The organism is Rubrobacter marinus (assembly GCF_011492965.1).
In the GTDB taxonomy this organism is placed as follows: Bacteria; Actinomycetota; Rubrobacteria; order Rubrobacterales; family Rubrobacteraceae; genus Rubrobacter_F; species Rubrobacter_F marinus.
Window position 1 is genome coordinate 2,319,637 of record NZ_CP045121.1, and the last position, 893,142, is coordinate 3,212,778.

Genomic DNA, 893,142 nt, shown 5'->3' on the forward strand with positions numbered 1-893,142 from the left:
GGCCCCCCAGGGCGCCACCGACCTCCTGCGCCCCCTCGGGGGGATCCCGGCCGACGTCTCGACCCTCCGCGATCGGGTGCTCTCGCAGCTCGCGACGGGGGCCTTCGGGCTGTAGCACGCGGCTGTAGGAGATCAAGTCCCCTTCGAGACGATCACGAGGTAGTAGCTGCACTCGCCCTCGCCCGCGTTGTCGAAGCGGTGAGGCACGTCGGCCTCGAAGTAGAGGGCGTCCCCTTCTTCGAGGACGCGCTCCTCGCCCCCGAGCACCGCCAGTAGACGCCCCTTCTCGACCACGACGTACTCCTCGACCCCGCGCCGGTGAGGCGGGAAGCGCCCGGAGGTCGCACCCTCCGGCACGACGTTGCGCACGAACTCCACCCCGCGCCCTGCGAAGGGCGGCGAGAGCAGCTGCCGCTCGAAGCCGGTCTCGGGGTCGCGCATGATCTGGCGGCGCTCGCGCGCCACCACGACGACCTCCCGCCGCTCCTCCGTCCCCAGAAGCTCCGAGAGACCGACCCCGAGCCCCTCCGCCACCTTCGCCGCGACGACGAGCGTGGGGTTCTTCTCGCCCCGCTCGACCTTCGAGAGCATGGCCCGGCTCACCCCGGAACTGCCGGCCAGCTCCTCCAGCGTCAGCCCCTGCCTCCGGCGCAGGCTCTTGACCCTGGCCCGAGCCTCCCCGAGGAGACGGCCTCCACCGTGGAAGATGCCCCTGTTGTGCCGGACTCGCTCATTTGGTAGAAGATAGTCTACCATGGTAGATGTACTGGGTTACGGGATCTCGGCGGCGCCGTTCGTGGTGGCGGGGGTGGCCCTGCTCGTGTTGCGGTGGCCCGCGGTGCGGGCGGGGGTGGCCGCGCTCGCGGCGGCGGTTGCGGGGCGCTGTTGTGGCCCGGGTTGGAGGCTTCGGGGCTTCCGGGGCTTTCGTGGCCGGGGCGGGGACGTCGGGGCGGGTGTTGTACGTGTTGCTCGGCGGGCTGTTTCTGTACAACATCCTGGAGAGGGGCGGGGCGGTCGCGGCGGTCTCGGGGTATCTGGGGAAGCTGGAGCCCGAGCGGGAGGGGCTGGCGCTCGTGGTGGTGATCGGGGCGGCGCCGTTCTTCGAGTCGGTCACGGGGTTCGGTGTGGCGGTGGTCATCAGCGCCCCGATCCTGCTGGCGGCCGGCTTCTCGCCGCTCAAGGCGGCGGTGCTGTCGAGCTGGGGTCAGTGCGCGGTTCCCTGGGGCGCGCTGGGGATAGGGACCGTGATCGGGGCGGACCTGTCGGGGACCACCTTCGGGGAGCTCTCGGACGGGAGCGCCCTCCTGAGCCTGCCCCTCTTCCCCGTCTACGCCGTCGCCGCCGTGGCGCTCGCGGGCGGGTGGGCGGGGGTGCGCAAGCGCGGAGGGGAGGCGGTGCTGCTCGGGCTCGTGGCGGGGACGGCGACGCTGTTGACGAGCCTCTTCGTCGTGCCGGAGCTCGCGGGCGCCGTCGGGGGGCTCGCGGCCACGGGGGCTTTCCTGATCCTCAGGCGCGGGAGGCTGCGGGGCTCGGGGCCGCCGATTCGGGCGGCGCTGCCGTACGCGTTCCTGCTCCTGCTGCTAGTCCTCGCGAACGGTCCCGGGCCGATCGCGGGGTGGCTCGGCTCCCTCGGGCCCGCGTTCTCGGGACCGGGGCCCGCGCTCTTTCTCGCGGCGGGGTTCGGGGCGGCGTTGTTCGGGCTGGGCGGAGGGGCGCTGCGCTCGGCGGCGTCGGGGACCCTGTGGCAGTGGCTGCCGACCGCGGGGGCGGTGGTGACGTTCGTGCTGGCCGGCGGGGTGGTGGCGGCGAGCGGGGCCGCCGCGATGCTCGCCGCGGCGGCGACGGTCTTCGGGCCCTTCTACGGCGTGGCGGCGCCCGTCGTCGGGGCGCTCGGGGGGGCGCTCACGGGGTCGAACGCGGCCTCCAACGCGCTGTTCATGCCCCTGCAGGTCGAGGCGGCACGGGGCCTCGGGGTCTCGGAGGGGCTCGTCGCGGCCGTACAGAACGTCTCCGGGAGCCACGCGAGCATGCTGGCGCCGCAGCGCGTCGTGCTCGCCGCCACCGCCGTCGGGCTGCTGGGGCGGGAGGGGGAGATCGTACGCGCGGCCCTCCTGCCGGTGGCCGCCTCCGTCGCCGTCCTCGCCGTCGCAGGGGCGGTGTTGTAGGGGTTGGCCCTTCGGGGCTCGTCTTCCGGTGACGGCGGGGAACTCTCGGCCCCTGTTCCGCGCAGGCGTCCGGGGAGGTTGCACCATCGTCTGCGCGCTTCGTCTGCCCAAAGTCCCAGGAGAGGAGCGGTCCTTCGGCCGATTCGCCCCCTGCTCTTCGGCGCTACCGTCGGGTTGAGAAGAGTCCATCCGACGAGAGGAGAGAGATGATGGATCAGAGCACGGAGCGCGTCGGGCGTCCCGGAGAGGCGGCCGGCGGCGGGCCGCTTCACCTGCCCTACAGCGCTTACCCGACCGCAGCGGAGGTCGCCGAGCACGGGTTGCAGCCCCTGATTCGGGCACCTCCGTCGTGGCTCTCCTCGTCGGGTCGAAGGCGGCTACGATCGAGCGGGCATGCGGCTAGCTCGGGTGCTGCGGAGCCTTTCGGTTCTCCGTGGTGGGCTCCCGGGTTGGTGCGGTCCCCGGCGTAGGGTCGTTGTGGATTGGGTACGCGGGATAACGGTACGGTTGCCGCAAGGGGTCGCGCCCGACCGGCGCGGCGTCCCCGGCAGGGACGATGGACGAGGAGAGGATGGATCTCATGGCGCTTGTGGCCCGCGGGAGGATCGAAGACGCGAACGCCGGCACGTACGCCTTCGCAGCGGATGCCGAATACCTTCTCGCCGGGGAGGAGGGCTACGAGGTGCTCTACCTGCTGCAGGGCGATTCGGAGGAGCTCGCCCCCCACGAGGCCGCCCTCGTCGAGATCACGGGCGAGGTCGTCGGGGCGGAGCCGTCGGGCAAGTACGAGATCCTGGCCGTGCAGTCCGTTCGGAGGATCGACGGCGCCGCGGGGTAGCGGCTCCTACCAGTCGTACGCCTCCGGACGGCGGTTGGCGAGCGCCGGAAAGTCGGCGCGGAAGCGGTCGAGGTAGTCCAGGTCGAGGGTCGCGAGGGCGAAGCCGTCGCGGTCGGGGCACTGGGCGAGGACCGTCCCCCAGGGGTCCACGATCATGCTGCGGCCGTACGTCCGGCGCCCGTCGGCCTTCTGCCCCCACTGGGCCGGGGCGACGACGTAGGCCTGGTTCTCGACGGCGCGGGCACGGAGCAGGAGCTCCCAGTGGTCCTTGCCCGTTGCCAGGGTGAAGGCGGCCGGCACGGCGAGGATCTCGGCGCCCCGGAGCGCGAGGAGGCGGTAGAGCTCGGGGAAGCGCAGGTCGTAGCAGACGGAGAGGCCGAGCGTCGCGGGGCCGGCCTTGGCGGCGACGATCTCGTCCCCCGGCGCGACGGTCCGGGATTCCAGGTAGTCGCGGTCCGGCGCCTTGACGTCGAAGAGGTGGATCTTGCGGTAGCGGGCCACGAGCTCCCCCGAGGGGTCGAAGAAGGTGGAGGTGTTGTAGCGGCGCTCCGAGCCCGGCTCTCCCTCCAGAATAGAGCCGCCGAGCACGTAGACCTTCAGCTCGCGCGCGAGACGTCCGAGAAACGCCGTCGTCGGGCCGGGTACGGGCTCGGTGTTCTCCCGGTAGGCCTCCTCGAGGCCGTGGCAGCTCCACAGCTCCGGCAGCGCCACGAGGTCGGCGCCTGCGGCGACCGCCTCGCGGATGAGGTCCTCCGCCACCCCGAAGTTCTCCGCCTTCGCCGGCGTCGAAGACATCTGTATCGCGGCGGCCTTGATCTCCCGTCGCCCCTGCATCGCGCCTCCTCGGTCTCTCCCGCTGCGGGCTACGGGGCAATCATACAGCGCTTCGCCCGCCGCCAGGGACGGTGGAGGCCCGTGCCGCTACGGGACCTGCTCGATGCCGAGCCCCGCGTCCCTCCGGGGCTTCCTGACGAGGTAACGCTCGAGGTCGTAAGACTCGTACATCTCCTCCGAGATGCGGGCGGCCTCCCCGTGGGCGGGCTTGCCGGCCGCCGTCACCGCGTGCCGCCTGCTCTCCCAGAGGCAGAACGACAGGCACTCGCGGCGCTCGTTCACCCGGCCCCTGAAGTAGCGGAGCACGCCGCCGGAAGCCAGGGCCTCGTCGTAGGCGCGGTCGTCGTACTCCTTGAGGAGCCGATCGTCCGCCGCCGCGCGGCGCACGGAACGAAAGACCACGAGGTAGAGATCGACCGCGTCCAGCCCGGCGGCGCACCCCTCCCAGTCGAAGCCATCCCGGATGGGGAGGCTCGCGTACTCCGCGCGTTGGGGGGCGAGACGCCCGAATGCCTCGTAGACCTCGAGGCCCACCCCGCGCGTGCTTGGGACGTGCCGTTCCAATCGAACTCCTCTTCTTTGCGCCTGTCGTGGCCGTTGGTCCCGACGGTCGAACCCGCGCGAAGGGGACGACGTCAGCGCAACATACGTTACCCGCGCACGGCCGCAAAGGATGTGCGCGTGGCGCCGAAAACGCGCGATAGGCGCAAGGATGGCCCGAAGTGTGTAACGGGATCGGGAGAGGTACCGTCGGTCGTGGGGCGACCCTCTACGGCGTCTCGTCGGGCAACGCCCCGAGGAGCTCCCGAAGACCGACCGGGGTCGCCCCGGCGTGGCGGACGCTCAGGCCGCCCGCGACGTTCGCGAGGCTTGCCGCCTCCGCGTAGCCCCCTCCGGCGAGCCGGGCGAGGGTGAAGGCGGCGACGACCGTGTCGCCCGCGCCGGTGACGTCGAAGACCTCGCTCTTGTTGGCGACGGGAAGATGGACGGGATCGGCTCCGGGCTCGAAGAGGCTCATGCCCTCACCGCCGCGCGTGACGAGGAGGGCCTCGGCGCCGAGCTTCGCGCGGAGCACCGCCCCGGCCTTCTCGACGCCGGCCTCGCCGGCGACGTTCATGCCCGCGGCCTCGGCGGTCTCCTCGAGGTTCGGGGTTGCGGCGGTGACGCCCGGGAAGTCGAGCAGGCGGTGGCGGGAGTCGAGGCCGACGTAGCGGCCGTCGGCGAGATCCACGACCACCCCGGATACGTCCGCCGTGAGGGTGCCGTGGCCGTAGTCCGAGAGGACGAAGCCGTCCACGTCCCCGGCGAGCTCCTCGACGCGGCGGATGAGCTCGCCCTCGGCGGCGGGCTCGGGGGCGCCGGAGCCGAGCTGGTCGACCCGGAGGAGGTGCTGGCCGAGGCCGCCGCCGTGCGTGCCCCCGGCGACGATGCGCGTCTTGGTGACGGTTCGGGTTCCGCCGTCCCGGACGACGGCCCCCGTGGGGCAGCCCATTCGGGCGAGGATCTTCAGGAGCTCGTCGCCGTTCGCGTCGTCCCCGATCCAGCCCGCCGGGACGACCTCGGCGCCCAGGGAGACGAGGTTCGCTACCGTGTTCGCGGCTCCCCCGAGCCGGAACTCGTCCCGCTCGTGGTTCAGGATCATGACCGGGTACTCGCGGGAGATCCTGCCCGCGTCCCCCACGAGGTAGTGGTCGAGGCCGAGGTCCCCGACGACCATGACGCGCAGCTTCCCGAAACCCTCGATCAGACGGGCCAGACGCCCCAAAGTACCTCCCTCCGCGAACCGGACAGCGAGAGGGCTGTTCCCCCATCGAGTGCCCGTGAAACGGTTACTAGCCTCCGGCGCCCCCGCCGGCCTCCCAGAACGCCGCCTCGATCACCTGCCCCGCGCGCAGGTCCGGCAGGTCGAGGTGGCGGCGGGCGGCCTCCAGCGCGGCCTCCAGGGGCAGGAGCCCGACGAGCTCCGTCTCCTCGACGCGGGCGCCGTGCCTCCCCGCGGAACGGCGCACGGCGTCGAGGGCGGTGGCGACGGAGGTCTCTTCGAGGTCCGTCAGGTTCATCGAGACCTGAGCCCTCCCCCCCACCTCCAGCCCGAGCGCCTTCACGCCCGGCAGGCCGCCGCTCCGCTCCCGAACCTCCGCGGCGACGGCGCGCGCTACCTCGACGGCGCTCGTGTCCAGGTAGGCGTTGAAGGCGACGAGGAAGGGCCGTGCCCCCACCGCGACCGCCCCGAGCGCGGCGGGAGCACGCCGGGGCCGTAGTCCGGCCTCCACTCCGGGCTCCCCGAGCGCGCGGAGAGGCCCTCGTATCCGCCCCTGCGCACGTCGGCGAGGTTGCGCCGGTGCGGGGCCGACGCGGCCTCGCCATAGAGGTAGACGGGGAGGCCCAACGCCCCGAGAGCCTCCCCGACCCTTCTGGCGAGATCGGCGGCGGCGGCCATCGTCGCGCCGGCGAGCGGGACGAACGGCAGCACGTCGAGGGCGCCCATCCTGGGGTGGACGCCGCTGTGGGCTGAGAGGTCTATCTCCCGCAGGCACGCGCGCGCGAGGGCGGAGGAGGCTTCGAGGAGCGGCCCCTCCTCCCCCACGAAGGTCAGAACGCTGCGGTTGTGGTCCCCGTCGGAGTGGAGGTCTAGGACGGCGACGCCCCTGACGGAGCGCACGGCGTCGGCGATGCGCCGGATCTTCGCCTCGTCGCGGCCCTCGCTGAAGTTCGGGACGGCCTCGTAGAGCTTCTCTCCCATCTTTACGGGGCGTCCTCTAGCGGCTGCCGAGGGCGCGGTCGAGGTGGACGGCGGCGCTGATGAGGGAGAGGTGGGTGAAGGCCTGGGGGAAGTTGCCGAGGGCCTCGCCGGACGGGCCGATCTCCTCGGCGTAGAGGCCGAGGTGGTTGGCGTAGGAGAACATCTTCTCGAGGGCGAGGCGGGCCTCGTCGAGGCGGCCGGCCTTGGTCAGGCACTCGACCAGCCAGAACGAGCACATGCTGAAGCTCCCTCGGGGAGGTCGAGCCCAGGCCGTCGGGGAGGCCTCGCTGACGTTGTAGCGGTCGACGAGGGTGTCGCGGGCGAGCTCCCTCTGGATGTGGTCCAGGGTGGAGATCCAGCGCGGGTCCGTGGGGCCGACGAACTTCACGAGCGGCATGAGGAGCAGGGAGGCGTCGAGGGCGTCGCCGCCGTAGGTCTGGGTGAAGGCGCCCTTCTTCGGGTTCCAGCCCTTCTCCATGATCTCCTCGTAGATCCTGTCGCGCTCCCTCGTCCACCGGCCGTCCCCGGCGGGGAGGCCGCGCTGGTGCGAGATCCTGCCGGCCCTCTCCAGCGCGACCCACGCCATGAGCTTGGAGGAGACGAACTGGTTGGAGCCGCCCCTGACCTCCCAGATCCCCTCGTCGGGCCTCTGCCAGTTGTCGGCGAGCCAGTCGAGGATCTTTCTGAGGTTCTGCCACAGGTCGTAGTCGAGCGGGGCCCCCCACTTGTTGTACAGGTAGGCCGCGTCGAGGACGGCCCCGTAGAGGTCGAGCTGGGTTTGTCCGTAGGCGGCGTTGCCGAGCCTCACCGGGCTGGAGCCCTTGTAGCCGGAGAGGTGATTCAGGACGCTCTCTTCTATCTCCGTGCGGCCGTCGATCCCGTAGAGCGGCTGGAGGAGGCCGTCGGTGTCGCGGTGGCAACGCTCGCGCAGCCAGCCCATGAAGTTTTTGGCCTCGCTCTCGAAGCCGACGGAGATGAGGGCGTAGAGGGCGAAGGCCGCGTCCCTGAGCCAGGTGTAGCGATAATCCCAGTTGCGCTCTCCGCCGACCCACTCGGGTAGCCCCATGGTCGGGGCGGCGACGAGCGCGCCGGTGGGATGGTAGACCATGATCTTGAGGGCGAGGGCGGAGCGGTACACGTCCTCGCGCCACCGGCCGTCGTAGGTGCAGCCGGAGATCCAACGCCGCCAGTACTGCATCGTCCCCTCGAGGTACTCCTCGAACGGACGCCCGCCGTCCACGTCCTCGGGCCCCTCCCCGTCCGCCAGGTTCGCGAGGACGAAGGTGCAGCTCTCCCCCGCCTCCAGCGTGAAACCGGCCCGCACCGACCCCCCCGGGCCCTCCGCGAGCGGCACGTCCGAGCGCAGGCCGAGCGCGGTCGGCCCGCGGAAGACGGCGCCAGTCTTGACGACCGAGACCGTGTGCCCCTGGCGGGCGTAGTCGAAGGCGGGGCGGCACTCCATCTCGAAGGGGAGTTTGCCGCGGACTACCCGGACGTTGCGGACGAGCCGGTGCCGGTCGTTCTGGCCTTCGGGGAGCGGCATGAAATCCAGGGTCTCCGCCACGCCTTCGGCCGAGAGGAAGCGCGTCAGGAGGATGTTCGTGTCCGGGAGGTAGAGCTGCTGGCTCCGCCCGGGGTCCCCGGCGGGCGCGAGCTTGAAGTGCCCGCCCTTCTCGTCGTCTAGGATGGAGGCGAAGACGCTCGGCCCGTCGAACGACGGCAGGCAGAGCCAGTCGATCGTCCCGTCCATCCCCACGAGCGCCGCCGTGTGCAGGTCCCCGATGATCCCGTGGTCCTCGATGGGTAGATAAGACACGCCTAGCCCTCGGCCTCCCGATCGCCCCGTAGCAGCCTCCGGCCGACGGGGCTCATCGCCGCCACGAAGCCCGCTCCCGTTCGATGCCCGCGCCGCGGGGTCGGCCGGGCGCTAATACCGCACCACCAGGACGCCGCCGACGAGGATCAGGGCGACCCCGAGGACGGTGAGGGGGCTGAAGTCCTGCCCGTCGGCCCCGAACACGCCGATGCTGTCGAGGACGAGGCTGACTATAAGCTGCGAGGCGATGACGAGGGAGAGCGTGCGGGCGACGCCGGTCTGTCCCGCGGAGTAGGCGATGCCCCCGAGGATGAACGCGCCCAGCACCCCGGAAGCGGCGGCGAAGCCCACGGCGCGCGCCGTGAACTCCGGCCGGGCGAGGAACGGGTAGACGCCGGCCGCGGCGATCGCCGTCGTCAGCCCCGAGATGGCGACGAGGGCGGTCGGCCCGATCGTGCGCTGCGAGACGGAGGTGAGCGTGGCCTGAAACGCCACCGCTATCCCCACCAGCACCGCCAGAGCAGCGAACTTCAAACTACCTCCCTACACCCGCGACCCGCTCGCCGACCGCCCTAAGATAACAGAGTGGGCCCCGTCGAAGCCGTGGTGCGGCCCGCGCGACCGCGAGCCCGGGCGAGAACCCGCTCGGCCGGCGCGGCTAGCGGCCGCCGTCGACGGCGCCGGTCAGGGAGGCGGCGAGCTCGGCGCAGACGCGCCAGAACTCGTCCTCCAGCTCGGCGATGCGCTCGGCCGCGCCGTCCAGGTCGCCCGACCGGCCCAGGGCCTCTACGCCCTCGGCGATGCGGGCCATCCGGCGCGCGCCGAAGCTCCCGGAGCCGCCCTTCAGGCCGTGCGCCGCGAGCCGGAGCCCTTCGGCGTCGCCGCGCTCGTGAGCCTCGCGCAGCGCCGCGATGCGAGCGGGGGTGTCCTCTTCGAATATCTCGAAGAGCTCGACGAGGAGGTCCGGCTCACCTTCCCCGCGGATGCCGCGCAGGCCGTCCAGCACCTCCCAGTCGACGGAGGGGAAGGCCTCCGCCCCTTCCTCCGTCAGGTCCCTCGGGGGCCGCGGCGCCTCGCGCGCCACCCAGTTCTGCAGCATCCCCTCCAGGGCTTCGGCCTTGACAGGCTTCGCGATGTAGTCGTCCATCCCCGAGGCGAGTGCGGCCTCGCGGTCGCCGCTCATGGCGTTGGCGGTCATGGCGATGATCGGGGTGTGGCGCTCCGAGCCTTCGCGGCGGCGGATCTCGCGCGTCGCCTCGTAGCCGCCCATCCCGGGCATCTGCACATCCATCAGCACCGCCGCGTACGGCACGCGCGCGAGCGCCTCCAGGGCCTCGAGGCCGTTCTCGACGACGTCGATGCGGTAGCCGAGCCTCTCCAGGGTCCTCAGCGCGACCTTCTGGTTTACGGGGTTGTCCTCGGCGACGAGGAGGTGCGGCCGGGCCCCGGCGCGCTTCTCGGCGAGGCCGTGACGGGTGACGAGCGCATCCTCCCCCGCGTCGTCCGGGGGCGTCGTGGCCTGAGCCGTCGAACGGGAGGCGGCGACGGTGGCTAGGGCGTCGCGGAGCTCGACCTGCCGGACGGGCTTCGTGAGGTAGGCGGCGATGCCGGCCCTGCGCGCCTCCTCGCCCTCCCCGCGCTGGCCCATGGAGGTCAGCATCACGAGGCGCACGTCCCGGAGGAGCGGGTCCGCCTTGATGCTGCGGGCGAGCTGGAGGCCGTCCTTGTTCGGCATCTGCATGTCCAGGATCGCGAGGTCGTAAGGCTCGCCGGCGCCGGCGGCGGCGCGGAGGTACTCCATCGCGCGCCAGCCGCTCTCGACCGCGTCGGAGACCATCCCCCACGGGGCGACCTGCTTGCGGAGGATCTTCCGGTTGGTCGCGTTGTCGTCCACGATCAGGATGCGCAGGCCGCGGAGCTCCCCCCCGGGCTCGGCACCACCCTCGGCCTCGGGCCGCTCCTCCAGGCGCGCCGTGAAATGGAACGTGCTCCCCTGCCCGGGGACGCTCTCCACCCCGATCTCGCCGCCCATGAGCTCCACGAGCTGCTTGGAGATGGCGAGCCCGAGGCCGGTGCCGCCGTAGCGGCGCGTCGTCGAGGCGTCGGCCTGGGAGAAGGACTCGAAGAGGCGCTCGAGCTCGGCGGCCTCTATGCCGATGCCGGTGTCCAGGACCTCGAACCGGACGGTCGCCTCGCCGCCCGCCTCCTCGACGAGGGCGGTGCGCAGGACCACCTCGCCCCTCTCGGTGAACTTGATGGCGTTGCCGATCAGGTTCGTCAGCACCTGCCTCAGGCGGAACGGGTCGCCCTTCACGGCGGCGGGGACGTCGTACTCGACGAAGTTTATAAGCTCCAGCCCCTTGTCCTCCGCGCGACCGGCGAGCAGGCGGGCGACCTCCTCGACCGTCGCGCGCAGGTCGAAGCTTATCTCCTCGAGGCGCACCTTCCCGGCCTCTATCTTGGAGAAATCGAGGATGTCGTTTATGACGGAGAGGAGGTGCTCGCCGGAGGAGCGCACGGTCTCCGCGTAGTCGCGCTGCTCGGGGTCGAGGGGGGTGCCGAGGAGCAGCTCGGTCATGCCGATGACGCCGTTCATGGGGGTGCGGATCTCGTGGGACATGTTCGCCAAAAAGTCGGACTTGGCGCGGCTCGCGGCCTCGGCGGCCTCGGCGGCCTCCTGCATCGCCGCTTCGGCCTTTTTGCGTCCGGTGACGTCGCGGATGATGCCGGTGAACAGGATGTCGCCCTCCTCGCGCATCTCGCCCAGGGAGAGCTCCAGCGGGAACTCCTCCCCATCCTTGCGGAGGCCCGCGAGCTCGACGGGGCCCTTCCCCACCACGCGCGCCTCCCCCCCGCCGAGGTAGCGCCGGAAGCCGGTCTCGTGGGCGCCGCGCAAGCGCTCGGGCATCAGGACGCTCAGGGGCCTGCCGACCATCTCCCCGGTCCCGTAGCCGAAGATGCGCTCCGCGCCGGGGTTGAACGAGCGCACGGTCCCGTCCTTCGTCATCGTGATGATGGCGTCGGAGGCGGTGTCCACGACGGCGCGGTGCCGGGCCTCGCTCTCGCGCAGCGCCTTCTCGGCCTCCTTGCGCTCCGAAACGTCGCGCACGGCCGTGACGCGGACCTCGCGGCCCTTGTAGGAGGACAACTTGCCGTGGATCTCGATGGGGAAGGTTGTGCCGTCCCCGCGCAACCCCGTGGCCTCGTAAGACCGCGCGTAGCCGCTGGCGCGGCGCTCCTCGACGAGCTCGCGCGAGGAGGGCGACACGTAGTCGAGTACGTCCCTGCCGACAAGCTCCGAGACGTCGTCGTAGCCGAAGAGCCGGGCGAAGGCGCGGTTGACCTCCAAGATTCGCCCCCCCTCGGTGATGGCGATGCCCTCCAGCGTCGCGTCCGAGAGGGCGCGGAAGCGCTCCTCGCTCTCACGCAGCGCGACCTCGCTCTCCGCGAGCTCCTCCGCCTTGGAAGAGAACCTCCGGTCCACGATGGCGCCGAGAAGGGCGAGGCCCAGGATCACGAGCGTCAGGACGCCGACGCCGAAGCCCAGGACCGGCGCGTCGAGGGCGGATGAAGGGGCCGCCGCGCCGCCCGAGGGGTCGAACTCGGCCGCCGCCATCCCCGTGTAGTGCATCCCGGCGATGGCGGCCCCCATCACCAGGGCGCTGCCGCCCATGAGGAGCCCCGCGTGCGGGGTGCCGCGCCGGTTGAGGCGGAAGGCGAGGTAGAGGGCGGCCATGGAGGCGAGCACGGCGATAAGGACCGAGATCCCGAAGAGGACGGGATCGTAGCTTATGCTCATCCCCATCCGCATCGCGCTCATTCCCGTGTAGTGCATGGAAGCGATCCCCAGGCCCATGATCGGGCCGGCCATGAGCAACGAGCGAGGCCCCACCGCGCCGCGCCCGACCACGAAGAGCGCGAGCCCGGAGGCGCCGACGGCTATGGCGACGGAGAGCAGCGTCCTCGGCAGCCCGTACGACACCGGCGCGCCCATGTCGAAGGCGAGCATCCCCGTGAAGTGCATCGACCAGATGCCCGTCCCCATCGCGAACGCGCCCGCCGCGAGCCACAGCGTCCGGGCCGCGCCCCTGGAGGCCGTGACCCTGCCGGCCAGGTCCAGGGCCGTATACGAGGCGATCACCGCGATCACGTACGAGAGCGCCACGAGACGCCAGTCCCAACTAGCCGCGATCTCTGCGTGATGCATCGCTTGCGCCTTCCTGTCCGGAAAATCTAGGCCCGAGCGGACCGCCCACGCGGCGTCTCCGACCCGGGTACGGATAGTTATCGGCACGAGCAGATACGAGCTTTAACCGGGGCCCTGCGCCCGCGGTTCTCCGGCATGCGCTCGGGGTATACGTTAATCTTGTTTTCGCAGGCATAGGAAGCTAAAGACGGAGGCAGAGACCGTGGAACATCTTCTGGGTGGGACCAGGATCACCTACATGGGTCACGCGACCTTCAGGGTCGTTACGGCGGGCGACGAGCAGATCCTCATAGACCCCTTCCTGACGGACAACCCGCAGACGCCGGACCATCTGAAGGAGATCGGCGAGCTCGACACGATGCTCGTCACCCACGGCCACTTCGACCACTTCGCGGACGCGGTCCCGGTCGCGACGCAGACCGGGGCGACCGCGGTGGCGAACTTCGAGATCTTCTCGTACCTGCAGAGCCAGGGCGTGGAGAACGCGATGCCCCTGAACAAGGGCGGCACCGCCCAGGTCGGCGGCGTGAAGGTGACCGCCACCCACGCCTTCCACTCCTCCTCGATCCAGCTGGAGGACGGCTCCTCGATCTACGCCGGCGAGCCGCAGGGCTACGTCCTGGAGTTCGAGAGCGGCTTCAAGCTCTACCACGCGGGCGACACCGCCCTCTTCGGCGACATGGCGCTCATCGGGGAGCTCTACAACCCGGACATCGCCCTCCTGCCGATCGGCAACCAGGTGGTCATGAGCCCGTTCGAGGCCGCCCACGCCGCCCGCCTCCTCGGCGTCGAGCACGTCGTCCCGATGCACTACGGCACGTTCCCGTTCGTCCCCGGCACCCCCGAGGAGTTCCAGCAGCACCTCGCCCAGATCGCGCCGGGCGTCTCCGTCCACGTGATGCAGCCGGGCGACGACCTCTCTTCGTAGAGCCATCGGCACGTTCGTACCCTGCGGCCGGCCCTTCCGGGGCCGGCCGCTTCTCTATGCCGCCGGCCCCGCTGTAACCACGGCCGAGAGGGCGACGAGCAGCACGGCGCGCGCCAGCTCCCCCGTGGCGCCGCTGACGTCGCCGCTTATGCCGCCGAAGGCCTGCCCGGAGACGCGCAGCGCGGAGAGGGCGACCGCGGGCGCGGCGAGGAGGGCGGCGGCGAGAGCCCCCCAGCCGAGGGGCAGCGCGACGAACGCGGGCAGGACGAGGGAGATCGCGATGGCAACGGCCCTGCGGCCCCCCTTCAGGGCGCGGACGAAGTACGCCGAGGAGGAGCCCCCGGAGGCGGGCCGCCCGAAGGCGAGCACGAGGAGCATCGCCGAGCGGGCGCCGACCTCGGCGGCGAGGAGGGAGAGCGCCGCGAGGTAGGGGGACTCTTCTGCGAGGGAGGAGAGGGCGGCGAGGGTCGGGGCGTAGACGGCGAAGAGCGCGCCCAGCCCGCCGACGCCGACGCGGGCGTCCTTCAAGACCTCGCGCCTGCGAGCGGGGGTGCCGCGGACCATGAGGGCGTCGCCGACGTCGAGGACGCCGTCCGTGTGGTGCAGGCCCGCGGCGAGGAGCGCCGCGACGAGCGCGAGGGAGGCGGCCACGCCCGGCGGGAAGACGCCGAGGAGGATCAGGGCGGCGCCGGGGAGGCCGGTCGAGATCCCGACGAGGGGCAGCCCGTAGGAACTCCGGGCGGCCTCCTCCAGCGTCGCGCCGCGCCCGAGCGGCAGAACGGTGAAGAAGGAGAAGAGGGCGCGCACCGTTACTTGATCCTCAGCGGCACGCCGGCGACGCACAGGTACACCTCGTCGGCCGCCGCCGCCGCGCGCTGGTTGACCAGACCCAGCAGGTCGCGGAAGCGGCGCCCCTCGGCGCTCTCCGGCACCAGCCCGAGCCCGACCTCGTCGCTCACGAGCACCACGGGCTTCGCGATGGCCGCGGCACCCGCGAGGAAGCGGTCGAGCTCCTCCAGCGTGCCCCCGTCCTCCGGGGCGCACATCCGGGCGGAGACCCAGAGCGTCAGCGAGTCGAAGAGGACCGCGCCCCGCCCGCGCGCCGCGTCGAGCACCGGCCCGAGCCCCCCGCCCGAGAGCTCCAGCAGGCCCCAGCCCGCGGGGCGCCGTTCCCTGTGGGCCCCCACGCGCCGCGCGAGCTCCTCGTCCCCGCCGGAGACGACGGCGGTCGCCACGTAGAGCACGTCGTCGCCGCCCATCCCGCGCGAGATCTCCTCCGCGAACGAGCTCTTCCCGCTGCGGGCACCGCCCAGCACGAGGGCGCGTACGGCTATGACGCCTCCTCCAACGCGGCCTCCACGGCGCTCACGAGACGCGCGTTCTCCCCCGCCCCGCGCACCGCGATCCGGCAGAACCGCGGCCCGAGCCCGGGGAACGGGCCGCAGCCCCGCACCAGCACCCCGCGCCGCGCGAGCCGCTCCGGCAGCCCCTCCGGGCCACGCAGGAGCAGAAAGTTCGCCGAACCTGCGTAGACTTCGAGGCCCGGCAGGGCGTCGAGGGCCGAGCAGAGCTCCCCGCGCCTCAGCGCGACCTCGGAGAGCGTCCTCTGCGCGTAGCCCGAGTCCCCCGCCGCCGCGACGCCCGCGGCCGCGGCGACGACGTTCACGGACCACGAGGGCTGGAACGGGCGGACGCGCTCCGGGTCGCGGGCGACGAGGCAGCCGAGCCTGAGCCCGGGCACCGCGAAGAACTTGGTGAAGGACCTCGCGACGTAGAGGTGGTCGTCCACGAGGCCCGCGACGCTCTCGCCGGGCGCGAAGTCCGCGAACGCCTCGTCCACGACCAGCGCCGCCCCGGCCGAGCGCGCCCTCTTTAGCAGGGCCAGCACCTCGCCTCGCGGCGTCAGGTCCCCGGTCGGGTTGTTCGGGTTGCACAGAAAGACGACGCTCACGCCGCCGAGGTCGTCCAGGACGGACGGGTCGAGCCGGAAGCCGTCCTCCCGCCGCCGGGCCACGCGGCTCTCCGGCACGAGCCCGGCGGCCCGCGCCGCGGCGGCGTACTCGCTGAAGGTCGGGTCCAGGACCACGGCCCTCCCCCCGGGTCGGTCCCCGGCCGCCGCGCGAGCCGCCAGAAAGAGCGCCTCGGCCCCCCCGTTTGTCGGGAGCACCGTCTCCCCCCGCACCTCGAGGTAGCCCGCGAGGGCGTCGCACAGCTCGGGGTAGCGCCCATCGGGGTACGCGGCAACCTCCCCGACGAGGGCCTTCTGCGCCGCGTACAGGGCGGCCTCCGGCGGCCCGAGAGGGTTGATGTTCGCGCTGAAATCCAGGAACCCTCCCGGTGGCTCCCCTCCCAGGGCCCGGGCGGCGTCCGCGCCGTGCGCCCCGTGGTGGCGCCCGTCGCCCGTCGAGGCGTAGCCGCTAACCACGGCGCGTACCCCCGGAACGGGAGGCGCCGCGCACGGCGGCGACGCCCGCGAGCGAGAGGAGCACCAGGCCGCACGCCCTGCGCATGAGCCGTGTGGCCCGGGCGATGTCCCCGGCCTCCGGCGGGCGCCCGACGCCCAGGGTCGGGCCCTCGCGCTTCACGCCTCCGTAGGAGTTCGTGCCGCCGAGCGTCAGCCCAAGGGCGCCCGCGAAAGCCGCCTCGGCCCAGCCCGCGTTCGGGCTCTTGGTCCGCGGCCCGTGGGAGCGCGCGACGCTCCAGGCCGCTCCGAAGCGGCCCGAGACGGCCGCGGCGGCGAGCGCCGTGGCGCGGGAGGGGGCGAGGTTCGCCCAGTCGTCGAGCCTTGCAGGGACGAGGCCGAGGTCTCCGTGGACGGGCGTCTCGTGGCCGACCATGGAGTCCATCGTGTTCACGGCCTTGTACGCCAGGGCGCCGGGCGCCCCGAGGAGGAAGCCGTAGAGCATCGGGGCGACGACGCCGTCGGAGGTGTTCTCGGCCACGGACTCCACGGCCGCCCGCGCGACCTCGCCCGGGGACATCTCCTCGGTGTCGCGCCCCACGAACTCCCCGACCCGGGCGCGGGCCCCTCCGAGGTTGCCGCCGTCGAGCTCCCGGGAGACGGCCGCCGCGGCCTCCCTCAGGCCCCGCATCGAGACGGTGGTGGAGAGGAGGAGGATCTCGGCGGCGGGGCGCAGCCCGTCGGGGACGAGCGCGAGGAGGGCGCGGGAGAGCGAGAACGCGAGGGCGGGGAGCGCCGCGGCGAGCGCCAGGCCCGCGAGCCGCTGCCGGGGGGCACCCTTCAGGGCGAGGGCGCGTCTCTCGTAGAAGGAGATGGCGTGGCCCATCGAGACGACCGGGTGGGCGGACGCCGGGGGCTCGCCCAGGAGTTCGTCGACGGCGAGGGCCGCCGCTACGCAGCCCGCGCGGCCCAGCGTCACGCCCCCGGCGTGCCCTCGGCCGCGCCGCTTCGTGGGGGCGCGTCCTCCCCGGCGTCGCCCCTCTTGCCGAAGGAGCCGCGCAGGGCGCCGACGATCGCGCCGACCGTGCCGAGCAGGATCGAGCGCAGGACGAGGTTTGCGAGGGAACGGCCGACATCCCGGGGCTCGGGCGGCTGGAGCCCGGCCTCGATCTCCCCGACCGGCGGGAGCGGCGGGGGCTCGTCGAGCCTGCCGGCGACCTTCGCGTTGTACTCCAGGATGTAGGGCGCGGCGTCGCTCGCGTAGGCGCGCACGTTGTCCGCGAGGACCGTCGAGTTCAGGCCGGTGGCGACGAGGAGCGCCAGCCCCGCCATGACGGAGACGACCGTCGCCGCGAGCGCCCCGTCCCGCAGGAGCAGGGAGCGGTACGGCACGTCCGCCTCCACGCGCACCGGGCGGACCCGGAGGGCGGCGAGGATGCTCAGGAAGAGAAAGGCGGCCAGCGCGGCCTGCGTGCGGAACGTCTCGATGACCGTGAGGATCCAGTTCGGCAGGTCTCCCGGCGTGATCAGCAGGTACCGCAGATCGGCGACGAGCGCGATGACCACCGCCACCAGCCCGTAACGAAACCCCGTCCTAAGCGGGCTCAACGAGCCCTCCCCTGTTCTCCTTCTCGCTCACGAGCATGAGTTTACAGCCGCCGCCCGCCGCCCGTCAGCCGCGTCGGTGAAACCCGTAACGACGCGCGCCCGGAGCCGGACCGCCGCGTGAACCTATTTGGCTGCGGTCACCGGCCGGGGGAGCGGAGGCGCGCCCTTACTCCGTGCCACGCCCTGTACCAGACGACGGCCACGATCTCCCTCACGAGCTGCCCCCTCCTGTCGAGGCGCCCGCGCCACATCGGGCTGCGGTACGCGGGCTCGGCGACCGCCGGCAGCCCGGCCTCCCCGAACGCCTCGACCGCGCGAACGCAGTGCAGGGGATCGGTGACGACGCGCACCGCCCCGATCGCGCGCCTGCGCGCGATCTCCGCGACGTACCAGGCCGACTCCCAGGTGTTGAGCGCCCGATCCTCAAGCACGACGTCCCCGCCCGGAACCCCCTCCCGGCCGAGTATCCCCGCCATCACCTCGGCCTCGCTCGGCGGATGCTCCCCCGTCCCGCCGGTAACGACGACGAGGCCGACGGCGCCCTCCGCGTACAGCCGGGCCGCGTGGCGCACCCGCGCCTCCAGGACCCGGCTCGCCCTCCCACCCGGCAACACCTGCGCCCCGAGGACCACCGCGACCCGGGGCGACACCTCTAGGCCCTGCTCGTCCGCCCACCCGCGACGAAACACGCGAAAGAGCCGCGCGAGATCCCCAAAGATCCCCTCGACCGCGCCCCTGACGGTGTCGAACACGGTCAGGGGCGCGGTAGAACGCCGAGCCTTATCACCGGCGCCGCGCCGCAAAAATCTCATCCCTCCTCCCCGGCGAGCCAGCGCGCCCGCGCCAGGTCCTCGGGCGCGTTCACGTTCGTCAGGTAGACGTCCGGGTCGCCGAACCGCTCGAGCTCCTCCTCGACGTACTCGACCCCCGCCCCGAGCTCATCCAGAAGCCGCCACGCCGCCCTCGTCCCCGCGTCCAGCAGACGGGTCACGTCCGGGAGCACGCCCCTGTCGTACGCCGCGCAGAGGGGGTGCACCCGGCCCGCGCGCCGCGGCACCGCCGCCCGCAGGTCGCGCGAGCGAAGGCGGTCGAGGAGGAAGCCGACGAGGTCCCGGGGGACGAACGGCATGTCGCCCGCCGCCACGAAGACCCGCCGGGAAGAGGCGGCGCCGAGGCCGGCCTCGAGGCCCGCCAGGGGTCCCTCGCGGCCCTCGCGCAGGTCGGGGACCCTCTGTGCTCCCGGCAGGTCGGGCCCGTCCCCCACGAGGAGGATCTCCCGGCAGTGGGGGGCGAGGGCGTCGTGGACGCGCGAGATCAGGGGCACGCCCCCCACCCGGAGCGTCAGCTTCTCCCTCCCCATGCGGCTGCTCTTGCCGCCGGTCAGGATGATCCCCGTGGCCTCCGGGGGATCGGCGCGTTCCGGCCCGCCCGTCAATACGAGGCGGACTGGCCCGTCCGTCCGAACCTCAGCTCCTTTATGCGCTGGCGGAGGTACTGCTCCTTCTGGATCTGGGTGGGGGCGAACGGCTCGCGCGCGAGGCGCTTCGTGAACGCCAGGTCCACCGCGGCCTGGTGCATCCTGCGCGACCGGCGCCACTCCGTCAGGCGGCCCGTCAGGAGGAGGCCGAGGTAGTGGAAGCTCCGGGCGAAGTAAGTCGGGAGGATGGCGTACTCGCTCCGGCTGATCGTGCCGTGGTCCACCTCCTCCCTGAGCTCGCCCCGGATCGTGCGCCGCTCCACGGCGAGCCAGCTTACGATGACGACCGCGTACAAGAGCAGCACCAGACCTTCGATCAGGTAGGCCACCGGCCCGAAGAGCGAGGCCGAGAAGTTGAAGAGGGCGTGCAGTAGGATCGCCCCCGCGAGGCCGAGGAGCGGCAGCAGCAGCTTCAAGGTGTACGAGCGCACCCAGGGGATGAGCCCGATCCCTATCCCCGTCAGCGAGGTGAAGGCGGCGTGGGCGAACCCGCCGAAGATGCGCCGCACGAGGAAGACCTGGTCTCCGACCTGCTGGTACGTCTGGGCGTAGTACAGGATGTCCTCGGCGATGGAGAACCCGAACCCGACCGCCGAGCCGTAGACGATCCCGTCCATCACCCCGGAGAACTCCGTCCCGCCGCGGCTCAGGGAGACCGCCGAGGCGACCCCGAAGGCGATCAGGAGCGCGAGCCCCTTCGCGGTCTCCTCGACCGGCGGGGCAACGAAGACCGCCGTCAGAAAGGAGGCGGCGCCCGGGTCGGCCGTAAGCGCGCTCAGGGCGGCCCCGATCACCGTGTTGAAGATCAGGGAGATCACCACCGCGACCGTGAAGCCCCAGACGAAGACCGGGATCACGTACCGGAAGTCCTCCCGCTCGTACAGGTCTATCGTACGCACGAAGAGGAGGTACAAGATCGTCTGGAGCACCCCGATCCCGATCAGCGCAACGCTCAAGTTCCCCGCCACCAACCCTTCCCGAGGCCTCTGCCTCATCTACGCCCTCGCCGCCCCCTCGACGACGGGCGCGATTATACCCACACCCGTCCCTCCGAATACTCCCGGCTGCGACACGGCCAGGCTTGGTAGAATGGCGACTTATCGGATGGAGCCGACAGGACGGAGGCCGGTGGACGACAGAAGAGGATCCGACCGGGAAGCGATCACGAGCGCGATGAGCCACCTGACCCACGGCGTGTACGTGCTCGGCACGCGCCGGGGCCGCGAGCAGACCGCCATGACCGCCTCCTGGGTGGCCCAGACCTCCGAACGCCCCCCGACCGTCGCCGTGGCCGTCCGCGACGACCGCTACACGCACGACGTCATCATGGAGAGCGGGACGTTCTCCCTGAGCATCCTCCGCGAGGACCAGGTGGACGTCGCCACCCACTTCGCCGAGACGAGCGGCGAGTACCACGACAAGCTCCGGGGCATCCCCTACGACCTCGCCCCTTCCGGCGCCCCCGTCCTCCTCGACTGCCTGGCCTACCTCGACTGCCGAGTCCTGGACACGGCCCGCGCCGGGGACCACACGGTCTTTATCGGAGAGGTCGCCGCCGGCGAGGCCTACGGCAGGGACTTCCCGCTCGTCTACGACGCCAGCGAGTACGAGGAGGCCCTCCATTGAGTACGCCCGAGAACAAACTTCGTGAGCTGGGCCTGGAGCTCCCCCCCGTCCCCAAGCCCGCCGGCTCCTACGTCCCCGCCATCCGCGCGGGCTCCTTCCTCTTCACCGCCGGCCAGCTCCCCTTCGAGAACGGGAGCTCCGCTTCGAGGGCAAGGTCGGCGACGGGGTGACCCCCGATGAGGCCCGGGAGGCCGCCCGCCTCTGCGCCCTGAACGCCCTCGCCGCCGCAGCCGCGGAAGCCGGCGGCCTCGCCAACGTACGCCGCGTCGTGAAGGTTACGGGCTACGTCGCCTCCGCCCCGGGATTTAACGGCCAGCCCGCCGTCCTCAACGGCGCCTCCGAGCTGCTCGGGGACGTCTTCGGCGAGGCCGGTCTCCACGCCCGCAGCGCCGTCGGCGTCACCGAGCTCCCGCTCGGCGCCTGCGTCGAGGTCGAACTGATCGTGGAGCTCGCGGGCTAGACGACCCGTCCCCGAGACGCGCCGCCCCCGCGTCGTCCCCTCGCTACCGGCGGTCCGGTAGCTCTCAGGGCTTCAGGTAGCCGTAGACGTCCCGGTGGATGGGCCCGTCCGAGACGACTTCGCCGTCCCTCCTCACCTTCTTGTACGTGACCCACTCGGTGACGGGGTTGCCCTCGGCGTCGAGCGAGGTGGAGACGAGCTGGGAGTTCATCTCGACCTTCTTGCCGGTGGGGCGGCCCCAGATCTCGGCGTTCACGTACCCGTCCTCGTCGACCCACTCCCTGAGCAGGAGATAGCCGTCCGTGTTGTTCTCGAACCTCATGTCCAGGTCCCCGAACCACACGGTCGCGTCGAAGCCGGGCCGTATGTACGGCAGCTCGGCGTAGTGCGGGTGGCGCTCGACGACCTTGAGCCCCGCGTAGTTTGCCGCCATGTACAGGGTGGAAGCGACCTGGCAGAGGCCGCCGCCGTCGGCGGTGTCCACCTGACCGTCGATGATCACGCTGGTCGCGTAGTAGTCCAGGGGCTCGGCGAGCTCGTTGAACGAGAAGACCTCGCCCGGCGCGAGCACCGTCTCGTCGACCGCGCGGGAGGCTATCTCCAGGTTCGCGACCCGGCCGGGCCCGTCGTCGTAGGTCGTGTAGTTCGTCCGGTACCGGCCGAGGAGCGCGGTCGGCTTCAGGCCGTTCGCCTCGTCGGCCGTGAGCTCCGGCTCCGCCGTCACGACCGGCAGCTCGAACCTCCTGACGCCGCCGCTGTTCTCCAGCAGACCGTCCTCCATCGCGGCGAGGAGCCGCTCTTCTTCTATCCGCTCGCCCGCGCGGCCCTCTCGCACCGAGACCTCCCCGTCCTCCACGGCGAAGCCCGCCTCCACGGGCTCGTCGGTCAGCGCGGCGTAAGCCCCCTCCAGGCTCGCCCGCACCCCTCCGGATCGAAGGAAGCCCCGAGCCCCCCTCCCTCCGGCGACACCTCCAGGGCCTCCCGAGCTTCTCCGCCGAGACCACCCACTCGTCGTCCCCGGCGGCGAAGGTCACCGGCCCGGACAGGGCCCCCTCGACGGCGGAGGCGACCTCCCGCGCCTCCGCCGTCGAGACCTCGGGCTCGTCCTCGCGGACGACGGCCTCGGCCTCCGCGCGCCCGTCCGCGACGGCGCGCGCGACGCTCGCCACCGTGGCGTCGACGTCCAGCGCGCGCCCCTCGCGGGCCTCGACGACCTCGACCTCGTCCCCCGTCACCACGACCCCGGCCTCCCTGGCCTCCGCCCGCACCGGCGCGGCGAGCGTTTCGATCTCCTGCCGGACGGTCCCCGGGTCGTAGGCGACCTCGGGCGTCACCGGCGCCCCACCCCACGCCGCGCGGAGCCGATCCCCGAGCCGCGACGCGACGTTCCCCTCGCGGCCCACGGCGTAGGCCCTCCTCGAGGTCGCGACGACGTCGAGCCGGAGGCCGGCCTCCCCTGCGGTGAAAGAGACGCCCTCCGGCCCGACGACCCTGACCCCTTCGAGCAGCCCCACGGTCTCGTCCTGCAGCGCCCGGCGAGCCTCCGGTAGAGACTTCCCGCCGAGCTCGACCGCCCCCACCCGGACCCCGCGACGGATCTCGCCCGCGTTGAGGCCGAAGTCCAGGACGACGAGGAGAAACACGGCGGCGACCAGGTATAGGAAGCGGCGCGGGGGACGCGGAGGCTTGCGGCTCGCCGCCGGCCTCCCGTCGCCGGAGGACCGCCCGGTGGAGAACGACTCCAGGAGGCTCCCCCCGGAGGGCATCTTTGTGTCCGAGATCCCTGCCCCTCCCTCCTCCGGACGCGACGACCGCGCGCCATACCGGAGAGCAAAAGCCGCGTGGCGGCGTCCAGCGGCCGAACCCTAGCATGGCGCGCCAAAGGGTGCCACACGAGGGGGCGGACCCGGCTACTTTGCCGGGTCCGCCCCCTCGTGGTGACGGGTCGGGAGGTTAGGGGATGACGGGCGCCGGCGTGAGGTCCGTCGGCGGTATCTTCTTGCCGTGCTCGTCGATGAGGGCGTCGTAGGAGGTGGTGTAGACGGGACCATCGAAGGTCACCTTGCCGTCCTCCTCGATCGTCTTGTAGGTCACCCACTCGGAGGCGTCCTCGCCCCTGAAGTTGGGCTCCGAGTTCATCTGCACCTGCGTGCCGGTCGGGCGGCCGTAGATGTTCGCGTAGACGTAGCCGTCCTCGCCGACCGACTCCTGCACGAGCAGGTAGCCGTCCGTCGTGTTCCGGAACCTCATATCGAGCGCCCCGAACCAGACCGTCGCGTCCATGCCGGGCCTTATGTACGGCAGCTCGGAGAAGTGGGCGTTGCGCTCCACGATCTCCAGGCCGGCGTAGTTTGCCGCGTTGAACAGCGTCGAGGCCACCTGGCAGAGGCCGCCGCCGTCGGCCGTGGTCTCCTTCCCGTCGACGATCACGTGCGTCTCGTTGTACTTCAGCGGCGCGGCCAGCTCGTTGAACGAGAAGACCTCGCCCGGCGCCAGCAGGGTCCCGCTAATCGCGTTGGACGCTATCCTGAGGTTCTCGACGCGCTCGGGGCTCTTGTCGCTGCTCAGGGTGTAATCGGTCCGGTAGGAGCCGAGCAGGTCCGTGGGCTTGAGCCCCTCGGCCTCGGCGGTCGTGAGCTCGGGCTCGTCGGTGGCGACCGGTATCTCGTACTCGCGCTTGCCCTCGAAGAGCCCGGCCTCGAGGTCCGCGAAGAACTCGTCCTCCTGCACGGCCCTCCCCGTCCGGCTCTCCGTCACCGTCACCCCGGCCGCCTCGGGGACGAAGCTGGCCTCGCGCGGCGCGACGTTGAGCTCCTCGATCGGCCCGGCGAGCAGGGTCCGCAGCTTCTCCCTGTCGAGCGCGACCTCCAGTCCCCCGTCCTTCGGGGCGACGTTCAGCGCCTGCCCGGCCCCTCGGGCGTGAGCGTCCAGTCCTTCTCCCCGCCACGAGCTCGACCGGCCCGGAGACCACCTCCTCGGCCCTCGCGGCGGCCTCCTCGGCCTCCGCGGTAACGACGTCGGGCGGGAGGGCGCGGCCCGCGACCTCGGTCTCGCCCGTGAGCTCGCCCACCGCCCGGTCCAGGTTCGCCAGCGTGCCCTCGACGTCCGTCTCGTACCCGTCGGCCGAAGGCCCGACCTCGACCGCCCCGTCCGCGACCGTGACGGTCGCTTCCGTGGGCGCCTTGTCGAGCCTCCCGGCGAGCTCCGTTATCTTCGCGCGGGCGACCTCGGGGTCGTAGAGGATCTCGGGCCTCACCGAAGCCAGGCCCCACGCCGCGCCGAGCCGATCCCCGAGCCGCTGCAGGATGTTCCCCTCGCGCCCGACGGCGTACGCCTCCTCGAGCGTGGCCTCGGTGTCCAGGCTTATGCCCAGCTCGTCCTTCGTGAACGAGACGTCCTCGGGGCCCGCGAGCCTTATCTCCTCGAGCGGCCCCGCCGCCTCGGCCTCGACGATCTCGCGCGCCCCGGACAGGGTCTCGCCGCCGACCTCCGCCGGGCCGACCTCGACGCCCCGGTAGATCTTGCCGGAGTTGGACCAGTAGTCGAACGCCACGACCACGGCGACGAGGGCGCAGGCGACGATGATCGGGACCGAGATGCGCCGCCGGGGCTTCCCGCCCCCCGCCGGCCCGGACCTCGAAAAGCCGCCCGGACGCGCACTCTCCGGCCTCCGGGCCCCGTCCCCTGTCCTACTCCTAAGCAAATCTTCCTCCCTGTTCGGCCCCAGAGGGACCCGACAGCCTCGTTCCTGAAACGCAGCGTGATCCGAGAGAGCTCCCCCTCTCCGGACGGACCCTAACACGTCGCTTGAGGCCGTTCCAGCGGACGGCAGAGTAATTTCTCTCGCTACACTTCAAGCTCACGTACACGGTCTACTTCGCCTTGAGGTACAGGCTTCCGTGCCCGTTCACGGGCCGTTGCGGGCGCGGTCACGGTGCGGGTTTCGGGTCGCGGTATAATCGGTGGGCACGTATCCTTGATAAGAATCAGGAGGCACGAGATGGCGGAATCCACGACCGGGAACGGACAGATAACGCTCTACACCGGCGAGTATTGCCCTTACTGCCGCAGGGTGAAGAACGAGTTGGAGCGTCTGGATCTCGGCTACGAGACCGTCAACGCGGACGCCGACGGCAGGGAGACCGTGATACAGCTCTCCGGCCAGCGGGCCATCCCGATCCTCACCATCGGCGACGAGGTGCTCGTGGACTCGACCTACATCATCAGGGAGCTTCGCAAGCGCTACGCCTCCTAGGGGCGGCGCCCCGGCTTACCTCCCGCGGCCCTCGAGCTCTCCGAGCACGTAGTCCGCGTAGAAGGCCACCGAGTCCTCGGCGCCGTTCTCCAGAAACGACCTCGCCTGCCCGATGGGATCGGCGGTGAGGTCCTCGAACTCCAGGACTATCCCTTCGCCCCACTCCCCCGCGCCGCTCCACGAGCCCCCCTGTGGGGAGTGGCGGCGCAGGGTCTCCCCCACGTAGCAACCCAGGCCGTGAACGAGCGGGTCCAGGACGCGGGGCGGCGTATACTCCGTCTCCTCGTTCAGCGCCGCCGTGAGCAGCTCCTCGATCAGGGGTAGCTCCTTGGTCTCGTAGCCGAGGCTCAGGCCCCAGTGGCGGTTCGCGGTCTCCCTGAAAGTTTCGGCGCAGGTCTCCGGGCTCTCGAGGTCGTCGCCGTCGACGAGGTCCAGTAGGAACAGAGCCGCGGCGGATCTACCCTCGAAGAAGCGCAGCTCGTCGGGCACGGGGTAGGCGCTGAGGAACTCGAGGGTCGATCCCGCGTGGTCCGAGCCGCGCAGGATGGCGGCCATGCCGACCGCCCTACGCACGGCCTCGTCGTCCCAGGGGTCCGTCGCCACCTCGACGAAGACGTCCTCCTCCGGCTCGGAGCCCCGCTTGAGGTGGATGGCGAGGTTGGCCCGCCCCTTGGGAGAGCTGATCTCCTTGAACAGCTCCACCACCCTGTCGCCGCGCCTGCTGAGCTCCTCGGCGGCGTGCTGGATCGCGACCGGCCGCGGGGCGTCGCGCTCTAGCTCGATCCGGCCGTCTTCGTCGGGAAGGACTGGGGCGTCTTCCGCTGCCCCCTGTTCCCGCGCCTCCTGCGTCTCGTCCGCCGGGGGTGGCGCCGCCGGAGCGGTCGGTCTCGCCTCGGTCCTGTTGCTGCTGCGCCTCCTCCAGAACATACGGAAAGACCCCCATCCTCGAGACCCTGCCTCCGGTGAGAATCTTAGCATCGGGCCCCGCCCCGCGGAACCTGGGCGCTCCGGGGAAGCCATTTGCCGGATGCGGGTCCGATGCACTAACCTACCGCGCATGAGCTTACAGAGCGAGAACGAGCGGCAGGAACTCATCCTGGTCCGCCACGGCCAGTCGACCGCGAACGCGACCGGGGTCTGGCAGGGCCAGCTGGACTTCCCCCTCTCGGAGCTGGGGAGGCGACAGGCCGCCGAGGCGGGCCGGGCCCTGCGGGGGACGCAGATCTCCGGCGCCTACGCCAGCCCGCTCTCGCGGGCCTTCGAGACCGCCACGATCGTGGCGGGCGAGGCGGGCTTCGCCGGCGAGGTCGTGCCGGTGCCCGGCTTGAAGGAGCGCAAGGGCGGCACCCTGGAGGGCCACACCTGGGCCGAGCAGGAGGCCCGGGACCCCGAGTTCGCGGAGAAGTTTCTGGCCCTGCCCGAGGAGGAGCGCTGGACCCTCGTCGGGGCCGAGACCGACGAAGACATACTGCACCGCTTCGTGGAGGCCCTCACCTCCGTGCGGGCCAGGCACGAGCCCGGCGACCGCCTGCTCGTCGTCTCCCACGGCGGCGTCATGCGAGCCTTCCTGCGAGACCTCTTCGGCGAGGAGATCCTACCGGGCAGCGAGCGCGCCCCCAACGCCTCCATCACCCGCCTCCTGTGGAGCAAGGACGGGGCCCCGCCAGAGCTGCTCGAGCTCGCCGCCACGGGCCACCTCTCGTCGTAGCCCCCGGTGCCACCGGGGCCCTCCCCAAGTTACGCTTCGAGCGGTGCCCGCGCCTTACTGCATCAGGCGGACGGAGCGGGCGTTGGGGCCGCGGTCGTTGCGGCCAACGACGTACTCGACCTCGCCGCCGGGCCCGAGGTCCGAGGCTTCGCCCTCGACCTCGGAGTGGTGTACGAAGAGATCCTCGCCCGTCGGGCGCACCAGGAATCCGTAGCCCTTCTCGGCGTCGAACCACTTGACCCTGCCGCGCTCGCGGCCCGGCTCGGGGCCGGCTTCGGGCTCCGCCGCCGCCGGCTCGTCGGCCACGGGCAGCGCCAGCTCCGCGGGCACCTCGACCGACGCCTCGACCGCGAGGGAGGCGACGGTGGGCGTCGAGGCCCCGTTGCCGTCGTGCGAGCCGCCTGCCGCGACCTCCAGCACGATCGAGTCCTCCGCGACCTTCACCACCACGGAGTCGACGCCGGACCAGTACTCCTTCCAGATCGGGTCGTCCGCGATCGCCGGGTCGAGCCACAGGCCCCAGCCGTCGCGCTCGCCGTGGTCGAGGACGCCCTCGAAGACGCTGGCGGGCTCGCGGGGGCCCCTATCCCGGCGGTAGATGTCGTTGCGCGACCGGAACGACTGCACGCTGGACGCGCTGGTCCCGAGGGCGTCGGCGATCCAGTCGTCGGTCTTGCCCGCGTCCACCCATTCCCGGATCTGCTTCATGTGCGGCTTGAGGGCGATGCGCTTTTTGGATTCGGTCATGCTCCCGACAACTCCTTGTTACCTTCTGACCTGTTCTTTCTCTCCCGCAGGCTTTGGAAAGGCTCGATGTATGAATTATTAACCGTGACGGTAGACATATTACCACCGGTTTGGCGCTTGCAAACGAGCAAGCCCGCGAAACTCCCCGCGAGCATGCTTTATCGGTCTTACCGTGTGTTTCGCCGCGTTTCTCCTACTCGCTACCGGGCGCGTCGGCGGGACCGGACCGGGGCGGGGCGGCCTCCGGCTTCGCCCCCTCTTCCTCCTTCGTCCCCGGGGCGTCCTTGGCCTGCGGGTCCTGCACCCTCGTGGGCTCCTCGCCGCGGTCGGCGTTGGCGCGCGCGGCCCGGCGCGCGGCGCGGTCGTCCGGGCTCGGCTTGGCGGCCTCGTCGTCCGTCCCGCCCGTGCTTATGACCTCCCCGGTGGCCTCGTCCGCGGCCCCGCCCTCGGGCTCCTTCGCCTCCTCCACGGGGGGCTCGGGGAAGACCACGTCGTTCTCCTGGGCGAGGTCGTTCAAGATCTCGCCCGCAATAGGGGCGGGCAGCTCCAGCCTCAGGGCCAGCCCCTCGGCCGCCTCGAGCACCGCGTAGTCGTCCGAGGCTTCGCCCTCGCTCAGGGCGCCCAGGGCGACGAGCATGCGAGCGATCCCCGGGGTGGGGACGACCGTGTCGCCGCCCGCGGCGACCCTGAGGTACTGGATCAGGGGGAGATCGAAGCCGGGCACGACGCCCGCGATGGGCTCGGTCTGGTGGATGCGCCGCCGGATGAAAAGCCGCGTGTCGTAGCCGTCCGCCCAGCGCTTGAGGACCTCGGCCTCGTCGACGTAGTTGTACTGGGTCACGCGGTGCTGGAACTGGCCGAGAAGCTGCCCGGTCATCGCCCGTATCCCCTCGTCGCCGAAGAACCAGGAGTCGTCCTCGACGTTCATGATCCCGCTGGCCCTCGGGATCGTCATCTCGTCCTCGTCGTCCTCGAAGGTCTCCGCGAAGGCGCGTACCTTCTCGCGCACCTCCTCGACGGGACGCCCGCTCCCCATCAGGGCCGTCTCGTAGATGATGAGCGCCGCCGGTCCCCTGCCCACGCTTTCCATCCTGCGGGCCGCCCTCTCGAGCCTCGCCTCGTAGTCGGGGAGGTTCTTGATCTTCCAGGCCGCCGCCTCCAACGCTCCGCCGTGCAAGACATCTACCATTGCAACCCCTCCGTGTGCTTGCGAACTCCCCGTCTTCCATGCCTACGCGCGTCAATATACAGCATCTACGAGCCGCCTAAGGACCGCCCTCCTTCAGGCCGTACACGCCCGGCGCCGTCTGGCGAAAGGGGCTCTCCTCGTTGTCCCGAACGTCGACGGAGAGCCGGGCGCGCATGGTGTTGTGGGGCGTCCTGCCGGCGCTTTTCAGGTAGCCCGACTCCAGGGCTATCTCGGTGATGTCCCCGTAGTGCAGGGGGTGGCCCACCTCCTCGAGGACGAGCCTCGCCGCGGTCTTGAAGTCCAGAACCGGCCTACGACGCGCCCTCGGGGCCGCCCGGGGTGCGGACCTCGGGGTAGGCCCCGATCAGGGTCAGGTACGTCGTGTGCTCCTCGAGCTTCGCGAGCGCGCGGCGGACCCCCTCGTCCTCCGGGTGCCCAGCGAAATCCGCGAAGAAGACGTAGGTCCACGCGCGCCTCCTCGACGGCCGGCTCTCGATGCGCCTGAGGTCTATGCCCTCCTCGGCGAAGGCCGAGAGGGCGTCCCTCAAGCCCCCGGGCCGGTTCTTGAAGGAGAAGACGACGCTCGTCTTGTCCCTCCCCGTCGGCCCCGCCCACGTCCGCCCGAGCACGATGAAGCGGGTCGCGTTCGTCCGGGCGTCCTGGATGTCCGTGGCCAGCACCCGGAGGCCGTAGTGGTCGGCCGCCAGAGCGCTCCCGACGGAGGCCGCGCCCCTCTCCTCCGACGCGAGGCGCGCGGCCTCCGCGGTCGACTCCGCCTCCTCGAGCGCGGCGTGCGGCAGCTCCCTGCGGAGCCAGCTCCCCGCCTGCGCCAGCCCCATGGGGTGGGAGTAGACCTTGCTTATCCCCTCCAGAGAACCCTCCCGAGAGAGGAGGCTCTGGGAGATCGGCAGGTAGATCTCGCCGCAGATCCTCAGAGGGCTACCCATCAACTCGTCGAGGGTGTGGGTGACGGCGCCCTCCATCGAGTTCTCCACCGGGACGACGCCGTGATTCGCCTCGCCCCGCTCCACGCGCGCGAAGACGTCCGCGACCGTCGCCTCCGGTTCCAGCTCCACGCTCGCCCCGAACGCGCGCCGCGCCGCCTCGTGGGTGAAGGTCGACTCTGGGCCGAGGTAGGCGACCTTGAGGGGCGCTTCGAGGGAGATGGAGGCCGAGATGATCTCGCGGAAGACCGCCTCCAGTCCGGCCTTCGGGAAGTCCCCCTCGCCCAGCTCGACGACGCGCTCCATGACCTTGCGCTCGCGCGAGGGCACGTAAGCCGGCAGCCCCTTCGCCAGCTTCACCTCCCCGATCCTGTGCGCCAGCCGCGCCCGCTCGTCGAGGAGCCTCACGATCTGTGCGTCGACCGCGTCGATCCCGTCCCTGAGCCCTTCCATCTCGCCCGGCGCCTCGGGCCCGGAGCCCCCTTCAGCGAACACGGGCTTCCTCCCCGCGCTTGCGTGCTGCGTGCTTGTCGATCGGTGTCATGCCAACGCCTTCCACGAAACGGTGATCTCAGGACTCGTCCACGGGCCGGGGGAAGCGGCGCCGCGCTCGTGCGCGAGGCAGCTTCCCCCGGATAAATCGTCCACCGGCCGTAATCCTCATCGTCCTCCGAGCGCGCATGATCCGGGCCAAGCTATCAGAAGGGTTCGAGCCGTGTCAAAAGCTAGAGGAGGACGAGCAGCAGCGCGACCACGGCGGCGAGGCCGAAGCGGTAGTAGGCGAAGGCGCGCAGGGAGTGGTTCGCGATGAAGCGGATAAAGAACCTGATCGCGAGGTACCCGACAACCGCCGATGAGACGAAGCCGACCGCGAAGAGCAGCGTGTCGTAGGCGCTCATCCCCTCCTCGACGACCTCGAGAAGCTGCAACGACCCCGCCCCCGCGATGATCGGGACGCTCATCAGGAACGAGAAGCGCGCGGCCTCCTCGCGCTTGAGCCCCAGAAAGAGCCCAGGGTTATGGTCGCGCCGGAGCGCGAGACCCCGGGCACGAGCGCCGCGGCCTGCGCCAGCCCGATCCCCACCGCCTCCCGGAAGGTGAGCTTGGAGGAGTCGCGCGTCTTGCGCCCGACCGCCTCGCCGACGATGAAGAGGACGCCCACGAGCACCAGGTTGAAGACCACGACCCAGGGCGACCTGACGGCCGTCTCGAAGAAGTCTTCGAGAAAGAAACCGATGAGCGCCGCCGGTACCGTGGACGCCAGGACGAGGTAGGCGAGCTTCGCGTCGGGCTCGGCGATGCTCCGCCGGCACAAGGACCGCAAAAAGGCCGCCGCCATCCTGAGCAGGTCGCGCCAGAAAAAGGAGATCACCGCCAGAAGGGTGCCCAGATGCAGGGCCACGTCGAACGAGAGCCCGAACCGTTCCTGGTCCAGACCGAGAAAGTACTGCCCCAGCAGGAGGTGCCCGGAGCTGGAGACGGGCAGAAACTCCGTCAGCCCCTGCACGATCCCGAGGAACACGGCTTCCAAAAACTCCAGCATACGAACGGCACCTTCGCTCTAGCGGTCAACCACGAGGGCTCCGTGCCGGCGAGACCGTGCGCTGCGCGTCGCAGCACGGGCGATTCTTGGGGGTACCGGCTCCGGGGCAGCCGCGAGTATAGCCCAACCCCCTCGCGGGCGCTCCCCCTTCTGCCGGAACAGCCGGGGAGCGGCCCTCCTAGGCGCCGCTCAGGCGGGCGAGGGCGGCGTGGTCCTTGAGGATGATCCTGCCGCTCTCGATCTCCAGGACGCCGCGGTTGCGCATGTCGTTGAGCACCTTGGTGACGGACTCGCGCGTCGAGGCGACCATCGCGGCGAGGTCCTGGTGGGTGAGCCTCAGGTCGATGGTGATGCGGCCCTCGGCGTCCCGGTCGCCGAACTTGCTCGCGAGGATCGGCAGGAGGTTCGCGAGGCGCACCTCCGTCTCGCGCGGCAGGAGGCACTTGACGAGCTCCTCGTACTGCACCAGCCTGAGCTCCAGGAGCGTCATGGTTTTGAGCGCGGCCTGCGGGTTGCGGCGGACGGCCCGTTCCATAAAGATCTTCGGGACCTTCGTGACCCTGCACTCGGTGACGGCCTCGGCGTAGGCCCTCTGTCTGGCCTCCCCTGTGAACGCGAGGTGGCCGAAGATGTCCCAGGGCTTCAACAGCCGGAGCGTCGCCTCCTTGCTCCCCGAGTACGGCCTGAACAGCTTCACGACCCCGGAGGTCAGGACGTACAGGGCGTCCCCGTGCTCGCCCTGGCGGTAGATGGCGTCGCCGGGCTTGTAGATCCTGTCGGCCGAGGCGATCCCCATGCCCTTGAGGATCTCCAGGAGCGCGCGGCACTCCGCCTCCTGCACCTCGCCATACTCGCTCACAGAAGCATCAACGGCCAAAAACGTCCCCCGCTCCGCATCCTTCAACCCGAAACACCCCGATGGCTCCCGGAACCTCCACGCTCCATAAAACCTCCTACAAACACGAACATTATACCTTACCGGTCGTTCCCGACCGCTCGACCCGGGGCGACGCACCCCCGGGTGGGTTAGAATAACGCTGGTTCAAGGGCTACGTTGAGGGAGCACAAGTGAGGAGCGCATCACTAATCGTTATGATCGCCGTGATGATCTTTCTCTTCGCGGTCGTCTTCGCCATCCTCGGCAAGGGCGAGTACCAGCCGCCCTCGCCCGAGGAGAGCTCGATCTACAGTGTCCTCTAGGGACCGTCGGTAGCGAGTCGAGCGGCCCGTCAGGGCGACCCGGGGGCGCGCTCGACGGCCACGCTGTAGGAACCCATCTTCGGGTGGCCGCTGAGCAGATCTCCGCCCCCTCCCCTGCCGTGCGCCTTGCGGAACTCATCGCTCCCGACCCACGCGTCGAACGCCTCCCGGTCCCGCCAGCGCGTGATCACGAGCACCTCGTCCTCGGCGTCGGAGCGCAGGACCTCCATGGAGACGAAGCCGGGGAAGCCCTGTACGTGTCCCCCGCTCCCCGCGAAACGCTCCACGACCTGATCGGCCGCGCCCTCCTTCACCGGTAGACGGTTGATGATGGCGATCAAGCTTCTCCTCCTTATCGGGCGACGACGATGCCGCCGCCGCCCACGCGCTTGGCGGTCTTCAGGGCCCACAAGACCGAGCCCACGAGCTCGTCGGAGCTTGCGCCGTGCTCGGGGTAGCCGGCTACCCCGGCGTCGGCCCGCAGGCCCTCCGGGGAGCGGGACAGGTTGTCGAGCACGGCCTCGGCCGTGGCGTAGGCCTCCTCCGGCTCCGTAGCCGGCAGGAGGACGCAGATCTCGTCGTCCCCGAACCTCGCCCGGAGCGCGCCCTCGGGCGTGCCCTTCTCCACGGCCTCGGCGAGGCCCAGGAGGGCCTCCCTCGCCCGCGGCACGTTCCCGCCGGCGACCATCCCCGAGAAGTCCACGAGGTCGAAGACGATCAGCGCGAGCCGGTCGTGCTCCTCCACGGCTTGCGGCAGGAGCCACCGGTTGAAGAGCTCCCGGTCGGGGAGGCCGGTGAGGAGGTCCGTCGCGGTCGCGCGCCCGAGGTCGCTCTCCATCTTGGCCCGCGCGATCCCCTCGAACTCCTCCAGCCCCCTCTCGGTGACCCAGTCGGCGGCCTGCATCAGCTTCACGAAGAACCGGGCCACCTCGCCCCCGTCGAGCGCGTGGAGGTCCGTCCGGCCCTCCACGAAGCGCCAGACGCACCGCCGGAGCGACGCGTAGTCCTCGATCACCCCTACCGCGTCGCGGCCGAGGTCGTGCTGGATCGCCGAGATCTTCGCCACCATCGCCCGGGTCGCCCCCTCGCGGCTGAAGCCCTCCAGCGGCTCCGGGCTCCGCAGAAACTCCGCGAAAATCTCCAGCAGCCGCCCGACCTCCTCCACGAGCCGGGCCTCGGCCCCCCCATCCTCGCCGCCGCGATCCCGCCGCCACGCCGCCAAAACCTCCGGCGTACCGGCCTTGAGCCCTTCCGCAATCCCCGCTGCATCCCTCATAAGCATGATTATAAACGCATCGGCGGTGAAACCTCTCCCCCGCCCGCCGCGTATACGCCTAAACCATGTCGAAAAAGTCTCCCAAAGGAGAAAGGAAACGTTTGGAAATAGCCCGAAAGAGGTAGTATCAAGAGTAGTTTTCGAAACAGATTTTTGCCGCTGGGCACCCTGGGAGGGCGAATGGCCACCGAGATCGCAAAAAAGTCGGCCACCGGAAAAACAGAGAGAGAAGCGGAGACGCCGGAGCTTCTGGCGAAGTACCTGGCGCACATCGGCCAGGGCGACCTCCTCACGCACGCCGAGGAGATCGACCTCTCGGGTCGGGCGAAGGCGGGTGACGAGCGGGCCCGCCAGAAGCTGATCGAGAAGAACCTCAGGCTCGTCGTCTCCGTCGCCAAAAAGTACAGAGGCTACGGCCTGCCCTTCGAGGACCTCATCCAGGAGGGGAACATCGGCCTGATGAAGGCGGTGGAGAAGTTCGACCCCGACCGTGGTTTCAGGTTCTCCACCTACGCTACGTGGTGGATCCGCCAGGCGGTGCAGCGGGCGGTGGCAGACAAGGGGCGCACGATCCGCGTGCCCGTCCACATGACCGAGAAGATCCGGAAGGTCTCCCGCGCCTACAACGAGCTCTCCGCCGAGCTGGAGCGCGACCCGATGGAGGAAGAGGTCGCGGAGAGGCTTGGGTGGGCCATCGACGAGGTGAGGCTCACGATGGGCGCCATGCCGGACGCGACGAGCCTGGATCAGCCGGTCTCCTCGGACGAGACCTCCTCGCAGCTCGGGGACTTTGTCGAGGACGAACGGGCCTCGGACACGGCCGGTGAGGTCATGCGCGAGATGGAGACGGAGCACCTGAAGGAGGCCATCGAGCGCCTGCCGGAGCGCGCCCGTTACGTACTCGTGCGCCGCTACGGCCTCGACGATCGGGACCCAGCCACCCTCGCGGAGCTCGGCGACGAGCTGGAGATCTCGCGGGAGAGGGTCCGCCAGCTCCAGCGCGAGGCCGAGCGCATCCTCAAGGGCGGCGAGTACGGGCGCATCCTGCGCGACGCCGTCGCCTAGAACGACTTTCTCCTGCGGTAAGAAGGCCGGGTCTTTTATGGCCCGGCCTTCTTCGTGCCCGGGCTCTGCTAATCTCGCACCGTGCACGAGGACGGTTACATCCGTGGCGCCTGGATAACCTTCGTCCTCTTCTCGGCGTTCTCGGCGGCGGCCGGGCTGGGGTGGCTCTACCGCGCGGACCTTTGGGCGTTACGGACCTTCCAGTCCGTCGCCTCAGCGGCGCTGGATCGCGCGTCGGTGGCGTCCTCCGTCTTCGGGGGCGTGGAGGTGACGAGCGTCGCGCTCGGTGCGTTGCTCCTGTGGCTCTTCTTCACCCGGCGGCGGGGGCTCGCGGCACGGTTGTTCGTGGCGTTCGTGGCGACGGCGGTTCTGGAGCTGCTCATGAAGCTCTACCTCCCGCAGGTCCCGCTGCCCGAGGGCTCGGGGCGCTCGCTGGACTACGCGCCGGTGATCGTCGTCGATTACGCCTACCCCTACCCGAGCGGCCACATGCTGAGGGCCGTGATCCTCTTCGGCGCCCTGTACCTGCTCTCCGGAAACCGGCCCCTGCGGGCCGCGATCCTGGTGGTGCTGCTCGCGCTGGCCGCGAGCCGCGTCTACCTCGGGGTCCACTGGGCGTCGGACGTCGTCGGGGGGGCGCTGCTCGGCGTAGCGGGGCTTCTGTGGGCCTTCGGGAGAAAGGATGCGCCTTGGAGATAACCGTGGTGGGCAGCGGGACGGCCGTACCGCGTCTGGAGCGCCGTCAGAGCTGCGTGGTAGTGGAGGCCGGGGGCGAGACGCTCGTCTTCGACCTCGGCTCCGGGGCCGTGCGCGGGATGCTGCGGGCCGGCCTCGACCCGTTCTCGGTCGACAGGATCTTCTTCACCCACTTCCACCCCGACCACACGGTGGACGTGGTCCCGCTCATGTTCGCCATAAAGTACGGGGCGGAGACCCAGCGGGCGAGGCCGCTCGCCCTGTACGGGCCCGACCCGTTCGAGGAGTTTTTCGGCAAGATCTCCGGCGTCTGGGGCGAGTGGATGCTCGGCTATTACCCGACGGAGGTGCTAGGGCTGGCCCACACCAGCCCCTCCCCCGTCGAGCTTCCGGGCGCCCGCATCTTTTGGGCCCCGGCCGCGCACCGCCCGGAGAGCATCGCATACCGCGTCGAGGGCGAGGGCGGCGCGTTCGTGTACACCGGCGACACCGAGTACGCGGCCTCCGTCGTCGAGCTCGCCCGCGGCGCGCACACCCTGCTGATCGAGTGCTCCTTCCCCGACGACTCGCCGGTAGCGGGCCACCTAACGCCATCCGGCGCCGCCCGCATCGCCTCGGAGGCGGGCGTGGGGCGCGTCGTCCTCACCCACGTCTACCCGCCCGCGGACGCGCTGGATCTCGAGGCCGAGATCGGGCGCGGCTTCTCGGGAGAGGTGCTGGTCGCCGAGGATGGCTTGAAGCTCCACGTGTAACCTGCAATTCGGTGGGAAGTCCCTCCCGGGACCCCAGGTAGGCGTTCACGACCGGCGTGTTCGATCCGCCCGACTGCTCGCCGATCTTCCGGGAGCGTGCCGCCCTCGTCGTGGCAATGGCGATGGTCGGCGTTCTCGTGCTGGTGATGAGGGGCATCGGGAAGAGCTGCTACCGATCCGGCGCGGCGGCTCCTCGACGAGCGGTACATGAGGGGCGAGATCGACCGGAACGAGTACGGGCGGAAGCGCCGTGACCTTCGGGGCTGAGGCCCCGGGTCAGGAGTCCGAGCAGGCGGCGCAGCGGCCGTGCAGCGTGATCTCGTGCCACTCGGTGACGAACCCGGTCTCGCGCTCGACCTGCAGGGCGAGGTACTCCATGAGCTCCTCGTTGAACTCGATGACCGCTCCGCACTCCCGGCAGCGGGCGTGGTGGTGGATGCGCTCGGTCGCCAGCTCGTAGCGCGAGTACCCCTCACCGAAGTCCTCCTTGCGGACGATCCCGAGCTCGTGCAGGAGATCCAGCGTCCGGTACACGGTGGAGAGGCCGAGCTCGGGGTGCTCCCCCTTCAGGCGGTCGTGCAACTCCTCCGCCGACAGATGACGCGCGCCCTCCAACTCCCCCACGATCACACGCCGCTGGTTCGTTAGCCGGTAACCCCGGCTCCTGAGTAACTGCTCGAGCTCGCTCACGCGGCAAGTGTAGCCCAGCATGGTTCCAGGATCAATTCTTGCTTTCGGACTTGCGCCTCTTGTTGCTTGCTCTCCTGTATGGGTTATAACGTAACAGGGCGTGCAGACCGACCGAAGGAGGCACGGCATGGCGGCAAGAACGTATGCGCAGGTTGTAGGGGTAGTGTTGATCTTGCTAGGGGTGGTGGGCCTCTTGCTCGGGGACGAGCTCTTCCTGGGCATCCTGAACATCGACCTCGTGGAGGACATCGTCCATCTGCTCTCGGGCGGGCTCCTGGCGTATCTCGGCTTCGGGAGGACGGATGACGGTACGGTGCGGTCGGTCGTGGGCGTCGTCGGGGTCGTCTACCTGCTCGTCGGCATCCTCGGCTTTATAGTGCCGACGCTGTTCGGTTTGATCCCGAACGGCTACACCATCTTCGACAACATCGTGCACCTCGCCCTCGGCGTCCTGGCGCTAGTCGTCGCCGGCGTGCCGGGCCGCAGCTCCACGGCGCGGAGCTAAACTCCGCCGAAGCAGCTTATACAGTTCGTCGGGTCGGGCAAGTTGCGTCGCACGCAGGCGGAGAGGGAGCGCCCGGGCTTTATTGCGGGGCGCTCCCTCTTCCTGCATCGCGGGAGAAACGGGTGGACGTAGAAGCGGCGAGGGCCGGGCGACGCGAACTGCCCCTGTACCTGGCGGCGGCTCTGTCGTTGCTGGCCGCCCTCTCGCACCTCTGGGTCATGCCGGAGCACATGCGGGAGTGGTGGGGGTACGGGACGTTCTTTCTGGTCTCGGCGGCCGTCCAGGGGGCTTACGGCACCGTCTTGATGCGGTGGCCCGGCGATCGCTGTTTCTCGTGGGTATCGGGGAAACCTGTTCGTCCTCGCCGTGTACCTCTCGACGAAGACCGTGGGGATACCCTTCTTCGGTCCTCGTGCGGGAGAGGCGGAGGGCTTCGGGTTCGTGGACCTGTGCGCGGCGGCGTCTGAGGTCGGGGTCGTGCTCGCGCTGGGCGCGCTCCTGATGCGGGACTTCTCCCGGGAGCGCAAGCTTCAGGTCGCCATCGTCCTTACCGCGGCCGCGCTGCTCGTAGGGCACCTCGTCCACCTGCTGGCCGACGGGGCCGCGACGGGGCACGGCTAAGGGACGTGGCCATCGGGGCTTAGCGGCGCGTCCCAGGTACCTGGAGGTCGGGAGGAGCCCGTAGTATCGCTTTCCCAAGCGTCCACGAGACGCACGGCGCCGCCTCGATCGCCTCCGACGGGTGCCACGGCCGCCGCGCCGGTTCGCGCTTGCGCCCCCGTCCGGATTCCACCCCATCGCGGTCGATCTCCCGTTGCTTTCGGGGGCCTCCTCCCTCGCTGTGCTCGTCTTCGAGTACGCGAAGCCGGACGGGAGGTTTCTAGCCCTTGCGCTTGAAGACGCTCTTGCGGCCGCCGGGCCACCAGTTCCAGTCGCCGAGGATGCGCATCGTGGCGGGGACGAGGAGGACGCGGATGATGGTGGCGTCCACGAAGACGGCGACCGCGAGGCCGAGGCCGACCGCCTTCGTCGTCACGATGCCGGTAAACGCGAAGGCGCCCGTGACCACGATGATGATCGCGGCGGCCGAGGTGATGATGCCGGCCGTCGAGACCAGACCCTTCGAGACGCTCTCGGTGTTCGACTCGCCGTGCTCGTAGGCCTCCCGGATGCGCGAGAGCAGGAAGACCTCGTAGTCCATGGAGACGCCGAAGATCGTGCAGAACATCAGTATGGGGACCGTAGCGTCCACGAATCCCAGGGGCGCGAAGTTCAAGAAGCCCGAGAGGTTGCCGTCCTGGAAGACGAAGACCATCGCCCCGAAGCTCGCCGTGAGGCTCAAGATGTTCACGATCACCGCCTTCAGCGGGATAAAGAACGAGCGGAAGGTGAGGAAGAGGATCAGGTACGTCACCCCGAGCACGAACGCGACCGCGTAGGGCACGTTGCCGTAGAGGTTCGAGATGAAGTCCTTCTGCCCGGCGGAGAGCCCCCCGACGAGGTACTGCACCCCCTCCGGCGCGTCTATCGCCCGAACCTCCCCGACCACGGCGCGGGCCTCCTCTGTGTAGGGGTTCGGCGCGGTCACCGCCCGCAGGATCGTGCGGTCCCCGGCCACGAACGTGCTGAGGGCGCTTCGCACCTCCTCGGAGTCGCGGACCTCGGGGAGGGCGAGGACGTTGGAGATCCCCTCGGGCGTCGCCGTCCCGTCCGCGTTCACCCCCTCGGGAAGCTCCGGGACGCGGCCGTCGATCTCCTCGGCGGCGCGGCGCTCGGCCTCGGCGCGGACCTCATCCTCAGCACCCGGGGGCACGAAACCGTACTGGGCTTCGAGGCCGGCGAGCTGCTGCTCGACCGCCGCGTCGACCCGCGCCGCGGCCTGGGCCTCCGCGTCGCTGTGGGCGGAGGTTACGCGCTCGGCGTAGGCGCGGGCGGTCTCCTCGCCCACCGTGTAGATGCTCTCGACGCGCTCGACGCCGTCCGTCCCGCCGACGCTCCCGCCGAAGTCGCGGACCTTCGCGAGGTTCTCGGGGCTCAGGGGGTCGCCGGGGAGGGTGGCGACGATGTCTATGGGGGTCAGGCGGGCGTAGTCGAAGTCCCGCTTGAGGATGTCGTCGCCGATGCGCGACTCGTAGCGGGTCGGGAGCACCGTGGCCTCGGGGATGCCGACCCTCATGTGCAGGGCCGGGTAGAGGAGGGCGAAGAGGACGGCGCCGACGGCGAAGAGCACGAGCACGGGGTGGAGCATCACGATCTCGGCGCTCCTGCTCCAGAAGCGAGCGCCGACGGGCTCGGAGCTCCGGCGGCGGCGCCTCAGGGAGAGGGCGTTGATCTTGTGCCCCAGGACCCCGAGGAGCGCGGGGAGGAGCGTCAGGGCGGCGGCGACGGAGACGAAGACCACGAACGAGCCCGCAACACCGATGGAGCGCATGAACATATACGGGAAGAAGAGCAGGCCCATAAGCCCTATGAGGACGGCCGTCCCGCTGAAGAAGATGCTCCGACCTGCCGTCTCCACGGTCCTGGGCACGGCCTCAGAGACCGGGCCGTTCTCCAGCTCCTCCCGGAAGCGGCTCACGGCGAAGAGGGCGTAGTCGATCCCGAGGCCCAGGCCGAGCATCGTCGAGATCGTGAGGACGAAGAACGACATGTCGTAGGCGCCCGCGACAAAGTAGAGGGTGGCGAGGGTGACGGCGACGCTCGCGCCCCCGATGACCACGGGGACGCCGGCGGCGACGAGGCTGCCGAAGGCCACGATCAGGATGAGGAGCGCGAGCGGGAACGCGTACTTCTCCGCCCGGCGGATGTCCTCGTTGCTCGCCTCGGTGATGTCGAGGTAGACGGCCGGCGCGCCCGTGACGTAGGTCTTCAACTCGTCGGAGCGGACCCTCTCGCGCACCTCGTCGACGAGCCCTTGCGTCTCGTCGACGGAGACGCCGAAGGAGACCAGAGCGTAGCTTTTCTGCTCGTCCTTGGAGACGAAGAGCGGGTCCCTCGTCTCCGAGTAGGTGGTGACGTTCCGGACCTCCTCGATGCCGCGCACGTCCTCCAGGGCCCGGTTCTGGGCCTCCTGGAACTCGGGGCTCGTGGCGGGCGCGCCCTCGCCCTCGAAGACGACCGTGACGATGGCGGGCGAGGCGTCGAAGTCGTCGAGCAGGATCTCCTGCACCTCCTCGGCGTCGGAGCCCGCGCCGCTGAACCCGCCGCCCTTGAGCCGGTCGGAGAGGTTCGGGGCGAAGAAGGCGCTCGCCACGAGAAGGAGGCCCCACACGATGAGGATGGGCCAGCGGAACCTGTAGGAGAAGCGGCCGAGCGCGCTAAAAACGTTCAACCGACGCCGTGATCCTTGTCCTGAGGCCCGAGCTTCACGCATCTCATGTTACCCAATGCGCGACGAACGGATGGCGTTTCTTTTACAACACGCCGCCGAAGTCCCGGAACGAAGAACAGGCCCCGCCCCTCGACGGACACGACCGTGCCTACCCCGAACGCGCGGCGGGCATATACACGCGGCGCGAATGGCGAAGGACGAGCGGACAGACGGGCGCCTGAGGGCGCGTCCGGTGGCGGGGCCGACCGGCTCCCCCCGGTCGGCCTGCTCGGACTCGGAGGTCCCCGCGCGGGGAGCACCTGTTGTACGTGCCTTCGGGGTACCGGGCCGGGCGCCCCTCGCCGCTCGTGGTCCTGTTGCACGGGGCGGGGGCGGAGGCTCGCGGCATCCTACCCGTGTTTCGGGACGCGGCGGAGGCGGAGGGGCTTGTCGTCCTCGCCCCGACCTCTCGTGAGTACACGTGGGACGTCATCGTCGGGGGGTACGGGCCGGACGTACGGGCGATCGACGGGGCCCTGGAACGGACGTTCTCCCGTTACGCCGTCGATCCCGCGCGCGTCGCCGTCGCCGGGTTCTCTGACGGGGCTTCCTACGCGCTCTCCCTGGGGATCACCAACGGAGATCTGTTCCGCCGCGTCCTCGCGCTCTCCCCGGGTTTTATGGCGCCGGCCGGGCGGGTCGGCTCGCCCCGCTTCTACGTCTCCCACGGCACGCGGGACGCCGTGCTCCCGATCGAGCGCTGCAGCCGCACGATCGTCCCGCGGCTCGAACGCTCGGGGTACGGGGTTCGCTACCGCGAGTTCGACGGCGGCCACGAAGTGCCGCCCGAGGTCATGCGGGAGGCCGGAGACTGGCTCGCCGCGGGCGAGGACTAGGGGAGAGCGGACGGGCGGAGGCGCCGTTCGAGCGTTCGTCCCGCTATTGGCGGGCGCGGGGCAGGGTCAGGGCGAGGAGGAGGCCTATCGGGGGGAGGGCGGCGATGGCCAGCAGCATGGTCGAGAGACCGTAGGCGTCGGCAAAGGCCCCGAGGAGGGGGGCGCCGACGCCGCCGAGCCCGATGGAGAGGCCCATGGTGATGCCTGCGGCTACCCCGATCCTGCCGGGCAGATACTCCTGCCCCATCACCACCGTCACGCCGAAGGTGCCGATGGTGAACGCGCCTATGGCCGCGAGCAGGGCCATCCCGCCAAGGGGACCGGCGAGGGTGAAGGCGTAGAGGAGCGGGGAGAGGACGAGCATCGTGGCCGCGAGGACGGTCCTGCGCCCGAAACGGTCGGCGACGGGCCCGAGGGCCAGGGTCCCGACCGCCCCGGCGAAGAGCATCACGGAGAGGGCCGCGTTCGCGAGGCCCGGCGACGCGCCGAGCTCGCGGATGTAGTACGAGGCGACGAAGGTGACGAGGCCGAAGTAGACGAACGAGCGGACCGTGACCACCCCGACCATGCGCGCGAAGGGCCACCAGCGGTCCGGCGCGGCCTCCTTCTGCCGCCCCTCTCCCCCACCCGCGGCCTCCGGCCGGAACGAGAGGAGGCGCGGCAGCTCGTGGAAGAGGACGAGCCCCATGGCGAGCGCGGGGAGGGCGAGGAAGAGGGTGCCGGGGAGCCCGAAGACGAGGACGAGCGGGGTCGCGAGCACGGGACCGAGGGCGAAGCCGGCGTTGCCGCCGACGGAGAAGAAGCTCATGCCGCGGGCGCGGCGGGAGCCCGAGACATAGGCCGCGAACCGGGCGGATTCCGGGTGGAAGGCGGCCACGCCGAGGCCCGAGAGGACGACGCACAGGAAGATCCAGAGAAAAGACGGCGCGACGCCCGCGAGCGCCACCCCGACGCCTCCGAAAATCACCCCGAGCGGCATGAGGGACGGGAGGGGCTTCTTGTCCGAGAAGAGGCCGAAGAGCGGCTGGACGATGGAGGAGCTCAGGGTGGCCGCGAGGACGAGAGATCCCGCCGCCGCGAGCGAGAGCCCCCGCTCGGTGACGAAGAACGGGACGAGGGCGGCCACCGCCCCCTGGTTCAGATCCGTGAAGAGGTGGCCGGCCGAGAGGACGGCCATCGCCCGCCTGTCTACGCCCTTCTCTCTCAAGGACGGACCCGATGGTCGCGCGCGTAGGCGTCGTAGGAGTAGGCGGCGGCGACGTGGCGGCTCCAGCCGGGCGACCCGCCCGAGCCGATCCACAGCCCCGGCGTGACGATAAGCCACAGGATGCCCGCGAGGACGCGGCCGTCGTCCATCTGGCCGACGCCGGGGATGACCGGGCTCGGCGCCGCCGCGAGGCCCGGGTTGCGCACCGCTCCACCTCCGTCTAGACGGGCTTGCCGGCAGATACTACCAGCCGCTAGCGCTCGTCCTCCAGACGGTACGGGGCGAGCGCCCACGCGCGGGGCGCCTTCAGCTCGGCGAACGCCTCCAGGACCGCGTCGACCGCCTCGCGCACGGGCTCACCGGGCGACGGGCGGGCGCCCGCGGGGACGGAGACCTTCAGGAGCGTGTCCGCGTCGTCCCCGTCCATCCCCGCGAGGCTCCTCGCCTTCCGGAGGGCGTCCCGGAAGCCCGCGACCTCGTCGACGAGGCGCCGCTCCAGGGCCTCGTCGCCCGTCCACACGCGCCCGCCGGCGAGGCCTTCGAGCGTCGCGGGATCCATCCCGCGCCCGCGCACGACCCGGTCCTTGAACTCGTCGTAGACGGCGGTGAGCTGCGTCCGGAGCACGGCGAGCTCGTCGGCGGTCGGCTCGCGGCGGGGGTCGAGGAGGTTGGAGCGTGCGCCCCGCTCGACGGTGACGGGGTTGACGCCGAGGTCTCCGAGCAGGCCGGCCGCGACGGGGCGCGTGAGGATCACGCCGATGGAGCCGGTGACGGTGTTCCCGCGCGCGACGACGTGGCTCGCCGCCGCCGAGACGTAGTAGCCGCCGGAGGCCGCGGCGTTGCCCATGAGGACGACGACGGGCTTCCTGCGCCGGACGCGCTCGACCTCGCGCCAGATCAGATCCGAGGCGAGCGCGTCGCCCCCCGGCGAGTCGACGTGCAGCAGCACCGCCCCGACCCGCCTGTTCTTCTCGGCGACGCGCAGGGCGGCGACGACGGAGTCGCTTCCGGCCTGCTGGCGCCCCACCAGCGGGAGCGGCACCGGTAGGTTCCGGCTCCTCCCGCGCACGATCGCCCCCTCCACCCCGACCATCGCCACGAGCTTTCGCGCCCTCTTGCGATACGGCAGACGCAGGGCGCGGCGCGCCCCGGCCCACTCGGCCAGCCGCGCGCCCCCCTCACCGAGCCTGCCGGCCAGCTCGTCCTCGTAGAGCACGCCGTCTATGAGGCCCGCCTCTTCCGCGGCGGAGGCGGGGTAGGGGGCCCCGTCTATGAGGCGGCGCGTCTCGTCCGGCGGGAGGCCGCGTCCGGCGGAGATCGCGTCTACGAGCGCCCCGAACCTGCGGTCGATGAGCCTCTCGGTCTGCTCGCGGGACTCCTCGGAGAAGTCCGAGCGGGCCAGGGTGTCGCCGGCGCTCTTGTAGGGCGAGACGGCGACGACCTCCGTCCGGATGCCGACGCGCGAGAGGGCGTCCTTCAGGAAGTTCACCCGGGCGCTGACGCCGACGACGTTCAGGGTCGAGAGCGGGGTCGCGAAGATCTCGTCCGCGGCCGAGGCGAGGTAGTAGTCGCGGCTGCCGGGATCCACGAGGTAGGCGACCACCCTCTTCCCCCGCCCCCTGAAACGCTCGATCTCGCGGCGCAGCTCCTCCAGGGAGGCCCAGCCCGCGTCGAGGTTCTCGACGCGCAGGACGACGCCGGCCGGTCTGCCGTCGGCGAGGATGCGGTCGAGGCGCGAACGGATGCCTTCGAGGCTCGGGCCGGAGGGTCGGGGACCCAGACGGCGGCGCAGGAAGCCCCTCCTGCGCGACTCGAACTCGGGCAGGGAGCCCGAGACCGGGATCCAGACGAAGTCCGGGGGCCGCCGGAGGAGGCGCACGGCAACGTTTCTGAGGAGGCGGAAGAGGTTTACGAGCGCCGTGATGAGGAGTGCCATGAGCCTTAATGTATCTCGGGACCACGAAATGGGTTGTGATAGACTTTTCCAGGAATGGTTATTGATCGGGAGGCGTGGCAGAGATGATCGGTGTGGCGGAGCGCGACGTCCGCGAGAAGTTCCGGCGGTCGGGTTACACCCTGACCAGCCAGCGGCGCGCCGTTCTCGACGCCTTGAAGGAGTTCAAGGGGCACCCTTCGGCCGAGGAGGTCTACCTCGCCGTGAAAAAGAAGAACCCGAAGGTCGCCCTGGGCACCGTCTACCAGGCGCTCTCCGTCCTGGAGGAGATCGGCCTTATCGGCGCGAAGCGCTGGTCGGAGTCGCCGGTGCGCTACGACCTGAACACGGAGCCCCACCACGACATCCGCTGCACGGAGTGCGGCACGGTCGAGGAGATCCCGGGGGTCGACCCCGGCGACCTCTTCGAGACCGTCCGGGAGAACACCCCCTACGAGGTCACCCAGACGACGCTCGTCATCGAGGGCGTCTGCCCCTCCTGCCGCGCGCGGAACTAGCGCCCCTCCGCCCGTCGGGCGGTACTTTACCCGAACCCTCGAAACGTTTACCCTGACCCCCGGTGGTTGCGTACGACGAACATAACGGCTCTCCGGTGAGCGGAGGCGGATCGGCTTGACGGAGGGAAGCGTGGACCCGGTTCGCGAGCTCGAGGAGCAGATGCGCGCCGCCGACGCCCTGATCGAGAGCTTAGAGGGCGAGGTCGCCGACCTGCGCAGCGACCTGGACCACGCCTCGATGGCGCTGCGCAAGGCCCAGGAGGAGGTCTCCGCCCGGGGGGAATCCGTGGAGGAGGGCGACCGTCTCAGGCAGGAGCTGGAGGCCGCGCGCGCGGAGGCCGTCTCCCTGCGCGACGAGCTGAGCGACCTGAGGCGCGAGTACGCCGACGAGCAGCTACGCCTCCGCAACGAGCACATCTCGGGGATGGCCGAGCTCCGCGAGGAGCTCGAGGGGCAGCGCCGGGCGGACCTGGAGGCGGCCGCGTCGGAGGGCAAGGTCGGTGCGCTCCGGGAGGAGTTCCGCAAGGAGCGGACGGCCCTGGAGGAGCGCCACAAGGCCGAGGTCGAGGAGCTGAGGTCGGCGGCGGAGCGCTGGGAGGAGAAGCTCAGGGCCGGCTACCGCGACCTCGAAGAGCGCCACAAGGCCGAGGTCGAGAGAACGGAGGCGGAGCGCGTCGCGGAGATACGGGCCCTCCAGAAGAGCTACGCCGACGAGATGGACGGCCTGACCCGCGAGCATCGCGACGAGACGGACGCCCTGAAGAAGGCGCATCAGGCGGAGATCGAGGACCTCCAGGGCCGGACGGAGAGCGAGAAGATCGAGCTCGAGCGGGCCGTCCGGGAGGAGCTCGGGCGCGGCCTCGACGAGGAGCGGCGCGCGGAGCGGGAGCGCCACAAGGCCGAGCTCCAGGCCCTGAGGAGCGCCGCGGCGGGCCGGGAGCTCGAGATCCAGAAGCAGCTCCGGGCGGAGATCGAGGGCCGCCGGGTCGAGGTGGAGGAGCTCAGGATCGAGCTGGAGTCGATGGCGGTGACGGCCGAGGAGCGGCGCCGCAGGGAGGTCCGCGAGGTCAAGGCGCTGGCCGAGGGGCGCGAGCGGGAGCTCCGCCGGGCGCACGCGCAGCGCCTGACGGAGGAGAAGGAGGCCGCCGACAGGCGCGCCGAGGAGATCGAGGCTCAGAGGGACGGGGAGCTGCGCGCCGTCAAGGAGCGCAGCGCCAGGGACCTCGCCGACGCCCGCCGCAGGCTCCAGGAGGCCCTCGCCGGCCGGGAGGAGGAGCGCAAATCGGAACAGGCGGGGCTCGAGGAGCGCACCGAGGGCCTCAGGGCCCGCCAGGAGTCCGAGGCGCGCGTGTACGGCGAGCGCCTCGCCGAGATCGAGCGCGAGAGGTCGGAGGAGCGCAAGGCCGCCGAGGAGCACCTGGAGCGGCGCGCCCGCGAGCACGCCGAGGAGCGCGCACGCCTCGAGGACCGGCTCGCCGAGCTCAGGGAGGCCCTGGAGGAGCAGGGGACGGTGACGGCCGAGCTCAGGGAGGCCCTGGAGGCCGCGAGGACCGGGGGCGCGCGGCGGGAGACCGAGGCCGAGCAGCGGCCCGCGGACGACGGCCTCGAGGGGAGGCTGAAGGAGGCGGACTCCGCGCGGCTCCTCGCCGAGGAGCGCGCGATGGACCTCGAGCGGCGCCTCGCGGAGGCCGTCGAGGAGGGCCTGCGGCGCGAGCGCGAGCTGGAGGAGGCCCGCCAGAGCTTGCAGCAGCTCTCCTCCCCCGAGCAACGCATGCGCGCGGGCATCTCGGTCTTCAACGACAGCGAGCACACGCGGACGGTCGCCTCGATCTCCAAGGCCCTCGGGCTCCCCAAGGTCCACGTCGGCACGGACGACGGGTCCGCCGGCAAGCCGGTCGTCACGTTCGTGTGGAGCGAGATGGCCTGGCGCCGCTACGTCTCGGACCCGACCGAGGGCGTCGAGGAGCCGAGGGTCTACCTCGTCGGCACGGGGGACGACCCGTCCGAGATCCACGACCCCAGCCGCAGGCCGAACGCCCGCATGGACGCCCAGGGGCGCCTCCTGCTCGGCGTCCAGGCGAGATAGCCTGACCGGACAGCCCCGCCGACCCCGCGCGCAAACCCGGCGCCCGTGAGCCTTCCTGCCCGACCCACCCGACCCCGAACGCTCCTGGAACGACGCCGGAGCGTTCCCCGGCGAGCGTTCGGGGGTCGCTCCGGGCCGCCGGGGAGCGAGATCTGCCGGGCTTTCGGCGCTACACTCACGCGGTGTCCAAGGACGGTCAAGAGAAGGTTCTACTCGTGGACGGTACGGCCCTGACCCTGCTCGTCGAGCGCAAGAAGCGGGTGAAGAACGTCAACGCCCGCCTCGAGGGCTCCGTGTTGCGGGTGAGCGCGCCGCCGGGGATGCGGGACGAGGATCTAGCGCCCGTCGTCGAGGGTCTGGCGCGCAGGCTCCTGCGCCGCGCCCACGCGAGGAAGGTCAACGGGGAGGGGGAAGCCCTCGCCCTCGCCCGGCGGGTCGCCGGGAGGTTCCCCGAGCCCCCCTCGGTCGGCCGGGTGCTGTTCTCGACGGCGCAGCGCTCGCGCTGGGGCAGCTATAGCCCGCGCACCGACACCGTCAGGCTCAACGCCGCGCTGAGGGGCATGCCCCGGTGGGTGCTCGAAGCCGTGGTCGCCCACGAGCTCGCGCACGCCGTCCACCCCGACCACTCCCCCTCCTTCTGGCGCCTCCTGAGGGGGGCGTGCCCGGAGACCGACCGGGCCATCGCTTTCCTCGACGGCGTGAGCTGGCTCGCCCGCCACCACGCGGAGCTGCCGCCCGTCGAGCGAGAGGGGCTCGGCATGCGGGAGTCGGCTGTGCCCGGGGACGGGACCGATCCCCTGTAGCCCTCCGCGGCCCTGCTCCCGGGCGGTGCGGTCGGGCGGGGCGTGCACCGTCCGGGGCGCGTTTTCGAACCGGGGCTCGCAATTCGGGGCGCGGCGAGGATAATCTCCTGGGACCATGGGAGCGCGAGAGAGACATTCGGGGGGCGGCGAGCAGGCGGCGCCGGACGGGATCTTCGCCGTCGACGGGCCCCTGGCCGCGCGCAAGGCGGGGTACCGGCGGCGCCCGGAGCAGGTGGAGCTGGCGCGAGCCGTGGAACGCACCTTTCGCGAGCGCGGCGTGCTGCTCGCCGACGCCCCGACCGGGACGGGCAAGAGCGCCTCTTACCTCGCGCCCGCGATCCTGCGGGCGCTGCGCGCCGGCGAGAAGGTCCTGGTCTCGACCGCCACGCTCGCCCTCCAGAACCAGCTTCTGACCGAGGACGTACCCGTGGTCTCGGCCGCTTCGAGCTCGCTGCTGGGGCAGCCCGAGGAGGAGGGGATAGCGTACTCCGTGATGAAGGGCCGCCGGAACTTCCTCTGCGGCCAGCGCCACGAGGACACCCTCAGGGAGGGCACGCTCCTCGACGGGAAGCTCGGCCCGGGCCTCGAACGCTGGGCCGTCGAGACGGAGACCGGGGACAGGGAAGACCTGGACTTCCCGGTGCCGGCGTGGGCCTGGCTCGAGGTAGCCTCCGACGGCGAGGACTGCGCCCCCAAGAGCTGCCGCTTCCGCGACGGCTGCTTCTACTACGCCCACCGGGAGAAGGCCCAGGACGCGGACCTCGTGATCGTCAACCACGCCCTCCTCCTGGCGAACGTCGCCTCCGGCGGGAACATCTTCGACGCCGAGGGCCGCCACCTCATCATCGACGAGGCCCACGTCCTGGAGGACGTCATGTCCGAGGCCCTCGGCGCCCGGGTGTCCTACGGGCGGGTCCGCTACGCGATGCGCCAGGCGAAAAAGAAGTCCGAGGGGGCCGTAGCACACACCGACCGCGCCGAGATGGCCGCGGAGCTCTTCTTCGGCGAGCTGGAGGCGAACGGCGCCCTCGGGGACGAGGGCGCCGCCCCCGGCTCGTACGGGACCCTCAAGGACGCGCTGCTCTCGGTCTCGGAGGCGCTCGCGAACGACCCGAAGGAGGAGGCGAACAACCTTACCGGCATGGTCGCGCGCCTCCTCGGGGACCTGCGCTTCTTCTACTCCGAGCCCGAGGACGAGTACGCCTACGCCGTGGTCGAGGGCCGGAGGTCTTTTCGGCGTGGCCGCAAGGGCGGGGTGACTGGGGAGCCGCTGCCCGAGCTCAAGGCCTGGCTCGTGGACACCGGCGAGGCCTTTCGGGAGGGACTGCTGCCCCTCTTCGGGGACGGCGGGGTGGTGCTGACCAGCGCGACGCTCGCGACCGGGTCGGGCGAGGGACGCTCGTTCTCCTACACCAGGGGCCGGCTCGGCCTCGACGGGCCCCTCGGAGGGAGGACCGTCCGGGAGCACCTCGGCTCGGAGGTGTTCGACTACGCCGCGAGGTGCCTCCTGTACGTGGACGAAGGGGAGGGCGCGCCGCGAGATGCCCCGCACGGTGTTCCGGCCGCGGAGCGCGAGGCGGCGGCGGGCGCGAAGCGCGCGGAGGATCTGGTCGCGCTCTCCGGGGGGAGGGCGCTGGTGTTGCTCTCGACGAGCCGGGCGGTCGAGGCGTACAGGCGCGTCTTCGACCCGCCCTTCCCCGTGCGTTTCCAGGGCGACGACTCCCCGGGGCGGCTCGTGCGGTGGCTGAAGGAGACGGAGGGCGGCGTCCTGGTGGGGACCCGCTCCTTCTGGACCGGGGTGGACGTGCCCGGAGAGGCCGTCTCCCTCGTCGTGATAGACCGCGTCCCCTTCCCCGTCCCGACGACCCCGTCATCAAGCGCCTCTCCGAGCGGGCGGGCAGGGACTGGTTCCGCGCCGTCTCGCTGCCCAGGGCGCAGGTGGCGCTCCGGCAGGGGCGGGACGGCTCATGCGCCGCGATTCGGACCGCGGCGTGATCGCGCTTCTAGACCCCAGGCTCCGCCGCAAGAGCTGGGGCAAGGCGATCCTCGCAAGCCTCCCCCCGCGCCCGTCACGAGCTCCCTGCGGGAAGTGGAGAGCTTCTTCCGAGAGGGCCATCCTCCGGAGGATCGGACGAAGACGCGACCCGCCTGACGCACGCATACCGGTAGACGGACGAAAATTCTTTCTCCGAGCCTCTGCCCCGGCTCAAAACACTGCACAAACACTGCTCTAATGCTACACTAGGCGTCCGAAGGGAGCGAAGGCGGTGGCAGGGAGGTAGCTGAGATGAAGGTCGTATTCGTGCATGGCGCCCTGGTCTTCGACGGGGCTTGGTGGTGGCACCGCATGGTCGAGCCGCTGGCCGCCCTCGGCCTGGGGAGCCGGGCCGTGGAGCTGCCGAGCTGTGTGGCCCCCGGGGTCTCCTCGAAGGTCTCCGGGGACATGTACGCCGACGCCGACGCGGTGAGGGCGGCGCTCGACGAGGAGGACGAGCCCGTCGTGCTCGTGGGGCACTCCTACGGCGGCATGGTCATAACCGACGCCGCCGCGGGCCACGGGGCGTCGGGCACCTGGTCTACGTCTCCTCGGTTATGCCCGAGAGCGACGAGACGTTGGCGAGCTTCGGCGGGGGAGGGAGCCGGGGCCGTGGATGGACCCGCGTCCGGAGGACGGCACGATGGGCATCAAGGCCGAGCTCGTGCCCGACGCTTTTATGCAGGACTGCGACGAGGCGTCGGTCGCCGGTGCGCTCGAGCGTCTGACCCGCCAGCCCCTGACGGTCTTCGGGCAGGCTCCTCGCGGCGTCGCGTGGCGCGAGAAGCCGTCGACCTACGTCGTGTGCGCCGAGGACCGGGCGACGCCGCCCGAGGCGCAGCGGAGGCTCGCGAGGAGGGCGGGTTCGGTTGTGGAGCTACCGACCGGCCACCACCCGATGCTCTCGTGGCCCGAGGGGCTGGCGCGGGTGCTGGCCGAAGCGGCGGCCGCGCCAGGTACCTGAGCCCCGCTCGAAGTCCTGCGTTGGGGCGTGCAGCGCTCGGGGGAGCTAAGAGGCAGGACGTGGCTATTGGCTACTGCCCCTCGGGGGCGGAGGCCTGCTCCCTCTGGCGCCGGATCTCCCGCTGGCGCAGGACCTGCGCGTTGTGCGCGTAGACGACCTCGCCGCGACGGGCGCCCACGTACGAAGCGCCGAGGACCGTGGCGAACAGGACGACCGAGAGCAAGACGCCCGTGGAGGTCCGCAGGTTGGCGAAGGGATCGCTGCCGCCGCCGAACGCCGAGGTGAGGGCGTTGACGAGCGGCGAGACCGCGAACGAGATGAGGCCGACCAGGGTCCCGTGCAGCTTCCGCCTCGACGGCGCGCGGTAGGAGGCGAACATCCCGCCGAAGTAGAACGAGAAGGCGGCGACGAAGATCAGGACGACCGTCGGCAGCGCGGTCGAGGCCAGCGACTGGCCGAAGAAGCGGGTGAAGACGGGCGCGACGATGCCGAGCATGACCAGCACCCCGATCCCGAGGGCCAGCAGTATTCCGAAAAGCACGGCGCCAAAGCTCTTCATGCCTCTTATCCTACCAACCCGGCCGCGGCGGCCCGGTGGTCGCCTTCACCCCGGGTCTGCCTAGTCCTCGGCCAGGGCGCCGACGAGCTCGCGGCAGAACGACGGTATGTCCGGGACGACGCGCCCCCAGACCAGGTTCCCCTCGCGGAAGGCCGGCTTGTCCACCCAGGTCGCGCCGGCGTTCACCAGATCGTCCTTAATGCCCAGGGAGCCGGTGGCGCTTACCCCGCCGACGATGCCCGCGGAGATCGCCACGAGCCCGCCGTGGCAGATGATCCCGACGACCTTGCCCCGCTCGTGCACCGCCCTGACGAGGTCCGTGACCTCCTCGTAGCGCCGCAGCTTGTCCGGCGCCCAGCCGCCGGGGATGACAATCCCGTCCAGCTCGTCCGCGCTAACGTCGTTCGCCGTCGCGTCCGCGCGCGCGTCCGAGAAGTTCTTGCCCATAAACGGCCCCTCGCCGGGTCCGACCGAGATCACCTCCGCCCCCTCCTCCCTGAGGCGCATAACGGTCACCCAGTACTCCAGGTCCTCGAACCCGTCGGCGATCAGAACCACGATCCTCTTCCCCTTCAGCCTCACGAGCTTCCCCTTCCCTTAGATCTCTCGCAGCCGGCCCCGCTTCGCGTCCCTTCTTCTCGGGCCTCCGGCCGGCAACCTCATTCTAGATCAGGACCGGACCCGATCGCGAGCAGGGCGTCGACGGCCTCCCTGGCCTCCTCCCCGCCGGCCTCCAGCGCCCGAACGAGCTCCGGGACGGCGGCGGCGCCGCGCCCGGATCGGAGCAGGCGCTCGGCGGCGGCGAGATGTTCTTTGTAGGCTAGCGCCCCTCCTCGGGCGCACCCTCGACGGGCACAGGCTCCGGTTGCGCGTCTTCGGCGAGGGCCTTCGTGCCCCCGCCGTTGATCAGGGCGAGGATCTCCTCGCCGTAGCGGGCGGCGCGGCGGAGGCCGATGCCCTTGATCGTGCCGAGCTCGTGTACGTTCCTCGGCTTGCGGCGCGAGATCTCCTCCAGGTGCGAGTTGTGCAGGACGACGTAGGCCGGGACCCCCTGGCTCCTGGCCTGTTCGCCCCGCCAGCCCCGCAGGCGCTCGAAGAGCTCCCCGTCGATCTCGGCGATGGGGGCGCCGTTCGCGAGGGGCGCGCCCCCAGGCAGGGGCGCAGACGATGTATCCCACGAGGCGCCCGCGTCGGCGGCGTGCGCCTCGCCGAGACAGACGTCGCAGCCGGCGCAGGGGGCCACCTCCTCGGTGTCGCCGAAGTGGCGGAGGAGGTGCTCGCGGCGGCAGGTGGAGAGGGTCGTGTACGTCTCGACCGTGCGGATCTGGTCGTACGCCGCCCGAGTTCGGGACTTGAGGCGAGACGCGATGGCCCCGCGGCTCTCGTCGTCGAGACCGCCGGTCTTGAGACGTATGTCGGCGAGGGAGCCGCGGGGCGTGGCGTCCACGAGGCCGTCGACCATCAGCCGGAAGAGCGCGGACTGCGCCACGACCGGGCGCACGCCGGCCTTCCGGGCGAGCTCGGGCAGGGAGACCGTGCCCTCCCCGGGGAGCGCCGCGTGGACCTTGGAGATCTCCTCGCGCAGCTCCCCGGGCTCCTCCTCGACCCGGCGCACCTCGACCTCCCCCCACAGGTCGTAGCCGCGCGCCAAGAGCCCGGCCTCCTCCATCCCGCCGAGGAGCACCCCCGCCACGTCCCCGTCGACGCCGCCGAGGGAGCCCAAGGAGGACGGCGGCACGTTCACCCGCCCCCCTCCCCCGCGACCCCGGAGAGGGCGCGGAAGAAAGATCCGACCTCGTCGGTGCCGGCCGCGTTCACCGTCACGAGCCGCTTGCGCCGCCCGAGGTCCGCGCCCCGGTACAGGACGACGCAGGACGCGTCCGCCCCGTCGCGCCCCGCCCTCCCCGCCTCCTGGATGTACGCCGGCAGGCTCCCCGGGACGCTCGCGTGCACCACGAACCTCACGTTCGGCTTGTCCACGCCCATGCCGAAGGCTATCGTCGCGACCACGACGTCGACCTCGTCGGTCATGAAGCGCTCCTGCACGCTCGTACGGTCCCCCGGCGAGAGCCCCGCGTGGTAGTGGGCGGCGTTGACGCCCGCGCGCCTGAGCCCAGAGGCGAGCTCCTCGCATTCTTTCCTCGTGGTGCCGTAGACGATCCCGGGCGGGGGGGTGTGACGGATCACGTCGAGGATGCGCGGGAGCTTGCCGTCCTTGTCCCTGACGGGCAGGACGCGGTAGGTGAGGTTCGGCCGGTTGAAGCTCGTCACGACCACCTCGGGGTCGCGCATCCTCAGGGAGCGGAGGATGTCCTGCCGGACGCGCGGCGTCGCGGTCGCGGTGAGGGCGAGGACCGGCGGGCTGCCGAGGTCGCGGACGGCGCGGGGCAGGAAGAGGTAGTCCGGCCGGAAGTCGTGGCCCCACTCCGAGATGCAGTGGGCCTCGTCGACGACGAACAGGCCCACCCCGGCCCGCCTCAGGGCGAGGACGAACTCCAGCGAGCGCAGGCGCTCGGGGGCGACGTAGAGCATCCGGATCTCGCCGGTCCTCACCTTCCGCTCGACCTCCCACCGCTCCTCCGGCGAGAGCCCGGAGTGGAGCGTCGCCGCCGTCGTCACGGAGCTCTGAAGGAGGGAGTCGACCTGGTCCTTCATCAGGGAGATGAGGGGCGAGACGATCACCGTAAGGCCCTCACGCATGAGCGCCGGCACCTGGTAGCAGAGGCTCTTCCCGCCCCCCGTCGGCATCACCGCCAGCGTATCGCGGCCCTCGAGGACGGCGTGGATCACGCCCTCCTGACCGGGACGGAACGAGTCGAAGCCGAAGATCTCCTTGAGGACGTTTAGAGGCATAAAGGCAATATAACAGCCGCCCGACGGCTTTCAGTCATCAGTTTCGGATGAGCCGCCGACTCGAAGGCGGCCCGGCCGGGCACCAGGAATGGGCCCGTCCAACGGGAAGCGAGGACCGGCGGTGCCGATCACTCGTCCGACGGACGCGTGTACTTCGGGATGGGTTTGAGGCCGCGCACCTGGCCGGGCGGCCTCTCGCGTCGCTCTCCCTCGTCCTGCTCGGCCCCGTAGCCCTCCTCCGCGGCGTCCAGGAGGCCGTCCATCGTGCGGCGCGCGTCGGTGCAGGCCTTCTGGTACGCGAGCTTGAAGCCGACCGCCGGGGCGGCGAGGGCCGGCAGGACGCCGAGAAAGTAGACCCAGTCGCCGGTGCCGGCGAAGCCCGCGATCGCCAGCGGCAGGGCGAGGGTCGCCCCCAGGATGCCGCTGAGGGAGAGGTACTCGCTGCGCTGGTTGGAGACGTCCGCGGTGAGGTTGGCCGCGGCGCGCCCCTGCTCCACGTCCTCGACCCTGAGCTCGACGGAGCGGGCCTTGTGCAGGGAGCGGTTCCCGGAGAAGTCGAGGGCGCGGCGGACGGTGCCGAGCAGGTCCCCCGCGTCGAAGATGCTGCTCCCCTCGGTCTTCTGGCGCATCTTCAGGCCCTGCTCGCGCCTGAGGAGGTCCTCGAGGTGCTCCCTGACGACCTCGGCGGGCCGCTGGACCTCGCGGACGCTCCTGAGGCGCGACGGTCCGTAGAACCTCCGCGCCGGGGTGAACGGCTCGGCGGTCCTGTCGCTGTAGAGGTCGAAGAGCGCCCGCCGGACGTCGTGCTCGGAGATGCCGGCGGCGGCGGCGACCTGCACGAGGACCTCCGGGGAGACGGACTGGCCCTCCCCGCTCCGATCCTTGCGGCGGGCCCTGAGCTCGGCGGCGCGCCGCAGCACGATCTCGACCTCGCCGGGCGTAAGACGGTTCTCGGGTACTTCGGGCATAGGAGAGTTGGGGCTACGCCCTGTTCTGACCGGCGGTGGCGGCGAGGATCCTCGGGGTGTCCTTGAGGTACGACCAGCCGGAGAAGAGCGTGAGGATGAGGGCGACGAACATGGTCCAGTAGCCCAGGGAGGCCATGAGCGTGCCGCCGACGCCGGCGTAGGCGAGGAGCAGGATAAAGATGGCGAGGCTCTGGGCGTTCATCTTCGCCTTGCCCCAGCGGTTCGCGGCGATGACCTCGCCGGATTCCAGCGCCACCATGCGAAGTCCCGTCACGGCGAACTCGCGGACCACCATGATCGCGGCCATCCACGAGGGCATCATCCCCTCCCCGACGAGGGCGAAGAAGAGCGAGACGATGAGCGCCTTGTCGGCGATGGAGTCCATAAGCTTGCCGAAGGCCGTGACCTTGCCGGTCCGCCGGGCCAGGACGCCGTCGAAGTAGTCCGTGAGGATCGCCGCGACGTAGATCGCGAGCACCGCGAAGCGGCTGCCGGGGAACGGCACGTAGAGCGCCGCCATCACCGGCAGGATGGCGACGATGCGGGCCAGGGTGAGCTGGTTCGCGAAGTTCACGCCATCATCCCCGGTATGGGGGTTACCCCGTCGCTAGCTTCCATTGTGCCACGATACACCACCGCGTCGTGTCCTACCCTCCGCAAGCCGTTAGACCGGGGCTAACGTAGCACCTTTGCCGCCGGGTCTCAAGTGACATGAGCGGGGCCCCGGACTACTCCTGCGAGGTCCCGCGGATCTGCGTGACGGCGGGCCGGACGAAGAGGGCGGAGATCCAGTCGGCCGCGATGCGGACCCTGCTCTGCGGGCTGTTGAGCCTGACGAGGTAGGCCATGCGCCAGAAGATCGCCGCCGCGAGCCCCGAGAAGCGCACCCCCATGACCTCGTTTACCGCGAAGTCGCTCCCGAGCTCGACAAGCTGGCCGAGGGGCTTGTACTCGAATTTCTCCAGCTCGTCCTCACGCCCGTCGATGGTCGCGAGGATGTTCTTCGCGACGGTGTAGCCCTCCTGGCCGGCGGCCTGAGCGGTCGGGGGGACGAACCTCCCCTCGGCGCCCTCGCGCACGTCCTGTATGGCGGCGCAGTCGCCGATCGCCCAGATGCCAGGGTAGCCCTCGACGCGCAGGTACTCGTCGACCTTTATCCCGTTGCGCTCGTCGACGGGGAGGCCGAGGTCGTGGATCGCGACGTTCGGGCGGTTGCCGGCCGTCCAGATTACGTTCTCGGACTGGATCACCTCGCCGCCCTTGAGCCTGACCTCGTCCTCCGTGACCTCCTCGGCGAACGTGCTGGTCATGACCTCGATGTTCTCGTTGTAGAGCCGGGTGCGGGCGGCGCGCTGCAACGACGGGTCGAGCTCCGGCAGGATCTGGGGGAGCCCTTCGAGCAGGAAGACGCGGACCCTGTTCGGGTCGATGTTCGGGTAGTCGGGGGCGAGGGCCTCGTGGACGAGGGTGTGGATCTCCGAGGCGACCTCGGTCCCCGTCGCGCCACCGCCGATGACGACGAAGGTCAGCTTCGACTCGGGGATCTCGCCGCGCATCAGCGAGACCTCCTCGAAGCGCTCGATGACGCGGTTGCGGATCCTCTCGGCGTCCTCCACACCCCTCATGTGCAGGGCGTGCTCCTCGACGCCGGGGATGCCGAAGAAGTTGGGCTGTCCGCCGAGCGAGATCACGAGCTGGTCGTACGGGAAGTCCAGGCCGCCGTCGGCCACGATCCTCTTGTTCTCGTGGTCGATCTCCTTGAGCTTGGCCCTCCGGAAGCTGGCCCCGGCGGTGATGAGCGCCCGCCTCAAAGGCTGGGCGACGTTGCGGGAGTCGATGTCGCTGCTGACGATGCCGGGGACCATCGGCCAGAAGGTGAAGAAGTTGTCGCGCGCGACGACGAGTACGCCTACGTCCTCGCGGCCCTTGGTTAGCTCGGTTATCTTCGTCGCAGCAGAGTAACCGCCGAAGCCGCCCCCGACGATGCAGACCTTGTTGTCGAACTGCTCGTAGCGTGGCTTCTCCCAGGGGGCGTACCGCGGCCTCGGGTTGAGCGCCCTTCTCAGCGCCCCGAGGGCGAGTACGGTACCCCCGACAACGAGCCCGCCGTTCAACAATCTACCCATAAAAAGAACCTCCAGCCCTTCGACTTACCCGGGTGCTACCCGCGAGCTCGCGCGACTTCACATTGATTACCTGATGATACAAGATAACCGGACGTGCGTACGGCCTCCGAAGGGCTGAAACGGCCCCGCTCAGGCCCCGTAGACGGCGACGCGCACGGTCCTCCGGCGCGGCCCGTCGAACTCCGCCAGAAACACCCCCTGCCAGCGGCCCAGGTCCACCTCCCCGCCCCTGACCAGAAGCTGCTGGGCCTGCCCGAAGAGGCTCGTCAGGAGGTGCGAGTCGCTGTTCCCCTCGGCGTGCTCGAACCTCACGTCGAGCCCGCCGAGGAGCGCGCGGCAAGCAGCGGCGAGGTCGCGTGGGACGTCCGGGTCGTAGTCCTCGTTCACCGTGATCGCGGCCGTCGTGTGCGTCGAGGAGACGAGGCAGATCCCGTCCCCCACCCCCGACTCGCGCACGGCGTCCTTCACCCCGTCGGTGATGGAGACGAACTGGTAGCGCTCGTCCGTCCGGACCGATAACTCGCTCACTTGCAAGCATGCCTCCTCTCGCTCGGCAGGTCTTCGGTAGTCTCCCCGCAACGCACTGGCGCTACTCAGAGCGGGCGTCATACGACCCCGGCGAGGACGCTCGCGTCGTCCGAGGGAGTTCCTGGCGATCCTCCACGCATGAAGAGGGGGCGACGGGGTTTGCACCCGTCGCCCCCTCTTCTACGAAGCTCTTCCTCTAACGGCCGAAGAAGAGCTTGGCGGCGGGGCTCATCATCTCCGGACTCCACATCGGCTCGAAGGTGAGCTGTGCGTTGACTGTCTCGACGCCCTCGATGGAGAGGGCCTCGGTCTCGACCTGCTCCTGAATCATGTCCCCCACCGGGCACATCGGGCTGGTCAGGCTGAACGTGACGTCGATGTGCCGACCCTCCTCGTGCACGCCCACGTCGTAGATGAGCCCTAGCTCCACGAGATCCATCCCGATCTCCGGGTCGATAACGTTCCTCAACTGGTCCCTCACGCGCTCCTCGGTAAGCACCTCTCACCTCTCGTGTAGATCGTGTTTTGCTCCAAACCTAATTGTAAAGCCACCCCCGCCCATTTCCACTCGCGCCGCCCCTCGATGCATCCGTAGCATTAAGAAGTTTTCGCGCAGCGTTAAGAAGTTGTTACACCTGTTCCACTTATCCACCGCCGTGCCGCTTGTATCCACAACATCTTGTGGATAACTCCGGTTCTGACGGTCGAAACACCACCCCTAGACCCCATTGAGCCCGTAGTGACGAGGTCGTGTGGGTCCTGCGTCCTGCCTCAGCAGTCTTCCGCCGGCACGAACGCGACCTCGAGCTCGCCCTCGGCCATGAGGTCCTCGACGAGGGCCGCTATGCCCGCGCGGGTGATCTCGCGGACCACGATCACGCCCGGCGCCCAGAAGTAGAGGCCGGAGCGCTCGCCCCGTCGGCGCCATTCGTCGAGGATGGCCCGGACTCCCTCGGGGGTGTGGAGCCTCGCGAACCGGCGACGCCCGTCCCGGAACCGGACCTCCACGTACGCGTACCGGGGCGGGTCCAACCCGTCGGCGAGGACGTGGAGGGCGTAGCCGGGCTTCTCCGCGCGCGTGCCCGGGCTTCTCATCCGGCCCTCCGGAGAGGGGGCGCCTCCGCTAAGGGCTCCGCGGGCAGGTCGGCGACGGCCTCGCGCGCCCGAGAGCGGGAGAGGTTGTAGGTGCGCCAGTCCCCCGGTGCCTCTCCCGCCCAGCGCGCTTCGAGCCGGGCTTCGAGGTCGCGGCGGGCCCCCTCGGGCAGCCGGGGCAGGCCGGCCGACAGCGCAGGGACGGCGTCGGCGCTGAGGGAGGCGAGGTACGCGACGTCGAGCTCCTCCCCCCTCTCGGCGCGAGCGAGGTTCGTGCGCACGATGAGGGCGTCGGGGCTCATGATGTTGAGAAGGGCGACGGCGAGGAAGCCGGTGGCGAGGGCGGAGGGGGCGAAGAGGGGCCGGCGCTCGCGGAGGACCGTGAGGAGAAAGAAGACGAGGACCACGAAGATCCAGGCCATAAAGGCCGTCGTGTACAGCCTGAGCTCGGTGAGGCCGAACTCGGCGGTGTACAGGCGCATCCTCTGCAGGGCCGAGAACATTACGATGAACAAGAGGGTCACGAGGGAGGCGGAGAGGCCGCGGAGGATCCGCCGGTGCGCGGGCTTCTCGCTCCGGAGCAGCCAGTGGGCGAGGAGCAGCAGGGGGAGTACGAGGGCCGTCACCGTCACGAGCTCGAAGAAGCCGCGCCTGGCGTACTCGGCGTAGGTCAGGCCGGTGGAGGCGAGCACCCGGCCCTCGCCCCGAAGAGGTAGCGCGCCTGCACGGCGACGAAGAGCAGGAAGAGGCCGTTAAGCAGGCCAAGAGAGACCCGAGCTCCACGATCCCGAGCCCGAGGAAGGCCGGACGCCGGGGCGCGGGCAGCTCTCCCCGACGAGGGCGAGGCGGAGGAGGCCCGAGGAGACCCAGGCGAAGAGCGAGATCAGGAAGAGGTGCCCGAGGAGATCCGGCAGGTCGAAGTCGAAGAGGCCGACGACGAGGTCCTCGAAGACGGCGTCGGCGGCGGCGAAGAGGGCGCCGAAGAGCAGGAGCAGCGGCGCGGCGATGGCCAGGCCGCGCAACACCCCGAGGACGGTGCCGTAGCCGCCGAGCCGCAGCTCGCGGAGGGAGACGTCGCGGGCGAGGAGCGGGACGGGCCCGGCGCAGGCGTACAGCGCGGCCTGCAGGCCCCAGTAGAGGTAGTCGGAGAGGCCGGCCACGAGCGTGCCCGAGCGGCTCCTGGAGACGACCAGCGAGAGCGCGACGAGGAGCGAGAGGCCGTTGACGACGGCGAGGGTGTCGGAGTCGCGCCAGGCGAAGAGGGCCGCGAAGAGGAGGAGCGGGGCGACGAGGAGGCGTCCCTCCCCACGCAGACCGACGCCGCGCCACGCGGCGAGGGAGGCCGCGAGCCCCACGAGGGCGAGGGCGAAGAGGAAGACGTTCAGGCCCCACGGGGTCGCGCGGAGGAGGCCGTCTCCCAGGAGCCCGATGATAGCCGCCGCGCCCGCTATCCCGAGCCCCAACTTCGTCCTCTCGCTCACGGAGTTCCGCCTCTCCTGTCCGGGGTCGCGCCGCAGCCCCGAACCCTAACGGGCTCGGGTAACAATACGGTGGACGGAGCGGTTAAGGAGATGGAAGGTTTCGGAAGAACGCCGGGCCGCGGATAACAGACCGAAACAGGGGACGAGAATCCGGCAGGGGTCCGTTCTCCGCAGCCAGGCGCGCCTCGTCCCGGGGCCGGTTTACGCGTGGGTGAAGATCCAGGCCACGAGCAAGTTCGTGGCGCCCCCGGCGAGCGCGCCGAGAAAGGAGGCTCCGAGGGCCCTGGATCTGGGGTGCTCCTGTTCGTTGTCGGGCCTGGTGAGGGGCCTCAGGGCGACGTAGGTGCACAGGAAGCCGAGCGTTGCACCGATGCCGAAGTACAGGACGACCACCATCAGGCAGACAAGGGCTACAAACCACCACGGGAGATCGAGATTCGTCACGTTCGACCTCCTTCACGACTCTTCGGAGCCCGGGATAGGCCCGTTTCTTCCGGGGCGCCACAGGGAGCGGGTGTAGAAGCTCAGGGCGAGGAAGAGCGCGCCGAAGCCGAGGAAGAGGAGGACGCGCCAGACCGCTTCTATGGAGGCGAGGTCCACGAGGAAGAGCTTGCCGACGACGAGGAAGAGCGTCGTCATGCCGGCCCTGAAGAGCGAGACGCGGTCGAGGCGGAGCCCGGCGACGAGGAGGGCGACGGCGTAGGAGCCCCAGGCGACGGTGACGTAGGCCTCCCCGCCCGGCGGCATCGAGAGCTCGCGCCACAGCCACGCCAGAAAGGCGGCGTGCGCCGCCAGCCCATAGACCCGCGCGAGGCGGCGCGGGGAGACGGCGCCGGGCAGGAGGCCCGCGAGCGCGAGGAGCGCTATCACGGCGAGGTCCGCGAGGCCCTGGGCGTTGAAGATCGGGGCGCCGGGGTAGCCGGGGGCGAGGGTCCCGCCGACGAGGCGGGCGCCGAGCCAGACCGCTACCGCGGCCGAGACGACGTGCGCGACCTCCCCCGTTCCCCCGCGAGGGAGACGGCGGGAGACGAGGTGCAGTGCCACAGCGTAGAACGCCCAGGAGAGGAGCGCCCACGTCTCGCCGTACGGGAGCGGGAGAAGCTCACGCGCGAGCCAGGCCAGGACCGCCGCGTGCGCGAGGGCGCGGTACGTGGAGGTCGCTCCCCGCGGCGACAACTCCCGGGATGAGAGGAAGGCGAGGACGATGACCGCGAGGTCGGTGAGGGAGGCGGCGCCGAGGAACGGGGCGGGGAGCGACCCCGGGAACGGGCCGACGAGCAGCCCGATCAGGAGCCGCCCGCACACCCAGACCGCGACGGCGGCCCACAGGACGTGGGCCTCGAAGGAGAGGACCCTGCTGGAGATACGACGCGCCGCGGCGTGCAGGACCGCCGCCTCCGCGGCGAGGGCGAAGAGGAGCGCGTCGCCGTCGAGCACCAGCACCATGGAGATCGTCAGCAGGAGCAGCGCGACGAGCGCCTGCGTGAAGGAGAGTGAGGCGGACTGGATGTGCGTCCCCTCGAGGCGCCGGAGGGCGAGGGCCGCGAGCGCGTAGAGCGCGGCCGCGGCAAGGGCGACGGAGCCGAGGACTCCGCTGGCGGGCTGCCAGATGGCCTGCGTGAACGCGAGCGCGACGAGCGGCGACGAGACGGAGGTGGCGTGTGCGAGGACGCCGCCGCCGACGAAGGCATTCGCCGGGGAGGGAAGCGCAGCCGGGTAGCGGGCGCGCAGCGCCTCACGCAGAGTGGGGACGAGCCAGAAGAGCAGCCAGGCGAAGGAGACACCGAGTTGCAAGGCGACCAGGTCTTCGGGGTAGCGGCCCGTGGTCGGGGAGGGGGCGCTCCAGAAACCTGCCAGGAGCACGCTCCAGCCGCCGACGAAGGAGACGGCGAGGAGCGAGGGCCAGCCCCTGTACGCGTAGATCGCGCCGGTCCCGGCGAGGACGACGCAGGCGTAGAGGACGAGGCCGCCGAGGGTGCCGGAGCCGTCGTCGAGGAGGAACGGGGTGCCGAGGGCGCCCACGGCGCCGACGAGGGAGAGCGCGACGCTGCCCCGCGCACGGAGAGGGAGAAGGCCAGGAGGGTGACCGCCACCATAAATGCGAAGGCGAGCGCGTGCGGCACGAGGGAGTAGAGGTTGTAGGCGGCGAAGCCCGTCGCGTAGAAGGTGCCGACGCCCCGCCGAGCAGGATGCGGGAGAAGGATCTGCGGTCCGCGTAGACGCGCAGGCCGAGGGTCGTCAGGGTCGCGCCGAGCGCGAGGCCGAAACCGACCCGGACGGCCGGCGTGATCCACCCGCGCTCCACCGAGAGCAGGTAGAGGAACGCCACCCCGAAGAGCAGGAGCCCCACCCCGATCTTGCCGAGCCACCACTCCCCGCTCCGGTAATCCCGAGGTCCCCAAGGTCGAAGGGCAACCGGCCGAAGAAGCCTCCCCCGCCGGGCTTCGCGCCCCGCGGCTCGCGCGAGGTCTCGGGAAATGCTGCCGCTACCGGAGCGGGGGCATGGCGTTGGAACGGTCTCGAGAGGACCGTTCGCGGCGTCTCAGAGGATGGTCGATCCCGGTTGCGGCCGTCCAGGCGGCGGAGTTCGTCCCGCATCTCCGCCGCCTCCCTCTCCAGGCGCTCGACCCTTTCGGCCAGCGTAGCGTCCGCGCGCTCATCCATCGTTCTCGTCCCTTCTCGTAAAGTCTTTCTCTCCGGCGAGCCCTTCCTCGGACCACGGGTCGCGCAGAGCTCGCTCGGCCTCGTCGAGCTTGCACAGGGCGGCTTCCGCCTCCGTCGAGAGGCGGCGGAGCTCGGGCAGCGCCGCCTCGGGGTCCTCCCCGACGAGGGCCGTCGCCGCGACGAAGCGCTCCCAGAAGCCGCCCGATACGGCCTCGCGGAGCAGCCCTTCGGCCCCGCTCCGACTCCCTGCGCTGGGCCTTCGTTCGAGCCGCCTCATGCGGCCGAGTACGGCCATCTCCCTCTCCGCGAGCAGCATCACCCGCGGGGCGAGGGCGGAGAGGGCAGCGTCGGCGTCGCGACGGGCGGCGACGAACCGGACGCCCTTCTCGGGTCCCGGGGGATTGCGGTAGCGCTCGCCCCGGAGGAAGTAGCCGAGCAGCGAGATCACGGCGACCGTGCCCCCGCGAAGAGGGCCACGGACGTGGCGGAGATTCCGGACCCCGTGGCCGTCTCGTGGCGCGAGGGGACGGACGGCAGGGTCCGCGGGGCGCGAGCCGGTCTTCGAGCCCGCGCGCCGCGGCGATCAGGCCGGCGCCGTAGGAGCCGCGGCGGAACCTGGAGGTCATGAGGTCGGAGAGGTAGCGCTCTTCCCGGTCCGAGAGGCCCGGCGCTTCCACGAAGGAGCCCGTCCCCTCGAAGGGATCCACGAGGACGACGATGCCGTCGGGGGCGTTGACGTCCTCGGCGAGCACCGGCATCGGGGTCTCCGTGGCGTGACCGGCTGCGTCGGGCGGGGAGTAGTAGGTCCAGCCGGTCGAGACCCTGCGACCGGTCTCGTCCACGACGACGTCGACGTGGATCGTGCGACCGGTCCTGCGCTCGGCCTCGTCCATCGCTCGCGCGACCTCGGCTGCCTCGTTCCGATCGAGCAGGCCCGTCGGCTCGGGCCGGCGGAGGGAGGCGACGCCCGTCTGCTCGTCCGCGCTCGCGGGGAGCGCGAGGGCTGCGAGCAGGATCAGGGCTGCTGCGGGGACCGTTCCTTGCATGGATCGATCCTACGGCGTATGCGTGGGGGCGTCGTCGTCCGGGAGGGGCCATTCTCCTGGCCCGCGTGGTGCTTAAAGCACTATGGGAGCCCTAGCGGATCAGGACGAGGGCGAGGAGGGACATGACGACGGCGAGGACCGCGGCGGCGAAGTAGGCCCCGCCGAGCCCGAAGCCCGCCGCCGCGGCGGACATCAGGAGCGGCCCCACGGTCTGGCCGAGGCGGAGGATGGTGCTGTTGAGGGCGAGGAAGGCGCCCCGGTTCTCCGTCGGGGCGGCGGCGGTCAGGAGCGAGAAGGAGTTCGGGAGGTTGAGGCTCTGGGCGACCCCGAAGACGACGGTCGCGACGAGGAGCGTCCACACGTTCGGGGCGAGGGGGACGGCGCAGAGGGCGACGGCGTAGAGGATGAAGGAGAGGCGGATCAGCGCCTTCTCGGAGAACCGGGACGAGAGCCTCCCCATCTGGGTCGAGGTGAGGGCGGTGGTGAGGGAGGAGCTGGCGACCACGACCCCGATGACGAACGGGGATGCCCGGAAAAACTCGTTCATCAAGATTGGGAGGTACGTGATGAGCGAGCCGAAGAGGATCACGAAGGTGACGAGGCTGCCGACGAAGAGGCCGGCGACGCGCTTGTCCCTTACGTGCTCCCACACGCTGCCGAAGTACTCCTTGAACCCCTGCTCGTTTCTTACGTCCGGGTTATGGAGCGAGAACATCACGAGAAAAGCTATGGGGATGGCGAAGAGGGGGAGCGCGAAGGGGTAGTACCAGGCGAAGGTAGCCAGGGCGCCGCCGATGGCGGGGTAGCTCGCCGTGCCGATGCTCAGGACCGAGGAGTTGTACCCGAGGGCCTCGGTGCGTTCGTTGCCGAAGAAGAGGTCCCCGATCAGGGTGACGTTCGTCGCCCCGAGCGACGCGGCCCCCACCCCCTGCAGGGCGCGCAGCCCCAGAAGAAGCTCGAAGTCGCGGACGAACATGCAGGCCCCGCCGGCGATTCCGAAAAGGAACAGCGAGGGGACGAGGATGGCCTTCCTTCCGAACCTGTCCGAGAGCACCCCCGATACGAACGTGAGCAGCACGCCCGGCAGCGTGAAGAACGTGATGAGCAGGACGACCTGCCCCGGCGAGACGCCGAGCTCCTGCACGATCGTCGGGAACGCCGGCGTGATGCTCGACGTCCCGAGGACCGCCATCAGCGTGACCGTCCAGACGACGTGCAGGTTGTGGTCCTTCCAGACGGAGTGCGGGTGCTCCCCTACGGTCTCGTCCGTGTCCCCTTCGTGTCTCCGGGTGGTAGCCATTCGCGCGACTCTACCGCGCCGGAACGGCGCACGACGTAAGGCCGTTACCAGAACCTCGAAAACTCGTCTGCGAGGGGGACGATCCCGTAGGGGCCGGGGCTAGCGGAGGAGCGCCCTCGCGTCCCAGCCGAGGCGAGCGAGGAGGTTGGCGGTCATGGCGGCGGTGGCGCCCCAGATCTCGTGCCCGCCGACCGCGAAGAGGGGAACCTCGATGCGGCGTCCGTCCCGCTCCCAGACCTCCGTCTTGAGGGAGCCGGGCGACATCAGCTCCTCCAATGGGACGCTGAAGATGACCTCGACCTCGTCCGGGGCGAGGACCAGCTCGGCCTCCGGGGGCAGGAGCGCGACGAACGGCTTGACGAGGAAGCGGCTCGGGGGACGTACATGTCCTCCATCTCCCCCACCACCTCGACGAGGTCGCGCCGGAGGTCCACCTCCTCCTCGGCCTCCCGGAGCGCGGTCTCCAGGAGCGAGGCGTCCCCGGGGTCCACGCTCCCCCCGGAAACGAGACCTGCCCGGCGTGGTCCCGCAGCCCGTCGGTCCTCAGCGTATACACGACCCTCGCCCCGCCGGACGTTTGCAGGATCGGGACGAGCACGGCGGCCCGGCGCGCGTCGTCGTCCGGCACCCGGGGCCTGAGCTCCCCCGTCGTCAGGTCCCGGGGCCTGAAGCCGTCGTACACCTCCCGCCAGCCGGGCAGGGGGACGCTCAGCGCCCGGCGCAGACGCGCCCGCAGATCCCCGTTCTCCGCCGCCTCGGTCACGCCACCCATCATAAAGCAGGGGGCTCGCTTCCAGAACGGGCGTCTCCTATGTTCGGGGCGGGGATTCCCGAGGACGCCGGGCAAGATAAATCTTCGTGAAACCTTCGGCGGCGGCCGATCGGCGGCCCTCTTTCTAGTGACGGTCGATATAATCCCCGGCAGGTGGGTAAGTGCCCGTGGCGCGAGGAATTTGTGGGGTTCCTCCTTTGGGCCGCGAAAGCCGGCGAACCTCGAGGTTGGGAATGGGCATGGTCGGAGGACTGTTCGGGAGTGACGTTGCGATAGATCTTGGCACGGCGAACACGCTCGTGTACGTCAAGGGGCGCGGGGTGGTCCTCTCCGAACCCTCGGTCGTCGCCATAAACCTGAGGACCGACAAGGTCGTCGCGGTCGGCGCGACGGCGAAGAGCATGATCGGGCGGACCCCTGGCGACGTGGTCGCCGTGCAGCCCCTCAAGGACGGGGTGATCGCGGACTTCGAGGTGACGGAGAAGATGCTCTCCTACTTTGTCCGCAAGACCCAGCCGACCAGGCGGCTGCTCCGGTCCCTGATCGGGCCGCGCGTGGTGGTCTGCGTCCCCTCCGGCGTCACGGACGTGGAGCTGAGGGCGGTGAAGGAGGCGACGGAGTCGGCCGGGGCGCGCCAGGCCTACATCATCGAGGAGCCCCTGGCGGCGGCCATCGGGGCGGGGCTGCCCGTCAACGAGGCCGAAGGGTGCATGGTCGTCGACGTCGGCGGCGGGACGAGCGAGGTCGCGGTCATGTCCTTGGGCGGCATCGTGACCAAGTCTTCGGTCCGCATCGCCGGCAACGACTTCGACGCGGCGATCACGGGCTACATCCAGAGGGAGTACAAGCTTGCCATAGGCTCCCAAACGGCGGAGCAGCTCAAGATCGAGCTCGGCAGCGCGTGTCCGTTGGAAGAGGAGGACGAGGCCGAGATCCGCGGGCGCGACCTCGTCGAGGGCCTGCCGAAGACGATAACGGTGACGAGCGAGGAGATCCGGGAGGCGATCAGCATGCCGCTCGAAGCCGTAGTCGCGGCGGTCCGCGACACCCTGGACCGGACGCCCCCCGAGCTCGCATCGGACGTCATGGACCGCGGCATGATCCTCGCCGGCGGCGGCGCGCTCCTCAGGCACCTCGACGAGCGGCTGCGCCGTGAGACCGGCATCCCCGTGCACATCGCCGAGGACGCCCTCTCGTGCGTCGCCCGGGGCAGCGGTCAGTTTCTGGAGGAGATAGAGCTCTACCGGGGCGCCCTGGTCGGCTAGGTCCACCGCCGTCCCCTGAGGGGCGCGCCTATCCCAGCGGGCGAGCTCTCGCGAGGAGCGTCGAGGCTTCCTCGCTTGGGAGGGGCCTGGCGAAGTGGTAGCCCTGCGCGAGGTCGCACCCCATGCCCCGCAGGAGCGCGAGTTGCTCCTGCGTCTCCACGCCCTCGGCCACCACGTTCAGGCCCAGGGCGTGGGCGAGGTCCACGATGCCGGAGACGAGCACCGCGTCCCCCGGGTCCTCCCCGATACCGTCGACGAAGGAGCGGTCGACCTTGAGGTAGTCGACGGGGAAGCGCCTGAGGTAGGAGAGCGACGAGTAGCCCGTCCCGAAGTCGTCGATCGCGAGCCGGACGCCCAGGGCCTTGAGCTCCCCGAGCGTGCCGACGGTGGAGCGCGCGTCGTTCATGACGACGCTCTCGGTGATCTCGAGGACCAGGCGGCCCGGCTCCAGGCCGCTCTCACGCAGGGCGCGGGCGACGTCCCGGGCGAGGTCGGGGTGCTCGAACTGCCTCGCCGAGAGGTTGACGCTCATCACGCGGGGCGGGCCGTCCGGGCGGAGGTCCTGCCACGCCCTCGCCTGGCGGCACGCCTCCTCGAGCACCCAGCGGCCCATCGGGACGATAAGCCCGGTCTCCTCGGCGACGGGGATGAAGCGGGCCGGGGCGACGAGCCCGTGCTCGGGGTGCTCCCAGCGCACCAGCGCCTCGAAGCCGACGACCTCGCCGGTCTCGAGGGAGACCTCGGGCTGGTAGTGGACGCGGAACTCGCCGCGCTCGACGGCCCTCCTCAGGTCGGTGCCCATCCTCAGCCGTCCGAGGGCGGGGGCGTCCATGCGCGGCTCGAAGACCTCGTGGTTGGCCTTGCCCTTCTTCTTCGCCTCGTACATCGCCATGTCCGCCTGGCGCAGCAGATCGTCCGGCAGCCCCGGGCGCGGGTCCCCGCCGCCGAGGGCGATGCCGATGCTGGCGGAGACGAAGACCTCGTGCTCCCCGAGCGTGAATGGGTCCCGCAGCGCCTCCGCTATGCGCCCGGCGGCGCCGGTCGCCTCGTCACTGCCCCGGACGTCCTCGAGCAGGACGGCGAACTCGTCGCCGCCGAGGCGCGCGAGCGTATCCTCCGGGCGCAGGCAGGTCCCCAGACGTTCGCCGACCGCGACGAGCATGCGGTCGCCCACCTCGTGGCCCAGGGAGTCGTTGACCACCTTGAAGTCGTCGAGGTCCACGAACAGGACCGCGGCGTGAGCCTCGCCGCGGTCGAGGGCGTGCCCCAGGCGGTCCATGAACAGGGCGCGGTTGGGGAGTGCGGTCAGCCCGTCGTGGAGCGCCTGGTGCGTCAGCCTCTCCTCCAGGGCCTTGCGCTCCGTGACGTCGCGGGAGTTGACCACGATCCCCCGCACGCTCGGCTCGTCGAGGAGGTTGGCGCCGCTGGATTCGAGGTGGCGCCACGAGCCGTCCGCGTGGCGGAAGCGGTACTCGATGTACGGGTTCGCCCCGCTGTCCTCGGAGAGCTTGGCGAACGCCCTGAGCACCCTCGGGGCGTCGTCCGGGTGTATGAGGTCGAAGGTCGTGCTCCCGATCAGCTCCTCCGGCGCGTAGCCGAGCATCCCCTCGATCGCGGGGCTCTCGTAGAGGACGACGCCGTCGGCCGTGAGCACCGTGATCAGGTCCGAGGCGTTCTGGACCAGAGAGCGGAAGCGTTGCTCGCTCTCCTTGAGGGCGTCCTCTGCCTCCTTGCGCTCGGTGATGTCGCGGAGCGTAACGACGATCCCGCCCACGCTCGGCTCTTCGAGCAGGTTGTTGCCGATGCCCTCGACGTAACGCCAGGAACCGTCGGCGCGGCGCATGCGCAGCTCCAGCACGGGCTTGACGCCCGGCGTCTCGTTGCTCTCGGCGTGAAAGGCCCGCACGCGCTCCACGTCGTCGGGGTGGACGAGCGCGTAGGCGTCCGTGCCGATCAGGTCCTCGGGGAGGTAGCCCCAGATCCCGCGAACGGACGGGCTTACGTACTCGATCTCGCCGTCGCCGGTCATGAGCACGATGATGTCCGAGGCGTGCTGGATGAGCGAGCGGAAGCGCTCCTCGCTCTCGCGCAGCGCCTCCTCGGCCTCCTTCCGATCGGTGACGTCGCGCGCCACCAGCATGAGACGCGGCTTGCCGCCCATGCGGAGCGGCATGAGCCCGAGCTCCACGCTCACCGGCCGCCCACTCTTGTGGAGGATCGTGACCTGCCGGCGGCCGAGGAAACCTTCGGGGAAGCCGGTGCGGCGGCGCAGGCGCCCCTCGGCCCACGCCCTGTGCTCGGGCGGGAGCAGCTCCACGACGGACTCCATGTTCTCCAGTTCCTCGAGCCCGTACCCGCTGATCGCGCAGAAGGCCTCGTTGGCGTACACGACGCGCCGGTCTTCGACGATGAGCAGCCCCTCCCCGGCCTCGCTCTGGGCCCTGAGCAGGGTCTCGTAGAGGTCCCTCTGCTGCCGCAGGTCCTCCTCGGTCTCCTTGCGTTCCGTGGCGTCGTCGAAGGTGACCACGGCGCCCTTCAGCTCGTCGTTCTCGAGGACCGGGTTGCTCGCGTACTCGACCGGGAACGCGGTGCCGTCCCTGCGCCAGAACACCTCCCCGTCGGCCCTCTTGGTGATCCCGTTGCGCACGGCCAGGTAGTTGGGGCACTCCTCCCGCGGGTACGGGCTCCCGTCGGGACGGGTGTGGTGAACGAGGTCGTGCATGTTCTCGCCCACGAGCTCCTCGGGCTCGTAGCCGAGCATGGCGGCGGCGGCGGGGTTGGCGAACTCGATCTTCCCCCCGACGTCGAGGCCCAGGATCCCCTCGACGGCGGAGCGCAGTATCCGCTCGTTGTGGCGGGCCAGGCGCCCGACCTCCCTCCTCCGCCGGGCCTCCTCCTCCCGGGCGGCCCGCTCGCGACCGAGCGAGCCGAGGGTCTCGAGCCTGCTCACCACCGCCCTGCCGAACGCTTGGAGCAACTTCAGGTCGTGCTCGTCGAACTCGATCGGCTCCGCGCTCAGCAGGCAGAGGGAGCCCACGACGTGTCCCTCGGAGGTGAGCAGGGGCACCCCGGCGTAGAAGCGGACCCCGTAGAGCGCGCAGACGGGCTCCTCCTCGAACCCGCCCGAACACAGGAAGTCGCGCACCACCAGGGGCGCCTCCGTGCCCACCACGTGGCGGCACACCATCTGCTCCCGCGGTCCCCGCCGGTCCCTCGCAAGATCCTCGGGGAGCTCCCCCGACCAGGCCCTGAAATAGAGGGACCTCGAGAGCAAGAGGTTGATCGAGCAGAGGTCGGTCCCGAACGCCTCGCGCGCATCGTCGACCAGCCCCTGCAGGACGTGATCCGCCTCGTACCGAACCGCGTCCAGGCGATCCAACGCCTCCAGACGCGCCCTCTCACGCTCTCCCCGATCCCCCACCATCGTCATGCCCTACCCCACCAGCGCGTTGTAATGTGCCGTAAGCCCTGCCACAGGTTCCTACCTTTATTATCGGCTGACGCGAATAATTCTTTAACTCGCGCCCCGCCGCAAGCGCTCGCGGCGCGCGGGATGCTCCTGCCCGGTCGGGATCAGAGGCGAGCCGGAGCTCCGCCGCGCGGCCGTTATAATCGGCACGGGTATGGGTCGCAAGCGAGGGAGGGGCGCCGTATGACAACCATGGAGACCCGTTCGGGGGTTGGAGAAGAGGGCGGTCGCGGCGGGCGGCACGTGCGCGTCGTGGTCGTCGGCGCCGGCTTCAGCGGACTCTCGGTCGCCTGGCGGCTGCGCGGGCGGGGGAGGAAGACTTCGCCGTCCTGGAGCGCGCCGGGAGCGTCGGGGGGTGTGGCGGGACAACACCTACCCCGGGGCGGCCTGCGACGTGCCCTCGCACCTCTACTCGCTCTCCTTCGCGCCGAACCCCGAGTGGGACCGTTCGTTCTCCAGTGGCGGCCAGATCCGGGGCTACCTCGAAGGGTGGTCGAGAAGGGGGCCTCGCGCCCTGGATCCGCCTGGGGGAGGAGCTCCTCGACGCGACCTGGGACGACGACGCCGCGCGGTGGCGCATCACCACGACGCGGGGACACATGAGCGCGGACGTCCTCGTGGCCTGCGCGGGACCGCTCACGGAGCCCGTCTACCCGCACGTGGCCGGGCTCCATCGGTTCCGGGGGAAGATGATCCATTCCAGCCGCTGGGATCACGGGCACGACCTCTCCGGCGAGCGCGTCGCCGTCGTCGGTACCGGGGCCTCGGCCGTCCAGATCGTGCCGGAGCTTCAGCGGCGCGTCGAGGGGCTCCACGTCTTCCAGCGCACCCCGGGCTGGGTGGTGCCGCGTCCGGAGCGCGAGGTCTCGGAGGGGGAGAAGCGCCTGCTGCGGAGGGTGCCGGCGCTCGTGACGCTGTACCGGCTCAAGCAGTTTCTCGTCCGCGACGGGCTGAACTACCGCATGATCCGGCGAAACCCGGTGGTGCGCCGGCTCTTCGAGCGGGCGTCGCGCTCCCACCTGGAGCAGCAGGTCGGGGACCCGGACCTCCGCGCCAGGCTCAGGCCGGACTACGAGATCGGCTGCAAGCGCGTCCTGATCTCGAACGACTTCTACCCCGCCCTGGATCGTCCGAACGTGGAGCTCGTGAGCAGCGCGCTCCGGGAGGTCCGGGAGGGGAGCGTCGTCGCCGCCGACGGCACGGAGCGCGAGGTCGACGCCATCGTCTTCGCCACGGGCTTCGAGACGACGACGCCCCCGGTCTTCTCCCTCATCCGGGGCCGCGCGGGGCGCTCGCTGAACGAGGTCTGGGGCGGCAGGCCCCGCTTCCACCGCGCCACGACGGTCGCGGGCTTCCCCAACTTCTTCAACATCTGCAGCGCGGGCACGGGCTCCGGGCACGGCTCCATGATTTGGAAGGCCGAGGCCCAGACGGCCTACGTGATGGACGCCCTGCGCCTGATGCGGGAGAAGGGCCTCTCCAACGTCGAGGTGCGCGCCGACGCGCAGGATCGGTACATGGAGTGGGTCGGCGAAGACCTCGACCGGACGGTGTGGGCCCGCGGAGGCTGCGTGAGCTGGTACCTCGACGACGGCCAGAGGCCGAGCCTCATGTGGCCGCGCACGATGTGGGGCTTCCGCCGCATGCTGCGCCGCTTCGACCCCGAGCACTACCACCTCCGCCCCGTCCGGCGCGCCCCGAAAGCCCCGCGAGAAGAGGCGATCCGCGCCTGATCCCCCCTCGCCACCCCCCCGGCAGCGGGCCTGCTCGTGGGTCCCTCGACAGCACCTTGCGATCCAGACCAGGAAGGCGGCAGCCCTTGAAGTCCACCCTCTCCGCGCGCCAACGCCTCGAGCTGCGCGCCGCGCGCCTGCTCTGCACGCTACCGCCGCGGGCGCAGGTCCGGCTCTCCGGCCGCCCCCCGGTGCGCGTGGACGGCCAGACGCTGGAGCCGGACCTGCAGCTCGCCCTCTCGGTGCTGGAGCGCCGCGGGGCTCCCCCGCTAGAGACGATGCCGCCGGCCGAGGCCCGTGAGGCCTACCGCCGCCAGACCGCCGTCTCGGGGGGCGAGCCGGTCCCCGTGGGCGCCGTGCGAGACCTGACGGTTCAGGGCGCGGAGGGGAGGCTCTCCGCGCGCCACTACGCCCCCGACGAGCCCGGGGGCCCGCATCCTCTCGTCGTCTTCTTTCACGGCGGCGGCTTCGTGATCGGGGACCTGGACACCCACGACGCCCCGTGTCGCCTCCTCTGTCGCCACGCCGGGGCGCACGTGCTGGCCGTGGACTACCGGCTCGCGCCGGAGCACCCGTTCCCGGCGGCGGTCGAGGACGGCCGGGCGGCGTTCCGCTGGGCGCTCGCGCACGCCGCGGAGCTCGGCGCGGACGCGGACAGGGTCGCCGTCGCGGGCGACAGCGCGGGGGGCAACATCGCGGCGGTCGTCTCGTGGCAAGCGGCCCGGGAGGGCGGGTCGGCGCCCGTCCTGCAGGTGCTCGTCTACCCCGCCACCAACATGGCGGAACACACGCGTTCGCACGAGCTCTTCGGCGGCGGCTTCCTGCTCACGCGCGAGCTTCTGGAATGGTTCGCGGCCCAGTACGTCGCCGGCGCCGACCCCTCGGACCCGCGCCTCTCGGTGCTGCGCGCCGGGAACTTGAGCGGCGCGGCGCCCGCCCTCGTCGTGACCGCGGGCTTCGACCCCTTGCGCGACGAGGGCGAGGCCTACGCCGACGGGCTGCGCGCGGCGGGCGTGCCGGTCGTTCTCCGGCGGTTCCCCGGCCTCATACACAGCTTCTTCAACGCCGTCGGCACCAGCCGCGTCTCGCGGGAGGCCGTAATAGAGATAGCCGGCGCCACGCGGGCGCTGCTCGCGGGCAGGGGAAGTTCGCGGGCGTAGGGTTGCAACGTCCACTTCGCAGATAGGAGCCGTATCACGATGAAGTCGTTCTCGCGCAAGGTCGCCGCCGTCACGGGCGCGGGGTCCGGCATAGGCCGCGCGCTCTCCATGGACCTCGCCCGGCGGGGCTGCGACCTCGCGCTCGCCGACGTCGACGAGGGGGGCCTCGCCGGGACGGTCGAGGCGGCGCGGCGGCTTGGGGTGAAGGTCTCGGGGACGCGGGTAGACGTCGCCGAGCGCGAGGCGGTCCACGCCTGGGCGGACCAAGCGGCGGCGGAGCACGGCGGGGTCAACCTGATCTTCAACAACGCCGGCGTCGCCCTGGGCTCGACGATCGAGGGCGGGGGCTACGAGGACTTCGAGTGGCTCTTCCGCATAAACTTCTGGGGCGTGGTGAACGGCACGAAAGCTTTCCTGCCCCACCTCAAGTCCTCCGGCGAGGGCCACGTCGTCAACGTCTCCAGCGTCTTCGCCCTCATCAGCGTCCCGGGGCAGGGCGCGTACAACGCCTCGAAGTCCGCGGTCCGCGGCTTCACGGAGGCCCTGCGCATGGAACTGGAGCTGAGCGGCGCGCCGGTGAGCGCGACGAGCGTCCACCCCGGCGGCATCAAGACGAACGTCGCCCGCTCCGCGCGCTCGGACGAGAGCCTGCGGAGCCTCGGCGTCGACCCCGAGGAGAGCCGCAAGAACTTCGAGAAGCTCTTCATCACCGAGCCCGAGAAGGCAGCACAGACCATTTTGTGCGCGGTGCAGAAGGACAAGCGCCGCGTGCTCGTCGGCCCCGACGCCTACGTGATCGACGGGCTGGCGCGGCTGCTGCCCGGCGCCTACCAGACCGTCGTCAAGAAGCTCGTGATGAGGTCCATGCGCTGATCCCGCGGCGGAGCCGCTACTTCCCGGCGTCGAGCCACGCCGCGAGCGCCTCGCCGTCGAGGGGTCTGGAGAAATGGAAGCCCTGGGCGACCTCGCAGCCCAGCTCGCGCAACCGGGCGAGCTGCCCCTCGGTCTCGACGCCCTCGGCGACCACCCGCTCCCCCAGGGCGTGCGCCAGGGTTATCGCCGCCGAGACGATGGCTTCGTCCCGCGGGTCCTCCTCGATCCCGCTCACGATCGAGCGGTCGATCTTGAGGTAGTCGACGGGGAAGCGCTTGACGTGGGCGAGCGAGGAGTAGCCGGTACCGAAGTCGTCGATGGCGAGCTTCACCCCGAGGAGACCAAGGTACTGCACGGTGGCGAGGACGACCGGCGTGTCCTCCGTCAGGATGCCCTCCGTCACCTCGAGGGTCAGCGCGCCGGGGCGCAGCCCGGTCTCGCCGAGGACCCGGGCGACGTCCTCGAGGAGCCCGGGGTCGCGAAACTGGCGGGCCGAGAGGTTGACGCTTACCTCGATGCCCCGTCCCCCGGGGCCCAGGCTGCTCCAATCGCGGGCCCGGCTGCAGGCCTCCCGGAGCACCCGTCGCCCTATGGCGATGATCATGCCCGTCTCCTCCGCCAGGGGTATGAAATCGCTGGGGGACACCAGGCCGCGCTCGGGGTGCTCCCACCTCACGAGCGCCTCCAGCCCCGACGTCCGGCCCGTTGCCGTGTCGATCAGGGGCTGGTAGCGGACCACGAACTCCTCGCACCCGCGCTCCACCGCCCGCCTCATGTCCCCTTCGAGACCCAGACGCTTCGCGGTGCGCGCCCGCATGTCCGCCTCGTACACCTCGTGACGGTCCTTGCCGGACTCCTTGCTCCGGTACATGGCGACGTCTGCGTCCCGCAAGAGGTCCTCGGCGTTGTCCGGCCCGCCCAGGACGATGCCGGTGCTCGTCGTCACGAAGACCTCCTGACCCCTCAGGGCGAACGGCGCGTCGAGCTCCCGTGAGATCCTCTCCGCGACGGCGGTCGCCTCCGCGACGCCCGCCACCCCTTCGAGCAGGACGACGAACTCGTCGCCGCCGAGCCTCGCCACGGTGTCCTCCGGCCTCAGGCAGGACGAGATCCTCCCAGCCACCTCGACGAGGAGGTGGTCTCCGGCCTCGTGGCCGAGGGAGTCGTTGACGAGCTTGAAGTTGTCCAGGTCCGTGAACAGCACCGCGACCCTGCTCAAGCCCCCCTGCCGCTCGACGCGCTTGAGCGCCTGCTCGAGGCGATCGAGGAGCAGGGCCCTGTTCGGGAGACCGGTCAGGGGATCGTGGTAGGCCTGGTAGGCGAGCTTGTCTTCGAGCGCTTTGCGCTCCGTGACGTCCTCGATGATGAGGGTCACCTCGCGCACGTTCCCCGCGTCGTCGTTTACGGGGTAGACGAAGGCCTGCAGCCAGCGCGGCTCGCCCTCCCGCCCGGTCCTGGCCGGATCGTAGTACAGGGGCGGCGGCTTGACCGGGCCCTCGGCCATGCTCGTCTCGATGTACGGCAGGAGCCCCGTGGCGCGCATCTGCGCGTCGTCGAAGATGCTCGTACCCTCGGGCTCCTCGCCCTCCTCGAGGTTCCAGAGCTCGTTCCAGGAGCTGTTTGCCAGGAGCGTCCGCCCCTCGGGCTCGAACACGTGGATCGAGAGCGGAGACTGCTCGATCACCGTCCGGTAACGCGTCTCCGCCTCGCGCCACTCCTGCACCCTGGTACCCCCATCGGCCCCGTTGTCGCGCGCCTGACCCATACGACGATTATCTCATGCAGCAAAACGTATACTTAGCTGCAACATACATCTTTCGATGCATTTACTTCTAACGTGTGCGATCGAGGCCCCGGAGGCGAGGGCCCTGAGCGGCTTCCCCCCTACGGCGCCCGGAGCTCGCGCCAGATGGCGGGGAGGACCTTCGCCGGGTAGCGCCAGCTTATAAAGGAGGCGCCGTGCTCGCGGAGGCGGTAGCGGATGGGGACTTCGAGCAGGCGGAAGCCCTTGCGCACGAGGTCGATGGTGAGGACCTGGGCGTAGTTGTAGTCGTGGATGATCTCGGCGCTCCCCGCGGCCTCCCGCGAGAAGGCCCGCATCCCGGTCTGGCCGTCGGTGATGGGGCAGCGCGTCAGGAGGACGAGCAGGCCGGTGAAGGCGTGGTTGCCGAGCCAGCGGTACGCCCGCATCCCCCCCACCCCGCTCTCCCCCCGGAACCTGCTCCCGAGCACGTACTCGGCCCTTCCGTCGAGGATCGGCCCGACGAGGCGGGGTATGTCCTCGGGTAGTACTCGAGGTCCGCGTCGAGGTAGGCGACGAGGTCTGCCCCTCCTCCACGGCCGTTCGGAGGCCCGTGCGCACGGCCGCGCCGAGGCCCCTGTTCCCCTCGTGGCGGACGACGAGGGCGCCGCGCCGGACGGAGATCTCCGCGGTGCGGTCGCCGGAGCCGTCGTCGACCACGACGGCGAAGAGCTCGCAGCCGGGCACGCGGACGCGCTCGATGCGGTCCAGAAGCTCCCCGATGGTGGCCTCCTCGTCCATCGCGGGACGACGACGGCGAGGCGCCTCACGAGCGCTCCCGCGTGCCCCGGCGCTCCACGGCCTCGGTGAGTACGCGGCCCGTGGAGCCCGCCGGGGCTCGACGCCGAGGAGGTAGCTTATCGTGGGCGCGAGGTCGAGGATGGAGCGGGGCTCCTTCACGACGCGGCCCTCGGCTATCCCTTGCCCCACATCGCGAACGGGACGAAGCGCTCGCCCTCGGAGAGGTGCCCGTGGGCGCCGATGCCGATGCCCTGGCCGTGGTCGGCCATGAGGACGACGGCGGCGTCTTCGAGGTAGCCGCGCTCCTCGCACCAGCGCATGAACTCCTCGATGAGGCCGTCGGTGATCTCGATGCGCTCGACGTACTCCGGGTAGTACGTGCCGCGCGTGTGGCCGTTCTGGTCCACGGCGAGAAGCTGGAGGATCAGGAGCTCCGGGTCGTGCTCGTGGAGCTCGCGCCGGGCCGCGGCGATGAGGTTCTGGTCGATCTTGTCGTTGTGCGCGACGCTCGTCACGCTCGCGACGTCGTCCCCGAAGGAGTCGATGAGGTGCGCGATCCCTACGAGCCGCCCGACCTTTCCGTGCCTCCTCAGGACGTCGAAGATGCTCTCGACCTTGAGCCCGAGCTTCAGGACGAGGTTCGAGCGGATCCCGTGCGCCTCCGGCGACGCCCCCGTGAACATCGACGAGAAGCAGACCACCGTCCGCGCAGGATACGTCGTCTCCACGCTCTCGTAGACCGTCCCCCGCGCCATCATCTTCTCCAGGTACGGCTTCTCGGCCTCACGGAAGCGGTCGAGGCGGCACCCGTCGATGACCACCACGATCACGCGCTTCGCCAGCGGCCCGTCCTCGTTCACCTCGCGCGTCGGCTCCGCCGGGTACACGGGCTTCCACGTAAAAAGGAACCTGTGGACGAGGTAAGACGCGACGCCGACGAGGAGGGTGAACCCGAGGACGAGCAGGGCGCGGCCGGGGCTCGGGGGCTCGGCGACGAGGTACTCCAGCGTGAACAGCGCGATCAGGGCCTTGGGCACCTGCTCCTGGAAGTTGCCGCTGGTCGAGTCCGGGTTTTCCCAGACGAGTTTCCAGAACCGTATGAAGTTGGTCTTGGGCGCCCCGGTCCTCAGGTGGTAGTAGAACGTCCCCCAGAAGAAGACGGTAAAGAACACGTAGAGCCCGAGCACGAGCCCGAGCGCCGCGAGGTCGACGAAGCGGAACAGCAGCAGGAAAGCCGCGAGGAACACGAGCAGCGCGCGCCGGAGCCCCAGCGGGAAGTCGTAGCGGACGAAGAGCACCACCAGCGGGGCCGTCAGCGCGAGCGCCGGCAGCGCCAGGCCCCAGAACCCGCCGCTGAGCAGGTCCGGGAGGTGTAGCAGCAAGAACGTCCCGAGGACGAAGACGGGGTGGAACGACTTCCCTCGTTGAGGACGTTCCAGCACCGGGCGGCGACTATCTCAAACCTGGAGGCCGGCTTCATCGGCCACCCCTTTCCGAACGGCCGCGAGCCCCTCCGCAAAGGCGAAGGGGCCGCGGCGAATGCGTACAGGAACTTGATCGCGTGCGTCGCCACGGCGGCGGCGAACGCGGTCTCGGCCGGCACCCGAAGGTGAGCAGGATCGCGACCATCCCGGCCTCGTAGGTACCGAGAGCCCCCGGCGTGAGCGGAACCGCGGCGACGAGCACCGCGAAGAGCGTGGCCGCGACCACCTCCGCGGCCGAGAGCCCCATCCCGAGCCCCTCCCTACGGTCCAGAGGATACCGGCCTCCAGCACCCAGGCCGGCGCCGCGAACGCGAACGACCTCGCGAGCGCGCCGGGCGAGACCCCGCGCAGGGCCGCGAGGACCCCCTCCGCTCGCCGCAACAGTCCGGCGAGGCGACCGGAGGAAGCGCGGGGGAGCCGCAGCCCGAGGCGTGGTATCAGGGCGAGGGCGGAGACCGCGCAGACCACGACCCCGGCGGGCAGGACCGCCCGCTCCCAGCCACCGGCCCCGGCCAGCGTCCACGCGGCGCCGAGCACCGCGAGCAGGCCCGCGAGGTCGACCGCCCGGCTCGCCACGACGCCGGCCACCGCCTCCTCCCCCGCCACGCCGCGCCGGGAGAGGGCGTACATGCGGGCGATATCGCCGGCCTTCGCGGGCGCGGCGTGGTTCAGGAACAGGGCGCCCATGAGGAGCGAGAAGAGCCTGCCTCTGGGCACCGGCGCCCCGGCGAGCGGGCGCCAGGCGGCCGCCCTCAGGACGAACGCCCCCGTGTAGGCGACGAGCGCCAGCCCTACCTCCAGCGGATGTTCGGCGACATACTCCCCCGCCCCGACGAGGTGGGCCGGCGCCAGCGCGAGGGCCAGCCCCGCCAGCGCGACCATCCCGAGGGCGAGGGCCGCGACCCTGACCCTCATGCCGGCGCCCGCCCCTCCATCCGAGCCGCCCAGGCCACCGGGAGACCTGGCACCGCTCAGGCGACCCGCGGGGCGGCGCGCCCCGCGACGGTCCACCGCACCTGCTCGCGCACGCCCTCCTCGACCGAGACCCGGGGGGCGTAGCCGAGCTCCCTCCGGGCGCGGGTGAGGTCGGCCCACGTGGAGCGAACGTCCCCGGGCACCGGCGGCCCATACGCGACCTCCGGCTCCTCGCCGAGCGCCTCCCCGACGAGCGCCACGAGCTCCGCCACGGTCGCCCGCGACCCGCCCCCGACGTTGTACGCCCGGGCGGAGACGGTCCCCTCCACCTCCAGAGCGGCCACCGTCGCCTCGACGACGTCGGAGACGTAGGTCATCTCGCGCACCTGGGTGCCGTCGCCGAAGACCTCCACGGGCTCCCCGCTCGTGACGCGCTCTATAAACCGCGAGAGGGCCATCTCCGGGCGCTGGCGAGGCCCGTAGACCGTGAAGTAGCGGAGCACGGTAGCCCGCACCCCCTTCTCCCCGGCGTAGAGGCCCACGAGCTCCTCGGCGGCGAGCTTCGAGAGGCCGTAGGGCGAGGCGGGCCTGCGCGGGGCGTCCTCGCCGACCGGCCCGCCCCCGTCGGGGCCGTACACGGAGGAGGAAGAGGCGTGCACGAAGTTCTCCGTCCCGCCCGACGAGGCGGCCTCGAGGAGGCGCTGCGTAGCGTAGACGTTGCGCTCCAGGTAGGTCTCGAACCGCTCCCCCAGCTCGAGCGGACGCCGGGCTCCCCCGCGAGGTGCGCGACCCGGTCCACCCCGTCCAGAAGCCCGCCGAGGTCCATGCGGCAGAGGTCACCCTCCACGAAGCGGAACCGCTCGTGCGGGAGCGCCCCGAGATGTTGCGCCTCTTCGTGCCCTTCGCGTAGTAGTCCGTGAGGGAGTCCACCCCGACCACCTCGTACCCGTCGTCCAACAGGCGATCGACCAGATGGGACCCTATAAACCCCGCCGCCCCCGTCACCAAGACCCTGCCCAACGAATCCTCCTAGCCGCCCGGCGCGCACGGCGCGCACCCGAATCGCGCCGAACCTTAATTGACAATGATTGTCAATGTCAAACCCGTCGGACCGGCGCCGGTGCGGCAGCCCCGGCCGGTGGCCGGAGGCACGGCTAGACCCGGACGGCGGTGCGGGGGAGTAGGCCGGGCGTCACGAGCTGCTTACGGGCCCTGCGAAGCACCGCCGTCGCCACGCCGGGACCCGGTCGCGGCGTAGAGGTTGGCGACCGTGTACGGCCGCCGCTCGCCGGCCTGCGCGGGGCCCGGCTCCGCGCCGGACACCGGCACCAGGATGCGCTCGTACCCCGGGCCCTCTAAGCGGTCGAGGGCGGGCCAGGCGGTCGCCAACGAGGCGGCGGTCGACACGCGCACCGCCGCGGCGTCTCCCCCGGTCCGAGGGCGGAACCCGGGGAAGCCGAGGGCCGCGCCCCACCCCAGCGGGATCAGATCCACCTAGATCACGCCGTCCGTCCACTCGCCCCCCAGGGGCGCGGCGACGTCCTGGTTGGGTCGGCCAGGGGCGAGCGTGCCGTAGACCGCCAGCGTGCGGCCCGTCCCGAAGAGATCGTCGAGCCGCCGCTCGGTGCGGCGGCCGTCCGACCCCGCCGCGCCACCCGTAGCATCGCGCCGGCGGTGCGCCGTGTTCGCCGCGGCCACCAAGCGCCTCAACGCGGGCAGCGACACATCTTCCACACGCGCAACTAGACACACCGATCGGCCGACGACCCAAGAAACGAGAAGGCCGCCGATGGGCCGATACCGCAGAGCCTGGCAAGCGCGGCACGTGAACGTACGCGATCTCCTCGCGCCGCGCGCCGACGGCCACGCTTCGCAGGGTTCGCGAACAGTTTTGGTATCGAGGGCGCGACGATCTGCTGTGTGCAAGTGAGCGATCGCGCGTGGATTCGGGGCGTCGTCTAGTCGTAGTCGCGGGAGGAGGTCGTCCGTCCCGCGCCGCTCTCCTCGATGGTGAAGAGGCGGTAGGAGATGTTCAGGGTCTCCTTCTTGCGGGGCAGCTCCTTCTCCACGGGGGAGAGTATGGGCAGGGAGACCTCGCTCGTGCCCGCGCTGCGGAAGCGCAGGCCGGAGATCAGGGGGGCAGGGCCTCCGTCGAGCGTCATGTAGGCGGCGTCCTCCAGCAGCCCGGCCCTGCGGAGCTCGTCGACCTCCTGGCGGAAGCGATCCCGGCTGTAGGGGAGCACCGGGCGACCGTAGAGGTACTCGAAGGTGGAGGCGGAGCGGTCCGTGCCGTCCGGGACCTCGACGAAGAGCACCCGGGACTCGGGGACCGCGCGCTCGACCCTGTCGAACGCGGCCACAGCGCCCTCCAGCTCCCTGAACGCGAGGACCGGCAGCGCGGCGTTGACGGTCCAGGCGAGGGCGACGGCGGCCAGGACGCCGGAGAGGGCGAGGCCGGCGCGCGGGCTCCACAGGCGCCTTAGGACCCGTCCGGCCTCGACGACGGCGAACCCGGCGAGGAGGGCCACCCCCGGAAAAACCGCCGGCACGAACCGGCGCGTCGCCCACGGTAGGTCGGGGGCGACGTTCGGCACCGTCGTGTACAGGACGCCGAAGCTCAGGACGGCGCAGAGCAGGAGGACCCTCGGCGCGTCCGGGCGGCGGGCGGCGAGGACGAGGCCGAGGAGCGCGAGAACGGCGACGGGCGGGGTCACGAACCAGGTGAGCCGGAGCAGGATCTGCTCGCGGTAGGCGTCGTAGTCCCTGGACCCGTCCGGCAGGCTCTCCCACGGCACCGGCAGGACGAAGTAGCCCCAGAGCGCGACCCCGACCACGGCGAGGGCGCAGGGCACCGCCAGGCGGGCGCCCCGGACCCGCACCCAGACCCCGAGGCGCTCCCCGTAGCGCCGGCGCAGCGCCCAGAGGGAGCCGAGGACGAGGGCCGCGGCGACGAGGGCGTAGGGGGCGAGCTCTAACGCCTCGTCCAGGTCGTGGCGGCCGTAGATCAGGTTGAGGTAGCGCCCCCGAGGGTGTTCAGGTAGGCGAGGGCGGCGAGGGCGGCGAGGGCGAGCGGCACGCCGGGGTAGAGCCAGCGCCAGAACGGCCTCCGGAAGAAGAGGTCGCAGAGGGCGAGCGCGGGCAGGGCAAGCGCCGCCAGAAAGGCGTCCACCCGCACGAGCATCGCCCCGCCGAGCAGGAGCCCGGCCACGACCCCGTGGCCCGCCCCGCCCCGGACGAACCGGACCGCGAGCCACAGCCCGGAGAGCACGAAGAGCTGCGAGATCACCTCGCTCGACGGATGCCGGGCCCACCAGACCTCGGCATAGCTCGTCGCCAGCAATGCAGCCCCGAGAATCCCGGCCCAGCGCCCGAAGAGCTCGGAGCCCAGCAAGAACGCCATCCCCACCGCCAGGGCGCCGAGGACGGGCACGACGTACAAGCTGCCCCACAGGCCGCCCGCGAGGTTGCCGAAACCCAGAAAGGCGAAGGGGCCGGGGAAGAACTGGGGGACGATCAGGTCCTGCCCGAAGACGTAGAAGCCGGGGTACTTTATCCCCTGCGCGAAAGGATGGAACGGCGCCACCGCCCCGACGAGCGGGTCCCGAACGAGAAACTCGCCCGTGCGCGCCAACCTGTCGGCGACGAGGGCGTACACCCCGGGATCCCGGCTGTTGATCACGTACTCCGCCGGCCGCGCGTACAGGGCGAAGCTCCCCGCCACCAGCCCGAGCACGGCCGCGTCCCACCCAGTAACACGCGGTAGCGGGCGTGCCTCCCCCCCACGCGAGAGCAGCCAGCCGACGACCGCACAGGCCCCGAGGCTCGCCAGGATCGCGGGGACCCGGAACGCGCCCGCCAGCGCCAGCCCCACGAGCACGGGCGCTACGACCCCCACCGAGGCGGCCAGCCGCAACATCACCCACTCCCCCAGCCGTCGCCCTTGCGCGCGAGGCCCCCCCGAGAAAATGCCCGGGAGGTAAGCGAAGGCCAGCAACAGGACCGCCGTCAACACGCCGAGAAGCCCCGCCGTCCATGGATTCTACGGAGCCTCCCCCAACCTAGTGACCTGGCTCACACGCGCCGCGCCCGGAGCTTGACTTGCGCCCGCGGCGTAAACTACCCTTGGCGTGTTGTTATTGCAAACGATTGTCATTATAAAAAGAGCGGGTCGGGGGCTGCGGGACGCGGTAGCCCTCCCGGCGATGTCTCGCCGTTGCGGGCGGGACCGAGTCTAGAACAGGCGGGCGGTTTGTTGCTAAAGAGGTCTTCCATCTTCGTTCTCATGGCGTTGTCCCTCGCGCTCGCCGGGGCCTGCGGCCAGGAAGCGCCGAGCGGGGGCCAGGGCTCCGGCGGCGGCGAGACCGCCGGGGGCGAGACCACCGGGGGTACGACGGGCGAGACCACGGCCGCGGAGCCGTTCCGGGCGGAGGAGGGCGCGCTCGTCATCTACTCCGGGCGCGAGGAGGGCCTCGTCGGGCCGTTGATCGAGCAGTTCGAGGAGGAGACCGGGATCGACGCCCAGGTCCGCTACGGCGACACGGCGGAGCTTGCGGCGACCATCTCCGAGGAGGGCGAGAACAGCCCGGCGGACGTCTTCTTCGCTCAGGACCCCGGGGCCCTGGGAGCGATCGCCGACGCCGGCGCGCTCAAGGAGCTGCCGCAGGAGACCCTCGACCGCGTCCCCGAGGCGTACCGCTCACCCGAGGGCCAGTGGGTCGGTACCTCCGGTCGCGCGCGGGTCGTCGCGTACAACACCGAGGCGCTCCAGGAGGACGAGCTGCCCCCCTCCATCTTCGACTTCACCGACCCCGAGTGGAGCGGCAGGATCGGCTGGGCGCCGACGAACGCCTCCTTCCAGGCCTTCGTGACGGCGCTGAGGGTGAGCGAGGGCGAGGACAGGGCTCGCGAGTGGCTCGAGGGCATCCAGGCCAACGACCCGATCGTCTACCCGGACAACTCGACGACGCTCGACGCCGTTGCTTCCGGCGAGGTGGAGGTTGGCTTCATCAACCACTACTACCTCTACCGGGCGCTCGCCGAGCAGGGCGAGGACTTCGGGGCGCGCAACTACATCCTTCAGAACGGCGACCCCGGCGCCCTCGTCCTCGTGGCCGGAGCCGGCATCCTGAACACCGCGGACAACCCCGAGGAGGCGCAGCGCTTCGTCGACTACCTGCTCGCGGATCAAGCCCAGCAGTTTTTCGCCGACGAGACCTTCGAGTACCCGATGGTAGAGGGCATCCAGACCCCGAGGGGCTCGTTCCGCTCCGCGAGATAGAGGCCCGGACGTGGACCTCGGCGACCTCGACGACCTGCAGGGGACGCTGGAGCTCCTGCGCGAGACCGGGGTCTTGTAGGGGTGGGGGGAGCGGCTTGACGGTTCTGCCGAAGGAGCGCGTAGCGGCGAAGGGCGCGAAGCGGCGCCCGCGCGGCAAGCGCCCGCCGGCGCTCGTGGCCCTGCCGGCCGCCCTCGTCGCCCTGGCGATGGTGCTGCCGCTCCTGTACCTCGCCATCCGGGCCTCGGAGGCGGGGCTGACGGAGATCTCGGAGGTCGTCTTCGACGCGTCCTCCCTGGAGGTGCTCGCCCGGAGCGTGCTGCTCGCGGCGGTCGTCACGGCCGTGGCGGTGGGGATCGCCGTCCCGCTCGCGTGGCTCACGGCGCGCACGGACCTGCCGGGGAGGCGCGTGTGGGCGGTGCTCGCCGCGCTGCCGCTCGTCGTCCCCTCGTACGTGGGGGGCCTGGTGCTCGTCAGCACGCTGGGACCACGCGGCCTCCTCCAGGGCGCCCTCGCGCCGCTCGGAGTGGAGAGGCTGCCCTCCATCTACGGGCTCCCGGGGGCGGCGCTCGCGCTCTCGCTGTTCACCTACCCTTACGTGTTCCTTACCGTGCGGGCCGCTCTTCGGGGGATGGACTCCTCGTTCGAGGAGGCGGCGCGTTCGTTGGGGAGCGGGCGCTGGGCGACGTTCTTCAGGATCACGCTGCCCCAGCTTCGGCCGGCGATCGTGGCCGGGGCGCTGCTCGTCGCGCTCTACGCCCTCAGCGACTTCGGGGCGGTCTCCTTGCTGCACTACGACACGTTCTCGGCCGAGATCTACATCCAGTACAAGTCGGCCTTCGACCGCACGCCGGCCGCGATCCTCGCCCTCATGCTCGTCGTCCTCGTCGCCGCGGTGCTCGCGGTGGAGCACCGGACGCGCGGCCGGGCGAACTACGGGGGGAGGAACTCGGCGGTGGCGAGGCCCGTGCCGCTCGGGCGCTGGCGCCTGCCGGCGCTCCTGTTCACGGGCGGCGTCGTCTCGCTCGCACTCGTCCTGCCCGTCGGCATCCTCGTGTACTGGCTCGTCCGCGGGCTCGCCGCCGGAGAGACCTTGGAGTCCGTGTGGGAGAGCGCGTGGAACTCCGTCTTCGTCTCCGGGCTCGCGGCGGGAGTCGCAGTGCTCGCGGCGCTGCCGGTGGCCGTCCTCGCGGTGCGCTTCCCCGGCAGGGTCTCCGGCTTCGTCGAGCGCCTCTCCTACGTCGGGTTCGCCCTCCCGGCGATAGCGCTCGCGCTCGCGCTCGTCTTCTTCGGCTCGAACTACGCCCCGGCGCTCTACCAGACCCTGGCGCTCCTCGTCTTCGCCTACGTCGTCCACTTCCTGCCGCAGGCGCTCGGCGCGATCCGCGCGGCGCTCCTGCAGGCCCGCCCGAGCGTCGAGGAGGCGGCGCGCTCCCTCGGCCGCGGACCCCTGGGGGTGCTCGCGACCATCACCGTGCCGCTCGCGCGTAACGGGCTCGTCGCGGGGGCCGCGCTCGTCTTCCTCACCACGATGAAGGAGCTGCCGGCGACGTTGCTGCTCGGGCCGATAGAGTTCGACACGCTCGCGACCGAGGTGTGGAACGCGACCTCGGGGGCGTTCTTCGCGAGGGCTGCGGGGCCCGCGCTGCTGCTCATCCTGATCTCCGCGCCGCCGCTCTACCTGCTCACGATCCGGGACCGGGTTAAGTAGGTGAGCGCCGCCGTGAACATCTCGGGGGTCGAGAAGAGCTACGGCCCCGTGCACGCCGTGCGCAGCCTCGACTTCGAGCTGGAGGCCGGGAAGGTGCTGGCCCTGCTGGGTCCTTCGGGCTGCGGCAAGACCACCACCCTGAGGCTCATCGCGGGCTTCGAGCACCCGGATACGGGGACCGTGGAGATCGCGGGCCGCACCGTCGCGGGCCCGGGGGTGAACGTCGCGCCGGAGAAGCGCAGGGTAGGGATGGTCTTCCAGGACTACGCCCTCTTCCCCCACCTCACCGTCGCGAAGAACGTCGCCTACGGGCTCTCCCGGAGCAAGAACCGCGAGGGGGTCGTGGAGGACGTGCTGGAGCTCACGCACCTCAAGGGCCTCGGGGACCGGATGCCCCACGAGCTCTCCGGCGGGCAGCAGCAGCGCGTCGCGCTCGCGCGGGCCCTGGCGCCCGAGCCCGCCATCGTGCTGCTCGACGAGCCGTTCAGCAACCTCGACGCGGCGCTCAGGGCGCGCGTGAGGACGGAGATGCGCGAGATCCTCACGGACGCGGGTGCTACGGCGATCTTCGTCACCCACGACCAGGAGGAGGCCCTGAGCCTCGCCGACGAGGTCGCCGTGATGCTCGACGGCGTCATCTCCCAGAAGGCCCCGCCCGAGAAGCTCTACAACCACCCCGCGAGCCGCGCGGTCGCAGGGTTTGTCGGCGAGGCCAACTTCCTCCCCGGCCGGATGGAAGCGGGGCGCTTCGTCTGCGACCTCGGGGAGATCCCGGCGGTCGGAGACGTGGCCGAAGGCGGCGAGGGGGACGTGATGCTCCGCCCCGAGGCGCTCCTCCTGCTCCCGCTCGGGCACAAGCTCGCCGCCGGGGAGGCGCAGGTCGTGCGCCGCGAGTTTTTCGGCCACGACCAGCTCGTGGAGCTCCGCCTCGACTCCGGTCGCACGCTCCGCTCGCGCGTCTGGGCGGGCTCGACCTACAAGATCGGCGAGCGCGTCGCCGTCGGGGTGCAAGGCCCGGCCGTGGTCTTCCCCGCCGACGCCGACCGCGCGGCAAAACACTAACCCCTATCTCGGATCGGAGGATCTGGACCTTGCGTAGCCCTGTGCTGGAAAAGTTCGTGTTGGGAGTGGGTGCCGTGCTCGCGGTCGCCGTCGTCGCGGGTTGCGGGCAGACGGCCCCCCAGGGGAGCGGCGGGGAGGCCGGCGAGACCGCGGCGGAGACGACCGCGGAGACCACGGCAGAGACCACCGCCGCCACGGAGGTCGGGAGCACGCCGGAGCTCGAGGCGGCCTCCGAGAGCTACGGGGAGTACGTCGTGGACGAGACGGAGGACCTCGTCGACGCCACGGATCGGTTCACCGGCGCCGTAATCTCCGGCGACGTCGAGAGGGCCAAGCGGCTCTACGCGCCCACGCGCGTGCACTGGGAGAGGATCGAGCCGGTCGCGGCGTCCCTCGGCGACCTCGACCCGAAGATCGACGCCCGCGAGGGGGACGTGCCGGAGGAGGAGTGGGGCGGCTTCCACAGGATAGAGCAGGCGCTCTGGGAGGAGAACACGACCGAGGGGCAGGAGGAGTACGCCCGCGTCCTCATGGCCGACGTCGAGGCCCTGAGGACGGAGGTCGAGGGCCTGGATCTCGAGCCCTCGGACCCGGTCGTGGGCTCCATCGAGCTCTTGAACGAGGTCTCGGCCGGCAAGATCACCGGCGAGGAGGAGCGCTACTCGCACACCGACCTCTACTCCATCGCCGCGAACATCGAGGGCTCGGAGGCGGCCTTCCGCTCGCTGGAGCCGGCCGTCGAGGGCGAGGACCCCGAGCTCGTCCAGGAGATCGACGACCGCTTCGCGGACCTCTACGCCACCCTGGAGCCCTACCGCGACGGCGATGGCTGGGTCCCCTACACCGAGCTCGACGAAAGGGAGAGGCGCGAGCTGAGCCAGAGCGTGGACGCGCTCGCCGAGCCCCTCTCCCGGGTCGGGCAGGTCCTCCAGGCCTAGCCGATGAGCCGCGAGGAGAGGCCCGAGCAAGAACGCGGGGCGAGCGGCCCCCTCGACGGGCCGCGCGGCAAGCGCCTGAGCCGGCGGGAGGCGTTCCGGCTCGCCGGGGCGGCGGGCACCGGCCTCGCCCTGGGCGCGGGCGGCATGGGGGTGGCGGCGAGGGGCAGCCGCGCGGAGGAGGCCAGCCCGGACGCCGAGGCCGTCCCGTTCTACGGCGCCCACCAGGCCGGCATCGCCACGCCGTCGCAGCACCGCCTGCACTTCACGGCCTTCGACGTCGTGACGGAGGACCGGGACGAGCTGAGGGACCTCCTGCGCGAGTGGTCCGAGGCGGCGGCCTTGATGTGCGCGGGCGAGCCGGTCGGCGACGTGGGGGGGGCCGGGTTCAGCCCGTACCTGCCGCCCGACGACACCGGGGAGGCCATCGGGCACCCAGCTTCCAGGCTGACGATCACGTTCGGCTTCGGACCGACGCTCTTCGAGCGCGACGGCGAGGATCGCTTCGGCCTCGCGGCCCGGAGGCCGAAGGCCCTCGCGCCCATCCCGCCGATGCCCGGCGACGCCCTCCGGCCCGAGCTCTCGGGCGGCGACCTCTGCGTCCAGGCCTGCGCGGACGACCCGCAGGTCGCCTTCCACGCCGTCCGGAACCTCGCCCGCATAGGGCGGGGCGTCGTCGAGATGCGCTGGTCTCAGATGGGGTTCGGCCGCACCTCCAGCACGAGCAGGCAGCAGGAGACGGGGCGCAACCTCTTCGGGTTCAAGGACGGGACGAACAACCTCAAGGCCGAGGACGAGCGCGCGATGGACCGGAACGTCTGGGTCGGGCTCTCGGAGGGACCGGGGTGGATGGAGGGGGGCACGTACCTCGTCTCCCGCAGGATCCGGATGCTCATAGAGGTCTGGGACCGCTCCTCGCTCGACGACCAGGAGAAGACCTTCGGCCGCCACAAGGTGAGCGGCGCGCCCATCGGGCGGGAGGGGGAGTTCGACGCCGTGGACCTGGAGGCCGAGGGCGAGGACGGCGAGCCGCTCGTCCCCGAGAACTCGCACGTCCGGCTGGGGGCCGAGGGCGGGGAGAGCATCCTGCGCCGGAGCTACTCGTACACCGACGGCATCGACCGGGAGAGGGGCCAGCTCGACGCCGGGCTCTTCTTCGTGTGTTTTCAGCGGGACCCAGGGCGGCAGTTCGTCCCCATGCAGCGGCGCATGGCCGAGAACGACGCCCTGAACGAGTACATCTCGCACACGGGGAGCGCCGTCTTCGCGCTCCCTCCGGGTGCGAGGGAGGGCGGCTACGTCGGCGAGGGGCTCTTCGCCGGGGCGTGAGGCATCTGGGGCGGGGCCGGACGTCCCGTTACAATAATGGGGTAGCAGGGAGAGCGGGAAGGTTAGGGATGAACGTTTTCGGGTTGGACATCGGCGGGTCCGGGATCAAGGGCGCCCCCGTGGACACGAGGACCGGCGAGCTCGTCGGCGAGAGGATAAGGGTTCCCACCCCAAAGGCCGGCAGGCCGGACGACGTCGTGGCGACGGCGGTGAAGGTGATCTCGCGCGCCGGCTGGGACGGCCCGGTGGGCGTCGGCTTCCCGGGGGTGGTGAAGGACGGCGTCGTCCACACCGCCGCCAACGTGGACAAGGGGTTTATAGGGTTCGACCTCGGGGAGCGGCTGCGCCGGGAGCTTGGCACGCCGGTGAGCATCGTGAACGACGCCGACGCCGCGGGCCTCGCCGAGATCCGCTGGGGCGCCGGCCTCGGGGTCTCGGGCGTGGTCCTGATGCTCACCCTCGGGACCGGCATCGGCACGGCGCTGTTTATCGAGGGGAAGCTCGTCCCGAACACTGAGCTCGGTCACATCCAGCTGCACGGCGACGACGCCGAGCACTACGCCTCCGACCGGGCGCGCAAGGTCCACAACCTCTCCTGGCAGGACTGGTCGGGGCGCCTCATGGAGTACCTGCGCGCCATGGAAGACCTGTTCTGGCCCGACCTGATCGTCATCGGCGGCGGGGTCAGCAAGAGGTCCGAGAAGTTCCTCCCCCACATCGAGACGCGCACCGAGATCGTCCCGGCGGAGATGCTCAACGCCGCCGGCATCGCGGGCGCCGCGCTCGCCTACGTCCCCGAGGCGCCCGTCCCGCCCGAGCCGCCCACGGCGAACATCGGGGAGTTCAAAGGACGTTCCGCCTGAGCTCGTCCAGCGGGTAGCGCGTCCCCCGCCACTCGATGCCCCCCGTCCGGATCGCGCGGTAGGCGGATCTGAGCGCGGCGTAGGCGAACAGGGCGATGCCGAGCGGATGGAGCGCCGTGTGCAGGAGCGGCGCCTCCGACCCCGAGCGGCGGTACATCGCGTGGATCAGGGCGACGTTACCGAGGCACGCCGCCCGGGGTGCCCCTCGCCCCAGCAGGAGGGCCCCGGCGAACGGCAACACGCCGACGAGGGCGTGCAGGAGCACGCCCGCGACGATCGCGCCGAGCCGGTAGTCCGCCCCGGCGTAGACGCTCTTCTCCAGGCCCCGTATCGCGCCCCGCACGCTGGTGTGCCACTCGACCAGGACGAGGCCGTCCCCGGAGGCCACGTCCTGCCGGAAGCCCCGGATCTTCAAGAGCTTCGCGAGCTTCATGTCGTCGTCGGGCCGCAGGGCTATCGCCCGGTGCGTCCCGGCCGCGAGGTAGGCGTCGCGCCGGACGAGGTTGAAGGCCCCGACGCCGACGCTCTCCTTCCTGCGCGGGTCCTTCGCCAGCCAGGGGCGCGCCACGAGCGTAAAGATCAGGTAGAACGTCGCGACGAAGGCGGAGAGCAGCGTTCCGCGAGAGAGTACGTCGGGCGAGAGGGTCAGGTGGTCGAGCCCGTCCCTCGTGGCGCAGGCGACGGCCCGTGCCAGGCAGCCCGGCGCGAGGTGGACGTCCGCGTCGGAGAAGAGCAGCCACTCCCCCCCGGCCTCCGAGGCACCGACGTACAGCGCGTGGTTCTTGCCGAGCCACCCCTCCGGCAAGCTCCGCACGCTCAGGACCGTGAGGTTGGGGTATTCCCCGGCGAGGGAAGCGAGGATGCCGGGCGTCGCGTCCGTCGAACGGTCGTCCACGGCGAAGACCTCCAGGCGCCCGGGGTAGCCGTTCTCGAGGACGGACCGCAGGGCGCCGGCGACGGCCCGCTCCTCGTCGCGGGCGGGCACCACGACGCTCAAGGAGGGGTAGCCTCCAGGGAGAGGCCCCGGCTCGAAGTCCCGGAGGGCGCGGATCTCGCGCATGCCCCGGAACCAGCCGATGCTCAGCGCGAGTTGCGCCGCCAGGCCGAGAAACGAGAGGAAAGAGAACAGGCGCCGCGGGTACGGCGTCACGGCGTCAGCCGCCGCGCGGGATCAGGGCCACGACCTCGGCCCGCCGCGCGGGGTCGTCCTCGAAGACCCCGCGGGCGGCCACGGTGACCGCGACGCTCCCGATGGTCTCCGCCACGCGCGCCGTCATGCAGGTGTGCGTCGCCTCGACCACCACGAGGGAGCCGAGGGAGCCCAGGGAGCCGTACAGGGCGTCCGCGATCTGGGCGGTCAGGCGCTCCTGGAGCTGCGGGCGGCGGGCGTAGCCGTCCACCACCCGCACGATCTCCGAGAAGCCCGCGACCCGGCCGTTCGGGAGGTAGGCGACGTGGGCCTTGCCGGCGAACGGGAGGAGGTGGTGCTCGCAGGTCGAGGCGAGCGGCACGTCCCGGATCAGGACGAGGTCCCGGGCGGTCTCGTCGAAGCCGCCTTCGAGGTGGCGCGTGGGGTCCTCCCGGAGGCCGGAGAAGAGGTGGGCGTAGGCCTCGGCGACGCGATCGGGCGTCTCCCGGAGGCCCTCGCGGTCGGGGTCCTCGCCGATGGCGGCCAGCATCTCTCGAACCGCCCGGGCCGCGCGTGCCTCGTCCAAGCGACCTACCCCCTCACGAAGCGCGGCAGCCCGCGCAGGTCCGGCAACACGGCCGTCGCCTCCGGCGCCTCGACGCCGCCCCTCCGGTCGACGAGCACCGCGTCGATGCCCGCCCTCGCCGCGCCCCGCACGTCCGAGACGGGGTCGTTGCCGACGTGGACCGCCCGGTGCCCCTCCACCCCGGCGACGCGCAGCGCCTCCTCGAAGATGGTGCCCTCCGGCTTCTCCGCGCCGACGATGGCCGAGACCACGAGGTCGTCGAAGAAGCGCCTCCAGCCGAGCTCCTCCAGCACCCCTTCGAGCCCGATGTCCCAGTTCGAGAGCGCGTAGAGCGGAACGCCGATGCTCCTCAACTCCTCCAGGACCGCCTCGGACTCGCAGTACGGGTTGAACACGGTGCACCTGCCCGCCACCTCGACGAGCAGATCCGTCGGGGCGTCGAGCCCCAGGGTGCGCGCCGTGTTCTCCGCGTTCTCCCGCCGGAAGCGCGCGAGCTCCTCCTCCGTCGCGTAGTTTATGTTCTCCCTTATGTGCGTCTTGAGGCCCTTCCAAACGGGGCCGGTGGCCTTCTCGACCGTCAGCGGCCCATCCGTCGTGTAGGGCGAGAGCGCGCTGACGTAGCCCTCGACGTCGAGGTCGACCCACAACAAGGTCCCGTCTATGTCCAGGAAAACGGCGTCGTAGCGCAAGGATCAGGCCCCCCGCCCGGCGCCCGTTAGCCCGAGAAGGGGCCGGGCGTTCCCCTCCCCGGAGCTTCCGGGCGAGCGGGGATGGGGCTCGAAAGCCCTCGGCATCTTCTCGTAAGCTCTCACGGTCCTACCTCTGGCCTGCGGGTTCGATTCACCGTGCGAGTATAAACGTGCGATCGGGCGGGGTTTGTGATTCCTAGAGTATCTCGGCGTCGAGCCCGCGCTCCTCCGAGAGCTTCTCGAGGATGTTGTCCGCGTCCTCGGTGAGGCCGGACTGGATCTGGAAGTACGCCGTCTGCGGGTACGAGTCTTCGTTCGGCTCGGAGTCCACGTGCTCGTAGTCCGCCCCGATCTCGTCCAGGGCGTCCCGCACGGCTTCGAGGTCCGCCTCGCTCCCAACGTTCCCCACGCGCAGCATAGTCTCGTCCATGCCCCGCTCCCTACCCCGAAACCACGAGCGGCGAAACTCGGCCGCGAGGCCTCCCCTCAAGCCCCACGACGGCCCACCGGCGCCCGGCGAAGCGCGAGCCGCAGGTGACGAGGCGCGTCGCCATCAACACGAGCAGGGCGACCCAGACCCGAAGAGCCCGAAGCCGAAGAAGAGCGCCCCGAGGGCGAGGGGGCGAAGGCGGCGAGCGCGGCGAGCATGGACCACTTCAGGAAGCGGGTGTCGCCGGCCCCGATCAGGATGCCGTCGAGGGCGAAGACCGCCGCGCCCACGGGCTGCATGAGGGCGAAGAGCGGCCAGATCTCCGCGGCCCGTCCGATCACGGCCGCGTCGTCGGTGAACAGACGGGGAATCAGACCCCCAACAGGACCAGCGCCACAGCGAAGAGGGAGCCGACCGCGACGGACCAGGAGATCATGCGCACGGCCGCCCCGTACGCGCCCTCGGCGTCCCCCGCCCGAGGGCGCGCCCGACGATGATCTGGCCGGCGATCGCGATGGCATCCAGCACGAGCGCGAGAAAGAAAAACAGCTGAAAGGCGACCTGGTGCGCCCCGAGCGAGGCCTCCCCGATGCGCGCGACCACCGCCCCGCAAGCGCGAACGAGAGCAGGAGCGCCCCCGTGCGCACCGCGATGTCCCCCCGACCTTCAAGAGCGGCCGGACGGCGGACCACCGCGGGAGACGCAGGCCCCCGAGGCGCGCAGCAGCGCGAGCACGAACGCCGCTCCCATCCCCGCCTGGGCGATCACGGTCCCCCACGCCGAGCCCGCTATCCCCACCCGAACCCGTAGACGAACAGCACCTCCAGCACGACGTTCGCGGCGTTCGCCGTTACCACGATTAGGAGCGGCAGCTTCAGGTCTCCCACCCGCGCAGGAAGCCCTGCCCGCGAGCGCGATCATCGCGAACGGCAGCCCGAGCGCCGAGATCCTCAGGTACTCCACCGCCATCTCCCCCACCCGGCCGTCGCCGCCCATGAGGGAGACGGCCGGGCCCGCGAAGAGGAGCGCGAGCGCGAGGAGCAGGCCGCCGAGGGCGACGGAGATCCAGAGCGCTCCCGACCCGACGCTCCCCACGGCCCCGTCCTCGCCGGCGCCGTGCAGGCGGGCCACCCTTGCGGTCGTGCCGTAGGTGAGGAAGTTGAAGAGCGTGACGCTCGTGGTCAGCAGGATGCCCGCGATCGCGAGGGCGCCGAGCTCCGGGGTGCCGAGGTGGCCCACGATCGCCGTGTCGACCAGCACGTAGGTCGGCTCGGCGGCGAGCGCCCCCAGGGCGGGGAGGGCGAGCCGCAGGATCTCCCGGTCCTGAGCCCGGGCCTTCGGGTTGCGTTTCACAGAGCGGCGGCGTAGGCCCTAGCGGAAGTCGTAGCCTACGAACTCGCCGTCCTTCTCTATGGGCTCGCCGTCGGCGTAGAGCTCGCCGCCCTCGCGCAAGTCGCAGATAAGGTCCCAGTGGACCGACGAGTCGTTCTTGCCGCCCGTCTTCTCGTAGGAGCGGCCGACCGCGAGGTGGATCGTGCCCCCCAGCTTCTCGTCGAAGAGGATGTTCTTCGTCGCCCTCGGGATGCCGTAGTTCGTCCCGATCCCGAGCTCCCGAGGTACCTTGAGCCCTCGTCGGCGTCGAGCATCGCGTTCAGGTACTCCTCGCCCTTCTCCGCGCTCGACTCGACGACCTTGCCGCCCTCGAACCTGAGGCGGACCCCCGAGACCTCGCGCCCGGCGACGGCGACCGGGATGCCGAAGAAGACCTCGCCCTCGGCGGAGTCCTCGATCGGGCCCGTAAAGATCTCGCCGCACGGCATGTTGTGCATCCCGTCGCCGTTGAGGAACTTGCGGCCCCCGATGCGGAGCTTCAGGTCCGTCCCCGGGCCGACGATACGCACCTCGTCGGCGCGCTCGAGCCGCTCGATCAACCGCCCCTGCTCCTTCGCCTTCTCCTTCCAGTAGGCGACCGGGTCGTCCTCGTTCAGCGCCATCGCGGCGAAGACGAACTCCTCGTAGTCCGCGAGGCTCATCTCGGACTCCTGGGCCAGGGCCGCGGTCGGGAAGAGCGTCAGCGCCCAGCGGTCCTTGCCGAGCACGATCTCCTGTATCGCCTTGTCCCGCTTGCCCAGGGCGCGCTGCTTGCCGGGGTCGACCGCCGCGAGCGCCTTCGTGTTCTGGGACGCCATGATCGAGATGAACGCGTCCGCGCCCTCGTAGATCGCGCGCGTCACCCCGGGCGTCTCCTCGTAGTGGCTCTCCTTCGCGCGCTCGAAGAACATCTCCTGCATGCCGGGGAGCTGGACCTGCGGTATCGGCACGGCGCCTACGTCCAGGAGCCGACCGTAAATCTCCCGGATCAGGGGCTCCGCCGCGACCCCGCCGGAGACGACGACCTGCTCGCCCTCCCCGGCCCCGATGGAGTACTCCACCAGCAACCGGGCCAGCTTCTTCAACCGCTCATCGACCATACGGAAGCTCCTTCTCTCGAAAACCTCGAAAGAGCTTACCACCGCCACAATCCCTGCCGGAGAAGCAGGATCGGGGCGAGGAGTCCCTGGGATGATCCGCGAAACCGGCCCGTCGTTCGCCGCGTCATCTCTTCGTAAGGCCAGAACTCACCCGAAGACGCAGCTACCGCAGACCAGGGCCGCGCCCCTAGACGAGACCCGAAATTTCCCGACAGAACGGGTCGAAACCGGGGGCGTCTCCTCATGACGTCGGGATGTATCGCCCCGTAGAGTGCCCTCAACCGCAAGGACCGAGCGCAAAGGAGGTCGCCCACATAGGAGTAGAGCGACGCTGGTTCGGAAATTGGTCACGCTAGTCGCGCCCGCCACGGGCGGAAAGGAGCACTGAATGTCGTCTGCGGCCCTCTTCCGGTTGAGCGGGCTGGCCCTGCTCATCGCCCTGCCCCTCCAGGTTTTGGGCTTCGTCCTGCACCCTCCGAGCGAACAGGCGGTGGACGTGCTCAAGCCCCTCTACGCAACGGCCCACCTCGTCGTTTTCGCCTCGTGGCTGTTCGCGTTGCTGGGCCTGACGGGGCTCTACGCCCGTCAAGCGCACCGGGCGGGGGTGTTGGGCCTGCTCGGCTTCGCCGCTACCATGTTCGCCGCGGCGTACCACTTCTACCTCTTGCTGTACGAGGCGTACGCCGTCCCCCTGCTCGCTCAGGATCCGGCGACACGAGCCCTGATCGGGGACGGCCCGATGGCGCACGGGGCCGGCGCGCTCGGACCTCTTGCCCTCCTGTCCGTCCTGGCCTTCCCGCTGTTCGGGATAGCGACCGTGCGCGCCCGGGTGCTGCCGCGCATGGCGGGATGGCTGCAGATCGCGAGCGTCCCCGTGTTCTTCGCGAGTATCGTGCTCGTCCCGCTTGGCATCTTCGCGGAGGGCGGGACGTTGTCGCCCATAGCCATGCTTTACTACCTGACTTTCCTGGGATACGCCTGGGGCGGGTACGCGCTCTGGACGGGCAAGGAGCGGGTGCGCGAGCCCGCGATCCGGCGGGACGCGGCGCAGCCCGTCGCGTAGGGAGACTCCGAGGGAGTAGAATCGGATTGATGCATTCGCAGCATGCCACGCCGCAAGAGAGAGCGCGGCCGGAGACGCCGGCCCTGCGGGGTCGCAGTCTCACCCTTGCCCGCGCCGGTTGGGCCGCGCTCGTCGCGCTGAACCTCGGTCTTTTCGCCGCCGCTGTGCCCGCGCTTCACGCGCGGCGCGGAGCTCCACCCGAGGCGGTGCGGACGGAGCTCCTGCAGATCGGCATCCCCGAGGGCCTCTATGCCGCGTACCTCACCGGGCTCATGGCGGCCTTCGGGCTGGGATGCTTCGTGGTGGCCGCGGTGATCGCGTGGCACCGGTCCTCCGATCCCGTGTCGCTGTTCGTCTCGCTCTTCCTCGTGCTGATGGGCGCCGTCAACGCCCCGAACGTGCAGGCTCTTGCGGCCACGTACCCCGGGTGGGGCCCGGCTTTCGAGTTTTCGTGGTGGCTTCTGTGGGCGGCCCTGATCGTCTTTCTCTTCGTCTTCCCCAACGGGAGGTTCGTGCCGCGTTGGACGCGAGGCGCGGCCGGGCTCTTTCTCCTGGGGACCTTCGTCGCGCTGTTCCTCGGCAGAGGGACGCCCACCGATCCCCGTCCGCCCTCGCCCGATCCTCTTCGGGGGCTGCTCGCCGGCGTGGCCGCCCAGGTCTACCGTTACCGCGGCGTGTCGAGCCCGAAGGAGCGGCAGCAGACGAAGTGGGTCGTCTCCGGCGCGATCGCGGCGATCCTGGTTCAGGTGCTCGGCATCCTGGCAGCCCCCTACTCGCCGGGCCCGGCGTCCCGTCCGTGCTCTACGACGTGGCCGACGTCACCGCCATCACCCTCGCCTACTTCCTGATCCCCCTGAGCATCGGCGCCGCGATACTGCGCTACCGGCTGTGGGACATCGACCTCATCGTCAACCGCGCCCTGGTCTACGGCGCCCTGACCGCGTGCGTGGTCGGGCTCTACGTACTTCTGGTCGGAGGGGCCGGCGCGCTGTTGCAGGCGCGCGGCAACCTGCTCGTATCGGTGTTGGCGACGGGGCTCGTGGCCGTGCTGTTCGCTCCCCTGCGCGACCGGTTGCAGAGGGCCGTCGACCGGTTGATGTACGGCGAGCGCGACGAGCCCTACGCGGTGCTGTCGCGTCTCGGGGAGCGCCTGAGCGCCACGCTGGAACCCCGTGTGGTGCTGCCCGTGATCGTCGAGGACGTGGCAGAGGCGCTCCGGTTGCCGCACGTGGCGATCTGGCTTGCCGACGGTGACGCCCTTCGCGTCGTGGCGGCCCACGGCGGGGCTCCGCCCGAGAAGGCCGTGCGCGACGCCGACGCAGTGGAGAAGCTGCGCCGCGAGCCGGACGGGCTCAGGCCCGAGGACCTCGGCCCGTCGAACCCCTGCGGGTCCGCCCTCGCCCGCAGCGGGGCGGAGCTCGTTCTCCCGCTGGCGCACCGCGGCGAGCTCGTCGGCGCCCTGAGCGTCGCCTCCCGCGGCCCCGGCGAGGACTTCTCCCCGGCCGACCGCAGGCTGCTGCGCGACCTGGCCACCCGGTCGGGGGCAGCCGTCCACGCGGTGCGGCTCACGGTCGCCCTGAGCGACAGCCTGGAGGACCTCAGACGCTCGCGCGAGAAGCTGGTGGCGGCGCAGGAGGAGGAGCGCCGCCGCATCCAGCGCGACCTGCACGACGGGCTCGGGCCGGTCCTCGCGAGCATGAGGCTCAGGCTCGAAGCTTGCCTGGATGCGGCGCAGGAAGCCCGGACCCCGCTGGCCGGCGACCTCGAAAGGCTCTACGAGCTGGTCGGGCAGGCCACCGCCGACATCCGTCGCCTGGTCTACGACCTCCGCCCGCCGATCCTCGACCAGCTCGGGCTCGTCCCGGCGCTGCGCCAGCACTGCGAGCGTTTCGCCAGGGAGACGGGCGTCGAGGTGCGCTTCGAGGCCGACGACGGGCTCTCCGTCCCCGCCGCCGCGGAGGTGGCCCTCCTGCGCGTCGCCCAGGAGGCGCTCCTCAACGTGAGCAAGCACGCCGGGGCCTCGCGGGTGGACGTTCGGCTCGAACGGAGGAACGACGGCCTCGAACTGAAGATTCGCGACGACGGCTCCGGGCTCCGCGCGAACGGGCGCGACGGCAAGGGCATCGGTAGCATGCGCGAGCGGGCGGAGCTGCTCGGCGGCGCGCTACGCCTGACGGCCCAGCCCGGCGTCGGCACGGAGGCCGCGGTGCGTATCCCGATCGAGGCCGCCGACAAGAAGGCGCCACTTTGAGCGAGGAGATGGTAGCGGCGGGCAGCGCCACGCGAGTGCTCCTGGCCGACGACCACCGGCTGTTCCGGGAGGGCGTCGCGAGCCTCTTAGAGCGAGCCGACGACGTCGAGCTTGTAGGCGAATCCGCCACGGGCGAGGAGGCGGTGCATCTCGCCGAGGAGCTGGCCGCCGACGTGGTGCTCATGGACATAAAGATGCCCGGCATGGACGGCATCGAGGCCACGAGGACCATCGTGGGGCGAAGCCCGCACGTGGGCGTCATCGTGGTGACCATGTTCGAGGACGACGAGTCGGTCTTCGCGGCGCTCAAGGCGGGCGCACGCGGCTACGTCCTGAAGGACGCCGACCGGGGGGAGCTGCTGCGCGCCATCCGGGCCGTCGCCCGGGGCGAGGCTCTGCTCGGCGCCGCCGTAGCCCGTCGCGTGCTCGAACAGTTCTCGGGGCGGCCACCGGCGCCGGGCCCGCGGGCCCTACAAGCCCTTCACCGCTCTTCGACGAGCTCACCCCCGGGAGCTGGAGGTGCTGCTTCTCATAGCTCGGGCCTCAAGAACCGCGAGATCTCCGCCCGGCTCCACATCAGCGAGAAGACGGTCGGCAACCACGTCTCCAACGTCTTCCGCAAGCTACAGGTCGCCGACCGCGTCCAGGCCATCATCCGCGCCCGCGAGGCGGGCTGGGGGCGGCGCGTAGGAGCCCGAAGAGCGTTAGACTCACGCGGATGAGGAACGGCGTCGACACTTGAACGCGGTAGAGCGCGTGGCCGTTGCCCTGAAGGACCGCGAGCCTGCCCTCCTGGAGCCGAGGGGCAAGCAGGCCTCCGTGGCGCTCATGCTCAGGGAGCGCGAGGGTCTGGAGATCTTCGTCATCAAACGCGCCGATAGGGTGGGGGATCTCTGGTCCGGGCACATGGCCCTCCCCGGCGGCCGGCGCGAGCCGAACGACGAGGACGCCTACGCCACCGCTCGCCGCGAGACCCTCGAGGAGGTCGGCGTGGACCTCTCCGAGGGCCAGCTCCTCGGCCGCCTCGACGACATGGGCCCGCGCAGCGCCGGGAGGCACTTCGTCGTCTCGACCTTCGTCGTCGCCCTCGACGCCGAGCCGGGCCCGCTCGACGCGAACGAGGTAGCGGAGGCGTTCTGGGTGCCGGTCGAGAAGCTGGTGGAAGAAGACGTCGAGATCGCGGACTTCCCCGGAAGCTGGCCCGCCTTCACCTACAAGGAGCGCTACGTAATCTGGGGCCTCACCCACCGCATCCTCACCCAGCTCTGGGCCCTGATCTCCTAGCCGTCGAGCCCCTCCCGGGTGAACTCCAGCGCCGTCTTCATTCGCTCCATGATGACCTCGGGGTGCGGCGTGCCGAGGGGCCACGGCTTCAGCTCCAGGCTGATCGCGCCAGGGTAGGCGCTTCCCCCGATCCCGGCGAGAAACTCCCTGAGGGGCAGCTTGCCCTTGCCGGGGAGGCGGTGCTGGTCGCCCCCGGAGAGGTCGGAGTCGGAGAGGTGGACGTGGCGGAGCTGGTCCTTGAGCCCCTCCCAGAACTCCATGAGCTCCACCCCGCTCGCCCCGACGTGGCTCGTGTCTATCGTGACGTCGCCGAGGCCCAGGAGGTGCTCGGGCCTGTGGCAGCTCTTGCGCCGGACGGTGAAACCGCGATCGGGCTTCGGCATGTTCTCGACGGCGACGGGGACGCCGAACCCGCGGGCTTCGGCCAAAGCGCCCGCGCTCCACCGCGCGAGGGGGCGTCCGGGCGGCGGCGGGTGGGCGACGACCACGGGGCCCCCGATCTTGCCGGCGAGCCGCGCGCTCCGGATCAGCGTCTCCTCGGTGCCGAGCCTCCACGCGCTTCGGTAGATGGGCGGGTGGAGGGCCACCACGGGGATGCCGTGCCTCTCGGAGAGCTCGTTGATGTACGCGTGCTGGTGCGTATCCCAGCGCTCGTCCATCATCACCTCGACCCCGTCGAAACCGGCCTCGGCCGCCCAGCCATAGACCCGATCCAGGCCGAACGGGTGCAAAGAACCCGTGCTGAAAACCACGGGCACGGCCAACTAGTGCCCCTAAGCTCGAGAAACTGCCGCACCGTCGAGGGCGAGTGGTTCTGGTAGTGGTTGTTGGCGTAGGCGAAGACCTCCCGGCCCTCCCGAGGAAGCGGTCGACGAGGTCGCTCCAGACGCGGAGGTCGTCGGTCCGGTCCTTTTTCGGCCCGTGTGCCCGTGCGGGAACTCCCGCCGGTTGCCGAGCCAGCGGATGTAGGAGAAGGGCGCCGTCGCCTCGTCGAGCCTGGGCATCCCCGGATAATCCACGAGCGTCAGGGCCGCCCCGTGTTCCCGCAGGGTCTCCTCGAGGCCCGCGTCGAACCAGCTCCGGTGGCGCACCTCGACGGCGTAGCGGAAGCCACCGGGTAGGTCCTTCAAGAAGCGGTCCAGGACCCCGGAGCCCTCCGAGGAAAAGTCCGGCGGGAGCTGCAGGAGCAGGGGGCCGAGCTTGTCCCCGAGGCCATCAATCGTCCGGACGAACGCCTCGGCCTCGGTCTTGCAGCCGACGAGGTTCTTCTCGTGCGTGATCTCGCGCGGAAACTTCGCGGCGAAGAGGAAGCCGCGGGGCGCAAGCTCGCGCCAGCGGGCGACCGTCGAGCGTTTCGGGGTGCCGTAGAAGGTCGAGTCGATCTCCACGGTCGAGAAGCTCTTGACGTAGGCCGAGAGGCGGGCGGCGGGCGGCGTCCCCGGCTCGTAGACCGTCCCCTCCCAGTCCGCGTACGACCAGCCGGAGGTGCCGAGGTAGAGCCCCCGCTCGGGCGGCGACACCTCCCCCGCGTCCTCCTCGAAAAGCTTGATCTGGAAGGGCTCCGTCATAAGAAGAACTTCGATGCTAACACAGCCCGTGCGCCCGATTTGCGAACCCGCTTCCAACCCCTCCCGTCGCGATGTACTACGCTGCCGTGATGGATCCCGTCTGCATCGAACACCCGAGGACGCGCTCGTGAAGGTCTTCTACTCGGACCAGTTCGTCCTCCCCCTGCCCGAGGGACACCGCTTCCCGATGAAGAAGTACTCCATGCTCCGCGAGCGCGTGGACGGGGCGGGCATTTGCGGCCCGGGGGAGCTGCGCGTCCCCCACGCCGTCACGGACGAGGAGGTCTTGCGCGCCCACGAGCGGGGCTACCTGCAGCACGTGGTCTCGGGGACGCTTTCGAGACAGGAGATGCGCAGGATCGGCTTCCCCTGGTCCGAGCGCATGGTCGAGCGCTCGCGCCGCGCCTCCGGCGGCACCGTCGGGGCCTGCCGGGCCGCCCTCGAAGAGGGCGTCGCCGCCAACCTCGCCGGCGGCACCCACCACGCCTTCGCCGATCGGGGCGAGGGCTTCTGCGTCCTCAACGACTCGGCCATCGCCGCCCGCACGCTCCAGGCGGAGGGCCGCGTCGGGAACGTGGTGGTCATCGACACTGACGTCCACCAGGGCAACGGCACGGCCGCCATCCTGGAGGGGGACCCCACCGTCTTCACCTTCTCCATCCACGGCGAGAAAAACTACCCCTTCCACAAGGAGACGAGCGACCTCGACGTCGGGCTCCCGACGGGGCCGACGACGGCGCGTACCTCGAAGCCCTGGAGCTCGGGCTCGAAGAGGCCCTCGACCGCGCGGGCGCGACGATGGCGATCTTTCTCGCGGGCGCCGACCCGTACGAGGGGGACGGGCTCGGCCGGCTCTCCGTGACAAAGCAAGGCCTCGGCGAGCGCGACAGGATCGTGCTGGAGGCGTGCCGGGAGCTCGGGCTCCCCGTCGCCGTCACGATGGCCGGCGGCTACTGCCCGAGGATCGAGGAGACCGTGGACATCCACTTCCGGACCGTGAAGCGGGCGGCGGAGATGGCGCAATCATGCAAACCGTGGCGAAGAGAGGAAGGTGCGGCGCGTGGCTGAAAGGGATGCGAACCCCGTATACGTGGTGCTGGGGGCGACGGGCGGGATCGGGAGCGAGCTCTCGCGCCGCCTCGCGAAGGGAGGAGCGCGGCTCGTCCTCGGGGCGCGGGACGGGGAGAGGCTCCGGTCCCTGGCCGCGGAGCTGGACGCGCTCTGCGTCGGGCTCGACGCGACGAAGCCCGAGGAGGTAGACCGAGTCTTCGCCAGGGCCGTGGAGGAGTTCGGCCGGATCGACGGGGCCGTCAACTGCGTGGGCTCGTTCATGCTCAAACCGGCCCACCTCACCAAAGACGACGAGTGGGCAGAGACGATGTCCCTCAACCTCGGCACCGCCTTCGGGACCGTCAAGGCCGCGGCGAACCACATGCCCGAGGGCGGCTCCGTGGTGCTGCTCTCCTCCGTCGCGGCGAGGGTGGGGCTCGCCAACCACGAGGCCGTCGCCGCGGCCAAGGCGGGCGTCATCGGCCTCGCCATCTCCGCCGCCACGACCTACCTCCCGAGGGGGCTGCGCATCAACGCCGTCGCCCCCGGCCTCGTCCAGACGCCCATGACCCGCAAGATCACGGCGAGCGAGACCTCCCGCACGGCCTCCGAGGAGCTACACCCCATGGGCAGGCTCGGCGAGCCCGGCGACATCGCCGCCGCCATAAGCTGGCTCCTCGCCCCCGAGGCGGGCTGGATCACGGGCCAGGTCTTCGGGGTCGACGGCGGCCTCTCGACCCTGCACCCGATGCCCCGCCGGGCCGCGCGATGAGCGCCGAAAGGACGAACACCTGCCTGGTCATCGGCGCGGGCATGTCGGGGCTCCTCGCCGCGAACAAGCTTCAGGAGGCCGGCTGGGCGGTGACCATCCTCGACAAGGGCCGGGGCGTCGGCGGCCGGATGGCGACCCGCCGCTTCGACGGCGCCTCCTTCGACCACGGCGCCCAGTTCTTCACCGCCCGCAGCGACGAGTTCAAGGGAATGGTCGCCGACTGGCAAGAGGCCGGCGCCGCGCGCGAGTGGTCCCGGGGCTTCGCCGACGCCGAGGGCAACCCGAACGAGGACGGCCACCCCCGCTACCGGGGCGCCGAGGGCATGACCTCCGTCCCCAAACACCTCGCCCGGGGCCTCGACGTCCGCACCGGGGAGAAGGTGGTCCGGGTGGACGAGGACGGCGGCACCTGGCGCCTGGAGACGGAATCCGGCACGCAAGCGACGGCCGGCGCCCTGATCGTCACCGCCCCGGTACCGCAGGCCCTCGAGATCGTCGGCTCCGGGGAGTACGAGCTGCCGGGCCCTGCGCTGGAGCAGTTGGAGGGGGTCTCCTACGACCCGTGCCTCGCGCTCATGGCCCTGCTCGACGGCCCGAGCGGCGTCCCGGAGCCGGGGGGCGTGCAGATCAAGGGCGAGCCGCTCGACTGGATCGGGGACAACGGGCTCAAGGGCATCTCTCGGGCGCCCGCCGTCACGATCCACGCCGGTCCCCAGTGGAGCCGCGAGCACTACGAGGACGACGAGGCGGAGATCACCGCCGCCCTCCTCGGGTTCGCCGGGGAATTCGTGGGCTCGAACGTCGTCTCGACCCAGCTCGCCCGCTGGCGCTACAGCTGGGTCTCCGAGCCGCACCCCGAGCCCTTCCTCCTCGCGCAGAGCGACCCCGCGCTGGTCTTCTGCGGGGACTCCTTCGCCCAGCCCAAGGTCGAGGGCGCCTCCCTCTCCGGCCTGGCCGCCGCTGGCGCCCTTCTCGGGGAAGGGTAGGCTGGGGAGGCCCGTTGGAGTACCTGCTGCTCGCCCACCTCGCCGCGACCCTCTATATGGTCGGCCTGATCTGGTTCGTGCAGATCGTGCACTACCCGCTCTTCGCCCGGGTGGGAGAGGGCGGGTTCCGGCCCTACGCCGAGGCCCACTCGCGCCTCACGAGCTACGTCGTCGGCCCGCCCATGCTCCTCGAGGCGGGGACCGCGCTCCTCCTCGTCTTCCTGCGCCCCGACGGGGTGCCGCTCTACCTCGCGCTCGTCGGGCTCGCGCTCGTCGCGGCCATCTGGCTCTCCACCGCCCTCCTGCAAGTGCCCCGCCACACCGCCCTGGGCTCCGGCTTCGACAGGACCCAGTGGCGCGGCCTCGTCGGGACGAACTGGATCCGCACGGCGGCGTGGAGCGCCCGGGGCCTCGTCGTCCTGTGGATGGCCGCGCTCGTGCTGAACTGAGCCCGGGGTTCGGGGAGAAAGTCCGGTTTGCGAAAAGTATTCGAGGTGGTACTAATACAATACAAGCCAAATCACTCCGAGACCCTCACAGAAGCGAGACGAGCGGCAGAGAAGGAGCAGGGCGATGGGAACGAGGAGAGTGGCGCTCAAGCCGCACGCGGCCAAGATCCGGCACTGGGTCGACGAGGGCCGGGGGGATGAGTGGATCGCCGGCGAGCTGAACACCACGCCCTCCAGCGTGCAGAGCTTCCGCTCGCGCAACTCGATCTACCGCCGCGACCCCGTCAGGCGCGGCCGGCTCTCGGAGCATCCCGTGGTCATCGAGGAGGACGACAGGGCCTCCTGCTCGTTACTGACGCGGCCGGCTCGGACGTCTTCGCCAAGGAGTGGCGCCACCTCGTCGGTGACTCCTCCGGGAGGTCCGGATGGTCGTCACGCAGGACCGCATCTACCTCGAAAAGGTCCAGTAGACCCTTGCCAGACGCCCCCGGCTTCCCGTAACCCTCCCCCTCGCCGCCGCCGAGCGCCTGCACGGCGCGCTCGAGGAGATGCTCGAGAACGGCCACGCCGAGCCCGGCCTCGAACGCGCCTACCGCGTCCTCGCCTGGCGCATCCTCGCCGCCAGGGGCGAGGGCCACGGCAACTCCGGCCTCGTCGCGCGCATGGCCGAGGCCGCCCGGGGCGCGGAGACCCTCGAAGAGTACGAGGCCGCCCGGGACGACGTCCTCGGCCCCATCCTCGACGGGCTGGAGAGCGCCGAGAACCGCGACCCCTAAGGGCGGGCGCAGCGTTTCGTCCGTCGCGCCGTCTTGCCCCGGGCCTTTCACAGACCCGCCTTTCCCGTGTGCTAAAACGTTCGGGAAGCCTCGTCACTGAAGAAAGGTTTGCGAATGCAGGAAGCGTCTGCCCTGGTCTCGGTGCTCGTCATCATCGCCTTCGTCGGCGGTCTCTCCCTGCTGGCGCATTGGGGAAGAAAGAACCGGGGGGCGGAGATCAGCCTGGTCGTGATCGTCCTGTTTCTCTCGTTTCTCGTAACGGGTCTGGGCGCGGTCCTGTACTTCGTCGGCAGTTCGGGCGCCGTCCCATCGAGGACCTGCCGCCCGTCCTCTCCACGACCTCGGCGCTCGTCCTCGGGCTCGCGGGCGTCCTCGGCATCGCCCTCTGCGTGCCGCCCCTGAGACGGATAACCGGCCGGTCGCGGTACGCCGGGGACGCCGGGGCCCCGAGGCGGACGACGCTACCGCGCGGACCACCTTCTGGTCGGACCCCGTGATCTTTTTCGCGCTCTGGATGTTCGTGGTGGTGCTGGCGCAGAACCTCGTCACCCTTCTCGCGTTCACCTACGCGCCGGACGCCGTCGGCGCGGTCCTCACGTCGGGTGGAAGGGTCTCGGTGCCCCTGATCATCATCAACCAGCTGCCGCTCCTGGCGATCGGCGTCCTCGGAGTGGGGCTCGGCGTCCGGCGTAACTTCCGGGAGACGCTGGCCCGGCTGGGCTACGGCCCCATAACGGCCCGCCAGCTGGGCGTCGTCGCGCTCTTCGTGGTCGCCGCCTTGGCGCTCGAGTTCGCCGCGGACGCTTTGTTCCAGGTCCTGCAGCCCGGGCTCTACGAGCGGGTCGGGGAGATCACCGGCACCACCCAGAGCCCCATCGGCTTGAGCCTGGCCTCCGCGCTCCTCTTCGCCACGGTGATCGGTCTGGGCGCCGCCGCGGGCGAGGAGACGCTGTTCCGCGGCGCCGTGCAGCCCGCGCTCGGCATCGTGGCGGCCTCCGTGCTCTGGGCCTCCCTCCACGTCCAGTACGGACCCTCGATCGTGGTGGCCTACATCTTCGTTCTCTCCATCGCCCTGGGCATCCTGCGCAACCGCATAAACACCACCGCGACCTTTATCGCGCACGCGGCCTACAACTTCATCAGCGTGCTGCTTACGTACTTCTTGAGCGTCTAGGACGGAAGCGATGATGCCCGTCGAGGACCGCGGGCTGGAGAACGGTGTGTTCTTCGGGTGATCTTAAGCGGCGAGGGTGCCGGCGACGGGGCCACGGGCGACGTCCGGGTCGAGGTTGGTGGCGATCTGCAGGAGGAGCAGGCTGACCTCGAGATCGAGGCCCTCGGCTATGCTCTCCAGGACGCGGGAGGAGGGGTCCTTCTCGCCGCGCTCGATCTCGGCCAGGTAGGAGATGGAGACGTGAGCCCCCTCGGCGACCTGCCTGAGGGTGAGCCCGCGCTCGTTGCGCGTCGCCCTGAGCGTCTCCCCGATCGCCGACAGCAGGTCGGTCTTTTTGGGCTGGGGTCGTATCTCCACGGTCTTCATGGCCTAAATTCTATACCCCGCTCCGCGCTAGCGGCAACCCGCCCGCGAGCTCCTTGACGAGCCTGACCTGACCGGCGTCGACCTCGGGCGTGTCGTAGGGCGTCTCCATGAGCGCCGGCACCCCCGGCAAACCTCCGAAAAGCTCCGTCCACGCCTCCGCCGAGACGTGCCCCTCCCCTATCCTCTTGTGCCCGTCCCGCCTGCTCCCGAGCTCGTTCTTCGCGTCGTTGAGGTGCAGGAGGGCGATCCTGCCCCGAGAGCCTCCCGAAGCTCGCCTGCGACACGGCGCGCCCCCTCCGGCGTCGAGAGGTCGTGCCCCGCGACGAAGGCGTGCGCCGTGTCCACGCAGGCCTTCACCCCGGCCTCCGCGGTCACCCGGGCGAGGTCCTCGAACGTGGCACATAGCTGCGTCCCGGCCCCACCGAGTTCTCGACGACGGGCTCCGCCGGGCGGCGCTCCCCCGACTCGCCGCCCGCGATCTCCCGCGCCAGGCCGAGCCCCTCGACCAGGCGCTCCATCCCGCCTCCTCCCCGTCGCCCCGTGGCTCCCGGAGTGGACCACGACGTAGCGGGCGCCGACGGCCCCGGCCACGACGAGCTCCGCCGCGAGGACCTCGGCCGAGCGCCTGCGGTGGTCCGGGTCCGGCGAGGCGAGGTTGATGAGGTACTTGGCGTGTACGACCACGGGGGAGAGCCCGGCCTCCCGCGCCCCCTCGACGAACTCCTCCGCGTCGGGGCGGGGCTGGGGAACGGCCCAGCCCTGCGGGTTGGAGACGAAGATCTGGACCGCCTCCAGGCCCTGCTCGCGGGCGAGGCGCAGCGTGTTCTTTACGAGCCCGCCCGAGGTCGGCAGGTGCCTCCCCACCCTCGTCGTGCGCGCGGCCCCGTTGTGTTCCGGCTCGGACATGCGGAGGATTCTAGCGCGAGCGTTGTCCTCGCGTGGTGGGAGATATAATCGACGGAAGTTTTCGAGCACGGAGGGAGCGGTTCTTATGGCCGTCGAAGGCAAGGTCGCGAAGATAATGGGCAAGGGCGAGATCGTGGTAAACCGGGGCCGCCAGCACGGCGTGCGGGCGGGCATGCTCTTCGAGATCTTCGCCCCGGAGGGCGAGGAGGTCTGGGACCCGGACACCGGCGAGACCCTCGGCACGGTCGAGGACGTGAAGGCGAAGGCCGAGGTGACGGAGGTGAAGGAGAAGCTGGCCGTCGCCCGCCTCTCCGACGCGGGCTCCCCGTTCGGGGGCGTGGGCGCCGCCGGGCTGGGCGAGATGCAGGAGAACCTCCAGCGCATCTTCGGGCAGATGTTCGGGGACAACGTCCAGGTGCAGGGCTTCGGCATGAACCCGAAGGACTCCGGCGCCGAGGACCTGGAGGACCTGCTCGGCGGCCCGCTCCAGGACCTGAGCAAGGTCCAGGTCGGGGACGCCGTCCGCGAGATCAAGCGCCGCTAGCGGCGCACTCGACGCCTCTTTGGCCTTCTCGCGCCTCCCGGTAACCTTCAGCCTCATAGCGGCCTGCGTCGTCGTCTACGTCGGCCTGGCGAGCACGGGCGCGTCCGGGACCGTCCTGAACTGCCAGCCGACGGGCGGAGGCCCGATCGCGGGCTCCCTGATCCCGGTGTGCGTCGCCGAGGGCCAGCCGTGGCGCCTCGTCACGAGCATCTTCCTGCACTCGGGCGTGACGCACCTGCTGCTGAACATGCTCTCGCTCTACTTTCTCGGCTCCTTCGCCGAGGCGTCGTTCGGACGGGGCCGCTTCTTCGCGATGTACGGCCTGAGCGGGATCGCGGGCGGCCTCGCCTACCTCTACTGGAGCGTCTTTACCGGCGCGTTCGGGCAGCCGGCCGTCGGGGCGTCGGGCGCCATCTTCGGCCTGCTCGGCGGCGTCTTCGGCTACGCCATCAGGCGCGGCACCTTCTCCGCCCGCGACCCCGTAATAGGGCAGCTCCTCCTCCTGACCGGCATAAACCTCTTCCTGGGCTTCTCGATACCGAACGTCTCCAACGCCGCCCATCTCGGCGGCCTCGCGGGCGGCCTGGTCTACGGCTTCCTGCTCGCCCCGACGGTCTTCTCGCAGAAGAGGTTCGCCCCCTTCGTCCCCGCCGTGATCACGTTGGGCATCGAGGTGATACTGCTCGGCGTCTGGTACGTCCTCGTCCTCTAGCCCCGGAGGACACGCTCGACGCCCGGGCGGCGCGCCTCTCCGGGAACCCTTAGTGGCCGAGGACGAGGGTCAGGACGAGGGTGGTGGCGATCAGGGTCCCGGCGAAGATGGGGCCCGCGAGCCTGCCGGCGCTCCCGGTCTGGGTCTCGGGGAGCAGGTGGGCGGCGCCCATGTACGCGAGCACGCCCCCGGCGGCCCCGGTCAAGACCCCGAGGGCCCCCTCGCCCGGCACGGGCAGGGCCACCGTGGAGAGGGCGGCGAGCGGGATGGCGAGCCCCAGCGCCAGGATCGTGCGCACCATCCTGGCCCGCGTCGCGCTCGTGGCCACGAGGATCGCGGCGAGCGAGAGGCCGACCGGCACCTGGTGTACGAGGATGCCCAGCCCGAGCAACCCCGAGACGGCGCTGGATTCCCCAGTGGCCGCCCCCAGCACGAAGCCGTCGGCGAGGTTGTGCACGGCCAGCCCCAGAAAGAGCGGCCAGAGCGCGCCCTCGAAGTCCCCGTCCTCGGAGAGGTGGGCGGCGTGAACGCGGCCCATCGCCTCGGCCAGGAACAGCAGCACGAACCCCGCGACGAACCCCCCGATGGCCGCCGTCCCGGCCATCTCCAGCCCCTCGGGGAAGAGATCCGCGAACGCGAGGGCCAGCAGGATGCCGGCCGCCACGGCCGCCGAGAGGGAGCGCCTCGGCCCGTTGGCCCTCTTCCCGAACAGCGCCACGAGGCTCGCCCCGGAGAAGCCGACCGTCGCGATCAGGGCCAGCAGCAGAACCCCGCTCATGCGCCCCCCATCCCCCGGCCGCTCCGCCCGGCCCCGATGGGACCAACGCGCCGCAGTTGAAACACTTTTTCAACGGTGGGCAAAACTCTCAGAGGCATTCCGCGCACCTGCCGTATACCTCCACGCTATGGGAACGGACCTCGAACCCCGGCTCTCGGGTGGGGATCCGGGCCGGGTCCAGGGGGCACTCCTCGAACTCCGAGATGTCGCCGCAGGACTCGCAGATCATGTGATGGTGGTGGTCCTCGGCGATCTCGTACCGCGCCCCGTCGCCGAGGTCCAACCGGCGCACGAGCCCGAGGGACCCGAGGAGGTCGAGCGTCCGGTACACCGTGACCATCCCGACCCCGGGACAGCGCGCCCGGATCTCCTCCAGGCTCTGGTGCTGCTCCGCCGCCAGCGCCCCCAATATCGCCACCCGCTGCGGCGTCGCCTTGTACCCGCGGCCCCGCATCTTCCCGACCGCGCCCTCAACGCTCAAACAACCCACCCCGCCTCTCCGCCGCAACTGAAAACTTTTTTCGTTTGCAGGTTATCAGGCGGGGTGGGCTGGGGCAACCCCTCCCGGTTCTAGGAGGCCGGGCTAGGAGGCCGGGCGCTTGGGCAGGCTGACGTAGACGTAGGCGTTCTCGTACTTGGCGAGGCCCAGGCGTCTGGCGACGGCGGGGGTGAGGTCTATGCCCGCGGGGTTCAGGACCTCGCGGCCGAACTCGTCCTTGCCGCGGTTGTAGTTCTCGAAGAACGCGGCCCTCGCCTCCGGCTTGCCGCGCGGCAGGTCCTTCCACATCGTCCGCTTCGCCACCGGGTCCCACCAGTTGTCGTAGGTGTTCCAGGGGCCGACCTCCTTGATCGGGGCGCTGACCCGGCGCCCGTTGAGGGTCAGCGTGGTCCTGTAGCCCCCGGCGAACTTGAGCTTGCGGTGGGGCATGGCGACCTCGAAGGTGGTGTAACCGATGTACTGGGTTGCGAAGATCCGGTACGTCCCCGGCGGCCGGGTGGCCCTGGTGCCCCTCTCGGAGCCCGCGGTGTTCGCGCCTGCCTCCCGGACCTCGTCCCTCCACTGCTCCTCGACCCAGGCTTCCAGCTCGTCCGCCCTGCCGTTCGGGAGGGTAGCCTCGACGGACCTCTTCGTCCCGCCGACGACCCGGCGCACCTTGCCGGAGTAGCCGGAGGCGGAGATCCTCTCCCGCTTCTCGGCGGTCGAGAGCCCGCGGCTACCGGCGAGTATCCTCTCGCTCTCGGCGTACACCCCGGCGAGTGTCCTGTTCTCGGCGCGGGTCCTGGCGAGCACCTCGCGGACCTGGGCGTCGCTCAGGCCGAACTCCGCGCGGAACTCCTCGACGTTCTCCGGTTCGGAGAGCAGGTAGGAGAGGACGGGCTTGTCCGGGTCGTTGTAGGCGGAGGCGGCCCCGTCCGGCCCGCTCTGCGCGTCCGAGCGCGTGCTCAGGATCGCAACCCCCGCCAATGCCACGGCGGCGAAGAGGACGAGGAAGCGCAAGAGCGCCGCCCTCCCGCCCGAACCGCCGGTCAGAGCACCAGCATCCCTCTGAAAGTACCTCACGGAGCCCCCCTCCAGTATGGCTCGCCCCCGCGTTGAGGCGGGGACGAAATTAGTTAGCCCTCAGGCTAGCAACGGGAGCGTCCCACGTCAACGGAGGGGATCACGCGCCCGCGGCAGGGGTTGCCTAGCCCGCGGAGGGCCGCTTCCTGCCCGTGCTCGCGTGGCGGAGGAAGAAGATAAGGGCGAAGGTCAGGGCGAGCACCGAGGCGACGAAGAGGTTGCCCCGGAAGTCCCCGAGGAGGAAGGCCGGGTCTATGCGCAGGGCCTCCACGAAGAAACGCCCGACCGAGTAGAGGCTCACGTAGAGGAGGAAGATGTCGCCGTTCTTCAGGCGCGAGTCGAAGCGGCGCGCGATGTAGAGGAGCACGAAGAAGACCAGGAGGTTCCAGATCGACTCGTAGAGGAACGTGGGGTGGAAGGACGCCGCGTCCGCGAAGCCCTGGGGCCGGTTCTCCGGCGCGATGCGGATGGCCCACGGCAGGTCGGACGGACGGCCGAAGAGCTCCTGGTTAAAGTAGTTCCCCCAACGGCCGATGGCCTGGGCGAGGATCAGGCCGGGCGCCACGGCGTCGGCGAACATGAGCGGGCTGATGCCGCGGAAGCGCGCGAAGATCAAGACGCCCAGGAAGCCGCCCACGACCGCGCCGTAGATCCCCAGCCCCCCGTTCCACACCTCGAAGACGCCGGGGAACGGGTCGTCGGCGTAGAGATCGTAGTCCGTCAGCACGTGGTAGACGCGCGCCCCGACGAAGCCCAGAGGGACGACGAAGAAGAGCGCGTCGAGCGCGAGGGCGCCGTCGTGGCCCCTGCGGGCGAGCTCCCGGGAGGTGATAAAGGTCGCGACCGCGATCCCGAGGGCGATGCACAGGCCATACCAGCGCATGGCTAAGGGGCCGGCCTCGAAGATGATCGGGGACGGCGGGCTCGGCAGCGAGAGGGCCATCAGGACGTGCGACAACGGAACTCCTTCACTCGCGCCGGTCCCCCCCTAGTAGGAGGAGACCGGTGGGTAGACGGCGGGATCTGCGGGCGGCGTGTAGACCGGCTCCGAGTATACCGGCGGGGCGTAGCCCGGGGTCGGCGCGGCGATCGCGTTGGGGCCGCCGACGCTGGAGGTCGGGGCCACCGACTCCGCGAGGCCCGGGCCCGAGGGCGAGGCGTCGACGCTCGCCTCCGAGTCGGGGCGCCCCTCGGGGGCGGGCCCGGAGGCCGTCCGGTACGGGTCCTCCGATGCCTGCTCGACGTCGTAGTACGCCTCTATAACGTGGCGCGCGGCCGGGGCCGAGGTGACCTCGCTGCCCTGCTCGAAGGCGCCGCCGCCCTCGATCATCGTGACGACGACGAGGGGGCGCTCCTGGTTCTCGGCCCAGCCGGCGAACCAGTTCACGAACTTGCCGCCCGTCATCTCGCCGGTGCCCGTCTTGCCGACGATCGGCAGGCGCGAGCCCTTGAAGGAGTTCTCCGCGGTCCCCTTCTCGGCGGTGACCTTCCTCATGCCCTCGATGGTGTTCTCGAGGAACGCCGGATCGACGCCCTCGAGCTTGCCCGCGGGCTCGGGCGAGATCTCCTGCACGACCTCGCCGTTCTGGTCGCGGACCTCGCGCCCTATGTGCGGGGTGACGAGGGTGCCGCCGTTGTGGATCGCGGCGTAGCCGCGGATAAGCTGCGCCGGGGTGACGAGGAGGTCGCCCTGGCCTATGGAGAGGTTCACCCACCGGCCGACGGTCCACAGCTTGTCGTCCGGGGTGCCTCCGGCCTCCTCCTGCCACTGACGGGTGGGGACGCGCCCCGAGGCCTCGCCGGGGAGATCCGTGCCGGTCGGGGAGCCGAAGCCAAACCGCTCGTAGAACTTCGGCAGCCAGTTCTCGTCGTCGGTGGCGTTCCAGATCCAGTCGGCGACCTGGTAGAAGAACTTGTTGTTCGAGTCGCCGAGGGCCTCGGCGTAGTTCTGGGTGCCGTGGGGGCCGAGCACGTCGTACTTGGGGCTGTTCTCGCGCCAGCTCTGCCAGCAGCCGCCGACCGAGCCCCGCGGGCGCCAGCACTCGCCCGTGTCGGTGACCGTCGTGGTCGCGTCGATTATGCCGTAGACGAGGCCAGCCATGCCGGTGAAGACCTTGAAGGTGGAGGCGGCGGGGTACGCCCCCGCGATGGCGCGGTTGGCGAACGGGGCGTTGGCGTACTCGGAGTTCAGGTAATCGAACTGCTCGACCTCCTCGGCGCCCGTGATGCCGCCGACGAAGAGCTGCGGGTCGAACGTGGGACGGCTCACCATCGCGAGGATCTCGCCGTTCTCCGGGTTCATGGCGACGATCGCGCCGCCCGAGCCCTCGTAGCCGTTCTCCTGCGCGCGGGCGATGGCGGCGTCGAGCTCGTCCTCGGCGGTCTGCTGCAGCTCCGCGTCGATGGTGAGCGCGAGGTCCTTGCCGGGGACGGGGTCGGTGATGCGGGCGGGCTCCCCGCGCTCGGGGATCTCCTCCTCGCGCCCGTCGAAGCGGCTGCCGTCGGCCCTGCGGACCTCGACCTCGCGGCCGAGGGCGTCGACGTTGTACTCCTTCCTGCCGGGGGTGCCGCGCAGGATCTCCTCGTAGGCGAGCTCCGCCCCGCCCTTGCCGACGACGGCGTCCTGCTCCAGCCCGTCGTAGAGGCCGCCCGCCGCGAGCTCCTCCGGCGTGACGGCGCCGGTGTAGCCTAAGACGTGCGAGGCGAGCGAGTTCTCCGGGTAGTTGCGGACGTAGTCGTCGTTCACGACGAGGCCCTTGAACTCCTCGGTCCTCTCGCTGACGTACATGACGTCCTCGCGGCTCGCGTTCTCCTTGACGAGCATCGGGCTGTACTGGTTGCCGGACTCCAGCGCCGCGTCGTACTGGGCGAGGACGGCCTCCGTGTCCGACTCCAGGATGCCGGCGAGCTCCTCGACCTTCTCGCGCGGGATGGCGTTGGGGACGATGGTGACGTTCAGGCCGGGGACGTTGTTCGCCAAGACCTTGCCATCGCGGTCGTAGATCACGCCGCGCTGCGCCGGGATCTTGACCTCGCGCGTGTGGGTGTTCTGGGCGTAGCTCGTGTGCTCCTGGCCGGTGATGACCTGGAGGTACCAGAGCCTGAAACCCAGGGTCAGGAAGACGGCCGCGACCGCCATCGCGAGCGCGACGACGCGGACCTGCATCTTGGCTTTGGTGATGGACGGCTCGGGCTCCTTCTTTCTCGAAGGCCCCTTCTTGCCCGGGCGCTTTACGCGCCCTACGTCGACCGGCGGTCTCGTCCGCAGCACTCTCTAGGTTCCCCCCCTACGGTGTTCTCTTCTCAACTCTTCGCGTCCAGCCACCCCGGCTACCAAGGCGCTACCCCTAGGCGACCTTCTCCGCCTGCACTATGAGGCGTCGGGAGTAGTCCGGCAGCGTGCACGTCTGCAGCGTGAGCACGTCCTTGCCCGGCACCGGCCGGGTGACCTCCAGGTTGGTCGGCTCCACGACGACCTCCTTGAAGACCCTGTACGTGTACTCCCTGCCGTCGGCGTCCCTGACCGAGATCTCGTCGCCGTTCTCCAGGACGTCGAGGTCCCAGAAGGCGAGAAACGAGTCGGTGTTGGGGTAGCCCAGGCGGTGGCCGGCGATGTACACGTTGGCCCCGTCCTCCCACGGAAAGCCCGTCCCCTGGAGGTGGATGCCGAGGTAGTCCTTGAGCTTGGCCTCGTCGTCCCCGCGCGCGTCCGGCACGGCGGCCTCGAAGACCTCCATATCGGGGATGCTGACCGTGAGGGTCTTGTCCTCCGGGGCCTCCTCGGAACCCTCGGGCTCCGGGCGGGCCGCGCCGGTCGACTCCTCGAGGACGGGCACGTTGAAGTCCGAGGGATCGCCGGCCTCCCCCTCGTCCCCGCCCGCGTTGCCCAGAAGGTCGGCGCCGAGAAAGAAGCTCGCGATCAGGGCGACGCCCGCCCCTATGAGGGCAAGGCTCAACAAGCTCAAGATCGTGCTCTTGATACGCATCCTCCCTCTGGGTACGTCCAAACCCGCCACCTCAAGAACGCAACCCATTGTATCCGAAAAAAACACACCTACTAGGCCCGGCGCCGGAGGGCTAGCGCTCGACGACGAACGACTTGCGCACGGCGGGCGCCCGGCCTCGCCGCCGGGGAGCCCGAGATCTCCACGGTGTAGTTGCCGGGGGGACGGGATCCCCGGACTCCGTCTGCAGGGCGAACTTCACGACCCCCGAGGCCCCGCCCTCGCCGGAGCTCAACTGGTCCTCCTGCTCGTCGACGGCCCGGATCCCGCCGTCCTCCCCGAAGAAGAGCGAGAGGGCCGAGCCGCTCCCCGATCTTCGCACCTCGGCCCGCATGTCCTCCCCGGTCGGCAGGTCCTCGACGCTCAGGTAGACGTAGACCGTCTCGGGCCGCTCCCCGAAGTAGTTGACGTCCGGCGGCGGGTAGAGCCTGTTCTCGGCGCTCACCGCGACGTCGCGGACGCTGGGCGAGACGATCTCCTCCCCGGGCGTGAAGTTCTCCGCCCTGAGAAACGCCTCCACGACGAGCCACAGCGCCACGAGCGCGACCGCGACGAGCACGAAGAGCGGCCACCGGCGCCCCGCCCCCCTGGTCTTGGTGTTCGGGAGCGCGGTCACGCGGCCTCCCCGATCGCGCCGCGGCCCGCGGCCCGGGAACGCCTCCACAACAGGAGCGTTGCGGCGTTGTGCAGGGCGTGGGCGACCACAGGGGCGAGGAGACCCCGGTCCACGCGTAGAGCGCGCCGAAGAGGAAGCCCGCCCCCACGGCCCAGAGCGTCCACAGGAGGTAGCGTCTGTCCGGGCCGACGTGGAGGGCGCCGAACAGGAGCGAGGAGGCCACGATCCCGATCTCCGGTTGCAGCGCCCCCCTGAAGAGGGCCTCCTCCCCCACGCCGGAGAGGACGGCGAGCCCGACGAGGTCGCGCCCGCGCGCGCCGTCGACCAGGAGCGGCGCTACCTTCTCGGCGAGCTTGCGGTAGAAGGGGAGGAGCCCGTAGGCGAGCAGGCCGAGGGCGACGGTCCCGAAGGCGGTCGCGACGCCTAGGGCGAGGCCGGAGGCGGGCGAGGCGCCGGGGTCGAAGACGTTGCGGCCGGAGAGCGCGCCGATGCCGGCGGCCAGGAGGATCAGGATGCCGTAGAAGAGGGCGGCCGTCCGTAGCAGGCGGGGGCCCATCAAGGGGCCTTCGGGCGGTCTGCACAGGCCATCATAGTCCGCTATTGTACCGAAGGCGCGGGGCGATCAAGCCCCAAGAAGCGGGACCGTACCACCCGGCAGGTAGAAGGGGAGCGTAGTGATCGACGAGTCAATCTTCAAGGCCTACGACATCCGGGGGCTCTACCCCGACGCCCTGAACGAAGACGTGGCGCGGGACATCGGACGGGCCTACGTCTACCACCTCGGGCTCGGCGGCTCGCGCGTCGTGGTGGGCCGCGACATGCGCCTCTCCGGCGACGCCCTGAAGGAGGCCTTCGTCCGGGGCGTCACCGAGGCCGGGGCGGACGTCCTCGACCTCGGGCTCGTCTCGACGGACGCCCTATACTTCGCCGTCGGACACCTCGAGGAGCACGGGGGCGCCATGATCACGGCGTCGCACAACCCTAAGGACTACAACGGCCTCAAGCTCTGCCGCGAGCAGGCGATCGCCCTCTCCGGCGAGGAGGGCATAAACCAGATCCGGGACCTCATCGTCGAGGACAGGCTGCCGGGCCCGGCCGAGTACGCGGGCTCCGTCGAGGAGGGCGACGTCGCCAAGGAGTACGCCGAGCACTGCCGCGGCTTCATAAGCACGGACGGCCTGCGACCGTTGAAGATCGTGGTCGACGCCGGCAACGGGATGGCGGGGAAGATGCTCCCGCCGATCTTCGAGGGCCTCCCGTTCGAGTACGTGCCGATGTACTTCGAGCTCGACGGCTCCTTCCCGAACCACCCGCCGAACCCCATAGAGCCCGAGAACATGGAGGAGCTCCAGCGACGCGTCGTCGAGGAGGGCGCGGACTTCGGGGCCGCCTTCGACGGCGACGCCGACCGGTGCTTTATCGTGGACGAGGGGGGGAACACGATCGGGGGCGACATCCTCGCCACCCTCGTCGCCAAGAGCGTCCTGGAGAAGGAGCCGGGGGCGGCGATCGTCTACAGCGCCGTCTGCTCGAAGGCCCTCCCCGAGCTCGTGCGCCGCGAGGGCGGCCGTCCCATCCGCACCAAGGCCGGCCACTCCATCATCAAGCCGCAGATGCGCTCCAACGACGCGGCGTTCGGCGGCGAGCACTCCGGGCACTTCTACTTCAGGGACAACTACTTCGCCGACTCGGGCATCATCGCCATGCTCACCGCCGCCGAGCTCGTCGCCCGCCAGGACGGCCCCCTCTCCAAGCTCATCTCCCCCATCGACACCTACGTCCGCTCCGGGGAGATCAACTCGGAGGTCGAGGACCAGGAGGCGACCCTGCGAGCGGTCGAAGAGAGCTACGGGGAGCGCGAGGGCGCCGAGGTGGACCACCTCGACGGCCTGACCGTGGACCTCGGCGCCTGGTGGTTCAACCTGAGGCCCTCGAACACCGAGCCCCTCCTCCGCCTGAACGTCGAGGCGAAGGACGCCGAGACGCTGGAGCGCGAGCGCGACGCGCTGCTGGAGATGATCAGGGGCTAGAGCCCAAAGCTCCGGTTCCACGACCGATCAAAGAGGAGGGGGGTCCCCGCCGATCGGCGGGGACCCCCCTCCTCGCCCCGTACGGGGCTTTCTCCCTGGCTAACGCTACGCCTGGAGGGTCATGAGGTTTCGGACCTCGCGGACGCCGGGGGTGTCGGCGGCGATCTCGCTGACCGCGTCCTTGGCTTCCTGGGAGGGGGCGACGCCGCGGATGTCCGCCACGTCGTCGTTCACCTCGACGTTGAGGTGCTGCAGGCCGAGGGTGCGCGGATCCTCGCCGATCCTGGTCCGGATGCGGTTCTCGAGCTCCTCGTACTGCACCGGTACGTCGCCCCGCTCGGGGTCGTGGCTGCGCCCGATGAGCGGCCCGCTCGACGGGTCGGAGTACTCGCGCTCGGCCCCGGTCCGGTTGGGGTCCTCGGGCTTCTGGAGCGGCGGCTCGGCCACCCCGCTCTCGGGCCCGGCGCTCCCCTGCGCGCCGCCCGGCGTCGAGCCGGTCGGGGTGCCGGAGCCCCAGGTCTCGCCGCGCCGTCCGGCGGGGCTGTCGGCGTCGGGGGTGTGATGTCCGGTACCGTCGGTGAACGAGGCGTCCTGGTTTCCGCCGGCGCGCGCGAGAAGGGCGCCGATCGCGAAGCCGCCGAGGGCGAAGAGCCCGTACTTGAGGAGGCGGGAGCCCCGGGGCTCGGAGGTGCTCAGGGCCCGCTTCGCGAGCTTGGCCTGCGCCTTCGCGGATTTCGCGGCGGCCTTGCTCGCCGCCTTGCCGGCCTTCGCGGTCGCTTTCCGGCCGGTCCTCGTTCCGAGCAACGTCCCGGCCGCTTTCGTCGTCTTCGCCAATGTTGGTGCCTCCAGATCTCTACTGCGGATAATGCCTCCGTGGTACCCGCAACACCGGCCCCGAAAACAGACGCCGCCGCGTCTAGGCCGTGCCGGGAGCCCCGCAGACGAGCTTGTTCTCCACGCCCTCCACCCCCGGCACCCTCCGCACGGCCTCTTCGACGAGCCGGCGCGCCTCGGCGTCCGGCACGCTCCCGTGCACGGTGACGACGAGGCCGCACGAGCTCACGTTGAGCCGGGGCAGCCCGCGTATGCCGGGGTCGCGACCCAGGGCGCCGCGCATGAGGTGGGCGTCGTTGGCGACGGCGAGGCGGGGCACCCTAGCCCTCCTCCGGGGTGGCGGCGTCCCCGTCGGGACGCAGCTTCGGGACGAGGGTGAGCCTGCGGTAACGCATCCGGCGCTCGTTCAGCGGCTCCTCGAACTCGGCCTCGCGGGCAAGAGGCACGCTCCCGGTCGCAGCCGCCTCGACGAGGGCGGAGAGGTCCTCCTTCTCGCTCGGGGAGAGGCCGATGGCGTCGAGGTCGCGCTTGTTCTCGCGCTCGAAGAGCCTGACGCGCCGGGCGAAGGAGACGAAGATGCTGCACGGCTCGGGACAGGGGATCTCCCCCTCCCCCCGCTCAGACTCCAGCGGCGTGTTCTCGTCGACGTCCCAGAGGGTCTTTTTGAGACAGACCGCGTCCTCGCAGCAGGCCCGCGCCGCGTTCTGCACCCCCTCGTCCGAGAGGCGCTGGACGCGCTTGTAGATGCCCGACTGGCGGGCGGCGTTCTCGCGGTAGGTCGTGATCTCGAGCTCGCCGCTCCGGTGCAGGTGCCAGTGGACGACCGCCGAGGGATACAGGTAGTTCATCGCGACGTAGAGGCCACGCTCGCCCTCCACCCTCAGCAGCCAGCCTCGCCTCAGGTTCGGAGAGCTTTTGAGGGGACGGTACTCTCCCCCCTCGGTGAGCTTGGCGATCTCGCGGGCCTCGCGCGGGTCGACGTGTACGTCGAGGTCACCATCCGGGAGCCCGGCGTCCGCGGCGTGGCGCAGCTCGTAGCCTCCCTCCGGGAGCGGGCGGACGACGATCTGGCCGAAGGAGCGCCCCCCGGGGGCCTCCTCCACCCAGGCGGCGAAGGCCGTGCGGGCCTCGGCCGCGGTGTTCCTCCGGGGCGCCTCCCCGCCGGAGCGCTCAGGAGACGTCGCGCGCAAGCTCGGCCTCCCGCTCGTCCGTCTCCCTGGCGCGGGAGACGATCAGGTCCGCCACCGACGGGTGCGTGCCGACCGGCGCGCCGTAGAAGACCGTCCTGTCGGCCATCTCGGTCACCTCGCCGGTGAGGCCGAGGTCCTCGGGGATGGTCTCCCTCGTGTGCCAGCCCTCGGCGATAAACACCGGGATCAGGACGACGTTCTCGGCCTCCACGCCCCCGACCACCTCCGCGATGGGCGGGTCCTGGTCCAGAAACCCGACCTCCACGAGGTCGTAGACGCCGCGCTCCCTAATCCTCTCGGCGTTGAGGTAGATGACCCCGCTGGAGTTCTTGTTCAGGTCGGTGCCGTGCCCGAGCAGGACGAGCGCCGTGCGGCCGGGCCGCGTCTCCTTGCCCTCCAAGAGGTCGTCGACCCGCTCAAGGATCACGTCCGGCATCCCCTCGTACGTTCCCAGAGGCCCAGCGTAACGGATGGTGCGGCCGTCACGGCGCGTCACGGGGCCACTCAGGCCGAGCTCGCGCGGGATCACCTGCTGCGTGAAGTACCCCTCGGAGATGAACGCGGGCACCACGTAGATGTCTTCCGACTCGACGAGGTCGAGGACGTGGCGCATGGAGGGCTCCTCTTTCCAGAAGCACTCCACCACCTCGTCGAACTCCCCGGCGTAGCGGTCGCGGACGAGCGCGGCGTGCTCGTAGACCGGCAGGCTGGAATCCTCGTTCAGGTGCGAACCGTGTCCGACGATTACAAGGGCCTTCATGTACTCTCGCGCCTCCACATCTCGCGTAACGAACTGCGCGCAGATTCTACCCGCAAAGCCCCCGGGCGAGCGCGAAAGGCCTCACGCGTTACCCCCGCCGTCCCCGCGGGGTCGCGCACCGTCTATATACGGGCTATCGGTGCGACGCGGGACGGACCCGGCCGTTGAGGTAGGCCGGGCCGCGCTCCGCGCCGCAGAGGAAGGCGGCGGCGACGATCCTGGCCTCCGTGGCGGAGGGCTTGAGCCTCGCGTTCTGCCTGAGGATGCCGTCGAGGTTGGCGACGGCCTGGAGGCCGCGCCTGGAGCCCGTCCCGCCGGCTTTCACGACCCCGCCGGCCATGCGGGAGACGTCCTCGGCCTCCTTGCGGCCGGCCCGCCGTTCCACGTCCGCGTCGGGGACCTCGGCGAGCACTTCGAGGTAGGCCTGCACGAGCGCGGGCCGGGCCGCCTCGACCCGGGCCAGCGCCGCGTCGAGCGCGGGGCGCGCGAGCGTGCGCGTGACCTCGAAGTTGCGCGCGTACTCCGCGGCCATCGCGTCCGGCGGGCTGCCGGCGGCGGCGAAGCGCATGGCGTCGCGCAGCGTCGCGTCGCGCCCGGCGCCCAGAGCCACGCTCACGGCGCCGTGGAGGGTCCCGCCGAGGTGCTCGGGGCCCGCCTCCTCCAGCGCCCGCCCGAAGTACCGGACGTCGGCGTGGGAGAGACCGACGAGGACCTTCCCGACCCGCTCCCCGAGGAGCGCCGCCCGGGCCAGGGGCGCGAGGAGCCCGGCGGCCCCGAGGTCCGCGAACCCGGAGACCGCGCGCGAGCCGAGGACGGCCTCGAGCACCGTCTCGCCCACGGAGCGGTCGTCGGCCCCGGCGAGGGTCGCGGCGAGGGCCGGGACGCCGAGGAGGCGCGTCTCGTGGGCGACGGCCCCGTCCGAGTAGCGCGAGTCCGTCCCCGGCATCGGGGCGCTGTAGCCCAGGGTGAGGGCGCCCGAAGCGGCGGCGGCGACCTCGCCGGGGGGGAGGCCCCGCGGGAGTCCTCTCTCCGTCAACCCGTCTTCCCTGCTAGAGGGCCTTCTCGACGTCGTCGAGGACGTCGTCGACCTCGGGCTGGTCCCTGGGGCTGTTCTCGACCTTCTTCGCCCGGACGACGCCCTCCTTGTCGATGACGAAGTACGCGCGCTTCGGGAAGCCCGCCTCGTGCTGGACGCCGTACGCCTCGGTCACCTCGCGCCCGAAGTCCGAGAGCAGCGGGAAGTGTATCTCGCGGGTATCCGCGAACGCCTTGTGCGACCACGGGGAGTCGACGCTCACGCCCATCACCTTCACGCCCAGATCCTCGAAGCGCCCGATCTCATCCTGCAACCTGCTCATCTGGTCCGTGCAGACGCTGGACCAGTCGCCGGGATAAAAGAACAGGACGACCGGCCCGTCCTGCCTCGCCTCCTCGAGCGACACCCTGCGATCCCAATCGTCGCTCGGCAACTCGAAATTCGGTGCCTTCTCCCCTACCTCCGCAGACATCTGGACCCCTCTTTCGTTGCGACCATACTGCGTGGGCCTCATTCTACCCGGCCTCCCGCCCGCCAACGCGGGGAGGGCGCAGTTCGCCCGCCCTTCGAACGGGTAGAATCAGCGTCCGGCGGAGCGCCAGGGCGCTCCGGAAGGCCGCCCCGAGGCGCGGCGGACGAGATGACATCGCGGGAGGAGAACCTTGACGACAGGCGCCGAGAAGCAGACCTTGATCCCGGACGACGCCTTCGAGAGGGGCGCCCCGGAGGGCACCCTCGGGGCGGAGGAAGAGCTCTGGCTGGCCGACCCGGCGACGATGAAGCTCGCCGGCGGGGCGCAGGAGATCCTCGCGAAGGCGCCGGAGGGTCACCTCTCCGGGGAGCTTATCGACTGCGAGATCGAGGCCAACACCGGCGTCCACGCGGACGCGGAAGGCGTTTATTCGGACCTCATCGGGCGACGTCGTTACCTCCTCTCCGAGGCCGGGCGCCTCGGGCGGGAGCTCGGGGTCAGCGGCACGCATCCCGTTGGCGACTGGCGGGAGCAGGAGATCATCGACAAGCCACACTACCAGCGCCTCAAGGAGCGGCTGGGGTGGCTGATCCGCCGGAACAACACCTTCGCCCTGCACGTCCACTACGCGGTCAACGGCCCCGAGAAGGCCATCTACATGTTCGACCGGCTGCGCGAGTACGTGCCGCACCTCCTCGCCCTCTCCGTCAACTCGCCGTTCTGGCAGGGCGAGAACACGGACATGCAGTCCTCGCGCGTCCTGATCTTCTCGCGCTCCATGCACCGGGGCGGCCTGCCGGAGCCGATGGGCTCCTGGTCCCGGTACAAGGACTACGTGGACTACGTCCACCGCTCCGGCGCCATCGACAAGCTCGCGGAGATCTGGTGGGACGTCCGTCCCCAGCCCGCCCTGGGCACGATCGAGATGCGCGCCTCCGACGCCCAGGCCGACCCCCGGCGCACCGCCGCCCTCGTCTCCCTGACCGCCGCCCTCTGCGACGCCGTCTCCGCCGAGTACGAGGCCGGGGAGAGGCGTCCCGTCCTGCCGGCGCGCGAGATCGAGGAGAACAAGTGGAGCGCCCAGCGCTACGGCCTCGAAGGCACCTTTATCGACGCCGCCTCGCACGAGAGCGTCCCCACCCGGAAGGTCCTCGAGTCGTGGTTCCGTCTGCTCGAGGCGAGCACGGAGCGCGACCTCTCCGGCGCCGCCCGCCTCCTCGACGAGCCCACGGAGGCCGACCGCCAGCTCGAGGTCTGGCGCGAGACCGGCTCCGCCGTCGAGGTCGCCCGCGACGCGGCCCGTAGGACCCGGGCTGCGGTAGAGGAAGAGTCCTAGACCCGCCCTCGCGCTACGGGGAGGAGTTCACCTCCAGGACGCCGATGTCCAGGATCAGGGTCCCCGCCGCCTCCCCGGCGGCGGCGACGGTGATCTCGGTCCCGGGCTCCAGTTCGTCGACGATCGAGAGCGGGACGTGCATGGCGCCCCCGGCGGAGATCGGGAAGTAGCGCATCACCTTGCCGTCCTTGAGCAGGGTGACATTGACCATCCCCCCGAGGAGTTCCCGGCCCGCACGTACTGCACGCCCGCGGTGCAGCCCTGCGGAACCTCGTAGGTCAGGTTGAGGGGCGAGGGCGAGTCCAGCCCCCGCCCTCGACGGCGGTGATGGTCTGCAGGAGTACGGTCGTGTAGGGCATCGCGTTCCCCTTCCGTCGGTCCCGGGCGGGACGCCTGCTGTCCCGCCCCGCTTTTTCCTAGCAGCGGATCTCGGCGTTCTTGCGGAAGTAGAAGTACCAGGTGACGGCGACGCAGGTCACGTAGAACGCGACGAAGGCGGTGAGGGCCGTCTGGGGCCCGCCGGTCGCGCCGATGGAGTACTTGTAGGCCTGCGGGATGACGAAGCCCCCGTAGGCCGCGATCGCGCCGATGAACCCGATGGCGAAGGCACCCTCCTTCAGGCCGCGGCGGCGCGCCTCGGCCAGTATCCCTTCGCCCTGCCCCTCGACCTCGCGCTCGCGCTCGGTGCGGAAGATGAACGGGATCATGCGGTACGTCGAGCCGTTGCCGACGCCGGTCGTCAGGAACAGCAGCATGAACGAGAGGAAGAAGCCCGCGAACGACTGGACGGAGAGGAAGTACAGGACGCCGAGGACCGCGCATATCATCACGACAAAGGTCCACAGCGTGATCCTGGCCCCGCCGAGCTTGTCCGAGAGCCAGCCGCCGAACGGGCGCACCAGGGAGCCGACGATAGGGCCCAGGGCCGCCATCCAGGTGGCGGCGTACTCGGGGAACTGGTTGCCGATAAGGACGGGGAAGCTCGCCGAGTAGCCGATAAACGAGCCGAACGTCCCGATGTACAGGTAGCTCATCACCCAGGTGTGCTTGCGCTTCGCCACCGGGGCCTGCTCCCTCGGGGAGGCCTGAGAGACGTTCAGGTTGTTCATGAAAAGGAACGCCCCGAGGGCGGCTAGCAGGATCAGGGGCACCCAGAAGAACGCCGCGTTCTGGATAAAGACCTGGCTCGTCTCGCCGGTGGCGGCGTCGGTCCTGGTCTGCGAGGCGCCCCCGAAGACGGCCCCGAGAGCGGCCGAAGCCACGACGAACGGGACGATAAGCTGCACGACGCCCACCCCGAGGTTGCCGCCCGCGGCGTTGATCCCGAGCGCCGTCCCCTTCTTGTCGTTCGGGTAGAAGTAGCCGATGTTCGCCATGCTGGAGGAGAAGTTGCCGCCCCCGAAGCCTCCCAAAGCCGCCGCGACGACGAACAGCCAGTAAGGGGTCTCCGGGTTCTGGATGATGATCCCGAGCATCACGGTCGGGATCAGGAGCAAGAGCGCGCTGATCACGGTCCAGTTGCGCCCCCCGAAGATGCCAACAGCGAACGTGTACGGGAAGCGCATCGTCGCCCCCACGAGCGGCGGTATCGCCACGAGCCCGAAAAGCTGCGGGGCCGTGAAGGCGAACCCTATGAGCGGCAACAGCGCCGCCACGATGCTGAAGAGCTGCCACACGGAGAAGCCGAGAAACTCCGCGAAGATCGAGAAGACGAGGTTGCGCCTCGCGACGCGCCTGCCCTTCGCCTCCCAGAACCCCTCATCCTCCGGGTTCCACTCGTTTATCCACCCGCCACCCCTGATGCCTTCGCGCTCTATCGCGCCGCCTCTCGCTGACATCGGCCCTCGACCCCCTTCTGCCTCGTAGGAACAAGCCGGAACTCGACGGGGCGAAGGACGGTGCCCCGACGCCGTCAATGCTACGGACGCGTCACAAGCGCGGTCTTTATGCATACGACCAGAAACGGCGAGCACCTATGTGCGCAATGTCTATACACCGGGCCGATGTAGGCGAGCCGCCCCCTCCCCTAACCTTTGGGGCGTCGGTTGTTCCGTTTGCAGGTCCGTCGTAGGGGAGGGCGCATAAGTTTGGCCGCAGGCAAGAAGAAGACGGCCCCCGAGCGTTGGGCGCGTTCCACGTGCCCCTACTGCGGGGTGGGATGCGGGGTCGAGGCGGGGGTGAAAGGCGGCAGGATCGTCTCCATCCGGGGGGACCGCTCGCATCCGGCGAACTTCGGGAAGCTCTGCCCGAAGCCGGCGGGCCTGCCGGAGGCGGTCCACCACCCCGACCGCCTGACCCACCCCCTGAGGCGCAAGCCGGGCGGGGGCTTCGGGCGCGTCTCGTGGGACGAGGCCCTCGGGGAGGTCGCCCAGAAGCTCGGCGCCACGATCCGGGATCACGGGCCGGACGCCGCGGCGTTCTACGTCTCCGGCCAGCTCCTCACGGAGGACTACTACGCCGCCGGGAAGCTCGCGCGGGGGTACCTCGGGGTCGCGAACGTCGACTCCAACTCGCGGCTGTGCATGTCGAGCGCGGTGGCCGGCTACAAGGGGGCGTTCGGGTCGGACGGTCCGCCCTCCTCCTACGCGGACGTGGGGTACGCCGAGTGCATCGCGCTCTGGGGCTCGAACACCGCCGACTGTCACCCCGTGACGTTCGGCAGGATCTTGCAGCGCAAAAGGGACCCCAGGGTCTCCGTGATCGTCGTAGACCCGCGCCGCACCGCGACGGCGGAGATCGCCGACGTCTTTCTCCCCATAAGACCCGGCACCGACCTCGCGCTCGCCAACGCGATGCTCCGGGTCGTCCTCGACGAGGGGCTCGTCGACGAGAGGTTCGTCGGGCGCCACACCGAGGGCTTCGAGGAGGCGGCGGAGATCGCCTACGAGTGGACGCCCCGGCGGGCCGCCAGGGTGTGCGGCGTCGAGGCGGAGGACATCGTCGAGGCGGCGCGCCGCTTCGGCGAGGCGAAGACCGCGATGGCGCTGTGGACGATGGGCGTCAACCAGAGCGCGCAGGGGACGCTGAAGAACCGCGCGATCATCAACCTCTGCCTCGCGACCGGGAACGTCGGCAAGGTCGGGACCGGCCCGTTCAGCTTGACGGGACAGCCCAACGCGATGGGCGGCCGGGAGGTCGGCGGCCTCGCGCACCTCCTGCCGGGCTACCGGCTGATCGAGAACGAAGGAGACCGCCGCGAGGTGGAGGGGGCCTGGGGAATAGAGGAGGGCAGCATCCCCTCGAAGCCGGGTCTCCCGGCGGTCGAGTCGTTCAGGGCGCTCGGGGAGGGCGACGTGAAGTTCTTGTGGGTGGCGGCGACGAACCCGGCGGCCTCCATGCCGGACCTGAACAGGGTCCGCAAGGCCCTCGCCGACGCCCCGTTCCTCGTCGTCTCGGACGCGTACCCGACGGAGACGACGGCCCTCGCCGACCTCGTGCTGCCGGCGGCGGCCTGGGGCGAGAAGGCCGGGGCGATGACGAACTCCGAGCGCCGCGTGAGCATCGTCGAGAAGCTCGTCGAGCCGCCCGGCGAGGCGAGGGCGGACTGGGAGATCTTCGCGGGCGTCGCCAGGGAGATGGGCTTCGGGGAGGCGTTCGGCTGGGGGAGCTCCGCCGAGGTCTACGAGGAGTACCGGGAGCTCACGCGCGGCAGGTTCCCCGACGTAACGGGCATCTCGCACGAGCGCCTCAGGGAGCGGCCGGTGCAGTGGCCCGCCCCGGACCGCATGGACCACGAGGAGAGGCCGTTTCATGGGATCGCGCGGAGCATCTGGGAGCGCGACGAGGAGGAGCACCCCGGCACCCCGCGCCTCTACGTAGACAAAAAGTTCAACACGCCGAGCGGCAAGGCCCGCTTCGCCCCGACGCCTCACGACGCGGGCCTCGCCGAGGAGACGGGCACCGAGTTTCCGCTCGTCCTCTCGACCGGCCGCATAAAGAACCAGTGGCACACGATGACCCGCACCGGCCGCTCGGCGAAGCTGACGAAGGGCCTCTCCGGCCCGTTCGTGATGCTCCACCCCGACGCGGCCGGGAGTTCCGGGGTGACGGACGGGGAGGCGGCCCGGGTGGTCTCGGAGCGGGGCTCGTTCGTCGCGAGGGCCGTGGTGACGGACGAGATGCAGGCCGGGACGGTCTTCGCGCCTTTCCACTGGGGCGACCTGTGGACGGAGGGCGGGAGCGTCAACGACGCGACGCACGACGAGCGAGACCCCGTCAGCCTCCAGCCCGAGCTCAAGGGGGCCGCGGTGAGGGTCGAGCCGGTGGGTGCGGAGGAAGCGACGAGAGAAGAGCGAGCGACCGCGGAGGCGCTCTCCGCGTGGGACGGGAGTTGAGATGAGCGGGACGAGGATCGTGGTAATAGGGAACGGGATCGCCGGGGCGGCGCTGGTCGACAGCCTCGTCGAGGAAGCACCTGGGGGGTTCTCGATAACGCTCTACGGGGACGAGCACGTCGGTACCTACGACAGGGTGCGCCTCTCCGAGTACATGGCCGGCTCGGTCGGCCTGGAGGAGCTCGGGATGCGGCCGAGGGACTGGTACGCCGAGCGCGGCATCGACGTGCGCCTCGGGGTGAGGGTGGAGGAGATCAACGCAGCCGCGAAGAAGGTACGCGGGGACGACGGGGAGTGGGTTCCTTACGACAAGCTCGTTCTGGCAACGGGCTCGTCGTCCTGGATCCCGCCGATGATCGGGCGCGAGAAGGACGGCGTCTTCGTCTTTAGGACGGTGCGCGACACGGAGGAGATGCTGGAGGCGGAGCCGGAGAAGGCCGTCGTGATCGGGGGCGGCCTCCTCGGCCTAGAAGCGGCCTACGGTCTCACGAACCGCGGCGCCGGTGTCACGGTCGTCCACCGCTCGGGGCATCCCATGAACCAGCAGCTCGACGGCCCCGCCGGCGCGATGCTCGCGCGCGCTATGGGCGACCTTGGCGTGGGCATGCGCCTGAACGCGCACTCCGAGGAGATCCTCGGCAACGGCAGCGTCCGGGGGGTGCGCCTGCGCGGCGGCGAGGAGCTAGACGCCGACCTCGTCGTCATCTGCACGGGCATCCGCCCGAACGCCGGGCTCGCCCGGAGGGCCGGCCTCAAGGTCAACACCGGCATCGTCGTCGACGACCACCTGAAGACCAGCGCCGAGGACGTCTACGCCGTCGGCGAGTGCGCCGAGCACGGCGGGAAGACGATCGGGCTCGTGGCGCCCGCCCTGGAGCAGGTCCGCGTCCTCTCCCGCCGCCTCCGGGGCGACGAGAACTCCCGCTACGTCCCCGGCGGCACCGCGACGCGCCTCAAAGTCATGGGCGTCGATCTAGAATCGGCCGGGGACGTCTACGGCGAGGGGCCAGGCGCCGAGGCGATCCTGAGCTCCAACCCCGTCAAGGGCATCTACCGCAAGGCCGTCGTCCGCGACGGCAGGGTCGTCGGCGTGGTGCTGCTCGGCGACACGACGGGCGGGCCGCAGCTTCTCGGCGCGGTCCGGCAGGGCGCGGGGGCCGAAGAGTACGCGGACCTGATCCTCGGCTCCGGCGGCGGGGTCGAGGCCCCCCCGCTCCCCGACGACGCCCAGGTCTGCGACTGCAACGGGGTCTCGAAGGGCCGGATCCTCGTCGCCATCACCGAGAAGGGCGCCGACACCGTCGCCAAGGTCGGCGCCGCGACGAAGGCGGGCGCCTCCTGCGGCAGCTGCAAGCCGATCATAAAGACGGTCCTCGAAGAAGCCACGGGCGGCCCGGTCGAGGAGAAGGAGGAGCTCTGCAAGTGCATGGGGCTCTCCACCGACGACGTCCGCGGCATCGTGAAGCAGCGCGGCATCAAGAGCGTCAGCGCCCTGGGCGAGGCGTGCGGCGCCGGCAAGGCCTGCTCGGACTGCAAGGTCGGCCTCACCTACGTCGTCAGCGAGGTCAACGCGAACCGCCACGAGGAGGAGCGCCACGCCCGCCACATAAACGACCGGGTACACGGCAACATCCAGAACGACGGGACGTTCTCCATCGTCCCCCGCACGCGCGGCGGCGTCACCACCGCCGACGAGCTCCGGCGCATCGCCGACGTCGCCGAGAAGTACGAGGCGCGCATGATCAAGATAACCGGCTCCCAGCGCCTCGACATCCTCGGCGTCAGAAAGGAAGACCTCCCAAGCGCCTGGGAGGACCTCGGCATGCCCAGCGGGTTCGCCTACGGCAAGGCGTTCCGCCAGGTCAAGACGTGCGTCGGCACGGAGTTCTGCCGCTTCGGCGTCGGCGACTCGACGGGCCTGGGGATCGAGCTCGAAGAGGCGTTCGAGAACCTCTACACCCCGGCGAAGGTGAAGATGGCGGCCTCCGGCTGCCCCAGAAACTGCGCAGAGTCGACCGTCAAGGACGTCGGCGTCATCGCGATCGAGGGCGGCTGGCAGGTCTGGGTCGGCGGGGCGGCGGGCATGGACGTCCGGAAGGGCGACCTGCTCGCCACCGTCGAGACGCACGAGGAGGCGGTGAGGGTCGTCAAGGCGTTCTTCCAGTATTACCGGGAGAACGGGCGCTGGAAGGAGCGCACCTACGACTTCGTCCCGCGGGTCGGCCTGGAGGAGATCAAGAAGCACGTCCTCTCCGAGGACTCCGGCGAGCCCGAGGGGCTCAGGGAGCGTCTCGCGGAGGCGAAGGCGGCCTCGTACGATCCGTGGCAGGAGCGGGTTCAGAACAAGACGAGAAACCAGTTCGCGGGGGTGGTCAATGACGGATAGCGAGCGCTGGACGAGGGTCTGCGCGGAGGACGACGTGCCGTTCCTCGAGGGCCGCAGGGTCGAGGTCGGGGGCTTCTACGTCGGCGTGTTCAACACGGAGGAGGGCTTCTACGCCGTCTACGACGTCTGCCCCCACAGGGGTGGTCCCCTCTCCGACGGGGACGTCGCCGCGGCGACCGTCACCTGCCCGCTGCACGCCCGCAAGATCGACCTGAAGACCGGCGAGGTGCTGAACGACGAAGGGCTCTCCTGCACGTTCGCCTTCTCGGTGAAGAGGGAGGAGGGCTTCGTCTACCTCGACACCCGGGCGCTGGCCTCCCTCGGGGCGCCGAGCCCCGCCTGAGCCGGGGTACCCGGCCCCCAAAAGTGGTAAAAGGATGGGGAGAGGATCACGAGCCGGAGGCGCGCCGTCGCGCCCCGGCTCTTTCGGTCGCTCCGGGCGATGGAGATGCCCGGGCGCCGCGGAGCGTGTCGAAAGGAAGGCGTCGCATGAGCGAGGGTTGGAGGGAGTTCGCGCCCTACCTCAAGGAGCTTGCCCGGGGGCCGGACAGCCTCCAGGACCTCGACCCGGAGACCGCCCGGGAGGCGACGGAGCTGATCCTGCGCGGCGTCGCGACCCCGGCGCAGGCCGCCGGCTTCTTCCTGATCGGACGCGCCAAGGGCAACGGCGCCGGGGAGCTCGCGGGCATCGCCCGGGGCCTCGCCTCCCTCGTCCGGCCGATAGAAGTCCCGGAGGGCCCACCGGTCGTCGCCGTCTCGGGCGGCTTCGACGGCAAGCTACGCACCACGAACGTCGGCGCGGTCTCCTCCCTCGTGGCCGCCGCCGCGGGCGGCAGGGTCGTCGTGCTCGCCGGGGAGGACGTCCCCCCCAAGTCCGGGCGCACGAACCTCGACGCCCTCAGGAACCTCGGCGTCGGCGCCCCCCAGACGCTCGCGGAGGCGACGGCCTCTCTCGCGGAGGACGGGCTCGCCGCCGTCTCCCCGAGGAGCTACCTGCCCGAGCTCGACGGCTTGAGGCAGCTCCGGCGGGAGATGGTCAGGAGGACGGCGCTGAACGTCGCGGAGAAGCTCGTCTCGCCGGTCGCGGGAGCACGGATGATGGTCGGCATAACGCACCGGCGGCCGTTTCTGGAGACGATGCCGGATGCCCTGAGGGCGCTCGGGGTGGAGAGGGCGCTCGTCTACCAGGCGGTCGAGGGCTCGGACGAGGCCCCGCCCGACGGCGCCTCCTCGCTCCTGCTCGTGACCCCGCGGGGCGATAAGGACGCGAGGGTCGCCCCGGAGGATCTGGGGCTCGGGCGCGCCACGAGGGCGGACATCCCCTGGGGGGGCGAGGAGGCCGAGGCCGAGAGCCTGCTCGGGGCGCTCTCGGGCGAGGAGGGCCCGGTCCTCGACATGATCCTCTACAACGCGGCCCTCAGGCTCTGGCTCGCGGACGAGGAGACGCCGCTCGCCGAGCACGTGCGCCGCGCCCGGGAGGCGATCTCCACGGGCGCGGCGTCGGCGGTCCTCGACCGGATGCGGCGGGGCGCCGCGGTCCGGGGCGGGTAGCCCCGGGGCGCTACCTCCCGCCGAGGCGGCGGGAGACCTGCTTGATGATCTCGCGCTGCACGCGCGGGTTCTTCAGCAGCTTTATCCCGAGGCGGCGGGCCTGCGGGTTTTTCAACAGCTTGAGGGCGATGCCCTTCATCATGGTTTCCTCCGTCTCGCTCGCTTCGGCCCCTTGGGGGCCTCCGAGGAAGCGATTTTACTACGCGGCCTTCTCGAGCTCGCGGCGGAGCTTCCTCTGCAGGAGCTCCAAGAGGGACTCCTCGTCCCGCGTGAGGCCGCCCTGCTCGGCCAGGATCACCTCCTCCAGGCGCTCCGCCTGGCGCGCGATCACCTCACCCTCCAGGTAGTGTTCGATCACCCGCGGGCTGACGTACGAGGCGCGCGCGATGTCCCGGGTGTTGCCGAGCCGCTCCGCCACCGCGTCTATCGCCTGGAGGACGTTCTTCTTGGCCCTCTTCTCGTCCTCCTCGGCCCCGAGCTCGGCGAGCTTGACGGCGGCGACGAGGGTCCCCGCCCAGGTGCGGAAGTCCTTCGGGGTAAACTCCCGGCCCATGATCTCCTTGATGTAGGCGTTCAGGTCGCGGCTCTTCACGTCGCGGACCTCGCCGCCCTCCTTGTACTTGAAGATCTCGTATCCGGGGAGCGCGGCGCACCGCTCGACCACCTCGCGCAGCCGCCCGTCGATCACGCACTTGCGCTGGATCTGGCCCCACTTCCCCCGGTACTCGAAGAGCATCTCGTCGCCCTTGATCGTGAGGTGCTTGCGCCTGAGAGTGGCGATGCCGTAGGTCTTGTTCTTTTTCGCGTACCGCTCGTCCCCGACGCGGAAGTAGGCCGCGTTTATGAGCCGCGTCATGCACGCGAGGACCTTCTCGCGGTCGAGCTTCTCGTGGTCGAGGTGCTCGCTCGTGATCCTGCGCATCTCGGGGAGCCGATCGCCGAAACGCAGGATGCGGTCGAACTTCTCCCTCTCTTTGCGCTCGCGGTACTTGGGGTGGTAGAGGTACTGCAACCTCCCCGCGGAGTCGTAGCCGACCGCCTGGACCTTCGCGGACGGCCCTCGTGCTATGCGAACCTCCTGCCAGGCGGGAGGGATCTTGAGGCTCTCGATGCGCGCCAGAACCTTCTCCTCGCGCACCACCTCGTCGGAGTCCGGGTAGGCGTACGAGAACCCCTTCTCCTTCGTCCCGACCCGCTTGATGCCCGTTTTGTGGAGCAGGTGCCGCCCGCGCGCTGTTACGCCCATTAGCCTGTTCTTTCCAGATCGTACGGCATGATCGCGCGAGAATATATCCGACGCCCGGAGAATACGTGTGTTACGGCGCACAAGCCGCGCGCCCCGCCCCTCAGGTCGTGCCGTCTATGGCGGAGTGGTAGCGGGACCCGAGGCGCCCGCCAAAGAAGCCCCCGAGAAGCGCCAGGAGGAGCGCGCCCGCGATAATCCCCGCCCCGGCGAGCCCGAGCTCCGTCAGGCCGCCGACGGTCGGGAGGACCGTGTTCTGGACGAACTCCTGCAGGACGTCGAAGAAACGCCCCGGGAGGAAGCTGCCGACCGCGGCGACGAGCAGGACGAGGGCCAGGCTCCACGCCACGCTCATCATCCCGTTGCGGCCCCCGTCGAAGCGGGCCATCCTCCCCGCGACGTAGCCCCCGAAGAGGTAGGCGAGGAACAGGACGACCCCGACGACCACGAGCCCCGTGATGATCGCGGCCCCTATCTCCCTGCCCTCCAGGTTGAGCGTGAACCCGAGCGGCACGAGCACGAGCCCGGCGAGGGCCAGCAGCACCAGGCCGGTGACGACCGCGATCAGGCACCCGACGAAGCTCGCGAGCCAGTCCACCCCGCCGTAGATGTCCCTCAGGCGCTCCTCGCGCTCCTCGTTCGCCTCGAAGTAGCCCCTGGGGTTGGTCTGCTCCTCTGCCTGAGCCCCGGGCGAGCCAGGGGTCCTTATGACGCGCGTCTCGGCGCCCTCCCGCCCGGGCTCCCCCTGCGAGACGGGCTGCGTGTCCTCCGCCTCGCGCGAGGCGGGGACGCGCCGGGTCGCCTCCGGGTCGTCCCCGGTCTCCCCGAGCGGCCCGGTCCGCCTGCGCCGGTCCTCGGTCCTGTCCTGCGGCCCGTTCTCCATCGCTTCCCCTCCGTCGTCCTCGCTCGTCGTGGCGAAGGTCGCGGCCCCCGCGTCCCGTAATTCTACCCCGATGCCATCCGCCACTCATTCGACGGCCCTCGGCGCCGCTCTTTGTACAACTGGCCAAAAATCCGGCTTCTCGCGCTCGTTTTGCTTGTACCCAAGGCCCTACTCACCGGCTCACCTCCTACATATTATGGCCCCGTTGGGTCAAAGGAAACACGTGGCAAGGACACGGCCCACCATCCCGGTAAGAGCGGAACGACGCAAGGACAGGAGGCACGGAGTTGGACGCACAAGCCAAGCAGCAGGTATTGCAGCAGGCCAAAGCGGCGGACGTCAAGTTCATTCGCATGTGGTTTACGGACATCCTGGGGACGCTCAAGAGCTTCGCGCTCACCGTCGAGGAGCTCGAGGACGCGCTCGACGGCGGGCTAGGGTTCGACGGCTCCTCCATCACGGGCTACAACGACATCGAGGAGTCGGACATGATCGCCATGCCCGATCCCTCGACCTTCCAGGTCTTCCCCTGGAGCCCGAAGGAGAACGCGGTCGCGAGGATGTTCTGCGACGTGCAGACCCCCGACGGCGACCCCTACGTCGGCGACCCGCGCCACGTCCTCAGGCGTGCGCTGGAGCGCGCCACGGAGATGGGCTTCGACAACTTCTTTGTCGGCCCCGAGCTCGAGTTCTTCTACTTCAAGGACTCCAACGGGACCGAGCCCCTCGACTACGGCGGCTACTTCGACCTGACGACGCTCGACGCCGCGACCAGCTTGAGGCGCGAGACGGTCCTGGCGCTCCAGCAGTTCGGCATCCACGTCGAGTACTCGCACCACGAGGTCGCGCACTCCCAGCACGAGATCGACCTGCGCTTCGACGACGCGATGACGATGGCCGACAAGGTGATGACCTACAAGACGGTCGTCAAGGAGATCGCCACGCGCCATGGCGTCTACGCGACGTTCATGCCGAAGCCCTTGCAGAACCAGAACGGCTCGGGCATGCATACGCACCAGTCCCTCTTCCAGGGCGACAAGAACGCGTTCTTCGACGGCGACGACCAGTACTTCCTGAGCGACACCGCCAAGTCGTTTATCGCCGGTCAGCTCCGCCACGCCCGCGAGCTCTCGATCATCTTCGCCCAGAACGTCAACTCCTACAAGCGGCTCGTCCCGGGCTACGAGGCCCCGGTCTACATCGCCTGGAGCCGCAAGAACCGCTCGGCGCTCGTGCGCGTCCCGGGCTTCCACCCGGGCCAGGAGAAGTCCACGAGGATGGAGCTTCGCTGCCCCGACCCCTCGGCGAACATCTACCTGACGATGGCCGCCCTCCTGCACGCCGGCCTCGAAGGGATCGAGAAGGGCTACGAGCTCCCCGAGCCCATGGAGCGCAACCTCTACAACCTCACCCACGAGGAGCGGGAGAAGATGGGCATCGAGAGCCTCCCCGGCTCCCTCGGCGAGGCCATCGAGGAGGCCGAGAAGTCCGAGCTCCTCTACAAGGCCCTCGGCGAGCACGTCTACAACCGCCTCCTCAACGTCAAGCGCGAGGAGTGGGACGAGTACCGCATGCAGGTCACCCCGTACGAGCTGGAGAAGTACCTGCCGATCCTCTAGCCGCCGGCTAAAGGAGATCGCTTCCGGGGCGCGGAGAGATCCGCGCCCCTTCTCTATGCCCCGTCGTCCAGGAGGCGCAGCACCTCGGGCAGGAGCGTCCTCGTGGTGCTGATGCCCTCGCCGGCGTAGATCGTCTCGTTGCCGGACCAGTCCCCGAAGTAGCCGCCGGCCTCCCTCAGAATGGGCGGGAAGGGGGCGCAATCCCAGGGGTTGAGGACGGGGTCGAGCATGAGGTCGGCCCGCCCGGTGGCGACGAGGGCGTGCCCGTAGGCGTCCGACCAGCCCCGTACGCCGCCCGCCACCCTCTGCACGAGCCCCCAGGCGTCTCCCCTGCCGTGCTCCTCGAAGCTCGCGGCGTCCGTGAACGAGGCGATGCCTTCTCCGAGCCTCGGGGTCTGCGCGACGCGGGCGCGGCGGCCGTTCATGTAGCAGCCGAGGCCCGTGGCGGCGGAGAGCATCTCGTCGAGGGCGGGGAAGTAGGCCACGCCGACCTCGCAGACGCCCTCGATCTCCAGCCCCACGAGGACGCCGTAGAGCGGCACGCCCCTGACGAAGGCCCTGGTGCCGTCGATGGGGTCCACGATCCAACGGTGGCTCCCCACGCTCCCCTCCTCGGTCCCGAACTCCTCCCCGACGACCGTGTGCCCGGGGTACGCCGCGCGGATGCGGGCCCGGATCACCTCCTCCGCCCCCCGGTCGGCGGCGGTCACCGGCGTGTCGTCGGCCTTCCACTCGGGCCGGACGCCGGCCTGAAAGTAACCGAGCGTGAGGCGGCCGGCCTCGTGGGCGGTCCGTACGGCGAGATCCAGGTAGGGGCGCAGGTTCTCCATGCGGGCCAAGATAGCACCGCAGCCGCCGCTAGGCTCGGGGAGGCCGCAGCAGCTCCTCGATGACCCCGGCGGTGCGCGGGCGAGCCGGGGCCGCCCCGAAGCTCCCCGCCAGGCGATCGAGGTCCTCCGGGTAATCGACGTCGTAGTGCGGCCTCCCTTCGTACAGGGAGAGGCCAGCGCCTAAAGCCTTCTCCACGGTCTCGCGGTACACGGTCTCGGTAGACCAGCGGACGTCCCGAAAGAGGGCCGCGTGGAGCGCGCGCAGCCCCAGCAGGACGTATCCTCCGTCGTCGCTCCCGACGATGGCGGCGTCGTGCGTCCGGAGCGCCCGGGACGCGGCCAGGATCTCCGCGGGCGGCAGGGTCGGGGCGTCGGTGCCGAGGATGAGGACGGGCTCCGGGCCCTCCCCGAAGAGGCGCGAGGCGGCGTCGAGCATCCTCTCCCCGAGGTCCGCCCCCCTCTGCGCGAAGAGACTGACGCCTTCCGGCAGCAGCGGCTCCAGAAGCGCGAGCCCGTCGGCCGGGGTGCCCGCGACGCTCGTGGGGCCGAGGGCGCTCGCCTTCTCCACCGTGTCGCAGACGAGAGCGGCTTGCAGCCGCGCCGCGCCCTCCGGCGGGAGGCGCAGGCGCGTCTTCGCGTTCCCGGGCAACGGGGCCTTCGCCATGACCACGATGCGAACTACGGCTACCCCTTGCCGTGCGCCCGGTAGAAGCGGGCGAGCTCGTGCGGGCTGGCGCCGAGGGCGAAGGCGGCCTGCAGGGAGGCCCAGAGGAGGAGGGTTCTCGCCGGACGCCCCTCCCACCGGCGGGCCGAGCTCACCATCGGGCCGGGCAGGTACGCCGTCTCCCCGGCCTCCTCGAGCCGGCGGACAAAGACGACGTCCTCCATGACGGGGATCTGCGGAAAGCCGCCCAACCGGTCGTGGACCTCTCTTCGGACAAAGATCCCCGAGTCCCCGTAGTAGCGGCCGAGCCTCCGGTAGAAGGGGGCGAGCGCCTCTAACCACCGCCCGAGCGCGCCGCCCTCCGGGTAGCGGAGCCGGAAGTTCCCCCGACGCAGCCGCGGCCGAGCGCGCCCTCGATCTGGGCGGCGAGGTCCATCGGCGGGACGACGTCGGCGTGAAGGAAGAGCAGCACGTCGCCGCTCGCCTCGCGCGCGCCGGCCCGAAGCTGCGCCCCGCGGCCGGGCTCGGACTCGACGAGCCTCGCCCCCAACGCGCGGGAGATCCCGCAGGTCCCGTCCGCCGAGCCGCCGTCCGAGACGACGACCTCCGAGACGCCGGGGGTCCGGGAGAGGCGTTCCAGGAGCGGGCCGATGTTCTCGGCCTCGTCGAGGGTGGGGATCACCACGGAGAGCTGCATCGCCCGGCGAGTATAGGGCATGCGTGGGTCGGCGGAGCGCGGCCCTCTTTGCCCTATAATCAACGCGTTCCCGGGACGGGGACGGCTCACGCTCAAACTAGAGGAGGACCTGGCTTGGTTCGGATCGCGACAGGACAAGAGGGCGAGGGGCTCGCGGGGGTCGAGGCGGACCTGCTCGCGGTCCCCCTCTTCGAGGGCGAGGACGTCCCTCGGGAGCTGGCCGGCGAGGCGGCCGGGGTGCTGAAGGACGGGGACTTCTCCGGCAAGAAGGGCTCTTCCGCCCTCGTCTACAACCCCGACGGCCTCCGGTCCCCGAGGCTCCTACTCGTCGGCCTGGGCGCCCGCTCGTCCTTCGGGCTGGACGCGCTCCGGCGCGCCGCCGCCACGGCCGCGACGCGGGCCCGCTCCCTGAAGCTCGACAGCGCGGCCTTCGCCCTGCCCGTCGCGGAGGGCTCGGCAGCCCGCGTCGCCGCCGCCGAGGCCGCGGCCGAGGGGGCGGCCCTCGGGCTCTACCGCTTCGACCGCTACAAGAGCGGAGCCGACGGGCACGAGCTCTCGACCTTTACCATCGTCTCCGATGATGAGGGCGTCGCCGGAGGGGCGGAGACCGGGGCGAAGCTCGCGGCGGGCGCCGTGCTCGCCCGCGACCTCCAGAACGAGCCCTCGAACACGGCGACGCCCGAGTATCTCGCGCAGAGGGCGCGGGAGATAGCAGAGCGCCACGGCATGGACGTCACGGTCCTCGACCGGGCGGCGATCGAGGCCGAGGGCCTCAACGGCCTCGCGACGGTGGGACGGTCGGCCGAGAACGAGCCGCGATTTATCGTGCTGGAGCACGGGCGGGGCGGCGACGAGGCGCCGGTCGTGCTCGTCGGCAAGGCCGTCACCTTCGACTCGGGCGGCATCTCCATAAAGCCCTCGGCCGGCATGGAGGACATGAAGTACGACATGAGCGGCGGGGCCGCCGTCCTCGGGGCGATGGAAACCGTGGGCTCACTCGGGCTCCCCGTCAACGTCGTCGCCCTCGTCCCGTCGACCGAGAACCTCCCCGACGGCAACGCCTTCAAGCCCGGGGACGTCCTCGCGCTCCACTCCGGCAAGACGACCGAGATCGTCACCACCGACGCCGAGGGGCGTCTGATCCTGGCCGACGCCCTCTCCTACGCCAAGCGCTACGGCCCCGCCGCGGTGATCGACTGCGCGACCCTCACCGGCGCGTGCCACGTCGCCCTCGGGGACCACGCGTCCGGCCTAATGGGCAACGACGACGCGCTTATAGAAGAGGTGCGCAGGGCGGGCGAGGCCTCCGGCGAGCGCGCCTGGCACCTCCCCCTCTTCGAGGAGTACACCGAGCAGATCAAGGGCAACACCGCCGACATCAGAAACTCCGGCGGGCGCTACGGCGGCGCCCTGACCGCCGGCGCCTTCCTCAAGGAGTTCGTCGACTACCCCTGGGCCCACCTGGACATCGCGGGGGTCGCCTACAGCGCCAAGGCGAGAAACGCCTACACCCCGAAGGGCGGCTCCGGCACCCCGGCCCGCCTGCTCGTGGAGTTTCTGAGGGGCCGCGCCGGCGACGGGGGCGCGCCATGATCGTCCAGATGATCACCGTCGGCCCGTTCCAGGAGAACTGCTACATCCTCGGGACGAGGCGACGGGGACGGGGGCGCTCGTAGACCCCGGGGACGAGGCGGCGCGCATCGCGATCGCGGTCGAAGGGACGAACCTGGAGATCTCGCAGATTATCGTCACCCACGCCCACATCGACCACGTCGGCGCCATCGCCCCCTCGCGGACGAGTACGCCTGCCCCGTCCTCATGCACGAGGAGGCCGAGGCGATGCTCCAGACCGTCCCCCAGCAGGCGGTGATGATGGGGATGCGCTTCGGCAAGGTCCCCGCGGTCGACCGGAACATAGCGGACTACGAGGTCGTCGAGGTCGGCGGGCTCCGCCTGCACGCGCTCTACACCCCCGGTCACGCCCCGGGGCACCTCGCGTTCCTCGTCGAGGACCAGAACCTCGTCTTCTCGGGGGACGCGCTCTTCGCGGGGAGCGTCGGCCGGACGGACCTGCCGGGAGGGAGCATGGAGCTGCTCATGCACAGCATCGAGGAGCGGCTGCTCCCCCTGCCCGACGAGACGCGCGTCCTCTCCGGCCACGGCCCGCAGACAACGGTCGGCCGCGAGCGGATGACCAACCCGTTCCTGCAGGGCCCCATGGGGGGCGCGTTTTGAGCGAGAGCGTCCGCCAGCACCGGGAGTCCGCCCCCGACCACGTCCGGGTCGCCGTCGTCACGATCAGCGATTCGCGGACGCCGGAGACCGACACCGGCGGGAACACCGCCGTCGAGCTCCTCGAAGGGGGCGGGCACGAGATCGTGCACCGCGAGATCGTCCCCGACGACGCGCCGAGGATAGAGGAGACGCTCACGGGCCTGCTCGCCCGCCGCGAAGTGGACGCGGTGGTCACGACCGGGGGCACCGGCATCTCCGCCCGCGATACGACCTACGAGGTGGCGAGCCGCCTCATCGACAAGAAGCTCGACGGCTTCGGCGAGATCTTCCGCTCCCTCTCGTACGAGGAGATAGGGTCCGCGGCCTTTCTGAGCCGCGCCATCGCGGGCGCCTCCGGCTCCAGGTTCGTCGCCTGCCTGCCGGGATCGCGCAACGCCGTCCGCCTCGCGGTGGAGAAGCTGCTCGTCCCGGAGCTCTCTCACGTCGTCTTCGAGCTGCGCAAGCACAGAGAGGAAGCATAAAACATGGAACGCGAACCCCTCTCCCCCGAGCTCGACACCCTCTGGCGCCGGCTCTGGAGGAGTGGCAGGACAACGACGAGGAAGACCTCATCCTCGACCCCGACAGGTTGGAGTCGCTCGAGGCCGAGATCCCCGCGCTCGAGGGCCGCATAAAGACCGCCCTGGCCTACCTCCAGCGCGCCTACTACATTCAGTACCGCTCCGGCGTGGGCGAAGACGGCATAGAGCCGATCCTCTACGACGTCTACGAGCCGCGCTAGCCCCGAGAGACCGCGAGCAACGCCGGGGGCAGACCTGTAGAATACCGGGCCGCGAAACGGCGGCTTCTGGACACGAGAACATCGCGGAGGTACCCCTTGCAGACCACCACACAACGCACGGAGCGTCGCGGCGTCGCCCGCCTGAGAGAGCTGGGGGCAGTCGTCCTGATGCTCGTCGCCATACCCCTGATCGCCTCATGCGGTGGAGGCGGAGAGGGCAACGAGGGCGGCGGCAACGGCGGCGGGGGCGGCGAGCAGGCTAATGGCGGTGGAGGGGGTGGCGGCACTCAGGGCGGAGGCACGGGAGGCGGCGGAGACAGGCCGCCGATCTCCAGCGTGAGGTCCGTTATCGCCTCTCCCAACAAGGAGTCCCTCAACGGCGACCGCGCTCGCATCAGGGGCGCGGAGGTGCGCAACATCGTCAGCGAGCGCGCCTTCTTTGTGGGCGAGAGCGATGCCGAGCAGCTCCTCGTCATCAACGTCGGCGACGAGGTCGCGGTGAGCGAGGGGCAGAACGTCATCGTCGCGGGCAGGCTGAACAATCCGCGCCCGCAGCTGGAGGAGCAGCTCTCGCTCAGCCCGGAGGAGGCGACGGCCGTGAACGATCAGGAGGTCTTCCTCAGGGCACCGCAGGTCAAGCCGCAGGAGGGTTAAGCCCCTCCGCGCAGGGGACACGAGGGGGTTGGATCCGCGAGGATCCAACCCCCTTCTCCGTGCCGCCGGGCGCCCGATGCCGGTTAAACTGACGGACGCCAACCCGTCCGGAAGGAGCGCCGAGCTTGATAAAGGCTTTCGTGGAGCGCCACCCTCTAGCCGTCGCGCTCTTGCTGGCGGCGTCGTCGTTCGGCATCGCCGTCCTCAGCGTCACCGCGTCGCGCAGGCCCGTGGTCTCTGACGTCGGCGACGTGGCGCCCGAGGACCTCGAGCCGCCGACGGAGGGCGAGCAGACCCTCGCCCTCTTCTGGAGCACGGAAAACTTCTTCTGGTTCGCCGTCGCCCTGCTCGCCGTCGGGCTGCTCGCCTGGGCGGGATGGCTGCGCGAGGCCGGGTTCGGATGGCCCCGGCGGTGGCGCAACGCTCGTCTCCTCGCCCTCCCCCTCCTCGTCGGTGTCCTCGCCCTCTCCGACGGCGTCAGGGTTCCGGGGGTCTGGATCTTCCTCGCCACGCTGGCGACGGTGCTGGTGGCGGTGTTCGGCGAGGAGGCGCTCTTCAGGGGCTTGATGCTGCGCGTCCTGGCGCCCTCGGGGCTCCTCCGGGCGGTGGTCGCGACGTCGCTGCTCGCCGGAGCCCTGACCCTGGGCGTCTCGGTGCTCACGGGGCCGTGGCCCGAGGCCGTCCAGGCGACCGCGCTGGCGACCTGCGGCGGCTTCACCTACGCGGCCCTGCGCTGGCGCACCGCCTCGCTCTGGCCCGCCGTCCTAGCCCACGCCCTGATCTCGCTGTCCGTCGCGATCTCTACCCCCGGAGCCACCCTGTACCTGATCGTGCTCCTCCTCGGCACGGTGGGCTTCGTGGCCTACGGCCTCTTCCTGCTACGAAACCCGCGGGCGCGGGAGGACGGCGGCCCTCCCCTGCGCCCACCGCGAGGGGCGAACGGAGCGGGCAAAAGGGGAGGCCCGCCGCGATAAGCTAGCGGCGGGCCTCCCCTTTGGTGATCGGCGTCTGCCCCTAGGTGACGGTGAGCTTGTGGCCCTGCTGCTTGTAGCGGTCCGCCATCTCCTCCAGGGTGATCGGCTCGTAGTCCCCCGCGTGGCCGGCCTGGCCGAAGGCCTCCATGCGCGCCCGGACGACCCCCTTCATCGCCTCGCGCGCGGGCTTGAGGTAGTAGCGCGGGTCGAACTCGCCGGGCTCCTCGGCGAAGGCCTTGCGGATCGCGCCGGTAGCGGCGAGCCTGAGGTCGGTGTCGACGTTGACCTTGCGGACGCCGTGCTTGATGCCCTCCTGGATCTCGCGCACCGGCACCCCGAAGGTCGGCCGGATCTCGCCGCCGTACTGGTTGATGGTGTCGACGAGCTCCTTGGGCACACTTGAGGAGCCGTGCATGACGAGGTGCGTGGTCGGGAGCCTCTTGTTGATCTCCTCTATGATGTTCATCGCGAGCACGTCGCGGTCGGGCTCGCTGGTGAACTTGTACGCCCCGTGGCTCGTCCCTATTGCCACCGCCAACGCGTCCACCCCGGTCCGCTCCACGAACTCCACGGCCTGGTCCGGGTCGGTCAGGTGCACCTCGCCGGAGCCCACCCCGTCCTCGATGCCGCCCAGGGTACCGAGCTCGCCCTCCACGGTGACGCCGCGCTCGTGCGCCATCTCGACTACCTCACGCGTGACCCGCACGTTGTACTCGAAGTCCGCCGGCGTCTTGCCGTCCTCCATCAACGAGCCGTCCATCATCACGCTCGTGAAGCCGAGGTCGATCGCGCTTCGGCACGTGTCGGGGCCGTTGCCGTGGTCCTGATGGAGCGCGACCGGGATTTCCGGGTACACCTCGGCCGCCGCGAGCATCAGGTGGTAGAGGAACCGGTCGTTCGCGTACTTGCGCGCCCCCCGCGACGCCTGGATGATGACCGGAGAGTTCGTCTCCCGCGCCGCCTCCATGATCGCCTGTACCTGCTCCAGGTTGTTGACGTTGAACGCCCCCACCCCGTAGCCGCCCTTCGCCGCCTCGTCGAGCAGCTGCCGCATCGTTACGAGCGCCACGAATTCCTCCTTCTATGGGTTGTGATACCGCCCGCGAAAGGGTGCGCGAGCTTCACCTCAGTATATTGTCCCCCCGCCGCTTCGCACAGAAAAGCGCCCCCCGAAGGGGACGCCTCTTGAAGCGTCGTGCTTTTTCGCCTAGACCCGCTCGGCCTGGACCACGTAGCGGGCGAACCAGTTCGGGCCCTCGGTCCAGTAATCCCCGAAGTTCTCTATGCAGGTCTGCAACGAGACCATGTCGTTGCCGGAGGACGGGGGGTTCATGACCCACGTGTCGGTCGGGGAGACCTCCACGATGTTCGTGACGGCGTAGTTGTACACCTCGCCGTTGGAGTCGGTGAGCGTGATCTCGTCGCCCGCACCGAGACGCGGCAGGTCGTAGAAGATGTGGTCGCTCGCCGTCCCGGGGTACCCGAGCCTGTGTCCGGCGATGTACGTGTTGGCACCTTCCTGCCAGGGGAACCCGGTGCTGGTCACGTGCTGAGTGCCCGCCTCGAGCGCGGCCTCGGAGTCCTCGTTGATCACCGGTACGTTCTCGATGCCGAGCGCCGGGACCGTTAGGTACATCGTCGGGTCCTCCGGCGCAACAACCGCCTCGGCCTCGCGCCGCTCCTCGGCGGCCGCCCTCTCCTCCGCAGCCCGCTCCCTGGCGGCCTCCTCCTCGGCGGAGCTCTCCTTCGCCCGAGCCTCGTCGGCCACCCTCTCGGAGACCGCCGCGGGCGGGTCCTCGATCGCGGGCGTCTGGACGCGCTCCACCTGGCCCGCGTCCCCGGTCAGCGCGGAGCCCAGACCCAGGTAGGCCAGCGCCCCAACGGCCGCGACGACCAACCCGACGAAGATGTACAGGCCCGTCCGCGGACGCCGCTTCTGCATCCGCCTCTGGGCACGCCGTCCCCCGTGCCGTTTCCTGTCCATGAGTGCCATAACACAAATCTTAGCAGCCCTGTATAGAAGAAGGAAGATCAGGCGCAGATTTTTTTAGGTTTCATGAAGGTTTATTTAGTGGTTTGAATGCGCTGGGATCGTACGCACGGAGGGTTCCTGGCGCGCGGGTTAGTATCCTCCCGGTGAGGCTGCTCGAGGAACATAGGGCCGGGGTTCTGTCGTGCACGAGGTGCTTTCCGGGTCTGCCCGGGGCTGCGGCTCCGGTCGTGGATCTGCCGAAGGCGGTGCGGGCGATGCTTGTGGCGCAGGCACCGGGCTCTACGGAGGTTCGCACCCGGCTGCCCTTCACAGGGCCCGCGGGCAGGCGGCTCGCGGGGTGGTTCGAGCGGGCGGGGGTGTCTCGGGAGGAGATCTACCTGTCGGCGATAGCCCGGTGCTTCCCGGGGAAGGCGAAGGGCGGCGGGGACCTCGTGCCGTCGCGCGCCATGGTTCGCAACTGCCGCCCGCACCTCGAGCGGGAGCTGGAGCTTTTGAAGCCTGAGGTCGTCGTCCCGGTCGGTGGTCTTGCCATAAAGGAGTTGCTCGGTATCGGCCGTCTCTCCGAGGCCGTCGGGAAGGCCATCGTGCGCGGTGGGGTGGTATATGTACCCCTGCCCCACCCGTCCGGGGCTTCTACCTGGCTCAACCGACCGGAGAACAAGGAGCGTCTGGCCGTCGCGTTGGGCCTGTTGGGGGAACGCATCGCCGCCCTGCGGCGGGGAGAAAGAGGGGGCATCGACCTTTGACACGGGGACGAACGGGGCGTCGAGTGGCGCGCAGGAGGGGCCCAGCATCGTCGCGCGGGGGCTCCGCAAGAGCTACGAAGGTTTCGAGGCGGTCAGGGGCGTGGACTTCGAGGTGCGCCGGGGGGAGTGCTTCGGGTTTCTCGGGCCCAACGGGGCCGGCAAGACCACGACGATGAAGATGATCTACGGCGCCGCGATCCGCACCGGCGGGGAGCTCACCGTCGCGGGGCTCGACGTCGGGCGCGAGGAGCGTGCCGTAAAGCGGCGCATCGGGGTCGTCCCTCAGGAGAACAACCTCGACGAGGACCTGAAGGTAAAGGAGAACCTCCTCGTCTACGGCCGCTACTACGACATGCCGAGGAAAGAGACGTTGCGGCGGGCCGAGGAGTTGCTCGAGTTCGTGGAGCTCACGGAGAAGGCAGACGCCGAGGTCGAGCACCTCTCCGGCGGGATGAAGCGGCGGCTCCTCATAGCCCGCGCGCTCATAAACGACCCCGAGATCGTCGTCCTCGACGAGCCGACCACGGGGCTCGACCCCCAGGCCAGGCACCTCGTGTGGGAGCGGCTGCGGGAGCTCACGTCGGAGGGGAAGACCCTGATCCTCACGACCCACTACATGGAGGAGGCCGCCCAGCTCTGCGACCGGCTCGTCGTCATGGAGGACGGCAGGATCATTGCCCACGGCTCCCCCGACGAGCTCGTGAGGGAGTACGTGAGCCCCGAGGTGCTGGAGCTGAGGGCGGGGAAGGATGCCCTGGAGAAGCTGCTGCCCCTGGTCGAGGACCACTCCGACGCCGTCGAGCGGGCCGGGGAGGCGCTGCTCGCCTACACGTCCGACGCGGGCCTGTTGCAGGATCGGATCCGCGACTCCGGCGTACCCGTCGAGAACACGCTGCACAGGAGGGCCGGCCTCGAAGACGTCTTCATGAGGCTCACGGGAAGGCGGCTGATCGACTGATGGACGCCGTGAGAATACCCTCGCCCCGCGGGACGCTCCGGGTGTGGCAGCGCAACGCGACCATCTTCCGCAAGTACTGGAAGACCGCACTGCTGCCGAACCTCTTCGAGCCGCTCCTGTACCTCGCGGCCCTGGGGCTCGGGCTCGGGGCGTTCATCCAGGCCGGCGGGGTCGGCGGGCAGAGCTACGTGCAGTACATAGCGCCGGGCCTCCTGGCGAGCAACGCGATGTTCGCGGCCTCGTTCGAGAGCACCTTCAACACCTACGTCAAGATGAAGATAGAGCGGGTCTACGACGCCATAGTGACGACCCCCGTGAACGTCGAGGACGTCGTCGCGGCGGAGTACCTGTGGGCGGGGACGCGGGCGGCCCTTTACGGGACGGGGTTCCTCTCGGTCCTCGCCGTGCTCGGCGTCGTCTTCGACGAGCCGCTCATCCGCTCGTTCTGGGCGATCCTGATCCCGCCGACGCTCCTGCTGATCGGGGTGATGTTCAGCGTCACGGGGACGCTGTTCACCAGCCTCATCGACCGCATAGACCTCTACGCGTACTACTTCACGCTCGTCGTCACGCCGCTGTTCCTGTTCAGCGGCATCTTCTTCCCCATAACGGACTTCCCGGCGCCGGTGCCCCAGATCGCCTGGTTCACCCCCCTCTACCACGCGGTGAACGTCTGCCGCGAGCTCGCGATCGGCCCGTCCCCCGGCGTGCTCGTCGACGTGGCGTGGATGCTGGTCTTCACCGCCGCCCTCTTCCTGCTGCCGATCTACTTTATGCGCAAGCGGCTCATAAGCTAGGCGGCGGGCTGCCCCTCTGCGAGAGATCCGGCGGGACATCCCGGACCGGGCTTTAGTGCTACGATCTTCCGATGTTCGAGGAGACCTACACCGTGCGCGAGGCGGAGGTTCGGGACGAGACCGAGATCGCCGGCCTCGTCGTCGAGGGGTTCCTGGACAAGTTTCGCCCGATCTTCGGGCGCGGTATGGACCGGTCGGTCTGGATCATGGAGAAGTGGGTCCGCCTGGAGCACACCGTGGGCGGGGTCCGCTCGCTCGTCGTCGAGGTCGCGGCGACGGGAGAGATCGCCGCGAGCGTCGGGGTGCGCGTCGGGGAGTCCGACGACGACGCCCTCTCCGGGGGCTTGTGGGAGTCCCTCAAGCGCGCCCTGGGCTTCTTGCGCGCCTCCTGGGCGGCGACCCTGCTCTCGTATCCGCGCTACGCCGCGAGCTACCGGGAGGCCTACGTGGAGCGGCTAGTCGTCTCCCCCGCCCACCGCAACGGCGGGATGGCCCGCGCCCTCCTCGACGCCTCCGAGGACCTCGCCCGGGAGACGGGCAAGGCCACCGTCGGGCTGCACGTCAGCGCCGGCAACATCCCGGCCCTCAGGCTGTACGAGTCGTACGGGTACGAGGAGGTCTCGGAGCAGCGCTCGGTGCTCACGGGGTACTTTCTGGGCATCCGCAGCTGGCTGTACCTGCGCAAGGAGATCCAGGACAAGTTCGGGAGGGACGGGGCCTAGCGGCCGTTGGGGGCGTCTTCGGGGCCCTCGGGCTCCTCGTGATCCTGGCGTCGGGAGCGCTCGCGCGGGCGGAACTCCTTCCACGCCTCGGGCCACTGGAAGAGATCCTCGGGCACCTCCGAGAGCGGTTCCTCTCTCCTCCCTTCGGCCGGCTCCGCCGGGCGGCGCCTGATGACCCTGGGCCGATCCTCGTTCCCGTTGCTGGAAGGGTCTTCGCGTTGCGCGCCGTCGGCCTCATCCCCGGCGCCCTCTTCGGCCCCGGGCTCCTCCTCGGGAGAAGTCCCCTGTGGCGAATCGTAGCGGCCGTGCTGCTTGCGGACGACGTTCGGGGTGGTCGGGTCCTCGGGCGAGGTCCCGGGGGCCTCGGCGGCGGGTTCCGCGTCGTCGGGTAACCCTTCCTCGTCTTCGTAAGGGGGCTCTTCGACCATCGCCTCCAGGTACCGGGAGTCCCCGGTGAAGAACGCGAGCACCTGGGCGTTGAACTCGCCGGTACGCTCCAGCATCGGCAGGTGGCCCGCGTTCTCGACCAGCACGACCTCAACGGTGGGGAGCGCCCGGGCCCAGTCCGAGGCCGCCTGGGGGTCCACGATCTGGTCTTCCTCCCCGACGATGACGAGCACGGGCACCTTTATGATGCCGGCCTGGCGGACCAGCCGGCCGCGCGAGAGCTCGCGCCGGGCGACGTTGAGGGTCTTCGTTACGGAGGCCGGGGTCGCCATCCCGGCGTCGTCGATCGCCTCCTCGGTCAGGTCGCCGGAGTCGGAGACGAACGGGCGCATCCAGAGCCCGCGCAGGGGCCTGAGGTAGCGGCCCAGGGTGTAGAACAGGGGACCCACGACCGGGAGGGTGGCGAGCCAGAGGAAGGTCGGCAGGTCCATCTGGTCCTCGTCGGCCGGGGTGGCGACGAGGACGAGCCGGCCGACGACGTCCGGGTGGTCCGCGGCGAGCTTAACGGCCATCGCGCCGCCGAGGTCGTGCCCGACGACCGCGGCCCGCGTGAGGCCGAAGTGGGCGCAGAAGGCGTACAGGAGGCGGCTGCCGTAGCGGACGCCGTAGCCGGAGATCGGCTTGTCCGACTCCCCGAAGCCGGAGAGGTCCAGGGAGTAGACGGTGAAACGCTGGGCGAGGCGGTTGGCGAGGCGCTCCCAGACCCTGCCCGAGGAGAGCCAGCCGTGCACGAGCAGCACCGGCGGGCCGCCGCCGGAGACGCGGTAGCGGATCCAGCTGCCCTCGAGCTCCAGGTACTCGGTGTCGCGGGCGCTGTCCACCTCGTCCGTGCGCCGCCCGAGCGCGACGGAGGCCGCGACGAGAACGCCCACCAGCAACACCACCACGATGATGACTGCGCTCATGGTCGAATGATAACCCAACCCGTCACCCCAAACACACGGCCGGGGCCGGTCCCCGTCAGGGGCGCGAGGCGCCCGTGCGGCCCGCCCTCTCCCGTTCGTCCGTGGGCGGCGCGGGCTCCTCCCCGTCGTTCGGAGCGGCGCCGAGGGGCTTCACGTAGAGCTCGTCCAGGAGGACGGTTACGACGGCGGCGGTCGGGACGGCGAGGATGATGCCGGCGAGACCGAGGAGGTCGCCCATCGCGAGGACGGCGAGGATCACGACGACGGGATGGAGGCGCACGCTGCGGGCCATCACCATCGGGGAGACGACGTGCGCCTCGACCTGGTGGATCACGACGTAGACGACCACGACGAGGAGGGCCTTCGTCGGGGAGTCGACGAAGGCGACGAGGATCGGGGGGACGGCGGCGATGATCGGGCCGAAGAACGGCACGATCTCGAGGACGCCGGTGAGGACGGCGAAGGTGAAGGCGAACTCCACGTCCAGGATGACGAGCGAGATCCAGGTGAGGACGAAGATCAGGGCCATCGCCGCGAGCTGGCCGAGGATCCAACCGGAGACCCGCCGCCTTATGAGGTCGAGGATCTCCTCGACCCGCCCGCGCCTGTTGAGCGGGAAGAGCGCGAGGATGCCGTTGAGGAGCGGCCTCGGGTTGGAGACCATGTACAGCGCCATGACGACGGCGCCCAGGGCTTGCAGGAGGAGCCCGGCCCCGCGCGTCGTTATCCGCCACAGCTCGCCGGCCCTCTGTATGACCTGCTGGACGGCCTCGGTGAGGTCGAGGCTCGCCACGCCGCCGGAGCCGCCCAAAAAGGGGTAGCGTTCGCCTGTCGCCTGCACGTAGTCCTGCACCCGGCGCACCACCCCCGGCGCCCGGGCCAGAAACTCACCGCCCTGGTCCAAGAGGAGGGGCAAGACGATGTAGCCGAGGAGCCCGAGCGCCACGACCACGCCCATCACCACCGCGATCAGCGCCAAGGAGCGCGGCAGCCCCAGCCGCACGAGGAAATCCACGGCGGGGGCGAGCACCAGGGCAATGAGCAGGGCGAGGACCAGAACCTCTACGACCCCGATCAGCTCGTAGAGGAGCAGTCCCCCGGCCACGATAAGCCCCAGGACGAGCGCGAAGCGCGCCGATTGCAGGAGCCCGGAGCCCAAAGCGCTAACCTACGGGTGGGTTGCGGAGGATGCCTCGGCGCGCCTCAGGAACCCCAGCGGCTGCCGACGACCTGCCGGACGAGGTAGGAGGCGATGAGGGTCGAGACGAGGGAGAAGCCCGCCTTGAGGAGCGCCTCCTTGAAGTCGTCGCTCACGCCCCGGACCTCGGGCTCCTTTATGAACCTTTCGGCCAGCCGGCTCGCCAGAGCGTAAGCGATGCCGCTCGACAGGATCGTGATCAACCTCTTCTGCGTTTCGTCGTCCACCCGCGAGACCTCCCGCCTCCGTCGCCTACGAGGCCCGGCCGGCAGCCGGACCCATGCTATGGGTCACGATTCTAACGCCGATCGTCCTCGAACACGGCGGGCGCGGGCGGCGCCCCTCCCTCAGCTGGCCTTCGCCCCCGCCACGCGCGCGGCACCCATGCGGTAAAGCTCGCCGAGCTGCGACCTGATGGTCTCCCTGCAGCAAAAATCGGCGTAACAATCCACGCAGTAGACGACCTCTTCCGGACGTCCCGGGTGCAGGTCGTGCTCCATCATGAAGTCCAGAAGCTCCCGAAAGCCCTCGCCGACCTGATCCACGAACTCCGAAAAGGAGATCTTGCCGCAGATCAAACGCTCACAAGCATCCGAAAGCTCGAGCCTACCCAGACGACGGTTGGTGTGCCGTACTATGAGCCCGGGGATGATCTCCTCCACGCCCGACTCCTCCTTCGCCACTACGGCCCCTTTCTAGCCCCGTAAGACGAGTTGTCCCTTTGTTTTCCCCATTCAATCCGACCCCCCTTTTTGGTCGGTGCGTAGAGTCTACGGATGCGTAATCGTTTTGTAAAGTGCCTCACCTTTGGAGGGGGTATGTATACTCGCCGCCATGACACCGAGGGGGAGCCGGGACTTGCAAGCACGCGACGCTAACACTTCCGCCGCCCCGAGAGCGCCCGCCTGGTCGTCGTCGGCGCGGGGTTCGCCGGGGGCTCCTTGTTGAGGAACCTCCCCGCCCCGCTCCGGCGCCCCTCCGAGACGCTCCTCGTGGACCGGGCGGACGAGCACGCGTTTATACCCCTGATCCACGAGGTCGCCGTCGGGCGCGTCCACCCGGATACGGTCCGCCTGCCCGTAGCCTCCGCCGCCGACGACCACGCCTTCCTGCGTACCGAGGCGCTAGGGGTCGACCTCGGGGAGAAGGTCCTCCGCACCTCCTCCGGCGACGTCAGCTACGAGTACCTCGTCCTCGCCCCCGGCAGCGTCGCGGTACCGCCCCCGAGGGCCTCGGCGACGGCTTCCAGACCTTCTGGAGCCTCGACGACGCGCTGAGGTTGAGGCACGCCCTGAACGAGGCCTGGCGGAGCGCGACGAGGGGAAGCGGTCTACCCGAGGGCGGGCTCACGGTCGCCGTCGCGGGCGGCGGGGCCACCGGGGTCGAGCTGGCGGCCGAGATCGCCGTCCTCTTCGACTACCTGAGGAGGAGGACCGTCCGGCCGCCGGCCGAGGAGCCGCGGGTGGTGCTGTTCGAGGCCACCGACCGGCTCATGGGCTGGCTGGATCCCTTTTTTCACCGGGTCGCGATGGAGGAGCTCGGGCGGCTCGGGGTCGAGGTGCGGCTCGACGCCCCCGTGAGCGACGCGGACGGCTCGGGGGTCGTGGCCGGGGGGAGAAGACGCCGGCGGGCGTCCGGGTATGGACCACCGGGGTGCGGGCGGCCCCGCTCGTCCGGGACCTGCCGGGGAGCACGACGAGGGGGCAGGGCGCGCGTGACGGACCGGCTGACGCTCCCCGACCACCCGGAGGTGTACGTGCTCGGGGACGGCGGCCGGTACGAAGATCCGCGCCTGGGCCCCCTGGCCCCGTCGCCTCCCTCGCCGTCCAGCAGGGGCCCTGGGTCGCCCGGGACCTCAAGCGCAGGCTCCGGGGGCGCGCTCCCGCAGGGGACGGCCGCCCTTCCGCTTCTTCGACCGCGGGTACGCCGTGAGCCTCGGGCCGGAGAGCGGGGCCGCCGTCGCGCTCGGGGCGCGGCTCAGGGGCCCGGCCGCGCAGGCGCTCTACAGGAGCATCTTCCTCTACTACATGAAGAGCCGCAGGGGCCGCCTGCTGGCCGGGGCGGACTGGGCGCTGGAGCGCGTCGGGCGCGTCGGGTTCGACGCGCGGACGGCGGATCGGTACCGCAGCCCCGAAGGGCCCTAGGTTCTGCCGGAGGCCTCTCCGGCGAGGTGGCGAGCCACGATCCCGGGGACGTCCTCGGGGCCGACGCGGGTGTACCAGACGTCGTCCGGGAAGACGAAGACGACCGGCCCCTCCTCGTGGCGGCGGCTGCAGCCGTTGCGCAGCACCGCCGATGCGGAGATGCCAAGCCCCTCGACCTCCTCGCGAAAGCGCTCGTAGAGCTCACCCCCGCCCTTGGCCCCGCAACGCCCCTCCCGGGCGTCGTGCACACGAAGATCTTCCGCAAGCCTGCCATATTCTTATTGTAAGCCGTGATCTGCCGACGGCAATCGGCCCCGAACGGCACGCGTGAAGCGCTTCTCCTGGTGGGGGAGGCCGAGCCGCCGTCGCAGGACTGGCGACGGCGGCGGCCAGATCTCCCGGTTAGAAAGCGAGGGGGCCGAGGTGCCCATCTCCTGTTCCTGCTGGCTGATGCGACGGGCCTGGCCGCTCTTCTTCCCGCCTGGGCGACCGTCTCGGCGACGGCGGGGGCGACGCGCTCGTCGAAGACGCTCGGGATCACGTAGTCCTCCGAGACCTCCTCCTCGGTGATGACCTCGGCGATGGCGCGGGCGGCGGCGAGCTTCATCTCCTCGTCGATCTCGCGGGCGCGCACGTCGAGGGCGCCCCGGAAGATGCCCGGGAAGCAGAGGACGTTGTTGATCTGGTTCGGGTAGTCGCTGCGCCCGGTGGCGATGATCCTGGCGTGACCGAAAGCCGCCTCCGGCATGATCTCCGGCTCCGGGTTTGCCATCGCGAAGACGATGGGGTCCTCGTTCATCGTGTCGAGGTGGTCCGGCGTCAGCACCCCGGGGACGGAGAGGCCGAGGAAGAGGTCCGAGCCGCGCATGGCCTCCGTGAGGCCGCCGGTGAGGTTCTCGGGGTTGGTGTGCTCGGCGAACCACCGCTTGGAGGCGTTCAGCCCGTCGCGCCTCCGGTGGACGATGCCGCGGGAGTCGCAGCCTACGACGTGCTCGACCCCGGCGGACATCAGGATCTTGGCGCACGCCACGCCCGCCGCCCCGATGCCGTTCACGACGACCTTGAGGTCCTTCATCTCCTTGCCCACGATCTTCAAGGAGTTGATGAGCGCGGCGAGGACGACGACCGCGGTGCCGTGCTGGTCGTCGTGGAAGACCGGGATCTCGAGCTCGCGCTTGAGGCGCTCCTCGATCTCGAAGCAGCGCGGCGCCGAGATGTCTTCGAGGTTTATGCCGCCGAAGGCGGGCGCGATGCGCTTGACGGTCTCGATGATCTCCTCGGTGTCCTTGGTGTCGAGGCAGATGGGAAAGGCGTCGACGCCCGCGAACTCCTTGAAGAGCATCGCCTTGCCCTCCATCACCGGCATCGCCGCCTCGGGGCCGATGTCCCCGAGGCCGAGGACCGCGGTGCCGTCGGAGACGACCGCGACGGTGTTCCGCTTGATCGTGAGGTTGAAGGCCCGCTCGGGCTCCGCCGCGATCGCCTTGCACACCCGCGCAACGCCCGGCGTGTAGGCCATGGAGAGGTCGTCGCGCGTCCGGATGTTCATCTTCGAGCGCACCTCGATCTTGCCGCCGAGGTGCATGAGGAACGTCCTGTCGGAGATGTTGAGCACTTGCGTGTCTTCGAGCGCGTCCACCGCCTCGACGATGCTGCGCCCGTGGTCCGAGTTTCGCGCGTTTACCGTGATGTCCCGGACGGTCTTGTCGCCGCCTATGCGGACGATGTCGACCGCGCCGACCAATCCCCCAGCCTCGCCTATGGTCGTGAGGATCGCCCCCAGAGACCCCGGTTGGTGCGGGAACTCGACCCGCAACGTCATGCTGTAGCTCGCGCTCGGTATGGCCTCCATGGAACCCTTCCTTTCCCTCCGGCTTCCCCCGCCGGTCCTCGATCGTCTGCGCCGCGGATTCTACGTACCCCGGCCGGGCCCAGCAAATGCGCCTGGGGAACGCCGATCTACTCCGCGGTCGACGAGGGGACAACGGAGGACGGCGCGTCTTCGGCCCGTCGCGCGCCGGCCCTTCTCGACGACGGGAGCCAGCGCCCGGCTCGGTCGACGCCGCTGGCTCCCGCCGCGTGGGGCCGTTTATACGGGCAGGTACTCCGGGTGTCCCGGCAAATCGTCGCCGGGTAGGGCGTCGCGGCGTGCGAGAAACCAGCGGTTGAGCGCGGTCCCGGGCCCCGCCTCCTCGGCCGCCCTCTCGAAGCCCGCGCGGAGCTCTCCGAGCAGTATGGGGCGCTCTCCGTAGGAGATGGTCTCTAGCTCCGCGGCGACGGCTGCGTCCGCGAAGGCGCCCCACTCCGGCGCGGCCTCCCCCTCGGGGTCGGGCGGCGAGGCGAAGGCCTCCTTGATCTCCCGCGGCATCTTGAGGGGCTCCAGAAGAGCGACCCTCTCTCCCCCGGGCCCCGTCCCTCCCCGCGCGACGGAGAGATAGCGGCGGGCGGCGAAGAGCAGGAGCCTGCTGGGGACGGTGCGCTTCCCCCACGAGGCGGCAACCGCCTCCCAGTCCACGAAAGAGATGCCGTAAAGCCCCGGGAGGTCCATGACGGCTTTATACCATTCGGCTCGCGAGCACGGTCCGTCCGGCTCAGCCCTCGAAGATAAGGTCTTCCGGCCGCTCGGTCATCCTGACCGTCTCCCCCTCCACCTCCACCACAGTGTCGAGGTGGGTGGCGTGGACGTTGGGGATGACGATGATCTCCTCCGCCCTCGCTTCGAGAAACGCGTCGAAGCCGGCGACGGGGCCGCCGGCCTGCAGGTACTCGGCGAGGCGGCGGAAGAGCTTCGGCAGGATGACGTGCTCCTCGGAGAGCGACCCCGGCCCCTCGACGGCGAACCCGGCGTTGGTCCTGTCCTCGGCCCAGACCCCGAGCCCCTCCTCGCGGGCCCGGACCACGGCCGCGCTCATGGCCTCCCGGAGATCCGGGAAGAGCCCCTTGTAGTACGTGGGGTAGGCGAGCCCCCTCTCCAGGGACCGGTAGTTGACGCTCTCCCGGAGCTTCTCGACGTCCAGAAAGACGTCCGAGCCCTCCTCCCCCTGGGGAGGCTCCCCGGCGTAGACGAAGGCCACGGGCCGGCGGTTGCCCTCCGTGGCGCGGCTCAGGATGTAGCCCCCCGTGCCGTCCGTCGCGGAGGTGACCTCGGTCCTCGCCTCGTTCCACTCGACGTCCGTGATGCCCAGGTCCGCGAGCAGAAACTCCAGGGCCGCTGTTGCCAGGGCGAGGGGCTGGTGGGAGTTCAGGTAGTGCGTCTCGAGCGTGTCTATTGCCTCGAAGCGGAGCTGGGCGTGCTCCCTGGCGTTGAGCACGACCGGCGGGCCGGAGAGCTTGCGCCAGTCCGCCTCGTCGCGGGCGCGAAAGCGCACGGAGTCCCCGTCCGGGGAGTAGCCGACGACGTGGAAGGTGCCTTCGATCACCGAGAAGGGCATGGGTCCGAACCGTCCTTTCCGGAGCTGCCGCCCGCGCGCGGCAGTATACAGGCGGGAGCCCGAAGCGGAGCCCCGGCCGCGGAGCTAGGGTGTTTCGCGGTCCCGGCGGGTGGAGGAGAGCGGGGTCGCGTCGTCCGGGTAGTAGCCGTTTCGGCCGCCGCCGTAGGGGTCGCGGGCGTAGCCGCGGTTGAGGAGCTTGAACTCGCTCGTGTCCGAGCCCGGGAAGTCGAGGACGGGCTCGCCGGCCGTCGCCCCGGACATGTAGCGCGACCAGAGGTCCATGGGCAGGTTCTCGCCGTTGATCACGGGCTCCCCGTGCACGTCGATCATCGAGCGGCGGCCCTCGGGGTAGCCCACCCAGACCGCGGTCGCGAGGCGCGGCGTGTAGCCGACGTACCAGGCGTCGACGAAGTCGTCCGTCGTGCCGGTCTTGCCGGCGGAGGGGCGCCCGATCTCCTCGTCGAGGTCGTGCAAGAAGCTCGCCGTACCGTCCTCGACCACGCCCCGCAGGACCTCGGTGGCAGCGGCGGCCTGGTTGCCGGAGAGGACGCGCTTGCCCTCTAAGGGGTGGTCGTAGGTCGGCTCGCGCTCCCCGAAGCCGACCCGGTCGATCCGCTCGACGGAGTAGGGCTCGCGGTGGATGCCGCCGGCCGCGAAGGTCGCGTAGGCCGAGGCCATCTCCAGCGGGCTCACGCCCTCCCTCAAGCCCCCGATCGCCGTCGAGGGGAAGGGGTCGATCTCGCTGGTTATCCCCATGTCGCGGGCGGTCTGCACGACGTTGCCGAGGCCGAGGTCGATGGCGAGCTGGACGAAGACAGTGTTGTCCGACTCGGCCATCGCCGTGTCCAGCGTGATGGGCCCCCGCTCGATAAAGTCGTAGTTCGAGACCTGGACGGTCTCCCCGTCGTAGGGGATGCTGAGGTTGCGGGAGAGGTAGGTCGTCTCCGGGGAGACGAACTCGCGGAGGGCCGCGGCGAGGACAAAGGGCTTGAAGGAGCTTCCGGGCTGGCGCCGCGCGTCGAGCGCGAGGTTGAAGGTCCCCACCCTCCCCGCCAGCGCCTTTATGGCCCCGTTCTGGGGCTCGACCGTCGCGATCGCCCCGGACGGGTCGTCGGAGAGGTTCAGCACCTCCTCGGTCGACGCGACGGCCTCGCGCTGAAGCTCCTGGTCGAGGGTCGTGTAGATCCTGAGTCCCCCGTGTTCCAGGGCGTCGTCGCCGAGCTCCTCCCCCACCTCCCTGTAAACCTGATCCAGAAAAGAATCGAAGACCGGATCGTCCGGGGGCGGCGGGGGCGAGAACTCGAGCGGGGTCGCGCGGGCCTCGCGCATCTCGGCGTCGGAGATGACCCCCTGATCCCTCATGAGCCTGAGGACGGTGTCCCGGCTCTCCTTGGCTCGGGCGGAGCCCTCGAGCTCCCCCTCCTGGCGGTAGCTGGAGGGCGAGTCGAGGAAGCTGGCGATGGCGGCGGCCTCCGCGAGGGTTAGCTCGATGGCGCTCTTGCCGAAGTAGCTTCTCGCGGCCTCCTCCGCCCCGTAGGCCCCGTCGCCGAAGTACACGGTGTTGAGGTAGGCGGTGAGGATCTCCTCCTTCGTGTGGTTGCGCTCGTATGCAAAGGAGAGGCACGCCTGCTCGAAGCGGCGCCAGAAGGAGCTGTTCCCCCGCCGCTCCTGCTGTATGTACAGGTTCTTGACGAGCTGCTCGGTGATTGTGGAGCCGCCCTGGCGGATGTCCCGCGCCCTTATGTCCTCAAGGGCCGCCCGCCCGACGCTCTCTATGCTGAAGCCCGGGTGCTCGTAGAAGCGCTCGTCCTCGACGGCGACTATGGCCCGCGGCAGAAACTCGCCGAGCTCGCGGTAGCGGACCGTCCGGCGGTTCTCCTTGCCCTTGATCTCCGAGATCTGCTCGCCCTCGGCGTCGTAGACGAAGGAGTTCTGCGGCAGCTCCGGGTAGCGCTCGCCGAGCTTGTCGCCCGCCTCGTGGGTGAAGTAGAGGTAGCCGCCGAGGACCGTCGCGAGCCCGCCGACGGAGAACAGGAGGGCGAGGTTGAAGCAGAAACGGAGGGAGCGCAAGACCCAGCCAGGCCGCCCGCCCCGCTTTGGGGACTCCCCGGGGGGCCTCCTCGCCCGCGCCTCTCTGCCGGTTTCGAAGAGCTTCTCCACAAGCCTCCCGGGCAGTTTAACGCAGCGGAAGCAGAAGACGCGCGTTCCCCAACATAACTGCCCGACGGATGCGGCGTCCACCCCATGGAGTATGCGAAGGACCTCGCGCGTTCGGTCCGCGGGCTCCCCGCAGCCCGCGTTCGTCGTCGACTCCCTTCAAGAGCCGTCGCCCAAACACGTAGCGGCGCGACGAGAGCAAGGAGGAAGCCCCGGTGCTAGGATCCGGGCCATGCCAGAGCTTACCTGCACCGCGCGGCGCATCGGGGACTACGAGAGCCGCACCGAGGAGTACGAGCTGACCTTCGCCGCCGGGGACGCCGAGCCGCGCAGCCTGGAGATCAAGTACCAGGCCGCGCGCGCCTACGAGATCAACGCCGCCCTCGACCGTTCCGCGGAGACCGCCCGGGCCGTCCTGACCGACGCCTTCGAACCGGATCTCGCGCGCCGTCCCACGGAGGAGGCCCTCGCCCAGCTCGCCTGGAAGACCCTCCAATCCGCGAAGTACGAGGAGGGCGCCCCCCAGCGACGCGTGCTGGAGCTCTAGCGAGCCCCCTGGAGGCCGGTCCCTTCGGTTTAAGCCTTCGAGAGGCCCGGCGAGACTTCGCCGGCCGCCGCGAGCCACTCGGGCGGGGGCCAGTCGTCGACGAGGTACGCCGCGATGACGGCCTCCCAGTCCGCGGTCCGGCTCCCTTCGAAGCTCGAGACGCCCTCGCGCGTCTCGCGCGCCCGCTCCTGCACGACGGCCATCACGCCGCGCTCCCGATCGCCTCGTGCGCCGCGAGGCCCTCCCGCGAGACCTCGCGAACGAAGAACGGGTCCGGCTCTATCGGGAAGACGACGCGCGCCGTGGCGCCGGGGTTGCTCGCGCAGACCAGGCTCAGGGCGCGCCCGATGCTCGCCGCCCGCGCCGACACGAGGAAGCGGCCGGCGCCGCTCTCCACCTCTACCTGAACCTGGATCATCGTCGACCTCCTCCGCCCGTCCGCCGTTGCCCTCGCGGCCCGATCCGGAGAGCCGCCGTATACGGGTATTGCCCGGATTCCCGCCCTTCGGCGCATCCCGCGGCCCCGCTCGGGAGGAGACCCCGAACGAGGTTCCTCCTACTCTCAGGATACTCGTTGCTACGTCTGTGACATCGCCAAGATGCACGATGTTTCCCTACGCCGTTTGGGGTAGCGCCTTACCGGGCGCCGGCGGCTTCGAGCAGCTCCTCGAGCGTGACCTGCCCCTCGTAGAGGGCGGTACCGACGATGGCGCCCACGACGCCGGGGACGTTGGCGAGGGCGGCGACGTCGCGCGAGCCGCGCACGCCGCCGCTGGCGATGGCGGGGACCATCGAGGCGACGGCCGCCGTCGCCTCGAGCGCGGGACCGCCGTCCATCCCGTCGCGGGCGACGTCGGTGTGGAGGACGCACGCGACCCCGTCGTCGGAGAGCTCCTCCGCGAGATCCAGGACGTCGACCCCGCTCGTGTGCTCCCAGCCGTGCGTGGCGACCACGCCGTCTCGCGCGTCCACCGCGACGACGAGGGCCGGCCCCAGCTCGTCCACCGCCCGGAGACGGAGCTCGCGGTCGAGGACGGCGGCGGTGCCCATCACCACGCGCGAGGCCCCGGCCCCCGTCACCGCGCGCAGGTCGTCGTGGGTGCGCACGCCGCCGCCCACCTGCAGGGGGACGCCGACCGCCGCCGCCATGCGGCCGATAAGATCCAGCTGCACCGGCCGGCCCTCCCTCGCGCCGTCGAGGTCCACGACGTGGATCGCGCCGGCCCCCCGCCGCTCCCACTCCCGCGCGCGCTCCACGGGGTCGGCGTCGTACTCCTTCTGGCGCTCGAAGTCGCCCTGCTTGAGCCGGACGCACTTGCCGCCGCGCAGGTCTATCGCCGGGAAGACCGTGAAGGCGTCGGGGATCACAGCTTCCGCGCCCAGCCCAGAAAGTTCTCGTAGAGGCGGAGCCCGGCCCGGCTGCTCTTCTCCGGGTGGAACTGGACCGCCGCGAGGTTCTCCCTCCCCGCCGCCGCGCAGAACTCCGTCCCGTACTCGGAGGTGCCGAGGAGGTCGGAGGGCTCCTCGGGGACCGGGTAGTAGGAGTGAACGAAGTAGAAGTCCTCGCCGTCGAGGCCGCTCAAGACCGGGTGCGGACGCGCGACGGAGAGCTCGTTCCAGCCCATGTGCGGCACCTTCAGGTCGCCCGCCTTGAAGCGCGTGACGCTCCCCGGGAGGAGACCGAGGCCCTCGACGCCCGGGGACTCCTCCGAGGAGTCGAAGAAGACCTGGAGCGCGACGCAGACCCCCAGGAAGGGCTTGCCCGAACGGAAGACCTCCGCGCAGGCGGCGTCCATCCCCTGTCCCTGAGCTTCCTCATGCAGTCCCCGAAGGCCCCCACCCCGGCAGGACGACCGCGTCGGCGCGCAGGACCTTCTCGGGTCGGGGGTGAGGTCGACCGAGGCGCCCGCCTTCTCCAGGGCGCGCGTCACCGAGAGCGTATTCCCCGCGTCGTAATCCACGACGGCGACCCTCATGCCGCCGGCCATGGACCCTCACCCGCCCCTGCGGCCGGCTTCGTCCCCTTCGAAGGTTGCCTGTCGGAGGTTGGCGAGCTCAATCGATTACCCCCTTCGTGGAGGCGGTGCCGCTCGTCCTCTGGGCGATGCCGGCTCGGAGGGCGACCGCGAGGGCTTTGACGCCCGACTCTACTTTGTGGTGGGCGTTCTCGCCGTAGTGGCAGTTGAGGTGGAGGGTGAAGTGGCCGTACTGAGTGAAGGCGCGCAGGAACTCCTGAAAAAGCTCGACGTCGAAGGTGCCGATCTTCTCGGGCATCGGGCCGAGGTCGATCGTGAGGTGGCTGCGTCCCCCGAGGTCCACGACGGCGGTCGAGAGCGCCTCGATCAGGGGCGCCGACGCGTCGGCGAAGCGGACGAGGTCGGTCCTCGAGCCGAGCGCCTCGTCCAGGGCGCGTCCGAGGACGAGGCCGGTGTCTTCGACGGTGTGGTGGTCGTCGACCCAGGTGTCGCCCTTCGCCTCGACGTCGAGGTCGATGCCGGAGTGGTGCGCGAGGAGGTGCAGGATGTGATCGAAGAAGCCGACGCCGGTCTCGACCTCGGCCCTCCCCTCGCCGTCGAGCGAGATGCGCACCTTCACGTACGTCTCGCCCGTCTGCCTCTCCGCCTCACCGATCCGCGCCATCCGTCTCCTTCCGGGTCGTCACCAACGCATTCTAGCCGACAAAGGTCCGTCCTCCACGCAGGACCGCGTAGCGCGACGCGCTCCCCGCTGGGAAGATGAACCCCACGCTCGGAGGACTACTAACCAGAGGGAGCCGAATGAGAGTACTGCCGTCGTTGTTCCTGGTACTCGGACTCGTACTCATCACCGGTACGCCGGATATGTCACAGGGCTTGGAAGAGGAACCCCTTGCTCCAGTGAGTTACTCGCAAGGGGCTTACACCGTTCTCGAGGACGGCACCTTGATCTACGAGGGCGACATGGTCTTCACCTGCGACTACCTCCTGGAGCCCGTTGGAGGTACTCAATTACCCCCTGATCCGGGGGCGCTGGAGGCATGCATCGAGCTAGGTCACGTGCCCTCCGCCAGCAACAGCGCGCTACCAAATACGGGGGGCGTTCCTCTATCGATGGTGGGCGTCGCCCCGGTACTCGCCGGCGGGCTGGCGCTCGCAGGCGCGAGGCTGCTGCGAGTTACGCGATACTGTCGCCCCTAGGGGCTTCTACAGCCCCTTCGAGAAGTGGTAGCTCGTGATGTGCATCCCCTCGCGAAAGTAGAACTTGTGGGCCGCGAATCGTTGCACGCCGGAGTCGAGCTGGAGCTTCTCGCAGCCGGCCCTCCTCGCCTCGGCGGCGAGCCAGTCGAGCATGGTCTTGCCGCCTCCGGTGGACCTGGCGCCCTCGTCCGTTACGAGGTCGTCGACGTACAGGAACCTGCCGTGAGCGAGAAACTCCACGATCCTGAAGCCCGCCACGCAAACGACCGCATCCCCGTCCACGACGGCTGCAAGCCGGTAGCCGTCCTCGCGCATGCGCCGGACCCGCAGTAGGTACTCCCCCTCGTCGAGGTGGGGCCGGAGCCCGTGCATTACCCCGTAGGTGGCGGCGACCTCCGCGTCCGAGGTCATCTCCCGGACCTCGCGCACTAGCCCCCCTTCGGGAGGCGCACCCCGACGCTCTCGGCGTGGTTCGGGAAGCCTTCGAGGCGGGCGAGACGCATCACGTGGGGCCCGAGGTCCGCGAGGGCCTCCGGGCCGTAGTGGATGTAGTTCGTCCTCGCGGTGAAGTCGTGGGTGCCGAGGGCCGACGCCCAGGAGGCGGCGCCGTTCGTCGGGAGAGAGTGGGAGGGTCCGGCCCCGTAGTCCCCGAGCGCGACGGGAGTGAAGTCGCCAACGGCGACCATGCCCACGGCGTCGAGGTCCTGCAGGATCGCCTCGGGGTCCTCGGAGATGATGTGGGCGTGCTCGGGGGCGTAGAGGTTCGTGAGCTCCACGGCGTGGGCGCTGTCCCGCACGCGGACCAGGGTTATAAGCTCGGCGGGCTCCCCGGTCAGCAGGGGCTCGACGCTCCTCATCAGCTCCTCGCTCGGGGTGAGGAGGATCGCCGACGCGCCGGAGAGGTGCTCGGCCTGGGCCATGAGGTCGCGCGCCACCCTCTCCGGGAAGGCGCCGGCCTCGGCGATCACGACGACCTCGCTCGGCCCGAGCGGCGCGTCCACACCGACGTGGCCGAAGACCTCGAGCTTCGCGGCGGTGACGTAGTCGTTGCCGGGACCCACGATCTTGAGCACGGGCGGGATGCTCTCCGTCCCGTAGGCCATCGCCCCGATCGCCTGCGCGCCCCCGACGCGGTAGACCTCGTCGAGCCCGAGGAGGCCCGCGACCGCGAGCACGTGGCGGCTCACGCTGCCGTCCCTCCCCGGCGGGGCGCAGACGGCGATCTCGGGCACCCCCGCGACCTGCGCGGGGACGGCCGCCATCACGACCGTGCTCGGGTAGGCCCCGTGTCCCCCGGGGACGTAGATCCCGGCCCGTCGGATGGGGCGTATCCTCTGGCCGACGGTCGCGCCCGCGCGCGACGTCTCGAAGGGCCGGTCGAGCTCGCGCTTGTGGAAGAACCGGACGTTCTCTATCGCGACGCCGAAGCTCTCCTTCACCTCCGGGGAGAGCGAGGCCTTCGCGGCCTGTATCTCCTCCAGCGGAACCCGGATCGGGTCGGGCCGGACGCCGTCGAGGCGCTCGGTGTGGGCGAGCAGCGCCTCGTCCCCGCCGTCGCGGACGTCGGAGACGATGTCGCGGGCGACCTTACGGACGGGTTCCGAGAGGAATCCCCCGGGCCTGCGAAGGCGGGAGACGACCTCCTTCGGGTCGTCGCCGCGGGCGTCGACGAACTCAACCAATGCGTGCCTCGTCGCGCTGCATCCTCCCGGCGAGGGCGGCCACCTCGGCGTTGCGCAGGCGGTAGGAGCCGCGGTTGGCGATCAGGCGCGCCGTGGAGGTGGAGATCTCGTCGAGGACCGTCAGGTCGTTCTCGCGTAGGGTCGTGCCGGTGGCGGTGAGGTCGACAATGCAGTCGGCGAGCCCGACGAGCGGGGCGAGCTCGATGGAGCCGTGGAGCGCGATGATCTCGGCCTGGCGCCCCATCCCCTCGAAGTACGCCCTCGCGGTCCTCGGGTACTTTGTCGCCACCCGGACGACCTCGGCGTGGCGGATCGCCTCCCGCACGCCCTCGGCCCTCTCGGAGGGGGCGGCCAGGATCATCTGGCACCACCCCGTGCCGAGGTCCATGAGCTCCACGACGTTGGGCTGCCCCTCCTCCAGTACGTCCTTCCCCACGATCCCTATGTCCGCCGCCCCGTACTCGACGTAGACGGGCACGTCCGTCGGCCGGCAGATCACGAACTCTACCCCCTCGGCCGGGTACAGGAGCCTGCGGTCGTTCTCGCGCAGGACCCCGACCGGGAGCCCGGCGGCGCTCAGGGACCTCAGGGCGTCCTCGAAGATGGCCCCCTTCGGCACGGCCACGCGCAGGATGCCGTCCTGCGCCCTCACCGGACCACCCCCCGCGCCTCGCCCATCACCCTGCCGGCGACCTCCCCGACGGGCAGGGCCTCGGGCTCCGCGCCCTCGCGGACCGGCGCCAGCTCGACGGAGCCTTCCGCCCCGGAGTACAGGACCCAACCCGCCTCGACCGAGCGCGCGTACCGGAGGGCCTCCGCGGGCGAGAGTTCCTCGCAGAGGTGCAGCACCGGAACGCCCGAGGCGCGCAAGATACCCGCGTTCTCCGCCCCCTCCACCCCGCCACCGACGAGGACCACCAGGTCCGACGGGCCCTCCTCGGGCAGCACGGAGAGGAGGCGCTCGAGGTAGATGGCGAAGCCGGTGGCCGGGAGGTCCTGCCCGAAGCGCTCCAGCAGGTTGTCGTAGCGCCCGCCGTTCGCGATGGTGAAGCCCAGCCCCGCGGCGTACGCCTCGTAGACGGCCCCCGTGTAGTAGTTGTGGCGCCCTATAAGGCCGAGGTCGAGAATGACGGCGCCCAGGGCCTCGTGCGCCTCGAGGTGGCGCAGGATCTCGCGCAGGTTCTCCAGGGCCGCGAGCGCCTCCGACGCCCCGACGCGCTCGGCGAACCTCGCCGCCTCTTCCAGGACGGCCCCGTCAGAGGCCGGCCCCACGAGGCGCGGTATCCCCCGCACCCCGAGCGCTGCCTCCCTCGACGACCCCGCCGCGAGGTTATCCACTGCGACGAGGTCCTTGGCGGCGAGGGCCCGCAGGACCTCCGGCGCCGTCTCGGGCGCGACGTGGCGCAGATAAGCTTCGTAGAAAGCCGTCTGGCCGAGGACGACCGCGAAGTTCTCCGGGGCCCGCAGCCCGAGCGAGCCCAGAACGTCCACGAGCAGGGCGATCGTGGCCGCGTCCTCCTGCGCGCTCCGGGACCCGACGACCTCGACCCCCGCCTGGTACAGCTCCGCGCTCCGGCCGCGCCCAACGTCCGCCCTCCGGTAGACCGGCAGGACGTACGAGAGCTTGTGCGGGGGCGGGCTGTTCCGGAGGCGCTGGGAGACGAGGCGCGCGATCGGGGTCGTCATCTCCGGGCGGAGCATCACCATCTGGTTGTCCGGGTCGAAGAGCTTGAACGAGGCGTCCCGGAGCCTCGGCTCCTCTATGACCTCCGAGTACTCCAGCGCCGGCGTCAGGACCTCCCCGAACCCGAAGAGCCGGAAGCGCTCCCGGATCCTGGCCTGCACCTCCACGAGACGCGTCGACTCGGGCGGCAACACGTCCCGCGTCCCCGGCGTGGTAGCGAACTTCCTCGGCGTCACTCGATCCATACGAGAGCTATCTTAACCGATATCCTCGCCTTTTCTCCCCCGCTACCTTGCGTCACAAGATTCTAGCTGCTAGCCTCCTACTACCTTGCGACACAAGGTTCCGAGGTCGAACGGGAGAACCGGTTGAAGGAAGCGGCGGAGAAGCGAAGTTCGCAGCTCTTGAGGGGCGTGCTGGACATGTGTCTTCTGGCCCTGATCTCGGAGGAGCCCTGTTACGGCTACGAGATGGTGCGGAAGATGGAGGAGCGGGGGCTGGAGCTCGTCGGGAGGGGAGCATCTACCCCCTGCTGAGCCGATTGCAGAAGGATGGGCTCATCGAGAGCTACAAGGTGCCGTCCAGGGAGGGCCGAAGCGCAAGTATTACCGGACCCTCCCGAAGGGCGAAGAGCAGTTGAAGGCATGGCGAGAGGAGTGGGAAGGCTTCTCGTCGGCCGTCGGCCGGGTCGTTGGGGAGAGGAGCCGCGTTGGAAGTCAGAGCTAACGAGGAACGCATCTCGCGCACGATCTACGAGTGCAGGGTGTACTGGGTCCGTAGCGGCGTTCCTCGTCGGAGAGTGGATGACATGCTCTCCGAGCTGGAGAGGCACCTTCGGGAGGCCGGCGAAGATGGCAAGCCGGTAGAAGCGGTCGTGGGGGACGACGTCAGGCCCTTCGCCAAGCTCTGGGCCGAGGAGAGCAGGCCGCCCCGAGAGCTCGGGAGACGGTTGTTCATCTTCGCTACCTCGGTCGCGATCTCCGTCCCTGTCTTCGCCGCGTTTACACACCTCTGGTATTGGACGCTGTCCTTCGGCGTCGATCTAGGCGTACTCCTGCCAGTCGTAACCTTCGCCGTCTCGGTCTCCCTCATGGGCCTCTTCCCCGCGCTGACCACGATCGAACACCTCGAGCCCCGCTGGAAAGGCCACCTGGCCATCGTCGTTCTGTCCCTGACGACCGTGCTGGTGCCCACGGTAATCATCGCGCTCGCCTTCGGCGGCAGGGACGCGGCGCTGTTCGATTGGTCGTGGTACGCGACCCTGGTCTCGGCGCTCGTCGCGCTTCTCATGTATGGACTCTTGAAGCACTCGGTACCGGACGTCCGGGCTTTCGTGCGCAGGAGAATCTGGTAGCGCAGAGGAGGAGGCAACGTGAAATTCGAAAGCGTCGAGCAAGAAATCGGGATGACGGTGGACTGGTGCGTGATCCTCTGGGGCGCGAACGGGATACCGGTCGAACGGGTGGCGGAGATGAAGGGGGAGTTGGAAGACCACCTGCGTGCGGCCGTTCGGGACGGCAAGAGCGTGGACTCGGTTATCGCTGGCGACGTCAGCGAGTTCGCTGCGGCGTGGGCCATCGAGGACCGTCCACCCATGACGCCGGCGGCGCGTCTTCTGGAGCGGGGCTGGCTGCTCGCCGCGTCCATGATCTTCGTCAGCGTGTTCGGACACCTCTGGTACTTCTCCCTAAATTATGTTGTCGAGGCGTGGTGGTACTCCATGCCCCTCTTCTTCGCCGCGTCGGCCAGCTTGTTCGAGGTTCCGGGAGTTCCCCGCGAGCACGAGGAGTCGCCGCCCGTTCGAATGCTCGTCTCCGTAAGCCTCGGCCTGCTCGCGGGGGTCGCGATGGCCGGGATCAACGTGGCGGTGCATCTGGGGGACGCCCTCTTCGAGTGGTCCTGGATCTCCACCCTGATCGTCGTGCTATTGGGGGCGCCGCTGCTGAAGAATCGTCGCCGGACGGACGTGCTACCGATACTCGAGGAGCGGGAAGGTCTAGAACCCGGCGGGCCATCGGACGGGAGCCCGACGGGCCAACCCGAATAAGGGCGGGGCCGTGTTGTACGGCCCCGCCCGGGCTCTTGCTACTGGTAGGTGACGACCGCCGGGGCGGGGTCGAGCTGGAGGACCTGCTGCGGCGAGAGCAGGGGCGCGTCCTGGCGGTAGAAGAGCTTGAAGCCGCCGTACTGGGTCGCCTCGTCGCGCACGAGGATGTCGTACTTCGTGAGCTTGGCCTCCGGCCCGCCGAAGCCGTCGGCGTGGAGGACCACCTCGACGTTCTCGGTCGGCTGGATCAGCTGCTTGTTCGTCACGATGCCCGTCTCGAACTGGTGGACGAGGAGCATCTTGTCGGGGAGGTTGTTCTCCCGGACTATCGCGTCGAGGGTCTGGATCGCGGGGGCTATCTCGGTGCCGTCGACGTTGCCGAGGTCGACGCCGGGGATCTGGCCGGGCTCGACGGAGTACTCGGTGTCGATGGCGAGGTGAACGTAGGGCCGCTCGAGGAAGGGGCGGAGAAGCTCGATCTCCTCCTCGATCGTGGCGAGCCCGAGCTGGACGTCGAGGAGCAGGAGCGCCCCGTTCTCCTCGGCGAGCTGCGCGTACTGCTCTATAAGCTCGGTCGGGAGGTTGTTGATGTACAGGCCGCTCGCACCGGGCTCCCTGGAGGCGGTCGAGGCTATAAGCTCGATGGTGGGGACGGCCGGGCGCTCGGGGTCGAGGCGCGAGTACTCCGCCGTCTGCTCCTCGAGGTTCGCCATCATCGCCTGGGGGTCCGTCTCCCCGAGCACGCCCATGTACCCTGAGAGCGGGTTGCCGTAGTAGGCCACGAGCCGGTTGTTCTTCAGCGGCCCGTTCGAGGGGTCCTCGGCCCCGGCCACGAGCGTCTGGCCGAGCGGCACGGTCCGCGCCGCGATCGGTGAAACGGGGTTGCCGTACTGGTCGACGGCGGTGGTCTCGGGCTGCGTCCCCTGGGGCTCGGGCGGCCCCGGGGCCTCCGTCAGGGGCGTGGCCCCGGGGGGCGGCGCTATCGCGGTGAACGGCTGGGAGGCATTCGCGCCGGCCGAACCCCCGCTCGTCCCGGCCGTGGTCTCGCCCCCGGCCGGGGCGGTCGTGCCGCCGGTAGTGCCGCCGCCCATTGCGTTCGTCGTGCCTCCGGTCGTGCCGCTGGTTGCGCCGCTAGTCGCGCCGCCAGCGCTCGCCTGCGTGGAGCCTTCCTCTCCGGAGCCACCACCTTCGGAGCCCTGCTGCCCGGAGCCTTCCTGCCCCGAACCGCCGCATCCGACGAACACGAACAACAGGGCGGCGAGGAGCAAGGCTCCCCCGCCGACGGAGGCGAACAAACGCCCTGCATGGTTACGCCTCCTGAAACGCCTCTCCTGACCGCTCAAGCTACCCTCCCGTAAGCATTACCCCCCAGAGCAAGCACACGATGGGGAAGCATACCCTCTAGTGGCAGAAATTACGCTACTCGAAGACCACGGTGCGGTGGCCGTCGACGAGGACGCGGTCCTCGAGGTGCCAGCGGACGGACCGGGCGAGGACGCGGCGCTCGACCTCGCGCCCGAGGCGGACCAGGTCGTCGACGGTGTCGCGGTGGGTGACGTGGGCGACGTCCTGGTGCACGATCGGGCCGGCGTCGAGGTCCTCGGTGACGTAGTGGGCGGTCGCCCCGATGGTCTTCACGCCCCGGTCGTGGGCCCTCCTGTACGGGTCCGCCCCGACAAACGCCGGGAGGAACGAGTGGTGGATGTTGAGGATGCGGTCCGGGTAGGCGGAGACGAACTTGGGGCTCAGAATCTGCATGTACCGCGCGAGCACCACGAAGTCCACGCCGTGATCGGAGAGCAGGTCCAGCACCTGCGCCTCCTGCTCGGCCCTGCTCTCCCTGCTCACCGGCAGGTGGAAGAAGGGGATCCCGTAGGCCTCGACGCGCCCGGCGAGGTCGGGATGGTTGGAGACGACCAGCGGTATCTCGGCGTCGAGCTCGCCGGCGTCCCAGCGCCAGAGCAGGTCGATCAGGCAGTGGTCGTAGCGGGAGACAAGGATCGCCATCTTCTTCGGCGTGTCGGTGAAGGAGACGCGCCACTCCATCCCGTGGCGGCGGGCGAGCGGCGCGAAGGCCGCCCCGAACTCCTCGCGCTCCAGGCCGAAGCCCTCACCCTCGATCTCCAGCCTCATCAGAAACCTGCCGCTCTCGCGGTTCACGTACTGGTCCGCCGACAGGATGTTCCCGTCGTGCATCGAGATGAACGACGAGACGGCCGCTATGAGCCCCTTGGCATCCGGACACGTGACGGACAGCCTGACGTTGTAACCCAACTTTTCGTCCGATCTTCGAGCGTGGGACAGACCGGAGCGTATGGTTGCATAGGAGGTCGCCGCCTAGCAAGCGGGCTCGGTGCCCGTGCTTCCCCGCCCCCTCGAAGGCTAGAATATCGATCGTCATCCCGGCACGATCCTGCCGCGGGGCCGGCGTTCGAGACCAGGAAGGGGGCGGGGATCCAGAACGTTCTGTGCATGAGCCCGGAGGCGCGCGCGGCCTTCGAGAGCCTCGCCGGCGTCGCGCGCGAGGGGCTCGCGGGCCTCCCGAAGAGCGACGCCGAGGTCTTCATGCTGCGCCTGGAGCGCTACTGGCAGGACCTCTTCGACGGCCTGAAGCCCCCCTACGGCGCCCGCGACGACTCCGACGCCTCGCTGGAGCGGCTCGTCCGGCTCCTCGCCGCCCGGTACGCCGAGCGACCGGAGGACCTCAAGGCGCTGGACCTGGAGCGCAACCTCACCCCGGACTGGTTCCAGAGCGAGCGGCGGGTGGGCTACGTCTTCTACGCGGACCGCTTCGCCGGCGACCTCGCGGGCGTCGCCGACGGCCTGGACTACCTGGAGGAGCTCGGGGCGAACTACGTCCACGTCATGCCCCTGCTCCGGAGCCGCCCGGCGGGCCTCGACGACGGCGGCTACGCCGTCTCGGACTACCGCAAGGTCCAGGCCTCCCTGGGGACGATGGAGGACCTCCGCGAGCTCTGCGCCAGAATGAGGGGGCGCGGGATGAGCCTCTGCCTCGACCTCGTCCTCAACCACTGCGCCCGTGAGCACGAGTGGGCGGAGGGGGCCCGCCGGGGCATCCCGGAGTACGAGGAGATGTTCCACGTCTTCGGGGACAGAACCCTCCCCGACGAGTACGAGAAGACGCTCCCGGAGGTCTTCCCGGAGACGGCGCCGGGGAACTTCACGCTTATCGAGGAGACCGGCAAGTGGGTCTGGACGACCTTCAACGACTACCAGTGGGACCTCAACTGGTCCAACCCGCGGGTCTTTCTGGAGATGGCGGACGTGCTGCTGTCGCTGGCGAACGTCGGCGTGGAGGTCTTCCGGCTGGACGCCGTGGCGTTCATGTGGAAGGAGCTCGGGACGAGCTGCCAGAACCGGCCCGAGGTCCACGACCTGTTGCAGGCCCTGAGGGCGTGCAGCCGCATCTCCTGCGCCGCCGTCGTCCACAAGGCCGAGGCGATCGTGGGCCCCGACGAGCTCGTGACGTACCTCGGGACGAGCGCCCACCACGGCAAGGAGTCCGACCTCGCCTACCACAACGCCCTCATGGTCCACCTCTGGTCCTCCCTCGCCAGCCGAGACGCGCGGCTGATGGCCCACGCCCTCGGCCGCTTCCCCCGCAAGCCCGCGAACGCGGCGTGGGCCACCTACGCCCGCGGCCACGACGACATCGGCTGGGCGATCACCGACGAGGACGCCTCGGCCGTCGGCCTCGACGCGGGCGCGCACCGCTCCTTCCTCAGCGACTTCTACTCCGGAGGGTTCCCCGGCAGCCACGCGCGCGGGGCCGTCTTCGAGCAGAACCCGGCGACGGGGGACCGGCGCATCAGCGGCACCCTGGCGGGCCTCGCGGGCCTGGAGCTCGCGCAGGAGACGGGGGACGAGGCGCTTATGGAGATGAGCGTCCGGCGCGTCCTCCTCTGCCACGCCCTCATCTTCGGGTACGGGGGGATACCCCTGATCTACATGGGCGACGAGCTCGGCCTCGCCGCCGACCACTCCTACCTCGAAGACCCCAACCGCCGCGACGACAACCGCTGGATGCACCGCCCGCGCATGGACTGGAGAAAGGCCGCCCGACGCCACTCCCGGGCACGCTGGAGCACGCCCTGTTCTCCGGCATCCGCGCCCTCGTCGACGCCCGGAGGCGTACCCCGCACCTGCACGCCGCGACGCCGGTCGAGATCGTGGACGAGCTTCACCCGTGCGTCTTCTCCTTCGTCCGCCCGCACCCCTGGGCCCGCTCCTCGCCCTCCACAACTTCACGGAGGAGACCCGCTACGCGAGCCTCGACCTCCTCCACGGCCTCGGCATGACGTCGCCCGTGGACCGCATAAGCGGCCGGGCTCCGAGGGTGCCGAGGGGCGACGTGGAGCTCGCCCCGTACGAGGTGCTCTGGCTCGCGAGCGCCTCGTAACGAGGGGGACGCGCTCCAGGCGGGTGCTAGTATGCAACGCATGACCGAGACGAAAAAAGATACCATCGAGAAACTGAGGAAAAAGCTGGCGACGGTCTCCGACCTGGGCTCGGCGAACGCCCTGCTCGCCTGGGACCAGCAGACCTACATGCCCAAGGGCGGGGTCGAGACGAGGGCCGAGAGCATGGCGACGCTGAGCCGCCTCGCGCACGAGCACTTCGTCGACGCCGAGACCGGGGGGCTGCTCGACGCCGCCCGAGACATCGACCCCGGGACGGAGGACGGGGCCCTCGTCCGGCGCGCGCGGCGCGACTACGAACGCTCCACCCGCCTGCCGTCGAGGCTCGTGGAGGAGATGTCTCGGGCCTCGGCGCTCGCCGAGCCCGCCTGGGTCGAGGCTCGTGCCCAGTCGGACTTCTCCCTCTTCGCCCCCACCTCGAAGCGATGCTCCCCCTCCAGCGCGAGGCCGCCGAGGCTTTAGGCTACGAGGACCACCCCTACGACGCCCTCCTCGACGGCTACGAGCCCGGGGCCAAAAAGGCGACCCTCGAGGGATGTTCGAGGAGCTGAAGGGGGGCATCGTGCCCATGATCCGCGAGATCTCCGAGCGCGGCGACGACGGCCGGGCGGCCGTCCTGCGCGGAGACTTCGACGAGGCGGCGCAGGAGAAGTTCGGGGAGGAGGTAGTGACGGCCTTCGGCTACGACTGGAACCGGGGCCGCCAGGACCGGACCGTCCACCCGTTCTGTATAAACTTCGGGCCGAACGACGTCAGGATCACGACGCGCTTCGACCCGGACTGGCTCTCCCCCGCCCTCTTCGGCACGATGCACGAGACCGGACACGCCCTCTACGAGCAGGGCGTCGACGGGCGCTACGCCCGTACGCCCCTGAGCGGCGGCACCTCGATGGGCATCCACGAGTCCCAGTCCAGGATGTGGGAGAACCTCGTCGGGCGCTCCAGGGCCTTCTGGTCCTTCTACTACCCCAGGCTCCAGGGGGCGTTCCCCGAGCCCCTGCGCGGCGTCGAGCTCGAGGCGTTCTACCGCGCGATCAACGCCGTCTCGCCGTCGGAGATCCGGGTCGAGGCCGACGAGGTGACGTACAATCTCCACATCCTCTTGCGCTTCGAGCTTGAGGTCGCCCTGATCGAGGGCTCCCTCGCCGTCCCCGACCTCCCCGAGGCGTGGGACGCGAAGATGGAGGAGTACCTCGGGGTCACGCCGGGGAGCGCCGCCACGGGCGTCCTCCAGGACGTCCACTGGTCGGCCGGCCTCTTCGGCTACTTCCCGACCTACACCATCGGCAACGTCCTCTCGGTGCAGTTCTTCGAGGAGGCGGTGAAGGCGCACCCGGAGATCCCGGAGGACATCCGGCGCGGCGAGTTCTCGACCCTGCTCTCCTGGCTCAGGGAGAACATCCACCGCCACGGGAGCCGCTACCTGCCGGACGAGGTGGTCGAGCGCGTCTCCGGACGTCCCCTCGACACCGCGCCGTACCTCCGCTACCTCCGGACGAAGTTCAGCGAGCTGTACGATCTGTAAGCTGCCCGCGAGATGAGGGAGGGGCGCGGTTCTCGCGCCCCTCCCCTGTGCTACCGGCGCAGCACGGCCCGGAGGATCAGGGCGAGCGCGCCGACCGCCACGACGACGGCCGCAGCCGCGCCGCCCAGGAGGAGCAGCGGGTTCGGCCCTCCGGTCTGGGGCATCTCCGAGGAGGCGGCCGCTTCCTCGGGGATGTGGACGCTGGAGACGTTGAAGGGGAGCTCCGGGCTCCCCGTCTCGCGCGCGTCGAACTGCGAGTTGACGGCGAAGACGTCGCCGCCGCTCCCGGCGATCGTCGTCGGGTACATGAACGACTCGTCCGTAAAGGGCTCGCCCGCCGTGCCGCTGGAGAAGTCCGCCGAGAGCTCGACGGGGACGATCAGCTCCTGCTGGTTGCGGACGACGTAGAGGGTCTGGCCGTCGAGCAGGAGGCCGTCGCCGTTCGTGAGGTCGGCGCCCCCGGTGTCTATGAGGGAGACCTCCTTCGTGGTCGTGTCGATGCGGAAGAGCTCGCCCGTCGAGGACTTGACCGTGACGAGGTAGCGGCCGTCGGCGCTGGACTGGATGCCGTTGAGGTTGAAGCCTTCGCCGTACTCCGCGGGCGTCCCCTCGAAGCTCAGGTAGCTCTCCAGCTCGTAGCCGCCCGCGCCGTCCGGGAAGACCCGGTAGAGCTCGGGGTTCATCGAGTCGGTGAAGAAGGCGGAGCCGTCCGGTGTCAGGGTGACGTCGTTGACGAACGTCATCTCCCGCCCGTTCTCGAAGCCCTCGATGAGGGCGCCGGTCGCGGTGTCGTAGACGAACATCCGACCCGTATCGCCGCCGGCCACGAAGAGGCGGCCGGCCCCGTCGGTCTTCATGCCGATCGCCGTCGTGCGCCCGTCGGCGCCGCCCTCGGAGAAGACGCTCGCCTCCACCCCCGGCCCGGAGACGTTCGAGGAGAAGATCGTGCCGTCCGTCGTGCTCCCGACAAAGAAGTCGCCCGTCGCCGCGTCCAGCGCTATGCCCTCCGGGAAGACCTCTTCGCCCGGGAGCGGGTAGACCGTCGCCTCCTCGTGGGCCAGCGCCGCCCCGCCCGCGCCGAGCGAGAGCACGAGGCTCAGGGCGAGAACTGCTTTGACCTTCCGTAACATTTGGGCTCCTTCCGTGACGAGAACCGACTGGGTAAGGGTTATACATGATCCCAAACCGGTTTTATGTAAGCCGACCCGGGGGTGGGTGCTTTGCGACCGGCGGCGGGCGGGTACATCTCTCCCGTTGTAGGAGAACGAGGGAGGACGGACATGGATTTTCTGGGCAACCTGATGGGCGGCGGGGACGATCGTCGCCGGGAAGAGTACCGCGACTTCGCGAACCGCTACGACGAGGGGGCGCCGTACGACCGGATCTCCGACGAGGAGGCGATGAACCGCTACCGCGAGGTCGCCCCGAACCTCTCGGAGGACGAGTACCGCGAGTCGGCGCGCGAGGCGTTCTCGCGGATGTCGCCCGAGGAGCGAATGCAGTTCGGCCAGCAGTTCAGGGGCTACGCCCACGAGCAGGGCTACGGCGACTTTATCGACCGGGACCACGACGGCCAGGACGACCGCTTCCAGGACCCCGACTACCTCGCCGGCATGACGGGCCGGATGCACTCCCAGCAGCCCGACCTCATGGGTAACCTCATGGGCGGGATGATGGGCGGAGGCGGCGGCATGATGGGCGGCGGAGGCATGGGCGGCATGCTCGGCGGCCTCATGGGCGGAGGCGGCGGAAGCGGCATGATGGGCGGCGGCATGGGTGGCGGAGGCAACCCCATGGCCAAGGCCGCCATGGCGGGCATCGCCGCCATGGCCGTCAAGCGCATGATGAGGTAAGAGCCCGAAGAAGACCGAAGGCCGGCGCCCCCGCGGGGCGCCGGCCTCTCTCTTGCCCGGCTTTACGGCAGCCTGACGCGCACGGCGGCCGTCTCCCCGGCCCCCGTCGACGCCTCCGCGCCGTACGCCGGGCGCTCCTCCGCCACGATATCGGGCGTACCGGGCGCCGGCTTAGCCCCGTCCAGGACGGCGAGGCCGTCCTTCTCCAGGCTGCGGGCGACGCCCTCCACCCAGGGCAGGTCGGCCTCCGTGAAGCCGTCGCGCAGGGCGGCGCCGAGGTCCCGGAGCGTGACGCCTTCCTCCGGGGCTTCGCGCAACTTCGCCAGGGCTCGGCCCCGGTAGTAGCGGTTCGAGCCTTTGTACCTGTAGACCGGCTTCTTCGCGGCGCGCGGCGAGGCGGAGAGGGCTTCGAGGATGTCCCCTCTCGCGCGGCAGCCGTCCGCCACGGGGCACTCGTCGCAGAGGGGGCGTCTCGCGGTGCAGCGGAGGGCGCCAAGCTCCATCAGGGCCTGGTTCCACTCCCAGCCCCGGCCCCTTGGGACGAGCTCGGCGGCGACGGACAGGATCTCACGGTCCTTCGCCCTCGCGTCCGGAACCTCCGGGCCGAAGAAGAGGCGGTGCAGCACGCGGCGCATGTTCGTGTCCACGAAAGGGACGTCCCGCTCGAACGCGAAGCAGGCGACGGCACCGGCCGTGTACGGGCCGATGCCGGGGAACGTCGCCAGGACCTCCGGGTCCGGCGGGATCTCGCCGCCGTGCTCCTCGACGACGAGGCGCGCCGTTCTGTGCAGGTTCACCACGCGCCTGTAGCGGCCGAGGTCTCCCCACACCCGGATGGCCTCGGCGATGGGCGCCCCGGCGAGCGCCTCCACCGTCGGGAAGCGCTCCAGAAAGGCGAGGTAGAAAGGGACGGCGCGCGTCACCTGGATCTGCTGGAGCATCACCTCGGAGACGAGGACGTGGTAGGGGTCCCGGGTGTAGCGCCACGGCAGGTCGCGCCCGTGCTCGACGAACCAGGAGATCAAGGCCCCTCGCACCGCCTCCAGGCGGTCCCCCGCCGCCGTCCCGTTCTCCGGCTTCTTCTCGCTCACCTGCGGAGTCTACGGGCGCGAGGCGCTTTTCAAAGAGGAGATCCCACGCGCTACCGGAGGGCTAGGAGGGCCGGGAGTCCTTCTCGAAGCGCAGGGAGGCGGAGTTCAAGCAGTAGCGCTGGCCGGTCGGGGCCGGGCCGTCGCCGAATATGTGGCCGAGGTGGGAATCGCAGTGGGCGCAGTGGACCTCCGTGCGCTTCATGAAGAAGCTCCGGTCCTGCTGGGTCTCGACGTTGCCCTCGTCGATCGGCGCCCAGAAGCTCGGCCAGCCCGTCCCGGAGTCGTACTTCGTCTCCGAGCCGAAGAGCGGCGCCCCACAGCCGACGCACCTGTAGATGCCCTCTTCCTTCGAGTCCCAGTACTCGCCCGTGAACGCCCGCTCGGTCCCGTGCTTCCGGGCGACCCGGTACTGCTCGAGGGTGAGCTGCTGCTGCCACTGTTCGTCGGTCTTTCGCACTTTCTCAGTCATGGGGCTATTTTACCATCGGCGCCGCGGCGCCCTTCGGGCTACGATGCGTTGCCGGGGCCAGAGATCGGGAGGAGAGAGATGGCGAGGGGGACGCACGAGGCGTTGCCGGACGAGCGGAACGAGGACGTCCTCGTGTACATCAACGGCGAGTTCTACGGGAGGGCGGAGGCCAGGATCTCGGTCTTCGACTCCGGCTTCCTCGTCGGCGACGGCGTCTGGGAGGGCATCCGGCTGCACGATGGCGAGCTCGCCCTCCTGGACCTCCACCTCGATCGCCTCTTCGAGGGGGCGAAGGCCATAGACCTCGACATCCGCATGACGCGAGAGGAGCTTACGAACGCGCTCCGGGAGACGGTCGAGAGGAACGGCATGACCACCGGCGTCCACCTCCGCCTGATGGTCACGCGCGGGGACAAGAAGACGCCCTCGCAGGACCCGCGCCTCGCGACCGGCGGCCCCAACGTCGTCATCATCGCCGAGCACAAGAGGGCCGACCCCGGGGTGCGGGCCGAGGGCATAAAGCTCTTCACCTCGACCGTGCGCCGCCCGCCGCCCGACACGCTCGACCAGCGCCTCAACTGCCACAGCAAGCTCCACGAGGTGGTGGCGCTCATCCAGGCCCTCAAGGCCGGCGCCGACGAGGCCCTCATGCTCGACCCGACCGGGGCGGTGGCGACGTGCAACGCCACCAACTTCTTCGTCGTGCGCCGGGGCGAGGTGTGGACCTCCACCGGGCACTACAGCCTCAACGGCATCACGAGGAGGATGATCGTGGAGCTCTGCCGCGCCGAGGACATCCCCGTCTTCGAGCGTCCCTTCTCCCTCACCGACGTCTACGGCGCCGACGAGGCCTTCGTCACCGGCACCTTCGGCGGGCTCACCCCCGTGGTCGAGGTGGACGGCCGGACCATCGGGAGCGGCAAGCCCGGCGAGACCACCGCCCGCCTCACCGAGCTATACGGAGCCCTGATCTCCGGTGCCTGATACCGGCTGCCTCCGGCTCTCCGTCTGGTCCGGCCCCCGCAACGTCTCGACCGCCCTGATGTACTCCTTCCGCGAGCGCCCCGACACGCGGGTCCTCGACGAGCCCCTCTACGGCCACTACCTCACGGTGACGGACGCGGACCATCCCGGCGCCCACGAGGTCATGGAGGCGATGGACAACGACGGGGAACGCGTCGTGCGCGAGGTCATCCTGGGGCGCTGCGAGAAGCCCGTCCTCTTCCTCAAGAACATGGCGCACCACCTCGCCGGGCTCGACCGGGCGTTTCTACGGGAGATCACGAACGTCCTCCTCACTCGCGACCCGCGCGAGATGCTCCCGTCCCTCCTCCACCAGCTCCCCTCCCCCACCCTCCGCGACACCGGCCTCCGCGAGCAGGTCGAGATCCTCGAAGCGGCCCTCGCAAGCGGCAATCCCCCCGTCGTCCTCGACGCCCGCGAGCTGCTCCTGGACCCCAGAGGCGTCCTGGGACGGGCCTGCGAGCGGCTCGGCATACCCTTCGACGAGGCGATGCTCCGCTGGCCCGCCGGCCCCAAGCCGGAGGACGGGATCTGGGCGAGACACTGGTACCGCAACGTGCACGCCTCGACGGGCTTCGGCCGGTACTCGCCGAAGCCCGAGCCGTTCCCCGAAAGGCTGGAGCCCCTGCTGCGCGAGTGCCTGCCGCTCTACGAGGAGCTGCGCCGGCACGCCATCACGGCCGGCGCCTAGAAGGTGGCCCTCAGACGAGGCTCGCGAGCCTCTTGACCCCCTCGTCGATCTGCTCGGGCGGGACGGCGCAGAACGGGAGGCGGACGAACCGGTCGCCGGAGACCTCCTCGCCGGTCATGGGGTCGGGGAAGAAGGCGGCGCCGGGGGTGAGGACGAGGTCCTGATCCTTGGCGCGGCCGACGAGGTTGTCGGTGTGGGCGTCCTCCGGGAGCATCATGCTGACGAAGAAGCCGCCGTCCGGGACGAAAAGCTGGGCGCCCGAGAACTCGCGGCGCACCGCGTTCGCCATCGCCTCCCAGCGCGGGCGGTAGACCTCCTTGAGGCGCTCGATGTTCGGGGCGAGCCAGTCGCGCCTGAGGTACTCGGCGACCGCGGCCTGCGTCGGCAGGACCGGGGAGAGGTAGGTGTCCTCGCCGAGGCTCGTGACCGCCTTGATCAGCTCTTCGGGCGCTATGACGAAGCCGACGCGGATGCCGGGGCTCAGAAGCTTGCTGAACGAACTCATGGTGATGACCCTGTTCGGGCTGATCTCGCGCAAGAGCGGCAGGTCCTCGCCCGCGTAGCGGAGCTTGCGGTACGGGATGTCCTCGATCACCCAGAAGTCCTTCTCCTCGGCGAGCTCGACGACCTGGCGGCGCTTCTCCAGCGAGAGCGTCGCCCCGGCCGGGTTCTGGAAGTCCGGCACGAGGTACACGAACGCCGGCTTCTCCGCCTCTACCGCCTCCCTCAACCGCTCCACGTTCACCCCGTCGTCGTCCAGCGGGATGCCCACGGCGCGCGCGCCGCGCCTGCGGAATGTCTTGATCGCGCGGTCGAAGCTAGGCTGCTCCGTGTACACCACGCCCCCGGGGCGGATCATGTACGCGGAGATCAGATCCTGAAGCTGCAACGACCCGTTCCCGACCAGGATGTTCGAAACGTCGACGCCGTACTCCTTCGCCAGCTCCTCGCGCAGCGGCCCGTACCCCGGCTGCTGCCCGTACTGGAGAATGACGCTCGGGTCCTTCTTGAGGGCCGCATCGAGGCACTCCGCGAACTCCTCCGTCGGGAACGACTCGGGCGGCGGCACGCCACGGGTAAAAACGATCCTGGCCTGTGCGGTCTCGGTCATGGGAAGACTCTCCCCTCTCGCCTACGAAACAATGAAAAGTTGCCGCCCTATCATACGATAAGGATGAGGCCATTTTGGAGATTCCACACGTCCGTGCAGGATTGCCCTAGCCCAAAGCTGCGTAGATTGATCGTAGTGGTCCAGTCCCCTCTAGTAGCTGACGTAACGCCTCGGTTGCCCCGGTACTGCTCCGAAACGCTACGTGTGCGCTAAGGCAGGCGCTTCCCATTTCGCCGAAGACCTACGGCTCGCAAGCCAGTCCATCCCCATCAGCGTCATGTGGACTGCCCGGCGGTACCGTGTAGGGACCCCCGCCTATCTCGTCGCAAGTCCAGCTTTCATCGTTAGGATCACGCGGCGGCGGCGGAGGAGGAGGAGCGGAGGAGGGTGGCTCGTTCTCCCCGTACCCGGGGACCAGCGGAGGCTCTCCAGGCTGACCGTACTGGTCCGTCGGTGGCGTTGGCTCCCCTCTTCCAGAATCTGTTGGTTCCTCTAGCGCGGGATTCGGGACGCAGCCCTCCCCGGCGACGATTTCACCAGGCGGACACGGACCTGCAGGAGCACTGTCGCTCCCGTCGAACGAATCCTCGCATGCTTGCCCATCCCCGTCCTCGTCCAGCCTGTTCGGATCTGCGGAGTCCGCGTCAAGAATAGCTTGTGCCTCTTCTTGAGTCGCGAAATCCGTGCAATCGAAGTCGTTACTACCCTCGTCGCCGTCGGGAGAAGCGGCGTACTCCTCGACGCTTGCCATGGGCTCGGTCGCGTACGCGTACTCCTGCACCGCGGGTTCATCGAGGGGCAGTAACCCACAATCGACGCCGAAGGTATCGAGGAGGTGCTGGCCCGCCTCCAGATCGTCGTCTCCGATCATCCCCACCTGCAGCACGACGACGCACTCGCGGCCAGCGGGCGCAGCGGTGAGCGTGAGGAAGCTGGCGGCAGGGTTCGCGCCGCAGTTCTTCCAGGCCTGCACTACGCCGGAGTACGGCGGCCTGTCGAAACCCGAGCGCGCTCCGAGCTCGCAGGCGGAAGAAAGGTCGTTGGGGCCCTCGGAGACGAGCTCATCGTCGGTATACCCCTCTGCCAGAGCACGGGACGCGACGGCGTACGTGCCCGAGACGTCGGGCGCACTGCCCCATGCAGCGAGATCGGGCGCAGCGGTGATGGACGCCTGCACGTCCTCCCCGCTGAACTGCGACCAGCTGCTTCCGGCTTCGGACTCCTCTCCTACGATCACTTCGTCCCAAGCGACGGGAACTTCGATGGACAAGGAGCCGTCGGAGATCGGAGCATAAGCGGGGCTCGAAGCCGGGGGTCCAGGCTGATCCAGGAGCTCCTCTACGTCGGACTCCGTCTCTTGGGCGCGCGGTTGCTCCTCGGCAGGTTGGGCGCTCTGTGGAGTTTTTCTCTGCTGGGGCTCCGACGGAGGAGTATTTTGGGCAGCCTCTTGTCCCGTACTGCACGCGGTGACACCGAGAACCACGACGAGAAGCAAGGCAACCGTAGGTGCCGAGGACGCATCGCGCCTTGCGAGTACGCTGCACGAGATCCTCTTCAGAGCAACGCGACAAACCAAACCCACGAATCGAGCAGTGCGCCCCACCGACTCCCCTTCCTACAAACATGCTTCGCATGTAATGTTAGGCACGCACCCCTCTCCCGTGCAAGTGTCCCGGTTCGATACGTCAGCGCACTGGCAAGGATCGTACGTACGTCCCAAAGGATCTCCACAAGCATGCTCGAAGGCTGGCCACTTCGCCCTACTTCACGCCTCGTCCCCCACCTGAGAGCGATCCTAGACCGCTTCTAGCTTCTCGGCACCGAACCAGCGGCTGACAGAGAGGGTGAAGTCGGCGAGGTCGGGGACCGTGTAGTCGACGGTCAGTTCGACCACGGGCTTACCGTCGGGATGATCCGGGATGCGCTTGAAGGTGTCGGGTCCGCGTGGGGCGGGGTTCATAGTGAAGGTCGCGCCGGAGTTGATCGAAGAGAGCGAGACCTTCTCGGAGTGGCGTTGGAGCAGTTCGGCGGTATCTATCTCCAGGACGAGGTGCGGGCGCTCCCGGTACGCTCTGGCTCCGAGCAGCTTCCTGAGGCGTTTCTCGTCCACCCAGAAGAAGACCCTGCGGTTGAGGTTCTCGTACCATTCGCGCGGCGTCATCCCGACGAGACACCTCTCCAGCGTCTTCTCCTGCATGGGCTTGTTGTCGCGAACGAAAGCCCTGCCGAGCTCGGGGTGCTGTATCTCCACGATCTCGGGTCGGCGAGACGACTCGATCTCCCGCCGCCTCTCGCCCCGTACCTCGAACCTGTCGAGGAGCGCGCTCGTGCTGAGGAGCCCCACGCTACGGATGCTCTCCCAGCTCCCGTCCTCCGCCATATGGTAGAGCTTCGGGTAACGGCGGACGAGCGCCTCCGCCTCCACCGCTCCCTACCCGACCTGCTCCATGACCGCCTCTTCCGGCGCTCCGCGCCGCGCCGGACCCCGGCGTATCGTGCTTATGCAGCGGGGACCGAGGATCTGCTTGAGCTCGGCGTGGAGGTCCGAGGAGTCGTCGACACCCGCGATCTGCTCTTCCAGCACCCCGTCGCCGGAGACGAGGAAGAGAGGGCTCCCGCCGGAGTGCCGGCCTATGACCGCGAAGGCTTCGCGCGCCCTGCTCTGCGAGAGCCCGACGAACTCGTCGGCGTAGAGGTACAGCGGGTCGGGGCCCGGTTCGAGGTGCAGCTCCTCGACCTCCAGCGCCACGACGCGCGGGATGCCCTCCTTGCGCTCGACGCGGCCCTTGACCTTCAGGATGGCGTCCTCGCGCACGCAATCGGCGCACTTGGCGAAGACTCTCGGGAAGACCATGACCTCGGCGAGCCCGCGCGTGTCGTCGAGCTGGAGCATCGCCATCACGTCGCCCTTGCGCGTCGTGTTGCGCCGCACGCTCGTCGCGAGCCCCCCGACCCACACGACCGCCCCGTCCCGGCAGTGGTCGAGGTCGGAGACCGTGGTGTCGATGTGCCTCTTGAGCTTGTGGGCCACCGGGCGAAGCGGATGGTCCGAGACGTAGAGGCCGAGGACCTCCTTCTCCCACTCGAGGACGCCGCGACGGTCGTCCTCGGCGTCGGAGATGACCGGGCGGGCCGGGGCGATCTCCGCGGCCTCGAACATGCAGAACTGGTCGGCGTTGGCCTCCTTGAGGCTCTTCTGCGCGAGCTCGACGGCCTTCTCGTGGACCTCGACCATCGCCGCGCGCGAAGCTCCCGTCCAATCGAAGGCCCCGCACTTTATGAGCGCCTCGAGCGTGCGCTTGTTGTACGTCTTCGGGTCCACCCGCTCGCAGAAGTCGAAGACGTCCTCGAACGGGCCGTCCTCCCTGGCGGCGATGATCGCCTCGACGCACGAACTCCCGACGTTCTTGACGGCGGAGAGGCCGAACCGGATGGTGTCCCCGACGACCGTGAAGCGGTGCCCGCTCTCGTTGACGTCGGGCGGCAGGACCTGGATGCTCATGGCCCGTGCTTCGGCGACGTACTGCGGCACCCGGTCCTTCGTGTTCATCACGCTGCTCATGAGCGCAGCCATGTACGCCTCGGGGTAGTGCGCCTTGAGGTAGCCGGTCTGGAACGCGAGAAAGGAGTAGCACGCCGAGTGGCTCTTGTTGAAGGAGTAGCCCCCGGCCTTCTCCATCCAGTTCCACAGCTCCTCGGCGATCTGGGTCGAGACCTCGCTCGCGGCGCACCCGTCCATGAACTTGTCCTTGAGCGTCGCGAGCATCTTGGCGTTCTTCTTGCCGATGGCCTTGCGGAGCGTGTCCGCCTCGCCGGGCGTGAAGCCTCCCAGCGTCTTTGAGATCTCCATGAGCTGCTCCTGGTAGGCCGCAACGCCGTAGGTCGGCTCCAGGATGTGCCTCACGCGCTCGTCGGGGTACTGCACGCTGTCCGGGTCGTGCTTGCCGCGTTTGAAGTTCGGGATGTAGTCCATCGGGCCGGGGCGGTACAGCGCGTTCAGCGCGACGAGGTCGTCGAAGCGGTCCGGGCGGACCTCCTGGAGCATCCGCTGCATCCCGCCGGACTCGAACTGGAAGACCCCGAAGGTGTCGCCCCGGGAGAAGAGCTTCAGCGTCTCCTCGTCGTCGAGCGGGATCCCCCCTATGTCCACCTCCTCGCCCGTCGTCTCCTTTATGGTCTGGAGCGTCTCCTCGATGACGTCGAGGTTTCTGAGGCCGAGAAAGTCCACCTTGAGGAGACCTAACGCTTCCACGTCGCTCATGGGGTGCTGGACCATGACCTCGCCCTTGGCGCCCTTCTGCAAGGGGACGATGTCCGTCAGGGTCTCCTCGGAGATCACGACGCCCGCGGCGTGGATGGAGGCGTGGCGGGAGAAGCCCTCGATGTTGAACGCGATATCCAGGATGTCCTTGGCCCCTGCGTTCCCATCGACAAACTGGAGCATCTCGCGCGCCGCCCCGGGGTGCTTCTCGCCCGGGACGTAGATGCCGTCCTCGTTCTGCGCCAGGACGTCGCGCAGGCCGGTCCCGACCGGCTTCTCGGGGATAAACTTGGCGAGCTTGTCCGTCGCGTCGTAGGGGTACTGGAAGACGCGTCCGGCGTCGCGGATGGCGGCCCGGGCGCCGAGCGTTCCGAAGGTGATGATCTGGGCGACGTGGTCGTGCCCGCCGTACTTCTCGGTGACGTAGCGCATCACCTCGGCCCGCCCGTGCACGGAGAAGTCGATGTCGACGTCCGGCATGTTTATGCGGTCGGGGTTCAGGAAGCGCTCGAAGAGGAGCGAGTACTTCAGGGGGTCGAGGTCCGTGATCTCCAGCGCGTACGCCACGATCGAGCCGGCCGCCGAGCCTCGCCCCGGACCTACCGCGATCTTGCGGTCCTTCGCGTACTTCACGAAGTCCCACACGATAAGGAAGTAGTCCGCGAACCCCATCTTCCCGATCGTCCCGAGCTCGAACTCGAGGCGCTGGCGCACCTCCGGGCTGCTGGCCCGCGCCCCGTAGCGCGCCCTCAGCCCCTCCTCGCACTTCTCCAGGAGGTACTGGTCCGCCGTGTACCCCTGGGGCTTCGGGAAGTTCGGCAGCCTCGTCTTGCCGAGCTCGATCCCCGGGTCCTCGATGCTCTCCACGACCTTCAGCGTGTTCTCCAGCGCCTCCGGATGCTTCGGGAAGAGCCTCTCCATCTCGTCCACGGGCTTGACGTAGAACTCCTCGCCCGAGAAGCGCATCCGGTTCGGGTCAGCGTGGAACTTGCCCGTCCCGATGCACAGCAGCACGTCGTGCATCCTCGCGTCCGAGCGCGCCGTGTAGTGCGAGTCGTTCGTGGCGACGAGCGGGATGTGCGTGTCCTTGTGGAGCTTCAAGAGGCCCTCGTTGACGCGCTTCTGCTCCGGGATCTCCAGGTGGTCCTGCATCTCCAGGTACACCGCGTCAAAGATCTCGCCGTACTCCATCACGAGCCTGCGCGCCTCGTCGATGCGCCCCTCGAGGATGCGCGTCGGCACCTCCGCCGAGAGGCAGCCCGAGAGGCAGATGATCCCCTTGCCGTGCTTCCTCAGCATCTCCATGTCCACGCGCGGCTTGTAGTAGAAGCCTTCGAGGAAGCCGCAGGTGGAGAGCTTCATGAGGTTCTTGTAGCCCTCGGCGGTGCGCGCCAGGAGCGTCAGGTGAAAGTACTTCGCCCGGCTGCGGTCGTGCCGGTCGGCGGTCACGTAGACCTCGCAGCCCAGGATCGGCTTGATCCCGGCCTTCGTCGCCTCCTGGTAAAACTTCACGGAGCCGTACATCACCCCGTGGTCCGTGAGCGCGATGCCGGGCATGTTCTGCTCTTTCGCGAAGGAGACGAGGTCCTTGATCCTGCTGGCCCCGTCCAACATCGAGTACTCAGAATGGCAGTGCAGGTGCGCGAAAGGCGTGACCGACAAAGAACTCCTCCCCTTCGACTCAAAGACGGCGGCGGAGCCCCTGAAGACCCCGCCCATCGCCCGTTCTCCCACGAACATCCTCGCGGGAGGCACTATACGGAGGGAAAACAGAGCTTGTCTAGCTCAAGCTCTACCTAAACTTGAGGCACGATTTGCAGCACTTTTCGCGCGTATTTTTCGCTCCTTAGCAACCGTTTCGCGAGCGCGACGGCGACCTGCCACGGGAGGGCCGGGTGAGGACGGAAAGGGTAGCCGTCGCGGCCGGAGGCGGGCTTCAGTCTTGCTTCTGCTGGCCCGTGGAGGCCGTCCGGTGGTCCTCGTCCTGCTCGTTCCAGGAGAGCCAGGAGAGGGCGGCCTTGGCGCTCAGGACGGCGAAGAGGACGGCGAACGGGCCGTTCTCGATGTCGTGGAGCCAGGCCGTGTAGACGACGAGCCCTGCGGAGACTGTGATGGCGGCGAGGACGAAGAGCAGGGTGAGGACTAGCGAGGCCGGGCGTGAGGCCCGCGGGGCTTCGGTCTCGGGCTCTCCTCGCACGGGCTCGGCCACCGTCCCCCTAGTCGTCCTTCTTGGCCGCGCTCCCGGTAGGGGACGTCTCGGTCTTCTTCTCGGAGCCGTTGCCGTTCGAAGAGGCCGCGGAGTCGGCCTTGGTCGTCTCCTTGGCGTCCGTCTTCGAGCCCTTGTTGCTGTAGTCCGTCGAGTAGAAGCCCGAGCCCTTGAAGGAGATGCCGACCGGGTGGAGCACCTTCCTCACCGGAGCGCCGCACTGCACGCACTCCGTCAGGGGGTCCTCGCTCATCCGCTGCATGATGTCGAAGACGTGCCCGTTCTCGCACTTGTACTCGTAGATCGGCATACTACCTCCGTAGGGCTGTATAAAGGTTGCAACCGCGAGATTATACAACCCTTGCGGAGGCCGGGACTCCGGGGAACTACCGGCGCGGAGGGGCTTTGGGGTCCAGCTCGCCCGAGGCGAACGCCCTCTCGAGGTGCTCCCTGGAGGACTGGATCAACTCGGGGTTGGTCACTATCCGGTCTACCTCGTCCCTCGTGGCGTTGCGCCGGACGTACTCCTCCTCGACGACGTCCTGAAACCTCGCGCCCTCCCGAGACGATGCACGATGTACCGGAGCACCCTGCCCTGCCGCTCGTTGCCGTGCCCGTCACCGAACAGCAACTCGAGGAAAGACCTTCGCCTCTCGGTCACCATAACGCCTCCTCTCCGCCCAGGGCCCCGTCTAGCCTGTACCAATCATAACAACAACGCGGCCCCGGGCATCTCCACGACCGGAGGAACGTCCCATCCCCCGCCGCTCGTCCTCACACGTCCCGATCCTCCGCCACTCGAACGCCCCGGGGACGCCCTACGCCGAGAAATAAGACGCTTATCGTTAAATATTAAGAAACTCCTTGTTAAATATGTTTTTTCTTATGGTTTCTGTGTTGCTTTGTGAACAGCGAGGTGCCAGTATCGGCGCCGTAATCGTAAGCCCCGAAACCAGGAGGTAGGGCATGAAGAAGTTGATGATGTTGGCGGCGATGCTGGCGATGGCGCTGGTCGCGGCCGCCCCGGCGCTCGCGCAGGACGCGGTCATCGAGGGCGACGACGAGAGCAGCACGGACGAGACCTCCGTCGAGGCCGGCCAGTACAGCCAGGTCGCGGTCAACGACTGCGAGCAGGTCCTCGACCAGGTCGCGTACCAGTACAACGCCCCGGTCGCGGACGTCTCCGGCGACGAGAACGAGGTCGCCCAGGGCGGCAACGGCGTCGACGCCGAGCAGGTGCAGTACTGCGTGAACCTCCTGCAGGGTGGCTTCAACGAGGCCGACGTTGACGAGGACGACGACGGCGTCGTCGAGGAGGGCGAGGGCGCCGCCGCCGCCGCCGCTGCCGCCGCTTCTGCCAGCAGCGGCGAGGAGTCGAGCGGCGAGGAGTCCAGCAGCGAGGAGTCTTCTTCCAGCGAGGAGGAGTCCAGCAGCGAGAGCAGCGAGGAGGAGTCCAGCGGCGAGGAAGAGGAGTCCAGCGAGGAGCTTCCGGAGACGGGCGGCTTCGGCCTCCTGACCCTCGGCGCGGGCGCCCTGCTGGTCGCCGGCGGCGTAGTGGCTCGCCGCATCGTTAGGTAAGCACCTAACTCGGCACCAGGCGGCCACGGCCGTAACGAGAGGCGGGTCCCACCGGGGCCCGCCTCTCCTCGTTTGCGCCGATCGACGGAGGCTGCTCTGGCCCCGGATCCGAGCGAGCATCGGTTCCGCCCGCGCCTCGCGTGTGATCGTCAGGGCTCCGGAGGACCAGCGCGCACTACCTCCGCGCCGAGCCGCCCCGGGGAGCGGCTACGAGAGCCCGCCAAGCCGGGTCCCCCAAGCGGGCGGCCGACGTCCCTATCGAAGCACCGAGATCTCGCCAGCCCTGCCTCCCGTCCATGCATTGATATATTGTGCATTGTTAATATTTTCTGCACCATATATTTGGTTTCATTGTTTTCGTGTTGACGGAATTTTAGCCGTATGAAACCATGCTTTCGTTTTGTAAACCGTGGCACAGGAGGTATGAATTGAAGAAGCTGATGTTGGTGGCGGCGATGCTGGCGATGGTGCTCGTCGTGGCCGCGCCTTCCTTCGCTCAGGTCGAGATCGAGGCGGGCGACAACAGCCAGGTGGCGGCCAACGACTGCGAGCAGGTCCTCGACCAGGCGGCGTACCAGATCAACGTCCCGGAGGCGAACATCTCCGGCGATGGAAACTCCGTGGATCAGCCCGACGGCAACGACGCCGGGGCCGAGCAGGTGCAGTACTGCGTGAACCTCCTGCAGGGCGGCTTCAACGAGATCGACGAGGACGACGAGGAAGTCGCCGACGAGGACGAGGGCGCTGCTGCCGCCGCGGCCGCCGCGGCTTCCTCCGGTGGCGGTGCCTCCGCTGGCGCCAGCGCTTCCGCCGGCGGCGACCACGGCGGCATGCTCCCGCGACGGGTGGCTTCGGCCTTCTGACGCTCGGCGCGGGCGCCCTCCTGATCGCGGGCGGCCTCGTGGCCCGCCGCATCGTGAGGTAGTGGGCTACTCGCACCGGACGGCTACGGCCGCGAAGAGAGGCGGGTCCCTTCGGGGCCCGCCTCTCTCGTTCGTGCGCACCGATCGGCGCGGTGGCCGGTACCCGTCGGTGAATCCGTGCCGCTCAAAAAGGTTTCACCGGACTCCGGCGTTACGCACCCTATCCGGCGGCCAGATCCTCCAACGCCCTGCCGGTGACGCGGTAGACCGTCCACTCGTCCATCGGCGTGGCGCCGATGCCCCTGTACAGCTTGATGGCGGGCTCGTTCCAGTCGAGGACCGACCACTCCAGCCGCCCGCAGCCCCGCTCTCTGGCGACCCTTGCGAGGTGGACGAGGAGCGCGCGGCCCAGGCCGCGGCCGCGCATCTCGGGCTTCACGTACAGGTCCTCGAGGTAGAGGCCCGGCCTCCCGAGGAACGTCGAGAAGTTGTGGAAGAAGAGGGCGAAGCCCGCCGGCGTGCCCTCGTGGTGGCAGATCACGACCTCCGCCCCCGTTCGCTCTCCGAAGAGGGAGTCGCGGAGCACGTCCTCCGTCGCGACGACCTCGTGCGACAGCCCCTCGTACTCCGCGAGCTCCCTGATAAAAGAGAGGACGAGCCCGACGTCCTCCTCCGTCGCCGCCCGAATCTCCGTGGGAGTCCCCTCCGGCACTTACACCTTCGCCGCGACGAGCGTCTCCGCGATCTGTACGGCGTTCGTGGCGGCGCCCTTGAGCAGGTTGTCCGAGACGCACCAGTACTCGATCGCGTTCCCCGAGACGCGCACCCGGCCGACGAAGACGCCGGGGTCGCCCGCGGTCTCCAGCGGGGTCGGGAAGTCGTTGGCGTCGCCGGAGAACGTCACGCCCGGCGCCGAACGCAGCGCCTCCAGGACCCCTTCGAGGGTGGCCTCCCTCTCCGTCTCGATGTAGATGCTCTCGGAGTGGCCCGTGTGGACGGGGATGCGGACGGCCGTCGCGTGCACCTCGAGGTCGGGGAGGCCGAGGATCTTACGGGATTCCAGCTTCATCTTCCGCTCCTCGGAGGTGTAGCCGTCCTCGCCGATGCCCCGATGAGCGGGATGGCGTTCCCGGCGATGGGCTTGGGAAGGCGTCGCCCTGGCCGTTCTCCAGCGCCTCGACCCCGCTCCTGCCCGCCCCGGAGACGGCCTGGTACGTGGAGACGACGACCTTCTTCAGGCCGAACTCGCGCGCTATGGGGCGAGGGTCACCACCATCTGGATCGTGGAGCAGTTGCCGTTCGCGATGATCCCGTCGTGCTCGCGGGCGGCGTCGGCGTTGACCTCCGGCACCACGAGCGGGACGTCGGGCTCCAGCCGGAAGTCGCTCCCGTTGTCTATGACGACGGCGCCGCGGGCCGTCGCCTCGCGCGCGAGCTGGACCGCGGCCCCTTCTCGCCCTCCGTCCCGGCGAAGAGCGCGATGTCCACCCCTTCGAAGGCCTCGGGCTCGGCGACCCCGACCTCGAAGGTCTCCCCGTCCAGGACCGCCGTGCGGGCGCTCCGGGCGAGGATGCGTAGCTCCTTCAGGGGAAGTTCCGCCTCCTGAGCTCCGCCACGAGCCTCTCGCCTACAAGACCGGCGCCTACGACGGCGACCGTGTACCCCTCGCTCATGCCAATCCCTCCCGATCTCTTACGATCTTGCCAACGATGTCCAGCATGTCTCCGATGACCCCGCTCGCCGTCCGCTCGGGCCCAGCGCCCGGTCCCGTGACCGTCAGGGTGACGTCCGAGTAGCGGCGCGTGCGGAAGTCGAAGACGTTCTCGGGGCCGTTTATGGGGCCGAACGGCGTCTCGACCGCCGCCTCCGTCAGGCCGACCTCTACCGGCCCCTCGGCCGGGATGCGGGCGAGGTAGCGGAGCATGTGGTTCTCCCGCACCGCGCTCATCCGTGCCGCGAACTCCTCGTCCGCCTCTGGCAGCCGCTCCATAAACTCGGGCAGCGGGACCGCCTCCAGCCCCTCGGGGACGAGGGACTCGTAGGGGATCTCCGAAGGCTCTATCTCCCGCCCCATCGTGCGGGCGAGGATGATCGCCTTGCGCGCCACGTCGAGCCCGGAGAGGTCGTCGCGGGGGTCGGGCTCCGCGTAGTGGAGCGCCACCGCCTCCTTGACGGCCTCGGAGAACGAGCGGCCCCCCTCGACCGCGCTCATGATGAAGCCCAAAGTACCGCTCGGGCTGGCCTGAATCTCCAGCACCTCGTCGCCCGTCTCCACAAGCCCCTTGAGGGTCGAGACGATCGGCATCCCGGCGCCGACGGTCGCCTCGTACCACAGCCTGTCGCCGGCGGCGTCCATGAGGCTCTCGTACTGCTCGGAGCCGCCGGAGAGCGGGCCCTTGTTCGAGAGCACGAGGCACGAGCCGTTCTGCACGCCGAGCAGGTCCAGATCGAAGGTGCCGCCGTGCACCGCGAGGTCGACGACGATCCGCGTCGTGCCCTCCTCGGGCTCGGTCCTAAGCACGTCCTCCACCGGCTCGACTCCGAGCTCCGAGAGCTTCCCGCCGTCCTCCTTCAGCCGGATCGCCTGCGGCAACAACTCCTCGCCGACGAGCGCCCCGGAGGTGTCCGCGACCGCCCGGTAGCGGAGGTCGAGCCCGAGGGTCTCCAGCCAGCGCTTGCGCTCCTCGATCACGATCTGGGCGACGGCCCGGCCCACGTAGCCGAGGCCGAGCTGCACGATCTCGACGCGCTTCACGCGACCTCCTCGGCGGGAACCTCGTCGCGGGAGACGAGGCCCTCGTGCAGTACGCGCAGGGCCTCCTCGGCCCTCTCCGCGAAGACGACGAAGACGAGGCCCGCGGCGGCGATGCCGGCGTGGACCGGGCTGATGCCGGCCCGCCGCAGGATCTCCCCGCCGCGGCGAAGGTCCCGCTCGTCCGGCGACCCGATGCAGATCACGGCCGAGGCCTCCCGGCGGTGGCCCGTCGCGCACGGCAGCTCTACCGAGAGGCTGGGGCGCAGCGCGACGCAGCGGACGCCCCCTCCCCTCTGCGTCCGTGACCCGCGTACCCGGGCAGTCCGGGTTGAACGTGTTGCGGACGAGGACCTCCATCCCGACCTCGGAGGCGGGCTCCATCGTCCTCGGGTGCAGGACCTTCGCGCCGAGCTCCGCGAAGTCCCCCGCCTCGCGGTAGGAGAGCTCCGGCAGGAGAGCAGCGTTCGGCACGAGGCGCGGGTCGGCGTCGAGGACGCCGTCTACGTCGGACATGATCCAGACCTCCGAAGCCCCGATGCCCCGCCCGACCACGGTCGCCGAGAGGTCTGAGCCCCCGCGACCCAGCGTCGTCGGCAGGCCCTCGGGCGAGCGCCCGACGAACCCGGGGACGACGGCGACCCGCCCGTCCCCGAGGAGCGGCGCGACGTAGCGCGAACATCGCTCGCGGGTCCCGGAGGCGTCGACCTCGGCCTCGGCGAAGTCCCCGTCGGTGGCGATGGGGTCCCCAGAGACGACGGCCGCCGGAGCCCCCTGGCTGCTTATGGCGCCGGCCAGGATCGCGGCCGAGAGGCGCTCGCCGAAGACGGCGATCCTGGCTCGTCGTGCTGCGGGACCGTTCGCGTCCGGCGCTCCTATGGCCTCGACGAGCTCCCGGAGGAGTTCGAGCACACGGCGCTCCACCCCGGGCAGGATCTCCGGCGAGACGGCCTCGCGAGCGGCGGCCAGGTGGCGTTCGGCGAGGGCACGGTGGAGCTCGGCGAGCGAGCCCTCGCGCGTAGCTCCGACCCGCGTGCGGGACGCGCCGTCGTCGGTGGCGTCCGCGTAACCGAGGAGGGTATCGGTGGTCCCGGACATCGCCGAGACGACCACGGCCACCGGTCGATCCGCCGCGGCCCCGGCAACGATACCGGCGGCGTTGGCGAACTGCGCGCCGCCGCCGACGGAGGTCCCGCCGAACTTGATTACCAGAGGATGGACGTTGTTCAATCCGTTCACGCTCCGTTCAGCGCCTGGTCCAGGTCGGCCAGGATGTCCTCGATGTTCTCCAGCCCGACGGAGAGGCGGATGTAGTCGTCCGTCACGCCGGTGGTCTTCTGCTCGTCCACGGAGAGCTGGGAGTGGGTGGTGGAGGCGGGGTGGATCACGAGGCTCTTCGCGTCCCCCACGTTCGCCAGCAGGCTGTGAAGCTCCAACCGGTCGATAAACTTCCGTCCGGCCTCCAGGCCGCCGTCGATCCCGAAGCCCAGGATCGCGCCGTACATCCCCCCGCGGTGGTACTTCTTCGCCAGGTCGTGCGTCGGGTGGCTCGGGAGGCCGGGGTAGTTCACCCAGTTGACCCTCTCGTGCCCCTGCAGGAACTCGGCGACGGCCATCGCGTTCTGCGAGTGGCGCTCCATCCTGAGGGCAGCGTCTCGAGGCCCTGGATGAGCATGAAGCTGTTGAACGGGCTGATCGCCGGACCGTAGTCCCGGAGCATCTGCACGCGCGCCTTGAGGATGTACGAGAGCTCGCCGAGGGTCGGGTAGATCTCCAGCCCGTGGTACGACGGGTCCGGCTCGGTGAACTCGGGAACTTCCCGTTGTCCCAGGGGAACGAGCCTCCGTCGACGATGACGCCGCCGATCGTCGTCCCGTGCCCCCGATAAACTTCGTCGCCGACTCGACGACGATGTCCGCCCCGTGGCGCAGGGGTTCACGAGGTACGGGGACGGAAGCGTGTTGTCCACGATGAGGGGGATGCCCGCCTCGTGGGCGACGGCCGCTATCCCTCGATGTCCAGGGTGTTGAGCTGCGGGTTGCCGACCGTCTCGGAGTAGATCGCCTTGGTCTTGTCGTTGATCGCCGCGCGGAACGCCTCCGGGTCGTTCCCCTCGACGAAGCGCACCGTGATGCCGATCTTCGGCAGGGTGTAGTGGAAGAGGTTGTACGTGCCGCCGTAGAGGCCGGCGGAAGAGACGATCTCGTCCCCCGCCCCCGCGATGTTCAGGATCGCGAGCGTCTCCGCCGCCTGCCCCGACGCGGTCGCCAGCGCCCCCACTCCCCCTTCGAGCGCGGCGACGCGCTTCTCGAAGACGTCGGTGGTCGGGTTCATGATGCGGGTGTAGATGTTGCCTTCTTCCGCGAGCGAGAAGAGGTTCGCGGCGTGCTCGGTGTCGCGGAAGACGTAGGAGGTGGACTGGTAGATCGGGACGGCCCGCGCCGTCGTCGCCGAGTCGACCTCCTGGCCTGCGTGCAGCGCCAGGGTATCGAAGCCGTACTGGCGCTCCTGGGCCTTCTGATCTGCGGTGTCGGTCATCTCTCGTCTCCTCCTAGTCGTTCAGGAACGGCCCGACGGCCGCCCTCAGGTCGTCCCAGTCCTTCAGAAACGCGTCGTGCCCGTTCTGGGACTCTATCTCCTCGTAGCGCACGCTGGCACCGGCGCGCCTGGCCTCCTCGGCCGTCTCCCGCACCTCGGCGGCCGGGAAGAGCCAGTCGCTCGAGACCCCGACGAAGAGGACGTCGGCCTCGATCCTCCGGTACGCCTCCTCGCGCGAGGCGTAGCCCGCACCCGCGTCGTACAGGTCCATCGCGCGCGTCAGGTAGAGGTAGGAGTTGGCGTCGAAGCGTCCGGCGAGGTCCTGCCCCTGGTAGTGCAGGTAGCCCTCGACGTCGAACATCCCGCCGAACTCCTCGTACAAGGGCGGCCTCCTCGCCGGCCCCCTCCCGAAGCGCTCCCACATGCCGGGCGCGCTCTGGTACGTGACCATCCCGGCCATGCGCGCGATCGCGAGCCCCGTCTCGGGCCCGGCCTCCCCGTAGTAGTCGCCGCCGCGCCAGTTCGGGTCGGCCATGATGGCCCGACGGCCGATCTCGCTCATCGCGATCCCCTGCGGCCCGAGGGCCCCGGTCGAGGCGATCGGCACGGCCTTCTCCAGAAAGTCCGGAAACTCGACGGCCCACTCCAGCGCCTGCTGCCCCCCGATGGACCCGCCGATGACCGCCCGGAGCTTGCGCACCCCGAGCCCATCCAGGAGCCGCCTCTGCGCGCGCACGATGTCGCGGATGGTCACGACGGGGAACCGCATGCCGTGGGGCCGCCCCGTCTCCGGGTCCACGGAGGCGGGCCCGGTGCTCCCGGAGCAGCCGCCGAGCACGTTGGAGCAGACGACGAAGTTCTCATCCGTGTCGACCACGCGCCCCGGCCCGACCATCTCGTCCCACCACCCGCCGCGCCTGTACGCGTCGGAGGGCCCCCCGGAGCAGTGCGAGTCGCCGGTGAGGGCGTGGACCACGAGCACGGCGTTCTCGCCCGCGTCGTCCAGCTCGCCCCAGGTCTCGTAGGCGAGCCTGACCTCTGGGAGGTAGCCGCCCATCTCCGGCTCGAAGGAGCCTATGGGGTGGAAGTTCTTGCCCGGTCGGGCCGGAGCCGCGTTAGCCCCGGCCCCCGGGTCTGGTGTCATGCTCGGTAGTAATGTAGCCTCCTTCGTCCGTCGCGTCCTTACGCCGTGGCGCCGCGGGGCGAGCCCCGCTCTGCCTTACGCGCAACCCGCTCCGTAGAGGAGGCCTCAAGTGATCGGCTCTCCACATCTTCCAGGACGCTCAACAGACCTCTGCGTCCTGCTGGACTTGGCACCTTGCGCGAGCGTCTCCGCTCTGCGCCGGTTGCCGCGGTTTCTCGGGGCCAGTTCCCTCCGCCGCTCTCGATGCGAGTCCGCGCTAGAGGAAGATGCTAAAGCACCGCCCCCCCGACCGTCAAGGGCGAGCTAGTACGCCCTGGCGAAGACGGCGGTCCGGCCGGGCTTGCCGGAGACGAGGTCCGCGCCCTCCTCCCGCTCGAAGGGAGGAGGCGGATGGTCGCCTTCGTCTCCTCCTTTATCCTCGCCTCCGTCGCCGGGTCCCCGTCCCAGGGGCGAGGACGAAGCCGCGCTTCTCCTCGATGATCTCCTTGAACTCCTCGTAGGACGTGGCCCTTCGGGTGTTCTCCTCGCGAAACTCCGTCGCCCGGCGGAGCATGCTCTCCTGGATCTCCCCGAGAAGCTCCCGGAGCCTCCCCGCGAGCTCCGAGCGCGGCACGAACGTCTTCCCCTCCTTGCCGGCGACGTCCCGGCGCGCCAGGACGGCCTGGCCGTTCTCGATGTCCTTCGGCCCGAGCTCGATACGCACCGGCACCCCGCGCAGCTCGTGCTCGTTGAACTTGTAGCCCGGCGAGTGTTCCTCGTCGAGGTCGATCTCCATCCGGAAGCCCGCCTCCTTGAGCTCGATGTAGAGCTTCTCGGCCTCGCGGCGCACCTCGCCCTTGCTCTCGCCCCGCCAGATCGGGACGATCACGGCCTCCGTCGGCGCGAGCTTCGGCGGGATCTTCAGCCCCCGGTCGTCGCCGTGCACGAGGATGAGCCCCCCGATGACCCGCGTCGAGAACCCCCAGGAGGTCTGGTGCGCGTACTGCCTCTCCTGGTTCTCGTCGAGGAACGTTATGTCGAAGGCCCGGGAGAAGTTCTGCCCGAGGTCGTGGCTCGTCGCGGCCTGCAGAGCACGCCCGTCGCCCATCAGGCCCTCGCACGTGAACGTCTCGATGGCGCCGGGGAACCTCTCCGAGGGGCTCTTGGCGCCGTCGAGGACCGGGAGCGCCAGGGCCTCGTAGAAGCAGTCGCGATACACCCGCTGCATCCGCAGGGCCTCCTCGCGGGACTCGCGCGCGGTCGCGTGGACGGTGTGGCCCTCCTGCCACAGAAACTCCGCCGTGCGCAGGAACGGGCGCGTCACCTTCTCCCAGCGCATCACGTTGCACCACTGGTTTATGAGGACGGGGAGGTCCCGGTAGCTCTGGACCCAGTTGCTGTAGAAGTCGCAGATGATGCTCTCTGAGGTCGGCCGGACGGCGAGCCGCTCCTCCAGGTCCTCCCTACCCCCTATCGTGACCCAGGCGAGCTCCGGGTCGAAAGCCTCGACGACCTCGGCCTCCCGTTTCAGGTAGCTCTCGGGGATCAAGAGCGGGAAGTAGGCGTTCTGGTGCCCCGTCGCCTTGAAGCGGGCGTCGAGGTCCGCCTGTATGCGCTCCCAGAGCGCGTACCCGTAGGGCCGGATGGCGAACGTACCCCGCACCGGCCCGTAGTCCGCGAGCTTCGCCATGCGCACGAGCTGCAGGTACCACTTGCTCGGATCCTCGCTCTTCTTTGTAAGCTTCTCGACGGCCTCGGCCATGGGGGCTCCTCTCGGGGTGCAAGTTTTCGCAGAGTATAGCGTCCTGCACCCCGCCGACCGGCTCCATGACCTACTTGCCGGCGTAGAGAACGGGGCAGACGGAGGGCCCTGGGCAACCCTCCCCTCATCGCGGCGAGAGCCTGGCCGAGAAGGGACGGAGCTCCGCTTGGCGGTACGAGGCCGGCAGATAACCAACCCCGCAAGCTTACGGCTTGAGATTCTCTTCCAGGAGCGTCGTGACCTTTCGCCACGAGTCCTCGCAAGCCTCGGCGTTCGCCCTCGCGTCCCCGCCGAACTGCGCCCGTCCCGGGGCGGCCGGCGCGTATGGCGCCCGGATGAGATGCCCGGCCCCCGGGTAGACGGCGAGCTCGTCGCCGTGGGGGTGGCCGTGGCGCAGGAGCCTGTCGTAGGCCAGGCGCGAGAAGAGTTCGGAGGGCCACAGCGCGTCGTCTTCACCGGCGATCAGGAGCACGGGCCCGTTCGTGCGTTCGACGGGTATCTCCGCCCTCCTGATCGCCCCCTCCCTCGGCCGCGAGCCGTCGGAGGCATACGGAAGGTGCGGCACGGGCTCTCCCCCCAGGGTCCAGGCGGGCCCGTCGCCCTCGGGCGAGGGGAACGAGACGCCGCTGCCCGCGCAGCTCACCACGGCCTTCAACTCCGGGTTCGTCGCCCCGAGTAGGAGCGCGAGCTCGCCGCCGCGCGAGTGCCCGACGACGCCGAGGCGGTCCGGGTCCACCCCGTCTCGTTCACCGAGCCAGCGGACCGCGCGCCCCAGGTACTCCAGCGGTATCCCGGCCAGGTTCTCCGGCAGGGCGCCCGGCGGGATCCCCGCCCCGAAGTACTCGCCCCTGAAGTACGCCAGCGCGAGCGCCGCGAAGCCGCGGGAGGCCAGGAGCGCCGCTTCGTACGCCGAGTGCGGGGACAAGCCGCCCTCGAAGCCTCCCAGGACCAGGACCCCGGGCGCCGGTCGCTCCCCACGCGCGGGCGAGAGGATCCTGCCGAAGAGCCCTTCCGCTCTCACGTCGGCGGCCTCGACGCCGTCCGCCATCGCGTAGCGTTCGACCTCGGCGCTCAGTTCCAGATCCCCTGCCCTGGCGGTCACCGTTACGGTCGACACGCCCGTGGTCGGGGCGTAGAAGTCGGCGCCCAGGGCCGACCATATGAGCCCCGTGGGGTCTCCGGTCTCGTAGGAGCCCTCGATCGGGGAGTGCTCGGAGGTGTCGACAATTCCGCCCTCGTTGGCCTCGAAGACGGCGGTGGAGGACCACTCCCGGAGCATCTCGTCGACGAAGTCGGCGGAGAAGACCGCGCGCTCGCCGGGGGGGAGGCCCTCGAGTCGCGCGACGAAGGGCTCGTCGGCCCTGACGCGGCGAGGCTGCACGGAGAGCTCGGGGGCGGGAGCCCACCCGCAGGCGAACCCCGCCCCGCCGCAGCCGAGCAGGGCCGCGCCGGCAACCACGCCCCTCAGAAACTCCCTGCGGCTGGAGAGCCCACCGGTCGTCGGGTCCACGACGCCCTCACCTCCCGTGCCACGGACCGCGTCGGCCGCGCCTCGCACGGGGCCCGGCGGCCGACCCAAGACCCACCGAATCTATTCTATTGCGGGCCGCGCGGGCGGGGAAGCGAGCGCCGTGCGCCCGGACCCGATGGACGGATAGCCGGACGCCCCCGGGCTACCTGGCGGGCGTTATCTCCTTCTTGCCGACGTAGGGGACGAGGGTTTCGGGGAGCTCGATCGAGCCGTCCTCCCGCTGGTAGTTCTCCATGAGGGCGATCAGGACGCGGCTGATGGCGAGCGCGGTGCCGTTGAGGGTGTGGAGAAGCTGGGGACGGCCCCCGTCCTTCCTGTAGCGGATCTTGAGCCGGCGGGCCTGGTAGTCGGTGGTGTTGGAGGTGCTCGTGACCTCGCCGAAGGCGTCCCGGCCGGGCATCCACGCTTCGAGGTCGTACTTGCGGTAGGCCGCCCCCCCGAGGTCGCCGGTGCAGATGTCCACCACCCGGTACGGGAGGCCGAGGCCCTGGAAGATGCGCTCCTCTATCCCGACCATCTCCTCGTGTATGGCCTCGGACTGGTCGGGGGTGGAGAAGGCGAACATCTCGACCTTGGTGAACTGGTGGACGCGGTAGAGGCCCCGGCTCGCCCGGCCGTGGGAGCCCGCCTCCGTGCGGAAGCAGTGGGAGAGGCCGGCGAGGCGGATGGGGAGGTCGTCCTCGTTCAGGATCTCGTCGGCCAGGGACCCGGCCAGCGTGATCTCGGCGGTCGCGATAAGCGAGAGGTCGCTCTCCTCGACGGAGTAGATCTGGGTCTCCGGCCCGCGCGGGCTGAAGCCGGTCCCCACGAGCGCGTCGTCGCGCGCAAGGTCCGGCGTGATCGTCGGCTCGTACCCGCGCTCCATGAGGACGTCCATCGCGTAGCGCACGAGCCCGAGCTCGAGGAGCACGGCGTCGCCGCGCAGAAAGTAGAACTTGCTCCCCGTCGTCTTGGCGCCCGCGTCGAAGTCTATGATCCCCAGCGCCTCGCCGAGCTCGACGTGGTCCTTCGGCTCGAAGGAGAACCGGGTCGGCTCGCCGAAGTGCCGGATGGGCACGTTCTCGGAGTCGTCCCGGCCGATGGGGGCGTCGGGGTGGGTCATGTTCGGGATCTTGAGCTGCTCCTCCCTGAGCCTCCCCTCGACCTCGGCGAGCTCGCCCTCCTTCAGCGGTACGCGCTCCTTCATCGAGCGCGCCTCCTCCACGAGCCTCTGCCTGGCCTCGGGGTCGCGCTCCCTGCCCACGCTCCTCGCCAGCTCGTTCTGCCGCTGTTTGAGCTCGTTCAGCTCCTGGATGAGCGCCGATCGCCGATCCGCGAGCTCCACGACGAGCCCGACGTCGGCCTCGACGAGGCGGTTCCTGCAGTTCTCGGCGACGGCTTCGGCGTTCTCGCGGATGAATTTGAGATCGAGCATAGTAAGTCTCCTGTGTGCTAGCCGGTCAGGTTGTCGGCGCTCGGTCCCGTCCGGCTTGTTCCCGGCGAGACGGCCGTCCGACTAGCTTACATCAGCCAGCTCGCGCAGCGCCCGATTCTCCTCCCGGATTCTGACGTAGAGCACCATCGCGTTCAGGACCGTGAACACGAGCGCCGTCGCCCACGCCCCGAAGATCAGGGGGAACACGAGTATCTCGACGACGACCACGACGTAGTTCGGATGGCTCACGTAGCGGTACGGGCCCCGGACGACCACCCTCGCCCCCGGCACGACGAGTATCTTGGTGTTCCAGTAGGGACCGAGCGAGAAGATCGCCCAGTACCGCAAGGGCTGCACGAGCAGAAATAGGGCGAGCGCGAGCGGCCAGAACGACGGCGGCTCCGGGCCGCGAGCGAGTCCTTCGACCAGCGTCGAGACGAGCCACAACGAGTGCAGCCCGACGATGAGCGGGTAGTGACTCTGCCCCCGCTCGACTGCCCCCCGGGCGCGGGCCTTGCGCTCGTTCCGGCGCGCCAGCACGAGCTCCAGGAGGCGCTGCGCGCCGACGGCGGCGACGGCGAGGACGAGCAGGACGGCGCTCAAAGGACTACGAGCTCGCCGCCGCTAGCACCTGAAGAACACGTGCTCGGCCGAGAAGCCGGGGCCCATCGCGGAGAGCACCCCGAGGTCGCCCGGGGAGGCGTCGCCGCTCTCCAGCAGGCGCTCCAGGATAAACAGCACCGTCACGCTGGACATGTTGCCGTGGTAGCGGAGCACCTCCCGGGAGAGGGCGAGGCCGCCGGGTTCGAGGCCGAAGACCTCCTCGAAGGCGTCGAGGACCTTGGCGCCGCCGGGGTGGGTGACGAAGTGCTCGAGCTCCTCGAAGGCGAGCCCGACGGAGCCCAGGGCCTTCTCCAGGTTCTCCGGCATACGGTTGCGCACGAGGTCGGGGACGCTGCGGGAGAGGCGCACCTTGAAGCCGGACTCCACAAGCTCCCAGCCCATGATGTCCTCGGTGCCGGTCCACGTCGTGCTGTGGCTCCCCAGAAGCTCCGGCCCCGAGCCCCCCCGCTCCGGACCTCCGAGCACCAGGGCCGCGGCGCCGTCGGCGAAGAGGGCGGTGGAGATAAGCCCCGCCTTGGAGCGGTCGCCCTTCTGGAACGTCAGGCCGCAGAGCTCGACCGCGACGAAGAGGATCGGCTTCTCGGGGTAGAGCCGGACGTGGTCCGCGGCCACCGAGAGCCCGCTGGCCCCGGCCGCGCACCCCAGGCCCCAGATCGGCACGCGCCGCGTCTCCTCGGAGAGGCCGAGCCTCGGGAGAAGCTGCGAGTCTATGGAGGGCGTGGAGAGGCCGGTCGTCGAGACGAAGAAGACCGCCCCCACCTCCGCGGGCTCGACCCCCGCCCGGTCCAGGGCGCGGCGGGCCGCCTTCTCGGAGAGGTCGAGGGCGTTCTCGACGTACAGAGCGTTCTTCTCGGGGAACGTGTGGTCCTCGTAGAACCACTCGGGGGGGACGCAGAAGTTGCGCCCCTCGATCTCCACGTGGTCGAAGACCGGCAGCAGGCGCTCGATGTCCCTGTACACCTCGGAGAACATCGCCCGCGCCAGGTCCTTGGCCGTCTCCTGGGAGATGCGGTGGCGCGGCACGGACGTCGCCACCGAGAGCACGCGCGGGTTTACGTCCCTCATCGTCCGTTCTCCTCTCTCTGGGCGTCCGTCCCCTCGGGCTCCGGCTCGGGCGTGGCGCACGAGTTGCGGAAGACGTACTGGGGGAGGCGCTTGCGCTGCGTGCTCGTCCAGTCGATGGAGGGGCGACGCTTCTCCTCCGGCAGGTAGCCCAGGCGGTAGACGGCCATGAGCTCGAGGTCGTCCGGGACCTCGAGGAGGTTCTGGATCCTCCGCCAGCTCTCGGGGACCTCCATCGGGAAGGAGACGAACTGGATGCCCATGCCGAGCTCCGTGGTCATCAGCCAGATGTTCTCGACCGCGGCCCCCATCCCGAAGATGGAGTAGAACCCGGAGAGCTCCCCGGGCCGGTACTCCGCCTTGTCCAGCAGGACGGCGAGCAGGAGCGGCGAGCCGGCGACGAGCTTGCGGTTGTCCTCGCCGAGCGTCTTCGGCACCCCGAGGCGGTTCATGAGGGCCTGGGCGGCCGGCGAGAAGACCTGCCGGGTGAAGGGCTTGAGGACGCTCGGGAGCTGGTCGAAGTAGATGCCGTCCCGTCGCTCCTCCATCTCCTTCTTGGAGAAGCGGAAGTAGGGGCGGTAGCGCTTGAAGAAGGTCCCGTCGCGGAAGACCTGGGTCATGCTCTCGCCGCTCTCCCTGGCGAGAGCCTCGATCTTCTCGCGGTCGTCGACGAGCACGAAGCGCCAGGGCTGGCTGTTGAGGTGCGAGGGGGCCATGGCGGCGACCTCGACGAGCATCCTCTGGTGCTCGGGGCTTACCGGGTCCGGGAGGAAGGGACCGTTCGTGGTCCTGCGCCTCCGGAGGGCATCGTAGAGCTCCATGCCTAGTGGCTCCTCGACGGCGGGGGCTCCGCGGGCTCTGCTGACGGAATCATCTTTCGAGTATACAACAGCGTTTTCGCTCACCATCCTCTCTCCACGCCCTTGCGGGCGGCGCCGCGGACGCGCACCGGCCACGCGCCGAAGGCGATCAGGCGCGCCGGCACGTCGCGCAGGACGGGCATGCGCAGCGCCCGCTTCAGCGAGCGCGGCAGCCGGAAGGGCGCCTCGGGCTCCGGGTCGAGGGCGCCGGCGACCACCCAGCGCTGGGCGAGCTCCTGGGCGAGCTGGACGAAGCGGACCGCCGGGGCCCGCCGCCGCTGCACCGCGCGCAGGTGCCGCGTCCCGAGCCGTCCCTCCAGGAGCGGCCCCGAGAGCACGTTCGCCGCGGAGACGGCGTCCTGGATCGCGAGGTTGATCCCGATGCCCCCCACCGGCGAGACGACGTGCGCGGCGTCCCCGATCACGAGCAGCCCCGGCGCGTACCACCGCTTGAGCCGGTCGGACTCGACCGAGAGCAGCGAGACCTGCCTCCAGTCCTCCAGCTCGCCCATGCGGCCCGAGAGCTCGGGGCGAGACGGACCACCGCTCTCCTGAAGGCCCCGATTCCCCGTCCTTGAGGCGATTGAAGCTCCCCTTGGGGATGAGGTAGCCGACCTGCCAGTGGTCGAAGTGGTCCATGAGTACGAGGAGGCCGCCGCGCCCGCAGCGGAAGATCGCCCCCGCCTCCTCCGGGTCCCCCTCCTCGCGCGGCACGTTGAACCACACGACGTCCATCGGCGGCTCCCCCCGACGGGCTCCAGCCCGCGAGCTTGCGGATCTTGGAGAAACGGCCGTCCGTCCCCACCACGAGCTCCGCCCGTACCTCGCGCCTCTCGCCGTCCGGCGCGTCGTAGAACACCCCGCGCGTCGCGCCGCCCTCCTCCACGAGCTCCCTGACGCGGGCCCCCATGACGAGCCGGAAGTTCGGGTAGCGCCGCGCCTCGGCCGCGACGAACTCCAGGAAACGCGCCTGCGGGAGCATCAGGATGTACGGGTAGCGCGTCTTCAGGCGGGAGAAGTCCGCAAAGGTCTCCCGGTCGGGCCCCGCCTGCACGATGAAGCGCTTGATCAGGGCGTGGCGCAGCCCTCGCAGCCCGTCGGCGAGCCCGAGGGACTCCAGAACCTCCATCGCCCCCGGGTTGATGGTGTTCCCCCGGAACTCGCGGTCGAAGTCCCCGTGCGCCTCGAGCACCGTGACCTCGACCCCGCGGCGCGCGAGCAAGAGCGCCAGCATCAGGCCCGCGGGCCCCCCGCCGACGATGCAACAGCCCGTCCTCTCGCTCCCCCGGGCGCGCACTTTATTCGTAAACTCTTCGGCCTTCAGGGGTGCCACCTCTTCGGAAAACTCCACGACAGCCTGAAGTTACCCGGGGAGCGCGCCCCTTAAGGTCAACGGGCTCACACGAGCGCCGCTTCGCCTACACACTTTGGGCCAATCCCACGGCATAGAACATGAGCGACGCGCACGCGAGGGCCGCGTGCCCCCGCGTTCCCGCCCGGACGTAGGGCAGGACGGCGAAGAGCCCGAGGACGGGAAGCAGCGTCCAGCGGTAGGGCTCCCCCCAGTAGAAGCCGGCCAACACCGCCGCGGCGGCCGAGACGAAGACCGCAAAGAAGAGCGCGTGGTGCAGCCATCGGAACGGCTTCGAATCCACGACGCCGAACTGCACCAGCAGCCCGAGGGCGAAGTTCGCTAGAAAAAGCAGCGTCGCGGCGTAGAAGATCACGGCCGCATTATATTTCGGCCGCGGACCGAGCCTCCGAGACGGCGCGGTTGCTCAACAGCCCCAGAGCGAGGGCGGCGAGGGCCGCGTAAATCATGACGGCAAGCCAGAAGGGGGCGGTGATCCCGTACGCCCGGGCGAGGACGCCGCCTGCGAGGGCGCCAAGCGCCTGACCTCCCAGGCCGATCATGCGAAAAGCGCTTCCCACCCTGCCAAGCAGACCGTTCGGGATCAGGGCCTGGCGCAACGAGATCGTCAGTACGTTCCAGACCATCGCGTGGAAGGCTTCCAGCGCGAGCATCGCTCCGGCGAGGTACGGGTTCGTGGCGAGTGCAAGCCCCGCGTGGACGACGACCCCGAGCACGAAGATCCCGAAGATAGCCCTGCCCGTCCCCATGAGCCTCCCGACCTTGCCGGCGAGCAAGCTCCCCGCGACGCCTCCGAAGACGGAGGCCGAGAGGAGCGCGCCGTAGCCGAACTCCCCGAGCCCGAGGACGTCCTGGGCGTAGAGCACCAGCACGGAGAAGGTTCCCACGAGGGCGAAGCCGCTCGCCCCGAGCATGAGCGCCAGGGTGAGCAAGAGACGGTGTCGGACGAGCCATCCGAGGCCCTCCCCTATCTCGTCGTAGAGCGTCGTAGGGGAGTCCCCGCCTCTCCACTCCACGCGGAAACTGCCGCGAAGCGCGAGGACGAGGGCGGCGGAGACGGCGAAGGTGCCGGCGTCGAGCAAGAAGGGGGCGGAGGCGGCGAACGCGAAGAGCGCCCCGCCGAGGAGCGGTCCGGCAGCCTCGTTCGTCACCATCTGTGCAGCGATCAGCTGCCCGTTAGCCCTCTCCAGCCCCTCCTTTGGGACCATCGCGGGGAGGATCGCGGTGGACGCGTTGTCGAAGAGGGTCTCGGCCACGCCTAGCAGAAAGAAGACCGCATAGAGGAGCGGGATGCTCGCCCAACCGAGCAGCACGGCCAGCCCCAGAGCTCCCACTACCGCTGCCCGCAGGCCGTCCACAAGCCCCATGACTAAACGGCGGTCCAAACGGTCCACGAGCGCTCCGCTAGGCAGGGAGAAGAGCAGCCAGGGCAGGCGCCCGGCGAAGACGACCCCCGAGACCAGGACCGGGTCGCGCGTGAGGCTCGCGGCGAGCAGGGGCGCGGCGACGAGCGTTACGCCGTCCCCAAGGTTGGAGACCGTGCTCGCCGTCCACAGTTTCCCGTACTCAGCCCCGAGCCCGAACAAGACTTACATCTTAGCCGGGGTCCCGCCGCGGCGGCATTCTTCCTGCTACGCCAGGCGAGGAGCGGCGGACGGATGACAGCCCGTGTTCGAGCTCAACTTCGACACGGCCATCTTGACGGCCCCGGTTTCGTGGCGGATGCTAGGGGCCAGTATCTCCCCGACGGTCCACTTGAGCGGCAGAACGCGCACCCCGCGTACGGCCATTCGGCCCTCCACAAACGCATCGGTGAACAGGAGGAGCGGCGCGACTTCGGCGTCGAGGATCTCCCGCAGCCTGTAGCATCCGCTCCACGCTTGCTTGACGAAGTCCTTCTCGAAGGGGCGTCCGTTGCGCGCAAGCCGGCCCCCGCGGGCCGTCACGTGCCCCGAGTGGCTCTTCGTCTCGACGGAGAAGAATCCGTTGGGGCCGAGCACAACGTGGTCCACGTTCCCCAAGCCGCGGAGCGGGACGTCGTGGAAGATGTAGAAGCCGTGAGGGAGGAGCTTTTCGAGCTCCTCCCCCACCCTCTCCTCGGCCCTGCCGCCAGAGACCCAGGTAGTCTCGGCGGCCCGTACCCTGCTTCGAGCGTAGCGCCTCACGCCCTTGAGGTTGAGCAGAGAAGCTCCCATCTCCGCGACGGTCCACATCGCGACCCGCTTGCGACCCTCGTGAAGGGCGTGCTGACCGGCCATCCGCTTCTCGCGCTCCCGTTCGGGATCGACCGTGATCGATGGGACGGAGTCCGGTGACCGGCGGGATCTTACGGAGGGTCGAGGAGGAACCGACAGCGCTTCGTTCGCGACGACCTCCGGCGCGGGCGAGTCCTCGGCGAGTTCGCTGCTCGATCCCGCACGGCTCCAGCCGAGTACGTCCTCGAAACCATCTTCCGGAATGGCGAGGAAGCCGCTCGTCAGCGAGTAGCGGTGGAAGCCGAGGGCGGGATGGTTCCCGTCGCCGGGGAACCTGTACAGGACCGGCTCCTCGAAGAAGCGTACGTCTTCGATGGAGATCCGCCAGAGGGGGGTCTTCTTCGAGTACCACCGAGGCACGCCATCAGGGGAGGAGGCGGAGGAGGAGATCCTGGCCTCGGCCGCGAAGCCTTCCCCGGCCAGGTAGAGGAGGACACGGTCGCCCGCTCTTGCCCGTCGGATCGGGGTCCGGCTGGAAGAGACGCAGAAGGTGTTCGTACGTCGCGCAACGTCGTAGTTGCTCTTCGCGTGCTCACCGACGAAGGCCATCACCCAGCAGTTCATCCCCGCCCCTCCCCATCCAGGTGCTCGTAGATGTTTTATCGGTCGAGGGCGACCCCGGCTTTAGCGTAGGGAGGGAGTGGTGGTGCTAAGATGTGCGCTCTTAGTGGTTGGGAGCAAGCTTACAGAAGGTTCGGAGGGCGAGATGGAGAACGGCCACGGGGACCGGGCGGCTTACGTAACCGGGGTAGGGATGGTCAGCCCCGTGGGCGTCGGCCGGGAGGCGTTCTGGGGCTCGCTGCTGGCGGGCGAGAGCGGCATGGGGCCGATAACGCTCTTCGACCCGGACGGGTACGGGGTCAGGATCGCGGCCGAGTGCAGCGACTTCGACCCCAGGGACTTCATGGACCGCAAGGCCGCCCAGCGGACGGACCGCTTCGCCCAGATGGCGCTCGCCTCGGCGAAGCTCGCCCTGGACGACGCCGGCGCGTGGGGGGAGCTGGAGACGAACTCGGAGCGCGTGGGCCTCGTCATCGGGACGGGCATCGGCGGGGCGACGAGCATGGAAGAGACGCAGTGGACCATCTCCAACAAGGGTCCGGCGCGGGTCAACCCGTTCGCGGTCACCAAGATCATGCCGAACGCGGCCGCCGCCCACATCGGCATCCAGCTGGGCGTGAGGGGCCCCTCGACCGCCAACGCCCTCGCCTGCACCTGCGGCACCGACTCCATCGGCCTCGGCTACGACCTCATCCGCCGCGGCGACGCCGACGTGGTGATCTGCGGGGCGTCGGAGGCGACCATCACCCCCGTCATCGTCGCGGGCTTTATCGCGATGCGCGCGATGAGCCGCAACAACGAGAACCCCGAAGCGGCGTGCAGGCCGTACGACGAGGGGCACTCGGGGTTCGTGATCGGCGAGGGCAGCGCGATCCTGATCCTGGAGAGCGCCGAGTCCGTCGAGCGCCGGAGCGCCGAGCCCTACGCGAAGATCACCGGCATCGGCCGCACCACCGACGCCTTCAACGTCGCCGACCCCGACCCGAAGGGCCGCGGCATCCACGCCGCGATGCAGCTCGCGCTGAAGTCCGCCCGCGTCGAGGAGGACAGGGTCGACTTTATAAGCCCGCACGGGACCGGCACGGTCGCGGGAGACGGCCCGGAGTCCCAGGCGATGTACCGCATCAACCCGAACGCGATGGTCTCGGCGACGAAGTCCACCCTGGGCCACTCCCTCGGGGCGACCGGGGCGATCGAGGGCGCCATCTGCGCCCTCGCCGTAAAGGAGGGGACCGTCCCCCCATGCGCAACCTGACGGCGCTCGCCGAGGGCTGCGCCGAGCTCGACTACGTGGTCGACGAGCCGCGCGAGGCCCGAACCTCGACGTCGCCCTCTGCGCGAACCTCGGCGTCGGCGGCCACAACGCCGCCGCCGTCTTCGAGAGGGCGTAGAGGGGGCCGGGGCTCTCCGCCCCGGCCCCCTCCCTCCAACCCCTTCAGCGCCGCGCCACGCCGAACCTCCAGCCCTCGGACGCGCTCGCGACCGCCACCACGGGCTCCCCGTGCGCTACACCTCCCGACCCGTGCTCCGGGACGGGCATTCGTCCGGCTCCCCTCATGCTCCGACTCTATCCGTCAAGCAGCACTTGTGGCAACCGTAGACGCGAAGCAACTGTACGAAGATGCCGCTGGGACCGTTCCGCACCGGAGCCCGGTACCACGCGCGAGGCGCCGGGGAGGCGCCGCCGCTGCTCGACAGGGAGAGCCCGGCGGCTATAATGCGCCCCTGGAGATTCGTCGGCCAGGGAGGCACGGGTGCTCCACGGCGCCTCCGGCTCGGGAGGACCTCGCGCCGGCCTCGGGGCCTCCCGGGATTAGACTGTCGGAGGCTCGAACAGCCCGCGAGGCCGGGGGCACGACGCTGCTCGGACCCGACGCCGATCGACCGGGCGAACACGCCGGGGAGGTTGCCGCAGGGCTATAACGCGTTCTCGAGAGGAAGGATCGGAGAGGGTATGAGCATGGAGAACGTTTCCGTTGGCCCCGGGAAGACGCCGGAGGGGAGGCTCGAGGAGCTCGAGGCCATCGTGGCCGATCGCGGGAGCGCCCTTGTGGCGTTCTCGGGCGGGGTGGATTCCTGCCTCGCGCTCGCGGTCGCGGCGAGGGCTCTCCCCGAGGGCAGCGTGCTCGCAGTTACGTCGAACAACGAGACCTACCTGCCCTCGGAGCTGGGGCAGGCCGAGGAGTTCGCGCGCTCTCTGGGCGTGGAGCACCTAGTGGTGAACACCCGCGAGCTCGACGATCCGAACTACGCGAAGAACCCGACCAACCGCTGCTACTTCTGCAAGAGCACGCTCTACTCGGACCTGCACCGCATGGCGCTCGAGCGGGGCTACGGCTGCGTCGTCGACGGGGCGAACAAGGACGACGAGGGGGATTACCGTCCGGGGCGGAAGGCGGCCAGGGAGCTCGGCGTGGTCTCGCCCTTGAGCGTCGCCGGGGTCTCCAAGGCGGAGGTCAGGGCGCTGGCCAAGCACCTCGGGCTGCCGACGTGGGACAAGCCGGCTCTGGCTTGTTTGTCCAGCCGGTTCCCCTACGGGCAGGAGATCACGCCGGAGAAGCTCGCCCAGGTGGCGCGGGCCGAGGAGTTTATGCGCTCGAAGGGCTACCGCCAGGTCCGGGTCCGCCACCACGGCGAGATCGCGCGCCTGGAGGTCGGCCCCGACGAGCTCGAACGAGCCTTCGCCGAGCGGGAGGAGATCTCCGCCGAGCTCGAGGACGCGGGCTTCCTCTACGTGACGCTCGACCTCGCGGGCTACAAGTCCGGCTCCCTCAACGCCGCCCTGACGCGCCCCGGCAAGAAGCCGAAGAAGACGCTGCCGGTGTTAGGCTGAGCGCGATGGCCGAGAGCGAGCCGATACTCTGGATCACCCTGATAGTCATGCTCGTCGGCCTCGCCGGGAGCGTCCTCCCCGCGCTGCCGGGCGTGCCGCTTATCTTCGTCTCCGCCCTCGTCTACGCCTACCTGACGGACTTCGAGGTCGTGGGGGCCGGCGTCCTCGTCCTGCTCGGCCTCTTCGCGGCCCTCGCCCTCGTCGCGGACTTCGTCGCGACAAGCTACGGCGCGCGCAGGTTCGGGGCGAGCAACTGGGGCACGGCGGGCGGCGCGATCGGGGGGCTCCTCGGCGCCCTCCTCGGGGCGCTCTTCTTCGGGGTGGGCGCGCTCTTCGGCCTCCTCGCCGGCTCCATCGGCGGGGTCTTTCTCGGCGAGTACCTCCGGCGCAGGCGCCACCCCTCCTCGGGCGCCGGGAACGAAGAGCGCCGAGTCCGGCCCGCCCGAGGCGGCGACGACTGGCGGCGCACGTCGAGGGCCGCGGGCGGGGTGCTCGTCGGCTACCTCGCCGGGGCCGCCGCCCAGGGCGTCCTCGGCCTCCTGAGCGTCGTCCTCTTCGTCGTCGCCCTGTTCTACGACTGAGCCCAGAGAGGCGCCGCGCGAGCATAGGCAGGTACGCTCGGGGTTTACGCCGGGCAGAGCGGAGGGAGGGGTAGGGCGATGAACCCGAGAGACGTCGATGTCGTGGAGTTGCTCGGGCGCCGGGTCCGGCTGGTGGACCTGAGCCGGCCCGTCGGCCCGACGCCGAGCGAGCCCAACCCGCCCCGCATCGGGCCCGTCTCCCATGAGGACGGGGCCGAGCTGTGGGAGCACCTGTTCGGCATCCCGCCGGAGGTTCTGCCCACGGGCACGGGCTTCGCAGGAGAGGTTGCGGAGCTCTCCACGCACGCCGGCACGCACGCGGACGCGCCCTGGCACTACGCCCCCACCTCGGAGGGGGAGCGGGCGAGCCGGATCGACGAGGTACCCCTGAGCCGGTTCGTCGGCCCCGCCGTCGTGCTCGACGTCTCGGACCTGCCGACGGGGCATCTCGTCTCCCCGGAGGACGTGGAGGAGCGGCTGCGGGGCATCGGCCACGACCTCGCGCCCGGGGAGATCGTGCTCTTCCGCACCGGGGCGGACGAGGCCTGGGGCACGGAGGAGTACTTCGGGTACGGGTGCGGCCTGGGGAGGGAGGCGGTGCTCTCCCTCGTCGAGCGCGGCATCGGGGTCATGGGCACGGACGCCTGGAGCCTGGACCGGCCGTACCCCGTGATCGGCGGGGAATGGCGGGAGAAACGGGACCCTTCCCTGTTGTGGCCGGCCCACTACGCCGGGGCGGAGCGGGCGTACTGCCACCTGGAGAAGCTCGCGAACCTGGCGGCGCTACCGGCGGTCGGGGCGACCGTGCTGTGCATGCCCATCAAGGTCGAGGGCGGGAGCGGCGCCTGGGTGAGGGCCGTCGGGCTCGTGCCCGTGGAGCCCTAAGGGAAGGTCTCCCCAGCCCGTGGGGCGGGGCGCTACTGCTCTTCGTCGCCCTTCTCGCGCAGAAACTGCTCGAGCTCGCTCGCGAGCTCGTCGCCGGAGGGGAGGTCCCTCGTGCCCCCGTCGGTCTGGGCGTCGTAGCGCTCCTCCAGCATCTGGACGTAGGAGACGAGGTCCGAGTCCTGCGAGACCGCGGCGGCGACCTGGCGCTGGTAGTCCTCGGAGGTGCGCTCGAGGTGCGACGTGTCCAGGCGGCCGCCGACGAGGTTCTGCAGGTTCTGCAAGAGCCCGAGGGCCGCGGGGGCCGACGGGACGCTCGGCAGGTAGTGCGGCACCGAAGCCCAGAAGCTCACGGCGGGGAGGCCGGCCTCGGCGACATAGCGGTGCAGCACGCCCGTCACCCCGGTCGGGCCCTCGTAGCGCGAGGCCGAGAGCTTGAGGTTCTCGACGAGCGAGGGGTCCTGGGCGTTCGCGGCGACGGAGACGGGCCGCGAGTGCGGCACGTCCGCCAGGAGCGCGCCCATCGTCAGCACGAGCGAGGCGTCCAGCTCGCGGCCGAGGTCCACCACGCCCTGGCAGAACGCCCTCCACCGGAAGTTCGGCTCGGGGCCGGAGATCAGGACGGCGTCCCGCCCCCCGAGGGCCTGCACCCCGCCGCTCGTCGCGTACAGGGCGTTCTCGGGCCACTCCACCGTGCGGGTGACGCCCTCGATCAGCTTGATCTGGGGCCTCACGGACTGGTAGTCGAAGAACTCCTCGCCGACGAAGGCGCCGAACTGCTCGGCCCCCCACTCCTCCCGGAGCGTGTCGACGGCGAGGCTCGCGGCCTCCGCCGCGTCGTTCCAGCCGGTGAACCCGGCGATCAGCACGGGCCGGTTCAGCTCCGGCCTGCGCTCCAACTCGATGTATCTTCTATCCATGAAACAAGCTTACCACGCCGGGCAGGGCCTACCTCATGGGGGCTAGGGCGGTCCGGCTAGCGCCTCACCTTGAGCAGCACGGCCCTCGACTTGACCCCCTTGTGAGTGGAGTCCTCAACGAAGCGCATCTGGAAGTAGGTGTCGCGCGTCAGCCGCGGGGTGGAGAACCTGTACGCCTTGAGGGTTGGATTGTAATACGCTGTCCCCGCCCTCACCCAGTTAGCGCCGTTCGTCGAGCGCCACACCTCGACGGCCTTGCCCGGCACGGGGGCGCCGTTCGTGGTCGCGAGCTTACCGCTGAGGACGGCCCCCTGCCGGTAAGGCACCGTGGTCCTCGACGAGGAGACGGAGAGCGCGGAGACGAGCTTGAACCTCGCCGTGTAGGTCGCGGCGGAGGCAGGGGTGGAGATCGTGTGCGACGCCGCGCCGCCGTCCGACCACCCGGCGAAGACGACGGACCGGCCGTAGCCGTCCTTCTGCGCCGGTGCGCTGACGTTCAACCTGTACCCCTCCCAGGAGACGAACGTGCGGGGCGCCGGAAAGGTGGCCCCATTGAGCCCCAGCTTGATACCGGCGGACGGGTTGGTGTTCAGCGCGACGTTCACCTTACGGGGCCGCAGTTCTCGGGCAATGGTCCGCTTCAGCCCCTTCGAGTCGGTGGCAGTGAGGTAGACGACGAGGAGGCTGTTGGACGCCGCGTCGAGGTCCTCGGGGGCGGGGGCGGTGAAGGAGACGTTGTTCCCGCTCGTCGGCGGGACGAACGGGTGCTCGTGGGTGTTGTGGCGCAGCCCGACCCGCCAGGAGAGGGCGCTCTCGGGCAGCGCGGCCGTCGTTACCGTTCCCGCGGCCTCGTCCTCGGCGTCGGCGGCGCTGCCGCTGAGGGTGATCGCCTCCCCGACCCGGAAGAGCTTCTCAGGGGTGGGGGATTCTATCTTCGGCTCGGGCGGCGTGTTGCCCGGGTCCAGGCGCACCGCTACAGGAGCGGAGACTTCGCCACGCCCGTCCCTTACTCGCAGGGCGGCCTCGTAGGTGCCGGCGGTGGTGTACTCGTGGGTTGTCCTGGGCGTCGTGGTGGTTTCGTCGGTCGTGCCGTCACCGTCGAAGTCCCAGAGATACTCGGCGAGGACGTCGCCGTCGAGGTCACGGCTGCCGGAGCCGTCGAAAGCGACGGTTAGCGGCAGCGGGCCGTAGGGCGGGTCCGCGGTGACGGAGGCGACGGGCGCCCGGTTAGCGCCGGTGTGTGCCAGGCGGTGGATCTCGCCGCCGTTCGTGTAGGAGGTGTAGTAGAGGGCCTGGGTGCCGTTGTATGGCCCGAAGGTCATCGCCACGGCGCTCCCGACGCCCGTCACGAAGTCGCTGCGCGTGTAGCCGCCGCTACCGTTGGGCGAGAGACGGAAGATCTTGCCGCTCACGAAGTCCCCGAAGAGGTAAGAGCTGTCGTAGGAGCCGGGCCAGACGCCGTTCGGGACAAAGGCGCCGCCAGTTATGGAGGCCCCGACGTCGCGACCGTAGGCGTGGACGGGGTCGGTAAGCCCGCTCACCGTCGCGCCCGGCGTGGTGCGGCAGCCGGTGGTGGCATTGTTGGCGCAGAAGCCCTCGCGCAGATTCCAGCCGTAGTCGGCACCGGCCTTGCCCTCGTCGATCTCCTCCCACTTACCCTGGCCTACGTCGTTGACGAAGATTCTGGTCGAGGCGGCATCCGGGTCTACGGCGAACCGGAAGGGGTTGCGCAGGCCCGAGGCGTAGGTTTCCGCGCACTTACGGCCGGCCGTGGTCCTACCCGAAAGGGCGCAACGATCGCCGGTCGCCGCGTAGGGATTATCGGCCGGAACGGCGCCGTCCGGGGTGATGCGCAGTATCTTGCCGAGCAGGACGTGCGCGTCACGGGCAGCGTCGTTGGATCCCGCGCAACCCGAATTGGCCGCGTAGTCGCAGCCGCCGTCGCCCACGCTGACGTAGAGGTTCTTGTCGGTGCCGTTGCCGAAGTGCAGGTCGCCGGCGTTGTGGTTGCCGGCGGGCGAGGGCATGTTGTCTACGAGCACCTCCTCGCTGGCGAGGTCCACCGCGTTCGTCTCCGGCAGGACGAAGCGGGAGACGCGGTTGACGGGGTTGGCCGCGTTCGTCGGCTGGCTCGTCGGACACTGGCCGGACTTGTTGAAGGTGTAGTAGACGTAGATCTGTCGGTTCGTGGCGAAGTCGGGGTCCACGGCGAGCCCGAGTAGCCCGCGCTCGGAGTTGGAGCAGAGCCGGCTCGCCGGAAGGTTCAACGCCCCCTCCTTGACAAGGACGCCGTCCTTGTACACGTTGAGCTTCCCCTGCTGGGTGGTGACTAGCATCTGACCGTCCGGGGTGAAAGCGAGGGCGGTCGGGGCGCCGACCGTGGCGACCTTCTGGTCGATGAAGCCCGCGGGCGTGGTGGCCGCAGCGGCAGGCCGCGCAAGGCTCGGGAGCAGCGCCCCGACCAGGACGAGCGCCAGAGCGAAGAACGCCACGGCGAGGGAACGCTCTCGCACTACGCCTCTCCTCCCGCCCGACCGCCTTCGACGGCCCTTGCAACAAAACTAGTTTCCCGCATGGCTAATCCTCTCGACAAAGCCGGGAACACGGATCGAACGACACACGTCGCATTCCTCACCAACCTTGGGGTTACGAGTTGCCTTACCTCGGCAAGCCTCTGTTCTCCTGAAGATTACGCTAGTACTTGTCTTTATCGGCACAGAAGCGAAAAAGCTTTAGAGGGCGGCGGAACGGTCCAGTTTCGGCCAGGGTCTGGCCCGATGGTCGGGGGGTTTCGCGGCTCTGCGGCCCGTAAAACCCCGTCAGTCACCTCACCCTGAAGCCCGAACTCGCGGTCGGGCTGTTGCCGGCTGCGTCTGGAACGACGATCTCCACCGAGTGGTAGCCGACAGTTTGGCTGGGCGTGTACCGCAACCTGTCCGTAACCGAGCGTCCGTCGACGTACACCGTTACGTCGTTTCTCGACTAGTACGCCCTGTCGTCTCGCACGATCGCGCTTGTGGTCGGGGTGCGATCGCCGGCGCTCGAACCCGGTGCGGGGGTTATGGAGGTGACGGTCGGCCTGACCATGTCGGAGATTGGTCCCCAATCAGGATCGACGCCTCCTCGAAAAATCTCGGTCTGCCCCGTCTCCGATCCGCGCCTGGAAAACACGATCTTTTTGCCTCCCGGCGAGCGGGAGGGACGCCGGTCGAAATTACCGCTCGTATAGCGGACCTCCCCCGTACCATCGAGGTTCGTCACGTGTATCTCCCGATAAGCGGAAGCTTCGGACTCGCTCACGAGCATCATCCTGGCGCCGTTCGGGGACCACACGGGAGAGAGGTCGTCCCGGCTCGGTGCGCCGCTGGTGAGCCTCCGCTCGCCGGGTCGGTCGCCAACGGGGCAGTCGACCCTTCACCCGAAGGGGTGCAGCCGGCCGCACAAGGAACTCTGTCCAGCTTCGTGCCAGAATCTAGACCTCCTTCGGTAGACGCTCCCGGAGTGAAGCGTTTACCGTCGTGCCCCTTCAAACAAAGGTTCGACGCAGACTCAACGCCTCCCGGAGGCGCCTCAGGTACTCCCTTTCGGGGATCTCGGTGACGCCGAAGCGCTCGAGGTGGTCGTTCTGGATCTGGCAATCGAGTAGCTCGTAGCTCCGCTCGCGGAGGCGCTCGACGAGGTGGACGAAACAGACCTTCGAGGCGTCGCGGGCGCGGGTGAACATGGATTCGCCCATGAAAGCACCGCCGAGCGCGACGCCGTAGAGGCCGCCGGCGAGGTTGCCGTCCCGGTCGTAGGCTTCGACGCTGTGGGCCTTGCCGGCGCGGTGGAGGGCGACGAAGGCGCGCACGATCTCGCCGTTGATCCAGGTCTCCTCCCGGCGGGCGCAGCCCCGGATCACCCCCTCGAAGTCCTCGTCGATGCGCACCTCGTACCTTCCGGACCGGACGACGCGGGCGAGCGACTTGGGGACGTGAAACTCGTCGAGCTCGAGCACGGCGCGGGGGTCGGAGCGGTACAGCTCGATCCTCCCGTAGGGATCGGCCATCGGGAAGGCGCCGGAACGGTAGCACCACTCGAGCAACTGGGGGGTAAGCCTCACGGACGAAAAACTACCAGCCCGCCGGCCCGCCGGCCAGTCGCTCCGCCGGCCTCGACTCCGGGCTACCCCGCGACGTCCGGCCGTTTAGAATGGTCGTCGTGGATGCCCTGGGCAAGACGGCCTCGTACGAAACCTCGCGCACCTATCCGGTGGCCGCGAAGGAGGTGCGCCGCGCCGTGGAAGCCGCCGTGCGCGGCCTCCCCCGGTGGGAGCTCGGACGCTCCTCGGAGGCGGAGGTGACGGCCGTGCGCCGCACGCGGCTCGGTTTCCGGGACGACGTCTCCGTAGGCCTGTCCGAGGGGAAGACGGGGGCTCACACGAACACGCGCGCGGCGCTGAGGAGCGTCTCGCGCAAGGGCGTCTACGACTTCGGCCAGAACAAGCGCAACCTGCGGGAGCTACTCGACGGCGTGGACCGGGAGCTGCGGGGCCTCCCCCACTCCTAGGGCCGCGCCCCTCAGACGCTCTTCCCCCTGCGACGGCGACGGACCACGGCGGCGACGACCGCGGCGGCGACGAAGACGCCGAACACGACGAGCAGGACGCCCACCAACTGGGGGGCGCGCTCGCCGAGGTAGGAGTAGGCGAAGGTCGCAGGGGCCATGCCGACCGTCGTGGCACCGAGAAAGCGCCAGAAGCCCATGCGCGTCAGGCCCGCGGCGTAGGAGATCGCGTCGAAGGAGACCACGGGGATCAGGCGTGCGACGAGCACGGCGTACGCCCCGTAGCGCTCGAACCAGCGGTCGGCGCGGCCGAGGCTCCCCCTCCCCACCAGCGCCTCCACCGGCGCCCGTCCCACCGCGCGCGCGATGCCGAAGGAGATCGAGGCCGCCAGCGCCGCGCTGACGAGGCTCAGCATCCCGCCCAGAACGCCCGAACGCCAGCCCGTTCGCCAGGCCGAGGAGGAACGATGGCACGAACGCGGCCAGGGCCTGCAGGACCATCAGCGCCCCCGAGACGACCGGCGCCCAGGCCCCGTAGGAGAGGATGTAGTCCCTGAGTGCCCCCGTATCCCCGCTCCCCATCACCGCCACCGCCCGGTTGACCTCCCCCGGAAGGCGTCCGAGACGAGGTAGAGGACGAGCAGGACCGCGAGGAGCGCCACGGTGACGGCCGGGCGGAGCCAGGGCGTGAGCCCCGCCCCCGCTTGACGCGGCTCGCTCACCCGGGAAGGCGTGCTAGCACGAGGTGGGAGACGAGCCCGGGGATGGGGACGACTTCGACGCCCGCGAAGCCCACATCCCGTAGCCACTCCTCGTACTCCGAGGCGGTGTAGGTGTTGCCCCGGGGCGTCAAGACGAGCATGTTCACGGCGAAGAGCGCGGCCTCCTCGCTCGTCCCGCGCACGAACTCCCGGACGACGAGGAGGCCTCCCGGCGCGAGTGCGCGCCGCATCCTGGCGAACAGCTCCTTGTTCTCCTCGGGGCCGTACATGTGGGAGGTGTTGCCGAAGTAGACCGCGTCGAACGGGCCCTCGGGCAGCCGCTCGTTCATGTCCCCCGCCACCGATGCTATGCCCGCCGCGTCGAGGTGGCCGCGCATGAGCTCGAGCACCTCGGGGCGGTCGAAGACCGTCACCCGCGCCCCGTCCCTCGCGAAGGCCTCGGCGTTCGCGGCGGGGCCTCCCCCGACGTCGAGGAGGCTGGCTCCCTCGGGCAGGAGCGAGAGGACGATGGAGGAGATCTCCGCGGCCCCCTCCGCGCCCGTCCGCCGCAGCGCCCGGACGAACGTCTCCGTCCCCTCGAAGGCCGGCGCGGTCCGGTTCTCGACGGGCTCGCCGGTCTTCAGGACCTCGGGCAGCCGGACCCAGCCCTCCAACAGCCGCAACCGGTGCGCGACGCTCGCCCCGACGTATCCCGGGTCCTCGGGATCCAGGAGCGGTCGTCGGTGCTCCTCCTGGAGACGGAAGCCCTCATCGGTCTCCTCCAGCGCCCCGAGCTCGGCGAGGGCGGAGAGGACGATGCGCACGGCCCGCTCGTCCAGCCCGAGCGCCCCGGCCACCTCCGGCGCCGGGCGAGCCCCGTCCGCGACGGCCTCCAGCAGCCCCTCCCGCAACGCGGTGCCGAGGAGCAGTATCCCCCGCCAGTCGAGCTCCCTGTGATCCATCCCTCCCATACGCACCGGGATTGTACTCCCGAGAGCCCGCCCGCCCCGTCGCTCAGAGCAGGGGCACGGTCTCCCCGACGGTCTCCCCGCGCAGGTCGGTTACCGGAGATGTGGAGAAGCCACGAGGGACACGAACCCCCTGTCGGGCGAGGGCGCCGACGGCGGCCGGCGCGAGGGCGCGGCCCGCGCCGTCGGAGACTTTGAGCGCCACGCCCCAGTGGGGCTCCTCCGTGTTGGCGGCGGCGAAGACTGCCTCGGCCCCGCTCTTCGCGATGAGGGCCGTCCCCTCCATAAGCTTCGTGTCGAGGCGGCCTGTCCCGGCGATCATGTAGGGGTGCGTTCGCATCGCGTCGCGCACCCGTAGGAGCGCCTCGGAGAGGTCGTCGGGGAAGCCTTCGAATCCGCCCGCGGCTAGGCGGGCGAAGCCGAGGGCCATTCCCTTAAGCGGCAGGGCGAAGACGGGGACGCCGCAGCCGTCGCCAGCGAGCTTCACGCCCCCCGGTTCGACGCCGCAGACGGTCTCGACGGTGCGCAGGATCAGGCCCTGCAACGGCCCGCCCGGGTCGCGGTAGCCGGCCGGGTCCCACCCTGCGTGGATGCAGACGGCGAGCATGGCGGCGTGCTTGCCGGAGCAGTTGCCGTGGATGGCGCGCGGGCCCTCGCCGGTCTTGAGGAGGCGTGCGGCCGAGGGGGCGTGCATCGGCGGGTGGAAGCCGTTCTGGAGGTCCCGCTCCGAGAGCCCGACGCGGCGCAGGATCGAGCGCACGGCGGCGAGGTGTCTGGGCTCACCGTTGTGGGAGGCGCAAGCGACGGCTATCTCCTCGTCGGTGAAGCCGAAGGCGTCGGCCGCCCCCGAGAAGACGAGCGGGAGCGCCTGGAAGGGCTTCGCGCTGGAGCGCATGTGGACGTAACCGGCCGGGTCTCCGAGGGAATCGATCACCGCGCCCCCCGGGTCGACGACCGCGTAGCGGCCGCGGTGGACGCTCTCCACGAGCTCGCCGCGCCGAAGGGCCGCGACCGGGGCGTCGTCGGGGATCACGGACGAGCCGGAGCGGGCCTCGCTCAAGGCCCTCCTACTCCCCGGAGATGCGGATGACGTGCAGGGAGACCAGGTCGTGGGCGACGCGCATGCGGGACATCGCCGCCGGGAAGTCCCCCGCCTCGTAGTGCTCGCGCGCCTCCCCCACGAGCGCCCTGAGCCGGACGAGGAGCCCCTCGTCCGGGCCGTCGGGGCCGCCGGGGCCGTGCCCCTTCATGCTGGCCTGGGCCATCCCTATGACGATCGGGGCGCGCTTCGTGCCGAGCCACATCGAGAGGGTCGCCCAGTCCAGGTAGGTGTCGATCCGGGAGAGGTGGCCCACCCTCAGCGAGACGGGGACCGCGCCCTTGCCTTCCGCCAGGCCCCCGCTCACGGGAACCACCTGCGGATGTTGCGGGAGAAGACGCCCGAGAGCTCGTCCTCCGAGAGGCCGGCCGCGTCGGCGGCGAGGAGGGCGGCGTGCATCGTCGAGGGGAGGTCGCCGTAGGGGATGTCCGAGCCGAAGCAGACGCGCGAGGGGTCCATGGAGTTGAAGAGGACGTAGAGGTCCTTCGCCTTCACGACCGAGGTCTCGAAGAGGATGTTCGGGTGGTCGGCGAAGGCGCGGGTCGCGGCGAGGACCTCGACCATGGCGGAGTGGCCCAGGATCAATCGCAGGCCGGGCAACCTCTCGATCGTCGGCATGAGCGGCTCGACGATCCTCTGCATCGCGAAGCCCGCGTGGACCAGCACGGGTATGTCCGCCTCCGCCGCCATCTCGAAGAGGCGGACCACCCGCTCGTCGTCGAGCTCGAACTCCTGGGAGACGGGGTGGAGCTTCAGGCCCAGGAAGCCGCGGTCCACGCAACGGGCGAACTCCGCCTCGTAGTCCTTGTGCGGGTTCAGCCGGAAGAAGGGCACGAAGGCGTCCGGAAACTTTTCGTAGGCGTTCCACAGGACGTCGTTCGGCCCGGAGAAGTCGTCGCGGGCGTTGGGGTCGTTGAGGGGGAAGACTATCGCCCTCGCCACGCCCGCGGCGTCCATCCGCTCCTTCATGTCCTCCGCGGTCACCACGCGGCTGTCGACGTCCGTACCGATGTGGGCGTGGGCGTCGAAGACTTCGATGCCGGCCGGGAGCTTCGCCCGCACCCACCCCCATACCTCCGCCATCGCCCCATTCGTGAGCGCGCCGAGGTCCCCGCTACTCAGTGGTTTCGTGCTCAAACAAGCCCGCCGATCCATCCTCGCCAGAGACAGCCGTGCAATGGTAACAGGAGCCCTCACGCACTGCTAAACTCGCCGGATCATGAACCCGAGCGCCATACCGGAGACCCTCGTAGACCTCCTCTCCCGCGCCCTCGCCCCGGCCCTCCGGCTGCTCTCGAAGTCCTCCCTCCCGCGCCTCGACGGCAGCGTGGAGCTCCCCGGCCCGAACGGGACCGTGGAGATCCTGCGCGACCGCTTCGGGGTACCCCAGATCTTCGCCTCCGACGAGCACGACCTGTTCTTCGCCCAGGGCTACGTCCACGCCCAGGACCGCTTCTTCCAGATGGAGCTCCAGCGCCGCGCCGGCCACGGCCGCCTCGCCGAGCTTCTCGGGGCGGAGGCCCTGCCCTTCGACCGCCTCTCGCGCACGGTCGGCTTCGCCGGGATCGCCCGGTCGGTGGAGAGACCGTCCGGGGCGCTCGCGGTGATCGAGGCCTACTCCGCCGGGATCAACGCCTGCCTCGAAGCCGGACCCCTCCCCCCCGAGCTCGCCCTCCTCCGCCACCGGCCCGAGCCGTGGACGCCCCTCGACACCGCTGCCTGGTCGCTCGTGATGGCGTGGAGCCTCTCCTCGAGCTGGGAGTCGAAGCTCCTGACGGGCGAGGAGCCCGAGGACCTCCTCCCGCAGACGGACCCGGGCGCGGGCTCGAACGCCTGGGCCGTCGCCCCGTGGCGCAGCGCCACGGGCTCGGCGCTCCTCGCCGGGGACCCGCACCTCTCCCTCGGCATCCCGTGCCTGTGGTACGAGCTCGGGCTCTACGGCGGCCCGTACCGCGTCGTCGGGGCCTCGCTGCCGGGGACGCCGGGGGTGGTGATCGGGCACAACGAGGAGATTGCCTGGAGCGTGACCGCCGCCCTCACGGACGTCCAGGACCTCTACGCCGAACACTTCTCGGAGGACGGCCGCCTCTACGAGCACCGCGGAGAGTGGCGCGAGGCCGGGTCGAGGGAGGAGACGATACGCGTCCGCGGGAGGCGCGAGCCCTTCGTCCAGACCGTCAGGACGACGCTGCACGGCCCCGTCGTCACCGACGCCGTCGCCACGGACGGCAAGGGCGAGGACCCGGGAGACCTCGCCCTCCGCTGGGCCGTCCCCGACCCGACGGTGCTCGTCGAGAGCGGCCTCGCCGTGAACCGGGCGCGGGATAAGGACGAGTTTCTCGCGGCCTTGCAGGGTTGGACGACGCCGAACCAGAACTTCGTCTACGCGGACCGGGCGGGGAACGTCGGCTGGGCGCTGGCGGGTCTCGTCCCCGTGCGGCGCGGCTTCCGGGGGGATCGCGTCCTCCCCGGCCCGCCGGGCGAGCACGAGTGGGACGGGTTCCTCCCCTCCTCGGAGCTCCCGGGGCTCTTCGACCCCGAGGACGGGCAGATCGCCTCGGCGAACGAGCCGCCCCCCGGCGCGGGCCTCATCCCCGGCTACTACCTGCCGCCGTACCGGAAGGACCGGATCTCCGCGCTCCTGGCCGCGACCGAGAAGCATTCGCCGGAGAGCTTCTGGGAGATCCAGGGCGACCTCTACTGCGAGCCTGCCCATGCCCTGGCGACAAGGCTGGCGAGGCTCGCGCCGAGGGGAGAGGAGAAGGTGCTCCTGCGAGAACTCCTGACCTGGGACGGCCACCTCACCGCCGACAGCCGCCCTGGAGCGATAGCTCGCGTCGCGCTGGAGCACCTGATCCGTCGCGCGGCGGGCGACGTGAACCCGTCGGGCTACCCCGTGCCGAACGGGATCGCGACGTACGTCGGCGACCTCGTTCCCGAACTGGTCGAAGGGCTGGACGAGCTTCCGGAGGGGATGCTCGCGGGCGCCCTCGAAGATGCCGTCTCTACCCTGAGGGAGACCCTGGGCGAGGACCCCGGGGGGTGGAGCTGGGGAGCCCTGCACGCCGCCGAGCTGAGGCACCCGCTGGGAGCGGTGCGAGCGCTGCGGGGCCTCCTGAACCGCGGGCCGTTTCCGATCGGAGGAGACGCGAACACCGTCCGGCACGCCGCCTTCGGCGGGGGCAAGTCCGACGAACACGGTCACCCGCGCTTCGGCCCCGTCGCGAGGGGCCCCAACTACCGCTTCGTCGTGGACACCGGTGACTGGGACGAGGCCGTGAGCGTCGTGGCCCCCGGCCAGTCAGGGCACCCCGCGAGCCCCTACTACGACGACGAGATCGACCTTTGGCTCGGCGTCCGCTACCGGCCGATGGTCTTCGGCCGAAAGACCGCCGAGCTCGCGGCACGGCACAGGCTCGTACTGGAGCCGGCAAAGGAGGGGTAAGACTTCACCTCAGAGCCAGGTGATGCCGCCGGGCGAACAGGCCCTTCTCCTCGGGAAGCTCGTGGCATCTAGGTCTTCCTCCAGGCTGGACGAGGTGACCATCTTGCGGGCGCTCGTGGCCACCCGAACAGGCATTCGAGGCGCGAGAGATCGCGCCCCAGCACGACGGCCTCGTGCCAGGGCGCGGAGGTGTCCAGGTAGATCTCCTCCGCCCCGATCCCCTGCCAGATACACGCCTCGCCTCTCTTCATCTCCGCGTACCCCTCATCCTTCGACCGGCCCTCGACAGGTCCGTCGGGGTCGAGGAGCTTCCGCAACTCAGCGAGAAAGAACCGCTCGTACTCCTTGCGCCGTCGTCCTAGCGGATCTCCCGCGCTCACCTCAAGCGAGGCTCGGTCCGTCGGGTACGCGACGGACCGTTTCGAGGTGTGCGGGCAGGGACGAAGACTCTCAAAACCAGTTGATCCCCTCCGTAGAGCAAGATTTGGGGAGGCCGTATCCGACCGCCATCAAGTCCTCTTCCAGGTTCACCCATACCACCGTAGCCCGGCTCTCGGCGGCGCCTTTCACGGTGCCGGCCATGTGCAGTTCGTACTCGAATCCGACGTCCGGCTCCTCTGCGGGCGTTCGCCAACCGAACAGGCATCCCGGGCGCATCAAGTCCCGTACCAGGATCACGACCTCGTGCTCTTCCCCGGAGACGTCGAGTTCGACCGATTCGACCATGGCGCATTGCTCGACGTTGCCATGCATGCTTCTGAAAGGCTCGTCGCGCCCGAGCAGAACCCGGCGCACGTTCTCCAGCAGGATCCGCTCGTACTCCCCCCGCTGGGGGTCTATCCCGAGCTCTCCGCGTCGGCGACTTCCTCCGGCGTGCTGCCGCGTTGCATGGTGAGGGAGGAGACGCGGGGGCCGTCGACGCTCTTGACGCGCAGGGTGGAGCCGTCGGCCTCGACGACGTCGCCGGGCTCGGGCGGGCGGCCCAGAGCGCCGAGGACGTAGCCGCCGATGGTGTCGAAGTCCTCGTGCGGGAGGTCGAGGCTGAAGTACTCGTTCACCTCGGTGATCGGGATGCGTCCGTCGATGGCGTAGACGTCCTCGCCGATGCGCTCTATCGCCGCCTCGTCCTCGTCGAACTCGTCCTGGATCTCCCCGACGATCTCCTCCAGCACGTCCTCTATGGTGATGAGCCCCTCGACGCTCCCGTACTCGTCGATGACGATCGCCACCTGCAGCTTGCGCTTCTGGAACTCCCGCAGGATCTCCTCTATCCGCTTGGTCTCCGGCACGACGAGGCACTCCCTAACCAGGGGGTGGATGTCGAAGCCGTTCCCGTCTTCCTTCGCCGCCCTGAACAGGTCCTTGACGTGTACGGCCCCCAGGACGTGGTCGAGGTCGTCCTCGTAGACCGGGTAGCGCGTGTAGCGGCCGAAGGCGGCCTTCTCGACGAGCTCCTCCAGCGGCGCGTCGCTCGGCAGCGCCTCGATGTCGGGCCGGGGGACCATGATCTCGCGGGCCACCGTGTCCCCGAAGTCGAAGACGTTGTTCAGGTACTCGCGCTCCTGCGGGTCGAGGACGCCCTCCCTGGTGGAGGAGGTGATCATGATCCTCAGCTCCTCCTCCGAATGCGCCTCCATCTCCTCGCCGAGCCGTATCCCCCACGGCCTCAGGACGAAGTTCGTCGAGGCGTTCACGAGCCAGACCAGCGGCCGGAACGTCAGCATGAAGATCCTCAAGGGGCGCGCGATCCACATCGCCGTCGCCTCGGCCCGCTGGATGGAGAAGTACTTGGGTGCCTGCTCGCCGAAGACGAGGTGGGCGTAAGTGATCACGGCGAAGCCCAGGATCACGGCTATGACCTCGACGACGCTCTCGTTGGTGATCCCCACGCCGTGCAGGAGCGGCCGGATAAGCGCCGAGACCGCCGGCTCCCCGACCCAGCCCAGAGCCAGCGAGGCGACCGTGATCCCGACCTGGCAGACGGAGAGGTAAGCGTCGAGGTCGTGCAGCGCCCTGCGGACGACCGCGGCCCTCGAGCTACCCTCCTGCTCGAGCTGCACGATCCGCGTCTCGCGCACCCGCACGAACGCGAACTCCGCGGCGACGAAAAAGGCGTTCAGGACGATCAGAACGAGCGCCGCGATCAGGTTGATCGAGGAGTAGAGCGACTCGCCCAAGGTTACGACGCGCCTCCGGGCGGGGCCCCCCGGCGCGTCCAGGATCTGTGGCTGAGGTCTAAATCTTCCATCTTGCTGCGGGCGGCATTATACCTCAGCCTCCCGCTTCGAGGAGCGCCGTCGAGGTCCCCGCTCGCGCCGGGCGTCCGTTATCCCCGAGGGACCCCACGGGTAGAATCCCCGCGGACGTCCGGCTGTTCGAGGAGAGGATCCAACGATGAACGAGAAAGTACGGAACCCATGAGGGTGCTCGTCGCGGGCTCGCACGGCCAAGTCGGCCGGCACCTCGTCCGGCTGCTCTCAGAAGCGGGGCACGAAGCGAGGGCCATGATCCGGGACGACTCCCAGGCAGGGGAGATGGAAGCCCTCGGCGGCACCCCCGTAGTGGCGGACCTCGAAGGGGACCCTTCCCCGGCGGCGAAGGGCTGCGACGCCATCGTCTTCACGGCAGGCGGCGGTCCGGGGAGCGGCGCGGCCAAAAAGGAGACGGTCGACCGGCAGGGGGCCGTGAAGCTCATCGACGCCGCCGGGGAGCACGGCGTCCGCCGCTACGTCATGGTCAGCGCCATGGGCGCCGACGACCCGGAGTCCGGCTCCGAAGGGATGCGCCCCTACCTGCGCGCCAAGGGCCAGGCCGACGACGCCCTGCGAGAGAGCGGCCTCGACTTCACCATCGTGCGCCCCGGACGCCTCACCGACGACCCCGCCACCGGCAGGGTCGACGCCGCGGCCTCGCTCGGACGGCGCGGCGAGATCACGCGCGAAGACACCGCCCGCGTCCTCCTCGCTACCCTCACGGCGACCAACACCCACGGCAAGACCTTCGAGGTCCTGGACGGCGACACACCGATAGACGAGGCCGTGAACGCGTTGTAGGAAGTCGCGGCCGACTAGCGACCATCTGGCCCACCAAGGGCCAGATGGTCGCCCGAGGCTTCCGGCGGCGCGACCTCCCACACCCCGAAACCGCAGAAAGAGGGGCCCGGTCTCGATGACCGGGCCCCTCCTGTACCGCCAAGTCCTGACGGCCGAAAGCCAGACGCTCTTAGGCCTTGCCCTCCGCCGCGTACTCGCGGAGGAAGCCCTCGAAGAGCTTGCGGTGCTGCTGCTCGTCGCGCAGGATGGCGATGACCATGTCGTTGGTGACCGGGTCGGAGTCCTCCGTCGCCTCGACGACGCGCGTGTAGTGCTCGATAGCCTTCGTCTCGGCGTCGATGACGCCCTTGATGACGTGGACGACGTCGATCTGCTCCTCCGGCGGCTGCAGGAAGGTCTGCTCGGCCCTGAACTCCATCGAGCCGGGGACGACGCCGTAGAGCTCCTTGATCCTTGCCGCGAACTGCCTTGCGTGGTCCAGCTCCTCGGTGATGTCCTCCTCGAGCGACTCCTTGACCTCCTGGGCCCTGACGCCGTCGGGGTTGATGGACTCGGAGACGTAGTTCATGACCGTCTCGAGCTCCATGAAGTACGCCGTCTTCAGAAGCTCGACGATCTCCTCGCGCTTCTCGGTCATCTCCTGCGAGAGGATGCCCTCGCTGCCCCTGTTAGTCTCCAATGAGGTACCTCCTGATCTCTGCTTTACGCTTTTGTTATTTGTACCGTTACCCGGCGCAATCGACCGTAAAACACGACACTTGTTCGCGCGTTTAACCCACCTGTCAGGCCCCGGCGGGCTGCATCTCCCGGAGGTCCCTGGGCTTGTAGAGGCGGACGTACTCGCGGAACGCGGCGACCTCGCGCTCGGCCCTCTCGCCGGTCCGGCCGAGGTGCTCGACCGCTACCCTGGCGGCGGCCCGGTCCACGTCGAGGCCGACCTTCGGGCCCATCCCGACCATCGTGCGCCGCAGCAGCACGTCCCCGAGCGTCACGGCGAGCTCCCGGCGGAGCGCGTACAGGACCTCCGCCCCGATGATCCCGGTTCCGGGCGTGAACGTCGCCGAGAGCGGCACGCGCAGCGAGTGGTCGTCCCCGGCCTCGGCGAGGACGTTGGGGGCGCGCGTACCGTAGAGCTTCAGCATCCTCCCGGCCAGGTCGTCGGTAAGCCCGCTCGTCAGCTTGAAGCCGGCGCTAAAGGCCCCGAAGTCGCTCGTCTCTCCGCCGGCGAGCGGCACGCTGGCCGTGCGGCTCCAGGGGCCCGGCGCCCGAGCTTCTCGTAGACCTTATCGACCGTCTGGCGGGAGAGGTTCCGGTAGGTCGTCAGCTTCCCCCCGACGATGGAGATGAGGCCGCCGATCCTGGGCTCCTCCTTCGCGTGGTCGTGGATGATGTGGCTGCGGGTGACGGCGCTCGTCGACCCCTCGGGCTCGTAGGGCGGCGTTCTCGACGGCGAGCTTCTCCGCGTACTCGACCTGCCCGTCGTTCTCGACCTGCCCGTCGTAGTAGAGCGCCGCGCCCACGAGGCCCTCGGTGTTCAGGCCGGGCGCCCGCTCGACGACCTCCTCGCGGGAGAGCATCTCGTGCCGGCTCATCGACTTGCTCGGCGAGAGGGCGTCGTACACGTACATGCCGAGGCCCACGAGCGTCGGGCCGCGCCTGGAGCTCTCGTAGGTCGGGACCACGAAAGGCAGCGGCTTCACGAGGTGCGGCGCGATCCGCAGCAGCTTCTCGCGCTCGGAGAGGGACTCCCGGACGAGGTAGAACTCGTAGTATTCGAGGTAGCGCAGCCCGCCGTGGATGAGGCGGGTGGACCAGCTCGTCGTCCCGCTGGCGATGTCGCCCTTGTCGAGGAGCAGCACGCGCAGGCCGCGCATCGCCGCGTCGCGCGCTATCCCGGCCCCACGACGATGAGGTCGAAGGGGTATCGGGCGATATCCCCGGGCACCCGGGCCTCCATCGCGCCGGGCTCCGTCTCTACTCCCCTTCGTGTAGCTTCGGCTCGGTCCGGGCCTCCATCGCGGCCTCGACGCACTCCCCCGCGTCGGCCCCGGTCGAGGCGAGCACCGCCGCCGCGAAGGCCCCCTCGACGAAAGGCGCGTCCACGAGCCGTACCTTCTCCCTCGTCTCCGGTTCCAGCATGTCCAGCACGGTCTCGGCCGAGAGCACCGCGCTGCCTATGTCCATGAAAACCAAGACCTCGTCCGTCCCGAGCCCCTCGACGGCGGCGAGGATGCCGTCCGGGTCCGTCCCGAGGCCACCGTCGGTATCCCCCCCGACGGCCACGACCTCGACCTCCCCGGCCATGTGGCGCACGAGCTCCGCCGTCCCCTCCGCGATGGAGGGGCTGTGGGAGACGAGCACGAACCCGACCACGCCCTACGCCCCAGCGCCCGCGCCGCGGCATCGAGCAGCAGGTACGAGGAGCGCGCCCCCGGGTCCATGTGGCCCGCGGCCCGCTCCCCGAGGTAGTTTGCCCGTCCCCTCCTCGCGGTGAGGGGGACCGTCGACTCCGCCCCCCGTTCGCCGCCTCCGCCGCCGCGCGGAGAACCTCCCCCGCGCCCGCGCCGGAGGACGCGGCCTCCCTCGCGGCTCCGGCGGCGGGCTCCAGGGCGTCGACCATCGTCTTGTCCCCCACCTCGGCCTTGCCGCGCTGCTTCACCCCGCCGACCGCCGCCTCCAGCGCCTCCGCGACGTCCCCGGGCGAAGGGTCCTCCTTCCCCGCCAGCGCCGACGAGGCGCGCAGAAAGGCCGTCCCGTAGAGTGGGCCCGCGGCGCCGCCGACCTTGCTTATGAGGGCCATCGAGACGGCCTTGAGGGCGTCGGCCGGGGTTTTGGGCTCCGCACCGTCCAGGCGTTCGAGGGCGGCGCCGAAGCCGCGATGCATGTTGTTGCCGTGGTCGCCGTCCCGATCTCGGAGTCCAGCTTCGTCAGGTGGCGCCGGTGCTCCTCCATCGCAGACGCCATCTCCCTCACCACCGCGAGCGTCTTCTCGGTCGCGCTCAACTAGCCTCCCCTTCTACGAGCCCTCGCGCACGAGGTGCTTCTGCACCTTGCCCAGGGCGTTGCGCGGGAGCTCATCGACGAACACGACCTCGCGGGGCCGTTTGTAGCCCGCGAGGTCCCCCCGGCAGAAATGGACAACGGCTTCGGCCTCCAGGGCGGGGTCGTCCCGCACGACGGCCGCGGCGACCTTCTCGCCGTACTCCTCGTCCGGGAGCCCCACGACGGCGACCTCGGCGACGCCGGGGCAGCCCTCCAGGACCTCCTCGACCTCGCGCGGGTAGACGTTGTATCCGCCGGAGATGATCAACTCCTTCGCCCTTCCCGTGATCGTGTAGTAGCCGTCCTCGCTCACCGAGCCCAGGTCGCCGGTCCGGAACCAGCCGTCCGCCCCCAGGCTCTCCTCGGTCGCGTCCGGGCGCCGCCAGTAGCCCGCGAAGACGTGAGGCCCGCGCACCTCGATCTCCCCCACCTCCTCCGGCCCCAGAACCTCGCGGCTCTTCACGCCGACGATCCGCGCCTCCTGCCCCGGGAAAGGCCCCCCGACCGTGCCCGGCCGTCGCTCCCCGTGGTAGGGGTTTGTGAGGTTCATGCCGGTCTCGGTCATCCCGTACCGCTCCAGGATGCGCTCCCCGAAGAGCTCCTCGAACTCCGCGAAGGCCCCCGGGCTCAACGGCGCGCTCCCGGCCACGTACAGCCGTAGCGGACCGGGACGCTCGTCGCGGGCGCGCGCCTCCCGCAACAGGCGCGCGTACATCGTGGGCACGCCGAAGAACATCGTCGTCTCGCCGGCGAGCAGCGCGTCGTAGACCCTGCCGGCGTCGAACCTGCGGTGAAGCTCCGCGCTCGCCCCCGTAAAGAGCGTGCCGTGGGCCCCGACGGTGAGGCCGTGCGTGTGGAAGAGCGGGAGGGTGAGGAGCAGGCGGTCCTCGGGCGTCCAGCGCCACGCCTCGCAGACGGCCCGGACGTTGGCGACGAGGTTGCGGTGGAGGAGCATCGCCCCCTTGCTCCTCCCCGTGGTCCCCGAGGTGTAGGCGATCGTCGCGAGGTCGTCGCCGCCGGGGAGCTCCCGCTCGTACGGGCCCGCCCGTTTCAGGAACACCTCCAGGTCCTCGCCGACCTCCACGACGGTCTCGAGCTCCGGGAGGTCCCCGCGCACCCCTGCGAGCTCGGGCCGGCGCTCCCCGTCGGTGAGGCAGAGGCGGACGCCGGCGTCCTCGAAGATGTGGCGCAGCTCGGTCCTCTTGTACGCGGTGTTCACCGGCACCACCACGGCGCCCGCCAGGTGCGTGCCGAGGTAGGCCGCGAGAAAGTCGGGGCTGTTACCGAGGAAGAGGGCGACGCGATCTCCTCTGGAGAGCCCCGATCCCCTCAGCGCCCGCGCGAACCCTCGGCCCGTTCGCGCAGGCGCTCGTAGCTCCATCGGTCGCCCTCGAAGAGGAGGCACGTCCCCTGCGGCGCCCGCGTCGCATGGCGGACGAAGGCCTCGACGACCGAGGCCGGCCGCGCCCCTCCCCCGGCCCGTACCGCCCCGAGGGGTGGGACGAAGCCCCCGTCTCCTTCAAGCCCTCCTCCTAACCGGTTGCGACGCTGCGTGCGAGCGTCTTCACGAGGCCGGCCGCGCGATCCCCTGCGCCCCGGCAAGTCGAGCACCGTGCGCAGGAGGCGTCCCCGTGTCAGGCGATAAACAACCCGACGATGATGACGATAGACGTCATGATAAAGATCGCGCCGGCCGGCGGGTCGATGTGGGTGTCGCCGTGGATGAGGAACAGGCGGCTGAACGTCTCGCCCACGAGCGCTCCGCCGATCCCCGCGGCGGCGCCGAGGAGCAAGGCGAGCAGGGGCGAACCGCCGATCGCGAGGATGGCCCCTGCCGCGACGGCCGCCGGGAGCGTCATGTGGTGCGTGACCGGCACCGAGAAGCCCGTCTGCAGCAGGAGCAGGGAGGCGGCCGAGATACCGAAGCCGAGCACCCCGGCGGCGGCGGCGTAGTCGGGGTTGGCCTCGGTGAACGCCGTGACGATCCAGGCCGAGAGCAGTCCGGCGCCGAGACCGAGGATGGCGGCCTGCAGGAAGCCCTGCTGGTAATCCACCCAGACCCGGTCCCCGGCGGGCTCGAACCGGCCGCGCTGGCGCGCCTCGGCGTCCAGGCTACCGAACACGCCGGTCCTTCCGAAGGCCAGCCGGGCCACGATCGCGGAGACGACCACCGTGAAGGCTATGGAGTCGGTGTAACCGGCCACGTTGAGGCCGACCAGGAGCTGCTGGAAGACGTAGCCCCCCAGCCCGAACAGGCCCCCGACGATGAGCGTTATGGGGTCGTTGATACCGGCAAGCGGCGCGGCGATGTCGCGGCCGTTCTCCAGTCGGCCCCGTCTGTACGCAAAGGCCGCCGCCGCCGCTCCTCCGGCGAAGGCGACGTGCGGGCCGAAGACCGGACCGAACGCCACGTTGGTGATGATGTCGAAGTCGCTCCCCCCCACCGCCGCGGCGACGCCCACGAGCACGGCGAAGCCCGTAAACACGAACGCCGGCAGACCACCTATGGCCGCCCCGAACAAGCCACCCGCAAACGCGGCGAGCAAGATCGTCAAACTCAAATCCACGACACAACCTCCTTTTGGCCTCCCCGAGATCCCGCGGGAAGAATATTTACGCCCTCGACGCCGGTCAAGAAAGGGCCGGCAGCGGGCCAGGCCGATCTCGAAACCGAGACGCGCGGGGGCCTCGAAGCCTTACCCTCCGGCAAGCTCGTGCGTACTACCCGACCGGCGTCCTCGCGGGGCGTCCGGCCGTCGTCTGCCAGGCGTGCCCCTGCCTCGCCCCGGGCCGCGGCAGGGTCGCCCCCTGCCGCCCGTGATCCTCGAAGCTCCGGTACGGCGCGGGTCCGGGGCAGGGTACCTGTGGACGTAGGGGGCGCGCTGGGGCGCCCCTCCGTCCGTCTCCGCATCAATACGACGCCCCTAGAAAGGTCTGCCGGCGGTCACGCTGCAAGGCGCATCGAGGTAGCCCTTCATCTCCTCGTCGAGCTTGAGGAGCGAGATGCTGAAGCCCGCCATCTCGATCGAGGTCATGTACTCGCCGATGTAGGGCATGCGCCAGACCCGTACCCCCTCGCGTTTCAGGACGTCCGCCACGTGGGCGTAAGCGACGTAGAGCTCCATAAGCGGGGTGCCGCCGAGGCCGTTGATCATCACGGCGACCTCGGAGCCCGAGAAGTCGACGTTGTCGCCGAGGATCTTCTCGAGCATCTCGTCCACGATCTGGTCGGCCGGCTCTATCTTTTTGCGCTCGATGCCGGGCTCGCCGTGGATGCCCATCCCGATCTCCATCTCGTCGTCGGCGATCTCGAAGATGGGCTCGCCGGACTCGGGCGGGGTGCAGCTCGTGAGCGCCATCCCCATGGAGCGCAGGTTGGAGTTGACCCTGGAAGCTATCTCCCCGACCCCCGAGAGGTCCTTGCCGTCGTCGGCGGCGGCCCCGGCGATCTTGTGAACGAAGATCGTGCCGGCGATCCCGCGCCGCCCCGTGGTGTAGGTCGAGTCCTCCACGGAGACGTCGTCGTTGACGATGATGTAGTCCGTCTGGATCCCCTCGGCCTCGGCGAGCTCCCCGGCCATCTCGAAGTTGAGGACGTCGCCGGTGTAGTTTTTGACGACGTAGAACACGCCCGCCCGCCGTCGACGGCCTTGGAGGCCTCGAGCATCTGCTCCGGGGTCGGGCTCGTGAAGACGGCGCCGGCGCAGGCGGCGTCGAGCATCCCGGGGCCCACGTACCCGCCGTGGGTGGGCTCGTGCCCGGAGCCGCCCCGCTGATGAGGGCGACCTTCCCCTGGACCGGGGCGTCGGCGCGGACGACGACGCCGAAGTCGTGGATGACGCGGAGCATCCCGCCGTGGGCGAGCTCCATGCCCCGGAGCATCTCGGCGACCACGTTCTCCGGGGCGTTGATGACCTTCTTCATCTCGCCCCCCCTAACCGAGCGGCGATTCGACGGCCTCGCGCGCCCAGCTCTTGGAGCGCTCGACGGCCTCCTTCCAGCGGCCGTGGAGCCTGTTGCGCTCCTCGTCGCTCATCTGGGGCTCGTAGCGGTTGGCGAGCTTCCACTTCGCGGCGAGCTCGTCGCGGTCGTCCCAGAAGCCGGTGGCGAGGCCCGCGAGGTAAGCAGAGCCGAGGGCCGTGGTCTCCGTGATCTCCGGCACCTCGACCGGAACCCCGAGGATGTCCGCCTGAAACTGCATGAGCCAGCCGTTGGCGGCCGCCCCGCCGTCGGCCCTGAACCCCGGAAGCTTTATCCCCGAGTCCTTCTCCATGGCGTCGACGACGTCCTTGGTCTGGTAGGCCATGCTCTCCAGCGCCGCCCGCGCGAGGTGCGCCTTCGTGGTGCCGCGGGTCAGGCCGACGATGGTGCCGCGGGCGTAGGGCTCCCAGTGCGGCGCCCCGAGGCCGACGAGCGCCGGAACGAAGTACACGTCGTCGTTGGAGTCCACGCTGCGGGCGAGCTCCTCGGTCTCGGCCGCGTTCTTGATGATGCCGAGCCCGTCCCTCAGCCATTGCACGGCGGCGCCCGTGATGAAGATGGCGCCCTCGAGGGCGTACTCGACGGGCTCGTCGCCGATGCCCCAGGCGATGGTGGTGAGGAGGTCGCCCTCGCTCTTCATCGGCTCGGGGCCGGTGTTCATGAGGGCGAAGGAGCCGGTGCCGTAGGTGTTCTTGGCGAGGCCCTTGGTGTAGGCGGCCTCCCCGAAGAGGGCGGCCTGCTGGTCGCCTATGACGGCCGCGACCGGCACCTCGGCCTGGAAGAAGGCGCCGGGGTCGGTGTTGCCGTAGACGTAGGAGCTCGGCCTGACCTCGGGCAGGATCTCGTCGGGCACCCGGAAGAGGTTGAGGAGGTCTCGGTCCCACTCCAGGTTGTAGATGTTGTAGAGCAGGGTGCGCGAGGCGTTGGAGTAGTCCGTGACGTGGGCGTGGCCGCCGGTCAGCTTGTAGACCATCCAGGAGTCGATGGTGCCGAAGGCGATCTCGCCGCGCTCCGCCCGCTCGCGCAAGCCCTCGACGTTGTCGAGCATCCACGCGATCTTGGAGCCGGAGAAGTAGGCGTCGATGGTGAGGCCGGTCTTGTCGCGGACCATCCCGTCGTTTCCGGCCTCGGAGAGCTCGGTGCACAGGGCCGCCCCGCGCCGGTCCTGCCACACGATCGCGTTGTGCACCGGCTCGCCGGTGTTGCGGTCCCACATCACGGCCGTCTCGCGCTGGTTGGTGATCCCGATGGCGGCGAGCTGTCGCGCGCTGATCTGGGCGTCGCCCAGGGCCTCCCCGACGACCCGCATGGAGACGCGCCAGATCTCGTCCGCGTCGTGCTCCACCCAGCCGGGCCTCGGGTAGTGCTGCGTGAACTCCGAGTAAGCCCTCCCCACGAGCGCGCCCGCGTGGTCGAAGATGAGGACCGTCGTCCCCGTCGTCCCCTGATCTATCGCCAGAACGTAATCCCCTGCCATACCCCGTCCTTTCGTCCCTTTCCCTTTACGACCGACGCCGCGCGCTTCGCTCTCCGGCCTCACCTCCCAGCGCAAGAGCCCCACACGGACGTCGCCACGGCCGGTCTCCCGGCCCGGCGCTTCCTATCCCGTGCGAGGCTCTCTCTTATGTCTCTGTGCCCGCGAAGCTTGTTGTCTTTCTCGCCGACACTCTACGCGGGCCAAAAATCCGCGTCAAGCGGAAGGTTTAATGGCGCCGACGTAGCGCGCGCGGGCGCCAGAGCCCCTCGAAGCTGGTCGAGACGCCGGAGGCTCCGGCGGCGAGCAGGGCCGCGACGTCGTCCTCGCTCTTGAGCAGGCCGCCGGCGAGGACGGGGCGTTCGAGGAGCCCGGGGTGCGTGGCGAGGACCTCGGGCAGCGCGAGGGCGGGGAGTATCTCGACGCAGTGGGGGTCCGCCCGCCCGATCAGGCGCGTCCCACGCTCGACGGCGCCGGAGTCGATGGCGAAGAGGCGCTGGATGGCGACGAGGCCGAGGCCCTTGGCGAGCTCGACGACGTGGCGGTGCGTCGAGATGATCCCCTCGACCCTCCCGGCGAGGAACCGCAGCCCGCTCGCGTCGGCGGAGACGCCCCCGACCATGTCCACGTTGACGCACACGGCGGGCCTCTTGCGCTGTCCGGCCTCCTCTACCCGCTCGAGCACGCGGAAGACGTCGCCGCCGAGGACGAAGACCGCCGCGTGCGGCCCCGAAAGGGCGTCGCGCAGCGCGCCGTCCGGCCCCCTCACGGCAGGGATGACGGGCGAGAGCCGCAGCTCCCCGAAGAAGTCCCGCGCGCCGTTCGTCCTCTTCACGCCCGGACCATAGCACCTCCGGCCCGCCTTCGAACCCCTCGGGCTACGCTAGACTGCAACCCGATCGTACGTCTGTACACGGAGCGGAGGCTGAGAAGAGATGGCTATAAAGTTCGCGGGGGCGCACCACGTCACGGCCATAGCCGGCGACCCGCAAGACAACGTGGACTTCTACGCGGGTATCCTGGGGCTCAGGCTCGTCAAGAAGACGGTGAACTTCGACGACCCGAGCTCCTACCACCTCTACTACGGGGACGCCGGCGGAAACCCCGGCACGATCATGACCTTCTTCTCCTGGCCGGGGGCGCCGCGCGGCCGGAGCGGGGCCGGCCAGATCGGGGCTACCTCGTTCGCGGTGCCGGAGGACTCCCTGGGCTACTGGACGCAGCGCCTCGTCGAGCACGGCGTCCGCTTCGGGGCCCCGGCGCGCCGCTTCGACGAGACCGTCCTCACCTTCGAGGACCCGGACGGCCTCGGGATCGAGATCGTGGCGCGGCCCGGGCTGGACGCGGCATCGGGCTCGTGGGCGGGGAGCACCGTGCCCACGGAGCACGCGGTCCGCAAGATCTCGGGCGTCACCCTCCTCGAGGCCGACCCCTCCCGGACGGAGGAGCTCCTCTCCAACTTCCTGGGCTTCGAGAAGGTCGGCGAGGAGGAAGGCCGCGTCCGGTACGCCACGGAAGGGGCGAGACCTTCGCGGACGTCGTCCCCGTGCCGGACGGGGCGCGGGGCAGACCGCGGTCGGGACGACGCACCACGTCGCCTGGCGCGCGCCGGACGACGAGACCGAGGAGGCCTGGCGCGCCGAGGCCGAGACGCGCGGCCTCGACGTCACCCCGTCCTCGACCGGCAGTACTTCCACTCCATCTACTTCCGCGAGCCCGGCGGCGTCCTCTTCGAGATCGCGACCGACCCGCCCGGCTTCGCCGTCGACGAGGACCCGGAGCACCTCGGGGAGGAGCTGAAGCTCCCGCCCTGGCTGGAGAGGCACCGCGACCGCATCGAGGCGAGCCTCCCCCCGTCCGTCTCCCGCAAGAGAAGGCGCTCTAGCCGTGGCGAACGAGCTCTCGGGGTTCGCGCACCGCTTCGTGCCGGCCGAGGGGGACGACCCGAACACCCTGCTCCTCCTGCACGGCACGGGGGCAACGAGGACGACCTCCTCCCCTCGGACGCATGATCAGCGGCAGCGCCGCCCTCCTCAGCCCGCGCGGCAAGGTCTCGGAGCACGGCATGCCCCGCTTCTTCAGGCGCCTCGCCGAGGGATCTTCGACGAGGAAGACCTGATCCGCCGCACCCACGAGCTCGCCGGCTTCGTCGAAGAGGCCGCGGGCGAGTACGGGATCGACCGGGGCCGCGTCTGGGCGGTCGGCTTCTCGAACGGGGCGAACATCGCGGCGAGCCTGCTCCTGCTCCACCCGGGCCTCCTCGCCGGCGCCGTCCTCCTCCGGGCGATGGTCCCCCTCGAACCGGACCCGACGCCCGACCTCTCGGGCACCCCGGTCTACCTCGCGGCGGGCCGCTCCGACCCCATAGTCCCCGCCGACAACACCGAACGGCTCGCGGGCCTCCTCGAGGAAGCCGGCGCTGACGTCACCCTCGACTGGCAGCCCGGCGGCCACGGCATAGGCCGCCCGGAGGTCGACGCCGCCCGATCGTGGCTTGAAGGCGTGCTCGCCAAGCCCTCCTAGCCCGAACGGTCATCTCGTCCCCGGGCGCCGCCTCCGCGCGGCGCCCGGGTACCGGCCGGCCGCCGAGCTCCCGCCCCTCCGGCCTCGGCCGTGGGCTCGATAGCCACCGCCCCTTCGTCACCCAAAGACGGTCTTATTGCTCCGATAACCAGCGAGTGATACCTTTGCGTACGTTATGGGGTGAGCCTGCAAGGACTTCGGGTTTTTCTGTGCGTGCTGGAGCACGGTTCGCTGTCGGCGGCGGGGCGCGAGCTCGGGATGACGCAGCCGGCGGTCTCCAACCACCTGCACGCGCTGGAGGAGCGTTTCGGGGTCGCGCTCGTCTCGCGGGGCGGCCGATGCGCTCGACGCCCGCGGGGAAGGTCTGGCGGGGCACGCTCGACGCGTCCTCGGCGCGGTCGCGGAGCTCGAGGAGGGATGTCGCGGCACGCCGGCCCGCACGGGCGTCTCGCCGTCGGGTCTCTTCGACGCCCGGGAGCTGCTCCTCCCCAGCTCGCAGCGGAGTACTCCCGGCGGTACCCGGAGGTGACGCTCGACGCGCGCGTGGCGGATACGGAGGAGACGGTCGCCCTGATCCTCGAACGCGAGGTCGAGGTGGCGCTCGTGGGGGCGCGGCGGAGCACCCGCGGCTCGTCGGGCGGGTGGTCGAGGAGGACGAGCTCGTCCCCGTCGCCGCCCGTTCCGACCCGCTCGTCGGCGGGCCGGTCGGCATCGAAGCCCTGAACGGGCGCTCGTTCGTGCTCCGGGAGAAGGGCTCCGCGACGCGGTTGGCCGTCGAGGAGGGCTCGCGAGGGCCGGCGTCGGGGGCCGGCGGTGGCGATGGAGCTCGGCTCCAACGCGGCCGTCGCGGGTGCGGTCGCGGCGGGGCGGGATCGGGGTGATACCGGCTCGCACCCTCGGGGCGCAGGCCCCCGTGGAGCGCCTCGACGTTCGGGGGTGAGCTTCTCCCGCCCGTTCGTCCTGCTCGTGGAGCGCGGCAGGCCCCTCTCGCCCGCAGCGGAGGCGTTCGTGGGGCTGTGTACCGAGAACCCGGGTAGGAGGGAGCTTTCTTGACAAAGCGTTCGTTCGCCGCCGTAGCCTTCGCGCTCTTCGCCGTTCTTGCGGCGGGGTGCGGCGGCGCCCGGAGGGAGGCTCCGACGCGCAGGCGCGGGAGCCGCTGCGGGTCGGGCTGGTGCCTAACCAGAACCCGAGAAGGTCGAGGCGGAGTACGCGCCGCTCGGGAGTACCTCTCCGGGGAGCTCGGGACGGAGGTCGAGCTCTCCGTGCCGGCGAGCTACAGCGCCGTGGTCGAGGCGATGGCGTCCGGGGAGCTGGACCTCGCGTACTTCGGGGGCTGACGTACGTGCAGGCCCGGGAGCGGGCGGAGGTCCATCCGCTCGTCACGGAGATCAACCCGAGGACCCACGACACCACCTATCGGTCGGTGATCATCGTGCCCGAAGAGAGCCCGGTCCGGGAGGTCTCGGAGCTTCGGGGCCGGGACTTCGCCTTCGGGAGCGTCTCCTCGACCTCCGGTTCCCTCTACCCCTCGATCATGCTGAGGGAGGCCGGGGTGGATTACAGGACGGACCTCGGCGAGGTCACCTACACCGGCGGGCACGACGCGACCGCGCAGGCGGTGGCGGGCGGGCGGGTCGACGCGGGCGGGATCGAGGACCGCATCCTGTACAGGCTCGAGGAGGAGGGCGTGATCGAGGGGGGCTCCGTGCGCGTGATCGAGGAGTCCGACCCGATCCAGGGCTACCCCTGGGTGGTCCGAAGCGAGCTCCCCGACGACCTGGAGGGCGCCATCACCGACGCCTACCTGAGCATGCAGGACCCCGACCTCCTCGACCTCCTCGGCGCCGAGGGCTACGAGCGCGTCGAGGCCGGGGACTACGACTACGTCGAGGAGCAGGCCCGCGAGCTGGACCTCCTGACGGAGAGCCAGTAGCTTGGGACGGGGCCTCTCCCTGGAGAACGTCGGCGTCCGCTTCGGCGGCAGGGCGGCGCTGGACGGCGTCACGCTCTCCGTCCGGCCCGGCGAGGGGCTCGCCGTGATCGGGGCGAGCGGCGCGGGCAAATCCACGCTCTTTCGCGCCCTGACCCGGAGCGTCCCGCTCCACTCGGGCACCGTCGCCGTGGGAGGGCGGGACCTCTACTCCCTGTCCGGGCGCGAGCTCGGGGCGGAGCGGCGGCGGGTCGGGACGATACACCAGGCATACAACCTCGTCCCGCAGCTCTCCGCCGGCCTCAACGCGGCCCTGGGCGAGGTCGGAGCGTTGGGCAGGTCGGCGACGATGAGGATGCTGATTCTCGGGCCGGACGCAGAGCTAGCGCGGAAGGCGAGCGGGGCGCTGGAGCGGGTCGGGCTCGGGGATCGGGTGCGCGCGAGGACGGCCGACCTCTCCGGGGGGCAGCAGCAGCGGGTCGCGGTCGCGAGGCTCCTGGTGCAGGAGCCCGGCCTGATCCTGGCCGACGAGCCCTTCGCCGCCGTCGATCCCGTAACCTCCGAGAGGGTGATGGGGCGCTCCTGGAGCTCAACCGCGGCGGCGCGACGCTGCTCGTCAACCTGCACGACGTCGAGGTAGCGCGCACCTTCCCCGCGTGGTGGCCCTGCGGGCGGGACGGGTCGTCTTCGACGGCGAGCCGAAGGACCTTACGGACCGGCTCCTCGCCGCCGTCTACGAGGGCGACGGGAGGCGCGCGGAGCGGGAGGAAGGGGCGCCGCGGAGGCGGGAGCCGATCCGCGTGGCGGAGGGACGAGATGGCGTCTCGGCCCACTAGCGCCCCGGGGCTCGGGGGGGCGGTACCGCGCTTCTCCTGGACCGCGAGCCTTGGCGTGCTCGTCCTGCTCGGCCTCACCGGGTGGAGCGCCTACGGCGTCGGCTTCGACCTCGTCGACCTCCTCTCCGGGGGCGGCGCGGTCGAACGGTTCGTCTCCGAGATGTTCCCGCCCGACCTCTCGGCCGCCACGCTGCGGGCGACGGGCGTGGGCCTCCTCGAGACCTTCCAGATGTCGTTTCTCGGCGCCCTCATAGGGGCGATCGTCGCCTTCCCGCTCGCGGCGCTCGGGACGCGCGAGGAGATGGCAACCGGGGCGTCGCGGGGCGAGCGGGCCCTCGCAGCCGTCCCCTACCACGCCGCCCGGTTCGTCCTCAACGTCTTCCGGAGCGTCCCGGACATCCTGTGGGCGCTCGTCTTCGTGGTGGCCCTGGGGCTCGGGCCGTTCCCGGGGATGCTCGCCCTCGCCGTGCACTCCGCCGGCGTCCTGGGCAAGCTCTACAGCGAGACGCTGGAGGCCGTCCCCTCACGGCCCGTCGAGGCGTTGAGGGCGACGGGGGCGACGGGGCTTCAGGCCTTCCTGTTCGGACGGCTCCCGCAGGCGATGAGCGGGTTCGCCTCGCTGACGCTCTACCAGTGGGAGTGCAACATACGTTCGGCGACCATCCTGGGGTTCGTCGGGGCCGGGGGGATCGGGCAGCAGATCCTGATCTCAATGAACCTCTTCGACTACCCGAAGGTGGCGACCCTCGTCGGCGCGACGATCCTGGTCGTGCTCCTCGTCGACCGCTTCTCGGCGGCGGTGCGGCGGAGGCTAGCGGACTAGTTCGAGGACGCTACATCTCCAGGCGCGGGTAGTAGTTTTCGGCACCGATCTTCCGGACGTCCGAGACCCAGTCGCCCTCGTACTCTTCCGTCGGGCCCTGGTCGGGGTTCGTGAGGCTCCAGGCCTGGCGCTTGTAGGTCCAGTTGTCGGGCTGGAGGCGATGGGCCTCCCGGAAGTGCGCCACGGCCAGGTCGGCGCGTCCCTCGCGGTGGAGGTGTTGGCCGAGCTCGAAGCGGGCGGCGGCTTTGGCCTCTTCGAAGGGGCGCGGGCGGCTGCGCGCGATGACCTCGTCGGGGTCCAGGGCGTAGGGGCTCTCGGGGCCGTTTCGGACCCAGTCGCGCAGGGCCGTCACGTATTTTTCGTGCTCGACGCGGACCCCCTTGGCCTCGGTGAGGCGGTCGACGAGTTGCGGCGAGGCACCTTTGGGGATCTCGCGGTCCAGGAAGGGCGGGCGCCAGGGGAAGGCCGGCTCGGGCGGGCGGACTATCGTGCCCTCCTCGTCGATCCAGAGCGCGCTGGGGACGTTGACGATCCCGAAGAGCTCGTCCATGAGGTGGGACTCGTCGACGAGCGTGAGGTAGCCGGGCCGGGCGCGCTCGTACCAGGGCCGTGCGGCCTCCGGCCCCCGCTATCGAGGGCGACGGCGACGATCTCCAGCCCTCGGGGTTGAGCTCGGCGTACAGTTCCTGCCACCCGGGCAGGTCGAAGCGGCACCCTCACCACGAGGCCCAGGCGTAGAGCAGGACCTTTCTGCCGCGCAGGCCCTCAGGCGGAAGGGCATGCCCTCGAGGTCGGGGAGCGTCAGGTCCGGGGCCTCGGTGCTCGCCAGCGCCCGGCCGCCGGCCTCGGGGCCGAGGCAGAGGAGGCCCGTCACGTCGTCCCGCACCAGGGGCATCCCGAGGCGTTCGGCGAGGACGCGGGCTTGCAGCCTCTCGTCCTCCCCCGGTGGCAGCAGGACGCAGCGCTCGTCCTTGCAGGCGCCCTCGGGCTTTATGGCCCAGCCGGTGCGACGTTCTAGCTCGGCCGGGTCGACGCGCGGGCCTTCGATGATCAATGCTGGTTCCTCCCGGAAAAAGATGGCGTGTCGAGGGCGGCACGCGCCTCGGGCGCCGCGTCCTCCCTGTCGACGGGCGGCACTACGGCCATGAGCGTCCCCTTCCCTTTCGAGCGCGGCATTATAGCAAGAGGGCCTCCCGGCCCCTTCGCGCGACCGGGGGCTAGAGGGCGCAGGTGCGGAAGCCGGCGAAGATGTCGCGGCGATCGGGCGTGGCGAAGTTGCGCCAGGTGTTGCGGAGCATGCGGCCCCTCGTCGCCCAGGAGCCGCCCCTGAGGACCTTGTGGTCGCCGAACCAGGGCTCGGAGTAGTCGGCGTACGGGTCGGGGACGAAGCCGGGGTACGGGCCGAAGTCGTCGGCGCACCACTCCCAGACGTTCCCGATCATCTGGCGGCACCCGAACGCGCTGTCGCCCTCGGGGAACGCCGCCACGTTCGCCGGGCCGAGCAGACGACCGTCGAGGTTCGCGTGGCGCGGGCCCGGGGGCTCGTCCCCCCACGGGTAGAGGCGCTTGCGGCCCGCCGGGTCCCCTCCCGAGGCGGCCATCTCCCACTCGGCCTCCGTGGGGAGCCGCCTCCCCGCCCAGCGGCAGTACGCCTCGGCCTCGTACCAGTTCACGTGGATCACGGGCGCGTGGGGGCTGAGGGCCTCCGTCGTGTCGAAGGATCTGGCGTACAGCCCCTCCGGCTTGCGCGACCAGTAGACGGGGAAAACGTCGCCCGCCTCGTCGCGCCACCGCCTTCCGGCCTCGCTCCAGAGCTCGCCGTCCCCGTAGCCGCCATCCTCCACGAACGCGGCGAACTCCTCGTTCGTGACGGGGGCACGCGAGATGCGGAACGGGGCGACTTCGACGGGGTGGCCCCACTTCTCGTTGTCGAAGACGAACGGGAGGTTCCGGTCGGCCCCGAGAACGAACTCGCCGCCGGGGACCTCGGCGTCGCCCGCGAGGGGGCCCGCGGGCCCGTCGTCGAGGACGGACGGGTCGTACCCGGAGATGGGGGGCGCCGGGAGCGCGTGCGTCTGGCGGGTGTAGGTGAAGGCCTCGCCGTGCATGTCCTCGTGAAAGGCCGCGAGCCTCGCGAAGTAGGCGTTCTGCGGCGTGGGGCCTCCGGCCTCGATCTTGCGCAGGGTCTCGTCGAGGACGCGTCGCATGTACAGGAGGTTCTCCCCGCGCGAGAGCAGGGGGAGGTCCCAGCGGGTGTCGTGCGCGACCTCCATCGAGTCGTAGAGCTCGTCGGCTTGAGGGAGGATCTTCGAGGGCTCGAAACGCTCGTCCGTGATGCGCCTGAGGTTCCAGCGCTCCTGGAACCAGGCGAGGTGCCCTATCTCCCAAAGGGGCGGGTTCACTATGCGCAGTTGCGGGCCGAGCATCTGCTCGTCCGAGAGGTCGGAGACCAGCTCCAGCGTCCGCCTGCGGCAGTCCACGAGCATCTCCACGAGCCCGTCGACCCTCTCCCTAGTCTCCTCGCGCATGGCCTCCGCGTCCTCCCTCATCATCCTCGACCGGCCCGCTGCATCGTAGCGCAACGAGGACGGGTTATGGGCCCGAAGGTGTACCCGGCCGGTCCGAGTCGTGCATAAATACGCAGCGATGAGAATCGTGGGGATGGCTTGAAGATCACCGTCGTAACGCCGCGGGGGCCGCGGACCCGCAGCGGCAACGGGACCACGGCCGCGCGCTGGGCGCGCTTGTTGCGGGAGACGGGGCATCGCGTGCGGGTCGAGGAGGACTGGTCCGGGGGGCAGGCGGACCTGATGATCGCGCTGCACGCCCGGCGAAGCCACCCCTCCATCGAGCGCTTCGGGGCGGCTCACCCGGACAAGCCTCTGGTCGTCGCCCTGACCGGGACGGACCTGTACCGGGACATCCGCACCGACGAGGACGCGCGCGAGTCCCTGGAGCTGGCGACGCGGCTGATCCTCCTTCAAGAGAAGGGCCTCGAAGAGCTGGAGCCGCGCCACGGGGCGAAGGCGCGCGTCGTCTACCAATCGGCCGAGCCGATGGCGCGCAAGCAGCCGGTCGAGTCCCGTTTCGACGCCTGCGTGATCGGGAACCTCCGGGCCGAGAAGGACCCCTTCCGCGCCGCCCTGGCCGCCCGGCTCCTCCCCCACTCCTCCCGCCTGCGCGTCCTCCACGCGGGCGAGGCCTACGACGCCCACCTCGCCGCGCGGGCCCGCCGCCTGGAAGCGGAGATCCCGCGCTACCGCTGGATCGGGGAGGTGCCGCGCTGGCGGGCGCGACGGCTTCTGGGCAGGTCCCGCCTGCTCGTACAGAGCTCCCTGATGGAGGGCGGCGCGAACGTCGTCTCCGAGGCTCTGGCGGCGGGCGTCCCGGTTCTGGCCTCGCGCATCCCCGGCAACGTCGGGATGCTCGACGAGGACTACCCGGGCTACTTCACGCCGGGCGACGAGGAGGCCCTGGCCGAGAAGCTCGGACGAGCCGAGGGTGACGAGGCCTTCTACTCCTCGCTCGTGAAGGGCTGCGCCGCGCGAGCCTACCTTGTCGAGCCCGAACGGGAGCGGGCGGCGCTCGCGGCGTTGGTAGAGGAGCTTGGACGAGGGGCCGGGTAGTATACTCGGGCGCGTGGACGAGAAGGCACGCATCAGGCTGACGAAGTACTCGCAGAAAGCCGGCTGAGCGTCCAAGTTCGCTCCAGGGGTCCTGGAGCAGGTACTTGGAGAGCTGGCGCCGGGGTCGCCCTCGGTGAACGGCTTCGTGAGCAGCATGGAGACGAAGGACGACGCGGGATACGTGCCGTTCGGCGGCGGCCTGCTCCTTCAATCCGTCGACTTCTTCCCGCCCATAGTGGACGATCCCTACCGCTTCGGCCAGATCGCCGCCGCCAATGCCCTCTCCGACATCTACGCGATGGGCGGCAAACCGATCACGGCGATGAACCTCGTCGGCTTCCCGGGCTCGCTAGACCTCTCGATCCTCAAGGAGATCCTGCAAGGCGGCTCCTCGAAGATAGAGGAGTCCGGCGCCCGGCTCCTCGGCGGCCACTCCGTCCAGGACGACGAGCCCAAGTACGGCCTCTCCGTCACCGGCTTCGTCGAGGAGGACAGGGTGGTCCGTAACGCCGGCGCGAGGCCCGGAGACCGGCTCGTCCTCACCAAACCCCTCGGTTTCGGCATCCTCACCACCGCCCTGAAGAGGGAGATCCTCTCCGAGGCCGAGATCGAGGACGCCGTCGAGACGGCGGCGCACCTGAACAAGGCGTCGGGCGAGGCTCTCGGTGAGATTCGGGCCTCCGCCGCCACGGACGTGACGGGCTACGGCTTCCTCGGCCACCTCGCGGAGGTGCTGCGGGCGACGGAGGTCGGCGCGGTGGTCCAGAGGTTCGACGTCCCGGTCTGGGAGCGGGCGGAGAAGCTCGCCGCCGAGGGTCACTACCCCGGCGGCCTGAAGAACAACCGGACCTACCTGGGAGACTACGTCACCGCCGACGGCGTGGACGAGGGTGCCCTACTCCCCCTCTACGACCCCCAGACGAGCGGCGGCCTCCTCGTCTCGGCCCGCCGGAGGAGGCCGAACGCTACGTCCGCGCCCTCCGGGAACGCGGGGAGACGGCCGAGGTCGTCGGCGAAGTCGTCCAAGAGCCCGGCATACGGGTCGTCTAGGGCTTCCGGCCGCCGGCGAGATCCCGCTCCGGCCGCGAAGACTTCTCTCGAGGATGCACCTGTTACACGTCGGAAGCGCCGCGTTCGGGACAGGAACGGGCGGCGTGAAGCGCGCGGCGCCCTCTGAGGGCTGATGGCTACGATCCTCGACACCGTGCTGCCCTTCTTCGCCCTGATCTTCTGCGGCTACGGCGCGGCGCGCTTCGGGGTCCTGGACACGAGGAGCGCGGCGGGCCTGAACTCGTTCGTCTTCTACTTCGCCCTGCCGGCCTTCCTCTTCTCCCTGATGTCGGCCTCGCCGATCGGGGAGGTCCTGAACCTCCCCTTTATCCTGGCCTACTCCTCGACGAGCCTCGCGCTCTTCGGCCTCGCCGCCCTGGGCGGCAGGGCCCTCTTCGGGGTCGGGAAGGGCGAGGCCGCGGTCCTCGGGCTGGCGGCGGTCCTCCCGAACACGGGCTACATGGGGATACCCCTCATCTCGACTGCCCTCGGGCAGGAGGCCGCGCTCCCCATCGTCGTGGGGCTGATTATCGACGGCGTGCTCCTGATCCCGATCGCCATCGCGATCATCACGGCCGGCAAGGGCGCGGGGGGGAGCACCCTCGGCAACGTCGGCTCCACCCTCGCCGCCCTCACCCGCAACCCCATCATCGTCTCCATCTTCGCGGGCCTCCTGTTCTCCGCGGCGAGCCCCGTCGCCCTGCCGGGCACCGTCGCCGGCTTCCTGGACCTGCTCGCCGCCGCGACGGGACCCTGCGCCCTCTTCGCCCTCGGCGCCACCCTCGCCAGCCGCTCCGTCTCCGGCGCGGCCGAGGTCTCCTACATGACCTTCCTCAAGCTCTTCGTCCACCCGGCCGCCCTCTGGCTCGCGGCCACCCTCGTCTTCGGCGTGGACCCGCTCTGGGCGGTCGCCTCGACCCTCGGGGTCGCCCTCCCCATCGCCGCCAACGTCTTTATCGTCGCCCGCCAGTACGACACCTACGTCGAACGGACCTCCAGCGCGATCTTCGTCTCTACCTCGGTCTCCGTCGTCACCGTCTCCGTCCTCCTCGCCCTCCTGAACCCCGCCTGACCCCCCACCTTGACATCCCCATGCCGAGTCCTACAATTAGTTAGCTGGCTAAATAAATACGGTCAAGGGAGGCGGCGATGGGTGAGATAGCGGAGAGGATCGAGCGGGAGCTGCGGGGTTGGCCGGGGGTGGAGTCGAAGCCGCACAGGTTCAACGGGATCGAGTTTCGGGTTCGGGGGCACGAGATCGGGCACCTGCACGGCGACCGGTTGGCGGACCTGCCGTTCCCGGTGAGGGTAAGGAAGGAGCTCGTGGCGGCCGGCAAGGCCGAGGAGCACCACGTCCTGCCGGAGACCGGGTGGACGAGCTACCGCATCCGGGGGCCCGAGGACGTCGAGGGGGCGCTGGAGTTGTTCCGAATGAACTACGAGCGGCTCCAGGCCAGGGGGAGGGTTTGATCCAGACCGGGGGGACGGGCCGCATCGGGGAGACGGCGGGCTTCGCGCTGGCGAAGGCGTGCAAGGCGCACCGGGGGAGCGTCGGGGCCGCTCTCGCGGAGGTCGGGTTGCACGCCGGCCAGGAGATGGTCCTGCGGGAGCTCTGGGAGGAGGACGGCCTCAAGGGCGGCGAGCTCGCCGCCCGGCTCGCCGTCGAGCCCCCGACCGTAAGCAGGATGCTCGGCAGGCTGGAGGCTTGCGGCCTCCTGGAGCGCCGCCGGGACCCGGAGGACGCCCGGAGCTTCCGGGTGTGCCTCACGGCCAAGGGCCGCGACCTGCGGCGTCCCGTCGAGGACCTCTGGCAGCGGGTCGAGGAGCGGGCATTCGAGGGGATGAGCGAGGAGGAGAAGCACGGGCTCAAGGGCCTCCTCGTCCGCGTCCGGGAGAACCTGAGCGCGGGCTAGGGGCTCGCTCTTCCTCCGACGATCTTATCTACGGGAGACGAACATGACTTCGAAAGACGGAAAATTGAAGGTCGTGGGCATAGGCGGGACGCTGCGCGAGGGCTCGTCGAGCCTCGGGGCGCTCCGCCGGGCGCTCGGGGCGGCGCGAGACTCCGGGGCGGAGGCAGAGCTTCTGGACCTCAAGGAGCTCGACCTGCCGATGTACGAGCCCGGGAGGCCCCTGGAAGGGTACGGCGAGGGCGTGGGGCGGCTGGTGGAGGCCATGCGCGGGGCCGACGCCCTGATCCTCAGCACCGCCGCGTACCACGGGACGCTCGCGGGCATAACAAAGAACGCGCTGGACTTCGCGCAGTTTCTCGGCGGGGACGAGAGGCCCTACTTCGACGGCAAGGTCGTGGGCTTGATCTCGACGGCCGGCGGGGAGATGGCCGGGTCCAACGCCAACGGGGCGATGGTCCACGTCGTTCACGCCCTCAGGGGGACCGTGGCGCCGCTCATGGTCTCCGTTCCGAGGGCGTGGAAGTTCTCGGACGGCGACGGGAACATAACCGACGACGGGTACGGGGAGAAACTGGAGGGCCTGGGGCGTCTCGTCGTCGACCTCGCGTCGAGGCTCACGCCCGAGGAGGATCGGGTGCTCCGGGCCTCCGCCTGAGAGGTCCGGCCGGGCAGTAGAGGTCCCATTCGATTCGGAAGGAGAAGCCGACATCACGGAGAACAGCGCGCCCCCGGGCGAGAGAGGCGAACGTCGGGTCTCGACGAGGTTGTTGTTGCTCGTCCTGATCTCGGCGGTCTTCGTCTCGGTCCTGAACAGTTCGATGGTGAACGTGGTCGTGCCCGTCATAGGGCGGGAGTTCGGGGCGTCGGCGGGGCAGGTGGGGTGGGTGATCACGGGCTACCTCCTCGTCTACGCCGTGGGCATCCCGCTCTACGGGCGCATCTCGGACCTTTACAGCTTGCGCTCCACGTTCACGCTGGGGCTCGTCACGTTCGCGGTGGGGTCCCTGGTCGGGGCGCTGGCGCCGAACCTCGTGGTGCTGGTCCTCGGACGCATCTTGCAGGCGGCGGGAGGGGCGGCTATCCCCGCGCTCGCGAGCGCCTCGGTGGCGAAGCTCCTGCCGCCCGGGGAGCGCGGGTACGCCCTGGGGCTCGTGCTGTCCAGCGTCGGGGTCGGGGCGGCCGTCGGGCCGGTCGTGGGCGGTACCCTGGCCGGGTTCGCCGGCTGGCAGTCGTTGTTCTACGCCTCCCTCGCCCTGGCGGCCCTCCTGGTCGTCGGCGCGTGGTTCGTGCTGCCGCACACCAGGCCCTCCGGGGAGCGTTCGTTCGACCTGCCGGGCGGGGTGCTGCTCGGGCTGGCGGCCGGGCTGTTCCTTTTCGGGGTGACGCAGGGGCAGGTCGAGGGGTTCGGCTCGCCCTCCTCGTGGGGGAGCTTCCTGGTGTCGGCGGTCTCGGCGGTCGGGTTCGCGTTGCGGATACGGACCGCCGCCCATCCGTTCGCCCCGCCCGACCTGTTCCGCAACGGCCCGTACGTCGCGGCGGTGGCGGTCGGGTTCTTCTCGATGCTCGCGAACGTGACGAGCCTCGTCTTCGTGCCCCTCCTGGTCTCGGAGGTCAACGGGCTCTCGCCCGCGCGGGCGGGGCTCGTGCTCGCGCCGGGGCGGTCGCGCTCGCGCTCCTCTCCCCTACGCCGGGCGCCTCTCCGACCGCGTCGGCGCCCGGGCGCCGATCTTCGCCGGGCTCGGGGCATGCTGGTCTCGGCGCTCTTCCTCTCCTCCTTCGGGCGGGGGCTCCCCGTATCTGGTCTCCCTCGGGATGCTCGGTTTCGGGCCGGGTTCGCCTTCGCGAACTCCGCGACGAACAACGCCGCGCAGGCCGTCCTGCCCAGGGAGGAGGTCGGGGTGGGGATCGGCATCTTCCAGGGCCTCTTCTTTCTCGGCGGGGGACGGGGCCCGCGGTGATCGGGGCGTTCTTCGCGGCGAGGAGCGACGCGGGGGCCGGCGCCCTCAACCCGCTCTACGGCCTCGGGGCCGCGCCCTTCTCCGACGCCTTCCTCATGGTCTGCGTCGCGCTCGTGGTCTCGATCGTCGCCGCGCTCTGGATCAGGGGCGGCGGGAAGGGGCGAGGGGCGAAGGGCTCTTAGGAGAGGCGAGAGAGGAGAGCCATGCGAGATTACGGCAGGGAACTTCGATTCGGCGTGAGCGTCGCGCCGCTGGCGGGGGAGGTAGAGAGCATCCGGCGCGTGGTCCGGGCGGCCGACCGCGAGGGGCTCGACCTCGTGGGCATCCAGGACCACCCCTACCAGCGCCGCTTTCTGGACACCTGGACCCTCATCTCGACGCTCGTCCCCCTGACCGAGAGGATCCGGTTCTTCCCCGACGTCGCGAACCTGCCCCTGCGCCCGCCGGCCATGCTCGCCAAATCGGCCGCCTCCCTCGACGTCATCTCCGGCGGGCGGGTGGAGATCGGGCTCGGAGCCGGCGCCTTCTGGGACGCGGTGGCGGCGATGGGAGGACCGCGGCGTAGCCCCGGCGAAGCCGTGCGCGCGCTGGAGGAGGCGATAAGGGTGATGCGGCTCGTGTGGAGCGAGGAGCGCTCCTTACGCTTCGACGGGGAGTTCTACGGGCTCGCGGGGATGCGGCCGGGGCCGGCTCCGGCGCACCCCATCGGGGTGTGGGTCGGGGCGTACGGGCCGAGGATGCTGCGGCTCATCGGCCGTCTCGCCGACGGGTGGGTCCCCTCGCTCGCCTACTCGGCGCCCGAGCGTCTGCCCGAGATGCACGACCGGATCGACGGCGCGGCAAGGGAGGCGGGCCGCGAGCCCCGGGAGATCACGCGCGTCTACAACGTCGAGGGCAGGATCGGGGCGGACGGCGACGGTCCCCTGGTGGGACCGCCGGAGAAGCTCGCCGAGGCGCTCTCCGGCTTCGCCCTGGAGTCGGGGATGGATGCCTTCGTCTTCTGGCCGCAGGGGCCGCCGGAGGAGCACGAGCGGCAGGTGGGCCGCTTCGCGGGGGAGGTCGCCCCGGCGGTGCGCGAGGCCGTGCAGGGGGAACGCGCCCGGAGGCCCGGCGCGGCGAGGACCGGCGGCGGGGGCGCGAAATAGGCCGGTCGGCGCATTCCCCCGTAGCGAAGCTGCTCCGGGGAGCGGTCGAGGGTATAGAGTTTCGGGGTCTGGACACGAGCCGCCGGAGGCGACGATGAGGAGATGGGTCAAGGGCGGTCTCGCGGCGGGAGGGGTCGCGGTCGCCGCGGGGGCGTTGCGCCGTTACCTGAACCCGGAGCCCCGGTACTCCCCGTGGGAGAAGCCGCCCTACGGGGTCTTCGAGAAGAAGGTGCTCGTCGTGGGGGGCGGTTTCGGGGGCTACGCGCTCGTGGAGAGGCTGACCGAGCTGACCCGCCGGCGCGACGACGTGGGCATCATGATGCTCTCGCGGGAGAACTTCTTCACCTTCTGGCCGATGGTCGCCGGCACCATCTCCAGCGACATCGACTCCCTCAACGTCGCCCAGCCCTTGAGGCGGGCCCTGATCACCTCGGGGGCCAGCTTCAGGCGGGCCCCGCTGAAACACATCGACTACGACAGAAAGATCGCCGTCGCCGACGGGGCAAGGAGTTCCCGTACGACCACCTCGTCCTCGCGGTGGGGGCGCAGCCGAACTTCTTCGGGATCGAAGGCGTCGAGGAGCACTGCCTCACGATGAAGGGGGTCGCCGACGCCGAGCGCATCCGCAACAGGGTCATAGAGCGCTTCGAGGACGCGACGCTCGCCGACGGCGACGTGCCGGACTCGTCGCTCACCTTCGCCGTCATCGGGGGCGGCTCCACCGGGGTCGAGACCGCGGCGGAGATCGACGCCCTCATCACCGACGCCCTCGCTCCGGATTACCCGAGCATCCGGCGGGACAGGGTCAAGGTGATCCTGCTGACCCGCGGCGCGGAGATCCTGCCGGAGCTCGACCCCGCCCTCAGGCGCGCCGCCCGCGCCCGCCTCGCCGCCCGCAACGTCGAGGTCCTCACCAGCGCGGCGGCAGAGCGGGTCGAGGCAGGTCGCGTGGTCCTCAAGGACGGGCGCGAGATCGAGACGGAGAACGCGATCTGGACGGCCGGTGGCCGCCCGAACGAGCTCCTGAAGACCCTCGACCTCCCGCTCACCGAGCGCGACGGCGTGATCGTCGACGAGTACCTGCGCGTCGCGGACCGGCCGGGCCTGTGGTCCCTCGGGGACTGCGCCGCGATCCCGAACGTCCTCGCCGGGAGCGAGAAGGAGAGGTTCGTCCCCCCCACCGCCCAGGCCGCCGTGCAGCAGGGCTACGCCGCCGCGGAGAACGTGCTCGCCGCCCTCGACGGGCGGGAGGAGGACCTCGAGCCCTTCGAGTACCGGCCCATGGGCCAACTCGTCGAGCTCGGGAGCGAGTTCGCCGTCAACGAGGTGCTCGGGGTGAGGTTCAGCGGGCTCCTGGCCGTCCTCGTGTGGCGGGCCACCTACCTGTACAAGCTCGAGAGCCCGAGGGGCAAGGCCGCCGTGGCCGCCGACTGGATCCTCGGCCTCTTCTTCCGCCCGGCCGCCGCCGAGATCCGCCGGGACGACTAGCGGTGGTGAGGCCCACGACGACGCCGGCGGGGCCGTGAGCCCTTAGCCGCGGCCGGAGACGCCCCGGCGCGAGACCGCTACCAGAAGGAGGAAGTCATGAGTACCAACGAGAAGCAGCCGGTGATCCCCGAGGGCTCCGAGGACCTGCTCTCCTCCACCGCCCTCGCCCACGTCGCCACGATAGGCCCGGGCGGCGAGCCGCAGAACAACCCCGTGTGGTTCGACTGGGACGGGCAGCACCTCAAGTTCAGCCAGACCAAGGGGCGCCAGAAGTACCGCAACCTCGGCCGCGACCCGCGCATCGCCCTCTCCATCGTCGACCCCGGGAACCCCTACCGCTACCTGGAGGTGCGGGGCGAGGTCGAGAAGATCGAGGAGGACCCGAACCTCGACTTCATAAACGCGATGGCGAAGAAGTACCTCGGGGTGGACGATTACCCGTACCACCAGCCCGGCGACGAGCGCGTCGTGCTGTACGTCCGCCCCGAGCACACCACCGGGATGGCCTAGAGAGGCGCGGCCGGCCGTGGCGCGGCGCGAGGGGGGTTCGGGCAACGTAGGGGCGCTCCGGCGCGCCCTCGCCTACCTCCGCTCGTACGGGAAGGAGGCGGTCGGGCCTTTCTCGCGCTGCTCCTCGTCTCGGCGGCGAACCTCGTGACGCCCCAGCTTATCGCCTACGCCGTCGACCGGGGGTCACGCCCCCGGGTAGCATGCGCGTCATCCTGCTCGCCGTCGGGGGCTCGTCGGGGTCGCACTCCTGCGCGGGGCTTCCAGTTTTTGCAGGGCTACCTCGCGGAGAAGGCCTCGCAGGGGGTGGCGTACGACCTGAGGAACGCGCTCTTCGAGAAGATAGAGCGCCTCGGCTTCGGGTACTACGACCGGCAGGAGACCGGCCAGCTCGTCACTCGCCTGACCAGCGACGTCGAGCAGATCCGGACGTTCGCCGGCTCCGGGGTCGTGCAGCTCGCCTCGGCGGCGATCATGCTGCTTGGGACGACGGTCCTCCTCCTGTTCCTCGACCTGCAACTCGCCCTCGTGGCCCTGGCGACGGTACCGGCTATCTTCGTCCTCCTCCTCCGCTTCGTGCAGCGCATCGGGCCGCTCTTTCGGGGCGTCCAGCAGGCCCTGGGCCGGCTGAACACCGTCCTCCAGGAGGACCTCTCGGGGGTCAAGACCATCCGCGCCTACGCCCGCGAGGACTACGAGACGGACCGCTACCGCGAGGTCAACGACGACCTGCTGGGCAGGAACCTGGAGACGGTGCGGACCTTCGCCAACAACTTCCCGTTCGTTTTCTTCGTGGCGAACCTGGGGACGCTTGGGATCGTGCTCTTCGGCGGGCTGCGCGTCATCGGCGGCACGCTCACGGTGGGCGAGCTTATCGCCTTCAACACGTACCTCGGGTTTCTGCTCTTCCCGATCCTGACCATCGGCTTCCTCTCGGCGGCCTTCTCGAGGGCCGGGGCCTCAGCGGCGAGGGTCTTCGAGATCCTGGACGCCCCCATCGAGGTCGAGGACAAGCCGGACGCCGTTGCCCTCCCCCCCGTCCGCTGCCGGGTCGAGTTCGACGGCGTCCGCTTCCGCTACCCCGGGGACGAGAGGGAGGTCTTGAAGGGCGTGAGCTTCTGCGTCGAGCCGGGGCAGACCGCGGCGATCCTCGGGACGACGGGCTCGGGCAAGTCCACGCTCGTGAACCTCCTGCCGCGCTTCTACGACGTCACCGGGGGGGCGGTGAGGCTAGACGGCCACGACGTGCGCGACGTCACGCTCTCCTCGCTGCGTTCTCAGGTCGGCATCGTGCTGCAAGAGACCCTGCTCTTCAGCGGCACCGTCCGGGACAACATCGCCTACGGCAGGCCCGACGCGACGCTCGACGAGGTCGAGGCCGCCGCCCGCGCCGCCCGCGCCGACGAGTTCGTTCAGGGGCTCCCCGAGGGCTACGGGACCGTGGTCGGGGAGCGCGGCATCGGGCTCTCGGGGGGGCAGCGCCAGCGCATCGCGATCGCGCGGGCGCTCCTCGTCGACCCGAGGCTCCTCATCCTCGACGACTCGACCTCCGCCGTCGACGCCGAGACGGAGGCGGCGATCCAGGAGTCACTCGACAGGCTCATGCGCGAGGAGCACCGCACCGTCTTCGTCATCGCGCAGAGGGTCTCGACCGTGAGGGACGCGGACCTGATCCTGGTCCTCGACGAGGGCGAGATCGCCGCCCGCGGCACCCACGAGGAGCTCGTCCGGACGAGCGAGCTCTACAACGAGATCCTCGGCTCCCAGCTCGAGCCCGCACCCGCCGGAGGCTAGAAGACCCTTACGAGCCCGGTGGGGGCTCCTCCAGGTCCGGCCGGTCGAGGCCCTGGTCGCGGAAGGAGGACTCGTCCTCCAGGGGCTCCAGGTGCACGAAAACGGTCGTCATCGGGAGCTCCTCGACCACCTCGCGCTCCAGGTCCTCGGAGAGGTCGTGGCCGCGCCTGACGCTCCAGGAGCCGGGGACGAGGACGTGCATGCTGACGAACCTCCTCGCGCCGGCGCTGCGCGTGCGCAGGGCGTGGAACTCGATGCCGCTCTCGCGGTAGCGGGAGATCACGGCCTCCACCACCCTCAGATCCTCCGGGGGGAGCGCCGTGTCCAGCAGCCCGTGGGCCGCCTCGTTCAGGATGCGCAGGCCCACCCACACGATGTTCGCGGCTACGACGAGCGCGATCAGGGGGTCCAGGAACAGCCACCCCGTCCAGCCCACGAGGAGGACGCCTGCCACGACCCCGGCCGTGGTCCACACGTCGGTGAGGAGGTGCCGCCCGTCGGCGCGCAGCGCGGCCGAACGCAGCCTGCCGCCCGCCCTCAGGAGCACGAGCCCCACGACGCCGTTGAGGACGGCGGCGACGAGCGAGACCACGAGGCCCGCCCCGACGTTCTCCAACGGCTGCGGCTCGAACAGACGCCCGACCGCCGTCGCCGCGATAAAAGCCGCCGCAGCGAGGACGAGAGCCCCTTCGAGGGCGCTGGAGAAGAACTCGGCCTTGGTGTGGCCGTAGGCGTGCTCCTCGTCGGGGGGACGCGCGGCGGCCGAGAGCGCCCAGAAGGCGCCGATCGCGGCGACGAGGTTCGCCGAGGACTCGGCGGCGTCGGAGAGCAGACCCACGGAGCCCGTAAGGACGTACGCCCCCGCTTTCAGGCCCACGGTCGCGAGCGCCGCCGCGATCGAGACCGCCGCGTAGAACCGCGTCGAGCGAGCAGGGGACGCGCCGGATCTCCCTGTACCCCCGGTCGCCGGGGCGTCCTTTCGCATCACGACTCGCACCGAAACATCGCGTGATATTAGCAGCCGGGACGGTCCTTCTCGTGCCGTCCTCCGGCGAGGATCTACCCCCCGCGACCCGCCCTCACTCCTCCGCCTGTGGTACACCCTCCGGGTTTCCTTACAGGCCACAGCGAGGAGCGATTCATGCGAGCCACCGTCTTTCACGCGCCGGGCGACGTCCGGGTCGAGAACGTCCCGGACCCGCGTATCGAGCAAGGGACCGACGCGGTGGTCAGGGTCACCCACGCCTGCGTCTGCGGCTCGGACCTGTGGTTCTACCGGGGCATCTCGCGGTGGGAGGAGGGCTACCGCTGCGGCCACGAGTGGATGGGGATCGTGGAGGACGTCGGGAGCGAGGTCACGTCGGTGAAGCCGGGCGACCGGGTCCTCTCCCCCTTCGCCTTCTCCGACGGCGAGTGCGAGTACTGCTTGAAGGGCCTCCAGACCTCCTGCGTCCACGGCGGCTTCTGGGGCGGCGCCGATTCCGACGGCGGCCAGGGCGAGGCGGTCCGGGCCCCGCTGGCCGACGGCACGCTCGTCAAGATCCCGGAAGTGGTCGCAGACGACGAGGCGCTCCTGAAGTCCATCCTGCCCCTGACGGACGTGATGGGTACGGGCCACCACGCGGCGGTCGCGGCCGGCGTGCGGGCCGGGGGGACGGCGGCGGTCGTCGGGGACGGGGCCGTGGGCCTCTGCGGCGTCCTCTCCGCCAGGAGGCTCGGCGCGGAGCGCATCATCATCCTCGGCCACCGCGAGGATCGCCTGGAGGTCGCGCGCCGCTTCGGGGCGACGGACGTCGTGACCGCCCGCGACGAGGCCGCCGTCGAGGAGGTCCTGGAGATGACCGGCGGCGGCGCGGAGGCCGTCCTGGAGTGCGTCGGGGTCAAGTCCTCGATGGACTCCGCGATCGGGGTGGCGCGTCCGGGCGGCACGGTTGGCTTCGTGGGGGTGCCGCAGGGGAGCGAGGAATTGAACCTCGGCCGCATGTTCGGGAGCAACATCGCGCTTCGCGGCGGGGTCGCCCCGGTGAGGGCGTACATACCGGAGCTCCTGGACGACGTGCTCGCGGGCACCCTCGACCCCTCGCCCGTCCTCGACCTCACCGTCGACCTCGACGGCGTCCCGGAGGGCTACGCCGCGATGGACGAGCGGCGCGCGATCAAGGCAATGGTCAGGGTCCGGTAGTTTGTAAGAGCGCTCGTCAAAACATCCGCGGGAGCGTGATACAACCGGCGCTAGACCGACCAGAGCCGGAAGGAAACGTTCCATGCCCCGCGCGCGCTCCGCAGCCGTAGTAGCCCTTCTCGCCCTCCTCCTCGCCTCGCCCCTCGCCGCCTCCTGCGGCTCCGGAGCGGGCCAGTCCGAGCCCCGCATGGTCCCCCAGGAGGACACTGGTGGCGAGGCGAGCGTCGAGGGTACCCAGACCACGCTCGCCGAACAGGAGACGCCCCCGCCCGAGGACACGGCAACGCCCGAGGCCGAGGGCGAGTCGGCGGAAGCCGGGCCGGTGCCCGTCGAGACGAGCGTCGTCGCCACGGGCCTGGAGGCGCCGTGGGACGTCGCGTTCCTCCCCGGAGGCGAGGCGCTCGTCACCGAGCGGGACTCGGCGAGGCTGCTCCTCCTCGACCCGTCGGGGACGATCGAGGAGGTCCAGACCCTCCCGGCGGACGGCTCCGGCGAGGGCGGCCTGCTCGGCGTCGCCGTCTCCCCCGCCTACGACGAGGACGGGCTCGTCTACGCCTACTACACCACCGCCGAGGACAACCGGGTGGTCCGCTTCCGCCTCGGCGAGGAGCCCGAGCCGATCCTGACCGGCATCCCCGTCAACTCCTACCACAACGGCGGCCGGATAGAGTTCGGCCCCGACGGGCTGCTCTACGTCGGCACCGGCGAGGCGGGCGACATGCCGATCTCCCAGGACGTGGGCTCCCTGGGCGGCAAGATCCTCCGCATAAACCCCGACGGGGGCGTCCCCGGCGACAACCCCTTCCCCGGCAGCCCCGTCTACTCCTACGGCCACCGCAACGTTCAGGGCCTCGCCTGGGACGAGGGCGGGCAGCTCTACGCCACCGAGTTCGGCCAGAACACCTTCGACGAGGTCAACAGGATAGAGCCGGGCGGCAACTACGGCTGGCCCGAGGTCGAGGGGACCGGCGGCGAGCCCACGTTCGTAGACCCCATCTCGACCTGGGCGACGAGCGAGGCCTCCCCGAGCGGCGCGGCCATCGTAAGGGACAGCGGCATCCCGCAGTGGGAGGGGGACTTCTTTATGGCGGCCCTCAGGGGCCAGCGCCTCTGGCGCCTCGACCTCGACGGAGCGGGCAACCTCGCGGGCCGGGAGGAGCTCCTCTCCGGCGAGGCCGGCCGGCTGCGGCACGTCGCCCAGGCCCCCGACGGCTCGGTCTGGGTCCTCACCAACAACCGCGACGGCCGCGGCACCCCCGGCCCCGACGACGACCGCATCCTCAAGCTCGCCCCCGCGCAGGGATAGGGCCGCACCGGGACCCCGGCGCGACGTATCCGCCGGGCTGCGGCAGAGGAGGCAGGGCGCATTGCAGGTCCGCGTACCGTCCTTCGGCCGCATGAGGTGTAAGGTAGTCCCATGGGCATGAGGAGCATCGAGTCCATCGCGGGGGCCTCGCGTGAGCGGGCGGGGGACCGCGGGGCGACGCTGAGGCGGCTGCTCTCGGAGCTCGGTCCGCACGGGGGCGAGCTCGCGCTGGCGTTCGTGCTCATCGTCATCGGGGCGGGGGCGCAGGCCGGGGGGCCGTACCTGATCGGGCGGGCCATCGACCGGAACATCCTCGGCGACGACCCCTCCGGCCTCTTCCGCACGATGATCCTGCTCCTCGTGGTCTACGCTGCGGGGACGCTGGCCCAGAGCGGCCAGATCCGCCAGGTCGGGGCCGTCGGCCAGCGCATCCTGGCCTCGCTGCGCGCCCGCATCTTCGACAAGTTGCAGCACCTCCCCCTGAGCTACTTCGACCGGCGCCCGGTGGGCGACGTGATGAGCCGCACGACGAACGACGTGGACACGCTCAACCAGTTTCTCTCCCAGGGGGTCACCCAGCTTCTGGGCTCGCTCTTCAGCCTCCTCGGGATCGTGGTCGCGATGCTGTTTCTGGACCTGAGGCTCGCCCTCGTCTGCTTCACCATCATCCCGGCGATGCTGCTCACCACCTCGTTCTTCGCCCGGAGGGCGCGCCGCGCGTTCCGCCAGACCCGCGAGACGGTCGGCGACGTCACGGCGGGCTTGCAGGAGGAGATCGTGGGCGTCCGCGAGGCCCAGGCCTTCAACCGCGTGGAGGCGAACATCGCCCGCTTCCGGGAGCGCAACGCCGCGAACAGGACGGCGAACGTGCAGGCCGTCGCGGTCACGTCGGCCTTCGCCCCGGCGATAGACGTGCTCAGCACGCTCGCCATCGCGCTCGTGATCGGCTACGGCGGCTACCTCGTCTACGCGGGAGGGCTCACCGTCGGGCTCCTGGCGGCGTTCCTGATCTACGTCCAGCAGTTTTTCCGGCCGCTCCAGCTCGCCTCCCAGGTCTACACCCAGGCCCAGGCCGCCCTCGCGGGCGCCGAGCGCATCTACGAGATCCTGGACGAAGAGCCCGAGCCGGCCGACCCGCCGGGGACGCCGGAGCTCGGCCGCGTCGAGGGCCGCATAACCTTCGAGGACGTCTCCTTCGCCTACGAGCCGAAACGCCCGGTCCTCGACGGCGTCTCCTTCGACGTCGCGCCGGGACAGACCGTCGCCCTCGTCGGGGCGACGGGGGCGGGCAAGACCACGATCGCGAACCTCATCCCCCGCTTCTACGACGTGACGGGCGGCGCGGTAAGGATCTACGGCCACGACGTGCGCGAGGTGACGCGCCGCAGCGTGAGGCGCAACGTCGCGACCGTCCTGCAGGAGCCGTTCCTGTTCTCCGGCACGATCTCGGAGAACATAAGCTACGGCCGCGCGGGGGACGAGAAGCCTCCGACGCGCGAGGAGACCGAGCGCGCCGCCCGCGTCGCCCAGGCCGACGGCTTCATACGAGACCTCCCGGAGGGCTACGAGACCCGTCTCGGCGAGGCCGGGGGCTCCCTGAGCCAGGGGCAGCGCCAGCTTCTCTCCTTCGCCCGCGCCGTCCTCGCCGACCCGGCCATCCTGATCCTCGACGAGGCGACGAGCAACATAGACACCCGCACGGAGGCGGTCGTTCAGGGCGCCCTCAAGGAGCTCCTCACCGGCCGCACGAGCGTCGTCATCGCCCACCGCCTTAGCACCATCCGGGACGCCGACAGGATCCTCGTCGTGGAGAACGGCCGCATCGCCGAGAGCGGCACCCACGCCGAGCTCCTCGCCGCCGGCGGCCTCTACGCGGACCTGTACCGCCGCCAGTTCCGCGAGTCCGCCCCGGTAGCGGAAGGCTAGAGCGCCCCTCCGGCCACCGCCGCGACCGGTGCTCCGGGCCCACCCGGCACTCGGCGAGCTCGAAGGTCGCGCGGTACGGCGTGAACTCCACGTGCTCGCTCACCGCGTAGAGGGCCTGCGGCGCGCACAGGAAGAGGGCCAGCGCCTCGTCGCGCACGAGCTTTTCGATCCTGTAGGAGGTTCGGGCGAGCAGGGGCTTGCGCGTCTGGCTCCCTCCACCGGTAGCTCTTCATCGCGGCCGGCACGATGCTGCCGCCGGGGCTCGTGCGCACGAGCTCCTCCACGGTGTTGTAGGTGATGTACAGCCAGTCGAGCGGGCTCGGTTCCACGACGCGTACCTCGCCGACCGGCTCGCCCGTCTTTCCCCCACCCCTCAACAGGGCCGAAACCCTACTGAAAACGTTCGTACGCGACCCCTCCCAAGATGCCTTCCGTCGCGAGGGCCCGCGCCACGCGCCATCCGCACCGACCGTCCGCTCTGCCTCCTGTGACTACCCAGATTCTGGCGCGATCGAATACCCGCCCTCGTCGGCGCCGAAGACCGCGCGGCGAGACACCGCCTTTAAACGGAACGTTTACATAGTTCGGGGGTTTTCGACCATCGTGATACAATCGTCGAAAGGCGCTCGGCGGTGGGGTACCGGAGCGGGCGTATTCGGAGGGGTTTCATCCGAGGGAACGGGGGCGAGGTGGCGAAGCCTATCATTCTTACGGTCGACGACGACCCGGAGGTTCTGCGTGCGGTCGAGCGGGATCTGAGGCGCCGCTACGCCCGGGAGTACCGCGTGTTGCGGGCGGACTCGGGGGCCTCGGCGCTCGAGGCTTTGGGGAAGCTGAAGCTGCGGGGGGATGCCGTGGCGCTCTTTCTGGTGGACCAGAGGATGCCGCGGATGACGGGGGTGGAGTTTCTCGAAGAAGCCAGGGGGATCTTCCCGGAGGCGAAGAAGGTGTTGCTCACCGCCTACGCCGACACCGAGGCGGCGATCCGCGCGATCAACGACGTGGGGCTCGACCACTACCTGCAGAAGCCGTGGGACCCGCCGGAGGAGAATCTCTACCCCGTCCTCGACGACCAGCTCGAGGAGTGGCTCTCGGGGTTCAGGCCGCCCTTCGAGGGGATCCGGCTCGTCGGCAACCGCTGGTCGCAGGACTCGCACCGCTTGAAGGATTTTTTGGCCCGTAATATGGTCCCCTACCGCTGGCTCGACGTCGAGGGCTCCGAGGAGGGGCGTCGGATCGTCGCGCAGGCCGACCACGGGGCGCCGAAGCTCCCGCTCGTCGTGCTGCCCGACGGCGCGTACCTGGAGGATCCGCCCAACGTCGAGGTGGCCGAGAAGATCGGGCTAAAGACGAGGGCCCAGCGGCCTTTCTACGATTTGATCATCGTCGGTGGCGGCCCTTCGGGGCTGGCGGCGGCGGTCTACGGCGCCTCCGAAGGGTTGAAGACCGTCCTTATAGAGCGCGAAGCGCCCGGCGGGCAGGCGGGGACGTCCTCGAAGATAGAGAACTACCTCGGCTTCCACACCGGGGTCTCGGGGGGCGAGCTCAGCCGGCGGGCCGTCGCCCAGGCCAGGCGCTTCGGCGTGGAGATCCTGGCGCCCCAGGAGGTCAAGGGCGTCCGGGTCGAGGACCGCTACCGGATCGTCACCCTCTCCGACGGCTCCGAGGTCTCCTGCGACGTCCTCCTCATCGCCACCGGCGTCGCCTACAGGAAGCTGGACGCCCCGGGGATAGACGAGCTGACCGGGCGCGGCGTCTACTACGGCGCCGCCATCACCGAGGCGCTCTCCTGCCGCGACAGCGACGTGTACATCGTCGGCGGGGCGAACTCGGCCGGGCAGGCCGCCATGTACCTCTCGCAGTTCGCCCGCGAGGTCACCCTCCTCGTGCGCGGCGACTCGCTGGAGAAGGGCATGTCCCAGTACCTTATCGACGAGATGGGCCGCAGGGAGAACATAAAGGTCCGCCTGAGGAGCAGCGTCGCCCGCGTGAGCGGCGACGAGAGCCTAGAGACCGTGACCATAAAGGACGCCGCCTCGGGCGGGGAGGAGACCGTGCCGGCCGCGGGGCTCTTCGTGTTTATCGGGGCGCTCCCGGGGACGGACTGGCTCGACGGGGTGGTCAGGCGCGACGAGCGCGGGTTTATCCTCGCGGGCCCGGACCTCTCGGAGGACGGCGCACGTCCCAGAGGGTGGAGCCTCGACCGCGACCCGTACCTCCTGGAGACGAGCGTCCCGGGGATCTTCGTGGCCGGGGACGTACGGCACGGGTCGGTCAAGCGGGTCGCCAGCGGGGTCGGCGAGGGCTCCATCGCGGTCCAGTTTATCCACCAGTACCTCAGCAAGGTGTAGCGGTGCGGGCCCCTACGGCTTCCGCCTCCCTGGGCCGGGCGCCGCTCTTCGCGCACCTGCCGTCCGAGAAGCTCGACTGGATCACCGCCCGGGGCGAGGAGGTCCGCCTCGCCTCGGGCGCCGTGATCGCCCGCCAGGGCGACCCGCCCGACGGCTTCTACGTCGTGCTCGAGGGCGAGACGGCGTGGACGCGCAACGTCGGGGGCCGGGAGGCGTTCGTCGTCACCCTCGGGGAGGGCTCGGTCTTCGCCGAGCTTATCCTCCTCCTGGACGCCCCCTACCCCACCACCGGCAGGGCCACGACGGACGTCAACCTCCTGAAGCTCGCGCCCGACGCGTTCTGGGAGATGCTCGCCTTCTGCCCGGAGGTCACCCGCGGCATCTTCAAGACCGCGGCCGAGCGCTCCCGGCTTCACGAGTCCGTGACCCAGGGGCAGGCGAAGCTCGCCGCCCTGGGGCGGCTCTCCGCGGGCCTCGCCCACGAGCTCAACAACCCCGCCTCCGCCGCCCGACGCGCCGCCGGGGAACTGCGCGGCTCCGTCGCCGAGCTCCACGCCCGCGCCCTCGCGCTGAACGGCCGGTACCTGACCGAAGAAGCGCTCCGGGACCTCTCCGGGTGCGCCCGGGAGGCTCAAGAGAGGGCGGCCTCCGCGCCCGCCCTCGACCCGCTGGAGAGGGGCGACCTGGAGGACGAGCTTCTCCTGTGGCTCGAAGACCGCGGCGTCGAGGAAGGCTGGGAGCTCGCCCCCACCTTCGCGGGCGCCGGGCTCGGCGTCGGCTGGCTGGAAGGCGTCTCCTCTGCCGTCGACGAACCCTCCCTGGCGGACGCGCTCTCGTGGCTCGGCTCGGTCCTCACGGTCACGGAGCTCGTCGGAGAGGTTGAGGGGAGCACGGGCCGCATCTCCGAGCTCGTCGGGGCGGTAAAGGCGTACACCCACATGGATCGGGCCGCCCGGGAGGAGGTGGACGTCCGCGAGGGGATCGAGAGCACCCTGAAGATGCTCGCCCACAAGCTCAAGGGCCTGAAGGTGACGCGGGACTACGGCGAGGACGTGCCGACGGTCTCCGGAAACCCCGGCGAGCTGAACCAGGTGTGGACGAACCTCCTGGACAACGCCGCCGATGCGGCCGGGACGGCTGCCGGAGGCGACCGGGGCGCCGTCTCGGTTCGTACCCGGCGTAGCGGGGACGCCGTCCTCGTCGAGGTGTCGGACGACGGGCCCGGGGTACCGGAGGAGGCCCGGGGCCGCGTCTTCGAGCCGTTCTTCACCACCAAGCCCGTCGGCGAGGGGACGGGCCTCGGCCTGGACATAAGCCAGCGGATCGTCGTCGAGAGCTACGGCGGCGAGCTGTGGTTCGAGTCCGAGCCCGGGGAGACGCGCTTCACCGTCCGCCTCCCGGCCCGGGGGCCGAAGAGCGACGGTGGCGGAGGCGCGCCATGATCCACGACCCGCAGGACACGAGCGTCTTCCCGAAGCTGGCGGACGAGGAGGTGGCCTGGCTCTCCGCCCACGGCGACGAGCTGAAGCTGGAGGCCGGGGAGTACCTGTTTCTGGAGAACGAGTCCGTGGACAGCTTCTTCGTCCTGCTGGAGGGCGAGCTCCGCGTCCTGAGGCCCGTGGAGGGCGGCGACGAGGAGGTCGCCACGCACCTCCCCGGCGAGTTCACCGGCCAGCTCGCGGTCCTCGCGGGGAACGTGCCGCGCTTCCGCGTCCGGGCCGTCGCCCCGAGCCGCCTCCTCGAGATAACCTCCGGCGCCTTCCGCAGGGTCTCGGCCGAGAGGCCCGCGGTAGCGGACGTCTTCATCTCGGCCCTCTCCCGGCGCGTGCGCGAGAACCAGGACTGGGCGCGCCAGAACGAGAAGCTCGCCGCCCTCGGCAAGCTCTCCGCCGGCCTCGCCCACGAGCTCAACAACCCCGCCTCCGCCGCCCGCCGCGCCGCGGCCTCGCTGCGAACCGTAATCCTCGACGCCCAGGAGACCGCCCTCCGGCACGACGGCCGGTTCACGGACGGGGAGAAGGAGCGGATCCTCGCCCTCCGGCGCGAGGTTGCCGGGGCCGGCGTGGACGCGGTCCCGCTCGACGGGCTGGAGAGGTCGGACCTGGAGGACGAGCTCTCCGAGAAGCTGGAGGAGCGCGGCGTGGAGGAGGCGTGGGAGCTCGGGCCCACGCTCGCGGGCGCGGGGCTGGACGCAGAGCGCATCGAGGCGTTCGCCGACGGCATGGAGGGCGAGAAGCTCGCGGGCGCTCTCGCGTGGCTCGCGACGACCCTGGACCTTCTGGGGCTCGCCGGGGAGGTCGAGGGGAGCACGGGGCGCATCTCCGAGCTCGTGCGCGCCATGAAGGAGTACACCTACATGGACCGGGCGCCCATGCAGGAGGTCGACGTCCACGAGGGGATCGAGAGCACCCTCGTCATCCTCGGGCACAAGCTCAAGGGGAACGTGGAGGTGGAGCGCGAGTACGATCGGGGACTCCCCCGCGTGAGCGCCCGCGGCGGCGAGCTCAACCAGGTCTGGACCAACCTCATAGACAACGCCCTCGACGCCATGTCCGGCGGCGAGGGCATGGGCCACCTGAAGATAAAGACCTCCCGGGACGGCGGCTGCGTGAAGGTCGAGATCACCGACGACGGACCCGGCATAGCCCGGGGGCTCAAGGGCCGCATCTTCGAGCCGTTCTTCACCACGAAGCCAATCGGCGAGGGGACGGGGCTTGGGCTGGACATCGCGCGCAGGATCGTGACGCGTCGCCACGGGGGGGACATGAGGGTAGACTCGAAACCGGGCGAGACGCGGTTCAGCGTCCGGCTGCCCGTAGGGGCGGGAGAAAAAGACGGAGGATAAAGGCTTGTACACCGAAACGCAGCTTTTCAAGGAGATCTGCTCGGAGAAGCGGCGCGTGGACACGCGCGTCCTGGAGCAGGTCATAACGCTCGCCGTGGAGATAGCGCGGGAGGGACGGGAGGGACGCAAGATCGGGACGCTCTTCGTCGTCGGCGACTCCGAGGCGGTGCTCCGGAGTTCACGGCCGATGATCCTGGACCCCCTCCAGGGGCACGCCGACGAGAAGAAGCACATAGAAGACCCGAACGTGCGCGAGACCCTCAAGGAGCTCGCCCAGCTCGACGGGGCGTTCGTCGTCTCGGACGAGGGCGTCGTCCTCTCGGCCGCCCGCTACCTCGACACCGTCTCCGACAGCCTGGAGCTGCCCCTCGGGCTCGGGAGCCGACACATGGCCGCCGCCTCCGTCAGCCACAGGACGGGGGCCGTCTCCGTCGCCGTCTCCGAGAGCTCGATGGTCAGGATGTTCGACGACGGGAAGCTGATCTCGGAGATCACGCCGGAGCTCTGGATGTTCGACCGCTACAGCTCCCAGATCCGCAACCGCCCCGTGGCCCAGACGGAGGAGGGCGTGACGATCGTGGGCCCGGCCGAATGAGGCCCGACGACGTCCTCGACTTCTGGTTCGGCAGGGAGGGAGAGGAGGGCTACGGCGGCTTCCGCGAGGAGTGGTTCCGCAAGGACGCCGCCTTCGACGAGGAGATAAGGGACCGTTTCCTGGGCCTCTACGAGGAGGCCGCGGCCGGCGAGCACGACGACCGGCGCGAGGACGCGCGGGGGGCCGTGGCGCTCGTGATCGTGCTGGACCAGTTCCCCCGCAACATGTTCCGCAACGACCCGAGGACGTACGCGACGGACGGGAAGGCGCTCGAGGCCGCGAGGTACGCCGTGGAGAGGGCCCTCGACCGGGAGCTCCGGCCGCTGGAACGGTGGTTCCTGTACATGCCGTTCATGCACAGCGAGGAGATCGAGGACCAGCGCCTCGCCCTCGACCTCTTCCGCAACCTCGGCAAGGTCGGGGAGTCGGACCCGGTGCCCTACGCCGAGGGCCACAAGGAGATCGTCGAGAGGTTCGGGCGCTTCCCGCACCGCAACGCCATCTTAGGCCGGGAGACGACGGTCGAGGAGGCGGAGTTTTTGAGAGGCCCGGGCTCGTCGTTCTGAGGTTCGAGATAAGGGAGGAGAAGCGTGGCGAACATCGGCAACCCGCCCTGCGACGAAGGCGTCATCCTCTCGGGTAAGGGGGCGGCGCCGTGCGCGCCGAGCTCGGGACCCTGGATCCTCGCCGCCACGATCATAGGCTCGGCGATGGCGTTTATCGACAGCACCGTCGTCAACGTGGCGCTGCCGCAGATCCAGACGCGCCTCGACGCGACCGCCGTCGACGCCCAGTGGATCGTCGAGGCCTACGCGCTCTTTCTCGCCGCCCTCATCCTCGTCGGCGGCTCGCTCGGCGACCATTACGGGCGGCGCAGGATCTACTCCCTGGGGATCGCCGTCTTCGCCGTAGCCTCCGTCGCGTGCGGCCTCGCCCAGGACCCCACGCAGCTTATAATCGCCCGCGCCGCCCAGGGCATCGGCGGGGCGCTCCTCGTGCCGGGCTCCCTCGCGATCATCAGCGCCTCCTTCGAGGGCGAGGCGCGCGGCAAGGCGATCGGGACGTGGTCGGGCTTCTCCGGGATCACGGCGGCCATCGGCCCCGTCCTCGGCGGCTACCTCGTCGAAAACGTCTCCTGGCGGGCGGCCTTCCTCATCAACGTGCCGCTCGCGGCGCTCGTGCTCTACCTCGTCGCCCGCCACGTCCCGGAGAGCCGCGACCCGGACGCGCGCAAGCTCGACGTACCCGGCGCGGTGCTCGCCACCGTCGGCCTCGGCGGGATCGTGTACGGCCTGATCGAATCGACGAGCCGCGGCTTCGGAGACGGGCTGGTCCTCGGCGCCCTCGCCCTCGGCGTCGCCTCCCTCGTCGCGTTCGTCTTCGTCGAGAGGCGCTCCCACGAGCCGATGATGCCCCTCTCCCTGTTCAAGAGCCGCAACTTCTCGGGGGCGAACCTCCTGACGCTGCTCCTGTACGCCGGCCTCGGGGCTCGCTGTACTTTCTGCCGTTCAACCTCATCCAGGTACACGGTTACTCCGCGACCGCCGCGGGCGCGGCCTTTCTCCCGTTCATCGTCGTCACGTTCCTCCTCAGCCGTTGGGCCGGCGGGCTCGTGACGCGCTACGGGGCGAGGCTGCCCCTGATCGTAGGCCCCCTCGTCGCCGCCGTGGGCTTCGTCCTCTTCGCCCTCCCCGGCACCGGGGGCTCCTACTGGACCACCTTCTTCCCGGCCGTCCTGGTGCAGGGCCTCGGAATGTCGCTCGTCATAGCGCCCCTGACCACGACCGCCCTGAACTCCGTCGAGGGGCGCCACTCGGGGCTCGCCTCGGGGGTGAACAACGCGGTCTCCAGGACGGCGGGGCTCCTCGCGATCCCGATCCTGGGCATCCTGGTCTTCGCCGCCTTCTCCAGCGGCCTCGACTCCCGCGTAGACGGGCTGGGCCTACCCACGGAAGCTCGCCAGCAGCTCGAAGAGCGCAAGGTCGACCTCGCGGGGCGGAGACGCCGGCGGGCCTCGGGCGGGGCAGGCGGCGGCCGTCGAAGAGGCCGTCGACGAGTCGTTCGTCGGGGCGTTCCGCCTGATCATGCTCGTCGCCGCCGGTCTCGCCGTCGCGAGCGCGGTCGCCGCCGCGGTGATGATCGAGGGGAAGGGCCGCCCCGAAGGCGTCGGAGAGGCGAGCCCCACCGAGCCGGGGACCGCCCCGGCGTGAAGCAGAACGCTCGCGAGCAACCCCCGTCCGTCCGGCCGCTAGAGGCCCATCTGCCACGTCCTGATCGCCTCTACCGGGTAGATCAGCATCAGGACGTTGAGGAGCAGGCTGTCCCTGATCCAGGCGATCAGCACGACCTCCATGACGAGAAAGAGCGCGAGCGTCCGGCGGGCGCCGAGGTGGTAGGCGAGCACGAACCCGAGCGCGCACGCGGCCATGTCGCCGAGCGAGTTCACGATCGCGTCGCCCTCGTAGCCGAGCGCGGCCGTCCCCTCCCTATAGCGCCGGATCACGTACTCCGAGTTCTCGACGATCTCCCAGACGCCCTCGAGGGCCACCGCGAGCGAGAGACGCCAGGACAACGCGAGCGAGCCCGCCAGAGGGGCCAGCAGCCCGTAGAACACGAACCCGTGCAGCACGTGCGTGAGGCTGTACGGGTCGGAGAGGTGCTGCGAGGTGTCCGAGCTCGCGGGCTCCCCCGACCACGGAAGGAGGTAGCCGCAAGAACACCACCACAAACGCCCCTGGCTCTGCAGCCCGTACACGGTCCCGGCCACGGCGGCGGCCGCAACGAGCCACGGCAAAATTCTCCTCACCCCCGGCAGGATATGCGCTCGGCGTTTGCCCGTCCACACGCAGCACGGGAGGGACGGCGAGCGCCCGCGCTGGCCCCGTCCGGCAGGAGCTCCTCTGCACGATCGCTCGTAGACCCGGCTCCGGCACGCAGCACCCGTCGGGCGAAGCCGGGAGCCCGCCCGTGACCGCCCCGGAGGTCCGCGTCGTCCGCGATTGGCACGAGGCCCTGAACGCCGGGGACGCGGATCTTCTCGTGGCGCTCTCCCACCCGGACGTCGAGGTCGGCGGGCCGCGAGGGACCGGCCGGGGCGCGCAACTCCTGCGCGAATGGGTCGCTCGCTCGGGAGTACGCATCGAGCCGAGGCGCATCTTCCACCGGGCGGGGACGGTGGTAGTCGAGGGCGACGCGAGCTGGCGCGACGCGGGTACCGGTCAGACGACCGGGGAACAGACCGTAGGCTCCGTCTTCGCCTTCCGCGACGGCCGGGTCACGCGGGTGGTCCGTCACCCCGACCTCGCGAGCGCGCTCCTCGCGGCGGGCATGGACGAGTCGAACGAGGCGCGGCCGGACGGCTAGCAGCGGCTAGCCGTCCGGCCCCCGACCACGGAAGGAGAGCAGCATGCAAACGTGCACGCACCTGGACCAGATCAACGAGGTCTCGCCCTCGGCGAACGGCTGCGAGGAGTGCCTGGCGACGGGCGACACCTGGGTCCACCTCCGGGAGTGCCTGATCTGCGGCCACGTAGGTTGCTGCGACTCGAGCAAGAACAAGCACGCGACGAAACACTTCCACGCCGAGGGACACCCGCTCGTCCGGAGCTTCGAGCCCGGCGAGGCCTGGATCTTCTGCTACGTGGACAACGTCGTGATGGAGCCGAGAAGTTAGAGGCGAGAAGGCGAACCTGCCCGAAAGATCCGGGGACGCGGAGACCACGCCTCCCCGTCGGACGAGCCGATCACCCCGCTCGTACCGGGACGCCCGCAGGCACGAGAGGAGGGAGCGGCACCCGTGACCTTGTTCGGGTCCATCCTCAGCCAGGTTTTGGAACGCGTTCTCGAGCTCCCGCCGGCGCGGACCCGCAAGATCGAGGTCACGCGAAACCTGCGCGTGCCGATGCGCGACGGGGTCGTGCTGTTGGCCGACCGCTATGCGCCCGAGGACGGCGGGGCGGGAGACGCAGCGGAGCTCCCCACGGTGCTCGTGCGCTCCCCCTACGGCAAGGGAGGCCTGCACTCGGTAATGTACGGACGGCCGTTCGCCGAGCGGGGCTACGAGGTCGTCATCCAGAGCTGCCGGGGGACGGAACACTCGGGAGGCATTCTCGACCCGTTCCGCCAGGAGGCGGCCGACGGCCTGGACACGCTCGTGTGGCTCGGGCGCCAGCCTTGGGCCGGGGACGTCGTGACCACCGGGCCGAGCTACCTGGGCTTCAGCCAGTGGGCGCTAGCCTCGGCGCTGGCCTCCGTGCCGGACGACGGCTCGTGGGAGGGCATCCCGCGGCCGAGGGCGATGGCGGTGCAGCTCGCCCCCTCCGACTTCCGTGAGCCGGTCTACGAGGGCGGCTCGTTCGCGCTCCACACGTTCCTGCGCTGGACGAGGCAGCGGTGGAACTTCGAGCGCGACGAGCCCCTACACCTCGTCCGGGCCTTCGGGCGGGTGCTCCTCGGGGTGGAGGGGCGCGCGGTCGGCCGCGCCGAAGCCCGCCTGCCGCTCGGCGACCTCGACCGATGGGCGACCGGCCGAAGGGTCGACTACTGGCAGGGCTGGCTCGAGCACGACGCCCCGCACGATCCTTGGTGGGACTCGGCCCGCCACGGCGACGCCGTCGCCGGGATCACCGCCCCGGTGCACCTCTTGGGCGGCAGGTACGACCTGTTCCTGCCGGGGCTGCTACGGGACTACGCGAGGTTGCGGGACGCCGGTAGGCAGCCCCGGCTAACGATCGGTCCCTGGGCGCACGAGGACCCGGCGTGGGTGCCCGTCGCCACCCGCGAGGCGCTCGCCTTCTTCGACACCCACGCGAAGGGCGAGCGCGGCAGGCTCCGGGATACCCCGGTCCGAGTCCACGTGGGCGGGGCCGAGGAATGGCGAGACTACCCCGACTTCCCGCCCCCGGGCGTCCGAGCGGAACGCTGGCATCTGCACGGCGGACACCTCCTGGCGCGCGAGGCACCGGGGGACTCGCCGCCCGAGGGCTACCGCTACGACCCGGCCGACCCGACGCCGTCCGTCGGCGGCCCGCTTTTTGGTCGCGGTGCCGGACCGCGGGACAACCGCGCCCTGGAGGCCCGGCCCGACGTGCTGACGTACACGAGCGAGCCGTTGGGTCGGAACCTGGAGGTAGTGGGGCCGGTGGAGGCCGAGCTGTGGGTGAGATCTAGCCTCGCGCACGCCGACTTCTTCGCCCGCCTCTGCGACGTCGAGCCGTCGGGCAGGTCCGTCAACGTCTCGGACGCGCTCCTGCGCGTCTCCCCCGGTCGCCCCGAGCCCGAAGAAGACGAGACGCTACAGCTGAGGATCGAGCTTTGGCCGACGGCGCACAGCTTCCGGCGAGGGCATCGCCTCAGGGTCCAGATCTCCAGCGGTGCCCACCCCCGCCTCGCGAGGAACACCGGCAGCGGCGAGCCACTGGCGGCGGCAACGAAGCTCGTGGCCGCCGCCCAACAGGTCTTCCACGATCCACTCCATCCCTCTGCGGTGGTCCTGAGCGTCCTCGCTTAGCCAAGCTCCTCTGCGCTCCCCATGAACACACGGCGCTTGGCAGGCTTAAGTTTTCTCGTGCTCTATCCGATAACTGGTCGGTAAAGCATCGAAGGGAGGGACCCAATATGACGACATCCATTGCGGAGCGGACGGCGGGAGAGGTTACTGCGGAGAAGGGGGCGCAGCCCGGCGACGTCACCGGCCGCTCGGAGGACTTCGGGGGGCTCCTCCTCGACCTCTACGACGAGTTCGGGCGTGCCCTGGAGGCCGGCGAACTCGCATGGTGTGCCGTGCTCGACGGGCTCCTCATCCCGAGGGTGGAGGCGCAGATCCTCGCTTAGTTCGTGAACTGAGGGCCAGGAGTTCTGCGGGGACGGTCGAAAGAGGAGGCTCCGTCGTGGGAGAAGGCAAGACTTACACTTTGAGGCGCGAGTGCGCCTGCGGGGAGCCCTACGAGGTCGCCTACCTCTATGCTCCGGTCCGCCCCCGCGCATCACCTACGCCTCCCGGAAGCAATGCCCTCCTGCGGCCGCTACAGGCTGGACCCCGCGCGAAGGAGGGGCGGGCGCTTCGACCCCCGCTACGAGCGGTCCTAGAAAACGACTTCGGAGGACGACGCGAGACGCGGGCAGGACGGGGACAACGCCAAAGTGCTCATCCTGGATCCCGCCTCGCGTGAGGTCGGCTTCGGCATAATGATTGGGAGGTACGCCTCCGAATGCGGTACGACGACGTACGTCTCGGGCTCCAGCACCCTCCCGTAGCGCGCTCGACGCGCCTCACGGCCGCCAGGCATGAGGTCGTTACCTTTTCGTTGCCGATGCGTTACCGCTCTGTTACCCCAACGGCGTACAACGATGACACGGACCCGGCGCCACCCCCTTCCTCTTTCCTTTCCCCGCTATTACCGGCGTCGGGTCCGTCCCATCACGACACCGACCGTCGCTCCGCCGATCTCAGACGCGCACGCGCCTGTTAGCACCAGCAGGGCAAGCCGGCACGCCAGACAGGCGCCGTCGAGCCGCCTCTGTCTACGCGTACGCGGCTGGGAAATATCGCTGGCTAGGGGTAAACAACACCGCGCTGGGGACCTTCGAGGGCGTCGAAGCCGGTACGTCCCGGCTCGCGCCGGGTGGCGCATTACTTACGGTCCCCTTACTCCCCCTGCACCCGGAAGCGCCAGCCACGCCACGCGGCCTCTGAGACCGGATCGAAGGGCACTCTTCGCCCGCGCCGGTCTCGGCCTCCAGTCGCAAACACCGGTACTCGCCGGGCGAGGCTTCGTCGGGGACGACGGCGGAGAGGGTAACCCTGCTGAATTCGTCGCCCGCTCTGCTCACGAAGGAGCGGCGCCGCCTCGGGACCTTCCGGAGGAGTCGTCCCGCAGCGTGATCTCGCGGCACGCGCGAGCCCCGTCCCCACCGCGTCGTCGGCCCGGAAGACCGCGAGCACCTCCTCCAGGTCCGCGTCGTGCCGCAAGGAACCCATCTCGATCCCCACGACGTCCCCGGCACGAAACCGGGCCCGACGGGCACCTCCCTCGTGCGCTCCTCCATCGACCGTCCCTCCTTCGCCTCGTCCCGCCAGAAACCCCCGTGCTCCGACCGCACGGCTACCCCCTTCGGGTCCTCGATCGCGACGAGGACCCCGCAAAGGCCGGGCCGGTGACCGACGGAGGGTGTGGGGCTGCCCACGGAGGGGGGCTGGGTAGGCGCCCGCGTGCGACCCGACCTTGCTTCTTTTGTATCACTCACCATGGGCTCGCGCCCGCTTCTCGCGCCGCTTTGTCGCGGGAACACGAGCGGTGGTGGAGCGAGGAGGCGCGGAGCACAAGGCGTGGAGCGGGTCCCGACGCTCCCGGCACCCCTTCGAGCGGCTACGCCGGAGCGTAGCCCGAGGGAGACGCTACTGGTCGCAGGATCATCGGGTCCCCGGCAGGCGCGCGACCCGCAAGGCGGCGCATACGAGGGCCGCGGCCATGATCGCGGCGCTCGCCACGCACCACTGGCAGACGGCCCCGATCACGAAGAGCTCCAGGTAGGTCAGGTACGCGCTGAAGAGCGTCCCCACCAGGGTCAGGAGCAGACCGAGGTAGACGCCCACCTGCCCCCTCTGGGTCGCCGAGAGCAGGAGGCCGGCGTACGCGGCCAGACCGAGCACCGGCACCGGCGCGCCGAGGATCTCGGCGTAAGGGCTGGTCTGCACCGCGAGGCAGCCCGTGCTCCCGGCGGCGCAGACGGGCGCCGTCCCCACGAGGTGCACCCACGTGAGGTAGGCGCTGATCACGAATCCGGCGGCGGCCAGAGCGGCGAGCGCCGCGCGCAGGGGTCCGCCGTTCGTTCTGCTCCTTGCGTCGTCGGCCATGCTACCCGCGCGCCTCTTCGATGGCCTCCGCGACCTCCTCGAAGTCCCTCGCTCCCTCGAGCACCTCGTCGCCCCCGGGGCCGCTCACGATCAGGGTGGGCGTGGAGTCCACGCCGCGGGCCCCGGCCTCGGCCCGGACGTCCTCAAGCTCCGAGCCCGCCGAGCCGCTCGCGCGCAGATCGTTCCACGGACCCGGGTCGAGGCCCGGGGTCTGCCGGGCCAGCCGCTCGAGGAGCGCGTCGGTGACGTAGCCCGTGTTCTCCGCGCCCTGATTCTCGAAGAGCAGCGAGTGGTACTGCCAGTAGAGGTCCTGCTCGGCGGCGGCGAGCGCCGCCCTCGCGGCTTCGAGCGAGTCCTCGCCGAGAAAGGCCATCGGCCGGGACTCGACCCTGACCTCCCCGCTCCTGACGTACTCTCGCACCACGTCCGGGAGGACCTCACGGCCGAACCTGCCGCAGAATGGGCACTGGAAGTCCTCGTAGACGGAGACGGTCACGGGCGCCTCCGCTTCGCCCAGCGTCGTTCCGTCCTGGGGTATCCCGGCGTAGAGCTCTTCGGGGCTGCCTGCGTGGCCTGCGCCCAACTGGCTCAAAGCCACCAACAGGCCCGTCACGAGGACGGCCGTCCCCAGGGTAAGGGCGAGTAGTAACCGCCGGGAGCCCGGCGGAACGGTCCTGGTCATGCATCTCTCCTCTCGCGAGTACTCGAGTCGGGAGCGCAGCCGCGCGGGAATGCCCCGGGCGATTCGATCGCTCGAGAGATGCGGCGGCGGTTCCCTTATGGGATGGACGGTGAGACCCGGCAAGGGCAGGTGATACGAGGCGTCCTCGACGCCAGGAGCGCCCTGCTCGGGCTTCGCCTAGCGCCGGGGCGGAGGGACTTCCGGAGGGAGATCTATGCCAAGAAGGACTTCGGTACTCCAGGGCGTAAGCGAGAATCGGGCTGCGTAGGGGTGGAGAACACCCGGAACCACGACGAGGGCGGCGACCACGAAAGAAACCCCGGAACCGGCGACGCCGCTGGCCCCCGGCCCGGCGCCGTGTGCCGGGTAAGAGACCTCGGGACATCCGCCGCCTTCGCAATAGCCGGCGGCATCCAACTGGGGGTACAAGGCGACGAAGGCCGCGACCAGAAGCGCGAACAGCAAGTACCGGATGGCGACCCTGAATCTCACAGCGCAGAGATTGTACATGCCCCGATAAACCCCTCGTTGGCAACGGCGGCAGGTCGGCGCGCAAAAAGGTGCCGCCAGGCAGCATAATGCTACCGTTGCGTACCTTGGGACGGGGGGGAGACGACGAGACCCACCAGGATCTTCCGAGCATCGAAGACGACGCGGCCGGCGGCGGTCGCGTCCGCGACCGCTGGCACGGCTCCCTGGAGCCCGGGGACGACCCCTGGTCCATCGTCCTCGCTGCCCCTCGCCCCGGGCTTCCCGACGAGCATCCGCCCCGAGCGTCCGGGTCCGCTGAGAAGCTGGCCCATTTGAGCGAGGCGCCGCGTCCTGGCCCGCCGGTACGCTGCCTTTACGGCGTAAGAACTTAGGAAGGGGAGCAGGTTGGCCCTGGCGTCGGTTGCGCACCGCGGAGATTACAGAGAAGGCAGGTCGTTGGGGCTCTTCCCGTCCTGCCTGCTCGCCCTGGCGCTGATACTCGCCCAGCCCGTCTCCTACTTCGCCTGGTTCGAGGGGGAGCACGTCACCCTCGAGCAGGCAAAGCTCCACGACGAGGCCATCGGGAGCGGGAACCTCCACCACCACGGCCTCGGGTCGAAGGCCGTCCCCGGGTTCGGCGGGGCCCAGGGACGTCCCGTGGCGGACCTGGACGCCTCGACCCCCGACCTGGCGCCGACGGCGAACCTGGCGGCGCTCTCCCCCGACTCCCTGAAGAGCGTCCCGGTCGAGAAGACCGCGTCGCCGCATCGGGCGGACGACGCACGGCCCCTGTTCCGGCAGGCGAGCGCCCTCGCGAACCAGCACTTCCCCTCCGTCCCTCACAGGCCCCCGATCTTCCCGGCCTAGGGCCCGGCCTCCGTCCGGGCTCGACGAGGCGAAACGGAAGGAACCGAAGAGGAAGGAAGAAGATGCTTAGAGCTTTGTTCCGGCTTGCCCTCCTGGGCTCGCTGATGACGCTGGCCGCCTCCGGGGTGGCCTGGGCGCACGTGGAGATCTCCCCGGCCGAAGTCCCCCAGGGCAGCTCGCAGGAGCTCGTCGTGGAGGTCCCGAACGAGTCCGACGTGGCTTACACGGATCTCGAACTCCGCGTCCCCGAGGGCTTCGAGGTCGTGGACGCGAGCGCGCCCGAAGGCTTCGAGGTCACGGCGGACGCCGGCACGATCGCGTGGTCGGGCGGCTCGGTCCCCGCGGGCGAGGCCGCGCAGTTCACCTTCGTCGCCCAGGCTTCCGGCGAGCCCGGCGACTACGCGTTCGCGGCCATCCAGACCTACGAGGACGGCGAGGTCGCCGAATGGACGGGCGCGGCCGATTCCGAAGATCCCGCCCCGGTGGTCGCGATCTCCGCGAGCGGGGCGGTCTCCGGGGGGGCCGACGAGTCGCAACACGGCGACCCGGCCTCCGATACGGGCGCGATGCCCGAGACGGGCGGCCTCCCCCTGGGAGCGGTCGCGCTCGGCCTACTGGGCGCCGCGGCAGCGGGCGCCCTATTGATGAGCAGGAGGCGCGGCATCTAGCACCGCACAGGAGGGGACGGCAAAGGGCCGGGGCGTTTTTCGCGCCCCGGCCCCCGGCAAAACACCCAAGAGTGGGTTGTCCCCGAACCTCCTAGTACGAGAACGAGCAGCCGGACATCGCCGCCGTCACGGAGGCGACGGTGTTCCGTTCGGACGAACCGAAGGAGGGAGGGGGACCGGAGCGTGAGCTCTCCGGTCCCCCTCCCGGTGGTTACGGTTCGGGTTCCCCGGCCAAGACCGAAACGTACGCGAACACCGCGCCCTTCCAAGCGCGAGAGCCGAGCCGTAACACGCTCACGTCTTGGGGCTGTGGCCGAAGGCCCGTCCCGGCCGCGCGCGGCGTCCGGCACGCGAGGCCGCAAGGGCGTCTCGGACGCGGCCGACCTAGCCTTTCGAGGAGGGGTTCGAGCCCGGGACAGACAGTACAATGACGCGTGCGTAGCGAAGGGGTAGGGGCTGGCGAGCTTACGGAGGGTTGGGAAGTGGCAGAGATCCGCGCGGTACTGGTCGATCCCGACGCCCCCGCCCGCCTGGCTCTCGGCGGCGTCCCGGCTCCCTCGCCCGACTCCTCGCAGGCCGTGGTCAGGGTCGCGGCGATCTCGCTCAACCGCGGCGAGGTGAACCGCGCGCAGGCGGCCGAGGCCGGCTTCAACCCCGGCTGGGACCTCGCCGGTACGGTCGAGAGGGCCGCCGCGGACGGCTCCGGCCCCGCCGAGGGCGCCAGGGTCGTCGGGCTGAAATCCTCCGGGGCCTGGGCCGAGAACGTCGCCGTCCCGACCGTCGCCCTCGCCGAGCTGCCGGACAACGTCTCCTTCGCCGAGGCCGCGACGCTCCCGGTCGCGGGGCTGACCGCGCTCTACGCCCTGGAGATGGGCGGCAACCTCCTGGGGCGGACGGTGCTCGTGACGGGCGCTTCGGGCGGGGCGGGGGATTTCGCGCTCCGGCTCGGGCGGCTCTCCGGCGGGCGCGTCGTCGCGCTGGTGCGGCGCGCCGAGCACGAGCCCATCGCCCGCGAGGCCGGGGCCGACGAGGTCGCCGTCGGCGACGGGGCGAAGGCGGCGGCGGGGTTCGGGCCGTACGACCTGATCCTGGACTCCGTCGGCGGCCCGGTGCTCGGCGAGGCCCTCTCCATGCTCGCCCCCGAGGGGACGTGCGTGGCCTTCGGCGGCTCGGCCTCCTACGGCGTCACCTTCGACGTCCGGGACTTCTACCTCACCGGCGGCGCGAAGGTCCACGGCTTCATCCTCTTCCACGAGGTCCTGTCGAGGCCGGCCTCCGTGGGGCTCGCCCGCCTGGCCTCCCTCGTCTCCGACGGGCGGCTCGCGCCGCGGGTAGAGGTGGAGGCGTCGTGGACGGAGGTCGGGCCCGTCGCGAAGCGGCTCCTCGACAGGGGCTTTACCGGCAAGGCCGTGCTGCACGTCGCGGGTTAAGGGGGAGGCCCGATGGAGCCCACGCGGCGTCTGATGGAGGAGTTGCGGCAGGTCCCGCTCCTGGAGGGGCTCGGCGACGAGGCGCTGGTGCGCGTCGCGCAGTCGGGGTCGGAGAAGTTCGTCCCGGCGGGCGAGATCAACGGCCGCGAGGGCCAGCCCGTCGACGACCTCTACATCATCCTGGAGGGCGACCTCAGGATCACGAAGACGGTGAGCGGCGGCGAGGTGACGATAAACACCTACACGCCCGGCGATTTCTTCGCCGAGGTCCCGCTCCTCGCCGGCACCCCCTTCCAGGCGACGGGGCGCGCGCTCACGGACGTTCGCCTCTTCCTGATCCCCGAGGACGAGTTTCGGCGAATGCTCAACTCCTACCCCTCCTTCGGCCAGAGGGTGCTGGAGACGATGGCCCAGCGCGTCCAGATCCTGCAATCCGTAGCCCAGCAGCGCGAGCGGCTCGAAGGGCTCGGCACCCTGGCCGCCGGCCTCGCCCACGAGCTGAACAACCCCGCCTCGGCCGCCCTCCGCGCCGCCGGCCGCCTCCGCGAGACCCTCAGGGAGTCGAACGAGCGGGGTCTGGGGCTGGCCCGCCTGGCGGCCTCGGGGCGCCTGGGGCCCGAAGGGCTCTCCGCGCTGGAGGCCGTCGCCGCCGAGGCGCAGGAGCGGGCGGCGAGCGGCGAGGGCCCCGCGCCGGGCCTGGGCCCCATCGAGCTCAACGACCGGGAGGACGAGGCGGCGGCGTGGCTCGAGGAGCGCGGCGTCGAGGAGGGGTGGGACCTCTCCCCGCCTTCGTCGGCGCGGGCCTGGACGTGGCGTGGCTCGAGGGCGCGGCCTCCCGGCTGCCCGAAGACGTTCTGCCCGAGGCAATGCGTTACCTGGGGGCGGTGCTCGGCGCGGCGGGTTTGATCGGGGAGGTCGAGGCGGGCTCCGCGCGCGTCTCGGCGCTCGTCGGGGCGGTGAAATCCTACTCCTACATGGACGAGGCCCCGCTCCAGGAGGTCGACGTCAACGAGGGCCTCGAGAGCACGCTCGCCGTGCTCGCCTACAAGCTCGACGGCGTGGAGATCACCCGCGAGTACGACCAGAGGCTGCCGCGCATCACCGCCTACGGCGGCGAGCTCAACCAGGCGTGGACCCAGATTCTGGACAACGCCGTGGACGCCGCTAGGTCGGGGCGCGGGCCCGAAGAGCGCGGAAGCGTGAAGCTCCGGACCACCTGCGAGCGCGACGGGGTGCTCGTCGAGGTCTCGGACGACGGGCCCGGCATCCCGGAGGCCCTCCGGGGCCGCATCTTCGAGCCTTTCTTCACCACGAAGGGCGTGGGCGAGGGGACGGGGCTCGGGCTGGACCTCAGCTACAGGGTGGTCGTCGGGCGCCACGGGGGCGACATCCGCGTCGAGTCGAGGCCGGGGGAGACGCGTTTCCAGGTCCGGCTGCCGCTGGCGGTCGAGGCGCCGGGCGACGCGGCGGGAGGTGCCGCGGAGGGCGCGGTGGAGGCGCGGTAGTGGAGCACATCGAGCTCGTCGTCTTCGGGCTGCTGGTAGCGGTGGCGGGGCTCGTCCTCATCGCCGACAAGCTGGAGGTTCCCTACCCCATCCTGCTGGTCCTCGGCGGCCTCGTCCTCGGCTTCGCGCCGGGGGTGCGCGGCCTGCACATCGAGCTCGAGCCCGAGCTGGTGCTCGTATTGTTCCTGCCGCCGCTGCTCTACTCCGCGGCGTTCTTCTCGTCGCTGCGCGACCTCCGGGCGAACATAAGGCCGATAGGGCTCCTCGCGGTCGGGCTGGTCCTGCTCACGGCCGTGGCGGTCGCCGCGGTGGCGCACTGGGTGATAGGGCTGCCCTGGGCCGTGGCGTTCGTGCTCGGCGGGATCCTCTCCCCCACCGACCCCGTGGCGGCGACCGCCATCGCCCAGAGGCTCGGGGTGCCGCGCAGGATCGTGACGCTCCTCGAAGGCGAGAGCCTCGTGAACGACGCCTCGGCGCTCGTCCTGTTCAGGATCGCCCTCGTCGTGGCCGGGGGGGCCGCCTTCTCTTTTCTGGACCTCGGCTACCGTTTCGTCGTCGGCGTCGCGATCGGGGTGGGCATAGGGCTCCTGGTCGGCTGGATCATCGTCGCCGTGCGCCGCCGGGTCGAGGACCCGCTCGTGGAGATCACCATAACCCTCTTCACGGGCTACGCCGCCTACCTGCCGGCCGAGGAGTTGAACAACTCCGAGATACTCCCGGCGTCCGCGGTGCTCGCGGCGGTTACGGTCGGCATCTACGTGGGCTGGCGCAACCCGTCCCTGACGTCGCCCCGCACGCGCCTGCAGGCGTTCTCGGTCTGGGAGACCGTGACGTTCCTGCTGAACTCGCTCCTGTTTATCCTCGTCGGGCTGCAACTGCCGGCCATCCTCGAAGAGCTCTCGGACGAGAACCTCTCCCTCGCCACCCTCGCCCTCTACGGCGCGCTCGTGAGCCTGGCGGTCATCCTGGCGCGCTTCCTCTGGGTCTTCCCGGCCACCTACGTCCCCCGCTGGCTGAGCCCCCGACTCAGGGAGCGCGACCCCTCGCCGCCGTGGCAGAACGTCATGGTGATCTCCTACGCCGGGATGCGCGGCGCGGTCTCACTGGCGGCGGCGCTCGCCGTCCCCGAGAGCATCGCCGCCCGCGACCTGATCCTCTTCCTCACCTTCTGCGTCATCCTCGTGACGGTGGTCGGGCAGGGGCTGACCCTCCAACCCCTGATCCGGTGGCTCGACATCCACGACGACGGGGCCTCCGAACGGGAGGAGATCAAGGCGCGCCTCGTCGCCGCCGAGGCCGCCCTGGACCGCATCGACGAGCTGGCGGAGGAGGGCTGGGTCCGCGAGGACACGGCCGAGAGGATGCGCGGCCTCTACGGCTACCGCCGCCGCCGCTTCGTGGCCCGCCACGTCGGCTCCTACGAGGACGGCGAGGAGGACCTCGAGGAACGCTCCTCGGACTTTCAACGCTTCCGCCGCGAACTCCTCGAAGCCGAGCGCGCGGCGGTCCTCCGCATGAGGAGCGAGGGGAAGATAGGGGACGAAGCGATGCGCAACGTCGAGCGCGACCTCGACCTCGAAGACGCGCGACTGGAGATCTGACGAAAGGAGCCCGCGCATGCCCACCATCTTCGGCCTGTTCGACCTGAAGGACGGCGTGGACCCGGCGGAGTACGAGCGCTGGGCCCGGACGCGCTACGCCCCCGTCGTCCGGGAGATGCCCTCGATAGACCACTGGCAGGCGTTCAGGGCCGCCGGCGTCTTCGGCTCCGGCGCCGCCCCGCCCTACCGCTACTTTCTCGTCATCGAGGCGAACGACCTCGAAGGGGTCGGGCGGGACCTGACGGACGACCGCATGCAGACCCTCCTCGCCGAGCTCCACGAGTTCGCCGCCCCCCCGACCCTCGTCGTGACCGAGAGCTTCGCCTGAGCGTTTGCGTCCGCCGCTCCCGGGAGACGTAACCTGAGGGAGATCGCACTACGGACCAGGAGGGCACGCATGAAACTTGGAGATCTGGCCGGGGCCGTGGGCAAGGGCCTCTTCGCGGGCGCCGCGGGCACCGCCGCGATGACGGTCTCCAGCACGCTGGAGATGAAGCTGCGGGGCCGCGCGGCGTCGTCGGCACCCGCTACCGCCGCGAGCAAGGTCCTGGGCGTCGAGCCGACCGGCGAGAAGGAGAAGGAACGCTTCTCGAACATCGTCCACTGGGGCTACGGCACGGGCTGGGGGGCGGCGCGCGGGGCCCTGGGCGCCCTGGGGCTCTCGGGGACCGGCGCCACGGCCGCGCACTTCGGGGCGGTGTGGGGCTCCGAGCAGGTCATGCTCCCCGCCCTCGGCGTCGCCCCGCCGTTCTGGACGTGGGGGGCCAAGGAGGTGGCGATAGACGCCTTCCACCACGCCGTCTACGTCGCCGCCACGAGCGCGGCTTACGAGCTTCTGGACCGGGGCTAGCGCCCGAGCGCGGGGCTAGTAGGCGCGCCGCAGGATCTCGCGGGCCTCCCCGGCAAGCTCCCCGAACTCCTCCGCGATGGCGTCGAGGTCCCCCTCCGGTACCCCTAACTCCGAGAGGCGGCTCGGCAGCCCCAGCTCGCGCACCAGCGCCGCGACGCGCCCGCCGGGCTCGCCCCCCAGGGCGCTCGTGAGCGCCTTCCAGCGTTCGCGCGGGACGCGCTCGCCGACGAGGTCGAGGGTCGGGGCGAGGGTGGCGCAGGAGGTGTAGCCGTGCGGAACGCCGTAGCTCGCCCCTATGCGCTTGCCGAGGTTGTGCGAGAGCCCCATCGGGGTGTTCTTCGGCCCGAAGTACGCGAGCCACTGGGCGATCTGGAGCTCGTGGCGCGCCCCTGCGTCCTCCGGCCGCTCCTTGGAGCGCGGCAGAAACTCCACGAGGCGCCGCGCCCCTTCGAGGCCCGTGACGTCCTCGATCGGGTGCTCCGACGGTCCCAAAAACCCCTCTATCGCGTGGTCGAGCGCCCTGATCCCCGTCGAGAGCCAGAGCTTCTCCGGCGTGGGCAGGGTAAGCTCGGCGTCCAGGATCACCACCGGCGGGACGGCCGCCTCGTCGACGAACCCGGCCTTGCGCCCCGCCGCCTCGTCCGTCACCCCGACGAGGTGGGCCCACTCCGCCCCCGAGAGCGTCGTCGGGACGGCGACCTGGCGCGGGTACCCGAGCTTGCGCGCGACGGCCTTCGTCCCGTCGACGACGCTGCCGCCCCGAAGCTGACCAGGAGGTCCGCCCCTTCGGCCTGCCGCGCCGCCTCTTCCACGGCGCTCCCGGGGGTGTGCTGCCCCATCCCGTCAAACGTACCCGCGTGCTTCCCGCCGAGGATGCCCTCGACCCGCCGCACGAGGTCCGTCTTCTCCCGCAGCGTCCGCCCGGTCACCAGAAAGGCCCGCTCGACGGGTTGGGCCTCCTCGGAGAGCTTCCGGATGCTCCCGACGCCGAAGTGGACGCGCGTGGTGCCCAGAGATGTGCGGGTCCCGATCTTCATGCCCCGGATTCTACACCTGCTGCGGGCGGTTTAGCCGGCGGCTCCTTCCGGCGCCGGCATCAGGCCGAGCTGGGCCATCATGGTGGCCAGGTCGAGGTAGGTGCGCGCTCGGGAGATCTTGCCGTCCTCGATCTGGACCACCTCGCAGAACGCGTTCTCCGAGACGCGGCCCGTGGCGGGCACGTCCCCCGCCGGGCTCTTCAGCGTGCCGTCGTGCGTGCCCCGGCCCGTGAACTCGACGACCGCGAAGCCGTCTCCGGCGTGCACGGCCGTGATCTCCGTGCCCGCGTCGGAGAAGGCGTCGATCCAGTTCTGCATGTACCGCCTGTAGCCCTCCGGCCCGTGGAACGTCTCCCCCGAGGCAACGACCGTCCACTCGAGGTCCTCGGCCGCGTAGGCGACGGCCCGATCCAGATCGCGGGCGTTGAACGCCTCGTGAGCCTCCCGGACTATGGCCTCGTTGTCCCGTGCCGACATCTCTTCCTCCCTTCGACACTCACGTTACAGACGACCCTACCCCACGAAAACCGGAAGAGGAAGCCCCGGTCGTCCACCTACCGGCGCGACGAAGGCCCGGTCTCTCGACCGGGCCTTCGCCTGCTTGCTCGCCCGCGAACGGGCGCTTTCTTCGGGTCGGGCTCTAGGCTACGCGGCTCCCGGCGAGAAGCTGGGCCTTCTCGATGACCCTCGTCGTCTGGTAGCGCATGGCGGTGAGCTCCTGCTCGTTGGGGCCCTCCTCGCGGCCGAGGGCGCTGGTCCCGTAGGGGTTGCCGCCGGCCCCGAAGATCGTCTCGTCGGTGTAGCCGGGGGCGATGACGATGGCGCCCCAGTGCATCATGACGTTGTAGAGCGTGAGCAGCGTGGACTCGTGCCCGCCGTGCTGGTTCGAGGCGCTGGTGAACCCGCTGACGACCTTGTCCGCGAGCTTGCCCTGGAACCAGAGGCCGCCGGTCGTGTCGATAAACTGCTTGAGCTGAGCGGAGACGTTGCCGAAACGGGTCGGCGTGCCGAACAGGATCGCGTCCGCCCAATCGAGGTCGTCGAGCTGGGCCTCGGGGACGTCCTGCGTCTCCAGGTGGTGGTCGTACCAGCCCTGGTTGCTCTTGATGGCCTCCTCCGGCGCCAGCTCGGGCACCTTGCGCAGCCGAACCTCGGCCCCGGCCTCCTTCGCGGCCTCCTCCGCCGCCTGCGCCATCTTGTAAATGTTGCCCGTCGCGCTGTAGTAAACGATCGCAACCTTGAGCGCCATCTTACTCCCTTCGTACGAAATGGACGAGCGTCCATATTACCCTATGGGCCGAGGATGTAAACTTGGGGGGTGGGGTTGGAGGAGATGGAAGAAGCGAAGGTCAAGTTCAGTAGAAGCCTCGACCACGCGGGACGGGAGGCTCCGGACGCCGCGGAGCGCCGGGACGTCGCGAGGAACCGCGGCCGGGTCTTGGGCGCGGCGCGGGCCCTGTTCGAGGAGCGCGACGTCGTCAACGTGACGATGGAGGAGATAGCGCGCGCGGCGGGCGTCGGCAAGGGGACGCTCTACCGCAGGTTCCCGCACAAGGGGCTGCTCTGCTACGCGCTCCTGGACGAGCCGACGCGGGCGTTTCAGGCCGAGACGCTGGCGGGCCTCGCCGAGGCCGGCGTCGGGCCGATCGAGAAGCTCGACCTGTTTCTCGACCGGCTCGTCCGGTTCACCGACGCGAACCTCGACCTGCTCTACGGCGGCCACGAGACGCTGGACGGGACCGAGCGCCTCGCCCATTTCGCCCACCCCTCGTACGGCTGGCTCAGGGGCACGGTGCTCGTCCTCCTCAGGACCGCTCGGCGGAGCGGCGAGCTCGACGAGGACCTCGACGCCGACTACCTGGCCGACGCCCTCCTCGCCCCCTGGGCGTGGACCTCTTCTACCACCAGCGGCGCGTCCTCGGGTTCTCCGTGGAGCGCGTGAGCTCCGGGCTGCGCTCCCTCTTGCCGCCGGGCCGCTAGCCGCCGGCGGATCCGCGTCGGGGTTCGCCCCGGGGAGACGGTCCAGGCCGCGGTCGAGCTTGCGAAGGAGGCCGTGGAGGGAGCTCTGCTCGTCCGGCGTGAGCGCGGAGAGGCGCTCGTCCACGAGGGCCTCGTGCTCCGGGACGGCGCTCTCGAAGAGCCTGCGGCCCCCTTCCGTCAGGTAGAGGCGGTTGGTGCGGCCCTGCGGGCGGCGCTCGATCACGCCCCGCCCCTCCAGCCGCGCCACGAGCTGCGCCACGTTCCCCTTGGTCACCAGCAGATGGTCCGCCAGCTCCTGCTGCGTCAGCCCCTCCGCCGCCCCGACCTGCGCCAGCACGTCGAACTGCGCGTTGCTCAACCCCCGGCGCCGCAACTGCAACTCGAGCTCGCGCTCGATCTTCTGCGAGACGCGCAACAACCTCACATAAGCCAGCACCGACGGCCTGCGCAGGCTCCTCCCGCGTGTACGCTCCAGGGTCATCCCGCTAGTTTAGCGCTAAACTTTATCTCCCTCAACCTCCGTCCGTAGGGGACCCTGGCCTTGACGAACGTCCAGTTCAGTCCTAAACTATCTCTACGGTTTAGCACTAAACAGAGGAGGAGTCATGGAGCTAGGCGGGCTGCACCATCTGACGGCGGTGACCACGGAGGCGTCCGGGAACGTGGAGTTCTACACGGGCGTGCTGGGGATGCGGCTGGTGAAGAAGACGGTGAACCAGGACGACGTCTCGGCGTACCACCTTTTCTACGGGGACGAGTTGGGCAGGCCGGGGACGGAGATAACGTTCTTCGATTGGCCGACGTTAAGGCTCGCGCCGAACCGTCGGGGCGTCGGGGAGGTCTCGGCGACGGAGCTCAGGGTCCCGGGCGGGGCGTTGGGGTACTGGGCGGATCGGCTGGACGAGTTCGGGGTGGCGCACGGCGGCATCCAGGACCACGGCGGCCGGTCGTCGATAGCGTTCACGGATCACGAGGGCCAGAGGCTCCGCCTCGTCGACGAGAGCGGGTCGAGGGTCGAGGGCGGCGTGCCGTGGGACGAGAGCCCGGTGCCGGCCGAGTACGGCATCCGCGGGCTGGGGGCGGTGCGGCTGACGCTGGCCGAGCTCGGGCCGACGGAGCGGGTGCTCGTCGACGTGCTCGGGTTCCGCCGGGCGGGCGAGTATTCGGAGGACGGGAACACCGTCGTGGTCTACGAGGTCGGGCCGGGCGGACCGGGGGCCGAGGTGCACGTGCTCGTGGACCCGGGGGCGCCCCGGGCGCACCTCGGGCGCGGCGGGGTCCATCACGTGGCGTTCCGGGTGCCCAACGACAAGGAGCACGCGGCGTGGCGGCAGAGGATCCGGGAGGCCGGGCTCGGCGTCACCCCGCAGATCGACCGGTTCTACTTCCGCTCGATCTACTTCCGCGAGCCCGGCGGGGTGCTGTTCGAGATCGCCACGGACGGCCCCGGCTTCGCCACCGACGAGGACCCGGAGCACCTCGGCGAGGGGCTCTCGCTCCCGCCGTTCCTCGAGGACCGTCGCGAGGAGATAGAGGCGCGCCTCACCCCCATCACGCCGGTGAAGGGCGCCCGCGGGTAGAACCGGGCGGGCGCTGGGTAGAGAGCACAAGACATCGACAGTCCCGGAACCGGGGCTCGGACAGGGAGGAGGCCAGATGGCCAGGCGGAGAGTGCAAGCGAGTGGCATGAGCGACGGGGCATCGCTGGTCCTGCGGAGCGCGCTGGGCGGGCTCATGGCGGGTCACGGCGCCCAGAAGGGCTTCGGGTCGTTCGGCGGGCCGGGTCCCGAGGGGACCGCCGGTTTCATGGAGATGCTCGGGTTGCAGCCCGGCAAGCCCTGGGCGCAGCTCGCGATCGCCTCCGAGCTCGGCGGCGGCACCCTGACGGCCCTCGGACTGCTCAACCCCTTGGGGCCCCTCGGCATCATAGGCTCCATGGCGATGGCGACGACCAAGGCCCACTGGGGGAAGCCGATCTGGGTGACCGAGGGCGGGGCCGAGCTCCCCGTGACCAACATCGTGGCGGCGCTCGCCCTCATCATGAGCGGCCCGGACAGGTACTCGCTCGATCGCCTGCTCGGCATCAGGCTGCCGGGTTGGGTCGCGCCCGTGGGGCTCGCGGGCATCCTCGCCGCCGTGCTCTACGCCGGCGTCGGTGCCCCGGAGCCGCCGGAGGGGGACCAGGACGAGGCCCGCGAGGCCACGGCCGGCAACCCCGAAGACGCCTCCTAAGCGCCGCACGCTATCCCCATCAGGGGCAGGGGCTGGCTCGTCCTGGCCCCTGCCCCTTTACGTTCCCGCGCGACGAGTAACTGCCTGGGGTCACGGTACCGTTTCGTGATCTCGTACAGCAAGGTGTGACGACGGTCGGGTTCACGCCGCGCGAGACGCTCCCTTCGCGGCGAACGCTGCCCCGCTCAGGCGCCGTCCGGTTGCTTCTCCCTTGCGGCCCGGTTCGAGTCCCGGTTTAGGTCGTCGTTGAAGCCCGCCAGCAGCCTGCGGAGGCCGGCCTCGAACTCTCGCTCCGGGTCCCGGACGCCGAGGCGAGGGGCGAGCTCGGAGAGGTGGGGATACTCCGTCGGCCCGTCCGTCTCGAGCCCCCCGCGGCGGTAGGCGTCCACGGCGGAGGCGAAGAACCCCCCCAGTTCGAGGGAGAGGTACCCCATCACGTAGCTTGCGGCGGCCCGGTAGACGCGCGCCGCCGTCTCCGGGTCGAATCCCCTGCGCACCAGGGCCGCCACGTACGCCTCCGTGCTTCGGAGCACCATGGGTCCGGAGAAGGAGCCGGAGGCCACGAGGGGCACGACGGCGGGGTGGGCCAGGGCCGCCCGTCGGAAGGTCATGGAAATGAAGAGGACGCGCTCCGCCCAATCTCTCATCTCCTCGGGGGGCTGCTCCACCCGCTCGAAGACGAGCTCCACCATGCCCTCCAGCAGGGCGTCCTTGCTCGGCACGTGGTGGTAGAGAGACATGGTCCCTACCCCGAGGCACCCCGCGACCCTGCGCATGGAAACCGTCCCCAGCCCCTCCTCGTCCGCAAGGCGCAAGGCCGCCTCGGCGATCTTCCGCTGGCTCAACGCGCGCTCGCTACCCAACCCACCGCCTTTTCGTAAGAATCCACACTTCGGGGTTGACTCACGTACAGTGTACGAGTATCGTGCGTTGGCGTCCACGTACGATGTACTGGAAAGGTCGGGCGGGTGGCCGGAACGGGAGGATGACGAGCATTTCCGCAGTACCGCGCCGATCGCGCGGTCGAGCACACGGCGTGGAGCACGTGAGGTAAGGAGCGCTGCGGACGGACCCGGGCAGGGATCTTGCTCGGCGTTGGCCGTTGCGGACCCGGTAGCCGTACGCGACCCTGAGGGGAAAGGGGAGGACGATGGCGAGACTGGACGGGAAGGTTGCTCTGATCACCGGCGGGGCACACGGGCAGGGGCGCTCGCACGCGCTCACGTTTGCCCGGGAGGGGGCGGATATAATCGTCTGCGACGTCGCCGAGCAGCTCGAGACGGTGCCCTACGAGATGGGGACGCAGGAGGAGCTCGACGAGACGGCGAGCATGGTCGAGGACCTGGACCGCAGGTGCGTGGCCGTCAAGGCCGACGTGAGGGACTCGGGCCAGATGCGGGGCGTCGTGGACCGGGCGATCTCGGAGTACGGCAAGATCGACATCCTCTGCGCCAACGCGGGCATCTTCACGTTCAGCTCGGTGGCCGAGATGACCGACCAGCAGTGGCGGGAGACCATAGACACCAACCTCACCGGCGTCTTCAACTCGATGCGCGCCGTGGTTCCGCACATGGTCGAGCAGGGCTACGGCCGGATCGTCGCCACCTCTTCCATGGCCGGGCGGGGCGGCTTCCCCAACATCGGCCACTACGTGGCGACCAAGTGGGGCGTGATCGGCCTGGTCAAGAGCCTGGCGATGGAGGTCGCGGCGAACGGCGTCACCGTCAACGCCGTCTGCCCCACCGGCGTGGACACCGTTATGATCCAGAACGAGGCCGCCTACAAGCTTTTCCTGCCGGGGGTCGAGAACCCGACGCGCGAGCAGGCCGCGGTGCCGTTCCAGCAGCTGAACGCCATCCCCGTACCGTGGGTGGAGCCCGAGGACATCTCCAACGCGATGCTGTTCCTGGTCTCCGACGACGCGCGCTACATAACCGGGGAGGCGATCCACGTCGCCGCGGGCCAGAACGCGGGCAACGCCGCCTGATGCCGGTGGGGATGCGAGAGGAGGCAAGCTATGGCTAGGATGGACGGAAAGGTCGCGCTCATCACCGGCGCCGCGAGGGGCCAGGGGCGCTCGCACGCCCTCAGGCTCGCCGAAGAGGGCGCCGAGATAATCGCCTGCGACATCTGCGAGGACATAGGGACCGTGCAGTACCCCCTGGCCTCCGAAGACGACCTCAACGAGACGGCGCGCATGGTCGAAGACCTCGACCGCAGGATCGTGGCCCGCAAAGCCGACGTCCGCGACGGGGACGCGCTCCGGGCGGTCGTCGAGGAAGGACTCTCCGAGTTCGGGCACATCGACGTCGTTTGCGCCAACGCCGGGATAGCCACCTACGGGCCGAGCTGGGAGCTCACCGAGGAGCAGTGGCAGGACATGATCGACGTCAACCTCACCGGGGTTTGGGAGACTTGCAAAGCCGCGATACCGGGCATGATAGAGCGCGGACGGGGCGGCTCCATAATCATCACGAGCTCGACGGCGGGCATCGTGGGCCTGGCGAACCTCGCCCACTACGTCTCGGCCAAGCACGGGCTGGTCGGCCTGATGAAGACCCTCGCCAACGAGCTCGCGCCGCACATGATAAGAGTCAACTCCGTTCACCCGACCGGCGTCGACACGCCCATGGTGCACAACGAGTCGACCTACAAACTCTTCCTGCCGCACCTCGACACGCCGACCCGCGAGGACGCCGCCGGGGCCTTCGCCACGCTCAACACCCTGCCCGTACCCTGGGTGGACGCCCGGGACATCTCCAACGCGGTGCTCTGGCTCGCCTCCGACGAGGCCCGCTACGTCACGGGCCAGCAGCTGAAGGTCGACGCCGGGTCTACCGAGAAAGTGGGGTGAGGGGGGCATGGCGAGGTTAGAAGGCAAGGTCGCGTTCGTCACGGGCGCTGCGCGCGGACAGGGACGCTCGCACGCTCTGAGGCTCGCCGAGGAGGGCGCGGAGATCGTCGCGGTGGACCTGTGCGACCAGATCCCCACCGTGCCGTTCGCGATGGGCACCTCCGAGGATCTGGAGGAGACCGCCAGCATGGTCGAGGATCTCGACCGTCGTATCGTCGCCCGCAAGGCCGACGTCCGCGACGAGGCGGAGCTGCGCGCGGCGGTCGAGGAGGGCATCTCGGAGTTCGGGCACATCGATATCGTGTGCGCGAACGCGGGCATCTTCTCTTCGGCGCCCACCTGGGAGCTCACAAGGGAGCAGTGGCAGGACATGATCGACGTCAACCTCACGGGCGTGTGGAAGACGTGCAAGGCCGTCGTCCCGCACATGATCGAGCACGGCGAGGGCGGGTCCATAATCATCACGAGCTCGACGGCCGGCATAAAGGGCTTCCCGGGCACCGCCCACTACACGGCCGCCAAGCACGGGGTGGTGGGGCTCATGAAGACGCTCGCCAACGAGCTCGCGCCGCACATGATCCGCGTAAACACCGTCAACCCGACCGGCGTCGACACGCCCCTGCTGCACAACGACGCGATCTACCACCTGTTCCTCCCCGACGAGGAGAACCCGACCCGCGAGCAGTTCGGCGAGGCCTACACCCAGTTGAACCTGCTGCCCATCCCGTGGGTGGACTCGCGCGACATCTCCAACGCCGTGCTCTGGTTGGCCTCCGACGAGGCCCGCTACGTCACCGGCGTCGTCCTGCCCGTGGACGCCGGCTTCACGCAGAAGGTGTGAGGCGAGCCTGATAGCGGGGGCGGCCAGAGCAAAGCGTGGTCTCCGCCGATCCCGAACAGTAAGGAGGTCGATGAGGCGACCAGGAGGGCGAGCATGAGCGGAGGGGAGAAGCGGCCCGACGTCCGCGCGGTCTACGAGGCGGTCCACGCCGAGGTGGTCGGGCGCGAGCGGGAGCTGGGGAGCATACTCGCGGCCCTGGGCGCGGGACGGGACCTGTTGCTCGAAGGCCCGCCCGGCACCAGCAAGTCCACGATCCTGCGCACCATCACCCGCCACTACGGGATACCGCTGGTGTTCGTGGAGGGGAACGCGGACCTGACGCCGGCGAAGCTCATCGGCTACCACAACCCCGCCCAGGTGGTGCGCCACGGCTACCGCCCCGAGGACTTCGTCCCCGGGCCCCTGCCGGAGGCTATGCGCGAGGGGGGCTTTTTGTACATCGAGGAGTTCAACCGTGTCCCCGAGGACACCCTCAACGCCCTCCTCACCGCGATGGCCGAGCGGGAGATCACGATCCCCAGGGTCGGCAGGCTTCAAGCGCTGCCCTCCTTCCGCATAGTCGCGGCGATGAACCCGTTCGACAACGTGGGCACGGCGCGCATAAGCATCTCCATCTACGACCGGCTGTGCCGGCTGGCGATGGGTTACCAGGGCGAGGCCGAGGAGCGGGACATCGTGGCCTTGCGTACAGAGGGCAGGGTCGATCGGCTTGTGGAGTCGGCGGTGGCGATCACGCGGGGGACCCGGGAGCACCCGGACGCCCGCCTCGGCTCTTCCGTCAGGGGCGCCATAGACCTCGTCCTCGTCGCCCGCAGGCTCGCCGAGATCCGGGGTTTTGGCGGGGCGAACGGCGGGTTGGACCCGGTGCTGCCGGAGGCGGCCTCGCTCGCGCTCTCCAGCAAGGTCAGCCTGCACGAGACGGTGGAGCGGACGCCCGAGGACGTTATCCGCGAGATCGTCTCGCGCGTCGCCCCGGCCGCGGCCGAGCGGTAGGGGCGCCGATCCGATGACGGAGCCGTATTCGGCGCGCTCCATCGGCGAGGCCGGCCGGGGAGCCGTCGTCGGCCGTCGGCGCGAGATCGAGGAGATCTCGGCCACCCTCTCGGCGGGCCGCGACCTGCTTCTCGAGGGACCGCCCGGGACCAGCAAATCCACCCTGCTCCGGACGGTCGCCGGGGCTTCCCGCGTTCCCTTCGTCATGGTGGAAGGCAACGCGGACCTGACGCCGGCGAAGCTCGTCGGCTACCACGACCCGTCGGGCGTGGTGGCCCACGGCTACCGCCCCGAGGACTTCGCCTGGGGCCCGCTGACCGACGCTATGCGCCGCGGGGCTCTCCTCTACGTAGAGGAGTTCAACCGCGTCCCCGACGACACCCTGAACGTCCTGCTCGGGCCGCTCGCGGAGCGCGAGATCGAGGTGCCGCGCGTGGGGACGGTGCGGGCCGAGCCCGGCTTCCGGCTGATCGCGGCGATGAACCCCTTCGACAACGTGGGCACCATGCGCGTGAGCCGCTCCATCCTGGACCGGCTCTGCCGCCTGCCCGTCGGCTACCAGCCGGAGGGGGAGGAGCGCGAGATCGTGCGCCTCCGGAGCGGGAGCCCGAACGGCTGGCTGATCGAGGGCGCGGTCTCCTTGGTGCGCGCGAGCCGCGCCCACCCCGAGCTGCGCATGGGCTCGTCCGTGCGCGGGGCGATAGACCTCGTGCTCGTGGCCGAGAACCTGGCCCCCTTGCGCGACACGGACCTCCGCGCCGCGAGCATCCGGGGCGCGAGCAACGCGGCCAAGGATGTCGCGCTGGACGCGGCGCTCATCTCGCTCTCCGGCAGGATGGTGCCCGACGAGACCGCCCAGAGGCCGCCGGAGGCCATCGTCCGAGAGCTCTGGGAGGACGTCTTCTACTTCCGCCCGCAGCGGGCGCGCGGGGAGAGGGCGTTGGACGGACGGGACAACCCCGTAACCGCCCCCGCCGGGCGTCCCCGGCGCCGGCGCGGCCCGGTCGTGATGCCGTCCCGGCCGCGCGAGAGGGTCTCCTACCCGAAGCCCGGTAAGGTCAAGGAGCCGCCTCGGGTGTACCGGCCGAACGAGATGGCGCTCCTGGCGACCGAGCGCTCCGCCGGCCCCACGCCGCCGCGCAGCGCCGGGGAGTTCCGGCGCGACCACCCCGCGGCACGCGAGGTCCTGGCCGAGGACGAGCGGTTCGACCGGGCGGCCTTCGAGGAGCTGTACGAGAGGGACGAGGAGGCGGCGCTCTCGCTCCTCGGCGACCTGTGGCCGAACGCGGCGGACGAGAAGCTGCGGGAGCTCACGCGCAAGATGGCGCTGAAGATCGTGGTCCGGCTGGCCAGGCACAACCCGACCGCGAGCCCGGGGCGGGGGAAGCTCCGTCCGGTGCGCTACCGGTTCAACAGCGACGACCTCGACATCGACCGCACGCTCGAGGAGATTGCCGGCAAGCCCTACCCGGAGTACGACGACTTCTGGGTCACCGAGCGCGTTCGGGCCAGGCGCACCTACGTCCTCCTGCTCGACGTCTCGGGCTCGATGCGCGGGACGAAGATGATGCACGCGGCTCTGGCCGCCGCCTCCCTGGCGCGCAACGTCGCCGACGACGACTTCTCCGTAATCCTGTTCTGGCGCGACGCGGCCGTGGTCAAGGGCGCCACGCAACAGAAGCCTTTCGCAGAGCTACTCGACGATATCCTCGCGGCGCGGGCCCGCGGCCTCACCAACCTCAGGCTCGGGCTGGAGGTGGGCCTCGGCGAGATGGAACGGACCGCAACCCGGGAGAAGGTAGCCATAATCTTCACCGACGCCATGCACAACGTCGGCGAAGACCCCTCGCCCATCGCCGAGAAGTACCAGACGCTGCACGTGATCGGCACCTCGCTCGAGGACGGCCGCGTACGCGCCTGCCAGGACCTCGCGGAGCGCGGCCGGGGAAGGTGCGTCTTTGTCGAACACATGGAAGACATCCCCTCGGCCGTCAACTACTGCCTGTCCGGGGCATGAGAGGCGAAGAACGCGAGCCGACGGCGCGAGGGCCTCTACCGGTAGACCCGGCGACGGGGGCCAGGGTCTGCAAGCTGTGCGAGAAGCCATAGAGGTGCCGGCGGCGGGCATGGCCGCCCTCCCGCACACCCCCGAGGCTCCTGGGGCCATGAAGGAAACCATGGGGCTTGACGGCCTGAAGGACTCGCACAGCCTGGTAGCGGACGTCTCCTTCCACCGGGCCGTCGCGGCCGCCTCCGGGAACAGGCTGCTCAGCGTGTTCATCGACTCCGTGTACCTGGCCGCGGGGAGGTTGTACAGCGAAGCCATCCCGGGGCGCGGACCGGGTGAGACGTCCGCAGGTACCGAGCAGGAAGGAGCCCAGGAGAGCGACCGACCGAACTAGAGTCGGCTCGCAAGCCCGCTAGGTCGCCGCCTGCTCCGTGATGGTGAATAGCGCTGGCAGATCCTCGTTTGCAGGAACTCCGAGTTCGTCTCCTACTCGGAGGTGAAGTGGAGGCCCCAGGCGAGGCAGATCGGGTCGGGGCCCACGGGCTCACGTCGCCCCGGACGGCTCCGCGAAGAAGCGCAACAGCCTCTCCCCCTCCTCGTCCAAGGAGCTGCGGGTCTCATCGGGTAGGGTGCCGAACGGCTCGATCTCCAGCCGCGCCGAGCCCCCCTCCCTCTCGACCTTCCAGGTGCCCGCGACGAAGCCGTCGACGAGGAACGTCGCGCGTACCCGTCCCGCCGAGAGGAAGACCCGGGCGCGGTGCTCGTCCGCGATCACCCGCGTCCGGTCCGCGTGGGCGAGCAGGACGTTGTCGTACTCGGGCAGGAAGCGGACGGGCGCCGGGGCGTCCGCGCCGGGGAGGGGGGCGTCCGGCAGGTCGAACAGCTCCCTGCCCCCCTCGTCACGGAAGGCGCGCAGCTCGGGCCTGAGCGCCTCGACGTGCTCCTTGAGCCGCGCCATGCCGAGGTAAGCCTGTGCGTCGCCCGTCGTCGCGGGGCCGAACGCCGCGAGGTAGCGCAGGATCAGGGCGCGCGGGCTCCCCGAGCCCGAGGGCGCCTCGCCGAGCCAGGACTCCGAGGTCGCGTAGGGCGGCCTGCCGGAGAACCCCCACGCGGCGCCTACGGACGGCACCTGCACCATCGGCAGGTACGTGCGCGCGGCGTAGGCCAGGGCCTCGGGGTCCCGGTCCGGGTAGAGCCCGGCCAGATGGGAGCGCAGCTCGCCGTAGGCGCGCGGCTCCTCGTCGAGGTACGCGCGGGCGGCGGCGACGATGCGCTCCGCGTCGAGGCCACGGGCCCGTTTGCCGAAGAAGGAGTTCAGGGCGCGCGAGAGCGCGGGCTGGAGGGCGGGGCGCAGGAGCAGGTAGTCCTCCGCGGTCATCAGGTGCAGGGTCGAGCGCATGAGCGTTGCCCGGACGATCTTCCGCTCCTCCAGGGCGTGCGTCAGGTCCCGCGGACGGAACCCTTCGAGCCGCGTCCAGAGCCCGGCGTAGGGCGGGGAGACCACCTGGGCCTGAAGGCCGATCAGGCGGCCGACGGCTTCGGGGACGGGGAGCGCCTCGCGGCCCAGCAAGATCTGCCGGGCGAGCGTCGCCCTGTTGAGCTCGCGGAGGGTAAGGGTGCGTTCCGGCGCGGGCATCGTCGTCCTCAGGCCGGGGACGCGAGAGTTGCGGCGGGCCGCCGGCTCACCAGGGGAGCGGCTCGCCGTCGCGGAAGAAGCCGCCCGTGGGCCCGCCGTCGGTGAGGGTGGCGGCCCAGGCGACGCTCGCGGCGCCGTCGGGGATCGGGCGGGCGCCCATAGCCTCCATGCCGGGGGCGGTCGCGGTGAGGCCCGGGTCCACGGAGTTGACGAGTATGCCCGTGTCCCTCAGCTCGGCGGCCAGCTTCGAGGTCAGGGCGTTCAGCGCGGCCTTGGAGATCGCGTAGGTCGCCGCGCCGCCGCCCGTCGTTAGCCCGAATTGGGGCTCGCCGTGCGAGCCGGCCCCGCTCGCCACGTTGACGATCCGGCCGTGCGCGCTCTCGCGGATCATGGGCAGAAACGCCTGTGTTACCCGCCAGGCGCCGAAGAGGTTCGTCTCGAAGACGGCCCGCGCGGCCTCCAGGTCCGCGGCGGACGCCGTCTCGGACCAGTCGGCGTAGGCGGCCGCGTTGTTGACCAGCACGTCCAGGCCGCCGAGCTCGCCCCGGAGCTCGGCGGCGAGCGAACGGGCGCTCGCGGCGTCGCGGACGTCGAGCGCCTTGGGGCGCACGTCCGAGCCATCGCCGTCAAGCTCCCTCGCGGCGGCGCCGGCCTTCCCGAGGTCCCGGGCGGTCAGGACCACGGTCATGCCCCGCCGGGCGAGCTGTCGGGCCGCCTCGAGCCCTATGCCGTGGCTCGCGCCGGTGATCAAGGCCGTCTTCGGAGCGCCTCCCCCATCCGCCAACGGAGCCTCCAATCCCCTGTCGCCAGGTCTACGGATTCGCCACCTACGGAGCATTGTACAGGGGCGGAATCCGGCTCCCTACCCCCGCCCCGCCGGTATACTCCGCTGCATGAGGACGGGCACGGAGAAGCTGCCGGAGAACGTGGAGCTGATGGTGCTCGATTCTTCGGGGAACCTCCGGGAGGACGTGGGGTCGGATGAGCTGCCGGGGTACCTCTCCGACGGGGACGCGCTCGTGTGGTGCGACGTCTCCAGCCAGGACGGCGGGGAGGACGGGCCCTACGTGCGGCTGCTCTCGGAGGCGTTCGGCTTCGACGGGCTCACGATCGAGGACTGCTTCACCGAGAGCCATCTGCCCAAGGTCGACGACTACGGAGAGTACCTGTTCGTGGTGCTGTTCTCGTTCGGCCTCTCCGGCGAGGGGAGCCGGCTGGTCACCGCCGAGATCGACATGTACGTGGGCAAGAACTTCGTCGTGTGCGTGCACCCGAAGCCCGTGGCGGAGCTCGGGCGGGTGCGGGAGAAGCTGAGGGCCGGGGACGCGTTCGTCTCTGCGTCGGCGTCGAGGATAGCCCACACCGTGCTCGACGCCGTCGTCGACGAGTACCTGCCGATCATGGACGCCCTCTCGGCCCGGGCCGACGAGGTAGAGGCGAAGCTCCTCGGGGGCGACGAGAACGTCTCCACCCGGGCGCTCGACGACCTCTTCGGCCTCAAGCACCTGCTCACCTCGCTCAGGAGGATCGCGCTCCCCCAGAGGGACAGCGTCACGACGTTCACCCGGCCGACGACGCCGCTGGTGCCGGAAGAGGACCAGATGTACTTCCAGGACATCCTCGACCACCTCAACCGGGTCATGGACTCCATCGAGTCCACGCGCGACTACCTCTCCAGCACGATGGAGATCTACACGACCCGCGCCACCCAGCGCATAAACCAGGGCATCCAGAAGCTGACGGCCATCTCGACCGTGGTCCTGCCGCTTACGCTCATCACGAGCGTCTACGGGATGAACTTCGAGAACATGCCCGAGCTCGCCACCCGCTACGGCTACTTCGTCGTCCTCGCCGTCCTGCTGACGATCGGGACGATCATGCTCTACTACCTCCACCGCAGGAGGATGCTCTGAGGGCGGCCCCCGCTCCTGCCCGCGAAGCGATGGGATCGCCGAGAACCGACGGATAGAAGCTCGCGGCTACAGAACGCTTTACTTTGCGCGGGGTAGGGGCTATACAGCCCTTGTGATCGAGGGTGAGGACAAGGGCTCCCGCGGCAGGAGGCGGCGCTTCGTGCGGGGAGGAGAGGATGCATCCGGGCGCGAGCCGGGTCGCATAAGGCGCCGGTTGCAGGAGCGGCCCCGGATACGGCCGAAGGTCTACGGCTACCTCTCTCAGGAGAAAGAGTCCCTCAGGCAGGGGTTCGCGGCGCTGTTCATCTCGTCGGTGGGGGAGCTCGTCGCGGGGATCGCGCTCGCCGGCATCACGGACACGCTGGACCAGCTTGTCGGGCTCGCGGTCCTGATCCCGGCGGCCATCGGGATGCGGGGCGCCATCTTCGGGGCGATGGGGAGCCGCATCTCGACGGCGATACAGACCGGCCTCTTCAGCTTCTCGTTCAGGAGGGGCGTGCTGGCGGAGAACGTCCAGGCCGCGGCGGTCCTCTCGCTCATCTCGGGGGTGTTCCTGGCGTTTCTCGCCCGGTATCTCTGCGACATCCTTGGGGTGGAGACGCGGCTCTCCGTCTTCGACTACGTCGTGATCTCGACCGTCGGCGGGGTGATCGCGGGGACGTTCTTGCTGGGCATCACGGTGCTCGTGGCTCGGGTGAGCGTCGCGCGCGACTGGGACATGGACAACATTGCGGCGCCGATGATCACGGCGGCGGGCGACATCCTGACCCTCCCGTCGCTCGTCGTCGCGACCTACCTTATAGGCATCCCGATCTTCTCGAGCGTGTTCGCCGTCGCCCTGATCGCGGTGGCGCTCGGGGCGGTCGCCGCCGCCTTCAGGCTCGGCGTCCCGAACCTGAGGCGCATCCTCGCCGAGTCGCTGCCGATCCTGGCGCTCACGGGGACGGTGACGATCCTCGTCGGGGTGGCGCTTCAGGACCGCGAGGAGCAGTTCACGACGCTGCTGGCGCTCTCCATCCTGCTCCCGGCGTTTCTGCAGGAGGGCGGCGCCCTGGGCGGCATCCTCTCCAGCCGCCTCTCGTCGAAGGTACACCTCGGGCTCCTGGCGCCGCGGGGGCTGCCCTCGGTCGGCGCCTTCCGGGACTTCACCCTGATCTACATCTTCGCCACCGGGGTCTACCTGTTTATCGGGGGGGCGTCGCACGTTCTCGCGGTGACGCTCTTCTCCCCCGAGGCGAGCCCCGGGTTCGGGGCGATGCTCGGGATCAGCGCCCTCGCGGGCCTCATAGCGACGACGGCGGCCGTGTTCGCGGCGTACTACGGGAGCGTCCTCAGCTACCGCTTCGGGCTCGACCCGGACACGTACGGCATCCCGATCATCACCGCCGCGGTGGACCTGCTCGGATTTATGAGCCTTATAATAGCCATGATCGTTTTCGGATTGGCCGGTTAGGAGCCCTGTCACACATGCGCGACGCCCGACCCAGGAACCTCAAAGAGATGATCTCGGAGGCGAAGAACACCTCCGAGCTCATGGTGGACCTGGCCTACGCGGCCCTGTTCTACAACTCGGAGGACTTCTCCGAGGAGGTGATACGCCTCGAGAGGCGCCTGAACGACCTCGTCTTCGACATGAGGAGCCTCGCCATCTTCGCGGCGCGCAGCCACGCCGACGCCGAGCAGATGGCCGGCATCCTCCAGGTCGTTCAGGACATAGAGAAGATCGGCAACGCCGCGACCGACATCGCCAAGATCGTCGAGAAGAAGCTCGGCATCCCGCCCGAGCTCCTCCAGGACCTCCCGGCGGCCGAGGAGATCACGAGCCGCGTCCACATCGCCCCGGAGAGCGCCCTGGACGGCCGGAGCCTCGACGAGCTGGACCTCCCCGTGGAGACCGGGATGCGCCCGATCGCCATCCGCAGCGGCTCCGAGTGGAACTTCGACCCCGAGCCCGAGGACGTCCTCCGGGCGGGCGACGTCCTCTTCATGCAGGGCCCGCCCGAGGGGGTCGCGGAGATCCGGGAGTTCGCGGGCGCCCCCGTCGCCCGGCACACGCCGCACGCCGGCGACGGGGGCGCCCCGCCCGAGGGGCTCTCGGAGCTCGAGCGGGCGGTGGACATCCTTATCGAGATGAAGAACCTCTCCGAGGTCGCCGTGGGGCTCGCCTACTCGGCGCTCCTGTACTACGACGCGAGGCTCGCGCGCGAGGTGGTTGCGATCGAGGACGAGATGGACGAGATGCGCTACCGTATCGAGCGCTGGGTCCTCCTCGCCGCCCGCAGGATGGAAGACGCGCCGCGCCTGCGCGGCATCCTGCACCTCGCGACCGCCTCGGAGACGATCGCCGACTGCGCCCAGGAGATGGTCTGGATCGTGGAGAAGGGCGAGGAGGTCCACCCCGTCCTCTCGGCCGCCGTCGGGGAGTCCGACGAGATCGTCCTGAAGCTCACCGTCTCCCCGGGCTCCCCCGCGGACGGCCGAACCCTCGGCTCCCTGCGGATAGAGACCGAGACGGGGATGTACGCCCTCGCGGTGAACCGCGCGGGGCGCTGGACCTACCGCCCGCGCGACGCCTACGCCCTGAGGGGCGGCGACTCCCTCCTCGTCACGGGCGCCCCCGAGGGCCTCGAACCCCTGGCCGATCTCTTCGGCCAGGAGCTTGAGGAGCCGCAGTAATCAGGGGCGGCATCCAGGGGAAGCTCGCGACCCTCGGCACGAAGGGGGAGGCGGGCCCGCTGTTGGGCGCGCTGCTCTTCTGGGTCCCCCTGGCCCTGCTGGGGCTGTACATGTACTGGACGCTCATGGACCGCTTCCGGGGCCTGACCGCGTCGCTGAGCACGGAGTCGCGCGACATCCTCACATACATGATGGCCGGGGAGGAGATCCTCTCCGGGGCCGTCCCCTACCGGGACTTCTTTATCGAGTACCCGCCGGGGAGCCTCCCGTTCTTCGTGCCGCCGGCCCTCGTCTCGGAGGGCCCGGCCTCGTATGCCGCGGCCTTCGCCTCTGAGATGGCGCTCCTGCTCGTCGCCTCGCTCGTCCTGACGGCGCTCTCGGCGCGCGCTCTGGGCCTCCCCTGGCCCGTCGCTGCCCTAATCTTCGTCGCGGCGGCGGTCCTGCTCAACCCTATCGCCGTGACCCGCTACGACGCCGTCGTCGCCCTGACCGTCGCCGCGGCGGTCGCGCTCGCCGTGCGGTCGAGAGAAGGAGGCACCGCCTCCTCGCTCGCGCTCGCCTTCGCATGGGTCTCCCTCGGGGTCGGGACGGCGGCGAAGCTCGTCCCGGCGCTCGTGGGGCCGCCGCTCGCCCTCTTCGCGGCCCGGCTCGGGGGATGGCGGGCGTTCGTCGGGGGTCGGCGATCTTCGGGCTCGTGGTGGCGGCCTTTTTCGTGCCGGCGTTCGTGCTGGGTGGCGGCGGCTTTCTGGAGAGCTTCGCGTACCACGCGGAGCGGGGGTTGCAGGTCGAGTCCGTGGGGGCCTCGGTCCTGATGAAGCTCGGCTACGCCAGGGAGGTGGTCTACGAGTTCGGGGCGTTCGACGTCAAGGGGCCGGGCTTCGGGTTCTGGAGCTCGATGAGCCTGCCCATCACCGGGGCCCTGGTCGTCGTCACGGCGGCGGTGATGTACCGGGAGCATCTCGTGGGGCGGTTCGCGACCGCCTCCGTGCCCCGCTACGCGGCGGCGTTCGTGCTCGCTTTTACCATCGGCTCGAAGGTGCTTTCTCCGCAGTACATGATCTGGCTGCTGCCCCTGATCCCCCTGTGCGCGGGGGGGCTCTGGCTTCTCGGCGCCTCGGGGCTCTACCTCGGGGCCTGCTGGGCCACCTCGCAGATCTTCCCCGAGCACTACGACCGGCTCCTCTCGATGGACGGCTCCGCGATCGACCTGCTCCTGGAGCGCAACCTGATCCTCATCGTCCTGTGGGTCCTCATGCTCGTGCTCCCCCCGGGGGACGAGCGGGGACCCGTGAGCCCGGCCCCGGAGGGGGCACGGGCGTGACGCGCTTCTTGCCGGTGGCCGTGCTGGTCCTCCTGCTCCTGCCGGTCTTCGGCTTCGCGCCGGGGACGCAGACCGACGCCCGGGAGGCTCGCCTCGCAGCGAGCCTCGTCCCCGAGGTGGCGAGATACGCCGACCGCCCGACCGTCAAGCCCGAGTCTGAGTACGACGTGGACGGCGACGTCTGGCGCGTCGCCTTCGTGGAGGGGGCCTCCGGGAGCACGGTGGCCCGCGTCGAGGTGATCGACGACACGGGCGAGACGGGGAGGGTCGACGTCTCGCCGGCGGCGGACACGCTCGCATACCCGGAGCTCTCCGAGGGCGAGGCGATAAAGCTCGCCACGGCGATCCCGGAGGTGCGCCGGGAGCTTCTGGAGCACCCCCCCTACACCGCCCGCGCCGAGTACGACGAGGGCGAGTGGACGGTCCACTTCGAGGTCGAGGAGGAGGGCGCCGTCGGCGGCATGCCCGTCGGGGACGAGGGGCGCAAGGAGGTCGCGCGGGTCGGCATCGACGACGCGACCTGGCAGTCCAACTTCGTCTGGACGGGGGACCAGGTCGGCTGGCACATGGCCCGCGGCGACTACGGCGCCTACGGCAAGCAGGCCAACTACTGGTACGTCTGGGGCACTTTGGCCTTCCTGTTCGCCGCCGCCTTCTGGCGCACGGACAAGCTCCTCTCGCTGAGGAACCTCGACGTGCTGGCGATCCTGGGCTTCCTCGTCTCCCACGGCTTCTTCCGGGCGGGGGACTCGTTCTGGGCCACGGTGCTGTGGTACCCGCCGCTCCTGTACCTCCTCGGCCGGACGATCCTCATGGGCTTCGGCTACGGGGAGAGGGTCGGGAAGACGAGCAACCTGCCGACGGGGGTCCTGTTCGTCCTCGCGGCGCTCGCGAGCGGGTTCCTGCTCGCGCTCAACCTCGACTCGCGCGTCATCGACGTCGGGTACGCCGGCGTCGTGGGGGCCGACAGGATCCTGGACGGCACCCTCCCCTACGGGAACATGCCCGACGACGTCGGGACCGGCGACACGTACGGGCCGCTGAACTACCTGATCTACGTCCCCTTCAACCTGATCTTCGGCTTCTCCGGCCAGTGGGACTTCCTCCCCGCCGCCCACGGGGCGACGGTCTTCGCGTTCGTCGTCGGGGCCGCGGCCCTCCTCGTCGCAGGCTGGCGCTACGCGGGGCCCAAGGGGGCGGCGGCGCTCTTCTTCGCCTGGGCGGTCTTCCCCTACACCCTCTACACGACGAACAACAACACCAACGACGTCATCGTCGCCGCGGTCATGGCGATAGGGCTCGCGACCGCCACCCTGCCCGTCGCGCGCGGCGCGGCGGTCGCGGCGGGCTTCGCGATCAAGCTCTTCCCCCTCGTCCTCGCCCCCCTGTGGATGCTCCACGGCGGCGTGGAGAAGCGCGGGCGCATCCTGGACTTCGTCCTCGGCGGGGTGGCCGTCGTCCTCCTCAGCTTCTGGGTCCTCGCCCTCGACGGCGACCCCGTAGGGGCGGTGCAGCTCTTCTACGAGAAGACCCTGGGCTTCCAGGGCCAGCGGGAGAGCCCGTGGACGATCTTCACGCAGGTGCCCCAGCTCGCCTTCCTCAAGGGGCCGCTGGAGTTCGGGGCGATAATCCTCGCCTTCGTCGTCGCCGTCTTCCCGAGGAGGCGCACCGTCCGGCGCCTCGCCGCCTTCTCGGCGGCCCTCATCATCGCCTTTCAGCTCACCTTCAACTACTGGTTCTACCCCTACGTCACCTGGTTCGCCCCCTTCGTCTTCCTCGCCCTCCTCGTCGAGACGAACGCGAAGACGGCCCTGGACGGCGACCCGTCCGCCGGGGCGCCGGAGGGGGAGGATGCCCGTGGGGACGAGCGAGGATCGGAGGCCTGACCCGGCCGGGCCTCGACATCGAGGCGCCCGGACCGTCGCGGCGGGACCTGATTGCCCCGTACGCCCGCTGGATGGACGCCCCGAAGACGGCCCCGCCGCCGGCAGCTTCGCACCCAGGAGCAGGAGACCGGCTGGTACGAGGGGGAGGCGGAGTCCCGGGCCAACGTCACCCTCACGGCGTACGAGCGTTCGACCCTTCATCCCCGCCAGTTTGATGGAAGTAGACTAACGCAACCGCAAGGCCGAGTTCGGCATCAAAATCGGGGGGCCGGAGTACCGCAACAGGGGCTACGGCACCGGGACCACGCGCCTGATGCTCGACCACGCCTTCGACACCGCCGGCCCGCACGGCGGCATGCTCGGCGTCTTCGAGTTCAACGCAGGGGCGATCCGGGCCTGCGGGAAGGCCGGCTTCAAGGAGAAGATAGGGCGCCGCAGGCAGAGCCCCTTCGCGGGCGGGAGGATGTGGGACGGGATCTGGATGGACCGCCCGAGCTCGGAGTTCGGGGCTCCGGGACCGGGCGAACAGCCTGACGGGGGCTACCCCCGCCCCTCCCTCGCCTCGCGCCACCGGTCCAGCCGCTCCCTGATGGGCGCCTCGGCGCCGCTCTCCTTCGGCTCGTAGTAGACCTTCCCGAGAGCTCCTCGGGCAGGTAGCGGTCGTTCATCCCCTCCGCCGAGTCGTCGTGCAGGTAGCGGTAGCCCGCGCCGTAACCCTCGCCCTTCATGAGCCCGGTCGGCGCGTTCCTGAGGTGCATGGGGACCTCGGGCTGGGGCCGCGGCGGACGTCCTCGAGGCGGCCCCCACCGCCTTGTAGGAGGCGTTGGACTTGGGGCGGAGGCGAGGTAGGTCGTGGCCTGGGCGAGCGGGATGCGCCCCTCGGGCATCCCCACGAGCCGCACGGCCTCCGTCGCGGCCACGGCCAGCGGCAGGCCGTGCGGGTCCGCGTTGCCGATGTCTTCGGAGGCCAGGATCACGAGCCGCCGCGCGATGAACACCGGGTCTTCGCCGGCCTCGATCATGCGCGCCAGGTAATGGAGCGCCGCGTCGGGGTCGCCGCCGCGCACGCTCTTGATGAACGCGCTCACGACGTCGTAGTGCTCCTCCCGCCCATAGCGTAGAGCCCTCTCCCCCACCGCCGCCTCGACGTCCCCGACCTCGACCGTCCCCGCGAGGAGCCCGCGGCGACCTCCAGGGCGTTCAGGAGCCTCCGCCCGTCGCCCCCGAGAGCCGCATGAGGTACTCCTCCGCCTCCGGAGAGACCCCGACCCCGAGCGCCTCGCGCCCCTCTCCAGCAGCCCGCGCATCCCCTCCTCCGAGAGCGGGCGCAGGCGGAGGACGCGAGAGCGGGAGAGGAGCGGGGCCGTGACCTCGAAGGACGGGTTCTCCGTCGTCGCCCCCACGAAGTCCACGAGCCCCTCTTCGAGGGCGGGCAACAGGGCGTCCTGCTGGGCCTTGTTGAAGCGGTGTACCTCGTCGACGAAGAGGAGGGTGCCGCGCCCCTCGTACTTGAGGCGCTCGCGGGCGGCGTCCAGAGCGCCGCGGAGGTCCTTGACCCCGCTCGTCACGGCGCTCAGGGGGATGAACTCCTCCTCCGACACCTCGGCCAGGGCGCGGGCCAGCGTGGTCTTCCCGGTGCCGGGGGGTCCCCACAGCACGATCGCGCCTACCCTGCCCCCCTCGACCGCCCTGCGCAGGGGCCTGCCCGGCCCCGTCAGGTGCTCCTGGCCCACCACCCCGTCGAGGTCCCTCGGGCGCAGGCGCTCGGCGAGCGGCGCCCGGCGGGCGAGGGCGTCGGCGCCCTGTGAGTCGAAGAGGTCCATGAGCCCAGTATATTGCCGCGGACGGGATAGGGTCCCGCGCCCCGCGCGGAGCCGCTGTAAGATGGGCACGCCCCGACCGAGATCCAAGGAGAACTACCCTGTCCGCCGAAACCCGGAGCCCCGCCCCCCTCATCCTGACGCTGAAGATGGACGACGAGTCGCAGGGGCGCTTCGACCGCCTGCGCGAGGCCCACTTTCCGCCCGAGCGCAACCACCTCGCGGCGCACCTCACGCTCTTCCACCACCTGCCCGGCGAGCGGGAGGGCGAGATCGTCGAGGAGATAGAGAAAACGTGTGGGCGCCAGGCGCCCATCACCCTGAGGGCGGCGGGGCTCCTGTTCATGGGCCGCGGCGTGGCCTACAAGCTCGAAGCGCCGGAGCTCGTCGGCCTACGGAGGCGACTGGCGAAAGTCTGGGAGCCCTACCTGACGAAGCAGGACCAGCAGGGCCTCAGACCCCACGTCACGGTGCAGAACAAGGTCTCGCCGGAGAGGGCGCGCGCCCTGCACGACGAGCTCGACGCGTCCTTCTCCCCCTTCGAGGTCCGCGGTGAGGGCCTCAGCCTCTGGCGCTACCTCGGCGGCCCGTGGGAAGAGATAAGCACTTACCGTTTCCGTGCCTGATCCAGAAACGCACCGTCCCCACACGGGCACGCTCCAGGTCGAGATCACGGCCCGACGATCCGCGGGGCACCGGCAAGGGAACCCGATCATCGTTCCGGCTCTGCTACCGCCCGGTCAGCAAGGCACCCTAGACGCCCGAGACCTCCACGAGCTCGATGAACAGCACGGCCAGCCGGGACACCTTCGGCCTCGCCGCGCCCGCGGTCGGCTCCTGCGTCCGCAGGAGTTCGACGAAACCCTGGGTCGTGCGCCGACGCCCGACCCAGATGCCGCGTGGAGCGTGCCGCCCGGCGGCGGCACCAGCGTCCGAAACCGTACTCGAAGAAGTGGGATAATTTTTCGTCCCACCGAAGGCATAGGAGGTAGACGTGAGTTCTCCGAAGTTCCGCTTGCAGGAAGCCACCATCGACGACATCCACTCGGCGTTCAGGTCGGGCGAGCTGACCTGCCGCAGGCTCGTGGAGCTCTACCTGGCCCGCATCGAGGCCTACGACAAGAGCGGTCCGGGGTTGAACGCCATCATCACGGTAAACGAGAACGTGCTGGCGCAGGCCGAGGAGCTGGATCTCTCCTTCCAGCAGAGCGGAGAGCTCGTGGGGCCGTTGCACGGCATACCCGTCCTGCTCAAGGACCAGGCGGAGACGGCCGGCATCCGCACGACGTTCGGCTCGGTCGCGTTCGAGGGGTACGTGCCCGAGGAGGACGCCACCGCGGTGGGGAGGCTGAAAGAAGCCGGGGCCCTGATCCTCGCGAAGACCAACCTCCCGGACTTCGCGACCTCCTGGTTCGCCTACTCCTCCGCGGGCGGGGAGACGAAGAACCCCTACGATCTGGATCGGGACCCCGGCGGCTCGAGCAGCGGCACGGGGGCGGCGGTCGCGGCGAACCTCGGGGCCGTCGGGATCGGCGAGGACACCGGGGGCTCCATCCGCGTCCCCTCCTCCTTCGACAACCTTGTCGGGGTGCGGGTCACGACGGGCCTCATAAGCCGCAAGGGCATGTCGCCGCTCGTGGTCTTCCAGGACACCGCGGGCCCCATGACCCGCACCGTGAGGGACGCGGCCGCCCTCCTGGACGTGCTCGTGGGCTACGACCCCGAAGACCCGTTCACCGCGTCCGCGACGCTCGCCAGGGACGCCGGGGGCTACAGGAGCGGCCTCGAAGAGGGCGACCTCAGGGGGCGAGGATCGGCGTGCTGCGCGACGCGTTCGGGGCGGACGAGGATCCGGATTCGGGCCAGGTAAACAGCGTCGTCGGGGGGCGATCGAGGCGATGCGGGCGCGGGCGCGGAGATCGTGGACCCCGTCAGCATGCCGGAGCTGATGCGCTTCATAGAAGTGACCTCCCTCTACCTCTCGCAGTCCCGCTACGACATCGACGGGTTCCTCTCCAAGAGGCCCGGCTCCCACACGATAGGGGAGCTCTACGACTCCAAGCGCTTCCACCCGCGCCTGGACCTCTTCACGGCGATAGCCGAGGAGGCGCCCGTCGATCCCGAAGAGGACCCCGATTACCACAGGGGCCTCGCCGCCAGGGAGGAGTTTCGAAGGGCCATCCTCAACCTGATGGCCTCCGAGCGCCTCGACGCGATCGTCTACCCGAACTCGCAGGTCCTCCCGCCCACGAGGCAGGAGCTCGACGACTGGAAGTGGACGGTCCTGACCTTCCCGACCAACGCGCTGATAGCGGCGCAGGCGGACTTGCCGTCCATATGCCTCCCCGCCGGGTTCGCCGAAGGGGACGTGCCGGTGGGCTTCGAGCTCGTCGGGAAGCCCTACGGCGAGGCGGAGCTGCTGAAGCTGGCCTACGCCTACGAGAAGGCGGCGAGCCCGCGCAAGCCCCCGGCGAGCACCCCGCCGCTCCCCGACGAACCGCGGTAGACCGCGCCGCTCCAGCCGTAAACGAGCGGCTGTGAGAGCCAGGCCCGCCAGGAGCGCGCCCCGCTACGGGTAGCGGCAGACCCCTCCCGTACCGTCGGGAGAGGACAAAGAGCTGGAGCTCGCACTCCGGGAGTGGGTGGAGTCGCTCAGCGCGAGCCTCCCCTGGCGGGCCTCGGGCCTACCGCGACTTCTCTTCGTAACGCTCGTCGTGCTCGCGGCGCTGGCGGTCCATGCGGCGGGCGGCTTCGAGGACGTCGTCGGGGTAGAGGCTCGCCAGGGCGCCCGTCTCCAGGACCTGCTCGACGGAGTGCTCCGGGATCATCATCCACTCCGCCGCGTGCGGCACCGGCAGGGGCTTGTTCAAAACCTTGTAGACCGCCCACACCACCCAGCGCCCCGGACGCGAACTCGACAGGAACCTCAACGACGACACCTCCAGAGAGACCTTTCTACGGTACTTGCGGGAGTATCGCATTTGTTCCCCCCGCGAGCAGCGCGCGGAGGCCAGCTTGTAGAATCCCTCCCTCACAAGGAGCTAGCGGGGAGGTCCGGTCGTATGAAGCTGGAGAACAAGGTGGCGGTAGTGACGGGGGCGGGGAGCGGCATCGGGCGGGCGACGGCGCTCAAGTTCGCGCGCGAGGGGCGAGGGTCGTCGTCGCGGAGTACAACGAGGAAGGCGGCCGGGAGACGGTCCGTATGGTCGAGGAGGCCGGAGGAGAGGCGCTCTTCGTGCACACGAACGTGGCGAGGTTCGAGGAGGTCGAGGCGGCGGTGGACCGGGCCGTGGAGGCTTACGGCTCGCTGAACGTGATGTTCAACAACGCGGGCACCGGGCACTACGCGCCGCTTCTGGATCACGAGCCGGGGGATTACGAGCGCGTTGTGCGCGTCAACCAGTTCGGCGTCTACCACGGCATCCTCGCCGCCGGGCGCAAAATGCGCGACCTCGGTGTTGCGGGCACGATCGTGAACACCGCCTCGGTCTACTCGTTCTACGCCACCCCGGGCGTCTTCGGGTACCACGCGGCCAAGGGCGCCGTGAAGATCATGACCCAGGCGGCGGCGCTCGAGCTCGCGCCGTTCGGGATACGGGTCGTGGGCGTGGCGCCGGGGGCGGTGGACACCCCGATCATCCAGGGCTACAAGGACATGGGCATGAACGACCTGCTCGCCAACGCCCAGATGCGCCGCAGGATCATCGCCCCCGAGGCGATCGCGGACGTCGTCGCCCTCCTGTGCACGGACGAGGCCGACGCCATCAACGGCTCCGTGGTGATGGCCGACGACGGCAACGCCGAGTTCAAGTAGGGCAAACCTTTCGATGCTCGCGTGTACAATTACCCGCGTGAATGAGCGAGAGTTCGACGAGCTCGTGGAGCGCGCCCTCGACGGGGTGCCGCCGGAGCTCTCGCAGTACCTGGAGAACGTCGTCATCGTCGTCGAGGACTGGCCCGAGGAGTACATGCTGACCGAGGGCGAGGACGACACGCTCTACGGTCTCTACGAGGGGGTGCCTATCACGGAGCGCGGCTCGAACTACTACGGCCTGCCCGACAAGATCTCCATCTTCCGCGGCCCGCTGGAGCGGGACTTCCCGCCGGAGAATCTGGAGGAGGAGATCCGGGTGACGGTGGTGCACGAGATTGCCCACTACTTCGGCTTCGACGAGGCGCGCATCTCGGAGCTGGGGTGGGGATGAGGGACGAGCCGAAGGCCCCGGAGCCCGTCGCCGTCGAGCAGCGCGTCGACGCCCCTGCCGAGAACGTCTCGTCCTACATCGGCGACTTCCGCAACGCCAAGGAGTGGATGGTCGGCGTGGAGGGGATCGAGAAGCTCTCCGAGGACTCGTACCGCCTGATGCTGGAGAGCCCGGTCGGTCGCCTCACGCCGGAGGCCCGGGTCCTCGAGCACGGGAACGGCCTGATCCGCTGGTCGTACCTCACCACCATAGAGGGCGGCGGCGAGGTGACGGTCCTCCCGGAGGACGGGGGCGCCTCCTGCCTCGTCACCTACACCGGCGACTTCCGCCTCAAAAACAAGGCCCTGATGCGCGCCGCCCGCTTCGTCGGCATCGAGCGCTTCGCCCGCAGAAACGCCGAGCGCTCCCTCACGCGCCTCAAGCAGCTCATGGAAGCCCGGCGCTACGGGTGAGCATCGGGCCCTTCGAGATCCTGCTCGTCCTCGCCGTCCTCGCGCTCATCATAGGCCCTCGCCGCGTCACGGACATGGCAAAGTCGTTCGGCCGCGGCGTCCAGGAATTTGTCGCGGAGATCGGGGACAAGGGGTCCGACTCCAAGCGTGAGGCCATCGGCGACGGCGACGAGAAAGCGGACGAGAAGGACAAAGAAGCTACCAAAGGGACGAACAAACGCTAGACGGCTCCAACCCCTGGTCGAGGGCCAAAGATGGAGCCCCGCGACGGCGGCAGCGGCCCGGAACCTGCCGCAATCAGACAGAAGGAGAGGCCGATGGCGATACCCCGCCATCGGCCTCTCCGTCGTTTCGCGTCCGTGGCCGACCGCGAGGGCCGGCCACGATGGGACTATCCCCGTCTGTTACGGGCGGTTGCGGCCGGTCCTGGCGCCCCAGGAGCCGCCGATGGCCCCGCCGATAAACGGGACGAGCAGCGCGAGGATGCCGGAGACGGTCAGGATCGTGCCGAGGTTCTGCGGGGCCTCGCCCTGCGCCTGCTGCTGCACGCCGCCCGGCACGGCCGGGAGCGTCACGCCCTGGAGGTTGTCTATGAGGCTCGCCCCCACGAGCGTGCCTATGATCGCCAGCAGGATCGTCAGCGCCAGCAGCAGGAGCGGCACGAGCAGGCCGTGCTTGAGCCCCGAGCGGCTCGCCATGCGCCCGGCGACGTAGCCGCCGATGATGAACGCTATGAGGAGCGTCAGGAGCACTCCGATAAGGGCGGCCGTCCCGCCCTCGGCGCCGCCGCCGACCCCCATGGCCCCGAGGATCGCGCCGACGATGCCGCCGACGATGCCGCTCAGGATCAAGCTGGCGCCCAGCGCGGCGAGCAGACCGAAGATCACGCTGATCCAGCTCGTGCCCCTGTCGGAGCTCTCGTCCCGACCGCCGCTGCTCCGCCGCTGCGCGTCTTCTCGCCCGCCGCGTCCCTCGTCGCGGGAACGGGCCTCGGCGCGCTCCTCGCGCGCCCTGCCGACGCTCCTCGTCCCGCCGCCTTCTTGCGGGTTGTCCATGTCGCGGCCCTGGGCGTCTATGTTCGGCCCGAGGCTCCCGTCGTCGCGGCCGCCCCTGCGGTTTATCTCCACCGCGTCCGGGTCGTTGCCGTGCGCCTGGGCCTCCCCGGGCTCCACCGGCCTGCCCTCGTCCCTGTCTCTGTTCCTACCCATGTTGCTCCCCTTTCGTTGGTAGATCTACCGTCAGGTGATCCCGTTTTCTTCCGAGGCCCTCGCCCCGATCCGGCTGCTCCGGCTAACTCCTGAGGCGGCGCCGGATCTTCCGCGTCGCCTCCTCAGTCTAGCCCGGGCTCGTCGAGCCCTTACGACGGGGCCTCGGTCTGGGCCATGAAGCGGTCGTAGAGAAGCGCGGCCAGCACGCCCCCGACGATGGGCCCCAGGATGTAGAGCCACACGCTCGTGAAGCTGCCCGACACGATCATCGGCCCCAGGGCACGCGCCGGGTTCACGGCGGCCCCCGTGATCGGGCCCGCAATAAAGATGCCGACCGCTAGCGCGAAGCCCGCCGCTATCGGGGCGATCGCGGCCGGTGCCCTATCGTCGGTGGCCACCGCCATCACCACGAACACCAGGATGAAGCCGATGAGCACCTCTATTAGGAACGCCCGAAGGTCTCCGACGCCCGCCGCGGGGGAAGGGGCCGCGAGCAATGCTTCGCTCCTGCCCGGGCCGCCGAACGTCAGCCAGGTGGCGAGAGCGGCGAGCACGGCGCCCACGAGCTGCGCCCCCAGGTAGACCGGGACGTACGCCCACGGGAACTTCTTCGCGGCGGCCATCCCCAGGGTAACGGCCGGGTTGACGTGCGCCCCCGATACGTGACCCACGGCGGCGACCACGGCCGCGAGGGCCAGCCCGAAGGCGAGCGCTATGGCCAGGGAGTCGTAGGCCGCGCCGGCCGTCGCGCGGCTCAGGATCGCCCCGACCGCGACGGCGGTACCGCCGAACACCAGGATAAAGGTGCCCACGAGCTCGGCCAGCGCCGCCCCGACCAGGTGGGAAGAGTCGATCTGGCTCCCGTATAGGCCACCGCCGCCCGACTCCTGCTCCTTCTCGTCGAGCGCCTGCCTGGCCCCTCGCCGGGCGAGGTCCTGCAGCACGCGGGCCTCCTCCGGCGGGGGCGCGGTGGCCGAGGAGGCGACGGATGCCCGGGCACCCCCGTCACCGTCCCCAACCACGCGGCGCACCTCGACGGCGTCCGGGTCGTTGCCGTAAGCCCGGGCCTCCCCGGGCTCGACCGGCCTGCCCCGGTCTCCGTCTCTACCCATGCTGCTCCCCTCTCGTGGTTTGACGGCCGCGGAGCTACCGCGCCGATTGCCGGAACCTCCGTCCCCGTCTTGGGAGTGGAGGTTCCGGCTGCCCTCCAGGCGGCGGTGCCGCCGGAAGGTTCGCCCCGCGGACGGGGCTTGGACTGCTTGCGCTAGCTCTGCCGCCTGGAGGTGCCGGAGGCGTCATCGATGTCGACCTCCTCCTTGCGCACGTCCTCCTCGACGACCTCCTCGTCCTGCACCACGTCCTTGCGCACGCGGACCTCTTCCTTGACTACGGCCTGCTTGCCAACGACGACCTCCTCCTCGACCACCGGCACGCTGACCTCGTCCTCGCCGATCTCGCCGGGGGAGGCGTCGCGGTCCACCGGCACGCGGTCCACCGAGACCTCCTCGCGCTTCTTCGGGACCGCGATCCTCTCGCGCTCGGTCCTCACGCGCTTTCTGACGTTGACCTGCCCGGCCTCGCGCTCGCGGACCCCGGCGCGAAGCTCCTCCTCGGAGCGCTGCACCCTCAGCTCGTCCTCGTCCTCGAGGTCGGAGCCTCTGCTCTGGCGCACGCCCTCGTCGTCCTCCGAGTGACCGCGGAACTCGCCGGACTCGGTGTCGCCCTCGACCATGCCGGGGCCGACCCTGCCGGCCTCGGCGTCGCCGGAGGTCGTGGCGTCGTCCCGCTCGTAGGCGCCGTAGGAGCCGCGCTCCTCCGTGCCGCTCGCGGCGGAGAGGCCGTAGTACTCGCGCACCTGGCGCTCGTAGTCGGGCGTGATCTCGTTGTCGTCGTCGAAGTGAGGGGCGTCCTTGACGGTCTGCTTGGGCTGGTTGACCTCGATGAAGCCCTGGCTCTTGTCGACGGTGCAGGCGTCCAGCGGTACCAGGGTGCTCCTGGTGCCGAAGAAGCCCATCTTCACGCCGATGTACTCGGGCTGGTCGTTCTCGTCCAGGAAGAGGTCGTCGACTTTGCCGATCTTCTCGCCGTTGGGATCGCGCACCGTGTACCCGGCGTACTCGTCCTCGACGGCCGTGAACCTGTCCGTGCGCTGCTCGTAATCAGACATCCTTGCTCCCTTGCTCCGTTGCTGTAACCAACACGCCCGCGCTCCTCGCCGGCGCTGCATAACCAGATGTATCCGTTACGGAGGGTGCGGAACCGCGTTTGAGCACCAAACGGGCCCGGCTGGTACGAAAGGCCCACGTTTGCGGACCACAAGACGTAGGTTCTGGCCCTGGATCCGTAGGAGAACCGGCCGAGGCCCGCCGTAGAAGACGCCCCCGGGCACGGTTTCGCGTCTCGCCGGCTGCGCCGGTGGAGCCCCGCGTCCGTCGCCGGGCCGTCCGCCGGAGACGAGGTGTTATGCTGCGAAGACGCCGAGTATAGGGCGAAGTGCGAGGTGTCGTGGAGAGGATGCGAAGAACATTGGGGGTCGACGTTTCAGGAAGCCCGGGAAGAGCCCGGGCGGCGCGGGTGATCGGGGAGAAGACGGGCGAGATCCTCGAGGCGTACGCGCGGCGGCTGGAAGAGGAAGGCAGCCTCCTCATTATCGGCCGGGGGAACACGCGCGGGCAGATAGAGAAGCAAGCCCGCGGGGTCTTGGAGCGCGCGGCGAGCGTCCTCAAGGGCGAGGAGAGGTCCCTGCTCGCGGTGGAGGAGGAGATCTACCGGAACATCGAGGACTCCGAAGAGCCCCTCAACCCGCACCCCGACGAGTCCTTCCGGGCCGGGGTGGCGCTGTGCAAGGAGACCGTCTCGGTCGTCGTCGACGACCTCACCCCCGGCACCTCGCCGCGCGAGATCGCCGAGATCGCGCTCTCCGTCCAGGAGATCGTCATGGATCGCATCTCCCGCATGGTGATGGCCTCCTTCGTGGACTACCTCCTCACCAAGGTCAAGGAGACCCAGGGCGAGGAGCGCAGGCGCTTCTCCCGCGAGCTGCACGACCGCCTGGCGCACGAGATGACGGTCGTCGGCCAGTGCCTCGACCTCCACAGGGTCCTGGAGGAGCGGGACCCCCGGAGGGCGCGGGAGAAGCTGGAGCTGGCGCAGAAGACGACCCGCGAGGCGCTGGAGCTGATGCGCACCTTCGCCCGCGAGCTGCGCGAGACCGAGACCTCCGACGGCTTGAGGATAGCCCTGCAGAACCTCATGAGGATCAGCGTCCCCTCCGGCGTCGACTCCGAGGTCGCCTTCGAGGGCGAGGAAGAGCACATGCCCGACTACGTGCGCGACCAGCTCTACATGATCCTGCGCGAGGGCGTGCGCAACGCCGTGGCCCACTCCGGCGCGGACAGCATAGTGGTCGAGGTAAAGATCTCCCCGCGCGAGGTCGAAGCCCTCGTCTGGGACCAAGGCCTCGGCTTCGAGAGCTCGGAGGAGGTCTCGGAGGGCATAGGCCTCTCCTCGATGCGCGAGCGCACCGAGCTTCTCGGCGGCTCCTTCAAGGTCGCCTCCGGGAAGGAGCGAGGGACGACGCTGGAGGTCCGCCTGCCCCTGATGCGGGAGAAGACCAAGTAGACGACCGGCCCATAAGGGTGCTCCTCGCGGACGACCACGCGATGGTTCGCGAGGGGATGGCGGAGATGCTCTCCTTGAACGAGGACGTCGAGGTCGTGGCCCAGGCCGGGAACGGCCGGGAGGCCGTGGCGCTGGCGAAGGAGACAGCGCCCGACGTGGTGATCCTGGACGTCGAGATGCCGGTGATGGGGGCGCAGGCCGCCACCACCCACCTGCTCAGGCTCTCGCCGGCGCCGAAGATCGTGGTCGTCACCGTGTTCGCCGACCGGCGCCTGGTGCGCGAGCTCCTGGGGCTCGGGGCGAGCGCGTTCCTCACCAAGGGCGCCTCGTCGCAGGACCTGATCTCCACGGTGCGCTCCGTCGCCCGCGGCACGCCGGGCAACGTGATCGTCTCGGTCCCCCGCGAGGACTACGACGCGGAGGGCCCCGCCGAGAGCGAGCTCTCCGGCCGCGAGGCCGAGGTCTTGCGCATGGTGGCGCGGGGCGCGGGCAACAAGGAGGTCGCGCAATCCCTCCACGTCTCCGAGACCACCGTGAAGCGGCACCTCTCCAACATCTACGACAAGCTCGGGGTGCGTACCAGGGGCGAGGCCGTGAGCAAGGCCGTCTCGGAGGGTTGGATCTCTTCCTGGGACATCTCCCGCGACGACTAGGAAAGCCCCGAGACCGCCGCGCCGCTCGTCCTCCGAGTGCCGGCGGCAGCGCGTGGGAAGGTACCGCATGCCCCTATAGCCCCAGAAACACCCTTCCGCCGGGGCCGACGCGGGCGTTCGGGGGCTCGCGGTCGACGCCGGAGAGGTCTTCTCCGGCGCCCCTCTGGTAGACGCGGGGTTCCTCGACGGCGAGGCCGGGGTTCGCGGCGTAGGCCTGCCAGGTGATGCCCTGCCACGTGAACGTCAGGACCACGGCCGGCTCGTCGGCATCCGGCCCCTCCAGGACGACGTGTACCTCCGGGGAGCCCAAAGACTTCGAGATGGAGCCGACGGAGCGGAGGTGCTCCGACCCGTTGAACAGGTCGATGCCGGCCCGGATGCGGTTCGCCGGCTCGGCCATGCGCCGCCTCAGCTCGTACTCGAGGTCGAGCTCGGCGCGGAGGCGGTCGATGGTCCCCCTCAGGTCGGAGGCGGCGGCCTCGCGCTCCTCCAGGTCCCGCTCGAGGCCCTCGATCCTCCGGAGCGCCTCCTCCAGCGCGACGTCCTTGCGCGAGGCCGCGTCCTTGGCCTCGCGGCCGTAGGCCTCTATCTCCCCCGCCCGCTCCTCCATGAGGGTCTCCAGGCGCTGTATCTCGGCGTCGCGGCGCTCCAGCTCGCGCCCGAGGCGCGCTACCCGCCGGTCCTGCCCCTCCCGCCGCCTCCTGCGCCGGCGCTCCTCCTCCTCGAACTCCGAGACCCTCTCCCGGAGCCGGTCGCGCTCCTCCTCGAGCTCCCGGACGCGCGTGCCGCTCGCCTCCGCCCGCACCCGGGCCTCGTCGGCCGCGAGCTTGAGCGTCGAGGTCTCGTCGTAGAGTTCCTTGAGGTGCCGCTTGCGGGCCTCCAGGCGGCGCCGGAGCTCGCCCTCGTCCGCGGCGCCGTCCGAGAGCGGGATCTCCGCGGTCGCGTCGCCCTCCCCGGGGGCACCGTTCTGCCCCTCGGGCCCGTGCCGCGGCTCGTCGGCCCCGTTCCCTTCCGGCCGCGCCATAGCCTCAGCCCTCCTTGCCGGCCTCTCCGGCGTCGCCGTTCGCGCCGCCGCCGGCCTCGGGCTTCGCTCCGTCCCCGGCCTCGCGCGCCGCCTTCCGCTCCGCGCGGCGCTTCTCCCGCTCCTCGGGGGAGAGCCTCTTGCGCTCCGCGGCCGGGGCCTCGCCCGCCGCGCCGTCGCCCGAGGGCTCGTTGGGCTGCTTGAGGGACTTGCCCTCGGCGCGGGCGGCGCGGCGCTCGGCCTTTATGCGCTCCCGCTCCTCGGCCGACATCTTCTTCGGCTTCTCGGCCTCGGCGGCCGGAGCAGCGGCCTCGCCCTCTGCCTTCTCGGCCCCCTCCGGCGCCTCCTTCGGCGCCCGGGCGGCGGGTCTCTTCTCGCCCGCGTCGTCCGCCTCGGGCTCCTCGGCCGGTTTGGGGAGGCCGGTGATCTCGGAGACCTTCCGGAGGAGCTCGGCGGCCTCGGGCCTCTCGCCCGTCCAGGCGTGGGCGATCTTGTGGTCGCCCCCGATCACGAAGGCGGCCGGGCGGGCGTGCTCGTCGCTCTTCCGTCCCTCCAGGAGGCCGTAGGCGCGCGTGGCGGAGCGGGCGTAGTCGTAGAGGACGTAGCTCTTCAGGCCGCTCTTGCGGAGGAATTCGCGGGCGGCGTCGGGCTCGGAGACCCCGATGCCGACGACCGTGCCGCCGGCCATGTTGATCTCGTCCTCCAGAGCGGCCAGCTCCCCGAAGTACCGGACGTCTTCCTCGTCCCCCTCGCCGTAGAAGACCAGGATCACCGGCCCCCGCGCCGTCCTCATGCTCAGCCTGAGTTGCCCGCCCTGGGCGCTGGGAAGGTTGAACTCAGGCGCCTCCGCGCCGACCTCGGGGACCCCAGCGGTCTTTGTGCGCGCCACGATAACGTCCTCCTCGCCTGTGCGAATAGACCGACCTCGCAATATTACAGGCTGAAGGCCCTCTTCACCCGGCCCGCGATGGCTGCTCGCCGGACGCCTTTGCTATGCTTGGCGCCATGAAACTTCTCATGACCCACGGCTACATGCTCTCCGGCTCGGGGAGCAACGTCTACGTTCAGAACCTGTGCAGGGGCCTCGTGAAGGTCGGCCACGACGTCCACCTTCTCTGCCAGGAGCCCGAACCCTTACGCTACGACTTCGTGAACGAGCACTACGGGGCTTCGAAGCGGGGCGTCGAGGCCCTGGGCGAGCAGGAGACGCCCTACGCGGGCCGCTGCGCCGTCTACAACCCCGACGTCGGCGACCTGCTGCCGGTCTACGTCTACGACGACTACCCCGGCTGGCGCGTGAAGACCTTTCTGGACCTCGACGAGGAGGAGCTGGAGCGCTACCTCTCGGGGAACGTGGAGGCGGTGAGGACGGTGCTGGAGCGCTCCGGGGCCACGGGCGTCGTCACGAACCACTCCGTGCCGGGGCCGGAGATCGCGCGCGTCGCCCTCGACGGTACGGGCGTCTCGTACACGAGCATCGTCCACGGCAGCTGCCTCCAGTACGTGGCGCGCAGGAGCGAGCGGTACATGGAGATCGCGGGCTCGGGGCTCGCCGGGGCGACGAGCATCGTCGCGCTCTCCTCGCACAGCGCGGGCACCATCGCCGAGGACTTCCCGAAGCTCTCGGACAGGACCCTCGCCGTCCCCGGCGGCGTGGACACCGACCTCTTCCGCCCCGACCGGCTCGACCTCTCGGTGACGGAGTCCCTGACGGGCGGGCCCGGCCGCGGCCCCGAGCAGGCGGAGAGGCTGCGCACCGTGCTCGACGGCGGCGAGGCCCGTGACGCGGAAGACCTGGCGCGCGAGCTCGCGGCGGTCTCGGCCTCCTACGAGCCGCGCAAGCATGACCGGGACGCCGGGGAGCGCATACGCGCGGTGCTCGGCTCCGGCGACCCGGTCGTCGTCTACGTCGGGAAGCTGATCCACTCCAAAGGCGTCCACTCCCTGCTCTCGGCGTTCGCCAGGGCGCGCGAGGGGACGGGCGCGCGCCTGCTCGTGATCGGCTACGGCACCTTCCGCGAGGGCCTCGAAGCCCTGGTCCACGCTCTCTCGACGGGGAACCGGGGCGCCGTCGAGGCCCTCGTCGAGGGGGGCCGGCTCTTCGAGGGCGGTCCCCCCTCGACGATGGAGCACTTCGAGCTCTCCGAGAATCTCTTGCGGGCCGCGAAGGGGATGGAGGAGTACGTCGAGTTCGTCGGCCCGCTCTACCACGAGGAGCTCTCGCGCGTCCTGCCGGCGGCGGAAGTGGCGGTGGTCCCCTCGATCTTCCCAGAGACCTTCGGCCTGGTGGCGGCCGAGTTCGGGGCGAGCGGGGTGCCCCCCTTCGTCGCCGACCACTCGGGGCTCAGGGAGGCGGGCGGGTTCGTGGGCAAGGGGCTCCCCTTCGAGCCCCGCGTCAGCCTCGAAGGCGGCTTCGAGGAAAACCTGGCGCGCGCCCTCTCGGGCTACCTCTCGCTCCCGGAGGACGAGCGGCGGGGGTGCCGCGAGACCGTGCGGCAAAACGCCGTCGAGGACCTGAGCTGGGGGGCGCTGGCCGAGAGGATCGCGGAGCTCGCCGCGGGGACCTTTCGCTAGGCCGCGCTCCGGTCGTCTTCGGGACCCTTCCCCAGGCCGCGCCCCGACTCGTCCACGGCGTCCGGCGTCTCCATCTCGTACCCCCTGAGGAAGGCGGCCTTGCCCACGACGTGGGCCGAGACGGGGGTCGTCAGGACGAGGAAGATCCCGATAAGGGCGGCGCGCATGATGATCGCGGCGTCGTTCGTCACCGCCGAGGCCAGGAGGAGCATGACCACCCCCAGAAAGACGACCTTGCTCGCCGCGTGCAGCTTGTTGTAGACGTCGGGCATGCGGACGATGCCGTAGATCCCGACCGTCATCCCGAAGATCCCGAGAACGACGAGGACGTCCGCGACCCACGGCGCGACCGCCGAGAAGGCGGCCCCCAGGGCGCCGAACGCCTCGCGCATCAGAAGATCCTCCGCTCGCCGTGGTAGCGGGCGGCGACGACCGTCCCGATAAACGCGAGCAGGGCCAGGATCAGGGCCGCGTCCAGGTAGTACGGGGTGCGCTGGTAGTCCGAGTAGAGGACGAGCAGGGCGACCAGGATCAGGGTGAGCGTGTCGAGGGCGAGGATGCGCGCCGCGGTGGTGGGCAGACGGATCACCGCCGCCACCCCGATCGCGAGCAGCACGGTCATCCAGACGAACGCGGCGTAGAAGACTACCTCGTGCAAGCGACTACCTCCTCCTGAGGCCCCCTCACGGGAAGACCTTTCTCTGGTACTTCGTGTAGAAGTTCTCGTGGGAGCGGCGGACCCCCTCCGGATCGGAGGCGTCGATGGTGTGGACCAGCATTACCCCCTCGTCCCAGTCGATCTCGACCAGGAACTCCCCCGGCGAGATCGTGGCGACGAGCGCCGAGACGGCGACGCCGACCGGCGTCCTGTCGCCTATCGGGACGGCCACGATCCCGGACTTCTCCAGGGGCGTCCGCCCGAGCGTTACCTTCGTTACCCGCCACGTGCCGGCGATCGTGTCCCCGACGACCGCGAGCGCGAACGGCCAGAAGGCGAGCATCCTTCCCGCGAGCCCCGGCAGGGGCGCGGGCCTCCCGTCGAAGACGAACCTGCGGAACGAGAACAGGAGCACGCCCGACAGCACCGCCCCGAACGCGAGGTCCCACGGGTGAAAGCTCGCCAGGACGAGCGCGTAGACGACGGTCAGGAGGACGAGCGAGAACAGCGCGCGCTTCACCTGCGGCCCTCCCCCTCCAGCAGGAGCGACGCCGACTCCTCCCCGAGGACGAGCAGCGGCTCCGGCCAGAGCCCCACCGCGAGGACGAAGACGGCGAGCAGGATCGAGAGCACCCGCGCCGGTCGCGGGCTCGGCCTCCGCTCCTGCCAGTTCTTGCGCGCCAGAAAAGCGCGCTGGTAGACCTGGAAGGAGTAGACGAACGAGAGGGCGCTCCCGACGAAGATCAGGGCGACGATCGCCACGCCTCCCGCCACCCCGCCCAAAGGTCCGGAGCCCGGCGCCGAGCCCTCGATGCCGGTCCTGAAGAGGGCGACCTTCCCGACGAACCCGGCCGCCGGGGGCACGCCCGCGATGCTGAACGCCCCGACGGCGAAGGCCGCCCCCGCCAGCGGCCCGCGCAGCCCCGAGGCCAGAAAGACCAGGGCCTTGTTCAACGAGTTCACGATCGCGTAGACGAACGCCGCCGCGTAGCCTATCGGGCCGCCGATGGCGAGGGCGACGAGGATGTACCCGACCTGCCCTATCGCCGAGTAGGCCATAACCTCGTTCGTCGCGTGGCGGCTCACCGCCTGCAGCGCCCCGTACACGATGCTCGCCACCCCGAGGACGAGGACCACGATCGCGCCGAAGCCGAGCTCCTCGGGGAGGACGCCGGCGCCGAAGCGCAGCAGGCCGTAGCTCCCTATGTTCGCCAGGGCGCCCGAGAGGATCGCGGCCACGGGCGCGTGGCTCCCTACGTAGACCGCCGGCAGCCAGAAATGGAACGGGAAGAGCCCGAGCTTCAGGGAGAAGGCCACGAAGATCAGGGTGGCTATCGGGATCACGGTGCTCGGGTTGGACCGCCCGATCCTCTCGGCGATCACCTGCATGTCCAGGGAGCCCGTAACGTGGTACAGCGCCGCGATGCCTATAAGGAACAGGACCGAGCCGAGCAGGTTTATCACCGCGAAGATGAACGCGGCCCGCACCTGGAAGTCCTGCTCGCGGTAGCCGGTCAGGATGTAAGCGGCGGTCATGGAGATCTCGAAGAAGACGTAGAAGTTGAAGACGTCCCCGGTCAGGAACAGCCCGCCGAGGCCCGCGGCGAGAAAGAGCATGAGCGCCGGGAAGGTCCTCGAACGCACCCCCATCAGGACCTCGTGGACGAACGAGACGAGGATGACGGCCAGGGAGACGGCGGCGAACGAGGCCCGAGGACGTCGGCGCGCAGCGAGATCCCGACCCCTCCGGCCACCCTCCCGCGACGGACTGGACCGGCCCGCTCCTCAGAACCTCCAGGAGCAGCAGGACGCTCGCGACGAGGCTCCCGCGAGGGCCGTCGCCGCGAGCCACGCCCACACCGGCCTCCGGCCGTCGAGCGGGGCCAGCGCCGCGGCCGAGATCCAGGCTATGCCGGCCGGCAGGACGACGAGCGCCTCGTTCAACGCGGCTCCCCTTCTCGAGCGCCCGTTCGTCGGACTCCTCTTCCCCTCGGGGTCCTCCTCCGGCTCGTTGACGCGTTCTAGGGCCTCGGACTCGCGCATCTCGGCGTCGGAGACGTCCCGTATGTCGACCGAGCGGTGCGAGACGTAGAGCCTGTAGACGATCGCCAGGAGGAGGGCGGCGGTGCTCGAGCCGATCACGAGCGCCGTCAGCGCCATCGCCTGCACGAGCGGGTCGCTCACCGAGGCCTCGTCGCCCACCGGGTAGATCGGGGCGTCCCCCCGGGTGAGCCCGGCGGACATGATGAAAAGGACGGAGGAGTTGGAGACGAGCACGATCCCGATCACCACGCGCAACAGGTCGCGCTGCAGGACCAGGAACGCCCCCGAGGCGAACACCACGGCGATCGTCGCCGAGACCGCCAAGATCACGCGTCGTCCTCCAGGTCCAGGTGCTCGCCCCCGGGCCCCGCGTACTCCCGCTCCTCGGAGATCGTGCGCGCGAAGAAGGTGATGGTCCCGACCACGAAACCGAAGACGAGCAGGAAGATCCCCAGGTCGAAGAGGACCGGGGTTATAAGCTCGAGCGTGCCGAGGTAGACGACCGACGCGCCGGGCGGCGGGTAGTGCGTCAGCACGGCGTCTCCGAGGACGAGCGGCACGATGGCGACGAGCAGGCTGAGCAGGAGCCCCGCCCCGGCCAGGATCGGCGCGTAGCGGACGGCGCCCAGCCTCTCGGCCTCCCCCCGCCCGTGGGCGATGTGCTGGAGGAGGACCCCGAGAGAGGCGACGACGCCCGCGGCGAAGCCGTCCCCCGGGCTCGCGTAGCCCTTCACGAGGATGGCGATCGCCGCGACGACCGTGGGGAGGAGCAGTATCCTCGCCACGACCTGCGTCAGGATGCTCGTGGGATCGTTCTTCATCGGAGGCGCCCCCGCCTCAGGAGCGTCGCGACCCCGAGCAGGACGAGGGCGACCACCGTGATCTCGCCCAGCGTGTCCAGGCCGCGGAAATCCGCGAGGATCACGGTAACGACGTCCTTGCCGTGGGCGTCGGGGGTGAGCCTCGTCAGCTCCGCCGCCGCCCCCCGGTCGGGCGAGGGCTGGGAGAGCGTCCCCCAGACGACCACGAAGGCGAACGCCCCCGCGACGACCGCCGTGTAGACCTTGCGCCGCCGCCGCTCCAGCGGAAGCCCCGCCTGGTGGTGAAGGACCTTGTAGGGGATGAGCTTCAGCGTCGCGATAAACAGCAGCGTGACGACGGTCTCGATCAGGACGGCGACGAGCGCCACGTCCGGGGCGCCGAAGAAGGCGTACACGGCCGCGAGCACGTAACCCGCGCTGGAGAGCACGAGGGCCAGGGTGACGTGGCGGCGCGTGTAGGTCGCCGTGATCGCCGAGACCGCGACCGCGACGAGCGCGAGCAGCAGCGGCGCGTCCCGCCACTCCATCGCGCCGAGCCGGTACACCCCCGCCGTCGGGGTCACCAGGAAACCGAGGCCCACGAGCACCCCGCCGGCACGAAGACGGCCGCGACCCGGCTCCTGAGGTCCCGGATCTCGGTCCGGTGCACGAGGTCCGAGAGCTCGTTGAGCCTGTGGATGGAGACCTCGTAGAGACGCTCCGGCCCGAACTTCTCCCCGAGCCGGGCGAACGCCCCGCCGCCCCTCCCAAACCGGGCGCGAGAAGATCAGGACCGCCCCCAACGCGAACGTCGCGAGCGCCATGAGGTTCTCTGGCCGCGCGTCGAGGTGGTACGCGGGCTCCACGCCATCGACCGAGCCCGTGAAGGAGGCGGCTCCGGCGGCCCTCGCGAGCGCCGCGAACGGCTCGACGAAGACCCCGCCAAAGAGGACCAGCGCCCCGAGCACCGCCACGGGCCACACGAGGGCGGCGGGCACCGCGTGCGCCCCGTCCCGAGGGGACCCGAGGAAGATCCCGCTCCAGAAGCGCCAGACGTAGGCGAAGGTCAGCGCCGCCCCCACCACGGCCAGAGCGGCGAATACGGCCCCCCTCTCGAGCGCCGCCCCGAAGAAGAGCTCGTCCTTGAAGAAGCCTATCGTCAGGGGGAGCGCCGCGAGGCCCGCGGCGGCCGCCCCGCTCGCCACCGCGAGGACCGGCAGGGGCTTGCGCAGGCCCCGATCCGGCTCAGCCTGTCCTCCCCCGTCGCCTCGCTGACGGCGCCCGCGGTCAGGAACAGGGCGCTCTTCGCGAGGGCGTGCGCGATCACGTAGAACGCCGCGCCCACCGCCCCGTACTTCCCCCGAGGCCGTACATGAAGACCACGTAGCCGTACTGGGAGATTGTGGAGTAGGCGAGAAGCTGCTTGAGCACGTCGCGCGTGAGCGCGAGGACGCCGCCCACGGCCATCGAGAGCAGGCCGACGACGAGCAGGACGTTCATCAGAAGCTCGCTCTCCTGCAGGAGCGGGTAGACCCTCCCGAGGAGCAGGACGCCCGCCGCGACCATCGCGGCGGAGTGGAGGTAGGCCGAGACCGGGGTCGGGGCGGCCATGGCGCGCGGCAGCCAGAAGTGCAGCGGCACCTGCGCGCTCTTGGCGAGCGCCGCGACGGCGATCAGGAGGCCCGCCGCGTTCAGGAGCGGGCCGGGACGCACGAGCCCGGCGAGCTCGGGGACGGAGTAGGTGCCGTGGGCCGCGTAGAACATCAGGGCGCCGATGAGGAGGAGAACGGCGGTCACGCCGGTCACGAGGAGCGCCATGAGGGCCGAGGCGCGGGAGTTCGCGTCGCGGCGGTCGAACCCGATCAGGTAGTACGAAGCCACCGCCGTCAGGTCCCAGAACACGAAGATCAGGACGAGGTCCTGGGCCATCGCGAGCCCGACCATCGCCCCCATGAACAGCAGCATGAACCCGTAGAACCGCGTCCCCTCGGACTCCGGCCGTCCCCCGTGCCCGAGATGCAGCGGCAGGTAGCGCGAGGAGTACGCCAGGACGAGGAACCCCACCCCGGTCGCGAGCAGGGCGTACAGGGCCGCGAGACCGTCGAGGACGAGGTGCAAGCGCAGGCCCCACGTCGGGGCCCAGGCGACGTTCACCTCCCCCCGCCCGCAAGTACACGAGGAGGGTCGCCACCGCGGCGAGGAGCGCGAACGCGGCTCCCAAGGGCGCGGCGAGCCGCGGCCTGAGGTTGCCCGCGAGAACGGCGGCGGGGGCCGAGAGCAGGGCGATCAGGAGCGGCGAGAGCGTGACGAGGGCTTGGTTTATGCGGCACTCCTCGAACGGGAGATTCTGTTCGGAACGTTCACGGTGATCAGGGTCCTTCCGGGCGGGCCTCGAAACCGTCGCGGGCCTGCCATGTTTTCTTTGTTCCCCGGTGTGTCACGAATCACGCCCGGAAGGAGATGTTAGCGCACGACGGGCCGCGGGGGCCCGGCTCGCGGTACAATGGCGGCTCAGGACTACTCGGATAAGGTGGGAATGGTTCAGCTAACGGACAGCTACGACCGCAAGATGGACTACCTCCGCATCTCGGTGACGGACCGTTGCAACTTCCGCTGCCAGTACTGCATGCCGGAGGACATCCAGTTCCAGGACAAGTCGCACATCCTCACCCTGGAGGAGATGCTGACCTTCGCGGAGGCGTGCCTCGCCCTGGGCGTCACCAAGGTGCGCGTCACCGGCGGCGAGCCCCTCGTGAGGCGCGGCGTTGTGTGGTTCGTCGAGCAGCTCAAGGCGCTGGGCTTCGACGAGGTCACCATGACCACCAACGGCTACCTCCTCAAGGACAACCTCGAGGGGCTCGTCGAGGCCGGCCTCGACCGGATCAACGTCTCCCTCGACACCCTCCAGCCCGAGAAGTTCCAGTTCATCACCCGACGCAACCACTTCGAGAAGGTGTGGGAGGCGATCATGGCGGCGCTCCAGACGCCGCTCTCGCCCGTCAAGATCAACGCGGTCGCCCTGCGCGGGGTGAACGATGACGAGATCGTGGACATGGCGAGGCTCACCCAGAAGTACCCCCTGAGCGTGCGCTTCATCGAGCTGATGCCCCTGAACGGCGACACGGACGGCTCGCGCTTCCGCAAGCTCTTCATCCCGGGCTCGGAGATCCTCGCCAGGGCCCAGGACGCCCTCGGGGACCTCAAGCCCGTCGCGAAGGACGACCCGGCCGCCCCCGCCGACGAATTCAAGTTCGACGGGGCGCCCGGCAACTTCGGGGTCATAACGCCGGTCTCCGAGCCCTTCTGCGCGCGCTGCTCCAGGCTCCGGCTGACGGCGGACGGCAAGATCCACCCCTGCCTCCTCACCGACCTCGACGTGCCCGTGAAGGACGCCATCCGCTCGAAAGACCCCATCCCGGCCATTCACGAGGTTCTGTGGAAGACCGCGCGGATCAAGCCGGCCGCCGGCCTCACCCTCCCTCAGGAGACTCGCAACCGCACGATGAGCCAGATCGGGGGGTAGGAGCGCTTACCCTACGAGGGCCTAGATCGTGTCGACGTAGGCGTAGGCGGCAATTTTATCGTCGGACGTGACCAGCGGACAACCGTGTACTCGCGCCGTCGCGACGATAATCTGGTCTGCGGGGTCCTTGTGGAACTCGCCGGGAAGTTGCGTCGAGGCAACCGCTATCTCCGGGCTCAACTCGATCAACTGCACGCCGGGGTAATCGAGCGCTAGCTCCAACCACTCAGCTACTGGACGCGGTAGCTTGAGACGTTCCCGCTCGACGAGCTTGGCTACCTCCCAGCAAGAAATTGCGCTCACACCTATTAGGTCGGTTTCCGCCCCCTCGATGGTGCTAGCTTGCGACGATGTAAGCTGCTCGTCGCCATGAACCCACCACACCCAAGCGTGGGTGTCGAGAACGATCATGTCCTCAACTCGCCGAGTTCCAATCGTCCTCAGACACGCTATCGAAGGGATTGACGTAACTTACGGGTTCGCCACGCAGAGCGTAATGCCGCGTTTTCCCATCTGTAGGCTGCGGTTCGAGTAAGGCTTCCGCGCGAGTAATTATGGCATCAACGACCAACTGCTGCTCGGCGTTGAGCCGCGCCAACGAAACACCCCGCGATACCTCGTGCAAGCAAAGCATTGCCCCAAACCAGATCGACAGTCTAGGCGCGTGCGGAAACACGGCATACGCAAACACCTTCATCAACTCTCTTGGGTCATACAACCCCGGCTCCACCTCTAATCTTGGTACCCTGTTGGGAAAGCCCCATCCGAAAGCTTTGCCAAACCCCTTTTGCCTTTCTATGGGGAGCCCCCGGATGAAGGCAATCAGATCCACGTTCACGTTGGAGACATCGTGGACAAACTCGTTGCGCAACTCAGACAACGTGCGAACAAAGCGTCGCACATCCTTGCTCAACAACTCGAGCTTGTCCGCGAAGGCAAGTTTGCCTGTTTGCGTATTGCTCATATCTATGCGAGCGAAAATATCCTGCAACGACGGCTTGGCGATAGTCTCGACCACCAAGTGTGTGACCGCTGCTTCCATGAGCGCATGCAGCTTTATGATGAAAGACCAATCATCTTCCTGAACAAGCGCTTCGAAGAACCCGATCGGCAGTTGCAAATTTTCCTCCAACTGCCGTACGCCGAAGGTCTCGAACAGGTCTACCGTTGCCTCGCTGTTTTCTGCAAGCAGTTGTTCCGCGTCTCGGCCAAAGAGACTTTCGGCTATCATTCTTCGGAAATCTGGACTGTCGTTTGTCAAGCTTTCCACCGTTCGCTGACGAAGCGGATAGCCTCTACGACCAGCCCCTCAGTCAGCAACCTTTCAAATCTCTAATCCGGCTCTATGGTGGAGATGAGGCCTTCGTTGTTGAGGCTCTCCTGGTAGAGCTCGGCGAGCTCCTTGTGGCACTTGACGACGACGGCCTTACCCTTCGTGTGGGCTTCGAGCATGATGGTCATGGCGCGCTTGACGCCCATGCGCGGGATCACCTTGCGCAGCACCGTGACGACGTGCTCCATCGGGGTGAAGTCGTCGTTGTGCAGGATGACCTTCCAGGGGGGCTCCTGGCTCTGCTTGCGTTCCGTGATCTCGCGAGGAGGTGTCTGGGTACCGGGTGCCGATGAGAGCGTCGGTGCCGTGGCGTGAGCGAACGTAGCCTGCAACTCTTCTTCTACCTCCGGTCTCGATTCCCCGTGTGCGGCAAAAGGCTAACACATCCGAACGGACATCCGTAGGGCGGATGCTCACCCTATCCCCGGCCGCGGGGCGAGCCGCATCCGGAGGAGCCGCGCCGCGTCGAGGGCGGGGAGCGGCTTCGAGAACAGGAAGCCCTGGGCGAGCTCGCAGCCGAGGGTTTCGAGCCGGGATCTCTGCCCCTCCTCCTCGACGCCCTCGGCGATGACCCGGAGCCCGAGCGCGGCGGCAAGGTCGATCATCGCGGAGACGATCGCCTCGACGTCGGAGTCCTCGATCCTGTCGACGAAGGAGCGGTCGATCTTGAGGTAGTCGACGGGGAAGCGCTTGAGGTAGGAGAGCGACGAGTAACCCGTGCCGAAGTCGTCCACGGCGATCCGGAGCCCGAGGTCCTTGAGGGCGGCGAGGGTCCCGGCGGCGACGGGCGCGTCGTCCATCACCACGCTCTCCGTGATCTCGAGGACGAGGGAGTCGGGCGCGAGGCCGGTCTCGGCGAGCACCGCGCTCACGTCCCCCACGAGGTTCGGGTCCTGAAACTGCCGCGCGGAGAGGTTGACGCCCACGACCAGACCGGGAGCCGCCTCGCCCTGCCACGTCTTCGCCTGCCGGCAGGCCTCGCGGAGGACCCGGCGCCCCAGGTCTACGATGAGCCCCGTCTCCTCGGCGAGCGGGATAAACTCGTCCGGTCCCACGACGCCGCGCTCCGGATGCCTCCAGCGCAGGAGGGCCTCGAAGCCGAAGATCTCGCCGGTCTCGAGGAGCACCTTGGGCTGGTAGAAGACGCGGAACTCGGCGCCCCCGTTCCCGACCGCGCGCCTGAGGTCGTTCTCCAGCCCCAGGCGCGCGTGCGCCTCGGCGCCCATGGAGGGGTCGAAGATCTCGTACTTCGCCTTGCCGCTCCTCTTCGCCCCGTACATCGCGAGGTCGGCCGAGCGGAGGAGGTCCTCGGGCTCCCCGGACGGGCCCGAGCCGCCCGGGGCGATGCCGACGCTGGTCGTCACGAAGATCTCCTGCCCCCCCACCGCGAACGGCGGGACGAAGGCGGCGAGGATCCGCTTCGCGACGAGCGCGGCCTCGCCCACGCCGCTCAGGTCCTCCAGCAGCAGGGTGAACTCGTCTCCCCCGAGGCGGGCGACGGTGTCGGCGGGGCGCACGCACCCCCGGAGGCGGTCGGCCACCTCGACGAGCAGCTCGTCGCCGGCGTCGTGCCCGAGGGAGTCGTTGATGACCTTGAAGTTGTCCAGGTCCACCATGAGCACCGCCACCGAGCCCTTGGCGCCGGGCGCCTCCCCCCTGCGTTCGAGGCGGGCGAGGGCGTGCGCGAGGCGGTCGGCGAAGAGGGCGCGGTTCGGGAGCCCGGTGAGGGGGTCGTGGAAGGCCTGATGGGCGAGGCGGTTCTCCAGGGTCTTGCTCTCCGTGATGTCGAGTATCACGCCGCGCCAGTGGAGCGGCTCCCCGTCCTCGTCGCGCACGATCACCGCCTCGTCGCGCACCCAGACCACGCGGCCGTTGCGCGAGACCATGCGGTACTCCATCCGGAACGGCTCGCCCGTCTCGTCGGTGCGATTGTCCTCGGCCAGCACGCGCTCCCTGTCCTCGGGGTGGAGGAGCCGGATCCACAGCTCGGGGTCGGAGGTGTACTCCTCGGTCGTGTAGCCGACGAGGTCGTGGAGCTGCGGGCTTATGTAGCCCGTCGCGTTGTTGTGGTCCAGCTCCTGGACGTAGGTGACGACCGGGATCTGCTCGATGAGGGTCCGGTAGCGCGCCTCGGCCTCCCTGATCCGCTCCTCGGCCTCCTTGTGCTCGGTGACGTCCTGGACCGTGCCCACCATCCTCTCGGGCGCCCCGCCCTCGCCGCGGACGAGCTCGTAGCGGGCGCGGACGGTACGGCCCTCGCCCCCGGGCCGCTCCACGCGGAACTCGATCTCCGCCGGCGGCTCGCCGTACAGCGCCTCCCGGACCGCGCGGCGAACCATCCCCTTGTCGTCGGGGTGCACGAACCGCAGAAACGTGCCGTACTTCGGGGAGATCTCGCCGGGCGAGAGGCCGAAGATGCGGTAGAGCTCGTCGGACCACGCGGCCTGGTCGCGGGAGACGTCGTAGCTCCAGTTTCCGACGTGGGAGATCCTCTGTGCGTCGGCGAGCCCGCGCTGGCTCTCGCGGAGCTTCTCCTCGGCCTCCCGGCGCTCCGCGACGTCGGTGTGGGAACCCGCCATCCTGTAGGGCCTGCCCCGCGCGTCCCGGACGGTGGCCCCGCGGGCGAGGATCCAGCGGTAGCGCCCGTCGCGGTGCATGAGCCTGTGCTCGATCTCGTAGTGCGGCGTCTCGCCCTTCAAGTGCGCTTCGAGCGCCTCGTGGACCTTGGGGAGGTCCTCCGGGTGGACCCGGCCCTCCCACTCCTCGTAGCGGTTCGGAAGCTCGTGGTCCCCGTAGCCGAGCATCTCCTTCCAGCGGGGCGAAAAATACGACTCGCCGGTCGCGAGGTCCCAGTCCCAGAGCCCGTCGTTGGCCCCCAGCACGGCGAGCTCGAAGCGCTGCCTGCTCCCCTCGATCTCCCGCCCGGCCGCCCGTCGGGACTTCTCGTAGCGCCGGAAGAGCACCGCGAGCGCGACCGCCGCCGAGAGCATCGCGGCGTACGTCCCCAGGCTCGTCGCCCGCTTCTCCCGGGCCACGGCGCCCTCGTATTCGGCGGCGGCTTCGTCGAGGAGGTCTTCGAGGCGTTCGAACGCCGGGCGCGTCCTCTCCTCGCGCAAGACGGCGGCCTCCTCCGCACTGCCGTCGCGGATCAGGCGCAGCTCATCGTCGAAAGCCTCCTCGGCGTCCTCTAGCGCGACGCGTATGGCCGCCTCCCGCCCGTCGCCGTCGAGGCGCCCGAAGGCCGCGAGGCTCGCCTGGAGGTCCCTCCGTTCCTCGGCGACCTCGCCGAGGAGCGCCGGCGAGACCTCCCCCCTCTCGCGGGTCTCCCGCCACGCGGAACGCTGCTCCAGAGCGTCCTCCGAGATGCGGGCGAGCAGGATCCGGGCCTCGTCCACCTTCTGGGAGGAGTCGTACAGCGCGTCCACGACGGAGGCCAGAGAGAGCGCGACGACGAGCGCGGCCACCGTCAGGATCCAACCCGGCCGCCAAGCCCGTCCTCCTGTTTGTCCCCTCCTCCGGCCCTTCTCCGTCAAACGGTTGCACCATCCGTTGGCCGCCGGGCGTGCCGCGCGGCGACCGTCGTCTCTCGCTTCTAGGGATGTATCGGCTCAGGGGCGCGAATGCTTTAGGGTCGGGGGCCCTCTTCTATGAGCGGCAGGACCTTGCGCTTCAGCTCGGCGACGGTCCTGCGGTTGCGCTCCTCGATCTGGGCGGCGCGGCCGATGGGCGGGTAGTCGGCGGCGGCGTCGCGGGTGAGGTTCGGGAGCGCGACGGGGCTCTGCCCGCCCCACTTCGCGATCCACGAGCCGGGCATCGTCTCGGGCATCTCCTGGTGCGAGACGGCGGCCCAGAGCGCGGCCCACGCCCTCGGCACGACGCGCCAGATGTCGTAGCCGCCGCCCCCGATTGCGACCCAGCGCCCTTCGCAGAGCTCGTGGGCGAGCTCGTGGACGCGGCGGGGCACGTGCTCGTAGACGCGGGTCGTCGCCGAGAGGTGGGTCAGCGGGTCGAGGGCGTGGGCGTCGCAGCCGTTCTGCGAGAGGATCAGGTCGGGGCGGAAGCGCCTGAGCGCCTCGGGCAGCGTCTCCTCGAAGCACTCGATAAACGAAGGGTCCTGCGTGAAGGGCTGCAGCGGAACGTTGAGGGAGTACCCCGTCCCGCCGTCGCGCCCCTTCTCCTCGACCCCGCCCGTCCCCGGGAAGAGGTAGCGCCCGGACTCGTGCATGGAGAAGGTCAGGACGTCCGGGTCGTCGTAGAACATCCACTGCACCCCGTCGCCGTGGTGGGCGTCGGTGTCCACGTAGGCGACCCTGATGCCGGGGTGCTCCTCCTTGAGGCGCGCTATGGCGGCGCCCGCGTCGTTGTAGACGCAGAAGCCGCTCGCCTTCGAGCGCAGCGCGTGGTGAAGCCCGCCGGAGACGCACAAAGCGTGCTCGGCCTCTCCCCCCACGACGAGCCTGCACGCCCCGATGACGGCGCCCACGACGTGCGCGCAGGCCTCGTGCATCTGCGGGAAGATCGGGTTGTCCTGCGTCCCTATCCCGTAGTCCAGAAGCTCGGAGAGCGGGGCCTCGTCGCGGCCGGCCTTCTGGACGCTCCTGACGTAGCTCAGGGAGTGGACGGTCGTGAGATCCTCGTCGGTCGCCGGCTCCGGTGAGACGAACCGGTGGCCCTCCATGAGCCCCAGAGACTCGCACAGCTCTATCGTCATCCGGACCCTGAGGGGGTTGAAGGGGTGGTCCCCCCCGAAGCCGTAGGCCTCCAGCGCCTCGTCGTGGACGAAGACGGCCCGGCCGCTCAAAGCCCCGGACCGTCCGGCGCCGTCGGCGGCCAGAGCACGGGGAAGCCGGCCTCCTGGAGGCTACGTACCACCCCGGAAGGGTTTATGGTGGCGAGCCGGATGACGGCCACGCTGTGCGCCACCCCGTTCCCCTCGCTGGGGGCGCTCAGGACGCTCACGATGTTGACCCCCTGGTCGCGGACGATCCCGGCGACCTCGGCGAGCGAGCCCGGCCGGTCCGGTATTTGGACCTCCAGGCGGCTCCCGGGCTCGTGCGCCCCCACGAGCCGCACGAGCGCCGCCATCACGTCCGAAGCGGTGAGGATGCCGACGAGGTCGTCCCCCTCGACGACGGGGAGGCAGCCGATCTTCTTCTCGTGCATCGCCATCGCCGCCTGCTCTATGGGATCCTCCGGGTCGGCCGTCGTGATCCCGCGCGACATCTCGTCGCCGACCCGGATCTTCTCCAGCGCCGCCGCCCGATTCGGGTCGCCCAGAGCGGGCGTCGCCAGGCGCAGGTCGCGGTCGGAGATGAGCCCGACCATCTTCCCCCCCTCCAGCACCGGGAGGTGGCGGATCCCCCTCTCCCAGCAGAGCTTGAGCGCCTCGGCCGCCGTCGTCTCCGGCGAGACGGTGACGACCTCCCGGACCATAGAATCCCGTACCAAAAGCATCTCTACCCCTCCCGAAGGCCCCGCAGGACCGGACGAAACTCCTGCCCGCCAGTATACGTACCCCAAAGCCCGGGGAAGCAGCGTAACCCCCGCCTCCCCTGTTGTAGTATGAGCCCATGCCCGAGGTCCTGAGCCAGCTTCTCGCCGAGCCCGCGACCGCCCTCGTCAGGGAGAGCTTCGCCGGCGTCGAGGCCGAGTGGTGGTGGGAGCGCCGCCTCGACGGCGGCATCGTCGTCTGCCAGGAGTTCGACCCCATGGCCTCCATCCGCGCGGTCGCCGAAGAGACCGGACGGCCCGTCCCCGAGGTGGAAAGGATAGCGCTCGGCGAGCTCGGCCTCGAAGACCCGGAGCCCGTCGTCCTCACGTTCGAGCTGCCGGGCGCCACCGAGACGCGCGACGCCGCCCGCGCCCTCGTCGAGCGCTCCCGTGCGCCGCAGGGGCTAGCCGCGAGCCTCTATCGGCGCCTCGAAGAGGCGGTCCGCGAGGGCCAGGGGCGTCCCCGCGGGGACGCCCCTGGCCCTTCCGGCGCGGACGGCCGGTAACTACTCCGCGGCGACGGCGTTCGCCGCGCCCTCCTCCACCCCGAAGGCGAGCTTGCGGGCCTCGTCGTCGGCGTCGACGACCACCCTGTCGCCCGGGTTCACGGAGCCCGAGAGGACCAGGTTCGCCAGCTCGTTGTCGACGCGGCGCTGGATCGTGCGCCTCAGGGGACGCGCGCCGAACTCGGGGTCGAAGCCCTCCTCCGCTATAAGGGCGACCGCCCCTTCCGTAAACCCGACCTCGATGCCCTGCGCCCTCATGCGCCGCTCCGTCCGGTCGAGGAGGAGACGGGCGATCTCCGCGATCTGCGCCTCGTCGAGCGCCCGGAAGACGATGACCTCGTCTATGCGGTTCACGAACTCGGGGCGCAGGGTGGCCCGCAGGAGCCTGTCCATGTCCTCCTTGAGCTCCTCGAAGGGCTCGTCGCGCCTGGCGTGCGCCTGGATCCTCTCGGCGCCCATGTTGGAGGTCATGATGATCACGGTCTGCTTGAAGTCGACGGTCCTCCCCTTGGAGTCCGTCAGCCTGCCGTCGTCGAGAATCTGGAGCAGGACGTTGAAGACGTCCGGGTGGGCCTTCTCGATCTCGTCGAGCAACAGGACCGAGTAGGGCCTGCGCCTGACGCTCTCGGTGAGCTGGCCGGCCTCCTCGTACCCGACGTAGCCCGGAGGCGCCCCGACGAGCCTGGAGACGGTGTGCCGCTCCTGGAACTCGCTCATGTCGATCCGGATCATCGCCGCCTCGTCCCCGAACAGGGCCTCGGCGAGCGTCCGGGCGAGCTCGGTCTTGCCGACGCCCGTCGGCCCGAGGAAGAGGAAGTTGCCTATGGGGCGGTTCGGGTCCGAGAGGCCCGCCCTGGCCCTCCGGATCGCCTCGGCGATCGCCGTGACGGCCTCCTCCTGACCGATGACCCGCTCGTGGAGCTGCTCCTCGAGGCGTATGAGCCGCTCGCGCTCCTCCCGGGTGAGCTGAGAGACCGGGATGCCGGTGGCCCTGGAGACGACCTCGGCTACGTCCTCGGCCGTCACCCCGGCGACGGCCTGGCGCCCCCCCTTGAAGGCCCCGAGCCTGTCCTGGGACTCCTGGATCCGGCCCTTCAGCTCCTGCGCCCGCCCGAAGTCCTCGTTGGCGACCGCCTGGTCCTTCTCGCGCTTGAGGCGCTTTATGTCGTCCTCCAGCTCCCTGGTGTCAACCGGCTTGGTCTTGGAGCGCAGCCTGACCCTGGCGGAGGCCTGGTCCATGAGGTCTATGGCCTTGTCGGGGAGGAAGCGGTCCGTGACGTAGCGGTCGGAGAGCTCGGCGGCGGCCACGATGGCCTCGTCGGAGATCTTGACGCGGTGGTGCGCCTCGTAGCGGTCCTTGAGGCCCCTCAGGATCTCGACCGTCTCGTCCACGGTGGGCTCGCCGACGAGGACGGGCTGGAACCTGCGCTCGAGCGCCGCGTCCTTCTCGATGTTCTTGCGGTACTCGTCCACGGTGGTCGCGCCGACGACGTGCAGCTCCCCGCGGGCCAGCGCGGGCTTGAGCATGTTCGAGGCGTCCATCGAGCCCTCGGCCGCCCCCGCCCCGACGACGGTGTGCAGCTCGTCTATAAACAGGATCTGGCCCTCCGGGTTCTCGCCCGCCTCGTCGATGACCTTCTTGAGGCGCTCCTCGAACTGGCCGCGGTACTGGGTTCCGGCGACGAGGCCCGCGAGGTCCAGCGCCAGGACGCGCTTGCCGGCCAGGGTCTCGGGCACCTCGTCGTTGACGATGCGCTGGGCGAGCCCCTCCACGATCGCCGTCTTGCCCACGCCCGGATCTCCTATGAGCACGGGGTTGTTCTTGGTACGCCTGGAGAGGATCTCGACGGTCGTCTCCACCTCCTCGGAGCGGCCGATCACGGGGTCCAGCTTCCCCTCTCGCGCCATCTCGGTGAGGTCGCGGCTGTGCTCGTCGAGCGTGGGCGTGGCGCTCCGGGCGCCGTCTCGCGCCCCGCCGGCGCTGTCCACCCCGCGCACGACGGCCCCCCGGAGCCTCGTGTGCGAGAGGCCGAAACGCCTCAAGAGCCGCCCGGCCTCGGACTCCTCGTCGAGCGCCAGCGCCAGCAGGACGTGCTCGGGGCCGATGTACGAGGCCCCGAGCGCCTGGGACTCGTCGTAGGCAGCGAGCACGGCGCGCTTGGCGTCGGGGGCGAGCGAGGGGGCGACGCCGGAGCGGCCGTCCCCCCGCCCGGCCGACTCCTCCTCGAGCTGCGCCCCGACCTGCGCGGGGTCTGCGTCGACCTCCTCGAGGACGCGCCGCACGGCCCCGTCCTCGAGCGCGGCGTGCAGCAGGTGCTCGTTCGTCAGGTCGAGGCTGCCCCGCTCCATCGCGCGCTGCGCGGCCCGCTGCAACAGCTCGTTCGTGGCGTCCGAGAAGTACCGCGTTATGTCCACCTGCTCCGCCTGCATCCTGCGGGGCGCCCCGCGGCCGCCCGCGCCCTCCTCCGGCGCCGACGCGGGCTCCCCGTCGAAGAACCGGCCGAAGAAGTCGTCGAAGAGGCTACCGCCGCCCCGAGGGAAGAGCCCCCAGAGGCGAACGACCCCCGACCCCGGCCTGCGCGGCGTGCGGCTCGCACAGGTTCTCCGTCCTCGGGGCTCCCCGGGGACGACGCGCCTCACCGTCACCACCGCGGGCCTCACCCCGCACAAGTCACACATCTTCCTTCTCGCTCCCATGCATCTCCTCCCGAGCTCCTGGTCTACGCCTTACTTCTCATGAGCCCGCCACCCCGGCGAAGGGGCCCGCAACCACGAGGAGGCCGGGGCGTCTCCCGCCCCGGCCTCCCGTCCCGCGCCAAGCCCGGCGGAGTACCGGGCCCGTACCGCTCAGCTCCCCGGGGTCTCGCCCTCGGAGCCGGTCTGGCCGTTGCTCGAGCTCTCGTTGCCCGCGGCCTGGATCTGGATCTTCTTGGGCTCCTGAACCGCAGCGGCACCGGAGATCCTCACCTCGAGCACCCCGTTGTCGTAGCGGGCGTCGATCCTGCTCTCGTCGATCCCCTCGGGGAGCACCAGGCTCCTGCGGAAGGAGCCGTACCTGCGCTCCCTGACGTAGTAGCCCTGGCCCTGCTGCTCGGCTTCGGCCTTGCGCTGCCCGGAGATGGTCAGAACACCCCGCGAGAGCGTGATGTCAACATCTTCGGGCTTGACCCCCGGCAACTCGGCCCGCACCAGCACGTCCCCGTCCTCGTGCAGCACGTCGAGCGCCGGAGACCACGAGTCGGCCATCCCCTCGCCCTGACGCCCCCCGGACCTGCGGGCCAGCCCGCCGAACATCTCGTCGAACAAGCGGTTCATCTCACCGTGCACGTCGTAGAAACCGCGACCCCTGAAAGGACTCAACGCCATTGCAACACCCTCCTTCCTTCTCGACCCCCAACGGGGCCCGTCCTTATCGAGCACCGACATTTTACCGCATATACGCAGTTATCAAACAGATTTTCTACAGAAATTTCTGTGTTTTTGATCTAAACCTGTTATTGGATACGTTCTGTGCTATCTTTCTGTCATCGGGCCGTGGTCGGTAGAGGGGTAAGGGTTGGAGAGGTTCGGGATAGGCGAGCGGTTGGTGCGCGTGCGGCGCCGGAAGATGTGGACGCAGGGCCGGTTGGCGGCGGAGGCCGGGGTGAGCCCGACGACGGTCTCGGGGATCGAGAACGGCAGGATCTCTAGCCCGCACTTCGGCACGGTGCGCAAGCTGGCGCGGGCTCTCGGGGTGGACCCGGGCGGGCTGCTCTCCGACGGGGAGGCGGCGGGAGGCGGGCCGCACGCGCCGCTCTCGCTGGGTTGGGCGCGGGAGATCCGGGACGAGGAGTTCGAGCAGGGGCTCGAGGAGGCGTCGCTGGAGGGGCTAGAGGCGCTCCGCAGGGACCTCGGCGAGGAGCAGGGGAGGCTGCAGGAGCTGTACGGCGCGTTCCCCGAGGGGAGCGAGCAGCGGCGCTACATCAAGCGCCAGATCCGGATCGTGGCCGCCCAGTCGGGCTCCGTGGAGACCTCGATGATGTATCGCGAGGGGGACGCGGGCCCCGACGGGGGGTCGGCCCGCTAGTACCTCGGCACCGAGTCGTCGACGGCGGCGTAGGCGTCGAGGCCGCCTTCGAGGTTGTAGACGCTCTGGAAACCCGAGTGGTCGAGGAAGCGGGTCGCGTGGGCGCTCCGGAGGCCGTGGTGGCAGATCACGACCGTCTCGGCCTCGGGGTCGAGCTCGTGCAGGCGCTCGGGCAGGTCCGCTAAAGGGACGAGTTGGGAGCCCCAGATCCGGGCCCGCTCGTACTCCCACGGCTCGCGCACGTCGAGCAGGACGGGCGCTTCCCCCCCTCCGAGCTTCTGCACGAGCTCGCGCGGCGTCAGGCTCTTGTAGCCGAACTCCTGCAACCCGGACGCCCCGCTAGAGCCCGTGGTCGTAGTCGACGACGATGCGGTTGGGGTCGGCGAAGGTGTTGAGCTTGTCCGCCGCGGCCCTGTGCTCGGGGTGCTTGAGGTAGGCTTGAAGGTCGTCCGGCGTCTGGAACCGGGCGAAGAGACCGTGGGTGAACGGCCCGCCCCTCTCGCTGAAGTTCTCGCCCACCGAGAGGTCGATGACGCTCGGGACCTTGTTCCGGAGGGCCCTGAGGCCCTCCAGCATGTCCTGGACGTCCTCCGCCGACGCGTCCTCCTTCACCGTGAACAGCACCAGATGGTCTATCAAGGCTTTTCCTTCCAAGGGAGCGCGGCGTGGGCGTGGGCCGCGTCTTTCGAGTCCTGCAACAATGCGGGGCAGAGTCTACCAGACGAGGCCTTGCCCCCAGCCGCCTAGAATATGCGCCGGTCGGACTCGTCGATCTTGTAGTCGTTTATGGAGGCGTCGCGCCTCCTCATGTAGCCCTCGTCGTCGAACTCCCACAGCTCGTTGCCGTGGCTGCGCCACCATTGGCCGCCTGCGTCCCTCGACTCGTACTCGAACCGGACCGCGATGCGGTTCTCCGTGAAGCACCACAGGTTCTTCTGCAGGCGGTAGTCGAGCTCGCGCTCCCACTTGCGCGTCAGAAAGTCCTTTATGGCCTCGCGCCCCTGGAAGAACTCGTCGCGGTTGCGCCACATGGAGTCCTCGGTGTACGCCAGCGACACCTTCTCGGGGTCGCGGGTGTTCCAGGCGTCCTGGGCCGCCTGGACCTTCTTCTTCGCGCTCTCCTCGTCGAACGGTGGTACGGGCGGTCTCGTCATCTCTGTGCTCCTTCTCCGTTTGTGTCGGGGTCGCGCACGCCGGCCCGGGGGCGCCTTCGACGGCGCTCGGCCCCGGAGGGCGGCGCTTGAATGCGGCCCCTTCCCCTTCTCCTGCCGCCGTAAGATACGGTTCCGCGGCTTCGGGATCAACTTTCCCGCGCGGGAGGATAGAATCCGCCGGATGAGAGGAGCAGCCCTCATAGTCAACGCCAGATCGCGCACGGGGGAGCAGGCCTTCGAGGAGGCCCTGGAGCTTCTGGCAGCGCTCGGCGTCGACGTGGGCGCGAGCTTCCCCGTCCACGACCCGGCCCGGCTCGCCGAGACCGTGCGAGCGGCGGTCCTCGAGGGGCACGACCCGATCATCCTCGGCGGCGGGGACGGCTCGGTCTCCTCGACCGTGGACTTTCTCGCGCACCACCACTCCACCCTCGGCCTCCTCCCTCTGGGCACCGCGAACGACTTCGCCCGCACGCTGGAGATCCCGACCTCCCTCGCGGAGGCCTGCGAGACGATCGCCCGCGGCAACGTCGTCGACGTGGACCTCGGGCTCCTCGGCGACAACTACTACGTGAACGTGGCCTCCGTCGGCCTGAGCGTCGAGGCCACCCGCGCCCTCTCGCCCTTCCTGAAGAAGAACATAGGGCCCCTCGCCTACCCCGTGGCCGCCGTCAAGGCCTTCATAAAGCACCAGCCCTTCGTCGGCCGCCTCACCTTCCCGGACGGGGACCACGCCCCCGTCGAGTACGGCCGCCTCCTGCAGTTGGCCGTGGGGAACGGCCGGTTCTACGGCGGCGGGATGGTCGTCGCCCCGGGCTCCGGGATGGACGACAAGACCCTCGACGTCTACGCCATCGTCCTCGGCCGCACCCGCGACCTCTTCGGCGTCGCCCGCTACCTGAGGAGCGGCGACTTCGTCAAGTCCGAGAGCGTGGACCACTTCAGGACGTCCCGCGTCGTCCTGGAGACGGAGCCGGAGCTGCCCGTGAACGTCGACGGCGAGCTCGTCGCCTACACCCCGCAGGAGTTCTCCGTCGCGCCCAACGCCCTGCGCGTCATCGTCCCCGCGGGCTCCACCGCCGCCCGCTACGACGGCTAGCTCAGGCCCCCTTCCCGGCCCCCTGCTCCGGCTGAGGGCCGTTGGCGAGGTAGATGCCGGCGACGACGAGGGCGGCGCCGGCGACGAGCGAGGGGCTGAGGGTCTCGTCGAGGAAGACCGCCCCGATCAGGACGGCCACGAGGGGCACGAAGAAGATGTAGGCCGACACACGGCTCGCCTCGCCGGCCCTCACGAGGCCGAGCCAGAGCAGCCAGGCCACCCCCGTCCCGAGGAGCGAGGCGTAGAGCAGGCTCGCGACGAAGGGCGCGTTCCACGTGATCTCCGAGGGCGACTCGACGAGCGCCCCGAGGGCCGTGAGGACGACGCCCCCGGCGAGAAACGGGACGGCGACGGCCCAGAGGAGGGCGACCCGCTCCTGCGCCTTCTTGAAGTAGACCGTGCCCAGGGCCCAGGAGAGGGCCGCCCCGACCCCGAGGGCGACGCCGAGCGAGGCTCCGGGCGGCAGCTCGCCGAGGAGCCCGCCGGCGCTCACCGCCGCGATGCCCGAGAAGCCGAGCAAGAGGCCGACGACCTTGCGCGTCGTGAGGCCCTCGCCGAGAAACATCCAGGCCAGTACCCCGACGAGGATGGGTTGCAGGTAGATCAGGACCGCCGCCGAGCCCGAGGGGAGGTACATGATCGCGACCGTCTGCAGGCCCAGAAAGAGCACGACGTTGAGCGCCGAGAGCAGGGCGAAGACCGGCCAGTCGCGCCTGAGCTTCGGGCTCCCGCCCCACACGAGCGCAACGAGCGTCACCAGGAGGCCGCCGAGGATCGACCTCGCGCCCGCGAAGAGCACCGGCGGCGCGTACTCGAGGCCCACCTTGAGCGCGGAGAACGACGAGCCCCACAGCACCACCAGCGCGACGAACGCGAGCACCACGAGGCGACGATCCGCGAACAACGACAGGCCTTCCGGGAGGGGACACGACGGGAACGGCCCCCTCAGCTTACTACGCGCCGCCCCCCCGTTACCCGACCGGGTCTGCCCGTCATCCCGTGTGTCCGGCGGCCCGTGCGCCGTCGAGGACGCGCACGAACGCCTCGACCGGCTGGGCCCCGGCGACGACCGAGCCGTTGCCGAAGGCGTAGAGGGGTACGCCCTGTATGCCCCTCCCGTACGCCTCCTCCTGGGAGGCACGGACTTCGGCCCTGCCCTCCTCGCCCGCGAGGTAGCGGCGGACCTCGTCGCCGCTCAGGCCGGCGTTCGTGGCGATCCCGGCGAGGTGCTCGTGGTCGTTGAGGTTGCGGCCTCCGGAGAAGTAGGCCTCGAAGAGGGCGTCGACCAGCCTCCACTGCGCGCCGCGGTCGTGCTCCCCGGCGAGGAGGATCAGGCGGTGCGCGTCGACGGTGTTGGGGGCGCTGGCGACCCGGTCGAAGTCGAACCGGATGCCCTCGCCCTCCCCCACCTCGGTCAGCCGCGCGAAGGCGCCGCGGGCGTTGGCCTCGCCGCCGAACTTCCGCCGGGCGAAGACGTCCCACGGCATCCCGCCCCCGGGCATGCCGGGCTGGAGCTGGAAGGGCCGCCAGCGGCGCTCGACCTCGATCCCCGGCCTCATGGCGAGGGCCCTCTCGAGCCGGCGCTCGCCAACGTAGCACCAGGGGCACACCACGTCCGCGTACACGTCAACGATCATCGCCTCTCCTTCGGATCACGGGCCACCAACCTTACGCAACTCCCTGAAGATACGGGGCGTCGGGAGGAAGCTGCGGCGATCCCCCGCTTCCCCGGTCCGCCGCCGAAGGTCCTGCTCAGACGGCGAGCAGGACCTTGCCGGTCGTCGCTCTCGCCTCGATGGCCCGGTGGGCCTCGGCGGCCTCCTCGAGCGGGAAGGAGCGGCTTATCACGGGCCGCAGGGCTCCGGTACGGAGGTGATCGGAGATCTCGTTCCGCGCCGCCTGGGCCCGGCCGGGCCGGATCCAGGGCCCGCCGAAGCCGGTGAGGGTCAGGCCCTTGACGTTCATCTGCATGAGGTCCGGCGGGGGCATCGGCCGTCCGCTCGCCGCCCCGAACATGACCATGCGGCCGAGGGGGGCGAGGCAGCCGAACGCCGTGCTACCCGCCTCCCCCCCGACGGACTCGAGCACGACGTCGATGCCCCGACCGCCCGTGGCCTCCATCACCTCGTCCGCCCAGCCGTCGCGGCCGTAGTCCACGGCGCGGTCGGCGCCGAGGGAGAGGACGAGCTCGCGCTTCTCGGCGCTGCCGGCCGTCCCCACGATCGTGCCCGCGCCCGCGAGCCGCGCGAGCTGCACGGCGAGGGAGCCCACGCCGCCGGCGGCGGCCTGGACGAGCACGCTCTCGCCCCTTTGCAGCCCGGCCGCGTCGTGCAGGACGCCGTAGGCCGTGATGCCCTGCACGAGCAGGGCGGCCGCGGCGCTCCCGAGGTCCACCCCTTCGGGCACCTCCACGACCATGCCGGCGGGGGCGACGGCGTATCCGGCGTAGCCGCCGGATTCGAGGACGGCGACCACGCGGGTACCTTCGGACGGTCCGTCGACGCCCTCCCCCAGGGCCGCCACGGTGCCGGCGACCTCGAAGCCCGGCGTGATCGGGAACCGCGCCTGGTGCGGCCCGAACGCCATGCCGCGGCGCGTCCCCGTGTCGGCGTAGTTCACGCCGGCGACCTCGACCGCTATCAGGACCTCGCCCGGTCCCGGCGTGGGTGCTTCCATCTCCTCCGGCCGCAGGACCTCCGGCCCCCCCGGCTCGTTTATGCGTATCGCCTTCATCCCATCCTCCTCAGTAGCTGACCATCGGCGCCTGGCCGACGTAGGAATCGTCCGTGAGCTCGCGCAGCATGAAGCCGGCGACGTCGGCGCGCGAGATCTTGGTGCCGCTGTTCTCGCCGACGGACCCGACGCGGTACTCTCCCGTCGCGGCCCCGTCGGTGAGCCGCGGGGCACGCACGATCACCCAATCGAGCCCACTCCGCCTTACGACCTCGGCGTGGCGCTCCGCGTCCTCCAGGACGTCCCTCTGCAAGACCTTGAGCAGGCCGGAGAAGACGCGGTCGACGAGCTTGGGGCGGTCCCCGGGGTCTCGTACCCCCGCCCCCGTCAAGCTGACGAGCCGGCGCACGCCGTGCTGCTTCATGGCGGCTACGATGTGCTCGGTGCCCCGCTCCTGCACGTCCTTCGGGAGGTCTTGGTGTGCCCGAGGGCGCTCAGGACGGCGTCGGCCCCGGCGACCGTCTCCTCGACCCTCGAGGGGATGAGCACGTCCCCCTCGACGACCCGCAGCCGCTCGTGGCCCGTCGCAAGCTTCCCGGGGTCGCGGACGAGCGCCGTGACCTCGTGCCCGTCCCTCAGGGCCCCCTCGATCAGGTGCCGCCCCGTCCTGCCCGTCCCTCCAAAGATCGCGACCTTCATCGCGCCACCGCCTCTCTCCCGCTCCGCGGGCCTCGCTTGCGTCACGACGCCTTCCTCCGGCGCCGCCCCGTGCCGATCTCCCCCGTCTCGCCGTCCGCTCCCGGCCGCCGGGCCTCGCGCGGGAGGCTCGCGGAGGACGCCGCGGAGGCCCCGGCGGAGGCGCCGGCCGCGAGCTCGTCGGCCTCCCCTCCGGGGCCGGCGACCTCGCCCTGCTTGAGGCGGAGGTTCCTCATCAGGAGGGCGCCCGCGACCGAGAGCACCGCCGTCGCGAGCACGAAGAGGAAGCCGGTCTGGACCGCGCCGGCGAGGGCCTCGCGGGCCGCGGCGAGCAGGCCGCCAACGAGCCCTTCGCCGCCGGGCAGCGCCCCCGCGGCGCGCTCGAGGGCGCCGAGGGCCTCGGGGCTTACGAGGGCGTTGGGCTCCTCGAGGCCGCCGACGAGGCGGTCCGGCGTGCCCTGCGGGACCCCCTCGCGCAGGCCGTTCACGTAGCCGGAGGTGACGAGCGTCCCTATGGCCGCCGTCCCGACGGTCGAGCCGATGGAGCGGATGAATTGCGTGGCCGCGGTGGCGACGCCCATGTTCTCCTCCCCCGCTATCGTCTGCACGGCGAGGGTGGTGGTCGGCATTATGAGCCCGAGGCCGAGGCCCGTGACGAAGAGGAACAGGGCGACGGTGGTCGTGGAGGAGCCGACGCCGAGGGTAGAAAGGAGATACGCGCCGAGCGCCATGAGCACGGTCCCGGCGAGGAGGAACGGCTTTATGCGGTTCACGCGGGCCATGAGGACGCCGCCGACGATGCCCATCGCGGTCATCGTCAGGATGAGCGGGGTCAGAACCGCGCCCGAACCGGTCGCGGTGTAGCCGAGGACGCCCTGCACGAAGAGCGGGGTGTACAGGATCACCCCGAACATCCCGATGCCGACCCCGAACATGACGATCGAGGCGGAGACGAACGAGCGGTCCCGGAACATCGAGAGGGGCAGTATCGGCTCGGGGGACCTGGCTTCTATGGGCAGGAACAGCGCGAGGAACAAGGCGGCGACGGCGAACCCGGCGAGGACCCTGGCCGAGCCCCATCCGTAGCCCTCCCCCGCCCATGAGAGCGCGAGCAGGAGCGCCACGATGGCGACCGTGCTCGTGAGCGCGCCGAGGTAGTCGATGGAGGCCGCGCGCCGGCGCTCCCCGTTGGGCAGGACGAACGGGAGCGCCACGAGGGAGAGGAGGCCGAGCGGCAGGTTGAGAAAGAAGACGTAGCGCCAATCGAAGGCGTCCGTGATCCAACCGCCCAGGGACGGCCCGATGACGCTGGAGATCGAGAAGACCCCGAAGAAGAGCCCCTGGTACCTGGCCCTCCTCGCCGGGTCGGGGAAGATGTCGGCGACGCTGGTGAACACGGTCGAGAGCAGCATCCCGCCCCCAGCCCCTGCACCCCGCGGAAGACGACGAGCTGCGTCATGTCCTGCGCGATGCCGCAGAGCGCGCTCCCCACCAGAAACACCGCCACGCCCGCGACCGTGATCCACTTTCTCCCCACAAATCCCGAGCTTCCCCACGATCGGGATGACCACGGTCTCGGCCAACAGGTAACTGGTAGTCACCCACGCGTAGAGCTCGAACCCGTTCAACTCCGCCACGACCCGCGGCATCGCCGTCCCCACCACCGTCTGGTCGAGAGACACGAGGAACAGAACCAGGATGAGCCCGGCCGCCGCCAGCGCCGTACGCCTCCCCCCCAAACCGTCCGCTGCCGCCAAATCCTGTCCCTCCCCGAGCCGGATACCTCCCGTGCCCGTCCTTCGATCTGTTAGAATCAAAAGCGGACGATTGTCCGCTTGGTGGATATTACCGGACACCTGTCCGTTTTCAAGGAGATTCGTGGCGAGTTTTCTGGGGTCTGCGGGGATGCAGGGGAGAAGAGGAAGAGCGGGTCGGGTCGTGCCGCCCCTGGCGTTTGGGGGGGCGCCTGCCGGCGAGAGGCGGGACGCGGCGGAGAGCCGGCGCCGGGTGCTGGGGGTGGCCCGGGAGCTCTTCTCCGAGCGCGGGGTGGACGCGGTGAGCATGCACGAGATCGGCCGCGCGGCCGGCGTGGGCCAGGGGACGCTCTACCGGCGCTTCAAGCACAAGGGCGCGCTGTGCATGGCGCTGCTCTTCGAGGGCGTGGAGGGGTTGTACGGGAGGGCCCGGGACCGCGAGGAGTCCGGGGGGCCCGCGCTGGAGCAGCTTATGGGTTTGCTCGAGGATCTCGCGTGCTTCAACGAGGAGAACGCGCCGCTCCTCGGCGCCGTAAGGGACGCGGTCGGGGGGGAGCGCCGGGTGGAGATGTACCGCAACCCGTTCTACTCCTGGCTCCGGGCGACCGTCGTGGCGCTGCTTGGGCGCGCGGTCGAGGAGGGCGAGGCAAGGGAGGGGCTGGACGTCGAGGCGGTGGCGGAGGCCGTGCTCGCGCCGCTCAACGTCGACCTCTACCTCTACCAGCGAGCCGAGCTCGGGATGGGGCGGGGGCGGATCCTGACCGCCCTGCGCGGCCTGCTCCTCGACGGGCTGCGGCGCGAAGGGACCGCTAGGTAGGGGGAGAAGGAGAGCCGGGCCGGGCTTCCAGGAGGGGGCAATCTCTGCCAGCCCGGTCTACGGAGCAACCTGCGCCGAAACCAGGCACCCGTATATGGGACAATCGTCCCGATCATGATCGGGACGTCGCGTCACCGAGGGGCGCGGCCCCGGTTTTACCCCCGAACGTGCGGGGACATAGTGCGTTCGGTCAGGCCCCGAGAAAGAGAGGCAAGAGCATGGACGACGAGACGCAGCAGAGGGTGATCACCCTGGTAGCCGCGGGGATCGCCTACGGCATAAGCCACGCGGTCACCAACCGCTACATAGACGTCCCGGATCAGCGCGGCATCAAGGACGACGCCCTGGAGGCCGTCCTCAAGGGCGCCACCACGGCCGCCTCGACCATCCTCGCCTCGATCATCGTCCGGCGCGTCCTCGCCGGGCGCTGGGGCGGCTAGAGTAGCCCCCGGGGAAGGGTCGGAAGAAGCCGGCCCCTCCCCCCCACCTCCCTCAGTAGCTCCCCCTCCGCCGCACCCGGTTCCCCGTACCCCTATCCGCCCGGACGGATGGCGCGCCGCCCGAGTCGGCCGGTGTTCCGGCCCGTGATCGGCCCCGGCGCTGTCGAGTCCTTGGGGGCGAAGGGAGGCGTTACGAGGGTCGCCGGGCGAGGTAGACGCCCAGGAGGATGACGGCCCCGCCGAGGAGCTGCTCGGGGCCGAGGGATTCGCCGAAGAAGACGATCCCCGACGCTACGCCGGTGAGGGTGATCAGGTACTGGTAGACGAGCACCCGGTTGGCGCCGATGCGGCTGATGCCCCGCTGCCAGGCGGCGAAGGCGAACGCGGTGGCGAAGGCCGCCGAGTAGCCCACCGTCGCCCAGGCCCCCGGGGTGACGCCGCCCCAGTCCAGCCCCGGCAGGAAGGGCGCGGCGAGGAGCAGGGCGACCGGGCTCGCGAAGAGGGTCGGGTAGGTCGCGACGGCCAGCGGGGAGTGCCGGTCCAGGACGGGGATCGAGAGCACGGTATAGGCGCCGACGCACACGGAGGCGAGGAGGACGAGGCCGTCGCCGAGCGTGCTCGTCCCCGCCGCCCCGAGCCCGTCGTAGACCACGATCCCGACGCCCAGGATCGAGAGCGCTACCCCGATCATCCCCCCGGCGGTCGGCCTCTCCAGCCCGAGCGCGGAGGCCAGGATCATGCCCCACACCGGGGCCGTGGCGAAGATCAGGCCGGTGTTCGAGGCGGTGGTCATGCTGACGCCGAAGGTGAAGGAGGTCTGCGCCGCCGCCACGCCGAAGCAGCCCAGGCCGATCATCGGCAGCAGCTCCCCGCGCGTGAGCCGGCTCCCCGGCTCCAGGAGCCGGAGGACGAGGAGGAGCAGGAGACCGCCGCCGGCGAAGCGCAGGGCCACGAGAAAGGTCGGGGGCAGAAACCCCGCGGCGTATTTCGTCGCCGCGTAGTTTGCCCCCCAGAAGATGGCCGCCAGGATCAGGGATAGCTCCGTGGTCCGGGCGGCGGTTCTGGCCTTGTTCTCCGTCACGGGCGAGATTCTACGCCCCGGGCGGCCGGAGCGCCTCGGAACCGGTCGTCGGCGGCGCGGGAGGCGTCGCATTCATACCCTCCTCCGCACGTTTGCGCGAGCCGCGCCGGGAGAATAATGTTGGAAAGAACCTTTGGTGCACCCGTAGGAGGGATCTGCAGAATGGAAGCAAACAGCGCTGGAACCGCGCTCAATCAGACCGTCGGGCAGCTACAAGGCGGCATCCTGCGGCTAGGCATAGGGTCGGCCATCCCGGTGATCGCGACGTGGGAGCAGACGCTCTCCGCCTCCGGCGTGCCGGAGCTGACGCCCGTAGCGCAGAACCTGAGCACCCTGAGAAACCACCTCGCCAACCCCAACTTCGATCCCAATCAGGTGGGCCAGCTTCTCGCGACGCTCGGCGGCCAGGTCCAGGCCATCGCGGCCACCCCGTACGGGCTGCCGATCGCGGCCCCGCTCACGCAGCTCGGCCTGCTCCTGAGCACCGGCGGCGGCACCCTCATGGGGCAGTCCGGGGGCTAGCACAACGGGGCTGATCCGTCCGCCAAACCAGACAGAGCCCCGGCGGCCCCCGCCGGGACTACAGAGGTCGAGGGGCCAGCCCGGTAAACGGGCTGGTCCCTCGCTTGTTGCGCTCGCCGCGGGGCGCGGCGATGGCGTCGTATCAGCCTACCTCACGGTCCTGAAGCTCCAGCTCACCGGCGCGAGGGTGTTGCCCGCCTGGTCCCTGATCCCGCCCGTCAAGGCCGCCGTGTACAGCGTGTTGCGCAGCAGGTTCGCGTTCGGGTTCAGCGTCGCCGTGCGGTTGGCCGCGTTGTACGTCACCGCAGACGTGACCCCGATCGTCCCGCGCTTGAGCGTGAAGCTCGCCGCGCTCGTCCCCACGACTGGCTCGCTGAACGTCGCGGTCGCGTTCGTGGTCACCGCCCTACCCGTCGCGTTGACGGCCGGGGTTCTGGCCACGACGGAGGGCCTGATCAGGTCGACGTTGACGGTGAGGGCGGCGGAGCGCGAGGCGTTGCCGGCCGCGTCTCGGGCCTCGGCGACGACGGAGCGGGCGCCGTTGGCCAGGGCGCTCGTCGTGATGCTGTAGTTACCGGAGGCGTTCGCCGTGCCGGTGCCCCTCAGCACCCCGTCGACGAGGATCCTGACCGATGCGCCGGCCTCGGTGCGGCCCGCGAAGGTTGGGGTTGCGTCGTTGGTGCGGTTGTCGGCGTTGGAGGAGCCGGTGTCGCTCGCGGCCACCAGGTCGAGGCTTGGTGCGGCCGGGGGCACCACGTCGAGTACCTCCATGGAGAGAGCGCCGGAAGGGGCGCTCACGTTGTTGGCCGCGTCCTTCGCCCTGGCGGTGACGTTGTGGACGCCCACGCCGATGGCGCTGGTCTCGATGCTGTACTTTCCGCCGACGGTCGACCCGCTGCCCACCACGTTCCCGTCGACCAGGAGCTCGACCGTGGAACGGGACTCGGAGCTTCCGGTGAAGGTCGGCGTGGCGACGGAGGTCTTGTTGTCCGTGTTCGAAGCACCGTCGTCGCTGGCGGCGGCCAGGTCGGGAACGGTGGGCGCGTCCGGCGGGGTTACGTCCGCGAACGCGCCGGGGTTGGGATCGTTCACCTCGGGGCCGCAGCCGAGGTCCGGCGGCGTCGCGTCGAACGGTCCCGCCACGGTGGATTCTTCTCCGCCGTCGTCGGTGACGTTGATGTACTGCAAGGAGACCTCGCCGCCCTGGCCCGCGAGTGGTGCGTCGAACGCGCCGGAGGGGCTGAGCTCGGAGATCGTGCCCCTCGAGCCGACGGTGCCGCCCACGCGCCGCGCGTCGAGGGTCGGCGGCTCGGCGTCGGGATCGGAGGAAGCCAGGGAGATCGGGGTGTTCACGAAGGAGCCGTTCTCCAGCTCGTTACCGGTGGCCACGCCCAAGATACGACCGTCCACGTCTTCGTAATCCAGGTTGCGCACGAAGGTGTAGTCGTCGATTCCGGTCCCGGTCACCCGCACCTGATCGCCGGGGCGGATGTTGGGGGTCCCGTCCTGCCAGCAGTCGTTGACGCCCGCCTCGGGGTCGTCGCCGGCGTGGTTGATCTCGAGGACCGACGGCTCCCCGCCGGCTCCGGCCACCACGGTTCCGGTGAAGGTGCCGATGGGCCCGTCGACGCCGCTGCGCAGAACTTCGACGGTGACCTCGCCCTCGGGGTAGCCCTCGAGCAGCACGAAGTCGTTGGTGTAATCGACCTCCAGCAGCCGCCCATCGCCGACGCTGGCCCACGCCGGTGAGGCGAGCGCCACGCTTGCCATGAGGGCGGTGGCACCGATGGCCAGGATCTTCTTTACCCCGCCGCTTCCCTTGAATGATTCTTTCGAGATTTCGATGGTCACTTCTTTACCTTTCTTTGAGTGTTCGATGGCTCTTCATCGAGCCCCGTCTGTGCCCTCGTCGGTGATCACAAGCCCATCCCGCGAGGGAACAGGTGGCGGAGACGCCTTCTCCTCCCACTCGGTCGCAACGCAGGCCTGATGGTCTCTCGGCCCGCCACGGCGGTGGGCGATCTCACCTCCCTGTCCTGTCCCGACTTCACCGCAAACCCTTCCATCTCACCCTCTTGAATTCGCCTTCTTGCTGCTTGTAGGGTCGCCGATGGGGACGCTCCTGCCATTGCACGTTTGGACGATTTATTGCTAGCTCAGATGGGCTACACATCTCCCGCCGCGGATGCGCAGACGTAGAGTGAGCCCCGTGCGTGGACACGGGGCTCACCCGGGGCTCGTCGTACGCGATGTCGCGGATCGTTCTAGTGGTCGGGGCCGTCCTCGCGCGGGCCGCCGTCCCCATGGCCCTTCGCCGGGGCGTCGTGCCCGTGGCCTTCTTCCCCTGTCGCCGGCGGAAGGTCCAGGGCTACCGGGCGTCCTCCGTCGAAGCTGAGCTCTAGCCCATCGGCGTCTTCGGGTGCCTGGAAAACCAGGCTCCCCGAGACCGCGCCGCCGGCGGGGATCGCCTGGCCCTCCTCGAACGTCTCCCGGAGCGGCCCGCTCTCCTCCACACCTTCACCGGTGAGCCGAAAGTCGTCCGGCGAGTAGCTCATGGCGCCGTCTTCGGCCGCGAGGGTGACGTCCACGACGAAGCGCCGCTGGCCCTCGGGGGCCATGTCCATCCCCATCGACGACATGTTCATTCCGCTCGCCGCGAACTTATCGGCCTGCATGGCGGCCATGTGCTCTGGGGTCATCGCGTCGACGCGCACGAATCCCCCGGGTATCTCGACCGGCTCCCCGGTCCTAGCCGGGCTTGGTTCGACGCCAAGGGAGGAGAAGATGCCCCAGCCGCCGGCCGCTAGCGAGACCGCGACACCGACCGCGAGCGCCGCCCCCGCCACGCGCGAGCGGTTGGAGCGCCGCCGCCCGCCGCTGGCAGGATCCTCGCTCCCGGGTTCGGCCGCGAAAGGCGCTTCGTATCCAACCTGCATCCGTGGCGCCGTCTGCTGGGGCATGAATGTTTCGTCCTTTCCTCCAGAGTTCTTCACGACTCCAATGATGGCCCTGCAAGCCGCTCGCGCCATCGCGTGTATGGGCGATCTTTGCCTGGCCCAAATGGGCTAACTCTGGAGCGGAGGGAGCGGCCAGTAGGACCTCCGTGGGCCAGATTCGAGAGAGGCCGACGACCGCCGTCGTTTCGTCGAGCCGGTCACGACGTCGCCGGAGTTGCGGAGAACGGGTTCGAAGCTCCGACTGTCGTTGGTCCGAGGCGAAGCGCCCGTGAGAACGACGGCGCGCGTAGCCGTTCCATATAGCCGCCAACTGGAGGTTCCAGGTAACGGAGCCCTCACGCCGCGGCCGGGGCTCGCCGAACGGCGAGCCCCGGCTCCGGGTGTCCGCTTGCGTGATCCTTCAGCGCGCCCGGAAGGTTTTCGACCGGCCAGCGTCACCCGCGCCGGCCTTCACCGTGTACTTACCGGCGGAGGTAGGCTTGAACGCGAACCTGGAGTTCGGAGGTAGGACCTTTCTCGAGATCACCTTGCCGTTGCGGCTGATGGTCAGCGTCAGCCTGGCAGCAGATGCAGGGCCTCTGACGGTGATGCGTACGATCTTCCCGACCGAGACCACGGGTTTGGGCGTGTTTATCACCACCTGTGGGGGCGCGGGAGCGGGCCGAGGGGTTGCGACCGGCGGTTGAGCGGGCGGTTGAGCGGGCGGTATCACAGGGGGCTTCGTGGGCGGCTCGGTCTGGGGCGGGGCGGGCGTCGGAGGCGTCGAGACGCTCGTCGCGGCGGGAGCGGACTCGTTGCCCGCGGCGTCCTGCGCTCTGACCTGGTAACGGTAGGTCGCGCCGGGCACCGGCAGAGCCGTCTTTTCGAGGTAGGACGCCGTGGAGGCAGGGAGCAGAGCGGCGTTGAGCCTCGTGTACGTGCCGTTTTTGGCGTCGGCGCGGTAGACGTTGTAGCCGGCGAGATCGGCGTCGGTGATGTTGGGGCTCCAGGTGAGATTCACGCCGTTGGCGGCGGCCGTTGCCGACAACCCGTTGGGGGCGGCGGGAGCGGCGTCGAGGTTCGAGCCGTGGATATCCCAGGTGCCGTAGTTGGCGTCGCCGGCGCGCTGGTCCTCCCAGACCACCGTCTCGCCGTCCACGGCCGGGGTCTCCTGCGGGCCCGCGCCCGTCGCCACCGCGAACTCCCGGCCCGTCGCGACGTCCTTGCCGTAGGTGTCGCTATCCCCGTTGCGGCCGTCGGACCAGACCACGACGGTGCCACTGACTGCCGGAGCCCATTGATCGGAGGCGTTCGTGGTCACCTGGAACACCCGCCCGGTCTCCAGATCCTCGGCCATGAGGTCCCTGCCGAAGATGTCGTGGTTGTTCGCGCCCTCCTGACGCCACACGACCAAGCTCCCGCTTATGGCGGGCATATCCTGCCAGGCGGACGCGGCACCGACCGAGAACTCCGCCTCGGCCGAGGCGAGGTCCTTCCCGTAGATGGTCTTACGGCCGTTACGGTCGTCCTCCCACACGACGGTGTCGCCGCTGATGGCTGGGTTGGTCTGGTTGCCGGCCGGCGCGCTCACCTCCCGTCCCTGGCTGTCCGGCGGATCGGTCGCCAGGTCCTTGTAGTACACGTCGAGGTCGTAGGCGTTCGCCGTCGACCTCCGCCCGTCCTCCCACACCAGCTTCTTGCCGCTGATCTTCGGCTTGCGCTGATCGCCACGGGCGACGACGATGGGAACCTCGGGGGCGCCGGGCCCCAACGAGAGGTCCTTGCCGTAGACGTCCCAGTCGCCGTTGCGGTCGTCCTCCCAGACCACGAAGTCGCCGCTCACGGCAGGCCGACGCTGGTTGCCGGGGTGAGCGGTCACGGGGAACTCGGTCTGTCCGGCGGGAAGAAGTCTTTTTCCGTAGATGTCGGAGTTTCCGTTCCGTTTGTCGTCCCAGACCACGAGGCCGCCGCTTAGCGAGGGGGAGGTCTTGTCGCCACCGCTATCGGAGACGACGAATTGCTTGCCCGGCACCACCGCATCCGCGGGGCGCAGGAGGGCGGTCAGGGATACGAGCAGGGCTAGAAGCAGGAGACCGCCGGCCGCGCCCGGCCAGGTACGGAAAAGCGCCCTCTCTCCTCCCGAATCACGCCCACCAGGCGACCCTCCTACCATCGTCTCCTCCTCTACATCGTCCGCAAGCCGCGTCCGAGGGTAGCGCCACGGCGACTCGTTCCGCCCCAGAGAGCGAGACCGTAGCTCGTCGCCCGGTTCTTTGTCGGGATCTTCGAAGACATGATTGCCTGTCGGCACGGGAGAGGCATCCTACATACACGTGATCTTTTTCTAACCCAGTTGGGCCAGTTTGAGGGACGCAACGCCTCGACCCGCGCCTCGAACGATAAGAGAGCGACCGAGACGCAGCGTCCCCTACACGTTTGCCGCCGTTGCCGCTCCCGTTCGTAGTCGCGCTGACATACGGCGCCCACAGCACACCGGAGCAACGAGAGAAGCCCCGAAGGACGACCTCGCGGCCGATCGGACGCAGAGCCCGAGCTTGCGGGCACCGGACCCGACCGTTTCGATCGGACGAAAGAAGATCGAGCCGTCCTGCGGCTCAGGGAGCTCTCGAGCCTCTACTGCTCCCCAGCCGCAGAGCTGCCGCTACCGCTTCGATAACACGTGGCGCGAGACCGATCCGGACGACTTCGGAACGGATGACCCGCTTCGGCCCCCGGTCGGTCTACAAACGAGACAATTACCCCGGCGCCGCGCCCTGAAGCCCCGGCGTTAACCGAGCCTCTCGCAGCTTGTGAGCTCGAGGAACTCGGTCGGGGAGGCACCGGCGAAATCGGCGGCGTCGGCAACGACCGTGTCGAACCCGGGACCGCAGCTGACAGCATCCGCTACCCCGTCGCCCGCGATATGGAGGTAGTCGTTCTCGACGCCTCCGTAGAGCTGATCGCGGTCGGGACCGCCAAACAGCCTGTCGTTGCCGCTCTCCCCGGCGACGAGATCGTTGCCCGGGCCGCCGTTGATCGTGCTGTCGTGGTCGTAGCCGCCGTACATCCGGTCGTTACCGGACCCGCCGTACATCCCATCGTAACCCGGCCCGCCGTACATCGTGTCACGCAGCAAACCGCCATCCATGTAGTCGCTGCCGTAGCGCCCGTGCATCGTGTCGTCGCCACCATAGCCGCGCATGCTGTCGGCGGCGTTGGTCCCGACGAGGGTGTTGTTGCCGTTGTTGCCGTTGACGACCGCAGCCAGCGCAACTCCCGCAAACATCACCAGCGACACGACCACGACGGTAAGCAGGATCAACGTCCGTCTCATTGCTTCTCTCCTCACCGAACCCTTCTTCCTTGAACCGATCATATCAAACGTTCTCTGGCTAGGACACCCCGAATCCCCTCGCGGCGCTCGTCCCCCCAGCATGGTCCGCATCGCCGCCGAAACTGGCCACCACGGAGTAGCTGCCCGCCGCGGGCGGCGTGTACGCCAAGCGGTACAAGCCGCTGTTCAAGGATGCGTACCTCGTGGCTATCGACGCCCCGTTACGCTTGATGGTCAGCTTGATCGTGCCCGCGTGTTTGGGAGCGACGGCCCCGGAGAGGGTCACGGCCTGCCCCGATCTCAAGACGGTGGCCGAGGTGCTCAGGGTGACCACGGCCCTTACGCTGACCATCTTGGAGGCGCTCGCATAAGGAGCCAGCGCCGCGCCCGGTCGCCCCGCGAACCGGGCCCGATACTCGGTGTTCTGAGCCAGTTTCACGTTGGAGAGGGAGAACGTACCGTCGGCCCTCGTCGTGAGGCTCCCGCCCGGGACCGGGCCGAAGCTGCCGGCGCCGACGGGCTTCTGCTCCAGGATCACCTGCTCATCGGCGATCGGTGTCCCGTTGGAGGTGAGCCGGCCCGAAAGGATGACCGAGCCAACATAGTTGGTCACCGAAACGTTCGGAGCCAGGCTCAACTCGGGGACCGCGAACGAGGTGCCGTGCGCGACGGCGGGCGCGGACTCGTTGCCGGCCTTGTCGACGGCCGTGATCCTATAGTGGGATACCGCCCTCTTGGGCGCCGTCGCATCCGCGTAGGAGGTTGCGGAGATCAAGGCGTCGGGGTTCAGCTTCTCGTATGCGCCGTCGGGAGAGGCCGCGCGGTAGAGGTTGTAACCGGCGAGGTCGCTCTCCCCGTTGGCGGTCCACCGCAGATCCACGCCCCCGAGCCTACCGGCCGCCGTCGCCCCCGGGGGAGCCGCGGGAGCGAGGTCCACCGTCGAGCCGCGGACGTCCCAGGTGCCGTAGTTCGGGTCGCTCGCACGCTGGTCCTCCCAGAGTATGGTCTCGCCGTCTACGGCGGGGGTCTCCTGCGAGCCGGCGCCCGTACTGACCGGAAACTCCCGGCCCGTCGAGAGGTCCTTGGCGTAGATATCCGCGTTGCCGTTCCTACCGTCGACCCAGACGACGAGGTGCCCACTGACCACGGGTGAGTACTGGTCCGCGGTGTTCGTGGTCACCTGGAACGCTTCTCCCGCGGCGAGGTCCCTGCCGAAGATGTCGTAGTTGTTCGGGCCCTCCTGACGCCACACGACCGTGGAGCCGCTTATGGCGGGCTGGTCTTTGAAGCTTGGATCGGTGCTGACCGAGAACTCCTCCCCGTTCGAGAGGTTTTTGGCGTAGACGTCCGAGTGTCCGATGCCCCGGCGGTCGTCCTGCCAGACGACGGTGTGTCCGCTTATCGCCACGTTACGCTTATTGCCAGGGCTGGTCGCGGCGATCTCCCGCTCCTGCCTGGTCGAGAGGTCGTAGCCGTAGACGTCCCAATCGCCGTTGCGGTTGTCTTCCCAGACCACTAGGTTGCCGTACACGTCGGGCTTGCGCTCGTCCGACGGGCTCTCGGTGATGCGGAACTCTTGCCTGGTAGAGAGGTCGTAGCCGTAGACGTCCGGGTTGCCGTCGCGCCGGTCCTCCCAGACCACGAGGTTACCGTCGATCTTGGGCTCACGCTGGTCCCCGGGGGCGCCCGAAATCTGGAACTCTTCACCGTCGGGCACGCTCCTGCCGTAGACGTCCGAGTTGCCGTCGCGCCGGTCCTCCCAGACCGCCACCCCGCCGTTCACGTCGGGGTGGAGCTGGTCTCTAGAGGTAGTAGCGACCGCGAAGCCCTCGGCCTCCGGGAGCGCGCCGGCTGACCTCGACAGCCCCATCGGGGACGCAATGCAAACCAGCATCAGGCACGCTGCCGCCACGAGAGAACGCGCGTACCGGGAACTCAAGAGCGATCCCCGACGCGGCGACACCGTGCTCCTCCCTTCGAAGGAGAATCCGGGGGTGAAATGAGGCGGGGCAGGCACACCCCGTCGGACTTCGAGCCTCTGCTTGCCCACTTCGCTGATCGCACCCATCCTCATCCTTCTCCCCCGCTCGCGCAAGAGCTCCTGTTGCACCTCCTATCGTAGGCCGCCACCACGCGCGGCTTCATCGCGCACATGGACGATCTTTCGCTAGCCCAGGTGGGCTAGCGAGAGGCTCGGCGACGACTCGAGAGGTGCCTCCCGTACCGGGGAAGGTCCCTCCGGGCGGAGTAGGGAGCGGCCCCCTTCGCCCCTCGATCCCACTGGCGTCGACGCAGGCCACCCGTCCCGCGCATCGGCAGCCTGGATCCGCCGATGCGCGGTGCCCCGCCCGGGTTTGGGCGGGGCACCGCGCCACGAGACCGTGTCGCTCGCCTAGCGGACTACGGTGAAGGTCCTCGGCGGGCTGGTGTTGGGCGCATAATCGGCGTTGCCGGCGAAGTTGACGCTCACCGAGTAGCTTCCGACGCTCGGCGGCTTGTAGGCGAAGCTGTAGCGGGAGGCGCTCAGGGCCACGCTCCGGGTCGAGATGACCGCACCGTTGCGCTTGATGGTCACCTTCACCGAGCCCGCGACGTTCGGCGTAACCGTGCCCGTAAGCGTCCGGGACTGCCCGAGCTTGAGGTTGGTTATCGCCGTGGTGTTGGAGACGAGGGCCTTGACCTGAATCCGCTTCACGGGGCTCTGGGAGGCCTGGAACCCGACCCTCGCGTCGCCCGCGAAGCGCACCCGGTAGTCGGTGTTCTTCTTGGGCACGATCCCGGCGAAGCTGTAGGCCCCGCCGGCGGCGGTGTCGGCGCGCTTGATCTCGGAGAAGGCCGCGGCACCAACCGGCTTGTGCTCGAGGATGACCTGCCTGCCCACGATCGGGTCGGCGCCCCGCAGCAGCTTGCCGGAGAGCGTGCCGCCCTTGCCGTAGTCCACGCTCGTGGGGGCAGCGAGGCCGACGGTGGTGGCGGACGGCGAGATCTCCAGGGGCAGGATCGGGTGGTTCCCGTTCGCCCGCGGGTTATCCGTGTCGGGAACCGGGGTCGGATCTAGGGCGCCGGACGCCGGCTTCGGGTAGACCCGCATGAGGCCCCAGAGGCCGCCGGAGAGGTTGTGGCGGTACATGCCGTCGGCGTAGCGGTAGTCGCCGGCGAAGCCGTTGCCCGCGCTCGGCAGGTGGACGTTGAGGGCGCGGCCCACGCTGAACCCGCCCTGGGCGGAGACCAGGGGCGAGCTCCCGTCGCCGGGGAACTGCTGCCACGCGTGCCCGAGCATCTCGAAGGTGTGCTGGCGCTGCTTGTCCGCCCCCTGCAGGACGCGCATCCTGACCGCGTCGCCGGCGAAGGCCCTGAAGACCGGGGTGTCGGGGTCGCCGTTGGCCCTGGAGCTGTAGACGTTCGCCAGCTGCTTGCCGTCGAGGGGGCTCGTCTCCGTGGCCAGCGCGGCCTCCCGCCCGCCGAGGCGGTGCTTGAAGGGCGTCGAGCCGTAGTTGAAGCCCTTCTCCCCCTGGTCGATGTGGTCGTGGGCCTCGGCGCCGGGCGGCTCGGGGGCCTCGGCGGGCGCCCCCGGCTCCTCGATGTGCGGGGCCGCCGGGTCCGGGACGTTCAGTATGGGCGCGCCGGAGGCGTCGCGGAGGTTCAGGCCGTCCTGGAAGAAGGTCGTGAACTCGCGGAAGTCCTTCCCGTCCGGCACCCTGATGTCGGCGCTCACGCCGCTCCTTATCTCCTGGCCGGTCTTCGGGTCGTGGTAGGTCGAGCCCCTGGGCTCTATGTTCAGGCCGCCGAAGAGGCCGTGGTGGCGGTGCCCGCGCACGTCGCCGAAGTCCGTGAGGTTCGTCGCGCCGATCTCGCCGGGGCTGACGTCGTCGGCGTACCAGCGGTAGAGCTTCGACTCGCCCGGGGCCACCGTCTGGTCGCGGTTGTAGCCCACGGCCGTGCCGTCGGAGCCGCGCACGTCGAACTGGACGGTCTGCGGGTGCAGGGAGACCCTGAGGCCCGCGGGGGTGCCCGTCATGGGCTCCAAGGGCGGCATGGCGTCGCCGTCGGCGGCCCCCTTGTGCTCCAGGAACTTCGGGGTCAGCTTGTTCGTGAGCCTCACCTCTACGCAGTCGCCCTCGTTCGCCCGGATCGTCAGGGGCTCGGGCTTCTTGGCGCCGCTCTTGATCGCGGCCTCGTCCTCGGCGAGGGCGTAGATCAGGCCGTAGGGGTCGTGGTCGCCCTGCTTGTTGTACTTGATGTTCGCCTCCATCGCGACGACGTTGTACTTGCGCGACGGCGCTCCGGGGGCGCAGGGCGTCCCCGGCGAGTTGGCCTCGGGCGGCGCAAGAGAGTTGGAGCCGGTGCTCGTGGGCGCGCCCTCGTCGGCGGGGATCGTCGTGGTCGGGGCGGTCGCGTCGGTCGGCTGCGTCGGCGTGGCGTTGTCCGGCAGGGGCAGGAGGCTCGGGACCTGCTTGCCGCGGGCCCTCAAGATGCCCCACATGCCCATGTACAGGTCGTCGAGGTTCGTCGAGGAGTAGAGGTAGTCCCCGGCGCACGCCGCGTCGTTCGCGCCGCACTCCATCTTCGGGACCTTCATGTTGAACGCCTCGGAGATCCCGATGTCCTGGGTGCCGACGAACGGCGACTCCGGGTCCTCGGCGTCCTCGCGCCAGCGCATCCCGTTCACCGCGAAGACGTGCTGGTGCTCCTGGGAGCCCTGGATCACGCGTATCTGCACCGGGTCCTCGGCGTAGGCCTCCAGAAGCGGCGTGGCCGGGTCGCCGAAGACGGAGGAGCTGAAGGTGTAGGCCGGGTCGACCTTCTGCCCGTTCTTCTCCTGCCTCAGCGGGAAGGGGGCGTTGCGGTAGTTGACGCCGACGATGCCGGGGTCCTCGTCGGGGTAGGCCTCGGGGGCGTTCGGGCCGACGAAGACGTCCGCGCGGTTGGTCGGGTCGCCGCCCTTACGGGTGAGGGAGACGAAGTCCTGCACCGCGAGGCCGAACTCGCGGAAGTCGTCCCTGGCGCCGGGGCCGATGATGTCCATCGAGGTCCCCACGGCCTCGCCCTTGCAGGAGCTGCCGCAGGCCGGGCCGTTGGCGGGGTTGTTTATGGGGGCGTAGAACTGCCCGGTCTTGGGGTTGCGGAAGTCCATCCCCTCGGGCTCGACCAGGAGACCGGCGAACTGCCCGCGGTTCTGGTCGATCGCCGCGAAGTGGTGGTCGTGGCTGAAGACGGTCTTCAGCTCGTAGTCGGCGTACCACCGCTCGCGGATGGTCTGCCCGGGCTGCGTGTCCCCGTTCCACGCGGCGTTCCACGTCGCCGGGTCCGGAAGCTTGCACCCACTCTGCTTGCTGCAGGGCTGCTCGCCGGCGATGACCTTGCGGTTGAAGTCCATCTGCTCCTTGGTGAAGGCGGCCTGCTGGTAGTTCCAGCCGTTGGAGGAGCCGTCGGAGGCGAGCACGTCGAACTTAACGAGGTGGATGTGCTGGCCCATCATGTTGGTCTGGACGAGCTTCTGGAAGGCGTCGTTCCCGAACCAGTTCGGCAGGAGGTTCGTCAGGTTGAAGTTGATGCAGTCGCCCGCGTTGACCCGCGTGAAGAGCGGCTCCGGCTGGTGCTTGTACGAGCCGTCCGGGTTCTTCTCCATCATCTTCGGCACGTCCTTGTCCAGGACCAGGAAGCGACCCTGGGTGTCGTGCCAGCCGGCCTCGTTGTAGACCACGTCGCGCTGCATGACGGAGACGTCGTAGGTCACCTCGCGGGCGCCCGAGGGGCAGGGGTCGCGGAAGGGGGCGCCCGGCTTGGGCTCGGCACCCTTGAGGTTGTACCTCTGGGCGTTCTTCTCGACGTCGAGCTTCCTCGCGATCTCGGCCTTCGCCGGATCCGCGTCGTCGGGGGCGAGCGCCGGGTCGAGGGCCTTGCCGGCCACGATCCTCATCGCGTCGACCTTCTTCGTCGGGTCGGCGGCGTCGGGCTCCTGGATGCTGCCCGGGGCCTGCGGGGCGCGCCAGCCGTACTCGCCGGGACGAAGCGGGGGAAGCCGGGGTTCTCGGCCGAGGGACCGGCGGGCGCGTTTCGGTCCGGCAGCGGCTTGACCTCCCGGACCTTCGTGCCGTCGGGGGTCTTCGTGGTGCCGTCCTCGCGGACGTCGTGTACCCGGAGGAGCGACCAGAACCCTTCGGCGAAGTGCGGGTAGAGGTGGCAGTGGAAGATCGAGTCGCCCACCGTCCCCGGCTGGCTGCCGGCCCCGTAGAGCAGGTCGGCCGTGAAGGACTCGCCGGGACCGAAGGTCTGGGAGTCGAGCGTCGCCGAGCCCGGGTCCTTCCGGGTGTTGCCCGACGCGTCGAAGGCCGCCGTGTCCTTGGGGTTGGCGAGCCACTGGTTGGCGTGCAGGTGGAAGACGTGCGTCTCGGCCACGCCCGCCATGGCGTAGCGGATCTTGGTCGGGTCGTTCGGGTAGGCGTGGGTGACGTTGGAGACGTAGCACGAGCCCTTGCCCTCGAGGCGCGTCTGGAGGCCGCAGTCCTCCTTGCCGGGCTCCCACGGGCTCTCCGCGGTCGCCTTGCCGCTGGCGAGCTTGATCAGGGCCGGGTCGCCGTAGCCCCACGAGGAGAGCGAGACCTCTTCGCCGAGCCCGTCGGGGAGGGGATGGTGCTCCCTGTTGCGCTGCGGCTCGGTGCCGTAGTTGAAGCCGTGACCGACCATCCCGGGCTGGACCTCGTTGTAGTCCTGGGCGAGCTGGGCGCTCTCGCGGAAGGAGGGCGCGCCCGGCGCATGGATGTCGGCGTCGACGTAGGGGTCGCCGTGGTCCTTGGTCACGCGGTCGACGCGCCCTTGGCCCGCGTAGATCGGCTTCCCGGTCTCGGGGTCGGTCCAGGCCGAGCCCGCGGGCTCGACGGCGATGGCGCCGTAGAGGCCGTGGGCGTTGGAGCCCGCGTCCTCCTCCTCGCCGCTGCTCATCGTCTGGCTGCGGAAGAGGTGCATCCCCTCCTCGTTCGGGACGCGCCAGTAGTACGTGATCTTGTTCTGCCCCGGCGTGTTGGGGACGCTCGTGTCCTCGTTGAAGCCGACGGCGCCGCCGTCGGAGGTCTGGGCGTTGTAGGAGACGCCCCGGGCCTGGATGGAGGCGCGCGGGTTCGTGAGGCGCCCGCCCCACTGCCGGTCGTTGAGCTCGTTCGTGAACTGGACCTCGACGCACTCGCCGACGTTGGCCCTGAGGATCAGGGGCCGCGGCCTGAGGCGCCTGTTCTCGGCGGAGTCCTGGGAGGCCTCGGCGGCGAGCGGCTTGTGCCAGTTTTTGACGGCCTCCTTGTCGCCCTGCAGCACGTAGACCTGGCCGTCCGGGTCGAGGTCGCCCCAGCGGTTGAAGGGGATCTCCACGTTTACGGCGGCGACGTCGTAGGAGCGGTTGGCGCTCCCGGCGTTGCACTCCCCGCCCGCCTGCTGGGCCTCGGCCGAGGGCGAGAAGTCGTGGCCGAAGATCGTCGGGCCGGCGAGGACGGCGAGGCCGGCCGCGAGGCCCGCGGCCCCCGCGAACGCCCGCGGGTGCCAGAGGCCGAAGGACCGGCGCTCCTCCCACGGCGCGCCCCGGAGGGCTGCGACCGCGAAGAGCACGACGGAAGAGACGCCGAGCACGACGCCCGCGTCGCGCCCGGCCTCGACGAGGGAGGCCGGCGCGCCCGCCGCCGCGTGCGCGACCGCGTACGTTCCGGCGGAGGCGAGCGCCCAGAGGAGCCGGGGCGAGGGGCCCCGGTCGTCCCCGAAGAGGTAGGAGGAGGCCGACCGGGCGAGCGGCGCGGAGGCCAGGAGCGCGAGGAGGGAGAGCGGCAGCGCGGGGATCGCGCCGAGCAGCCACCCCTCGGAAAGGCCGTCGTGGGACCCGTGGGTCCCGGCCCGGAGCAGGTGCAGAACGAGGCCGGCCCCGAGCACCTGGGCGGCGCCGGGGACGAGGCAGGAGGCGAGGCTGCGGTGGGCGCCGGAGAGCGGGATCAGCGCCAGGATCAGGCCGAGCTCGGCGGAGACGGCGGCGAGGTCGAGCGCCCCTACCGCCTCCGCGTCACCGACGTGCGGCCCGAAGAAGGGGACGCCGCTCGTGCGCGTCGCCGCGTAGAGGGCGACGAGCGCCAGGTTCGCGTAGACGCCGAGCAGGGCGAGGGACCGGGTGGGCCACCTGAGGAGGGCGAGGCCGTAGAGGCCCTGCGCCGCCGCGGCGGCGAGGAAGAACGCCCCGTAGCCCCACCACTCGGAGAGGTGCTCGGGGGCGGCCCACAGGTGCATCACCCCGGCCGCCACCGAGAGCAGCCCGGCGGCGTAGACGGCGAGCTCCGCCATCGTAAGGTTGATGCCGGAGTCTGCCAATCTCGCCGGTGCCGGTTGCGCTGCCATCTAAGTCCTCCCGCTCGGATCTCCTCGACCTGGCCTTAATGGTGGACCAGGCCCGCGAACGGGCCATCGCGCAGATGGATGATCTTTGACTACCCCAGTTGGGCTAGAGGGCGCAGGGGCGCGCCGACGGGGGGAGCGCTATTCGAGGGTTCGTGCCCGGCTCGCCTCCCGCGCGACGGCCGAAGCCGGCGCGAGAGCGGCGTCAGGTGACGGTGCGGGACACGGTCCTCCTCAAAGGGCCCCGGCCCTCTCCACGGGCCAGAAGCGCAGCACGGCGCGGCCCAACAGGTCTTCCTCGGGGACGGGTCCCGTGGTGCGCGAATCGAGGGAGTTGGAGCGGTTGTCCCCCATCACGAAGACGTGCCCCTCGGGGACGGTCTCCGGGCCGAAGAAGCTGGAGTCGGTGAGCCCGTAGTCCACGTAGGGCTCGCGCACGAACTCCCCGTTCACCACGAGGACGCCGTCCTCGACGGAGATCTCATCCCCCGGCAGCCCGACCACGCGCTTTATGACCGCGCCGCCCCCGTCCTCGAAGACCGCCAGGTCCCCGCGCCCGGGCTCGGTGAGCCGGTAGGCGGATTTGGCCGCGAGGACGCGGTCGCCGGGCTCGAGCGTGGGGCTCATGCTCCCGGAGGGGATCAGGAAAGGCTCGGCCACGAACGGGCGCACGACGCCGAAGACAAAGATCACGGAGAGCGCGAGCACCACCACGAGGTCCATCCGCGCGACGCGCCGGGTGCCTCTCCCACCTCGTGTCGCGGTCGCCGGCGTACGCGTGACGCCGCCGAAGTCGCCGTCGACGCGGTGAGGAGGCCCGGCCGGAACGTCGATCGAGCGGGGCCGGGGCGAGCGGGGGGTGCTTCAAGAGAGCCCCCGAGGAGCCTGAGCGCCCACACCGCTGCGCCGAGGAGGAGCAGGGCGTTGATCACGACCCTGCGGTAAGCGCCGGAGAGGAGCGTGACCAGGAGGACGACGAGGCCCATCTCGGCCAGCGTGGCGGTCATGTCGAGCAGCCCCGCGTCCTCCACCTTGCCGGCGTGCGGGCCGAAGGGTACGCCGGAGGTGCGCGTGAAGACGTAGAGCAGCATCACGGCGAGGTTGCCCGAGATGCCGGCCACGACGACCGGGGCGGCCGGCCAGCGCAGCAGGGCCACCCCGAGGAGGCCCTGGGCGAGGGCGGTGGAGAGAAAGAAGACGCCGTATCCCCACCAGATCCAGGCGTATCCCGGCACCATCCACAGGTGGACCAGGGCGGCCACGAGGGAGAGCACCGCCGCCACGACGACCAGCCCCACGCCCTGCTCCAAAGAGGCCTCGGCCGGAGCCTCGCCGGACCGGGGGCCGTAGGCGTCGAGCCCCGTGTCCTGCATGCCCGAGCCCCCTTCCCCCCCGCGGCGGCGTTCCGAGAACGCCGGCCGCGCTACCTGACGACGCTGAAGTTCCAAGTCTTCGTCGTCCTCCGCCCCTGCGCGTCGGCGGCGACGATCCTGGCGACGTGACGGCCGCGCCGGAGCTTCCGGCTGGTGTAGGAGAGCGTATTCGTCGCCCGGTTGTAGGCGAAGTTCTTCACCTCGCGGTTGTCCAGGTACAGGCGCATGTTCCCCTTGGAGAGGTCGGTGCCGGAGTCGCTGACCCTCGCGACTAGCGTGGGCGTGAAGTCGCGGGTCCGGGAGTTGTGCCGGGGCCTGAGGGGCGTAACGACCGGGGCGGCGTTGGCCACCGGGCCGGGGTTCCCGCCCGACCCACTACCGGGGCTCCCGCCGCCGGGGCTCCCGCCGCCGGACCCACCCCCCGGGCTCCCGCCGCCGGAGTCGTCCTCCTCGAACAGTGGCGGCGCCTCGGAGATGGGCTTCGCCGGGACCGACGCCCAGGCCGGACCGCCCGAGCCGACCTCGAACTGGGTCATCATGTCGTGGTCCTCGTGGACGAGGTTGTGGCAGTGCATCATGTACCTGCCCTTCTGGGGGCCGAACTTGATGAGCACCCTGACCGTCTCGTTCTCGCCGACGTAGGCGACGTCCTTGGGGCCCCGCTCGTAGGGCCTGACGCCGGGGTTCGCCCCGTCGGTGCGCGAGAGGATCCTGAAGTCCACGAGGTGGACGTGAATCGGGTGGAACCAGCCGCCGGACTTGTTGGTGAACTCCCAGATCTCCAGGCTGTCGGGCTGCGGGTTCGCGTCGACCCGGTTGGGGTCCCAGATCTCGTCGTTTATCGTCCACATGCCGCCCGTGCGCCCGAACTCGAACCGCCGGACGGGGAGGCCCGGCACCTCTTCGAGGTTCATGACCTCGTTGTGGGGGTTGAGGACCGCGGGCACCTCGTTGTTGGAGAGATCCTTCGCCTCCTCCTTCACGTCGAAGCGCATGACCTGTCCCGTCGTGGGGTAGTCGACGTTGTTCTCGACCCCGAGGTTCTGGAGCACGATCTGCTGGTCGATCTCGTACTTCGCGAAGTCGATCACGAACTCGTAGCGCTCGGCCATCCCGACCACCAGGTCTCTGGTTTCGACCCGCTCGGGCATCAGGCCCCCGTCGGTCCCGATCACCGTCAGCGGGTCGCCCGTGGAGAGGGCGAGCTTGAAGCCCCGGGAGATGGAGGCGTTGAGGACGCGGAAGCGGTACTTGCGCCGCTCCACCTCCATCACCGGCCACGGCCTCCCGTTCGCCAGGATCACGTCGCCGAACAAGCTGTCGTGCCCGCTGCGGCTCTCGCCGTCGTCGAAGATCAGCGAGCCGTCGGTGCCGAAGATCGCGTCCCTGAGGACGAGCGGGACGTCGTAGTCGCCCTTGGGAATGGGCAGCCGGTCCTCCAGCTCGTCGTGGGTGATGTAGAAGGCGGCGCAGCCCATATAGGCGTTGAGCGCGGTGTCGTGCACCCCGTGGTCGTGGTACCACAGCGTGCGAGCGTCCTGGTTGTTCGGGTAGTGGTAGTCCTTGTACTCCCCCGGCGCGGTCGTGTCGTTGGCGTAGCCGTCGTACTGGGGCAGCGAGGCGTTGCCGTGCAGGTGCACCGACGTGTGCTTGTGGTCGATGTCGTCGATCTCGTTCTTGTGCCGCACGACGACGTTGCGTCCCTTCCTGACCTCGATCGTGGGCCCCGGGGTGATCCCCTCGTAGCCCCAGACCTCGGTCTTGGGGAGACCGGGGAGGATCTCCACCTCCTCGCACTTCATCGCCATCTCGTAGTAGTCGGTGGTCGCCGAGCTGTGCACGGGCTCGGCCACCGGCGGCTTTACGAAATCGAGCTGGAAGGGCGGCGGTAACTGCTCGGTCGGAAGGCGATCCGCCACCGCGATCTGGGTCCGCGCCATGCGCTCGAGGGGGAGCAGGAACGCCGCGCTCCCCAGGAGCCCCATCTTCAGCATGTCCTTGCGGGAGAACTCGCGGCTCGCTATTTCCATCCGGGCGGCTCCTTCCAACTATCACATTCGATCCGAAATCTTCTGCTCTGAATGATGGAACGGAGCAACGCGAGAGGCATCGCTCAAACAAGCGATCTTCCCCTAGCCCAAACGGGTGGAGGATGTCCTAGCCCAAATGAAGTATACGAAATAAAAGATACTAAATGGAGGGAGGGGGGTTCGGCCGGGCCGGGTCCGGGGGCTCAGGGAGAGGCGTAGCTCGCCGGGGGCAGGGTCGTGAGGAACCCCGCGGCCAGGAGGACGCCGAAGGCCAGCACGAGCTCCGCGCCGACCATGCGGCCGAGCGGCCCCTTGCCGTTGTCGATCAGGTTGATCCCGCCGGCCGCGAGCATGAGCGCCACGAGGCCGAGCTTCATTATGAGGGCCCTGCCGTACGCCGTCTCCAGCGCCGCATCCAGGCTCGGCACGTTGAGCAGCGTCGCGTGCAGGCCCGTCGCCACGACGAGCAGGACGGCCGCCGTCGCCACCTTCGAGAAGCGACGCACCGCCGTCCGGAGGAGCTTCGACCGCTCGCCGGGCTCGAGCGCGCGGAGCGGCCCGAGCAGCATCGCGGGGAACCCGAGGAGCCCGCCGATCCAGAACGACGCCGCGACGACGTGCAGCCAGCTCGAAAGGAGCGGGAGGACGCCGGGCTCGGCCGCGGCGTGGCTCCCCTGCGCCAGCGTCACGAGGAGCAACGAACCGACGCCGGTCGCCGCCCACCACGGGGTCGCGCGCCGCTGGCGCGCCGCCCAGGTCGCCGCCAGGGCCGTCAGCCCGGCGAGGAGGATGCGGGCGATCCAGAGCCAACCCGTCCGGGTCCCGAAGAGCGCCTCCCCGAAGAGGGCGGGGCCGAGAGCGTCCCCCGTGGCGCGCGCGGCGTAGATCGAGAGGTCCGCCACGCCCACGACCACGAGCGCCCCGGCGAGCGCCCAGGCCCCGCGCACGAAGGTCCGCCCCGCCTCCCCCACCCCGGCGTAAGGCCGACTCGCCGGGATCCAGACGACGGCCGCGAACGCCACGAGGCCCACGAGGAGCACCACGAGCCCCTGCGCCACGCCGCCCACGACGCCGGCCCCGATCTGGCCGGCGCCGAGCCCGCCCGCGTGGTCCATGTCCTGCGCCCGGACGGCCCGCGCCGGCAGGAGCAGGGCGGCGACCGCCCCTAAGAATAGAACCGCCCGCCGGGCGGAACCCCTTGTGTCGCTCCTAACGCCCACGCCCGCGCAACGAAAGCCCCAGCAGGACGACCACGCCGAGCGCCAGAGCGGCGTAGAGCGTGCCCGAGCCGAAGCCCCCGGTCTCCGTCGAGCCCTCGCCGCCGGACCTCGAGGCGGCCTCCTCGGGCTCGACGGGGGCCCCGCCGGCCTGGTCCTCCTGCGTCGTGTCGGCCGCCTGCGAGGAGGAGGCGGCGACGTCGAAGGAGTACTCGCCGGAGACCGGGTCCCCGTCGGCGCTCGTCACGGTCCACTCGACGGTGTAGGAGCCAGCGGGGAGCTCCTCCCGCAAGCTGGCCACCACGACCCTGGCGTCGTTCGGGTCCGACCGCCCGTCGTCCCCGTCCACGCGGTTCCCCCCCGAGTCGTAGACCTCTACCGGGTTGAAGGCGGCCTCGACGGGCTCGCCGAAGGAGAGCCTGACCTCGCTCGGGGCCTGTTCCAGGCTCTCGCCCTCGGCGGGAGCGGCGCTCTCGAGCTCGGCGTGCGCGAGCGCGGGGACCGCGGCTACGACCGTCAAGAAGGCGGAACAAACCAGGATCCTCAGCCAGCGAGCCCGAAACATCGATCAACCTCCCTCAAGCATCTGCGACACCGCACGCCGATATTTTGTAGCGGCCCGAATCGCCCGGGCATCCCCTATATGGGCCAGTTTTCCGCCGGCCCGTGATACCGGAAGCTTACCAGCAACCGCCGCGACGGACCTTATGGTACGTTTGTACCAGAGAAAGTTAGCCCAAAAGTACGAGGCGGGCCCGAAGCCCGTACGCGACAATATCTCCATTACCGGCCGGCGCGGCCTATTACCCCCCTCCTATCCGCGCCGGCCGACCTCTCTAGCGTAAAGAGACCGAGCGGCGGCTTCGAGGAAGGCGGGCCTCAGCCCGTGCTGGCCGCGCGTTGCGGGGCGCGCACGATGTCCAGGAGGTCCGAGAGCTGCAGGTCGTCGACCGTCGAACACTCGCCGTCGAGGCACACCTCGGAGAGGGAGCCGCAATCGGGGTAGAGCTCGACCCAGCTCGCGACCTGTTCCCGTACCACCTCGGTGGCCCTGCTGCACACCACGAGATCCGGGCGCAGGCGCCGCACCTCCCGGGTCAGATACCGGTGCTCCACCTCGAAGACGGCGGCGTTGGGGCAGAGCACCCGTAGGGCCACGGAGACGGCCTCCCCGTAGGATCTGAGTTCATTCGAGACGAGTATGCGTTTGGTGTCCATGGGAGCAATATAAGGCCCGTTCCCAACCCGGCCATCGTATAAATGGGCGATCTTTGCCTAGCCTCGTTGGGCTAGCCTCGGAGGCCACCCCGCAGGAGCCGCGGGAGCGTGCGAACAGCGCGCAGAAGCCGCCCGACGGCAGCCGGGGGATCTCCCCTATCGGGCGCCCGGAGCGCCCGAAGCGCCGCAGGCCCTCGAAAGGGGAGTCAGGCGATCAGCCGATCTCGACGACCCCGTAGCGCACGGCGAAGACGAGGGCTTGCAGGCGCGAGTGCACGCCGAGCTTGTTCAGGATGTTCACCATGTGGGTGCGCTCGGTCTCGAAGGTGATGTGGAGCTTGGCGGCGATCTGCTTGCTGTCGAGGCCCTCGGCGAGGGCTTGCAGCACCTCGCGCTCGCGCCGGGTGAGCCTGTCGATGGAGCGCCGCGCCTCCTGCTCCTCCTGGCGCTTGCGGCTCACCACGCGCAGCATCTCGATCACCTGGTTCGGCGAGAGCAGGACCTCGCCCGCCCGCATCCTGCGCACCGCGTCGACGATGTCGTGCAGACCGGCGGACTTGTGCAGGACCCCCGAGGCGCCGGCCTCCACTGCCTCGGCGAACTGCGCCGGGTCCAGGGACGCGCTCAAGACCAGTGTGGAGATGTTCATCTTGCCGTCGGCGATCTCCCTGATGAAGTCCGCCCCGGAACCGTCCGGAAGGGCAAGGTCGACGACGGCGGCGTCCACGGACTCCGCCGCGATGGCCTCGCGCGCCTCGGCTATCGAGCCCGCCTGCGCCACGACCGTGAACTCGTCCTCCCGGCCGAACACCAGCGCCAGGGCCTGACGGAAGGAAGCATGGTCCTCAACGAGCAGTATGCGCATAGTCCGATTCTCCACCCCGTCCTCGGTGATCATATACCTCTCTCGGTCGAGTTTACGCCCCGTGATGATAGCCACGCCCCTGCATTTTTGCATGGTACAGATGGGCTAGATTGCCTTGATTCGTATGCATTAGGCACCCGCGTGCGCCTCCAGGTCGTCCGGCGTCTGGAGCATGAGGGCCAGGGGGGCGAAGAAGCGGACCGTCGTGCCCCGCCCGGGCGCGCTCCTGACCTCGAGCTCGCCCCCGAGCCCGGAGGCCCGCTGCTTCATCGAGGAGGACCCGATGCCCCCCTGGGGAGCCGTGGCGTCGAAGCCGCGCCCGTCGTCGGAGACCTCGGCCCACAGAAGGTCCCCTTCCAGCCCCAGCGAGACCTTTATCCGCTGCGCGCCGGAGTGGCGCCGGGCGTTGTTTATGGCCTCCTGCAGCACGCGCACGAGCTCCCTGCCCTGCCTCTCCGGCAGGGTGGACGGGAAGCCCTCGCCGATCTCCAGCTCGACCTCGAACCTGCCGCGGGACATCCGGCGGTTCAGCTCCACGAGCGACCGCAGCGAGGCGGAGAAGGAGTGCTCCAGGCTCTCCTGAAGGCGCATCTCGAAGATCGCGGCGCGCAGCCCCTCGACCGAGCGCCGGAGGGCCTCGGCGGTGTCCGCGAGGCCCTCTTCCTTCCCGTTCTCGGAGAAAGCCTCGCGTATCTGGACGTCCTGGAGGGCGTAGACGAGGTCGGAGAGCACCTCGTCGTGCAGGTCGCGGGCGATGCGGCGCCTCTCCTCCTCGCGCACCTCGCGCATCCTCTGCTCCGCCCGCTTTCGCTCGGTGATGTCGCGGACGACGCCGCACACGACCTCCCCGTGGCCGCCGTAGGAGATGAGGCTGCCGGTCACCTCGACGTCGACCGTGGAGCCGTCCTTGCGCCGGTAGAGCCTCTCTCCGACCTTGTGGTACCTGCGTTGCACGACCTGACGGACGTTGGAGTCCACGCTCTCCCCGCCCCCGTCGGCGACCATATCCAGGATGGTCATCCCCCTGAACTCCTCGGCGGTGTAGCCGAACAGCTTCTGGCAGGCCGTGTTCGTCTCCAGGATGCGCTTGGTGGAGGCGTCGAAGAGGAAGAGGCACTCCGCCGTCTGCTCCACCACCGCCCGGTAGCGCTCCTCGCTCTCCCTCAGCTCCGCCTCGGCCCGCTTGCGCTCGGTGACGTCCTGGAACTCCAGGACCGCCCCGACCCTCTCGCCGTCGCGGTCCAGCGGGGAGACCGAACAGGAGACCGGGAAGAACGTCCCGTCCTTGCGCACGAAGACCTCCTCGACCTTCGTCACCCCGGTCGAGGCCGGGTCCAGGGCCTCCCCGAGCGGGCACTCGGAGATCGGGTAGTGGCTCCCGTCGGGACGGGTGTGGTGGACGGAGTCGTGCAGAGTCCTGCCCCGGAGCTCCTCCAGGGTGTATCCGGTAGCCGCCTCCGCCGCGGGGTTCATAAACGTGGGACAGCCCATGACGTCCATCATGAAGAGGCAGGAGGCGGCGTTGTCCGTGATGGTCTTGTTAAGCTGGCTCTGGTAGCGCAGAGCCTCCTCGGCCTCCTTGCGCTCGGTGACGTCGCGGGAGTTGACCACGACGCCCCGCACGCTCGGGTCGGAGAGGAGGTCCGTGGCCGCGGACTCGAGGTAGCGCCACGAGCCGTCCGCGTGGAGGAAGCGGTACTCGACGCGCGCCTGCTCCGCCCTCGAGAGCGCCTCGGTGAAGGCCTCGGCCACCGTGCGGGCGTCCTCCGGGTGCACGTAGTCGAAGGCGCTGTTCCCGACCATGTCCTCCGGCCGGTGGCCCAGGATGCGCTCGACCGCGGGGCTCTGGTAGCGGATGGTGCCGCCGGCGTCGAGCACCGAGACGATGTCGGAGGCGTTCCTGACGAGGGAACCGAACCGCTCCTCGCTCCGGCGCACCGACTCGAAGAGCCTGGCGTTGTCTATGGCGATCGCGGCCTGCGCCGCGAGCCCGATGGCGAGCTTCTCCTCGCGCTCCCCGAAGACCCCGGGCTCGGGGTGGCCGAAGAAGAGGCCGCCGAGCGCCTCGCCCGAGCGGGAGACCACCGGCACGGCGAGGTAGCTCGCCACGGGCAGGTGCCCCTCCGGCATGCCGTGGTGGGGGGCATTCTTGCCGTAGCGCGGGTCCTCCCTGATATCCGCCGAGCGCACGGGCCCGGTCGCCATAAACGTGGGGCCGAAGACCTCCGTGGCACGCGGCATGGGGAACCTGGAGAAGGCCTCGCGCGGGACGCCCGAGATGGTGTAGAGCGTGTAGGTTTCGCCCTCGTTGCCGAGTACGTTGTAGAAGAATGCCCCGAAACGGGCGCCGGTCAGCGCGGTGGCCTCGTCGGTCACGGCCTGCACCAGCTTCTGGAGGTCGAGCTCGGACGAGATCAGGCGTCCGATGCTGTTCACCTTCTCCAGCGTCTCGGTCTGCTCGCGCAGCGCCTCCTCGGCCAGCTCCCGCTCGCGGATCTCCCGCTGTGCCTCCTCGTAGAGCCTGGCGTTGTCCACGGACATCGCCGCGCGGCGGGCCAGCTCCTCCGCCAGCTCCAGATCGTCCGGCCCGTAGTGCCGGCCGCTCTCGGCCGCGATGAACGTGATCGCCCCGAGCGTTCGGTCGCGGGCGACGAGCGGCACGACCATGGACGACCTGAGCTCGAGCTCGCGCAGGATCTCCCGCTGCTCGTCGCCGAGGCCGGCCGCGTCCAGCATCTCCTCGGAGATCTCGGGCACGACCTGCGAGAGCCCCGAGCGGAGCACCGCGTACACCCCGTGCGGGGCGCCCGGATCGGGCGGAAAGCGCTCGTGCAGCCCCCACGCGAGGTCCACCTTCTCCGGGTCGGGGTGCGCCACCGCGAGGCGGATGAGCCTGCCGTCTTCGTCCAGCATGTCCACCGCGCACCAGTCCGCGAGGGCCGGCACCACCAGTTGCGCCAGGCGCCTCAGGGTCGCCCGGTAGTCGAGGGAGGACGAGAGCACGGTCCCGGCATCGGCGAGGAAGCGCTGTGCCTCCTCGGCCTTTTTGCGCTCCGTGATCTCCAGGGCGGTCCCGACGAAGCGTACCGCGCGCCCGTCCTCGAACAACGCCTGCCCCCGGGCCGCCACCCAGCGCTCCGTCCCGTCGCGGGCGACGGTCCTGTACTCGGTGTCGAAGTGGCCGCTCCCCGCGGGGTCCAGGGCGCGGCTCACCAGCCGCTCGACGCGCTCGCGGTGCTCGGGATGCAGCGCGTCTAGAAAGGTCTCGTAGTCCAGCTTGGTCCGTATCTCCAGCCCGAGCAACGCCCTCAACCGCTCGTTGCAGCGCATCTCCCTGGACTCGAGGTCGTAGTCCCACGTCCCGAGCCCCGTCGCCTCGACCGCGAGGCGGAGCCGGTCCTCGCTCCGGCGAAGCTCTTCTTCGGTCCGGATGCGCTCGGTGATGTCGTTCTGTACCCCGACGAAGGCGGTGAGCCGTCCCCCGTCGTCGTAGACCGGGGAGATGGAGACCTCGTTGTAGAAGGGGGTGCCGTCCTTTCTGTAGTTTCTGACGACGGTCTGGGCGTAGCGCCCCCGCCGGACCGCCTCGCGCATCTCCCCTATGCCGGGCTGGTCGCGATCTCCGGCCTGCAGGAAGCGGCAGTTCCGGCCGAGCGCCTCGTCCGCCCCGTAGCCGGTGATCGCCTCGAACGCCGGGTTGACGTAGGTGAGGGGTAGGCCCGGGCGCTTCGCGTCGGCGATGACGATCCCGTTCGAGCTCGCGGCGATCGCGCGGTCGCGCAGGCGCAGCGCTTCGTCGGCCCGTTTGCGCTTCGTTACGTCCTCGACGACGGAGACGAAGTAGCCCGGCCCGCCGAGCGGCTCCCTGACCATCGAGACTGTCAGCTCCACCCAAACGACGGAGCCCTCCTTGCGGAGGTAGCGCTTCTCCATCGAGTACGTCTCTATCTCCCCGGCCAACAGCGCCTCGACCTGGGCGAGGTCGGCGTCGAGGTCGTCGGGGTGGGTGATGTCCTGGAACGACAGCCCGAGCAGCTCCTCCTCCCCGTAGCCGAGGATCTCGCAGAGCCTCCGGTTGACCCTCAGCCACCTCCCGTCCACGCCGACGTGCGCCATGCCGACGGCCGCCTGCGCGAAGGTCGCGCGGAAGCGCTCCTCGCTGGCCCGCAGGGCCTCCTCGGCCTCCCGGTACCTCCGGCGCGACTCCGCCTCGCGAAGCTCGCGCGCCACGGTCGAGCCCAGGCGCGAGAGCCTGTCCTTCATGAGGTAGTCCTGCGCCCCGGCCTTCATCGCCTCGACGGCGGCCTCCTCGCCCACGGAGCCCGAGACGATAACGAACGGCGTGTCGGGGTCGCGCCCCCTTACGAGTGCCAGCGCGTCGGGGGCCCTGAAGCTGGGCATGCTGTAATCGGAGATCACCAGGTCCCAGCGCCGCCCCTCCGAGAGCGCGACCTCGAGATCCTCGGGGGTATCCACGCGCTCGTAGACGGGGTCGAAGCCGCCGCGCCTGAGCTCGCGCAGGACCAGCAGCGCGTCGTCGGGAGAATCCTCCACGATGAGCACGCGCAACCGCTCGCTCACGCCCGTCCCCTGCTCCGCCCCGGGACGGCGACGAGTGCCCTCGGAACGGAGCGGTGGGCGGGTCTCCCCGTCTGCTCCCCCGAGCCCGTACCACCGGGCCGCACGACGATGCTTTTCATAGTGGCTCTTCCTGTTTGGGCCTTCTTCTCGGCCCCCCTGCTCCAAACATAACGGGGGAACCCCCCACCGGCAAGGGCCGCGCGTCGCCGAAGGAGACCCGCGCCATCGTGGAAGGGCTCCGGCCCCGCAGCGAACCGGCCGCGGCGTCAGAATGACGCAGGCCGCCACACGGTCCTCCGCCTACGATTCCTTCGCAACGAGCCGACGGTTTCTTCCGGCAGACGTTAACACGTGGGCAGATCGGGACGCAGATCCGCGGCGCCGAATTCGGGTGCGCTCATATAAAAGGGACGTTGCATCCGAGTCCAGGCGCCCGGCGCGCTCCGGTAGGGCGGGGACGGCGAAGAATCGGCCCCGGTGTCTGCGCGTGTACGGGCCCTCCGACGTCGGCACGTGGGGAGGTCGCTCTCCGGCTCGGCGGCACCGGGAAGCGAAGATCCCCCAAATGGGGGATGCAACGTCGCCTCGGCGAAATGTACGCTCCCTGTCTGAAAGGTGGGCGCAGAGGGACGTTGCGCGGGGAGCGGGAAGGACGGTCTCGGGGCGGGGATGGCAGAGGCGCCGAGGGAGAGCCAGGAGCGGTTCGAGAGCGCGTTCGAGTACGCCGCGATCGGGATGGGCCTCGTCGCCCCCGACGGGCGGTGGCTGAGGGTGAACCGCGCCCTGTGCGAGACGCTGGGGTACCCGGAGGAGGAGCTGCTCGGTAAGACCTTCCAGGACATCACCCACCCCGACGACCTCGACGCCGACCTCGAACAGGTCGGGCGGCTGCTCTCGGGGGAGAGCCGCACCTACCGCAAGGAGAAGCGGTACTTTCGCAAGGACGGGCGGACGGTGTGGGCGCTCCTGAGCGTCTCCGCCGTGCACGACGAGGCCGGCGAGGTCCTCTACCTTATCTCGCAGGTCCAGGACGTGACGGAGCGCAAGGTGCTGGAGGAGAAGCTTTCGCACCTGGCGTACCACGATGCCCTGACCGGGCTGCCGAACCGCACCCTGCTCGAGGAGCGCATCGGCCACGCCTTCGACAGGTCCGGGAGGACCCGCGCGCCCGTGGCGCTCCTCTACCTGGACCTCGACGGCTTCAAGGAGGTCAACGACTCCCTGGGCCACGAGGCCGGGGACCGGCTCCTGACCGCGCTCGCCAGGCGCATCGAGACCCGCTCGCGCCCCGCCGACACCGTCGCCCGCCTCGGGGGCGACGAGTTCTGCGTCCTGCTCGAGGACATCCGCGGGCCGGGGGAGGCGGCGCGGATCGCCGGCCGGCTGCGGGAGTACCTGGCGGAGCCCTTCGATCTACCCGAGGGCCAGGTCCGCGTCGGGGTGAGCATTGGGGTCGCTGAGAAGGGCCCCAACGACGACGGTCGAACGGCCGGACGGCTACTGTGCGAGGCCGACGCCGAGATGTACAGGACCAAAAAGGCCGCCAAGGCCCGCCCGCGCGAGTTCTCGCTCGCCGCCGACTCGCCGGCCAGGGGGAGCAACCACGCGCGCCCGGAGCGGGCGCGCCCGCTCCTCTGAGGCCGATGGCCTCTCCAGCGTACGGCTCCGCCGACTCCTCAGGGAACGTCGCGGCCGCGGATGCCGCGTGCCACGCACGTCAACCCCGTCTACTCGGAGATGCATGGTCTATCTCGAGCCCTCGCGTCGCGGCTTCAGGTGTAGATGTCGCGGCGAGAGAAGGCCAGGGTGGCGAGGAGGACGAGCAGCAGGGCGGCGAGCGTGACGCCGCCGAAGCGAGCCCACTCGATGCCGTCCTCGATCGCCGAGCCGTAGTAGTAGAAGGCCGTGAAGGGCCGGGCGTCTTCGAGCTCCTCCACGGTGTTGCCGAGGGCGTTGACGAAGTACGAGGCGACGAGGACGGCCCCGGGGATGGCGACCGCGAGGAGGCGGCGGTGGAAGAGCGCCGAGCAGAGCATCGCCAGCCCCCCGAAGAAGGCGCACAGCGGCCACAGGTTCAGGACCGCCTCCGCCGTTTTTGCCGAAGAGAGCTCCACGTCCAGCGCCACGGCCGGACCCCAGGTCGCGAGCCCGAGGATGCCGAGGATGCCGAGGAGCGAGAGGGCGGTCGCGACGAAGGAGCTCCAGACGAGCTGCCAGCGCGGGATCGGGTTGCCGAGCAGGACGTCGATCGTGCCGCGCTCCTCGGCGCCGGCGATCGCGTTGGACGCCGCGAGGATGGGGAAGAAAGCCAGGGCCAGGGGGGCCATGAAGTTGAAGACCTGGGAGGCCAGGAAGCCCTCTATCGTCGTCAGGTCGGTGCCCTCGCCGGCGCCGAACAGCTCGCGCATCTCCGGCGGGTAGCTCTCGAGCAGCTCGTTTATGGCCGGGGCCTGCTCCTCCAGCGCGGGGAACGAGGCGACCGTCACGACGCTCAAGAGCCCGAGCGCGAGCCCCCAGACGATCACGCTCCGAAGCTGCGAGCGGAGGGCGTGCAGCACGAGGGCGAACAGCGTGCCCCCGCCCGCCCTTCCCGCCGCCCTGCGGTGCCTCCTCCTGGCCTTTCTCGTCTCCTGGGCTTTGTCCGAGATCACGACCTCCGCTCCTCCCCGTCGTAGTAGGCCAGGAAGATCTCCTCCAGGCTCGGCCGCTCGTACTCGAGGTTCACCAGCTCGTACCTCGCCGCCAGCTTGATCACCTCGTCGAGGTTGTCGTGGAGCGTGAAGGAGAGGCTCTCTCGGTCGGCCTGGAGGTCCTTCACCCCGGGCAGGGCCCGGAACGGCCCGGGGTCTACCGGCCCGGCGAAGGACATCCTGACGCGCCTGAAGGCCTTGTTCACCAGGGTTCCGGTCGTCTCGACGCTCACGAGGCGTCCCTCGCGGATGATGCCGACCCTATCGCAGATCTTCTCTACCTCGGCGAGGTTGTGGGAAGAGAGGAAGACGGTTCGCCCCTCGGCCCTGGTCTCGCCGACGATCTTCAGGAACTCCTCCTGCACCAGCGGGTCGAGGCCGCCCGTGGGCTCGTCGAGGATCAGGAGCGGCGGCCTGTGGAAAAGGGCCTGTATGAGCCCGATCTTCTGCTTGTTCCCCCTGGAGAGCCGGCGCATCGGGCGGCCGAGGTCCGCCCCCAGGCGCTCGGCGAGCTCGTGCGCGTAACGGAGGTCCCCCACCCCCCTCAGGCGGGCGAAGAACCGGAGCAGCCCCTCGCCGCTCATCCGGTCCTCCAGCGCGAACTCGCCGGGCAGGTTCCCCACCCGCTCCCTTATGCGCACGCTCTCCTTGCGGGAGTCCATCCCGAAGACCTCCGCCCGCCCGCTCGTCGGGCGCAGATAGTCGAGGAGGGTGCGGATGGTGGTGGTCTTTCCCGCCCCGTTGGGGCCCAGAAAGCCGAAGACCTCGCCCTCGTCGACCTCGAGGTCGACGTCCCGTATGCCCCGGTTCCTGCCGTAGCGCTTGGTGAGCCCCTCGGCACGAACGACGGCGCCCATCACGCCCCAACCTCCACCCGGTCTCCCCTGCGGCGACGGCATCTCGCCCCTCGCCCTGCGTCTCCCATCCCCGACACCTGCCTCCCCTATCCGAAGCTCGCCGAGACGCGAGGGGGCGCCCCCTGCCCCCACGACATAAACCCTACACCCCCGCGCGGCCCGCGTCCTGAGCAGCATTGCCTAATCTGTCCGCGAGTCTCGACCACGCCCGGGGATCGTGTTTCCAGCTCTAGCACCGGAGGAGACCTAGAGCCCTGGCCCCGAGCTGGGAGTGGGTACCGAGGGCGCGCAGGTGCGCGCCCTCGGTGCCGGACCGTCGCCCGAGAGAGGCGTAGGTCCTGCGCGATCTCCCTCACGGACGACCCCTCCGAGCTGCGCCTGAGCACCTCGAGCCGTCGCCGGGTGGGCTCCGGGACGTCGGCACCGAGGACCGCGGAGAAGGGACGGCGGTCCCCGCCAGATCGCCTCCGAGGCGTGGCGCCGCGCGTTGTCCAGGGCCACAAAGCGGGTGAGCCCCTCGGCCAGCCCGAGGTGCCCTAAACCAGTGGCGAGCCTGATGGGCTGGTCTCAGACCGGTTCGGGTGGTGCGTAAGGGCCTGTGGCGTTCGCGGCGAGAGGAGGCCGGTCCGGCGAGTCGGAGCCCTTCGGCGGACGCGCGCGGCGAGGCCGAGGGTGCGTGGCTCGAATGGGCTAGAGAAAAACAGCCCCCTGCGGTGATGGTGGCGGCCGGAAAACGGGCGAGAATAATGGTGTTGGATCGCGTAGATTGAAGGAAATATGAACAACATATTGCTCATCGAAGATCACACCTCGCTGCGCCAGGCCCTGGCGCTGCTGCTGGAGGAGGAACCGGGGTTCACCGTGGTGGGCCAGGCCGGCTCCCTGGCCGAGGCGAGGGGTTCGTTGGAAGGGATCGACATCGCGATCCTGGACCTCGGCCTTCCCGACGGGGACGGGATAACGCTCATCTCCGAGCTGCGCGAGGCCAACCCGCGCCGCAGGAGCAGCCCCGGCTGCGCGGTGCTCGTCCTGACCGCGAGCCTCGACCGGGAGCTTTTCGTCCGGGCGGTGGAGGCGGGCGCGGCGGGCTTCCTCCACAAGACCGCCGGGGTCTGGGAGATCATCGACGCGGTGCGGCGCCTGTGCGCCGGGGAGACGCTCGTCTCGGCCGAGGAGGTTTCGGAGCTTCTGAGCCTCTCCGAACGGCGGCGCAGCAGGTGGGACCCGGCCGCGAGAGCCGCCCTGGAGAGCCTCACCCCGCGGGAGAAGCAGGTCCTGAGGGCCCTCGCCGACGGATTGGACAACAAGGGGATAGCCCGGCGCCTGGGCATCACGATCGAGACGGAGCGCAACTACCTCTCCAGCGTCTTCTCCAAGCTCGGGGTCCATTCGAGGCTTCAGGCGCTCGTCTTCGCCCTCCGCCACGGGATCGTCGAGATCCCTCAAACGTCGAAGCCCTCCGCGGGAAGGTAAGCCGACCGCTCGTCGTCCCCGGCGCGAGCGTCGTGGGGTTGTCGGGGGAGGGACGCCGGCCGGGCCGCCGCGCTAGACCGCGCCGAGCGAGAAGGCCCTGGTCCGGTCGAAGATGCGGATAAGGTCGTCGAGCTCCATCCCGGGGATCCTGGAGCGCTGGCCCGCGAAGCTGACGATAGAGTCCGGCCCGTGGTCCGGGTAGAGCTCGACCCACACGGGGACTTCGGCCTGCACGAACGCGGTCACCCGGCTGCAGATAACCAGCCGCGGGGCGAAGCGCCTGACCTCGGGGTCCAGGGCCCCGGGCCCGGCGGTGAGCACGTCGGCCTGGGGCCTGGCGGTCTCGAGGGCGAGGGCGATCGCCTCCCTATACGAGCGGGGCTCGTTGGTCATGAGTACGCGCAGCTTCCCCATGCCTCGAATCTTACATTGCTCGCGCGGCAACGTCGTGGCTCAAACCGGCCAATTTTTTCTAACCCCAAAGAGCTATGCCTGCGGACGCGTCGGGGCCGAACATCTTGTTGTCCCTACGGGCCCGCGGACCGTCGCTCAGGATTCCGCCGAGCTTCTCGGTGCCGCCTCCTCCAGGGCGGCGAGGGCCTCGGCCTGGTTCATGCCGGTGCTCCTCAGGAGGTCGACGGCCATCGAGCGGACCTGTCCCACCAGGACGCTCGCCCCGAGCTCGTGCCTCTCCTTGAGCGTCTCGGTGGCGTTGCGGGCCGCCTCGAGCGCGCAGCGGCGGGCCGCCTCCGGCCCCGATTCCTCCTCCAGGTAGTCCCCGAGGGCGCGCACCGCGCGCGAGAGCTCGCGGATGGCCCCCGGGAGCGTCCGGGGGACGGCCTCGCCGCGCCTCAAGACGTTGGCCGTCCCGCGGGCCAGCACGCGCGTGTTTATGACGGAGAGCTCGATCCTTATGCTCGCGCCCGAGTAGAGCTCCAGGTGCTTCAGGGACCGCCGCCCGGTCGGGGAGAGGCGGGCCGTCTCGTGCCCGGCCGAGAGCGCCTCGTTGAAGCTCCTCACCCGCTCGTCGAGCTCCCTGACCCGCTCCAGGAGACGCTCGGCCCGCTCGCGGTCGCCGCCCTCCAGGGCCCCGGCGATCTCGTCGAGCGCCGCGGCCAGCTCGTCGAAGATGGGACGGGCGGCCCGCTCGACGAGCCGCTCCGGGTTTAGCGGGAACAGGTAGCTTACGGCGAGGGCGACCCCGCTGCCCACGAGGGCGTTGAAGAAGCGGTCCGGAGAGAAACCCGCGTCCGGGGGCTGGAGCACGACCACCAGGATCGCGGAGATGGCGGCCTGGTTCACCAGGAGCCGCTGCTCCCCGATGAGGACGGCCGCCGCCATCGCCAGCGCGACCACGACCGCTATCTGCGCGGCGCCCACGCCGATGAGACGCACGGCGACGTCGGCGATCGCGAGCCCGACGGCGACCCCGAGCGCGACCTCGAACGCCCTTCTCCCGCGCTCCCCCGGGGCGAGGCTGAGCGTGACGACCGCGGCGACGGGCGCGAAGAAGGGCTGCTCGTTGCCGAGCACGGTGGAGGCGAGAAAGTAGGCGAGGCCCGCCGCAACGGCCGCCTGGAGGATCGGCCAGGCGTTTATAGGCAGGCGCCCGAACCGGGAGGCGAGGCTTCGCCACGCCCCGCGGAGGGCACCCGTGCCTCTCGTACCGTTCAAGCCGGTCCGTCCGCCTCCCCTGCGCTAAGGACCCCTGCGCGGGTGACTATACCGCCGCGGGGCACCCGCGACACGCCGCCGGAACACGGCACGCACACGAGATCCGGGACGGGCGGGGCTCTCCGTCCCGTGCCGCGCGGGGTCTCCGGGCGTGGCCGCCCTACGCCCGGGGGCCGGAGGCGTACTCCGAGAGGAGCGCCGGGATTGCCTCGCCGGGGAGGGGCCTGGAGAAGTAGAAGCCTTGGGCGAGGTCGCAGCCCATCTCCCGGAGGCGCGCGAGCTGCTCGGCCGTCTCGACGCCCTCGGCGATCGCCTTCATGCCGAGGGTATGGGCGAGGCCGACCACGCCCGGTACGAGCCCCTTCTCTTCCGGCCCCTCGCCGAGGCCGCCGACGAAGGAGCGGTCGATCTTGAGGAAGTCCGCCGGGAAACGATGCAGGTAGGCGAGGCTCGAGTAGCCGGTGCCAAAGTCGTCGATGGCGAGGCACACGCCCAGAGACTTCAGCTCGCGGAGCGTACCGACGGCGGAGCGGGCATCCTTCATCGAGACGCTCTCCGTGATCTCGACCGTGAGGTGGCGCGGGTCGAGGCCGGTCTCCCGGAGGATCCTGGCGACGTCCTCCACGAGCCCGGGGTCCTCGAACTGCCTGGCGGAGAGGTTCACGCTCATCGTCAGGGGCGGTTCGGAGGGGCGTAGGGCCTGCCACTCGACCGCGCGGCGGCAGGCCTCCTCGAGCACCCACCGTCCCATGGGGACGATGAGCCCCGTCTCCTCGGCCAGCGGTACGAACCGCGCGGGGGGGATCAAGCCGTCCTCCGGGTGCTCCCAGCGCACGAGCGCCTCCATCCCCACGATGCGCGGCGGCAGGAGCGGCGGCTCGGCTTCGGGGCGTCGCTCGAAACCGTCGAGGGCCAGCTTGGGCTGGTAGTGGACGCGGAACTCGCCGCGCTCGATGGCCCTTCTCAGGTCGGCCTCGAGCTTCAGGCGTTCGAGGGCGTGCACGTCCATGTGCGAGGCGAAGACCTCGTAGTTCGCCTTCCCCTTGCGCTTCGCCTCGTACATCGCGACGTCCGCCTGGCGAAGCAGGCCCTCGGGGCTGTCGCCCTCGGCGCCACCGAGGGTGATGCCGATGCTGGCCTCCGCGAAGACCTCGTGCTCGGCGACGACGGCGGTGGCCCTCAGCGCCGCCGCGATCCTGCGCGCCACCTCGATGGCGTCGGCCGTCCCCTTGACGTCTTCCAGCAGGACGGCGAACTCGTCGCCCCCGAAGCGCGCGGCCGTGTCCTCGGGCCTCAGGCAGGCCGAGAGGCGCTCGGCGAGGATGGTCAGGAGCTTGTCCCCGGCGTCGTGGCCGAGGGAGTCGTTGACGACCTTGAAGTTGTCCAGGTCCAGAAACAGGACCGCGACGAGGTCCCGTCGCCTGGCCGCGCGGTCGAGGGCATGCTGCAGGCGGTCCAGAAAGAGGTGGCGGTTCGGCAGGCCGGTGAGGGAGTCGTGGAAGGCCTGGTGCCTGAGCTCCTCCTCCGACCGCTTGCGCTCGGCGATGTCCCGGCTGACGGTGGCGACGTTGATCGCGCGCCCCGTCTCCGGGTCGTTTATGGCGAAGGACTCGTTGAGCACGGGGATCGGCTCGCCGGTCTTCAGGTGCCGGAGGCGGAGCTCGCCCGACCAGAACCCGTCCCGCATGACGGCGGACCATATCTCGGCGGCCAGGCCCGCCTCCTCGGGGACGAGGCAGTCCTCGAACCGGGTCCGGCCGAGCTGCGCGTCGTCGAGGCCCACCATCCTGCGTCCGGCCTCGTTTACGAACGTCACGCGGCCCTCCAGGTCGGCGATCGCCACGAACTCGTGCGAGTTCTCGACGAGGGAGACGAAGCGCCGCGTCTGAAGCTCGGCGAGCTTGCGCTCGGTGACGTCGTCCATGTGCAGCATCACGAGGTCCGGCGGCACGAAGGCCACCGTGCCGACAAAGTACCTCTCCTGGCCGGTGGTGGACATCTCCAGCCAGAACTCCCTCGTCAGGGACCTCTGTTCCCCCGCGCACCGCGAGAACCATTCGAGCATCTCGGGCTCGCCCGGGAACACGTCGCCGACGCCCCGGCCGACGAGGCCGGAGATCCGGCCGCGCGTGAGGTCGTGGGCGGCGTCGTTGTAATCGACGAGGACGAAGCCCCCGTCCCCCGACTCGCGCCACGAGGAGGTCGGGATCGGTATCCCCTTGTACTGGGCGCGGAACCTCTCCTCGCTCTCCCGGAGCGCCTCCTCGGTGGCCTTGCGCCGCGAGATGTCGGCCGCGATCCCGATGGTGCCGATCAGGTTCCCCCGCTCGTCGTGCACGGGCGTGTCCGTGACCAGCGCCGGGAACGTGCTCCCGTCGCGGCGCCTGACGCGGAACTCGCCGCTCCACTCCCCGCCGGACTTGAGCCCCTCGTAGATCTCCTCCGCCACGGCGGCCTGCTCCTCGGCGACCAGAACTTCTTTGGCGAGCCGGCCCAACGCCTCCGCGGCGGACCAGCCGTAGAGCGTCTCGGCGGAGCGGTTCCAGTAGGTTATGCGCCCGTCGAGGTCGATGGCGACGACCGCCTGGCCGACGGCGTCGAGGAGGCGCGCCTGAAAGTGGATCCGCTCCTCCGCGCGCTTTCTCTCGGTGATGTCGGTGCAGACCCCCGCGACACCCGTCACCTCGCCGTCCCCCGACCTCAGCGGCGAGTACCAGGTCTGCAGGATAAGACCGGACACCTCGGTGGTCGTGCTGAACGCCTCCCCCGAGAGGGCCCGCCGGACGCCCTCCAGGACCCTCGGGGAGTCGCGGTACACCTCGAAGATGGACCGCCCCAAGACCTCGCCGGGCTCGAGCCCCAGATCTCCCAGGCCCGCGCCCTCCGAGAGCGTGTACACGCCGTCCCGGTCGAGCGCGAAGAGCACGATCGGCACGTTGCCGACCCCGGTGCGCAGCCGCTCCGCGCTCCGTCGCAGGGCCTCCTCGGCCTCTCTGCGCTCCGCGAGGTCGACAACGACGCCCACCGCGCCGAGAACCTCCCCTCCCTCGTCGCGCTGCGCCCCGAGGCGCAGCGCGCAGGGGCGGTACGCACCCGTCCGGTGCCGCAGCCGCACCTCCTCGCCGGCCGGCCTCTCGTGCTCCTCCGGGAGGGCGCCGCTCGTCATCGCGCGCCTCACCCCCAGGAGGCGCCCCCGGTCCTCGGGGTGGACGAGCTCGACGAGGCCCTCGAAGGAGGACGGCGCGAAACCGCCCTCCCTCCGGAGACCGAGGATCTCCAGGAGACGGTCGTTGCACGAGAGAGTACCCGTCCGGGCGTCCCACTCCCAGACGCCGTCGCTCACCTCTCCTAACAGGAGCTCGTGGCGCCGCTCGGCCTCGCGGAGCATCCGCTCCCTATCTCTGTGCTCTGCCAAGACCAGATCCTCTTTCCAGCTGCTCTCTGCCCCACCCTCATTCTCGGCACATGATGCCATGAACTTTAACCGAACTCGCAGAGACCGAGCCTGGGATCCACCGCCCCGGGACAGCGTCTTCCGTCCGCGCCGGCGCCATCCTTACGCCCCGGGAGGCTCTTGCCCCGAACGCCCGAACCGGGTAGCCGGGGACCCCGCGCCCAGAAGACCTACCACGGCAGCTGCCACTTCGGCGCGGTCCGTCGCGAGCGCGTGCTGGATCTCCCGAAAGGCACCAGCAGGTGCAACCGCTCGTTCTGTGCCAAGGCGAGGTACCGGAAGGCGCCTGTCGGGGCGTTCCGTCTGCTGCGGGGAGAAGACGCCCTGACCGACTACCGGTTCGGCGATGCCGCCATACGGCACCTCTTCTGCGGACGCTGCGGCATAACGCCGTTCGGCAGGCAGCGCGGAGACGGAGGAGCTCGGCGGCAGGTTCTACGCCGTCAACGTCGCGTGCCTGTACGACGCGACGGACGAAGAGCTCGCCGGCGCGCCGGTAAGCTACGAGGACGGCCGGAACGACGGGTGGGACAGGGCCCCCGCCGGAACCCGCCACCTCTAGCCCCGCGTTATGCTGGGGGGGAAGGCAGGACGGAGAACCGAGGGCGGGTAGGAGCTATCCGCGACGGTCCCGGCCAGCATCTGCGGGTGCTGGGGGATGCTGGCAGCGAGGATAAGCGCCGGGGAGAACAGGCAGGATGCAGGCCGAAACAGAGGAGGTTTTCGAGATGAAACTGGTCGTAGCGGAGTACGTGTCGCTGGACGGCGTCATGGAGGAGCCGGGATGGACCGGGCCGTACTTCAACGAAGAGATGGCCGAGTTCCAGAGGAGTCTGCTCTTCTCGAGCGACGCCCTCCTGCTGGGTCGGGTGACCTACGAGGGTTTCGCGGCGGCCTGGCCGTCCATGACCGACGAGGCGGGCTTCGCCGACAAGATGAACAGCATGCCCAAGTTCGTCGTCTCGACGACCCTCGAAGAGCCCCTCGAGTGGAACAACTCGTCCCTGATCGAGGGGGACCTCGCGGAAGGGGTCTCCAGGCTGAAGCAGCGGCCCGGTGGGGACCTCCTGGTCTACGGCAGCGCCGCGCTCGTGAACGCGCTGATGCGACACGACCTCGTCGACGAGTACCGGCTCATGGTCCATCCGCTCGTCCTGGGGGGCGGGAAACGCCTCTTCGGGGAGGGCGGCGACACGAAAGCCATGAGGCTCGTGAGGGCGCAGACGACCGAGACCGGCGTCGCCGTGCTCGACTACGCGCCGCAGGCGGAGGACTCGGCCGGGTAGCCGGAGGATGTGCCGACGTACGCGAGAGGGCGGGCCGGTGAGACCGGCCCGCCCTCGTTGCCGTTGTGTTCCGCTATGGGAGCGTTCGGGGAGCTTCGTCGGCGCCGTTCGTCAAGCCACCGCCCCGCGCTGCCCCGCCTGGAGCGAGGGCCTCTCGGCCGCCTCGCGCGGCTCGATGCCGAGGACGTAGTCGAGGGACAGCTTCCCCGGTCCGAGCAGGAGGATGGTCACGAAGCCCGCGATCAGGGCGAGGTCCAGCTCCGCGCCGGCGCCGCCGCCCTGGGGGGCGATCAGGCCGACGTCGACCTTCACCATCAGCACCGCCACGGCCAGGTTGGCCGTCAATAAGAGCCCCGCCCAGCGGGAGAGGAGCCCGAGGATGAGCAGGATGCCGCCCACGAGCTCGACGAACGTCACCACGTAGGCCATAAGGGTCGGCGCCGGTACGCCCAGCTGCGCCAGCATCCCGCCGAAGTTCGCCGGGCCCCCGGCCAGCTTCTGGTAGCCGTGCGCCGCCATGATCACGCCTACCACCAGGCGTATCACCAGGGGAGCTAGGCCCACGAGCCGGGACAGAGGCGACAAAGATAGAGCACCCATATTCCTCCGTTTCTCTCTGCTGTCGTGCGTCGGTCGACGGAACACGGGTCCAGCGTAACGAGCAAAGGGCGCACGCTACATCACGTCGATGGGCTATCTTTTCGTACCCCAAACTCATCATCCGCGCGGATCGTCGCGCAGACGAGGAGGCAGGCGGCGACGCTTGTCCGTCGCCTCCCCCGCAGGAACGACGGATGGTTTGATCGGCGCACCGGGTTACGAAGCGAAAGAAGCTTACCCTCGTTCTAGGGTCGGCCCGTTACCGGCCGATCACCTCTCAGTAGGGGCGGTGGGACTCGAACCCACACTCCTTTTCAGGAACCGGATTTTAAGTCCGTCGCGTCTGCCGTTCCGCCACGCCCCCGGGGAAACGCCCCAAAAGTATACCAACTAGGCCCTCTCCTCCATCCGTCCGACGCAGCCGGGGCAGCGGGAGGGGTCGAGGTAGGGATCTTCGAGGCGCTCCAGGGTCCAGGCGGCGACCGGGTTCGGGAGGGCGCCGGAGAGCTGGAGGGCCGTGAAGGCGTGCAGGCACTTGACGCGGCCCGGCTCGCCGCCCGCGCCGACGCCCGCGACGCGGGAGCCGTAGCGCCGGAGGTGCTCGGCGTGGACGGCGTCGACCGCCTCCGCCCCGATCTCCGCCTGCGCCCGGCGCACCCCGCCCCCGGCCTCGATGCGCGAGATCGCGGCCGTCAGGCTCGGGCAGGTCACCCAGAAAGTGGTCGGCATCTCGCGGCGGCGCTCGTTCTCGATCACGCTGGGAAGCCCCGCCGGGCACCGGGCCGCCACCCGAAACGGCGCGGGCTCCCGGCCGAGCTGTCCGGCCACGACGGCGCGCTCCTCGCCGGACGCCCGCGGAAGGTCGTGCTCCGGGTTCATCGCTCGTCTCCCGGGATTATGTAGACCTCTTCGCCCGGTTCGACCATGCCGTAGCGCTCCCGGGCCGCGCGTTCGATCCCCTCCGGGGTCCCGAGCTCCTCGACGGCGCGCCGGCGGGCGACGTTGTCCCCCTCCAGCTCGGCGAGGTCGGCCCGGAGGTCCGAGATGAGGGCCCTGTTCGTCGAGATCTCCTGCAGCGGGGTCACGTAGGAGGCGAGGAGGAGGCCGAGCAGGGCGGCGTAGAGCACGACCTTCAAGGGTCGCAACGTCGCCCTGCCCAAGGGGTTCTACCCCTCTTCGCCTATGGTGTGGAGCTTCAGCATGTTCGTCGACCCCGGGGTGGCCCCGAGGGAGCCGCCGGTCAGGATCACGCGGTCCCCCTTGTTCACGAGGCCGTTCTCCCTGGCGGCGTCCATCGCCTCCTCGTAGCGCTCCTCGACGCCGCCGCGCTGCTGCCCGGAGACCGCCGTCACGCCCCAGACCATCGCGAGCATGCGCACGGTCTCCTCGACGGGGCTGACGGCCAGGATCTTGTTCGGCGGGCGGAAGCGGGCCACCCTTATGCACGAGAGCCCGCTCTGGGTCGAGGTGAGGATCGCCTCGAGGTCCAGGTCCTCGGCGAGCTCGCAGGCCGCGTGGGTCAGGGCGTCGTAGACGTCGCCGCGGCCCCAATTAGTCGAGGCCACGATGTCCCGCCCGTAGTTTATGGCCCCCTCGGCCGCCCGGCAGATGCGGTCCATCTCCCTGACGCTCTGCAAGGGGTAGCGCCCTATGGCCGTCTCGCCCGAGAGCATCACGGCGTCGGTGCGGTCGAAGATCGCGTTCGCGACGTCCGAGACCTCGGCGCGCGTGGGCCTGGGGTTGCGGATCATGGAGTCGAGCATCTGCGTCGCCACGATGACCGGCTTGCCCAGGCGGCGGCAGCGAGCCACGATGCGCTTCTGCTCGATCGGCACCCGCTCGGCAGAGAGCTCGACGGCGAGGTCGCCCCGGGCGACCATGATGCCGTCCGAGGCGCGCAGGATGTCTTCTATGTCCTCTATCGCCTCGTGCTTCTCTATCTTCGAGATGACCGGGGTGTTCCCGCCGAACTCGCGGATGCGCTCCTTGATCTCGCGGACCTCGTCCCCCGTGCGCACGAAGGAGAACGCGATCCAGTCGGGGTGCAGCTCCTCGATGCCGAACCTCAAGTCCTCGACGTCTTTGGGGGTGAGGCCCTTGATGGAGAGGGCAGAGTCCGGGAAGTTCAGGCCCTTGTGCGAGGAGATGGGCCCGCCCACCATCACGGCGCACCGGACCTCGCCGTTCTCGATCTCCTCGACCCGGAGCTCGAGGAGCCCGTCGTCGATGAGGACCCTGTGGCCCGGCTTCACGTCCTCGGCTATGTTCTCGTAGGAGGTAGCGAGCCGGCTCGCGTCGCCCAGAAAGTCGCCGGGCGCTATCACGACGCGGTTGCCCGCGATAAGCTCCGTGTCCCCGACCACCTCGCCGGTCCGGATCTTCGGCCCCTGGATGTCCTGCATCACCGCGACGTTGCGGCCGAGCTCCCTGGCGGCCCCGCGCACGAGCTGCGTGTTCTGCACGTGGACCTCGTGCGAGCCGTGGCTGAAGTTCAGCCGCGTCACGTCCACCCCGAAGCGCACCAGCTCCCGGATCATCTCCTCCGTCGAGGTGCCGGGCCCCAGGGTAGCTACGATCTTCGTTCGGCGCTCCAAAGCCTAAGACCCCCTCCCCGCGCGCACCCTCGGGTTGAACGCGTCCCTCCCCGGGTAGTGCGCCGCACCCCCGAGCATGTCCCCTATCCGCAAGAGCTGGTTGTACTTCGCCACGCGCTCCCCGCGAGCGGGGGCGCCGGTCTTGATCTGCCCGGCGTTCACCGCGACGGCGAGGTCGGCGATCGTGGCGTCCTCCGTCTCCCCGCTCCGGTGGCTGATCATCGTCGTGTACCCCGACTTGTGCGCAAGATCCATCGTCTCGAACGTCTCCGTGAGCGTCCCGATCTGGTTGACCTTCACGAGGATGGAGTTGCCGACCCCCTCCTCGATCCCGCGCGCCAGGATCTTCGGGTTCGTCACGAACAGGTCGTCCCCGACAAGCTGGAGCTTGCCGCCGAGCTCCCGGGTTATCATCGACCAGCCCTCCCAGTCGTCCTCGGCGAGGCCGTCCTCGATGCTCAGAATCGGGTACTCGTTCGCGAGGCCCACGTAGTACTCGACCATCTCCTCGCGGCTCAGGGACTTCCCCTCCCCCGCGAGCTCGTAGCGCCCGTTCTCGTAGAACTCCGACGCCGCCGGGTCGAGCGCGAACGCGACCTGATCCCCAAGGGAGTAACCCGTCCGCTCGATCGCCTGCGCCATCAACGCGAGCGCCGCCCCGTTGCTCTCGAGGTCCGGCGCGAAGCCGCCCTCGTCGCCGATGCCGCCGCCGAGGCCCTTCTCCGAGAGCAGCTTCTTCAGGTTCCCGTACACCTCCGCGACGCAGCGCAGGGCCTCGGCGTAGGCCTCGAAGCCGACCGGCACGATCATGAACTCCTGGAAGTCCACGTTGTTGGCGGCGTGGGCCCCGCCGTTGAGGATGTTCGCGCAGGGCACGGGGAGCGTGTACGCCCCGGGCCCCCCGAGGTAGCGGAAGAGCGGGAGACCGGCCGCCTCGGCCGCGGCCTTCGCCGCCGCCATCGAGACGCCGAGGATGGCGTTCGCCCCGAGCCGGCCCTTGTTCTCGGTGCCGTCGGCCTCGATCATGGCGAGGTCGAGCGCCCGCTGGTCGGTGACGTCCATCCCGAGCACGACCTCGGCGAGCTCGACGTCGACGTTCTCGACCGCTTGAGAGACGCCCTTCCCCCCGTAGCGGCCGCCCTCGCCGTCCCGGAGCTCGACGGCCTCGTTCTGGCCCGTCGAGGCCCCCGACGGGACCGCGGCGCGCCCGACGAAGCCGCTGACCGTCGCGAGCTCCACCTCCACCGTGGGGTTACCCCGAGAATCCAGAATCTCACGCCCGCGGACCGCAACGATCTCCGTCAACAGCACCAGCCTCCCCGTCCGTCGCCTCGACGTCCAACTACCCGATATGTTTTCCCGGACCCCGTAACTCTACGCCCCCGGAGCCCCGGGCGCCACGCGAAGAGGGCCGGAGGCGCTCGCGCCTCCGGCCCTCCCGGCCTCCCCTACTCCTGGGGCTGCTCCCCCTCCGGAGCCGGTTCGGCCTCCGGGGCCGCCCCTTCGGGTGCGCCCTCCTCGGGCGGCGCCCCGCCCTCCGGAACCGCCCCCTCCGGCGCCTCGACGGGCGCGTTCGGGTCGTAGCCCGGCATGTACCTCACGTCGCGGCTCTCGAGCTCGCCGTCGACCCAGGCCTGGAACTCGCCGGCCTGCTGCTCGGCCGTGATCTGCTCCTCGATCTGCGGGGCGACCTCCTCGAACGGGGTCTCGCCCTCGGGGCGGATCTCCGTGACCTCGATGAGGTGGAAGCCGAACTCGGTCTCGACCGGGCCGAGAAGCTCGCCCTCCTCGGCCCCGAACGCCGCCTCGTCGAACTCCGGCACGAACTGGCCCTCGGGCACGCAGCCGAGGTCGCCGCCCTGGTCCTTGTTGGAGGGATCCTGCGAGTGCTCCGCGGCGAGCGCGGCGAAGTCGCCGCCGTCCTCGATCTCGCCCTTCACCTCGTTGGCGAGGTCTTCCCCTTCCTTGTTGAACAGGATGTGGCGGATGCAGCGCTGCTCGGGCTGGGTGAACTGGGTCTCCTTGTTCTCGTCATAGTAAGCCCGCACCTCCTCCTCGGTCGGGGCGTCGCCTCCCGCGACCTCCCCCTGAACCTTCTGCACCGTGAGCCCGGTCCGGACCTCCTCGCGGAACGAGGCCTCCGTGAAGCCGAACTGCTGCAGCGCGTCCCCGAAGAGCTGCTCGGGGTCGCCCTCCTGGCCCTGCTGCTGGGCCTGCTGGGCGACCGCCTGCTTGGTGTTGTCGATCTCGGCCTGGACCTCCTCGTCGGAGACGGTGATGTCGTTCTCCTCCGCGTAGGACAGGGCGAGGTCGGTGGTAAGGAGCTGCGGCACGACCTGAGCCTTCGCCGCCTCGAACTCCGGCGAGCCCGGCCTCACCTCTGGCGCCGGCTGGCCCGTCGACGCCGCCGACTGGGCGCTCAGCCGCTCGACCCCCTCGACCACCTCGCCCTCGGTGATCTCACCGCCCTGGTACGTGACGACCTTTTTGGCCCCGGAATCGACCTCCTCGCCGGGAGGGGCGGCCCCGCATCCCGAAAGGACGAAGATTGCCAGAACCGCCGCCGACGCGACGAGAACTGTCTTGCGGTAAAGGAGGTAGATCAAGGCCACGGGTCCCATCTCTCGACTGCACGAGGGCCGGAGGGCCAACCTGCCCTTAAGCCGCGGCGATTATAACACCCTATTTTTCGCTTTCGGCCCGGCGGATGCGCCGGGGCGAGGGACGACGGAGGGCCGGTTAAGCAGCCTTATCGAGCGCCCTCAGCGTCTCCTCGGCGAGCTCCAACGGCGGGAGCGAGGAGCCGCGCAGGGTGACGCGGCCCTCCCGGCCTCCGACCGTCCCACCGGTCGCCCTTCGGACGAGGGCGGGGGCCGCAGCACCCGCGGTCGCCCCGGTGACGTTGAGGGCGCCGGAGCGGAAGTTCACGGACGTCGCGCCCACCCTGCGGGCGAGAAGCTTCACGCGGGAGAGGCCGAGGAGGTTCAGGGCGGGCTCGGGGGGCTCGCCGAAGCGCTCGTTCAGCTCCTCGGCGAGGTCGTCGAGCTCGGCGGTCGAGCGCACGCCGGAGGCGCGGCGGTAGAGGTCGACCCGTTCGATCTCGTCGCGCACGTAATCCACGGGGAGGTAGGCGTCGAGCCCGAGCTCCACGATCACCGGCTGCGGCTCCTCCTCCTCCACGGGCTGGCCCTTCGCGAGCGCGACCGCCTCCTCCAGGAGCCTCAGGTACATCTCGAAGCCGACCGCGGCGATCTGGCCGCTCTGCTCCGCCCCGAGGAGGTTCCCGGCGCCCCGGATCTCGAGGTCGCGCATGGCGACGGCGAACCCGCTGCCGAGCTCCGTGAAGTCCATCAGCGCCTCCAGGCGCTTCTGCGACTCCGGCGTCGCCCCCACCGGGGCGAAGAGGTACGCGTAGGCCTGGGCCGCGGAGCGCCCGATCCTGCCGCGAAGCTGGTAGAGCTGGCTGAGGCCCATCATGTCGGCCCGGTCCACGATCAGCGTGTTCGCCGTCGCCACGTCGAGCCCGCTCTCGACGATGGTCGTCGTGACGAGGACATCGGCCTCCCGGTCGAGGAAGCGGCGCATCGAGTCCTCGAGCTGGCGCTCGGTCATCTGCCCGTGCGCCGTCACGAAGCTCACCCCCGGCACGAGGTCCCCGAGCTTCTCCGCCACCTCCTCGAGCGAGTCGACGCGGTTGTGGACGAAGAAGACCTGCCCGCTCCGGCGGACCTCCTTCTCGATCGCCCGCTTCACGAGCTCGTCTTCCTCCGGCCCGACGTGCGTGAGGATGCTCCGCCGCCCCGTCGGCGGCGTCTCGATGACGCTGATGTCCCTCAGCGCCGCGAGCCCCATCTGCATGGTGCGCGGTATGGGGGTCGCCGTCAGCGTCAACAGGTCCACGGAGGCCTTGAATTCTTTCAGGCGCTCCTTGTGCTTCACCCCGAAGCGCTGCTCCTCGTCGACGACGACGAGCCCGAGGTCCTTCGGCCGGACCTCCGCGCCGAGCAGGGCGTGCGTCCCTATGAGTATGTCCACCTCGCCGGACTGGAGGTCCTTCAGGGTCTGCTTCCGCTCGGCCGTCGTCGAGAAGCGGCTGAGGCTCTCGACCCTTACGGCGAACCGGCCCAGGCGCTCCCGGAAGGTCTTGGCGTGCTGCTGGACGAGGATGGTCGTCGGGGCGAGCACCAGGACCTGCTTGCCGGCGAGCGCGGCCTTGAACGCGGCGCGCACCGCGACCTCGGTCTTGCCGAAGCCGACGTCGCCGCAAACCAGACGGTCCATCGGTCTGGCGGCCTGCATATCCGCCTTGACCGCGGCGATCGCGGCGGCCTGATCCGGGGTCTCCTGGTAGGGGAAGCTCTCCTCGAGCTCGCGCTCCCACTCGGAGTCCTCGGGGAAGGCGAAGCCCCTGGCGGCGGCGCGCGCCGCCTGCACCCGCAAGAGCTCCCCGGCGAGCGCCTTGACGCGCCTTCGGACCTTGTCCGTGACCGCGGCCCACGTCCCGCCGCCGAGCTTGTCGAGGCGCGTCCCCTCGCCGCCGACGTACTTGTGCAGGAGCTCCATCTGCTCGTACGGGACGTAGAGCGTGTCGCCGCCCCGGTAGTCCACCTGCATGTAGTCGCGCGTCGCTCCGAGGACGATCCTGGAGACGAGCCCCCCGAAACGGCCGATCCCCTGCGTCGAATGCACGACGAGGTCGCCGGCCTTGAGGTCGGCGAACGAGGAGACCGAGGGCGACTTCGTCTTCTGGGCCCGGGTCTTGCGCCGCCCGAGCAGGGCGTCCCGGCGGACGACCGCCACGCCCCCGTCCGGGTAGGAGAAGGACTCCGCGACCTCGCCGGGGACGGCGTAGAGGCCGGGCGGCAGCGCCGCGTCGACCCGCTCGACGTCCCTCACGGTCCGTCCGATCTCGCCGAACGCGTAGGCCGTCCGCTTGGCCTCGCCGACGGAGCCGCACGCGATAAAGACCCGCAGCCCCTCCTCGACGAAAGCCTCCAGCCTCCGGCTCGACTCCCGCAAGGTGGTGGAGTGCGCCACCACGGGCGGCGCCGAGACTACCTCCGCCGCTCCTTCCTCGTCGTCCGCCGTCGAGACGAAGCGCGTGTCGGGCGCCGGGCGCTCCCAGTCGTAGAGCTCCCCGACGACTTCGGCGTCCTCCGAAGGCCCCTCCACGGGCTCCTCCGACCAGACCTCCATCCCCTCCGGCAGGAGGTCCCCGGGCGAGACCGGGTCGAGGTCGAGGAGCAGACGGTCCAGGCCGGGCGTCCGCACGCCCATGCGCGCCTCCTCCCCGTAGTCCTCGTCGCTCGCCGCGGCGAGGGCGGCCAGGTCGCCCTCGCGGGCCGCGAAGATCGAAGCCCCCTCGAGCTCCCGCACCACCCTCTGCGTCGCGAGCGAGACGGCCCGCACGCTCTCGACCTCGTCCCCCCACCACTCGACGCGCACCGGCGAGCGGCGGGTGCTCGGGAAGACGTCCACGATCCCGCCGCGCACCGCGAACTCGCCGTGCCTGCTGACCCTGTCCACCCGCTCGTACCCGAGCGCCACGAGCCGCGAGAGGCAGTCGTCGAGCTCGATCTCGGTGCCTTCTTGCAACTTGAGCGGGTCGTATAACGGCGTCTTCTCCGCGAACGCCGCAGGCCCCGCGACCAGGATCCGGGCCCCCGAGAGCGCGTGCAGCGCCCGCTGCCGCTCGCCGACGCGCCCGACCGGCGGGGCGAAGACGTCGCCGTAAGGGACGCCGCGCGAGGGGAGGTGTACTACGGTCTCGTCCGTGAAGGAGCGCGCGTCGCTCGCGTACCGCTCGGCGGCCTCCTCGCTCCCGGCGAGGAGCAGCACGGGACGCCCGGACGTCGCGGCGAGATAAGCGCGGATCCTGCGGGGGGCTTGTAGGTCTGTTGCGGTAACTCGATCCTGCACCCAAAGAGTTTAACCCGCGTCCGCTTTTCTAAACGTGAGCCCGTACACGCGCACCCCTCCCTCTTGTAATATTAAGTTCAACATAACGGGGAAAGGAGCGGATGCATGAACAGGAAGGCAACCTTCGCGGTGACGCTGGCCGCGGCGCTGCTCGCGGCGTCGGCGCTCGGAGGCGCGTGGGCGCAGACGAGCGCGCAGACGCTGCAGCTCACGCCGAGCCGGGGCTCCGGCGTGAGCGGGACGGCCGTGCTGACGGATACGGGGGCCGGCGTCGAGGTGCAGCTCGACGTCGAGGGCATCCCCACCGCCGACGGCACGGAGCACATCGCCCACATCCACGCGGGCGCCACCTGCGCCGACGACAGGGCCGGAGCCGGCGGCCCCGTCGAGTTCCCGCTCAACTCGGTCTTCAACGCGGGCGGCGCGGGATCGAGCACCACGATCGTCGACACCTCCTTCGACGAGCTCTTCGGCGGCGAGCCCTACTACGTGAACGTCCACGCCGAGATGACCGGCGAGGGCACGCCCCCCGGCGTCGCCTGCGCCGACGTCGCCGCGGCCACGATGCCCGCCACCGGCGGCGCCGTCTCGCCCGCGACGATGCTCCTCCTCGGCGGCGCGGCCCTCGTCGTCCTCGCGGCGACGGGCGGCGTCCTCGCGCGGCAGCGCGCGTAGGGGAAACGGCCAGCGGTCCCTCGGGCGCGGTTCGGGGGGCGGGGCTTCGGTCCCGCCCCTCTACCCTTGGCCCGTGGCTCCCGACATCTGGAAGAATAGGCGGGTCGTGTACCCGCGTGGGGAGGATCTTCCGGTGTCGCTTCTGGACAAGCTAAACGAGCGGGGCAAGGGGAAGCTGCCGGGTTTGATCGGCCTGGAGGTACTGGAGGCCGGGGAGGGCAAGATCAGGAGCCGCCTCCCCCTGCGCGACGAGCTTCTCGCCCCGAACGGCTACCTGCACGCCGCGACGGTCGTGGCCCTCGCCGACACGTCCTCGGGCTACGGCTGCTTCGTGAACCTCCCCAACGGCGCCGAGGGCTTCACGACCGTCGAGCTCAAGAGCAACTTTCTCGGCACGAAGCGCGAGGGCGCCATCGCGTGCGAGGCGACGCTCGTCCACGGCGGGCGCGCCACGCAGGTCTGGGACGCGGTCGTCGCCGACGAGGACTCGGGCAAGAAGCTCGCCCTCTTCCGCTGCACCCAGATGATCCTCTACGCACGCTAGGCCGGCTCAGCCCTTCGCGCGGCCGACCCCGGTGACGAGCGCGACGGCGAGCAGCACGATCCCGAGCCCCAGCACCGTCCCGAGCCCCAACGGCTCGCCGAGCAGCACGACCCCGAAGAGCACCCCGAACCCCGGCGAGAGGAACGTGACGGTCAGGGTGCTCGTCGCGCCCACCCTCGCGATGAGGGCGAAGAACAACAGGTAGGCGAAGGCCGTGCTCAAAAGCGCCAGGCCGAGCGCCGAGGCGACGACGGGCGTGGAGGGCGCCTCCTCCGGCAGGGTCGCCAGCGCCAGCGGCAAGAGGAGCGCCGCGGCCCCGGCCTGCTGGCCGAACGCCATCGTGAGCGGCCGGACCCCGGAGAAGGTCTTCTTCACGTAGTTGCCGCCCAGGGCGTAGCAGAAGGAGCCGAGGAGCATCGCCCCGACCGCCACCAGCACGGCGCCGTTCAGGGGCAAGGGGTCGAGGCCGACCAGCACGGCGACCCCGGAGATGCCGAGCACCACCCCGAGGATCTTGCGCAGGGTAAGAGGGTCGCCGAACCACGCCGCCGCCACGACGACGGAGAACAGCACGGTCGTGGAGTTCAGGATCGCCGCCAGAGAAGCCGTGATCTCGGTCTCGGCGAACGCGATGAGCGAGAACGGGGTCGCCGCGTTGAGTATCCCGACGAAGAGAAACTGGCGCCACCGCCCCCGAACTTCTGGGAAGCGCCCGAGCGCCAGGACGAACGGGGCGAGCGCGAGGGACGCAAGCACCACCCGCGTCCCCATGAGCGGGAACGGCCCGAGGGCCGGCGCCGCCACCCGGATAAACAGGAACGATGCGCCCCACACCGCGCCCAGCACGATCAGGGCCAGAAGGTCGCGCGGCCTCACGAGCGCGGCACCACAGCGGCCCGCCGGCCCGTCGGGCTCACGCGCCGGATGACGTCACCATGCCCGCGTCTTCTCCGCCGAGCACGCGGGCCTCGTGCTCGAGCAGACGCACCTTCAGGTGCATGCCCCCTGCGAACCCGGTGAGCGATCCGTCCGCCCCGATCACGCGGTGGCACGGCACCACGAGCGGCAGCCTGTTCGTGGCGTTCGCCCTCCCCACCGCCCGCGAGGACCTCGGCCGTCCCAACGTGGCCGCGATGTCGCCGTAGGTGCGGGTCTCGCCGTACGGTATGCGCGCCAGCGCCCCCCAGACGGCCTTCTGCCACTCCGTCCCCCTGAGCACGAACGGCACCCCGAACTCCCGCCGCTCCCCCGCGTGGTACTCCAGAAGCTCCTCGCGGGCCCGGGCGGTCCTGCCGGCGTCCTCCCCGACGCGGTAGCCTTCCTCCTCCAACTCGCCCTCGACGGTCCACTCGTAGTCGCCCTCGACAAACTGGAGCCAGAGCAGGGCCCCCTCCCCATCCACCGCCAGGGCGAGCGGGCCCGCCGGCGACTCCACGGTCTCCACGTATGCCTTCACGCCACAACCCCTCTCTCCTCGGATTCTTTCGTCGCCACGGCGCTTTCCAGGCTCGCCCAGAGGTACTGCGTGGCATACGCGCGCCACGGACGCCAGCCTTCGGCGAGACGGGCGACGGAGGCCGGGGCTCCCGGATGGCCGAGGCGCTCGATCGCGCGCCGTGCCCCGAGGTCCGTCGGCAGAAAGGCGTCCGGATCCCCGAGGGCGCGCATGGCGACGTAGGAGGCGGTCCAGGGCCCGATCCCGCGTATCCCCACCAGCCGCCGCCCGGCCTCCTCGCGGTCTACGCCGGGATCCAGGACGACCCCGCCGTCCGCCAGCGCCCGCGCGAGCTCCCGCAGGGCCTCGCGCCGCGTCCGGGGCATGCCGAGGGCTTCGAGGTCCGCATCCGCGACGGCACCTGGGCCCGGGAAGAGGTACCCCGGCCCCCCGCCCGGCCCGGATAGCGCCTCCGGGACCGGCTCGCCGCAGAGGGCGACCAGCCTGCCCGCGAGCGTGCGGGCGCCCTTCACGGAGACCTGTTGCCCGAGCACCGCCCTCGTCGCGAGCTCCGGCCCGTCCACGCTCCCCGGCACGCGCCTCCCCGGCGAGCGCCGCACGATAGGGCCGATGATCGGGTCCGCCCCCAGAACCTCGGCGACGGCGAGCGGGTCGGCGTCGAGGTCCAGGAGCCGGCGGCAGCGCTCGACCGCGACGCCGAGGTCCCTCGGGTCCTCCAGCCGGAGCACGCACCCGACGTGATCCCCGCCGTCGGACAGCGCCACGGCCCCCACGCCGTGCGGCAGGCGCAGCGTCCGCCGGTAGACGCCGTCGACGTACTCCTCCACCCCGGAGACCGCCCGTTCGCCGAGGAAGCGCAACAGGCCCCCCGCGTCGAACGGCGCCCGGTACGGGAGCCTCAGCGAGATCTCGCCGGACCCGCCGCCGCCACGCCCCTTCCCCCGCCTCAACTCCGTCGGGCTCGCCGCGAAGACCTCGCGCACGGTCTCGTTGAACTGCCGCAGGCTGGCGAAGCCCGCGGCGAACGCCACCCGGGAGACCGGCATCTCCGTCGTCTCGATGAGCAGCCGCGCCGTGTGGGCCCGCCGCGCCCGGGCGAGCGCGAGCGGCCCGGCCCCGACCTCCGCGACCAGCACGCGCCCCAGGTGGCGCTCCGTGTAGCCCAGCCGCCGGGCGAGCCCCGCAACCCCCTCCCGGTCCACGGTCCCGTCCGCGATGAGCCGCATCGCGCGCCCGGCGAGGTCGGCCCGAACGTTCCACTCGGGTGAGCCGGGCACGGCATCCGGGCGGCACCTCTTGCACGCCCGAAACCCGCTCGCCTGCGCCGACGCCGCGCTCCGGTAGAACCTGACGTTCGGGCGCTTGGGCGTCACGGCCGGGCAGCTCGGGCGGCAGTAGATCCCGGTGGAGGTCACCCCCGTGTAGAACCACCCGTCGAAGCGGGCGTCGCGGCTGCGTACCGCCCGATAGCACCTCTCGAACTCCTCGATCATGGGGCTATTGTCCCACCCGACGCGCCGCTTTACCGGCGGAAATCGGACATGGGCGTCGACACCTCTCCGGATGCCGCCCTAGCCCCGAAAGGCCCGCGAGAACGGGACGGCGGCGATGCCGAAGAGCGCCGCCAACCTGCGCCAGCCGCCCCGCGGCAGCTCCCGCGCCACCGGCGCCCGCGCGGCGTCGGAGAGAAAGTTTCGCCGCCAACCGGCCTCGCGCAGGTACCCGGCCTGGGCGTCCCTCGCAGGCCCCGTCGGGAGCGCCACGACCTCCCCCACCCCGATCCCGCGCGCCAGCTCCACCGCCCCTTCGTACAAGATGCCGATCATCCTGCGCTCTCCGGCCCACGGGTCGACGACGGGGAGACCAAGGATCAAACGCTTCGACTCGGTCCGATAGCGTATGGCCGCGAGGAGCCGCCCCCCGTCCCCCTCGGCCACGATAAAGCGCTCCTCGAACGCCACCCAACGCGGCATCCCGTTCAGATCCAGAAGCTCCACGACCGCCGGCTCGTCCGCCGCGGTCCCCCACCGCACCTCCGGAGTGCCGCGCTCCTCCACGCCCATGCCCCTTCGAACCTCCCTCGCCAGCCACTCCTCCGCGGCCTCCCGCACCAGACCGTCGCGCCGGTCCCGCCAAACCCCGAAGTCCGCCCATCCGTGCATCCCGCACCTCCACGCTACCCCGTTGCGTTACAATCGCCCTAAGGACCTAGGACAATTATAGGTGACATACAGTCATAGGACAATAGGATGATATGGAGTTAAGGGTAGATTCCCGGAGCCACGTGCCGGTGCACGTGCAGCTCCAGGAGCAGTTGAAGCACTTGATCTTGACGGGCGAGCTCGCGGTGGGGAGCCGGTTGCCGAGTATCCGCATGCTGGCGGGCTACCTGAGGATCAACCGGAACACGGTGGCGCGGGTGGTGGCGGAGCTCGAGCGCGAGGGCTTCCTCGAGACGCGCCGGGGGAGCGGGACTTACGTTCTGGATCCCCCGGTCGACGCCGAGGGCATGGAGCGCCAGCGCTTTCTGGAGCGGGTGATGCGCCAGGCCGCCGAGGAGGGGGTGCCGGTCGAGGAGCTCGGGTACGCGCTCCTGGCGCGGGCGGGGTCCCGGGTCCCGGGGAGGGCGACGATCTTGTTTGTCGAGTGCAGCGGCCCCGAGCTGGAGCAGTACGCCGCCGAGCTGGAGGACCGGCTCCCCGTGAGGGTCGAGGGGGTGCTGCTCGAGGACCTGCGCGAACGCCTGGCGCGCGAAGAAGGCGCGTCCCTCCCCTGGCGGCTCGCGGTCACGACCTTCTATCACGTCCACGAGGTCGAGGAGCTCATGGAGCCGCGCGGGATCGAGACCGTGGCGCTCCTCGCGGAGGCCACGCTCGACGGCATAACCAGGCTCGCGGAGCTGCCGGCCGGGACGAGGGTCGGCGTGCTCGGCAACTCCCGGACCTGCTCCGACAACCTCCTCAGCTCGCTCGTGGGCGCCGGCATGGACCACCTGGAACTCTTCCAGGTCTACGAGGACGTCGGCCGGGATCTAGAGGAGCAGTTGAAGGAGACCGAGGTCGTGGTGTGCAGCAGCCCCATGTACCGGCGGCTCGCCACCCTCGGCCTCCCGCCCGGAACCGAGGTCATCCTCCAGGACCGCACCCTGGACAAGGGCGGCGTCGAGATGCTCGGACGCATGTTGCGCAGCTTGCCGCGGGAGGTCGTGGACGAAGGGGACCGGCGGTAGCGCCGCGGCATCCGGTCAGGTTCGCGTGTTGAAGCTGTTCATCGCGGCCTCGGGGCCCTTCTCGATCACGGCCTCCACCGCGTCCGCCGCCCGGCCGACGGCGTCCTTCACCGCCGAGTCCATGCGGCCGAGCACGTAGTCGGTCGGCACGACCCCGACGGGCGGGCGGCCTATGCCGACGCGCACCCGGACGAAGTCTTTTCCGAGGTGCTGGAAGATGGAGCGGAGCCCGTTGTGCCCGCCGTGCCCGCCCCCGACCTTCACGCGGACGTCGCCCGCGGGCAGGTCCAGATCGTCGTGCACGACGACCAGCTGCTCCAACCTGTACCCCGACAGAGCGGCGCCGGAGTTGTTCATGTACGTCGTCGGCTTGAGCAGGGTCGCGTTTGCGGCGCCGATGCCGACGGGGGCGGCCTCGGCCTTCTTCTTCGAGCGCCAGTCGACGCCGTGGCGGCTCGCCAGCTCGTCCGCCACCAAGAACCCTACGTTGTGACGGGCGCGCGCGTAGGAGCGCCCCGGGTTGCCGAGCCCCACGACGACGGGGGCCTTGATGGCCCCCGAGGTCTCGGCGTCCGTCCCGGGCTCGGCGGGGGGCTCTCCGTCCCCAGCCGCGCCCCCCTTACCGAAGAGGGACGACAGCTTAAGCCTGGACGTTCTGTCCTGCGGGGCCCTCTCCCTCCTCGGGAGAAACCTCCTCGGTCCCCTCTTCGGCATCCGGCTCCACTCCCTCCGCGGTGTCGTCCTCGCTCGGCTCCTCGACGATGCCCGCGGCCTCCAGTTCGTCCTCGGTGACCTCTGTCGGCGTCGTCACCGTGACCGCGACCTCCTCGGGGTCGGAGATCAGGGTGATCCCCTCGGGCAGGCGGATGTCGCCGATGCTCAGGTTCTCGTTGATGTCCAGGCCGGAGACGTCGACCTCGAGCTCCTGCGGGATGTCCCCCGGCAGCGTCTCGACCTCGACCTCGTAGGCCTCCTGCTGCAAGACGCCGCCCTCGCTGACGCCCGGCGACTCGCCGATGACGGCCACGGGGACGGTAACGACGATCCTCTCGCGCATGTTCACCGGCGCGAAGTCGACGTGCACGAGGCGTCCGGTCACGGGGTTGCGCTGCGCGTCCACCACGCGGGCCGTGGCGTTTCCGCCACTTCCGATGCTCAGGTCGTAGAGCGCGTTGTCGCCCACGTGCTGGAGCGTGTAGTCCACGATCTTCTCGGGGACGGCGAGGACGGAGTTGCCGTCGGCGTCGCCGTACAGGACCGCCGGGACCATGCCCTGGGCCCTCAGCCGCCGGGCGTCGTTCTTGCCCCGGCCCTCGCGCGCCCTCGCGTCGAGATTTACGTTGTCTGCCATCTTTCTTCTCCTAATACCGTCTAGAAAAGTTGGTTCTCGCCCATAAAGACCCCGCTGACCGACTCATCCGAGAAGACGTTGCGAATGGTGCTCGCGAGGATCGGGGCTATCGTCAAGACCTGTATCTTATCCTGCGGCTCGCCAGGCTTCAAAGGCAGGGTGTCCGTGACGACGACCTCCTTGAGGTCGGAGGCCTGGATCCTCTCGTAGGCCGGCCCCGAGAAGACGGGGTGCGTCGCGCACGCGTAAGCCTCCGTCGCGCCCTCGTTCAGCAGCCGCTCCGCCGCGTTCACGAGGGTGCCGGCGGTGTCGATCAGGTCGTCGACCAGGATTACGCGCTTGTCCTTTACGTCGCCGATGACGTGCGTCACCTCGGACTCGCCCGGCTTGTTCCTTATCTTGTTGACGATCGCCCACGGGAGCCCGAGCCTGTCGGCGAGGCGTTTGGCTACCTTCGCCTCCCCGACGTCGGGGGCGACGACCACCGCGTCGTCGGCGTCCTTGAAGCCCTGCGAGATAAAGTGATCCACGAACGTGTGCATGGCGGTGAGGTGGTCGACCGGGAAGGAGAAGAAGCCCTCGATCTGGCCGACGTGCAGGTCCATCGTCATCACGCGGTCGGCGCCCGCGACCTGGATCATGTTCGCCACGAGCCGCGCCGTGATGGGCTCGCGCGGTTTGGTCTTGCGGTCCTGGCGCGAGTAGGCGAACCAGGGGATGACCGCGACGATGGTCTCGGCCGAGGCCCTCTTGGCCGCGTCGATCATCGTGAGGAGCTGCATGAGGTGCCTGTTCACCGGCTCGGCCAGGGACTGCACGATAAAAACGTCGGCCCCCCGCACGCTCTCCTTGTAGCGGGCGTAGACCTCGCCGCCGGAGAACTGCCTGAGCTCGACCTCGCCCATCGGGACCTCGAGCCGGTCGGCGATCCTGTCCGCAAGCTCCGGGTAGCCCCATCCCGAGAAGAGCACGAGCCGCTTCTCCGCCGACATCTCCAGGTGGCCGTTCTGCATCACGCGCGCTTACCCTCCGTCTCGGTCCCATCGACCCGTCCGTCGACATTTGTATCTTCTTTTACCCGATGGGGGGCGTTGCGTATCGCGCGCGCCGGCATGCCGACGGCGAGCTTGCCGGGCGGGACGTCCTTGTTGACCACGCTGCCGGCCCCGAGGTAGGAGCCCTCCCCGACCTTGACCGGCGCGATCAGGCTGGTGTTGACCCCGGTGAAGGCCCCGTCCCCGATCTCGGTGCGGTTCTTGTTCTTCCCGTCGTAGTTCGCCGTTATGGTCCCGGCCCCGAGGTTCGCCCCCTCGCCTATGGTCGTGTCCCCCACGTAGGAGAGGTGCGGCACCTTGCTCCCGGCGCCCACGACGGTGTTCTTGACCTCGCAGAACGCCCCGACCTTCGAAGCATCCTCCAGGCGCGTCCCGGGCCTGAGGTAGGAGTACGGGCCGACGGTCGCCCCGGGCCCGACCTCGGCGCCGCGGCCCACCGAGTGCTCGACGGTCGCGCCGTCCTCGACGACCGTATCCAGAAGGTCGGAGGAGGGTCCGATCACGCAGTCCGATCCGATCCTCGTCGCCCCGCGCAGGAACGTGCCCGGCAGGATCACGGTGTCCCGCCCGATCTCGACCGTCGCCTCGATGTGCGTGGAGACCGGGTCGCGGACCGTCACCCCGGCGCGCATGTGGGCGTCCAGGATCTTGCGCCGCACGATCTCCTCGGCGAGCGCGAGCTGCGCCCGGTCGTTGACGAGGTTGGCCTCCTGCGGGTTCTTCAGGAGGCAGGTGACGGCCCGGCTCTCCCGCCCGATAATCTCCAGGGCGTCCGTCAGGTAGACCTCGCCCTGGTCGTTCTCCGAGCCCACGAGGCCCATCGCCCGGCGGATGTCCCTCAGCTCGAAGGCGTAGAGCCCGAGGTTGACGAGCCGGACCCGCTTCTCGGCCTCCGTCGCGTCCCGCTCCTCGACGATGCGCACCACGCCCGCGTCCTCCATCACGCGCCCGAGGCCCGTCGCGTCGTCGAGCTCGGCCACGAGCACGGTCGCGCCCACCCCGGCCTCGCGGTGGCGCCCCAGGAGATCGGCCAGCGTCGCGTCGGAGATCAGGGGCCCGTCCCCGTTGACCACGAGCAGGGTCCCCTCCTCGCCCTCCAGCGCTTCGAGCACCACGCGCACGGCGTCGCCGGTGCCGTTCTGCTGCTTCTGGAGGACGGGCTCGACGCCTCCGGGAAGGACCGCCTCGACCTCCTCGGCCTGGTGGCCCACCACGACCATCGTCCTCTGCGAGCCCAGAGGCTCCAGGGCGGCGATGGCGTAGTTCACCATCGGGACGCCGCAGATGGTGTGCAGCACCTTCGCCCGGTTGGACTTCATCCGGGTACCCTTACCGGCCGCCAAAACGGCCGAGAAAATCGGACCTCTCCCGCGCTCGGACATAAGCTCCTTCGCGACTCTTGCTCGCCTACGACGATCTCCGGGTCCGGGGCGGCGCCCCGTATAACCCCCGGCTGGGGCGGCAGGATTCGAACCTGCGATCCCGGGACCAAAACCCGGTGCCTTGCCGCTTGGCCACGCCCCAAAGCAGGCGCCGAACCGCTCGCCCGCGACGGCGCGATTATACCGGAGCGCCCTTGCTCCGTCAGTCCCAAAGTCCCGGACCTGGAGGGCCGCAGAGCCCGCCGGAGAGCCCTTCTGCTCCTTTGGAGGAGACAGCGGCCCCGGTAGAATCAAGTCCGGGACGAGGAAGGGGACGACCCGGCGGGTCGTCGGAAGGAGCTGCCGTGGCCGACAAACCGGACCTGCCGATCCTGCCGTTCGCCTCCCGCGAGGCGTGGGGCGCGTGGCTCGACGAACACCACGCCTCTTCGGACGGGCTGTGGCTTAAAATCGCCAAAAAGGGCTCCGGCCTGGAGACCGTCTCCTACGCCGAGGCCGTAGAAGTGGCCCTCTGCTACGGCTGGATCGACGGCCAGGGGCGCGGGCTGGACGACGCATGCTGGCTCCAGCGGTTCACGCCGCGCAGGCCCAGGAGCCGGTGGTCGCGGGTCAATCGGGAGAAGGCCACGAGGCTCATCGAATCGGGCGCGATGAAGCCCGCCGGCCTGCGGGAGGTCGAGCGGGCCAGGGCCGACGGCAGGTGGGACGCCGCCTACGAGGCCCCGAGCAAGGCGACGGTACCCGACGACCTGCGGCGGGAGCTGGAGAAGAACGAAGTGGCCCGGACGTTCTTCGACGCGCTGGATGGCACCAACAGGTACGCCATCCTCTACCGCATAGGGGAAGCCAAGAAGCCCGAGACCCGGGCCAGACGCATCGAGAAGTACGTGACGATGCTGGGGGAAGGAAAGAAGATCTACCCCTGAGAAGGGCCGCCACCCGTCGCGCGGCCTCGATGGAGCCGGACGAAGCCCGCCGGTCCGACCGGCGTCTCGGGCACGGAGTTCGTTCCCCTCAACCGCCCGGACGACGGGAAGCACGGCTCGGGGCGCGCTCCCGCAACACCTCCACGCCGCTCGCCACCGGACGGCAGACCCGCGCAAAGGGCGCCAGGATACCTCGCCGGGCGCCGCGCGCGGCGGCCTCCGAGCCGAAGAGCCCGTAAACCGCCGTGCCGCTCCCGCTCATGATGGCGCCGAGGGCCCCGGCGCGCGACAGCCCCTCCCTCAGCTCCCCCACCTCCGGCACGAGGGTCTCCGTCACGGGGGCGAGGTCGTTGCCGAGGGACCGCACGAGGCCGCCGAGGTCCCCGGCGCGCAGGGCGTCGAGGGCCGGCGCGATGGAAGGCCATTCCTCGCCCGGACGCTCGTCGTAGGCTTTGTAGATCCGGGCCGTCTCCGCGCCCCGGTCCGGCTTGGCGACGACGAGGTGGTGCTCCGGCGGCGCCGGCAGGGGCGTGAGGACCTCACCTACCCCCTCCCCGAGCGCCGTGCCGCCGCCGATGCAGAACGGCACGTCCGCCCCTATCCGCACGCCTATACCCCGCAGCTCCCCGTCGCCCAGCCCCAGCCCGAACATCTCGTTCAGGCCGACGAGCGCCGCCGCGGCGTCCGCCGACCCCCCGCCGAGGCCGGCCCCCGCCGGTACGGACTTGCGGAGCCGGACGCGCACCGGCAACTCCTCGCCGGTCGCCTCCCTCAAGAGCTTCCACGCCAGGCACACCGTGTTCTTGTCGTTCGGCCCGATCGAGGCCCCCTCGGGCTCCACCCGAAGCTCGAACCCCTCGTCCGAGCGCTCGATCTCGAGCTCGTCGCACAGCGAGATGCTCTGCAGGATCGTGGAGATATCGTGGTACCCGTCGGCCCTGACGCCGCGCACCTCGAGCGCGTAGTTGACCTTGGCGAAGGCCCTGAGCCGCAGAGCCCCGGTCATCGGATCGCCCACGACAGCTCCCGGTACAGCGCCACGAAGTCCTCGGGCGCGAGCTCCTCCGCCCGCGCGTCCGGACCGTGCCCGATCGAGGCCAGCGCCTTCGGCGCCCCGCCCCGCGCGGCCTCCGGCAGGTTGTTGACGAGCCGCTTGCGCCGGCTCCGGAAGGCCGAGACCACGAGCTCCTTGACGCCCGCGTACTCCCCGGGCTTCGCAACACCCGTACTCCTCCGCTCCATCGCGACGACCGCGGACCAGACGTTCGGCGGCGGGTCGAAGACCTGCGGCGAGACCTTGTGCGCCACGCGCGCCTCCGCGAGGGTCTGCACCAGCACGGCGTACGCCCCGTAGTCCTTCGTCCTCGGCCGCGCGGCCATCCTCCGCGCCACCTCGAGCTGCACCATGAAGCGCAAGACCCGCAGGTAAGGGGCCTCCTCCAGCAGCCTCAACACGAGCGGCGAGGCGACGTTATAGGGGAGGTTGGCAGCCATCTTGTTCGGCCGGGGCGCGAGGGAGGCGTAGTCGAAGGCGAGGGCGTCGGCCTCGTACACCCGCACGTTCTCCCGCCCCCCGAGGGCCTCCTTCAAGAGCGGCAGGACGTCGCGGTCGAGCTCCACGGCGTGCACGGTCCCCGCCCTCTCCGCGAGGATCGAGGTGAGGGCGCCGCGGCCCGGCCCGATCTCCAGCACGACGTCGCCGGCGGTCACCCCCTCGGCGACGATGCGGGCGGTGTTCGGGTCCTTGAGGAAGTGCTGGCCGAGGCGCTTCTTCGGGAACGGGCTCCGGGGACTGGGGGGCTCCAAAGGGCGCGGACTAGACCTCGAGCGGGAGGCCGAAGACGTTGCGGGCGTTGCGGCTCGTGAGGGTCCCGAAGGCCTCCTCGTCCATGCCAAGGCGCTCGGCGACGAAGCGGGCGGTGTGGACGACGTGCTTCGGCTCGTTCCTCTCGCCGCGCACGGGCTGGGGGCTCAGGTACGGGGCGTCCGTCTCCACGAGCAGCCGGTCCGGGTTCAGCCGGTCCAGAAAGTCCGCCGTCGGGTTGCTCTTGTACGTGACGTTCCCGGCGAGGCCCACGTAGTAGTCGCGCTCTGCGGCCTCGGCCACCTCGCGCTCGCCCCCCTCGAAGCAGTGGAGGACCACGGGACGCGCGCGCGGCCCATGATCGCCATCGTGTCCGCGAACGCCCGCCTCGTGTGGATGATCAGGGGCAGCCGCGTGTCGTTGGCCAGCGAGATCACGTCCTCGAAGAGCGCCTTCTGGATCTCCCCGGACCAATCCCCCGGTAGTAATCGAGCCCGACCTCGCCCAGCGCCACCACCCCCGGCGACTCCGAGAGCTCCGCCAAAACCTCCAGGTCATTGGCGGTGTACGTCCCCGCGTTGTGCGGGTGTATCCCCGCCGCCGAGTACACGTTCGGCAGCGCCGCCGCGAGCGCCGCCCCTTCTGCGAGTCCTCGACGTCCGTCCCGATGTTCACGACCGCCAACACCCCCGCCTCGGCCGCCCCTCGACCGCAGCCTCCGGCGAGACCTCGAGCCGCAAGAGGTGCGTGTGCGAATCTATAAGCATGCTACCGCCCCACCCTCGCTCCCGGTCGCCTTCAGCACGGGGGCATTATAGAGCCCATACCTCCTCCCGGTAAGACGGCACCGATCCACCCTTCCCGCGCGCCCGATCCGTGCTACTATATTTTGTTAATTGGCGAAATAACGAAAGAGGTTGGTGTTCGGTGGCTGCGGGCGAGGGTGATGGACAAGGTGTTCAAGGCGTTGGGGGACCCGACGCGGCGCGGGATCCTGCGCCTGCTCCGTTCGGGCGACATGAGCGCGGGCGTATCGCGGAGGAGTTCCCGGTCGCGAAGTCGACGCTCTCCGGGCACCTGAACGTCTTGAAGGAGGCCAACCTGGTCGTGGCGGAGCGGAGCGGCACCACCATCACCTACAGCCTCAACGTGGGCGTGTACGAGGAGATGCTGGGGCCGTGATGGAGTTGCTGGGACGGGGCGGAGAAGAAGGAGGGCAAGGGTGATGCGTACCAACCTGCGGATTGAGGCGGTTCAGTGGGCGATCATCGGGCGATGTTCGTGCTCGCGGCCGTCGTGTGGTCCTCGGCTCCGGACAGGATCCCGGTCCACTGGGGCCTCTCGGGGAGCCGGACCGCTACGGCGGGAAGGTCGAGGGCTTGCTGCTGCTCCCGCTGGTCACGCTCGGCGTCTACCTCGCGATGCTGCTCCTGCCGAGGATAGACCCGAGGCGCGAGGCCTACGCCCTGTTCGAGGGCGCCTACGGGATCATCCGCCTCTCGACCGTCGCTTTCCTCGCCCTCGTCCACGGCCTCGTCCTGCTCTGGGTCAGGGGCGTCGAGCCCGACGTCGCGGTCGTGGTGCCGGTCCTGGTCGGCGGCCTGCTCGTCGTCATAGGCAACCTGCTCGGCAAGATACGGCCTAACTGGCTTGTGGGCATCAAGACGCCGTGGACGCTCGCCAGCAAGCGCTCGTGGGTGAAGACGCACCGCCTCGGGGCTGGACGTTCGTGCTCCTCGGGCTGGCGTTCGTGGTCCTGGGGTTCGCGGGCCCGTCCTGGGCGGTTTCGGCGCTCGTCGCGGCGACGGTCGGCTGCCTGCTCTGGCTCGTCGTCTACTCGTACCTCGTCTGGCGCTCGGACCCGAAAAGGCCCCCGGAACCGGCGCCCGGAGGGTCGGGGGTAGCAGGGGCGGCTCATCGGCGTTTTGGCGTCCGTCACGGTTTGACGAGGCGGTCGTAGATCTCCGACCGCCTCCGGCCCGTCTCCTTCGCCGCCCGCGCCGCGGCCCTGGAGGTGCTCTCCCCGTCCGCGACGTACCCCTTCGCCCTCTCGACGGCCTCCTCGAAGCTCTCGGGCTGCGCCGTCGCGCCGCCCCGGAGGACGAGCACTACCTCCCCCTTCACCTCGCCGGAGAAGCGCTCCGCCGCCTCCCCCGCCGTCCCCCTGAACACCTCCTCGTGCAGCTTCGTGAGCTCGCGGCAGACCGCGACCGGCGCCTCCGGGGGCAGCTCCCCGAGCGTCTTCGAGATGCGGCGGGGCGACTCGTAGACCACGAACGTCGAAGGCTCGCGCCCCATCCTCTCCACGAGACCCTGTCGCTCGCGCCCCTTGCGCGGCAGGAACCCGAGAAAGACGACCACGTCCGTCGGGAGCCCCGAGGCGACCAGCGCCGTCATGAGGGCCGAGGGGCCGGGGAGAACCTCTATCTCCACGCCGGCCTCGATGCACCTCTGCAACAGCCCGTAGCCGGGGTCGGAGACGAGCGGGGTACCGGCGTCGGAGACGAGCGCGACCCTCTCGGCCCGTGCCCTCTCCGCGAGGCCCGCGGCGGTGCGCTCCTCGTTGTGCTCGTGGTGGGAGACGAGGGGCTTCTTTATCTCGTAGTGGGCGAGGAGGCGCCCGGTGCGCCGGGTATCCTCGCAGGCGACGACGTCCGCCTCCCCGAGCGCTCGCAGGGCGCGGAGGGTGATGTCCTCGAGGTTGCCTATCGGGGTCGGGACGACTACGAGGGGCAAGGGGCGCCGTCTCTAGGTGCCGAGCACGTACTCGCCCGACTCGTCGCGGGCGAGGGCGGCGGCGCCGAGGACGCCCGACTCCGGGCCGAGGGTCGCCGGCTGGATCTTTACGAGGTCGCGGGCCGGGGAGCGGGCGCGGAGGTGGACCTCGCGGCGGGTAGCGTCCAGGATAAGCTCGCCCGCCCTGGAGACGCCGCCGCCGACGGCGACCACCTCGGGGTTGAAGATGTTGACGAAGCCCGCCAGCCCGATGCCGAGCCACAGCCCCGCCTCCTCGAGCACCGAGAGCGCCGCCTCGTCCCCCTCCTCCGCGAGCCGCGTGACGTCCTCGCCGAGGACCCGGCGCTCGATCGCGAGCCTCCCCAGGGCCGAGTTCGGCTCCTCGGCGGCTACCTCGCGGGCGCGGCGCTGGATGGCCGTCCCCGACGCGAGCGCCTCCAGGCAGCCCCGGTTGCCGCAGCCGCAACGCGGCCCCGTCGCCTGAATCGTCATGTGCCCGAGCTCCCCGCCCGCTCCCTGCGCCCCGCGCATCAGGACGCCGTGCGTGATCACGCCGCCGCCCACCCCCGTCCCGAGGGTGACGAACACGAGGTGGTCGTACCGGGCCCCCGCCCCGAAGCGGAACTCGCCCCAGGCCGCCGCGTTCGCGTCGTTCTCCACCGTGATGTCGAACCCGGTCCTGCGCCGCATCTCCTGCTCGAGGTCGACCCCCTCGATGGTGTGCAGGTTGGGCGAGAAGATCACCCTGTTCTCCGTCGCCAGGATGTTGCCGGGCACGGCCAGGCACGCCCCGCCGACCTCGTAGCCGTCCTTGACGTCGTTGATCGCCCGAGCGATGCTGGAGAGCAGCCTCTCCGTCGGCCCCGAGGACGGGTAGCGCACCTCGTTGAGGACCTTCCCCTCCGGCGTCACGACGCCCGCGGCGATCTTGGTCCCCCCGACGTCCACCCCGATGGCGTTCAACTACCCCTCCAGTCCAGTATCTCCAGCTCCGTCCCCCCCGTGTAGGCGTTGCGCTTCACGGTGTACGCCGCGTCGAACGCCCCGGCGGGGACGGCCGCCTCTGGCCCGGCGAGCTTCGCCGAGAGGCCCCTCCGAGGGTCAGGAGGTTCATCCCCTCCCACAGCTTGCGCGACCCCTGGACCTTCAGCCCCTCGCTCACGAAGACGGGCCGGTGGTTCCCGCTCCCGAACGGCGCGATCCTCTCGTGCCAATCGAGCAGCCCGTTGGAGAGCTTCTCCAGCGGCACCTCCGCGTCCACCTCCACCGGGGCGTCAGGATCTCCGGCTCCTCCAGGGTCTGCGCCCGCACCGCCTCGTTCACCCCGGCCACGAAAGCGTCGAAGGCCCCGGCCTTGACCGACAGCCCGGCCGCCTTGCGGTGCCCGCCCACTCCCCGAGGAGGTGGCGAACCTCGTGGAGGGCGCCGTAGAGGTCCACGTCCGTCTCCCCCGCCCGCGCCGACCCGCCGTAGGAGCCGTCGGCGCGCCGGTTCAGCACGGCCGCCGGCCTCCCCGTCGCCCCCGCGACCTTGCCGGCGACGAGCCCGCGAGCCCGCCGAGCATCCCCTCCTCGGCGACCACGACCTTGAAGTCCTGCTCGGGTCGACCCCCTCCATCGCCCGCTCGACGGCGTAGCGGGTGCGCTGCTGGCGGTCGGAGTTCATCTGGTTAAGGAGGAACGCGAGCCTCATCGCCTCCCTGGAGTCGTCCGTCAGGAGGAGGTCGAGGGCGGGGCCGGGGTGCTTTATCCTGCCGATGGAGTTGATCCTCGGCCCGAGCTTCCAGCCGAGGTCGCCCTCGTCCAAGGAGCCCCGCACCCCCGCCACCTTCACCAGCGCCCCGAGCCCCGGGCGGGCGGCGCGGGCTTCCAGGGCGCGGTTCATGTGCTTGAGGCCCATCGAGGCGAGCGCCCGGTTGTCCCCGACGAGGGGCGCTATGTCCACGATCGTCCCGAGCGCCACGAGGTCGAGCAGCCTCCCGAGGTGCTTTCTCCCGTCCGGGTCCCCCATCTCCCGGGCCACGGCCCACGCGAGCTTCCACGCCACCCCGACGCCGGCCAGGGGATCTTCCATGTTCCAGAGCTTCGGGTCGAGGACCGCGACGGCGGGCGGGGCCTCGGGCCTCTCCTCCGGCGGGATGTGGTGGTCCGTCACGATCACGTCCATCCCCAGCGAGGCCGCGATCTCGACCCCCGCCCTGTTGGAGATGCCGCAGTCGGCGGTGACGACGAGGTCCACCCCGTCGGCGAAGAGGTCCCGGACGTAGGGCTCCAGCAGCCCGTAGCCCGTCTGTCGGGTCGGCAGCTTGACGGCGAGGTTGTTCGTGTACCGGGAGAGCGCGAGGTAGAGCACCGCGGAGGAGGTGATCCCATCGGTGTCGTAGTCGCCGAAGATCCCGATCCGCTCGCCGCCGCGTACGGCCCGCGCCACCCTGCGCGCCGCGACCCGCCACGCCTCCTCCTCCGGCGCCCCGATGGCCTTGAGGGAGGGCGAGAGGAACCCGAGCGCGGCCCCGGCGTCGACGCCCCTGTTCGCCAGCACGCGGGCGCACAGCTCGTCCACCTCCGCCGCGCGCTTGAGCTCCGCGACAACGTCCGCCCCCGGCTCCAGGAGCCGCCACTCCGCCAACCCGTCTCCTCCCCGACAAATAGAAGCTACCACTCGCATTATACAAAGCGGCACGCGCGCTCCCGCGCGCGGTCAGAAGCGTAAGGCGCCCCTACTTGCGAGCGCGGCGGGCGAGCACGCGACCGAGGAACACCGCCGTCAGGCCTCCCGCGAGCGCCACGGCACCCCGGCGCACAGCGGGCCGATCCGCCAGGCGCGCGAGCACGAAGTAGCCTTCGAGGGCGCGGGCGAGCAGAGCTTGCGGGTGCCACGGCCCATCGGTGACGCGAGAGGCGGCGACCCGCCCGGCCTCCTCGAGGCCCGCCCGTACGGCGGCGGCCTCCACGTCCAGGACGGCCCCGGTGCGAAACCTCAAGAGGTCGTGCGCGGCGTCCGGAAAAACTACGTGCACGGCGCCGGGCAGCAGGGAGGCCATCTCGTCGTGCAGAAAGACCGGGGCCCTCGTGTCCCGCCCCCCGGAGAAGAGGACCACCGGCCAGGAGAAGCCGGGCAGGACGGCGGCGGGCTCAAAAGGCTCGCCCTCGAAAGGCGGGAAAGCCCCGGCCTTCTCGGCGAAGATGCGGGCGGTGTCGAACGGCTCGCCGTCCGCGATCCGGGGGACGAGCTCGCGGTACCAGATCGCCCCCGCAAGGTCGAACTCGAAGACGAGCGGGAAGTTCGCCCCGCTCTCGAGCTCCTTGCGAAACTGCGCGAGGATGCGGTCCCACTCGAAACGCCGTCCGTCTGCGAGACGGTCGAGAAGGAGTTCCGCGACCCGGGGACCCGCGAGCTCGTAGACGGGCGGCACCACCTCCGCGAGCTCCCCGTCCGAGACCTCCCCGGAGGAGATCAGACGCCGAACCCTCTCCGCGATCCCCGCGGTCCTCTCGTCTTCGCCGCGCAGGAAAAGGCGGCGGTTGCGCTCCCGAACGGCCTCCTCGTGGGCGGAGGAGAACATGGTCGAGTCGAGGAACATCCCCGCCACCCTCTCGGGGGCGAGCACGCCGATGGCCTGCGCCAGGTAGCCGCCGTAGGAGGTGCCGTGAACCCACGCCTCCCCCACCCCGAGGTGATCCAGAACGGCGACGACGTCGCGAGCGGCGTGCTCGACCCGCATCGCCTCCACGGGCAGGTCTCGCCCCCGCTCGTCGTGCCGGGAGAGCCCCACCCCCCGGTGCTCGACCATCACGACCCGGAAGCCCGCGCGGACGATGCGGGGCCGGATGGGCGCGTAGGGCGCCACCGACGCGAACCCGGGCCCGCCGGGCAGGACGACGAGCACGGGCCTCTCCCCATCCGCCCCCGAGTCGGTGTAGGCGAGCGGGAAGGTCGCACCGTCGTCGCGGTCCGGGAACACCCGAACCGTCAGGGTGCGAACGTCCTCCTTCTCGACCAGCCGCCGCCGGCGGTCCTCACGGTCCGTCTTCACGAGCGATACCCCTCCCCGGTCCGCCTCCGCTCCGTACCCGTAACATACCTGCTCGCCGCGGCATGCCTTCATCCCCGAAGGATGGTACGCGCGCCGCCTACCTACCACGGTGGGTACGGAGGGGGCTCGATGGGAGCGGCTACACCAGCGGGCTCAGGGTGGCGAGGGCCCGCTCGACGACCTTGGAGGGCAGCGGGCGGCTCTCCCACTCCTCCAGCGTGAGCTCCTCGGCGTTCGTCTTGTCGAGGGCGAACATACGCTCCATCTGCTCGGCGAGGCGCTCGTCGTAGACCTCGAGGTTGATCTCGTAGTTGCCCAGCATGCTGTAGCGGTCGATGTTCGCCGAGCCTACCGTGGACCAGACCCCGTCTATCGTCGCGGTCTTGGAGTGGATCATGATGTGCTTGTAGCGGAAGATCCTCACGCCCGCGCTCAGGAGCTCGTGGAAGTGGCGCCGGGCGAGCCAGTCGGCGGTGACGTGGTTCGAGTCGCGGGGGATCAGGACCTGCACGTCCACGCCCCGCTTCGCAGCGTCCATCAGGCCGGCCCGCATCGCGCGGTCGGGGATAAAGTAGGCGTGCGTGAGGTAGATGCGATGGTTCGCGCGGTCGATCGCCTCGATGTACATCGCGCGTATGGGGAAGATCCTCAGGTAAGGGTCGTTCCGGCGAAAGACGACCGCCGGGTTCCAGCTGCGCCGGCGCTCGATCTCTATGCGCTCCAGGTCGCCGGTGCGGTGGCTGTTCCAGAAGTCCATGAAGTCGTTCTCGAGGTCGCGGGCCTCCCAGCCCCGGATCTTGATCTGCGTGTCGCGCCAGCCCGCCTCGTAGAGCGAACCTATGTTGTACCCGCCCACGAACGCCACCTCCCCGTCCACGATCATGGTGTGCCGGTGGTAGCGGAAGACGTTCCTGGGGTTGACGAGGTTCGCCGGTCCCCACAGGGGACGGAAGTGGAGCGTCTGTATCTCGTCCGGAAACTGCTTGAAGGACGGCGGCACGACCACGTTCGCGAGCCCGTCGAAGATAACGCACACCTTCACGCCCTCGAGCGCCTTCTTGTGGAGCGCCTTCACGAAGCGCTTCCCCATCTCGTCGCCCTTCCAGATGAAGGTGCCGACGAAGATCGTCTCCTCGGCCCCCTCTATCTCCTCGAGCATCGCCTCGTAGAGCTTCACCCCGAAGGGGTACAGCTTGAGCATGCCCCCGGAGTCCAGCTCGACCTCGGGCTGCTCCTCCCAGGGGAAGCCCTCCCTGGGCCCGTGCCGGCGCTTGCGGATCTGGGCAAGGGCGATCAGGCCGGCCACGAGCACCGCCTGGACGGCCGTCAGCGCGAGAAAGAGCCGAACCCCTATCCTGCGTACCTCGGCCAGAGCCCTTCTCACGAGGCCTACCGCCTCGTATATCTTCGAGAACATATGGGGATTATGCGCGCCGCTTCATCGGAACAAACGTCGTTTTGGCCGCGCCAGCAGCCGGAGCGGTGCCCTAGCGGCGGCGGAGGCGGGCCACGAAGGCCCTCGCCTCCTCCTGGGCGCGGCGCAGGATCTCGGACCGTTCGGCGGAGCTCGGCTCCACCTTGCCGCGCTCGAAGTACAGGATGGCCGCCCGCCCCATCGCCACCGTCCCCGCGTAGCCGATTGCCCCGGAGGCCGCCCAGCCCGCGACCGGCACGAGCTTCAAGACCTGGCGGCTGAGCGCCCGGAGGCCGAAGCCCGCCGCGAGCACCCCGAGCAGCTCGCGCGCCCGCTCCATCGAGAGCTCCTCCCCGTACGCCGCCGCGATGTGCAAGACCATCCGCCCCTGGTTCGCCGTGATGGCCGGCATGTCGGCGCCGGGGATCGGCAGCGCCCCCAGCACGGCGTTCTGCCGGGCGTTGTGCCGCGCGATCTCCTCGCACGCCGCCCTCCTGAAGATCGGGTAGCCCCGGGCGAGTGGGACGAGGTAGTCCTCGTTCAGCGCCGACGCGAGCCGCGGGGCGAGCTCCGCCCGCACGGCCCCCTCCGTCACGGCCGAGAGCGTTACCCGATCGTTGTCCTCGACCCCCTCGCCGGAGGGTGAGACCTCGACCTTCCCGTCCGGGTGGGGCGAGACCGAGAGCTTGATCTCCGCCCCGCTCGTGGACGTGTTGGCGTTCAGGAGGGAGGCCAGGGCGGCCGCCTCGGGGGCGTCGCCGACCACCGCGAGGGTCGCCCGCCTCTGGGCCGCGGTGCGCGATTCCTGGAAGACCCTGTAGAGGTTTCTCAAGCCCAACAAGGGGTACCCCTTTCGTAGCGCGCTCGTTGATCTTTGCTTCGTATCGGATATATTACGCGTCAATAAGGCTAGTGTTTCGGGAACCGATGGACCGACCACAGTAGACCAGAGGAGACCTTGCAGCCCCAACGCGACCTTCGGGAGATAGAGGAGATCCAGGAACTCTTCGAGGCCGGGCAGGAATCCGGCACTCTCGAGTCCAGCGAGGTCCTGGACCTACTCCAGGAGGTCGACCTCTCCACCGAAGAGATCCAGCAGGTCTACGGCCTACTCCGCGAGCACGGCGTCGAGGTCGTGGACGCGGAGTTTCTGAACGACACCCTCCACAACGAGGACGAGGACGCCCAGCTTGTGGAAGAGGTCCTCGAGAGCGACCTGAAGACGCGCTACACCGGCGACGCCGTACAGATGTACCTCGACGAGATCGGCAAGACCCCCCTCCTCACGAAGGGCCAGGAGGTCTACCTCGCCAAGCGCGTCGAGCGCGGCGACAAGCGGGCCAAGGCCCACCTCACGCGCGCGAACTTGAGGCTCGTCGTCTCCATCGCGAAAAAGTACGCGAGCCGCGGCGTCTCCCTGCTGGACCTCATCCAGGAGGGGAACATCGGCCTGATGCGCGCGGTCGAGAAGTTCAACTACCGCAAGGGCTTCAAGTTCTCGACGTACGCGACGTGGTGGATCCGCCAGGCCGTCACCCGCGCCATCGCCGACAAGGGCCGGACCATCCGCGTCCCCGTCCACATGGTCGAGAAGATAAACAAGTACTACCGCGTGCAGCGCTCCCTCGCCGCCGAGCTCAACCGCGACCCCACGGACGAGGAGGTCGCCAAGCACATGGAGGTCGAGGTCGACGAGATAGGGCGCATACGGCGCGTCAGCCGCCGCTCCATCTCCCTCGAAACCCCGGTCGGCGAGGACCACTCCTCCGAGCTCGGCGACTTTATCGCCGACGAGGACTCCGAGACCCCCCACGACCTCGCGAAGACCTCGCTCCTGAAGAGCCGCATGCAAGAGGCCCTCGGCAGCCTCCCCGAGCGCGAGCGCATGGTGCTGGAGTACCGCTTCGGCCTCACCGGCGGCCAGCCCAAGACCCTCGAAGAGGTGGGCGAGCGCTTCGACGTCACCCGCGAGAGGATCCGCCAGATCCAGCTCACGGCGCTGGCCAAGATCAAGTCGAGCCCCCACGCCGCCTCCCTGCGCGACCTCCTGGACTAGTAACCGCCCCGCAAGCTCCTGGCCCGCGACGCGTTACGGCGAGGAGCTCCGAATCTTCCGTACCAGATCGCTCGTCGAGTAGCCGGGCTCGAACGGGATGATCCTGACCTCCGCCCCGATCTCGTCCGCGACCTCGGCCTCGGGCAGGTCCTCTACGCGGTAGTCTCCGCCTTTGACGTACACGGCCGGCCGGACCTCGCGCATGAGGCGAACGGGCGTCCGCTCGTCGAACACGACGACGGCGTCGACGGCCCGCAGGGCACCCAGGACGGCGGCGCGGTCCCCCTCCGCGACGAGGGGCCGATCCGGGCCCTTGCCGAGCCCCCGCACCGACTCGTCGGAGTTGAGCCCGACCACGAGGGCGTCCCCGAGGGCGCGCGCCGATTCCAGGTACGCCACGTGGCCGGGGTGCAAAAGATCGAAGCATCCGTTCGTGAAGACGACGCGCCCCCCGCCCTCCTGCAAGGCCTTGAGGCCGTCGGGGACCTCCCTGGCGGTCATCCGCCTCTCCGGGCAGCCTTAGCCGCGGTCCCCGTCACCGTCCTCGTTGTTCCGGGGCGTGTTGGGGTTGCGGCCGGCGGCCTCGCGGAAGACCCGCGTGAGGACCGGGATCGCCACGATGGCGATCACGAGGAGTATGAGAAGGAAAACTACTGCGAGTCCCAAGGGGAACCTCCCGTCGCACGGAACGGACCGCCGGGCAGCCGCCCGGCGGTCCTCATATTAACCCAGCCCGAAGGGGACGATTACCGGCTCGGCGTCTGGTTGTCCGGGCCGCCCAGCTCGCCCCTCTCGACCATCTTGGCGAAGTTCTCCAGGTCCTCGCGCATCTCGCGCTCGGGGTTGGAGAGCACGTTCGCCGCTACCTCGCCGACCTTGCCGCCCGGCGGGTCGGCGTAGTTCATCGTCACGTCGATGCGCGTGCGGCCCACCGCGACCTCCTCGAAGCGGACCTCGCCGGAGGTCTGGACGTCGCCGTCGATGCTGTTCCAGCCGATGCCACGACTCGGGTCCATCTCGGTGGTCTTGGCGTCGAAGCCCACGCTGGTGCCGAGGGGGCCCTTGACCTTCCAATGGCTGGTGTCCTGCCCCGTCATGCGTACCTCTTCGACGTTGCTCATGATCTTCGGAAAGTTCTCGAAGTTCGACCAGTACGAGAAGACATCCCGCAGGGGTGCCTGGACCTCGATGCTCTCGTGTACCCTCTGAGCCACGGTACCTCCTTGTGTTTCGCCACGTTTCGAGGCGAACCATACCCTTCAGGAGATATGCTTAAACGCGCTTGGGGCTGTCCGAGCCGTCCTCAGGAGCCCCGGGCGCGGAAGATCAGGGCCCAAACCGCGCCGAAGAAGGCGTGGTCCAGGATCGGCAGGAGGACCTTCGGGGTGCGCTGCTTCCACGGGGGCTCGTGCACCCCGGTGAGCGGCAGCAGGGCGGACCAGTTGAAGGCCCAGGACAGCAGCCCGAGGGCCGAGCCGACGGCGGCCTCCTCGGCGGCCCCCCCGCGCTCCCGGCGGAGCAGCCCGAGGGAGGTCCCGATCCCCACGCCGTAGCCGAGGTGCGCGGCGACCGTGAGGGCGCGGCGGGCCCCCTTCGACCAGTCGTCCACGAGCCCCAGCTCCTCAAGCCTAGCCACGACCTGCTCGGGGGCGCTGCTCTGCACCAGCCCCGCGCGCGCCAGGACCTGCCGCAACCCGCTCAGCGCGACCGTGGCCCCGGCCCCGCCGAGGGCCCCGTACAAAGCGCGTTCCATGAAACCCATGTTCCTCCCCGAGAGCCTTCGAGATGGGACGCCTCACGGCATCCCCGTCCTCGGGGTTCTACCCCCGCGGTCGGGCGCCTAAGCGCCGCCCGGGGGCTCGCGCGACGCCTGCGGGGCATCTTCGGGGGCCTCCCGCGGCGTCCCCTCCAGCACCTCGACGGCGCGCGCCAGCTGGGCGTCCCCGTCGAGGATCTCCCCCCGGCTCATCCCCTCTTCCTCGCCCGGGATGAGGGGCTCCTGCCCCTCCGCTAGCGCCGCCTCGACGTCCGGCTCGATCCCCGACTCCCGGATAAAGTCCCCGTTCGGCGTCAGCCACTCGGCGACGCCGAGCAGGATCGCCGAGCCGTCGCTCAGGGTGCGCTCGGCGAGGACGGTCCCGGTCCCGAACGTCGTCTCGCCCACCACCTCGGCGCGGCCGTTGTCCCGGAGGGCCCCGGCCACGATCTCCGCGCTCGACGCCGTCCCGCCGTTGGTCAGAACGACCACCGGGGCATCCGTGGGCTCGGCGTCGTCCGAGGTCCGGACCTCGTCCTGATCTCCGGAGGCGTCCCTGCGGACGTAGACCACCTGGTCGGGGCCCAGAAAGAGCTCGGCGACGGCTATGGCCTGGTCCACCTGGCCGCCGGGGTTGGCCCTCAGGTCGAGGACGAAGCGCTGGGCCCCGGCCGTCCGCGCCTCGTCCATCGCGACGCGGAGCCCCTCGGCGGCGTCCTGCGAGAAGGAGGCGAGCCTCAGGTGGGCGACGTTCGTCTCGGGGATGAGGTTCCAGGAGGCGGTCTCGACGGCGAGCTCCTCGCGCTCGAGCTCGAAGCTCTGCTCCTCCTCGCCGCGCCGGACGGTGAGCTCCACGGGGCTCCCCTCCGGCCCCCGCACCTTCTCGGCGATCTGGGCTACGTCCTCCCCCTCGACGCCCTCGCCGTCGACGGCGACCACCACGTCGCCCGTCTTCACCCCCGCCTCGTCGGCCGGGGACCCGTCGATCGGGGCCGAGACCACGACCTCCTCCTCCCGGTTCTCGAGCTGGACGCCTATCCCGACGTACTTGCCCGAGAGACCCTGGCGGTTGTTCTCGACCTCCTCGGGGGTCAGAAAGCGCGTGTGTCCCTCATCGCCCAGAGATTCGATCATGCCCTGGATCGCCCCGTAGGTCTGCTTTTTGGGGTCGACGGCCTCCTGGTCGACGTAGTCGTCCTCGACCTCCTTGAGCGCCTCGGCGTAGAGCCTCACGCTCTCCTGGTCCTCCGAGGAGAGGGACGCGGGGCTCTCGGAGCGCCCGTAAGCATAGGCGGCGAACATCAGGGCAAGCATGACGAGCACGAGCGCGAGCACCCGCACGATCGAGCGGCGCAGGTCGAGCTTGTTCGCGGTATTCCTCCACACGCGAGTGATTATATAGCCGGTTTGGCGTTTAACACCGCTCCGGGCCGCGGCCCGAAGGGGCTAGCGCTCCGAGACCCTGTACGGGGTGCTCTCGGCGCGCTCGTCGATACGCTGGCCCTCGAGGACGGGGAAGAAGCACGAGGCGCGGTGGTCGGGCGACTCGCCGGCCTCCGCCCCGCCGTTCTTCTCCTGCGGGATGAGCGGGGGGACGTGCTCCTTGCAGTACTCCCGGACCCTCGGGCAGCGGGTGTGGAAGTTGCAGCCGCTCGGCGGGTTCGCCGGCGAAGGGACGTCGCCGGCGAGCACGACGCGGCGGCGCGCCCGCTCCTTCTCGGGGTCGGGGACCGGGATCGCCGAGAGGAGGGCGTTCGTGTAGGGGTGGCGCGGCTCCGCGTAGAGGCCCTTGCGGTCGGAGATCTCGGCGATCTTGCCGAGGTACATCACCGCGACCCGATCCGAGATGTGCTTCACCACCGAGAGGTCGTGCGCGATAAACACGTACGTCAGCCCGAACTCCTTCTGCAAGTCCTGGAGGAGGTTCACGACCTGAGCCTGGATCGAGACGTCCAGAGCGGAGACCGGCTCGTCGCAGATTATGAGCTTCGGGTTCAGGGCGACGGCGCGCGCCACCCCGATCCTCTGGCGCTGCCCGCCGGAGAACTCGTGCGGGTAGCGGTTGTAGTGCTCGGGGTTGAGCCCCACGATCTCGAGCAACTCCTGAACCCGGCGCTTGCGCTCGCCGGAGGACCCGCCGATGTCGTGCGTCTTCAGGGGCTCCGCGATGATGTTGCCCACCGTCATGCGCGGGTTCAGGCTCGCGTACGGGTCCTGGAAGATAATCTGCATATCCCTTCTCACACGCAGCATCCGCTTGCGGTCGTAGCCGAGGATGTTCTCGCCCTCGAAGACCACCTCGCCGGCGGTCGGTTCGAGGAGGCGCAGGATCAGGCGCGCCAGCGTGCTCTTGCCGCACCCCGACTCCCCGACGAGCCCGAGCGTCTCCCCCTGGCGGACCTGCAAGTCCACCCCGTCCACCGCCTTGACGTGCCCGACCGTCCGCTTGAGGACGCCGGCTTTTATGGGGAAGTGCATCTTCAGCCCGCGGGTCTCCAGCAGGTACTCGCCGGACGACGCGCTCGACGTTGCTCCCGCCGCTTCGGTGCGGCCGTTCGGCGCCTCGGTCATCCCTCCACCCCCAGCTCCTCGTCGACGCGGTGCTTCTTGTTCTCCAGCTCCTCGGGCGAGAGGATGCAGGCGGCGGCGTGGCCCGGCTTCTTCCCTTCCAGCGCGGGGTCTATCCTGTGGCACTCGTCCTTCACGAAAGGGCAGCGCGGGTTGAAGTTGCAGCCTTCGGGCAGGAAGATCAAGCTGGGCGGCGTCCCCTTGATCGGGAGGAGCCGCACCTCCCCGGCGGTGTCCAGGCGCGGGATGGAGCGTAGCAGCGACCACGTGTACGGCATCATCGGGTCGTAGAAGACGTCGTCCGTCGGTCCCTGCTCCACGGCGCGCCCGGCGTACATCACCATGACCTTGTCGGCGAGTTGGGCGACCACCCCGAGGTCGTGCGTGATCATCACGATCGCCGTCCCGTACTTCTCCTGGAGGTCGACCATGAGCTCCAGAATCTGGGCCTGGATCGTCACGTCGAGCGCCGTCGTCGGCTCGTCCGCGATAAGCACCTTCGGGTTGCACGAGAGGCCCATCGCGATCATGGCGCGCTGGCGCATCCCGCCGGAGTACTGGTGCGGGTACTCGTCCACGCGCCTCTCCGGGTTGGCGATCCCGACGTCCTTGAGGACCTGTACCGCGCGCTTCTTCGCCTCGCCCTTGGAGACCTGCTGGTGGATGCGGATGGCCTCCGTGATCTGGTCGCCGACGGTAAAGACCGGGTTCAGGCTCGTCATCGGGTCCTGGAAGATCATGGCGATGTCGTTGCCGCGTATCTTCTGCATCCGGGACTCGCTCGCCTTCAACAGGTCCTGGCCCTCGAAGAGGATCTCGCCCTCCGGGTACTCGACGGGCGGCTTGGGGTTGAGCTGCATGAGGCTCAGCGCCGTCACGCTCTTCCCGCTCCCCGACTCCCCGACGATCCCCAGCGTCTCCCCGGGCTCCAGGGAGAACGAGACCCCGTCCACGGCCTTCACCGTGCCGTCCTGCGTCTTGAAGTGGGTCTTGAGGTCGTTCACTTCGAGCATCGCCATAAAAAGTAAGCCTCTCTACTCCACGGCCTTCGGGTCCAGCGCGTCGCGCAGGCCGTCGCCGAGGAAATTCACGCACAGGGCCGTAAGGACGATCATGAGCCCCGGAAACCAGGTAAGCCACCACTGCGTCGTCATCGTGGTGCGCGAGTCCTCCAGCATGTTGCCCCAGGAGGGGGTGGGCGGCTGTATCCCCAGCCCGAGGTACGAGACCGCCGTCTCGATAAGGATCGCCTGCGCCACCACGAGCGTCGCCTCGACCACCATGATCCCGACGACGTTCGGCAGGACGTGCCTGAACGCTATCCTCACGTCCGAGACGCCGATGGCCTTCGCCGCCTGCACGTAGTCTTGGTTGCGGATGCTCAGGACCTGCCCGCGCACGATCCGGGCCATCCTCGGCCAGAGCAGCAGCGCGATGACGAAGGTGATCGTGAACGCGGAGAACTGGAAGATGCTCCCGAGGACGAGCAGCACCGGCAGGAACGGCAGCACGAGCACGAAGTCCATGAGGCCCGCGAGCGCGGTGTCAACGCGCCTGCCGTAGTAGCCACTGAGGAGCCCGACGATCCCACCGATCAGGGTAACGAACGTTCCGACGCCGAGGCCCACCACCAGGGAGACCCGGCCGCCGTAGAGGACGCGCGTAAGCTCGTCCCGCCCGAGACGGTCCGTACCCATGGGGTGGTCGGCGCTCGGCCCCTGATTTATCGCCGTGAAGTCCGACTCGTCGTACTCGTACGGCGCGATGACGGGCGTGGCGAGCGCGGCGACGTATATCAGGAGCAGCACCAGCCCGCCCGCTATCGCCAGCTTGTGGCGCTTGAAGCGCCGCCAGACGATCTGCTTCTGGGTACGCCCCTCTACCTTGCCGTAGCCCTCGGCGGCGGCCTCGCCCGGACCCATCGCTCCGTCCGCTCGAAGGTCCGTCATCCCCCTCGGCTGGTCCACCATGCCCTAGACCTCGGTCTTCCTAGTCATAGCTCACCCGCGGGTCCACGAAGGAGTAGGCGACGTCCGCCACGAGATTGAAGAAGATGATGAGCGCCGCCGCGATGAGCAGCAGCGCCCGGGCCACGTTGTAGTCGTTCTTGTACAGCGAATCTATAAGCAGGAAGCCGAGCCCCGGCCACGCGAAGACCGTCTCCGTGACGACGGCCCCGCCAAAGATCAGGCCCATCTCGATCGCGAGCAGCGTCACCGTCGGCATAAGGGCGTTCCTGAGGGCGTGCTTGAGGTAGACCGACCTCTGGGGCAGCCCCTTGGCCCGCGCCGTACGCAGATAATCCGAGGAGAGCACGTCGAGCATCGCCGCCCGCTGGAACCGGCTGAACTGCGCGACGCTGATGACCGACAGCGCGATCGCCGGGAGCGCCAAGTGCTGCAACACGTCCACGAAGCCCCCGTCGGTACGCATCCCGGAGGTGTAGAAGATCCTGACGCCGGCCCACGAGGTCAGGTAGACCCCGAGGACGAGTTGGAGGATGAGCCCGAGCCAGAAGGTCGGCATGCTGAAGCCCACGAACGAGAGGAACGTGCCCGCGTTGTCCAGCGCCGAGTACTTTTTGAGGGCCGAGTAGACGCCGAAGGGGATGGCGATCAGGATCGTGATGAGCAGCGACGACCCCATCAGGAGCACCGTCGGCCACACCCTGGGGGCGACGATGGAGTTGACGGAGGTGTTCTGCGAGAAACTCCTCCCCATGTCGCCGGTGAGGAAGTCCGTTATCCAGATAAAGTACTGCTGCCACAGCGGCTTGTCGAGCCCGTACAACGCGGTGAATCGGGCCAGGTCTTCCGGGCTCACGCGCGGATTCTGGCGCAGGTACGTCAGCGGATCCCCGGCGAGGCTCACGATATAAAAGATCACGGCGCTCGCCAGGAGCAGTATAAGGGCGCTGAAGATGGTGCGCCGCACGACGTAGGCTAGCAAGCGCGGGACCTCTCCCTGTCGGGCGGGGCCTGCTCAGGGGCGGGCGGGGCCGCGACGAACGGCCCCGCCTCTACCCTTCCGCGAGGAAAGCCCGTCACTACTGCGCGAGCTCCCACTCCTCGATGTTCCAGAAAGCACCCGCCAGCGTCGGGTTGGCGTCCGGCCCCTGGAGCCCGTCGGAGAACGTCAGAACCTCGGGCCGCTGGTAGATCGGGATCAGCGGCACGTCCTCGGCCATCAGGTCGGTCGCCTGCTGCACGAGCTCGCCCTGCTGCCCCTCGTCGACCGTGCGCTGGTACTCCTCCAGCAGGCTAGAAACCTCCTCGTTCTCGTAGCGGTAGTAGTTCTGCCCCTCGGGCGGGATGCCCCCCGAAGAGAAGAGCGGCACGAGGTCGGGCTCGGGGGTGGCGATCCAGGCCCACAGCCCCATCTCGAAGTCGCCGTTGAGCGTGGTCTCGCCGAAGAACTGCTCCGCGGACTGGTTGGCGATCTCGACCGTTATGCCGACGTCCCCGAGCTGCTGCTGCACGAGCTCCTGCAGCGTCTCGCGCAGGGCGTTGCCCGAGGTCGTGGAGAAGGTGATGGTGGGGTCGGCCCCCGCCGCCGTCGCCTCCTCGACAAGCTGGCGCGCCCGGTCGGGATCGTAGGTGTAGCGCTCCCAGGACGGGGTGTAGAACTGGTCCTGCTCCGGCACCACGACGCTCTGAAGCGCCGGCACCTCCTGTCCCTGCAACAGCTCGTCGATGATCTGCTGGCGGTTGATGCCGTAGGCGATAGCCTGCCTGAGCTGGGGGTTGTCTATCACCTCGGTGTTGAAGGCGATGTGCTCCCACTGCGTCCCGTTCGCGCTGTCGGTGGTCGTGCCCTCTATCCCCTCCAGCCTCTCGAACAGCCCCACGTCCGGGGCGGGCCGGATCAGGCTGACCTCGCCGGCCTGGAGCGCCGCGATGTTCGAGTTCGTGTCCGGGATGAAGCGGTAGGTGACGGAGTCGAGCGCCGGCGCTTCGCCCCAGTAGTTCTCGTTGCGCGTGACCCTGAGGCTCTCGCCGCGGCGGAACTCGTCGAAGACGAAGGGGCCGCTGCCGACGATCTCCTCGTTCATCGCCGTGTTGAAGTCCTCCTCGGCGTAGACGTGCTCGGGGAGGATGAAGCCGTTGGACCCGCCCAGCAGCGTCTGCCACAGGGCGTAGGGCTCGCTGAAGACCATCCTGACCGTGCGCTCATCAGGGGTCTCGAACTCCGTGATCTTATCGAAGCCCTCGCGCGTGATGATCTGGTTGTCCGGGTTCATGATCTGCTCGTACGTGAACCTGGCGTCCGCGCTCGTCAGGGGCTCCCCGTCGGACCACGTCAGGCCCTCCTTGAGCGTGTACTCGATCGTGAACGGGTCCTCGCTCACGACCCGCGGCTCGCCCTCGGCGAGCTGCGGCGCGTAGGTGAGGTCCGGCTGTATCTCGTAGGGCTTGTCCAGCACCGCCTGGGCCATGTCGTTCGTCGCCAGGGCGTCCGAGGTGAACGGGTTGAGGCTCGGCGGCTCCTGATCGTAGGCGACGACGAGGTTGTTCCCCTCGCTGCCACCGCCGCCGCCCCCTCCCCCGCCGCCCTGCTCTCCACCGCCGCCGCCGCCACCGCCGCAGCCCGCGACCACGAGCAGCGCCGCGACGACGGTCGCGGGTAGCAGCAAACGCGGGTTACGCATCCACGCCTTCTCCAAATCGAGGTCCTTTCCCTACGCGACCCGAAGCAACGAGTCTACTCCCCAAGCCTTGGGATCTGGCTTCGACTGCCTCCCCCACCCTGTCACGCGAAGAGGCCGACAGCTTCTTCCACCCGTCGGCAGTATACGGGCCCCCTCGACGGCCACGCAACAACGCGGCGAGGAAGCATCTCGGCGGCCAAGCCGCACGCCTTTGACGGGGACCTCTCGTGGCCGCCCGGCCAACGCACGGGCGCTCGGAAAGAGCTACCTCGGTCAGTTCTCGCGGGTTCAGGCGCCGGTCCGCGCGGAGGCTACTTCTCCTCGCGGTGGGCCTGGAGGTAGTCCTCGTAGGAGGCGTAGGTAGGCCGGCGTGGCGGACCGAAGGTGGGACGCCGGGCGACGGCGGCGGAGAGGGCCGCGCCGGTGCCGAGCAGCACGAGGCCGGCGAGCAGCAGGCCGCCGAGTATCGGGATCAGGGAGATCGCCGCGACCAGGAGGGCGCCGACGATCGCGGCGAGGGTGTCTCCGGCGTGGTAGCGCCCGGTGGCGAGCACGACCCTGCGGCCGAGGGAGTAGGCGACGACGAGCGCCCCGAAGAGCAGGACCACGAGGTACGCGGGCCACGCAAGCGGGAGGATCAGGAGACCGACGCCGGTGAACGCGAGCACGACCGACCCCACTATGACGACCGGCACGGAGGCTATGCCCACGAGCAGGGAGCTTCCCGGGGCGCTCTCCACGCGGCGGGCGGAGGCCCTCAAGGGTCGAGGCGCGACGACGGCGAGCAGCAGCGCCGCCGCCGCGAAGCCGAGCGTCGCGACGCCCTTCGCGACGGTACCGGGGGACGCGCCGGGCGGGGTATCGGCGTCGTCGACGCCGGCGGTTCGTACCCCGCCGCCCACGCTCGCCTCGGGGTGCTGCTCCCTCACCGCGCCGTACCCGAGGCCGATCTCGCCCTCCACCCGGGCCCCGCGCTCCAGGAACAGGTTCCCGAACCCGGCCTTGACGTCGCCCTCCACGGGGCCGTCCACGCGGACGTCCCCGAAGCCGGCCTCGACGTCGCCCCCCACGGGCCCCTCGGTGACGACGTCCCCGAAGCCGGAGTGCACGTCCCCCGTCACCCGGCCGCGCACGACCACGTCGCCCCAGGCCGTCGAGACCTCGTCCTCTACCTCCCCCTCCTCCACGACCACGTTCCCGAAGATCTCCTTCTCGAGCGCCGCGGCGTTCGCCGGGGACGCCGAGAGGACGAGGTACGCCAGGAGCAGCGCGGGGGCAAGCAGTACGGTCCGGGCGAGCGTCATGCCTCTCGCGCCCGGCGCCTCCGGTGCACGGAGACGAACGCGAGCGCTATGAGTAGGTCGGCGAGGCCGCCCACGACGAGCACGAGGAGGATGGTCGAGCCCGCGGCGGCCAGGAGCGTGTGCGCCACGCCGGCCGACCCGAGGACCAGGCCCCAGCCGGCCGCGAGGACGCCGGCCGCCACGATCAGGGGCTCGGCGCCGTTGAGCTCGAGGTAGACGAACGCGAGGGCGAGGAGCGTCGCGGCGAGCGCCGCCCACAACAGACGCGCCGAGAGCGGGCGCGTCGGCAACGCCATCGCCACGCCCCGATGAACGGAGCACGAGCTCGGCTCGGGGAACCGCGCCGAAGACAGGTAGGCGTTCAGCTCCAGCTCGCGCTCGTAGAGCTCGCGGCACTCGGCGCAGCGCTCCAGGTGGGCGCGGAGCGGGGCGGCGTCAGCGCCGTCGAGGCCCCCGTCGGCCAGCTCGAAGACCATCTCGTGGTCGCATCCGCAGGGGTTCGGGCCGTGCTCGCTCATCGCGCGCCGCTGCCTATCGGCCGCTCGTCCTCGAGGCTGCCGGCTAGCATGTTGCGGGCGCGGAAGAGGCGGCTCTTGAGGGCCGGGATGCTTATCTCCAGGATCTCGGCGATCTCCGCGTAGGAGAGCCCCTCGGCGTAGCGCAAGACCAGCGGCACGCTGTAGGCCTCCGGCAGCGAGACCACGGCGTCCCGCACGCTCTTCGAGAGCTCGGCCTGCGCGGCGGCGGCCTCCGGGCCCCTCGTCACCCGGCCGTGCAGGTCGGGGTTGAACTCGACCACGTCCCGGCGGCGCCTGAGCGTGTCGATGCCGAGGTTGTTGGCGATGGCGAGCAGCCAGGTCTTGAAGCGGTAGTCGGGGTTGAAGGTGGAGAGGCGGTCGTAGGCCCTCAGGAAAGTCTCCTGCGTCAGGTCCTCCACGGCGGCGTCGCGGCCGGCGTAGGGGTAGATGACGCGCCCGACCAGGCGTTCGTAGCGCTTGACCAGCTCCTCGTACGAGCGGACGTCGCCCTCGAGGGAGCGGGCCACGAGCTCGTTGTCCGAGAGGCGGGCGCGGCCGACTGAGAGGCGTTTGATCCTCTCGCGCCACCCGCCCACCGTCATATTGGCCGCGTGTTCCATTCCAGTAAGTTTATACGCCGTCTCGACCGCAAAGTTTCCCGAAAGGTCTGAGAAAATACCCACCGTGTGCGAGAAACGCGGATACATCCGCCGCCCGGCCTTCCTCGCGCTCCTGTTCGCCGCCGCCCACGCCCTCGTGCTCCTCGTCCTGACGCTCTACCTGTATTCTAGTGATGCCCGCGAGCCCGCGTTTCAGGTCGAGATCTTCCGGGCCTACGCGGAGCGCATCTTCTCCGGCGAGACGCCCTACTCCGGCTTCCCCTACGAGTACCCGCCCTCGAGCCTCCTCGTCCTTCTCCTCCCCGGCCTCGCTAGCACCGGCGCGAAGGCGTACGCTACCGCCTTCGGGATCGAGATGCTCCTGCTGGACTGGGCCGTCCTGTACGTCCTCTCCCGCGTCGGCCGCAGGGCCGTGATCCTCTACGGCGTCGCCTTCCTTCTCTTCTGGCGCCTCCCCTTTATAAGGCACGACCTCGCCCCCGTCGCCGCGGCCACGACGGGCGCCTACCTCCTCCTGCGCGGACGCGGAGCGTGGGCGGCCGTGCTCTGGGGCGTAGGCGGCGCCCTGAAGCTCTACCCCATGGTCGCGGCACCGGCCCTGGCCTTCGGCGCCGGTCTGCCGGAGACGCTGAAGCGGTGGGCCGTGGCCGCGGCCGTCTTCGCGGGCGGGGTGCTGTGGGGCGTCCTCGCTTTCGGTCCCGAGGCGCTCTCTTTCCTCGCCTACCACGCGGACCGGCCCGCCATGATCGAGAGCCTCCCGGCGAACGTCCTGCTCCTGCTGCCGGGGGCGGAGGTGGTCCGCTCCTACGGGAGCTTCAACGTCGTGGGACCGCTCGGGGAGAGCCTGGTCAACCTCTTCGGCGTCCTGCAACTCCTCGCGGTCGGGGGCGCCCTGCTCCTCGCCGGCAGGGGCTGGCGGCGCGCTCCCGTGATGGGCGCCCTGCGGGCGGCGGCCGCGGCCACGTTCGCGTTCGCCGTCTTCGGCAAGGTCCTCAGCCCGCACTTCCTGCTCTGGCCCCTGCCCCTCCTCACGCTCGTCACGGAGCTGGGAGGGGTGAGGCACGCCAGGGCGGCGTGGGCGCTCTACCTCGCGGCCATAGTGCTCACCACCGCCATCAACGAGCAGTACTGGGCGATCTCCGGGAACCTGCCGTACTTCACCGCCATGCTCTCGGCGCGAAACGGGCTGCTACTCCCGCTCTTCGCCCTGCTTCTTCTGCGCCCGGAGGAGGACGAGGAGCAAGAGGAGGACGAGGCCGAGGGAGATCAGGGCGTTTCCTAGCCCCACCTCCCGCGGCTCGGGGACGCCCTCGATGGCGAGCGTCTCCCCCACCGCCTCGCCGGAGTAGACCTTCACGAGCGGCACGCCGCCCTTCTCGTGGGCGTAAAGGGGCGGCTCGTCCTCCAACGCCAGCATCCCGTTCGTGTAGATGGACTGGCGCGGCAGGAACAGGAAGAAGGAGCCGGGACGGGGCGCGTCGTCCACCGTGTACCTGTCGGGCGCTATCGGGGCGAGGTAGGCGGGCCGGAGGTCTTCGCGCAGCTCGCCGGTCCTGCGGTACGCCTCCAGGACCGCGAAGGTGCCCGCCTGGGCGTAGACCGTCGCCCCCCTTTCGGCCTCCTCGTTCAGGTAGTCGACGGCGGGCCCGTAGGTGTCCGCGAGGTACGTCGTCTCGAAGCCTAAAGCGCGGGCGCCGGGGATCAGGCCGACCGCCTCCCCGTAGTACTCGAGGGAGTTCCCCGGACCGGTCCAGACGATACCGGGCAGCGCCAGGGCGCAGTAGAGCGCGAGGGGCACGGCCGGTCGCCGCAGCAGGCGTAGCCGGGAGGACGCCCACGCGAGGCCGACCCCGGCGCAGATCGCCCAGAGCGGGAAGGCCGCGAGAAACTGGCGCGGCCCGCCGTAGACCGGGACGAGACCGGAGCCCGCGACGGCGAGGACGAGGGCGAGGTGCAGCAGGATCCAGCCGGACGCCGGGCTCGAAGCCGCGCCGAGCATCCGGCAGACCCCGAGCACGCCCGCGGCGGCGACGACGAGCGGCGCGTACGCGAGGAGCGCGACGAGCGGGTAGTGGAACGGCGCCCCGGCCCACCACTCCCCCAGGTAGTAGGTGAAGCGCTCGTCCTGCAGACCGCCCGCCCAGGTGAGGTACCCCCACAGCCTCCCCGCCGGGTCCCGCCAGAGCCACGGCCAGATCGCGAAGAACGTCAGCGCGCCGATCCCGAAGCCCGCGGCGAGCCTGCTCACGGAAGTCTTGAGGTTCTCCCCGCGGCCGTAGATCAAGACCCACAGCAGAGACGCCAGGACGAGGGGGAAGACGTTGATCTTCGTGGCGAACGCGAGCCCGAGGAGCACGCCGGAGAGGACGACGCGCCCGCGCCCGCCGCGCGACAGCATCCGGTAGGTCGCGATCGCCGAGAGCAGGAACATGGAGGCCACGGCCCCGTCGAGCTGCCCGAGCCGGGCGAAGCCGAAGAGCGCCGGTATCAGGGGCATCCCGAGCGCCGCGCCCCAGGCCGCCACGACCCCGAACTCCCCCCGCGCGAACCGGAACGCCGCGTACGTCGCGAGCAGGAAGAGGGCGTAGGAGCCCATCCGGTAGGCGTCGCCCAGCGCGCCGAGGTCCTCCGTACCGAGCACCAGCGCCCCGGCCCCCGCGAAGAGGCCGGCCCAGAGCTTGAAGAACGGCGGCGCCTCGTGGCTCGGCGCCCAGAAACGGTCGATCGAGGCCCACCAATCCGCCGGCTCCGCGGCGACATGGGCGAACCAGGAGAGGTAGGAATAGGACGAACCGAAGTAGTTGGGCTCGTCCCAGGTGATCCCCTGGCTACCGACCGTCAGCAGCCCGACGAGGAGGAGCGCCGACAGGTAGAGGGCGAGGAGGAGCCCCTCGGTCCTGCCGAGACCCATCTTCCCGCCCCGTCCTCTCACGACCCCATTTTAGGCAACAACCTACCGGACGCCGGCCCCCTGGCGGAGGACCGCCGGGGAGAACGCCAGGGGGGCCGCGCGGGAGTCGCGCACGCCTCGCGCAGAGCCGTTCGGCGGAGGGGGCTCCGCGCGGAGTACGCCCGCCGTGGGCGAGGGGGTTGCGTTCTAGATGGAGAGCTGGCCGTCGACCGAGAGGCCGGAGGGCCCTGCATGTTCGGCCAGGGCATCCTTGTCCACGAGGACGATCTTGCGGTTCTCGACCTTGATGGAGCCCTCGCGCTGAAGCTCGCTCATGACCTTGGAGACGGCCTCGCGCGTGGAGGCGATCATGTTCGCGAGGTCCTGGTGGGTGAGGCGCATGTCGAGCTGCGTGCCCACGCCGTTCTGCTCCCCGAAACGCTCGCCGAGGTTCAGGAGGAGCGTCGCGAGCCGCGTCGAGACCTCCCGGTGCAGGAGGCTCTCTATCACCTCGTCGGACTGCCTGAGACGCTCGGAGAAGGAGGAGAAGAGCTTGACGGCGAAGTCCGGGCGGCGCTTCATCACCTCGGTGATGGTCGCCTTCTGGACGGTGGCCACCCGCACGTCGCTGACGGCCTCCGCGAAGACGTCCTGCCAGCGGCCCTCAACGAGGCTCAGCTTGCCGAAGACGCCCCTGTCCTTGAGGAGCGCCGTCGTCGCCTCCTTGTAGTCGCCGTAGATCTTGTACAGGCGGATCGTGCCCTGGAGCACGAAATAGAGCTGATCGTCGGGGTCCCCGGGGGTGAAGATGGTGTCCCTGGCCCTGAAGCGACGCTCCACAACCCGGATACCGGCCTTCTCGAAGTCCTCGATGCCGAACCCCACGGGCGCCGAATCCGCCGCGAAGCTCCCGGTGTCGTGCTTAAGCATCTGTGCTACTCACCTCTCTCCTCGAAAACACCCTCTGATCCCCGGACCTCTCCTCCCGACCCGAGGATGTAACACGCATTATACCCGACGGCCGGACTTTGCTAAAGGTTGCAACGCGTAAAGTTTCGCTGGTGGCGGCAGGCTCAGGCGGCCTTGCGTTCCAGGCGAAGCTCGACGCCCTGGCGCTTGGCGAAGAAGAGGAGGTCGTCGCGTATCTCCCCGAGGTCCTTGTCGAAGACGGTGAGGATGCAGAACCCGCACCTCCTGTAAGCCCAGAAGAAGGGCTCGAGGTCCCCGACCACCCCCGCGCCGGTGTGGAGGCCCCAGGCGTCCGTCAGGTCGAGGCGCTTCTCCGCGAGGTCCACGACGATGCTCCAGCCCTCGTCGGTGGGCACCTCGAAGTAGCCGGGCAGGTTGCCGGCCGGCAGTATGCTCGACCGGAGGTCGGCGGCGTAGGCCTTCTTGTGCGCCTCGACGCCCGCGAGGTACTCCGTGTCGTCGACGAGCTTCGGGGGCGACGGGGTGTAGAACCTGCCCTCCGTCACCTTCTGGCCCTCGGGGGCGTAGAACCCGACGAACGGCACCGGCGCGCGCCACAGGTGGCGTATCACCCCGAGCGTGACGTTGCGCCTGCCGCCTACCTCGCCGATCGTCTCCGCGAGGCGCGTGTTCGACAGCTTCATGTGCCGGGGCTCCCAAGGATGAGGCTCCCCCACGCTGCGCAACCTGCGCCGCCGCTTGGTTATGCGCTTGATCTCCTCCATGACACGAGCATTTTAGCACCACACGCATCTCGCAAAAGGCGATGCGTCCCGCGGCCCGTGGACCGTCTCACGAGCGCGAAAACACGGGTACGAAGCACCGTTACGGCAGCCGATTAACGCCGCAGCCGCCCCTGTACACCGAAGGCACGCACCTCCGTAACCCCTGCCGACGCTTCGCGGGGCACGAGAAGGGGGCGAGCCCGAAGGCCCGCCCCCTGGTGTTGCGTGCCGCGCTTCTCCCTAGTCCCGGCTGATCAGGAGCAGGTAGAGGAGCGTCAGGAGCGAGGTGAGCGCCGCCGCGATGTACGTGAAGGCCGCCGCCGTGAGAACGCGCCTGGTGCCGCCGGCCTCGTTGTGCGACAGGATGCCGTAGCGGGTCAGGAGGCCGTACGCCCTCGTGGAGGCGTTTATCTCGACGGGCAGCGTGACCACGTGGAAGGCGAGCACCGCCGCGAACGCGACCACCGCGAGCTGGATGAACAAGTTCGACTGCGTGAAGATGCCCATAAAGAACAGCGGGAACCACAGCTGGGTGCTGAAGTTCACGATCGGGAACAGCCCCGCGCGCGCCTTCATCGGCAGGTAGCCCGTGGCGTCCTGGATCGCGTGCCCCACCTCGTGGGCCGCGACGCTGATCGCCGCGATCGAGTTCTGCGCGAAGTTGCCCTCGGAGAGGCGCACGGTCTTGCTGCGCGGGTCGTAGTGGTCGGTGAGCTGGCCGGCCACGGGCTCGACGCGCACGTTGGTGAGGCCGTTGCGGTCGAGGATGGTCCGGGCGACCTGCTGGCCCGTCATCCCGCTGTAGCTTCTCTGCTTCGAGTACTTCTTGTACGAGCTGCGCACCCAGAACGCCGCGATGCTCGAGATGATTACGCCCACGATCATCACTAACAGATAACCGCCGAACACTTTTCCTCCTTAAGGAACTGGTTGGAACACCCATATTCTACTACGCGCCGCCGGAAACGAGGCCGCAATCGGCCCCGTTTCCGGGGCCCGAACGGCGTCTTCTCGCTACCTCCTCATGGCGATGAGGATGCGCAGGACGTAGTAGAAGAGCAGCGCGACGGCGGCGAAGAGCGAGAGCGAGGCGGCGACGTACTGGTCGGTCCGGTAGTAGTGGAGCACGTTGGAGGTGCTGTAGAGGATGGAGGCGGCGGCGAGGCCGACCATCGCGACCGAGAAGATGACGCCGAGGCTGAACCCGAAGAGCAGGCTCGCCACTATGAGCCCCAGGGCGACGAGGCTGCCGAGTATGATCGCCCCGCGCAGGAACGAGAAGTCCGCCCCGGTCGTGAAGACGACCGCCGTGAGGCCGAGGAACAGCGCCCCGGTGATGATGCCCGCCGTGGGCACCAGGGTCGGATCGTTGATGGAAATCGTCGCTATGTACAGCAGCGGCACGAAGATGAGCGCCTGCAAGACCACGTAGACGCCGAGCCCCACGTACTGCAGGCCGCGCGAGGCGTCGGAGCGGGCCCAGCGGTCCGCTATCCAGGAGGCCCCGATAAACAGCGCGAGCGTGAGCAGCCAGCTCTGCGTCAGGAGACCCGCGAGCGTGTCCCGCACCGCCGGCGTGCTGAAGATGGCCACCTCGAGCAGCACGAAGGCGAGGATGGCCCCCGCGAGGTGCGCGTAGGTCTTACGGATAAACCCGGCGCGCTCGTCGGGCAGGGCGTAGGCCGCGGCGCCCCGCCGCGAGCCGTACGGGGTGTTCAGCGCCATGTGGCAACCTCTCTCGTCGGATGGAACAACGAGCAGATTGTACGACGGCAGCAAAAAGGGGCGGGTGAAAAAGACCCGCCCCTTCGCTCGCTCCGCCGTGTTTGGACTACGTCTGGGCCGAGGCCTGCTTCTGGAGGTCCTCGACGACCGACGGGTCGGCCAGCGTCGTGGTGTCGCCGACGTCCTGGTCGCCCTCGGCGATCTTCTTGAGGATGCGCCGCATGATCTTGCCGCTGCGCGTCTTGGGCAGGTCGTCGACGGCCACCACCTGATCCGGCCTCGACGTCGGCCCGATCTCCGAGCGGACGTGGTCGCGCAGCTCCTTCATGAGCTCGTCGCTCGTCTCCCGGTCCCCCTCTAGGATCACGTACGCCCAGATCGCCTGGCCCTTGTCCTCGTCGGGCTTGCCGACGACCGCGGCCTCGGCCACGGCGTTGTGGCTGACCAGGGCGCTCTCGACCTCGGCCGAGGAGACGCGGTGGCCGGAGACGTTCATCACGTCGTCGACGCGGCCGGTGATGGTGTAGTAGCCATCCTCGTCGCGCTTGGCGCCGTCGCCCACGAAGTAGACCTCCGGGCCGTACGTCTCGAAGTAGGTCTCGCGGAAGCGCTCGGGGTCCTTGTACAAGGTCCTGAGCATGCCGGGCCACGGGCGCTTGATAACCAGGTTGCCCTGGCCCGCGCCCTCGACCTCGTTGCCCTCGTCGTCGTAGAGGCCCGGGAAGATGCCGGGGAACGGGTGGGTGGCGCTACCGGGCTTGGCCGTGGTGAGGGCGGGGAGCGGGGTGATCATGATGCCGCCCGTCTCCGTCTGCCACCAGGTGTCCACGATCGGGCAGCGGCTCCCGCCGATGTTCTCGTAGTACCAGACCCACGCCCTGGGGTTGATCGGCTCGCCGACGCTCCCGAGCACCCGCAAGGAGGAGAGGTCGTGCTTCTCGATGGGGCCGGTCCCGGTCTTCATGAACGAGCGGATGGCGGTCGGCGCCGTGTACAGGATCGTGACCGCGTGCTTCTCGATGACGTCGAACCAGCGGTCGTTCTCGGGGTAGGCCGGCGTCCCCTCGAACATGACGGTCGTCGCCCCGTTGGCGAGCGGCCCATAGACAAGGTAGGAGTGGCCGGTGACCCAGCCGACGTCGGCCGTACACCAGAAGATGTCGTCGTCCTTGAGGTCGAAGACCATCTTCGTCGTGGCCTTGACGTGCGTGAGGTAGCCGCCGGTGGTGTGCACGATCCCCTTGGGCTTGCCGGTGGAGCCCGAGGAGTAGAGGACGAAGAGCATGTCCTCGGCGTCGACCTCTTCGGCCGGGCACTCGTCGCTCGCCCCGCCCACGAGGTCGTCCCACCACTGGTCGCGCCCCTCGGTCATCGGGGCCTCGCCGCCGCCGCGCTTGACGACCACGACGCTCTGGACGCTGGGGGAGTCCTCGAGCGCCTTGTCCGCGTTCTGCTTGAGCGGGTTGGCCTTGCCGCCGCGCGGCGACTGGTCGGCGGTGACGAGCACCTTCGCCTCGGCGTCGTTGAGGCGGTCGCGCAGCGCCCCGGCCGAGAACGCGCTGAAGACGACGGAGTGCGGCGCCCCGATGCGGGCGCACGCGAGCATCGCGATGGCGACCTCCGGGATCATGGGCAGGTAGAGGCAGACCCGATCGCCCTTCTCCACCCCGAGGTCCTTGAGGACGTTGGCGAACTTCCTGACCTCGGCGGCGAGCTCGTTATACGTGTAAGTCTTCCCCTGGTCGGGCTCGTCGGCCTCCCAGATCAGGGCGGTCTTGTCGCCCTGGCCCTCTTCTATGTGCTTGTCGAGGCAGTTGTACGCGACGTTGGTCTTGCCCCCGACAAACCACTGGACCTCGGGCGGGTCCCAATTGAGGACCTGGTCCCACTCCTTGAACCAGTGGAGGTCCCGGGCGCACTCTTCCCAGAAGCCGTCGGGGTCTTCCTTGGCCCTCTCGTAGACCGACGGATCGCCGACTATGGCATTGTCCGCGAAGCCTTGCGGCGGCTCGTATCGGCGCTCCGCGAGATCCTCGTGGCCGTTCGCGCGGTCGTCACTCATGTTGCTCCTTTCCCCTTCTCCATATCTTCCCTGCGGGCCTCGAAACAGGCCGTGGCAGTCCCCCTGTGCGCGGAGAAGCATACCCGCGCCTCGCGGGAGCCAATCCGCCCGGACCCCGAAAGGCCATCGGGTGCAGCATAGTCATCGCCCAAGCCAGGGTCAACGCGATCACAACGCCCCGGTACTACCCGCCCCGCCCCACGGCCTCCCTACCCCCCCGACAGCCGCTCCAGGCGCTTGCGGAACCGGGCCGCGGAGCGGTCGTCCCCGGCCGCGCTCAGGACCTCGACGGCGCGGCGGCAGATCTCGGCGGCCTCGCCCCCCTCGCCCCGGTACTCGTACAGGACGGCGAGGCGCTCGTAGCAGAACGTGCCGGCGTGCCCGGCCGCGATCGCCGCCCGGCAGTGCTCCACGAAGCGCTCGAGCTCCGCCGGGTCCCGGCGGCCGCGAAAGTGCGTCTGGGCCAGGCAGACGTGGGCGAGCCCGAGATCCCCCGGCGTGCGCGCAAGCTCAAGCGCGCCGCGGCCCAGGGTCAGGGCGAGCTCACCGTCGCCCGCGGCACCGGCTTGGGCGCCGGTGGTCGCCAGCAAGGAGGATGGGCTCGTACCCGGGGCGATGACGGCGTAGGAGCGGAGGGCGCGGAACATCTCTTCGGTGCTCCCTTCGGGCAGGTCCAGGGCCGCGTAGGCGGAGAAGCGCGCGCGATCCTCTTCCGTGAGGGCGGCGAGAAAGGAGGCCAGGTGCTCCCAGTCGGACAAAGTTCTGCGCTCCTTTCGAAGATCTCGGCTGCGCGAGGAAGCGGAGTCGTATCGTTCTACAGAGATATGGCATATGTACCCGTAGGCCGTAAATTCTTTGTTAAAATCCTGCCCTTATGATCCGAAGAATAAGCGAAACGAAGACTATCGGTGGTTTGCGCGCCCTTCTAGCCCGGGAGGATTGGATCTACCTCCTCGGCCTGCTCGTGCCGTTGGCCGTGTACAACATCGGCCTCAAGGCGGCGCGCGTGCTCGGGCTCCCCGGTCCCGTGGGGCCCGTGGAGTTTCTGGATCAGGTGCGTTCGGAGGTCTTCTTCAACCTGGGCTACGCCGCGCTGTGGATCGGGCTCTTCGCCCTGGTGCGGCGCGGGGCCGGCCGGTGGGTCTTGCTCGTGCTCTTCCATCTCGCGGCGATACTGGTCGCGGCGATCGCGACGAGCGCCCACTTCTTCTACGAGACCACGGGCTCCGTCCTCGACTACGACCTCATCGTCCAGTCGCTCCACTCCTGGGGGGACATACAGGGCGTCATCGCGAACGAGACGACGACGCTGCACTGGCTGTTGATGTCCGTGGTGATCTTTTACGCGATAGCGGGACCGGCGCTCCTGACGGGCCTCTTCGGCTCGAGGCTGCACGTGCCCGTCGAGACGCCCGGCAGGGCGCGGTTCGCCCCGATCGCGGTCTCCCTTTTGGCGATCTCCCTCGGCGCCCTCTCGCTGCTGCCCGGCGTCACGGGGTCGAGCAAGTCCTTCTCCCGCGACCCGCTGGCGAACATGGTCGTCACGGAGTTCACCGAGCCGGACTTCGAGGAGACGAGCCCGGAGATAGAGACGCAGCTCGCCGCCGAGGACCTGCCGACGGACGCCTCCCTCGTCCAGAACGCGGGGACGCAGAAGCGCAACGTCGTGTTTATCCACCTGGAATCCACCCGCGCGCAGGCGACCACTCCCTACAACGAGGAGATGGAGACGACGCCGTTCATGGACAAGCTCGCGGACGAGAGCCTCATGGCCGAGAACGCCTACACCACCGTCCCGCACACCTCGAAGGCGATCACCGCCGTCAACTGCGGGATCACCCCGAACCTCGTCCGGCCGATCACGGAGGCCGAGCCCGACGGCATCCCGGCGCGGTGCCTGCCCGAGCTTCTGACGGATCAGGGCTACGACTCCGTCTTCTTCCAGTCGGCGACCGAGGACTTCGAGAACCGGCGCCAGATCGCGAAAAACTTCGGCTACGAGGAGTTCTACCCGCTGGAGGCGCTGCCGAAGGAGGGCTTCGAGCAGGCGAACTACTTCGGCTACGAGGACGACATCATGCTCCCCCCGAGCAAGCAGTGGCTCGAGGAGCAGAAGAAGACGGGTAGGCCGTTCGTCGCCGAGTACCTGACGGTGACGGTCCACCACGACTACAAGGTTCCGGGCCGCTACGGCTTCAAGGACTTCGCCGAGGAAGAAGAGTACAACCGCTACCTCAACACGATCTACTACCAGGACCGCTTCCTGGAGAACCTCATCGACCAGTACAAGGAGATGGGGCTCTACGAGGACACGATCTTCGTGCTCTACGGGGACCACGGGGAGGGCTTCGGTGAGCACGGGCGGCGCCAGCACGACAACACGATCTACGAGGAGGGCATCAGGATACCGCTCCTCATCCACGACCCGCAGCGCTTCGAGAACGGCATGCGCGTCATCCCGCCGACAAACCAGCTCGACGTGATGCCGACGGTGCTGGACCTCCTGGGCTACGGCGTCACCGGCGGGACCTACCCCGGCTCCTCGCTCGTCCGGCCGCTGCCGATGGACAGGGCGGTCTACGCCTCCTGCTTCTACGACCGGACCTGCATGGCGAGCATCAAGAACAACGAGAAGTACGTCTATCACTTCGGCAACCAGGAAGACGAGTACTTCGACCTCTCCGAAGACCCCGCCGAGAAGCAGAACGTCGCCGACGATCACGCCGAGGAGATAGACCGGCGCCGCGAGAGCCTCCTGGAGTGGCGCTCCAAGGTGAACACGATCTACGAGCGCCACCGCGACTCGCTCATGGGCGAGACGACGATGATGTCGGAGTAGCCCTGCGGCGAGCCTTCTAGCGGGCCCCGCGCGCTTCCCCTAGACTGTCCTCCTGCGTTTTCGACGCGCGTAGACCCTATGGATCCCAAGCGTTTCGGGAGGTTCGATGGCCGGTTTGCTTGAAGGCAAGAAGATACTCGTAACGGGCGTTCTGGACCGGCGTTCGATCGCCTACTCGGCGGCGCGTCTGGCGACGGAGCAGGGCGCCGAGATCGCCCTGACGGGCTTCGGGAGGGCGATGAGCCTGACGGCCCGGACCGCGAAGCGCCTCGGCGATCCTCCGGTCCTGGAGCTGGACGTGAACAAGCCCGAGGACATAGAAGCGGTCGCCAAAGACCTGAAGGAGCGCTGGGGCGAGCTCGACGGCATCCTCCACGCCGTCGCCTTCGCCCCCGAAGACGCCCTCGGCGGCAACTTCCTGACCGCCGAGTGGCCCTCGGTTGCCACAGCAGTGCAGACCTCGGCCTACTCCCTGAAGGCCCTCGCGGTCGGGCTCTCGGACCTGATGAAGCCGGGGTCCTCCGTCGTCGGCCTCGACTTCGACGCCCGCATCGCCTGGCCCGCCTACGACTGGATGGGGGTCGCCAAGGCGGCCCTGGAGTCCACCTCGCGCTACCTCGCCCGCGACCTCGGGCCGAAGGGGATACGGGTCAACCTCGTCTCGGCCGGTCCCTTGAGGACGCTCGCGGCGAAGGGCATCTCGGGCTTCGAGGAGATCGAGGGCGAGTGGGGACGCCAGGCCCCCCTGGACTGGAGCACCACCGACCCCGAGCCCGTCGGCCGCGCCGTCGTGAGCCTCCTCTCCGACTGGTGGCCGGCGACGACGGGCGAGCTGATCCACGTCGACGGCGGCTACCACGCGATGGGCGCCCCGATCCGGTAGGAGGGGCTCGGCGCGGCGAGCAGGCGCCCGGAGCCCCAGATCGCGAGCGTCCGAAGACCCGGCCGAACGGCTCAGCCGGCGCCGTTCCCTCGTCCCTGTCCCTGGGGCCCGCCGGACTTCTTCCCGGCGTCGTCGGGCTCGCCGACACCCTCCGGACGTCCTCTGCCCTCGGGCGGTCCCCCGCCGGGTCCGCTCGACCCTTCCGCCGCTTCCGCGTCGCCTCCGCCCTGTCCCCGGGCGCTCGCGGCGCCGCACTCCCCGAGGGCGTCGCCGTGACGCAGGTGGGCCCGCTGGGCGGGCGCTCCGACGGAGAGGGTTACCTTGCCCTTGTGGCAGAGCGTGGCCTTCTCCCGATCCCCATCGTCGGCGGCGCCCCCGGCTCCGGCCCCCAACTCATCGCCGTCCTCGGGCTCGACCGCGGGCCCGTCCTCGGCGTCGGGATCACCGGTATCGTCGGCCTCCGGCTCCTCCTCTGGGGCGTCGTTCCCCCGGGCTGCTCCGGCTCGGGCGTCTCGGGCTCCGTGACCTCCGGGGTGGTGGGCTCCGGGAGCTCCGGTTCGGGCTCCGTGGCCTCGGGGATGGTAGCTTCGGGGTGGTGACCCCGGTGGTGCTCGCCGCCGGTTCGTCGTTCTCGAAGGCGCCCTCCTGGGCAACGGTCACGCCGGCGACGGCCAGCAGTAGCAGGGCGAGGGTGGCGAAGATGACGGCGCGACGCATCTATGACTCCGATCCTACACAAGGGACGCTGTGCGCTCGTTATCGTCACGGCCGGCGGGGAGCTTTAGCCGCGCCTGCGGCTGGCTTCGTCTCGTGCGCCGGGCCGACTGGTCCGGCACCGCGCGGCTCCACCGCTCGTAGCTCGAGAGGGGGCTGCTCGATCGAGTTGTTGGGTTCGAGCGGTGCGGGAGGTGGCGCCGCAGGCTCTAGCGGCGGGCAAGGGAGGCGAACTTGGTGTACTGCTCGAGCCAGGCGAGCTGGACCTTGCCGGTGGGCCCGTTGCGGTGCTTGCCGACGATGACCTCTGCTATCCCCTTGTCGTCGGACTCCGGGTTGTAGTACTCGTCGCGGTACAGGAACATCACCATGTCCGCGTCCTGCTCGATGGCGCCCGAGTCGCGGAGGTCCGAGAGGAGCGGGCGCTTGTCGTGGCGCTGCTCGACGGCGCGACTAAGCTGGGCGATGGCGAGGACGGGGACGTCGAGGTCGCGGGCGAGCACCTTGAGGCCGCGGCTGATCTCCGCGATCTCCTGCTGGCGGTTCTCGCGGCCGTTGCCGACCATGAGCTGCAGGTAGTCGATGACGATGAGCGAGAGCGGCGGTCCGGGCTCCCCGTCCTCGTCCCTCTGGGAGTTCAGGCGCGAGGCGAGGCGGCGCGTCTTGGCGCGCATCTCCAGGAGGTTCACGCCGGCCGAGTCGTCGATCCAGATCGGCGCCCGCGCGACCTCCGCCACCCCGCGCACGAGCTTCGGCCAGTCCTCGGCCTTGACGTTCCCGCTGCGCAGATCTTGCGTCTTTATGCGCGTGGTCTGGCTTATCAGACGCTGGACGAGCTGCTCCTTGCTCATCTCCAGCGAGAAGATCGCGACGGGGAGCTTCTTGACCCCGGCGGCGTGCCAGATCGCGTTGAGCGCGAACGCCGTGTTGTGTACGCAGATGTCGTTGGCGACGAAGTTGTGCGTACCCGGGACCGTCAGGTCATAGACTTGCTGCTCGCCGATCGGTTCGATGCCGACGATCTCGTCCCAGTACACGTCGCTCTCGGCGAGATCTCTTAACCCTTGGTCGTCGAGCGCCCCGGCGAGACAGCCCATCCTGTCGCGGGAGAGAGCGCGCGCGCCGACGTGCAGGTTGTGACTCGGGCCGAAGCCCATGCGACGGGCGAGCGAGGCCCACGACTCCTCGCCCCGAGCCTCGTCTACGAGCCCCCACGCCTCGCGCGGCACGAGATCCCTGTTGGTGTGGGGCTTCCGGCCCTCCAGCGCCGCGACGATTCGTGTTAGCGCCGCCTCCTTACCGAAGATGCCTATCCCTTCGACGAAGGCACGGATGGACGTGGCGTCGGTGATGTCGAGCTGAAAGACCGGGCGGCGCGCTCCCTCGTATGCGACCGAGCGTGCTCGGAGCGACGCGACGACGCCGAAACGGAGCAGCAGGTGCTGCATCTGACGCGCCAGCTTCTCGCTGACGGTCGCGTAGCCCAGCTGTGCCTGCCCACTGGCGAGGACGGTGGCCCAACCGTCGGTCGCAAACATGCGGTCGAGGAACAGCGCCACCTCCTCGCGAGGCGCCTTGAAGAGGTTCTCCGGCACGAACTTCTCCCCCGCCGGCCTCCCCCAGAGGCCAAGCCCGTCCAGCCACCGCCTCAGGCCGTTCGGCGCGTTCTTGCGCGCTCCGTCTACTACCGCGAGGTCCAAGCCTACCGCGTCGTCGGCCAGCGCCTCGCGCAAGCGAAGGCACGTGTCGTCGTCGGGCACGGTCTTACCCCCGCACCAGTTCGTCAAAGAAGCGGGGCTGACCCGAATCTCCTCGGCGATCCGCCGCGCCGAGCGCGGCGAACTCCGGAGGGCGCGGCGCAGAACGAGGGCGAAGGAGATCCTGTGGCGCCGGACCTCCTCGCCGTCGGCGGAGACGCAGAGCGAGGGGACACGCTGCCCGCCCGACGATTCCTCGCGGACGCGCAGGCCGCCGAACTCGGCGACGGCACCGGCGAAATCTTCCCGTACCCTCGGATCTTTGTTGGTGAAGCGGGGCACGCCGCCCGTCATGTTGCCGTCGCCCAGCATGTACGCGAGCAGCTTGATCCTGTGGGCGCCCATCGGCTCGCTGCCGAAGACCGGCACCCGGCGCGGGACCGCAACCCGTTCCCCGACCGCGAGCTCGCCCAGCTTGCGCCAGCCCCCGACGGTGAGGAACGGATGCGTGATGGTGGTCTTTATCGTCCGCCCGAGGCGCGTCGTAACCCGGAACACCGGCTTGACCCCGTCGTCCACGTAGGCGCTGGGCCGCGCCCAGCCAAACTTCAGGTCCTCGCCGAGCGTCATCAGGGAACCCCGCTGCGTCCGAACGACCTCCTCTATCGTGACCACGCTGCCGTCGTCGAGCGTGATCTCCGCGTCGGCGCTCAGACACTTGCCCATCGCGGGCCTCGCGGCTAGGACCACCAGGTCGCTCTTGTGGAAGCCGGTCGTCAGGCCGTCGAGGTCCTCGAATCCGGTCTCGACGCCGGTGACCTCGCCCTCCTGGTCGTAGAGCTTCTGGATCATCTCCAGCGCCCCCGGCGCTAGCTCGGAGACGGGGGCGAGCTGCTCTTTCATGGTGCGGTTGGAGACGCCGTAGATGAGCTGTTCGGCGGCGTCGAGCGCCTGGGTGACGTCCTCGGGCTCGTTAAAGGCCTCTTCGGTGATGCGGCTTCCGGCGTCTATGACGGACCGCAGGAGCGCCTTGCCGCGCACGATGTCCGCGTAGCGGGCGGCGTTCGCCGCGGTCGGGACGCTCTCGACGAGCTGGAAGACGTACTGGCGCCCACCCACCCGGTCGAACTCGCCGACGTTCCGGAGCTCCCCGGCGAGGGTGAGCTGGTCTATGGGGTCGCCGCGCTCGGCGAGGCGCATCATGCACCTGTACAGGACCCGGTGCGTCTCGGAGTAGAAGTCCCCGTCCTGAAGCCGCTCGCTCACCACCGAGACGGCGGCCTCGGAGACGAGCATCGCCCCTATGACGGCGCGTTCGGCATCCAGGTCGTGCGGCGGCACGCGCGCATCGGCCGGGCCCATAGATGGCCCCGCCGGTACCCCCCGGATCCTCCCCCTGCTACTGCGTTCCATGGACTCCCAAGAATGGACCAAAAAGGACCCGTTACAAGACGGGGTCCTTAAGCCTCTAGTTCAGGTTGCCGCCCAAGTTACACTTGAGCTCGAGCCCTGTTACAGCTTGGGGACGACGATGACCTTGACGCTAGCCTCGATCTCGCCGTGCACCTGCACCGGCACCTGGTGGGTGCCGAGGGTGCGGATCGGCTCGTCGAGCTTCACGCGGCGCCGGTCGAGCCGGATGCCGCGGGCCCGCTCGATGGCCTGGGCGATGTTCGCGGGGGTGATCGAGCCGAAGATGCGCTCGTCCTCCCCGGTGCGCGCCTCGATCGTGATGACGCTCTTGTTCAGCGTGGCTGCGACCTCGCCGGCGCGCTCGGCCATGCGGCGGTCGCGCTCCTCGGCCTCCTGGATCTCGCGGCGCGCCTCCTCCATCTTGGCGGCCGTCGCGACCTCGGCGAGGCCGCGCGGGACCAGAAAGTTGCGCACGTAGCCGCGGCTCACGTCCACGATCTCGCCGCGCGAGCCGATCTTCTCTACGTCCTGCTTCAGGATCACCTGCATGGAAAGCCTCCTACTGCCCGGCCACGTACGGCAGGAGCGCCATCTCGCGGGCGCGCTTGATCGCGGCGGCCGCCTCGCGCTGGTGTTGCGGGCAGAGCCCGGTCACCCTACGGGCGCGGATCTTGCCGCGGTCCGACGTGAACCTGCGGAGCATGTTGTAGTCCTTGTAGTCCACGTAGGTGATGTCTTCCTTGTGGAACACGCAGGGCTTCGCCTTGACCGGACGCTCCCGGCGCGAGCCGCCGCTCCTTCTCCTCTGACCCATATCTCTGTCTCCTCTTCCCTTCGGGCGCTAGCCCGCGACCTCGGCCGTCGCCTCTTCGGAGAGCGTCTTGGCCGCGTAGTTCTCCGGGAGCTTCACGACCATGTGCCTCAGGACGTCGTCGGAGACGCGCAGGATGCGCTTGAGCTCCACGAGCGTCCGCTCGCCGGCGGTGAACTCCATGACGAAGTAGAAACCGTCCGTGCGGTGGTCGATCTCGTACGCGAGCTTGCGGCGACCCCAGTTGTTCTGGTCGCCGACCTCGCCGCCCGTCCGCTCGATGATGGTGCGAAAACGCCCCACCGTGTTCTCGACCTGCTCCTCGTCGAGCTCCGGTATGACTATGAGCATGACTTCGTAAGTATCTATCTTGCGCCTCCTCCGGTCTTCTCGGCTTCCCACAAACGGATGGCTCCGCCCGGAAAGCAGGGGCTGTATTGGATTACCCGGCTAGTCTAACAGTAGTGTCATGAAGTTACAAACTAACCGGGGCCGCTCCCGCTTCGAATCGGCGAGCGTCGGTCGGCCTGCCTTAGAGGTGCCCGTCCCGTATCCGGCTTCACCTTGCTCCTTTCGCGCCCGGCTATACTCGATGCGTGAACGAAGGGGCAAAAGCCGCGGTCGAGGTCGTGGATCTGGGGAAGACCTACGGGTCGGGGCCGACGGCGGTGCGGGCTCTGAAGGGTATCTCCCTGGGTTTCGCGGGCGGGGAGTTCGCGGCGATCATGGGGCCCTCCGGGTCGGGGAAGAGCACGCTGCTGCACATCCTGGGGGCGTTGGAGGAGCCTTCTTCGGGGCGGGTCGTGATCGGGGGGACGGAGCTCTCCGGGCTCTCGGACAAGAAGCTCACGCTCCTCAGAAGGGCCCGGATGGGCTTCGTCTTCCAGGCCTACAACCTGATCCCGACGCTCACGTCCGAGGAGAACGTGATGCTTCCGGTCCTGATCTCCGGCGAGGGGACCGCGAAGTACGAGGAGCGTCTCGACGAGCTCTTCTCGCTCGTCGGGCTGGGGAAGCGGCGGAGCCACAGGCCGGACGAACTCTCGGGGGGCGAGCAGCAGCGCGTCGCCATCGCCCGGGCCCTCGTGCGCGGCCCGGACCTCATCCTCGCCGACGAGCCGACCGGCAACCTCGACTCGAAGACGGGCGCGGGCGTGCTGGATCTCTTGCGCGAATCGGCGGCGCGCTACGGCCAGACGGTGGTGATGGTCACGCACGACGCACGGGCGGCGGCCGTGGCCGACAGGGTGGTCTTCCTCGCCGACGGCAAGGTCGTGGACGAGGCCAGGGAGCCGGACGCCGACGAGATCTTCGAGCGCATCAGGACGCTCGAATCCGCGGGGTAGTGGTAGCCGGTCAGGCCGTCCCGGCCAGCGCGAAGCTCAGGACGACGAGGGCGACGACGCCGAGGACAACGAGGCCGTTCAGGGCCGTTCCGATGGCGGCGAAGAGCTTTCTGCGCCGGCGCTGGACGAGGCCGGCGATCCCGAGCCCGAGGCCGAGGAGGGTCAGCAGCACGCTGACGAGGAACCCGAGCCCGATAAGGCCCGCGACCACGACTACCGGCGAGTCCTGGTTTATCTCCTGGGGGTTCAAGTCCTGCGGGTTGACGTCGCCGAGCGCGGAAGAGAAGAGGATCGGGGCGAGGACGACGAGGAGGATGATCGCGACGACGGCCACGACGCCGAGCACGAACGAAGCTATTCCCATCCGCGAATGCCTGTCTTCCCGCCCGACCTCGCCGTGCTCCATCGCGTCCTCTCGACCGTTGCCACCCGGAAGAAGTGTAGGACAGCGCCGGAAGACCATCAAACCCCGCGGACCGGTCGGGACCGGCGGATGAAGCTGAGGCGTTTCTACAACCTGTCCCTGCGGAACCTCGGCGCCAGGCTCCAGCGCACGCTCCTGACGACCGTCGGGATCGTGCTCGGCGTCGGCATCGTCTTCGGGGTCATAACGCTCTCGGACACGATGTCCGGCGCTTTCAGGGAGCTCTTCTCCCGCGCCTACGGAGCCGCCGACCTGACGGTGACGGCGGCGGGCGGGAACGGTCCGTTCGACGAGGGAGTGCTCGAAGAGGTGCGCGCCACAAGGGACGTCGGATCGGCGGCTCCCAGGCTCTCCCAGCCGGCCTCCCTGCTGCTCGGGGGGACGGACGAGCGGGGGCTGCCGGAGGTGCGGAGCATGCGCGTCTTCGGGGTCGAGCCCGAGACGGCGGCGCTCGCCACCGGCTTCGAGCTCGCCGGGGGCAGATACCCCAGAGAAGGGTCAGAGGTCGCGCTAGATGGCAACTCGGCCGAGTCGCTCGGGGCGCGCCCGGGCGACGAGATCAGGATCGGGACGGCCCAGGGGCCGGTCGAGCTCACGGTGGTGGGCACGCTCAGGATACCCGGGGGCTCCTTCGGCGGGGTCTCGTTCGGGATGATGCCGCTCCCCGAGGCTCAGGAGGTCTTCGACAAGCCCGGCAAGATCACGGGCATCGCCGTAGAGGCGACGGACGACGGCGCGGTCGCGGCGCTCCAGGGGAGGCTCGACGACGGGCTCGGGGAGGGGTTGCAGGCCGAGAGGAGCGAGACGCGAACCTCGCAGGTCGACTCGCAGTTTCAGGCCTTCAGGATAGCGCTGCTCTTCTTCGCCGGGACCGCGCTCTTCGTCGGGGCGTTCCTCGTCTTCAACGCCCTCTCGATGACCGTGCTTGAGCGGACGCGCGAGCTCGGGATGCTGCGCGCTCTGGGGGCGACGCGGGCGATGATCTCGCGCTCCGTGATCCTGGAGGCGATGGTCCTCGGGCTTATAGGATCGGTCCTCGGCCTCCTCCTGGGCTACGGGATGGCGAAGGGCCTCGTCTACCTCTTCGGCCGGGCCTTCCGCTTCGAGGTGACGCAGCTCTCCCTCTCCCCCTTCGCCCTCGTCGCCGCCGTCGTCGTCGGCCTGCTCGTGACGGTCCTCGCGGCCCTCTACCCGGCCCTGCGCGCCGGGAGGGTGAGCCCCGTCGAGGCGATGCGGGCGCGGACGGGCGGGGCCTCCGGCCGGGCGGGGCGGACCCCGATCCTCCTGCCCGTCCTGGGGCTCCTGCTCGTGGGGATCGGGGCGCCGTGGACGTACTACCTGGCGAAGAACCTCTCGACGGAGCTCGACGGGCTCTTGTACGCGTCGGGGATCGCGGGGGTCGTGGGGACGTTCCTCGGGGTCTCCCTGATCATCCCCGCGCTCGTCCGGCCGCTCGCGGCGCTCTTCTCCCCCTTCTTGAGGCTCCTCTTCGGGGTCGAGGGGAAGATGGCGGCGACGAACGCGACGAGAAACCGGGGGCGGACGGCACTGACGGCCTCGGCGCTGATGGTCGGGATCTCGCTCGTCGTGGCCTTCAGCGCCCTCGGCGGGAGCGTGCTCGGCTCGATCCGGGCGTACCTCGAAGGCTCGCTCGGCAGCGACTTCGTCGTGCAGCCGGCGAACTCGGATTTCGACGTGACCTTTTCGGGGAAGCTCGAGGAGGCAGTCGCCCGCGTGCCGGGCGTGGCGGAGACGACCGGCATCGCCACCACGATCCGGCGCGACGGGCGGGAGGTGAGCGTGGTGCTCGGCGTGGACGAGCGCTACCCCGAAATCTTCCGCCTCAACATCGACGGCGGCACCGACGCCTTCTCGGCGCTCGACGAGGGCGGGGCCCTCGTCGGCTCGCAGCTCGCCGAGAAGCGCGGGCTGGAGGCCGGCTCCACCGTCGAGCTGCAGGGCATCCGGGGGACGCGGGAGTATGCCGTCGCCGGGATCGTCGAGAACGATCTGCTCGCCGCGGGCACCGGGGTGTACGTCTCGAAGGAGACGATGGCCCGCGACTTCGGGGTGGACTCCGACGGCTTTCTCGCCATAAAAGCCGAGCCGGGCGCCGACCGGGGGGAGATCGGTAGGGAGGTCGGGGCGGTCTTGAAGGACTACCCGCAGCTCACGCTCTACTCCAACGCCGAGTGGAAGGAGCAGATAGAGAGCGACTTCAACCGCCAGTACGTGTTCTTCTACGCCATCATGGGCGTCTCCGTCGCCGTCTCCGCCTTCGGGGTCGTCAACACCCTCTCCATGAGCGTCTTCGAGCGGACGCGGGAGATCGGCATCCTGCGCGCCATCGGCACGACGCGCTTCCAGGTCGGCCGGCTCATCATCGACGAGGGCGTCGTCATAAGCCTCATCGGGTGTACCGTGGGGATCGTGGTGGGCTCCCTGCTCGGCTACCTCTTCGTCCTGGGCTCGTCGGCGGGCGGCTTCGAGGTCGCCTTCTACTACCCGCAGATACCGGCGATCCTGGCGCTCGTCTCGGGTCTTTTTATAGGAGTCTTCGCCGGGCTCCTCCCCGCCCGCTCCGCGGCGAGGACGAACATCGTCGAGGCCGTTCAGTACGAGTGACGAAGCAGTCGGGTCTCACGCGTCGCAGTTAGGGAGCGCGGTGCCCTTTGTATACTCCTCCCAGGTCCAGCGTACCGGAGGAAGCGCAAATGGAGACGCAAGTAGAGGCACGGGCAACGCGGCGGCTCTTCACGGCGGACGAGTTCCACAAGATGGCCGAGGCCGGGATACTACACGAGGACGACCGGATCGAGCTCATCGAGGGGGAATTGATCGAGATGGCCGCCATAGGCACGAGGCACTTCGCGTGCGTCAACACGCTCACTAGACTGCTGGTCCGAACCGTCGGCGATGCGGCCATCGTCAGCGTGCAGAACCCTGTGGCGCTGCGCAGCGATTCGGAGCCGCAGCCGGACCTCGTGGTGCTCGAGGGCAAGGACTACAGAGATGCCTTGCCCGGCCCGGAGGATGTGCTCTTGCTGATCGAGGTCTCCGACACGACGCTGAGGTACGACCGGGAGACGAAGCTCCCCCTCTACGCCCGTTCGGGAGTACGGGAGGCGTGGATCGTCGACCTGAACAACGGGGCGGTGGAGCGGCACACGGAACCCTTCGAGAGCGGCTACCGACACGTCCGGCGGGCCGGCAAGAGGGGGTCGCTCGCCTCCGAAGTGCTCCCGGAGATCACGCTGAAGGTCGACGATCTCGTCGGCTGATTGATGATTGTCCGTTTGCGGGTCCGACCTGCTCGACGGCCTTGTCGATAAGTTACGACCGCTCCAGGATCGCGCACTTGAGGTAGCGGGTCTCGGGGATCGTGAGGACCTCCGGGTGGTCGGAGGACTGCCCGCGCCACTCGCGGATGCGCATGGTCCGTCCGGCGTCGGCGGCGGCCGAGCGCAGGGTCTCCTCCATGGTCTCGCGCGAGAAGTGGTAGGAGCAGGAGCAGGTGACGAGGACGCCGCCCGGCGCGAGCATCTTCATGGCGCGCAGGTTGATCTCCTTGTAGGCGCGCGTCGCCCTGGGGACCTCGCGCCTCGTCTTGGCGAAGGCCGGCGGGTCCAGGATCACGGCGTCGTAGACCTCTCCCGCGTCGGAGCGCTCCCTGAGCAGGTCGAAGGCGCTCGCCCTCGTGCAGGTCAGGTTCTCGAGGCCGTTCAACTCGGCGTTGCGCCGGGCGGCGTCGAGGGCGCCGCCGCTCGAATCCACCGCCTCCACCCGCTCCGCCGTGCGCGCGGCGTGCAGGGCGAAGCCGCCGGCGTAGGTGAAGACGTCGAGGACCCTTGCGGCGCCCTCGACGTACCGGGCGGCGGCCATGTGATTCTCGCGCTGGTCGAGAAAGGAGCCGGTCTTCTGGCCCGTGGCGAGGCGCGCCTCGTATCGGATCGGCCCCTCGCGCGCGACGACGAGGTCCGGGACCTCGCCGGAGAGCGCCCGTACCCCGACGGGCAGGCCCTCCTTTTTGCGGGAGGCGGCATCCCCCCGGAGGAGGACGCCGGCGGGGGCGGTCAGGTCCCCCAGGGCGGGCAGGATCCAGGCGAGGCGCCTCTCGACGGCCGCTGAGCCTATCTGGAGGACGAGGTAGTCGCCGTAGCGGTCGACGACGAGGCCGGGGAGGCCGTCGGCCTCGGAGTGGACGAGGCGGTAGGCGTCGGCGTCTATCCCCAGGGACTCGCGGTAGGCCAGCGCTCTCTCAATGCGGCCGCGGAACCAGGCCTCGTCCGTCTCCTCGTCCTCGCGGGTTGCGATGCGCAGGGAGATCTCGCTATGGGGGTTGTAGAAGGCGCGTCCCAGGGAGCGGCCCGCCCGGTCGGTCACGCGGACCACGTCGCCCGTCTCGCCCTCGGCCTCGGCTACGTCGGAGCGGTAGATCCAGGGGTGTCCGGCCCTCGCCCGCGCGGCGCCCTTGCCCTTGAGTACCGCCCGTCCCGTCGTCTGCATGCCGCTCCTGTGCTCTCCTTTACCCGTCCGCGCGGCCCTCCCTGCTAGGATCGCGTGGGTATACTCAATATATCGCCCTTCTCGGGCGGGACCTGCGGAGAGAGGCGGACGGATTTGACCACGACTACGGGGCCTTCGACAACGAGTGCTGTGCGTCCGGGCAAGCGGGTCGCGGTCGTGGGGGCCGGGATGGGCGGTCTCGCAGCGGCGATCCGGCTGAGGCTCATGGGCTTCGAGGTCGACGTCTTCGAGAAGAACGGCCAGATCGGGGGCCGCGTGGGGCGCCTCGAGGAGGCCGGCTTCACGTTCGACACGGGCCCGACCCTCCTCCTCATGACCGACGTCTACCGCGACCTCTTCAGGGAGGCCGGACGGAACCTGGACGACGAGATCGACCTGATGCCGCTCGACCCGAACTACCGGGTCCACTTCGGGGACGGCGACTCCATAAAGGTCTCCTCGAACCTCCCCACCCTCATCCCGGAGCTCGAGCGCGTGGAGCCGGGCGTCACGCCCCGCTTCTACCGCTTCATGGAGGACGCGTGCCTGAAGTACCGCCTGGGGCGCAGCGAGTTCGTCGAGCGCGACTTCGAGGGGGCCGGGGACTTCTTCGGGCCGCGCAACCTGAGGCTCCTCCTCAAGACGAAGGCCGTGAACAACTACTACAAGTCCGTCTCCCGCTTCTTCCGGACGGACAAGCTGCGCCAGACGTTCTCGTTCCAGACCATGTACCTCGGCCTCTCCCCTTCGAGGCGCCGGCGGTCTACGCCCTCCTCCCCTACACCGAGCTCGCCGAGGATGGGCTCTGGTTCCCGCGGGGGGGCATGTACGAGATCGTGCTTGCGATGGGGAGGCTCGCGGGGGACCTCGGGGTCGGGATACACCTGAACAGCGCGGTCGAGGAGATCGTGGTCGACGGCGGCCGGGCGAGCGGGGTGCGCGTGAACGGCGAGGCCCACTCCGCCGACGCGGTGCTCGCGAACGCGGACCTGCCGTACGTCTACCGCAAGCTCCTGCCGAGCGCGGCGGGGACGAGGGACTTCCGGTTCAAGCTGAGGAAGCGCGAGAAGCTCCTGTACACCGCCTCGTCCTTCATGATGTACCTCGGGCTCGACCGCGAGCTCGACCACCTCTCGCACCACAACGTGTATCTCTCGTCGCGCTACGAGGAGAACTTCCGCCAGATCTTCGACGAGCGCCGCCTCCCCGACGACCCGTCCTTCTACACGAACGTCCCCTCCCGCACCGACCGCAACGCCGCCCCCGAAGGGATGGAGTCGCTCTACGTCCTCGTCCCCACCCCGCACCTCGGCGAGAACGTCGATTGGGAGAAGGAAGGTCCGGCTTTCAAGGAGAAGATGTACGACCTCATAGAGGAAAAGGCGGGCATCCCGGACCTCCGCAGCCACGTGGCGTACGAGAAGATCAAGACGCCCCAGGACTGGCTCTCGGACTACAACCTCGAGGAGGGCGCGGCGTTCGGGCTCGGGCACGGCATCTTCCAGGTCGGCTACTTCCGCCCGCCGATGGTCTCCAAGGCCGTCCCGAACCTTTACTTCGTCGGCGCGAGCACGCGTCCGGGGACCGGCGTGCCGCTCGTGACCATAGGGGCGAAGCTCGTCGCCGGGCGCATGGGGCGGGAGCTTCTCGGTAGCACCTCGGCGGTCGGGGTCTAGGGATCGTGCGCCTCGACCCGGCGAAGGACGGGCCGCTCGCGGGCGCCGACCTGACCCTCGCCGGGTGCTACGAGCTCTGCCGCCGCATACACAAGGCTCACAGCCGGACCTACTACTTCTCGACGAGCCTCTTTCCGAAGGAGGTCCGGCCGCACGTCCACGCCCTCTACGGCTTCATGCGCTACGCCGACGAGATCGTGGACAACCCCGGCGCCACCTCCCTGGAGGAGCAGCTCTCGGGCCTCGAGGCGTTCGAGGCGGAGACCCTCGCGGCGGTCCGCGGCGAGCCCGTCCCGAACCCCGTCTTGCGCGCCTTCGCGAGCACCGTGAACGGGCGCGGCATCGGGACGCACCTGATCTCGGCGTTCATGCGCAGCATGAAGATGGACACCCACGTCTTCCGCTACGAGACCTACGAGGACTTGCAGGCCTACACCTACGGCAGCGCAGCCGTCGTCGGCCTCATGATGTGCCGCGTCGTCGGGGCGGAACACGAGGAGGCGGCCCCCCACGCGGAGGCTCTGGGCGTCGCGATGCAGCTCACCAACTTCCTCAGGGACGTCGGGGAGGACTGGGCGCGCGGGCGCGTCTACCTGCCGGTGGAGGACCTGAAGCGCTTCGGGTACGGCGAGGAGGAGCTCGGGCGCGGCGTGATCGACGGCAGGTTCGTGGCGCTGATGCGCCTCGAGATGGCCCGGGCGCGCGAGCTCTACGCCTTCGCCCACGAGGGGATGAAGTACATCCCGCGCGGGCGCCGCTACCCCGTCGTCGTGGCGCTGGAGCTCTACGCTGCGATCCTGGACCGCATAGAAGCCTCCGGGTACGACGTCTTCACCCGCCGCGCCGAGACCTCCTTCCCCCACAAGCTCAGGGTCGCCGCCGCCGTGGCGGCCCGGGACCCGGGCGAGATCCCCGCCCGGCTGCGGCCCGGGTCCGCCGCGAGCACCCCGGCCGCGAGGTAGGAAAAGAAACATACTTTTAATGCTTTTTTGTGTTGCGCGTCACATCGATGCGTGTATAGTATGCGCCATGCTTTGAAAGGAAGAGGGCATGAGGGGCGCAGAACGCGTCGAGAAGAGCGGCGAAACATTTAATGCGCGCCCGGCTTCGCATGCCGGACGCATAGGGAAGCATCATGGGGACGGAGAGACGGTGGGTCCTCCGTCGCGTCGCGTATGTCCGGCTTCGGGGGGAGGTCCTGGGGCGTAGGGGGCACCGGTATTGAGAAGATCATCATGTTCTGTCTCAAGAGGGGAGAAAACACCCGTGACCGCTCACGAGCGGCAATCGTTTGGTGACGATCCGGTCAAGGTAAGGGAGACCGACCACTACAGGATCGAGTACATAAAGAGCTTCGTCGAGAAGTGGGACGAGCTTATCGACTGGGGCTCTCGCGCCGAGAGCGAGGGCGACTTCTTTATCCGCCAGCTCAAGGAGCGCGGGGCGAGGCGGATCCTCGACGTCGCGACCGGGACCGGCTTCCACTCCGTCAGGCTGTTGAACGAGGGCTTCGAGGTGGTGAGCGTCGACGGGAGCGCCGCGATGCTCGCCAAGGCGTTCGAGAACGGCCTGGAGCACGGGGGGCACATCCTGAGGACGGTACTTGCGGACTGGCGCTTCCTCAACCGGGACGTGCACGGCGAGTTCGACGCGATCATCTGCCTCGGCAACTCCTTCACGCACCTCTTCTCCGAGCACGACCGGAGAAAGACCCTCGCCGAGTTCTACGCGATGCTCCGCCACGACGGCGTCCTGATCCTGGACCAGCGCAACTACGACGCCATCCTGGACGGCGACTACGAGGCGAGCCACACGTACTACTACTGCGGCGAGGCGGTCGACGCCGCGCCGGAGCACGTGGACGAGGGGCTCGCGAGGTTCCGCTACGGCTTCCCGGACGGCTCGGTCTACCACCTGAACATGTTCCCCCTGCGCAAGGAGTACACCCGCCGCCTCATGCGCGAGGTCGGCTTCCAGCGCGTCGAGACCTACGGGGACTTCCAGCAGTCCTACCGCGAGGACGGGCCGGACGGCCCTGACTTCTTCGTCCACGTCGCCGAGAAACTCTACGTCGAGGGCGGGGGGGCAGCAGATGAGCGGTAGAGGATCCAGCGCGGTGAACACGGCCCGCGACTACTACAACTCCCCCGACGCCGACCGATTCTACTCGACGGTCTGGGGCGGCGAGGACATCCACGTCGGGCTGTACGAGAGCCCGGACGAGCCGATCTTCACGGCGAGCCGCAGGACGGTGGAGCGCATGGCGGCTAGCCTCCCCACCCTCGGCCCCGATAGCCGCGTCCTCGACATGGGCTCGGGCTACGGGGGCTCGGCGCGCTACCTCGCGAACGCGGCGGGCTGCCGCGTCGTCGCGCTGAACCTGAGCGAGGTCGAGAACGAGCGCGCCCGCGAGCTCAACCGCGAGAAGGGGCTGAGTGGGCTCGTGGAGGTCGTGGACGGGAGCTTCGAGGCCATCCCGTTCGGGGACGAGCACTTCGACGTGGTGTGGTCGCAGGACGCGATCCTGCACAGCGGCGAGCGCGAGACGGTCCTGCGGGAGGTGGCCCGCGTCCTCAAGCCCGGCGGCAGGTTCACCTTCACCGACCCCATGCAGTCCGACGACTGCCCGGACGGGGTGCTCCAGCCCATCCTCGACCGCATCCATCTCGGCTCCCTCGGGAGCCCGGGCTTCTACCGCCGCGCGGCCGGCGAGGCGGGCCTGAAGGAGGTGGACTTTGAGGACCACTCCGGGCAGCTCCCCACCCACTACGCCCGCGTCCTGGAAGAGACGGAGAAGCGGGAGGACGAGCTTCTACGGAGCGTCGACGAGGGGTACATCCGGCGGATGAAGAAGGGCCTCCGGCACTGGGTCGACGGCGGGAACAACGGGTATCTCGCGTGGGGGATCTTCCGCTTCGACGCGCCTTAGGGGGGCCGGCGCGGGGCGCCCGGGGAGGGCTCGCGCGAGTTGTAAAGCGGGTCCTCCCGTGGTAGTTTCAACGGACCAGACGCCGCGCGACGAGAGGTTCTCGGGGCGCGGCTCTCATCGAGAGCGGTGGAGGGACGGGCCCCGAGAAGCCGCGGCAACCGGCGAGAGTTCGGCTCTCGTGCCAGGTGCCAAATCCCGCGGAGGAGGCTCCGGAAGATGAGGCGATGGTCTTACCTTTCCTTCCCGCCCCTTGGCATGGCTCGTTGTAGATGCAGAGAGGGGTTTGTCTTTTGTTGGATCTGAGGGAGAAGCTCGACGGCCGGCTCCTCGTCGGCGACGGCGCGATGGGGACGCTCTTGGCCGCTCGCGGGGTGGGCTACGGCCACCCCTACGACCGGGCGAACCTGACGCACCCGCAGGTGGTCCGGGCCGTCCACGAGGAGTACGTGCGCGCCGGCGCCCGGGTCATCGAGACGAACACCTTCTCCGCCAACGCGACGAAGCTCGCCCTCAAGAACCTCGGCGACAGGACGCGGGAGATCAACGTCGAGGGCGCCCGGCTCGCCCGGAGCGCGGTCGAGGGCGCTCTGCCGGCGGGCGAGGACGCGATCGTGCTCGGCGCGGTGGGCCCCCTCGGGCGGCCCCTCGCCCCCATCGGGCCGATCCGGCCGGAGGAGGCGCGGGCCGTCTTTCTGGAGCAGGCCGAGGCGCTCCTCGAGGGCGGTGCCGACGCGATCCTCCTGGAGACCTTCGTGGATCTGGCGGAGCTCAAGATAGCGTACGATGCGGTGGCGTCCCTCGGGGTGCCCGTGATCGCGCACAAGACCTTTGTCGAGGACGGGGAGACGCTCGCCGAGGGGCTGCCCGGGAAGGTGGCGCGCGACATCTCCTCGTGGGGGGCCGAGGGCCTGCTTCTACCGGGCTCGAACTGCACCGTGGGGCCGCAGCGGATGCTCGGGATCGCGGAGGCGATGGCCTCCGAGGTCGGCCCCGTCGCCGCCTACCCGAACCCCGGCCTCCCCCAGCTCGTGAACGGCGTGGTCCGCTACAACCAGGACGTCGGGCACTTCGCCGAGTACGGGCTGAAGCTGGCCCAGGCCGGCGCGCGTATCGTCGGCGGCTGCTGCGGCACCACCCCGTCGCACGTCCGGGCGCTCGCCGAGGCGCTCCGGGACTTCGAGCCGGAGACGAGGTCGGCCCGGCGCGTCTCCGTCTCTTCCCCTGAGCTGGAGACCGAGAGGGCGGCGGTCGAGCCCCGGACGGGGTTCGCGCGGAAGATAAAGGAGGGGTTCGCGGTCGCGGTCGAGGTGGATCTGCCGCGCGGGCACGACGTCTCGGGGGTGGTCGAGGCGGCGAAGGCGCTCAAGGAGCGCGGGGTACACGCGATAGACATCTCGGACGGGGCGCGGGCGCGCCTCCGGATGCACCCGGTCGCGGTTGCGAGGATCGTGCAGGAGCAGGCCGGGATCGAGGTGGTGGCGCACATGAGCTGTCGCGACCGGAACATCATCGGGTTGCAGGCGGACCTCTTGTCGGCGGCGGCGCTCGGGGTCAAGAACATCCTCGCGGTCACGGGGGACCCGGCCCAGATCGGGGACTACCCCGAGGCGACGAGCGTCTTCGACACCGACGCCGTCGGCCTCGTACACGTCCTCTCGAAGATGAACCGGGGCGAGGACCTGGCGGGCAACCCCATCGGCGAGCCGCCGGGGTTTCTGATCGGTGCCTCCTTCAACCCGACCGCCGAGGACCTCGACGCGGAGGTCGACAAGCTCCGGCGCAAGGTCGGGGCGGGGGCGCACGCGTTCTGGACCCAGCCCGTCTTCGAGCTCGGGGCGCTGGAGAGGGCGCTGGAGAAGATCCAGGACATGGACGTCACCCTCCTCCTGGGCCTGATGCCCCTGAGGAGCGGGAGGCAGGCCGAGTTTCTCCACCACGAGGTCCCCGGGATAAACATCCCCGAGAGCGTGCGGAAGAAGCTTGCGGAGCTCTCCGCCGAGGACGCCCCGAAGTACGGCGTGGAGGTCGCGCAGAACCTGCTCGCGAAGGCGAAGCCGCTGGTGGGCGGGGCCTACCTCATGCCCCCCGCCTCGATGCCGCATCTCGCCGGCGACGTCGTCGAGGCAGTGGCCTAGGGGGCGTCGGCGCCGGAGAAGCCAGCACGGCGGGTAATCGGTCGGTAGGCCGAGTTTCAGCTCTAACAGGAGGAACATGGGCCAGAACACCACAAAAGAGGAGAGGGAGGCCCGGGCGCAGGAGTTCCGGGACCTGCTCGGGCAGCGCATCGTGATCCTGGACTGCGCGATGGGGACCATGATCCAGAGCTACGACCTCACCGAGGAGGACTACCGGGGGGAGCGCTTCGCCGACCACCCCGGGGAGCTCAAGGGGAACAACGACCTGCTCTCCATCACGCAGCCCAAGATCATCCGCGACATCCACGAGGCCACGCTGGAGGCGGGCTCGGACGTCATCGAGACGAACACCTTCTCCTCCACCTCCATCGCCCAGAAGGACTACGCGCTGGAGGACCTCGCCTACGAGCTGAACTTCGAGGCGGCGCGCGTCGCGCGGGAGGCCGCCGACTTCTACTCCGAGAAAGGGCCCGATAAGCCGCGTTTCGTGGCGGGCGCCCTGGGACCTACGAACCGGACCGCCTCGCTCTCGCCGGACGTCAACAACCCCGGCTTCCGGAACGTAACCTTCGACGAGCTCGCCGCCGCGTACAAGGAGGCGACGCGGGGGCTCGTGGAGGGCGGGGTCGACCTGTTGCTCGTGGAGACGATCTTCGACACGCTGAACGCGAAGGCGGCGATCTTCGGCATCCAGGAGTACCTCGAGGAGGAGGGGCTCGACGTGCCGCTCATGATCTCGGGGACGATCACCGACGCGAGCGGGCGCACCCTCTCGGGGCAGGTGACGGAGGCTTTCTACAACTCCGTGCGCCACGCGGACCCCGTCAGCATCGGCCTGAACTGCGCCCTGGGCTCCAAAGAGCTCAGGCAGTACATCGAGGAGCTCGCGCGCGTCTCCGAGGGATGCGTCAGCGCCTACCCGAACGCGGGGCTCCCGAACGAGTTCGGCGAGTACGACGAGAGCCCGGAGTACATGGCCGAAGAGATCGGGGAGTGGGCCGAGGCCGGGTGGCTGAACATCGTCGGCGGCTGCTGCGGGACCACGCCGGACCACATCCGCGCGATCGCCGAGGCCGTCGAGGGATGCGCGCCGCGCCGTCTCCCCGAGGTGGACGGGGACGAGGCGCGCGTCACGCGTCTGTCGGGCCTGGAGCCGTTGAACATCGGGCCGGACTCGCTGTTCGTGAACGTCGGGGAGCGGACGAACGTGACGGGCTCGCGCCGGTTCAAGGACCTGATCCTCTCGGGCGACTACGACACGGCGCTGGACGTGGCCCGCCAGCAGGTCGAGAACGGCGCGCAGGTTATAGACATCAACATGGACGAGGGGATGCTCGACGGCGAGGAGGCGATGGTCACGTTCCTGAACCTCGTCGCCGCCGAACCGGACATCTCGCGCGTCCCGGTCATGATCGACTCCTCCAAGTGGAGGATCGTCGAAGAGGGCCTCAAGCGCGCGCAGGGCAAGGCCATCGTCAACTCCATCAGCATGAAGGAGGGCGAGGAGGAGTTCGTCCGCCAGGCGAAGCTCCTAAAGAGGTACGGAGCGGCCGTGGTCGTCATGGCTTTCGATGAGAAGGGCCAGGCGGACACGAAGGAGCGGAAGGTCGAGATCTCGGCCCGCGCGTACAAGATCCTCACGGAAGAGGTTGGCTTCCCGCCCGAGGACATAATCTTCGACCCGAACGTCTTCGCCATCGCGACCGGCATCGACGAGCACAACAACTACGGGGTGGACTTTATCGAGGCGGTCGGCGAGATCTCCGCCAGGCTCCCCCACGCCCGCACCTCGGGCGGCATCTCGAACGTCTCGTTCTCCTTCCGGGGCAACGAGCCGGTGCGCGAGGCGATCCACGCCGTCTTCCTCTACCACGCCATCCGCAACGGCCTCACCATGGGCATCGTCAACGCAGGCCAGCTCGGCGTCTACGACGACATCGACGCGGAGCTGAAGGAGGCCGTCGAGGACGTGGTCTTGAACCGCCGCGACGACGCCACCGAGAAGCTCCTGGAGCTCGCGGAGAAGTACCGCGACCGGGGCGAGGAGGCCGAGGAGGAGGCGCTGGAGTGGCGCTCGTGGCCGGTCGAGAAGCGGCTGGAGCACGCGCTCGTCAAGGGGATCGCGGACTTCGTCGAGGACGATACCGAGCTGGCGCGCCAGAACGCGGACCGTCCGATAGAGGTGATCGAGGGTCCCCTCATGGACGGGATGAACGTCGTCGGCGACCTCTTCGGCGCGGGGAAGATGTTCCTGCCGCAGGTCGTCAAGAGCGCGCGGGTGATGAAGAAGGCCGTCGCCTACCTCATACCGTACATCGAGGCGGAGAAGGGCGAGGCGAGGAAGCCGAACGGCACGGTCGTCATGGCGACCGTGAAGGGCGACGTCCACGACATCGGGAAGAACATCGTCGGCGTGGTCTTGCAGTGCAACAACTTCGAGGTCATCGACCTTGGGGTGATGGTCCCGGCGGCGAAGATCCTCCAGACCGCGAAGGAGAAGGGCGCCGACGTCGTCGGGCTCTCCGGGCTCATCACGCCTAGCCTCGACGAGATGGTACACGTGGCGAGCGAGATGCAGCGCGAGGGCCTCGACCTGCCGCTCCTGATCGGCGGGGCGACGACCTCGCAGACGCACACGGCCGTAAAGATCGCGCCGAGCTACGAGCACCCGACGATCCACGTCAAGGACGCCTCCCGGGCCGTCGGCGTGGTGCAGAACCTGGTGAGCGAGGGCGGGGGCAAGGAGGCCTACGCGAAGGGGATAGCGGAGGAGTACGAGGCGGTGCGCACCAAGCACGCCGGCCGCCGCTCCAAGACCAGGATCGCGCCGCTCCCGAGGGCCCGGGCGAACCGGACGCAGATAACCTGGGAGGGCTACGAGCCGCCGAAGCCGAAAATCCTCGGCGTCCGCTCGTTCGAGGACTACCCGCTGGAGGAGATCCGGAGCTACATAGACTGGACGCCCTTCTTCCACTCCTGGCAGCTCAAGGCGAGCTACCCCCGCATCCTCGACGACCCGGAGAAGGGCGAGGAGGCGAAGAAGCTCTTCGCCGACGCCCAGAATCTCCTCGACCGCGTCATCGAGGAGGGCTGGCTCACCGCCCGCGCCGTCTTCGGCCTCTTCCCGGCGAGCGCCCTGCCGAACGACTCGGTCGAGGTCTACGCGGACGAGGGGCGCACCGAGGTCCTGACGGAGCTCCACTTCCTGCGCCAGCAGAAGCAGAAGCCGCCCGGCCGCCCGAACCGCTCCCTCGTCGACTACGTCGCCCCGAAGGAGACGGGGCTGGAGGACCACGTGGGCATGTTCGCCGTGACCGCCGGTATCGGGGCGGACGAGGCGGCGAGGCGCTTCGAGGAAGAGAACGACGTCTACAACGCGATCATGGTCAAGGCCCTGGCCGACCGGCTCGCCGAGGCGTTCGCCGAGCTCTTGCACGAGCGGGTCCGCAAGGAGTTTTGGGGCTACGCCACCGACGAGGGCCTGGACACCGAGGCGATCATCCGCGAGGAGTACCGGGGCATCAGGCCCGCCCCCGGCTACCCGGCCTGCCCGGAGCACACCGAGAAGCGCACCCTCTGGGAGCTTCTAGGCGTCGAGGAGAACGCCGGCATCTCCCTCACGGAGAGCTGCGCCATGACCCCGGGCGCCGCCGTCAGCGGCTACTACTTCTCGCACCCCGAGTCCCAGTACTTCGGCGTCGCCGAGATCGGGCGCGATCAAGCCGCCGACTACGCCGAGCGCAAGGGCATGACGCTTGCCGAGGCCGAGAAGTGGCTCTCCCCCAACCTCGCCTACGACCCCGAGGAAGGGAACAGCGAGGGGGCGACCGCGGTCCCGCAGGCCCAGAGCAAGGCCGCGCGCTAGCCCCCGGTCCGTCGGTAGGAGGTCCGCGAAGCCCGGTGGTACGGGGAGCCCTTCCCGTACCACCGGGCTTCTCTCGTCGAAGATCTGCACGACCCGGCCTCCCATGAGTAGGTCCGGCCTCCCGGGGTAGGAACGAGTTCCAGGAGCGGTGACGGCTAGATTCTCGGAGGTCAAACGGTGTCTATGAGCGCGGCGGTAAAAGGGTTGGCGGCAGGGTTTGCGGGGGTCGCGGTGATGACCGCCGTGGAGAAGGTGGAGCAGGCGTTCACCCAACGGCCGAACTCGTTCGTCCCCGCGCATACCCTGGAGCGCGTCCTCCGGCTCCAGGAGAAGCCCGACGACGAGCGCCTGTTTCTGAACTGGGCCATGCACTACGGGCAGGGCGCGCTGCTCGGCGCGGTGCGCGCCCTCATGGCGGAGCGCGGGTTCCGCGGCCCGGTCGGCTCGTTCATGCTGCTCAACCTGCGCCTCCTGAACGACCAGACGCTGGAGAACGCTACCGGCGTCGGCGCTCCCCCGTGGACGTGGCCCGTCGACGAGCAGGCCATCGACCTGCTGCACAAGGCGGTCTACGCCTTCGCCACCGGGACCTTTGTCGACAGGCTCGTCCCAGGACCGGCGGGCGTCCCCGAGCCGCGCAAGCGCTGGAGAGCCCGCTAGGTTCGGTAACCTGCGCGAGGAGCCCCGGCGCAACCGGGAGCGAACCCGGGTGCGGGATCAAGCAGGAGGCGCTAGCGGAACTCCGGCAGGATCTCCTCGCGGTACAGCTCGAAGAAGGCCTCCATGTTGCCCCCGATCTGGGAGACGTAGACCTCGTCGTAGCCGGCCTCGTCGTATTGGCGGATGGTCTCGCGGTGCGGCTCGGGGTCGGGGCCGCAGGGGATGGCTTCGGCGATCATCTCCTCGGTGACGAGCTGCGTGGCCTGCTCGAAGTGCCGCGGGGTGGGCAGGACCTGGGCGAGCTCGCCGGGCAGCCCCTCGTTGGCCCAGAGCCGGTAGGCGGTCTTGCGCCGCTCGGCCTCGTCCTCGCCGTAGCAGACCTTGAAGGCGCCGTGGGCGGGCTTGTCGCCGCCGCCGGAGGAGCGGAAGAGGTTCAGGAGGTCGGCGTCGGGGGCGACGTTCATGTAGCCGTCCCCGATCCTCCCGGCGAGCTGCGTCGCCTTGGGGCCGAAGCCGGAGACGAGGATGGGCGGAGGCTCGTCGGGGAGGGTGTAGATCCGGGCGTTCTCGACGGCGTAGTGGCGGCCCTCATAGTCCGAGACGCCGCCCTCCCAGAGGAGGCGCATGACCTCGATGGCCTCTTCGAGCATCTCCAGGCGCACGTCGGTGGAGGGCCAGGCGTCGCCGAAGATGTGCTCGTTCAGCGCCTCGCCGGAGCCCACGCCGAGGCCGAAGCGCCCGGGCAGCATCGCCGCCGAGGTCGCGGCGGCCTGGGCGATCACGGCGGGGTGAATGCGAATGGTCGGGCAGGTGACGGCGGTGTAGACGGGGATGCGGGAGGTCACCTGCGAGAGGCCCCCGATCACGCTCCACACGAACGGGCTCTGGCCCTGCTCGTCGTTCCACGGGTGGTAGTGGTCCGAGATCCAGAGCGCCTCGAAGCCTGCACCTTCGGCCATCCGGGCCTGCTCCAGAAGCTCCAGCGGCCCGTACTCCTCGCAGGACAAGAAATATCCGACCCTCATGCGAACCTCCCGTCGACGAACCTCTGACTCCCTGCCGATCCGGTCCTACCCCCAGCGCCGTGGGAGTAACCCGCGGGGCCCTTACCGCTCGTTGAGGCTCCCGTCTCGCTCGACGCGCAGGCGCGGGTCGGTGCCGGGAATGATGCGCCGGATCAGGCGCTCTGTCCGCTCGAAGAACATGGTCCGGTCGAGCAGCGGGTTCCAGACGCCCACGGTGATGCAATAGTAAGTATCGTAGGGGCTGGCGTGGTGAACGTCGTGGTGCTGCCCCGAGAGGATCACACCGCGCTCCTGTAGCCACGACGCTACGGCCGGCGGCTCCTCCATGTGCGCCCACTTGTGAAACTGGTTTGTTAGGAACACGCCGAGGCAGAGCATGAGGAAGAACGCGCCGAACAAGGCTCCGGCGACCGTCGCCGCGACGGGGACGAAGAGCCAGACCAGCAGCATGAACGGGATGCTTACCAGGCTGTTGTTGCCGTTCGTGTCGACGAAGTCGTGGGTGGTGATGCCCTTGGGGTCGACGTGGTGCTCGCGGAAGGCGTCGATAAACCCGCGCCCGATGATCGGGGTCTCCGAAGACCCGAAGTTGTCCGCCAGAAAGTGAACGAAGCCGGAGATCAGATCCGCCGCAAGGTAAGCCGCGATCGCGAGGAGGGGCAGCAACCACGCGTAACCGGAGGCCGCTATCCCCTGATAGATCTCCACGCCCAGCAGGATCGCGAGCACGAAGAAAGATGCAATCCCGAAAAGCTCTAATGAGTAGTGCCCCGTACTGGTCTCGGGACGGAGGCGCGCTCCGCCCTCGATCTCTTGCTGCCCGGCCACGGTCTACCTCCACGATAAAGTATACGGTCGAGCGTTGTACGAAGGAAGCCGCGTTCCCGGATCATCGGGGCGGCACGGGACCCGCCGCTTTGTTCCGTCCGGCGGCCGGTCCCACCGGAGGCTTAGCGGAACCGCACCTCCCTGAAGCCCAGCGTGAGGGCGAAGGCGCGGATGCTCTCCTCGGCGTTCGTCTCCGCCTGCTCGAGGATGCCGTTCTCGCGCGCGGCCGCCTCGATCTCCTCGACCGCCTCGGCGCGGGCCTCCTCGACCAGCTCGTCGTCGGGGCGGAGGTTCAGCGGGCTGAAGTCGCGGTCGTAGACGCCCGTCTCCCGTTCGTCGAGGCTCGCGGAGAAGACCTCGGGCTCGGGGAGCCGGATCGTGACGACGCCGCCCTCGACCCGCACGTCCTCCTCGCCTATGCGCGCCAGGTCTACCCCGGCCTCGACGTCGCCGGAGGCGATGAGCAGGACCCTCTCGCCGGAGAAGAAACGCTCCAGCCCAGTCCCCCCGCTCTCGCGGGTCACGGGCACGGACTCGGTCCAGCGCACGGTCGCGAGGCGGTCGAGATCCTGTATGCCCTCCACCACGGTCGGTCCCGTCGTCGTCCGCGCCGGGGCGTCCTCGAACAGGAGGGGGCCCACGATCGGCACGCGACCCAGAAAGTCCGCCCGGCTGATCCCGATCCCCAGGGCCACGGAAAGGAGCACGAGCAAGACCGCCAGAATCAGCGTGCTCCGGAATCCCCCGCCTCTAGCCTTGCCCACCACCAGCCTCCCGAGCCCGTAGAATCCTGCCGCGGATTCTACCCCACCCTATAATCCCTGCTCTAAAAGAGATCCGAGGAGGACACACGATGGAGCAGGCGATCCTGGCGGGGGCGGAGCCGTTCCGCATGGAGGGGAACGAGACGGGGGTGCTCGTCTCGCACGGCTTCACCGGCACGACGCAGAGCGTGCGGCCCCTGGGCGAGGCCCTGGCGGCCGAGGGCTTCACGGTCGCGGGTCCCCGCCTGGAGGGGCACGGTACGACGATGGACGACCACGCGAAGAGCACCGCTCGCGGTTGGATCTCCTCTGTCGAAGAAGACCTCGCCTGGCTCGAGGGCCGCTGCGAGAACGTCTTTATCGCCGGCCTCTCGATGGGAGGGATGCTCTCGCTGTATTTCGCCGGCACGCGCCCCGACCTCATCAAAGGCGCCGTCCCCATCAACGCCTGCGTGTACCTCGACAACCCGGACCTCGCCCGCCTCGTCTTCGATCCCGCCGCCCCGCCGAGCGTCCCCGGCGTGGGCTCGGACATCAAGGCCCCCGGCGTCGAGGAGCTCGTCTACCCCGAGGTCCCCGTCCCGCCCCTCAAGGAGTTCATGGCGATCATGCGCGTCACCGACGACCTCCTCCCCGCCATCACGGCCCCGGTCCTCGTCCTGCAATCCCTCGAAGACCACGTCGTGCCCCCGGAGAACGGCCCACACATCCTCGAGAGGCTCGGCAGCACCGACAAGGAGCTCGTCCGCCTGGAGAACTCCTACCACGTCGCCACCCTGGACAACGACAAGGAGCTCATCGCCGAGCGCACGGTCCGCTTCATCCGCGACCACGGGGGCTGAGACCGGCTCACCCGGCGCCCCGAGGGGGAGGCCAAGAAGCGCAAAGACGTGAAGGGAGGGACCGGGGCAACGCTCGCCCCGGTCCCTCCCCGTAGACGCTCCCGCTCTCCTCTACGCCTGGATGTTCGTCTCCCGCCAGCGGGTGTGGGGGCCCACGCCGTCGGCCTCGGGGAAGGGCTCGCCCTTGGTGAGCTGGACGCGAACCGGGGGGAGCATGGTCCCCCGGTCGCAGACGTAGGTGCCGCTCACCGGGGCCTTGTCGCCCGGTTTGAAGGCCGGGCCGTAGCGCCGGTACCTGTCCAGTATGTCGTCCACGCCTTGGGGCACGCCGCTACAGGGTGATGGCGCGGGCTTCGCTGAAGCCCGGGATGGACAGGAGCTCCCGCAGGACCTCGTCGGGGACGGGGTCGTCGACCGTGATCGTCATGGCGGCGCGGGAGCCGGGCTCGCCGCGCCCGACCGCCATGTTGCCGATGTTGATCCCGTGGTCCCCGAGGACGGCGCCGATGCGCCCGATCATGCCGGGCTGGTCCTCGTTGCGGATGAAGAGCATGTGCTTCTCGGGCTCTATGTCCATGGTGTAGCCGAGGATCTCCACGATCCGGGGCCGCATGCGTGGCCCGACGAGCGTCCCGCTGACGGCGCTCTCGCCCCCGTCCTCCGACGGGAGCCTGAGCGTCACCAGGCTCGTGAAGTCCGCCGACTCCGAGGAGCGCGAGGTCTCGATCTTGAAGCCCCTCTCCTTCGCGAGGGCGGGCGTGTTGACGAAGTTCAGGGGCTCGTGCACCATCCTCGCGAGGAGGCCCTTCTGCGCCGAGACGTCCAGCAGACGGGTGTCGAAGTTCGCGACCTCGCCCCGGTAATCTATCTTCAACGAGTTCCCCGGCCGGTCGGTGAGCTGGTGCAGGACGCCGCCGAGGGCCTCGCACAGCCCGCGAACTGAGCCACGAACTCCGCCCCCTCGCCGGCCGGCACGGGGCGTTCAGGGCGTTCGTCGGGACGAGGCCGCGCAGCGCGATCGCGACCTGCTCGGCGGCGGTGACGCCGGCCCGGTCCTGGGCCTCGACCGTGCTCGCCCCGAGGTGGGGCGTGACGACGACGTTCGGGAGGCCGAAGAGCGGCGACTCCGTCGTCGGCTCCTCCTTGAAGACATCGAGGGCGGCGCCCGCGATCACGCCTTCTTTGAGCGCGTTGTACAGCGCCGTCTCGTCCACGATCCCGCCGCGCGCCACGTTGATGAGGTAGGCCGACGGCCTCATCCTCTCCAGGGCTCCGGAGTCGATCATGTTCATCGTCTGCGGCGTCCGCGGGACGTGCAGCGAGACGAAGTCCGAGCCCTCGAGGACCTCGGCGACGCTCCCGGCGCGCGCCACGTTCATCGAGCGCATGCGGTCCTCGGAGATGTACGGGTCGTACGCGAGGACGCGCATCCCCATGCCCAGAGCCCCACGCGCCACGATCGCGCCGACGTGCCCGAGCCCGATGAGCCCGAGCGTCTTCTCGGCGACCTCGACCCCCTTGAACGCGCTCCGCTTCCACTCGCCGCCCTTCAGGGAGGCGTCGGCCACGGGGATCTTCCGGGCGACCGCGAGCATCAGCCCGAGGGTCTGCTCGGCCGCCGCGATCGTGTTGCTCTCCGGGGCGTTGGCGACGATGATCCCGCGCTTCGTCGCCGCCTCGATGTCTATGTTGTCCACGCCGATGCCGGCTCGCCCGATCGCCTTGAGGTTCTCCGCCCGCTCGATGACCTCTGCGGTGACCTTCGTGGCGCTCCGGATGATGAGCCCGTCGTACTCGCCGATGGTCTCCAGAAGCTCCTCCGGCGAGAGGCCCAGGGTGACGTCGACCTCGAACTCCCTCCTCAGAAGCTCGACCCCGCTCTCGGCGAGGGCCTCGGTGATGAGAACCTTCGTCACGCGGTCACCCCGGTCTTCGAGAAGACCCGCTGCGCGGCACCCACGCCGCGCCCGAGCTCGACGGGGTAGTCGAGGGACTCCAGCGCGAGCTCGGCGGCGGCGATCGTGGCGATGATGTCGTAGGAGTCGAAGAACCCGCAGTGGCCTATACGGAAGATCCTGCCGGTCATCTCGCCCTGGCCGCCCGCGATCTGTATGCCGTGCTCCCTGAAGAGCATCTTGACGAACTGCTTGCCGTCGATGCCGTCCGGCACCCACGCCGCCGTCACGGCCGAGTTCATGTCCTCATCCGGCCCGAAGAGCGAGAGGCCCATCCCCTTTATCCCCTCGCGCGACGCCCTGCCAAGCAAAACGTGGCGCTTGAAGACCTCCTCGACCCCCTCGGCCAGAATCTGCTGCAACGCGACGTCGAGCTGGATGATGAGGCTGACGGCCGGCGTCCACGCCGTCTGCGAGGGGTCCTTCTCGTACGCCTTCTTCGCCGCCGTCCAGTCGAAGTAGTACCGCGGCATCCGGGAGTCGGCGTGCATGGCCATCGCCTTCTCGCTGACGCTCACGAAGCCCAGGCCCGGGGGCGTCATGAGGGCCTTCTGAGACCCCGCGACCACCACGTCCACGCCCCACTCGTCCGTCCGCAAGGTGCACGCCCCGAGCCCGGAGACCGCGTCCACGGATCGTCACGACGCTCGACGCGGCCTTCGCGAAGCCCTCGATGTCGTTGACCGTGCCGGTGGAGGTCTCCGAGAGGACGCAGACCGCGGCCTTTATGCCCGGGTCGTTCCGGAGGGCGCTGGCGACCTCGTCGTTGTCCGCCTTGACGCCCCAGTCGTACCTCAGCTCCGTTACCTCGAGGCCGAAGGCCTGGCTCATCTTCACCCAGCGGTTGCCGAAGTTGCCGTTGTTGACCACGAGGATCTTGTCGCCCGGCGAGAAGAGGTTCTGGATCGCGCCCTCGAAAGCCCCCGTACCGCTCGCCGCGTACGTAAAGACGTCGTTCTCCGTCAGAAAGACGCGCTTCAAGTTCTCGTTGACCCTCGTGAACACCTCGCCGAACTCCGGCGTCCGGTGGTGGATCACGGGCAGCGCGCCCGCGGCCGAAACCTCCGGCGGAATCGGCGTCGGGCCGGGCGACATCAAACGGTACTTGTTCATCATGGTCTAGGAAGCTCCCTCTTGTGCTACGTACGACTGAACAACGGGCCTATTCTAGTGATTATGCGCCGCGATGACCACAAACTAGCGCAGAAAACTACAAGCCGTTACTAGCCTCTCCCCTGTCCCGTCCCCCGGCGAAACGCCCCTCCCTGTCCGAAACGCGCGTTCGGGGCAATACGGGTGAGAAGAGTTACACGACCGGGCGACGAGCCGAGGACGAGGCCGGGCGGTGCGGGGGCCGATGGGCTCGCGCCCCAGCGGTCCGCGCTCTCCCCCCGATAAGTTGGTTCGGGTACGCTACCCGAACAGTGTTCGTGGAGGCGAACGTGGCGAAGATGTTCTATGAGGTTGCGGAGGCGGCGGCGCTCCTCGGCGTCGCGAACGGCGAGCTGGAGGAGATGTTCTCCCTCGGAGAGCTGTCGCAGGTTGCGGTCGGCACGAGCCGGCGGCTCGTGCGCGTCCGGGACGTCGAGGCCGTCCTGGCTCGGGTGCACTCCGGCGGCCGCTTGAGGACCCGGCGCGAGTTCCGCGCCACGTCCGTCCCGGGGGCCGTCGAGAAGGCGGCCGCCGCTCTGGGCATCGCCCCCGAACGCGTCTCCTACCAGGTCCTGGAGCGGGGCAACCCCTGGTCGCCGGGCACCATGGCGAAGGAGGCTCGCATAGCCGTCGATCTGCCCGGGGACGCGCCGGAGGACGGGCCCGCACCGGCCGCCCAGAAGGCGGCCCCGGGGGACGCCCCATCCGCCGCCGGAGACGACCGCGAGGATCGAGCCCGCTACTACTACGCGCCCGAGCAGGCGGCGCGCCTCCTCGGCATCTCCGCGCACGAGGCGAACCTCCTGATCTACCGGAAGAAGCTGCCCACGGTCAACATCAACGATTACCGCTGGGTCACGAAGGAAGCCCTGGCCGGGTTGCTGGAGGAGCTCTCCCCCCCAGAGCTCGAGAGCCCGCCGAGCCCCTTCGCCATCCTCACCGCGCCGGAGGACGAGGCCCCCGGGCTCGGTACGCAGGAGATCAGGGACAGGGGCCCCGAGCTCCTCGAGCGCAGGGTGGAGGAGCTCGAGGAGGAGATCGAAGCCCTCAAGCGCGACCTGGAGCTGGAGAGGGGGCGGCGGGCCGCTGGGGTAGACCTCGACGACCGCTTCCGGCTCCCATCCACGCGAGGGCCCGCTTCGGAGCCCTCCGGGAGCGGTACGGACGGCACCCACTCGCTCGCCCCCTAGACCGCCGCACAGGACGCCCGTAGATGCGGGGGCGCGGCGTACCGGCGTTACGCGGCGCTAGCCGAACCCGGCCCCTTCGAGCGCGGGCAGCGCCGAGCGGGCGTAACGGGCCGCGTAACCGAAGGGGGAGCGCTCGGGCGCGACGAAGGGCTCCCTGCTCTCCAACTCGTCGGCGGAGATCCCGGTGCGGATGCGGCCCTCGACGAGGTCGAAGCGCAGGGTGTCGCCGTCCCGCAGCAGGCCCATCACGCCGCCGGAGACGGGCTCGGGCGAGAACAGCGAGATCCAGGGCGACTCCACGCCGGCCTTCGAGGGCGGCAGCCCGTCGGTGAGGACCGGCACGTCGAGGCCGGCCTCCGCCAGCGCCGCGCCCAGCCCGTCCAGGGCGAGCAGCCCCGGTCCACCGCGCGCCCCGCACCCCGTCACGACGAGGAGGTCCCCCCTCCACACGCCGCCGTCCAGGACCGCCTCGACCGCCTCCCGCTCCGAGGCGTAGACGCGGCACTCGCCGGCGATCTCCTCCAGCAAGGCGTCCGCCTGGCAGACCACCTCCGTCCCCGACGCCCGGCCGCGCGGGAGGGAGAGGCGACGCGCCCCGCCTCCGGGAGCGGGGGCGCCGCGGGCAGGCCCTCCTTCAGAGGCCCCGCCACCGTCGACGCGTCGTTGAGGGAGTCCCCCAGGGCGGCGAGCAGGCCGGCGGCGCCGTGCTCCCGGAGCCAGCCCGGGTCGGCGACGGCGGGGCTCTCGGGGCGAGGACCCGCACCATCGGGGAGAAGCCCGACACCCGGGCCTCCCGCGCCACGGCGGCGAGGTGAACGATAAGCTCCGGTCCCGCCCCCGCGGAGAGCCCGGCCCGAAGCGCGTTCGCGAGGGAGAACGTGCTGACCAGCGCGCCGGACCGCGGAAGTCCGGCCTCGGCCACCCTCGCGACCGTCTCGACCGCCCCCGCGCGCAGGGGAGCGACGCCCATCGCCGCCAGCGCGACCGAGAAAGGGGAGAGCGCCGGCAGCGCGACGGCCGGGAGATCCAGGCGCAGCGCCGCCACGAGCAGGCCGGCGAGGATCCCGGGCTCCTCGGCCCCGAGGACCACCGCGTCGATCGCGTTCCCGGCGCAGAAGAGCTCCGCCCAGTCCGCGACCCACTCCCGCCGCAGCGCGACGCCCCCGCCGGGAAGCTCCACGGGTGGCCCGAAGACGATCGGCTCCACGCCGGCCGCGGCGAGGTCTTCCGGGCTCAGGAGCGCCCCGGAGGGCACCGGAACGAGGACACGGGGCGGTTTGCCGCGTGCCGCGCCGCCGTTCGGCAAGGGGCTACCCGCCGTTCAGCTTCTCCATGAGGAGGGTGCGGACCCGGCCGCCGTCGGCGCTGCCGCGGCTGGCCTTCATGACCTGGCCGACGAGGAAGCCTACGACCTTCTTGTCGCCGTTGCGGACGCGCTCGGCCTCGTCGGGGTTCTCGGCGATGACGCCGTCGACCATGCCGGAGAGCTCGTCGCCGCCGACCGAGGCGAGGCCCTCGCGCTCGACGACCGCGGAGGGGGCCTCCCCCGTCTCGAAGACCGCCGCGAGCACGTCCTTGGCGGCGGAGCGGGAGATCGTGCCGTCCTCGACCAGCCCGATAAGCTCGACCATGTGCCCGGGGGTCGCCTTCGACCCGGAGACGTCCGTGCCGGACTCGTTCAGGAGGGCCCGGAGGTCGCCCGAGACCCAGTTTGCGGCCTGCTTCGGGTCGGCCCCGCCGGCGACGGCCTCCTCGTAGAACGAGGAGAGGTCGCGGTCGGCGGTGAGGACGCCCGCGGCGTAGTCCGAGAGGCCGTAGTCCCTGACGAAGCGGGCCTTCTTCTCGTCGGGGAGCTCGGGGAGGCGTTCCCTGATCTCGCGCACCCACGCCGCCGTGAGCTCCAGCGGAAGCAGGTCCGGCTCGGGGAAGTAGCGGTAGTCGTGGGCGAACTCCTTGCTGCGGAGCTCGTGGACCTCGTCGGCGACGGGGTCGTAGTGGACCGTCGCCTGCTCGACGCGCCCGCCGCTCTCCAGGATCTCGCGCTGGCGCTCCAGCTCCCGGACGATGCCTCGCTCGACGAAGCGGAACGAGTTCATGTTCTTGAGCTCGGTCTTGGTGCCGAAGGAGCCGTCGGGGTTGCGGATGGAGACGTTGGCGTCGCAGCGCATCTGGCCCTTCTCCATGTCGGCCTCGGAGACGCCGATGGCCTGGAGGATGGCCTTGAGGTGGTTCGCCGTCGCCCTCGCGGCCTCCGGCGAGGGGATGTCAGGCTCGGTGACGATCTCTATGAGCGGCGTACCCCCGCGGTTGAAGTCCACCATCGAGCCGACGGAGCCGTGCATCCGGCCCGACTCCCCGACGTGGACGTTTTTGGCGGCGTCCTCCTCGAGGTGCAGGCGGGTGATGCCCACGCGGATCGTCTCGTCGCCCACCGGCACGTCGAGGTGGCCGCCCGTGCAGATCGGGAGGTCGAACTGGGAGATCTGGTAGCCCTTCGGCAGGTCCGGGTAGAAGTAGTTTTTGCGCGCGAAGACGGACCTGTCGGCGACCTCGCAGTTGAGCGCGAGCCCCGCCATCGCCCCGAGCTCGACGGCCTTCTCGTTCGTGACCGGGAGCGCCCCGGGGTGGCCGAGGCAGACGGGGCAGGTGTGCGTGTTCGGCTCGTCGCCGTAGGTCACGCGGCAGGAGCAGAACATCTTCGTCCGGGTCGCGAGGTGCACGTGGAACTCGAGCCCGATGACCGCCTGATAGGTCCTTCTCTCCTGTGTCTGCACCCCGAAAACCCTCTGTCTAGCTCTCACTACCCTGCCTGATTCTAACATTCGCCCCCGGCGCCAGATGCGGGGTCGGGCCCGCTCGGGCCCCGCGCGGAGCGTGTTAACATCGTCCGCTGCTGAAGCTGTCGGCGGAGAGCAAGGAGGATGCATGGACGGCGGGCACGGCAGCGCGCACCTCATAGTCCTGCGGGGTCCCAACCTCGGCGCCCTGCACCGCCTGGAGGGGACCGAGGTCGTCGTGGGCGGCGACCCGTTCCGGGCGGGCGTGGTGCTCAACGACTCGCGGGTCGCGCCGGCGCACGCGAGGATCTTCCCCGGGCCCGGAGCGCACTACTTCGTCGAGCCGCTCGCGGGGGGGCCCGGCCGCACGGAGCTCAACGGCGAGGCCCTGATCGCCGCGCGCCCCCTGCGCGACGGCGACAGGCTCGCCCTCGGCGAGAGCCTGCTGGAGTTCTCCGAGCCCGACGCGCTGAAGGCAGAGCTCAACGAGAGCCTCCGGCGGGCGCTGAACGAGGACCACCTCACCGGGCTGCTCTCCAAACCACGCTTCGACGAGGAGTTCGAGGGGGCGCTCGCGGCGGCGCGGGCGAGGGAGGAGCCGCTCGGCGTCATCATGGCGGACGTGGACAACCTCAAGGAGATCAACGACGAGCACGGCCACCTCCTCGGGGAGTTCACCGTCGGGGAGGTCGGCCACATCCTCGATGCCGTTCTCGGGGAGGGACGCCGCAGGGCGACGCGCTTCGGCGGCGACGAGTACCAGGCCATCCTGCCCGGCGAGGACGCCCCGGCGACGGCCGCGCTGGCCGAGAGCGTCCGCAGCGCCGTCGAGGAGCACACCTTCGAGCGCGACGGCGTCACGGTAAGCCCCACGCTCTCCGTGGGCACGGCCGCCCACCCCGAGGCCGGATCGACGACCGACGACCTCACCCGCGCCGCCGACCGCGCCCTCTACCGCGCCAAGCAGGCCGGCGGCAACACCGTCAGCGAGTAGGCGGCGGCCGGGCGCCGACCATTCGTTCCCGCGTGGAGCGCTATGGCTCGCGCAGGAAGTCCAGGAGGAGCTCGTTCACGCGTTCGGGGCGATCCTCCGCCACCCAGTGGCTCGCGTCCGGGAGGCGCTCGACGCGGAGGTTCGGCACCCATAGCGGGCCGGGCTCGGCCAGCTTCGAGCTGAGGAAGCGGTCTCTCTCGCCCCAGATCACGAGCGTCGGAGCCGCTATCTTCTTCAGCCCGACCTGCGCCCGACGGGGGCTCCGGAGGAGCGCGCGGTAGTAGTTTATGGTGGCGGTGAGGGCGCCCGGCCTCGCCATCGCCTCGGCGTAATGCTCGACGTCCTCCTCGGAGATGGCCCCCGGACGGACCGGGTCCCTCCGGAAGCCCGCGCGCAGGACGGCGAAGTCGCCCGCGCCGAGGGTCTTCTCCGGGAGGCGCGGGAGCTGGAAAAAGAACACGTAGAGGCTCCGGAGCAACTGTTCGGGCATCGTGAGGCCGTCCATGAAGCGCGAAGGGTGCGGCACGTTGAGGATGCCGAGCCTCCTCACGCGCTCCGGGTAGCGCATCGCGGCGAACCACGCGACGATCCCGCCCCAGTCGTGCCCGACCACGGCGGCACTCTGCTCCCCGCGCTCCGCGATGAGGCGCTCGACGTCCCGCGCGAGCCCGTCCACCCCGTAGTGCTCGACCCCTTTCGGCTTCTCCGAGAGGTTGTAGCCGCGCATGTCCGGGGCCACGACGCGGAGGCCGTCCTCGACCAGCGCCGGGATCTGGAAGCGCCACATGCGGTGGGTCTGCGGGAAGCCGTGCAGCAGCACCACGAGCGGCCCCTCACCCGCCTCCACGTAGTGCAGCCGTACGTCTCCGAGGTCCGCGTATCCGCTCTCTGGGTTCATCCCGGTTCTCTACCCGTTTGCCTCCCACGCATTCCGGGCGCCGCCCCCGGCACCAACACTTCTTCACGAGACCGTAACCGCCGGTTAAGGGAACCACGCTCGGTGCGTGGCAAACTTACGGGAAGGAAAAGGGTTGTAAGCGAGGAGGCCGTTATGGGGCTGTTCGGGCGGCGAGAATCGAAGACCTGCTGGGTGAGAAGCTCGACCGACGATCCGTGCGGCCGGCCCGCCACGGTCGAGATCCTGGGCGTCCCCTTCTGCGAGAGCTGCGCCCAGGAGTACGAGGAGTACGCGGCGATCGGGACGCTGACCGACCCCGTGCCGGAGAGCGAGCTCCTCAGGCTGCGCGAGACCTCGCTGGTCGAGAGCCTGAGGAGGCTGCGCCGGGAGCGCGCCTCGCGCGTCGGCCCCCGGGGGGCGTCACCCCGGGGCCACAAGGTCTGACGCGCCCACCTCGCGTAAGGCGAAAGGTTACGGCTTCAGCGCGAAGTCGAAGTCCGCGACCTCTTCCACCGCGCGGGCGGCGCGCAGCAGCATCGGTTCCGTGAAGTGGTCGCTTATAAGCTGGACGCCGACGGGTAGGCCCTCGCTCAGACCGCCGGGGACGCTAATGGCGGGGAGGCCGGCGAGGCTCACGGGGACGGCGCAGATGTCCTGGGCGTACATCGCCAGGGGGTCGCCGGTCTTCGAGCCGATCTCGAACGCCACCGACGGCGAGGTCGGGGAGACGAGCACGTCGTAGCGCGAGAAGGCCGCCCGGAAGTCTTCGATGATCTTGGTGCGCACCTTCTGGGCCTGGGCGTAGTAGGCGTCGTAGTAGCCGGAGGAGAGGGCGTAGGTGCCGAGCATGATCCTGCGCTTCACCTCGTCCCCGAAGCCCTCCTCCCGCGTCTGGCGGTACATCTCGTGCACGCCCCCGGCCGGGACCCGCAAGCCGTAGCGCACCCCGTCGAAGCGCGCGAGGTTGCTGGAGACCTCGGCCGGAGCCACGATGTAGTAGGCGGGCAGCCCGTAGCGGGAGTGCGGCAGGCTGACCTCGCCGACCTCGGCCCCGGCCCCTTCGAGGCCCTTGACCGTCCTCTCGACGACCTCGCGCACGCCCGGGTCTATCCCCTCGCCCATAAGCTCCGTGACGACGCCGACGCGCAGCCCGGAGACGCCGCCTTCGAGCTCCGAGAGGTAGTCCGGCACCTCGACGTTCGCGCTCGTCGAGTCCTTGGGGTCGTGTCCGGCGATGGCCTGCAGGAGGAGCGCCGAGTCGCGCACGTCGCGGGTCATCGGCCCGATCTGATCCAGCGAGGAGGCGAAGGCGATGAGCCCGTAGCGCGAGACGCGCCCGTAGGTGGGCTTGAGCCCGACGATGCCGCAGAGCGCCGCCGGCTGCCTCACGGAGCCGCCGGTGTCCGTCCCGAGCGCCCACCAGCCCTCGCCCGCCGCGACCGCCGCGGCCGATCCGCCGGAGGAGCCGCCGGGGACGCGGCCGAGGTCCCAGGGGTTCCTCGTCACGCCGTAGGCCGAGTTCTCCGTCGAGGAGCCCATGGCGAACTCGTCCATGTTCGCCTTGCCGACCATCACGAGGTCCTCGCCGTAGTTGAGGAGCGCCGAGGCGTCGTAGAGGGGCTCGAAACCTTCGAGGATCTTCGAGCCGCAGGTCGTCCTGACGCCGCGCGTAGAAAGGACGTCCTTGACGGCCATCGGGACGCCGTCCCAGGGCTTCTTCGCGCCGTCCCCCTCGTCGACGCGGGCGGCGCGGTCCAGCGCGATCTCCGGCGTCGTGGTCACGAAGGCGTTCACCTCGCCCTCGACCTCCTCGACGCGCGCGTTCGCGACCTCCGCGGCCTCGCGGGCCGAGACGTTGCCCGCCGCTATCTCCCGCGCGAGCTCGTAGGCGGTGAGGCCGAGGATATCTCCCGCCACGCTAATCGATCCTCGGGACGCCGAAGAGGCCGTCGGCGTCGTCCGGGGCGGGCCTCAGGGCCTCCTCGCGCGGGAGCTCCCGGTGCGGCTCGTCCGGCCGGACGACGTTCGTCAGGTTCAGCGGGTTGGACGTCGGCGGGACGTTCGCGAGGTCGAGCTCCTGGATCTGCTCTATCGAGTCCAGGATGGCCCCGAGCTGCCCGCTCATCTTCTCCACCTCGGCGTCCGTCAGCCCCAGCCGCGCCAGATTGGCGACGTTGCGCACCTGCTCCTCGGATATCATCTAAAAAACCTCCGGCTTTCGCGTTGCTTGCGCCTATCTTAGCGCAGGCGTCAGGGGGTAATCGGGCGCGGCTAGACGATCGAACGAACGACCCCGCCGTCGGCGCGCAGGGAGGCCCCGTTCGTCGCCGAGGAGAGAGGGCTCGCGACGTAGGCTATGAGCGCCGCGACCTCCTCGGGCTCGATGAACCGGCCGAGGAGGGACGAGGGGCGGGCCGAGCGGAAGAACTCGTCCTCCATCTCGCTCTCGCTCAACCCCTGCGCCTCGGCCATCTGCCCGACAAAGGTCGTCACGCCCTCCGAGGCGGTCGGGCCGGGCAGGACGGAGTTGACGGTCACGCCCGTGCCGGCGGTCGTCTCGGCGAGGCCGCGCGCCACGGCGAGCTGCGCCGTCTTCGTCGTCCCGTAGTGGATCATCTCCGCCGGGATCTGCACGCCCGACTCGCTGGAGACGAATATGATTCGGCCCCATCCCCGCCCCGTCATCCCCGGCAGGTAGGCTCGCGCGAGCCTGACCCCGCTCATCACGTTCGTCTCGAAGAACCGGAACCAGTCGTCGTCCGTGATCTCCGCGAAACCCTTGGGCTCGAAGATCCCGAGGTTGTTGACGAGAACGTCGACCTCCGGCACCCGCCGCAACAGCTCCTCCACCCCCTCGGCCGTCCCGAGGTCCGCCGCGACCCCGGCCACCTCGCCGCCCGAGCCGTCCAGCCCCTCGCGCACGCGCCCTACGGCCCCCTCGACCCTCTCGACGGAGCGCCCGTTCAGCACGACGGAGGCCCCTTCCCTAGCGAGCGCCGAGGCCGCCGCAAGGCCGATCCCGGCGGTAGACCCGGTCACCAGAGCGCGCTTGCCCGTAAGCTGCAAATCCATGGGAGATACTCCTGTTCGCCGGCGGATACACGGCCGCGAAGGCGGCCACGGTCGGCATGCTACCACCCGAGACGCCACCTACCGCGCGAAGAGCCGGAGCACGAAAGGGCAGCCCCGCACGACGTATTCGTCTCCTCGGTCGGCTCCTCCGGGTTGTGGCTTTCCGCCAGGGAGATCGGGCGAGGGGCTCAGGGGCTTCGCTACCTTCTCAGGCGGCGCTCCGCTCGATCAGCACCTCCGACCCCAGCGTCCGCTTGACCGGGCACTGGTCCGCGATCTCCTGGAGCCGCTCGCGCTGCTCCGGCTCCAGGGGGCCTTCCAGCTCGATCTCGAGCTCCAGGTGGTCGAGCCTGCCGCTCTCCGTCTCGCACTCCGCGCAGTCTTTGGCGTGGATCCTGCGGTGTCCCAGGCCCACGGTCACCGCCTCCAACGGCCACCCCTTGCGATCGGCGTACATGCGCACCGTCATCGCGGTGCAGCTCCCGAGCGCGGTGAGCAGGTAGTCGTAGGGGGTGGGACCGGCGTCGGTGCCGCCGAGATCGGTCGGTTCGTCGGCGACCAGGGCGTGCCCATTCGCCATCACCTCGGTGCGCAGGCCGCTCTCCGTCCGCACCACCACGCCGTCGTTTCTCTTGCCCATACCCCACCTCTTCCTCTCCGCGCTAGATCCTCCCGTAGCCGATGGCTCCCCCACCAGCTTGAAAGCTCCTCCACTGCAACCAAATACCCTGCCGCGAGGCCGGCTAAGCTCCCCAGGCTTCGTGTAAGCCTTGCGCGCCTCCAACGAGCGAGGGGCGGCGTGGGTCGACGCGTTCGGCGCCGAGGTATTCGTCGTCGAGGCGGATCGAGGCCAGGGACGCGTAGAGGCGTCCCCGTCTGCGAGCCTCGTAGAGCGCCCGGCGGTGGCCTAACCGAGCGAGGAGCCGTCCGCTTGGGCCTGTGCCGCCTGCAAGGTGTTGTAGAGGAGCATGGCGCGGGTCATCGGGCCGACGCCTCCGGGGACGGGCGAGATCATGGACGAGATGGGCTCGACCTCCTCGAACCGGACGTCCCCCACGAGGCCGCCGCCCTCCCTGCCGTGGATGCCGACGTCCACGACCACGGCCCCCTCACCCACGTGCTCCGCCCCGACAAACTCACGCCGTCCGGCGGCGACCACCAGGATCTCCGCCCGCCTGGTCGCCGCCGCGAGGTCGCGGGTCCTGGAGTGACAGACCGTGACGGTCGCGTTCTCCCGCAGGAGAAGCTGCGCGAGCGGCTTCCCGACGAGGTTGGACCGCCCGACCACGACGGCCTCCCGGCCCTCCATCTCCACCCCGCTCCGCCTGAGAAGCTGTATCACCCCGTGGGGCGTACACGGCAGGAGGCTCGGCAGCCCGACGGCGAGCCTCCCCGCGCTCAGGGGGCTCAGGCCGTCGACGTCCTTCGACGGGTCGATGGCGGACACCAGGGGCGTGGCGTCCAGGCCTTTGGGGAGCGGGAGCTGGATGAAGAAGCCGGAGATCCCGGGGTCGGCGTTCGACTCCTCGACGAGCGCGGAGATCTCCCCCTGCGGGGTCTCCGCGTCGAGGCGATGCACCCTCGAATCTATCCCGACCTCGGCGCAGTCGCGCTCCTTCATGCGCACGTAGGTGGCCGACGCGGGATCGTCGCCGACGAGCACGACGTCGAGGCGGGGCCGGAGGCCGCGCTCGACGAGCTCCGCCACCCCTTCGGCGACCTCCGCCCGTATCCCGGCGGCGGTCGCCTTCCCGTCCAGAATCTCCGCCATCCCGAAAGGCCTAAAAGGCCGCGAGGAGTTGGGGGGCTACCTGCTTTTTACGGCTCATGACGCCGGGCAGGTTTATGACGCTGTCTTCGGCCTTGGTGTCGAAGGCCCGCTCCACGGCGGCGCACTCCCCGACGCAGAGGAGTTCGGTCCCCTGTCCGATGATGTCCGTCACCATCAGCGCCGCGAAGAGGTAGCCGTTCTGCTGGCGCACCTTCTCCAGGGCCCCCATCAGCTCCTCCTTGCGCTCCAGCAGCCCGGTCCCGACGGTCTCGATCTGGGAGACGCTCATCCTCTCGCCGGAGTCCGAGCCGTACTCCTTGAGGTCGCGGTCCACGATCTCCTCGGGCGTGAGGTCCGAGACGTCGGAGGAGGCCTCGAACATCTCCATCCCGAACTTCTCGGCCTCGACGCCCAGGAACCCCTCCAGGTAGCGCACTACCTCGTGGTCGCGCTCCGTCGTCGTCGGGGAGTTGAGGACTACCGTGTCCGAGAGCACCGCGGCGAGCAGCATGCCGGCCGTCGCCTGCGTCGGCTCCAGCCCGTTCTCCCGGTAGCGCTCGACCACGAGCGTCGCCGTCGAGCCCACGGGGTCGAAGGTCGCGGGGATCGGGGTCCTCGTCTGCACGTCGCCGATGTGGTGGTGGTCCAGGATCTCCACGACCTGGGCCTCCTCCACCCCCGGCACGCTCTGCCCCCTCTCGGCGTGGTCGACGAGCAGGACGCGCCGCGGCTCGGGGTTCAGGAGGTCCGTCCTGGTGACGATGCCCAACGGTTTGCCGTCGCCGTCCACCGCGATCGCCGCCCGGTAGTGGACCTCCATCACCCGGTCGGTGATGTCCGTGATCAGCTCGTCCGGGTCGACGGTCAGGGGGTCTTCGGCCATGATCTCCCAGCACGGCACCGAGAGCTGTATCATCCGGCTCGTCACGTATGAGTCCAGCGGGCTGAGGACCACCGTCGTCCCCTTCTGCCGCCCGAGCTCGATGACGTCCTCCTCCGGCCGGATCCCGTTCGAGACCACGAGCACCCCGGCGCCGAGCTCTATCGCCCGCCGCTGGCCGTCCGGCCTGTCGCCTATCACGACGATGTCCCCGGGCTCCATGGACTGGCCCATCGTCTCGACGCTCATGGAGATGACCCAGAGCTTCCCGCCGGCCTCCTTGTCCTCCCCGGCGAGCAGCTCGCCCTCCAGGACCTCGACCATCGAGCCGACGCTGACCGGCGTCGCGGCGAACGTCGAGGGCTCCCTCGACTCCCGCGTGTACATCCTGGCCAAGCCCCGCTCCGTCACGATGCCGACGAGCGCGCCGTCGTCGTCCACGATCGGCACCTGGCTTATGTCCCTCTTCGCCATCGCGAGCCCGACGTTGCGCAGGGGATCGTTCCTGTGGACGGTCGCGATCTCCTTGCTCATCACGTCCTTGACCCGCAGCTTGATGTGCTTGATGAGCTTGGGCTCTACTGCCCCGCTCCGGTCCAACGCCCACCTCGTCTGGGCGTTGACGTCGCCGAGCCTCGCCGGGGCGTAGACGTCCTCCGGGTTCAGCTTCCCCTTCAACTCCGCGTACCCGATCGCGGAGGCTATCGTGTCCGTGTCCGGGTTGCGGTGCCCGGTGACGTAAACGTGCGCCATGATGATGCTCCTCTCTCCCTACAAACCCCGGCGCGGCAGCGCCCGCGCACGGGTCCCCGCGCCCGTGCCATCGTTGGGCGGCAACCACGGACGGAGTCCGCCAACCCGTGCAAGAGCCGCGTTCACCGCCGGAATTCTAGCCGTTTTTCGCGGTCCGGGGTCTCTGCGGGGCGACCGGGGCGGCCCTACGCCCACGAGAGCTACCCGGCGCGGGCCGGATCTAGACCTTGCTCAGGGGCGCTATCTCGGGGACGAGCGTCTTCTGCTCGGCGCCGAAGCGGATCACGACCTTTCCGGCCGACGCCTCGACGACCTCCCCGACGCCGAACTTCGCGTGGCGCACCTTCTCCCCCGGCGCGAACGTCGCCGCCCCGGACGCCGCGGCCGAGGAGCCCGTCCGTCTCCCGCCGAAGCCGCCCGCGCTCCCCCAGCCGCCGAGCCTGCTGCTCCCGGCGCCCCGCGAGACTCCGGGGACGGAGCCCGCCTTGAGCTCTTCCGGAATCTCCGAGAGGAAACGGCTCGGCATCTGGTACTCCCGCTCCCCGTAGGTCGAGCGTATCCTCGCGTAGGAGAGCGTCAGCGCCTTCCTCGCGCGCGTGATCCCGACGTAGAAGAGCCTCCGCTCCTCCTCCAGGTTCTGCTCGTCCAAAGACCGCGCGTGCGGGAAGGTCCCCTCCTCCATCCCCACGATGAACACGTAGTCGTACTCGAGCCCCTTGGCATTGTGGAGCGTCATCAGCGTCGCCCGTCCCTCGCCCGTGAGCTTGTCCGCCTCGGAGAACAGCGCCTGCTCCTGCAGGAACCCATCGAGGCTCGGCTCGAGCTCCACCCGCTCGTACTCCGCGGCGGCGTTCACGAGCTCCACGAGGTTCTCCATCCGCGACTCCGCCTCGACCGTCCCCTCGGCCTCGAGCTCCTTCCGGTAGCCCGACTCGTCCAGCACGGCCCCGAGAAGCTCGCTCGGCCCGATCTCCTTCGCCGCGACCCGCCAGCCCTCGAAGAGCGCGTGGACCTTCTCGCAGGCCTTCCGGGCGGCGCCCGTGAGCCCCGCCGCGTCGGCCTCCATCAGGGCGTCGTAGACCGAGATGCCCTGGCGGTTGGCGTACTCCTGCAACCGGCCCACCGAGGTCGCCCCGAGGCCCCTCTTCGGGACGTTGACGATCCTCTCCAGCGAGACCGAGTCGGCCGGGTTCGAGATCACGGAGAGGTACGCCATCGCGTCCTTGATCTCCGCCCGCTCGTAGAACTTCACGCCGCCGACGATCTGGTACTGAACCCCCTCCCGCACCAGCACGTCCTCCAGCGTCCGGCTCTGCGCGTTCGTCCGATAGAACACCGCAACGTCCCGCAACGACCTCCCGCCGTCGACCAGCCGCTGTATCTCCGAGACGACGAACCGCGCCTCCGCGTAGTCGTCCGCGGCCGTGAACAGGCGGATCCTCTCCCCCTCATCCCCCGCCGTCCACAACTCCTTGTGCTTGCGCGAAGCGTTGTTCGCCACCACCGCGTTCGCCGCGTTCAAAATGGTCTGCGTCGAACGGTAGTTCTGCTCCAGCTTGACGACCTTCGCCTCCGGATAATCCCGCTCAAAGTTCAATATATTCGAAATATCAGCTCCGCGCCAACTGTAGACCGACTGGTCATCATCACCGACTACGCAAAGGTTACGATGTGCGGCGGCAAGCGTGTTGACGAGGCGGTACTGGGCGTGGTTGGTGTCCTGGTACTCGTCGACGTGGATGTACTTGAAGCGCTTCTGGTAGCGCTCGCGGACCTCCGGGAAGACCTCGAAGAGGGCGACGGCCTGCATGATCAGGTCGTCGAAGTCCATGGCGTTGTTCTCGTAGAGGCGCCTCTGGTACAGGTCGTAGACCTCTGCGACGTTCTCGGCCATGTAGCCCTCGGTCTGGGTGAGGTAGTCGTGGGCGTCGAGGAGGCGGTTCTTGGCGTCGGAGATCTGGGCGTGGAACGAGCGCGGGTTGAAGCGCTTCGGGTCCTTGCCGAGCTCCACGATGCAGCGGCGGACGAGGCGGACCTGATCCCCCCCGTCGTAGATCGTGAAGCCGGACTTGTACCCGAGCTTCTCGGCGTGGACGCGCAAGATCCGCACGCAAAAGGCGTGGAAGGTCGAGACCCACATCCTCTTCGAGTCCGGCCCCACGAGGAGCGCCACGCGCTCCTTCATCTCCAGGGCGGCCTTGTTGGTGAAGGTGATGGCGAGGACCTCGTCGGGCCCCGCGAGCCCCTCTTCGAGGAGGTGCGCGATCCTGTGCGTCAGGACGCGCGTCTTCCCGCTCCCCGCGCCCGCGAGGATGAGTAGGGGACCTTCGGTGGTCGTTACGGCGTCGAGCTGCGTGGGGTTGAGTTGATCTAGAAGCACGATGCGGAGTATAGCAAGGAGACCCCGCCTTACCGACGGTGTTCTTGACGTGGCCGAAGCTCGTGCAGGAGCACCGTCACCTCGCGCTCCCCCGACGCGACGGTCGCCTCTTCCGTCGAAACCGCGAAGCCCCGCCCCTCCATCTCCTCCAGGAAACTCGGCGCGGGATTGCGGCGCGGATCGGCGACCACGGCGCTGGCGCCGGGCTTGAGCAGCTTCGGGATCAGGGCGGCCAGCAGGGGCACGTTCCCCCGCTCGTAGAGGACGTCGGCGGCGACGACTAGGTCGAAGGAGCCCTCCAGGTCCCCGAGCCCGGGGGTACGCCAGTCGAGGAGGCGCGTCTCCGGGTAGCGGCCCAGGTTCGTCTGCGCGTTGTACGCCGCGAAGTCCAGCGCAGCCTCGTAGTGGTCCGTCGCCAGCGCCCGGGCGCCGCGTTCGAGCGCGGCGAGGTTCGGGAGACCGACGCCGCAGCCCAGCTCGATCACCCTCCGGCCCGAGAGGTCCTCGCGGTCGAGGCGTCGGGCGAGGGCCGTGGCGCTCGGCCAGAGCTCGGCCCAGTACGGGAGGCGCTCGTCGCGGGCGAACTCCTCCTCATCGAGGAGGGCGTCGGCGGCGACGGGATGGGTTATGAGGTAGGTCTTCTCCCCGACCTCGACGGGGGACGTGGTGATGCCGGTCCGGCCGCGCAGGTGCGCCTGCAGGACCTCGAAGCTCCGCCGGTCTCCCAGGGTTACGGGGCTCTAGCGGAGGGAGGAGGCGAAGGGGGACTGCGCCTCGGGGGTCTCGGTGTCCCTGGCGGCGGCGTGGGCGGCGCGGTTCGCGCGCTCCTCGGCGGCGATCTGTGCGATGGTGTAGCGGCCGAAGACGCCCTCGAGGGCCTCCCGCGCCTCGTCCCAGACCTTGCTGGTTACGCACAAAGGGGCGTCGGCGATGTAGCACTGGCCGCCGGCCGAGCAGCGCGCCGGGCGGACCTCGCCGTCGAGGACCTCGACGATGTCGAGGATCGTGATCTCGCCCGGCGGGATCGCGAAGCAGAAACCGCCCCGCGCCCCACGGCGGCTCTCGAGGATCTTCGCGCGCCTCAGGTCGCCGAAGATCTGCTCCAGAAACCTCTCCGGGATGCGCTGCCGCCTCGCGACCTCCGTGACCCCGAGCGGAGAGCCACAGTCGTCGAGGGCCAGCTCCATAAGGGCCCGGACCGCGTATTTGCTCTTCTGCGTAAGCCTCAAAACTTCTTCCCGTTCCTAGACGTGCTCATAGGACGTGTTGGAAGGATTGTAGCACACCGCTACTAGCCCAAAGAGCGAAAGGTAGGGGGGATCAGTCCTCGTTGACGTTCAGATCCCGGTCGCGGTACTGGCGCATGGCGCTCTCCATCCGCTCGCCCGTGACCAGAAATACCGTGCGCTCGCCTATGTCCACGCCGTGGTCCGCGATGCGCTCCAGGTAGTGGACCATCAGCGCCGCCCGGACGCGCCACTCCGGGGCGCCTCCCCCGCCGTCGGACGGGTTCGCGACGAGGTTCATCGCCTCCGAGTAGAGCAGATCGACCTTGTCGTCGCCGGCCTCGAGGTCCCGGGCGCGCTCGATGTCGCGGTTCTCGAAGATGTCGAGGCCCTGGCCGAAGAGGTCGCGGGCCGAGCGGGCCATCTCCAGGAGCGCCGAGTGCAGGTCCGGGTCGCGTTCGCACTCGGAGGTCTCGACGATCGCGCGGCAGATGTGCTCGCCCAGGGTACCGGCGCGCACCATGTGGTTGTTGACGGCCTGGATCGTGTAGATCAGGCGCAGGTCGCGGGCGACCGGGGCCTGTCGGGCCTGCAGGATCATGCACTCCTCGTCGAGCTCCGCCCCGCGGCCCTTGAAGCGCGAGTCCACGCCGAGGTCGCGCGAGGCGAGCTCGGCGTCGTAGCCATCCATCGCCCTCGCCATGTCGTCGAGGGTGCTCTCCACCTCGCGGCCGAGGACCACGATCTCCGCTACCAGCCGGTCCAGCTCCTGTTGAAAGGTCTCGCGCGGCAACCCTGGTCCCCTCTAGCCGAAGCGCCCGGTGACGTAGTCCTCCGTCTCCTTGCGGTCCGGGTTGGAGAACATCTTGCTCGTCTCGTCGAACTCCCAGAGCCTACCCGGATCTCCCATGTTCTCGATGTAGAAGAAGCCCGTGTAGTCCGAGATGCGCGCCGCCTGCTGCATGTTGTGCGTCACGATCACGACCGTGTACTTCTTCTTCAGATCCTCCATGGTGTCCTCGATCTTCTGCGTCGAGACCGGGTCGAGCGCGGAGGCCGGCTCGTCCATCAGGATCACCTCGGGCTCCACGGCGAGGGTGCGGGCGATGACCAGCCGCTGCTGCTGGCCGCCGGAGAGGCTGTAGCCGCTCTCCTTGAGCCGGTCCTTGACCTCGTCCCAGAGCGCCGCCTGCTTCAGGGAACGCTCCACCAGCTCGTCCATGTCGCCCCGGTAGCCGTTGATCTTAGCCCCCCACGCGACGTTCTCGTAGATGGACTTGGAGAACGGGTTGGGCTTCTGAAAGACCATGCCGATCCTGCGGCGGATGTTGACGGGGTCCGCGCCCTTGGCGTAAATGTCCTGGCCGTCGAGCGCGACCTTGCCCTCGGCGTAGGCCCCGGGGATGACCTCGTGCATGCGATTCAAGCAGCGGATGTACGTGCTCTTGCCGCAGCCGGACGGCCCGATAAGCGCCGTGACCTTGTTGCGCTTGATCTGCATGTTCACGTCGGTGACGGCCTTGAAGGAGCCGTAGAAGGCAGACAAGTCCTCCACGGTCATGCCGTTCGACTCGGGAGTCTGCTGAGCCCCCCCCTTGGCAACGTCTTTCGAGGTCTCGCGCACCCTCTGCTCCTCCCCAATCCTCCTGATATTTACCACCCCGGCATCTCTCCCTTGGTTTCTCGGATCGCCGCTCATCGACGTGCCTGCCAACGGTTGCGTAGCACGATCGCCACAGAGTTTACCAGCAACAACACGACCATCATCACCACGATCCCGGCCGGGGCCAGCTCGTCCTTGAACTCCGGCCTGAACCGCTGGATGTAGTCGTAGATCTGGATCGGCAGCGCGCCGTAGCGGCCGAACAGCGCCTCCGGCGAGATCGGCGGGGCGAACGTCGCGAACGTGACGGCGCCGACCACGATCAGGGGCGCCGTCTCCCCCAGAGCCCGGCTGAGGGCCAGGATCATGCCGGTCAGGGCCCCGGGCAGGGCGCTCGGCAGCACGTGGTCGCGGGTGACCTCCCACCTCGTCGCCCCGAGGGCGATCCCGCCCTCGCGCACCGAGCCCGGGACCGCCCGCAGGGCCTCCCTCGTCGCGATGATGATGACCGGAAGGACCAGGAGGCTCAGGGTCAGGGCGCCGGCGAGCAGGATCGGCCCCATCCCCGGCACGATGAGCCCGTTCACGAAGAGCCCGAGGCCCAGGATGCCGTAGATGATCGAGGGGACCGCCGCGAGGTTCGATATGGTGACCTCGACGGCGCGGGTAAAGAAGTTGTCGCCCGCGTACTCCTCCAGGTAGATCGCCGCCCCCACGCCGATCGGCACGGTGATGAGCGCCGTGAGCACGATCAGCAGGATCGAGCCGACCAGGGCCCCGTACACGCCCGCGTTCTCCGGCGTGATGGAGCTCAGGCTGGTCAGGAACTGCCCGTCCACGAACGGCAACCCGTCGCGGAACACGTCTACGAGCAGCACCGCCAGCACCACGATCCCGAAGAACGCGGCCGCGGTCACGAGGACCGTGAACAGCTTGTCCGTCAGGTTCCGGTTGTTCGAGGTGTTCTTGAAGGCCGTCTTGTCCTCCGGCTCGCCCGGGCCGCTCCCCCGGGTGGCTACCTCGGTCTGGCTCTCGCTCATCTAGTACGTCTCCCTGAATCGCCGGACAAAGATTATGCTGAGGATGTTGAGGATCAGGGTCATCACGAAGAGCGTCGCCCCGACGACGAAGATGGTCTGGTACGTGATCGTCCCGGCCGCCGTCTCGCCGGTCGAGACGGCGACGATGTAGGCCGTCATGGTCTGCACGGACTCGAGGGGCCCACCGAACTGCGCGAGGTTGCCGGCCGCGATCGCCACGATCATCGTCTCCCCGACGGCCCGCGAGATCCCGAGCACGAAAGACGCCGCGATCCCCGAGAGCGCCGCCGGCACCACGATCCTGGTCGCGACCTCGCGCTTGGTCGCCCCGAGGGCGTAGCCGCCCTCCCTCAAACCCCGCGGCACCGCGTAGATGGCGTCCTCGCTCACCGAGGCGACCGTCGGGATGATCATGACCCCCATGATGAGCCCCGCCGAGAGGGCGTTGAAGGTGCTGATCCCGGTGAAGACGTTCCCGAGCAGCGGGGTGAGGAACGTCAGCGCGAAGTAGCCGTACACCACGGTCGGCACCCCCGCGAGAATCTCCAGCGCCGGCTTGAGCCAGCGCCTGAGCCCCGTCGGGGCGTACTCGCTGAGGTAGATCGCCGCCAGAAGCCCTATGGGCAGCGCCACGGCGGCAGCGATGGCGGTCGTCAACAAGGTCCCGTAGATCAGCGGCAGAACGCCGAACTCCGCCCGGGCGAAACCGGGCCTCCACGTGGTCCCGAAAAGATAATCGAAGATCGGTACCTGCCTGAAAAAGTTGATCGTCTCGAAGATCAGCACGAGCACGATACCGAAAGTCGTCAGGATCGAGAGGTACGCGAAGGCCGCGAACAGCGTCGTGACGCCCCGCTCCCTCAGCTTGCTCGCGCGGACGTTACGACGCCACAGATTGGGATCTCTCTCCCCGCCTCGTCCTGCCTGTACCGACACCCTTGTTACCTCCGAAATGAAAGCGCTTCTGAAAAACGGGTTGGGACCGGCCCGGTGGCCGGCCCCAACTTATACCATCGCAGGGGCCGCCTCGCCCGCGGATTCGGGCTAGGTGGTCTCCTCGCTCATCATCGTCGAGCCGCCGCCGGTGGAGCCGCCGCCGGACTGGAGCGCCTCCTGGAGCGTAGAGCCGCTCTGGAGATCGCCCTCGCCGTTGTAGAGGCTGCCCGTGGTACGGGACTCGTAGCGCTGCTGGACAAGCTGCGACGTCTCCGACGGGAGCGCGATGTAGCCGCCCTGCTCGACGTACTGGTCGAGGTTCGCGAGGTAGTTCTCGACAAACTGCGCGACCGCCGGGTTCTCGTCGAGGGCCTGCGTGCTCACGTAGATGAACAGGGGCCTCGACAGCGGGTAGGAACCGTCGGCGATGGTCTCGGGCGTCGGCTCCACCGGGCCCTCGCCGCCGTCGATGGCTACCGCCCTGACGGCATCCTGGGCGCTCTGGAAGTACGCGTACCCGAAGTACCCGAGGGCGCTCGGGTCGCCCGCGACACCCTCCAGGATGACGTTGTCGTCCTCGCTGGCGTTGTAGTCGGCCCGGCTCGCGCCCTCCTCGCCGTTCACCACCTCGGTGAAGAAGTCGAACGTGCCCGACTCGGTGCCCGGCCCGTACAGCGTGAACGGCTCCGCCGGGAAGCCGCTGCGGACCTGGTCCCACTGCGTGATGCTGCCCTCGGAATCGGGCGACCACATCGTGGAGAGCTCCTCGAGCGTCAGGTCGGTGGCGTAGTCGTTCTCCGGGTTGACCACCACCGAGATGCCGTCGAGCGCCACCGGCAGCTCGACGAACTCGATCCCCGCCTCCTCGCAGGCCTGGATCTCGTCGGACTCGATCGGGCGCGAAGCGTCCGAGATCTGGGTGGTGCCGCCGCAGAACGCCTCGAAGCCGTCGCCCGTGCCGGAGCCGCCGACGGTGACCCTGGCGTCCGGGTTCTCCCCCTGGAAGCCCTCGGCCGCCGCCTGGCTGATGGGCAGCACGGTGCTGGACCCCTCGATGGCGATCTCGCCCGAAGCCGCGCCGCCGCCGCCGGTCTCGCCACCGCCACCGCCGCCGCCGTTACCGCCCTGCTCCTGCTGCTGCCCCCCGCCGCCGCAGCCGGCCAGAACGAGCGCGAACGCAAGCGTCAAAGCTCCTAATAGCACCCTCATACGCGCAACCCTGCTCAAATCACCAGCTCCTCTCTGGACGACCCTCGGGCACCGAGCCACCCTGGTCGAACAAGCCCGATTTCCAACGCGAGATGATAGGGCACGTCGCCCGTTACGTAGTTGCAGTTATGTAAACGGTTCTTTAAATCCGTGTTACATCGTCCGGCGCGGAGCCCGCGTCCCTCAACGAGAGATCGGCGATCACGGGGTAGTGGTCGCTCGGATAGAGCGGGGGCTCGGCGTCCCGCGCGATGGAGTATCCCTCCACCTCCCACCGCTCCCCGCGGGAGCCGTCGCGCAGGAGGATCCAATCTATGCGGTGCTCCTTCGAGGGGTCGCGCCCCCGGAAGCCCTCGCCGCGAAAGGCGTGAAATGTCTTGGCGGGTGCGTGCCCCGCGACGAGGTGGGCGTCCACGAAGCCCGCATCGGAGAAGACGCTCCGGGCCTTGGACGAGGGCTCGCAGTTGAAGTCCCCCGTCAGCAGCACGGGCGCGCCGTCCGCGACGGGACCGTCCAGCCACTCCAGGATGAGCGCGCTCCCCTCGACGCGCGCCCGGCCGCTGACGTGGTCGAGGTGCGTGTTGACGTACACAAACTCCGGGGCTCCGGAGACCGGGCGGAACCTCACCCAGTTCGCCGAGCGGATCTGGCGCGTCTCCCACGAGCCGGAGAAACGGTCCGGCGTCTCGCTGAGCCAGAAGCTCCCGGCGGCCAGCGCCTCCAGGCGGCCCCCGTCCCAGTAGACCGCGTTGTATGCGTGGGGCGGGCGGTTCTCGTAGCGGTGCCCGAGCGCGTGCTCGTAGCCCGCGAGCTCGCGCTCGTAGACGCGCGCGTTACCGTCCTGGAACTCCTGAAAGCCGATCAGGTCCGGCCCCTGGCGCGCGATCGCGCGCACGTTCAGCGCCGCCCGCCGGCGCCAGGCGTTCTCCCCGTCGCGGTGGTAGGAGCCGCGCACGTTGAACGTCATCACGCGCAAGGCACCCTCCGGCGGGGGATCGGCGGGCTCCGGGCGCGGCCGCCCGTCGCGCCGCCCGGATGCCCCCCCGAAGTCCCGCCCGAGAAGCGCCGAGAGCCAGCGGCCCGCCTCCAGTACCCTGCCGGCCCATCCCCGGGCCGCCGAGAGCTCGTCCCTCCCGCAAGCAGGCTTCTGCGCGCCCGAGATAACGGGCGCGCGCGACGGGTTCGGATGATGCAGGTACTCCCCGCTCATGCCGCCCCCTTCGGGCCGCGGGTCTGCCGACGGACGGGCGGAGGCACGCACGGCGTGCTCACTCCCTGTCAGGTTGGATCCACCCACCCCGTCGACCTCTCTCTACAGCTCGGAAGCCCCGAGTTTCCGGCCGCTCGGCACGGCTCCATCGGACCCGGCGCCGCGCCCCGTCCTTTGCGACGGAGCGCTACATACCCCATTTGAGCTAGCCAAAATTCACCGGTTTGTACGAGGGCGGGTCCGCCGGTCCGATGCATCCTATACCCCTGTAACGATGGAAACCAGGCGGCGGGCCTCGCGGGGCCCGCGGAAAGAGCAGGGACCGGTGACGGATCGCAGCAAAACCAACCGGAAGGGGACAAACGACCGATGAAGAGCGTGGCGGGGGCGTTCTCCCCCAGAAAGGCGTGGCGGCCGTTGCTCGGCGGGTTGGCCGCCGCGGCGGTGATGACGGGCGTCATGGCGCTGCCCGCGCGCGCCGAGCTGAACGACGCGGGCCCCATAAACCCCGACAACGGCTTCCCGTTCTGGTACGAGGATGCGCCGGGCGGCACGAAGCTCGACCTCTGCCTCAACCCCAAGGCGGCCGTAACGCCGGAGGACGCGCCGAACCCCGGCGAGCCCATCCCGGGCGGCGGCTACTGCCTGACCCCCTTCGAGATGCCCGACGAGAACACGCCCGTAGCCTTCCCGGAGAACTTCCCCGGCGAGGCCTTCTGGTGGACGAGCGAGGCCCACATAGATCCCCCCGCGGACGACCCCAACGGCCCGAGCGCGCTCCTGGTCCTCGCCCAGGAGGCCGCCTTCGCCAACGAGGAGCCCAAGGAGGGCGACCAGATGAGCTTCGGCCGCATCCGCGTGCGGCTCAACGACGTGGTGCCCGGCGCGACCTACAAGATCACGCACCCCTACGGCGTGGACACGGTGGTCGCCGAGGACAAGGACGGGGACCCGGCCACGCCCAACGACGGCAGGGTCTTCGTCACCGAGGACATCGGCTGCTTCCCGTCCGCCATCACCCCCTGCGACTTCGACAAGGCCCTAACCGGCCGGATCGGGCCGTTCCTGAAGTGGGATCCGGCCGTCGCGCCCGCGCCCCCCGAGGGCTACGTCGGCGACCCCGACGTGCCGCACGAGGTCGTCGGCAGCCCGAACGGCACGAACTTCTTCAAGGTCGAGCAGATAAGGGACGGCGAGGGACGGCCCCTCGCGCAGCCGGTGCTCGTCGGCGAGACGAACCTCTTCGCCGTCACCGGCAAGCTCGCGGAGCTTCAGGTCGCCGCCCAGGCGGTCGGGGCCGACCGCGGCCAGACCGTCTTCAACGACGCGAACCAGGGCGTCAAGCTCGTCGCCTCCGACGAGACGCCGGAGACGAAGATCTACTACACCACGGACGGCTCGGAGCCCGGCGTCGTCGACCCCGAGACCGGACGGATCAGCGGCACGCCCTACTCCGGGGAGGAGATCCGCCTCGGTAGCGACCCGCAGGCCGCCACGGGCACGCCCACGACGGTAAAGGCCGTCGCGATAAACGGCGACCAGCGCTCGAAGCTTCTCGAGAAGACCTACGTGGTCGACCTCGTCGCCCCGAACGTCCTCTTCAGCGACCTCCCGAGCAAGCTCGACGGACCCGGCGACCTCACGATCACGACCTCCGAGAAAGCGCGGGTCTACTACACCACGGACGGCTCGGACCCGAAGGTCGCCACCAACCCGGCCAGAAAATCGTTCGTCTACGATCCCGCCCCCGGGGCCGAGAACGCGGGCAACGTCCTGAACGTCGCCCGCTCCCAGACCGTGCGCGCCGCGGCCGTGGACCTCGTCGCCGACCCCGAGACGGGCCAGGAGACCGAGCAGAACTGGAGCCAGACCAAGAGCCGCAAGTTCACCGTTACCTCCCTGGCGAAGGCCGGCCCGATCAACCCGCAGAACGGCTTCCCGTTCTGGTACGAGGACCACGACGGCACGAGGCTCGACATGTGCCTCAACCCCGTCGCAGCGCCCGAGGCGGGCGGCGGCTACTGCGCCACGCCCTTCGAGATGCCCGCCGACTGGCAGCCCGCCGACGGCGTCGCCTTCCCCGACCGCTTCCCCGGCGAGGCCTTCTGGTGGACCGGCGAGGCCGGCATGGACACCAGCGACAGGGGGTCCGCCGACCTGATCATGGCGCTCGAGGCGGCCTTCCTCAACGAGGAGCCTAAAGCCAGCGACCGCATGGTCTTCGGCCGCGTCCGCATCCGCATCGACGACCTCGTGATCGGCGAGACCTACAAGGTCACCCACCCCTACGGCGTCGACACCTACGTCGCCGAGGACAACGGCAAGGGCGTCGGCGAGATCAACGTCACCGAGGACATCGGCTGCATGATGCCGTCCACGACGGAGCCCTGCGACTTCGACGAGGCGCGCTACTCCCGCGTCGGGCCGTTCCTGACGCTGAAGGACAAGGCCCTCGAGCCGGCGAACGCCCCCGACGGGGGCCGCTACCTCGCCGACCCCGTGCTCGACCAGGACGTGGTCACCGGCAGCCCCATCATGGCGCCCCAGGACCCGACGGACCCCAACTCCCCGATGGTCCCCGCCAACTTCTTCCGGGTCGAGGGCCCCGGCATCTCGGCGGTCGCGGACGAGGAGGCCGGCGCGACCGCGAACCCCAACCGCGGCACGGCCGAACACCCTTACATCCAGACCGACTTCTTCTCGGTGGTCGGCAAGTACTCCGAGTTCCAGGCGGCGGCGAACAAGGTCGGCGGCTTCTACAACACGCCGCAGGGCGTCGTCCTCGGCGCCTCCGAGTTCGACGCGAGGCTCTTCTACAACTTCGACGGCGTCCCGCAGCTCGACGCGAACGGCGAGCCCACGGACGGCACGGAGGAGTTCATCACCGAGGCGCGGGCCAGGCAGCTCTCCGCCGAGACCGGAACCCAGGTGGAGCCGTCCGGCCCCATCTCGATCCCCGACGCGGGCGAGACCACGCTGAGGTACATGGCGACCAGCGCGAGCCGGCCCAGCCCGACGCGGGTCTACGAGGAGACCTACAAGATGGACGCCGAGCGTCCGGTCGTGACGCTGCAGGACGACCCGCAGGCCAGCACGGTGCTCGCGGACGGCACCAGGGTCTTCGAGAACGTCAACCCGGCCGTGAGGCTCGACGTCGCGAACGAGCCCGGCAAGGTGAAGGTCTTCTACACCACGAACGGCTCCGACCCCTCCGACGCCACCAACGTCGACAGGAAGCGCTACGACGCGGCCCAGCCGATAGCGGTCCGTAAGGACACGACCCTGACCTTCTGGGCCGTCGACGAGGCGGGCAACGCCTCTCACGAGCCCGGACAGTTCGGCTCGCAGGCCTACAGCATCAGGGACACGCTCGCGCCTGGCGCGCCGACCGTGGGCCTCGACGCCGCGAGCGACACCGGCGCCTCGGCCAGCGACCGCATCACCAGCGCCACCACCCTCGCCTTCACCGGAAGCGCCGAGCCCGGCTCGACGGTCAGGATCCAGGTGGGCGGCGCCGAGCGCGGCAGCGTCACCGCCGCCGAGAACGGCTCCTTCAGGATCGACGTCGGGCCGCTCGCGCAGGGCGCGCACTCGATCACCGCCACGGCCACCGACCCGTCCGGCAACGGCGGCGCGGCCTCCGGGCCCTACACGGTGACCGTGGACACCCGGGCCCCGTCCATAGCGGCCACCCCCCCGGCCGGCACGTACCCGAGGGCCCAGAACGTCACCCTGACGCCGAACGAGCAGGCGAAGATCTACTACACCCTCAACGGCGGGGACCCCGTCCCCGGAGCGCCGGGCACGATCGAGGGCCGCAGCTTGAGCATCACCGCCAACTCGACCGTCCGGTCCGTGGCCGTCGACGCCGCCGGGAACACCTCGGGGACGTTCGTGGCCGAGTACAGGATCCGGAACGCGGTACCCGCTATCACCAACATGAGCCCGACCGCGACGATAGCCGACCGGACGCCCCTCATAGCGGCGACGGTCCGGGACGGCGACTCGCAGCTCGACAAGGCCAACATCGTCAGGCTCACCGTCAACGGCACGAACATCGCACGAGGCGCGTTCGCCTACAACGCGAACACGGACCGCCTGACGTACCTGAGCCCCAACCGGGCGCCCGGACGCTACAACGTCTCGCTCACCGTCCGCGACGACGACGGGGGCACCACGACGAGAACCTGGAGCTTCAGGATCAGGTAAGCACGACCGGAAGGAGGGAGTAAGGCGCGGGCCCCGCCAGACGGCGGGGCCCGCGCCTTACGTCGGGTCTACTCCCACTCGATCGTGCCGGGGGGCTTACTGGTGATGTCCAGCGCCACCCGGTTCACGCCGGGGACCTCGTTGATGATGCGGTTGCTGATCCGTTCGAGGAGGTCGTAGGGGAGGCGCGCCCAGTCGGCGGTCATCGCGTCGTCGGAGGTGACGGCCCGGATCATGACCGGGTACGCGTACGTCCTCGCGTCGCCCATCACCCCGACTGAATGGATGGCCGGCAGGACGGCGAAGCTCTGCCACAGGTCGCGGTAGAGGCCGGCGTTGCGGATCTCGTCCTGAAGCACGAAGTCCGCCTTCCTGAGGATCTCAAGCCGCTCCCGCGTAACGTCCCCGATGATGCGTATGGCGAGCCCCGGCCCGGGGAAGGGCTGGCGCCAGACCATCCGCTCGGGCATCCCGAGCTCCGCCGCCACGACCCGGACCTCGTCCTTGAAGAGGCTCCGCAGGGGCTCGACGAGGTCGAGGTCCATGATCTCCGGCAGCCCGCCGACGTTGTGGTGGCTCTTTATCTTCGCCGCGTCGCGCGTGCCGCTCTCGATGACGTCCGAGTAGAGCGTCCCCTGCACCAGAAAGGTCGCGTTCTCGGCGATCTTGCCGGCCTCTTCTTCAAAGGTCCGGATAAACTCCTCGCCGATGATCTTGCGCTTCGCCTCCGGGTCGTCGACCCCGGCGAGCTTCCGGAGGAAGCGCTCGCTCGCGTCCACGTGCACGAGCGGCACGTCGGAGTTCTTGCCGAACGCCTCGACTACCTGCTCGGCCTCGTTCTGCCTGAGCAAGCCGTGGTCCACGAAGACGGCGGTGAGGTTGTCGCCTATCGCCCGGTGGACGAGCATCGCGGCCGTCGCCGAGTCGACGCCCCCGGAGAGGCCGATGATCGCGCGCCGGTCCCCCACCTGCTCCCGTACCTTCTCGACGGCATCCGTGATGATGTTGACGGGCGTCCAGTCCGGCGCACAGCCGCAGACCTCGAAGAGGAAGTTCTTGAGGACGTCCATCCCGTACTCCGAGTGCCGGACCTCCGGGTGGAACTGCACCCCGAAGAATCGCTTCTCCGGCTCCTCGAAGGCGACGATGGGGATGGACGGCGTCTCGGCCGTCACCCGGAAGCCCTCGGGCGGGGCGAGGACGGCGTCGCCGTGGCTCGTCCAGGCCTTCTGCTCGTCGGGGAGCCCCGCGAAGAGCAGGCCGTGCTCCTTGACGCGCAGGTCGCTCCGTCCGTACTCGCGGACCTCGACGGGCTCGACCTTGCCGCCCATCTCCAGGGCCATAAGCTGCATCCCGTAGCAGATACCGAGGGCGGGTGTGCCGAGCTCGAAGAGCCGGCGATCCACCCTCGGCGCGCCCTCGCCGTAGACGCTGTTCGGGCCGCCGGAGAGGATGATCCCCTCCGGCTCGCGGGCGAGGATCTCCTCGACGGGCGTGTCGTAGGGGATAAGCTCCGAGTAGACGCGCGCCTCGCGGACGCGCCGGGCGATAAGCTGGGCGTACTGCCCGCCGAAATCGAGGACGAGGATCAAGGCGGGGGCCCTAGCCCATCCCGACCTGCTGGGAGATCTGCTCGAACTTGCCCTCGGTGTGCAACGAGGGCGCGATCATGACCTCGGCCTTCTGGAACTCCTTGATGTTCTGGTAGCCCGTCGTCGCCATGCTGGTCCGAAGGGCGCCCATGAGGTTGCGTGTCCCGTCGTTCTCGTGGGCGGGTCCGGTCAGGATCTCCTCCAGCGTCCCCGTGACGCTCGTCTTGATCCTGGTCCCCCTGGGCAGCGTCGGGTGAAACGTCGCCATCCCCCAGGAGTGCCCCCGGCCCGGGGCCTCCTCGGACTTGGCGAACGCGCTCCCGAGCATGACGGCGTCGGCGCCGCAGGTTATGGCCTTGGCGATGTCGCCCCCGGTCCGCATTCCGCCGTCGGCGATGACGTTGACGTACTCGCCGGTCTCCAGGTAGTGGCGCATCCGGGCGGCGGCGGCGTCCGCGATGGCGGTCGCCTGCGGCACCCCTATCCCGAGGACGCCCCGCGTCGTGCAGATCCTGCCCGGCCCGACCCCCACGAGGACGCCGACGGCGCCGGTCCTCATGAGGTGGAGCGCGGTCGAGTAGCTCGCGCAGCCGCCCACGACCACGGGGACGTTGAGGCGCGGGATAAACTCCATGAGGTTGAGGGGCTCGACGGTCTTCGAGACGTGCTCGGCGGAGACGACGGTCCCCTGCACGACGAGGACGTCGAGGCCGGCCTCGATGGCGGCACCGTGGTAGCGCTCTACCCTTTGTGGGGTGAGGGAGGCGGCGGCTATGACGCCCTGGTCCTTTATCTCCTGAACGCGCCGGAAGACGAGCTCGTCCTTTATGGGCTCGGCGTAGAGCTCCTGCATGACGCGGGTGGCCTTGTGCCCGGGGAGGCTCGCTATCTCCTCGAAGACCGGGCCCGGGTCCTCGTAGCGCGTCTGCAGGCCTTCGAGGTTCAGGACCGCGAGCCCGCCGAGGCGGCCGATGATTCCGGCCGTCTTCGGGTCCACCGCCGCGTCCAGGGCGCTCGCCATGCACGGCAGGTCCATCTGCAGGTTGCCCAGGCGCCAGGAGATATCCACGTCCTGCGGGTCGCGGGTCCGGCGGCTCGGGACGATGGCGATCTCGTCCAACCCGTAAGCTCGCCGGGCCGTTTTACCCTTACCTATCTCAATATCCACGGGAGAGAACCACCTTTCTCGGAGCCCGACGGGGGTACGGAAAAGCCCACGGGATCTCGCCCGTGGGCTCTCGTCGCGTTTCATCCATCACGTACCGCAATCTCGCGCCTAGGTTACACCCCGGCGTCTCCGATGGCAAGGTGAGGGCCTAGATCACGCCCAACAGCCTCAGGACCACGATGACCAGTATGATCACCACCAGGATGGTGATGATCCCACCTACTCCTCCGCGCATGCTCTCACCTCCCCAACCGGTTCCCGACCTACGCGCCCAGGAGCCGCGCTATGACCAGGACCAGGACGATTATGACCACGACGGTGACCACGAGGCTGACGGTTCCTCCCCGCATCAGCGACATCCTTTCCCAACCCACGGTTTCCTGTTGGCGGTGAATTATACCCTTGTTGTTCTTGGCGAAACAAAAAGGGCGGCGCCCCGAAGGACGCCGCCCCTGGAAGCTCCCTGTGGGGAACTCCTTACATCATGCCGCCCATACCGCCGGGCATGCCGGCCGGGGCGTCGTCCTCCGGCTCGGCCACCACGACGTCGGTGGTGACGATGAGGGAACCGATGGAGGCCGCGTTCTGCAGCGCACTCCTGGTGACCATCGCGGGGTCGACCACGCCGGCCGCGACGAGGTCCTCGTACTGGCCGGTGAGGGCGTTGAAGCCGAGGCCGTTGGCCTGGTCGCGGACCTTGTCCACCACGATGGAGCCGTCGGCGCCGGCGTTAGCGGCGATCTGACGGATCGGCTCCTCGAGCGAACGGTGGATGATCCGAGCACCCGTTCTCTCGTCGCCGTCGAGCGTGTCGACAAGCTGGGCAACAGAGCTCTGGGCCTTCAGAAGGGCCACGCCACCGCCCGGGACGATGCCCTCCTCGAGAGCGGCACGGGTCGCGCTGAGGGCGTCCTCGACGCGGTGCTTGCGCTCCTTGAGCTCCGTCTCGGTAGCGGCGCCGACCTTGATGACCGCGACGCCACCGGCGAGCTTCGCCAGCCGCTCCTGCAGCTTCTCGCGGTCGAAGTCCGAGTCGGTCGACTCGAGCTCGGCGCGGATCTGGTTGATCCGGCCCTTGATCCGCTCGGTGTCGCCGTCGCCGTCGACGATGACGGTGTTGTCCTTGGTGATGACGACCTTGCGGGCCCGGCCGAGCTGGTTGAGCTGGGTGTTCTCGAGCTTGAGGCCGAGCTCCTCGGTGATGACCTCGCCGCCGGTGAGGATGGCGATGTCCTCCATCATCCTCTTGCGCCGGTCACCGAAGCCCGGGGCCTTGACGGCCGCCGCGGTGAACGTGCCGCGAAGCTTGTTCACGATGAGGGTGGCAAGCGCCTCGCCCTCGACGTCCTCGGAGATGATGAGGAGCGGACGGCTCGACTGCATCACCGAGTTGAGAACCGGAAGGACGTCCTGGACGTTCCCGATCTTCTGGTTGGCGATGAGGATGAACGGGTCGTCGAGCACGACCTCCATCCTCTCCTGGTCCGTCACGAAGTACGGCGAGAGGTAGCCCTTGTCGAACTGCATGCCCTCGGTGAACTCGAGGTCCATCCCGAAGGTGTTGGACTCCTCGACGTTCACGACGCCGTCCTTGCCGACCTTGTCGATGGCCTCGGCAATAACGTTGCCGATCTCCTCGCTCCGCGCGGAGATCGCACCCACGCGGGAGATCTCGTCCTTGCCCGAGATGTCCTGCGCCTGGCCCCGGATCGCCTCGACCGCGGCCTCGACGGCCTTGTCGATGCCGGCCCTCAGGATGACCGGGTTCGCGCCGGCCGCGACGTTCTTGAGGCCCTCGCGCACGATGGTCTGGGCGAGAACCGTCGCCGTCGTCGTGCCGTCGCCCGCGACGTCGTTGGTCTTGGTCGCGACCTCCTTGACGAGCTGCGCGCCCTGGTTCTCGAAGATGTCCTCGAGCTCGATCTCGCGAGCGATCGTGACACCGTCGTTCGTAATGGTCGGCGAGCCGAACTTCTTGTCGAGTACGACGTACTGGCCCTTCGGCCCGAGCGTCACCTTGACGGCCTCAGCGAGCTTGTTTACGCCCGCTTCGAGTGCCCGGCGAGCCTCGGTGTTGAACCGTAGCTCTTTGTGCGCCACTCCATTCCTCCTCTGCTAGACTACAAACCGCCTGCGGATAAACCGCATTTCGGCACTCTCCACCGGAGAGTGCCAACGCCCGAAGTATAGTCCGCGCCGGGGTACAATTCAAACCATGAGAACGACTCACAATGCATCGGCGGGCGTCTTCGGCACCGACAGGCTGCCGAGCTTGAGCAGGATCCCCAAGGAGCTCGGGCGCGAGGATCGCCCCTGCGAGGCATGCGACAAGACCACGACCCACATCCTGTACCGGGTGCCCAAGAAGGTGGTCTTCGTGTACGTCAAGGACCATCCCGGGAACGTACACGCGACCTGCATCGAGTGCGCCCGCAGCGAGATCCTGACCGGCGAGGAGCGCGAGAGAGCGCTCTCCTCCTCCGACGACCACGAGGGCAGAACAGACTAGAGGGTCTTACCCCACGCCTGAAAGCCGGGAGCGTCGAAACGCCGGGCCGACGACCCCCGGGCGCTAATCCGTCTCTTCGGGCTCGACCGCCGGCTCGGCCTCTTCCTCCTCGGCCGGCGGGGCCTCACCCCGAACCGGCGCGGTCAGGTCTGTCGCGGTCGGATCCCCTCCAGCAGGCTCGCTCGGCGCGGCGCTGATTGGCGGCTCCGGCGCCGCGGCCGGGCTCTCCCGTTCGGCCTTCGGGGGCGCGGGCTCCTCCGCTACCTTGGGCGGCTCGTCTTTAGCCGCGGGGGCGGGCTGCGGCCTCCGATCCGGCCTCGGCTCCCTGGGGACGGAGGCCTTCGGGGGCTCCTCGGAGGGGACGACCCGGTCTCCCTCGGGGCGGTCCTCGGCCGGGCGCTCTCCGTCCCGCCGGCCCTCCCCGCGCTCCTTACCGCCCTGCTCACCGTCCTTGCGGCCGTCCCCCTTCTCCCCGCCGTCCCTCTTGCCTTCGCTCCCGTTCTCGGGGGTGTCCCGGTCGAAGTTAAGGTCCGGGAGGTCGCGCAGTAGGGCGGCCATCTTCTCTTCCAGCTCCCGCCTCAGCGAGAGCTTCTCCGCCTCCTTCTGGGCCTGTTCCGCCTCCTCGGCCTCGCCGCCCTCGCCCTTGCCTTCGCCGCGGTCCTCGCCCGCGTCCCGGTCTCTGCCGCCGTCCCTCGGGCGTTCATTCCGGTCGCCGCCACCCCGAGGGGCGGGGCTGGCGGCGTCGCTGCCGGTGTCGAGGTCTGGCCTCTGGCCGGGGGAGGACGGGGTGGGCCAGTCGGGCTCGCCGGTCGAGGGGGTGGGGTTCGGGCTCTGGGGGCCTGGCAGTACGCGGCGTCGGTGCCGCCGGAGACGGCTCCGCCGTTCCTTTCGAGCCACAGGAGCATCGGGTAGGGGTTCATCGCGCCGGACTCGGCCTCCGAGCGGTCCTCGGAGAGCTCGGCGTCGTACCAGCCGAGGTGCAGGTGCGGCGGGAACTTGCCGCGCGTGACCTCCGGCCCCTCGCCCGTGTCGCCGACCGTGCCGATCTTCTGCCCCGCCCGGACCTCGGTGCCCACGGGGAGGGAGCTCTCCCGGTCCAGGTGGGCGTAGTAGAAGAGGTCACCCTTCTTTATGGGGCCGACGTCGTAGGCGGCCTCCAGCATGACCGCGTAGCCGCCGAGCCTGTTCCAGCCGTTCTCGTTCGACCCGGCCACGGCGACGAGGCGGCCGTCGGTGACGGCGAACTCGGGCGTCCCCGCCGGGCTCATCAGGTCGCTCCCCTCGTGCCCGCCCTGGGGGCGTGCCGCCCCCCAGGTGTCGTCGTAGGAGTCGAAGTACTCCTCCGGCAGCGGGAAGACCACCCGGCTGCTCCGGGGCACGTCCCCGAGGTCGCCGCAGACGGGCTCGGAGGCGGGGTCCCGCTCCAGCGAGGGACGCCGGAACACGGCGGAGGCGTCGTCGGAGGGTCCATCGCCGGAGGGGGCGGCCGGGTCTCCTGCCGCACCCTCGGGCTCGTCTTCGCGGGGAGCGGGTCGGGTGAGGGCCGCCTCGAAGCTCTCCGCCTCGCCGGCCTGCATAAAGCCTCCGAGCCGCGGGTCTTCGGGGCCGATGGCAGACGTCGCCGCGGGCTCGACGGCGCTCGCGGTCGGGACGGCGGGCAGCATCCTCAGGAGGCCGGTCTCCGCGCCCGAGATGCTCAGCTTCAAGACCGCCGCCAGGACGGCGACGGCGAAGAAGACGTAGCACGCCTTCGCGAACCTGGGATACGTCAGCAAGAAGCCCCTCCCTCTCCAACGAGTACGTCCCGGCACCGCCGGAGATCGACGGACGGCTCACACTCTCACAGAGCGGGCGGCGCACGTCAAGGGAGGGACGGGGCGCGCCGGAGGCTAGATGCTGCGGGCGTTCAAGGAGAGGTAGTCCGGGAACGGGAGGGCGGGCGTGGCCGCCGCTGCGGCCCCGATCATGGCCGCGTTGTCGGTGCACAGGGCGGGCGGCGGCACGACGAGCCTCTTCCCGAGCCGGGCGGCCTCGGCCTCCAGGCGCCTGCGCAGCGGGCCGTTCGCCGCGACCCCGCCGGCGACGACGAGGGCCGGGGCGTCCTGGAGCTCGGCGGCGCGCAGGAGCTTGCGCACGAGCGCCTCCACGACGGCGGCCTCGTAGCCCGCCGCGAGGTGCGCAAGCTCCCCGGAGACCTCCTCCGCGTCCATCGCCTTCAGCTTGTAGAGGAGGCTGGTCTTCAAGCCGCTGAAGCTGAAATCGAGGTCGGCCTTGCCCTTGAGGCCGACCGGGAAGTCGTAGCGCGTCGGGTCTCCGCCCCGGGCGGCCTTCGAGAGGGCGGGGCCGCCCGGGAAGCCGAGGCCGAGCATGCGGGCGCCCTTGTCCAGGGCCTCGCCCGCCGCGTCGTCCAGGGTCTCCCCGAGGAGGCTCATGCCGTCCTCGGTCACGCTGTAGAGGGCGGTGTGGCCGCCGGAGGCGATCAGGGCGACGAACGGCGGCTCCAGATCCGGGGCCGCGAGGTAGGCGGCGGCGACGTGCCCCTCCAGGTGGTTCACGGGGACGAGGGGGAGCCTCCTGGCGTAGGCGAGGCCCTTCGCCGTCGAGACGCCGACGAGGAGCGCCCCGATCAGACCGGGCCGGACCGTGACGGCGACGCTCTCGATGTCGTCTAAGCTGGCCCCCGCCTCCGCCAGCGCCGCCTCCACGACCGCGTCCATCCGTTCGAGGTGGGCGCGGGAGGCGACCTCGGGGACGACCCCGCCGTAGCGGGAGTGCTCCGTCTGGGTGTGAACGACGTTCGAGAGCGCCCGCCGCCCCGAGGGCTCCACGACCGCGGCACAGGTATCGTCGCAGGAGGTTTCTATCGCGAGGATCACGGGCTGTTTATAGCATTTCGGCCCATGGGCTCCGCACCCCGGGGAGAACCGGGCGCCGGGCGGAGGACGGGCAGGGCATGTTTTCTCCGGCGGTCGACTCTATATACTGGGTGCGTGAGGGCTTTCTCTTTACTGTTCGCGTTTATCGCGCTGGTGCTGTTGTTGGAGTTTCTGGTCTACGTGATCCGGGGTCCCGTCGACCCGTTTATCGCCGGCGGCATCTTCTTCAGCTTCCTGGTCTGCCTCGCCCCGGCCCTCTACCTCCTCAAGCCCTTCGGGACCTCCGAGGACCTCAGGCGGCGGCGCGAGGCGAGGCGCGAGCGCGAGGGGCGCGACGGACGGCCGCCGGGAGGGCCCCGGTAGCTCCAGGGTCATGAGCACCGCGTCCTCGTCCCCGTAGTACTTCGGCCTGACGCCGGTCTCGACGAAGCCGAGCGAGGCGTAGAGCGTGCGGGCGGCCCCGTTGCTCGGGCGCACCTCGAGGTGCACGCGCCGGGTCTCTCTGGAGGCGGGCGCGTCGAGAGCGGCCCCCACGAGGGCGCGGGCGTAGCCCCTGCCGCGCCGGCCGGGGACGACCGCGACCGTCATCACGTGGGTCTCGTCCGCGACGTGCTTGACCCCGACGAACCCCACGACCTCTCCCCCCTCTTCCAGGACGAGGTAGAGGCCGAACGGGCTGTCGAGCTCGTCGAGCCAGATCCTCTCGCTCCACGGGTTCGGCAGGCTATCCTCGGCTATGCGCAGGACTACGGGTAGGTCCGAGCTCAGCATCGGGCGCACCAGCGGTTCGGGCACGCGGCGCGCTCCGCTCGCCATCAGGCCTTGCTCCACGGGTTGAGGTCGCGGCGCACCTCGGCGTCGGGCTCGCGGACGTACAGCGGGACGACCTCCCCGGCCGGAACGGGCGCGAGGTCGGCCGACAGGGCGAGGCCGGTGGCGGTCACGCGGTGGAGCGGCGAGGCGTCGTCGGGGATGCGTCCCAGCCCCGAGAGCACCTCCCGGTAGCGCACCGCCCCGTCGCCGACGACGAGCGGCGCCCCCCCGGCGCGCAGCTCCGCGGGGCGCACGCAGAGGATCTCCCCGGGGACCCCGCCGTCCGCGGCGTACCGCTGGGCGAAGACCTCGCGGCGCCTGGCGTCGATGACGGCGAGGACGTCGCCCACATCAGCGCTCGCGAGGGCGGGGGCGGCGAGAGCGGCGAGGGTCGAGCCCTTCGAGAGCGGGGCTCCGGTGGCGAGGGCGAGGGAGCGGGCGGCGGCGGCGGCGATCCGGATGCCCGTGAAGGTGCCCGGCCCGACGCCGACGAGGACGCGCTCGATCCCCTCGAGGGTAGTCCCGGCGAGGCCGAGGGCGGCGTGGGCCGCGGGGAGCAGGGCCTCCGAGGCGCCTCGGGACGGGACGGAGATCTCCACGAGCACCTCCCGGGGCCCTTGCGTGGGCTCGTCGGCGGCCCGGACGACGGCGACGGAGACGTCGTTCGTCGAGGAGTCGAAGGCCAGGACCAGCACTACGGGGACCCGTGCAGGCGCGCGGCCGCGGGCCCCGAGAGCCGAACCCGCCGGGTGGTCGGGGTCTCGTGCGCGAGCTCGACGACCGTCGGGGGGTTCTCCAGCAGGCCGAGCGCGGGCTCCGCCCACTCGACGAACGTGACGGCGTCGGAGTCCAGGTACTCGTCGAGCTCCAGGGCGTCCCGCTCGTCGACGCCCTCCAGCCGGTAGAGGTCGAGGTGGTTCACCCGGAGGCCGCGCCCCTCGTAGCCGCGGGCGAACTGGTAGGTCGGGCTCGTCACCCTCTCCCGGACGCCCAGGGACCGGGCGGCGGCGCGCACGAACGTCGTCTTGCCGGCGCCGACCTCGCCCCTCAATACTACGACGTCCCCCGGCGCGAGGACGCCGGAGACGCGCTCGGCGAGGGCCACGAGGGCGTCCTCGTCCACGCCGTGACGCTCCAGGATTCCGGCCATCCCGCCCCTCTTACCAGAGGCCCGGCTGGAGCGGTTCGCGCTCGGCCTCGGCGAGGCCGGCGACGCGGGGCACGTTCAGCGTCTCGTAGGTGGTGGGGCGCTCGGCGGCGAGAAGCTCGGGGAGGCGGGAGAAGTCCGAGACGAGGAGGGCCCGGTCCGCCGGGGTGTAGAGCGCCCGCTGCAGGGAGAGCGTCGGGAAGACGTAGCGCCCGTCCAGCGGGATCGCCCTGCCGCGGATGCGCGAGGCGGACTCCTTGCGGCCCGTCAGGGCGCGGCTCGCGAGGTCGCCCATCGCGACGACCACCTTCGGGTCTATCGCGTCGAGCTGCGCGAGCAGGTAGGGGCGGCAGGCGTTGATCTCGGCCGGCTTCGGGGAGCGGCCCTCGGGGGGCTTGCACTTGACGAGGGTCGTGAGATACGCCTCCTCGCGGGCGAGGCCGACCGAGCGCAGGAGGAGGCGGTCCAGGAGCATCCCCGACGCCCCCCCGAACGGCTTGCCGTCCCGATCCTCGTTGAACCCGGGCGCCTCCCCGACCACGAAGAGCCCGGCGTTGAGCGGGCCCTCGCCGAAGACGACCCGCGTCCTGGAGTTGCACAGGCCGCATCTCTTGCAGCCCAGGGCCTCCTTCTGCGCCTCCGCGAAGTCCAAAGGGCTAGTACGCCTCCGACTCGGGGAGAAAGTACGCGGCGAGCGCGTAGGCCACGAGCGGGATGACGTTGAAGCCGGGGATAAGGACTATCACGAGCACCAGTGCCAGCCTGACCAGGCCGGGCCGCCAACCGTAGCGGTGGGCCAACCCGCCGCACACGCCGGCGATCCATCGATCCCTCGTCGCCCTCTTCAAACCCATAACCAACCTCCGCTTCGGCCCACGACCGGGGCCACCGCACCGCCGTTTAAGACACACCGATAATATCCCCGGCGCAGCCCTTTGTGAAGCGCGACCCGCGCGGGCCCCGTCCTGAGGGCCGCCTGTATACTCTCCGGTGTAACGGCGTTTCGAGGACCGTAGCGAGGTTTCTGTGACCATAGGGACGAGACCATTCACGGCCGAAGAGCTCCTCCGCATGCCGGACGATGGCTCCCGCTACGAGCTTGTCGAGGGGAAATTAAGGAAGATGGCGCCTGCCGGAGATGCACACGGGTACCTGGCTCTGAGAATTGCCTCGCGGCTCGAGCGTCACGTGGACGCCAACGGCCTCGGCCGGACGTACGCAGCAGAGACCGGCTTCAAGCTCTCCTCCGACCCCGACACGGTTCGCGCCCCCGACGCGGCGTTCGTCGGCCGCGAACGCGTGGAGAAGGCGGGGAGGGTGAGGGGCTACTGGCCCGGCGCGCCCGACCTCGTGGTCGAGGTCGTCTCGCCCAACGATACCCACTCCGAGGTGATCGGCAAGGCCCTCGCGTGGCTCGCGGCAGGCAGTCGGATGGTGCTGGTCGTGGACCCCGATAAGTTCACGGTGACGGTCTACCGCTCGCGAGACGAGATCCGCGTTCTCACGGCCGACGCTGGGGACACGATCGACGGCGCCGACGTGGTTCCGGGGTGGACGCTGCCCGTCGGCGAGCTCTTCGCCTAGCGCCGAAGGTCGAGGCCCAGCAGGGCCGCGGCCCGAACCCTCGCCTCGTCCTCCCCGAGCCCGCGCGAGACGAGCAGCCGGATCCGGCCCGCGGCGTAACCGGCGTCGGCGCCCGAGGGGAGGCCCAGCCCCTTCGCGAGCGTCGCGTAGTCCGTCTCGGGGCCTGGTTCGGCGCCGCGGTAGCGCCTCAGAAACTCGACGCAGAGCTCGCGGTGGCGCTCGATGTGCTCGTCCTTGAGGCGGGGGCCCTGGGCGGCGAGGCGGTCGGCCCAGCACAGCACGGCGAGCTCCTCGCCGAAGGGGCCGGCGGCCCGGACGAGCCTCTCGGGGGGGTAGTCCGACCGCTCGTTGCCCATAAAGCCGATCTTGAGGTGCAGCGCCGTGATGGTGGTGACGAGGTCCGTGAGGCGGGCCGAGAGCCCCAGGCGGCGGCAGATGCCGTGCGCGAGCCGGGCGCCCAGGGTGTCGTGGGCCACGAAGATGGCGCGCCCCTCGAACTCCGTGCGCGTGACGGGCTTGGCGACGTCGTGCAGGAGGCCCACGAGCCGGAGCCCCTCGCGAGCCTCCTCGCCCACCCTCGCGCCCAGGCGGCGCTCCTCCAGCTCCGCCTCCACGCGCCGGACGACCTCCAGGGTGTGCCCCAGGGTGTCGAGGTGGTGGAACGGGCCCTGGCTCTGGCCCTCGGCGAGCGAGAGCTCGGGCACCTCGCCGAGCAGGGTCGGGACGTCCAGGGGAGGGGCGAGCGCCGCGTGTATGGAGCCCGTCTCGCCGGTCTTCACGGGGACCCTAGCGCCGCCGCCGCGAGGCCTTCCTGCGGCTGGTGTTCGGGTTCTGGCGGCCCTTGAGCTCGGACGCCGGGATCTCCCCCTCGCCGTCCTCCTCCGAGGCGTCGGCCGGGCGCCGAGCCTTCGCCTTGCCCTGGGGCTGGAGCGCGGCCCTCTGGCGCCTCTTGCGGCGCTCGACGAAGGCGTGGAAGAAGGTAAAGACGACGAAGAGTATGACGGCGTTTATGGCCAGCGGGACGATGCCGCCCGCAGATCCCGGGAAGGCCACGTCCAGCACGTAGACCAGCCCCAGGTATATGAGGACGGTCAGGGCCGCCCGCCTGAGGGCGCCCTTCCAATCGATATCATTGAACATCTCGGTCTCTCCTCTCGACGCGCCGGGGGTTGAGCCCGGTCGTTACCTCGTAGTTTATCGTGCCGGCCCGGCGGGCGACCTCCTCGGCGCGCAGGGCCTCGTCGCCTTGCTCCCCCACGAGCACCACCTCGTCCCCGACCCGGACCCCGCCGTCCGCCCCGAAGACGCACGCGTCCATCGTCACGCGGCCGAGGATCGGCCGGCGCTTTCCCCCAACAAGGGCGAACGCTTCGTTGGAGAGCGCCCGCCTGTAGCCCTCCGCGTACCCGACCGGCACCGTTGCGGCGTGGGTCGGCCTCTCGGCCCGCCACGTCAGGCCGTAGGAGACCCCCTCGCCGGGCGGCACGACCCGAACGTCCGCGACGTAGCTTTTGAGGGCGAGCGCGGGGCGGAGCCCCTCCTCGGCGGGGTCTCCCCCGTCGCCCTTCGGGTGCAGCCCGTAGAGGGCTACGCCGGGCCGGACGCAGCCGTGGTGGGAGGAGGGGTGCCAGAGCGTGGCGGCGGAGTTCGCGGCGTGGACGAGGGCGCCGCCGAAGTCGTGCGCGGCGAGGACGGCCCCGAAGGTATCGAGCTGGCGCCGCGTCGCCCCCGCGTCGGAGTCCGCGGAGGCGAAGTGCGTGTAGACGCCCGCGAGGCGATCCCCGAGCATCTTGCGGGCCTCCCCCACCCCCTCGGGGGCGACGCCCCAGCGGTTCATCCCCGTGTTGACCTTGAGGTGGGCCTCGAGGCCGGGGCGGGCGGAGATCCGCCTCGCGCTCTCGGGCGAGTGGGCCGTGACGGTCAGGCGGGCCCTCTCGGCGAGGGCGAGGCCGTCCGGGAGGAGGTCGGTGAAGACCAGGATGGGGGCCTCGATCCCGGCCCCCCGAAGCTCCGCCCCCTCCTCGGCGGTGACGACGGCGAGGGAGTCCGCCCCGGCCCCGAGGGCGGCGCGGGCGACGGGGACGGCGCCGTGGCCGTAGGCGTCGGCCTTCACGACGGCCATGAGGCGGGACGTCGGGGCGCGGCGCTTGAGGGCGCGGACGTTGTGCCTTACCGCGCCGAGGTCCACCTCGGCCCAGGTGCGGCTCGGGAGGTTCGGGTAGCGGTGGTGCGCCAAGCTCGGCCTACGGGCGGGGCTTGAGGACGTGGAGGGTGAGGATGTCCATCCGCGTGATCACGCCGACGAGGCGGCCGCCCTCGACGACGGGGAGGAGCTTCTTGCGCTCTTCGGCCATCAGCGTGGCCGTCTCGGAGAGGGTAGCGTCCGGGTCGACCGTCACGACGTCGCCGGTCATCACCTCGTCCACCGTCACGCCCGCGCTCTTGAGGACCTCCCTGCGGTACTCCTCCGTGCTGCCCAGGGGGATTATGCCGCCCAGGATGTCCAGAAAGCCCGGCGCCTTGATCTCCGCGTCGCGGAAGATAAGGTCGCCCTCGGTCACGATGCCCAGCAGACGGTCGCCGGAGACGACGGGCGCGCCGGAGATGCGCGCCTCCGCGAAGAGCTTGATCGCCTCCTCCACCGTTGCGTCCGGCCCGAGGGTGGGCCAGTCCTCCTGCATGATCTCCCCGACCCTCAGCCCCCGTATGTCCTGCTCTTCCACGCCCCCAACCCCTCCGTATCCTATGGCCTTCGTCCCGCTGATACTACTGCAAACGGAAGTGGGCGTGCACCTCGCCGCTACGGGCTAGAGAAGCTCGGCGAACGCCTCCGGCAGGTACTCGAAGAGGTCGGTGGCGACCATGCTCTCGACGGGACGTCCCGTCCTCTCCAGCCACAGCTCCGCCGCGCGGCCGTGCGCCCACGCGCCGGTCCGGGCGGCGTCGTAGGGGTCTGCGCCGCGCGAGAGGAGGGCGCCTATCACGCCGGAGAGCACATCCCCGGTGCCCGCGGTGGCGAGCGCGTGGGTCCCGGTCGAGTTGACCGCTACCCTCTCGCCCTCGGCGACCAGGGTGTCCGTCCCCTTGAGTAGCACGCAAGAGCGGCTCTCCTCCGCCGTCCGCCGCGCGGAGGAGAGCCTGCGGGCGGAGACCTCCTTCGCCCCCGTACCCAGGAGGCGCCCGAGCTCCCCTGCGTGCGGCGTTATGACTGTTGGGCCGCTCCTTGCCGCGAGCGCCCCCGGCCCCGGGAGGTTCGTTATGGCGTCCGCGTCGAGCAAGATGGGGAGGTCCGTCCCGTTCAGGATGCCCTCGACGAGCCTGCGCCCGCCCTCCCCCACCCCCGCCGCGGGGCCGAGCACGATCGCCGAGGCCCTCTCGGACATCCCGAGGATGTGCTCCACCGCGTCCCCGCTCATGAGCCCGTCCCCGTCCTCGGGGGCACCGGAGACGAGCGCCTCGGTGAGCGCAGCGTCCACGCGGTGGGCGGCGCTCTCGGAGGTGACCACGAAGACGATGCCGCAGCCCGCCCTCTGCGCGCCCCTCCCCACCATGACCGTGGCGCCCGTCGCCGAAGACGAGCCCGCCACGATCAGGAGGGAGCCCGCCGAGTACTTGTGGGCCGCCCCCGTGCGGCGCGGAACGACGCCGCGCAGGGAGGCGGCGTCCGTCCACGTCGTCGCGGCTTCGACCTCCGCCTCGGGCGGTATCCCGATGTCCACCACCTCGACCCGGCCGGCGTGGTCCCCGCCCGGGGAGACGACGCACCCGACCTTCGCGGCGTGCGCGCAGACCGTGAGGTCGGCCCTCACCGCGGGCCCCTCGACCTCGCCCGTCGAGCCGTTCACCCCGGAGGGCACGTCCACCGCGACGACCGGGGCCGCCGCGTCGTTTATCTCCCGTATAAGCCCCGAGAGGTCGCCGCGCACCTCGCCCTCGAAGCCCGTCCCGAGCAGCGCGTCCACGACGAGGTCGGCGCCCGCGAGCTCCTCGGAGAAGGCGTCGCGTCCCACGAGGCGCACCGCGAGGTTCCTCAGGACGTCGAGGTTCACCGCCGCGTCGCCCCCGTACTCGTCCTTTGTGGCGAAGACCGCGACGTCCGCCCCGGCCCGGTAGAGCTCGCGCGCGATCACGAACCCGTCCCCGCCGTTGTTGCCCCCGCCCGCGGCGACGAGCACGCGGCGGCCGGCGAGCGGGCCGAAGGAATCGAGGATGGCGCGGGACATCCCGACGGAGGCGCGCTCCATGAGGACGCCGCCGGGGATACCCAGGGCCTGGGCCCCCCGATCCGCCCGGGTCATCTCCTCGGCGGAGAGGAGCTTCAGGGCAGGGTCTCCGCCTTGCGGATCATGCACACGGCGACGGCGGAGAGCTCGGAGTGGGTGATGGAGATGTGGAGCTCGTCCTCGTGCACGCCGACGGCGTCCGCGAAGCGCTCTATCTTGCCGAAGATGCGCACCGTCGGGGCCAGCCGCGGCTGGCGCATGACCTCGACACCGTTCCACTGGAGCAGGCCGCACCCCAGGGCCTTGCAGACGGCCTCCTTCGCGGCCCAGCGGGCGGCGTAGTGGCGCTCGAAGAAGCGGAACTTCTCGCAGTAGGCGATCTCGCGCTCCGTGAAGAGCCGCTGGCGGATGCGCGGGGTCCTCTCGAGGGCGAACCTCATCCGTTCGCAGTCCACGACGTCGACCCCGACCCCCGGAACGACGAAATCCTTCAGTCTCTCTTCCATGCGGAACATGGTACTGGAGAGCTTCTTGCTGTGAAAGGGCTTATAGTAAGTCCATGGACGCGGTCATCATCGGCAACCCGAACTCGGGACGGGCGGGGAACAGGGAGCGTCTGAAGCACTACGCCCGCATCATCGGCTCCGGCGGCGCGGACGTGGAGGTCTGGAACACCGAGCGCCCGGATCACGCCACCGAGCTCGCCGCCCTCGCGGGGACAGGCTCGTGGTCGCCGCCGGCGGCGACGGCACGGTGAACGAGGTGGTCAACGGCCTCTCGAAGGAGGCGACGCTGGGGGTAATCCCGCTGGGCACGGCGAACGTCTTCGCGCGCGAGATCGGCCTGCCCATGAAGCCCGACGAGGTGTGCGAGAGGATCCGGGACGGCAAGGTCTCGCGCATAGACGTCGGCGTCGCCACCGACCACGAGGGCACGGAGCGCCGCTTCACCTGCATGGCCGGGATGGGCTTCGACGCCCACGTCGTCAACGAGGTGACGCCGCGCCTCAAGCGCTACCTCAAGATCCTGGCCTTCCCGCTGGCGGCCTTCAAGGTCTACCTGGAGGGCGACCTGCCGAACCTCCACGTCGTCCGCGGCGACACGACGTACGTCACCCAGTTCGCCATCGTCGCCAACGGCCACTACTACGGGGGCGACTTCCGGGTCACGGACTCCTCGACCCTCACCACGGGGAGCCTCGAGGTGGTCCTCGTGGACCGCGTCGGACGCCTCCTCCGCGCCGACGTCCTCACGCGCATCCTCGCCAAGAAGCCCCTCGACCGCTCCATGCGCTCCTTCGCCGCCGAGGAGCTCCGGGCCAAATCCCCCGGCGCCCAGGTACCGGTCCAGATCGACGGCGAGATCTGGGGCCGCCTCCCGATGTCCTTCCGCATCGAACCGGCCGCGCTGAAGGTCGTCTGTTAAGGATCCTCCGCGCTCCCTACCGGCTCCAGAGATAGCCGAGGGGCAGGGCCGGGGCGGCGTACAGCCCGCAGGAGAGGGACGCGAGGACCGGGGCCGCCCGCCAGGGACGCTCCCCCGCCCGCGACCCGCCGTACGCCGAGAGGGCCAACGCTTTCGGGGGAGCGTAAGCCCGGGCGGTCATGATGCCCGGAGAACTATCTTCAGCCGCGCTCGGGGAGGGCGAGCCGGAGGCCTAGGGCGACGAAGACGCCCCCCGTCAGCCAGCGCAGCCCGTCGGCGAGGCGCGGCCGACGGGCGAGCTTGTCGCCGAGGGCGCCGGAGAAGTAGCCGAGCAGGCTGAAGACGATCCAGGTGCACAGCGCGAAGGCGAGGCCGAGGAGGAGCAGTTGCGGGGCCATGCCGCCGGACGCGGGGTCGGCGAACTGGGGCAGGTAGGCGAGGAAGAAGACCGCGATCTTGGGGTTCATCACGTTCGAGACGACGCCCTGCGCGAAGACGCTCCGCAGCCGTACCGCCCCTTCCCCTCCCGAGACGGCGAAGCCCTCCCTGCTCATCAGCGTCCTCGCGCCGAGGTAGATCAAGTACGCGGCACCGGCGTACTTCACCACCGCGAACGCCACCGCCGACTGCGCCAGAAGCGCCGAGAGCCCGGCCGCCGCGAAGAGCGAGTGGCAGACGAGCCCGACGCTCGCGCCCGCCGCCGAGACCATCGCGGCCCTGCGTCCCTGCGAGATCCCGCGCGTGAGCACGAGGACGTTGTCCGGCCCCGGGGCCACGATGACGACGAGCGAGGCCATGAGGAACAGTACGGGGCTTGTCTCCATTATCATCTCCCCCAACACGCTACTTCGCGTTGCGCCCTACCGTGCCCTACGCCGGACCAGCGCCCCGGCACCGAGGATCAGAAGCCCCGCGAAGGCCAGGATCGGTAGCACGCTGGGCCCACCCGTCTCCGGTACCGTCGGCGAAGTGGGGGGCGCCGCTATCTCTCTCGTCCCCATACAGACGTTGGTCGCCCACTCGTCGCCGCTGCGCTGCAGATAAAGCCTGTATCGCCCTCCCTCTCGGAGGCCTACGGCCCCCACGTCGCCGCCGTTCGTGCCGAGGTTGGACCTCACGGACAGCGTCCCCCCGCTCTCGCCCTCGTCGCCGTGCAGAACCTCCTCTACCCTGACCTCGACCCGCGAAGACGCCCGACCTACCTCCACGCCCGTGACCGTGCCCGTGACCGCAAGGTCGACGTCTATGCCACCGCCGGCACACGAAGCCATCTCCCCCGAATAGACCTCCTGGAGCCCGGCCCGCGCGGGCCCATCAAAAACGCAGCCCATGACCACCACGAGCAGGGTAAGAGGCAGGAGCCTGGCCCGCGCGACCGAAACACCTACCCGCCCCCAACGCATCCCGAAAGCCCCTCCCGTTCTCGGCACCCCGACCCTGGCCGATGATTGTCTCAGGCTTGCCCCTTATGCACCACGGCGGCCCCCCGGAACGGTTCCGGGGGGCCGCCGTGGTGGCGCCGGGTGTCGGTGCCGGCTACTCGACCGTGACGCTCTTGGCGAGGTTGCGGGGCTTGTCGACGTCGAGGCCGCGGGCCTTGGCGACGTGGTAGGCCAGAAACTGCAGCGGCACGGCCGAGACCAGGGGGCTCAGGATCTCCGGCACGGTCGGCACCGGGAGGACGGACTGCGCGATCCTCTCGGCCGCGGCGTCGCCCTCGTTGGCTACGGCGATCACGCGGGCGCCGCGGGCGACGGTCTCCTCGACGTTGGAGAGGGTCTTCTCGCGCAGCGTCCCCTCCCCGAGGATGGCGACGACCGGGCACTGCTCGTCGACGAGGGCGATGGGGCCGTGCTTCATCTCGCCGGCCGGGTAGCCCTCGGCGGGGAGGTAGGAGATCTCCTTGAGCTTCAACGCCCCTTCGAGCGCCACCGGGAACGACTGTCCCCTCCCGAGGAAGAGCGCGCACCGCGCCCCCGCGAAGACCCCGACCGCCTCGCTCATGAGGCGCTCCCCCAGAAGCTCGATGCCCTCCTCGACCTTCTCCGGCGAGCGCCTGAGCGCCCGGCCGATCTCCTCGAGCTCCCCGGCCGGACGCGCCCCGCGCACCCCGGCGACGCCGAGGGCGAGCAGGTACAGCGCAGCGACCTGCGTGAGGAAGGTCTTCGTCGCGGCGACCCCGACCTCGGGGCCGGCCTTGGTCAGGAGCACGGCGTCGGCCTCGCGGGTGATGAGCGAGCCCTGCGTGTTCGTCACGGCGAGCACGCGGGCGCCGAAGGCGCGGGCGGCCTCTATCGCGGCGAGGGTGTCCGTCGTCTCGCCGCTCTGGCTTATGGCGACGACGAGCGTCCCCTCGTCCCCGACCGGGTCGCCGTAGCGGTACTCGCTCGCCACCGCTACCTCGACGGGGACGCGGGCGAGGCGCTCCAGTGCGCTCTTGCCGAGGAGCCCCGCGTGGTAGGCGGTGCCGCAGGCGACGATGACCACACGCTCGATCCCGGAGAGGTCCAGGCCGAGCTCGGAGAGGTCCACGCGGCCCCCGGCGTCGAGGCGCCCGGCGAGCGTCGCCTGGAGGGCGGCGGGCTGCTCGTGGATCTCCTTGAGCATGAAGTCCTCGTAGCCGCCGAGCTCTATCGCCTCCGCGCTCCAGTCGACCTCGAACGGGTCGCGCATAACCGGCCTGCCGTCGAGCGTCGAGAGCTCCACGGAGGAGCCGGTCAAGACCACGACCTCGCCGTTCTCCACGAACAGGAACCGCCGCGTGTAGCCGAGCAGGGCCTGGACGGCGCTCGCGAGGAAGTTCTCGCCCTCGCCGAGGCCCACGACGAGCGGGCTCTGGTGCCTCGCCGCGACGACCGTCTCGGGCTCCGACGCGCTGACCGCCGCGACCGCGAACGAGCCCTCCAGCCGCTCCAGCGTCTCGACGAGCGCCTCCTTCAGGGCCACGCCCGCCGCGACCTTCTCGCCGAGGAGGTGCGCTATCACCTCCGTGTCGGTCTCCGAGCGGAACTCGAAGCCGCGGGCCCTGAGCTCCTCCCGGAGCTCGGCGTGGTTCTCGATGATGCCGTTGTGGACGACCGCGACCTCCGGGCCGACGGGCGCTCCGCCGCCCATGTGGGGGTGGGCGTTCGCCTCGGTCGGGCGCCCGTGCGTCGCCCATCGCGTGTGCCCCACCCCGCTTCGCATGCTGAAGAAGTCGCCGTCGCGCCTCTGCACCGTCCCCGCGAGGTTATCGAGGGGTCCGACCTCCCTCGCCGTCCGGAGCCCCTCAGGCCCCGCGAGCGCCAGCCCCGCCGAGTCGTACCCGCGGTACTCGAGGTTCCTGAGCCCCTCCATGAGCACCTCTACGCACCGCTCCCCGCCAACGTAACCCACGATCCCGCACATAAAGAGCACCTCCCAGCACTCGTAAGGGGGCGCCGAAAAACGCCCCTACCGGGGAACCCAAAGGAGAACGGAATGGGAGAGCCAGACGTTGCTACCGGGCCCGGATCGGCGCTCTGTCCCCGGCGTCACCGCCGGGATTTAACGCCGCCCTATCGACCGCCCGGAGGCCGAGACGCATCCGCCGAAAAACTCGATAAACGTCTTCCTCGTCGACTCCCCGAAAGGTCTCTGACCTCTCCGGGAGCCCTGGCGCTTTGCTCTTTCTCTGGCTTCTCCTACCGACCTTCCACGGGTTCCTTCTTGCCTACCCGTTCGTTATCGGCCTTTCGCGCGTTCTCCTTTAGCGGCCTCCCCGATCCGTGAACAACGAGGCCACAACTCTAACCCTTCGGGCGGGGAAATATAAGGGCCGAAGAGACGTATATTTGGGGGTAAGCCCGCCCTCTCTTAGAAGCGCAGGACCAGGTAGGCGCCCGAGACCACGAGCACCGCGCCGAGGACCCTGAGGGCCGTCGCCGGCTGGACCGGCAGGTGGAGGAGGCCGAACTGGTCGAGGACGATGGAGGTGATCATCTGCCCGGCGATGATAAACCCGAAGGTCGCCGCCGCCCCGAGCCTCGGGGTCAGGACGACGGACGAGAACACGAAGAACGCGCCGAGAAAACCGCCGGCCCACGCCCACCACGGGGCCTGCGAGAGGGATTGGAGCGAGGTCGGCGTCTGGCGCGCGATGGCGACCGCCGCGAACAGGACGAGCGTCCCGATAAGAAACGAGAGGGCCGCGGCGGAGATCGGCCCGCCCGCCGCCTTGCGCAGCTCGGCGTTCACCGCGAACTGAACCGTGATCACCGTCCCCGCCACGAAGGCGAGGGCAGAAAGAGCCCAAGACACGCGCTTCCCCCTCCCGGGCCGGAGCCCTAGGTATCGCCCCGGACGTAGTCCAGGATCATCAGGTCCGTCATCCACTCCACAGGCGCCCGGTCGTCCGTGAGGACCGGGCCCGAGCCGTCCGTCGGCTCGATGTCGCGGGAGATCTCGCGGGCCAGGGGACGCACCACGCTCGGGGCCTCGCCGAGGTTCGCCCGGAGCGCCTCCGCCCCCGTCTCCTCCTCCGTCGCGACCACGGTCGTGTTGAAGTCGCCCGTGTCGAAGGAGTAGACGTGCCCGTAGACCTCGCTCATCGTCCGCGCGATCGCCTCGGGCACGCGCCGGTCCCCGGGGGTATGCCCGACGTTGATCGTCACGACCCCGCGGTCCGAGAGGTGCTCCTTGACCTCCCCGAAGAACTCCACCGTCGTCAGGTGGAACGGGATGTACGGCTGGCGGTAGGCGTCCACGACGACGAGGTCGTACTCGTCGTCGGCCTCGGGGCCGCGCAGGAAATAGCGGCCGTCCTCGGCGTGGGTGTCGAGCCCCTCGCGGTCCATGTCGAAGTACCTGTAGCCGACCTCGTTCACCCGGCCGTCGATCTCCACCCCGTCGATCTCGATCGGCCCGTAAACGTCCGAGAGCTCGGAGGAGACGGTGCCCGCGGCGCTCCCCACGATGAGCGCGTTGCGGGGCGGCTCGGGGGAGGTGAGGAGCGGCACGGAGAGCGGGTAGTCCCAGTAGCTCTCCGAGAGAAGACGGCCCGGCTTGTACGCCGAGTGGACCGACCAGCCCTCGTTGAGCTGCAAGATGCGCTCGCTGTCCGGAAGCGGTTCGCCGTTCTCGTCCAGCTCCGTCGCCAGAACCCTGATGTACTGGTAGTACGAGTCGTCCTCGAAGAGGAGGCCGGGGGTCGGTTTGATCTCGTTGGGCAGGAAGGTCGCCGCCACCATCAGGAGCGGCAGGAGCAGCAGCAGGAGGCTCCGCCGCCCCGCGAGGACGCTCGCGAGCGCGAGCGCGGCCCCGAACAGCAGGAAAGTGTCCCGCGTGCCGACCCCTGGGATCGTCAGGAGCACGGCGAGGAAGATCCCGGCGATGCTCCCGAGGGTGGAGATCGCGTAGAGGCTCCCGGCCGTCCCTCCGGCCTCGCCGACGTCCTTTATGGCGAGGCGTATCGCGAACGGCGAGACCATCCCGAGCAGCGTGATGCTCGGGGCGAAGAGGAGGAGCGTGGCCGCGAAGGAGCCGAGAAACGCCCCGGCGGAGAGGCTCTCGAAGGAGCGGGCGCTTACGGACATTACGGGCCCGGCGACGAACGGCGTCGCCGCGATGATGACCGAGGCGACGATGGTTATGTTCGTCAACGTCCGCCCGTTCGGGTGACGGTCGGCGTAGCGCCCGCCGAGGTAGTAGCCGATGGTCAGGTAGATCAGGATGAGCCCGATGATGTTGGCCCAGACGAGGATGGAAGACCCGAAGTACGGCGCGAGCAGCCTGCTGGCCGCCATCTCGACGGCGAGCGTCGTCGTCCCCGACACGAGCACGAGAAGTATGAGCGATATACGCCCTATCGCCTTCCCCTCCGAACCCGCCCCCGCGTAATGGCCCGTCTCCGACACGTCGGCCAGTATATCCGCTAGGATGGGGAAATGGGGCAGGGGCACGACAACGCTTCGGGCTACGCCATCCGGGCGGGACGGCGCGACGACGCGGCGGCTGCCGCGGCGCTGTGGATGAGGAGCGCGGAGGAGCACACCGCCTACGACGACGTCTACGCCACCTCGCCCGACGCCGAGAAGATCATGCGCCGCTTCCTCGCCGACCTCTCCTCCAGCGCCCACTCCTGCCTCTTCGTCGCCGAGAGCGACGGCGAGGTCGTGGGCTTCCTCTCCGGCGAGATCCGCGAGGGCTCCCCCGCCTTCTCCCCCAAGACCTGGGCCGCCGTCGAGGACATCTACGTGACGCAGGAGCACCGGAGCCGGGGCGTGGGCCGCTCCCTCCTCGACGCCTGCGCCGGGTGGGCCCGCGACAAGGGCGCCGACGGCGTCTCCCTCCAGGTCGCGGCCGGCAACGAGCGCGCCCGCAAGTTCTACGACGAGCTCGGCTTCCGCGAGGTCTCCGTCTACGAGGTCAGGGAGTTCTAGGCCCCCGGCGACGAGCCTCCTTTTCCGTGCGGCCCTCCCCCGAAACGAGCTTTGCCCCTTGGGATTCGGTCCCTCCCGCGTAACCTTCTCGTAGGGAATCCGTCGAACGGGAATCGACGAGGAGGAAGTATGGGCAAGAGGGAGAGTTACGCACCGGGGACGTTCTCTTGGGTAGATTTGGCGACCACCGATCCGGAGGGCGCCAAGGCCTTCTACGGCGAGCTGTTCGGCTGGGAGGCCGACGACATGCCGGCCGGCGAAGGGATGACGTACACCATGCTCCGTGTGGGGGACGATTACGTCGGCGGCCTGTCCGAGATGGACAGGGGTCAGCGCGGGGCGGGGGTTCCGCCGTACTGGTTGTCCTACGTGACCGTCGAGGACGCGGCCGCGGCCGCGTCCAGGGCGCGCGAGGCGGGCGGGACGGTCCACGGCGAGGCGTTCGACGTCCTGGACGCCGGCAGGATGGCGCTGATAGAAGACCCCCAGGGGGCCATGCTCGCGGCCTGGGAGCCGCGTCGGCACATCGGAGCGGGCAGGGTCAACGATCCCGGCTGCCTCACCTGGAACGACCTTCAGACGTCGAACGCCGAGCCGGCCGCCGGCTTCTACGCGTCGCTCTTCGGCTGGGAGATGGAGCCGATAGACCAGGACGGCGAGCTCGCCTACGTGACGATCAAGAACGCCGGCGCCTCGAACGGCGGGATCATGCCCTCGCAGAACGGCGGGGGGAACCGCCCCTACTGGCTCCCCTACTTCACCGTGCCCTCCACCGAAGACGCGCTGGCGAAGGCCAAGGAGCTCGGGGGCGAGGTGCTCGCCGGGCCGATGGACATAGGGGCCGGCAGGATCTCGGTCCTCCGCGACCCCCAGGGAGCGACCTTTGCGGTCTACGAGGGCGAGACGGACGACTAGGGCAAGTCCGGCGCGTGGGGCCGGGCGTGAGACCTCGCCGAAGCAATCGGAGGACCCCGCCCCGGAGGAGAACCCGAGGAGGTTCGCGGTGTTGGATCACGTCAACCTGCCCGTGTCGAACGTCGAGCGGAGCAAGCGCTTCTACGGGGCGGCGCTCGCTCCGCTCGGCTACGGGCTGATCATGGAGCACGGCATCTCCGGAGCCGGGTTCGGCCGATCGGGTAAGCCAGACTTCTGGATCAAGCAAGGCGCGCCCGGCGCCGCCGTGCACGTCGCCTTCTCCAGCCCAGATCGAGCAACCGTGGGCGCCTTCCACGAAGCAGCCGTCGCGGCAGGCGGGCGCGACAACGGGCGGCCCGCGCTCCGGCCCGAATATCACTCGGCCTACTACGGCGCCTTCGTCCTGGATCCCGACGGCAACAACATAGAAGCGGTCTGCCACAACCCGCAGACGAACTCCTAACCCCCACCGAGCAGCGGAAGACCGGCGAGGTCCAGAAGGGAGTCCCTTCCGTCGAAAGCGCCGCTCCGGCTCACGCGACCCTCTGCCGTCGGGCTTACCTGCTACGGATACGGACCGTCGGCGTCCGGGGCTTCGGGGGCGTGGAGCGGCAGGCCGAGAGAGAGGAGGAGCACGCCCTCCTCCCGCTCGTAGCCCGAGGCCTCGTAGAACGCGACCGCCTCGTCGTCGGTCTGGACCTCGACGTAGGAGACGCCGCGCGCGGCGCAACGCTCCTCCACCGCGGCGAGCAACGCGCGCCCGGCGCCCCGGCGCCTCGCCTCCGGCCTCACGTGCAGCTCCTCGACGCTGGCGAACGCTCCGCCGGCCGAGACGTTCAACCCGTAGGAGAGGAGGGCCACGCCGACCACCGCCCCCTCCTCGCGCGCCACGAGCATCTCCAGGTCCCCCCTGGCGACGGCGCCCCGAAGCTCCTCCGCGAACGGTGCCGGGACGGGTTCTCCCTCCCTCAGCGCCTCCTCCAGGAGACCGAGCCCTTCGGGGAGACGGTCCGCGGCGACGAGCCGGACCTCGAAGCCGGGGTCCCTCAGCGGACGCTCTCCCCGGAGACGAGCAGCCGCGACGCGGCCTCTATCGTCGCGTCGACCTCGGAGTCGCCGGCGTCGAGGTGCGTGCAGAGGCGGATGCGGCCCCCGGTCCAAGGCGTCGCCAGCACGCCCTCGTGCGCGAGGTCCCGCAGAAACGCGCCCGTCTCCCCGACCTCGACGAGCACGATGTTGGTCTCGGGCTCGTCGACGCCGTAGCCGGCCTCTCGCAGCCCGTCGGCGAGCCTCTTCGCCCGCCGGTGGTCCTCGTGCAGGCGCTCGACGTTGTGCTCGAAGGCGTAGAGGGAGGCGGCGGCGATGATGCCGGCCTGGCGCATCCCGCCGCCGAAGGCCTTGCGGGCGCGCCGGGCCTCCCGGATCTTCTCCTCGTCCCCGGCGAGGAGGGAGCCGACGGGGGCGCCGAGGCCCTTGGAGGAGCAGACGGAGACGGTGTCCGCGTGCTCGCACCACGCGCTCGCGGGCGTCCCCGTCGCCACCGCGGCGTTGAAGAGCCGGGCCCCGTCGAGGTGGACCCCCAACCCGAGATCCCGGGCCTCCGAGGCGACCGCCGCGAACTCTTCGAGGGGGAAGACCTTGCCCCCCGCGACGTTGTGCGTGTTCTCCAGACACAGGAGCGTCTGTCGGGCGAAGTGGACGTTCTCGGGCCGGACGGCGGCGCGCAGGGTCTCCGGGGAGATCACGCCGCCCTCCCCGGGGAGGGTCCTCACCCGACGCCGGAGAGCAGAGCCGGGGCACCCGCCTCGTAGTTGAAGACGTGGGCGTCCTCGTGCAGCATCACCTCGTCCCCCCGACTCGTACCGACGAAGAGGCCGATCTGGTTCGTCATCGTCCCGGAGGGACAGTAGATGGCCGCCTCCTTCCCCAGGAGCGCCGCCACGTACTCCTCGAGGCGGTTGATCGTCGGGTCCTCCCGAAGACGTCGTCCCCGACCGGGGCCTCCGCCATGGCCCGCCGCATGGCCTCGGTCGGTCGGGTCACTGTGTCGCTGCGAAGATCTATCATAGAACCGTCCTCCGGTACGTCCTCTGTCGCCCAAGATTACCGCTTTTCCACTCCGCCTCGAGCACGACGAGCCGCGGGACGGGTAGCGCAAGAACTACGAGCGCCACACCCCACCGAACTGCGCCCAGCCGCACGCTCTGTAGGGCGCCCCGGCCGAGCACTCGTGCCCGGTCTTCCTACCTCCGGCTTGCTGTGCCCAGCACCTTCTCCGTCGTCCCGAAGTGGACCTTGGCGACGTCTTTCAGGGCCTCCTCCCCCCGCTCGCGGACGATGCGCCTCGCGGCACCCACCACGTGCGTGGCGCCCCGGGGCAGCTCGAAGCCGATGGCCTCCGAGATGCGGTCCATCTCCTCCAGGTAGCGCGACCTCGCCAGGATGGAGGCCGCGGCCACCGCCGCGTCGTCCTCCGCCCTCGGCCGAACTTCGAGCCGGATGCCCTCCGGCACGCGCGGCTGTATGTAAGAGCGGGCCGCCCTCGCGAACTCGTCGACCACGAATACCTCTACCTCCTCCTCAAGTTCACCCAGGATCTGGACGTTGATCTCCCCGAGCAGCTTGTTGATGTTGCCCGCCGCGGCCCGCCGCGCCTCGTACTCCCTGGGCCCGAGCGTCACCACGCGCGTGTTCTCCTCGCCCACGGCGTCGAGCACCCTGAGAGCCATCGCCCTCGCCCCCATCACGCTCAGCGTCTTCGAGTCCCTGGCGCCGGCCTCCCGCAGCCCCTGCGCCGCTTCCTCCCCGAGAACGCGCACCCCCGCCACGACGAGCGGCCCGAAGTAGTCCCCCTTCCCCGCCTCGTCCGTCCCCACCCGCGGCGTCCCATCGGGAGCTACCCGCCGGGGCGCGCTCGTGCCCCGGGGGTTCGTCGCCGCCCTCCCGCCACCCCCCGTGCGCGCCACGCGCCACGTCTCAAGGGCCTCCAGCAACGGTGAAGCTTTACCTCCGGTAGATACTTTTCCGGAACGGTGGTAGACGTTCAGGGTTACCGTGTCGGGGCCTCGGGAGACCTTGTACTGGGTGCCGTGGTCTATGGGGCGGCTGGAGGCGACCTTCGCCCCCTGATCCCTGAGCAGCTTCTCCAGGTCGGCGGGGAGGCGGCTCATCGGACCTCGAAACCGCGGAGGTTCTCGGGCTCCTCGGTCTCGGCGGAGACGTTCCGGACCTCGGCATCGGGCGGTCCCGTCTCGCACCAGGAGACCATCTCCCCCACGCGATCCCCGTCGCCCTCGAAGACGGCCTCGACCGTGCCGTCCGGGAGGTTGCGGACCCAGCCCGAGAGGCCCAGGGCCTCGGCCCTCTCGCGCGTCGAGTCGCGGAAGAAGACCCCCTGCACGCGCCCCGAGACGAGGACGCGCATCCTCCGTTGGTTGTTCGTTGCGTTGTCGCTCGCGTCGTTCATAAGCCGCTTTCCGTTCGGTTTTCGAGGTTCAGGGGGCAGTTTAACCGGGGCTTAACGCCATTTTGGGTGTCTCGGCACGGATATGCTAGCCTACCTCCCCGTGGAGCCCCAGGGACAAGCTACGTCGATGGGCGGCGTGCGGTACGGCAAGCCCGAAAAGGCCTCGTTGACCCTCGTCGTCCCGACGCGCAACGAGTCCGGCAACGTGGAGCGGCTGGTGCGCGAGATCCGCGAGGCCCTCTCCGGGATCGACTACCGCGTCGTCTTCGTGGACGACTCTACCGACGAGACCCCCGGTATCATCCGCTCCCTGAGCGAGGAGGACGGCAGGGTCGTCCTGATGCACCGCGAGGGGGCCGAGCGGAGCGGCGGCCTCTCGACGGCGGTGACGGCCGGGCTCGACGCGGTCGCGGCTTCGAGCGAGTACACCTGCGTCATGGACGCCGACCTCCAGCACCCCCCGCGCAAGGTGCGCGAGATGCTGGAGGAGGCCAGAGAATCGGACGCGGACGTCGTCGTGGCGAGCCGCTACACGGAGGGCGGGGACTACGAGGGGCTCTCGGGGCCGGTGCGAAAGGCGGTCTCGGTGGGGAGCAAGTACCTCGCCCAGGTAGTCTTCAAGGAGGCGCGCAAGACCACCGACCCGATGACCGGGTTCTTTCTGGTGCGCAACGCGGCGATCTCCGGCATCCAGTTCCGCCCGACGGGGTTCAAGATCCTGCTGGAGATCCTGGTCTGCGCCCCGGAGCTGAAGGTGGTCGAGGTCCCCTTCAGCTTCCGCACCCGCAACGCCGGCGTCTCGAAGGCGAGCATGAAGCAGGGCCTCGAGTACCTGAGCCACATCACGAGCCTGTTCTGGTACGTGCCGTCGGCGGGGCGCTTCTGGAAGTTCGCCCTGGTCGGCGCCTCTGGCGTCCTGGTGAACACGTTCGTGCTCCTGCTCCTCGCCGAGTACTTCGACGCCCATAAGGTCATCGCGTGGATGTTCGCCGTCGGGCTCTCGATCTTGAGCAACTTCCTGCTGAACAACGCGTTCACGTGGAGCGACGTTCGGCACTCCAGCAGGATCCACTTCCTGCTCCGCGGCGCCCTGGCGTACCCGGTCGCGATCGTGGGCATCGGCGCGAACTTCGCCGTGTACTACCCGCTCCTGAAGTACGTCTCCGACGCCTTCCCCTACTACGTGCTCTTCAACTTCCTCGGCATCGTCGCCGCGACGAGCGTCAACTTCATCCTCTCCAGCCGGCTGGTCTTCAAGCCCTCCGCCCCGAGGAACCTGGACCCCGAGGTCCCGCCGAAGGAGATCGCCGAGGAGGTGCGCAAGGAGCTCAAGGCGGACTGGGCGGGCCTCGTGCGCTCCGACGACCTGAGCGTCCTCGCGGGCTCGGGCGGCGTCCCGGGCGCCCCCCCGCGCCCCCTCTCCGTCGCCGACCGCGGCGCGATAGAGATGGTCCTCCGCACCGGCCAGCCCACCCTAGCCGTGACCGGCCCCAGGAGGCTCCCGCAAGCGCGCACGAACACCCGCTGGGGGAGCTCCCTCGCCGTCCCGATCCTCGACGGCGACGAGGCGGTCGGCGTGTTCTACGCCACCCGGCTCTCCACCGAGGAGTTCACCGACCTGGACCTCCACTGGCTGACCGCCTACGCCAGCACCGGCGCACGAATCTTCTCGTAAGAACCGCGAACAGCCCCACCGGCTCCCGACCAGTACGAGGCATTGCGCGACTCGGCACGAAGGACCCCGTTCGGCGGCTTCTCGTACGGGGTCTCCCGATCGTCACATCCGGGGTCTGCACGAAGCAAGAGCCGTCGATAACCCGGAACCGGTCGCTAGAAAGGGACGCCCCTCGCACAGAGCGACGTCCCCGAGATCGGCCCCTCCCCAAGGGCCAAAGAGGACCCCACCACCCCCTCCCGGAAGGTGAGGCCCGGACAGGCTCCAGACTAAACCCAAGCTTTAAACCGAGCCCGGGCGCCGGATGGCCTATCCGATCCGAAACCTAGCACCCCGAAAAACACCACGCAACTCGACACAATGCCTATACCTAAGCCAGATGGGCTAGGGCGAACAAGCGCGCATACGACATGGACACGGCTCTGGAGCAGGGCACACAACATGTTGAGCCTCGCAAACTACAACAATCCGCAACGAGAATTACATGAAGCTTCGATCGAAGGTTAGTTGAGTTTAAGGTTGAGATTCATGCGTGTGCTCCGGACTCGTCGTCGGATGGGTTCCTTGGGCCGGCAAGTAGGGGTCCGCGAGGCGTGGGGCTGCTTCGGAGCGGGGCTTGGAGCTAAAGGATAACGGGGGGGTGGGCCGATAACCCTTGGTAGGAAGGGACTTCGGAATTCTTCGACCGCACGGAGGTAGAGCGCCTTGTTGCAGCAGACTGAGATCGACACGCTGGTAAGCAAGCTCGTCGAGCTTGAGGGGAGCGACCTGCACCTCAAGGTGGGGGCGCCGCCGGCGGTGCGCACGCACGGCTTGCTCCAGCACCTGGAAGGTCACGAGGTTCTGCGGCCCGTCGACACCGAGAACATCATCCGGGACATCATGTCGGAGAAGCTGCTCAAGGAGTTCGAGGAGACCGGCGAGGCGGACTTCTCTTATGCCGTTCGTGGCGTGGGCCGGTTCCGGGTCAACGCGTTCCGGCAGCGCGGTTCCGTTTCGATAGTCATGCGGTTCATCCCGTTCGGGGTGCCCAGGTTCGAGGACCTAAACCTGCCCGACGCGATCGCGACGCTCGCTAAGGAGGAGCGCGGGATCATCCTGGTCACGGGGACCACCGGTAGCGGCAAGTCGACCACGCTGGCGTCCATGATCAACCTCGTCAACCGCACCGTCCCCAAGCACATCATGACCATCGAGGACCCGATCGAGTTTCTGCACCGCGACGAGAAGTGCATCATCAACCAGCGCGAGGTCGGGACGGACACCGAGTCGTACGCCCGGGCGCTCAAGCGGGTCTTGCGGCAGGACCCGGACATCATCCTCATCGGCGAGATCCGGGACTCCGAGAGCGCCCAGATCGCCCTGTCGGCGGCGGAGACCGGGCACCTCGTCCTCTCGACGCTCCACACCCTCGACGCCACCGAGACGATCAACCGCATGATCGACCTCTTCCCGCCGCACGAGCGGATGCAGGTCCGGGCGATGCTCGCCGGCACCCTGAAGGGGATCGTCGGGCAGCGCCTGATCCGGACGAAGGACGGCAAGGGACGGGCGGCGGCCTGCGAGATCATGATCACGACCGGGCGCATCCGGGACTTCATCATGGACCCCGACCAGACCGGACAGATCCAGACGGCCATCTCCGAGGGCGAGTACTACGGGATGCAGACCTTCGATCAGGCGCTCCTCAAGCTGATCGAGCAGGACCGGGTTGCCTACGAGGAGGCCCTCCAGGTGGCGAGCCGCCCGCAGGACTTCAGGCTGATGGTCCAATCTCTTGGGCTCGGCGCCGTCAGGTAGCACAAGCCCTGGTGTTCGATTGCTAGCGCGTCGGGCTTCCCGGATAATTCCATACGATGAGAACCGACGAGACCCAACGGGCGTACGCCCTTCCCACGGTGCCGCGTCCCCATCCGGGCCGCGGCGCCGTCTACGTGGAGGTCGGGGAGAAGAAGTCCTGGAACGCCGCGGTCTCGGGCCTCGGCGGCAGCGTCCTCCAGTCCTTCGAGTGGGGCGAGTTCAGGCGCCACGGCGGCTGGACCCCGCTTAGGCTCCTCGCCGAAGACGGCGCGTCCGCCGCTCAGGTGCTCCTGCGGCGGCTGCCCGGGGTGGGCGGCTCCCTGGCCTACGCCCCGCACGGCCCTCTCGCCTCCGATCCCAGGGACCTGCCCGCCGTCGCGGCGACGATCGCCGCCCACGCGAAGGCCCGCGGGGCCCACCTGCTGGAGATAGAGCCGCGCGCCGTCGACGCCCCCGACATGGAGACGGAGGGCTTCAGGAGGAGCGCGAGCTCCGTGCAGCCTCGCTGCACGCTCGTCCTCCCCGTGCGGGAGAGCGCGGAGGCCCAGTACGCGGCGCTCCCCAAGGGGGCTCGCTACGGCATCAGGCGCGCCCTGCAAGTCGGCATAGAGGCCGAGACCTCGACGGACGAGGGGGTAGACCTCGAGCTCTTCCTCGACCTCCTGGGGGAGACCGCCGGGCGGCAGCGCTTCGGCCTCAGGCCGCGCGACTACTACCGGCTGCTGCTGCGGGAGGTGCCGTCCGCCCTGGTCCTCGCGCGCCGGGGGGGCGCGGAACGCCCGGTAGCGGGCGCCCTTATCCTCTTCTTCGAGGACGAGGCGTACTACCTCTACGGGGCGTCGGCCGCCCTCGAAGGCGAGAACCTCTACGCCTCCTACCTCGTCCAGTTCGAGGCCCTCTCCGCCGCCCGCCGGGCGGGTGCGACGCGCTACGACCTGTGGGGCATCCCCTGCGAGCCGCACGCGAAGCACCCCCTCTGGGGCGTCTACCAGTTCAAGAGGAAGTTCGCCGGCTCCGGCCACGAGGAGCGCTACGCCGGGGCGTACAAGAAGTACCTGAGCCCGCTCCAGTCCCACCTCGCGAGGGTGGGCATCAAAAGCTACTACACCCTCCAGCGCCTCCGCGGCAAGAGCTCCGGCCCCATCGACGACTGAGGGTTCCCCGGGGTAGCCGCGGCTCAGGACCGCCCTCGGCCGGAGGTCCTCTTCCACAGCCCCTGAGACGGCACCCTCAGAGCGCGGTTGAACGAGCTGGAGGAGTTCTCCCACGCGATGACCGCCGTCAGCTCGACCACGGCGTCTTCGTCGAAGAAGTTCCTCACGCGCTCGAAGAGGTCGTCCCCGACGTCCCGATCGGAGAGGGTTATGGCGTCCGCGTACTCCAGGGCGACGCGCTCCCCCTCGTCGTAGAGCGGGCTCGTGGCGTAGTCGTCGAGGGCGAGGATCTTCTCCTCGGGACCCCCAGTTCGCTGCCCACGGCAGCGTTGATGTCCTGTCAGAAGACGCAGCCGTTCAGGGCCGCGACCCTGCGGTTGAGGAGCGCGACGAGCTCGGGGGTAGCAGGCCCGACCCCTCCAGGCCGCCCCACATCCCCCGCGCGCCCCTGAAGATCGTCGGGCGCCGCGCGTAGATCAGGTGGTTCGAGAGCGGCGCGCCCCACTCCCTGGCCTGCGCCTCCAGAACCGCCCGGATGGGTCCGTCCGCTCGTTCCGGATCGATGCCGCTTATGCGTGCCATGTGCCCCCTCTCCACGGACCGGCTACCTCGGCACAGTCTCTCACGAAGGGGCGGCCCTTAGGAGCCGTGATCGAGCGAAATCCTGGGGACGGGCCCGCGCACGGGAGAGCGAGGCGCTCGGGAGGGTGGGCCGCGGGCGCACGGCTCGCGGGGGCCCGGGAATCTATACTACGGCCATGAGACCCATCTGCTTTCTCTCGGACTTTGGGCTCGGTGACGACTTCGTCGGGTTGTGCAAGGGCGTGATCTCCCGCCTGGCGCCCGGCGCGAACGTGATCGACCTCTCCCACGAGGTGCCCGGCTTCGGGATACAGGCCGGGGCGGAGATCCTGGAGCACGCAACGGGCTACATGCCGGAGGATACGGTCTACCTCGCCGTGGTGGACCCCGGGGTGGGCACGGAGCGGCGCGGCCTGGCCCTGGAAACCGCCGGGGGCACCTTCCTCGTGGGCCCCGACAACGGCCTCCTGGCGCCCGCGGCGGAGGCCATGGGCGGCGTGGCGCGCGCCGTCTCGCTCACGAACCGGGAGTACCAGATCCTCCCCGTCTCCAACACCTTCCACGGCCGGGACGTCTTCGCCCCCGCCACGGCCCACCTGGCCTCGGGGCTCGACGTCGCGAAGCTGGGGGAGCCCGTAGCGCCGGGGTCGCTCGCCCGGGTGGACCTCCCCGGCGCGGAGGAACGGGGCGACGGCTCGTTCGTGGCCACGATCCTCGGCGTGGACCGCTACGGGAACGCCAGGCTCTCGGTGCGTCAGGACGAGGCCGGCTTCGGATTCGGCGCGACGCTGCAGGTCGAGACCGGCGAGGGCGTCATGGCCGTCCGGTACGTGGAGACCTTCGGCTCCTCCAAGGGCGGCGACCTGATCATGGTGCCGGATTCGCACCGTCGCCTGAGCTTGTGCGTGAACCGGGGCAACGCCGCCCGGGCGCTCGCCTTGAAGGCCGGGGATCGCGTCCTCCTCAAGCACCCCCGCCGGGATGAGCCCGGATGACCGGAGGCTCCTCCCCCCAGCTCCCGCCGGAGGCTCGGCGGCGCGTGCTTCGCGCGGCCCTGCTACGGCCCTGGCCCCTGATCGTGCTCGTCATCGGGCTGGTCTTCTTCGCGCTGACCCTGACGTGGTGGGCGCTGCCCCTCACCGCCGCGACGTACGCGGCCCTCGTCGCCCTGGCCGTCCGCGACCCGATCTTCCAGACGCTCGTCCTCGAAGGCCGCGAGAAGGCCCGGCTGCTGGCGCAGAGCCGGGCCCGCCAGATCTCGGGCCAGACCCCCAAAACGCGCGCCCGTCGGCTACGGGAAGGAGAGACGCGAGACAGGCTGGAGGCGGCGCTCGAAGCCCGCGAGCGCGTGCTCGTGGCGATCAACGGATCGGATGAGGAGACGCGGAACCTGTTCGCCGGCGCCGTCCCACAGCTCGAACGGGCCGCGGAGCTCCTCGTGGACCTCGCCGAGGCGCGGGAGCAGGCGCCGCAGGAGGAGCGTAACCCCGGCGCGCTCTCCGCCATCGACGCGGAGCTCTCCCGGGCGCCCGAGCGGTTTCACGCCCTCAGGTCGGAGGTCGTCCGCGCCTCCATCGAGAGCGACGCCGACGCCCGGGACAGGGCCGAATCCGTGAGGGAGTCACTGGACGAGACCAACCGGCGGCTGCGAGAGCTTAGAGCAAGCGCATAACCCGCGGTCTCGACGCGTTTTTCCGCCGTTTTCCCCTCGAACCAAGGCCCTCACGAGTAGCTCTCGGCGGCGCTCCCTGCCTACCCCTCGAGATCCAGGCCCCCGGCACCTCCTCGAGCGTACGGCGATGCGCGCCCGGGCCGCGCCGCGACCTAGGATCGGCAAACACGGCCGACGTGGGCATCGTGAACGCGGTGCGGGAAGGCCCTTCGTAGAAGAAGCGGTGTGCAGCAGACGACCAGAGGTCCTCGGTCGGGTACCGCCACGAGGAAAACGAGGAATCCCTCGAACGTCCCCGTCTATTCCGTGCGTCGACGGCTTGGCAAACAAGTCCTACATGTTCGCGGGACCACGGGCCGAAGCCGGGCCGAAGGAGCGGGGGATGCGGTCCGCAGGGAGGGAATGAGAGAGGGGTCCGTAACGGGGTTACGAAGAGAGACCGATGCGGTTGTGGGTGCGGGCGTCGGGGAACGTGTCAGGCGGAGCTGGCGCGCCAGCCCTGTCCGTCCTCGCTGTCCTCTTCCCCCTCCTGCTCCTCGACGGGGGCGGGCTCGGCGGGCCTCGTGGTCTTCGTGAGCGCCGGGGAGGAGCTGGTCAACTCCTGACGGGACTCCCCGACGGAGACCAGCGAGTCCTCGAACCAGTTCTCGAGCTGGCCCATGACCCTGTCGCGGTAGACCTCGGAGCCGCCCTCGATCTCACGAGCGTAGCGCTCCGCGCGATCTATGGTCTCGGCCGCCCGCCGCTGCGAGCGCCGGTAGAGTTCGGTATCCAGGACGCTGGCCTCGGCGCGCTCGTGCGCGTCCTCCACGATCCTGCGCGCCTCTTCCTCCGCCGCCGCGACGACCGCCGCACACTCCCGGCGGATGGACTCGGCCTCCGACAACTCCGCGGGCAACGAGCCACGGAGCTCGTCCAACATCACGAGCAGGTCCGCGCGATCCACGACCGCCCGCCCCCTGCGCATCGGCACGCGAGAAGCGTCCTGAACGATCGCCTCCAACTCGTCCAATACTCCGCTGATGTACTCCATGTCCTCTCTCATGGCTTCCAACCCTAGCACGGCTCTTCAGGCTACGCTAGCGATTCTGAAAGTATTTTTCGGAGCTTAACCTAAAGCTAAGATCCACTTTCACCTGCGTATCAACTTCGGTTATATCTCTGGGTAAGGTCACTATATCCGGACCAGCGTTCGAAAGCGTTTTCGGCTTAGATATGCCTCTTCAAAGAATGTGCCGGCGCCGGCAAACTCCGTTCTCCGAAGGGTGAAGCGGGATAGCAGGTGCAGATATGCCCCAAAACAGGTAGTCGGCGCCGGTACAGGGAGCCCGGTATGCTCGGTGCCGGAGCATGCGTAACCGTCGCCCCTCGGCACCGTCCGGACATTCTTATTGCTAGCCTTTTGTAACCCGTTTCGAGACCTTGTAAGAAGGATGGGCGGCGCTCCTGTCGTGAAGCCGGAGATGCGACTCCACTCCTCATCGTGGACCCGCAGGGGCTGCGCCAGCCTGGAGGAGCTACGGTTGGGGTTGCTCGGGACTGCAAGCTGGCGCCTCTTGGGTCTTACCCTTCGGGTCTTGGATGTCGTGTTGGCGAGGGTCTCCCCGGATTGGTAGCGCCGAGATTGTCCGCCGCGCCGTCGACGGAGCGGCGGCAAGGCCGGGGGCGGGCGATGCCGAGCTAGGTGGCGAGTTTGACCTGCAGGGTGCTTCGAGGCCTCAGGAGCCGCGGCTGTTGTAGATGGCGAAGCCTATGGCGACGAGGGGCTCCAGGATCGCGAAGGGGCTGATGTTCCCCTCGAGCAGGCGCGGACCGAGGAACGGCAGGAACGCGAGGGCGACCGCGACGCCGGCGATGGTCATGGCTACCGGGCCGCCGTTGCGACCGCCGGCGCGCAGGATCAGGGTCCCGGCCCCGTAGCCCGCGAGGCCGCAGAGTATGAGGCTGCCGGCGCCGATCTGGGTGGCGAGGAAGGCGACCGGCAGCCCGACGACCACGACCGCGAGCCCGGCGAGGAGGCTCCACAGGACCTGGTTCGTCTTCATCACGCCCGTGCGGGCGCTCCTGGGGAGCCTCGCGTCGTCGGGGCACTTGATGCCCACGTCCGTCTGCCTCATGCACTCGGTGCAGATGGGGCGGCCGCAGGTCGCGCAAGAGACGCGCGTCTCCCTCTTCGGATGCCGGTAGCAGTACCTCGTCTCGGCCACTTAAGACTCCCTCCGACGGCGCCTCTCGTCGCGCGCGCGGTCGCTCCTCACGACCTCCCCGCGCGGCAGCACCATGATCTCACGCTTATAACTCCGGTGTATCTCCTGGACGGTCGTGCCGTGCTCCGCCTTCTGGCGCTCCAGCTCCTCGCGCAGCTGCGCGTTCTCGACCTCCGCCCTCGCGAGCTTCCCCTCCAGGTCCAAGACCTTCCTGACGCCGGCGAGGTTCATCCCCATCTCCTGGGTAAGCTTCTGGATGTACCTCCCGAGCTCCACGTCCTCCTGCGAGTAGAGCCGGGTGTTCTTAATGCTCTTGCGCGGCCGGAGCAGGCCCTTCTGCTCGTACATCCGCAAGGTCTGCGGGTGGACCCCGATCAGCTCGGCCGCCACCCCGATCATGAAGACGGGACGCCTTCTCACGCTACGACGCCTCCTCCGCCTCGCGAGAGAGCCTCAGCAACTCCCCGCGCACGTCCTCGTCCCTCTCGTCGGCGAGGGCCTCGAGGATCTCCTTCTCCCGCCTCGTGAGCGTCTTCGGCACCACGATCCGCGCCCGGACGACGAGATCACCCGGCCCCTCGCCGCGCGCCCGCGCGGCCCCGACCTTGGGCGCCCCGGCCCCGCGCACCCGGAAGCGCTTGCCGTCCTGCGTCCCGGGGGGAGCTTGAGCCTCACCGTCCCACCCGAGGGCCTTGGCACCTCGATCTCCGCCCCAAAGCCGCCTCGACGAAGCTGACCGGCGCCTCGACCACGAAGTCGTCCCCGCGCCGCTCGAAGACGGGATGCTCCTCGACCCGAGTCGTGACGTAGAGGTCCCCCGGGGGCCCGCCCTTCCTCCCGGCGCTCCCCCTGCCGGCGAGCCGAACCCGCGTTCCGGTCTTCGCGCCGGCCGGTATCCGGACGCTGACCTGCCTGTTCTTCCGCAGACGCCCGGCGCCCGAGCACCGCCGGCACGGCTTCTCCACGACCGTCCCCTCTCCCCCACACCGGCCACACGGCTCCGAGAGGGCGAAGAAGCCCTGATCCCGACTCCTCACCCCGCGCCCGCCGCACTCCGGACAGGGGCGCGGAGCGGTCCCCGGCGCGGCCCCGGTCCCGCGGCAATCCTCGCAAGAATCCTCGACGGGCGCCGAGACGCGCGTCGTTACCCCCTCCAGCGCCTCCTTGAACTTCAGGTTCACGGTAACTGTTACGTCGTCGCCGCGGACCGCCTGGGGCCTGCCCCGCGCACCACCGCTCGCGCCGCCGAATACGTCGCCGAAGCTGCCGAAGATGTCCGAGAGGTCGCCGAAGTCCCGCAGGTTGGTCTGGGTCCCCTGCGTCGATTGACCGAAGAAAGACCTGGGGCCCTCGTCGTACTCACGCCGCTTCTCCGGGTTGGAGAGCACCTCGTAGGCGTGCTGGATCTCCTTGAAGCGCTCCTCGGCGCCCTTGTCGTTGGGGTTGGCGTCGGGATGGTACTTGCGCGCCAACCGGCGGTAGGCGCGCCGGATCTCATCCTGCGTCGCCCCCTTCGAGACCTCCAGCGCCTTGTACAGATCCGCCGTCGCCATACCTCTACCTATTTCGCAACTATAACCTTGGCGGGGCGGATCGCCCTGCCGTTCAACATGTAGCCCCGCTCGAGGGTCTGGATGACGGTGTCCTCCTCGTGTTCGTCGGAGGGCTGCCCCATGACGGCCTCGTGGACAGACGGGTCGAAGCTCGCGCCGTCGGAGTCGACGGGGGTGAGCCCCTGGCCCTCCAGGATGGAGACGAGTTGATCTCGCGTGGCGCGCACGCCCTCGCGGATGTCGCCCTCCGCGACGAGGGCGCGATCGAGGTTATCGAGCACGGGCAGGAGCTCGCGGACCAGCCTCTCGGAGGCGGACTGGACGAACCGCGCCCGGTCCCTCTCCATGCGCTTGCGGGAGTTCTCCATCTCGGCCTTCATGCGGCGCATGTCGTCGAGGTAGCCGTCGCGCTCGCGGCGGGCCGTCTCCAGCTCGGCCCCGAGGGCGATGATCTTCTCGCGCTCGGCGATGATCTCCTCGCGGGCGAGCTCGGCCTCCTCCTCGGGGTCCGCCTCCGGCTCCTCCTCGAACGCTTCATCGTCGAGTTCGGGCACGACGCCGGGGTCCTCGGAGCCCCCGACCTCTACCGGCTCGGAGGCCGGGTCCGTCGCCTCCGGCGGGAGGTCGCCTTCGCGCTGCTCCTCTTCCGGGTTGCGGGCTCCTCCCCGTCCGGGCGGCGCTGCTCTTCGTCTCTCAAAGCTTGCCTACACCTCCTGGGCCCAGGGCGAAGGCGCGGGGCCCGGGGCCCCGCGCCTTCGCCCGCTCGGGGGTCTTTACCTCTTGCCTTCGTCGGTCTCGTCGTCGACGATCTCGGCGTCCTCGACCACGTCGTCCTCCGGGCCGTCGGCGGTGGCCGAAGCCTGGCTCCCCTGGGCGTTCTGGTAGAGCACCTCGGAGAGCTTGTGGGAGGCGGTCAGGAGGGCCTCCTGCTTCTGCTTGATCCTCTCGACGTCGTCGCCGGCGAGGGCCTCCTTCGTCTCCTTGATGGCGTCCTCGATCTCGCCGCGCGTGGCGGCGTCGACCTTGCCGTCGACGTCCTTGAGGGAGCGCTCGATGGAGTAGACGAGGTTGTCCGTGTTGTTGCGGACGTCCGCCTCCTCCTTGCGCCGGCGGTCCTCCTCGGCGTGCGACTCGGCGTCGCGGACCATCTGCTCGATGTCCCGATCGTCGAGGCCGCTGGAGGCGGTGATGGTGATCCGCTGCTCCTTGCCCGTCCCGAGGTCCTTGGCGCCGACGTTCACGATGCCGTTCGCGTCGATGTCGAAGGTGACCTCGATCTGCGGGACGCCGCGCGGCGCGGGCGGGAGGCCGACAAGCTGGAAGTTGCCGATCAGCTTGTTGTAGGCCGCGATCTCGCGCTCGCCCTGGTAGACCTTGATCTCGACCGAGCCCTGGTTGTCGTCGGCCGTCGTGAAGACCTCACTCTTACGTGTAGGTATAGTCGTGTTCCGCTCGATAAGCTTCGTCATCACGCCGCCCTTGGTCTCGATGCCGAGGGAGAGCGGGGTAACGTCGAGGAGCAGGACGTCCTTGACCTCGCCCGCGAGCACGCCGGCCTGGATGGCGGCGCCGATCGCGACGACCTCGTCCGGGTTGATGCCCTTGTTGGGCTCCTTGCCCGTGATCTCCTTGACCTTCTCCTGGATGGCCGGGATGCGGGTCGAGCCGCCGACGAGGATGATCTGGTCGATCCCGCCGCCGTCGAGCCCCGCGTCCTTCATGGCCTGGCGGACCGGGCCGGCCGTCCCCTCGACGAGGTCGGCGGTCAGGTTGTTGAACTGCGCCCGCGTGAGCGTCAGGTCGAGGTGCTTGGGGCCGTTGGCATCGGCGGTGATGAACGGCAGGTTGATGGAGGTGCTCGTCGTCGAAGAGAGCTCCCTCTTGGCCTTCTCGGCGGCCTCGACGAGGCGCTGGGTCGCCATCTTGTCCTTGGAGAGGTCTATCCCCGAGTCCTTCCTGAACTCGGAGACGATCCACTCGACGACCTTCTGGTCGAAGTCGTCGCCGCCGAGGTGGTTGTTCCCGCTCGTCGCCTTGACCTCGAAGACGCCCTCGCCGAGCTCGAGGATGGAGACGTCGAACGTGCCGCCACCGAGGTCGAAGACGAGGATGGTCTGCTCGTTCTCCTTGTCGAGCCCGTAGGCGAGCGCCGCCGCCGTCGGCTCGTTGATGATCCGCTTGACGTTGAGCCCGGCGATCCTGCCGGCGTCCTTCGTCGCCTGTCGCTGCGCGTCCTCGAAGTAGGCCGGCACGGTGATGACGGCCTCGGTGACCTCGTCCCCGAGGTACTCCTCGGCGTCCCTCTTCAGCTTCTGGAGGATCATCGCGGAGATCTCGGCCGGAGAGTAATCCTTCTCGCCGGCCCGCACGCGCAGGTCGCCGCCCGGCCCGTCGACCACCTCGTAGCCCACGTTCCCGGCCTCGTTCGAGACCTCGCGGTACCTGCGGCCCATGAAGCGCTTCACGGAGTAGACGGTCCGGTCCGGGTTGGTCACCGCCTGGCGGCGCGCGAGCTGGCCCACCAGCCGGTCCCCGCTCTTGCGGTCGAAGGCCACCACCGAAGGCGTCGTCCGCTCGCCCTCGGAGTTGGTGATGACCACCGGGTCGCCACCCTCCAGGACCGCGACACAACTGTTCGTCGTACCGAGGTCTATGCCAATGCTCTTGCCCATGCGGTCTCCTCGAAGTCGTTCGTCGATAATCTAAGGCACGGGCAGTATAAAATCTAAGTCTGCGGCGTTCAAGTTTTTTGTTCGGTTCATGGGAGTATAATTTTGGCGGAAAGTACCGGATGATGTTGCCGGAGCTGCGGGGGGTGGGAGGTCTTGGGGGGTCTTGGAAGAAACAATCTTACTCGTTGACGACGACGCGGCGCTCCTCGAGGTCATGTCGATCGTGCTCTCTTCGGAGGGGTACCGGGTCATCACGGCGATGGACGGCCAGGAGGCCCTGAAGGAGGTCGGGCGGGAGAAGCTGGACCTCGTCATCCTGGACATCATGCTGCCGAAGATGAGCGGCTTCGAGGTCTTGAAGAAGATCAGGGAGAGCTCCGACGTCCCTGTGGTGATGCTGACGGCGAAGAGCCAGTCCGTGGACAAGGTCGTGGGGCTGGAGCTCGGGGCCGACGACTACATCACCAAGCCCTTCGACACCAAGGAGCTTCTCGCGCGCATCCGCGCGATCCTCAGGAGGTTCGGGCGGCAGGAGGGGAGGAGCCGGGACGGGACCCTGCGGCTCGGGCCGCTGGAGCTCGACCCGAACGGCTACACCGTGACGCGGAGCGGCGACGTCCTCGTGCTCACGCCCACGGAGTTCAAGATCCTGGCGCTCCTGATGAGGCGTCCGGGGCGGGCGTTCACGCGCACCCAGATCTCCGAGGCCGTCTCGACGGCGTCGCACTACCTGGCGAGCCGCTACATCGACGTGCACATCAGCAGGCTCAGGGCCAAGATCGAGCGGGACCCGAAGGCGCCGGAGATTATCCAGACCGTCCCGAGCGTCGGGTACCGGGCGGCCCGGCCGCGTTCGAGCGCGACCCGCAGCGCCTGAGGCGAGGTCCCCGAGTGGTCTCCGAGAAGGTTCGCAAGGGCAGGTCCCTACCGGGGCGGCTCTCGTTCAGGGCGCGGGTCTTCGCCGCGCTCGTGGGCATCTCGGCGACGACGAGCCTCGTGATCGGCCTCGTCCTCTACTACTTCGCCGAGGACCGGCTCGTCGCTCAGGAGCGGGAGCTCTTGATACAGCGCTCGCGGACGGCGAACGCGGGGGCCGGGGTCTTTCTGGAGGGCCTGCGCAACCCGGAGAGCGGGGACCTCCCCGCCCCCGACGCCTACGCCGAGGAGCTCGTCCGCTCGGTCGCGGACCCGACGGGGCTCGGGGTGCTCTACGCGGGCCCGGACGGGGAGCCCCTCGCGGCGAGGGACGGCGCCGGGAGGCCGGTCTCCCCCGAGAGGGCGTACGAGAGGCTCGGCCTGAACGGGGAGGTCCTCGAGAGGGCCGAGGGTTCCCCGAGGGGCGAGGGGAGGATCGTGCGCCTCGGGGGCGACGGGGGCGGCGGGGCGCCGCGCTACGTGGCCGTCTGGCCGCTCCTGGGGACGAACGAGACGGCGCAGGGCGTCCTCGTCTACGACTCACCGGAGAGGGGGCTCGAGGAGACGCTGGCGTTTCTGCGCTACGGCATTCTCGGGGCCATCGGGACGAGCGTGCTGCTCGTGGGGGCGGCGAGCCTCATCCTGGCGCGACAGATCACGCGCCCCCTCTCCGACACCCGCGACGCCGCGATAAGGGTGGCCTCGGGGGACTACAGCTTCGTGCCCGTGAGGGGGAACGACGAGCTCGCCGAGGTGGCCCGCTCCTTCAACTTCATGGCGAGGGAGGTGCAGCACTACGTCGGCGAGATGCGGCGCCAGAAGGGGCGCCTGGAGGCGGTCCTCGAAGCCTCGCCGGAGGCCGTCGTCGCCACGGACGCCTCCGAGAAGATAACCATGTCCAACCCCGCCGCCGAAAGAATCCTCGGCATAGACCCGGCCCACGACCACGGCCGCCCGCTCGAGGGGCTCGGCGCCCCGAAGGCGCTGCTCGAGTGCCTGCGCGAGGCCACGAGGACCGGCGCCGCCGTCCACGAGATCGAGGTCGGCGAGAAGACCTACTGGGCCTACGCCGCCCGTATGCAGGACCCGAAACACGCCGCGACGGACGGGGATCATGGCGCCGTCGAGGGCGCCCCCGGCGGCGGCGCGATCCTGGCCGTCCGGGACATAACGGAGTACCGCTCGCTGGAGAGGGCGAAGACCGCCTTCGTCTCGGACGTCTCGCACGAGCTCAGGACGCCGCTGACGACCATCCAGAGCGCGCTCGACCTCATCGAGCGGGCGCGGGAGAGGTTGGATCCCCTGGAGCACAGGGCGCTCGAGCTCGCCGACGGGGAGCTCAAGCGCATCCGCGGGATGGTCGAGGAGCTTCTGACCCTCGCCCAGATGGACTCGCGCCAGTACTCCCTGGAGGTCGCGCCGAGCGACCTCGACGAGGTCGTCAGGAGCGCCATCAGCGGCATAGAATCCAAGGCCCAGAGGTTCGGCATCGAGCTCCGCTACGACCCCTCGGACAGCTCCCCCCACACCACCTGCGTCTGCGACGCGCAGAAGATCTACCAGGTCCTGCTCAACCTGCTCGACAACGCCATAAAGTACTCGGACCCGGGCGGGAGGGTGCGCGTCTACGTCCTGGACGGGCGCGACTACGTGACGGTGCGCGTCTCGGATACGGGGGTCGGCATCCCGGAAGAGGACCTGCCCCAGCTTTTCGACCGCTTCTACCGGGTGAACAAGGACCGCTCGCGGACGACCGGCGGCAGCGGCCTGGGCCTGGCCATCTCCAAGCAGATCGTCGACCTGCACGGCGGCGCCCTCGCCGTGCGGAGCACGGTCGGCGTCGGCTCCACCTTCGACGTCCGGCTCCCGAAGTCCCCCGTCCCCCGCTCCGCCAGCTATGCGATCTAGCCGGGAGCGGGCTCCGCTCCGCGCTGCGCTCCTCCTGGCGCTCTTGCTCGTGCCGGGAGCGGCTGGCTGCGGGTTTCTCTCGGCCGCCGGGCCCGTGGAGGAGGGCGTCATAGAGCCCGCTTCGCCCGCCGGGGCCCCGGCGGACCTGGATCTCGGGCCGGGCGTGCGCCCCTTGAGCCTCGGGCCCGGGGACAAGAGCTCCCCGCGTGTCAGCCCCTCCGGCGACCGCGTGGCGTTCGTCCTCGACGGCTACGTCGTCGAGAAGCCGCTGTACGCTCAAGACCCCGGGGTCCGGACGGAGGAGGGCTTCTCCGCCACGAGCGCGGACTGGCTCGCTGGTGAGAACCTGGCAGTGCTGGGCCCGGGCTCGGGCAGGGGCTCCCCGGCGCAAGACGCGCAGGCCGACTCGCTGTTCGTCGTCCATCCTGACGAGACCCCGGAGATCAGCGAGGCCGTGGAGGGCGTGCGGGGCACCGGCGCGCAGCCGGGCGGGGGCTCCGTCGTCGCCGTCGTGGAGACGCCAGGGGTCGGGCCGGAGGCCGCCCTCGTCCGGCTGCGCGCGGGCGGGGACGTGGCGAGAAGCTTCCCGGCCGACCTCCGGGGACGCGTCTCGGGCCTCTCCCTCTCCCCGGACGGCCGCGAGGTCGCGATGGCCGTCCGGATCCAATCCGGCAGGGACGACGGCAGGGTGGAGCTCGCGACCTACCGCTTCTCCGAGGGCGAGCCCCGGCGCGTCGCCCTCCTGGAGGAGGGGCTCGAGGTGATCGGGGCGCCCCAGGCGACCTCGCGGGGCCTCTACTTCGTCGCCGGGGAGGAGGGAGACGAGGAGGCGGACTACGCCCTCTACCGCGTCCCCGAGGGCTCGGAGGAGTACGAGCCCGTGCGCGGGGTCGGCGAGGACTTCGTCCCCGCGAGCATCGCGGTCTCGCCGGACGGCGGCAGCCTCGCCGTGCTGGGCCGGCGGAGCTCCCGCTCCCCCACCGACCTCTACGTCCTCGACCTCGCCTCGGACTCCCTGGACGCGGTCACGGCGAACGAGAACATGGAGATCAAGACGAAACCGGGCGACCTCGCCTGGTCCCCCGACGGCTCGCTCGTCGTGGTCGTCGCTCGCGGCGCCCTGCCGGGCCCGAAGGTCTACGGCTCCCCAGCCAAGGACCTGTCGAGCGCCTTCTACAACGTCTACGGGGTGCCGGTCGGGACGGCCATCCGGGCTTCCGGGGGCAGGCAGAGGTGAGGAGCGCCCTCTTCTGGCTCGCCGGGGCTTCGCTCGCCTTCTTCGCGACGGCCGGGGCGTTCCTGGTGCTCGCCAACTTCGGCACCGCGCCGAAGGCGAGCGACCCCATCCCTCGCAGCGAGCCCTCCGGCGGGACACCGCGGGGCCCGGAGCTCGCCCTCAGCTTCTCCGAGGAGGGGCTCGGGGGGCTGGAGAGGAGCCGCAACCAGACGCTGACGCTCTACCTCGAGAACAGAGGCGAGGAGGAACTGAGGAGCGTGGAGCTAGAGCTTGCGGTCTCCTCCGAGGACACCGCTTACCCCAGGGTGCGCCGCTACGACGAGACGGTGACGAGGCTCGCGCCCGGCGAGGTCGAGGCGATCGACCTGACCGTGGACCTCTCCCGCCCCCGCCGGTGGGGGCGCCGCGGTCCTCGACGAGGAGGCCGGCGACGACCGGGAGATCCTGGAGGCCCGGGCCTACGCGCCCGGCGTGCCCCCGTCGTCGAGACGGCGGTCGTCTCGCCCTGAGCTAGCGCCGGAGCTTCTCCGGCTCGGGGACATCCGGGCCCCGCCGGGGCCCTGGGGCGAGAGCGTGACGGGCGACGGGGCGCCGCCCAGCACCGGGAGCTTCACCCGTCCCATGAGGCCGCGGGCGCGCTCGCCGATCTCGACCGTGTTCCCGAAGTCCGCCCGGGCGAGCGTGTAGGGCAGGCCGAGCCTGAAGCCCCTGCGCAGCGGCTCCCAGCCGTTCTCCAGCAAGAACCGGGTGGGGATGTGCCGCGAGAGCCCGAGGTCGCTCCCGATCGCCTCGACCCCGCCGAAGCCCCGCGTCTTCAAGTCGCGCGCCACGCGCACGAGGAGGTGCCTGCGCGCCCTCGGGTCCCCCTCCAGGTACGCCAGAAGGGCGGCGTCGGAGCCCAGGGGCCCGACGGGGTAGAGGTCGGCGCGCGGCAGGTAGGCGTGCGGGCCGTAGACGGCGAACCCCATCACCTCGTCGCCCCGCTTCATCACGAGCCCGGCCGTACCCCAGGCGTCGGTGACCTCCTCGTACCACTCCTCGGACGAGAAGGCCCCCTGCGTCCAGTACGAGACCACCGCCTCGAGACCGGGGATCTCGCGGGCGTCGGCGCCCGAGATCTCCGAGATCGCCGGGATAAAGGGCAGCGGCCTCATCTTCAAGCCGAGACCGAGCCTACCCATTCCGCCCTTCCGGGTCCGTCCCGGGCTCGCCGAGCCGCGACCGGAGGCGAGAGCGGGTCTCCTGGATCCTGCGCCGGAGCTCCTCGGGGTCCCCCTCCGGGGGCGCCGCGGCGTCGACCCTATCTTCTCCGGAGACGTCGCGAAGCGGAGGCACATCCGGCGGGAAGACCGGCGGAGGCTCCACGGGCTCCGGGTCGGACGTAGGCCCGACGGTCAGATCCAACTCCTCCTCGCGAACGGGCGGAGCGTCGCGGGCCTCGGCCGCGCGCTCCCGCGCCCGCTCCCGGGCTTCGAAGTAGCTCTCCCGACCACGCTCGCGAGCCTCACCGGCCCGGGAGGCGATCGAACCTCGAAGCTCCCTGCCGCTCCGGGGAGCGAGGAGGATGCCTGCCAGCGCGCCCGCGAGGCCGCCGAGTACGAAAGTGCCGACCTTCTGCTTGTCCAGCATACAGCGTATACCTCCTGACGCGTCACCTTATTCTACCCCCTCGGGGACGGAGACACCTGCCGCACAACCCACGGGCACGAACGTACCCAGCAGCGCCCCACACTAAGGCGAGCCCTCCGCACCGAGCCGCCCGTCGCCGTTAGAGACCGCCGCGCTTGCCGACCGCGATCGCGGCGGGGTAGACTTCCGGGCTCGGGATTCATCGAAACAGGCCCTATAAGCCGGCGGAGCAGCCCGCAAGCCTGGGACAAAACGGGTGTGCGATCCCCTGGGATACCGTCCCCGCGCAATCACGAGGCCTCCGGGCTTTCGCGATGGTTCTCGGGCTCGTACTTCTAAAAGACGGTGTCCGCTCATCGGCTCGACCGGGGCATGGGTACCGATGCGGGGCGGGCAGGCGTGGGTTGGGGCGCCAGGTGCTCGAACTCGTCTGCCTCGCTGCGGAATACCAAGGGTCCGGGGAGGGGAAGGAGGGTCTCGGGGTATGCGAGGTGTAGAAGAAGGGTGGCTGCGGTGGAGGGGCGCGGTCGTCTCCGTCCACGTGGACGCCGGGGCGCCCATGCGTGCCGCCGAGGCCGTGCGCGCCGTGCGAGGACGCGGGCTCGAGGGCGACCGGTACCAAGACGGCAGGGGTTACTACTCCGACCATCCGGGTCCCATGCGCGAGGTGTCCCTGATCGAGGAGGAGACGGTGGAGGCCCTGGAGCGGGACCACGGGATGGTGCTCTCGCCCGGCGAGACCCGGCGAAACGTGATGACCCGGGGCGTCCCCCTCGACCACCTCGTGGGGCGCGAGCTCCAGGTCGGGGAGGCGATCCTGGAGGGCGTCGAGCTGTGCGAGCCGTGCGTGCATCTCGTGGCGGTGACCGGCAAGCGCGGCCTCTTGCCCGACCTGGTCCATCGCGGGGGCCTCCACGCCAGGGTGGTGGAGAGCGGCACGGTCCGAAGCGGCGCCCCCGTCGAGGAGCTGCGCGACGGGGGGTCGTTCTGATGTTCCGCGTCGCCGTCTTGAGCTTCTGGCACGTCCACGCCCGGGACTACGCCGGGGAGGCCGAAGAGCACCCCGGGGCCGAGGTCGTCGCGGTATGGGACGAGGATCCCCGCCGCGGAAGGGCCGAGGCCGAGGGGAGAGGGGTGGACTTCCACGAGGATCTCGACGAGGTGCTCGCGCGCGAGGACGTGGACGGCGTCGTCGTCACCACCCCGACCGTCGCCCACCGCGAGGTCATCCCGGCCGCCGCCGGGGCGGGGAAGCACGTCTTCACCGAGAAGGTCGTAGCCCCGACGCTGCGGGAGGCCGAGGAGATAGCCGCGGAGGCCGGGCGCGCGGGCATCGCCTTCGTCGTCTCCCTGCCCAGGCTCTACGCCGGATACACGAGCGCCATCGCCGAGATCATCGATAGGGGCGAGCTCGGGGAGATCACCTACCTGCGCGTGCGCGTCTCCCACGACGGCGCCCTGCCCACGGAGACCCACCCCGGAGGCTGGCTGCCGGAGCGTTTCTTCGACCCGCGGGAGTCCGCCGGGGGCGTGACCATCGACTTCGGGGCGCACCCGCTCTACCTCGTGGCCCGCCTGCTCGGCGTGCCGGAGGAGGTAAGTGCTGCGTACGGGTGCTTCACGGGAGGGGCGTCGAAGACAACTCCGTCGTCGCCCTGCGATACCCGAACGGCTCGATAGGCGTGGCCGAGGCCTCCTTCGTCGGCTCCTCCGTGCCCTTCCTCGTGGAGGCGCACGGCACGCGGGGAGCCTGCTCTACGACGGGGACGGTGGGATCAGGCTTCGGAGGTCGTCGACCTCCCCTGGGAACACCGCGAGACCCCGCCGGACGGGCCGTCGCCCTTCGTGCGGTGGGTGGACCTCGCCTCCCGCGGCGAGACCGACGGGGAGAACGTACGCGCCGCCCTGAACCTGAGCGCGCTGGCAGAGGCGGCCAACCTCTCGGCCGCCGAGGGCCGCCCGGTGCGTCCGGGTCTGGCTTAGGGGCGCGCCGGGGGGTGTGGCCTACGAGCCCCGGCTCGTATCCAGGAGCAGGGAGTCCGCGCGGCGGGCCTTCTCGGCGATGCCGGAGACCCGGTTCGCGACGAAGGCGACCGCGGCGTCCGAGGTCGCCTCGATGGAGATGTTCTCTATGGTGTAGGTGCCGGCGCGAGCCGCGCTCTCGGTGATGTAGTCGTGGATCTTGCGTATCCCTTCGAAGTGGGCGATGTACTCCTCGGCGGGGCGGCGCATCGACGTCCCGAGGGCTCGCACGTAGAAGCGGTCGCGGTGGGCGTCCTCGTCGGAGAGGTAGACCACGAGGCAGCAGACGTTCGGGTGGTCCTTGTAGCGCTGCATGATGATCTCGGGCGCCAGGTGCACGCCCTCGACGACGAGGTTCGTCCCCTCCTTCAGCCCGCGTTCGACGATCGCCTCGACCCCGACGGAGACCTGCGAGGACTGGGCCCGGAAGCCGAAGAGCACCGTCTCGTCGTCCTCCACCGGCACCCTTATGTCCTCGGCGGTGATCTCGAAAGAGCTCTTGTGCAGGATCGGGAGGAGGTCCGGGCTTATGGCGCGGCGGAGGACCTCGCGGATGGAGTCCGTGCCGATCACGCTCTGTATGTTCAGCCTTCTCGCGACGTCGGCGGCGAGCGTACTCGTCCCCACCCCCGTCGCCCCGCCTATGAGCACCACGACGGGCTCGGTCGTCTCGCGCAGGATGCGCCACTTGTCGAGGCGCGGGACCACGAGGGCGTCCGTCATCTGGAGCTTGGCGCGGACGCGGGCGAGGACCTCTTCCTCCTCGACGGTGAGGCGCTCCTCCGCCAGAAGCTCGGCGCGGACCTCGCTGGCTATGCGGTAGGCGATCTCCATGCGGGCGCCGGCCTGGCAGAGGGTCTGGGCCAACACGCCGCGCGAAAACGGGGTCTCGCGCCCGCTCTTGATGATCGTGATCTCCCGCTCCTGCATAGCACCCTCCACACCGGGCGCCGGTACGCCCTCCCTCGGGCGCCTAGTCGCCCAGAATCCGGAGCCCGCCGAACTTCTTGCCCCGCCTCCTCCGGATCCGGAAGAAGAAGTACAGCAGGAACGCGACGAGCGCGAGCGGTAGCAGGGGCACCAGCACCGCGAGGACGCCGCCGACCAGCGCCACCGCGTCCTCGATCGTGCTCAGAAAGGACGAGGAGACCCCGCGGAGGTGCCGTCCGACCGGGGACGCAGGACGTACTTGAGGACCGCGACGACGCCCGCGATCACGCCGCCGGCCACAAGCTCCGGGATCGCGCCGGCGTCCAGGCCCTCGCGCAGGGCGAGCGCGAAGAGGACGGCGCCCGCGGCGATGCGCAGCGGCGTCTGGATCACGTTCAGCGTCTTCTGGAGGGACGAGACCTTGTCCAGCCCGGTCTCGAGGAGCGCGAGCACGACGAAAGCGCCGATCGCGGCCCAGTCGTCGACGAAGCCGAAGGGCGCGGGTAGCTCGAACAGCCCGAGGCGGGCGGAGAGCCCGACGAGGGCGAGCGGGAGAAAGGCCCTGACCCCCGCGACGGAGGCGAGCCCGATCCCTATTCCGATTGCAAGCAAAGTTTCCATGCGCCCGATTATACCCGCTACCCGCGCGGGGCAACTTTGCTAATATCTCCTGATTCGGTGTTCTAGTTTCTCGGAGGGCTCGTGTCGCAGACCGTTACCATGGACAAGATAGTGGCGTTTTGCAAGCGCCGGGGCTTCGTGTACCAGAGCTCGGAGATCTACGGCGGCATCCGCTCCTCCTACGACTACGGCCCTTTGGGCGTCGAGATGAAGCGGAACATAAAAGAAGAATGGTGGCGCAGGCTCGTCCACATGCGCGAGGACGTCGTCGGCCTCGACGCCGCGATCATAATGCACCCTAGAGTGTGGGAGGCCTCCGGCCACACGGCGACCTTCAACGACATGCTCGTCGAGAGCCGCACGAGCGGGAGGCGCTACCGGGCCGACCACCTTATAGAAGACGCGACCGGGGCGGACGCCGAGGGGATGAGCGCCGAGGAGATGACGAAGATCATCGCCGAGGACGACCGAATCAAGGACCCCGTGGACGGGGGCCGCGACTTCGCCCCGGTCAGGCCGTTCAACCTGATGTTCGAGACGTACACCGGCCCCGTGAAGAGCCCGGAGAACGTCGTCTACCTCAGGCCGGAGACGGCGCAGGGGATCTTCGTGAACTTCAAGAACGTCACGCAGACGACCCGGGTAAAGGTGCCGTTCGGGATCGCTCAGCAGGGGAAGTCTTTCAGAAACGAGATCACGCCGGGCAACTTCATCTTTCGCACCCGCGAGTTCGAGCAGATGGAGATGGAGTTCTTCGTGGAGCCGGGGACGGACGAGGAGTGGCACGAGTACTGGCTGGAGCAGCGCTGGAACTGGTACACGTCCCTGGGCATAAACCCCGAGAACCTCCGCTTCTACGAGCACCCCAGGGAGAAGCTCTCCCACTACGCCAAGCGTACGGTGGACATCGAGTACAACTTCCCGTTCCGCGGCTGGTCCGAGCTCGAGGGCATCGCGAACAGGACGGACTTCGACCTCAAGCAGCACGCCCAGTTCTCCGGCGAGAACCTGGAGTACTTCGACCAGGGGACGAACAAGCGCTACGTCCCGTACGTCATCGAGCCGGCGGCCGGACCCGACAGGATCATGCTCGCCTTCCTCGTCGACGCGTACAGGGAGGAGGAGGTGAACGGGGAGAGCCGGACCGTCCTCAAGCTCCACCCTAGAATCGCCCCGACGAAGGCGGCGGTCTTCCCCCTCTCTAAAAAGGAGCCCGTCTCGACGATCGCGCGCCAGCTCTACGACGAGCTGAAGGGCGACTACCGCCTCTTCTACGACGACTCCGGCTCCATCGGCCGGCGCTACCGCCGCCAGGACGAGGCCGGCACGCCGTTCTGCGTCACCGTCGACTTCGAGACGGCGGAGGACAAGCAGGTCACGATCCGCGACCGCGACACGCTGGAGCAGGAGCGCGTCCCGATCACGGCCGTGCGCGAGAGGCTGCAGGGGCTGATCTCCGGCTAGGAGCCGAACGGCTCCCGTTCCCTAGAAAGAGGACTTCCCTTGGCTGACGAGAGACCCATCGCGCTCTGGGCCGTGCCCCGGTCGATCTCCACGGCGTTCGAGCGCGTCTTCGTGGAGCGGGGCGACTTCCGCATCCTGCACGAGCCGTTCTCGATGTCCTACTACTTCTCGCCGGAGCGCCGGAGCGAGCGCTTCGACGGGGAGGAGATAAAGGAGGAGCACCGCTACGAGAAGGTCCTCGCGGAGGTCTTGGCCCCCGGGGAGAGGCCGGTCTTCTTCAAGGACATGGCCTACCACATCGCGCCGATCATGGATCGGGAGCTCGTGGGCCGTATCAGGAACACGTTCCTGATGCGCGACCCGCGCGCCGTCATCGCCTCGTACGCCAGAAAGTGGCCGGACTTCACCTTCGAGGAGGCGGGCTACGAGGAGCTGTACCGCCTCTACGGTTACGCCGTCGAGGACGGGCAGGACCCGGCGGTGATCGACGCCCAGGACCTCTCCGAGAACCCCGACGCGGTGGTCGCGGCCTACTGCGACTCCCTGGGCATCGACCACAAGCCCGAGGCCCTCACCTGGGAGCCGCGCGAGATCCCGGAGTGGGAGGTGTGGGACGGCTGGCACGACAGCGCCCAGGAGAGCACCGGCATCGGCAAGCTCGAGCGCAAGGAGGTGGATCTCCCCGACGACCTCGAAGAGATCTACCGCCGCTGCCTCCCCTACTACGAGGCCCTGTACGCCGAACGCCTGCGCGTCTGACGGCTACGCCGGGAGCTCTCCCGGCACAGGAGGGGCGCCACCGCTATAAAGCGGTGGCGCCCCTCCCGCATCCGGTACTCGGCGGTTCTTGCTGAGGGCTAGTTGCTCGCCTGCTCCTCGAGGTAGGTGCTCAGGGCCTCGGGGCCGGGGGTGCCGTCGGCGGCTTCGACGCCCTCGAGCCACCTGTCGGTGATCTCGGGGTTCTCCTGCAGCCACTCCGTGGCGATCTGCTCGGGCTCCTTGCCGGAGTTGTCGATCTGGTCGATCCAGTTGCCCTGGATCTCCTTGTCGACCTTCATCTGCTCGAAGAGCTGGTTGATCTCCGGGTTGTCCTCGACGAAGTCGGCGTTGGCGAGCGTCTCGACGTGGGAGGGTCCGCCCCAGGCCTCCTCCGGGTCCTCCAGGAGGCACATGTCGTACCTCTGGCCCATCCAGTGCGGCTCCCAGCCCGTGAAGGCCACCCACTCGCCGTCCTCGATGGCGCGGTCCACCTCGGAGAGCATGCCGTTGGTCGAGGACTCCACGATCTCCCAGTCCCCGAGGCCGTAGGTGTCGTTCTTGATCATGTCTATGACGACCTGGTTGCCGTCGTTCCCCGGCTCGATGCCGTAGATCGTGCCGTTGAACTCCTCCTTGAAGCGGTCGAGGTCCTCGTGGGACGTGACGCCGGCGTCGCACGCCTCCCTGTTGACGGCGACGCTGAAGGTCGCCTCGGGGAGGTTCGTCGTGACCGAGCGGACCTCTTCCCCGTCGACCTGCTCCATGTTGGTCTGCATCGTCGGGAACCAGGCCTCGACGAAGAGGTCGAGGTCGCCCGTCTCCAGGCCCTTGAAGATGACCGGGACGCTGAGCTGCTGGATCTCGGTCTCGTGCCCCAATGCCTCGACCATCGTCGCCGAGACGTTCGTCTTCGCGATCGCCTCGGGCCAGTCCACCGTCCCGAAGTTGACCGGCTCGCCGCCGGAGCCCTGGGCGCCGCCGCCCCCGGAGCCGCCGCAGGCGGAGAATACGAGGGCGCTGCCCAGGATCGTCAGGCCCACCAGGGCCTTCTTTAAGGTCCCGCGTTCGTCTCCCACAGACTCAGTCCTTTCGGTTTTTGGCGCTCTTTTCGCAAGGTGCGTGCGGCGCTTCTGGCTCGTGCCTCAGGCCTCCCGCGCCCGTTTCGCGGCGTCTACCCAGGGTTGGACGACCTCGCGGTTCTCTTCCAACCAGGCCCTGGAGCCCTCCACGGGGTCGCCCGTGGTGTTGATGACGTCCTCCAGGGTGTTGACCTGTTGCTCGGTCAGCGTCACCTCGTTCATGAACTCGTAGGCCACCGGGTCCTCGGAGGAGAGGTCCTCGCGGACGATGGTGTGCAGCTCGGAGGGCTGCGTGAGCGCGCCGAGGGCGCCCTTCGGATCCTCCAGGTACTCGAACTCGTAGCGCTGGTTCATCCAGTGCGGCGACCAGGCGACGAAGATGAACGGCTCGCGCGCGGTGTACAGCCGCTCGACCTCCGTCAGCATCCCCTCCGTCGGACCCTCGACGAGGTCCTGCTCGAGGTCGTAGGCCTCGACCACCTCGCTCGGGATCCTCTCCATGATCCGCGTCTCCGGCTCGATCCCGACGATCCTCGTGGCCTCGGTCTCGTTGATCTCGGCGATGCTGTCGATGCCCATGTAGCTCGGCGCCGCGAGGCTGAACTTGGTCTGCCCCCGGAACCACGACCTCAGAAGCTCCACGTCCCCCTCGACGGCCTCGAGCTGCTCCGAGTGGTTCGGGAGCCAGACGTCCTGGAAGGCGTCCATCTCGCCGTCGCCGACCCTCTCGAAGACCGCCTTGGGGTCCGTGAGCTCCATCTCCACCTCCTCGTAGCCGAGCTCCTCCTCCAGCAGAAGCTTCGTGAGGTTGGAGACCGCGACGTTCTCGTCCCAGCCGATGTAGCCGAGGACGAGCCTCGTGCTCTCCGGCGAGGCGGACTGGCCGCAACCGGACGCGAGCGCGGCCACCGAGAGGGCGACCGCCACCGCGGCGAGCTTCAACGCACGAAACTTGGGCATGATCCACATGGTCTTCGGTCCTCCCGTGGGGGGGGACGGCGCCCTACCCGCGCGGCCATCTCCCCCACCCCACGGACGCCTCGCTAGTTCTGCTCCGCCTCGGCCTGCTCCCCGGCCTGCCTCGCGGCCTCGACCCAGGGGTCGACGAGCTCCCGGTTCTCCTCGAGCCAGGCCCTCACGCCGATGGTCGGGTCGTCGTAGCCCTCCTCGTTGATCGCCTCCTCCAGGGAGTTGGTCTGCTCCTCATTGAGCGTGTACTCGTTCAGCATCGCGTACGCGACGGGGTCGTCCTCCTGCAGGTCCTCGCGGACGATGGTCGAGATCGTGGCCTGGTTCAGGGGGTCGCCGTCGGGGTTGACGAGCGTGTTCCTCGGATCCTCGAGGTACGTGATGTCGTAGGTCTCGTTCATCCAGTGCGGCGTCCAGGCGATAAAGGCGAAGTTCTCCTGGTTCGCGTAGCGCTGCTCGACCTCGGAGAGCATCGCCGCCTCGCTCGACTGGATGTACTCCGCCTCGAGCCCGTACTGGGGGATGGTGTTCTCCAGGATGGCCGTCGTGATGATGGCGCCCGGGTCGATGCCGACGATCTCCGTGACCCCGGCCTCGTTGAGCTGCTCGATGCTGTCGATGCCCATGTAGTCGGGCGTCACGATGCCGAACTGGACGGTGCCGTCGAACCACGGATCTAGCTGCTCGACGTCGTTCTCGACGGACTCGAACTGCGCCGCGTGGTTCGGGAGCCACATGTCCTGGAAGGCGTCGAGGTCGCCGTTGCCGACCCCCTCGAAGACGACGCCGAGGTCGGCGGTCTGGGTGTCGACCGACTCGTACCCGAGGTCCTCCTCGAGCAGCACCTTCACGAGGTTCGCCACCGCGATATTCTCGGTCCACCCGGCCGCGACGCCGAGCCTCAGCGTCTTGGGCTCCTCGGAACCGCCCTGACCGCCGCCGCCACCGCCGCCGCATCCCGCCACGACGACCCCGACGAGCAGGGCCAGAACCAACGCTAGGGACCTCTTACTCAACCTGTTCATGAACCTTCCTCACGCTAGCCGATAAATCATTGCTGCCACAAAGATACGTACCGGTACCACCCCACGAGGTTCCCCCGAAGCGGCGCGCCTTCGGGAACACGGAAGGCGCGCGACAGGTTGGCGCGCGGCCGGCGAGGCCGCGACGGGGTCTGATGAAAGACCCGGGAAAGGGTTTTACTTGCCCCCTTTGCCCCCCTTCTTCTGGCCGAGCCTGCGGGTGACGCGGTCCAGGTAGATGGCTACGATGACGATGCCGACGCCGCCCTCGAAGGCCGTGCCCACGTTGAGCTGGCCGAGCCCGCGAACCACGACCTCGCCCAGGCCGCCGGCCCCGACGAGGGCGGCGATGACCACCATCGAGAGGGCGAGCATGATGACCTGGTTGACGCCGGCCATTATGGTCGAGAGCGCCTGCGGCAGCTCCACCTTCAGCAGGGTCTGCCAGCGCGTCGCCCCGAAGGCGTGCGCCGCCTCCACGGTGTTCTGCGGGACCTGCTGAATGCCGAGCATGGTTAGTCTTACGGCCGGCGGCATCGCGAAGATCACCGTCGCGACGAGGGCCGGCCCGCTGCCGAGGCCCAGAAGGATGATCATCGGGACCAGATACACGAAGGCGGGCATCGTCTGCATGATGTCCAGCACGGGCTTGACCACGGCCTCGATGCTCCTGGATTGCACCGCTAGTATGCCCAGCGGAATACCCAGAGCGAGGGCCACGACCGTCGAGGAGAGGACCAGCGCCAGCGTCAGCATCGTGTCTTCCCACAGGTCGAGGCCGAGGATCAGGAGCGACCCCAGGATGGCGAAGACCGCGACCCGCCAGCCCGCGAAGTAGAAGGCGATCGCGGCGAGTATGGCGATCATCACCAGCTCGGGCGGGAGGTTCAGCAGGGCCTCGAACGCCGAGACGAAGCCGTCGAGGCCGTCCTGGACGACGTCGAAGAAGCCCTCGAAGGTGTCGGTTATGTAGTCGATGGCGCTCTCGGCGTAGCCGCCGAGCGGTATCCGCGGGACCAGGTTCTCCTGCAGGAGGGCCAGCATGGGCTAGCCCTCCAGGCGCCGCACGCGCACCCGATCCTCGGAGCCGGAGCCGTTGCTGGCCCCGTCCTCCCGGGGGACGCTACGGTCGAAGGCCTCGCCCTCCTCGGGAGCCTCCTGACTCGTGGTCAGCCCGGCTATGAGCGAGCCCCGGTAGATCACGCCGTGGACGTGGTTCTCCTCGTCGACGACGGCCACGGGCACGTCCTTCTCGACGAACAAGGGCAGGATCTCCCGGAGGGAGGTGTCCCTCCTCACCCACGCCGCCTCCCCGTCCACCGAGGGGCCCAGCTCCCGCTCGTTGCGCTCGGCGAGCCTCGCGACCTCCTCGGCCTCCGCCATGCCGAGGAAGCGGCGCTCCTCGTCGACGACGGGGATGTGGTCGAGGCCGAACTGCCTCATGCGCCTGAGGACCACCGTCGGCCCGTCGCTGGCGTACGCCACCTCGTTGGCCGGCACCATCACCGTCTGCGCCGTCCTCACCTTCGCGTAGTCCACGTCCTCGACGAAACGCTCCACGTACTCGTTCGCCGGCTCGCGCAGGATCTGCTCCGGGGTGCCGAGCTGCACGATCTCCCCGTCCTTCATGATGGCGACGCGGTGGCCGAGGGTGAGCGCCTCGTCCAGGTCGTGCGTCACGAAGACCACCGTGCGCTTCACCTCGCCCTGGATGGAGAGGAACAGGTTCTGCATGTCACGCCGGATCAGGGGGTCGAGCGCGCTGAACGGCTCGTCCATCAGCAGGATCTCCTGCTCCGTGGCCAGGGCCCTGGCGAGCCCCACCCGCTGCTGCATGCCGCCGGAGAGCTCGGTTATGAGCTTGTTGCCCTGCCCGGTGAGCCCAACGAGCTCGAGCGCCTCCTCCCCGGCCTTCTTCCGCTCGTCGGCCCCGACGCCCTGCACCTCCAGGCCGAACGTGACGTTCGCCTCGACGGTGCGGTTGGGCAGGAGGCCGAAGTGCTGGAAGACCATGCCGATCTTCTTGCGCCTGAGCTGGCGGAGCTGCTTGACGGACATGTTGCGGACGTCCTCGCCGTCGAGGTAGACCCTCCCCTCGGTCGGCTCGTTGAGGCGGTTGATGGTCCTGAGGATGGTGGACTTACCGCTCCCGGAGAGGCCGATGATCACGAAGATCTCGCCCCGCGAGACCTCGAAGGTCGCGTCGTAGGCCCCGATGGTGGCGCCGGTGGCCCGCTCCACCTCCGCCTTGGTCTTGCCCGCGCGGCGCATCTCCAGGGCCTGCTGCGACCGCCGACCGAACACCACCGAGCAGTTCTCTACTTTTATTACGGGATCTCGGCCGCTACTGTGAGCTTCCGTGACACGCCTCCTTACTCGCCGACAACTTCCTTGCAGGGGCTAGGGCTTACAGAACCTCCCAGAAGCCTTTCCAAACCACCCGCAAGATGCATACGACTACCTCTTCCAGTCGTGATTAGCTATCATACCGAGTACGCTATCCCTGTTCAACTATTCGTCAACAATGTTTGGGCAATTCTTCGAGATGTTTGTGTTACGAAGTGGGGCGCTTTGTAGCATATACATTGTCTTTTTCGGGCCGTCTCGACCTTGGAGCCCGCCGGCGCTAATAATTGGCCCTAAGTGTGTACCGAACGGGAGCTTCTCGGCGGGTCGGGCCGGGGGCTCGGCGGTAGAATTTCGGCCAGCAAGCGTGGGCGACCCCGGACGGAGCTTTGGTACACCCCAGACACGGTTTGATCGCAGGAGAAGACGCCAGGTTACTCTCGCTCGTGGACGTCTTCGAACCGCTCTCGGCGGAGGAGATCGAGGACATAAGCTGGAGCTGCGCCAGCGTTCGCCTGCGGGCCGGTGAGGTCCTCTTCGGCGAGGACGACCTGAACGAGACGCTGTTCGTGCTGAAGAACGGCCGCGTCCGCGTTTACAGGAGAAGCCCCGAGGGTCGGGAGTTTACGCTCTGCGTGGTGGAAGGCGGGACGGTCTTCGGGGAGGTCGCGCTGACCTCGCGGGGGACCAGGGGGGCGTACGCGCACTGCATGGAGGACTCGGAGCTCTCGATCCTCCGCCGCGCCGACGTGGAGCGTCTGGTCCTGCGCAAGCCCGAGGTAGGCCTCAGCCTCATCAGGCTACTCAGCGAGCGCCTGAGCGCGTACGAGAGGCGCCTCGAAGATCTCGGCCTCAAGGAGGTCCCCGCGCGCCTGGCGAGCCTCATCCTCCTGCTTATCGAGCGCGAGGGCATCCGGACCCGCGCGGGGTACAAGATCCCCACCCGTTACACCCACCACCACCTCGGCACCATGATCGGGGCGAACCGCGAGGCCGTGACGCGCGCCTTCACCCAGCTTCGCGAGACCGAAACGGTGGAGACGGAGAACCGTCTTATACGCGTACGCGACATCGAAGCCCTGGAGCGGGCGGCGGCGGAGGGCCTCCCCGTAAGGGTTTGAACCGACCGGCCTCCGCAGACGGCGCCCGGTAGGGTTCCGTTACACCTCCTCCGACGCTATGTGTGCTGTGACACAACGCGCGCAGTAAGCCCGTTTACGTCCGTTTCGGCGACGGTACATGTGGAGTAAGTCGCCGATGGAGGTATCCGGGGCGACGTGTTGAGTTGGTTCCGAGAAAGCAAGGAGGACACTTTATGGAACGCGAGGAGCGCACGGACAGGTTCACGGCGGTGGAGGACCGCTTCGCCGGCTACACCGTCTACGACCGCGACGGCGACAAGGTCGGCAAGGTCGACGACCTGTTCCTGGACGAGTCGGACCGGCCCGAGTACGTGGGCGTGAAGATGGGCTTCTTCGGCCTCTCCTCCACCCTCATCCCGATGGACGCGGTGCGGGTGGACGAGGGCTCGCAGGCCCTGTACGTGCAGGCGGAGAAGGAGCAGGTCAAGAACGGGCCGCGCTTCGACGACGACTCGGAGATCACCCCCGACTACGAGCGCCAGGTGCGCGAGTACTACGGCCTCGGGGCCTCCCAGCAGCAGGAGGGGCAGGGCTCCTACGGCGCCTACGAGAGCGGCGCGGCCGGCACCGGCGGCGGCATCGCCATGGGCGACCGCGAGGGCGGCGAGTTTCGTGAGCATGGCCGGGGCGAAGAGGGCGTTCGCGAGGGCCAGGCGGACCTCGAGGACGAGGACGAGATCCGGGTCCAGAGGAGCGAGGAGGAGCTGCGCGCCGGGGTCCGCGAGCGCGAGGCCGGTCAGGTCAACGTCAGAAAGCGCGTGAGGACCGAGCGCGAGCGCATCGCCGTCCCCAAGAAGCGCGAGGAAGTGACCGTGGACCGCGTGCCGGTGGACCGCGACGCCTCCCCCGGCGAGATCGGCGAGGACGAGGTCAGCGTGCCCGTCGTCGAGGAAGAGGTCGTGGTGGAGAAGCGGCCGGTCGTGAAGGAAGAGGTCCGGGTTCGCAAGGACGTGGTGCAGGACGAGGAGGTCGTCGAGGAGGACGTGCGCAAGGAGGAGGTCGACGTCGAAGACGCTTCCCGCACCTCCGGCCGTCGCGACGATCGCGGCGTCTAGGTCTTCTCGGGCCACGCGGTAGAGCGAGTAAGCAGAGTGCGAGGGCGGGCGCATCACAAGGGCGCCCGCCTTTCGCTTGAGTAGAAGGGACTACAGATGTTCGACAGAGGTAGTGGAGAAGGCAGGACCCGCAGCGACGATCCGCGCGGCGGCGACGCCCGCAACATAAGCAACCAGAACGCCCCCGACGCGGACCTCGACAACGAGAGGCGCAGCGGCTCCCGCGACGACTCGCGCGGTGGCGTTCACTCCAGGGAGTCGGAGCTAGGGACGAGCTGGACGAGCGTCATCTTCGGGTGGCTCGCGGCCCTCGGCGCCGGCCTGATCCTCAGCGGCATCGTCGGCGGCATCGTCGGGGCGATCCTGGGCAACTCGGGCGCGCAGGGGAGCGCCGAGGGGGGCGTCTCGGCGCTCGTGGGCGTCCTGCTGACGCTCCTCCTGGCCTTCCTCATCGGCGGCTACGTAGCCGGTAGGCTCGCGAGCCGGTCCGGCCTGAAGCACGGCATCCTGGTGCCGGTCCTGTCCCTGGTGGTGATACTCCTGCTGGGCATCATCGGGAGCATCGTGGGCGCCAGCCTGCTGGACAACCTCAGCGGCGTGGCCCTGCCGCAGGTGCCCGGCGGCGTGCAGCAGGAGGCCCCGCAGAACCTCGGCACGATCCTCACCGGCGCGGGCATCGCCGCCCTGCTCGTCCCGTTCATCGGCGGGGCGCTCGGCGGAGTCTGGGGCGCGAAGACCGGCCGCAGGCGCCCGTAGCAGTCCCTAGAACCTAACGAGGGGAAGCCCGGCGTCCGCGCCGGGCTTCCTTTTTTTTGTGGCGAGGCCGACGGCCGGGCCGTGGTGGAGCCAATACAATATGCGGTCCCCGGCGAGGGGGGCGGCTTGCCGGTCTCGGGCGGTCCGCCGCCGATGCCGGCGCTCCCGGGCGGCGGGTCGTTCTGGTGTTGGTGATCGGCGCGGCCCTCGCAGGGCGGCGCCTCGACGAAAGGAAGGCACAAGGTGGCCGAGAGGTACGAAGGAGAGAGGGGCCGGGGACCGCTGGATCGCCCGTCCCGAAGCTCCGGTCCGAGGTCCAGGAGGAGCTCGACCGCGGGTAGGGGGACGCGGGGGTTGTACGGGAGCCAGATCGGCTCGAACATGGCGCGCGCGTCGGTGGCGGAGATCGTCGGCTCCTTTATCCTGGTCTTTACCGGGACCGCCGCGGCCACCGCGGCCCTCCTGAACCGCGCCACGGCGGGGGGGCCCTACGACTCCCTGGCGGTGGTGCTCGCCTTCGGGCTGGCGCTCGCCGCCGTCGTCGCGGCACTCGGTCACGTCGCCGGGGCGCACGTCAACCCGGCCGTCACCCTGGGGCTCGCCGTCACCAACAACTTCCCCTGGCGCTACGTGCCCGCCTACATAGGGGCGCAGCTTATCGGGGCGATCCTCGGGGCGATAGGCACCTGGATCGCCTTCGGCGACCGGGCCCGGGAGGTCGCGAGCCTCGCTGCCACGTATCCCGTCGGGGACGTCGGGGACTTCAGGGCGATGATCGTGGAGGCGCTGGTTACCTTTATCCTGGTCTTCGTCGTGGTCTCCGTGGCGACGGACGATCGGGCCCCGGCCGCCGCCGCACCCCTCGCGGTCGGGTTCGCGCTGGCGGCGGGGATCTTTATCGCGGGGCCGGTCACCGGCGGCGCGCTGAACCCGGTCCGGGCGCTCGGGCCGATGATCGTGTCCGGCAACTTCACCTCCGCCTGGGTCTACATCGTCGGCCCCATCCTCGGCGGCGTCCTGGCGGCGGTGCTCTACGACCGCTTCGTCCGCCAGGCGGACGCCCCGGGCACCGACGATCCGGAGTAACGGCGGGGCTCGACGGAGGGCGCGCGGCATGGAAGAACCCCGCGCCGTGCGCTAAACTCTGTGCGCCTTGCGCCTGTAGCTCAGGGGATAGAGCAAGGGTTTCCTAAACCCTGTGTCGGAGGTTCGAATCCTTCCAGGCGCACCACCGAGACCGGCCCCTCGCCGGTCGATTTTCGTTTCCGCCCCCGGCTACGACGGGGGCGAAGGCGGTCGAGAGGAGGACTCTTTTTGAACCTCGTGCGGCGCGACAACCCCAGGGGGGCTACCAGCTTCTGAACCTGGACCAGGTGGTGAGGATGGAGGTTCGGAACGAGGAGGGGCCGGATACCACGGTGACGGCGACTTTCGCCGGGGAGATCAGCGCCCACTTCACCGGCGAGTCCGCGCGGCGGCTGCTCGCATACATGGACAACCTCCACGGCGAACCTTTCATCTTGTAAGGTCCCCTCGCCCATCCCCGGCGCGGGCAGGAACTTGTAGACCTCCTCGTTGCGATCCCGAAGGCGTGGGAGAAAGGGGTGAGGCGCTTCTCCCGGCGCGCGCGCTGGGCGTCTACTTCGGCGGTCACGAGACCCTCCGCCTCCGGGTCCCCGAAGGCGAGCACACCGCCCGAGGGGCCCACGATGCAGCTCCTCCCCCGTAGCCGTCCCCGACGCGGTTGGCGCAGGCGACGTACACGCGGTTGGCGTTCGCCCCGGCGATAGCGTGCGCGCCGAGCATCGTCAGCCCGCCCCGGCGCTGCTCGTCGGGACCCAGTCGTCCGGGGCGTTCGCGGGGACGCACAGGATCTCCGCGCCGCGCATCGCGAGCGTGCGGAGCGCCTCGGGGAACCAGGCGTCGTAGCAGACGAGCAGTCCCAGGGTGCCGAGCGGCGTCTCGAAGACGGGTAGAACGCGTCCTGGGTCGTAGACCAGCTTCTCGCGGTCCCAGAAGTGCGTCTTGCGGTAGCGCCCGAGGAGCCCGTCCGGCCCCACGACGACGGCGGAGTTGTGGACGCTCTCCCCCTCCGCCTCCAGCACGCCGCCCACCACGAGCAGGCCGAACTCGCGGGCGGCTTCGGCCCAGGCCCAGACGGTCGGGCCCTCCGGCACCCCTTCGGCGAGGCGGAGGGCGCCTTCGCGGGATCGGATGTCGCAGCCGGAGTTGGCGAGCTCCGGGAGGACTACGAGGTCGGCGCCGGCTCTGGCGGCCAAGGAGATCCAGGCGAGGGAGCGCCGGAGGTTGGACTCCGGGTCCCCGTCTCGGATGGCGTACTGCGCGCAGGCCACGAGCACCCTAACCCTCCCCCTCGCCGTGGCGGAGGTGCTCCACCTCTCCCTCGAAGACCTCGACGAGCCCCCTCCCGGACGACCTCTCGATGAGCAGCCCCCCCTCGCCCGTGAGGTCGGCCGCGCGCCCCTCGATGGCTTCTCCGAAGCGCGTTACCCGCACGTTTCGGCCCAGGGTGCAGTTCAGGGCGCGCCAGTCGTCGAGGACGGCGCCGAAGTCCCGGATGCGGCCGAGCTCGGCGTCGAGGCCGCGGAGGACGGCGCCGAGGAGCTCCACGAGGTCCACGTCGCGTCCGAGCTCGGAGCGAAGCGTGGCCACCTCGCGGTCGGGGACGGCGAGGTCCTCGGGGTCGAGGTTGGCGTTTATGCCGACGCCGAGGGCGACGAAGTCGATGGCGCGCTCGGCGTCGCGGGCCCCGCCGGGGCCGACGCGCTTGGCGGCGACGGGGACGTTCTCGGCGCTCGACTCGGCGAGGATGCCGCAGATCTTGCGCCCGATCACGTCCCCGGGCCCCGCGACGAGCAGGTCGTTCGGCCACTTTACGCGCGCCTCGACCCCGAAGGTCCACAGCGCCTTCGCGACCCCGACGGCGGCGGTCTGCGTGATGCGGGGGCGAAGCGGGCGGACAGGTCCGGGCGGAGGACGAGCGACATCCAGAGCCCGCCCTCGGGGAGCCCCAGCGGCGCCCGAGGCGCCCCCGGCCGCCCTTCTGGACCTCCGAGAGGACGAGCGTCCCGTGCGGCGTGCCCGCGTGGGCCAGCTCGCGGGCGCGCTCCTGGGTCGAGCTTATCTCCTCGTGAAAGTCCACCCGGACCGCAAGCGGGCTCCCCAGAGCCTCCACCGCCTCCCGGCTCAACCCGCTCACCCGAGCTCCAGGTCCTCGAGCAGCGCCATCTCGCCGAGCACGCGGGCGGCGGCCCTTACGAGCGGCACGGCCAAGAGGCCGCCGGTCCCCTCCCCGAGGCGCAGGCCGAGGTCCAGGAGGGGGCGCAGGCCGAGGTGCTCCAGCGCCACCGACGCCCCCGGCTCCGCCGAGAGGTGGCCGGCGACGAGGTAGCCCGTCGAGTCTGGGACGAGCGCGCGCGCGACGAGGGCCGCGGAGTTCGAGATCACGCCGTCGAGGACGACCGGGGTCCCGTTCGCCGCACCCGCCAGGATCACGCCGGCGATGGCGGCGTGTTCGAGCCCCCCGAGCGCGGCGAGGACGCCCAAAGGGTCCTTCGGGTCGGGATCGTGCAGGGCGAGCGCCTCCTCGACGACGCTCCTCTTGAGCCTCAGGGTCTCGTCGTCGATGCCGGTGCCGCGGCCGGTCGTCTCCTCGGGCGGGCGGCCGGTGAACGCGGAGACGAGGGCCGCAGCGGGCGTCGTGTTGCCGATGCCCATGTCGCCGGTGACGAGGAGGTCCACGCCGCTACCCACGAGCTCCTCGGCCATGCCGGCCCCGCTCATCAGGGCGCGCGCGGCCTCCTCGCGGCCCATCGCGGGCCCGAGGCTCAGGTCGTCGGTGCCCGGCCTGACCCTCGCCGTCCTCAGGCGGGGGTGTCGCGCAAGCTCCGTGGCCACCCCGACGTCGAGGACGCTCACGCGGGCGCCGACGCTCTTCGCGATCGCGTTGACCGCCGCCCCGTCCCCGCAGAAGTTCCGGACCATCGCCGCCGTGACCTCCCGCGGCCAGGGCGAGACGCCGCGCCCCAGCACCCCGTGGTCCCCGGCGCAGACGATGACCGCCGGGTCCTCCGGCACCGGGGGCGGAACCCTGCCGGAGATCGCGGCGAGCCTCGCTCCCAGATCCTCGATCTCGCCGAGGCTCCCGGGCGGCTTGGCGAGCGCGAGGCTCCGCTCCCTCGCCCTCTCGGCGGCCCCCCCGTCCGGGGGATAGACGTCCCCGGCGAGCTCCGTTACCCTGTCTTCGAACGCCATCCCTGCCGCCTAGTGGTGACCGTGGCCGTGGCCGTGACCGTGGCTATGGTCGTGGCCGTGGCTATGGTCGTGGCCGGGCTCGTCGGGGTGGTAGTGCGGGGTGGCGGGGGCGCCGACCTTCTCCTCGAAGCCGGGGAGGGCGACGCGGTGGACGCAGACGTCGCAGTTCATGCGGATGTCGCCGCGCACGGCCTCGCGGTAGCGCTCCAGGACGAGGTCCGCGACCCGCCCGTCCGCCCCGAAGTAGCCCGCGTAACGGACCTCCACGCCCGGGTTCTCGTCCGCGAACCCCTCGCTCTCCTCCCTTATGCGCTCCTCCAGGACGCCGGTGAACAGAAAGTAGGAGAAGACGGCGACCTTTCTGGCGCCGAGCTTCCTCAGGCGCTCCAGGCCCTCTCGGACCTTCGGGGGCGTCATGCTGACGAAGGCGGTCTCGACCATCTCGTAGGGGCGCCCCTCGTGGAAGAGGCGCGAGGCCTTGAAGAGGTCGGAGTTCGCGTCCGGGTCGGAGGAGCCGCGGCCGACGACGAGGACCGCCCACTCCTCCTTCCCCCCTCGGGACCACGGCGGAGATGCGCTCGTCCATAAGCTCCAGAAGCTCGGGCGGATGCCGAGGGCCCGGCCGTAGCCGAACTCCACCTGCGGGTGGCTCAGCCCTCGCGGACGAGGGTGGCGGGGATGTCGTCCTTGGCGTGGCCGGCGGCGAGGAGCATGAGGGGGACGGCCGAGATCCTCGTCGCCTTCCCCTCCACGAGCTTGTTCACGCACTCGGAGATCGGGGGCTTCGAGAGCTCGATAAAGCCGCCCTCGACCGCGAGCCCCGGGCTCCGCTCGCGCACGAGCCCGACGAGCTCGTGGAACTCCCTCGCCCCCCGCGGATCGCGGCTCCCGTGTCCCACGACGAGCAGCGCGGGGTCGGCCGTCTCCTGATCCTTGCTCTTGATGTCTACCAGGTTCCTCATGCGTCTACCCTTCCTCGTCGTGGTACAAGAGCGCGTTCAGCGCCGCCGCCGCGACCGCGGAGCCCCCCTTGGGGCCGCGGTTGGCGACCGCCGGCAGGCCGCTCTCGATCAGCCCTTCCTTCGACTCCGCCGCCCCGACGAACCCGACCGGGAGCCCGACGACCAGCGCGGGCTCCGCCCCGAGCTCCAGAAGCTCGAAGAGCGCCGTCGGCGCGTTCCCGACCACCCAGACCGCCCCCGCCTCGGCCTCCTCGGCCGCGATTCTAAATCCCGCCGCCGAGCGCGTGATCCCGAGCTCCTCCGAGAGCGCCCGGGCTCGGGGGTCGGAGACGAAGCATATCGTCTCCCGCGCCGTGATCCCCGCCGCCACCATCCCGACGTCGGTGACGACGGGCGCGCCGGCGCGCAGGGCCTCGTGGCCGCCGGCCAGCGCGGCCTCGTCGAGGACGAGCGTCTCGGCGTACTCGAGGTCGGCGGAGGCGTGGACCACGCGTTCGGCGACGGCCCGGCTCAGGGGCCCGAGATGGGAGAGGTCCAGGAGGCCGCGCATGATGCGGTAGCTCTCCTCTTCTATGGGGTGGACTCGCCTCACGTCTCCTCCAGAAGGCTCGTGAGGGAGACCTCGACGCAGGCCGAGACCGGGCAGACCTCGGCGCACTCGGCGCACCCCGTGCAGCGGTCTTCAAGGACGATCAGGGGCGAGGGGTAGCCCCTCGGGGCGGGGCGGATCGCGCGCTCCGGGCACGTCTTGAGGCAGGCGCCGCAACCGGCGCAAGCATCCGTCACGGCGAAGATGCTTCTGGTCGCGGTCCCCTTCAATCCAGATACCCCCGCGGCGTCACCATGCGTCCGGCGACGAGCTTCGTCTGGGAGCTGCCGACCACGACGACGGTGAGCATGTCCACGTCCTCGGGGCGGAGGTCGGAGAGGGTCGTGAGGGAGACCTCGGCGTCGTCTCGGTAGGCGTTCTTTACGATGCCGACGGGGGTCTCGGGGGGGCGGTGTTCCAGCAGGATGGAACAGACCTTGCCGAGCTGCCAGTCGCGGCCCCTGGAGCGCGGGTTGTACAGGGAGACGACGAAGTCCCCCTCCGCCGCCGCCCTGACGCGCCTCTCTATGATCTCCCACGGGGTCAGGAGGTCGGAGAGGCTGATCGAGCAGTGGTCGTGCCCCAGAGGGGAGCCGAGGAGGGAGGCCGCGGCCTGGGCCGCCGTGATGCCGGGGACGACCTCGACGTCGACGTCCTCCCCAGCGAGCTCCAGGGCGGGCGAGGCCATCGCGTAGACCCCGACGTCGCCGCTGGAGACGAGGGCGGCGCTCCCCCCCTCCCTCGCTTCGGCGAGGGCTCGCTCGGCGCGCGCGATCTCGCCCCCCAGGGGGAGCGTGACGATGCTCGTCCCCGGCCTCAGGAGGTGGCGGATCCTCTCGACGTACTGCTCCAGACCCACGACGACCTCGGAGCGGGCCAGGGCCTCGCGGGCCATCGGCGGGATCAGGGCGTCGGTCCCCGGCCCGAGCCCGACGAGGCGCAGCTTGCCCCGGACCGGCAGCCTGCCGATAGCCACCGTCGCGTTTCTGGACTTCTCTTTCTCCACCAGGAGCTCGGCGCCCGCGGCGATCACCGACGCCTCGGCGACGCTCGGGGTGCCGACCGCGCCCTCCACCACGGAAGACGGGTTCGGGACCTCGATGCCCGCGAGCTCTCTGGCGCCGCGGAAACGCACCGGGACCCCGAGGGACTCCGCGGCTCTCAAGAGGCCGGGTTCGTCGGCCTTCACGTCCACGCTCGCCAGGGCCGCCACGGACTTCCCGGAGAGGCCGGCCCGGCGCAGGGTTGCGCGGAGGAGGTTCAGGATCTCGTCCTCCGTCGCCCCGCGGCTGCAGCCGACCCCGACGACGAGGGACGGCGGGCGGTAGACGACGCACCCCGGCCCCGCCTCGTCGACGAGCCTGTCGGAGACGACGATCCGCGCCGTCGCGCTCTCGCAGGCGTTCTCGTCGGGCTCGTCCTCCGTCCCCCTCACGACGTTGTCCGGCAGCGGGCCCGTCGGCCAGCGCCGATCGGAGACGAGGCGGACCGTGTCGCCCGAGACCAGGGCCGCCCCCACGCCGGCGAGGTCGGAGCCTGCTTCGATCTCGAAGCCGAGCTCCGCCCCGAAGGAGTCGAGGGCCTGTAGGCCCAGGGACTCGCTCGCGGTCGTGATCACGGGCTCCGCGCCCAGGGCCTCGGCGACGCGCGAGGCGAGCTCGTTGGCGCCGCCGGCGTGTCCCCCGGCGAGGGCGACGGCGTAGCGGCCCGCGTCGTCGACGCAGACGATGCCGGGGTCGCGGCGCTTGTCCGCGAGGAGCGGGGCGGCGAGCCTGACGGCCGCACCCGCGGCGAGGAACACCACGATCCCGTCGCAGTCGGCCCAGGCCCCGCGCAGCGCCTCCGAGGGCTTGCCCGGGTAGAGCGTGGCGTCCTTCCATAGCTGGGCCAGGTGCGCGGCGCGGCGGCGCCCGTTGCGCGTGGTGGCGACGAGGCCGATCAAGCCGCAACCCCTTCCCTGCGGCCGGTGACCACGAAGACGGGGGTCTCAGGGACGAGGCGGTGCATCGAGCCGATGCCGCTCACTCGAGAGGCCTGGAGGAGCGTCGTCTCGACGTCCATGCCGCAGCCTTCGAGGATCTCCGCCGCCGGCACCACGCGCTCCAGGGAGATCAGGGTGAGGACGACGGCCCGGCGCGCGGCGACGGCCGAGTGCTTCACGATCTCCTCGAAACGCTGCCCCGTCCCCCCGACGAACACCGCGTCGGGCTCTGGCAGGTCCCGCAGCGCCCCTGGGGCTTCGCCCTCGACGACCCGGACGCTGACGCCGTGGCGCGCGGCGTTTCTGCGGGCGCGCTCGCAACTCTCCCCGTCGCGCTCTACCGCTACCGCGGCGGCCCCGAGGCGGGCGGACTCGATGGCGACGGAGCCGGAGCCCGCCCCGACGTCCCAGACGAGGTCTCCGGGCCCGGGACCGAGACGGGCGAGGACGGCGGCGCGTACCTCCGCCTTCGTGATCATGCCGGAGCGGTGCTCGAACTCGCTCTCGGGGAGCGCCCACCGCCCGGGGCTCTCCGAGCCCGAGGAGATCCACCCCTTCCCCTCCCCCGGCCGATCCTCGTCGACGGCTATGACCACGTTCGGGTCCCTCCACTCCATCCGGGCCACGGTCGCCGCGTCCCCTCGAAAACAACGCTCCCCCTCGCCGCCCAGCCCCTCGGCGACGAACAGGGACCGGCCCCAGCCCTCCAGCTCGCGGGCGAGCTCGGCGGGGCCGAACCCGGGCTGGGTGAGGACCGCGACCTTCGGGTGGGCCCTGCAGGCGTTGACCGCCCGACGCGGCTCGCGCCCGTGGGCGCTGACGACCAGCGCGTCGTCCCAGTGCAGCCCCGCCCGGGCGAAGGCCAGGGCGACGGAGGACCGGCCCGGCAGCACGCGCAGGCCCTCGCGTCCGAACCTCTCCCCGAGCAGACGCACGATCCCAAAGAAGCCGGGGTCCCCCGAGGCGAGCACCACGACCGGACCCTCGGACGCTTCGATCCTCCCCATGGCCCCGGAGAGGTCCCCGACGAGGGCGGCGGAGCGCTCCGGCTCCACGCCGAGCGCGTCGAGGTGGCGCCTCCCGCCAACGACCAGCGAGGCCTCCCGGACGACGCTCTGCATCTCGGGGTCGAGCGACCCGCCGTCCAGGCCTATGACCGCGATACGGGTCAAGAGGAGGCCCCCTTCGCGGCTTCCCAGGTCGTGAGCGCGAGGGCGCCGGGGCTGGCGCCGACGGGGTCGAGGGTGTCGAAGTCGACCATGATCGCGTGAAGCTCCAACCCGCCCCCGGCGTACTCCGCGAGGTTCTCGGCGGCGAGCGCGCACAGGATGTTCGGGGCCTCGGAGAGTCCCGCCGAGCGCCAGAGCTCGTAGGCGTGGCGGGCGGTGTTCGCCCCCTTCACCTCCTCTACGACGGCATCGTCCCCGCCGGCCCTCGCGGTGACGTCCGCGAGCAGGTCGTTGTCGACCTTCGAGCGGGTCCAGTGGGTCATCATGATGCCGGCGGCGAGCTTGGCGAGCTTCCCGGTCATCCCGACGAAGAAGACGCGCGAGAGCCCGTTCTTCACGGCGCCCTTCAGCGCGTGGCCGGTGAAGTCCCCGACCTCGACGAAGCAGACCTCATCCAGGTCGGGGAGGAGGCGCATCGCCGCTTTCTCGGTCAGCCCGCCGGTGGAGAGGACGAGGGTCTGGTGGCCCTGGGCGCCCATGACGTTTATGGCCTGGCCGACGGAGGCGCGCCAGGCGGCGGTGGAGAACGGGCGGACGATGCCGGTCGTGCCGAGGATCGAGATCCCGCCGAGGATGCCGAGCCTCCCGTTCGTCGTCTTCTCGGCCATCTCCTCGCCGCCGGGGACGCTGATCTCGACGCGCACACCCCGCTCGCCGGGGTCCAGGACCTCCTCGACGGAGTAGGAGATCATGCGCCTCGGCACGTCGTTTATCGCCGGTCCCCCGACGGCCAGCCCGAGCCCCGGCCTCGTCACGAGCCCCACCCCCTCGCCGCGGTCCAGCTCTATGCCGGCCCCGTCCCTCCACGAGACGCGCGCGGTGAGGTGCGCCCCGTCCGTGACGTCCGGGTCGTCCCCGGCGTCCTTGACGACGACGGCCTCGGCCCAGGACGAGTCCGCGGCTACCTCGCACCGCTCGACGGGGAAGCCGACGCGCCTCTCCTCGCCCTTGCGGGGGAGCTTTATCTCGACGCGCGCCTGGTGCTCGCCCGAGGCGAGGGCCGTCGCGGCGGCCTTCGCGGCGGCGGCGGCGCAGGTGCCGGTGGTCCAACCGGGCCTGAGACGTTCGTCCTTGGCCCGCTCCATGCTCGGGGGCATGGAGGGTTCCCGGATCTTGCGTTTAGGAGGCCGCGGCATCCGCCTCCTCCGGGAGATGCTCCGAGGTGTTCTCCGCCTTGCGGAACGAGTGGGAGAAGTTCGGGCTGTAGAGGTGGGAGCGGGTGCCGCCCTCCTTGAGGCCGGGGCCCACCAGGATCATGGCCTGTCGCGTGAACCCGGCCGCCCTTATGCGGTCCGCCAGTTCGTCGAGGCGGCACTCTATGACCTCTTCGTCGGGCCACGTCGCGCGGTACACCACGGCGCAGGGTGTCTCGGGGGCGTATCCACCCTCGAGTAGCTCCTGCTGTAGCGGGCGGGGCTTGGCCGCCGACAGAAAGATCGCCATCGTCGTGCCGATGGCCGCGAAGGTCTTTATGTCCTCGTTGTTCGGCATGGGGGTGCGGCTCGCGCGGCGGGTCAGGATCACGGACTGCGAGACCTCCGGCACGGTGAGCTCTCTGCCCACGGCCGCGGCCGCCGCCCCGAAGGACGAGACCCCCGGCACCATCTCCCACTCCAGGCCGAGCTCCTCGCAGATCTCCGCCTGCTCCAGCACGGCCCCGTAGAGGCTCGGGTCGCCGGAGTGGACGCGGGCTATCTTCAGGTCCTCGCGGGCGGCCCGCTCGTAGAGCTCGCGGACGCCTTCGAGGGGGATGGTGGTCGACTCTATAACCTCCGCGCCCTCCCTCGCGTGCTCCAGCACCCCCTCGTGCACGAGGCTCCTGGCCCACACGACCACGTCGGCCTCCGAGATAAGCTTCGCCCCGCGGATGGTGAGCAGGTCCGGGGCCCCCGGCCCCGCCCCGATAAACCAGACCTTGCTGCTCATAGCGCCCCTCCGTCCTTGAAGATGACCGTCGCCAGATACGTCCCCTCGCGCCCGGCCATCTCCCCGGCGCGGACGATCTCCTCCCCCTCCATGCCGAGGCGCGCGCCGTATATCGCGCCCCCCATCCTCCCCGCCCCCTCCGCGGCGTCGAGCACCTCGCGGAGCCTGCCCCCGCCCTTGTAGCACACCACGGTCTCGAAGCCCCTCAGGGCGTCCTCCAGGACCTGCTTGCCGGCGGTGAACGGGAGCAGCACGAGCTTCTCGTCGCCTAAAGCCAGGACCGTCCCGCTGCGCGAGGCGAGGTCCTGCATCGCCGTGATCCCGGGTACCGTCTCGACCTCGACGCCGGGGAGGATGCCCCTGACGGTGCGCGCGAGGTAGGTGAAGGTAGAGTACAGGTTGGGGTCTCCGATGGTGGCGAAGGCGCAGCGCTTCCCCTCCGATAGCGACCGGGAGACCGCCTCGGCGGCCCGGCTCCAGCTCCCTTTCCGCGCCTCCTCGTCGTCGGAGAGGGCGAAGAGCAGGCGCCTCAAGCGCTCCGGGTCCCCCCCGAGGTGGGCACGCACCACGGTCTCCGCCCGCCCGACCTCCCCGGTGTCCCCCACCGGGACGAAGACCTCGTCGGCCTCTCGCAGCTCCCTCAGGCCCTTGACCGTCAGGAGCTCCGGGTCCCCGGGCCCGACGCCCACCCCGACGAGCGTGCCGCTCAAGCCCGCGCCCCCGCGAGGCGCTTGCGCCCCAGGGCGCCGCTCCCGACGAACCGGCGCGCGAGAGTGGGCGTCGCCGCCCAGTGGGTGTGCAGGTAGCTCGCGCACACCCCGCCGGAGACGAAGCCCTCGGGCCCACGCCCGATCAGCTCCCAGGCGGGAGAGGCAAGGGGCGGCGCGCCGGCCCGCGGCTCGACGGCGGAGTAGTGGAACTCGTGGCCGCGCGCGGTGGCGCCCTCCTCCGCGAGCGGCGAGGGGGCGAGCGCGCGGGCCTCGCGGTAGCCCAGAGTGAGGCGGTCCGTCATCGTCGCTCCGGCGTCGAGGACGCCGCACATCGGATGCCCGTCGAGCTCGCGGCAGAGGTAGAGGAGGCCGCCGCACTCGGCGACGACCGGGCGCCCGCTCCCCGCGAACTCCCTTATGCGGTCCTTTAACGGCTCGTTCGCCGAGAGCGCCTCCGCGTAGGCTTCCGGGAAACCGCCGCCGAGGTAGAGGGCGTCCGTCCCCTCCGGGAGGCCCGCCTCCGAGGTCGGGTCGAAGGTCGCGACCTCCGCGCCGGCCCCCTCCATGAGCTCCAGGTTCTCCCTGTACAGGAAGCTGAACGAGGGGCCCGTCGCGACGGCGACGCGGATCGGCGAGGTCTCCGGGTCCGGAGCCTCCGGCGTCCAAGCCCTCCCCTCGAGGCGCTCCGCGGAGGCGGCGAGGCGCGAGATGGCGTCGAGGTCGCACGAGCGCGAGATCTTCTCTCCGAGCCGCCCCAGCGCCTTCCTTGCCTCCTCGCGGCGCTCGGCGACCGGCACGAGGCCGAGGTGGCGGTCGGGGGTCGAGATGTCTTGGTCGCGACGGAGGACGCCGAGGACGGGGATGCCGAGGGGCGCCAGGGCCTCGCGCAGGATCGCCTCGTGTACCGGCGAGCCGACGCGGTTCAGGATCACGCCGGCCACCCTGAGCTCGGGGTCGAACGTGGCGTAGCCGTGCACCATCGCCGCCACCGACCGGGCCATCGCCCCGGCGTCCACCACCAGGAGGACCGGCGCGCCGAGAATCTTCGCGACGTGCGCGGTCGACGCCATCTCCCCGCCGCCCGTCTTGCCGTCGAAGAGGCCCATGACGCCCTCCACGATCGCGACGTCCGCCCCGCGGGCGCCGTGGGCGAAGAGCGGCGCTACAAGCTCCGGCCCGGAGAGGAAGGCGTCGAGGTTGCGGCCCGGGCGTCCTGCGGCGAGGGCGTGGTACGAGGGGTCGATAAAGTCGGGGCCGACCTTGAACGGGGCGACCCTCTCGCCCCTCCGCGCGAAGGCGGCCATGAGGCCCGAGGCGACCGTCGTCTTGCCGGCGCCGGAGTGGGTGCCCGCGACCACTATGCGGGGGGTCCCTACCACTCGATCCCCTTCTGGCCCCGGTAGCCCTCGTCGAAGGGGTGCTTGACCTTGCGGATCTCGCTGACGAGGTCGGCGATCTCCACGAGGGGCTCGGGCGCGTCGCGCCCGGTGATGATGACGTGCTGGAAGCCGGGGCGGTTCTTGAGGACCTCGACCACCTCCTGCGTATCGACCCAGCCGAACTTCATCGGGTAGGTGAACTCGTCGAGGAGGAGCATGTCGTAGGTCTCGTCGGCGAGGCGGCGCTTGACCTCCTCCCAGCCCTCGCGCGCCTTGTCCGCGCTCTCCTCCAGGTCCTTGGAGGTCCACGTCCAGCCGTCGCCCTGCTTGAACCAGTCTATGTTCCCCAGAGCCTCGGCGGCCTTCTGCTCCCCGACGTTCCACTTGCCGCTCTTGACGAACTGGTAGACCCCGATCCTGTACCCCCGCGCCCAGCCCCTGAGCATGACCCCGAAGGAGGCCGTGGACTTCCCCTTGCCGTGCCCGGTGTTGATGACGATGAGCGCCCGCTCCCTGTGAGAGCGCCGCCTGAGCCTCTCCTCGCGCGGCTCCCTTCCCGCGCCGGCCTCGTCCCGGACCGTCTCGCTACCCATCTCGCTCACGCCACCCGCCTCCTCTCGACCAGTTCGACCAGACCGTCGGCCCGAAGGTCGTCCAGCCTCATGCATCTCGCCCCCAGGGCCCCGGCGACGCCCTCGGCCATCCCGAGCCTCACGAACCCCTCCTCCGTGTCCACGACGATCGACCGGACCCCGAGGCCGCGGAGCCCCGCCGCCGCGTCCTTCGGGTCCGGCCCCGCGGTGAACCGCCCGTCGGTGAGGAGTACGAGCAGGGGGCGGCGCTCCTTCTCCCGCGTCCTCTCCCTTTTTAGCACCTCGGCCGCCGTCTCGAGCCCGGCCGAGAGCGGGGTCCGCCCGCCCGTCGGCAGCTCCTCGAGGCGCCGGGCGGCGAGCTCCACGCTCGCGGTCGGGGGGAGGAGAACCCTCGCCCCGTCGCCCCGGAAGGAGACGAGGCCCACCTTGTCGCGGCGCTGGTAGGCGTCCGAGAGGAGGGAGAGGACGGCGCCCTTCACGGCGCTCATGCGCTTACGAGCAGCCATCGAGCCGCTCGCGTCCACGAGGAAGAGGATCAGGTTCCCCTCCCTCCCCTCCCGCACCTTCTCCCTGAGGTCCTCGCGCCGCACCACGAGCCCCCGTCCACCGGAGCCGCGCCGCCCCTGGCGCGGCGCGGCGGCGCGCACCGTCGCGGCGAGCGCGACGTCCCGTACCTCTCCGGCAGCCTCGCGGTCCCCGACGCTTCCGCCGTGGGGGCTCCCGAGCACCCGGCTCCGGCGGCCGAGGGGACCGCCGCGGCCCTTCTCGGGGAGCTCCAGGCGCACCGGCTCGAACCGCTCCCCGGCGGCGTGGCCCCTCTCCCCGGAGCCAGCTCTGCTCTCCGAGGGCTCGCCGCCGGACCGGGCCCCCGGCTCGCCGCCAGGGGGTTGCTGGTCTCGCCATCGCCCCCTTCGGGGGAGCCGTACCGTCGGGGTCGTCCGGCGGGTCGGGGCTCTCGCCGAGGGCGGCCTCGATCTCCTCGGGGTCCACCCCGGGCTGCTCGAAGGGGCCGCGCCTGCGGCGGTGCGAGAGCGCGAGCAGCGCGGCCCGCCGGACGTCGTCGAGGGAGACCTCATCCCTCCCCTCCCACGCCGCCAGGGCGCGCGCGGTCTTCGCGGTCACGATGTCGCCCCTGAGGCCGTCCACCCCGAGTTCGGCGCAGAGGGCGGAGATCTTGTAGAGGACGTCGTCGGTGATGGTGGTACCGGGGAGACGGGTGCGCGCCTCCCCGACGAGGGCCGCGACCTCCCCGTCCGCCCCGCCCACTTCCGGGCGAACTCCTCCGCGTCGGCCTCGTGGTGGAGGCGGCGCCGCACGATCTCGACGCGCTCCTTCGGGTCCGGGCTGCCCGTCACCTCGACCGTCACGCCGAAGCGGTCCAGAAGCTGCGGCCTGAGCTCGCCCTCCTCGGGGTTCATCGTGCCGACGAGGATGAAGCGCGACGGGTGCCTGACGCTCACCCCCTCCCGCTCGACGTGGTTCGTCCCCATCGCCGCCACGTCGAGGAGCAGGTCCACGAGGTGGTCAGAGAGCAGGTTCACCTCGTCCACGTACAGGATGCCGCGGTGGGCCGCCGCGAGAATTCCCGGCTCGAAGGCCTTCTTCCCCTCCAAGAGCGCCTTCTCGAGGTCCAGCGTCCCCGCGAGCCTGTCCGTGCTCGCCCCCACCGGCAGCTCCACGAGCCTCACCGGCCGCTCCTCGGCCGGCGCATCCTCGGGGTGCGGCCCCGCCGGACACTCCGGGTTCGGCGCCTCGGGGTCACACGAGTACGGGCATCCGGCGACTACCCGGATCGGGGGCAAGAGCCCGGCCAGCGACCGGACCGCCGTGGACTTGGCGGTCCCCTTCTCCCCGCGCACGAGGACGCCCCCCACCTCCGGGGAGACGGCGTTTATCAGCAGGGCGAGCTTCAGGTCTTCCTGACCGACGATCGCGGAGAAGGGGTAGGAGGCCGTCACCGGATCCTCCTCTCCCAGAAGACGCGCAACAGCACGACGCCGATCATGACCGCCGGGACGAACAGCGCGACCCAGAGAACGCCGCCCCCGATCCCGTCGATCGCCTCCCTCACCGTGTTGGCGAGAACGAGCAGGAATAGGGACAAGCAGAGGGCTGCCACAGGATGCCGGCGTATGCGGGCCTCCGCGCCTCTCAACCTCGATCCCCCAGAGTCCCCTCGGCCTTTGGGCGCAAGCTTGCTCCGAAGAGGTTGCTCGCCATCAATGGAGCCGATCCCCGTCGAGAAACGACTTGAGCAACAGGACGAAGAGCAGAGTCGCCAACCCGTACGTGACGACCGCCGTGCCGAACGCATCCACAAAGAAAGCGGCGGCCAGCAGCAGGACGGTCGCGCTGCACAGCTCGATGAGGCGCACCGGCCTCTGAAGGAGCCACCGGCCGAACGTCCTCACGCCCGGTCCTCCAGCATCCCCTCGGCCTCCAGGTAGACCCCCTTGAGGCCGTCGAGGTCCTCGGGCTCGGGCTCGGCCCACATGCCGCGGTCGGCGGCTTCCAGGAGGCGCTCGCTTATGGCGCGCAGGGCCCACGGGTTGGACTGCTGCATGAACTCGCGGACCCCTTCGTCCAGGACGTACTTTCTGGTGACGTCGCGGTACATCCAGTCCTCGACGACGCCCGCGGTGGCGTCGTAGCCGAAGAGGTAGTCGACGGTGGCGGAGAGCTCGAAGGCGCCCTTGTAGCCGTGTTTTTGCATGGCGCCGATCCACTTCGGGTTCGCCACCCGGCTGCGGAAGACGCGTCGCGCCTCCTCGGAGAGGTCGCGGGTCTTCGGGCGCGAGGGGTCGGCGGAGTCTCCTATGTAGGCCTTGGGGTCGCGGCCGGTGAGGGCGCGGACCGCGGCGATCATGCCGCCGTGGTACTGGAAGTAGTCGTCGGAGTCGAACAGGTCGTGCTCGCGGTTGTCTATGTTCTTGACGGCGACCTCGGTGCGCCGCAGGTTCGAGTGCAGCGCGTCGCGCGCCTCCACCCCGTCGAGGCCCTTCCCGTAGGCATAGCCGCCCCAGACGGCGTAGACCTCGGCGAGGTCCTCGTCGTCGCGCCAGTTGCGCGCGTCCATGAGCGGCAGGAGTCCCGCCCCGTAAGCTCCGGGCTTGGAGCCAAAGATGCGGGTCGTGGAGCGGCGCTCATCGGCTCCTTCGTCACGCTCCCCGCGGGCGTGCTTTCGGACGAAGTTCATCTCGTCGGGCTCGTCGAGGGCGGCGACGGTGCGGACCGCCTCGTCCATAAGGGAGATCAGGTTAGGGAAAGCGTCCCGGAAGAAGCCGCTGATCCTGACGGTGACGTCGATCCTGGGGCGCCCGAGCTCCTCCAACGACACGACCTCGAGCCCAGTCACGCGCCGGGACTCCTCGTTCCACGTCGGACGTACCCCCATGAGCGCGAGGATCTCGGCGATGTCGTCCCCCTGGGTACGCATCGCCGCCGTCCCCCACACCACGATCCCGACGGTCTCCGGATACCGCCCCTCCTCTTCCACATGGCGCCGGAGCAGGTCGTCGGCGAGCCCCTGCCCGACCTCCCAAGAGAGCGCGCTCGGGAGCGCCTTGGGATCGACGGAGTAGAAGTTGCGCCCCGTCGGCAGCACGTTGACGAGCCCCCGCGTCGGCGACCCGGAGGGACCGGCCGGCACGTAGCCGCCGGAGAGCCCGGAGAGCAGGTTCTTCGTCTCCTCCGGCGTCCGCATCAGGCGCGGCACGACCTCGCCGGCGGCGAAGCGCAGGGAGCGGGCCACCCCATCGTCCGCCACGCCCAGGACCTCCTCGCAGACGGCTTCGGCCACACTCGCGTCCCAGCCGCGTTCCTCCAGCGCGAGGAGCAGGGCCTGCGACGCCTCCTCCAGAAGATCCAGAAGGTCCGATGCGGTCGCGACCGGGCCCTCCCCGGGGAAGCGGGCAGAGAGGGCTTCGGGGGCCTCGGCGCGGGTGCCGCCGTTCTCGGCGAGGGAGCGTTCGTCGAGGCCGTAGGCCGCGCCGACGGCCCTTCTGAGGCCCGGGGTCTCGCCGGCGCCGAGGCGCAGGATCGAGGCGACGAGGTGGCGCAAGGGCTCGCCCTCGGGGGTCTCGCCGAGGACGTGGAGGCCGCCCCGGATCGGGAGGTCCTTTATCTCGCAGAGGTAGCCGTCGACGTGGGTCAGGAAGTCGCCGAACTCCTCGGGCTGCTCCTCCACGCCGAGGTCGCGGTGGAGCTCGGCGTCGCGCAGGACCTCCCAGATCCTGACGCGTATGGCCGGCAGCTTAGAAGGGTCTAGCGTCTCCACCTGGTAGTACTCGTCCAGAAGCTGCTCCAGCTTCGCCAGGTCGTCGTAGGTCTCGGCGCGCGTCATCGGCGGGATGAGGTGGTCCACGACCGTCGCGTGCGCCCGGCGCTTTGCTTGCGTCCCCTCCCCGGGGTCGTTGACGACGAACGGGTAGAAGAGCGGGACGTCGCGGAGCGCCGCGTCCGGCGCGCACGAGCCCGAGAGCCCAAGGGACTTGCCCGGGAGCCATTCGAGCGTCCCGTGCTTGCCGAGGTGGACGACGGCGTCGGCCCCGAACTCTTCTATCACCCACCAGTAGGCGGCGAGGTAGTGGTGGGTCGGCGGGAGGTCGGGGTCGTGGTAGATCGCGATCGGGTTCTCCCCGAACCCGCGGGGCGCCTGTATCCCGACGAACACGTCCCCGAACCGCAGGCCCGCGACGACGAACTCGCCCCCGTCGACGTAGAGCTCCCCCGGCGGCGGCCCCCAGTGCTCCTCGACCTCGTCCCTCAAGGGCTCCGGCAGCCGCGCGAACCACTCCGCGTACCGGCGCGTCTCCAGCCGGCCCACGGCGCCCCCGAGCTGCTCCTCGGTCAGAAACTCGAGGTCGTGCCCGCCGGCGGCGATCAGGGAGTGGATAAGCTCGTCCCCGCTCTCCGGCACCCCGTCGACGCCGTACCCGGCCTCGCGCATCGCCCGCAGGAGCCGGACGGCACTTGCCGGTGTGTCGAGCCCTACGGCGTTCCCGACGCGCGAGTGCTTTGTCGGGTAGTTGGAGAGTAGAATCGCTACCTTCTTCCCGCTGTTCGGCGTCGTCCCGAGGCGCGCGAACCGGGCGGCGAGGCCGGCGAGGCGCGAGACACGCTCCCCGTCTGTCCTGTACAAGGTAAGCGGGGCGCCGACGGGCGAGCCCTCGGAGGAGCGCTCCTTGAAGGAGAACGGGACGCCGATGATGCGGCCGTCGAACTCGGGAATGGCGACCTGCCAGGCGGTGTCCAGCGGCGAGAGCCCGGCGTCGGAGCCGAGCCACGCCTCGCGAGAAGAGGTCGTGCAGATGCCCTGCACCACCGGCACCCCGAGGGATTCGAGCGCGGGCACCTCCCACTCCAGCCAGCCCTCCGGCGAGCCCGCCTTTACGGCGTCCGCCGCGTTCGACCCCCCGCCCGCGAGCACGGTGGTCACGAGGCAGTCCACCCGGCCTTTCAGCATCTCCAGCGCGGGCACCCCGCCGTCCGGCGCGGCCCGGAGCGAGTAGCAGAACACGGGCAGGGCATCCGCCCCGGCCTCGTCGAGGGCAGCGACGAGGTCGTCCACGAAAGCCGTGTTCCCGCTCATCCAGTGGGCGCGGTAGAAGACGATCCCGACGGTCGGGCGCTCCGCGTCGTGGATGGAGCGGAGGTCCTCCAGCGAGGCACCCTCGGGCAGGTCGGGGTGGTAGACGCCGACGTCGGGCAGGGCCTTCGGGGGCTCGAAGCCGTAGCCCTCGACGAGGAGCGTGTCGGCGACGAAGCGCAGGAGGTTCTCCGTGTTCCCGACGCCGCCGTGCCTGAGGTACTCGAAGGCCTCGGCGACCGTGCCCGAGGGGGCGGTCGAGAGGGCGGTGAGCTCCGCGTCCGGCTCCGCCTCGCCGCCGAACGCGAGCAGGGGGATGCTCAGGTCGTCGCAGCGGCGCCGAAGGTCCTCGACCCCCTCCGACCAGGCCCTCTTCCCGCCGAGGAGGCGCAGCATCACGGCGCTCGTCTCCGGCAGCGTCTCTTCGAGGAAGGCGCGGGGATCGGCGAGGTTCACGGGGTTGGCGCACCGGACCCCGGGGAAGCCGCCGGGCAGGGCCTCGGAGGCCTTCGCCGCGGCCAGTATCTCGGTGTCGGCGGTCGTCAGGAAGAGCAGCTTCCGGGAGCTCTCGGCCATCAGCCCTCTGCCTTCAGCTTCATCTCATCCTCCGCTGGTCTCGTGTGCTTCTCGGTGTCGTCGGGGGCGTCGTGCCCGTTCCAGGCCGATCCAAGGGGCGCCCGCCCGTCGCCGTTCGATAGCCAGGAGCCGACGACGGGGAGAGCCGCGGGCGCGCCGTCCTCCACGAGGCGGAGCAGCCCCTCGCGGTCCACGCTCTCGGCGACGAGGTCCCCGAGCCGGTCGAGCTGGGCCTCGCGCGCGGCGGCGAAGGCCTCGTCCCCGGGCCTCCAGTCGAGACCGCGCACGCCGGCGACGCGGCGGAGAAAGGCCCGGCGGAAGGCGTCCGACTCGAAGACGCCGTGCCAGGAGGTGCCGAAGGTTTCCCCGACGGCGCAGCCTTCGTCGAGGCCTTCGGTCGCGAAGACGGGCTCGCCGCCCGAGCGGCGCACGCGGCCGTGGCGGATCTCGTACCCCGAGACCGGCTCGGCCCCGAAGAGCGACGCCCTACCCTCCGGGCGGCCCAGGATCTTCTCCTCCTCGAAGGCCGTCTCGACGGGGAGGAGCCCGAGCCCGGAGACCTCCCCCTTCCGGCTCTCGACGCCGTCCACGATACGGCGGCCCATCATCTGGTAGCCGCCGCAGATCCCGAGGGTCGGGAGCCCCCGCCGCGACCTCTCCAGGATCGCCCGGTCGAGGCCGGAGGCGCGGAGCGCGGCCAGGTCGTCGACGGTCGCCTTCGTGCCGGGGAGGACGGCGAGGTCGGCCTCGAGCACCTCCTCCGGCGACAGGGTGAAGCGGACCGCCACTCCCGGCTCGTGCGCCAGGGGATCCAGGTCGGTGAAGTTGCTGATCCTGCCGAGGCGCACGACCGCCACGCGCAGGACGTCCCCACCGAGCGGCGGCCGGGCGGGGCGCGGCGAGTCGAGGGCGAGGGAGTCCTCCCCGTCGAGGAGGCTCAGGCCCCTCGCGTGGGGGAGCGTCCCGAGGAACGGCCGGCCCGTCATCCCGCTCATCTGCCGGAGCCCCGGCTCGAGGACCGCCGGGTCGCCTCTGAACTTGTTTACGAGAAAGCCCCCGACGAGCGCCTGGTCCTCCGGCGAGAGGAGGGCGAGCGTCCCGTAGAGGGAGGCGAAGAGCCCGCCCCGGTCGATGTCCCCGACCACGACGACCGGCAGGCGCGCGGCACGGGCGAGGCCCATGTTCGCGATGTCGTTCTTTCGCAGGTTGATCTCCGCCGGGCTCCCGGCCCCCTCGCAAACGACCACGTCGAACCGGCGCCTGAGGTCCGAGAGGGAGTCCAGGACGACGGGCAGCAGCTCCTGCTTCATCGCCCCGTAGCTCTTCGCGGTGGCCGTGGCGTAGGGCTTGCCGCGCAGGATCACCTGCGTCTCGCGCTCGGCCGAGGGCTTGAGGAGGACCGGGTTCATCGCCGCCTCGGGCTCGATCCTCGCCGCCGCCGCCTGCGCCGCCTGGGCCCGCCCGATCTCCGCCCCCTCCCGCGTGACGAAGCTGTTGAGCGCCATGTTCTGCGCCTTGAACGGGGCCACCCTCACGCCCTCGCGCCGCAGCCAGCGGCAGATGCCGGCGACGACCACGCTCTTCCCGGCGTCCGAGTGCGTCCCGGCCACGAGCAGCGCGCCCCTCACCTCGGGCTCCCCTGCGCCGCGACTCGCGCGCCCTCCCCCGCCCCCCGGGCTTCCGCCCGCTCCGAGAGCAGGCCGAAGACGCACCCTATGCCCAACCAGAGCACGGCCTGCGTCCCCAGGGAGGAGAGCCTGAAAGCCCACACGAGATCCGCCGGGGCGCCCGCGGCGGCGGTCCCCGGGAAACCCGGCATCAGGGCGAGCAGGAGCCCCCAGGAGGCGGCGAGGAAAGCACCGGCCGCGAGGTGACGCGCGGGCCTGCGGAGATCGCCGAGCTCCCGGGCGAGCCGCCAGGCGAAAAAGACGGCGAGCAGGGAGAGGGCGACCATCGCGAGGTACGAGAGGGTGCGGGCGGTGAGCGTCTCCGGGTCCGCCCCGACCCCGGGCGGGTTCGGCGGGTACTTCAGGAACGGCACGAGGACGGCGCCCGAGAAGACCGCGAGCGCGAGCCTCAAGCTCCGGCCCCATCCGTCGCCGCCGAGGCGTCCCCCGAAGATGCCGGACGCGATCCCGAAGAGGGCGCCTATGGCGGTCCCGTAGAGCACGGCGGCCAGGAACAGTCCGCCCTTCTGCTCGCCGCGCCCGAAAGTCTCCGTCTCGTCGTGGGAGCCCTCCGGCTGCCCCTCCGCGTGGCTATGGCCCCCGCTCTCCTCCAGCGCGATGGCGCGATCCAGGACGGGCTCCCCGAAGGCGAAGCCGAAGAGGCCGGCCAGGAGGCCAGCGACGAGGCCCGCCAGGAGGCCCCGGCGGAGGTGGGTTTTGATCGCCGCTCGAAAGATGCTGGCGGTCTAGTGGCAGGGGGTGCCGAGCAGGTGCCGCCCGTCGTGGAAGAGCTCGTGCATGTAGTTGGCGGCCTGGGCGGCCTCGGTCCCGATCGCGGGCGAGAGCAACGCCCCGTTGTCGAAGAGCACCGCGTAGAGCACGAGTGATGCGAGTGCTAGGGGATAGAGAAGCCACGCGCCCCGCAGGGTCCTTGGCGTCGCGTTCAACAGAACAACCTCCTCCTCGGGGTCCGCGCCCCGTCAGGGTTCCCTCATTTATGGACGACGGGCCAGTCTCCTGACTTCCGGATCTTCGCTCCCCCTGCGCCTTCCCGCGGCCTCTCGGACCCGGTGGCTCTCTGCGGGCTCGCTACCCGGTTACAGTGGCGGGACCGTGCCGGACTCTCACCGGCTTCCTGAATCCCTTCGCCCCATGTCGCGCCAGCATACTGAGAAAGCTTTTGCCCGTCAACGCTTCGGAGGCGCGAGCCTGCGCCGATCCACGGGCCACGCGGTGGCGCCGGACCCAGCGTCCCACGAGCAAGTCGCGAGCGGCGTCCCCAAATCTCCCGCCGCAGGTCGTCGAGGTCGCGGACCGCTCCGAGCGGACGTTGCGAGAGCGGGGACGCGGGTGCCCGGCGCTCCGCCTCGACGGGGGCTGCCGGTCGACGAGCCACGCAACCCGCGGTCTTGCACGGGGGGTTGTACGGGACTACCCTGCCGTAAGCGGTTGACTCGGTACGAGGGAGACTTGATGAACGAGGCCAATCCACCGATCTCGACCCGCCGGGGCGACGACGGGACCACTACGCTCCTGGGGGCGGGCCGCCTGTCCAAGAACGACGTGCGCATAGCTCTCCTCGGAGACATAGACGAGGCGAGCGCCGCTCTCGGGATCGCGCGCGCCGAGGCGGCCGGCGGCGAACTCGAGGAGCTGATACTGGAGTTTCAGCGCCTGCTGTACCGCATCATGGGCGACGTGGCCATGCCCGGGGAGCCGAACGCCGTGGGCCTCGCGGACGTGGAGCGGGTGGACGAGGCGCTCGAGAGCTGGAGCGCGCGCACGGAGATCCCCAAGGAGTTCGTGATCCCCGGCGAGAGCAAGGTCGGCGCGCTCCTGGACTTCGCGCGCAACATAGTGCGCCGGGCCGAGCGCACCGCTGTGCACGCGGGCTTCGTCCAGGATCACCCCCACGCCCTCAAGGCGATCAACCGCCTCTCGGACGTGCTTTTCGTCCTGGCGCGCAACGCCGACGGCAAGTTCAGCCCCTCGAGGGGCTGAGGCTCCGTGGCGAGCAGACGCGCGCTCCTTGCCCGGCAACCTCCGGTCACGGGCTACGCCGGGGCGGCCCGGAAGGCGGGTAGAAGCTGACCCGACGGAGAGGCCGAAGCGGAGGTCACTGCCCGCACGCCTTCGCCCCCCGGGCGAAACCCGGCCGCGCGAGCCCGCCCCTATCCCTCGTGCGCCGGCAGATCGTGACGCGTCCCCTGCGGCTCGCGTCCCGCACCCTGCGTCCCGAGCATCGTCGAGGCTCACGGAGGTGCGAATCGTCGGCCGGTGGCGGGCCCGGGGCGTGATCCCGGCGATGATCGAGGGGTAGGCGGCGTGGAGACGGGCGGAGAGCCGGGCTTCGAGGGACGCCTCTGCTCGGCGGTCTCCAGAGCCAGCGGGGAGGAGCCCACAGGCTCCGCCGTCCCGTTCGAGCACCGCCTGCTCGTCGAGGTCGCGCCCCCCTGGGAGGGCGACGTGGGGGCCTCCAAAAACTACCCCGAAGGCCTCTGGGAGGCCCTCATGGGCGCGTGGCGGCGCGGCTCGCAGGTGGGGATGACGGCGGTGCTGCCGGACCCCGAGTACTCCGTCGGGGGATCGACGCGCCTGATCTACCTGCGCAGGCCCGATGGCCCCTTCGCCGCCTTCGAGAAGCGGGAATACCTGCTCCCCGACGAGCACCTGGTCCCGGCGGTGGGCGCCCTCTTCGGCGAGCCGGAGGAGCTCGCCCGGCTCGAGGAGTACCGCTGCGGCACCCGGAGCGTACGGGACATCGTCGTCTGCACCCACGGCAGCCACGACGCCTGCTGCGGCAAGTTCGGCTATCCCGTGTACGAGACGCTCAGGCGCGAGCACGCCGATCCGGACGGGCTCAGGGTCTGGCGGGCGAGCCACCTCGGCGGGCACCGCTTCGCGCCGACGCTCGTGGATTACCCCGAGGGACGCTACTGGGGACGCCTGGAGCCGGGGGCCATCGAGGGGCTGGTGTCGCGAGACGTCCCGGCCTCGGAGCTCCGCCGTTTCCACAGGGGTTGGAGCGGTCTCGAGAGCCCGTTCGAGCAGATCGCGGAGGGGGAGATCCTGTCCCGCGAGGGCTGGCGCTGGGCCGGCTACCTCAAACGAGGTCGCGTGCTCGCCGCGGACGAAGACGAGCACCGGGCCGAGGTGCGCGTCGAGTACCGCAACCCCGACGGCACCGACTCGGGCTCCTACACGGCCGTCGTGGAGGCGAGCGGTAGCGTCGAGACCCTGATCGACTCGGGCTCCGAGCCCCTCCAGGAGGTCCGGCAGTACCGCGTCGAGTACCTGGAGAAGACCTCGCAAGGGGGTTCGTAGCCCTCGCCGCGGCCGCCCGGCACCTCCGCTCGAAAGCCTCCGCGATCGGGAGCTCGACCGCTGCGCTGCCTCGCGGGCCGTTTGCCTGTAATAGCTCTCTCTGTTATAAGGCTACCGGAAACAGGAGTAACGAGATGGGGATCCCGTTCGGGGCATATCACGACCGGTAACGAGCACAACCTAGCCGCGTTTCGACCCGACGGTCGCGCGTCTCGCCCCGTCGGACCCCTTGTTCGTATTCGGTGATTCCTAGCTCTTAAAGGAGGGCGCAGCGTGCTGGCCAAGGGACAGGAGACGCAGGGCGACGGGCAGGGGGTCAAGAGGCACAAGCGCTTCGAGGCCCTGGAGAAGCGGGACGTCAACCAGGACGGCTACGTAAAAGAGTGGCCCGAGGTCGGCCTGATCGCGATGGGCAGCCCGGAGGATCCGGAGCCGAGCATCAAGATCGAGGACGGCGTGATCGTCGAGATGGACGGCGTCGCCCGCGAGGACTTCGACCTCGTCGACGACTTCGTGGCCAGGACCGCCATCGACAACACCATCGCCGAGGAGATGATGGCCCTCGACGCGGTCGAGATCGCCCGCAAGATCGTGGACATAAACGTGACGCGGGCCGAGGTGCTCAAGGTCTTCACGGGGCTGACGCCGGCCAAGATCGCGGCCGTGATGGAACGCATGAACGTCGTGGAGATGATGATGGGCCTGCAGAAGATGCGGGCACGCAGGACGCCGGCGACCCAGGGGCACGTCACGAACGTGCGCGACAACCCGGTCCTGATGGCCGCGGACGCCGCCGAGGCCGGGATGTACGGCTTCGCCGAGCTCGAGACGACGGTCGGCATGATCCGCTACGCTCCCTTCAACGCCCTGGCGCTGCTCGTGGGCGGCCAGACGGGCCGAGGCGGGATCATCACCCAGGACGCCGTCGAGGAGGCGATGGAGCTCCAGCTCGGCCTGCGCGGCCTGACGACCTACGCCGAGACCGTCTCGGTCTACGGTACGGAGGACGCGTTCCGCGACGGCGACGATACCCCGTGGTCCAAGGCCCTGCTCGCCTCGGCCTACGCCTCGCGCGGCATCAAGATGCGTTTCACCTCGGGCACCGGCGCGGAGGTGCAGCTCGCCTCCGCCCAGGGCAAGTCCATGCTCTACCTGGAGATCAAGTGCGTCATGCTGAGCAAGGGCGTCGGCGTCCAGGGGCTCCAGAACGGCTCGATAAGCTGCATAGGCGTGCCGGCGGCGGTGCCGGGCGGCATCCGGGCCGTGCTGGCCGAGAACCTGGTGACGACGTGCCTGGACCTCGAGGCCGCGTCCGGCAACGACCAGTCGTTCTCCCACTCTCCGTTCCGGCGGACGGCCCGCACGCTGATGCAGATGCTGCCGGGGACCGACCTCATCTTCTCCGGCTACAGCACCGTGCCGAACTACGACAACATGTTCGCCGGCTCGAACTTCGACTGCGACGACAACGACGACTACCTCATCATCTCGCGCGACCTGAAGACGGACGGCGGCATGGTGCCGGTCGACGAGCAGGAGGTGGTGGCGGCCCGCAACAAGGCGGCGGAGGCCCTCAGGGCCGTCTTCGAGGAGCTCGACCTGCCCCGCATCACGGACGAGGAGATCGAGGCGGCGACCTACGCCCACGGCAGCAAGGACATGCCCGAGCGCGACACGGTCCAGGACACGAAGGCGGCCACGAAGATGATGGAGCGCGGCGTCACCGGGATCGACGTCGTCAAGGCCCTGGCCAAGCGCGGGTTCCAGGACGTCGCCGCCAACGTCCTCGAGATGCAGAAGCAGCGCGTCTCCGGCGACTACCTGCACACGTCGGCCATCCTGAGCCCCGACTTCAAGGTCATCTCGGCGGTCAACGACGTGAACGACTACGAGGGGCCCGGCACGGGCTACCGGCTGGAAGGCGAGCGCTGGCAGCGGATCGCCGACATCCGCCAGGCCCTCGGTCCCGACGACATCTAGGACAAGGAGCCAAGAGCATGTCCGATGCGGGAGCCACCCAGCAGCAGGTCACGAAGGAGAACGCGGGAGAAACCCAGCAGCAGCAGGTCGTGAAGGAGATGGAGTTCGAAGAGAAGGGCGAGGCAGAGCGCGGCTCCGCGCCCGACGAGGTCGTCATCGCGATCTCCCCCGCCTTCGGGGACCAGATGCACGCGCAGACCCTCACGGAGATACCCCACGCCGCCATCCTGCGCGAGCTCTTCGCCGGCCTCGAAGAGGAAGGGGTGAAGGCGCGCGTGGTCCGCATCTGGCGGTCCGCCGACCTGGCCGCCATGGGCTACGACGCCGCGAAGCTGAGCGGTTCGGGGATCTCCATCAGCATCCAGTCGCGCGGGACCGCCCTGATCCACCAGCGAGACCTCGTCCCGCTCGCGCCCATGGAGCTCTTCCCCCAGGCGCCGAGCATCGACCTGCCCACCTACCGGCACATCGCCAGAAACGCGGCGCAGTACGCCAAGGGCGACTCGCCCTCGCCGGTCCCGCAGGTCAACGACCCGATGGCCCGCCCGAAGTGGCAGGCCATCTCCTCCGTGTTCCACATCCGGGAGACCGAGTTCGTGAGGCCGGACGAGAAGCCCGTCGAGCTGGGCGTAACCTTCAAAGGGAGATAAACCACGTGGCAGACAAGCTCCACTACAAGCAAGACTACCCCCTCTCCGAGAAACGGCCGGACCTCGTCAAGACGGTGAAGGACCGGCCCCTCGACCAGATCACCCTCGAAGCCGTGATGAACGGCGAGGTGGAGGCGGACGAGATCCGGGTCACCCCGCAGACCCTGGAGTACCAGGCCCAGATCGCCGAGAGCATCGGTCGCCCGCAGCTTGCCGGCAACCTGCGGCGCGCGGCCGAGCTGACCAGGGTGCCCGACGAGCGCATCCTGGAGATCTACAACGCCATGCGGCCGAACATGTCCACGAAGGAAGACCTGCTCGGCATCGCCGACGAGCTGGAGAACGAGTACGAGGCGAAGATCAACGCCGATCTCGTCCGCGAGGCCGCGGAAGTGTACGAGAGGCGCGGCCGGCTGAAGGCGCCGGAGGAGGACCAGGCCGAAGCCCAGCTCGAAGAGATGAGCGACGGCTGAGTGGCTAGCGGGCGCAAGGGGGAGACGATCGGCAGACCGCTCGGATCAGTTCTCGGGTCTCCGCGGCGCGGCGCGCGATGAGCATCATCGTCGGCGTGGACATAGGCAACTCGACCACGGAGGCCGCCGTCGCCAGGATCGGGGACGACGGCTCTCCCGAGTTCCTGTCCTCCGGCACCACCATGACCACCGGGATCAAGGGGACCGTTGAGAACATCCCCGGGGTCGTTCAGGTGCTGGAGGAGGCGACGGAGGCGGCCGGCATCGAGATATCCGACCTCGACCTCGTTCTGCTGAACGAGGCGACCCCGGTAATCGGCGACGTCGCCATGGAGACGGTCACGGAGACGATAGTCACCGAGTCCTCGATGGTGGGCCACAACCCCAGCTCGCCGGGCGGGAAGGGCACCGGCGTCGGCCGGACGGTCCACATCCGGGACCTGGAAAACGGCGCGCCGCCGGAAGGGCCGGTAATAGTCGTCGTCCCGCAGGAGTACGACTTCGAGGTGGCCGCCGGGATCCTGGCGCGCGCCCTGGAGGCGGGCGTCGAGGTCCAAGCCGGCATCGTCCAGGGGAACGACGGCGTCCTGATCTCGAACCGCCTCCCCACCCCGTTGCCGTTCGTGGACGAGGTGGCCCACGTCGAGAAGGTGCCGCTCGGCATGCTCGCGGCCGTCGAGGTGGCGCCGCAAGGGCAGGCGGTGCGCCAGCTCAGCAACCCCTACGGGATAGCCACGCTGTTCTCGCTCTCGCCGGAGGAGACGACGCACGTCATCCCGATAGCCAAGGCGCTCGTCGGGCTCCGTTCGGCGGTCGTGATCCGCACGCCCGCCGGCGACGTGCAGAGCAAGGAGATCCCGGCGGGCTCCATCAAGTTTATCGGGGAGAACCAGAGCCTCACGGTCGAGCTGGAGCACGGGGCCGACGAGATCATGAACACCCTGGCCCAGGCCCAGCCCCTCTGCGACGTCGAGGGAGAGTCGGGGACGAACGTGGGCGGCATGATCGAGAACGTCCGCCAAACGATGGCCGACGTGACCGAGAAGCCGCTCGCCGAGGTGAACATACACGACGTGCTGGCGGTCGATTGCCTGGTGCCGCAGCAGGTGGTCGGAGGCATCGCCGACGAGTTCTCCATCGAGAGCGCGACGGGGCTCGCGATCATGGTGGACACCGACCGGTTGCTGATGGAACGGGTCGCCGAGACGCTCTCCGAGAAGATCGGCGTGCCGGTCGAGCTGGGCGGGGTCGAGGCGAATACCGCCATCCTGGGCGCCCTGACCACGCCGGGGATCGACGTGCCCGTGGCGATCATCGACGGCGGGGCGGGCTCGACCGACGGCGCCGAGCTCCAGAAGGGGAAGCCCGTGGAGCACGTCCACCTCGCGGGCGCCGGGAACATGGTTACCCTCCTGATCAAGAACGAGCTCGGCCTGGAGCGCTTCGACGTCGCCGAGCAGATCAAGATCCACCCCCTCGCCAAGGTCGAGAGCCTCTTCCACATCCGCCACGAAGACAACGGCGTGCAGTTTTTCGAGGAGCCGCTCGAAGCGAACCTCTTCGCCCGGGTGGTCCTGGTGACGGACGACGGGCTCGTCCCGATCGACACCAAACACACGCTCGACCGCATCAGGACGGTGCGCCAGGAGGCGAAGCGCAAGGTGCTCGTGCGCAACGGCATCCGGGTCCTGCGGCACATCTCCCCGTCGGGGAACATACGCTTCCTTAACTTCGTCGCGGTCGTGGGCCGCCTGGGGCTGGATTTCGAGCTGCCGCAGATGCTGATGAACGAGCTGAGCCCATTCGGCATCGTCGTCGGGGTCGCGAACGTGCGCGGTGAGCTCGGCCCGACGAACGCGGTGGCTACGGGGCTTATCGTCAACTACTGCCGGCGGCGGGACGACGCAACGTGACGCCGGACGAGCCCGAACGGCCGGCGATCCACGTGGCCCTGGGCAACGAGGCGGACGAGCGCCTCTACGGGCGGGTCGCCGTCGGGGCCGAGGAGGAGGGCATCCCCTGCCGCCTGGTACCCGAGGAAGGGAGCGATGCCGTCGCCCTGGCCTTCTCCGCCGCGGGGAGCTCGCGCCTCGGCGTGGGCGTGGGCGTGGCTTCGGGACGGGTCGCCGTCCACGAGCGGCACATGCCCGCGGGGCGACCGGTCGTCGCCACGGAGGCCGGGGACCGCGCCGAGGACGCGTGCCGGCAGGCCGGCTCCAACGCGGCGCGGCTGGTAATAGGCGTGCCCTTGTGGCTGCTGCAAGAGCGCTGACGCGGGCAAGCCTCGCCGAACGGCGGAAGCCGGTGCCCGGGTGCGGCGACGAAGCGCGCTCTGGAGCCCGGCCCGGGCTACCCCGCGGGGCTCTGGACACGGGGGACTGCCGGGGAGGCGGGTGGCGGTGTGACGCACGAAGATCGGTCGAAGAACCCGGGGCATGAGGCCGGAGAGGCCCGGCTCGCGGGAGAGCCGAGCGTCGGGGTCTGGTCCAGGGCGGGTGAGCTTCTCGGCAGGGCGAAGCGTCCACCGGAGGGCGGGGGAGCGTTGGAGGATTACGCCTACTGCTCGGTGAGCCGGGGGGACGAGGAGCGCGGGGTACGCTTCACGCTTCACGCCTTCGACGGCGGGTACCGGGTCCTCGTGGAGGAGTGGGGAGAAGGAAGAGACCGGGCATGCTGGCAAGCACCGGTGGATGAGGAAGAGGAATCGAGCGTGGGTCTCTTCTCGGCGGAGGAGGTCAAGGAGAGGTTCCCGTACCTGCTCGCCGCGCTCGAGATGCCCGACGGGGTCGAGGTCCGCGGGGCCGGGGCGTGATGGGTTCGGAGACGGCCCTCGGCGAGCCCGAGGGGTGCGTCGGGGGTTGACGGAGATCACGGCCCGGTTCGGAGCCGGCGGGGCACACGACGGAGAAGGATGCTCGGGAGCCTGCTTGGAGCTCGAAGCGCTCGCAGCGGGTTCGGGATCGCCGGTACAGAAGCGGGTTACGGGCTCGCAGATGAGCGGCAAAGCGTGTGGCGGCCCGTTGCGGGGCCGGATGACGGGAGGGGGCGCGGGCGTAGGCAGGTGCTTCGGCACGTTCGGGGAGCTCCTCCAGGGAACCCTCCCGGAACGGGGACGAGGTTTCCTCGTTACCTTGCCGATCTCGCGGTACTCGACCGCCGGGTTCGTGGCCTCTCGCGGGTCGAGCGAGGTGCGCGTCCACCCTCCGGGCAAGGAGAAGTCCAGGCGGCTGGCGGAGAAGCTCGTACGCATCCTGGCCCCGGGCCGCGGCGGCTCCCTTTACATACGGAGCGAGTTACCGACGGGTAAAGGTTGTGCCAGCTCATCGGCGGACATGGTCGCGACGGCCCGGGCAGTCCAGCGCGCCCTGGGCACGCCCATCTCCCGGGCGGCCCTGGCCCGGGCCATGAGTAGCATAGAGCCGTCGGACGGCGTGATGTACCCCGGGATCGTCTCCTTCTACCATCGCGAGGGGGTGCTCCGAAGATCCCTCGGCGGCCTGCCTCCCCTGACCATCGTCGGGCTCGACGAGGGAGGCCGGGTAGATACGGTCGAGTTCAACGAACGGGCGAGAGCGGTCGGGCGGGCTCGTCTGGCGGAGTACGAGGACCTGCTGGTCGGGATGGAACGGGCCGTCGCTTCCGGCGATCTCCGGTCCTTGGGGGAGATCTCGACGCGCAGCGCCGTCTTGAACCAGGAGAGGCTACCCAAAGAGAACCTGGGTCTCATGCTGGAGATGCGGCGCGCGTACGGGGCGCTGGGCGTAGTGGTCGCCCACAGCGGCACCCACCTGGGCCTGCTCTTCGACTCCCGATCGGGCCGTCCTCGCGACCTGTCGACGGTGGCCGCCGAGCTGGCGCGACACGGCCCCAACGTCTGCGTCCATCAGGTTCCCGACCTCCGGACGACTAGCGCGTTCCTCCAGCCCCTCGCATAGACCGGCCCTCTCCACGCGCGCGATGCGGCTCCGACGATCAGCCGGAAACCTCTGCGCGAGGAGCTCTTCCTCAGTTGGGTCTCCGATGCCGCGCCGTGTCCCGGGGCACGCACAACGGGTAAGCTATGCTGGCGAGCTTCGCGACGGAGGAGCGGCATGGGCAGCAGGCGGGTGGAGATGGACGTGCGGGGACAGGCCCGGTTGCTCTCGTACGTGGACGCCTTTCAAGAGCTTCCCGAGGAGGAGCTGCTGGCGCTGGCCCGGCGGACGCTCGACGACTACGAATACGACGCGAGGACGGGCATCTTCGGCCCCGAAGATGGCTGCGAGAACGTCTACGTGCTTAAGCGGGGGCGGGTACACGTCACCCGCGGGGACGGGCCGGGATCTCGGGCGACCCTGGACGTGATCCGCTCCGGCTCGGTCTTCGGCACGCTCGACCCCGACGCGACGCAGCAGGGCGCCCGCGCGGAGGCCGTAGTGCCTTCCCTGGTCTGCACCCTGCCCCAGCAGGACCTCGAGAGCGTCGTGCGGCGGAGCCCGGGGGTGGGCCTCGCGCTCGCGCGGTCCCTCGACAGGAGGCTCCGGACCATCGGCGAGCTCGAGGCCCGGATGCGCGGCAAGGAGGCGCCAGCGCGCCTTGCGATCATCATCACGCGCCTCGTCGAGGACGAGGGCGTCGTCGGGCGCGACGGCTACAAGGTGCCCGCCCGCTACACCCACGAAGAGCTCGGCGCCATGATCGGCTCGAACCGCGACACCGTCACCCGCGCCCTCTCCAGGCTGCGCGCCGCCGGGCTGGTAGAGACCCCGGACGGCACCATCGTCGTACCGGACCTGGACGCCCTGGAGAGGACCGCCGAGGGTTAGAAAGGGGAGCCTACATCGGCGAACAAGCTCTCCCGCGCCGCGTAGCCCGCTCTCGCGCCGCGGCTCACGCCAGCGATGGGGCTCGACCTCCACGCCGGAAGCGCCGGGGCCGCGACTCGATCGCGGTCCCGGCGCTTCCGGGCGGGCGAGTCGGGCTCGCCCCTAACGTGACTCGGGGCTAGCCCCCGGTCGGCGGGTTCTCGCAGCTCGGCTGGAGGACCGCCTGGACCTCCTCGTCGTTCAGGTTCTCCTGGGTGACGAGGGTCGCGCCGGTGTCGCCGCTCTCGGGGGCCGCGCCCTCGCGGATCGCGCCGACCGCCGCGTTCACGCCGTCGAAGCCCATGCGGAACGGGTTCTGGGCGACGAGCGCGGTGACGACGCCCTCCTCGACCGCCTTGATCTCATCGGGGGCGGTGTCCCAGCCGACGATGGTTACCTCGCCCTCCAGGCCGGCCTGGCGGACGGCCTCGGCGGCGCCGAGGACGCCGGGCTCGTTGGCCGCGTAGATGCCCCGGAGGTCGGGGTTGGCGGTGAGGATGTCCGTGGTGACCTGCAGGGCGGTGTTGTAGTCCGACTCGCTCGACTGCTCGGCGACGAGCTCGAGCTGCGGGTTCTGTTCGAGGACGTTCTTGAAGCCCTCGGTGCGGGTGTCGTTCGTCGCCGTGCCCGGCTGGAACGGGATAAAGGCGATCTTGCCGCCCTCCTCGCCGAGCTCCTCGACCATAAGCTCCGTCGCCTGCTCGGCCGCCGCGACGTTGTCCGTGGCGTAGACCGGGACCTCGGGGGGCTGCGGGTCGGTGCCCGAGTCTATGTTCACCACGGTCAGCCCCTGATCCAGGGCGCTCTGGGTGACGTTGGCGAGCACCCTGGCGTCGGTGGCGGCGTAGACGAGCCCGTCGACCCCTTGCGTCGTGAAGTTGGTGAGGAGGTCGGCCTGGCCGGTGACGTCCGTCTCGGCCGTCACGCCGTCCCACTGGACCTGCACGTCGCCCTCGGCCCGCTCGGCGGCGCACTCGGCCCCGACGCGGACCTGCTCCCAGAAGTCGAAGCCTATCGCCTTGGGGACCACGGCGAGCCGGATCGGGCCGTCCTGCCCGCCTCCTCCGCCTCCGCCGCCTCCGCCGCCGGAGCCCTGCACCGTGCCGCAGCCGGCCGCGAGGGCGAGCGCCCCCGCCGTGAGGATCGTCGCGTAGACCTTTCTGTTCATCCTTCTCCTTTCCCTACTCGGATGCCGACGCCAGGCGGCGACGGCGGTACTGGTCCCAGAAGACCGCGATCCAGATGACGACGCCGATGATCACGCTCTGGTAGAAGATGTCCACGTTCAGCAAAACGGCGCCGTTGCGGATCAGGGCGATGAGGAACGCCCCGATGAGGGTCCCGAGGATCGTCCCCTGCCCCCCGAACAGGCTCGCCCCGCCGATGACCGCCGCGGCGATCACGTCGAGCTCGAGGCCCACCCCGTAGTTCGGCTGCCCCGAGTTGACGCGAGAAGCCGCGATCATGCCGCCGAGGCCCGCGAGAGCGCCCGAGATCACGTACACGCTCGTCAGGTAGCGCTTTATGGGTATCCCCGAGAGCCGCGCGGCCTCCGGGTTCGAGCCCATCGCGTAGGCGTAGCGGCCGAGCTTGGTGCGCGACAGGACGACGTAGCCCAGCACCGCCACCACGAGGATGACGATGATCGGGATGGGGATCGGCCCGATCCTCCCCTGCCCCAACAGCCGGAAGGACTCAGGCGCCCCGAAGACCGCCACGGCCCCCGTCGTGATGAACACGAGCCCCCGCGCGACGGTGAGCATGCCAAGCGTCGCGATGAAAGGGTTCAGCCCCGCAAACGAGACCAGGAGACCGTTCACCAGCCCGCAGGTCGCCCCGACCAGGATGCCGCCGGCGATGCCGACGATCGGCGGGAGGCCCGCGTTGACCATCAGGGTCACGCCGAGGACCCCCGAGAGCGCGGCGACGGAGCCGACGGAGAGGTCGATGCCGGCGGTGATGATGACGAGCGTCATGCCGATGGCGATGACGGCGACGACCGCCGTCTGGGTGCCGATGTTGAAGAGGTTGTCGGTGGTCAGGAAGACCGGCGAGGCGAACGAGAGGAAGACGAAGACGACGATGAGGGCGCCCGCCGCGGCGAGCTGCGAGACGACGCCCGAGAGCCTCTCGCGAAGCCCCCCGCTCGTCCCCTCCCGGGTCGTTGCGGCGCTCATGCGGCTCCCACCTCCCTCGCCCCGGTCGCGAGGGCGACGACGCGCTCCTCGGAGAACTCGGGGCGTTCGATCTCACCGGCCACCCGGCCCTCGCGCATCACGAGGATCCTGTCGCACATGTTCAAGAGCTCGGGGAGGTAGGACGAGATCAGGACGATCGCCCGCCCCTGGCTCGCGAGGTCCCCGATCAGGCCGAACATCTCGGCCTTGGCGCCCACGTCGATGCCGCGCGCAGGCTCGTCGAAGAAGAGCACCCGCCCCCTCGTCTCGAGCCACTTCGCCACGACGACCTTCTGCTGGTTTCCCCCGGAGAGCACCCGGACCTTGCGCCGCACGGACGGCGTCCGGATGTTCAACTCCTCCCGGCGCCTGTTCGCGGTCCGCCGCTCCCGATCCAGGCTGATAAAGCCGCCGGTCATCGGCAGGCTGGCGAGGGTGATGTTCTTGTCGATCCCGAGCTCCAGGGCCAGCCCCTCGCCCTTGCGGTCCTCGGTGAGGTAGCCGATGCCCGCGTCTATCCCCTGCTGCGGGTTCTTCAGGCGCACCTCCTTGCCGTCGATCTCGACGGTCCCGGAGTCGCGCCGGTCCGCCCCGAAGACGGCGCGGGCGAGCTCGGTGCGCCCCGCCCCCACGAGACCGGCGAAGCCCAGGATCTCCCCGGCCCTCACCTCGAACGAGCAATCCTCGAGGACCGTGCCGCGGCTGATCCCGCTCGCCCTCAGGACCACCTCGCCGATCTCCACCTCGGGCTTGGGGTAGAGGTTGCCGACCTCGCGGCCGACCATCAGGCGCACCAGCTTCTCCTCGTCGAGCTCTCGGGTGGGCAGCGTGTCCACGACCTTGCCGTCGCGCATCACCGTCACGCGGTCCGATATGCGAAAGATCTCGTCGAGGCGGTGGGAGATGTACAGGATGGCGATGCCTCTCGACGTGAGGTCCCTTATGACCGCGAAGAGGTCTTCTATCTCCTTCTCCGCGAGCGTCGCGGTCGGCTCGTCCATGATGACGACCTTGGGCTCGCCGTCGACGGCCTTGGCGATCTCGACGCGCTGCTGACCGGCGACCGAGAGGGTCGAGACGAGCTTGTCCGGGTCCGTCTGCAACCCGACCTTCCTGAGCAGTTCCTCGGCCCGCCGCCTCATCGTCCGGCGGTCCACGAGCCCGAAGCGCATGGGCTCGCGGCCGAGAAACAGGTTCTCGGCGACGGAGAGGTGCGAGGCGAGGGCGAACTCCTGGTGCACCATCGCGACGCCGAGCCCCTGGGCGTACCTGGGGCCGTGGAACTCGACGGGCTCGCCCGACACCTCGATCGTCCCCTCGGTCGGCCGCTCGACCTGCGAGAGGAGCTTCATGAGCGTGGACTTGCCGGCGCCGTTCTCACCGGCGATGACGTGCACCTCGCCGGGCAGTATCTCCAGGTCTACACCGTCCACGGCGACCACGCCGGGGAACTTCTTGGAGACGCCGCGGAGCCTTACTACCGGGTCTCCCTTCGCGCTCTCAGGCATCCTCACCTCCCTCTCCTCGTCTTGTGGGCATTATGGGGCCGTCGCGGAGCGCCTCGCTCACGCCGCGCCGCCGAAGCCGTCGTAGTCCACGTCGAGGAGCCCGCAGACGGCGTGCAGCTCGTCCACGTGGTCGCCCGGGATGGCGTGTATGTGGTTGGAGCCGTAGCGCGAGAGGATCTCGTCGGCCGAGGCGTCCATCCTCGCGAACGCGTGCGGCCAGGCGTAGTCGGACTGGCGCATGAGCCCCTCGTTGGTCTCGTCGTCGTAGGTCTCGAAGGAGCCGCGCATGACGTGCATCCTGTAGCGGCCGTCCTTGCGAGTGAGGCGCGCGAAGGTGAAGTCTCCGGGGGCCGCGAGGTGGTGGACGGAGGCGCCCCCGGCCGGGAAGTAGAAACCCTCGGGGTAGAGGTGGACGCGGCTCATGTTCTCGGCCGCGTCGGCGCTGCGGGCGGCGAACCAGGTGGCGTGCTGCCCGGAGTTGCACAGGTCCCAGATGCCGCGGTCCGCGTGGAAGTGGCGGACGTCGGCGAAGAGGACCGGGGTGCCCGAGAGGTGCTTGAGGATCTGCATCGTGAGGGCGGCGTCCATGTCCGCCTCGGTGGCGCAGACGTGGGTCTCCTTCGGGCCGTCCCAGTCGTAGGGGTCGTTGAGGAAGGCCTCGGTGATGTCCATCGTGCAGAAGTGGGTGGTGAGTTCGGGCTGGCCCTTGATGCCGGAGAAGTCGAGGTTCCACTCGTCTATAAGCTCCCGCATGGCGTAGTAGGAGCGGATCTGGCGCTCCAGAAGCTCCGGCGTGAGCTGCTTGCCGTCGTAGTGGACGCCCGCCGCGTGCCCTTCGAGCCACTCGCGGGCCTTCTGCACCTTGCCCGCCTCGATCCCCTCGGAGCGGCGCACGAGCTCCCACTGGTCGATCTCCTCGACGTCGACCCCGAACTTCTCCATCCAGGCGTCGGGGTTGGAGACGGCGGTGTACATGCCCATCGGCCGCCCCCCGATCCGGCCGAACGTGCTCCCCTGGAGCGCCCTCACCGCCCCCGCGGCCCTCGCGTTCGCCTCGACCCTCCGGAGCACCTCCGGGTCCGAGACGTCCCCGTAGGCGCGGGCGTACGTGCGCCCGATCTGATCCAGAGCGCCCGCCGCGGCCAGCATCCCGACCATCCCCGGGTACTGCGGGTCGATGTTGGAGAAGAGCAAGAGCGGACCCGGCGTCTCCCGCGCCGCCAGCATGGAGAAGTGCGGAAAGGCCCAGACGGGGATGTTGAAGATCGTGAGGTCCGGGCGCGCGTCGGCCATCCGCCGCGCCTCGGAGACGGCGAGCCTGTTCGTCCATACAAGCTCTTCGGACCGCACGACCTCGTGCCCGGCCCCTTCGAGCGCCGCGGCTATGTTGCCCTCGACCCCCCTGGCGAACCCTATGAGATCCTTGTGGACGAAGTCCCTCCCGTCCGACATCGTGAGTATCGCTACCTTTGCCACGCTTCCCTCCCCCTTTCGCTTGCTTCTTCGTCCCCCACGGAGAGTGCCTTACGGAACCAGAACTCGACCTCGGAGATGTGGGTGGTCGCGGCGGCCCGGGCGAGGTCGGGGTCGCGGTCCTCGATCGCCCGGTAGATGTTCCGGTGCCCGAGCTTGGTGACCTCGACCACCCCCTCGTCGGCGAGCGCCCGCCACGCCCGCGCCCGCATGGTCCGGCTGGAGAGCGCCCTGATGAGCGAGGAGAGCGTCTGGTTTCCGGCCGACGCCACGATGGTCTCGTGGAACTCGTCGTCGGCCTCGACGAGCGCCTGGGCGTCGGGCGCGGCCTCCATGCGCTCCAGGCACGCCCTGAGCTTCTCGATCCCGGCCCCGTCTATCCTCGCCGCCCCGAGCGCCGTCGCCCCGGGCTCGATCAGTCGCCGCACCTCCAGCAGCTCCAGCACGGTCCGCTCCTGCGACAGCTCGACCACAAGGCCCACCGAATCCAGCAGGAGGTGAGGATCGAGGCTGGTCACGTAGGTGCCGTCCCCCTGCCGCACGTTCAACACCCCCATAAGCGTGAGCGCCCGAACGGCCTCCCGCAGGGAGCTGCGCGACAACCCCAGCCGGGAGGCGAGCTCCTTCTCCCTCGGCAGCTTCTCGCCCGGGCCAGCCTCGCCCGAGAGGATCATGCGTTTTATCCCCGCGATCGCCTCGTCGGTGACCGTCAATCTCTCACGTCCCTTTCCCAAAGAACTCCGCCAGCCTAGCCCCTGCGAACACCCCGGTCAAGACATACATCTGACCTTTGCCGAAATACCCCGCGATCCCACGCCAACAGAAGGTCCAGGCGGCGGTTCGATTGGCGTGTTGACTCTGATTGCTCGGACCATTAGGGTGATCGGCGCGGACGGTGGACCGGGGAGCGAGGAGCGGGAAGATGGCGGGGAGCCTGCGGGTCTTGCTGGTGGGTGGGCCGATGTACGACCCCCTGTACGCGCGCCTCTCGGAGTTCGAGGAGCGGGAGGGCGTGAGGGTGGAGGCGGTCGTGGCGCCGACGCACCCGGAGCTCAACGAGAAGATCGAGGAGGAGTTCTCCTCGGGGGCGGCCCGGTACGACCTGATCTCCACGCACGCCAAGTACGCCCCGAGCCATGGGGGCTGGCTCACCCCCCTCGACGACGACCTCGGCGGGGACGAGCTCTCGCCCTTCGCGCCGCGCACGCTGGAGCTCGCGCGCATCGACGGCGCGCTCTACGGCGTCCCCCGCAACCTCGACGTCAAGCTCCTCCTCTACCGCACCGACCTCGTGGAGAATCCACCCGTCACCTGGGAGGGGCTCCTCGACACGGCCGCCCGGATAAGGGACGAGGGCAAGGCCCCCCACGGCTTCGCCTTCCCCGGCAAGGAGAGCGGGCTCTTCGGCCACTTCTTCGAGCTGCACGCGATGGCCGGCGGCACCATGTTCGCCGAAGGGGGACCGCCCGTGCCGAGCCTCGACGACGAGGCGGGGCTCTGGGCGCTCTCGACGCTCCAGAGGCTCTACGAGAAGGCCGCGCCGCCGGAGACCCCGGACTGGCACTACGACGAGGTCGCCGCGTGCTTTCGCGAGAGCCGCGCGGCCATGTCCACGGACTGGCCCGGCGGCTTCTACACCTACGAGGCGGACGACAGCGCGGTCAGGGGCAGCTACGGCTTCGCCCTCTACCCCGAGGGGCCCGCCGGCAGGTCCGTCTACTCCGGCAGCCACACCTTCGCGATCCCGACCACCGTCCGCGACCGGCCCGCGGCCGTCGAGCTCCTGCGCTTCCTCACCTCGCGCGAGTCGCAGACCCTGGAGGCGAGGCTGGGGACGCTCCCCGCCCGGACGGACTCCCTGGAGGACGTGAGGGCCGAGGCCGAGCCGGGGTCGCTCGCCGGGGAGCGCTGGGGGCTGCTCGCGGAGGAGAGCCGGGCGGCGCTCGTCCCGCCCAAGCACGAACACTACCCGGCGGTGGAGGACGTGATCTGGCAGGGCGTGCGCGAGGCGCTCCTCGGCAAGGACGCGCGGGAGGCGCTCAGGGACACGCAAGCCGCGGCCCGGCGGGCGGCCGGAGGGGGCTCGTGAACGGGGAGGGGGCGGAGAGGCGTTCGCTCGGCCGGACGGGGCTCTCCGTCTCGCCGCTCTGCGTGGGGTGTGCCCCGCTCGGTGACATGCCCGAGACCTTCGAGTACGGGGTGAGCGAGGAGCGGGCGCGGGCGACGCTGGCGGCCGTCTTCGACAGCGAGATCAACTTCCTCGACACCGCCGCCTCCTACGGCGACGGGGAGAGCGAGCGCAGGATCGGGCGTGTGCTCGCCGAACGGGGCGGCCTGCCCGAAGGCGTAGTCCTCGCGACGAAGGCCGACCGGGACCTCCACACCGGCGAGTTCACCGGGGACCAGATGCGCCGCTCCGTCGAGCGGTCCCTCGGCCTCCTCGGCCTCGACAGGCTCCAGCTCGTCCACCTGCACGACCCCGAGCACGAGCCGTTCGAGGACCACATGGCCCCCGGCGGCACCGTCGAGGCGCTGCTCGGCCTCGTGGAGGAGGGCGTCATCGAGCACCTCGGGGTCGCGGGCGGGCCGGTGGAGACGATGGTCCGGTTCGTCGAGACCGGGCTCTTCGAGGTGGCGATCACGCACAACCGATTCACGCTCCTCGACCGCTCGGCCGAGCCCCTGCTCGACGTCGCCGCCGAACACGGGGTCGCCCTGCTCAACGCCGCCCCCTACGGCAGCGGCATCCTCGCCAAGGGGCCGGACGCCTACGCCCGCTACGAGTACCGGGAGGCCCCGGAGGAGATGGTCGAGAGGGCCAAGGCGATCCAGGCTGCATGCGAGGCGGTCGGGGTCCCGCTGGCCGCGGCGGCCCTGCAATTCTCGCTGCGCGACGCGCGGATCTCCTCGACCGTCGTCGGCATCAGCCGCCCCGAGCGGGTCGCGCAGACCCTGGAGCTCGCGTCGCGCAAGATACCCGAAGAGCTGTGGGAAGAGTTGGAGCCGCTCTCCGTCCCGCGCGACCGGAGAGCGTAAACGGCAGAAGGAGGACGGGATGATGCGTTTCGAGGGAGAAACCTTATGAGGCGCCTCGAGGGCAGGCGCGCCATCGTCACGGGCGGCGGGGCCGGCATCGGGGAGGCGATCGCCACGCGTTTCGCCGAGGAGGGCGCGCGCGTCGTCGTCGCCGACGTGGACGCGGACGCCGCGGCCCGGGTCGCCGAGGGCCTGGAGGGCGACGGCCACCTCTCGCACGAGGCGGACGTGACGGACGAGGGCGGGGTCGAGGAGCTCGTCCGGCGGGCCGTCTCCGAGTGGGGCGGTCTGGACGTGATGGTCAACAACGCGGGCGTGGGGGTCGCGGCGACCGCGCCGGGCACGTCGGTCGAGGACTACTACCGGGTGATGGACGTGTGCGTCAAGGGGACCATCCTCGGGATGAAGTACGCCATCCCCGCGATACGGGACTCCGGCGGCGGGTCCGTCACCAATATGTCCTCCATCGCGGCCCTCGTCGGCCTCCCCGACCGGGCCGTGTACAGCGCCGCTAAAGGCGCGATCCTCTCCCTCACTCGCGCTTCGGCGATAGACCACATAGAAGAAGGCGTCAGGGTCAACTGCATCTGTCCCGGCACCGTGGACACGCCCTGGGTCGCCAGGATCACCGCCGGCTACAGCGACCCCGAGGAGGCGCGCGAGCGCATGAAGGCCCGCCAGCCGCACGGCCGGCTCGTCGGCCCCGAGGAGATCGCCGCGATGGCCGCCTACCTCGCCTCCGACGAGGCCGCCTCGGTCGTCGGGGCGGCGATGGTCGTCGACGGCGGCATGACCGCCCGCTGAACCGCCCACGACGGAGGAGGACGCCGTGCCCATCAAGATCACCGACGTCGTCGCCAGGGATATCCGCTTCCCGACCTCGAAGAACCTCGACGGCTCGGACGCCATGAACCCCGACCCCGACTACTCCGCCGCCTACGTGGTCCTCCAGACCGACGATGCGAACCTCGAGGGTCACGGCCTGACCTTCACCATCGGGCGCGGCAACGAGCTCTGCGTCGCGGCGGTCGAGGCGCTCAAACCGCTCGTCGTCGGGGAGACGCTGGAGTCCCTTACGGAGGACATGGGGACTTTCTGGCGACGGATCACGGGCGACAGCCAGCTCCGCTGGGTCGGGCCGGAGAAGGGCGTCATCCACCTCGCGACCGCCGCCGTCGTCAACGCCGTCTGGGACCTGTGGGCGAAGGCCGAGGGGAAGCCCCTGTGGAAGCTCCTCGTCGACATGAGCCCCGAGGAGATCGTGCGGTGCGTGGACTTCCGCTACATAACCGACGCCATCACCCCCGAGGAGGCGCTGGAGATCCTCCGCAGGAACGAGGGGACGAAGGCCGAGCGCGAGGCCGAGATGCTGGAAGAAGGTTTCCCGGCGTACACGACGTCGGCCGGGTGGCTCGGCTACGGCGACGAGAAGCTGAGGCGGCTGTGCCGCGAGGCGATAGCGGAGGGCTGGTCGCACCTCAAGATCAAGGTTGGGACGGACGTCGACGACGACGTGCGGCGCGCCTCCATCATCCGGGAGGAGATCGGGCCGGATCGCAAGCTCATGATGGACGCGAACCAGGTCTGGGACGTGGACGAGGCTATAGCTCACATGGAGCACCTGAAGGAGTTCGACCCGTGGTGGATCGAGGAGCCCACGAGCCCGGACGACGTCCTCGGCCACGCCCGCATAGCCAGAGGCGTCGCCCCCATAGGCGTCGCCACCGGCGAGCACTGCCAGAACCGCATCGTCTTCAAGCAGCTGCTACAGGCCGGGGCCATAAGCTTCTGCCAGATCGACTCCTGCCGACTCGGCGGGGTCAACGAGGTGATCTCCGTCCTCCTGATGGCCGCGAAGTTCGGCGTCCCGGTCTGCCCGCACGCCGGCGGCGTCGGGCTCTGCGAGTACGTGCAGCACCTCTCGATCTTCGACTACGTCCGCGTCGGCGCCTCCCTGGAGGACCGCGTCCTGGAGTACGTCGACCACCTGCACGAGCACTTCCTCGACCCCGTGACGATGAAGAACGGCCGCTACATGCCGCCCGAGGCCCCCGGCTACAGCATCACCATGCGCCCCGAGTCGCTCGACGAGTTCGAGTTCCCCGGCGGCGCAGCCTGGACCTCCGGGGGCAGCTGAGAGAACGCGGGGGCTCTCGCGTACCCCTTCCAACGCGGCAGTTTGGGGGAGGATGTGTGGGATCGAGGCGGCCCTGACAGGACGAGGAACCTCCACGAGCCTCTGAAAACGCGGGCAAACAGGGAGCGGGTCGAGTAGTGGGCGCGTGGTTGTTCCTGACCGTCTTGGCGGTGGCGCTCACCTGGGTGGTTCCCGTTCTGATCGGCCTCTTCTACAACGCCCTCCGTGGCCGCGTGAGGGGCGGCAAACCCGTCGCGTTGGTGCTGGCCGTGGCAGCGGCGCTGGCCGTTTACGCCGGGGCTCTGGCCCTGTGCGTGGTCGCGCTGGGCTTCCTGCTCGACGGTTCCGGATGACCGCGCCGACCGGAAGGTCCGGACGAAGCCAACGCCTGCGGACGGACCGATCGCCGCTGGCCTACCGGCTCGAGGCGAGTTCGCCCCGGTGCGGCGTGGTATAACTGCATCTTCCTATGGACGGGATTCTGGACTTCATTCGCTCCGTTCCGGACTCGCCCCAGGGCCTGCTCGACTTCGTCACTTCCCTGCTCCTCGCGCACGGTTATCTCGTCATCTTTCTGGGCGCGGCGCTGGACAACTTCGGCCTGCCGGCCTCCGGCGACATCGTGCTCTTCGCGGGCGGCTTCTTCGCCAACTCCGGCCAGGCCGCGCTGCCGCTCGTGATGCTCATGGGCTTTCTAGGCGCCCTGTGCTCGGACAACGCGGTGTACTGGATCGGGCGCTACGGTGGCCGTCCGCTCATCACCCGCATCCTGAAGGTCCGTCTCCTCTCGTTCCTGCTCGACGCCAAGAGCCTGGGCAAGGTCGAGCGCTACTTCGAGGAGCACGGCGGCAAGACGGTCTTCGTCGGGCGCTTCGGCCCCGGCCTGCGCAGCATGACCCCGCTCTTCGCCGGGGTGAGCCGCATGAGGTACGGCCACTTCCTCCTCTACAACCTCGCGGCGGTCACGTTCTGGGCGATCGCCTACTCGACCATCGGCTACGTCTTCGGCGAGTACTGGAACGAGCTCCTCGCCGTCGCCCAGAACATCGGCTACGGCCTCGTCGCCCTCGTCGTCCTCACCATCCTCTTCTACGTCCTCCGCCGGCGCCGCAAGAGGCAGAACACGGAGAAGCGCCTCGAAGAGGCCGCGGAGGCCATCGAAGAGCCCGGGGAGAAGACGCATGCCTCCAGCGAGCGCGAATAGAGGGGGCGCGACGGCGCGCGAGGACGAAGAACGCCGGATGCTCGAAGCCGCGGGCTGGGAGCCTCGGGAGCGTGAGGACGGCGAGACCGTCTGGAAGAACCCGGCGACCGGCCTCCTCCACCCGCAGGGCCAGGCCGCGGCTATGGTACGTGAAGGGGCCGACCCCGAGGGCCCCGAGCCCGGTCTGAAGGACTAGGCGAACTCTAGATCACGGGTGTCTGTAGAGGCGCAAGCACCGTTACCGGCGCTCCAACCAAGATCGCGAGCGCAGCGTAGATGATCCTGCCGCGCTGCAGCAGAATGCACCTCAACCCTAGTACGGAGGCCAGGACCCCGACGACAGAGGACGCGAACGGTACCAGGAAGAATACGAGCATGGCTAGCCCGGGAGCATCGTCCGGCACGAGCCCGGGGAACCGCTCGATGCAAACGATCGCCAGCAGCACAAGCGCGTAGAGAGCGGCCGCCGCGACGGCGAGGCCGAGGGCAACCTTATGCGAAGTCGCCTCGGAACCGTGCATTCGCGCTACTCCCTCAACTTCAAGGCATCCACCGCTCGTAGCGATCTTCCTCTCCCGCCCCTACGCCTCTCTTCATGCTCCTCTCCCTGCTTGCACGATGGAACAGTTCTTATAACCTATCGAAGCTTCCCCGTATGTGACGACGGCGCAGGAGGCGAGGAACGGTTCCGACGCACGGTGCGGTTGCTCGGCAGGACCACTGCATGCAGTCCACGCGCGGGGTATTGCGGAGAAGGGCCGCTCTCACGGCCCCTCTGCAACTCGCTACCCGAGCACGAAGGCCAGGAGCAGGGCGAAGACGATGCCGTAGAGGGCGAACGCCTCGACGAGCCCGATGCCGAGGAACATCAAGGTCCTCGTCTGGTCGAACGCCTCCGGCTGGCGGTGGATCGACGCTATGGTCTGGCCGATCAGGTACCCCATCCCGGCCCCAGGCCCGATGACCGCGGCCCCGGCCGCTATCCCCACCCCCACGTACCTCAGGCCCTCCGCGAGGATCTCGAACCCCTCCGTGTTCCCGCCTTCCTGCAACAACGCCATCATTGCTTCCAAGACCTTCCTCCTTCCGCCTCGCCTTCCTCATCCCGAACCGCCCCATCGCCTCGCGAGCAGCCCGTCGGCGAGGGCGATGCCCCGTTCGATCGCCTCGCCTGCGCCCCGGTAGTCCCCCTCCTCCAGGCTGGCCTGGGCACGCCCGTACAGCTCGAACACCTCCGCGACGGCCGGGTCCTCGACCGGTCCCGGGTAGAGCGCTATGACCCTGTAAGCGAGCGCCGCCATCCCGGAGGCCGCGAGCGACGAGACCGCCTCGCGCCGCCGCCGCTCCTCCATCCGCCGGTAGCCCGCGAGGGAGACGAAGAGCGAGAACGCCGACCAGAGCAACAACAGCACCCCTCCCGCGCCCCCGGTCACCATCCCCGCGACCATCAGCCCCACCAGGACCGCGGCCCCGCCGTGCGCCACCCCGGAGAACAGGGCAACAGGCAGGGCGGCCCCGCGGAGCAGGGGACCCAACCCGGCGGGCCTCGTAGGGACCGCGCCGATCACGCCGCGCCCCTCGCGCCACGCGGCGAGCCCCCGCTCTCGTCCTCCGACGGGATGAATGCCTCGATCTCCTCCGCGAGCCGCTCCGGCGCGTCCTCGGGGACGAACGCGCGGGAGCCGGGAACGATCTTCAGGACGGCGTCGGGGAAGTCCCGCTGCAACCGGCGGGCGAGGCGCAGGGGGAACAGAAGGTCCCGGTCGCCCCACGCGATCAGGACCGGCCTCCGGAAACCGGGGAAGGTGCGTGCGGCCCGCAGGGTGTGACGCCCGGAGACGCCGCGCAGGAACCGCGCCAGGTCCCGCCGAACCCCGGAGTCGCGCAGCAGGGGCCCGAAGTAGGCGTCGAGGACCTGCTCCTCCGCGCGACGCCTGGACACGGTCCACATCAGCAGCCGCTGCGCGGCACGCGCCCTCAGCACCCGGGCCAACGCGCCCACGAACCGCTCGCCGAAGAGACGCGCCCCGTACTGCACGAAACGGAAGGGCCACGGGAAGAAGGCCTCGTACGCGTCGCAGTTCGTGAGGACGAGCCGCCCGACCCTCTCCGGGTGCTCGGAGATCAGGATCTGGCAGATCGCGCCGCCCGTATCGTTGCCGACGAGAACGACGTCGCGCAGGTCCAACGCCTCCATGAACTCGGCGACAATCACCGCCACCCCCGCGGCCCGACGTCTGCTTCCTCCCGCAACGGCACGGAGTGCCCACCGAGGGGGAGATCCGGCACCACGCAACGGTACCGCCCGCCCAGACGCTCCACGACCCCCGCCACAACAACCCGTTGACCATCACCCCGTGCACGAACACGATGGCCGGGCCCTCCCCCGCCTCCCGGTACCGCACGGTCCCCCGCGCAGCCGGACCTCCCTCTCCTCCCCCAACGACCCCTTCCCCACCAAAACACCCTCCTCGTCCCGCGCTCGGCTTCCCTTCGTCTCCTCCATACTTACACTGTATATTTACAGCGTAAGGTTATAGGTGTTGGTGTAAGCTGTCAAGATGTTTTTCGAGAGGTGCTACGGGTGGGCGAGGTAGGGCGGCGGCCGTTGAGCCGGCGCAGGATCCTCGAGGCCGCCGTCGAGCTCGTGGATCGGGAGGGGCTCGGGGCGTTGAGCATGCGCAAGCTGGGCCGGGAGCTCGGGGTCGAGGCGATGTCGCTCTACAACCACGTCCCGAACAAGGAGGCCCTGCTCGGCGGGATGGTGGAGGTTTTGATCGAGGGGTTGGAGATCCCGGCCGCGACCTCCGGGGGCTGGGAGGGGAAGGTCCGGGAGGCGTTCCGCTCCTACCTGAAGCTGGCGCGGGCGCACCCGGAGGTCTTCCAGCTCTTTGCCACGCGGCCCCTCGGCACGGGCGAGGCTTTGAGGATCTTCGAGGTCCTGCGCGGCGCGGGGCTGGAGCTGGTGCCGGCGCTCCAGGCCTTCCGGGCGCTGTCGAGCTACACGGTAGGGTACGCGCTGGCGGAGATCCGGGGCTTCCCGCTGGAGCTGGAGGGCGGTCCGAGGGCGCTGGAGCTCGCGCCGCCACTCAAGGAGGTCGACCGCGACGCGCAGTTCGACTTCGGCCTCGACCTCATAATCTCCGGCTTGCGGCAGAAGCTGGACCCCGACGGCGCGCAAGGGGACCCCCCGCGCCGGAGCAGGCGAGGGCCGGAGCACCAGTAGGGGCGGCGAGGGAGCTCCGTCGGGCCACTCGTCCGCGGCGCCCGCCGGAGGCAGGTCGCCGAGCACCGGGTCGGGGACAGGGCTCGCCGGTGGCGCGGCGCGAGATCCCGGCGACGTGAGCCCGCGGTGTAGGCCTCGCGGTCGTCGCGGTACGTGACGGCGAGCCGGTGCTTCGACCGGTCGCCGCGCGGTCGTCGCTCGGGCGTCTCGCTTTTTAGAGGGAGATCAAGCCTCGCCTCGCGCCCTCGCCCATCGCCTCGGTGCGGCTGGAGACGCCGAGCTTGGCGTAGAGGGAGGAGACGTGGAACTTGACGGTGTGCTCGCTTATGCGCAGCTGGCGCGCGATCATCTTGTTGGACAGCCCCCTGCCGAGGGCTTCCAGTACCTCTCTCTCCCGCCCGGTCAGGGGCTCCGAGAGCTCCTCCACGGCGGCCACGCGGGTCTCTTCGAGCAGTCGGTCCGCCACGGGGATGGGCAGGACCACGAGGCCCTGTCCCACCGCGAGGACGGCCGCCGCGAGCTCCTCCGGTGGGGCGTCGGGCGGCACGATGCCCCACGCCCTGAGCGGAGCGTCGCGCAGGGCGGCGATCGGCCCCGCGTCGTCTTCGGAGAGCACGACGAGGGCGATCTCCCCCTCGTCGGAGAGGGCGTGGACCGCATCCTCCAGGGGCTCCTCACCCGCCACGAGGACGACGTCGACCCCCGCCGCCCCGAGGCCGGAGAGGGCGTCCGCCTCCCCGACCACCTCCACGCCCGAGCCCTCGGCCGAGTGGAGCATCGAGCGTAGCCCGGCCCGGGCCATCGAGGTCGGTGCCACGACGAGAACCCTCGTGGCGGCCGGGCTCACGCCGCCCGCTCCGGCCCCGACGCCTCGAGGTCCACGCTCACCAGGATCTCCTCCCCGCCGCGCAGGACGCGCAGGCGCGCCGTCTCCCCCGCCCGGGCGAGCGCCTCGAAGAGGGCCCCGGCGCCCCCGAACGATGCGCCGTCCTCCGTGCCGAGCAGCACGTCCCCGACGATGATGCCGGCCCTGTCGGCCGGCCCGCCCGCCTTGACCAGGGCGACCGCCAGCCCGGCGTCCCCGCGGACGCCGGCCGGGACCACGCCGACCCCCAGGCGGGGGCGGCCGGTACGGAAGCCCGACACCCAGGCGCTCGCGACGTCGCTCGGGACGGAGAACGCGAAGCCGCCCGAGACCATGGCGTTGATCCCCACGACCTCGCCGCTCGCGTTCAGGAGGGGACCGCCGGAGTTGCCGGGCGCCAGGGAGACGTCGGACATGATGTGCCGCGTCCAGCCCCTCTCGCCGGCCAGCCCGCTCACGATGCCCACCGTCGCGACCCCGGGACGCCCCCACGGGTGCCCGACCGCGAAGACCAGCTCCCCGACGCGCAGGGCCCCGGAGGCTCCGACGGCGGCCGGCGACAGGTCCGCCGGGGCGTCCTTCAGGCGCAGGAGCGCCAGGTCCAGCCGGCCGTCGCGCTTCAGCACCTCGGCGTCGAAGGCCCGGCCGTCGCGGAGGGTCACGCGCGGGCCGGAGCTCCGCCGGCCGCGGCGCCATCCCCGGCCCCCGCGGCCGGCGGAGACCACGTGGTCGTTCGTCAGCACGAGGGCGTCGACCGGCCAGATCACGCCGGCCCCGCCCCCTCGTCTCCCGACCGACACCTCGACGACGCTGCTCCGCGCCCCCTCGACCATCCTCTCGGCGGCGCTCGAAGCCGCCCCGATCCCGGGGACCATGCTACGCCTCCCCACCGCGCTCGCCGACGGTCAGGCGCACCGTCGTCAGCTCGCCGCCGCGCACCAGCCTCAGGGGCACCTCGTCCCCGACCCTCTCCCCCGCGAGGAGCGTCAGCAGATCGTCGGTATCCTCGACCGGCTGGCCGTCCAGCGTCGCCACGATGTCCCCGATCAAGAGCCCGGCGCGCGAGGCGGGGCTGCCGTCCTCGACGCCGACGATCAGGAGCCCGCCCCGCTGCGTGAGGCCGACCCTCTGTGCGTCCGGCAGCCGCACCGGCTGGCTCAGCACCCCGAGGTACCCGCGCTTCGTGGAGCCCTTCTCGGCGAGCGTCCCCGCCACCCGCCACGCGAGCTCGGCCGGGACGGCGAACATCGCCCCCTTGCCGAAGGCCGTCGTCAGGATGCCCAGGACGTCGCCCCGCGCGTCGACCAGCGTCCCCCCCGAGAGCCCGAGAAACGGGGTGGCGTCCGTCTGTGCGTAGCGCTCGAGCCGCGCCCCCCGTCCCGTCCTCAAGGGGCCGCCCACGGCGCTCACGACGCCCAGGGAGGCCCGGACGCCCTCGCCGCGCGCGGGCCTGCCGACGGCCAGCGCGATCTGCCCGACCCGTGGCTCGCCCCCGGCGGCAGCGGCGGCGCTCACCCCCAGCCCCTCGACCCCGAGGACGGCCAGGTCCGTCGAAGGGTCCCGCCCGAGCAGGCGCGCCGCGTGCCTGCTCCCGTCCTCGAGCCCGACCGAAATGTCTTCGTCGCGCTCCAGCGAGTGGCTCGCCGTCAGCACGAGGCCGTCGGCGTGGACGACCCCGCTCGCCGACCTGCGCCTCCGTCCGTACACCCGGACCAGCGACGGCTCTATCTTCTCGACGGCCTCTGCCAGCCCGTCCGACAACGTGCCCAGCGTCTCTTCCTTGCGCTCCATCTACTTCTCCCGTTCGTTCTCGACTAGGGAGATCGTAGCGCTGCGCACCGGGCCAGGCATCGCCCTTTCGGCTAGTTCGAGCCCCGGAAGAACGGCCAGGGCGCATAGTAGGTTACGGAGGCACGGGGCGCGGGCAAAGTCGAGCCAGCGGGGAGGAGGCGAGACGAGCGCCGGATCCACACCCCCGACGCCGCGCTCGCGCTCTGCCTCGGCCCCCTGCTGGTCGTGGCGGCAGTGGCCGCCTCCCGCCTCCCGAGCGCCCCACCCGCGACGCCGGGGTAGGCCGGACGTCGCTTCCCCGTCGCAGGGCTCCCCGGGAGATCTTCCCGTAACCTCTACCCCCTGCTGGACGGGTTCGGCGAACGAGCGACCTCTGGCCTGCCCTCGTCCCCCACAGCGCCCGCGCCGCGAGACGCTACGCGCCGGGGCGTCCTAATGCCCTCTCCACGGCCTCCTCCGGGGACGCCGCGACGGCGACGTGCTCCCCGAGGTCCCAGCCGCGCAGGGCGACGACAGGGCGCCCGACCTTCAGGGCCAGCCCGATCTCCGAGAGCGTCCCGTACCCGCCCCCGACGGCGATAACGGCGTCGGCCGAGCAGACGACCGCGAGGTTGCGCGCCTGCCCGATGCCCGTCGCCACCGAGTGGGTGAGGAACGGGTTGACCCTGCGCCGGTCCTCGTCGGGCAGGATGCCGACGGCGACGCCGCCCGCCTCCGTCGCCCCGCGGGCGGCGGCCTCCATCACGCCCGCGAGCCCGCCGCAGACCACGACCCCGCCGCGAACAGCGACGAGCCGCCCGACCTCGTGCGCGAGGCCGTAAGTCTCGTCGTCCGCGTCGCCGGGTCCGATGACGGAGACGTAGCGGGGCCGAGGGGTCCCGCTCACGCTATCGGGTAGCGGCTCACCTGGCCGAGAAGGAAGCGAAGGACCCGTATGGCGCCGTCCTTCGAGAGGGGCTCGTTCCAGTTGCCGCACTTGGGGGACTGGACGCAGGCCGGGCAGCCGCGCTTGCACGGGCAGCGGGCGAGGACGGAGAGGGTGTCGCGGGCGAGCTCCTCGAAGGTCTCGTAGCCGCGCTCGGAGATGCCGACGCCGCCGGGGTAGCCGTCGTAGACGAAGATCGTCGGCAGACGCGTCGCCCGGTGGACGGCGACGGAGAGCCCGCCGATATCCCCCGGTCGCACATCGCGAAGAGGGGGAGCAGGCCTATCGTCGCGTGCTCCGCGGCGTGCAGGGCGCCGAGAAACTCCACGAAGCTCGGACGGCCCTCCTCCCCAGGAGTCGGCGGCGGTATCGGCGGCATCGGGGGCAGGGTGACCCAGAGCCCTCGCGTCTCGAAGTCCGTCGGCGGCAGGTCGAGGGGGAAGACGCCGATCTCGCGTCCGTCCTGGACCTGGATCTTCTTGTACTGGGTGACGACGTCGGTGGTGCGCACGCGGCCCCAGTGGAGCTTCGCGCCGTTGGCCAGATCCCTCTTCTGCATCTCTTCGAGGATATCCACGTCCGTCTCGACCCGTACCCTGGTGTAGTAGCGGTTCGGGACGAGCCTGACGCGGGCGTTGTGGGCGGGGAGGTTCAGGTCCTCGACCTCGTAGGCGCGGCCCCGGTGCAGGTAGGTCGCGCCGGGGTGGAGCTCCATCGGGGCGCGGCGCGACTCGACCGAGCCGATCACCTCCCCCTCCCGATCCGCCACAAGGACGGACTCCGCGTCCGCGGACCTCAGGGAGATCTTCCACGCCGGGTTGTCCCCCCGGCGTAGTGGAGCCTCCCCCGCTCCTCACGAGCTGTCCCTCCTCCGCCAGGTCCTCCGTGACCCGGTCGAACCCGAACCCGAAGTAGCGGTCGTCCGCCGCGTCGAGCGGCGACTCGTGCGCCGCCGCCAGGAGGTGCGGCCCCAGCACGTAGGGGTTCTCCAGGGTGAGCCGCGCCGCCTCGACGCGCCTGCCCAGGACCTTCTCCGGGTTCTCGTAGAGGTACTGGTCCAGGGAGTCCCTTCCGGCGATGTACACGGCGAGCGACGGGTCCTTGCCGCGCCCGGCCCTTCCCCACTGCTGCCAGATCGAGGCGACGCTCCCCGGATAGCCGCAGCAGACGACGGCGTCCAGAGCGCCCACGTCCACCCCGAGCTCCAGCGCGTTCGTGGAGACGACGCCCAGAAGCTCCCCGCTGAAGAGCCTGCCCTCGATCTCCCTGCGCTCCCGGACGGTGTAGCCCGCCCGGTACGGCGAGACGCGCCGCGCGAGGTTTGGACCCAGGCGGTCGGCGGCGTAGCGGTAGATAAGCTCGGCGGACTTGCGGCTCTTGGCGAACGCGATGGTGCGCACCCCCTGCGCCACGAGCTTCGAGAACACGAAGGCCGCCTCCGTGAGCATGCTCCGCCGGTCGCCCTTCTCCTCGTCCTTGAGCGGCGGGTTCCTGAACACCACGCGCCTGGGCCCCGAGGAGGCCCCGTCGTTGTCCACGAGCGAGAACGGCAGGCCGGTGAGAACCTCCGCGAGCTCCAGGGGGTTCGCGATGGTAGCGCTCGTGAGGACGAACCTGGGGTCGGCGCCGTGAAGCTCGGCCACTCGCCTCAGGCGCCGCATGACGGCGGCGACGTGGGAGCCGAAGACCCCGCGCAGGAGGTGGGCCTCGTCGACGGCGATGATCTGGAGGTTCCTGAAGAAGTCCGACCAGGGGCCCTCGTGGCTCGGGAGGAGGGCGACGTTGAGCATGTCCGGGTTCGTCAGGATGACGTTGGCGCGGCGGCGTACCTCCGAGCGCAGGGCCTTCGGCGTGTCCCGATCGTACGTAGCCGGGTAGACGCCGCGCAGCTTGAGCTTCTGGATCTTCTGCAGCTGGTCCTGCGCGAGCGCCTTCGTCGGGTACAGAAACAGCGCGCGGTTCTTCGGGCTCTGAAGGGCGTTCTCGAAGGCGGGGATCTTGTAGCAAAGCGACTTCCCGCTCGCCGTCGCCGTCGCGACGATGACGTTCTCCCCCGCCCGCACCCGCTCGTATGCCTCCAGCTGGTGCGAGTAGAGCCTCCCCGCCCCATCGACCCCAGGGCCCTCTCGAGCTCGCGGGGGAACTCCGGCGCCTTGACGAGCTTCGGGGGTGCGGGGCGAGGGTCGCCACCGTCTCGCCTAAAGCGTCGACCGTGCGGCGGGAGAGGCCGGCGAGGGAGGAGCCCTCGGGGGGTCCTCCCCCGGAACGTTCCTCCAGGCCCCTAGATCTCACGCCGTCCGGCGAAGGCGCGGCCGAGCGTAACCTCGTCGGCGTACTCCAGGTCGCCGCCGACGGGCAGGCCGCTGGCCAGCGCCGTCACCCGGACCGGCTTCTCCTTGAGCTCCCCGGAGATAAACAGGGCGGTCGCCTCGCCGGTGGTGTTAGGGTTGGTGGCGACGACGATCTCCTTCGTCCCTTCGGCGTCGACCCGCTCGACGAGCTCGGCGATGCGGAGGTCCTCGGGCTCTATCCCGTCGAGCGGCGAGAGGGAGCCGCCGAGGACGTGGTAGAGGCCCCGGTACTCGCCCGTGCGCTCTATGGGGCCGATGTCGTAGGGGTCCTCGACCACGCAGATCACGGCCGGGTCACGCCTGGGGTCGCGGCAGATGTCGCACTCTTCCTCCTCCGTGAGGTTGAAGCAGCGCCTGCACGGCTTGATGCGCTCCTTGACCTCACGCAGGGCCTCGGCGAGCGCCTTCGCGTCGTCCGGCCGCCCGCGGACGACGTGGAAGGCTATCCTCTGGGCGCTCTTCGGCCCGATGGAGGGTAGCTTCGAGAGTTCCGTGATGAGGCGCTCGACCGGCCTCGCGTACGTCGCCAAGGGGCTTTCGCTACATCCCCGGTATGTTCAGCCCGAGGTCGCCAAGACCGCCGGTGATGCCGCCGAGGCGCTTGGAGGCCATCTCCTGCGCGCTGTTCAGGGACTCGTTGACGGCGGCGAGCACCATATCCTGGAGCATCTCGACGTCCTCGGGGTCGAGGACCTCCGGGTCGATCTCCAGCGAGACGAGCTCGAGGCCACCGGTCATCGTCGCCTTGACCGCCCCGCCGCCGGCGCTCGCCGTCACGGTCTCGCGGGCAAGCTCCTCCTGGGCCTGCTGCATCTCCTGCTGCATCTTCTGGACCTGCTGCATCATCTTGTTGACGTTCTGTCGCGGTGACAAACCTCTTCTCCTCCCAGGGCGCCGAAGACTATCCTCAGGGGCTCGTCCCTGGTCCGCGCCGCGACCACGGTGACCCCCAGACGATTGTACACTTCCCGGCGAGCTTCTCCCCCCAGCGCGTCGAGGTCGCCCGCCGCGAAGCCCTCGTAGCGGCGCATCAGGGCCTCGCCCTCGGCTTCCTCCTCGTCCGCCCTGAGCCTCCTCGCCCGCGCGTCCCGGAGGGCGGCCTCGGCGTCCTCGCGGGCCTTCGAGAGCGCCGCCAGGGACGCCCGGAGCTCCTCCAGCGTCATCGCGTCGGCCCGGAACATCTCCTGGTCCTTCGCCCGCTTGCGGTCGCACTCGGCCACGACGGCCGCCAGCCTCTTCGCCTCCCGCTCGGGGCCGCCCGACCGGCGCCGGCGGGACCTCTTGTGCGCCTCGAGCATCCTCCTGAGCCGCGCGGGGTCGAGGAGGAGGCCCCTCACGGCCGCCCACACCTCGGCCTCCGTCTTCTCGGCGTTCGGGGTGCGCGAGTAGGAACAGGCGTCCTTGCCCCTCTGGCGGCGCGTGGTGCAGGCGTAGTAGTGGTGCTCCCTGGCGGGGCGGCCCTCGGCCCCCTTCTTGCGGGCGGAGACGGCCACGAGCGCCCGGTCGCACCCCGGGCACCGCAAGACCCCGCCCGAGAGCTCCCAGTCCCTCCTCGCCGCCTTCGAGCTCTTCTCGTTGTCGGCGAGCGCCCTCCTCGCCGCGTCGACGGTCTCCGCCGCGAGCCCCGAGGGCGGCACGGGGACGGCGATCCACTGCTCGCGCGGCTTCTCCCTGACGCGGCGGGACTTTTTGTGCCCGGTCGGCGTCGGGACGCGCACCGTGCGCACGCCGCGGCGGTTGTACCACCACACCCCGTAGAGGCCGTCCTTATCGAGCCGGGCGAGGACCTCCGGGGCCACGCCCATCCCCTCGAGCTCCCCGACCGCGTGCGGCCTGTAGCAGTCGTCGTAGATCGCCTGGCGGGCGAACGTCCTCTGCCACTTCCCGGCGTTGGGCGCCGGCACCCCCTCGGCGTCCAGCGTTGAGACGACGCCGTGCAAGGAGGACCCGGAGGCGACCGAGGAGATCACGCGCCGGACGTTTCGCATCTCCTCCTCGACCACGACGTAGGAGTCGCGCGACGGCCCGTAGCGGTAGCCGTAGTCCGGGAGGCGCCCGGCGATCACCTTGCCCTGGCGGGCCTTCTCGCGCCGGCCGGCGGCGGTCCTTTGCGTGATCTGCTCGCGCTCGTACTCGGCGAAGTCGTCCTGCACGCCGTCGCCGATCCTGTTGCCGGTGTCGTTCAGCGCCACGAGCGAGACCCCGTACTCCTCGAGATCGCGGTCCATCAGGAGGCGGTAGAGGCGGGAGCGGAACAGGCGGTCGCGCTTCGTCGCCACCACGGCCCCGATCGCGCCGCGCTCGGCGAGCTCCATGGCGCGCATCAGGCCGGGGCGGTCCGGGTCGGACCCTGGGTAGCCGTCGTCGACGCACTCCTCGACGACCTCCAGGCCCTCGCGCCTCGCGTGGTCGCGGAGCGTGCGAAGCTGGTCGGAGATGGAGAAGCCGTTCTTTTGTTCCTCGGTCGAGACTCGGGCGTAGAGCACCGCTCTGGGCATGAGGAGCATTCTGCACCAGGGGGCGGGGCGGCGCCACGATCTCATCCCAAAAGAACGAGGCGGACAGCCGCGACCGACGCTAAAGTGTCCGCATGATCCATCCTACGGAGCAATGCCTGTTTTGTCGTCGCGAGTTGAACCCGTTCGAGCTGGTGGTCGTTCTCGACACCGGGGAAAGGAAGCGAGCCGGAGAGGTCACGTTCGCAGAGAGCGCCGATGGCTTGCGCTGCGCCGGCTGCGTTCCGGAAAACGAGTAGCGCGAGGGATCGCCACGCATTATCGTGCTTGCCGTGGGTGAGGGGGGGTGCAGGCGCCCCTTCGCATGGAAGCAAACCCGATGCGTGAGGAGGAACGTGAGAAGACTGTTTCTGTTAGCAGCCCTATCCCTGATGACGATGCTGGTGTTCGCGCCTTCGGCCATGGCCCAGGCCGGAGACCTCGACTGCGCCGACTTCGCGACGCAGGAAGAGGCCCAGGCGACCTACGACCAGGATCCGAGCGACCCCAACGGGCTCGACGACGACGGCGACGGCGTGGCCTGCGAAACCCTGGACAGCGGCGGGGCCGGGGCCGGTTCCACGGGTTACCAGTATGCCGAGACCCCGGCCGCCCCGCAGGGCTCGTCCCAGCCGCTACTGGAGTCGGGCGGCGACCTGGAGCTGCCGGCCACCGGCGGGGCCTCGCTGCTGCTTACGGCCGGCCTGCTGCTGGCGGGCGCCGGCGTCATGGCCGCGGGCCTCTCGCGCCGCGCGAGGTAGTTCTTCCTCGAGGGGAGGGCCTGTGCTCCCCCCGAACGCGGTATTCGAGCAAAGAGAAACCGAGGATCGAAGGCTTGCGGCGCTGCGGCGCCCATGTCGTTAGGTGGGAAGGGGCGTCTGGTGGGACGGAAGATCCTGATGGGTTGCGGCGGTTTGGCGATACTCGGGGTGCTGGGCATAGTCGCGGTGGGATGCCTGGCCGTTTTGAGTAGCAGCGGGTCGGACACCGCCGACTCGTCGATCGAGGGGAACGAGTCCGCGCAGGACGACGGGGGCTCGGGCGGGCAGCCCGCCGAGGAAAGGCAGGCCGTGCCGGTCGGCGAGAACCTCACGGTCGCGGACGTGGCGTGGCAGGTCACCAACGCGAGGCAGGCGAACCAGTTGACCTCGGAGTTCCAGGAGCCCAAGCAGGGCAACTTCGTGGTCGTGGACTTCGCCTTCACCAACAACGGATCGGAGGCCGTGACCCTCGACTCCGAGTCGCTCGCGCTGATCGACGGCGAGGACCGCACGTTCGAGACCGACAACGAGACCTTCGGCTACATCGACCCGGCGAAGGACATATTCCTCGATCAGGTGAACCCCGGCGTCACGCAGCAGGGCGAGGTTATCTTCACGGTGGCGCCGGGCGCCTCGGACTTCACGCTCGAGCTCGGGGACACCGACATGTTCTCCGACGAGAACGGCTACGTGGACCTGGGCTTCTAGGCGCCCGCCGGGAACCGCGCGCCGAAGAACGCGGCGACGTCGTCCGGGCGCATGAACGCCGCGGGCTTCGGCCAGACGTAACCGAGCCTCGTGTAGCCGTCGCAATTGAAGCCGGTGCAGATGATCGTCGCGGTGCGTGAGAAGTTGAGCTTGCTTCCCGTTAGGAGGGAGATCAGGATGCACAGGATGGAGAGGTAGGAGTAGCCCCAGTCGGCGGCCAGGACGCTTTCGACGTAGGTCTCCAGCTGCTCCAGGTCGCGCGGGTGGATTTCCGGAACGACGATCGCGACCCACGCGCCGCGGTACTTCTCCATGTGCTCGACCTCGGGGCCGAACTCTAAGGATTCGACCATCTGGCCGTGCTCGTGGGTGATCAGGCCGCCGTGGTTCCACCTCGCGTAGCACGCCGGGCTCCGAAGCCCCTGGACGGCCTGTATGGCCCGCGAGATACCGGAGTCCCCGCTCGTGAGGAACATCGAGCCCCGGACGTAGGCGGCGGGGAGCTCCCCGGGGCCGTAGTACTCGACGCGGTGGTAGACGGCCACGGCGCTCACGACTCGCGCCTCTGGCCGTGACAGCGGTAGAGCTCGTCCTTCGCGGGCCGATGCACGGCTATGCCGCCCGACAGCCTCCCCTCGTCGAGGCCCCCCTCCACCGTCCTCTTGACGAAATCGAGGACGGCCAGGATCAGCGGCACGTAGACCGAGAAGCCGTTGGGGACGTTCTCGGGGGTCGAGACGTACAGCACCACGGCGCTTACGGCCGCGAGCACGACGGCGTGGACTAGGCCGCGCAGCATGCCAGCGAGGGACGGGGAGATTCCGTCCCAGTTGATGTTCCTCATGCTTCCCCTTCCAAGTCGTCGGGCTACCAGAACGTCCAGTGCGAATGTCGCCAATGTCCGGGGTCGGAACCGTCCTCGGGCGGGTCCCACGGCTCCCAGCCGCCGGCGCTCGACCACAGGGCGCCGCCGGAGATGAGCCAGCGGATCTTCGGACCAGCCGGATCGTTGAAGACGACGTCGAAGACCTGCTTGCGCAGGGCGTGCCCGATGTCGAACCCGCGGCCCGCCCACGCCCACACGTCGAAGGAGACCGCGTCGAGGCCCCACCCCGGGGGGTGGTCCCGGTACGTGTTGATCCAGATCTTGCCCTTGAGCTTGGGGTGGTTGAGGTACTTGACGACGAGGTCGTAGACGTCCGGGCGCCAGTTGTAGTGCGTGGGATGGGCGTTCACGTAGGCGCCCGAGCCCGGGGAGTGGAGATCGGAGGGGCGCGGGAGGATCTTTCCCGAGTCGGGGACTTGCTGCCCCAGCCTCGCCTTCCACTCCTCGTGCAACGCCATGACGGACGCCGCGTAGGCCCTGCCCGCCGCGAGGTTTCCTTCCCCCGCGTTGTAGGCCGCGAGGCCGTCCGCGTAGCCGAGGTTGTTTATCCGGTCGCGCAAGGACGTGAACCCGGCGATCATCTGGTTGCGCGGGACGTGCGCCCCGCCTATCTTCTCGGCGTGCAAGACGTAGGGCATCGAGGTGATCTGCGGCACCCCTACGCCGTTCGCGCCTACCCCGGGCGGGGGGGCGTTGTAGTTGTCTATGAGCTGCTTGACGCGGCCCTTGGTGACGGGGACGTTGCAGAACGGCGGCACGTTGGTCCAGCGGCTGCCGTGGTCGCAGCCGAAGATGTTGCGCCCCCAGGACTCCCGCTGCACCACGCCAGCCCCGAGGGCCGGGTCGAGGACGAGCTGCCGCGCCACCTCGATCAGGTCCTTGCCGAGCGGCCCGTAGGCGCCCCAGTCCTTCCCGTTCGCCGCGAAGAAGTCGTCGATCTTCTTGGCGTTCGCCTGCTGCTTCGGGTCCAGGGCGGCAGCCGCCACCGCCTCGGGCGGGGCGGAGATGATCGGCCAGCGCGGGGTTACGGGGGGAGTGATCACCGCCACGGCGCTACCCCCTTCTCCGGAGCATCTGCCGCCACCAGGGCACGGTTTGCCTGGGGGGTCGGGGCGTGGGTGTGGGCTCCGGCTTCGGCTCCGGGGCGGGCGTGGGCTCCGGGACCGGGGCGGAGCCGGCGAGCTTGTCGAGGGCGTAGCGCAGACGCCAAGCGCCCGCTCCCTCCTCCTGCGTCGGCTCCGGCGTGTTCCTCGCCGTATTCCGGAGAGAGGCCGCGACCTTCAGGGGCGCGTATCCGGGCTTGCCGTTGCCCTTCGTCGCCCCCATCGCAATGACGCGGGCCTTCTTCGGCGCGGAGGACGAAGTGCCGTTCCAGTTGATGATCCTGGCTTCCCGGTTGAACGACTCGCACCGCACCCCCGGGGTCATGCCGTTGGCGTCCTCGTGGTAGTTCGAGAATTTGCCCCGCTGGTCTACGGTCTCGTCCGCGGCGATCGAGGAGATCACGTCCGGGTAGGCTGCCGGGTAGCCGACCCGGTATTCGTTCTCGTTGCCCGCAGACGCCGTCCAGGCGACGCCGTGGCGGGCCGCGTAGCGCCTCGCGTCGTCGTAGACCGAGGACGGGGAGTCGCCGGAGCCCGAGAAGTTGATCACGTCCGCGCCGTTGTCCACCGCGAACTTCACCGCCCTCGCCGTGTTGGTGGCGCTGCTGCGGCCCTCCTCGTTGAACACGACGCACTCTATGAGCTTCGCCGCGATCGGCACCGCCTCGGGCGTCACGAAGCAGCCGTGCTCGTTCCTCATGCCGCGCGCGGGGCCGTTCGAGACGAAGTCCCAGGACGCTACGATCTCCCAGCCGAACAGGTCCTTGAGGGCCTTCGTGGTGCCGCCGTCGAGGACGGCCACCGTGACGCCCGTGCCGTCCCAGCCCTCCTCCTCCAGGCCGTCGGCGTCCATGTAAGCCATCGTCCTCTTCGGGGGGCGCCAGGAGCCCGTCTGCGCGATCGTCGCGCCCTCGACGAGCTCGACGGGGCCGACCTCGTCCGTGGTGGCGTACACGACGGGCTGCACATAACGGCAATTGTGGGCGTCGAGGAAGGCCGCGACCTCCGCCTCGGTCAGGTCCGCCTCGAAGGAGACCTCGGCGCCGAGGGGCACTCCTGGGTCGTCGTTGGAGTCGATGACGTCGCGGTAGTTGGCCTCGGGGCGCGCCAGCACGGGGCCGGACGCGTCGCGCTCCTCGGGCCGGATCTTCAGGGCGCCGACGACCACGCGCTGCTTCTCTTCGGGCATGCTTGTCCTTTCTTCCGGCAAGGGCCGGGGACGGTTTGTCGCTACTGGAGAACGATTGTTTGCAGGAGTCGTTTGCTATTCGAACGGCCCGGAGGTCGGCGACGGGCCTACGGTCCGGGAGGGGGAGCTAGGCCACTATCGGCACGCCCATGGCCTGCGCGACGGATCCCAGGATCATCCTCATGGGGTCCCTGATCGGCCACGGGTAGGCCAGCCTCACGACCTCCAGGAGCTCGCGCTTCTCCTCGGGGGACCAGTCTGCGGCGGAGAGCCCGAAGGCGAGCGCGACGATCTCCCCCTCGCACAGGCCCTCGACGGAGATCTCGACCGAGCCGGGTCCGACCGCGGTCACGGTGAGGCCCTCCGTGGACGGGGAGTCGAGGAGCGCGAGGAGGGTGCGCGGCTTCCACGACGGGGGCCGGAGACGCAGGTCCTCGGGGTCGTAGAGCGTCCAGAGGTCCGGGACTTCGGCGGTCATGCTTGTCCTCCCTTGCGCCGGGCTAGAGTCCGGGGTCGAGCTCGTGCCCGAGCTGCTCCTCCAAGCGTTTGATCTCGGCGTTGACGAGCGCCGCCAGGTCGCGGTTGCCGGACAGCACGACGTCGCCGACGTAGCGGGCGAAGGTCGTCTTCTGGTCGCCCGAGCGCGGCGTCTTCTCGGAGTAGACGTTGCAGTGCGTGCCGTACGGCGCGACCCGCTCGATCGCGGCCACGAGCTCGTCGGCGCCTATTTGGTGGCTCTCCGGGGCGCGCAGGCCCCTGAGCCGGATCGAAACCGGCGGGTATAGGTCGAAGCCGACGCTGACGCAGGCCACGACCGTGTCCGGGTCCGTGGCGCGGTCGAAGTACCCTATCCAGGGACCGTACGGCAGCTTCTCTTTCGCCGGGTAGCTCAGCATGGGCGTAGGCTTAGGCATCCTCGCCCCCCCTCCCCTTCTTGATCTCACCCTCGATGCGGTGCGCCGTCTCGTTGGTGTCGATGGCCGTCTCCTTGAGCTCGTCCGCGGCGGCTTCCAGCTGGCGCGCGCGGGCGGCCGTCATGCGCCGATTGGTAAACGGAACGTCGATCGCCCCGAGGATGATCAGGACGATGGCGAAGAAGATGCCGAGCCTCGCCACCGCGGCCCGCGTCTCCCGGTCGTTCACGAACAAAAGATCCGCGGCGACGCCGCCGAATATGAGGATAACCACCGTGAACCCGACCGCCGTGCGCCCGAGGTGCAGCGCGAACTCCCGCCGGCCGTTGCGGCGGTTCTCCGTCGCCCGCAGGGACCGCCACGCCGAGGGCAGGACGAACCCGAACACGACGAGCAGGCCGATCACCACCGCCAGGATCACCCCCCGGGTCAGCAGCCGGAGCCCCTGGTCGGACGCGAAGTAGTCCAGCATCAGACCCTCCCCTCGAAGGCTTCCGCCGCGTCGCCGACGAGGGCGGTGGCCCGCTCGCGCTCGAGCTTCGCCACCCTCTCCTTCAGGTCCTGCACGTCGGCCTCCAGGCTCTCCGCGGCTTCCTCCATGCCCATCTCCCTCATGTCTTGTGCCGTCGACTCCTTCGCCTGCGCCTCGGCGTTCAGCCGCGCGCCCGTCCTCGCCGCCCGCTCCGCCCTCGTCCGCCGGAGATCCCCCGCGTCGTGGCGTGGGGGGGCCTCCTGCTCGCGGCCGCGGCCCGTGATCCTGCGCCACCAGTCCCTAACGCTCATCCGGCGCCGCCCTCCTGCCCATCCCCGCCGAGGCGAGCTCGCGCAGGGTCTGCTGGTACTGATCGTTCAGGCGCACCATGTCGGCGGCCAGGCGCACGATCTGCGCGTTCTGGTCCTTGTTCTCCTCCTTGAGCTCCGCGACCTCCTCCTCCTTCTCCGAGAGGCGCTTCTCGTAGGTCTCCTCCATCTCCCGGAAGCGGGGGCCCGTGACGAGTTGGGGCGGGTCGTGCAGCAGCGCGCGCATCAGCAGGCCCACCGTCGCCACGATGCCGAAGATCGTGGCGACGAGGAGACCCACGATCCCTAGCTGCTCCCACTTCGAGAAGTAGTTGGGGTCGGTCGGCATGCTCTGCAGGAGGAGCATGAGGATCTCTACGGTGCCCAAAGTTGGCCCACCTGCGGTATGTTCCGATCGTCGAAGACGGCATAACCTTCCCTTCGGTAGGTCTTGCCCCTCGCGCGGGCTGGCCTCGGGGAGGGCGGCCGCCCTCCCTTTTTCTCGGGCCCGATCACGGGGCCGTCTACCCGACCTCCCACGCCGCGAGCCCCCCCTCGGCGTCGTCGGCGAGCTCCTCCATCCTCCAGAGGAGCTGCCCGAGGCCGACCGCGGGCTGGCTGAACAGCTCGTTCTCGTCGTCGTTGCCCGCCGCCCTCTCGCTCGGGTAGCCGAAGATCGCGTAGGCGCGCCCGCGCGTCCGGCAGGCGACGAGGAAGTCCGTCGGCCTCCTCAGGACGAGCTCGCCCCCCTCGGCCAGGTGCGCCCGTATCTTCTCGATCAGTTGCGCGAAGTCCACTGGCATCGCTCCCTTCTCATCGTCGGTGGTTCGGTGGTTCGGCGTCTTCTTGCTCCTCGAGCGTTGCGTCCGCGGCGTCTTGCTGGGCGCGCGCCTCCTCCAGGACTTCCTCCAGGGCTGGGTCGCGCCACCCGCGGTACTCGTCCACGCCGACCTTCCTCTTGTACTCCACGGCCTCGGGGCTTCCGCCCTCGATCCACTCCTCCCTCTCGTCCCCGGACATGCCCGAGTAGTCCATCTGCATGGAGAGCGACATCAAGAGCGCCTCCTCGAGGACCCCGACGCGCGCCGCGAGCGCCGCGATCGTCCCGGCGTCTCCCTTGCGGTGCGACTCCCGGAGCCTCTTTCGCGTCCCGAGGCGGCCGAGCCGCTCGGCCTTCTCGAGGTGCATGAACGGGGTGTAGCAGTAGGGCTGGGCCGATCCCGCGGTGCCGTCGAGGGTCCTCATGGAAGAGACGGCCGCCGCCTCGTTGCGGGTGTTGGCGTTGAGTTCGGCCTGCCCGACCGTGCCGACGATCATCTTGATCCCGCCGAGGGTCCGGTCGCCGAGCTTGCTGCCCCCGATCCCGGGGGCGAGGTGCCCGTTGCTCACGGCGTTTGCGGCGTTCGGGATGCGCCCGTTCGCGTTGGCGTTCGCCGAGACGGCCGCGGCCTGGGCCGCGTCGGTCTCGGCCTTCCTGGCGTAATGGCCCGGGGCGGTCGGGGCGGGCCCCCCTACGGGCCCGTTCGCGAAGTCGCCGTTGCGGCTGAGCCTCCCGTTGGCGTTGGCGTGGGCGCCCTCGACCTCGACGAGGCGGGCGTAGTGCGAGGGCGCGCTCGGCGGCGGCCCCCCCAAGGCCCCGTTCATGAAGTCCCCGCCCCGCTTGATCGAGGCGTTGTCGAGGTTCTGGAGGTCCACCAGGCGCGTGTAGTGCGACGCCGCGAGGGGCTCGGGGCCCCCGATCGGCCCGTTCGCGAAGTCGCCGTTGCGGTCGAGCCTCTCGTTCGCCCGGGCGGAGGCGTACGCCTCGGCGTCTAGCTTGTTCTTGTGGAGGTCGCCGTTGACGCCCGACTTCTGGCGGGCCCTTCGCGCGCCCGCCTTCCGCACCCCCCTACCCACCGAGCCGCCTCACGCCGCGACCCCCTTGATGACGCCGAACACCTGCGTCTGGGTCGGCGTCGTGCAGGTGACGCGCACGATCCCGTCGCCGCCTTGGTCGAAGGTTTGGGGCCTGTCGGCGGGCTTGAGGAGGTTCGGGTCTCCGCTAAAGCTTATGGTCAGGGTCGCGTACAGAACGCCCGTCGTGGAGCGGAACTCGTAGACGAGGTTCGGGGTGGGGCTCGCGCCCCCGACCGTGCCGCCGCTCGTCCTTATGGCCCGCAGCTCTTCCAAGAAGCCGTTGGCCGGGCCGCGAAGGTCTACGGTGTTCGGCGCGCCCCCGCAGCCGGGCAAGAGCCCGTCCGGGGACCGCCAGAAGAAAAACTTCGGGCGGCGCCCCACGTTGTTGACGAGCGTTTGCGCGTCGTCGGGGCCCGACGGCTGCGCCCTCGAGTCGATCTGCTGCAGCCTCTCGTCCTGCCGGAAGTCGTGGTTGACCGCCACCCCGACCCCGGTCCTGCGGGGCTCGTACGTCAGCGGCGAGGTCCCGTCGCCGCGGAACCTCGCCACGTTGGCCGGACTCGAGGCGTTGAGCTGCGCCACGACCTTCTTGACCCCGGTGCCGAGGACCTGGACGTCCCGCGCGACGATCTTGTGCCCGTTGTAGAGGTAGAAGAGCTCGTAGTCCTGGTTTACGACCGGGGGCGTGGCGTTCGGGTTGGCCGAGGGGTAAGCGCAGTTTACGACCGAGCCCGGGGAGATGATCACGGGGCTCTTGACGTTGGCGCCCTCGGGGACGTGCTGCGACCTCCGAACTATCGCGGTCCTCTGCTGCCCCCACTGGTCCCCGACGGGGTCGACGTAGCGCTTCTCCCACCGCGCGGGCATGAGCACGATCGGCGCCGTCTGGACGAACGAGGGGTCGTACTCGAAGAAGACGTCGGTGTAGGTGTGGATCAGGCCGCCCCCGACCCACGTCACCTGCCCCCCCTTCTGCACGAAGAAGACCGCGCCGTCGTATGCGGTCTGGGGGTTCGTCCAGCCCGCCGCGGCGCTCATCTTCGCGTTCCAGTAGGCGAAGTTGTCGGCGAAATTTGCGGGGTCGAGGTTGTTGTTGAAGCACTGCACCTCGCCGCCGACGAAAACGTGATTCACGGCCTGGTCGTTCGTGTAGGTAAACGGCCGCAGGCAGTCGCGGATTTTCACGCCCAGGTACAGGAGGTCGTCTCCCATGACGTCGCCCGTCCACCTCATCGCGCGGTGGAGCTGCTCGAAGGCGACGCTCTTCATCCTGTAGGCGAAGGTCGGCCTTTGGTTCGGGTCCGCCGTCGATTGGTGGAAGCGAATGCCGCCGGAGTTTTCCTTAAGGGAGCCGGCGATCTGGAAGTCCTCGAAGTCCACGGCCTGGGAGTGGTTGAAGAAGATCAACTCTTCCCCGGTGCGGTTGTCGAAGACCGTAGACTCCTCTCCCTCGCCCCGGAACCTCAGCCCCTTGAGCTGCGTCACGTTGAGGCGGGAGTCGCACCGGTACCTGCGCCCGTCCCCCGGCGCGAACAACTCCCCGAGGCCGACGTGCTGCGTCGTGCCGTTCGGGTAGGTCCTGAACCGCGCCCGCGTGTCCTTGAGGTGCTGGATGGCGGCGTTGATCGCCGGCGACCAGTTGCCGGTCATGGGATCGTTCGGGTCCGTCCTGCCGGTCACGAGCTCCTTGAAGCGCCACAGGTGGGTTTTCGAGCGGGCGTCGAAGCCGCCGATTTCTTCCAGTTCCTGCTCGGTGTCCCCGGCGTTGAACGCCTTCAGGAGGGGGACGGCGCCTATGTCCGACGGCGCCATCGCGGCCCACTCGGTGTCGTGGTCCGCGTTCGTGCGCTTCCTGTAGATCTGCCCCTTGGCGCCCCCGACCTTGACCCCGACGCCGGTGGCCCCGCGCGGGCCCCTCGCGGCTTCGAGGAAGTCGGCCTCGGAACCGACGTTCCCCTGATCCAGCCAGGTCTCGTAGGTCGAGGCGCCGGGGGGCCCCTCGGGGCCTTCGGGGGGAGGGATCGGGCCCGACCAAGCGCCCTCCGCGCTCGACGTCTTGTAGTAGTAGAGGCCGTCGGGCGGGTTCTCGTCGAGGGCGTGGTAGAGGAAGCCGGACGGCTGCGCGTCCCACTGCGCCCTCTCGGCCAGCGTGCCGGCCGCGTCCGCCTTGAAAGACCGGCCCGGCTCCCCGTCGAGGCCCGGCTCTCCCCGCAAGGCGACGAGGAAGTCCGCCTCGGAGCCGGCGTTCCCCTGATCCAGCCAGGTCTGGTATGCGGATTCCCCCGGGTCGCCCTTTACGGAGGCCCCGGGCTCGCCCTTTATCGCCGCCAGGTACTCGGCCACCGTCCCGGCGTTGCCGGCCGTCAGCCACACCTCGTAGGCGGACGGCCCCTCGCCGCCCGGCGCCCCCTTGATCGAAGCGAGGAAGTCCGCAACTGGGCCCACGTTCCCGGCGTCCAGCCAGACCCGGTAGGCGCTCTTCCCCTCGTCGCCCTTGTCTCCCTTCAGCGCGGCCAGGTACTCGGCCACCGTCCCGGCGTTGCCGTCGGCGAGCCACACCTCGTAGGCCGAGTCCCCTCGATCGCCCTTCTCGCCCCCCAGGAAAGCCAGGAAGTCGGCCTCGGAACCGACGTTCCCCTGCGCCAGCCAAAGCCCGTAGGCGCTCTCCCCGTTCGGCCCCTGAAAAGCGAACCACGGGCTCCAGTCGCCGGGGCGGCGGACTGCTTGAACGAGAGGACGACCGGGAGACGGAGGTGTCGGCGTAGGTGAAGCCCGTCGGCCGGTCGCCGTACGCGGCGCGGCCGGCGGTGTCGCCGCCCGCGTTGATCTGCGTGCCCGGCCCGGGGGGCCCTGGGGCCCCCTGAACTTGTCGCTCGCGGGAAGTAGAGGTACCGGGGTTCGGTCATCTCGCCACCATTATTCGTTCTTCCTCCTCGTCGTAGTAGACGTCGAACCCCTCCTCCTTCGCCTTCTCCCGATCGATCACGCCCCGCCCGGTCACGGGGTCGTAGGAGACCCAAGGAAGCGACGTCGAGAGGTAGGGCCGGCCCAGCCAGTCGCGGCCCAAGGGGGGCCTGACGGCGTCGGCCCTCGGCCGCGCGGCCTCCCTCTTCGAGGCCTCGAAAACCTCCCTCGTCTGCGTGCCCACGGCCGTCAGCTGGCCCTTCTTGGCCCAGATGTCCGGGGACACCCCCGTCAGGCGCGAGCGGTACTCCCGGACGATCGTGCCGCCGGGGATCCTCTCCCGGCCCCTGACCAGGACCGGGGCGCCGCGCGCGAGGCCCACGGGGATGTAGCGGCAGGGGAACGCGAGGCCGAACTCGTTCTGGCCCAGCTCGTGCGCCCTGTCGCGCACGAGCTGGTGGGCGGACTCGCCGGGGCCGTCCGCGTGCTCCACGAAGGACGTCGCGTCCCGATCGACCTTGCGCGGGCCGTTGTCCACCTCGGCCGACGCGAGGCGCTGCACCGTCCCGTCGGCCAGCTCGCGCCAGGCGACCACCCGGGCGTAGCGCCCCTCCTGGCGGGAAGACACCTCGAGCTCCTCGAAGTCGAAGTCGATGCCCTCCTCGAACGTCCACTCGGGCTCCGCGTCCCCGAGGACCGTCCCCTCCGCCCGGGCGGTGGCGACGCTCAGGGGCGTGTCCTCGAACACGATGCCGGAGGCCCCTTCTACGACTTCCACCGATTCCGAGACGTAGTCGTTCCAGCGGAACGCGTCCCCGCCCTGGGCCGTGAAGCGCGGCAGGGCAATCCTGGGGATCTCTACCGCCCGGTACCCCGCCACGCGCGACGCGAGCTCGTAGAGGGCGTCGGTGGGCGCGGCGTTCAGGTAGTCGAGGTCGTCGTCCGGGCCCTCGCCGATCGGCGTCGTCGGCGCGTCGTAGAAGGGCGTGGCCGCCAGGAAGTTCGTGCGGTACCCCCTGGTGCTCAGGGAGACGACCTTGCCGAGAAATCCGGGGATCCTCTCGCCCTTGACCAGGTAGTCGACGCGGCACTCCTCCTGGTCCGCGGACAGGGGCAGGCGGGTTTGCAGGGTGCCCTCCAGGACGACGGCCGGGCCCTCCTGGTCGCGTATCCTGAGCGCCCCGGACTCCGCCTTCAGGAACCCCGAGTAGTCCTTGCCGGCGATGGTGAGGAGGCGCTCGGTGGCGGAGGCGTAGGAGAGGCGGTTTCGGGACGCCTCCCTTATCGCCGCGAGCTGGCGCGAGGTGAGGTCTTTCACGCCGTGCCCGCCAGCGGCGCGCGCGGGCCGGGGAGGACCGCGGCCTCCAGGACCTCGGCCTCCCCTATCTCCGCCCGGGCGTGGAGGATGCGGTAGCCGTCGACGACGACCGGGGGGACGTCCAGGGTGTCGAACTCGGCCTTCGCGCCGCACCGGAGCTCGTAGGCGACCCCGTCCTCCTCGTCGCCGGCGCCCGGGATCTCCGCTATGAGGGCCTCGCCGCGCGCCGTCGCGGCCGCGATCTCCTTCATGGCCCTCTCGGTGCGCACCCGGATCCCGACCCCCCCCATCCGCTCGACCTCGTCCGTGAGCTCGAAGACGGCGACCCGTCCGCCGACCGTGTCGAACTCGGAGTCCGGGGAGTCGTCCGTCCACAGCACCCGATCGAGCGTCGCGACGCCCGGGAAGTGCGAGCCGTCGCGCCTCAAGAGGACCGCCACCGGGCTCCAGGTCCTCAGGTGGATGCCGCCCGAGGGAACGGACGGGCCGCTCCGGCCGTCGCCGGTCAGGACGACGCGTATCTTGAGGAACGCCGCGGGCTCGACGAGCTCCCGATCCTGCGTTTCCGGGCCGAACGAAACGCCGTCGCGCGAGGTGGAGAAGAAGACCTCGACGCCGTCGTTCGGGTCGAGCACGGCGTCCACGTCGGAGGCGAGGCGCACCCCGAACTCGCTCCAGTAGATATCCGCTTCCCTGCCGCGGCCCCGCGCGGCCGGGTGCGTCGGCAGGATCGAGGAGATCTCCGCCTCGATCGCGCGCCCGTAGCCCCTGTTCGCGTCCCTCTCGGCGAAGTCCTCGTAGACCCCCTGGGCGTGCAGTGGGTCCTGGAAGAGGTAGAAGCCGTCGGTGAGGACCGCCTTGTAGCGCACTCGCGAGTACGAGGGCTCGGGGTTGCCCGCCTCGTCGAACTCGGCTTCGGGGACCGTGTAGGTCGCGTAATCGTCCTCGTCCGGGGCGGCGCGCCCCGAGGGGTGCCAGCCCCGGGTGCCGGTCATGGAACCGAGCTCCGCGGCCAGCATCGGCTCGACGCCGTCGCCCTCGAGCCAGGCCTGCACCCCCGGGGCGGTGCCGCCGGAGGCGAAGACGACCCACCTCCAGAACATGCCGAGCGTGTAGCCCTGCCCCGGCTTCACCGCGATCGGCTCCTCGAGGAGGTCGATCACCGCCGGCCGGTGCGGCGGGGCGGAGCCGGTCGGCAGGAAGAACGCGGCCTGGTTGGTGGGCTTCCCGTCCGGCTCGAACCGGCGGGGCACGCCTGCGAGAACGGGCCTGTCGGGGGGCGGCGGGGCGTAGTTCGCGGGCGGCGCCGGTTTCTCCCGGTCGAGGACGTCGCCGCGCTTCGTGATCACGATCTGGTCGAACAACAAGGCGCACCTCGCCCGGAGGTCGGACTCGCCGAGGAGGCCTATCCTGGTAAGCCTCGGGAAGCGGTTCGTGAGGTCCATCCGTCCGAGGTTCGCGGGCACCGTCCGCTGGGCGCCGTTCAGGCCCACGCTGCACGTGGCCGTGCCTTGCTTCGTTCCGCCGCCCGAGACGCCTATCTCGACGTCGATCAGGGTCCCGGCGACGATGCCCCAGGCGGCCTGCGCGTCCACGAGCACCTCGCCGAGGGCGTTGAAGGTCTGCAGGTAGAGGCCGCCGTTGGAAGAGAGCAAGACGTCCGCTATGGCCCCGCCGCCCCCGCTCCTGACGCTCGCGATCCTGACCCTGCCGAAGGCCGGCATGACCCCGTCGACGTAGACGAGGAAACGCTCGGAGAGGTCCCCGCCGTTTAGGACGTGGACCTTCTCGCGGAAGGCGACGACCTGCGTGCCGGTCGTGGTGTCCGCGACCCGCCAGCAATACGAGCCGTGGAGCGGCACGCCCTGGGGCACGGGGACGACGGCGGAGGTGAGCCCGGGCGAGAGGTTCTGTCCCCAGCCCGGGTTCCACTCGCCCGGAGTGCCCGCCGGAGAGCCCGCCGGGGGCTCGAACGATACGACCTCGACGGGGGGCTCGGCCTCTATGACGGCGCCCTCGGGCTCCGGGGCGGGGCCGACGGCGACGTAGGCGTCCCCGGGAGCGGGGGTCGCGGGGGGCGGGGAGAAGTCCGCGATGCCGCCCGAAACGGCGAACTTCCTTATGTCCGCCGCGCAGCGCAAAACCTTGAGGTCCTTGAAGTAGCCCTCCGCGTTCGCGGCGTTGCCGCCGGCCGGGAAAGCCACCTGCGGGCGGAGCCTGACGAACGCCGTCGCCGGGTTGAGCGCCGGCCCCCCGGCGTTGAAGGTCCTCGAGAACCTCGCCTCGCCGAGCTGCGGGAGGTCGTAGAGGACGATGTCCGGGCCGACGGTCTGCAACGACTCGTTGAGCTGCGCCATCGCGATCCGCAAGATGCCCGACGCTATCCTCGTCGCGCCGATCGTCCCCGAAATCGTCAAAGGCTTGGAAGGATCCACGGAGATCACGCGGGAAGGCATGGAGGGGGCGAGGGACGTGGCCGAGGTCGTACCGAGCGTGAGGACGCCGGCGGCGACCTTGAAGAACCCGGGCTGGTTCGACGCCATGTTGACCGGGATCCACTCCTCGGGGGTCCCCTGGCCGTCGAGCTGGGAGAACTCCGGGTTTCCGAGGACGTTCACGGTCCTCACCGCCGACGCCCGGAAGGTCTGCCCCGCGGCGAGCGTGACGCCTACCCTGCCCGTGTCCGGGTCTCGGGCGGGCTCGGACTCCTGGGTGAGGGCGCCCGAGCGCGTCTGGCCCCTGATCGTGATCAGGTACGTGCCGGCGGGCGGCGTCTCCTCGCCGTCCGCGACCGGGGCGTCCGGGACCGCGGTCGGGTCGGGGGCCTCCAGGACCGAGAGGTCCTCGGCGGGCGGGGTGTCCTCCGCGAGCCCGATCGCCACGCCCTTGGGCGTCTGCTCCTCGGGGTAGCCGTGGACCGTGAAGCCCCCGCCCGTGTCGCCCTTGAAGTAGGCGTCCTTGCCGCCCCGCCCTTGCGCCGGTAGGCGCGGTACCAGGAGATCGGGCCCCGCCGGGCGGCTCGTACATGAACCACCAGGTGTAGTCGACGTCCTTTCGGCGCGCCACCGCGGGAACCTCGCAGTAGATCCCGCGCCGTCCAGGTACTCGCCGGGCACCCACTCGTACTCGACGGCGGGCGGGTCGGGCGGCTCCGCGCCGCCCGGCGGGGCCTGGGGCTCGGGGGCGGGCTGCCTCGTGATCTGGGTCTTGTTCTGCTGCTGCTGGTTTATCTCGGTCTGCGTCTGGCCGGGCGTGGGCGCGTTCGGGTCCGCCAGGCCCCCTCCCCCGGTGCCGCCCGTGCCCGCCCCCCACCGCCTCTTGAGCTCCGAGACGTCGTGGGAGGTCGGGGTCTCGTGGTTGCCGCCGTCGATGTTGATGGGCGTGTTGAGGACCGAGGGCGTCGAGGCGTGGTCGAGGCCCAGGGCGTGCCCGAACTCGTGGGCGCAGCAGGCGTTGTTCGCGTTCGCCGTGCCGCGGCCCATGTAGTAGGAGTTCAGGACGATGCGCCCGTCGGAGTAGGTCCTGCCGTACACCCCGCTCTCCAGCGAGCCGTCGGTTATGGCGACCTGGACGCCCGCGGGGTTCGAGCCCTTCCTCACCCCGACCGGCCCCACCGCGTTCCAGCGCCTCGCCGCCGTGTCCACGTGGCCCGAGTAGGAGCCGGAGTAGGAGTAGGCGAGGCCGTGTGAGCCGTCCTCGAAGGACGCGACGAGCTCGAACTGGTTGAAGACCGCGGCGCGCGCGTCGTCGGAGGCGAGGGTCGCCACCACGCCGTCTCCGTCCACGTACTCGCAGACGAGTTCGGAGGCCTCGTAGCGGGCGTCCTCGATGGCCTCCCCGAGCAAGACGACCCAGAGCCCCCCCTCGCGCGCCACGCCCACGGAGCGGCGCCGGGGCGACAGGAAGGCGAGGTGCTCCTCTATCGCGCGCATGGCGTCGTCGGCGGACTCGGTCTCGACCACGAGCTCGCCGAGGTCGCGCCCGTCGTAGCCCTCCTCGCGCGCGAGCCTGGCGATCGGCCAGCCGTGGCCGCGCGCCTTCCTGTAGGCCGCCCTGTTCATCACCTGGGAGACGAGGAGGAGCGGGGCGCCCGCGTCGCGCCGCCTCTCGTTCATGAGCGCGATCAGGCGCGACTCCTCGAAGTCGATCTCCTCGCCGAGGTACTCGTTCTCCGGGAGCTTCCCGCTCGGGCGTATCAGCCTCGGGTCCGGGAGGCCGGCCGCCGCCGCGGTCGGGGAGCTGTCGCCTCCCCCCGCGAGGCCGGCGTCTTGGGCCGCGACGGAGGCCGCGACGAGGGCCTGGGCGCCGGCGGGGGCGGCCGGGACGGACTCCTTGACCTGCCTCCGGCGCGTGCCCCTGGCGGTGATGGGCGCGGCGGCCTGCGAGAGGAGCGCGGGTCCGCGGTCGTTCTTGAGCTGGCGGAACGGCGTCCACGTTCCCGCTCGCAGCTTCAGCCTGGAGGGGCGCTGATGCACGTCCTTGCCCTTGACGGGGCGGGCGCCGGAGCCGAGCCCCGAGAGGTTCTGCGTCGGCGGCTTGCCCAGGTTCGTCCAGGGGGCGCGCAGGGGGTAGTCCCCGCCCTTCCTCAACTGCTCGATCGGCACCTTGCGCTGCAGCGCGGCCGTGGCCTCGTTCGGGACCCCGCCCGGCGGGACCCTCTTCGTGAGGTAGATGTCCCAGGTCTTCGTGCCGGCGGGGAAGGTCTCGGGGACGGGGAGCCTCGGGAACTGGTTGTTCTCGAGGCGGAAGGGCCGGGAGAAGGCGGTGACGGTCGTCGGGCCCTCCTCCGAGGACAGCCCCCACGCCCACGCGTAGTCGCCGCCCTCGAAGCCCCTCACCGTCACCGGCACCTTGTCGACCTGCGGCGGGACGGGCTTTCGCGGGTCGGTGTGCGTGCGGCGCATCCCGCGGAGGATCGGGCCCTCCTGCTTGTAGACCTGGTCCGCGGGGCGGGCGGAGGTCGTCTGCTGCGTGATCGCGGTCTTCTTCGGGTTGCCGGGCGGCGAGGCGTTGTAGTGGTAGCCCACGATCTCCTCGGGCACGCCCGTCAACGCCCAGCCGTCCACGCGCCCGTCGGCGTCCACCTCGAGGCCGTACTGGTTGGGCCATGCGTTAGAGGGGGTCAGGAACAGGTTTCCGCGCACGTCCCACGACGCGCTCGGGGACACCGAGGACCTGAGATAGTCTTCGTGATTCTTGACCGAAACCACGGCCATCAGGCGACCGCCCCGGTATAATCGAGGCAACAAGAATGCCGGGCGATGCGGCCAACATCCCCGGCGCGGCCAACCGCTCTAGGAGGTTGACGGTGGACACTATACCCCGCACGCCCAAAGAACATCGCGCCTACTGGCACGAACGCTTTCCCGAGGTCCCTTACGGCTTTTGTGGCTGCGGTTGCGGCCAGCAGACCCAGCCTTCCCCGCAGACCAGCACCGCTCACAAGAGGGTCCGAGGGTGTCCCGCGTTCTTTGCCCACGGCCACGGGGCGCGTAGGCCGAAGGTCGATTATTTGCGACACTACGCGCCCGAAGATCGCGGCCACGACACCCCCTGTTGGATATGGAAAGGAACGATCAGTCACGGCGGCTACGGCAGGGTCTTCGAGCGCAACGAGCATCGAGGAGTGATGGCGCACCGGCTTTTCTACGAGGCGCGATACGGCCCCATAGAGGACGGGAACCAACTTCACCATCGGTGCGGAATTCCGTCCTGCGTGAACCCCGACCATCTCCTGCCTTTGTCCGTTGCGGAGCATGCTCGCCTCCACTGGGAGTCGGCTTGAGAAGTTCTTCGGCGTGAGGAAGCCGTTGCCCCGGAGGTCCCAGGAGAAGGAGGGGGAGGCCTCCGAGCGCAGGTAGTCCTCGTGGTTCCTCACCGAGACGACCGCCATCAGGCCGTCTTCCCGGCGGCCCTGGCGAGCGCCCCGTCGAGGTAGTCGCCGTGGGCGCGCATCGCGTCGCCGAACTCGCGGGAGCCCGCGAAGCCGCGTATGTGCTTTCTGGTGCCGGCGACGAGCTTGCCCGCCGCCCGGTCGTCGAGGTCGCGCACCTTTATTCCGGAGTCTCCCAAGACCTTCTCTATCCTCCTCAAGACTTCCAGGGTTTCGGCGTCGGAGCCCCTGCCCTCGTCGCCCGGGGGAAGGGCGCCGTTCCCGCCGCCGCGCGCGCTCCACGTATCGATGCTCGAGGCGAGCCGCTCGAAGTTCTCGTTGGTGACGGCCGAGAGGACGCGCTCTTGGCCGTGCAGGATCGCGGGGAACGGGGTGTTCTTGCCGCCCGGGATGACGCCGCCGAGCTTGTAGGAGGCGCGGGCCGCCACGCCGCCCTTCCCGTAGTACTTGGGGTCGCCGATGAGGGAGGCCGCCGCGTCCCAGTGCTTGGCGTAGGCGTCGGGGAAGGCGCTGACCTGCACGGCCTGGGCCCACTGCCCGAGGCCCACGGCGGTGTTCGGGTACTGCCCCTTGAAGGGCTCGGCGGCGTCGAGGAACTTCCCGAGCGAGTACGCGGGGTCCATGATCTGCTCTGGCGTCCCCCACCCGGCCGAAGGACGCTGCTGGAAGTAGCCCAGGCTGTCCCGGTCGCCGTAGTCGAGGTTCCGCATCCCCGACTCTTGCAGGGCCGTCATGACCGGCAGGCGCCCCGGGATGCCGCGGGACACGGCGTTCTTGGCGAACGTCAGCGCCACGGCCTTCTGGTCGCCGGAGAAGTCCCCGCTGACGCCCCCGCCGCCGCCGATGGTGTCCGGGATCTGCTCGTCGATCCACTCGTACAGGCCGTCGTGCACCATCCCGACGGCGCCGCGACCCGCCTGGCTCATCACGTACTCGCCCGAGAAGGCGCCCTTCGCCTTCTCGAATAGGGGCTTCACCAGGCGGTTCCAGCCGGCCTCGAACGCCATCTGGATCGGGTTGGGTATGGAGAAGCCTCCTCCCCCGCCGCCCCCGCTCGGGTTGGCCTTCGGGGCGTCGGCGAACGCCGTGACGTGGACGTGCCCGGAGTGGTCGAAGCCCGACGTGTCCGGGCCCCACCCGCCGGCCGTGAGCATCTTGCCGGCCCAGATCAGCCAGTTGAGGTTCCCGCCGAGCTTCTGGATGGCCCAGTCGGCTATCTGGTTGCCTCGCTCGGTCCCTACGGGGTCCCCCCGAAAACCGCCCCAGAAGTCGACGCTGCGCTCGCGGTAGTAGGGCTGGGCGTACCCGAGTGGGTGCTCGTAGTAGGTGTTGGTGTAGGCGCCGAACTTGGAGGCGCCCTCCCTCTGGAACGCGTCCATCTCGGGGATGTACGTGTGCATCGTCGGGTACAGCCCGTCGCCCGAGCCGACGTCCGTGCCCCGGGGCACGAGCCCGCTCCTGGAGCGGGGGGCGGGGAAGCGGGGGCGGGAGTCGCGGTGCTCGCGGGGCCCGTTCGGCGGCGCCTGGCGGAGCGCGTCGTTCGGGACGACCGAGTGATCGAACCAATCCGCGCCGTGCTGCAGGTACGCGAGCTGCTTGTTGGCGGGACCCCGCTCCGCGGCGAAGATTTCTCCGCCCATCTGTTCGTTCCACACATGAACCCTCGCGCCGGGGGCGGAGGTGCCGATCCCCCCGGCCGTGCCGCCCTTGGCGAAGGCGGAGACCGAGCCGCCGGCCACGCCGCCATCCGCGAACTTCGCGCCCCGGACCTTGCCGGCCCAGTCTCCGAGGTTCACCGCGTCGAGGACGCCCGCGATCCCGTCGAGCAGACCGTTCCAGACGGATTTGAGGGCGTCGGCGGCGGAGGAGACCGGGTCCGTCAGGAACTTGCCGACCGCCTCCATGATCGGGCCCGTTCCGTCCCTGAGCGCGCCGAGTGCCGAGAGGGCGTCGTCCTTGAGCTCCGTGGCCCTCGCGACCGCCGAATCCTTCGCCTCGGTCCACCGGGTGGAGATGTTGTCGCGCATCCGCGAGAAGTAGTCGAGGGCGGCGCCGTCCATCCGGCCCCACAGATCGCCCAGGTAGGCGAGGTTGTTGTCCCACGTCCCGCGACTGGAGGTGTCCGCCCCCGTCCACGCGTCTACGACCCGCTGCTTTCCGGAGTCGAACCAGCGCAGCGCGAGGCCGTCCATCTCCGTCCACTTCTGGCCGAGGTAAGCGAGGTTGTTGTCCCACGTCCCCCTGCTCGACGTGTCGGCTCCGGTCCAGGCGGCCACGACCCTGTTCTTCGCGGAGTCGAACCACCGGAGGGCGAGGCCGTCCATCTCGCCCCACTTGGTCCCGAGGTACGCCAGGTTGTTGTCCCAGGTGCCCCTCGAGGAGGTGTCGGCGCCTGTCCACGCGGAGGTGACGCGCCCGGCGATGGAGGTGAACCAGGTGAGGGCGAGCCCGTCCATCGAGGTCCAGGTCGCCACGAGCCACTCCGGCACCGGGGTCCAAAGCGCGATCGCCCGCGAGAGGACCGGGTTTCCCTCGGTAGGGGCGCCCAGGATGGCGTCCGTGAGGGTCTTCTCCGGCACGAGACCCGCGAGCCACTCCGTCGCCCCGACCCACCAGCCCGTGAGCTTGGAGGTGATGGGGTTTTCGCCCTCTCCCGCCCTGCCCATCAGGACGTCTAGGACCGTGGGGCCGGCCGGGACGAGGCCCGCGAGCCACTCGTTCGCGCCAGTCCACCAGAGGGCGAGCTTCGACGTGATCGGGTTCTCGCCCTCTTCCGCGCGCCCCATGAGGACGTCCAAGACGGACGGGCCGGTGGGCACGAGGCCGGCCACGAATTCGTTGGCCCCCGTCCACCACAGCGCCAGCTTGGAGGTGATGGGGTTCTCCTCGGCGGAGGCCTGCCCCATCAACACGTCCAGGACGGTCGGGCCCGTCGGCACCAACCCCGCGACGAACTCGTTCGCCCCGACCCACCACGCCGAGAGCTTCGACGTGATCGGGTTTTCCTCGGCGTTCGCGCTGCCCATGAGGACGTCGAGGACCGACGGACCCGTCGGCACGAGCCCGGCGACGAACTCCTGGGCGCCGAGCCACCAGCCCGAGAGGGCCTTTGTGATCGGGTTCTCGTCCGTGTCCGCCTTGCCGAGCAGCACGTCGAGGACGGACGGGCCGGTGGGCACGAGGCCGTCTACGAAGGCCGACGCGCCGTCCCAGATCGCCTGGAGGTTCGGCACGATGGAGGGGTCGTCCTTGCCCACCCCGGTCCACTTGTCGAGGAGGCTCTCCTTCGGCGAGTGGTTCGCGATCCAGTCCGTCGCGGCCTGCGTGAGGTCGTCGAAGGCCGCGAATACGTGCCCCACGATGGGGACGGCGTCCATGCCGGCGCGCACCCCGTCGAAGAACGCGACGCCCGTGCGGTTTCCGGACTCCTTCGACTTCTCGTAGGCGCCCTTCGCCGCCTCCATGTCGAAGAAGACCGCGACCCCGATCGCGATCGCGCCGATCGCCGCGAGCGGCAGCAGCGGGGCGAGCATCGCCCAGGCCCCGGAGGCCGCGGCCCACATGCCCGGAGCGGCGCCCCACGCCGCAACCGCGATCTTGCCGAGGTTTAGGGCGGCGCCCGAGGCGTAGAACGCGGTTGCCGCGAGGGAGCCCCCGTTCAAGCCGAGGACCGCGGCTACGCCCGCGACCGCCACCAATTCGTGCGCGGCGTCCTTCGCGGAGGGGCTCAGGTTGTTGAATTTTTCCGCCAGGAAGCCCACGCCGTCGATTACGGCGACCAGGGTGTCCGACGAGCCGACGAAGTTGCCGAAAAACTCGGAAACCGGTCCGACGTTACGGGATATGGCCGGGGCCAGCTCCTCGAACGCCTCGACAAGCACGTCCCCGACGACGGGCACGACGGTCTTTAGGGAATCCATGAGCTCGAGCAGCGTCGAGTCGCCGGTGTCCGGGTTCGTGGCGGCGAGGACCGCGTCCGCGACCCGGAAAAACTCGGTGTACAGGACGCCCGCGATGTCTGCGGCGGAATCGAGGACCGGGGTCAGGCGCTCCACGTTGCCCGTCAGCCCGGAGCTCGAGTCCGTAGCCGAGCGGAAGTTCTCGGCCATGGCCCCGAGCCCGCCCATCGCCGTGTCCACGAGGCCGGAGTCCTCGAGCGCGACCCCGAGGCCGTACAGCCCGACCCCGAGGTCCGAGACGACCCCCCAGAGCTGCCCGGCGCGGTCGTAGAGCCCCGCGAACGCGGCGTCCGTGGCCGCGACCCCCTCGGTCGAGGTCGTCCACCCCTCGAATGTCGACAGGAGCCCCGCGACGATGCCCAGCAGGTCCATGCCGTAGGGGGCCGCGACGGACAGGGCCGTGGCGAGCGCTATGCCGAGGTCCCCGGCCGCGGAGGAGGCGAGGTAGGTCGCCTCGGGCACGTAGTCGAGGATGCTTTGTATCGCCGTCGCGGGGATCGGCTGCTGGAGCTTGGAGGCGAACTGGTCGAAGCCCCGGCCGAGCTCCCCCATCGCGGCGTAGGACGCGGCGCCGAGGGCGGGGAGGTAGTTGTCGGCGAGGTCGAGTATGCGGACCCCGAGCAGGGCCGCCCGGTCCATCGAGGGCTCGAAGGAGGAGGCGGCGTCGGCCTTGAAGAGCATGAAGCGGTCGTAGAGGGCCTTCTGGGCGGCGGTGAGGGCGACGGTCTTTTCGGCGGCAGAGGCCTGCGCGGCCCCCAGGGCTTCCGCCGCGCGCGAAGCGGCGATCTGAGCCTGGGTTACGGCGTCCTGCGCCTCCTGGAGCTGCCGGTCCCCCTGGGCCTTCGTGCGCTGCCAAGCCTTGTACTGGTCGGACTCGGCCTGGCGGGCCTCCCGTATCTGCTGGGCGCCTTGCTCCTGTGTGCGACGGTAAGACTCGAAGGCGGCGCGCTCGGCCTCCCTCTGGCCCGCGACCTGTTGGGCCCCGTCGATCTGCGTGCGGCGAAGCTCCTCTTCGGCCCGCTGTACGCCCTCGCTGGCCCCCTCGACTCCGCGGTACGCCTGCTCGTGGTTCTTGAAAGCGGACTGCAGCTCGGTGGAGCCCTGCTCGCGGGCGGCCCTGGTCTGCTCCTCCTGGCGCTGGAGGTCGAGCTCGGCCCGCTGCATCGCGCGCAGGGAATCCGTTGCCTCCTCGGAGTTGGCCCCGTACTTCGCGACGTCTTCGTTGTACTGGCGCGTCGCGTCTCCGAGCCGGTCCCGGGCGTCGGCGAGATCGAGGGTGGCGTACGCCTGGTTCCTCGGCTCGGCCGCCATCGCGGCGTTGAGCTCGCGCTGGGCGAAGTAGAGGTCGCGGGTGGCGAGGGTGAGGCCTTCCCGTTCGGAATCGAGCTGCCTCGCCGCGTCGGAGGTCGCCCGCGACGCTTGCTCCTCGACCTGGACCGTCTTTTCGCGCGTGGAGACGTACTCGTCCCAAGCGTCCGCCGTCTGCTGGGCGACCTGCCGCACGGTCTGGCCGGTCTTCTGCTGCTGGCGCTCGTAGCTTTCCCAGGCGTCGGCGGTCTGCTGTGCAACGTCCTGCTCGGTCTGCGCCCGCTGCGCGACGGCCCGATCGACGCCGCGATTCGCGTCCGCGTACTGCTGGGCCGCCGCCGCTCCCGCCTGCGAGGCCGCGCCGGACGATTCGAGCCCGGAGTGGTACTCGGTCAGCTTGCCGACGAGGGCGGATACGGGACCCCCTACCAGCGCCATGGAGGCGCCGAGGACGCCCATCGCCCCGGCCCCGGCCACGGCCGCGCCGGTGAGCCCGGAGCCGATTCCGACCGCGAGGGCCGCCACGCCCGCGCCCGCCGCGGCGGCGACGGGGACGATCCCGCCTACCCCTGCGACGAGGGTGGGGATCGAGGCGACGCTCGCGATGGCCCCGAGCGCCCGAATCTTGTCGCCCAGAGCCGTGATGTGGCTGCCGGCCATCGACGCCGAGGAGGCGTCGAAGTTGAACCGGACGGTGCGCCCGTCGGTCCTGTCGGCCTGGGCGTTCAGCGCGGCCAGTTCGGCCGCGGAGGAGGCCGCGCCCCTCACGTCCGTCTCCATGGCGAGCGTGCGGCCGTCGACGCGAGACGCGACGCCCTCGATGTTGTGCAGGCTCCCGATGACGGCCTGGGCGCCCTGAAGCGTCGTTTTGAGCGTAACCGTGCCGCCGTCGATGCGGTCGGCGGTCGCGTCGAGGAGCCCGAGCTGGGCCATGACCCCGGCCATGCCGGTGGCCTCGGAGTGGACGCGCACCGAGTGGCCCCAGCGCCGGTTCACGGCATCGGCCTTCTGGTCTAGCCCGGTCAGCGCCGCCTGCGTCGCGGGGAAGCCCGAGGTCTCGGCGTGGACGCGGAAGACCGCCCCGTTGGCCGCATCGGCCCGAACCGAAGCAAGGACGCCGGGGATGCCGGAGACGCCGGAGAGGACGCCCCGCACACGAAACGTCGCCCCGTTGTGGGCGTCCGTCCTGATGCGCGAGAAGGCCCCGGAAGCGCCGGAGAGGCCCCGCTGGTCGAGGCGGGTGCGGAAGACCGCCCCGTCTGCAGCGTCGCGCCTGATGGACGAGAAGACCCCCTGCGCGTCCCTCAGGCCCCGGACGTCCCCCCGGACTTCGAACTCGGCGCCCCTCTTGGCGTCCTGCCTTACGTCGGATAAGGTCCGCCTCACGCCGGCGAGCGCCGAGACGTTCGCCCCTACCCTGAACTCGGCGCCCTTCTTCGCCTCCGCGCGCGCCTCGCGCATGGTCTTCGAGATGGAGGAGAAGGCGGTCCGGACCCGGGACGCCGAGCGGTGCGCCCGATCGCCGACGGACTCGACCTCGTCCGAGAGGTCCCCGACGGCCTTGGAGGCGGCCTTGGTGCCGCGGTCCTTGAACATCGTGCTGATGACGACGCTCAGGCGCTCCATCTCGGTCGCCAGGGGAATCACCTCCTCTCGAAGAAGGGCGCGCGCAAGGGGACGCTCGTAAGCGGCCCCGGCGGGGTTCGTCGTTCGCCGATGGCGGGGGGATCCCGGCCCGTGCTAAGTTGGCGGCCATGAGGACCGAGCTGGTGGTCAGGGCCGGGAAACAAGAGGCGCAGGAAGCGGTCGCCCGCTTCTTCGAAGGACGGAAGGACCTGTACCACGGGGTACGCGGTCCCCTGCGTCTGACGGATTACCGCGCCGTGGAGGCCAAGGTGAACGTGAAGCACGCGCGGTTCGCCGGCTGGCGCGCGGCCGCGGGCGTGGTCGCCGGGCTGGTCGCCCTTCCCACGATGGAGACCGTCACGGGGGACCCGAGCATAGAGGTCGTCGCCAAGAGCACCGAGCCCGGCATCGTCCGGCTCAGGATCTCCACGAAGGACGGGGTAAAGCCCGAGGCCGTGGAACCCCTCCTGGGTTGGCTACGCGACGAGCTCGGCGCGACCGAACCGCTCTAGGAGGGCGGGGGCACGGGGACCGGTCTCGCCCTCCCTTCGGTCCTCTGGCGCAGCTTAAGCGGCACGGGGAGCCTCGCCGCGCGCTCCTGGGCCTCGCGCTGCTTTTCGCGGGTCTCCTCCGGGCCGAGCGCCTTTGGGGCTTTGCGCCGCGCCCAGAGCTTCCTCGCGTCCACGTGCTTGTTCCTCGGGCGCTGAGAGTTGACCGCGACGGCCGTGAAGTGGGCCCACATCTGGCCCATGAGGTCGTGGCGGTAGTCGAAGCCCTCGATCCACAGGACGACCTCGGCGGGGCTCATGTCCCAGAACTCGTCCGGCTTGAGCCCCGCGCGTATGGCCTGCTCCAGAAAGCCCGACCACGTGAACCTTAGGCGGGCGGCTCCTTCTCCTTCTCCTTCTTCCCTTTTGGGGCCCCGACCGGCTTGTCCTGGTCCTCGTCCTCGGCCCCCGGCTGGCCGGCGCTGTAGGCTTCGGTGCAGATCCGGAAGACCTTCTGGAAGTCGTCCATGTCGTCCATGATGTCGTTGACCTGGGGCAGGCTGCGGAGCTCCTGGCGGTGGTGCTTGCGGGTGCCCGCCCAGATCAGCGCGCGGAGGATCCTGAAGCCGACGCGGCCGCCCGCGAACTTCCGCTCGATCTCGGAGGCCTCCATGTCGAGGACGTCCTCGAGCTCGCAGTACGAGCTCGTCGTGAACTTGAGCGTGAACTGCTTGTCGCCGAGCTTGAGGGCGCGCTCGCCCCTCTCCTGGTTCGCCAAGATGCCTCCTAGGAAAGACGGGGCGTCCGCCTTCTGCGGCGGACGCCCGTAGTGAACGTCGGTTTCGTCGTCGGTTACGGGGCGGCGGGCGCGGCCGGCGGCACCCTCAGCGTCAGGGGCTCGTTGAGCGTGACCTCCATCTCCCACGTGGCGGCGTCGTTGTCCGGCGCCTCCTTGGACATCGAGAGGATGTAGCCCTCGGCCTCGTAGACTTCGTCGTCGGAGCCGTCCGCGGCGGCGCCCGGGTAGGTCGAGACCTCCTGGACGTAGACGGGGAGGCGGTCCTGGTAGGACTGGCGCAGCTTCTGGTGCGTCTGGTTCGTGGTGCCGGGCTTGAGGACGCGCAGGGACAGGGAGATCGTCCCCTCCTCGCGCCCGGGCAGGGTCATGGCGTGGTCGCTCCCCTTGTGGGAGACGTCGATGCCCTCGCGGGAGGACTCGTGGGAGTACTCGGTCTGGTACGCCACCGGCTGGTAGTCCGGGGCGGCCTCGGTGCCGACGTTCACGGTCATGATGATGTCGTTGCCGACCATGGCTTCGGTTGCCACGTGCTCACTTCCTTTCTTCGCTCGTGTTTCGGGCACGGAGAAGGCCGCTCCGTGCGGAACGGCCGGGTTGATGCTTGCGTCGTCGTCGCTCTAGGTCACGACGGCCTCGAAGTTGACCGCCACTCGCGCCTTGTCGCCGTCGAGCGGGAGCGCGAACGGCTCCCCGAGCGCCCGGATGCTCGCGTACTTCGTTTCGTTCACGACGCCGGAGTAGCCCGCGAGGAGCCCGTAGGCCTGCTCGGCCTTCGCGTGGGCGTTGGGCCAACTCTTGGAGCGGCACACGACCTGGAAGCGGGGGCTCCTCTGGACCGGGGCGGACATTCCTTTGACGTGTCCGGGCGGGCCGCCCTGGTAGGCGAACAGCACCACGAGCTCGTCGGGGACCTGCACCGTCGAGGTGCTCGCCGGGATCTGGTTCTCGAGGACGCGCCACCCGATGTTCCCGGCCTGGAGTATGGCGCGCACGTCGCCGAGGATCATGGCATGGCCTCACCCCCCCGCGCTCCATCCCGCTGCGCTGCGAGCTTTTCCGCCACGGATACGGCCAAGTCGAGAGGCGGCGTATTGCAACCATCCTCAAGCTCAACGAAATAGACGTGCTGGGCGCCCGCGCGTGCGCCCGGAACGTTCGCCTCGGCGAGAACAAGCTTGGCGCCGTTGGGGCGGTGCCTAAACACTACGACACTGCTGTAGTTGGAAGCGTGCTCGCTCTCGATCGTGGCCTGAGAAGGATTCGACCCGTACAAAATCTTGACGATCTCCCCGGCGAGCTCGCGGGAGTTGACGATCTTCACCGGACGGACCGGCTCGACGTACTCCGGCGCGGGCCTCGTCGCCCCGATCGACTCCAGGAAGCTGGAGGCCGCGCCCTCGGCCACCGATACGGCGTCCTCGGGATGCATGTTCTTGACGGCCGTCGCGTACACCTCGGCGAACACCTCTCCCGCCTGCTCGGGGCCCTTCTCCTCGGGGAGTTCCTGCCCTTCGGGGATGCTTCGACCCTTGACCATGCTTACCTCCTCTTCCGCGCCGCTTTTCTCGCCGCGCCCTTGATGTTCTTCGCGTACCTGTCGCGGTTCTCGGCGAACGGGGTCTCAAGGAACTTCGGCCCGCTGCCCGGCTTCTGCCAGTCGACGTCGGGGTCGAGGTTCTCGTGGACGATCCGGAAGTAGTCCTCCTCGTCCCGGTACCCCACCTCGGCGCCCATGCCCCGGTCCGTGGGTACGTCGTACTGGGCGCTCACGAGCCTGGTGGTGTCCACGGGACAAACGCGGGCGGATGCGATAGCAAGGTGCTCGCGGGAGGCCTTCACCTCTCCCCTAACGGCGGCCGGTATCCCCTTCTCCATCCGCTCGAGGCGGCGTGTGAGCTTCTTGGCGCCGACGAGCCTCACCCCGTACCTCCTTCACAGCTCCACCCGGTAGCCGATCGTCTTGCCCCGCTTGTTCACGATTGCCTCGACGCCCTCGACCGGCGCGTCGTCCACCAGGTCGCGCACGGCCACCTCGTCGCTCATCAGCAGCTTCGTGCGGTTCGGGACCTCCACGCCGAGCTCGTTGACGGTGCTGCCGAAGCCGGGCACCTTGCGGACTTTCACGGCGAGCGGCGGCTGCTCGATCGGGGGGGAGTAGACGGGCTCGCCGTTGTCGTCGAAGTCGACGTAGCGCCGCAAGGTCGCCGTCTGCTTTAGGTGCCGCTTCAAGCCGGGCATCAGAACAGGGGTTCGGGAGCGATGTTGTGGACCGTCGCGCCGCCGCCCGTGCCGTCGGGGCGGGGCGTAGCCTCTTCCCCGACGTAGTAGGAACCCATCGCGCTCGCCACCATGCGCTGGATGGCGTCGAGCCCCGCGTAAGAGTCGGTGGAGACCCCGGAGAGGCCAGAGGACTTCAGCACGCCGCCCTCGGTGGCGATCATGAACTGGATGACCGCGACTTCGGCGTCGCGGGCCGCCTCCGGGTACTCGTCGTCGGCAAGATCGGGGGGCGGGGCGAGGCGCCTCACCGTGCGGTGGGCGTAGCGCAGGAGCCTATCCTGCGTGGGCTCCGGGAGGTCGGCGAAGTCCTCGAGGTCGTTCTCGACGAGGCCGTTGTCCAGCCCGCTCGGGTTCTCCCTCATCGGGTCTCCTCCTTCTCTTCGGTCGCGGCCCTCCAGCGTTCAAGGTGGGTCAGGTGCCAGAGAGAGCAGCCCGGGCACTCGTACGCCCTCTGGGGCACCTCCTGGCCGGGCGCCGCCAGGTCCTGCGCCTTGATCATCGCGAGCTCGGCCGCCTTGGGCGAGCGGTACGGGGTCTTCTCGGGCGTGTCCGGGCAGGGCGCTCGCGACGGCCCGGCAGCCCCCCCGGGGCCGCGCGAACGGCGGCCCCGCTTGGGGCGCTGCGGCTTGCGGACCATCGCGGCGCACGCGGGCGGGCTAGAGCGCCAGGTGCGCCCGGATCTTCCCGACGGTGGCCTCGCCGATGCCGTTGATGCTCAGCAAGGTGGCGTTCTCGGCCGCGCGCACCTTCGCGTCCGAGTCGTAGCCGTTCGCCAGGAGCGCCGAGCGCCCGGCGTCCTCGGGGATCGTGAACGCCGGGTCGGGGGGCGTCCCGGACGGGGTGCCGGTCGAGACCGCGGCGGAGCCGCCGGACGGCGCCCTGCCCTGCCCGGGCAAGAGGCGTATCGCCTGGCGCGAGAGGTAGGGCGCGGCCTCCTCGGCGGTGAGGTCGATGACCCCCTCGCTCATCCGGCCGCGCTCCTCGTCCGGGTAGATCGTGTGCAGTATCTCGTACTGCAGGGTCGGTTCGGTCACGGGATGACCACCTCCTACGGGTTAGGGGTTGTGCGGGGCGTGGGCGGGGAAAGCCGGCGCTTTAGGAGATGGCCTCGCGGAACACGTAGCCGCAACCCGGGTCCACGATGCGGATCTTCTCCTCGTACTTGACGCGGCGGATGTGCGTCTCGGTGTTCTGGTCGTACCAGGCGGTCACCGGCATGGACTGGTCCTGCCCCTGCACCGGCGCCGGGGTGGCGGCCTCGTTATTGGTGCGGCCGTACTGGAAGGTGTACGCGAGGGACTGCTGGTACTTGGTGCGCTGGTCGGGCGCGGCGGGGTTGACGTAGGCGAAGACCACGTCTTTGCCCCACACGTCGGCGAACTCGGGGGCTTGGTGGGTGCCCATGTTGTACTTCATTGACGCGGTGATCACGTTCTCGACGCGGAAGACGCGCTTGATCAGTTCGATGTCGACGAACTTGCGCTCGTCGCCCCCGAGGAACGCCTTCACGGAAGGGCTCCACAGGACGATGTCGTCCACCTCGTAGGGCAGAAGGACCGTGTTCATGATCATGCCCGAGCGGCGGTTGATCTGGTTTCGGGCGAACCGCGCGTACGCCGGGATGTCCGTGCCGGCCTGGTCGAAGCGCACCGCCGCCCCCAGGACCTCGCCCGGGACCTCGTTGGAGCGCAGCCTGTCGCCGGCGCGCTTCTCGCGCCTCAGCTGCAGGCGGTCGGAGGTCGAGATCACGCCGTCGCGCTCCATGTTGAAGAGCGCGGCGTTGCCGATCCTCTCCCCCATGCGCTCGTACTTCTGGCGCTCCTTCTCCTCGTACTCGAAGTCGAGGGCGTGCTCCTCCATGTCGTAGGGCATCATCGTGTACCCGAAGTCCACGGCGTTCGCCTTGGTGCGGGGCGCCCTCAGCGTGTCCTCTTCGAGGTCGAAGGCCTCCAGGCCCCACTTCGGGAACTGCCCCTCGCGGTCGTCGACCAGGATCACGGGCGCGAGCTGGCGGTTCACCGCCTGGTTGTTCTTGTGCTGGATGACGATGTTGCTGAGGATCGGGTCGGCCGGCTGTATCTCGTTGTAGGTGGGCACGTCCCTCCTTTCTGCTGGGGTTGGGTTTGAGAGCCCCGGCTCGGCGAGCGCCGAGGCGGGCGCCGAGGCGCTTAGACGACTATCTGCTCGCCGAAGCGCCGGCAGTCCACCATGACCCGCTGGCCCTTGCGGGTCCCCGCGCTCTTGGTGATGCCCACGAGGTTGACGACCGTTCCGACCGCCTCGTTCACCGGCTTGATCATGCCGCGGTCGTTCGGGTTGCCGCCGTCGGCGGCGACGTTGACGCGGGTGTTGACGGGGATGGGCTGGGAGATCTCGATCTCCGGGAAGCCGTACTGGCTGAGGGCGACGGCCTTGCCGTCCTCGGCGGAGTCGAACGTGACCCCGAAGAGGTTGCCCGCGTTCGCCCCGGGCGCGTTCTTGGCCTCGCCCACGGCGTCCCCGTACACGAGGACCCTCTTCGCCTTGCACCCTTCCGCCCCGCGGAACTCCGCGGACTTGCGGGAGATCCCCTGAGTGTTGTACGCCACGGCTTACGCCCCCTTCCTGATCTCGCCGGCGGCCGCGAGCTCGCTCGCCACGGCCCCGTAGCTCTCCTTACCGAGGCCCCGTGCCTCGAGCGTCGCCTCGACGCGCTCGTGGTCGGTCATCCCCTCGAAGCCCCTGCCCTCCTCGACGCCCTCCTCGCCGAACCGCACCGCGCCCTTGGAGGCGTCGAGGGTGGAGCGCCACCTCGCGGCCCGCTCCTGCGCGGGCGCGTTCTCTGGCTCCATCGCGGCCTCCAGGAGGTCCGGCTTCGCCGAGGCGGTCAGGCGGGGCTCCACGCCCCGGAGGTGCGCGGCGGCTATCTCGGCTTCGACCTCCTTATCGGCCAGCCGGCGGACCAGCTCCGCCTTCTCGCTCTCGAGAGCGGCCAGCTGCCCCCGGTACTCCTCCACCTGGGCGCGCAGGTACTCGACCTCCTCCGCGCTCGGGCTACCGGCGTCGGCCTCGGCCCCGCCCCCGTTCGTCTGCTGCGTCGTTTCGGTCATGTCCTCCCTCGTTCCGTCGTTTGCTTCCGCCCCTTCGTCCTCCGCTCGCGCGGACGCGGTTGGCTGCGCCGACCCCCGGCTTTCCGTAGCCGGGGGGTCCTCGCCGACGAAGAACTTGCGCATGTGGGCCATGAAGCCCGTCTCGCGCCTCTCGTCGCCGGCCGGAGCATCGGTATGCTCCGGCCCTTCCGCGGCCGTCTGGATGCCGTTCTCGCTCATGCGTGTCGCTGCCTCCTCTGGGTTGTGGGTGACGATCTTCGTTGGGCGCGCGGCCAGCGCCCGGCTCGAGGCGGCCGGCAGGAGGGCGCGACCGCCCTCGGCGACCCCTGCTCCTTCCTGCAGCCTGCCCACCACCTCGCCCTCGGAGCCCAAGGCGTCCACCATGCCGGCCGCCAGCGCCCGTTTGCCGGTCATGACGAAGCCCTGCCCGAAGTCCTGCTCGACCTTCTCGAACGAGACTCCGCGCGCGTCGGCGACGAACCGGATGAACTGGTCCCCCATGTCGTCAATCCACTCCTGGATCGCCGAGCGCCCGGCCGCGGTGTTGGGGTCGGGTCGCTTGTTGGGGCTGCGGGCGTTGACGAACTCCAGGTACGGGCTCTTGCCGGCCGCCTGGGGGTTGAAGACCCGCACCACCGTCCCGATGCTTCCGACGGAAGCGGTGGTCTCCGCGGTGATCCTCCCGGTTGCGGACGCGAGGTAGTAGCCCGCGCTCGCGCACATGCCGTCGCAGAAGGCCTCTATGCGCTTGGCGCCCTCGTCCCGCTTCTCCCGGATCAGGGAGGCGAGCTCGTTGATCCCGTAGGCCTCGCCGCCGGGGGTGTCGAAGACGAACAGGATCGAATGCACCGACGCGTCGTTGTAGGCGGCGACGAAGTCCTTGGCGATGGTCTCCGTGGAGACGCCGCCGGAGACCTCGGTGAAGAGGTTTGCGCGCCGGACGATGGTCCCCTCCACGGGGATGCGAGCGACGCCGTCCTTGTTGGTCACCGTGCGGGTGTTGTCCAGGGGGCGGCCCACGGCCTGCTCCACCGCCCGCACGTCGAGCTTCTCGCCGGAAGCGACGCGGTCGAGGTAGCGCAGGAAGATCGAGTGCAAGAACTCGACGTGCCCGGGGTCGCACAACCACGGCGAGTTCGCCAGCTTCTCCACGAATCTGAGTCCGTTCAAGGCGCCGCGTCCTCCTCTTCTTCCGCCCGATCGGCGGCTCTCGGTTGTTCGGTCTCCTCGTCGGCGCCTTCGGGCTTCTCGATGCCCATCTGCCTGGCGTACGCCTCCGTCAGAGCCTCCCGGAACCAGGGGGGCAGGTTGCTTAAGTGCTTCTCGGCCGCGCCCCTCACGCGCTCCTTGGGCTCCTCGGCGATGTCTTCGCACTCGACGGTGGGGACGGCCGCCCCCGGCCCGTAGTAGACGTCGCAGATCGCCTTGGGCAGCGCTCCCGCCGCCTCCTCCATCTCGGCGATGCGCCCCTCGGTCACGTTGTTCAGGAGGCGGTACTGGACGTCGGATGCGTTGTAGGACCCCGAGTTGCCCTCCTGGGCGTAGGCGAGCCACTGCACGAGCGTCGAGACGGCCATCTCGAAGTTCAGGTCCGTGATCGCCTGGCGGAACGTGACGCCGGGGTTGGAGACGGCGAGGCGGGCCAGCTCGTCCTCGGGGTCGATGATCACCGTGGAGCCGCTCCTGGAGTCCCTGGCGGCCTGCTCGAAGGCGGTCCGCTTCTCGCCGGTGGCCTTCGTCTTGCCGACGGTCGAAGGGCCGCCGTGCTGCTCGAGGTTCTTGTAGCGGTAGAACGAGACCTTGCCCTTGACGGTGAAGTAGTGGTAGGCGGTGTCGAACGCGCTCTTCCCGGTCGTGGGGTTGACGGTCGAGTCGTGGGCGTAGACGAACGCCTTGCGCTTCTCGATCAGGAACGTCTCGTTCACGGTCCGGCCCTCGGCGAATGCGCGCTGCTTGAAGCCGACCACGCGGTTGTTGCGGTCGCGCTCGGGGGTGCAGGTCTCCACGGGGCGGAAGGCGACGTCGCGGATGTAGGGCAGGTTGTCCTCGTCGAGGTCCCACACGATCTCCGCGTAGGCGACGCCCTCGCCGATCGCCTGGCACATCCCGGCGACGATCCTGCGCATGATCGGGTCGAGCATCCGCCGGCAGAGGTCGGCCTCGCCCGTGTCCCCGTCCGCCTCCACCACCGACCACTTCGGCGCCCGGATCGGCCAGGTGAGGGCGCTGAGCATCGCTTCGGCCCAGCCGTCCCGGCCGAACATGGTCTTGAGCTCGGCCGGGGTGGGCTTGCGCTTCTTGCCGAGGAGGTCCCCGATCCTTATGACCTCGTCGCCCCACGCGTAGGAGGTGCCCTTCTCCCCGGTCGCGGGGGCGTTGGCCTTGCCGTTCTCGGAAGCGGTGCCGTTGCGAGAAGCGCCCACCTAGAACCCCCCGCCAATGGAGCCGAAGCCGGCGTTCTCCATCGAGCCGAACGAGGAGTCCGAGTGTGAGGTCGCCGGAGCCGCGCTCCCGGTGTCGAGGTCGTGCCACGCCCAGTACGCCGCGTCGGCGAGGTCGAGGGGCTTGGTCTTCGGGAACCGCTTGAGGGCCCGCTCGAGGACCGCGTGGGTGCCGATGACGTGCACGAAGCGCCCCCTCTCGTAGTCGACCAGCATCAGACCGCCCCTGTGCGCCTTCGAGCCGTGCCCCGCCCCGGCCTTCTCCGAGCGGAACGCCGGGAGGTCGCGCTCGGCCACCCGGCCCTCCTCGACGAGCTCGCGGCAAGCCTCGTCGTAGGCCGTGCGCCACAGGTCGCCGCCCTGGTCGGTCTCCACGCCGACGGTGTCCGCCCCGAGCTCGACCGCCTTGAGGATGGCGCGGCGGAGGACGTCCTTCGGGCTCGTGCGCTCCTCCCACGAGAAGAAGCGGTAGATCGTCCCGTCGGAGGCCAGCCCGTCGGCCTGGATGCCGTGCGCGTCGGACGCCTTGGTGTCCGTGACGGCCGGGTCCACCCAGACCACGACGCGCTCCAGGGCGGCCCAGGGCACCTCGTTCCAGCGGCAACGCCGGAACTCGACGTGGTCGTACATGCCGCCGGGCGGGGCCGACACCTCGTGCTGGCGCTCCTGGAGGAAGGCGCTTATCCCCTCGGTGTCGACGATCCGCTGGCAGGCGGCGAGGTCCATGCCCTGCCACGTGGCCCGCCCGCCCGTTATCACGTAGCGCGTGCGGTCCTCGAAGCCGCCCGGCGCCCCCGGCGCGACCGGCTCGTACTCGAGGTCCTCCACCGCGGGCACCGGCCCGTCCGTCACCCTGTCGGCCAGGAAGTCGGGCTCCGTGTTCGGCGGCCCGAGGCCGAACAGGAGGGAGAACACCGAGCCGGGGTGGACCATGTTCTGCCCCCCGATCACGGCAACGTCCACCGCGCCGGCGGGCAGGATCCTGTTCTTGAGGGCCAGGAGCTTCTTCACGACGGCGGCCGGCGAGTCCGCCTGGTCGTCGAGGTCGTCGAGGATGATCAGGCCGGGGCGGTGGATCTTGAACTTCTTGCCGCGGGCGCTCGCCGTGTCGAGCCCGATGGCGTCCACGGTGAAGCCCGAGGCGGTCGAGAGGCGGTTGCGGTTCCAGCCTTCCGAGTGGCCGTACTTGCCGACCGCCCGAGCAGAGAGCTCCGGGTAGTACCTCGCGATGCCGTCGGAGTTGGCGAGCATGTCCTTGACGTTGGTGACGTGGTCGTTGGCCTGGTCCTGCAGGCCGCACACGTACAGGACGTAGGGCCGGATCCTGCGCGCCCCGATCGCCGCGCACGCCATCTCCATGCTCGTCGACTTCGCGTGACCCCGCGGCCAGCCCCACAGCGAGGGCTGGGGTTTGACGCCGGGCCGGATCGCCCACACCCTGTCCCAGAACCTCGTCTGGTGCGGGGCGAACGGCACGGGCTCCCCGCGCTCGTCGGAGACGTGGCCGGGGAACATCGCCCTGATCCACCTCGCCCAGTCCTGCTCCAGGCGCGTCCTGCTCTGCTCATCGGCCTCGGACGGGGGCAAGAGCCCCTCCGCCGCCTCCAGAAACATCCTGGTGAACAAGTCGCGCGATTCCGGAGCTGATCGCAGCAAGCCTCTCCCTCTCCGGTACGTGTTCCCTCACCACCGCCACGATCGCCCCCACCAGCGCGAACGCCTGCTGCTGCGTCACGATCTGCTGCATCTCGACGACGCGCTTGCGCTCGGACTCGGCGAGCTTGCGGCGCTGCTCGACCAGCCTGCCAACCTCGTCCCAGGCCGCCTGGTCCTCGGCCCCGCCCTTGACGATCCTGCCGATCTGCTGGAGGCACCTGCCCGCCGTCGAGGCGTCCCTCTCCGTCTGCGTCCTCTCGAACTGCTTCCACAGCTCGACGAGCTCCGACCACGCCGCCCCGCTCTCCCCGAGGCGCATGCGCCCGAGGACGTCCCCGATCCTCGCGTCCACCAGGGCGACCTCCTCGCGGAGCTCCCAGTGCGCCTCGTCGTTGCGCCTGGCCTCGTACAGCTCCAGCGTCCCGCCGGCGAGCACGCGCCCGTACTTGGAGGAGGTGCCGTCCTTGAAGGTGCCGGAGCCGGCGCCGATCGCGCTCTTGCCGCCGTGGATGTGGCAGACGTCGCGCCCCACGACGGCGTCTTTCTTGCACCGCTCCTGGCTACGCTTCGACTTGGCCTTGCACTGCACGACGGTCCTTTCTGGGGTCATCCATGAGGTGAACCTTCATCCATGAGGTGGCTCGATGCTGTACAATGGGCGATGCAATGAGCCCCAACAGAGCTTGCGACCAATGCGCCGCCGAATATTACGTTCGTCCGTCCACGTTGAGAAAAGGCTTCGGGCGCTACTGCTCCAAGCATTGCTCTAACCTCGCGAACAATCCATCCCTCTCCCAACGAGTGCCGCCGGAGATCGAAGCGAAGATCATCGAGGCGTACCGAAACGGCGCGAGCAAACAGCGGGCGGGAGAACCCTTCGGCTACGGGCGGGGCGGCGTCGCCAACGTCCTCAAGCGCAACGGCATAGAGCCCCGAGGACTCTCCGAGGCCAACAAGGGCCGCGTGGTGTCCAAGGCGACCCGCGCCCTAATCTCTCGGAACCACCACGACGTGAGCGGCAAGAACAATCCGATGCACGGCAAGCCGCCCGGCCACGGCCGGCGGGAGTACGTCGCGCACCTGGATGCATGGGTGCGTTCGTCGTGGGAAGCCACGGTAGCCCGCGCGCTGCTCTCGCTGGGCGTCCCCCACGAGTACGAGAGACACCGCATCGTGCTCGGGGAGCGCACCTACCTACCGGACTTCTACTTGCCGGATAGCGACGTCTACATCGAGGTCAAGGGCTGGGCGAACGAGCGATGGCAGCCGATCCTCGACGCACTAGCCTTACGGACCGACATGCAACTGGTGGTCATCGGGACGTCGGAGTACAAACGCATCACCGCACGGCCGGAAGCACTGCGCGACATTCTCGCCTTCGATTGAGCGGCTAGAGAGGCCTACGCTCCCGAGAAGATGGCCTTCACGCCGTGCTGCCCGTCGCCCGAGTACGCCAACGAGAGGCCCATCTCTTCGGCCACGGTCTCGTAGCGGCGTCGGGTCGCATCGTCCACCACGCCGCCCAACGGCACGGTTACCCTATGCTCGATGCGGTACGTGTCCGGTGCGCTGGTGTAACCCCTCGACTTCTCGATGGTCGCGATGCCCCGCATCGCGACCAGCTTCTCCGCCAACAAATCGGCTTTCTGTGCATCCATGCCTGTTCCTTTCTTCCTCAGTAGGCGTAGCCCGCGAGCTCGGCGCCGTAGCAGGAGCTCGTTGACGCCTCGGCCTCCGCGGGATCGGGGCGCGCAAGCATCAGCGCACACGTCAGGACGGTTGCGAGCACGAAGAAGACCCCTCGCGGGGTCGGCAGGTAACGGATGGGGCTCTCTCTTCCGGCCCCCCCGCCACGGAGGAGGCTAGGGGTCAGTGAGGGGCCGGCCCGCGAGAAAGGAGGGGGCGCGGACCGACCCGGGAAAGGGCGGCGGACTTAACCCGTCCGCCCGAGGGCCCGGAGCCCATTGCCGGGGTTTCGCCGGGCGTCTAGCCGCGCGCCGGCCTGGGCTGGGGCAATGCCCCATGCTGGGTGAGAGGGCTCGAACCCACGACCTGCGGTTTTGGAGACCGCTGCTCTACCGACTGAGCTACCACCCAAGGGCCGCGGCGGGCGTTCGCATACCGGAACACCCCCCGCCGTTTCCAGTTCGATCAGGCGTTCACGAACTCTTCGGCGGTCCTCCGTCCCTTGCCAAGGTTGCACGGCGGACACGCCAGCGCGATATTCCACCAGCCGTCGTCGCCGCTTCGACTCAACGGGACCATGTGCTCGACGTGGAAGACGCCCTCCAACTCCGCCTCGCAGTAGGCGCACAGCCCGTCCTGGTCGCGGTACATCTGCGCCACCTCTTCGGCCGTGTGGGAACCTTCGGCCGCCGCCTGCTGGGCCCTGTACGCCCGGTTGTAACCGTGGACGGCATCGGGGTTCGCCGCACGCCACCGCTTGCCGTACTCTTCCCCGTACTCCGGGTGGGCGTCTGCCCATTCCTTCTTTCGGGCTTTCTGGTCCGGACGCTTGGCCCGCTCGCGCTCGTACTCTCGCTTTCGCTCCGCTTGCTCCGGCGGGAGCACCAAGCCCCGCTTACGAAGCCGATCCCGCCATTGCTCGGCCGTGGGCGTACCGACCGTCGGCTCGCATGCGCTACAGACAGGCGGCCGCGCGGCCTCGCCGATCTTTCGAGCGAAGGTCTTGAAGCAAGAGAGTGGTTTGAGCTTTGAGCAGGCGACGCAACGACGCCCCTTGATATACTTCCGCCGCATCCAGACCTCGATTCTGGTTGCCGGGTCCGGGGTGCTACCAACACCGCCTTCTCGGAGACGCCGTTTTCCTCTTCTGGCCGCGTCCCGGCTTCCGGGCGCAGCATTCGAACGTAGCGAATACTAGCCGGGTCCATCTGCGTTTGTCAAGTCGCCCTACGGTCGGCGTCGTCCACGAGCATCTCCCACGGGAACCTCACCCCCCAAAGGGCGCTCTTCCTGAGGGCCGCCCGGACGGTCTCGCGGTCGCGCTTGAACTCGGCGGCGAGCTGACGGACGGCGGCGGGCTGGGAGTGATAAGCGCCCCTGAGGACGGCGAAGCGCTCCCTGATCTCCCCGTCGCGGTTGCGGGCCTCTTCCGTGCGGTCCTGGTGGTGGGCCTCCAGCCTGTTGGAAGCGCGTATGTCCTCGTCGACCTCCAGCATGAACTCGTCGGAGACCGTCTGCTCGAGGACCTTCTCGAAGGCGTCGCGGGCGAGCTCGCAGACCTGGCGCACGGAGACGAGGTCGACGGGCTCGCGCAAGAGCTTCTTCATCTTCTTCTTGTCGGCGGAGTCCTTCACGAGCTTCTCCAGGCGCTCCAGCTCCACCATGCCGCCGGCGGCGTTCTCCGAGAGGAGGACCTGGCGGGCCGCCGATGCGCGCAGGGGGTGCTGCTCTGGGAGCCACTCCAGCCACAGCCCCAGAAGGTAGTCGTCGGTCAGCGCGCGGCGGCGCTGCTCGTCGGAGGCCCGGCCCTTCAGGCGCCGCGCCTCGTAGTACGCGTCGATGCGGTCCTGCGAGCGGGCGTTCAGCAGGACGTTGCCCCCGCGCTTGGTCTTGTCCATCGGCGTCTCGGGGTCTATGCGTCCCTGTATGCGGTTCGGGTAGTCCGCGTCCAGCCACCACCTGAGACGCGGCCCGTTGTGCTCCCTAAGCCCCACCGCTCTCCTTCCCCTCGACCTCGGAGAGATCTATGCGCTCCCCGTAACGGTTGTAGGGCACGAGCGTGGCCTTCGGGGGAGGCGCCAGGTCCGCCCCTCCGAGCCGGACGTTGCCGTGGACGCGCATGCCCCTCGCGCCCTCCGGCAGCCCCTGTTCCCGGGCGATCTCGACGCTGGGGTACACGTAGCCGACGTGCGACGTTTGCGGGTGCCCCTTCGGCCACCTGCCCGTCGCCTTCCAGTACATCGCCGCGAGCCGGTCCACTTCTCGGTTGCGGAATACCTCCGACTCGCGGTTGATGCTGAGCAGGTTGTCGATGCGCTCGCGCTCGTTGCCGAGCTCCCACACGTCGAGGTTGCGAGCCTTCAGCCACGCCTCGAAGCGCCCGACCGGCTCGGCGAGGAACATGATCCTGTACCCCCACGAGGCCACCTTGTGGCCCGCGTTCGTGATCAGGTTGCTAAGCACGTCGTCTCCCCGTCTTTCTCCTGTAGCCCCAGATCGGCCTCCCGTTCACGCCGACGACCTGCGCCCCCACGAGTGCTCTCGCGCAAGACGGGACCACGGCCCGCCAGAACGCCGGACGCGACCTCCCGATCTCTTCCTCCAAGCTCCGGAGGCCCGGGAGCAACCGCCCGGCGAGCTCGACCACTTCCTTGCAGAGCCTCGCCCACAGCACCCTGAATGGACCGAGCATTTGTTCCACGGCCGTGTCCTCGGACCAGCGACGCCTCACGATCGCCCTGGTGAACTGCAGGGCTTCCAAGCGGTCGAACAGGGCGTCCTTCCTCGCGTCCGGTACGGGGCTAGCGTAGGCGACGTCTACGGCCTCCTTCGCCGCCTCTATCCGGCGGTCGAGGCGCTCGAGTTCGCGCTCCCTGCTCATCCCCACACGATCCACACGATCGCGACGACGGTGGTGCACACCATCCCCAGCGAGATGAGTCCGCGCCAGGCAGCGCCCGCGTCGACCGGCTTCTTCTCGACCTTCCTGCCGCCGTTCTCGCTCACGTCAGCGGTCCCCTTCCTTCAGGTTCTCTTCCATCGTCCGCTGCATCGCGTCCAGGGCCTCCCGGTACGCCTCGTCGTGGCCCTTCTCCTCGACCAGCTCGCGGTAACGCTCCCGGAACACGGCCGCCAGGTGCTCCGCGAGCTCGTCGCGTTTTCCCTTCGGGGACGTCACTTGGCGGGCCTCCTCACGCTCCAGCACCACCACACCAACATCTGCAGCTTGTGGGCCGTCCACAAACCGCCGTCGAAGCGGAACACGTTGGACACCGAGACCTCTTTGCCGAAACGCTCGACGAAGGGACGGAGCAGGCGGGGAGCGGGCCTCCGCGGCCCCACGACGGTCAACTCCTGCATGTGGAACTCGCTCATCCGGCCCACACCCTCTCCGGCCACCGCTGCAAGATGACCTCTGAGCCGTGGTGCTTCTCCAGCCAACAGATCGCCCTGTCCACGTCGTCCATCTTTTCGTCCCCGAGCCAACTGCGGCGGCCGTAGAGCAAGTCCGTCTCGTCTAGGACGTGCAAGTCGTTGCCGGTCGGGCGCTCGTAAACGTAGAAGAAGGTGCCGTTGGGGGAGAGGTACAGCGTCTGGGCGTAATTGCCCTCCACCTGCTGGACGCCGCCCCGCTGGTCGCGGTACTCCGGCAGCCAGTGCTCGTGCCGGTGGATCAGCTCCGCCGTCTCCGTGTCGTACAGCTTGCCCTTCACTATGGCCTTCACGCCGCCTTCTCCTTCCTTCTTGCCTCCAACGCCCTGCGCACCATCGCCACGGCGGTGCCGTCCCGTAGCATGCTCGGAGGGAAGCGTTGGACGTTCCAGCCCATGCTCTGCGCGAGGTTGTACTTTTCGCAGTCCCTCCTGAAGCCCTCGGGCGTCGTGTGGCGGCTCTTCCCGCCCCCGTGGCCCGTGCCGCCCTCCACCTCGATCGCGATCTTCTCGTCGGGGTAGGCGGCGTCGAACCTGAAGTCCCGGTCCTCCATGAAGACGAACTCCGTGACGGGCTCGGGCAGCTTCGCCGCCTTCAGGTCGAAGAGGAGGCCCCGCACGAGGCTGTGCTTGTAGTCGGCCTGGACCTCCTTGATCGTCGCCCTGTTCTTCTCCCTCACCGCAGCCCCTCGGGAAACAGCAGGACGGAGGCCTTCGCGCGCCCCGGCCTCGGGTACTCGACCAGCCCGAGCGCACGGAGCTCGGCGAGCCGGTCGCGGAAGGCCGAGGAGCGGTCGCTCTGCCCGGCGGCGTGGGCCAGCTCCTCGCGCGAGAGGCTGTTCGGGTGGCGCTCGACGAGCGCGGCGACGATCCGGGCGGAGGCGTCCTGCAGGTGCGCGTACCAGGCGCGGTGCAGGTCCCCCACGGTGCGCGGCGCCGCGCGGCCGTCGCGGGGAGCCTCTGCCCTCCCGCTCGCCGTCAGGGCCACCACCCCTCCGGAGGGGTAGGTGATCAAGCCGGCGGCGTTGAGCGCGGCCAGGTGGTCTCGGAACGCCGAGGACCTGGGGCCCTGGCCGGCGAACACCGCGAGGTTGTTCCGCGGCAGGGAGCGCACCCCGAGGTCCTCCAGGTCCTTGAGCGCCTTGAGGATTCGCCGGCGCGCCGGCGGCAGGGCCCCCTCGGCGCGGGACTCGGGCTCCGGGGCGGGCGGGGCGGCGTCCTCCGCGGGCTCGGCGCGCTCGGGGGCGCCGGCCGGCTTCTCCGGGACCCCCAGGCGGGCCACGAGCTCGTCCGCGTATCCCCGGGCCTCTTCCATCGCGGCGCGCAACCGCCCGTTCTCCTCCTCGAACCACCGGGACCTGTCGCCGGCGTACCCGGCGGCCGCCTCCGCGCTCGCGAGCTCCCGCCTCAGGCGCTCGACCTCGGCGTCCGTCGACGCGGGGCGTTCGGCGCCGGCGTCGTCCGGCTCCTCCTCGGGGAGCGAGGCGGCGAGCTTCTGGAGGACCTCGGCGAGCGCCTCGGGGCGGGGGCGGCGGGAGCGCCGGACCGTCCTCCCCTCGCCGTGCGTGGTCGAGACGTCGCCGCTTCGGACCAGCACGACGCCCTTGGCCGGGATCGCCGGCCCGAAGGCGAAGAAGTGGCCCGGGGGCAGCTCCTGCAGGGCGGCGCGGCCGGAGCGGTCGAACCCGAGGGCGTCCCCGGCGCGCCGGACGTCCGTGTCGAGCGTGGTCAGGCCGATGAGCTTGTTCTGCAGGCCCCCGGCGGCCCCCTTGTCCAGGTCGGAGAGGCGCTGCACGGCGAGGACGGCGCCGAGGCCCCTCTTCCTCCCCCTCTTCACCAGCGAGTTGATCGCCGCGCTCGCGCCCGAGGCGCTCCGCTCTGGCGCCAGGCGCTCGGCCTCGTCCACCACCACGAGGCGCGGGCCCCACATCGAGCGCGGCAGGCTCAAAAGCTCCTCGAGGAATAGTCTCACGAAGCGCTGCTGGTCGTCCTCGTCGAGGTCGAAGAGGTCCAGGATCGCGGACGCCCCGAGCTCGGAGAGCCTCCGGCACAGGGCCTTCGCCGTGCCCGGGCGGGCGGGGAGGTCCCCCTCGCCCTCCGTGGCGCTCACCAAGACGTACGGGTAGCGCTCGCGCAGGGAGGCGAACTCGCCCTCCACGTCGAAGAGGACGTGCGGGAGGCGGCCGTGGGTCTCCTCGAGGAGGTAGCGGATCATCCACGACTTGCCGCCGCCCGACTCCGCTTGGATGAGGAGGCGGCTCGACACCAGCCGGTCCACGTCCACGGCGAGCTCGCCCTCGGCCCCCTCGCGGCCGAAGCGCAGCACGGGCGAAACGGGATCCCCGCCGGCTACCACGAACCCTCTTCCCTGTCGAACGGCTCTTCCTCGAACGACTCCCCCTCGTACTCGCTTCGGCGCTCCGGCTCCCTCGGCGCCGGCAGCTCCCAGCGCTGCACGGGGGCGGGCTTGTTGTACGCCGCCACGGCCCGGGCCACCTCCTCGGTGGTCGGGGTCAGGGCGTAGACGGCCGAGGTGTTGTAGAGCTGGGTGGCGATCCGGTCGTCAGCCTCGCCCTCGGCGTCCGGCACGTCGATGCGCACGAAGGCCGTCCCCGCGAGCTCCTGCTCGGAGACGTAGCCGCCGAGCCGCCTGTGGCCGAACAGCTCCAGGATCGCCCAGCCCTCGAAAGCCTGCTTCTCGTCGCTCAACCCTTGCTCCCTTCGTCGTTGCGGGGAAACGCCGCGTCGATCCTGTCCCTGATCTCCAGGAGGATCTGCGCCATGCGGTGCCACATCCGGTAACGCGCCGCCTTCACCAGGTAGCGCTCGGCCTTCTCCTCCGCTTCCCGCCACCGTTCCATGGCGAAGGCGATGCGCTCCTCCGGCGTGGCGTCCCCGGACGTCTGGGCGATCTCGATCGCTCCCTTCCAGGCATCGAGCGTGGAAAGCTCGCGCAGGAGCTCCTCGGCCCGCGCGGAGGCGTGCTGACCGCCCACCACGGCGGCGTAGAGCCCCGGGAACCGTCCGCCTAGGTAGACCCCGAGGTCCTCGTCCTGGAGCGCCGCGTGGACGGCGTTCAGGGCCTCCAGCATCGCGCCCTGCTCCGCCACCAGCCCCTCGTATTGGCCGAACAGGTAGACGACGTCCTCCCTGAACCCCTCGACCACGAACCCGACGACGCGTCCGTCCACGAACTCCACGTCGTCCTCGGGGTATTCGCGCAACCGCTCGCGGATCTCCGCGAGGCGCGCGTCGCGCTCCCAGAAGCGCTCCCACCTCCTCACGTTAGGCACGCTCATCTACCCCTTCGCTTCACCAGTTCCGACGCGTCCAAGAGCGCGAAGACCTCCCAGGACGTCGCCTCCGACGAGTCGTAGGGCTTCTCGGCGTTGGCGGGGTTGGGGTCCCACACGACCTCCCCGTCCCGGCAGACCACCGCGTGCTCGTAGGGCCCGTTCCTGCTGGGGACGGTCCCGATCGTGTAACCCTCAAACGGCCTGTCGTCACCCTCGCCGCGGACGAGGTTGTAGGTGGTAAGCCCCCGCTCGCGGAACCACCCCCCCCACGCCTCGTTCCATCCGTCCTCGCCGTTGTCGTTGGGCGCAACGTCCGGAACGTCCTCGAGCGCGAGCTCCAGGATCGACGCCACGCAAGCGGCGTAGCAGTTGCCGGCTTCCTCTCGGGGGGCGTCCGGCCCCCCGGACCTGGTCTGAGCAACCGGGATCATCGGGCTCTCCTCTCGTCGTCCTCCGCGTCGGTGCAGCCCAGCCACCTCGCCGGGTCGGCGTAGGGGTCGGGGCCGCTGATCATCTCCTCGTGCCAAACGCGCCGCGCGGCCCGGAAGTCGGAGGCCTCGACGGCCCTCTGCTCGGTCTCGCTCACGTCCCGCGCTATCCCCACCACGAGCCCCGCCTCACGCGCCGCCAGAACATGCGTGACTCCAGCCGCGCCAAGACTCCTATCTCGGGTAGGATCTTGTACGCCGCCCGGCGGGGTCCGTACACCATGCGCCAGAGGCGGTAGTCCTTGCGCGTCTGGCGCCCGGTGCGCGCGGCCGCATCCCAGGCGCAGAAGAGGACGTAACGGATGGGACCGTGGCGCCGACGCGACGGGTTGTACCAGCTCGCCCCCGGCGCCCCCCGCCAGAAGCGGAAGAGCCAACGCGCCGTGGCCCACGGCTCCCGCCAGTCGAAAAACACCCAGCCGCCGTGGTCGAACCGCTCGGTGTAGGGCGTCCAGTACCAACCGCGCTTGTCCATCTTTCGTATCAAGCTCCGCTCCCTCCCGCGTACTCGACCTCGGATATCGTGCACATCACCACGCCCCGCTCTCCGCGCGACATCGGCAGAGGGGTTCCCCGCAACTGCGCGTCGTCCAGCCTCACGAGGACCTCCCGCCGGCCAGCACCTCGCCGGTGTGCACGTCGACGACCCGGCCGTTGTGCTCCAGGGTGGCCCTGACCCCACCCCCGTCCGGCGTAGCGCGGTCTAGCGCATCCTCGCCGCCGCCCTCCTCCTGGACGCCCCCGGCCTCGTCGACCGCGTCGAGGGAGAGCTGCTCGACCCCGGCCCTCACGAACTCCTCCAGGTCCTCGCGCCAGAGCCCGTGCCTCTTCACCACGTCGCGAAAGCCCGAGACGTCCGGCCCGACCACCGCCAGCTTCGTGTTGCCCTCCTCGTCCCACTCGATCTCGCAGGAGCACAAAGCCTCGTCGATCAGCGCCTCCCTGCCCTCCTCCGTCAGCTTGCTCCACGCGTCCTCGGCGACCTCCAGGACGAAGAGGTCGTGCGGCTGGTCGCCGTACTCGTGGGCCTCGGTCGGGCTGGCGAAGCGCCGGACCGACTCGGCGAAGATCAAAAAGGCGTTCAGCCCCCCGATCTTCTTCGCCCTCGCCCAGACCTGCCGCCCCTTCGACGTCGGCACCTTGTCGACGAACACCGCCGTAACCGTGACTCCCTGGAGGTGTCCGTGGTGTTCGCCGATCAGCCGGTCCGCGACCTCCTGCGCCTTCCTCGCCAGCCTGAAGCTCATCTGCTCCCCTTCCTCTCGTCGTTGATCCGCATCGCCATCTCCGCGCCGTACCAAGCCCCTCCGAAGACCTCCTCGTGCCTGTAGATCAGCTTCCCGCAGCGGATCTGGTAGTCCCAGCCGTCCCGCACCAGCCGCACCGTCGTCGCGTCGGGCTTCGGGGCGTTCGCGGGCTCCTCTGCGAGCCTGAGCCGTCCGGCGGCCCGCGTCGGGCTCGACTGCCGTTGTTGGTGCTCGAAGAGCCTCCTCGCCTCGCTCACGCGACCCTCCTGAGCTTTTTGAGGCCCGAGAGGACGCACTGGCGGGCGCGCTCGTTGGAGAGGCCCATCTCCTCGGCGACCTCGACGAGCTTCTTCTCCTCGGCCCCCTCGCCGAGGCCGAACCGCGCGACGACGGCCTGCCGCTCGCGGGCGGTGAGCATGTACCAGGCCTTGCCGAGGATCTGGCGCAGGGCGAGCGACCCGAGCGCCTCCTCGTAGCCCTTTTCGCTCGACACCACCCACCCCTCGTAGCGACCGCCGCCTTCGGGCCCGTCCGCGGAGCGCATGGATTGGAGGCTCGACGCGGCGGACGTCGCGGCCTCGAGCTGCGCCCTGGCGTAGGGGCGAAGGCGCCCGGCGTCTTTGGCGGGGGTGCCGGGCGAGCCGTAGGCGAGGCCCCTCGGCACGTGCGCCGCGTAAGACGCGTTGAGGAGGTCGAGGACGGCGAAGCGGGCGCAGGAGAAGGCGTAGGAGCGGAACGAGGACTTCTCCGGCCGCCACGTCCCGAGGCCCGCGAGCATCGCCGCCATCGCCTCCTGCCTCGCGTCGTCGCGCTCCACCCCCCTGACCATCGCGGCGCCCGCGTGCTTGGCGGCCAGGGCCTCCGCTATCCCGCCGAGGTGGCCGGCGAGCTCCTCGAGCGCTTCGCGGTCCCCGGCGCGGGCCCGACGGGCGAGCAGGTCGACGAAGGCCACGCTCACCGGGTCGGCGAAGTGGCGGGCGGCGCGGCGACCGTACCAGCCCTCGACGCGGCCGTCGGTCTTGGGGCGCCGACCCGGCGGCCTACCGTAGCCGATCGGGCTCACGCCGAGAACCTCCTGCCGTCGGAGATCCAGAGGCCCGCGTCGAGGTAGAGCGTGGCCTCGAACAGGGAGCCGTGGCGGTTCTTCTCGAGCGCGATCTCGAGCTCGTCCTCGGGGGCGTCCTCGTAGTGGCTCGTCCGGAACAGCATGGCGACGACGTCGGCGTCCTGCTCGATTTGCCCGCTCGCCCTCAGATCGGAGAGGATCGGCCGCTTATGCTTGCCGCCGCGCTGCTCGTTGGCGCGGGAGAGTTGCGCCGCCGCGACGACGGGTATGCCGAAGTCCTTCTTGATCCGGTCGAGGTCGAAGGAGATCCTCGAGACCTGCTCGTAGCTCGACGCCTCCCTCGCCTCGGGCTCGGGCATGAGCCTCTGGAGGTAGTCGACGACGAGGAGGTCGGGCTCGTACCTCAAGACGTTGCGCCTCACGTCGGCGACGGTCTGCGTCCCCCGGTCGTCGACGTAGAGGGCGCACCCGGCGAGCTTCGTCGCCTCCCGGACGATGCGCTTCGCCTCCTCGTGCGTGATCTTCCCCTCCTCCACCCGCTCGCCCGAGACCCCGGCCGAGGCGGTGGCGAGCCTCCTCAAGTAATCCTCGAGCCCCATCTCGGGGCTCTGGAGCAGGACCCTCTTGCCCTGCCTCGCGACCGTCGCCGCGATCTGCGCGCAGAGGAGCGACTTCCCGGCGCCGGGGCGGCCGGCGACGAGGTAGAGCCTGCCGGGGTTCAGGCCCTTCACCGCCCGATCGAGCTTCGGGATGCCGGTCCTCAGGCCCGTGACGCCGCCGTGCTCGCGCGCCTCGTCGAGCCAAGCGACCAAGTCGTCGACGCCCTCCGCTATGGCCCTCGCCCCGCCCTTCGGGTCGCGCCTCACGACGCCCTCGAGCTCGGCCATCGCCCTCTCGGGGGCGCTCTCGTACGTCTCCGGCTCCCCGGAGAGGCACGCCTCCTTCAGCCTGTCCGCCGCCGCCAGCGCCCGCCTCGCGCGGCTCGCGGAGAGGACGATCTCGGCGTAGCGGAAGGCGTTGACGGCGGTCGGGACGCTCTCGATGAGGGAGAACAGGGCGCCGCGGTAGTCCTTGCCCTTCGGCAGCTTCTCGGCGACGAGGAGGTGGTCGATCTCGTCGTGCTCGCGGGCGGCGGCGCGGATCGCCTCCCACAAGACCCGATGGCCCTCCCGCCAGAAGTCCTCGGCCTCGAGCTCCCCGACGAGGCGCGAGAGGGCGGCGTTGCTCACGAGGCACGCCCCGAGGACGGCCCGCTCTGCGTCCAGGTCGAAGGCGGGCTCCCCCGCCGCCGAGACTCGCCCCGTCACAGCACCCTCTTCCTGCCGCGGGCACGGGGCCGTTCGTCGCCGTCCCGCTCGGCGGCCCTGGCGGCGTCGGACGCCGCCCAGTTAGCGAAGGTGCGGCTCGGCTTCTTGTAAGGCCCTGCCGCGCCGGTCCTCACCTTGAACGCGAGCGAGGTCGCGGTCGCCAAGGCGTCGACGCCGGGGTAGGTCCTCCGCACGTCGGCGACGAGCTCGAGCGTCTTCGCCTCGGGCTTGTCCCAGCCCTTCACCGAGAGGAGGGCCTCGACGGTGAGGCGCGTTTCCTCGTCGAGGCAGGAGAGCTTCGGCCCTTGGTTCTCCTCGCGCGCGCTCCCTGACGGTTCACTGACGGTTACTCCTGACGGTTCGGGTGGCACCGGCGCCCCTGCCCCGGGGGGGTCATTTGCCCCTGGGGGGGAGGGCTGTTTGCCACCCCCCCGTTGCATATTGCCACCCCCCTTCGGCCCTCGGAGGGGGGCAATTTGCTACCCCTCCGAGGGTCAGGCGCCACCTCCTCGGCCTGTTGTTGTCGGGGTCCTTCTGCTCTACGGGCTCCATGAGGTCGCCGTCCTCGAGCTCGCGGGTTACGCGCCTGACCTGGTCGCGGCTGTAGCCGGTCTTAAGGGCCACGCGCCCGAGCGACGGGTAGACGTGCTCGCCGTCGTCGTCGGCGTGGTCGGCGTAGGCGAGGAGCACGAGCTTCTGGTTCGGGGGCAGGTCCAGGCCCCACACGAGCGACATCTGCTGCACGCTCACGACCGGCCCGCCTTCCTCCGCGCGGCGTCCTCGAACGCGCCCGCGAGGTACATGAGCTCGTGCTGATCCGAGCCCTCCTCGACGTAACGCACCAGCGCCTTCAGGGCGTCCCTGCGCCTATCTGGGAGCTTCGTGTCGGGCGTCTCCTCGACGGCCCTCAATACCGGCCTCTCGCCGCTCAAAACAGCCTCCCTCCCAATGCCTTCGCGGCGACCGGGTTGATCCACAGGACCTCGGTCCTCACCTGCCCCTTCTCGGCCAGCGCCCGCTTGGACGCGCGAACCCAGTCGTGCTCGCCCTCCATGCGCCGGTAGATTGGGTGGTCGTATCCCGACAGCAGCACCGACCCCGGGTGCTCGGCCAGCACCGCCAGCAGCTCCTCGTGCTCCTCGTCGGTCATCTCGTGCTCGTAGACCTTGCGCCCTTTGCGCCGCTCCATCGTCGAGGACACGTAGGGCGGGTCGGCGTAGACGAGGACCTCCGGGCGCCGGAAGCCCCCGATCACCTCGACGGCGGGGCGGGACTCGATCTGCGCCCCCTTGAGCCGCGCCGCCGCGGCGGCGATCCTCGGCGGGAGGTTGTCGCGCCACTGCCTGTAGGGGACGTGCGTCGGCGCCTTCTCGCTCGCCCTCACGACGCGCCAGCCGTTCTTGTACTGGTCCGCCGCGGAGCCGTGCCCCTGCCAGGTCCTCACCAGGAAACGGCGCGCCCTCTCGACGGGCCCGAGGGATTCCTCGCGGTCGTACGAGAGCTCGTACTCCTCCCTCGACCACGGCGTCAGCTCCACGAGGCGGGCGAGCTCGTCGGGCGAGTCGCGCAGCACGCGGAAGAGGTTGACGACGTCGCCGTAGGCGTCGTTGATCGTCTCCAGGCGGCACGGGTCCTTGCGGAAGAAGACCGCGCCGGAGCCGAAGAAGGGCTCGACGTAGACCTCGTGGCGGGGCATGTGGGCGATGATCCAGTCGGCGAGGCGCCACTTCGCACCCGGATACTTCAGGACCGGACCGATCACCCTACCCGTCCTCCGGGCTCAGCTCGTCTATGAGCTCGTTCGCCTCGTCGAAGGAGAGCTCGTCGATCGAGATCCCGCGCCGCTCCTCCAAACGCTCCGACCCGTCCTCGACGCCCGCGAGGTCCTTGGCGAGCTGGCGGACGAGGTCCTTCTGGCTCTTCCTCGCGGGCCTCACCGCCTTCGGGACGTCCTGCGCGGCCCCCTTCATGTCGCCGAAGTCGGGGACGGCCTCCTCGTCGTCCGCGCTCGTCTCCTCGACGGCGGGCGCCTCCTCCTTAACGCGCTTGCGCTCCTGGAGGCTCTCGATCCACGAGCTCACCTTGCTCGCGGGCCACTCCTCTACGGGTCCGTGGCGCTCCTCGATCTTCTCGCGGTTGACCTTGAGGTCGCGCATCAGGCCCTTGAGGTAGCCGGACTGCCTCTCGGAGGCCGGCCCCTCCTCGACGACCTCTGCGTCCTCGACCGGCCCCCCGTCTTCCTCCTGCTGAGTGTGCGCTTCGCGGCCGTCCGGCTCGGGGTTACGCGACTCCGGCATCGAGAGGAGTTCGCCGTCCTCGTTCACCTCCGCGCCCAACTCCTCGACCGAGTACGCGAGTCCGGCCAAGGCGTCCTCGAACATGCTCCGGCCCAGCTCGGTTTTGGCGCGGGCCCTGAGCATCGCACGCGTGTAGTTCTTCCACGAGCTCTTGCCGAGGAGCCCCGCCCTTCTGGCGTCCTCGACGGTGAACGTGACGCGCTGGGGGTGGCGCGGGTCGTCGGCGCGCACCCCCTCGACGGTGCAGCTTTCGTTCGTGGACTCGACGACGCGCATCTTGTGGCCCGCGCGCCTCACCAGGACCCCGAGCGCCTGCTCGGAGGGCGCGGGCGTGCCCTGTATGACCGTGATGTTCTTGAGGGCGAACATCGGCTGGAGGCCGAGCTCGCGCGCCGTGAGGAGTATCGCCATCGCCTGCTCGGGCTTCGTGATGGACTGCGGCAAAAGCCCGCTCTTGATCTGCGTCGCCCCCAGACTCTTCGCCGCCTCCGCCTGCTTCGCCACCTCTATGAGGTTCACCGTGCCCCTCGCCGGGGCGCCGCCGCCCTCTATGACCGCGAGCTCGCTAGCCATGCTTCTTCTCCTTTTCGTCCAGCCACCTGCACAAGAACACCACCGCGATCCCCCACGCGGATGCCTCGCTCCAATCGCCTGCGCCAGCGTTCCACAGCGCCATGAGGAGCGCCCCGAGCATCGGCGCGAGCAAGAGCGCCACCGCGAGGTTGCCGTCCTCCTCCGGCCTAAGCTCGCGCCCGCTACGCCTTTTGGTCACCGGACCCCCGCCTTTCTCTCGTCCATGCCGGCGTGAAAACTGAGGCGGTACGCCGCGTGCTGGGCTTGGCTCGCCCTCATCGGAGGGGGCGAGAACGGGCGCCCCTCCCTGCCCTCGCGCCTCCCGCGCTCCTCCAGGGCCGCCAGCGCGAAGACCGCGACCCGGTCGCCTCCCCTGCGGCTCACGACGCCTCCCGCATCTCTTCGGCGATCTCTCGCGGAGCCTCGCAGCGGCAATGCTTCCTGAGCTCCCCGGACGCGAGCCACAACGGCCAGTGCAGGTCCTCGACGCCGCGCTCCTTTAGGGCCTCGGCGAGCTTCTCCGGCCGCACCCCGAAGGCCAGAAGACACGCCTTCAAGGTCTCGGTGCCTCCGTCTATGGCCCTGACGGCCGAGCCGTGCTTCGCCGGGCGCGCGTAGCGCCTCTCCTGTTCTCGGGCCCCCTCCCTGCACGCTTCGCAGCGGCACCCCTGGCGGTAGGCCGTCGTCGTCCCGTGCTCTGGCTCGACGCCGTGGGAGCGCCTGAGGTGTATGGCGACGCCGCGAGGCGTGTCGAAGACCCGCGTGCAGCGCGGGCAGGCGTTGCCGACGCCCGGGCTCATGGTGCTCCTCGTCTTGCTCAAGAGGCCCTCCTTTCGCATTCGGGACACCCCATGCTGTCGAGCACCCCGAACTCGCACCAGCCGCACGACCAGCAGCAGACGTGGCCGTGCTCCGAATAGGGTTGCTCTAGGCCGCAGCGCAAGCACCCGCGTATGGGCTCGTGGCCGTGGATGTCGTCGTGGGCACAGCGGATCACCAGATCGGGGCGGCTCACGACCGACCTCCCCCGAGCCGCCGTCTCGCGTCGATGCCCCACTTCCGACACGCCCGGACTGCGTTGCGAAGCTCGGCGAACGTCAGCAGGCCGAGCAGCGACAGGCGGCGGGCGTCGTAGAGCGCGTGGTGCTTGCGGCAGAGGTTGACCACCGCGTCGGCGGGGACGACCTTCCGGCGCTTCGTCGCCTTGTCGTCCTGGTAGGCGCGCCCCACCGTGTGGGCGAGCTGCGTCTCCGGGTCGCCGCAGACGAGGCAGGGTCCGCGCTTCCCGTTCGGCCACTCCCTCTTCGGCTGGCTCGGCTTCGTCGGCGAACGCCTCGGGCCCTTGCCCCGCTTCATCGGCGTCTTCCTGGCTATCGGAGTGCGCTTCACGGCCGCTTCCTCTCGGGCCGGATCACCAGCACCAACAGCGACCCCTTGGAGCGGCACAGCCCGCACTCGGGGCCGAAAGTCCGTCCCGAGAAGCCCATGCAGGCGGGGCAGACCTCGCGCCCGCCCGAGCAGACACCACGCGGCTTCTTGCGCTCCGGGGCCTTCACGACGCCCTCCCCTCCGCGTGGGCCAGGATGCATAAGCCGGCCCAGCGGCCCATCGCGGGGACCACCGCGTTGCCTAGTCCTTTAAGCTGCTCCACCCGACCGGGAAACCCATCAACCACTCGACCCACCGGGGGTTCAGCTGCCCACCGACCTCCTTCTGCAAGACCGAATGCCGATCGGAGGATTCGCGGTTCTTCCAGTCGGTCGCGGTGGGCGACTCCCACCGCGACCGCTCCATCTCCTTGACCACCGTCGCGAGCCCGTCCGCGCTCTTCTCGGAGAGCCCCTTGCGGTTGTGGTTGCCCATGACGGTCGGCGTCGGGTACTTGCGGACCGCGCCCGTGAGCGTCGGGTTCCCCCGCTTGAAGGTGCCGCTTCCCCTCCCCGAGTCCGACGCGGTCGGCGTCGGCCACGAGGCCTTCGCCTCCGCGTAAGACGGTCGATTCGGGTCGTCGCCCGCGAACCGCGCCTGCTCCATGTCGCCGACGGTCGCCATGCTGCTCGTGGGGGTGGGAAAGCTGTCCTCTCTGGCCATCTGCGAGAGCGTGGGGCGCCGCGCCGCGTCCGGGGACGAGGACCTGTTCGAGCCGCCCTCGCTCGCCGTGGGCGTGGGCAACCACAACGACCCTATATCTGAGGTGCGGGGCACCAAAGGACGCCGCGGGAACAGTCTCCCACTCCGCATCGTACCCGAGGGCGGAAAGGCCCCCGAGAACCCGTCCCATCCCCCGCCTAAGCAACCCTGGTACGTTCTCCACGACGACGTAGCGGGGTCGTACCACGCCGAGGATGCGCTCGAACTCGGGCCAGAGCCAGCGGGGGTCCTCCTCCCCGAGCCCCTTGCCCGCGTGGCTGACGGGTTGGCAGGGGAATCCTCCGGCCACAACGTCAACGGGGGCGAGTTCTCGTCCATCGACCTCCTTCACGTCGGCGCGGCGGAACACGCTCGGCCAGTGCTTTTCGAGCACGCGTCGGCAGTAAGGGTTGACCTCCACCTGCCAAGCGCACTGCATGCCCGCCTGCTCCAGCCCGAGGTCGAGGCCGCCGAGGCCGGTGAAAAGGCTCCCGAACCTCATCGGCTGCCCCTCTCCCTTACGGCGGCGTTGTGCTACCGCCGAGCCGCACCCACACAAGCACGAAGAGTTAGCCAAGGCGCCGGCCCCCGAGTCGTCTTCTGGCCCTGTGCTTGCCGAGCACCCGAATGGCGTAACGCAGTTCCGACACGAAAAGCTTCCCGAGCAGGGAGAGGTTGCCGCGGTCGAAGTCGGCGTGGCACCACAGGCAGAGCGGGCAGATGGCGGCGGCCGGAACGTAGCGCAACCTCGCCCCGCGAGGGCCGCGAACGAGCGGGTCGTAGCGTCGGGGAACGAGGTGCGCCCTCTGGAGTTCTTGCTCGCCGCCGCAGTTCCTGCAGCAGCCTTCGGCCTCCATCTTCCTGTTCGCGTCGCCCCAGTCCCTGACGGGTTGGCTCTTCGCCATGGCGCTCCTTTTGGGCGTCACGACGGGCGCTCCCACCTCGGCGCGCTCCCGACGGCCTTTGCCCAAAGGAACGCCGCGTCCACGACCCTTTCGGCGTCCTCGGAGTAGAACGGCAACTCGCCCGGCCCCTTGTTCGCGTCGTAGGCCCGAACCTCGACGCGGTCGCGCGAGGCGAGCCAGACCATCTCCACGAAGACCGGCGGGCCGGAGGTCGTGAAGTCCTCGTGGACCTCGGGGCCGAGCACTGCGGCCTGGAGGAGCCTGTCGTGGGCGGGGCCGAGGGGCGGCCTCACGCCGCCGCCTTGGGGAAACCGGCGAGGTCCATCCTCGCCATGAGGGCGTCGTTGTAGGAGAGGCACACCGCGACCACTCTGGAGCGCCTGCCGCCCCGGTACTCGACGAGGTCGAACATCTCGCCGAAGCGGGAGTCGTGGCGGGCCTCTACGCGGTGCTCGACGCGCTTCGAGTCGGCGATCATGGCCGCCACCGTGTGGGCGCAGCACCCGAGGCCCGAGCAGGAGAAGTCCGGGCAGGTGCAGGAGTCGCCTTCCCCGGAAAGCCTCACGAACCTCTTGAGGCCGGGGCGGGAACGCGACGGCACCGAGTAGCGCGCCTCCGCCCCCGAGCCGCCCAAAAAGGCCATCCCCTCGTGATGGTCGGCGAAGAGGGCGATTCCCGAGCGTATCCGCCTGGCGATCCCCTCCCCAATGCCCCTCGTCGTCGGTATACTTTCCATGCGGCACCTCCTATGCCGTCGTGGTCGGGACCCCTGTCCGGGTCGCCGACCGTTTTCTTTGGCGGTGGGCTACGCCGCCGGTCTGCCCGGGGAACGGAGGAGAAAATGGGCCAAACGGATCACGCCGGGCCTCGTAAACGGTGTTACAGTCGAGTATTCGGCTGAGGAGTTCCGCTTCACCGCTTCTCCTTGGCTGTCGGGTCCGGTGTTGGTTTCTCAGGCCGCCGGACCCTTTCCCTTTCTGCTAGCCCGTCTGGGCTATGACCGGAAGAGTACCATGTTGGTACCACGTTGTAAACACCTATTTGACGCCTACTACTCATAGTGGTAATTTGTCGTACACACATTGGTGTCTAGTAGTGCTTTTGGCGCTAAAAAGGGGGCGAAGTGATTGCGGAGCGCCTACTGAATGACTACCCTTTGGGCAGGTTATGCGCAGAGGGCAGGAGGTTGCGGGTGGCGGCGTACTACACGGTGAAAAGGGGCAGGGTGGTGGACCTGCGGGCTCGTCGCCTGTGGACGCAGGACGCGTTAGCGAAGGCGGCCGGCGTCGCCAAGCAAACCATCACCCGCATGGAAACGGGCTCGCACACGCCCTCGTTCGACACCATAAAGAAGGTCGCGGCGGCTCTCGACGTAGGCCCCGACGCCCTGATCGACTACCACGTTTCGGGTGCCGCGGAGTCGGCGTCTGAGGTGCCGAGCGAGCCGGGCCTCACCGAAGAGAACGAGGCGGGGCTTGAGGCGGCCAGGCGCAGGAAGGAAGAGCTCGACGAGGAGAAGCTCAGGGAGGGGAACGCCAGTGGTACCGGTGATCGAGCACCGTGAGCTCGGCGGCGGGTGGGTCGAGGGGCTCTTCGTCATAGACGAGGTTTCCGCTTACCTCGCCCTACAGATCGGCATACCGGAGGCCACGATCCGGGCGAGGATCATCGAGGCACACGGCTACTGCCGGCGGCCCCCGAAGTCGGGCGAGAAGGTCATATGCATGGACGGGCGGCTTTACGCCGTGGACGACCTCGCGATCCGCGCCATGCAGCGGGTGATCTTCGACTTCGTGAGCGTCGCCGAGGTCCACGCCATCGTCGGCGCTTACCTCGTCGAAGAAAACGGCGATGCTTACAGGGCGGCGAGCATCTACCTGGACAACGAGGTGCATCCCTACGTCGTGATCGCGGTCCTCAACACGCTAAGAGACGAGGGGCGGCTGCCGACGCACCCCAGCTGGTCGTAAGGGGTGCCCTCAGGCTACGATCTCGTTGCGGGCGAGGTCTTGCGGCGGCACTCCTAAAACGGCCGCGATGCGCCGCAGGGTCAATGGGCGCGTAGTCTGCTTCAGCTTCTCTATCTTGTAGATCCGATCCGCCGAGACACCCACGAGCGCAGCGAACTCTTTGCGCTCCCAACCCCGCTCTTCCCGCATCTTCTTTATCAAACCGCCGTTTACCTTGACCGACGCCAAAGGCAATGGGCACCTCCTCGCTGACCTTTCCGGGCAGTATACACGTTAGGCGCAATATGTGTCCATTGTGTTGACACACTGTAGTCACACTGGTACCTTACAACCATGGACGCACCGGAGACCCGCGCATCACCCCTCCCGTCGGTCTCCCGCGTCCCCTTTACGGCCCCCGAACTCCTTTCCCTCGGGGGCCGCGCACGCAAACCGGAGGGGGATGAGGAGGAAGCAGTGGGCATCTTCGGCAAAGACAAGGAAACACAGTACGGCTCGGACATAGTGCTCGGGGAGAGGTACCGCGACGAGCAAACCGGCATTGAGGGGACCGCGATCTCCGTCCACTTCTACCAGCACGCGTGCGAGCGCGTCGCTCTAGAGCTCGTGGTGGACCGCAAGATAGAGGAGTACGTCTTCGACGCGCCCCGCCTCACGCACATAGAGAGCGGCAAGAAGGCGGAGACGGAGAAAACCGGCGGACCGGACCGCGGCGAGCGCGGGGTGCGTCCCGGCATACCGCCTAGGTAGGGGGCCGCGTCTACCGAGAGGAGAGCGGGATGAGCGAGGCGGAGGCCACGACAAGCCAACGAGGCACGGCGTGGCGCCGCTACCGCCACCGGGACAGGCCGGAGATCGAGTACGACGTAGAGATCTTTGCTAGCAACGGCTCTCTCGTCGTTCATACCGCCCCCACGAAGGGCGAGCCGTGCTTCAGGGTGCGCACGATCCGCAACCTCTCCTTTCGCGAGGAGGCGCACCGACCGGCCTACACCTACATGCCGACGGAGGGGTTCCTGGAAGTCTACGAGAGGGCGGAAGACGTGGCCCGCGAGGAAAGGTTCGTGCGGTGAAGCTCTACAGGATCAACGAGTACGACTGGTGGGGCGGGAACTCCGTCGAGGAGGTACTGGGCGCCTACGCGAGGCTCACCGGCCTGAGCTACGCCGAGATCGTGGACGACGAGGACACGCCCGTGCGCGAGGTGACCGAGGAGGAGATGGATCGGCTGCGGTACTCGGACGACCACCCGGACCCGACGAACAGCAGGAGCTTCCGGGAGGAGTGGGAGATGAGGCTCGCCGAACGCGGGGAGGAAGCGGCCCCGTTCTTCTTCGCGACCACGGAGGTCTGAGCGTGATCCCCCTCCTCTGCGAGACCGCCGCCCGGGCTCAAGAGACGACCGATCCCGCGATCCTCCTGCCCGCCGCGGCCCTCCTCTTGGGCTCGGGCGTCCTGGCGTTCGCGGTGCTGAGGAGGAGGTAGCGGGTGAAGGTGATCATCGCGGGACCGCGCGACCTCGTGTTGCTTGAGGAGCAGGTCGAGAAGGCCATCGCTGCGTCGGGCTTCGAGGTGACGCAGATCGTCGAGGGCGGCGCCACCGGCGTCGACTCGTCTGCCGCGTGGTATGCCGAGCAGAGCGGCATTCCCTACAAGAGCTTCCCCGCCGACTGGACGAGGCACGGCAAGGCGGCTGGCCCGATCCGCAACCGCGAGATGGCCGACTACGCGGATGCCCTGCTGGTCATAAAGCGCGAAGGCGAAGAGACGTCCGGAACCGCAAGCATGATCCGGGAAGCGAAGAAACGGGGCCTCCCCGTGCACGTCGAAGAGGCTGAGGGGCTGCCCCTTCCCGGAGGGCGCGGGTGAGCGCGGCGCGCCGGGAGGCGGAGATCCGCAAGCACCAGCAGAAGTGCCTCAACTTCAACGGCATCATGAACGACCGCTGCCGCGCTGGGATCGACTACGACGAGCAAGCGGGCGGTCCTCCGGCGCTCAAGAAGCTGCCGTGCCTGCTGCGCATGCAAGACCCCGACCGGGCCGTAGCGTGCCCTTCCGCCCACTACCCGACCCGCGAGGAGGCCGAGGCTTGGCGCGAGGAGTCGAGCCGCCACATCCGCGAGTGGGCCGAGGAGGTCGGGCGCGGCGTGTGCCCGAACTGCAAGAAGGACGGGCGCTGGCGGCAGGTCGGACGGTGCGTCTATTGCGAGGGGTGCGGCCACAGGATCTACCAGGGGACGCTGCCCGACAGCAAGAAACCTCCTCGCCACGAACCACCCCCGCTGCCCTTCAACTCGCGCTTCTACGACGTACCCGGAGAAAGCGGGATGCCGTGAAAGAGCTGGCGGGGGGCGAGTAGGCCGTGATCCGGGAGACGCCCGCCTTGACGAAGGCCGGGTGTTCCGGAGCCACGCCCCCGCCCGAGATCTCCTACGGGGGCACGGCCGAGACCGAGGAGCGCGCCCTCGCCGCGGTGTGGGAGATCGTGCTGAGGGAGAAGGCGAAGCGCGAGGCCGAGGCCCGAGGGGGTCCTTAGGCGCTACGCGGCGCCGTACCTGAGCTCCGTCTTACCGTCGAGGGAGAGCAGGGTGAAGGAGGGGGAGTTTGCGCGCCCGGCATAACGTCTTTACATTCTGCCTTGCCAAGCCGGATCCTCCTCTGCTGACGCGCCGCGAACGGACGGAGCGGGCGCGCCTGGACGCATGGTTTAGTCCCGGAGTATACCGTGCGCCGCAGGACACGGTCCAAGCCCCCCGGCCCCAGCGTCCACGGCGACGGCACCCCCATCTTCCTCGGCAGGCGGGGTGATCAGAAGGGGTGGCGGACGACGGTCTTGAGCCTCTCGGGGGCCGTCCTCCTGAAGTCGTTGAGATAGATCTCGTGGTGTTTGCCCCGCATGCCGCCGCCGCGTTCGGCGACGAACGCGACCACCCCCTCGATGGTCGGCCCTTCCTCGGAGAACGGGCCGACGTGCATGACCTGTGCCGCCCTGCCTTCGCGGAACGCCTCGAACCTGATCCCCCGGAGGCCGGGCAGGTTCTTCTTCCGCCCGACGGAGACGAGCGCCCTCTCGTAGAGCTCCTGGCCCACCCATTCGGGCTGCATTATCATGAGCGTCCACTTCCAGGCCTCCTTGTCTCCCTGTATCTCCTCGAAGGAACCCTGCCGCCCGTCGGTCTGCCACAAACCTTCCAGGGGCATGACGCCGTAGTCCACTCCCTGTTCTTTTTTGACCGCGAACTTCAGGGCGTAGGAGAGGGCGTAAAGGGCTTCGACGGCGTCCTTGAACGCCTCGGATGTGTTCGGATTCCCCTGGCCGTCCACCATCAGGAAGCGCATCTCCGGGACCTCCACCTCTACGACCTCCTTCGCCGTCGGGCCGTACAGGTGCTTGAGCTTTTTGCGTAGATCTACCTTCCTCATCTCTGCCCGAGTCATGCCGGTCTCTCCCTTCCCTCCGCTTTTTCGACGGGAACCTGTATCTCGGTCACGTAGTCGGGGTTGCCCTGCTCGCCGCCGCTCAGGTAGACCTCGCGGTGGGGTCCGGCCACCCGGTAGCCGTTGCCTTCTATCCACGCGAGCAACGCCGCGTAGGCCACGCCGATGGTGTCGAAGGGGCCGTGATGGACGGTAGCGGCCATGTGCTCGACCGCCGGAAGGAGGCTTTCTCGCACCCGCCCGTCGTCGGGTAACGGGCCGTCGGCGACGAACGCCGCCTCGCCGTCCGCGTCCTCGTCCCTGTACTCCTCGTCGTGCCACACGGAGACCCAGGCCGAGGGGCGTACCCCGTGGCGCTCCGCGTAGGCGCGCAGCTCCCCGAAGAGCCTGCCGACCTCCGAGTAGGCCGGCAACGTCTCCCGCACCGAGGCCACCCGCTGAGGTCCCATCGCTTTCAGGACCACCTCGTGGCTGCCGGGCACGCCGCCCTCCCCGTCCATCCGCCTGAGCCGCGCCTCCACCCGCGCGAGCCGCTCCTGCTCCGCTTTCAGCGCTCGCTCCGCCTCTCCCCGCCTAAGCTCGAGCATCGCCCGGATCTGCGCGCGGGACAGCCCTTCGTTCAAAAGCCTCCCCACTTGCCCCAGCGAGAAGCCGAGGTCCTTGAGGGCCAGGATGGCGTTCAGGCGCGGCAGCTGCTCGCCGGAGTAGTAACGGTAGCCGGAGAAGGCGTCCGTACGCGCGGGTTTCAGCAGTCCCAGCCGGTCGTAGAGCCTCAAGGCCTTGACCGACACCCGCGCCAGCCTGGAAAACTCGCCGATCCTGAGCATCGTCCCCCCTCGCCGTACGGGCCTCTTGCGATCACAGGAACACCATAGACCCTTCCCCATGGGGAGAGTCAATAGGGCCGGGCGCCGAAAGGGCTCGAAGATCGGGAGGGGTGCGCGAGGCGCCCGAGCGGCAGGCCGGGAGGCGGCGGACGCTCTACGGGAGGGGCCGGAAGGCTTCTACGGGAGCAGCGCGGACCGAGACCAGGGTCCGGACCGGCCGGTCTCTGCGGGGACGCCCTCGCGATCGGGTTCGTTCATCCTCCGGAGACCATGGGCCTTCCCTGGTCATACATTACCCGTCGTCCCCGTCCGCCCGTACGAGCGCTCTCTCCGCGCCAGGAGACCAGGCGGCACTACGGATCGAGGTGGGCACGAGGGGGCGTTTGCGTGTCTTCCGACCGCGGGTAGAACGCAGGCTCAGCCATTCACCGCGACAAAGGGAGAAGCATGACCGAGCAGTCCGGGCAACCGAAGGACAAGAACTACAACCTGATCAGCGTGCTCTACCACTCCTCGGACAACATCGAGTCCTTGAAGACCTACATCCAGGACGCCCAGCAGGAGGGCGACCAGGAGCTCGTGGACTTCTTCAGCGCAGTACTCGAGAACAACCTGACGGCCGCCCAGCGCGCCAAGGAGATGCTAGTCCCGCGCTTCCAGAGCGAGCAGGAGTAGGACACCGCCGACCGAAGGCGGCCGGGGTCCTTCGGGGCCCCGGTCCCCTCAGCCGCCCATCCCGCCCTTTATCTGGGCGAGCGCGATCTCGGGCTCGTCCGTCCTGCCGACGTAAACGATCTTTCGCTCGCCGTCCTTGCGAAGGTGGAAGTACCAGCACGGCCCGTTTGCGTCCTGCGCCTCGAGTTGGAGCACCCCGCTCCCGTACGGGCGGCGCTCCAGCACGGCGCCCGCGGGGCCGGCCGAGGTCCGGGTGGTCCCGTCGCCGGAGAGCTCGCGCCGCCTCAGCTCGATGGCGGCCTGCAGCCGGTCCAACTCCTCGACGTCGCCGATACTCCTGATGTGCTCCATGAGAGTGGGGGTGATCATGCTGCAATCCTTCCCTCGTTGTGCATGCAAGAGCGTAGCACGCGTCTGTTCGTGAAGGGGTAGCCCGTCGGGGAGCGCTGAAGGAGATACGCCAGTTTCACGCCTCTCGACGCGTGGTCAGACCCACCCTGCCGACGGGCGAGAGCACGCCGGTACGGGTTACGGGGTCGTACGAGTGACCAGGGTTACCCCCGCCGAGGAGACGCGGTGGGCAAGGTCGCGGTGGCTGGGTCCTCGCGCGTGCCCGTGGCGCGCAGGCGGTCGGGGACGAGCAGATCCCCAGAGCGGCCTTCGACGCCTACCTCTCGCCAAGCTCGAACGACACCTTCAGCCTGGTGCCTCCGCGCCTGCGGCCCTCCCTCACGATCCGCTCTTGGTCCAGCCTTCGTTGGCCGCGAGCCGGCCCCCGCTGGCCGCGAGCCGACCTCCGCCCGCCGGCCAACGCCCGCACCAGGGTCGAGGCGAGGACGACCGCGCTCATCCTCGCGCCGCCCTGCACCAGCGCCTCCGCCACGTCGTCCCTCGGTCCCCTCTTGCCGGGCACCAGCTCCTTGACGAGCCTCTTCAGCGGGATCTGCAGGGCCACGAACGTCGCCACCACGAGCAACGACGACAGCCGCTTTTGCGCCTTATCCCCCACCTCGATCTCCCTTCCCCTCGGTTCAGCCTTCGTGGCCTTCTTACCCCGGCGAGACGCTAAACAGGCACGGCGGCGCCGGATCGGCCCCGCGCCCCGTAGAACGGGCGCGAGATAAGCGAGCCCCGTCCGCACCCGAAGATCCCGGGGAGATCGAGCGGGCGGGCGTGCCCGGCCTCGGCGCGGCCCCACGCACCGAAGGGGTCGAGGGCGCCCGGTACGCTCCGTGGGACGCGACCGGATGGCGCCGCGACTACGGCCCTTGTGCATGGCAGAGATGAGCCGACGACGAGCAGAAGCGCGTAGGCCGGGAGATGCGGGTGAGGACGGAGAAGATCGTCTCCACCGTACTGCGCGAGGCGCGCGAGCGTCAGGTCGGGGAGGCAGCAGAGGTCCTGGAGGATGGACCGGAGGACTTCTACGGGAGCCACCCAGACCGATCCGGCGAGGCTCCGTACCCCTTTCTCGAGCCTTATAAAATCCGGGCGAGTAAGGGGGTACGGATGTGGACGAGGGGTCCTTATTGACGGCAGAACAGCGGCGCTTCTTCGAGAATCTGCTGGCGTACCTGCGCGACGGGCTGGAGGCCCGCAAGGACCCGGAGGCGGCCGAGCAGAGGGCCCGCATGTTCGCTTCCCTCGCCGGGGAGGCGGGCAGGGACCAGGTGCTCGAGGACAAGCGCCTCGCCGAAGGCGGCTTCGTCTACCTCCTCGAGGAGGGCAAGCGTCGCACCAGGCGCATCGGCGAACTTTTCCCCGCCGACGCGCCCGCGGTCCTCGCCGAGATGGAGAGGACCGCGGCCGTGAGCGGCGAGTTCGTGGAGAGCGACGGGGCGACCTACGTCATCGAGTACGGCGGGCGCAAGCTGGTGACGCCGGACCCCGGGGACCCCAGCGCCCCCCTGAGGGTCCGGTGGCGCGAGCTGGAAGGAAGGTGGCCGCGACCGTAGGCGGTCACCGCACCCGCGCCTCCGTCCGCACCGTCGCGGGCCCTCCCTTCGGGGGCGAAGCACTTTCCCGCGCGCATCTCGGCTTCGCCCCTCCCCAGCACGCCCGCGACGACGCGACCTCGATCGTGCTCCGGGAGAAGCCGCGGCGTACCGTTTCCTGCCGGGGTCCCCCGGCGGTCTTCGCTAAAGCCGGGCCCGTGCGCGGCCGATAAAGGGGTGCGTGCCGGACGGGACGGAGCGGGACTAACGCCCGGGTACGGGCGGGACGATTCGCCCATACCGCCGGGACCCCTCACGGGGTACGCTCGCGGTATGGACGCTATGTTGTCGGAGGTGCTACCCCGCATGGGAACGGAACGAAAGACCGTGCGGGTGCTGGTCGTGGAGGACCATGCCGCCTTCCGTCAAGCCCTCGCCGTGGTGCTGGGGGCGCGACCGGACCTCGAGGCGACCGCGCAGGCCGGGTCGCTCGCCGAGGCCCGCGCGTGCCTGAGCTCCGGCGGCGCGGGCCCCTTCGACGCCGCGGTGGTGGACCTCGGCCTGCCCGACGGGGACGGGACCGAGCTCGTGGGGGAGCTCGTCGACGGGGAGCCCGCCGTCCCCGTGCTGGCGCTCACCGACCGTCTGGACTTGGATCGCCGAGGGAAGGCGGTGCGCGCCGGGGCGCAGGAGGTGCTCTCCAAGGGCGCAGGCCTGGGAGTAATCCTCGACGCTATAAGGCGACTGGGAGCCAGGCGGCGGTAGCACGCTTCCCCGTCGCGGCGTCGAAGTGGCCCCGTGTCGTCAGGTCGGGGCTCGCGCCCGCAAACCCCGTGTTACGCGACTTTGCCGAATGGGCGATAATATTTACCTGGAAGTAGATACGCTTGATCCTGCTCTTGGGGAAGGGGTCGGTCGAAATACGCATCCTGGTCGCCTTCGAGGACGAGTACCGGGCCTTCCGGGACACCATCGCCGAAGCCTTGCGGGTCTTGCGTCCGGGCGACGAGGTCGAGGCCGCCGGTCTCGGGGCGATCGGGAACAGGGTGGCGCGCTTCGACCCGCACCTGGTGATCGCCAGCGTCCCGAACGCGTTCGACCCCGGGGGCAGGGTGGCGTGGGTGGAGCTCTCCCCCGACCCCGAGATGCCGTCCGAGGTGTGCGTGGGCGGGAGGCGTCGGGAAGCCGCCAACCCCTCCGTGGAGGACCTCGTCTTCGTCGCGGAGGAGACCGAAGGGCTGATCGGGGAGGAGCGGAACCCCCGGGCCTGCTAGCGGGTCGGCACACCCAGCGCCGCGACGGGCGCCCGGCCCGAGAACCGGAAGCGCCGGAGGAGGCCAGCCGGGATCGGGCGGCGGGGCAGATAAAGCTCCCGGAGGTTGGGGTCCGTGGCCCCATTCGCGTCGTGCCGTTTGCGGCGGGGGCCTGCGTGGGTAGGAGGGCGCCGTAGGAAAAACCGCGAAGAACGAGGAGGAGCCGGATGACGGACAAGTCCCAGCAGGAGCAGAACACGGAGTCGGCCATCAAGGTCCGCAAGGTCACCGACGTCCACTCCAACTGGAGCAGCCAGGGGCCCTTGCAGGACGGCAAGTTCTCCTACCAGCTGATCCTGGACAACGGGGCCGAGGAGGCCCTGGTCATGCCCACCGCGCAGGACGCCAAGGCGCTGAGGGACTTCTTCCAGGACGCCGACAGCGTCTACTGGGACACGGAGAACGAGGTCCTCATCTTCGGCAAGATCAAGTAGCCCCGGGCTATCGGTTGGTCCGGGCCGGGGTCCTTCGGGGCCCCGGCCCTCTTTGCGTCCGTCGAAAGGCGTGGGATGGGCGTCCGATAAGCGAGCCGCGCCCGCTGCCTCGAGGAGAGTCCAGAGGGCTTCTACAGATCCATTCGGAGCGGCGACGGCTGCCGGGCGGGATCCGACCCGGCCGCTGGCCGATAGGAGGCCCGCTGCGGGCGCCGGGGGACGCCGAGCAGCGTCCGATCCGCCGGGGCATCTCTCCGCCGAGGGACGGCCGTTGCGGAGCGGCACCTCCGGGCGCCGAGCCGGGTTCGAGGGCAGTGGGAGGGCAAGGCGGCGTTGCCGCGCCGGGGGATGTCCCGTCCCCTATCCGATCGGATGCCGGGGGCGTCTCTCGGACTTGAGCCTGACGTAGGCCGCGGCCAGGATGCCCGACACGAACCCCAGGCTCGCCAGCAACCAGGGATCGGAGGCCTCCGCCGTCCCCGACGTCACGACGAACACGGCCGCGATCGTCATCGCCCCGAGCGCCCCGTAGAACAAGTAGGTGGCCACGCTCTCGCCTGGCCGGCCGGGGGCTCTGGAGGCGAGGTACCCCAGGACGTAACCCGTCAGGGCGCCCGCCACCAGCCGCAACGCCGGCAGCGAGTCGTCGTAGCCCGCCAGGGCGAGGGCGCTGAAGGCGACGGCGTAGAAGACGAGGAAGCCCAGGATCGTCCGGCCCGGTCCGGTCCTCCTCCGTCGTCCAGAGCGGCCTGCGGCTTCGTCTGCTGGGACCATCTCTCTTCCCCCTTCGTCGGAGGTTCCCGCTCACCTGCCGGCATTTTTGCAGCAAGCGAAGCTCGGCGCATCCGCCGCAGGTCCGGCTCCCGCGTCGCCCCCTTCCGGTTTCGACCGCGCGCGGGCGTGGTAGTCATACTCTACGAAGACGCAGGGGATGATCGATGGGCCACGACGAGACCGAGCAGGACACGCAAATCCTGGAGCGATTGCTGGGCGAGGTCAGGCGCGCCCTCGCCATGGAGGTCGCCTTCGTCTCCGAGTTCGCGGGGGACCGGCTCGTCTTCCGGGCCGTCGAGGGCGACGGGGAATCCTTCGGCTGGCGCGAGGGCGACTCCGCCCCGCTCGACGAGTCCTACTGTAAGAGGGTGATCGACGGGCGCATCAGACGAGTAGTCCCCGACGCGAGGGGCGAGGACGTGACCAGGGACCTGTGGGCCACGAGCGAGGCCGGCATAGGCTCCTACGCGGCCGTGCCGCTGGTGCTCTCGGACGGCCGCGCCTACGGGACGCTGTGCTGCGCCAGCCACGAACCCGACCCCTGGCTCAGAGACCGCGACCTCAGGCTCATGGAGAGGGTCGCCCACCGGACGGTACGGGCACTCGAGGAGAACGAACTGCTCTAGGAGTTTGCGGCGCTCGTCGAGCGAGGCCGGGGTAGCCGTCGTCGACGCGCTCCTCGACGACCTTCGGGCTCGTGCGCCTGGCGCGGTCGCGGGGCGTCCGGAGCTGCCGAAGCCGTTGTTCTGCTCCCCCGTCGAGAGGCAGGCATGGAGCACGGCACCGGGCGCGTGACGCGCTCTGCGCCGGGGAGGAGCGGCGCCACGCGGCCGGTGCGCGTCGTGGGTAGCTACGGGTTCGTCGTAGGCGCCCCTTGTTCGAGTCTGGCGACCCTTATCTCGAGACCGACGAGGTACTCGGCGAGTTCGCGGGTCGTGCCCATCTGCACCAGTTCCTGTATGCGTGCCCCGTAACGCTGTCGCTGGGCCTCCGCTATCTCTTGCGCGCCCTTGGCGGCTATGGGGTTGAGATCGTCCACGGCTGTTCCCCTTCCTGATCGCCCTCCCCCATGCTACCCCGTTTGGCACGAAGGCATTCGGCCAGCCGCGAAGTCCGTCCCGGATCTTCCGAGGCCCGCCCCACCGCGTGGGTAGGTGCGGGTCCTGTGCGTGGAACGACGGCCGCCCGGAGTCCAGACTGCGCGAAAGTCGTGCTTCGCCCGCTCGGCTACCCCGGGCGGTGGCGCGAGAGGAGAGCCGTGGATTACTCCAGCCCGTACCTGGTGTTCCTGTTGGCAGCCCTCGTCTTCTCGGTATCGATGCTCGTCGCGTTGTTCGTCTACGAGTCGCCCCCAAGAGCAAGCACCGGTGACTACGCCGCCCCCGGTCACGAAGGGTCGAGCGCGGAATAGTCGACCCCGAGCGACGCTGGCCTCCGGGGTAGCCGCCGGGCCACCTCGGGCGCAGGGGACCTACCTCTCCACGACGTACCTCGTCAGGTCGTCCAGCACGCCGTTGGCCGCGGTGTAACCGATGCCGAGCATCCACAGGTCGTCGGAGACCTCGTACACCCTGCCCTGCTGAACGGCTTCGAGCCTCTGCCACAGGGGGTCGTTCAGGATCTCCGCTCTCGTCGACTCTTCCTCGGGGCCGTAGGTGGTGACGAAGACGACGTCGCCGCCCATCTCGGGGATAAGCTCGGCGCTCGCGTTCGTTATCGCGAAGTCGTCCACGTCCTGCGAGGGGGGGCGGGGCAGGCCCGCGTCCTCCAGCACCGTCCCGACGAACGACGCCTTCTGGTAGATGCGGGTGTCGCCGGCGAGGAACCTGACGACGGAGACCTCCGGGGGCGTCTCCCCGACGGACCCCCTGAAGTCCTCGACGCGCGTCCCGTAGTCGGCCTTCACCCTCTCGGCCTCCTCGGTCCTGCCGAGGGCTTCGGCGTGGACGTCGAAGTTCTCCTTCCACGTCACGCCCGTGGACTCGGTGAAGACCGTCGGCGCGATCGCGGCGAGCTGGTCGTAGATCTGCTCGTGCCGGAGCTTGCTGGAGAGGATGAGGTCGGGCTCGAGGGCGGCGATCCTCTCAAGGTTGGGCTGCTCGATGGTGCCGACGTTCTCTATGCCTTCGGTCCCCTCGAGGTACCGCGGATACCCCGACCCCTCGATCGCCTCCACGGCCCCCACCGGCTGTACGCCGAGCGTGATCGCGCTGTCGAGCTCGCCGGTATCCAGCACCACCACGCGCTCGGCGCGCTCGGGGACCGCCGACTCCCCCATCGCGTGCTCGACGGTCCTCCCGCCGCCCCCCCGATCTCCCGCCGCGCCGGACGCCTCCCCGCCGCCCCCGCAGGCCGTGAGGACGAGCGCGGCCACCGCCAGCGAGAGCACCCCGACGCAGCCGCGCCATCCGGACCTACTCACCATTCGACCCTCTCCCTCCGTCTCTCCCCCGGAGCAGTTCGACCTCGATCTCCGCGAGCTCGTCGAGCAACTCCTCCTCGTACTCCAGGGCCCCGGGGCGCCCCGCGACCCTGCCGCCGCACTCGCCGTCCACCACGAGTACGCACCGGACCTCATCGGCCCGCTCCTCCAGCCCTCCCCGCCTCGTGATCCCGATCAATTGCCTACCGACCCCCTTTCGTGTATCTTCTTCCCGATTTGTTGCAAACGATTCTCAGTAGCGATAGCTACCGTAGCGGTCTTGCGGCGGCGGGTCAAGGAGGGTGTGATCCAGGTTCGTAATCCGGTTGGGGTGGGGTTGGGCGGCATCCTGGCGCTGCCGCTCAGGTCTCGGGGCTGGCTCCTCGCTGGCGCGTTCGCGTGCGCGGGCGTCCTCGCGTTGTGCGTGCTGGCGAGCGTCCGGTTCGGGGCGGCGGAGGTAGGGACGCGGGACGTCCTGGCGGCCTTCTTCGCCTACGACGGCTCCGAGGAGCACCTCATCATCCGCACCTTGCGGGTGCCGCGCGCCCTGATCGCGGCGCTGGTGGGGGCGTCCTTGGGCGTCGTCGGGGCGCTCATGCAGGGGCTCACGCGCAACCCGCTCGCGGAGCCGGGGATACTCGGCATCAACGCCGGGGCGGCGCTCGCGGTGGTCGCCACGGTCTTCGTGTTCGGCGCCTCTTCGCTGGCGGTCTACGCCCCCCTCGCCTTCGTCGGGGCGGCGGTCGCGTGGGCGGTCGTCCATCTGCTGGGTTCTCTGGGCGGGGCGTCCCCGATGAAGCTCACCGTGGCGGGGGCAGCGCTCGAAGCCCTGTTCACCTCGCTGACGATGGCGCTCTTGATCCTCAGCCAGCAGACGCTCGAGGAGATCCGCTTCTGGCTCGCCGGCTCCGTCGCCGGGAGGGACCTCGGGCTGTTGTTGCAGATACTCCCCTACGCCCTGGCCGGCCTGACCCTCGCCTTCGTCCTGGGGCGCCGCGTCACGGTGCTCGCCCTCGGCGAGGACGTGGCGGTCGGTCTCGGTCAGAGGACGGCGTTGACCAGGCTCGCCGTGGCGCTTGCGATCGTCCTGCTGGCCGGGAGCGCCGTCGCCGTCGCCGGGCCCATCGTGTTCGCCGGGCTCGTCGCGCCGCACCTCGCGCGCTTCCTGGTCGGGGTGGATTACCGCTGGATCCTGCCGTACTCGGCGCTTCTGGGCGGGATACTGCTCGTCTGCGCCGACGTCGTCGGCAGGGTGGTTCTGAGGCCGCAGGAGCTGCCGGTTGGGGTCACGGTCGCGCTCGTCGGCGCGCCCCTCTTCGTCTACCTCGTACGGTGGAGGGTGAGGAGTTGAGGGGGCGCGTCACCGTGAGGCCGGCGGGAGGGCGCTTCTCCCTCCGGCTGGACCTGCGCGCCGTCGCCGCGCTCGTCGCGATCGGGGGCGTGGCGCTCGCGGGCGCCGTCGCCAACGTCGGTTACGGCGAGTATCCCATCGCCCCGCTCGACGTGGTCAGGACGGTGTTGGGGATGGAGACCGGAGACGCAAGCTCCTCCTTTATCGTGAATACGCTCCGGCTGCCGAGGGCGCTCGTCGCCCTCCTCGTCGGGGCCGCCCTCGCCGTCTCCGGGGCGATCCTGCAAGGCCTCACGCGCAACGACCTCGCCGCGCCCGACATCATCGGGATCAACGCCGGCGCGGGGCTCGCGGCCGTGGCCCTGATCGTGGTGCTGCCCTCCGTCCCGGCGGCCTTCGTCCCGCCGGCGGCTTTCGTCGGGGCGCTGGCCGTGGCGGCGCTGCTGTACGCCATCGCCTGGAGGGGCGACGGCTCGCCGGTGCGGCTGATCCTCGTCGGGGTGGGCCTGAGCGCGGTCGCGGTCTCGCTGACGACGCTCGTGATCACCTTCGGGGAGATCCGTCAGGTCAGCCAGGCCCTGGTGTGGCTGACCGGCAGCGTCTACGGCAGGTCCTGGGAGCAGGCATGGTCGCTCCTGCCCTGGCTCGCCGTCTTCGTGCCGCTCGCCCTCGCCCGCGCCCCGCGCCTGAACGCCCTGAACCTCGGGGACGAGGTGGCCAGAGGCCTGGGCGTCCGCGTCGAACGGGAGCGCGGCCTCCTCGTCCTGACGAGCGTCGCGCTCGCCGCCTCGGCGGTCGCCACCGCGGGGACCATCGCCTTCGTCGGGCTCATGGCGCCGCACATCGCCCGCAGGCTCGCCGGCCCCTCTTTCGGCGGCCTGCTGCCCGTGACGGCCGTAACCGGCGCGGCGCTCGTGGTGCTGTCGGACCTCCTGGGCCGGGTCTTGCTCCCGCCCACCGAGATCCCCTGCGGGATCGTGACCTCGATCGTCGGTGCCCCGTTCTTTCTGTACCTGCTCTTCAGGGGGCGCAAGGGGTGAGGGGGCCATGAGCCGTCGGGGGGGCCCGGGCGGGGTGCCGCGGCGCGAGCAGGACGTCCGGGGCCCGGGAGATCCGGTGGGCCGGGGAATCGGAAGGATCGACAGATCGCTTTGCCCCTTCGGGCGGAAGGAGACGAGGATGAGACCAACCATCCGCAAGGTTGCGAGAGACGTATCCGTCGGCGTCGCGAGGAGCCCGGGGGCGGGCGTGGCGCCATCTTCGGGCCCGTTTCGGCCGACCCGCAGGGAATTTTTGTTCGGGGCCGGCGGTCTCTTGTTGCTGGGGGCGGCCGGGTGCGGCGGCGCGGGCGGCGGGGGATCTTCCGGCGAGGCGCGCTCGATCGAGCACAAGTACGGCGTGACCGAGGTATCCGGGAGGCCGGAACGCGTCGTGACGGTCGGTTACACGGACCAGGATCCCGTGCTCGCGCTCGGGGTGGCGCCCGTCGGGGTGCGCGAGTGGTTCGGGGAGCGGCCGCGGGCGACGTGGCCGTGGGCGCAAGACGAGCTCGGCGAGGCCGAGCCGGAGGTTCTGCCCGCCTCGGAGATCAACTTCGAGCAGATCGCGGCCCTCGGGCCCGACCTCATCGTCGGGGTTTCTTCGGGGATGACCGGGGAGCAGTACGGCACGCTCTCGGAGATCGCGCCGACCCTCGCCGCGCCCGAGGGCTTCGTCGACTTCGGCGTCCCGTGGCAGGACGGGACGCGCCTCGTCGCCCGCGCGCTGGGCGACGAGGCGCGTGCCGAGGAGCTGATCTCGGGGGTCGAGGCGAAGATAGGCGAGACCCGCGAGCGGTACCCGCAATTCGGGGGCGCGACCGGGGTGATAGCGCTGACCGGAGAGGGCGGCAACTACTACCCCTACGGCCCCGAGGACCCCCGGGGACGCTTCCTGACCTCCCTGGGCTTCGAGCTCCCCCCGGAGGTCGTGGAGCTCGCGGGCGAGGAGTTCTTTGCGACGATCAGCCGGGAGAGGTTGAGCGTGATCGACGCGGACGTGCTGGTGTGGATCGTGAACGCCCCCGCCGAACGCGAGGCCCTCACGAGCGACCCGCTGTACGAGCGGCTCACGGCCGCGAGGGAGGGGCGCGATCTCTTTTTGGAGGCGAACGACCCGCTCGCCGGCGCGCTCTCGTTCGGTACGGTCCTCAGCCTGCCGTACCTGCTGGACGAGCTCACGCCCCTGCTCCAGGCGGCGCTCGACGGCGACCCGGCCACCGGGGCCGCGGCGTGACGGAGAGCCGCGCACGACCGAAGCGCCGCTCGCCGCTGGCCACGACCCTCGCCCGGCTCGCGGCCGTCGAGGACGGCGGCCCGGCCCTCTCCGCCCACATCGGCCTCCCCGCGGATACGGGATGGACGGGCTGCGCCGACCTCGCGGGGGACGACGCGCACCTCGACGACCTGCTCGAACGCGTGGGCCGCTCCTACGGGAGCGGGGACCGGGCGGTCGCGGGCTCGCTTTTCCTGCGCGCCTACCTCTGGCCGATCCTCGTCCCGGCGGTCGCGGCGTTCCTGGTCGACCGCCGGGTACCGGACGTCGGCGCGGCGAACGTGGCGCTACGCTTCGACGAGCGCGGCCGGGCCGACGGGGTCGCCTTCCTCGAAGGACGCTTCGCCGTGCTTGGGGGCAACGAGGCCGCGGGGGCGGCGGGTGCCGTGGTCCTCGCGAGCGAGGACGAGATGACGGCCTGGCTCGGAGAGGGGCTCGCGGAGGCCCATGTGCCCGGGCTGTTCGCGGCCCTGCGCCGGTGCGGGGTGAGGCGGTCGGAGCGGGCGCTGTGGGGCATGGTCGCGGACCTCGTCGCGGAGGCGTTCGGGTGGGCGGGTCCGGTGCTGGATCTGGAGCACGAGGCTCGGGCCTTCGCCGAGGGGATGCTGGACGGCTCCCCGCACATCCCCGGAAAGGCCAACCACCTCACCCTGGTGCGCGACGGCGTCCCCGTGAGGACGAGGCTCAAGAACGCCTGCTGCCTCTACTACAGGGTCGGCGACGCGCCGTGCCCCACCTGCCCGCGCGCCATGCGGAGGGAGCATTCGGGGCGGCCGGCGACGCGCGGCACGGAGGGGAAAGGGTGAGCGAGCTTCGAGCCGATAACGTCACCCTCGGCTACGACGGGCCCGACGTCGTGGAGGGGCTCTCCGTCGAGGTGCGTCAGGGCGAGATCACGTGCATCGTGGGTCCCAACGGGTGCGGCAAGTCCACCCTGCTGAGGTCGCTGGCCCGCATGATGAGGCCGAAGGGCGGCGCCGTGTACCTCGACGGCGCCGACATCTTCGGTCTGCCCACGCGCGAGGTCGCGAGGTCGCTCGGCATCCTGCCGCAGACCCCGACCGCCCCCGAGGGCCTGACCGTGCGCGAGCTCGCCGCCCAGGGGCGCTACCCGCACCAGGGCTGGCTGAGGCAGTGGTCGAAGGAGGACGAGCGCGCCGTCGAGGGCGCCCTCGACACCACCGGCGTGCGGGAGCTCGCCGACAGGCCGCTCGACACCCTCTCCGGCGGCCAGCGGCAGCGCGCCTGGATCGCGATGGCCCTGGCGCAGGAGACCGAGACCCTGCTCCTGGACGAGCCGACGACCTACCTGGACATGGCCCACGCCCTGGAGGTCCTCCAGCTCCTCGAACGCCTCAACCGCGAAGAGGGCCGCACCATCCTCATGGTCCTGCACGACCTGAACAACGCCTCGCGATTCTCGCACAACATCGTGGCCCTCTCGGGGGGACGCGTCTTCGCCTCCGGCGAGCCGCGCGAGGTCATAACGCCGGAGCTTCTGGCCGAGGTCTTCTCCGTGGAGGCGGACTTCGTCACCGACCCGCGCACGGGCGCCCCCCTGTGCGTGCCCTACGGCCTGCGCCGAGCGGGCGGTAAGGCCGCCGGCGAGGACGAATAAGGGCGCTGAGGGACGCCGGGCGATCCCTCTCCCTCGCCGCGAGCGACGGAGGGTCTAGCTCCAGAGCCGCGGGCCGAAGCAGGCGAGACCGAACGTCGCGGCTGCTCCGTACCGAGACCTCTACCGAGCGTAAGGGCGCCCTACCTCGGGGCCATGCGTATGGCGCCGTCCAGCCTGATCACCTCGCCGTTGAGCATCGCGTTCTCGACGATGTGCCCGGCCAGCGCGGCGTACTCCTCCGGCCGCCCGAGCCTCGGCGGGAACGGCACCTGCTTGCCCAGGGAGTCTTTCGCGTCCTCCGGCAGGGCCGCGAGCATCGGCGTCTCGAAGATGCCGGGGCTATCGTCATCACGCGGATGCCGTGCGAGGCGAGCTCGCGGGCCACCGGCAGCGTGAGGGCGACGACGCCGCCCTTGGACGCCGCGTAGGCGGCCTGCCCGATCTGGCCGTCGTAGGCGGCCACGCTCGCCGTGTTGATGACGACCCCGCGCTCGCCCCCCTCGTCCGGCTCGTTCTCCGCCATCCTCGCGGCGGCGAGGCGGATCACGTTGAAGGTGCCCACCAGGTTGATCCCGACGGTCTTCTCGAAGAGGCCGAGGTCGTGAAGGCCCTTCTTCCCCATGACCTTCGCCGCCGGGCCTACCCCGGCGCAGTTCACCGCCCCGTTCAGGGAGCCGAAGGTCTCCGAGGCCGCGTCGAGCGCGGCCCCGACGCTCCCCTCGTCCGTGACGTCCGTCCGGATGAACCGCGCGCGGTCCCCGATCTCCGCGGCCGTGGCCTCCCCCGCCTCCTCGTCTACGTCGGCGAGTAGGACGCTCGCCCCGTTCCCGGCGAGCATGCGGGCTGTGGCCGCCCCGAGCCCGGAGCCGCCGCCGGTGACGAAGAAGGTGCTGTTCTGGATCCGCAAAGCTCTCTCCTCCCTCTAGATCGTCGAATGATAGACGCTGTCGGAGCGTCCGGCCCCCGGTCGAGCCCGGCCGGTCGTCCCTCGGGCGCTGCTCATGCCCCGGGGCGGCGGTTTCGGGGCCCGGCGTGCGTTAAAGATTTTGTTGCGTCCAACCGACAATCATGGGGTAGGCGTAACGCGACGGAGAGCGGACAGGCATAGAGATGGCATCGGGCAGCGCGGGCGACTCGGGCAGGGGGTGGCGGGGCAAGGGGGAGTGGATCCTGCCCGCGGCCGTGCTCGCGATCGCGTTCCTCACCGCCTTCGTGGTCGAGAGGCTCTACGAGAGCGCCCTGCGGAGCCACGACGTACAGATCCTCCTCGTCCAGATCGAGGAGGAGGTGAACGAGCAGCAGCTGGGGGAGTACGAGGCCGTCGTCGAGGGCGAGGTGACCCCCGAAGCCGCAGAACAGATCGCGGAGAGCCGCGCGGACCTGGCGCGGTCGCTAACCGCCCTGGAGGCGTTGACCTCCGGCGAGCAGCCGGAGCGGATACGCGAGCTCCTACTCGCAAGCGAGGCCGCCATCGACGAGGAACTTCGCCTCATCGAGCAGGGCCGCATAGACGAGGCGAGGGCGCTCGACGAAGGGGTGGTCGACCCGACGTTCGAAGAGCTGCGTGACGTCCTGGAGAGCGCGGACGCCGAGTACGGGGCGTACGGCGGGCGCGTCGTCCTCGTGGCCGACGTCGGCGGCTTCGCCGTGGCGGGCTTGGCGATCCTGCTGACGGCCTGGTTTGTCAGGCGCGACCGCAACCGGCGGGCGGAGCAGAGGGCGCTGGAGGAGAGCGAGGAGCGCTTCCGCTCCCTCGTGCAGGAGGGGGCCGACCTTATCCTGATCCTGGACGCCGCCGGCACCGTCCGGTACGCGGCGCCCTCCGTCGATCGGGTGCTCGGGCACGCGGCGGGAGCCGTCGTCGGCAGGGACGTCTTCGAGCTCCTGATCCCCGGCGGCGGGGCCAGGCAGGAGATAGCGGGCGTCCTGCGCGAGCCGGGCGCCAAGACCACGACGGAGCTTGCGGCCCGCCGCGCCGACGGCTCCGGGGCGCTCTTCGAGGCGACCTTCAGCAACATGACGGCGACGCCCGGCGTGGGCGGGATCGTGATGAACGGCCGCGACGTCACCGAGCGCAGGGAGGCCGAGGAGACCCTGCGCGACAGCGAGGAGCGCTACAGGGTGCTCTACGAGGACAACCCCTCCATGTACTTCACGCTCGACGAGGGGGGCACGGTCCTCTCGGTCAACCGCTTCGGCGCCGGGCAGCTCGGCTACGAGCCCGACGAGCTCATCGGCCGCCCGGTCCTCGACATCTTCTGCGACGAGGACAGGGAGGCCGCCGCGGAGCACGTCGCCGACTGTCTGCGCAACCCCGGCAGGATCTCCCAGTGGGAGATCCGCAAGGTCCGCAAGGACGGGAGCGTGATGTGGGTCAGGGAGAACGCGCGCGCCGTTCCGGACCCGGACGGCAGAACCGTGGTCCTCGTCAACTGCGAGGACGTCACCGAGCGCAAGGAGGCCGAGGCGCTGCTCCTGCGTCAGGGCGCGGCCATGGAGACGGCCGCCAACGGCATCGCCATCCTCGACGCGGACGGAACCTTTACCTACGCAAACGACGCCCACGCCAGGGTCTACGGCTACGACGGCGCGGCGGCGCTCGTGGGCCGGAAGACCTGGCGAAACCTTTACGACGAGGACGAGCTCTCCCGGTTCGACGAGCACGTGATGCCCGCCATCGGCCGTCAGGGGCACTGGCGCGGGGAGGCCGTCGGTAAGAGGCGCGACGGAAGCTCCTTCCCTCAGGAGCTCTCCGTCAGCCTGCTGGAGGGCGGCGGCTTCGTGTGCATCGTGCAGGACGTCACGAAGCGCAAGGAGGCGGAGGCCGAGATCCGTCGCCTCAACGAGGAGCTGGAGGGGCGGGTGCGCGAGCGCACGGCGCAGCTGCGCGCCTCCGAGGCCCGCCTCCGGGCGCTGTTCGCCGCGATGACGGACGTGATCCTGGTGCTCGACGCGGAGGGCCGCTACCTGGAGATAGCGCCCACCAACCCCTCGCTCCTGTACAGGCCCCCCGAGGAGACCATCGGCCGCACCCTACACGAGCTCTTTCCGAAGGAGCAGGCCGACGCGTTCGCGGAGCGCATCCGCGCGGCGCTTCGGACCCGCCAGACGGTGAGGGTCGAGTACAGCCTGCCGATCGGGGACCAGGAGGTGTGGTTCGACGGGACGGTCTCGCCGATGCAGGAGGACAAGGTCCTCTTCGTCGCCCGCGACGTCACCGAGCGCAGGCGGGCGGAGGAGGCCGTGCGCAGGAGCGAGGAGCGCCACCGCGCCCTGGTGGACACCGCCCCCGACGCCATCATCACGATGACGACGGACGGCCTGATCCGCTCGTTCAACTCCGGGGCGGAACGCATCTTCGGCTACGGAGCGGAGGAGGCGGTGGGGCAACCGCTCCGGCTTCTGATGCCGGAGCGCTACAGGGAGCCGCACGAGAGGGGCGTCCGCAGGCACGTGAAGACCGGCGAGAGGCGCATCGTGGGCCGCGGAGCCATCGAGCTCACGGGCCTGCGCAAGGGCGGGGAGAAGTTCCCCCTGGAGCTCTCGCTCGCCTCCATGGGCGAGGGCGACGACGCCCTGTTCACCGGCATACTGCGCGACGTCACCGACCGCAAGCGGGCGGAGGAGGAGCTCAAGTCCTACGCCCGCAAGCTCGCGCGGAGCAACCGCGAGCTGCAGGACTTCGCCTACGTCGCCTCCCACGACCTGCAGGAGCCGCTTCGCAAGGTGCGCACCTTCGGCGACCGACTCAGGACGAAGTACGCCGCCGTCCTCGACGGGAGGGCCCTCGACTACCTCGACCGCATGGAGGGCGCGACGGCCCGCATGCAGGCCCTCATAGACGACCTGCTCGTCCTCTCCCGCGTAACTACCCGGGCCCGCCCCTTCGCGCCGGTCGACCTCGGGGGGGTGGCGCGCGAGGTCCTCTCGGACCTGGAGGCCCGGATAGAGCAGGCGGGGGGCAGGGTCGAGGTCGGCGAGCTGCCCGTCGTCGAGGCCGACCGCATGCAGATGCGCCAGCTCTTCCAGAACCTCGTCTCCAACGCGCTGAAGTTCCACCGCCCCGGCGAGCCGCCCCTCGTCCGCGTCCGCGGCTCGCTCGTGGACGAGAGGGACGAGCGCGGCGCGGCGCTCTGCCGGCTGGTCGTCGAGGACGAAGGGATAGGCTTCGAGGAGGAGCACGCCGAGCGCATCTTCGCGCCGTTCGAGAGGCTGCACGGGCGGGGCTCGTACGAGGGGACGGGGATGGGGCTGGCGATCTGCCGCAAGGTGGTCGAGCGCCACGGCGGGAAGATCACGGCGACGGGCAACCCCGAGCGGGGGGCCGCGTTCGTCGTTACGCTGCCCGTCGAACACCACGACGTCGAGGAGATCCCCGCAAAGGGAGACGGAGTCCATGATTACGCTGCTCTTGGCCGATGACGACCCGGACGACCGCTTGCTGGTCGAAGAAGCCCTCGAAGAAGGCGGCTCGGAGATCCAGCTGCGCTCCGTCGAGGACGGCGAGGAGCTGGTGAGCTACCTGCTGCGCCGGGGCCGCTACGCCGACCCGGCCCTCTCGCCGTACCCCTCCCTGATCCTGCTGGACCTCAAGATGCCCCGCAAGGACGGCCACGAGGCGCTGAAGGAGATCAAGGGAGACCCGCGCACGAGGCGCATCCCCGTCGTGGTCCTCACCACGTCGAAGGCCGAGGAGGACGTCGCGCGCGCCTACGACTCGGGCGCCAACTCGTTCGTGGTCAAGCCCACGGACTTCCAGACGCTGGTCGAAGTCATGAAAACGATGGAGGGGTACTGGGGCAAGACCGTGACGCTTCCGCCCGAGAGGAACGAAGCCTTATGAACAGATTGGACAAGGAGCTTCTGAGGGTGCTCCTCGTCGAAGACGACGAGGACGACTACGTGATCATCAGCGACCTGCTCTCGGAGATCGAGGAGCTCGACCTGGAGTGGGTCTCGGACTACGACGACGCCCTCCTCGCCATCGGGCGCGAGGAGCACGACGTCTGCCTCCTGGACTACCGCCTCGGGGGCCGGAGCGGCCTCGACCTCCTGCGCACCGCGTCGGAGAAGGGCCACAAGACGCCCATGATCCTGCTCACCGGACGGGGCGACCGGGAGCTGGACCTCGAGGCGATGCAGGCCGGCGCCGTGGGCTACCTGATCAAGGGCCAGATCGACGCCCACATCCTGGAGCGCTCGATCCGCTACGCCTTCGCGCAGGCCCTGAAGGTCGTGAGCGAGAGCGAGCGCCGCTTCCGCACCCTCGTGCAGAACGGGTCGGACGTCGTCACGGTCATGGACGCCGGGGGCTTTATCCGCTACCAGTCGCCCTCGATCGAGCGGGTGCTGGGCCACGACCCGGAAGGGATGCTGGGCAGGAGCGCCTTCGAGTACGTGCACCCGGAGGACGCCGAACGGGTGCGCCAGTCCTTCACCAGAAACGTGGGCGTCCCCGGCGTGCACGAGCCGCTGGAGATGCGCGTGCGCCACGCGGACGGCTCGTGGCGCCACATGGAGGCGATAGCCAACAACCTCCTCTCGGAGCCGAGCGTGGGCGGCATCGTCCTCAACTCGCGCGACGTCACCGAGCGCAGGGCGCTGGAGGAGCGGCTCGCCTACCAGGCCTTCCACGACGGGCTCACCGGCCTGCCGAACCGGAGCATGCTCGTCGCCGGGCTGGAGCGGGCCCTGGAGCGGGCGGGCGAGGGCGGCGGGGTCGCGGTCCTCTTCGTGGACCTGAACAACTTCAAGCTCGTCAACGACTCCCTGGGCCACGGCGCGGGCGACGCGGCGCTCGTCGAGGTCGCCCGGCGCCTCGGCGCGTGCCTCGGGGCCGGGGGCATCGCCGCCCGTTTCGGCGGGGACGAGTTCGTCGTCCTGCTGGAGGACGTGGCGGGGGAGGCCGGGGCGACGGAGATCGCCGAGCGCGTGGTCGGGGCGCTCGAGGCGCCCTTCACGCTCGGCACCAAGGAGGTGTTCCTCTCCGCGAACATAGGGGCCGCCCTCGGGGCGTCCCCGGGGCTCGACGACGCCGCCGGCCTCCTGCGCGCCGCCGACGTCGCGCTGCACAGCGCCAAGGCGGCCGGTTCGGGGTACGCCGTCTTCGACGCGGCGATGAACGAGAAGGCCCTGGAGCGCCTGGACCTCGAGGCGGACCTCAGGCGGGCCGTGGACCAGGAGGAGTTCCTCGTCTACTACCAGCCCAAGGTCGAGCTCTCTACCGGCCGGATCATCGGGGCGGAGGCGCTGGTGCGCTGGCAGAGCCCCGAGCGGGGCCTGGTCTCCCCCGCCAAGTTCATACCGGTGGCGGAGGAGACGGGCCTGATCCGCCCGATCGGGGGCTGGGTCTTGCGGGAGGCCTGCTTCCAGGCGAAGCGCTGGCAGGGATACCTCCCCCCGGACTACCTCCCCGTCGTCAGCGTCAACCTCTCCGCGGCACAGCTCAAGCACCCGGGCTTCGTCTCCGAGGTCGCCCGGACCCTCGAAGAGACCGGCGTCGACCCGGCGGCCGTAGTCCTGGAGATCACCGAGAGCATGCTGATGGACGACGCCGAGAAGGGCGTCGAGACGCTGTTCGGCCTGAAGGCCCTCGGGCTCCGGATCGCCGTGGACGACTTCGGGACGGGCTACTCGTCGCTCTCCTACCTCAAGCGCTTCCCCATCGACACCCTCAAGATCGACCGCTCCTTCGTCGACGGCCTCGGCCGCGAGCCGGGGGACACGGCGATCGTGCGGGCGGTGATGGGGCTCGCAAGGGCCCTCGGCCTCGACGTGGTGGCCGAGGGCATAGAGACGGCCGAGCAGCTGGCCCTGCTGCGGGAGCTGGGCTGCGACTACGGGCAGGGCTACCACTTCGCCAGGCCCCTGCCCGGCGCCGAGGCCGTGGAGTTTCTCGCCAGGGCGCGACTGGCCGTCGGCGCCTAGAGCACGCTACGCCCGGGCCGCCTCCGGCTCCAGGGCCCGGATCTCGGGGAGGTTGCGGTAGGACCCGGCGTAGTCGATCCCGTAGCCCACGACGAACACGTCCGGCACCTCGAAGCCGACGTATTTGATCTCCAGGTCGACCTGCCTCCTCGACGGCTTCGTGAGGAGGGTGCAGATCTCCAGCGAGGCGGGCTTGCGGGCGAGCAGGGACCGCTTGAGGTAGGAGAGGGTGAGGCCGGTGTCGATGATGTCCTCGACGATCAGGACGTGGCGCCCGGCGACGTCCTCCTCGAGGTCTTTGAGGATGCGGACGACGCCGCTGGAGGAGGTCCCCGACCCGTAGGAGCTTATGTCCATGAAGTCGATGTCGCAGGGCAGCTCCACGCAGCGCATAAGGTCGGAGAGCACGACGACCGCCCCGCGCAGGATGCCGACGAGCAGGAGCCTCTCGCCCGCGTAGTCCTCGGTAATGCGCTCCCCCATCTCGCGCACCTTCTCCCGGATCTCCTCGGAGCCCACGAGCACCTCTCCCATACCCAGCATCGTCGCGAAGACCGCCTTCCCTCTCGTTTTCAGCCCCGGTCACGCATCTACCGTCCTATCCCCAACGGGGCGAACGACGTAACGCACGCTTTCGAGTCTGGTCAGGAACGGGAGAATCATACAAGGTATGCGTCCTCCCTGTTCGCGAGCGCAAACGCGCCCGCCAGGGGCCCTAGGAGGCTCGCTCGAAGAGTATGTCCTGGGCTCCCTCCCAGAGGGTCTTCTCCCCGAGGGCACGGAGGTGCTCCTTGCCCTCCGTTATGGTCAGAAAGTGGTTTCCGGCGAGCTGGCCCGCCTTGCTCGCGAAGACCGTGCCGGCGTAGGGGAACAGGATCTCCGTCTCCGAGACGCCGCCGGGGTAGAACAGGACCTCGCCGGCCTGCGGGACGCTCGTCGGGTCCTCGAGGCCGACCCCGAGGTCGTAGTCGCCGAGCGGGATCCAGCAGGACTCCCCGCTCCAGCGGACGTGGATGATCTTCTGCCGGTAGGGCAGGAGCGCCTCGAAGGCCGCGCACGTCTCGGGGGACTTCCCCCTCTCCCACCTCGCCAAGAACTCGTACGGCCCCGCCGTGATCCTCACGTCGCCCACGCGCTTCTCCCTTCTCGACCCTCTGGACGTCCCTCTGCGCCGCCGCCGGCCCGCGGCATCAAACCCCCGTCCCGACCGGCTCCCGCGGCCTCAGCAGCCTACCAATCGGGGGCGAGACGATCTCGCCGTCGCGGAAGACGGTCTTCCCGCGCAGAAGGGTCCGTGCGACGCGCCCGCGGAACCTCCGGCCCACGAACGCGCTCGCCCGGTGGCGGTAGAAGAGGTCGTCTTCGCCCAGCACGAAGTCCTCGTCGGGCTCGACGAGGACGAGGTCGGCGTCGGCCCCGGCCTCGATGCGGCCCTTCCCCCGGAGGCCGAAGCGCGCGGCGACGTTCCCCGAGACGAGCTCGGCGACGCGCGCGAGCGGCAGGCCGCGGTTGTGGTGGCCCTCGTCGAGCATCGCGTTCAGGAGGGACTGGCAGCCCGAGATGCCGCCCCAGATCCCGAAGAAGTCCTCCCCGACCTTCGTCTCCGGCGGCGAGGGCGAGTGGTCGGAGGCGACGAACGCGACGTCGCCGCCGGAGACGCGCACCCACAGCTCCTCCAGGTCCCCCCTCGGGCGGAGCGGCGGCGCGCACTTGGCGAGGGCCCCGATCTCCTCCGCGTCCCCGTCCGTCAGGAGCAGGTAGTGCGGGCAGGTCTCGCAGGTGACGTCCACCCCGCGAGCCCGCGCCGCGGCGACGAGGGCGACGCCCCGGCCGGTGCTGACGTGGACCACGTGCAAGGAGCATCCGGTCTCCTCCGCGAAGGAGATCGCACGCCCCATCGCCTCCAGCTCGGCCACCACCGGGCGGGAGCCGAGGTAGTCGCGCATCGTCGTGCGCGAGGCGCCCCGGGCGCGGGCGGCGAGCCCGTCCGTGATGGTCCTGTTCTCGGCGTGGACGAGGACGGGCAGCCCGAGCGCCGCCGCCCTCCGCATCCCCTCGTAGAGCGTCAGGTCGTCGGCGGGCGGGAAGTCCGCCGTGCCGGAGGTGGACATGAACGCCTTGAACCCCACGACCCCCCTGCGCGCGAGCTCGTCGAGGCGCCCCACGGGCCCGGGAACGAGCCCGCCGAACAGCCCGAAGTCCGCCAGCGAGGAGGCCTCGGCCGCCCTCAGTTTGAGGTTGAAGCTCCCGGCGTCGACGGTGGGCGGGTGGGCGTTGAGCGGCATCTCCAGAAACGCGGTGGTGCCCCCCGCCGCGAGCGCCCTCGTGCCCGTCGCGAACCCCTCCCAGCTCGTGCGGCCCGGCTCGTTGAAGTGGACGTGGGCGTCGATGGCGCCGGGGAGGACCCACAGCCCGTTGGCGTCCACCTCCTCCCGGCGGTCCCCCTCGATCTCCGGGGAGACGGCGGCGATCCTGCCGTCCGAGACGGCGACGTCGGCCCGCGTGGGACCGCCCGACGGGGCCGCCCCGACCACGGTGCCGCCCCGGACGATCAGGTCGTAGGCCATGGGCGCTACCCCCGCTCAGCGGCGAGAAGCTCGAGGAAGCGACCCATCGCCTCGATCGCCACGGCGACGTCCTCCTCCCCCACGGACTCGGCCGGGTTGTGGCTGACGCCCCCCTCGCAGCGAACGAAGAGCATCGCGACGGGGGCGACGGCGGCGATCTCCGCGGCGTCGTGGCCGGCGCCGCTCGCCAAGCGGTGGGCCGGCAGCCCCGTCTCCTCGACGGCCCGCGCGAGGGTCGCGCTCAGGCCCTCGTCGGTGGGGACCGCCCGGCTCTCCTGCCGCACCTCCCAGCGGCTCCTCACGCCGCGGGCGCGGGCGATGCCTTCGGCCCTCTCCCGCAGGGCCCCCAGGGCGCGCTCGCGGACGGCGTCGTCCGCGTGGCGGAGGTCTAGGGTGAGGCTTGCTTCGCCAGGGATGACGTTCGGCGCGCCCGGGTGAACCTCGATGCGCCCGACCGTCGCCACGGCGCCGTCCTCCCCCCGCGCCGTCTCCTCGGCGGCGAGCACGAACTCGGCGGCGGCGCAGAGGGCGTCCCGGCGCCCCTTCATGGGGACGGTCCCGGCGTGCCCCGCCTCGCCGACGAAGCCCACCCCGGCGCGGCTCTGGCCCTGTATCGCGGTGACGACGCCGACCGGCAGGCCGAGTTCCTCCAGCACCGGCCCCTGCTCGATGTGGACCTCGCAGTAGCCGATCAGGCCGTCCGGAGGCCGGCCCCCCGCCAGGGCGCCGGGGTCCCCGCCGAAGGAGCGCACGGCTTCGGCCACCGTCACGCCGTCGCCGTCCACGAGATCGAGCAGGCCGGGCTCGAAGGTGCCCGCGAAGACGGAGCTTCCCAGAAAGGTCGTGCCGAAGCGCAGGCCCTCCTCGTCGGCGAACGCGGCCACCTCGACGGCGAACGGGAGGCGCTCGCCGCGGTCGTTCAGGCGCTCCACGCAGGCCAGGGCGACGAGGACGCCCAGCGGTCCGTCGTACCTCCCCGCGTCGCGGACGGTGTCGAGGTGGGAGCCGAGGACGAGGGTGCCCCCGTCCCCCTCGCGGGCCTCGTAGCGCCCGATCAGGTTGCCCACGGCGTCGCGGCGCACGCTCATGCCGGCGGTCTGCATCCAGTCGGCGACGATCTCGTTGACGCGCCGCATCGCCCCGGAGCCGTAGGGCCGGACGAGGAGGTCCGGCTCCTCGCTGATCCCGCCGAGGGCGTCGCAGCGCTCCATCACGGTCCTCGCGAGGCCTCGCACCTAGCTCCCCCGGTAGGTCGAGTAGGACCACGGCGAGACCAGGAGCGGCACGTGGTAGTGGGCCGAAGGGTCCGCGACGCCGAACCGGATCGGCACCAGATCCAGAAACGGCGGGTCTCCCACGCCCTCGTAGCCCGAGAAGTACTCGCCGGCGTGGAAGACGATCTCGTAGAGACCGGGGGCGAACTCGCCCTCCGGCAGGATCGACCCATCCGTCCGCCCATCAGTGTTTGTTTCGACGGTTTTCAAGGACCGCCGCTCCCCGCCTTCGATGCGGAACAGCTCCAGCGTCATCCCGGCGGCGGGGCGCCCGCGCGCGGTGTCGAGGACGTGGGTGGTGAGGAAGCCGCTCACCCTCGCCTCTCCACCCAGCCCTCGATCTGGCCGTACGGGTCCCTGGTGGCGTGGAAGATCTCGCCGCCGTTCTGGATCCCGAACCGCTCCAGGTCGTAGGGGATGTGGTGCACGTTGGGCAGCGAGTACCATATCCTCTCCACCTCCGGGAACGCCTCGAGCACCGCCTTGCCCATGCGGTAAAGGGTGTTCTGCGCCGAGGGGCTGTAGTGGTCGGTAAAGGTCGTCAGGGTCCGGTCCATGACGCCCCTCCACAGGCGATCGAAGTCCGCGTGCGCGGTGTTGTACTCCCACCTGGCGGTGACGACCGTAGCGAGGATCCGATCGTCCGTCTCGGGGAGGGTGGTGAACCGTTCCCTGAAGAAACCCTCCCAGCCCGAGGCCGTCGTCTTGAGCACGTAGACGTCCCCGATCCCGGCCTCCACCCGCCTACCGCCCCCCTCGTCGCCCGACACCCTGGCCCTTCGCTCGCCGCGGCCCCGCACGAACGAATGCTCGTGGGGGCGGCCGTCCACCCCGATCCGGTCCCACAGGGACTGCGTGATCTCGACCCAGAGGCTCGTGACGGTCGGGCCGGCCTCCAGGAAGTGCTCGACCAGGACGAGGCCGAACTCCTCGATGCTCCCGGTGAGGTGGTCCTTCGCCAGCGCGTAGACCGTGTTGCGCATGGTGTCGGTGGCGAGCAGGCCGGTGTTGTCGCCCTCGACGTAGGCGGCCTCGAAGTCGCCCTCCAGCGCGACGCGGACGTCCAGGTCCCAGATCTCGTGTCGCGCGGCGTCGCGCCTGACCTTGAACAGGCGGATCCCGGACTTCCCGTAGTTGTTCTGGCCCAGGGTGATCCCGCCCCCGGCCGTCTCCCGCGCGCCGCTCGTCTCGGCCATGGCCCTACCTCCCTCTCTCCTCGACGGCTCCCCCCCGGGCTCGACCAGGTCCCGCAGGCGCAGGGCCGCTATCTTGCCGATCTCCGCGAGCGCGGCCTCCGTCTCCTCGGCGCGGGAGCGCGCCAACCGGGCCTCGGCGCCGGCCAGGATCGACTCCTTGGTGTGCTCCCTGACGGCGAAGATCATGGGGAAGCCGAACTTCTCGCGGTACTCGCGGTTGGCCCTCGCGAACGCCTCGTACTCCCCGGGGGTGAGCCGGTCGAGGCCCGCCGAGGCCTGCTCGCTCGCGGACTCACGCGTGAGCTCGCCGGCGATCGCCGCCCTCCCCGCGAGGTCCGGGTGCGCCCGGATGAGGGCCAGCCGCCGTTCGCCCGGGGCCTCGTACATCGCCTCCACGAACGCGCGGTGCAGATCCTCGAAGCGGCCGAACGGCCGCTTCCGCCACGCCCCGGCGGCGACCCACGGCGAGTGCTCGAAGACGGACCCGAAGGCCGCCCGAAACTCTCCCTCGTTCAAGTCGTTCACGACCCGCAGGGGCAGCCTCCTGGCAGGCTCTCCCCCTTCGGTTCCGCACCTCGTCAACCCTCCCCCCCTACGGTCGCGGCGGGCTCCACGCCACGGGCGACGCACGCCGACGACCTCCCGAGAGCCGCAGCCACCCCGGCGGCGAGCCCCGGTCACACAAGGCCCCGCGCTCCCCCCTCTCCTGTCCCACGGGTATCACGGGGAGCCGCGCCTCCCGCCGGCCTCGCCGAACCTCCCCGACTCCTCCTGCGCCTCGACCCTGACCTCCACGGTCTTCGCGCCCGCGTCCAGGGCCGCCTCCGTAACCCTGCGCGCCGCGTCGAGCACCTCCTCGCGCCCGCCGGAGAGGACGACGGAGTCGGGGCCCGCCTCGTGCGCCGCGGGGCCCGCCTCCCCGGCGGCCCGCATCACCGCCTCGACCTGGGCCTGCGGGGGCTGCTCGGCTCGGGGAGACGGCGTAATCTTAAGCTCGGCGGTGAGCTCGTCGCGGTTGTGCCCGGGCACTACTGGTCCCGCCGCTCTTCCAGGCTGCCCAGGGTGCCGTAGCCCGCGCTCCCCGGTTGCGGGCGGCGCCGGGGCGGCCCGTCGGCGATGCCCACGAGCGCTTCGGGGCGGACGGGCATCCGCGGAAGCTCCCTCCCCGTGGCGTCGCGCAGGGCGGCGACCACGGCGGGCGGGGTGGAGATGTTCGGCGGCTCGCCCACCCCCCTGAGGCCGTAGGGCGCCCCCGGATCGGCGAGCTCCAGGATCTCCGTCCTCACCGGCGGCATGTCCAGGATCGTGGGGAGCAGGTAGTCCGTGAAGGAGGCGTTCAGAACCCGGCCGTCCCTCACCTGTATCTCCTCCAGGAGGGCGAGACCGAGCCCCTGGGCGGTGCCGCCCTCGATCTGGCCCTCCACCGCCTGCGGGTTCAGCGCCTTGCCGACGTCCTGCGCCGTCGCGAGCTCCACGACGCGCACGAGCCCAAGCTCGACGTCCACGTCCACGACCGCCCGGTGGGCCGAGAAAGCGTAGGTCACGTCCGCGTCCCCCTGCCCGTCCTCGTCGAGCGGGAACGTCTCCACGTGGCGGTGTACCACCGTCTCCTCGATGGGCTCCGCGCCCAGGATCTCGTCGAGGGCGACGACGAAGCGGCCGTCCGAGACGACGCTGCCGTTCTCCAGCGCCAGGCCCTCGGGGTCCTCGCCGTGCCTCTCCGCGACGGTCTCGAAGAGGCGCCTCCGGATCGCCTCGCAGGCGAGCTTCACCGCGCCGCCGGTCATGTACGTCTGGCGCGAGGCCGAGGAGGAGCCGGAGGAGCCTACCCGCGTGTCGGCGGGCAGGACGGAGACCTTTTCGACGCCGAGCTCGGTGCGCGCGATCTGGGCCTCCACCGTGACGAGCCCCTGCCCGACCTCCGCCGCCGCCGTGTGGACCTCGACGAGCGGCCCGTCGTCCGTGACCGAGAGCCTGACCCTCGCCGTCGAGTAGTCGTCGAAGCCCTCCGAGAAGCCGACGTTCTTGAACCCGACGGCGTAGCCGACCCCGCGCACGACCCCCTCGCCGTGCGTCGTGTTGGAGACGCCGCCGGGCAGCTCGCGCAGGTCGCGCGTCCCCCCTCCCGGCCCCTCGGGGAGGGGCATCTCCCGCAGCTTTTCGAGAAGCTCCGCGACCGGGGCGGGGCCCTCGATCTTCTGCCCGGTCGGGAGCCTCGTGCCCTCCTTCATGGCGTTTCTGAGCCGCAGCTCGATCGGGTCCATCCCCAGCTTCTCGGCCAACTTGTCCATCTGCGACTCGTAGCCGAAGCAGGTCTGCACGGCCCCGAAGCCGCGCATCGCGCCGCAGGGCGGGTTGTTGGTGTAGGCGACGTAGGCGTCGAGGACGGCGTTCGGCACTCGGTAAGGGCCGCAGGCGAAGCGGGCCGCGTTCGCGACGACGGCGGTGGAGCTCGAGGCGTAGGCGCCGCCGTCGAGGACGAGGCTGGCCCTTACGTAGACGAGCTCCCCGCTCCGGGTCGCGCCGTGCTCGTAGCGCATCTTGCACGGGTGACGGTGGACGTGGCCGTAGAAGGACTCCTCGCGGTCGTACACGATCTTGACGGGCCGCTCGGTGTGCAGCGCGAGCATGCACGCGTGGACCTGCATCGAGAGGTCCTCCCTCCCGCCGAAGGCGCCCCCCACCCCCGAGAGCGTGAGCCTGACCATGTCGTGCGGGAGGCCCAGGGACTCGGCGAGCTGGTCCTGATCGACGTGCAGCCACTGCGTCGCGACGTAGAGGTCCACCCCTCCCCGCCCGTCCGGGACCGCGAGGCCGGACTCGGGGCCCAGGAAGGCCTGGTCCTGCATCCCGATCTCGTACTCGCCCCGGACCACGACCTCCGCCCGGGCCTCCGCCGCCTCGGCGTCGCCGTGTCTTATCCGGACGTGCCGGAGGAGGTTGCCCGAGGGGTGGAGCTCCGGGGCGCCCTCCGCGAGCGCCTCCTCGGCGCTCGAGACGACGTCGAGGACCTCGTAATCGACCCGGATGCTCCCGAGGGCGCGCTTCGCGGTCTCGGGGTGGTCGGCGGCGACGAGCGCCACGGGCTCGCCCTGGTAGCGGACGCGGTCCCAGGCCAGGACGGGCTGGTCCGGGGTCTCCATGCCGTAGACCTTGCGGCCCGGCACGTCCTCGTGCGTGAGCACCGCGCGCACCCCGGGCATCGCCTCGGCCCGCGAGAGGTCCATCGACCAGATCCTCGCGCTCGGGTGCGGGCTGCGCAGGGTGGCGCCCCAGAGCATCCCGTCGAGACGCATGTCCGACGAGAACTCGAACTCGCCCGTCACCTTGGGGACGCCGTCGGGGCGGCGCACGCTCTCGCCGATCCCGCCCGGCGAGAACGTCGTGGGTCCGGGGCCGACGCGGGTCGGCGTCGGGGTAGTCTGTGCCCTCGTCATCTGGTCGCCTCCGCTCTCTCCTTCAGCCTCCCGCTCGCACCCGCTAGCCCCCGCGCGATCTCCCGCTCGTCCGCGGTCCTCAGCTCCCCTCCCTCGACGACGGGGCGCCCGTTCACCAGGAGGAGCTCGACCGGGCGGGCCGGGCCGAGGACGAGGGCCGCTACCGGGTCCTCGATCCCCGCGCCCCCGAGGTCGTCGATGCGCCACAGGGCGACGTCGGCGAGCTTGCCGGGCTCCAGGGAGCCGATCTCGGCCTCCCGTCCCAGGCACCGCGCGCCGTGCATCGTCGCGAGCTCCAGCGCCCCGCGCGCGGTCATCGCCCGGGGCCCGCCCCTCAGGCGCGCCAGGAGCATCGCCTGGCGGACCTCCGGGCCGAGCGTGCCCGCCTCGTTGGAGGCCGCGCCGTCGACCCCGAGGCCCACGGGTGCGCCCGCGCCGACGAGCGCTGCGACGGGCGCTATCCCCGCCCCGAGCCTGCCGTTCGACGAGGGGCAGTGGGCCACGCCGGTCCCCGTCTCGCCGAAGCGGAGCACCTCGCGCTCGTCGAGGTGGACGCAGTGGGCGAGCCAGACGTCCTCGCCGAGCCAGCCCAGGTCCTCGAGGTACTCGACGGGGCGGACGCCGAACTTCTCGAGGCAGAACGCCTCCTCGTCCTCCGTCTCGGCGAGGTGGGTGTGCAGGCGGACGCCCCGCCGCCGCGCGAGCTCCGCCGACTCGGCCATAAGCTCGCGCGTCACCGAGAACGGCGAGCACGGGGCGAGGGCGACCCTCAGCATCGCGTCCGGCGACCCGTCGTGGTAGCGGTCGATCGCGGCCTCGCTCGCCACCAGGATCTCGTCGCGCCCCTCGACGACCGAGTCGGGCGGCAGGCCGCCGCCGGACTTCCCTAGGTCCATCGAGCCGCGGGTGGGGTGGAAGCGCAGCCCGATCTCCCTCGCCGCCTCCACCTCGGCGGCGAGGAGGTCCCCGGCGCCGCGGGGGAAGACGTAGTGGTGGTCCATCGAGGTCGAGCAGCCGGAGCCCGCGAGCGCCGCGAGACCGGCTCGGGCGGCGGCGTGCTCGATGGGCTCGTCCACGAGCGCCCACACGGGATAAAGCTCGACCAGCCACTCGAAGAGCGTCGCCTCCTGAGCCATCCCGCGCGTCGCCCACTGGTACAGATGATGGTGGCAGTTGACGAGCCCCGGCGTGGCGAGGCATCCCCGGCCGTCGTGGCGCACCGTCTCCGGCCCCTCCGGCGCGGGCCCGCCGCCGACGGCGACGATGCGGTTCCCCTCGATCACCACGTGCCCGGTCTCGTACTCCGTCCCGGCGGCATCCACGGTCGCTATGGCGCAGCCCTCGATGACGATGCGCGAGGCGCTCACGGGGACATCCTCCGTGCCGCGAGGCGGACGGCGTCGAGGATCTTCTCGTAGCCCGTGCAGCGGCAGAGGTTGCCGGCGAGGGCCTCCCGAATCTCCGCGTCGGAAGGGCCGGGGTTCCTGCTCAGGAGGTCGTGGGTGGCGACGACGAAGCCGGGGGTGCAGAAGCCGCACTGTACCCCGCCGGTCTCCAGAAACGCCTCCTGGACCGGGTGGAGCCCCCCCTCCCCGGCGAGGCCCTCGACCGTCACGATCTCGCGCCCCTCGGCCTGCCCGGCGAGCACGAGGCAGGAGCAGACGATCACGCCGTCCATGTACACCGAGCACGACCCGCACTCGCCCTGAAGACAGGCGTTCTTGGAGCCGGGCAGCCCGAGCCTCTCCCGCAAGACGTACAGGAGGCTCTCGCCCTCCCAAACGTTCTCCGCCTCCCGCTCCTCCCCGTTGACCACACAGGAAAGCCGCATCACTCGCCCCCTCTCCGGTACTCGTCCCAGGCCCACCCCAGGGAGCGGCGCGCGAGCACGCCGATCGCATGAACCCGGTACGCCGCGGTGCCGCGCACGTCGTCGATGGGCCGCGCCGCGGCCTGGACCATCTCCCCGAACCGCCTCAGGGCCGCGTCGCCGATGGGCCCGCGGGTCTCCCACAGGCCGCCCTCCTCCATCACGCCCTCGACGAACCGCTCGGCCTCCGGGGTACGGATCGGGGTCGGGCCGGCCGAGCCGATGCACGCCTCGACCCTCCCCCGCTCGGGGCACAGGGCGAGGCCGAAGGAGCAGACGGCGATCACCATCGCGTTGCGGGTGCCGACCTTGGCGTACTGCTGGGGCCCCGTGGCGCGGGGCATCCGGAAGGCGGAGATAAGCTCGTCCGGCCGGAGGGCGTTCCTCTTCGGGCCCGTCACGAACTCCGAGACGGGGACGCGGCGGGTGCCGCCGGTGGACGAGAGCTCCACCTCGGCCTCCGAGGCGTAGAGGGGCGGGAGGCCGTCGCCGGCCGGGGAGGAGGTGCCGAGGTTGCCCCCGACCGTGCCCCGGTTGCGGATCTGGGGCGATCCGACGGTTCGGGAAGCCATCGCGAGGCCCGGCAACGCCTCGCCGAGCTCGGCGATGATGCGCTCGTAGGTGACGCCTGCGCCCACCCGAACGTGACCGTTCTCCCGTTCCCATTCGGCGAGCTCGGGGACCCGCGAGAGGTCGAGCACCGTCTCGGGACGTCCGCGGTCGAAGTTGATCTCGACCATCAGGTCGGTGCCGCCCGAGATGGGCACCGCCTCGGGATGTGCCGCCTTCGCCTCCAGAGCCTCGTGCAGGCTCGGAGGTCGGAGAAATTCCACCTACACGCCCCCTTCCATAGCTAACCCCACTATGTCGGGAGATCCGGCTAGGTGATCGCCCCCACGCGCCTTCTCCTTCTCCCCGGGAGGGAGTACCGGCCAGGTGATCGTGCGCGACGCGCCTTTTCCTTCTCCCCTGCGTTCCTCGGTTCGGACCCACCGCTCCGAGTCGCGGGAGTATACGAGCCCCGTACCTTTTGCGTCAACGTCACGGGGGGCGCGTTACGAGGTCCACGCCGGCCCGCCGGGGAGACCCTCGCGCCCGAGCGGGAGACGGCGCCGCGCTCGCCGGCTCGGGCGTCCCTGTGGGGGTTACGGGATTGGGGAATTCGGCCGGGTGTATAAAAAGGGGCAAGAGAAGCGTAAGACCCAGAGAAGGAGCGAGCTTTGACGGAGAGAGGGACGGAACGGGGCGCGGCGGCGAGCGGGACCTTCGCCATCGGCGGGGATCTGACGGTCAACCGCCTCGGCTTCGGGGCGATGAGGATCACGGGCAAGGGGATCTGGGGCGAGCCGGCGGACCCCGACGCGGCGCGGGCCGTCCTCAGGCGCGCGGTCGAGCTCGGCGTGAACCTCATAGACACGGCGGACTCCTACGGCCCCGAGGTCTCCGAGCGCCTCATAGGCGAGACGCTCGCCCCCTACCCCGACGGCGTGGTCGTCGCCACGAAGGCCGGGCTCGTGCGGCCGGGGCCGGGGCGGTGGGACCCGGACGGCCGCCCCGAGCACATCCGCGAGGCGATCGAGGGTAGCCTGCGGAGGCTCGGGCTGGAGAGCATCGACCTGTACCAGCTCCACCGCATCGACCCCAAGGTCCCCGCCGAGGATCAGGTAGGGACGATGGCCGAGCTTCGGGAGGAGGGCAAGGTGCGCCACGTCGGCCTCTCGGAGGTCGGGGTCGAGGAGATCGAGAAGGCGCGCCAGATCGTGCCGATCGCCACGGTGCAGAACCGCTACAACTTCTCCGACCGCGGCCACGAGGACGTCCTGGACTTCTGCGAGCGCGAGGGGATCGGCTTCATCCCCTGGTTCCCGCTGGCGGTGGGCGACCTGGCGCGCCCGGGGAGCCCCCTGGACGAGATCGCGTCGAGCCGCGGCGCCGCGCCGGGGCAGGTCGCGCTCGCCTGGCTGCTCCGCCGCTCCCCCGTCATGCTCCCCATCCCCGGCACCTCCTCCGTCGAGCACCTGGAGGAGAACGTCGCCGCGGCCTCCATCGAGCTCGCCGACGACGAGTTCGAGGAGCTGTCGAGGATGGGAGCGGCTTCGTAGCCGGCACCACGGCCCCGGCGGGGCGAATGGAGGCTCGCCGTCGCGGCGTCTACCCCGTTCGCCCCGCTCATCCGGGGCCCTGGCCGGGACGACACCAGGGAAGGAGAAGGAGCATGACGCAAGCACCCTTGCCGGCGGAGACGCGCATAGGCCACGTGCACCTCAGGGTCTCGGACCTCGACCGGGCCATCGGCTTTTATCGGGACCTCATGGGCTTCGAGCTCATCACGCGGCTCGGCGGGGAGGCCGCCTTCCTGTCGGCGGGCGGTTACCACCATCACATCGGCCTGAACACCTGGCAGAGCGAGGGCGGCGGCCCGCCCCCTCCGGGCTCGACGGGCCTGTATCACTTCGCCATAAACTACCCGACGCGCCGCGATCTGGCCGTCGCCCTCAAGCGACTGCTCGACGCGGGCGTCTCCATCGACGGCGCCTCGGACCACGTGACGCACGAGGCGATCTACCTGCACGACCCCGACCGCAACGGCATAGAGCTCGCCTGGGACCGAGACCCGAGCGAGTGGCCCCGCACCGAGGACGGCAGCCTTACCTTCGCGAGGCGCCGCCCGCTCGACTTCGACGGCCTGCTGGCGGAGCTCGAAACGCCGGTCTCTCCGTGACGCAGGACGGCTTGATCGCGGTGACGGGGGCGACAGGGGCCGTCGGCGGCAGGGTCGCGGCCAGGCTCGCGGAGGCGGGGCTCGCCCAGAGGCTCGTCGTCAGGGACCCGCGGAGGGCGCCGCTCCTGCCGAAGGCGGAGGTGGCCGAGGCCTCCTACGCCGACGCGGCGGCCATGCGGCGGGCGCTGGAAGGCGTCGGGGCCTTCTTCATGGTCTCGGGCGCGGAGGACCGGGACAGGCTCGGGCAGCACAAGGCGGCCGTGGACGCCGCGGTGGAGGCGGGCGTGGAGAGGATCGTGTACCTGTCCTTCGTCGCCGCCGCGCCGGAGACCACGTTCACCTTCGGCCGGGACCACTACCACACCGAAGTCCACATACGCGCTTCGGGCCTCGGCTTCGCGTTCCTGCGCGACAACTGGTACCAGGACATGCTGCCCCTGATGGCCGGCCCAGACGGCGTCATCCGGGGGCCGGCAGGGGTCGGCCGCGTCGGGGCGGTCTCGCGCGACGACGTGGCGGACGCGGCCGCCGCGGTCCTGCTCGGGGGCGCCGAGCACGACGGGCGGACCTACGACGTGACCGGTCCCGAGGCGATCACCCTCCACGAGGCGGCCGAGGAGCTGACCAGGGCGACCGGACGACCGGTCACCTACCACGCCGAGACGGTCGAGGAGGCGTACTCTTCCCGCTCGGGCTACGGCGCTCCGGACTGGATGGTCGAGGGGTGGGTGACCTCCTACGCGGCCATGGCCGACGGAGATCTGGACGTGGTAAGCGACGCGGTCCGCGATCTGACCGGCCACGCTCCCGCGACGTTCGCGGAGTTTCTGAGCCGGCACCCGGAGAGCTACCGGCACCTCGCCGAGCAGGGCTGACCCCGGGCGTTGCGTCCGCCTGTGCTAAGTTGTGGCCTGGCCCCGCGATAGCGCCGGGCGGACGGCTCGGGAAAGGACGGAAGTGTCGGAAGAGGTCTCGCGCACGGCATCCGAGAAGAACGGCGACCGCTCCCGGTGTCCCGTCGACCACGCGGCGCTCTCCCAGCGCAAGACGACGCGCAGCTTCGAGCCCGCGGGGCGGCCCGTCGAGCGCGACCCGGAGGGCGTGTGGCACGTGCGGGGCTTCTCGCAGGCGCGGGCCGTGCTCCGGAGCGCGGATACGAAGCAGGCGGGCTTCAACGCCGAGGCTCTGGAGAAGCTGCCGCAGAGGATGAGGCCCCCGATCCTCTACCAGGAGGGCCAGCCGCACCACGAGCAGCGCCGCCAGACCGCCCGTTTCTTCTCCCCGAAGACCGTCAGCGAGAACTACCGCGGCCTCATGGAGGAGCTCGCGGAGGCGGCGATCCGCAAGCTCCGGCGCGAGCGGCGCGCCGACCTCGACGCCCTGAGCATGGACCTCGCGGTCGGGGTTGCGGGCCGGGTCGTGGGCCTCACGGAGAGCAGGGTGCCCGGCATGGCGAGGCGCCTCGACGCGTTCTTCGAGGGGGACGTGACCGGGTTCGGGTGGAGCCCGCGAGCCCTTCTCGGCTTCGCGCGCAACCAGGCGCGGGTGGCCGCCTTCTTCTACCTCGACGTGAAGCCCGCGATCGAGGCGAGAAAGAAGGAGCCCCGGGAGGACGTCATCTCGCACCTCCTCTCGCGGGGCTACGGGGACGCCGAGATCCTCACCGAGTGCATAACCTACGGCGCCGCGGGCATGGCGACCACGCGCGAGTTTATAAGCATCGCCGCCTGGCACATGCTCGAACAGCCCGCCCTCCGCGAGCGTTACTTGCGGGGCGACGAAGGGGAGCGCCACGACGTCCTGGGGGAGATCCTGCGCCTCGAACCCGTGGTCGGACGCCTGTACCGCCGCGCCACCGCGGACCTCCGGCTCGAAGACGGCGGCGAGACCATCACGATCCCGCGGGGCGGCCTCATCGCCCTCGACACCTACGCGGTGAACGCCGACGAGGCGGCGGTCGGTGAGTGCCCGCTGGCCCTGGTCCCGGGCCGCAAGCTCCGGGCGGAGCGCGTGGGCCCGGCGGTGATGAGCTTCGGCGACGGGCACCACCGCTGCCCCGGCTTCTACGTCGCGCTACGGGAGAGCGACGTCTTCCTCACGCGCCTGCTCTCCCTCGAAGGCCTGCGCATCGACCGTAAACCCTCCGTGAGCTGGAACGAACTCATAGCGGGCTACGAGCTGCGCGGCTTCACCGTCGCCCTCGCCTGACCGGAGCCCTCGGCATCCGGCGGGACGGCTCCTAGCCCGCGCCGTCCCGGCCGCCGAGACCGAAAAACTCCCGCGCGATCTCGAAGACCTCCGCGCCGTCCTGGATCTCGCCGCCACGGGGGTCGGCCCCGGGGACCGCATCCGCGCGCCCGGCCGATCCCACGGGACCGGGCGAGCCGCCGCTCCTGGCGTCGACGCGCGGCGGCGGCTCGGGCAGGTCCGGCGGGGGGTTCTCCACGGGGGGCGGCTCCGGCATCGGGGCGTCGTCGGGCTCCGGCGGCTCGGGGGCCGAGCGCGGGGCCCTGGCCGGCTCCCTCGCCGGCTCGGGGGCTCGCTCGCGGGCCGGCGGGGCGGGGGCGCTGACGACCGGAGCGGCGGAGACCGCGCCCCCCTCGCCGGCCACGACGAGCTCCAGGCGCGGGCGGGAGCCCAGGCGCTCCTCCAGGATCTCGTGCAGGGAGGCGATGCGCCTGGAGTCCCCGGCCAGCTTCGCGTAGATGGAGAGGTCCTCCGGGAAGACGAGCCTCAAGACCCCGTCCCCGAAGCTCTGCATCTTCGCCTCCTCGTAGACCGCCGCGATCGCCGGCTTCCGAGCCTGCAACTCCCGCACGACCGAACCCCAGTCCAGGTCGCCCCCCGAGGGGACGCCGGGCACAGGCTCCGGGTCGGCCGCCACTTCGCCAGGAACTTCCGTCCCCGTGGGCTCCGCGGCCTCCGGCACGGGGGAGCCGTCTCTACCTCCGCCTCGCCGTCTCCCCCGGCCCCGGGCATGACCTCCGGCTCGTGCGCCGCGGGCTCCGGTGGAGGGGTCGCGGGCCTCGGCGCGCTCGCGGGGGACGCGGCGCGGAGACGTTCCCGTTCTCGACGGCCTTCTCCAGGGCTTCGAGGCGGCGCACGAGCACGTCGACGGCCGGTTCCTCGTAGTCGCGGGCGAGCTTGAGGAAGGTCAGCTCGACCTCCAGCTTCGGGTCGCCGCCGCGCCGGGCGCGGGAGAGGGCGTCGCCCAGGGCCTCGATCATCCGGACCACCTCGGCGGTCGGGATCCTCGCGGCCTGCTCCTCGAGCCCCGCGCGCTCGTCGGCCCCGACCTCGGCGAGCGCTACCTCCGGGGCGTCCGGCAGGAGCATGAGGCGCCGTAGGTGCGCCACGAGCTCCCCCACGAACCGCGAGAGGTCCCGCCCCTCCCCCGAGAGGCGGTCGACCACCCGCAAGGCGTCGGCCGTCCGCCGCTCGTAGAGGGCGTCGGTCGTCTCCAGCAGGACGTCGGAGGCGACGCTGCCCAGAAGCTCCCGGACGCCCTCGGCCGTGACCGGGCCCTCGGAGAAAGAGGAGAGTTGGTCGAGGAGGCCCTCGGCGTCGCGGAACGAGCCCCGGGCCTCGCGCGCGAGCATGGTGAGGGCGGCGGGCTCGGCCTCTATCTCTTCGGCGTCGGCGATCTCGCGGAGCTTGTCGGCGAGGAGCGTCACGGGCGGGCGGCGGAAGTCGAAGCTCTGGCAGCGGCTGATGATCGTGGGGAGGACCTTGTGCTTCTCGGTCGTCGCCAGAACAAAGACCACGTGCTCGGGCGGCTCCTCCAGCATCTTCAGGAGGGCGTTGAACGCCTCCGTGGTGAGCATGTGGACCTCGTCGATAATGTAGACCTTCATCCGGCCCTGGGTGGGCGCGAGGTTCACGCGGTCTCTGAGGTCCCGGATCTCGTCTATACCACGGTTGGAGGCCGCGTCCATCTCCAGGACGTCCATCGACGAGTTGTTGACGATCGCGCGACAGCTCTCGCAGGTCCCGTCCGGCTCCGGCGTCGGCCCGTTGGCGCAGTTGAGCCCCATCGCGAGGACCTTCGCGGTCGAGGTCTTGCCGGTCCCCCGCGGCCCCGAGAAGAGGTAGGCGTGGGCGACCCGGCCGGTCTCTATCGCGCGCGCGAGCGTGCGGACGACCGGCTCCTGGCCCGCTATCGTCTCGAACGTGCGGGGGCGCCACTTGCGGTACAGGGAGACGTGCTTCATGAGGAAACGCCGCCGGTAAAAAAGAAGCTCACCCCGCCAGTATAACGGAGCGTAGCGGCGGCAACGAGAAGCAGAAGCCCGGCCAGAGAGACCGGGCTAAAGATCGAAAAATGCCGCGCACCCCACCGTCGACGTGATCGCACTCGGCGAACTCCCGGCCGTCGGCTCCGGTCCAGCTACCCCGATGGCACATGAGGTAACCCACTTAGTGCTGCTGCCTTCCGGCCCTGACACAGTTCGCGGGGCCTCATTGCCCGAGACCAGACCATCAACGCTCCCAAACCGGTCTCTACCGAACCCGGTACGCGCCTCGGGCGGGGATCTAGGCCCTGCTAGGCGATCGCAGGTACAGGGCATCGCCAGCTCCCCGCTTAGCGCGGCAAAGAGAGTTTACCAAACGATGCGGACAACAAAAGGCGCCGGCCCCAGCCGGAGGGATGGAAGCCTCGGCGGGCAAGGACATCTCGCCTAAACGAACGAGATCGGGACCAACATCACCGTACCGGCGACCGGAAGCAGCCAGCCGACCACCAGGCTCTCCCTCGCGGTGAGAGTTGCGCCACTCTGGCCTCCCCAAGCGCGCGCGTAATGCTCCTTGAACCGCATCGGGCTCCATCCCAGCGCCAGGTACCCCGAAACGGGCGCCAGCCGGACGATGGGTGCGCCCTACCCCGGTACGGCGCCGCAAGGAAGACCGCTTGCGTAGCAGGGATCAGCGCGGCTTACTCCAAACGGACGAGGCGCTCGCCGCTTGTGGTTGCTCTACCTGAACAGCCCGTGGTTCTTTGCGTCCGGGATGTGGCCTGCGGCCTCGGCGACGCGGTTGTTGTAGTTGTAGATCGAGGCCGTGGTGATGACGTCGTAGACGTCGTCCTGCGTGAAGCCGAGGGCCTGGAGCCTCCGTATGTCCTCCTCGTCGCAGTCGACGGGGGTTCTGGTTATCTTGACGGCGTAGTCGAGCATGGCGCGGGTCTTCTCGTCGAGGCCGGCGCGGCGGTAGTCCTGGACTATCTTCTCGGAGAGGACGGGATCCCCGGTGAGGCGCCGCAACTCGGCGCCGTGGTTTGTCAGTCAGAACAGGCAGCGGTTCTCGGCCGAGACTACCACCCCGATCATCTCGCGCTCGATCCGGCTCAGCCCGCTCGGCCCTTTGCTGATGAACTCGTAGAACTCGAGCCAGCGCAGCATCAGCTCCGGCCGCCAGGAGTGGGTCCGTACGACGTTGTTCGGCTCCCCGAGCTTCTCGCGCTGCTTCGCGACGATCTCCGCGACGCGCGGGTCGAGGTCCCCCTCGTCGGGGACCGGGAACCAGCTGATCCTGCCTTGCGGAGCCCAGTCCGAGACCGGCCTCTCCCCTTCGCGTTCCGTGTTCAAAGCACCCTCCCCGACGTACGGCTGATCGCAAGGGCATGATAGCCGAGGGGACACAGGGGACGCATCGCGGTGCCTGGCCGAACTTGTCGCCGCTCGGGGGCCGCGCTTCTCGCCCGGCGTACTAACTTCGCGCGGCCCCGCTCCGGCGAGACGACGCGACCAGCAGCGCGCCTTGGGGTGGTCCTTCAGGACGTAGCCGGCTTCCGGACAGAGGCGCGGGGAGGCGTAGGGGGCGGCGTCGGCGGCGGTCGCGCGGTCCCCGACGGAGAACTCGCGGTCGCCGAGGAGGTGCTCCATCACCCCGAGGGCGCGGCGCATCGCGGCGGGGTGGCTCTGGGGCAGCTTCGCGTTCGCCTCGATGCGGAGGTCCCGGACGGCCCCGACGATCCCCGCACCCCGGATCTCCCGCAAGCTTCCCCTCACCCGCCCCGTGTCCCGACCGCGTCGGTTTGCCGCTCCGGGCGAAGCTCCGCTACCCGCCCCTCGCTGTTTCGGAGGGATCGCGGCCGTCGGAGGTCCTTGCGGTCGCGGTTCAGAGCCAGCCGCGGCGCTTGAAGACGAGGTAGAGCACGACGGAGGCGACGACCATGAGGGTCAGGGCGAACGGGTAGCCGAGGATCCAGTGCAGCTCAGGCATGTGGTCGAAGTTCATGCCGTAGATCCCGGCGACGAGGGTCGGGGCGAAGAGGATGGCCGCCCAGGCGCTGATCTTCTTTACCTCGTCGTTCTGGCCGACCCCGACGAGGGTCAGGTTCACGCTGAGGATGTTCGAGAGCAGCTCCCGGAAGCCGTCGACCTGCTCGGTCACGCGGATGACGTGGTCCTGCACGTCGCGCAGGCCCCTGCGGACCTCCTCGTCCGCGACGCGCCCGCCGTCCCCCGCGACAAGCTGCGCCAGGACCGGGGCCAGGGGCTTCGTCGCCCGCTGAAACTGTATGACCTCGCGGGAGAGCTCGTAGATCCTGCGGGAGACACCCGTGTTCCCCGAGAAGACCTCCGTCTCGATCTCGTCTATGTCGTTCTCCAGGCCCTCGACCACCGGGGCGTACCCGTCCACCACCTCGTCCATGATCGCGTACAGGATCGCCTGCGGGCCGCGCCGCAGAAGCTCGGGCTCCGCCTCCAGCCGCCTCCTGACCCTGCCGAGGTTCGGCGCCTCGCCGTGGCGCACGGTCACCACGAAGTCGTCCCCGACGAAGACGTGGAGCTCCCCGAACTCGACGGTCTCCGTCTCGTCGACGTACCGCGCCGCCCTCAGGACGACGAAGAGCGTCTCGCCGTAGCGCTCCAGCTTCGGCCGCTGGTGGGCGTCGACGGCGTCCTCGACCGCTAAAGGGTGCAGCCCGAACTCCCCGGCCACGGAAGAGAACTCCTCGCGGGAGGGCTTGTAGAGGCCGATCCAGGCGATACCGCGCTGGTCGCGGCAGGCGTCGTAGGTCTCTTGCAAGGAGCCGGGCTCGGCGGCCCTGCGGCCGTCCACGTAGATGGCGCTGTCCACGATCACGCCCGCATCATACGCCTTCCGGGGCAGGAGGGACCGGGAGTCGGTGCTCCTCCGACGCGTGGCGTTACCCGATCACGTCGAGGGCGGCGCCGACGATGGTCTCGGGGTCGATGCCGTGGTGCTCGTAGAGGTCTTCGAGGTCGCCCGACTGCCCAAAGTCCGTCACCCCGAGGCAGGAGACGGGGGTCGTCCGGATCGAGCCGAGGAAGCTCAGGGTGTGCGGGTGGCCGTCCAGGACGCTCACGATCGGCAGCGGCCTCTGCGGCGGAAAGAGCTTGTCGAGGATGGCGTAGGGCCCCTCGCCGAAGCCCTGCCTCGCCCTGAGCGCCCGGAACACGAGGTCGGGGCTCGTGAGGCAGACGACGTCCGCCCCGATGTTCCCCTCTTCCTCCAGCACCTCGGCCGCCCGGACGACCTCGGGCACCATCGCGCCGACCCCGACGAGGGTGACGACGGGCTCCAGGCCGCGCTCGGACGCGTCCCTCAGCTTGTACCCCCCGGCGAGGACGTCGCGCCTCCTCTCTTCCCGCATCTCCGCGTCCTCCGGCACGGCGGCGAGCGCCTGGTCCACGGGCCGGGTCGAGAGGCGGAAGTACGCCGACTCGCCGCCGGGCCTGCCGAGGCGGCTTAGGGCGTGGAGGAAGGTCCATTCGAGGTCCTGGCCGAAGGCGGGCTCCCAGGCCGAGACGCCGGGCTGCTCGATGCCGATGGACGGAGTGTAGATCGACTGGTGCGCCCCGCCCTCGGGGGCGAGCGTCGTGCCGGAGGGCGTGCCTATCAGGATGGACTGCCCGCCGGAGTAGACGCCGAAGGACCACGGCTCGAGGGCGCGCCCGACGAACGGGTCGTAGATCGTGCCGATCGGGAAGAGCGGCTCGCCGCTCCGGCTCCAGGTCGAGCCGAGCTCGGCGATGAGGCCGACGAGGTTCGTCTCGGCGATGCCGAGCTCTATGTGCTGGCCGCCGCGGGTCTCGCGCCACTTCAGCATCGTCTCGGGGTCGTCGGCGAACCAGTCCGTGCGATCCTCCAGCGACCAGATGCCGACCTTGTTGATCCAACCGCCCAGGTTCGTCGAGGAGGCGACGTCGGGGCTGACGGTGACGATCCTGTCCGCCACGGGCCCGGCGGTCCTGGGCATCTCCGCGAGCAGCCGCCCGAGCTCCTGCTGGGTCGAGGTCTCGCCCCGGTAGCGGCCCCCGATCTGCGTCGGTACGTCCGGCGGGGCTTTCCGATCTCCCGGGCCGCGCCGATCCAGCCGTCCCGCGACCTCCGAGCAGAGCTCGGCCTCCGCGCTGCCCTCGGGGAAACGCGCCCACGGGTCGTCGAGGTCGGCGCCGAGCGCGTGAGCGAGCCCCTCGTACTGCCCGTGCGTGAGGAGCGCCGAGTGGTTCTGGGGGTGGCCTTCGATGGGCAGGCCCCGGCCCTTTACCGTGTAGGCGAAGACGACGGAGGGGCGGTCGGCGGCGGCGTCGGCCTCGCGGTAGGCCTCGACGAGGCTCCCGAGGTCGTGCCCGCCGAGGTCGCGGACGGCCCGGAGCAGCTCCGAGTCGTCGAGGCCGTCGACGAGGCGCAGGAGCTCGCGCCGCCCCCGCCCGTCCCCCAGAAGCCGCTCCCTGAGCTCCGCGGCCGGGATGCGCAGGAGGCGCTGGTACTCGGCGTTGCCCATCTCGTCGATCCTGCGCCTCAGCGCCTCGCCGCCCGGGCGGGCGAACAGGGAGCGCAGGAGGCGCCCGTACTTGACGGTGACGCAGCTCCAGCCCGCGGCCTCGAACATGCCCTGCAAGCGGTCGGCCGCGATGTTCGGGACCACCCTGTCGAGGGTCTGGCGGTTCAGGTCCACGACCCACAGGACCTCGCCGAGGCCCGAGACCGCCGGGTCCGCTATCGCCTCCCAGCACGCCCCCTCGTCGAGCTCGGCGTCGCCGATGAGCGCGATCTGACGCCCCGCCGCGGGGGCGTCGAAGCGCTCCCTCACGTAGCGGTTCGCGACCGCGCTCCAGATCGGGGCGGTCGCCCCGAGGCCCACGGAGCCGGTCGAGAAGTCCACGGGGTAGGGGTCCTTGGTGCGGCTCGGGTAGCTCTGCAACCCCCCGAAGGCGCGAAGCTCGGTCATGTACCCGCGGTCGAGGCGCCCGAGGAGGTAGCTGATCGCGTGCAGAACAGGCGAGGCGTGCGGCTTGACCGAGACGCGATCCTCGGCGTCGAGGTGCGCGAACCACAGCGCGGTCATGATCGAGACCATCGAGGCGCTGGAGGCCTGGTGGCCGCCGACCTTGATCCCCGATCGGTTGGGCCTGACGCGGTTGGCGTGGTGAACGACGGAGGTCGCGAGCCACAAGACCCGTCGCTCCACGCTCGCCAGGGTCTCGGGGTCGGCTTCCACGCCGGCGGCGCGCGTCTCCGGCGCCGCCGCCAGGCTCCTTACGGCCCTACCCGTCTCCGGTTGTGATCCCATGAGCTCCCTTCCTCTGGTTGGGCTACTCCCCCTTCGCGCCCCGGCGTCCGCGCCACGCCTCCGCCGGCGAACGCGGCCCGTTCTCGCCGAGCCCGGCGAGGGCCCCGCGCGACGCGTCGTGATTTATCCTCCCGGGCATTGTAGGGCCGGAGCGCGGCCGCACGCGAGGACCGCGCGCCTGCTGGCCGGCGGCTGCACACTTCGGCACATCTTTGGACCGGACGGTCGTTGCTGGGTGACGCAGGGGGTACACTTGTAGCACAAGCTACCTGTGGTCGATCGTCGTGCGTGCACATCCGCACTGCCTTCTGCGCAGCTAAGGAGAGTGCTTACCCCGTGCGAATTCTGGTCGCCAACACCCCGTTGATGTACCGCGAGGCCGTGGCGGTCTCCCTACGCCTGAGCCGTCCGGACGCCGAGGTGATGCTCGGCGACCCGCCCGCGCTCTACGGGCGGGTCGAGCGGTTCGATCCGCACCTGATCGTCCTCGATCGCGACGGTCTCCTGCTCGGCGGGCTGCCGGCCGCCTTGCCCCGGCTCGAGATCCTTCTCGGCGCCACCATGGACGGCAGGATAGGCGCGAACGGGAGGTCCGTGGACATCGAGAACGTCGGCACGGAAGACCTGCTCGCGCTGGTGGACGAAGTAGCGGAGACGGGCCCCGAAGAGGCGGAGTAGCCCCGGCGCGGGTACCGTCGGAACGAAGACGCCCGTCGGCGTCCGACGCTCGGGTCCGGTTCGTCGTCGGGAAGCCGCGCTACGCGGCGCCGAGGCTCCCGAAGAGCTCTCCGCGAGCACCTGGGGGAACGGCCCCCTGGACATAAGCCTACCCATCTTGGGACATCTCCCTCGCGGGGGACGCCCGGATCGTATCCTCGGCAGGTTACAATAGGCCGGAAGAGATACCCGATCGGGTAGGCGACATCTGCGTGCGTTTCTTCTCGCGGTCTTTGTCTGCGCGGATAGGAGCGCGATCTTAGTGAGAATACTGGTGGCGAACTCGCCGCGCATGTACCGTGAGTCCCTGGCCCTCTCGATCCTCAGGAAACGCCCGGGCTTCGAGGTGCTGATCGCCGACCCGGAAGACCTCGATGGGAACTTGGCTCGCATCGAGCCCCACGTCCTCGTGCGGGACGACGACGGGGTCGAGACGGACGTGCCGGACGGCGTCCTCGCGTGGGTCGGGATCGCGGTCAAAGATCACCTCAACGCGCGGATCGCCGTGGGCGGCAGGATATCGGAGCTGCACGACGCGAGCCTGGAGGAGCTTCTGGTTGCCCTCGACGAGGCCGCGCGGCTTCTTCTCTCCGACGAGGATGCCCCCCGGGAAGGGCCCCGCTCCCCTTCCTCTTAGGCCCCTACGGACCTCACCGGGCCGCGTCCGATTCATCGGTGACTTCCTGGATGGTGATCCAATCCTCGAAGAGGGCCATCCTCGTCGCCTCGCCCCTGGAACGCACGTCCATCTTCTTGTAGGTGTTGGCGAGGTGGCGCTTGACCGTGCCCTCCGCGAGGTGCAGGGCCTTGGCTATCTGACGGTTGCCCATGCCCCTGGCGGCCAGGAGCAGTATCTCGAGCTCCCTGGCCGAGAGCACGCCCCCCGAGCCCTCATCCGCCTCCTCCAGCATCCCCAGCGGCATGCCCACCACCACGTTCTTGCTCTTCGGGTCCAGGATCGCGGCGCGCACGGCGGCGATGAGGTGCTCGGCCGAGGCGCTCTTGACGACGTAGGCGCTAACCCCGAGGTCCATGAGCTCCTTGACGTCGCGCGGGTCCTCGATCATGGTGACCACGACGATCTTCGGCGCCGGGTCGGATGCCTCGCGCATGATGCGCAGGTTCTCCCGGGCCCTCGGGATGGGCATCTGCACCTGCATGAGGACGACGTCGGGCTTCAGCCGGCGCGCCATCTCGACGGCGCCCTCGTCGTTGTTGGTCTGGCCGACGACCTGCATGCCCGCGTAGTTGGCCAGGATGCCCGCGATGCCCTCGCGGAACATCTTGTGGTCGTCCGCCAGGAGCACTCTGATCGGATTCGCCTCGCGTCTCCCCTGCATACCCCCACCATGGTATACGTGCGCCACAAGCACGGTGACGCCGTTTGTAAGTGGATTCATCTTACCGGAGCATCGTGAACCCCACAACGCAGCGTGCCCCGAGCGCCGGCTCGCCTGCCCGGGAAGAGAAGGACCGGGGCCCGCGCGATGTAACAGGAAAGGGTGATAAGGAGGATAGCGCGGACTCCGGCGTAGCCTCTAACTACCCCACGCCCCCTCGTGCGTCAACAGACATGTTCGAAAATGTCCTCATCTATGCAACGCCCGCTACACCTTTATACACATATCTCGCGTGGCGAATGTGGAGCAAAATTTGTTGCTCCGGCGGTCCCGTCGGAGAACACGCCTCACGACGCGCACCGGCGACGAAGGAGATCGAGCATGGCGTTCACGACCGGTAGCTCACTCGGGTCCCGTTTCTCGCTGCTCGTCGCCGAGGGGGACGGGCGCGTGCTCACGATCGGCGAAGACGCGGTGCCGGCCGTCTTCAGCGGCGAGGGGGAGGCGGAGCTGTTGCTGAACTCCGCGGCCGGGAGAGACGGATGGAGGGTCATACAAACCTCGCTGCGTGAGCTCGCCTCGCTGCTTCGCGGCCCCTGTGCGCGGGCGCGAAGAGGGTCGCCTTGGACCCTTCGCCCGAGATGCTCAGCGACCGTTTCCTCGTCGAGCTGGTGAGCGTGGACAAGGATCGTTTCCTGGAGCAGTTCGCGAGGCGCGACCACGGCCCGAAGCGACCGCGGTGAAGGCCGCCGCGCGAAGCCAGACCGGGGCGCGCCTCCCCGGGGTAGGTGTGCGAGGCCGGGTGCGCTCCGGGGCGTGAAAGGCCGTCGAGCGCCTCGCCGGCCCTTCGGGGCTTTCATCGCCCCGCGCTACGCCGAACGCGGTTCGGGGCAGGCCCGATCCTGCGGGTGCCCGTGGCTACCTGATCACGTTCAGGGCCGCCGGCTCTATGCGGAAGGACATCGGCAGGCGGCCCCAGACCTCGCCGTCGATCTGGACCGGGACGCGCGCGCCGCGAGCGGCCGGTGACTTGGCCACGATGTTCTTCCGCGAGGTAAACGACTTCATGGCGCGGTCGAGCGGGCTCTTGGCCAGGATGCGGGCCAGGACGTCGGGCCGCATCAGGAGCCCGACCTTCTCGATCAGGACGACCTCGAGCTCGCCGCTGCCCAGGGAGACGCCCTCGGCCATCTCGAACTCTCCCCCGTAGTAGCGGCCGTTGGCGACCACGGCGAACTGGGTGACGTAGGTGGTATCCCCGTCGACGATCTGCAGGTCGGGCTGGTCGCCCTGGAGGTAGACCTTCAGCGCGGCCAGCGGGAAGGCGAGCGACCGCAGGTAGCGCTTGAGGCGCGGGCCCACCTCGCGCACGACGTCGGCGTCGAAGCCGACGCCCGCCATGCAGGCGAAGCGCCGCTCGGTCCCCTCCTCGTCGGTCGCCACGCCGACGTCCATCCGGAAGGCGGTGCCGGTCAGGATCCTCGCGCAGGCCTCCTCCGGGTTCATCGGCAGCCCGAGCTCCCGGGCCAGGACGTTCGCCGTGCCGAGCGGCAGGATGCCCAGGGTAGCTCCCCCGGAGAGACCGTTCACGACCTCGTTCACCGTGCCGTCGCCGCCGGCGGCGATCACGAGCTTGTCCCCCGCGAGGGCGGCGAGCTCGGTGGCGTGGTCCGGACGCTCGGTGTTCAGCACCTCGACCTCGATGCCGCCGGTGCGCAGGGCTTCGGCGAAGCGCTCGAGGTAGCCCTCGTCCCCCGCGCTCCCCGAGTTCGGATTGCCGATTATTACCGCCTTCGTTGCCACGCCACGAGTCCTCTCCTTCTCCATCATCACCGTGCCTGACCTTCTGCCCCGACGCCTCGCCCTTTTGATGGGCTGTTCCACCCACGAACCTCCTCGAACGACAGGGCCGTATCGAGACCCTGCCGGACCCCTTGGCGGCGACCTCGTAACTTCCCCCGGAACCCGGCTCGGAAACTCGTTCGGGAGACATCGCTCTTTGTGTGGCCGAGAGATCCACGGGCACGCGCCCGACGATCGCGAGCGTAGGAACTCAGGGTATGGGCCGCGACCACGCGGGCGGCCCGGCCGAGCGATCCTCCCGTGCCGGTTCGCAGGCCCGGCGTGATGGCCGGATACGGTACGCCGGCAAGGGTGCGGACCCGTTGTAGAGCTGCCCCGCTCCAGGGGCTCTCGCGCAGAGAACCGCCGCTGGCACGGGATCGCGTATCGTTGCCCCGCCTCCGTCCTCGTTCGAGCACCCACCCTCAAAAGGTCCAGGGCGCGCCCTAATGGACGCGCCCTGGACCCTCCGTCGCGGAGACTTCGCCCTACTGCTGGGCGAGGCCCTGGTTCTCGGCCTCTTGCTGGGCCGCGCCCTGGGCTTCTTCGGCGACCCGCTGTACCTTCTGCTGGGCCTCCTGTGCCTTCTCCTGGGCCTTCTCGACGACGTTGTCGCGAGCCTCGCCCATCACCTCGTTCTCCTTGCGGGTCTCGGGTATGGCGAGCCCGACGGCCGCGCCGAGCCCGACGGCCAGGGCGCCCGTGGCCAGGGGGTTCTCCCGCAGGATCCGCTGCATCCCGCCGCCGGCCCTGCGAGCCTGATGCTGGGCCCGGTCGGCCAGCCGGCTCGCCTGGTGCTGCGTCCGATCGGCGAGCTCGCCCGTCTTGTCGCGGACCTGAGCGGCGGATTGCTCGACCCTGTCCCGGGCCTGGCCCGCGGTCTCGCTCACCCTGTCCCGGGCCTGACCAGCGGTCTCCCCGACCCTTTCCAGGGCCTGACCAGCGGAGTTACCGTCGGACCCCCGCTCGTCGTAGCGCGGCGGGTAGTAGTCGTCGTCGTACGCGGGGGAGTAACCGTAGTCGTAGTACGGCCTGCGGCGGAGGCGCGGGCGCTGCGCGCGTTGCTTCCTGGCGCTCACTAGCAGCCAGCCGAGTCCTATCCCGGTCAGGGCCGCCGGGATGGGGTTCTCCCTGATCGTGCCCGCGATGCCGGACCCGGCGTCCTCTACCTTCCCCACGGTGGCGTCCCGGACCCTGTCCTTGGCCTGCTCCTTCAGGTTCTCCGGGGAGAGCCTCTGCTGGATGGCGTTCGCCGTCTCGCTCATGTCGGCCCGGGTCCGCTCGATCTCCACCCGCGTGACCTCCACCTCGTCGTCGCGGAGGCGGTCCGGGTCTGCTACGTCCGGCCGGAAGGCGTCCGTGGCGGGGTCGAACCCCGGCTCTCCGGCCAGGGGACCGCGGTCCTCGCCGAGCGGAGCCCGCCTATTTAGGGGATCCCGCCCTATCTCGTCTGGTCTTTCGCCCATTGCCCATCCTCCTTGAGTGTCTCCATCGTTTGTCGAGGCGCGAAGTCTTCTCGCTTGAGTGCGTCGAGCCCCCTCCTCACCAGGAGGTAGCCCACGCCCGCCGCCACGATCCCGACCAAAAGGGCCGCGACCCACAACGGCATGACCGCGTTCAACAGGGCTATCACCCCGGCGAGGATCGCCAGCAGCCCCGCGTAAGCCAGCGCCCCGCCCGCCGCCAGGACGCCGATATGCTTGCCGGCCCGAGAAACCTTCTGGCTCATCTCGGCCCTGGCGAGCGTTATCTCGTGGCGCACCAGCGTGGCGGTCTCCTGCGCCAGCTCCGCGAAGAGCTCCCCGATCGAGCGCTCGTCTCTACCCTGCATCGCCCGCTCCTAGTATTCCCGAGGGGGTATCGGCGCCCCGCCGGACGAATCCATGCGCTCCCTCTCGCTGAAGGGGAGTGCGTCCGCCGGGTGCTCCCCCTCGACCGCGCCCGGGGGGAGGGCCGTGGGCTGCCCGGCCCCGTAACGAACCTCCGACCCGTTCAGCGCGGTGCCGGTCGTCTCGTAGCGTCCTCCCGGATGGCTCAGCTGCTCCTGGGAAGAGCTCTTGAGGAAGCGGCTCGCGAGAAAGCCCAGGGTAGCCGCGCCCCCGAGGAAGAGGCCCGGCCGGCGCCGGGCGAAGCCCCGGACCTCGCCGATCATCTCGTCGACGTCCGTCTCGCGCAGGTAGTCGGAGAACCGCTCGACCTGGTCCGTGGCCCTGTCTACGTACTCGGCGCTCGGCGCCTGGCCCTGGTTGCGCAGCTGGTGCGCGGTCTCCCTGAGCGCCGTCTGCACGGGCGCTATCCTCTGGGCCGCGTTGTGCTTCTGGTTGGCCAGCTGGCCCTTGACCTGCTCGCCGCCCTGGCTGGCTAGCTTGGACGCCTGCTGCCGGGCCTGAGCGGCAATCTGCTGCCCCTGCTGCTTCGCCTGCCCCGTGGCCCCGCCGGTGCTCCCGGTCTGCCCGTACGCACCTCCTGGATCTCTCTCCACCGTACTTCTCCTTCCGATCTCTTCCCACACGTCACGGTCCGACGGCCCGTCTCCGGCCCCCGAACCCATGCCAACGGCCCCGGTCTAGAGTAGGAGCAAGGCGAGGTTCACGAGGACGGTCAGGCCCACGCTCAAAACCACGCTGGCCAACACCCAGAACAGGCACCCCCGGGGACCCGTATCATCGCAACCTACCCCTCGTCGCCGTACCCGTCCTCCCCCTCGCGATCCGGAAACGCGGAGGGGGCCGGAGTCTCGAAGATTCCGGTCCCCTCCACGCTCCAGGGAAGTCGCAAGGCCGAGTCGAAACCCTGCTAGTCCCTCGGGTTGCGGGAACCGGCCTTCGCCAGCCCGCGGCTGATCATGTACCCGATCGTCAGGTACGTAACGAACCTCCACGCGTCCACCGTGTTGAACCCGTCAGCGCCACCATCCGTCAATAGCGCGGCGATCAGCACGCCGGCCACCGCCGCGACGTACGCGATAAGCTCGGTGGTCTTGTAGGAGGACTTGGTCTCCGTGCCCCGCAAGCCCTCGTCTCGGTCCCTGGCGTGAATCCTCGGTCCTGCTGCTTGCTCGGCCATGTGGCCCCTCTCTTTCGCAGCGGCACACCCACAACGGATCACCGCCTTTGCACATATAACTCTATGGTTTACTAAGGTATAGTCAACTAAAAACAGGTTAAACAAGCTAAAAACACACCTATAGGTGTAGCGAACGGGACCGGGATGTATCTTTGTGTGCAGCCGGGGCGCGAGGAACGCCTCAGAAGGGAAGGGTTCGGTGGTTTCTATAGAGAGAGGGCGCGAGATAGAGCTTTTGGGGGTAGAGGACGTGGCGGGGCTCCTGGGGGTGAAGGAGTCGACGGTGTGGCGCTGGTGCCGGGAGGGGAACCTGCCGGGCCTCAAGGTGGGCAAGCGCTGGCGCATCAGGCGCGAGGCCCTGGAGGACTTCTTGCGGGAGAAGGAGCGCTCGTCCACGCTCGTCGGGCAGTTGAGCTCGTTCTTGCGGGTGCCCGACAACGTGCTCGCCGTCGCGCAGGACCGCGGCATCCTGCACCGCCTCGACGCGGCGTTCTTCCGGGTAGGCGAGGCGCGGGGCGGGCTGCTGGTGAAGTTCTACGGCGGGGAGGACGAGCCGGCGGAGGGTTTGATCTCCGAGTTCGAGGAGAACGGTTTGGAGGCCGGGCGCCTCGTGCGTGAGGGGCGACTCCTCATGAGGCCGGAGGGTGGCCCTCCGGGGGGAAGAGAGGAAGGGCTCGGCCGGCTCCTCGACGAGGGGGTCGGCGAGGGTCGCACCGTGTGGGCCTCCTTCGACTGGTTGGGGCGGGTGGATCTGGAGAAGGCGCTCGAGCAGCAAGAGAGGCTCACCGGGTTCGCCAACGCCAGGCAGCTCGTCGTCAAGACGGCCGCGCTCGAGGAGGCCATCGACGACTGGCCCTCGTCCATACTCAGGCGGGCCCAGTCCTCGCACTCGGGCGCCATCCTGGCCTCGAAGTCCGGGCTGTCCCTCAGCCGCGCGACGCCGATGCCACCCTCCTGACCGTCGGGGCGGGCCCGCCGACAACGCGGCCCGAGGGCGCGCCCTTCTCGCCCGAAGATCGAACCCGGCCGGCGGAGCCGTTCGCGGGATGCGTGGCGCTCAAGGCGCCCCGTAGCCGTTCGGATGCGCGCGGAGCCAGCCCCACGCGTCGGAGACGATGGCTTCGAGCCCCGGCCTCTCGGGCGCCCAGCCGAGCTCGTCCCGGATCTTGCGGCTCGACGCGACGAGGACGGCCGGGTCTCCCGCCCGGCCCGGCGCCTCCACGGCCCTGATCTCGCGGCCCGTGACCTCGCGGGCCGCCCGGATGACCTGCCGGACGGAGAAGCCCGTCCCGTTTCCGAGGTTGTAGACCCTGTGCCCCCCGGGCACGGCGCCCGCGAGCGCCAGCTCGTGCGCCCGTGCGAGGTCCTCGACGTGCACGTAGTCGCGCACGGCGGTCCCGTCGGGCGTCGGGTAGTCCGTGCCGAAGACCGCGACGGCCTCCCTCTCGCCGGCCGCGGCCCGGAGCACGAGGGGGATGAGGTGCGTCTCGGGCTCGCGTCCTCCCCGAACCGGCCGTCGGCGGAGGAGCCCGCGACGTCGAAGTAGCGGAGGCTCGTCGCGCAGAGCCCGTGGGCCGTGGCGTAGGAGCCGAGCATCCCGTCGACCGCGAGCTTCGAGCCCCCGTAGGGGCTGTTCGGGCGGGTCGGGGCGTCCTCGCGGATGCTCGTCCCTCGTCGGAGAAGCCCCGACCGGGCTCGTCCCCTACACCGCCGATGTTAGAGGCCGATCCTTAAAGGATGCTCGAAGGCACTTGCCTTTTTCCTTGGATCGAGCCGTCGGGAAACGCCCGAGATCCGGGCCCCGGGACCCGTGCGGGACGAATCTAGACGAGGGGTGAGCGACGCCCGGCGGCAGGCCGTAAGTCGGGGACCGCACCAGCGAGAACTCGACCGCCAGGGACGTCCGGCCCGGCACGGAAGGGGGCCCCGCCGCGTAGCCGGGGCCCCCTTCCGTGCCGTCATGGAGCGGAGAGGGAGGGATTCGAACCCTCGAGACGACTTAACACCGCCTACGCGATTTCCAGTCGCGCTCCTTCGGCCTCTCGGACACCTCTCCAGGCGTGGATTCTAGCAAACGGACCGGCACCTGTGGGAAGGAGTTCGAAGGATCTAGTCCTTTCTACAACGATTTAGTAAACCGTTCACATCCGACGCCACGGTCCGCCTTGTCTGCGCGAGCATCTGGTCTAGAGTATGAACCTGCGCCGTTACAAGGCGTGGCGATATTGACACAAAAGTGTGTCAAGCTCTTGAAAGGGGCGGAAGACATGGGTGCTTACAGGAAGATTTTGCTGGACAACGACGAGACCAACCAGGCGCTCGGCGTGGCGGGCCGGGAGGCCCGGGTGAGGGTGCCCGGGTACGGCGGTCCGATGAAGGCCGGCGCCGTGCAGATCCGGCCGCTCGCGCCGGGGTACGGCGTGGTCGGGAAGCACGAGGCCAGGGGCCGGGTCGAGGTTCCGGGCTACGGGAAGGCGCCCGTGTCCGGCAAGATCCTGCGCCTCCCGAACTCCTGATCCGGTAGGAGAGCGAACGGAGGGCCCCCGGCGCCGCGCGGCGCCGGGGGCCCTCAGCCTTTTTCGGGATCTCTGTCGCCCTTCGAGGCGGTTGACTTCCCTACGAGCGTCCCCGGGCGTCTTCGTCCGGCGGCTCTGCGGGCGCGGAGGGGCCTGAGGGGTCGCCCTCCCGCGCGGGGGGTTGACCGCTCGAATCTCCCGTACCCGGGTGGATCTCCGCCAGGCGGCGCCTGATGTCGTGCAGCTCTTTGAGGATGATCCTGTCCTTCGCCGAGAGGCCCCGGATGTCCTTGAGCAGGTCCTCGACGTCCTCCCCCACGTCCTCGACGTCCTCTTCGATCTCCTCGACGTCGGATTGGACCTCCTCGATGTCCTCCCTTACCTCGGCCGCGGCCGTGCCGAGCATGGCCTTCTGCGCCGCGGCGGCGACGCCGCCGATCAGCAGGGCGAGGACGACGTTCCCCGTCCACTGCAGGACCATGGAGAGGAGCTTGCCGCGGGCGGTCTGGGCCGAGATGTCCCCGTAGCCGACGGTGTTGACGGTCGTGTTCGCCCAGTAGATGCCGTCCAGGACGCTCAGGCCCTCGAGGTCGGCGAAGGCGATGCCGCCGCCGAAGACCGCGATAAACGCGAGCACGATGGCGTAGGGCAGCAGGCTCACGGAGCCGAAGCGCCCGAGGATGACCGGCAGCACGTCTATGAGCCTCAGGAGGCGCAAGACCCAGAACGCCTGGAGCACGTTGGGCAGGAGGGGGAAGGTCGTGGCGAGGACGAAGATGTCGAGCTTGTTGTAGCGGAAGTACTCCCGGTCGTCCGGGGCGAGGTAGAGCATGCAGGCGAACTCGAAGACGAACCAACCGTAGATGGCCCAGTTCAAGACCCCGCTGAAGACGCCCAGGAGGCCGTCTGCGTCCGAGAAGTGCAGGATGAGCGCGGGGACCACGAGCAAGACCACGACGACGGTCGGCACGTCGAGCATGCGGGCGAGCCGCGCCTGGTGCTCCGTCATCCCCGGCAGCACGTGGGTAGTGCCCACGTGGGCGCTGCGCGTGCCCCCGGGGCCTCCCCTCTCGGTCGCCTCCGTCACCTGCGCCGCCTGACCTTGGGCCTGTTCTTCTTGCGCGAGGAGTCGTCCTCCTCGGCGCAGACCGTGGCGACCTCGAGGTTCACGGGCTCCGTCGGGGCGACGCCGTCGGGTCCTGGTCGCAGACGTAGAGCTCGTCCGGGTCGCCCAACTCGGTCCCGAGGTCCGTGAGCCTCCTCGCCGGCGCCCCGCCTTCGGCCGCAACTACCGTAATGTCCTCATCCGCCACCCCGGAGTCGGCCAGCGCCTGAACGGCCCTGGTCAGCGTCTGACCCTCGGTGTCCGGGGTCGTCGGGCCGCCGCATCCGGCGAGGAGGAACAGGGCGAAACATACCGCGCCAGAAACCGCCACCGTGTGCCTCAAGGCGCCTCCCTCACGCAAAGACCGCCGTCGCGAACACGGCGATTCTACAACCAACCCCGGCTCCTCGCCCCGATCCGGGGGTGATAACTTAAAGGTTCAGGCGCAGAGCGTACGGCAGGGAGGTATTCGTGGAGAGGACGGAGAACCGCGTCGTCGGGGCGGGGCGCAGGCGTTGGGCACTTTAGGTGTCGTGGCCGTCTTCGTGGCCCTGGCCGGGGTCTACTGGGACGTCTCCTGGCACGTCACGATCGGGCGCGAGACGTTCTGGGTGCCGCCGCACCGCCTCATCTACTCGGGGACGGCGGTGTTCTTCGTCGCCACCGTTTGCGCGCTCTCCCTGACGCGTCGCCGGGCGGGCTCCTTGTGGGCGACGGGGAGGGCCGGGGCGGGCTTCGCCGTCGCCGCTCTCGGCTCCATGATCCAGGTCTCCGCCGCCCCGCTCGACGACCTCTGGCACGAGATGTACGGGCTGGACGTCACCGTGTGGAGCCCGCCGCACCTCATGGGCGCGGCCGGGGCGCTCGTCGGGATCTACGGCCTCGCCACGGCGCTTGGCACCGGGCTGCACCGGGACGAGGGCTCCTTCGGCTGGGCCGGCGTCAACGTCCTCCTGCTCTTCGCGGCGGCGCTCTCCCTCTCGCTCTTCGTCCTCGGCCCGCTGGACTTCCGCCTCGACCGGCGCGACGCCCTCTTCTACCCGCTCCTCGCGGGGCCCCTGGCGGCGATCCCGATCGTAGCGGCGGCGCGCTACGTGGGGCGCTTCGGGGCGGCGACGGCGGTCGCGCTGGTCTACGTGGGCTTCCGGGTGGTGGCGCTCGGGATCTTCGTGGGCATGGGCGCCTTCGAGAACCCCGGCCCGCCGGTCTTCGTGCTCCTCGCCGCCCTCACCGTGGACCTCGCGCTCCTCGGCAGGAAGGACGGCCGCGGCGTCCTCGGGGCCGCCGTCCTCTTCGGCCCGGCCCTCGTCCTGGGGAGTGGGCCTTCCGGGCGCTCCTGCCGGTGCAGAACTGGGAGCCGTTGCAGGTCGCGGCCTCGCTCGCCGTGATCTCCGTCGCCGCCACCGCCGGCGCGCTCGCCGGCGACCGGCTGCAAGAGCTCATGCGCCCCGGCGGGGCTAGGGTCCGCCCACCATCACCGGTCCCCCTCGCCCCTCACGAGGAGGGCGCGTCGGAGGAGAGGGCGGGCGCGGGTTCGCTACCTAGGCCCTCCCGAAGAAGCCTCTCCCTGAGCGGCCGGACGATTCTCCTGGAGGCGTGTACGGCCCTCTCGCGCTCCGTCCCGCCGTGCCCGTTCGCGAGCTCGGAGGCTGCCCGGACGAGGTTCGGGTAGTCCCCGTTGCCGCGCTCGATGCGCTCCGCGAGGCTCAGCAGGGCGGCGGACGCCCTCCTGCGCTCGGCGGGCTCGTGCATGCCGTTCACCGAGGAGAGGAGCCCGCGCAGGGCCTCGTCGCGCGCGCTCAGCGCCCTGTCCCGCCCGAACGCCTCGGCGAGCCTCGGGACGACCGAGGGCTCGGGGGCGTGGAGGGGCGGGCTCGCCGCGGTCTCGGCGGCGGGCCTCGCGGCCGTCGGCGAGGCGACGCCCGGAGCGTCCTCCAGGCGGACGTTCCTCATAACGAGGGCGGCGAGGATGGAGGCCCCGACGGCGGCGAAGACGAAGACGAAACCGTCGTGTATCGAGCCCGAGAGCGCGTCGCGGGCGACGCTCACGACGCCTTCCACGACCTGCCCGCCGCCCGGGAAGGCCGAGGCCGCCTCCGAGAGGGCCTCGCGGGCCTCGGGGTTGACGAGCGCCTGCGGGTTGTCCAGGGCGGAGACCAGCCTCTCGGGGGCTTGAGCCGGGGCGTTGGCGGCCAGGTCCTCGGCGTAGCCGCGGGTGACGAGGGAGCCCACGACCGCGGTGCCGACCGTCGAGCCCAGCGAGCGGATAAACTGGGTCGCCGAGGTAGCGACGCCCAGGATCTCGACCGGCACCGTGCTCTGCACGGCGAGGGTGACGGTCGGCATGATCAGGCCGAGCCCGAGGCCGGTGACGGCGAGAAAGACGGCGACGGTGAACGTGGAGGAGCCCGTGTCCAGCGTCGTGAGCAGGTAGGTGCCGAAGGTCATCACGACCGTGCCGAGCAGCGTGAACGGCTTGACGCGCCTGACACGCGCGATAATCTGGCCGCCGATCACGCCGACCGCCGTCATGGAGAGGACGAGCGGGGTGAGGACGGTGCCGGAGTTTGTCGCGGTCTCTCCGAGGACGCCCTGCACGAAGAGCGGGGTGTACAGGATGATCCCGAACATCCCAAGCCCCACGAGGAACATGAGGACCGAGGCGGTCGCGAAGACCCTCCCCCCGAACAGAGAGAGCGGGATGATCGGCTCGCGGGCGCGAAGCTCCAGGGGCACGAAGGCCGCGAGCAGCGCGGCGGAGACGACGAAGCCCCACACGACGCGCGTCGCGCCCCAGTCGTAGCCCTCCCCGACCCACGAGAGGGCGAGCAGGAGCGCGACGACGGAGGCGGTGATAGTTACGGCCCCGGGGTAGTCGATGCTCGCGCTGCGCCGCTTCGTGCTCTGCGGCAGGGCGAAGGGCAGGGCCAGCAGCGAGAAGAGCCCCAGGGGCAGGTTCACGTAGAAGACCCACCGCCAATCCAGGTTGTCCGTGATCCAACCGCCCAGGGCAGGGCCCACCACGCTGGAGAGCGCGAACACCCCGAAGAAGACGCCCTGGTACTTGGCCCTGCGGGCCGGGTCCGGGAAGATGTCCGCGACGCTGGTGAAGATGTTCGCGAAGATCATGCCGGCGCCGAGCCCCTGGATGCCGCGGAAGATGATCAACTCGAGCATCCCCCACGCCGCCCCGCACAACGCGCTCCCGACGAGAAACACGAGGATGCCGCCGAGGATAAACCACTTGCGCCCGTAGATGTCCCCGAGCTTCCCTATGACCGGGATCATGGCCGTCGAAGCGAGCAGATACGCCGTCGTCACCCAGGCGTAGCGCTCGAACCCCTGAAGATCCGCGATAATCTGCGGCAGCGCCGTCCCGACTATGGTCTGGTCCAGCGCGACCAGAAACAGCGCGAGCATGAGCCCCGCAACGGCCAGCAGCGTGGCCCTCCTGCCCCCGGCGCCCGCCGTCCCCCGTCGCTCCGCCTCGGACAACCTACTCCTCCATCGCCTCTGCGAGGAGCCCGAGCATCCGCCCGAGCTCCTCGACCTCGTCCTGGCTCATGACGCGCCGCACGCGGGCCTCCACCGCCTCCTCCACGGCGGGACGCTTCTCCAGCGCCCCACGCCCGCGTCGGTGAGGTAGAGGCGCACGACGCGCCCGTCCCCGGGGTCGCGCTCACGGCGCACCAACCCCTCGCCCTCCAGGGCCCGGACGACCCGGCTGACCCGCGCGGGGTCCACCCCGAAGAGGCGGCTCATCTCGCCCTGGCTCATCCCGTCGCTCCGCTCGAGCGTGACCAGCGCGAACCACTGCCCCACCCCGAACCCCGTCTCCTTCTCGTAGACGGCCCCGATCCTCCGGAAAACACAGCCCAGAGGCGTCAGGATCGGGTGCCCCGCAACACCCTTCTTCTCCTCGACCATATCACCCGCCATCCTGCTCTCCCATTAAAGTTGACCGGTCAACTATACCGCTTATCCTTGACGGGTCAACTTTTTTCGGACGCAAGTCGGGGCCTCACGAGATCCTAGTCCGTTCGGGAGACGGTTCGCGCTAGAATCCGGGAGCAGCAGGGAGGCCAGGACGGTCAGTGCGTTTCGTGTGTCCGGAGTGACGGGGGGGTGCGTTACTCTCGTCTCAGGGCCTCGACGGGTTCGAGGCGGGCGGAGCGGTAGGCCGGGAGGACGCCGAAGACCACCCCGATCAGGGCGGAGACGCCGAAGGCCAGGGCGACCTCTTCGACCGTCACCACCGCCGGGGGGAGATCCGTCAGTATCCTCGGGAGCAGCACCGATCCCGCGACACCCAGGGCCACGCCGAGGGCGCCGCCAAGGAGGGCGAGGAGGATGGCTTCGAGGAGAAACTGGAGCAGGACGTCCGTATTCGTGGCGCCCAGGGCCTTGCGGACCCCGATCTCGCGCGTCCGCTCGGCCACCGAGACGAGCATGATGTTCATCACGCCGATGCCGCCGACGAGCAGGGAGATGCCGGCGATGCCGGCCAGAAAGATCTGGAGCTGGTCCGTGATCTCCGTGAACGTGGAGAGCAGCTCCTCCTGCGTGATGACGGAGAAGTCTCTGGCGCCGTCGTGGGCCCGCGCGATCTCGGCCTCGATCCTGTCCGTCACCGCCCCGACGTCTCCCGCGCTCTCGGCCTGAACCACGATCTGGCCCACCGTCTCGTTCCCCGAGAGCTCGAGGGCGTCGGTCGTGCTGACGTAGGAGGAGTCGGGGACGGGCGGACCGAAGCCGGGGTCGGCCTTTTCGGCCACGCCCACGACCTCGAACTCCCTGTTCCTGATCTCGAGTGTCCGTCCCACGGCCTCCTCCGGCGGGGTGTCCACGAGGCCCTCCGTCGCCGACTCCGCGAGGACGACCTCCCCCTCATTCTCCACGAACCGCCCGTCGGAGAGCGCGACCTGGCGTATCTCCTCGTAGGAGGGGTCCACCCCCGAGAACGAGACGCTCTGCTGCCCGATCGGGGCGACCACCGAGACGTTGGAGGAGACCTCGGCCACTCCCGGCAGGTCCGCGACGGCGCGGGCGTCCTCCGGGGTGAGGGTGCTCGACGCCGCCGCGCCGAACGGGCCGCCCCCTCCGTCACCTTCCTCGGAGCCGGGGACGACGGTGATGAGGTTCGGGCCGAGGTCATTGATCTGGCCGGAGATGCTCTCCTGGATGCCGTTTCCGAGCGAGGTGAGCAGCACGACCGCCCCCACGCCGATGATGATGCCGAGCATGGTCAGGGCCGTGCGGGCCCAGTTGACCAGGAGCCCCTGGAGGCCCATCGCGGCGATCCTGAGCGTCCTCACGCCCCCGCCCCGTCCGACCGCTCGTCCGAGAAGACGCGCCCGTCCCGGATCTCCACGATCCTGCCGGCCCGGCGGGCTACTCCTTCGTCGTGCGTGACGACCATGAGCGTGACGCCCCCCGCATTCAGCTCCTCGAAGAGGTCCAGGATGCTCTCTCCCGAGGCCGTGTCGAGGTTCCCCGTGGGCTCGTCGGCGAGGAGCAGCGCCGGCTCGTTGACGAGCGCCCGCGCCACGGCCACCCTCTGCTTCTGTCCGCCGGAGAGCTCGGTGGGGTTGTGGCCGGCCCTGTTCGCGAGCCCCACCCGCTCCAGCGCCTCCCGCGCCCGCCTCCTGCGCTCCTTGCCCCGAACCCCCGCGTAGACCATCGGGAGCTCCACGTTGCCCTGGGCGCTCTGCCGGGGCAGGAGATTGTAGCTCTGGAAGACGAAGCCGATAAGGTCCCGCCTCGCCGCGGCCAGCTCCCCGCCCTTCAGCCTCGAAACGTCGCGGCCGTCGAGCACGTAGGAGCCGCTCGTCGGGCGATCCAGGAGCCCCAGGAGGTTCATGAGGGTGCTCTTCCCGCTCCCCGACGGCCCGACGACCGAGACCCAATCCCCGCCTCGACGCGCAGGCTGACCCCACGAGCGCCTCGACGAGGCCCTCCCCCGTCCGTAGGTCTTCGTCATCTCCCGAGCTTCTATAACCGCCACTCCGCCCCCTAGCTACGCTCTGGTCGAACGAGGCCCGCGGCGCAGGGCCCGCTCGCTCGTCGCGCTCCCGGCCGCCGACGCGTACGCCGCCGACGCGCGCCCCCCCCCCCGGCTCACACCGCCGAAGGGCCCGACGCTCCCGCTCGGATCGCTCCACGATCCCGCCGCTGCGTGCCGGGAGAGCCGGGGACCGTCGTCGGGAGGTTCGTTGACACATACCCATACGAGGGAACGGGTGGTTTGTTTCCCGACGACGGTCCCGAGGGAGGGGCCGCTTGTGGGACGGCAGGCCAAGGAGACGGGCCCCGCCGTCCGGGTGGGACGGCGGGGCCAGAGCAGTGGGCGCTCGGAACGCTCGGGCTAGTCCTCGCTCTCCGTGGGCAGGCCGGCCCTGACCCAGTCCTGCTTGCCGCCGGGGTATTCCTTGACGTTCGTGTATCCCATGGTCACCAGCTCACGGGCGACCCTCTCGGAGGCGTGTCAGTTGAAGTTGGTGCAGTAGGTAACGATCTCCGCGTCCTTGTCCGGGAACATCTCGGAGACCTTGCCCATGTCGTCCAGGTTCACGGCGCCGGGCAGGTGACGCTTCTTGAACGCCGACTCCGGCAGGGTCTCGACGAGAACGAAATCGTCGCCCCGGTCGATCTTCGCCTTGAGCTCTTCCCTCTCCAGGGTTTGAAATTCAGCCACCTCGTGCCCCTCTCTCACGCGCCGCTCGGGCGCTCGTCGTTTGCGGGATGCAGGATGACCACCGGGATGGGCCGGTCGGTCTTCTGCTGGTAGCTCTCGTACCCGCCGTACATCTCGACCAATCGCGGCCACAACCGCTCCTTCTCCCCCGGGCTCGCCTCCCGGGCCCGGACGCGCAGGCTCTTCTCCCCCACCTCGACCGTCGCGGCGGGCTGCGCCCGCAGGTTCAACAACCACATCGGGTGGGCGGCCGTGCCGCCGTTCGAGGCCACGAGGACGAGGTCCTCGCCGTCGGGGAGGTAGAGGAGCGGGACGGTGCGCTCCCTGCCGGACTTGCGGCCCTTCGTCGTTAGCAGCAGGACGGGACCACCGGCGAGACGGCCGCCCAGCCTGCCGCCCGTGGCGCGGTACAGGGAGGTGTGCAGGCTCGTCGCGGCGCGCTGGGCCCTGGCGACGGGACGGCCGTAGGCGCGGCCGCGGCGGCTCTGCGTCGCCACGCGCTAGCTGCCCGTCTTCTCGGCGTACCGCAGGCCGTAGAGGGCCCAGAGGGCGAAGGCGACGACGAGGGCGAGGCCGATCGCGTAGGCGGGTCCCACGCTTACCGGGGTCCCGGCGAGAAAGCCGCGGGCGGCGTCGAGGATCGTGGTGAACGGGTTCAGGCGGGCGAGCGTCTCGATCCAGCCGGAGAGGAGGTTCAGGGGGACGAAGACCGGGGCGAGAAAGAGGACCAGGAAGATCGGGGTCCGTATCACCGGACCGGCCTGCTGGGTGCGGAGCAGCATCGCCACGCCGGCCCCGAACAGGGTCGCCGCGACGTTCACTATGATGGCGAGCCCTATGAGGCCGAACAAGTCGAACCCGCCGGTTATCGGCATGCCGGCGATCAGGGCGACGACCGTCACGAGGACGCCCGTCATCGTCGCGCGCACGAGCGAGGCTATCGTGTAGCCGAGGATGATCCCCTGCCGGTTCGAGGCGGCGAGCATGAGCCTCCGCGCGAAGCCGTTCTCGAAGTCCCCCGCGATGGAGAACCCGGTGAACGCCCCGCCCATCGCGACGGCCTGAAGCAGCGCCCACACGAACTGGAACGCGATGTAGCCCGCCGCGTAGTCGAAGCCGGGGACGTCCCCCACCCGCGTCAGCCCGCCCGCGAACGCGACGAAAAAGAAGATCGGGAAGAACGCCGGCGCCAAGAACGCGGGGTTGGCGAAGTACTTGTAGACCTGGCGCGCGGCGACGGCGTAGGCCACCGAGAAGAAGCCCCCCATCAGCGCGCCACCCTCGTCCTGAGAAACGACGACGCCCCCGCCAGGGAGAGCACCACGATCGCAAGAGCGCACCCGAAGCCGACGGTCAAGGCCTGCGCGTCCCAGCCCGTGATGACGAGGCTGCGGAGTCCCTCGACGAGGTAGGAGATCGGGTTGGCCGTCGCCACGTACCGGAACCAGTCGGCCTCGATGAGGTCGCGCGGCAGGTTGATGCTGGACATGAAGATGGAGACGAAGAACAGCGGGAACGCGCTCTCGACCGCCTCGACCGAGCCGGTCCTCAGGGCGAGCATCGCCCCTATCCCCCCGAAGCCCAGGGAGACGAGCACCGTGAGCAGGATCAGGACGAGCATGCCCCGAAGCCGGACTTTATGTCCACCCGAAGAGGAGCCCCATGCCCAGAAAGAAGACGCCCTGTATGAGCCCGAGCGCCACGACCCCCGCGAGCATCCCCAGGAGCAAGGCCGAGGGGCGCATGGGCGTCAGGGAGAGCCGGTCGAAGAAGCCGCTCTCGATGTCGCGGGCGAGGTCCGAGCCGGCGGTGATCGCCCCGAAGAGCGAGGCCTGCACGAGCGGGAACGCGAACGCGAAGTCCTTGTAAGAATCGGCCGGGAAACCCGGGATGCTCGTCGCGGCGTCCAGCCCGTAGGCGTTGATGGCGTAGAACATCATCGGGAACACGATCGCCGAGACCATCACCGCCGGCTGCCTCAGGGTCCGCAGGGTGGAGCGGCGCGCGAGGCTCGCGACCTGCACGAGGAGCGAGGGTCCCACTACTGCGACTCCTCCATCCCGCTCTCGCCGTCGCCCGCGCCCTCCAGGGAGCGTCCGGTCTTCTCGAGAAAGACGTCGTCGAGGGTCGGCTCCTCGATCCTGAGGTTCGTCACCCTCAGCCCCTCGGCGTCGAGGGCGCGCACCACGTCGGCGAGGTCGCCCGCGCCGTGGTCTATCCTCACGGCGACGGCGCCGGGCGCGCCGGTGATCTCCTCGCCGAAGCGCGAGAGAACCTCCGTGACCCTGCCCCGCTCCTCCGGGCTCGCCGGCGTAGCCTCGACGCTGGGGCGCCCGATCTCCGCCTTCAGCTCCTCCGGCGTCCCCTCGGCCGCGATCTTGCCACGGTCGATGATCCCGACCCGGTCGGCGAGCACGTCGGCCTCCTCCAGGTACTGCGTCGTCAAGAAGACGGTGACGCCCTCGTCGCGCGCGAGGCGGGCGACCTCGCTCCACAGCGCCGAGCGGCTCTGCGGGTCGAGCCCGGTCGTCGGCTCGTCGAGAAACAGGATCTCGGGCCGATGCACGAGCGAGAGCGCGAGATCCAACCTCCGCTTCATCCCCCCGGAGTAGCCGCGCACCCGCCGGTCGGCGGCCTCCTCCAGCCCGACGCGCTCCAGAAGCTCGTCGCCCCGGCTCTTGCGCTCCTTGCGCGCCAGCCCGTGCAGCGCCGCCTGCAAGGTCATGTGCTCGCGCCCGGTGAGGAACGGGTCGAGCGCCGCCTCCTGCAACGCCGCCCCGATGGAGGCGCGGACCTTCGGCCCCTCCTTGACGACGTCGTAGCCGGCGACGGTCGCCCTGCCGCCCGTCGGCGGCAGGAGCGTCGTGAGCATCAGGACGGTCGTGGACTTGCCGGCCCCGTTCGGGCCGAGAAAGCCGTAGATCTCGCCGGGCTCCACCCGGATGTCTATGCCGTCCACGGCCCTCGGACCCTTGCGGAACTCCCGGACGAGCCCCTCGACCTCTATCCCCCGGTCCCTGCCCACCCTTAAGCCGAGACCTTCAGGCCGGTCAGGTTCTCGCTCGCCTCCCACAGCTTGCGCCGCGCCTCGGGGTCGTAGGCGACGGACTTCGCCGTGATGAGCTTCCCGTCCGAGAGGTACTTGCCCGTCATCCCCTCGACGTCGGGGGAGGAGGCGAGGTAGACGAGGGTCTCCGCCCCCTTCTCCGGGCTCCTCATGAACGGCTTGAAGGCGTTGAAGAAGAACGTCCCTACGCCCCGGTCCCGTTGCCGAAGTTCGTGTTCACGGCGCCCGGGTGGAAGCAGTTCGCCGTGACGCCCGTCCCCTCCAGCTTCTCCCGAGGTCGATGGTGAACATGATGTTCGCGAGCTTCGTCATCCCGTAGACGGGGAAGGCCCCGTAGCGCCTCCGGCTCTGGAGGTCGTCGAGGTCCAGCCTCCCCCACCGCTCCGCCTCGGACGCGGTCGTGACGATGCGGCTCGGGGCGCTCTCCTTCAGCAGGTCGAGCAGCAGGTTCGTCAGGAGAAACGGCGCGAGGTGGTTCGTGGCGAGCGTCGACTCGATGCCGTCGACGGTCTCGCTCCTCCTCCGGTTCACGACCCCCGCGTTGTTTACGAGGACGTCGAGCCGGTCGTGGCCCTCGCGGAAGTCCTCCGCGAGCCTTCTCACGCCGGCCTGAGCCGAGAGGTCCGCGAGCAGGAGCGAGGCGGCGCCGCTGCCGGAGCGGCCTTTGATCTCCTCGACCGCCTCCCGCCCGCGCTCCTCGTTGCGCCCGGTGATGACCACCTCGGCCCCCATGCCGGCCAGCTCGACCGCCGCCGCCTTGCCGATCCCCGAGGTCCCCCCGGTGATAAGGACGACCTTGCCGTTCATGCCGCCGTTCGCTTCTTCCACGCTCATCCTCTTCCTCTTATCGGATCTCCACGATCTTCGAGTCTACACCGCCGCCCGCACCGGTCCGTAAGCGCCGCTACGAGCCGCCTCACGCAGCCCCGTCCAGCCGCGCCCGGATCAGGACGCGCCCGCGCCGGGCCGCCCGGACGACGGCCTCCCGGTCCGGGCTCCCCTCTTCATCCAACCCGACGCCGACGAAACGCCCGTAGCCGGGGTAGAGACGGACGATCTCCCCTATCCCCTCGACCACCGCTTCTTCGTCCGTGACCGCCTCCGCGAACCCCGCGACCTCCCGTCCCCGCAGCCTCATCTCCACGTCCGCCCCGCCATCGGCGAGGTTCTTCCACCACGGGGCCTCGGTCGACATCAGGACGATCTCCCCGGCCCGGGCGTAGCTCATGGGGGTGACGTAGCGCCTGCCGCTCTTTCGACCGTCGAACGCGAGGAGCAGGACGTTGCCGCTCATCAGGCCGTGCAGCGGCGAGCGCAGCACGATCCTCGGCACGACGTTCATCGCGCGCATCAGGAAGCGCGGCGGCGGCTTTCTCGGCTCCACCCCGGTCGTCCTCGTCATCCCCGGCCCCGCCGGCCGAACCTCGTGAGGACGGCGACGATCACGGCCGCGGCGACGACGTGCATGAGGAGAAGGGCGACGATCATGGCGATCGGCGCGCCCGGGATGGAGAACGGCGTCACGAACGAGACGACCAGCAACACGACCGCGACGATGCGGAAGATCGAGACGGGGCGCCGCGTGAAGCGCCCGAGCAGCGCCAACAGGAGCGCGGCGAGGATAGCGGGCACGAAACTGCTCGTTGCGACGGCCCCCAGCGTTATCGGCTGCCCGTTGGCGACCACGTCCTGCGGCATGGCGCCGAGGGCCGAAGCCAGAAGGTAGACCACGGCGTTCGCCACCGCCGCTGCCACCCCGGCCACGACCCCGTAGATCAGGAGCCGCCCGAACCCTGCGACCTGCTCGCCCCCGACGCGATTACCCTGCGTTGCCTCCATGGCGCACCTCCTCCGTGGGGACGTCCCCGTCCCCGGTCTCGTCGAGCGGCACCCAGGCGCGCCGCCCGTCCTCGTCGCGCCCGACGCGTCCGAAGCCCGTGCCGGGTACGTGACCGGCCGCGACGGTCAGGCCGTCCGCCTCCACCCACTCCAGGAACATCTCCCGCGTATAGGCCGTCGCCTCCTTGTCCATGGCGAAGGCGATGTTCCAGGTAGGCTCCGTGACCTGGGCGGGGTGCGCGATGACGTCCCCCGAGATCACGAGCCCCTCGCCCCCATCCTGCACGAGCAGGCTGGAATGCCCCGGCGTGTGCCCGGGCGTCGGTATCGCCGTGAGCTGGTCCGAGAGCGCCTCCTCGCCGTCGAGAAGCTCCAGGACGCCGAGCGCGTCGAGGGGCCGCAGCGCCGCCCCTATGTAAGACTCGGAGGCCTCCCACTCGACGGCCTGCGTCACGTACCACGCCCCCGGAAAAACGGGCTCCCCCTGCGGCGTCAGGGCCCACCCGATGTGGTCCCCGTGCAGGTTGGTCAGGAAGACGGTGTCGACGTCCTCGGGCTCCACGCCCGCTGCCGAGAGCTCGTCCATCAAAGACCCGCCCTGTCCCATCGCCGCGGGCCCGATCCCGGCATCCACGAGCACCGTCCGGCCGCTCGGCAGCCTGAGAAGGTAAGATCCCACGCGCCCGTAGAGGGTCCGGGCGTCGGCGAAAGCGAACGGGTAACGCCTCAGATAACGCTCCCACTGCCCCGACAAGACGCCGGGGAAGATCTGGCCTAACCCGAAAAACGCCCCCTCCACGTCCGTGAGCGCCACGACCTCCACCCCACCGACCTTTAAACTCTTCAAACCGGGCCCTCCCTCTTCCACTCTCCGCCTCTGTCCCAAAACCTTAACATCGTATATAGTGAACGTCTACAATATTTCTGGCGTTTGCACCTGCTAGGATGGTGGCGTTTTGAGGGAAGAGTCGACCCACGATGCGGAGGTTTCCGGGGGCGAGTCGCGGCTGCGGCTCGTCGAAGAGTTTGCGGCCTTCGGGCCCGCGTATATGAGGTGGGTTAAGTCTTGCCTGGGCGAGGGCGGGACCACCTACGCCCGGATGCGGCTCCTCGGGGTGTTGCGGTGCCACGGGCCCCAGATCATGAGCGGCTTGAGCGGCGAGCTCGGGGTGACGCCGCGCAACGTCACGGCGCTGGTGGATGCGCTGGAGGAGGACGGTCTGGTGCGGCGCAAGCCCCACCCCACGGACCGCAGGGCGACCGTCATCGAGATGACCGGCAGGGGCGAGAGCACCTGCGAGAGCACGTTCGTCGGGCACTCGGAGGCCGTCGCGGAGCTTTTCGACGACCTCACCGAGGCGGAGCGGCGGGAGCTTCTGGGGGTTCTGGGGAAGCTCCGCGGGGCGATGAGGCGGCGCGGGATCTCCGGCAGCTAGGGCGCCGGGCGGGGCGCCCCGTGCGGCGACCGCTACGGCTGGGTGTACTGGATCCTGTCGACGAGGACGTACCTGTCCGTGGCGGGCTTGCGGCCACCCAGCCACTTCGGGAACCAGGCGTTCGCGTAGAGGTGCATCGTCTCCCTGGGGACGCCCTGGTTCCACGACTTCATCAGCTTGCCGTCGGCGTAGAACTTGACGGAGCCGGGGGCGTAGTCGAAGCGGTAGCTGTGGAACCCCGCGGTCGGGTCGAAGGGGAGGTTGGTCGTGTACGAGTGGGTCTGACGGCCGTTGGAGTAGGTGGTGAAGAGAACCTTGCGCGAGGCATCGTTGAAGATCTCGATGTCGATCTCCGAGGCGTAGTCCGGCGGCTCGTAGAGGAAGAAGCCCGTGATCGAGGAGGGCGCGTTCGGCAGCTTCATGCGCGCCGTGTACGACCCGTAGGTGAACGGGACGTTGGACATGATCTCGCCGCCGTTCACCGTGTTCGCGGGCAGCTTGAGGCGCAGGTACCCGCCGCTCGTGGAAACGTTGGCCGGTTTCACGAACCCGCGTCCAAGCGCGTGATCCGTCTTCTTCCAGCGGGTCGTGTCGAAGGTGTCGAAGTTGTCCGCGAAGCCCAACACCCCCGCCCCGGCGAGCCCAGCGAAGAGCCCCACCTGCACGAGCCCGATGACGAGTAAGATAAGCCCACGCCGTGCCATACCGCGCCTCCCTGATCTGAAAGTTTCCGCTTCCTCTATCCCTTTATCGGAACGCGGGAACCGCTTGCTTTAGCCCCATACGTGAATCTCCCCACACAGACGGACGCCCGCAGAGCCGTGCCCTGGCGCCGGGTCTCCACCGCGCTTCGGACGCCCCGAAGGGGCTTCGGAAGACGCCGCGCGGGGAACCTCTCGCGGACCCGAGGCATCTCCCTCCGCGTCCCGTCGCCGGACCGGGAGGGGCATCGGGCATGGGTTCTCCGCGCGCACGGCCGTTTGCTCGCGCGCGTTTGGAGGGCCCGTCCGAGCTACTGCTGGAGGTGCTTGATGCTGTCGACGAGGACGAACTTGTCCTTGGTCGGCTTGCGGCCGTCGAGCCAGGTCGGGAACCAGGCGTTGGCGTAGAGGCGCATCGAGGTCTGGGGCAGGCCGTCCGTCCACTCCTTCATCAGCACGCCGTCGGCGTAGAAGCGCAGGGAGCCGGGGGCGTAGTCGAAGCGGTAGTCGTGGAAGCCCGTCGTGGGGTCGAAGGGGAGCGAGAGGGTCTGGGTGTGCGTCTGGGACCCGTTCGCGTAGGAGGAGAACATGATCCTGCGCGAGGTGTCGTTGAAGATCTCGATGTCGATCTCCGAGGCGTAGTCCGGCGGCTCGTAGAGGAAGAAGCCCGTGATCGAGGAGGGCGCGTTCGGCAGCTTCATGCGCGCCGTGTACGACCCGTAGCCATACAGGGAGTTGGAGGCGATCTCGCCGCCGTTCGTGGTGCGGGCCGGGAGCTTGAGCCTGAGGTTCCCCGCGCTGACGTCGACGTTCGCCGGGTCGAGGCGGCTGCGCCCGAGGTTGTGGCTGCCCTTCTTCCAGCGCGTCTCGTCGAAGGTGTCGAAGTCGTCGGTGAAGTCCAGTGCCCCCGCTCGAGCGGCCCCCGCCATCATCGTAGCTCCCAGCAGGCTGACAAACAGCACGAGAAGTACGCGCCTCATGTATTCCCCTTTCGGTAACCCGGCTGCCTCCTGGAGGCCCGTGGCTTTGCGTCCCCGCCTCGCGGCGGGTTTGCCTTTATCGTCTACAGGGTTATCGGGCTGCGAGCGGAAAACCTTTAGCCGCGCCGGTGTCCCAACGCACGAAGGGTATGATGCCCCGAGCCAGCCGCCACTAGGAACCCGGAGGAAGCGTGCGAGAGATCCCAGCAGACCCCCTGCACCGCGAGGAACGAACCGCCCGCCCGCGACCGGACGCCGGATCGGCGGGGGCTAGGCGGTGGCGGACCGGCCGCGGATAACGGACCTTCCCGATCTCATCGCGTCGCTGGGTCCGGGGAGCGGGCGCTCGCGGGGCGTCTCTTCGGCGTAGACGTGACGAAGGGGCGGCTGGAGCTCACCGAGGAGATGCGCCCCTTCGTGGAGCGTTCTTTCGGCTCGGTGGAGGTCGTGCGGGAGCAGCGGATCGTGAAGGTCACCAACCGCGTCACCCTGGAAGGCACCCTCTTCAACGAGCTCAGGGCCTCGCGGCCCATGCAGACCGGCGTCGACCTCGACCTGGGGCGCGAGATCTCGGCTACGAAAGGCGACGCGTTCTGCCGCCCCCTGGAGGGCACGCCCTCGGACGTCTTCGGGAGGGTCAGGGGCGAGCACTCGGTCACCGCCTCGAACATCGCCAAGTACGACGGCTTCCACGGCGTCGTGGTCTTCGACGACCACGACCCCCTGGACTTCACCCCCGAAAAGGTCTCCGACTACGTCTCCGTCGGCCTGGAGTGGGGCAAGAGGGCGCTGGAGGCGGACGCGGAGGCGAAGTACTTTTTTCTCATGTGGAACTGCCTGTGGCGGGCGGGGGGCTCCATCGTGCACGGCCACGCCCAGGCCACGGCGACGCGGGGGATGCACTACCCCAAGGTCGAGCACCTCAGGCGGTCGGCCCTCTCCTACGAAAGCGAGCACGGCTCAAACTACTTCGACGACCTGTACCGGGTCCACGACGCCCTGGGACTGTCCATCCCGGCGCCCGAAGGGGTCCGTGCCTTCGCCAGCCTCGCCCCCGTGAAGGAGAAGGAGATCATCCTCGTAGGAAGAAGCCTGGAGGACGAGGCCCTCCGGCTCGCCGTCGCCCGCGTGCTGGAGGGCCTCACCAAGGGGCTGGGCGTACGCTCCTTCAACGCCGCGTTCTACGTCCCCCCTCTCGTCCCGGCGGAGGAGGACTGGTCCGGCTTCCCGGTCGTCGTGCGCCTCGTGGCCCGGGGGGACCCGGCGAGCCGGACGTCGGACATCGGGGCGATGGAGCTCTACGCGGCCTCCGTCGTCGCGAGCGACCCGTTTCGGGTAGCGGAGGCTCTGAGGGATTCGTAGGTGGAGAGGAGGAGAGATGCGGGGCGCGCGCACCGCCCCCGGCGTCGCTCCCGCTGAACCAGACGGTCTTTGTCGCGGTCGAGGTGCGTCCTTAGGGCCGAGGGCCGGCCGGCAGCCCCTCCACCCTGTCCCCCACCTCGATGCCGCGCTCCCCGAAGAAGCCCTGGTTCACCTCGAGGGCGTACTTCGCGGGCTCGGCCGAAGGGTGTTTGGTCTGGTCGTCCAGGGGCTCCATGTCCTCGATGTCCACGATGCGGCCCTCGGCGTCGATGTAGGCGATGGAGAGCGGTATCAGGGTGTTTCTCATCCAGAACGAGAGCGTCCTCTCGCGCCCGAAGACGAAGAGCATGCCGGCCTCCTCGGCGAGCGCGGTCCGCTCCATGAGCCCCCGCGTCCGCTCGGCGTCGTCGTCCGCGATCTCGGCCCGGACCTCCACGGGCTCCCCTCCGTCCGAAGGCACCAGGGTAACGGTGGCGGTCGCCAGCGTGGAGGCTTGCGTGGTCTCCATCCCTTGCGTCGTGCCCGCCCGGGGGGAGGACCCGGAGGTGCCTTCCGGGGCCCGATCGGCGGCCGGCTCCCGCCCGCCGCCGCAGCCCGCCGCGAGGAGGGAGATCAGGAACACGGCCAGGGTCGCGCGCGTCCTCAACTCAGGACGAACTCGACGCGCTTGTTCTGGCGGCCCTTGCTCTTGTGGCCCGTGATCTCGATCCTCCCGACCTCCTCGGTGTTGGCGACGTGGGTGCCGCCGTCGGCCTGCGCGTCGATCCCCTCGATCTCCACGATCCGCACCGTCTTCACCCTCTCCGGGACGAGGTTGACCTGCGTCCGGATAAGCTCCGGCCTCTCCAGCGCCTCGTCCCGCGAGAGCTCGTAGACCCTGACGGGGCGGTTCAGGCCGAGGGCCTCGTTGGCCTGGCGCTCGATCTCCCCGACCACCTCCGCCGTCCACTCCCCCGGGAAGGAAAAGTCCATGCGGGACCGGTCGACGCGCATCTGGCCGCCCGTGACGCGAGCGTCGTAGGCCCTGTATATCACGGCCGAGAGCACGTGCAGGGCGGTGTGGTAGCGCATGTGGGCGTGGCGCCTCTCCCAGTCGAGGGCGCCGTTGAGCTCCTTCACGGTCCCCGGGATCGTCCCGTCGAGGACGTGGATTATCCTCCCCCCCTCGCGCCTGACGTCCACGACCGAGGCGTGGATCGGGCCCACCCCGAGCGTCCCCTTGTCCGCGGGCTGCCCGCCGCCCCCGGGGTAGAAGGCCGTCCGGTCGAGGACGACCTCGCGGCCGTTCAAGCCCTCCACGCTCGCGGAGAACTCCTTGAGGTACGCGTCCTTCAGGAACAGCTCGGCCGTCATGCCAGCGAGAGGGTGCCGCGCTCCCGGTCCTTGAAGGTGGCGACCTCGCGGTAGCCCACCTCGCGGACGAGGGGGATGCTCTTGTCGTAGCCCATCGCCACCTGGTCCGCGGCGTGGGCGTCGGAGGAGAGGACGATCGGGACGCCGCGCCGGAAGAACATCTCCAGAAGCTCGCGCGAGGGGTAGACCTCGCCGATGGGCTTTCTGAGGCCGGCGGCGTTCACGTCCACGACGACGCCCCCCTCGGCGATCGCGTCGGCCGTCTCCTCCAGCATCGGGGTGATGTCCCTCTGGGGGTAGGTCTTGAAGATCTTGATGAGGTCCGGGTGGCCGATGATCTCGAAGCGCCCCGAGAGGGCGGCCTCGCGCACGTTGGCGTAATAGCGGTCGTAGAGCTCGTAGGCGTCCATCTTCTCGTAGATGTCGCGGACGTTCGCGTTGTCGATCTCCTCGCCCCGCACCCGGTGGACGCTCCCTATAACGTAGTCGTAGGGGAGCGCCGAGGAGTCGCGGTCCATCCGCTCCTCGGCACCGGGGACGAAATCTATCTCTATCCCGATCCTCAGCTCGACGTCCTGGGAGAGCTCGCGCGCCTCCTTGAAGGCGCCAAGGTCTATCTTGTCCAGGTAGCGGTCGTGCTCCGTGATGCCGAGCTGGCGGATGCCGCGGCTCTTCGCGACCTCGCAATAAGCGAGGATGTTCTCGACCGTCATCGGGCGGTCGTCGTGGGCTATGACGTGCAGGTGATAGTCGATCAAAGCGCCTCTTCCTCCGTACCAGGGTGTCCCTCGCGGCATCTTATAGGATATCCGCCCGGCGATAGGGGTATAGAAGCGGCGCTGTGTCCCGCATTACAAACACGAGGGAGACCGACCGAGAATGCGAAGAATCGCCTACGGCGCCACCATCATCCTGACGATCGGGGTGGTCGCGGTCGAGCTGTTGCACGCCCCGATCCTGCTCATCTTCGCCCTCACCTCGCTCGCCCTGATCGGCCTCGCGTGGGTGCTGGGCCAGGCCACGGAGAGCCTCGGGCACCACCTCGGACCGCGCGCGGGCGGCATCCTGAACGCGACCTTCGGGAACGCGGCCGAGCTTATCATCACGATCTTCGCCCTCTCGGCGGGCCTGACGGCGGTGGTGAAGGCCTCGATCATCGGCTCGATCATCGGCAACGTCCTCCTGGTCCTCGGGGCAAGCCTCCTCTTCGGCGGCCTCAAGAACGGCACCCAGAGCTTCTCGGCGACCATCGCCGGCGTCAACGCCTCGATGCTCACCATCGTCGCCGCCGCCCTGGCGCTCCCGACGATCTTCGTGGCGACCGAGGCGCAGCGGGGCGGCGGCTCCCCCACGACCCTGAGCATCGAGGTCGCGGTGGTGATGTTCATCCTGTACATCCTCTACCTCATCTACTACTTCAGGAGCCCCGAGGGCGGGGTCGCGACCGGGGAGGGCCACGCCCCCTTCGGCAGGACGCCGTCGTTCGTGCTGCTGCTCGTCGCGACCGCGGCCGTCGCCTACGTCTCCGAGGCGTTCGTGGGCGCCATAGAGCCCCTCACCGAGGAGTTCGGGATCTCCGCGCTCTTCGTCGGCGTCATCCTCGTCCCCATAGTCGGCAACATCGCCGAGCACATCGTGGGCGTCCAGATCGCGTACAAGAACAACATGGACTTCTCCATGGCGATCTCCCTGGGCTCCTCCATCCAGGTCGCCCTCCTCGTCACCCCGATCCTGGTCTTCCTCGGCCCCCTGCTCGGCCACCCGCTCGACCTGACCTTCACCCTCCTGGAGCTCGGCGCCCTGGGGGCCGCGGTCGTGACGACGGCCTTTGTCGCGATGGACGGCAAGTCGAACTGGCTCGAAGGGGCGATGCTCATCGGCGTCTACGTGATCGCCGCCCTCGCCTTCTTCTTCTCGCCGTGATTGAACCCCCAGCAAGGAGGAAGCATCGTGGATGAGCGCAAGCTGGCGCGGGGCATAGGCTGGTTGAGCCTGGCGGTCGGCCTGCAACTGGTCGTCGCGCCCACGAGCGCGACGAGGCCGTTCGGGATGGGCGACAGCCCAACCCTCGGACGTATCATGGGCGTGCGCGATCTCGTAGTGGGCGCCGGGCTGCTCCGCGGGGACACGAGAACCTGGCTCCTAGCACGCGGCATCAACGACGCCGCGGACGCCGCGATCGTCCTCGGCGGCATGGCCACGGGCGCCTTCCCGAGGAACAGGGCCCCCGTCGGGCTAACCATAGCGACGAGCCTCAGCGTCGCAAGCCTGCTGCTCGCCGGACGGCTGAAGTAGGGGGGACGGGGCGGGCTACCGGGCGGCTCGCGCCCTCGCGTCACCCTCTCTGCGACCGCCGGGGCGCCAGGAGCGAGAGGCGACGACCGCCACGAGGGCCAAGGCGCCGCCGGAGAGCCAGCCGCCGAGCACGTCCGAGGCCCAGTGCTCCCCGGCGTAGACCCGGGAGAGCCCGATCGCCGCGCTCGCTAACACCGAGACCGCGATCGCGGCGAACGCGACGGGGCGCGGGACCCGGTAGCGCAGCAGCAGGTAGCAGGCCACGCCGAGCACGGCCACGACGAGCAGCGCGGTGGCGCTCGGGAAGCCGAAGCCCTCCGGCACGTCGAGGCGGGCCACCGGATCCGCCGAGGGGCGCGGGCGCCCCACCAGGGCCTTGAGCGCGTCGCCCAGGAGCACGGCGCCGACGGCGACCAGAAGCAGGCACAGCGCCCCGGCCCACCGGCGCGCGAGCAGCGCGCCCCCTACCGCCACGACGGGCAAGAACCACGCCGCGTCCCCGGCGTAGAGGAGCACGAGCCCCGTGAGCCCGTCGGCCGGTAGGCCCTGCAGGAGCCGCGTTACGGCGAGGTCCCCCGGCAGCGGACCCGCCCCGCGAGCGGCGGCCCCGAGGGCCGCGAAGGCGACGACGAGCGCGACCGGAACCGCGATCGCCGGATTTCGCCCGGCACGCGAACCGGAGTTCGCCTCCCCCTCGGGCCTCAAGCCACCCAGCGCCACGTCGTGAACAGCGCGGTGAGGGCGACGCCCAGTAGTGCGCTGACGACGAGCCAGGCGTAGAGCGCGGGCCTGCTCCGCGAGAGCAGGTAGCCCGCGACGAGGAAGAGCGGGAAAGCGCCGAGCATGAAGCGGGGCATGCTCATCAGCGGGAACGACGGCGCCGGGGTGAGGACGGGGAGCAGCGTCACTACGAACGTGTAGGCCGAGAGCCCCGGCGGGAGCACCACGAACCCCACCCCCATAAGGACGAGGAAGAGGGCGAAGAAGACGAGGCTCACGGTGTTGGAGGCGTAGAGCGCGGGCGCCGAGCCCGGGTTCAGGAAGAGCGTCTCCGGGCTAAGGACGAAGCGCGCGCCCTCACCGGCGGCGTTCCAGGCCCTCGTCAGGGTGGTCGCCGGGTTCGTGAGCTCGCGCCCCCAGAAGCCCTGCGCGCGGCCGAACATCAACGGGTCGCCGAACCTCGCCCACAGAAACGCCGCGTACCCCAAGAACCCGACGGGCACGAGGCCCAGGGAGAGGAGCCCGCGCCAGCCGAACTCCCGCCGGTGCCTCAAGAGCTCGTAGCCCAAGGGGATGAGCAGGAGCACCCCGAGGTTGCGCGTCGCCGAGGCCAGCGCTCCGAAGAGGCCGGCGAGCAGGAGGTCGCGGCGGACGTAGGCGGCCCAGAAGGACCCGGCGGTGAACGCCACGAACGGGGCCTCGGTGTACGGGGCGCCGAGGAAGAAGGCCGTCGGGAAGAACGAGAAGGCGAGGGTCGCGGCGCGCGCGGTCCCGGTGCCGCCGAACTTCTCCGCTATTCCGTAGAGAAAGTAGGTGGCGAAGAGGGTGCAGATCAGGGAGACGAGAACGCCGGAGAAGGCCGGCCCTACCCCGAAGAGCGTCCCGGCGCGCACGAGCAGCGGGTAGAGGGGGAAGAAGGCCGTGCTCTGGGGGGCGCGCGGCCCGTAGCCCTCGGTGGCGAGATGCGCGTACCAGGCCCCGTCCCAGTGCGCCCAGTGGTTCAGGAAGCCGGGCGGCTCCAGGGGCTCGCCCGCGGGCTCCGCCCACGGGAGGAGGAGCGCCGCGAGCGTACCGGCGGCGAAGAAGAGGAGGCGCGAGGCTCCGAAGACCGCGAGCACGAAGGGCCACGCGCCCCACGCCCCGGGCTTCGCGTCCCTCGCGGCCGCTGTGCTAGTAGCGAAGATTCGGCCCCCTGTTGATCGCCCACCAGGCGCCGGCGAAGGCGAGGGCGGCGAGGGCCGCCACGATCGCGAGCGTCGGGTAGGGGTTCGTGTCCGACGCCCGCAAGGTCGCGTAGCGCGCGGCGTCGACCATGTAGAAGATCGGGTTGAAGAGCGTCGCTACCCTCAGCGCGGGCGGCAGCATGTCCGCCGAGTAGAAAACCCCACCGAGAAACGCGAGCGGCTGTATCACCACGTTGGTCATGAAGGTGACGTGGTCGATGCGGGCCGCGACGACCCCGACGACCGCGCCCAGGGCCGAGAAGGTAAACGCGACCGTCACGGCTATGAGGAGCAGCATCACGGGGTTCACGACGCTCGCGCCGGCGAACGGCATCCCGACGACGAAGACGCCGACGCCCACGATCAGGCCGCGCAACGTCCCCCCGAGGGTGTAGGCGAGCGCGATCTGCGCGTCGCTCATCGGGCTTATGAGGATGTCGTCTATGTAGCGCTCGCGCTTGGCGTCGAAGACGGAGGTCGAGGTGTTCATGTACGCCCCCGTGATGAGGCTCATCAGCGCGACGCCGGGGAGGATGTACTGGAGGTACGGCACCCCGTCCACCTCCCGGATGCGCCCTCCGAGGGCGACGCCGAAGACGACCACGTAGAGGAGCGAGGTCAGGAGCGGCGGGATCAGGGTCTGCGTCCAGACGCGGACGAAGCGCAGGATCTCGCGCCCCAGGAGCGTCCGGAACGAGCGGTTGAAGGCGCTCTCAAGCAACGTCATGGCCGACCACCCTCAGGTATACCTCCTCGACGTTCCTCGCCCCGTACTCCTCCTTGAGGTCGTCCTTGGTGCCCTGAGCGGCGATCCTGCCGCCGTTTATAAGCGCGATCTCCTCGCACAGCTCCTCGGCCTCCTCGAGGTAGTGCGTCGTCAGGAGGATGGTCATCCCGCCGCGGTTGAGCTCCCGGATGTACCTCCAGAGGCTGTAGCGGAGCTCCACGTCCACCCCGGCCGTCGGCTCGTCCAGAAACAGCACCTTCGGGTCGTGGACGAGCGCGCGAGCGAACATGACCCGCCGCTTCATCCCGCCGGAGAGCGTGCTCGTGCGCGCCTTGCGCTTGTCGATGAGGGCGAAGCGCTCCAGCAGCTCCTCCGCCCTCTCCTTCGCCTTCTTCTTCTCGACCCCGTAGTAGCCCGCGTGGTAGAGGAGGGACTCTTCCACGGTAAGGAACTTGTCCAGGTTGATCTCCTGTGGCGAGACCCCGATCATGCGCCGCGCCTCCTTGTACTCGGCGAACGCATCCTTCCCGAAGACCGTGACCTTCCCCGAGTCGGGCCGCGCGAGGCTCACGACGCTGTTTATGAGCGTCGTCTTCCCCGCCCCGTTGGGCCCGAGGAGCCCGAAGAACCGCCCCGCCTCCACCTCGAGCGAGACCCCGTCGAGCGCCAAGAGCCCGTTCCCGTAGGTCTTCTTCAGGCCCTCGACGCGTAGGGCCGGCACGCCTCCCCCCGTCACCGTCCGAGCACCTCCCCGGCGGCCTTCTCGCCGGAGAGCATGGAGCCGTTTATGGAGGAGTCTTCGGTGTAGTCCCCGGCGAGCACGAGCCCCGGCGTGCCGGTCCGGTTCCCCGGCAGCCCCTCGTGGACGCCCGGCGGCTGGTCGAACTGCGAGTAGGGGACGCGGTAGACGGCGAGCGGCGCGAGGTCCAGCCCCGGGTACCACCGGCTGATCTCCGCCACGCAGCGGCGGTATACCTCCTCGTCCGGGAGCTCGAAGCCGCCTAGGGAGACCGCGCTCAGGAGGTGCTCGCCCCGCGGGGCGTAGAGCGGGGAGACGTTGCTGATCCCGACCGCGTTGTTGACGAAGGGGTCGTCCTCGGAGTTGAGCATTATCTTCTTGCCGCCGACCGGACGATCCGTCCGGAAGTACGCGCAGAGCTGCCCGACCGCCCCCTCGGGGACGGGAGAGCCGGTCAGCCCCCCGGCGGAAGGGGCATCGGTCGCCACGACGACCCGGTCGGACTCCACCTCTACGCCGCCCACCCGGGCCCCCACGACCCTCTCCCCCTCCCGGAGCAGCGCGTCGACCGGGCTGTTGAGCCGGATGGCGTCTCCGGGCAGATGGGAGGCTAGCTGTTCGGGGATCCTGCCTATCCCCCTGGCGGGCACGGTCGTCCTGCCGGTCGCGAGCATCTTGAAGGTGAAGCGCAGGACGCGGGAGGAGGTCGAGAGCGAGCGGTCCAGGAAGATCCCGCCGTAGAACGGCCTGAAGAAGCGGTCTATAAACAGCTCGGAGAAGCCCTGTTCCCTGAGGTACTCCAGCGAGGAGGCGTCGCCCCCGCCCACCGCGCCGACGCTCTGGGTCCCGTCCGCGACGCTCGCCGCGCCGAGCCGCAGGGTCCGCAGCTTGTCCGAGAAGGTCGCCGCACCTGAGAGCAGGGAGGGGACGAGGGCCTTCGGGTCGCGCAAGGGGTCGGAGAGCACCGTCGACTCGACGCCCCGGCGCAGGGTCGCCCCCGGGTCGAAGGTGCGCAGGTCGAGCGACGCGTGATCCAGGTGCCGCCGCGATACCGGGTAGGACGTGAAGTAAACCTGAAAGCCCCGGTCGAGCAGGAACCCGTCCCTCTCGTCCGTCCGGACCCTACCCCCGATCCCGTCCGAACCTTCGAGCACCACGACCTCGGCCCCGCCCTCCGCCAATACTTTTGCGCATGTGAGCCCGGCCAGCCCGGCCCCGACGACGATAACCTTCATAAGCCGAAAGAGTGTAACCGCCGTACGCCGAGAGGACCACGGCAAGGGCGGACCGGCTCGCCCCGGTACACCTCTAGGTATTGTGCTTATTGTGCTAAAGTGGTGGCGGGAACCCGAGGGTTGCAGGCACCTTCGGAAGGGTTTGCGGGAGAGAAGGAGGAGTTCGTGAAGAAACTACTTTTCCTTGTCGTTCTGTCCCTCGTCGTCGCTCTCGTCCTGGCCCCTCCGGTCGGGGCGCAGCAGGGCGAAGGCGTTACGGTTCGGATGGAGGACAACTACTTCGACCAGGCCAACATCACCGTCGAGCCGGGCACCACGGTCACGTGGGTCCAGGCCGGCGACAACCCCCACACCAGCACCTCTTACGACGGGCTCTGGGACTCCGGCCTGATCCAGGGCGGGGCCGAAGGGTCCGTGTCGTACACCTTCGAGGAACCCGGCACTTACTCGTACTTCTGCGGGCCGCACGAGGACCAGGGCATGGTCGGCACCGTCACCGTCACGGGCGGTACGGAGGCCTCCGGACAGCAGCAGCTGGCCGCGACCGGCGGTCCGTCCCTCGTGCTGCCGGCGGCGCTGCTCCTGCTGGGCTCCGGCCTCCTCGGGTGGGCCGCTCTGCGTCGCATCTCCTGAGCTTTCGGGGGAGGTAGCCTGCGCCTCCCCCTTCCACGGATCAGTCGCTCCCCGCCCCCTCGAAGTCCAGCTTGACCTTGTGATCCCCGTCCAGGGCGAGGGCGGCTGAGTAGGGCCTGCCGGCCTTGCTCTTGAAGCCCTTGAGCTTCTCGGTGCGCCCCTTCTGGAGGAGTTGTTTCGCCTGGGCGACGCTTATCCTCTTGCCGGAGACCGTCTTCCAGATCGCGAACGAGCAGCCCGTCTTCCACGCCGAGCACCCGTAGGCCTTCCGGCTCTCGACGACCGGGGAGCCACACTTCGGGCAAGTACCGAGGGGCTCGTCGCTCGCGACGGAGCCGTTGCGGCCGGGGCCGCGCCTCCCGCCGCCGCGCCTCGCGGGGGCGGCGACCTTCTCGCCCTCCTTGCCGCGCACCTCCTCGACGAGCGAGGCGGCGAGGCCCTTTATGTCCTGCATGAAGGCGGGGCGAGGCTCGGCGCCGCGCTCCATGCGGGCGAGGCGCTCCTCCCAGGAGGCCGTGAGCTCCGGGGAGGCCAGGGGGCTGTCGCCCAGAAGGCGGATCAGGGCGCGCCCCTTCTCCGTCGGCACGAGGACCTTCCCCTCGCGCACGAGGTACCCGACCTTGAGGAGCCTCTCGATCGTCGACGCCCTCGTGGCCGGCGTGCCGAGCCCGGAGTCCTTCATCGCCTGGCGGAGCTCCTCGTCCTCGACGAGCTTGCCGGCGGTCTCCATCGCCCCGAGCAGCGCGGCCTCCGAGAACCGGGGCGGCGGCTTGGTCTCCCCCTCCTTGACGGCGACCTTCGAGACGTCCCACTCCTGCCCCGCTCCACCGGGGCAGCACGGGCGGCTCCTTCTCCTTTCTGCCGCTCACCCCGTCCGGGTACAGCGCCCGCCACCCCGCCTCCAGCACGACCCTCCCGCGCGAGAGGAAGGTCTCCTCGCGAACCTCCGTCACCACCGTCGTGTTCTCGAAGCGCGCCGCCGGGAAGAACACGGCCAGGAAGCGCCGCGCCACGAGGTCGTAGACCTTCGCCTCGTCGGGCGGCAGCTCCCCGGAAGGTTTCTTGTTCGTCGGAACAATGGCATGGTGGTCCGTCACCTTTGCATCATCCACGACGCGCTTGCTTACGGGCAGCTTCGGGAGGGCGAGCAGACCCTCCGCGAACGGGGCGAGGTCCGGCAGGGCGCCCGCCGCCTCGACCCGTCTGCCGAGCCCGGCGACCATGTCGTGCGTGAGGTAGCGGCTGGAGGTGCGGGGGTAGGTTACGAGCTTCCTCTCCTCGTAGAGCGCCTGGGCCGCGCGCAGCGTGCGCTCCGCCGTGAAGCCGTACCTGGAGTTGGCGTTGCGCTGGAGCTCGGTCAGGTCGTGGAGGAGCGGCGGCCGTTCGGAGGCGGTCTTCTTCTCGGCCTTGCGGACGGTGCCCGTCCCGCCCTTTACCTTCCGGGCGATCGCCTCGGCGGCCTCCTGCTCCTCCAAGCGGTGCTGCTTGTCCTTGAACCAGACGCCGTCGTAGCTCGCGCCGTCGCGGGCGAAGCGGGCGTAGACCGTCCAGAACTTCTCCGGCCTGAAGTCCTCTATCTCCCTCTCGCGGTCGACGAGGAGCTTCAGGGTAGGGGTCTGGACGCGGCCGACGGAGAGGACGTTCCCGGGTCGGCCGAACTTCGTCGAGTACGCGCGGGTCGCGTTCATGCCCACGATCCAGTCCGCCTCGCCCCTGCTGCGGGCCGCGCTCTCCAGCGGCTTCATGCTTCGCCCGTCGCGCAAGGAGGCGAAGCCCTGCCGGATAGCGTCGGAGGTGAGAGAGGAAATCCAGAGCCGACGCACCGGCTTCTCGCACCCCGAGAGCTCGTAGAGGTAGGAGAAGATCAACTCCCCCTCCCTCCCCGCGTCGCAGGCGTTCACCACCTCCGCCACGCCCGCCGAGCGCATCAACCCCTTCACCACCGCGAACTGGTCCCGGGTCTTCGCGTTGACCTTGACCTTGAACCGCTCGGGCAGGACCGGCAGGCTCTCGAGCCTCCACCTCTTGTACTCCTCCCCGTAGGCATCCGGCGGCGCAAGCTCCGCGAGGTGCCCCAGGGCCCACGTCACCGTCCAACCCTCGCCCACGAGCGCGCCCTTCTCCTTGCGGTGGCGCCCCAGGACGCTGGCTATATCCCTCGCAACGGAAGGTTTCTCGGCGACCACGAGCCTCATACGAGGAGTATACGGAACGATCCGCCTCCTCCCACGAGCACGCATCCACCACGGCGACGGAGTAGGAGAACGTGCGCCTCCGAGAAAGGGGTGACGCCGCCAAAGCGCTCCAGGAGTAGGCTAATTCGCCCCATCGCCATCAAACGCCTCCGCAGAACAATCGACCATTTGACACGAGAACACGCATACGAATAATATGCCTCTCGGGTGTGATCGTGTTCATAAAAGGTCCCGCGCGCATGCGCGCGGGTCTGTGGGGCAAGTGTACCTACGATGCGAAGCTACGGGGGTAGGAGGGGTGAGCGAAAGGACGGCTCGGGGGGCCTGGCGTATCTACCTGCTGATAGGTGTTCTAGTGGCAAGTGGGTACTTTACGATGCCTTCCTCGGCGACGCGTGACCTTGCCTACGATCTGGTGGGGAACGTAGTAGGGCTGTCAGCCATCGCCGCGATTATTGTAGGCGTCCGAGTACACCGCCCCGTCCGTCCATCGCCCTGGTATCTGTTCGCCGTTGCACTGCTCCTGTTCGTACTCGGCGACGCTGTAGTGACGACCTTTACGATCCTGCAACTACGGATACCGTTTCCGTCTATCGCAGACGCCTTTTACCTGGCTTTCTACCCGCTTATGGCCGTAGGCCTGCTAATGTTCGGAAGCTCCCGGTTGACCCGCAATGGCGCCGCTAGCTTTATAGATCCAATCGTCGTCACCACGAGTTTTGGATTGCTGTTCTGGGTCTACTTTATGGAGCCTTACATCGTGGAGGCGTATTCGGGACATCCTTCGCTCACACCCGCTTCTGTTCTGACGGCGGCAGCCTACCCGTTGATGGATCTGCTGCTGCTTGCAGTTCTTGTACGGACCCTGTTGACAACAAAGGGACGTCCCCCCGCTTACCGTCTGTTGGGAGCGAGCTTGGGGACGCTGCTCATCAGCGACATCGTATGGACAGTAGCGCAGGCTATAGGTTCTCGCCAGCTGAGCTTCTCGGTCGATGTTGGGATCTTGCTGTTCTTGACCCTGTTCGGTGCTGCTGCACTGCACCCATCGATGGCCACCCTTTTCGAGCCCGTACCCCTGACCGAATCAAGACTCACGCGACCGCGTCTCGCGCTGCTCGCTGGAGCCTCGTTGATGGCACCCGCCGTTCTGGCCTTGCAAGCGGCGCGCGGCGAGCCCATAAACGCCCCTCTGCTCGTAACGAGCTCCGCCACGTTGTTCTTGCTGGTGGTAGCCCGCATGGCCGGTATGATGCGCGCCCGGGAACGGGCAGCAGACCGCGAGAGGGTTCTGCGACGGGCCGGGGCCGCGCTCGCAGCGTCCCAGGACAAGGAAGATCTTCACGAAACCACCCTTGAAGCGGCCCTCGAGCTACTGGGACCCAGCCCGGTGGTCGGAGTTAGCTTGTGGGAGGGAGCACCTGAGGACATGGAAGAAGCAGCGACGACTGGGGACGAAACGGGCGCGCACTTCGGTGTACAAGACCTGCCCGAGGAGGCCCGCAATCGCTTCCTTGGGCAAAGATCCTTGCGTGTCGATCCTTCGGATCTCGCCTTCGCTCAGGAGAGCCTTGGGCACGGTCCGAGATCGTACGAGGTGTTCTTGGTCCCGCTGCGGGCGCGAGGGGAAACGACGGGCGCCCTCGTGGTCGCTAGCCAAGTACCATTTCCGCAGGAGAGCCAAGATGCCTTGGAGGCCCTCGGCGCCGAGGTTGCGCTTGCATTGGAGAACCTGCAACTCTTGGAGGAGGTCCGCCAAACAAGCATCCTCAAGGAGCGGCAAAGGTTGTCGCACGAGATCCATGACACGCTGGCACAAGGTTTTACCAGCATCGTAATGAGCCTCTCGACAGCACAGCTCGCGCACCCAGAGATGTTCTCGGACTCCGCACCGGCGCAGCGGCACCTCGAGTTGGCCCGGCGTATCGCCCGGGAGAGCCTCGCGGAGACACGACGGCTGGTATGGGCCCTACGCCCGGAGGCACTGGATCGCCATCCGCTGCCGAGGGCTCTGGAGGGGCTGGCCGAAGAATGGTCGGTGAGAACCGGCGTCGAAGCCCGCTTCGATGCTACGGGCGTACCGCGCGAGCTTCTCCCGGAGATCGAGGTTGCCCTGTTGCGCATCGCGCAGGAGGCTCTGACCAACGTCCAAAAGCATGCAGGGGCGGAGCGGGTCATGCTGACGCTCTCGTACCTCGAGGAACTCGTGGCGTTGGACGTTTCGGACGATGGGGTGGGCTTCGTCCCGTGCTCTTCCGGAGCCGGCGTACGTCCTCAGGACGTCGGCGGCTTCGGGCTGACCTCGATGCGCGAGCGCATCGAGAAACTTGGTGGCAGTTTGTCCGTCGAGAGCACGCCGAACGGCGGAACCACGCTCGGCGCCGCGCTGCCCGCCCCCCTTGCAGCTACCCGTAAGAAACAGCCAACCCGGGAGCGAAAGGCGGTCGAGGAAATCCGATGACGGTCGTCAGGCTACTCATCTGTGACGATCACCCCGTGGTCAGGTCTGGCTTGCGAAGCATGCTGGAAACCCAGGCCGACCTGGAGGTCGTAGCTGAAGCCACGAACGGGGATGAGGCCGTCGAGCTTGCGCGCCGCTACCGCCCGGACGTGGTGCTGATGGACTTGCGGATGCCGAAGGCGGACGGCGTAGCCGCCACCCAGCGGATTAAGGTCGAGGATCCGGCCGCTAACGTCCTGATCCTGACCACCTACGAGACCGACGCCGACATCGTACGAGCGGTGGCCGCCGGGGCTCGGGGATTTCTACTCAAAGACACGCCGGAAGAACGTATATTCGGCGCCATACGCGAGGCTGCTCAAGGTACCTCTCCGTTGGCACCAACCGTAGCGGCACGGCTGCTGGAGCGAATGCGGGGCGACAACGACAACATCCTTAGCCCTCGAGAGGTCGAGATCCTGCAGCTTGTGGCCCGGGGAGTCAGCAACAAGAACATCGCGAACGAGTTGTGGATAAGCGAAGCGACGGTGAAATCACACCTCAACCGTATCTTCGATAAGCTCGACGCCGCGGATCGAACCTCCGCGGTTACGGCTGCTCTGAGGCGCGGAATCATTCGTCTCGAGTAGCGCGAGCAATCGAGCAAGCAGCTAACGCGCCCCGCAAGCTTCGACTCGAGAAACGGCGCGCGAAAATACGGACCAGACAATCCTCCTGCTCGATGCGTTCCGCTGCCACACGCCTTGGCCCCTCGGTACCGAGGGAAGCGTTTACACCTGGAGAGGTTTGAAGCCCTCAGGCACTTTTCTCCTCGGTAGCTGTAGCGAGACGCGCCTTGCCGAAGCCTCCGATTATCCTTTCATACTATTAGCTACACGTTTTCGAACCATTGAACGATGGCCCGTATTTTCTTCTACGTAATAATCGGAACTAGCTGGAGCATCCGCAGAAGGAGGGCAAAGAATGGTGTGTAGGGTGAGGCTAAACGCGAAGCGAGCGCTACTTGTGTGCGCCGTTTGTCTGCTTCTAACAGCAGGCAATCCCCCTATCGCTCAAGCATCCGTCGCCGGTAGCGTTACGACCGAGCAGTCCCTACGCCCGCCTTGTTGGTTGTGCTGGTAGGCGAACCCGGCGGGAACGCTTATCGTGCACGACTCCTAGCCATGTAAACCTCAACTCGATGGTCCTGTAGAGGAGAGTTGCTTTGAGCGCTGGTACGACAGCCAAACGGAACAGCGGCCGAGAGATTCAAGCATTGCTGGTGGACGACCACCCGGTCACGCGATTTGGGATCAGGAGCCTGCTGAGCACGACGGAGGACTTGAGGGTCGTCGGGGAGGCCGGCGACGCGGAAGAGGCGGTGCGGCTGACCGTACGGCTCAAGCCGGATCTGGTGGTCCTGGACCTCAGGCTCGGTAAGGGCGACGGGATGGAGGTTTGTCGGGAGATGAAGGCCCTCCCGGTGCCGCCGCGCGTCCTGGTGCACACCGCCTTGAGCGGCCCGGACGATCTGGCGGCGGTCGCCGTCGCGGGGGCGGACGGGTACTTCCACAAGGGCGAGGAGTACCTGGAGTTCCCCGGCGTCGTGCGCAGGGTCTGCGGCGGCGAGAGGGTGTGGTTCGTGGACAAGGAGGCCGAGCCGCGACTCGACCCGAGAGCATCCAGGGGCCCCGCCCTGACGCCGAAGGAGCGGGAGGTCTTCGCCCTCATGCTCAAGCGGTACTCGAACGCCGAGGTGGCGAGGACCCTGTACATGAGCCTTCCTACCGTGAAGACGCACGTGAAGCACATCCTCGGGAAGACGGGCTTGAAGAGCCGCAAGGAGCTGTTCTTGCCGCCGGGTGCCCGGTCCACGGCGCCGGGGGCCGCGGCGCGCGGACAGGTTGCCAGGGGTGTTCGAACCGCGCGGACGAATTGAGAAGAGCCCGGTGGGTGGAAAATGGTGGGTGATGGGTGGGGAAAGGAGGTACCACCCGGTCCGGGCTCTTTAATTGTGGAGACGCCGACGAGGACACGGTGGGTGTGCGAAAGGTCCGCCAGCAATCTCTGCCGGAGGATAGTGACGGACGCAGATGATAGTTGGATTAGAGCGGGATTAGGATCTTTTCATGATGGCGCCCGGGGCGCCCCTTCGGGCTACTCCGCGCCCGGGTCGAAGCGGTATCCGGCGCCGCGGACGGTGGAGATGAGGGAGGGCTCGCCCGGGCGGTCGATCTTGCTGCGCAGGTAGCGCACGTAGACGTCCACGACGTTGGAGCCGGGGTCGAAGGCGTAATCCCAGATCGCCGAGAGGATCTGCTGGCGACTGAGGACCTGGCCGGGGTGGCGCATAAAGTACTCAAGCAGCGCGAACTCCCGGCTGGAGAGCTCGATCTTGCTGTCGCCGCGCCACGCGCGGCGGCTGAGGAGGTCCATGCTCAGGTCGCCGTGGCAGACGCGGGCGGATTGCTGCTGGTCGGCGCGGCGCGTGAGCGCCCGGATGCGGGCGAGAAGCTCTTCGAAGACGAACGGTTTGGTCAGGTAGTCGTCGGCCCCGCTGTCGAGGGCGTCGACCTTGTTGCGCAGGTCGTCGCGGGCCGTGAGCATCAGGACGGGCAGCCCCGGGCGCTTTTCGCGGATGCGCTTCAAGACCCCGTGGCCGTCCAGCCCCGGCAGCGAGATGTCCAGCAGCACGAGGTCCACGGGCTCCTCCACGGCCATGTAGGCCCCGTGCTCCCCGTCCCCAGCCGTCAGCACGCCGTGGCCGTGGGCCGTCAGCCCCCGTTCCAGGAACCTTACGATCCCCGCTTCGTCTTCCACTATGAGGATACGCACGCGCCGGCTCCCCGCTTACTCTCAGGTCCACACCCGCCCCAAGTATAATGCCAACGTGGAATCCACGATCCAGATCTCGTCGCGCGGGGCTCTGTGAAGTTCCCGAGCATGCTCCGGGGGATGCCGACACGCGCGAACCTCGCGGCGGCCGGGGGGCTTTTGGGCGGCCTGCTCGGGGGACTCGCCGCGGGCGCCGTCCGTGCCAGGCGCGGCCCCGTGCCGGAAGATGGTCGCGACGGGGAGCTCCTGCGGCTCCTCGCGACCGCGAGCGACGTGGTCTTCCGTTACCTCCCCGCGCCGCAGGGCAGTTTCGATTACGTCAGCCCTTCCGTCGAGGCGGTGACCGGGTACGCCGCCGAGGAGCATTACGCCGACCCCGGTCTGGTCCGGCGCCTCGTCCACCCCGAAGACTGGCACGTCCTCATGGAGGCCCTGCGCTCCGACGGCCCGACCGCGAGCTTCGAGTTGCGTTGGATCCGGAAGGACGGCGAGGTCATGTGGGTAGAGCAGCGGGTCGCCCTGATCAGGGACGGCCGGGGCAGGGTAGTGGCCGTCGAGGGGATAGCGCGCGACGTCACCGCGCGCAAGGAGGCGGAGGAGGCGCTCAGGCAGAGCGAGGAGAGGCACCGCGCCCTCTTCGAGACCATGACCCACGGCGTCCTCTACTACGACGGCGAGGGCAAGATCATCTCCGCGAACCCCGCCGCGACGAAGATACTCGGCATCGACGAGGATCGGATGCGCAGCCTTTCCCCCCTCGCCCGCAGCTGGAAGGCGATCCGCGAGGACGGCTCCGAACTGCCGGACGAGGAGCGCCCCATCGTGATCGCCCTCAGGCAGGGGCGGGAGGTCAAGGGCGCGGTGATGGGCCTGCGGCCGCCCGACGGCGAGACGCGCTGGATCTGCTTTAACGCCGTGCCGCAGTTCCGGTCCGGGGAGGACCGGCCGTACAGGGTGCACGTGACCCTGGAGGACGTCACCGAGCGCCGGAGGGCCGAGGGCGCGCTGCGCGCCGCCGAGGAGCGGTTCCGCGTCGCCTTCTCGCACGCCCCCATCGGCATCGCGCTCGCGGACCTCGACGGCCGCTACCGGCAGGTCAACCCCGCGATGAGCAAGATACTCGGCTACGGCGAGGAGGAGCTGCTCGGGAAGAGCCTCCGGGAGATCACGCACCCCGACGACCTCCAGGTGAGCCTGGATTTCATGCGCAAGCTCCGCGACGGTGACCTCGAGAGCTACCACCTGGAGAAGCGCTACGTGTGCGCGGACGGTGACCCGGTCTGGGCCTCCGTGAACGTCTCGCTGGTCCGGGACTCGCGCGGGGAACCCCTGTACTACATCGTCAAGATCCAGGACGTCTCGGAGCGCAAGGAGTCTGAGAGGGCCCTCGCGGAGAGCGAGGAGCGCTACCGGCTCGTCGCCCGGGCCACGAGCGAGGCGATCTGGGACGTGAGCCTCACCCGGGAAACGCTCGAATGGGGCGGCGCCGCCGAGAGCCTCTTCGGCTACAAGACCAGCGAGCCCAAGAACATGGCGTGGTGGGAGGAGCGAATACACCCCGAGGATCGAGCCCGGGTCGTGGTCGGCGTCGCCGCGGTCCTGGAGGCCGGGGAGGCGTGGTCCGACGAGTACCGCTTCCGGCGCGCCGACGGCTCGTACGCGGTCGTCTCCAACCGGGGCTGCGTCGTGCGCGACGGCGAGGACAGGCCGGTACGCATGATCGGCTCGATGCTGGACGTCACCGAGCGCAGGAGGGCCGAGGCGGCCCTCAAGGAGAGCGAGGAGCGCTTCCGCTCGCTCATCCAGAACTCCTCGGACATCATCACCATCATCCGCGCCGACGGCACCATCGTCTACCAGAGCCCCTCGATGCGCCGGATCCTGGGCCACGACCCGGAGACCAGGATCGGCAGGAACGTCTTCGAGTCCCCCCTGATTCATCCCGAGGATCTGCCCCGGCACTCCGAGGCAGTCCGGGAGGCCCTCCGCGCCCCCGGCTCGACCGTGGCGACCGAGATGCGCATGCGCCACAGCGATGGCTCCTGGCGCCACATCGAGGCGACGCTACACAACCTGCTCGACGAACCGAGCGTGGGCGGCATCGTCCTGAACATCCGGGACATCACGGAGCGCCGGCGGGCCGAACAGTCCCTCCGCGAGAGCGAGGAGCGCTTCAAGTCCCTCATCCAGAACTCTTCGGACATGATCACCGTCGTCGGCTGTGATGGGACCATCCTCTACCACAGCCCCTCGATAGGGCGGGTCCTGGGGCACGCGCCCGGGAGCAGGGTCGGTAAGAACGTCTTCGAGTCCGTCCTGATACACCCGGAGGACCTCCCCCGGCACTCCGAGGCCATCAGAAAGACCCTGAGCGAGCCGGGCAGCATCAGGACGGTCGAGATGCGCATGCGCCACAGCGACGGCTCCTACCGCCACATAGAAGCGACCATGCGCAACCCCATCGGCGAGACGGGCCTGGAAGGCGTCGTCGCCAACTCCCGGGACATCACGGAGCGCAAGCGCACGGAGGAGGCCCTCCGCGAGAGCGAGGAGCGCTTCAGGCTCCTCGCCGAGTCCGCCAACGACCTCGTCTGCCTGCACGAGCTCGACGGCCGCTACCTCTACGTAAGCCCCTCCAGCAAACGCCTGCTCGGCTACGAGCCCGAGGAGCTCCTGGGCACCGACCCCTACGATCTCATACACCCCGAGGACGTCCCGCGCGTCCGCTCGGGCCCCCAGGCGGAGCTGATGAGGGGGAAGCTCCAGGTCTCCACGACTTGCCGCTACCGCAAAAAGGACGGCGGCTACGCCTGGTTCGAGACTATGACGGGCTTGATCCGGGACGACCAGGGGCGGGTCGCCCGGCTCCAGACCTCCTCTCGCGACGTCAGCGAGCGCAAGGCGGCCGAGGAGGCCCTGGAGGAGGCCGCGCGGGCGAAGACGGCGTTTCTAGCCGACGTCTCCCACGAGCTCAGGACTCCCCTCACGGTCATCCGCGGCAACGCCGAGGTCGGCCTGCAACTGCGCAGCGACTGCGTCCACAAGGAAGGGCTGGAGGAGATCGTGCGCGAGGCGGGGCGCGTCTCGCGCATGGTCGAGGACCTGCTGTTCCTGGCCCGCTCGGACTCCTCGAAGCTCCCGCCGGCCGCGCCCTTCGTCTCGGAGCCGGTCTCGGTGGCGCCCTTCCTGGACGAGCTCGTCCACCGCGCCGAGCTTCTGGCCCGCGAGCACGGCGCCGTCGTCGACGCTACCCGCGAAGGGGACGCCGAGGGGATCCTGCGGGTCGACCACATCCGCATCGAGCAGGCCGTGCTGGCCCTCGTGGACAACGCGGCGAAGTACGGCCCCGCGGGTGGGACCATCTCCCTGAACGCCGGGCTCGTCGCCCGAGGGGACGGTCCCACCGAGCTGAGGATCGAGGTTGCGGACCGCGGCCCCGGCATCCCGGAGAAAGAACTGCCCCACGTCTTCGAGCGCTTCTACCGGGCGGGAAGGTCCCGCGACCTCGGCGCCAACGGCGGCGGCACCGGCCTCGGGCTCTCCATCTCCAAGACGATCGTGGAGGCCCAGGGCGGGCGCATCGAGGCCCGAAGCCGGCTGGGCGAGGGGACGCGGATGACGCTCTACCTGCCGTTGACCGACGACGAGACCACCCCCCCGGAGAGCCCCTGATCGGACACGGCGGACCCCACCGACGCGGGGTTCTCCCCCGCGTAGCCTCGCGCGCCGCGTAGCGCCCTCGCCACGCGGTCCCCGGGCGTTTCGCGGAGGGATCGCCGGTGGTAACCGGGGCAAAGGGGCCTGCGTTACAATTCACCCAGGTTGCTTGCCATGCAGAGTTCGGACGACAACAGGAGTTTGGATCCGGTCGAGGATCTCGGTCTCTCGGAGGCCGAGGTTCGGGGGGTGGCGAAGCGTCCGGTGAGGGGCTCCCTGACGAGCTTCCTGCGGGACATGAAGACCCTCCTGAGCTTCGCCGCGCTCAAGCGCGCCGCTCGGGAGTTCCAGAGCGACGACGCCCTGGGCCTCGCGGCCCAGCTGGCCTACTACCTCGTCCTCGCCCTCTTCCCGTTCATCCTCTTCCTCGTCGCCGTCCTCGACACGTTCTCCAACCCCGAGTTCGCCCGCAGCGTCCTGGTCTACCTCCAGCAGGTCCTGCCGGGCGAGGTCTACGGGATCATCGAGGGCTACATCGAGCAGTTTCTCGGGAACGATAACTCGGCGCCCGGCCTGCTCTCCCTGGGCATCCTGGGCACGATCTGGGCCGCCTCCGGCGCCTTCTCGGCGATCATAAACGCCCTCAACAAGGCCTACGACGTCGAGGAGACGCGCCCGTACTGGAAGGTCAAGGGGATCGCGATCCTCCTGACGATAGGCCTCTCCGGCCTCATCCTCACCGGCGTGCTGCTCCTCGTGGCCGGCCCGCCCATCGGCGAGGCCGTGGCCGGATACTTCGGGCTCGGGGAAGAGTTCGAGATCGCCTGGAACATCGCCCGCTGGCCCGCGGCACTCCTCTTCCTCGTGCTGACCGTGGCCCTGATCTACTACTTCGCCCCCGACGCGGAGCAGCCGTTCCGCTGGATCACGCCGGGAGGATTCGTCGGCGTCCTCCTTTGGATCCTCGCGAGCCTCGCCTTCAGGTTCTACATCGCCAACTTCGGCGGCAACTCCTACAGCGCCACCTACGGCTCCATCGGCGCCGTCATCATCCTGCTCCTCTACCTCTACATCTCCTCCCTCGCGATCCTCTTCGGCGCCGAGCTCAACGCGACGCTCGTGAGGATGAAGCAGGAGCTCTCCGGCAAGGAGGTCCTCGACGCCGAACCCGCCAACGAGAAACCCGACATCCTCGAAGGCGAAGGGACGGGCAAGGAGACGTAGACCTCCGCCCATCGGCCGACGGGAAACCTCTCTCGGCTGCCGGGAGCCACGCATGCGTGGTAGGTACGGCGTACGCTTGATATACTGCCGGTATCCGGAGGAGTGGCTGAGTGGTTGAAAGCGGCACCCTGCTAAGGTGTTATACCTCTTAACGGGGTATCGAGGGTTCGAATCCCTCCTCCTCCGCTCCTTTCGCGAGATCCCCCCGGTTCACCTTTAAGGTGCCCCACCCCATTGCTACAATCGGCCGCGTTATGGCTGAAGAAGAGAAACCCAAGCAACTCGTACAACCGAGCACGGTGATCGCCTCCGGTATAACGGCGATCGTCGCGGCCCTTTTCACCTCCAGGCTCGGGGTCGCCGGGACCCTGATCGGGACCGCCCTGACCCCGATGCTGATGACGATCGGCGTCGCCGTCCTCAACGCCCAGATCGAGAAGGCGACCAGTCGGATCTCCGAGCTACCGACCACCGTCAAGGGGCGCCTCTCCACCCAGAGGGTCCGCGTCCCCGGGACACCGAGCCCGGAAGACCACCCCCCGGAGGAACCGGACCCTCCCGCGCCCGCCCGCAGAAGGGACAGAAGAGCCCCGGGCGTGGTCGAGCGCCTGCTCTCGATCCCGACCCACCTCAGGGAGATGTCGCCCTCTGCTCGACGCCGGACGCTCCTCACGGGCGTCGCGGCCGGGCTCGTAGCGGCGGTGATAGGGCTCGCGGGGGTTACCGGCATAGAGGCCGCCTCGGGAGGCCCCCTCTCCTGCACGCTCTACGAAGAGTGCTCACAGAGCAGCGCCTCCGGCGAGGAGACCGGGCAGTCGGGCACTTCCTTCTCCCGGTTCCTCGGCGGCTCCGAAGGCGCGGAGACCCAGGACGCCCCCACCGGTGGCGAACAGCTTCCGGCAGACGAGCAGCAACCGGCCCCGGACGCGCAGCAGACGTCCCAGGATCAGCAGTACCAGGGCGCGCCGCAGGGCGGGAACGGGCAGAACGAAGGGGCGCCCGAGAGCGCTCCCGTCGAGCCGGCGCCGCAGGAAGAGGGCCAACCCGCCGGACAGGAGGACCCCGGCGCGGTCCCCCAGGACGCCCCCCAGCAGCCCTCCGCGAGCCCCGACGCCGAGCAACAGCCGGTCACACCCACCGAGGAACAGCAGTAACGGAGGCACGAAAAAGGGACCGGGTCGAAACCCGGTCCCTTCTCAGCCTCGTGAAGGGGGATGGACAGCCCCTGTAAGTTCCTTCCCGGTCTCCCGGAGGCCCCTGGGGACCTTACTGTGCATCCCCCTTCATGGGCTATGCGCGTGGCCGGTGTCTAGACCATACCGCGCAGCTCGGCCACCATGTCCAGGCCCTGCTGCTTGCACAGGTCCTTCGGACGCATGATCGCCTGCTCGTCGAGCAGGTTGCGGGTCCGGGCCTCCTTCTCGAGGTGACGCTCGATCACGTCGATGGCCCGATCCACGTCCTCGCGAGTGACTTCTTTTACCTTCTCGTGGGTAATGGTTATCGTCATCTGGTCAGCACCTCCTTCCATCGGCGGTTTGGCAGGACTAAACGCTCCGCTTGTAACGTATGTCCGCCGTGCCCAACTCCAGAGTAAAGCGGTGGCATGTACCTGTCAAGACTAATTTTGCGAGCAAATCCGTGTGTTTTCACTGCCCGGGATTGGCCCGCAGGCCAAAGCCGACGGGTCAGCCCCGCCCGTCGCCCGTGAAGGCGCCGTCGAGGAGGCGCGGGACGACGGGGACGGTGTCCTCGGCTAGGCAGAAGCCGAGGTCTCTCTCGTAGCCGAGCCGCAGCAGCCGGCGGGCCGCGGTGTTCTTGGCGAGGACCTCCTTGGAGTGCCGCCCGTAGAGCGCCACGACCCTCTCCGCCCGCTCGTCGAGCTCGGCCCCGGCTCCGGCGAGGTGATGCAGGATCGCCCCGGCGGCGGCCTCGTCCTCGGACGAGCGGTGCCCCTCCCAGCCACACCCGACCACCACGACGCGCGGGCCGTGGAGGCCGTCCCTCAGAGCATCGGCGACGGCGCGGGCGTTCACGAAGGCGCCGCAGAAGATCGCGGGAGCGCCCTCGGCGGCCTCCGTTACCCTGGTGCCGTTCGTCGTCGAGAGGGCGACCGTGGAGCCCGACTCTATCTCCGCCGCGGCGACCTCGGTCGGCGAGTTGCCGAAATCGAAGCCCTTGACCTTCGCGCTCCCCCGCTCCCCGATCCTGAAGTCCGCCCCGGGGTACCCGGCGGCCTCCTCGATGGAGGCGACCGGCACGACCCGGGCGCCCTTCTGGACGAGAACGGCGATCGTGGTGCTCGCCCGGTAGGCGTCGACGACGACCACCGCCGCCCCCTCGCGGGCCGCCGCCCGTGCCCCCGTCTCCCCGCCCGCGTAACGGGCTATCAAGCGGTCTCCTCGTTCATGCCTCGCATTATATTGACGCCGGACGGGGTATTCCTCGGTGGCGGCCGTTGAGAGAGCTTCCACGCCCCCTCCGGCGACGAACGATAGAATGGGGAGCAGCGTAGATCCAAAGCTCGCAGCATTCAGACGAGAGGTGAGGCATGAAATATCGTAGGCTCGGCGGCACCGACATCGAGGTCTCGGAGGTAGGCTTCGGCGTCTGGACCGTCTCGACCGGTTGGTGGGGCGAGGTCGACGACGACCGCTCGGTCCGGATCATGAGGCAGGCCCACGAGAGGGGCATAAACTACTTCGACACCGCCGACACCTACGGCTCCGGCAAGGGCGAGACGCTCATGGCCGACGCCTTCGGGCACATGCGCGACGAGGTCGTCATCTCCACCAAGATCGGCTACGACTTCTACAACCACACCGCCCGCCGCGGCCAGCAGGAGCGCCCCCAGGACTGGTCCGAGGACTTTATCCGCTTCGCCCTGGAGCAGAGCCTGACCCGGCTCGGCACCGACTACATAGACTTCCTGCAGCTCCACAACACCAAGATGGACGCGATACAGAACGACGAGCTCTTCGCGCTCATGGAGGGTTTCGAGGCGGAGGGCAAGATCCGCTCCTACGGCGTCGCGCTCGGGCCCAAGATCGGCTGGCTCGAGGAGGGCGTGCGCGCGATGCGCGAGCGCTCCGTCGACGGCGTGCAGATGATCTACAACATGCTGGAGCAGGACCCGGGCCGCGAGCTTATAGACACGGCCCGCGAGACGGAGACGAGCCTCGTCGTGCGCGTCCCCCACTCCTCGGGCATGCTCGAGGGCAAGTACGACGAGAACACGACCTTCGCCAAGAACGACCACCGCCGCCACCGCCCGAAGGAGTGGCTCACCGAGGGCCTGAAAAAGGTCGAGAGGCTCTCCTTCCTCACGGAGTCCGGGGAGCGCACTTTAGGCCAGGCGGCCCTGAAGTTCGTGCTCGCCGCCCCGGAGGTCGCCTCCGTCCTGCCGAACATCTACGACGACGAGCAGCTCGACGAGTTCGCCGCCGCCCCGGAGACGCCGGACCTCACCGAAGAGGAGCTCGCGCGCGTCGCGGAGCTCTACGAGAGCAACTTCGGGCTCGAGCCCGCGAGGAGGTAGGCTTGACCGAGACGCGAACGCGGCAGGAAGAGGCCGCCGAGGAGAAGCTCCCGTCCCAGTACATAAACTACGCCTTCTTCAAGCTCTCCCCCGAATGGCGCAGGCTCCCCGAGCCCGAGCGCGAACACGGCAAGAGGGAGTTTCTGGAGGCGGCCGAGGCCCACTCCGGCGAGATGCTCCTTCGGCCGTACTCCCTCATGGGACTCAGGGCGGACGCGGATTTTATGCTGTGGCGGATAAGCTACGACCTCGAGCCCTTCGAGGAGATGACGGCGGCGCTCCTGAAGACCGGGCTGGGCCGGTACCTGACGGTCACCTACTCGTACTTCGGCATCAGCCGGCGTTCGATCTACGTCGGCGAGCACACCCCCGGGTGGGAGAACCGCCGCTACATCGTCCCCGGCGAGGGAGACTTCCTCTTCGTCTACCCGTTCGTCAAGACGCGCGCCTGGTACCGCCTCCCCCTCGAGGAGCGCCAGCGCATGATGAACGAGCACATGCACATCGGGCGCAAGCACTACCCCGTCAAGAACAACACCGCCTACTGCTTCGGGATCGACGACTACGAGTTCATCCTCTCCTTCGAGGCCGAGTCCCCCGAGAAGTTCCAGGACCTCATGATGGAGCTGAGGGAGTCCGAGGCGAGCGCCTACACCGAGCTGGACACCCCCATCTTCACCTGCCGCCGCCGCCCGCTCGGAAAAGTTCTCGAATACCTCGGATAAAGCCGGGAAAGGTGTAGAGATTCCCCACCGTTCGAGCCTACAATAGGGGCACGCACCAACCATGACCGGGGGGCTTATTTCTGGCCCCCCGGTTTTCTGCGTCGCGTGGTGTTCCACCTCACCCTCCCCCATTCATGGCTTCTGGACGATGGAACTTCGACCTGTATAATAATCCCGACATGATTACTAGGATTAACAAGAGGTTGGGTTCGCGGCCCGTGGATCTCGTGGGGAACACCCCGCTCTTCGAGCTCTCGAGCATCTCGCGCGAGGTCCCCGGGGTGAGCATCCTCGGCAAGGCCGAGTGGTACAACCCCGGCGGTTCCGTCAAGGACCGTCCGGCGCTGTGGATGATCCGGGACGGCGAGAAGAGCGGCAGGCTCACCCCCGAGAAGACCATTCTTGACGCGACGAGCGGGAACACCGGGATCGCCTATGCGTGGATCGGGGCTTCCCTGGGCTACAAGGTCAAGCTCTGCATGCCCAGAAACGCCAGCGAGGAGCGCAAGAAGATCCTCAGGGCCTACGGGGTCGAGGTCGTGCTGACCGATCCGGGCGAGGGCTCGGACGGGGCCATCCGCGAGGTCCGGCGGCTCTACGCCAAGGACCCCGAGCGGTACTTCTACCCGGATCAGTACACCAACCCGGCCAACCCGAGGGCTCACTACGAGTCGACGGCGCCGGAGATCTGGGAGGCCACGGAGGGCGAGATCTCGCACTTCGTCGCGGGGCTCGGGACGAGCGGCACCTTCGTCGGCACCTCGACGCGCCTGAAGGAGTACAACCCGGGCATAAGGGTCGTCTCCTTCGAGCCGGACTCGCCGTTCCACGGGCTGGAGGGGATGAAGCACATGGACTCGGCGATCGTGCCCGAGATCTACGACCCTTCCGTGGCGGACGAGAACCTGGCGACCACGACGGAAGAGGCGTACGAGATGGTCAAGCGCCTCGCCCGCGAGGAGGGCATCCTGGTCGGCATCTCGGCCGGGGCGGCGGTCGCTACCTCTCTGAGGGTGGCGCGCGGGCTGGAGTCCGGGGTGGTCGTCACCATCCTATGCGACTCGGCGGACAAATACCTCTCCGAGAGCTTCTGGGAGGAATAGTTCTTTGGCGCTAAAGATAGGTGCGGGGGACGTCAGCCACATCCACGAGCACGCGAAGGAGACCTACCCCGAGGAGTGCGCGGGCGTGCTGGTCGGCATGGACGCGGGCGGGACGAAGGTCATCGTGGACGTGTGGCGGGCGGAGAATACCTTCGAAGAGGAGGAGCGCTCGCACAGGTTCCTGATCGAGCCGCTCAAGATAAGGGAGTTCGAGGAGAAGGCCCGCGAGCGGGACCTGGACATCCTCGGGTTCTACCACTCGCACCCGGACCATCCGGCCGAGCCCTCCGAGTACGACAGGGACCACGCATGGCCCTACTACTCGTACATTATCGCTTCGGTGAGCAGCGAGAACGTCGAGGACATGCGCTCGTGGGTGCTGCGCGACGACCGCTCGGGTTACGACGAAGAGACCATCGTAGGCTAGTTCGAGAGATCTTAGAGAGAAGGAGCTTTTTATGCCGAACGTGAGGATACCCACCCCCTTGAGGCAGTACGTCGGCGGGAACGCCGAGGTCGCGGTGCAGGGCGGGACCGCGGGCGACGCCCTGGGCGACCTCGTCCAGCAGCACCCGGACCTCAAGCAGCACCTCTACACCGGCGACGGGAAGCTCCGCTCGTTCGTCAACGTCTACAAGGGCGACGAGGACATCCGCTACCTCGACGGGCAGGACACCGAGGTCGGCGAGAACGACGAACTCTCCATCATCCCCTCCATCGCGGGCGGTTTGTGTAGGTAATTTTCACCTAACGCCGTTACGTCCCGGCAGCATCATCATTTAGGAAAGGTTTCATATTTTGGAGACTACGCGTAAACCGCTGGTACAGCCCGACGCCTCGATAGAGCTCTCCAACGAGGAGATCGGGCGTTACAGCCGCCACCTCATCATGCCCGAGGTCGCGGTCGACGGGCAGAAGAAGCTCAAGGCCGCGAAGGTGTTGACCATCGGCACCGGCGGGCTCGGGAGCCCGCTCGCGCTGTACCTCGCGGCGGCGGGGGTCGGGACGATCGGGATCGTGGACTTCGACGTCGTCGACGAGTCGAACCTGCAGCGCCAGATCATCCACGGCACCTCGGACGTCGGGAGGCCGAAGATCGAGAGCGCCCGCGACCGGATCAAGGAGATCAACCCGAACGTCGAGGTCGTCGCCTACGAGGAGGCGCTGACGAGCGAGAACGCCCTCGACATCTTCAAGGACTACGACGTCGTGGTGGACGGGACGGACAACTTCCCGACCCGCTACCTCGTGAACGACGCGTGCGTCCTGCTGGGCAAGCCGAACGTGTACGGCTCGATCTTCCGCTTCGAGGGCCAGGCGAGCGTGTTCTTCGCCGAGGAGGGCCCGTGCTACCGCTGCCTCTACCCCGAGCCGCCGCCCCCGGGCCTCGTCCCGAGCTGCGCCGAGGGCGGGGTGCTGGGCATCCTTCCGGGCGCCATCGGGGTCATACAGGCCACCGAGACCGTCAAGCTGATCCTCGGCGCCGGCGAGCCGCTTATCGGCCGGCTCATGCTCTACGACGCCTTCAACATGAAGTTCCGCGAGATGAAGCTGCGCAAGGACCCGAACTGCCCGGTCTGCGGCGAGAACCCGACCGTCACCGAGCTTATCGACTACCAGGAGTTCTGCGGCATCCCGCAGGCCGTGGAGGCCGACAGGCGCGAGGAGGGCCAGGTCCCGGAGATCACCGTCACCGAGCTCAACGAGAAGCTGAACAACAGCGGCGGCCTCACGGTGCTCGACGTCCGCGAGCCGCACGAGTACGAGGTGGCGAACCTCGGGCCGCAGGGCGCGAGGCTCATCCCCCTCGGGGAGCTGCCGCAGCGCCTCGTGGAGCTCGACCAGAACGCCCACTACGCCGTCCACTGCCGGAGCGGCGCCAGGAGCGCGAAGGCCGTCAAGCTTATGCAGGACGCGGGCTTCGGGGACGTCAGGAACGTCAAGGGCGGCATCCTCGCCTGGAGCGACGAGGTCGACCCGAGCATCCCCAAGTACTAGGCTAGCAACAAACGAAGACTGAGGCGGGGGCCGTTCGCGCGGCCCCCGCCTTTTGTCGTCCGGGGCGGCAAGTGGTCCCGGACGACGGGAGCGCGGGAACTCCGCGTCCCGGTACCTTCGAGTCCGACGAGCGCTCCGACCGATCGGCGCCGTAGTCTCGTTGCTCGCGCGGGGGCCAGGGACGCGCGAGGGGGGCTCCCCTTCTCCTGGGAGTAGACGTATCCGAGAATCGGCTTCGCGACTCTGTTTCTTGCGCGTTCTGCGGCGGTATGGTTACCCTCGGTACGAGACCGGTATCAACTAGGCGTGAAGTGGACGGGGATAGCCTCCGTCGCGACGCCGAGAAAGGGGAAGGCCGTGCCTGAAGCCATGGCGGTGGTGACCGGGGCGAACAGGGGCATAGGGCTGGAGGTCGCGCGCGGGCTCGCGCGGAGGGGGATGACGGTCGTTCTGGGGCGCGGAGTCCGGAGAAGGGCGAGGCGGCGGCCGAGGAGCTGGAGGGCGAGGGCCTGAGCGTGCTCGTCCGCGAGCTCGACGTCTCCGACGACGCGAGCGTGCGGGGCTGGCGGCGCGGATCGAGGACGAGCTGGGGGCGTGGACGTGCTCGTGAACAACGCCGGCATCCTCTACGACACCTGGCAGCGGCCCCTGACGGCCGACCTCGACGTCGTGCGCGAGGCCCTGGAGACCAACGCCTTCGGCGCGTGGCGCACCTCGCGGGCGCTCGTGCCGCTGATGCGCAGGGGCGGCTACGGCCGGATCGTCAACGTCTCCAGCGGAGCAGGCTCCTTGAGCAGCATGGGTGCTTCCACCCCCGCCTACAACGTCTCCAAGGTCGCCCTCAATGCCCTGACGAGGATGCTGGGCGCCGAGCTTCGCGGCACGGGCATCCTCGTCAACGCCGTGGACCCGGGCTGGACGGCCACCGACATGGGCGGTCGAGGGGGACGGTCGGTAGAGGATGGGGCCCGGGGCGTGATCTGGGCGGCGACGCTGCCCGAGGACGGCCCCACGGGCGGGTTCTTCTACGACGGCGAGCCCGAGGCCTGGTAGAGGAAAGGCGCAGGACACCGGCACGGGGAGGTGACCGAAGTTGAGCGAACGGACGAGCGACGAGGTTCGGCGGCTCACGGACGAGGCGGAGATCCGGCGCGTGGTGGACGGGATCGACGACGCGGTGGACGCCAAGGACTGGGTACTGTGCCGGAGCTACTTTACGGACGAGATCTACGTGGACTTCACCTCCCTGGCGGGGGGAGAGCCCGGGCGCATGCCCTCGGACGACCTCGTAGGCGCGTGGAGGACGAACCTCTACCCGGAGAAGCCGAGCTTCCACATGCGTACGAACCACCGGATCCGCATCGACGGGGACCGGGCCGAGGTGGTCTCCAAGGGCCACGCGCTCAACATCCTGAGGCGCGGTACGGGCTCCGACCTGTGGGAGGTCTGGGGCACCTACACCCACACGCTGGAGCGTGCGCCGGACGGCTGGAGGTGCTCGGGCATGACGCTCGCGGTGGTCCACGCGCGGGGCAACGAGAAGGTCCGGGAGTTCGTACCGGACGGCCAGGCGTGATCTAGGGGAGGCTCAGGGGCTGGCCGGGAGGGTGAGGATGAACCTCGCCCCGGCCCCTTCCCCGGGCACGTTCTCGGCGGTGAGCTCGCCCCCCTGGGCGCGCGCGAGGTCGCGGGAGATGGCGAGCCCCAGGCCCGTGCCGCCGCCGTGCGGGCCCCTGGTCCGGGCCTCGTCGGCGCGGTAGAAGCGGTCGAAGATGCGCGGGAGGTGGGCGTCCGGGACGCCCGGCCCCGTGTCTTCTACCGTCGCCACGACCGTGTTCCCGTCCCGGCGCCCCACGACGGCGATGGAGCCGCCGTGGGGGGTGAAGCGGATCGCGTTGTCGAGGAGGGCCGCCAGGATCTGCTCGGTCCGTTCCGGGTCGCCGCGCGTCGGCAGCTCGCCGTCGACCCCCGTCTCGAGGCGGATGCCCTCCCCCGCCGCGCGCGCCTCGAAGCGGTCGGCCGCCCCGGCGAGGATCACCGCGAGGTCGAAGGGCTTCTGGGCGACCTCGAGCTTGCCGGCGTCGAGGCGGGCGAGGACCAGGAGGTCGGAGAGGATCGCGTTCGTCCGGTCCGTCTCCTGGAGGATGTCCTCCACGAGCTCCCGGTCGTCCTCGTCTTCCAGGCCGCGGGAGAGGACCTCGGCGTCGGCCCGTATGAGGGTGAGGGGCGTCTTCAGCTCGTGGGAGGCGTCGGCGATAAACGTGCGCTGGCGCTCGAAGGAGCGCCGCACCGGCCGTATCGCGCGGCGGGACATCAGGAGGCCGCCCACGGTGGCGAGCGTCAGGGCGCCGATGCCCACGGGGACGAGGACGAAGACGAGCTCCCAGATCGTCTCCCGCGCCATCTTCAGCGACTGCGCGGCCTGGATGACGGCCACGACCTCCCCGTTGCCGGAGTTGTCGAAGAGGGGCTCGCTCACCACGCGCACGTCCCCCCGCGGGCCCTCCGCGGTGCCGAACACGCGGTGTTTCTCCTGCCTCGCGGCCTGCGCCATCTCCACGTAGGGGAGGCCGAGGGATTGGGGCGAGGACGTCAGGTCGAGGAAGCTCACGCTCGCCGAGCCGCCGGAGGGGAGGGCGACCACGGCGACGTCGTAGTCCGTCGTCGCCTGGACGACGCCGTACTGGTTCGAGCCGTCGAGGAACTTCTCCTTCTCGACCTCCATCCTCTGCAGGAGGACCTTGTCCTGCTGGTCCGTCACCTGCCGCTGGAACCAGACCACCGCGACGGCGCCGAAGAGGAGCAGGATCAGGGCGAGGATACCGACGTAGCCCATGGTGAGGCGGATGCGGATGCTGTCGAACATCAGCGCTGCCCCGGTTGGGGGTCGAAGGTGTAGCCGACGCCGCGGATGGTGCGGATGTGGGAGCTCTCGCCGTCGCGGTCGAGCTTCTTTCTGAGGTAGGAGACGTAGAGGTCGACGACGTTGGTGTAGACGTCGGTCGAGGCGCCCCACACGGTGTCCAGGAGGACGGAGCGGGTGAAGACCTGCCCGGGGCGCTGGAGGAGCGTCGCGAGCAGGGCGAACTCCTTGGCGGTGAGATCTACCGCCTCGTTCCCGTGGCGGACGACGTGGCGCACGGGGTCGAGCGTCACGTCCCCGCCCTCGAGGATGGACTTGTCCGAGCCCTCGGCGGCCCACGGCCTGCGCGTCAGGGCTCGCACGCGCGCGAGAAGCTCGGGGAAGGCGAAGGGCTTGGGGAGGTAGTCGTCGGCGCCCGCGTCGAGGCCCTCGACCCGGTCCTCGATCTGGTCGCGCGCCGTGAGCATCAGCGCGGGCGTGGCGACCTCGGCGGTCCGGAGCCGCTTCACGAGCTGGACGCCGCTCAGCTCGGGGAGCATCCAGTCGACGACGAGCAGGTCGTGGCTCCCGGAGAGCGCCCGGACGAGCGCCGCGCGCCCGTTCGTCTCCGTCTCCACCGCGTAGCCCTCCTCCTTGAGGACGCGCGAGATCAGGCGGGCCAGCCTCTCCTCGTCTTCGACCACAAGAATCTTCATCTCGGCGCTTATTATCGCCCGTCGGGAGAGGAACTGACCAGAGGGGGCCCGTTTCTGTGGAAATCCTCACGCTTTTCAAAGTGGGGTCACAGGCCCGACCGCTTAACTGGTAGCACGACGAGAACACCTCAAGGATTTCGACCCGAAAGCGAGGCGAGACCGTGCCGAGACAGGCCAGTCAGATCAGGGAAGGCGACACCCCGGAGCTTCTCGCAGGCTACCTCTCGCGCATCAGCCGCGGCAGGCTCCTGACCCACTCCGAGGAGCTGACCCTCAGCAGGGCCGCCAACGACGGCGACCCGAGGGCGCGCCAGAAGCTGATCGAGAAGAACCTCAGGCTCGTGGTCTCCGTCGCCAAGAAGTACCGCGGCATGGGCCTTCCCTTCGAGGACCTCATCCAGGAGGGGAACATCGGCCTGATGAAGGCGGTGGAGAAGTTCGACCCCGACCGCGGGTACCGCTTCTCCACGTACGCGACGTGGTGGATCCGCCAGGCGGTGCAGCGCTCTGTGACGGACAAGGGGCGCACCATTCGGGTGCCGGTGCACATGGCGGAGAAGATAAGGAAGATGAACCGCACCTACAACGGGCTGTCGGCGGAGCTCAACCGCGAGCCGACCGACGAGGAGGTCGCCGACGCCCTCGGGTGGGACGTGGAGGAGGTCGCGGGGGCCCTGCGGGCGATGCCGGACGCGACGAGCCTCAACCAGCCCCTGAGCCGGGACGAGGGCGCCACCGAGCTCGGGGAGCTCGTGGAGGACGGGCGCGCCCCGAGCGGCCCGGAGGCCATGATCCGCGAGCTCGAGGCGTCGAGCCTCAAGGCGGCGGTGGAGCGCCTCCCGGAGCGCCAGCGCTACGTGCTCGTCCGCCGCTACGGGCTCGACGATCGGAAGAAGTCCACCCTCGGGGAGCTCGCCGAGGAGCTCGACGTCTCGCGCGAGCGGGTCCGCCAGATCCAGCGGGAGGCCGAGAAGCTTCTCAAGGGCGGTGAGTACGAGCAGATCCTGAGGGGGGTTCTCGCATGAGGCGCTTCGCCCCCCTGCTCTTGGCCGCGATCCTCGGCGGCGCCGTGGTCTTGGGCTACGGGGCGCTCTTCGGCGGCGTCTCGGAGACGGGCGAGCCGGGGGTGGCCTCGGCCGCCCCGGCCGGGGAGGAGCGCGTCGCGAGGGCCGCGGCGGAGGTGGAGCCCTCCGTGGTGCAGGTGAACGTCTCCGGCGTCGGCGGGACGGCCTCCGGGTCGGGCGGGCAGCAGGGCGTGGGGAGCGGCATCGTCCTCCGCGAGGACGGCTACATCGTCACGAACAACCACGTCGTCGAGGGGGCGAGCGAGGTCGGCGTCGCCTTCGCCGACGGGACCACCGAGGAGGGCCGGGTCGTCGGCACGGACCCCGCGACGGACGTCGCCGTGATCCGGGTGGACCGGCGCGGCCTGCCCGCGGCGAGCTTCGGAGACGGGCGCGACCTGGCGCCCGGCCAGATCGCCGTCGCCGTCGGCAGCCCTTCGGGCTTCCAGTCCACCGTCACCTCGGGCGTCGTCAGCGGCGTGGGACGCGAGATCCCCGCGACGCTCACGGGGGGGCGCCAGGAGAGCGCGCTCGTGGACCTCATCCAGACGGACGCGGCGATCTCGCCCGGCTCCTCGGGCGGCGCCCTGGCCGACGGCTCGGGGGAGGTTATAGGGATGAACGTCGCCTACCTCCCGCCGGGGCAGACCGGGGCCGAGAGCATAGGCTTCGCGATCCCGGCGGGCACCGTAACCTCCGTCGCCGAGCAGCTTATCGAGACCGGGGAGGCCACCCAGCCCTACCTCGGCGTCACCCTCTCGGACCTGAACCCGGAGACGGCCCGCCGCCTCGACGCCGGAGTGGAATCCGGGGCGCTCGTGGCCGAGGTCGAGCCCGACGGCCCCGCGGGGAGCGCCGGCCTCAGGTCCGGGGACGTGGTGACGGCCCTGGGCTCGGAGCCCGTCAGAAACTCCGGCGACCTCCTCTCCGCCCTCCGCCGCTACCGCCCCGGCGACACCGTCGAGGCCACCGTCGTGAGGGACGGCGAGGAGACGAGCTTCGAGCTGCGGCTCGGCGAGCGCGGAGCTTGACGCAGTAGGCCCCGTAACGGCGCCTCCCCCGGCGAGGAGCGTGCCTCCTCGGGGTCAAGATCCTGGGGCGCATGGTTGCCGGGCTTCTCTTCGCGGACGCGGTAAGCAACGGAGGCACGCCGTGAGCCGCCCCCGCCGACCGCCACGAATGCACTCCGCAAGGGCCGGGCAGGACGGCGTGGAGCGCGCCCCGGCTGCGGATCGGGGGAGACGGCGGACGACCTGGTTCGAGCTCTTCTTCGACCTGGTCTTCGTCGTCGCGATAGCGGCCCTCGCCGGGTTTCTGCACGACGACCTCGGCAGCCGCGCCATCCTCGTTCCGCGCCTGCCCACCGTGGCCTCCGCCCTCGCGCTCGTGGCGGTCGGCCCCGGTCCGCTGGCGCTCGTCGGGCTGCTCGCGCTGTCGTCGATCTTGCCGACCGTCTTCGAGTACCGGCATCGGGACGGTGGGCGCCCGGCCGCCGGGGAAGTTCCCTAGCGGGGCTTCTTGCGGCGCAGCTTCGGACGGCGCTCCGGCGCCCCCTCTTCGCGGGCGTACTTGGCGGAGCCCACGTGGAGGGTCGGGTAGAGGATGGCGGCGAGCGGGATGGGGAGCCAGAAGTTGAAGAGCCGGTAGCCGAGGACGGGGATGGCGACCTCCGGGCCCGCGCCGAGGAGGGCGAGGGTGCCGATCATCGTCGCCTCCACCACGCCGAGGCCCCCCGGCGTGAGCGGGAGGGAGCCGAAGGTGGTCGCGACCCCGTAGGCCACGAGGAGCTCGACGCCCCCCGTCGGGACTCCGAGGGAGACGAAGATCAGGAACAAGCAGGCCGCGTCCATCGCCCAGTAGAGCACGGCGAGGACGAAGAGCCGGGCCGCGGCGACGGGGTGGTACAGGAGCTGCTCCCGGAGGGCGCGCACCTCGTACTGCAGCCCGAGGACGACCCTGGCGGCCCTGAGCTCCGTCTGCCGCCGCGACCACCGCCGCCTCAGGAGGAGGCGTCCCACCCGGTAGAGCACCCCGGTCAGGAAGCGCCGGGTGGCGTTCGGCGAGCGGTAGGAGAGGGTGGCGAGCACGAGGGCGCAGAACGTCAGAAAGAGGGCGAAGACGGAGGCGACCGTCGCCGCCCGGTTCAGCTCCTGGTCCAGGACCAGGTACACGAGGCTCGCGAGGAAGATGGCCGTCAGGGTGCCGTAGACGAGCACGGAGGTCGTGGCGACCGCCAGGGCCCCGCGCGTGGGCTTGAGCCCGCGGATACGGAGCCCGGCGTAGGTGACGGCCGCCGCCGCGCTCCCGCCGCCCGGCAGGACCTTGGAGGCCCCGTGCTCGGCGACGGTGAGGCGGAACATAAACCAGCGCCCGAGGCCGTGGCGTTTCCGGCTCCTCGCGGAGACACCGAGGCCCGTCGTCGCCCCGACCGTCCGGCCCAGAATCTCCGCGTAGCAAGCGTAGCTCGCGAAGATGGCCAGAAAGGCCGCCCAGATGAGGGGCCCGGAGGAGTTCGAGATCAGGACGAACGAACGCTCGATGCCGGGGATGCGGGGCAGCACGAGGTGCACGGCGAGCCCGAGGGACGCGAGGTAGAGCCCGCTCCTGAGAAGGGTCTTAAAGGACATCGCCCCGCCCCGGCCGTCGGTTGTTCCTTCCGTCCGCGCCCAAGCGCCAGAGCCTCCCTTGTGACGCGTTCGCCCTGCCTCCGAGCGGCGGGTCCACGCGCGGTCTCTACCCGCCGGGGCCTACGGGCTCCGGGCGAGGTAGACGCCAGCGAGGAGTATAACCGCGCCCAGGATCTTTTCGGGCCCGAACCCCTCGCCGAGGAGCACGATGCCGGCCGTGACCCCGATCAGGGTGACGAGGTACTGGTAGACGAGCACGCGGTTGGCGCCCACCCTGCGCACCCCCCTCTGCCAGGCGGCGAACCCGAAGGCGGCGGAGAAGAGCAGCGAGTAGACCGCCGCCCCCCACACGCTCCAGCCGAGGGTCGTAGCGACCGGCAGGTCCCCGACCGGAAAGAGCGCGGCGACCGGGAAGATCGCCAGCCCGCCGAGGAGCATCGGATAGGCGGCCACGCTCAAGGGCGGGTGCTTCTCGAGGAGGGGGAGCGAGAGCATCGTGTAGCAGCCCCAGCAGACCGCCGCCCCAGGACCAGCAGGTCGCCCGCCAGGGTATCCGCGTCGCCCAGAGCGAGCCCCCGGAGCTCTCGGCGGGGCCGTTCGAGGCCGAGGGCGAAGCCGAGGGGCATCCCCAGATCGGGGCGGTCGAGAAGATCAGGGCGGAGTTCGCGGCGGTCGTCCAGCCGACTCCCGTGGCGAGCAGGGGCTGCGCCCCCGCAATGCCGACGGCCCCGAGGCCGAGCATGGGGAGCAGGTCCCCCTACCGATGCGGCTCGGCTCCAGGAGGCGCGCGACCCCGACGAGGAGGAGCCCGGCGATGGTGAAGCGTGCCGCCGCGAAGAGGAGCGGGGCACGTCGGCCACGACGTGCTTTACCGCGACGAAGTTCGTCCCGAAAAAGAAGACGGCCAGGAGCAGCGAGAGCTCGACGAGGAGGGGGGCGCGGCCGCCCCCCTCCCCTTCTTCGTGCTCGGTTCGGTGCCCGGCGTCGCCTCAGCGGACGAAGTCCGTGCCCTTCTCGAGGCCGCCGACGTAGGCGGAGATCAGGCGGGCGCAGCCGTCGAGGTCGTCGAGGTCGACGACCTCGTTCGGGGAGTGCATGTAGCGGTTCGGGGCGGAGACGAGCCCCGTGGCGATGCCGGCGCGCTGAAACTGGATGCCGTCGGCGTCGGTCCCCGTGGAGCGCGAGTCGGCCTCCAGGGTGTAGGCGATGCCCTCGGTCTCGGCGGCGGCTATGAGGCCGCCGGAGACGATTGGGCTGAGGTTCGTGGCGCGCTTGATGACGGGGCCGGAGCCCAAAGCGTGGTCGCCGTGCTCGTTTTTGGAGACGCCGGGGGTGTCGGTGGCGTGGGTGACGTCCACGGCGATCGCCGCGTCGGGGTCGAGGCCGAAGGCGGCCCCGCGCGCGCCGTAGAGCCCGATCTCCTCCTGCACGCTGGCGACCGCGACGACCTCGGCGGCGAGCCCATCAACCTCGGAGAGGAGCCTGAGGGCCTCGAGCACGACGAAGGCGCCCATCCTGTTGTCCAGCGAGCGCGAGGCGATGCGGTTGTTCGGCAGCTCGAGGACGGGCTGGTCGATGACGCCGACGTCCCCGACGCGGACCTTCCCTTTCGCCTCGTCCGCGTTCTTGGCGCCGATGTCGATCCAGAGGCTCTTTATCTCCGAGACCTTTTTGCGCTCCTCGGGCTCCATGACGTGGATGGCCTTCTTGCCGATGACGCCGGGGACGGGGCCGTCGTCCGTCTGCACGAGGACGCGCTGCCCGACGAGGACCTGCGGGTCCCAGCCGCCGACGCCCGTGAAGTGCAAGAGCCCCTGCTCGTCGACGTTCGTGACCATCAGGCCGATCTCGTCGATGTGCCCGGAGAGCATCACCCTGGGCGAGCCGCCGGGGTTGAGGGTGGCGAAGGAGTTGCCCATCCTGTCGCCGCGTACCTCGGCGAACTTGGCGGCCTCCTCGCGCCACACCCTTGCGGCGGCGCCCTCGTAGCCGCTCGGCCCCGGCGTGGACAGGAGCTTCTTCAAGAACTCGTAAGATGCGTCCCTCATGCGTTCCCTTCTATTTTTCCTGCCGAGCCCCCGTCCGGGGGCGACATCGTCCCCTAGAGCATACCGCTCAACCGGAGATCCGTAGCTCCAGCCGCCCCTCGCCTAAACCCTGCCCGTCCCTCCCGAACACGCGGTACGGCAGCCCCACCTCGAAAGGCGCGTCGAACGGATCCGGACGCACCCTGAGCGTCCGGTCGTCGGCCCACTCGGGGACGTACTCCTCCCCGTCGAACACCAATCCGTCCGGGTACGGCGGCGGGTTGGAGGCCTCGCGCCCGGGCTCGTTGAGACAAAGGAAGAGCGAGAGGCCGTCGCAGAGCTTCAAGAACCGCAGGTCCCGGTCCAGGGACCCGACGCTCTCTTCGGAGATCCGCCCTTTCAGGCGCTCCTGCCTGCGCCCCTCGGCCTCCCGGAACCGTACGTCGGCGGCCCTCTCGGAGCCTTGTATCAGCGTCGTGTAGTGCATGCTGGAGAGGCACGCCGCGTGTGGGTCCCGTTCTTCCAGCCGGTCCAGGGCGCCGGTGAAGGCCCGGACCTTCGGCTCGACGGGGTAGTCGATAAAGTCGTGGGGACGGCCGGCCTCGTCGTTCCACAGCACCGACTCGTCCAGCGCCCGCCAGCCCAGGTCGTGCTGCGCGACGGCGTAGAGCGTGGACGGGGACGGGCGGGGTCCCCTCGCCCAGTGGCGCGCGATCTCGCCCGCCACCAACCCGTGGTCGTGCTGCCCGATCAGGACGAACCCCTCCGGAACCTCGCGCACTATCAACTCGTCCTCCCCTCGGCTCGCCGGACGGCCAGCATTTCAGCAGGGAAATCTGACGGTCGCAAGCGCCCCAAGGCGGGCAGGCCCTACACGCGGCCCGGACCCAATGTCAGACGCGATGAGCCGTGCTTACAGGACCGGACGCCGGTCGACGGCGAGGGGCGAGACGAGGCGGTCGTCCGCGAGGAACGCCTCCTGGGTCTCCTCGGAGTCCTCCTCCGGGACGGTGGCGAGCACGAGGGCGAAGCCGGAGGGGAACGCCTCGGCCCACTCCTCGGCCAGCCGCTCGGGGAGCCCAAGGGCGAGAAGCTGCTTGCGGAGCCGGGGTCGGCGGTGGTACGCGACGAGGCCGACGACGGAGGCGACGGTAAGGACGGCCTGCACGACGAGCCCGGTCCACAGGTGGACGACCCCCATCAGGAAGCTGACGGTCGACGCGGAGAAGAAGGTGCTCGCGAACTCGAACCACTGCATGCGCGAGAGGCCCCTCTGGACGTGCCGCACGCACGCCCCGGGGAGGATGTTCTCGGCGAGCCCGGCGTCCCGCCGCCGGGCGAGGACGAGCACGGAGTCCGGCGCGACGTCCAGGGGAGAGAGCCTGCGCCCCAGATCGTCGAGGGTCCGGGCGTCCGCGGCTACCGCCCCGACGGTGTGGTATCTCGGGATCCTCATAGTCTTTTTCTATCCCAGATGCCGGACGAGGCCCGTAAGCCCCTTCACGCCCCGGAATCGCCCCGCGTCCACTAGAGCAGCAGGAGCAGGAGCGCGGCGACGGTCGTCCCGATAAGCACGCCGGCGAGCACGTCGAACGGGTAGTGGACGCCGAGGTAGACCCGGGAGAGGGCGACGAGGAAGCCCGCGACCAGCAGGACCGGGGCGAGCGCCGGGTAGAAGAAGGAGAGGGTAAGGGCGCCGGCGGCGGCGGTCGCAGAGTGGCCGGAGGGGAAGGAGCTGGAAGAGGGCGTCTTTATGAGGGGGGCGACCTCGGCGTCCCACAGGAACGGGCGGTTCCGGTTGAAGAGGTGCTTCGTCCCCTCGGCGACGATCCAGGAGCCGGCGATCGCGGTCCACGGGACGGCGAGGTTGAGGAGCTCCAGCCCGCTGGCGACGAAGGCGAGAAAGGCGATGCACCCCCATATCGCCCCGGCCGACCCGGCGATCGTAAACATCCTCATCACGCCGTCGAAAGGCTCCCACTTCATCCCGAAGACCCTCCGGAAAAGCGCCCGGTCGAGGTCCCGGATCTTCGTCACCACTCTCTTCAAGACTCCATGCTCCGTTGATTGCGAACCCAAAACGCCGTTACCGGCCGATCGGCCGCATATTCTATACCCTGGCCGCGCCCGGATCGCCCCCCCGAGCCGCTCCTGCTACCGCCGCCGCCTCGTCAAGTAGAATGAGTCCGCTAAAGATACGAATCTTCGAAAGGGGCGGCGATGGACCGTGAGATAGTCAAGAGGATTGTGGACGAGGCCCGCGAGGACGAGTCGAACCTCGTGGTGTGGGACAAGAGGGACACCTTCACCGTGGAGCCCAAGGCCGAGGTCTCCGTGGAGGACGAGTACCTCAGGGTAAAGATGGAGGACGGCAAGGCGACCGTCTACGTCGAGTACGACGCCATCTACAAGCTCGTCGTCGAGAAGGACCGCTCCTCCCGCCCCGGCACGCGCGCGGGCTTCGGGGCCACCAGGGGCTAACCTGGGCGCCGCTCCCGGCGACCTCTGGACCGCCAGACGAGCGCGGGGCCCTTTCTTGGGCCCCGCGCTCGTTCTGCGCCTCCAGAGCCCGACGGGCTAATCCGGTTTCGGGAGACCCTCCATGATCTCGATCCCGTCCGCGCGGGCCACGACGGCGGCGTGGGCGAGGCCGACGAAGAGGCCCGTCTCCAGCGCGCCGGGGATGCGTTTGATCTCCGTTTCGAGCGCGCCCGGCTCGGCGATGCCGTCGGGGAAGAGGCAGTCGGCGGTGTAGTGGCCGCCGTCGGTGACGTAGGGACGGCCGGGGTCTCCGGTCTGGGATCCCTGGCCCTCCAGCCTCAGGGTCGGCTCGCACCCCAGGGAGGCCAGCGCCGCGAGGGTGGCCTCGTAGCCGAACGGCTCCACCTCGACGGGCAGGGGCACCCCCCCGAGGGAACCCACGGACTTCGAGCCGTCGGCGACGACCACGAGGCCGCGGAGGCTGGCGTGCGCCACGATCTTCTCCCTGAGGAGCGCCCCGCCGAGGCCCTTGACGACGCTGAGGTCCGGGGCGATCTCGTCCGCCCCGTCGATCGTCACGGCGGGGCGGGAGTCCGCGAGGTCGACGAGCGGGATGCCGGCCTCGCGGGCGAGGGCCGCGGTCCTCGCCGAGGTGGGCACGCCCCGGATGCCGTGGAGCTCGCCCGCGGCGATCAACTGCCCGATCCTGCGCACCGCGTGCGACGCCGTCGAGCCCGTCCCGAGCCCCACCACGTCCCCGCTCTCGACGTACTCCTCGACCGCCTTCTCGGCGGCGGCGCGCTTCAGGTCCTCCGTCAAACCCCGCCTTCCCCGGACGGGCCTACTGGCCCAAGACCTCGACCTTGGAGGCCTGCTTGCCCCGCCGCCCCTCGACGACCTCGAACTCGACCTCGCTGCCCTCCTCGAGCGTTCGGAACCCCTCCCCGACGACCTCCGAGTAGTGGACGAAAAGATCGTCGCCCCCGGCTTCCGGCGTGATGAAGCCGTAGCCCTTCTCGTCGGAGAACCACTTGACCCTACCGCGTACCACGAGACACCTCCGGCTCGGTTTCTCCGGAGGACCGAGGCTCTTAGCGGCCCCCGGAGCATCGACTTCGGCCGCTCCGCCTTTCGGGGGCGGCACGGCGGGACTCTAGCACCGCCCCCGGGCACGGGCAACCGCTGCTACTGCGGCGGCTGCACCCCGAGGCGCACCGTCACCTCGCGCGGCTCCTCGCCGGGGGTGACGACGGTGAGGGGCAGATCGTCGCCCGGCTTCAAGGAGTTGACGACCTCTATGACGTCGTCCGGCGTCGAGACCGGCTCGCCCCTGACCTGCGTGATGACGTCCCCGATCGGGACCGGGAGGCCGGCGATCTCCTCCTCGCGCCCCTCGCCGCCCCTGAGGCCGGCCTCGTCCGCAGGACCGCCCCTCGTGGCCTCGCTGACGATCGCGCCGTCCTCGGGGAGCCCGAACTCGTCCGAGAGCCTGCCGGCGTCCCGGCCCGAGTAGGCCGCGAGCTCCCCGACGCCCACCGGGAACATCCTCACGCCTATAAAGCCGTGCTCGACCCTCCCGGTCTCTATAAGCTGCTCGACCACGCTCTTGACCGTGTTGATCGGGACCGCGAAGCCCACCCCCTGGAAGCCGCCCGTCTCCGAGAAAATCTGCGAGTTGACCCCGATCACCGTGCCGCGGGCGTCGAGGAGCGGGCCGCCCGAGTTGCCGGGGTTTATCGCGGCGTCCGTCTGCACGGCGCCGTTGATCGTGTAGTTGTTCGGCGCCTTGATCGGGCGCCCGACCCCGCTGACGATGCCCGTGGTGACGCTGATGCCGACGTCGAGCGGGTTGCCGATCGCGATGACCGGGTCCCCGACCCCCAGAGCCTCGGAGTCGCCCAGAGTGAGGGGCTTCAACGTCTCCTCCGGCGCGTCGACCTGCAGCACGGCGACGTCGGTCGAGGGGTCCTCCCCCACCACCCTGGCCCTCTCCCTGGCCCCGCTCGCGAAGGCGACCGAGACGCTGTCGGCGCCGTCGACGACGTGCTGGTTCGTGACCACGTGACCCTGCTTGTCGATCACGAACCCCGAGCCGCCGCCGGGCCCGACCTCCCGCGAGGCGACCTCCACCGTGACCACGCCGGGCCCGTCCTGGTTGTAGACGTCCCGCACCGAAGGGCCCTCGGCGCTGCCCGGATCCACGCTCCCCGTCGGGGTCGCCCCGCCCGGTGCCTCGGTGATCGTCACGTCCCCCGAGCTCCCGCCATCGATGTTGGAGACCCCGAGGTAGACCAGGACCGTGGCTATAAGCCCGCCGATGATCGCCGAGACCACCGCTGTAAACGCCGTTTTCAGGATAGATCCCCTCCGTAGCCTGACAAGAGAGCTCTTATATTAGCTCGGTTTCTAGAGAGGGGATGTCATCCAGCTTCCACTCGCCGCCCTCGTTGACGAGCGTCCAGGTCACGAAGTTACGCTCCGTGCGGTCCGTGTGCGTCGCTATGGTGGTCCCCGTCACCGTGGCGACGTCGCCCTCGATCTGTGCCGTCGGCCCCTCCTCGAACTCCAGGCTCTGCAAGGTCTCGAACTGCCCGCTCCACGCCGCCTGCGTCGGGGCCGCAGCCTGGCGGAAGCCCTGGGAGAGCAAGGCGTAGGAGGCGTCGTAATCACCTGAGGCCGCGGTCTCGTATACCTGCTGGATCGCTTGCTCGGCGGCTCCCTGCGTGAGGCCGTTCTCCGCGTCCGCGTTACCGCCGCCCCGCGCGTCTTCGGGGCGGGGGCCTGCTGCTCCGCCTGCTGCTGTTCCTGGCCCGCGTCTTGCGGCGGCTCTTGCTGCTCCTGCGCCTGCTGCTCGGGCTCCGGCGCCGGTTCTTCCTCGGCGGGAGGGGGTCTTGCCCCCGTCCCCGCGGCGGGCTGCGCCTGCTCTTCGTTGGGCTGCGGGTTCGAGGCGGTGCCCGGGTCTTCGCTACCGCTCAGCGCGGAATAGAGGGCCAGGCCCAGCAGGACCAGGAGCAGCGCCGCGAGGCCTGCGAGGAGCGGCCCGCGTCCCCGGCGCTGCCTCTGGGGGGCCGGGGCGGCCGTCGGGGCCGGGCGAGGGGCTTGACGGGTGGCCTGGCTGGTCGGGCGGGCTCCTCCTGGGCCGGGGAGGCGGGGCTACCGCCTGTTCGTAGGCCCGGTTGGTCTCCTCGCGGAGCCTTGCGTGGACCTCCTCGGCGGTCGGGCGGAGCTCGGGGTCCTTGGCGAGGCAGTCGAGGATGAGGGCTTCGATCTTCCCGTCCACCTCGACGCCGTCCTTTTTCGGCGGGACCGGGGCTGGTGGATGTGTTGCCCGGCGACCTCCATCGGGGTCCCGACGAAGGGGACCTCGCCCACGGCCGCCTGGTAGAGCGTGACGCCCAGGGAGTAGACGTCGCTCTTGGGGCTCACACCCTGGCCCGGAGCTGCTCCGGGGCGGAGTAGAGGGCGGTGCCGAGGTAGGCGCCGGTGCGCGTGGCCTGCGAGGTGGTGGCGTCCAGGGCTCGCGCGATGCCGAAGTCCGTGAGCTTGGGCTCGCCGTACGCGTCGATGAGGACGTTGTGGGGCTTCACGTCGCGGTGGATGACGCCGCGCTCGTGGGCGTGGGCGAGGCCCGCCGCCGCCCCGGCGCCGAGGCGCGCCAGGTCCACCTCCGAGAGGTTCCCCCGCTTGTCGATCATGCCCTTCAGGTCACCGCCGGGGACGTACTCCATGACGATGTACGAGACCTTTTTCCCGTCGAGCTCGGCCTCCCCGGCATCGTAGACCTGCACGATGTTCGGGTGGGAGAGCCTGGCGGCGGTGCGCCCCTCGCGCCTGAAGCGCGACCCGATGTCCGTCTCGTCGTGGCCGGGGTTGAGGACCTTCACGGCGACGGGGCGGTCCAGGACCGTGTCCCTGCCCAGAAAGACCCGCGCCATGCCGCCCGAGCCGATCTCGCGCTCTAGGGCGAACCTTTCTCCGAGGAGCATCCCAATCATGCCGGTCGAAGCTCCCCTTCCGTGGCTAGATTACCTCGCGGCCCATCGCCTGCGCGAAGGGCCGGAGGCTCTCCCGGAGGCCCATGAGCGCCTCGACGGGGAGCGCCTGCTCCGCGTCGCAGAGGGCGGCCTGCGGCTCGTGGTGGGACTCGACTATAAGGCCGTCCGCCTCCGCCGCGACGCTCGCCTTGGAGAGCGGGACCACGAGGTCGCGCCGCCCCGCCGCGTGCGACGGGTCCACGATCACGGGCAGGTCCGTGAGCCGCTTCGCCACGATGACCGCCGAGAGGTCCAGCGTGAAGCGCGTGCTCGTCTCGAACGTCCGGATGCCGCGCTCGCACAGGACGACGTTCTCCCCCCGGCGGAGGTGATGTACTCCGCCGCGAGCAGCCACTCCTCCACCGTCGCCGCGAAGCCGCGCTTGAGGACGACGCCGTGGTCCGAGCCCGCGATCGCGGCCCCACGTCCTTGAGGAGCGCGAAGTTCGCCATGTTGCGCGCCCCGATCTGCAACACCTCCGCGTGCTCCATGACGAGCTCGATGTCCGCCGGGTCGAGCACCTCCGTTACGGCCTTCAGGCCGAGCTCGCCGGAGACCTCGGAGAGAATCCTCAGCCCCTCCTCGCCGAGGCCCTGGAACGAGTAGGGGGAGGTGCGCGGCTTGAAGGCGCCGCCGCGGACGTACTCGTAGCCGGCCTGCTTCACCGCCTTGGCGGAGGCGACGAACTGGTCGTAGCTCTCCACCGTGCAGGGACCCGCGATCACCCGGAAGGCGCCCGGCCGGATCATGCCGTTCTTCGTCTTCGCCCCGGTCTTCGTTGCGCCTTCGGTGGAATGCATGCCTACCCGGAGAACCCTTCGCGTTGCATCTCGAGGTCGCGGATGCGGTGCAGGATCAGCTCGAAGATCTCGCGCATCGACGTGTCGTAGATGGGCCCCTCGTTCTCCTCGGCCACGCGCCTCAGGATCTCCTCCTCGCGCCTGGGGTCGAAGAGGGGCTTGCCGGCCTCGGCCTTCGCGGAGACGATCTCCTGCACGAGGCGCGCCCGCTCGTTGAGGTTCCGGACGAGCTCCCGGTCGACGGCGTCGACGCGCTCCCTCAGCTCCCGAACCCTGGCCGCTGTCTCCGCATCCTCCACCATCGCCCGATTCTATAAGTGCCCCGTACATAAGGCAAACGGGGGCGGAGCGCCCGGTGCGCGGGCATCGTTGAAAGCCCCCGGAAAGAGGACTAGGCTAGTCCCATGCGCCCAGCCGCAGAGACGCGAAGATCGGACCGGCCGACCGGCCGGAAGGAGTGAGCTTGAACTTCCGAAGGGAACTGGACCCCCTCAGGCCGTACGTCCCCCCCAAGTCCTGGAGGATGGCGGCCGAGGGCACGGACGAGAACAACTACGCGAAGCTGACCTCCAACGAGCTGGCCTTCGGGCCGCTCCCCGAGGCCATCGAGGCCCTCACCGAGGTGCTCCCGCGCGCCAACCGCTACCCGGACAGCCACGTCTCCCGGCTCCGCCAGGCGGTGGCCGACGCGAACCCCGGCACCGATCCGGGCAACGTCCTCGTGGGCAACGGCTCCAGCGAGGTCCTGTTCAACGCGCTCCAGCTCCTGCCCCCGGGCGGCGAGATCGTCTTCCCCTGGCCGTCGTTCAGCCTCTACCCGACGATCTGCGCGATCCTGAGCATGACCGCCCGCCCGGTGCCCCTGGACGAGGGGAACGGGATGGACGTCGAGGCCCTGCTCGCCGCCGTCGGGCCCGAGACGCGCGCCATGATCGTGTGCAACCCCAACAACCCGAGCGGCACCTACCTCACCCTCGACGAGGTGCGAGCCCTGGCCGACGGGCTGCCGGACGGCGTGCTCCTGATCCTGGACGAGGCCTACGTGGAGTTCGTGGACGACCCGACCTACGAGGGCTCGCACGAGCTGGCTCTGGAGCGGGAGAACGTCCTCGCCGCGCGCACGTTCTCCAAGGCCCACGGGCTGGCGGGTCTCAGGGTCGGCTACGGCATCGCCTCCGACCCCATCGCCGACTACGCGGAGCGGGTCAGGTTCCCGGTCTCCGTCAACCTCGCGGCTCAGGTCGCGGCCACGGCCTCGATGCTCGCGCGCGAGAAAGTTCGGGAGCGCGCGCGGTTCGTGATCGGGGAGCGCAAGCGGCTGCAGGACGCCTTCGAGGGGGCGCGGCTCCCGTTCATCCCGTCGCAGGGCAACTTCATCATGGTCCGGTTCGAGGCCGCCGATTTCGAGCGCGTCGGCGTCCTCGTGCGCGAGGGCGACGCCCTGGGCTACCCCGGCTGGAGCCGGGTGACGGTCGGGGATACGTGGGAGAACGACCGCGTCATCGGGGCGCTCTCCTGAGCGGGACTTTAGGCCTCGTCGGCGTCGGCCTCATCGGGGGATCGGTCGGGCTCGCGGCCAGGGAAGCGGGCTGGGAGGTGATCGGGGTGGACCGGCCGCCGGTCCTCGAAAGGGCGGCCGACTTCGGCGCCGTAGATCGCGCCTCCACGCTCAAGGAGGTTCGGGGGGCGGACCTGATCCTGCTGGCGGCCCCCATCTCCAGGGTCGCGGACATCGTCGGCGACCTGGCCCCCACCGACGCCCTCGTGACCGACGCGGCCTCGACGAAGACGAGGATCGTCGGGGCCGCCGAGAAGGCGGGGCTCGGGCGCTTCGTGGGCGGGCACCCCATGGCGGGCAGCCAGCTCGCGGGCGTCGAGCACGCCGGCCCCGAGCTCTTCCGGGGCGCCCGCTACTTTCTGACGCCGACGGAGCGGACGGACCCGGAGGCCTACCGCGAGGTCGCCCGCTTCGTGCGCGAGGACCTGGGCGCGGTCCCGACGGCGGTGGAGCCGGAGAAGCACGACCTCCTTATGGCCGCCCTCTCGCACCTGCCGCACCTCATGGCCGTCGCCCTCCTCAAGGTCGCCTCGGACATCTCCCCGGAGGCGCTCTCCTTCGCCGGCCCCTCCTTCCGCGACCTGACGCGGGTGGGCGCCTCTAACCCCGCCCTGTGGTCGGATATCCTGGCCGAGAACTCCCACGCCATCGACGAGGCCCTCGCCGCCTTCGCGGGGACGATGGAGCAGCTCGGGCGCGAGCTCCCCGACCGCGGGAGCATAGAGGGCCGCTTCCGCGCGGCCCGCGAGGCCTACGACGCCCTCGGAGGCATCCTCGTCCAGCGGAGCGGCCGGAACGCCGAGATCGCCATCCCCGTCGAGAACCACCCCGGCGTCCTCGCCGAGGTCACGACCCTCATGGGCTCGAACAACATAAACATCCTCGACCTCTACGTCCGCCACTCCAACACCGCCCGGGCCGCCCTCGTCCTCACGGTGGACTCCGGGGCGGCGGAGGAAGCGATGGACCTCCTGCGTGGCGCGGGCTTCAGCGCCGAACTCGAGGGCTAACCCCGCACCCGGCGCGCCATCTCCTCGAAGAGCCGGTCGCACTCGCCCTCCAGGACGCCGCCGACGACCTCGAAGCCGCCGAAGGAGGAGCGGCGGGAGACCTCCTCGCACGCAAGGTCGATCTGGGGCAGCCCGAGCTCCTTGAGCGTTCCTATGGAGGTGCCGAAGACGACGCGCGGGATGCCGCTCCACACGATGGCGCCGGAGCACATCGGGCAGGGCTCGGCGGTGGTGTACAGGACCGCGCGGCCCCACTCCACCCCGGGGCGCTCCCGCGCGAGGCGGATGATCGCGTCAGTCTCCCCGTGCAGGACGGGGCTGGTCTCCGCGTCGTTCAACCCCTCGGCGAGCACCTCCCCGGTCTCCCCATCCGCGATGACGCACCCGAACGGGGCGTCGGGGTTGCCGCGCGCGATCTCCAGCGCCCGGCGCATGTGCGTCTCGTGGTCCACGGTCACCGGTTCAGCATGTACCGGAAGGCGCCTTCGAGCTCGGGGTGCCGGTACTCGAAGCCCGCCTCCTTGAGCTTGGCGGGCTCGACGCGGGCGCTCGGGAGCAGGAGCTCGTCCGCTACCTCGCCGAGCGCGAGCCTCGCGGCGGGGGCCGGGAGCGGGAAGAGCGTCGGGCGGCCCAGGACGCGCCCGAGCACCTTCGTGTACTCGGCGTTGGTCGGCGGATCCGGGGCGACGACGTTGACCGGTCCCTCCAGGGCGTCGGCCTCCAGGGCGAAGACCATGACGTCCACGACGTCCTCCAGGGTGATCCAGGACCAGTACTGCCGCCCGCTGCCGATCTTGCCGCCCAGGCCCAGCTTGAAGATGGGCAAGGTCTGCCCGAGCGCCCCGCCCTTGGGGGTGAGCACGATGCCGACCCTCGGGTGCACGACGCGGATCCCGGCCCGTCGCGCGGGCTCCGCCGCCCCCTCCCACTCCACGCAGACCTTCGAGAGAAACAGATCTCCCGGCTCGCTGGTCTCCCTCAGGAGCTCGTTCCCGCGGTCGCCGTAGTACCCGATCGCCGAGGTCGAGACCAGCACCCGCGGGGGCGTCCCGAGACCGGCGAGCGCCCCCGCCAGGAGCCCCGTCCCCTGCCTCCGGCTCTCCAGGATGCGGCTCTTCTTCTCGGCCGTCCATCGCCCCTCGGCGATGCTCTCCCGGCGAGGTGCACGACGGCGTCTATCCCCTCCAACCGCTCGGCCTCGATCGTCCCGGCCGAGGGGTCCCACCGAACCTCGTTCGCCCCCCGCCGCCCGAGCGCACTAGCCGCACGACGCGATGCCCCTCTCCTCGAGCGCACGCACCAGAACATTCCCGATAAGCCCGGTAGAACCGCTGACGAGTACGTCCACCCAAGAACCTCCCCAAAAGAAAACCGGCGCCGCCACCACATATGTTAACGCGTGGAGCGTACGCCGGGAAATAGAAGCCGGAGCCCCGCACTATCAATGGGGAAAGGGAAAGGAGGAGTTAGCACGAACCCCGGCTGCACTATGTTCTACACGCACACATGTGCCCTGTCAAGTCGACGCCGAGATTTTCCCGCAGCGACCTCGTCTCGTGCGAGAGATGGGCCGTTTCTCGGCCTTTGCGGCAAGGAAACGCGATGGGGGCCTCGCAAGTACCGGGAGCATCCCCGAACGGCCGGGAGCGCAAGTCTTCCCCGTCCTGACAGTACTTAGTCTCCCTCGCCTTCACCTTTAGTCCCGCTCACCGCTCGGCGCGGCCGGACCGCCACGGCCCTCGCGGCGCTTCAAGGCGCTTGACGCTGTTGCTACTATCAACACATACGTCGCTTGCGGCGGACGCTGTGGAGCATGCGGCAAACGGGGTGATGCGGGTCCTGGGGGGCGCGGCTGGAGCGAGGAATATCCGGCGGAGAAGCTCGTGCTCGACGGAGGTTTCGCAGATCCGCGGGGACACCGACGAGATACGGCAGAACAGGGCGGTGCGCGGGCTCGTGAGACGGCGCACCAGAGAGGAGTTAGAGCGATGGGCGAGCCGGTGATCATCGAGGCGGTCAGGACGCCGTTCGGGAGGCGCGGCGGCGCGTTCAGGGGGGCACGGCCCGACGCGCTGCTGGCGCGGACGCTCTCGGGGGTTGTCGAGAGGGTCGGGATCGACCCGGGCGAGATCGAGGACGTCATCAACGGCACGGTGACGCAGGCCGGGGAGCAGGGGGCCAACGTCGGGAGGCTCGCCGTGATGCTCGCGGGCTTCCCGGTCACGGTCCCCGCGGTCTCCCTGAACAGGATGTGCGGCTCGGGCCAGCAGGCCGTCCACTTCGCCTCACAGGCGATCGCCGCCGGCGACATGGTCTACGCCATAGGCTGCGGCGTCGAGAGCATGACCCGGGCGCCGATGTTCAGCGACCTCGGGGGCGCCCCGGACGCGGGCGCCGTCTTCTCGGTCCTCAACCCCGACCTGTTGGAGAAGCAGGAACTCGTCCACCAGGGCGAGAGCGCCGAGAGGATCGCCGAAGCGTGGGGCATCTCGCGCGAGGACGTGGACGCGCTGGCGGCCGAGAGCCACAGGAGGGCGAGCGAGGCCGCCCGCGAGGGGCTCAACCGGGAGATATTGCCCACGCGGGGCGTCGATGCCGACGGCAACGAGGTCGAGCTGACGAGCGACGAGGGCATCCGCGGGATCGTGGACGCCGAGAAGATGGCGGGCCTCAAGACCGTCTTCCGGCCCGACGGCGTGGTGACGGCCGGCAACTCCAGCCAGATCTCCGACGGCGCCGCCGCGGTCCTCGTCGCCGACCGCGAGAGGGCCGAGGCCGACGGCCTGGTCCCGAAGGCCCGCTTCCGAGCCCGCGTCGTGGTCGGGAGCGACCCGGCGATGCAGCTCACCGGCGTCATCCCCGCGACGCGCCTCGCGCTCAAGAAGGCGGGGCTCTCCATCGGTGATCTCGACTGGATCGAGATAAACGAGGCCTTCGCCACGGTCGTCCTCTCCTGGGCCGACGATCTGGAGCCGGACATGGACCGCGTGAACCCCTGGGGCGGCGCTATAGCGCACGGCCACCCCCTTGGCGCCACGGGCGCGGGCCTGATGGCGAAGATGCTCGCGGGCCTGGAGAGGACCGGCGGCGGGCTCGGGCTCCAGGTCATGTGCATCGGCCACGGCATGTCCACCGCGACGGTGATCGAGCGCCTCTAGGGACGGGATAGTGGGGCCGGCACCCGCCTCCACGGTCACCGCGCCGGCGCGCTTCCCGACGAGTCTTCGAGGCCGGTCCACCCGTGCCCTACCGTGGTTCGGGCGAATTGCGCCTATGGAGCCACCGTCATATCATTTCCGGCCCGACGGGCCTTTGAGGGAGGCCGGGGAGTTTGGGAGGAGGATCATGCAGTCAGACGCAAGCGGGCCGCTTGCCACGGTGTTCGCCGCGCCGGGCAGGTACATCCAGGGTAGGGGAGCCATCGGTCGCCTGGGCGAGGTTCTCGAGCAGCTCAAGTCGGAGAAGCCCCTGATCCTGCGGGACCCCATCGTCGAGAAGATCATGGGCGAGGCCCTCGAAGGGCTGTCCGGGGCGACTCACGTCGGCTTCAACGGCGAGTGCTCGCCGGGGGAGATAGATCGGGTCGCCGGGGAGGCTCGCGAGGCGGGCGCGGACGCGATCGTCGGCATCGGCGGCGGGAAGACCCTCGACACGGCGAAGGCGGTCGCCCACCCCGCGGGGTTGCCGCTGGTCAGCGTGCCGACCATAGCTTCGACCGACGCCCCGACGAGCGCGGTCTCGGTCGTGTACACCGAAGAGGGCGAGGTTCTGGAATACCGCCTCTTCGGGCGCAACCCCGACGCCGTGATCGTGGACACCGAGGTCATCGTGGGTGCCCCGGTTAGGTTTCTGGTGGCGGGCATGGGCGACGGGCTCTCGACGTACTTCGAGGCCGACGCCTCCTCGCGCACCCGGGCCAAGACGCTCGTCGCGGGCGCGCCCACGCAAGCCGCCCTGGCGATCGCGCGCCTGTGCTACGACACGCTGCTCGAACACGGCCTCGCCGCCCGGCTGGCCGCCGAGCGCGGCGCGATCACCCCTTCGGTGGAGAAGATCATAGAAGCCAACACGCTGCTCTCCGGGCTCGGGTTCGAGTCGGGGGGGCTCGCCGCCGCGCACTCCATCCACAACGGGCTCACCGTCCTGGAGGAGACCCACCAGTTCTGGCACGGGGAGAAGGTGGCCTTCGGCGTCATCGCGATGCTGATGCTGGAGGATCGTCCCTTCGACGTGGTCGCCGAGGTGGTGGACTTCTGCCTGGAGGTGGGGCTCCCGGTGGCGCTGGACGACCTCGGGCTCGAGAACGCGAGCGACGAGGACCTCCGGAGGGCCGCCGAGGTGGCCTGCGCCGAGGGGGAGACGATCTACAACGAGCCCTTCGACGTCTACCCGCGGACGGTGCTGGACGCCATCCTCGCGGCCGACGCCTTCGGACGCCAACGCCGCGCCGTGCTCACCGGCGAAGCGGAGCTGCCCGCCGTCGCGGGTTGATCGGACGTTACGCGAAGGACGATGCCCGGGGACGGGCGGTCGGGTGGCGCCGCCCGTCCCCGTCCCCGGCGGAACCGGACGGACCCGGGAGACCGGCGGGGATAATCTGCGGTCCCTATCCTCGGGATCGGCCGGAGGCATCGGGGGGACATGGTTCGGGCTGCGGCTCCTCGCCGCGCGTCGTGCGCCAACGAAGGCTCGGGGCGTTGCCGGATCGCACGGTCGCCGGGCGAGCGCCGCGGCCTCGTGGCACCCGGCGAATACTCTAAGATGGCTCCGTGAACGGAGACCTCACGCCGGACGTGGAGCGGTACCTGCGGGCTCTCGGCGGAGCGGCCTCGCTCCCCGGGGAGCCCGCGGCCGCGTTTCTGGCGCGGGGCGAGTACAGCCTGAACTACCGGGTACGCGGCGGGGCAGGGCAGGACCTCGTCGCGAGGCTCGTCACCGGGACGCAGATGGGCCTCCCTCTGGGCGAGCAGGCGCTCTACGAGCACGCGGCCCTCGGCCTCGTCGCCCCCTCGGGCGTTACCCCGAAACCCCGCCTCGTGGATCCCGAGCCCGACGGTCTCCCCTACCCCCTGATCCTGGAGGAGTTCCTCCCGGGGCGCCCGCTGGACTACGGGAAAGACCTCGCGGCGGCGGCCCGTTGCGTCGCGGGCGTCCACGCGCTCGGCGTGCCGGACGACCACGCCCTGCAGGTCCACCCCGACCCCGCGCCCGCGATCCTGGAGGAGTCGAGGGGGCTGGCCGAGCCGTACCTGGGGTGGGACGGGGCCGCCGGGGAGAGCAAGGCCGGCTTACGGAAAGGCTTCCGGAAGGTCGAGGGTTTCCTGGGGCAGAAGGGGCTCTTCGCCGGGGACGACCTCGCGATCGTCAACTACGACCTCAACACGCACAACTTCGTCGTCGGAGATGACGGGACCGCGAAGCTCCTGGACTGGGAGAAGGCCAGGATCGCGCCGCGCACCCAGGACCTCGCCCACTTCCTCCTCCCCACCACGACCCTGTGGCGCGACGACACGGCGGCCCTGCTCTCGGACGAGGAGGAACGGGAGTTCGTCCGTGCCTACCTGGAGCAGGCCCCCGCCACGAATACGGCGAGGTTCTACGAACAACTCGAAGCGATGAAGACGATCGTCTCGCTGCGCGCCGTCTCCTGGTGCGCGTGGGCCCTGCAGGAGACGGCCCAAAGCTCCCGCCCCATCACGAACGAAGAGACCCTCGCCAAGAGCCGGGCCTACCTGGAGCCGGGCTTCCTGGAGGGGCTGTTCGGCGCATGAGGCCGCCCATACGAGAACGTCAGGAGCATCAGTGGCAGATACACCCATCCGAGTAGTCCTCGACTGCGACACCGCCAACGAGGTCGACGACCAGTTCGCCATCGCCCACGCTCTGGGCTCCCCGGACGGGGTACTGGACGTGCGCGGGGTCGTCTCCGTGCATAACACGACCGCCCACGGCCCGGGCTCCAGGGACATGTACCAGGACGAGGCCGAGCGGGTGGTCGGGCTCTGCGGCGGCGGAGCGCCGTGCATTCCCGGCGCCGAGAGGCCGATGGAGCACCGCGAGGACATGGTGCCGAGCGCCGGGCTCGAGTTTCTCGTCGAGGAGGCGCGGCGGGGGCCGCTCACGGTCGTCGCGACCGGGCCCGCGACCGACGTTGCCTCGCTCCTGCTCGCCGCCCCGGAGGTCCGGGAGAGCTTGCGCGTCGTCTGGCTCGGGGGCTTCGGGGACGAGGAGACCTACCGGCGCTACCGCTCGGTCGAGCTCAACGGCCGGGCGGACATCGCCGCGTGGCGCGCGCTGCTGCTGGACGGGGCGCTGGATCTCCTTCAGGTACCCGGGTGGCCCGCGCCCGCGAAGCTCGCGGTGAGAGGGGCACCCTACGCCGAGGAGCTCAGAGCGCTAGATCGCCCCGCCGCGGGCTACCTCGCCGACATCCTGGAGCTCTGGGTGAAGGAGTACGCCGGCCCCGTCGACCCCGCGGGCGAGAAGATCCTCTGGGACGTCGCCTGCGTCGCGGCGGTCGCGGACCCCGGCTCGGTGCGCGTCGAGCCCCTCGCCGTCCCGACCCTCGACGCCGCCGGAGCCCACGACTTCGTCGCGCGCGGCCGCACGGTCGAGGCGCTCGCGGACCTGGACCCGGAGAGGGTGCTCGGGGGGCTGAGGGAGGCCCTGCTCCGGCTCCCAGGGGCGTAACGGGGCCCGCTGATCCGGGCTCTGACGCGGCGCGTATACCGTATGCGTCCAGTCGGCAGCGTGTAGAATCGCGCCGGTCGTCCCTGCCACGCCCCGCAAGAAAGGAACACCTTTGCGCACGAAGCTCCGAGGAACCTCGCTCGTCGTGCTGCTCCTGGCCCTGGCGTCCCTCGCGGCCTGCGGTGGCGGCGGCGGGGGCCCCGAGGCCGAGGGCGCGGGCGAGGATCGGGCCTTCCCCGAGCTCGAGGAAGCGGCGAGGGGGACGACGGTCAACTTCTTCATGTACGGGGGCGACGACGCGACCAACGCCTACGTGGACGGCTGGATCGCCCCGCGCCTCGAGGAGCGGTACGGCATAACGCTGGAGCGCACCCCGGTCGGGGACACCGCCGAGGTCGTCAACAAGCTCCTCAACGAGAAGGGGGCCGGCGACGACGAGGGGACGGTCGACCTCGTCTGGATCAACGGCGAGAACTTCTTTACCGGCTCCCAGGCCGAGCTCTGGTTCGGGCCCTGGGCCGAGAATCTGCCGAACGCGAAGTACGTCGACTGGGAGAGCGAGGAGATCAACACGGACTTCGGCACCCCGGTGAACGGCTACGAGGCCCCCTGGAGCCAGGCCCAGTTCGTCATGGTCTACGACTCGGCGGAGGTCCAGGACCCGCCGAGGAACATGGACGAGCTTCGCGCCTTCGCCGAGGAGAACCCCGGCCGCTTCACCTACCCCGCCCCGCCGGACTTCACCGGCAACGCCTTCGTAGAGCAGGCCTTCTACGACGTGACGGACCGGGTCGAGCCCTACGGCGAGGAGTTCGACGAGGCGGCCTTCGGGGATGAGGCGCCGAAGCTCTACGACCTCCTGAACGGCATAGAGCCGAACCTGTGGCGCGAGGGCGAGACCTACCCCGAGACCTCCGCCGCCCTCGACGAGCTCTACGGGAACGGCGAGATCGACCTGACGATGAGCTACAACCCCTACTCCGCCGAGCGCCAGGTCGAGAAGGGCATCTTCCCCGAGACGACCCGCACCTACCTCCTCGAGGACGGCACCCTCAGCAACACCAACTACGTCGCCATCCCCTTCAACGGGCCGAACAAGGAGGGCGCCCAGGTGGTCGCGAACTTCCTCCAGAGCCCGGAGGCCCAGCTCGAGATGCAGCGCACCCACGTCGTCGGCGGCCTGACCACCCTGGCCCTCGACAGGCTCCCCGAAGAAGGGCGCCGGGAGTTCGAGGGGGAGCCCGACGAGGCCACGATCCCCCTGCAGGAGCTTCAGGAGAACCGCGTCCCCGAGGCCCGCACGGACTGGCTGCTCGAGATCCAGGACGGCTGGGTCGAGAACGTCCTGCAGAGGTAGGCCCAGGTGGTAGGCGGCGTCTTCTCTCGGTTCAAGATCCCGCTGCTCCTCGCCCCGGCCCTGCTCGTCCTCGGCGGGCTCTTCGCCGGAGGGCTCTACGCGGCGCTCGTCCAGTCCCTCGGGTACTTTCCGGCGATAGGCATGACGGAGGTGAGCCTCGACGCCTACCGCGAGGTACTCGGCAGCCGGCGGTTTCTCGACTCGCTCCTCCTCACGTTCTACGTGGCCGGGGTCTCGACGGTGCTGGCGACCGTCCTCGCCGTCCTCGCCGCGCTCGCGCTCCGGCGCAGCCCGAGCCGCATCAGCTCCGTGATCTTTCAGGTGCCGATCACCGTCCCCCACCTCGTCGCCGCCGTCGGCATCGCCCTCGTGGTCTCCCAGACGGGCCTCGGGGCGCGCCTGGCCGCATCTTTAGGCCTCATAGGAGAGCCCGCCGAGTTTCCCGCCCTCCTCTACGACCGCTACTCCGTCGGCATCATCCTGACCTACGTGTGGAAGGAGATGCCGTTCGTCGCGCTCGTGGTGCTCGCGGGCCTGAGGGGGGTGGCCGGGGAGCTCGAGGAGGTGGCCCGGACGCTCGGGGCGAGCGCGTGGCAGCGGTTCTGGTACGTCGTCTTCCCGGTCATCTCCCCCGGCATCGTGGCAGCGAGCCTGATCGTCTTCGCCTTCACCTTCGGCGCCTTCGAGGTCCCCTTCCTGCTCGGCCGCAGCTACCCGACGATCCTGCCGGTGATGGCCTACGACGAGTACCGCAGCGTCGAGCTAACCGACCGGCCCGCCGCGATGGCGATAAACGTCCTCATAACGCTCGTCACCGCCCTTACCGCCGCCCTGTACCTCCGCCTGAGCCGCAGGATAGGGGGCCGCCGTGGGTCGTCGTAAGCGCCCCGGAGGCCTCGGGCTCGCGCTCGTCGCGTCGCTCGTCGCCCTGCCGCTGTTGCCGCTCCTCCTCTGGGCCTTCACCGGGGTCTGGCGCTTCCCGGACCTGCTGCCCTCCGAACTCTCCCTGCGCGGCTGGGAGTACGTCGCGGGCGGCGGGGGCCGGGCGCCCGAGGCGATCCTCAACAGCCTCCTCATCGGGGTGGCGGCGACGGCGGCCTCCGTGGCGGTCGGGCTGCCGGCGGGGATGGCGCTCGGGGGCTACGAGTTCCGCCTCAAGGGGTTGGTGATCTTCTTCGTGCTGCTCCCGATCCTCGTCCCGCCGCTCGCCTCGACGATGGGGATACACCTCACGTTTATCCGGCTCGGGCTCGCGGATACGGCCTTCGGGGTCTTTCTGGTGCACCTGATCCCGACGGTCCCCTACACCGCCATCATCCTGACGAGCGTCTTCGCCGAGCGGGGCGGGGAGATGGAGGAGGCGGCCCGGACTCTGGGCGCCTCCCCCTGGCAGACGTTCCGGCACGTCACGCTGCCCCGCGCCGTCCCGGGGATAGCGGTGGCTTCTCTGTTCGCGTTCCTGCTCTCCTGGAGCCAGTACGCCCTGACGCTCCTGATCGGGGGCGGCAGCGTCATAACCTTGCCCATGCTCCTCTTCTCCGCGGCCTCCGGCAGCGACCCCGTCATCACGGCGGTCCTCACGGTCGTCTTCGCCCTTCCCGCCCTCCTCGCCCTCGTCGTGGCCCTCCGCTTCCTACGGGGCCACGGCGACGAGCGCGACCTCCCCTTCCTCGGGAGGCCCTCGTGAGCCCGCCCGCGAGCGCCCGTCTGGAGCTCCGGGACGTCTCCCTGCGCTACGGCAGGGGCGCCGAGCCCGCCCTCAAGGGCCTCTCCCTCACCGTCGAGCCGGGGGAGCTCGTCGCCCTGCTCGGCCCGTCCGGGTGCGGCAAGACGACGGCGCTGAAGATCGTGGCCGGCCTCCTGGCCCCCACCTCGGGCGAGGTGCTCGTCGACGGGCGCTCCCTGCTGGGCGTCCCCCCCGAGAAGCGCGGGGCCGCGATGGTCTTCCAGAAGCCCCTGCTCTTCCCGCACATGTCCGTCGAGGCGAACGTCGGCTTCGGGCTGAGGATGCGCGGCGCTTCGCAGGCGGAGAGCTCGGCCCGCGCCCGCGAAGCCCTCGGCCGCGTGCGCATGGAGGGCCACGGGGACCGCCGCCCAGACGAGCTCTCCGGCGGCCAGCAGCAGCGCGTCTCCCTCGCCCGCGCGCTCGTCACCGAGCCCAGCCTCCTCCTCCTCGACGAGCCCCTGAGCGCCCTCGACGCGAACCTCCGCAGCGCCCTGCGCGACCTCGTGAGGGAGGTCCAGGAGGAGGGCGGCTACACGACGGTCTTCGTGACGCACGACCAGGAGGAGGCGGTGGTCCTCGCGGACAGGATCGCGCTCGTCACGGGAGGCGCCCTGCGCATGTACGACCGCCCGCAGGCCTTCTACGACCGCCCCAGGACGCGCGAGGTGGCCGAGTTCTTCGGCGCCACGAACTTTATCGAGGGCCGAAGCGCCGGCCCCGACGGCCCCGTCGAGACGGCGCTGGGCACCTTCGGGCTGGCGACGCCCGTTCCGGCGGGCAAGGTAACCCTCACCATACGCCCCGAAGCCGTACGCCTGGGCACCCAGAGCGAGGACGGCGGCAACTCGTTCGTGGCGCGCGTCTCCGAGGCCACCTACCTCGGCACCCAGATCTCCTACCGCCTGCAAGCCGGCGACACCTCCCTGCGGGCCGCCCTCCCGCCCCACACGCGCCTCGCCGTGGGAGAAAGGACGACCGTCCGCCTCCCCGCCGAATCCTTGTGGCCGCTCGGTCCCTAGGCTGCGTCCGCGGATCGAAGGCTCGACGCCCCATGTGATTCGAACCGGGTTGGTGACCCGAAACCGCCGCCCGAAGTGGCCGAGGACCTCGGCGGTCGAGGCGGTTGCCCAGTACCCCGAGGCTTCTACCGATTGGGAAGAGCAGCCGTAGCCCGGCGCGAAGGGCGTCGAGGGTTCGTCGACGCGGCGTCAGTCCTCGACCCGGGCGGGGAACGCTACCGGCCGGAGGTGCTCCGGGAGGCTGCGGTACTGCCGATCTCTTTCCCCGGCGGCACCGGCAGGAGCCATAGTAGTAGGAGTAGCGGTGGTCGGCATGGGCTCTGCCCGCTTGTGAGATCGTGGCTCACGCTCGGGCTTCCGGCTGGGGTGCTCCTTCGTCGCCGGATCTCCTTCCCTTTGCGCGGAACAGGTCGTACACGGACGGCGCGCCGGCGAAGCACCACAGGGCGATTACCGGGTCGCAGATGGCGCACCCCAAGGACGAATCCGGGACGAACGGGACGATGGGGTTGCCGTAGAGGTGGTGCAGCACGTCCCAGCCGGTGTGCAGGAGCCATGCGACGCCTATGAAACCGTAGGAGCGCAGCCCCCTGTAGGCGCAGTAGGTGACCACCGCCAGGAAGACGAACTCCCAAGCACCAAAGCCCCCGCTCAGGTACGCCGCGCCCGCTCCGGCCACGAAGATGGCGTTGAAGTTCCGCCTGTTCGGCTCCCCGAACAACGAGGAGAGCGAGATGTAGACGAGCGCGACTAAGACCGGTCCCAACACATCCATTACGCCCATCGGCAAGATCCCTTCTACGCGCCTGCGTAAACCGGACGGTTCCACCCGGCCCGGAGATCCTAAGCGACGAGCACCTCCGGGATAAGTGGCGCGATTGCCACACATAAACGGGTTCTCGCCACAAGGTCCGAAGCGCTGCGATCCCCCTCGACAAACGCGCAAGACGACCCCGCCAGGCCGGAGGATCCTCCGGCCGCGAGCGGGCGAGGGTGTAGAGTATCGCCATGCATACGGTAGCCGTTCTCGCGCTGGACGGGGTGTTAGCCTTCGACCTGTCTACCCCGGTGGAGGTCTTCGGCCGCGCCCGGTTGCCGGACGGGAGGGCTGCCTACGGGGTGCGCGTCTGCGCCCCGGTGGACGAGGTCGACGCGGGGGTCGTCGCCATCCGAGCTCCCTGGGGCATGGACGCGCTCGCCGGGGCCGACACTATCGTCGTGCCTGGCCTGGCCGATCCCACGGCGCCGATCCCCGAGGGCGTCCTCGCGGCGTTGCGGGCCGCGGCGGAGGGCGGCGCGCGGGTCGCCTCGATCTGCGTGGGCGCGTTCACGCTGGCCGCCGCGGGGCTGTTGGACGGCCTGCGGGCGACGACGCACTGGGCGGCCGCGGGGCAGCTCTCACGCCTGTACCCGGAGGTCGACGTGGACGCGGACGTCCTCTACGTCGACAACGGCCGGGTTCTGACCTCGGCCGGCGCCGCGGCGGGGCTGGATCTGTGCCTGCACATGATCCGGAAGGACTACGGCGTCGCGGTGGCAGCCGACGCCGCCCGGGTAGCGGTGATGCCCCTGGAGCGCGACGGTGGTCAGGCCCAGTACATCGTGCACCAGCAGCCCGGCGCGGACGGCTCGAGCATAGAACCGCTCCTGCGGTGGATGGAAGAGAACGCCCACCGGAGCCTGAACCTCCGGGAGATCGCCGCCCGGGCGACGGTGAGCCCCCGCACCCTGAACCGACGCTTCCGCGAGCAGACCGGCACGACCCCGCTGCAATGGCTGCGCAGGTCCAGGATCCGCAGGGCGCAGCACCTGCTCGAGACCACCGGTCATCCCGTCGAGCGGATCGCCGGTGAAGTCGGGTTCGGCTCCCCGACGAGCTTCCGCGACCTGTTCAAGAAGCTCGTCGGCACCAGCCCGCGCGACTACCGGCTCACGTTCGGAGGCCCACCCGCACGGTAACTACGCGATTCATCGCACGAGAATCTGCGTGCTCCGGGACAAAGGAGACCGAAGGAGCGCGTAGCGCGGGGCAGATGCGAAACTCTACGCCCAGCTTCGTAGGAGGTACGGAGAACCCCATCCGCGGACCCCGAGCAATACCCTTGCAAGAGAAGGTCCCGCTCGCCTCCCGGGAGGCGAGCGGGACCTTCGTGTGCTGTTCCGTGGGTCTCGGCTCTCGCTAGAGCGAGGACGAGTCTACCGCGCCCCTGATGGCGGTGACGCCGCCGCCGAGCTTGCCGAGGATGGACTCGGCCATCTTCATCCGGTTCAGCTCGGATTGCACGAAGTTGGCGTAGGGGACGACGGTGCCGTGCATGCCCTTCACGGCGGCGTCGAGCTCCGTCTCGAGCTGGCGTTGCACCGCGGCGTTGAGGCGCTCGCGCAGGGCGCTCGTCTGCGTCCTGAACTCCTCGCGGGCCTTGCGTCCGGGCCGGGCGGCGAGCTCGACGCCCGTGACCAGGAGGGCGGTCGTCGTGCCCGTGATGTCCAGGGAGCCCCCGCCGGAGAGCTCGGTCGCCGGGTCCCCAAGGCCCATGGACCCGGCCTCCGTCGCCGCGGTCTTGGCGACGGCCCCCTTCAGGGACTTCGCCAGGCGGTCGGCCTCGGCCTTGTAGTCGTAGCTCTGGACCGCGTTCGTCGCGGCCTCGCTTATGGAGTGCAGCAGCGCGTCGCGGCGCACGACGAAGTCGTCGCCGATGTCCCCGGCGAGCCGCCGCGTCAGGTCGGCGTTCCTGTGCAGCTCGATGTAGTCGACGATCTGGCGCCACTGCTTGATGTGGCGGAAGACGAGCCAGTTGATAAGCTCGCGGACCTTCTTGTCCACGACCTCGTCGGTCCCCGCGATGACCTCCTCCTTGAAGCGCTCCTGGAGTTCGCCCTTCCTGCCGAAGAGGGAGGTCCTGAAGCCCGAGTTGGCCTCGAACCAGGCGTCGGCGCGCCCGTTGATCTCGTTGACGACCAGCGCTATCTGCCCGAGCCTGACCTCGAAGTCGCGCCGCGTCTCCTCGCGGTAGGCGTCGAGCTGCGAGTCGAGGCTCTCGACCATCTTCGCGTCCTCGGTGAGGAGCTTGGCCCGCTCGCCGGAGGCGCTGCGGTAACGGCGGACGAGCTCCTCGGCCACCCCCAGGGGGCTCTGGAGCTTGAGCTGGGCGAGGTCCTTCTGGGACATGAGGTTGCTGACGTAGCCCTCGAGCTCGTCGAAGCCGCTCTCCCCCATCAGGCGCTCGCGCTCCGCGCGGTCGGCCGAACCCTTCGCCTTGCGGGCGGTCCTGGAGGAGATCATGAAGACCGGCGGTGTGAGCCCGAGCAGCGTCTGCACCTGCTCCTGGACAAACTCCCGCATCTTCTCCTTCTCGTCCCGCGCAAGAACGTCGACCTTGGTGACGACCAGGATGATCTTCTTGCCCCAGTCGCGGATGATCCTCATGTACTCGCGCTCGGACTCGCTGAACGGGCGCTCGGCCGAGGTCAGGAAGAGGACGAGGTCGCTGCGGGGCACGAACTCGCGCGAGAGCTGCTCGTGGTGGCGGATGACGGCGTTCGTCCCCGGCGTGTCGACGATGGAGATCGCGCGCAGAAACTCGCTCGGGAAGCCGCGCTCGACGATCCCGCCCGGCGCCTCCTTCGCGCTCCTGTCGTGGCTGTGCTTGAGGACGGTTATGCGGTCGGTGGTCGGGAGCGACCCCTCCGCCGTCACGTCCTCGTTTATGAGGGCGTTGATGAACGCCGACTTGCCGGCGTTGAACTCGCCGACGACGACCAGCAAGAACGGGTCGCCCATGTCGGCCAGCGTCCGGCGCAGGAGCTCCACGTCCCCGGTGGGCGCGCCGAAGCCGGTGAGAAACTCGATCAGGCTCTCGAGTAGGGCCCTTTCTCTTGTTACCAGCGTCTCTCGACGCCCACCGAGGGTCTGCACCTCGCGCCTCTCCTCTCTCAGCCTCGCCGGGATTCTCCGGCCCCGGCGTCCGTCCGACTCGCGTGCGCCCGGTCCCGGCGGCGCATCGTTACACGTTTATCGGCACAAGACAAGATTTCCTTTAAAGGCCGCCTTCGCCGCGCGCCTACGCGGTTTTCCGGCCCCCGCGCGGGGGCCCGTCCGAGCCGCCGCGGCGGGCGAACAGCCCCCGGGCCTTCATCGTCATCACCTTCTCGCCGCGCCCGTTGTGGACCTCGGAGACGAAGTACACGGTGCCGCGTGCGGGGTTGGTGGAGGACGCGGCGGCTTCGAGCACGGTGAGCCTGGCGCTCAAGGCGTCGCCGGGGCGGACGGGCCTGAGCCAGCGCAGCTCCTCGACGCCGGGCGAGCCCAAGCTGGCGGCGCGGTGGAGGACGGCATCGACGTAGAGGCGCATGAAAACGGCGGCGGTGTGCCAGCCGCTGGCGATCAAACCGCCGAACGCAGAGGCCCCGGCGGCCTCCTCGTCCACGTGGAACGGCTGCGGATCGTACTCACGGGCGAAGGCGATTATCTCTTCCTTCGTCAGCGTCCTCTCCCCGAGCTCGAAGACCTGCCCCTCCTCGAAGTCCTCGAAGTAGAGCTCGTGCCCTCCCGCTACGTCCCCGTCCAACGCCATGAATCCTCCCTCATCCGCGCCGCTCCGCGAGCCGCGGGCAAGTCTACACGCTCCGACCCCCAAAGACGGCTAGGGCTTCCTCCGCGCCAGAAAGCAGGCGAGCCCCCGCGGGAACCTCATCTCGCCGTAGCCGTCTAGGACGCGGACCTCGAAGCCCGCGTCCCGGAGCTGCGCGACCATGGTGCCCGGCGGGGTGAGCCTCAGACGGTGCGTCTCCTCGTCGCGCCGGTACAGCTCGCCCACCTTACGGAAGGTGGTGATCCGACGCGTAAGGACCCCCTTCCCCTCGTCTTCTTCGGCGCTCGCCAGGACCGCCCAACCGTCGCCCTCGGCGTGGGTCTGCGGGCGGCCCCCGCTCGGCCGGGCCCCGCCGCGTCGAAGACCAGGACGCCACCGGGGACCAGCGCCGCGTGGATGCGACGGAGCAGCCCCCGGAGCTCCTCCTCCGTGTTGCGCTCGTCGAAGAGGTAGTTGAAGCACTCCCGACCGCCGCGACGGCGACGCACGGCGGGAGCTCGAAGGACAGGACCGAGCCCTCCACGAACCGCCCCTCCGGTACCCGCTCCCTCGCCATCTCGACCATCGCCCCGGAGATGTCCACCCCGAGAACGCCGTAACCGGCGTCGACGAGCCTCCGCGACAGGGGCCCACTCCCGCAGCACAGGTCGACGACGAGCCCGTCCTCGTGGCCGCCGTCCCGCAGGGTCTCTATCAACAGCCCCGCGGCGTCGTCGGCGACGCGCCCGAAGCCGGCGTCGTGAACGTACGCCAGGTCCTCCCGGTAGCCGTCGCTCACCGGCGTCCCGTCACGGCCCCTGCTTGCGGCGCCGGATGCTCTCCCAGGACCCGTCCGCGAACCAGCCGCCGTCGACGGAGAGGGTGTGGCCGTTGACGAAGCCGCTCCACTCGTCGTCCGCGAGGAAGGCGACGGCGCGGGCGATGTCCTCGGGGGTGGCGAAGCGGCCCATCGGGACCCGGCCCCGGATGTCGTCGTCGACGTAGCCGCCGGCCCCCTGGTCCTCCTCGTCCATCTCCGTCTTGACCCATCCTGGGCAGACGGCGTTCACGCGCACGCCGCGCCCGCCCCACTCGGCGGCCAGGGTGCGGGTCAGGCCGATCAGGCCGTGCTTGCTCGCGTTGTACGCCGCCCGGTCCCCGACCCCGAGGAGCCCCGCCACCGAGCTCACGTTGACGATGCTGCCCCTCCCCCGCCCGAGCATCTCGACGCCGAAGACTTGGCTCATCAGGAACGGCCCGGTGAGGTTCACCTCCAGGACGCGCCGCCAGTCCGAGAGCGTGGTCTCCTCCGCCGGGGCGATAAAGCTCACGCCGGCGTTGTTCACGAGCACGTCCACGCGCCCGAACTCGCCCATCACCGCGTCGAGCATCCCCCGCACCACCCCCTCGTCGGAGACGTCGCCGGGGAGCGAGAGGGCGGGGGCTCCGAGGGCCCGGAGTTCCCCGAGCGTCCCCTCGGGCGCGCCGAGGTCGTTCGCCGCCACGCGGTAGCCGCGCTCCGCGAGGGCGAGAGCCACCCTGCGGCCGATGCCGCGTCCGGCTCCGGTCACGACCGCGACGGGGTTCTGCGGGACTTCGGAAACCAAACAGGTCCTCCTTCTCGGCTACTTTACGGCGCGAAGAAACGCGACGGCGAAAGGGTACCGTTGCTCGCCGGCCTCGACCAGGGGCCGGAGGTGAGCCGCGAAGCGTTCCGCCTCTTCGGAGGTCAGGGCCTCCCGCATGGCCTCGCGGACCCTCGGCAGCTTCGGGTTCCCGGCGCTGTCTAGAAACTCCTCCCGCCGTGCTGGCGGCGGAGCACCCACTCGGCCCAGCGGTCCCGGGCCGGTTGCGCCGCCGCTCTGCCGTCTACTCCGCCGCCTCTATGCGCAGGTCCTCGTTGGCGCGCACGCCCTCGCAGCCCTCGAGGCCTTCGACGACGCGTCCGATCTTGGTGAAGTCCTCGGCGTCGCGGGGGGAGTCGTCGGAGGCGGGGCCGCAGAAGATGCACAGGGCGTTCCCCTCGGGCCAGTAGGCCACGTCGCCGGCCTCCACCCCGTTGTTGTCCGGCGGCTCGACGGCCTCGGGCACGAGGACGGGAAGTGAAGCTCGTCGTCCCCCGGCGCCTCGCCTTGACCTTCATCGGGAGCCTCTCCCACATCTCCTCGGCGACCGGGCGCTCCTCGAGCTCTACCGTGATCTCCGCCCCGTGCCCCCGCACCACCATGCGCTTCGCCAAGCCTACCCTCCTTTTGTTGTCCTTCTCTACTCCTCGACCGGGCTCTTCGGCGGCTCCCCCATCAGCACCGCCCTTATGTTCTCCGCCGCCAGGACCGCCATCTTGTCCCTGGTCTCGATGGAGCCGCTCCCGATGTGCGGGGCGAGCACCACGTTCTCCCTCTCCAGGAGCTTCGGGTGCACCTTCGGCTCCTCCTCGTAGACATCGAGCCCGGCGGCGAAGATGTTCCCCGCCTCCAGAGCGTCCGCGAGCGCCGCCTCGTCCACGACCGGCCCGCGCGAGGTGTTGACGAGCACCGCGCGGGGCTTCATCCTCCCGAGCTCCTCGGCGCCTATAAGGTGATGCGCCTCCTCGGTGAGGGGGGTGTGTACCGAGACGAAGTCGCTCGTCTCCAGAAGCTCGCCGAGCTCCATGCGGCGCGCCCCGAGCTCCCTCTCCGCCTCGGGCTTGCGGGAGCGATTGTAGTAGACGACCTCCATGCCGAAGCCGCGGGCGCGCCGGGCGACGGCCTTCCCGATCCTGCCGAGCCCGACCACGCCGAGCCTCTTGCCCACACGTCCGGGCCCATGAAGAGCTTCGGGCCCCACCACTCCCACCGGCCCGCGCGCAGGGCCCGCTCGGCCTCCCCGAGGCGCCGCGCCGCGGCGAGCAGGAGCATGAACGCGACGTCGGCCGTGGTCTCGTCGAGGACGCCGGGGTGTTGGCGACGACGACGCCCCTCTCCCCGCCGCCCCGAGGTCCACGTTGTCGTAGCCGACGGCCATGTTCGCGACGACCTTCAGACCGTCCCCGGCGGCCTCCATGAACTCGCCGTCTATCGTCTCCGTCACGGTCGAGAGCACGCCTTCGGCGCCCTCGGCCGCCTCCAAGAGCTCTTCGCGGGCGGGGGGCGCCTCGGAGAGCACGGTCACGTCGAAGCCGGCCTCCCGCAGGGTGCGGAGCCCGGCCTCGGGGATCTCACGGGTAACGAGGACCTTCGCGGGCACGCTACGCTACCGCTCCGGGCCCGGCGGGGCCCTGTGCCGGGCAGGTCTCTGAGGTCCCGAATGCCACCTTCGTCCCCTCTCCCGTACGTAGATGGACCAGAGTGGTACGAAGGTAAACGGGATCGGCCCTCGGGTCAAGGAAGACCGGGCGCCGGGGCCGCGTGGCCCCGGCGCCCGGAGGGAGCCCGCTCTCGCGCGCGGGCTTCGCCCTTTAGGCGCTCTCCTTGAGCTGGCGGAGGACGGTGTGCAGGATGCCGCCGTTCCTCAGGTACTCGACCTCGACGGGCGAGTCGACGCGGGCGAGGACCTCGAACTCCTTCGTCTCCCCGTCGTCGCTCGTGGCGCGCACGTTGAGCGTGGCGCCCGGCGAGAGGTCGGCGAGGCCGAGGACGTCGTAGGTTTCCTTACCGGTGAGGCCGAGGGACTCGGCGCTCTCGCCGCCCGCGAACTGGACCGGGAGGACGCCCATGCCGATGAGGTTGGAGCGGTGGATCCGCTCGAAGCTCTCGGCGATGACGACCTTTATGCCGAGAAGGAACGAGCCCTTCGCCGCCCAGTCGCGGGAGGAGCCGGTGCCGTACTCCTTGCCGGCGAGCACGACGAGGGGTACGCCCTCCTCGGCGTACCGCATCGCGGCGTCGTAGATCGTGGTCTCCTCGCCGTCGGGGAAGTGGACGGTGTAGCCGCCCTCCTTGCCGCCCGCGAGCTCGTTGCGCAGGCGGATGTTCCCGAAGGTGCCGCGCACCATCACCTCGTGGTTGCCGCGCCGGGAGCCGTAGGAGTTGAAGTTCCTCGGGTCGACGCCCTTCTCCTGGAGGTACTGCCCGGCGGGGCTCTTGGAAGGGATCGCGCCGGCAGGCGAGATGTGGTCCGTCGTCACCGAGTCGCCGACCTTGACCAGGACGCGCGCCCCCTCGATGTCCGTCAGGTCCGAGGCCTCGGGGGAGAGGTTCTGGAAGAACGAGGGCTCCTGGATGTAGGTGGAGTCCGGGTCCCAGGCGTAGACCTCGCCCTCGGGACCTCGACCTCGTTCCACTGCTCGTTGCCGGTGTAGACGTTGGCGTACTGCTTCTTGTACAGGTTCGGGTCGAGCGCCTTCTCGGTCTCGCGCGCGACCTCCTCCTGCGACGGCCAGATGTCCTTGAGGTAGACGTCGTTGCCGTCCTTGTCCTTGCCAAGGGGCTCGTTGACGAGGTCGATATCGACCGTGCCGGCCAGGGCGTAGGCGACGACGAGCGGCGGGGAGGCGAGGTAGTTGGCCCGTACGTCCGGGTTGATCCTGCCCTCGAAGTTGCGGTTGCCGGAGAGGACGGCGGCGACGACGAGGTCGTTCTCGTCGACGGCCTTGGAGACCTCCTCGTCCAGCGGCCCCGAGTTGCCGATGCAGGTGGTGCAGCCGTAGCCGACGACGTCGAAGCCGAGCTCCTCGAGGTACGGCAACAGGTCCGAGGTCTGGAGGTACTCCGTGACGACCTTGGAGCCTGGCGCGAGGCTGGTCTTGACGTGCGGCTCGACGGTCAGCCCCTTCTCGACCGCCTTCTTGGCGAGAAGCCCGGAGCCCATCATCACGGACGGGTTCGACGTGTTGGTGCAGCTCGTGATCGCCGCTATGACGGCCGAGCCGTGCTTGAGGTGGGCCTCCCTGCCGTCGAGGGTGAGGGTGACGCCCCCGTTCGGCACGGCCTCCGGCTCGCCGCCCTCGGGCTCGCCTCCCGCCGAAGGGTCGGCGTCGCCCTCGCCGGTGGCGTCGGCCGACGCGGCCGGGGCATCGCTCGTCGGGAAGGACTCGGTGTCGTCCTCCTCGTGGCTCCCCCCGGCGGACATGGCCCCGCCCTCCTGGCCGCCGTACTCGTCCGAGGCGCCCCTGGCCCGCCCGCCGTCCGTGGCGGGGGCGTTGGCGTGCGGGGTGTCGCTCGCCGGGAACGACTCGTCGTCGGCCTCGTCGTAGGCGTCGTCGGCGTTCTGGATAAACTCGTTGTCCGGCTCGACCATCGCGGCGAGCGCCTGGCGGAACGCGGGCTTCACGTCGGAGAGCGCCAGCCTGTCCTGCGGGCGGCGGGGACCGGCGAGGCTGGACTCGACCTCGTTCATGTCCAGCGCCAGGGTCTCCGTGAAGCGCGGGTCCGGCGTCTCGTCCGTGCGCCAGAGGCCCTGCTCCTTCGTGTACGCCTCGACGAGATCCGTGAGCTCCTCGTCGCGGCCGGTGCCCTGGAGGTACCGGATCGTCTCGGCGTCGACCGGGAAGAAGCTGGAGGTCGCGCCGTACTCGGGGGCCATGTTGGCGATGGTGGCGCGGTCGGGGAGCGAGAGCTTGCTGAGGCCCTCGCCGTAGAACTCCACGAACTTGCCGACGACGCCGTGCTTGCGGAGCATCTCCGTGACGGTGAGGACGAGGTCGGTCGCGGTCACGCCCTCGCGCAGGGCGCCGGACAGCTTGAAGCCTATGACCTCCGGCACGAGCATGTAGTAGGGCTGGCCGAGCATGACGGCCTCGGCCTCGATCCCGCCGACGCCCCAGCCGAGGACGCCCAGGCCCTCGACCATCGTCGTGTGGCTGTCCGTCCCGACGAGGGAGTCCGGCATCGCCACCCCGTCGCGGACCTCGACGACGCGGGCGAAGTACTCGAGGTTGACCTGGTGGATGATCCCGGTCGCGGGCGGGACGACGGTGAAGTCGTCGAAGGCCTGCTGGCCCCACTTCAGGAACTCGTAGCGCTCGCGGTTGCGCTCGAACTCGCGCTCGGCGTTGAACTGGAGCGCGGCGGCGCTGCCGAAGGCGTCGACCTGCACGGAGTGGTCCACGACGAGGTCACTCGGGACGAGCGGGTTGATCTTGGCCGGGTCCCCCCCGACCTCCTTCATCGCGCTGCGCATCGCGGCGAGGTCCACGACGGCGGGCACCCCGGTGAAGTCCTGCATCACGACGCGCGCCGGGAGGTAGGCGAGCTCCCCGCCGATGGACTCGGGCCAGTTCGCCAGCGCCTCGACGTCCTCCCTGGCGACGAACTTGCCGCCGCAGTTTCTCAGCAGGGCTTCGAGGAGTACCCGGACGGAGAACGGGAGGGAGAAGACGTCTCCTCCGACCTTCTCGTCCAGCTCCTTCAAGCTGTAATAGTCGACCTCACCGGAGCTTGTGGTAAGGGTCTTACGAGCGCCGAACGAGTCATTGCTTTGCATCCGCGGTACCTCTCTTCGATCCTCGTCAAAACAAGCAAAATCTAGGCTTGAGTATAACGGATTCCATGCCTTCGTCAGCCTCGGGGGAGCGCCGGTTCTATACTGATCGCGTGGCGAAGCGAGGCTACAATCGGGACACCATCAGGGCGGGGCGAGCGAGTGGGACGTCTCGCGGCCGTTCTCCAGCTACGGGAAGCTTCTGGGACGCCTGCTCGTCCACCCGCTGCGCTTCTTCGAGCTCCTCCCGAGGGTCCCGGACCCCAGGGCGCCGGGCTCTTCCTCGTCTTCTCCGGCGTCCCCGCCGCGGTCCTGTGGGCCCTGGGGGCGAGCTCTACGGGCGGCTCTGGCGCTCGTCCTGCCCCTGCCCCTCTCGCTCGTCCTCGCCGCCCCCTACCACCTCGCCTCCTGGCGCGGCAGGTACGGCTACGCGGTGACGTGGCGCGTGCTCGCCTACCCGTTCGGCTACGCCTGGCCGCTGGCGGCGGTGCCGGGGGTCAGGTGGTTCGCGGGCGCCTACGCGGGCGTGCTGCTGCTCGCGATCGGGCTCTCGGTGGTCCGGGAGATCACGTTCGGCAGGGCGTTCCTCTCCTGCCTCGTGATCGGCGGCCTGATCCTGCTCGCCGCGGGGGCCGCCTTCTCGGGCTGAGGCCCGCTCTCCCCCTACTCGTCCGGGTCCGGCGGGTCCTGCATGTCGCCGACGAACTCGAGGGAGACGTGGTCCGTCTCGACGAAGCCGAGGGAGCGGTAGAAGGCGCGGGCGACCGAGTTGTCGGACGTGGCGATAAGCTCGACGAGGGTGGCCCCTTCCGAGGCTGCGACCTCCCTGATCCCGTCGACCAGAAGCTTCCCGACGCCCCGGCGGCGGGCCTCGCCGGCCACCACGAGCATCGGGACCTCGATGACGACGTCGCCGTGCGCGAGGTCGGGCTTGATCCAGAGCGTCGCCGCCCCCACCAGCCCCTCCTCGCCCTCCACGACGAGGACGCGCGCCCGGGGCTCGTCGAGAAGCTCGAGGAGGCGCTTGCGGACGGCCGGAAGGTCCGGGGGCTTATCCCCGAGCGCCTCCGCCAGCTCGCCGGCGAGCCCGTGGACCGCCTCGGCGTCCGCAGCGACCGCCCCTCGCACGGCCTCTCTCCCTCCCGGCAACATGCCTCCTACTTGCCCTTCCGTAGCGGTTCGCAACCCCGCCGCCCCGCGTCCCGGGGCCCCGTCGAGGCCCTGCTTCCCCCGTCGCGCCACCCCCGGGACTCGCCCACCGTTCTATTCTATGATTGGTCCTCGATGGCGATCGGCCGCGCGCTTCGGGGCGGGGACGGCGGGAGGAGGATTCGATGGGCCGGAGGGCCGTGATCCTGGTGCTCGACGGCGTGGGGGCGGGAGGCGCGCCCGACGCGGCGGCGTTCGGCGACGAGGGCGCGAACACCCTGGGCAACACGGCCCGGGCCGTCGGAGGCCTGGAGGTGCCGAACCTCGGCGCTCTGGGGCTCGGGAACGTCGTCGAGGCCGAGGGCGTCCCCGCGGTCGAGGCGCCGCGGGCCTCCCACGGGCTCATGGAGGAGCGGTCGGCGGCGAAGGCGACGCTCGCCGGGCACTGGGAGATGATGGGGATCGTCCTCGAGGACCCGCTGCCAACGTACCCCGAGGGTTCCCCGAGGAGATACTGCTCCGGTTCGAGCGGGAGACCGGGCGCGGGGTCATAGGGAACGAGCCGGCGTCGGGACGGAGATCGTGGAGAGGCTCGGGCCCGAGCAGGAGAAGACCGGGCCTGGATCGTCTACACCTCCGCCGACTCCGTCTTCCAGGTCGCGGCGCACACCGGCGTGATCCCCCTTCAAGAGCTTTACGACGCCTGCGAGAAGGCCCATCGCATGCTCATCGGGGAGGGCAAAATCCTCGTCGAGCGCGTGATCGCGCGTCCCTACCACGGGAGCGCCGGCGCCTACGAGCGGGAGAACGAGAACCGCCACGACTACGGCATCACCCCGCCCCGCGACACCTACCTGGACCTCCTGAAGAACGCCGGCCACGAGGTCGTCGCCGTCGGCAAGGTCCGGGACATCTTCGACGGACGCGGCATCACCGAGCACCTCCCCGGCCAGCCCGACGACGCCGCGAAGGTCGACGCCGTCCTCGGCGCCTTGAGCAGCGTCGAGTCGGGCCTCGTCTTCGCGAACCTCGTGGACTTCGACGCCAAGTACGGCCACCGCCGCGACCCGCAGGGCATGGCCGAAAACCTCGCGCGCTTCGACGCCAGGGTCCCCGAGATCCTCGCCGCCCTCACGGAGGACGACCTGCTCGTCGTCACCGCGGATCACGGCAACGACCCGACGTTCAGGGGTACGGACCACACCCGCGAGCGCGTCCCCCTGCTGGTCCTCGCGGGAAGCGGCGCAAGCCGCCCGCTCGGCGTACGCGACGGCTTCTCGGACGTGGGCGCGACGGTGGCGGCGTGGCTCGGGATAGGGAGAGACGGATTGCCGGGGAGGAGCTTCCTCCCATAAGCACGGGAGAGACGGGGAGGGAACGTTGAAGATAGCGGTGCTTACCGGCGGGGGTGTCGCCCCCGGGATGAACGCGGCGGTGCGCGCGGTGGCGCAGGCGGCCTTCGGCAAGGGCTGGGAGGTCGCGGCGGTCGAGTCGGGGTACGCGGGCCTCCTGGAGGGGCGCTTCCGCTCCGTGGATTCCGGCGCCCTGAGCGGCTGGATGTCCCGCGGCGGGACGATGCTCGGGACGGAGCGCTCCGACGATTTCGCCACGGACGAGGGGAAGAGCCGCGCGGTCGAGGCCGCGCGGGAGGCCGGCGTCGAGGGGCTCGTGGTCGTCGGCGGGGGCGGGAGCCTCGCCGGGGCGCTCGCGCTCGACGAAAGGGGGCTGCCGGTGGCGGGGATACCCGCGACCATAGACAACGACGTCGCCGGCACGGATATGTCCATAGGGGTGGACACCGCGCTGAACACGGCGGTGGGGATCATCGACCGCATAAGGGACACCGCGAGCTCCCATCACCGGGCGCACGTGGTCGAGGTCTTCGGCCGCGACAACGGCTACCTCGCGGTGATGAGCGCGCTCGCCGGCGGGGCCGACGCCGTCCTGACGCCGGAGTTCGAGACGAAGCCCGAAGACATAGTGCGCCTCCTGGAGGAGTCCTACGAGGGGGGCAAGCCCCACTTCGTCGTCGTGGTCTCGGAGGGCGCCTCGCCCACCGCCGACGAGCTCTGCGGCCACATAAACGACGCCGGCGAGAGCTACGCGGCCGACCTGACGGCGGCGGGCCACATACAATCCGGCGGCGGCCCGACCGCCTTCGACCGCATCCTGGCCGGACGCCTCGGCGCCGCCGCGGTCAAGGCCCTCGCGGACGGGGACGCCGGGAAGATGATGGGCCTCCAGGGGAACGTCATCGAGCGCGTGCCGCTTGAAGAGATCGTCGGGGAGGACCGGCCGCTCGACCCGGGCCTCTACGAGCTGGCCGGGGAGCTGGCGAGGATACCGCGCTAGCCCCCCGAGGGTTGCACGACCGCAGGGTCCAGAAGGAAGGGGTACGGCTTGGCCGGCGACGGAGACGCGAACCGTTCGGGTAGCGCGGTGCTGGAGGCCATAGAGCTCAAGAAGCGGGGCGCGGAGCTCCCGGAGGGGCTCGTCCGCGAGGTGGTCCGGGGCTACTCGGGGGGCGCGGTGCCGGACTACCAGATGTCCGCGCTCCTCATGGCGATCTTCTTGAAGGGGATGAGCTACGGGGAGACGTTCGCGCTCACGGCGGCGATGGCCTCCTCCGGGGCGCGTTACTCCTTCCCGGAGTGCGTGGACAAGCACTCGACCGGCGGGGTCGGGGACAAGATCTCCCTGACCTCCCTCCCCATCGTCGCGGCCTGCGGCGCCCCCGTCGCCAAGCTCTCGGGCCGGGGCCTCGGCACGACCGGCGGGACGATCGACAAGCTGGAGGCGATCCCGGGCTTCTCCGCCGCCCTCACGGAGGCGCGTTTCCGCCGCCAGGTCGACGAGGTCGGCCTCGCCATAGCGGAGGCCGGGGAGGTGGCGCCCGCGGACAAGGCGATCTACGCCCTCCGCGACACCACCGGCACGGTCGACTCCCTGCCCCTCATCGGCTCCTCCATCGTCTCCAAAAAGGCGGCCACCGGCGCCGGACACCTCCTCTACGATGTCAAGCAGGGCTCGGGCGCGTTCATGAAGGGCACGGAGGAGGCCCGGGAGCTGGCGAGCCTCCTGGTCCGGCTGAGCGAGGACTCGGGCGTGCAGGCGTCGGCCCTCATCACGGACATGGACGAGCCCCTCGGGTCCGCCATAGGCAACGCCCTCGAGGTCCGCGAGAGCGTGCGCTTTCTCCGGGGCGAGGAGACCCCGGCCGACCTCTCGGAGATGGCCCGGATCGTGGCGGTCCGCCTCCTGGAGCTCAAGGGCATAAGCGACGCGGAGGGGCCGTGGAACACGCCCTCTCCTCCGGCGCAGCCTTCGAGAAGCTCGGCGAGTTCGTCGCCGCGCAGGGCGGGGACGCGGACGCCCTGGAGGCTCTCCCCGTCTCGGGGGACGTCCGCGAGGTCGCGGCGCCCCGTTCCGGCTACGTCGCGGGGTTCGGGGCCCTGGGGGTCGGCCGCGCCGCCCTGGCTCTGGGCGCGGGGCGAGAGAAGAAGACGGACCAGGTGGACCCCGGGGTCGGCGTCGAGGTACTGGTCAAGACGGGGGACGAGGTCGAGGAGGGCCGGGCGGTGGCGCGTGTCTACGGCTCGCGCGACACGGAGAGGGCCGAGGCCCTGATCCTGGCCTCGCTGGAGCTCTCGGACGAGCCCGCGAGGCGCCCCCCTGTTATCCTTGGGAGCCTGTAATTCAGCCGTCGGCAAGGACGAAGGGTCGGGGACTGACGGCCTGCGACGACCAGAGGGAGGAGCATATGAGCCCTGTCCACGTGCGGGCCGAGCCTGGAGAGCTCGCCGAGAACGTTCTGATGCCTGGCGACCCCAGGCGGGCGCGGTACATCGCCGAGAACTTCTTCGAGGGCGCGAAGCTCGTGACCGAGGAGCGGGGATGCTCGGCTACACCGGTGCGTACAAGGGCAAGCCCGTCTCGGTGCAGACGACGGGGATGGGTTGCCCGTCGGCCGCGATCGTCACGGAGGAGCTCATACAGCTCGGGCGAAGAACCTCCTCCGGGTCGGTACCTGCGGCGGCTATCACCCCGAGATGGTCTTGGGCGACCTCGTGATAGCGACCGCCGCCACCGCCCAGGACGGCACGGTCTCCAGCATCACGCAGGGCGTCCCCTACGCCCCGCCGCCCACTTCGACCTCGTCCACGCGGCGTACCACGCGGCCGAGAAGATCGCGCCGGAGCGCCCGCGTTTCCTGGGCCCCATCGTGAGCTCCGACCTCTTCTACGACCCCGAGGAGGACCCGCAGGAGCTCTGGAACTCCCTGGGCGTGCTCGCGGTCGAGATGGAGGCGGCGGCGATCTTCACGCTCGCGGCGATGCGGGGCGTGAGGGCCGGGTGCCTGCTCACGGTCTCCGACACCATCGCCGCCGAGGGCGTCGAGCGCATCGAGGACTCCTCGCTCAAGGACGCCGTGGACAACATGATGGAGCTGGCGCTGGAGACCCTCGACGCCTTAAACTAGGGCCCTCAGGAGTGGGCGGCGGGCCAAAGGGGGATGCCCGCACGGCAAGTATTAGGGAGAGAGATTGACCATCCTCAACGAGTCGGGGGTACCGGACGTCGTCTCCCCCTGCACGGCCTCTCCCGTCTGGCGGAGGATCTCGGGGATGCCCTGATCGTCGTGGCCGGCACCCGCGCCGACGCCCACCTCGTCCTCTCCCTCTCCGGCCCGCTCCCCGGTTCCCCCGCTACCGCGGACCGGCCGTCCCGGCCGTCTCCCTTGTCGTGCTGGAACCGGACGAGCTCCCGGAGGGCGGCGTCCTCGCCTCCCGGATCGTCGAGGCGGCCTCGGGCTCGCGCGGCGCCGGCGTGGTGCTGCTCGTGGCCTGCCGGTCGGCGCGCCTGCTGGGGGTGGACCCGCATTTCGAGGCGGAGCTCGCCGAGAGGCGCCTGGGGGGGCCCCCGGTGCGGGCGGTCGAGCCCTCGAGGGACGCCCCCGGCGTCCTCTCCACGGATCTCGCGGACGAGGCGCTGCGGGTCCTCGTCGGCCTCGGCTCGCGCGGCGTCTTCGGCCCGGAGCACGAGGAACCGTTCCCGGCCAAGGGCGGGGCGAAGGGTAGCGCGAGGTCCGGGCTTCTCGGCAGGTTGAGGGGGAGGTCCGGGGGCCGGAGGGCTTACGAGGAGGCGGGGGAGCGCAGGCCGGTCGTGCTGCTCGGCGGGGCCTCGGGCTCCCGGGGAGAGCTGGCCTCGGAGCTCAGGCGGGCCGGGGTGGAGGTCGCGGGGAGCGTTCCAGCGGACGAGCGGGCGGGTTGGGGGCGGGGTCGCGGAGCTCCCGGTGGTCGGCGAGGGGACGGTCGTCGCGGTCCTCGACCCCTACCTCGTCGGGGCGGCTCGGGAGGCGGAGGAGCGCGGGGCCGAGGTGGTCCGGACGCTCTTCCCCGTCGGGGTGGACGGCACGGCGCGCTTCGTCGGCGACGTCGTGGCGGCGACCGGCGGCGTGACGAGCGAGGGGCCCGCGCCCGGCGGGTGTGGCAGGAGATGGAGCACCTGCGCGCCAGGGTCCGCGGCAAGAGGGTGTTCTTCACGGGGATTCGGGATGGAGATCCCGCTCGCCCGCTTCCTAGCGAACGCGGGGGCGGTGGTCCTGGAGGTAGGGACGCCGCGCCTGGAGAAGCGATTTCTCGGGGTGGAGCTCTCGGCCCTGGGCTCGGACGTGGACGTGGTCGAGGCCCCGGACTGGCGGGCGCAGCTCGGCCGGATAGAGGCGGCCCGGCCGGACGTGGTGGTGGCTGGCCCCGGGCTCTTCGTCCCGCTCGTCGCGCGCGGCCACCTGTGCCGATCGTCCGTGGACGTCCTCGCCCTCGACCCGCGGGGGTACGAGGGGGCGCGCAGGGTGCTCGCCCTCTTCGCGCGGACGTTCGAGCGCGCCGAGGCGCTGGACGCCCTCAACCTGTGAGCACGGTAGGTACCACGGGGCGCCCATGAGGGTCCTCGGCGGCCTCTACGAGGGTCCGGGCAGCCACGGCATCCTGCGGGCGGCGGCCTCCGTCGAGGGGGTGCACGCGGTGCTGCGCGCCTACCCGGAGGAGGGCTACTTCGCCGCTCTTTACGGCGCGCTCACGCGCTCCGGCGACCCGGCGCCGGTCTCGTTGAGCCCAGTCGGCGGGCCCGGCCTCGCGCGGGACCTGCGGGAGATCTCGCGCAAAAACCCGGACGCGGAGGCTTTCGTCCTCGCGCGCTCGGAGGCGGCGCTGCTCTCCGGCGAGGCCACCCCCGACCTCGTGCTCCCCGAGAGCGGCGAGACGGGCCGGGCGCCGAAGCTCGTCGCCTGCGCGTGGGAGTCGCCGGTCGTGCGGGAGATCGAGGCCGCCGACCTCGCCCTCGAGGAGCTCGTGAGGGCGCACGCGAAGCCCCAGGCGAAGAGCCCGACCCCGACGGTGAACGTCTTCGGGCCCCCGCTCTTCGCGCCGGGCGCGGAGGAGGAGGCCCAGGAGGTGGAGCGGCTCCTGAACCTCCTCGGGGTCGGGGCGACGCGGGTACCGCTCGGGGCCTCGGTCGGGGAGCTCGCCCGCCTCCCGCGCGCGTGGGCGAACGTCGTCCTGTACCGCGAGGTCGGGGACGCGGCGACCCTCTTTCTGCAGGACGAGTTCGGGATGCCGCGCGTGACGACCCCGCCCCTGGGCTCGGCGGGGACGGGGGCGGTGATGAGGGCGGTGGGCGGGCTCTGCTCCCTCGATTCGGGGAGGGTCCGCCGGGCGGTGTGGGCGGAGCTCGCCCGGACGGCGAAGCTGCCGTGGTACGCCCGCCTCGCCGTCCCCGAGACCTTCGGGTGCCGCAGGGCCGTGATCTTCGGGGACTTCACCTACTCCGTGGGCCTCGGCTACACCCTCGCGCGCGAGGTCGGGCTGGAGGTCGCGTGGGCGGGGACGTACCTGTCGCAGCTCGAGAAGGACTTTCTCTTCCAGGCCGGCACGTTCACCGACGAGGCGTTCGTCACGGACGACCCCGGCGAGGTGGCCGCCCGCGTCGAGGAGGCGGACCCGGACCTCGTCGTCGGCACGCACCTCGAAGGGGCGGTCGCGGACGCCCTCGGCATCCCGTTCCTCCCCCTCTGTCCCCCCGTCGCCCAGAACCCGTTCGCGGGGCAGCCGCTGATGGGCTACAGGGGCTCCAGCGTGCTCGCCGACGCCCTCGACGGCGCCCTGGGCGGACCGCGGAGGGAGCCCGGCCGCGGGGGCAAGACGCGCGGTCCCCTCTGGACCGAGGAGGCGCTGGAGGAGCTAGAAGAGGTGCCGGCCTTTCTGAGGGGCCGCACCCGGAGGCTCGCCGAAGAGCGCGCCCGCGCCGTCGGCTCGCCGAACGTTACCCCCGAGATCCTGGAGGACAGCCGCTCCTGACGCCCTGCGACGAGCCGCTATAATCCTCGCGACAAAAGAGAGAGGCGGGTTTTGGGCATAAGGGATTTCATCGAGTACCTCAGGGAGCACCGGGAGAAGGCCGAGAGGCCCGAAGGGCTCTCCGAGTCCGAGCGACAGGAGGTCTTGCAGGAGGCCGAGATGATGGTCGGGATGGCGGACGCCGCCGTCCGAGAGCTCGGCTCGGTCATCGCCAACCGCAGGATCAACCTGCCAGAAGAGCACGCCGTCCGCTTCGCCCAGGACGTCTTCCTCTACCTCAAGGACGAGGAAGAGAAGGTCAAGGAGAAGCTCCGCTGACCCCGACCGGCGCCCCCCGTCGAGTTGCGCGTCGGAAGTTCGCGGCTCAGACCGCGGTGCCCCTCCGATCTATGGCCCACCGATCCTTCGGCAAGGCACCCAGGAGGCAGAGCTTTTCGGTGTTGTAGTCCGACGCGGGGTAGCGCCGGCGAGAGGTGTGGCACGAGGTTTTGCCTGGTTTCGCTTTGTGCTGCGGCTCATGCCTCCAGGCGCGCTTCTTCGAGGTCGAGATCGCGCTCAATGCGGTGGAGTGCTTCGTCGGAGATCACGCCATCATCCCGCAGTTGGACCAGCCGCTCGCGCTGCGCCTTGACCAGCTCGTGGACCAGCCGCATGTACGCCTGCGAGCGCTCCTCGTAACCGTCGTCGCCGAGTTCGCGGGCCGCGAAGCGGCCCCGCCGGTAGCCGTACATGCCGCGCACCCGCTCGGCGGTCTCCTCCCGGACCCACCCTTCTTCCGCCACTTCCTCCAGGCGAGCCAGGGCGGCGTCGGCGGCTTCTATGCGGCCGCGCACCTCCTCGCTCTGGACGGAGCCGTCGTCTTCGAGGCCAAGGGCGCGGATGAGGAGCGGGAGCGAGAGGCCCTGGACCACGAGGGTCACCAGGATCACGGCGAAGGTCAGGAAGAGGATGAGGTCCCTCCCCGGGAACTCGGCCCCAGCCCCGGTGGTCAGCGGCAGGGAGAGGGCGGCGGCCAGGGAGATCACGCCGCGCATCCCCGCCCACGAGATGACCATCACGTTGCGCCACGAGGGCGAGGGGTCGCGTTCGCGCACGCGCCTGCTCGCCCACCGCGGCAGGTACGTGGCCGGGAAGACCCAGGCGACCCGCACGAGGGCGACCGTCAAGCTCACGAGCACCCCGTAGAAGAGCAGCTCGGCCGCCGCGTACTCCCGTAGCCCTTCCAGGACCGCGGGGAGCTGCAGACCGATGAGGACGAACGCCAGCCCGTTGAGCAGGAAGACGACGACGTTCCACACGGCACCCCCCTCCAGGCGCGAGAGGGAGGACATCAGGGTCGGGCTCTTGCGCCCCAGGTAGAGCCCCGCGGCCACCGCCGAGAGCACCCCGGAGAAGAAAGGCTCGCCGGGGAGGCCCAGAATCTCGTGCCAGAGGAGGTGCGGCCCCTCCTCGGCGGACAGGTAGGCCACGAACGGCGCCAGGAGCGTGACCACTATCTCCACGGGCGTATCGTTCAGCGCCCCGAGCGCGCGCACCACGAGCCACCCGATCCCGAGCCCCACCGCGACCCCGCCCACGGCGCCCACCACGAACTGAAAGCTCACCCCCGCGAGCGAGAACGCGGCCGTCCCCGCCGCCACGCCCGCCGCCACCCGGAAGGCCACTATGGCGGCGGCGTCGTTGACCAGGCTCTCGCCTTCGAGGACCGTGACGATCCGGCGCGGCACCCCGAGGCGCTGCGCTATCGCGGTCGCGGCTATGGCGTCGGTGGGAGAGACGATGGCCCCGAGGACGAACGCCGCCGGCCACGACAGCCCCACGACGAGGTGCGCGACGACCGCCACCGCGGCCATCGTCGCCAGCACGAGACCCACGGCGAGCAGCGTTATCGCGCGCAGGTTAAAGCGAAAGTCGCGCCAGGACGTGAAGTACGCCGCCGAGAAGAGCAGCGGCGGCAGGAAGAGGAGGAACACGAGCTCGGGCTCCAGCGCCACCGTCGGCAGCCCCGGCACGAACGCCAGCCCCAGCCCGCCCAACACCAGCAGGATCGGGTACGGCACCCCGATCCTGCGCGCCAGCGTAGCGAGCGCCGCCACCGCCGCGAGCAGCGCCATGACCACGCCTAACTCCGGCAAACCAGCCCTCCCTTCAAACGCCCCCTCCGCGAGCCGAAAACCTTCACCCGGACCCTACCGCCGCTTCTTGTGTCGGCGGACGCGGCTAGTCTTCGTCCTCGTCGTCCTCCTCCTCCTCCTGCTCCTCCCGAGGCAGCCGGAGAGGAAGAGCAGCGCCGTCGCGGAGAGTCCCGCCAGGCCGAGCTTCAGGAAAGCCCGGCGGCTCAATACCTCGTCGTTTCGGGGTCTCGCCATCCCTGCCCTCGCCTTCTTTCGGGGTCTCCCTTCCCGACGAGGATTATCCCAGAGGTTGGACCGCGGCGGCTACTCGCGGGGGGCCGCGGATGCCTTGGTATACTCGTTTTGAGGCCCGTCACCGACGCTATTCGGGCGGGCAAACATTCGAGGTTCTCCGGCGGGATCGTCGCTGCCGACGGGAGGTATGAAGGGTGTCGAAGATGAAGCTCGCGCCGCCGATCCTGGTGGCCCTCTTGCTGGTGTTTGCGGGGGGTGCACCCTCGGGGCGAGGAGCCCGAGGAGTCCGGGCAGGGGGCCGCGAACGTGGCCCAGGAGGCGCCCGAGCCCAGCGCGGGCGTCCCCGAGGACGAACCCGTGGCGAGGGTGGCGTCGCAGGTTGAGCCGAGCATCGTGCAGGTGAACGTGCAGGCCATCCAGGAGACGCCTTTCGGGACGCAGGAGGAGGCGCAGGGGCTGGGGAGCGGCGTGATCTACAGCGAGGACGGCTTTATCGTTACGAACAACCACGTCGTCCAGGACGCGAGCGAGGTCAACATAGCCTTCGCCGACGGGAGCATCGAGCGCGGGGAGGTCGTCGGGAACGACCCCGCTACCGACCTCGCCGTCGTGAAGGTGGAGCGCGGCGGCCTGCCGGCGGCGCGCTTCCGCGAGAACGCGGACCTGACGCCCGGCCAGCTCGCGGTCGCCATAGGGAGCCCGTCCGGGTTCCAGTCGACGGTGACTGCCGGGGTCATCAGCGGCCTGAACAGGTCGCTGCCGCCGGAGCTTACGGGGGGCGACACGTCGCTCGTGGACCTCATACAGACGGACGCGGCCATCTCCCCGGCAACTCGGGCGGGGGCTGGCCGACCGGGCGGGCGAGATCGTCGGCATCAACGTCGCGTATCTGCCCCCGCGCAGACCGGGGCCGAGAACATCGGGTTCGCGATCCCCTCGGACACGGCGATCTCGGTGGCGGATCAGCTTATCGAGGACGGGGAGGCGACCCAGCCGTTCCTGGGGTGAACCTCGGGAGCTCTCGCCGGAGGACGCCGAGCAGTTCGGCATCCCGGTCGAGGGTGGGGTGCTGGTCAGCGAGGTCGAGCGCGGCGGTCCGGCCGGCGAGGCCGGGTTGGAGCGGGGCGACGTCATCACGGCGGCGGGCGACGCCGCCGTCGCGAGCTACGGCGACCTGTTGGGGTCCTGCGCGACTACCGTCCCGGCGATACCATAGCGCTCACCGTCGTCCGCGACGGCGAGGAGCAGCAGTTCGAGGTCGAGCTCGGCGAGCGCCCGCAGCAGGGTTAGCGCCGCGGGCAGGAGGGGTTCTAACGTGTGGAAGAGGCGGATGGTCGAGACCTTTGCCATTCTGACGATCGGTGACGGCGCGATCGAGGTGATCTCGCCGAGAGAGCACTCGCGCCTCTGGGAGGCGGGGCCCGAGGCCGCGCGTAAGGTCGCCCGCTTCTTCGCCGAGAACCCCGGCTACATGCGGGCACTGGGCGCCGCGCAGACAGGCTTCGGGATCTGGCTCGCGCTCAAGCAGTACGAGGAGGTCTGAGGCCGGTGGGTCACGGGCACGACCACTCGCACGACGGGCACGGGCACTCCCACGGGAGCTCGAACAAGCGCGCGCTCGCGATCGTGCTGGCCCTGACGGGCGGGTTCACCGTGGTCGAGGTGATCGGGGGACTCCTCACGGGCTCCCTCGCCCTGCTCGCCGACGCCGGGCACATGCTCTCGGACGCCGCCTCCCTGGCGGTGGCGCTCTTCGCCGCATGGCTCGCCGGTCGTCCGGCGACCCCGTCCCGGAGCTTCGGCCTCCGCCGCGCCGAGATCCTCGCCGCCCTCTTCAACGGGGTGACGCTCGTGGCGATCTCGATCTGGATCTTCGTGGAGGCCTACCGCCGCCTCTCGGAGCCCCCGGAGGTCCTGGGCGGGCTGATGCTCGCCATAGCCGTGCTCGGCCTCGGGGTGAACGTCGCCGGGGCCTTCATCCTCTCCCGCTCGGAGGGCGAGAGCTTGAACGTCGAGGGGGCGCTGCGCCACGTCATGGCCGACGTCCTCGGCTCGATCGGCGCGATCGTCGCCGCCGTCGTCATCCTCCTCACCGGCTGGCGCTACGCGGACCCCCTGATCAGCGTCGTCATAGGCCTGCTGGTCCTCGCCTCGTCCTGGAAGCTCCTGCGCGACTCGGTGACCATCCTCTTGGAGGCGACCCCGCGCGGCATCGACGCCGACGCGGTGGGCAGGAAGATGGTCGAGGTCGAGGGCGTGCGCGAGGTCCACGACCTGCACATCTGGACGATAACGAGCGGCTTCCCCGCCCTCGCCGCCCACGTCCTCGTCGGCCGCAACGAGAACTGCCACGAGAGGCGCCGCGAGATCGAGGACGTGCTCGAACACGAGTACGGCATCGAACACACCACCCTCCAGGTCGACCACGTCGGCGACCACCACGCCACCCTCCACGCCCTCCGCTTCCGCTCCCGCGACGAGTAAAAGGCCCCCCAACCTCCCCCCCACCTTCTTACCTCCACGGCACCACCGCTTTCGCACGGCTCTGATGAACCCAGGCCAGGGGCCTTCCCCCTTGCGCTAACGTATCAACGTACGTTAGTATGAGTTCATGAGCGACGAGCGTTGCGATCTGTTGTGTCTGGACGCGCCGAGGGCGGAGGGGATCCGCCGGGCGCTGTTGGAGGACGGGGCGGCGCGGGCGGCGGCGGAGCGGGCGCGGGCGCTCTCGAACCCGACGAGGCTCACGCTCGCGGCGGCGCTGCGCGAGGCGGGCGGGGAGGGTGGGGTCGGCGAGTTGTGCGTCTGCGACCTGGCCTGGATCTCCTCCCGCGCCCAGAACCTCGTCTCGCACCACCTGCGCACGCTCCGGTCGCACGGCCTCGTCGTCTCGCGCCGGAGTGGCAAGCTCGTCATGTACTCCCTGACCCCCGCAGGCCGGGCCCTCCTCGACGCCGTGCTGGGCGAGGAGACGGAGCCCGCGAGAGCCGGGGCGCGGTGAGCCGGCCGAGGAAGATGCTCCCCGTCCTTGGGCAGGAGGGGGACGGGCGGCCCGCGGGCCCGGCGACGCGGGAGGAGCCCCGGCACGAGCCCGCGCTGGATGGGACGGAGCGGACCGTGGTGCGGGTCGAGGGGATGGACTGCGCGAGCTGCGCGATCACCGTCGAGAGGCGGGTGGCGGCGCTGCCGGGGATGCGCCGGACCACCGTGAACTTCGCCGCCGGCCGCCTCGACGCCGAGCACGATCCCGGCCTCCGGCTGGAGGAGATCGAGCGCGCCGTCAGGGACGCCGGCTACGGGGTGCGTAAGGTGGAGGGGGCCGAGGAGGCGTCCTTCTGGCGCACGCCGAGGGCGCTGCTCACCGTCGCCTCCGCCGTGCTCTTCCTCGTCGGGCTCTCGCTCTCGCTCGCCGGGGCGTCGGAGGTCGCGCGGGCGCCCGTCTACCTCGCCGCCATCGTGGTCGGGGGGCTGCCGATCTTCCGGGCGGCCGTCGCCGGCCTGCGCGCGCGTCACCTCGACATGAACGTGCTCATGGCCGCGGCGACGGTAGGGGCCGTCGGCATCGGCGAGTGGGCGGAGGCCGCCTCGGTCGTGGTGCTGTTCGCCGCCGGCAACGCGCTGCAGGTCTACGCGATAGCCAGGACGCGCGGCGCCGTGCGCTCGCTCGTCGGGCTCGCCCCCGACGAGGTGCTCGTGAGGAGGGGCGGCGAGGAGACGGTCGTGCCGGCGGACGAGGTCGGCGTCGGCGATGCCGTGGTCGTCAGGCCCGGGGAGAGGCTCGCGGTCGACGGCGTCGTGATCGAGGGCACGTCGGCGGTGGACGAGGCCCCGGTCACCGGGGAGAGCGTGCCGGTGGAGAAGGGGCCTGAGGACGCGGTCTACTCGGGCACCCTCAACGGCTCCGGCGGGCTCGTGATCAGGGCCACGAGGCGGGCCGAGGACTCGACGCTCCAGAGCGTCGTCCGGCTCGTGGAGGAGGCGCAGGCGACGAAGGCCCCGCCGAGCAGTTCGTGGACCGTTTCTCGCGCGTGTACACGCCGGTCGTGGTGGCGATGGCCGTGCTGCTGGCGGCCGTGCCTCCCCTGCTCGGGGCTTCTTTCGGGGAATGGTTCTACCGGGGGCTGGCGCTGCTCATCATCGCCTGCCCTTGCGCGCTCGTCATCTCCACCCCCGTCACCGTGGTCTCGGGGATCGGGGCGGCCTCCAGGCGGGGCATCCTGGTGAAGGGCGGGGCGGCGCTCGAGGCCGCCGGCCGCATAAAGGCGCTGGCCTTCGACAAGACCGGCACGCTGACGGAGGGTCGCCCGGTCGTCTCCCGCGTCGTGGTCCTGGACGGCCGGGACGAGGCCGAAGCGATAGGGCTCGCCGCGGCCCTGGAGCGTCGCTCGGAGCATCCGCTGGCGCACGCCATCTTGAAGGCGGCGGAGGGATACGAGACGGGTGCCCTGCCGCGCGTCGAGGGCTTCCGGTCGGTGGCGGGGCGGGGCGCCGAGGGCAGGGTCGCGGGGAGGCGATACGCCATAGGCAGCCCCCGGCTCTTCGCCGAGGCGGGCATCCCGCTGGACGGCGCGAGGGGGGCGCTCGAGGGAGTGGAGCAGGACGGCGAGACGCCGGTGGTCCTGGGCGACGAGCACGGGCCCATCGCCGTCTTCGGGCTCGCCGACGCCGTGCGGCCCGAGGCGAGGGCCACGATCTCGGCCCTCCGGGAGGCCGGGGTCGGGGAGATCGTGATGCTCACGGGGGACGCCGAAGCCCCCGCCCGCAGGACGGCGGAGGCGCTGGGCATAAGATACAGGGCGCGGCTCCTCCCCGAGGACAAGGTCGAGGCCGTGCGCGGGCTCGTGGCGGAGCACGGCTCCGTGGGGATGGTCGGCGACGGCGTGAACGACGCGCCCGCGCTCGCCGCCTCCTCCGTCGGCTTCGCGATGGGGGCGGCCGGGTCCGGCGTGGCGCTGGAGACGGCGGACGTGGCGCTCATGCAGGACGACCTGCCGAAGCTCGCGGAGGCGGTGAGGCTCTCCCGCGCCGCCGAGGGGATCATCAAGCAGAACGTCCTCGTCTCGGTGCTCGTGAAGGGGCTCTTCGTCCTGCTGGCGCCCTTCGGCCTCGTCGCACTGTGGCTCGCCGTCCTCGCTGACATGGGCACCTCCATCGCCGTCACGCTCAACGGCCTGAGGCTCTTCCGGGCCCGCGGCGACGGACGGGGCGCGCGCTGATGGCGCTCGCGGCCCTGACCCTCTACGCGCTCTACGCCGCGCGGGCCCTCGGGGGGCGGGCGCTCCTGCAACTCCGGCGCACCGGCTCGACGGGGATCGCCGGGATCAAGGGGCGGCCGGGCTCCGTCGAGTGGAGCGGGGGCGTGCTGTTCGTCGCCGCCTCGCTGCTCTTCCTCGCCGCCCCGGTGCTGGACCTCGCCGGCTTGCTGCGGCCCGTCGCCGCCCTGGACGGCCCGGCGGGGCACGCCCTGGGGTTCATGCTGTACTTCGCGGGCCTCGCCGGACCGCTCGTCTCCCAGCTCGTTATGGGCGCCTCCTGGCGCGTGGGGGTGGATCAGGCCGAGAAGACGAAGCTCGTCACCGCCGGTCCCTTCGCGCTCGTGCGCAACCCGATCTTCTCGAGCACCGTCGCGGCCTTTGTGGGGATAACGCTCGTGCTGCCGAACGCCGCGGCCCTCGTGGGGCTCGCGGCGATGTTCGTCTCGGTCGAGACGCAGGTCCGTATGGTCGAGGAGCCTTACCCCATCCGTGCGCACGGCGCCGGTTACGCGGCCTATGCCTCGCGTGCGGGGCGCTTCGTGCCGGGGCTGGGGCGCCTGGAGAGGGGTGGTACGCGGTGAGCGGGGTGTACGAGCGGCTCGAGGGCTGGGCGAAGAAGCTCAAGGCGGAGGTGTACGCGCTGTACCTGGCTTACCGGGACCCGCGGGTGCCGCTGTACGCCCGGGTGTTCGCCGCGGTCGTCGTCGGGTACGCGTTCAGCCCGATAGACCTGATCCCCGACCCCATCCCCGTCCTCGGGTATCTGGACGACCTGGTGCTCGTCCCCCTTGGGGTGGCGCTCGCGATACGCATGATCCCGGCGCCCGTGCTCGCCGAGTGCCGTGCGAAGGCGCGGGGGGCCATGGCCGGCGGCAAGCCGGTAAACAAGGTGGCGGCCGTCGTGGTGGTGGCCGTCTGGCTCTCCCTCGCGGCGCTGGCGGTCTTTCTCTTCGCGGCGTGGATGCGGCCGTAGACGGTCTTCCGCGGGCCCTTCCGGTGGTCGGATTTTCTTGTGCTAGGATGGGCAACGCCCGTCCGGAACGCGCGGGCCCGGCGCCCGCCGGCCTTTCGGGCGGGACCGTGCAGGAGCAAGAAGAGAGGTAGGGAGTTGGGCAAGAGCAGGGGTGCGCAGGGCCAGCAAGCGACGGGCGGTGGGCCCTCCAGGACGACGATCATCATCGGCCTGGTGGTCCTCGCATTCCTCGGGGGTTTCGGCGCGCTGGTCTGGTTGGACAGCAGCCAGAGCTCCGGGCCGCCGGACGGCGTCGAGGAGTTCGACGTCTCCGCCGGAGCGGGCAACCATACCCAGGACCCCGTGGACTACGAGCAGAGCCCCCCGGTCGGCGGGGCGCACAACGACGTCTGGCAGAACGCCACCTTCTACGAGGAGCCGATCCGCAACGAGAACGCGGTCCATACCCTGGAGCACGGGGCGGTCTGGATCACCTACTCTCCCGACCTCCCGCAGGAGGGGAAGGACAGGATAAGGGAGCTCGTCGAGGGCCGGGACTGCCTGATGGCGAGCCCCTACCCCGACCTGCCCGGGGGCACCCCGATCGTGGCTTCGGCGTGGGGCAAGCAGCTCGCCTTCGAGAGCGCGGACGACGAGGCCCTGCAACAGTTCATCCAGGCCTACCGGCGCGGCCCCCAGACCCCGGAGCCGGGCGCGGCCTGCACCGGCGGGACGGCGGAGACCGTCTAGGATGAAATCGGCGAGCCCCCGCCCCACCGTCGCGAGCCGGGAGAGGAACACGGCCTCCTCCCGCGGCAGGGAGGTCCTGATCCTCGCCGGGCTCCTGGCCGGGGTCGCCCTGCTCGGGGCGGCGCTCGCCAGCGTCTACCTCGGCCTCTCGTACAGGCCCCCGGACGGCGACTCGGCCGAGGCCGGGTTCGCCCGGGACATGGCCGTCCACCACGCCCAGGCCGTGCAGATGGCCGAGATCATCCAGCGCAGGACCGAGAGCGACGAGATAAGGCAGCTGGCCACGGACATCTCCCTCACGCAGCAGGGCCAGATCGGCCAGATGCAGGGCTGGCTCGCCGCGTGGCGCCTGCCGCAGACCGGGGAGGAGGCCCCGATGTCCTGGATGGGCCACCCCACCGAGGGCTTGATGCCGGGGATGGCAACGGGCGAGGAGATAAGCGCCCTCGAGGCCCTGCCGCCCGACGAAGCCGACAAGCAGTTTCTGCGGCTCATGATCCCGCACCACGAGGCCGCCATCCCCATGGCCGAGGCCGTCCTCGCCGAGACCGGCCGGCCGGAGGTCGAGCAGCTCGCGGGCGCGATCGCCGCCTCGCAGCGGGGCGAGATACAGGTCATGCAGGACCTCCTGAGGGAACGCGGTGCCGCCCCCGCCGAGGAGGCCGCCCCCCACGGCGGGGACCACGAGCATTAGGGGAGGGCTCCCCGGCTAGTCGCGCCGGACGACGCCCTGGCGCCAGGCGTAGACGGCGGCCTGGGTGCGGTCGGCGAGGTGGAGCTTGCCGAGGATGTTCGAGACGTGGCTCTTCGTCGTCTTCTCGCTGATGTAGAGGCGGCCGGAGATCTCCGCGTTGGAGAGCCCGTCTGCGATGAGCCGTAAGACCTCGAGCTCCCTCTCCGAGAGGTTTTGGAAGACATTCGGCTCCGCGCCCTTGGCGCCGTGCAGCTCCCGCACCACCCGTGCCGCGACCCTCGGGTGGAGGATCGCCTCGCCCACTGCGGCCTTGCGGACGGCGTCGGCCAGCTCCTTCGGCCCCACCTCCTTGAGCACGTAGGAGAGGGCGCCGGCCCGGATCGCGGGGAAGACGTGCTCGTCGTCGTGGTAGGAGGTGAGGACAACGACGTTCGTGCGCGGCGAGATCGCCCTGAGGCGGCGCGTCGCCTCCACGCCGTCCATGCCGCCCGGCATGATCAGGTCCATCAGCGCCACGTCGGGGGCGTGCTCGGCGGCGAGCCTCACGGCCTCCTCCCCGCTCCCCGCCTCGGCGACGACGGTGATGCCGGGCTGCGTCTCGAGGAACGCCCGCACCCCGCGCCGCACGAGCTCGTGGTCGTCCACCAGCAACACGGTCACCGACTCGCTCATCTTCTCCCCTCTCCCATAACCCCTCCCAGCGGGCAGAAGCAGATGACCCGCGTCCCCGCGCCCGGCGCGCTCTCGATGTCCACGTACCCTCCCAGGCCCCTCATCCTCTCGCCCATGCTCTCGAGGCCGAAGCCGCCGCTGGGCTTGCCCGGGTCGAAGCCGCGCCCGTCGTCGGCGACCTCGAGGGTGAGGGCGTCGGGGCCGTAGGAGAGGTCCACCTGCACCCCTGTAGCCTTGCTGTGCTTGGCGACGTTCGCGAGGGCCTCCTGCGCCACCCGGAAGACCGCCTGCTCGACCTCCAGGGGCGTCTCGCGCTCGCCGCGGACGCGGACCTCGGCCGGGATCTCGCTGCCCCGCGACCAGGCCGCGGCGTAGTCGCGGAGGGCGCTGGCGAGGCCCTTCCCCTCGAGGGCGGCCGGGCGCATCTCGTGGATCAGGACGTTGAGCTCCTTCTGGGTGCCGCGCACGAGCTCCTCGGCCTGGGCGAGATGCGCCTCGGCGGCGTCCCTGTTGTCCCGGATCAGGGCTCGCGCGGCGGCGACCTGGAGGGAGGTGGCGAAGATCTGCTGCTTGACGGAGTCGTGTAGGTCTCGGGCGAAGCGGTTGCGGGTCTCCAGGGTGGCGAGCTCGCCCCTGGTCTGCATGAGGGCTTCGAGCTCGGCGGCCATCGTGTTGAGCTCGCGGGAGAGCTGCCCGAGCTCGTCCCTGGAGCGGTCCTCGACGGTGACGGAGAAGTCTCCCCCGCTCCACCTCTGGGCCGCCCGCGCCAGCCTGCGCAGGCGCCGGGTCAGGCCCCACGCCGTCAGGAAGCCGAAGAGCGTGCCGAGGAGGGCGGCGGGGAGCATCAGGAGGATCGCGCTTATGCCCACCCCGATCAGGAGCGCCCCGGTGAGGTTCGGCACCCGGACCGTCCCGACGAGCGCGCCCGCGACCCGCCCGTCGTCGTCCTCTAGCGGCACGACGGTCAGCATCCTCCCGCCGGTGTTGGCGGAGAGGCGCCTGGAGCTCTCCTCGCCCGCCAGCGCCGCCTCCACGAGCGGGGCGAGGCCGGCGACGCTTCCGGCCTCGAACCTCTCGCCCTCCGGGAACTCCTGAAGCTCGGGGGCGGAGACGAGCAGTTGCCGCTCCTCGTCGATCACGAAGAGCGAGCCCCCGCCCGGCCCGACCTCGAGGCTCGTGGGGTCGTCGCGCTGCGGCCCGGTCCCCAGAAGCTCCGGCTCGCCCGTGAAGTCCGCGAGCTCCGCCCGCAGGGCGTCGACGTCCGGCGGCGTCTCGTCGATGTGCTCCTCCAGGCGGGGCGCCAAGCCGTCCCTCACCTGCTGGGCGGCGAGCGTCGGCGGCAGGTTCGAGTTCAGGAGGGCCACCACCGCGCTCACCACGAGCAGCTCGAGCGCGAGCAGGGCGACCACGGTCACGAGCGTGTAGCTGAAGGTCAGCTTCCACCGCAGCCGCCGCAAGGAGAAGATGTTGCGCTTCATGGGCCCTTTCCCCGGAGCATCGTCCGGTCAGTCTACCGGCAAGCCCCGAAACCCACATCGTCCCCGAGACGCATCGCGGCTCCGTCCGCGGGACGATCCTGGACCGCGCGGGCGAAGCGAGCCGGACGGCGTAGGGGTGGCGAGCCTCGCAAACCCCGTACCCTCCATACCGCCCCCGCCGGTGGTCCTTGCGTCGAGGAACACATGGGACACGAGGCGTGGCACCTAGCCGCGGTCGCGCTCCAGCAGGAGCATCATGACGACGCTCGCGAGCAGGAGGTCCTCCTCCGTCTCTGAGAAGTCGCCGAGCTTCTCCAGGCGGAACCTGCTCTCGAGGAGGGAGCGCTCCTTCTTGAGGCGGAGCACCGTCTCGCCGCCGAGCTCGACGCGGTACGCGGGGTTGAAGAAGAGGCCGCCGAGCGCGTCACCGAACGGGACCGACTCGAGCAGGCCGTCGGCCACCTTGACCCAGGGGTTCTCTTCCCGGATGCCGCCGATCTCCTTGCCGCCCGCGTTCGTGACGGAGTAGGCGCTCTTCCACAGCGACCTTACGCCCCGGCGCCTGACGTGGCCGAGGGGCCGCCCGTCCGGCGCGGTCACGGCGTAGCTCGCGCCGAAGTCCAGGACCCTGTCCGCCTTCAAGCGGAACAGCGCCTCGCGCTGCCCCTCGTCGCGGTAGACGGTGACGTCTTCCCTGAGCTTGAACTTCTTTTTGCGGACGTAGGCGACCTGCCGGCCGGAGGCGTCCACCACCCCGACCCGCGTCCCGATCGTGACGATCTTGAAGCTCAGATCCAGCGGGTAATCTCGCATGAAGCGGCCTCCTCCACGGGGTTGCCCCGTTCGAGTCTTTGCCCACGAGGACGGGCGGGGGCCCGGCGCGGCGCGCCCCCGCCTATCTCCTGCTCCTCGCCCTCTCCTAGCGGGAGATCAGGTCGGCGATCAGGGGGTAGCGGTACTCGCCGTACTTGTTGACCTTGTACGCGGCGTAGGCGCCGTGGACGAAGGGGACGAGCGTCACGAGGGCCATCACGGGGATCAGGAGGAAGCCGATCAGGACGATCGTCAGCACCCCGGTGACCACCCAGCCGGCCCCCAGGATCGCGAGCCACGCCACCTGGTACCAGACGGACTGGAGCGCCTGGAACGCGACCCTCTCCGAGCGGTCCTTGTAGACGAGCCAGATCACCAGCGCCACGACCGGCCCGAGGAAGCCCGTGAAGAGGTTCGCGAAGACGCTCAGGTGGGCGAGCGCCGACCAGGTCCTCTCCTCGCCCTCGCTCATCGCCTGCGGCCCGGGGGCCGGCCCGATCGACCCCTCCGGCATCCCGTAGTTCTGCTTCTCTGCCTCCATGTCCCTTCCTCCTCTGCGGTGGCTTGCGGCTTACGATGAAACTGTATTCCTGGCCGCGCGCCCGGGCATCGGTCCGGAGGAGGAAAGCGGGTGGGTCCCGGGGACCATCCCCTGCGCCGAAGGGCCTGTGCTACGATCAGCGCGGCCGTGAAAGTACCTCCCGCGCACACCCCCGCCTCGTCCCCGGAGCCCCGCCCCCGGTGAGCCGCCGGACCGCGTTGCTCGGCGCTCTCGTACTCGCCCTCGCGGTCTTCGCCGTGGACCAGGGCTTGAAGAGGCTCGTCGAGGGCTCCATGCGCCTGGGGGAGAGCATCCCCCTGATCGACGGCGTGCTCCACCTCACGTTTATCAAGAACCCGGGCGGGGCCTTCGGCATCCTCGGAGGGCAGGCCGGCATCTTGCTGCTCGGCAGCGCCGTCGCCGTCGCGTTCGTCCTGTGGATGCTCCTAGCGGGCGAGCCCACGCGGGCGACGACGGCGGGGTGCGGGCTCATCCTGGGCGGCGCCGCCGGCAACCTCGTCGACCGCATCCTCGAGGGCGAGGTCACGGACTACGTCGACCTCCGCGTCTGGCCGATCTTCAACGCAGCCGACGTCGCGATCGTGCTCGGCGTCGGCCTCCTGCTCCTTGCCGCCCTCCGCCCCGAGGGCGACGCGAAACCTTCCAAGGAAGCGGCCCCCTAGAGCTTCGGGACGCGATCCCTTCCGCCGGCGGGAGCCCGCCCTCAGGGGATCACGGTCGGCTGGTCGCCGACCATCCGCCAGGGGCCGTCGTGGAGGACCCATGCCGCGACGTAGCGCGCCGCGTAGTCGAAGGGCCCGCGTTCGTCCCCCTCGCCCTCCAGCGCCCGACGACGACGGCGGTGGAGCCGTGGACGCGGACGCGATGCTCGTCGCTGCGCGACTCGTCCCGGCCGCGCTCGCCCGAGCGGAGGGAGGAGAGGACCTGCTCCCTGTCCACGCACCTCCCCTCCGCGTCGACCCCGAGGTAGTGGGGCGACATCAGGCGGTCCAGCGCCCCGGCGTCGAGCCGCTCGCGCTCCGCCCGGAGGACCTGACGGACGGCACGCTCGTCCACCCGCCCGGCCCTCTCCTTTGTTGGCGGCCTAGGACTCGACCGGCGAGACGAAGACCGTAGCGCCCCCGTTGGCGAAGTTCGGGATGTCGTCGGTCGCGGCCTGGCCCTCGGGGGACGAGAGGCTCTCCTGCATCACGGAGGCGTTCTCGAACCAGAGCTCGGCGATCCGGTGGTAGGGCGGGGTCCCGCCGTCGGGCGCGGCGACCCTGCCGGACTCGAACCGCTGCACGTTCGGGATCCTGGCGGCGAGGGGCATGTGGCTCTCGGCGTAGTATTCCTCGAACGCGTCCGGGTCGTCCGGAAGACCGTAGAGCACCGTGAGCTTGACCATCAGTCGACTCCTTCCGTCGGGGGGCGTGCCGTCTAGCCCTGGATCAGCTTGTCGTAGACGGCGCGGTACCTGCGGAGGGTCTGCCTGAGCTCCTCCGTCTCGTCCCGGTCCTGGCCCTCGCCGCCGTCGTTCCGGCTCGCGCGGGAGACGACGGCGGCCCGGACGCGCCGGGCCTCGCGGTAGTCGTCGGCGACCTCGGGGTGCATGACGGCGAGCGCGCGCTCCGTCTCCTCGTCGCTCTGGGCCGGGTCGGCGACGAAGTTGCGCTCCTCCAGGAGATCCGTGACGGTCCGATCCGCCATCTCGACGGCCCGCTCGGGGTTGTCCACGAAGACGCGCTCGACCTCCTGCATGCGCCCCTCGTAGCGCTGGCGGGAGTCCCCGGAGAGGGGCGTGACCTGGCGCTCGACCCGCCCGCGCCGCCTCCGGAGCTCGCTCTCGGCCTCCTCCTCCGAGCCCCGCTCCTGGGCCGTCCGCTCGTACTCGGAGCCGAACTCTTGCCGGGTCCTCTCCCGCCGCTCCTCGTTTCTGCGCGCCCTGCCCCGGCGCGAGACGAGGTAGACGATGAGCAGCGCGATCAGGACGAGCACCACGAGGCCGACGATCAGGCCTACGCCGCCAATGGCTTCCAAAGCACCACCTCCAGAAACGGTTTCAGAAGTATGTTACCCATCCCGCTACCTTCGTAACGTGATGAAACCCTGGCCCTAAACCACCTCGCGGAGCTCGCCGGTCTTCACGTCGTAGACCGCGCCGTGGACCTCTATGTCGTCGGGGATAAGCTCGGAGGCCCGGATCGTCTCGACGTCCTCGCGCACGCCGCCTTCGAGGTCGGAGAACGGGAGGAAGTCCCGCCCGGAGGCGTCGACGCCGAGGTCTTCCCGTATCTTCGCGGCGAGGTCCTCGTTGCTGAAGGTGAGCATGCCGCAATCGGTGTGGTGTATGACCACGATCTCCTCGGTACCCAACAGGCGCTCGGAGATGACGAGGGAGCGGATGGCGTCCTCCGAGACGCGCCCGCCGGCGTTGCGGATCACGTGCGCGTCCCCGAGCTCCAGCCCGAGGAACGCCTCCGGGTGGAGCCTCGCGTCCATGCACGTCACCACCGCTACCTTTCGGGCCGGCGGTGTCACGAGATCCCCCTTGTCGAACCCCGCTGCGTACTGTTGGTTCGCCCGCTTGAACTCCTCGAAACTCGCCACGGATAATCCTCCCAAGCCGGTTTTTGCTCGGGGATCATCCTACAGGAAGCGCGGGTCTCTGGCGGCCTCCGGGGGGAGTTAGCGGACCCTCTGGCGCCTGGAGCTGTAGCGGGAGCGGTTGAAGAGGCGGTCGAGGTAGTGGTCGGCGACGTAGGCCCCGGCGGCGCCCCCGACGACGCCGAGGACGATGTCGAAGATCGTGTCCGGGATGGCGTGGTCTATGCTCGCCTCGGGGAAGAGGAGGTCCAGCACGATCTCAACTCCCTCCCACGCGGTCGCGCCGACGAAGCCGATCACGACGCCCGTTATCACCGCGTGGCGGGGGGTATCGAAGAACTCGTCGTCTCCGCCGAAGCGGTAGACGATCTCGGCCGTGATCGCGACGAGGGTGAACGGGGTGACGACGTGCGCTATCTCGTCGTAGAGCGGCACGGGCTCGAAGATGTCCCAGATGAAACCGGCCCCGTTCAGGACGATGCAGAACAAGATCAGATAAACGACCCACCTGCGCGGCATGCGGCACCTCCTCCCTCGTCGACAGGAGCCCTGCGTGACCGCGGGCCCCAGCGGTAAGCTACCCTGCGGTAGTGGCGCCTACACCGACCGCGCCGAGAGAGTTGGAGGAGGAGCATGACGAGCGGCTACATACCGGCCTCCGGGGAACCGGACCCCGACGACATCCTAAAAGCCCTGAGGGAGGCCCTGCGCCGGGACCCCGCGCTCAAGGAGCGCTCGCCCGAGGAGGTTTCGCGGGAGCTCGCGAGGGCCGGGCACCTGCGGCAGGAACCCTCCCCCACCCTCGTCGCCGAGATGCTGGGAACCGTGGAACGGGAAGGATAGCGGCAAGGACGACGTGCCACGGACGATCCGGAAAGAGGGAGCGATGAGCGAGGAGAACAGGGAGCGGGAGCCGATGAACCCGGGCGACGAGGTCCCCCCCGGGACGGTCTACTCCGGCGAGGATCTCTGCCCGGAGTGCAGCGGGAGCGGCGAGAAGGACGGCGAGGAGTGCCCCAACTGCGGCGGCACGGGCAAGGTCACGGAGCCGGTGGGAGGGGCCTAGGGGCGGCTCCCCCTACCCCACCTCGTGGTGGAGCCGGCAGCGGGCCTCGTAGTGCTCGGCGGCCCCGACGAGGATCGTGGGGGCGGAGGCGGGGGCGGGCTTCCCGTCTATGAGGCGCTGGGTCCTGGAGGCGTCCCGGCCGCAGCGGGCGCAGATGGCCCTGAGCTTCACGACCTCGTCGGCGACGGCGAGGAGGTCGGCCATCGGTCCGAACGGCTCCCCCCTGAAGTCCTGATCGAGGCCCGCCGCGACCACCTCGTAGCCTGCGTCGGCGAGGCCCTGCAACACCTCCAGAACCCCCCGTCGAAAAACTGCGTTTCCTCGACGGCCACGATCTCCGTCTCGGGCTCGACGGAGGAGAGGAGCTCGGCGCTGGACGAGACGGCGACGGCGGCGGCTCGGGGCCCGCGTGCGAGCGGATCTCCTCGGGCTCCGAGCGGGTCTCCAGGGCGTGCTTGAAGACCTGGACGCGCTTTCGGGCGTAGAGGGCGCGGCGGATCCTCCGGATCAACTCCTCCGTCTTCCCCGAGAACATCGAACCCACGACGACGGTCAGCGATCCTATGCGCCGAGGGGCTGTCGAAGCATCTGCGGTACCCATGACGCGGCGATTATACCGGCACCCCGATCTCGGGGACGTTGGGTCCTCTACACCGCCTTCTCGACGTCCCTGACGAGGATGCGCCCGCCGGAGCCCGTACCCTTTACGACCGAGAGATCCAGGCCCAACTCCTCCGCCCGGCGCCGGGCGGCGTCGGTGGCCTCCACCGGCTCCGCTGGCGACGCAGCTTCTCCGCCGAGAGCGTTCCCGTCCTCGTCGAGCACCCCCTCCACGACCCTGCCGGACTCGTCCCGCGCCCGCCCCACGAGCCGCCCCCGCTCGTCGACGTACTCCTCCTCGATCCCAAGCTCCGCGAGGCCGCCGGGGTCTCCCGTCCCGTCCGGCGCGCCCTGCGCTTCGTTCGGGGACTCGTGGGCGGGGCCCGGTCTCGACGTCCCGCCGGCGGCATGGGCCCTCCCCCCTACGACGTCGTCGACGGGTCCCGCCGACCTCAGCATGTTCTGGGCGAGCTCGGGGTCTCGTTGCAGGGCGGTCAGGACCTCGCTGAAGATGGTCCGCACGTTGTCGAGCCGGGCCTTCAACTGGGCCTGAACCTCGACGCCCTGAAGCTCGATCTTCGCCGTGCCGACCTCCGCCTCGATGCCGACGTTGATCTTGACCATGTCGCCGAGCTCGGCACCGAACGAGACCCGCGCGCGAAGGTCCTCGACCTCCAGCTCGAGCTCCTCCACGTTGAGCACCGGCACGTCCAGCAGCACGTCGGGGTCGCCGACGCTCTCCCCGTGATCGCCGGTCGTGGGGGGAGACTGCCCTTCGGGCTCCCGGGCCTCACCGGCTCGGCGCAACGGGCGTTCCTTCTCCCTGGGTTCAGAGCTTTCGGGTGGCATGCCTCCCCGCCTCCGTAGGACGTTTGCCTGATTCTCTCGTGCCCCGCCACCTGGCCGCATAAACGTCGGCGCAACAGTATCCGCGGCGCCCGCGTCCGGCCGCTACTCACGTGCTTTATGCGACTAACATTCCCTTCCGCAGGGTACAACACGAGACGACGTGAAGCAGCGACGGGGGAGTCCGAGCGAGGGGCAACCCCTGGTGGGAGGGTCTCGATGACTCAAGGAAACCAGCAGCAGGCGCAGCAGCAGCAAGCCCGGCAACAACAGCAGCAGCAGCAGCAGGCGCAGCAACAGCAGTTGAGCCCCGCGCAACGGTTGGGGCGAGCCCTGACCGGGATCAGAAGGGTTCAGAACCTGCTCGAGCTCAACTTCCCGAACCAGGAGCAGGCCATCAGGATGCAGCGAGAGGCCGGGGACCTGGTGTGGGCGGAGATCCAGAGGATGCAGCAGCAACAGCAGAACCAGGGTTGACCCTCCTCCACGGCGGGAAGACGCCTCCATTAACACCGGCGGGCTCGAAGATACTTTAGAAGATCACGCCTCTCCGAGGACCAGCGTTTCGTCACTCCGGGTGCATGAGCGACGCCTGATGTACCCGGGCTTGTAGAACGCTCTCGCTATCGCGGGCGCGGTCGGTTTTCGAGGGTCTTTCCGCGCAGGCCCGCTACGTACCCGCGGCGAGCTCCGCGGCCGGGCCTGCGCCCTCGGCTGCGTGACGCTCTCACTCCTCGAGCATCTCGGCGGCCATTCTTTCTGCTTTGCGGTCTGCGTGGAGCTTCATGTCTCCGCCGGCGTCCGTGTCCTCCGTCATCTGGCTCTTCATCTCGTCAGCCTTACGCTCCGCGTGCAGGTGCACGTCGCCTTCGGCGCCCGTGTCCTCGGTGATCCTGCGTCCCAGGTCCTCGTGCGCGCGACGGGGCTCTATGCCGAGGGGCATGTCCTCGCCCATCTCCCCGCCGCCGTACGCCGCCTCCTCGAGTGGTACCCCGCTCGAAAGCTCGGCCGACGCCATCGACGGCGAGGACTCCATCGACGGCATGGATCGCGACGACTCCATCGACGGCATCGAGTCCTCCCTGAGGCTGGGCAGGGGGCGCGGCTCGACGTCGCCGACCTCGATCCTTCGCTTGACCTCCTCCGCCCGGCGCTTGGCCTCCTTGGCGAGAAGCTCGGCCTCCCGCATCCTCCCGTTCAAGCGTTTCTTGACCCCGTCCGCCCTGCTGATCGCCCGCCGCTTCCGCCGCTCCTGCTCGCGCATGCTCACGCCATCGACCACCTCTCTGTAAGGGGGAATGCACCGGAACGGGCGCCGTTAGTCGTCACGCGGCCTCCTCGTCTTCGGCGGTTTGGGCGGCTTGCGGGGCCTCGGCGGCCTCTCCCTCGCGGCGGCACCGTCCGCGCCGTCCCCGAAGCTCACGTTCACCTGTATGCCGGCGTCCGACAGCTTGGAGATGCGGTCGAGGTTTAGGCCGAGGAGCCTGGCGACGCGGGCCAGGTCCTCGCCCCGAAGCTGCCGGCCCTTCCCTTCGGGCGTTCCGGTACCCTCGCCGGAGAGGTCGGCGAGCTTCCCGAGCAGGTCCGAGAGGTTCACCGAGCGGCTGGTCCGGGCGCCGGAGGCTACGGGCGAGCCCGGACGCCCCGGCGATGAGGGCCGGGACCGGCCGTCGTACTCGCGCCGCTTCTCGGGGCTGGAGAGCACCGCGTAGGCCTGCTGGATCTCCTTGAAGCGCTCCTCGGCGGCGGGGTCGTCCGGGTTCGCGTCGGGGTGGTACTTGCGGCCAGCCTGCGGTAGGCCTTGCGGATGTCGTCGCCGGACGCCCCCTTCGGCACGCCCAGCCTCTCGTAGGGGTCCTTGCTCGGCACCCTCCACCGCCTCTCCGTCGCTACGAAACTGCGTCTCCGTGCTCGCCGACCGGCTCCGAGGGTCTCCCCGCACGCCGGCATGCCCGGTCCGGCATCCGGCGAGCCGCCTACCTTTCTCCGTCCTCCGGGGACCGCTTCAGCTCTCGCACCCTCCGTTCGAACTCCTCCGCCGAGCTCGAGTTCTTGAAGGCCCAGGCCAGGTCCCTGATGTTTCCTTCGTTGGACCTCACGAAGACCATGGCCTGCTTGAGGGGCATGTCCTCGAAGGCAGCCACCGCGAGGCCCGCGACGTCCATCGGGTCGGCGACGCCGGCTTTCTCGCACATCGCGAGCATGCGGGCCGTCTTCACGAGGCGCTCCTTGTAGTCGCGCATCGTCGCCTGCCCATCCCTTGCGCTACCGGTCATGCGGCTCCTTTCGCGCTCTCGTGCGGAGAGGAGCCGGCCCGCGCGGGGCCAGGCTCCTCTCGCTCCCATCCTCGCCGGGGAAGAGGTTCACGCTCCGCCCCGGGTCAACCCCCGTTCGCGGCGCTCACGACGTCCTTTACCGTGATCCGTCCCTCCGCGCCAGAGCCCTCGATCCCGGAGAGGTCCACGCCCAGCTGCTCGGCCTTCTGCTTGGCCGCGTGCGTGGCGTTCGGCTCCTCCTCGCCCGAGCCGTCTCCCCCGCCCGTGACCCCTTCCGTCGTCTCGCTGGCCGTCTCGGTGACCTCCTCGACGGTGTCCCCGAGGTCGGGGAGCTTCAGGTCGAGGATGCTCCCGTCGGGCCCGATCTGCAGGCTTATCAGGGCGCCCGACTCGTCCTTGACGGTGCGCGTCGTCTGCCCCTCCTCGTTGCTGGACTCCTCGTAGCCCTCCGCCGCCGGGAGATCGGTGACGGTCCCCGTTATGTCCTCGTCCACGAGCTCGCCGGACTCGTCGAGGGTGGTCTCGATGATGTTGCCGGACTCGTCCACGGTGCGCTGGACCGTCTGCCCCGCGTCGTTGACGGTCTCGCTCAGCAACTGGGTGCCCGGCGCCAGATCCTGCGCCGCGCCTGCCGCCTCGTCCACCGCCTGGCCGGCCGTGTCCGCGACCTGGCCCAGGGCCCCCGTGGCCCCGTCTACCGCACCCCCGCCGCGTCCTGCGCCTGCTGGGTCGCGCCGTCCGCGGCGTCCTGCGCGCCCTGTACCGCCTGGCCGGCGGCCTCCTGGGCCCCGTCGAGGGCGTCGTTCACCGTGTCCTCGACGCCCTGTTCCTGGGCGGCCTGATCCAGCGAGTCGATAATCCCCGAGTAGGAGTCCACGAGCTCCTGGATCTGCGCCCGCGCGTCCTCCTGGGCCTCCGGAAGCTGCTCCAGCAAGCCCTCCAACTGCGAGCGGCTGCTCTCGAGCTGGCCCTTGGCCTGCCCGAGCGAGTTGCCGTAGAAGTCCTTCGCGCTGTTCACGGCCTGCTCCTGGATCTGCTGCATCAAGCTTTGTACGCCCTGTGTCATGGTGCTCCCTTTCCTTGAGGTCCCTGCTTCCCGGTTGCTCGTCTCCCGAACGGTGCTTACGTGACCACCGTCATCCTCCCCCTTCTCTCCTGTCGGACCCGTCGCCCGCGAGCTTGCCGGCGATCCTCAAGCGAACCCTGGAGTTCCGGTAGGTGACGCCGCTTGTGACCTCGTCGGGCAGGTTCTCCCGCTCGGTGCCCGACACGAACTCGCGCCCGGGACTCCCCAAGGCCCGGGTAGACGTCTCCGGCACCTCCTCGAAACGCAACTTGCGGGCCTTCACGCGGGCGGAGATCTCCACGTCCGGGTTCTCGATCCGGTCGAGCCGCTTCTTCTCCGGCTTCATAGCTTCACGACGTCCTGGATGGTGATGAGCCCGTTGGCGCCGGAGCCCCTGATGCTCGTCAGGTCGACGCCCAGCTCCTCGGCCCTGCGCCGCGCGGCGTTCGTGGCCCTCGGCCCGCCGTCGGTCCCCTCACCCCCTCCGTCCTGACCGTTACCCTCCGACCCGTTCCCCGCCGCGATGCCCCCCGACGCGTCGTCGCCGAGCTCCGAGGCCCCGTCGACGACGTCTCCCGCCGGGGACTCGACGAGCCTGTTCACGTCGCGGACGGTGATGGATCCGCCGGACCCGGTGCCCTCTACCTCCGAGAGGTCCACGCCGAGGTCGTCCGCCCTCCTCCTGGCGGCGTCGGAGGCCTTCGGCGGCTCCGCGCCGTCTTCCTCGCCGGCGGCCGGCTCGGAGGCGCCGACCACCGCGGCCGTCTCCTCTTCGCCGGCGCCGCCCACGCCCTCGACCGCCCCGGGCGCAGGAGCCGCCCCGTTCGTCGCGTGGTCCTCTCCCTCAGCCCCGGCTTCCCCCGCCGCTTCGGCGCCCTCGGGCTCCTCGGCCTCCGCCTCGGGGGCGTCTCCCGCCGCCTCTTCGAGCGCCGCCTCGATGCTCGCGTAGCCTTGCGTTAGCTCGCCGATCAGGGCCTCCAGGGCCTCTTCGTCGCCGCCGGGGAGCCGCTTCGGCAGCCCTTCCAGCGTGGCGCGGCTCTCCTCGACGCTGTGCTTGAGAGCGGCGATCGAGTCCTCGAAGTAACCGCGGGCGAGCGCCTCGTTCTGCTGCCGGACCGCCTGCCGCGACTCCTGGATCCCTCGCTCCAGCTTCTCCAACGCCCCCTCCGGAGAGCCGCCGGCGTCCCCCTGCCTCTTCAGGATCCTCCTCAACGGGTTGCTCGGCATCCCTGTCCTCCCCTCACCCTTGGCCCAGAACGTTCACGCCGAGCAAGTTCCCCCTGTCGTCCAGGATCTGCTCGACGACGACGCCGGACTCGTCCCTGACGCGGGTGGCGACCCGGCCCTGGTCGTCCAGGAACTCGTCCTCCACCGGGAGGTCCGAGAGGTTCCCGACCACGTCCTCGTCCACGATCTCGCCGTTCTCGTTCGTGACGGTCTCGATGATGTTGCCGGACTCGTCCACGGTGCGCTGCACCGTCTGCCCCGCGTCGTTGACGGTCTCGCTGAGCAACTCGTCGGGCCCGCCATCCGCCGCCCCGTTCGCCGCACCTTGCGCCTGTTCGGCGGCGCCACCGGCGGCGTCCTGCGCCCCCTGCACGGCCTGTCCGGCCCCGTCCGCCGCGTCCGTTGCCCCGTCGACGGCCTGGCTTGCCTGATCCCCCACACCTCCGACCGCATCTCCTGCTCCATCAGCAACCTGCCCGGCTTGCTGCGTCGCTTGTCCCGCGGCTTCGGTCGCCCCTTGGGCTGCTCCTCCCGCCGCATCCGTCGCTCCCTGCGCGACCTGTCCCGCCTGCTGCGTAGCCCCTCCGGCCGCGTCGCCCACCGCCTGGGTCGCCCCGCCTGCGACGTCACTCACTCCCCCGGCAGCCTGGCCTGCGGCCTCTCCCGCTCCCTGGACAGCATCTCCCGCGCCCTGTCCGACTTGGCCCGCGGCCTCTCCGGCCCCTTGAGCTGCCTGGCCCGCGCCCTCGCCGACCTGCTGCGTGGCCTGTCCGGCGCCCTGGCCTACCTCCCCAACGGCTTGCCCGGCACCGTCTCCAACCTGTCCGGCGGCCTCTCCCGCTCCTTGACCAACCTCCTGGGCAGCTTGACCGGCGCTCTCTACCGCCTGACCTGCTCCTTGACCAACTTCTCCTGCGGCCTGACCGGCGCCCTCACCGACTTCACCGACGGCTCGTCCCGCGCCTTCACCGACCTGACCGGCGGCTTGCCCCGCTCCCTGGCCGACCTCGCCGACCGCCTGGCCGGCGCCTTGTCCTACCTCGCCGACGGCCTGCCCCGCGCCGCCGCCTACGTCCTCGACCGCGGAGCCGGCGCCCTCGCCCACGTTCTCTACCGCCTCGCCGGTGCTCTCGACCGCTTGCCCGGCCCCTTCGCCCACGTCTTCGACGGCCGATCCCGCGCCCTCTCCGACGCTCTCGACCGCCTGACCCGTGCTCTCGACGGCCTGGCCCGCTCCCTCACCGACGTCCTGGACCGCGGAACCCGCGCCGGAGCCTACGTCTTCCACAGCGGAGCCTGCTCCGGAGCCCACGTCCTCCACGGCCGAGCCCGCCCCTTCGCCGACATCGGCCACGGCCGAGCCCGCGCCCTCGCCCACGTCCTCGACGGCGGAACCAGCGCCTTCGCCGATGTCCTCCACCGCGGACCCGGCACCCGCGCCGACGTCTTCGACCGCGGAACCCGCACCCTCTCCGATGTCTTCGACGGCCGACCCGGCACCCTCTCCGATATCTTCTACCGCCGAGCCCGCGCCTTCGCCGATATCCTCGACGGCGGAGCCCGCGCCCTGACCGATGTCCTGGACCGCGGAGTTGACGCCCTCGCCGACCAGGTCGCCCGCGCCCTCGCCTATGTCCTCCACCGCGGAGTTCAGGCCCTCGCCCACGAGGTCGCCCGCCCCGGAACCTATGTCCTCGACGGCCGAGTTGAGCCCCTCGCCTACCAGGTCCCCGGCGCCGGAGCCGATGTCCGCGACAGCGGAGTTGACGCCCTCGCCGACAAGCTGCCCCGCGCCCTCGCCGACGTCCTCGACGGCCGAGCCGACGCTGTCGACGAGCGACTGGATAATCTGGGGGTTCCTGTCTATGGTCGTCAGGACCCGGTCCAGGATGGCAGTCACGTTGTCCAGCCTGACCTTCAGGAGCGCCTGCGCCTCCACGCCCCGGATCACCAGCTTGACCCTGCCGAGAAAGACGTCCGCCCCGACCGAGAGCTCCACGAGGTCCAGCACCTTCGCGTGGAGCGAGACCTGCGCCCTGAGGTCGTTGAGCTCGAAGTTGATCTCATCCACCTTGACGACCGGAACGTCGAGCAGCACGTCGGGGAGGTTGGTGTTGCCGGCCGCGCTGTCCTCGGCGTACTCGAGCGTGTAATCCGCGTACTCCTGCTCCGGCACGGTCTTGTCGCCGGGGATGTTGCTCGCGAACCGGTACTCCTCGGGCTTCTGGACCGAGGTGCGGTTGTCGTTCTTGCGGACCGGCGTGCGGTCCCCGTCCTGCGTGGGGCTCGGCCGCGCCTCCGGCCCGGACCGCTGCCCCGACCCGTTCCCGTCCTTGGATCCCTGACCGTTCGCCTGTCGCTGCTGGTTCTCCGATGCCACCTTGTTCCTACCTCCGTCCCTGTGCGTTTCGCAACTGCGCGCCTTGCGTTCTACGGAGTTTTTCTGGCCGTTAGCCCCGAGAGTGATCCAAGAGGACCACTGCTTCGTACATGCGTCCTTTCCCTGGTATGACGTCGACCGCTCCCTCTCGGTTACGCCCGGCTCCTTCCGCGAGCGCCCTTGCGTGACGAGGACCGGAGACCGAGGTCGTATACGGGAGGGCGACCGAAACCGGTGCCGCCGGGCCCGTGGCGGGTTCCGGGTTGCGGAGGTCTCCGGTTTCGTCCCCAAGCCGGGCTCCGGTACGGACCGCGCCGAACGCCTCCTCGGTGAGCCCGCGGCATCTTCGCCCCTCGCTCATGGCGCCAGTGTACTTCGGTTGTGCCGAAAGTAGTTAAGTATAAGAAGGATCTAACGGGATACTCATGCGCCTCTTATCGTTGTGCGGCGCTCGGTCTTGAGAGGGGGAGATGGGGGTAAGATGGGGGCAAGATCAGGCTTTCGTCGTAAAGGAGAGCGAAACGGCATGGACATCGTGGATCCGTTTGCGGGGCTGAAGAAGGCCAAGGAAGACTACAAGGTCTACGACTCGCACTACGAGAAGATCGGCAAGGTGGACGACCTCCTCGTCGACGACCGGGACGAGGTGCTGTACGTCGGCGTGAAGATGGGCCTCTTCGGGACGAACTCGACCATCATCCCGACGGAGATCGTGCGCGTCAACGACAAGCGGCAGCTTATCGAGGTCTCGGAGCCCGCCGACACGATCAAGCACGCCCCCCACTTCGGGCACGGCACAGATCTGACCCCGGAGCTCGAGAACCACGTGCGAAGCTACTACGGCCTCGAGGGGCTGCGCCCGAGCCCGGAGCACACCGGGGATTACCCCGTCTCGGGGACGACTCGCGCTTCGCCCCGGACCCCCGCGTGGACGTGGTGCCGGGCGAGAGGGCCGCGGCGCAGGACGGGAACATCCCGGAGAGCCCCGCGCCATCGTCGGGGCGCCCCGTGGACATCCCCCTGGACGACGTGCCGGAGTACGAGACGCCCGAGCGTCCGGCCGAGCGGCCGAGGGAGCAGCCGACCGCTCGCCGCACCCCCCGGGCGGCCGGAGAGTCCGAGGGCCGCTGGGAGACCGAGGATGCCGGGAGGGTGAAGATACACCGCCTCAGGCGGTAGAGGAGGGGCCGCAGCGCTGCGGCCCCTCCCGGGGCGCTAGACGGCCTCCACGACCATTGCGATGCCCTGGCCGCCGCCGATGCACAGCGAGGCGAGGCCGTACCTCTTCTCCTGTCGCTTGAGCTCGTAGAGGAGGGTGAGGAGGACCCGCGTCCCGCTCGCGCCGACGGGGTGCCCGTACGCGACGGCGCCCCCGTTCACGTTCACCTTCTCCCGGTCGAGGCCGAGCTCCTCCTCGCAGGCGAGGTACTGGGCGGCGAAGGCCTCGTTTATCTCGATCAGGTCGAGGTCGTCGACCGTGAGGCCGGCCCGCTTCAGCGCGAGGCGGGAGGACGGTACCGGTCCGATCCCCATGACGTTCGGGTCGACCCCGGCGATGCCCCAGCCGAGGATGCGGCCCATCGGCTTGAGGTCCTCGTCGCTTACCGCCTCCTCGGTGGCGACGACCACGGCGGCGGCGCCGTCGTTGATGCCCGAGGAGTTGCCGGCCGTCACCGTGCCGCCCTCGCGCTTGAAGACCGGCTTGAGGCTGGAGAGCCCCTCCTGCGTCGCCCCCTCGCGGATGTGCTCGTCCTTGACGACCTCGACCGGGCCCTTGCGCGTCTTGACCTCGACCGGCACGATCTCGTCCTCCAGGCGCCCGCTCTCGGTGGCCTGGGCGGCCCGCTGGTGACTACGAGCGGCGAAAGAGTCCTGGTCCTCGCGCGTGATGCCGTAGCGCTCGGCGAGGTTCTCGGCCGTCACGCCCATCCCGCAGCCGGCGCGGTTGTCCGTGAGCGCCTCGCTCAGGGTGTCGACGAGGGTATCCGGGCCCATGCGGATGCCGAAGCGGGCCTTGCGCGAGACGTAGGGGGCCTGGCTCATGCTCTCAGCACCCCCGGCCAGGGCGACCCTCGACTCGTCGAGCTTCATCGCCTGGGCGCAGGAGACCACCGCCTGCAGCCCCGATCCGCACAGGCGGTTCAGCGTCAGGGCCGGGGTCTCGATCGGGACGCCCGCGTCGAGGGAGACGTGGCGGGCCAGGTAAGGGGCGCCCTCGTGCGTCTGGATCACGTTCCCCATCACGACGTTGTCTACCTTCGAGGGGTCCACGCCCGAGCGCTCCAGCGCCCCCTTCGCCGCCGCGACCCCCAAGGCGTGCGAGGAGACGTCCTTCAGGCCGCCCCCGAAGGAGCCGAAGGCCGTCCGGGCCCCGTCGATGATGTACACGTCGCTCATGCTCTCTCCTATCTTCGTGGGGGACTCCCCCTACCAGGCCGTCTGTCCGCCGTCGACGACGATGGTTTGTCCGGTCACGTAATCTGACGCGGGCGAGGCGAGGAAGAGGGCGGCGCCCTTGATGTCCTCCGGCTCGCCGAAGCGGTGCAGGGGGATGCCCTCCAGCATCTTCTCCTCGAACTTCTGTATAAGCCCGCCGCTCATCTTCGTCGGGAACCAGCCCGGGGCGATGGCGTTTACGTTTATGCCGTGCTGCGCCCAGCCCGTCGCCAGGTCGCGCGTCATGGAGATGACGGCGCCCTTGGAAGAGTTGTAGCCGACCGTCTGCATGTAGTCCGGGTGGCCGCCGACGAGGCCCGCGACGGAGGCGATGTTGACGATCTTGCCGCCCTCGCCCCGCTCGACCATGCGCCTGCCCACCGCCTGGCTCATCAGGAACGTCCCGCGCACGTTGACGCGCACGACGAGGTCGAACTTCTCCAGCGGCATCTCCAGCGTGGGCGCCCCCCACGTCGCGCCGGAGTTGTTTATCAGGACGTCTATCGCCCCGAAGCGCTCCTCCGTCTCGGCGACGACGCGCTCGACGTCGTCGGGGTCGGCGACGTCGCAGGCCACCGCGTGCGCCTTGCCGCCGCGGCCCTCGATCTCCTGCCGCACCTCCTCCAGGGCCTCCAGCTTGCGCGAGCAGAGGACCACCGAGGCCCCGGCGTCCGAGAGGGCCTCGGCCATGTACTGGCCCAGCCCCCTCCCCCCGCCGGTCACGATCGCCGTCTTGCCGTCCAGCCGGAAGAGGTCCAGGGCGTTGGCCCTGGCCTCCGTCCGCGCGTTCTCCTGCGTATCCACCCTCCGTACCACCCCTTCTCTCCTGTCGAGGACTAGCCCTGCGCCGGCGGGGTCTCCGCGGGCGACGGAACGCTCGTCTTCGCCTTCTCCTCGTCGGCGAGGACGCGGCGCAGAAGCTTGCCGACCGTGCTCTTGGGCAGCTCGTCGCGGAACTCGACCGCCTTCGGGCTCTTGTACGGGGCGAGGCGGTCCTTGCAGAACGCCAGGATCTCCTCCTCCGTCACGTCGCTACCGGGCCTGCGGACCACGAACGCCTTCACCGTCTCGCCGCGGTACTCGTCCGGGATACCGACGGCGACAGCTTCCGCGACGTCCGGGTGCCCGAAGAGGACCTCCTCGATCTCGCGCGGGTAGACGTTGTAGCCGGAGGCCACGATCATGTCCTTTTTGCGGTCGACGATGTAGAAGTAGCCCTCGTCGTCCATGCGCGCCACGTCACCGGTGTGGAGCCAGCCGTCCTTGAGCGTCTTCTCCGTCTCCCCGGGCATGTTCCAGTAGCCCTTCATCACCTGCGGGCCCCGGATGACGAGCTCGCCGGACTCCCCGACGGGCACCTCCCGGTCCCCCGTCTCCACGTCCACGATCCTCGCGTCGGTGCTCGGCACCGGCACACCCATGCTCGCGTCGCGGCTCGAACCGGTGAACGGCGGGTTGAAGTGCGTCACCGGCGAGGCCTCCGAGAGCCCGTAGCCCTCGAAGACGGGGCGCCCGATCTTCTCCTCGAACGCGTGCCTCAAGGGGACCGGCATCGCCGCCCCGCCGGAGTTGTACGTCCTGACCTTGTGGAAGCCGTACTCCCTCAGGTCCGCCCCCGAGGCGTGCAGCGCCATGTACATCGTGGGCACCCCCGCGAACATGACGGGGGCCTCGCTCTTGACCAGGTTCATCACCTCGGCCGGGTCGAAGCGGGGGACCAGGATCTGGTTCAAGCCCTGCCGCAGGCCGAAGAGCATCACGCACGTCAGCCCGTAGATGTGGAAGAATGGCAGGAGCGCCATGATCTTCTGGTTGTTCGAGAACGCCGCCGGGTCGTCCACGAACAGATCGAGCGTCTGCTGCACGTTCGCGACGAGGTTGCGGTGCGTAAGCATCGCCCCCTTGGAGACCCCCGTCGTCCCGCCCGTGTACTGGAAGACCGCGACGTCCTCGGCCGGGTCGATCTCCACCGCGGGCGCGGGCGCGGCGTCCTCGCCGAGCAGGCCCCCGAAGCTCGTGTGTCCGGCGTCCAGGCCCTCGGGCTCGCCCTTCAGGTCCACCACGACCACGTCGCGCAAGGACGTCTCCGGCAGGACCGCCTTCACCCTGGGGTACATGTCCGAGTAGACGACGATCGTCTCGGCCCCCGAGTCCCTCAGGATGTGCTCGATCTCCCGCTCCACGTACATCGGGTTGAGCTGCGTGACGATCGCCCCGAGGCGCACGGTGGCGAAGAACGAGACCACGTACTGCGGGCAGTTCGGGAGCATGAGGGCGACCCGATCCCCCTTCTTCACCCCCCTGGCCGCGAGCGACGCCGCCATCTTGTTCACCAGCGCCTCCAGGCGCTCGAACGTGAACGTCGTCCCGTAGAACGTCAGGGCGGTCTTCTCCCGATGCTCCTCGACCGAGAGCCTGAGGAAGTCCGTTAGCGAGCCCTCGAACACCTCCGTCTCGGGCGACGCATGCCCCTCGTACACCCGAACCCACGGCTTCTCCGTGCGAAACATACCGTACTCCTTTCCTCTCCTTCCGCCCCCCATGATACCCGTTGGAGCGGCGGGGTTGATCCGGCGCGCCGGGCCGCGCCTCCAGCCGATAATCTGAAGCATGGAATGCTCCGAGCCCGTCCCTGCCCGTGCGACGTACGAGGGGGCGGCGTCTCAGACGATGGCGTTGCCCTTCTTCTCGAAGACGCGGAAAGCCCCGGTGCCCATCGAGAGAAGGTTGCCCTCCTCGTCGTAGACCTTCGCCTCGGCGGTCGCCATCCGGCGCGTGCGGTGGACGACCTCGGCGTGGCAGGTCACGCGCCCGCCGCTAACCGCCCCCAGAAAGTGAACGTTCATCTCCACGGTAGCCGTCCTCGTCCCCACGAGGGCGAGCACCGCCATCCCCATCGCGTTGTCGATGAGCGAGGCGTAGACCCCGCCGTGCAGCGTCCCGTTCCCGTTCTGGTGGAAGTCCTCGACGTCTATGTAGAGGCTGGCCCGGCCCGGCTCCACGCTCTCGACCCGGGACTTTATGTGCTTGCCGAAGGTGACCGCCTCGTTGAAGTACGCGGTCAGCTCCTCCAGTTGCTCCGGGCTCAACGCCCCCGCCACGCCACCCTCGCTCATGCCATCCTCCTCGTCGTCGTGGACCGCGTGGTTTCCCCCGCCCTACCTGCCCTCGAACCTCGGCTCGCGCTTCTCCAGAAAGGCCGAGGTGCCCTCCCTCTTGTCGTGGGTGTCGAAGAGGACGGCTTGGGCGAGGCGTTCGACTACGAGGCCGGTCTTCTGGTCCGTCTCGAAGCCGGTCAGGACGGCGAGCTTGGCGAGGCGGACGGCGAGGGGTCCCTTCTTGAGGATCTCGGCGGCCGTCTCGCGGGCGGCGGTCATGAGCCCGGCCTGGCCCGTCACCTGGGTGACGAGGCCGATGCGCCGCGCCTCGGCGGCGTCGACCGCGCGGCCGGTCAGGATCATCTCTATCGCCTTGCCCTTGCCGACGAGGCGGGCGAGGCGCTGGGTGCCGCCGGCTGCGGGGATGATCGAGAGCGCGAGCTCCGGCAGCCCGAGGCGGGCGTTCTCCGAGGCGATCCGTATGTCGCAGGCCATCGCGAGCTCGCAGCCTCCGCCGAGGGCGTAGCCGTTCACCGCCGCGATCGTCGGCTTCTCGTAGCCCTCGATCTCGTCGTAGACGGCCTGGAACATGGACGAGAGCGCGTCGACGGCCGTCTTCTCCCGCAGCTCCCCGATGTCCGCCCCGGCCGCAAACGACCTCTCCCCCGCCCCCGTAAAGATCACGACGCCCACCTCGCGGTTGTAGCGGAACTCGGTGAGGGCGGCGCGGATGTCGCCCAGAACCTGCGTGTTCAGGGCGTTGCGGACGTCGGGACGGTTTATGGTGACCGTGCCGATGCCGCCCTCCACGGCGGTCAGGATGGTCTCGTACTCTGCCAAAACATTCTCCTCGGAAGCGTTCTCTCTACGTACCCGTCCCGGCGCCGGGGCTACGGGACCGGCCACTCGCGGGTCAGGCGCTCTATCCCGGTCGCCCGGCGTCCCTCGACGTCGAGGTCGACCACGACGGCGCGGAAGATCACGGGTCCCTCCGTGGCGATCCCGATCCGGCGCGGCCTCCCCACGAAAAGCGCCATGAAGTCCCCCCGGTCGAAGCCGATGACGCTCCCCTCCCGGCCGGTCATGCCCACGTCGCTCGCGTAGGCCGTGCCGCCGGGCAGCACCCGATCGTCGGCGGTGGGGACGTGGGTGTGCGTCCCCACCACGACCTGCGCCCTCCCGTCGAGGTGGAAGCCCATCGCCTGCTTCTCGCTCGTCGCCTCGGCGTGGACGTCGACCAGGATCAGGTCCGCGCCCTCGCCCTCCAGGCTCTCCACCGCCCGGTCCGCCGCCTCGAAGGGGGAAGGGAGCCCCTCGTCGAGAAAGACGCGCCCCATCACGTTGACCACCCCGACCCTCGCCCCGCCCGCCTCGAACGTCCCCCAGCCACGCCCCGGCTGGCCGGACCGCAGGTTCGCAGGCCGGACGGCCCTCGGCTCCCGCTCCAGAAACTTCCCGTCCGCGTCGAAAGCATGGTTCCCGAGGGTCAGGAAGTCCGCGACCGAGAGCAGCGCGTCGCTCCCACCTTCGGTGATGCCGCGCCCGCCGGGGGCCGAGTTCTCGCCGTTGACGACCACCGCGTCCAGCCCGAGCCCCTCGCGCAGGCCCGGCACGATCCCCGTGACCGCCTCGATGCCCGCCTCCCCGACGACGTCGCCCACGAAGAGCAGCCGGAAGCTCAAGGCGCGTCCCCGTAGACCAGGAAGCCGACCTCGCCGGTTGCGACGACGTCGTCCTCGCCGCGGCGGCTGAAGACGTCGAAGGCGTAGAGGCGGCCCTCCTCCGTCTCCTCGACGCCGGTGACTCTTCCCCCGATCTCCAGCACGTCGCCGACGTAGACCATCCCCGAGAAGCGGGCGCGGAAGTGCCTGACGTAGCCGTGTTCGAGATATGGCGAGAACAGGAGGCCCATCGTCGCGAGGGTGAGCATTCCGTGGGCGATGACGCCCTTCAGCCCGGCCCCCTCCGCCGCCTCGTCGATCGTGTGGATGGGGTTGAAGTCCCCCGACGCCCCCGCGTACTTTATAAGCTGCAGCCGCGTGACGGGCGGTAGCGTGAGCGCCTCGACCTCCTCTCCAACCTCCCAGGCCGGCGAGGCCCTCCTCTCCGCCGTCACGAGCCCAGCGTCTTTCTGAGGGCCGGGGTGACGATGGCGACGTCGCGCATGGTGAAGCGCCGTTCCCCCCGCGGGCTCTCGCCGAAGCGCTCCATCACGATGAACCCCAGCAGCCCGCCGCGGCTCTCCTTCTCGTAGTAGTCCTCGAGCTTCGTGTAGCAGAGGATCTCCTCGCCGACGAGGAGCGGGTGGCCCGTGTAGGAGACCGCGTGCTCGCCGTGGATCATGCCGGCGTCCGGCCAGTCCATCCCCTCGATGCGGCCGTACTCCAGGGTGCGGGGGAAGGTGGGCGGGGCGATGAGCCCGCCGTAGCGGCTCGCCCTCGCCGCCCCCTCGTCCACGTAGAGCGGGTTCGGGTCGCCGATCGCCTCGGCGAACTTCCGCACCGCCCCACGCTCGATCAGGTTCGCCACCGGCTCCGAGCTCGCCCCGACCATCGAGCGCCAGCGTTCGATGGTGTTCACGTCCTCGGTCCGCCCGCGGCGTACAGGACCTGCCCGCTGACGAAGCCCGCCTCCTCGGAGGCGAAGAACAGGATCGAGGCCGCTATGTCCTCGGGCTTCCCGCTCCTCCCCACCGGGATGAGCTTCGCCCTGTCGGCGACGAAGTCCTCGAACTCCACGCCCATCTTCGCCGCCACGGCGCGCGTCATCTCCGTCTCCACGAAGCCGGGGGCGACGGCGTTCACCGTGATCCCGAACCGTCCGAGCTCTATCGCGAGCGTCTTGGTGAAGCCCTGTATCCCCGCCTTGGCCGCCGCATAGTTCGCCTGACCACGGTTGCCCAGGGCCGAGGTGGACGAGACGTTGACGATCCTGCCATACCCCCCCTCGACCATGTGCCTCTGCGCCGCCTGGCTGCACAGGAACGCCCCCATGAGGTGGACCTCCATCACGGTGCGCCAGTCGTCGTCGGTCATCTTGAACAGGAGGTTGTCGCGCGTTACGCCCGCGTTGTTGACGAGGATGTCCAGCCGCCCGTAGGTCTCGGCCGTCTCCCCCACGGCGGCCTCGACCTCCTCCCGGCTCGTGACGTCCACGCGGGAGCCCGAGACCTCCAGGCCCTCGGCCTTCAGGGCTCTCGCCGCCTCCTCCGCCCCCTGCACGTCGGTCAGGCGCACGCTCGCGCCCTCCTCGGCGAAGCGCCTGGCCGTCGCGAGGCCGATGCCCCGGCTCGCCCCGGTCACGAACGCCACCCTGCCGTCCAGCCTTCCCATGCCCTTAGGTCTCCTCCCCGTAGTCGTAGAACCCCTCGCCGGTCTTGCGGCCGAGCTTGCCGGCGCGGACCATCTCCTTCAGGAGGCGCGGGGGGGTGTAGTAGGCGTCGCCGAGCTCGTCGTGGACGTACTGGATCACGTCGAGCCCCACGTCCAGCCCTATAAAGTCCCCGAGCTCGAACGGCCCTATGGGAAACCCGAGCCCCTTCTTGACGAGCAGGTCTATGTCCTCCTTGCTCGCCACGCCCTCGTCCAAAAGCCTCGACGCCTCTATAAGCATCGGCATGAGGAAGCGGTTCGCCACGAAGCCGGGCACGTCCTTCTGGATGGCGATCGGGATCTTGCCGAAGGCGCGCACGAGCCCCTTCGCCCGCTGAAGCGTCTCGTCGCTCGTGAGGAGGCCCCGCGGCACCTCGACGGCCTCGCGGACGGGCGGCGGGGTGAAGAAGTGCGTCCCGCAGACGCGCTCGGGATGCTCCGTCGCGCTCGCGAGGTCGGTGATGGAGATGGACGAGGTGTTCGTGAGGAGGAGGGCGTCGGGGGCGAGGAGGGCGTCGAGCGCCCGGAAGGCCTCCTTCTTCGGCCCGACCTTCTCGACGATCGCCTCGATCGCCGCCCCGACCGGCGCCATCTCCTCGAGGTTCACGGTCCAGTGGATGCGCTCGTAGAACTCCTCGGCCTCCCCCTCGGAGAACGCCCCCGGTCGGCGAAGCGCCTCAGGCCCTCGCGGACGTAGCGCTCCGCCCTCTCCAGCGCCTCGACGGAGGTGTCGCAGGCGACGACGGAGTGGCCGGTCTGGGCGGCGAGCTGGACGATGCCCGCCCCCATCGTGCCGACGCCGAGGACGCCGACGGACCGCACGGGCTCCACCTAGAGGCCGTTCGAGGAGGAGCTCGTCCCCGCCAGCTCGTTGGCGTGCTCCACGAGGGTCGTGACGCGCTCGCCGAAGGAGGCGAAGCGCTCGTCTTGCGTCTGCCCGGCCTTCCAGCGCGCGTAGATCTGCTGCAGAATCCCCGCGAGCTTGAAGTAGCCGAGGACGAGGTACCAATCCATCCCGGAGACGTCGCGCCCGCTCTTCTCTCCGTAGTACGCCATGAACTCCTCGCGGCTCAGAAAGCCGGGCGTGGCCGTCACGGTCGGGAGGACCGCCTTCAGGGCACGGGAGTCGCCGGGCTCGACCCAGTAGGACATCGAGACCGCGAGGTCGAAGAGCGGGTCGCCGACGGTGGTCATCTCCCAGTCGAGGACGGCGCGGACCTCCGTCAGGTCGTCGGGGGACAGGATCAGGTTGTTGAGCTTGAAGTCGTTGTGGATGATCGTGGGCTGGGGGCTCTCGGGGATGCCCCTCTCCAGATAGTCGCTCAGGGGTCCCGCGACGGGTACGTCGTCGGTGCGGGCCTTCTCGTAGCGCGAGATCCAGCCCTTCACCTGCCGCTCCAGGAAGCCCTCCGGCTTCCCGAGGTCCCCGAGCCCGGCGCCCTCGGGGTCCACGGCGTGCAGCTCGGCCAGGGTCTCGGCGACCATCCGCGACAACCCGCGGCAGAGCTCCTCGTCGGGCTCCACGCCCTCCGGGAACGAGTCGTCGATCACGACGCCCTTGCGCCGCTCCATGACGTAGAACGGCGCCCCGATCACGCCCTCGTCGTCGGTGAAGAAGTACGGTGTGGGCGCGAGCGGGTACGCCGCGTTGAGCTTGCCGAGAAGCGCCGACTCCCGCCCCATGTCGTGCGCCTTGGGCGGTATCGGGCCGAGCGGCGGGCGCCTGAGCACGCCCTCCCACTCCCCTATCTTCACGAGGTACGTCAGGTTCGAGGCCCCGGACGGGAACTGGCGCACCTCCAGGGCCCCCTCGGGCAGATTCTCTATGCGCTCCCTGAGGTACGCCTCGACCTTTTCGAGGTCGAAGTCCTCCCCTCGCGCACCCTTATGGTCTCGGCCATGCTAAGCCACCCCCTGAAACAGGGCCCCGCGGGGGCCCTTCCGTCTCTCCTGAACCGTCCCTACGACGACGCGGCCCCGTGTTCGCGCGCCTCCGTCACGACGCGCCTGAGCCGCCCGTCCTCCACCCCCGCGACGGTCTCGCTCGCCCCGACGTCGGCGACGAACCCGAAGGCCTCCTCCTCGCCGTTGTCGAAGAACCAGCGTCCGGCCCGGCCGTTCTTGAGGGCCTCGCCCTCTCTGCCGCCGTACCGCCCGGCGAAGTCGAGCGCCATCCAGGCGGCGTCGTTGAGGCGCCAGTCGTCGAGGTAACCGCCCTCGTTCATCCCGTGGACGATGCTCGACGCCCCGAGGAAGTCCTCCACCGTGAAGCGCCCCGCCGAGCCCGCGCAGACGATGTACACGGACTCCGTCCCGGACCCCGCGAGGTAGCGGGCGACGGCCGGGGCGTTGCGCAGGGCCCCGATCAGGAGCTCCTGGGCGCCGGAGGCGGCGCCTATGGCCCTCGTCCCGTTCGTGGTCACGAAGACGACCTCCTTGCCGGAGACGACCTCGGGCGGGTACTCGCTCGGGAAGGGGCCGTGGTCGTAGCCCTCGATCCTCTCCGCGTCCTGCTCCCCGCCGCGCAGGAGGTTCGCGGGCTCCAGCGTCCGGGCGACCTCCTCGGCCTCCTCAAGGGACCGGACCGGATAAACCCCCTCGGCCCCGTTCTCGAGGATGGTGAGCAGGGTGGTCGTCGCCATGAAGACGTCGATGACGACGACGGTCGCCCCGGCGAGCTTCTCCGGTTCGATCTCCTCCCGCGTCATCAGAACCCTGAGCCTCTTCAAAGGAGCGCATCCCCCTTCTCTCCGTCCCTTGCCGGAGCCATTCTACAGAATCCATCTCGCGCCTTTACGAGACCTCGACCCGCACCGTAGCCCCGAACCCCGCCGCTCGAAGGCAGAGCGCACGGGTTTAGCCGGCACGCCTCCGGGTAGTAATCCTTGTAACAACGTAAGCGACGGAAGGGAACGAGACATGGCCGGCATAGGCAAGAAGGTAGAAGGGGCGGCGAAGAAGGCCGCCGCGAGCAAGTCCTCGGGCAAGAAGGGCAAGGGCACCGGCGGAGGCTCGGGTGCCGCCAAGGCGAAGGACGCCGTGAGGAAGCTGACGAAGTAGCCAGGCTCGTCTGCGGCGAGAGGGGCGGGGCTCTCCGGGGCCCCGCCCCTCTCTCGTGCTCCCGACCGGGGTAGTCGCGCGGTGGCAGCGTCCGGTCGAGAACGACGAGCCGCCTCTCTGCGCCGGGCCGGCGCCATCCCTGAAGGCCCCCGGGAAGCTCGCGCACCGTCGAGGGGCGCGGACGGCTCATCCCCGGTACCCCGAAGAAGCGCCCCGATCCGCTCGACCACCGCCTCCTTCGCCGCCAGCCTACCGGTCCGCCTCGACCGCCCTCCTTTTGTCCTTACCGCTTACGCCCGCCCTCGCGTCCGTGTAGGACGGGCTCGGGCGCCGTCCCCTTTTGCGGGTCTCGACGCAAGAACATGCGCGGGTCCCATCGCCGTTTTAGGCGGGAAGCCTTCCCGGAGAGACGCCGCATGTCGCGCCGTGCGGGAAACCGACCACAAGAGCTGGTATAAGACGCAGGAGTAGACCATACATAAGCCTCCCGGCTCGCCATTGCGTGGTCGGGAGGTTATCGAGGAGGGGGGGCCTTCTTGTACGTGCGCAAGAAAGTACGCGCGACGCGTTTCGGCAGGATGCATAGGAGGAGACAGCTCGCGGCCGCCGGCATGCTCGCGATCGCGGCCTGCACGTTCGCGGTCTGGATGTCGCCGGAGACCGTCGCCGGCGCCCAGGAGGGCTTCTCGGGGTCGTTGTCGGCCGACAGCGACGGCAACGTGCCCATCCAGAGCGTCTGCTACGGCGCCGCCCAGGGGGTGGCGTCCGGCCAGTACGTGGCCGAGCAGCCGTACTCCTACGAGCAGCCGTTCGTCGCCGAGCAGCAGTACGCGGGCGATCAGTACGCGGGCGATCTCACCGGCGGTTTCGTCACCGAGCAGCAGTACGGGGCTGAGCAGTACGCCGGCGCTCAGTACGCCTCCAGCCCCTACGGCACCGGGAACCTGGGGCTCTACTCCTGGTACAACGACGGCTTCGCCACCTACGGCACCATTTCGATCGACGACTGCGCCCTGGCCGCCATGGGCGCGGGACCCGGGGACCGCGAGCGGGTGATCGCGCACGAGCTCGGGCACGCCAACGGCGCCCTGCACTCCGACGACCCCGCGGACATCATGTACCCGATCGTCTCCATAACGGGCAGCTGAGCCCCGCGTTCGCGCGCGGGCGAGGTGCCGCCCGCGCGCGCCGTCTCCGGCCGTCCCCGGCGCGATAGGGAGGGATCATCTCCCCGGCTACGGGCGGCGGCGGAGGACGAGGATAGAGCCGAGAACGGCGAGCGAGGCGCCGCCGATGAGCCCGGCGGCGGCGAGCGACAGAATGATCCGGACGCGCCTGCGGAAGATCTCCGTGTCGTTGAGGTGCGGGAACGGCTCGTCCTCGGGCGCTTCGACGCCCAGAAACTCGCACAGCGGTCCCCAGCCCTCCTTCACGTCGTAGACCAGGAGCTTCTCGGCGGGGACGCGCCTCTTCACCCCCTCGTTCCACTCGTTGAAGACCGAGATGGCGTGCTCCCTGTCCTCGAACCGCCCGCCGAACGTCTCCCGCCACGCGAGGTCGTCGACGATGCCGACGGCCCGCCTGACGTTCCTCACCCGCGGGACGATCCAAGACGTGATCTTGAAGAGCGGCGAGGAGGCCGTGCTGTTCATCTCGTAGATGGTGTTCAGGGTGCTCTCGTACCAGCGGTCGGGGTCGCGGACCGTGAGGATCACGCGCGCCTCGGGGTACTCCCGCATGAGGTCCTCGTAGAACGGCGCCCCCGGCCAGTCCAGGGTCGAGCGGTAGCCCTTCAACGGTCCCTCCCAGTCCACGGGCTCGCCCCGGACCGCCGCGCGCCACGCCTCGAGGTGCTCCGGGTGCTCGAAGAGCTCCGTCATGTGGTAGCAGGGCCCGAAGCCGAGCTCCTCGAGCGCCACCTTCAGGGACGTCGTCCCCGTCCTCCCGAACCCCGCCCCGATCACTTCCAGCCCCATCGTGCCCCTCCGTTCTCGTGCGCCGGACCACGTCGTTCGGCGCAGCTCTCCTCCGGGGGCCGGATTTTATACGGCGATCCCCCGGTAATTTTCGGCGCCGCGGCGAGGCTTCGAGGATTGGGCAGGGGGCGACGTTGGTAGAGAGGGGCTAGCGCGGACCACTGGCAACGGCGGAAGGAACGGGATGAAGAAGAGCGACGTGTACCTGAGGACGCGGGGCGAGGAGGCGGACTTCGAGCGGGGCAGCGTCTTCTTCGTGGGCACGGCGACCGTCGTCATAAGCTACGGGGGGTTCAGGATCCTCACCGACCCCAACTTCCTCCACGCCGGCGACCACGTACACCTCGGCTACGGCCTCACCTCCGAGCGCCTCACGAACCCGGCGATAGAGATCGAGGACCTCCCGCACATCGACTTCCTCCTGCTCTCGCACCTCCACGGCGACCACTTCGATCGTGTCGCCGAGGCGAAGCTGGACAAGACGATGCCCATCGTGACCACCGGGCACGCGGCCCAGTACCTCGAGGGCAAGGCCTTCCGCCCGCCCGTGGCCCTCGACACCTGGGAGGACGTCACGATCCGCAAGGAGGAGGGGGCGTGGGTGCGCGTCACCGCCATGCCCGGCACCCACGCCCCCGGTCCGCTGCGCCGGGTGCTCCCGCCCGTGATGGGGAGCATGCTGGAGTTCGGGGAGGAGGGCGAGGAGGAGGCCCGCCTCCGGATGTACATAAGCGGCGACACCCTGATCCACCCGGAGCTCCGCAAGATCCCCGAGCGCTACCCGGAGGTCGACCTCGCCCTCCTCCACCTCGGCGGGACGCGTGTCCTCGGCATCATGGTGACCATGGACGCCGAACAGGGCGTAGAGGCGATGAGGATCATCGACCCGAAGGCCGCCATCCCGATCCACTACAACGACTACTCCGTCTTCGAGAGCCCCCTGGAAGACTTCGAGAGGGCCGTCGAGGAGGCCGGCCTCGAAGACCGCGTCCACTACCTCGCCCACGGCGAGACCCACGAGTTCGAAGTCGCGACCGTCCGCCAGCGATGAGCGGCCCGCGCTGCACACTTCGGGCCAATTCCGGCGGGGACGCGATCGAGCAGGTCCATCGGGGGCTAGAATGGTAAAGTATCCCGTGTATCAAGGTAAATTATGCGAAGCGGTCGGACCGTCTCCGGTCCGGCCCGGCTGCCAAGGAGGCGCCCGATGGGTATAAGCATAGTATTTCTTCTGATCTTGATCCTGTTCTCGGTCCTCGCGTTCTTCGTGCTCGCGCGGGTCTTCCGGGCCGCGGCGTCGCGCAACGAGAAGCGCCCGGAGGCTGAGGATGACGAGGGGTACCAGAGCAACACCGGCGCCCGGCAGGCGGCCATGCTCGCCGGCACGGGGCTCGCGATCGGGGGCATCCTCTCGGGGATCGGCGGCGGCATCGCCGCGACGAGCGAGTTTCTTCTGGACAGCGCCGTACCGGGCGTCTCCGCCGGCGTGCTGCTCGGCATCGTCGCCTACTACCTCGGCGCGCGCAGGCTCGGCACGATCGCGGTCGTCCTCTCGGCCGCCGCGCTCATAATCGGGGTCGGCATCAGCCAGGGCGCCCTGCCCTTCGTCGATCGCACCGACCACAACCTCCCCGCCGTCGAGCCCAGCTCCAGCGGCGGGTAGCAGCCCTCTGCGGAGGAACCCTCCACGGGCGCCGCGGCCCTCTACTAGGCCGTGGCGCCCTCGTTCGTCGTCTTCTCGCCCTCGTTCTTGCCCTCGGGGATGTGCTCCTCGATCACCTGGTTCATCTCGCCGCCGACCAGCACGATCAGGGACGAGTAGTAGATGTACAGCATGAGGATGGCGACGCTCGCCAGGGAGCCGTACGTGGCGCCGAGGTCGGAGTTGTTGACGTACAGCGAGAAGGCGAGGGAGAAGAGGAGCCACAGCACGACCGCGACGATGGAGCCGGGGCTCACCCACCTGAAGCGTTGCTCGACGTTCGGGGCGAAGTAGTAGATCAGGGCGAACGCGAAGAGCACGACCAACAGCAGCACGGGGAACCGGACGATATTCCACAGGGTCTGGAAGACGGAACCCAACCCGACCGCCTCCGCGATCGCACCCCCAATCTGGGGCCCGACGACCACGAGGACGAGCGAGGAGATAAGGAGGGCTGCGACCCCGAGGGCGAGGAGGATGGAGATCAGATAGACCTTCCAGGCCGGCCGGTCCTCGTCGACCTCGTACACGACGTTCAGCGCCTCCATGACGCTGCGAAACGCCCCCGAGACGCCCCACAACGCCAAGGAGATCGAGATTATGGCCCCCACGGTGAACCTGGTCTCGGCGTTGCTCTCCGCGATGCCGAGAAGCTGATTGCTGAGGAAGTCGGCCGCTGCGGCCGGAAGCACGGCCTCTGCCTGCTCCAGCAGGCGGGGCAGAAGCTCGGAGGACCCGAAGATGCCGAGCAGCGAGAGCAGGAACACGGCGAACGGGAAGAGGGCGAAGAGCGCCTTGTACGTGAGGTTCCCCGCGAACGCCGCGAGGTGGTCCTCCCCCACCTCCTTGAAGGTCCGCTTCAGGAGCTCCACCGTCCCGAGCCGCCTGCGCGTCATGGGGACGGGGACCTCGTTGCCGGTCTGTTCCGCTTTTCTCAGGTAATGTATGCCTGGAATCTTCAAGGGTGCTACCTCCGGGGGGAGTACGCTCGATCGGCCTGCGGAGGATTTTATACCCCTTTGCCCTCTCCACCTAGAGCCTCGGTAATACAGAGCACCGGCCTCTCCTTCTCCGTGGAGTAAACTCACTCTTTATAGGTCGGCGCGCACGACGCACGGGCCTCGGGGCGAACGGGAAGCAACACCGGCGAGGAGGCATCCGATATGCAGCGAGACGCGAGGGCCGGACGGGCTCCGGCGCGGACCATCACGATCCTCCTCATGGGTCTCCTGCTCGTCGCCGCCCTCGCGGCGGGCGCATTCGCTCTCCTGGGGGCGGGCGTCCGTGGGGCGCCGCCGGAGAACCTCGACGAGGCGGAGCTGCTCCGCAGGATCTCCGTCGCCCCCGAGAACGCCCCGGACTTCCGCGCCACCGTGACCGTGGAGCAGACGCTCGTTCCCGAGGGCCTGATCTCCGCCTCCGAGGGCGACGGCCCCGGCGCCTCCGGGCCCCGGAGCGCACGCATCTGGTACGGCGGCCCCGAGAAGCTTCGCGCCGAGCTCCAGGGCGAGAACGGCGACCGCGTCGTCGTCAAGAACGGCCCCGAGGTCAGCATCTACGACGGCGCGTCGAACACCGTGAGGACAGGCGAGGGTCCCGAGTCCGGGTCCCCGTCCCCCGAGGAGGCCGCGAGCCCCGAGGAGATAAACGAGCTTCTCGCCGAGATCTCCCCGACGAGCGTCCTCCGGACCGGCCCGCCCGTGGAGGTCGCGGGCCGCTGGGCCTACCCCCTGACCCTGGAGCCGCGCGACGCGGGCTCCACGCTCGTGGAGCGGGCCGAGGCGTTGGTGGACGCCGAAACGTACTTGCCGCTCTCCTTCGAGCTCTACGCCGAGGACTCCCCCCAGCCCGTCGCCCGATACGAGGCCAGCGACTTCGAGGTCGGAGCCGTCCCCGAGAGGCGCTTCGAGTTCGAGACGCCGCCCGGCGCCGAGGTCATCGCGGCCGGGCCCGAGGGCGCCCCGAACCGTGAGGACCGCGAGGGACGCCCCGAAGAGCCCCGCGTGGTCGGCTCCGTGGATGAGGCGCGCGAGGCCGCCGGGTTCCCCGTGAGGGGGCTCGCAGAGCCCATCGGCGGGCGGGAGCTGCGGGAGATCCGGGTGGCGGGCGACGCCGCAGTGCTCACCTACGGCGAGGGCTGGGGGACCGTGGTCCTCGCGGAGAAGCCCGCCGACGGCGACGCCGCGGCCCCGGAGGCGTCCGACGGAGACGGCGGCGCGGACGGGCCCGGCGGCTTCGAGGTGCCCACCGTCGACCTCGGGGGCGGGATCGAGGCGCGCGAGATCTCGACGCCCGTCGGCTCCACGCTCTCCTGGAGCGCGGACGGCGTCTCGTACTCCCTCTCGGGGAGCGTCCCGGCCGCGGAGCTTCGGGACGCCGCCCGCGGTCTCCTCGCCGGCTAGGGCGTGACGGAGGGCCACGAGCCCCCGGTCCTCGAGGTCCGGGGTTTCACCAAGAAGTTCGGGGGCTTCGTCGCGGTCGACGGCCTGAGCTTCGGGGTGCGCCGGGGGGACGTGTACGGCTTCCTCGGCCCCAACGGCAGCGGCAAGAGCACGACCATCCGGGCCATCCTCGGCCTCGTGGGGCCGACGGAGGGGAGATCCGGCTCTTCGGCCGTCCCGTCGGGGGGCCGGAGAGCCGGACCGGCCTCGCGGGGTTCGTCGACGCCCCGGGCTTCTACGGCTACCTCTCGGCCCGCGACAACCTGAAGATCCTGGCCGCCGCGGACGGCAGGAAGAAGGAGCCGCCCATCGAGCGGGTACTCCAGACGGTGGACCTCGCGGGGAGGGCGAAGGACCGGGTCAAGACCTACTCGACCGGGATGAAGCAGCGGCTCGCCATCGCGGCGGCGCTCCTGAGGGAGCCGGAGCTCCTGATCCTGGACGAGCCGACCAACGGCCTCGACCCGGGCGGGATGCGCGACGTGCGGGCGCTCGTCCGGCGCCTCGCCGGGGAGGGCCTGACCATCTTCCTCTCCAGCCACCTTCTCGCCGAGGTCGAAGGCCTCTGCAACCGCGTCGCCGTGATAGGGCACGGGCGCCTCCTCGCCGAGGGCACCATCTCCGAGGTCATGGGCGACGCCGGCGCGAGCCCCGAGTACCGCCTCGCCGTCGGGAACGCGGAGGATGCCCTGGGCGTCCTGCGCGCCTCCGGTTCCGTCCTGAGCGTCTCCGAGCCCGCGCCGGGCGAGCTCGGGGAGGAGATCCGGCTGCAGGTCGGGCCCGGCGGCATCGGTCCGGTGGTGCGCGAGCTCGTGGCCGCTGGCGTCGAGGTCCGGGCGCTCGTCCCCGTCCGACCGAGCCTCGAGGACCTGTTCCTGGAGCTTACGGAGGGCGAGCCTTGATCCGCTGGGAGCTCTACAAGCTCCTCCGCCAGCGGCGGACGTTTCTCGGGCTGGGCGCGATGGCGCTCGTCCCGATCCTGTTCGTCGCGGCCGTCGAGATAACGCGCCGCGGCCCCGACGCGGGCGAGGCGCCGTTCGCCGCCCAGCTTCTGGAGAACGGCCTCGTGGTCCCGCTCATCACCCTCGCCTTCGCGACCTTCGTCCTCCTCCCGCTCGTGGTCGCCTTCGTCGCCGGGGACACGATCGCAGGCGAGGTCTCCGCCGGGACCTTGAAGACCCTGCTCTCCAGATCCATCGGCCGCACCCGGCTCTTCTTCTCCAAGGCGGCGGCGGTCGCCCTCTACTGCCTCGCCGCCCCGGCCGTCCTCGCCGCCGTCGGCCTCGCCGCCGGGTACCTCGCGAGCGGTTTCGAGCCCCTCGCCGGCCCGGGCGGCTCCCCCATAAGCGTCGGGCGCGGCGTGGCGCTCGTCTGGGGCGGGGCGGCCCTCGTCGCCGTCCCGCTCATGGCGCTCGCCGCGGTCGCCGTCTTCTTCTCCGTCACCACACACAACTCTTTGGGCTCCGGCGTCGGCGCCGTCGTCCTCGTCCTGCTCCTCCGGCTCGCCTCGGGCCTGGGCCTCGCGGGCCCCCTGGAGCCCTACCTCCTCACGAGCCAGTTCGAGGCCTGGCTCAACCTCGCGCGCGACCCCATCGCCTGGGAACCCATCGTTCGCTCCCTCTGGGTGAGCCTCCTCTGGGGCGCGGCCTTTCTCGCCGCCGCCTGGGCGGTCTTCGTGCGCCGAGACGTGCTGAGCTAGCCCTCCGTTCGGCCGGTCCATCGCCGGTAAGAGGCGTCCAGGCCGAGTACGGCGAGGCCGGCGACGAGGCCCCAGAAAGCGGAACCTACCCCGAGGACCGAGAGGCCGGAGGCGGAGACGACGAACGTAAGGACGGCGGCGAAGCGCTCATCGTTTTTAGAGAGGGCCGAGCCCAGGGCGCCGACGAGCGGTCCGATCAGGGCGATCCCCGCGACCGTCGTGATGAGCTCGGGGGGCAGGGCGGAGAGGAGCGCGACGAGCGAGGCGCCGAACGCCGCGAGCCCGGCGTAGAGGAGCGCGTAGGCAGGACCCGTCAGCCAGCGCTTCTCCTTGTCCGGGTGGGCGTCCGGGCCGGTACAGATGGAGGCCGTGATCGCGGCGAGGTTGCTCGCGTGCGCGCCGAACGGCGCCGTCAGGACCGAAGCCAGCCCCGTCGCGGCGAGGATGGACCGGGTCGGCACCCCGTAACCCGCCGCGCGAAGGACCGCGAACCCGGGCAGGTTCTGCGAGGCCATCGTCACGAGAAACAGGGGAACCGCCAGCCCGACGGCCGCCGAAAGCTCGAACGTCGGAGGGACGAACACGGGCGTCGCGAGCCCGGCGCCCCCGGGCAACGGGCCGACGAGACCGAGCGCGAACGCCAGGGCCACGCCGGCGGCGAGCACGACGAGAACGGCGGCCGAAGGGCTCACGAGCCGCAACAACAGAAAGGCGCCGACGAGGGGCAGCACCAGCGCCGGCGCGGTCCCGGCCCCCTCGAACAGGTCCACGACGAACCTGAGCAGCACCCCGGCGAGCATGGCCGCGGCGATCGGGGTTGGTATGCGATCGACGAGGGCGCCGACGGGCCTGATAGCGGCGGTGAGCATCACCAGCGCGCCCGAGACGAGGAACGCCCCGACCGCCGCGTTCAGGCCGATCCCGGTCGACGAGGCGATCAGGGCCGCGCCCGGCGTCGACCACGCGGTGATGATGGGGATGCGGTGGCGGAAGCTGAGGTACGCGCTCGTCGCCGCCGTCGCCAGGCACAACGCCGCGACCCACGACGAAGTCTGCTCCGCATCGGCCCCCACGGCCCGCGCGGCGGCCACCACGATAGCCAGCGTCCCGCCGAAACCTACGAGGGCGGCGACCGCGGCCGAGACCAGGACAGATGCTCGCACACGCCTCCCCGAACTAGAGCCACGGGATCATACCGCACGCACGTCGACCCGACCCTCTCCACGAAGGCGCCGGGAGGGTCAGGGCCTCCTCGCGGCCAGCTTCTCGACGATCCCCAGCTTCGACCGCTCCAACTCTTCCACGACGAGGCCTGCTTCCCCGACGTGCACGAGGGGCTCGCGCAGCAGGTGGTCGGACTCGGTGAGGACGGTGATCGGGTTGAGGATAATCTGCAAGACGCGCACCGGCAGCAGGGGGCTCCGGACGTGCTCCAGGAGCAGTAAGCGCCCGCCGGGTCTGAGTACCCTCGCGGCCTCCCGCACGGCCATCTCCGGCGAGGGGATCGTGCAGAGTCCTAGAGTGCAGACCACCGCGTCGAAGCGGGCGTCGGGGAACGGGAGGTCTTGCGCGTCCCCGACGCGCAGGTCCGCCTCGTGTCCGAGCGTCGCGGCCCTCCGGCGCGCTATCTCCAGCATCTCGGGGCTCAGCTCGATGGCCGTGAGATCGACGTCTTCCGCGTAGAAGGGGAGGTTCCTCCCGGTGCCAGCCGCGATCTCCAGCACCTCCCCGCGAGCACGGGAGCACACCCACTCTCGCCCCCCGCCGAAGAGCATCCTCTCGGCGAAGCTTATGAGATCGTCGTACCGCGCGGCCGTCCGGTCGTACTGCCGCCGGACGCGGTCCGTGTCGTTTCGAAGAGCCATTTGAAGTCCGATCACCCCCGACTCAAGAGAGCTTATCCCTCCGAGCCCGAACGCTCGCCGGGAAGCACCATGGCACGCAGAGCGACAAGCCGACCGCTAATCTCCTGCGGCCGGGGCGGTTCCCCGAACTTTTGAAACCGTGCCGCGTCACGCTCTCGAGCGTCATGCGCTCCTTCCTACTCATTCCAACCGCAATCCCAGGACCACTAGGTCCCGTTCCGCCCCGTCGACCTCCGCCACCCTCGGAAAGAAAGCCCAACGCTCGAAGCCGAAGCCCTCGAAGAGACGCAAGCTCGGGCCGTTGTGGCTGAAGGCGCCCGCCGTCAGGGTCTTCAGGCCGAGCCCCGGCGCCCGTCGAATCGCCTCGCCGAGCAACACTCGCCCCACGCCCTCGCGGCGGTGCCCCTCCGCGACGTACACGCCGACCTCGGCCGTCGCGTGGTAGGCCGGCCTCCCGTCGTAGAATTCGCCCAGGGAGAGCCAGCCGACGAGTTCACCGTTCTCCTCGGCGACCCACAAGGGTCGGCGTCCCGGGTCGTGCGCGCGGAACCAGGCCTTACGGCTCTCGACGGTGATCGGCTCCGTGTCGGCGGTGACGTTGCGCAGAGGCACCGCGGAGTTGTAGATCTCCACGATCCGGGGCAGGTCTGCTTCGGTCGCGTCGCGGATCTCCATAAGCCTCCCCCTACCTCGTCCCCGCCGTCTTCCTCTCCTCCTCCTGAAGCCGGCGCCACAAGATTTTGCCGGACCCGCCCTTCGGCGGCGCGACGAGCAGCGCCGAGACCGCGAGGTTGTCGAAGACGCTCGTCTCCGGCAGCGGCAACGAGCGCGGCACCCTCACCGGCCAGAGCTCGAAGTAGCTCTCCGCCTTCGGCAAGAGGTCCCCCTCTATCCCCCCGTGAAGGTCGCCTCGCGCTTCTCGAAAAAGGCCGCCACGCCCTCCTTGTGGTCCTTCGTGTAGCCGCAGAACGTCTGCCCGACGGCCTCCCGCTCCAGCGCCGCGGCGAGGTCCGTCTCGAAGCTCGCGTGCAGCGCCCCCTTCATCCTGCCCAAAGCCGCCGTCGGCAGCGAGGCGAGGCGGGAGGCCAGCGCGGCCACCTCCCCTTCGAGCGCGTCGTCCGGGACCACCCGGTTCACGAGCCCGTAGCCCAGCGCCTCGGCGGCGTCGACCCCGTCGCCGAGCATGCTCATCTCCATCGCCCTGCCGAGCCCGATTAGGCGCGGCAGGAAGAACGACACCCCCGCGTCCGGCATCAATCCTATCTTCACGAACGCGACCGAGAACTTCGCGCTCTCGGCCGCCACGCGGAGGTCCGAGGCCAGGGCGATCCCGAGCCCCGCCCCGTAGACCGGCCCGTGCAGCGCCGCGATTATGGGCTTCTCCATCTCGACCATCCGCACGACGAGGCGGCTGTAGGTCTTCCTCAGGTACTCCCCGAGGTCCGGCCCGTCGGGGTTGTCGTCGCCCTTGATGACCTCGGCCAGATCCGCCCCGGCCGAGAAGCCCCGGCCCTCGCCGCGCAGCACGACGCAGCGCACGCTCCGATCGCTCGCCGCGTCGTTCAGGGCGTCGAAGAGCTCCTCGTGCATCTGCCCGTCGAACGCGTTCAGGACCTTCGGACGGTTCAGGGCGATCACCGCCGCCCCGTCGTGCTTGTGCAAAGAAACGGTCTCGTACATCTTCCTCCTTCGTCAAGCAGGGCGCCCCTCGCGCGGGGTACGCGAGGGGCGACGTAAGACCTTCTCCGGGCTCGCTCTAGCTCGTGGCCGTGCCCTGCGTCCCGCCCACGGGCTCCGAGGCGCCGCCCGCGGCGCCCGCCTCCTCGTCCATGTCGGTCTGGTAGGTCTCCGAGAGGAGGTAGACCGAGAGGAGGGTGATGGCGCACACGACCGCCATGTACACGGCGATGGCGATCGAGGTGCCGAACCTAGCGTAGAGGGCCGTGGCGATGATCGGGGCGAGCGCGCCGCCGAAGATCGAGCCGCCCTGGTACCCCAACGAAGCCCCCGAGTAGCGCATCTTCGTGGAGAAAAGCTCCGAGTAGAGCGCCGCCTGCGGCCCGTACATCATGCTCAGGAACGCCTGGCCGATGATGAGGGCGAGAGCTATGAGGATAAAGTTCTCGCTGTTCACCATGAGCCAGAAGGGGAAGGAGAAGATCCCGAGCAACGCGGCCCCCGCCATGTAGAGCCCGCGGCGCCCTATCCTGTCGGAGAGGCCCGCGAAGAAGAGCAGCGCGGGGATCTGGAAGACGGACGCTATAAGGACCGCCGCCAGCATGGTCGTCTGGGAGAGGCCCAGGATCTCGGGGTTCGTCCCGTAGGCGATGATGAACGTGATGAAGACGTAGAAGTTGGCGTTGATCGCGATAAACGCGCCCATAGCCAGCAGGATCTGCTTGGGGTGCGTGCGTATCGCCTCCATCACCGGCGAGGGCTGGCGCTCGGCCGCGAGCTCCCGGCGCGCCTCCTCCACGCTCTGGTTCCGCTCGGCCGCGACCCGCTCGAGCTCCTCCCTCTCCCTGGCCTCCTTGGCCTCCTGGAGGTGGCGGAAGGCCGGCGTGTCCTCCAGCCTGAGTTGGACGTACATCGCGACCCCGATAAGGACTATGCTCAGAAGGAACGGTACCCTCCAGCCCCACGCCTGGAACGCCTCGGGGGCGAGCGAGGAGCTTATGAGCAGGAAGAGGAGCTGGGCGAGGATCACCCCGACCGGGACCCCGATCTGGGCGAAGCTGCCGTAGAAGCCACGCTTGTCTCGGGGCGAGCTCTCCGTCGCGAGAAGCACCGCGCCTCCCCACTGCCCGCCGACGGCGAGGCCCTGCACGAAGCGCAGGACGATGAGCAGCAGCGGCGCGAGCCAGCCAATGGTGGCGTAGCTGGGCAAGAGCCCGATGGCCGTCGTCGCGATCCCCATCATCAGGAGCGCCGTCACCAGCGCCTTCTTGCGCCCCGATTTGTCGCCGAAGTGCCCGAAGACGATGCCGCCTATCGGGCGGGCGATAAAGCCCACCGCGAACGTGCTGAACGAGGCGAGCGTCGCCACGAGCGGCGGCATGTCCGCCGAGAAGAACAGCGTCGGGAACACGAGCGCCGCGGCCGTCCCGTAGATAAAGAAGTCGTACCACTCGATGCTGGACCCCGTGAGCGCCGTCAGGGCAACTTTCAGGATGTCCCTCTCTGGCGCCTGTCGGGTTCCCACCGCGCTGGCGCTAGCCATGCATACCTCCCACTGCTGCTCCTTCCACTGGCTCTCTCTTAGGTTTCGAGTGCCCCGTCCGGCGCTTCTGGAACCTGCTGCCGACGCCCGGCGGTCGGAAACCCCTTCTCCCATTCCCGAAGCAGGTTATGTGAGGCTTGAACCTGAGTCAAATATTCCGGCCCTTTCACCGACCCAGCTTCCCGGCGAGGCTCGCGAAGTCGTCGAGGACGGCGGGGTTCGCCAGGGAGTCGCGGCTCGCCGCCTTGTCCAGGGGGGTGCCGGAGAGGATCTTCTTCACCGGCACCTCCAGCTTCTTGCCGTTGAGGGTGCGGGGAACCTCCCCCACCGCCAGGATCTCGTCCGGCACGTGCCGCGGCGAGGTGTTCTCCCGGATGCCCGCTTTTATGCGGCGCTTCAGGTCGTCGTCGAGCTCGGTGCCCTCCTTGAGGACGACGAAGAGGGGCATGAAGGCCGAGCCGTCGGGCTTGTGCAGGTCGACGACGAGGGAGTCCGCGACCTCCGGGACGGCCTCGACCGCCCGGTAGATCTCGGCGGTCCCCATCCTCACCCCGCCGCGGTTGATCGTCGAGTCGGACCGTCCGTAGATCACGCAGGAGCCCTCGGGCTTTATCTTGATCCAGTCTCCGTGGCGCCACACCCCTGGGTACAGGTCGAAGTAGCTCTCCCTGTAGCGCTCCCCGTCGGGGTCGTTCCACAGGTAGATCGGCATCGACGGCATCGGCTCGGTGATCACGAGCTCCCCGACCTCGTCGATGAGCGGCCGCCCCTCCTCGTCGTACGCCTCGACCTTCGCCCCGAGCGAGCGGCACTGCAGCTCCCCGCTCCTCACCGGGAGGATCGGGGTCCCGCCGACGAACGCCGTGCAGAGGTCGGTGCCGCCGCTCGTCGAGAACAGCCAGACGTCTCCCTTTACGTGCTCGTACACCCAGTCGAAGCCCTCCGGCGGCAGGGGCGAGCCCGTGGACCCGACGCTCTCGAGGGCGGAGAGATCGAAGCTCCTCCCCGGCTCCACCTCGGACTTCATGCACGCCGTCAGGTACCCGGCGCTCGTGCCGAAGCAGGTCATCCCGGTCTCCTGGGCAAACTCCCACAGGACGTTCATGTCCGGGTACCCGGGGTTGCCGTCGTAGAGGAGGATCGTGGCACCCGAGAGGAGTCCGCCCACGGTGAAGTTCCACATCATCCAGCCCGTCGTGGTGAACCAGAAGAGCCTCGACTCCGGCCCCACGTTCGCGTGGAGCGCGAGCTTCTTGAGGTGCTCGATCAGGATGCCGCCCTGGCTCTGCACGATCGCCTTCGGGAGCCCCGTCGTCCCGGACGAGTAGAGCACCCACAACGGGTGGTCGAACGGGACCCCTTCGAAGGTCAGCTCCGCCCCCTCGTTGCCGGAGACGAGCTCGTCCCAGGGGACCACGTCCCTCAGAGCCCCGACGTCCGGGTCTTCCCTGAGGTACGGCACGACGACGGTCTTCTCCAGGGACGGCATCTCGCGCTGGAGCCGGGCGACGACCTCCGTGCGGTCGTACTCCTTGCCGCCGTAGCTGTAGCCGTCCACGGCGAACAGGACCTTCGGCTCGATCTGCGCGAACCTGTCCACCACGCTCCCCGGCCCGAAGTCCGGCGAGCAGCTCGACCAGACCGCGCCGAGGGAGGCGGTAGCCAGAAACGCCACGACCGCCTCGGGGGAGTTCGGCACGTACGCCGCCACCCTGTCCCCGCGCCCGACGCCGAGAGACCTGAGCCCCGCGGCCATCGCCGCGACCTTCCCCTCGAGCTCGCGCCAGGAGATCTCACCGAGGGGCCTGGTCTCCGAGCGGTAGAGGATCGCCGGCTCGTCGGCGCGATCCCTGGCATGCCTCAGGGCGTGCCGGGCGTAGTTGAGCTCCGCCCCCTCGAACCACGCGGCACCCGGCATCTTCCGCTCGGCCAGCACCCGCGTGTACGGCTTCGACGCCTCCACGCCCGTGTACTCCCAGATCGAGGCCCAGAACCCCTCGAGGTCCGTCACCGACCACTCCCAGAGCTCCTCGTAGCCCTCGAAGGAGAGGCCCTTCTCCTCGGAGAGCCAGCGCATGTAGCCCGTGATCTTCGCGTTCTCCTTGAACCCTTCGGATGGCTCCCAGAGCAGGGTGCCCTCTGCCGCTTCGGTCATGATCCCGTCCTTTCCCCTAGCCTCACCGGAACCCTCCCCTTACCACTGGGCGGTCGCGGCGCCATCCATCGTCAGAGAAGCCCCCGTGATAAACGACGCCTCCGGCGCGCACAGAAACGCCACGAGCTCGGCCACCTCCTCGGGCTCCACGAGGCGCTTTATCGCAGGCCCCGTGAGCATGACCTTCTCGATGACCTCGTCCTCGGAGATGCCGCGCGTCCTGGCCTGGTCCGCGATCTGGCCCTCCACCAGCGGCGTCCTCACGTACGCCGGGCAGATGCAGTTGGAGGTGACCCCGTGCGGCCCGCCCTCGAGCGCGATCACCTTGTTGAGCCCCTCCAGCCCGTGCTTGGCCGAGATGTACGCCGCCTTGTAAGGGGAGGCCCGGAGCCCATGCACGCTCGAGATGTTCACGACGCGCCCCCAGCCCTTCTCGTACATCCTCGGGAGTGCTTTCTGCACGATCCTGAACGGCGCCTCCAGCATGACCCTGAGGATGGTGGAGTACTTCTCCGGCGGGAACTCCTCGATCGCCGCTACGTGCTGGAGCCCCGCGTTGTTGACCACGACGTCGGCCTCGACCTCTAAAGAGTCGAGCGCCGCGTAGTCCGCGAGGTCGGCTCGAACGGCCTCGCCGCCGATCCCGTCGGCCACCTTCCTGGCCGCCTCGCCGTTGAGGTCGAGCACCGTCACGGCCGCGCCAGCCTTCGCCAGCCTCTCGGCGCACGCCCGGCCGATCCCGCTCGCCGCCCCGGTGACGAGGGCGCTCCGCCCCGTCAGGTCCAGGTTGACCGCCGTGGTCCCCGGCGTCACAAAGGACTCACCCATTCGCCCCTCTCCCCTACTAGATAACCTCGCGTCCCCAACGGAACCCTCCCGAGGCCCCGACCATGCGCAGTATATGCCAAGCCCCCGGCGTACCGAAAGCGCGTGTCGCCGGTCCACTCGGCCGGGACGCCCGGCCCTTCACACATTGCTCCCGAAAGGGTCAGCGGGCTCTCGGTCGTTACGGCGCGACGGCCCCGTAGCAGTAGGCCGCCGGGAGCGCCGCCGGGATCAGGGGCGAGAGCACGACGGCACCGAGCCCGCGGCCCATCTCTTCTCGCCCCCACGGAGGAGGGCCGCGGTCTGGTTTCTAGCGGGTGTGGGCGTCGATGGCGTCCGCCAGCATCCCCTCGATGGCGCCGCGCTCGGCGTCGGAGCGGGTGACGCGTAGGCGGGTGAAACGCTCGTTCATCTCCAGGGCGGACTCCAGCAGCCCCCGAGCGAGCTCGCGCGGCGGTCGAGCTCGACGAGAACGTCGAGCGCCTCGTCGCCCGCGAGCTTGAAGACGAGCTCGATCTCCTCGACCTTGCCCCGGTAGCGGCCCTCCGGCGCGAACTCAAACTGCTGGACGAACGGCAGCGGCGCCCCTTGCGAGGGTCGTGCTCGTTCTCGACCTGCCGGAGGCGAAAACCGAGGTTGCCCGCGGCGTCGAGCACGGCCTGCTGCAGGGGGTGGGGCGCCACCCGGATCGGGTCGACGTCGCTCGGGTCGATCGCGTTCGGCACGTCGAGGCCGGTGCGCACGTAGACGTCGTGACGGCCGAGGGAGAGCGGCGTCTCGTAGGGGAGCGGGAACGAGAACGGGATGGTCCTCTTCTCTCCGGCGTCGACGGAGACCTCGCCGCCCACGCTGTGCTCGACGAGGATATGCTCGTGCAGGGAATCTTCGTGCTTGTACTGCGTCGAGACGTAGAGGTAGATCCTCTGGAACTCCTGCGGGCCGCTCCCGCCCTCGATGATGGTCTCCCCGCTAACCGTCTCCCCGGGGACGAGCGTGTCGTGGGACAAACGGGTGTCGACGGTCGCCCCGCCGACCCCTATGCTGCTCAAAAGCTTTCTGAACACGGCATCCTCCTCATCCGCACGCTTGCGTTACTCGTCCGCCTTCCCCCGGTCCCCGCAGCTCCCCGGGCGCCGGCATCAGGCCATCAACGCCTCCCGAACGAAGTCGAGCCTGTCGTTCCCCCAGAACATCTCCTCCCCCACGAAGAAGGTCGGCGTGGCGAAGACACCCCGCCCGGCGGCCTCCTCCGTGGCCTCCTTGAGCGCCTGCTTGGCCCCGCCCGATCCGGCACCCGCGATCAGCTCCTCGGGTCGAGCCCGACCCTGCGCGCCACCTCGCGTAAAGGTCCGTCCTCGTCGGAGGCCTCCAGCCCCTTCGGCGCCCCGTCCTCCTCCCAGAAGAGGGCGAAGGCCTCGCGGGTAAACGCCTCCAGGCTCCCCCTCCCGGCGCACCACACCGCCGCGCGCATCGTCTTCAGCGTCCGGAACGGGAAGGGCTCCGGGAAGCGCATCGGGAGGCCGTATCGCCCGGCCCAGCGGCGGATGTCCCGCGCCTGGTAGCGCCCCTTCGCCGGCGTCTCGATGGGCGCCTTGATCCCCGCCGCCTTGTGCAGCGCCCCCAGCAGCACGGGCCGCAGGACGACCTCCGCCCCCGCCTCCCCGGCTACGCGCCCGGCCTCACCGTAGGCCAGGTAAGAGTACGGGCTCACGAGGTCGTAGTAGAACTCCATCCGCTTCACCGACGCAGCCTCCCCGTCTCCGATACGGCGGGACCATATTAGAAGCGTCGGGATATTCCGCGCAACGCTCCCGCGCCTCCGGAGGCACGCAGAGAAGCGCGGAGGGGCGGGCTTGTGGCGCCCGCCCTCTCCGCGCGAGGGATCTCTTGTCGTCGCCTCTTAGGCCGTCTGGCCCTCGCCCACGTCGACCTTCTCCTCGTTGTTCACCAGGATGGAGAACGCCAGCGCGGAGATCCAGACCACCACGATGGCGCCGTAGATCACGTAAGCCGCCGCTCCCTCGATGCCTATGGTGTTTATAAAGGTCCGCATGTTGGTCAGGAGGATGACGCCGCCGACGGCCGTCCCGAGGATGCGCATCGGCAGGATCCTCACGACCCAGGCCGCGATCGGCGCGGCGATGACCCCGCCAACGAGCAACGCGCCCGTGATGCCCCAGGGGATCTCGGACAAGCTAAGCGCGAGCAGGAAGCCCACGCTGGCGGCGAAGGCGACCACGAACTCGCTGGTGTCCACCGTGCCGACGACCTTTCTCGGCTCCATCCGCCCCGAGGAGAGCAGCGTCGGGGTGGAGATGGGACCCCAACCGCCGCCGCCGGCCGCGTCCATGAACCCCGCGAAGAGCCCCAGGGGACCGAGGAACTTGCCCGGGATGGCCTTGACCCGCACCGGCTTCTCCCTGCGCCTGAAGGAGAAACGGGCCAGGATGTAGGCCCCGAGGGCGAACAGGAACACGGCCACGAACGGCTCCGCCAGCTCGGCCGCGACGTAGCTCACCGCGATCGCGCCGAAGAACGCGCCTATCCCGCCCGGTATCGCCATCCACAGGATCTTCGACCAGTCCACGTTCCCGAACCGCCAGTGCGACAACCCCGACACGAACGTCGTCCCCACCTCCGCGATGTGCACGCTCGCCGAAGCGAGCGCAGGCGCGACCCCGACCGTTAGCAGCAACGTCGTGGAAGTCACCCCGTACGCCATCCCCAGAGACCCGTCCACCAACTGGGCCAACAACCCCACCACCGCAAGTACGAACAAGCTCCTCATTGACCGCCCCTCCTGATAATAACTTTGTCTACCGTCTTTGCAGAGATAGAAGGTAGCCGCCCCGATGCTGTGTGTCAAGGCCGCGACGGGCCGCCGCCGAAAAAACTCGTACGCCGGACCGTCCTCCAGAGCCGTAGGAGGGGCCTTACCTCGGTCAGGTGCTACGCATCGCCGCCGCCGAGGGGCCTGAGCGCCTTCGGGAAATGTTGAGCCGAACCCTTCGGTCCTCCTTGCTTCGCCTGCAACGAGGGCGGCCCCGATAACGGGACCGCCCTCGTTGCCGTGCCGTCGAGGTTTCGTCGGGCTACGCGCTCTTTCTCTTGGGAGTTCCCCACGCTTCCAGCGCCTTGCGGCGGGGGGCGAGGTACGCTTCCGGCGTGCCGACGTCCTCGAGGAAGGAGATGGCGCGTTCGCAGAGCGCCTCGCCCTCGCCGCTTCGTTCGCCCCACACGTTCCTCCCCTGGCCGGGGTCGCCCGTGAGGTCGTAGAGCTCCGGCTCGTCGTCCGGGCCGCCGAGGATCACGGCCCTCTCGGGCGTGGTCACGGTGATCGGCATGTAGTCGGCGATCCTGCGCGGCTTGGAGTCGACGGCCGTGGTGATCTCGCCCTCCGCCAGGTACAGCGGCCAGGAGCTGACGACAAACTCCCGGTGCTCTTCCTCCGTCCCGGCTAGAACCTCCTGGAACGACTCGCCGGACATGGTGCCCGGCAAGCCCGCGAGCCCGGCGAGCTCCAGGATCGTCGGCGCGATATCCGGGGCGGTGGTCATCGCCGCGCGCCGGCCGGGCTCGAGGCCGGGCCCGCGGACCATCAGGGGTATGTTGGTCAGCTCCTTGTAGAGCGGCGACCTCTGGACGGTCAGGAGCCAGGATTCGGTCAGCCACTCGGGCACCGACGAGTCCTCCGTGACCGACGCCTCCGGCTCGTGCACCCACTCGGCCTTGCCGAAGTAGCAGTGCTCGCCGAAGTAGAACCCGTGGTCGGAGGTGAAGAAGACCAGCGTGTTCTCACGCAGGCCCAGGGCGTCGAGCTTCGCCAGCAGCCGCCCGATCCAGAAGTCCACCATCGTGACCTCGCCGCAGTACCCCGCGTGGGAGAGGTTAACGTCGTCCTCCGTGAGGCCGGCGTCCTCCCACTTCCCGTAGCAGGGGTAATTTATGCTCTCCCCGGTGTAGTTCTCGCGGTACTGTGCGGTGTAGTAGTCGGGGGCGTCCCACGGCTCGTGCGGGTCCCACGTGTCCACGTAGAGGAAGAAGTTCTCGTCGTGGTGCCGCTCGAGCCACCGCTCGGCCTCGGTCATCGTGCGCGCCACCATCCGGTCCTCCTCGGAGCGCCACGTCGAGCGCATGTCGGAGCGCTCTTCGGGCCTGGTGTCGTCGCCCTGGCCCCGGACCCAGATGAAGTCGTCGAAGCCGCGGTCGTACCCGAAGCCATTGCGGACGAAGAACGGGGTGTCCACGATCCCCATCGTCGTGTAACCGGCCCTGGAGAGCACCTGCGGCAGGGTCGCCAGGTGGCGCGGAAGCGGCTCCCAGCCCATGTGCGTGTACGAGAACGTCCCCGTCAGGATGTCCGCCCGGGCGGGCATCGTCGGGAAAGAAGAGATCACGTGGTTGTCGAACACCACCGATTGCTGCGCGAACGCGTCGAGGTGGGGAGTGCGGATGCTCCCGTTCCCGTAAGCCCCCAGGTGATCCCTGCGGAAAGTGTCCGCCACGATCACCACTACGTTGGGTCGATCCTGGTTCAACTCGTTCCTCCTGAATGTCTTGTTTGTCTACCTATTTAGTGTGCAACGCGCACCTTACACGTCCCGGTCGCTCACCGTCAAGGGCCCATCGAATATTTCCCGGAAGATATGCTGGGAGGCACAACCTCTTGGGCTCAGCCAGGCGAATGGGCGGAGGGGCTAGCGGCTCGTCGGGCCGTGCGCGTCCCCCCCGTCCGGGTCGACGCGACTTGGTGGGACGGGGGGGTGAGGACGCTGCGGGGCGTCGCAGCGTCCGTGCAAGATGGGTGCGGCGTCCGGGCGCTCGCCGCGTGCCTCCTCCGAGCGCCGGTTCTCGGAGCGCTCCCAGAGCTCGTTCCAGAGATCCAGCTCCCACTTGATCACGCCGCCCTCCTCGGTGTTTCGGCCTGGCGTTCTCGTGTCGCTCGCCGCGATGGCACGGTTCCCCTACCGGGGCGTCTCATCCCCTCGTGCCGGGAGCTCCATCCGGCGAGCCGTTCCTCAGGCCCTCTATCAGGACCTCGACGACCTCGGGGCGGGAGAACTCCGGCGGCGGGTGCTCGCCCCTCGTCAGCATCTCCCGGACCTTCGTGCCGGAGAGGAAGACGTGCGAGGCCGGCTCGTGCGGGCAGGTCTTCGAGGAGCCCATGCCGGCGCACTCCCGGCAGAAGAAGGTGTGCTCGAACATGAGCGGCGTGATCCCGAGCTCCTCCCCCTCGAACTCCCCGAAGACGTGCTGGGCGTCGTAGGTGCCGTAGTAGCTGCCCACCCCGGCGTGGTCGCGCCCGACGATGAAGTGCGTGCAGCCGTAGTTTTTGCGGCAGAGGGCGTGCAGAATCGCCTCGCGCGGCCCGGCGTAGCGCATCGCCGCCGGGAAGACCGAGAGCACCGTCCGGTCCTTGGGGTAGTACCGATCCAGGATCACCTCGTACGAGCGCATCCTCACGTCGGCCGGGATGTCGTCGGGCTTGGTCTCGCCGACGAGCGGGTTGAGGAGCAGACCGTCGACGGTCTCCAGCGCGCTCTTCTGGATGTACTCGTGGGCGCGGTGGACGGGGTTTCGGGTCTGGAAGCCGACCACCTTCTTCCAGCCCTTCTCGGCGAAGAGCGCCCGAACCTCCGTTGGCTCGCGGTAATGGTTCGGGAACCGTCCCCGGTCGGGGGAGCGGAGCAGGGTGATCTCGCCGCCGAGCAGCACGTCCCCCGCGCGGTAGAGGTGCGCGACGCCGGGGTGCTCGGCGTCGGTCGTCCCGTAGACCTCTCCGGCCTCGCGCTCCTTGTCGTGCCGGTAGCGGTCCTCCAGGAGCAGGATCGCGGCGGGCTCCCCGCGCCCGTCCAGGAGCGCCACGCGCGAGCCCTCCCTGAGGCCGCTGGCCGCCGCCTCGCTCACGGGCAGCGTGATCGGCATGCTCCACGCCGTGCCGTCCGAGAGGCGCATCGTCTCCACGACGCTCTCGTAGTCGTCGCGGTCCATGAAGCCCTCGAGCGGCGAGAAGACGCCGGTCGAGATCATCTCCAGGTCCGAGAGCGCCCGCGCGCCCAAACGGACACCGCCGAGCCCCGCCGCTTCCTCGCGTAGCTCCAGCGCCTCCTCCTCGCGGACCCGCCGGTCCACGAGCGCGCCCCCGTGGGGCGTGACGAGCTCCTTCCCCTCGAACTCCGCCCTCCCGGTGCCGCGCGCCTCCCCCACCGAGCCGTTCCGCGCGGTCACCGAGACCGCCGCCAGGCGCCGGGCGCGGCGCGCCGGGATGGCCTCGGCCTCGAGCGCGTAGTAGTAGGGTAGGCAGCGCTCGTAGGCTTCGGCGAGCTCGCCACTCAGCATGGGGTCCCGGCGCTCGGCCCGCTTCACGCCGACGCTCCTCTCGGCGGCGTCGTGCCAGCCCTCCCAGACGTCCCACCGCTTCACCTCCCTCGGCTGCCAGGAGAGGGCGTCGTCGCGGAAGGGGATGCCGACGCGCTCGCAGTAGGCGGCCAGCACCCCCGCCGGGTCCTCCGAGAAGCTCATGGCGTCGACGACCACGACGTCCTCGCCGGCGTCGCCGGCGTAGCGGTGGAGGTTATAGAGGCTCTCGAAGCCCGTCTCCTCCAGGGTGAAGTCCGGCCACATCTTGTGCATCGACGCGATCACGTACTTCGGGTCCCGCACGATAAAAGTGTTCACGAAACGGGAGGCGAACTCGGGGCCGAGGAGCGGCCTCGCGTGGTACGCCATGTCCTTCAGGAAGACCCGCTTCTCGCGGGGCCGCAGGACCTCTTCCAGCACGCTCTCGTAATCCAGCCCGGGTCTCGGGGGCTCGTCCGCGAAGCGGTCGCTCGGGCGTTCCTCGCCGTGGTAGTAGGCGGCGGAGAAAGGTTCGTGCAACACCTCGAAGTCTTCCCGCTCTATAAAGATCCTCTCGAACGCGGTGGAGATCGAACGCGGCACGGACCACAGAGCGATGGGCTTCTCGTTCCTCACAGCTTTACCCCTTCCGTCTTGCGCAACTTCATGGCCTCCTGGAATACGACGTCGGGGGGCCCGTCGTGGGCCCCCCGGGGTACCACCGTTTGCCCCTTATGCCGGCAGGGGCGCCTCCGCGCGCCTCTTCTCACGCCGGACGACGACGATGGCGAACGCGAGCGCCGCGATCCAGACGGCCACTATGAGGGCGTAGACGAGGTAGGCGAAGGCAGGCTGCGCGTCGAGGCCGATGGCGTTGATGAAGGTGCGCATGTTCGTGATCAGGATGACCCCGCCGACGGCCGTCCCGAGGATGCGCGTCGGAAGAATGCGCACCACCCACGCCGCGATCGGGGCCGCAATCACGCCGCCGACGAGGAGTGCCGCGACCACGCCCCACGGCACCTGCGCGAAGCTGAGGGCGTAGAAGAAGCCGAGGCTCGCGCAGACCGCAACGACGAACTCGCTGGTATCCACCGTGCCGATGATCTTCCTCGGCTCCATCCTCCCCGAAGAAAGCAGCGTCGGGGTGGAGATGGGCCCCCAACCGCCGCCGCCGGCCGCGTCCATGAACCCGGCAAAGACCCGAGCGGCGCGAGGAACCTCCTCGCCACCGGCCTGACGACGACGGGCCTCTCGTGCCTCCTGAACGAGAAGCGCGCCAGGACGTACACGCCGAGGCAGAAGAGGAAGACGGCCACGAGAGGCTCCGCCGCCTCCGCCGAAAGGGAGCTGAGCGCCACCGCCCCCAGAAACGCGCCTATCCCGCCCGGCACCGCCATCCAGCCGACCTTCGACCAGTCCACGTTCCCGAACCGCCAGTGCGACAACCCCGATACCAGCGTCGTCCCCACCTCCGATAGGTGGACCGCGGTCGAGGCGAGCGCGGGCGCGATGCCGGCCGTCAGGAGCAGGGTCGTCGACGTTACCCCGTACGCCATCCCGAGCGCCCCGTCTACCAACTGCGCGACCAAACCCAACAAAGCAAGGATCACGAAATTCCGCATCGACACGCTCCTCTACCCAAACCACTTTGTCTACCAACTTACTTAGGATTTGGGTATCCTAGCAGGCGCGGCAAAGGAGTCAAGCGAGAGCGGCGGCCCCGGTGCCTGCTCTGGAGGGGCTCGTCGAGTGGGCTCTGCCTCCGGGAGGCCGTGGGGACAGATGCGCCGGCGTTTTGTAGACTGCCCGGCGACCGAAGGCGAGCGTGAGATGTCGAGGGAGGGATCTGGCGTGCAGAGAGAGGGCGAGCGCGGGTTTACGTTGTGGTTCACGGGGTTGTCGGGGTCCGGCAAGACCACGATCGCCGAGATCGTCGAGAAGGAGCTCAGGGAGAGAGGGCGACGGGTCGAGGTCCTCGACGGGGACATCGTCAGGACCAACCTCTCCAAGGGCTTGAGCTTCTCGCGGGAGGACCGGAACATAAACGTCTTGAGGATCGGGTTCGTGGCGAACCTCTTGACTCGCAACGGCGTCGGGGTCATCGTCTCGGCGATCTCGCCGTACAAGGAGGTTCGGGACCAGGTGCGGCGCAGGATCATAGACTTCGTCGAGGTCTTCGTGGACGCGCCGGTCGAGGTCTGCGCCGAGCGCGACGTGAAGGGTTTGTACAAGAAGGCCTATGCCGGGGAGATCAAGGAGTTCACCGGCGTCTCCGACCCCTACGAGGCCCCCGCCGCCCCCGACCTAGTCCTCAAGACGAACGAGGAGGAGCCCGAGGAGAGCGCGCGCAAGGTCGTAGAGAAGCTCGAGTTCTTCGGGTACCTGGAGCCGGCGTAGGGAGCCTACTCCGCGCCCGTAAGGGTGGCCCGGAGCTGGTGGCGCCCCGTGAAGAAGGAGCGGTAGGAGAGGAGCCCCGCGATGATGGCGGCGATGGAGACGCTCCCGAGGAGCATGTAGAGGACCACCATCTGGAGGCGCACCGCCTCCAGGGGTTCGGCGCCGCCGATGATCATGCCGGCCATGGCGCCGGGGAGGAAGACGATCCCGGCCGTCTTCGTGGAGTCTACGAGCGGGATCATCGCGTTCCTCAACGAGCTCTTCAGGATGGGCGCCACGGCCTGCCGGCTCGTCGCCCCCAGGGCCAGGGAGGCCTCGATCTCCGGGCGCCGGGCCCGTACGTCGTCGCGGATCATGCCGAGCGTAAGGCTCGTGGTGTTCATCGAGTTGCCGACGACCATCCCGCCGAGCGGGATAAGGTACCTCCCCGTCGGCGGCACCACCCCGAGCAGGAGCAGGAGCCCCAGGGTGCAGACCGCCGCGACCCCCACCGAGACCGTCGCCAGCGGCAGCGCGCGCGGCACCCCGCGAGCGCGCCGCGCCGACGTCCACCCGGCGAAGCCGACCATCACGGCGAGGAGCAGCAGCACGTAGCCCAGGGATTCCAGCCCGAAGACGAGCTCTATCACGTAGCCGACGGCGGCGAGCTGCACGAACGAGCGGACCACGGCGACCCCGATGTCCTTCTCGAGGTCCAGCCTCTCGTAGAAGCTCAGGGCCACTGCGACAGCGACGAGCCCGAGGGCCAGGAGCGCCGAGGCGACGGTGCCGAGGCCCTCCAAGGCCTCAAGACCTCCCCGAGACGAGCCGCCTGACCTTCTCGCTCCCCCCGCCGTCGAACTCGTCGCGGTCCCACTCGCCCGCGGTGCGCCCCGCGTCCACGAGGACCACCCGGTCGGCCAGCCGCTCGACCTGCCCGAGGTCGTGGCTCACGATCACGAAGGTCAGGCCCTCGCGCCGGTTCAGGTCCCTCACGAGACCCTCGATCCTGTCCCGCGCGGCCTCGTCGAGCGCGCTCGTCGGCTCGTCCATGAGCAGCACCTCGGGCTCCAGGGCCAGGGCCCGCGCGATGGAGACGCGCTGCTGCTGGCCGACGGAGAGGCTCTGCGGGCTCCGCGAGGCGAGCTCGGGGTCCAGCCCCACCGCCCCGAGAAGGTCCGCGACGTCCGCTCCCCTCCCGAGGAGCCGCGGGCCGTACAGGATAGCCTCCTCGACCGTCTCCCCGGAGAGGGCGGGGAGCTGGAAGATCATGCCGACCCGTCGCCTCAGCGCGAGAGGGTCCATCGTCTTCGTCGGGACCCCGTCCAGATAGACCTCCCCCTCGTCGGGCTCCACGAGCCGGTTCAGGGCGCGCAACAGGGTGCTCTTGCCGGAGCCCGAAGGACCGGTCACGCAGACGACCTCGCCCCGTCCGACGGCCAGGTTCACGCCCTTCAGGATCCCCGCGCCCCCAACCGCGTACCGGAGCCCCTTCGCCTCGATCTTGAGGGTCAGGGCGCCTCCCGGCTCAGGTAGGCGTAGAGCCCGTCGAACACGGGTCCGGTTTGTCGTAGGAGGGCGTGGTCGTCGGGCGACGCGAGCTGCATGCCCCTGATAATAGCGTCCAGCCCCTCCGCCTCGGGCCGCCCGTAGCGCTCGTCCAGGAGGTCGGCGTCGTGGATTATCTCCGCGATCTCACGCAGGGTGGCGTCCCGCCCGAGGTGCTCGTACTCCACGAGGAACGTCTCGAACGAGCAGTCGTCGCCCCGGTGCGAGAGCCGGGCCCCGGCGACGTCGAAAAGCTCCGCCCCCTCGGGGGCTTCGGCCGGGTCCCCGAAAAAGGAGAACTCCGCCTCCGGGTCCAAGAACCGCGTCACGAGCCAGGCGCAGGCCGTCCGATCCACGTGGCAGCCCCGCCGGGTGGCCCAGCGCAACGCTACGACACCTCCCCGACGCCGGCCCCGCCCCGCGAGGAAGCCCCGTCCACCAGGACCCGCCGCGCCCCTCGCAGGGCCTCCGCCGCCTCCTCGCGCCGCGGCGAGCGGAAGTAGTCCCGGCGCCGCTCGGCCCGAAAGTCGCGCTCCAACTTCTTGAGCTCCTCCAACATCCCGTCCGAGTCGCCCCCCAGTTCGGCCTTGCGCCGCAGACGCCCGGCGGCCTCGACGATCTCCGCGTAGACCTCCTCCCGGGAGGCGCGGAAGGCTTCCTCGAGCCCTTCGCGCTCCGCCGTCGTGTTCGGGGTGGCCTCCCAGAGTGTCGCCTCCCCGCCGGCCTCGCGGACGCGCAGTTGGAGCCACTCCAGCTGCTCCCGCGTAAGGTCGTTCTCCGGCAGGACGGCCGCCCCGTCCTGGAGGTACATGGCACCGAGCGCCTTCAGCTTGCGCCACACGGCCACCCGGTGCCGGGAGGGCTCGCGCGGGAGCCGGTAGACCAGCAGGAGCCAGCGCGCCCCCGCGCCCCGCCCTACAGCAGAGTCCATGCCATCCCGACGAGGGCGCCGACCGGGACCATGAGGTAGATCGGCACCTTGAACCTCTGCAAGACCGCGAAGGAGACGACCGCGACCGCGAGGGCGAAGACGTCGAGCTCGGCGAGGGAGAGGCCGTCGGGGAACAGGACCTGCGTGGCGAAGAAGACCGCGAGGTTCGCGACCACGCCGACAACCGCCGCCGTCACCCCCACGAGGACCGCGCGCAACAGGCGGTTGTTCGACAGAAGCTCGATATACGGGGCGAGCAGGAAGATGAACAAAAAGCACGGCAGGAACGTCACGTACGTCGTCGTCAGAGCCCCCAGGGTCCCGTAGAAGAGCGGGGAGAAGGGGCCGGGGTCGTTCCAGGCGCCGATGAAGCCGACGTACTGGGTGACCATGATCAAAGGCCCCGGCGTGGACTCCGCGAGCCCGAGCCCTTGCACCATCTGGTCGGCGGTGAGCCACCCGTAGCCGTTCACGGCTACGTCGGAGATGTAGCTCAGGACGGAGTACGCCCCGCCAAAGGTCAGGAACGCCGCCCCCGTGAAGAACAAGGCTTCCTTGAACAGCACGTCCTCCCCGCCGCGCCACAGGTACAGCGCGCCCACGGGGACGGCCCAGAGGACAAAGAAGACCCCGAGCGTCTTGAGGTTGCGCGAGAACGAGGGCCTGCCGCCCGAGTCGGTTCGGTCGAGGGCTGATCCCTCTTCCTCCTCCGAGCCGTGCCCGCCCGCGCGAAATGCCCCGGGCACCGCCCGGGAGAGGAGGAGCCCCCCGACGGCCGCGGCGAGCACGACGATCGGGAAGGGTACGGAGAGGAAGTAGAGGGCCACGAACGCCGCGACCGCGAAGGCCAGGAGGAGGCCGTGATTGAGCGTTCGCTTCCCGATCCGCAAGACCGCCTCGACCACGATCGCGATCACCACCGGCTGCACGCCGTACAACAGGCCGTTGACGGCGGGCACGTCCGAGTGGGCAACGGCGAGCCAGGAGAGCAGCAGCAGCACGAAGATCGAGGGGATCACGAAGAACGACCCGGCCACGATCCCGCCCAAGGTGCCGTGCAGCCGCCATCCTATGTAGGTGGCCACCTGCTGAGCCTCCGGCCCCGGCAACAGCATGCAGAAGTTCAACGTCCTCAGGTACTGCCCCTCCGAGACCCACCGCTTCCTCTCGACCAACTCCCGGTGCATGATCGCGATCTGCCCCGCAGGCCCCCCGAAGTTGATGAACCCGAGCTTCAACCAGAACCGGAACGCCTCCCAGAAACCGACCGCCTTCGTCCCCGCGCCATCGGTAACCTTGGTTCCCATCTTCACCTCTCTACTGGTTCGGTAGGCAATACGGCAAAAGCGTAACCGTGGTTACTCTGTGCGTCAAGAGAGGGATGGGTGGCTCGGGCGAGGGGTCGGCTGCTGCCGCGCCCTCCTAGTGGTGCACCCAGGCTTCGGGGTTGCGGGTGAGGCCCTCGACGACCGGGGGCAGGGAGCCCTCGACGAGGTCGGCGAGGGTAACGGTCTCCAGGACGGTGCGAAGGCTCGCGCGGACGGCGATCCAGACCTCCCGCAGCTTCTCGGCCGAGCCCGTGTACTCGACGGCCTCGGGCCACTCGCCCCTGACGTTGGCGAGGGGACCCTCGACGGCCCGGATGACGTCGGCGAGCGTGATCTCGGCGGCCGGCACGGCGAGCCAGTAGCCGCCGGAGGCGCCGCGTTGGGTGCGGACGAGGCCGTGGTGCTTGAGGTCGAGCAGGATGTTCTCCATAAACTTCTTGGGGATGCCCTGCGCCGCGGCGATCCGCTCGCCCTTGAGCGGTCCCGTCCCCTCGACCTTGGCCCGCGCGAGCTCCGACGCCGCGCGCAGCGCGTAGTCGGCTCGGGCCGAAACCTGCATCTCGCCCCCTGCCGCTACCCGGCTCTCAGTTCGCCTGCCGGTCGCTCTCCTTCGCCTGCTGCTTCTCGCCGCGGCTCGGCGACAGCACGAACCAGTAGGAGCCGAGCAGGATGGCGATCATCAGCGCCATCGCCAACCCGAACTGAACGTACTCGGACAAGAGAGCCTCCTCTTCCTGTTTATCCTCCGCAGATCCTACGGGGATTCTACGCCAGACCACGGAGCTTCGTCGCCGCGGGTCAGCCGACGACCGGCCGCGAGCCCCGCACGCCGCCCGGAGATTCTAAAGATCCGGCGATCTCCTCGAGGATGCCGCGCGAGATCACCAGCCGTTGTATCTCGCTGGTGCCCTCGTAGATCTCCGTGACCCTGGCGTCCCGGTAGTACCGCTCGACGGGATGGTCCTTCATGTACCCCTGCCCACCGAGGACCTGCAACGCCTCGTCGGCGACCTCGTTCGCCACCGTGGAGGCGTAGAGCTTCGCCCTCGCACCCGCCTCGGTGACGCGCATCCCCCTGTCTTTGGCCCACGCGGCCTCGTAGGTCAGGAGCCGCGCGGCCCTTATCTTCGTCTGCATGTCCGCGAGCTTGAAGGCCACCGCCTGGTGCTCGGCGATCGGCTTGCCGAACGTCGTCCTCTCCGAGGCGTAGCGGGCCGCGTACCGGAAGGCGGCCTCGGCGATCCCTACAGCCTGGGCCGCTATCCCGATCCTGCCGCCGTCAAGCGTCCCCAGGGCGACGCCCAGCCCCCTCCCCTCCCCCCCGAGCCGGTCCTCCTCGGGGACGAAGACGCCGCTCAGGTGCAGATCGTCCGTGGTCGCGGAGATCACGCCCATCTTGCGGGCGTGCTTGCCCCACGAGACGCCCGCGGCGTCGGCGGACACCAGAAAGGCCGTCACGCCGTCCTCGGCGCGGGCGAAGACGATCATCGTGCCGGCGGCGCGGCCGTTGGTGATCCACTGCTTGTGCCCGGAGAGCTCGTAGCCGCCCTCCACCCTCTCCGCCCTTGCCCTTATCGCCGAGGCGTCCGAGCCCGTCTCGGGCTCGGTGAGGGCGAAGCAGCCGAGGCGGCCGACGCCGGCGAGCTCCGGCACCCAGCGCTCCTTCTGCCCTCCGTGCCGTACTCCAGGATCGGCAGGGTGCCCGCGCTGGTGTGCACGGCGAGCGTCACCCCGACGCCGGCATCGGCCCGGCTGATCTCCTCGAGCATCAGCGCGTAAGAGAGGAAGTCCGCCCCTCCCCCGCCGTACTCCTCCGGCACGCACAGCCCCATGAACCCGGCTTCCGCGAGCTTCTCCAAAAGATCCAACGGGACCCGGTCCTCGAGGTCCAGCTCCGCCGCGAGCGGCGCTACCTCCCGGTCGGCGAACTCCGCCGCCCGGTCCCTGATCTCGCGCTGCTCGCCCGTGAGCTCGAAGTTCATCGCGGTCCTCCGTCCTGACGGTGCCCTTCGCCGGAAGCTTTACACAGGACCGCCCCCCGCGCCCCCGGACGGGCTAGGCGCCGCGCTCCAGCGATTCGCGGTGCTCGGCGCCGCGCTCGACGTAGGAGCGGGCGCCGCGGGCGATGTCCTCCGTCTGCGCCTCCGTAACCTCCCTGACCCTCTTCGCGGGGACGCCGACGATGAGGCTGCGGGGCGGGTACTCGCGGCCCTCCGGGACGGTCGCGCCCGCGGCGACGACGGAGCCCTCGCCTATCTTCGCTCCGGTGAGGATCGTGGCGTTCATGCCGACGAGGCAGCGGTCCCCGATCTCGCAGCCGTGCACGACCGCCGCGTGGCCGACGACGCAATCGTCGCCGATGGTGACCGGGAACCCCGCGTCCATGTGGACGACGGCGTTGTCCTGGATGCTGGTGCGCTCCCCAACCACGATCTCGTCGAGGTCGCCGCGCAGCACGGCCCCGTACCAGATGCTGGAGCCCTCCCCCACCCGCACCTTCCCGATCAAGTAAGCCCCAGGCGCCACGAAGGCCGAAGGGTGGACCTCCGGCAGCCGGTCGCCGTACGGGAACACGCTCTCTCTGTGGGTCATCTCGCCTCTCCTTGGGGATCGCCCGGCAGGTCGGGGCCGGGGAAGGTCCTCCGAGCTCCGGCGCCCAAGTTACCGGGAGGGCACGACGCCCGCAAGGGCCCTCCCGTTCGCGCCCTAGCGCGAGAGGAGCCGCCGGCCGAGCAGCGCGGCCCCCACGATCACGGGGACCGCGACGGCGGCGCGGCCCGCGTTGCGCCGGCCCGCACCGACCGCCGCGCGCTTCGCCTCCTCGTTGAAGCCGCCGTCCGTCGAGGTCCACAGCGGGTCCGGCTCGAACAGATTGCCGGGGCCGGTCTCCCCGGGACCTTCCCGGAAGAAGCCTCCCTCGACGCCGCGGGTGATGGCCCGCTCGTAGAGCGCCGGCGAGAGGGCGTGGAGCGCCTCCAGCGCCCGGACGCTGCTCCCCACGACGACCTCCCGGCGCGGGCGCCGGGCGTTGCGCACGATCGCGTGGGCGACCTTCTCTGGCGGCAGGATGCGGCCCTTTGGCCCCAGGGAGCGTCCGTAAAAGTTGCCCGCGTAGCGGTACGCCGGCGTGTCGACCGCCCCCGGGAAGACGCAGGAGACGCTCACGCCCGTCCCCCGTAGCTCGCCCCGCAGGGCCTCGGAGAAGCCGCGCAGGCCGAACTTCGTCGCCGTGTACGCCGCCTGGTACGGCGAGCCCACGAGCCCGAAACCGGAGGAGACGTTCACGAGGACCCCGCTGCCCTGGCGCCGGAGGACGGGGAGCGCGGCCTGGGCCCCGTGCATCGCGCCGAGCAGGTTGGTCTCCACCACGCGGCGGTTCACCTCCGGCGGCTGCTCCTCGAACCTTCCGAAGGAGATCACCCCCGCGTTGTTGACCCACACGTCTATGCGTCCGAACTCCTCGACGGCCCGGCGCGCGAGCCCCTCCACCGCCGCAAGGTCCGTCACGTCCGTCGGCACGGCGAGGGCGCGTCCCCCCCTCGCCTCACACTCGGCCGCCACCTCGTCGAGCGCCCCCTCACGCCGGGCGGCGAGCACCACCGAGGCCCCCTTCTCGGCGAACGCCCTCGCCGAAGCCCGCCCGATGCCGCTCGAAGCACCCGTAATCACCACGATCGAACCGTCTAGACCGCGAGCCATCCGAAACCTCCCGTTAGTCGAAACACCGTCCCCTCCGAGACGGATAGGGGGTGTCTACCCACAAGCGGTCCGTGCGTCCCTAGCCGTCGAGGAAGCGGTTCAGAACCTCCGCGAAGCGGCCCGGACACTCGACGTGCGGCAGGTGCCCGCATCCGGGCAGGATCTCCAGGTTGCCGTGCCGCAGGCGGGCGACCGCGTCGTGGGCGTGGCGCAGGGGCACCACCTTGTCCAACGCCCCCCAGACGACGAGCGTGGGCATCTCCAGGCGGGGGAGCTCGTCCAGCAGGATCTCGCTCCCCTTCTGGCCCGCGGGGCCGATGTGGGAGCGCAGGGCGGCCAGCGTGGTCTCCATGAAGCCGTTCGAGAGGCCCAGCCGGGCCTGCTCCGCCAACCACTCCGCGGGGCCGAGGTGGGGACGGCGAAGAGGAGCGGGGCCCTCCCCAGGGACCGCTGAGCCGCGCCGCCGGGGTCTTCGCCCAGAAGATAGCCGCCTCACCGAGGCCGGCGAGCGTCGCCGAGGCGAGCGCGGGGTGACCTCCCGTCCGAGCCCGGCGCTGTCCACGAGGCCCAGGGCGCTCACGCGGGAGGGGCGGGAGAGCGCGAGGCGCAAGGACACGAGGCCGCCGAGCGAGTTCCCGACGACGGGGGCGCGCTCGATCCCCAGGGCATCCATAAACTCCGCGACGAAGCCCGCCAGAGAAGACGGCGAGAATCCCGCGTGGTCCCTCCCCGTTCGGGCTGCAGCAGATCCGGGGCGTACACGCGGCGTCCGCGCGCCAGGGCCGGCATCGCGCGGTTCCATTCGAGGGAGCTCGTCCCGACGCCGTGCAGCAGGACGAGCGGCGGCCCCTCCCCGCCGTCATGTAGCGGGTGGCGGTCCCGCCGACCCGCACCGTGCGCTCTTCGACATTCACGTTCGGGAGGTACCCCTAGCAAGCCCCGGCGTCGCCGCGTTCGGGGTCTTCTCGCCTGCTCGATCGGGCCCATCGTCGCCGGCGCGAAGCGCGGGGCAGTGGTCCCGAATACGACGCGGGGGTATCTACCCCGGAGGCTAGACCTCTACCAGCACCGCGTCGCCCTGCCCGCCGCCGGAGCAGATCGCCGCGAGGCCGCGGCCCCCGCCCCTGCGCTTCAACTCGTACATCAGCGTCATCAGGATGCGGGCGCCGGAGGCCCCTATCGGGTGGCCCAGAGCCACCGCCCCGCCGTTGACGTTCGTCCTCTCCTCGGAGACGCCGAGCATCCTGGAGGAGTTCAGCGCGACCGCGGCAAAGGCCTCGTTCACCTCCACGAGGTCCAGGTCCCCGGCGCTCCAGCCGGCCTTCTCCAGCGCGAGCCTGCCGGCGTTGCCGGGGACGGTGTGCAGCCTCGACGGCTCCTCCGCCACCTTCGCGTGCGCCACGATCGTCCCCAGGGGTTCGAGGCCGCGCCGCTCGGCGTAGCCCTCGCTCGCGAGCACCAGCGCCCCCGCCCCGTCCGTCACGCCCGGTGCGTTGCCGGCCGTCACCGTCCCCCCCTCGTCCAGAGGGTTCAGGGAGGCCAGCTTCTCCAGGGTGGTGTCGGGGCGGACGGGCTCGTCGCGGTCCACGTAGCTCACGGCGCCCTTTCTGCCGGGCACCTTTACCCCGACGATCTCCTCCGCGAGGCGGCCCTCGTCGGTGGCGGAGGCGGCCCTCATGTGGCTGCGGTAGCTCCACTCGTCCTGCTCTTCCCGGGAGATGCCCGCGTCCCTCGCCCCGTCGGAGCCGAAGCGGATCATGTTGACGCTCTCGAAGGCGTCCAGAAGGCCGTCGTGCATCATCGCGTCCAGGGCTTTTGCGTCGCCCATCCGCGCCCCCCAGCGGGTCGTGGGCAAGAGGTAGGGGGCGCCGGACATGCTCTCCATGCCGCCGGCCAGGACCACCTCGTAGTCGCCGCAGCGGATCATGGTCTCCGCCAGCGTCGCGCTCCTCAGGCCCGAGGCGCAGACCTGGTTGAGCGTCTCCGTCGTCAGGGAGAACGGGAGCCCCGCGTGGCGGTTGGCCTGGCGGCTCGGGATCTGCCCGACACCTGCTTGCAGCACGATCCCGAAGACCGAGTGTCCTATCTCCGCGTCCTCGATCCCGGCGCGGTCTATCGCCCCGCGGATCGCGGCCCCGCCGAGCTCGGGCGCGCTCAAAGGGGAGAGCGCCCCGCCGAACTTGCCGAACGGCGTCCGCGCCGCCCCCAACACCACCGCACGCTCCACCGCTACGCCTCCAATGCTCTCGATCCCCGCTACTTCTCGAACCTCCAGTTTATATATGAATGGTAGGGCCGAGGATCGTCCTTCTAGTAAGATGAGGCACAGCAGCGCCCAATCGGGGGAAGATCAAGGGCGACCTAAGGAGGAGACGTGGCGAACATCGGGGACTACGGGTCTACGTACGCGGGCTTCGAATGGGAGACGCCGGAGAGGTTCAACTTCGGGCGCGACGTGATCGACGCGTGGGAGGCGAACCGTCCGGCCATGACCTGGCTCGGCGCGAACGGGGACGAGCGGCGCCTGACCTTCGGCGACCTCTCGCGAGCCTCCGACCGCCTCGCCAGCGCCCTGAAGGAGCTGGGCGTGGCGCGCGGCGACCGGGTGATGGTCCTCCTCGGCAAGGTGCCGGAGTGGCACGTGATCCTGATCGGGCTGCTCAAGCTCGGCGCGATCCCCATCCCCTGCGCCCCCCAGCTCCGCTCCGGCGACCTCAAGTTCCGGGCCGAGCACTCGGGCTCGGTGGCCATGATCTCCGGCCCCGAGGGCATCGAGGAGACCGAGAAGATCCGCGCCGAGGTGAGTAACCTGAGCTCCTTCGTCTCCGTGGGGACGGACCACGAGGGCTGGGACTCCTACGAGGGGCTCACGGAGGCGGCCTCCGAAGGCTTCCAGGCCGGGGACACCGCCTCGGGCGAGGGCGCCTTCCTCCTCTACACCTCCGGCACGACAAAGCACCCCAAGGGCGTCCTGCACACCCACGGCTACACGCACGCGAAAAGGATGCAGGCCCGCTACTGGCTCGACCTCCAGGAGGGCGACCGGCTCTGGTGTACCTCCGGCACGGGCTGGGCGAAGAGCATCTGGAACGTCTTCCTCGGGCCGTGGAGCCTCGGCACCGAGATCTTCGTCCACGAGGGCGGCTTCGACCCCTCCGGGCGCCTGGACCTCATCCAGCGCTACGGCATAACCGTCCTGTGCCAGGCCCCCACCGAGTACCGCCTGCTCGCGAAGACCCCGGAGCTCGAAGCGGCCGACCTCTCCTCGATCCGCCACGCCGTCTCGGCCGGCGAGCCCCTCAACGCTCCCGTCATCGAGCGGTGGAAGGCCCTGCACGGGCTGACGATCTACGACGGCTACGGCCAGACCGAGAACACCCTGCTCGTCGGCAACTTCCCGGGCGTGGAGGTGCGGCCCGGCTCCATGGGCCAGCCCT

General features: G+C 70.0%; 919 protein-coding genes, 6 tRNA genes, 1 other RNA gene, 57 pseudogenes and 4 riboswitches (2 of these 987 cut by a window edge). Of the genes and pseudogenes, 345 read left to right on the plus strand and 638 right to left on the minus strand.

Annotation, left to right across the window (positions count from 1 at the left end):
* Window positions 1-115, plus strand: partial view of a nicotinate phosphoribosyltransferase gene (locus GBA65_RS11940; RefSeq protein WP_228281285.1) — the end only. It extends 1,040 nt beyond the left edge of the window; 115 of the gene's 1,155 nt are visible here — the last part of the coding sequence; its start codon lies off the left edge, out of view; its stop codon occupies window positions 113-115.
* Between the two features lie 17 nt (window positions 116-132).
* On the opposite strand, the gene GBA65_RS11945 is transcribed toward GBA65_RS11940, so the two are convergent.
* Window positions 133-756 carry a helix-turn-helix domain-containing protein gene (locus GBA65_RS11945; RefSeq protein ID WP_166396744.1) on the minus strand — a complete coding sequence of 208 codons (624 nt, stop codon included), beginning with the start codon at window positions 754-756 and terminating at the stop codon, window positions 133-135.
* 131 nt (window positions 757-887) lie between these two features.
* Between GBA65_RS11945 and GBA65_RS11950 the strand changes: the two genes are divergently transcribed.
* Window positions 888-2,165, plus strand: a complete 1,278-nt coding sequence (locus GBA65_RS11950; protein WP_166396745.1) for an L-lactate permease — start codon at window positions 888-890, stop codon at window positions 2,163-2,165.
* A 571-nt stretch (window positions 2,166-2,736) separates the two neighbouring features.
* Complete coding sequence (locus GBA65_RS11955) at window positions 2,737-3,003, plus strand: hypothetical protein (protein WP_166396746.1); 267 nt, start codon at window positions 2,737-2,739, stop codon at window positions 3,001-3,003.
* Window positions 3,004-3,009: 6 nt separating this feature from the next.
* Here the strand turns inward: GBA65_RS11955 and GBA65_RS11960 are convergent, their stop codons facing one another.
* The 8 genes from GBA65_RS11960 to GBA65_RS11995 form a co-directional block, all read right to left on the minus strand.
* Window positions 3,010-3,837, minus strand: a complete 828-nt coding sequence (locus GBA65_RS11960; RefSeq protein WP_166396747.1) for a carbon-nitrogen hydrolase family protein — start codon at window positions 3,835-3,837, stop codon at window positions 3,010-3,012.
* Window positions 3,838-3,924: 87 nt separating this feature from the next.
* Window positions 3,925-4,401 carry a hypothetical protein gene (locus GBA65_RS11965; RefSeq protein ID WP_166396748.1) on the minus strand — a complete coding sequence of 159 codons (477 nt, stop codon included), beginning with the start codon at window positions 4,399-4,401 and terminating at the stop codon, window positions 3,925-3,927.
* A 205-nt stretch (window positions 4,402-4,606) separates the two neighbouring features.
* Window positions 4,607-5,602, minus strand: coding sequence for a bifunctional heptose 7-phosphate kinase/heptose 1-phosphate adenyltransferase (locus GBA65_RS11970; RefSeq protein WP_166396749.1), 996 nt, complete (start codon window positions 5,600-5,602; stop codon window positions 4,607-4,609).
* A 67-nt stretch (window positions 5,603-5,669) separates the two neighbouring features.
* Window positions 5,670-6,056 carry a hypothetical protein gene (locus GBA65_RS11975; RefSeq protein WP_166396750.1) on the minus strand — a complete coding sequence of 129 codons (387 nt, stop codon included), beginning with the start codon at window positions 6,054-6,056 and terminating at the stop codon, window positions 5,670-5,672.
* Window positions 5,993-6,580: a hypothetical protein gene (locus GBA65_RS11980; protein WP_166396751.1), complete on the minus strand. Its 588-nt coding sequence runs from the start codon at window positions 6,578-6,580 to the stop codon at window positions 5,993-5,995. Before GBA65_RS11980 ends, GBA65_RS11975 begins: the two co-directional genes overlap by 64 nt.
* Window positions 6,581-6,596: 16 nt before the next feature.
* A complete protein-coding gene (locus GBA65_RS11985) occupies window positions 6,597-8,396 on the minus strand; it encodes a glycoside hydrolase family 15 protein (protein WP_166396752.1) in 1,800 nt (599 codons plus the stop codon).
* Between the two features lie 111 nt (window positions 8,397-8,507).
* Window positions 8,508-8,930, minus strand: coding sequence for a DMT family transporter (locus tag GBA65_RS11990; protein ID WP_166396753.1), 423 nt, complete (start codon window positions 8,928-8,930; stop codon window positions 8,508-8,510).
* 124 nt (window positions 8,931-9,054) lie between these two features.
* A complete protein-coding gene (locus GBA65_RS11995) occupies window positions 9,055-12,603 on the minus strand; it encodes a PAS domain S-box protein (protein WP_166396754.1) in 3,549 nt (1,182 codons plus the stop codon).
* A gap of 202 nt (window positions 12,604-12,805) precedes the next feature.
* On the opposite strand from GBA65_RS11995, the gene GBA65_RS12000 reads away from it, so the two are divergent.
* A complete protein-coding gene (locus GBA65_RS12000) occupies window positions 12,806-13,531 on the plus strand; it encodes a metal-dependent hydrolase (RefSeq protein ID WP_228281286.1) in 726 nt (241 codons plus the stop codon).
* Between the two features lie 54 nt (window positions 13,532-13,585).
* Here the strand turns inward: GBA65_RS12000 and cobS are convergent, their stop codons facing one another.
* The 8 genes from cobS to GBA65_RS12040 all read right to left on the minus strand — a co-directional run bounded on the left by cobS (window position 13,586) and on the right by GBA65_RS12040 (window position 19,985).
* Window positions 13,586-14,338: an adenosylcobinamide-GDP ribazoletransferase gene (gene cobS / locus GBA65_RS12005; protein ID WP_166396755.1), complete on the minus strand. Its 753-nt coding sequence runs from the start codon at window positions 14,336-14,338 to the stop codon at window positions 13,586-13,588.
* A gap of 2 nt (window positions 14,339-14,340) precedes the next feature.
* A complete protein-coding gene (locus GBA65_RS12010; RefSeq protein ID WP_207955716.1) occupies window positions 14,341-14,847 on the minus strand; it encodes a bifunctional adenosylcobinamide kinase/adenosylcobinamide-phosphate guanylyltransferase in 507 nt (168 codons plus the stop codon).
* 14 nt (window positions 14,848-14,861) lie between these two features.
* On the minus strand, window positions 14,862-15,956 hold the full coding sequence (locus GBA65_RS12015) for an aminotransferase class I/II-fold pyridoxal phosphate-dependent enzyme (protein WP_166396756.1): 1,095 nt from the start codon (window positions 15,954-15,956) through the stop codon (window positions 14,862-14,864).
* Window positions 15,949-16,911 carry an adenosylcobinamide-phosphate synthase CbiB gene (gene cbiB, locus GBA65_RS12020; protein WP_166396757.1) on the minus strand — a complete coding sequence of 321 codons (963 nt, stop codon included), beginning with the start codon at window positions 16,909-16,911 and terminating at the stop codon, window positions 15,949-15,951. The genes GBA65_RS12015 and cbiB overlap by 8 nt, the downstream gene beginning before the upstream one ends.
* Window positions 16,908-17,540 (minus strand): hypothetical protein, encoded by a 633-nt coding sequence (locus GBA65_RS12025; RefSeq protein WP_166396758.1) that lies wholly within the window; start codon window positions 17,538-17,540, stop codon window positions 16,908-16,910. Before GBA65_RS12025 ends, cbiB begins: the two co-directional genes overlap by 4 nt.
* Before the next feature lie 137 nt (window positions 17,541-17,677).
* The gene (locus tag GBA65_RS12030) at window positions 17,678-18,352 is read right to left on the minus strand and encodes a YdcF family protein (RefSeq protein ID WP_166396759.1); all 675 of its coding nucleotides are present in this window, start codon (window positions 18,350-18,352) and stop codon (window positions 17,678-17,680) included.
* Window positions 18,349-18,975 (minus strand): molybdenum cofactor guanylyltransferase, encoded by a 627-nt coding sequence (mobA, locus tag GBA65_RS12035; protein WP_166396760.1) that lies wholly within the window; start codon window positions 18,973-18,975, stop codon window positions 18,349-18,351. The genes GBA65_RS12030 and mobA overlap by 4 nt, the downstream gene beginning before the upstream one ends.
* Entirely contained in the window at window positions 18,972-19,985 is a 1,014-nt protein-coding gene (locus GBA65_RS12040) for a PrsW family intramembrane metalloprotease (protein WP_166396761.1), read from the minus strand. Before GBA65_RS12040 ends, mobA begins: the two co-directional genes overlap by 4 nt.
* Before the next feature lie 160 nt (window positions 19,986-20,145).
* On the opposite strand from GBA65_RS12040, the gene GBA65_RS12045 reads away from it, so the two are divergent.
* Window positions 20,146-20,643 carry a flavin reductase family protein gene (locus GBA65_RS12045; protein ID WP_166396762.1) on the plus strand — a complete coding sequence of 166 codons (498 nt, stop codon included), beginning with the start codon at window positions 20,146-20,148 and terminating at the stop codon, window positions 20,641-20,643.
* Window positions 20,640-21,103 (plus strand): annotated as a pseudogene (locus GBA65_RS26460) (RidA family protein). Before GBA65_RS12045 ends, GBA65_RS26460 begins: the two are co-directional and overlap by 4 nt.
* A 64-nt stretch (window positions 21,104-21,167) precedes the next feature.
* Here the strand turns inward: GBA65_RS26460 and GBA65_RS12055 are convergent.
* The 4 genes and pseudogenes from GBA65_RS12055 to GBA65_RS26470 form a co-directional block, all read right to left on the minus strand.
* Complete coding sequence (locus GBA65_RS12055) at window positions 21,168-22,025, minus strand: VanW family protein (protein ID WP_166396763.1); 858 nt, start codon at window positions 22,023-22,025, stop codon at window positions 21,168-21,170.
* A gap of 274 nt (window positions 22,026-22,299) precedes the next feature.
* Window positions 22,300-22,869, minus strand: a pseudogene (locus GBA65_RS26465) (peptidoglycan binding domain-containing protein); the annotation flags it as partial.
* Between the two features lie 187 nt (window positions 22,870-23,056).
* Complete coding sequence (locus GBA65_RS24380) at window positions 23,057-24,034, minus strand: VanW family protein (protein ID WP_323127095.1); 978 nt, start codon at window positions 24,032-24,034, stop codon at window positions 23,057-23,059.
* Window positions 24,035-24,221: 187 nt separating this feature from the next.
* Window positions 24,222-24,905: pseudogene (locus tag GBA65_RS26470) on the minus strand (peptidoglycan binding domain-containing protein); the annotation flags it as partial.
* Between the two features lie 198 nt (window positions 24,906-25,103).
* Here GBA65_RS26470 and GBA65_RS12070 point away from each other — a divergent pair.
* Window positions 25,104-25,358, plus strand: a complete 255-nt coding sequence (locus GBA65_RS12070) for a glutaredoxin family protein (RefSeq protein WP_166396765.1) — start codon at window positions 25,104-25,106, stop codon at window positions 25,356-25,358.
* Window positions 25,359-25,373: 15 nt separating this feature from the next.
* On the opposite strand, the gene GBA65_RS12075 is transcribed toward GBA65_RS12070, so the two are convergent.
* Window positions 25,374-26,285, minus strand: a complete 912-nt coding sequence (locus GBA65_RS12075) for a hypothetical protein (RefSeq protein ID WP_166396766.1) — start codon at window positions 26,283-26,285, stop codon at window positions 25,374-25,376.
* Between the two features lie 130 nt (window positions 26,286-26,415).
* Here GBA65_RS12075 and GBA65_RS12080 point away from each other — a divergent pair, with 130 nt between their 5' ends.
* On the plus strand, window positions 26,416-27,066 hold the full coding sequence (locus GBA65_RS12080; RefSeq protein WP_166396767.1) for a histidine phosphatase family protein: 651 nt from the start codon (window positions 26,416-26,418) through the stop codon (window positions 27,064-27,066).
* Between the two features lie 54 nt (window positions 27,067-27,120).
* On the opposite strand, the gene GBA65_RS23135 is transcribed toward GBA65_RS12080, so the two are convergent.
* The 6 genes and pseudogenes from GBA65_RS23135 to GBA65_RS12110 all read right to left on the minus strand — a co-directional run bounded on the left by GBA65_RS23135 (window position 27,121) and on the right by GBA65_RS12110 (window position 32,348).
* Entirely contained in the window at window positions 27,121-27,813 is a 693-nt protein-coding gene (locus tag GBA65_RS23135; RefSeq protein ID WP_228281293.1) for a cold shock domain-containing protein, read from the minus strand.
* Window positions 27,814-28,006: 193 nt separating this feature from the next.
* A complete protein-coding gene (locus tag GBA65_RS12090) occupies window positions 28,007-29,002 on the minus strand; it encodes a hypothetical protein (protein ID WP_166396768.1) in 996 nt (331 codons plus the stop codon).
* Between the two features lie 76 nt (window positions 29,003-29,078).
* Complete coding sequence (locus tag GBA65_RS12095) at window positions 29,079-29,267, minus strand: winged helix-turn-helix domain-containing protein (protein WP_166396769.1); 189 nt, start codon at window positions 29,265-29,267, stop codon at window positions 29,079-29,081.
* A 46-nt stretch (window positions 29,268-29,313) separates the two neighbouring features.
* On the minus strand, window positions 29,314-30,441 hold the full coding sequence (gene pheA / locus GBA65_RS12100; protein ID WP_228281295.1) for a prephenate dehydratase: 1,128 nt from the start codon (window positions 30,439-30,441) through the stop codon (window positions 29,314-29,316).
* A 230-nt stretch (window positions 30,442-30,671) separates the two neighbouring features.
* Window positions 30,672-31,489 (minus strand): annotated as a pseudogene (gene uppP, locus GBA65_RS12105) (undecaprenyl-diphosphatase UppP).
* 178 nt (window positions 31,490-31,667) lie between these two features.
* Window positions 31,668-32,348 (minus strand): Crp/Fnr family transcriptional regulator, encoded by a 681-nt coding sequence (locus GBA65_RS12110; protein ID WP_166396771.1) that lies wholly within the window; start codon window positions 32,346-32,348, stop codon window positions 31,668-31,670.
* 209 nt (window positions 32,349-32,557) lie between these two features.
* Between GBA65_RS12110 and GBA65_RS25285 the strand changes: the two genes are divergently transcribed.
* Window positions 32,558-32,689, plus strand: a complete 132-nt coding sequence (locus GBA65_RS25285; protein ID WP_266096489.1) for a hypothetical protein — start codon at window positions 32,558-32,560, stop codon at window positions 32,687-32,689.
* Window positions 32,690-32,718: 29 nt separating this feature from the next.
* On the opposite strand, the gene GBA65_RS12115 is transcribed toward GBA65_RS25285, so the two are convergent.
* The gene (locus tag GBA65_RS12115) at window positions 32,719-33,030 is read right to left on the minus strand and encodes an antibiotic biosynthesis monooxygenase family protein (protein ID WP_166396772.1); all 312 of its coding nucleotides are present in this window, start codon (window positions 33,028-33,030) and stop codon (window positions 32,719-32,721) included.
* Window positions 33,031-33,041: 11 nt separating this feature from the next.
* Window positions 33,042-33,965, minus strand: a complete 924-nt coding sequence (locus tag GBA65_RS12120) for a GGDEF domain-containing protein (protein WP_166396773.1) — start codon at window positions 33,963-33,965, stop codon at window positions 33,042-33,044.
* 180 nt (window positions 33,966-34,145) lie between these two features.
* Here GBA65_RS12120 and GBA65_RS12125 point away from each other — a divergent pair, with 180 nt between their 5' ends.
* From GBA65_RS12125 to GBA65_RS12135, 3 genes are all read left to right on the plus strand, one after another.
* On the plus strand, window positions 34,146-35,030 hold the full coding sequence (locus GBA65_RS12125) for a sigma-70 family RNA polymerase sigma factor (protein ID WP_166396774.1): 885 nt from the start codon (window positions 34,146-34,148) through the stop codon (window positions 35,028-35,030).
* Between the two features lie 81 nt (window positions 35,031-35,111).
* Window positions 35,112-35,729 (plus strand): phosphatase PAP2 family protein, encoded by a 618-nt coding sequence (locus tag GBA65_RS12130; RefSeq protein ID WP_166396775.1) that lies wholly within the window; start codon window positions 35,112-35,114, stop codon window positions 35,727-35,729.
* On the plus strand, window positions 35,720-36,478 hold the full coding sequence (locus GBA65_RS12135; RefSeq protein WP_166396776.1) for an MBL fold metallo-hydrolase: 759 nt from the start codon (window positions 35,720-35,722) through the stop codon (window positions 36,476-36,478). Before GBA65_RS12130 ends, GBA65_RS12135 begins: the two co-directional genes overlap by 10 nt.
* Window positions 36,479-36,754: 276 nt before the next feature.
* On the opposite strand, the gene GBA65_RS12140 is transcribed toward GBA65_RS12135, so the two are convergent.
* A complete protein-coding gene (locus GBA65_RS12140) occupies window positions 36,755-37,168 on the minus strand; it encodes a Fur family transcriptional regulator (protein WP_166396777.1) in 414 nt (137 codons plus the stop codon).
* Between the two features lie 127 nt (window positions 37,169-37,295).
* Between GBA65_RS12140 and GBA65_RS12145 the strand changes: the two genes are divergently transcribed.
* Window positions 37,296-37,673: a DUF4383 domain-containing protein gene (locus GBA65_RS12145; protein WP_166396778.1), complete on the plus strand. Its 378-nt coding sequence runs from the start codon at window positions 37,296-37,298 to the stop codon at window positions 37,671-37,673.
* Window positions 37,674-38,060: 387 nt separating this feature from the next.
* Window positions 38,061-38,294: a hypothetical protein gene (locus GBA65_RS12150; protein WP_166396779.1), complete on the plus strand. Its 234-nt coding sequence runs from the start codon at window positions 38,061-38,063 to the stop codon at window positions 38,292-38,294.
* A gap of 259 nt (window positions 38,295-38,553) precedes the next feature.
* On the opposite strand, the gene GBA65_RS12155 is transcribed toward GBA65_RS12150, so the two are convergent.
* The gene (locus GBA65_RS12155) at window positions 38,554-41,004 is read right to left on the minus strand and encodes an MMPL family transporter (protein WP_166396780.1); all 2,451 of its coding nucleotides are present in this window, start codon (window positions 41,002-41,004) and stop codon (window positions 38,554-38,556) included.
* 308 nt (window positions 41,005-41,312) lie between these two features.
* Between GBA65_RS12155 and GBA65_RS12160 the strand changes: the two genes are divergently transcribed.
* Window positions 41,313-41,879: an alpha/beta hydrolase gene (locus GBA65_RS12160; protein ID WP_228281970.1), complete on the plus strand. Its 567-nt coding sequence runs from the start codon at window positions 41,313-41,315 to the stop codon at window positions 41,877-41,879.
* A 43-nt stretch (window positions 41,880-41,922) separates the two neighbouring features.
* Here the strand turns inward: GBA65_RS12160 and GBA65_RS12165 are convergent, their stop codons facing one another.
* Genes GBA65_RS12165 through GBA65_RS12175 form a run of 3 tightly spaced genes read right to left on the minus strand, consistent with a single transcriptional unit; the run spans window position 41,923 to window position 45,022 of the window.
* A complete protein-coding gene (locus GBA65_RS12165) occupies window positions 41,923-43,086 on the minus strand; it encodes an MFS transporter (protein WP_166396781.1) in 1,164 nt (387 codons plus the stop codon).
* Window positions 43,083-43,292 (minus strand): hypothetical protein, encoded by a 210-nt coding sequence (locus GBA65_RS12170; RefSeq protein ID WP_166396782.1) that lies wholly within the window; start codon window positions 43,290-43,292, stop codon window positions 43,083-43,085. The genes GBA65_RS12165 and GBA65_RS12170 overlap by 4 nt, the downstream gene beginning before the upstream one ends.
* A 47-nt stretch (window positions 43,293-43,339) precedes the next feature.
* Window positions 43,340-45,022, minus strand: coding sequence for a S49 family peptidase (locus GBA65_RS12175; RefSeq protein WP_166396783.1), 1,683 nt, complete (start codon window positions 45,020-45,022; stop codon window positions 43,340-43,342).
* 83 nt (window positions 45,023-45,105) lie between these two features.
* On the opposite strand from GBA65_RS12175, the gene GBA65_RS12180 reads away from it, so the two are divergent.
* The 6 genes and pseudogenes from GBA65_RS12180 to GBA65_RS25290 all read left to right on the plus strand — a co-directional run bounded on the left by GBA65_RS12180 (window position 45,106) and on the right by GBA65_RS25290 (window position 51,425).
* The gene (locus GBA65_RS12180; RefSeq protein ID WP_166396784.1) at window positions 45,106-45,537 is read left to right on the plus strand and encodes a Fur family transcriptional regulator; all 432 of its coding nucleotides are present in this window, start codon (window positions 45,106-45,108) and stop codon (window positions 45,535-45,537) included.
* A gap of 115 nt (window positions 45,538-45,652) precedes the next feature.
* A complete protein-coding gene (locus GBA65_RS12185) occupies window positions 45,653-47,623 on the plus strand; it encodes a coiled-coil domain-containing protein (protein WP_166396785.1) in 1,971 nt (656 codons plus the stop codon).
* Between the two features lie 215 nt (window positions 47,624-47,838).
* Window positions 47,839-48,426 (plus strand): M48 metallopeptidase family protein, encoded by a 588-nt coding sequence (locus GBA65_RS12190; RefSeq protein WP_207955718.1) that lies wholly within the window; start codon window positions 47,839-47,841, stop codon window positions 48,424-48,426.
* Window positions 48,427-48,919: 493 nt separating this feature from the next.
* A pseudogene (locus GBA65_RS12195) lies at window positions 48,920-50,245 on the plus strand (ATP-dependent DNA helicase); the annotation flags it as partial.
* A 148-nt stretch (window positions 50,246-50,393) separates the two neighbouring features.
* Window positions 50,394-50,660, plus strand: a complete 267-nt coding sequence (locus tag GBA65_RS26475) for a hypothetical protein (RefSeq protein WP_407691014.1) — start codon at window positions 50,394-50,396, stop codon at window positions 50,658-50,660.
* 113 nt (window positions 50,661-50,773) lie between these two features.
* Window positions 50,774-51,425 (plus strand): annotated as a pseudogene (locus GBA65_RS25290) (alpha/beta hydrolase).
* A gap of 70 nt (window positions 51,426-51,495) precedes the next feature.
* Here the strand turns inward: GBA65_RS25290 and GBA65_RS12205 are convergent.
* The 19 genes and pseudogenes from GBA65_RS12205 to GBA65_RS24390 all read right to left on the minus strand — a co-directional run bounded on the left by GBA65_RS12205 (window position 51,496) and on the right by GBA65_RS24390 (window position 66,839).
* A complete protein-coding gene (locus GBA65_RS12205) occupies window positions 51,496-51,984 on the minus strand; it encodes a hypothetical protein (protein ID WP_166396788.1) in 489 nt (162 codons plus the stop codon).
* A gap of 60 nt (window positions 51,985-52,044) precedes the next feature.
* On the minus strand, window positions 52,045-52,566 hold the full coding sequence (locus GBA65_RS12210; RefSeq protein WP_166396789.1) for a type 1 glutamine amidotransferase domain-containing protein: 522 nt from the start codon (window positions 52,564-52,566) through the stop codon (window positions 52,045-52,047).
* A 238-nt stretch (window positions 52,567-52,804) separates the two neighbouring features.
* The gene (locus tag GBA65_RS12215) at window positions 52,805-53,728 is read right to left on the minus strand and encodes a RecQ family zinc-binding domain-containing protein (protein WP_166396790.1); all 924 of its coding nucleotides are present in this window, start codon (window positions 53,726-53,728) and stop codon (window positions 52,805-52,807) included.
* Complete coding sequence (locus GBA65_RS12220) at window positions 53,725-54,837, minus strand: RecQ family ATP-dependent DNA helicase (protein WP_166396791.1); 1,113 nt, start codon at window positions 54,835-54,837, stop codon at window positions 53,725-53,727. The genes GBA65_RS12215 and GBA65_RS12220 overlap by 4 nt, the downstream gene beginning before the upstream one ends.
* 128 nt (window positions 54,838-54,965) lie before the next feature.
* Window positions 54,966-55,805 carry a hypothetical protein gene (locus tag GBA65_RS12225; protein WP_166396792.1) on the minus strand — a complete coding sequence of 280 codons (840 nt, stop codon included), beginning with the start codon at window positions 55,803-55,805 and terminating at the stop codon, window positions 54,966-54,968.
* Window positions 55,806-55,818: 13 nt separating this feature from the next.
* Window positions 55,819-56,379 (minus strand): CDP-diacylglycerol--glycerol-3-phosphate 3-phosphatidyltransferase, encoded by a 561-nt coding sequence (gene pgsA / locus GBA65_RS12230; RefSeq protein ID WP_166396793.1) that lies wholly within the window; start codon window positions 56,377-56,379, stop codon window positions 55,819-55,821.
* Window positions 56,380-56,533: 154 nt separating this feature from the next.
* Window positions 56,534-57,931: an NAD(P)/FAD-dependent oxidoreductase gene (locus GBA65_RS12235; protein WP_166396794.1), complete on the minus strand. Its 1,398-nt coding sequence runs from the start codon at window positions 57,929-57,931 to the stop codon at window positions 56,534-56,536.
* 129 nt (window positions 57,932-58,060) lie between these two features.
* Entirely contained in the window at window positions 58,061-58,459 is a 399-nt protein-coding gene (locus tag GBA65_RS12240) for a secondary thiamine-phosphate synthase enzyme YjbQ (RefSeq protein WP_228281298.1), read from the minus strand.
* A gap of 196 nt (window positions 58,460-58,655) precedes the next feature.
* Window positions 58,656-58,958 carry a metal-sulfur cluster assembly factor gene (locus GBA65_RS12245; RefSeq protein ID WP_166396796.1) on the minus strand — a complete coding sequence of 101 codons (303 nt, stop codon included), beginning with the start codon at window positions 58,956-58,958 and terminating at the stop codon, window positions 58,656-58,658.
* Window positions 58,959-59,230: 272 nt separating this feature from the next.
* Entirely contained in the window at window positions 59,231-59,554 is a 324-nt protein-coding gene (locus tag GBA65_RS12250) for a hypothetical protein (RefSeq protein WP_166396797.1), read from the minus strand.
* Window positions 59,551-60,243, minus strand: a complete 693-nt coding sequence (locus GBA65_RS12255) for a DUF4153 domain-containing protein (RefSeq protein ID WP_166396798.1) — start codon at window positions 60,241-60,243, stop codon at window positions 59,551-59,553. The genes GBA65_RS12250 and GBA65_RS12255 overlap by 4 nt, the downstream gene beginning before the upstream one ends.
* 60 nt (window positions 60,244-60,303) lie before the next feature.
* On the minus strand, window positions 60,304-61,032 hold the full coding sequence (locus GBA65_RS12260; protein WP_166396799.1) for a DUF4153 domain-containing protein: 729 nt from the start codon (window positions 61,030-61,032) through the stop codon (window positions 60,304-60,306).
* Window positions 61,033-61,233: 201 nt separating this feature from the next.
* On the minus strand, window positions 61,234-61,476 hold the full coding sequence (locus GBA65_RS12265) for a hypothetical protein (RefSeq protein WP_166396800.1): 243 nt from the start codon (window positions 61,474-61,476) through the stop codon (window positions 61,234-61,236).
* 12 nt (window positions 61,477-61,488) lie between these two features.
* Window positions 61,489-63,054, minus strand: a complete 1,566-nt coding sequence (locus tag GBA65_RS12270) for a DUF2339 domain-containing protein (protein ID WP_166396801.1) — start codon at window positions 63,052-63,054, stop codon at window positions 61,489-61,491.
* 205 nt (window positions 63,055-63,259) lie between these two features.
* Window positions 63,260-63,382: pseudogene (locus GBA65_RS26480) on the minus strand (hypothetical protein); the annotation flags it as partial.
* 306 nt (window positions 63,383-63,688) lie between these two features.
* Window positions 63,689-64,144, minus strand: a complete 456-nt coding sequence (locus GBA65_RS12275; protein WP_166396802.1) for a hypothetical protein — start codon at window positions 64,142-64,144, stop codon at window positions 63,689-63,691.
* 689 nt (window positions 64,145-64,833) lie between these two features.
* Window positions 64,834-66,042, minus strand: coding sequence for an MFS transporter (locus tag GBA65_RS12280; protein WP_166396803.1), 1,209 nt, complete (start codon window positions 66,040-66,042; stop codon window positions 64,834-64,836).
* Between the two features lie 99 nt (window positions 66,043-66,141).
* Window positions 66,142-66,306, minus strand: a complete 165-nt coding sequence (locus GBA65_RS12285) for an NUDIX hydrolase (protein ID WP_166396804.1) — start codon at window positions 66,304-66,306, stop codon at window positions 66,142-66,144.
* Entirely contained in the window at window positions 66,306-66,839 is a 534-nt protein-coding gene (locus GBA65_RS24390) for an NUDIX domain-containing protein (RefSeq protein ID WP_323127096.1), read from the minus strand. Before GBA65_RS24390 ends, GBA65_RS12285 begins: the two co-directional genes overlap by 1 nt.
* A 208-nt stretch (window positions 66,840-67,047) precedes the next feature.
* On the opposite strand from GBA65_RS24390, the gene GBA65_RS12295 reads away from it, so the two are divergent.
* Window positions 67,048-68,079, plus strand: a complete 1,032-nt coding sequence (locus GBA65_RS12295; RefSeq protein ID WP_407691015.1) for a rod shape-determining protein — start codon at window positions 67,048-67,050, stop codon at window positions 68,077-68,079.
* A gap of 28 nt (window positions 68,080-68,107) precedes the next feature.
* Here GBA65_RS12295 and GBA65_RS12300 read toward each other — a convergent pair whose 3' ends face one another.
* Window positions 68,108-71,509: a PAS domain S-box protein gene (locus GBA65_RS12300; RefSeq protein WP_166396806.1), complete on the minus strand. Its 3,402-nt coding sequence runs from the start codon at window positions 71,507-71,509 to the stop codon at window positions 68,108-68,110.
* A gap of 497 nt (window positions 71,510-72,006) precedes the next feature.
* Between GBA65_RS12300 and GBA65_RS12305 the strand changes: the two genes are divergently transcribed.
* The 3 genes from GBA65_RS12305 (at window position 72,007) to GBA65_RS12315 (ending at window position 75,314) form a co-directional block, all read left to right on the plus strand.
* Window positions 72,007-73,281, plus strand: coding sequence for a flavin-containing monooxygenase (locus GBA65_RS12305; RefSeq protein ID WP_207955721.1), 1,275 nt, complete (start codon window positions 72,007-72,009; stop codon window positions 73,279-73,281).
* A gap of 86 nt (window positions 73,282-73,367) precedes the next feature.
* The gene (locus GBA65_RS12310) at window positions 73,368-74,441 is read left to right on the plus strand and encodes an alpha/beta hydrolase (RefSeq protein WP_166396807.1); all 1,074 of its coding nucleotides are present in this window, start codon (window positions 73,368-73,370) and stop codon (window positions 74,439-74,441) included.
* A gap of 39 nt (window positions 74,442-74,480) precedes the next feature.
* The gene (locus GBA65_RS12315; protein ID WP_166396808.1) at window positions 74,481-75,314 is read left to right on the plus strand and encodes an SDR family NAD(P)-dependent oxidoreductase; all 834 of its coding nucleotides are present in this window, start codon (window positions 74,481-74,483) and stop codon (window positions 75,312-75,314) included.
* A 16-nt stretch (window positions 75,315-75,330) separates the two neighbouring features.
* Here the strand turns inward: GBA65_RS12315 and GBA65_RS12320 are convergent, their stop codons facing one another.
* The 11 genes and pseudogenes from GBA65_RS12320 to GBA65_RS12360 all read right to left on the minus strand — a co-directional run bounded on the left by GBA65_RS12320 (window position 75,331) and on the right by GBA65_RS12360 (window position 84,171).
* On the minus strand, window positions 75,331-77,079 hold the full coding sequence (locus tag GBA65_RS12320) for a putative bifunctional diguanylate cyclase/phosphodiesterase (RefSeq protein ID WP_166396809.1): 1,749 nt from the start codon (window positions 77,077-77,079) through the stop codon (window positions 75,331-75,333).
* A gap of 119 nt (window positions 77,080-77,198) precedes the next feature.
* A complete protein-coding gene (locus GBA65_RS24395) occupies window positions 77,199-77,546 on the minus strand; it encodes a glycosyltransferase family protein (protein ID WP_228281299.1) in 348 nt (115 codons plus the stop codon).
* 166 nt (window positions 77,547-77,712) lie between these two features.
* Window positions 77,713-77,856, minus strand: a pseudogene (locus tag GBA65_RS26485) (glycosyltransferase family 2 protein); the annotation flags it as partial.
* A gap of 25 nt (window positions 77,857-77,881) precedes the next feature.
* Window positions 77,882-79,336, minus strand: a pseudogene (locus GBA65_RS12330) (alkaline phosphatase family protein).
* Window positions 79,314-80,255, minus strand: a complete 942-nt coding sequence (locus GBA65_RS12335) for a lysylphosphatidylglycerol synthase transmembrane domain-containing protein (RefSeq protein WP_166396810.1) — start codon at window positions 80,253-80,255, stop codon at window positions 79,314-79,316. The pseudogene GBA65_RS12330 and the gene GBA65_RS12335 overlap by 23 nt, the downstream one beginning before the upstream one ends.
* A 56-nt stretch (window positions 80,256-80,311) precedes the next feature.
* Window positions 80,312-81,088: an NAD-dependent epimerase/dehydratase family protein gene (locus tag GBA65_RS12340; protein WP_207956353.1), complete on the minus strand. Its 777-nt coding sequence runs from the start codon at window positions 81,086-81,088 to the stop codon at window positions 80,312-80,314.
* A 115-nt stretch (window positions 81,089-81,203) separates the two neighbouring features.
* Window positions 81,204-81,260: pseudogene (locus GBA65_RS26490) on the minus strand (NAD-dependent epimerase/dehydratase family protein); the annotation flags it as partial.
* 198 nt (window positions 81,261-81,458) lie between these two features.
* Entirely contained in the window at window positions 81,459-81,749 is a 291-nt protein-coding gene (locus GBA65_RS12345; protein ID WP_166396811.1) for a hypothetical protein, read from the minus strand.
* Window positions 81,750-81,965, minus strand: coding sequence for a hypothetical protein (locus GBA65_RS12350; RefSeq protein ID WP_166396812.1), 216 nt, complete (start codon window positions 81,963-81,965; stop codon window positions 81,750-81,752). It lies immediately after the preceding gene.
* A 248-nt stretch (window positions 81,966-82,213) separates the two neighbouring features.
* Complete coding sequence (locus GBA65_RS12355; protein ID WP_166396813.1) at window positions 82,214-83,134, minus strand: hypothetical protein; 921 nt, start codon at window positions 83,132-83,134, stop codon at window positions 82,214-82,216.
* Window positions 83,135-83,259: 125 nt separating this feature from the next.
* Window positions 83,260-84,171, minus strand: a complete 912-nt coding sequence (locus GBA65_RS12360; protein ID WP_166396814.1) for a glycosyltransferase family 39 protein — start codon at window positions 84,169-84,171, stop codon at window positions 83,260-83,262.
* A gap of 333 nt (window positions 84,172-84,504) precedes the next feature.
* On the opposite strand from GBA65_RS12360, the gene GBA65_RS12365 reads away from it, so the two are divergent.
* The 6 genes from GBA65_RS12365 to ppgK all read left to right on the plus strand — a co-directional run bounded on the left by GBA65_RS12365 (window position 84,505) and on the right by ppgK (window position 91,431).
* Window positions 84,505-85,533, plus strand: coding sequence for an iron ABC transporter substrate-binding protein (locus tag GBA65_RS12365; RefSeq protein ID WP_207955723.1), 1,029 nt, complete (start codon window positions 84,505-84,507; stop codon window positions 85,531-85,533).
* A gap of 95 nt (window positions 85,534-85,628) precedes the next feature.
* Window positions 85,629-87,242 carry an ABC transporter permease gene (locus GBA65_RS12370; RefSeq protein WP_228281300.1) on the plus strand — a complete coding sequence of 538 codons (1,614 nt, stop codon included), beginning with the start codon at window positions 85,629-85,631 and terminating at the stop codon, window positions 87,240-87,242.
* Entirely contained in the window at window positions 87,243-88,304 is a 1,062-nt protein-coding gene (locus GBA65_RS12375) for an ABC transporter ATP-binding protein (protein ID WP_166396815.1), read from the plus strand.
* Between the two features lie 29 nt (window positions 88,305-88,333).
* Window positions 88,334-89,242: an iron uptake system protein EfeO gene (efeO, locus tag GBA65_RS12380; protein WP_207955724.1), complete on the plus strand. Its 909-nt coding sequence runs from the start codon at window positions 88,334-88,336 to the stop codon at window positions 89,240-89,242.
* A 3-nt stretch (window positions 89,243-89,245) separates the two neighbouring features.
* Entirely contained in the window at window positions 89,246-90,568 is a 1,323-nt protein-coding gene (gene efeB / locus GBA65_RS12385) for an iron uptake transporter deferrochelatase/peroxidase subunit (protein WP_166396816.1), read from the plus strand.
* A 68-nt stretch (window positions 90,569-90,636) separates the two neighbouring features.
* Entirely contained in the window at window positions 90,637-91,431 is a 795-nt protein-coding gene (gene ppgK / locus GBA65_RS12390) for a polyphosphate--glucose phosphotransferase (RefSeq protein ID WP_166396817.1), read from the plus strand.
* Here the strand turns inward: ppgK and GBA65_RS12395 are convergent.
* The 9 genes and pseudogenes from GBA65_RS12395 to GBA65_RS12430 form a co-directional block, all read right to left on the minus strand.
* On the minus strand, window positions 91,412-92,581 hold the full coding sequence (locus tag GBA65_RS12395; protein ID WP_166396818.1) for a glycosyltransferase: 1,170 nt from the start codon (window positions 92,579-92,581) through the stop codon (window positions 91,412-91,414). The two genes, ppgK and GBA65_RS12395, sit on opposite strands and share 20 nt — an antisense overlap.
* A 4-nt stretch (window positions 92,582-92,585) precedes the next feature.
* Window positions 92,586-93,146 carry a GTP cyclohydrolase I FolE gene (gene folE / locus GBA65_RS12400; protein WP_166396819.1) on the minus strand — a complete coding sequence of 187 codons (561 nt, stop codon included), beginning with the start codon at window positions 93,144-93,146 and terminating at the stop codon, window positions 92,586-92,588.
* A 5-nt stretch (window positions 93,147-93,151) separates the two neighbouring features.
* Complete coding sequence (locus tag GBA65_RS12405; RefSeq protein WP_166396820.1) at window positions 93,152-93,835, minus strand: HAD family hydrolase; 684 nt, start codon at window positions 93,833-93,835, stop codon at window positions 93,152-93,154.
* 196 nt (window positions 93,836-94,031) lie between these two features.
* A complete protein-coding gene (locus GBA65_RS12410) occupies window positions 94,032-94,265 on the minus strand; it encodes a hypothetical protein (protein WP_166396821.1) in 234 nt (77 codons plus the stop codon).
* Window positions 94,266-94,321: 56 nt separating this feature from the next.
* Window positions 94,322-94,606, minus strand: coding sequence for a hypothetical protein (locus GBA65_RS12415; RefSeq protein ID WP_166396822.1), 285 nt, complete (start codon window positions 94,604-94,606; stop codon window positions 94,322-94,324).
* Window positions 94,607-94,697: 91 nt separating this feature from the next.
* Complete coding sequence (locus GBA65_RS12420; RefSeq protein WP_166396823.1) at window positions 94,698-94,868, minus strand: MATE family efflux transporter; 171 nt, start codon at window positions 94,866-94,868, stop codon at window positions 94,698-94,700.
* 63 nt (window positions 94,869-94,931) lie between these two features.
* Window positions 94,932-95,618, minus strand: coding sequence for an MATE family efflux transporter (locus GBA65_RS12425; RefSeq protein ID WP_166396824.1), 687 nt, complete (start codon window positions 95,616-95,618; stop codon window positions 94,932-94,934).
* Window positions 95,619-95,636: 18 nt separating this feature from the next.
* On the minus strand, window positions 95,637-95,867 hold the full coding sequence (locus GBA65_RS26495) for an aminopeptidase (protein ID WP_407691089.1): 231 nt from the start codon (window positions 95,865-95,867) through the stop codon (window positions 95,637-95,639).
* Window positions 95,868-95,935: 68 nt separating this feature from the next.
* Window positions 95,936-96,736: pseudogene (locus tag GBA65_RS12430) on the minus strand (aminopeptidase); the annotation flags it as partial.
* Window positions 96,737-97,124: 388 nt separating this feature from the next.
* Between GBA65_RS12430 and GBA65_RS12435 the strand changes: the two are divergent.
* From GBA65_RS12435 to GBA65_RS12455, 5 genes are all read left to right on the plus strand, one after another.
* Window positions 97,125-97,799, plus strand: coding sequence for a hypothetical protein (locus tag GBA65_RS12435; RefSeq protein ID WP_166396826.1), 675 nt, complete (start codon window positions 97,125-97,127; stop codon window positions 97,797-97,799).
* A gap of 206 nt (window positions 97,800-98,005) precedes the next feature.
* Window positions 98,006-98,647, plus strand: a complete 642-nt coding sequence (locus GBA65_RS12440) for a hypothetical protein (protein WP_166396827.1) — start codon at window positions 98,006-98,008, stop codon at window positions 98,645-98,647.
* Window positions 98,596-100,050: a GAF domain-containing sensor histidine kinase gene (locus GBA65_RS12445; RefSeq protein WP_166396828.1), complete on the plus strand. Its 1,455-nt coding sequence runs from the start codon at window positions 98,596-98,598 to the stop codon at window positions 100,048-100,050. The genes GBA65_RS12440 and GBA65_RS12445 overlap by 52 nt, the downstream gene beginning before the upstream one ends.
* Window positions 100,047-100,772, plus strand: a complete 726-nt coding sequence (locus GBA65_RS12450; protein ID WP_228281301.1) for a response regulator transcription factor — start codon at window positions 100,047-100,049, stop codon at window positions 100,770-100,772. Before GBA65_RS12445 ends, GBA65_RS12450 begins: the two co-directional genes overlap by 4 nt.
* Window positions 100,773-100,788: 16 nt before the next feature.
* Window positions 100,789-101,334 carry an NUDIX hydrolase gene (locus GBA65_RS12455; protein ID WP_207955725.1) on the plus strand — a complete coding sequence of 182 codons (546 nt, stop codon included), beginning with the start codon at window positions 100,789-100,791 and terminating at the stop codon, window positions 101,332-101,334.
* On the opposite strand, the gene GBA65_RS12460 is transcribed toward GBA65_RS12455, so the two are convergent.
* Together GBA65_RS12460 and GBA65_RS12465 are read right to left on the minus strand one after the other, a co-directional pair.
* Window positions 101,331-102,092 carry a sugar phosphate isomerase/epimerase family protein gene (locus GBA65_RS12460; RefSeq protein ID WP_228281973.1) on the minus strand — a complete coding sequence of 254 codons (762 nt, stop codon included), beginning with the start codon at window positions 102,090-102,092 and terminating at the stop codon, window positions 101,331-101,333. The two genes, GBA65_RS12455 and GBA65_RS12460, sit on opposite strands and share 4 nt — an antisense overlap.
* A gap of 15 nt (window positions 102,093-102,107) precedes the next feature.
* The gene (locus GBA65_RS12465) at window positions 102,108-102,902 is read right to left on the minus strand and encodes a DUF72 domain-containing protein (RefSeq protein WP_166396830.1); all 795 of its coding nucleotides are present in this window, start codon (window positions 102,900-102,902) and stop codon (window positions 102,108-102,110) included.
* A 127-nt stretch (window positions 102,903-103,029) separates the two neighbouring features.
* Here GBA65_RS12465 and GBA65_RS12470 point away from each other — a divergent pair.
* The 7 genes and pseudogenes from GBA65_RS12470 (at window position 103,030) to GBA65_RS12500 (ending at window position 108,109) form a co-directional block, all read left to right on the plus strand.
* Window positions 103,030-103,970, plus strand: a pseudogene (locus tag GBA65_RS12470) (histone deacetylase family protein).
* A complete protein-coding gene (locus GBA65_RS12475) occupies window positions 103,963-104,724 on the plus strand; it encodes an SDR family NAD(P)-dependent oxidoreductase (RefSeq protein ID WP_166396831.1) in 762 nt (253 codons plus the stop codon). Before GBA65_RS12470 ends, GBA65_RS12475 begins: the two are co-directional and overlap by 8 nt.
* Window positions 104,721-105,710, plus strand: coding sequence for an NAD(P)/FAD-dependent oxidoreductase (locus GBA65_RS12480; protein WP_166396832.1), 990 nt, complete (start codon window positions 104,721-104,723; stop codon window positions 105,708-105,710). Before GBA65_RS12475 ends, GBA65_RS12480 begins: the two co-directional genes overlap by 4 nt.
* 14 nt (window positions 105,711-105,724) lie before the next feature.
* Window positions 105,725-106,159: a hypothetical protein gene (locus tag GBA65_RS12485; protein WP_207955728.1), complete on the plus strand. Its 435-nt coding sequence runs from the start codon at window positions 105,725-105,727 to the stop codon at window positions 106,157-106,159.
* A gap of 548 nt (window positions 106,160-106,707) precedes the next feature.
* Window positions 106,708-106,935 carry a hypothetical protein gene (locus GBA65_RS12490; protein WP_166396833.1) on the plus strand — a complete coding sequence of 76 codons (228 nt, stop codon included), beginning with the start codon at window positions 106,708-106,710 and terminating at the stop codon, window positions 106,933-106,935.
* Window positions 106,936-107,049: 114 nt separating this feature from the next.
* Window positions 107,050-107,337 (plus strand): hypothetical protein, encoded by a 288-nt coding sequence (locus tag GBA65_RS12495; protein ID WP_166396834.1) that lies wholly within the window; start codon window positions 107,050-107,052, stop codon window positions 107,335-107,337.
* 91 nt (window positions 107,338-107,428) lie between these two features.
* Window positions 107,429-108,109: a CPBP family intramembrane glutamic endopeptidase gene (locus GBA65_RS12500; RefSeq protein WP_166396835.1), complete on the plus strand. Its 681-nt coding sequence runs from the start codon at window positions 107,429-107,431 to the stop codon at window positions 108,107-108,109.
* A gap of 63 nt (window positions 108,110-108,172) precedes the next feature.
* Here the strand turns inward: GBA65_RS12500 and GBA65_RS12505 are convergent, their stop codons facing one another.
* Both GBA65_RS12505 and GBA65_RS12510 read right to left on the minus strand, forming a co-directional pair.
* Complete coding sequence (locus GBA65_RS12505; protein ID WP_166396836.1) at window positions 108,173-108,475, minus strand: helix-turn-helix domain-containing protein; 303 nt, start codon at window positions 108,473-108,475, stop codon at window positions 108,173-108,175.
* Between the two features lie 177 nt (window positions 108,476-108,652).
* Window positions 108,653-109,381 carry a TIM barrel protein gene (locus GBA65_RS12510; protein WP_166396837.1) on the minus strand — a complete coding sequence of 243 codons (729 nt, stop codon included), beginning with the start codon at window positions 109,379-109,381 and terminating at the stop codon, window positions 108,653-108,655.
* A gap of 85 nt (window positions 109,382-109,466) precedes the next feature.
* Between GBA65_RS12510 and GBA65_RS12515 the strand changes: the two genes are divergently transcribed.
* Entirely contained in the window at window positions 109,467-109,925 is a 459-nt protein-coding gene (locus tag GBA65_RS12515) for a FlgT C-terminal domain-containing protein (protein ID WP_166396838.1), read from the plus strand.
* A gap of 19 nt (window positions 109,926-109,944) precedes the next feature.
* On the plus strand, window positions 109,945-110,637 hold the full coding sequence (locus GBA65_RS12520) for a rhomboid family intramembrane serine protease (protein ID WP_166396839.1): 693 nt from the start codon (window positions 109,945-109,947) through the stop codon (window positions 110,635-110,637).
* A gap of 49 nt (window positions 110,638-110,686) precedes the next feature.
* Here the strand turns inward: GBA65_RS12520 and GBA65_RS12525 are convergent, their stop codons facing one another.
* The 8 genes and pseudogenes from GBA65_RS12525 to GBA65_RS26500 form a co-directional block, all read right to left on the minus strand.
* Window positions 110,687-111,415, minus strand: coding sequence for a ZIP family metal transporter (locus GBA65_RS12525; RefSeq protein WP_166396840.1), 729 nt, complete (start codon window positions 111,413-111,415; stop codon window positions 110,687-110,689).
* Between the two features lie 88 nt (window positions 111,416-111,503).
* On the minus strand, window positions 111,504-111,896 hold the full coding sequence (locus GBA65_RS12530; RefSeq protein WP_207955729.1) for a Fur family transcriptional regulator: 393 nt from the start codon (window positions 111,894-111,896) through the stop codon (window positions 111,504-111,506).
* A gap of 102 nt (window positions 111,897-111,998) precedes the next feature.
* Window positions 111,999-112,976 (minus strand): hypothetical protein, encoded by a 978-nt coding sequence (locus GBA65_RS12535; RefSeq protein WP_166396841.1) that lies wholly within the window; start codon window positions 112,974-112,976, stop codon window positions 111,999-112,001.
* A gap of 124 nt (window positions 112,977-113,100) precedes the next feature.
* Window positions 113,101-113,934 carry a prolipoprotein diacylglyceryl transferase gene (lgt, locus tag GBA65_RS12540; RefSeq protein ID WP_166396842.1) on the minus strand — a complete coding sequence of 278 codons (834 nt, stop codon included), beginning with the start codon at window positions 113,932-113,934 and terminating at the stop codon, window positions 113,101-113,103.
* Window positions 113,935-113,964: 30 nt separating this feature from the next.
* On the minus strand, window positions 113,965-116,247 hold the full coding sequence (gene mrdA, locus GBA65_RS12545) for a penicillin-binding protein 2 (protein WP_166396843.1): 2,283 nt from the start codon (window positions 116,245-116,247) through the stop codon (window positions 113,965-113,967).
* A gap of 76 nt (window positions 116,248-116,323) precedes the next feature.
* On the minus strand, window positions 116,324-116,962 hold the full coding sequence (locus tag GBA65_RS12550; RefSeq protein ID WP_228281302.1) for a class E sortase: 639 nt from the start codon (window positions 116,960-116,962) through the stop codon (window positions 116,324-116,326).
* A 91-nt stretch (window positions 116,963-117,053) separates the two neighbouring features.
* The gene (locus GBA65_RS24400; protein WP_166396845.1) at window positions 117,054-117,596 is read right to left on the minus strand and encodes a hypothetical protein; all 543 of its coding nucleotides are present in this window, start codon (window positions 117,594-117,596) and stop codon (window positions 117,054-117,056) included.
* A gap of 163 nt (window positions 117,597-117,759) precedes the next feature.
* Window positions 117,760-117,870, minus strand: a pseudogene (locus GBA65_RS26500) (CPBP family intramembrane glutamate endopeptidase); the annotation flags it as partial.
* On the opposite strand from GBA65_RS26500, the gene GBA65_RS24405 reads away from it, so the two are divergent.
* Together GBA65_RS24405 and GBA65_RS12565 are read left to right on the plus strand one after the other, a co-directional pair.
* The gene (locus GBA65_RS24405) at window positions 117,835-118,023 is read left to right on the plus strand and encodes a hypothetical protein (RefSeq protein ID WP_228281303.1); all 189 of its coding nucleotides are present in this window, start codon (window positions 117,835-117,837) and stop codon (window positions 118,021-118,023) included. The pseudogene GBA65_RS26500 and the gene GBA65_RS24405 overlap by 36 nt on opposite strands.
* 247 nt (window positions 118,024-118,270) lie before the next feature.
* A complete protein-coding gene (locus GBA65_RS12565; RefSeq protein ID WP_166396846.1) occupies window positions 118,271-119,626 on the plus strand; it encodes a phosphomannomutase/phosphoglucomutase in 1,356 nt (451 codons plus the stop codon).
* 105 nt (window positions 119,627-119,731) lie between these two features.
* Here GBA65_RS12565 and GBA65_RS12570 read toward each other — a convergent pair whose 3' ends face one another.
* The 6 genes from GBA65_RS12570 to GBA65_RS12595 form a co-directional block, all read right to left on the minus strand.
* Entirely contained in the window at window positions 119,732-120,460 is a 729-nt protein-coding gene (locus GBA65_RS12570) for a BON domain-containing protein (RefSeq protein ID WP_166396847.1), read from the minus strand.
* An 82-nt stretch (window positions 120,461-120,542) separates the two neighbouring features.
* On the minus strand, window positions 120,543-120,779 hold the full coding sequence (locus GBA65_RS12575; RefSeq protein ID WP_166396848.1) for a BON domain-containing protein: 237 nt from the start codon (window positions 120,777-120,779) through the stop codon (window positions 120,543-120,545).
* A 1-nt stretch (window position 120,780) separates the two neighbouring features.
* Window positions 120,781-121,650: a DR2241 family protein gene (locus GBA65_RS12580; RefSeq protein WP_166396849.1), complete on the minus strand. Its 870-nt coding sequence runs from the start codon at window positions 121,648-121,650 to the stop codon at window positions 120,781-120,783.
* Window positions 121,631-122,410 carry a CbiX/SirB N-terminal domain-containing protein gene (locus GBA65_RS12585; protein WP_166396850.1) on the minus strand — a complete coding sequence of 260 codons (780 nt, stop codon included), beginning with the start codon at window positions 122,408-122,410 and terminating at the stop codon, window positions 121,631-121,633. Before GBA65_RS12585 ends, GBA65_RS12580 begins: the two co-directional genes overlap by 20 nt.
* Before the next feature lie 133 nt (window positions 122,411-122,543).
* Entirely contained in the window at window positions 122,544-123,446 is a 903-nt protein-coding gene (locus GBA65_RS12590) for a triphosphoribosyl-dephospho-CoA synthase (protein ID WP_166396851.1), read from the minus strand.
* 13 nt (window positions 123,447-123,459) lie between these two features.
* On the minus strand, window positions 123,460-123,918 hold the full coding sequence (locus GBA65_RS12595) for a peroxiredoxin (protein WP_166396852.1): 459 nt from the start codon (window positions 123,916-123,918) through the stop codon (window positions 123,460-123,462).
* Between the two features lie 190 nt (window positions 123,919-124,108).
* On the opposite strand from GBA65_RS12595, the gene GBA65_RS12600 reads away from it, so the two are divergent.
* Window positions 124,109-125,254 (plus strand): carboxylate-amine ligase, encoded by a 1,146-nt coding sequence (locus GBA65_RS12600; RefSeq protein ID WP_166396853.1) that lies wholly within the window; start codon window positions 124,109-124,111, stop codon window positions 125,252-125,254.
* Between the two features lie 13 nt (window positions 125,255-125,267).
* Here GBA65_RS12600 and GBA65_RS12605 read toward each other — a convergent pair whose 3' ends face one another.
* On the minus strand, window positions 125,268-125,465 hold the full coding sequence (locus GBA65_RS12605) for a hypothetical protein (protein WP_207955730.1): 198 nt from the start codon (window positions 125,463-125,465) through the stop codon (window positions 125,268-125,270).
* 205 nt (window positions 125,466-125,670) lie between these two features.
* Window positions 125,671-127,092, minus strand: coding sequence for an MFS transporter (locus tag GBA65_RS12610; RefSeq protein WP_166396854.1), 1,422 nt, complete (start codon window positions 127,090-127,092; stop codon window positions 125,671-125,673).
* A 249-nt stretch (window positions 127,093-127,341) separates the two neighbouring features.
* On the opposite strand from GBA65_RS12610, the gene GBA65_RS12615 reads away from it, so the two are divergent.
* From GBA65_RS12615 to GBA65_RS12630, 4 genes are all read left to right on the plus strand, one after another.
* Window positions 127,342-129,588: a molybdopterin oxidoreductase family protein gene (locus GBA65_RS12615; protein WP_166396855.1), complete on the plus strand. Its 2,247-nt coding sequence runs from the start codon at window positions 127,342-127,344 to the stop codon at window positions 129,586-129,588.
* Between the two features lies 1 nt (window position 129,589).
* On the plus strand, window positions 129,590-131,974 hold the full coding sequence (gene nirB, locus GBA65_RS12620) for a nitrite reductase large subunit NirB (RefSeq protein WP_166396856.1): 2,385 nt from the start codon (window positions 129,590-129,592) through the stop codon (window positions 131,972-131,974).
* Window positions 131,964-132,317, plus strand: coding sequence for a Rieske 2Fe-2S domain-containing protein (locus tag GBA65_RS12625; protein WP_166396857.1), 354 nt, complete (start codon window positions 131,964-131,966; stop codon window positions 132,315-132,317). Before nirB ends, GBA65_RS12625 begins: the two co-directional genes overlap by 11 nt.
* Before the next feature lie 146 nt (window positions 132,318-132,463).
* Complete coding sequence (locus GBA65_RS12630) at window positions 132,464-133,525, plus strand: anthranilate phosphoribosyltransferase (protein ID WP_166396858.1); 1,062 nt, start codon at window positions 132,464-132,466, stop codon at window positions 133,523-133,525.
* A gap of 10 nt (window positions 133,526-133,535) precedes the next feature.
* Here the strand turns inward: GBA65_RS12630 and GBA65_RS25300 are convergent, their stop codons facing one another.
* The 3 genes from GBA65_RS25300 to GBA65_RS12640 all read right to left on the minus strand — a co-directional run bounded on the left by GBA65_RS25300 (window position 133,536) and on the right by GBA65_RS12640 (window position 135,735).
* A complete protein-coding gene (locus GBA65_RS25300) occupies window positions 133,536-133,667 on the minus strand; it encodes a hypothetical protein (RefSeq protein ID WP_266096490.1) in 132 nt (43 codons plus the stop codon).
* A 57-nt stretch (window positions 133,668-133,724) separates the two neighbouring features.
* Window positions 133,725-134,771, minus strand: coding sequence for a DNA topoisomerase IB (locus GBA65_RS12635; protein WP_166396859.1), 1,047 nt, complete (start codon window positions 134,769-134,771; stop codon window positions 133,725-133,727).
* 100 nt (window positions 134,772-134,871) lie between these two features.
* A complete protein-coding gene (locus GBA65_RS12640; RefSeq protein WP_166396860.1) occupies window positions 134,872-135,735 on the minus strand; it encodes a hypothetical protein in 864 nt (287 codons plus the stop codon).
* 269 nt (window positions 135,736-136,004) lie between these two features.
* Here GBA65_RS12640 and GBA65_RS12645 point away from each other — a divergent pair, with 269 nt between their 5' ends.
* A complete protein-coding gene (locus tag GBA65_RS12645; RefSeq protein WP_407691090.1) occupies window positions 136,005-137,270 on the plus strand; it encodes a glutamine synthetase family protein in 1,266 nt (421 codons plus the stop codon).
* A gap of 53 nt (window positions 137,271-137,323) precedes the next feature.
* Here the strand turns inward: GBA65_RS12645 and GBA65_RS12650 are convergent, their stop codons facing one another.
* The 4 genes from GBA65_RS12650 to GBA65_RS12665 form a co-directional block, all read right to left on the minus strand.
* The gene (locus tag GBA65_RS12650; protein ID WP_166398495.1) at window positions 137,324-138,100 is read right to left on the minus strand and encodes an inositol monophosphatase family protein; all 777 of its coding nucleotides are present in this window, start codon (window positions 138,098-138,100) and stop codon (window positions 137,324-137,326) included.
* A 28-nt stretch (window positions 138,101-138,128) separates the two neighbouring features.
* Entirely contained in the window at window positions 138,129-138,749 is a 621-nt protein-coding gene (locus tag GBA65_RS12655; RefSeq protein WP_166396862.1) for a TIGR04282 family arsenosugar biosynthesis glycosyltransferase, read from the minus strand.
* 35 nt (window positions 138,750-138,784) lie between these two features.
* Entirely contained in the window at window positions 138,785-139,015 is a 231-nt protein-coding gene (locus tag GBA65_RS12660) for a hypothetical protein (protein ID WP_166396863.1), read from the minus strand.
* Window positions 139,016-139,098: 83 nt separating this feature from the next.
* On the minus strand, window positions 139,099-139,482 hold the full coding sequence (locus tag GBA65_RS12665; protein ID WP_166396864.1) for a glycosyltransferase: 384 nt from the start codon (window positions 139,480-139,482) through the stop codon (window positions 139,099-139,101).
* 93 nt (window positions 139,483-139,575) lie between these two features.
* Between GBA65_RS12665 and GBA65_RS12670 the strand changes: the two genes are divergently transcribed.
* From GBA65_RS12670 to GBA65_RS12705, 6 genes and pseudogenes are all read left to right on the plus strand, one after another.
* Complete coding sequence (locus GBA65_RS12670; protein WP_207955731.1) at window positions 139,576-141,054, plus strand: leucyl aminopeptidase; 1,479 nt, start codon at window positions 139,576-139,578, stop codon at window positions 141,052-141,054.
* 112 nt (window positions 141,055-141,166) lie between these two features.
* Window positions 141,167-141,696 (plus strand): annotated as a pseudogene (locus tag GBA65_RS12680) (MBL fold metallo-hydrolase).
* The gene (locus tag GBA65_RS12685; protein WP_166396866.1) at window positions 141,693-142,217 is read left to right on the plus strand and encodes a MogA/MoaB family molybdenum cofactor biosynthesis protein; all 525 of its coding nucleotides are present in this window, start codon (window positions 141,693-141,695) and stop codon (window positions 142,215-142,217) included. Before GBA65_RS12680 ends, GBA65_RS12685 begins: the two are co-directional and overlap by 4 nt.
* 107 nt (window positions 142,218-142,324) lie before the next feature.
* Window positions 142,325-142,477 carry a hypothetical protein gene (locus tag GBA65_RS12690; RefSeq protein WP_166396867.1) on the plus strand — a complete coding sequence of 51 codons (153 nt, stop codon included), beginning with the start codon at window positions 142,325-142,327 and terminating at the stop codon, window positions 142,475-142,477.
* A gap of 96 nt (window positions 142,478-142,573) precedes the next feature.
* Complete coding sequence (locus GBA65_RS23160) at window positions 142,574-143,131, plus strand: hypothetical protein (RefSeq protein ID WP_207955732.1); 558 nt, start codon at window positions 142,574-142,576, stop codon at window positions 143,129-143,131.
* A 125-nt stretch (window positions 143,132-143,256) separates the two neighbouring features.
* Window positions 143,257-144,105: a CPBP family intramembrane glutamic endopeptidase gene (locus tag GBA65_RS12705; protein WP_166396869.1), complete on the plus strand. Its 849-nt coding sequence runs from the start codon at window positions 143,257-143,259 to the stop codon at window positions 144,103-144,105.
* Window positions 144,106-144,145: 40 nt separating this feature from the next.
* Here GBA65_RS12705 and fba read toward each other — a convergent pair whose 3' ends face one another.
* Together fba and GBA65_RS12715 are read right to left on the minus strand one after the other, a co-directional pair.
* Window positions 144,146-145,174 carry a class II fructose-bisphosphate aldolase gene (fba, locus tag GBA65_RS12710; protein ID WP_166396870.1) on the minus strand — a complete coding sequence of 343 codons (1,029 nt, stop codon included), beginning with the start codon at window positions 145,172-145,174 and terminating at the stop codon, window positions 144,146-144,148.
* Window positions 145,175-145,312: 138 nt separating this feature from the next.
* The gene (locus tag GBA65_RS12715; protein ID WP_166396871.1) at window positions 145,313-146,047 is read right to left on the minus strand and encodes a class E sortase; all 735 of its coding nucleotides are present in this window, start codon (window positions 146,045-146,047) and stop codon (window positions 145,313-145,315) included.
* 278 nt (window positions 146,048-146,325) lie between these two features.
* On the opposite strand from GBA65_RS12715, the gene GBA65_RS24410 reads away from it, so the two are divergent.
* The 4 genes from GBA65_RS24410 to GBA65_RS12730 all read left to right on the plus strand — a co-directional run bounded on the left by GBA65_RS24410 (window position 146,326) and on the right by GBA65_RS12730 (window position 149,321).
* The gene (locus GBA65_RS24410; RefSeq protein ID WP_228281304.1) at window positions 146,326-146,844 is read left to right on the plus strand and encodes a uracil-DNA glycosylase family protein; all 519 of its coding nucleotides are present in this window, start codon (window positions 146,326-146,328) and stop codon (window positions 146,842-146,844) included.
* A 100-nt stretch (window positions 146,845-146,944) separates the two neighbouring features.
* Window positions 146,945-147,802, plus strand: a complete 858-nt coding sequence (locus GBA65_RS12720; protein ID WP_228281305.1) for an ABC transporter ATP-binding protein — start codon at window positions 146,945-146,947, stop codon at window positions 147,800-147,802.
* Window positions 147,802-148,599 carry an ABC transporter permease gene (locus GBA65_RS12725; protein ID WP_166396872.1) on the plus strand — a complete coding sequence of 266 codons (798 nt, stop codon included), beginning with the start codon at window positions 147,802-147,804 and terminating at the stop codon, window positions 148,597-148,599. The genes GBA65_RS12720 and GBA65_RS12725 overlap by 1 nt, the downstream gene beginning before the upstream one ends.
* 71 nt (window positions 148,600-148,670) lie before the next feature.
* Window positions 148,671-149,321 carry a GNAT family N-acetyltransferase gene (locus GBA65_RS12730; RefSeq protein ID WP_166396873.1) on the plus strand — a complete coding sequence of 217 codons (651 nt, stop codon included), beginning with the start codon at window positions 148,671-148,673 and terminating at the stop codon, window positions 149,319-149,321.
* Here GBA65_RS12730 and GBA65_RS12735 read toward each other — a convergent pair.
* The 4 genes from GBA65_RS12735 to GBA65_RS12750 form a co-directional block, all read right to left on the minus strand.
* Window positions 149,318-150,673 carry an alpha/beta fold hydrolase gene (locus GBA65_RS12735; protein ID WP_166396874.1) on the minus strand — a complete coding sequence of 452 codons (1,356 nt, stop codon included), beginning with the start codon at window positions 150,671-150,673 and terminating at the stop codon, window positions 149,318-149,320. The genes GBA65_RS12730 and GBA65_RS12735 overlap by 4 nt on opposite strands.
* A gap of 55 nt (window positions 150,674-150,728) precedes the next feature.
* Window positions 150,729-151,832, minus strand: coding sequence for an AI-2E family transporter (locus GBA65_RS12740; protein ID WP_166396875.1), 1,104 nt, complete (start codon window positions 151,830-151,832; stop codon window positions 150,729-150,731).
* Window positions 151,833-151,876: 44 nt separating this feature from the next.
* A complete protein-coding gene (locus GBA65_RS12745; RefSeq protein ID WP_166396876.1) occupies window positions 151,877-152,098 on the minus strand; it encodes a hypothetical protein in 222 nt (73 codons plus the stop codon).
* A gap of 120 nt (window positions 152,099-152,218) precedes the next feature.
* Window positions 152,219-152,554: a hypothetical protein gene (locus GBA65_RS12750; RefSeq protein WP_166396877.1), complete on the minus strand. Its 336-nt coding sequence runs from the start codon at window positions 152,552-152,554 to the stop codon at window positions 152,219-152,221.
* A 261-nt stretch (window positions 152,555-152,815) separates the two neighbouring features.
* Between GBA65_RS12750 and GBA65_RS25305 the strand changes: the two genes are divergently transcribed.
* Both GBA65_RS25305 and GBA65_RS26505 read left to right on the plus strand, forming a co-directional pair.
* Window positions 152,816-153,148, plus strand: a complete 333-nt coding sequence (locus tag GBA65_RS25305; RefSeq protein WP_407691016.1) for an NAD(P)/FAD-dependent oxidoreductase — start codon at window positions 152,816-152,818, stop codon at window positions 153,146-153,148.
* 2 nt (window positions 153,149-153,150) lie between these two features.
* Window positions 153,151-153,579 (plus strand): annotated as a pseudogene (locus tag GBA65_RS26505) (FAD-dependent oxidoreductase); the annotation flags it as partial.
* Between the two features lie 269 nt (window positions 153,580-153,848).
* Here the strand turns inward: GBA65_RS26505 and GBA65_RS25845 are convergent.
* From GBA65_RS25845 to GBA65_RS12775, 4 genes are all read right to left on the minus strand, one after another.
* Entirely contained in the window at window positions 153,849-155,867 is a 2,019-nt protein-coding gene (locus GBA65_RS25845; RefSeq protein WP_166396879.1) for a malic enzyme-like NAD(P)-binding protein, read from the minus strand.
* Between the two features lie 237 nt (window positions 155,868-156,104).
* Window positions 156,105-156,563: a hypothetical protein gene (locus tag GBA65_RS12765; protein ID WP_166396880.1), complete on the minus strand. Its 459-nt coding sequence runs from the start codon at window positions 156,561-156,563 to the stop codon at window positions 156,105-156,107.
* A 43-nt stretch (window positions 156,564-156,606) separates the two neighbouring features.
* Entirely contained in the window at window positions 156,607-157,446 is an 840-nt protein-coding gene (locus GBA65_RS12770) for a nuclease (protein WP_166396881.1), read from the minus strand.
* Between the two features lie 84 nt (window positions 157,447-157,530).
* Window positions 157,531-159,606: a transglycosylase domain-containing protein gene (locus GBA65_RS12775; protein WP_166396882.1), complete on the minus strand. Its 2,076-nt coding sequence runs from the start codon at window positions 159,604-159,606 to the stop codon at window positions 157,531-157,533.
* A 229-nt stretch (window positions 159,607-159,835) separates the two neighbouring features.
* Between GBA65_RS12775 and GBA65_RS12780 the strand changes: the two genes are divergently transcribed.
* A complete protein-coding gene (locus GBA65_RS12780) occupies window positions 159,836-160,150 on the plus strand; it encodes a hypothetical protein (protein WP_166396883.1) in 315 nt (104 codons plus the stop codon).
* Between the two features lie 29 nt (window positions 160,151-160,179).
* On the opposite strand, the gene GBA65_RS12785 is transcribed toward GBA65_RS12780, so the two are convergent.
* From GBA65_RS12785 to hisZ, 9 genes are all read right to left on the minus strand, one after another.
* Window positions 160,180-160,356 (minus strand): hypothetical protein, encoded by a 177-nt coding sequence (locus GBA65_RS12785; protein WP_166396884.1) that lies wholly within the window; start codon window positions 160,354-160,356, stop codon window positions 160,180-160,182.
* Window positions 160,353-160,568, minus strand: coding sequence for a hypothetical protein (locus GBA65_RS12790; protein WP_166396885.1), 216 nt, complete (start codon window positions 160,566-160,568; stop codon window positions 160,353-160,355). The genes GBA65_RS12785 and GBA65_RS12790 overlap by 4 nt, the downstream gene beginning before the upstream one ends.
* 218 nt (window positions 160,569-160,786) lie before the next feature.
* A complete protein-coding gene (locus tag GBA65_RS12795; protein ID WP_166396886.1) occupies window positions 160,787-161,518 on the minus strand; it encodes a 1-(5-phosphoribosyl)-5-[(5-phosphoribosylamino)methylideneamino]imidazole-4-carboxamide isomerase in 732 nt (243 codons plus the stop codon).
* Window positions 161,515-162,138, minus strand: coding sequence for an imidazole glycerol phosphate synthase subunit HisH (gene hisH / locus GBA65_RS12800; protein WP_166396887.1), 624 nt, complete (start codon window positions 162,136-162,138; stop codon window positions 161,515-161,517). The genes GBA65_RS12795 and hisH overlap by 4 nt, the downstream gene beginning before the upstream one ends.
* 67 nt (window positions 162,139-162,205) lie before the next feature.
* On the minus strand, window positions 162,206-162,790 hold the full coding sequence (hisB, locus tag GBA65_RS12805; protein WP_166396888.1) for an imidazoleglycerol-phosphate dehydratase HisB: 585 nt from the start codon (window positions 162,788-162,790) through the stop codon (window positions 162,206-162,208).
* Between the two features lie 542 nt (window positions 162,791-163,332).
* Window positions 163,333-163,755 (minus strand): GNAT family N-acetyltransferase, encoded by a 423-nt coding sequence (locus GBA65_RS12810; protein ID WP_207955733.1) that lies wholly within the window; start codon window positions 163,753-163,755, stop codon window positions 163,333-163,335.
* Complete coding sequence (gene hisD, locus GBA65_RS12815; RefSeq protein WP_166396889.1) at window positions 163,755-165,008, minus strand: histidinol dehydrogenase; 1,254 nt, start codon at window positions 165,006-165,008, stop codon at window positions 163,755-163,757. Before hisD ends, GBA65_RS12810 begins: the two co-directional genes overlap by 1 nt.
* Entirely contained in the window at window positions 165,001-165,660 is a 660-nt protein-coding gene (gene hisG, locus GBA65_RS12820) for an ATP phosphoribosyltransferase (protein WP_166396890.1), read from the minus strand. Before hisG ends, hisD begins: the two co-directional genes overlap by 8 nt.
* Window positions 165,657-166,937, minus strand: a complete 1,281-nt coding sequence (hisZ, locus tag GBA65_RS12825; protein WP_166396891.1) for an ATP phosphoribosyltransferase regulatory subunit — start codon at window positions 166,935-166,937, stop codon at window positions 165,657-165,659. The genes hisG and hisZ overlap by 4 nt, the downstream gene beginning before the upstream one ends.
* 123 nt (window positions 166,938-167,060) lie before the next feature.
* Between hisZ and GBA65_RS23165 the strand changes: the two genes are divergently transcribed.
* The 4 genes from GBA65_RS23165 (at window position 167,061) to GBA65_RS12840 (ending at window position 168,739) form a co-directional block, all read left to right on the plus strand.
* Entirely contained in the window at window positions 167,061-167,228 is a 168-nt protein-coding gene (locus GBA65_RS23165; protein WP_207955734.1) for a PadR family transcriptional regulator, read from the plus strand.
* A gap of 5 nt (window positions 167,229-167,233) precedes the next feature.
* Entirely contained in the window at window positions 167,234-167,332 is a 99-nt protein-coding gene (locus GBA65_RS26510) for a hypothetical protein (RefSeq protein ID WP_207955735.1), read from the plus strand.
* 69 nt (window positions 167,333-167,401) lie between these two features.
* Complete coding sequence (locus tag GBA65_RS12835) at window positions 167,402-168,046, plus strand: hypothetical protein (RefSeq protein WP_166396892.1); 645 nt, start codon at window positions 167,402-167,404, stop codon at window positions 168,044-168,046.
* A gap of 18 nt (window positions 168,047-168,064) precedes the next feature.
* Complete coding sequence (locus GBA65_RS12840; RefSeq protein WP_166396893.1) at window positions 168,065-168,739, plus strand: hypothetical protein; 675 nt, start codon at window positions 168,065-168,067, stop codon at window positions 168,737-168,739.
* 38 nt (window positions 168,740-168,777) lie between these two features.
* On the opposite strand, the gene GBA65_RS12845 is transcribed toward GBA65_RS12840, so the two are convergent.
* Complete coding sequence (locus GBA65_RS12845) at window positions 168,778-170,082, minus strand: hypothetical protein (RefSeq protein ID WP_166396894.1); 1,305 nt, start codon at window positions 170,080-170,082, stop codon at window positions 168,778-168,780.
* A 76-nt stretch (window positions 170,083-170,158) separates the two neighbouring features.
* Window positions 170,159-171,013, minus strand: coding sequence for a formyltetrahydrofolate deformylase (gene purU, locus GBA65_RS12850; protein WP_166396895.1), 855 nt, complete (start codon window positions 171,011-171,013; stop codon window positions 170,159-170,161).
* 291 nt (window positions 171,014-171,304) lie between these two features.
* Between purU and GBA65_RS26515 the strand changes: the two are divergent.
* From GBA65_RS26515 to GBA65_RS12860, 3 genes and pseudogenes are all read left to right on the plus strand, one after another.
* Window positions 171,305-172,198: pseudogene (locus tag GBA65_RS26515) on the plus strand (alpha-amylase family glycosyl hydrolase); the annotation flags it as partial.
* 748 nt (window positions 172,199-172,946) lie between these two features.
* Window positions 172,947-173,159: a hypothetical protein gene (locus GBA65_RS26520; protein ID WP_407691091.1), complete on the plus strand. Its 213-nt coding sequence runs from the start codon at window positions 172,947-172,949 to the stop codon at window positions 173,157-173,159.
* A 40-nt stretch (window positions 173,160-173,199) separates the two neighbouring features.
* Window positions 173,200-174,703 (plus strand): annotated as a pseudogene (locus GBA65_RS12860) (carboxypeptidase M32).
* 50 nt (window positions 174,704-174,753) lie between these two features.
* Here GBA65_RS12860 and GBA65_RS12865 read toward each other — a convergent pair.
* Entirely contained in the window at window positions 174,754-175,833 is a 1,080-nt protein-coding gene (locus tag GBA65_RS12865) for an SMP-30/gluconolactonase/LRE family protein (protein ID WP_207955740.1), read from the minus strand.
* Between the two features lie 150 nt (window positions 175,834-175,983).
* Here GBA65_RS12865 and GBA65_RS23185 point away from each other — a divergent pair, with 150 nt between their 5' ends.
* Window positions 175,984-176,556 carry a nitroreductase family protein gene (locus GBA65_RS23185; RefSeq protein WP_207955741.1) on the plus strand — a complete coding sequence of 191 codons (573 nt, stop codon included), beginning with the start codon at window positions 175,984-175,986 and terminating at the stop codon, window positions 176,554-176,556.
* 62 nt (window positions 176,557-176,618) lie between these two features.
* On the opposite strand, the gene GBA65_RS12875 is transcribed toward GBA65_RS23185, so the two are convergent.
* Together GBA65_RS12875 and msrB are read right to left on the minus strand one after the other, a co-directional pair.
* Entirely contained in the window at window positions 176,619-177,647 is a 1,029-nt protein-coding gene (locus GBA65_RS12875; protein ID WP_207955742.1) for an HhH-GPD family protein, read from the minus strand.
* A gap of 61 nt (window positions 177,648-177,708) precedes the next feature.
* Window positions 177,709-178,116 (minus strand): peptide-methionine (R)-S-oxide reductase MsrB, encoded by a 408-nt coding sequence (msrB, locus tag GBA65_RS12880; protein WP_166396896.1) that lies wholly within the window; start codon window positions 178,114-178,116, stop codon window positions 177,709-177,711.
* A gap of 78 nt (window positions 178,117-178,194) precedes the next feature.
* Here msrB and GBA65_RS12885 point away from each other — a divergent pair, with 78 nt between their 5' ends.
* Both GBA65_RS12885 and GBA65_RS12890 read left to right on the plus strand, forming a co-directional pair.
* The gene (locus GBA65_RS12885) at window positions 178,195-179,100 is read left to right on the plus strand and encodes an aminotransferase class IV (protein WP_166396897.1); all 906 of its coding nucleotides are present in this window, start codon (window positions 178,195-178,197) and stop codon (window positions 179,098-179,100) included.
* Window positions 179,093-179,830 (plus strand): sulfotransferase-like domain-containing protein, encoded by a 738-nt coding sequence (locus GBA65_RS12890; protein ID WP_207955743.1) that lies wholly within the window; start codon window positions 179,093-179,095, stop codon window positions 179,828-179,830. Before GBA65_RS12885 ends, GBA65_RS12890 begins: the two co-directional genes overlap by 8 nt.
* Before the next feature lie 10 nt (window positions 179,831-179,840).
* Here the strand turns inward: GBA65_RS12890 and GBA65_RS12895 are convergent, their stop codons facing one another.
* The 6 genes from GBA65_RS12895 to GBA65_RS12920 all read right to left on the minus strand — a co-directional run bounded on the left by GBA65_RS12895 (window position 179,841) and on the right by GBA65_RS12920 (window position 187,718).
* On the minus strand, window positions 179,841-180,941 hold the full coding sequence (locus tag GBA65_RS12895) for an aminotransferase-like domain-containing protein (protein ID WP_166396898.1): 1,101 nt from the start codon (window positions 180,939-180,941) through the stop codon (window positions 179,841-179,843).
* Window positions 180,942-181,182: 241 nt separating this feature from the next.
* Window positions 181,183-182,211, minus strand: coding sequence for an excalibur calcium-binding domain-containing protein (locus GBA65_RS23190; RefSeq protein ID WP_207955744.1), 1,029 nt, complete (start codon window positions 182,209-182,211; stop codon window positions 181,183-181,185).
* 525 nt (window positions 182,212-182,736) lie between these two features.
* The gene (locus GBA65_RS12905) at window positions 182,737-183,366 is read right to left on the minus strand and encodes a DUF7002 family protein (RefSeq protein ID WP_207955745.1); all 630 of its coding nucleotides are present in this window, start codon (window positions 183,364-183,366) and stop codon (window positions 182,737-182,739) included.
* A gap of 6 nt (window positions 183,367-183,372) precedes the next feature.
* Complete coding sequence (locus GBA65_RS12910) at window positions 183,373-186,936, minus strand: DNA polymerase III subunit alpha (RefSeq protein WP_166396899.1); 3,564 nt, start codon at window positions 186,934-186,936, stop codon at window positions 183,373-183,375.
* A 202-nt stretch (window positions 186,937-187,138) separates the two neighbouring features.
* Window positions 187,139-187,411, minus strand: a complete 273-nt coding sequence (locus GBA65_RS12915) for a hypothetical protein (protein ID WP_166396900.1) — start codon at window positions 187,409-187,411, stop codon at window positions 187,139-187,141.
* 7 nt (window positions 187,412-187,418) lie between these two features.
* The gene (locus GBA65_RS12920; RefSeq protein WP_166396901.1) at window positions 187,419-187,718 is read right to left on the minus strand and encodes an FmdB family zinc ribbon protein; all 300 of its coding nucleotides are present in this window, start codon (window positions 187,716-187,718) and stop codon (window positions 187,419-187,421) included.
* Window positions 187,719-188,374: 656 nt separating this feature from the next.
* Between GBA65_RS12920 and GBA65_RS12925 the strand changes: the two genes are divergently transcribed.
* Complete coding sequence (locus GBA65_RS12925) at window positions 188,375-188,986, plus strand: hypothetical protein (protein WP_166396902.1); 612 nt, start codon at window positions 188,375-188,377, stop codon at window positions 188,984-188,986.
* A 428-nt stretch (window positions 188,987-189,414) separates the two neighbouring features.
* Window positions 189,415-189,849, plus strand: a complete 435-nt coding sequence (locus GBA65_RS12930; RefSeq protein WP_166396903.1) for a hypothetical protein — start codon at window positions 189,415-189,417, stop codon at window positions 189,847-189,849.
* A 220-nt stretch (window positions 189,850-190,069) separates the two neighbouring features.
* Here the strand turns inward: GBA65_RS12930 and GBA65_RS12935 are convergent, their stop codons facing one another.
* The 17 genes and pseudogenes from GBA65_RS12935 to GBA65_RS13005 form a co-directional block, all read right to left on the minus strand.
* On the minus strand, window positions 190,070-190,561 hold the full coding sequence (locus GBA65_RS12935; RefSeq protein WP_166396904.1) for a GNAT family N-acetyltransferase: 492 nt from the start codon (window positions 190,559-190,561) through the stop codon (window positions 190,070-190,072).
* Window positions 190,562-191,522: pseudogene (locus GBA65_RS26525) on the minus strand (aspartate-semialdehyde dehydrogenase). It lies immediately after the preceding gene.
* Window positions 191,519-193,840, minus strand: coding sequence for an aspartate kinase (locus GBA65_RS12945; RefSeq protein WP_166396905.1), 2,322 nt, complete (start codon window positions 193,838-193,840; stop codon window positions 191,519-191,521). Before GBA65_RS12945 ends, GBA65_RS26525 begins: the two are co-directional and overlap by 4 nt.
* Complete coding sequence (locus GBA65_RS25320) at window positions 193,837-194,532, minus strand: PLP-dependent transferase (protein ID WP_407691092.1); 696 nt, start codon at window positions 194,530-194,532, stop codon at window positions 193,837-193,839. Before GBA65_RS25320 ends, GBA65_RS12945 begins: the two co-directional genes overlap by 4 nt.
* A gap of 73 nt (window positions 194,533-194,605) precedes the next feature.
* On the minus strand, window positions 194,606-195,139 hold the full coding sequence (locus GBA65_RS25325; RefSeq protein WP_266096493.1) for a PLP-dependent transferase: 534 nt from the start codon (window positions 195,137-195,139) through the stop codon (window positions 194,606-194,608).
* A gap of 13 nt (window positions 195,140-195,152) precedes the next feature.
* The gene (gene metX, locus GBA65_RS12955; RefSeq protein ID WP_166396906.1) at window positions 195,153-196,283 is read right to left on the minus strand and encodes a homoserine O-acetyltransferase MetX; all 1,131 of its coding nucleotides are present in this window, start codon (window positions 196,281-196,283) and stop codon (window positions 195,153-195,155) included.
* 120 nt (window positions 196,284-196,403) lie between these two features.
* Window positions 196,404-196,533, minus strand: a riboswitch (SAM riboswitch).
* Between the two features lie 162 nt (window positions 196,534-196,695).
* Complete coding sequence (proS, locus tag GBA65_RS12960) at window positions 196,696-198,024, minus strand: proline--tRNA ligase (RefSeq protein ID WP_323127057.1); 1,329 nt, start codon at window positions 198,022-198,024, stop codon at window positions 196,696-196,698.
* 205 nt (window positions 198,025-198,229) lie between these two features.
* On the minus strand, window positions 198,230-199,534 hold the full coding sequence (locus GBA65_RS12965) for an acyl-CoA thioesterase/bile acid-CoA:amino acid N-acyltransferase family protein (protein WP_166396907.1): 1,305 nt from the start codon (window positions 199,532-199,534) through the stop codon (window positions 198,230-198,232).
* A gap of 163 nt (window positions 199,535-199,697) precedes the next feature.
* Window positions 199,698-200,969, minus strand: coding sequence for a serine--tRNA ligase (gene serS, locus GBA65_RS12970; RefSeq protein WP_166396908.1), 1,272 nt, complete (start codon window positions 200,967-200,969; stop codon window positions 199,698-199,700).
* Window positions 200,970-201,050: 81 nt separating this feature from the next.
* On the minus strand, window positions 201,051-201,572 hold the full coding sequence (locus tag GBA65_RS12975; protein WP_166396909.1) for an isoprenylcysteine carboxyl methyltransferase family protein: 522 nt from the start codon (window positions 201,570-201,572) through the stop codon (window positions 201,051-201,053).
* A gap of 21 nt (window positions 201,573-201,593) precedes the next feature.
* On the minus strand, window positions 201,594-202,658 hold the full coding sequence (locus GBA65_RS12980) for a type III polyketide synthase (RefSeq protein ID WP_166396910.1): 1,065 nt from the start codon (window positions 202,656-202,658) through the stop codon (window positions 201,594-201,596).
* Entirely contained in the window at window positions 202,655-203,476 is an 822-nt protein-coding gene (locus GBA65_RS12985) for a nitroreductase family protein (protein ID WP_166396911.1), read from the minus strand. Before GBA65_RS12985 ends, GBA65_RS12980 begins: the two co-directional genes overlap by 4 nt.
* A gap of 80 nt (window positions 203,477-203,556) precedes the next feature.
* The gene (locus GBA65_RS23210) at window positions 203,557-204,027 is read right to left on the minus strand and encodes an FAD-dependent monooxygenase (RefSeq protein ID WP_207955747.1); all 471 of its coding nucleotides are present in this window, start codon (window positions 204,025-204,027) and stop codon (window positions 203,557-203,559) included.
* The gene (locus tag GBA65_RS23215) at window positions 203,937-204,866 is read right to left on the minus strand and encodes an FAD-dependent monooxygenase (RefSeq protein ID WP_207955748.1); all 930 of its coding nucleotides are present in this window, start codon (window positions 204,864-204,866) and stop codon (window positions 203,937-203,939) included. Before GBA65_RS23215 ends, GBA65_RS23210 begins: the two co-directional genes overlap by 91 nt.
* Before the next feature lie 67 nt (window positions 204,867-204,933).
* Complete coding sequence (locus GBA65_RS12995) at window positions 204,934-205,242, minus strand: hypothetical protein (protein ID WP_166396912.1); 309 nt, start codon at window positions 205,240-205,242, stop codon at window positions 204,934-204,936.
* 7 nt (window positions 205,243-205,249) lie between these two features.
* Entirely contained in the window at window positions 205,250-206,473 is a 1,224-nt protein-coding gene (locus tag GBA65_RS13000) for an MFS transporter (RefSeq protein ID WP_166396913.1), read from the minus strand.
* A 45-nt stretch (window positions 206,474-206,518) separates the two neighbouring features.
* Window positions 206,519-207,706, minus strand: a complete 1,188-nt coding sequence (locus GBA65_RS13005) for an NERD domain-containing protein (protein ID WP_166396914.1) — start codon at window positions 207,704-207,706, stop codon at window positions 206,519-206,521.
* Window positions 207,707-207,848: 142 nt separating this feature from the next.
* Here GBA65_RS13005 and GBA65_RS13010 point away from each other — a divergent pair, with 142 nt between their 5' ends.
* The 4 genes from GBA65_RS13010 (at window position 207,849) to GBA65_RS13025 (ending at window position 212,002) form a co-directional block, all read left to right on the plus strand.
* Window positions 207,849-208,958, plus strand: a complete 1,110-nt coding sequence (locus GBA65_RS13010) for a beta-ketoacyl-[acyl-carrier-protein] synthase family protein (protein WP_166396915.1) — start codon at window positions 207,849-207,851, stop codon at window positions 208,956-208,958.
* Between the two features lie 705 nt (window positions 208,959-209,663).
* Entirely contained in the window at window positions 209,664-210,536 is an 873-nt protein-coding gene (gene larE / locus GBA65_RS13015; protein ID WP_207955749.1) for an ATP-dependent sacrificial sulfur transferase LarE, read from the plus strand.
* A 5-nt stretch (window positions 210,537-210,541) separates the two neighbouring features.
* Entirely contained in the window at window positions 210,542-211,117 is a 576-nt protein-coding gene (locus tag GBA65_RS13020; RefSeq protein WP_166396917.1) for a DUF456 domain-containing protein, read from the plus strand.
* Between the two features lie 78 nt (window positions 211,118-211,195).
* On the plus strand, window positions 211,196-212,002 hold the full coding sequence (locus GBA65_RS13025) for a cyclase family protein (protein WP_166396918.1): 807 nt from the start codon (window positions 211,196-211,198) through the stop codon (window positions 212,000-212,002).
* A gap of 32 nt (window positions 212,003-212,034) precedes the next feature.
* Here the strand turns inward: GBA65_RS13025 and GBA65_RS13030 are convergent, their stop codons facing one another.
* The 3 genes from GBA65_RS13030 to aat all read right to left on the minus strand — a co-directional run bounded on the left by GBA65_RS13030 (window position 212,035) and on the right by aat (window position 217,021).
* A complete protein-coding gene (locus tag GBA65_RS13030; protein WP_166396919.1) occupies window positions 212,035-212,919 on the minus strand; it encodes a PAC2 family protein in 885 nt (294 codons plus the stop codon).
* A 56-nt stretch (window positions 212,920-212,975) separates the two neighbouring features.
* Window positions 212,976-215,432 carry a PQQ-dependent sugar dehydrogenase gene (locus GBA65_RS13035; RefSeq protein WP_166396920.1) on the minus strand — a complete coding sequence of 819 codons (2,457 nt, stop codon included), beginning with the start codon at window positions 215,430-215,432 and terminating at the stop codon, window positions 212,976-212,978.
* A 1,013-nt stretch (window positions 215,433-216,445) separates the two neighbouring features.
* Window positions 216,446-217,021 (minus strand): leucyl/phenylalanyl-tRNA--protein transferase, encoded by a 576-nt coding sequence (gene aat, locus GBA65_RS13045; protein WP_166396922.1) that lies wholly within the window; start codon window positions 217,019-217,021, stop codon window positions 216,446-216,448.
* 98 nt (window positions 217,022-217,119) lie between these two features.
* Between aat and GBA65_RS13050 the strand changes: the two genes are divergently transcribed.
* The gene (locus GBA65_RS13050; RefSeq protein WP_166396923.1) at window positions 217,120-217,467 is read left to right on the plus strand and encodes a DUF1499 domain-containing protein; all 348 of its coding nucleotides are present in this window, start codon (window positions 217,120-217,122) and stop codon (window positions 217,465-217,467) included.
* An 11-nt stretch (window positions 217,468-217,478) separates the two neighbouring features.
* Here the strand turns inward: GBA65_RS13050 and GBA65_RS13055 are convergent, their stop codons facing one another.
* The 6 genes from GBA65_RS13055 to GBA65_RS13080 form a co-directional block, all read right to left on the minus strand.
* The gene (locus tag GBA65_RS13055) at window positions 217,479-217,880 is read right to left on the minus strand and encodes a TVP38/TMEM64 family protein (protein ID WP_166396924.1); all 402 of its coding nucleotides are present in this window, start codon (window positions 217,878-217,880) and stop codon (window positions 217,479-217,481) included.
* 165 nt (window positions 217,881-218,045) lie between these two features.
* A complete protein-coding gene (locus GBA65_RS13060; RefSeq protein WP_166396925.1) occupies window positions 218,046-218,186 on the minus strand; it encodes a hypothetical protein in 141 nt (46 codons plus the stop codon).
* A complete protein-coding gene (locus GBA65_RS13065) occupies window positions 218,183-219,127 on the minus strand; it encodes a class I SAM-dependent methyltransferase (RefSeq protein WP_166396926.1) in 945 nt (314 codons plus the stop codon). Before GBA65_RS13065 ends, GBA65_RS13060 begins: the two co-directional genes overlap by 4 nt.
* A 52-nt stretch (window positions 219,128-219,179) precedes the next feature.
* The gene (locus GBA65_RS13070; protein ID WP_166396927.1) at window positions 219,180-220,193 is read right to left on the minus strand and encodes an asparaginase; all 1,014 of its coding nucleotides are present in this window, start codon (window positions 220,191-220,193) and stop codon (window positions 219,180-219,182) included.
* 7 nt (window positions 220,194-220,200) lie between these two features.
* A complete protein-coding gene (locus GBA65_RS13075; RefSeq protein WP_166396928.1) occupies window positions 220,201-220,539 on the minus strand; it encodes a hypothetical protein in 339 nt (112 codons plus the stop codon).
* On the minus strand, window positions 220,536-221,369 hold the full coding sequence (locus GBA65_RS13080) for an amidohydrolase family protein (protein WP_166396929.1): 834 nt from the start codon (window positions 221,367-221,369) through the stop codon (window positions 220,536-220,538). The genes GBA65_RS13075 and GBA65_RS13080 overlap by 4 nt, the downstream gene beginning before the upstream one ends.
* A gap of 82 nt (window positions 221,370-221,451) precedes the next feature.
* Between GBA65_RS13080 and GBA65_RS13085 the strand changes: the two genes are divergently transcribed.
* The gene (locus GBA65_RS13085) at window positions 221,452-223,677 is read left to right on the plus strand and encodes a penicillin acylase family protein (RefSeq protein ID WP_166396930.1); all 2,226 of its coding nucleotides are present in this window, start codon (window positions 221,452-221,454) and stop codon (window positions 223,675-223,677) included.
* A 68-nt stretch (window positions 223,678-223,745) separates the two neighbouring features.
* Here GBA65_RS13085 and GBA65_RS13090 read toward each other — a convergent pair whose 3' ends face one another.
* The 3 genes from GBA65_RS13090 to GBA65_RS13100 form a co-directional block, all read right to left on the minus strand.
* Window positions 223,746-224,057 carry a hypothetical protein gene (locus tag GBA65_RS13090; RefSeq protein WP_166396931.1) on the minus strand — a complete coding sequence of 104 codons (312 nt, stop codon included), beginning with the start codon at window positions 224,055-224,057 and terminating at the stop codon, window positions 223,746-223,748.
* 70 nt (window positions 224,058-224,127) lie between these two features.
* Window positions 224,128-224,472, minus strand: a complete 345-nt coding sequence (locus tag GBA65_RS13095) for a hypothetical protein (protein WP_166396932.1) — start codon at window positions 224,470-224,472, stop codon at window positions 224,128-224,130.
* Window positions 224,473-224,513: 41 nt separating this feature from the next.
* Window positions 224,514-225,854, minus strand: coding sequence for a hemolysin family protein (locus GBA65_RS13100; RefSeq protein WP_228281306.1), 1,341 nt, complete (start codon window positions 225,852-225,854; stop codon window positions 224,514-224,516).
* Between the two features lie 240 nt (window positions 225,855-226,094).
* Here GBA65_RS13100 and GBA65_RS13105 point away from each other — a divergent pair, with 240 nt between their 5' ends.
* Window positions 226,095-226,730 (plus strand): SDR family oxidoreductase, encoded by a 636-nt coding sequence (locus GBA65_RS13105; RefSeq protein ID WP_166396933.1) that lies wholly within the window; start codon window positions 226,095-226,097, stop codon window positions 226,728-226,730.
* A gap of 169 nt (window positions 226,731-226,899) precedes the next feature.
* Here GBA65_RS13105 and GBA65_RS13110 read toward each other — a convergent pair whose 3' ends face one another.
* From GBA65_RS13110 to GBA65_RS13150, 10 genes and pseudogenes are all read right to left on the minus strand, one after another.
* Window positions 226,900-227,409, minus strand: a complete 510-nt coding sequence (locus GBA65_RS13110) for a ferritin-like domain-containing protein (protein ID WP_228281307.1) — start codon at window positions 227,407-227,409, stop codon at window positions 226,900-226,902.
* A gap of 103 nt (window positions 227,410-227,512) precedes the next feature.
* A complete protein-coding gene (locus tag GBA65_RS23220; RefSeq protein WP_207955750.1) occupies window positions 227,513-227,965 on the minus strand; it encodes a glycerol-3-phosphate dehydrogenase C-terminal domain-containing protein in 453 nt (150 codons plus the stop codon).
* Window positions 227,966-228,013: 48 nt separating this feature from the next.
* A complete protein-coding gene (locus GBA65_RS23225; protein ID WP_207955751.1) occupies window positions 228,014-228,604 on the minus strand; it encodes an FAD-dependent oxidoreductase in 591 nt (196 codons plus the stop codon).
* A gap of 100 nt (window positions 228,605-228,704) precedes the next feature.
* The gene (dhaM, locus tag GBA65_RS13120; RefSeq protein WP_166396934.1) at window positions 228,705-229,103 is read right to left on the minus strand and encodes a dihydroxyacetone kinase phosphoryl donor subunit DhaM; all 399 of its coding nucleotides are present in this window, start codon (window positions 229,101-229,103) and stop codon (window positions 228,705-228,707) included.
* Window positions 229,104-229,117: 14 nt separating this feature from the next.
* Window positions 229,118-229,694, minus strand: a pseudogene (gene dhaL, locus GBA65_RS26530) (dihydroxyacetone kinase subunit DhaL); the annotation flags it as partial.
* A 52-nt stretch (window positions 229,695-229,746) separates the two neighbouring features.
* Complete coding sequence (locus tag GBA65_RS13130; protein WP_207955753.1) at window positions 229,747-231,153, minus strand: acyl-CoA synthetase; 1,407 nt, start codon at window positions 231,151-231,153, stop codon at window positions 229,747-229,749.
* Window positions 231,154-231,406: 253 nt separating this feature from the next.
* Window positions 231,407-232,339 (minus strand): hypothetical protein, encoded by a 933-nt coding sequence (locus tag GBA65_RS13135; RefSeq protein ID WP_207955754.1) that lies wholly within the window; start codon window positions 232,337-232,339, stop codon window positions 231,407-231,409.
* A gap of 357 nt (window positions 232,340-232,696) precedes the next feature.
* Window positions 232,697-233,696: pseudogene (gene dhaK / locus GBA65_RS13140) on the minus strand (dihydroxyacetone kinase subunit DhaK).
* 10 nt (window positions 233,697-233,706) lie between these two features.
* The gene (glpK, locus tag GBA65_RS13145; protein ID WP_166396935.1) at window positions 233,707-235,230 is read right to left on the minus strand and encodes a glycerol kinase GlpK; all 1,524 of its coding nucleotides are present in this window, start codon (window positions 235,228-235,230) and stop codon (window positions 233,707-233,709) included.
* Between the two features lie 226 nt (window positions 235,231-235,456).
* The gene (locus GBA65_RS13150) at window positions 235,457-236,062 is read right to left on the minus strand and encodes a glycerol-3-phosphate responsive antiterminator (protein ID WP_166396936.1); all 606 of its coding nucleotides are present in this window, start codon (window positions 236,060-236,062) and stop codon (window positions 235,457-235,459) included.
* Window positions 236,063-236,162: 100 nt separating this feature from the next.
* Here GBA65_RS13150 and GBA65_RS13155 point away from each other — a divergent pair, with 100 nt between their 5' ends.
* The 7 genes and pseudogenes from GBA65_RS13155 to phnE all read left to right on the plus strand — a co-directional run bounded on the left by GBA65_RS13155 (window position 236,163) and on the right by phnE (window position 241,339).
* Window positions 236,163-237,239, plus strand: coding sequence for a ring-cleaving dioxygenase (locus GBA65_RS13155; RefSeq protein WP_207955755.1), 1,077 nt, complete (start codon window positions 236,163-236,165; stop codon window positions 237,237-237,239).
* Entirely contained in the window at window positions 237,151-237,750 is a 600-nt protein-coding gene (locus GBA65_RS24430; protein ID WP_228281976.1) for an alpha/beta hydrolase, read from the plus strand. Before GBA65_RS13155 ends, GBA65_RS24430 begins: the two co-directional genes overlap by 89 nt.
* A 213-nt stretch (window positions 237,751-237,963) precedes the next feature.
* Entirely contained in the window at window positions 237,964-238,473 is a 510-nt protein-coding gene (locus tag GBA65_RS26535; protein ID WP_407691093.1) for a LysR family transcriptional regulator, read from the plus strand.
* Window positions 238,474-239,012: 539 nt separating this feature from the next.
* Window positions 239,013-239,683 (plus strand): annotated as a pseudogene (gene phnD, locus GBA65_RS13180) (phosphate/phosphite/phosphonate ABC transporter substrate-binding protein).
* 1 nt (window position 239,684) lies between these two features.
* Window positions 239,685-240,320, plus strand: coding sequence for a phosphonate ABC transporter ATP-binding protein (locus tag GBA65_RS13185; protein ID WP_166396941.1), 636 nt, complete (start codon window positions 239,685-239,687; stop codon window positions 240,318-240,320).
* 16 nt (window positions 240,321-240,336) lie between these two features.
* Window positions 240,337-240,516 (plus strand): hypothetical protein, encoded by a 180-nt coding sequence (locus GBA65_RS13190; protein ID WP_166396942.1) that lies wholly within the window; start codon window positions 240,337-240,339, stop codon window positions 240,514-240,516.
* Window positions 240,497-241,339: a phosphonate ABC transporter, permease protein PhnE gene (gene phnE / locus GBA65_RS13195; protein ID WP_166396943.1), complete on the plus strand. Its 843-nt coding sequence runs from the start codon at window positions 240,497-240,499 to the stop codon at window positions 241,337-241,339. Before GBA65_RS13190 ends, phnE begins: the two co-directional genes overlap by 20 nt.
* A gap of 10 nt (window positions 241,340-241,349) precedes the next feature.
* Here phnE and GBA65_RS25855 read toward each other — a convergent pair.
* A pseudogene (locus GBA65_RS25855) lies at window positions 241,350-242,393 on the minus strand (ResA-like WAxxUGC motif-containing protein).
* 163 nt (window positions 242,394-242,556) lie between these two features.
* The gene (senA, locus tag GBA65_RS13205; RefSeq protein WP_207955758.1) at window positions 242,557-243,891 is read right to left on the minus strand and encodes a selenoneine synthase SenA; all 1,335 of its coding nucleotides are present in this window, start codon (window positions 243,889-243,891) and stop codon (window positions 242,557-242,559) included.
* A 114-nt stretch (window positions 243,892-244,005) separates the two neighbouring features.
* On the opposite strand from senA, the gene senB reads away from it, so the two are divergent.
* From senB to GBA65_RS13260, 12 genes and pseudogenes are all read left to right on the plus strand, one after another.
* Window positions 244,006-244,965: a selenoneine biosynthesis selenosugar synthase SenB gene (gene senB, locus GBA65_RS13210; RefSeq protein ID WP_166396945.1), complete on the plus strand. Its 960-nt coding sequence runs from the start codon at window positions 244,006-244,008 to the stop codon at window positions 244,963-244,965.
* A gap of 13 nt (window positions 244,966-244,978) precedes the next feature.
* Window positions 244,979-246,015, plus strand: a pseudogene (gene selD / locus GBA65_RS13215) (selenide, water dikinase SelD).
* A 133-nt stretch (window positions 246,016-246,148) separates the two neighbouring features.
* Complete coding sequence (locus tag GBA65_RS13220) at window positions 246,149-247,087, plus strand: AEC family transporter (RefSeq protein ID WP_166396946.1); 939 nt, start codon at window positions 246,149-246,151, stop codon at window positions 247,085-247,087.
* Window positions 247,088-247,164: 77 nt separating this feature from the next.
* A complete protein-coding gene (locus GBA65_RS13225; RefSeq protein ID WP_166396947.1) occupies window positions 247,165-247,485 on the plus strand; it encodes a luciferase domain-containing protein in 321 nt (106 codons plus the stop codon).
* On the plus strand, window positions 247,482-247,928 hold the full coding sequence (locus GBA65_RS13230) for a MarR family winged helix-turn-helix transcriptional regulator (RefSeq protein WP_207955759.1): 447 nt from the start codon (window positions 247,482-247,484) through the stop codon (window positions 247,926-247,928). Before GBA65_RS13225 ends, GBA65_RS13230 begins: the two co-directional genes overlap by 4 nt.
* A gap of 43 nt (window positions 247,929-247,971) precedes the next feature.
* Window positions 247,972-248,583 carry an NADPH-dependent FMN reductase gene (locus GBA65_RS13235; protein WP_166396948.1) on the plus strand — a complete coding sequence of 204 codons (612 nt, stop codon included), beginning with the start codon at window positions 247,972-247,974 and terminating at the stop codon, window positions 248,581-248,583.
* A gap of 115 nt (window positions 248,584-248,698) precedes the next feature.
* Entirely contained in the window at window positions 248,699-249,886 is a 1,188-nt protein-coding gene (locus GBA65_RS13240) for an MFS transporter (protein WP_207955760.1), read from the plus strand.
* Window positions 249,883-250,068 carry a hypothetical protein gene (locus tag GBA65_RS23240; protein ID WP_207955761.1) on the plus strand — a complete coding sequence of 62 codons (186 nt, stop codon included), beginning with the start codon at window positions 249,883-249,885 and terminating at the stop codon, window positions 250,066-250,068. The genes GBA65_RS13240 and GBA65_RS23240 overlap by 4 nt, the downstream gene beginning before the upstream one ends.
* 21 nt (window positions 250,069-250,089) lie before the next feature.
* Window positions 250,090-251,031 (plus strand): LLM class flavin-dependent oxidoreductase, encoded by a 942-nt coding sequence (locus tag GBA65_RS13245; protein WP_166396949.1) that lies wholly within the window; start codon window positions 250,090-250,092, stop codon window positions 251,029-251,031.
* A gap of 102 nt (window positions 251,032-251,133) precedes the next feature.
* Window positions 251,134-252,519: an NAD(P)/FAD-dependent oxidoreductase gene (locus GBA65_RS25335; RefSeq protein ID WP_266096496.1), complete on the plus strand. Its 1,386-nt coding sequence runs from the start codon at window positions 251,134-251,136 to the stop codon at window positions 252,517-252,519.
* A gap of 96 nt (window positions 252,520-252,615) precedes the next feature.
* Window positions 252,616-253,029 carry a PPOX class F420-dependent oxidoreductase gene (locus GBA65_RS13255; protein ID WP_166396950.1) on the plus strand — a complete coding sequence of 138 codons (414 nt, stop codon included), beginning with the start codon at window positions 252,616-252,618 and terminating at the stop codon, window positions 253,027-253,029.
* 267 nt (window positions 253,030-253,296) lie between these two features.
* Window positions 253,297-254,820: an ABC transporter ATP-binding protein gene (locus GBA65_RS13260; RefSeq protein WP_207955762.1), complete on the plus strand. Its 1,524-nt coding sequence runs from the start codon at window positions 253,297-253,299 to the stop codon at window positions 254,818-254,820.
* Between the two features lie 7 nt (window positions 254,821-254,827).
* Here the strand turns inward: GBA65_RS13260 and GBA65_RS13265 are convergent, their stop codons facing one another.
* Window positions 254,828-255,805, minus strand: coding sequence for a cation diffusion facilitator family transporter (locus GBA65_RS13265; RefSeq protein WP_166398508.1), 978 nt, complete (start codon window positions 255,803-255,805; stop codon window positions 254,828-254,830).
* Window positions 255,806-255,961: 156 nt separating this feature from the next.
* Here GBA65_RS13265 and GBA65_RS13270 point away from each other — a divergent pair, with 156 nt between their 5' ends.
* From GBA65_RS13270 to GBA65_RS26540, 10 genes and pseudogenes are all read left to right on the plus strand, one after another.
* Window positions 255,962-257,002 carry a zinc-dependent alcohol dehydrogenase family protein gene (locus GBA65_RS13270; protein ID WP_166396951.1) on the plus strand — a complete coding sequence of 347 codons (1,041 nt, stop codon included), beginning with the start codon at window positions 255,962-255,964 and terminating at the stop codon, window positions 257,000-257,002.
* Window positions 257,003-257,084: 82 nt separating this feature from the next.
* Window positions 257,085-258,308 carry a PQQ-dependent sugar dehydrogenase gene (locus GBA65_RS13275; RefSeq protein WP_166396952.1) on the plus strand — a complete coding sequence of 408 codons (1,224 nt, stop codon included), beginning with the start codon at window positions 257,085-257,087 and terminating at the stop codon, window positions 258,306-258,308.
* Window positions 258,309-258,425: 117 nt separating this feature from the next.
* Complete coding sequence (locus GBA65_RS13280) at window positions 258,426-260,234, plus strand: ABC transporter ATP-binding protein (RefSeq protein ID WP_166396953.1); 1,809 nt, start codon at window positions 258,426-258,428, stop codon at window positions 260,232-260,234.
* A 689-nt stretch (window positions 260,235-260,923) separates the two neighbouring features.
* Window positions 260,924-262,585: an FAD-dependent oxidoreductase gene (locus tag GBA65_RS13285; RefSeq protein WP_166396954.1), complete on the plus strand. Its 1,662-nt coding sequence runs from the start codon at window positions 260,924-260,926 to the stop codon at window positions 262,583-262,585.
* Between the two features lie 2 nt (window positions 262,586-262,587).
* Complete coding sequence (locus tag GBA65_RS13290; protein WP_166396955.1) at window positions 262,588-264,027, plus strand: sensor histidine kinase; 1,440 nt, start codon at window positions 262,588-262,590, stop codon at window positions 264,025-264,027.
* Window positions 264,024-265,430 carry a sensor histidine kinase gene (locus tag GBA65_RS13295; RefSeq protein WP_166396956.1) on the plus strand — a complete coding sequence of 469 codons (1,407 nt, stop codon included), beginning with the start codon at window positions 264,024-264,026 and terminating at the stop codon, window positions 265,428-265,430. Before GBA65_RS13290 ends, GBA65_RS13295 begins: the two co-directional genes overlap by 4 nt.
* 4 nt (window positions 265,431-265,434) lie before the next feature.
* On the plus strand, window positions 265,435-266,025 hold the full coding sequence (locus GBA65_RS13300; RefSeq protein ID WP_166396957.1) for a DNA integrity scanning protein DisA nucleotide-binding domain protein: 591 nt from the start codon (window positions 265,435-265,437) through the stop codon (window positions 266,023-266,025).
* Complete coding sequence (locus GBA65_RS13305) at window positions 266,022-266,591, plus strand: DUF924 family protein (protein ID WP_166396958.1); 570 nt, start codon at window positions 266,022-266,024, stop codon at window positions 266,589-266,591. Before GBA65_RS13300 ends, GBA65_RS13305 begins: the two co-directional genes overlap by 4 nt.
* Before the next feature lie 24 nt (window positions 266,592-266,615).
* Window positions 266,616-267,641, plus strand: a complete 1,026-nt coding sequence (locus GBA65_RS23245) for an MFS transporter (RefSeq protein ID WP_207955763.1) — start codon at window positions 266,616-266,618, stop codon at window positions 267,639-267,641.
* Window positions 267,542-267,835, plus strand: a pseudogene (locus GBA65_RS26540) (MFS transporter); the annotation flags it as partial. The gene GBA65_RS23245 and the pseudogene GBA65_RS26540, both read left to right, overlap by 100 nt.
* On the opposite strand, the gene GBA65_RS23250 reads toward GBA65_RS26540, so the two are convergent.
* Genes GBA65_RS23250 through GBA65_RS13315 form a run of 3 tightly spaced genes read right to left on the minus strand, consistent with a single transcriptional unit; the run spans window position 267,733 to window position 268,819 of the window.
* A complete protein-coding gene (locus GBA65_RS23250) occupies window positions 267,733-267,975 on the minus strand; it encodes a hypothetical protein (RefSeq protein ID WP_207955764.1) in 243 nt (80 codons plus the stop codon). The pseudogene GBA65_RS26540 and the gene GBA65_RS23250 sit on opposite strands and share 103 nt — an antisense overlap.
* Window positions 267,968-268,255: a hypothetical protein gene (locus GBA65_RS23255; RefSeq protein ID WP_207955765.1), complete on the minus strand. Its 288-nt coding sequence runs from the start codon at window positions 268,253-268,255 to the stop codon at window positions 267,968-267,970. The genes GBA65_RS23250 and GBA65_RS23255 overlap by 8 nt, the downstream gene beginning before the upstream one ends.
* A gap of 18 nt (window positions 268,256-268,273) precedes the next feature.
* Window positions 268,274-268,819: a DUF2585 family protein gene (locus tag GBA65_RS13315; RefSeq protein WP_166396959.1), complete on the minus strand. Its 546-nt coding sequence runs from the start codon at window positions 268,817-268,819 to the stop codon at window positions 268,274-268,276.
* Window positions 268,820-268,992: 173 nt separating this feature from the next.
* Between GBA65_RS13315 and GBA65_RS13320 the strand changes: the two genes are divergently transcribed.
* The 4 genes from GBA65_RS13320 (at window position 268,993) to GBA65_RS13335 (ending at window position 271,857) form a co-directional block, all read left to right on the plus strand.
* The gene (locus tag GBA65_RS13320) at window positions 268,993-269,388 is read left to right on the plus strand and encodes a nuclear transport factor 2 family protein (protein ID WP_166396960.1); all 396 of its coding nucleotides are present in this window, start codon (window positions 268,993-268,995) and stop codon (window positions 269,386-269,388) included.
* Window positions 269,389-269,431: 43 nt separating this feature from the next.
* Window positions 269,432-269,698 (plus strand): ubiquitin carboxyl-terminal hydrolase 14, encoded by a 267-nt coding sequence (locus GBA65_RS13325; RefSeq protein WP_166396961.1) that lies wholly within the window; start codon window positions 269,432-269,434, stop codon window positions 269,696-269,698.
* A gap of 123 nt (window positions 269,699-269,821) precedes the next feature.
* Complete coding sequence (locus GBA65_RS13330) at window positions 269,822-271,534, plus strand: CocE/NonD family hydrolase (RefSeq protein ID WP_207955766.1); 1,713 nt, start codon at window positions 269,822-269,824, stop codon at window positions 271,532-271,534.
* A 107-nt stretch (window positions 271,535-271,641) separates the two neighbouring features.
* Window positions 271,642-271,857 carry a hypothetical protein gene (locus GBA65_RS13335; protein WP_166396962.1) on the plus strand — a complete coding sequence of 72 codons (216 nt, stop codon included), beginning with the start codon at window positions 271,642-271,644 and terminating at the stop codon, window positions 271,855-271,857.
* A gap of 1,579 nt (window positions 271,858-273,436) precedes the next feature.
* On the opposite strand, the gene GBA65_RS13340 is transcribed toward GBA65_RS13335, so the two are convergent.
* Both GBA65_RS13340 and GBA65_RS13345 read right to left on the minus strand, forming a co-directional pair.
* Window positions 273,437-273,880, minus strand: a complete 444-nt coding sequence (locus GBA65_RS13340; RefSeq protein WP_166396963.1) for a vitamin K epoxide reductase family protein — start codon at window positions 273,878-273,880, stop codon at window positions 273,437-273,439.
* 1 nt (window position 273,881) lies between these two features.
* On the minus strand, window positions 273,882-274,562 hold the full coding sequence (locus GBA65_RS13345) for a DsbA family protein (protein WP_166396964.1): 681 nt from the start codon (window positions 274,560-274,562) through the stop codon (window positions 273,882-273,884).
* A 927-nt stretch (window positions 274,563-275,489) separates the two neighbouring features.
* Here GBA65_RS13345 and GBA65_RS13350 point away from each other — a divergent pair.
* The 8 genes from GBA65_RS13350 (at window position 275,490) to GBA65_RS13385 (ending at window position 281,954) form a co-directional block, all read left to right on the plus strand.
* A complete protein-coding gene (locus GBA65_RS13350; RefSeq protein ID WP_166396965.1) occupies window positions 275,490-275,900 on the plus strand; it encodes a hypothetical protein in 411 nt (136 codons plus the stop codon).
* Window positions 275,901-275,962: 62 nt separating this feature from the next.
* Complete coding sequence (locus GBA65_RS13355) at window positions 275,963-276,568, plus strand: DUF1775 domain-containing protein (protein ID WP_166396966.1); 606 nt, start codon at window positions 275,963-275,965, stop codon at window positions 276,566-276,568.
* A gap of 482 nt (window positions 276,569-277,050) precedes the next feature.
* Complete coding sequence (locus GBA65_RS13360) at window positions 277,051-277,998, plus strand: zinc-binding dehydrogenase (RefSeq protein WP_166396967.1); 948 nt, start codon at window positions 277,051-277,053, stop codon at window positions 277,996-277,998.
* A 12-nt stretch (window positions 277,999-278,010) separates the two neighbouring features.
* Window positions 278,011-278,904 (plus strand): Crp/Fnr family transcriptional regulator, encoded by an 894-nt coding sequence (locus tag GBA65_RS13365; protein WP_166396968.1) that lies wholly within the window; start codon window positions 278,011-278,013, stop codon window positions 278,902-278,904.
* A complete protein-coding gene (locus GBA65_RS13370; protein ID WP_166396969.1) occupies window positions 278,865-279,503 on the plus strand; it encodes a sensor histidine kinase in 639 nt (212 codons plus the stop codon). Before GBA65_RS13365 ends, GBA65_RS13370 begins: the two co-directional genes overlap by 40 nt.
* The gene (locus GBA65_RS13375; RefSeq protein WP_166396970.1) at window positions 279,503-281,104 is read left to right on the plus strand and encodes a Na+/H+ antiporter; all 1,602 of its coding nucleotides are present in this window, start codon (window positions 279,503-279,505) and stop codon (window positions 281,102-281,104) included. The genes GBA65_RS13370 and GBA65_RS13375 overlap by 1 nt, the downstream gene beginning before the upstream one ends.
* Window positions 281,105-281,120: 16 nt before the next feature.
* Complete coding sequence (locus tag GBA65_RS13380) at window positions 281,121-281,432, plus strand: REDY-like protein HapK (RefSeq protein ID WP_166396971.1); 312 nt, start codon at window positions 281,121-281,123, stop codon at window positions 281,430-281,432.
* Window positions 281,433-281,501: 69 nt separating this feature from the next.
* A complete protein-coding gene (locus GBA65_RS13385; protein ID WP_166396972.1) occupies window positions 281,502-281,954 on the plus strand; it encodes a DUF1440 domain-containing protein in 453 nt (150 codons plus the stop codon).
* Between the two features lie 15 nt (window positions 281,955-281,969).
* On the opposite strand, the gene GBA65_RS27020 is transcribed toward GBA65_RS13385, so the two are convergent.
* The 4 genes and pseudogenes from GBA65_RS27020 to wrbA form a co-directional block, all read right to left on the minus strand.
* Window positions 281,970-282,602 (minus strand): dehydroquinate synthase/iron-containing alcohol dehydrogenase family protein, encoded by a 633-nt coding sequence (locus tag GBA65_RS27020; protein ID WP_456115081.1) that lies wholly within the window; start codon window positions 282,600-282,602, stop codon window positions 281,970-281,972.
* A pseudogene (locus GBA65_RS27025) lies at window positions 282,588-282,991 on the minus strand (iron-containing alcohol dehydrogenase); the annotation flags it as partial. The gene GBA65_RS27020 and the pseudogene GBA65_RS27025, both read right to left, overlap by 15 nt.
* Before the next feature lie 30 nt (window positions 282,992-283,021).
* Window positions 283,022-283,468, minus strand: a complete 447-nt coding sequence (locus tag GBA65_RS13400) for an ester cyclase (RefSeq protein WP_166396974.1) — start codon at window positions 283,466-283,468, stop codon at window positions 283,022-283,024.
* A gap of 163 nt (window positions 283,469-283,631) precedes the next feature.
* Window positions 283,632-284,240, minus strand: coding sequence for an NAD(P)H:quinone oxidoreductase (gene wrbA, locus GBA65_RS13405; RefSeq protein ID WP_166396975.1), 609 nt, complete (start codon window positions 284,238-284,240; stop codon window positions 283,632-283,634).
* An 84-nt stretch (window positions 284,241-284,324) separates the two neighbouring features.
* Here wrbA and GBA65_RS13410 point away from each other — a divergent pair, with 84 nt between their 5' ends.
* Window positions 284,325-284,933 carry a TetR/AcrR family transcriptional regulator gene (locus tag GBA65_RS13410; protein ID WP_166396976.1) on the plus strand — a complete coding sequence of 203 codons (609 nt, stop codon included), beginning with the start codon at window positions 284,325-284,327 and terminating at the stop codon, window positions 284,931-284,933.
* A 294-nt stretch (window positions 284,934-285,227) separates the two neighbouring features.
* On the opposite strand, the pseudogene GBA65_RS26545 reads toward GBA65_RS13410, so the two are convergent.
* Window positions 285,228-285,452 (minus strand): annotated as a pseudogene (locus GBA65_RS26545) (MarR family transcriptional regulator); the annotation flags it as partial.
* A 124-nt stretch (window positions 285,453-285,576) separates the two neighbouring features.
* Here GBA65_RS26545 and GBA65_RS13420 point away from each other — a divergent pair.
* Together GBA65_RS13420 and GBA65_RS13425 are read left to right on the plus strand one after the other, a co-directional pair.
* Window positions 285,577-286,551: a ring-cleaving dioxygenase gene (locus GBA65_RS13420; protein ID WP_166396977.1), complete on the plus strand. Its 975-nt coding sequence runs from the start codon at window positions 285,577-285,579 to the stop codon at window positions 286,549-286,551.
* 106 nt (window positions 286,552-286,657) lie between these two features.
* Window positions 286,658-287,203, plus strand: a complete 546-nt coding sequence (locus GBA65_RS13425; RefSeq protein ID WP_166396978.1) for a DoxX family protein — start codon at window positions 286,658-286,660, stop codon at window positions 287,201-287,203.
* 185 nt (window positions 287,204-287,388) lie between these two features.
* Here GBA65_RS13425 and GBA65_RS13430 read toward each other — a convergent pair whose 3' ends face one another.
* Window positions 287,389-288,066 (minus strand): TetR/AcrR family transcriptional regulator, encoded by a 678-nt coding sequence (locus tag GBA65_RS13430; RefSeq protein ID WP_166396979.1) that lies wholly within the window; start codon window positions 288,064-288,066, stop codon window positions 287,389-287,391.
* A gap of 287 nt (window positions 288,067-288,353) precedes the next feature.
* Here GBA65_RS13430 and GBA65_RS13435 point away from each other — a divergent pair, with 287 nt between their 5' ends.
* From GBA65_RS13435 to GBA65_RS13460, 6 genes are all read left to right on the plus strand, one after another.
* Window positions 288,354-289,190 carry a mycofactocin-coupled SDR family oxidoreductase gene (locus tag GBA65_RS13435; RefSeq protein WP_166396980.1) on the plus strand — a complete coding sequence of 279 codons (837 nt, stop codon included), beginning with the start codon at window positions 288,354-288,356 and terminating at the stop codon, window positions 289,188-289,190.
* 30 nt (window positions 289,191-289,220) lie between these two features.
* Window positions 289,221-290,057, plus strand: coding sequence for a mycofactocin-coupled SDR family oxidoreductase (locus GBA65_RS13440; RefSeq protein ID WP_166396981.1), 837 nt, complete (start codon window positions 289,221-289,223; stop codon window positions 290,055-290,057).
* Window positions 290,058-290,064: 7 nt separating this feature from the next.
* The gene (locus GBA65_RS13445; protein WP_166396982.1) at window positions 290,065-290,898 is read left to right on the plus strand and encodes a mycofactocin-coupled SDR family oxidoreductase; all 834 of its coding nucleotides are present in this window, start codon (window positions 290,065-290,067) and stop codon (window positions 290,896-290,898) included.
* Between the two features lie 93 nt (window positions 290,899-290,991).
* Entirely contained in the window at window positions 290,992-291,891 is a 900-nt protein-coding gene (locus GBA65_RS13450; protein ID WP_166396983.1) for an AAA family ATPase, read from the plus strand.
* A 13-nt stretch (window positions 291,892-291,904) separates the two neighbouring features.
* Window positions 291,905-293,908, plus strand: a complete 2,004-nt coding sequence (locus tag GBA65_RS13455) for an AAA family ATPase (RefSeq protein WP_166396984.1) — start codon at window positions 291,905-291,907, stop codon at window positions 293,906-293,908.
* 76 nt (window positions 293,909-293,984) lie between these two features.
* Window positions 293,985-294,293: an FCD domain-containing protein gene (locus tag GBA65_RS13460; protein ID WP_166396985.1), complete on the plus strand. Its 309-nt coding sequence runs from the start codon at window positions 293,985-293,987 to the stop codon at window positions 294,291-294,293.
* 150 nt (window positions 294,294-294,443) lie between these two features.
* Here GBA65_RS13460 and GBA65_RS13465 read toward each other — a convergent pair whose 3' ends face one another.
* Together GBA65_RS13465 and GBA65_RS13470 are read right to left on the minus strand one after the other, a co-directional pair.
* Window positions 294,444-295,535, minus strand: a complete 1,092-nt coding sequence (locus tag GBA65_RS13465; RefSeq protein WP_166396986.1) for a winged helix DNA-binding domain-containing protein — start codon at window positions 295,533-295,535, stop codon at window positions 294,444-294,446.
* Between the two features lie 46 nt (window positions 295,536-295,581).
* Entirely contained in the window at window positions 295,582-296,319 is a 738-nt protein-coding gene (locus GBA65_RS13470) for an SDR family NAD(P)-dependent oxidoreductase (RefSeq protein ID WP_207955767.1), read from the minus strand.
* 109 nt (window positions 296,320-296,428) lie between these two features.
* Between GBA65_RS13470 and corA (GBA65_RS13475) the strand changes: the two genes are divergently transcribed.
* From corA (GBA65_RS13475) to GBA65_RS26550, 7 genes and pseudogenes are all read left to right on the plus strand, one after another.
* Window positions 296,429-297,448, plus strand: coding sequence for a magnesium/cobalt transporter CorA (gene corA / locus GBA65_RS13475; protein WP_166396988.1), 1,020 nt, complete (start codon window positions 296,429-296,431; stop codon window positions 297,446-297,448).
* A gap of 112 nt (window positions 297,449-297,560) precedes the next feature.
* Window positions 297,561-298,901 carry a magnesium transporter gene (locus GBA65_RS13480; protein ID WP_166396989.1) on the plus strand — a complete coding sequence of 447 codons (1,341 nt, stop codon included), beginning with the start codon at window positions 297,561-297,563 and terminating at the stop codon, window positions 298,899-298,901.
* Between the two features lie 14 nt (window positions 298,902-298,915).
* Window positions 298,916-300,124 (plus strand): potassium channel family protein, encoded by a 1,209-nt coding sequence (locus tag GBA65_RS13485; RefSeq protein WP_166396990.1) that lies wholly within the window; start codon window positions 298,916-298,918, stop codon window positions 300,122-300,124.
* 62 nt (window positions 300,125-300,186) lie between these two features.
* Window positions 300,187-300,936: a glycosyltransferase 87 family protein gene (locus GBA65_RS13490; RefSeq protein WP_166396991.1), complete on the plus strand. Its 750-nt coding sequence runs from the start codon at window positions 300,187-300,189 to the stop codon at window positions 300,934-300,936.
* Entirely contained in the window at window positions 300,903-301,445 is a 543-nt protein-coding gene (locus GBA65_RS13495) for a hypothetical protein (RefSeq protein ID WP_166396992.1), read from the plus strand. The genes GBA65_RS13490 and GBA65_RS13495 overlap by 34 nt, the downstream gene beginning before the upstream one ends.
* Window positions 301,442-303,331: a glycosyltransferase 87 family protein gene (locus tag GBA65_RS13500; protein WP_166396993.1), complete on the plus strand. Its 1,890-nt coding sequence runs from the start codon at window positions 301,442-301,444 to the stop codon at window positions 303,329-303,331. The genes GBA65_RS13495 and GBA65_RS13500 overlap by 4 nt, the downstream gene beginning before the upstream one ends.
* 259 nt (window positions 303,332-303,590) lie before the next feature.
* Window positions 303,591-303,689: pseudogene (locus GBA65_RS26550) on the plus strand (GNAT family N-acetyltransferase); the annotation flags it as partial.
* Between the two features lie 55 nt (window positions 303,690-303,744).
* Here the strand turns inward: GBA65_RS26550 and GBA65_RS13510 are convergent.
* The gene (locus tag GBA65_RS13510; protein WP_228281321.1) at window positions 303,745-305,154 is read right to left on the minus strand and encodes a replication-associated recombination protein A; all 1,410 of its coding nucleotides are present in this window, start codon (window positions 305,152-305,154) and stop codon (window positions 303,745-303,747) included.
* Between the two features lie 146 nt (window positions 305,155-305,300).
* On the opposite strand from GBA65_RS13510, the gene GBA65_RS13515 reads away from it, so the two are divergent.
* From GBA65_RS13515 to GBA65_RS23270, 3 genes are all read left to right on the plus strand, one after another.
* On the plus strand, window positions 305,301-305,777 hold the full coding sequence (locus GBA65_RS13515; protein WP_166396994.1) for a 2'-5' RNA ligase family protein: 477 nt from the start codon (window positions 305,301-305,303) through the stop codon (window positions 305,775-305,777).
* A gap of 368 nt (window positions 305,778-306,145) precedes the next feature.
* Window positions 306,146-307,021 carry an amidase gene (locus GBA65_RS23265; RefSeq protein ID WP_207955768.1) on the plus strand — a complete coding sequence of 292 codons (876 nt, stop codon included), beginning with the start codon at window positions 306,146-306,148 and terminating at the stop codon, window positions 307,019-307,021.
* 51 nt (window positions 307,022-307,072) lie between these two features.
* Window positions 307,073-307,657, plus strand: coding sequence for an amidase family protein (locus tag GBA65_RS23270; RefSeq protein ID WP_207955769.1), 585 nt, complete (start codon window positions 307,073-307,075; stop codon window positions 307,655-307,657).
* Between the two features lie 178 nt (window positions 307,658-307,835).
* Here the strand turns inward: GBA65_RS23270 and GBA65_RS13525 are convergent, their stop codons facing one another.
* Window positions 307,836-308,081: a hypothetical protein gene (locus GBA65_RS13525; RefSeq protein ID WP_166396995.1), complete on the minus strand. Its 246-nt coding sequence runs from the start codon at window positions 308,079-308,081 to the stop codon at window positions 307,836-307,838.
* A gap of 132 nt (window positions 308,082-308,213) precedes the next feature.
* On the opposite strand from GBA65_RS13525, the pseudogene GBA65_RS13530 reads away from it, so the two are divergent.
* From GBA65_RS13530 to GBA65_RS13545, 4 genes and pseudogenes are all read left to right on the plus strand, one after another.
* A pseudogene (locus tag GBA65_RS13530) lies at window positions 308,214-308,965 on the plus strand (SDR family NAD(P)-dependent oxidoreductase).
* A gap of 13 nt (window positions 308,966-308,978) precedes the next feature.
* A complete protein-coding gene (locus GBA65_RS13535) occupies window positions 308,979-309,356 on the plus strand; it encodes a metallopeptidase family protein (RefSeq protein WP_166396996.1) in 378 nt (125 codons plus the stop codon).
* Window positions 309,353-309,808: an SRPBCC family protein gene (locus tag GBA65_RS13540; RefSeq protein WP_166396997.1), complete on the plus strand. Its 456-nt coding sequence runs from the start codon at window positions 309,353-309,355 to the stop codon at window positions 309,806-309,808. Before GBA65_RS13535 ends, GBA65_RS13540 begins: the two co-directional genes overlap by 4 nt.
* On the plus strand, window positions 309,805-310,032 hold the full coding sequence (locus tag GBA65_RS13545; RefSeq protein WP_166396998.1) for a twin-arginine translocase TatA/TatE family subunit: 228 nt from the start codon (window positions 309,805-309,807) through the stop codon (window positions 310,030-310,032). The genes GBA65_RS13540 and GBA65_RS13545 overlap by 4 nt, the downstream gene beginning before the upstream one ends.
* 180 nt (window positions 310,033-310,212) lie before the next feature.
* Here the strand turns inward: GBA65_RS13545 and GBA65_RS13550 are convergent, their stop codons facing one another.
* The 3 genes from GBA65_RS13550 to GBA65_RS13560 form a co-directional block, all read right to left on the minus strand.
* Window positions 310,213-311,016, minus strand: coding sequence for a hypothetical protein (locus GBA65_RS13550; protein ID WP_166396999.1), 804 nt, complete (start codon window positions 311,014-311,016; stop codon window positions 310,213-310,215).
* A gap of 149 nt (window positions 311,017-311,165) precedes the next feature.
* On the minus strand, window positions 311,166-312,128 hold the full coding sequence (locus GBA65_RS13555) for an MIP/aquaporin family protein (protein WP_166397000.1): 963 nt from the start codon (window positions 312,126-312,128) through the stop codon (window positions 311,166-311,168).
* A 152-nt stretch (window positions 312,129-312,280) separates the two neighbouring features.
* Entirely contained in the window at window positions 312,281-313,183 is a 903-nt protein-coding gene (locus tag GBA65_RS13560) for a DUF2382 domain-containing protein (RefSeq protein WP_166397001.1), read from the minus strand.
* A gap of 407 nt (window positions 313,184-313,590) precedes the next feature.
* On the opposite strand from GBA65_RS13560, the gene GBA65_RS13565 reads away from it, so the two are divergent.
* Complete coding sequence (locus tag GBA65_RS13565; RefSeq protein ID WP_166397002.1) at window positions 313,591-314,637, plus strand: sensor histidine kinase; 1,047 nt, start codon at window positions 313,591-313,593, stop codon at window positions 314,635-314,637.
* A 17-nt stretch (window positions 314,638-314,654) separates the two neighbouring features.
* Complete coding sequence (locus GBA65_RS13570) at window positions 314,655-315,290, plus strand: response regulator transcription factor (RefSeq protein WP_166397003.1); 636 nt, start codon at window positions 314,655-314,657, stop codon at window positions 315,288-315,290.
* A gap of 73 nt (window positions 315,291-315,363) precedes the next feature.
* Here the strand turns inward: GBA65_RS13570 and GBA65_RS13575 are convergent, their stop codons facing one another.
* Entirely contained in the window at window positions 315,364-316,314 is a 951-nt protein-coding gene (locus GBA65_RS13575; RefSeq protein WP_166397004.1) for a coiled-coil domain-containing protein, read from the minus strand.
* A 4-nt stretch (window positions 316,315-316,318) separates the two neighbouring features.
* On the minus strand, window positions 316,319-317,200 hold the full coding sequence (locus GBA65_RS23275; protein ID WP_207955770.1) for a peroxiredoxin family protein: 882 nt from the start codon (window positions 317,198-317,200) through the stop codon (window positions 316,319-316,321).
* A 116-nt stretch (window positions 317,201-317,316) separates the two neighbouring features.
* Here GBA65_RS23275 and GBA65_RS13585 point away from each other — a divergent pair, with 116 nt between their 5' ends.
* Window positions 317,317-318,885, plus strand: coding sequence for a glycosyltransferase family 4 protein (locus tag GBA65_RS13585; RefSeq protein ID WP_166397005.1), 1,569 nt, complete (start codon window positions 317,317-317,319; stop codon window positions 318,883-318,885).
* Here the strand turns inward: GBA65_RS13585 and mnhG are convergent.
* From mnhG to GBA65_RS24465, 8 genes are all read right to left on the minus strand, one after another.
* Complete coding sequence (gene mnhG / locus GBA65_RS13590; RefSeq protein WP_166397006.1) at window positions 318,882-319,277, minus strand: monovalent cation/H(+) antiporter subunit G; 396 nt, start codon at window positions 319,275-319,277, stop codon at window positions 318,882-318,884. The two genes, GBA65_RS13585 and mnhG, sit on opposite strands and share 4 nt — an antisense overlap.
* Window positions 319,277-319,543 carry a monovalent cation/H+ antiporter complex subunit F gene (locus tag GBA65_RS13595; protein WP_166397007.1) on the minus strand — a complete coding sequence of 89 codons (267 nt, stop codon included), beginning with the start codon at window positions 319,541-319,543 and terminating at the stop codon, window positions 319,277-319,279. The genes mnhG and GBA65_RS13595 overlap by 1 nt, the downstream gene beginning before the upstream one ends.
* A 25-nt stretch (window positions 319,544-319,568) precedes the next feature.
* Window positions 319,569-320,063, minus strand: coding sequence for a Na+/H+ antiporter subunit E (locus GBA65_RS13600; protein ID WP_166397008.1), 495 nt, complete (start codon window positions 320,061-320,063; stop codon window positions 319,569-319,571).
* Complete coding sequence (locus GBA65_RS13605) at window positions 320,060-321,193, minus strand: complex I subunit 5 family protein (RefSeq protein ID WP_166394809.1); 1,134 nt, start codon at window positions 321,191-321,193, stop codon at window positions 320,060-320,062. Before GBA65_RS13605 ends, GBA65_RS13600 begins: the two co-directional genes overlap by 4 nt.
* A 135-nt stretch (window positions 321,194-321,328) precedes the next feature.
* Window positions 321,329-321,916 carry a sodium:proton antiporter gene (locus GBA65_RS24455; protein WP_228281324.1) on the minus strand — a complete coding sequence of 196 codons (588 nt, stop codon included), beginning with the start codon at window positions 321,914-321,916 and terminating at the stop codon, window positions 321,329-321,331.
* Entirely contained in the window at window positions 321,913-322,407 is a 495-nt protein-coding gene (locus GBA65_RS13615) for an MnhB domain-containing protein (RefSeq protein ID WP_166397009.1), read from the minus strand. The genes GBA65_RS24455 and GBA65_RS13615 overlap by 4 nt, the downstream gene beginning before the upstream one ends.
* Window positions 322,404-323,591: a hydrogen gas-evolving membrane-bound hydrogenase subunit E gene (gene mbhE, locus GBA65_RS24460; RefSeq protein WP_228281326.1), complete on the minus strand. Its 1,188-nt coding sequence runs from the start codon at window positions 323,589-323,591 to the stop codon at window positions 322,404-322,406. The genes GBA65_RS13615 and mbhE overlap by 4 nt, the downstream gene beginning before the upstream one ends.
* A 118-nt stretch (window positions 323,592-323,709) precedes the next feature.
* Window positions 323,710-324,540 (minus strand): NADH-quinone oxidoreductase subunit 5 family protein, encoded by an 831-nt coding sequence (locus GBA65_RS24465; protein WP_228281328.1) that lies wholly within the window; start codon window positions 324,538-324,540, stop codon window positions 323,710-323,712.
* Between the two features lie 382 nt (window positions 324,541-324,922).
* Here GBA65_RS24465 and moaA point away from each other — a divergent pair, with 382 nt between their 5' ends.
* On the plus strand, window positions 324,923-325,909 hold the full coding sequence (gene moaA / locus GBA65_RS13625) for a GTP 3',8-cyclase MoaA (RefSeq protein WP_166397010.1): 987 nt from the start codon (window positions 324,923-324,925) through the stop codon (window positions 325,907-325,909).
* Window positions 325,910-325,930: 21 nt separating this feature from the next.
* Here moaA and GBA65_RS13630 read toward each other — a convergent pair whose 3' ends face one another.
* The 6 genes from GBA65_RS13630 to GBA65_RS13655 all read right to left on the minus strand — a co-directional run bounded on the left by GBA65_RS13630 (window position 325,931) and on the right by GBA65_RS13655 (window position 332,696).
* Window positions 325,931-326,320: a type II toxin-antitoxin system VapC family toxin gene (locus GBA65_RS13630; RefSeq protein WP_166397011.1), complete on the minus strand. Its 390-nt coding sequence runs from the start codon at window positions 326,318-326,320 to the stop codon at window positions 325,931-325,933.
* 4 nt (window positions 326,321-326,324) lie between these two features.
* Window positions 326,325-327,170: a hypothetical protein gene (locus tag GBA65_RS13635; protein WP_166397012.1), complete on the minus strand. Its 846-nt coding sequence runs from the start codon at window positions 327,168-327,170 to the stop codon at window positions 326,325-326,327.
* Between the two features lie 71 nt (window positions 327,171-327,241).
* Window positions 327,242-327,574: an ATP-dependent Clp protease adaptor ClpS gene (locus GBA65_RS13640; RefSeq protein ID WP_166397013.1), complete on the minus strand. Its 333-nt coding sequence runs from the start codon at window positions 327,572-327,574 to the stop codon at window positions 327,242-327,244.
* Window positions 327,575-327,655: 81 nt separating this feature from the next.
* Complete coding sequence (locus tag GBA65_RS13645; RefSeq protein WP_166397014.1) at window positions 327,656-330,775, minus strand: EAL domain-containing protein; 3,120 nt, start codon at window positions 330,773-330,775, stop codon at window positions 327,656-327,658.
* A gap of 92 nt (window positions 330,776-330,867) precedes the next feature.
* Window positions 330,868-332,043 carry an acetoin utilization protein AcuC gene (locus GBA65_RS13650; protein ID WP_166397015.1) on the minus strand — a complete coding sequence of 392 codons (1,176 nt, stop codon included), beginning with the start codon at window positions 332,041-332,043 and terminating at the stop codon, window positions 330,868-330,870.
* A complete protein-coding gene (locus GBA65_RS13655) occupies window positions 332,040-332,696 on the minus strand; it encodes a CBS and ACT domain-containing protein (protein WP_166397016.1) in 657 nt (218 codons plus the stop codon). The genes GBA65_RS13650 and GBA65_RS13655 overlap by 4 nt, the downstream gene beginning before the upstream one ends.
* Before the next feature lie 116 nt (window positions 332,697-332,812).
* Here GBA65_RS13655 and GBA65_RS13660 point away from each other — a divergent pair, with 116 nt between their 5' ends.
* Window positions 332,813-333,238, plus strand: a complete 426-nt coding sequence (locus tag GBA65_RS13660; protein WP_166397017.1) for a hypothetical protein — start codon at window positions 332,813-332,815, stop codon at window positions 333,236-333,238.
* Here the strand turns inward: GBA65_RS13660 and GBA65_RS13665 are convergent, their stop codons facing one another.
* Together GBA65_RS13665 and GBA65_RS13670 are read right to left on the minus strand one after the other, a co-directional pair.
* Complete coding sequence (locus GBA65_RS13665) at window positions 333,239-335,935, minus strand: ATP-dependent Clp protease ATP-binding subunit (RefSeq protein ID WP_228281332.1); 2,697 nt, start codon at window positions 335,933-335,935, stop codon at window positions 333,239-333,241.
* A gap of 150 nt (window positions 335,936-336,085) precedes the next feature.
* Window positions 336,086-336,604 carry an Hsp20/alpha crystallin family protein gene (locus tag GBA65_RS13670; protein ID WP_166397018.1) on the minus strand — a complete coding sequence of 173 codons (519 nt, stop codon included), beginning with the start codon at window positions 336,602-336,604 and terminating at the stop codon, window positions 336,086-336,088.
* Between the two features lie 190 nt (window positions 336,605-336,794).
* Here GBA65_RS13670 and GBA65_RS23280 point away from each other — a divergent pair, with 190 nt between their 5' ends.
* On the plus strand, window positions 336,795-337,304 hold the full coding sequence (locus tag GBA65_RS23280; RefSeq protein ID WP_207955771.1) for a helix-turn-helix domain-containing protein: 510 nt from the start codon (window positions 336,795-336,797) through the stop codon (window positions 337,302-337,304).
* Here the strand turns inward: GBA65_RS23280 and GBA65_RS13680 are convergent.
* From GBA65_RS13680 to GBA65_RS13690, 3 genes are all read right to left on the minus strand, one after another.
* A complete protein-coding gene (locus GBA65_RS13680; RefSeq protein WP_207955772.1) occupies window positions 337,301-337,630 on the minus strand; it encodes a rhodanese-like domain-containing protein in 330 nt (109 codons plus the stop codon). The genes GBA65_RS23280 and GBA65_RS13680 overlap by 4 nt on opposite strands.
* Window positions 337,631-337,643: 13 nt before the next feature.
* Window positions 337,644-337,943: a Dabb family protein gene (locus tag GBA65_RS13685; RefSeq protein WP_166397019.1), complete on the minus strand. Its 300-nt coding sequence runs from the start codon at window positions 337,941-337,943 to the stop codon at window positions 337,644-337,646.
* Window positions 337,944-338,047: 104 nt separating this feature from the next.
* Window positions 338,048-338,458, minus strand: a complete 411-nt coding sequence (locus GBA65_RS13690; RefSeq protein WP_166397020.1) for a nuclear transport factor 2 family protein — start codon at window positions 338,456-338,458, stop codon at window positions 338,048-338,050.
* Between the two features lie 181 nt (window positions 338,459-338,639).
* Here GBA65_RS13690 and GBA65_RS13695 point away from each other — a divergent pair, with 181 nt between their 5' ends.
* Window positions 338,640-339,554, plus strand: a complete 915-nt coding sequence (locus GBA65_RS13695) for a lipid kinase (protein WP_166397021.1) — start codon at window positions 338,640-338,642, stop codon at window positions 339,552-339,554.
* A gap of 1 nt (window position 339,555) precedes the next feature.
* Here GBA65_RS13695 and GBA65_RS13700 read toward each other — a convergent pair whose 3' ends face one another.
* The 7 genes and pseudogenes from GBA65_RS13700 to GBA65_RS26555 all read right to left on the minus strand — a co-directional run.
* On the minus strand, window positions 339,556-340,458 hold the full coding sequence (locus GBA65_RS13700) for a DMT family transporter (protein ID WP_166397022.1): 903 nt from the start codon (window positions 340,456-340,458) through the stop codon (window positions 339,556-339,558).
* Window positions 340,459-340,546: 88 nt separating this feature from the next.
* Window positions 340,547-341,191: a DsbA family oxidoreductase gene (locus tag GBA65_RS13705; protein ID WP_166397023.1), complete on the minus strand. Its 645-nt coding sequence runs from the start codon at window positions 341,189-341,191 to the stop codon at window positions 340,547-340,549.
* A gap of 115 nt (window positions 341,192-341,306) precedes the next feature.
* Window positions 341,307-342,287, minus strand: coding sequence for a quinone oxidoreductase family protein (locus GBA65_RS13710; protein WP_166397024.1), 981 nt, complete (start codon window positions 342,285-342,287; stop codon window positions 341,307-341,309).
* A 10-nt stretch (window positions 342,288-342,297) separates the two neighbouring features.
* Window positions 342,298-342,687, minus strand: a complete 390-nt coding sequence (locus tag GBA65_RS25345) for an NAD(P)-dependent oxidoreductase (protein WP_207955773.1) — start codon at window positions 342,685-342,687, stop codon at window positions 342,298-342,300.
* Complete coding sequence (locus GBA65_RS25350) at window positions 342,657-342,971, minus strand: NAD(P)-dependent oxidoreductase (RefSeq protein WP_207955774.1); 315 nt, start codon at window positions 342,969-342,971, stop codon at window positions 342,657-342,659. The genes GBA65_RS25345 and GBA65_RS25350 overlap by 31 nt, the downstream gene beginning before the upstream one ends.
* Window positions 342,968-344,335: an MFS transporter gene (locus GBA65_RS13720; protein WP_407691094.1), complete on the minus strand. Its 1,368-nt coding sequence runs from the start codon at window positions 344,333-344,335 to the stop codon at window positions 342,968-342,970. The genes GBA65_RS25350 and GBA65_RS13720 overlap by 4 nt, the downstream gene beginning before the upstream one ends.
* A 41-nt stretch (window positions 344,336-344,376) precedes the next feature.
* Window positions 344,377-344,460 (minus strand): annotated as a pseudogene (locus tag GBA65_RS26555) (hypothetical protein); the annotation flags it as partial.
* A gap of 341 nt (window positions 344,461-344,801) precedes the next feature.
* On the opposite strand from GBA65_RS26555, the gene GBA65_RS13725 reads away from it, so the two are divergent.
* Window positions 344,802-345,494, plus strand: coding sequence for a TetR/AcrR family transcriptional regulator (locus GBA65_RS13725; RefSeq protein WP_166397026.1), 693 nt, complete (start codon window positions 344,802-344,804; stop codon window positions 345,492-345,494).
* A 218-nt stretch (window positions 345,495-345,712) separates the two neighbouring features.
* A complete protein-coding gene (locus GBA65_RS13730) occupies window positions 345,713-345,934 on the plus strand; it encodes a hypothetical protein (RefSeq protein WP_166397027.1) in 222 nt (73 codons plus the stop codon).
* Window positions 345,935-346,124: 190 nt separating this feature from the next.
* Here the strand turns inward: GBA65_RS13730 and GBA65_RS13735 are convergent, their stop codons facing one another.
* Window positions 346,125-347,015, minus strand: coding sequence for a DMT family transporter (locus GBA65_RS13735; RefSeq protein ID WP_228281333.1), 891 nt, complete (start codon window positions 347,013-347,015; stop codon window positions 346,125-346,127).
* Window positions 347,016-347,177: 162 nt separating this feature from the next.
* On the opposite strand from GBA65_RS13735, the gene GBA65_RS13740 reads away from it, so the two are divergent.
* The gene (locus GBA65_RS13740) at window positions 347,178-347,537 is read left to right on the plus strand and encodes a hypothetical protein (RefSeq protein WP_166397029.1); all 360 of its coding nucleotides are present in this window, start codon (window positions 347,178-347,180) and stop codon (window positions 347,535-347,537) included.
* A gap of 147 nt (window positions 347,538-347,684) precedes the next feature.
* Here the strand turns inward: GBA65_RS13740 and GBA65_RS13745 are convergent, their stop codons facing one another.
* From GBA65_RS13745 to GBA65_RS13815, 15 genes are all read right to left on the minus strand, one after another.
* Window positions 347,685-349,388, minus strand: a complete 1,704-nt coding sequence (locus GBA65_RS13745) for an Ig-like domain-containing protein (protein ID WP_166397030.1) — start codon at window positions 349,386-349,388, stop codon at window positions 347,685-347,687.
* 413 nt (window positions 349,389-349,801) lie between these two features.
* The gene (locus tag GBA65_RS13750; RefSeq protein ID WP_166397031.1) at window positions 349,802-350,473 is read right to left on the minus strand and encodes a DUF4352 domain-containing protein; all 672 of its coding nucleotides are present in this window, start codon (window positions 350,471-350,473) and stop codon (window positions 349,802-349,804) included.
* Between the two features lie 421 nt (window positions 350,474-350,894).
* Window positions 350,895-352,505 (minus strand): hypothetical protein, encoded by a 1,611-nt coding sequence (locus tag GBA65_RS13755; RefSeq protein ID WP_166397032.1) that lies wholly within the window; start codon window positions 352,503-352,505, stop codon window positions 350,895-350,897.
* Window positions 352,506-353,261: 756 nt separating this feature from the next.
* Window positions 353,262-353,849, minus strand: coding sequence for a calcium-binding protein (locus GBA65_RS13760; protein ID WP_166397033.1), 588 nt, complete (start codon window positions 353,847-353,849; stop codon window positions 353,262-353,264).
* 16 nt (window positions 353,850-353,865) lie between these two features.
* A complete protein-coding gene (locus GBA65_RS13765; protein ID WP_166397034.1) occupies window positions 353,866-355,701 on the minus strand; it encodes an Ig-like domain repeat protein in 1,836 nt (611 codons plus the stop codon).
* A 498-nt stretch (window positions 355,702-356,199) separates the two neighbouring features.
* Window positions 356,200-359,727, minus strand: a complete 3,528-nt coding sequence (locus tag GBA65_RS13770) for an Ig-like domain repeat protein (RefSeq protein WP_166397035.1) — start codon at window positions 359,725-359,727, stop codon at window positions 356,200-356,202.
* Entirely contained in the window at window positions 359,724-362,174 is a 2,451-nt protein-coding gene (locus GBA65_RS13775) for a cupredoxin domain-containing protein (RefSeq protein ID WP_166397036.1), read from the minus strand. Before GBA65_RS13775 ends, GBA65_RS13770 begins: the two co-directional genes overlap by 4 nt.
* Window positions 362,175-362,405: 231 nt before the next feature.
* Window positions 362,406-362,894 (minus strand): signal peptidase I, encoded by a 489-nt coding sequence (gene lepB / locus GBA65_RS13780; protein WP_166397037.1) that lies wholly within the window; start codon window positions 362,892-362,894, stop codon window positions 362,406-362,408.
* Window positions 362,861-363,544, minus strand: coding sequence for a hypothetical protein (locus tag GBA65_RS13785; protein ID WP_166397038.1), 684 nt, complete (start codon window positions 363,542-363,544; stop codon window positions 362,861-362,863). Before GBA65_RS13785 ends, lepB begins: the two co-directional genes overlap by 34 nt.
* Before the next feature lie 50 nt (window positions 363,545-363,594).
* Window positions 363,595-365,574: a multicopper oxidase family protein gene (locus tag GBA65_RS13790; RefSeq protein WP_207955775.1), complete on the minus strand. Its 1,980-nt coding sequence runs from the start codon at window positions 365,572-365,574 to the stop codon at window positions 363,595-363,597.
* A 203-nt stretch (window positions 365,575-365,777) separates the two neighbouring features.
* Complete coding sequence (locus tag GBA65_RS13795) at window positions 365,778-366,794, minus strand: CopD family protein (protein WP_166397039.1); 1,017 nt, start codon at window positions 366,792-366,794, stop codon at window positions 365,778-365,780.
* Entirely contained in the window at window positions 366,784-367,311 is a 528-nt protein-coding gene (locus GBA65_RS13800) for a copper resistance CopC family protein (protein WP_166397040.1), read from the minus strand. Before GBA65_RS13800 ends, GBA65_RS13795 begins: the two co-directional genes overlap by 11 nt.
* A 359-nt stretch (window positions 367,312-367,670) precedes the next feature.
* Entirely contained in the window at window positions 367,671-367,949 is a 279-nt protein-coding gene (locus tag GBA65_RS13805; protein ID WP_166397041.1) for a hypothetical protein, read from the minus strand.
* 274 nt (window positions 367,950-368,223) lie between these two features.
* Entirely contained in the window at window positions 368,224-368,949 is a 726-nt protein-coding gene (locus GBA65_RS13810; RefSeq protein ID WP_228281334.1) for a response regulator, read from the minus strand.
* 54 nt (window positions 368,950-369,003) lie between these two features.
* Window positions 369,004-373,455, minus strand: coding sequence for a PAS domain S-box protein (locus tag GBA65_RS13815; protein ID WP_166397042.1), 4,452 nt, complete (start codon window positions 373,453-373,455; stop codon window positions 369,004-369,006).
* A 669-nt stretch (window positions 373,456-374,124) separates the two neighbouring features.
* Here GBA65_RS13815 and GBA65_RS13820 point away from each other — a divergent pair.
* Window positions 374,125-375,093: a diguanylate cyclase domain-containing protein gene (locus tag GBA65_RS13820; protein ID WP_166397043.1), complete on the plus strand. Its 969-nt coding sequence runs from the start codon at window positions 374,125-374,127 to the stop codon at window positions 375,091-375,093.
* 134 nt (window positions 375,094-375,227) lie between these two features.
* On the opposite strand, the gene GBA65_RS13825 is transcribed toward GBA65_RS13820, so the two are convergent.
* From GBA65_RS13825 to GBA65_RS26560, 3 genes are all read right to left on the minus strand, one after another.
* Window positions 375,228-376,106 (minus strand): ABC transporter permease subunit, encoded by an 879-nt coding sequence (locus GBA65_RS13825; protein WP_166397044.1) that lies wholly within the window; start codon window positions 376,104-376,106, stop codon window positions 375,228-375,230.
* Window positions 376,103-377,002, minus strand: a complete 900-nt coding sequence (locus GBA65_RS13830) for an ABC transporter ATP-binding protein (RefSeq protein ID WP_166398514.1) — start codon at window positions 377,000-377,002, stop codon at window positions 376,103-376,105. Before GBA65_RS13830 ends, GBA65_RS13825 begins: the two co-directional genes overlap by 4 nt.
* Before the next feature lie 86 nt (window positions 377,003-377,088).
* A complete protein-coding gene (locus tag GBA65_RS26560) occupies window positions 377,089-377,388 on the minus strand; it encodes a helix-turn-helix domain-containing protein (RefSeq protein WP_207955776.1) in 300 nt (99 codons plus the stop codon).
* A gap of 391 nt (window positions 377,389-377,779) precedes the next feature.
* Between GBA65_RS26560 and GBA65_RS13840 the strand changes: the two genes are divergently transcribed.
* Window positions 377,780-378,475 (plus strand): response regulator, encoded by a 696-nt coding sequence (locus tag GBA65_RS13840; RefSeq protein ID WP_166397046.1) that lies wholly within the window; start codon window positions 377,780-377,782, stop codon window positions 378,473-378,475.
* Window positions 378,476-378,547: 72 nt separating this feature from the next.
* Here the strand turns inward: GBA65_RS13840 and GBA65_RS13845 are convergent, their stop codons facing one another.
* From GBA65_RS13845 to GBA65_RS13855, 3 genes are all read right to left on the minus strand, one after another.
* On the minus strand, window positions 378,548-378,889 hold the full coding sequence (locus GBA65_RS13845; protein ID WP_166397047.1) for a hypothetical protein: 342 nt from the start codon (window positions 378,887-378,889) through the stop codon (window positions 378,548-378,550).
* 135 nt (window positions 378,890-379,024) lie between these two features.
* The gene (locus tag GBA65_RS13850) at window positions 379,025-380,149 is read right to left on the minus strand and encodes an FUSC family protein (RefSeq protein WP_166397048.1); all 1,125 of its coding nucleotides are present in this window, start codon (window positions 380,147-380,149) and stop codon (window positions 379,025-379,027) included.
* A gap of 160 nt (window positions 380,150-380,309) precedes the next feature.
* A complete protein-coding gene (locus GBA65_RS13855) occupies window positions 380,310-383,564 on the minus strand; it encodes a sensor domain-containing protein (RefSeq protein ID WP_166397049.1) in 3,255 nt (1,084 codons plus the stop codon).
* Window positions 383,565-383,723: 159 nt separating this feature from the next.
* Between GBA65_RS13855 and GBA65_RS26565 the strand changes: the two are divergent.
* Both GBA65_RS26565 and GBA65_RS13865 read left to right on the plus strand, forming a co-directional pair.
* Window positions 383,724-384,165 (plus strand): annotated as a pseudogene (locus tag GBA65_RS26565) (GFA family protein).
* Between the two features lie 166 nt (window positions 384,166-384,331).
* Window positions 384,332-384,889 carry a dihydrofolate reductase family protein gene (locus GBA65_RS13865; protein ID WP_166397050.1) on the plus strand — a complete coding sequence of 186 codons (558 nt, stop codon included), beginning with the start codon at window positions 384,332-384,334 and terminating at the stop codon, window positions 384,887-384,889.
* Between the two features lie 111 nt (window positions 384,890-385,000).
* Here the strand turns inward: GBA65_RS13865 and GBA65_RS13870 are convergent, their stop codons facing one another.
* The 8 genes from GBA65_RS13870 to mfd all read right to left on the minus strand — a co-directional run bounded on the left by GBA65_RS13870 (window position 385,001) and on the right by mfd (window position 394,002).
* A complete protein-coding gene (locus GBA65_RS13870) occupies window positions 385,001-385,435 on the minus strand; it encodes a DoxX family protein (RefSeq protein ID WP_166397051.1) in 435 nt (144 codons plus the stop codon).
* Between the two features lie 335 nt (window positions 385,436-385,770).
* A tRNA-Leu gene (locus GBA65_RS13875) sits at window positions 385,771-385,853 on the minus strand.
* Between the two features lie 26 nt (window positions 385,854-385,879).
* Window positions 385,880-386,368, minus strand: coding sequence for a DUF501 domain-containing protein (locus tag GBA65_RS13880; RefSeq protein ID WP_166397052.1), 489 nt, complete (start codon window positions 386,366-386,368; stop codon window positions 385,880-385,882).
* The gene (locus tag GBA65_RS13885; RefSeq protein WP_166397053.1) at window positions 386,365-386,649 is read right to left on the minus strand and encodes an FtsB family cell division protein; all 285 of its coding nucleotides are present in this window, start codon (window positions 386,647-386,649) and stop codon (window positions 386,365-386,367) included. Before GBA65_RS13885 ends, GBA65_RS13880 begins: the two co-directional genes overlap by 4 nt.
* A 6-nt stretch (window positions 386,650-386,655) precedes the next feature.
* Window positions 386,656-388,083, minus strand: a complete 1,428-nt coding sequence (pyk, locus tag GBA65_RS13890) for a pyruvate kinase (protein WP_166397054.1) — start codon at window positions 388,081-388,083, stop codon at window positions 386,656-386,658.
* A 3-nt stretch (window positions 388,084-388,086) separates the two neighbouring features.
* Complete coding sequence (gene eno / locus GBA65_RS13895; RefSeq protein WP_166397055.1) at window positions 388,087-389,388, minus strand: phosphopyruvate hydratase; 1,302 nt, start codon at window positions 389,386-389,388, stop codon at window positions 388,087-388,089.
* Window positions 389,389-389,531: 143 nt separating this feature from the next.
* Window positions 389,532-390,689, minus strand: a complete 1,158-nt coding sequence (locus GBA65_RS13900) for a peptidylprolyl isomerase (protein ID WP_166397056.1) — start codon at window positions 390,687-390,689, stop codon at window positions 389,532-389,534.
* A gap of 133 nt (window positions 390,690-390,822) precedes the next feature.
* Complete coding sequence (gene mfd / locus GBA65_RS13905; RefSeq protein ID WP_166397057.1) at window positions 390,823-394,002, minus strand: transcription-repair coupling factor; 3,180 nt, start codon at window positions 394,000-394,002, stop codon at window positions 390,823-390,825.
* A 105-nt stretch (window positions 394,003-394,107) separates the two neighbouring features.
* Here mfd and GBA65_RS13910 point away from each other — a divergent pair, with 105 nt between their 5' ends.
* Both GBA65_RS13910 and GBA65_RS13915 read left to right on the plus strand, forming a co-directional pair.
* Window positions 394,108-394,677, plus strand: a complete 570-nt coding sequence (locus GBA65_RS13910) for a CHRD domain-containing protein (protein ID WP_166397058.1) — start codon at window positions 394,108-394,110, stop codon at window positions 394,675-394,677.
* Window positions 394,678-394,810: 133 nt separating this feature from the next.
* The gene (locus GBA65_RS13915) at window positions 394,811-395,221 is read left to right on the plus strand and encodes a PaaI family thioesterase (protein ID WP_166397059.1); all 411 of its coding nucleotides are present in this window, start codon (window positions 394,811-394,813) and stop codon (window positions 395,219-395,221) included.
* 6 nt (window positions 395,222-395,227) lie between these two features.
* Here the strand turns inward: GBA65_RS13915 and GBA65_RS13920 are convergent, their stop codons facing one another.
* The 4 genes from GBA65_RS13920 to GBA65_RS13935 form a co-directional block, all read right to left on the minus strand.
* Window positions 395,228-396,097 (minus strand): DMT family transporter, encoded by an 870-nt coding sequence (locus GBA65_RS13920; protein WP_166397060.1) that lies wholly within the window; start codon window positions 396,095-396,097, stop codon window positions 395,228-395,230.
* Window positions 396,098-396,134: 37 nt separating this feature from the next.
* The gene (locus GBA65_RS13925; RefSeq protein ID WP_228281339.1) at window positions 396,135-396,677 is read right to left on the minus strand and encodes a methylated-DNA--[protein]-cysteine S-methyltransferase; all 543 of its coding nucleotides are present in this window, start codon (window positions 396,675-396,677) and stop codon (window positions 396,135-396,137) included.
* Entirely contained in the window at window positions 396,674-398,170 is a 1,497-nt protein-coding gene (locus GBA65_RS13930; protein WP_166397061.1) for a DNA-3-methyladenine glycosylase 2 family protein, read from the minus strand. The genes GBA65_RS13925 and GBA65_RS13930 overlap by 4 nt, the downstream gene beginning before the upstream one ends.
* Before the next feature lie 78 nt (window positions 398,171-398,248).
* Entirely contained in the window at window positions 398,249-398,839 is a 591-nt protein-coding gene (locus GBA65_RS13935) for a hypothetical protein (RefSeq protein WP_166397062.1), read from the minus strand.
* Between the two features lie 92 nt (window positions 398,840-398,931).
* Between GBA65_RS13935 and GBA65_RS13940 the strand changes: the two genes are divergently transcribed.
* Complete coding sequence (locus GBA65_RS13940) at window positions 398,932-399,906, plus strand: GntR family transcriptional regulator (protein WP_166397063.1); 975 nt, start codon at window positions 398,932-398,934, stop codon at window positions 399,904-399,906.
* Between the two features lie 15 nt (window positions 399,907-399,921).
* On the opposite strand, the gene pth is transcribed toward GBA65_RS13940, so the two are convergent.
* The 5 genes from pth to GBA65_RS13965 all read right to left on the minus strand — a co-directional run bounded on the left by pth (window position 399,922) and on the right by GBA65_RS13965 (window position 403,836).
* Complete coding sequence (gene pth / locus GBA65_RS13945) at window positions 399,922-400,458, minus strand: aminoacyl-tRNA hydrolase (protein WP_407691095.1); 537 nt, start codon at window positions 400,456-400,458, stop codon at window positions 399,922-399,924.
* Window positions 400,459-400,546: 88 nt separating this feature from the next.
* On the minus strand, window positions 400,547-401,257 hold the full coding sequence (locus GBA65_RS13950; protein ID WP_166397065.1) for a 50S ribosomal protein L25: 711 nt from the start codon (window positions 401,255-401,257) through the stop codon (window positions 400,547-400,549).
* A gap of 20 nt (window positions 401,258-401,277) precedes the next feature.
* On the minus strand, window positions 401,278-402,270 hold the full coding sequence (locus GBA65_RS13955; protein WP_228281978.1) for a ribose-phosphate diphosphokinase: 993 nt from the start codon (window positions 402,268-402,270) through the stop codon (window positions 401,278-401,280).
* Window positions 402,270-403,631, minus strand: coding sequence for a bifunctional UDP-N-acetylglucosamine diphosphorylase/glucosamine-1-phosphate N-acetyltransferase GlmU (glmU, locus tag GBA65_RS13960; protein WP_407691017.1), 1,362 nt, complete (start codon window positions 403,629-403,631; stop codon window positions 402,270-402,272). Before glmU ends, GBA65_RS13955 begins: the two co-directional genes overlap by 1 nt.
* 134 nt (window positions 403,632-403,765) lie before the next feature.
* Window positions 403,766-403,836 (minus strand) — tRNA-Gln (locus GBA65_RS13965).
* A 202-nt stretch (window positions 403,837-404,038) separates the two neighbouring features.
* Between GBA65_RS13965 and GBA65_RS13970 the strand changes: the two genes are divergently transcribed.
* Complete coding sequence (locus GBA65_RS13970) at window positions 404,039-404,620, plus strand: YdeI/OmpD-associated family protein (protein WP_207955778.1); 582 nt, start codon at window positions 404,039-404,041, stop codon at window positions 404,618-404,620.
* 88 nt (window positions 404,621-404,708) lie between these two features.
* Here GBA65_RS13970 and ispE read toward each other — a convergent pair whose 3' ends face one another.
* The 4 genes and pseudogenes from ispE to GBA65_RS26570 form a co-directional block, all read right to left on the minus strand.
* On the minus strand, window positions 404,709-405,638 hold the full coding sequence (gene ispE, locus GBA65_RS13975) for a 4-(cytidine 5'-diphospho)-2-C-methyl-D-erythritol kinase (RefSeq protein ID WP_166397067.1): 930 nt from the start codon (window positions 405,636-405,638) through the stop codon (window positions 404,709-404,711).
* The gene (gene rsmA, locus GBA65_RS13980; protein WP_166397068.1) at window positions 405,623-406,426 is read right to left on the minus strand and encodes a 16S rRNA (adenine(1518)-N(6)/adenine(1519)-N(6))-dimethyltransferase RsmA; all 804 of its coding nucleotides are present in this window, start codon (window positions 406,424-406,426) and stop codon (window positions 405,623-405,625) included. Before rsmA ends, ispE begins: the two co-directional genes overlap by 16 nt.
* A 10-nt stretch (window positions 406,427-406,436) precedes the next feature.
* A pseudogene (locus GBA65_RS25355) lies at window positions 406,437-406,861 on the minus strand (TatD family hydrolase).
* Window positions 406,858-407,034: a TatD family hydrolase gene (locus GBA65_RS26570; protein ID WP_166397070.1), complete on the minus strand. Its 177-nt coding sequence runs from the start codon at window positions 407,032-407,034 to the stop codon at window positions 406,858-406,860. The pseudogene GBA65_RS25355 and the gene GBA65_RS26570 overlap by 4 nt, the downstream one beginning before the upstream one ends.
* Before the next feature lie 317 nt (window positions 407,035-407,351).
* On the opposite strand from GBA65_RS26570, the gene GBA65_RS13995 reads away from it, so the two are divergent.
* From GBA65_RS13995 to GBA65_RS14000, 3 genes are all read left to right on the plus strand, one after another.
* Window positions 407,352-407,606: an ArsR family transcriptional regulator gene (locus GBA65_RS13995; protein ID WP_228281340.1), complete on the plus strand. Its 255-nt coding sequence runs from the start codon at window positions 407,352-407,354 to the stop codon at window positions 407,604-407,606.
* Between the two features lie 93 nt (window positions 407,607-407,699).
* Window positions 407,700-407,867, plus strand: a complete 168-nt coding sequence (locus GBA65_RS26575; protein ID WP_407691096.1) for a DUF1648 domain-containing protein — start codon at window positions 407,700-407,702, stop codon at window positions 407,865-407,867.
* A complete protein-coding gene (locus tag GBA65_RS14000) occupies window positions 407,804-408,328 on the plus strand; it encodes an SdpI family protein (RefSeq protein WP_207955780.1) in 525 nt (174 codons plus the stop codon). The genes GBA65_RS26575 and GBA65_RS14000 overlap by 64 nt, the downstream gene beginning before the upstream one ends.
* 31 nt (window positions 408,329-408,359) lie before the next feature.
* Here GBA65_RS14000 and rsmI read toward each other — a convergent pair whose 3' ends face one another.
* From rsmI to GBA65_RS14035, 7 genes are all read right to left on the minus strand, one after another.
* A complete protein-coding gene (gene rsmI / locus GBA65_RS14005) occupies window positions 408,360-409,160 on the minus strand; it encodes a 16S rRNA (cytidine(1402)-2'-O)-methyltransferase (protein ID WP_166397071.1) in 801 nt (266 codons plus the stop codon).
* A gap of 12 nt (window positions 409,161-409,172) precedes the next feature.
* The gene (locus GBA65_RS14010; protein ID WP_166397072.1) at window positions 409,173-410,123 is read right to left on the minus strand and encodes an ROK family protein; all 951 of its coding nucleotides are present in this window, start codon (window positions 410,121-410,123) and stop codon (window positions 409,173-409,175) included.
* Between the two features lie 55 nt (window positions 410,124-410,178).
* A complete protein-coding gene (locus GBA65_RS26580) occupies window positions 410,179-410,427 on the minus strand; it encodes a hypothetical protein (protein ID WP_407691018.1) in 249 nt (82 codons plus the stop codon).
* Complete coding sequence (locus tag GBA65_RS14020; RefSeq protein ID WP_166397074.1) at window positions 410,319-411,788, minus strand: single-stranded-DNA-specific exonuclease RecJ; 1,470 nt, start codon at window positions 411,786-411,788, stop codon at window positions 410,319-410,321. The genes GBA65_RS26580 and GBA65_RS14020 overlap by 109 nt, the downstream gene beginning before the upstream one ends.
* 91 nt (window positions 411,789-411,879) lie before the next feature.
* Window positions 411,880-413,196 carry an alpha/beta fold hydrolase gene (locus GBA65_RS14025; protein WP_166397075.1) on the minus strand — a complete coding sequence of 439 codons (1,317 nt, stop codon included), beginning with the start codon at window positions 413,194-413,196 and terminating at the stop codon, window positions 411,880-411,882.
* 139 nt (window positions 413,197-413,335) lie between these two features.
* A complete protein-coding gene (locus GBA65_RS14030; RefSeq protein ID WP_228281342.1) occupies window positions 413,336-414,580 on the minus strand; it encodes a phospholipase D-like domain-containing protein in 1,245 nt (414 codons plus the stop codon).
* Window positions 414,581-414,683: 103 nt separating this feature from the next.
* Entirely contained in the window at window positions 414,684-415,451 is a 768-nt protein-coding gene (locus tag GBA65_RS14035) for a YcjF family protein (protein ID WP_207955781.1), read from the minus strand.
* A gap of 117 nt (window positions 415,452-415,568) precedes the next feature.
* Between GBA65_RS14035 and GBA65_RS14040 the strand changes: the two genes are divergently transcribed.
* Entirely contained in the window at window positions 415,569-416,666 is a 1,098-nt protein-coding gene (locus GBA65_RS14040; RefSeq protein ID WP_166397077.1) for a sigma-70 family RNA polymerase sigma factor, read from the plus strand.
* Between the two features lie 33 nt (window positions 416,667-416,699).
* On the opposite strand, the gene rfaE2 is transcribed toward GBA65_RS14040, so the two are convergent.
* The 13 genes from rfaE2 to GBA65_RS14105 all read right to left on the minus strand — a co-directional run bounded on the left by rfaE2 (window position 416,700) and on the right by GBA65_RS14105 (window position 428,062).
* Window positions 416,700-417,167, minus strand: coding sequence for a D-glycero-beta-D-manno-heptose 1-phosphate adenylyltransferase (gene rfaE2 / locus GBA65_RS14045; RefSeq protein WP_166397078.1), 468 nt, complete (start codon window positions 417,165-417,167; stop codon window positions 416,700-416,702).
* Between the two features lie 18 nt (window positions 417,168-417,185).
* A complete protein-coding gene (locus tag GBA65_RS14050; RefSeq protein ID WP_166397079.1) occupies window positions 417,186-417,332 on the minus strand; it encodes a hypothetical protein in 147 nt (48 codons plus the stop codon).
* Between the two features lie 80 nt (window positions 417,333-417,412).
* On the minus strand, window positions 417,413-417,880 hold the full coding sequence (locus GBA65_RS14055) for an SRPBCC family protein (RefSeq protein ID WP_166397080.1): 468 nt from the start codon (window positions 417,878-417,880) through the stop codon (window positions 417,413-417,415).
* An 89-nt stretch (window positions 417,881-417,969) separates the two neighbouring features.
* Window positions 417,970-418,419, minus strand: coding sequence for a hypothetical protein (locus GBA65_RS14060; protein ID WP_166397081.1), 450 nt, complete (start codon window positions 418,417-418,419; stop codon window positions 417,970-417,972).
* 87 nt (window positions 418,420-418,506) lie between these two features.
* Entirely contained in the window at window positions 418,507-419,808 is a 1,302-nt protein-coding gene (locus GBA65_RS14065) for a S41 family peptidase (RefSeq protein WP_166397082.1), read from the minus strand.
* A 60-nt stretch (window positions 419,809-419,868) separates the two neighbouring features.
* Entirely contained in the window at window positions 419,869-420,993 is a 1,125-nt protein-coding gene (locus GBA65_RS14070) for an ABC transporter ATP-binding protein (protein ID WP_166397083.1), read from the minus strand.
* Window positions 420,990-422,009, minus strand: coding sequence for an ABC transporter ATP-binding protein (locus GBA65_RS14075; RefSeq protein ID WP_166397084.1), 1,020 nt, complete (start codon window positions 422,007-422,009; stop codon window positions 420,990-420,992). Before GBA65_RS14075 ends, GBA65_RS14070 begins: the two co-directional genes overlap by 4 nt.
* A 15-nt stretch (window positions 422,010-422,024) precedes the next feature.
* Window positions 422,025-422,960 carry an oligopeptide ABC transporter permease gene (gene opp4C / locus GBA65_RS14080; RefSeq protein ID WP_228281343.1) on the minus strand — a complete coding sequence of 312 codons (936 nt, stop codon included), beginning with the start codon at window positions 422,958-422,960 and terminating at the stop codon, window positions 422,025-422,027.
* Between the two features lie 19 nt (window positions 422,961-422,979).
* The gene (locus GBA65_RS14085; RefSeq protein ID WP_166397085.1) at window positions 422,980-423,939 is read right to left on the minus strand and encodes an ABC transporter permease; all 960 of its coding nucleotides are present in this window, start codon (window positions 423,937-423,939) and stop codon (window positions 422,980-422,982) included.
* Window positions 423,940-424,036: 97 nt separating this feature from the next.
* A complete protein-coding gene (locus GBA65_RS14090; RefSeq protein ID WP_166397086.1) occupies window positions 424,037-425,638 on the minus strand; it encodes an ABC transporter substrate-binding protein in 1,602 nt (533 codons plus the stop codon).
* A gap of 311 nt (window positions 425,639-425,949) precedes the next feature.
* A complete protein-coding gene (locus GBA65_RS14095; RefSeq protein WP_166397087.1) occupies window positions 425,950-426,942 on the minus strand; it encodes a bactofilin family protein in 993 nt (330 codons plus the stop codon).
* Window positions 426,939-427,460 carry an anti-sigma factor family protein gene (locus GBA65_RS14100; protein WP_166397088.1) on the minus strand — a complete coding sequence of 174 codons (522 nt, stop codon included), beginning with the start codon at window positions 427,458-427,460 and terminating at the stop codon, window positions 426,939-426,941. Before GBA65_RS14100 ends, GBA65_RS14095 begins: the two co-directional genes overlap by 4 nt.
* Window positions 427,457-428,062 (minus strand): RNA polymerase sigma factor, encoded by a 606-nt coding sequence (locus GBA65_RS14105; protein WP_166397089.1) that lies wholly within the window; start codon window positions 428,060-428,062, stop codon window positions 427,457-427,459. The genes GBA65_RS14100 and GBA65_RS14105 overlap by 4 nt, the downstream gene beginning before the upstream one ends.
* Before the next feature lie 82 nt (window positions 428,063-428,144).
* On the opposite strand from GBA65_RS14105, the gene GBA65_RS14110 reads away from it, so the two are divergent.
* Window positions 428,145-429,362, plus strand: coding sequence for a glycosyltransferase 87 family protein (locus tag GBA65_RS14110; protein ID WP_166397090.1), 1,218 nt, complete (start codon window positions 428,145-428,147; stop codon window positions 429,360-429,362).
* On the opposite strand, the gene GBA65_RS14115 is transcribed toward GBA65_RS14110, so the two are convergent.
* The 7 genes from GBA65_RS14115 to GBA65_RS14145 all read right to left on the minus strand — a co-directional run bounded on the left by GBA65_RS14115 (window position 429,270) and on the right by GBA65_RS14145 (window position 437,209).
* Window positions 429,270-430,991 (minus strand): ArnT family glycosyltransferase, encoded by a 1,722-nt coding sequence (locus tag GBA65_RS14115; RefSeq protein ID WP_166397091.1) that lies wholly within the window; start codon window positions 430,989-430,991, stop codon window positions 429,270-429,272. The two genes, GBA65_RS14110 and GBA65_RS14115, sit on opposite strands and share 93 nt — an antisense overlap.
* 186 nt (window positions 430,992-431,177) lie before the next feature.
* Window positions 431,178-431,900, minus strand: coding sequence for a Crp/Fnr family transcriptional regulator (locus tag GBA65_RS14120; protein ID WP_166397092.1), 723 nt, complete (start codon window positions 431,898-431,900; stop codon window positions 431,178-431,180).
* A 143-nt stretch (window positions 431,901-432,043) separates the two neighbouring features.
* Entirely contained in the window at window positions 432,044-432,664 is a 621-nt protein-coding gene (locus GBA65_RS14125) for a hypothetical protein (protein ID WP_166397093.1), read from the minus strand.
* A 240-nt stretch (window positions 432,665-432,904) separates the two neighbouring features.
* Complete coding sequence (locus GBA65_RS14130; protein WP_228281344.1) at window positions 432,905-433,573, minus strand: zinc metallopeptidase; 669 nt, start codon at window positions 433,571-433,573, stop codon at window positions 432,905-432,907.
* A 105-nt stretch (window positions 433,574-433,678) separates the two neighbouring features.
* Window positions 433,679-434,389: a Bax inhibitor-1/YccA family protein gene (locus GBA65_RS14135; RefSeq protein ID WP_166397094.1), complete on the minus strand. Its 711-nt coding sequence runs from the start codon at window positions 434,387-434,389 to the stop codon at window positions 433,679-433,681.
* A gap of 106 nt (window positions 434,390-434,495) precedes the next feature.
* Window positions 434,496-436,451 (minus strand): acetate--CoA ligase, encoded by a 1,956-nt coding sequence (acs, locus tag GBA65_RS14140; protein WP_166397095.1) that lies wholly within the window; start codon window positions 436,449-436,451, stop codon window positions 434,496-434,498.
* A gap of 209 nt (window positions 436,452-436,660) precedes the next feature.
* Window positions 436,661-437,209 (minus strand): hypothetical protein, encoded by a 549-nt coding sequence (locus tag GBA65_RS14145; RefSeq protein WP_166397096.1) that lies wholly within the window; start codon window positions 437,207-437,209, stop codon window positions 436,661-436,663.
* A 155-nt stretch (window positions 437,210-437,364) separates the two neighbouring features.
* Here GBA65_RS14145 and GBA65_RS14150 point away from each other — a divergent pair, with 155 nt between their 5' ends.
* The 3 genes from GBA65_RS14150 (at window position 437,365) to GBA65_RS14160 (ending at window position 440,772) form a co-directional block, all read left to right on the plus strand.
* On the plus strand, window positions 437,365-439,290 hold the full coding sequence (locus GBA65_RS14150) for a sulfatase-like hydrolase/transferase (protein WP_228281346.1): 1,926 nt from the start codon (window positions 437,365-437,367) through the stop codon (window positions 439,288-439,290).
* Between the two features lie 106 nt (window positions 439,291-439,396).
* A complete protein-coding gene (fabI, locus tag GBA65_RS14155; RefSeq protein ID WP_166397097.1) occupies window positions 439,397-440,173 on the plus strand; it encodes an enoyl-ACP reductase FabI in 777 nt (258 codons plus the stop codon).
* Between the two features lie 329 nt (window positions 440,174-440,502).
* Window positions 440,503-440,772 carry a hypothetical protein gene (locus tag GBA65_RS14160; RefSeq protein ID WP_166397098.1) on the plus strand — a complete coding sequence of 90 codons (270 nt, stop codon included), beginning with the start codon at window positions 440,503-440,505 and terminating at the stop codon, window positions 440,770-440,772.
* A gap of 324 nt (window positions 440,773-441,096) precedes the next feature.
* Here GBA65_RS14160 and dnaB read toward each other — a convergent pair whose 3' ends face one another.
* The 4 genes from dnaB to rpsF all read right to left on the minus strand — a co-directional run bounded on the left by dnaB (window position 441,097) and on the right by rpsF (window position 445,210).
* Window positions 441,097-443,946 (minus strand): replicative DNA helicase, encoded by a 2,850-nt coding sequence (gene dnaB / locus GBA65_RS14165; RefSeq protein ID WP_166397099.1) that lies wholly within the window; start codon window positions 443,944-443,946, stop codon window positions 441,097-441,099.
* A 150-nt stretch (window positions 443,947-444,096) separates the two neighbouring features.
* The gene (gene rplI, locus GBA65_RS14170; RefSeq protein ID WP_166397100.1) at window positions 444,097-444,546 is read right to left on the minus strand and encodes a 50S ribosomal protein L9; all 450 of its coding nucleotides are present in this window, start codon (window positions 444,544-444,546) and stop codon (window positions 444,097-444,099) included.
* A 10-nt stretch (window positions 444,547-444,556) separates the two neighbouring features.
* Complete coding sequence (rpsR, locus tag GBA65_RS14175) at window positions 444,557-444,811, minus strand: 30S ribosomal protein S18 (RefSeq protein ID WP_166397101.1); 255 nt, start codon at window positions 444,809-444,811, stop codon at window positions 444,557-444,559.
* 27 nt (window positions 444,812-444,838) lie between these two features.
* Entirely contained in the window at window positions 444,839-445,210 is a 372-nt protein-coding gene (rpsF, locus tag GBA65_RS14180; protein WP_207955782.1) for a 30S ribosomal protein S6, read from the minus strand.
* A 194-nt stretch (window positions 445,211-445,404) separates the two neighbouring features.
* On the opposite strand from rpsF, the gene GBA65_RS14185 reads away from it, so the two are divergent.
* Window positions 445,405-446,154, plus strand: coding sequence for an ABC transporter ATP-binding protein (locus GBA65_RS14185; protein ID WP_166397103.1), 750 nt, complete (start codon window positions 445,405-445,407; stop codon window positions 446,152-446,154).
* Between the two features lie 10 nt (window positions 446,155-446,164).
* Here the strand turns inward: GBA65_RS14185 and GBA65_RS14190 are convergent, their stop codons facing one another.
* On the minus strand, window positions 446,165-446,518 hold the full coding sequence (locus GBA65_RS14190; RefSeq protein WP_166397104.1) for a hypothetical protein: 354 nt from the start codon (window positions 446,516-446,518) through the stop codon (window positions 446,165-446,167).
* Window positions 446,519-446,647: 129 nt separating this feature from the next.
* On the opposite strand from GBA65_RS14190, the gene GBA65_RS14195 reads away from it, so the two are divergent.
* Both GBA65_RS14195 and GBA65_RS14200 read left to right on the plus strand, forming a co-directional pair.
* Window positions 446,648-449,203: an ABC transporter permease gene (locus GBA65_RS14195; protein WP_166397105.1), complete on the plus strand. Its 2,556-nt coding sequence runs from the start codon at window positions 446,648-446,650 to the stop codon at window positions 449,201-449,203.
* 89 nt (window positions 449,204-449,292) lie between these two features.
* Window positions 449,293-449,859 carry a Uma2 family endonuclease gene (locus GBA65_RS14200; protein WP_166397106.1) on the plus strand — a complete coding sequence of 189 codons (567 nt, stop codon included), beginning with the start codon at window positions 449,293-449,295 and terminating at the stop codon, window positions 449,857-449,859.
* A 52-nt stretch (window positions 449,860-449,911) separates the two neighbouring features.
* Here GBA65_RS14200 and GBA65_RS14205 read toward each other — a convergent pair whose 3' ends face one another.
* The gene (locus GBA65_RS14205; protein WP_166397107.1) at window positions 449,912-451,084 is read right to left on the minus strand and encodes a class I SAM-dependent rRNA methyltransferase; all 1,173 of its coding nucleotides are present in this window, start codon (window positions 451,082-451,084) and stop codon (window positions 449,912-449,914) included.
* Window positions 451,085-451,309: 225 nt separating this feature from the next.
* Here GBA65_RS14205 and GBA65_RS24485 point away from each other — a divergent pair.
* The 8 genes and pseudogenes from GBA65_RS24485 to GBA65_RS14245 form a co-directional block, all read left to right on the plus strand.
* A pseudogene (locus GBA65_RS24485) lies at window positions 451,310-451,624 on the plus strand (phytoene desaturase family protein); the annotation flags it as partial.
* A gap of 2 nt (window positions 451,625-451,626) precedes the next feature.
* Complete coding sequence (locus GBA65_RS14215; RefSeq protein WP_228281348.1) at window positions 451,627-452,760, plus strand: phytoene desaturase family protein; 1,134 nt, start codon at window positions 451,627-451,629, stop codon at window positions 452,758-452,760.
* 5 nt (window positions 452,761-452,765) lie between these two features.
* Window positions 452,766-453,722, plus strand: a complete 957-nt coding sequence (locus GBA65_RS14220) for a phytoene/squalene synthase family protein (protein ID WP_166397109.1) — start codon at window positions 452,766-452,768, stop codon at window positions 453,720-453,722.
* 304 nt (window positions 453,723-454,026) lie between these two features.
* Window positions 454,027-454,863, plus strand: coding sequence for a glycine/sarcosine N-methyltransferase (locus GBA65_RS14225; protein ID WP_207955783.1), 837 nt, complete (start codon window positions 454,027-454,029; stop codon window positions 454,861-454,863).
* Complete coding sequence (locus GBA65_RS14230) at window positions 454,853-455,689, plus strand: SAM-dependent methyltransferase (RefSeq protein WP_166397111.1); 837 nt, start codon at window positions 454,853-454,855, stop codon at window positions 455,687-455,689. Before GBA65_RS14225 ends, GBA65_RS14230 begins: the two co-directional genes overlap by 11 nt.
* A gap of 111 nt (window positions 455,690-455,800) precedes the next feature.
* Window positions 455,801-455,912: riboswitch (SAM riboswitch) on the plus strand.
* A gap of 67 nt (window positions 455,913-455,979) precedes the next feature.
* Entirely contained in the window at window positions 455,980-457,824 is a 1,845-nt protein-coding gene (locus GBA65_RS14235; RefSeq protein ID WP_166397112.1) for a bifunctional homocysteine S-methyltransferase/methylenetetrahydrofolate reductase, read from the plus strand.
* A gap of 76 nt (window positions 457,825-457,900) precedes the next feature.
* Complete coding sequence (gene metH, locus GBA65_RS14240) at window positions 457,901-461,689, plus strand: methionine synthase (RefSeq protein ID WP_166397113.1); 3,789 nt, start codon at window positions 457,901-457,903, stop codon at window positions 461,687-461,689.
* Window positions 461,690-461,923: 234 nt separating this feature from the next.
* Window positions 461,924-462,349, plus strand: a complete 426-nt coding sequence (locus GBA65_RS14245) for a hypothetical protein (protein ID WP_166398522.1) — start codon at window positions 461,924-461,926, stop codon at window positions 462,347-462,349.
* A 71-nt stretch (window positions 462,350-462,420) separates the two neighbouring features.
* Here GBA65_RS14245 and GBA65_RS14250 read toward each other — a convergent pair whose 3' ends face one another.
* The 3 genes from GBA65_RS14250 to GBA65_RS14260 all read right to left on the minus strand — a co-directional run bounded on the left by GBA65_RS14250 (window position 462,421) and on the right by GBA65_RS14260 (window position 464,966).
* Entirely contained in the window at window positions 462,421-463,374 is a 954-nt protein-coding gene (locus tag GBA65_RS14250) for an LLM class F420-dependent oxidoreductase (protein ID WP_166397114.1), read from the minus strand.
* A gap of 81 nt (window positions 463,375-463,455) precedes the next feature.
* A complete protein-coding gene (locus GBA65_RS14255) occupies window positions 463,456-464,202 on the minus strand; it encodes a fatty acid desaturase CarF family protein (protein ID WP_166397115.1) in 747 nt (248 codons plus the stop codon).
* Window positions 464,203-464,324: 122 nt separating this feature from the next.
* Window positions 464,325-464,966 carry a DUF4230 domain-containing protein gene (locus tag GBA65_RS14260; protein ID WP_166397116.1) on the minus strand — a complete coding sequence of 214 codons (642 nt, stop codon included), beginning with the start codon at window positions 464,964-464,966 and terminating at the stop codon, window positions 464,325-464,327.
* A gap of 89 nt (window positions 464,967-465,055) precedes the next feature.
* Here GBA65_RS14260 and GBA65_RS14265 point away from each other — a divergent pair, with 89 nt between their 5' ends.
* Window positions 465,056-465,808: an alpha/beta hydrolase gene (locus tag GBA65_RS14265; protein WP_166397117.1), complete on the plus strand. Its 753-nt coding sequence runs from the start codon at window positions 465,056-465,058 to the stop codon at window positions 465,806-465,808.
* A 111-nt stretch (window positions 465,809-465,919) separates the two neighbouring features.
* Here GBA65_RS14265 and GBA65_RS14270 read toward each other — a convergent pair whose 3' ends face one another.
* The 5 genes and pseudogenes from GBA65_RS14270 to GBA65_RS26590 form a co-directional block, all read right to left on the minus strand.
* Window positions 465,920-466,123 (minus strand): YjzC family protein, encoded by a 204-nt coding sequence (locus GBA65_RS14270; RefSeq protein WP_207955785.1) that lies wholly within the window; start codon window positions 466,121-466,123, stop codon window positions 465,920-465,922.
* A gap of 16 nt (window positions 466,124-466,139) precedes the next feature.
* A complete protein-coding gene (locus GBA65_RS23300) occupies window positions 466,140-466,682 on the minus strand; it encodes an ACT domain-containing protein (RefSeq protein WP_207955786.1) in 543 nt (180 codons plus the stop codon).
* A 166-nt stretch (window positions 466,683-466,848) separates the two neighbouring features.
* Window positions 466,849-467,724, minus strand: a pseudogene (locus GBA65_RS26585) (hydroxyacid dehydrogenase); the annotation flags it as partial.
* Window positions 467,721-468,395: a pyridoxal-phosphate-dependent aminotransferase family protein gene (locus GBA65_RS25365; RefSeq protein ID WP_166397120.1), complete on the minus strand. Its 675-nt coding sequence runs from the start codon at window positions 468,393-468,395 to the stop codon at window positions 467,721-467,723. The gene GBA65_RS25365 and the pseudogene GBA65_RS26585, both read right to left, overlap by 4 nt.
* Before the next feature lie 76 nt (window positions 468,396-468,471).
* A pseudogene (locus GBA65_RS26590) lies at window positions 468,472-468,879 on the minus strand (aminotransferase class V-fold PLP-dependent enzyme); the annotation flags it as partial.
* Window positions 468,880-469,205: 326 nt separating this feature from the next.
* Here GBA65_RS26590 and GBA65_RS14290 point away from each other — a divergent pair.
* Entirely contained in the window at window positions 469,206-470,105 is a 900-nt protein-coding gene (locus tag GBA65_RS14290; RefSeq protein ID WP_166397121.1) for a hypothetical protein, read from the plus strand.
* Window positions 470,106-470,162: 57 nt separating this feature from the next.
* Here GBA65_RS14290 and GBA65_RS14295 read toward each other — a convergent pair whose 3' ends face one another.
* The 3 genes from GBA65_RS14295 to gatB form a co-directional block, all read right to left on the minus strand.
* A complete protein-coding gene (locus GBA65_RS14295) occupies window positions 470,163-470,633 on the minus strand; it encodes an IlvD/Edd family dehydratase (RefSeq protein ID WP_166397122.1) in 471 nt (156 codons plus the stop codon).
* Between the two features lie 106 nt (window positions 470,634-470,739).
* Window positions 470,740-471,411 (minus strand): hypothetical protein, encoded by a 672-nt coding sequence (locus GBA65_RS14300; protein ID WP_166397123.1) that lies wholly within the window; start codon window positions 471,409-471,411, stop codon window positions 470,740-470,742.
* A 4-nt stretch (window positions 471,412-471,415) separates the two neighbouring features.
* Window positions 471,416-472,801: an Asp-tRNA(Asn)/Glu-tRNA(Gln) amidotransferase subunit GatB gene (gatB, locus tag GBA65_RS14305; RefSeq protein WP_407691097.1), complete on the minus strand. Its 1,386-nt coding sequence runs from the start codon at window positions 472,799-472,801 to the stop codon at window positions 471,416-471,418.
* 229 nt (window positions 472,802-473,030) lie between these two features.
* Between gatB and GBA65_RS14310 the strand changes: the two genes are divergently transcribed.
* Window positions 473,031-473,876, plus strand: coding sequence for a GGDEF domain-containing protein (locus GBA65_RS14310; protein WP_166397125.1), 846 nt, complete (start codon window positions 473,031-473,033; stop codon window positions 473,874-473,876).
* A gap of 40 nt (window positions 473,877-473,916) precedes the next feature.
* On the opposite strand, the gene GBA65_RS14315 is transcribed toward GBA65_RS14310, so the two are convergent.
* Entirely contained in the window at window positions 473,917-474,774 is an 858-nt protein-coding gene (locus tag GBA65_RS14315; RefSeq protein WP_166397126.1) for an alpha/beta fold hydrolase, read from the minus strand.
* Window positions 474,775-474,927: 153 nt separating this feature from the next.
* Between GBA65_RS14315 and GBA65_RS14320 the strand changes: the two genes are divergently transcribed.
* Window positions 474,928-475,218: a hypothetical protein gene (locus tag GBA65_RS14320; RefSeq protein ID WP_166397127.1), complete on the plus strand. Its 291-nt coding sequence runs from the start codon at window positions 474,928-474,930 to the stop codon at window positions 475,216-475,218.
* 27 nt (window positions 475,219-475,245) lie between these two features.
* On the opposite strand, the gene gatA is transcribed toward GBA65_RS14320, so the two are convergent.
* The 15 genes from gatA to GBA65_RS14395 form a co-directional block, all read right to left on the minus strand.
* Window positions 475,246-476,691 (minus strand): Asp-tRNA(Asn)/Glu-tRNA(Gln) amidotransferase subunit GatA, encoded by a 1,446-nt coding sequence (gene gatA, locus GBA65_RS14325; RefSeq protein WP_228281351.1) that lies wholly within the window; start codon window positions 476,689-476,691, stop codon window positions 475,246-475,248.
* 1 nt (window position 476,692) lies between these two features.
* A complete protein-coding gene (gatC, locus tag GBA65_RS14330) occupies window positions 476,693-476,974 on the minus strand; it encodes an Asp-tRNA(Asn)/Glu-tRNA(Gln) amidotransferase subunit GatC (protein WP_166397128.1) in 282 nt (93 codons plus the stop codon).
* 71 nt (window positions 476,975-477,045) lie between these two features.
* Window positions 477,046-477,846, minus strand: coding sequence for an SDR family NAD(P)-dependent oxidoreductase (locus GBA65_RS14335; protein WP_166397129.1), 801 nt, complete (start codon window positions 477,844-477,846; stop codon window positions 477,046-477,048).
* Between the two features lie 208 nt (window positions 477,847-478,054).
* Window positions 478,055-478,486 carry an OsmC family protein gene (locus GBA65_RS14340; RefSeq protein ID WP_166397130.1) on the minus strand — a complete coding sequence of 144 codons (432 nt, stop codon included), beginning with the start codon at window positions 478,484-478,486 and terminating at the stop codon, window positions 478,055-478,057.
* Between the two features lie 267 nt (window positions 478,487-478,753).
* Window positions 478,754-479,617, minus strand: coding sequence for a bifunctional methylenetetrahydrofolate dehydrogenase/methenyltetrahydrofolate cyclohydrolase FolD (gene folD / locus GBA65_RS14345; protein WP_166397131.1), 864 nt, complete (start codon window positions 479,615-479,617; stop codon window positions 478,754-478,756).
* A gap of 10 nt (window positions 479,618-479,627) precedes the next feature.
* Window positions 479,628-481,250, minus strand: a complete 1,623-nt coding sequence (locus GBA65_RS14350) for a putative manganese-dependent inorganic diphosphatase (protein ID WP_166397132.1) — start codon at window positions 481,248-481,250, stop codon at window positions 479,628-479,630.
* A gap of 220 nt (window positions 481,251-481,470) precedes the next feature.
* A complete protein-coding gene (gene pcrA, locus GBA65_RS14355; protein ID WP_166397133.1) occupies window positions 481,471-483,630 on the minus strand; it encodes a DNA helicase PcrA in 2,160 nt (719 codons plus the stop codon).
* A 29-nt stretch (window positions 483,631-483,659) separates the two neighbouring features.
* A complete protein-coding gene (locus GBA65_RS14360; RefSeq protein WP_166398524.1) occupies window positions 483,660-484,358 on the minus strand; it encodes a class I SAM-dependent methyltransferase in 699 nt (232 codons plus the stop codon).
* Window positions 484,359-484,370: 12 nt separating this feature from the next.
* The gene (locus GBA65_RS14365) at window positions 484,371-484,859 is read right to left on the minus strand and encodes an RrF2 family transcriptional regulator (protein WP_166397134.1); all 489 of its coding nucleotides are present in this window, start codon (window positions 484,857-484,859) and stop codon (window positions 484,371-484,373) included.
* Between the two features lie 91 nt (window positions 484,860-484,950).
* Entirely contained in the window at window positions 484,951-485,649 is a 699-nt protein-coding gene (locus GBA65_RS14370; RefSeq protein WP_166397135.1) for a phosphate signaling complex PhoU family protein, read from the minus strand.
* 12 nt (window positions 485,650-485,661) lie between these two features.
* The gene (gene pstB / locus GBA65_RS14375; protein ID WP_228281982.1) at window positions 485,662-486,417 is read right to left on the minus strand and encodes a phosphate ABC transporter ATP-binding protein PstB; all 756 of its coding nucleotides are present in this window, start codon (window positions 486,415-486,417) and stop codon (window positions 485,662-485,664) included.
* 134 nt (window positions 486,418-486,551) lie between these two features.
* Window positions 486,552-487,499: a phosphate ABC transporter permease PstA gene (pstA, locus tag GBA65_RS14380; RefSeq protein WP_166397137.1), complete on the minus strand. Its 948-nt coding sequence runs from the start codon at window positions 487,497-487,499 to the stop codon at window positions 486,552-486,554.
* A complete protein-coding gene (gene pstC, locus GBA65_RS14385) occupies window positions 487,500-488,435 on the minus strand; it encodes a phosphate ABC transporter permease subunit PstC (protein ID WP_207955789.1) in 936 nt (311 codons plus the stop codon).
* A 108-nt stretch (window positions 488,436-488,543) separates the two neighbouring features.
* Window positions 488,544-489,623 carry a PstS family phosphate ABC transporter substrate-binding protein gene (locus GBA65_RS14390; RefSeq protein WP_166397138.1) on the minus strand — a complete coding sequence of 360 codons (1,080 nt, stop codon included), beginning with the start codon at window positions 489,621-489,623 and terminating at the stop codon, window positions 488,544-488,546.
* 163 nt (window positions 489,624-489,786) lie between these two features.
* Window positions 489,787-490,854 carry an endonuclease/exonuclease/phosphatase family protein gene (locus GBA65_RS14395; protein ID WP_166397139.1) on the minus strand — a complete coding sequence of 356 codons (1,068 nt, stop codon included), beginning with the start codon at window positions 490,852-490,854 and terminating at the stop codon, window positions 489,787-489,789.
* A 369-nt stretch (window positions 490,855-491,223) separates the two neighbouring features.
* Between GBA65_RS14395 and GBA65_RS14400 the strand changes: the two genes are divergently transcribed.
* Entirely contained in the window at window positions 491,224-495,063 is a 3,840-nt protein-coding gene (locus GBA65_RS14400) for a chitobiase/beta-hexosaminidase C-terminal domain-containing protein (RefSeq protein WP_166397140.1), read from the plus strand.
* Between the two features lie 68 nt (window positions 495,064-495,131).
* On the opposite strand, the gene guaA is transcribed toward GBA65_RS14400, so the two are convergent.
* The 3 genes from guaA to groL form a co-directional block, all read right to left on the minus strand.
* Window positions 495,132-496,655, minus strand: coding sequence for a glutamine-hydrolyzing GMP synthase (guaA, locus tag GBA65_RS14405; protein ID WP_166397141.1), 1,524 nt, complete (start codon window positions 496,653-496,655; stop codon window positions 495,132-495,134).
* A gap of 10 nt (window positions 496,656-496,665) precedes the next feature.
* Window positions 496,666-497,823: a GuaB3 family IMP dehydrogenase-related protein gene (locus GBA65_RS14410; RefSeq protein ID WP_166397142.1), complete on the minus strand. Its 1,158-nt coding sequence runs from the start codon at window positions 497,821-497,823 to the stop codon at window positions 496,666-496,668.
* A 477-nt stretch (window positions 497,824-498,300) separates the two neighbouring features.
* The gene (gene groL, locus GBA65_RS14415) at window positions 498,301-499,923 is read right to left on the minus strand and encodes a chaperonin GroEL (RefSeq protein WP_166397143.1); all 1,623 of its coding nucleotides are present in this window, start codon (window positions 499,921-499,923) and stop codon (window positions 498,301-498,303) included.
* 115 nt (window positions 499,924-500,038) lie between these two features.
* On the opposite strand from groL, the gene GBA65_RS14420 reads away from it, so the two are divergent.
* On the plus strand, window positions 500,039-500,332 hold the full coding sequence (locus tag GBA65_RS14420) for a hypothetical protein (protein ID WP_166397144.1): 294 nt from the start codon (window positions 500,039-500,041) through the stop codon (window positions 500,330-500,332).
* Window positions 500,333-500,395: 63 nt separating this feature from the next.
* Here the strand turns inward: GBA65_RS14420 and GBA65_RS14425 are convergent, their stop codons facing one another.
* From GBA65_RS14425 to GBA65_RS14460, 8 genes are all read right to left on the minus strand, one after another.
* Window positions 500,396-500,890, minus strand: coding sequence for a hypothetical protein (locus tag GBA65_RS14425; RefSeq protein WP_166397145.1), 495 nt, complete (start codon window positions 500,888-500,890; stop codon window positions 500,396-500,398).
* 20 nt (window positions 500,891-500,910) lie between these two features.
* Window positions 500,911-502,107 carry a M23 family metallopeptidase gene (locus tag GBA65_RS14430; RefSeq protein WP_166397146.1) on the minus strand — a complete coding sequence of 399 codons (1,197 nt, stop codon included), beginning with the start codon at window positions 502,105-502,107 and terminating at the stop codon, window positions 500,911-500,913.
* A 114-nt stretch (window positions 502,108-502,221) separates the two neighbouring features.
* The gene (gene tsaD, locus GBA65_RS14435) at window positions 502,222-503,208 is read right to left on the minus strand and encodes a tRNA (adenosine(37)-N6)-threonylcarbamoyltransferase complex transferase subunit TsaD (protein WP_166397147.1); all 987 of its coding nucleotides are present in this window, start codon (window positions 503,206-503,208) and stop codon (window positions 502,222-502,224) included.
* Between the two features lie 129 nt (window positions 503,209-503,337).
* Window positions 503,338-504,024 carry a ribosomal protein S18-alanine N-acetyltransferase gene (gene rimI / locus GBA65_RS14440; protein WP_166397148.1) on the minus strand — a complete coding sequence of 229 codons (687 nt, stop codon included), beginning with the start codon at window positions 504,022-504,024 and terminating at the stop codon, window positions 503,338-503,340.
* The gene (gene tsaB, locus GBA65_RS14445) at window positions 504,024-504,716 is read right to left on the minus strand and encodes a tRNA (adenosine(37)-N6)-threonylcarbamoyltransferase complex dimerization subunit type 1 TsaB (protein ID WP_166397149.1); all 693 of its coding nucleotides are present in this window, start codon (window positions 504,714-504,716) and stop codon (window positions 504,024-504,026) included. Before tsaB ends, rimI begins: the two co-directional genes overlap by 1 nt.
* The gene (gene tsaE, locus GBA65_RS14450; RefSeq protein ID WP_166397150.1) at window positions 504,716-505,171 is read right to left on the minus strand and encodes a tRNA (adenosine(37)-N6)-threonylcarbamoyltransferase complex ATPase subunit type 1 TsaE; all 456 of its coding nucleotides are present in this window, start codon (window positions 505,169-505,171) and stop codon (window positions 504,716-504,718) included. The genes tsaB and tsaE overlap by 1 nt, the downstream gene beginning before the upstream one ends.
* Before the next feature lie 10 nt (window positions 505,172-505,181).
* Entirely contained in the window at window positions 505,182-505,820 is a 639-nt protein-coding gene (locus tag GBA65_RS14455; RefSeq protein WP_166397151.1) for a uracil-DNA glycosylase, read from the minus strand.
* Between the two features lie 4 nt (window positions 505,821-505,824).
* The gene (locus GBA65_RS14460; RefSeq protein WP_166397152.1) at window positions 505,825-506,022 is read right to left on the minus strand and encodes a PspC domain-containing protein; all 198 of its coding nucleotides are present in this window, start codon (window positions 506,020-506,022) and stop codon (window positions 505,825-505,827) included.
* A gap of 172 nt (window positions 506,023-506,194) precedes the next feature.
* Between GBA65_RS14460 and GBA65_RS14465 the strand changes: the two genes are divergently transcribed.
* On the plus strand, window positions 506,195-506,752 hold the full coding sequence (locus GBA65_RS14465) for a Uma2 family endonuclease (protein ID WP_207955791.1): 558 nt from the start codon (window positions 506,195-506,197) through the stop codon (window positions 506,750-506,752).
* Here the strand turns inward: GBA65_RS14465 and GBA65_RS14470 are convergent.
* From GBA65_RS14470 to GBA65_RS14495, 6 genes are all read right to left on the minus strand, one after another.
* Window positions 506,749-507,531 (minus strand): HD domain-containing protein, encoded by a 783-nt coding sequence (locus GBA65_RS14470; RefSeq protein ID WP_166397153.1) that lies wholly within the window; start codon window positions 507,529-507,531, stop codon window positions 506,749-506,751. The genes GBA65_RS14465 and GBA65_RS14470 overlap by 4 nt on opposite strands.
* Window positions 507,532-507,538: 7 nt before the next feature.
* Window positions 507,539-507,892, minus strand: a complete 354-nt coding sequence (locus GBA65_RS14475) for a hypothetical protein (protein WP_166397154.1) — start codon at window positions 507,890-507,892, stop codon at window positions 507,539-507,541.
* Complete coding sequence (alr, locus tag GBA65_RS14480; protein WP_166397155.1) at window positions 507,882-508,988, minus strand: alanine racemase; 1,107 nt, start codon at window positions 508,986-508,988, stop codon at window positions 507,882-507,884. Before alr ends, GBA65_RS14475 begins: the two co-directional genes overlap by 11 nt.
* A gap of 7 nt (window positions 508,989-508,995) precedes the next feature.
* Entirely contained in the window at window positions 508,996-509,475 is a 480-nt protein-coding gene (locus GBA65_RS14485) for a CBS domain-containing protein (RefSeq protein WP_166397156.1), read from the minus strand.
* A gap of 84 nt (window positions 509,476-509,559) precedes the next feature.
* The gene (locus GBA65_RS14490; RefSeq protein WP_166397157.1) at window positions 509,560-511,050 is read right to left on the minus strand and encodes an NAD(P)H-hydrate dehydratase; all 1,491 of its coding nucleotides are present in this window, start codon (window positions 511,048-511,050) and stop codon (window positions 509,560-509,562) included.
* A 20-nt stretch (window positions 511,051-511,070) separates the two neighbouring features.
* A complete protein-coding gene (locus GBA65_RS14495; RefSeq protein ID WP_166397158.1) occupies window positions 511,071-511,481 on the minus strand; it encodes a holo-ACP synthase in 411 nt (136 codons plus the stop codon).
* Between the two features lie 53 nt (window positions 511,482-511,534).
* On the opposite strand from GBA65_RS14495, the gene GBA65_RS14500 reads away from it, so the two are divergent.
* On the plus strand, window positions 511,535-511,732 hold the full coding sequence (locus tag GBA65_RS14500; RefSeq protein ID WP_166397159.1) for a diacylglycerol kinase family protein: 198 nt from the start codon (window positions 511,535-511,537) through the stop codon (window positions 511,730-511,732).
* Entirely contained in the window at window positions 511,702-512,400 is a 699-nt protein-coding gene (locus GBA65_RS14505; RefSeq protein WP_207955792.1) for a diacylglycerol/lipid kinase family protein, read from the plus strand. Before GBA65_RS14500 ends, GBA65_RS14505 begins: the two co-directional genes overlap by 31 nt.
* A gap of 200 nt (window positions 512,401-512,600) precedes the next feature.
* On the opposite strand, the gene GBA65_RS14510 is transcribed toward GBA65_RS14505, so the two are convergent.
* The 5 genes from GBA65_RS14510 to GBA65_RS14530 form a co-directional block, all read right to left on the minus strand.
* The gene (locus tag GBA65_RS14510; protein WP_166397160.1) at window positions 512,601-513,224 is read right to left on the minus strand and encodes a LysE family translocator; all 624 of its coding nucleotides are present in this window, start codon (window positions 513,222-513,224) and stop codon (window positions 512,601-512,603) included.
* Between the two features lie 36 nt (window positions 513,225-513,260).
* Window positions 513,261-513,803, minus strand: a complete 543-nt coding sequence (locus GBA65_RS14515) for an LPXTG cell wall anchor domain-containing protein (RefSeq protein ID WP_166397161.1) — start codon at window positions 513,801-513,803, stop codon at window positions 513,261-513,263.
* A gap of 133 nt (window positions 513,804-513,936) precedes the next feature.
* On the minus strand, window positions 513,937-515,787 hold the full coding sequence (glmS, locus tag GBA65_RS14520) for a glutamine--fructose-6-phosphate transaminase (isomerizing) (RefSeq protein ID WP_166397162.1): 1,851 nt from the start codon (window positions 515,785-515,787) through the stop codon (window positions 513,937-513,939).
* Window positions 515,788-516,234: 447 nt separating this feature from the next.
* Window positions 516,235-516,678 (minus strand): DMT family transporter, encoded by a 444-nt coding sequence (locus tag GBA65_RS14525; protein WP_166397163.1) that lies wholly within the window; start codon window positions 516,676-516,678, stop codon window positions 516,235-516,237.
* Window positions 516,679-516,704: 26 nt separating this feature from the next.
* Window positions 516,705-518,273, minus strand: a complete 1,569-nt coding sequence (locus tag GBA65_RS14530; RefSeq protein ID WP_166397164.1) for a spermidine synthase — start codon at window positions 518,271-518,273, stop codon at window positions 516,705-516,707.
* Window positions 518,274-518,303: 30 nt separating this feature from the next.
* Between GBA65_RS14530 and GBA65_RS14535 the strand changes: the two genes are divergently transcribed.
* From GBA65_RS14535 to GBA65_RS14545, 3 genes are all read left to right on the plus strand, one after another.
* Entirely contained in the window at window positions 518,304-518,798 is a 495-nt protein-coding gene (locus GBA65_RS14535) for a GNAT family N-acetyltransferase (RefSeq protein WP_166397165.1), read from the plus strand.
* A gap of 129 nt (window positions 518,799-518,927) precedes the next feature.
* Window positions 518,928-519,713 (plus strand): VOC family protein, encoded by a 786-nt coding sequence (locus GBA65_RS14540; RefSeq protein ID WP_166397166.1) that lies wholly within the window; start codon window positions 518,928-518,930, stop codon window positions 519,711-519,713.
* Window positions 519,714-519,801: 88 nt separating this feature from the next.
* Window positions 519,802-520,176: a VOC family protein gene (locus tag GBA65_RS14545; RefSeq protein WP_166397167.1), complete on the plus strand. Its 375-nt coding sequence runs from the start codon at window positions 519,802-519,804 to the stop codon at window positions 520,174-520,176.
* 101 nt (window positions 520,177-520,277) lie between these two features.
* Here GBA65_RS14545 and GBA65_RS14550 read toward each other — a convergent pair whose 3' ends face one another.
* From GBA65_RS14550 to GBA65_RS14565, 4 genes and pseudogenes are all read right to left on the minus strand, one after another.
* Window positions 520,278-520,874: a GNAT family N-acetyltransferase gene (locus GBA65_RS14550; protein WP_166397168.1), complete on the minus strand. Its 597-nt coding sequence runs from the start codon at window positions 520,872-520,874 to the stop codon at window positions 520,278-520,280.
* A pseudogene (locus GBA65_RS14555) lies at window positions 520,760-521,780 on the minus strand (threonine aldolase family protein). Before GBA65_RS14555 ends, GBA65_RS14550 begins: the two are co-directional and overlap by 115 nt.
* A gap of 176 nt (window positions 521,781-521,956) precedes the next feature.
* The gene (locus GBA65_RS14560) at window positions 521,957-522,883 is read right to left on the minus strand and encodes a ribonuclease H family protein (protein WP_166397169.1); all 927 of its coding nucleotides are present in this window, start codon (window positions 522,881-522,883) and stop codon (window positions 521,957-521,959) included.
* A complete protein-coding gene (locus GBA65_RS14565) occupies window positions 522,880-523,179 on the minus strand; it encodes an acylphosphatase (RefSeq protein ID WP_166397170.1) in 300 nt (99 codons plus the stop codon). The genes GBA65_RS14560 and GBA65_RS14565 overlap by 4 nt, the downstream gene beginning before the upstream one ends.
* 127 nt (window positions 523,180-523,306) lie before the next feature.
* On the opposite strand from GBA65_RS14565, the gene GBA65_RS14570 reads away from it, so the two are divergent.
* The 3 genes from GBA65_RS14570 to GBA65_RS14580 all read left to right on the plus strand — a co-directional run bounded on the left by GBA65_RS14570 (window position 523,307) and on the right by GBA65_RS14580 (window position 527,808).
* The gene (locus tag GBA65_RS14570; RefSeq protein ID WP_166397171.1) at window positions 523,307-524,854 is read left to right on the plus strand and encodes a glycosyltransferase; all 1,548 of its coding nucleotides are present in this window, start codon (window positions 523,307-523,309) and stop codon (window positions 524,852-524,854) included.
* A gap of 705 nt (window positions 524,855-525,559) precedes the next feature.
* Complete coding sequence (locus tag GBA65_RS14575; protein ID WP_166397172.1) at window positions 525,560-526,654, plus strand: type IV pilus twitching motility protein PilT; 1,095 nt, start codon at window positions 525,560-525,562, stop codon at window positions 526,652-526,654.
* Between the two features lie 56 nt (window positions 526,655-526,710).
* Window positions 526,711-527,808: a lipid II:glycine glycyltransferase FemX gene (locus GBA65_RS14580; RefSeq protein WP_166397173.1), complete on the plus strand. Its 1,098-nt coding sequence runs from the start codon at window positions 526,711-526,713 to the stop codon at window positions 527,806-527,808.
* 23 nt (window positions 527,809-527,831) lie between these two features.
* Here GBA65_RS14580 and GBA65_RS14585 read toward each other — a convergent pair whose 3' ends face one another.
* Both GBA65_RS14585 and GBA65_RS14590 read right to left on the minus strand, forming a co-directional pair.
* Window positions 527,832-527,975: a carboxymuconolactone decarboxylase family protein gene (locus tag GBA65_RS14585; protein WP_166397174.1), complete on the minus strand. Its 144-nt coding sequence runs from the start codon at window positions 527,973-527,975 to the stop codon at window positions 527,832-527,834.
* A 190-nt stretch (window positions 527,976-528,165) separates the two neighbouring features.
* On the minus strand, window positions 528,166-528,390 hold the full coding sequence (locus tag GBA65_RS14590; RefSeq protein ID WP_166397175.1) for a hypothetical protein: 225 nt from the start codon (window positions 528,388-528,390) through the stop codon (window positions 528,166-528,168).
* A gap of 176 nt (window positions 528,391-528,566) precedes the next feature.
* Here GBA65_RS14590 and GBA65_RS14595 point away from each other — a divergent pair, with 176 nt between their 5' ends.
* Both GBA65_RS14595 and GBA65_RS14600 read left to right on the plus strand, forming a co-directional pair.
* Window positions 528,567-529,385, plus strand: coding sequence for an SAM hydrolase/SAM-dependent halogenase family protein (locus tag GBA65_RS14595; RefSeq protein ID WP_166397176.1), 819 nt, complete (start codon window positions 528,567-528,569; stop codon window positions 529,383-529,385).
* A 44-nt stretch (window positions 529,386-529,429) separates the two neighbouring features.
* Entirely contained in the window at window positions 529,430-530,062 is a 633-nt protein-coding gene (locus tag GBA65_RS14600) for a hypothetical protein (RefSeq protein ID WP_166397177.1), read from the plus strand.
* A gap of 475 nt (window positions 530,063-530,537) precedes the next feature.
* On the opposite strand, the gene GBA65_RS14605 is transcribed toward GBA65_RS14600, so the two are convergent.
* The 7 genes from GBA65_RS14605 to dnaK form a co-directional block, all read right to left on the minus strand.
* Window positions 530,538-531,116: a hypothetical protein gene (locus GBA65_RS14605; RefSeq protein WP_166397178.1), complete on the minus strand. Its 579-nt coding sequence runs from the start codon at window positions 531,114-531,116 to the stop codon at window positions 530,538-530,540.
* Window positions 531,117-531,780: 664 nt separating this feature from the next.
* The gene (locus tag GBA65_RS14610) at window positions 531,781-532,269 is read right to left on the minus strand and encodes a B-box zinc finger protein (protein WP_166397179.1); all 489 of its coding nucleotides are present in this window, start codon (window positions 532,267-532,269) and stop codon (window positions 531,781-531,783) included.
* Window positions 532,270-532,689, minus strand: a complete 420-nt coding sequence (locus tag GBA65_RS14615; RefSeq protein WP_207955794.1) for a MerR family transcriptional regulator — start codon at window positions 532,687-532,689, stop codon at window positions 532,270-532,272.
* 1 nt (window position 532,690) lies between these two features.
* Window positions 532,691-532,897 carry a hypothetical protein gene (locus GBA65_RS14620; RefSeq protein WP_166397180.1) on the minus strand — a complete coding sequence of 69 codons (207 nt, stop codon included), beginning with the start codon at window positions 532,895-532,897 and terminating at the stop codon, window positions 532,691-532,693.
* Window positions 532,898-532,940: 43 nt separating this feature from the next.
* Window positions 532,941-533,822 carry a DnaJ domain-containing protein gene (locus tag GBA65_RS14625; RefSeq protein WP_166397181.1) on the minus strand — a complete coding sequence of 294 codons (882 nt, stop codon included), beginning with the start codon at window positions 533,820-533,822 and terminating at the stop codon, window positions 532,941-532,943.
* 8 nt (window positions 533,823-533,830) lie between these two features.
* A complete protein-coding gene (locus tag GBA65_RS14630) occupies window positions 533,831-534,376 on the minus strand; it encodes a nucleotide exchange factor GrpE (protein ID WP_166397182.1) in 546 nt (181 codons plus the stop codon).
* Window positions 534,377-534,595: 219 nt separating this feature from the next.
* Window positions 534,596-536,494, minus strand: a complete 1,899-nt coding sequence (gene dnaK / locus GBA65_RS14635) for a molecular chaperone DnaK (RefSeq protein ID WP_166397183.1) — start codon at window positions 536,492-536,494, stop codon at window positions 534,596-534,598.
* A gap of 163 nt (window positions 536,495-536,657) precedes the next feature.
* On the opposite strand from dnaK, the gene GBA65_RS14640 reads away from it, so the two are divergent.
* The 4 genes from GBA65_RS14640 to GBA65_RS14655 are packed head-to-tail and all read left to right on the plus strand — an operon-like array spanning window position 536,658 to window position 541,063.
* Window positions 536,658-537,371 (plus strand): response regulator transcription factor, encoded by a 714-nt coding sequence (locus tag GBA65_RS14640; protein WP_166397184.1) that lies wholly within the window; start codon window positions 536,658-536,660, stop codon window positions 537,369-537,371.
* A gap of 14 nt (window positions 537,372-537,385) precedes the next feature.
* Window positions 537,386-539,317, plus strand: coding sequence for an ATP-binding protein (locus tag GBA65_RS14645; protein WP_166397185.1), 1,932 nt, complete (start codon window positions 537,386-537,388; stop codon window positions 539,315-539,317).
* 49 nt (window positions 539,318-539,366) lie between these two features.
* A complete protein-coding gene (locus GBA65_RS14650) occupies window positions 539,367-540,554 on the plus strand; it encodes a TolB family protein (RefSeq protein ID WP_166397186.1) in 1,188 nt (395 codons plus the stop codon).
* Window positions 540,551-541,063, plus strand: coding sequence for a hypothetical protein (locus GBA65_RS14655; protein ID WP_166397187.1), 513 nt, complete (start codon window positions 540,551-540,553; stop codon window positions 541,061-541,063). Before GBA65_RS14650 ends, GBA65_RS14655 begins: the two co-directional genes overlap by 4 nt.
* Here the strand turns inward: GBA65_RS14655 and GBA65_RS14660 are convergent.
* On the minus strand, window positions 541,013-541,735 hold the full coding sequence (locus GBA65_RS14660; protein ID WP_166397188.1) for a hypothetical protein: 723 nt from the start codon (window positions 541,733-541,735) through the stop codon (window positions 541,013-541,015). The two genes, GBA65_RS14655 and GBA65_RS14660, sit on opposite strands and share 51 nt — an antisense overlap.
* A complete protein-coding gene (locus GBA65_RS14665; RefSeq protein ID WP_166397189.1) occupies window positions 541,728-542,183 on the minus strand; it encodes a YtxH domain-containing protein in 456 nt (151 codons plus the stop codon). The genes GBA65_RS14660 and GBA65_RS14665 overlap by 8 nt, the downstream gene beginning before the upstream one ends.
* Window positions 542,184-542,667: 484 nt before the next feature.
* On the opposite strand from GBA65_RS14665, the gene GBA65_RS14670 reads away from it, so the two are divergent.
* The 3 genes from GBA65_RS14670 to GBA65_RS23315 all read left to right on the plus strand — a co-directional run bounded on the left by GBA65_RS14670 (window position 542,668) and on the right by GBA65_RS23315 (window position 544,166).
* Window positions 542,668-543,174, plus strand: coding sequence for an MOSC domain-containing protein (locus tag GBA65_RS14670; protein WP_166397190.1), 507 nt, complete (start codon window positions 542,668-542,670; stop codon window positions 543,172-543,174).
* Window positions 543,174-543,863, plus strand: coding sequence for a Gfo/Idh/MocA family protein (locus GBA65_RS14675; RefSeq protein WP_207955795.1), 690 nt, complete (start codon window positions 543,174-543,176; stop codon window positions 543,861-543,863). The genes GBA65_RS14670 and GBA65_RS14675 overlap by 1 nt, the downstream gene beginning before the upstream one ends.
* Before the next feature lie 165 nt (window positions 543,864-544,028).
* Window positions 544,029-544,166: a hypothetical protein gene (locus tag GBA65_RS23315; RefSeq protein ID WP_207955796.1), complete on the plus strand. Its 138-nt coding sequence runs from the start codon at window positions 544,029-544,031 to the stop codon at window positions 544,164-544,166.
* A 21-nt stretch (window positions 544,167-544,187) separates the two neighbouring features.
* Here GBA65_RS23315 and GBA65_RS14680 read toward each other — a convergent pair whose 3' ends face one another.
* From GBA65_RS14680 to GBA65_RS14690, 3 genes are read right to left on the minus strand one after another with little or no spacing between them, the layout of a single operon-like run.
* Window positions 544,188-545,135 (minus strand): 2-phosphoglycerate kinase, encoded by a 948-nt coding sequence (locus tag GBA65_RS14680; RefSeq protein WP_166397191.1) that lies wholly within the window; start codon window positions 545,133-545,135, stop codon window positions 544,188-544,190.
* Window positions 545,136-545,178: 43 nt separating this feature from the next.
* The gene (locus tag GBA65_RS14685; protein WP_166397192.1) at window positions 545,179-545,319 is read right to left on the minus strand and encodes a hypothetical protein; all 141 of its coding nucleotides are present in this window, start codon (window positions 545,317-545,319) and stop codon (window positions 545,179-545,181) included.
* Window positions 545,320-545,336: 17 nt separating this feature from the next.
* Window positions 545,337-545,756 (minus strand): DUF4126 domain-containing protein, encoded by a 420-nt coding sequence (locus tag GBA65_RS14690; RefSeq protein WP_166397193.1) that lies wholly within the window; start codon window positions 545,754-545,756, stop codon window positions 545,337-545,339.
* Between the two features lie 81 nt (window positions 545,757-545,837).
* Between GBA65_RS14690 and GBA65_RS14695 the strand changes: the two genes are divergently transcribed.
* Together GBA65_RS14695 and GBA65_RS14700 are read left to right on the plus strand one after the other, a co-directional pair.
* Window positions 545,838-547,220, plus strand: a complete 1,383-nt coding sequence (locus GBA65_RS14695; RefSeq protein WP_207955797.1) for a glycine--tRNA ligase — start codon at window positions 545,838-545,840, stop codon at window positions 547,218-547,220.
* 39 nt (window positions 547,221-547,259) lie between these two features.
* A complete protein-coding gene (locus GBA65_RS14700; protein ID WP_166397194.1) occupies window positions 547,260-547,979 on the plus strand; it encodes a sulfotransferase-like domain-containing protein in 720 nt (239 codons plus the stop codon).
* Between the two features lie 98 nt (window positions 547,980-548,077).
* Here the strand turns inward: GBA65_RS14700 and GBA65_RS14705 are convergent, their stop codons facing one another.
* The 5 genes from GBA65_RS14705 to GBA65_RS14725 form a co-directional block, all read right to left on the minus strand.
* Window positions 548,078-549,055 (minus strand): glycine betaine ABC transporter substrate-binding protein, encoded by a 978-nt coding sequence (locus GBA65_RS14705; protein WP_166397195.1) that lies wholly within the window; start codon window positions 549,053-549,055, stop codon window positions 548,078-548,080.
* A gap of 66 nt (window positions 549,056-549,121) precedes the next feature.
* Entirely contained in the window at window positions 549,122-550,027 is a 906-nt protein-coding gene (locus GBA65_RS14710) for a glycine betaine ABC transporter substrate-binding protein (RefSeq protein WP_207955798.1), read from the minus strand.
* A 74-nt stretch (window positions 550,028-550,101) separates the two neighbouring features.
* The gene (locus tag GBA65_RS14715; RefSeq protein WP_166397197.1) at window positions 550,102-551,052 is read right to left on the minus strand and encodes a glycine betaine ABC transporter substrate-binding protein; all 951 of its coding nucleotides are present in this window, start codon (window positions 551,050-551,052) and stop codon (window positions 550,102-550,104) included.
* 174 nt (window positions 551,053-551,226) lie between these two features.
* The gene (locus tag GBA65_RS14720) at window positions 551,227-552,093 is read right to left on the minus strand and encodes an ABC transporter permease (protein WP_166397198.1); all 867 of its coding nucleotides are present in this window, start codon (window positions 552,091-552,093) and stop codon (window positions 551,227-551,229) included.
* 3 nt (window positions 552,094-552,096) lie between these two features.
* The gene (locus GBA65_RS14725; RefSeq protein ID WP_228281353.1) at window positions 552,097-553,356 is read right to left on the minus strand and encodes a quaternary amine ABC transporter ATP-binding protein; all 1,260 of its coding nucleotides are present in this window, start codon (window positions 553,354-553,356) and stop codon (window positions 552,097-552,099) included.
* Window positions 553,357-553,805: 449 nt separating this feature from the next.
* On the opposite strand from GBA65_RS14725, the gene GBA65_RS14730 reads away from it, so the two are divergent.
* From GBA65_RS14730 to GBA65_RS14755, 6 genes are all read left to right on the plus strand, one after another.
* Window positions 553,806-554,516 carry a Crp/Fnr family transcriptional regulator gene (locus GBA65_RS14730; RefSeq protein ID WP_166397199.1) on the plus strand — a complete coding sequence of 237 codons (711 nt, stop codon included), beginning with the start codon at window positions 553,806-553,808 and terminating at the stop codon, window positions 554,514-554,516.
* Between the two features lie 194 nt (window positions 554,517-554,710).
* Window positions 554,711-555,592, plus strand: coding sequence for a DUF2382 domain-containing protein (locus tag GBA65_RS14735; protein WP_166397200.1), 882 nt, complete (start codon window positions 554,711-554,713; stop codon window positions 555,590-555,592).
* Window positions 555,593-555,688: 96 nt separating this feature from the next.
* Window positions 555,689-556,348 (plus strand): hypothetical protein, encoded by a 660-nt coding sequence (locus tag GBA65_RS14740; protein ID WP_166397201.1) that lies wholly within the window; start codon window positions 555,689-555,691, stop codon window positions 556,346-556,348.
* Window positions 556,349-556,591: 243 nt separating this feature from the next.
* Window positions 556,592-557,434: an MIP/aquaporin family protein gene (locus GBA65_RS14745; RefSeq protein WP_207955799.1), complete on the plus strand. Its 843-nt coding sequence runs from the start codon at window positions 556,592-556,594 to the stop codon at window positions 557,432-557,434.
* A gap of 69 nt (window positions 557,435-557,503) precedes the next feature.
* A tRNA-Arg gene (locus GBA65_RS14750) sits at window positions 557,504-557,579 on the plus strand.
* A gap of 151 nt (window positions 557,580-557,730) precedes the next feature.
* Entirely contained in the window at window positions 557,731-557,874 is a 144-nt protein-coding gene (locus GBA65_RS14755; RefSeq protein WP_166397202.1) for a hypothetical protein, read from the plus strand.
* A 282-nt stretch (window positions 557,875-558,156) separates the two neighbouring features.
* Here the strand turns inward: GBA65_RS14755 and GBA65_RS14760 are convergent, their stop codons facing one another.
* The 20 genes and pseudogenes from GBA65_RS14760 to GBA65_RS14855 form a co-directional block, all read right to left on the minus strand.
* A complete protein-coding gene (locus GBA65_RS14760; protein WP_166397203.1) occupies window positions 558,157-558,708 on the minus strand; it encodes a nitrilase-related carbon-nitrogen hydrolase in 552 nt (183 codons plus the stop codon).
* 1 nt (window position 558,709) lies between these two features.
* Window positions 558,710-559,204 (minus strand): biotin--[acetyl-CoA-carboxylase] ligase, encoded by a 495-nt coding sequence (locus GBA65_RS14765; RefSeq protein ID WP_166397204.1) that lies wholly within the window; start codon window positions 559,202-559,204, stop codon window positions 558,710-558,712.
* Window positions 559,205-559,564: 360 nt separating this feature from the next.
* Window positions 559,565-560,623: a nicotinate-nucleotide--dimethylbenzimidazole phosphoribosyltransferase gene (gene cobT, locus GBA65_RS14770; RefSeq protein ID WP_166397205.1), complete on the minus strand. Its 1,059-nt coding sequence runs from the start codon at window positions 560,621-560,623 to the stop codon at window positions 559,565-559,567.
* A gap of 9 nt (window positions 560,624-560,632) precedes the next feature.
* Window positions 560,633-561,585: pseudogene (locus GBA65_RS14775) on the minus strand (sirohydrochlorin chelatase).
* A 4-nt stretch (window positions 561,586-561,589) separates the two neighbouring features.
* The gene (locus GBA65_RS14780) at window positions 561,590-562,135 is read right to left on the minus strand and encodes a precorrin-8X methylmutase (protein WP_407691098.1); all 546 of its coding nucleotides are present in this window, start codon (window positions 562,133-562,135) and stop codon (window positions 561,590-561,592) included.
* A gap of 38 nt (window positions 562,136-562,173) precedes the next feature.
* A complete protein-coding gene (locus GBA65_RS14785) occupies window positions 562,174-562,371 on the minus strand; it encodes a 4Fe-4S dicluster domain-containing protein (protein ID WP_228281354.1) in 198 nt (65 codons plus the stop codon).
* 29 nt (window positions 562,372-562,400) lie between these two features.
* Entirely contained in the window at window positions 562,401-564,116 is a 1,716-nt protein-coding gene (gene cobJ / locus GBA65_RS14790; protein WP_166397208.1) for a precorrin-3B C(17)-methyltransferase, read from the minus strand.
* Window positions 564,113-565,327 carry a precorrin-6y C5,15-methyltransferase (decarboxylating) subunit CbiE gene (gene cbiE, locus GBA65_RS14795; protein WP_228281355.1) on the minus strand — a complete coding sequence of 405 codons (1,215 nt, stop codon included), beginning with the start codon at window positions 565,325-565,327 and terminating at the stop codon, window positions 564,113-564,115. The genes cobJ and cbiE overlap by 4 nt, the downstream gene beginning before the upstream one ends.
* Entirely contained in the window at window positions 565,324-566,520 is a 1,197-nt protein-coding gene (locus GBA65_RS14800; protein ID WP_166397209.1) for a cobalt-precorrin-5B (C(1))-methyltransferase, read from the minus strand. The genes cbiE and GBA65_RS14800 overlap by 4 nt, the downstream gene beginning before the upstream one ends.
* Entirely contained in the window at window positions 566,504-567,310 is an 807-nt protein-coding gene (cobM, locus tag GBA65_RS14805; RefSeq protein WP_166397210.1) for a precorrin-4 C(11)-methyltransferase, read from the minus strand. The genes GBA65_RS14800 and cobM overlap by 17 nt, the downstream gene beginning before the upstream one ends.
* Window positions 567,307-568,020, minus strand: a complete 714-nt coding sequence (gene cobI, locus GBA65_RS14810) for a precorrin-2 C(20)-methyltransferase (protein WP_166397211.1) — start codon at window positions 568,018-568,020, stop codon at window positions 567,307-567,309. Before cobI ends, cobM begins: the two co-directional genes overlap by 4 nt.
* On the minus strand, window positions 568,017-569,399 hold the full coding sequence (locus GBA65_RS14815) for a cobyrinate a,c-diamide synthase (protein WP_166397212.1): 1,383 nt from the start codon (window positions 569,397-569,399) through the stop codon (window positions 568,017-568,019). Before GBA65_RS14815 ends, cobI begins: the two co-directional genes overlap by 4 nt.
* Window positions 569,393-569,992 (minus strand): cob(I)yrinic acid a,c-diamide adenosyltransferase, encoded by a 600-nt coding sequence (gene cobO / locus GBA65_RS14820; RefSeq protein ID WP_166398533.1) that lies wholly within the window; start codon window positions 569,990-569,992, stop codon window positions 569,393-569,395. The genes GBA65_RS14815 and cobO overlap by 7 nt, the downstream gene beginning before the upstream one ends.
* Window positions 569,993-569,997: 5 nt before the next feature.
* A pseudogene (locus GBA65_RS26595) lies at window positions 569,998-571,950 on the minus strand (putative cobaltochelatase).
* Complete coding sequence (locus GBA65_RS14830; RefSeq protein ID WP_166397213.1) at window positions 571,947-572,111, minus strand: hypothetical protein; 165 nt, start codon at window positions 572,109-572,111, stop codon at window positions 571,947-571,949. Before GBA65_RS14830 ends, GBA65_RS26595 begins: the two are co-directional and overlap by 4 nt.
* A 100-nt stretch (window positions 572,112-572,211) precedes the next feature.
* Window positions 572,212-572,403 carry a hypothetical protein gene (locus tag GBA65_RS14835; protein ID WP_166397214.1) on the minus strand — a complete coding sequence of 64 codons (192 nt, stop codon included), beginning with the start codon at window positions 572,401-572,403 and terminating at the stop codon, window positions 572,212-572,214.
* A complete protein-coding gene (cobN, locus tag GBA65_RS14840) occupies window positions 572,400-576,155 on the minus strand; it encodes a cobaltochelatase subunit CobN (RefSeq protein WP_166397215.1) in 3,756 nt (1,251 codons plus the stop codon). The genes GBA65_RS14835 and cobN overlap by 4 nt, the downstream gene beginning before the upstream one ends.
* The gene (locus GBA65_RS14845; protein ID WP_166397216.1) at window positions 576,155-577,783 is read right to left on the minus strand and encodes a cobyric acid synthase; all 1,629 of its coding nucleotides are present in this window, start codon (window positions 577,781-577,783) and stop codon (window positions 576,155-576,157) included. The genes cobN and GBA65_RS14845 overlap by 1 nt, the downstream gene beginning before the upstream one ends.
* Window positions 577,780-578,559 (minus strand): CbtA family protein, encoded by a 780-nt coding sequence (locus GBA65_RS14850; RefSeq protein ID WP_207956363.1) that lies wholly within the window; start codon window positions 578,557-578,559, stop codon window positions 577,780-577,782. Before GBA65_RS14850 ends, GBA65_RS14845 begins: the two co-directional genes overlap by 4 nt.
* A 9-nt stretch (window positions 578,560-578,568) precedes the next feature.
* A complete protein-coding gene (locus GBA65_RS14855; RefSeq protein ID WP_207955804.1) occupies window positions 578,569-578,769 on the minus strand; it encodes a CbtB domain-containing protein in 201 nt (66 codons plus the stop codon).
* Between the two features lie 43 nt (window positions 578,770-578,812).
* Window positions 578,813-579,002, minus strand: a riboswitch (cobalamin riboswitch).
* Window positions 579,003-579,295: 293 nt separating this feature from the next.
* On the opposite strand from GBA65_RS14855, the gene GBA65_RS14860 reads away from it, so the two are divergent.
* The 10 genes from GBA65_RS14860 (at window position 579,296) to GBA65_RS14905 (ending at window position 589,054) form a co-directional block, all read left to right on the plus strand.
* Window positions 579,296-579,823: a cob(I)yrinic acid a,c-diamide adenosyltransferase gene (locus GBA65_RS14860; protein ID WP_166397217.1), complete on the plus strand. Its 528-nt coding sequence runs from the start codon at window positions 579,296-579,298 to the stop codon at window positions 579,821-579,823.
* Between the two features lie 324 nt (window positions 579,824-580,147).
* Entirely contained in the window at window positions 580,148-581,146 is a 999-nt protein-coding gene (locus tag GBA65_RS14865; protein ID WP_166397218.1) for a sucrase ferredoxin, read from the plus strand.
* A 273-nt stretch (window positions 581,147-581,419) separates the two neighbouring features.
* Window positions 581,420-583,126: a propanediol/glycerol family dehydratase large subunit gene (locus GBA65_RS14870; protein WP_228281365.1), complete on the plus strand. Its 1,707-nt coding sequence runs from the start codon at window positions 581,420-581,422 to the stop codon at window positions 583,124-583,126.
* A 17-nt stretch (window positions 583,127-583,143) separates the two neighbouring features.
* Window positions 583,144-583,776, plus strand: coding sequence for a propanediol/glycerol family dehydratase medium subunit (locus GBA65_RS14875; RefSeq protein WP_166397219.1), 633 nt, complete (start codon window positions 583,144-583,146; stop codon window positions 583,774-583,776).
* Window positions 583,773-584,249, plus strand: a complete 477-nt coding sequence (locus tag GBA65_RS14880; RefSeq protein ID WP_407691099.1) for a diol dehydratase small subunit — start codon at window positions 583,773-583,775, stop codon at window positions 584,247-584,249. Before GBA65_RS14875 ends, GBA65_RS14880 begins: the two co-directional genes overlap by 4 nt.
* A 77-nt stretch (window positions 584,250-584,326) precedes the next feature.
* On the plus strand, window positions 584,327-586,162 hold the full coding sequence (locus tag GBA65_RS14885; RefSeq protein ID WP_166397221.1) for a diol dehydratase reactivase subunit alpha: 1,836 nt from the start codon (window positions 584,327-584,329) through the stop codon (window positions 586,160-586,162).
* Window positions 586,159-586,521, plus strand: a complete 363-nt coding sequence (locus GBA65_RS14890; protein ID WP_166397222.1) for a glycerol dehydratase reactivase beta/small subunit family protein — start codon at window positions 586,159-586,161, stop codon at window positions 586,519-586,521. The genes GBA65_RS14885 and GBA65_RS14890 overlap by 4 nt, the downstream gene beginning before the upstream one ends.
* Before the next feature lie 129 nt (window positions 586,522-586,650).
* Window positions 586,651-587,061 carry a hypothetical protein gene (locus tag GBA65_RS14895; protein ID WP_166397223.1) on the plus strand — a complete coding sequence of 137 codons (411 nt, stop codon included), beginning with the start codon at window positions 586,651-586,653 and terminating at the stop codon, window positions 587,059-587,061.
* Window positions 587,062-587,380: 319 nt separating this feature from the next.
* Window positions 587,381-588,184: a GHMP family kinase ATP-binding protein gene (locus GBA65_RS14900; RefSeq protein WP_166397224.1), complete on the plus strand. Its 804-nt coding sequence runs from the start codon at window positions 587,381-587,383 to the stop codon at window positions 588,182-588,184.
* Between the two features lie 156 nt (window positions 588,185-588,340).
* Window positions 588,341-589,054, plus strand: coding sequence for a Crp/Fnr family transcriptional regulator (locus GBA65_RS14905; RefSeq protein ID WP_166397225.1), 714 nt, complete (start codon window positions 588,341-588,343; stop codon window positions 589,052-589,054).
* 178 nt (window positions 589,055-589,232) lie between these two features.
* Here the strand turns inward: GBA65_RS14905 and GBA65_RS14910 are convergent, their stop codons facing one another.
* Genes GBA65_RS14910 through GBA65_RS14930 form a run of 5 tightly spaced genes read right to left on the minus strand, consistent with a single transcriptional unit; the run spans window position 589,233 to window position 594,964 of the window.
* Complete coding sequence (locus GBA65_RS14910; RefSeq protein WP_166397226.1) at window positions 589,233-590,261, minus strand: substrate-binding domain-containing protein; 1,029 nt, start codon at window positions 590,259-590,261, stop codon at window positions 589,233-589,235.
* 13 nt (window positions 590,262-590,274) lie between these two features.
* Window positions 590,275-591,270 carry an ABC transporter permease gene (locus GBA65_RS14915; RefSeq protein WP_166397227.1) on the minus strand — a complete coding sequence of 332 codons (996 nt, stop codon included), beginning with the start codon at window positions 591,268-591,270 and terminating at the stop codon, window positions 590,275-590,277.
* Window positions 591,267-592,778 carry a sugar ABC transporter ATP-binding protein gene (locus GBA65_RS14920; RefSeq protein WP_166397228.1) on the minus strand — a complete coding sequence of 504 codons (1,512 nt, stop codon included), beginning with the start codon at window positions 592,776-592,778 and terminating at the stop codon, window positions 591,267-591,269. The genes GBA65_RS14915 and GBA65_RS14920 overlap by 4 nt, the downstream gene beginning before the upstream one ends.
* A gap of 57 nt (window positions 592,779-592,835) precedes the next feature.
* On the minus strand, window positions 592,836-594,254 hold the full coding sequence (locus GBA65_RS14925; protein ID WP_166397229.1) for an L-fucose/L-arabinose isomerase family protein: 1,419 nt from the start codon (window positions 594,252-594,254) through the stop codon (window positions 592,836-592,838).
* Entirely contained in the window at window positions 594,242-594,964 is a 723-nt protein-coding gene (locus GBA65_RS14930; RefSeq protein ID WP_166397230.1) for a FadR/GntR family transcriptional regulator, read from the minus strand. Before GBA65_RS14930 ends, GBA65_RS14925 begins: the two co-directional genes overlap by 13 nt.
* Before the next feature lie 209 nt (window positions 594,965-595,173).
* Here GBA65_RS14930 and GBA65_RS14935 point away from each other — a divergent pair, with 209 nt between their 5' ends.
* The 7 genes from GBA65_RS14935 to GBA65_RS14965 all read left to right on the plus strand — a co-directional run bounded on the left by GBA65_RS14935 (window position 595,174) and on the right by GBA65_RS14965 (window position 600,824).
* On the plus strand, window positions 595,174-596,340 hold the full coding sequence (locus GBA65_RS14935; protein WP_166397231.1) for an extracellular solute-binding protein: 1,167 nt from the start codon (window positions 595,174-595,176) through the stop codon (window positions 596,338-596,340).
* The gene (locus GBA65_RS14940) at window positions 596,337-597,287 is read left to right on the plus strand and encodes an aldo/keto reductase (RefSeq protein WP_228281367.1); all 951 of its coding nucleotides are present in this window, start codon (window positions 596,337-596,339) and stop codon (window positions 597,285-597,287) included. Before GBA65_RS14935 ends, GBA65_RS14940 begins: the two co-directional genes overlap by 4 nt.
* Window positions 597,288-597,332: 45 nt before the next feature.
* Window positions 597,333-598,091 carry a glucose 1-dehydrogenase gene (locus GBA65_RS14945; protein WP_166397232.1) on the plus strand — a complete coding sequence of 253 codons (759 nt, stop codon included), beginning with the start codon at window positions 597,333-597,335 and terminating at the stop codon, window positions 598,089-598,091.
* 25 nt (window positions 598,092-598,116) lie between these two features.
* The gene (locus GBA65_RS14950; protein WP_228281369.1) at window positions 598,117-599,424 is read left to right on the plus strand and encodes an L-fuconate dehydratase; all 1,308 of its coding nucleotides are present in this window, start codon (window positions 598,117-598,119) and stop codon (window positions 599,422-599,424) included.
* 137 nt (window positions 599,425-599,561) lie between these two features.
* Window positions 599,562-599,777 carry a hypothetical protein gene (locus GBA65_RS14955; RefSeq protein ID WP_166397233.1) on the plus strand — a complete coding sequence of 72 codons (216 nt, stop codon included), beginning with the start codon at window positions 599,562-599,564 and terminating at the stop codon, window positions 599,775-599,777.
* Window positions 599,778-599,893: 116 nt separating this feature from the next.
* Window positions 599,894-600,628 (plus strand): DedA family protein, encoded by a 735-nt coding sequence (locus GBA65_RS14960; RefSeq protein WP_166397234.1) that lies wholly within the window; start codon window positions 599,894-599,896, stop codon window positions 600,626-600,628.
* Window positions 600,629-600,665: 37 nt separating this feature from the next.
* Window positions 600,666-600,824, plus strand: a complete 159-nt coding sequence (locus tag GBA65_RS14965) for a hypothetical protein (RefSeq protein WP_166397235.1) — start codon at window positions 600,666-600,668, stop codon at window positions 600,822-600,824.
* Window positions 600,825-600,831: 7 nt separating this feature from the next.
* On the opposite strand, the gene GBA65_RS14970 is transcribed toward GBA65_RS14965, so the two are convergent.
* The 4 genes from GBA65_RS14970 to GBA65_RS14985 form a co-directional block, all read right to left on the minus strand.
* On the minus strand, window positions 600,832-601,149 hold the full coding sequence (locus GBA65_RS14970) for a hypothetical protein (RefSeq protein ID WP_166397236.1): 318 nt from the start codon (window positions 601,147-601,149) through the stop codon (window positions 600,832-600,834).
* A 264-nt stretch (window positions 601,150-601,413) separates the two neighbouring features.
* Entirely contained in the window at window positions 601,414-601,692 is a 279-nt protein-coding gene (gene atpE, locus GBA65_RS14975) for an ATP synthase F0 subunit C (RefSeq protein WP_266096597.1), read from the minus strand.
* A gap of 36 nt (window positions 601,693-601,728) precedes the next feature.
* A complete protein-coding gene (locus tag GBA65_RS14980; protein ID WP_166397237.1) occupies window positions 601,729-602,196 on the minus strand; it encodes a hypothetical protein in 468 nt (155 codons plus the stop codon).
* Window positions 602,193-602,924, minus strand: a complete 732-nt coding sequence (locus tag GBA65_RS14985) for an alpha/beta fold hydrolase (protein ID WP_207955805.1) — start codon at window positions 602,922-602,924, stop codon at window positions 602,193-602,195. The genes GBA65_RS14980 and GBA65_RS14985 overlap by 4 nt, the downstream gene beginning before the upstream one ends.
* 288 nt (window positions 602,925-603,212) lie before the next feature.
* Here GBA65_RS14985 and GBA65_RS14990 point away from each other — a divergent pair, with 288 nt between their 5' ends.
* Complete coding sequence (locus tag GBA65_RS14990; RefSeq protein WP_166397238.1) at window positions 603,213-603,854, plus strand: TetR/AcrR family transcriptional regulator; 642 nt, start codon at window positions 603,213-603,215, stop codon at window positions 603,852-603,854.
* 214 nt (window positions 603,855-604,068) lie between these two features.
* Here the strand turns inward: GBA65_RS14990 and GBA65_RS14995 are convergent, their stop codons facing one another.
* From GBA65_RS14995 to GBA65_RS15030, 8 genes are all read right to left on the minus strand, one after another.
* Window positions 604,069-604,701 carry a response regulator transcription factor gene (locus GBA65_RS14995; protein ID WP_207955806.1) on the minus strand — a complete coding sequence of 211 codons (633 nt, stop codon included), beginning with the start codon at window positions 604,699-604,701 and terminating at the stop codon, window positions 604,069-604,071.
* Window positions 604,698-605,594 (minus strand): S1C family serine protease, encoded by an 897-nt coding sequence (locus GBA65_RS15000; protein ID WP_166397239.1) that lies wholly within the window; start codon window positions 605,592-605,594, stop codon window positions 604,698-604,700. Before GBA65_RS15000 ends, GBA65_RS14995 begins: the two co-directional genes overlap by 4 nt.
* Window position 605,595: 1 nt before the next feature.
* A complete protein-coding gene (locus GBA65_RS15005) occupies window positions 605,596-606,510 on the minus strand; it encodes a S1C family serine protease (RefSeq protein ID WP_166397240.1) in 915 nt (304 codons plus the stop codon).
* A 415-nt stretch (window positions 606,511-606,925) separates the two neighbouring features.
* The gene (locus GBA65_RS15010; RefSeq protein WP_166397241.1) at window positions 606,926-607,396 is read right to left on the minus strand and encodes a TIGR00725 family protein; all 471 of its coding nucleotides are present in this window, start codon (window positions 607,394-607,396) and stop codon (window positions 606,926-606,928) included.
* Window positions 607,393-609,498, minus strand: a complete 2,106-nt coding sequence (locus GBA65_RS15015; protein ID WP_166397242.1) for a DEAD/DEAH box helicase — start codon at window positions 609,496-609,498, stop codon at window positions 607,393-607,395. The genes GBA65_RS15010 and GBA65_RS15015 overlap by 4 nt, the downstream gene beginning before the upstream one ends.
* A gap of 218 nt (window positions 609,499-609,716) precedes the next feature.
* Entirely contained in the window at window positions 609,717-610,316 is a 600-nt protein-coding gene (gene recR / locus GBA65_RS15020; RefSeq protein ID WP_166397243.1) for a recombination mediator RecR, read from the minus strand.
* Window positions 610,317-610,326: 10 nt separating this feature from the next.
* Window positions 610,327-610,632 (minus strand): YbaB/EbfC family nucleoid-associated protein, encoded by a 306-nt coding sequence (locus tag GBA65_RS15025; RefSeq protein ID WP_228281984.1) that lies wholly within the window; start codon window positions 610,630-610,632, stop codon window positions 610,327-610,329.
* On the minus strand, window positions 610,629-612,284 hold the full coding sequence (locus GBA65_RS15030; protein ID WP_166397245.1) for a recombinase family protein: 1,656 nt from the start codon (window positions 612,282-612,284) through the stop codon (window positions 610,629-610,631). The genes GBA65_RS15025 and GBA65_RS15030 overlap by 4 nt, the downstream gene beginning before the upstream one ends.
* Window positions 612,285-612,637: 353 nt before the next feature.
* On the opposite strand from GBA65_RS15030, the gene GBA65_RS15035 reads away from it, so the two are divergent.
* Window positions 612,638-613,042 (plus strand): excalibur calcium-binding domain-containing protein, encoded by a 405-nt coding sequence (locus tag GBA65_RS15035; protein ID WP_207955807.1) that lies wholly within the window; start codon window positions 612,638-612,640, stop codon window positions 613,040-613,042.
* Window positions 613,043-613,162: 120 nt separating this feature from the next.
* Entirely contained in the window at window positions 613,163-613,750 is a 588-nt protein-coding gene (locus tag GBA65_RS15040; protein ID WP_166397246.1) for a DUF4352 domain-containing protein, read from the plus strand.
* On the opposite strand, the gene GBA65_RS15045 is transcribed toward GBA65_RS15040, so the two are convergent.
* From GBA65_RS15045 to GBA65_RS15110, 14 genes are all read right to left on the minus strand, one after another.
* Window positions 613,747-614,304, minus strand: a complete 558-nt coding sequence (locus tag GBA65_RS15045) for a hypothetical protein (RefSeq protein WP_166397247.1) — start codon at window positions 614,302-614,304, stop codon at window positions 613,747-613,749. The two genes, GBA65_RS15040 and GBA65_RS15045, sit on opposite strands and share 4 nt — an antisense overlap.
* Entirely contained in the window at window positions 614,301-614,594 is a 294-nt protein-coding gene (locus tag GBA65_RS15050; protein WP_166397248.1) for a hypothetical protein, read from the minus strand. Before GBA65_RS15050 ends, GBA65_RS15045 begins: the two co-directional genes overlap by 4 nt.
* A 23-nt stretch (window positions 614,595-614,617) precedes the next feature.
* Complete coding sequence (locus GBA65_RS15055; protein ID WP_166397249.1) at window positions 614,618-615,685, minus strand: hypothetical protein; 1,068 nt, start codon at window positions 615,683-615,685, stop codon at window positions 614,618-614,620.
* Window positions 615,686-615,689: 4 nt separating this feature from the next.
* Window positions 615,690-616,928 carry a S8 family peptidase gene (locus GBA65_RS15060; RefSeq protein ID WP_166397250.1) on the minus strand — a complete coding sequence of 413 codons (1,239 nt, stop codon included), beginning with the start codon at window positions 616,926-616,928 and terminating at the stop codon, window positions 615,690-615,692.
* A gap of 127 nt (window positions 616,929-617,055) precedes the next feature.
* Window positions 617,056-617,406, minus strand: coding sequence for a hypothetical protein (locus GBA65_RS15065; RefSeq protein ID WP_166397251.1), 351 nt, complete (start codon window positions 617,404-617,406; stop codon window positions 617,056-617,058).
* A 22-nt stretch (window positions 617,407-617,428) separates the two neighbouring features.
* Entirely contained in the window at window positions 617,429-617,842 is a 414-nt protein-coding gene (locus GBA65_RS15070) for a hypothetical protein (protein WP_166397252.1), read from the minus strand.
* Entirely contained in the window at window positions 617,835-618,314 is a 480-nt protein-coding gene (locus GBA65_RS15075) for a hypothetical protein (protein WP_166397253.1), read from the minus strand. Before GBA65_RS15075 ends, GBA65_RS15070 begins: the two co-directional genes overlap by 8 nt.
* Complete coding sequence (locus GBA65_RS15080; RefSeq protein ID WP_166397254.1) at window positions 618,314-618,625, minus strand: hypothetical protein; 312 nt, start codon at window positions 618,623-618,625, stop codon at window positions 618,314-618,316. The genes GBA65_RS15075 and GBA65_RS15080 overlap by 1 nt, the downstream gene beginning before the upstream one ends.
* Window positions 618,615-619,010: a hypothetical protein gene (locus GBA65_RS15085; RefSeq protein WP_166397255.1), complete on the minus strand. Its 396-nt coding sequence runs from the start codon at window positions 619,008-619,010 to the stop codon at window positions 618,615-618,617. Before GBA65_RS15085 ends, GBA65_RS15080 begins: the two co-directional genes overlap by 11 nt.
* Before the next feature lie 136 nt (window positions 619,011-619,146).
* Window positions 619,147-619,425, minus strand: a complete 279-nt coding sequence (locus GBA65_RS15090; RefSeq protein WP_166397256.1) for a hypothetical protein — start codon at window positions 619,423-619,425, stop codon at window positions 619,147-619,149.
* Window positions 619,426-619,435: 10 nt separating this feature from the next.
* Entirely contained in the window at window positions 619,436-620,518 is a 1,083-nt protein-coding gene (locus tag GBA65_RS15095) for a hypothetical protein (RefSeq protein WP_166397257.1), read from the minus strand.
* A gap of 9 nt (window positions 620,519-620,527) precedes the next feature.
* Window positions 620,528-623,077, minus strand: coding sequence for a hypothetical protein (locus GBA65_RS15100; protein ID WP_166397258.1), 2,550 nt, complete (start codon window positions 623,075-623,077; stop codon window positions 620,528-620,530).
* Window positions 623,078-623,420: 343 nt separating this feature from the next.
* A complete protein-coding gene (locus GBA65_RS15105; RefSeq protein ID WP_166397259.1) occupies window positions 623,421-624,740 on the minus strand; it encodes a hypothetical protein in 1,320 nt (439 codons plus the stop codon).
* Window positions 624,737-629,956: a zinc metalloprotease gene (locus GBA65_RS15110; protein ID WP_166397260.1), complete on the minus strand. Its 5,220-nt coding sequence runs from the start codon at window positions 629,954-629,956 to the stop codon at window positions 624,737-624,739. Before GBA65_RS15110 ends, GBA65_RS15105 begins: the two co-directional genes overlap by 4 nt.
* Window positions 629,957-630,369: 413 nt before the next feature.
* On the opposite strand from GBA65_RS15110, the gene GBA65_RS26600 reads away from it, so the two are divergent.
* On the plus strand, window positions 630,370-630,525 hold the full coding sequence (locus GBA65_RS26600) for an HNH endonuclease signature motif containing protein (RefSeq protein WP_407691100.1): 156 nt from the start codon (window positions 630,370-630,372) through the stop codon (window positions 630,523-630,525).
* 107 nt (window positions 630,526-630,632) lie between these two features.
* Here the strand turns inward: GBA65_RS26600 and GBA65_RS15120 are convergent, their stop codons facing one another.
* Window positions 630,633-637,547 carry a hypothetical protein gene (locus tag GBA65_RS15120; protein WP_166397262.1) on the minus strand — a complete coding sequence of 2,305 codons (6,915 nt, stop codon included), beginning with the start codon at window positions 637,545-637,547 and terminating at the stop codon, window positions 630,633-630,635.
* 107 nt (window positions 637,548-637,654) lie between these two features.
* Between GBA65_RS15120 and GBA65_RS15125 the strand changes: the two genes are divergently transcribed.
* A complete protein-coding gene (locus tag GBA65_RS15125; RefSeq protein WP_166397263.1) occupies window positions 637,655-638,038 on the plus strand; it encodes a hypothetical protein in 384 nt (127 codons plus the stop codon).
* Here the strand turns inward: GBA65_RS15125 and GBA65_RS15130 are convergent.
* From GBA65_RS15130 to GBA65_RS15205, 16 genes are all read right to left on the minus strand, one after another.
* Entirely contained in the window at window positions 638,035-638,334 is a 300-nt protein-coding gene (locus GBA65_RS15130; protein WP_166397264.1) for a hypothetical protein, read from the minus strand. The two genes, GBA65_RS15125 and GBA65_RS15130, sit on opposite strands and share 4 nt — an antisense overlap.
* A gap of 68 nt (window positions 638,335-638,402) precedes the next feature.
* Entirely contained in the window at window positions 638,403-638,792 is a 390-nt protein-coding gene (locus GBA65_RS15135) for a gene transfer agent family protein (protein ID WP_166397265.1), read from the minus strand.
* A gap of 74 nt (window positions 638,793-638,866) precedes the next feature.
* Window positions 638,867-639,340, minus strand: a complete 474-nt coding sequence (locus GBA65_RS15140) for a phage tail tube protein (protein WP_166397266.1) — start codon at window positions 639,338-639,340, stop codon at window positions 638,867-638,869.
* Window positions 639,341-639,430: 90 nt separating this feature from the next.
* Window positions 639,431-639,820, minus strand: a complete 390-nt coding sequence (locus tag GBA65_RS15145) for a minor capsid protein (protein WP_166397267.1) — start codon at window positions 639,818-639,820, stop codon at window positions 639,431-639,433.
* The gene (locus GBA65_RS15150; RefSeq protein WP_166397268.1) at window positions 639,817-640,350 is read right to left on the minus strand and encodes a hypothetical protein; all 534 of its coding nucleotides are present in this window, start codon (window positions 640,348-640,350) and stop codon (window positions 639,817-639,819) included. Before GBA65_RS15150 ends, GBA65_RS15145 begins: the two co-directional genes overlap by 4 nt.
* A 2-nt stretch (window positions 640,351-640,352) precedes the next feature.
* Entirely contained in the window at window positions 640,353-640,733 is a 381-nt protein-coding gene (locus tag GBA65_RS15155; RefSeq protein ID WP_166397269.1) for a hypothetical protein, read from the minus strand.
* Between the two features lie 12 nt (window positions 640,734-640,745).
* Window positions 640,746-641,042: a hypothetical protein gene (locus GBA65_RS15160; RefSeq protein ID WP_166397270.1), complete on the minus strand. Its 297-nt coding sequence runs from the start codon at window positions 641,040-641,042 to the stop codon at window positions 640,746-640,748.
* 8 nt (window positions 641,043-641,050) lie between these two features.
* Window positions 641,051-641,455, minus strand: coding sequence for a hypothetical protein (locus GBA65_RS15165; RefSeq protein ID WP_166397271.1), 405 nt, complete (start codon window positions 641,453-641,455; stop codon window positions 641,051-641,053).
* The gene (locus GBA65_RS15170) at window positions 641,452-641,592 is read right to left on the minus strand and encodes a hypothetical protein (protein ID WP_166397272.1); all 141 of its coding nucleotides are present in this window, start codon (window positions 641,590-641,592) and stop codon (window positions 641,452-641,454) included. The genes GBA65_RS15165 and GBA65_RS15170 overlap by 4 nt, the downstream gene beginning before the upstream one ends.
* A gap of 157 nt (window positions 641,593-641,749) precedes the next feature.
* A complete protein-coding gene (locus GBA65_RS15175; RefSeq protein WP_166397273.1) occupies window positions 641,750-642,127 on the minus strand; it encodes a hypothetical protein in 378 nt (125 codons plus the stop codon).
* Window positions 642,128-642,188: 61 nt separating this feature from the next.
* Complete coding sequence (locus GBA65_RS15180; RefSeq protein ID WP_166397274.1) at window positions 642,189-643,190, minus strand: hypothetical protein; 1,002 nt, start codon at window positions 643,188-643,190, stop codon at window positions 642,189-642,191.
* Window positions 643,191-643,261: 71 nt separating this feature from the next.
* Window positions 643,262-643,681 carry a hypothetical protein gene (locus tag GBA65_RS15185; RefSeq protein ID WP_166397275.1) on the minus strand — a complete coding sequence of 140 codons (420 nt, stop codon included), beginning with the start codon at window positions 643,679-643,681 and terminating at the stop codon, window positions 643,262-643,264.
* A gap of 3 nt (window positions 643,682-643,684) precedes the next feature.
* Entirely contained in the window at window positions 643,685-645,352 is a 1,668-nt protein-coding gene (locus GBA65_RS15190) for a S49 family peptidase (protein WP_166397276.1), read from the minus strand.
* Window positions 645,349-646,605: a phage portal protein family protein gene (locus GBA65_RS15195; protein ID WP_166397277.1), complete on the minus strand. Its 1,257-nt coding sequence runs from the start codon at window positions 646,603-646,605 to the stop codon at window positions 645,349-645,351. The genes GBA65_RS15190 and GBA65_RS15195 overlap by 4 nt, the downstream gene beginning before the upstream one ends.
* Window positions 646,606-648,249: a hypothetical protein gene (locus GBA65_RS15200; protein ID WP_166397278.1), complete on the minus strand. Its 1,644-nt coding sequence runs from the start codon at window positions 648,247-648,249 to the stop codon at window positions 646,606-646,608.
* Window positions 648,188-648,889, minus strand: a complete 702-nt coding sequence (locus GBA65_RS15205) for a hypothetical protein (RefSeq protein ID WP_166397279.1) — start codon at window positions 648,887-648,889, stop codon at window positions 648,188-648,190. The genes GBA65_RS15200 and GBA65_RS15205 overlap by 62 nt, the downstream gene beginning before the upstream one ends.
* Before the next feature lie 56 nt (window positions 648,890-648,945).
* Between GBA65_RS15205 and GBA65_RS15210 the strand changes: the two genes are divergently transcribed.
* A complete protein-coding gene (locus GBA65_RS15210) occupies window positions 648,946-649,665 on the plus strand; it encodes a hypothetical protein (RefSeq protein ID WP_166397280.1) in 720 nt (239 codons plus the stop codon).
* A 14-nt stretch (window positions 649,666-649,679) separates the two neighbouring features.
* Here the strand turns inward: GBA65_RS15210 and GBA65_RS15215 are convergent, their stop codons facing one another.
* The 36 genes and pseudogenes from GBA65_RS15215 to GBA65_RS15380 form a co-directional block, all read right to left on the minus strand.
* Window positions 649,680-649,937, minus strand: coding sequence for a hypothetical protein (locus tag GBA65_RS15215; RefSeq protein ID WP_166397281.1), 258 nt, complete (start codon window positions 649,935-649,937; stop codon window positions 649,680-649,682).
* Between the two features lie 367 nt (window positions 649,938-650,304).
* A tRNA-Trp gene (locus GBA65_RS15220) sits at window positions 650,305-650,376 on the minus strand.
* Window positions 650,377-650,430: 54 nt separating this feature from the next.
* Window positions 650,431-650,850, minus strand: coding sequence for an HNH endonuclease (locus GBA65_RS15225; RefSeq protein ID WP_166397282.1), 420 nt, complete (start codon window positions 650,848-650,850; stop codon window positions 650,431-650,433).
* Window positions 650,851-651,182: 332 nt separating this feature from the next.
* A complete protein-coding gene (locus GBA65_RS15230; RefSeq protein WP_166397283.1) occupies window positions 651,183-651,959 on the minus strand; it encodes a hypothetical protein in 777 nt (258 codons plus the stop codon).
* Window positions 651,949-652,428 carry a hypothetical protein gene (locus GBA65_RS15235; RefSeq protein ID WP_166397284.1) on the minus strand — a complete coding sequence of 160 codons (480 nt, stop codon included), beginning with the start codon at window positions 652,426-652,428 and terminating at the stop codon, window positions 651,949-651,951. Before GBA65_RS15235 ends, GBA65_RS15230 begins: the two co-directional genes overlap by 11 nt.
* Window positions 652,421-652,846 (minus strand): hypothetical protein, encoded by a 426-nt coding sequence (locus GBA65_RS15240; RefSeq protein WP_166397285.1) that lies wholly within the window; start codon window positions 652,844-652,846, stop codon window positions 652,421-652,423. The genes GBA65_RS15235 and GBA65_RS15240 overlap by 8 nt, the downstream gene beginning before the upstream one ends.
* Window positions 652,843-652,971, minus strand: coding sequence for a hypothetical protein (locus GBA65_RS25385; protein WP_266096498.1), 129 nt, complete (start codon window positions 652,969-652,971; stop codon window positions 652,843-652,845). Before GBA65_RS25385 ends, GBA65_RS15240 begins: the two co-directional genes overlap by 4 nt.
* 1 nt (window position 652,972) lies before the next feature.
* Window positions 652,973-653,143, minus strand: coding sequence for a hypothetical protein (locus GBA65_RS15245; RefSeq protein ID WP_166397286.1), 171 nt, complete (start codon window positions 653,141-653,143; stop codon window positions 652,973-652,975).
* Complete coding sequence (locus GBA65_RS15250) at window positions 653,140-653,340, minus strand: hypothetical protein (protein ID WP_166397287.1); 201 nt, start codon at window positions 653,338-653,340, stop codon at window positions 653,140-653,142. Before GBA65_RS15250 ends, GBA65_RS15245 begins: the two co-directional genes overlap by 4 nt.
* Window positions 653,337-653,690, minus strand: a complete 354-nt coding sequence (locus GBA65_RS15255) for a hypothetical protein (protein ID WP_166397288.1) — start codon at window positions 653,688-653,690, stop codon at window positions 653,337-653,339. Before GBA65_RS15255 ends, GBA65_RS15250 begins: the two co-directional genes overlap by 4 nt.
* Window positions 653,687-654,076, minus strand: a complete 390-nt coding sequence (locus tag GBA65_RS15260) for a hypothetical protein (RefSeq protein ID WP_207955808.1) — start codon at window positions 654,074-654,076, stop codon at window positions 653,687-653,689. The genes GBA65_RS15255 and GBA65_RS15260 overlap by 4 nt, the downstream gene beginning before the upstream one ends.
* The gene (locus tag GBA65_RS15265) at window positions 654,073-655,752 is read right to left on the minus strand and encodes a helicase HerA domain-containing protein (protein ID WP_166397289.1); all 1,680 of its coding nucleotides are present in this window, start codon (window positions 655,750-655,752) and stop codon (window positions 654,073-654,075) included. The genes GBA65_RS15260 and GBA65_RS15265 overlap by 4 nt, the downstream gene beginning before the upstream one ends.
* Window positions 655,746-656,105 carry a hypothetical protein gene (locus GBA65_RS15270; protein ID WP_207955809.1) on the minus strand — a complete coding sequence of 120 codons (360 nt, stop codon included), beginning with the start codon at window positions 656,103-656,105 and terminating at the stop codon, window positions 655,746-655,748. Before GBA65_RS15270 ends, GBA65_RS15265 begins: the two co-directional genes overlap by 7 nt.
* Window positions 656,102-656,695, minus strand: coding sequence for a hypothetical protein (locus GBA65_RS15275; RefSeq protein WP_166397290.1), 594 nt, complete (start codon window positions 656,693-656,695; stop codon window positions 656,102-656,104). The genes GBA65_RS15270 and GBA65_RS15275 overlap by 4 nt, the downstream gene beginning before the upstream one ends.
* Window positions 656,692-657,123, minus strand: coding sequence for a hypothetical protein (locus GBA65_RS15280; RefSeq protein ID WP_166397291.1), 432 nt, complete (start codon window positions 657,121-657,123; stop codon window positions 656,692-656,694). Before GBA65_RS15280 ends, GBA65_RS15275 begins: the two co-directional genes overlap by 4 nt.
* The gene (locus GBA65_RS15285; protein WP_166397292.1) at window positions 657,120-657,278 is read right to left on the minus strand and encodes a hypothetical protein; all 159 of its coding nucleotides are present in this window, start codon (window positions 657,276-657,278) and stop codon (window positions 657,120-657,122) included. The genes GBA65_RS15280 and GBA65_RS15285 overlap by 4 nt, the downstream gene beginning before the upstream one ends.
* A gap of 8 nt (window positions 657,279-657,286) precedes the next feature.
* Window positions 657,287-657,667 (minus strand): hypothetical protein, encoded by a 381-nt coding sequence (locus GBA65_RS15290; protein WP_166397293.1) that lies wholly within the window; start codon window positions 657,665-657,667, stop codon window positions 657,287-657,289.
* A gap of 109 nt (window positions 657,668-657,776) precedes the next feature.
* Window positions 657,777-658,427: a putative metallopeptidase gene (locus tag GBA65_RS15295; protein ID WP_166397294.1), complete on the minus strand. Its 651-nt coding sequence runs from the start codon at window positions 658,425-658,427 to the stop codon at window positions 657,777-657,779.
* Window positions 658,424-658,684: a hypothetical protein gene (locus GBA65_RS15300; RefSeq protein WP_166397295.1), complete on the minus strand. Its 261-nt coding sequence runs from the start codon at window positions 658,682-658,684 to the stop codon at window positions 658,424-658,426. The genes GBA65_RS15295 and GBA65_RS15300 overlap by 4 nt, the downstream gene beginning before the upstream one ends.
* Complete coding sequence (locus tag GBA65_RS15305) at window positions 658,681-659,490, minus strand: sigma-70 family RNA polymerase sigma factor (RefSeq protein ID WP_166397296.1); 810 nt, start codon at window positions 659,488-659,490, stop codon at window positions 658,681-658,683. Before GBA65_RS15305 ends, GBA65_RS15300 begins: the two co-directional genes overlap by 4 nt.
* Window positions 659,487-660,800, minus strand: coding sequence for a replicative DNA helicase (locus GBA65_RS15310; protein WP_166397297.1), 1,314 nt, complete (start codon window positions 660,798-660,800; stop codon window positions 659,487-659,489). The genes GBA65_RS15305 and GBA65_RS15310 overlap by 4 nt, the downstream gene beginning before the upstream one ends.
* On the minus strand, window positions 660,797-661,171 hold the full coding sequence (locus GBA65_RS15315; protein WP_166397298.1) for a hypothetical protein: 375 nt from the start codon (window positions 661,169-661,171) through the stop codon (window positions 660,797-660,799). Before GBA65_RS15315 ends, GBA65_RS15310 begins: the two co-directional genes overlap by 4 nt.
* Before the next feature lie 22 nt (window positions 661,172-661,193).
* Window positions 661,194-661,550, minus strand: a complete 357-nt coding sequence (locus GBA65_RS15320; protein WP_166397299.1) for a helix-turn-helix domain-containing protein — start codon at window positions 661,548-661,550, stop codon at window positions 661,194-661,196.
* Complete coding sequence (locus GBA65_RS15325) at window positions 661,547-661,732, minus strand: hypothetical protein (RefSeq protein ID WP_166397300.1); 186 nt, start codon at window positions 661,730-661,732, stop codon at window positions 661,547-661,549. The genes GBA65_RS15320 and GBA65_RS15325 overlap by 4 nt, the downstream gene beginning before the upstream one ends.
* Window positions 661,729-662,562, minus strand: a complete 834-nt coding sequence (locus tag GBA65_RS15330; RefSeq protein ID WP_207955810.1) for a DNA adenine methylase — start codon at window positions 662,560-662,562, stop codon at window positions 661,729-661,731. The genes GBA65_RS15325 and GBA65_RS15330 overlap by 4 nt, the downstream gene beginning before the upstream one ends.
* A gap of 1 nt (window position 662,563) precedes the next feature.
* The gene (locus tag GBA65_RS15335; RefSeq protein WP_166397301.1) at window positions 662,564-663,670 is read right to left on the minus strand and encodes a recombinase family protein; all 1,107 of its coding nucleotides are present in this window, start codon (window positions 663,668-663,670) and stop codon (window positions 662,564-662,566) included.
* Window positions 663,663-663,869 (minus strand): hypothetical protein, encoded by a 207-nt coding sequence (locus GBA65_RS15340; protein WP_166397302.1) that lies wholly within the window; start codon window positions 663,867-663,869, stop codon window positions 663,663-663,665. Before GBA65_RS15340 ends, GBA65_RS15335 begins: the two co-directional genes overlap by 8 nt.
* Entirely contained in the window at window positions 663,866-664,054 is a 189-nt protein-coding gene (locus GBA65_RS15345) for a hypothetical protein (protein ID WP_166397303.1), read from the minus strand. Before GBA65_RS15345 ends, GBA65_RS15340 begins: the two co-directional genes overlap by 4 nt.
* Complete coding sequence (locus tag GBA65_RS15350; RefSeq protein WP_166397304.1) at window positions 664,051-664,491, minus strand: hypothetical protein; 441 nt, start codon at window positions 664,489-664,491, stop codon at window positions 664,051-664,053. The genes GBA65_RS15345 and GBA65_RS15350 overlap by 4 nt, the downstream gene beginning before the upstream one ends.
* Before the next feature lie 190 nt (window positions 664,492-664,681).
* The gene (locus GBA65_RS15355; protein WP_166397305.1) at window positions 664,682-665,059 is read right to left on the minus strand and encodes a hypothetical protein; all 378 of its coding nucleotides are present in this window, start codon (window positions 665,057-665,059) and stop codon (window positions 664,682-664,684) included.
* A complete protein-coding gene (locus GBA65_RS15360) occupies window positions 665,056-665,226 on the minus strand; it encodes a hypothetical protein (RefSeq protein WP_166397306.1) in 171 nt (56 codons plus the stop codon). The genes GBA65_RS15355 and GBA65_RS15360 overlap by 4 nt, the downstream gene beginning before the upstream one ends.
* Window positions 665,227-665,299: 73 nt before the next feature.
* Entirely contained in the window at window positions 665,300-665,842 is a 543-nt protein-coding gene (locus GBA65_RS24505) for a hypothetical protein (protein WP_228281378.1), read from the minus strand.
* A gap of 37 nt (window positions 665,843-665,879) precedes the next feature.
* Window positions 665,880-666,302: pseudogene (locus GBA65_RS26605) on the minus strand (DNA cytosine methyltransferase); the annotation flags it as partial.
* Window positions 666,303-666,369: 67 nt separating this feature from the next.
* On the minus strand, window positions 666,370-666,705 hold the full coding sequence (locus GBA65_RS15370) for a hypothetical protein (protein ID WP_166397308.1): 336 nt from the start codon (window positions 666,703-666,705) through the stop codon (window positions 666,370-666,372).
* Between the two features lie 17 nt (window positions 666,706-666,722).
* Window positions 666,723-666,998, minus strand: a complete 276-nt coding sequence (locus tag GBA65_RS15375) for a hypothetical protein (RefSeq protein WP_166397309.1) — start codon at window positions 666,996-666,998, stop codon at window positions 666,723-666,725.
* Window positions 666,995-667,441 carry a hypothetical protein gene (locus GBA65_RS15380; protein ID WP_166397310.1) on the minus strand — a complete coding sequence of 149 codons (447 nt, stop codon included), beginning with the start codon at window positions 667,439-667,441 and terminating at the stop codon, window positions 666,995-666,997. Before GBA65_RS15380 ends, GBA65_RS15375 begins: the two co-directional genes overlap by 4 nt.
* 456 nt (window positions 667,442-667,897) lie before the next feature.
* Between GBA65_RS15380 and GBA65_RS15385 the strand changes: the two genes are divergently transcribed.
* Together GBA65_RS15385 and GBA65_RS15390 are read left to right on the plus strand one after the other, a co-directional pair.
* A complete protein-coding gene (locus GBA65_RS15385; RefSeq protein WP_166397311.1) occupies window positions 667,898-668,269 on the plus strand; it encodes a helix-turn-helix transcriptional regulator in 372 nt (123 codons plus the stop codon).
* Window positions 668,244-668,675, plus strand: a complete 432-nt coding sequence (locus tag GBA65_RS15390; RefSeq protein ID WP_166397312.1) for a hypothetical protein — start codon at window positions 668,244-668,246, stop codon at window positions 668,673-668,675. The genes GBA65_RS15385 and GBA65_RS15390 overlap by 26 nt, the downstream gene beginning before the upstream one ends.
* A 9-nt stretch (window positions 668,676-668,684) precedes the next feature.
* Here GBA65_RS15390 and GBA65_RS15395 read toward each other — a convergent pair whose 3' ends face one another.
* Window positions 668,685-668,909: a helix-turn-helix domain-containing protein gene (locus GBA65_RS15395; RefSeq protein ID WP_166397313.1), complete on the minus strand. Its 225-nt coding sequence runs from the start codon at window positions 668,907-668,909 to the stop codon at window positions 668,685-668,687.
* Window positions 668,910-669,131: 222 nt separating this feature from the next.
* On the opposite strand from GBA65_RS15395, the gene GBA65_RS15400 reads away from it, so the two are divergent.
* The 7 genes from GBA65_RS15400 to GBA65_RS15425 are packed head-to-tail and all read left to right on the plus strand — an operon-like array spanning window position 669,132 to window position 671,211.
* A complete protein-coding gene (locus tag GBA65_RS15400; RefSeq protein WP_166397314.1) occupies window positions 669,132-669,425 on the plus strand; it encodes a hypothetical protein in 294 nt (97 codons plus the stop codon).
* 29 nt (window positions 669,426-669,454) lie between these two features.
* Entirely contained in the window at window positions 669,455-669,748 is a 294-nt protein-coding gene (locus GBA65_RS15405; RefSeq protein ID WP_166397315.1) for a hypothetical protein, read from the plus strand.
* Complete coding sequence (locus GBA65_RS15410; protein WP_166397316.1) at window positions 669,745-670,029, plus strand: hypothetical protein; 285 nt, start codon at window positions 669,745-669,747, stop codon at window positions 670,027-670,029. The genes GBA65_RS15405 and GBA65_RS15410 overlap by 4 nt, the downstream gene beginning before the upstream one ends.
* 2 nt (window positions 670,030-670,031) lie before the next feature.
* Complete coding sequence (locus GBA65_RS25390) at window positions 670,032-670,160, plus strand: hypothetical protein (RefSeq protein ID WP_266096499.1); 129 nt, start codon at window positions 670,032-670,034, stop codon at window positions 670,158-670,160.
* Window positions 670,161-670,163: 3 nt separating this feature from the next.
* Window positions 670,164-670,544 carry an SLOG family protein gene (locus GBA65_RS15415; protein ID WP_166397317.1) on the plus strand — a complete coding sequence of 127 codons (381 nt, stop codon included), beginning with the start codon at window positions 670,164-670,166 and terminating at the stop codon, window positions 670,542-670,544.
* The gene (locus GBA65_RS15420) at window positions 670,541-671,011 is read left to right on the plus strand and encodes a hypothetical protein (protein ID WP_166397318.1); all 471 of its coding nucleotides are present in this window, start codon (window positions 670,541-670,543) and stop codon (window positions 671,009-671,011) included. The genes GBA65_RS15415 and GBA65_RS15420 overlap by 4 nt, the downstream gene beginning before the upstream one ends.
* 47 nt (window positions 671,012-671,058) lie before the next feature.
* Window positions 671,059-671,211 carry a hypothetical protein gene (locus GBA65_RS15425; protein WP_166397319.1) on the plus strand — a complete coding sequence of 51 codons (153 nt, stop codon included), beginning with the start codon at window positions 671,059-671,061 and terminating at the stop codon, window positions 671,209-671,211.
* Between the two features lie 272 nt (window positions 671,212-671,483).
* Here GBA65_RS15425 and GBA65_RS15430 read toward each other — a convergent pair whose 3' ends face one another.
* Both GBA65_RS15430 and GBA65_RS15435 read right to left on the minus strand, forming a co-directional pair.
* A complete protein-coding gene (locus GBA65_RS15430) occupies window positions 671,484-672,113 on the minus strand; it encodes a GyrI-like domain-containing protein (RefSeq protein ID WP_207955811.1) in 630 nt (209 codons plus the stop codon).
* Window positions 672,110-672,940, minus strand: a complete 831-nt coding sequence (locus tag GBA65_RS15435) for a MerR family transcriptional regulator (protein WP_166397320.1) — start codon at window positions 672,938-672,940, stop codon at window positions 672,110-672,112. Before GBA65_RS15435 ends, GBA65_RS15430 begins: the two co-directional genes overlap by 4 nt.
* A 447-nt stretch (window positions 672,941-673,387) precedes the next feature.
* On the opposite strand from GBA65_RS15435, the gene GBA65_RS15440 reads away from it, so the two are divergent.
* Window positions 673,388-673,615 (plus strand): hypothetical protein, encoded by a 228-nt coding sequence (locus GBA65_RS15440; protein ID WP_166397321.1) that lies wholly within the window; start codon window positions 673,388-673,390, stop codon window positions 673,613-673,615.
* A gap of 48 nt (window positions 673,616-673,663) precedes the next feature.
* Here the strand turns inward: GBA65_RS15440 and GBA65_RS15445 are convergent, their stop codons facing one another.
* Both GBA65_RS15445 and GBA65_RS15450 read right to left on the minus strand, forming a co-directional pair.
* Entirely contained in the window at window positions 673,664-673,984 is a 321-nt protein-coding gene (locus GBA65_RS15445; RefSeq protein ID WP_166397322.1) for a hypothetical protein, read from the minus strand.
* A gap of 298 nt (window positions 673,985-674,282) precedes the next feature.
* Window positions 674,283-674,624, minus strand: coding sequence for a hypothetical protein (locus tag GBA65_RS15450; RefSeq protein ID WP_166397323.1), 342 nt, complete (start codon window positions 674,622-674,624; stop codon window positions 674,283-674,285).
* Window positions 674,625-674,941: 317 nt separating this feature from the next.
* Between GBA65_RS15450 and GBA65_RS15455 the strand changes: the two genes are divergently transcribed.
* The 5 genes from GBA65_RS15455 to GBA65_RS15475 all read left to right on the plus strand — a co-directional run bounded on the left by GBA65_RS15455 (window position 674,942) and on the right by GBA65_RS15475 (window position 677,296).
* Window positions 674,942-675,148, plus strand: coding sequence for a hypothetical protein (locus GBA65_RS15455; RefSeq protein WP_166397324.1), 207 nt, complete (start codon window positions 674,942-674,944; stop codon window positions 675,146-675,148).
* A complete protein-coding gene (locus tag GBA65_RS15460; RefSeq protein ID WP_166397325.1) occupies window positions 675,145-675,570 on the plus strand; it encodes a hypothetical protein in 426 nt (141 codons plus the stop codon). Before GBA65_RS15455 ends, GBA65_RS15460 begins: the two co-directional genes overlap by 4 nt.
* 345 nt (window positions 675,571-675,915) lie before the next feature.
* The gene (locus tag GBA65_RS15465) at window positions 675,916-676,314 is read left to right on the plus strand and encodes a response regulator (protein ID WP_166397326.1); all 399 of its coding nucleotides are present in this window, start codon (window positions 675,916-675,918) and stop codon (window positions 676,312-676,314) included.
* Between the two features lie 122 nt (window positions 676,315-676,436).
* Entirely contained in the window at window positions 676,437-676,823 is a 387-nt protein-coding gene (locus tag GBA65_RS15470; RefSeq protein WP_166397327.1) for a hypothetical protein, read from the plus strand.
* A 206-nt stretch (window positions 676,824-677,029) separates the two neighbouring features.
* Window positions 677,030-677,296, plus strand: coding sequence for a hypothetical protein (locus GBA65_RS15475; RefSeq protein WP_166397328.1), 267 nt, complete (start codon window positions 677,030-677,032; stop codon window positions 677,294-677,296).
* Between the two features lie 360 nt (window positions 677,297-677,656).
* Here GBA65_RS15475 and GBA65_RS15480 read toward each other — a convergent pair whose 3' ends face one another.
* Window positions 677,657-678,070, minus strand: a complete 414-nt coding sequence (locus tag GBA65_RS15480) for a hypothetical protein (RefSeq protein ID WP_166397329.1) — start codon at window positions 678,068-678,070, stop codon at window positions 677,657-677,659.
* Between the two features lie 164 nt (window positions 678,071-678,234).
* On the opposite strand from GBA65_RS15480, the gene GBA65_RS15485 reads away from it, so the two are divergent.
* Window positions 678,235-678,696 carry a GAF domain-containing protein gene (locus tag GBA65_RS15485; RefSeq protein WP_166397330.1) on the plus strand — a complete coding sequence of 154 codons (462 nt, stop codon included), beginning with the start codon at window positions 678,235-678,237 and terminating at the stop codon, window positions 678,694-678,696.
* 224 nt (window positions 678,697-678,920) lie between these two features.
* Here the strand turns inward: GBA65_RS15485 and GBA65_RS15490 are convergent, their stop codons facing one another.
* Window positions 678,921-679,109, minus strand: a complete 189-nt coding sequence (locus GBA65_RS15490) for a hypothetical protein (RefSeq protein ID WP_166397331.1) — start codon at window positions 679,107-679,109, stop codon at window positions 678,921-678,923.
* Window positions 679,110-679,328: 219 nt separating this feature from the next.
* Between GBA65_RS15490 and GBA65_RS15495 the strand changes: the two genes are divergently transcribed.
* Window positions 679,329-679,481 carry a hypothetical protein gene (locus GBA65_RS15495; protein WP_166397332.1) on the plus strand — a complete coding sequence of 51 codons (153 nt, stop codon included), beginning with the start codon at window positions 679,329-679,331 and terminating at the stop codon, window positions 679,479-679,481.
* Window positions 679,482-679,541: 60 nt separating this feature from the next.
* Here GBA65_RS15495 and GBA65_RS15500 read toward each other — a convergent pair whose 3' ends face one another.
* Window positions 679,542-680,495 (minus strand): ABC transporter substrate-binding protein, encoded by a 954-nt coding sequence (locus GBA65_RS15500; protein WP_166397333.1) that lies wholly within the window; start codon window positions 680,493-680,495, stop codon window positions 679,542-679,544.
* Window positions 680,485-680,691, minus strand: coding sequence for a hypothetical protein (locus GBA65_RS15505; RefSeq protein ID WP_166397334.1), 207 nt, complete (start codon window positions 680,689-680,691; stop codon window positions 680,485-680,487). Before GBA65_RS15505 ends, GBA65_RS15500 begins: the two co-directional genes overlap by 11 nt.
* Window positions 680,692-680,841: 150 nt before the next feature.
* Here GBA65_RS15505 and GBA65_RS15510 point away from each other — a divergent pair, with 150 nt between their 5' ends.
* The 5 genes from GBA65_RS15510 to GBA65_RS15530 all read left to right on the plus strand — a co-directional run bounded on the left by GBA65_RS15510 (window position 680,842) and on the right by GBA65_RS15530 (window position 685,774).
* Entirely contained in the window at window positions 680,842-681,843 is a 1,002-nt protein-coding gene (locus GBA65_RS15510) for a FecCD family ABC transporter permease (RefSeq protein ID WP_407691101.1), read from the plus strand.
* Window positions 681,840-682,883 carry a FecCD family ABC transporter permease gene (locus GBA65_RS15515; RefSeq protein WP_228281385.1) on the plus strand — a complete coding sequence of 348 codons (1,044 nt, stop codon included), beginning with the start codon at window positions 681,840-681,842 and terminating at the stop codon, window positions 682,881-682,883. The genes GBA65_RS15510 and GBA65_RS15515 overlap by 4 nt, the downstream gene beginning before the upstream one ends.
* Before the next feature lie 139 nt (window positions 682,884-683,022).
* On the plus strand, window positions 683,023-684,117 hold the full coding sequence (locus GBA65_RS15520; protein WP_166397336.1) for an iron-siderophore ABC transporter substrate-binding protein: 1,095 nt from the start codon (window positions 683,023-683,025) through the stop codon (window positions 684,115-684,117).
* Complete coding sequence (locus GBA65_RS15525) at window positions 684,114-684,962, plus strand: ferric iron reductase (RefSeq protein WP_166397337.1); 849 nt, start codon at window positions 684,114-684,116, stop codon at window positions 684,960-684,962. Before GBA65_RS15520 ends, GBA65_RS15525 begins: the two co-directional genes overlap by 4 nt.
* Complete coding sequence (locus GBA65_RS15530) at window positions 684,959-685,774, plus strand: ABC transporter ATP-binding protein (protein WP_166397338.1); 816 nt, start codon at window positions 684,959-684,961, stop codon at window positions 685,772-685,774. Before GBA65_RS15525 ends, GBA65_RS15530 begins: the two co-directional genes overlap by 4 nt.
* A 140-nt stretch (window positions 685,775-685,914) precedes the next feature.
* Here GBA65_RS15530 and GBA65_RS15535 read toward each other — a convergent pair.
* Window positions 685,915-686,681, minus strand: a pseudogene (locus tag GBA65_RS15535) (3-hydroxyacyl-CoA dehydrogenase).
* 203 nt (window positions 686,682-686,884) lie between these two features.
* Between GBA65_RS15535 and GBA65_RS15540 the strand changes: the two are divergent.
* The 3 genes from GBA65_RS15540 to GBA65_RS15550 are packed head-to-tail and all read left to right on the plus strand — an operon-like array spanning window position 686,885 to window position 692,701.
* Window positions 686,885-690,196 (plus strand): PAS domain S-box protein, encoded by a 3,312-nt coding sequence (locus GBA65_RS15540; protein WP_166397339.1) that lies wholly within the window; start codon window positions 686,885-686,887, stop codon window positions 690,194-690,196.
* On the plus strand, window positions 690,171-690,617 hold the full coding sequence (locus tag GBA65_RS15545; protein WP_166397340.1) for a response regulator: 447 nt from the start codon (window positions 690,171-690,173) through the stop codon (window positions 690,615-690,617). The genes GBA65_RS15540 and GBA65_RS15545 overlap by 26 nt, the downstream gene beginning before the upstream one ends.
* A complete protein-coding gene (locus GBA65_RS15550) occupies window positions 690,614-692,701 on the plus strand; it encodes a putative bifunctional diguanylate cyclase/phosphodiesterase (RefSeq protein WP_166397341.1) in 2,088 nt (695 codons plus the stop codon). Before GBA65_RS15545 ends, GBA65_RS15550 begins: the two co-directional genes overlap by 4 nt.
* A gap of 6 nt (window positions 692,702-692,707) precedes the next feature.
* On the opposite strand, the gene hpt is transcribed toward GBA65_RS15550, so the two are convergent.
* From hpt to GBA65_RS15600, 11 genes are all read right to left on the minus strand, one after another.
* Window positions 692,708-693,244 carry a hypoxanthine phosphoribosyltransferase gene (hpt, locus tag GBA65_RS15555; RefSeq protein ID WP_166397342.1) on the minus strand — a complete coding sequence of 179 codons (537 nt, stop codon included), beginning with the start codon at window positions 693,242-693,244 and terminating at the stop codon, window positions 692,708-692,710.
* Window positions 693,245-693,416: 172 nt separating this feature from the next.
* Window positions 693,417-693,833 carry a DUF3830 family protein gene (locus GBA65_RS15560; RefSeq protein ID WP_166397343.1) on the minus strand — a complete coding sequence of 139 codons (417 nt, stop codon included), beginning with the start codon at window positions 693,831-693,833 and terminating at the stop codon, window positions 693,417-693,419.
* A gap of 58 nt (window positions 693,834-693,891) precedes the next feature.
* A complete protein-coding gene (allB, locus tag GBA65_RS15565) occupies window positions 693,892-695,268 on the minus strand; it encodes an allantoinase AllB (RefSeq protein WP_166397344.1) in 1,377 nt (458 codons plus the stop codon).
* 5 nt (window positions 695,269-695,273) lie between these two features.
* Window positions 695,274-696,503, minus strand: coding sequence for an allantoate amidohydrolase (locus GBA65_RS15570; RefSeq protein WP_207955812.1), 1,230 nt, complete (start codon window positions 696,501-696,503; stop codon window positions 695,274-695,276).
* The gene (uraH, locus tag GBA65_RS15575) at window positions 696,504-696,857 is read right to left on the minus strand and encodes a hydroxyisourate hydrolase (RefSeq protein ID WP_166397345.1); all 354 of its coding nucleotides are present in this window, start codon (window positions 696,855-696,857) and stop codon (window positions 696,504-696,506) included. It abuts the gene before it with no gap.
* Window positions 696,854-698,320: a factor-independent urate hydroxylase gene (gene pucL / locus GBA65_RS24510; protein WP_228281389.1), complete on the minus strand. Its 1,467-nt coding sequence runs from the start codon at window positions 698,318-698,320 to the stop codon at window positions 696,854-696,856. The genes uraH and pucL overlap by 4 nt, the downstream gene beginning before the upstream one ends.
* Before the next feature lie 138 nt (window positions 698,321-698,458).
* A complete protein-coding gene (locus GBA65_RS15585; RefSeq protein ID WP_166397346.1) occupies window positions 698,459-698,767 on the minus strand; it encodes a hypothetical protein in 309 nt (102 codons plus the stop codon).
* The gene (gene pucD / locus GBA65_RS15590; protein WP_166397347.1) at window positions 698,767-701,175 is read right to left on the minus strand and encodes a xanthine dehydrogenase subunit D; all 2,409 of its coding nucleotides are present in this window, start codon (window positions 701,173-701,175) and stop codon (window positions 698,767-698,769) included. Before pucD ends, GBA65_RS15585 begins: the two co-directional genes overlap by 1 nt.
* The gene (locus GBA65_RS15595) at window positions 701,172-702,542 is read right to left on the minus strand and encodes an 8-oxoguanine deaminase (RefSeq protein ID WP_207955813.1); all 1,371 of its coding nucleotides are present in this window, start codon (window positions 702,540-702,542) and stop codon (window positions 701,172-701,174) included. Before GBA65_RS15595 ends, pucD begins: the two co-directional genes overlap by 4 nt.
* Window positions 702,539-703,006: a (2Fe-2S)-binding protein gene (locus GBA65_RS23345; protein ID WP_207955814.1), complete on the minus strand. Its 468-nt coding sequence runs from the start codon at window positions 703,004-703,006 to the stop codon at window positions 702,539-702,541. Before GBA65_RS23345 ends, GBA65_RS15595 begins: the two co-directional genes overlap by 4 nt.
* Window positions 703,006-703,878, minus strand: coding sequence for an FAD binding domain-containing protein (locus GBA65_RS15600; protein ID WP_166397349.1), 873 nt, complete (start codon window positions 703,876-703,878; stop codon window positions 703,006-703,008). Before GBA65_RS15600 ends, GBA65_RS23345 begins: the two co-directional genes overlap by 1 nt.
* 387 nt (window positions 703,879-704,265) lie before the next feature.
* Here GBA65_RS15600 and GBA65_RS15605 point away from each other — a divergent pair, with 387 nt between their 5' ends.
* The 4 genes from GBA65_RS15605 to GBA65_RS15620 all read left to right on the plus strand — a co-directional run bounded on the left by GBA65_RS15605 (window position 704,266) and on the right by GBA65_RS15620 (window position 707,975).
* Window positions 704,266-705,147: an aldo/keto reductase gene (locus GBA65_RS15605; protein ID WP_166397350.1), complete on the plus strand. Its 882-nt coding sequence runs from the start codon at window positions 704,266-704,268 to the stop codon at window positions 705,145-705,147.
* Between the two features lie 113 nt (window positions 705,148-705,260).
* Window positions 705,261-705,767: a VOC family protein gene (locus GBA65_RS15610; protein ID WP_166397351.1), complete on the plus strand. Its 507-nt coding sequence runs from the start codon at window positions 705,261-705,263 to the stop codon at window positions 705,765-705,767.
* A gap of 11 nt (window positions 705,768-705,778) precedes the next feature.
* Entirely contained in the window at window positions 705,779-706,642 is an 864-nt protein-coding gene (locus GBA65_RS15615) for an NAD(P)H-binding protein (RefSeq protein ID WP_207955815.1), read from the plus strand.
* 82 nt (window positions 706,643-706,724) lie between these two features.
* Window positions 706,725-707,975 carry a cytochrome P450 gene (locus GBA65_RS15620; RefSeq protein WP_166397352.1) on the plus strand — a complete coding sequence of 417 codons (1,251 nt, stop codon included), beginning with the start codon at window positions 706,725-706,727 and terminating at the stop codon, window positions 707,973-707,975.
* A gap of 31 nt (window positions 707,976-708,006) precedes the next feature.
* Here GBA65_RS15620 and GBA65_RS15625 read toward each other — a convergent pair whose 3' ends face one another.
* The 7 genes from GBA65_RS15625 to GBA65_RS15655 all read right to left on the minus strand — a co-directional run bounded on the left by GBA65_RS15625 (window position 708,007) and on the right by GBA65_RS15655 (window position 715,311).
* Window positions 708,007-708,696 (minus strand): hypothetical protein, encoded by a 690-nt coding sequence (locus GBA65_RS15625; RefSeq protein WP_166397353.1) that lies wholly within the window; start codon window positions 708,694-708,696, stop codon window positions 708,007-708,009.
* Window positions 708,697-708,709: 13 nt separating this feature from the next.
* A complete protein-coding gene (dnaX, locus tag GBA65_RS15630) occupies window positions 708,710-709,978 on the minus strand; it encodes a DNA polymerase III subunit gamma/tau (RefSeq protein WP_166397354.1) in 1,269 nt (422 codons plus the stop codon).
* Between the two features lie 113 nt (window positions 709,979-710,091).
* Window positions 710,092-710,358, minus strand: an RNA gene (gene ffs, locus GBA65_RS15635) — signal recognition particle sRNA large type.
* A gap of 382 nt (window positions 710,359-710,740) precedes the next feature.
* On the minus strand, window positions 710,741-711,028 hold the full coding sequence (locus GBA65_RS15640) for a carboxymuconolactone decarboxylase family protein (RefSeq protein WP_166397355.1): 288 nt from the start codon (window positions 711,026-711,028) through the stop codon (window positions 710,741-710,743).
* 21 nt (window positions 711,029-711,049) lie between these two features.
* On the minus strand, window positions 711,050-711,775 hold the full coding sequence (locus tag GBA65_RS15645) for a carboxymuconolactone decarboxylase family protein (RefSeq protein ID WP_166397356.1): 726 nt from the start codon (window positions 711,773-711,775) through the stop codon (window positions 711,050-711,052).
* Between the two features lie 109 nt (window positions 711,776-711,884).
* Window positions 711,885-712,883: a magnesium/cobalt transporter CorA gene (gene corA / locus GBA65_RS15650; RefSeq protein WP_407691102.1), complete on the minus strand. Its 999-nt coding sequence runs from the start codon at window positions 712,881-712,883 to the stop codon at window positions 711,885-711,887.
* Between the two features lie 37 nt (window positions 712,884-712,920).
* Entirely contained in the window at window positions 712,921-715,311 is a 2,391-nt protein-coding gene (locus GBA65_RS15655; protein ID WP_166397358.1) for a transketolase-like TK C-terminal-containing protein, read from the minus strand.
* Between the two features lie 336 nt (window positions 715,312-715,647).
* Here GBA65_RS15655 and GBA65_RS15660 point away from each other — a divergent pair, with 336 nt between their 5' ends.
* Together GBA65_RS15660 and GBA65_RS15665 are read left to right on the plus strand one after the other, a co-directional pair.
* Entirely contained in the window at window positions 715,648-715,989 is a 342-nt protein-coding gene (locus GBA65_RS15660) for a hypothetical protein (protein WP_166397359.1), read from the plus strand.
* Window positions 715,990-716,290: 301 nt separating this feature from the next.
* The gene (locus tag GBA65_RS15665) at window positions 716,291-716,665 is read left to right on the plus strand and encodes a hypothetical protein (RefSeq protein ID WP_166397360.1); all 375 of its coding nucleotides are present in this window, start codon (window positions 716,291-716,293) and stop codon (window positions 716,663-716,665) included.
* Window positions 716,666-716,678: 13 nt separating this feature from the next.
* Here the strand turns inward: GBA65_RS15665 and GBA65_RS15670 are convergent, their stop codons facing one another.
* The 6 genes from GBA65_RS15670 to GBA65_RS15695 form a co-directional block, all read right to left on the minus strand.
* Window positions 716,679-717,335, minus strand: coding sequence for a response regulator transcription factor (locus GBA65_RS15670; protein ID WP_166397361.1), 657 nt, complete (start codon window positions 717,333-717,335; stop codon window positions 716,679-716,681).
* Between the two features lie 951 nt (window positions 717,336-718,286).
* Entirely contained in the window at window positions 718,287-719,198 is a 912-nt protein-coding gene (locus GBA65_RS15675; protein ID WP_228281986.1) for a diacylglycerol/lipid kinase family protein, read from the minus strand.
* A 500-nt stretch (window positions 719,199-719,698) separates the two neighbouring features.
* Window positions 719,699-720,676, minus strand: a complete 978-nt coding sequence (locus GBA65_RS15680; RefSeq protein ID WP_166397363.1) for a DUF3618 domain-containing protein — start codon at window positions 720,674-720,676, stop codon at window positions 719,699-719,701.
* The gene (locus tag GBA65_RS15685; protein WP_166397364.1) at window positions 720,652-721,041 is read right to left on the minus strand and encodes a phage holin family protein; all 390 of its coding nucleotides are present in this window, start codon (window positions 721,039-721,041) and stop codon (window positions 720,652-720,654) included. Before GBA65_RS15685 ends, GBA65_RS15680 begins: the two co-directional genes overlap by 25 nt.
* A 9-nt stretch (window positions 721,042-721,050) precedes the next feature.
* On the minus strand, window positions 721,051-721,692 hold the full coding sequence (locus tag GBA65_RS15690) for a hypothetical protein (RefSeq protein ID WP_166397365.1): 642 nt from the start codon (window positions 721,690-721,692) through the stop codon (window positions 721,051-721,053).
* A gap of 314 nt (window positions 721,693-722,006) precedes the next feature.
* Window positions 722,007-722,276, minus strand: a complete 270-nt coding sequence (locus GBA65_RS15695) for a hypothetical protein (RefSeq protein ID WP_166397366.1) — start codon at window positions 722,274-722,276, stop codon at window positions 722,007-722,009.
* A 199-nt stretch (window positions 722,277-722,475) separates the two neighbouring features.
* Between GBA65_RS15695 and GBA65_RS15700 the strand changes: the two genes are divergently transcribed.
* Window positions 722,476-723,234 carry a helix-turn-helix domain-containing protein gene (locus GBA65_RS15700; RefSeq protein ID WP_207955817.1) on the plus strand — a complete coding sequence of 253 codons (759 nt, stop codon included), beginning with the start codon at window positions 722,476-722,478 and terminating at the stop codon, window positions 723,232-723,234.
* Between the two features lie 99 nt (window positions 723,235-723,333).
* Here the strand turns inward: GBA65_RS15700 and GBA65_RS15705 are convergent.
* Both GBA65_RS15705 and GBA65_RS15710 read right to left on the minus strand, forming a co-directional pair.
* Window positions 723,334-723,938, minus strand: a pseudogene (locus tag GBA65_RS15705) (NAD-dependent epimerase/dehydratase family protein); the annotation flags it as partial.
* A gap of 304 nt (window positions 723,939-724,242) precedes the next feature.
* Window positions 724,243-724,332: transfer RNA gene (locus GBA65_RS15710), tRNA-Ser, on the minus strand.
* A gap of 169 nt (window positions 724,333-724,501) precedes the next feature.
* Between GBA65_RS15710 and GBA65_RS15715 the strand changes: the two genes are divergently transcribed.
* Window positions 724,502-724,792 carry a hypothetical protein gene (locus tag GBA65_RS15715; protein WP_166397367.1) on the plus strand — a complete coding sequence of 97 codons (291 nt, stop codon included), beginning with the start codon at window positions 724,502-724,504 and terminating at the stop codon, window positions 724,790-724,792.
* Window positions 724,793-724,892: 100 nt separating this feature from the next.
* Here the strand turns inward: GBA65_RS15715 and GBA65_RS15720 are convergent, their stop codons facing one another.
* Window positions 724,893-725,879 (minus strand): ion transporter, encoded by a 987-nt coding sequence (locus GBA65_RS15720; RefSeq protein WP_166397368.1) that lies wholly within the window; start codon window positions 725,877-725,879, stop codon window positions 724,893-724,895.
* Between the two features lie 79 nt (window positions 725,880-725,958).
* A complete protein-coding gene (locus tag GBA65_RS15725) occupies window positions 725,959-726,240 on the minus strand; it encodes a hypothetical protein (protein ID WP_166397369.1) in 282 nt (93 codons plus the stop codon).
* Window positions 726,241-726,412: 172 nt separating this feature from the next.
* On the opposite strand from GBA65_RS15725, the gene GBA65_RS15730 reads away from it, so the two are divergent.
* Window positions 726,413-727,285 (plus strand): hypothetical protein, encoded by an 873-nt coding sequence (locus GBA65_RS15730; RefSeq protein WP_166397370.1) that lies wholly within the window; start codon window positions 726,413-726,415, stop codon window positions 727,283-727,285.
* Window positions 727,286-727,391: 106 nt separating this feature from the next.
* On the opposite strand, the gene GBA65_RS15735 is transcribed toward GBA65_RS15730, so the two are convergent.
* The 15 genes from GBA65_RS15735 to GBA65_RS15800 form a co-directional block, all read right to left on the minus strand.
* Window positions 727,392-729,392 (minus strand): MDR family MFS transporter, encoded by a 2,001-nt coding sequence (locus GBA65_RS15735; protein ID WP_166397371.1) that lies wholly within the window; start codon window positions 729,390-729,392, stop codon window positions 727,392-727,394.
* Between the two features lie 66 nt (window positions 729,393-729,458).
* Window positions 729,459-729,836: a MarR family winged helix-turn-helix transcriptional regulator gene (locus GBA65_RS15740; RefSeq protein WP_166397372.1), complete on the minus strand. Its 378-nt coding sequence runs from the start codon at window positions 729,834-729,836 to the stop codon at window positions 729,459-729,461.
* Window positions 729,837-730,027: 191 nt separating this feature from the next.
* Complete coding sequence (locus GBA65_RS15745) at window positions 730,028-731,212, minus strand: ABC transporter permease (protein ID WP_166397373.1); 1,185 nt, start codon at window positions 731,210-731,212, stop codon at window positions 730,028-730,030.
* The gene (locus tag GBA65_RS15750; protein ID WP_166397374.1) at window positions 731,209-731,877 is read right to left on the minus strand and encodes an ABC transporter ATP-binding protein; all 669 of its coding nucleotides are present in this window, start codon (window positions 731,875-731,877) and stop codon (window positions 731,209-731,211) included. Before GBA65_RS15750 ends, GBA65_RS15745 begins: the two co-directional genes overlap by 4 nt.
* 504 nt (window positions 731,878-732,381) lie before the next feature.
* The gene (locus GBA65_RS23350) at window positions 732,382-732,591 is read right to left on the minus strand and encodes a rhodanese-like domain-containing protein (protein ID WP_207955818.1); all 210 of its coding nucleotides are present in this window, start codon (window positions 732,589-732,591) and stop codon (window positions 732,382-732,384) included.
* Window positions 732,592-732,605: 14 nt separating this feature from the next.
* A complete protein-coding gene (locus GBA65_RS15760) occupies window positions 732,606-733,088 on the minus strand; it encodes a nitroreductase family deazaflavin-dependent oxidoreductase (RefSeq protein ID WP_166397376.1) in 483 nt (160 codons plus the stop codon).
* A 3-nt stretch (window positions 733,089-733,091) separates the two neighbouring features.
* A complete protein-coding gene (locus GBA65_RS15765; RefSeq protein WP_166397377.1) occupies window positions 733,092-733,859 on the minus strand; it encodes an ABC transporter permease in 768 nt (255 codons plus the stop codon).
* Window positions 733,859-734,212: an ABC transporter permease gene (locus tag GBA65_RS15770; protein ID WP_166397378.1), complete on the minus strand. Its 354-nt coding sequence runs from the start codon at window positions 734,210-734,212 to the stop codon at window positions 733,859-733,861. Before GBA65_RS15770 ends, GBA65_RS15765 begins: the two co-directional genes overlap by 1 nt.
* 16 nt (window positions 734,213-734,228) lie before the next feature.
* A complete protein-coding gene (locus GBA65_RS15775; RefSeq protein ID WP_166397379.1) occupies window positions 734,229-734,633 on the minus strand; it encodes an ABC transporter permease in 405 nt (134 codons plus the stop codon).
* Entirely contained in the window at window positions 734,633-735,616 is a 984-nt protein-coding gene (locus GBA65_RS15780; RefSeq protein ID WP_166397380.1) for an ATP-binding cassette domain-containing protein, read from the minus strand. The genes GBA65_RS15775 and GBA65_RS15780 overlap by 1 nt, the downstream gene beginning before the upstream one ends.
* Window positions 735,617-735,618: 2 nt before the next feature.
* A complete protein-coding gene (locus GBA65_RS23355) occupies window positions 735,619-735,810 on the minus strand; it encodes a hypothetical protein (protein WP_207955819.1) in 192 nt (63 codons plus the stop codon).
* A gap of 64 nt (window positions 735,811-735,874) precedes the next feature.
* Window positions 735,875-736,492, minus strand: coding sequence for an SDR family NAD(P)-dependent oxidoreductase (locus GBA65_RS15785; protein ID WP_207955820.1), 618 nt, complete (start codon window positions 736,490-736,492; stop codon window positions 735,875-735,877).
* A gap of 82 nt (window positions 736,493-736,574) precedes the next feature.
* Complete coding sequence (locus GBA65_RS15790; protein WP_166397381.1) at window positions 736,575-737,060, minus strand: nitroreductase/quinone reductase family protein; 486 nt, start codon at window positions 737,058-737,060, stop codon at window positions 736,575-736,577.
* Window positions 737,057-737,497 carry a DUF6069 family protein gene (locus GBA65_RS15795; RefSeq protein WP_166397382.1) on the minus strand — a complete coding sequence of 147 codons (441 nt, stop codon included), beginning with the start codon at window positions 737,495-737,497 and terminating at the stop codon, window positions 737,057-737,059. The genes GBA65_RS15790 and GBA65_RS15795 overlap by 4 nt, the downstream gene beginning before the upstream one ends.
* Window positions 737,478-738,344, minus strand: coding sequence for an MBL fold metallo-hydrolase (locus tag GBA65_RS15800; protein WP_166397383.1), 867 nt, complete (start codon window positions 738,342-738,344; stop codon window positions 737,478-737,480). The genes GBA65_RS15795 and GBA65_RS15800 overlap by 20 nt, the downstream gene beginning before the upstream one ends.
* Before the next feature lie 109 nt (window positions 738,345-738,453).
* Between GBA65_RS15800 and GBA65_RS15805 the strand changes: the two genes are divergently transcribed.
* A complete protein-coding gene (locus GBA65_RS15805; protein WP_166397384.1) occupies window positions 738,454-738,933 on the plus strand; it encodes a MarR family winged helix-turn-helix transcriptional regulator in 480 nt (159 codons plus the stop codon).
* A gap of 32 nt (window positions 738,934-738,965) precedes the next feature.
* Here GBA65_RS15805 and GBA65_RS15810 read toward each other — a convergent pair whose 3' ends face one another.
* Together GBA65_RS15810 and GBA65_RS15815 are read right to left on the minus strand one after the other, a co-directional pair.
* Window positions 738,966-739,637: a glycoside hydrolase family 16 protein gene (locus GBA65_RS15810; protein ID WP_166397385.1), complete on the minus strand. Its 672-nt coding sequence runs from the start codon at window positions 739,635-739,637 to the stop codon at window positions 738,966-738,968.
* Between the two features lie 308 nt (window positions 739,638-739,945).
* Window positions 739,946-740,614, minus strand: coding sequence for a glycoside hydrolase family 16 protein (locus GBA65_RS15815; protein WP_166397386.1), 669 nt, complete (start codon window positions 740,612-740,614; stop codon window positions 739,946-739,948).
* 10 nt (window positions 740,615-740,624) lie between these two features.
* Window positions 740,625-740,699: riboswitch (cyclic di-GMP riboswitch) on the minus strand.
* Window positions 740,700-740,986: 287 nt separating this feature from the next.
* Between GBA65_RS15815 and GBA65_RS15820 the strand changes: the two genes are divergently transcribed.
* Window positions 740,987-741,976 (plus strand): hypothetical protein, encoded by a 990-nt coding sequence (locus tag GBA65_RS15820; protein ID WP_207955821.1) that lies wholly within the window; start codon window positions 740,987-740,989, stop codon window positions 741,974-741,976.
* Between the two features lie 91 nt (window positions 741,977-742,067).
* On the opposite strand, the gene GBA65_RS15825 is transcribed toward GBA65_RS15820, so the two are convergent.
* The 3 genes from GBA65_RS15825 to GBA65_RS15835 are packed head-to-tail and all read right to left on the minus strand — an operon-like array spanning window position 742,068 to window position 744,087.
* Window positions 742,068-742,622, minus strand: a complete 555-nt coding sequence (locus GBA65_RS15825) for a DUF192 domain-containing protein (RefSeq protein WP_166397387.1) — start codon at window positions 742,620-742,622, stop codon at window positions 742,068-742,070.
* Window positions 742,619-743,329, minus strand: a complete 711-nt coding sequence (locus tag GBA65_RS15830; RefSeq protein ID WP_166397388.1) for an alanyl-tRNA editing protein — start codon at window positions 743,327-743,329, stop codon at window positions 742,619-742,621. The genes GBA65_RS15825 and GBA65_RS15830 overlap by 4 nt, the downstream gene beginning before the upstream one ends.
* Window positions 743,326-744,087 (minus strand): histidinol-phosphatase HisJ family protein, encoded by a 762-nt coding sequence (locus tag GBA65_RS15835; RefSeq protein WP_166397389.1) that lies wholly within the window; start codon window positions 744,085-744,087, stop codon window positions 743,326-743,328. The genes GBA65_RS15830 and GBA65_RS15835 overlap by 4 nt, the downstream gene beginning before the upstream one ends.
* Window positions 744,088-744,208: 121 nt before the next feature.
* On the opposite strand from GBA65_RS15835, the gene cax reads away from it, so the two are divergent.
* Entirely contained in the window at window positions 744,209-745,252 is a 1,044-nt protein-coding gene (cax, locus tag GBA65_RS15840) for a calcium/proton exchanger (RefSeq protein WP_166397390.1), read from the plus strand.
* Window positions 745,253-745,279: 27 nt separating this feature from the next.
* Window positions 745,280-745,624, plus strand: coding sequence for a hypothetical protein (locus GBA65_RS15845; protein WP_166397391.1), 345 nt, complete (start codon window positions 745,280-745,282; stop codon window positions 745,622-745,624).
* 15 nt (window positions 745,625-745,639) lie between these two features.
* Here GBA65_RS15845 and GBA65_RS15850 read toward each other — a convergent pair whose 3' ends face one another.
* From GBA65_RS15850 to GBA65_RS15870, 5 genes are read right to left on the minus strand one after another with little or no spacing between them, the layout of a single operon-like run.
* Window positions 745,640-746,344, minus strand: coding sequence for a phosphatase PAP2 family protein (locus tag GBA65_RS15850; protein WP_166397392.1), 705 nt, complete (start codon window positions 746,342-746,344; stop codon window positions 745,640-745,642).
* Window positions 746,326-747,462 carry a glycosyltransferase family 39 protein gene (locus GBA65_RS15855; protein ID WP_166397393.1) on the minus strand — a complete coding sequence of 379 codons (1,137 nt, stop codon included), beginning with the start codon at window positions 747,460-747,462 and terminating at the stop codon, window positions 746,326-746,328. The genes GBA65_RS15850 and GBA65_RS15855 overlap by 19 nt, the downstream gene beginning before the upstream one ends.
* Before the next feature lie 52 nt (window positions 747,463-747,514).
* Window positions 747,515-748,294, minus strand: coding sequence for an ABC transporter permease (locus GBA65_RS15860; protein WP_166397394.1), 780 nt, complete (start codon window positions 748,292-748,294; stop codon window positions 747,515-747,517).
* Window positions 748,281-749,030 carry an ABC transporter ATP-binding protein gene (locus tag GBA65_RS15865; RefSeq protein WP_228281391.1) on the minus strand — a complete coding sequence of 250 codons (750 nt, stop codon included), beginning with the start codon at window positions 749,028-749,030 and terminating at the stop codon, window positions 748,281-748,283. Before GBA65_RS15865 ends, GBA65_RS15860 begins: the two co-directional genes overlap by 14 nt.
* Window positions 749,027-750,214, minus strand: coding sequence for an NAD(P)/FAD-dependent oxidoreductase (locus GBA65_RS15870; RefSeq protein WP_207955822.1), 1,188 nt, complete (start codon window positions 750,212-750,214; stop codon window positions 749,027-749,029). Before GBA65_RS15870 ends, GBA65_RS15865 begins: the two co-directional genes overlap by 4 nt.
* Before the next feature lie 219 nt (window positions 750,215-750,433).
* Between GBA65_RS15870 and GBA65_RS15875 the strand changes: the two genes are divergently transcribed.
* Window positions 750,434-750,901 carry a cupredoxin domain-containing protein gene (locus tag GBA65_RS15875; RefSeq protein ID WP_166397396.1) on the plus strand — a complete coding sequence of 156 codons (468 nt, stop codon included), beginning with the start codon at window positions 750,434-750,436 and terminating at the stop codon, window positions 750,899-750,901.
* Between the two features lie 40 nt (window positions 750,902-750,941).
* On the opposite strand, the gene GBA65_RS24515 is transcribed toward GBA65_RS15875, so the two are convergent.
* The 3 genes and pseudogenes from GBA65_RS24515 to GBA65_RS26610 form a co-directional block, all read right to left on the minus strand.
* Window positions 750,942-751,388: a topoisomerase C-terminal repeat-containing protein gene (locus tag GBA65_RS24515; RefSeq protein ID WP_323127098.1), complete on the minus strand. Its 447-nt coding sequence runs from the start codon at window positions 751,386-751,388 to the stop codon at window positions 750,942-750,944.
* 24 nt (window positions 751,389-751,412) lie between these two features.
* A pseudogene (locus tag GBA65_RS25395) lies at window positions 751,413-751,664 on the minus strand (DNA topoisomerase); the annotation flags it as partial.
* Window positions 751,665-751,809: 145 nt separating this feature from the next.
* A pseudogene (locus tag GBA65_RS26610) lies at window positions 751,810-753,141 on the minus strand (DNA topoisomerase); the annotation flags it as partial.
* A 253-nt stretch (window positions 753,142-753,394) separates the two neighbouring features.
* On the opposite strand from GBA65_RS26610, the gene GBA65_RS15890 reads away from it, so the two are divergent.
* The 3 genes from GBA65_RS15890 to GBA65_RS15900 all read left to right on the plus strand — a co-directional run bounded on the left by GBA65_RS15890 (window position 753,395) and on the right by GBA65_RS15900 (window position 757,475).
* Window positions 753,395-755,557: a GAF domain-containing sensor histidine kinase gene (locus GBA65_RS15890; RefSeq protein WP_166397398.1), complete on the plus strand. Its 2,163-nt coding sequence runs from the start codon at window positions 753,395-753,397 to the stop codon at window positions 755,555-755,557.
* Entirely contained in the window at window positions 755,554-756,186 is a 633-nt protein-coding gene (locus GBA65_RS15895) for a response regulator transcription factor (RefSeq protein WP_166397399.1), read from the plus strand. The genes GBA65_RS15890 and GBA65_RS15895 overlap by 4 nt, the downstream gene beginning before the upstream one ends.
* Before the next feature lie 632 nt (window positions 756,187-756,818).
* Complete coding sequence (locus GBA65_RS15900; protein ID WP_228281988.1) at window positions 756,819-757,475, plus strand: response regulator; 657 nt, start codon at window positions 756,819-756,821, stop codon at window positions 757,473-757,475.
* Window positions 757,476-757,693: 218 nt separating this feature from the next.
* Here the strand turns inward: GBA65_RS15900 and GBA65_RS15905 are convergent, their stop codons facing one another.
* On the minus strand, window positions 757,694-758,371 hold the full coding sequence (locus GBA65_RS15905) for a response regulator transcription factor (RefSeq protein WP_166397401.1): 678 nt from the start codon (window positions 758,369-758,371) through the stop codon (window positions 757,694-757,696).
* A 93-nt stretch (window positions 758,372-758,464) separates the two neighbouring features.
* Between GBA65_RS15905 and GBA65_RS15910 the strand changes: the two genes are divergently transcribed.
* The 4 genes from GBA65_RS15910 to GBA65_RS15925 all read left to right on the plus strand — a co-directional run bounded on the left by GBA65_RS15910 (window position 758,465) and on the right by GBA65_RS15925 (window position 764,406).
* Window positions 758,465-762,043 (plus strand): PAS domain S-box protein, encoded by a 3,579-nt coding sequence (locus GBA65_RS15910; protein ID WP_166397402.1) that lies wholly within the window; start codon window positions 758,465-758,467, stop codon window positions 762,041-762,043.
* A gap of 159 nt (window positions 762,044-762,202) precedes the next feature.
* Window positions 762,203-763,252 carry a YihY/virulence factor BrkB family protein gene (locus tag GBA65_RS15915; RefSeq protein ID WP_166397403.1) on the plus strand — a complete coding sequence of 350 codons (1,050 nt, stop codon included), beginning with the start codon at window positions 762,203-762,205 and terminating at the stop codon, window positions 763,250-763,252.
* Window positions 763,253-763,348: 96 nt separating this feature from the next.
* Window positions 763,349-763,438 (plus strand) — tRNA-Ser (locus GBA65_RS15920).
* A 68-nt stretch (window positions 763,439-763,506) separates the two neighbouring features.
* Window positions 763,507-764,406: a hypothetical protein gene (locus GBA65_RS15925; protein WP_166397404.1), complete on the plus strand. Its 900-nt coding sequence runs from the start codon at window positions 763,507-763,509 to the stop codon at window positions 764,404-764,406.
* Window positions 764,407-764,561: 155 nt separating this feature from the next.
* Here GBA65_RS15925 and GBA65_RS15930 read toward each other — a convergent pair whose 3' ends face one another.
* A complete protein-coding gene (locus GBA65_RS15930) occupies window positions 764,562-764,762 on the minus strand; it encodes a hypothetical protein (RefSeq protein WP_166397405.1) in 201 nt (66 codons plus the stop codon).
* A 178-nt stretch (window positions 764,763-764,940) separates the two neighbouring features.
* The gene (locus GBA65_RS15935; RefSeq protein ID WP_166397406.1) at window positions 764,941-765,645 is read right to left on the minus strand and encodes a 2-phosphosulfolactate phosphatase; all 705 of its coding nucleotides are present in this window, start codon (window positions 765,643-765,645) and stop codon (window positions 764,941-764,943) included.
* A gap of 158 nt (window positions 765,646-765,803) precedes the next feature.
* Here GBA65_RS15935 and GBA65_RS15940 point away from each other — a divergent pair, with 158 nt between their 5' ends.
* The 8 genes and pseudogenes from GBA65_RS15940 (at window position 765,804) to GBA65_RS15975 (ending at window position 772,192) form a co-directional block, all read left to right on the plus strand.
* Window positions 765,804-766,790: an aldo/keto reductase gene (locus GBA65_RS15940; protein ID WP_166397407.1), complete on the plus strand. Its 987-nt coding sequence runs from the start codon at window positions 765,804-765,806 to the stop codon at window positions 766,788-766,790.
* Window positions 766,791-766,792: 2 nt separating this feature from the next.
* Complete coding sequence (locus tag GBA65_RS15945; protein WP_166397408.1) at window positions 766,793-767,515, plus strand: chlorite dismutase family protein; 723 nt, start codon at window positions 766,793-766,795, stop codon at window positions 767,513-767,515.
* A gap of 179 nt (window positions 767,516-767,694) precedes the next feature.
* Window positions 767,695-768,618 (plus strand): PLP-dependent cysteine synthase family protein, encoded by a 924-nt coding sequence (locus tag GBA65_RS15950; protein ID WP_166397409.1) that lies wholly within the window; start codon window positions 767,695-767,697, stop codon window positions 768,616-768,618.
* Window positions 768,619-768,622: 4 nt separating this feature from the next.
* Window positions 768,623-769,045 carry a Mov34/MPN/PAD-1 family protein gene (locus GBA65_RS15955; protein ID WP_207955823.1) on the plus strand — a complete coding sequence of 141 codons (423 nt, stop codon included), beginning with the start codon at window positions 768,623-768,625 and terminating at the stop codon, window positions 769,043-769,045.
* A gap of 31 nt (window positions 769,046-769,076) precedes the next feature.
* The gene (locus tag GBA65_RS15960; protein WP_166397410.1) at window positions 769,077-769,358 is read left to right on the plus strand and encodes a ubiquitin-like small modifier protein 1; all 282 of its coding nucleotides are present in this window, start codon (window positions 769,077-769,079) and stop codon (window positions 769,356-769,358) included.
* A gap of 58 nt (window positions 769,359-769,416) precedes the next feature.
* Window positions 769,417-770,616: a molybdopterin-synthase adenylyltransferase MoeB gene (gene moeB, locus GBA65_RS15965; RefSeq protein ID WP_207955824.1), complete on the plus strand. Its 1,200-nt coding sequence runs from the start codon at window positions 769,417-769,419 to the stop codon at window positions 770,614-770,616.
* Window positions 770,617-770,985: 369 nt separating this feature from the next.
* A pseudogene (locus GBA65_RS15970) lies at window positions 770,986-771,669 on the plus strand (SDR family NAD(P)-dependent oxidoreductase).
* Window positions 771,670-771,709: 40 nt separating this feature from the next.
* Window positions 771,710-772,192 carry a nuclear transport factor 2 family protein gene (locus tag GBA65_RS15975; RefSeq protein WP_166397411.1) on the plus strand — a complete coding sequence of 161 codons (483 nt, stop codon included), beginning with the start codon at window positions 771,710-771,712 and terminating at the stop codon, window positions 772,190-772,192.
* Window positions 772,193-772,204: 12 nt separating this feature from the next.
* On the opposite strand, the gene GBA65_RS15980 is transcribed toward GBA65_RS15975, so the two are convergent.
* Together GBA65_RS15980 and GBA65_RS15985 are read right to left on the minus strand one after the other, a co-directional pair.
* Window positions 772,205-773,482 carry a sensor histidine kinase gene (locus GBA65_RS15980; protein ID WP_166397412.1) on the minus strand — a complete coding sequence of 426 codons (1,278 nt, stop codon included), beginning with the start codon at window positions 773,480-773,482 and terminating at the stop codon, window positions 772,205-772,207.
* Window positions 773,482-774,174: a response regulator transcription factor gene (locus GBA65_RS15985; RefSeq protein WP_166397413.1), complete on the minus strand. Its 693-nt coding sequence runs from the start codon at window positions 774,172-774,174 to the stop codon at window positions 773,482-773,484. Before GBA65_RS15985 ends, GBA65_RS15980 begins: the two co-directional genes overlap by 1 nt.
* Window positions 774,175-774,335: 161 nt before the next feature.
* Here GBA65_RS15985 and GBA65_RS15990 point away from each other — a divergent pair, with 161 nt between their 5' ends.
* The 3 genes from GBA65_RS15990 (at window position 774,336) to GBA65_RS23375 (ending at window position 776,747) form a co-directional block, all read left to right on the plus strand.
* Window positions 774,336-775,199 (plus strand): sigma-70 family RNA polymerase sigma factor, encoded by an 864-nt coding sequence (locus tag GBA65_RS15990; RefSeq protein WP_228281397.1) that lies wholly within the window; start codon window positions 774,336-774,338, stop codon window positions 775,197-775,199.
* Window positions 775,196-776,269 carry a S1C family serine protease gene (locus GBA65_RS15995; RefSeq protein ID WP_166397414.1) on the plus strand — a complete coding sequence of 358 codons (1,074 nt, stop codon included), beginning with the start codon at window positions 775,196-775,198 and terminating at the stop codon, window positions 776,267-776,269. Before GBA65_RS15990 ends, GBA65_RS15995 begins: the two co-directional genes overlap by 4 nt.
* Before the next feature lie 178 nt (window positions 776,270-776,447).
* A complete protein-coding gene (locus GBA65_RS23375; RefSeq protein ID WP_207955827.1) occupies window positions 776,448-776,747 on the plus strand; it encodes a hypothetical protein in 300 nt (99 codons plus the stop codon).
* Here the strand turns inward: GBA65_RS23375 and GBA65_RS16005 are convergent.
* The 6 genes from GBA65_RS16005 to GBA65_RS16030 form a co-directional block, all read right to left on the minus strand.
* Window positions 776,744-777,865: a lysylphosphatidylglycerol synthase transmembrane domain-containing protein gene (locus GBA65_RS16005; RefSeq protein WP_166397415.1), complete on the minus strand. Its 1,122-nt coding sequence runs from the start codon at window positions 777,863-777,865 to the stop codon at window positions 776,744-776,746. The two genes, GBA65_RS23375 and GBA65_RS16005, sit on opposite strands and share 4 nt — an antisense overlap.
* A 120-nt stretch (window positions 777,866-777,985) precedes the next feature.
* The gene (locus GBA65_RS16010) at window positions 777,986-778,360 is read right to left on the minus strand and encodes a DMT family transporter (RefSeq protein ID WP_166397416.1); all 375 of its coding nucleotides are present in this window, start codon (window positions 778,358-778,360) and stop codon (window positions 777,986-777,988) included.
* A 494-nt stretch (window positions 778,361-778,854) separates the two neighbouring features.
* On the minus strand, window positions 778,855-779,913 hold the full coding sequence (locus tag GBA65_RS16015; RefSeq protein WP_166397417.1) for a M42 family metallopeptidase: 1,059 nt from the start codon (window positions 779,911-779,913) through the stop codon (window positions 778,855-778,857).
* Between the two features lie 67 nt (window positions 779,914-779,980).
* On the minus strand, window positions 779,981-780,673 hold the full coding sequence (locus tag GBA65_RS16020) for a DUF3891 family protein (protein ID WP_228281989.1): 693 nt from the start codon (window positions 780,671-780,673) through the stop codon (window positions 779,981-779,983).
* Between the two features lie 132 nt (window positions 780,674-780,805).
* Window positions 780,806-781,348: a hypothetical protein gene (locus GBA65_RS16025; RefSeq protein ID WP_166397419.1), complete on the minus strand. Its 543-nt coding sequence runs from the start codon at window positions 781,346-781,348 to the stop codon at window positions 780,806-780,808.
* 71 nt (window positions 781,349-781,419) lie between these two features.
* Entirely contained in the window at window positions 781,420-781,932 is a 513-nt protein-coding gene (locus tag GBA65_RS16030) for a phosphatase PAP2 family protein (RefSeq protein ID WP_228281990.1), read from the minus strand.
* Between the two features lie 180 nt (window positions 781,933-782,112).
* Here GBA65_RS16030 and GBA65_RS16035 point away from each other — a divergent pair, with 180 nt between their 5' ends.
* The gene (locus GBA65_RS16035) at window positions 782,113-782,373 is read left to right on the plus strand and encodes a hypothetical protein (protein WP_166397421.1); all 261 of its coding nucleotides are present in this window, start codon (window positions 782,113-782,115) and stop codon (window positions 782,371-782,373) included.
* Between the two features lie 96 nt (window positions 782,374-782,469).
* On the opposite strand, the gene rpiA is transcribed toward GBA65_RS16035, so the two are convergent.
* From rpiA to GBA65_RS16055, 4 genes are all read right to left on the minus strand, one after another.
* A complete protein-coding gene (gene rpiA, locus GBA65_RS16040) occupies window positions 782,470-783,192 on the minus strand; it encodes a ribose-5-phosphate isomerase RpiA (RefSeq protein WP_166397422.1) in 723 nt (240 codons plus the stop codon).
* Window positions 783,193-783,214: 22 nt separating this feature from the next.
* Complete coding sequence (locus GBA65_RS16045; RefSeq protein ID WP_166397423.1) at window positions 783,215-783,424, minus strand: cold-shock protein; 210 nt, start codon at window positions 783,422-783,424, stop codon at window positions 783,215-783,217.
* Between the two features lie 134 nt (window positions 783,425-783,558).
* Window positions 783,559-784,707, minus strand: coding sequence for a S1C family serine protease (locus tag GBA65_RS16050; protein ID WP_166397424.1), 1,149 nt, complete (start codon window positions 784,705-784,707; stop codon window positions 783,559-783,561).
* A gap of 55 nt (window positions 784,708-784,762) precedes the next feature.
* The gene (locus GBA65_RS16055) at window positions 784,763-785,020 is read right to left on the minus strand and encodes a hypothetical protein (RefSeq protein WP_166397425.1); all 258 of its coding nucleotides are present in this window, start codon (window positions 785,018-785,020) and stop codon (window positions 784,763-784,765) included.
* A 459-nt stretch (window positions 785,021-785,479) separates the two neighbouring features.
* Here GBA65_RS16055 and GBA65_RS16060 point away from each other — a divergent pair, with 459 nt between their 5' ends.
* Window positions 785,480-785,758, plus strand: coding sequence for a hypothetical protein (locus GBA65_RS16060; protein ID WP_166397426.1), 279 nt, complete (start codon window positions 785,480-785,482; stop codon window positions 785,756-785,758).
* A gap of 37 nt (window positions 785,759-785,795) precedes the next feature.
* On the opposite strand, the gene GBA65_RS16065 is transcribed toward GBA65_RS16060, so the two are convergent.
* The 4 genes and pseudogenes from GBA65_RS16065 to GBA65_RS16075 all read right to left on the minus strand — a co-directional run bounded on the left by GBA65_RS16065 (window position 785,796) and on the right by GBA65_RS16075 (window position 787,509).
* Window positions 785,796-786,368, minus strand: a complete 573-nt coding sequence (locus tag GBA65_RS16065) for a serine/threonine-protein kinase (RefSeq protein WP_166397427.1) — start codon at window positions 786,366-786,368, stop codon at window positions 785,796-785,798.
* Between the two features lie 25 nt (window positions 786,369-786,393).
* The gene (locus GBA65_RS25400) at window positions 786,394-786,762 is read right to left on the minus strand and encodes a hypothetical protein (RefSeq protein WP_207955828.1); all 369 of its coding nucleotides are present in this window, start codon (window positions 786,760-786,762) and stop codon (window positions 786,394-786,396) included.
* Between the two features lie 118 nt (window positions 786,763-786,880).
* A pseudogene (locus tag GBA65_RS26615) lies at window positions 786,881-787,207 on the minus strand (3-deoxy-7-phosphoheptulonate synthase); the annotation flags it as partial.
* Window positions 787,208-787,209: 2 nt separating this feature from the next.
* On the minus strand, window positions 787,210-787,509 hold the full coding sequence (locus GBA65_RS16075) for a chorismate mutase (protein ID WP_166397428.1): 300 nt from the start codon (window positions 787,507-787,509) through the stop codon (window positions 787,210-787,212).
* Window positions 787,510-787,670: 161 nt separating this feature from the next.
* Between GBA65_RS16075 and GBA65_RS16080 the strand changes: the two genes are divergently transcribed.
* Together GBA65_RS16080 and GBA65_RS16085 are read left to right on the plus strand one after the other, a co-directional pair.
* The gene (locus GBA65_RS16080; RefSeq protein ID WP_166397429.1) at window positions 787,671-788,726 is read left to right on the plus strand and encodes a pyridoxal phosphate-dependent aminotransferase; all 1,056 of its coding nucleotides are present in this window, start codon (window positions 787,671-787,673) and stop codon (window positions 788,724-788,726) included.
* Window positions 788,690-789,775: a prephenate dehydrogenase/arogenate dehydrogenase family protein gene (locus GBA65_RS16085; protein ID WP_166397430.1), complete on the plus strand. Its 1,086-nt coding sequence runs from the start codon at window positions 788,690-788,692 to the stop codon at window positions 789,773-789,775. The genes GBA65_RS16080 and GBA65_RS16085 overlap by 37 nt, the downstream gene beginning before the upstream one ends.
* Here GBA65_RS16085 and GBA65_RS16090 read toward each other — a convergent pair.
* Window positions 789,772-790,233 carry a nucleoside deaminase gene (locus tag GBA65_RS16090; RefSeq protein ID WP_207955829.1) on the minus strand — a complete coding sequence of 154 codons (462 nt, stop codon included), beginning with the start codon at window positions 790,231-790,233 and terminating at the stop codon, window positions 789,772-789,774. The genes GBA65_RS16085 and GBA65_RS16090 overlap by 4 nt on opposite strands.
* On the minus strand, window positions 790,230-791,000 hold the full coding sequence (locus GBA65_RS16095) for a TIGR01777 family oxidoreductase (RefSeq protein ID WP_228281398.1): 771 nt from the start codon (window positions 790,998-791,000) through the stop codon (window positions 790,230-790,232). Before GBA65_RS16095 ends, GBA65_RS16090 begins: the two co-directional genes overlap by 4 nt.
* 763 nt (window positions 791,001-791,763) lie before the next feature.
* Between GBA65_RS16095 and GBA65_RS16100 the strand changes: the two genes are divergently transcribed.
* The 8 genes from GBA65_RS16100 to GBA65_RS16135 all read left to right on the plus strand — a co-directional run bounded on the left by GBA65_RS16100 (window position 791,764) and on the right by GBA65_RS16135 (window position 800,567).
* The gene (locus tag GBA65_RS16100; protein WP_166397431.1) at window positions 791,764-792,933 is read left to right on the plus strand and encodes a thiolase family protein; all 1,170 of its coding nucleotides are present in this window, start codon (window positions 791,764-791,766) and stop codon (window positions 792,931-792,933) included.
* 187 nt (window positions 792,934-793,120) lie between these two features.
* The gene (locus GBA65_RS16105; RefSeq protein WP_166397432.1) at window positions 793,121-794,266 is read left to right on the plus strand and encodes a glycerol dehydrogenase; all 1,146 of its coding nucleotides are present in this window, start codon (window positions 793,121-793,123) and stop codon (window positions 794,264-794,266) included.
* A 278-nt stretch (window positions 794,267-794,544) separates the two neighbouring features.
* On the plus strand, window positions 794,545-795,546 hold the full coding sequence (locus GBA65_RS16110) for an aminoglycoside phosphotransferase family protein (protein WP_166397433.1): 1,002 nt from the start codon (window positions 794,545-794,547) through the stop codon (window positions 795,544-795,546).
* A 31-nt stretch (window positions 795,547-795,577) separates the two neighbouring features.
* Window positions 795,578-796,465, plus strand: coding sequence for a nucleoside hydrolase (locus GBA65_RS16115; RefSeq protein ID WP_166397434.1), 888 nt, complete (start codon window positions 795,578-795,580; stop codon window positions 796,463-796,465).
* 112 nt (window positions 796,466-796,577) lie between these two features.
* On the plus strand, window positions 796,578-797,822 hold the full coding sequence (locus tag GBA65_RS16120; protein ID WP_166397435.1) for an ABC transporter substrate-binding protein: 1,245 nt from the start codon (window positions 796,578-796,580) through the stop codon (window positions 797,820-797,822).
* A gap of 6 nt (window positions 797,823-797,828) precedes the next feature.
* Entirely contained in the window at window positions 797,829-798,704 is an 876-nt protein-coding gene (locus GBA65_RS16125; RefSeq protein WP_166397436.1) for an ABC transporter permease, read from the plus strand.
* Window positions 798,691-799,509, plus strand: coding sequence for an ABC transporter permease (locus tag GBA65_RS16130; RefSeq protein WP_166397437.1), 819 nt, complete (start codon window positions 798,691-798,693; stop codon window positions 799,507-799,509). The genes GBA65_RS16125 and GBA65_RS16130 overlap by 14 nt, the downstream gene beginning before the upstream one ends.
* Window positions 799,506-800,567 (plus strand): ABC transporter ATP-binding protein, encoded by a 1,062-nt coding sequence (locus GBA65_RS16135; RefSeq protein WP_166397438.1) that lies wholly within the window; start codon window positions 799,506-799,508, stop codon window positions 800,565-800,567. The genes GBA65_RS16130 and GBA65_RS16135 overlap by 4 nt, the downstream gene beginning before the upstream one ends.
* Window positions 800,568-800,910: 343 nt before the next feature.
* Here GBA65_RS16135 and GBA65_RS16140 read toward each other — a convergent pair whose 3' ends face one another.
* Window positions 800,911-801,342 carry a DUF6010 family protein gene (locus GBA65_RS16140; protein ID WP_166398555.1) on the minus strand — a complete coding sequence of 144 codons (432 nt, stop codon included), beginning with the start codon at window positions 801,340-801,342 and terminating at the stop codon, window positions 800,911-800,913.
* Between the two features lie 233 nt (window positions 801,343-801,575).
* On the opposite strand from GBA65_RS16140, the gene GBA65_RS16145 reads away from it, so the two are divergent.
* Window positions 801,576-802,526, plus strand: coding sequence for a GlxA family transcriptional regulator (locus GBA65_RS16145; protein ID WP_166397439.1), 951 nt, complete (start codon window positions 801,576-801,578; stop codon window positions 802,524-802,526).
* Between the two features lie 220 nt (window positions 802,527-802,746).
* On the opposite strand, the gene GBA65_RS16150 is transcribed toward GBA65_RS16145, so the two are convergent.
* The 9 genes from GBA65_RS16150 to acnA all read right to left on the minus strand — a co-directional run bounded on the left by GBA65_RS16150 (window position 802,747) and on the right by acnA (window position 811,540).
* A complete protein-coding gene (locus GBA65_RS16150; RefSeq protein ID WP_166397440.1) occupies window positions 802,747-804,483 on the minus strand; it encodes a dynamin family protein in 1,737 nt (578 codons plus the stop codon).
* 145 nt (window positions 804,484-804,628) lie between these two features.
* Entirely contained in the window at window positions 804,629-805,141 is a 513-nt protein-coding gene (locus GBA65_RS16155; RefSeq protein ID WP_166397441.1) for a MaoC family dehydratase, read from the minus strand.
* A 69-nt stretch (window positions 805,142-805,210) separates the two neighbouring features.
* The gene (locus GBA65_RS16160; RefSeq protein WP_166397442.1) at window positions 805,211-805,384 is read right to left on the minus strand and encodes a hypothetical protein; all 174 of its coding nucleotides are present in this window, start codon (window positions 805,382-805,384) and stop codon (window positions 805,211-805,213) included.
* Between the two features lies 1 nt (window position 805,385).
* Entirely contained in the window at window positions 805,386-805,937 is a 552-nt protein-coding gene (locus GBA65_RS16165) for a class I SAM-dependent methyltransferase (protein WP_166397443.1), read from the minus strand.
* Window positions 805,938-805,947: 10 nt separating this feature from the next.
* Window positions 805,948-806,745, minus strand: a complete 798-nt coding sequence (locus GBA65_RS16170) for an SDR family NAD(P)-dependent oxidoreductase (protein WP_166397444.1) — start codon at window positions 806,743-806,745, stop codon at window positions 805,948-805,950.
* Window positions 806,746-807,007: 262 nt separating this feature from the next.
* Complete coding sequence (locus tag GBA65_RS16175; protein ID WP_166397445.1) at window positions 807,008-807,229, minus strand: cyclophilin-like fold protein; 222 nt, start codon at window positions 807,227-807,229, stop codon at window positions 807,008-807,010.
* 174 nt (window positions 807,230-807,403) lie between these two features.
* Complete coding sequence (locus GBA65_RS16180; RefSeq protein WP_207955831.1) at window positions 807,404-808,363, minus strand: 2-hydroxyacid dehydrogenase; 960 nt, start codon at window positions 808,361-808,363, stop codon at window positions 807,404-807,406.
* A gap of 211 nt (window positions 808,364-808,574) precedes the next feature.
* A complete protein-coding gene (locus tag GBA65_RS16185; protein WP_166397446.1) occupies window positions 808,575-809,399 on the minus strand; it encodes a hypothetical protein in 825 nt (274 codons plus the stop codon).
* Entirely contained in the window at window positions 809,288-811,540 is a 2,253-nt protein-coding gene (gene acnA, locus GBA65_RS16190) for an aconitate hydratase AcnA (protein WP_166397447.1), read from the minus strand. Before acnA ends, GBA65_RS16185 begins: the two co-directional genes overlap by 112 nt.
* A gap of 430 nt (window positions 811,541-811,970) precedes the next feature.
* On the opposite strand from acnA, the gene GBA65_RS16195 reads away from it, so the two are divergent.
* Window positions 811,971-812,186, plus strand: a complete 216-nt coding sequence (locus tag GBA65_RS16195) for a hypothetical protein (protein WP_166397448.1) — start codon at window positions 811,971-811,973, stop codon at window positions 812,184-812,186.
* A gap of 14 nt (window positions 812,187-812,200) precedes the next feature.
* On the opposite strand, the gene GBA65_RS16200 is transcribed toward GBA65_RS16195, so the two are convergent.
* A complete protein-coding gene (locus GBA65_RS16200) occupies window positions 812,201-812,665 on the minus strand; it encodes a GNAT family N-acetyltransferase (RefSeq protein ID WP_166397449.1) in 465 nt (154 codons plus the stop codon).
* A gap of 206 nt (window positions 812,666-812,871) precedes the next feature.
* Between GBA65_RS16200 and GBA65_RS26620 the strand changes: the two are divergent.
* The 5 genes and pseudogenes from GBA65_RS26620 to GBA65_RS24525 all read left to right on the plus strand — a co-directional run bounded on the left by GBA65_RS26620 (window position 812,872) and on the right by GBA65_RS24525 (window position 817,166).
* A pseudogene (locus GBA65_RS26620) lies at window positions 812,872-814,041 on the plus strand (phosphopentomutase).
* A gap of 25 nt (window positions 814,042-814,066) precedes the next feature.
* Window positions 814,067-815,038 (plus strand): ATP-dependent 6-phosphofructokinase, encoded by a 972-nt coding sequence (locus tag GBA65_RS16210; protein ID WP_207955833.1) that lies wholly within the window; start codon window positions 814,067-814,069, stop codon window positions 815,036-815,038.
* A 150-nt stretch (window positions 815,039-815,188) separates the two neighbouring features.
* Window positions 815,189-815,911 (plus strand): annotated as a pseudogene (locus GBA65_RS26625) (thymidine phosphorylase); the annotation flags it as partial.
* A gap of 68 nt (window positions 815,912-815,979) precedes the next feature.
* Entirely contained in the window at window positions 815,980-816,381 is a 402-nt protein-coding gene (locus GBA65_RS26630; RefSeq protein ID WP_407691103.1) for a hypothetical protein, read from the plus strand.
* Window positions 816,382-816,580: 199 nt separating this feature from the next.
* A pseudogene (locus GBA65_RS24525) lies at window positions 816,581-817,166 on the plus strand (phosphorylase family protein).
* Window positions 817,167-817,217: 51 nt separating this feature from the next.
* Here GBA65_RS24525 and GBA65_RS25405 read toward each other — a convergent pair.
* Window positions 817,218-817,352, minus strand: coding sequence for a hypothetical protein (locus tag GBA65_RS25405; protein ID WP_266096500.1), 135 nt, complete (start codon window positions 817,350-817,352; stop codon window positions 817,218-817,220).
* A gap of 627 nt (window positions 817,353-817,979) precedes the next feature.
* Between GBA65_RS25405 and GBA65_RS16225 the strand changes: the two genes are divergently transcribed.
* Genes GBA65_RS16225 through GBA65_RS16235 form a run of 3 tightly spaced genes read left to right on the plus strand, consistent with a single transcriptional unit; the run spans window position 817,980 to window position 820,359 of the window.
* Window positions 817,980-818,600, plus strand: coding sequence for a nitrogenase component 1 family protein (locus tag GBA65_RS16225; protein WP_166397451.1), 621 nt, complete (start codon window positions 817,980-817,982; stop codon window positions 818,598-818,600).
* A 25-nt stretch (window positions 818,601-818,625) separates the two neighbouring features.
* Window positions 818,626-820,041, plus strand: a complete 1,416-nt coding sequence (locus GBA65_RS16230; RefSeq protein WP_166397452.1) for a nitrogenase component 1 — start codon at window positions 818,626-818,628, stop codon at window positions 820,039-820,041.
* A gap of 51 nt (window positions 820,042-820,092) precedes the next feature.
* Entirely contained in the window at window positions 820,093-820,359 is a 267-nt protein-coding gene (locus GBA65_RS16235; RefSeq protein ID WP_166397453.1) for a hypothetical protein, read from the plus strand.
* A gap of 197 nt (window positions 820,360-820,556) precedes the next feature.
* On the opposite strand, the gene GBA65_RS16240 is transcribed toward GBA65_RS16235, so the two are convergent.
* Together GBA65_RS16240 and GBA65_RS16245 are read right to left on the minus strand one after the other, a co-directional pair.
* On the minus strand, window positions 820,557-822,176 hold the full coding sequence (locus tag GBA65_RS16240) for a Na+/H+ antiporter (RefSeq protein WP_207955835.1): 1,620 nt from the start codon (window positions 822,174-822,176) through the stop codon (window positions 820,557-820,559).
* Window positions 822,177-822,230: 54 nt separating this feature from the next.
* The gene (locus GBA65_RS16245) at window positions 822,231-822,410 is read right to left on the minus strand and encodes a hypothetical protein (protein WP_166397454.1); all 180 of its coding nucleotides are present in this window, start codon (window positions 822,408-822,410) and stop codon (window positions 822,231-822,233) included.
* Window positions 822,411-822,716: 306 nt separating this feature from the next.
* Between GBA65_RS16245 and GBA65_RS16250 the strand changes: the two genes are divergently transcribed.
* The 10 genes and pseudogenes from GBA65_RS16250 to GBA65_RS16290 all read left to right on the plus strand — a co-directional run bounded on the left by GBA65_RS16250 (window position 822,717) and on the right by GBA65_RS16290 (window position 830,061).
* Window positions 822,717-823,418 (plus strand): S1C family serine protease, encoded by a 702-nt coding sequence (locus GBA65_RS16250; protein WP_228281400.1) that lies wholly within the window; start codon window positions 822,717-822,719, stop codon window positions 823,416-823,418.
* 58 nt (window positions 823,419-823,476) lie between these two features.
* Complete coding sequence (locus GBA65_RS24530) at window positions 823,477-823,626, plus strand: PDZ domain-containing protein (RefSeq protein ID WP_228281401.1); 150 nt, start codon at window positions 823,477-823,479, stop codon at window positions 823,624-823,626.
* Between the two features lie 99 nt (window positions 823,627-823,725).
* The gene (locus tag GBA65_RS16255) at window positions 823,726-823,953 is read left to right on the plus strand and encodes a hypothetical protein (RefSeq protein WP_166397455.1); all 228 of its coding nucleotides are present in this window, start codon (window positions 823,726-823,728) and stop codon (window positions 823,951-823,953) included.
* 5 nt (window positions 823,954-823,958) lie between these two features.
* The gene (locus tag GBA65_RS16260) at window positions 823,959-824,894 is read left to right on the plus strand and encodes a cation diffusion facilitator family transporter (RefSeq protein ID WP_166397456.1); all 936 of its coding nucleotides are present in this window, start codon (window positions 823,959-823,961) and stop codon (window positions 824,892-824,894) included.
* A gap of 127 nt (window positions 824,895-825,021) precedes the next feature.
* Window positions 825,022-825,411 (plus strand): ArsR/SmtB family transcription factor, encoded by a 390-nt coding sequence (locus GBA65_RS16265; protein WP_166397457.1) that lies wholly within the window; start codon window positions 825,022-825,024, stop codon window positions 825,409-825,411.
* Between the two features lie 134 nt (window positions 825,412-825,545).
* Window positions 825,546-827,626: pseudogene (locus GBA65_RS24535) on the plus strand (heavy metal translocating P-type ATPase).
* On the plus strand, window positions 827,626-828,246 hold the full coding sequence (locus GBA65_RS16275; RefSeq protein WP_166397458.1) for a methyltransferase family protein: 621 nt from the start codon (window positions 827,626-827,628) through the stop codon (window positions 828,244-828,246). The pseudogene GBA65_RS24535 and the gene GBA65_RS16275 overlap by 1 nt, the downstream one beginning before the upstream one ends.
* Window positions 828,243-828,638, plus strand: a complete 396-nt coding sequence (locus GBA65_RS16280) for a YkvA family protein (protein WP_207955837.1) — start codon at window positions 828,243-828,245, stop codon at window positions 828,636-828,638. Before GBA65_RS16275 ends, GBA65_RS16280 begins: the two co-directional genes overlap by 4 nt.
* 135 nt (window positions 828,639-828,773) lie before the next feature.
* The gene (locus GBA65_RS16285) at window positions 828,774-829,367 is read left to right on the plus strand and encodes a DUF3105 domain-containing protein (RefSeq protein WP_166397459.1); all 594 of its coding nucleotides are present in this window, start codon (window positions 828,774-828,776) and stop codon (window positions 829,365-829,367) included.
* Window position 829,368: 1 nt separating this feature from the next.
* Window positions 829,369-830,061, plus strand: coding sequence for a DUF305 domain-containing protein (locus tag GBA65_RS16290; RefSeq protein ID WP_166397460.1), 693 nt, complete (start codon window positions 829,369-829,371; stop codon window positions 830,059-830,061).
* A gap of 15 nt (window positions 830,062-830,076) precedes the next feature.
* Here the strand turns inward: GBA65_RS16290 and GBA65_RS16295 are convergent, their stop codons facing one another.
* The 4 genes from GBA65_RS16295 to GBA65_RS16310 all read right to left on the minus strand — a co-directional run bounded on the left by GBA65_RS16295 (window position 830,077) and on the right by GBA65_RS16310 (window position 833,565).
* Window positions 830,077-830,733, minus strand: a complete 657-nt coding sequence (locus tag GBA65_RS16295; RefSeq protein WP_166397461.1) for a response regulator — start codon at window positions 830,731-830,733, stop codon at window positions 830,077-830,079.
* Entirely contained in the window at window positions 830,730-832,211 is a 1,482-nt protein-coding gene (locus GBA65_RS16300; protein WP_166397462.1) for a HAMP domain-containing sensor histidine kinase, read from the minus strand. Before GBA65_RS16300 ends, GBA65_RS16295 begins: the two co-directional genes overlap by 4 nt.
* Window positions 832,212-832,436: 225 nt before the next feature.
* Window positions 832,437-833,024: an LURP-one-related/scramblase family protein gene (locus GBA65_RS16305; RefSeq protein WP_166397463.1), complete on the minus strand. Its 588-nt coding sequence runs from the start codon at window positions 833,022-833,024 to the stop codon at window positions 832,437-832,439.
* A 106-nt stretch (window positions 833,025-833,130) separates the two neighbouring features.
* Window positions 833,131-833,565 (minus strand): DUF4870 domain-containing protein, encoded by a 435-nt coding sequence (locus GBA65_RS16310; RefSeq protein WP_166397464.1) that lies wholly within the window; start codon window positions 833,563-833,565, stop codon window positions 833,131-833,133.
* 200 nt (window positions 833,566-833,765) lie between these two features.
* Between GBA65_RS16310 and lspA the strand changes: the two genes are divergently transcribed.
* Window positions 833,766-834,248, plus strand: coding sequence for a signal peptidase II (lspA, locus tag GBA65_RS16315; protein WP_166397465.1), 483 nt, complete (start codon window positions 833,766-833,768; stop codon window positions 834,246-834,248).
* A gap of 49 nt (window positions 834,249-834,297) precedes the next feature.
* Here the strand turns inward: lspA and GBA65_RS16320 are convergent, their stop codons facing one another.
* From GBA65_RS16320 to GBA65_RS16340, 5 genes are all read right to left on the minus strand, one after another.
* Entirely contained in the window at window positions 834,298-834,642 is a 345-nt protein-coding gene (locus tag GBA65_RS16320) for a nuclear transport factor 2 family protein (protein ID WP_166397466.1), read from the minus strand.
* A gap of 28 nt (window positions 834,643-834,670) precedes the next feature.
* On the minus strand, window positions 834,671-834,973 hold the full coding sequence (locus GBA65_RS16325; RefSeq protein ID WP_166397467.1) for an EthD family reductase: 303 nt from the start codon (window positions 834,971-834,973) through the stop codon (window positions 834,671-834,673).
* Between the two features lie 32 nt (window positions 834,974-835,005).
* Window positions 835,006-835,605 carry a hypothetical protein gene (locus GBA65_RS16330; protein ID WP_166397468.1) on the minus strand — a complete coding sequence of 200 codons (600 nt, stop codon included), beginning with the start codon at window positions 835,603-835,605 and terminating at the stop codon, window positions 835,006-835,008.
* Between the two features lie 75 nt (window positions 835,606-835,680).
* A complete protein-coding gene (locus GBA65_RS16335; protein WP_166397469.1) occupies window positions 835,681-836,175 on the minus strand; it encodes a beta-class carbonic anhydrase in 495 nt (164 codons plus the stop codon).
* A gap of 78 nt (window positions 836,176-836,253) precedes the next feature.
* Complete coding sequence (locus GBA65_RS16340; protein ID WP_166397470.1) at window positions 836,254-836,691, minus strand: hypothetical protein; 438 nt, start codon at window positions 836,689-836,691, stop codon at window positions 836,254-836,256.
* Between the two features lie 114 nt (window positions 836,692-836,805).
* Here GBA65_RS16340 and GBA65_RS16345 point away from each other — a divergent pair, with 114 nt between their 5' ends.
* Together GBA65_RS16345 and GBA65_RS16350 are read left to right on the plus strand one after the other, a co-directional pair.
* Window positions 836,806-837,015: a hypothetical protein gene (locus tag GBA65_RS16345; protein WP_166397471.1), complete on the plus strand. Its 210-nt coding sequence runs from the start codon at window positions 836,806-836,808 to the stop codon at window positions 837,013-837,015.
* Window positions 837,016-837,058: 43 nt separating this feature from the next.
* Window positions 837,059-837,238, plus strand: a complete 180-nt coding sequence (locus tag GBA65_RS16350) for a hypothetical protein (protein WP_166397472.1) — start codon at window positions 837,059-837,061, stop codon at window positions 837,236-837,238.
* A gap of 12 nt (window positions 837,239-837,250) precedes the next feature.
* Here GBA65_RS16350 and GBA65_RS26635 read toward each other — a convergent pair.
* Both GBA65_RS26635 and GBA65_RS23420 read right to left on the minus strand, forming a co-directional pair.
* A pseudogene (locus GBA65_RS26635) lies at window positions 837,251-837,839 on the minus strand (thymidine kinase).
* Between the two features lie 47 nt (window positions 837,840-837,886).
* Window positions 837,887-838,645 carry an E3 binding domain-containing protein gene (locus tag GBA65_RS23420; protein ID WP_207955838.1) on the minus strand — a complete coding sequence of 253 codons (759 nt, stop codon included), beginning with the start codon at window positions 838,643-838,645 and terminating at the stop codon, window positions 837,887-837,889.
* Window positions 838,646-838,903: 258 nt separating this feature from the next.
* Here GBA65_RS23420 and GBA65_RS16365 point away from each other — a divergent pair, with 258 nt between their 5' ends.
* The gene (locus GBA65_RS16365; protein ID WP_166397473.1) at window positions 838,904-839,161 is read left to right on the plus strand and encodes a hypothetical protein; all 258 of its coding nucleotides are present in this window, start codon (window positions 838,904-838,906) and stop codon (window positions 839,159-839,161) included.
* Between the two features lie 250 nt (window positions 839,162-839,411).
* Here the strand turns inward: GBA65_RS16365 and GBA65_RS16370 are convergent, their stop codons facing one another.
* From GBA65_RS16370 to GBA65_RS23425, 8 genes and pseudogenes are all read right to left on the minus strand, one after another.
* Window positions 839,412-839,954 carry a hypothetical protein gene (locus GBA65_RS16370; protein ID WP_166397474.1) on the minus strand — a complete coding sequence of 181 codons (543 nt, stop codon included), beginning with the start codon at window positions 839,952-839,954 and terminating at the stop codon, window positions 839,412-839,414.
* 48 nt (window positions 839,955-840,002) lie between these two features.
* A pseudogene (locus GBA65_RS26640) lies at window positions 840,003-840,634 on the minus strand (J domain-containing protein).
* 26 nt (window positions 840,635-840,660) lie between these two features.
* On the minus strand, window positions 840,661-840,960 hold the full coding sequence (locus GBA65_RS16380) for a hypothetical protein (RefSeq protein WP_166397475.1): 300 nt from the start codon (window positions 840,958-840,960) through the stop codon (window positions 840,661-840,663).
* 104 nt (window positions 840,961-841,064) lie between these two features.
* Window positions 841,065-841,604: an E3 binding domain-containing protein gene (locus GBA65_RS16385; protein ID WP_166397476.1), complete on the minus strand. Its 540-nt coding sequence runs from the start codon at window positions 841,602-841,604 to the stop codon at window positions 841,065-841,067.
* Between the two features lie 50 nt (window positions 841,605-841,654).
* Complete coding sequence (locus GBA65_RS16390; RefSeq protein WP_166397477.1) at window positions 841,655-842,026, minus strand: hypothetical protein; 372 nt, start codon at window positions 842,024-842,026, stop codon at window positions 841,655-841,657.
* Between the two features lie 70 nt (window positions 842,027-842,096).
* Complete coding sequence (locus GBA65_RS16395; RefSeq protein WP_166397478.1) at window positions 842,097-842,372, minus strand: hypothetical protein; 276 nt, start codon at window positions 842,370-842,372, stop codon at window positions 842,097-842,099.
* Window positions 842,369-843,253 (minus strand): E3 binding domain-containing protein, encoded by an 885-nt coding sequence (locus tag GBA65_RS16400; RefSeq protein ID WP_166397479.1) that lies wholly within the window; start codon window positions 843,251-843,253, stop codon window positions 842,369-842,371. Before GBA65_RS16400 ends, GBA65_RS16395 begins: the two co-directional genes overlap by 4 nt.
* Before the next feature lie 13 nt (window positions 843,254-843,266).
* On the minus strand, window positions 843,267-845,633 hold the full coding sequence (locus GBA65_RS23425; RefSeq protein ID WP_207955839.1) for a putative sodium/potassium/calcium exchanger: 2,367 nt from the start codon (window positions 845,631-845,633) through the stop codon (window positions 843,267-843,269).
* Between the two features lie 526 nt (window positions 845,634-846,159).
* On the opposite strand from GBA65_RS23425, the gene GBA65_RS16410 reads away from it, so the two are divergent.
* On the plus strand, window positions 846,160-846,789 hold the full coding sequence (locus GBA65_RS16410) for a PRC-barrel domain-containing protein (protein WP_166397480.1): 630 nt from the start codon (window positions 846,160-846,162) through the stop codon (window positions 846,787-846,789).
* 59 nt (window positions 846,790-846,848) lie between these two features.
* Here the strand turns inward: GBA65_RS16410 and GBA65_RS16415 are convergent, their stop codons facing one another.
* From GBA65_RS16415 to GBA65_RS16470, 13 genes and pseudogenes are all read right to left on the minus strand, one after another.
* The gene (locus tag GBA65_RS16415; RefSeq protein WP_166397481.1) at window positions 846,849-848,030 is read right to left on the minus strand and encodes an acetyl-CoA C-acetyltransferase; all 1,182 of its coding nucleotides are present in this window, start codon (window positions 848,028-848,030) and stop codon (window positions 846,849-846,851) included.
* Window positions 848,031-848,060: 30 nt separating this feature from the next.
* On the minus strand, window positions 848,061-848,885 hold the full coding sequence (locus GBA65_RS16420; RefSeq protein WP_228281402.1) for an SDR family oxidoreductase: 825 nt from the start codon (window positions 848,883-848,885) through the stop codon (window positions 848,061-848,063).
* Window positions 848,886-848,905: 20 nt separating this feature from the next.
* Window positions 848,906-850,579, minus strand: coding sequence for a long-chain-fatty-acid--CoA ligase (locus GBA65_RS16425; RefSeq protein WP_166397482.1), 1,674 nt, complete (start codon window positions 850,577-850,579; stop codon window positions 848,906-848,908).
* A gap of 153 nt (window positions 850,580-850,732) precedes the next feature.
* Complete coding sequence (locus GBA65_RS16430) at window positions 850,733-851,185, minus strand: PaaI family thioesterase (RefSeq protein ID WP_166397483.1); 453 nt, start codon at window positions 851,183-851,185, stop codon at window positions 850,733-850,735.
* A gap of 42 nt (window positions 851,186-851,227) precedes the next feature.
* Window positions 851,228-852,007 (minus strand): enoyl-CoA hydratase/isomerase family protein, encoded by a 780-nt coding sequence (locus tag GBA65_RS16435; protein ID WP_166397484.1) that lies wholly within the window; start codon window positions 852,005-852,007, stop codon window positions 851,228-851,230.
* A 50-nt stretch (window positions 852,008-852,057) separates the two neighbouring features.
* Window positions 852,058-852,849, minus strand: a complete 792-nt coding sequence (locus GBA65_RS16440) for a TIGR00282 family metallophosphoesterase (protein WP_166397485.1) — start codon at window positions 852,847-852,849, stop codon at window positions 852,058-852,060.
* Entirely contained in the window at window positions 852,846-853,283 is a 438-nt protein-coding gene (locus GBA65_RS16445; RefSeq protein ID WP_166397486.1) for a MaoC/PaaZ C-terminal domain-containing protein, read from the minus strand. Before GBA65_RS16445 ends, GBA65_RS16440 begins: the two co-directional genes overlap by 4 nt.
* The gene (locus tag GBA65_RS16450; RefSeq protein ID WP_166398561.1) at window positions 853,280-853,720 is read right to left on the minus strand and encodes a MaoC family dehydratase N-terminal domain-containing protein; all 441 of its coding nucleotides are present in this window, start codon (window positions 853,718-853,720) and stop codon (window positions 853,280-853,282) included. The genes GBA65_RS16445 and GBA65_RS16450 overlap by 4 nt, the downstream gene beginning before the upstream one ends.
* A 23-nt stretch (window positions 853,721-853,743) precedes the next feature.
* Window positions 853,744-854,499, minus strand: coding sequence for an SDR family NAD(P)-dependent oxidoreductase (locus GBA65_RS16455; protein WP_166397487.1), 756 nt, complete (start codon window positions 854,497-854,499; stop codon window positions 853,744-853,746).
* A 4-nt stretch (window positions 854,500-854,503) separates the two neighbouring features.
* Window positions 854,504-854,785, minus strand: a complete 282-nt coding sequence (locus GBA65_RS26645; RefSeq protein ID WP_407691104.1) for a 3-hydroxyacyl-CoA dehydrogenase family protein — start codon at window positions 854,783-854,785, stop codon at window positions 854,504-854,506.
* A 90-nt stretch (window positions 854,786-854,875) separates the two neighbouring features.
* A pseudogene (locus GBA65_RS26650) lies at window positions 854,876-855,327 on the minus strand (3-hydroxyacyl-CoA dehydrogenase family protein); the annotation flags it as partial.
* 42 nt (window positions 855,328-855,369) lie between these two features.
* The gene (locus tag GBA65_RS16465; RefSeq protein ID WP_207955841.1) at window positions 855,370-856,335 is read right to left on the minus strand and encodes a phosphotransferase family protein; all 966 of its coding nucleotides are present in this window, start codon (window positions 856,333-856,335) and stop codon (window positions 855,370-855,372) included.
* A gap of 164 nt (window positions 856,336-856,499) precedes the next feature.
* Window positions 856,500-857,267: a 2-phosphosulfolactate phosphatase gene (locus GBA65_RS16470; RefSeq protein ID WP_166397488.1), complete on the minus strand. Its 768-nt coding sequence runs from the start codon at window positions 857,265-857,267 to the stop codon at window positions 856,500-856,502.
* A gap of 190 nt (window positions 857,268-857,457) precedes the next feature.
* On the opposite strand from GBA65_RS16470, the gene GBA65_RS16475 reads away from it, so the two are divergent.
* Both GBA65_RS16475 and GBA65_RS16480 read left to right on the plus strand, forming a co-directional pair.
* Complete coding sequence (locus GBA65_RS16475) at window positions 857,458-857,598, plus strand: hypothetical protein (protein WP_166397489.1); 141 nt, start codon at window positions 857,458-857,460, stop codon at window positions 857,596-857,598.
* Between the two features lie 578 nt (window positions 857,599-858,176).
* Window positions 858,177-858,746: a matrixin family metalloprotease gene (locus GBA65_RS16480; RefSeq protein ID WP_166397490.1), complete on the plus strand. Its 570-nt coding sequence runs from the start codon at window positions 858,177-858,179 to the stop codon at window positions 858,744-858,746.
* Window positions 858,747-858,833: 87 nt separating this feature from the next.
* Here the strand turns inward: GBA65_RS16480 and GBA65_RS16485 are convergent, their stop codons facing one another.
* Window positions 858,834-859,574, minus strand: a complete 741-nt coding sequence (locus GBA65_RS16485; RefSeq protein ID WP_166397491.1) for a sulfotransferase family protein — start codon at window positions 859,572-859,574, stop codon at window positions 858,834-858,836.
* A gap of 184 nt (window positions 859,575-859,758) precedes the next feature.
* Here GBA65_RS16485 and GBA65_RS16490 point away from each other — a divergent pair, with 184 nt between their 5' ends.
* Window positions 859,759-860,625 (plus strand): MBL fold metallo-hydrolase, encoded by an 867-nt coding sequence (locus GBA65_RS16490; RefSeq protein ID WP_166397492.1) that lies wholly within the window; start codon window positions 859,759-859,761, stop codon window positions 860,623-860,625.
* 156 nt (window positions 860,626-860,781) lie between these two features.
* Complete coding sequence (locus GBA65_RS16495) at window positions 860,782-861,237, plus strand: hypothetical protein (RefSeq protein WP_166397493.1); 456 nt, start codon at window positions 860,782-860,784, stop codon at window positions 861,235-861,237.
* A 44-nt stretch (window positions 861,238-861,281) separates the two neighbouring features.
* Here the strand turns inward: GBA65_RS16495 and GBA65_RS16500 are convergent, their stop codons facing one another.
* Window positions 861,282-862,238, minus strand: a complete 957-nt coding sequence (locus GBA65_RS16500) for a YihY/virulence factor BrkB family protein (RefSeq protein WP_166397494.1) — start codon at window positions 862,236-862,238, stop codon at window positions 861,282-861,284.
* Window positions 862,239-862,439: 201 nt separating this feature from the next.
* Here GBA65_RS16500 and GBA65_RS16505 point away from each other — a divergent pair, with 201 nt between their 5' ends.
* From GBA65_RS16505 to GBA65_RS16520, 4 genes and pseudogenes are all read left to right on the plus strand, one after another.
* Window positions 862,440-863,678: a LolA family protein gene (locus tag GBA65_RS16505; protein ID WP_166397495.1), complete on the plus strand. Its 1,239-nt coding sequence runs from the start codon at window positions 862,440-862,442 to the stop codon at window positions 863,676-863,678.
* Between the two features lie 111 nt (window positions 863,679-863,789).
* Window positions 863,790-864,112 (plus strand): annotated as a pseudogene (locus GBA65_RS26655) (ATP-binding cassette domain-containing protein); the annotation flags it as partial.
* Window positions 864,098-864,619: an AAA family ATPase gene (locus GBA65_RS16515; protein ID WP_407691105.1), complete on the plus strand. Its 522-nt coding sequence runs from the start codon at window positions 864,098-864,100 to the stop codon at window positions 864,617-864,619. The pseudogene GBA65_RS26655 and the gene GBA65_RS16515, both read left to right, overlap by 15 nt.
* Window positions 864,616-865,416, plus strand: coding sequence for an ABC transporter permease (locus GBA65_RS16520; protein ID WP_166397497.1), 801 nt, complete (start codon window positions 864,616-864,618; stop codon window positions 865,414-865,416). Before GBA65_RS16515 ends, GBA65_RS16520 begins: the two co-directional genes overlap by 4 nt.
* On the opposite strand, the gene GBA65_RS16525 is transcribed toward GBA65_RS16520, so the two are convergent.
* The 18 genes and pseudogenes from GBA65_RS16525 to GBA65_RS26680 form a co-directional block, all read right to left on the minus strand.
* Window positions 865,413-866,579, minus strand: a complete 1,167-nt coding sequence (locus GBA65_RS16525) for a benzoate/H(+) symporter BenE family transporter (RefSeq protein ID WP_166397498.1) — start codon at window positions 866,577-866,579, stop codon at window positions 865,413-865,415. The two genes, GBA65_RS16520 and GBA65_RS16525, sit on opposite strands and share 4 nt — an antisense overlap.
* A 78-nt stretch (window positions 866,580-866,657) precedes the next feature.
* Window positions 866,658-867,281: a class I SAM-dependent methyltransferase gene (locus GBA65_RS16530; RefSeq protein ID WP_166397499.1), complete on the minus strand. Its 624-nt coding sequence runs from the start codon at window positions 867,279-867,281 to the stop codon at window positions 866,658-866,660.
* A 180-nt stretch (window positions 867,282-867,461) separates the two neighbouring features.
* On the minus strand, window positions 867,462-867,956 hold the full coding sequence (locus GBA65_RS16535; RefSeq protein WP_166397500.1) for a GNAT family N-acetyltransferase: 495 nt from the start codon (window positions 867,954-867,956) through the stop codon (window positions 867,462-867,464).
* Window positions 867,957-867,966: 10 nt separating this feature from the next.
* On the minus strand, window positions 867,967-868,158 hold the full coding sequence (locus tag GBA65_RS16540; protein WP_166397501.1) for a hypothetical protein: 192 nt from the start codon (window positions 868,156-868,158) through the stop codon (window positions 867,967-867,969).
* A gap of 11 nt (window positions 868,159-868,169) precedes the next feature.
* Window positions 868,170-868,961 carry an enoyl-CoA hydratase/isomerase family protein gene (locus GBA65_RS16545; protein ID WP_166397502.1) on the minus strand — a complete coding sequence of 264 codons (792 nt, stop codon included), beginning with the start codon at window positions 868,959-868,961 and terminating at the stop codon, window positions 868,170-868,172.
* A gap of 76 nt (window positions 868,962-869,037) precedes the next feature.
* Window positions 869,038-870,501, minus strand: a complete 1,464-nt coding sequence (locus GBA65_RS16550) for an MFS transporter (RefSeq protein WP_166397503.1) — start codon at window positions 870,499-870,501, stop codon at window positions 869,038-869,040.
* A 166-nt stretch (window positions 870,502-870,667) separates the two neighbouring features.
* Window positions 870,668-872,656, minus strand: a complete 1,989-nt coding sequence (locus tag GBA65_RS16555; protein ID WP_166397504.1) for an acetoacetate--CoA ligase — start codon at window positions 872,654-872,656, stop codon at window positions 870,668-870,670.
* 39 nt (window positions 872,657-872,695) lie between these two features.
* Entirely contained in the window at window positions 872,696-873,484 is a 789-nt protein-coding gene (locus tag GBA65_RS16560; RefSeq protein WP_166397505.1) for a 3-hydroxybutyrate dehydrogenase, read from the minus strand.
* 405 nt (window positions 873,485-873,889) lie between these two features.
* A pseudogene (locus GBA65_RS26660) lies at window positions 873,890-874,545 on the minus strand (sporulation protein).
* Between the two features lie 75 nt (window positions 874,546-874,620).
* Window positions 874,621-874,881: a DsbA family protein gene (locus GBA65_RS26665; protein WP_407691106.1), complete on the minus strand. Its 261-nt coding sequence runs from the start codon at window positions 874,879-874,881 to the stop codon at window positions 874,621-874,623.
* On the minus strand, window positions 874,782-875,213 hold the full coding sequence (locus GBA65_RS23430) for a DsbA family protein (RefSeq protein ID WP_266096603.1): 432 nt from the start codon (window positions 875,211-875,213) through the stop codon (window positions 874,782-874,784). The genes GBA65_RS26665 and GBA65_RS23430 overlap by 100 nt, the downstream gene beginning before the upstream one ends.
* A gap of 168 nt (window positions 875,214-875,381) precedes the next feature.
* A complete protein-coding gene (locus GBA65_RS16575) occupies window positions 875,382-876,269 on the minus strand; it encodes a sulfite exporter TauE/SafE family protein (protein WP_166397507.1) in 888 nt (295 codons plus the stop codon).
* 304 nt (window positions 876,270-876,573) lie between these two features.
* Window positions 876,574-878,019, minus strand: a complete 1,446-nt coding sequence (locus GBA65_RS16580; RefSeq protein ID WP_166397508.1) for a sulfatase — start codon at window positions 878,017-878,019, stop codon at window positions 876,574-876,576.
* Between the two features lie 159 nt (window positions 878,020-878,178).
* Window positions 878,179-878,382 carry a hypothetical protein gene (locus tag GBA65_RS16585; RefSeq protein ID WP_166397509.1) on the minus strand — a complete coding sequence of 68 codons (204 nt, stop codon included), beginning with the start codon at window positions 878,380-878,382 and terminating at the stop codon, window positions 878,179-878,181.
* A 76-nt stretch (window positions 878,383-878,458) separates the two neighbouring features.
* Entirely contained in the window at window positions 878,459-879,688 is a 1,230-nt protein-coding gene (gene sat, locus GBA65_RS26670) for a sulfate adenylyltransferase (RefSeq protein ID WP_407691107.1), read from the minus strand.
* A 123-nt stretch (window positions 879,689-879,811) separates the two neighbouring features.
* Window positions 879,812-880,456, minus strand: a pseudogene (locus GBA65_RS26675) (sulfotransferase-like domain-containing protein); the annotation flags it as partial.
* Window positions 880,457-880,552: 96 nt separating this feature from the next.
* Window positions 880,553-881,008 (minus strand): sulfite exporter TauE/SafE family protein, encoded by a 456-nt coding sequence (locus GBA65_RS25435; protein WP_266096502.1) that lies wholly within the window; start codon window positions 881,006-881,008, stop codon window positions 880,553-880,555.
* A 71-nt stretch (window positions 881,009-881,079) separates the two neighbouring features.
* A pseudogene (locus GBA65_RS26680) lies at window positions 881,080-881,445 on the minus strand (sulfite exporter TauE/SafE family protein); the annotation flags it as partial.
* 229 nt (window positions 881,446-881,674) lie between these two features.
* On the opposite strand from GBA65_RS26680, the gene cysC reads away from it, so the two are divergent.
* Complete coding sequence (gene cysC / locus GBA65_RS16600; protein ID WP_228281405.1) at window positions 881,675-882,220, plus strand: adenylyl-sulfate kinase; 546 nt, start codon at window positions 881,675-881,677, stop codon at window positions 882,218-882,220.
* A 5-nt stretch (window positions 882,221-882,225) separates the two neighbouring features.
* On the opposite strand, the gene GBA65_RS16605 is transcribed toward cysC, so the two are convergent.
* From GBA65_RS16605 to GBA65_RS16655, 13 genes and pseudogenes are all read right to left on the minus strand, one after another.
* On the minus strand, window positions 882,226-883,002 hold the full coding sequence (locus GBA65_RS16605; protein WP_166397511.1) for an ABC transporter permease: 777 nt from the start codon (window positions 883,000-883,002) through the stop codon (window positions 882,226-882,228).
* 4 nt (window positions 883,003-883,006) lie between these two features.
* Window positions 883,007-883,648: an ABC transporter ATP-binding protein gene (locus GBA65_RS16610; RefSeq protein WP_207955843.1), complete on the minus strand. Its 642-nt coding sequence runs from the start codon at window positions 883,646-883,648 to the stop codon at window positions 883,007-883,009.
* 62 nt (window positions 883,649-883,710) lie between these two features.
* Window positions 883,711-884,133 (minus strand): chromate resistance protein ChrB domain-containing protein, encoded by a 423-nt coding sequence (locus GBA65_RS16615; RefSeq protein WP_166397512.1) that lies wholly within the window; start codon window positions 884,131-884,133, stop codon window positions 883,711-883,713.
* Window positions 884,134-884,135: 2 nt separating this feature from the next.
* Window positions 884,136-884,678, minus strand: a complete 543-nt coding sequence (locus GBA65_RS16620; protein ID WP_166397513.1) for a Chromate resistance protein ChrB — start codon at window positions 884,676-884,678, stop codon at window positions 884,136-884,138.
* Window positions 884,663-885,985, minus strand: coding sequence for a chromate efflux transporter (gene chrA, locus GBA65_RS16625; RefSeq protein ID WP_166397514.1), 1,323 nt, complete (start codon window positions 885,983-885,985; stop codon window positions 884,663-884,665). Before chrA ends, GBA65_RS16620 begins: the two co-directional genes overlap by 16 nt.
* 115 nt (window positions 885,986-886,100) lie before the next feature.
* Complete coding sequence (locus tag GBA65_RS16630; RefSeq protein ID WP_166397515.1) at window positions 886,101-886,565, minus strand: RrF2 family transcriptional regulator; 465 nt, start codon at window positions 886,563-886,565, stop codon at window positions 886,101-886,103.
* 25 nt (window positions 886,566-886,590) lie between these two features.
* On the minus strand, window positions 886,591-886,725 hold the full coding sequence (locus GBA65_RS25440; protein ID WP_266096503.1) for a hypothetical protein: 135 nt from the start codon (window positions 886,723-886,725) through the stop codon (window positions 886,591-886,593).
* Between the two features lie 79 nt (window positions 886,726-886,804).
* Window positions 886,805-887,988 (minus strand): annotated as a pseudogene (locus tag GBA65_RS16635) (acyl-CoA dehydrogenase family protein).
* Between the two features lie 73 nt (window positions 887,989-888,061).
* On the minus strand, window positions 888,062-888,598 hold the full coding sequence (locus tag GBA65_RS16640; RefSeq protein ID WP_166397516.1) for a gamma carbonic anhydrase family protein: 537 nt from the start codon (window positions 888,596-888,598) through the stop codon (window positions 888,062-888,064).
* A 114-nt stretch (window positions 888,599-888,712) separates the two neighbouring features.
* Complete coding sequence (locus GBA65_RS16645) at window positions 888,713-889,705, minus strand: SDR family oxidoreductase (protein WP_166397517.1); 993 nt, start codon at window positions 889,703-889,705, stop codon at window positions 888,713-888,715.
* Between the two features lie 79 nt (window positions 889,706-889,784).
* Window positions 889,785-890,507: an alpha/beta fold hydrolase gene (locus tag GBA65_RS16650; RefSeq protein ID WP_207955844.1), complete on the minus strand. Its 723-nt coding sequence runs from the start codon at window positions 890,505-890,507 to the stop codon at window positions 889,785-889,787.
* Window positions 890,486-890,692: pseudogene (locus GBA65_RS26685) on the minus strand (hypothetical protein); the annotation flags it as partial. The gene GBA65_RS16650 and the pseudogene GBA65_RS26685, both read right to left, overlap by 22 nt.
* A 64-nt stretch (window positions 890,693-890,756) precedes the next feature.
* Window positions 890,757-891,932, minus strand: a complete 1,176-nt coding sequence (locus GBA65_RS16655; RefSeq protein WP_166397518.1) for an acetyl-CoA C-acetyltransferase — start codon at window positions 891,930-891,932, stop codon at window positions 890,757-890,759.
* 147 nt (window positions 891,933-892,079) lie between these two features.
* Between GBA65_RS16655 and GBA65_RS16660 the strand changes: the two genes are divergently transcribed.
* Window positions 892,080-893,142, plus strand: partial view of an acyl-CoA synthetase gene (locus tag GBA65_RS16660; RefSeq protein WP_166397519.1) — the 5' portion only. It continues 548 nt past the right edge of the window; the window shows 1,063 of its 1,611 coding nt (coding positions 1-1,063); the start codon lies at window positions 892,080-892,082; the stop codon falls past the right edge of the window.

Bases quoted from the DNA above. Each gene is read 5' to 3' on its own strand.
- GBA65_RS11945 (WP_166396744.1), bottom strand. From the start codon at position 756: ATGGTAGACTATCTTCTACCAAATGAGCGAGTCCGGCACAACAGGGGC.
- GBA65_RS11955 (WP_166396746.1), top strand. From the start codon at position 2,737: ATGGATCTCATGGCGCTTGTGGCCCGCGGGAGGATCGAAGACGCGAAC.
- GBA65_RS11960 (WP_166396747.1), bottom strand. From the start codon at position 3,837: ATGCAGGGGCGACGGGAGATCAAGGCCGCCGCGATACAGATGTCTTCG.
- GBA65_RS11980 (WP_166396751.1), bottom strand. From the start codon at position 6,580: ATGGGAGAGAAGCTCTACGAGGCCGTCCCGAACTTCAGCGAGGGCCGC.
- GBA65_RS11995 (WP_166396754.1), bottom strand. From the start codon at position 12,603: ATGCATCACGCAGAGATCGCGGCTAGTTGGGACTGGCGTCTCGTGGCG.
- GBA65_RS12030 (WP_166396759.1), bottom strand. From the start codon at position 18,352: ATGAGATTTTTGCGGCGCGGCGCCGGTGATAAGGCTCGGCGTTCTACC.
- GBA65_RS12070 (WP_166396765.1), top strand. From the start codon at position 25,104: ATGGCGGAATCCACGACCGGGAACGGACAGATAACGCTCTACACCGGC.
- GBA65_RS12075 (WP_166396766.1), bottom strand. From the start codon at position 26,285: ATGTTCTGGAGGAGGCGCAGCAGCAACAGGACCGAGGCGAGACCGACC.
- GBA65_RS12080 (WP_166396767.1), top strand. From the start codon at position 26,416: ATGAGCTTACAGAGCGAGAACGAGCGGCAGGAACTCATCCTGGTCCGC.
- GBA65_RS23135 (WP_228281293.1), bottom strand. From the start codon at position 27,813: ATGACCGAATCCAAAAAGCGCATCGCCCTCAAGCCGCACATGAAGCAG.
- GBA65_RS12090 (WP_166396768.1), bottom strand. From the start codon at position 29,002: ATGGTAGATGTCTTGCACGGCGGAGCGTTGGAGGCGGCGGCCTGGAAG.
- GBA65_RS12120 (WP_166396773.1), bottom strand. From the start codon at position 33,965: ATGAGGGATGCAGCGGGGATTGCGGAAGGGCTCAAGGCCGGTACGCCG.
- GBA65_RS12125 (WP_166396774.1), top strand. From the start codon at position 34,146: ATGGCCACCGAGATCGCAAAAAAGTCGGCCACCGGAAAAACAGAGAGA.
- GBA65_RS12145 (WP_166396778.1), top strand. From the start codon at position 37,296: ATGGCGGCAAGAACGTATGCGCAGGTTGTAGGGGTAGTGTTGATCTTG.
- GBA65_RS12175 (WP_166396783.1), bottom strand. From the start codon at position 45,022: ATGGCACTCCTCATCACGGCGCTCGTAAACCTCTTCCGCCTCCTCAGA.
- GBA65_RS12180 (WP_166396784.1), top strand. From the start codon at position 45,106: ATGATCGGTGTGGCGGAGCGCGACGTCCGCGAGAAGTTCCGGCGGTCG.
- GBA65_RS26475 (WP_407691014.1), top strand. From the start codon at position 50,394: ATGCGCCGCGATTCGGACCGCGGCGTGATCGCGCTTCTAGACCCCAGG.
- GBA65_RS12205 (WP_166396788.1), bottom strand. From the start codon at position 51,984: ATGAAGAGCTTTGGCGCCGTGCTTTTCGGAATACTGCTGGCCCTCGGG.
- GBA65_RS12220 (WP_166396791.1), bottom strand. From the start codon at position 54,837: ATGCCTCTAAACGTCCTCAAGGAGATCTTCGGCTTCGACTCGTTCCGT.
- GBA65_RS12225 (WP_166396792.1), bottom strand. From the start codon at position 55,805: ATGCCCGAAGTACCCGAGAACCGTCTTACGCCCGGCGAGGTCGAGATC.
- GBA65_RS12235 (WP_166396794.1), bottom strand. From the start codon at position 57,931: ATGGGTAGATTGTTGAACGGCGGGCTCGTTGTCGGGGGTACCGTACTC.
- GBA65_RS12250 (WP_166396797.1), bottom strand. From the start codon at position 59,554: ATGAGAAGCCCGGGCACGCGCGCGGAGAAGCCCGGCTACGCCCTCCAC.
- GBA65_RS12280 (WP_166396803.1), bottom strand. From the start codon at position 66,042: ATGGCTACCACCCGGAGACACGAAGGGGACACGGACGAGACCGTAGGG.
- GBA65_RS12285 (WP_166396804.1), bottom strand. From the start codon at position 66,306: ATGTCGCCCGGCTCCCTCAAGACGGAGGTCTGGGAGCGGGACGGACGC.
- GBA65_RS12295 (WP_407691015.1), top strand. From the start codon at position 67,048: ATGGGCATGGTCGGAGGACTGTTCGGGAGTGACGTTGCGATAGATCTT.
- GBA65_RS12300 (WP_166396806.1), bottom strand. From the start codon at position 71,509: ATGACGATGGTGGGGGATCGGGGAGAGCGTGAGAGGGCGCGTCTGGAG.
- GBA65_RS12315 (WP_166396808.1), top strand. From the start codon at position 74,481: ATGAAGTCGTTCTCGCGCAAGGTCGCCGCCGTCACGGGCGCGGGGTCC.
- GBA65_RS12320 (WP_166396809.1), bottom strand. From the start codon at position 77,079: ATGGGTCAGGCGCGCGACAACGGGGCCGATGGGGGTACCAGGGTGCAG.
- GBA65_RS12335 (WP_166396810.1), bottom strand. From the start codon at position 80,255: ATGAGGGTCAGGGTCGCGGCCCTCGCCCTCGGGATGGTCGCGCTGGCG.
- GBA65_RS12360 (WP_166396814.1), bottom strand. From the start codon at position 84,171: ATGTTGCGGCTGGCCGCCTCGGTGGGGGTCGTAGCGCCCGTGCTCGTG.
- efeB (WP_166396816.1), top strand. From the start codon at position 89,246: ATGAGCCGCGAGGAGAGGCCCGAGCAAGAACGCGGGGCGAGCGGCCCC.
- ppgK (WP_166396817.1), top strand. From the start codon at position 90,637: ATGAACGTTTTCGGGTTGGACATCGGCGGGTCCGGGATCAAGGGCGCC.
- GBA65_RS12410 (WP_166396821.1), bottom strand. From the start codon at position 94,265: ATGGACGAGACTATGCTGCGCGTGGGGAACGTTGGGAGCGAGGCGGAC.
- GBA65_RS12435 (WP_166396826.1), top strand. From the start codon at position 97,125: ATGTCGTCTGCGGCCCTCTTCCGGTTGAGCGGGCTGGCCCTGCTCATC.
- GBA65_RS12465 (WP_166396830.1), bottom strand. From the start codon at position 102,902: ATGACGGAGCCCTTCCAGATCAAGCTTTTCGAGGAGGACGCGGGGGAG.
- GBA65_RS12480 (WP_166396832.1), top strand. From the start codon at position 104,721: ATGAGCGCCGAAAGGACGAACACCTGCCTGGTCATCGGCGCGGGCATG.
- GBA65_RS12490 (WP_166396833.1), top strand. From the start codon at position 106,708: ATGCTCGAGAACGGCCACGCCGAGCCCGGCCTCGAACGCGCCTACCGC.
- GBA65_RS12495 (WP_166396834.1), top strand. From the start codon at position 107,050: ATGCAGGAAGCGTCTGCCCTGGTCTCGGTGCTCGTCATCATCGCCTTC.
- GBA65_RS12505 (WP_166396836.1), bottom strand. From the start codon at position 108,475: ATGAAGACCGTGGAGATACGACCCCAGCCCAAAAAGACCGACCTGCTG.
- GBA65_RS12510 (WP_166396837.1), bottom strand. From the start codon at position 109,381: ATGTCCGAGCCGGAACACAACGGGGCCGCGCGCACGACGAGGGTGGGG.
- GBA65_RS12515 (WP_166396838.1), top strand. From the start codon at position 109,467: ATGGCCGTCGAAGGCAAGGTCGCGAAGATAATGGGCAAGGGCGAGATC.
- GBA65_RS12525 (WP_166396840.1), bottom strand. From the start codon at position 111,415: ATGAGCGGGGTTCTGCTGCTGGCCCTGATCGCGACGGTCGGCTTCTCC.
- GBA65_RS12550 (WP_228281302.1), bottom strand. From the start codon at position 116,962: ATGCGTATCAAGAGCACGATCTTGAGCTTGTTGAGCCTTGCCCTCATA.
- GBA65_RS12585 (WP_166396850.1), bottom strand. From the start codon at position 122,410: ATGAAGGCCCTTGTAATCGTCGGACACGGTTCGCACCTGAACGAGGAT.
- GBA65_RS12595 (WP_166396852.1), bottom strand. From the start codon at position 123,918: ATGTCTGCGGAGGTAGGGGAGAAGGCACCGAATTTCGAGTTGCCGAGC.
- GBA65_RS12605 (WP_207955730.1), bottom strand. From the start codon at position 125,465: ATGGTCAATGTCACCCTGCTCAAGGACGGCAAGGTGATGCGCTACTTC.
- GBA65_RS12610 (WP_166396854.1), bottom strand. From the start codon at position 127,092: ATGTCAGCGAGAGGCGGCGCGATAGAGCGCGAAGGCATCAGGGGTGGC.
- nirB (WP_166396856.1), top strand. From the start codon at position 129,590: ATGAGCGGGACGAGGATCGTGGTAATAGGGAACGGGATCGCCGGGGCG.
- GBA65_RS12625 (WP_166396857.1), top strand. From the start codon at position 131,964: ATGACGGATAGCGAGCGCTGGACGAGGGTCTGCGCGGAGGACGACGTG.
- GBA65_RS12630 (WP_166396858.1), top strand. From the start codon at position 132,464: ATGAGCGAGGGTTGGAGGGAGTTCGCGCCCTACCTCAAGGAGCTTGCC.
- GBA65_RS25300 (WP_266096490.1), bottom strand. From the start codon at position 133,667: ATGATGAAGGGCATCGCCCTCAAGCTGTTGAAAAACCCGCAGGCCCGC.
- GBA65_RS12635 (WP_166396859.1), bottom strand. From the start codon at position 134,771: ATGGGCGTAACAGCGCGCGGGCGGCACCTGCTCCACAAAACGGGCATC.
- GBA65_RS12645 (WP_407691090.1), top strand. From the start codon at position 136,005: ATGTGGTTTACGGACATCCTGGGGACGCTCAAGAGCTTCGCGCTCACC.
- GBA65_RS12650 (WP_166398495.1), bottom strand. From the start codon at position 138,100: ATGGAGAACCTGCGCCCCTACCTGGATCTCGCCGTACGGACCGCCCAC.
- GBA65_RS12665 (WP_166396864.1), bottom strand. From the start codon at position 139,482: ATGCCCTATACTCGCCGGGCGATGCAGCTCTCCGTGGTGATCCCCACC.
- GBA65_RS12715 (WP_166396871.1), bottom strand. From the start codon at position 146,047: ATGCAGAAGCGGCGTCCGCGGACGGGCCTGTACATCTTCGTCGGGTTG.
- GBA65_RS12725 (WP_166396872.1), top strand. From the start codon at position 147,802: ATGGACGCCGTGAGAATACCCTCGCCCCGCGGGACGCTCCGGGTGTGG.
- GBA65_RS12730 (WP_166396873.1), top strand. From the start codon at position 148,671: ATGTTCGAGGAGACCTACACCGTGCGCGAGGCGGAGGTTCGGGACGAG.
- GBA65_RS12735 (WP_166396874.1), bottom strand. From the start codon at position 150,673: ATGAGCGCAGTCATCATCGTGGTGGTGTTGCTGGTGGGCGTTCTCGTC.
- GBA65_RS25845 (WP_166396879.1), bottom strand. From the start codon at position 155,867: ATGGAGGCCATACCGAGCGCGAGCTACAGCATGACGTTGCGGGTCGAG.
- GBA65_RS12765 (WP_166396880.1), bottom strand. From the start codon at position 156,563: ATGGACCTCCCGGGGCTTTACGGCATCTCTTTCGTGGACTGGGAGGCG.
- GBA65_RS12770 (WP_166396881.1), bottom strand. From the start codon at position 157,446: ATGCCCTTCTCGGTGATCGAAGGCACCTTCCACGTCGTCGGCTACTCC.
- GBA65_RS12780 (WP_166396883.1), top strand. From the start codon at position 159,836: ATGCCAGAGCTTACCTGCACCGCGCGGCGCATCGGGGACTACGAGAGC.
- GBA65_RS12790 (WP_166396885.1), bottom strand. From the start codon at position 160,568: ATGATCCAGGTTCAGGTAGAGGTGGAGAGCGGCGCCGGCCGCTTCCTC.
- hisH (WP_166396887.1), bottom strand. From the start codon at position 162,138: ATGGCCGGCGGCATGAGGGTCGCCGTCGTGGATTACGACGCGGGGAAT.
- hisB (WP_166396888.1), bottom strand. From the start codon at position 162,790: ATGGCGCGGATCGGTGAGGCGGAGAGGCAGACGGGCGAGACGTACGTG.
- hisZ (WP_166396891.1), bottom strand. From the start codon at position 166,937: ATGGATCGAGTGACGCCGAGGAAGTTCGCTACCACGCCGGGGACGCGG.
- GBA65_RS12865 (WP_207955740.1), bottom strand. From the start codon at position 175,833: ATGTTACGGAAGGTCAAAGCAGTTCTCGCCCTGAGCCTCGTGCTCTCG.
- GBA65_RS23185 (WP_207955741.1), top strand. From the start codon at position 175,984: ATGGATTTTCTGGGCAACCTGATGGGCGGCGGGGACGATCGTCGCCGG.
- msrB (WP_166396896.1), bottom strand. From the start codon at position 178,116: ATGACTGAGAAAGTGCGAAAGACCGACGAACAGTGGCAGCAGCAGCTC.
- GBA65_RS12885 (WP_166396897.1), top strand. From the start codon at position 178,195: ATGGCGAGGGGGACGCACGAGGCGTTGCCGGACGAGCGGAACGAGGAC.
- GBA65_RS12895 (WP_166396898.1), bottom strand. From the start codon at position 180,941: ATGACCGAGACCGCACAGGCCAGGATCGTTTTTACCCGTGGCGTGCCG.
- GBA65_RS12920 (WP_166396901.1), bottom strand. From the start codon at position 187,718: ATGCCGATCTACGAGTACAAGTGCGAGAACGGGCACGTCTTCGACATC.
- GBA65_RS12925 (WP_166396902.1), top strand. From the start codon at position 188,375: ATGAAGAAGTTGATGATGTTGGCGGCGATGCTGGCGATGGCGCTGGTC.
- GBA65_RS25325 (WP_266096493.1), bottom strand. From the start codon at position 195,139: ATGACCGACACCGCAGATCAGAAGGCCCAGGAGCGCCAGTACGGCTTC.
- metX (WP_166396906.1), bottom strand. From the start codon at position 196,283: ATGACACCAGACCCGGGGGCCGGGGCTAACGCGGCTCCGGCCCGACCG.
- proS (WP_323127057.1), bottom strand. From the start codon at position 198,024: ATGGCCGAGGCCGTCGAGAAGCTTACAAAGAAGAGCGAGGATCCGAGC.
- serS (WP_166396908.1), bottom strand. From the start codon at position 200,969: ATGCTCGATCTCAAATTCATCCGCGAGAACGCCGAAGCCGTCGCCGAG.
- GBA65_RS12980 (WP_166396910.1), bottom strand. From the start codon at position 202,658: ATGAGGGACGTAAACCCGCGCGTGCTCTCGGTGGCGACGTCCGTGCCG.
- GBA65_RS12985 (WP_166396911.1), bottom strand. From the start codon at position 203,476: ATGGAGCTCTACGATGCCCTCCGGAGGCGCAGGACCACGAACGGTCCC.
- GBA65_RS23210 (WP_207955747.1), bottom strand. From the start codon at position 204,027: ATGGGCGAGCTGGAGGACTGGAGGCAGGTCTCGCTGCTCTCGGTCGAG.
- GBA65_RS13005 (WP_166396914.1), bottom strand. From the start codon at position 207,706: ATGAACTGCTGGGTGATGGCCTTCGTCGGTGAGCACGCGAAGAGCAAC.
- GBA65_RS13010 (WP_166396915.1), top strand. From the start codon at position 207,849: ATGGAGAACGGCCACGGGGACCGGGCGGCTTACGTAACCGGGGTAGGG.
- larE (WP_207955749.1), top strand. From the start codon at position 209,664: ATGGAGAACGTTTCCGTTGGCCCCGGGAAGACGCCGGAGGGGAGGCTC.
- GBA65_RS13020 (WP_166396917.1), top strand. From the start codon at position 210,542: ATGGCCGAGAGCGAGCCGATACTCTGGATCACCCTGATAGTCATGCTC.
- GBA65_RS13025 (WP_166396918.1), top strand. From the start codon at position 211,196: ATGAACCCGAGAGACGTCGATGTCGTGGAGTTGCTCGGGCGCCGGGTC.
- GBA65_RS13030 (WP_166396919.1), bottom strand. From the start codon at position 212,919: ATGGATAGAAGATACATCGAGTTGGAGCGCAGGCCGGAGCTGAACCGG.
- GBA65_RS13055 (WP_166396924.1), bottom strand. From the start codon at position 217,880: ATGCTGAGCCTCGTCAGCGCGGCGCTGGCGGCCTCGATCTCCTTCGGC.
- GBA65_RS13065 (WP_166396926.1), bottom strand. From the start codon at position 219,127: ATGGATCACAGGGAGCTCGACTGGCGGGGGATACTGCTCCTCGGCACC.
- GBA65_RS13085 (WP_166396930.1), top strand. From the start codon at position 221,452: ATGAACCCGAGCGCCATACCGGAGACCCTCGTAGACCTCCTCTCCCGC.
- GBA65_RS13105 (WP_166396933.1), top strand. From the start codon at position 226,095: ATGAGGGTGCTCGTCGCGGGCTCGCACGGCCAAGTCGGCCGGCACCTC.
- GBA65_RS23225 (WP_207955751.1), bottom strand. From the start codon at position 228,604: ATGCGCGGCCTGCGCGTGCTGCTCCTCGACAAGGGCGACATCGCCAGC.
- GBA65_RS13130 (WP_207955753.1), bottom strand. From the start codon at position 231,153: ATGGAGCTACGAGCGCCTGCGCGAACGGGCCGAGGGTTCGCGCGGGCG.
- glpK (WP_166396935.1), bottom strand. From the start codon at position 235,230: ATGGCAGGGGATTACGTTCTGGCGATAGATCAGGGGACGACGGGGACG.
- GBA65_RS13155 (WP_207955755.1), top strand. From the start codon at position 236,163: ATGGCTATAAAGTTCGCGGGGGCGCACCACGTCACGGCCATAGCCGGC.
- phnE (WP_166396943.1), top strand. From the start codon at position 240,497: ATGGCGTCTCGGCCCACTAGCGCCCCGGGGCTCGGGGGGGCGGTACCG.
- senA (WP_207955758.1), bottom strand. From the start codon at position 243,891: ATGATGAGGGAGGACGCGGAGGCCATGCGCGAGGAGACTAGGGAGAGG.
- GBA65_RS13220 (WP_166396946.1), top strand. From the start codon at position 246,149: ATGGCTACGATCCTCGACACCGTGCTGCCCTTCTTCGCCCTGATCTTC.
- GBA65_RS13225 (WP_166396947.1), top strand. From the start codon at position 247,165: ATGGGTGAGATAGCGGAGAGGATCGAGCGGGAGCTGCGGGGTTGGCCG.
- GBA65_RS13235 (WP_166396948.1), top strand. From the start codon at position 247,972: ATGACTTCGAAAGACGGAAAATTGAAGGTCGTGGGCATAGGCGGGACG.
- GBA65_RS13245 (WP_166396949.1), top strand. From the start codon at position 250,090: ATGCGAGATTACGGCAGGGAACTTCGATTCGGCGTGAGCGTCGCGCCG.
- GBA65_RS25335 (WP_266096496.1), top strand. From the start codon at position 251,134: ATGGGTCAAGGGCGGTCTCGCGGCGGGAGGGGTCGCGGTCGCCGCGGG.
- GBA65_RS13255 (WP_166396950.1), top strand. From the start codon at position 252,616: ATGAGTACCAACGAGAAGCAGCCGGTGATCCCCGAGGGCTCCGAGGAC.
- GBA65_RS13265 (WP_166398508.1), bottom strand. From the start codon at position 255,805: ATGCGAAAGGACGCCCCGGCGACCGGGGGTACAGGGAGATCCGGCGCG.
- GBA65_RS13270 (WP_166396951.1), top strand. From the start codon at position 255,962: ATGCGAGCCACCGTCTTTCACGCGCCGGGCGACGTCCGGGTCGAGAAC.
- GBA65_RS13275 (WP_166396952.1), top strand. From the start codon at position 257,085: ATGCCCCGCGCGCGCTCCGCAGCCGTAGTAGCCCTTCTCGCCCTCCTC.
- GBA65_RS13280 (WP_166396953.1), top strand. From the start codon at position 258,426: ATGAGGAGCATCGAGTCCATCGCGGGGGCCTCGCGTGAGCGGGCGGGG.
- GBA65_RS13295 (WP_166396956.1), top strand. From the start codon at position 264,024: ATGATCCACGACCCGCAGGACACGAGCGTCTTCCCGAAGCTGGCGGAC.
- GBA65_RS13305 (WP_166396958.1), top strand. From the start codon at position 266,022: ATGAGGCCCGACGACGTCCTCGACTTCTGGTTCGGCAGGGAGGGAGAG.
- GBA65_RS13325 (WP_166396961.1), top strand. From the start codon at position 269,432: ATGCAAACGTGCACGCACCTGGACCAGATCAACGAGGTCTCGCCCTCG.
- GBA65_RS13335 (WP_166396962.1), top strand. From the start codon at position 271,642: ATGACGACATCCATTGCGGAGCGGACGGCGGGAGAGGTTACTGCGGAG.
- GBA65_RS13340 (WP_166396963.1), bottom strand. From the start codon at position 273,880: ATGGCCGACGACGCAAGGAGCAGAACGAACGGCGGACCCCTGCGCGCG.
- GBA65_RS13345 (WP_166396964.1), bottom strand. From the start codon at position 274,562: ATGACCAGGACCGTTCCGCCGGGCTCCCGGCGGTTACTACTCGCCCTT.
- GBA65_RS13355 (WP_166396966.1), top strand. From the start codon at position 275,963: ATGCTTAGAGCTTTGTTCCGGCTTGCCCTCCTGGGCTCGCTGATGACG.
- GBA65_RS13365 (WP_166396968.1), top strand. From the start codon at position 278,011: ATGGAGCCCACGCGGCGTCTGATGGAGGAGTTGCGGCAGGTCCCGCTC.
- GBA65_RS13370 (WP_166396969.1), top strand. From the start codon at position 278,865: ATGCGTTACCTGGGGGCGGTGCTCGGCGCGGCGGGTTTGATCGGGGAG.
- GBA65_RS13380 (WP_166396971.1), top strand. From the start codon at position 281,121: ATGCCCACCATCTTCGGCCTGTTCGACCTGAAGGACGGCGTGGACCCG.
- GBA65_RS13385 (WP_166396972.1), top strand. From the start codon at position 281,502: ATGAAACTTGGAGATCTGGCCGGGGCCGTGGGCAAGGGCCTCTTCGCG.
- GBA65_RS13400 (WP_166396974.1), bottom strand. From the start codon at position 283,468: ATGTCGGCACGGGACAACGAGGCCATAGTCCGGGAGGCTCACGAGGCG.
- wrbA (WP_166396975.1), bottom strand. From the start codon at position 284,240: ATGGCGCTCAAGGTTGCGATCGTTTACTACAGCGCGACGGGCAACATT.
- GBA65_RS13410 (WP_166396976.1), top strand. From the start codon at position 284,325: ATGGAAGAAGCGAAGGTCAAGTTCAGTAGAAGCCTCGACCACGCGGGA.
- GBA65_RS13420 (WP_166396977.1), top strand. From the start codon at position 285,577: ATGGAGCTAGGCGGGCTGCACCATCTGACGGCGGTGACCACGGAGGCG.
- GBA65_RS13425 (WP_166396978.1), top strand. From the start codon at position 286,658: ATGAGCGACGGGGCATCGCTGGTCCTGCGGAGCGCGCTGGGCGGGCTC.
- GBA65_RS13435 (WP_166396980.1), top strand. From the start codon at position 288,354: ATGGCGAGACTGGACGGGAAGGTTGCTCTGATCACCGGCGGGGCACAC.
- GBA65_RS13440 (WP_166396981.1), top strand. From the start codon at position 289,221: ATGGCTAGGATGGACGGAAAGGTCGCGCTCATCACCGGCGCCGCGAGG.
- GBA65_RS13445 (WP_166396982.1), top strand. From the start codon at position 290,065: ATGGCGAGGTTAGAAGGCAAGGTCGCGTTCGTCACGGGCGCTGCGCGC.
- GBA65_RS13450 (WP_166396983.1), top strand. From the start codon at position 290,992: ATGAGCGGAGGGGAGAAGCGGCCCGACGTCCGCGCGGTCTACGAGGCG.
- GBA65_RS13455 (WP_166396984.1), top strand. From the start codon at position 291,905: ATGACGGAGCCGTATTCGGCGCGCTCCATCGGCGAGGCCGGCCGGGGA.
- GBA65_RS13465 (WP_166396986.1), bottom strand. From the start codon at position 295,535: ATGCCCGCGCCGGAACGCACCCTTACCCTCCGCGAGCTCAACAGGGCG.
- corA (WP_166396988.1), top strand. From the start codon at position 296,429: ATGAGGACGGGCACGGAGAAGCTGCCGGAGAACGTGGAGCTGATGGTG.
- GBA65_RS13485 (WP_166396990.1), top strand. From the start codon at position 298,916: ATGCGCGACGCCCGACCCAGGAACCTCAAAGAGATGATCTCGGAGGCG.
- GBA65_RS13510 (WP_228281321.1), bottom strand. From the start codon at position 305,154: ATGGACCTCTTCGACTCACAGGGCGCCGACGCCCTCGCCCGCCGGGCG.
- GBA65_RS13515 (WP_166396994.1), top strand. From the start codon at position 305,301: ATGGACGACGAGTCGCAGGGGCGCTTCGACCGCCTGCGCGAGGCCCAC.
- GBA65_RS13535 (WP_166396996.1), top strand. From the start codon at position 308,979: ATGCTCGCGTGTACAATTACCCGCGTGAATGAGCGAGAGTTCGACGAG.
- GBA65_RS13540 (WP_166396997.1), top strand. From the start codon at position 309,353: ATGAGGGACGAGCCGAAGGCCCCGGAGCCCGTCGCCGTCGAGCAGCGC.
- GBA65_RS13550 (WP_166396999.1), bottom strand. From the start codon at position 311,016: ATGGGTAGGAACAGAGACAGGGACGAGGGCAGGCCGGTGGAGCCCGGG.
- GBA65_RS13555 (WP_166397000.1), bottom strand. From the start codon at position 312,128: ATGGGTAGAGACGGAGACCGGGGCAGGCCGGTCGAGCCCGGGGAGGCC.
- GBA65_RS13560 (WP_166397001.1), bottom strand. From the start codon at position 313,183: ATGTCTGATTACGAGCAGCGCACGGACAGGTTCACGGCCGTCGAGGAC.
- GBA65_RS13575 (WP_166397004.1), bottom strand. From the start codon at position 316,314: ATGGCGCGGCCGGAAGGGAACGGGGCCGACGAGCCGCGGCACGGGCCC.
- GBA65_RS13585 (WP_166397005.1), top strand. From the start codon at position 317,317: ATGAAACTTCTCATGACCCACGGCTACATGCTCTCCGGCTCGGGGAGC.
- mnhG (WP_166397006.1), bottom strand. From the start codon at position 319,277: ATGCGCGAGGCGTTCGGCGCCCTGGGGGCCGCCTTCTCGGCGGTCGCG.
- GBA65_RS13605 (WP_166394809.1), bottom strand. From the start codon at position 321,193: ATGGGGGTGCGTTCGAGGACCTTCCCGGCGCTCATGCTCTTTCTCGCC.
- GBA65_RS13615 (WP_166397009.1), bottom strand. From the start codon at position 322,407: ATGAAGAACGATCCCACGAGCATCCTGACGCAGGTCGTGGCGAGGATA.
- moaA (WP_166397010.1), top strand. From the start codon at position 324,923: ATGGTTCAGCTAACGGACAGCTACGACCGCAAGATGGACTACCTCCGC.
- GBA65_RS13630 (WP_166397011.1), bottom strand. From the start codon at position 326,320: ATGATCGTTCTCGACACCCACGCTTGGGTGTGGTGGGTTCATGGCGAC.
- GBA65_RS13655 (WP_166397016.1), bottom strand. From the start codon at position 332,696: ATGCTTTTGGTACGGGATTCTATGGTCCGGGAGGTCGTCACCGTCTCG.
- GBA65_RS13660 (WP_166397017.1), top strand. From the start codon at position 332,813: ATGCCCGAGGTCCTGAGCCAGCTTCTCGCCGAGCCCGCGACCGCCCTC.
- GBA65_RS13665 (WP_228281332.1), bottom strand. From the start codon at position 335,935: ATGGGAGCGAGAAGGAAGATGTGTGACTTGTGCGGGGTGAGGCCCGCG.
- GBA65_RS13670 (WP_166397018.1), bottom strand. From the start codon at position 336,604: ATGGCGTTGAGTCCTTTCAGGGGTCGCGGTTTCTACGACGTGCACGGT.
- GBA65_RS13690 (WP_166397020.1), bottom strand. From the start codon at position 338,458: ATGACGAGACCGCCCGTACCACCGTTCGACGAGGAGAGCGCGAAGAAG.
- GBA65_RS13695 (WP_166397021.1), top strand. From the start codon at position 338,640: ATGAGAGGAGCAGCCCTCATAGTCAACGCCAGATCGCGCACGGGGGAG.
- GBA65_RS13705 (WP_166397023.1), bottom strand. From the start codon at position 341,191: ATGATCGTTGACGTGTACGCGGACGTGGTGTGCCCCTGGTGCTACGTT.
- GBA65_RS13710 (WP_166397024.1), bottom strand. From the start codon at position 342,287: ATGAAGGCGATACGCATAAACGAGCCGGGGGGGCCGGAGGTCCTGCGG.
- GBA65_RS13720 (WP_407691094.1), bottom strand. From the start codon at position 344,335: ATGCTGCTCTCGACCGTGTTCACCAGCGTCGCCGACATCTTCCCCGAC.
- GBA65_RS13730 (WP_166397027.1), top strand. From the start codon at position 345,713: ATGGACGACGAGACGCAGCAGAGGGTGATCACCCTGGTAGCCGCGGGG.
- GBA65_RS13740 (WP_166397029.1), top strand. From the start codon at position 347,178: ATGGAAGCAAACAGCGCTGGAACCGCGCTCAATCAGACCGTCGGGCAG.
- GBA65_RS13750 (WP_166397031.1), bottom strand. From the start codon at position 350,473: ATGCAGGTTGGATACGAAGCGCCTTTCGCGGCCGAACCCGGGAGCGAG.
- GBA65_RS13760 (WP_166397033.1), bottom strand. From the start codon at position 353,849: ATGATCGGTTCAAGGAAGAAGGGTTCGGTGAGGAGAGAAGCAATGAGA.
- GBA65_RS13765 (WP_166397034.1), bottom strand. From the start codon at position 355,701: ATGCTGGTTTGCATTGCGTCCCCGATGGGGCTGTCGAGGTCAGCCGGC.
- GBA65_RS13770 (WP_166397035.1), bottom strand. From the start codon at position 359,727: ATGAGGATCGTGGCCGGCAAGGCCCTCGACCCGGCGCTCGCCCCCGAC.
- GBA65_RS13775 (WP_166397036.1), bottom strand. From the start codon at position 362,174: ATGGCAGCGCAACCGGCACCGGCGAGATTGGCAGACTCCGGCATCAAC.
- lepB (WP_166397037.1), bottom strand. From the start codon at position 362,894: ATGGACCTCGTGGTGGTGCTCGCGCTCTCCGTGATCTTTGTCTTCGGC.
- GBA65_RS13785 (WP_166397038.1), bottom strand. From the start codon at position 363,544: ATGCAGGACACGGGGCTCGACGCCTACGGCCCCCGGTCCGGCGAGGCT.
- GBA65_RS13790 (WP_207955775.1), bottom strand. From the start codon at position 365,574: ATGGAAATAGCGAGCCGCGAGTTCTCCCGCAAGGACATGCTGAAGATG.
- GBA65_RS13820 (WP_166397043.1), top strand. From the start codon at position 374,125: ATGGCAGAGGCGCCGAGGGAGAGCCAGGAGCGGTTCGAGAGCGCGTTC.
- GBA65_RS13830 (WP_166398514.1), bottom strand. From the start codon at position 377,002: ATGGGCGCCGTCGTTCGTGCCGAGGGGCTCACCAAGCGCTACGGCAGG.
- GBA65_RS13840 (WP_166397046.1), top strand. From the start codon at position 377,780: ATGAACAACATATTGCTCATCGAAGATCACACCTCGCTGCGCCAGGCC.
- GBA65_RS13845 (WP_166397047.1), bottom strand. From the start codon at position 378,889: ATGGGGAAGCTGCGCGTACTCATGACCAACGAGCCCCGCTCGTATAGG.
- GBA65_RS13865 (WP_166397050.1), top strand. From the start codon at position 384,332: ATGAAACTGGTCGTAGCGGAGTACGTGTCGCTGGACGGCGTCATGGAG.
- GBA65_RS13880 (WP_166397052.1), bottom strand. From the start codon at position 386,368: ATGAACCCGGAGCACGACCTTCCGCGGGCGTCCGGCGAGGAGCGCGCC.
- GBA65_RS13910 (WP_166397058.1), top strand. From the start codon at position 394,108: ATGAACAGGAAGGCAACCTTCGCGGTGACGCTGGCCGCGGCGCTGCTC.
- GBA65_RS13930 (WP_166397061.1), bottom strand. From the start codon at position 398,170: ATGATCGAGGAGTTCGAGAGGTGCTATCGGGCGGTACGCAGCCGCGAC.
- GBA65_RS13935 (WP_166397062.1), bottom strand. From the start codon at position 398,839: ATGCACGGATGGGCGGACTTCGGGGTTTGGCGGGACCGGCGCGACGGT.
- GBA65_RS13940 (WP_166397063.1), top strand. From the start codon at position 398,932: ATGGAGTTAAGGGTAGATTCCCGGAGCCACGTGCCGGTGCACGTGCAG.
- GBA65_RS13950 (WP_166397065.1), bottom strand. From the start codon at position 401,257: ATGGCAGACAACGTAAATCTCGACGCGAGGGCGCGCGAGGGCCGGGGC.
- GBA65_RS13955 (WP_228281978.1), bottom strand. From the start codon at position 402,270: ATGCAGAACGGCCACCTGGAGATGTCGGCGGAGAAGCGGCTCGTGCTC.
- glmU (WP_407691017.1), bottom strand. From the start codon at position 403,631: ATGAAGTCCAACCGGGCGAAGGTGCTGCACACCATCTGCGGCGTCCCG.
- GBA65_RS26575 (WP_407691096.1), top strand. From the start codon at position 407,700: ATGTTCGTGCTCGCGGCCGTCGTGTGGTCCTCGGCTCCGGACAGGATC.
- rfaE2 (WP_166397078.1), bottom strand. From the start codon at position 417,167: ATGACCGCCAGGGAGGTCCCCGACGGCCTCAAGGCCTTGCAGGAGGGC.
- GBA65_RS14060 (WP_166397081.1), bottom strand. From the start codon at position 418,419: ATGGAACGCGCTTTGTACGGGGCCCTCGGCGGGGCCGGGGCCACGGTC.
- GBA65_RS14070 (WP_166397083.1), bottom strand. From the start codon at position 420,993: ATGACCGAGGCGCCGAACGGCCGCACCGAAGCGGCGGGAGCAACGTCG.
- GBA65_RS14075 (WP_166397084.1), bottom strand. From the start codon at position 422,009: ATGGCGATGCTCGAAGTGAACGACCTCAAGACCCACTTCAAGACGCAG.
- opp4C (WP_228281343.1), bottom strand. From the start codon at position 422,960: ATGGTGGACCAGCCGAGGGGGATGACGGACCTTCGAGCGGACGGAGCG.
- GBA65_RS14090 (WP_166397086.1), bottom strand. From the start codon at position 425,638: ATGCGTAACCCGCGTTTGCTGCTACCCGCGACCGTCGTCGCGGCGCTG.
- GBA65_RS14095 (WP_166397087.1), bottom strand. From the start codon at position 426,942: ATGACGCTCGCCCGGACCGTACTGCTTGCCCCCGCGCTGCTCCTGGCG.
- GBA65_RS14100 (WP_166397088.1), bottom strand. From the start codon at position 427,460: ATGAGCGAGCACGGCCCGAACCCCTGCGGATGCGACCACGAGATGGTC.
- GBA65_RS14105 (WP_166397089.1), bottom strand. From the start codon at position 428,062: ATGACGGTGGGCGGGTGGCGCGAGAGGATCAAACGCCTCTCAGTCGGC.
- GBA65_RS14115 (WP_166397091.1), bottom strand. From the start codon at position 430,991: ATGGGTCTCGGCAGGACCGAGGGGCTCCTCCTCGCCCTCTACCTGTCG.
- GBA65_RS14120 (WP_166397092.1), bottom strand. From the start codon at position 431,900: ATGCTTAAGCACGACACCGGGAGCTTCGCGGCGGATTCGGCGCCCGTG.
- GBA65_RS14125 (WP_166397093.1), bottom strand. From the start codon at position 432,664: ATGGAGGAGATCAAGCGCATAACCAAGCGGCGGCGCAGGTTGCGCAGC.
- GBA65_RS14135 (WP_166397094.1), bottom strand. From the start codon at position 434,389: ATGGCGCTGAACACCCCGTACGGCTCGCGGCGGGGCGCCGCGGCCTAC.
- acs (WP_166397095.1), bottom strand. From the start codon at position 436,451: ATGAGTGACGACCGCGCGAACGGCCACGAGGATCTCGCGGAGCGCCGA.
- fabI (WP_166397097.1), top strand. From the start codon at position 439,397: ATGGCCGGTTTGCTTGAAGGCAAGAAGATACTCGTAACGGGCGTTCTG.
- dnaB (WP_166397099.1), bottom strand. From the start codon at position 443,946: ATGGGCCCGGCCGATGCGCGCGTGCCGCCGCACGACCTGGATGCCGAA.
- rplI (WP_166397100.1), bottom strand. From the start codon at position 444,546: ATGCAGGTGATCCTGAAGCAGGACGTAGAGAAGATCGGCTCGCGCGGC.
- rpsR (WP_166397101.1), bottom strand. From the start codon at position 444,811: ATGGGTCAGAGGAGAAGGAGCGGCGGCTCGCGCCGGGAGCGTCCGGTC.
- GBA65_RS14190 (WP_166397104.1), bottom strand. From the start codon at position 446,518: ATGGGAATAGCTTCGTTCGTGCTCGGCGTCGTGGCCGTCGTCGCGATC.
- GBA65_RS14195 (WP_166397105.1), top strand. From the start codon at position 446,648: ATGAAGCTGAGGCGTTTCTACAACCTGTCCCTGCGGAACCTCGGCGCC.
- GBA65_RS14200 (WP_166397106.1), top strand. From the start codon at position 449,293: ATGGAGACGCAAGTAGAGGCACGGGCAACGCGGCGGCTCTTCACGGCG.
- GBA65_RS14205 (WP_166397107.1), bottom strand. From the start codon at position 451,084: ATGCAGACGACGGGACGGGCGGTACTCAAGGGCAAGGGCGCCGCGCGG.
- GBA65_RS14230 (WP_166397111.1), top strand. From the start codon at position 454,853: ATGAGCGGTAGAGGATCCAGCGCGGTGAACACGGCCCGCGACTACTAC.
- metH (WP_166397113.1), top strand. From the start codon at position 457,901: ATGGGCCAGAACACCACAAAAGAGGAGAGGGAGGCCCGGGCGCAGGAG.
- GBA65_RS14245 (WP_166398522.1), top strand. From the start codon at position 461,924: ATGACCGCCGTGGAGAAGGTGGAGCAGGCGTTCACCCAACGGCCGAAC.
- GBA65_RS14250 (WP_166397114.1), bottom strand. From the start codon at position 463,374: ATGAGGGTCGGATATTTCTTGTCCTGCGAGGAGTACGGGCCGCTGGAG.
- GBA65_RS14265 (WP_166397117.1), top strand. From the start codon at position 465,056: ATGGAGCAGGCGATCCTGGCGGGGGCGGAGCCGTTCCGCATGGAGGGG.
- gatB (WP_407691097.1), bottom strand. From the start codon at position 472,801: ATGTTCTGCTCCTGCCGCGTGACCTACGGCGACGAGCCGAACACGCAC.
- GBA65_RS14310 (WP_166397125.1), top strand. From the start codon at position 473,031: ATGGACGGCGGGCACGGCAGCGCGCACCTCATAGTCCTGCGGGGTCCC.
- GBA65_RS14315 (WP_166397126.1), bottom strand. From the start codon at position 474,774: ATGAACCCAGAGAGCGGATACGCGGACCTCGGAGACGTACGGCTGCAC.
- GBA65_RS14320 (WP_166397127.1), top strand. From the start codon at position 474,928: ATGGGGCTGTTCGGGCGGCGAGAATCGAAGACCTGCTGGGTGAGAAGC.
- gatC (WP_166397128.1), bottom strand. From the start codon at position 476,974: ATGATATCCGAGGAGCAGGTGCGCAACGTCGCCAATCTGGCGCGGCTG.
- GBA65_RS14335 (WP_166397129.1), bottom strand. From the start codon at position 477,846: ATGGATTTGCAGCTTACGGGCAAGCGCGCTCTGGTGACCGGGTCTACC.
- GBA65_RS14340 (WP_166397130.1), bottom strand. From the start codon at position 478,486: ATGGGCAAGAGAAACGACGGCGTGGTGGTGCGGACGGAGAGCGGCCTG.
- folD (WP_166397131.1), bottom strand. From the start codon at position 479,617: ATGGCGGAGATTCTGGACGGGAAGGCGACCGCCGCCGGGATACGGGCG.
- GBA65_RS14350 (WP_166397132.1), bottom strand. From the start codon at position 481,250: ATGGCGCACGTTTACGTCACCGGGCACCGCAACCCGGACACGGACACG.
- pstB (WP_228281982.1), bottom strand. From the start codon at position 486,417: ATGACCGTGGAGGACTTGTCTGCCTTCTACGGCTCCTTCAAGGCCGTC.
- pstA (WP_166397137.1), bottom strand. From the start codon at position 487,499: ATGAGCGAGAGCCAGACCGAGGTAGCCACCCGGGGGAGCGGCCCGGGC.
- GBA65_RS14395 (WP_166397139.1), bottom strand. From the start codon at position 490,854: ATGAGCGGGGAGTACCTGCATCATCCGAACCCGTCGCGCGCGCCCGTT.
- GBA65_RS14400 (WP_166397140.1), top strand. From the start codon at position 491,224: ATGAAGAGCGTGGCGGGGGCGTTCTCCCCCAGAAAGGCGTGGCGGCCG.
- GBA65_RS14420 (WP_166397144.1), top strand. From the start codon at position 500,039: ATGAGAACGACTCACAATGCATCGGCGGGCGTCTTCGGCACCGACAGG.
- GBA65_RS14425 (WP_166397145.1), bottom strand. From the start codon at position 500,890: ATGGCCGCCCTACTGCGCGACCTCCCGGACCTTAACTTCGACCGGGAC.
- rimI (WP_166397148.1), bottom strand. From the start codon at position 504,024: ATGGCGAGCGGAGCGCGCCGCGTGCCCGAACCGCTGGTGCGCCCGATG.
- tsaE (WP_166397150.1), bottom strand. From the start codon at position 505,171: ATGGCCGGAATCCTGGAGCGTCACGGCGTGGACGAGGACGCCCTCGTG.
- GBA65_RS14460 (WP_166397152.1), bottom strand. From the start codon at position 506,022: ATGGGTTTGAAGAGGGCGACGAGGGATCGATGGATCGCCGGCGTGTGC.
- GBA65_RS14475 (WP_166397154.1), bottom strand. From the start codon at position 507,892: ATGTTCAATGATATCGATTGGAAGGGCGCCCTCAGGCGGGCGGCCCTG.
- GBA65_RS14490 (WP_166397157.1), bottom strand. From the start codon at position 511,050: ATGACCCGGGCGGATCGGGGGGCCCAGGCCCTGGGTATCCCCGGCGGC.
- GBA65_RS14495 (WP_166397158.1), bottom strand. From the start codon at position 511,481: ATGGAAGAGAGACTGAAGGATTTCGTCGTTCCGGGGGTCGGGGTCGAC.
- GBA65_RS14500 (WP_166397159.1), top strand. From the start codon at position 511,535: ATGGACGCGGTCATCATCGGCAACCCGAACTCGGGACGGGCGGGGAAC.
- GBA65_RS14510 (WP_166397160.1), bottom strand. From the start codon at position 513,224: ATGGAGACAAGCCCCGTACTGTTCCTCATGGCCTCGCTCGTCGTCATC.
- GBA65_RS14515 (WP_166397161.1), bottom strand. From the start codon at position 513,803: ATGCGTTGGGGGCGGGTAGGTGTTTCGGTCGCGCGGGCCAGGCTCCTG.
- glmS (WP_166397162.1), bottom strand. From the start codon at position 515,787: ATGTGCGGGATCGTGGGTTACGTTGGCGGGGAGCGGTGCGTAGAGGTG.
- GBA65_RS14535 (WP_166397165.1), top strand. From the start codon at position 518,304: ATGGGGCAGGGGCACGACAACGCTTCGGGCTACGCCATCCGGGCGGGA.
- GBA65_RS14540 (WP_166397166.1), top strand. From the start codon at position 518,928: ATGGGCAAGAGGGAGAGTTACGCACCGGGGACGTTCTCTTGGGTAGAT.
- GBA65_RS14560 (WP_166397169.1), bottom strand. From the start codon at position 522,883: ATGAGCCGCCTCCCCGCCGACCTGGAGAAGCTGCTCAGGGATCAGGGG.
- GBA65_RS14565 (WP_166397170.1), bottom strand. From the start codon at position 523,179: ATGAACGACGCGAGCGACAACGCAACGAACAACCAACGGAGGATGCGC.
- GBA65_RS14570 (WP_166397171.1), top strand. From the start codon at position 523,307: ATGGGCGGCGTGCGGTACGGCAAGCCCGAAAAGGCCTCGTTGACCCTC.
- GBA65_RS14580 (WP_166397173.1), top strand. From the start codon at position 526,711: ATGAGAACCGACGAGACCCAACGGGCGTACGCCCTTCCCACGGTGCCG.
- GBA65_RS14590 (WP_166397175.1), bottom strand. From the start codon at position 528,390: ATGGCACGCATAAGCGGCATCGATCCGGAACGAGCGGACGGACCCATC.
- GBA65_RS14595 (WP_166397176.1), top strand. From the start codon at position 528,567: ATGAGACCCATCTGCTTTCTCTCGGACTTTGGGCTCGGTGACGACTTC.
- GBA65_RS14625 (WP_166397181.1), bottom strand. From the start codon at position 533,822: ATGGCGACGGCGGATCTGTACAAGGCGCTGGAGGTCTCGAAGGGGGCG.
- dnaK (WP_166397183.1), bottom strand. From the start codon at position 536,494: ATGGGCAAGAGCATTGGCATAGACCTCGGTACGACGAACAGTTGTGTC.
- GBA65_RS14660 (WP_166397188.1), bottom strand. From the start codon at position 541,735: ATGGGTAGGCTCGGTCTCGGCTTGAAGATGAGGCCGCTGCCCTTTATC.
- GBA65_RS14665 (WP_166397189.1), bottom strand. From the start codon at position 542,183: ATGCTGGACAAGCAGAAGGTCGGCACTTTCGTACTCGGCGGCCTCGCG.
- GBA65_RS14670 (WP_166397190.1), top strand. From the start codon at position 542,668: ATGCGAGGTGTAGAAGAAGGGTGGCTGCGGTGGAGGGGCGCGGTCGTC.
- GBA65_RS14675 (WP_207955795.1), top strand. From the start codon at position 543,174: ATGTTCCGCGTCGCCGTCTTGAGCTTCTGGCACGTCCACGCCCGGGAC.
- GBA65_RS14680 (WP_166397191.1), bottom strand. From the start codon at position 545,135: ATGCAGGAGCGGGAGATCACGATCATCAAGAGCGGGCGCGAGACCCCG.
- GBA65_RS14690 (WP_166397193.1), bottom strand. From the start codon at position 545,756: ATGGAAACTTTGCTTGCAATCGGAATAGGGATCGGGCTCGCCTCCGTC.
- GBA65_RS14710 (WP_207955798.1), bottom strand. From the start codon at position 550,027: ATGTGGATCATGCCCAAGTTTCGTGCGTTGAAGCTCGCCGCGGTGGCG.
- GBA65_RS14715 (WP_166397197.1), bottom strand. From the start codon at position 551,052: ATGAACAGGTTGAGTAAGAGGTCCCTAGCGTTGGTTCTGGCCCTGCTC.
- GBA65_RS14720 (WP_166397198.1), bottom strand. From the start codon at position 552,093: ATGCTGGCCCTCCTGCAGGAGAACCTGGTCCCGCGGATACCGCTCGGC.
- GBA65_RS14735 (WP_166397200.1), top strand. From the start codon at position 554,711: ATGGAACGCGAGGAGCGCACGGACAGGTTCACGGCGGTGGAGGACCGC.
- GBA65_RS14740 (WP_166397201.1), top strand. From the start codon at position 555,689: ATGTTCGACAGAGGTAGTGGAGAAGGCAGGACCCGCAGCGACGATCCG.
- GBA65_RS14755 (WP_166397202.1), top strand. From the start codon at position 557,731: ATGGAGGTTCGGAACGAGGAGGGGCCGGATACCACGGTGACGGCGACT.
- cobT (WP_166397205.1), bottom strand. From the start codon at position 560,623: ATGGCGTTCGAAGACAGGGTAACGGAGCTCGCCGGGGACGTCTATCCC.
- GBA65_RS14780 (WP_407691098.1), bottom strand. From the start codon at position 562,135: ATGCGCGGCCTCCTGGACCTCTCCCATCTCGGGCCCCTGAGCCGGGCC.
- GBA65_RS14800 (WP_166397209.1), bottom strand. From the start codon at position 566,520: ATGCCGCGGCCTCCTAAACGCAAGATCCGGGAACCCTCCATGCCCCCG.
- cobM (WP_166397210.1), bottom strand. From the start codon at position 567,310: ATGAGCAGCAAGGTCTGGTTTATCGGGGCGGGGCCGGGGGCCCCGGAC.
- cobO (WP_166398533.1), bottom strand. From the start codon at position 569,992: ATGGGTAGCGAGACGGTCCGGGACGAGGCCGGCGCGGGAAGGGAGCCG.
- cobN (WP_166397215.1), bottom strand. From the start codon at position 576,155: ATGGCCGAGAGCTCCCGGAAGCTGCTCTTCCTGACGACCGCCGACACC.
- GBA65_RS14860 (WP_166397217.1), top strand. From the start codon at position 579,296: ATGAACGAGGCCAATCCACCGATCTCGACCCGCCGGGGCGACGACGGG.
- GBA65_RS14875 (WP_166397219.1), top strand. From the start codon at position 583,144: ATGTCCGATGCGGGAGCCACCCAGCAGCAGGTCACGAAGGAGAACGCG.
- GBA65_RS14885 (WP_166397221.1), top strand. From the start codon at position 584,327: ATGAGCATCATCGTCGGCGTGGACATAGGCAACTCGACCACGGAGGCC.
- GBA65_RS14905 (WP_166397225.1), top strand. From the start codon at position 588,341: ATGGGCAGCAGGCGGGTGGAGATGGACGTGCGGGGACAGGCCCGGTTG.
- GBA65_RS14910 (WP_166397226.1), bottom strand. From the start codon at position 590,261: ATGAACAGAAAGGTCTACGCGACGATCCTCACGGCGGGGGCGCTCGCC.
- GBA65_RS14915 (WP_166397227.1), bottom strand. From the start codon at position 591,270: ATGAGCGCCGCAACGACCCGGGAGGGGACGAGCGGGGGGCTTCGCGAG.
- GBA65_RS14920 (WP_166397228.1), bottom strand. From the start codon at position 592,778: ATGCCTGAGAGCGCGAAGGGAGACCCGGTAGTAAGGCTCCGCGGCGTC.
- GBA65_RS14935 (WP_166397231.1), top strand. From the start codon at position 595,174: ATGGCGGGGAGCCTGCGGGTCTTGCTGGTGGGTGGGCCGATGTACGAC.
- GBA65_RS14945 (WP_166397232.1), top strand. From the start codon at position 597,333: ATGAGGCGCCTCGAGGGCAGGCGCGCCATCGTCACGGGCGGCGGGGCC.
- GBA65_RS14960 (WP_166397234.1), top strand. From the start codon at position 599,894: ATGGACGGGATTCTGGACTTCATTCGCTCCGTTCCGGACTCGCCCCAG.
- GBA65_RS14965 (WP_166397235.1), top strand. From the start codon at position 600,666: ATGCTCGAAGCCGCGGGCTGGGAGCCTCGGGAGCGTGAGGACGGCGAG.
- GBA65_RS14970 (WP_166397236.1), bottom strand. From the start codon at position 601,149: ATGCACGGTTCCGAGGCGACTTCGCATAAGGTTGCCCTCGGCCTCGCC.
- atpE (WP_266096597.1), bottom strand. From the start codon at position 601,692: ATGATGGCGTTGTTGCAGGAAGGCGGGAACACGGAGGGGTTCGAGATC.
- GBA65_RS15000 (WP_166397239.1), bottom strand. From the start codon at position 605,594: ATGGTCCCCGGGATCGGGGCGGCTTCGAGCGCCGCCGAGAGGATGGTC.
- GBA65_RS15005 (WP_166397240.1), bottom strand. From the start codon at position 606,510: ATGGAGCGCAAGGAAGAGACGCTGGGCACGTTGTCGGACGGGCTGGCA.
- GBA65_RS15025 (WP_228281984.1), bottom strand. From the start codon at position 610,632: ATGATGCAGCAGGTCCAGAAGATGCAGCAGGAGATGCAGCAGGCCCAG.
- GBA65_RS15030 (WP_166397245.1), bottom strand. From the start codon at position 612,284: ATGCCCAGAGCGGTGCTCTACGCCCGAGTCTCGACCGAGGAACAAAAG.
- GBA65_RS15050 (WP_166397248.1), bottom strand. From the start codon at position 614,594: ATGAGGAACATCAACTGGGACGGAATCTCCCCGTCCCTCGCTGGCATG.
- GBA65_RS15060 (WP_166397250.1), bottom strand. From the start codon at position 616,928: ATGCCCGAAGAGAAGCAGCGCGTGGTCGTCGGCGCCCTGAAGATCCGG.
- GBA65_RS15065 (WP_166397251.1), bottom strand. From the start codon at position 617,406: ATGACCGCCGAAGTCCCGGACCTCTGGACGCTCTACGACCCCGAGGAC.
- GBA65_RS15070 (WP_166397252.1), bottom strand. From the start codon at position 617,842: ATGCCTAAGCCTACGCCCATGCTGAGCTACCCGGCGAAAGAGAAGCTG.
- GBA65_RS15075 (WP_166397253.1), bottom strand. From the start codon at position 618,314: ATGCTGGACTACTTCGCGTCCGACCAGGGGCTCCGGCTGCTGACCCGG.
- GBA65_RS15080 (WP_166397254.1), bottom strand. From the start codon at position 618,625: ATGAGCGTTAGGGACTGGTGGCGCAGGATCACGGGCCGCGGCCGCGAG.
- GBA65_RS15090 (WP_166397256.1), bottom strand. From the start codon at position 619,425: ATGCCAGTGGACTTCGCGCAACTGATCGAGAAGATACGGGCGCACCTG.
- GBA65_RS15110 (WP_166397260.1), bottom strand. From the start codon at position 629,956: ATGGCCGTGGTTTCGGTCAAGAATCACGAAGACTATCTCAGGTCCTCG.
- GBA65_RS26600 (WP_407691100.1), top strand. From the start codon at position 630,370: ATGGCGCACCGGCTTTTCTACGAGGCGCGATACGGCCCCATAGAGGAC.
- GBA65_RS15125 (WP_166397263.1), top strand. From the start codon at position 637,655: ATGAGGACCGAGCTGGTGGTCAGGGCCGGGAAACAAGAGGCGCAGGAA.
- GBA65_RS15130 (WP_166397264.1), bottom strand. From the start codon at position 638,334: ATGAGCCCCGCCGAGGTCGTCCTGTGGATCGAGGGCTTCGACTACCGC.
- GBA65_RS15145 (WP_166397267.1), bottom strand. From the start codon at position 639,820: ATGATCCTCGGCGACGTGCGCGCCATACTCCAGGCCGGGAACATCGGG.
- GBA65_RS15150 (WP_166397268.1), bottom strand. From the start codon at position 640,350: ATGGTCAAGGGTCGAAGCATCCCCGAAGGGCAGGAACTCCCCGAGGAG.
- GBA65_RS15165 (WP_166397271.1), bottom strand. From the start codon at position 641,455: ATGAGGGAGAACCCGAGCGGGCTGGACAACGGCCTCGTCGAGAACGAC.
- GBA65_RS15170 (WP_166397272.1), bottom strand. From the start codon at position 641,592: ATGATCAAGGCGCAGGACCTGGCGGCGCCCGGCCAGGAGGTGCCCCAG.
- GBA65_RS15205 (WP_166397279.1), bottom strand. From the start codon at position 648,889: ATGACCCCAGAAAGGACCGTCGTGCAGTGCAAGGCCAAGTCGAAGCGT.
- GBA65_RS15210 (WP_166397280.1), top strand. From the start codon at position 648,946: ATGAGCCCCAACAGAGCTTGCGACCAATGCGCCGCCGAATATTACGTT.
- GBA65_RS15215 (WP_166397281.1), bottom strand. From the start codon at position 649,937: ATGGATGCACAGAAAGCCGATTTGTTGGCGGAGAAGCTGGTCGCGATG.
- GBA65_RS15240 (WP_166397285.1), bottom strand. From the start codon at position 652,846: ATGAGCAGGGAGCGCGAACTCGAGCGCCTCGACCGCCGGATAGAGGCG.
- GBA65_RS15250 (WP_166397287.1), bottom strand. From the start codon at position 653,340: ATGAGCGAGTTCCACATGCAGGAGTTGACCGTCGTGGGGCCGCGGAGG.
- GBA65_RS15275 (WP_166397290.1), bottom strand. From the start codon at position 656,695: ATGAGCGTGCCTAACGTGAGGAGGTGGGAGCGCTTCTGGGAGCGCGAC.
- GBA65_RS15280 (WP_166397291.1), bottom strand. From the start codon at position 657,123: ATGATCCCGGTTGCTCAGACCAGGTCCGGGGGGCCGGACGCCCCCCGA.
- GBA65_RS15295 (WP_166397294.1), bottom strand. From the start codon at position 658,427: ATGAGCTTCAGGCTGGCGAGGAAGGCGCAGGAGGTCGCGGACCGGCTG.
- GBA65_RS15335 (WP_166397301.1), bottom strand. From the start codon at position 663,670: ATGGCTAGCGAGCTCGCGGTCATAGAGGGCGGCGGCGCCCCGGCGAGG.
- GBA65_RS15370 (WP_166397308.1), bottom strand. From the start codon at position 666,705: ATGGCGAAGAGCCAACCCGTCAGGGACTGGGGCGACGCGAACAGGAAG.
- GBA65_RS15380 (WP_166397310.1), bottom strand. From the start codon at position 667,441: ATGGAAAGTATACCGACGACGAGGGGCATTGGGGAGGGGATCGCCAGG.
- GBA65_RS15405 (WP_166397315.1), top strand. From the start codon at position 669,455: ATGAGCGAGGCGGAGGCCACGACAAGCCAACGAGGCACGGCGTGGCGC.
- GBA65_RS15430 (WP_207955811.1), bottom strand. From the start codon at position 672,113: ATGACTCGGGCAGAGATGAGGAAGGTAGATCTACGCAAAAAGCTCAAG.
- GBA65_RS15435 (WP_166397320.1), bottom strand. From the start codon at position 672,940: ATGCTCAGGATCGGCGAGTTTTCCAGGCTGGCGCGGGTGTCGGTCAAG.
- GBA65_RS15440 (WP_166397321.1), top strand. From the start codon at position 673,388: ATGACCGAGCAGTCCGGGCAACCGAAGGACAAGAACTACAACCTGATC.
- GBA65_RS15445 (WP_166397322.1), bottom strand. From the start codon at position 673,984: ATGATCACCCCCACTCTCATGGAGCACATCAGGAGTATCGGCGACGTC.
- GBA65_RS15465 (WP_166397326.1), top strand. From the start codon at position 675,916: ATGGGAACGGAACGAAAGACCGTGCGGGTGCTGGTCGTGGAGGACCAT.
- GBA65_RS15475 (WP_166397328.1), top strand. From the start codon at position 677,030: ATGACGGACAAGTCCCAGCAGGAGCAGAACACGGAGTCGGCCATCAAG.
- GBA65_RS15480 (WP_166397329.1), bottom strand. From the start codon at position 678,070: ATGGTCCCAGCAGACGAAGCCGCAGGCCGCTCTGGACGACGGAGGAGG.
- GBA65_RS15485 (WP_166397330.1), top strand. From the start codon at position 678,235: ATGGGCCACGACGAGACCGAGCAGGACACGCAAATCCTGGAGCGATTG.
- GBA65_RS15500 (WP_166397333.1), bottom strand. From the start codon at position 680,495: ATGGTGAGTAGGTCCGGATGGCGCGGCTGCGTCGGGGTGCTCTCGCTG.
- GBA65_RS15520 (WP_166397336.1), top strand. From the start codon at position 683,023: ATGAGACCAACCATCCGCAAGGTTGCGAGAGACGTATCCGTCGGCGTC.
- GBA65_RS15540 (WP_166397339.1), top strand. From the start codon at position 686,885: ATGGCATCGGGCAGCGCGGGCGACTCGGGCAGGGGGTGGCGGGGCAAG.
- GBA65_RS15545 (WP_166397340.1), top strand. From the start codon at position 690,171: ATGATTACGCTGCTCTTGGCCGATGACGACCCGGACGACCGCTTGCTG.
- GBA65_RS15550 (WP_166397341.1), top strand. From the start codon at position 690,614: ATGAACAGATTGGACAAGGAGCTTCTGAGGGTGCTCCTCGTCGAAGAC.
- hpt (WP_166397342.1), bottom strand. From the start codon at position 693,244: ATGCTGGGTATGGGAGAGGTGCTCGTGGGCTCCGAGGAGATCCGGGAG.
- allB (WP_166397344.1), bottom strand. From the start codon at position 695,268: ATGGCCTACGACCTGATCGTCCGGGGCGGCACCGTGGTCGGGGCGGCC.
- pucD (WP_166397347.1), bottom strand. From the start codon at position 701,175: ATGACGAGGGCACAGACTACCCCGACGCCGACCCGCGTCGGCCCCGGA.
- GBA65_RS23345 (WP_207955814.1), bottom strand. From the start codon at position 703,006: ATGCGGCTTTCCTGTGTGGTCAACGGGGAGGAGCGGGAGGCGGAGAAC.
- GBA65_RS15610 (WP_166397351.1), top strand. From the start codon at position 705,261: ATGACGCAAGCACCCTTGCCGGCGGAGACGCGCATAGGCCACGTGCAC.
- dnaX (WP_166397354.1), bottom strand. From the start codon at position 709,978: ATGAAGCACGTCTCCCTGTACCGCAAGTGGCGCCCCCGCACGTTCGAG.
- GBA65_RS15655 (WP_166397358.1), bottom strand. From the start codon at position 715,311: ATGGGATCACAACCGGAGACGGGTAGGGCCGTAAGGAGCCTGGCGGCG.
- GBA65_RS15675 (WP_228281986.1), bottom strand. From the start codon at position 719,198: ATGATGGAGAAGGAGAGGACTCGTGGCGTGGCAACGAAGGCGGTAATA.
- GBA65_RS15680 (WP_166397363.1), bottom strand. From the start codon at position 720,676: ATGGGCGAAAGACCAGACGAGATAGGGCGGGATCCCCTAAATAGGCGG.
- GBA65_RS15685 (WP_166397364.1), bottom strand. From the start codon at position 721,041: ATGCAGGGTAGAGACGAGCGCTCGATCGGGGAGCTCTTCGCGGAGCTG.
- GBA65_RS15695 (WP_166397366.1), bottom strand. From the start codon at position 722,276: ATGGCCGAGCAAGCAGCAGGACCGAGGATTCACGCCAGGGACCGAGAC.
- GBA65_RS15740 (WP_166397372.1), bottom strand. From the start codon at position 729,836: ATGGCGGGTGATATGGTCGAGGAGAAGAAGGGTGTTGCGGGGCACCCG.
- GBA65_RS15750 (WP_166397374.1), bottom strand. From the start codon at position 731,877: ATGACGAAGACCTACGGACGGGGGAGGGCCTCGTCGAGGCGCTCGTGG.
- GBA65_RS15765 (WP_166397377.1), bottom strand. From the start codon at position 733,859: ATGGGGGGCTTCTTCTCGGTGGCCTACGCCGTCGCCGCGCGCCAGGTC.
- GBA65_RS15770 (WP_166397378.1), bottom strand. From the start codon at position 734,212: ATGCTCGTCCTGATCCTGCTCACGGTGCTCGTCTCCCTGGGCTTCGGG.
- GBA65_RS23355 (WP_207955819.1), bottom strand. From the start codon at position 735,810: ATGAGGAGCCCGGAGAAGGGGGCGGAGACCCTCGTCTACCTCGCCTCC.
- GBA65_RS15785 (WP_207955820.1), bottom strand. From the start codon at position 736,492: ATGAGCGTGGAAGAAGCGAACGGCGGCATGAACGGCAAGGTCGTCCTT.
- GBA65_RS15790 (WP_166397381.1), bottom strand. From the start codon at position 737,060: ATGACGAGGACGACCGGGGTGGAGCCGAGAAAGCCGCCGCCGCGCTTC.
- GBA65_RS15795 (WP_166397382.1), bottom strand. From the start codon at position 737,497: ATGGAGGCAACGCAGGGTAATCGCGTCGGGGGCGAGCAGGTCGCAGGG.
- GBA65_RS15810 (WP_166397385.1), bottom strand. From the start codon at position 739,637: ATGGCACGGCGTGGGCTTATCTTACTCGTCATCGGGCTCGTGCAGGTG.
- GBA65_RS15815 (WP_166397386.1), bottom strand. From the start codon at position 740,614: ATGAGGCGCGTACTTCTCGTGCTGTTTGTCAGCCTGCTGGGAGCTACG.
- GBA65_RS15830 (WP_166397388.1), bottom strand. From the start codon at position 743,329: ATGACGGCCGAGCTGTTCCTGAAGGACGCGTACCTCAAGGAGTTCTCC.
- cax (WP_166397390.1), top strand. From the start codon at position 744,209: ATGCGAAGAATCGCCTACGGCGCCACCATCATCCTGACGATCGGGGTG.
- GBA65_RS15860 (WP_166397394.1), bottom strand. From the start codon at position 748,294: ATGACGTTGCTTGAGAGCGCCTTCAACCGCTCGTTCCGGACGCTCCTG.
- GBA65_RS24515 (WP_323127098.1), bottom strand. From the start codon at position 751,388: ATGGAGCGCGGCGCCGAGCCTCGCCCCGCCTTCATGCAGGACATAAAG.
- GBA65_RS15895 (WP_166397399.1), top strand. From the start codon at position 755,554: ATGACGGTCGTCAGGCTACTCATCTGTGACGATCACCCCGTGGTCAGG.
- GBA65_RS15915 (WP_166397403.1), top strand. From the start codon at position 762,203: ATGCAGAGTTCGGACGACAACAGGAGTTTGGATCCGGTCGAGGATCTC.
- GBA65_RS15925 (WP_166397404.1), top strand. From the start codon at position 763,507: ATGGCTGAAGAAGAGAAACCCAAGCAACTCGTACAACCGAGCACGGTG.
- GBA65_RS15930 (WP_166397405.1), bottom strand. From the start codon at position 764,762: ATGACGATAACCATTACCCACGAGAAGGTAAAAGAAGTCACTCGCGAG.
- GBA65_RS15940 (WP_166397407.1), top strand. From the start codon at position 765,804: ATGAAATATCGTAGGCTCGGCGGCACCGACATCGAGGTCTCGGAGGTA.
- GBA65_RS15950 (WP_166397409.1), top strand. From the start codon at position 767,695: ATGATTACTAGGATTAACAAGAGGTTGGGTTCGCGGCCCGTGGATCTC.
- GBA65_RS15960 (WP_166397410.1), top strand. From the start codon at position 769,077: ATGCCGAACGTGAGGATACCCACCCCCTTGAGGCAGTACGTCGGCGGG.
- GBA65_RS15980 (WP_166397412.1), bottom strand. From the start codon at position 773,482: ATGTTCGACAGCATCCGCATCCGCCTCACCATGGGCTACGTCGGTATC.
- GBA65_RS15985 (WP_166397413.1), bottom strand. From the start codon at position 774,174: ATGAAGATTCTTGTGGTCGAAGACGAGGAGAGGCTGGCCCGCCTGATC.
- GBA65_RS15995 (WP_166397414.1), top strand. From the start codon at position 775,196: ATGAGGCGCTTCGCCCCCCTGCTCTTGGCCGCGATCCTCGGCGGCGCC.
- GBA65_RS16005 (WP_166397415.1), bottom strand. From the start codon at position 777,865: ATGTCCTTTAAGACCCTTCTCAGGAGCGGGCTCTACCTCGCGTCCCTC.
- GBA65_RS16010 (WP_166397416.1), bottom strand. From the start codon at position 778,360: ATGCTCTCGCTCCCCCTCCTCGAGAAGCACCCGCCCTTGAGCGTGGCC.
- GBA65_RS16015 (WP_166397417.1), bottom strand. From the start codon at position 779,913: ATGAGGGACGCATCTTACGAGTTCTTGAAGAAGCTCCTGTCCACGCCG.
- GBA65_RS16025 (WP_166397419.1), bottom strand. From the start codon at position 781,348: ATGAGGATCCCGAGATACCACACCGTCGGGGCGGTAGCCGCGGACGCC.
- GBA65_RS16035 (WP_166397421.1), top strand. From the start codon at position 782,113: ATGGACCGTGAGATAGTCAAGAGGATTGTGGACGAGGCCCGCGAGGAC.
- GBA65_RS16065 (WP_166397427.1), bottom strand. From the start codon at position 786,368: ATGATTGGGATGCTCCTCGGAGAAAGGTTCGCCCTAGAGCGCGAGATC.
- GBA65_RS16075 (WP_166397428.1), bottom strand. From the start codon at position 787,509: ATGGTGGAGGATGCGGAGACAGCGGCCAGGGTTCGGGAGCTGAGGGAG.
- GBA65_RS16100 (WP_166397431.1), top strand. From the start codon at position 791,764: ATGGGCGAGCCGGTGATCATCGAGGCGGTCAGGACGCCGTTCGGGAGG.
- GBA65_RS16105 (WP_166397432.1), top strand. From the start codon at position 793,121: ATGCAGTCAGACGCAAGCGGGCCGCTTGCCACGGTGTTCGCCGCGCCG.
- GBA65_RS16140 (WP_166398555.1), bottom strand. From the start codon at position 801,342: ATGGATGTGTTGGGACCGGTCTTAGTCGCGCTCGTCTACATCTCGCTC.
- GBA65_RS16145 (WP_166397439.1), top strand. From the start codon at position 801,576: ATGCATACGGTAGCCGTTCTCGCGCTGGACGGGGTGTTAGCCTTCGAC.
- GBA65_RS16155 (WP_166397441.1), bottom strand. From the start codon at position 805,141: ATGGCGTTGGACGGGGACGTAGCGGGAGGGCACGAGCTCTACTTCGAG.
- acnA (WP_166397447.1), bottom strand. From the start codon at position 811,540: ATGCAAAGCAATGACTCGTTCGGCGCTCGTAAGACCCTTACCACAAGC.
- GBA65_RS16230 (WP_166397452.1), top strand. From the start codon at position 818,626: ATGAGGGTCCTCGGCGGCCTCTACGAGGGTCCGGGCAGCCACGGCATC.
- GBA65_RS16245 (WP_166397454.1), bottom strand. From the start codon at position 822,410: ATGGCGAGACCCCGAAACGACGAGGTATTGAGCCGCCGGGCTTTCCTG.
- GBA65_RS16265 (WP_166397457.1), top strand. From the start codon at position 825,022: ATGAGCGACGAGCGTTGCGATCTGTTGTGTCTGGACGCGCCGAGGGCG.
- GBA65_RS16275 (WP_166397458.1), top strand. From the start codon at position 827,626: ATGGCGCTCGCGGCCCTGACCCTCTACGCGCTCTACGCCGCGCGGGCC.
- GBA65_RS16290 (WP_166397460.1), top strand. From the start codon at position 829,369: ATGAAATCGGCGAGCCCCCGCCCCACCGTCGCGAGCCGGGAGAGGAAC.
- GBA65_RS16295 (WP_166397461.1), bottom strand. From the start codon at position 830,733: ATGAGCGAGTCGGTGACCGTGTTGCTGGTGGACGACCACGAGCTCGTG.
- GBA65_RS16300 (WP_166397462.1), bottom strand. From the start codon at position 832,211: ATGAAGCGCAACATCTTCTCCTTGCGGCGGCTGCGGTGGAAGCTGACC.
- GBA65_RS16305 (WP_166397463.1), bottom strand. From the start codon at position 833,024: ATGCGAGATTACCCGCTGGATCTGAGCTTCAAGATCGTCACGATCGGG.
- GBA65_RS16310 (WP_166397464.1), bottom strand. From the start codon at position 833,565: ATGGAGGCAGAGAAGCAGAACTACGGGATGCCGGAGGGGTCGATCGGG.
- GBA65_RS16325 (WP_166397467.1), bottom strand. From the start codon at position 834,973: ATGGTCAAGCTCACGGTGCTCTACGGTCTTCCGGACGACCCGGACGCG.
- GBA65_RS16340 (WP_166397470.1), bottom strand. From the start codon at position 836,691: ATGCCGCGCAGGTGGGTCGTTTATCTGATCTTGTTCTGCATCGTCCTG.
- GBA65_RS16345 (WP_166397471.1), top strand. From the start codon at position 836,806: ATGACGAGCGGCTACATACCGGCCTCCGGGGAACCGGACCCCGACGAC.
- GBA65_RS16350 (WP_166397472.1), top strand. From the start codon at position 837,059: ATGAGCGAGGAGAACAGGGAGCGGGAGCCGATGAACCCGGGCGACGAG.
- GBA65_RS16365 (WP_166397473.1), top strand. From the start codon at position 838,904: ATGACTCAAGGAAACCAGCAGCAGGCGCAGCAGCAGCAAGCCCGGCAA.
- GBA65_RS16380 (WP_166397475.1), bottom strand. From the start codon at position 840,960: ATGACCGGTAGCGCAAGGGATGGGCAGGCGACGATGCGCGACTACAAG.
- GBA65_RS16390 (WP_166397477.1), bottom strand. From the start codon at position 842,026: ATGACACAGGGCGTACAAAGCTTGATGCAGCAGATCCAGGAGCAGGCC.
- GBA65_RS16395 (WP_166397478.1), bottom strand. From the start codon at position 842,372: ATGAAGCCGGAGAAGAAGCGGCTCGACCGGATCGAGAACCCGGACGTG.
- GBA65_RS16400 (WP_166397479.1), bottom strand. From the start codon at position 843,253: ATGCCGAGCAACCCGTTGAGGAGGATCCTGAAGAGGCAGGGGGACGCC.
- GBA65_RS16410 (WP_166397480.1), top strand. From the start codon at position 846,160: ATGGACATCGTGGATCCGTTTGCGGGGCTGAAGAAGGCCAAGGAAGAC.
- GBA65_RS16415 (WP_166397481.1), bottom strand. From the start codon at position 848,030: ATGAGCGACGTGTACATCATCGACGGGGCCCGGACGGCCTTCGGCTCC.
- GBA65_RS16425 (WP_166397482.1), bottom strand. From the start codon at position 850,579: ATGTTTCGCACGGAGAAGCCGTGGGTTCGGGTGTACGAGGGGCATGCG.
- GBA65_RS16430 (WP_166397483.1), bottom strand. From the start codon at position 851,185: ATGAGCGAGGGTGGCGTGGCGGGGGCGTTGAGCCCGGAGCAACTGGAG.
- GBA65_RS16450 (WP_166398561.1), bottom strand. From the start codon at position 853,720: ATGGTCGGGGCGAGCTCGGAGCCGGTGGCGAACCTGATCGAGCGTGGG.
- GBA65_RS16455 (WP_166397487.1), bottom strand. From the start codon at position 854,499: ATGGGAAGGCTGGACGGCAGGGTGGCGTTCGTGACCGGGGCGAGCCGG.
- GBA65_RS26645 (WP_407691104.1), bottom strand. From the start codon at position 854,785: ATGCCGATGCTTATAGAGGCGTCGAGGCTTTTGGACGAGGGCGTGGCG.
- GBA65_RS16475 (WP_166397489.1), top strand. From the start codon at position 857,458: ATGGCCGGCATAGGCAAGAAGGTAGAAGGGGCGGCGAAGAAGGCCGCC.
- GBA65_RS16480 (WP_166397490.1), top strand. From the start codon at position 858,177: ATGCATAGGAGGAGACAGCTCGCGGCCGCCGGCATGCTCGCGATCGCG.
- GBA65_RS16485 (WP_166397491.1), bottom strand. From the start codon at position 859,574: ATGGGGCTGGAAGTGATCGGGGCGGGGTTCGGGAGGACGGGGACGACG.
- GBA65_RS16490 (WP_166397492.1), top strand. From the start codon at position 859,759: ATGAAGAAGAGCGACGTGTACCTGAGGACGCGGGGCGAGGAGGCGGAC.
- GBA65_RS16495 (WP_166397493.1), top strand. From the start codon at position 860,782: ATGGGTATAAGCATAGTATTTCTTCTGATCTTGATCCTGTTCTCGGTC.
- GBA65_RS16505 (WP_166397495.1), top strand. From the start codon at position 862,440: ATGCAGCGAGACGCGAGGGCCGGACGGGCTCCGGCGCGGACCATCACG.
- GBA65_RS16515 (WP_407691105.1), top strand. From the start codon at position 864,098: ATGAAGCAGCGGCTCGCCATCGCGGCGGCGCTCCTGAGGGAGCCGGAG.
- GBA65_RS16530 (WP_166397499.1), bottom strand. From the start codon at position 867,281: ATGGCTCTTCGAAACGACACGGACCGCGTCCGGCGGCAGTACGACCGG.
- GBA65_RS16535 (WP_166397500.1), bottom strand. From the start codon at position 867,956: ATGGAGATCCGCGACGCGACCGAAGCAGACCTGCCCCGGATCGTGGAG.
- GBA65_RS16545 (WP_166397502.1), bottom strand. From the start codon at position 868,961: ATGTACGAGACCGTTTCTTTGCACAAGCACGACGGGGCGGCGGTGATC.
- GBA65_RS16550 (WP_166397503.1), bottom strand. From the start codon at position 870,501: ATGGCTAGCGCCAGCGCGGTGGGAACCCGACAGGCGCCAGAGAGGGAC.
- GBA65_RS16555 (WP_166397504.1), bottom strand. From the start codon at position 872,656: ATGACCGAAGCGGCAGAGGGCACCCTGCTCTGGGAGCCATCCGAAGGG.
- GBA65_RS16560 (WP_166397505.1), bottom strand. From the start codon at position 873,484: ATGGGTGAGTCCTTTGTGACGCCGGGGACCACGGCGGTCAACCTGGAC.
- GBA65_RS23430 (WP_266096603.1), bottom strand. From the start codon at position 875,213: ATGGAGTTCTACTACGACCTCGTGAGCCCGTACTCTTACCTGGCCTAC.
- GBA65_RS16575 (WP_166397507.1), bottom strand. From the start codon at position 876,269: ATGAGGAGCTTGTTCGTACTTGCGGTGGTGGGGTTGTTGGCCCAGTTG.
- GBA65_RS25435 (WP_266096502.1), bottom strand. From the start codon at position 881,008: ATGGACGCGGCCGGCGGCGGCGGTTGGGGGCCCATCTCCACCCCGACG.
- GBA65_RS16620 (WP_166397513.1), bottom strand. From the start codon at position 884,678: ATGGACTCTGCTGTAGGGCGGGGCGCGGGGGCGCGCTGGCTCCTGCTG.
- chrA (WP_166397514.1), bottom strand. From the start codon at position 885,985: ATGGGAACCAAGGTTACCGATGGCGCGGGGACGAAGGCGGTCGGTTTC.
- GBA65_RS16630 (WP_166397515.1), bottom strand. From the start codon at position 886,565: ATGCAGGTTTCGGCCCGAGCCGACTACGCGCTGCGCGCGGCGTCGGAG.
- GBA65_RS16640 (WP_166397516.1), bottom strand. From the start codon at position 888,598: ATGACCCACAGAGAGAGCGTGTTCCCGTACGGCGACCGGCTGCCGGAG.
- GBA65_RS16645 (WP_166397517.1), bottom strand. From the start codon at position 889,705: ATGGCTCGCGGTCTAGACGGTTCGATCGTGGTGATTACGGGTGCTTCG.
- GBA65_RS16650 (WP_207955844.1), bottom strand. From the start codon at position 890,507: ATGGAACCGCGCGATGCCGGCCCTGGCGCGCGGACGCCGCGTGTACGC.